This is a genomic window from Streptomyces sp. JNUCC 63 (assembly GCF_054366325.1).
The window spans coordinates 5,469,065-6,382,715 of the sequence record NZ_CM135963.1; the positions used below are offsets into that span (position 1 = coordinate 5,469,065).

General features: G+C 71.6%; 830 protein-coding genes, 3 tRNA genes, 3 rRNA genes, 1 other RNA gene, 21 pseudogenes and 4 riboswitches (2 of these 862 cut by a window edge). Of the genes and pseudogenes, 474 read left to right on the plus strand and 384 right to left on the minus strand.

Annotation, left to right across the window (positions count from 1 at the left end):
- Positions 1-494: the 5' portion of an acyl-CoA synthetase gene (locus ACX25U_RS25095; RefSeq protein ID WP_454383301.1), read on the minus strand. It extends 952 nt beyond the left edge of the window; only the first 494 of its 1,446 coding nucleotides appear in the window; it begins with the start codon at positions 492-494; its stop codon lies off the left edge, out of view.
- Between the two features lie 201 nt (positions 495-695).
- On the opposite strand from ACX25U_RS25095, the pseudogene ACX25U_RS25100 reads away from it, so the two are divergent.
- A pseudogene (locus ACX25U_RS25100) lies at positions 696-1,567 on the plus strand (ATP-grasp domain-containing protein).
- Here ACX25U_RS25100 and ACX25U_RS25105 read toward each other — a convergent pair.
- Complete coding sequence (locus ACX25U_RS25105; protein ID WP_454383302.1) at positions 1,557-2,162, minus strand: hypothetical protein; 606 nt, start codon at positions 2,160-2,162, stop codon at positions 1,557-1,559. The pseudogene ACX25U_RS25100 and the gene ACX25U_RS25105 sit on opposite strands and share 11 nt — an antisense overlap.
- Positions 2,163-2,472: 310 nt before the next feature.
- On the opposite strand from ACX25U_RS25105, the gene ACX25U_RS25110 reads away from it, so the two are divergent.
- The 3 genes from ACX25U_RS25110 to ACX25U_RS25120 all read left to right on the plus strand — a co-directional run bounded on the left by ACX25U_RS25110 (position 2,473) and on the right by ACX25U_RS25120 (position 5,439).
- Positions 2,473-3,708 (plus strand): PucR family transcriptional regulator, encoded by a 1,236-nt coding sequence (locus ACX25U_RS25110; protein WP_454383303.1) that lies wholly within the window; start codon positions 2,473-2,475, stop codon positions 3,706-3,708.
- Between the two features lie 115 nt (positions 3,709-3,823).
- The gene (locus tag ACX25U_RS25115) at positions 3,824-4,597 is read left to right on the plus strand and encodes an IclR family transcriptional regulator (RefSeq protein ID WP_454383304.1); all 774 of its coding nucleotides are present in this window, start codon (positions 3,824-3,826) and stop codon (positions 4,595-4,597) included.
- Complete coding sequence (locus ACX25U_RS25120) at positions 4,594-5,439, plus strand: SMP-30/gluconolactonase/LRE family protein (protein ID WP_454383305.1); 846 nt, start codon at positions 4,594-4,596, stop codon at positions 5,437-5,439. Before ACX25U_RS25115 ends, ACX25U_RS25120 begins: the two co-directional genes overlap by 4 nt.
- A gap of 347 nt (positions 5,440-5,786) precedes the next feature.
- Here the strand turns inward: ACX25U_RS25120 and ACX25U_RS25125 are convergent, their stop codons facing one another.
- The 6 genes from ACX25U_RS25125 to ACX25U_RS25150 all read right to left on the minus strand — a co-directional run bounded on the left by ACX25U_RS25125 (position 5,787) and on the right by ACX25U_RS25150 (position 14,648).
- Positions 5,787-7,193 (minus strand): NAD(P)/FAD-dependent oxidoreductase, encoded by a 1,407-nt coding sequence (locus ACX25U_RS25125; protein WP_454383306.1) that lies wholly within the window; start codon positions 7,191-7,193, stop codon positions 5,787-5,789.
- Positions 7,194-7,219: 26 nt separating this feature from the next.
- Positions 7,220-8,395, minus strand: a complete 1,176-nt coding sequence (locus ACX25U_RS25130; protein ID WP_454383307.1) for an MAB_1171c family putative transporter — start codon at positions 8,393-8,395, stop codon at positions 7,220-7,222.
- Between the two features lie 88 nt (positions 8,396-8,483).
- On the minus strand, positions 8,484-9,653 hold the full coding sequence (locus tag ACX25U_RS25135; RefSeq protein ID WP_454383309.1) for an MAB_1171c family putative transporter: 1,170 nt from the start codon (positions 9,651-9,653) through the stop codon (positions 8,484-8,486).
- Entirely contained in the window at positions 9,650-10,156 is a 507-nt protein-coding gene (locus ACX25U_RS25140; protein WP_454383310.1) for a toxin, read from the minus strand. Before ACX25U_RS25140 ends, ACX25U_RS25135 begins: the two co-directional genes overlap by 4 nt.
- A 98-nt stretch (positions 10,157-10,254) precedes the next feature.
- Positions 10,255-11,508 (minus strand): MAB_1171c family putative transporter, encoded by a 1,254-nt coding sequence (locus ACX25U_RS25145; RefSeq protein ID WP_454383311.1) that lies wholly within the window; start codon positions 11,506-11,508, stop codon positions 10,255-10,257.
- A 170-nt stretch (positions 11,509-11,678) separates the two neighbouring features.
- Positions 11,679-14,648, minus strand: coding sequence for a glycoside hydrolase family 35 protein (locus ACX25U_RS25150; protein WP_454383312.1), 2,970 nt, complete (start codon positions 14,646-14,648; stop codon positions 11,679-11,681).
- 438 nt (positions 14,649-15,086) lie between these two features.
- Here ACX25U_RS25150 and ACX25U_RS25155 point away from each other — a divergent pair, with 438 nt between their 5' ends.
- Positions 15,087-15,734, plus strand: a complete 648-nt coding sequence (locus tag ACX25U_RS25155) for a DUF4360 domain-containing protein (protein WP_454383313.1) — start codon at positions 15,087-15,089, stop codon at positions 15,732-15,734.
- A gap of 18 nt (positions 15,735-15,752) precedes the next feature.
- Here the strand turns inward: ACX25U_RS25155 and ACX25U_RS25160 are convergent, their stop codons facing one another.
- From ACX25U_RS25160 to ACX25U_RS25195, 8 genes are all read right to left on the minus strand, one after another.
- Positions 15,753-17,417 (minus strand): pyridoxal phosphate-dependent aminotransferase, encoded by a 1,665-nt coding sequence (locus tag ACX25U_RS25160; protein WP_454383314.1) that lies wholly within the window; start codon positions 17,415-17,417, stop codon positions 15,753-15,755.
- Positions 17,418-17,573: 156 nt separating this feature from the next.
- Complete coding sequence (locus ACX25U_RS25165) at positions 17,574-18,737, minus strand: aldose epimerase family protein (RefSeq protein WP_454383315.1); 1,164 nt, start codon at positions 18,735-18,737, stop codon at positions 17,574-17,576.
- A gap of 53 nt (positions 18,738-18,790) precedes the next feature.
- The gene (gene mmsB, locus ACX25U_RS25170; RefSeq protein WP_454383316.1) at positions 18,791-20,035 is read right to left on the minus strand and encodes a multiple monosaccharide ABC transporter permease; all 1,245 of its coding nucleotides are present in this window, start codon (positions 20,033-20,035) and stop codon (positions 18,791-18,793) included.
- On the minus strand, positions 20,032-21,591 hold the full coding sequence (gene mmsA, locus ACX25U_RS25175; protein ID WP_454383317.1) for a multiple monosaccharide ABC transporter ATP-binding protein: 1,560 nt from the start codon (positions 21,589-21,591) through the stop codon (positions 20,032-20,034). Before mmsA ends, mmsB begins: the two co-directional genes overlap by 4 nt.
- 60 nt (positions 21,592-21,651) lie before the next feature.
- Positions 21,652-22,764: a multiple monosaccharide ABC transporter substrate-binding protein gene (gene chvE / locus ACX25U_RS25180; protein ID WP_454383318.1), complete on the minus strand. Its 1,113-nt coding sequence runs from the start codon at positions 22,762-22,764 to the stop codon at positions 21,652-21,654.
- Positions 22,765-22,811: 47 nt separating this feature from the next.
- On the minus strand, positions 22,812-23,780 hold the full coding sequence (locus ACX25U_RS25185) for a hypothetical protein (protein ID WP_454383319.1): 969 nt from the start codon (positions 23,778-23,780) through the stop codon (positions 22,812-22,814).
- A gap of 120 nt (positions 23,781-23,900) precedes the next feature.
- Entirely contained in the window at positions 23,901-24,935 is a 1,035-nt protein-coding gene (locus tag ACX25U_RS25190) for a zinc-dependent alcohol dehydrogenase (protein ID WP_454383320.1), read from the minus strand.
- Positions 24,932-26,095, minus strand: coding sequence for a mandelate racemase/muconate lactonizing enzyme family protein (locus ACX25U_RS25195; protein WP_454383321.1), 1,164 nt, complete (start codon positions 26,093-26,095; stop codon positions 24,932-24,934). The genes ACX25U_RS25190 and ACX25U_RS25195 overlap by 4 nt, the downstream gene beginning before the upstream one ends.
- 221 nt (positions 26,096-26,316) lie before the next feature.
- Between ACX25U_RS25195 and ACX25U_RS25200 the strand changes: the two genes are divergently transcribed.
- Positions 26,317-27,072 (plus strand): SCO2400 family protein, encoded by a 756-nt coding sequence (locus tag ACX25U_RS25200; RefSeq protein WP_454383322.1) that lies wholly within the window; start codon positions 26,317-26,319, stop codon positions 27,070-27,072.
- Positions 27,073-27,114: 42 nt separating this feature from the next.
- Here ACX25U_RS25200 and ACX25U_RS25205 read toward each other — a convergent pair whose 3' ends face one another.
- Positions 27,115-27,558: a MarR family winged helix-turn-helix transcriptional regulator gene (locus ACX25U_RS25205; protein WP_454383323.1), complete on the minus strand. Its 444-nt coding sequence runs from the start codon at positions 27,556-27,558 to the stop codon at positions 27,115-27,117.
- Between the two features lie 97 nt (positions 27,559-27,655).
- On the opposite strand from ACX25U_RS25205, the gene ACX25U_RS25210 reads away from it, so the two are divergent.
- Entirely contained in the window at positions 27,656-28,654 is a 999-nt protein-coding gene (locus ACX25U_RS25210; protein WP_454383324.1) for an NADP-dependent oxidoreductase, read from the plus strand.
- Positions 28,655-29,029: 375 nt separating this feature from the next.
- Here ACX25U_RS25210 and ACX25U_RS25215 read toward each other — a convergent pair whose 3' ends face one another.
- Positions 29,030-30,202: a serine hydrolase domain-containing protein gene (locus ACX25U_RS25215; protein WP_454383325.1), complete on the minus strand. Its 1,173-nt coding sequence runs from the start codon at positions 30,200-30,202 to the stop codon at positions 29,030-29,032.
- Between the two features lie 133 nt (positions 30,203-30,335).
- Here ACX25U_RS25215 and ACX25U_RS25220 point away from each other — a divergent pair, with 133 nt between their 5' ends.
- Positions 30,336-31,130 (plus strand): EI24 domain-containing protein, encoded by a 795-nt coding sequence (locus ACX25U_RS25220; RefSeq protein WP_454383326.1) that lies wholly within the window; start codon positions 30,336-30,338, stop codon positions 31,128-31,130.
- A 59-nt stretch (positions 31,131-31,189) separates the two neighbouring features.
- On the opposite strand, the gene ACX25U_RS25225 is transcribed toward ACX25U_RS25220, so the two are convergent.
- A complete protein-coding gene (locus ACX25U_RS25225) occupies positions 31,190-32,266 on the minus strand; it encodes an aldose epimerase family protein (protein ID WP_454383328.1) in 1,077 nt (358 codons plus the stop codon).
- A 27-nt stretch (positions 32,267-32,293) separates the two neighbouring features.
- Positions 32,294-33,190 (minus strand): SGNH/GDSL hydrolase family protein, encoded by an 897-nt coding sequence (locus ACX25U_RS25230; protein ID WP_454383330.1) that lies wholly within the window; start codon positions 33,188-33,190, stop codon positions 32,294-32,296.
- Between the two features lie 256 nt (positions 33,191-33,446).
- On the opposite strand from ACX25U_RS25230, the gene ACX25U_RS25235 reads away from it, so the two are divergent.
- Complete coding sequence (locus ACX25U_RS25235) at positions 33,447-33,941, plus strand: DUF3145 domain-containing protein (RefSeq protein WP_454383331.1); 495 nt, start codon at positions 33,447-33,449, stop codon at positions 33,939-33,941.
- A gap of 65 nt (positions 33,942-34,006) precedes the next feature.
- On the opposite strand, the gene fabF is transcribed toward ACX25U_RS25235, so the two are convergent.
- The 5 genes from fabF to fasR form a co-directional block, all read right to left on the minus strand.
- Positions 34,007-35,278 carry a beta-ketoacyl-ACP synthase II gene (fabF, locus tag ACX25U_RS25240; RefSeq protein ID WP_454383333.1) on the minus strand — a complete coding sequence of 424 codons (1,272 nt, stop codon included), beginning with the start codon at positions 35,276-35,278 and terminating at the stop codon, positions 34,007-34,009.
- Between the two features lie 87 nt (positions 35,279-35,365).
- Positions 35,366-35,614 (minus strand): acyl carrier protein, encoded by a 249-nt coding sequence (locus ACX25U_RS25245; protein WP_073951948.1) that lies wholly within the window; start codon positions 35,612-35,614, stop codon positions 35,366-35,368.
- Between the two features lie 101 nt (positions 35,615-35,715).
- A complete protein-coding gene (locus ACX25U_RS25250) occupies positions 35,716-36,747 on the minus strand; it encodes a beta-ketoacyl-ACP synthase 3 (RefSeq protein WP_454383336.1) in 1,032 nt (343 codons plus the stop codon).
- Positions 36,748-36,775: 28 nt separating this feature from the next.
- On the minus strand, positions 36,776-37,687 hold the full coding sequence (locus ACX25U_RS25255; RefSeq protein ID WP_454383338.1) for an ACP S-malonyltransferase: 912 nt from the start codon (positions 37,685-37,687) through the stop codon (positions 36,776-36,778).
- 89 nt (positions 37,688-37,776) lie between these two features.
- Positions 37,777-38,982 (minus strand): fatty acid biosynthesis transcriptional regulator FasR, encoded by a 1,206-nt coding sequence (gene fasR / locus ACX25U_RS25260; RefSeq protein ID WP_454383340.1) that lies wholly within the window; start codon positions 38,980-38,982, stop codon positions 37,777-37,779.
- Positions 38,983-39,077: 95 nt separating this feature from the next.
- On the opposite strand from fasR, the gene ACX25U_RS25265 reads away from it, so the two are divergent.
- Complete coding sequence (locus ACX25U_RS25265) at positions 39,078-39,776, plus strand: pirin family protein (RefSeq protein ID WP_454383342.1); 699 nt, start codon at positions 39,078-39,080, stop codon at positions 39,774-39,776.
- 97 nt (positions 39,777-39,873) lie between these two features.
- Here ACX25U_RS25265 and ACX25U_RS25270 read toward each other — a convergent pair whose 3' ends face one another.
- Positions 39,874-40,077: a DUF397 domain-containing protein gene (locus ACX25U_RS25270; RefSeq protein ID WP_454383344.1), complete on the minus strand. Its 204-nt coding sequence runs from the start codon at positions 40,075-40,077 to the stop codon at positions 39,874-39,876.
- Positions 40,078-40,086: 9 nt separating this feature from the next.
- Positions 40,087-40,938 (minus strand): helix-turn-helix domain-containing protein, encoded by an 852-nt coding sequence (locus ACX25U_RS25275; RefSeq protein ID WP_454383346.1) that lies wholly within the window; start codon positions 40,936-40,938, stop codon positions 40,087-40,089.
- A gap of 229 nt (positions 40,939-41,167) precedes the next feature.
- Here ACX25U_RS25275 and ACX25U_RS25280 point away from each other — a divergent pair, with 229 nt between their 5' ends.
- Both ACX25U_RS25280 and ACX25U_RS25285 read left to right on the plus strand, forming a co-directional pair.
- A complete protein-coding gene (locus ACX25U_RS25280; protein ID WP_454383348.1) occupies positions 41,168-41,575 on the plus strand; it encodes an ATP-binding protein in 408 nt (135 codons plus the stop codon).
- A gap of 33 nt (positions 41,576-41,608) precedes the next feature.
- On the plus strand, positions 41,609-42,520 hold the full coding sequence (locus tag ACX25U_RS25285; RefSeq protein ID WP_454383349.1) for a hypothetical protein: 912 nt from the start codon (positions 41,609-41,611) through the stop codon (positions 42,518-42,520).
- A gap of 46 nt (positions 42,521-42,566) precedes the next feature.
- Here the strand turns inward: ACX25U_RS25285 and ACX25U_RS25290 are convergent, their stop codons facing one another.
- Together ACX25U_RS25290 and ACX25U_RS25295 are read right to left on the minus strand one after the other, a co-directional pair.
- Positions 42,567-43,385: a serine hydrolase domain-containing protein gene (locus tag ACX25U_RS25290; protein ID WP_454383350.1), complete on the minus strand. Its 819-nt coding sequence runs from the start codon at positions 43,383-43,385 to the stop codon at positions 42,567-42,569.
- 19 nt (positions 43,386-43,404) lie between these two features.
- Positions 43,405-43,875, minus strand: coding sequence for a GNAT family N-acetyltransferase (locus tag ACX25U_RS25295; protein WP_454383351.1), 471 nt, complete (start codon positions 43,873-43,875; stop codon positions 43,405-43,407).
- Between the two features lie 107 nt (positions 43,876-43,982).
- Here ACX25U_RS25295 and ACX25U_RS25300 point away from each other — a divergent pair, with 107 nt between their 5' ends.
- On the plus strand, positions 43,983-44,483 hold the full coding sequence (locus tag ACX25U_RS25300; RefSeq protein WP_454383352.1) for a MerR family transcriptional regulator: 501 nt from the start codon (positions 43,983-43,985) through the stop codon (positions 44,481-44,483).
- Positions 44,480-45,496 carry an aldo/keto reductase gene (locus ACX25U_RS25305; RefSeq protein WP_454383353.1) on the plus strand — a complete coding sequence of 339 codons (1,017 nt, stop codon included), beginning with the start codon at positions 44,480-44,482 and terminating at the stop codon, positions 45,494-45,496. The genes ACX25U_RS25300 and ACX25U_RS25305 overlap by 4 nt, the downstream gene beginning before the upstream one ends.
- A 23-nt stretch (positions 45,497-45,519) precedes the next feature.
- Here ACX25U_RS25305 and ACX25U_RS25310 read toward each other — a convergent pair whose 3' ends face one another.
- The 3 genes from ACX25U_RS25310 to ACX25U_RS25320 form a co-directional block, all read right to left on the minus strand.
- Positions 45,520-46,374, minus strand: a complete 855-nt coding sequence (locus ACX25U_RS25310) for a DUF4429 domain-containing protein (protein ID WP_454383354.1) — start codon at positions 46,372-46,374, stop codon at positions 45,520-45,522.
- A 66-nt stretch (positions 46,375-46,440) separates the two neighbouring features.
- Positions 46,441-47,658 (minus strand): alpha/beta hydrolase, encoded by a 1,218-nt coding sequence (locus tag ACX25U_RS25315; protein ID WP_454383355.1) that lies wholly within the window; start codon positions 47,656-47,658, stop codon positions 46,441-46,443.
- A 150-nt stretch (positions 47,659-47,808) separates the two neighbouring features.
- The gene (locus ACX25U_RS25320) at positions 47,809-48,489 is read right to left on the minus strand and encodes a TetR family transcriptional regulator (RefSeq protein WP_454383356.1); all 681 of its coding nucleotides are present in this window, start codon (positions 48,487-48,489) and stop codon (positions 47,809-47,811) included.
- A gap of 129 nt (positions 48,490-48,618) precedes the next feature.
- Between ACX25U_RS25320 and ACX25U_RS25325 the strand changes: the two genes are divergently transcribed.
- Together ACX25U_RS25325 and ACX25U_RS25330 are read left to right on the plus strand one after the other, a co-directional pair.
- A complete protein-coding gene (locus tag ACX25U_RS25325; RefSeq protein ID WP_454383357.1) occupies positions 48,619-50,235 on the plus strand; it encodes an MFS transporter in 1,617 nt (538 codons plus the stop codon).
- A 158-nt stretch (positions 50,236-50,393) separates the two neighbouring features.
- Positions 50,394-50,696: a small hydrophobic protein gene (locus ACX25U_RS25330; RefSeq protein WP_454383358.1), complete on the plus strand. Its 303-nt coding sequence runs from the start codon at positions 50,394-50,396 to the stop codon at positions 50,694-50,696.
- A 275-nt stretch (positions 50,697-50,971) separates the two neighbouring features.
- Here the strand turns inward: ACX25U_RS25330 and aceE (ACX25U_RS25335) are convergent, their stop codons facing one another.
- Positions 50,972-53,719: a pyruvate dehydrogenase (acetyl-transferring), homodimeric type gene (gene aceE / locus ACX25U_RS25335; protein ID WP_454383359.1), complete on the minus strand. Its 2,748-nt coding sequence runs from the start codon at positions 53,717-53,719 to the stop codon at positions 50,972-50,974.
- A 411-nt stretch (positions 53,720-54,130) separates the two neighbouring features.
- On the opposite strand from aceE (ACX25U_RS25335), the gene ACX25U_RS25340 reads away from it, so the two are divergent.
- The 6 genes from ACX25U_RS25340 (at position 54,131) to ACX25U_RS25365 (ending at position 58,745) form a co-directional block, all read left to right on the plus strand.
- A complete protein-coding gene (locus ACX25U_RS25340) occupies positions 54,131-54,568 on the plus strand; it encodes a DUF3052 domain-containing protein (RefSeq protein WP_454383360.1) in 438 nt (145 codons plus the stop codon).
- Positions 54,569-54,796: 228 nt separating this feature from the next.
- Positions 54,797-55,255 (plus strand): peroxiredoxin, encoded by a 459-nt coding sequence (locus ACX25U_RS25345; RefSeq protein WP_454383361.1) that lies wholly within the window; start codon positions 54,797-54,799, stop codon positions 55,253-55,255.
- Between the two features lie 135 nt (positions 55,256-55,390).
- Positions 55,391-55,966 carry a TerD family protein gene (locus ACX25U_RS25350; protein ID WP_454383362.1) on the plus strand — a complete coding sequence of 192 codons (576 nt, stop codon included), beginning with the start codon at positions 55,391-55,393 and terminating at the stop codon, positions 55,964-55,966.
- 113 nt (positions 55,967-56,079) lie between these two features.
- Positions 56,080-56,658, plus strand: a complete 579-nt coding sequence (locus ACX25U_RS25355) for a TerD family protein (RefSeq protein ID WP_073952013.1) — start codon at positions 56,080-56,082, stop codon at positions 56,656-56,658.
- Positions 56,659-56,707: 49 nt separating this feature from the next.
- Positions 56,708-57,853, plus strand: coding sequence for a DUF475 domain-containing protein (locus ACX25U_RS25360; protein ID WP_454383363.1), 1,146 nt, complete (start codon positions 56,708-56,710; stop codon positions 57,851-57,853).
- Positions 57,854-58,007: 154 nt separating this feature from the next.
- Complete coding sequence (locus tag ACX25U_RS25365; RefSeq protein WP_454394498.1) at positions 58,008-58,745, plus strand: TerD family protein; 738 nt, start codon at positions 58,008-58,010, stop codon at positions 58,743-58,745.
- 44 nt (positions 58,746-58,789) lie between these two features.
- Here the strand turns inward: ACX25U_RS25365 and ACX25U_RS25370 are convergent, their stop codons facing one another.
- Complete coding sequence (locus ACX25U_RS25370; RefSeq protein ID WP_454383365.1) at positions 58,790-59,551, minus strand: TerD family protein; 762 nt, start codon at positions 59,549-59,551, stop codon at positions 58,790-58,792.
- A 171-nt stretch (positions 59,552-59,722) separates the two neighbouring features.
- Between ACX25U_RS25370 and ACX25U_RS25375 the strand changes: the two genes are divergently transcribed.
- The 3 genes from ACX25U_RS25375 to ACX25U_RS25385 all read left to right on the plus strand — a co-directional run bounded on the left by ACX25U_RS25375 (position 59,723) and on the right by ACX25U_RS25385 (position 64,456).
- The gene (locus tag ACX25U_RS25375; protein WP_454383367.1) at positions 59,723-60,889 is read left to right on the plus strand and encodes an HpcH/HpaI aldolase/citrate lyase family protein; all 1,167 of its coding nucleotides are present in this window, start codon (positions 59,723-59,725) and stop codon (positions 60,887-60,889) included.
- 283 nt (positions 60,890-61,172) lie between these two features.
- A complete protein-coding gene (locus tag ACX25U_RS25380; RefSeq protein WP_454383368.1) occupies positions 61,173-63,641 on the plus strand; it encodes a phosphoribosyltransferase in 2,469 nt (822 codons plus the stop codon).
- Positions 63,641-64,456, plus strand: coding sequence for an HAD family hydrolase (locus tag ACX25U_RS25385; protein WP_454383370.1), 816 nt, complete (start codon positions 63,641-63,643; stop codon positions 64,454-64,456). The genes ACX25U_RS25380 and ACX25U_RS25385 overlap by 1 nt, the downstream gene beginning before the upstream one ends.
- 63 nt (positions 64,457-64,519) lie before the next feature.
- Here ACX25U_RS25385 and ACX25U_RS25390 read toward each other — a convergent pair whose 3' ends face one another.
- Positions 64,520-64,741, minus strand: a complete 222-nt coding sequence (locus tag ACX25U_RS25390) for an FmdB family zinc ribbon protein (protein ID WP_454383371.1) — start codon at positions 64,739-64,741, stop codon at positions 64,520-64,522.
- Between the two features lie 321 nt (positions 64,742-65,062).
- Between ACX25U_RS25390 and ACX25U_RS25395 the strand changes: the two genes are divergently transcribed.
- The 3 genes from ACX25U_RS25395 to ACX25U_RS25405 all read left to right on the plus strand — a co-directional run bounded on the left by ACX25U_RS25395 (position 65,063) and on the right by ACX25U_RS25405 (position 70,027).
- Positions 65,063-67,258, plus strand: coding sequence for a transglycosylase domain-containing protein (locus tag ACX25U_RS25395; protein WP_454394500.1), 2,196 nt, complete (start codon positions 65,063-65,065; stop codon positions 67,256-67,258).
- Positions 67,259-67,318: 60 nt separating this feature from the next.
- Positions 67,319-68,620: a hypothetical protein gene (locus ACX25U_RS25400; RefSeq protein ID WP_454383373.1), complete on the plus strand. Its 1,302-nt coding sequence runs from the start codon at positions 67,319-67,321 to the stop codon at positions 68,618-68,620.
- Positions 68,621-68,794: 174 nt separating this feature from the next.
- Positions 68,795-70,027, plus strand: coding sequence for an amidase domain-containing protein (locus ACX25U_RS25405; RefSeq protein ID WP_454394502.1), 1,233 nt, complete (start codon positions 68,795-68,797; stop codon positions 70,025-70,027).
- A 40-nt stretch (positions 70,028-70,067) separates the two neighbouring features.
- Here the strand turns inward: ACX25U_RS25405 and ACX25U_RS25410 are convergent, their stop codons facing one another.
- From ACX25U_RS25410 to ACX25U_RS25425, 4 genes are all read right to left on the minus strand, one after another.
- Positions 70,068-71,477 (minus strand): hypothetical protein, encoded by a 1,410-nt coding sequence (locus ACX25U_RS25410; protein ID WP_454383375.1) that lies wholly within the window; start codon positions 71,475-71,477, stop codon positions 70,068-70,070.
- 74 nt (positions 71,478-71,551) lie between these two features.
- Positions 71,552-72,325, minus strand: coding sequence for a DUF4097 family beta strand repeat-containing protein (locus ACX25U_RS25415; protein WP_454383377.1), 774 nt, complete (start codon positions 72,323-72,325; stop codon positions 71,552-71,554).
- Positions 72,326-72,523: 198 nt separating this feature from the next.
- Positions 72,524-72,598, minus strand: a tRNA-Val gene (locus ACX25U_RS25420).
- 58 nt (positions 72,599-72,656) lie between these two features.
- Entirely contained in the window at positions 72,657-73,001 is a 345-nt protein-coding gene (locus ACX25U_RS25425; protein ID WP_454383379.1) for a hypothetical protein, read from the minus strand.
- A 207-nt stretch (positions 73,002-73,208) separates the two neighbouring features.
- Here ACX25U_RS25425 and ACX25U_RS25430 point away from each other — a divergent pair, with 207 nt between their 5' ends.
- Positions 73,209-73,631, plus strand: a complete 423-nt coding sequence (locus tag ACX25U_RS25430) for a GNAT family N-acetyltransferase (RefSeq protein WP_454383381.1) — start codon at positions 73,209-73,211, stop codon at positions 73,629-73,631.
- A 36-nt stretch (positions 73,632-73,667) separates the two neighbouring features.
- On the opposite strand, the gene ACX25U_RS25435 is transcribed toward ACX25U_RS25430, so the two are convergent.
- Positions 73,668-74,246 (minus strand): TMEM165/GDT1 family protein, encoded by a 579-nt coding sequence (locus ACX25U_RS25435; RefSeq protein WP_454383383.1) that lies wholly within the window; start codon positions 74,244-74,246, stop codon positions 73,668-73,670.
- A gap of 386 nt (positions 74,247-74,632) precedes the next feature.
- Here ACX25U_RS25435 and ACX25U_RS25440 point away from each other — a divergent pair, with 386 nt between their 5' ends.
- The 3 genes from ACX25U_RS25440 (at position 74,633) to ACX25U_RS25450 (ending at position 77,751) form a co-directional block, all read left to right on the plus strand.
- The gene (locus ACX25U_RS25440) at positions 74,633-75,277 is read left to right on the plus strand and encodes an HNH endonuclease family protein (RefSeq protein WP_454383384.1); all 645 of its coding nucleotides are present in this window, start codon (positions 74,633-74,635) and stop codon (positions 75,275-75,277) included.
- 66 nt (positions 75,278-75,343) lie between these two features.
- Positions 75,344-76,993, plus strand: coding sequence for an alkaline phosphatase D family protein (locus ACX25U_RS25445; protein WP_454383385.1), 1,650 nt, complete (start codon positions 75,344-75,346; stop codon positions 76,991-76,993).
- 125 nt (positions 76,994-77,118) lie between these two features.
- Entirely contained in the window at positions 77,119-77,751 is a 633-nt protein-coding gene (locus tag ACX25U_RS25450) for a DedA family protein (RefSeq protein WP_454383386.1), read from the plus strand.
- 20 nt (positions 77,752-77,771) lie between these two features.
- Here ACX25U_RS25450 and ACX25U_RS25455 read toward each other — a convergent pair whose 3' ends face one another.
- The gene (locus ACX25U_RS25455; RefSeq protein WP_454383387.1) at positions 77,772-78,002 is read right to left on the minus strand and encodes a DUF2277 domain-containing protein; all 231 of its coding nucleotides are present in this window, start codon (positions 78,000-78,002) and stop codon (positions 77,772-77,774) included.
- Positions 78,003-78,423: 421 nt separating this feature from the next.
- Here ACX25U_RS25455 and ACX25U_RS25460 point away from each other — a divergent pair, with 421 nt between their 5' ends.
- Positions 78,424-79,083: an HAD-IA family hydrolase gene (locus ACX25U_RS25460; protein WP_454394504.1), complete on the plus strand. Its 660-nt coding sequence runs from the start codon at positions 78,424-78,426 to the stop codon at positions 79,081-79,083.
- 104 nt (positions 79,084-79,187) lie between these two features.
- Here the strand turns inward: ACX25U_RS25460 and ACX25U_RS25465 are convergent, their stop codons facing one another.
- Positions 79,188-80,351, minus strand: a complete 1,164-nt coding sequence (locus ACX25U_RS25465) for a peptidoglycan-binding domain-containing protein (RefSeq protein WP_454383388.1) — start codon at positions 80,349-80,351, stop codon at positions 79,188-79,190.
- A 162-nt stretch (positions 80,352-80,513) separates the two neighbouring features.
- Between ACX25U_RS25465 and ACX25U_RS25470 the strand changes: the two genes are divergently transcribed.
- Positions 80,514-82,613, plus strand: coding sequence for a DHA2 family efflux MFS transporter permease subunit (locus ACX25U_RS25470; RefSeq protein WP_454383389.1), 2,100 nt, complete (start codon positions 80,514-80,516; stop codon positions 82,611-82,613).
- A gap of 12 nt (positions 82,614-82,625) precedes the next feature.
- Here the strand turns inward: ACX25U_RS25470 and ACX25U_RS25475 are convergent, their stop codons facing one another.
- Complete coding sequence (locus tag ACX25U_RS25475; protein WP_454383390.1) at positions 82,626-83,144, minus strand: GNAT family N-acetyltransferase; 519 nt, start codon at positions 83,142-83,144, stop codon at positions 82,626-82,628.
- 159 nt (positions 83,145-83,303) lie between these two features.
- Between ACX25U_RS25475 and ACX25U_RS25480 the strand changes: the two genes are divergently transcribed.
- A complete protein-coding gene (locus tag ACX25U_RS25480; protein WP_454383391.1) occupies positions 83,304-83,960 on the plus strand; it encodes a hypothetical protein in 657 nt (218 codons plus the stop codon).
- 5 nt (positions 83,961-83,965) lie between these two features.
- Positions 83,966-85,021: a hypothetical protein gene (locus tag ACX25U_RS25485; protein ID WP_454383393.1), complete on the plus strand. Its 1,056-nt coding sequence runs from the start codon at positions 83,966-83,968 to the stop codon at positions 85,019-85,021.
- A 5-nt stretch (positions 85,022-85,026) separates the two neighbouring features.
- Here ACX25U_RS25485 and ACX25U_RS25490 read toward each other — a convergent pair whose 3' ends face one another.
- Positions 85,027-85,434 carry a DnaJ family domain-containing protein gene (locus ACX25U_RS25490; protein WP_454383394.1) on the minus strand — a complete coding sequence of 136 codons (408 nt, stop codon included), beginning with the start codon at positions 85,432-85,434 and terminating at the stop codon, positions 85,027-85,029.
- A 139-nt stretch (positions 85,435-85,573) separates the two neighbouring features.
- Here ACX25U_RS25490 and ACX25U_RS25495 point away from each other — a divergent pair, with 139 nt between their 5' ends.
- Positions 85,574-85,966 carry a hypothetical protein gene (locus ACX25U_RS25495; protein WP_454383395.1) on the plus strand — a complete coding sequence of 131 codons (393 nt, stop codon included), beginning with the start codon at positions 85,574-85,576 and terminating at the stop codon, positions 85,964-85,966.
- 15 nt (positions 85,967-85,981) lie between these two features.
- Here the strand turns inward: ACX25U_RS25495 and ACX25U_RS25500 are convergent, their stop codons facing one another.
- Positions 85,982-86,653 carry an O-methyltransferase gene (locus tag ACX25U_RS25500; protein WP_454383396.1) on the minus strand — a complete coding sequence of 224 codons (672 nt, stop codon included), beginning with the start codon at positions 86,651-86,653 and terminating at the stop codon, positions 85,982-85,984.
- 210 nt (positions 86,654-86,863) lie between these two features.
- Positions 86,864-88,228: an MFS transporter gene (locus ACX25U_RS25505; protein ID WP_454383397.1), complete on the minus strand. Its 1,365-nt coding sequence runs from the start codon at positions 88,226-88,228 to the stop codon at positions 86,864-86,866.
- Positions 88,229-88,812: 584 nt separating this feature from the next.
- On the opposite strand from ACX25U_RS25505, the gene ACX25U_RS25510 reads away from it, so the two are divergent.
- Positions 88,813-90,765 (plus strand): glycoside hydrolase family 5 protein, encoded by a 1,953-nt coding sequence (locus ACX25U_RS25510; RefSeq protein ID WP_454383398.1) that lies wholly within the window; start codon positions 88,813-88,815, stop codon positions 90,763-90,765.
- Positions 90,766-90,781: 16 nt separating this feature from the next.
- Here the strand turns inward: ACX25U_RS25510 and ACX25U_RS25515 are convergent, their stop codons facing one another.
- Entirely contained in the window at positions 90,782-91,315 is a 534-nt protein-coding gene (locus ACX25U_RS25515) for a PH domain-containing protein (RefSeq protein ID WP_454383400.1), read from the minus strand.
- Positions 91,316-91,384: 69 nt separating this feature from the next.
- On the opposite strand from ACX25U_RS25515, the pseudogene ACX25U_RS25520 reads away from it, so the two are divergent.
- Positions 91,385-91,798 (plus strand): annotated as a pseudogene (locus ACX25U_RS25520) (zinc ribbon domain-containing protein); the annotation flags it as partial.
- Positions 91,799-91,817: 19 nt separating this feature from the next.
- Here the strand turns inward: ACX25U_RS25520 and ACX25U_RS25525 are convergent.
- The 6 genes from ACX25U_RS25525 to ACX25U_RS25550 all read right to left on the minus strand — a co-directional run bounded on the left by ACX25U_RS25525 (position 91,818) and on the right by ACX25U_RS25550 (position 98,530).
- A complete protein-coding gene (locus tag ACX25U_RS25525) occupies positions 91,818-92,654 on the minus strand; it encodes an ECF transporter S component (protein ID WP_454383402.1) in 837 nt (278 codons plus the stop codon).
- On the minus strand, positions 92,651-94,336 hold the full coding sequence (locus ACX25U_RS25530; protein ID WP_454383403.1) for an ABC transporter ATP-binding protein: 1,686 nt from the start codon (positions 94,334-94,336) through the stop codon (positions 92,651-92,653). The genes ACX25U_RS25525 and ACX25U_RS25530 overlap by 4 nt, the downstream gene beginning before the upstream one ends.
- A complete protein-coding gene (locus ACX25U_RS25535; protein ID WP_454383405.1) occupies positions 94,333-95,427 on the minus strand; it encodes a CbiQ family ECF transporter T component in 1,095 nt (364 codons plus the stop codon). The genes ACX25U_RS25530 and ACX25U_RS25535 overlap by 4 nt, the downstream gene beginning before the upstream one ends.
- Before the next feature lie 8 nt (positions 95,428-95,435).
- Positions 95,436-96,086: an SCO2322 family protein gene (locus ACX25U_RS25540; protein WP_454394506.1), complete on the minus strand. Its 651-nt coding sequence runs from the start codon at positions 96,084-96,086 to the stop codon at positions 95,436-95,438.
- 14 nt (positions 96,087-96,100) lie between these two features.
- The gene (locus ACX25U_RS25545) at positions 96,101-97,354 is read right to left on the minus strand and encodes a prenyltransferase/squalene oxidase repeat-containing protein (protein ID WP_454383407.1); all 1,254 of its coding nucleotides are present in this window, start codon (positions 97,352-97,354) and stop codon (positions 96,101-96,103) included.
- A gap of 143 nt (positions 97,355-97,497) precedes the next feature.
- A riboswitch (cobalamin riboswitch) is annotated at positions 97,498-97,556 on the minus strand.
- A gap of 350 nt (positions 97,557-97,906) precedes the next feature.
- The gene (locus tag ACX25U_RS25550; RefSeq protein ID WP_454383408.1) at positions 97,907-98,530 is read right to left on the minus strand and encodes a TetR family transcriptional regulator; all 624 of its coding nucleotides are present in this window, start codon (positions 98,528-98,530) and stop codon (positions 97,907-97,909) included.
- A 209-nt stretch (positions 98,531-98,739) separates the two neighbouring features.
- Between ACX25U_RS25550 and ACX25U_RS25555 the strand changes: the two genes are divergently transcribed.
- From ACX25U_RS25555 to ACX25U_RS25565, 3 genes are read left to right on the plus strand one after another with little or no spacing between them, the layout of a single operon-like run.
- Positions 98,740-100,137: a glycosyltransferase family 4 protein gene (locus ACX25U_RS25555; protein ID WP_454383409.1), complete on the plus strand. Its 1,398-nt coding sequence runs from the start codon at positions 98,740-98,742 to the stop codon at positions 100,135-100,137.
- Positions 100,131-100,883 carry a class I SAM-dependent methyltransferase gene (locus ACX25U_RS25560; RefSeq protein WP_454383411.1) on the plus strand — a complete coding sequence of 251 codons (753 nt, stop codon included), beginning with the start codon at positions 100,131-100,133 and terminating at the stop codon, positions 100,881-100,883. The genes ACX25U_RS25555 and ACX25U_RS25560 overlap by 7 nt, the downstream gene beginning before the upstream one ends.
- Entirely contained in the window at positions 100,880-101,959 is a 1,080-nt protein-coding gene (locus tag ACX25U_RS25565; protein WP_454383413.1) for a prenyltransferase/squalene oxidase repeat-containing protein, read from the plus strand. Before ACX25U_RS25560 ends, ACX25U_RS25565 begins: the two co-directional genes overlap by 4 nt.
- Before the next feature lie 24 nt (positions 101,960-101,983).
- Here the strand turns inward: ACX25U_RS25565 and ACX25U_RS25570 are convergent, their stop codons facing one another.
- The gene (locus tag ACX25U_RS25570; protein WP_454383414.1) at positions 101,984-102,277 is read right to left on the minus strand and encodes a hypothetical protein; all 294 of its coding nucleotides are present in this window, start codon (positions 102,275-102,277) and stop codon (positions 101,984-101,986) included.
- Positions 102,278-102,425: 148 nt separating this feature from the next.
- On the opposite strand from ACX25U_RS25570, the gene ACX25U_RS25575 reads away from it, so the two are divergent.
- Positions 102,426-102,998: a hypothetical protein gene (locus ACX25U_RS25575; protein WP_454383416.1), complete on the plus strand. Its 573-nt coding sequence runs from the start codon at positions 102,426-102,428 to the stop codon at positions 102,996-102,998.
- Positions 102,999-103,082: 84 nt separating this feature from the next.
- Here ACX25U_RS25575 and ACX25U_RS25580 read toward each other — a convergent pair whose 3' ends face one another.
- The 3 genes from ACX25U_RS25580 to ACX25U_RS25590 form a co-directional block, all read right to left on the minus strand.
- Positions 103,083-103,883 carry a hypothetical protein gene (locus tag ACX25U_RS25580; protein WP_454383417.1) on the minus strand — a complete coding sequence of 267 codons (801 nt, stop codon included), beginning with the start codon at positions 103,881-103,883 and terminating at the stop codon, positions 103,083-103,085.
- Between the two features lie 153 nt (positions 103,884-104,036).
- Positions 104,037-105,014 carry an N-acetylmuramoyl-L-alanine amidase gene (locus ACX25U_RS25585; RefSeq protein WP_454383419.1) on the minus strand — a complete coding sequence of 326 codons (978 nt, stop codon included), beginning with the start codon at positions 105,012-105,014 and terminating at the stop codon, positions 104,037-104,039.
- Positions 105,015-105,024: 10 nt separating this feature from the next.
- A complete protein-coding gene (locus tag ACX25U_RS25590; protein WP_454383421.1) occupies positions 105,025-105,726 on the minus strand; it encodes a class I SAM-dependent methyltransferase in 702 nt (233 codons plus the stop codon).
- Between the two features lie 123 nt (positions 105,727-105,849).
- Here ACX25U_RS25590 and ACX25U_RS25595 point away from each other — a divergent pair.
- From ACX25U_RS25595 to ACX25U_RS25615, 5 genes and pseudogenes are all read left to right on the plus strand, one after another.
- Positions 105,850-106,022, plus strand: a pseudogene (locus ACX25U_RS25595) (sigma factor-like helix-turn-helix DNA-binding protein); the annotation flags it as partial.
- A gap of 463 nt (positions 106,023-106,485) precedes the next feature.
- Positions 106,486-106,896 (plus strand): hypothetical protein, encoded by a 411-nt coding sequence (locus tag ACX25U_RS25600; RefSeq protein WP_454383422.1) that lies wholly within the window; start codon positions 106,486-106,488, stop codon positions 106,894-106,896.
- 337 nt (positions 106,897-107,233) lie between these two features.
- The gene (locus ACX25U_RS25605) at positions 107,234-107,650 is read left to right on the plus strand and encodes an SsgA family sporulation/cell division regulator (RefSeq protein WP_454383424.1); all 417 of its coding nucleotides are present in this window, start codon (positions 107,234-107,236) and stop codon (positions 107,648-107,650) included.
- Between the two features lie 138 nt (positions 107,651-107,788).
- A complete protein-coding gene (locus ACX25U_RS25610; protein WP_454383426.1) occupies positions 107,789-109,225 on the plus strand; it encodes an MFS transporter in 1,437 nt (478 codons plus the stop codon).
- A 229-nt stretch (positions 109,226-109,454) separates the two neighbouring features.
- Positions 109,455-110,189 carry a class I SAM-dependent methyltransferase gene (locus tag ACX25U_RS25615; RefSeq protein ID WP_454383428.1) on the plus strand — a complete coding sequence of 245 codons (735 nt, stop codon included), beginning with the start codon at positions 109,455-109,457 and terminating at the stop codon, positions 110,187-110,189.
- Positions 110,190-110,194: 5 nt separating this feature from the next.
- Here ACX25U_RS25615 and ACX25U_RS25620 read toward each other — a convergent pair whose 3' ends face one another.
- Genes ACX25U_RS25620 through ACX25U_RS25635 form a run of 4 tightly spaced genes read right to left on the minus strand, consistent with a single transcriptional unit; the run spans position 110,195 to position 113,745 of the window.
- Positions 110,195-110,836: a response regulator gene (locus ACX25U_RS25620; protein WP_454383430.1), complete on the minus strand. Its 642-nt coding sequence runs from the start codon at positions 110,834-110,836 to the stop codon at positions 110,195-110,197.
- A 48-nt stretch (positions 110,837-110,884) separates the two neighbouring features.
- Entirely contained in the window at positions 110,885-112,084 is a 1,200-nt protein-coding gene (locus ACX25U_RS25625; RefSeq protein WP_454383431.1) for a sensor histidine kinase, read from the minus strand.
- Positions 112,085-112,099: 15 nt separating this feature from the next.
- Positions 112,100-112,828: an ABC transporter permease gene (locus ACX25U_RS25630; RefSeq protein ID WP_454383433.1), complete on the minus strand. Its 729-nt coding sequence runs from the start codon at positions 112,826-112,828 to the stop codon at positions 112,100-112,102.
- Positions 112,828-113,745, minus strand: a complete 918-nt coding sequence (locus tag ACX25U_RS25635; protein ID WP_454383434.1) for an ABC transporter ATP-binding protein — start codon at positions 113,743-113,745, stop codon at positions 112,828-112,830. Before ACX25U_RS25635 ends, ACX25U_RS25630 begins: the two co-directional genes overlap by 1 nt.
- A gap of 162 nt (positions 113,746-113,907) precedes the next feature.
- Between ACX25U_RS25635 and ACX25U_RS25640 the strand changes: the two genes are divergently transcribed.
- Positions 113,908-114,765 (plus strand): MaoC/PaaZ C-terminal domain-containing protein, encoded by an 858-nt coding sequence (locus ACX25U_RS25640; protein WP_454383436.1) that lies wholly within the window; start codon positions 113,908-113,910, stop codon positions 114,763-114,765.
- A gap of 91 nt (positions 114,766-114,856) precedes the next feature.
- On the opposite strand, the gene ACX25U_RS25645 is transcribed toward ACX25U_RS25640, so the two are convergent.
- Positions 114,857-115,021, minus strand: coding sequence for a hypothetical protein (locus tag ACX25U_RS25645; RefSeq protein WP_454383437.1), 165 nt, complete (start codon positions 115,019-115,021; stop codon positions 114,857-114,859).
- 98 nt (positions 115,022-115,119) lie between these two features.
- Positions 115,120-116,376: a hypothetical protein gene (locus ACX25U_RS25650; RefSeq protein ID WP_454383439.1), complete on the minus strand. Its 1,257-nt coding sequence runs from the start codon at positions 116,374-116,376 to the stop codon at positions 115,120-115,122.
- A gap of 222 nt (positions 116,377-116,598) precedes the next feature.
- On the opposite strand from ACX25U_RS25650, the gene ACX25U_RS25655 reads away from it, so the two are divergent.
- The 3 genes from ACX25U_RS25655 to ACX25U_RS25665 are packed head-to-tail and all read left to right on the plus strand — an operon-like array spanning position 116,599 to position 119,608.
- Positions 116,599-117,447: a Nif3-like dinuclear metal center hexameric protein gene (locus ACX25U_RS25655; RefSeq protein ID WP_454383441.1), complete on the plus strand. Its 849-nt coding sequence runs from the start codon at positions 116,599-116,601 to the stop codon at positions 117,445-117,447.
- 13 nt (positions 117,448-117,460) lie between these two features.
- Complete coding sequence (locus ACX25U_RS25660; protein ID WP_454394508.1) at positions 117,461-118,204, plus strand: zinc ribbon domain-containing protein; 744 nt, start codon at positions 117,461-117,463, stop codon at positions 118,202-118,204.
- A gap of 24 nt (positions 118,205-118,228) precedes the next feature.
- Complete coding sequence (locus ACX25U_RS25665; protein WP_454394510.1) at positions 118,229-119,608, plus strand: bifunctional RNase H/acid phosphatase; 1,380 nt, start codon at positions 118,229-118,231, stop codon at positions 119,606-119,608.
- Here ACX25U_RS25665 and eda read toward each other — a convergent pair.
- The 5 genes from eda to ACX25U_RS25690 all read right to left on the minus strand — a co-directional run bounded on the left by eda (position 119,583) and on the right by ACX25U_RS25690 (position 124,018).
- On the minus strand, positions 119,583-120,233 hold the full coding sequence (gene eda, locus ACX25U_RS25670; protein ID WP_454383443.1) for a bifunctional 4-hydroxy-2-oxoglutarate aldolase/2-dehydro-3-deoxy-phosphogluconate aldolase: 651 nt from the start codon (positions 120,231-120,233) through the stop codon (positions 119,583-119,585). The two genes, ACX25U_RS25665 and eda, sit on opposite strands and share 26 nt — an antisense overlap.
- A gap of 73 nt (positions 120,234-120,306) precedes the next feature.
- Positions 120,307-121,089 (minus strand): peroxide stress protein YaaA, encoded by a 783-nt coding sequence (yaaA, locus tag ACX25U_RS25675; protein ID WP_454383445.1) that lies wholly within the window; start codon positions 121,087-121,089, stop codon positions 120,307-120,309.
- A 60-nt stretch (positions 121,090-121,149) separates the two neighbouring features.
- Positions 121,150-121,728: a hypothetical protein gene (locus ACX25U_RS25680; RefSeq protein WP_454383447.1), complete on the minus strand. Its 579-nt coding sequence runs from the start codon at positions 121,726-121,728 to the stop codon at positions 121,150-121,152.
- Positions 121,725-122,480, minus strand: a complete 756-nt coding sequence (locus tag ACX25U_RS25685; protein WP_454383448.1) for a MerR family transcriptional regulator — start codon at positions 122,478-122,480, stop codon at positions 121,725-121,727. The genes ACX25U_RS25680 and ACX25U_RS25685 overlap by 4 nt, the downstream gene beginning before the upstream one ends.
- 122 nt (positions 122,481-122,602) lie before the next feature.
- A complete protein-coding gene (locus ACX25U_RS25690; protein ID WP_454383449.1) occupies positions 122,603-124,018 on the minus strand; it encodes an IS4 family transposase in 1,416 nt (471 codons plus the stop codon).
- 184 nt (positions 124,019-124,202) lie between these two features.
- Between ACX25U_RS25690 and ACX25U_RS25695 the strand changes: the two genes are divergently transcribed.
- The 3 genes from ACX25U_RS25695 to ACX25U_RS25705 all read left to right on the plus strand — a co-directional run bounded on the left by ACX25U_RS25695 (position 124,203) and on the right by ACX25U_RS25705 (position 127,056).
- The gene (locus ACX25U_RS25695) at positions 124,203-124,781 is read left to right on the plus strand and encodes a Uma2 family endonuclease (RefSeq protein ID WP_454383450.1); all 579 of its coding nucleotides are present in this window, start codon (positions 124,203-124,205) and stop codon (positions 124,779-124,781) included.
- Between the two features lie 55 nt (positions 124,782-124,836).
- Positions 124,837-125,240: RNase P RNA component class A (rnpB, locus tag ACX25U_RS25700), an RNA gene on the plus strand.
- A gap of 382 nt (positions 125,241-125,622) precedes the next feature.
- Positions 125,623-127,056, plus strand: a complete 1,434-nt coding sequence (locus ACX25U_RS25705; protein ID WP_454383451.1) for an ATP-binding protein — start codon at positions 125,623-125,625, stop codon at positions 127,054-127,056.
- A 141-nt stretch (positions 127,057-127,197) separates the two neighbouring features.
- Here ACX25U_RS25705 and ACX25U_RS25710 read toward each other — a convergent pair whose 3' ends face one another.
- From ACX25U_RS25710 to ACX25U_RS25720, 3 genes are all read right to left on the minus strand, one after another.
- Positions 127,198-127,710, minus strand: a complete 513-nt coding sequence (locus ACX25U_RS25710) for a hypothetical protein (protein ID WP_454383452.1) — start codon at positions 127,708-127,710, stop codon at positions 127,198-127,200.
- Between the two features lie 114 nt (positions 127,711-127,824).
- Complete coding sequence (locus tag ACX25U_RS25715; protein WP_454383453.1) at positions 127,825-128,766, minus strand: L,D-transpeptidase family protein; 942 nt, start codon at positions 128,764-128,766, stop codon at positions 127,825-127,827.
- Between the two features lie 115 nt (positions 128,767-128,881).
- The gene (locus tag ACX25U_RS25720) at positions 128,882-130,579 is read right to left on the minus strand and encodes an N-acetylmuramoyl-L-alanine amidase (protein ID WP_454383454.1); all 1,698 of its coding nucleotides are present in this window, start codon (positions 130,577-130,579) and stop codon (positions 128,882-128,884) included.
- An 848-nt stretch (positions 130,580-131,427) separates the two neighbouring features.
- On the opposite strand from ACX25U_RS25720, the gene ACX25U_RS25725 reads away from it, so the two are divergent.
- Entirely contained in the window at positions 131,428-131,862 is a 435-nt protein-coding gene (locus ACX25U_RS25725) for an SRPBCC family protein (RefSeq protein ID WP_454383455.1), read from the plus strand.
- 69 nt (positions 131,863-131,931) lie between these two features.
- On the opposite strand, the gene ACX25U_RS25730 is transcribed toward ACX25U_RS25725, so the two are convergent.
- Positions 131,932-133,413 (minus strand): hypothetical protein, encoded by a 1,482-nt coding sequence (locus ACX25U_RS25730; RefSeq protein ID WP_454383456.1) that lies wholly within the window; start codon positions 133,411-133,413, stop codon positions 131,932-131,934.
- A gap of 2 nt (positions 133,414-133,415) precedes the next feature.
- Entirely contained in the window at positions 133,416-133,778 is a 363-nt protein-coding gene (locus ACX25U_RS25735) for a hypothetical protein (RefSeq protein WP_454383457.1), read from the minus strand.
- A 162-nt stretch (positions 133,779-133,940) separates the two neighbouring features.
- Between ACX25U_RS25735 and ACX25U_RS25740 the strand changes: the two genes are divergently transcribed.
- The gene (locus tag ACX25U_RS25740) at positions 133,941-135,923 is read left to right on the plus strand and encodes a histidine kinase (protein WP_454383458.1); all 1,983 of its coding nucleotides are present in this window, start codon (positions 133,941-133,943) and stop codon (positions 135,921-135,923) included.
- Positions 135,911-136,552, plus strand: a complete 642-nt coding sequence (locus ACX25U_RS25745; RefSeq protein WP_454383459.1) for a response regulator transcription factor — start codon at positions 135,911-135,913, stop codon at positions 136,550-136,552. The genes ACX25U_RS25740 and ACX25U_RS25745 overlap by 13 nt, the downstream gene beginning before the upstream one ends.
- A 103-nt stretch (positions 136,553-136,655) precedes the next feature.
- Here ACX25U_RS25745 and ACX25U_RS25750 read toward each other — a convergent pair whose 3' ends face one another.
- From ACX25U_RS25750 to ACX25U_RS25770, 5 genes are all read right to left on the minus strand, one after another.
- Positions 136,656-137,858 (minus strand): S8 family peptidase, encoded by a 1,203-nt coding sequence (locus ACX25U_RS25750; RefSeq protein ID WP_454383460.1) that lies wholly within the window; start codon positions 137,856-137,858, stop codon positions 136,656-136,658.
- Between the two features lie 492 nt (positions 137,859-138,350).
- On the minus strand, positions 138,351-138,542 hold the full coding sequence (locus ACX25U_RS25755; RefSeq protein WP_454383461.1) for a hypothetical protein: 192 nt from the start codon (positions 138,540-138,542) through the stop codon (positions 138,351-138,353).
- Between the two features lie 3 nt (positions 138,543-138,545).
- A complete protein-coding gene (locus tag ACX25U_RS25760; protein ID WP_454383462.1) occupies positions 138,546-138,905 on the minus strand; it encodes a MazG-like family protein in 360 nt (119 codons plus the stop codon).
- Between the two features lie 38 nt (positions 138,906-138,943).
- Positions 138,944-139,489, minus strand: a complete 546-nt coding sequence (locus ACX25U_RS25765; RefSeq protein WP_454383463.1) for a DoxX family protein — start codon at positions 139,487-139,489, stop codon at positions 138,944-138,946.
- A gap of 224 nt (positions 139,490-139,713) precedes the next feature.
- Positions 139,714-140,754, minus strand: a complete 1,041-nt coding sequence (locus ACX25U_RS25770; RefSeq protein WP_454383464.1) for a Gfo/Idh/MocA family protein — start codon at positions 140,752-140,754, stop codon at positions 139,714-139,716.
- 94 nt (positions 140,755-140,848) lie between these two features.
- On the opposite strand from ACX25U_RS25770, the gene ACX25U_RS25775 reads away from it, so the two are divergent.
- The 3 genes from ACX25U_RS25775 to ACX25U_RS25785 all read left to right on the plus strand — a co-directional run bounded on the left by ACX25U_RS25775 (position 140,849) and on the right by ACX25U_RS25785 (position 144,434).
- The gene (locus tag ACX25U_RS25775) at positions 140,849-142,168 is read left to right on the plus strand and encodes a multidrug effflux MFS transporter (protein WP_454383465.1); all 1,320 of its coding nucleotides are present in this window, start codon (positions 140,849-140,851) and stop codon (positions 142,166-142,168) included.
- Positions 142,126-143,295, plus strand: coding sequence for a serine hydrolase domain-containing protein (locus tag ACX25U_RS25780; protein WP_454383466.1), 1,170 nt, complete (start codon positions 142,126-142,128; stop codon positions 143,293-143,295). Before ACX25U_RS25775 ends, ACX25U_RS25780 begins: the two co-directional genes overlap by 43 nt.
- A gap of 155 nt (positions 143,296-143,450) precedes the next feature.
- Complete coding sequence (locus ACX25U_RS25785) at positions 143,451-144,434, plus strand: small ribosomal subunit Rsm22 family protein (RefSeq protein WP_454383467.1); 984 nt, start codon at positions 143,451-143,453, stop codon at positions 144,432-144,434.
- 244 nt (positions 144,435-144,678) lie between these two features.
- Here ACX25U_RS25785 and ddaH read toward each other — a convergent pair whose 3' ends face one another.
- A complete protein-coding gene (gene ddaH / locus ACX25U_RS25790) occupies positions 144,679-145,542 on the minus strand; it encodes a dimethylargininase (protein ID WP_454383468.1) in 864 nt (287 codons plus the stop codon).
- Between the two features lie 350 nt (positions 145,543-145,892).
- Between ddaH and ACX25U_RS25795 the strand changes: the two genes are divergently transcribed.
- Positions 145,893-146,630 carry a bifunctional DNA primase/polymerase gene (locus tag ACX25U_RS25795; RefSeq protein WP_454383469.1) on the plus strand — a complete coding sequence of 246 codons (738 nt, stop codon included), beginning with the start codon at positions 145,893-145,895 and terminating at the stop codon, positions 146,628-146,630.
- A 660-nt stretch (positions 146,631-147,290) separates the two neighbouring features.
- Here ACX25U_RS25795 and ACX25U_RS25800 read toward each other — a convergent pair.
- Genes ACX25U_RS25800 through efeO form a run of 4 tightly spaced genes read right to left on the minus strand, consistent with a single transcriptional unit; the run spans position 147,291 to position 151,543 of the window.
- Positions 147,291-148,292 (minus strand): hypothetical protein, encoded by a 1,002-nt coding sequence (locus ACX25U_RS25800; RefSeq protein WP_454383470.1) that lies wholly within the window; start codon positions 148,290-148,292, stop codon positions 147,291-147,293.
- Positions 148,252-149,124: an iron uptake transporter permease EfeU gene (efeU, locus tag ACX25U_RS25805; protein ID WP_454383471.1), complete on the minus strand. Its 873-nt coding sequence runs from the start codon at positions 149,122-149,124 to the stop codon at positions 148,252-148,254. Before efeU ends, ACX25U_RS25800 begins: the two co-directional genes overlap by 41 nt.
- A gap of 4 nt (positions 149,125-149,128) precedes the next feature.
- Entirely contained in the window at positions 149,129-150,382 is a 1,254-nt protein-coding gene (gene efeB, locus ACX25U_RS25810) for an iron uptake transporter deferrochelatase/peroxidase subunit (RefSeq protein ID WP_454383472.1), read from the minus strand.
- Between the two features lie 12 nt (positions 150,383-150,394).
- A complete protein-coding gene (gene efeO / locus ACX25U_RS25815) occupies positions 150,395-151,543 on the minus strand; it encodes an iron uptake system protein EfeO (RefSeq protein ID WP_454383473.1) in 1,149 nt (382 codons plus the stop codon).
- 235 nt (positions 151,544-151,778) lie between these two features.
- Between efeO and ACX25U_RS25820 the strand changes: the two genes are divergently transcribed.
- A complete protein-coding gene (locus tag ACX25U_RS25820) occupies positions 151,779-151,946 on the plus strand; it encodes a hypothetical protein (RefSeq protein ID WP_454383474.1) in 168 nt (55 codons plus the stop codon).
- 64 nt (positions 151,947-152,010) lie between these two features.
- Positions 152,011-152,694 (plus strand): PhzF family phenazine biosynthesis protein, encoded by a 684-nt coding sequence (locus tag ACX25U_RS25825; protein WP_454383475.1) that lies wholly within the window; start codon positions 152,011-152,013, stop codon positions 152,692-152,694.
- Between the two features lie 36 nt (positions 152,695-152,730).
- On the opposite strand, the gene ACX25U_RS25830 is transcribed toward ACX25U_RS25825, so the two are convergent.
- On the minus strand, positions 152,731-153,378 hold the full coding sequence (locus tag ACX25U_RS25830) for a biliverdin-producing heme oxygenase (RefSeq protein WP_454394511.1): 648 nt from the start codon (positions 153,376-153,378) through the stop codon (positions 152,731-152,733).
- A gap of 173 nt (positions 153,379-153,551) precedes the next feature.
- On the minus strand, positions 153,552-154,409 hold the full coding sequence (gene map / locus ACX25U_RS25835; protein ID WP_454383476.1) for a type I methionyl aminopeptidase: 858 nt from the start codon (positions 154,407-154,409) through the stop codon (positions 153,552-153,554).
- 58 nt (positions 154,410-154,467) lie between these two features.
- Between map and ACX25U_RS25840 the strand changes: the two genes are divergently transcribed.
- Positions 154,468-154,698 carry a hypothetical protein gene (locus tag ACX25U_RS25840; protein ID WP_454383477.1) on the plus strand — a complete coding sequence of 77 codons (231 nt, stop codon included), beginning with the start codon at positions 154,468-154,470 and terminating at the stop codon, positions 154,696-154,698.
- Between the two features lie 95 nt (positions 154,699-154,793).
- Here the strand turns inward: ACX25U_RS25840 and ACX25U_RS25845 are convergent, their stop codons facing one another.
- The gene (locus ACX25U_RS25845) at positions 154,794-155,393 is read right to left on the minus strand and encodes a hypothetical protein (RefSeq protein ID WP_454383478.1); all 600 of its coding nucleotides are present in this window, start codon (positions 155,391-155,393) and stop codon (positions 154,794-154,796) included.
- An 83-nt stretch (positions 155,394-155,476) separates the two neighbouring features.
- On the opposite strand from ACX25U_RS25845, the gene npdG reads away from it, so the two are divergent.
- Together npdG and ACX25U_RS25855 are read left to right on the plus strand one after the other, a co-directional pair.
- Entirely contained in the window at positions 155,477-156,181 is a 705-nt protein-coding gene (npdG, locus tag ACX25U_RS25850; protein WP_454383479.1) for an NADPH-dependent F420 reductase, read from the plus strand.
- A gap of 89 nt (positions 156,182-156,270) precedes the next feature.
- The gene (locus ACX25U_RS25855; RefSeq protein ID WP_388342028.1) at positions 156,271-156,456 is read left to right on the plus strand and encodes a hypothetical protein; all 186 of its coding nucleotides are present in this window, start codon (positions 156,271-156,273) and stop codon (positions 156,454-156,456) included.
- Here the strand turns inward: ACX25U_RS25855 and ACX25U_RS25860 are convergent.
- Entirely contained in the window at positions 156,446-157,246 is an 801-nt protein-coding gene (locus tag ACX25U_RS25860; RefSeq protein ID WP_454383480.1) for a site-2 protease family protein, read from the minus strand. The two genes, ACX25U_RS25855 and ACX25U_RS25860, sit on opposite strands and share 11 nt — an antisense overlap.
- A gap of 107 nt (positions 157,247-157,353) precedes the next feature.
- On the opposite strand from ACX25U_RS25860, the gene ACX25U_RS25865 reads away from it, so the two are divergent.
- Positions 157,354-157,791 carry a DUF6578 domain-containing protein gene (locus tag ACX25U_RS25865; RefSeq protein WP_454383481.1) on the plus strand — a complete coding sequence of 146 codons (438 nt, stop codon included), beginning with the start codon at positions 157,354-157,356 and terminating at the stop codon, positions 157,789-157,791.
- A gap of 14 nt (positions 157,792-157,805) precedes the next feature.
- Positions 157,806-161,405 (plus strand): AfsR/SARP family transcriptional regulator, encoded by a 3,600-nt coding sequence (locus ACX25U_RS25870; protein ID WP_454383483.1) that lies wholly within the window; start codon positions 157,806-157,808, stop codon positions 161,403-161,405.
- A gap of 34 nt (positions 161,406-161,439) precedes the next feature.
- Here the strand turns inward: ACX25U_RS25870 and ACX25U_RS25875 are convergent, their stop codons facing one another.
- The 3 genes from ACX25U_RS25875 to panB form a co-directional block, all read right to left on the minus strand.
- Complete coding sequence (locus ACX25U_RS25875; protein ID WP_454383485.1) at positions 161,440-162,309, minus strand: ABC transporter permease; 870 nt, start codon at positions 162,307-162,309, stop codon at positions 161,440-161,442.
- Positions 162,306-163,319: an ATP-binding cassette domain-containing protein gene (locus tag ACX25U_RS25880; RefSeq protein ID WP_454383487.1), complete on the minus strand. Its 1,014-nt coding sequence runs from the start codon at positions 163,317-163,319 to the stop codon at positions 162,306-162,308. Before ACX25U_RS25880 ends, ACX25U_RS25875 begins: the two co-directional genes overlap by 4 nt.
- A 215-nt stretch (positions 163,320-163,534) precedes the next feature.
- Positions 163,535-164,401: a 3-methyl-2-oxobutanoate hydroxymethyltransferase gene (gene panB, locus ACX25U_RS25885; RefSeq protein ID WP_454383489.1), complete on the minus strand. Its 867-nt coding sequence runs from the start codon at positions 164,399-164,401 to the stop codon at positions 163,535-163,537.
- A 190-nt stretch (positions 164,402-164,591) separates the two neighbouring features.
- Here panB and ACX25U_RS25890 point away from each other — a divergent pair, with 190 nt between their 5' ends.
- From ACX25U_RS25890 to ACX25U_RS25900, 3 genes are all read left to right on the plus strand, one after another.
- Positions 164,592-166,190 (plus strand): MFS transporter, encoded by a 1,599-nt coding sequence (locus ACX25U_RS25890; protein WP_454383491.1) that lies wholly within the window; start codon positions 164,592-164,594, stop codon positions 166,188-166,190.
- A 67-nt stretch (positions 166,191-166,257) separates the two neighbouring features.
- Entirely contained in the window at positions 166,258-166,884 is a 627-nt protein-coding gene (locus tag ACX25U_RS25895) for a TetR/AcrR family transcriptional regulator (protein WP_454383493.1), read from the plus strand.
- Between the two features lie 176 nt (positions 166,885-167,060).
- The gene (locus ACX25U_RS25900; protein WP_454383495.1) at positions 167,061-168,113 is read left to right on the plus strand and encodes an endonuclease/exonuclease/phosphatase family protein; all 1,053 of its coding nucleotides are present in this window, start codon (positions 167,061-167,063) and stop codon (positions 168,111-168,113) included.
- A 4-nt stretch (positions 168,114-168,117) separates the two neighbouring features.
- Here the strand turns inward: ACX25U_RS25900 and ACX25U_RS25905 are convergent, their stop codons facing one another.
- Entirely contained in the window at positions 168,118-169,872 is a 1,755-nt protein-coding gene (locus ACX25U_RS25905) for an NAD+ synthase (protein WP_454383497.1), read from the minus strand.
- A 121-nt stretch (positions 169,873-169,993) separates the two neighbouring features.
- A complete protein-coding gene (locus ACX25U_RS25910; RefSeq protein ID WP_454383498.1) occupies positions 169,994-171,934 on the minus strand; it encodes a S53 family peptidase in 1,941 nt (646 codons plus the stop codon).
- A gap of 389 nt (positions 171,935-172,323) precedes the next feature.
- On the opposite strand from ACX25U_RS25910, the gene ACX25U_RS25915 reads away from it, so the two are divergent.
- Positions 172,324-172,767, plus strand: coding sequence for an RrF2 family transcriptional regulator (locus tag ACX25U_RS25915; RefSeq protein ID WP_454383500.1), 444 nt, complete (start codon positions 172,324-172,326; stop codon positions 172,765-172,767).
- A 49-nt stretch (positions 172,768-172,816) separates the two neighbouring features.
- Here ACX25U_RS25915 and ACX25U_RS25920 read toward each other — a convergent pair whose 3' ends face one another.
- Positions 172,817-174,016 carry a globin domain-containing protein gene (locus ACX25U_RS25920; protein WP_454383501.1) on the minus strand — a complete coding sequence of 400 codons (1,200 nt, stop codon included), beginning with the start codon at positions 174,014-174,016 and terminating at the stop codon, positions 172,817-172,819.
- Positions 174,017-174,347: 331 nt separating this feature from the next.
- On the opposite strand from ACX25U_RS25920, the gene ACX25U_RS25925 reads away from it, so the two are divergent.
- Positions 174,348-175,709: a glutamine synthetase family protein gene (locus tag ACX25U_RS25925; protein WP_454383503.1), complete on the plus strand. Its 1,362-nt coding sequence runs from the start codon at positions 174,348-174,350 to the stop codon at positions 175,707-175,709.
- 116 nt (positions 175,710-175,825) lie between these two features.
- Here the strand turns inward: ACX25U_RS25925 and ACX25U_RS25930 are convergent, their stop codons facing one another.
- From ACX25U_RS25930 to ACX25U_RS25945, 4 genes are all read right to left on the minus strand, one after another.
- The gene (locus tag ACX25U_RS25930) at positions 175,826-176,404 is read right to left on the minus strand and encodes a NifU family protein (protein ID WP_454383505.1); all 579 of its coding nucleotides are present in this window, start codon (positions 176,402-176,404) and stop codon (positions 175,826-175,828) included.
- A complete protein-coding gene (feoB, locus tag ACX25U_RS25935; protein ID WP_454383507.1) occupies positions 176,401-178,338 on the minus strand; it encodes a ferrous iron transporter B in 1,938 nt (645 codons plus the stop codon). Before feoB ends, ACX25U_RS25930 begins: the two co-directional genes overlap by 4 nt.
- On the minus strand, positions 178,335-178,637 hold the full coding sequence (locus ACX25U_RS25940) for a FeoA family protein (protein ID WP_454383508.1): 303 nt from the start codon (positions 178,635-178,637) through the stop codon (positions 178,335-178,337). The genes feoB and ACX25U_RS25940 overlap by 4 nt, the downstream gene beginning before the upstream one ends.
- Before the next feature lie 230 nt (positions 178,638-178,867).
- Positions 178,868-179,140 (minus strand): ribbon-helix-helix domain-containing protein, encoded by a 273-nt coding sequence (locus ACX25U_RS25945; protein ID WP_454383509.1) that lies wholly within the window; start codon positions 179,138-179,140, stop codon positions 178,868-178,870.
- A gap of 119 nt (positions 179,141-179,259) precedes the next feature.
- On the opposite strand from ACX25U_RS25945, the gene ACX25U_RS25950 reads away from it, so the two are divergent.
- Entirely contained in the window at positions 179,260-182,262 is a 3,003-nt protein-coding gene (locus tag ACX25U_RS25950; RefSeq protein WP_454394513.1) for a bifunctional [glutamine synthetase] adenylyltransferase/[glutamine synthetase]-adenylyl-L-tyrosine phosphorylase, read from the plus strand.
- A gap of 505 nt (positions 182,263-182,767) precedes the next feature.
- On the opposite strand, the gene ACX25U_RS25955 is transcribed toward ACX25U_RS25950, so the two are convergent.
- Both ACX25U_RS25955 and ACX25U_RS25960 read right to left on the minus strand, forming a co-directional pair.
- Complete coding sequence (locus tag ACX25U_RS25955) at positions 182,768-183,610, minus strand: phosphatase PAP2 family protein (RefSeq protein ID WP_454383510.1); 843 nt, start codon at positions 183,608-183,610, stop codon at positions 182,768-182,770.
- A gap of 74 nt (positions 183,611-183,684) precedes the next feature.
- Positions 183,685-184,719 carry a LacI family DNA-binding transcriptional regulator gene (locus ACX25U_RS25960; RefSeq protein ID WP_454383511.1) on the minus strand — a complete coding sequence of 345 codons (1,035 nt, stop codon included), beginning with the start codon at positions 184,717-184,719 and terminating at the stop codon, positions 183,685-183,687.
- A 438-nt stretch (positions 184,720-185,157) separates the two neighbouring features.
- On the opposite strand from ACX25U_RS25960, the gene ACX25U_RS25965 reads away from it, so the two are divergent.
- From ACX25U_RS25965 to ACX25U_RS25995, 7 genes are all read left to right on the plus strand, one after another.
- Positions 185,158-186,429: an extracellular solute-binding protein gene (locus ACX25U_RS25965; RefSeq protein WP_454383512.1), complete on the plus strand. Its 1,272-nt coding sequence runs from the start codon at positions 185,158-185,160 to the stop codon at positions 186,427-186,429.
- Between the two features lie 100 nt (positions 186,430-186,529).
- Positions 186,530-187,534 carry a carbohydrate ABC transporter permease gene (locus tag ACX25U_RS25970; RefSeq protein WP_454383513.1) on the plus strand — a complete coding sequence of 335 codons (1,005 nt, stop codon included), beginning with the start codon at positions 186,530-186,532 and terminating at the stop codon, positions 187,532-187,534.
- Between the two features lie 19 nt (positions 187,535-187,553).
- Complete coding sequence (locus tag ACX25U_RS25975; protein WP_454383514.1) at positions 187,554-188,459, plus strand: sugar ABC transporter permease; 906 nt, start codon at positions 187,554-187,556, stop codon at positions 188,457-188,459.
- A gap of 151 nt (positions 188,460-188,610) precedes the next feature.
- The gene (locus ACX25U_RS25980) at positions 188,611-190,299 is read left to right on the plus strand and encodes a glycoside hydrolase family 13 protein (RefSeq protein ID WP_454383515.1); all 1,689 of its coding nucleotides are present in this window, start codon (positions 188,611-188,613) and stop codon (positions 190,297-190,299) included.
- 164 nt (positions 190,300-190,463) lie between these two features.
- The gene (locus ACX25U_RS25985) at positions 190,464-191,840 is read left to right on the plus strand and encodes an alpha-amylase (protein WP_454383516.1); all 1,377 of its coding nucleotides are present in this window, start codon (positions 190,464-190,466) and stop codon (positions 191,838-191,840) included.
- Positions 191,841-192,031: 191 nt separating this feature from the next.
- Positions 192,032-197,443, plus strand: a complete 5,412-nt coding sequence (gene pulA / locus ACX25U_RS25990; RefSeq protein WP_454383517.1) for a pullulanase-type alpha-1,6-glucosidase — start codon at positions 192,032-192,034, stop codon at positions 197,441-197,443.
- Between the two features lie 37 nt (positions 197,444-197,480).
- Positions 197,481-197,837, plus strand: a complete 357-nt coding sequence (locus tag ACX25U_RS25995; RefSeq protein ID WP_454383518.1) for a 5-carboxymethyl-2-hydroxymuconate Delta-isomerase — start codon at positions 197,481-197,483, stop codon at positions 197,835-197,837.
- Here ACX25U_RS25995 and ACX25U_RS26000 read toward each other — a convergent pair.
- Positions 197,834-198,523: a TetR/AcrR family transcriptional regulator gene (locus tag ACX25U_RS26000; protein WP_454383519.1), complete on the minus strand. Its 690-nt coding sequence runs from the start codon at positions 198,521-198,523 to the stop codon at positions 197,834-197,836. The genes ACX25U_RS25995 and ACX25U_RS26000 overlap by 4 nt on opposite strands.
- Positions 198,524-198,645: 122 nt before the next feature.
- Here ACX25U_RS26000 and ACX25U_RS26005 point away from each other — a divergent pair, with 122 nt between their 5' ends.
- Together ACX25U_RS26005 and ACX25U_RS26010 are read left to right on the plus strand one after the other, a co-directional pair.
- On the plus strand, positions 198,646-200,280 hold the full coding sequence (locus ACX25U_RS26005; RefSeq protein ID WP_454383520.1) for an alpha/beta fold hydrolase: 1,635 nt from the start codon (positions 198,646-198,648) through the stop codon (positions 200,278-200,280).
- A 76-nt stretch (positions 200,281-200,356) separates the two neighbouring features.
- Entirely contained in the window at positions 200,357-201,541 is a 1,185-nt protein-coding gene (locus ACX25U_RS26010; RefSeq protein ID WP_454383521.1) for a winged helix DNA-binding domain-containing protein, read from the plus strand.
- A gap of 20 nt (positions 201,542-201,561) precedes the next feature.
- On the opposite strand, the gene ACX25U_RS26015 is transcribed toward ACX25U_RS26010, so the two are convergent.
- The 4 genes from ACX25U_RS26015 to ACX25U_RS26030 form a co-directional block, all read right to left on the minus strand.
- Entirely contained in the window at positions 201,562-201,801 is a 240-nt protein-coding gene (locus ACX25U_RS26015; protein WP_454383522.1) for a hypothetical protein, read from the minus strand.
- Positions 201,802-202,067: 266 nt separating this feature from the next.
- Complete coding sequence (locus ACX25U_RS26020; RefSeq protein WP_454383523.1) at positions 202,068-202,682, minus strand: hypothetical protein; 615 nt, start codon at positions 202,680-202,682, stop codon at positions 202,068-202,070.
- 309 nt (positions 202,683-202,991) lie between these two features.
- Entirely contained in the window at positions 202,992-203,300 is a 309-nt protein-coding gene (locus ACX25U_RS26025) for a hypothetical protein (protein WP_454383524.1), read from the minus strand.
- A gap of 230 nt (positions 203,301-203,530) precedes the next feature.
- Positions 203,531-204,397: a polysaccharide deacetylase family protein gene (locus ACX25U_RS26030; protein ID WP_454383525.1), complete on the minus strand. Its 867-nt coding sequence runs from the start codon at positions 204,395-204,397 to the stop codon at positions 203,531-203,533.
- Between the two features lie 93 nt (positions 204,398-204,490).
- On the opposite strand from ACX25U_RS26030, the gene ACX25U_RS26035 reads away from it, so the two are divergent.
- The 5 genes from ACX25U_RS26035 to ACX25U_RS26055 all read left to right on the plus strand — a co-directional run bounded on the left by ACX25U_RS26035 (position 204,491) and on the right by ACX25U_RS26055 (position 209,501).
- The gene (locus tag ACX25U_RS26035; RefSeq protein ID WP_454383526.1) at positions 204,491-204,853 is read left to right on the plus strand and encodes an arsenate reductase family protein; all 363 of its coding nucleotides are present in this window, start codon (positions 204,491-204,493) and stop codon (positions 204,851-204,853) included.
- Positions 204,854-204,974: 121 nt separating this feature from the next.
- The gene (locus ACX25U_RS26040; RefSeq protein ID WP_454383527.1) at positions 204,975-205,682 is read left to right on the plus strand and encodes a hypothetical protein; all 708 of its coding nucleotides are present in this window, start codon (positions 204,975-204,977) and stop codon (positions 205,680-205,682) included.
- Positions 205,683-206,080: 398 nt separating this feature from the next.
- Positions 206,081-206,650 (plus strand): winged helix-turn-helix domain-containing protein, encoded by a 570-nt coding sequence (locus ACX25U_RS26045; RefSeq protein WP_454383528.1) that lies wholly within the window; start codon positions 206,081-206,083, stop codon positions 206,648-206,650.
- 61 nt (positions 206,651-206,711) lie between these two features.
- Complete coding sequence (locus tag ACX25U_RS26050; RefSeq protein WP_454383529.1) at positions 206,712-207,716, plus strand: NAD-dependent epimerase/dehydratase family protein; 1,005 nt, start codon at positions 206,712-206,714, stop codon at positions 207,714-207,716.
- Between the two features lie 186 nt (positions 207,717-207,902).
- Positions 207,903-209,501, plus strand: a complete 1,599-nt coding sequence (locus tag ACX25U_RS26055) for a DUF1996 domain-containing protein (protein ID WP_454383530.1) — start codon at positions 207,903-207,905, stop codon at positions 209,499-209,501.
- 89 nt (positions 209,502-209,590) lie between these two features.
- Here the strand turns inward: ACX25U_RS26055 and ACX25U_RS26060 are convergent, their stop codons facing one another.
- Positions 209,591-210,001, minus strand: a complete 411-nt coding sequence (locus ACX25U_RS26060; RefSeq protein WP_454383531.1) for a hypothetical protein — start codon at positions 209,999-210,001, stop codon at positions 209,591-209,593.
- A gap of 159 nt (positions 210,002-210,160) precedes the next feature.
- On the opposite strand from ACX25U_RS26060, the gene ACX25U_RS26065 reads away from it, so the two are divergent.
- Together ACX25U_RS26065 and ACX25U_RS26070 are read left to right on the plus strand one after the other, a co-directional pair.
- On the plus strand, positions 210,161-210,661 hold the full coding sequence (locus ACX25U_RS26065; RefSeq protein WP_454383532.1) for a tetratricopeptide repeat protein: 501 nt from the start codon (positions 210,161-210,163) through the stop codon (positions 210,659-210,661).
- Positions 210,662-210,710: 49 nt separating this feature from the next.
- Positions 210,711-212,645, plus strand: a complete 1,935-nt coding sequence (locus tag ACX25U_RS26070; protein ID WP_454383533.1) for a hypothetical protein — start codon at positions 210,711-210,713, stop codon at positions 212,643-212,645.
- Positions 212,646-213,007: 362 nt separating this feature from the next.
- Here the strand turns inward: ACX25U_RS26070 and ACX25U_RS26075 are convergent, their stop codons facing one another.
- The 4 genes from ACX25U_RS26075 to ACX25U_RS26090 all read right to left on the minus strand — a co-directional run bounded on the left by ACX25U_RS26075 (position 213,008) and on the right by ACX25U_RS26090 (position 215,252).
- Positions 213,008-213,340, minus strand: a complete 333-nt coding sequence (locus ACX25U_RS26075; RefSeq protein ID WP_454383534.1) for a hypothetical protein — start codon at positions 213,338-213,340, stop codon at positions 213,008-213,010.
- Positions 213,341-213,365: 25 nt separating this feature from the next.
- The gene (gene pspAB, locus ACX25U_RS26080) at positions 213,366-213,950 is read right to left on the minus strand and encodes a PspA-associated protein PspAB (RefSeq protein ID WP_454383535.1); all 585 of its coding nucleotides are present in this window, start codon (positions 213,948-213,950) and stop codon (positions 213,366-213,368) included.
- Between the two features lie 2 nt (positions 213,951-213,952).
- Positions 213,953-214,876, minus strand: a complete 924-nt coding sequence (htpX, locus tag ACX25U_RS26085; RefSeq protein ID WP_454383536.1) for a zinc metalloprotease HtpX — start codon at positions 214,874-214,876, stop codon at positions 213,953-213,955.
- A 109-nt stretch (positions 214,877-214,985) separates the two neighbouring features.
- The gene (locus tag ACX25U_RS26090; protein ID WP_454383538.1) at positions 214,986-215,252 is read right to left on the minus strand and encodes an SCO2583/SCO2584 N-terminal domain-containing protein; all 267 of its coding nucleotides are present in this window, start codon (positions 215,250-215,252) and stop codon (positions 214,986-214,988) included.
- 213 nt (positions 215,253-215,465) lie between these two features.
- On the opposite strand from ACX25U_RS26090, the gene ACX25U_RS26095 reads away from it, so the two are divergent.
- Both ACX25U_RS26095 and ACX25U_RS26100 read left to right on the plus strand, forming a co-directional pair.
- A complete protein-coding gene (locus ACX25U_RS26095) occupies positions 215,466-215,732 on the plus strand; it encodes a hypothetical protein (RefSeq protein WP_454383540.1) in 267 nt (88 codons plus the stop codon).
- A 224-nt stretch (positions 215,733-215,956) separates the two neighbouring features.
- Positions 215,957-217,209 (plus strand): IS3 family transposase gene (locus ACX25U_RS26100; protein WP_454383541.1). Its coding sequence is split into 2 segments (ribosomal slippage): positions 215,957-216,239 and positions 216,239-217,209, totalling 1,254 coding nucleotides; the frame shifts between segments, so codons are not numbered across the junction.
- A gap of 24 nt (positions 217,210-217,233) precedes the next feature.
- Here ACX25U_RS26100 and ACX25U_RS26105 read toward each other — a convergent pair.
- The 3 genes from ACX25U_RS26105 to ACX25U_RS26115 are packed head-to-tail and all read right to left on the minus strand — an operon-like array spanning position 217,234 to position 218,863.
- Complete coding sequence (locus ACX25U_RS26105) at positions 217,234-217,611, minus strand: hypothetical protein (protein WP_454383542.1); 378 nt, start codon at positions 217,609-217,611, stop codon at positions 217,234-217,236.
- On the minus strand, positions 217,611-218,282 hold the full coding sequence (locus ACX25U_RS26110; protein WP_454383543.1) for a hypothetical protein: 672 nt from the start codon (positions 218,280-218,282) through the stop codon (positions 217,611-217,613). The genes ACX25U_RS26105 and ACX25U_RS26110 overlap by 1 nt, the downstream gene beginning before the upstream one ends.
- Positions 218,273-218,863, minus strand: coding sequence for an RNA polymerase sigma factor (locus tag ACX25U_RS26115; protein WP_454383545.1), 591 nt, complete (start codon positions 218,861-218,863; stop codon positions 218,273-218,275). Before ACX25U_RS26115 ends, ACX25U_RS26110 begins: the two co-directional genes overlap by 10 nt.
- Before the next feature lie 156 nt (positions 218,864-219,019).
- On the opposite strand from ACX25U_RS26115, the gene ACX25U_RS26120 reads away from it, so the two are divergent.
- The 6 genes from ACX25U_RS26120 to ACX25U_RS26145 all read left to right on the plus strand — a co-directional run bounded on the left by ACX25U_RS26120 (position 219,020) and on the right by ACX25U_RS26145 (position 221,773).
- Complete coding sequence (locus ACX25U_RS26120; RefSeq protein ID WP_454394515.1) at positions 219,020-219,502, plus strand: Asp23/Gls24 family envelope stress response protein; 483 nt, start codon at positions 219,020-219,022, stop codon at positions 219,500-219,502.
- 73 nt (positions 219,503-219,575) lie between these two features.
- Complete coding sequence (locus ACX25U_RS26125; RefSeq protein ID WP_388343034.1) at positions 219,576-219,746, plus strand: hypothetical protein; 171 nt, start codon at positions 219,576-219,578, stop codon at positions 219,744-219,746.
- Positions 219,743-220,153, plus strand: coding sequence for an Asp23/Gls24 family envelope stress response protein (locus ACX25U_RS26130; protein WP_454383546.1), 411 nt, complete (start codon positions 219,743-219,745; stop codon positions 220,151-220,153). Before ACX25U_RS26125 ends, ACX25U_RS26130 begins: the two co-directional genes overlap by 4 nt.
- A 112-nt stretch (positions 220,154-220,265) precedes the next feature.
- Positions 220,266-220,892, plus strand: coding sequence for a DUF6286 domain-containing protein (locus tag ACX25U_RS26135; protein ID WP_454383547.1), 627 nt, complete (start codon positions 220,266-220,268; stop codon positions 220,890-220,892).
- Between the two features lie 29 nt (positions 220,893-220,921).
- A complete protein-coding gene (amaP, locus tag ACX25U_RS26140) occupies positions 220,922-221,530 on the plus strand; it encodes an alkaline shock response membrane anchor protein AmaP (protein WP_454383549.1) in 609 nt (202 codons plus the stop codon).
- Between the two features lie 87 nt (positions 221,531-221,617).
- Positions 221,618-221,773 carry a DUF6131 family protein gene (locus ACX25U_RS26145; protein ID WP_146229133.1) on the plus strand — a complete coding sequence of 52 codons (156 nt, stop codon included), beginning with the start codon at positions 221,618-221,620 and terminating at the stop codon, positions 221,771-221,773.
- A 6-nt stretch (positions 221,774-221,779) separates the two neighbouring features.
- Here ACX25U_RS26145 and ACX25U_RS26150 read toward each other — a convergent pair.
- A pseudogene (locus ACX25U_RS26150) lies at positions 221,780-222,003 on the minus strand (acyl-CoA desaturase); the annotation flags it as partial.
- 127 nt (positions 222,004-222,130) lie between these two features.
- Between ACX25U_RS26150 and ACX25U_RS26155 the strand changes: the two are divergent.
- Together ACX25U_RS26155 and ACX25U_RS26160 are read left to right on the plus strand one after the other, a co-directional pair.
- Positions 222,131-223,348, plus strand: coding sequence for a PP2C family protein-serine/threonine phosphatase (locus ACX25U_RS26155; RefSeq protein ID WP_454383550.1), 1,218 nt, complete (start codon positions 222,131-222,133; stop codon positions 223,346-223,348).
- A gap of 85 nt (positions 223,349-223,433) precedes the next feature.
- A complete protein-coding gene (locus tag ACX25U_RS26160; RefSeq protein WP_454383551.1) occupies positions 223,434-224,702 on the plus strand; it encodes an ATP-binding protein in 1,269 nt (422 codons plus the stop codon).
- A gap of 38 nt (positions 224,703-224,740) precedes the next feature.
- Here the strand turns inward: ACX25U_RS26160 and ACX25U_RS26165 are convergent, their stop codons facing one another.
- From ACX25U_RS26165 to glnA, 4 genes are all read right to left on the minus strand, one after another.
- Positions 224,741-225,232, minus strand: a complete 492-nt coding sequence (locus ACX25U_RS26165; protein ID WP_454383552.1) for a DUF5994 family protein — start codon at positions 225,230-225,232, stop codon at positions 224,741-224,743.
- A 66-nt stretch (positions 225,233-225,298) separates the two neighbouring features.
- Positions 225,299-225,826 carry a hypothetical protein gene (locus ACX25U_RS26170; RefSeq protein ID WP_454383553.1) on the minus strand — a complete coding sequence of 176 codons (528 nt, stop codon included), beginning with the start codon at positions 225,824-225,826 and terminating at the stop codon, positions 225,299-225,301.
- Positions 225,827-225,833: 7 nt separating this feature from the next.
- Positions 225,834-226,370, minus strand: a complete 537-nt coding sequence (locus ACX25U_RS26175; protein ID WP_454383554.1) for a DUF5994 family protein — start codon at positions 226,368-226,370, stop codon at positions 225,834-225,836.
- Positions 226,371-226,964: 594 nt separating this feature from the next.
- Positions 226,965-228,374, minus strand: coding sequence for a type I glutamate--ammonia ligase (gene glnA, locus ACX25U_RS26180; RefSeq protein ID WP_454383555.1), 1,410 nt, complete (start codon positions 228,372-228,374; stop codon positions 226,965-226,967).
- Positions 228,375-228,581: 207 nt separating this feature from the next.
- Here glnA and ACX25U_RS26185 point away from each other — a divergent pair, with 207 nt between their 5' ends.
- Positions 228,582-229,049, plus strand: coding sequence for an RDD family protein (locus ACX25U_RS26185; protein WP_454383556.1), 468 nt, complete (start codon positions 228,582-228,584; stop codon positions 229,047-229,049).
- A gap of 86 nt (positions 229,050-229,135) precedes the next feature.
- Here the strand turns inward: ACX25U_RS26185 and ACX25U_RS26190 are convergent, their stop codons facing one another.
- From ACX25U_RS26190 to lipB, 4 genes are all read right to left on the minus strand, one after another.
- The gene (locus tag ACX25U_RS26190; RefSeq protein WP_454383557.1) at positions 229,136-229,837 is read right to left on the minus strand and encodes a DUF4191 domain-containing protein; all 702 of its coding nucleotides are present in this window, start codon (positions 229,835-229,837) and stop codon (positions 229,136-229,138) included.
- A 73-nt stretch (positions 229,838-229,910) separates the two neighbouring features.
- Positions 229,911-230,111, minus strand: coding sequence for an SCO2195 family GlnR-regulated protein (locus ACX25U_RS26195; protein WP_454383559.1), 201 nt, complete (start codon positions 230,109-230,111; stop codon positions 229,911-229,913).
- Positions 230,112-230,388: 277 nt separating this feature from the next.
- Positions 230,389-231,354, minus strand: coding sequence for a lipoyl synthase (gene lipA, locus ACX25U_RS26200; protein WP_454383561.1), 966 nt, complete (start codon positions 231,352-231,354; stop codon positions 230,389-230,391).
- A gap of 186 nt (positions 231,355-231,540) precedes the next feature.
- A complete protein-coding gene (lipB, locus tag ACX25U_RS26205) occupies positions 231,541-232,338 on the minus strand; it encodes a lipoyl(octanoyl) transferase LipB (RefSeq protein ID WP_454383562.1) in 798 nt (265 codons plus the stop codon).
- A gap of 245 nt (positions 232,339-232,583) precedes the next feature.
- On the opposite strand from lipB, the gene ACX25U_RS26210 reads away from it, so the two are divergent.
- Positions 232,584-234,077, plus strand: a complete 1,494-nt coding sequence (locus tag ACX25U_RS26210) for a regulator (protein ID WP_454383564.1) — start codon at positions 232,584-232,586, stop codon at positions 234,075-234,077.
- A gap of 157 nt (positions 234,078-234,234) precedes the next feature.
- Here ACX25U_RS26210 and ACX25U_RS26215 read toward each other — a convergent pair whose 3' ends face one another.
- Together ACX25U_RS26215 and ACX25U_RS26220 are read right to left on the minus strand one after the other, a co-directional pair.
- Positions 234,235-235,647: an NAD(P)/FAD-dependent oxidoreductase gene (locus ACX25U_RS26215; protein WP_454383566.1), complete on the minus strand. Its 1,413-nt coding sequence runs from the start codon at positions 235,645-235,647 to the stop codon at positions 234,235-234,237.
- Positions 235,648-235,826: 179 nt separating this feature from the next.
- A complete protein-coding gene (locus tag ACX25U_RS26220; protein WP_454383568.1) occupies positions 235,827-236,723 on the minus strand; it encodes a TIGR01777 family oxidoreductase in 897 nt (298 codons plus the stop codon).
- 70 nt (positions 236,724-236,793) lie between these two features.
- Between ACX25U_RS26220 and ACX25U_RS26225 the strand changes: the two genes are divergently transcribed.
- Positions 236,794-237,282, plus strand: coding sequence for an N-acetyltransferase family protein (locus tag ACX25U_RS26225; RefSeq protein ID WP_454383569.1), 489 nt, complete (start codon positions 236,794-236,796; stop codon positions 237,280-237,282).
- Positions 237,283-237,292: 10 nt separating this feature from the next.
- Here the strand turns inward: ACX25U_RS26225 and ACX25U_RS26230 are convergent, their stop codons facing one another.
- Entirely contained in the window at positions 237,293-238,477 is a 1,185-nt protein-coding gene (locus ACX25U_RS26230) for a MarP family serine protease (protein ID WP_454383570.1), read from the minus strand.
- Positions 238,478-238,665: 188 nt separating this feature from the next.
- Between ACX25U_RS26230 and ACX25U_RS26235 the strand changes: the two genes are divergently transcribed.
- Complete coding sequence (locus ACX25U_RS26235) at positions 238,666-239,481, plus strand: peptidoglycan recognition protein family protein (protein ID WP_454383571.1); 816 nt, start codon at positions 238,666-238,668, stop codon at positions 239,479-239,481.
- A gap of 61 nt (positions 239,482-239,542) precedes the next feature.
- A complete protein-coding gene (locus ACX25U_RS26240) occupies positions 239,543-239,665 on the plus strand; it encodes a hypothetical protein (protein ID WP_454383572.1) in 123 nt (40 codons plus the stop codon).
- Here the strand turns inward: ACX25U_RS26240 and ACX25U_RS26245 are convergent.
- The 8 genes from ACX25U_RS26245 to ACX25U_RS26280 form a co-directional block, all read right to left on the minus strand.
- Complete coding sequence (locus tag ACX25U_RS26245) at positions 239,662-240,180, minus strand: DUF4240 domain-containing protein (RefSeq protein WP_454394517.1); 519 nt, start codon at positions 240,178-240,180, stop codon at positions 239,662-239,664. The genes ACX25U_RS26240 and ACX25U_RS26245 overlap by 4 nt on opposite strands.
- Positions 240,181-240,236: 56 nt before the next feature.
- Positions 240,237-241,211, minus strand: coding sequence for a helix-turn-helix transcriptional regulator (locus ACX25U_RS26250; protein WP_454383573.1), 975 nt, complete (start codon positions 241,209-241,211; stop codon positions 240,237-240,239).
- Positions 241,212-241,287: 76 nt separating this feature from the next.
- Complete coding sequence (gene aceE / locus ACX25U_RS26255) at positions 241,288-243,990, minus strand: pyruvate dehydrogenase (acetyl-transferring), homodimeric type (protein ID WP_454383574.1); 2,703 nt, start codon at positions 243,988-243,990, stop codon at positions 241,288-241,290.
- A gap of 259 nt (positions 243,991-244,249) precedes the next feature.
- Positions 244,250-244,873 (minus strand): GntR family transcriptional regulator, encoded by a 624-nt coding sequence (locus ACX25U_RS26260; RefSeq protein ID WP_454383575.1) that lies wholly within the window; start codon positions 244,871-244,873, stop codon positions 244,250-244,252.
- A gap of 212 nt (positions 244,874-245,085) precedes the next feature.
- The gene (gene sucB, locus ACX25U_RS26265; RefSeq protein ID WP_454383576.1) at positions 245,086-246,876 is read right to left on the minus strand and encodes a 2-oxoglutarate dehydrogenase, E2 component, dihydrolipoamide succinyltransferase; all 1,791 of its coding nucleotides are present in this window, start codon (positions 246,874-246,876) and stop codon (positions 245,086-245,088) included.
- 61 nt (positions 246,877-246,937) lie between these two features.
- Positions 246,938-248,326: a dihydrolipoyl dehydrogenase gene (lpdA, locus tag ACX25U_RS26270; protein WP_454383577.1), complete on the minus strand. Its 1,389-nt coding sequence runs from the start codon at positions 248,324-248,326 to the stop codon at positions 246,938-246,940.
- Between the two features lie 295 nt (positions 248,327-248,621).
- A complete protein-coding gene (locus ACX25U_RS26275; RefSeq protein ID WP_454383579.1) occupies positions 248,622-250,160 on the minus strand; it encodes a leucyl aminopeptidase in 1,539 nt (512 codons plus the stop codon).
- A 463-nt stretch (positions 250,161-250,623) separates the two neighbouring features.
- A complete protein-coding gene (locus tag ACX25U_RS26280; RefSeq protein ID WP_454383581.1) occupies positions 250,624-251,418 on the minus strand; it encodes an adenosylcobinamide-GDP ribazoletransferase in 795 nt (264 codons plus the stop codon).
- 75 nt (positions 251,419-251,493) lie between these two features.
- On the opposite strand from ACX25U_RS26280, the gene ACX25U_RS26285 reads away from it, so the two are divergent.
- A complete protein-coding gene (locus ACX25U_RS26285) occupies positions 251,494-252,258 on the plus strand; it encodes a hypothetical protein (RefSeq protein ID WP_454383583.1) in 765 nt (254 codons plus the stop codon).
- A 12-nt stretch (positions 252,259-252,270) separates the two neighbouring features.
- On the opposite strand, the pseudogene ACX25U_RS26290 reads toward ACX25U_RS26285, so the two are convergent.
- From ACX25U_RS26290 to cobT, 3 genes and pseudogenes are all read right to left on the minus strand, one after another.
- Positions 252,271-252,924, minus strand: a pseudogene (locus ACX25U_RS26290) (hypothetical protein); the annotation flags it as partial.
- Positions 252,921-254,756, minus strand: a complete 1,836-nt coding sequence (locus ACX25U_RS26295; protein WP_454383584.1) for a phosphatidylglycerol lysyltransferase domain-containing protein — start codon at positions 254,754-254,756, stop codon at positions 252,921-252,923. The gene ACX25U_RS26295 and the pseudogene ACX25U_RS26290, both read right to left, overlap by 4 nt.
- A gap of 314 nt (positions 254,757-255,070) precedes the next feature.
- Complete coding sequence (gene cobT / locus ACX25U_RS26300) at positions 255,071-256,156, minus strand: nicotinate-nucleotide--dimethylbenzimidazole phosphoribosyltransferase (protein ID WP_454383585.1); 1,086 nt, start codon at positions 256,154-256,156, stop codon at positions 255,071-255,073.
- Positions 256,157-256,328: 172 nt separating this feature from the next.
- Between cobT and ACX25U_RS26305 the strand changes: the two genes are divergently transcribed.
- Positions 256,329-257,405: a class I SAM-dependent methyltransferase gene (locus ACX25U_RS26305; protein WP_454383586.1), complete on the plus strand. Its 1,077-nt coding sequence runs from the start codon at positions 256,329-256,331 to the stop codon at positions 257,403-257,405.
- Here the strand turns inward: ACX25U_RS26305 and ACX25U_RS26310 are convergent.
- On the minus strand, positions 257,386-258,591 hold the full coding sequence (locus ACX25U_RS26310) for a bifunctional adenosylcobinamide kinase/adenosylcobinamide-phosphate guanylyltransferase (protein WP_454383587.1): 1,206 nt from the start codon (positions 258,589-258,591) through the stop codon (positions 257,386-257,388). The genes ACX25U_RS26305 and ACX25U_RS26310 overlap by 20 nt on opposite strands.
- Positions 258,592-258,866: 275 nt before the next feature.
- Here ACX25U_RS26310 and ACX25U_RS26315 point away from each other — a divergent pair, with 275 nt between their 5' ends.
- The gene (locus tag ACX25U_RS26315; protein ID WP_454383588.1) at positions 258,867-259,079 is read left to right on the plus strand and encodes a hypothetical protein; all 213 of its coding nucleotides are present in this window, start codon (positions 258,867-258,869) and stop codon (positions 259,077-259,079) included.
- Between the two features lie 43 nt (positions 259,080-259,122).
- Here the strand turns inward: ACX25U_RS26315 and ACX25U_RS26320 are convergent, their stop codons facing one another.
- The 3 genes from ACX25U_RS26320 to ACX25U_RS26330 form a co-directional block, all read right to left on the minus strand.
- Entirely contained in the window at positions 259,123-260,220 is a 1,098-nt protein-coding gene (locus tag ACX25U_RS26320; RefSeq protein WP_454383589.1) for a S1C family serine protease, read from the minus strand.
- A gap of 275 nt (positions 260,221-260,495) precedes the next feature.
- Positions 260,496-261,197 (minus strand): class I SAM-dependent methyltransferase, encoded by a 702-nt coding sequence (locus tag ACX25U_RS26325; protein ID WP_454383590.1) that lies wholly within the window; start codon positions 261,195-261,197, stop codon positions 260,496-260,498.
- Positions 261,198-261,280: 83 nt separating this feature from the next.
- Complete coding sequence (locus tag ACX25U_RS26330) at positions 261,281-261,880, minus strand: DUF3043 domain-containing protein (RefSeq protein ID WP_454383591.1); 600 nt, start codon at positions 261,878-261,880, stop codon at positions 261,281-261,283.
- A gap of 285 nt (positions 261,881-262,165) precedes the next feature.
- Here ACX25U_RS26330 and ACX25U_RS26335 point away from each other — a divergent pair, with 285 nt between their 5' ends.
- The 5 genes from ACX25U_RS26335 (at position 262,166) to ACX25U_RS26355 (ending at position 268,592) form a co-directional block, all read left to right on the plus strand.
- Positions 262,166-262,963, plus strand: a complete 798-nt coding sequence (locus tag ACX25U_RS26335; protein WP_454383592.1) for a PspA/IM30 family protein — start codon at positions 262,166-262,168, stop codon at positions 262,961-262,963.
- Between the two features lie 57 nt (positions 262,964-263,020).
- Complete coding sequence (pspAA, locus tag ACX25U_RS26340; RefSeq protein WP_454383593.1) at positions 263,021-263,299, plus strand: PspA-associated protein PspAA; 279 nt, start codon at positions 263,021-263,023, stop codon at positions 263,297-263,299.
- Positions 263,300-263,360: 61 nt separating this feature from the next.
- Positions 263,361-264,617, plus strand: coding sequence for a sensor histidine kinase (locus ACX25U_RS26345; protein ID WP_454383594.1), 1,257 nt, complete (start codon positions 263,361-263,363; stop codon positions 264,615-264,617).
- Positions 264,614-265,297: a response regulator gene (locus ACX25U_RS26350; protein WP_454383595.1), complete on the plus strand. Its 684-nt coding sequence runs from the start codon at positions 264,614-264,616 to the stop codon at positions 265,295-265,297. The genes ACX25U_RS26345 and ACX25U_RS26350 overlap by 4 nt, the downstream gene beginning before the upstream one ends.
- 193 nt (positions 265,298-265,490) lie before the next feature.
- Complete coding sequence (locus tag ACX25U_RS26355; RefSeq protein WP_454383596.1) at positions 265,491-268,592, plus strand: efflux RND transporter permease subunit; 3,102 nt, start codon at positions 265,491-265,493, stop codon at positions 268,590-268,592.
- 51 nt (positions 268,593-268,643) lie between these two features.
- Here ACX25U_RS26355 and ACX25U_RS26360 read toward each other — a convergent pair whose 3' ends face one another.
- Both ACX25U_RS26360 and ACX25U_RS26365 read right to left on the minus strand, forming a co-directional pair.
- Positions 268,644-268,841 carry a DUF397 domain-containing protein gene (locus ACX25U_RS26360; protein ID WP_454383597.1) on the minus strand — a complete coding sequence of 66 codons (198 nt, stop codon included), beginning with the start codon at positions 268,839-268,841 and terminating at the stop codon, positions 268,644-268,646.
- Positions 268,820-269,665: a helix-turn-helix domain-containing protein gene (locus ACX25U_RS26365; RefSeq protein ID WP_454383598.1), complete on the minus strand. Its 846-nt coding sequence runs from the start codon at positions 269,663-269,665 to the stop codon at positions 268,820-268,822. Before ACX25U_RS26365 ends, ACX25U_RS26360 begins: the two co-directional genes overlap by 22 nt.
- A gap of 159 nt (positions 269,666-269,824) precedes the next feature.
- Here ACX25U_RS26365 and ACX25U_RS26370 point away from each other — a divergent pair, with 159 nt between their 5' ends.
- Together ACX25U_RS26370 and ACX25U_RS26375 are read left to right on the plus strand one after the other, a co-directional pair.
- The gene (locus ACX25U_RS26370) at positions 269,825-270,124 is read left to right on the plus strand and encodes a hypothetical protein (protein ID WP_454383600.1); all 300 of its coding nucleotides are present in this window, start codon (positions 269,825-269,827) and stop codon (positions 270,122-270,124) included.
- A gap of 640 nt (positions 270,125-270,764) precedes the next feature.
- Complete coding sequence (locus tag ACX25U_RS26375; RefSeq protein ID WP_454383602.1) at positions 270,765-271,265, plus strand: SMI1/KNR4 family protein; 501 nt, start codon at positions 270,765-270,767, stop codon at positions 271,263-271,265.
- Between the two features lie 1,652 nt (positions 271,266-272,917).
- Here the strand turns inward: ACX25U_RS26375 and ACX25U_RS26380 are convergent.
- Positions 272,918-273,166, minus strand: a complete 249-nt coding sequence (locus tag ACX25U_RS26380) for a hypothetical protein (RefSeq protein ID WP_454383604.1) — start codon at positions 273,164-273,166, stop codon at positions 272,918-272,920.
- A 196-nt stretch (positions 273,167-273,362) separates the two neighbouring features.
- Here ACX25U_RS26380 and ACX25U_RS26385 point away from each other — a divergent pair, with 196 nt between their 5' ends.
- Entirely contained in the window at positions 273,363-273,812 is a 450-nt protein-coding gene (locus ACX25U_RS26385; RefSeq protein ID WP_454383606.1) for a hypothetical protein, read from the plus strand.
- Positions 273,813-273,983: 171 nt separating this feature from the next.
- On the opposite strand, the gene ACX25U_RS26390 is transcribed toward ACX25U_RS26385, so the two are convergent.
- Complete coding sequence (locus tag ACX25U_RS26390; RefSeq protein WP_454383607.1) at positions 273,984-274,169, minus strand: hypothetical protein; 186 nt, start codon at positions 274,167-274,169, stop codon at positions 273,984-273,986.
- A gap of 113 nt (positions 274,170-274,282) precedes the next feature.
- A complete protein-coding gene (gene nadA / locus ACX25U_RS26395; RefSeq protein ID WP_454383609.1) occupies positions 274,283-275,467 on the minus strand; it encodes a quinolinate synthase NadA in 1,185 nt (394 codons plus the stop codon).
- A gap of 299 nt (positions 275,468-275,766) precedes the next feature.
- On the opposite strand from nadA, the gene ACX25U_RS26400 reads away from it, so the two are divergent.
- Positions 275,767-276,123, plus strand: a complete 357-nt coding sequence (locus ACX25U_RS26400; protein ID WP_111002424.1) for a HesB/IscA family protein — start codon at positions 275,767-275,769, stop codon at positions 276,121-276,123.
- Between the two features lie 72 nt (positions 276,124-276,195).
- Here the strand turns inward: ACX25U_RS26400 and ACX25U_RS26405 are convergent, their stop codons facing one another.
- The gene (locus ACX25U_RS26405; protein ID WP_454383611.1) at positions 276,196-277,953 is read right to left on the minus strand and encodes a hypothetical protein; all 1,758 of its coding nucleotides are present in this window, start codon (positions 277,951-277,953) and stop codon (positions 276,196-276,198) included.
- Positions 277,954-278,112: 159 nt separating this feature from the next.
- Positions 278,113-278,334, minus strand: coding sequence for a hypothetical protein (locus ACX25U_RS26410; RefSeq protein WP_454383613.1), 222 nt, complete (start codon positions 278,332-278,334; stop codon positions 278,113-278,115).
- Positions 278,335-278,486: 152 nt separating this feature from the next.
- On the opposite strand from ACX25U_RS26410, the gene ACX25U_RS26415 reads away from it, so the two are divergent.
- On the plus strand, positions 278,487-279,461 hold the full coding sequence (locus ACX25U_RS26415) for a carbohydrate kinase family protein (protein ID WP_454383615.1): 975 nt from the start codon (positions 278,487-278,489) through the stop codon (positions 279,459-279,461).
- 14 nt (positions 279,462-279,475) lie between these two features.
- Here ACX25U_RS26415 and ACX25U_RS26420 read toward each other — a convergent pair whose 3' ends face one another.
- On the minus strand, positions 279,476-280,855 hold the full coding sequence (locus ACX25U_RS26420; protein WP_454383616.1) for an aminotransferase class V-fold PLP-dependent enzyme: 1,380 nt from the start codon (positions 280,853-280,855) through the stop codon (positions 279,476-279,478).
- 385 nt (positions 280,856-281,240) lie between these two features.
- Between ACX25U_RS26420 and ctaC the strand changes: the two genes are divergently transcribed.
- The 4 genes from ctaC (at position 281,241) to ACX25U_RS26440 (ending at position 285,707) form a co-directional block, all read left to right on the plus strand.
- A complete protein-coding gene (gene ctaC, locus ACX25U_RS26425) occupies positions 281,241-282,200 on the plus strand; it encodes an aa3-type cytochrome oxidase subunit II (protein ID WP_454383617.1) in 960 nt (319 codons plus the stop codon).
- Positions 282,197-283,933 carry an aa3-type cytochrome oxidase subunit I gene (gene ctaD / locus ACX25U_RS26430; RefSeq protein WP_454383618.1) on the plus strand — a complete coding sequence of 579 codons (1,737 nt, stop codon included), beginning with the start codon at positions 282,197-282,199 and terminating at the stop codon, positions 283,931-283,933. Before ctaC ends, ctaD (ACX25U_RS26430) begins: the two co-directional genes overlap by 4 nt.
- Entirely contained in the window at positions 283,930-284,328 is a 399-nt protein-coding gene (locus ACX25U_RS26435) for a cytochrome c oxidase subunit 4 (protein WP_454383619.1), read from the plus strand. The genes ctaD (ACX25U_RS26430) and ACX25U_RS26435 overlap by 4 nt, the downstream gene beginning before the upstream one ends.
- 128 nt (positions 284,329-284,456) lie before the next feature.
- Positions 284,457-285,707 (plus strand): Ig-like domain-containing protein, encoded by a 1,251-nt coding sequence (locus ACX25U_RS26440; protein ID WP_454383620.1) that lies wholly within the window; start codon positions 284,457-284,459, stop codon positions 285,705-285,707.
- A gap of 136 nt (positions 285,708-285,843) precedes the next feature.
- On the opposite strand, the gene ACX25U_RS26445 is transcribed toward ACX25U_RS26440, so the two are convergent.
- Positions 285,844-286,242, minus strand: coding sequence for a hypothetical protein (locus ACX25U_RS26445; protein ID WP_454383621.1), 399 nt, complete (start codon positions 286,240-286,242; stop codon positions 285,844-285,846).
- Between the two features lie 210 nt (positions 286,243-286,452).
- Between ACX25U_RS26445 and ctaE the strand changes: the two genes are divergently transcribed.
- The 6 genes from ctaE (at position 286,453) to ACX25U_RS26475 (ending at position 293,619) form a co-directional block, all read left to right on the plus strand.
- Positions 286,453-287,064 carry an aa3-type cytochrome oxidase subunit III gene (gene ctaE / locus ACX25U_RS26450; RefSeq protein WP_454383622.1) on the plus strand — a complete coding sequence of 204 codons (612 nt, stop codon included), beginning with the start codon at positions 286,453-286,455 and terminating at the stop codon, positions 287,062-287,064.
- A gap of 61 nt (positions 287,065-287,125) precedes the next feature.
- On the plus strand, positions 287,126-287,935 hold the full coding sequence (qcrC, locus tag ACX25U_RS26455) for a cytochrome bc1 complex diheme cytochrome c subunit (RefSeq protein ID WP_454383623.1): 810 nt from the start codon (positions 287,126-287,128) through the stop codon (positions 287,933-287,935).
- Entirely contained in the window at positions 287,932-288,999 is a 1,068-nt protein-coding gene (gene qcrA / locus ACX25U_RS26460) for a cytochrome bc1 complex Rieske iron-sulfur subunit (protein ID WP_454383624.1), read from the plus strand. Before qcrC ends, qcrA begins: the two co-directional genes overlap by 4 nt.
- Positions 288,996-290,633: a cytochrome bc1 complex cytochrome b subunit gene (qcrB, locus tag ACX25U_RS26465; protein ID WP_454383626.1), complete on the plus strand. Its 1,638-nt coding sequence runs from the start codon at positions 288,996-288,998 to the stop codon at positions 290,631-290,633. The genes qcrA and qcrB overlap by 4 nt, the downstream gene beginning before the upstream one ends.
- 145 nt (positions 290,634-290,778) lie before the next feature.
- Complete coding sequence (trpD, locus tag ACX25U_RS26470) at positions 290,779-291,843, plus strand: anthranilate phosphoribosyltransferase (protein WP_454383628.1); 1,065 nt, start codon at positions 290,779-290,781, stop codon at positions 291,841-291,843.
- Between the two features lie 85 nt (positions 291,844-291,928).
- A riboswitch (SAM riboswitch) is annotated at positions 291,929-292,045 on the plus strand.
- Between the two features lie 179 nt (positions 292,046-292,224).
- Positions 292,225-293,619: an aminotransferase class V-fold PLP-dependent enzyme gene (locus ACX25U_RS26475; RefSeq protein ID WP_454383630.1), complete on the plus strand. Its 1,395-nt coding sequence runs from the start codon at positions 292,225-292,227 to the stop codon at positions 293,617-293,619.
- 143 nt (positions 293,620-293,762) lie between these two features.
- Here ACX25U_RS26475 and ACX25U_RS26480 read toward each other — a convergent pair whose 3' ends face one another.
- Positions 293,763-294,044 carry an Lrp/AsnC family transcriptional regulator gene (locus ACX25U_RS26480; RefSeq protein WP_454383632.1) on the minus strand — a complete coding sequence of 94 codons (282 nt, stop codon included), beginning with the start codon at positions 294,042-294,044 and terminating at the stop codon, positions 293,763-293,765.
- Positions 294,041-294,811 carry a rhomboid family intramembrane serine protease gene (locus ACX25U_RS26485; protein ID WP_454383633.1) on the minus strand — a complete coding sequence of 257 codons (771 nt, stop codon included), beginning with the start codon at positions 294,809-294,811 and terminating at the stop codon, positions 294,041-294,043. Before ACX25U_RS26485 ends, ACX25U_RS26480 begins: the two co-directional genes overlap by 4 nt.
- A 158-nt stretch (positions 294,812-294,969) precedes the next feature.
- Between ACX25U_RS26485 and ACX25U_RS26490 the strand changes: the two genes are divergently transcribed.
- The 5 genes from ACX25U_RS26490 to ACX25U_RS26510 all read left to right on the plus strand — a co-directional run bounded on the left by ACX25U_RS26490 (position 294,970) and on the right by ACX25U_RS26510 (position 300,894).
- The gene (locus ACX25U_RS26490) at positions 294,970-295,209 is read left to right on the plus strand and encodes a hypothetical protein (RefSeq protein ID WP_454383634.1); all 240 of its coding nucleotides are present in this window, start codon (positions 294,970-294,972) and stop codon (positions 295,207-295,209) included.
- A 61-nt stretch (positions 295,210-295,270) separates the two neighbouring features.
- Positions 295,271-296,620 carry an NYN domain-containing protein gene (locus ACX25U_RS26495; protein WP_454383635.1) on the plus strand — a complete coding sequence of 450 codons (1,350 nt, stop codon included), beginning with the start codon at positions 295,271-295,273 and terminating at the stop codon, positions 296,618-296,620.
- A gap of 237 nt (positions 296,621-296,857) precedes the next feature.
- A complete protein-coding gene (locus ACX25U_RS26500) occupies positions 296,858-297,892 on the plus strand; it encodes an NlpC/P60 family protein (RefSeq protein WP_454383636.1) in 1,035 nt (344 codons plus the stop codon).
- 438 nt (positions 297,893-298,330) lie between these two features.
- Positions 298,331-299,353, plus strand: a complete 1,023-nt coding sequence (locus tag ACX25U_RS26505) for an NlpC/P60 family protein (RefSeq protein WP_454383637.1) — start codon at positions 298,331-298,333, stop codon at positions 299,351-299,353.
- Positions 299,354-299,739: 386 nt separating this feature from the next.
- A complete protein-coding gene (locus ACX25U_RS26510; protein WP_454394519.1) occupies positions 299,740-300,894 on the plus strand; it encodes a hypothetical protein in 1,155 nt (384 codons plus the stop codon).
- On the opposite strand, the gene ACX25U_RS26515 is transcribed toward ACX25U_RS26510, so the two are convergent.
- Positions 300,851-302,080, minus strand: a complete 1,230-nt coding sequence (locus ACX25U_RS26515; RefSeq protein ID WP_454383638.1) for a glycosyltransferase 87 family protein — start codon at positions 302,078-302,080, stop codon at positions 300,851-300,853. The genes ACX25U_RS26510 and ACX25U_RS26515 overlap by 44 nt on opposite strands.
- Positions 302,081-302,197: 117 nt before the next feature.
- Here ACX25U_RS26515 and ACX25U_RS26520 point away from each other — a divergent pair, with 117 nt between their 5' ends.
- A complete protein-coding gene (locus ACX25U_RS26520; protein WP_454383639.1) occupies positions 302,198-303,340 on the plus strand; it encodes a glycosyltransferase family 4 protein in 1,143 nt (380 codons plus the stop codon).
- 4 nt (positions 303,341-303,344) lie between these two features.
- Here ACX25U_RS26520 and ACX25U_RS26525 read toward each other — a convergent pair whose 3' ends face one another.
- Positions 303,345-305,141 carry an AMP-dependent synthetase/ligase gene (locus tag ACX25U_RS26525; RefSeq protein WP_454383640.1) on the minus strand — a complete coding sequence of 599 codons (1,797 nt, stop codon included), beginning with the start codon at positions 305,139-305,141 and terminating at the stop codon, positions 303,345-303,347.
- 243 nt (positions 305,142-305,384) lie between these two features.
- Here ACX25U_RS26525 and ACX25U_RS26530 point away from each other — a divergent pair, with 243 nt between their 5' ends.
- The 6 genes from ACX25U_RS26530 (at position 305,385) to ACX25U_RS26555 (ending at position 310,985) form a co-directional block, all read left to right on the plus strand.
- Positions 305,385-306,182: a metallophosphoesterase family protein gene (locus ACX25U_RS26530; protein ID WP_454383641.1), complete on the plus strand. Its 798-nt coding sequence runs from the start codon at positions 305,385-305,387 to the stop codon at positions 306,180-306,182.
- A gap of 144 nt (positions 306,183-306,326) precedes the next feature.
- On the plus strand, positions 306,327-306,770 hold the full coding sequence (locus tag ACX25U_RS26535) for an SRPBCC family protein (protein ID WP_454383642.1): 444 nt from the start codon (positions 306,327-306,329) through the stop codon (positions 306,768-306,770).
- Positions 306,771-307,113: 343 nt separating this feature from the next.
- Positions 307,114-308,280: an ArsA family ATPase gene (locus tag ACX25U_RS26540; RefSeq protein ID WP_454383643.1), complete on the plus strand. Its 1,167-nt coding sequence runs from the start codon at positions 307,114-307,116 to the stop codon at positions 308,278-308,280.
- A 184-nt stretch (positions 308,281-308,464) separates the two neighbouring features.
- Positions 308,465-308,992: a DUF5304 domain-containing protein gene (locus ACX25U_RS26545; RefSeq protein ID WP_454383645.1), complete on the plus strand. Its 528-nt coding sequence runs from the start codon at positions 308,465-308,467 to the stop codon at positions 308,990-308,992.
- Between the two features lie 114 nt (positions 308,993-309,106).
- Positions 309,107-310,060, plus strand: coding sequence for an ROK family glucokinase (locus ACX25U_RS26550; protein ID WP_454383647.1), 954 nt, complete (start codon positions 309,107-309,109; stop codon positions 310,058-310,060).
- 103 nt (positions 310,061-310,163) lie between these two features.
- Positions 310,164-310,985 (plus strand): endonuclease/exonuclease/phosphatase family protein, encoded by an 822-nt coding sequence (locus tag ACX25U_RS26555; RefSeq protein WP_454383649.1) that lies wholly within the window; start codon positions 310,164-310,166, stop codon positions 310,983-310,985.
- 212 nt (positions 310,986-311,197) lie between these two features.
- On the opposite strand, the gene ACX25U_RS26560 is transcribed toward ACX25U_RS26555, so the two are convergent.
- Positions 311,198-311,929, minus strand: coding sequence for a hypothetical protein (locus ACX25U_RS26560; RefSeq protein ID WP_454383650.1), 732 nt, complete (start codon positions 311,927-311,929; stop codon positions 311,198-311,200).
- The gene (locus ACX25U_RS26565; protein WP_454383652.1) at positions 311,922-312,701 is read right to left on the minus strand and encodes an alpha/beta hydrolase; all 780 of its coding nucleotides are present in this window, start codon (positions 312,699-312,701) and stop codon (positions 311,922-311,924) included. The genes ACX25U_RS26560 and ACX25U_RS26565 overlap by 8 nt, the downstream gene beginning before the upstream one ends.
- 146 nt (positions 312,702-312,847) lie before the next feature.
- Here ACX25U_RS26565 and ACX25U_RS26570 point away from each other — a divergent pair, with 146 nt between their 5' ends.
- The 6 genes from ACX25U_RS26570 (at position 312,848) to ACX25U_RS26595 (ending at position 319,461) form a co-directional block, all read left to right on the plus strand.
- The gene (locus ACX25U_RS26570) at positions 312,848-313,642 is read left to right on the plus strand and encodes a lysophospholipid acyltransferase family protein (protein ID WP_454394521.1); all 795 of its coding nucleotides are present in this window, start codon (positions 312,848-312,850) and stop codon (positions 313,640-313,642) included.
- 21 nt (positions 313,643-313,663) lie between these two features.
- Positions 313,664-314,938, plus strand: a complete 1,275-nt coding sequence (gene macS, locus ACX25U_RS26575) for a MacS family sensor histidine kinase (protein WP_454383654.1) — start codon at positions 313,664-313,666, stop codon at positions 314,936-314,938.
- A complete protein-coding gene (locus ACX25U_RS26580; RefSeq protein ID WP_454383656.1) occupies positions 314,935-315,612 on the plus strand; it encodes a response regulator in 678 nt (225 codons plus the stop codon). The genes macS and ACX25U_RS26580 overlap by 4 nt, the downstream gene beginning before the upstream one ends.
- 166 nt (positions 315,613-315,778) lie before the next feature.
- The gene (locus ACX25U_RS26585; protein ID WP_454383658.1) at positions 315,779-316,807 is read left to right on the plus strand and encodes a 6-phosphofructokinase; all 1,029 of its coding nucleotides are present in this window, start codon (positions 315,779-315,781) and stop codon (positions 316,805-316,807) included.
- Between the two features lie 138 nt (positions 316,808-316,945).
- On the plus strand, positions 316,946-318,361 hold the full coding sequence (locus tag ACX25U_RS26590) for an IS4 family transposase (RefSeq protein ID WP_454383449.1): 1,416 nt from the start codon (positions 316,946-316,948) through the stop codon (positions 318,359-318,361).
- Between the two features lie 104 nt (positions 318,362-318,465).
- Positions 318,466-319,461 (plus strand): 2-hydroxyacid dehydrogenase, encoded by a 996-nt coding sequence (locus ACX25U_RS26595; protein ID WP_454383659.1) that lies wholly within the window; start codon positions 318,466-318,468, stop codon positions 319,459-319,461.
- Here the strand turns inward: ACX25U_RS26595 and ACX25U_RS26600 are convergent.
- Positions 319,413-321,293 carry an anthranilate synthase family protein gene (locus ACX25U_RS26600; RefSeq protein ID WP_454383660.1) on the minus strand — a complete coding sequence of 627 codons (1,881 nt, stop codon included), beginning with the start codon at positions 321,291-321,293 and terminating at the stop codon, positions 319,413-319,415. The two genes, ACX25U_RS26595 and ACX25U_RS26600, sit on opposite strands and share 49 nt — an antisense overlap.
- Before the next feature lie 302 nt (positions 321,294-321,595).
- On the opposite strand from ACX25U_RS26600, the gene ACX25U_RS26605 reads away from it, so the two are divergent.
- From ACX25U_RS26605 to ACX25U_RS26615, 3 genes are all read left to right on the plus strand, one after another.
- The gene (locus ACX25U_RS26605; RefSeq protein WP_454383662.1) at positions 321,596-322,843 is read left to right on the plus strand and encodes a glycoside hydrolase domain-containing protein; all 1,248 of its coding nucleotides are present in this window, start codon (positions 321,596-321,598) and stop codon (positions 322,841-322,843) included.
- An 81-nt stretch (positions 322,844-322,924) separates the two neighbouring features.
- Positions 322,925-324,277, plus strand: coding sequence for a class II 3-deoxy-7-phosphoheptulonate synthase (locus ACX25U_RS26610; protein ID WP_454383663.1), 1,353 nt, complete (start codon positions 322,925-322,927; stop codon positions 324,275-324,277).
- A gap of 151 nt (positions 324,278-324,428) precedes the next feature.
- Positions 324,429-324,674 carry a (2Fe-2S)-binding protein gene (locus ACX25U_RS26615; RefSeq protein ID WP_454383665.1) on the plus strand — a complete coding sequence of 82 codons (246 nt, stop codon included), beginning with the start codon at positions 324,429-324,431 and terminating at the stop codon, positions 324,672-324,674.
- Here the strand turns inward: ACX25U_RS26615 and bfr are convergent.
- Positions 324,671-325,150, minus strand: a complete 480-nt coding sequence (gene bfr / locus ACX25U_RS26620) for a bacterioferritin (protein ID WP_454383667.1) — start codon at positions 325,148-325,150, stop codon at positions 324,671-324,673. The two genes, ACX25U_RS26615 and bfr, sit on opposite strands and share 4 nt — an antisense overlap.
- Before the next feature lie 153 nt (positions 325,151-325,303).
- Here bfr and ACX25U_RS26625 point away from each other — a divergent pair, with 153 nt between their 5' ends.
- Positions 325,304-325,960, plus strand: coding sequence for a sulfite oxidase-like oxidoreductase (locus tag ACX25U_RS26625; RefSeq protein ID WP_454383669.1), 657 nt, complete (start codon positions 325,304-325,306; stop codon positions 325,958-325,960).
- Positions 325,961-325,972: 12 nt separating this feature from the next.
- Here ACX25U_RS26625 and ACX25U_RS26630 read toward each other — a convergent pair whose 3' ends face one another.
- The 5 genes from ACX25U_RS26630 to thiO all read right to left on the minus strand — a co-directional run bounded on the left by ACX25U_RS26630 (position 325,973) and on the right by thiO (position 331,290).
- On the minus strand, positions 325,973-326,863 hold the full coding sequence (locus ACX25U_RS26630) for a deoxyribonuclease IV (RefSeq protein WP_454383671.1): 891 nt from the start codon (positions 326,861-326,863) through the stop codon (positions 325,973-325,975).
- A gap of 78 nt (positions 326,864-326,941) precedes the next feature.
- Complete coding sequence (gene pknB / locus ACX25U_RS26635; protein WP_454383673.1) at positions 326,942-328,888, minus strand: Stk1 family PASTA domain-containing Ser/Thr kinase; 1,947 nt, start codon at positions 328,886-328,888, stop codon at positions 326,942-326,944.
- A gap of 231 nt (positions 328,889-329,119) precedes the next feature.
- Positions 329,120-329,923 carry a thiazole synthase gene (locus ACX25U_RS26640; protein ID WP_454383675.1) on the minus strand — a complete coding sequence of 268 codons (804 nt, stop codon included), beginning with the start codon at positions 329,921-329,923 and terminating at the stop codon, positions 329,120-329,122.
- 3 nt (positions 329,924-329,926) lie between these two features.
- The gene (gene thiS / locus ACX25U_RS26645) at positions 329,927-330,127 is read right to left on the minus strand and encodes a sulfur carrier protein ThiS (protein ID WP_454383677.1); all 201 of its coding nucleotides are present in this window, start codon (positions 330,125-330,127) and stop codon (positions 329,927-329,929) included.
- The gene (thiO, locus tag ACX25U_RS26650) at positions 330,124-331,290 is read right to left on the minus strand and encodes a glycine oxidase ThiO (protein ID WP_454383678.1); all 1,167 of its coding nucleotides are present in this window, start codon (positions 331,288-331,290) and stop codon (positions 330,124-330,126) included. The genes thiS and thiO overlap by 4 nt, the downstream gene beginning before the upstream one ends.
- Positions 331,288-331,399: riboswitch (TPP riboswitch) on the minus strand. It overlaps the preceding gene by 3 nt.
- Before the next feature lie 52 nt (positions 331,400-331,451).
- Between thiO and ACX25U_RS26655 the strand changes: the two genes are divergently transcribed.
- From ACX25U_RS26655 to ACX25U_RS26680, 6 genes are all read left to right on the plus strand, one after another.
- Positions 331,452-331,814: a hypothetical protein gene (locus ACX25U_RS26655; RefSeq protein ID WP_454383679.1), complete on the plus strand. Its 363-nt coding sequence runs from the start codon at positions 331,452-331,454 to the stop codon at positions 331,812-331,814.
- A gap of 32 nt (positions 331,815-331,846) precedes the next feature.
- Entirely contained in the window at positions 331,847-333,076 is a 1,230-nt protein-coding gene (locus ACX25U_RS26660; RefSeq protein WP_454383680.1) for an NAD(P)/FAD-dependent oxidoreductase, read from the plus strand.
- A 66-nt stretch (positions 333,077-333,142) separates the two neighbouring features.
- Positions 333,143-333,508, plus strand: a complete 366-nt coding sequence (locus ACX25U_RS26665) for an Rv2175c family DNA-binding protein (protein WP_073952559.1) — start codon at positions 333,143-333,145, stop codon at positions 333,506-333,508.
- A gap of 676 nt (positions 333,509-334,184) precedes the next feature.
- Complete coding sequence (gene thiE, locus ACX25U_RS26670; protein WP_454383681.1) at positions 334,185-334,898, plus strand: thiamine phosphate synthase; 714 nt, start codon at positions 334,185-334,187, stop codon at positions 334,896-334,898.
- 129 nt (positions 334,899-335,027) lie between these two features.
- Positions 335,028-335,951, plus strand: a complete 924-nt coding sequence (gene metF / locus ACX25U_RS26675; protein WP_454383682.1) for a methylenetetrahydrofolate reductase [NAD(P)H] — start codon at positions 335,028-335,030, stop codon at positions 335,949-335,951.
- 56 nt (positions 335,952-336,007) lie between these two features.
- On the plus strand, positions 336,008-337,000 hold the full coding sequence (locus ACX25U_RS26680; RefSeq protein WP_454383683.1) for an SCO2102 family sporulation regulator: 993 nt from the start codon (positions 336,008-336,010) through the stop codon (positions 336,998-337,000).
- A gap of 12 nt (positions 337,001-337,012) precedes the next feature.
- Here ACX25U_RS26680 and ACX25U_RS26685 read toward each other — a convergent pair whose 3' ends face one another.
- The 5 genes from ACX25U_RS26685 to ACX25U_RS26705 form a co-directional block, all read right to left on the minus strand.
- The gene (locus tag ACX25U_RS26685; RefSeq protein WP_454383684.1) at positions 337,013-338,509 is read right to left on the minus strand and encodes a phytoene desaturase family protein; all 1,497 of its coding nucleotides are present in this window, start codon (positions 338,507-338,509) and stop codon (positions 337,013-337,015) included.
- Positions 338,510-338,579: 70 nt separating this feature from the next.
- On the minus strand, positions 338,580-339,194 hold the full coding sequence (locus tag ACX25U_RS26690; RefSeq protein ID WP_454383685.1) for a DUF4126 domain-containing protein: 615 nt from the start codon (positions 339,192-339,194) through the stop codon (positions 338,580-338,582).
- Between the two features lie 314 nt (positions 339,195-339,508).
- Positions 339,509-340,138, minus strand: coding sequence for a TetR/AcrR family transcriptional regulator (locus ACX25U_RS26695; RefSeq protein ID WP_454383686.1), 630 nt, complete (start codon positions 340,136-340,138; stop codon positions 339,509-339,511).
- A 62-nt stretch (positions 340,139-340,200) separates the two neighbouring features.
- Entirely contained in the window at positions 340,201-342,285 is a 2,085-nt protein-coding gene (locus ACX25U_RS26700; protein WP_454383687.1) for a YhgE/Pip family protein, read from the minus strand.
- Positions 342,257-343,120 (minus strand): ATP-binding cassette domain-containing protein, encoded by an 864-nt coding sequence (locus ACX25U_RS26705; RefSeq protein ID WP_454383688.1) that lies wholly within the window; start codon positions 343,118-343,120, stop codon positions 342,257-342,259. The genes ACX25U_RS26700 and ACX25U_RS26705 overlap by 29 nt, the downstream gene beginning before the upstream one ends.
- 163 nt (positions 343,121-343,283) lie before the next feature.
- Here ACX25U_RS26705 and ACX25U_RS26710 point away from each other — a divergent pair, with 163 nt between their 5' ends.
- The 3 genes from ACX25U_RS26710 (at position 343,284) to ACX25U_RS26720 (ending at position 345,516) form a co-directional block, all read left to right on the plus strand.
- Positions 343,284-343,865, plus strand: coding sequence for an SAV_6107 family HEPN domain-containing protein (locus ACX25U_RS26710; RefSeq protein WP_454383689.1), 582 nt, complete (start codon positions 343,284-343,286; stop codon positions 343,863-343,865).
- Positions 343,866-344,072: 207 nt separating this feature from the next.
- Positions 344,073-344,843 carry a methyltransferase gene (locus ACX25U_RS26715; protein WP_454383690.1) on the plus strand — a complete coding sequence of 257 codons (771 nt, stop codon included), beginning with the start codon at positions 344,073-344,075 and terminating at the stop codon, positions 344,841-344,843.
- A 280-nt stretch (positions 344,844-345,123) separates the two neighbouring features.
- Positions 345,124-345,516 carry a DUF3040 domain-containing protein gene (locus ACX25U_RS26720; protein ID WP_454383691.1) on the plus strand — a complete coding sequence of 131 codons (393 nt, stop codon included), beginning with the start codon at positions 345,124-345,126 and terminating at the stop codon, positions 345,514-345,516.
- Between the two features lie 99 nt (positions 345,517-345,615).
- Here ACX25U_RS26720 and ACX25U_RS26725 read toward each other — a convergent pair whose 3' ends face one another.
- From ACX25U_RS26725 to ACX25U_RS26740, 4 genes are all read right to left on the minus strand, one after another.
- On the minus strand, positions 345,616-347,997 hold the full coding sequence (locus ACX25U_RS26725) for a transglutaminase TgpA family protein (protein ID WP_454383692.1): 2,382 nt from the start codon (positions 347,995-347,997) through the stop codon (positions 345,616-345,618).
- Between the two features lie 298 nt (positions 347,998-348,295).
- Positions 348,296-349,669, minus strand: a complete 1,374-nt coding sequence (locus ACX25U_RS26730) for a DUF58 domain-containing protein (protein WP_454383693.1) — start codon at positions 349,667-349,669, stop codon at positions 348,296-348,298.
- Entirely contained in the window at positions 349,669-350,706 is a 1,038-nt protein-coding gene (locus ACX25U_RS26735; RefSeq protein WP_454383694.1) for an AAA family ATPase, read from the minus strand. Before ACX25U_RS26735 ends, ACX25U_RS26730 begins: the two co-directional genes overlap by 1 nt.
- Before the next feature lie 281 nt (positions 350,707-350,987).
- A complete protein-coding gene (locus ACX25U_RS26740) occupies positions 350,988-351,533 on the minus strand; it encodes a beta-class carbonic anhydrase (RefSeq protein ID WP_454383695.1) in 546 nt (181 codons plus the stop codon).
- Between the two features lie 419 nt (positions 351,534-351,952).
- On the opposite strand from ACX25U_RS26740, the gene rsmH reads away from it, so the two are divergent.
- From rsmH to ACX25U_RS26820, 16 genes are all read left to right on the plus strand, one after another.
- Positions 351,953-352,909 (plus strand): 16S rRNA (cytosine(1402)-N(4))-methyltransferase RsmH, encoded by a 957-nt coding sequence (gene rsmH / locus ACX25U_RS26745; RefSeq protein WP_454383697.1) that lies wholly within the window; start codon positions 351,953-351,955, stop codon positions 352,907-352,909.
- A 13-nt stretch (positions 352,910-352,922) separates the two neighbouring features.
- Positions 352,923-353,441 carry a septum formation initiator family protein gene (locus tag ACX25U_RS26750; protein ID WP_454383698.1) on the plus strand — a complete coding sequence of 173 codons (519 nt, stop codon included), beginning with the start codon at positions 352,923-352,925 and terminating at the stop codon, positions 353,439-353,441.
- A 5-nt stretch (positions 353,442-353,446) separates the two neighbouring features.
- Positions 353,447-355,387 (plus strand): peptidoglycan D,D-transpeptidase FtsI family protein, encoded by a 1,941-nt coding sequence (locus tag ACX25U_RS26755; protein WP_454383700.1) that lies wholly within the window; start codon positions 353,447-353,449, stop codon positions 355,385-355,387.
- Between the two features lie 83 nt (positions 355,388-355,470).
- Positions 355,471-357,126, plus strand: coding sequence for a UDP-N-acetylmuramoyl-L-alanyl-D-glutamate--2,6-diaminopimelate ligase (locus ACX25U_RS26760; protein WP_454383702.1), 1,656 nt, complete (start codon positions 355,471-355,473; stop codon positions 357,124-357,126).
- A gap of 74 nt (positions 357,127-357,200) precedes the next feature.
- Positions 357,201-358,616 (plus strand): UDP-N-acetylmuramoyl-tripeptide--D-alanyl-D-alanine ligase, encoded by a 1,416-nt coding sequence (locus ACX25U_RS26765; RefSeq protein ID WP_454383704.1) that lies wholly within the window; start codon positions 357,201-357,203, stop codon positions 358,614-358,616.
- Positions 358,616-359,686 (plus strand): phospho-N-acetylmuramoyl-pentapeptide-transferase, encoded by a 1,071-nt coding sequence (mraY, locus tag ACX25U_RS26770; RefSeq protein ID WP_454394523.1) that lies wholly within the window; start codon positions 358,616-358,618, stop codon positions 359,684-359,686. The genes ACX25U_RS26765 and mraY overlap by 1 nt, the downstream gene beginning before the upstream one ends.
- The gene (murD, locus tag ACX25U_RS26775; protein ID WP_454383705.1) at positions 359,668-361,095 is read left to right on the plus strand and encodes a UDP-N-acetylmuramoyl-L-alanine--D-glutamate ligase; all 1,428 of its coding nucleotides are present in this window, start codon (positions 359,668-359,670) and stop codon (positions 361,093-361,095) included. Before mraY ends, murD begins: the two co-directional genes overlap by 19 nt.
- A 96-nt stretch (positions 361,096-361,191) precedes the next feature.
- Positions 361,192-362,574 (plus strand): putative lipid II flippase FtsW, encoded by a 1,383-nt coding sequence (gene ftsW / locus ACX25U_RS26780; RefSeq protein WP_454383707.1) that lies wholly within the window; start codon positions 361,192-361,194, stop codon positions 362,572-362,574.
- Positions 362,575-362,580: 6 nt separating this feature from the next.
- Positions 362,581-363,669 (plus strand): undecaprenyldiphospho-muramoylpentapeptide beta-N-acetylglucosaminyltransferase, encoded by a 1,089-nt coding sequence (gene murG / locus ACX25U_RS26785; protein ID WP_454383709.1) that lies wholly within the window; start codon positions 362,581-362,583, stop codon positions 363,667-363,669.
- Between the two features lie 34 nt (positions 363,670-363,703).
- Positions 363,704-364,498, plus strand: a complete 795-nt coding sequence (locus ACX25U_RS26790; RefSeq protein ID WP_454383711.1) for a cell division protein FtsQ/DivIB — start codon at positions 363,704-363,706, stop codon at positions 364,496-364,498.
- 278 nt (positions 364,499-364,776) lie between these two features.
- On the plus strand, positions 364,777-365,997 hold the full coding sequence (gene ftsZ / locus ACX25U_RS26795; RefSeq protein WP_454383713.1) for a cell division protein FtsZ: 1,221 nt from the start codon (positions 364,777-364,779) through the stop codon (positions 365,995-365,997).
- Entirely contained in the window at positions 365,994-366,725 is a 732-nt protein-coding gene (gene pgeF, locus ACX25U_RS26800) for a peptidoglycan editing factor PgeF (RefSeq protein ID WP_454383714.1), read from the plus strand. The genes ftsZ and pgeF overlap by 4 nt, the downstream gene beginning before the upstream one ends.
- 17 nt (positions 366,726-366,742) lie before the next feature.
- On the plus strand, positions 366,743-367,474 hold the full coding sequence (locus ACX25U_RS26805; RefSeq protein ID WP_454383716.1) for a YggS family pyridoxal phosphate-dependent enzyme: 732 nt from the start codon (positions 366,743-366,745) through the stop codon (positions 367,472-367,474).
- A 127-nt stretch (positions 367,475-367,601) separates the two neighbouring features.
- Entirely contained in the window at positions 367,602-368,243 is a 642-nt protein-coding gene (locus tag ACX25U_RS26810; RefSeq protein ID WP_454383718.1) for a cell division protein SepF, read from the plus strand.
- Positions 368,244-368,304: 61 nt separating this feature from the next.
- A complete protein-coding gene (locus ACX25U_RS26815) occupies positions 368,305-368,595 on the plus strand; it encodes a YggT family protein (protein WP_454383720.1) in 291 nt (96 codons plus the stop codon).
- Between the two features lie 52 nt (positions 368,596-368,647).
- Positions 368,648-369,853: a DivIVA domain-containing protein gene (locus ACX25U_RS26820; RefSeq protein WP_454383722.1), complete on the plus strand. Its 1,206-nt coding sequence runs from the start codon at positions 368,648-368,650 to the stop codon at positions 369,851-369,853.
- A 362-nt stretch (positions 369,854-370,215) separates the two neighbouring features.
- Here the strand turns inward: ACX25U_RS26820 and ileS are convergent, their stop codons facing one another.
- The gene (gene ileS, locus ACX25U_RS26825) at positions 370,216-373,356 is read right to left on the minus strand and encodes an isoleucine--tRNA ligase (protein WP_454383724.1); all 3,141 of its coding nucleotides are present in this window, start codon (positions 373,354-373,356) and stop codon (positions 370,216-370,218) included.
- Between the two features lie 578 nt (positions 373,357-373,934).
- Between ileS and ACX25U_RS26830 the strand changes: the two genes are divergently transcribed.
- The 6 genes from ACX25U_RS26830 to ACX25U_RS26855 all read left to right on the plus strand — a co-directional run bounded on the left by ACX25U_RS26830 (position 373,935) and on the right by ACX25U_RS26855 (position 379,914).
- Positions 373,935-375,224, plus strand: a complete 1,290-nt coding sequence (locus tag ACX25U_RS26830) for a TraR/DksA family transcriptional regulator (RefSeq protein WP_454383726.1) — start codon at positions 373,935-373,937, stop codon at positions 375,222-375,224.
- 61 nt (positions 375,225-375,285) lie between these two features.
- The gene (lspA, locus tag ACX25U_RS26835) at positions 375,286-376,008 is read left to right on the plus strand and encodes a signal peptidase II (RefSeq protein ID WP_454383728.1); all 723 of its coding nucleotides are present in this window, start codon (positions 375,286-375,288) and stop codon (positions 376,006-376,008) included.
- 52 nt (positions 376,009-376,060) lie between these two features.
- Entirely contained in the window at positions 376,061-377,005 is a 945-nt protein-coding gene (locus ACX25U_RS26840; RefSeq protein ID WP_454383730.1) for an RluA family pseudouridine synthase, read from the plus strand.
- Positions 377,002-377,469 carry a GNAT family N-acetyltransferase gene (locus tag ACX25U_RS26845; protein ID WP_454383731.1) on the plus strand — a complete coding sequence of 156 codons (468 nt, stop codon included), beginning with the start codon at positions 377,002-377,004 and terminating at the stop codon, positions 377,467-377,469. The genes ACX25U_RS26840 and ACX25U_RS26845 overlap by 4 nt, the downstream gene beginning before the upstream one ends.
- Positions 377,470-377,557: 88 nt before the next feature.
- The gene (locus ACX25U_RS26850) at positions 377,558-379,144 is read left to right on the plus strand and encodes a Na+/H+ antiporter (protein ID WP_454383732.1); all 1,587 of its coding nucleotides are present in this window, start codon (positions 377,558-377,560) and stop codon (positions 379,142-379,144) included.
- Between the two features lie 29 nt (positions 379,145-379,173).
- On the plus strand, positions 379,174-379,914 hold the full coding sequence (locus ACX25U_RS26855; protein WP_454383734.1) for an SDR family NAD(P)-dependent oxidoreductase: 741 nt from the start codon (positions 379,174-379,176) through the stop codon (positions 379,912-379,914).
- A gap of 233 nt (positions 379,915-380,147) precedes the next feature.
- On the opposite strand, the gene ACX25U_RS26860 is transcribed toward ACX25U_RS26855, so the two are convergent.
- Positions 380,148-381,269: a mechanosensitive ion channel family protein gene (locus ACX25U_RS26860; RefSeq protein ID WP_454383735.1), complete on the minus strand. Its 1,122-nt coding sequence runs from the start codon at positions 381,267-381,269 to the stop codon at positions 380,148-380,150.
- A 107-nt stretch (positions 381,270-381,376) separates the two neighbouring features.
- Between ACX25U_RS26860 and ACX25U_RS26865 the strand changes: the two genes are divergently transcribed.
- Entirely contained in the window at positions 381,377-381,955 is a 579-nt protein-coding gene (locus ACX25U_RS26865; RefSeq protein WP_454383737.1) for a dienelactone hydrolase family protein, read from the plus strand.
- A gap of 3 nt (positions 381,956-381,958) precedes the next feature.
- Here the strand turns inward: ACX25U_RS26865 and ACX25U_RS26870 are convergent, their stop codons facing one another.
- The 4 genes from ACX25U_RS26870 to ACX25U_RS26885 form a co-directional block, all read right to left on the minus strand.
- Positions 381,959-383,620: an alkaline phosphatase D family protein gene (locus ACX25U_RS26870; protein ID WP_454383739.1), complete on the minus strand. Its 1,662-nt coding sequence runs from the start codon at positions 383,618-383,620 to the stop codon at positions 381,959-381,961.
- 91 nt (positions 383,621-383,711) lie between these two features.
- Positions 383,712-384,536, minus strand: coding sequence for a thioredoxin domain-containing protein (locus tag ACX25U_RS26875; protein WP_454383740.1), 825 nt, complete (start codon positions 384,534-384,536; stop codon positions 383,712-383,714).
- Positions 384,537-384,623: 87 nt separating this feature from the next.
- Positions 384,624-385,316, minus strand: coding sequence for a hypothetical protein (locus ACX25U_RS26880; protein ID WP_454383742.1), 693 nt, complete (start codon positions 385,314-385,316; stop codon positions 384,624-384,626).
- A 57-nt stretch (positions 385,317-385,373) separates the two neighbouring features.
- A complete protein-coding gene (locus ACX25U_RS26885; protein ID WP_454383744.1) occupies positions 385,374-386,723 on the minus strand; it encodes a DUF2252 domain-containing protein in 1,350 nt (449 codons plus the stop codon).
- Positions 386,724-386,944: 221 nt separating this feature from the next.
- Between ACX25U_RS26885 and dnaE the strand changes: the two genes are divergently transcribed.
- The gene (gene dnaE, locus ACX25U_RS26890) at positions 386,945-390,484 is read left to right on the plus strand and encodes a DNA polymerase III subunit alpha (protein WP_454383746.1); all 3,540 of its coding nucleotides are present in this window, start codon (positions 386,945-386,947) and stop codon (positions 390,482-390,484) included.
- Between the two features lie 82 nt (positions 390,485-390,566).
- On the opposite strand, the gene ACX25U_RS26895 is transcribed toward dnaE, so the two are convergent.
- Positions 390,567-390,743: a hypothetical protein gene (locus ACX25U_RS26895; protein ID WP_454383748.1), complete on the minus strand. Its 177-nt coding sequence runs from the start codon at positions 390,741-390,743 to the stop codon at positions 390,567-390,569.
- A 234-nt stretch (positions 390,744-390,977) separates the two neighbouring features.
- Between ACX25U_RS26895 and ACX25U_RS26900 the strand changes: the two genes are divergently transcribed.
- The 4 genes from ACX25U_RS26900 to ACX25U_RS26915 all read left to right on the plus strand — a co-directional run bounded on the left by ACX25U_RS26900 (position 390,978) and on the right by ACX25U_RS26915 (position 394,993).
- Positions 390,978-392,195 carry an NYN domain-containing protein gene (locus ACX25U_RS26900; RefSeq protein WP_454383750.1) on the plus strand — a complete coding sequence of 406 codons (1,218 nt, stop codon included), beginning with the start codon at positions 390,978-390,980 and terminating at the stop codon, positions 392,193-392,195.
- A gap of 117 nt (positions 392,196-392,312) precedes the next feature.
- Positions 392,313-393,287 (plus strand): ABC transporter ATP-binding protein, encoded by a 975-nt coding sequence (locus tag ACX25U_RS26905; protein WP_454394525.1) that lies wholly within the window; start codon positions 392,313-392,315, stop codon positions 393,285-393,287.
- 175 nt (positions 393,288-393,462) lie between these two features.
- Complete coding sequence (locus ACX25U_RS26910) at positions 393,463-394,284, plus strand: ABC transporter permease (protein ID WP_454383752.1); 822 nt, start codon at positions 393,463-393,465, stop codon at positions 394,282-394,284.
- A gap of 34 nt (positions 394,285-394,318) precedes the next feature.
- A complete protein-coding gene (locus ACX25U_RS26915) occupies positions 394,319-394,993 on the plus strand; it encodes an AAA family ATPase (protein ID WP_454383754.1) in 675 nt (224 codons plus the stop codon).
- A gap of 225 nt (positions 394,994-395,218) precedes the next feature.
- On the opposite strand, the gene ybaK is transcribed toward ACX25U_RS26915, so the two are convergent.
- From ybaK to ACX25U_RS26935, 4 genes are all read right to left on the minus strand, one after another.
- On the minus strand, positions 395,219-395,770 hold the full coding sequence (gene ybaK / locus ACX25U_RS26920; protein ID WP_454383756.1) for a Cys-tRNA(Pro) deacylase: 552 nt from the start codon (positions 395,768-395,770) through the stop codon (positions 395,219-395,221).
- Positions 395,771-395,781: 11 nt separating this feature from the next.
- Positions 395,782-396,522 carry an LON peptidase substrate-binding domain-containing protein gene (locus tag ACX25U_RS26925; protein ID WP_454383758.1) on the minus strand — a complete coding sequence of 247 codons (741 nt, stop codon included), beginning with the start codon at positions 396,520-396,522 and terminating at the stop codon, positions 395,782-395,784.
- A gap of 11 nt (positions 396,523-396,533) precedes the next feature.
- Complete coding sequence (locus ACX25U_RS26930; protein ID WP_454383760.1) at positions 396,534-397,565, minus strand: hypothetical protein; 1,032 nt, start codon at positions 397,563-397,565, stop codon at positions 396,534-396,536.
- 107 nt (positions 397,566-397,672) lie between these two features.
- Positions 397,673-399,250 carry an oxidoreductase gene (locus ACX25U_RS26935; RefSeq protein WP_454383762.1) on the minus strand — a complete coding sequence of 526 codons (1,578 nt, stop codon included), beginning with the start codon at positions 399,248-399,250 and terminating at the stop codon, positions 397,673-397,675.
- Between the two features lie 203 nt (positions 399,251-399,453).
- On the opposite strand from ACX25U_RS26935, the gene hisD reads away from it, so the two are divergent.
- The 9 genes from hisD to ACX25U_RS26980 are packed head-to-tail and all read left to right on the plus strand — an operon-like array spanning position 399,454 to position 406,432.
- Complete coding sequence (gene hisD / locus ACX25U_RS26940) at positions 399,454-400,779, plus strand: histidinol dehydrogenase (RefSeq protein ID WP_454383764.1); 1,326 nt, start codon at positions 399,454-399,456, stop codon at positions 400,777-400,779.
- The gene (locus tag ACX25U_RS26945) at positions 400,776-401,891 is read left to right on the plus strand and encodes a histidinol-phosphate transaminase (RefSeq protein ID WP_454383766.1); all 1,116 of its coding nucleotides are present in this window, start codon (positions 400,776-400,778) and stop codon (positions 401,889-401,891) included. Before hisD ends, ACX25U_RS26945 begins: the two co-directional genes overlap by 4 nt.
- Complete coding sequence (gene hisB, locus ACX25U_RS26950) at positions 401,888-402,490, plus strand: imidazoleglycerol-phosphate dehydratase HisB (RefSeq protein ID WP_454383768.1); 603 nt, start codon at positions 401,888-401,890, stop codon at positions 402,488-402,490. Before ACX25U_RS26945 ends, hisB begins: the two co-directional genes overlap by 4 nt.
- Positions 402,487-402,651: a hypothetical protein gene (locus ACX25U_RS26955; protein WP_454383769.1), complete on the plus strand. Its 165-nt coding sequence runs from the start codon at positions 402,487-402,489 to the stop codon at positions 402,649-402,651. The genes hisB and ACX25U_RS26955 overlap by 4 nt, the downstream gene beginning before the upstream one ends.
- Positions 402,652-402,653: 2 nt before the next feature.
- Positions 402,654-403,298, plus strand: coding sequence for an imidazole glycerol phosphate synthase subunit HisH (gene hisH, locus ACX25U_RS26960; RefSeq protein WP_454394527.1), 645 nt, complete (start codon positions 402,654-402,656; stop codon positions 403,296-403,298).
- Positions 403,298-404,026: a bifunctional 1-(5-phosphoribosyl)-5-((5-phosphoribosylamino)methylideneamino)imidazole-4-carboxamide isomerase/phosphoribosylanthranilate isomerase PriA gene (gene priA / locus ACX25U_RS26965; RefSeq protein ID WP_454383770.1), complete on the plus strand. Its 729-nt coding sequence runs from the start codon at positions 403,298-403,300 to the stop codon at positions 404,024-404,026. Before hisH ends, priA begins: the two co-directional genes overlap by 1 nt.
- A complete protein-coding gene (locus ACX25U_RS26970) occupies positions 404,023-404,427 on the plus strand; it encodes a RidA family protein (protein ID WP_454383771.1) in 405 nt (134 codons plus the stop codon). Before priA ends, ACX25U_RS26970 begins: the two co-directional genes overlap by 4 nt.
- Positions 404,424-405,179 carry an imidazole glycerol phosphate synthase subunit HisF gene (gene hisF, locus ACX25U_RS26975; protein WP_454383772.1) on the plus strand — a complete coding sequence of 252 codons (756 nt, stop codon included), beginning with the start codon at positions 404,424-404,426 and terminating at the stop codon, positions 405,177-405,179. The genes ACX25U_RS26970 and hisF overlap by 4 nt, the downstream gene beginning before the upstream one ends.
- Positions 405,180-405,184: 5 nt before the next feature.
- Entirely contained in the window at positions 405,185-406,432 is a 1,248-nt protein-coding gene (locus tag ACX25U_RS26980) for an MFS transporter (protein WP_454383773.1), read from the plus strand.
- An 18-nt stretch (positions 406,433-406,450) separates the two neighbouring features.
- Here ACX25U_RS26980 and ACX25U_RS26985 read toward each other — a convergent pair whose 3' ends face one another.
- On the minus strand, positions 406,451-407,086 hold the full coding sequence (locus ACX25U_RS26985; RefSeq protein ID WP_454383774.1) for a TIGR03085 family metal-binding protein: 636 nt from the start codon (positions 407,084-407,086) through the stop codon (positions 406,451-406,453).
- A gap of 83 nt (positions 407,087-407,169) precedes the next feature.
- On the opposite strand from ACX25U_RS26985, the gene hisI reads away from it, so the two are divergent.
- From hisI to ltrA, 12 genes are all read left to right on the plus strand, one after another.
- Positions 407,170-407,571 (plus strand): phosphoribosyl-AMP cyclohydrolase, encoded by a 402-nt coding sequence (hisI, locus tag ACX25U_RS26990; protein ID WP_454383775.1) that lies wholly within the window; start codon positions 407,170-407,172, stop codon positions 407,569-407,571.
- Between the two features lie 11 nt (positions 407,572-407,582).
- A complete protein-coding gene (locus tag ACX25U_RS26995; protein WP_454383776.1) occupies positions 407,583-409,082 on the plus strand; it encodes an anthranilate synthase component I in 1,500 nt (499 codons plus the stop codon).
- A gap of 61 nt (positions 409,083-409,143) precedes the next feature.
- A complete protein-coding gene (locus tag ACX25U_RS27000; protein ID WP_454383777.1) occupies positions 409,144-409,791 on the plus strand; it encodes a TIGR02234 family membrane protein in 648 nt (215 codons plus the stop codon).
- A 141-nt stretch (positions 409,792-409,932) separates the two neighbouring features.
- Positions 409,933-410,193, plus strand: coding sequence for an HGxxPAAW family protein (locus ACX25U_RS27005; protein WP_454383778.1), 261 nt, complete (start codon positions 409,933-409,935; stop codon positions 410,191-410,193).
- A gap of 181 nt (positions 410,194-410,374) precedes the next feature.
- Entirely contained in the window at positions 410,375-410,782 is a 408-nt protein-coding gene (locus ACX25U_RS27010) for a DUF2752 domain-containing protein (RefSeq protein ID WP_454394529.1), read from the plus strand.
- Positions 410,783-411,001: 219 nt separating this feature from the next.
- Positions 411,002-411,811 (plus strand): indole-3-glycerol phosphate synthase TrpC, encoded by an 810-nt coding sequence (gene trpC / locus ACX25U_RS27015; RefSeq protein WP_454383779.1) that lies wholly within the window; start codon positions 411,002-411,004, stop codon positions 411,809-411,811.
- 3 nt (positions 411,812-411,814) lie between these two features.
- The gene (gene trpM / locus ACX25U_RS27020; protein WP_454383780.1) at positions 411,815-411,985 is read left to right on the plus strand and encodes a tryptophan biosynthesis modulator TrpM; all 171 of its coding nucleotides are present in this window, start codon (positions 411,815-411,817) and stop codon (positions 411,983-411,985) included.
- A gap of 128 nt (positions 411,986-412,113) precedes the next feature.
- Complete coding sequence (gene trpB / locus ACX25U_RS27025) at positions 412,114-413,397, plus strand: tryptophan synthase subunit beta (protein ID WP_454383781.1); 1,284 nt, start codon at positions 412,114-412,116, stop codon at positions 413,395-413,397.
- The gene (gene trpA / locus ACX25U_RS27030; protein WP_454383782.1) at positions 413,394-414,212 is read left to right on the plus strand and encodes a tryptophan synthase subunit alpha; all 819 of its coding nucleotides are present in this window, start codon (positions 413,394-413,396) and stop codon (positions 414,210-414,212) included. Before trpB ends, trpA begins: the two co-directional genes overlap by 4 nt.
- A gap of 99 nt (positions 414,213-414,311) precedes the next feature.
- Positions 414,312-415,085 carry a DsbA family protein gene (locus ACX25U_RS27035; RefSeq protein ID WP_454383783.1) on the plus strand — a complete coding sequence of 258 codons (774 nt, stop codon included), beginning with the start codon at positions 414,312-414,314 and terminating at the stop codon, positions 415,083-415,085.
- Positions 415,086-415,189: 104 nt separating this feature from the next.
- Positions 415,190-416,185, plus strand: coding sequence for a prolipoprotein diacylglyceryl transferase (lgt, locus tag ACX25U_RS27040; protein WP_454383784.1), 996 nt, complete (start codon positions 415,190-415,192; stop codon positions 416,183-416,185).
- 567 nt (positions 416,186-416,752) lie between these two features.
- On the plus strand, positions 416,753-418,090 hold the full coding sequence (gene ltrA / locus ACX25U_RS27045; RefSeq protein WP_454383785.1) for a group II intron reverse transcriptase/maturase: 1,338 nt from the start codon (positions 416,753-416,755) through the stop codon (positions 418,088-418,090).
- Between the two features lie 102 nt (positions 418,091-418,192).
- On the opposite strand, the gene ACX25U_RS27050 is transcribed toward ltrA, so the two are convergent.
- The 6 genes and pseudogenes from ACX25U_RS27050 to ACX25U_RS27075 form a co-directional block, all read right to left on the minus strand.
- A complete protein-coding gene (locus tag ACX25U_RS27050; RefSeq protein WP_454394531.1) occupies positions 418,193-419,041 on the minus strand; it encodes an HpcH/HpaI aldolase/citrate lyase family protein in 849 nt (282 codons plus the stop codon).
- Between the two features lie 5 nt (positions 419,042-419,046).
- Positions 419,047-420,270, minus strand: a complete 1,224-nt coding sequence (locus ACX25U_RS27055; protein WP_454383786.1) for a CaiB/BaiF CoA transferase family protein — start codon at positions 420,268-420,270, stop codon at positions 419,047-419,049.
- The gene (locus ACX25U_RS27060) at positions 420,267-421,772 is read right to left on the minus strand and encodes an ADP-ribosylglycohydrolase family protein (protein ID WP_454383787.1); all 1,506 of its coding nucleotides are present in this window, start codon (positions 421,770-421,772) and stop codon (positions 420,267-420,269) included. Before ACX25U_RS27060 ends, ACX25U_RS27055 begins: the two co-directional genes overlap by 4 nt.
- Complete coding sequence (locus tag ACX25U_RS27065; RefSeq protein ID WP_454383788.1) at positions 421,760-422,962, minus strand: ADP-ribosylglycohydrolase family protein; 1,203 nt, start codon at positions 422,960-422,962, stop codon at positions 421,760-421,762. Before ACX25U_RS27065 ends, ACX25U_RS27060 begins: the two co-directional genes overlap by 13 nt.
- Positions 422,963-422,970: 8 nt before the next feature.
- Positions 422,971-424,086 carry an ADP-ribosylglycohydrolase family protein gene (locus ACX25U_RS27070; protein ID WP_454383789.1) on the minus strand — a complete coding sequence of 372 codons (1,116 nt, stop codon included), beginning with the start codon at positions 424,084-424,086 and terminating at the stop codon, positions 422,971-422,973.
- Positions 424,087-424,549: 463 nt separating this feature from the next.
- Positions 424,550-425,552 (minus strand): annotated as a pseudogene (locus ACX25U_RS27075) (ADP-ribosylglycohydrolase family protein); the annotation flags it as partial.
- A 292-nt stretch (positions 425,553-425,844) separates the two neighbouring features.
- On the opposite strand from ACX25U_RS27075, the gene ACX25U_RS27080 reads away from it, so the two are divergent.
- The 3 genes from ACX25U_RS27080 to ACX25U_RS27090 all read left to right on the plus strand — a co-directional run bounded on the left by ACX25U_RS27080 (position 425,845) and on the right by ACX25U_RS27090 (position 433,084).
- On the plus strand, positions 425,845-426,576 hold the full coding sequence (locus ACX25U_RS27080; RefSeq protein WP_454383790.1) for a VIT1/CCC1 transporter family protein: 732 nt from the start codon (positions 425,845-425,847) through the stop codon (positions 426,574-426,576).
- A gap of 513 nt (positions 426,577-427,089) precedes the next feature.
- On the plus strand, positions 427,090-431,628 hold the full coding sequence (gene gltB, locus ACX25U_RS27085; RefSeq protein ID WP_454394533.1) for a glutamate synthase large subunit: 4,539 nt from the start codon (positions 427,090-427,092) through the stop codon (positions 431,626-431,628).
- Positions 431,621-433,084, plus strand: coding sequence for a glutamate synthase subunit beta (locus tag ACX25U_RS27090; RefSeq protein ID WP_454383791.1), 1,464 nt, complete (start codon positions 431,621-431,623; stop codon positions 433,082-433,084). Before gltB ends, ACX25U_RS27090 begins: the two co-directional genes overlap by 8 nt.
- Before the next feature lie 171 nt (positions 433,085-433,255).
- Here the strand turns inward: ACX25U_RS27090 and ACX25U_RS27095 are convergent, their stop codons facing one another.
- Together ACX25U_RS27095 and ACX25U_RS27100 are read right to left on the minus strand one after the other, a co-directional pair.
- Positions 433,256-434,170 (minus strand): chitosanase, encoded by a 915-nt coding sequence (locus ACX25U_RS27095; RefSeq protein WP_454383792.1) that lies wholly within the window; start codon positions 434,168-434,170, stop codon positions 433,256-433,258.
- 150 nt (positions 434,171-434,320) lie between these two features.
- On the minus strand, positions 434,321-435,220 hold the full coding sequence (locus ACX25U_RS27100) for a hypothetical protein (RefSeq protein WP_454383793.1): 900 nt from the start codon (positions 435,218-435,220) through the stop codon (positions 434,321-434,323).
- Between the two features lie 115 nt (positions 435,221-435,335).
- On the opposite strand from ACX25U_RS27100, the gene ACX25U_RS27105 reads away from it, so the two are divergent.
- The 5 genes from ACX25U_RS27105 (at position 435,336) to ACX25U_RS27125 (ending at position 442,279) form a co-directional block, all read left to right on the plus strand.
- Positions 435,336-435,686 (plus strand): chorismate mutase, encoded by a 351-nt coding sequence (locus ACX25U_RS27105; RefSeq protein WP_454383794.1) that lies wholly within the window; start codon positions 435,336-435,338, stop codon positions 435,684-435,686.
- Positions 435,687-435,788: 102 nt separating this feature from the next.
- Positions 435,789-438,302: an aminopeptidase N gene (gene pepN / locus ACX25U_RS27110; protein WP_454383795.1), complete on the plus strand. Its 2,514-nt coding sequence runs from the start codon at positions 435,789-435,791 to the stop codon at positions 438,300-438,302.
- A 102-nt stretch (positions 438,303-438,404) separates the two neighbouring features.
- Positions 438,405-439,238: an NAD(P)H-binding protein gene (locus ACX25U_RS27115; protein ID WP_454383796.1), complete on the plus strand. Its 834-nt coding sequence runs from the start codon at positions 438,405-438,407 to the stop codon at positions 439,236-439,238.
- A 246-nt stretch (positions 439,239-439,484) separates the two neighbouring features.
- The gene (locus ACX25U_RS27120) at positions 439,485-440,870 is read left to right on the plus strand and encodes a pyridoxal phosphate-dependent decarboxylase family protein (protein WP_454383797.1); all 1,386 of its coding nucleotides are present in this window, start codon (positions 439,485-439,487) and stop codon (positions 440,868-440,870) included.
- Positions 440,867-442,279, plus strand: coding sequence for a lysine N(6)-hydroxylase/L-ornithine N(5)-oxygenase family protein (locus tag ACX25U_RS27125; RefSeq protein WP_454383798.1), 1,413 nt, complete (start codon positions 440,867-440,869; stop codon positions 442,277-442,279). Before ACX25U_RS27120 ends, ACX25U_RS27125 begins: the two co-directional genes overlap by 4 nt.
- Positions 442,280-442,313: 34 nt before the next feature.
- Here ACX25U_RS27125 and ACX25U_RS27130 read toward each other — a convergent pair whose 3' ends face one another.
- Positions 442,314-444,134 (minus strand): bifunctional metallophosphatase/5'-nucleotidase, encoded by a 1,821-nt coding sequence (locus ACX25U_RS27130; protein WP_454383799.1) that lies wholly within the window; start codon positions 444,132-444,134, stop codon positions 442,314-442,316.
- A 138-nt stretch (positions 444,135-444,272) separates the two neighbouring features.
- Between ACX25U_RS27130 and ACX25U_RS27135 the strand changes: the two genes are divergently transcribed.
- Both ACX25U_RS27135 and pyk read left to right on the plus strand, forming a co-directional pair.
- A complete protein-coding gene (locus ACX25U_RS27135) occupies positions 444,273-444,992 on the plus strand; it encodes an SIMPL domain-containing protein (protein ID WP_454383800.1) in 720 nt (239 codons plus the stop codon).
- Positions 444,993-445,105: 113 nt separating this feature from the next.
- The gene (pyk, locus tag ACX25U_RS27140; protein ID WP_454383801.1) at positions 445,106-446,551 is read left to right on the plus strand and encodes a pyruvate kinase; all 1,446 of its coding nucleotides are present in this window, start codon (positions 445,106-445,108) and stop codon (positions 446,549-446,551) included.
- Between the two features lie 19 nt (positions 446,552-446,570).
- Here pyk and ACX25U_RS27145 read toward each other — a convergent pair.
- A tRNA-Leu gene (locus tag ACX25U_RS27145) sits at positions 446,571-446,643 on the minus strand.
- Positions 446,644-446,749: 106 nt separating this feature from the next.
- Between ACX25U_RS27145 and ACX25U_RS27150 the strand changes: the two genes are divergently transcribed.
- Positions 446,750-447,424: an ANTAR domain-containing response regulator gene (locus ACX25U_RS27150; protein ID WP_454383802.1), complete on the plus strand. Its 675-nt coding sequence runs from the start codon at positions 446,750-446,752 to the stop codon at positions 447,422-447,424.
- 64 nt (positions 447,425-447,488) lie between these two features.
- On the opposite strand, the gene ACX25U_RS27155 is transcribed toward ACX25U_RS27150, so the two are convergent.
- The 8 genes from ACX25U_RS27155 to ACX25U_RS27190 all read right to left on the minus strand — a co-directional run bounded on the left by ACX25U_RS27155 (position 447,489) and on the right by ACX25U_RS27190 (position 457,189).
- Positions 447,489-448,205 (minus strand): ABC transporter ATP-binding protein, encoded by a 717-nt coding sequence (locus ACX25U_RS27155; RefSeq protein ID WP_454383803.1) that lies wholly within the window; start codon positions 448,203-448,205, stop codon positions 447,489-447,491.
- Positions 448,202-449,146, minus strand: coding sequence for an ABC transporter ATP-binding protein (locus ACX25U_RS27160; RefSeq protein WP_454383804.1), 945 nt, complete (start codon positions 449,144-449,146; stop codon positions 448,202-448,204). The genes ACX25U_RS27155 and ACX25U_RS27160 overlap by 4 nt, the downstream gene beginning before the upstream one ends.
- 3 nt (positions 449,147-449,149) lie before the next feature.
- Complete coding sequence (locus ACX25U_RS27165) at positions 449,150-450,979, minus strand: branched-chain amino acid ABC transporter permease (protein ID WP_454383805.1); 1,830 nt, start codon at positions 450,977-450,979, stop codon at positions 449,150-449,152.
- 5 nt (positions 450,980-450,984) lie between these two features.
- Complete coding sequence (locus ACX25U_RS27170) at positions 450,985-451,917, minus strand: branched-chain amino acid ABC transporter permease (protein WP_454383806.1); 933 nt, start codon at positions 451,915-451,917, stop codon at positions 450,985-450,987.
- A gap of 112 nt (positions 451,918-452,029) precedes the next feature.
- Entirely contained in the window at positions 452,030-453,259 is a 1,230-nt protein-coding gene (locus tag ACX25U_RS27175) for a branched-chain amino acid ABC transporter substrate-binding protein (RefSeq protein ID WP_454383807.1), read from the minus strand.
- A 288-nt stretch (positions 453,260-453,547) separates the two neighbouring features.
- Positions 453,548-454,186 (minus strand): Tat pathway signal sequence domain protein, encoded by a 639-nt coding sequence (locus ACX25U_RS27180; protein ID WP_454383808.1) that lies wholly within the window; start codon positions 454,184-454,186, stop codon positions 453,548-453,550.
- Between the two features lie 162 nt (positions 454,187-454,348).
- Complete coding sequence (locus ACX25U_RS27185) at positions 454,349-454,861, minus strand: hotdog fold thioesterase (RefSeq protein WP_454383809.1); 513 nt, start codon at positions 454,859-454,861, stop codon at positions 454,349-454,351.
- A gap of 48 nt (positions 454,862-454,909) precedes the next feature.
- The gene (locus tag ACX25U_RS27190; protein WP_454383810.1) at positions 454,910-457,189 is read right to left on the minus strand and encodes an FdhF/YdeP family oxidoreductase; all 2,280 of its coding nucleotides are present in this window, start codon (positions 457,187-457,189) and stop codon (positions 454,910-454,912) included.
- Between the two features lie 144 nt (positions 457,190-457,333).
- Here ACX25U_RS27190 and ACX25U_RS27195 point away from each other — a divergent pair, with 144 nt between their 5' ends.
- From ACX25U_RS27195 to ACX25U_RS27205, 3 genes are all read left to right on the plus strand, one after another.
- Complete coding sequence (locus ACX25U_RS27195) at positions 457,334-457,948, plus strand: RraA family protein (RefSeq protein WP_454383811.1); 615 nt, start codon at positions 457,334-457,336, stop codon at positions 457,946-457,948.
- Positions 457,949-458,321: 373 nt separating this feature from the next.
- Positions 458,322-461,048: a DNA polymerase I gene (gene polA, locus ACX25U_RS27200; RefSeq protein ID WP_454383812.1), complete on the plus strand. Its 2,727-nt coding sequence runs from the start codon at positions 458,322-458,324 to the stop codon at positions 461,046-461,048.
- A gap of 310 nt (positions 461,049-461,358) precedes the next feature.
- Complete coding sequence (locus ACX25U_RS27205; RefSeq protein WP_454383813.1) at positions 461,359-461,778, plus strand: hypothetical protein; 420 nt, start codon at positions 461,359-461,361, stop codon at positions 461,776-461,778.
- Here ACX25U_RS27205 and ACX25U_RS27210 read toward each other — a convergent pair.
- Complete coding sequence (locus tag ACX25U_RS27210) at positions 461,690-462,574, minus strand: DUF4184 family protein (RefSeq protein ID WP_454383814.1); 885 nt, start codon at positions 462,572-462,574, stop codon at positions 461,690-461,692. The genes ACX25U_RS27205 and ACX25U_RS27210 overlap by 89 nt on opposite strands.
- A gap of 181 nt (positions 462,575-462,755) precedes the next feature.
- Between ACX25U_RS27210 and ACX25U_RS27215 the strand changes: the two genes are divergently transcribed.
- Positions 462,756-464,522: a lytic transglycosylase domain-containing protein gene (locus ACX25U_RS27215; RefSeq protein WP_454383815.1), complete on the plus strand. Its 1,767-nt coding sequence runs from the start codon at positions 462,756-462,758 to the stop codon at positions 464,520-464,522.
- On the opposite strand, the gene ACX25U_RS27220 is transcribed toward ACX25U_RS27215, so the two are convergent.
- Both ACX25U_RS27220 and ACX25U_RS27225 read right to left on the minus strand, forming a co-directional pair.
- Positions 464,523-467,120: an ATP-dependent RNA helicase gene (locus tag ACX25U_RS27220; RefSeq protein ID WP_454383816.1), complete on the minus strand. Its 2,598-nt coding sequence runs from the start codon at positions 467,118-467,120 to the stop codon at positions 464,523-464,525.
- Positions 467,121-467,124: 4 nt separating this feature from the next.
- Entirely contained in the window at positions 467,125-467,946 is an 822-nt protein-coding gene (locus ACX25U_RS27225; RefSeq protein ID WP_454383817.1) for a class I SAM-dependent methyltransferase, read from the minus strand.
- 344 nt (positions 467,947-468,290) lie between these two features.
- Between ACX25U_RS27225 and rpsA the strand changes: the two genes are divergently transcribed.
- From rpsA to ACX25U_RS27245, 4 genes are all read left to right on the plus strand, one after another.
- On the plus strand, positions 468,291-469,781 hold the full coding sequence (gene rpsA / locus ACX25U_RS27230) for a 30S ribosomal protein S1 (protein ID WP_454383818.1): 1,491 nt from the start codon (positions 468,291-468,293) through the stop codon (positions 469,779-469,781).
- 211 nt (positions 469,782-469,992) lie between these two features.
- Positions 469,993-470,931, plus strand: coding sequence for a PAC2 family protein (locus ACX25U_RS27235; RefSeq protein WP_454383819.1), 939 nt, complete (start codon positions 469,993-469,995; stop codon positions 470,929-470,931).
- 18 nt (positions 470,932-470,949) lie between these two features.
- Entirely contained in the window at positions 470,950-471,561 is a 612-nt protein-coding gene (gene coaE / locus ACX25U_RS27240) for a dephospho-CoA kinase (RefSeq protein ID WP_454383820.1), read from the plus strand.
- 64 nt (positions 471,562-471,625) lie between these two features.
- Positions 471,626-471,988 (plus strand): tetratricopeptide repeat protein, encoded by a 363-nt coding sequence (locus ACX25U_RS27245; RefSeq protein ID WP_454383821.1) that lies wholly within the window; start codon positions 471,626-471,628, stop codon positions 471,986-471,988.
- A gap of 13 nt (positions 471,989-472,001) precedes the next feature.
- Here the strand turns inward: ACX25U_RS27245 and ACX25U_RS27250 are convergent, their stop codons facing one another.
- Entirely contained in the window at positions 472,002-472,268 is a 267-nt protein-coding gene (locus ACX25U_RS27250) for a DUF6343 family protein (protein WP_454383822.1), read from the minus strand.
- A gap of 139 nt (positions 472,269-472,407) precedes the next feature.
- Here ACX25U_RS27250 and ACX25U_RS27255 point away from each other — a divergent pair, with 139 nt between their 5' ends.
- On the plus strand, positions 472,408-472,827 hold the full coding sequence (locus ACX25U_RS27255) for a DoxX family protein (RefSeq protein ID WP_454383823.1): 420 nt from the start codon (positions 472,408-472,410) through the stop codon (positions 472,825-472,827).
- A gap of 13 nt (positions 472,828-472,840) precedes the next feature.
- Here ACX25U_RS27255 and ACX25U_RS27260 read toward each other — a convergent pair whose 3' ends face one another.
- On the minus strand, positions 472,841-473,305 hold the full coding sequence (locus tag ACX25U_RS27260; RefSeq protein WP_454383824.1) for an RNA-binding S4 domain-containing protein: 465 nt from the start codon (positions 473,303-473,305) through the stop codon (positions 472,841-472,843).
- A gap of 55 nt (positions 473,306-473,360) precedes the next feature.
- Between ACX25U_RS27260 and ACX25U_RS27265 the strand changes: the two genes are divergently transcribed.
- The gene (locus tag ACX25U_RS27265) at positions 473,361-474,077 is read left to right on the plus strand and encodes a uracil-DNA glycosylase (protein WP_454383825.1); all 717 of its coding nucleotides are present in this window, start codon (positions 473,361-473,363) and stop codon (positions 474,075-474,077) included.
- 60 nt (positions 474,078-474,137) lie between these two features.
- Positions 474,138-474,253 (plus strand): annotated as a pseudogene (locus ACX25U_RS27270) (prolyl aminopeptidase); the annotation flags it as partial.
- Between the two features lie 8 nt (positions 474,254-474,261).
- Here the strand turns inward: ACX25U_RS27270 and ACX25U_RS27275 are convergent.
- Both ACX25U_RS27275 and ACX25U_RS27280 read right to left on the minus strand, forming a co-directional pair.
- The gene (locus tag ACX25U_RS27275; protein WP_454383826.1) at positions 474,262-474,726 is read right to left on the minus strand and encodes an N-acetyltransferase family protein; all 465 of its coding nucleotides are present in this window, start codon (positions 474,724-474,726) and stop codon (positions 474,262-474,264) included.
- Positions 474,723-475,253, minus strand: coding sequence for a RidA family protein (locus ACX25U_RS27280; protein ID WP_454383827.1), 531 nt, complete (start codon positions 475,251-475,253; stop codon positions 474,723-474,725). The genes ACX25U_RS27275 and ACX25U_RS27280 overlap by 4 nt, the downstream gene beginning before the upstream one ends.
- Between ACX25U_RS27280 and ACX25U_RS27285 the strand changes: the two genes are divergently transcribed.
- Positions 475,225-476,406: an acyltransferase family protein gene (locus ACX25U_RS27285; protein WP_454383828.1), complete on the plus strand. Its 1,182-nt coding sequence runs from the start codon at positions 475,225-475,227 to the stop codon at positions 476,404-476,406. The genes ACX25U_RS27280 and ACX25U_RS27285 overlap by 29 nt on opposite strands.
- A gap of 298 nt (positions 476,407-476,704) precedes the next feature.
- On the opposite strand, the gene ACX25U_RS27290 is transcribed toward ACX25U_RS27285, so the two are convergent.
- Both ACX25U_RS27290 and ACX25U_RS27295 read right to left on the minus strand, forming a co-directional pair.
- Positions 476,705-477,178 (minus strand): RICIN domain-containing protein, encoded by a 474-nt coding sequence (locus ACX25U_RS27290; RefSeq protein ID WP_454383829.1) that lies wholly within the window; start codon positions 477,176-477,178, stop codon positions 476,705-476,707.
- Between the two features lie 501 nt (positions 477,179-477,679).
- On the minus strand, positions 477,680-478,099 hold the full coding sequence (locus ACX25U_RS27295; RefSeq protein WP_454383830.1) for an ArsI/CadI family heavy metal resistance metalloenzyme: 420 nt from the start codon (positions 478,097-478,099) through the stop codon (positions 477,680-477,682).
- 89 nt (positions 478,100-478,188) lie between these two features.
- On the opposite strand from ACX25U_RS27295, the gene ACX25U_RS27300 reads away from it, so the two are divergent.
- The 4 genes from ACX25U_RS27300 to ACX25U_RS27315 are packed head-to-tail and all read left to right on the plus strand — an operon-like array spanning position 478,189 to position 480,264.
- Complete coding sequence (locus ACX25U_RS27300; protein WP_454383831.1) at positions 478,189-478,569, plus strand: ArsR/SmtB family transcription factor; 381 nt, start codon at positions 478,189-478,191, stop codon at positions 478,567-478,569.
- Positions 478,566-479,339 (plus strand): aquaporin, encoded by a 774-nt coding sequence (locus tag ACX25U_RS27305; protein WP_454383832.1) that lies wholly within the window; start codon positions 478,566-478,568, stop codon positions 479,337-479,339. Before ACX25U_RS27300 ends, ACX25U_RS27305 begins: the two co-directional genes overlap by 4 nt.
- Complete coding sequence (locus tag ACX25U_RS27310; protein WP_454383833.1) at positions 479,339-479,758, plus strand: arsenate reductase ArsC; 420 nt, start codon at positions 479,339-479,341, stop codon at positions 479,756-479,758. The genes ACX25U_RS27305 and ACX25U_RS27310 overlap by 1 nt, the downstream gene beginning before the upstream one ends.
- 32 nt (positions 479,759-479,790) lie before the next feature.
- A complete protein-coding gene (locus tag ACX25U_RS27315) occupies positions 479,791-480,264 on the plus strand; it encodes an N-acetyltransferase family protein (RefSeq protein ID WP_454394535.1) in 474 nt (157 codons plus the stop codon).
- A gap of 113 nt (positions 480,265-480,377) precedes the next feature.
- Here ACX25U_RS27315 and ACX25U_RS27320 read toward each other — a convergent pair whose 3' ends face one another.
- On the minus strand, positions 480,378-480,803 hold the full coding sequence (locus ACX25U_RS27320; RefSeq protein ID WP_454383834.1) for an ATP-binding protein: 426 nt from the start codon (positions 480,801-480,803) through the stop codon (positions 480,378-480,380).
- A 226-nt stretch (positions 480,804-481,029) separates the two neighbouring features.
- Here ACX25U_RS27320 and ACX25U_RS27325 point away from each other — a divergent pair, with 226 nt between their 5' ends.
- On the plus strand, positions 481,030-481,293 hold the full coding sequence (locus ACX25U_RS27325) for a DUF397 domain-containing protein (RefSeq protein WP_454383835.1): 264 nt from the start codon (positions 481,030-481,032) through the stop codon (positions 481,291-481,293).
- A 53-nt stretch (positions 481,294-481,346) separates the two neighbouring features.
- On the opposite strand, the gene ACX25U_RS27330 is transcribed toward ACX25U_RS27325, so the two are convergent.
- On the minus strand, positions 481,347-481,745 hold the full coding sequence (locus ACX25U_RS27330; RefSeq protein ID WP_454394537.1) for a protein kinase domain-containing protein: 399 nt from the start codon (positions 481,743-481,745) through the stop codon (positions 481,347-481,349).
- Positions 481,628-481,954, minus strand: a complete 327-nt coding sequence (locus tag ACX25U_RS27335; protein ID WP_454394833.1) for a hypothetical protein — start codon at positions 481,952-481,954, stop codon at positions 481,628-481,630. The genes ACX25U_RS27330 and ACX25U_RS27335 overlap by 118 nt, the downstream gene beginning before the upstream one ends.
- Before the next feature lie 267 nt (positions 481,955-482,221).
- On the opposite strand from ACX25U_RS27335, the gene ACX25U_RS27340 reads away from it, so the two are divergent.
- From ACX25U_RS27340 to ACX25U_RS27365, 6 genes are all read left to right on the plus strand, one after another.
- Complete coding sequence (locus ACX25U_RS27340) at positions 482,222-482,407, plus strand: hypothetical protein (protein WP_454383836.1); 186 nt, start codon at positions 482,222-482,224, stop codon at positions 482,405-482,407.
- Between the two features lie 228 nt (positions 482,408-482,635).
- Positions 482,636-483,298, plus strand: coding sequence for an iron-containing redox enzyme family protein (locus ACX25U_RS27345; RefSeq protein WP_454383837.1), 663 nt, complete (start codon positions 482,636-482,638; stop codon positions 483,296-483,298).
- 127 nt (positions 483,299-483,425) lie between these two features.
- Positions 483,426-483,857, plus strand: a complete 432-nt coding sequence (locus ACX25U_RS27350; protein WP_454383838.1) for a DUF2000 domain-containing protein — start codon at positions 483,426-483,428, stop codon at positions 483,855-483,857.
- A 112-nt stretch (positions 483,858-483,969) separates the two neighbouring features.
- A complete protein-coding gene (locus ACX25U_RS27355) occupies positions 483,970-484,332 on the plus strand; it encodes a CU044_2847 family protein (protein ID WP_454383839.1) in 363 nt (120 codons plus the stop codon).
- A gap of 27 nt (positions 484,333-484,359) precedes the next feature.
- Positions 484,360-485,100 carry a formylglycine-generating enzyme family protein gene (locus ACX25U_RS27360; RefSeq protein ID WP_454383840.1) on the plus strand — a complete coding sequence of 247 codons (741 nt, stop codon included), beginning with the start codon at positions 484,360-484,362 and terminating at the stop codon, positions 485,098-485,100.
- Positions 485,101-485,148: 48 nt separating this feature from the next.
- Positions 485,149-488,850: an NACHT domain-containing protein gene (locus tag ACX25U_RS27365; RefSeq protein WP_454383841.1), complete on the plus strand. Its 3,702-nt coding sequence runs from the start codon at positions 485,149-485,151 to the stop codon at positions 488,848-488,850.
- Between the two features lie 39 nt (positions 488,851-488,889).
- Here ACX25U_RS27365 and ACX25U_RS27370 read toward each other — a convergent pair whose 3' ends face one another.
- The gene (locus tag ACX25U_RS27370) at positions 488,890-489,342 is read right to left on the minus strand and encodes a hypothetical protein (protein WP_454383842.1); all 453 of its coding nucleotides are present in this window, start codon (positions 489,340-489,342) and stop codon (positions 488,890-488,892) included.
- Entirely contained in the window at positions 489,333-489,962 is a 630-nt protein-coding gene (locus ACX25U_RS27375; RefSeq protein WP_454383843.1) for an ATP-binding protein, read from the minus strand. Before ACX25U_RS27375 ends, ACX25U_RS27370 begins: the two co-directional genes overlap by 10 nt.
- 232 nt (positions 489,963-490,194) lie before the next feature.
- On the opposite strand from ACX25U_RS27375, the gene ACX25U_RS27380 reads away from it, so the two are divergent.
- From ACX25U_RS27380 to ACX25U_RS27395, 4 genes and pseudogenes are all read left to right on the plus strand, one after another.
- Positions 490,195-491,058 carry a helix-turn-helix domain-containing protein gene (locus ACX25U_RS27380; RefSeq protein WP_454383844.1) on the plus strand — a complete coding sequence of 288 codons (864 nt, stop codon included), beginning with the start codon at positions 490,195-490,197 and terminating at the stop codon, positions 491,056-491,058.
- Positions 491,055-491,291, plus strand: a complete 237-nt coding sequence (locus ACX25U_RS27385; RefSeq protein ID WP_454383845.1) for a DUF397 domain-containing protein — start codon at positions 491,055-491,057, stop codon at positions 491,289-491,291. Before ACX25U_RS27380 ends, ACX25U_RS27385 begins: the two co-directional genes overlap by 4 nt.
- A gap of 86 nt (positions 491,292-491,377) precedes the next feature.
- Positions 491,378-492,181, plus strand: a complete 804-nt coding sequence (locus ACX25U_RS27390) for an SAM-dependent methyltransferase (protein WP_454383846.1) — start codon at positions 491,378-491,380, stop codon at positions 492,179-492,181.
- Positions 492,182-492,264: 83 nt separating this feature from the next.
- Positions 492,265-492,777: pseudogene (locus ACX25U_RS27395) on the plus strand (gluconokinase); the annotation flags it as partial.
- 66 nt (positions 492,778-492,843) lie between these two features.
- On the opposite strand, the gene ACX25U_RS27400 reads toward ACX25U_RS27395, so the two are convergent.
- From ACX25U_RS27400 to ACX25U_RS27410, 3 genes are read right to left on the minus strand one after another with little or no spacing between them, the layout of a single operon-like run.
- Complete coding sequence (locus ACX25U_RS27400; RefSeq protein WP_454383847.1) at positions 492,844-494,178, minus strand: sugar porter family MFS transporter; 1,335 nt, start codon at positions 494,176-494,178, stop codon at positions 492,844-492,846.
- Entirely contained in the window at positions 494,102-495,712 is a 1,611-nt protein-coding gene (locus ACX25U_RS27405; protein ID WP_454383848.1) for a glucose-6-phosphate dehydrogenase, read from the minus strand. Before ACX25U_RS27405 ends, ACX25U_RS27400 begins: the two co-directional genes overlap by 77 nt.
- Complete coding sequence (locus ACX25U_RS27410) at positions 495,709-496,566, minus strand: SMP-30/gluconolactonase/LRE family protein (RefSeq protein ID WP_454383849.1); 858 nt, start codon at positions 496,564-496,566, stop codon at positions 495,709-495,711. The genes ACX25U_RS27405 and ACX25U_RS27410 overlap by 4 nt, the downstream gene beginning before the upstream one ends.
- A gap of 95 nt (positions 496,567-496,661) precedes the next feature.
- Here ACX25U_RS27410 and ACX25U_RS27415 point away from each other — a divergent pair, with 95 nt between their 5' ends.
- Positions 496,662-497,834, plus strand: coding sequence for an FUSC family protein (locus tag ACX25U_RS27415; RefSeq protein ID WP_454383850.1), 1,173 nt, complete (start codon positions 496,662-496,664; stop codon positions 497,832-497,834).
- A gap of 219 nt (positions 497,835-498,053) precedes the next feature.
- Here ACX25U_RS27415 and ACX25U_RS27420 read toward each other — a convergent pair whose 3' ends face one another.
- Positions 498,054-499,544: a glutamate synthase subunit beta gene (locus tag ACX25U_RS27420; protein WP_454383851.1), complete on the minus strand. Its 1,491-nt coding sequence runs from the start codon at positions 499,542-499,544 to the stop codon at positions 498,054-498,056.
- Between the two features lie 112 nt (positions 499,545-499,656).
- Between ACX25U_RS27420 and ACX25U_RS27425 the strand changes: the two genes are divergently transcribed.
- The 3 genes from ACX25U_RS27425 to ACX25U_RS27435 all read left to right on the plus strand — a co-directional run bounded on the left by ACX25U_RS27425 (position 499,657) and on the right by ACX25U_RS27435 (position 501,830).
- Positions 499,657-500,298, plus strand: a complete 642-nt coding sequence (locus ACX25U_RS27425) for a uridine kinase (RefSeq protein ID WP_454394539.1) — start codon at positions 499,657-499,659, stop codon at positions 500,296-500,298.
- A gap of 12 nt (positions 500,299-500,310) precedes the next feature.
- On the plus strand, positions 500,311-501,108 hold the full coding sequence (locus ACX25U_RS27430) for a methyltransferase domain-containing protein (RefSeq protein WP_454383852.1): 798 nt from the start codon (positions 500,311-500,313) through the stop codon (positions 501,106-501,108).
- Between the two features lie 293 nt (positions 501,109-501,401).
- Positions 501,402-501,830, plus strand: a complete 429-nt coding sequence (locus tag ACX25U_RS27435) for a VOC family protein (protein ID WP_454383853.1) — start codon at positions 501,402-501,404, stop codon at positions 501,828-501,830.
- A gap of 31 nt (positions 501,831-501,861) precedes the next feature.
- Here the strand turns inward: ACX25U_RS27435 and ACX25U_RS27440 are convergent, their stop codons facing one another.
- Both ACX25U_RS27440 and ACX25U_RS27445 read right to left on the minus strand, forming a co-directional pair.
- Positions 501,862-502,413 (minus strand): methylated-DNA--[protein]-cysteine S-methyltransferase, encoded by a 552-nt coding sequence (locus ACX25U_RS27440; RefSeq protein WP_454383854.1) that lies wholly within the window; start codon positions 502,411-502,413, stop codon positions 501,862-501,864.
- Between the two features lie 43 nt (positions 502,414-502,456).
- The gene (locus tag ACX25U_RS27445; protein WP_454383855.1) at positions 502,457-503,332 is read right to left on the minus strand and encodes a glycerophosphodiester phosphodiesterase; all 876 of its coding nucleotides are present in this window, start codon (positions 503,330-503,332) and stop codon (positions 502,457-502,459) included.
- Positions 503,333-503,612: 280 nt separating this feature from the next.
- Here ACX25U_RS27445 and ACX25U_RS27450 point away from each other — a divergent pair, with 280 nt between their 5' ends.
- From ACX25U_RS27450 to aroQ, 7 genes are all read left to right on the plus strand, one after another.
- On the plus strand, positions 503,613-504,506 hold the full coding sequence (locus ACX25U_RS27450; RefSeq protein ID WP_454383856.1) for an MHYT domain-containing protein: 894 nt from the start codon (positions 503,613-503,615) through the stop codon (positions 504,504-504,506).
- Between the two features lie 40 nt (positions 504,507-504,546).
- Positions 504,547-506,694: an excinuclease ABC subunit UvrB gene (gene uvrB, locus ACX25U_RS27455; RefSeq protein ID WP_454383857.1), complete on the plus strand. Its 2,148-nt coding sequence runs from the start codon at positions 504,547-504,549 to the stop codon at positions 506,692-506,694.
- Positions 506,695-506,865: 171 nt separating this feature from the next.
- On the plus strand, positions 506,866-507,444 hold the full coding sequence (locus ACX25U_RS27460) for a TerD family protein (RefSeq protein WP_454383858.1): 579 nt from the start codon (positions 506,866-506,868) through the stop codon (positions 507,442-507,444).
- Between the two features lie 55 nt (positions 507,445-507,499).
- Entirely contained in the window at positions 507,500-509,719 is a 2,220-nt protein-coding gene (locus tag ACX25U_RS27465) for a TerD family protein (protein ID WP_454383859.1), read from the plus strand.
- Positions 509,720-510,004: 285 nt separating this feature from the next.
- Positions 510,005-511,009, plus strand: a complete 1,005-nt coding sequence (locus tag ACX25U_RS27470; RefSeq protein ID WP_454383860.1) for a TerC family protein — start codon at positions 510,005-510,007, stop codon at positions 511,007-511,009.
- A 67-nt stretch (positions 511,010-511,076) separates the two neighbouring features.
- Positions 511,077-512,180, plus strand: coding sequence for a calcium:proton antiporter (locus ACX25U_RS27475; protein ID WP_454383861.1), 1,104 nt, complete (start codon positions 511,077-511,079; stop codon positions 512,178-512,180).
- 68 nt (positions 512,181-512,248) lie between these two features.
- Positions 512,249-512,731 carry a type II 3-dehydroquinate dehydratase gene (gene aroQ / locus ACX25U_RS27480; RefSeq protein ID WP_454383862.1) on the plus strand — a complete coding sequence of 161 codons (483 nt, stop codon included), beginning with the start codon at positions 512,249-512,251 and terminating at the stop codon, positions 512,729-512,731.
- 216 nt (positions 512,732-512,947) lie between these two features.
- Here the strand turns inward: aroQ and ACX25U_RS27485 are convergent, their stop codons facing one another.
- Both ACX25U_RS27485 and ACX25U_RS27490 read right to left on the minus strand, forming a co-directional pair.
- On the minus strand, positions 512,948-513,604 hold the full coding sequence (locus tag ACX25U_RS27485; RefSeq protein WP_454383863.1) for an MBL fold metallo-hydrolase: 657 nt from the start codon (positions 513,602-513,604) through the stop codon (positions 512,948-512,950).
- A 47-nt stretch (positions 513,605-513,651) separates the two neighbouring features.
- Complete coding sequence (locus ACX25U_RS27490) at positions 513,652-514,338, minus strand: maleylpyruvate isomerase family mycothiol-dependent enzyme (protein ID WP_454383864.1); 687 nt, start codon at positions 514,336-514,338, stop codon at positions 513,652-513,654.
- Positions 514,339-514,572: 234 nt separating this feature from the next.
- On the opposite strand from ACX25U_RS27490, the gene uvrA reads away from it, so the two are divergent.
- On the plus strand, positions 514,573-517,512 hold the full coding sequence (gene uvrA, locus ACX25U_RS27495) for an excinuclease ABC subunit UvrA (protein WP_454383865.1): 2,940 nt from the start codon (positions 514,573-514,575) through the stop codon (positions 517,510-517,512).
- 22 nt (positions 517,513-517,534) lie between these two features.
- Here the strand turns inward: uvrA and ACX25U_RS27500 are convergent, their stop codons facing one another.
- Positions 517,535-518,446 carry a carbohydrate kinase family protein gene (locus ACX25U_RS27500; RefSeq protein WP_454383866.1) on the minus strand — a complete coding sequence of 304 codons (912 nt, stop codon included), beginning with the start codon at positions 518,444-518,446 and terminating at the stop codon, positions 517,535-517,537.
- A gap of 217 nt (positions 518,447-518,663) precedes the next feature.
- Here ACX25U_RS27500 and ACX25U_RS27505 point away from each other — a divergent pair, with 217 nt between their 5' ends.
- Positions 518,664-519,086 carry a Rieske 2Fe-2S domain-containing protein gene (locus ACX25U_RS27505; protein ID WP_454383867.1) on the plus strand — a complete coding sequence of 141 codons (423 nt, stop codon included), beginning with the start codon at positions 518,664-518,666 and terminating at the stop codon, positions 519,084-519,086.
- 30 nt (positions 519,087-519,116) lie between these two features.
- On the opposite strand, the gene ACX25U_RS27510 is transcribed toward ACX25U_RS27505, so the two are convergent.
- Positions 519,117-520,064 carry a hypothetical protein gene (locus ACX25U_RS27510; RefSeq protein ID WP_454383868.1) on the minus strand — a complete coding sequence of 316 codons (948 nt, stop codon included), beginning with the start codon at positions 520,062-520,064 and terminating at the stop codon, positions 519,117-519,119.
- A gap of 279 nt (positions 520,065-520,343) precedes the next feature.
- Between ACX25U_RS27510 and uvrC the strand changes: the two genes are divergently transcribed.
- The 12 genes from uvrC (at position 520,344) to ACX25U_RS27570 (ending at position 534,355) form a co-directional block, all read left to right on the plus strand.
- Positions 520,344-522,413: an excinuclease ABC subunit UvrC gene (gene uvrC / locus ACX25U_RS27515; RefSeq protein WP_454383869.1), complete on the plus strand. Its 2,070-nt coding sequence runs from the start codon at positions 520,344-520,346 to the stop codon at positions 522,411-522,413.
- Positions 522,410-523,405, plus strand: coding sequence for an RNase adapter RapZ (gene rapZ / locus ACX25U_RS27520; RefSeq protein WP_454383870.1), 996 nt, complete (start codon positions 522,410-522,412; stop codon positions 523,403-523,405). Before uvrC ends, rapZ begins: the two co-directional genes overlap by 4 nt.
- On the plus strand, positions 523,402-524,499 hold the full coding sequence (locus ACX25U_RS27525) for a gluconeogenesis factor YvcK family protein (RefSeq protein WP_454383871.1): 1,098 nt from the start codon (positions 523,402-523,404) through the stop codon (positions 524,497-524,499). Before rapZ ends, ACX25U_RS27525 begins: the two co-directional genes overlap by 4 nt.
- Positions 524,490-525,479: a DNA-binding protein WhiA gene (whiA, locus tag ACX25U_RS27530; protein ID WP_454383872.1), complete on the plus strand. Its 990-nt coding sequence runs from the start codon at positions 524,490-524,492 to the stop codon at positions 525,477-525,479. The genes ACX25U_RS27525 and whiA overlap by 10 nt, the downstream gene beginning before the upstream one ends.
- 748 nt (positions 525,480-526,227) lie before the next feature.
- Entirely contained in the window at positions 526,228-527,235 is a 1,008-nt protein-coding gene (gap, locus tag ACX25U_RS27535; protein ID WP_454383873.1) for a type I glyceraldehyde-3-phosphate dehydrogenase, read from the plus strand.
- Positions 527,236-527,399: 164 nt separating this feature from the next.
- Positions 527,400-528,611, plus strand: a complete 1,212-nt coding sequence (locus ACX25U_RS27540) for a phosphoglycerate kinase (protein ID WP_454383874.1) — start codon at positions 527,400-527,402, stop codon at positions 528,609-528,611.
- 5 nt (positions 528,612-528,616) lie between these two features.
- Positions 528,617-529,393 carry a triose-phosphate isomerase gene (gene tpiA, locus ACX25U_RS27545; RefSeq protein ID WP_454383875.1) on the plus strand — a complete coding sequence of 259 codons (777 nt, stop codon included), beginning with the start codon at positions 528,617-528,619 and terminating at the stop codon, positions 529,391-529,393.
- A 124-nt stretch (positions 529,394-529,517) separates the two neighbouring features.
- The gene (gene secG / locus ACX25U_RS27550; protein WP_454383876.1) at positions 529,518-529,754 is read left to right on the plus strand and encodes a preprotein translocase subunit SecG; all 237 of its coding nucleotides are present in this window, start codon (positions 529,518-529,520) and stop codon (positions 529,752-529,754) included.
- A gap of 204 nt (positions 529,755-529,958) precedes the next feature.
- Positions 529,959-530,294, plus strand: coding sequence for an RNA polymerase-binding protein RbpA (locus tag ACX25U_RS27555; RefSeq protein WP_073952427.1), 336 nt, complete (start codon positions 529,959-529,961; stop codon positions 530,292-530,294).
- 131 nt (positions 530,295-530,425) lie between these two features.
- Entirely contained in the window at positions 530,426-531,694 is a 1,269-nt protein-coding gene (locus ACX25U_RS27560) for an MFS transporter (RefSeq protein WP_454383877.1), read from the plus strand.
- A 67-nt stretch (positions 531,695-531,761) separates the two neighbouring features.
- Entirely contained in the window at positions 531,762-533,417 is a 1,656-nt protein-coding gene (gene pgi / locus ACX25U_RS27565; RefSeq protein ID WP_454383878.1) for a glucose-6-phosphate isomerase, read from the plus strand.
- 89 nt (positions 533,418-533,506) lie between these two features.
- Complete coding sequence (locus tag ACX25U_RS27570) at positions 533,507-534,355, plus strand: hypothetical protein (RefSeq protein WP_454383879.1); 849 nt, start codon at positions 533,507-533,509, stop codon at positions 534,353-534,355.
- A gap of 180 nt (positions 534,356-534,535) precedes the next feature.
- Here the strand turns inward: ACX25U_RS27570 and ACX25U_RS27575 are convergent, their stop codons facing one another.
- Genes ACX25U_RS27575 through ACX25U_RS27585 form a run of 3 tightly spaced genes read right to left on the minus strand, consistent with a single transcriptional unit; the run spans position 534,536 to position 538,138 of the window.
- Positions 534,536-536,818: an FtsX-like permease family protein gene (locus tag ACX25U_RS27575; RefSeq protein WP_454383880.1), complete on the minus strand. Its 2,283-nt coding sequence runs from the start codon at positions 536,816-536,818 to the stop codon at positions 534,536-534,538.
- A gap of 52 nt (positions 536,819-536,870) precedes the next feature.
- A complete protein-coding gene (locus ACX25U_RS27580) occupies positions 536,871-537,626 on the minus strand; it encodes an ABC transporter ATP-binding protein (protein ID WP_454383881.1) in 756 nt (251 codons plus the stop codon).
- Positions 537,623-538,138 carry a PadR family transcriptional regulator gene (locus ACX25U_RS27585; RefSeq protein ID WP_454383882.1) on the minus strand — a complete coding sequence of 172 codons (516 nt, stop codon included), beginning with the start codon at positions 538,136-538,138 and terminating at the stop codon, positions 537,623-537,625. The genes ACX25U_RS27580 and ACX25U_RS27585 overlap by 4 nt, the downstream gene beginning before the upstream one ends.
- Before the next feature lie 137 nt (positions 538,139-538,275).
- Here ACX25U_RS27585 and ACX25U_RS27590 point away from each other — a divergent pair, with 137 nt between their 5' ends.
- The 5 genes from ACX25U_RS27590 (at position 538,276) to ACX25U_RS27610 (ending at position 545,003) form a co-directional block, all read left to right on the plus strand.
- Positions 538,276-539,547, plus strand: a complete 1,272-nt coding sequence (locus tag ACX25U_RS27590; protein ID WP_454383883.1) for an ABC transporter substrate-binding protein — start codon at positions 538,276-538,278, stop codon at positions 539,545-539,547.
- A gap of 156 nt (positions 539,548-539,703) precedes the next feature.
- Positions 539,704-541,377 carry a glycoside hydrolase family 13 protein gene (locus ACX25U_RS27595; RefSeq protein WP_454383884.1) on the plus strand — a complete coding sequence of 558 codons (1,674 nt, stop codon included), beginning with the start codon at positions 539,704-539,706 and terminating at the stop codon, positions 541,375-541,377.
- A 72-nt stretch (positions 541,378-541,449) separates the two neighbouring features.
- The gene (locus ACX25U_RS27600; RefSeq protein WP_454383885.1) at positions 541,450-542,790 is read left to right on the plus strand and encodes an ABC transporter substrate-binding protein; all 1,341 of its coding nucleotides are present in this window, start codon (positions 541,450-541,452) and stop codon (positions 542,788-542,790) included.
- A gap of 6 nt (positions 542,791-542,796) precedes the next feature.
- A complete protein-coding gene (locus ACX25U_RS27605) occupies positions 542,797-544,167 on the plus strand; it encodes an ABC transporter permease subunit (RefSeq protein WP_454383886.1) in 1,371 nt (456 codons plus the stop codon).
- Positions 544,164-545,003, plus strand: a complete 840-nt coding sequence (locus tag ACX25U_RS27610) for a carbohydrate ABC transporter permease (protein WP_454383887.1) — start codon at positions 544,164-544,166, stop codon at positions 545,001-545,003. The genes ACX25U_RS27605 and ACX25U_RS27610 overlap by 4 nt, the downstream gene beginning before the upstream one ends.
- A gap of 172 nt (positions 545,004-545,175) precedes the next feature.
- Here the strand turns inward: ACX25U_RS27610 and pgl are convergent, their stop codons facing one another.
- The 5 genes from pgl to tkt are packed head-to-tail and all read right to left on the minus strand — an operon-like array spanning position 545,176 to position 551,740.
- Complete coding sequence (pgl, locus tag ACX25U_RS27615; protein WP_454383888.1) at positions 545,176-545,958, minus strand: 6-phosphogluconolactonase; 783 nt, start codon at positions 545,956-545,958, stop codon at positions 545,176-545,178.
- On the minus strand, positions 545,955-546,941 hold the full coding sequence (gene opcA, locus ACX25U_RS27620; RefSeq protein WP_454383889.1) for a glucose-6-phosphate dehydrogenase assembly protein OpcA: 987 nt from the start codon (positions 546,939-546,941) through the stop codon (positions 545,955-545,957). Before opcA ends, pgl begins: the two co-directional genes overlap by 4 nt.
- Positions 546,938-548,476 carry a glucose-6-phosphate dehydrogenase gene (gene zwf, locus ACX25U_RS27625; RefSeq protein WP_454383890.1) on the minus strand — a complete coding sequence of 513 codons (1,539 nt, stop codon included), beginning with the start codon at positions 548,474-548,476 and terminating at the stop codon, positions 546,938-546,940. The genes opcA and zwf overlap by 4 nt, the downstream gene beginning before the upstream one ends.
- 4 nt (positions 548,477-548,480) lie before the next feature.
- Positions 548,481-549,599 carry a transaldolase gene (tal, locus tag ACX25U_RS27630; RefSeq protein ID WP_454383891.1) on the minus strand — a complete coding sequence of 373 codons (1,119 nt, stop codon included), beginning with the start codon at positions 549,597-549,599 and terminating at the stop codon, positions 548,481-548,483.
- Positions 549,600-549,637: 38 nt separating this feature from the next.
- Positions 549,638-551,740 carry a transketolase gene (tkt, locus tag ACX25U_RS27635; RefSeq protein WP_454383892.1) on the minus strand — a complete coding sequence of 701 codons (2,103 nt, stop codon included), beginning with the start codon at positions 551,738-551,740 and terminating at the stop codon, positions 549,638-549,640.
- Between the two features lie 345 nt (positions 551,741-552,085).
- Here tkt and ACX25U_RS27640 point away from each other — a divergent pair, with 345 nt between their 5' ends.
- Both ACX25U_RS27640 and ACX25U_RS27645 read left to right on the plus strand, forming a co-directional pair.
- Complete coding sequence (locus tag ACX25U_RS27640; protein ID WP_454383893.1) at positions 552,086-553,054, plus strand: heme o synthase; 969 nt, start codon at positions 552,086-552,088, stop codon at positions 553,052-553,054.
- A gap of 94 nt (positions 553,055-553,148) precedes the next feature.
- Positions 553,149-553,481, plus strand: coding sequence for a hypothetical protein (locus ACX25U_RS27645; RefSeq protein WP_454383894.1), 333 nt, complete (start codon positions 553,149-553,151; stop codon positions 553,479-553,481).
- Between the two features lie 89 nt (positions 553,482-553,570).
- On the opposite strand, the gene ACX25U_RS27650 is transcribed toward ACX25U_RS27645, so the two are convergent.
- The 4 genes from ACX25U_RS27650 to ACX25U_RS27665 are packed head-to-tail and all read right to left on the minus strand — an operon-like array spanning position 553,571 to position 557,203.
- Positions 553,571-554,578: a COX15/CtaA family protein gene (locus ACX25U_RS27650; protein ID WP_454383895.1), complete on the minus strand. Its 1,008-nt coding sequence runs from the start codon at positions 554,576-554,578 to the stop codon at positions 553,571-553,573.
- 45 nt (positions 554,579-554,623) lie between these two features.
- The gene (locus ACX25U_RS27655) at positions 554,624-555,340 is read right to left on the minus strand and encodes an ABC transporter permease (RefSeq protein WP_454394541.1); all 717 of its coding nucleotides are present in this window, start codon (positions 555,338-555,340) and stop codon (positions 554,624-554,626) included.
- Between the two features lie 59 nt (positions 555,341-555,399).
- Positions 555,400-556,323: an ABC transporter ATP-binding protein gene (locus ACX25U_RS27660; RefSeq protein ID WP_454383896.1), complete on the minus strand. Its 924-nt coding sequence runs from the start codon at positions 556,321-556,323 to the stop codon at positions 555,400-555,402.
- Between the two features lie 4 nt (positions 556,324-556,327).
- Positions 556,328-557,203: an aminoglycoside N(3)-acetyltransferase gene (locus ACX25U_RS27665; protein ID WP_454383897.1), complete on the minus strand. Its 876-nt coding sequence runs from the start codon at positions 557,201-557,203 to the stop codon at positions 556,328-556,330.
- 121 nt (positions 557,204-557,324) lie between these two features.
- Here ACX25U_RS27665 and ACX25U_RS27670 point away from each other — a divergent pair, with 121 nt between their 5' ends.
- From ACX25U_RS27670 to ACX25U_RS27710, 9 genes are all read left to right on the plus strand, one after another.
- On the plus strand, positions 557,325-558,086 hold the full coding sequence (locus tag ACX25U_RS27670) for a helix-turn-helix transcriptional regulator (protein WP_454383898.1): 762 nt from the start codon (positions 557,325-557,327) through the stop codon (positions 558,084-558,086).
- The gene (sufB, locus tag ACX25U_RS27675; protein ID WP_454383899.1) at positions 558,083-559,504 is read left to right on the plus strand and encodes a Fe-S cluster assembly protein SufB; all 1,422 of its coding nucleotides are present in this window, start codon (positions 558,083-558,085) and stop codon (positions 559,502-559,504) included. The genes ACX25U_RS27670 and sufB overlap by 4 nt, the downstream gene beginning before the upstream one ends.
- Positions 559,505-559,587: 83 nt before the next feature.
- On the plus strand, positions 559,588-560,772 hold the full coding sequence (gene sufD / locus ACX25U_RS27680; RefSeq protein ID WP_454383900.1) for a Fe-S cluster assembly protein SufD: 1,185 nt from the start codon (positions 559,588-559,590) through the stop codon (positions 560,770-560,772).
- The gene (locus tag ACX25U_RS27685; protein ID WP_111002676.1) at positions 560,769-561,092 is read left to right on the plus strand and encodes a non-heme iron oxygenase ferredoxin subunit; all 324 of its coding nucleotides are present in this window, start codon (positions 560,769-560,771) and stop codon (positions 561,090-561,092) included. The genes sufD and ACX25U_RS27685 overlap by 4 nt, the downstream gene beginning before the upstream one ends.
- A 7-nt stretch (positions 561,093-561,099) precedes the next feature.
- A complete protein-coding gene (gene sufC / locus ACX25U_RS27690) occupies positions 561,100-561,864 on the plus strand; it encodes a Fe-S cluster assembly ATPase SufC (protein WP_454383901.1) in 765 nt (254 codons plus the stop codon).
- Complete coding sequence (locus tag ACX25U_RS27695) at positions 561,861-563,117, plus strand: cysteine desulfurase (RefSeq protein ID WP_454383902.1); 1,257 nt, start codon at positions 561,861-561,863, stop codon at positions 563,115-563,117. Before sufC ends, ACX25U_RS27695 begins: the two co-directional genes overlap by 4 nt.
- Positions 563,118-563,138: 21 nt before the next feature.
- The gene (gene sufU, locus ACX25U_RS27700) at positions 563,139-563,606 is read left to right on the plus strand and encodes a Fe-S cluster assembly sulfur transfer protein SufU (RefSeq protein ID WP_454383903.1); all 468 of its coding nucleotides are present in this window, start codon (positions 563,139-563,141) and stop codon (positions 563,604-563,606) included.
- Positions 563,603-563,935, plus strand: coding sequence for a metal-sulfur cluster assembly factor (locus tag ACX25U_RS27705; RefSeq protein ID WP_454383904.1), 333 nt, complete (start codon positions 563,603-563,605; stop codon positions 563,933-563,935). Before sufU ends, ACX25U_RS27705 begins: the two co-directional genes overlap by 4 nt.
- A 126-nt stretch (positions 563,936-564,061) precedes the next feature.
- A complete protein-coding gene (locus ACX25U_RS27710; RefSeq protein WP_454383905.1) occupies positions 564,062-565,507 on the plus strand; it encodes an NF041680 family putative transposase in 1,446 nt (481 codons plus the stop codon).
- A 100-nt stretch (positions 565,508-565,607) separates the two neighbouring features.
- Here ACX25U_RS27710 and ACX25U_RS27715 read toward each other — a convergent pair whose 3' ends face one another.
- Positions 565,608-566,447, minus strand: coding sequence for an AbfB domain-containing protein (locus ACX25U_RS27715; protein WP_454383906.1), 840 nt, complete (start codon positions 566,445-566,447; stop codon positions 565,608-565,610).
- 229 nt (positions 566,448-566,676) lie between these two features.
- Between ACX25U_RS27715 and ACX25U_RS27720 the strand changes: the two genes are divergently transcribed.
- The 5 genes from ACX25U_RS27720 to ACX25U_RS27740 all read left to right on the plus strand — a co-directional run bounded on the left by ACX25U_RS27720 (position 566,677) and on the right by ACX25U_RS27740 (position 569,999).
- On the plus strand, positions 566,677-566,997 hold the full coding sequence (locus ACX25U_RS27720; RefSeq protein ID WP_454383907.1) for a DMT family transporter: 321 nt from the start codon (positions 566,677-566,679) through the stop codon (positions 566,995-566,997).
- Between the two features lie 93 nt (positions 566,998-567,090).
- Complete coding sequence (gene dapD, locus ACX25U_RS27725; RefSeq protein ID WP_454383908.1) at positions 567,091-568,080, plus strand: 2,3,4,5-tetrahydropyridine-2,6-dicarboxylate N-succinyltransferase; 990 nt, start codon at positions 567,091-567,093, stop codon at positions 568,078-568,080.
- A gap of 303 nt (positions 568,081-568,383) precedes the next feature.
- Complete coding sequence (locus tag ACX25U_RS27730) at positions 568,384-568,698, plus strand: hypothetical protein (RefSeq protein WP_454383909.1); 315 nt, start codon at positions 568,384-568,386, stop codon at positions 568,696-568,698.
- Between the two features lie 306 nt (positions 568,699-569,004).
- The gene (locus ACX25U_RS27735) at positions 569,005-569,133 is read left to right on the plus strand and encodes a hypothetical protein (protein WP_454383910.1); all 129 of its coding nucleotides are present in this window, start codon (positions 569,005-569,007) and stop codon (positions 569,131-569,133) included.
- A 641-nt stretch (positions 569,134-569,774) separates the two neighbouring features.
- The gene (locus ACX25U_RS27740) at positions 569,775-569,999 is read left to right on the plus strand and encodes a hypothetical protein (RefSeq protein WP_388353836.1); all 225 of its coding nucleotides are present in this window, start codon (positions 569,775-569,777) and stop codon (positions 569,997-569,999) included.
- Positions 570,000-570,378: 379 nt separating this feature from the next.
- Here the strand turns inward: ACX25U_RS27740 and ACX25U_RS27745 are convergent, their stop codons facing one another.
- From ACX25U_RS27745 to ACX25U_RS27760, 4 genes are all read right to left on the minus strand, one after another.
- The gene (locus ACX25U_RS27745) at positions 570,379-570,756 is read right to left on the minus strand and encodes a hypothetical protein (protein ID WP_454383911.1); all 378 of its coding nucleotides are present in this window, start codon (positions 570,754-570,756) and stop codon (positions 570,379-570,381) included.
- Positions 570,757-571,093: 337 nt separating this feature from the next.
- On the minus strand, positions 571,094-571,657 hold the full coding sequence (locus ACX25U_RS27750; RefSeq protein WP_454383912.1) for a DinB family protein: 564 nt from the start codon (positions 571,655-571,657) through the stop codon (positions 571,094-571,096).
- Between the two features lie 577 nt (positions 571,658-572,234).
- Positions 572,235-573,470: a helix-turn-helix domain-containing protein gene (locus tag ACX25U_RS27755; RefSeq protein WP_454383913.1), complete on the minus strand. Its 1,236-nt coding sequence runs from the start codon at positions 573,468-573,470 to the stop codon at positions 572,235-572,237.
- Positions 573,467-573,787 carry a putative quinol monooxygenase gene (locus ACX25U_RS27760; RefSeq protein WP_454383914.1) on the minus strand — a complete coding sequence of 107 codons (321 nt, stop codon included), beginning with the start codon at positions 573,785-573,787 and terminating at the stop codon, positions 573,467-573,469. The genes ACX25U_RS27755 and ACX25U_RS27760 overlap by 4 nt, the downstream gene beginning before the upstream one ends.
- Positions 573,788-573,978: 191 nt before the next feature.
- On the opposite strand from ACX25U_RS27760, the gene ACX25U_RS27765 reads away from it, so the two are divergent.
- The 5 genes and pseudogenes from ACX25U_RS27765 to ACX25U_RS27785 all read left to right on the plus strand — a co-directional run bounded on the left by ACX25U_RS27765 (position 573,979) and on the right by ACX25U_RS27785 (position 577,902).
- A complete protein-coding gene (locus tag ACX25U_RS27765) occupies positions 573,979-574,323 on the plus strand; it encodes a hypothetical protein (RefSeq protein WP_454383915.1) in 345 nt (114 codons plus the stop codon).
- On the plus strand, positions 574,320-575,054 hold the full coding sequence (locus tag ACX25U_RS27770) for a helix-turn-helix domain-containing protein (protein ID WP_454383916.1): 735 nt from the start codon (positions 574,320-574,322) through the stop codon (positions 575,052-575,054). The genes ACX25U_RS27765 and ACX25U_RS27770 overlap by 4 nt, the downstream gene beginning before the upstream one ends.
- Positions 575,051-576,470, plus strand: a pseudogene (gene repSA / locus ACX25U_RS27775) (replication initiator protein RepSA). Before ACX25U_RS27770 ends, repSA begins: the two are co-directional and overlap by 4 nt.
- A complete protein-coding gene (locus ACX25U_RS27780) occupies positions 576,467-576,661 on the plus strand; it encodes a helix-turn-helix transcriptional regulator (protein WP_109202797.1) in 195 nt (64 codons plus the stop codon). The pseudogene repSA and the gene ACX25U_RS27780 overlap by 4 nt, the downstream one beginning before the upstream one ends.
- Complete coding sequence (locus tag ACX25U_RS27785; RefSeq protein WP_454383917.1) at positions 576,661-577,902, plus strand: tyrosine-type recombinase/integrase; 1,242 nt, start codon at positions 576,661-576,663, stop codon at positions 577,900-577,902. Before ACX25U_RS27780 ends, ACX25U_RS27785 begins: the two co-directional genes overlap by 1 nt.
- A 47-nt stretch (positions 577,903-577,949) precedes the next feature.
- On the opposite strand, the gene ACX25U_RS27790 is transcribed toward ACX25U_RS27785, so the two are convergent.
- Positions 577,950-578,450, minus strand: a complete 501-nt coding sequence (locus ACX25U_RS27790; protein ID WP_454383918.1) for a hypothetical protein — start codon at positions 578,448-578,450, stop codon at positions 577,950-577,952.
- Positions 578,451-578,454: 4 nt separating this feature from the next.
- Complete coding sequence (gene dapA / locus ACX25U_RS27795) at positions 578,455-579,372, minus strand: 4-hydroxy-tetrahydrodipicolinate synthase (protein WP_454383919.1); 918 nt, start codon at positions 579,370-579,372, stop codon at positions 578,455-578,457.
- 172 nt (positions 579,373-579,544) lie between these two features.
- Between dapA and ACX25U_RS27800 the strand changes: the two genes are divergently transcribed.
- The 6 genes from ACX25U_RS27800 (at position 579,545) to ACX25U_RS27825 (ending at position 582,956) form a co-directional block, all read left to right on the plus strand.
- Entirely contained in the window at positions 579,545-579,682 is a 138-nt protein-coding gene (locus ACX25U_RS27800; RefSeq protein WP_454383920.1) for a hypothetical protein, read from the plus strand.
- Positions 579,679-580,383, plus strand: coding sequence for a hypothetical protein (locus ACX25U_RS27805; protein WP_454383921.1), 705 nt, complete (start codon positions 579,679-579,681; stop codon positions 580,381-580,383). Before ACX25U_RS27800 ends, ACX25U_RS27805 begins: the two co-directional genes overlap by 4 nt.
- 53 nt (positions 580,384-580,436) lie before the next feature.
- Positions 580,437-580,889, plus strand: coding sequence for a phage holin family protein (locus ACX25U_RS27810; RefSeq protein WP_454383922.1), 453 nt, complete (start codon positions 580,437-580,439; stop codon positions 580,887-580,889).
- Positions 580,886-581,422 carry a DUF3618 domain-containing protein gene (locus tag ACX25U_RS27815; RefSeq protein WP_454383923.1) on the plus strand — a complete coding sequence of 179 codons (537 nt, stop codon included), beginning with the start codon at positions 580,886-580,888 and terminating at the stop codon, positions 581,420-581,422. The genes ACX25U_RS27810 and ACX25U_RS27815 overlap by 4 nt, the downstream gene beginning before the upstream one ends.
- Positions 581,423-581,565: 143 nt before the next feature.
- Complete coding sequence (locus tag ACX25U_RS27820) at positions 581,566-582,186, plus strand: ArsR/SmtB family transcription factor (RefSeq protein WP_454383924.1); 621 nt, start codon at positions 581,566-581,568, stop codon at positions 582,184-582,186.
- Positions 582,187-582,212: 26 nt separating this feature from the next.
- A complete protein-coding gene (locus ACX25U_RS27825) occupies positions 582,213-582,956 on the plus strand; it encodes an SRPBCC family protein (RefSeq protein ID WP_454383925.1) in 744 nt (247 codons plus the stop codon).
- 16 nt (positions 582,957-582,972) lie between these two features.
- Here the strand turns inward: ACX25U_RS27825 and ACX25U_RS27830 are convergent.
- Positions 582,973-583,371 (minus strand): annotated as a pseudogene (locus tag ACX25U_RS27830) (endonuclease/exonuclease/phosphatase family protein); the annotation flags it as partial.
- Between the two features lie 227 nt (positions 583,372-583,598).
- Here ACX25U_RS27830 and ACX25U_RS27835 point away from each other — a divergent pair.
- Both ACX25U_RS27835 and ACX25U_RS27840 read left to right on the plus strand, forming a co-directional pair.
- Entirely contained in the window at positions 583,599-585,026 is a 1,428-nt protein-coding gene (locus ACX25U_RS27835) for a hypothetical protein (protein WP_454383926.1), read from the plus strand.
- A 102-nt stretch (positions 585,027-585,128) separates the two neighbouring features.
- Positions 585,129-586,571 carry an alkaline phosphatase PhoX gene (locus ACX25U_RS27840; RefSeq protein WP_454383927.1) on the plus strand — a complete coding sequence of 481 codons (1,443 nt, stop codon included), beginning with the start codon at positions 585,129-585,131 and terminating at the stop codon, positions 586,569-586,571.
- Positions 586,572-586,628: 57 nt separating this feature from the next.
- On the opposite strand, the gene ACX25U_RS27845 is transcribed toward ACX25U_RS27840, so the two are convergent.
- The 8 genes from ACX25U_RS27845 to ACX25U_RS27880 form a co-directional block, all read right to left on the minus strand.
- On the minus strand, positions 586,629-587,213 hold the full coding sequence (locus ACX25U_RS27845; RefSeq protein WP_454383928.1) for a TerD family protein: 585 nt from the start codon (positions 587,211-587,213) through the stop codon (positions 586,629-586,631).
- A gap of 49 nt (positions 587,214-587,262) precedes the next feature.
- Entirely contained in the window at positions 587,263-588,474 is a 1,212-nt protein-coding gene (locus ACX25U_RS27850) for a TerD family protein (protein ID WP_454394543.1), read from the minus strand.
- A gap of 89 nt (positions 588,475-588,563) precedes the next feature.
- Positions 588,564-589,553, minus strand: coding sequence for a zinc-dependent alcohol dehydrogenase family protein (locus ACX25U_RS27855; protein ID WP_454383929.1), 990 nt, complete (start codon positions 589,551-589,553; stop codon positions 588,564-588,566).
- Positions 589,550-590,416: a carbohydrate ABC transporter permease gene (locus ACX25U_RS27860; RefSeq protein WP_454383930.1), complete on the minus strand. Its 867-nt coding sequence runs from the start codon at positions 590,414-590,416 to the stop codon at positions 589,550-589,552. The genes ACX25U_RS27855 and ACX25U_RS27860 overlap by 4 nt, the downstream gene beginning before the upstream one ends.
- Positions 590,416-591,360 (minus strand): carbohydrate ABC transporter permease, encoded by a 945-nt coding sequence (locus ACX25U_RS27865; protein ID WP_454383931.1) that lies wholly within the window; start codon positions 591,358-591,360, stop codon positions 590,416-590,418. The genes ACX25U_RS27860 and ACX25U_RS27865 overlap by 1 nt, the downstream gene beginning before the upstream one ends.
- The gene (locus ACX25U_RS27870) at positions 591,357-592,724 is read right to left on the minus strand and encodes an ABC transporter substrate-binding protein (RefSeq protein WP_454383932.1); all 1,368 of its coding nucleotides are present in this window, start codon (positions 592,722-592,724) and stop codon (positions 591,357-591,359) included. The genes ACX25U_RS27865 and ACX25U_RS27870 overlap by 4 nt, the downstream gene beginning before the upstream one ends.
- Positions 592,725-592,831: 107 nt before the next feature.
- Complete coding sequence (locus ACX25U_RS27875) at positions 592,832-593,602, minus strand: DeoR/GlpR family DNA-binding transcription regulator (RefSeq protein WP_454383933.1); 771 nt, start codon at positions 593,600-593,602, stop codon at positions 592,832-592,834.
- 280 nt (positions 593,603-593,882) lie between these two features.
- On the minus strand, positions 593,883-594,692 hold the full coding sequence (locus ACX25U_RS27880; protein WP_454383934.1) for an NAD-dependent epimerase/dehydratase family protein: 810 nt from the start codon (positions 594,690-594,692) through the stop codon (positions 593,883-593,885).
- A gap of 265 nt (positions 594,693-594,957) precedes the next feature.
- On the opposite strand from ACX25U_RS27880, the gene ACX25U_RS27885 reads away from it, so the two are divergent.
- Positions 594,958-595,899, plus strand: coding sequence for a 5-dehydro-4-deoxyglucarate dehydratase (locus ACX25U_RS27885; RefSeq protein WP_454383935.1), 942 nt, complete (start codon positions 594,958-594,960; stop codon positions 595,897-595,899).
- Complete coding sequence (locus ACX25U_RS27890) at positions 595,896-597,059, plus strand: hypothetical protein (RefSeq protein ID WP_454383936.1); 1,164 nt, start codon at positions 595,896-595,898, stop codon at positions 597,057-597,059. Before ACX25U_RS27885 ends, ACX25U_RS27890 begins: the two co-directional genes overlap by 4 nt.
- Here the strand turns inward: ACX25U_RS27890 and ACX25U_RS27895 are convergent.
- The gene (locus ACX25U_RS27895) at positions 596,996-598,231 is read right to left on the minus strand and encodes an MFS transporter (protein ID WP_454383937.1); all 1,236 of its coding nucleotides are present in this window, start codon (positions 598,229-598,231) and stop codon (positions 596,996-596,998) included. The genes ACX25U_RS27890 and ACX25U_RS27895 overlap by 64 nt on opposite strands.
- Before the next feature lie 213 nt (positions 598,232-598,444).
- Here ACX25U_RS27895 and ACX25U_RS27900 point away from each other — a divergent pair, with 213 nt between their 5' ends.
- The 10 genes from ACX25U_RS27900 (at position 598,445) to ACX25U_RS27945 (ending at position 609,867) form a co-directional block, all read left to right on the plus strand.
- Positions 598,445-599,113, plus strand: coding sequence for a GntR family transcriptional regulator (locus ACX25U_RS27900; RefSeq protein WP_454383938.1), 669 nt, complete (start codon positions 598,445-598,447; stop codon positions 599,111-599,113).
- The gene (locus ACX25U_RS27905; protein WP_454383939.1) at positions 599,110-600,018 is read left to right on the plus strand and encodes a dihydrodipicolinate synthase family protein; all 909 of its coding nucleotides are present in this window, start codon (positions 599,110-599,112) and stop codon (positions 600,016-600,018) included. Before ACX25U_RS27900 ends, ACX25U_RS27905 begins: the two co-directional genes overlap by 4 nt.
- On the plus strand, positions 600,015-601,745 hold the full coding sequence (gene araD / locus ACX25U_RS27910) for an L-arabinonate dehydratase (protein WP_454383940.1): 1,731 nt from the start codon (positions 600,015-600,017) through the stop codon (positions 601,743-601,745). Before ACX25U_RS27905 ends, araD begins: the two co-directional genes overlap by 4 nt.
- Before the next feature lie 132 nt (positions 601,746-601,877).
- A complete protein-coding gene (locus ACX25U_RS27915; protein ID WP_454383941.1) occupies positions 601,878-602,810 on the plus strand; it encodes a carbohydrate ABC transporter permease in 933 nt (310 codons plus the stop codon).
- The gene (locus ACX25U_RS27920) at positions 602,807-603,691 is read left to right on the plus strand and encodes a carbohydrate ABC transporter permease (RefSeq protein WP_454383942.1); all 885 of its coding nucleotides are present in this window, start codon (positions 602,807-602,809) and stop codon (positions 603,689-603,691) included. The genes ACX25U_RS27915 and ACX25U_RS27920 overlap by 4 nt, the downstream gene beginning before the upstream one ends.
- Positions 603,688-604,839, plus strand: coding sequence for a Gfo/Idh/MocA family protein (locus ACX25U_RS27925; protein ID WP_454383943.1), 1,152 nt, complete (start codon positions 603,688-603,690; stop codon positions 604,837-604,839). The genes ACX25U_RS27920 and ACX25U_RS27925 overlap by 4 nt, the downstream gene beginning before the upstream one ends.
- Positions 604,836-605,681, plus strand: coding sequence for a DUF6807 domain-containing protein (locus tag ACX25U_RS27930; protein ID WP_454383944.1), 846 nt, complete (start codon positions 604,836-604,838; stop codon positions 605,679-605,681). The genes ACX25U_RS27925 and ACX25U_RS27930 overlap by 4 nt, the downstream gene beginning before the upstream one ends.
- Positions 605,682-605,887: 206 nt before the next feature.
- Positions 605,888-607,228, plus strand: coding sequence for an ABC transporter substrate-binding protein (locus tag ACX25U_RS27935; RefSeq protein WP_454383945.1), 1,341 nt, complete (start codon positions 605,888-605,890; stop codon positions 607,226-607,228).
- A gap of 158 nt (positions 607,229-607,386) precedes the next feature.
- The gene (locus ACX25U_RS27940) at positions 607,387-608,676 is read left to right on the plus strand and encodes a pectate lyase family protein (RefSeq protein WP_454383947.1); all 1,290 of its coding nucleotides are present in this window, start codon (positions 607,387-607,389) and stop codon (positions 608,674-608,676) included.
- Between the two features lie 87 nt (positions 608,677-608,763).
- Positions 608,764-609,867: a pectinesterase family protein gene (locus tag ACX25U_RS27945; RefSeq protein WP_454383949.1), complete on the plus strand. Its 1,104-nt coding sequence runs from the start codon at positions 608,764-608,766 to the stop codon at positions 609,865-609,867.
- Between the two features lie 70 nt (positions 609,868-609,937).
- Here the strand turns inward: ACX25U_RS27945 and ACX25U_RS27950 are convergent.
- Positions 609,938-610,399: pseudogene (locus tag ACX25U_RS27950) on the minus strand (GNAT family N-acetyltransferase); the annotation flags it as partial.
- A gap of 3 nt (positions 610,400-610,402) precedes the next feature.
- Entirely contained in the window at positions 610,403-611,176 is a 774-nt protein-coding gene (locus ACX25U_RS27955; RefSeq protein WP_454383951.1) for an IclR family transcriptional regulator, read from the minus strand.
- Between the two features lie 172 nt (positions 611,177-611,348).
- Here ACX25U_RS27955 and ACX25U_RS27960 point away from each other — a divergent pair, with 172 nt between their 5' ends.
- From ACX25U_RS27960 to ACX25U_RS27975, 4 genes are all read left to right on the plus strand, one after another.
- Positions 611,349-612,875, plus strand: coding sequence for an aldehyde dehydrogenase (NADP(+)) (locus tag ACX25U_RS27960; RefSeq protein WP_454383953.1), 1,527 nt, complete (start codon positions 611,349-611,351; stop codon positions 612,873-612,875).
- 47 nt (positions 612,876-612,922) lie between these two features.
- The gene (locus tag ACX25U_RS27965; protein ID WP_454383955.1) at positions 612,923-613,426 is read left to right on the plus strand and encodes an N-acetyltransferase family protein; all 504 of its coding nucleotides are present in this window, start codon (positions 612,923-612,925) and stop codon (positions 613,424-613,426) included.
- A 78-nt stretch (positions 613,427-613,504) separates the two neighbouring features.
- The gene (locus ACX25U_RS27970; protein WP_454383956.1) at positions 613,505-614,221 is read left to right on the plus strand and encodes a DsbA family oxidoreductase; all 717 of its coding nucleotides are present in this window, start codon (positions 613,505-613,507) and stop codon (positions 614,219-614,221) included.
- Between the two features lie 106 nt (positions 614,222-614,327).
- Positions 614,328-615,377, plus strand: a complete 1,050-nt coding sequence (locus tag ACX25U_RS27975; RefSeq protein ID WP_454383958.1) for an aminotransferase class V-fold PLP-dependent enzyme — start codon at positions 614,328-614,330, stop codon at positions 615,375-615,377.
- Between the two features lie 64 nt (positions 615,378-615,441).
- Here ACX25U_RS27975 and thpD read toward each other — a convergent pair whose 3' ends face one another.
- The 6 genes from thpD to ACX25U_RS28005 all read right to left on the minus strand — a co-directional run bounded on the left by thpD (position 615,442) and on the right by ACX25U_RS28005 (position 620,724).
- Positions 615,442-616,341, minus strand: coding sequence for an ectoine hydroxylase (gene thpD / locus ACX25U_RS27980; RefSeq protein ID WP_454383960.1), 900 nt, complete (start codon positions 616,339-616,341; stop codon positions 615,442-615,444).
- Between the two features lie 5 nt (positions 616,342-616,346).
- On the minus strand, positions 616,347-616,754 hold the full coding sequence (locus ACX25U_RS27985) for an ectoine synthase (protein WP_454383961.1): 408 nt from the start codon (positions 616,752-616,754) through the stop codon (positions 616,347-616,349).
- A 48-nt stretch (positions 616,755-616,802) separates the two neighbouring features.
- Positions 616,803-618,074, minus strand: coding sequence for a diaminobutyrate--2-oxoglutarate transaminase (gene ectB / locus ACX25U_RS27990; RefSeq protein WP_454383963.1), 1,272 nt, complete (start codon positions 618,072-618,074; stop codon positions 616,803-616,805).
- A 92-nt stretch (positions 618,075-618,166) separates the two neighbouring features.
- On the minus strand, positions 618,167-618,706 hold the full coding sequence (gene ectA / locus ACX25U_RS27995; protein ID WP_454383965.1) for a diaminobutyrate acetyltransferase: 540 nt from the start codon (positions 618,704-618,706) through the stop codon (positions 618,167-618,169).
- Positions 618,707-619,019: 313 nt separating this feature from the next.
- Positions 619,020-619,547 carry a DinB family protein gene (locus ACX25U_RS28000; RefSeq protein WP_454383967.1) on the minus strand — a complete coding sequence of 176 codons (528 nt, stop codon included), beginning with the start codon at positions 619,545-619,547 and terminating at the stop codon, positions 619,020-619,022.
- 73 nt (positions 619,548-619,620) lie between these two features.
- Positions 619,621-620,724 (minus strand): pyridoxal-phosphate-dependent aminotransferase family protein, encoded by a 1,104-nt coding sequence (locus ACX25U_RS28005; RefSeq protein WP_454383969.1) that lies wholly within the window; start codon positions 620,722-620,724, stop codon positions 619,621-619,623.
- A gap of 136 nt (positions 620,725-620,860) precedes the next feature.
- Here ACX25U_RS28005 and ACX25U_RS28010 point away from each other — a divergent pair, with 136 nt between their 5' ends.
- Positions 620,861-621,958, plus strand: coding sequence for an amidohydrolase family protein (locus ACX25U_RS28010; RefSeq protein WP_454383971.1), 1,098 nt, complete (start codon positions 620,861-620,863; stop codon positions 621,956-621,958).
- Positions 621,959-622,130: 172 nt separating this feature from the next.
- On the plus strand, positions 622,131-623,039 hold the full coding sequence (locus tag ACX25U_RS28015) for an SCO1860 family LAETG-anchored protein (RefSeq protein WP_454383972.1): 909 nt from the start codon (positions 622,131-622,133) through the stop codon (positions 623,037-623,039).
- Positions 623,040-623,061: 22 nt separating this feature from the next.
- Here ACX25U_RS28015 and cobC read toward each other — a convergent pair whose 3' ends face one another.
- The 6 genes from cobC to cobM are packed head-to-tail and all read right to left on the minus strand — an operon-like array spanning position 623,062 to position 629,394.
- Entirely contained in the window at positions 623,062-624,135 is a 1,074-nt protein-coding gene (gene cobC, locus ACX25U_RS28020; RefSeq protein ID WP_454383974.1) for an Rv2231c family pyridoxal phosphate-dependent protein CobC, read from the minus strand.
- A complete protein-coding gene (locus ACX25U_RS28025) occupies positions 624,125-625,045 on the minus strand; it encodes a sirohydrochlorin chelatase (protein ID WP_454383976.1) in 921 nt (306 codons plus the stop codon). Before ACX25U_RS28025 ends, cobC begins: the two co-directional genes overlap by 11 nt.
- Positions 625,042-625,641, minus strand: coding sequence for a precorrin-8X methylmutase (locus ACX25U_RS28030; protein WP_454383977.1), 600 nt, complete (start codon positions 625,639-625,641; stop codon positions 625,042-625,044). The genes ACX25U_RS28025 and ACX25U_RS28030 overlap by 4 nt, the downstream gene beginning before the upstream one ends.
- The gene (gene cobJ / locus ACX25U_RS28035) at positions 625,638-627,338 is read right to left on the minus strand and encodes a precorrin-3B C(17)-methyltransferase (protein WP_454383979.1); all 1,701 of its coding nucleotides are present in this window, start codon (positions 627,336-627,338) and stop codon (positions 625,638-625,640) included. The genes ACX25U_RS28030 and cobJ overlap by 4 nt, the downstream gene beginning before the upstream one ends.
- Positions 627,335-628,579, minus strand: a complete 1,245-nt coding sequence (gene cbiE, locus ACX25U_RS28040) for a precorrin-6y C5,15-methyltransferase (decarboxylating) subunit CbiE (RefSeq protein WP_454383981.1) — start codon at positions 628,577-628,579, stop codon at positions 627,335-627,337. Before cbiE ends, cobJ begins: the two co-directional genes overlap by 4 nt.
- Positions 628,576-629,394 carry a precorrin-4 C(11)-methyltransferase gene (gene cobM, locus ACX25U_RS28045; protein WP_454383983.1) on the minus strand — a complete coding sequence of 273 codons (819 nt, stop codon included), beginning with the start codon at positions 629,392-629,394 and terminating at the stop codon, positions 628,576-628,578. Before cobM ends, cbiE begins: the two co-directional genes overlap by 4 nt.
- A 94-nt stretch (positions 629,395-629,488) precedes the next feature.
- On the opposite strand from cobM, the gene ACX25U_RS28050 reads away from it, so the two are divergent.
- Positions 629,489-630,220: a ZIP family metal transporter gene (locus ACX25U_RS28050; RefSeq protein WP_454383985.1), complete on the plus strand. Its 732-nt coding sequence runs from the start codon at positions 629,489-629,491 to the stop codon at positions 630,218-630,220.
- A 26-nt stretch (positions 630,221-630,246) separates the two neighbouring features.
- Here the strand turns inward: ACX25U_RS28050 and cobI are convergent, their stop codons facing one another.
- From cobI to ACX25U_RS28085, 7 genes are all read right to left on the minus strand, one after another.
- The gene (cobI, locus tag ACX25U_RS28055) at positions 630,247-630,978 is read right to left on the minus strand and encodes a precorrin-2 C(20)-methyltransferase (RefSeq protein ID WP_454383987.1); all 732 of its coding nucleotides are present in this window, start codon (positions 630,976-630,978) and stop codon (positions 630,247-630,249) included.
- Positions 630,975-632,360, minus strand: coding sequence for a cobyrinate a,c-diamide synthase (locus ACX25U_RS28060; RefSeq protein WP_454383989.1), 1,386 nt, complete (start codon positions 632,358-632,360; stop codon positions 630,975-630,977). Before ACX25U_RS28060 ends, cobI begins: the two co-directional genes overlap by 4 nt.
- Positions 632,354-632,953 carry a cob(I)yrinic acid a,c-diamide adenosyltransferase gene (gene cobO, locus ACX25U_RS28065; protein ID WP_454383991.1) on the minus strand — a complete coding sequence of 200 codons (600 nt, stop codon included), beginning with the start codon at positions 632,951-632,953 and terminating at the stop codon, positions 632,354-632,356. The genes ACX25U_RS28060 and cobO overlap by 7 nt, the downstream gene beginning before the upstream one ends.
- The gene (locus tag ACX25U_RS28070) at positions 632,953-634,941 is read right to left on the minus strand and encodes a putative cobaltochelatase (RefSeq protein ID WP_454383993.1); all 1,989 of its coding nucleotides are present in this window, start codon (positions 634,939-634,941) and stop codon (positions 632,953-632,955) included. Before ACX25U_RS28070 ends, cobO begins: the two co-directional genes overlap by 1 nt.
- 169 nt (positions 634,942-635,110) lie before the next feature.
- Positions 635,111-638,776, minus strand: coding sequence for a cobaltochelatase subunit CobN (cobN, locus tag ACX25U_RS28075; RefSeq protein WP_454383995.1), 3,666 nt, complete (start codon positions 638,774-638,776; stop codon positions 635,111-635,113).
- Complete coding sequence (locus ACX25U_RS28080) at positions 638,773-640,320, minus strand: cobyric acid synthase (RefSeq protein WP_454383997.1); 1,548 nt, start codon at positions 640,318-640,320, stop codon at positions 638,773-638,775. The genes cobN and ACX25U_RS28080 overlap by 4 nt, the downstream gene beginning before the upstream one ends.
- On the minus strand, positions 640,317-641,258 hold the full coding sequence (locus tag ACX25U_RS28085) for a cobalamin biosynthesis protein (protein ID WP_454383999.1): 942 nt from the start codon (positions 641,256-641,258) through the stop codon (positions 640,317-640,319). Before ACX25U_RS28085 ends, ACX25U_RS28080 begins: the two co-directional genes overlap by 4 nt.
- 101 nt (positions 641,259-641,359) lie before the next feature.
- A riboswitch (cobalamin riboswitch) is annotated at positions 641,360-641,498 on the minus strand.
- A gap of 127 nt (positions 641,499-641,625) precedes the next feature.
- Here ACX25U_RS28085 and ACX25U_RS28090 point away from each other — a divergent pair.
- Complete coding sequence (locus ACX25U_RS28090; RefSeq protein ID WP_454384001.1) at positions 641,626-641,877, plus strand: DUF397 domain-containing protein; 252 nt, start codon at positions 641,626-641,628, stop codon at positions 641,875-641,877.
- A 274-nt stretch (positions 641,878-642,151) separates the two neighbouring features.
- On the opposite strand, the gene ACX25U_RS28095 is transcribed toward ACX25U_RS28090, so the two are convergent.
- The 4 genes from ACX25U_RS28095 to ACX25U_RS28110 all read right to left on the minus strand — a co-directional run bounded on the left by ACX25U_RS28095 (position 642,152) and on the right by ACX25U_RS28110 (position 645,290).
- Positions 642,152-642,616 (minus strand): hypothetical protein, encoded by a 465-nt coding sequence (locus ACX25U_RS28095; protein ID WP_454384003.1) that lies wholly within the window; start codon positions 642,614-642,616, stop codon positions 642,152-642,154.
- 42 nt (positions 642,617-642,658) lie between these two features.
- A complete protein-coding gene (locus ACX25U_RS28100) occupies positions 642,659-643,516 on the minus strand; it encodes a helix-turn-helix domain-containing protein (protein WP_454384005.1) in 858 nt (285 codons plus the stop codon).
- A gap of 245 nt (positions 643,517-643,761) precedes the next feature.
- A complete protein-coding gene (locus tag ACX25U_RS28105) occupies positions 643,762-643,983 on the minus strand; it encodes a hypothetical protein (RefSeq protein WP_454384007.1) in 222 nt (73 codons plus the stop codon).
- A 32-nt stretch (positions 643,984-644,015) separates the two neighbouring features.
- On the minus strand, positions 644,016-645,290 hold the full coding sequence (locus tag ACX25U_RS28110) for an anion permease (protein WP_454384009.1): 1,275 nt from the start codon (positions 645,288-645,290) through the stop codon (positions 644,016-644,018).
- A 154-nt stretch (positions 645,291-645,444) separates the two neighbouring features.
- Between ACX25U_RS28110 and ACX25U_RS28115 the strand changes: the two genes are divergently transcribed.
- The 3 genes from ACX25U_RS28115 (at position 645,445) to ACX25U_RS28125 (ending at position 649,276) form a co-directional block, all read left to right on the plus strand.
- Positions 645,445-646,152, plus strand: a complete 708-nt coding sequence (locus ACX25U_RS28115; RefSeq protein WP_454384011.1) for a class II aldolase/adducin family protein — start codon at positions 645,445-645,447, stop codon at positions 646,150-646,152.
- A gap of 117 nt (positions 646,153-646,269) precedes the next feature.
- Positions 646,270-647,400, plus strand: coding sequence for an alpha/beta hydrolase (locus ACX25U_RS28120; protein ID WP_454384013.1), 1,131 nt, complete (start codon positions 646,270-646,272; stop codon positions 647,398-647,400).
- 355 nt (positions 647,401-647,755) lie between these two features.
- Complete coding sequence (locus ACX25U_RS28125) at positions 647,756-649,276, plus strand: hypothetical protein (protein WP_454394545.1); 1,521 nt, start codon at positions 647,756-647,758, stop codon at positions 649,274-649,276.
- Positions 649,277-649,428: 152 nt separating this feature from the next.
- On the opposite strand, the gene ACX25U_RS28130 is transcribed toward ACX25U_RS28125, so the two are convergent.
- Positions 649,429-649,842, minus strand: coding sequence for a VOC family protein (locus tag ACX25U_RS28130; RefSeq protein ID WP_454384014.1), 414 nt, complete (start codon positions 649,840-649,842; stop codon positions 649,429-649,431).
- 213 nt (positions 649,843-650,055) lie between these two features.
- Here ACX25U_RS28130 and abc-f point away from each other — a divergent pair, with 213 nt between their 5' ends.
- From abc-f to amaP (ACX25U_RS28170), 8 genes are all read left to right on the plus strand, one after another.
- Positions 650,056-651,654, plus strand: coding sequence for a ribosomal protection-like ABC-F family protein (abc-f, locus tag ACX25U_RS28135; RefSeq protein ID WP_454384016.1), 1,599 nt, complete (start codon positions 650,056-650,058; stop codon positions 651,652-651,654).
- A gap of 335 nt (positions 651,655-651,989) precedes the next feature.
- Positions 651,990-652,211, plus strand: coding sequence for a helix-turn-helix domain-containing protein (locus ACX25U_RS28140; RefSeq protein WP_029385158.1), 222 nt, complete (start codon positions 651,990-651,992; stop codon positions 652,209-652,211).
- Between the two features lie 133 nt (positions 652,212-652,344).
- Positions 652,345-653,148: an enoyl-CoA hydratase/isomerase family protein gene (locus ACX25U_RS28145; RefSeq protein WP_454384018.1), complete on the plus strand. Its 804-nt coding sequence runs from the start codon at positions 652,345-652,347 to the stop codon at positions 653,146-653,148.
- Between the two features lie 340 nt (positions 653,149-653,488).
- Positions 653,489-653,986, plus strand: a complete 498-nt coding sequence (locus ACX25U_RS28150; protein WP_454384020.1) for an Asp23/Gls24 family envelope stress response protein — start codon at positions 653,489-653,491, stop codon at positions 653,984-653,986.
- 103 nt (positions 653,987-654,089) lie between these two features.
- Entirely contained in the window at positions 654,090-654,275 is a 186-nt protein-coding gene (locus tag ACX25U_RS28155) for a hypothetical protein (RefSeq protein ID WP_454384022.1), read from the plus strand.
- Between the two features lie 6 nt (positions 654,276-654,281).
- Entirely contained in the window at positions 654,282-654,620 is a 339-nt protein-coding gene (locus tag ACX25U_RS28160) for a hypothetical protein (RefSeq protein WP_454384024.1), read from the plus strand.
- Entirely contained in the window at positions 654,617-655,288 is a 672-nt protein-coding gene (locus ACX25U_RS28165; protein ID WP_454384026.1) for a DUF6286 domain-containing protein, read from the plus strand. The genes ACX25U_RS28160 and ACX25U_RS28165 overlap by 4 nt, the downstream gene beginning before the upstream one ends.
- 5 nt (positions 655,289-655,293) lie before the next feature.
- Positions 655,294-655,872, plus strand: coding sequence for an alkaline shock response membrane anchor protein AmaP (amaP, locus tag ACX25U_RS28170; RefSeq protein WP_454384028.1), 579 nt, complete (start codon positions 655,294-655,296; stop codon positions 655,870-655,872).
- A 113-nt stretch (positions 655,873-655,985) separates the two neighbouring features.
- Here the strand turns inward: amaP (ACX25U_RS28170) and ACX25U_RS28175 are convergent, their stop codons facing one another.
- From ACX25U_RS28175 to ACX25U_RS28195, 5 genes are all read right to left on the minus strand, one after another.
- Positions 655,986-656,741, minus strand: a complete 756-nt coding sequence (locus ACX25U_RS28175) for an SDR family oxidoreductase (RefSeq protein ID WP_454384030.1) — start codon at positions 656,739-656,741, stop codon at positions 655,986-655,988.
- Positions 656,742-656,746: 5 nt separating this feature from the next.
- The gene (locus tag ACX25U_RS28180; RefSeq protein ID WP_454384032.1) at positions 656,747-658,546 is read right to left on the minus strand and encodes a glycoside hydrolase family 15 protein; all 1,800 of its coding nucleotides are present in this window, start codon (positions 658,544-658,546) and stop codon (positions 656,747-656,749) included.
- 76 nt (positions 658,547-658,622) lie between these two features.
- Complete coding sequence (locus tag ACX25U_RS28185) at positions 658,623-659,414, minus strand: SURF1 family cytochrome oxidase biogenesis protein (RefSeq protein ID WP_454384034.1); 792 nt, start codon at positions 659,412-659,414, stop codon at positions 658,623-658,625.
- A gap of 62 nt (positions 659,415-659,476) precedes the next feature.
- On the minus strand, positions 659,477-659,710 hold the full coding sequence (locus ACX25U_RS28190) for a hypothetical protein (protein ID WP_454384036.1): 234 nt from the start codon (positions 659,708-659,710) through the stop codon (positions 659,477-659,479).
- Between the two features lie 78 nt (positions 659,711-659,788).
- Positions 659,789-660,775: a DEDDh family exonuclease gene (locus ACX25U_RS28195; protein ID WP_454384038.1), complete on the minus strand. Its 987-nt coding sequence runs from the start codon at positions 660,773-660,775 to the stop codon at positions 659,789-659,791.
- A gap of 150 nt (positions 660,776-660,925) precedes the next feature.
- Between ACX25U_RS28195 and ACX25U_RS28200 the strand changes: the two genes are divergently transcribed.
- Entirely contained in the window at positions 660,926-661,636 is a 711-nt protein-coding gene (locus ACX25U_RS28200) for a VIT1/CCC1 transporter family protein (RefSeq protein WP_454384040.1), read from the plus strand.
- 18 nt (positions 661,637-661,654) lie between these two features.
- Here the strand turns inward: ACX25U_RS28200 and ACX25U_RS28205 are convergent, their stop codons facing one another.
- From ACX25U_RS28205 to ACX25U_RS28220, 4 genes are all read right to left on the minus strand, one after another.
- Complete coding sequence (locus ACX25U_RS28205; RefSeq protein ID WP_454384042.1) at positions 661,655-662,662, minus strand: CopD family protein; 1,008 nt, start codon at positions 662,660-662,662, stop codon at positions 661,655-661,657.
- 134 nt (positions 662,663-662,796) lie between these two features.
- Complete coding sequence (locus tag ACX25U_RS28210; RefSeq protein WP_454384044.1) at positions 662,797-664,173, minus strand: CoA transferase; 1,377 nt, start codon at positions 664,171-664,173, stop codon at positions 662,797-662,799.
- A gap of 37 nt (positions 664,174-664,210) precedes the next feature.
- Positions 664,211-665,743 carry a S8 family peptidase gene (locus ACX25U_RS28215; RefSeq protein ID WP_454384046.1) on the minus strand — a complete coding sequence of 511 codons (1,533 nt, stop codon included), beginning with the start codon at positions 665,741-665,743 and terminating at the stop codon, positions 664,211-664,213.
- A gap of 93 nt (positions 665,744-665,836) precedes the next feature.
- Positions 665,837-667,387 carry a S8 family peptidase gene (locus ACX25U_RS28220; protein ID WP_454384048.1) on the minus strand — a complete coding sequence of 517 codons (1,551 nt, stop codon included), beginning with the start codon at positions 667,385-667,387 and terminating at the stop codon, positions 665,837-665,839.
- A 269-nt stretch (positions 667,388-667,656) separates the two neighbouring features.
- On the opposite strand from ACX25U_RS28220, the gene ACX25U_RS28225 reads away from it, so the two are divergent.
- From ACX25U_RS28225 to moaA, 3 genes are all read left to right on the plus strand, one after another.
- Positions 667,657-668,013, plus strand: a complete 357-nt coding sequence (locus ACX25U_RS28225) for a DUF485 domain-containing protein (RefSeq protein ID WP_454384050.1) — start codon at positions 667,657-667,659, stop codon at positions 668,011-668,013.
- Complete coding sequence (locus ACX25U_RS28230) at positions 668,010-669,629, plus strand: solute symporter family protein (RefSeq protein ID WP_454384051.1); 1,620 nt, start codon at positions 668,010-668,012, stop codon at positions 669,627-669,629. Before ACX25U_RS28225 ends, ACX25U_RS28230 begins: the two co-directional genes overlap by 4 nt.
- 173 nt (positions 669,630-669,802) lie before the next feature.
- Positions 669,803-670,792 carry a GTP 3',8-cyclase MoaA gene (gene moaA, locus ACX25U_RS28235; RefSeq protein ID WP_454384053.1) on the plus strand — a complete coding sequence of 330 codons (990 nt, stop codon included), beginning with the start codon at positions 669,803-669,805 and terminating at the stop codon, positions 670,790-670,792.
- Between the two features lie 13 nt (positions 670,793-670,805).
- On the opposite strand, the gene ACX25U_RS28240 is transcribed toward moaA, so the two are convergent.
- Together ACX25U_RS28240 and ACX25U_RS28245 are read right to left on the minus strand one after the other, a co-directional pair.
- Positions 670,806-671,033 (minus strand): hypothetical protein, encoded by a 228-nt coding sequence (locus ACX25U_RS28240; RefSeq protein ID WP_454384054.1) that lies wholly within the window; start codon positions 671,031-671,033, stop codon positions 670,806-670,808.
- A 211-nt stretch (positions 671,034-671,244) separates the two neighbouring features.
- Entirely contained in the window at positions 671,245-671,643 is a 399-nt protein-coding gene (locus ACX25U_RS28245; RefSeq protein WP_454384056.1) for a DUF3099 domain-containing protein, read from the minus strand.
- 267 nt (positions 671,644-671,910) lie between these two features.
- On the opposite strand from ACX25U_RS28245, the gene ACX25U_RS28250 reads away from it, so the two are divergent.
- Positions 671,911-672,201 (plus strand): GlsB/YeaQ/YmgE family stress response membrane protein, encoded by a 291-nt coding sequence (locus tag ACX25U_RS28250; RefSeq protein ID WP_454384058.1) that lies wholly within the window; start codon positions 671,911-671,913, stop codon positions 672,199-672,201.
- Positions 672,202-672,421: 220 nt separating this feature from the next.
- On the opposite strand, the gene tyrS is transcribed toward ACX25U_RS28250, so the two are convergent.
- The 3 genes from tyrS to ACX25U_RS28265 all read right to left on the minus strand — a co-directional run bounded on the left by tyrS (position 672,422) and on the right by ACX25U_RS28265 (position 676,809).
- Positions 672,422-673,690 carry a tyrosine--tRNA ligase gene (gene tyrS, locus ACX25U_RS28255; protein ID WP_454384060.1) on the minus strand — a complete coding sequence of 423 codons (1,269 nt, stop codon included), beginning with the start codon at positions 673,688-673,690 and terminating at the stop codon, positions 672,422-672,424.
- Positions 673,691-673,766: 76 nt separating this feature from the next.
- Complete coding sequence (locus ACX25U_RS28260; protein WP_454384062.1) at positions 673,767-675,170, minus strand: metallopeptidase TldD-related protein; 1,404 nt, start codon at positions 675,168-675,170, stop codon at positions 673,767-673,769.
- Positions 675,171-675,252: 82 nt separating this feature from the next.
- Positions 675,253-676,809 carry a TldD/PmbA family protein gene (locus ACX25U_RS28265; protein ID WP_454384064.1) on the minus strand — a complete coding sequence of 519 codons (1,557 nt, stop codon included), beginning with the start codon at positions 676,807-676,809 and terminating at the stop codon, positions 675,253-675,255.
- A 483-nt stretch (positions 676,810-677,292) separates the two neighbouring features.
- Between ACX25U_RS28265 and ACX25U_RS28270 the strand changes: the two genes are divergently transcribed.
- Both ACX25U_RS28270 and ACX25U_RS28275 read left to right on the plus strand, forming a co-directional pair.
- A complete protein-coding gene (locus ACX25U_RS28270; protein WP_454384066.1) occupies positions 677,293-677,643 on the plus strand; it encodes a YciI family protein in 351 nt (116 codons plus the stop codon).
- Positions 677,644-677,648: 5 nt separating this feature from the next.
- Positions 677,649-678,941, plus strand: a complete 1,293-nt coding sequence (locus ACX25U_RS28275; RefSeq protein WP_454384068.1) for an RNA polymerase sigma factor — start codon at positions 677,649-677,651, stop codon at positions 678,939-678,941.
- Between the two features lie 186 nt (positions 678,942-679,127).
- Here ACX25U_RS28275 and ACX25U_RS28280 read toward each other — a convergent pair.
- Positions 679,128-679,784, minus strand: a pseudogene (locus ACX25U_RS28280) (MFS transporter); the annotation flags it as partial.
- Positions 679,785-680,194: 410 nt separating this feature from the next.
- On the opposite strand from ACX25U_RS28280, the gene ACX25U_RS28285 reads away from it, so the two are divergent.
- The 3 genes from ACX25U_RS28285 to fabI all read left to right on the plus strand — a co-directional run bounded on the left by ACX25U_RS28285 (position 680,195) and on the right by fabI (position 683,039).
- Positions 680,195-681,343 (plus strand): SEC-C metal-binding domain-containing protein, encoded by a 1,149-nt coding sequence (locus ACX25U_RS28285; RefSeq protein ID WP_454384070.1) that lies wholly within the window; start codon positions 680,195-680,197, stop codon positions 681,341-681,343.
- A gap of 218 nt (positions 681,344-681,561) precedes the next feature.
- Positions 681,562-682,266 (plus strand): 3-oxoacyl-[acyl-carrier-protein] reductase, encoded by a 705-nt coding sequence (gene fabG, locus ACX25U_RS28290; protein ID WP_454384072.1) that lies wholly within the window; start codon positions 681,562-681,564, stop codon positions 682,264-682,266.
- Positions 682,267-682,271: 5 nt separating this feature from the next.
- Complete coding sequence (fabI, locus tag ACX25U_RS28295; protein ID WP_454384074.1) at positions 682,272-683,039, plus strand: enoyl-ACP reductase FabI; 768 nt, start codon at positions 682,272-682,274, stop codon at positions 683,037-683,039.
- Positions 683,040-683,143: 104 nt separating this feature from the next.
- Here fabI and ACX25U_RS28300 read toward each other — a convergent pair whose 3' ends face one another.
- A complete protein-coding gene (locus ACX25U_RS28300; protein WP_454384075.1) occupies positions 683,144-683,836 on the minus strand; it encodes a FadR/GntR family transcriptional regulator in 693 nt (230 codons plus the stop codon).
- Positions 683,837-683,925: 89 nt separating this feature from the next.
- Here ACX25U_RS28300 and ACX25U_RS28305 point away from each other — a divergent pair, with 89 nt between their 5' ends.
- From ACX25U_RS28305 to ACX25U_RS28320, 4 genes are all read left to right on the plus strand, one after another.
- Positions 683,926-685,248, plus strand: coding sequence for a CynX/NimT family MFS transporter (locus tag ACX25U_RS28305; protein ID WP_454384077.1), 1,323 nt, complete (start codon positions 683,926-683,928; stop codon positions 685,246-685,248).
- 51 nt (positions 685,249-685,299) lie between these two features.
- Positions 685,300-685,419, plus strand: coding sequence for an SGM_5486 family transporter-associated protein (locus tag ACX25U_RS28310; RefSeq protein WP_454384078.1), 120 nt, complete (start codon positions 685,300-685,302; stop codon positions 685,417-685,419).
- A gap of 185 nt (positions 685,420-685,604) precedes the next feature.
- Positions 685,605-685,811 (plus strand): hypothetical protein, encoded by a 207-nt coding sequence (locus tag ACX25U_RS28315; RefSeq protein ID WP_454384080.1) that lies wholly within the window; start codon positions 685,605-685,607, stop codon positions 685,809-685,811.
- 118 nt (positions 685,812-685,929) lie between these two features.
- Entirely contained in the window at positions 685,930-686,448 is a 519-nt protein-coding gene (locus ACX25U_RS28320) for a SixA phosphatase family protein (protein ID WP_454384081.1), read from the plus strand.
- 65 nt (positions 686,449-686,513) lie between these two features.
- Here the strand turns inward: ACX25U_RS28320 and serB are convergent, their stop codons facing one another.
- Together serB and ACX25U_RS28330 are read right to left on the minus strand one after the other, a co-directional pair.
- Complete coding sequence (gene serB, locus ACX25U_RS28325) at positions 686,514-687,722, minus strand: phosphoserine phosphatase SerB (protein ID WP_454384083.1); 1,209 nt, start codon at positions 687,720-687,722, stop codon at positions 686,514-686,516.
- A gap of 72 nt (positions 687,723-687,794) precedes the next feature.
- Positions 687,795-689,639, minus strand: a complete 1,845-nt coding sequence (locus ACX25U_RS28330; protein WP_454384085.1) for a streptophobe family protein — start codon at positions 689,637-689,639, stop codon at positions 687,795-687,797.
- Positions 689,640-689,880: 241 nt separating this feature from the next.
- On the opposite strand from ACX25U_RS28330, the gene ACX25U_RS28335 reads away from it, so the two are divergent.
- Positions 689,881-692,403: an FHA domain-containing protein gene (locus tag ACX25U_RS28335; RefSeq protein ID WP_454394547.1), complete on the plus strand. Its 2,523-nt coding sequence runs from the start codon at positions 689,881-689,883 to the stop codon at positions 692,401-692,403.
- A gap of 110 nt (positions 692,404-692,513) precedes the next feature.
- Here the strand turns inward: ACX25U_RS28335 and ACX25U_RS28340 are convergent, their stop codons facing one another.
- From ACX25U_RS28340 to ACX25U_RS28350, 3 genes are all read right to left on the minus strand, one after another.
- Entirely contained in the window at positions 692,514-693,272 is a 759-nt protein-coding gene (locus ACX25U_RS28340) for a transglycosylase SLT domain-containing protein (RefSeq protein ID WP_454384087.1), read from the minus strand.
- Between the two features lie 297 nt (positions 693,273-693,569).
- Positions 693,570-694,706 carry an S-adenosylmethionine:tRNA ribosyltransferase-isomerase gene (locus ACX25U_RS28345; RefSeq protein ID WP_454384089.1) on the minus strand — a complete coding sequence of 379 codons (1,137 nt, stop codon included), beginning with the start codon at positions 694,704-694,706 and terminating at the stop codon, positions 693,570-693,572.
- On the minus strand, positions 694,703-695,398 hold the full coding sequence (locus ACX25U_RS28350; RefSeq protein WP_454384091.1) for an SDR family NAD(P)-dependent oxidoreductase: 696 nt from the start codon (positions 695,396-695,398) through the stop codon (positions 694,703-694,705). The genes ACX25U_RS28345 and ACX25U_RS28350 overlap by 4 nt, the downstream gene beginning before the upstream one ends.
- 273 nt (positions 695,399-695,671) lie before the next feature.
- Between ACX25U_RS28350 and ACX25U_RS28355 the strand changes: the two genes are divergently transcribed.
- Together ACX25U_RS28355 and ACX25U_RS28360 are read left to right on the plus strand one after the other, a co-directional pair.
- Positions 695,672-696,817 carry a GAF domain-containing sensor histidine kinase gene (locus ACX25U_RS28355; RefSeq protein ID WP_454384093.1) on the plus strand — a complete coding sequence of 382 codons (1,146 nt, stop codon included), beginning with the start codon at positions 695,672-695,674 and terminating at the stop codon, positions 696,815-696,817.
- Positions 696,810-697,304 (plus strand): annotated as a pseudogene (locus ACX25U_RS28360) (response regulator); the annotation flags it as partial. The gene ACX25U_RS28355 and the pseudogene ACX25U_RS28360, both read left to right, overlap by 8 nt.
- 145 nt (positions 697,305-697,449) lie before the next feature.
- Here ACX25U_RS28360 and ACX25U_RS28365 read toward each other — a convergent pair.
- A complete protein-coding gene (locus ACX25U_RS28365) occupies positions 697,450-698,838 on the minus strand; it encodes an IS1380 family transposase (protein WP_454384094.1) in 1,389 nt (462 codons plus the stop codon).
- A gap of 122 nt (positions 698,839-698,960) precedes the next feature.
- Here ACX25U_RS28365 and ACX25U_RS28370 point away from each other — a divergent pair.
- Positions 698,961-699,116, plus strand: a pseudogene (locus ACX25U_RS28370) (response regulator transcription factor); the annotation flags it as partial.
- A 187-nt stretch (positions 699,117-699,303) separates the two neighbouring features.
- On the opposite strand, the gene ACX25U_RS28375 reads toward ACX25U_RS28370, so the two are convergent.
- Positions 699,304-700,098 carry a hypothetical protein gene (locus tag ACX25U_RS28375; protein WP_454384096.1) on the minus strand — a complete coding sequence of 265 codons (795 nt, stop codon included), beginning with the start codon at positions 700,096-700,098 and terminating at the stop codon, positions 699,304-699,306.
- A 152-nt stretch (positions 700,099-700,250) separates the two neighbouring features.
- Here ACX25U_RS28375 and ACX25U_RS28380 point away from each other — a divergent pair.
- From ACX25U_RS28380 to ACX25U_RS28390, 3 genes and pseudogenes are all read left to right on the plus strand, one after another.
- Positions 700,251-700,781: pseudogene (locus tag ACX25U_RS28380) on the plus strand (ABC transporter ATP-binding protein); the annotation flags it as partial.
- Positions 700,782-701,111: 330 nt separating this feature from the next.
- A complete protein-coding gene (locus tag ACX25U_RS28385; protein ID WP_454384097.1) occupies positions 701,112-701,543 on the plus strand; it encodes an NfeD family protein in 432 nt (143 codons plus the stop codon).
- A gap of 143 nt (positions 701,544-701,686) precedes the next feature.
- Entirely contained in the window at positions 701,687-702,631 is a 945-nt protein-coding gene (locus ACX25U_RS28390) for an SPFH domain-containing protein (protein ID WP_454384099.1), read from the plus strand.
- 66 nt (positions 702,632-702,697) lie between these two features.
- Here the strand turns inward: ACX25U_RS28390 and ACX25U_RS28395 are convergent, their stop codons facing one another.
- The 3 genes from ACX25U_RS28395 to ACX25U_RS28405 form a co-directional block, all read right to left on the minus strand.
- Entirely contained in the window at positions 702,698-703,204 is a 507-nt protein-coding gene (locus ACX25U_RS28395) for an HNH endonuclease (protein ID WP_454384101.1), read from the minus strand.
- 164 nt (positions 703,205-703,368) lie between these two features.
- Positions 703,369-703,908: a YbhB/YbcL family Raf kinase inhibitor-like protein gene (locus ACX25U_RS28400; protein WP_454384103.1), complete on the minus strand. Its 540-nt coding sequence runs from the start codon at positions 703,906-703,908 to the stop codon at positions 703,369-703,371.
- A gap of 43 nt (positions 703,909-703,951) precedes the next feature.
- On the minus strand, positions 703,952-704,734 hold the full coding sequence (locus ACX25U_RS28405; RefSeq protein WP_454384105.1) for a sporulation protein: 783 nt from the start codon (positions 704,732-704,734) through the stop codon (positions 703,952-703,954).
- A 135-nt stretch (positions 704,735-704,869) separates the two neighbouring features.
- Between ACX25U_RS28405 and ACX25U_RS28410 the strand changes: the two are divergent.
- Positions 704,870-705,121: pseudogene (locus ACX25U_RS28410) on the plus strand (DNA-3-methyladenine glycosylase); the annotation flags it as partial.
- Between the two features lie 14 nt (positions 705,122-705,135).
- Entirely contained in the window at positions 705,136-705,747 is a 612-nt protein-coding gene (locus tag ACX25U_RS28415) for a DNA-3-methyladenine glycosylase (RefSeq protein ID WP_454384107.1), read from the plus strand.
- A gap of 190 nt (positions 705,748-705,937) precedes the next feature.
- Here the strand turns inward: ACX25U_RS28415 and ACX25U_RS28420 are convergent, their stop codons facing one another.
- A complete protein-coding gene (locus tag ACX25U_RS28420) occupies positions 705,938-706,492 on the minus strand; it encodes an IS3 family transposase (RefSeq protein ID WP_454384109.1) in 555 nt (184 codons plus the stop codon).
- The gene (locus ACX25U_RS28425; RefSeq protein WP_454384111.1) at positions 706,480-706,770 is read right to left on the minus strand and encodes a transposase; all 291 of its coding nucleotides are present in this window, start codon (positions 706,768-706,770) and stop codon (positions 706,480-706,482) included. Before ACX25U_RS28425 ends, ACX25U_RS28420 begins: the two co-directional genes overlap by 13 nt.
- A 551-nt stretch (positions 706,771-707,321) precedes the next feature.
- Between ACX25U_RS28425 and ACX25U_RS28430 the strand changes: the two genes are divergently transcribed.
- The 3 genes from ACX25U_RS28430 (at position 707,322) to rrf (ending at position 712,494) form a co-directional block, all read left to right on the plus strand.
- Positions 707,322-708,847: ribosomal RNA gene (locus ACX25U_RS28430) — 16S ribosomal RNA — on the plus strand.
- 303 nt (positions 708,848-709,150) lie between these two features.
- A 23S ribosomal RNA gene (locus tag ACX25U_RS28435) occupies positions 709,151-712,272 on the plus strand.
- A gap of 105 nt (positions 712,273-712,377) precedes the next feature.
- Positions 712,378-712,494: ribosomal RNA gene (gene rrf, locus ACX25U_RS28440) — 5S ribosomal RNA — on the plus strand.
- Together the 16S, 23S and 5S rRNA genes form the textbook arrangement of a ribosomal RNA operon.
- A gap of 104 nt (positions 712,495-712,598) precedes the next feature.
- On the opposite strand, the gene ACX25U_RS28445 is transcribed toward rrf, so the two are convergent.
- Positions 712,599-713,360, minus strand: a complete 762-nt coding sequence (locus tag ACX25U_RS28445; RefSeq protein ID WP_454394835.1) for a hypothetical protein — start codon at positions 713,358-713,360, stop codon at positions 712,599-712,601.
- Positions 713,361-713,687: 327 nt separating this feature from the next.
- Here ACX25U_RS28445 and ACX25U_RS28450 point away from each other — a divergent pair, with 327 nt between their 5' ends.
- A complete protein-coding gene (locus ACX25U_RS28450; protein WP_454394549.1) occupies positions 713,688-714,419 on the plus strand; it encodes a tetratricopeptide repeat protein in 732 nt (243 codons plus the stop codon).
- A 12-nt stretch (positions 714,420-714,431) separates the two neighbouring features.
- Here ACX25U_RS28450 and ACX25U_RS28455 read toward each other — a convergent pair whose 3' ends face one another.
- Positions 714,432-715,724: a DUF1015 domain-containing protein gene (locus tag ACX25U_RS28455; protein ID WP_454384112.1), complete on the minus strand. Its 1,293-nt coding sequence runs from the start codon at positions 715,722-715,724 to the stop codon at positions 714,432-714,434.
- Between the two features lie 73 nt (positions 715,725-715,797).
- On the opposite strand from ACX25U_RS28455, the gene ACX25U_RS28460 reads away from it, so the two are divergent.
- The 5 genes from ACX25U_RS28460 (at position 715,798) to ACX25U_RS28480 (ending at position 722,348) form a co-directional block, all read left to right on the plus strand.
- A complete protein-coding gene (locus ACX25U_RS28460; RefSeq protein ID WP_454384114.1) occupies positions 715,798-716,826 on the plus strand; it encodes an HAD-IIA family hydrolase in 1,029 nt (342 codons plus the stop codon).
- Positions 716,827-716,947: 121 nt separating this feature from the next.
- Positions 716,948-719,338, plus strand: a complete 2,391-nt coding sequence (locus ACX25U_RS28465) for an ATP-binding cassette domain-containing protein (protein ID WP_454394551.1) — start codon at positions 716,948-716,950, stop codon at positions 719,336-719,338.
- 63 nt (positions 719,339-719,401) lie between these two features.
- Positions 719,402-720,442 (plus strand): FecCD family ABC transporter permease, encoded by a 1,041-nt coding sequence (locus ACX25U_RS28470; protein WP_454384116.1) that lies wholly within the window; start codon positions 719,402-719,404, stop codon positions 720,440-720,442.
- The gene (locus ACX25U_RS28475) at positions 720,439-721,494 is read left to right on the plus strand and encodes a FecCD family ABC transporter permease (protein WP_454384118.1); all 1,056 of its coding nucleotides are present in this window, start codon (positions 720,439-720,441) and stop codon (positions 721,492-721,494) included. Before ACX25U_RS28470 ends, ACX25U_RS28475 begins: the two co-directional genes overlap by 4 nt.
- Positions 721,491-722,348: an ABC transporter ATP-binding protein gene (locus tag ACX25U_RS28480; protein WP_454384120.1), complete on the plus strand. Its 858-nt coding sequence runs from the start codon at positions 721,491-721,493 to the stop codon at positions 722,346-722,348. Before ACX25U_RS28475 ends, ACX25U_RS28480 begins: the two co-directional genes overlap by 4 nt.
- On the opposite strand, the gene ACX25U_RS28485 is transcribed toward ACX25U_RS28480, so the two are convergent.
- Complete coding sequence (locus tag ACX25U_RS28485) at positions 722,332-722,679, minus strand: sterol-binding protein (RefSeq protein WP_454384122.1); 348 nt, start codon at positions 722,677-722,679, stop codon at positions 722,332-722,334. The two genes, ACX25U_RS28480 and ACX25U_RS28485, sit on opposite strands and share 17 nt — an antisense overlap.
- A 42-nt stretch (positions 722,680-722,721) precedes the next feature.
- On the opposite strand from ACX25U_RS28485, the gene ACX25U_RS28490 reads away from it, so the two are divergent.
- The 6 genes from ACX25U_RS28490 to ACX25U_RS28515 all read left to right on the plus strand — a co-directional run bounded on the left by ACX25U_RS28490 (position 722,722) and on the right by ACX25U_RS28515 (position 728,766).
- Entirely contained in the window at positions 722,722-723,036 is a 315-nt protein-coding gene (locus ACX25U_RS28490; RefSeq protein WP_454384124.1) for a hypothetical protein, read from the plus strand.
- Between the two features lie 46 nt (positions 723,037-723,082).
- Positions 723,083-723,898, plus strand: coding sequence for a TlyA family RNA methyltransferase (locus tag ACX25U_RS28495; protein WP_454384125.1), 816 nt, complete (start codon positions 723,083-723,085; stop codon positions 723,896-723,898).
- Positions 723,895-724,800 (plus strand): NAD kinase, encoded by a 906-nt coding sequence (locus ACX25U_RS28500; RefSeq protein ID WP_454384127.1) that lies wholly within the window; start codon positions 723,895-723,897, stop codon positions 724,798-724,800. The genes ACX25U_RS28495 and ACX25U_RS28500 overlap by 4 nt, the downstream gene beginning before the upstream one ends.
- 191 nt (positions 724,801-724,991) lie before the next feature.
- Entirely contained in the window at positions 724,992-726,710 is a 1,719-nt protein-coding gene (recN, locus tag ACX25U_RS28505) for a DNA repair protein RecN (RefSeq protein ID WP_454394553.1), read from the plus strand.
- Positions 726,711-726,729: 19 nt separating this feature from the next.
- Positions 726,730-727,503: a hypothetical protein gene (locus ACX25U_RS28510; protein ID WP_454384129.1), complete on the plus strand. Its 774-nt coding sequence runs from the start codon at positions 726,730-726,732 to the stop codon at positions 727,501-727,503.
- A 132-nt stretch (positions 727,504-727,635) separates the two neighbouring features.
- A complete protein-coding gene (locus tag ACX25U_RS28515) occupies positions 727,636-728,766 on the plus strand; it encodes a glycosyltransferase family 4 protein (protein ID WP_454384131.1) in 1,131 nt (376 codons plus the stop codon).
- A 7-nt stretch (positions 728,767-728,773) separates the two neighbouring features.
- Here the strand turns inward: ACX25U_RS28515 and ACX25U_RS28520 are convergent, their stop codons facing one another.
- Together ACX25U_RS28520 and ACX25U_RS28525 are read right to left on the minus strand one after the other, a co-directional pair.
- The gene (locus tag ACX25U_RS28520) at positions 728,774-730,441 is read right to left on the minus strand and encodes a PucR family transcriptional regulator (protein ID WP_454384133.1); all 1,668 of its coding nucleotides are present in this window, start codon (positions 730,439-730,441) and stop codon (positions 728,774-728,776) included.
- 238 nt (positions 730,442-730,679) lie between these two features.
- Positions 730,680-732,482, minus strand: coding sequence for a glycoside hydrolase family 15 protein (locus tag ACX25U_RS28525; RefSeq protein WP_454394555.1), 1,803 nt, complete (start codon positions 732,480-732,482; stop codon positions 730,680-730,682).
- 524 nt (positions 732,483-733,006) lie between these two features.
- Between ACX25U_RS28525 and ACX25U_RS28530 the strand changes: the two genes are divergently transcribed.
- From ACX25U_RS28530 to ACX25U_RS28575, 10 genes are all read left to right on the plus strand, one after another.
- Positions 733,007-734,656, plus strand: coding sequence for a CTP synthase (locus tag ACX25U_RS28530; protein WP_454384134.1), 1,650 nt, complete (start codon positions 733,007-733,009; stop codon positions 734,654-734,656).
- A gap of 103 nt (positions 734,657-734,759) precedes the next feature.
- Positions 734,760-735,386, plus strand: a complete 627-nt coding sequence (locus tag ACX25U_RS28535; RefSeq protein ID WP_454384136.1) for an NUDIX domain-containing protein — start codon at positions 734,760-734,762, stop codon at positions 735,384-735,386.
- Positions 735,387-735,409: 23 nt separating this feature from the next.
- Positions 735,410-735,838 (plus strand): hypothetical protein, encoded by a 429-nt coding sequence (locus ACX25U_RS28540; RefSeq protein WP_454384138.1) that lies wholly within the window; start codon positions 735,410-735,412, stop codon positions 735,836-735,838.
- A 180-nt stretch (positions 735,839-736,018) separates the two neighbouring features.
- The gene (locus ACX25U_RS28545; protein ID WP_454384139.1) at positions 736,019-738,106 is read left to right on the plus strand and encodes a tetratricopeptide repeat protein; all 2,088 of its coding nucleotides are present in this window, start codon (positions 736,019-736,021) and stop codon (positions 738,104-738,106) included.
- A 135-nt stretch (positions 738,107-738,241) separates the two neighbouring features.
- Complete coding sequence (gene ald / locus ACX25U_RS28550; RefSeq protein WP_454384141.1) at positions 738,242-739,366, plus strand: alanine dehydrogenase; 1,125 nt, start codon at positions 738,242-738,244, stop codon at positions 739,364-739,366.
- Between the two features lie 400 nt (positions 739,367-739,766).
- On the plus strand, positions 739,767-740,903 hold the full coding sequence (locus ACX25U_RS28555; RefSeq protein WP_454384143.1) for a ParA family protein: 1,137 nt from the start codon (positions 739,767-739,769) through the stop codon (positions 740,901-740,903).
- Complete coding sequence (locus ACX25U_RS28560) at positions 740,900-741,460, plus strand: hypothetical protein (protein ID WP_454384145.1); 561 nt, start codon at positions 740,900-740,902, stop codon at positions 741,458-741,460. Before ACX25U_RS28555 ends, ACX25U_RS28560 begins: the two co-directional genes overlap by 4 nt.
- A gap of 604 nt (positions 741,461-742,064) precedes the next feature.
- Positions 742,065-743,105, plus strand: coding sequence for a segregation and condensation protein A (locus tag ACX25U_RS28565; protein ID WP_454394557.1), 1,041 nt, complete (start codon positions 742,065-742,067; stop codon positions 743,103-743,105).
- Positions 743,098-743,748 (plus strand): SMC-Scp complex subunit ScpB, encoded by a 651-nt coding sequence (scpB, locus tag ACX25U_RS28570; protein ID WP_454384147.1) that lies wholly within the window; start codon positions 743,098-743,100, stop codon positions 743,746-743,748. Before ACX25U_RS28565 ends, scpB begins: the two co-directional genes overlap by 8 nt.
- Before the next feature lie 12 nt (positions 743,749-743,760).
- Positions 743,761-744,825: a pseudouridine synthase gene (locus ACX25U_RS28575; protein ID WP_454384149.1), complete on the plus strand. Its 1,065-nt coding sequence runs from the start codon at positions 743,761-743,763 to the stop codon at positions 744,823-744,825.
- On the opposite strand, the gene ACX25U_RS28580 is transcribed toward ACX25U_RS28575, so the two are convergent.
- Together ACX25U_RS28580 and ACX25U_RS28585 are read right to left on the minus strand one after the other, a co-directional pair.
- Complete coding sequence (locus ACX25U_RS28580) at positions 744,822-745,517, minus strand: nucleotidyltransferase domain-containing protein (protein ID WP_454384151.1); 696 nt, start codon at positions 745,515-745,517, stop codon at positions 744,822-744,824. The two genes, ACX25U_RS28575 and ACX25U_RS28580, sit on opposite strands and share 4 nt — an antisense overlap.
- Before the next feature lie 22 nt (positions 745,518-745,539).
- Positions 745,540-746,031: a Rieske (2Fe-2S) protein gene (locus ACX25U_RS28585; RefSeq protein ID WP_454384153.1), complete on the minus strand. Its 492-nt coding sequence runs from the start codon at positions 746,029-746,031 to the stop codon at positions 745,540-745,542.
- Positions 746,032-746,267: 236 nt separating this feature from the next.
- Between ACX25U_RS28585 and aroH the strand changes: the two genes are divergently transcribed.
- The 5 genes from aroH (at position 746,268) to der (ending at position 750,727) form a co-directional block, all read left to right on the plus strand.
- Positions 746,268-746,630 (plus strand): chorismate mutase, encoded by a 363-nt coding sequence (gene aroH / locus ACX25U_RS28590; RefSeq protein ID WP_454384155.1) that lies wholly within the window; start codon positions 746,268-746,270, stop codon positions 746,628-746,630.
- A complete protein-coding gene (locus tag ACX25U_RS28595) occupies positions 746,627-747,712 on the plus strand; it encodes a prephenate dehydrogenase (protein WP_454384157.1) in 1,086 nt (361 codons plus the stop codon). Before aroH ends, ACX25U_RS28595 begins: the two co-directional genes overlap by 4 nt.
- A gap of 97 nt (positions 747,713-747,809) precedes the next feature.
- The gene (cmk, locus tag ACX25U_RS28600) at positions 747,810-748,505 is read left to right on the plus strand and encodes a (d)CMP kinase (protein ID WP_454384159.1); all 696 of its coding nucleotides are present in this window, start codon (positions 747,810-747,812) and stop codon (positions 748,503-748,505) included.
- Positions 748,463-749,185 (plus strand): lysophospholipid acyltransferase family protein, encoded by a 723-nt coding sequence (locus ACX25U_RS28605; RefSeq protein WP_454384161.1) that lies wholly within the window; start codon positions 748,463-748,465, stop codon positions 749,183-749,185. The genes cmk and ACX25U_RS28605 overlap by 43 nt, the downstream gene beginning before the upstream one ends.
- Before the next feature lie 63 nt (positions 749,186-749,248).
- Entirely contained in the window at positions 749,249-750,727 is a 1,479-nt protein-coding gene (gene der / locus ACX25U_RS28610; protein ID WP_454384163.1) for a ribosome biogenesis GTPase Der, read from the plus strand.
- A gap of 57 nt (positions 750,728-750,784) precedes the next feature.
- Here der and ACX25U_RS28615 read toward each other — a convergent pair whose 3' ends face one another.
- Positions 750,785-751,201: a hypothetical protein gene (locus tag ACX25U_RS28615; protein ID WP_454384165.1), complete on the minus strand. Its 417-nt coding sequence runs from the start codon at positions 751,199-751,201 to the stop codon at positions 750,785-750,787.
- Positions 751,202-751,429: 228 nt separating this feature from the next.
- Entirely contained in the window at positions 751,430-752,263 is an 834-nt protein-coding gene (locus ACX25U_RS28620) for a hypothetical protein (RefSeq protein ID WP_454384166.1), read from the minus strand.
- Positions 752,264-752,806: 543 nt separating this feature from the next.
- On the opposite strand from ACX25U_RS28620, the gene ACX25U_RS28625 reads away from it, so the two are divergent.
- Both ACX25U_RS28625 and ACX25U_RS28630 read left to right on the plus strand, forming a co-directional pair.
- Positions 752,807-753,502: a LysM peptidoglycan-binding domain-containing protein gene (locus tag ACX25U_RS28625; RefSeq protein WP_454384168.1), complete on the plus strand. Its 696-nt coding sequence runs from the start codon at positions 752,807-752,809 to the stop codon at positions 753,500-753,502.
- Between the two features lie 402 nt (positions 753,503-753,904).
- Positions 753,905-754,975, plus strand: a pseudogene (locus ACX25U_RS28630) (helix-turn-helix transcriptional regulator).
- On the opposite strand, the gene ctaD (ACX25U_RS28635) reads toward ACX25U_RS28630, so the two are convergent.
- Positions 754,857-756,548: an aa3-type cytochrome oxidase subunit I gene (gene ctaD / locus ACX25U_RS28635; RefSeq protein WP_454384169.1), complete on the minus strand. Its 1,692-nt coding sequence runs from the start codon at positions 756,546-756,548 to the stop codon at positions 754,857-754,859. The pseudogene ACX25U_RS28630 and the gene ctaD (ACX25U_RS28635) overlap by 119 nt on opposite strands.
- 436 nt (positions 756,549-756,984) lie before the next feature.
- Between ctaD (ACX25U_RS28635) and ACX25U_RS28640 the strand changes: the two genes are divergently transcribed.
- Positions 756,985-757,200 (plus strand): I78 family peptidase inhibitor, encoded by a 216-nt coding sequence (locus ACX25U_RS28640; protein ID WP_454384170.1) that lies wholly within the window; start codon positions 756,985-756,987, stop codon positions 757,198-757,200.
- Between the two features lie 39 nt (positions 757,201-757,239).
- On the opposite strand, the gene ACX25U_RS28645 is transcribed toward ACX25U_RS28640, so the two are convergent.
- Together ACX25U_RS28645 and ACX25U_RS28650 are read right to left on the minus strand one after the other, a co-directional pair.
- Entirely contained in the window at positions 757,240-758,271 is a 1,032-nt protein-coding gene (locus ACX25U_RS28645; RefSeq protein WP_454384172.1) for a phosphatase PAP2 family protein, read from the minus strand.
- Between the two features lie 238 nt (positions 758,272-758,509).
- A complete protein-coding gene (locus tag ACX25U_RS28650) occupies positions 758,510-759,715 on the minus strand; it encodes a hypothetical protein (RefSeq protein ID WP_454384173.1) in 1,206 nt (401 codons plus the stop codon).
- 259 nt (positions 759,716-759,974) lie between these two features.
- Here ACX25U_RS28650 and ACX25U_RS28655 point away from each other — a divergent pair, with 259 nt between their 5' ends.
- Both ACX25U_RS28655 and ACX25U_RS28660 read left to right on the plus strand, forming a co-directional pair.
- The gene (locus ACX25U_RS28655) at positions 759,975-761,573 is read left to right on the plus strand and encodes an MFS transporter (protein ID WP_454384175.1); all 1,599 of its coding nucleotides are present in this window, start codon (positions 759,975-759,977) and stop codon (positions 761,571-761,573) included.
- Between the two features lie 131 nt (positions 761,574-761,704).
- The gene (locus tag ACX25U_RS28660) at positions 761,705-762,877 is read left to right on the plus strand and encodes an acyl-CoA dehydrogenase family protein (RefSeq protein ID WP_454384177.1); all 1,173 of its coding nucleotides are present in this window, start codon (positions 761,705-761,707) and stop codon (positions 762,875-762,877) included.
- 36 nt (positions 762,878-762,913) lie between these two features.
- Here the strand turns inward: ACX25U_RS28660 and ACX25U_RS28665 are convergent, their stop codons facing one another.
- A complete protein-coding gene (locus tag ACX25U_RS28665; protein WP_454384179.1) occupies positions 762,914-763,351 on the minus strand; it encodes a cell division protein SepF in 438 nt (145 codons plus the stop codon).
- A 676-nt stretch (positions 763,352-764,027) separates the two neighbouring features.
- Here ACX25U_RS28665 and ACX25U_RS28670 point away from each other — a divergent pair.
- On the plus strand, positions 764,028-764,936 hold the full coding sequence (locus tag ACX25U_RS28670; protein WP_454384181.1) for a S1 family peptidase: 909 nt from the start codon (positions 764,028-764,030) through the stop codon (positions 764,934-764,936).
- A gap of 105 nt (positions 764,937-765,041) precedes the next feature.
- Here the strand turns inward: ACX25U_RS28670 and ACX25U_RS28675 are convergent, their stop codons facing one another.
- Positions 765,042-765,416, minus strand: a complete 375-nt coding sequence (locus ACX25U_RS28675) for a cupin domain-containing protein (RefSeq protein ID WP_454384183.1) — start codon at positions 765,414-765,416, stop codon at positions 765,042-765,044.
- 109 nt (positions 765,417-765,525) lie between these two features.
- On the opposite strand from ACX25U_RS28675, the gene ACX25U_RS28680 reads away from it, so the two are divergent.
- Both ACX25U_RS28680 and ACX25U_RS28685 read left to right on the plus strand, forming a co-directional pair.
- Positions 765,526-765,972, plus strand: a complete 447-nt coding sequence (locus ACX25U_RS28680) for a MarR family winged helix-turn-helix transcriptional regulator (RefSeq protein ID WP_454384184.1) — start codon at positions 765,526-765,528, stop codon at positions 765,970-765,972.
- A 173-nt stretch (positions 765,973-766,145) separates the two neighbouring features.
- Positions 766,146-767,006: an esterase/lipase family protein gene (locus tag ACX25U_RS28685; protein WP_454384186.1), complete on the plus strand. Its 861-nt coding sequence runs from the start codon at positions 766,146-766,148 to the stop codon at positions 767,004-767,006.
- Positions 767,007-767,065: 59 nt separating this feature from the next.
- Here the strand turns inward: ACX25U_RS28685 and ACX25U_RS28690 are convergent, their stop codons facing one another.
- Positions 767,066-768,142, minus strand: a complete 1,077-nt coding sequence (locus ACX25U_RS28690) for a lytic polysaccharide monooxygenase auxiliary activity family 9 protein (RefSeq protein WP_454384188.1) — start codon at positions 768,140-768,142, stop codon at positions 767,066-767,068.
- Between the two features lie 184 nt (positions 768,143-768,326).
- On the opposite strand from ACX25U_RS28690, the gene ACX25U_RS28695 reads away from it, so the two are divergent.
- Positions 768,327-768,800 (plus strand): GNAT family N-acetyltransferase, encoded by a 474-nt coding sequence (locus ACX25U_RS28695; RefSeq protein ID WP_454384190.1) that lies wholly within the window; start codon positions 768,327-768,329, stop codon positions 768,798-768,800.
- Between the two features lie 12 nt (positions 768,801-768,812).
- Here ACX25U_RS28695 and ACX25U_RS28700 read toward each other — a convergent pair whose 3' ends face one another.
- A complete protein-coding gene (locus tag ACX25U_RS28700; protein WP_454384192.1) occupies positions 768,813-768,947 on the minus strand; it encodes a hypothetical protein in 135 nt (44 codons plus the stop codon).
- Between the two features lie 137 nt (positions 768,948-769,084).
- Here ACX25U_RS28700 and ACX25U_RS28705 point away from each other — a divergent pair, with 137 nt between their 5' ends.
- The gene (locus tag ACX25U_RS28705; protein ID WP_454384194.1) at positions 769,085-769,711 is read left to right on the plus strand and encodes a class I SAM-dependent methyltransferase; all 627 of its coding nucleotides are present in this window, start codon (positions 769,085-769,087) and stop codon (positions 769,709-769,711) included.
- A gap of 33 nt (positions 769,712-769,744) precedes the next feature.
- Here the strand turns inward: ACX25U_RS28705 and ACX25U_RS28710 are convergent, their stop codons facing one another.
- Positions 769,745-770,245: a DUF402 domain-containing protein gene (locus tag ACX25U_RS28710; RefSeq protein ID WP_454384196.1), complete on the minus strand. Its 501-nt coding sequence runs from the start codon at positions 770,243-770,245 to the stop codon at positions 769,745-769,747.
- On the minus strand, positions 770,226-771,155 hold the full coding sequence (locus ACX25U_RS28715; protein WP_454384198.1) for an N-acetyltransferase family protein: 930 nt from the start codon (positions 771,153-771,155) through the stop codon (positions 770,226-770,228). The genes ACX25U_RS28710 and ACX25U_RS28715 overlap by 20 nt, the downstream gene beginning before the upstream one ends.
- A 98-nt stretch (positions 771,156-771,253) precedes the next feature.
- Here ACX25U_RS28715 and ACX25U_RS28720 point away from each other — a divergent pair, with 98 nt between their 5' ends.
- Positions 771,254-771,622, plus strand: a complete 369-nt coding sequence (locus ACX25U_RS28720) for a GntR family transcriptional regulator (protein ID WP_454384199.1) — start codon at positions 771,254-771,256, stop codon at positions 771,620-771,622.
- 154 nt (positions 771,623-771,776) lie between these two features.
- Here the strand turns inward: ACX25U_RS28720 and ACX25U_RS28725 are convergent, their stop codons facing one another.
- Together ACX25U_RS28725 and ACX25U_RS28730 are read right to left on the minus strand one after the other, a co-directional pair.
- Entirely contained in the window at positions 771,777-772,562 is a 786-nt protein-coding gene (locus ACX25U_RS28725) for a DUF72 domain-containing protein (protein ID WP_454384201.1), read from the minus strand.
- A gap of 36 nt (positions 772,563-772,598) precedes the next feature.
- Positions 772,599-773,693, minus strand: a complete 1,095-nt coding sequence (locus ACX25U_RS28730) for a DUF5925 domain-containing protein (RefSeq protein ID WP_454384203.1) — start codon at positions 773,691-773,693, stop codon at positions 772,599-772,601.
- Between the two features lie 155 nt (positions 773,694-773,848).
- Here ACX25U_RS28730 and ACX25U_RS28735 point away from each other — a divergent pair, with 155 nt between their 5' ends.
- Complete coding sequence (locus tag ACX25U_RS28735) at positions 773,849-775,270, plus strand: GH39 family glycosyl hydrolase (protein WP_454384205.1); 1,422 nt, start codon at positions 773,849-773,851, stop codon at positions 775,268-775,270.
- Positions 775,271-775,300: 30 nt separating this feature from the next.
- Here the strand turns inward: ACX25U_RS28735 and ACX25U_RS28740 are convergent, their stop codons facing one another.
- The 6 genes from ACX25U_RS28740 to ACX25U_RS28765 form a co-directional block, all read right to left on the minus strand.
- Positions 775,301-779,125, minus strand: a complete 3,825-nt coding sequence (locus ACX25U_RS28740) for a lipopolysaccharide biosynthesis protein (protein ID WP_454384207.1) — start codon at positions 779,123-779,125, stop codon at positions 775,301-775,303.
- On the minus strand, positions 779,118-779,921 hold the full coding sequence (locus ACX25U_RS28745) for a polysaccharide deacetylase family protein (protein WP_454384209.1): 804 nt from the start codon (positions 779,919-779,921) through the stop codon (positions 779,118-779,120). Before ACX25U_RS28745 ends, ACX25U_RS28740 begins: the two co-directional genes overlap by 8 nt.
- Positions 779,918-780,916 carry a glycosyltransferase family 2 protein gene (locus tag ACX25U_RS28750; protein WP_454384211.1) on the minus strand — a complete coding sequence of 333 codons (999 nt, stop codon included), beginning with the start codon at positions 780,914-780,916 and terminating at the stop codon, positions 779,918-779,920. Before ACX25U_RS28750 ends, ACX25U_RS28745 begins: the two co-directional genes overlap by 4 nt.
- Positions 780,913-781,734, minus strand: coding sequence for a glycosyltransferase family 2 protein (locus tag ACX25U_RS28755; RefSeq protein WP_454384212.1), 822 nt, complete (start codon positions 781,732-781,734; stop codon positions 780,913-780,915). Before ACX25U_RS28755 ends, ACX25U_RS28750 begins: the two co-directional genes overlap by 4 nt.
- A 391-nt stretch (positions 781,735-782,125) precedes the next feature.
- Positions 782,126-783,220 carry a GNAT family N-acetyltransferase gene (locus tag ACX25U_RS28760; protein ID WP_454384213.1) on the minus strand — a complete coding sequence of 365 codons (1,095 nt, stop codon included), beginning with the start codon at positions 783,218-783,220 and terminating at the stop codon, positions 782,126-782,128.
- Between the two features lies 1 nt (position 783,221).
- Positions 783,222-783,647, minus strand: a complete 426-nt coding sequence (locus ACX25U_RS28765) for a hypothetical protein (protein ID WP_454384215.1) — start codon at positions 783,645-783,647, stop codon at positions 783,222-783,224.
- A gap of 307 nt (positions 783,648-783,954) precedes the next feature.
- Between ACX25U_RS28765 and ACX25U_RS28770 the strand changes: the two genes are divergently transcribed.
- Positions 783,955-784,761: an SGNH/GDSL hydrolase family protein gene (locus tag ACX25U_RS28770; RefSeq protein ID WP_454384217.1), complete on the plus strand. Its 807-nt coding sequence runs from the start codon at positions 783,955-783,957 to the stop codon at positions 784,759-784,761.
- Between the two features lie 4 nt (positions 784,762-784,765).
- Here ACX25U_RS28770 and ACX25U_RS28775 read toward each other — a convergent pair whose 3' ends face one another.
- The 4 genes from ACX25U_RS28775 to ACX25U_RS28790 form a co-directional block, all read right to left on the minus strand.
- Positions 784,766-786,379, minus strand: coding sequence for a serine/threonine-protein kinase (locus ACX25U_RS28775; protein ID WP_454384218.1), 1,614 nt, complete (start codon positions 786,377-786,379; stop codon positions 784,766-784,768).
- Between the two features lie 72 nt (positions 786,380-786,451).
- Entirely contained in the window at positions 786,452-788,023 is a 1,572-nt protein-coding gene (locus ACX25U_RS28780) for a HoxN/HupN/NixA family nickel/cobalt transporter (protein ID WP_454384220.1), read from the minus strand.
- On the minus strand, positions 788,020-789,513 hold the full coding sequence (locus tag ACX25U_RS28785; RefSeq protein ID WP_454384222.1) for a tetratricopeptide repeat protein: 1,494 nt from the start codon (positions 789,511-789,513) through the stop codon (positions 788,020-788,022). Before ACX25U_RS28785 ends, ACX25U_RS28780 begins: the two co-directional genes overlap by 4 nt.
- 125 nt (positions 789,514-789,638) lie before the next feature.
- Positions 789,639-791,210 carry a DUF4331 domain-containing protein gene (locus tag ACX25U_RS28790; RefSeq protein WP_454384223.1) on the minus strand — a complete coding sequence of 524 codons (1,572 nt, stop codon included), beginning with the start codon at positions 791,208-791,210 and terminating at the stop codon, positions 789,639-789,641.
- Between the two features lie 207 nt (positions 791,211-791,417).
- Between ACX25U_RS28790 and ACX25U_RS28795 the strand changes: the two genes are divergently transcribed.
- The 3 genes from ACX25U_RS28795 (at position 791,418) to ACX25U_RS28805 (ending at position 793,088) form a co-directional block, all read left to right on the plus strand.
- A complete protein-coding gene (locus ACX25U_RS28795; protein WP_454384225.1) occupies positions 791,418-791,897 on the plus strand; it encodes a sigma factor-like helix-turn-helix DNA-binding protein in 480 nt (159 codons plus the stop codon).
- Entirely contained in the window at positions 791,894-792,706 is an 813-nt protein-coding gene (locus ACX25U_RS28800) for an anti-sigma factor (protein WP_454384227.1), read from the plus strand. Before ACX25U_RS28795 ends, ACX25U_RS28800 begins: the two co-directional genes overlap by 4 nt.
- A 115-nt stretch (positions 792,707-792,821) precedes the next feature.
- On the plus strand, positions 792,822-793,088 hold the full coding sequence (locus tag ACX25U_RS28805; RefSeq protein WP_454384229.1) for a hypothetical protein: 267 nt from the start codon (positions 792,822-792,824) through the stop codon (positions 793,086-793,088).
- A gap of 38 nt (positions 793,089-793,126) precedes the next feature.
- On the opposite strand, the gene ACX25U_RS28810 is transcribed toward ACX25U_RS28805, so the two are convergent.
- On the minus strand, positions 793,127-794,335 hold the full coding sequence (locus tag ACX25U_RS28810; RefSeq protein WP_454384231.1) for a CaiB/BaiF CoA transferase family protein: 1,209 nt from the start codon (positions 794,333-794,335) through the stop codon (positions 793,127-793,129).
- Between the two features lie 138 nt (positions 794,336-794,473).
- Positions 794,474-794,728 (minus strand): annotated as a pseudogene (locus tag ACX25U_RS28815) (ABC transporter permease); the annotation flags it as partial.
- Between the two features lie 314 nt (positions 794,729-795,042).
- Between ACX25U_RS28815 and ACX25U_RS28820 the strand changes: the two are divergent.
- Positions 795,043-796,290: an RNA-guided endonuclease InsQ/TnpB family protein gene (locus tag ACX25U_RS28820; protein WP_454384233.1), complete on the plus strand. Its 1,248-nt coding sequence runs from the start codon at positions 795,043-795,045 to the stop codon at positions 796,288-796,290.
- A 10-nt stretch (positions 796,291-796,300) separates the two neighbouring features.
- A pseudogene (locus ACX25U_RS28825) lies at positions 796,301-796,639 on the plus strand (TetR/AcrR family transcriptional regulator C-terminal domain-containing protein); the annotation flags it as partial.
- Positions 796,640-796,665: 26 nt separating this feature from the next.
- Here the strand turns inward: ACX25U_RS28825 and ACX25U_RS28830 are convergent.
- Genes ACX25U_RS28830 through hmgA form a run of 3 tightly spaced genes read right to left on the minus strand, consistent with a single transcriptional unit; the run spans position 796,666 to position 799,963 of the window.
- The gene (locus ACX25U_RS28830) at positions 796,666-797,832 is read right to left on the minus strand and encodes a type ISP restriction/modification enzyme (protein ID WP_454384235.1); all 1,167 of its coding nucleotides are present in this window, start codon (positions 797,830-797,832) and stop codon (positions 796,666-796,668) included.
- A 26-nt stretch (positions 797,833-797,858) separates the two neighbouring features.
- A complete protein-coding gene (locus tag ACX25U_RS28835; protein WP_454384236.1) occupies positions 797,859-798,608 on the minus strand; it encodes a GntR family transcriptional regulator in 750 nt (249 codons plus the stop codon).
- A gap of 26 nt (positions 798,609-798,634) precedes the next feature.
- Entirely contained in the window at positions 798,635-799,963 is a 1,329-nt protein-coding gene (hmgA, locus tag ACX25U_RS28840; protein WP_454384238.1) for a homogentisate 1,2-dioxygenase, read from the minus strand.
- Positions 799,964-800,106: 143 nt separating this feature from the next.
- Here hmgA and ACX25U_RS28845 point away from each other — a divergent pair, with 143 nt between their 5' ends.
- From ACX25U_RS28845 to ACX25U_RS28875, 7 genes are all read left to right on the plus strand, one after another.
- Positions 800,107-800,757 carry a nuclear transport factor 2 family protein gene (locus tag ACX25U_RS28845; RefSeq protein WP_454384240.1) on the plus strand — a complete coding sequence of 217 codons (651 nt, stop codon included), beginning with the start codon at positions 800,107-800,109 and terminating at the stop codon, positions 800,755-800,757.
- A gap of 7 nt (positions 800,758-800,764) precedes the next feature.
- Positions 800,765-801,370 (plus strand): TetR family transcriptional regulator, encoded by a 606-nt coding sequence (locus ACX25U_RS28850; RefSeq protein WP_454384242.1) that lies wholly within the window; start codon positions 800,765-800,767, stop codon positions 801,368-801,370.
- A gap of 434 nt (positions 801,371-801,804) precedes the next feature.
- The gene (locus ACX25U_RS28855; RefSeq protein ID WP_454384243.1) at positions 801,805-802,509 is read left to right on the plus strand and encodes a hypothetical protein; all 705 of its coding nucleotides are present in this window, start codon (positions 801,805-801,807) and stop codon (positions 802,507-802,509) included.
- Positions 802,496-803,281, plus strand: a complete 786-nt coding sequence (locus ACX25U_RS28860) for a class F sortase (RefSeq protein WP_454384245.1) — start codon at positions 802,496-802,498, stop codon at positions 803,279-803,281. The genes ACX25U_RS28855 and ACX25U_RS28860 overlap by 14 nt, the downstream gene beginning before the upstream one ends.
- 204 nt (positions 803,282-803,485) lie before the next feature.
- Positions 803,486-804,826, plus strand: coding sequence for an ABC transporter ATP-binding protein (locus ACX25U_RS28865; protein ID WP_454384247.1), 1,341 nt, complete (start codon positions 803,486-803,488; stop codon positions 804,824-804,826).
- 126 nt (positions 804,827-804,952) lie between these two features.
- Positions 804,953-806,341 carry an aldehyde dehydrogenase family protein gene (locus ACX25U_RS28870; RefSeq protein ID WP_454384249.1) on the plus strand — a complete coding sequence of 463 codons (1,389 nt, stop codon included), beginning with the start codon at positions 804,953-804,955 and terminating at the stop codon, positions 806,339-806,341.
- A gap of 14 nt (positions 806,342-806,355) precedes the next feature.
- Positions 806,356-807,438, plus strand: coding sequence for a Zn-dependent alcohol dehydrogenase (locus ACX25U_RS28875; RefSeq protein ID WP_454384251.1), 1,083 nt, complete (start codon positions 806,356-806,358; stop codon positions 807,436-807,438).
- Positions 807,439-807,450: 12 nt separating this feature from the next.
- On the opposite strand, the gene ACX25U_RS28880 is transcribed toward ACX25U_RS28875, so the two are convergent.
- The 3 genes from ACX25U_RS28880 to ACX25U_RS28890 all read right to left on the minus strand — a co-directional run bounded on the left by ACX25U_RS28880 (position 807,451) and on the right by ACX25U_RS28890 (position 809,839).
- Complete coding sequence (locus ACX25U_RS28880; RefSeq protein WP_454384253.1) at positions 807,451-808,377, minus strand: DMT family transporter; 927 nt, start codon at positions 808,375-808,377, stop codon at positions 807,451-807,453.
- A 62-nt stretch (positions 808,378-808,439) separates the two neighbouring features.
- Positions 808,440-809,150 carry an ArsR/SmtB family transcription factor gene (locus tag ACX25U_RS28885; protein WP_454384255.1) on the minus strand — a complete coding sequence of 237 codons (711 nt, stop codon included), beginning with the start codon at positions 809,148-809,150 and terminating at the stop codon, positions 808,440-808,442.
- Between the two features lie 47 nt (positions 809,151-809,197).
- Positions 809,198-809,839 (minus strand): TetR/AcrR family transcriptional regulator, encoded by a 642-nt coding sequence (locus tag ACX25U_RS28890; RefSeq protein WP_454384257.1) that lies wholly within the window; start codon positions 809,837-809,839, stop codon positions 809,198-809,200.
- A gap of 116 nt (positions 809,840-809,955) precedes the next feature.
- On the opposite strand from ACX25U_RS28890, the gene ACX25U_RS28895 reads away from it, so the two are divergent.
- The 3 genes from ACX25U_RS28895 to ACX25U_RS28905 all read left to right on the plus strand — a co-directional run bounded on the left by ACX25U_RS28895 (position 809,956) and on the right by ACX25U_RS28905 (position 812,213).
- The gene (locus ACX25U_RS28895; RefSeq protein ID WP_454384259.1) at positions 809,956-811,107 is read left to right on the plus strand and encodes an acyl-CoA dehydrogenase family protein; all 1,152 of its coding nucleotides are present in this window, start codon (positions 809,956-809,958) and stop codon (positions 811,105-811,107) included.
- Between the two features lie 98 nt (positions 811,108-811,205).
- Positions 811,206-811,493, plus strand: coding sequence for a YiaA/YiaB family inner membrane protein (locus tag ACX25U_RS28900; RefSeq protein ID WP_454384261.1), 288 nt, complete (start codon positions 811,206-811,208; stop codon positions 811,491-811,493).
- A gap of 96 nt (positions 811,494-811,589) precedes the next feature.
- Positions 811,590-812,213, plus strand: a complete 624-nt coding sequence (locus ACX25U_RS28905) for a TetR/AcrR family transcriptional regulator (protein ID WP_454384263.1) — start codon at positions 811,590-811,592, stop codon at positions 812,211-812,213.
- A 52-nt stretch (positions 812,214-812,265) separates the two neighbouring features.
- Here ACX25U_RS28905 and ACX25U_RS28910 read toward each other — a convergent pair whose 3' ends face one another.
- Positions 812,266-812,727, minus strand: a complete 462-nt coding sequence (locus ACX25U_RS28910; protein WP_454384265.1) for a MaoC family dehydratase — start codon at positions 812,725-812,727, stop codon at positions 812,266-812,268.
- Between the two features lie 111 nt (positions 812,728-812,838).
- Here ACX25U_RS28910 and soxR point away from each other — a divergent pair, with 111 nt between their 5' ends.
- Positions 812,839-813,309 carry a redox-sensitive transcriptional activator SoxR gene (soxR, locus tag ACX25U_RS28915; protein WP_454384267.1) on the plus strand — a complete coding sequence of 157 codons (471 nt, stop codon included), beginning with the start codon at positions 812,839-812,841 and terminating at the stop codon, positions 813,307-813,309.
- A gap of 99 nt (positions 813,310-813,408) precedes the next feature.
- Here soxR and ACX25U_RS28920 read toward each other — a convergent pair whose 3' ends face one another.
- Complete coding sequence (locus ACX25U_RS28920; RefSeq protein ID WP_454384268.1) at positions 813,409-814,011, minus strand: hypothetical protein; 603 nt, start codon at positions 814,009-814,011, stop codon at positions 813,409-813,411.
- Positions 814,012-814,026: 15 nt separating this feature from the next.
- Positions 814,027-814,170, minus strand: a complete 144-nt coding sequence (locus ACX25U_RS28925; RefSeq protein ID WP_454384270.1) for a hypothetical protein — start codon at positions 814,168-814,170, stop codon at positions 814,027-814,029.
- Positions 814,171-814,261: 91 nt separating this feature from the next.
- On the opposite strand from ACX25U_RS28925, the gene ACX25U_RS28930 reads away from it, so the two are divergent.
- From ACX25U_RS28930 to ACX25U_RS28940, 3 genes are all read left to right on the plus strand, one after another.
- Positions 814,262-817,057, plus strand: a complete 2,796-nt coding sequence (locus tag ACX25U_RS28930) for a penicillin acylase family protein (protein ID WP_454384272.1) — start codon at positions 814,262-814,264, stop codon at positions 817,055-817,057.
- 542 nt (positions 817,058-817,599) lie between these two features.
- The gene (locus tag ACX25U_RS28935) at positions 817,600-818,364 is read left to right on the plus strand and encodes an SDR family oxidoreductase (RefSeq protein ID WP_454384273.1); all 765 of its coding nucleotides are present in this window, start codon (positions 817,600-817,602) and stop codon (positions 818,362-818,364) included.
- 156 nt (positions 818,365-818,520) lie between these two features.
- Positions 818,521-819,114: a TetR/AcrR family transcriptional regulator gene (locus ACX25U_RS28940; protein ID WP_454384275.1), complete on the plus strand. Its 594-nt coding sequence runs from the start codon at positions 818,521-818,523 to the stop codon at positions 819,112-819,114.
- A 159-nt stretch (positions 819,115-819,273) separates the two neighbouring features.
- Here ACX25U_RS28940 and ACX25U_RS28945 read toward each other — a convergent pair whose 3' ends face one another.
- The 10 genes and pseudogenes from ACX25U_RS28945 to ACX25U_RS28990 form a co-directional block, all read right to left on the minus strand.
- Complete coding sequence (locus ACX25U_RS28945) at positions 819,274-820,497, minus strand: acyl-CoA dehydrogenase family protein (protein ID WP_454384277.1); 1,224 nt, start codon at positions 820,495-820,497, stop codon at positions 819,274-819,276.
- Positions 820,498-820,503: 6 nt separating this feature from the next.
- Positions 820,504-821,526: a phosphotransferase family protein gene (locus ACX25U_RS28950; RefSeq protein ID WP_454384279.1), complete on the minus strand. Its 1,023-nt coding sequence runs from the start codon at positions 821,524-821,526 to the stop codon at positions 820,504-820,506.
- 156 nt (positions 821,527-821,682) lie between these two features.
- Complete coding sequence (locus ACX25U_RS28955; RefSeq protein WP_454384280.1) at positions 821,683-821,979, minus strand: hypothetical protein; 297 nt, start codon at positions 821,977-821,979, stop codon at positions 821,683-821,685.
- Positions 821,980-822,167: 188 nt separating this feature from the next.
- Positions 822,168-822,809 (minus strand): annotated as a pseudogene (locus ACX25U_RS28960) (NADPH-dependent F420 reductase); the annotation flags it as partial.
- 45 nt (positions 822,810-822,854) lie between these two features.
- Complete coding sequence (locus tag ACX25U_RS28965) at positions 822,855-823,019, minus strand: hypothetical protein (protein WP_454384282.1); 165 nt, start codon at positions 823,017-823,019, stop codon at positions 822,855-822,857.
- Positions 823,016-823,546 carry an MFS transporter gene (locus tag ACX25U_RS28970; protein WP_454384284.1) on the minus strand — a complete coding sequence of 177 codons (531 nt, stop codon included), beginning with the start codon at positions 823,544-823,546 and terminating at the stop codon, positions 823,016-823,018. The genes ACX25U_RS28965 and ACX25U_RS28970 overlap by 4 nt, the downstream gene beginning before the upstream one ends.
- Positions 823,547-823,639: 93 nt before the next feature.
- Positions 823,640-823,972, minus strand: coding sequence for a DUF202 domain-containing protein (locus tag ACX25U_RS28975; protein ID WP_454384286.1), 333 nt, complete (start codon positions 823,970-823,972; stop codon positions 823,640-823,642).
- Positions 823,969-824,361: a YidH family protein gene (locus tag ACX25U_RS28980; RefSeq protein ID WP_454384288.1), complete on the minus strand. Its 393-nt coding sequence runs from the start codon at positions 824,359-824,361 to the stop codon at positions 823,969-823,971. Before ACX25U_RS28980 ends, ACX25U_RS28975 begins: the two co-directional genes overlap by 4 nt.
- 26 nt (positions 824,362-824,387) lie before the next feature.
- Positions 824,388-824,903, minus strand: a complete 516-nt coding sequence (locus tag ACX25U_RS28985; protein ID WP_454384290.1) for an NUDIX hydrolase — start codon at positions 824,901-824,903, stop codon at positions 824,388-824,390.
- 44 nt (positions 824,904-824,947) lie between these two features.
- Positions 824,948-825,841 carry a DMT family transporter gene (locus ACX25U_RS28990; RefSeq protein WP_454384292.1) on the minus strand — a complete coding sequence of 298 codons (894 nt, stop codon included), beginning with the start codon at positions 825,839-825,841 and terminating at the stop codon, positions 824,948-824,950.
- 391 nt (positions 825,842-826,232) lie between these two features.
- Here ACX25U_RS28990 and ACX25U_RS28995 point away from each other — a divergent pair, with 391 nt between their 5' ends.
- The 4 genes from ACX25U_RS28995 to ACX25U_RS29010 all read left to right on the plus strand — a co-directional run bounded on the left by ACX25U_RS28995 (position 826,233) and on the right by ACX25U_RS29010 (position 830,581).
- The gene (locus tag ACX25U_RS28995; protein ID WP_454384294.1) at positions 826,233-827,183 is read left to right on the plus strand and encodes a hypothetical protein; all 951 of its coding nucleotides are present in this window, start codon (positions 826,233-826,235) and stop codon (positions 827,181-827,183) included.
- A gap of 146 nt (positions 827,184-827,329) precedes the next feature.
- Complete coding sequence (locus ACX25U_RS29000) at positions 827,330-828,877, plus strand: APC family permease (protein WP_454384296.1); 1,548 nt, start codon at positions 827,330-827,332, stop codon at positions 828,875-828,877.
- Positions 828,878-829,242: 365 nt separating this feature from the next.
- Complete coding sequence (locus ACX25U_RS29005; RefSeq protein ID WP_454384298.1) at positions 829,243-829,971, plus strand: molybdopterin-dependent oxidoreductase; 729 nt, start codon at positions 829,243-829,245, stop codon at positions 829,969-829,971.
- On the plus strand, positions 829,955-830,581 hold the full coding sequence (locus ACX25U_RS29010; protein WP_454384300.1) for a cytochrome b/b6 domain-containing protein: 627 nt from the start codon (positions 829,955-829,957) through the stop codon (positions 830,579-830,581). The genes ACX25U_RS29005 and ACX25U_RS29010 overlap by 17 nt, the downstream gene beginning before the upstream one ends.
- An 88-nt stretch (positions 830,582-830,669) precedes the next feature.
- On the opposite strand, the gene ACX25U_RS29015 is transcribed toward ACX25U_RS29010, so the two are convergent.
- The 4 genes from ACX25U_RS29015 to ACX25U_RS29030 form a co-directional block, all read right to left on the minus strand.
- Positions 830,670-831,695, minus strand: coding sequence for an L-idonate 5-dehydrogenase (locus tag ACX25U_RS29015; protein WP_454384302.1), 1,026 nt, complete (start codon positions 831,693-831,695; stop codon positions 830,670-830,672).
- A gap of 14 nt (positions 831,696-831,709) precedes the next feature.
- Entirely contained in the window at positions 831,710-832,471 is a 762-nt protein-coding gene (locus ACX25U_RS29020) for an SDR family oxidoreductase (RefSeq protein WP_454384304.1), read from the minus strand.
- Positions 832,472-832,481: 10 nt separating this feature from the next.
- The gene (locus ACX25U_RS29025; RefSeq protein WP_454384305.1) at positions 832,482-833,879 is read right to left on the minus strand and encodes a GntT/GntP/DsdX family permease; all 1,398 of its coding nucleotides are present in this window, start codon (positions 833,877-833,879) and stop codon (positions 832,482-832,484) included.
- Between the two features lie 72 nt (positions 833,880-833,951).
- The gene (locus ACX25U_RS29030; protein WP_454394559.1) at positions 833,952-834,497 is read right to left on the minus strand and encodes a gluconokinase; all 546 of its coding nucleotides are present in this window, start codon (positions 834,495-834,497) and stop codon (positions 833,952-833,954) included.
- Between the two features lie 142 nt (positions 834,498-834,639).
- Here ACX25U_RS29030 and ACX25U_RS29035 point away from each other — a divergent pair, with 142 nt between their 5' ends.
- Complete coding sequence (locus ACX25U_RS29035) at positions 834,640-835,341, plus strand: FadR/GntR family transcriptional regulator (protein ID WP_454384307.1); 702 nt, start codon at positions 834,640-834,642, stop codon at positions 835,339-835,341.
- An 11-nt stretch (positions 835,342-835,352) separates the two neighbouring features.
- Here ACX25U_RS29035 and ACX25U_RS29040 read toward each other — a convergent pair whose 3' ends face one another.
- Entirely contained in the window at positions 835,353-835,727 is a 375-nt protein-coding gene (locus ACX25U_RS29040) for a YchJ family protein (protein WP_454384309.1), read from the minus strand.
- Positions 835,728-836,084: 357 nt separating this feature from the next.
- Between ACX25U_RS29040 and ACX25U_RS29045 the strand changes: the two genes are divergently transcribed.
- Both ACX25U_RS29045 and ACX25U_RS29050 read left to right on the plus strand, forming a co-directional pair.
- Positions 836,085-836,396 carry a dsRBD fold-containing protein gene (locus ACX25U_RS29045; RefSeq protein ID WP_454384310.1) on the plus strand — a complete coding sequence of 104 codons (312 nt, stop codon included), beginning with the start codon at positions 836,085-836,087 and terminating at the stop codon, positions 836,394-836,396.
- Positions 836,397-836,408: 12 nt separating this feature from the next.
- Positions 836,409-837,746: a phosphoribosyltransferase family protein gene (locus tag ACX25U_RS29050; RefSeq protein WP_454384312.1), complete on the plus strand. Its 1,338-nt coding sequence runs from the start codon at positions 836,409-836,411 to the stop codon at positions 837,744-837,746.
- 145 nt (positions 837,747-837,891) lie between these two features.
- On the opposite strand, the gene ACX25U_RS29055 is transcribed toward ACX25U_RS29050, so the two are convergent.
- Positions 837,892-837,978: transfer RNA gene (locus ACX25U_RS29055), tRNA-Leu, on the minus strand.
- 207 nt (positions 837,979-838,185) lie between these two features.
- Here ACX25U_RS29055 and ACX25U_RS29060 point away from each other — a divergent pair.
- From ACX25U_RS29060 to ACX25U_RS29070, 3 genes are all read left to right on the plus strand, one after another.
- Positions 838,186-839,511, plus strand: coding sequence for a M20/M25/M40 family metallo-hydrolase (locus ACX25U_RS29060; RefSeq protein WP_454384313.1), 1,326 nt, complete (start codon positions 838,186-838,188; stop codon positions 839,509-839,511).
- A 192-nt stretch (positions 839,512-839,703) separates the two neighbouring features.
- Positions 839,704-839,937 carry a chaplin ChpH gene (chpH, locus tag ACX25U_RS29065; protein WP_454384315.1) on the plus strand — a complete coding sequence of 78 codons (234 nt, stop codon included), beginning with the start codon at positions 839,704-839,706 and terminating at the stop codon, positions 839,935-839,937.
- A 227-nt stretch (positions 839,938-840,164) separates the two neighbouring features.
- Positions 840,165-841,097 carry a chaplin family protein gene (locus ACX25U_RS29070; RefSeq protein WP_454384316.1) on the plus strand — a complete coding sequence of 311 codons (933 nt, stop codon included), beginning with the start codon at positions 840,165-840,167 and terminating at the stop codon, positions 841,095-841,097.
- A gap of 73 nt (positions 841,098-841,170) precedes the next feature.
- Here the strand turns inward: ACX25U_RS29070 and ACX25U_RS29075 are convergent, their stop codons facing one another.
- Entirely contained in the window at positions 841,171-841,359 is a 189-nt protein-coding gene (locus ACX25U_RS29075) for a DUF5703 family protein (RefSeq protein WP_030244084.1), read from the minus strand.
- A gap of 47 nt (positions 841,360-841,406) precedes the next feature.
- Here ACX25U_RS29075 and ACX25U_RS29080 point away from each other — a divergent pair, with 47 nt between their 5' ends.
- Positions 841,407-842,153, plus strand: coding sequence for a hypothetical protein (locus tag ACX25U_RS29080; protein WP_454384318.1), 747 nt, complete (start codon positions 841,407-841,409; stop codon positions 842,151-842,153).
- 44 nt (positions 842,154-842,197) lie between these two features.
- Here the strand turns inward: ACX25U_RS29080 and ACX25U_RS29085 are convergent, their stop codons facing one another.
- Together ACX25U_RS29085 and ACX25U_RS29090 are read right to left on the minus strand one after the other, a co-directional pair.
- Positions 842,198-844,600 (minus strand): helix-hairpin-helix domain-containing protein, encoded by a 2,403-nt coding sequence (locus ACX25U_RS29085; protein WP_454384320.1) that lies wholly within the window; start codon positions 844,598-844,600, stop codon positions 842,198-842,200.
- Complete coding sequence (locus ACX25U_RS29090; RefSeq protein WP_454384322.1) at positions 844,597-845,580, minus strand: aldo/keto reductase; 984 nt, start codon at positions 845,578-845,580, stop codon at positions 844,597-844,599. The genes ACX25U_RS29085 and ACX25U_RS29090 overlap by 4 nt, the downstream gene beginning before the upstream one ends.
- A gap of 120 nt (positions 845,581-845,700) precedes the next feature.
- On the opposite strand from ACX25U_RS29090, the gene ACX25U_RS29095 reads away from it, so the two are divergent.
- Positions 845,701-846,756, plus strand: coding sequence for an LLM class F420-dependent oxidoreductase (locus ACX25U_RS29095; protein ID WP_454384324.1), 1,056 nt, complete (start codon positions 845,701-845,703; stop codon positions 846,754-846,756).
- Between the two features lie 237 nt (positions 846,757-846,993).
- Positions 846,994-847,800, plus strand: a complete 807-nt coding sequence (locus ACX25U_RS29100; protein ID WP_454384326.1) for a ferritin-like domain-containing protein — start codon at positions 846,994-846,996, stop codon at positions 847,798-847,800.
- A gap of 16 nt (positions 847,801-847,816) precedes the next feature.
- On the opposite strand, the gene corA is transcribed toward ACX25U_RS29100, so the two are convergent.
- The gene (gene corA / locus ACX25U_RS29105) at positions 847,817-848,818 is read right to left on the minus strand and encodes a magnesium/cobalt transporter CorA (RefSeq protein WP_454384328.1); all 1,002 of its coding nucleotides are present in this window, start codon (positions 848,816-848,818) and stop codon (positions 847,817-847,819) included.
- A gap of 61 nt (positions 848,819-848,879) precedes the next feature.
- On the opposite strand from corA, the gene ACX25U_RS29110 reads away from it, so the two are divergent.
- From ACX25U_RS29110 to mshC, 4 genes are all read left to right on the plus strand, one after another.
- The gene (locus ACX25U_RS29110; RefSeq protein WP_454384330.1) at positions 848,880-849,566 is read left to right on the plus strand and encodes a histidine phosphatase family protein; all 687 of its coding nucleotides are present in this window, start codon (positions 848,880-848,882) and stop codon (positions 849,564-849,566) included.
- Positions 849,567-849,680: 114 nt separating this feature from the next.
- Positions 849,681-850,271: a DUF3090 domain-containing protein gene (locus ACX25U_RS29115; protein WP_454384332.1), complete on the plus strand. Its 591-nt coding sequence runs from the start codon at positions 849,681-849,683 to the stop codon at positions 850,269-850,271.
- Positions 850,235-851,074: an SCO1664 family protein gene (locus ACX25U_RS29120; protein WP_454384334.1), complete on the plus strand. Its 840-nt coding sequence runs from the start codon at positions 850,235-850,237 to the stop codon at positions 851,072-851,074. Before ACX25U_RS29115 ends, ACX25U_RS29120 begins: the two co-directional genes overlap by 37 nt.
- 600 nt (positions 851,075-851,674) lie before the next feature.
- Positions 851,675-852,904: a cysteine--1-D-myo-inosityl 2-amino-2-deoxy-alpha-D-glucopyranoside ligase gene (gene mshC / locus ACX25U_RS29125; RefSeq protein ID WP_454384336.1), complete on the plus strand. Its 1,230-nt coding sequence runs from the start codon at positions 851,675-851,677 to the stop codon at positions 852,902-852,904.
- A 60-nt stretch (positions 852,905-852,964) separates the two neighbouring features.
- Here the strand turns inward: mshC and ACX25U_RS29130 are convergent, their stop codons facing one another.
- The 6 genes from ACX25U_RS29130 to ACX25U_RS29155 form a co-directional block, all read right to left on the minus strand.
- On the minus strand, positions 852,965-853,951 hold the full coding sequence (locus tag ACX25U_RS29130; protein WP_454384338.1) for a PAC2 family protein: 987 nt from the start codon (positions 853,949-853,951) through the stop codon (positions 852,965-852,967).
- A 142-nt stretch (positions 853,952-854,093) separates the two neighbouring features.
- Entirely contained in the window at positions 854,094-854,765 is a 672-nt protein-coding gene (locus ACX25U_RS29135) for a FadR/GntR family transcriptional regulator (protein ID WP_454384339.1), read from the minus strand.
- A gap of 343 nt (positions 854,766-855,108) precedes the next feature.
- Positions 855,109-856,725 carry an FAD-dependent oxidoreductase gene (locus tag ACX25U_RS29140; protein ID WP_454384341.1) on the minus strand — a complete coding sequence of 539 codons (1,617 nt, stop codon included), beginning with the start codon at positions 856,723-856,725 and terminating at the stop codon, positions 855,109-855,111.
- Between the two features lie 9 nt (positions 856,726-856,734).
- The gene (gene glpK / locus ACX25U_RS29145) at positions 856,735-858,294 is read right to left on the minus strand and encodes a glycerol kinase GlpK (protein WP_454384343.1); all 1,560 of its coding nucleotides are present in this window, start codon (positions 858,292-858,294) and stop codon (positions 856,735-856,737) included.
- A 97-nt stretch (positions 858,295-858,391) separates the two neighbouring features.
- Entirely contained in the window at positions 858,392-859,186 is a 795-nt protein-coding gene (locus ACX25U_RS29150) for an MIP/aquaporin family protein (RefSeq protein WP_454384345.1), read from the minus strand.
- Positions 859,187-859,503: 317 nt separating this feature from the next.
- A complete protein-coding gene (locus ACX25U_RS29155; protein WP_454384347.1) occupies positions 859,504-860,268 on the minus strand; it encodes an IclR family transcriptional regulator in 765 nt (254 codons plus the stop codon).
- Between the two features lie 318 nt (positions 860,269-860,586).
- Here ACX25U_RS29155 and metH point away from each other — a divergent pair, with 318 nt between their 5' ends.
- From metH to ACX25U_RS29175, 4 genes are all read left to right on the plus strand, one after another.
- Positions 860,587-864,099, plus strand: a complete 3,513-nt coding sequence (metH, locus tag ACX25U_RS29160) for a methionine synthase (RefSeq protein ID WP_454384349.1) — start codon at positions 860,587-860,589, stop codon at positions 864,097-864,099.
- A gap of 211 nt (positions 864,100-864,310) precedes the next feature.
- On the plus strand, positions 864,311-865,051 hold the full coding sequence (locus ACX25U_RS29165; RefSeq protein WP_454384351.1) for an HAD family hydrolase: 741 nt from the start codon (positions 864,311-864,313) through the stop codon (positions 865,049-865,051).
- A gap of 419 nt (positions 865,052-865,470) precedes the next feature.
- Positions 865,471-867,075, plus strand: a complete 1,605-nt coding sequence (locus tag ACX25U_RS29170; protein WP_454384353.1) for an ABC transporter substrate-binding protein — start codon at positions 865,471-865,473, stop codon at positions 867,073-867,075.
- A 90-nt stretch (positions 867,076-867,165) separates the two neighbouring features.
- Positions 867,166-868,734: an ABC transporter substrate-binding protein gene (locus ACX25U_RS29175; protein ID WP_454384355.1), complete on the plus strand. Its 1,569-nt coding sequence runs from the start codon at positions 867,166-867,168 to the stop codon at positions 868,732-868,734.
- A gap of 86 nt (positions 868,735-868,820) precedes the next feature.
- Here the strand turns inward: ACX25U_RS29175 and ACX25U_RS29180 are convergent, their stop codons facing one another.
- Positions 868,821-869,492: a response regulator gene (locus ACX25U_RS29180; RefSeq protein ID WP_454384357.1), complete on the minus strand. Its 672-nt coding sequence runs from the start codon at positions 869,490-869,492 to the stop codon at positions 868,821-868,823.
- 14 nt (positions 869,493-869,506) lie between these two features.
- Positions 869,507-870,505 (minus strand): RecB family exonuclease, encoded by a 999-nt coding sequence (locus ACX25U_RS29185; protein ID WP_454384358.1) that lies wholly within the window; start codon positions 870,503-870,505, stop codon positions 869,507-869,509.
- Between the two features lie 173 nt (positions 870,506-870,678).
- On the opposite strand from ACX25U_RS29185, the gene ACX25U_RS29190 reads away from it, so the two are divergent.
- The 3 genes from ACX25U_RS29190 (at position 870,679) to ACX25U_RS29200 (ending at position 874,419) form a co-directional block, all read left to right on the plus strand.
- Complete coding sequence (locus ACX25U_RS29190) at positions 870,679-872,448, plus strand: site-2 protease family protein (protein WP_454384360.1); 1,770 nt, start codon at positions 870,679-870,681, stop codon at positions 872,446-872,448.
- Positions 872,449-872,714: 266 nt separating this feature from the next.
- A complete protein-coding gene (locus ACX25U_RS29195; RefSeq protein WP_388346508.1) occupies positions 872,715-873,617 on the plus strand; it encodes a tRNA (adenine-N1)-methyltransferase in 903 nt (300 codons plus the stop codon).
- A gap of 229 nt (positions 873,618-873,846) precedes the next feature.
- The gene (locus tag ACX25U_RS29200; protein ID WP_454384362.1) at positions 873,847-874,419 is read left to right on the plus strand and encodes a hypothetical protein; all 573 of its coding nucleotides are present in this window, start codon (positions 873,847-873,849) and stop codon (positions 874,417-874,419) included.
- A gap of 57 nt (positions 874,420-874,476) precedes the next feature.
- Here ACX25U_RS29200 and ACX25U_RS29205 read toward each other — a convergent pair whose 3' ends face one another.
- A complete protein-coding gene (locus ACX25U_RS29205; protein WP_454384363.1) occupies positions 874,477-874,782 on the minus strand; it encodes a ferredoxin in 306 nt (101 codons plus the stop codon).
- 243 nt (positions 874,783-875,025) lie between these two features.
- Here ACX25U_RS29205 and arc point away from each other — a divergent pair, with 243 nt between their 5' ends.
- From arc to prcA, 5 genes are all read left to right on the plus strand, one after another.
- A complete protein-coding gene (gene arc, locus ACX25U_RS29210) occupies positions 875,026-876,792 on the plus strand; it encodes a proteasome ATPase (protein ID WP_454384365.1) in 1,767 nt (588 codons plus the stop codon).
- A gap of 234 nt (positions 876,793-877,026) precedes the next feature.
- Complete coding sequence (gene dop / locus ACX25U_RS29215; protein ID WP_454384367.1) at positions 877,027-878,538, plus strand: depupylase/deamidase Dop; 1,512 nt, start codon at positions 877,027-877,029, stop codon at positions 878,536-878,538.
- Between the two features lie 190 nt (positions 878,539-878,728).
- On the plus strand, positions 878,729-878,947 hold the full coding sequence (locus tag ACX25U_RS29220; RefSeq protein ID WP_073947491.1) for a ubiquitin-like protein Pup: 219 nt from the start codon (positions 878,729-878,731) through the stop codon (positions 878,945-878,947).
- 151 nt (positions 878,948-879,098) lie between these two features.
- A complete protein-coding gene (gene prcB / locus ACX25U_RS29225) occupies positions 879,099-879,944 on the plus strand; it encodes a proteasome subunit beta (RefSeq protein ID WP_454384368.1) in 846 nt (281 codons plus the stop codon).
- A 61-nt stretch (positions 879,945-880,005) separates the two neighbouring features.
- The gene (gene prcA, locus ACX25U_RS29230; protein ID WP_454384370.1) at positions 880,006-880,767 is read left to right on the plus strand and encodes a proteasome subunit alpha; all 762 of its coding nucleotides are present in this window, start codon (positions 880,006-880,008) and stop codon (positions 880,765-880,767) included.
- 72 nt (positions 880,768-880,839) lie between these two features.
- Here prcA and ACX25U_RS29235 read toward each other — a convergent pair whose 3' ends face one another.
- Positions 880,840-881,856: a LacI family DNA-binding transcriptional regulator gene (locus ACX25U_RS29235; RefSeq protein ID WP_454384372.1), complete on the minus strand. Its 1,017-nt coding sequence runs from the start codon at positions 881,854-881,856 to the stop codon at positions 880,840-880,842.
- A gap of 274 nt (positions 881,857-882,130) precedes the next feature.
- On the opposite strand from ACX25U_RS29235, the gene ACX25U_RS29240 reads away from it, so the two are divergent.
- The 16 genes from ACX25U_RS29240 to ACX25U_RS29315 all read left to right on the plus strand — a co-directional run bounded on the left by ACX25U_RS29240 (position 882,131) and on the right by ACX25U_RS29315 (position 898,499).
- On the plus strand, positions 882,131-883,399 hold the full coding sequence (locus ACX25U_RS29240) for an MFS transporter (RefSeq protein ID WP_454384374.1): 1,269 nt from the start codon (positions 882,131-882,133) through the stop codon (positions 883,397-883,399).
- A gap of 9 nt (positions 883,400-883,408) precedes the next feature.
- Complete coding sequence (pafA, locus tag ACX25U_RS29245; protein WP_454384375.1) at positions 883,409-884,770, plus strand: Pup--protein ligase; 1,362 nt, start codon at positions 883,409-883,411, stop codon at positions 884,768-884,770.
- A 142-nt stretch (positions 884,771-884,912) separates the two neighbouring features.
- Positions 884,913-885,926: an FKBP-type peptidyl-prolyl cis-trans isomerase gene (locus ACX25U_RS29250; protein WP_454384377.1), complete on the plus strand. Its 1,014-nt coding sequence runs from the start codon at positions 884,913-884,915 to the stop codon at positions 885,924-885,926.
- Between the two features lie 107 nt (positions 885,927-886,033).
- On the plus strand, positions 886,034-886,405 hold the full coding sequence (locus ACX25U_RS29255; RefSeq protein ID WP_454384378.1) for an FKBP-type peptidyl-prolyl cis-trans isomerase: 372 nt from the start codon (positions 886,034-886,036) through the stop codon (positions 886,403-886,405).
- A gap of 138 nt (positions 886,406-886,543) precedes the next feature.
- Complete coding sequence (locus tag ACX25U_RS29260; protein ID WP_454384380.1) at positions 886,544-887,497, plus strand: helix-turn-helix transcriptional regulator; 954 nt, start codon at positions 886,544-886,546, stop codon at positions 887,495-887,497.
- An 18-nt stretch (positions 887,498-887,515) separates the two neighbouring features.
- Complete coding sequence (locus ACX25U_RS29265) at positions 887,516-888,595, plus strand: helix-turn-helix transcriptional regulator (RefSeq protein ID WP_454384382.1); 1,080 nt, start codon at positions 887,516-887,518, stop codon at positions 888,593-888,595.
- Positions 888,592-888,885, plus strand: a complete 294-nt coding sequence (locus tag ACX25U_RS29270) for a hypothetical protein (RefSeq protein ID WP_454384384.1) — start codon at positions 888,592-888,594, stop codon at positions 888,883-888,885. The genes ACX25U_RS29265 and ACX25U_RS29270 overlap by 4 nt, the downstream gene beginning before the upstream one ends.
- 10 nt (positions 888,886-888,895) lie before the next feature.
- Positions 888,896-889,090 (plus strand): hypothetical protein, encoded by a 195-nt coding sequence (locus ACX25U_RS29275; RefSeq protein WP_454384386.1) that lies wholly within the window; start codon positions 888,896-888,898, stop codon positions 889,088-889,090.
- A 236-nt stretch (positions 889,091-889,326) separates the two neighbouring features.
- Positions 889,327-889,608 (plus strand): Sec-independent protein translocase subunit TatA, encoded by a 282-nt coding sequence (gene tatA, locus ACX25U_RS29280; RefSeq protein ID WP_454384388.1) that lies wholly within the window; start codon positions 889,327-889,329, stop codon positions 889,606-889,608.
- Between the two features lie 47 nt (positions 889,609-889,655).
- The gene (gene tatC / locus ACX25U_RS29285) at positions 889,656-890,603 is read left to right on the plus strand and encodes a twin-arginine translocase subunit TatC (RefSeq protein WP_454384390.1); all 948 of its coding nucleotides are present in this window, start codon (positions 889,656-889,658) and stop codon (positions 890,601-890,603) included.
- An 83-nt stretch (positions 890,604-890,686) separates the two neighbouring features.
- Positions 890,687-893,539 carry a DEAD/DEAH box helicase gene (locus ACX25U_RS29290; protein WP_454384392.1) on the plus strand — a complete coding sequence of 951 codons (2,853 nt, stop codon included), beginning with the start codon at positions 890,687-890,689 and terminating at the stop codon, positions 893,537-893,539.
- A gap of 375 nt (positions 893,540-893,914) precedes the next feature.
- Positions 893,915-895,537, plus strand: coding sequence for a sensor histidine kinase (locus ACX25U_RS29295; protein WP_454384394.1), 1,623 nt, complete (start codon positions 893,915-893,917; stop codon positions 895,535-895,537).
- Positions 895,534-895,941 carry a roadblock/LC7 domain-containing protein gene (locus ACX25U_RS29300; RefSeq protein WP_454384396.1) on the plus strand — a complete coding sequence of 136 codons (408 nt, stop codon included), beginning with the start codon at positions 895,534-895,536 and terminating at the stop codon, positions 895,939-895,941. Before ACX25U_RS29295 ends, ACX25U_RS29300 begins: the two co-directional genes overlap by 4 nt.
- Positions 895,938-896,342, plus strand: a complete 405-nt coding sequence (locus ACX25U_RS29305; protein ID WP_454384398.1) for a DUF742 domain-containing protein — start codon at positions 895,938-895,940, stop codon at positions 896,340-896,342. The genes ACX25U_RS29300 and ACX25U_RS29305 overlap by 4 nt, the downstream gene beginning before the upstream one ends.
- On the plus strand, positions 896,323-896,943 hold the full coding sequence (locus ACX25U_RS29310) for a GTP-binding protein (protein WP_454384400.1): 621 nt from the start codon (positions 896,323-896,325) through the stop codon (positions 896,941-896,943). Before ACX25U_RS29305 ends, ACX25U_RS29310 begins: the two co-directional genes overlap by 20 nt.
- Before the next feature lie 77 nt (positions 896,944-897,020).
- Positions 897,021-898,499, plus strand: coding sequence for a cytochrome P450 (locus ACX25U_RS29315; RefSeq protein WP_454384402.1), 1,479 nt, complete (start codon positions 897,021-897,023; stop codon positions 898,497-898,499).
- Here the strand turns inward: ACX25U_RS29315 and ACX25U_RS29320 are convergent.
- The 3 genes from ACX25U_RS29320 to ACX25U_RS29330 form a co-directional block, all read right to left on the minus strand.
- Positions 898,493-899,446, minus strand: coding sequence for an RluA family pseudouridine synthase (locus ACX25U_RS29320; RefSeq protein WP_454384404.1), 954 nt, complete (start codon positions 899,444-899,446; stop codon positions 898,493-898,495). The two genes, ACX25U_RS29315 and ACX25U_RS29320, sit on opposite strands and share 7 nt — an antisense overlap.
- A gap of 130 nt (positions 899,447-899,576) precedes the next feature.
- On the minus strand, positions 899,577-900,422 hold the full coding sequence (locus tag ACX25U_RS29325; RefSeq protein ID WP_454384406.1) for a siderophore-interacting protein: 846 nt from the start codon (positions 900,420-900,422) through the stop codon (positions 899,577-899,579).
- A gap of 52 nt (positions 900,423-900,474) precedes the next feature.
- On the minus strand, positions 900,475-901,404 hold the full coding sequence (locus ACX25U_RS29330) for a 5'-3' exonuclease (RefSeq protein ID WP_454394561.1): 930 nt from the start codon (positions 901,402-901,404) through the stop codon (positions 900,475-900,477).
- A gap of 201 nt (positions 901,405-901,605) precedes the next feature.
- Between ACX25U_RS29330 and ACX25U_RS29335 the strand changes: the two genes are divergently transcribed.
- The 5 genes and pseudogenes from ACX25U_RS29335 (at position 901,606) to ACX25U_RS29355 (ending at position 907,784) form a co-directional block, all read left to right on the plus strand.
- A complete protein-coding gene (locus ACX25U_RS29335; protein ID WP_454384408.1) occupies positions 901,606-902,694 on the plus strand; it encodes a quaternary amine ABC transporter ATP-binding protein in 1,089 nt (362 codons plus the stop codon).
- Positions 902,687-904,540, plus strand: a pseudogene (locus ACX25U_RS29340) (ABC transporter permease/substrate binding protein); the annotation flags it as partial. The gene ACX25U_RS29335 and the pseudogene ACX25U_RS29340, both read left to right, overlap by 8 nt.
- Before the next feature lie 761 nt (positions 904,541-905,301).
- The gene (locus ACX25U_RS29345; protein ID WP_454384410.1) at positions 905,302-905,868 is read left to right on the plus strand and encodes a helix-turn-helix domain-containing protein; all 567 of its coding nucleotides are present in this window, start codon (positions 905,302-905,304) and stop codon (positions 905,866-905,868) included.
- On the plus strand, positions 905,868-906,587 hold the full coding sequence (locus ACX25U_RS29350) for a helical backbone metal receptor (RefSeq protein ID WP_454384412.1): 720 nt from the start codon (positions 905,868-905,870) through the stop codon (positions 906,585-906,587). The genes ACX25U_RS29345 and ACX25U_RS29350 overlap by 1 nt, the downstream gene beginning before the upstream one ends.
- Before the next feature lie 237 nt (positions 906,588-906,824).
- The gene (locus tag ACX25U_RS29355; protein WP_454384413.1) at positions 906,825-907,784 is read left to right on the plus strand and encodes a LysR family transcriptional regulator; all 960 of its coding nucleotides are present in this window, start codon (positions 906,825-906,827) and stop codon (positions 907,782-907,784) included.
- A gap of 42 nt (positions 907,785-907,826) precedes the next feature.
- Here ACX25U_RS29355 and ACX25U_RS29360 read toward each other — a convergent pair whose 3' ends face one another.
- Entirely contained in the window at positions 907,827-908,522 is a 696-nt protein-coding gene (locus ACX25U_RS29360) for a gamma-glutamyl-gamma-aminobutyrate hydrolase family protein (RefSeq protein ID WP_454384415.1), read from the minus strand.
- 64 nt (positions 908,523-908,586) lie between these two features.
- A complete protein-coding gene (locus ACX25U_RS29365; protein WP_454384417.1) occupies positions 908,587-909,789 on the minus strand; it encodes an amino acid deaminase/aldolase in 1,203 nt (400 codons plus the stop codon).
- 1,804 nt (positions 909,790-911,593) lie between these two features.
- Between ACX25U_RS29365 and ACX25U_RS29370 the strand changes: the two genes are divergently transcribed.
- Positions 911,594-912,400 carry a hypothetical protein gene (locus ACX25U_RS29370; RefSeq protein ID WP_454394563.1) on the plus strand — a complete coding sequence of 269 codons (807 nt, stop codon included), beginning with the start codon at positions 911,594-911,596 and terminating at the stop codon, positions 912,398-912,400.
- Positions 912,397-913,608, plus strand: a complete 1,212-nt coding sequence (gene mycP, locus ACX25U_RS29375) for a type VII secretion-associated serine protease mycosin (protein ID WP_454384419.1) — start codon at positions 912,397-912,399, stop codon at positions 913,606-913,608. The genes ACX25U_RS29370 and mycP overlap by 4 nt, the downstream gene beginning before the upstream one ends.
- Here mycP and ACX25U_RS29380 read toward each other — a convergent pair.
- Positions 913,605-913,651, minus strand: partial view of a serine hydrolase gene (locus ACX25U_RS29380; RefSeq protein WP_454384421.1) — the end only. It continues 715 nt past the right edge of the window; only the last 47 of its 762 coding nucleotides appear in the window; its start codon lies beyond the right edge, outside the window; its stop codon occupies positions 913,605-913,607. The two genes, mycP and ACX25U_RS29380, sit on opposite strands and share 4 nt — an antisense overlap.

Below are 913,651 nucleotides of genomic sequence, written 5' to 3' on the forward strand. Positions count from 1 at the left end.
TCGGCGAGCGCGTCCAGCGTGGTGGCGACGGCCCGGCGGGGGATGACGGCGCCCTTGGGCGGGCCGGTGGTGCCCGACGTGTAGACGACCAGCGCGGGGTCGCCGTCACCGGCGCGATCCTCGGGAACGGGACCGCCCGCGCGCACATCGACGTCCACACGCTCCAACCCGGACAGCGCGGCCGGAAGCTCGTCCCCGGCCGCCGCGAGCACCACCGAGGGCGCGCTGTCGCCCAGGATGTGCCCGAGCTCCTTCTCCCCGGACCTCGGGTTGAGCGGCACGGCGGCCACCCCGGCCAGCAGCGCGCCCACCACCCCGACGGCCGTCTCCAGCCCCGGAGTCGCCCAGACGGCCACCCGTCCCTGCCCGCGCACCCGCGCGCCCACCGCCCCGGCCGCCGCCGCGAGCTCCGCATACGTCAACGACCGGTCGCCGAACCGCAGGGCGACTTGCTCACCGGGATCGCCCGTCAGGGCCGGAAAAAGAGAGGACACGCGGCGACTCCTAGCGACTCTGCGACTCTCGTGCCGTCCGGGGGACGACACCTCCGTCCTACCCAAGACTGACGCCGTTCGCCGCCGCGGGAATGTCGCCCTGGTCACTTCATGCCGACGCCGCGTCGGCCACCGCACAGGCCACGGCGGGTAGTCTCCGCCCGAACCGCTGTACGAAGCCGTACGAAGAGGGAGTCCGCCGTGCCCCGTGTCGCACTTGCCACCTACGACCCCGGAGGGAAGCCGGGCAAGGACCGTGATCTGGGTGGGCTGGTACGGGCGCTGCGGGCGGCCGGAGGTGAGGCGGAGGCCGTGTGCTGGGACGACCCGGGGGTCGACTGGGGCGGGTTCGACCTGGTGCTCATACGCTCCACCTGGGACTACAGCCGGCGCGCCGAGGAGTTCATGGCGTGGGTGGAGCGGTGCGCGAAGGTGACGCGGATCGCCAATCCGGCGGACGTGGTCGCTGGAACACCGACAAGCGGTACCTCGGGGACCTCGCGGCGGCCGGAGTGCCCGTGGTGCCGACCCGGTACCTCGCGCCCCAGGACGCCGTCCGGCTTCCCGAGGGCGGTGAGTTCGTCGTCAAGCCGACCGTCGGGGCCGGCGCCCGGCTCGCCGCCCGGTACGCGCCCGGGGAGCGGGAGACGGCGGCGGCGCAGGTGGCGCGGATGCACGAGGAGGGGCTGACCGCGATGGTGCAGCCGTATCTCTCGCGCATCGACGTCAGCGGGGAGCGGGCGTTGCAGTTCTTCGGCGGCCGGCTGCTGCACGCCAGCCGCAAGCGGGCCGTGCTGACGCCCGGAACGGCCTACGACGCCGACAAGGTGGCACATCCGGATCTCGGGCCGTGGACCGCGACGGGCGCCGAACTCGCCGTCGCCGAGCGGGCGTTGGCCGCCGTTCCCGGGGATGCTGAGCTGCTGTACGCCCGTGTCGACCTGGTGGACGGGGAGGACGGGGAGCCGCATGTGATGGAGCTGGAGCTGGTCGAGCCGAATCTCTTCCTGTGGCTGCACCCGGAGTCCGTCGCCCCGGTGACCGAGGCGGTCCTCGCCGCCGCTAGTCGCTGATCCGCGTCCGCTGCAACAGGCCCCAGGTGAACTCCGCCACGACCTGCCGGCGTACGCCCCGGGCGTCCGGGGCCTCGAACGCCAGACCCCACCGGGTCGGGGCCGTGCCCTCCAGGGGGCGGGCCGGGGCGAAGGCGCGGACGGCCTCGTCGACCGTGCAGGACCAGGGGACGAGGTCGTCGGTGGTGCGCAGGTCGGGGCCCTCGACTCCCGGGGCGCGGACCAGCCACTCGTTCCAGACCTGGCCGCTGGGGGCGACCAGCACCTCGAAGCGCAGGTCGGGCCAGAGGGGAACGGGCCACCGGCGGGCCTCGCAGTCCAGGTTGCCGACGCGGCGGGCGGTCGTCGACTCCGGCTCGCCCAGGACGGAGCGGTAGCGGCTTGCCGCCGGGCGGGACCGCGGGGAGCGGGCCATCGCCTGCCAACGCTTGTTGGCCTCCCGCATGTCCGCGAGGGAGACGCCCAGCGTGCGGCGGGCGTCCTCCACCAGGTCCGGATTGTGGTCGGCCATGCGGCGCAGCAGCACCAGCTGGAAGTCGAGCGGGGTGAAGGGACCGGTGGGGCGCTTTCCGGAGGACGTCGGCATGGGATCCATCGTCGCCCACCCGGGACCCGGCCGGGCGGCGGCCGCCCGGAAGGAAGAGAGACAGGAAGTACGGGCACCTTGACGGCGTGTCATGCCCTGCTGACACTGACTGACGACGGGCAGGGGTGGGACCCGGGGTGGGGCGACCGCCGGACTGACACTCCGGACCGGCTTTTCGGACGGAGAGGCTGACCCTGCGATGTCCAGACCGCCCGCCGCCGCGCGCGGCATCGTCGCGCCGCTCGACGCCCGCACCGACGGGCCGGGGCCGAACACCTCACTGATCACCTGCGAGCAAGCCGGTCGGGGGAGTTGACGAGTGCCCGCCACTCCCCGGTCCGCCTGGCACGGCGTGCCCCGTCCGCAGGTGCGCCGGTTCACCGCGATCGCCCTGGCCGAGGCGCCCGAGCTCGCCGAGGAGATCCTGCGCGAGATCCGCCGCGCGTACCCGCACCTGCCGGTCGTCCTCGACGGCAGCGGCGAGCCGATGGCCCTGGTCGGCATCCGTCGCGCCATCGAGGTGTTCGTACGACACCTGGAGAGCGCGCGGGACCCGGGCGGCCGCCCCACCGCCCCGCCGGGCGTCTTCCACGAGTTCGGCCGTGGCGAGGGCCTGCACGGCCGCACCCTCGACTCCCTCCAGGCGATCTACCGCATGGGCGTCCGCCTGGCCTGGCGTCGCTTCGCCGACATCGGGCAGCGCGTCGAGATCCCACCGCCCGCGATGTACGAACTCGTCGACGCCGGCTACGAGTACCTGGACGGGCTGGTCGACCAGTCCGTACGCGGCTACGCCGAGGCCGCCGCCCGGCAGGCCGGTGAACGCCTGCGGCTGCAGCGCCGGCTGATGGAGCTGCTGCTCGCCGAGCGGCACCGCGGCGACGACGCCGACGCGCTCGCCGAACGGGCCGCGCGGATCGGCTGGCCGCTGCCCCGCAGGGTCGCCGTCGGCGTGCTGCTGCGCCCGGCCCGGGAGGCGGTCGCGCCCGCGGTGGGTCAGGAGGTGCTGCTGGACATGGAGTGCGAGCAGCCCCGTATGGTCGTGCCCGATCCGGACGCGGCCGGCCGGCCCGAGCTGCTGCACCGGGCGCTGACCGGCTGGGCGGGGGCGATCGGGCCGCCGGTCGCGCTCACCCACGCCGCGAAGTCGCTGCGCTGGGCCGCGGCGGCCGTGGGGCTGATGGAACGCGGGCTGCTGCCGGCCGGGGAGGTGCTGCACTGCACAGAGCACACCAGGGCGCTGGTGCTGCTGCAGCCGGAGGAGCTGATCGACGACCTCGCGCTGCGCTGCCTCGCCCCACTGGCGCACTGCGGGCCCACGCACGGGCGGCGGCTCGCGGAAACGTTGCTGGCCTGGCTGGAGACCCGCGGCGGAGCGCCGGAGGTGGCCGCGCGGCTCGGCGTCCACCCGCAGACCGTGCGGTACCGGCTGCGGCAGATCCGGGAGCTGTGGGGCGACGAGATCGACGACCCCGACCGGCGCTTCGAGCTCGAACTGGTCCTGCGGGCCCAGCGGCTGCGCGGGGAACTGGGGGACCCGAGGGCGCGGCAATAGGCCGGGCCCCGTCCCGCCCATTGCCCGGGCACCCCACGGTGACTAGCCTGTGTTCGTCATGCCGACCGTCTGTTGATATTTCGAACAGGCCTGGTTTCAAGGGAGGGGACCGGTCGTGGGACGCCTCGTACCTGCCGTGACCCGGGCTCTCGACATACTCGAGCTCTTCCTGGACGGGGACGGGACGCTCTCCGCCCCCGACATCGTGCGCAGGCTGCAACTGCCGCGCACCACGGTGCACGAGCTGGTCACCACGCTCGCCGCCCGCAAGTACATCGTCCCGGTGACCGGACAGCCCGGACGCTACCGGCTCGGCGTCCGCCCGTACCAGCTCGGCAGCCGCTACGCCGAGCAGCTCGACCTCGCCGCCGAGGGCCGGCAGGTCGCCCGCTCGGTCGCCGAGACCTGCGACGAGACCGTGCACGTGGCGATCCTCGAGGAGACCGACGTCATCTACATCGCCAAGGTCGACTCCACGCACGCGGTGCGCATGGTGTCCGCGGCCGGCCGCCGCCTCCCGGCGCACTGCACCTCGGTCGGCAAGATGCTGCTCGCCTCCCTGCCCGAGCAGGAGCTCGCCGCGCGCATCCCGGACGGGGCCGAGCTGGCCGCGATGACCCCGAACAGCATCACCGACCCGGCCACCCTGCGCGAGGCCCTGGGCGGGATCCGGAGGCGGGGCATTGCCGTGGAGAGCCGCGAGTCCAACCCGGACGTCTCGTGCGTGGCCGCGCCGGTGCGCGACCGCACCGGGCAGGTGGTCGCGGCCCTGTCCATCTCGGTGCCCATGATCCGCTGGAGCGAGGAGCGCCGGGCGGAGCTGGAACAGCTCGCCGCGAAGGGCGCCGCCGAACTGTCGGAGCGCCTCGGACACCGGGGCGTTGCATGACGGCGTACGAGGTCGCGGTCCGCGCGCGGGCGGAACTGGGCGAGGGCCCGACCTGGGACACGGCGGCCGGGCGGCTGATCTGGGTCGACATCCTCTCCTGCCGGGTGCACACCCACGACCCCGCCTCGGGCCGCCGCACGGTCCGCACGACGGAGCAGCACGTGGGCGCGGCCAAACCCCGCGCGGGTGGCGGACTCGTCCTCAACCTGCGCGACGGGGTGGGCCTGGTCGACCCCGACGGCACTTTCCGCCGGCTGCACCTCGACCCGGTCCCCGGCCGCCGCGGCAACGACGCCGCCGTGGCACCCGACGGCTCCCTGTGGGTCGGCACCATGCGCTACGACGAGGCCCCGGGCGGCGGCACCCTCACCCGCCTCACCGGCGACGGCACGGCCGAGGTGGTGCTGCCCGACGCGACGGTCAGCAACGGCACCGGCTGGAGCCCCGACGGTCGTCTGATGTACTACGTCGACTCGCCGACCCGCCGGATCGACGTCTTCGACTTCGACGGCGGACGGGCCACCGGCAGGCGGCCCCTGGCCCGGATCGAGGAGGGCGCGGGCTTCCCGGACGGCCTCACGGTCGACGCCGACGGCTGCGTCTGGGTGGCCCTGTGGGACGGCGCCGCGATCCGCCGCTACACCCCCACCGGCACCCTGGACCGCGTGCTCCCGCTCCCCGTCCCCCGCCCCACGGCCTGTGCCTTCGGGGGCCCCGGCCTGACCGACCTCTACGTCACCACGGCCCGCACGGGCCTGCGGGCACCACACCCCCTGTCCGGCTCGGTCCTGGTGGTACGGGACGCGGGCCGGGGCCTGCCCCAACCGGCGTTCGCAGGCTGACCTCCGACTCCGCGGCCGTCCCGCCCGGCCCCTGGCGCCACTCCTCCGGCGCCCCGGACGCCCGGGGTGACCACGACCCCGCCGACCGGGTCGCGCGGGCCGGTCCGGGAGGCCGGAGCCGCCCCGGCCCCCGGCGGGGATTCCGCCCCCTGCACCCCGCTTTCCCGTCCGTCCGCTCATCGCGGTGAGGGGGAGGTCATGTCCCCGGGGTTCCTCCCCCGAACCCAACGGCGCGGGCGGAGCCCGGGGTGGCCACGGCCCACCGTCGACCCGGTCGTGCGGGGCCGGTCTGCCGCGGGCCGGTTCGGGAGGCCGAGGTCGTCCCGGCCCACGTCGGCCGTGCGGCCTCAGCCCCCCGTTTGGTCCAGTTCCTCCACGATCTTGCGTTCGGACACCGTCAGCGGAGGCCCGGAAAGCGGCGGCAGCAGAGGCCCGTTGAGGACGGTGAGCAGGGTGTCGGGGCGCAGCAGGCGCTCGGGGCCGGTGCGCATGCTGGTGACGTCCCAGAGGGCGGCCGCGGCGCGGTAGGAGCCGGTGGCCGCCCTCGTCAGGCGGCGGCTGTAGGACGTGACCAGCCGGTCGGCGAGGCCGGGCCGGGCACCGCGGCTGTCCGGGTACCAGACGTCCTGGCCGACGGCCGCCGTCCAGGCCGCGTCGACAGGGCGGGCGGCGCCGCGCTGCACGCGGCGGGCCAGACCGGGACCGTCAGGGCCGGAGCGGCGCAGCTCGTCGTTCAGGAGCCGGGCGTGGAACGCGGCCACCGACATGCCCTGCCCGTAGGCCGGGTTGTAGGTGGCGATCGCGTCGCCGAGGGCGACGAAGCCCTCCGGCCAGTGCGGCAGCTTCTCCAGGTAGCGGCGGACATTGCTGGTGCTGCGGCTGACGTACACGTCGGTGAGGGGCTCGGCACCGGAGACCAGCCGGCCCACGATCGGGGAGGGCAGGTCGAGGGCGTAGCGCAGGAACCCCTCGGGGTCCGACGGCGGCTCGCCGCCCCGCGAGCCGGCCAGGCTGACCATCCAGCGGTCGTCCTCGATCGGCAGCACCATGCCGCTGCGGCCCGGCCGGGACCCGTACGGGTCGGACTGCACCATCGTCAGCGGGAACTGCTCGGCCCCCGCGGGCGTACGGTACACGCGCGTGGCGTTGACCAGGCCGGCGTCCACGGTCCGCTCCCGCACCCCGGTGATCCCGAGTTCCCGCAGCCAGGTGACGACCCGCGAGCCGCGCCCGCTCGCGTCGACCACGAAGTCGGCGGCCAGCTCCTCCTCCCCGGCGGCGGTCGCGACCCGCACCCCGCGCACGCGCCGTACGTCGCCGGCCAGGCCCACGGCCTGGACCTTGCGGATTTCAACGCCGGTGCGGGCGAGGACGGTGGAGCGCACCGTGAAGTCCAGCAGCGCGCGCGTGCAGCTGAGCATCTTCGGCCCGTCGTGCCGCCAGCGGCGCAGCCAGCCCTCGGGGGTCAGGACCACCATGCCGTGGCCCAGCGGTATCTCCCGGGCACCCGCGGCCAGCAGCCGCTGCCGTATGCTCCCGCCCGGCATCAGCTCCTCCATCGCGGCCAGGCCGCCGGCCATGAGCAGATGGGCGTGGCGCCCCTGCGGCAGCCCCCTGCGGTGCTCGGGCCCCTCGGGCAGGTCGTCGCGGTCGAGTACGACCACGTCGTCCACGGCGTCGGACAGCACCGCCGCGGCCAGCATGCCGGCCAGTCCGGCACCGATGACGACGGCTCTGCGGTGACCAGGGGTCATGGGGCTCCTCGGAGTCGGCCATGGGCTCAGCCATGGGAGGTCCTCACCGTTCCTTCTCGTACGGCGGTTTCGGCGGACGAGTGGACCAGCGCCTGCGCCAGTTCCACCAGCCCGCTGGTTCCTGACACCTCCGTGGCGTGGAGGCGGTAGCCGCTCGGCGCCGCGAGCGGCTCCTCGCGGGCGGCGGCGCGGCGCACGGCGTCGGCGAGCATGGCCGCCTCCGCGGCGATCCGGGCCTCGTGCGCGGTGCGGCCCGCGCGCCGGGCGGCGGCCAGCGCGCGCTCGCGGACGCGGTCGTCGAAGTACGGGGCGAGGCCCAGCAGCGCGTCGTGGATGGACACCTCGCGCCACTGCAGGCGCGCCTGGGGCAGCTGCCACCAACAGCTCGGCGGCTTGGGCGCGGTGGACCCGAGCCGGACCCGCGTCCACAGCGGGCCCAGCCGCCGGTAGTCCCGCAGGCCGCGCGCCTGTGCGAGCACCGCCGGGAGCAGCCTGGGCAGCACGAAGCCGGCGGAGCACAGCAGCGCGCCGAGCGAGGCCATCGGCGGTGCGACCTTCGTGGACAGCACGTCCAGGTCGTGCCCCGACCAACGCGCCACGACGGCCGTGTACTTGGTCAGCTGAAAGCCCACCACGTCCAGCAGCGACCCGGCCAGGATCAGCCGCAGCCCGGCCCGCAGCAGCCCGGTGACCTCGCGGCTCCACTTGACGCACAGGACGCACATCGTCAGCGTCGCCGCGCTGTGCCCGACCAGGTAGAGCAGGATCATCTCGCGCAGATACGGCGTGTTGGCGTAGTACGTGTCCAGGTCGGTGAGCCGCTCGGTACGGGCGTCGCCCAGCGCGAACAGCCCGACGATCACGACGACCAGCGGCCCGTACGCGGCGATGCTCCGCAACACCATCCGCCGCACCCGCTCCGGAGGCCCGCCCCTCCAGTGGATCAGCAGGATCAGCAACGAGCAGCTGTACGCGGACAGCATCCCGTACGTCAGCGGCGCCCCGAAGTTGGGAACACCGGTGAGCCGGTTCACCGCCGCCAGCGTCAACGGAGCCGAACACACGAACACCAGCGATCCGAGCACGATCGCCGCACACGTGGACACGGTCAGCGGATCCCGCACGGCGGTACGCGGCCCGCGCAGTAACACGGCGGCCGACATCCCGAAAATCCCGGCCGCCAGATATACGACGAGACTCACCCCGGCCACCTCCGCACGGCGGCTCCGCGTGAGGTCGTTCCTCGCGCGCGCGTTGCGCGCCGCGGCGGGCGGGCTGTTGCGGAACCGTTCATGCCGTGCCCGTGGGGGCCGGGCCGGCGGGAATGCGACGGGGCGGGGCGGGCGGGGGTGTGGTCAGGGCGTCGGCGATGTGGAGGAGGTCGGAGGGGCCCGGGGTCCGGGCGGTCAGACGGGCGGGGACGCCGGAGGGCGGGGCGGCGGGGTCGTCGCGTACCGCCGCGGCGATGACCGCCGCCCACGCGGCGGCCTCGGCGCGCTCCTTGTCGCCGGTCGTCTCCAGCACCGCCTCGTGGGTCCGCTCGTACAGGGAGCGGTCGAAGGACGCGTCCAGATAGCTGAGCGCGTTGTGGATGCTGGTCTGCCGCCACATCAGCCGCGTGGTGGGGGACGCCCAGCGCGGCCGGGGCAGCCGCAGGCAGCGGCGGGTGAGGACGCCGTCCAGCTCGCGCTCCAGCGGCTCCAGCCGCGCGTATGTCCGCCAGGCCCGCCGGCACTCCGTCAGCCGGGGCCCGGCCAATGGCACCAGGATGCCCACCGACGTCAGCAGCGCACCCAGCCCGGCCGCGGCCGGCGAGACGTTCGTACCGAGCCCCGACCAGTCCCGCCCGCACCAGCGGGCGACCACGGCGACGAGCTTGGTCACGCTGTACCCGGCGCCGCACAGCGAGCCCAGCCCCAGGACCAGCAGCCCCGCGCGCAGCCAGCCGCCCACCTCGCGTGCCCACCGCACCGAGGACACCGTGGTGACGCTGACGGCGGCGAGGTGCCCCACCAGGTACAGCACGATCATCTCGGCGATGAACGGCGTCGTCGCGTAGTAGGTGTCCAGGTCGGTACGCCGCTCCACCGGCGCCTCGCCGAGCGCGAAGGTGGTGGCGATGCCGACCAGCACCAGCGCGTAGGCCACGATCCAGCGCCGCGCCACCCGGTGCACCCGCTCGCCGCCCCGCCAGTACACGATGAGGACCTGGGAGGCCGCGCTGTAGGCGGTGATCGACGCGTACGTCAGCGGCGCGGCGAGGTTCGCGACGCCGCTGAGCCGGTTGACCGCGCCCACCGTCGGCGGGGCCCCGAGGAGGAAACAGGAACCCGCCAGGCCCAGCACCGCGCAGATCGCCCGCAGATACGGGTCACGCCGGTGACGGAACAGGTCCGGGGCCTTCACCACCAGGCCCAGCCACAGCACACCACAGCTGACGTAGTTGATCAGGCCGCTCATCTTCCCCGAGTCCCACGGTAGTTGAGCGCCGCCCCGATGCGTCCGGCCAGGTCCTGTCCGTCGTCGGCACCGGCGGCGGACACCGAGTCCGCCGGCGCATCCAGCCAGGCCCGCAGCCGACGGCCCATCAGCATGCCGAACCGGTCGGCCTCCTGCTCGTCGGCCAGGCTGAAGTCGGTGCGCGCCGCCACCGGCCGGGGCGGTCCCGCGGCGGGCGCGGCGTCCGCGTCGGCGACCCGCCGGCTCATGTGCCACACCTCGTGACAGAAGATCACGATCTGGTGCCACACGGCGGCCCGCTGGTCCACCACGACCACGTCCCGCGTCTCGCCCTCCAGCCACAGCCCGCTGGCGGTGTGCGGCGGGAAGACCTCCCGGCGGACCACGACCCGGCGGCCCCGCCAGGCGCTGACGGAGTCGACGAGCGCGGCGAACAGCGTCTCGGGGTCGGCGGGAACCGGCACCCGGATGGGGTCGATGAGCGCATCGGCCAGCCGCCGCATCTCCCTTTTCCTACGCACCGCACTCCCCCGTGGATCTCTCACGCCTGCCCCCATCATCCCCGGGCACCGGGCGATGGGGAAAGGTCCTTGCGCCGCGGTCACTCATGAACCGGCACGCTCCCCGCCGGCGCCGCGGCCCGCAGCCGTACCGCCGCGATGCGGTCGGGGCGGCGCAGCGCCCGGGAGACGGCGCCGATCTCCCGCAGCAGCTCCGTGGTGTCGCGGTCGCGGCCACCGTCGCCCTCGGGCGAGTGCTCCCGTCGCTCCACGGCGTCCAGGATCGCCACCGCGGCGGCCAGCGCCCTGGCCTCCTCCGGCGCGAACTCCAGTTCCAGCGCGGCCCGGTGTGCCCGCCGGTGCAGCTCCTCGTCGATACGGCGGGCCAGCGGCAGCAGCACGTCGCGGATGAACGTCTCCCGCCGGGTCAGCCTGAGTTCCGGACCGCCGCGCGGCAGCAGCGTCGGCCCCCGGCCGTTGACGGTCCGCATCAGCAGGTACAGCGACCGCAGTTCGCGGTGGGCGATCCGGACGCGCCAGCGGTCGTGCAGGTACTGGCCGGCGTGCGGAAGGATGAAGCCCACCGCGATCAGGATGGCCGACACACAGGCGACGGGCGGCGCCACGCCCGTGCTCAGCCAGTCCAGGTCGTGCCCGGTCCAACGGGCCATCACGGCGGTGAGCTTGGAGGCGTCGAACAGCAGGTTGAGGCCGTAGCCGACGCCGAGCGACTTCAGCCCGCAGCGCAGCCAGACGTCCAGCCCGTCGGTGCGCACCCAGTTCCATATCACCCGCGAGGTGATGAGCACGGCCACGGAGTGTGCGAGCAGGTAGAGCAGGATCTCCTCGCGCATGAACGGGGTGTTGGCGTAGTACGTGTCCAGGTCCCGCAGCCGCTCCACGGGCACGTCGGCGAGCGCGAACAGCACCCACAGCGCGACGATCACCCCCGAGTAGACCGAGATCACCCAGCGCATGGCACGCCGGGTCGCGGCCGAACGGTCGGACAGCCCGTTCCGCCAGGCGATGATCAGCAGCAGACAGGATCCGCAGAACGCGGTGAGCAGCGAGTACACCCAGGGCGCCGAGATGTTCGGCACGCCCGTGACCCGGTTGGTCCAGCGAATCGTCGACGGCGCCACGAACACGAACACCGCGCAGGCGAGCAGCAGCAGTCCGCCGACCGCGCGCAGCATCGGGTCCTGCCACAGCCGGATGATCGTGGGCACTTTGATCATCAGCGCGGCGGTGAGCACCGCGGCCGGGATCCAGAAGGAGATGGAGGACTGGCCGGCCAGCACGGCGGGATCCAGGGCGAGCCGGACGGGCCCGGCGGCCGACCCGGGTAAGTCCATCACCACACTCCTCCTGACCGCCTCCCGTTGAGCGGTCGTCCGAGCCTACGCGGCCGGAGTTGTCCGCGTCATGTGATCCGACGACCGTTGTCCGAACGGGAACGACCGTTGCCTGTCGCATCGTGTGCACACACTGGTCGACCCGCTCGGGGACCGGGCGTTGCCTCCGCTCAGCGCCCCGGCGAATCCACCGGCGTCACCGGCACGCCGCCCGCCGCCGCGCCCAGCAGCGTCAGTCGCACCTGTCCCGGCCCCGACGGCGTGGTGAGCTCCGAAAGGACCGCGAGGGCCAGGGTGTTGGTGCCCCGGGTGCGCAGGATGCCGTTCGGCAGGACGAAGGTGTGCTGCGGGCCCACGTCGTTGATGTACTGGCCCAGGTTCCAGCCGTTGAGGAAGATCTGCGCGCGGTATGCCCGGTGCGGGTCGTCCTCCAGCGTCAGCCCGACCGAGGCGTCCACACCTGGGTCCACGGCCAGCCGGAAGGTGGTCCGGTACCACGTCACGCCCTGCCGTCGCACCGCCCGCGGGAAGGCGACCCGCTCCCAGTCGTGGTCCGGGAAGCCGGGCAGGTGCCAGCCCTCCCGCTCCCCGTACAGCCCGCCGTTGTTCAGGGGCCCGCGCACCGGGTCGGGCGCGGCCTCGCCCTGGATCCGCCACCGCACCTTCGGCGCGCCCCCGCCGAAGGTGACCGCCGTCAGCCCGCGCGCCGCCTTGTGGGTGTCCCGCGCCCCGCCGTCCTGGTCGTGCTGCATCCGCCGCACCAGTACCGACAGCACGTGCCGGCCGGACGTGCGCGGCGACGGGTCCACCGGGAAGACCGCCGTGTCCGCCCAACTCCCCTTCCGGACCGTGCTCCTGTCCGGCACGGGCATCCGGTGCGTGCCCAGCGGCCGGCCGTCCAGCCAGGCCATGAGCAGCCCCTGCGTGCCCGTGCTGTACGCGAGCGAGACCGACTCGATGCCGGTGGCGTCCGTGAACGTGCCCCGGTACCAGACGTCCCCGTAGTGGAAGCCGTAGTCGTCCGCGAACAGCACCGGCTGCCCCTTCGGCACGGGCGTCGTGCTGTACGAGGACGTCCGGTCGGCGACCTGCCAGGCCGAGTCGTCGAAGCCCGGCCGGGCCTCGGGGTTCTCCGTGCGCGTCCGCCAGTCGCCGAGTGCGGGCAGCCTCACCTCGGGCACGCCGGGCAGCGGCGCGTGGGCGCGCACGCTCGCCGAGCCGGTGACCGACGCGGGCACCACGCGGCCGTTCCACACCAGGCTGTCGATGCCGCGCGGCCCCCACACCTCGAGGGCGCTCTCCGTGACCGTGTCACCGGTGAGGTGCACGGTGGAGCCGCGCACGGTGGCGGTGCGCAGCAGCGCGGGGCCGTGGACGAGCAGGGAGCCCGACGGGGTGTCGTACGGCCACAGGCGCATCGAGGTCGCCTCGTCGGCGAAGAGCAGCAGCAGCGGCCGCTCGTTGCCGTCGTCCTCCACCCGGACCCCGATCAGCCCCCCGGCCCCGAGGGGAACGGTCATGCGCAGCAGGCCCTGGTCGTAGGCGTACGCGGCCTGCTGGCTCAGCCGGGTGACCAGGGGCTCCTCGGCGCACTCCAGCACCACCCGCGCCATCTCGCCCTGCCGCCCGCAGAACACCACGACGTCCTGCCGCCCGGCGGTCAGGAACAGCATCGGCTGCGCGGTGGAGTACCGCACCCTGCGCCGCCCCAGTGTCAGTCCGGTGACCATCAGCCGGGCGTCCCGGGCCGGCACGGTCACCGGCAGGTCGGCGCCGGCGGCGCGCAGCGTCGAGGAGACCTCCCTGTCGCCGTCGTTGCGCAGCACGTGGACATGGGCGCCGGTGTCCGGGTTCCGCAGGTGGTACGCCTTGAGTCCGGGCACCTTCACATCGTCCGCCCGGTCCAGCTTGGCGAAGTCGGGGACGCGCTGCAGCATGTGCCCGATCTGGTGCATCGGCACCAGCTTCCCGGTGGGCCGGCGGCCTTCGTCGAGGGCGGCCCCGTAGTCGTACGACGTGTAGGCGACCGGCGCGGGCAGCCAGCCCCAGGAGGTGCCGCCGAAGGCCATGTAGACGTTGTGGACCGTGATGCCGTTGGCGAGGTGGGTCAGGTAGAAGCGCCGCTCGTACGCCGCGTCCCGGGTGCGCCGCACCTCGGCGTACCCCTTGCCCTCGAACGGGGCCCCGCCCCACGCGTCGAACCAGCCGCCCCCGGACTCCGGCATGAACCCGGGCGTACGGGGACTGGCACTCGCCCCGCCGGTCCTCCCGCCCGTCCCGAAGTACCCCCAGTCGGGCGGGGTCCGGTCCGGCGAGGGGTACCCGTCGAAGCCGTACAGCCAACCGCCCTTCTCGCCGCCGGTGTCGAAGGAGCCGGGCGTCCAGTAGCCGTTCCTGCCCTTGTCGTTGTGGAAGAGGGGCACGTCGATGCCGTCGGCGCGCGCCTTCTTGCAGAGGTGGCTCATGTAGGCGCGCCCGGCCGGCTCGTCCACGTGGGCGTCGTACTCGTTCTCGATCTGGTACAGCAGCACCGTGCCCGTGCCCCGGGTGAACAGGTGCCGGGCGGCGATGGTGTTCACGTGGCTCAGCCACTCGTCGACGTGCTTGAGGTACGCCGGGTCGGAGGTCCGGGCACTGCCCTCGGTGGCCGTCAGCCAGCCGGGGAAGCCGCCCCCGTCGACCTCGGCGTTGATGTACGGACCGGGCCGCAGGACGACGTAGAGCCCGGTCTCGGCGGCCGTCCGCAGGAACAGGTCCAGGTCCCGTACGCCGGTGAAGTCGTACCGCCCCGGGGCGGGCGAATGGTAGTTCCAGGCCACGTAGACGCTGACGGCGTTGTGGCCGTACGCGCGCATCTTCTGCAGCACGTCCCGCCACAGGGAGGGGCTGGGCAGCCGGAACGGGTGCATCTCACCGGACCACAGCACCAGCCGCCTGCCGTCGACCAGCAGCGAGTAGCGGTCGAAGCCGACGGTGTGCCGCCGCCCGTCGGCGCTCGGCGGCTTCGGCGGCGGGCCCGTGGGCACGGAGCGCGTGGCGTAGGCCGAGGGCGCCCCCGTTCCGCCGCTGCCGCCACCCAGGGCGAGTCCGAGCGCGGCGGTGCCCGCGAGGGCGCTGAATGAACGTCTGCTGAGCGCCAAAGGTGTGCCTCCCGGGCGGCGATCATACGGGGCGCGGGTGCCGCCATTCTCCCCGGAGCCGGACCCCGCGTGGCCGCACGGGAATCCCGGCGCCGGCGGATTACGCGGTACGGGCGGTTCTGGAACCGGCTGTTCGACAGGGGGCGGCGCGGCGAAGGCGGGGACGGTCGTGGTGGAGGCCTTGCCGGGGCCGGTACGGCGACCGGCGGGGGAGCCGGAGGCGTGGGAGAACCGTGGTCTTTCCGTGGATGCCAGGGCCGGTGTGAATGGCCGGAGAGCGGCCTTCTCGCCCTGCCGGGGGCTGCGTACGATGCGACCGCTCCCGGCCCTCGCGGCTCATCCATGGCTTCTCCACAGGCGGGGAGCGCATGCGTGTGCCGATTTGGCATGCCCATGAAAAAAGACGGTCATGACCCCCCACGGAACGGACGGAGACCCATGGCAGGCGGACTGCTCATGAGCGGCGCGATCGCCGCGCTCCTTACCACCGCGCTCCCCGCGCACAACCCCTCTCCGGTGGTGACCGACCCGCCCCCGGACAGGATCGTCATCGATGTCGCCACGGTGAACGGCTCCGGCTGCCCGCGGGGCACCGCCGCCGTCGCCGTCTCCCCGGACAACACCGCCTTCACGGTCACCTACAGCGACTACCTCGCCCAGGCCGGCGGCAACTCCGACCCCACGGCGTTCCGCAAGAACTGCCAGCTCAACCTGATCGTGCACGTGCCGCAGGGCTTCACCTACGCCATCGCCAGCGCCGACTACCGGGGCTTCGCCTCGCTCCAGCCCGGCGCGAGCGGCATGCAGAGAGCCTCGTACTACTTCCAGGGCTCCCCGAACACCGCGTTCAAGAACCACCCCTTCAACGGCCCCTACAACGACGACTGGCAGGCCACCGACGAGACCGACTGGGCCCAGCTGGTCTGGGCGCCCTGCGGAGCCCTCCGCAACTTCAACATCAACACGGAGCTCCGGGTGAACGCCGGCTCGTCCCCCGGCAAGGTCAGCTTCATGACCATGGACTCCACGGACGGCGACATCAGCACGGTCTACCACCTGGCCTGGAAGGAGTGCCCGAAGTCCTGAGGCGGTGCCCCGCCCCGGCTACCCCACCTGACCCATCCCCGCCGCGTTCGGCCAGTTCTGCGGGCTGGGCCAGCCCGTGGCCGGGGCCGGGGTCAGTCCGGGGTTGTTCGAGGGCGGGGCGGTCATGCCGCGCACCTGGGCGGCCGTGAGGCCGCCGCGGGCGGGGACGCCCGGCGGGGTGGGACCGCCCGCGGCGGGCACCGGTGACGGCATGGGCGTGGGTGCCGGTGCCGGAACGGGTGCCGGGGCCGGCACCGGCACCTGCTGGGCCGCCGGGGCCAGGGGCTGCATCGGTGCCGGAGCGGGTGCGGGCGCGGGCGCGAGGGGCTGGGGAACCGCCGGCTGGGCCGGCGCCGGCATGGGCATCCCGGCGCCGGCCGGCTGCGGGGCGGGCGCGGCCGCCGCGGTGGCGGTGAGCGGCATGCCGCCGCCGACGGCCGGGGCGGCGGCATGGGCGGCCGGTACCCGCAGGCCGGACCCGTTGGTCTCGCTCACCAGCCGGTCCACCGCCGCCGTACCCGAGCTGTAGCTGGTCCCGGTGCCCAGCTCGGGCACGGCGGCTCCCCTCCTGGTCCCGTAGAACACCTGTTCCAAGGCAGACACCAGGCGACGCACGTCCACCTCGGGGCGCACCACGAGTCGCAGGAAGCGGCTGGAGGAACCGATCTTGTTGCCGCACTCGCGGACCAGGATCCGGTGCTCGGTGAGCAGCCGGTCGCGGACCACGGTGCCTTCGGCGCCCACGGGCAGGCGTACGAAGAGGAAGTTGCCCTGGGACGGGTAGACCGTCAGGCCGGGCAGCGCGGAGAGGTGGCCGGCCATCTCCAGGCGGTCACGGCGCACCTGCAGGAGGCTCTGCTGGTACTCCGCACCGTGCTCCTTCAGCATGAACACCACGTGCTCGGCGAAGGAGTTGAGGTTCCACTTCGGCAGCATCGAGCGGACCCTGCCCGCGACCGCGGGATTCGCGACCAGATAGCCGAAGCGGATGCCGTGCAGACCGAAGTTCTTGCCCAGGCTGCGCAGCACCACCACGTTGGGGCGCAGTATCGCCTCCTGGACCACGCTCGGCTCGGCCTCGGCGTCGGCGAACTCCAGGAAGGACTCGTCGATCACCACCAGGTCCAGGTCGGCCATGGCGTCCATGAACTGCACCACGGCGTGCTTGGGCAGAAAGCCGCCGTCGGGGTTGTTGGGGTTGCAGATCACGGCCACCTTGGTGCCGCGCGCCCGGATGAACTCGGCGTACTGCGCCAGGTCCAGGGCGAAGCCGCCCGACTCCTGGAGCGGGAACATGTCGACCCGCTTGCCGGTCTCCATGGGCTGGTCGGTCCAGCGGCCGAAGGTGGGTACGGGGACGGCGAGGGACTCGCGGACCAGCAGGTGGTCGATCCAGGTGATGAGCTCCGTCGACCCGTTGCCCATCGCTACGCACTGCGGCGGCAGTTGGAGCAGGTCGCACAGCTCGGCCGTGATCGTGTCGGCACCGGACGGGTAGTACGTGATGATCTCCCGCAGCCGCGCCGCCATGTCCTGGAACATCTCGGGCGTGGGGAAGTAGGGATTGCACGGGATGCAGAAGTCCACCGGCCCGGCCCCGTCGCCGCCCTCCCGCGCCAGCGCCGCCATCGACGGACTGTGGGCCGCGGTGCTGCGGAACAGCGAGGTGACGTTGTCGGCCATGGAACCTCCGTGGGGGCGGACCCGGTGGGGACGGCCGGGCCCGTCGTCTCTGGGGTGGCCCGCGCGGGGGAGCGCGGGCCACCCATGGGTACGGAGGCGGAGGTGAAGTCGTTCAACTCATGTGTGAGAAGTGTGACTTCCGGGTAAGCCCGGCCGTCACACGCCGAACGAGTGGACCGTCGTCGTCCGGTACGTCTGCCCCGGTCGCAGCACGGTCGACGGGAAGTCCGCGTGGTTCGGCGAGTCCGGGAAGTGCTGGGTCTCCAGGCACAGGGCGTCGCCCTGGCGGTAGGTGCGGCCGCCGGTGCCGGTGAGGGTGCCGTCGAGGAAGTTGCCCGAGTAGAACTGCAGGCCCGGCTGGTCGGTGGCGATCCTCAGGGTGCGGCCCGAGCGGGGGTCGCGCAGGGTGGCGACGTGCTCGGGCCGGGCGGTGACGCCCTTGTCCAGCACCCAGTTGTGGTCGTAGCCCTTGGCCCGCACCTGCTGCGGATGGCCCGCCCGGATGTCCCGGCCGATCGGCCTGGCGTGGCGGAAGTCGAAGGCAGTGCCCGCGACTTTCGCCAGTTCGCCGGTGGGGATCAGGCCCGGGTCGGTGGGGGTGTAGCGGGAGGCGGCGATCGTCAGCTCGTGGTCCTCGATCGTGCCACTGCCCTCGCCGGCCAGGTTCCAGTAGACGTGACTGGTGAGGTTGACGACGGTGGCCCTGTCGGTGGTGGCCTCGTAGTCGACGCGCCACTCACCGCGCCGGGTGAGGGTGTACGTCACCTTGGCACGCAGCGTGCCCGGGTAGCCCATCTCGCCGTCGGCGCTGGTGCGGTACAGGCGCAGGCCGACGTCGGAGCCCTCGGCGAACGGCTCCACGTCCCACACGTGTTTGTCGAAGCCCTTGGCCCCGCCGTGCAGGCTGTTGTCGCCGTCGTTGACGGAGAGCTGGTACGTCCTGCCGTCCAGGGTGAAGCGGCCCTTGCCGATCCGGTTGCCGTAGCGGCCGATCAGGGCGCCGAAGTACGGGCTGGAAGCCACGTAGTCGTCGAGGGTGCCGAAGCCCAGGGAGACGTTCGCGTGGCGGCCCCGCCGGTCGGGGACCTCCAGGGACTGGACCACGCCGCCGTAGGAGAGGACCTTCAGCCGGGTGCCGCCGTTCTCCAGCGACCAGCGGTGGACCTTCGTGCCGTCGGCGAGCCTGCCGAACAGCTCCTTCACCGGCTTCCTGCCTCCCGAAGCCGAACCCGAGGCGGCCTGCGCCGTGCCCCCGGGCGTGCTCGCCGCGATGCCCGCTGCCGCGGCGCCCGCGATGACCGTGCGTCTGTTCAGTTTCACAAGGCTCCCCTGAAGGACGGGCCCCGCCGTGTCCGGGCGGGGCCGGAGCTGACTTACGAACCGGACTTGCGCTTGTTCCACACGTCGAACCCGACCGCCGCCAACAGTGCCAGGCCCTTGATGACCTGTTGCCAGTCGGTGCCGACGCTGAGCAGGTTCATGCCGTTGTTCAGCACGCCGAGGACGAGGCCGCCGATGATCGCGCCGAGGACGGTGCCGACACCGCCGCTCATGGACGCGCCACCGATGAACGCCGAGGCGATCGCCTCCAGTTCGTAGTTGACGCCCGCCTTCGGAGAGGCCGCGTTCAGGCGGGCGGCCACCACCAGACCCGCCAGGGCCGCGAGCACGCCCATGTTCAGGAACACCTGGAAGGTGACCCGCCTGTCCTTGACGCCGGACAGCTTCGCGGCCGGCAGGTTGCCGCCGATCGCGTAGATGTGGCGGCCGAAGACGGCGTTGCGCATCACATAGCCGTAGCCGACCACCAGCACGCCGAGCACGATCAGCACGATCGGCGCGCCCTTGTAGCTGGCGAGCAGCAGGGTGACGACCAGTACCGCGGCGACGAGCGCGACGAGCTTGAGCGCGAACAGCCGCGCGGGCAGCACCTCCAGGGAGAACTCCTGCTGCCGGCGCCGGTCGCGCACTTCCTGCCACACCACGGCGGCGATCAGGACGGCACCGAGGAGCAGGGTGAGGTTGTGGTAGTTGGTGTTCGGGCCGGTCTCCGGCAGGAAGCCGTTGCCGATCTTCTGCAGGCCGCCCGGGAACGGGCCGAGGGTCTGGCCCTTGAGCAGGATCTCCGTCAGACCGCGGAAGAGCAGCATCCCGGCGAGGGTGACGATGAACGACGGTATGCCCAGATAGGCGATCATGAACCCTTGCAGCGAGCCCGCCGCCGCGCCCACCAGCAGGCACAGCGCCACGGCGGCCGGCCACGGCACATGGTGACTGACCGTCAGAGTCGCCGCCACCGCGCCGACGAAGGCGGTCAGCGAGCCGACCGACAGGTCGATGTGGCCCGCGATGATCACCAGCATCATGCCCATCGCGAGGATCAGGATGTAGCTGTTCTGCAGCACCAGGTTGGAGACGTTGCGCGGCAGCAGCAGGTCCCCACCGGTCCAGATCTCGAACAGGACGACGATCAGGCCGAGCGCGATCAGCATGCCGTACTGCCGCATGTTGCGGCGCAGGCCGTTCAGCACCAGCTGGAGCAGACCGTCGCCGGTGGCCCCTCTGCCGCGGCCCGACGGCGCGGGGGCCGGGGTCCTGGCGGTCACGTCCGCGCTCATCGCGTCACCTCTTCGTCCTTCGTGTCCTTCGTCATGTGGCGCATCAGCACTTCCTGGGTGGCCTCGGCCCGCGGCACCTCACCGGTCAGCCGTCCGGCGGCCATCGTGTAGATGCGGTCGCACATGCCGAGCAGCTCCGGCAGTTCGGAGGAGATGAAGACGACCGCCTTGCCCTGGGCGGCCAGCTGGTCGATGACCGTGTAGATCTCGTACTTGGCGCCCACGTCGATGCCGCGCGTGGGCTCGTCCAGGATCAGCACGTCCGGGCCCGCGAAGATCCACTTGCTGAGGACGACCTTCTGCTGGTTGCCGCCGGACAGCTTGCCCACCGGCTCGAAGACGGTCGGCGCCTTGATGTTCATGGACTTCCGGAAGCTCTCGGCGACCTGCCGCTCCTCGTGCTCGTCGACCATGCCCCGCCGGGCCACCTTCTTGAGTGCGGTCAGCGAGATGTTGCGGTTGATGGTGTCGATGAGGTTCAGGCCGTAGCGCTTGCGGTCCTCGGTGACGTACGCGATGCCGTGCCCGACCGCCTCCGCGACGGTTCTGGTACGGATCTCCCGGCCGTCCTTGAGGACCGTGCCGGCCGCGTACCGGCCGTAGGTGCGGCCGAAGACGCTCATCGCCAGCTCGGTGCGCCCGGCGCCCATCAGGCCCGCGATGCCGACGATCTCCCCGCGCCGCACCCGCAGCGACACGTCGTCGACGACCTTGCGCTGCTGGTCGATCGGGTGGAACACGGTCCAGCCCCGGATCTCCAGCGCCGGGGCCGCGCCCTGTTCGGGCTGGTGCGGGGTGCGCTCGGGGAAGCGGTGGTCGAGGTCGCGGCCGACCATGCCGGCGATGATCCGCTCCTCGGTGGTCCCGGCCGCCTTCACGTCCAGGGTCTCGATGGTGCGGCCGTCGCGCAGGATGGTCACCGAGTCGGCGACCCTGCGGATCTCGTTGAGTTTGTGGGAGATGATGATCGAGGTGATGCCCTGCTTCTTCAACTCCAGGATGAGATCGAGGAGTTTGCCGCTGTCCTCGTCGTTCAGGGCGGCCGTCGGCTCGTCCAGGATGAGCAGCTTCACGGACTTCGACAGCGCCTTGGCGATCTCCACCAGCTGCTGCTTGCCGACGCCGATGTCGGCGACCCGGGTCTCGGGGTGCTCGTCGAGGCCGACGCGGCGCAGCAGTTCGGTGGCGTGCCTGAGGGTGTCGTTCCAGTTGATGAACCCGCGTGTGGCGTGTTCGTTGCCGAGGAAGATGTTCTCCGCCAGGGACAGATACGGCACCAGCGCCAGCTCCTGGTGGATGATGACGATGCCGCGCTGCTCGCTCGCCCGGATGTCCTTGAACCGGCAGGGCTCCTGCTCGAAGAGGATCTCGCCCTCGTAGGTGCCGTGCGGATGGACACCGGAGAGCACCTTCATCAGGGTGGACTTGCCGGCGCCGTTCTCCCCGCAGATGGCGTGGACCTCGCCCTGACGCACCGCCAGCGTGACGTCCGACAGCGCCTTGACACCGGGAAAGGTCTTGACGATCGAGCGCATTTCCAGGACGGGTCCCGCCATGGTGGTGCCTTCCGGTCGGTTGGGGGTCGGTGGATACGGCGGTTCGCTTCGCTTCCCGTGCTACTTCTTCAGCTCGGCGTCGGTGTAGTAGCCGCCCTTGACCAGGACCTCCTCGTAGTTGGTCTTGTCGACGCTCACCGGCTGCAGCAGGTAGGCGGGGACGACCTTGGTGCCGTTGTCGTACGTCCTGGTGTCGTTGACCTCCGGCTTCTTGTCGTTCAGGACGGCGTCGACCATCGCCGAGGCGACCTCGGCGAGCTTGCGGGTGTCCTTGTAGACGGTCTGCGTCTGCTCGCCCGCGATGATCGACTTCACCGAGGCCAGCTCGGCGTCCTGGCCGGTGATCACCGGCAGCGGCTTGGACGCGGAGCCGTACCCGTCCGACTTCAGCGCGGACAGGATGCCGATGGATATGCCGTCGTACGGCGACAGGACCGCGTCGACCCGGCCGCTCTTGTAGGAGGAGGTGAGGAGGTCGTCCATGCGCCGCTGGGCGGTCGCTCCGTCCCAGCGCAGGGTGGTGACCTGGTTGAGCTGCGTCTGACCGGACCTGACCACCAGCTTCTTGCTGTCCAGATACGGCTTGAGGACGCTCGTCGCGCCGTTGAAGAAGTACTTGGTGTTGTTGTCGTCGTTGGAGCCGGCGAACAGCTCGATGTTGAACGGGCCCTTGCCGTCCTTCAGGCCCAGCTTGTCGACGATGTAGCCGGCCTGCAGCTCGCCGACCTTCTCGTTGTCGAAGGAGGCGTAGTAGTCGACGTTCTTCGTGCCGAGGATCAGCCGGTCGTAGGCGATCACCGGGATGTTCGCGTCGGCCGCCTCCTGGAGCACGTTGTTCAGCGACTTGTTGTCGATGGCCGCGATGATCAGGCCCTTGACGCCCTGCGTGATCAGGTTCTCGATCTGGGAGACCTGGGTGTCGGGATCGTCCTCGCCGAAGACCAGCTTGGTCTTGTAGCCCTTGGCCTTCAGCTCCTTGACGACGTTGTCGCCGTCGGAGATCCAGCGCTCGGAGGACTTGGTCGGCATCGCGATGCCGATGGTGGCGCCCTTGGCACTGCCCGTCTTCTCCTTGCTGCCGCCCTCGCTGTTCTGCCCGCAGGCGGACAGGGTGAGGGCGAGCGAGGCGGCGGCTGCGGTGGTGGCGAGCAGGGCGGCTCTGCGGTTGCGCATGGTGATCAGTCCAGTCCTTGGTCGTTTGTCGGGGTCGGACGTGGGAGTCAGGTGCCGGTGGGGAAGCGGTGGAGCGCTCCCGGCAGCCGGGAGCCGAGCGGCGCCATGTCGCCGGCCGCCCCGTGCCGGGCGAGCAGGTCGAGGGCGAGCCGGCCGCGCCGCACCCGTTCCCGGGCGGTGGCCAGGGTCAGCTCCCGCAGCTGGTGTCCGTACGGGTAGATGCCGGGCGCCCTGGACAGGCCGAACTTCAGATAGAGCGGTGCGCCGCGCCGGATCAGCTCGGCGACCTCGTACATCCGCACATAGCCGCCGAGGTCGTCGGGGGCCTCGATGTACATGTCCATGGGGGCGGCCGAAACCCTGCGTATCTCGGTGAGGTGGCGAAGCGTCAGATCACTGGGCACGTTGACGGAGTCGGCGCCCAGGCGCTCGAAGACGGCGTACGACGCCGGGTTGACCGGGCCGATCAGCGCGGACACCTTCAGGGTGGTGTCGGCCGGGATGATGCCCGCCTCGCGCGCCCGGTGCAGCGTCCACAACACGCCCTCGTCGGCGACGAGCAGGCACCTCACGCCCAACTCCGTTGCGCGTACGGCGTCTTCGACGCACCCGGCGACCGCGTCGTGACCGCGGGCGCGCAGGCCCGCGCCGCGCGAGTCGGAGCGCACCGAGCCGCCGGTGTCCCAGGTGCCGCGCGGGCCGGTGAACAGGCAGAGCTCGATGTCCCGTTCGTCGGTCGCCTCGACCATCTCGGTGATCTCGGCGTCGGTCAGCATCCACACGCCGCTGCCCTGGCTGATCCGGTGGATCGGCACATCGAGCCGTGCGGACTCCTTGAGGACCACCGCCAGCGCCTCGGGACCCTCGCACGAGGGGATCTCGGTGCGCCAGCGGCCACCGCCCGGGAAGGTGTGGGGCGAGGCGTCGGCGGGGTCGAGCGCGGGGGCGCCCAGACCGAGTGCGGTGAGGGCCTGCTCACCGGGTCTGCGGGCTGCCGTGGCGGGAGCGTCGGTCACAAGCCGTCCTTTGTGTTCGGTATTTCGGACAAGGTTCGCGGCTCCGGGTGTGGAAAGGCGCGGTGGCGGTACGTACGCCGCTTGCGCCGCCGTCGGGTGCGACGCCGCGAGCGGCGTGCCTCACGGCCGGAGCAGGACCTTGCCCACCTTCGGGTCACCGGCCCCCACCAGGTCGATGGCCTGCGAGAACCCGGTGAGCGGGAGCTCGTGGGTGACGAGCGGAAGCGGATCGAGCAGCCCTGCCGCGAACATCCGGACCGTGTGCGCCCAGGCGTCCGGCGGCGCCCCGAAGACGGTGTGCACCTCGAGCTGCCGTACGACGAGATCGGTCGGGTCGAGCCCCTCGGCACCCGGCGCCGGGATGCCCGTCAGGACCAGCCGCCCGCCGCGTCGGAGCAGGGCGGCGGCGGTACGTGCCGCGTCCGCGGACCCGGCGGTCTCGATGACGACGTCGAAGCCGGCCGGGAGGTTCTGGTCCCTGGTGCGGAAATCCGTGGCGCCGAACCGCCGGGACAGCGCCTCACGGTCGCGCCGCGTGCCGACGACCAGCAGCTCGGCCGGTGAGGTCGCCCGCAGGAACTGCACGGTGAACATCCCGAGCGTGCCGGTGCCGACCACCGCGACCCGCTCGCCCGGCCGCGCGCCCGCCTTCAGCGCGGCGGCCGCGACACAGGCGGCGGGCTCCAGCAGGGCGGCGGCGGTGAGATCGGCGTCCTCGGGCAGGACGTGCAGCAGCCGGGCCGGGAGAGTGAGGGTGGTGGCCATCGCGCCGGGCCGGGTGAAGCCGGTCTCCTCGTAGCCCGAGGTGCACAGGGTCGTCTCGCCGGCATGGCAGCGGTCGCAGACCTGGCAGTTGCGGAAGCCCTCGCCGACCACCTTGTGCCCGACGAGACCGTCGGGCACCCCGGCGCCGACCCGCTGGACCGTCCCGGACCACTCGTGGCCCGGCGTGAGCGGGTAACGGACGTATCCCTCGGGCCGGTTGCCCTGGTACACCTCGCGGTCGCTGCCGCAGATGCCGACGGCGTGCACGGCGACCAGCGCCTCGCCCGGACCGGGGCCGCGCGGTGTGTGCTGTGCGAGCCGGTGCACGCCCGGCGCTTCGACGACGACGGCGGTGGCGACGGTGGTGGCGGCGGTGGCGGCGGTGCTCACTTCGTCCCCTTGGGCCTGCGCTGCTCCCAGCCCTCGGCCCACAGGTCGAACCGGGCCTGCTGCTGCGGGAATTCGGCCGCGGCGTCGACGTCCAGCTCGACGCCGAGACCGGGTGCGTGGGAGAGGTGGAAGCAGCCGTCCTCGGGGTTCACCTGCGGGGCGCCCCTGACCACCTTCTTGATCTCCGCGTCCGCGAAGTCGTTGAAGTGCTCCAGGATCTTGAAGTTCGGTGAGGTGAAGCCGACTTGGAGGGAGGCGGCGGTGAGCACGGACCCGCCGACGTTGTGCGGGGCGAGGAGCGTGTAGTGCGTCTCGGCGGTCGCGGCCAGCTTCCGGGTCTCCCAGATGCCGCCGATGTGACCGACGTCCGGCTGGATGATGTCGGCGGCCTGGCTCTCGAACAGCTCCCGGAACTCGATCCGGTCGTGGATGCGCTCACCGGTGGCCACCGGGATGTCGACCTTGGCGGCGATCTTCTCCAGCGCCTTCAGGTTCTCCGGCGGGCACGGCTCCTCCAGCCAGGCCGGCTCGAAGGGCGCCATCTCCTTGGCCAGCCGGACGGCGGTGGCGGGGGAGAAGCGGCCGTGCATCTCCAGCATCAGCTCGGCGTCCGGGCCGATGGCGTCCCGTACGGCCTCGACGAGGGAGACGGCGTACAGGGTCCGCCGGTGGTCGAGTTCGAAGTGCCCGGTGCCGAAGGGGTCGATCTTGAGCGCCCTGTACCCGCGCTCCATGACCGCTTGGGCGGCCTTGTGGTACGCCTCCGGGGTGCGCTCGGTGGTGTACCACCCGTTGGCGTAGGCCTTCACCCTGTCGGTGACCTTGCCGCCCAGCAACTGCCACACCGGTACGCCGAGGGCCTTGCCCTTGATGTCCCAGCACGCCATCTCCACGACCGCGATACCGGACATCACGATCTCGCCCGCGCGGCCGTAGTCGCCGTACTTCATCCGGCGCACCAGGTCCTCGACGGCGAACGGGTCGGAGCCGAGAACGTGGTTGGCCTCGGCCTCCCGCAGGTAGCCGATCAGCGCGTCGGTGCGGCCCAGCATCCGGGTCTCGCCGACTCCCGTGATCCCCTCGTCGGTGTGCACCTGAACGTAGGTCAGGTTGCGCCACGGCGTCCCGACCACGTGAGTGCTGATTCCGGTGATGCGCACGGCGGTTGCCTCTCAGCTGTTCGTGATGGCTGTTTCGCTGTTCGAAATCTCGTCACACGTTCGAAATGCTGGCGTGACAGTAAGGAGGGGGCGCCGGGGGTGTCAATGGGTCCGACAGATAACGGTTTCGGCAAGCCTTTCGACAACTCTTGCGATCTCCCACAGAACTTTCACAGGAAATCCTGGGAACGCTCCCGCACGGAACTTAGCCTTCCCGCGTCATGAACTACTGCCACCCGTGCCAACGGCACCTCAACGGCGCCCTGGCCTGCCCGGGATGCGGCGCCCCCACGGAGACGTACGCCGCGCCTGCGACTGTTGAGCCCGCGGCGGCCGCGGAAATACCGCCGGAGAGCGGCGAGGCGGGGAAGGGGGCGGAACAGGCCGACCCGGACGGAGCCGGAGCCGGGGCCGTGACGGCAAGCCGTCGCGACCGCAAGGCCGCGGCCCACCGCCGGCGCCGCCGCCGTACCCTCCTCATGGCCACCGGCCTCGTACTGGCCGCGGGCGGCCTGAGCCTCGCCGAACTCGGCGTCGACGCCCCGGCCCTGCCGGGCTTCTCCAGCCCGAAGCCGGCTGTGGCGGAGGACGACGGGCGGACCGGTGACGGCAGGCCGACCTCGAGTCCGGGAGGGACGGCCGCCCCGGCGAACGCCACATCCGGGGCCGCCACGAGCACGGCCTCCCCGAACGCCTCGGAGTCCGCGTCCCCGTCCGCATCGGCGAAGGACGAGAAACCCGACCCGGACCCGACGGGGACGAGCGACCCGCAGCAGCCGGCGCGGGCGGCGGAGGAAGGCGGCGCGGGCACGGCCGGGGGCACGGGGGCCGGCGGAGGCACGGGCGCTTCGAACCCTCCGCCCCCGGAGGCTCCGCAGCCGGCGGACCCCCCGACGACCGACCCGACACCATCGGACCCCGACCCGACCCCGACATCGACGCGCAAGTGCAACCGGTTCCTGTGGTGGTGCACGTAGTGTCCGGCCGCAGCCGACGTCAGCCGGTCGAGCAGCGCCCGCTCAAGCCCCCGCACCCGCCATCCGCCGCAACAGATCCCGCAGAGCCAACCGCTCCTCCTCCGACAGCGCGGCCAACGGCTCCCGCGCGAAGCGCAACCCGTGCCGCAGCTCCCGAGCCACCCGCCGCCCCTCCTCCGTCGCCGCCGCCAGCTTCACCCGCCGGTCGGCAGGGTCGGACCGCCGCTCCACCAGCCCCCGCGCCTCCAGCCGGTCCACGATCCCGGTGACGTTCGACGGCTCGCACTTCAGCTTCTGCGCCAGCTTCCGCATCGGCAGCGGCTCCAGCGACAGCAGGCTCAGCAGCCGCGCCTGCGCGCCGGTCAGGGCGTGCTCCCCGGCGGCGTCCTCGTAGTCCTCGTAGAACCGGGCCACGACGTCCCCGATGAGCTCGACGACCTCCAGGGTCAGCGCGTCGGGGCGGCGGGTGTTCGGTGCAGTGGCCATGGCGTCCAGGGTACCCGTTTACTTGACAGCGTGAAATATTCAGGCAGATGATTGTTTCAGGCTCTGAAGTAAATGAAGCAGACGGAAAGGCGCTGTCATGATCAACCGCGAGTGGCACCTGCTCAGCCGCCCGGCCGGCTGGCCGAAGCCCGAGGACTTCGCCCTGGTCGAGACGGAGGTCCCGCAGCCGCGCGAGGGCCAGGTCCTCGTACGCAACGAGTACCTCTCCGTCGACCCGTACATGCGCGGAAGGATGAGCGCGGCCAAGTCGTACGTGGCCCCCTACGAGCTGGGCAAGGCCATGCAGGGCGGCGCGGTCGGCGAGGTCGTCGCCTCGAACGCCGAGGGCATCGCCGTGGGTGACCACGTCCTGCACTTCGGCGGCTGGCGGGAGTACGCCGCCGTGGACGCGCAGCACGCCGTCAAGGTCGACCCGGAGGCCGCCCCCCTGTCGACGTACCTCGGCGTACTCGGCATGACCGGGCTCACCGCCTACGCGGGCCTGCTGCGCACCGCCTCGTTCAAGGAGGGCGACATCGTCTTCGTGTCGGGCGCGGCCGGTGCGGTCGGCAGCCAGGTGGGCCAGCTCGCCAAGCTGAAGGGCGCCTCGCGGGTGATCGGCTCGGCCGGCTCCGACGAGAAGGTCGAGCTGCTGCTGGAGGAGTACGGCTTCGACGCCGCCTTCAACTACAAGAGCGGCCCCGTGGGCGAGCAGCTGCGCGCCGCCGCCCCCGACGGCATCGACGTCTACTTCGACAACGTCGGCGGCGACCACCTGGAAGCCGCCGTCGGCTCCCTCAACCAGGGCGGCCGCATCGCGATCTGCGGCATGATCTCGGTCTACAACAACACCGAGCCCGCCCCCGGCCCGAGGAACCTGGCCCGCCTCATCCAGACCCGCGGCCGCATCGAGGGCTTCCTCGTCGGCGACCACTACGACCTGCAGCCGCAGTTCGTACGCGAGGTCGGCCCCTGGGTGCGCGACGGCCGCCTGAAGTACCGCGAGACGGTCGTCGAGGGCGTCGAGAACACCCTGGAGGCCTTCCTCGGCGTACTGCGCGGCGACAACACCGGCAAGATGATCGTCAAGCTCTGACTCCCGGGCACCCGTCCCCTGGAGTTCCGCCGTGCGGCAATTCCTTTCCGAACCGCCATGTGCGGCCGTGGCCGCGAGTCGCGGCGGCCGGGGATTCCTGTGATGCCCTGGCCCACGGAGTCCCGGGTCCCGGCCGTCGCCGGGACCCGGCTCACTCAACGCCGTCGAGTACTTCGGCCGCCGCGCGCGGGTCAATGACGTCGGACCACGCCTGTTCCGCCGGAAGGAGCTCCCTTTCAGGGAGGGCGTATTCCGGGTACCGGCCCTCCGCCTCCGTGTCCAGGGAACTCCTTGGCTGCTCGACTCCGGCGGCGGGAGTACGCTGCGCACAACGGCGGATGTTCAACCGTGATCACTTCCAACTCCCCCCGGGGCTCACCCCACGTCCCGCACCGCCGGCGCCGCCCTCTGCACCGCCCGTGCCAGCCGGTCGTTCTCCGGGGCCGCACCGCCCGGGAAGGCGAAGCGGCGGCGGGTGTAGCCGTAGGCGAGGCCGGTCGTCGGGTCGGCGAAGGCCTGGGAGCCTGCCACGCCGCTGTGGCCGATGGTGCCGGCGCCCAGGAACGGGTGCCAGGTGTCGGCGGTCGCCTGGAAGCCGAGGCAGAACGACTTGTGGGCGCGCTGCACCAGGTCGTACCCCACGGAGTGGATCTGGCCGAACTCCGCCACCGTGTCCGGCTTGAGCAGAGGCGCCTTTCCGTCCACCTCGCTGATCATCGCCGCGTACAGGCCCGCGAGGCCGCGTGCCGAGGCGACTCCACCGACGGAGGCCGGGCCCTTGGCACGGATCAGACGGTCGTTCGTGAGGGCCTGCAGGCCGGTCGGCTCGGGGCCCTGGCGGTTGAAGGCGATGGAGGCGAGGCTGTGCGGACCCTCGGGCAGGGCGTCAAGAACGGCCTGCTGCCTGGCGGTTGGCGTCATGGGCTGCGTGGGGCGGTAGCGGGGCTCCTGGGTGGCGGGCAGACCCAGGTGGAAGTCCAGGCCGTAGGGGGCGCGGACGCGCTCCTCGTGCAGCTCCTGGATCGTACGGCCCGTCGCGCGCCGTACGATCTCGCCGGTGAGCGCGCCGATGACCAGGACGTGGTAGCCGAAGGCGGTGCCGGGACGCCAGAACGGCCGCTGGTCGGCGAGGCGTTCGGCCATCGCGCGGTCGTCGGCCAGCTCGGCGGCCGTGAAACCGGTGTCGGTGCCGACCACGCCCGCGCGGTGGGCGAGCAGTTCGCGCACGGTCAGCGCGCCCTTGCCCTCGGCCGCGAACTCCGGCCAGTAGTACGTCACTTTGCGGTCCAGCTCCAGCGTGCCGTCCTGCACGAGCAGCGCGACCACCAGGTGGGCGGCGCCCTTGGTCGACGAGTGCACCGCGTACAGGGAACCGCCGCCGCTGCCGTCCCCGTCCGGTCCGGCCCACAGGTCGACCACTCGCCGACCGTGGACGTACGCGCACAACTGCCCCTCGTAGTCCGGCCGTTCCGTCGCCACGAACGCGGCGAACTCCTCGCGCACCGGCTCGTAGCCGTCGGCGACGGTGCCGTGGATCTCCTGAGTCATCCGCTCTCCTCAACCTGACCGCTGCTCACTGGTGACACCGTGGTTCCCACAGACCGGTACGGTGGCGCATACCCGTTCGACTCAACAGCGGCCGGCATGAGGAGCGGGCACGGGGCCTCGTTAAGGTTTTCCCATGCGTGATCTCAGGGTGGGTTTCGGCTACCTCCTGAAGGGCCAGCGGTGGGTGGCACGGCACAGGAGGTCGTACGGCTTCGGGCTGCTGCCCGGGCTGATCACCCTCGTCCTGTACGCCGCGGCACTGACCGTGCTCGCCCTGTGGGGCGAGGACGCCGTCGGCTGGGCGACCCCCTTCGCCGACGACTGGCCGAGCCCCTGGCCCGGACTCTTCCGCGGCCTGCTGACCGCCGTGCTGTTCGCCCTCGGTCTGCTGCTCGCCGTGGTCACCTTCACCGCGGTGACCCTCCTGATCGGCCAGCCCTTCTACGAGAGCCTGTCCGAGCAGGTCGACCGGGACGTGTCCGCCGACGGTACGGCGCCCGAGTCCGGTCTGCCGCTCTGGCGTGAGCTGTGGATCTCGGGCCGGGACAGCCTCCGCGTCCTGGTCCGGGCCGCGTTGTGGGGTGTGCTGCTCTTCGGGCTCGGGTTCCTGCCCTTCGTCGGTCAGACGGTCGTACCGGTGATCGGGTTCTTCGTCACCGGGTTCTTTCTCACCGAGGAGCTGGCCGCCGTCGCCCTCCAGCGCCGGGACGTCGAACTCCGCGCCCGCCTGAAGCTGCTGCGCTCCCGCAAGCTGCTGGTCTGGGGCTTCGGCACGCCGCTCGGCCTGGCCTTCCTGGTGCCGTTCGTGGCGGTGTTCCTCATGCCGGGCGCGGTCGCGGGTGCCACCCTGCTCGCCCGTGACCTGCTGGGCGAGGAGACGGACAGCACGGCCGCCCCGGGGCCCGTCGAAAGCCGTAAGACCTTGTGAAGGTTCGTACGAGGTTGCGGCGGGGTGATGGATCGCCGACCGCCGCGTCGCCACGGAGGTTAACGTCGGACCGGAGCGGTGCTGCCCACGAGCAGCCCCGGTCCGGGACCTGACCCTGGACCGGGGCTCGTGCGCTCGTACGCGTGTGTGTGGCGCGTGTGCGGTCGGCGCGCCGAGAAGCCGTACACCGTCTCCGAGCGGAAGACCTCACCCGGGCGGAGCTCGGTGCTCGGGAACCGAGGGCGGTTGGGGGAGTCCGGGAAGTGCTGGGTCTCCAGGGCGATCCCGTCGCCCGGGGCGAAGGGGGCGCCGAGACGGTCGGCGGTGTGGAGCTGGAGGCCCGGCTCGGTCGTCGACACCGTCAGGACGCGGCCGGACGCCGGGTCGTGCAGCTCGGCCACCTCCACCGGGGTGTCCGTGACGCCCTTGTCCAGGGCCAGGTTGTGGTCGTGTCCCGAGCCCACCTTGCGCGTCCGACGGAAGTCGAAGCGGGTTCCCGCCACCTCCGTCAGGTCGCCGGCCGGGACCGGGTCCGCGTCGACCGGGGTGCAACGGGAGGCCGCCGGCCGCAGTTCATGGCCGCCGGCGTTCCCGGAGCCGCTCAGGTTCCAGTACGAGTGGTGGGTCGGGCTGACGACCGTGGGCGCGTCCGTGACCGCCGTGTACGCGATATGCAGGGCACCCGGCTCGTCCAGGGTGTACGTCGCCGTGACCTCCAGCCGGCCCGGGAAGCCCTCCTCGCCGTGCGGACCGACCCGGGTGAGGCGTACGCCGTGCTCGACGGGCGTCACCTCCCACAGCCGTTTGTCGAAGCCCCGGTCGCCGCCGTGCAGTGAGTTCGTCCCCTCGTTCTGTTCGAGCGCGTACGTCCGCCCGTCCAGTGGGAAGCGGCCGCCGGCGATCCGGTTGGCGTACCGCCCGATCAGGGCGCCCAGGAACGGCTCCGGATGGGCCAGACAGCCGTCCAGAGCGGGGAGGTCCAGCACCACGTCCGCCGTGCGCCCGTCCCGGTCCGGCACCTCGACCGACTGCACGATCCCGCCGTACGACAACACCCGCGCCCGCACCCCGGCCCGCTCCAGCGTCCAGCGGTGCACGGCAGCACCGTCGGAAAGTGTGCCGAAGAGTTCGCTCATGTGGAAAACCCTGGGCCGCGTCCGTCGTCACGGGTTCTTCGCGGTGACGGTCCGGTAGGCGATCTCGGCCAGCCGCGCCTGCCCGTTCCGGCTCGGGTGGAACCAGTCCCAGTGGCTCAGCTGCTCGGTGCCGAACTGGTAGTCGAACACCGCGTTGCCGTCGAACCGGCAGCGGCGGTCCTTCGCGCAGACCTCCTTCAGCACCGTGTTGTACGCCTCCACCCGCGCCTGCACCGTGTCGCGCCGCTTGACGGCCGCCGCGTCCAGCGCGTCCGCGTCGCCCAGCATCGACGGGCAGATGCCGAGCTTCCAGATCTGCTTGCCCAGCGCGTTCGTACGGCCCTCGGACCACAGCCGCTTCAGGTTCGGCACGCTGGCGACGTACACCTGCGTCTTCGGCAGCGCCCGGCGCAGCGTGTCCATCGCGGCCTGGAACTCTGCCCGGAAGTCCGCCACCGGCGTCATCGCGGCCGGCGAGTCCCGGCAGGCGTCGTTGGCGCCGGCCATCACCGCCACCAGCTCCGGCTTCTTCCGCACGGCCCGCGCCATCTGATCGTTCAGATCCGCCATCCGGGACCCGGTCACCGCGTAGTTCCAGCTGCGCTGGGCCGCCCCGGTCGCCCCCAGCAGCCGCACCGCCAGGCTGTTGACCGAGGCGTCGCTGCCCGTCGCCCACGACGCCTCCGGGCAGTCCGTCAGCACCATGCACGAGTCGAAGCCGCGGGTGATGGAGTCGCCGACCGCGGCGATCGAGTCCGGGCTGCGGTTCCAATCGGGTGACGGCGTGGCGGACGGGTGGGACGCTCTGGCGCCGGTGTTCGCCCCGGAGGCGTGGTCACCGACGGCGTCGCAGCCCGCGGTGGCCAGCACGGCCGCCGCCACCACGGCGTGAGCGGCCCGGATACGGTGACTTCGCTTCCGCATGCCCTGGGGCTCCCCTCGGTCGTCGTACAGCGCTCCCCTCCATGAGAACGCGCGAGGGTTCCCGCCCCCACTCGAGTGGGCGGCTCGCACCCGTACAAGCGTCCCCCCGGGTGAATGGAGGGTGTTTCCTGCCGCCGGGACCGACGGTACGTCACACTCCTTGCGCCCTCTCACGGTAGCCTCGCCATCAGCGTGGCCTTCAGCGCCACCGCTGTCCGTCCGCCCGCCCCTTGCCCCGCTCTGCCCGGAGGTCCCGGTGACGACACGTGGAGTTCTGTACGTGCACTCCGCGCCGCGCGCGCTGTGCCCGCACGTCGAGTGGGCCATCGCCGGTGTGCTCGGCACGCGCGTCAGCCTGGACTGGATCCGGCAGCCCGCCTCACCCGGCACCTGGCGCTCGGAGTTCTCCTGGCAGGGTCAGGCCGGCATCGGCTCCAAGCTCGCCTCCGCGCTGCGCGGCTGGCAGCTGCTGCGCTTCGAGGTCACCGCCGAGCCCTGCCCGACCGCCGAGGGCGAGCGCTACAGCTGCACCCCCGACCTCGGCATCTTCCACGCCGTCACCGGCATCCACGGCGACATCCTCATCCCCGAGGACCGCCTGCGCGCCGCCCTCCTCCGCTCCCAGCAGGGCGAGACCGACCTGGAGGCCGAGATCGCCAAGCTCCTGGGCAAGCCCTGGGACGACGAGCTGGAGCCGTTCCGCTACGCGGGTGAAGGAGCCCCGGTCCGCTGGCTCCACCAGGTGGTCTGACAGCTTCTCAAGCAGCAGGGCCCCCACCGGTCGGTGGGGGCCCTTCACGTGCGTGCGGCAGCCGCTCAGACCGTCCGGAACGCCAGAACCACGTTGTGCCCGCCGAAGCCGAACGAGTCGTTCAGCGCGGCGATGCGGCCCTCGACGGGCAGCTTGCGCGCCTCCCCGCGGACCACGTCCGCGTTCGCCTCGGCCTCGGGGTCGATGTTGTCGACGTTGATCGTCGGCGGAGCCACCCGGTGGTACAGCGCCAGCACCGTCGCCACCGACTCCACGCCGCCCGCGCCACCGAGCAGGTGACCGGTCATCGACTTGGTCGCGGAGACCGCGATGTGGTCGGCGTGGTCGCCGAAGACCTTGCGCAGCGCCTTCAGCTCGGCGATGTCACCGGCCGGCGTCGAGGTGGCGTGCGCGTTGACGTGCACGATCTCGGCCGGGTCCAGGTCGGTGCGCTCCAGCAGGTTCTGCAGGGCGTGCGAGATGCCGCGGCCCTCCGGCTCCGGCTGGACGATGTCGTGGGAGTCGGCGGAGATGCCCTGCCCGACCGCCTCCGCGTAGACGCGGGCGCCGCGCTTGGCGGCGTGCTCGGCGGACTCCAGGACGAGCACACCCGCGCCCTCACCGAGGACGAAGCCGTCCCGGTCGACGTCGTAGGGGCGCGAGGCGCCCTCGGGGTTCTCGTTGTTCTTGGACATCGCCATCATGTTGCCGAACGCGGCGATGGGCAGCGGGTGGATCGCCGCCTCCGTACCGCCGGCGACGACGACGTCGGCGCGGCCGGTGCGGATCATCTCGATGGCGTAGCCGATGGCCTCGGCGCCCGAGGCGCACGCGGAGACCGGCGTGTGCACGCCCGCGCGGGCGCCCACGAGCAGGCCCACGTTGGCCGAGGGGCCGTTCGGCATCAGCATGGGGACGGTGTGCGGGGAGACACGGCGTACGCCCTTCTCCTTCAGCACGTCGTACTGGTCCAGCAGGGTGGTCACACCGCCGATGCCGGAGGCGACGACCGAGCCGAGCCGGTCGGGGTCGACGTTGCCGTCCTCACCGGCCTTGCCGGTGAAACCGGCGTCCTTCCAGGCCTCCTGGGCGGCGATCAGCGCGAACTGCGCGGAGCGGTCCAGACGGCGGGCCTGCGGCCGCGGAATGACCTCGGTCGGCTCCACGGCGACCGGCGCGGCGATACGGACGGCCTGCTCGGCCGTCCATTCCTCGGTCAGGAGCTTCACGCCGGACTTGCCGGCGACCAGTCCCTCCCAGGTAGAGGCTGCGTCGCCACCCAGCGGTGTGGTTGCGCCGATACCGGTGACGACCACGGTGCGATTGGTCGAGCTCACGGGAATTCTTTCTCCAACGGATACGAGGATTCGTACGGCGCCACCGCCGGGTGGCGGGGCAGTCAGCCCAAGGTTGTGATCGGTCGATCAGCCCTGGTGCTTGAGGATGTACTCGGTCGCGTCGCCGACCGTCTTGAGGTTCTTGACGTCCTCGTCGGGGATCTTGACGTCGAAGCGCTCTTCGGCGGCGACGACGACCTCGACCATGGACAGCGAGTCGACGTCCAGGTCGTCGGTGAAGGACTTGTCCAGCTGGACGTCCTCGACCGGGATCCCGGCGATCTCGTTCACGATCTCGGCGAGACCGGCGACGATCTCTTCCTGAGTGGCGGCCATGTCGGCGCTCCTTCGTAACTATTCCAGAGGGTGTGGCGCCCACCGCGGCAGCGGCAGGTGGTGCGGTTCCCGTGCCGGAAACATGATCCGGCACGGAGTGCCTAGGGGAGGGTAACGACCGTAGCGGCGTAGACGAGACCCGCCCCGAAGCCGATGACGAGCGCGGTGTCGCCGCTCTTCGCCTCGCCGGTCGCCAGAAGCCGCTCCATCGCGAGCGGAATCGAGGCGGCCGAGGTGTTGCCGGTGGTGCGGATGTCACGGGCGACCATGACGTGCTCCGGCAGTTTGAGGGTCTTCACCATCGAGTCGATGATCCGCACATTGGCCTGGTGCGGGATGAAGACGTCCAGGTCGTCCGAGCTGATCCCGGCCGCGTCCAGCGCCTGCTGGGCGACCTTCGCCATCTCGAACACGGCCCAGCGGAACACCGCCTGGCCCTCCTGCGTGATCGCGGGGAACTTGACGTTGCCCTCGCTGTCCAGGGGAAGCTCGGAGACATCGCCGATCCGGAACCGGTCCCACGGCACGGTCTGCTTGATGACCTGGGCCTTGTCGCCCTCCGAGCCCCACACGGTCGGGCCGATCTCGGGCTCCTGGGAGGGGCCGACCACGACCGCTCCGGCGCCGTCGCCGAACAGGAAGGCCGTGGCCCGGTCCTCCAGGTCGGTCAGGTCGCTCAGCCGCTCCACGCCGATGACGAGGACGTACTCCGCCGAGCCCTCGACGACCATGCCCTTGGCGAGGGTGAGGCCGTAGCCGAAGCCGGCGCAGCCCGCCGAGATGTCGAAGGCCGCCGCCTTGTCGGTGCCCAGCCTGTCGGCGATCTCGGTGGCGATGGCCGGGGTCTGGCTGAAGTGCGAGACCGTCGAGACGACCACGGCGCCGATCTGCGAGGCGTCGATCCCGGCGTTCGCGATCGCCTTGCCGGAGGCCTCGACCGACATCGCCGCGACGGTCTCCTCGGGCGACGCCCAGTGCCGGGTCTCGATGCCCGAGCGCGAGCGGATCCACTCGTCGGACGAGTCGATCTTCTCGAGGATCACCTCGTTGGGCACCACCCGCGTGGGCCGGTAGCCGCCCACGCCGAGGATGCGCGCGTACGGGGCGCCCTTGGCGGGCTTGATCTTCGACATGATCGTCGGCTCCTCAGGGTGGGGGTCGTCAGGCGTGCTCGGAGATGAGTTCGCGGGCCGCGTCGAGGTCGTCGGGGGTCTTCAGCGCCAGCGTCTTCACGCCGGGCAGCGCGCGCTTGGCCAGACCGGTCAGCGTGCCGCCGGGGCACACCTCGATCAGGGCGGTGGCGCCGAACTCCTTGAAGGTCTCCATGCACAGGTCCCAGCGGACCGGGTTGGCGACCTGGCCGACCAGCCGCTCGACGACCTCGGCGCCGCTGTGCACGGCCCGGCCGTCCTTGTTGGAGACGTAGGTGACCTTCGGGTCGGCGGGCGTGAGCGCCTTGGCGGCCTCGGCCAGCTTGTCGACCGCGGGGGCCATGTGGTGCGTGTGGAAGGCACCGGCCACCTTCAGCGGGACGACCTTGCGCACGCCCTCGGGCTTGTCCTCGTTCAGCGCGGCCAGCTGCTCCAGGGTGCCGGCGGCCACGATCTGGCCCGCGCCGTTGACGTTCGCCGGGGTCAGGCCCAGCTTCCGCAGATGCGCGACGGACACCTCCGGGTCGCCGCCGAGCAGCGCCGACATGCCCGTCTCGGTGATCGCGGCGGCCTCGGCCATCGCCAGACCACGCTTGCGGACCAGGGCCAGCGCGGCGGTGTCGTCCAGCACGCCCGCGAACGCGGCGGCGGTGATCTCACCGACGCTGTGGCCCGCGACCACGCCCGCGCCGGTGTCACCCAGTGCCGCGGCCGACAGCAGCCCGGCGGCCACCAGCAGCGGCTGGGCCACCGCGGTGTCGCGGATCGCGTCCGCGTCGGCCTGCGTCCCGTAGTGGACGAGGTCCAGTCCGATGGCGTCCGACCAGGCGGTCACACGGTCGGCGGCACCGGGCAGTTCGAGCCAGGGGGTCAGGAAGCCGGGCGTCTGGGCACCCTGGCCGGGAGCGACGAGTACGAGCACTCTCACACTCTCTCTTGGGGACGGCCGGGGCCGCCCGTGGGGACAGGGACGAAGAACGCAGAGGGGTTTTGTGGACCCCCGACAAAAGCCTAGGTCTGGGGATCTCCATCGGCCAGACGCCCCAGGATCAGCGCGATCCGTAGCGTGAACGCGGATCGTACATCGGAGGGCGACCAGCCGGTGACGTCTGTCACACGTCGGAGCCGGTAGCGCACGGTGTTCGGGTGAACGAAGAGCATCCTCGCCGCGCCTTCGAGACTGCTCGCCTGCTCCAGATAGACGCTGAGGGTTTCCAGCAGCGCGGAGCCGGCCTCCTCCAGCGGTCTGTAGATCTCCTCTACCAACTGCTCGCGCGCGCCCGGGTCGCCGGCGATGGCGCGTTCCGGCAGCAGATCGTCGGCCAGCACCGGCCGCGGCGCGTCCTGCCAGGCGAAACACGCCTTCAACCCGGCCGCGGCGGCCTGCGCGGACCGGGTCGCGGTGAGCAGATCGGGCTCGACCGGCCCGGCGACGACGGGCCCGGCGGCGAAGGGCCCGATCAGCGACTTGGCCACCGCCAGCGGATTGTCGCTCCCGCCCGCGATCACGACGAGCCGGTCCCCGAGCACCCCGGTGAGCACCTGCAGCTTGGCGTGCCGGGCCGCCCGCCGAATGGCCTCGACGGTCAGCTCGGAGTCCCCGTCGGGCGCGGTCCCGAGCACCACGCACACATGTTCGGGCGAGTTCCACCCCAGGGCGGCGGCCCGCGACACCGCGCCCTCATCCGCCTCCCCGCTGAGCACGGCATTGACGACCAGCGACTCCAGCCGGGCGTCCCAGGCACCGCGTGCCTCGGCGGCCTGGGCGTACACCTGGGCGGTGGCGAAGGCGATCTCCCGCGCGTACACGAGCAGCGCCTCGCGCAGCACGGCCTCGTCCCCCGGCGCCGCCACCTCGTCGATGGCCGACTCCATGACCTCGATCGTGGTGCGCACCATCTCCACGGTCTGCCGCAGCGTGATCGCCCGGGTCAGCTCGCGCGGAGCGGTCCCGAACACATCGGTGGAGATCGCCTGAGGCGCGTCGGGGTGCCGGAACCACTCGGTGAAGGCCGCGATGCCCGCCTGGGCGACCAGCCCGATCCAGGAACGGTTCTCCGGGGGCATCGCCCGGTACCACGGCAGCGTCTCGTCCATCCGGGCGATGGCCTGCGCGGCGAGGGATCCGGAGGACTTCTCCAGCCGTTTCAGGGTCGCGGAGTGCGGATGGACAGCGGGTGCTGCGGCTGGGGCCTTGCGGAATACGGGTTCGGGCACGGGACAAGACTGCCTCATCCGGACGTCAGCGCGTGCCGCCGGGTAGGGACCGGGGCTTCTCCGGGCCTTTGCGGCCGGGGACTACGGTGGTCTCCGTGACGACGGAAGCGACGACGAAGCGACGACGAAGTGACGACGAAGTGACGACGGAAGTACGGCGCGCGGCGGAGCGCTACCGGGGCGGCGAGCCGGCCGCCGGAATCGAAACCCGGCACGCCTTCTCCTTCGGCCCGCACTACGACCCGGACAACCTCCGCTTCGGCGCCCTGATCGCCTGCAACGAGGAGCACCTGGCCCCCGGCGCCGGCTTCGACGAGCACCCGCACAGCCACACGGAGATCGTCACCTGGGTCGTCGAGGGCGAACTGACCCACCGCGACTCCACCGGCCACGAGACGGTGGTCCGCCCCGGCGACGTCCAGCACCTGAGCGCGGCGGCCGGCGTCCGCCACGTGGAACGCAACGACGGCGACGCCCCCCTGACCTTCGTCCAGATGTGGCTGACCCCACTCCACCCCGGCGGCACCCCCCGCTACGAACTCGCCCACGACACCACCTTGTACGCCGTCCCGGAGGCCGGCGCCACGCTCCACATCCGCCGCCTGACGACGGGGGAGCGGACGGCGGTGCCGGACGCGGCGTATGTGTACGTCCATGTCGTACGGGGCGAAGTACGGCTGGGCGAGGACCGGTTGGGCCCGGGGGACGCGGCGCGGATCACGGATGCCGAGGAGCTGAAAGCGATGGCGGTGACGAACGCGGAGCTGCTGATGTGGGAGATGCGGGCCGGGTGAAAGGGGCCGGTCCACTTTTGGATCGCGTCCGGCCGCCGCATCGTGATCTCACGAAGCGAGCACGCATCACGCCCGGCGTGCAGGTGAGGGTGACTGATCAGTGAATGTGGTGTGAGGTGTCCGACTTCAGGGCACTGACGAAGGCGGTGAAGGCTGAGGCCGGAAAGGAGAGGGCGGCTTGGGCCGGGGCTTTTGAGTCGCGTATGGCTATGCGGGTGTGCAGGTTCGCGATTTCTACGCAGGTGTTGCCGTCACCTCCGCCGGAGTACGACGACTTCCGCCAACAGATGGCCTGCTGCATGCGAGCGCCTCACAGTTCCTTCGTCATGTGGTGGATGAAGTCCCGTGACGCCACGGGGTCCAGTGCTGCCTTCCCCACCTTATTGAGCAGGGTACGGAAGCGCGCCAGTTGGGATTCGGCATCGATGAAGGCGGTTCCGTGTGGCGCGTCCCGCAGAACTGTGTCCAGTCGGGAGAGCGGGCCGCCGACGTACATCATCTCGATTCCGGCTCCGGCGAAGCCCTCTCTGCTGAAAGGGATCACTCGCACCGTTACGTGGCCACGTTCGATCTCCTGCAGGATCCGCAGGAGTTGGGCGCGTGCGATTCGGCGGTCGGACACCAGGATGCGTAGCGCCGCTTCGTGCACGATCGTCTCGTACGGCGTCGGACGTTCGTGGTCCAGGACGGCCCGGCGCCTCATGCGGTGCTCGACCCGAGGATCCAGTTCGCTGTCGGGCAACTCGGGAACCATGTAACCGAAGACCGCACGGGCGTAGTCCGCGGTCTGGAGGAGTCCGGGGACGTGACTGGTGACCACCTCTCGCAGGGACGTCGCGTGGTGCTCCGCCTCGGCGACATCCAGGAACACTGGAGGAAGTACCGCCCGGTACTCGTCCCACCAGCCGCGGGTGCGCTCACCGCCCATGGCCACCAGTGCGTCGATCAACGCCTCGTCTGCGCAGGCGTAATGAGCTGCGAGGCGCCGGATGCGTTCCTCACTGACGCCTGCGATGCCTGCTTCCATCTGACTTACCTGAGCCGAGGTCGAGTTCAGGAACGCCGCCACATCGCGGGCCTTCAGGCCGGCGGACTCCCGCAGCCTGCGCAGTTCGGTGCCCAGGCGCCTCTGGCGCGCGGTGGGATGGTTCCTCGGCGCCATGCTCCCCCCTGCCTTCAACAGCCGTGAATGCGTGCCACGTTCGGGTGCCAGAGTATGCCAACTGGTTGCAGGGGCAGAAATTAATGCCCTACTGTCAGTGACGTAGCGCATACGATGTGGCACCCCGGGTTCCGGAAGCGCACCGCTCCGTCCTGCCATGACGGCTGAGACAAGCCACCGCCCGCCGCCGCGTCCCGACAACCTCCTCGCCGTTGAATGGAGCTGACGCATGCCCGAAAACGAGCCCTGGGAGTACACCCTGTACATCCCGAACGACCCTCGTGCCGTCACCATCGCTCGCCGCACCCTTCGGCTGATCCTCACCACGCACGGGTTGATTCGCCTCGTCGACACGGCCGAGTTGCTGGCGACGGAGCTGGTCTCCAACGCCGTACGGCACACCAAGGGGCCCGCCGCCCTGCGGGTGCGCTGGTCGGCGGGCGTACTGAGGATCGGGGCGTGGGACACCGGTCCCGCACCGCCCGAGCCGTCGGCCCCGCTGGAGCAGGTCGTCGACCTGGAGGAGGGTCGTGGGCTCGCCCTGGTCCGGGCCTGCGCCGATCTGTGGGGCTGGCAGCCGCTGGCCAGGGAGGGCAGCCGGGGCAAGTACGTGTGGTGTGACCTGATCGCGGTGTAGCTCGTTGATCACATCGGATGGAAAGGAGGGCGGATGGTCGGTTCGTCGCACGAAGGTCTGCATCAGATCTGCCAGAAAGACCCGGCTGGTTTCACGCGCACGCTTCAGCATGTGCTGCACATCCCGATTCCCGAACCGCGCGACTTCGCGGTCCTCAACGCGGACCTGACGGAGATCGAGCCGGTCGAGCGACGTGTGGACGCACTGCTGCGGGCCGAGACGGACGAGGGGACGTACCTTCTGGTCGTCGAGTCTCAGGGCAAGCGGGACGAGGACAAGCGCGGAAGCTGGGCCTACTACCTCAGTTACTTGTACGCGAAGTATCGCTGGGAGCCGGTGCTGATCGTCCTGACCCAGAGCAGGTCCACGGCACGCTGGGCGACACGGCCGATCCGCCTGGGCCTGCCTGGCTGGCACTCGCTGACCGTACGACCGCTCGTGCTGAGCCCTGAGAACGTCCCGCTCGTCGCTGACGAAGCCGAGGCCCGGCGGGACGTCTTTCTCGCGGCCTTCTCGGCGATGACGCATGGTAAGGGATCGGGCGCCGCTGCCATACTGAAACCGCTGGCGGCAGCCCTGGCGACCACTGATACCGACAGCGCGGGAATGCTCGCGCAGTTCGTCGAGTCGTGCCTGGTCGATGCCCAGGCCAAACAGATCTGGAAGGAGCTGATGATGCCGGTCAACTACTTCTTTCGGCACCCGGTGGCCGAGCAGGTGCGTGAAGAGGGTCGGGAAGAAGGCCGGGAAGAAGGTCGGGTCGAGGAGAGCGCCGAGATGACGCTCAGCATTCTGGAGTGGCGCGGTATCCCGGTGCCGGACGCCGTCCGGGAGCGGGTGCTGGCGTGCACGGATCACGAACAGCTCAAGGCCTGGGCCCAGCGAGCGGTCCACGCCACGAAGGCGGAGGACCTGTTCGCGCAGGGCGGCGCCGAGTCGGCCTGAGGGCGGCCGGGGCCGGCCGGCGGTGTGCCGGCCGGCGGTGTCGGTGTCAGCGCAGTTCCGCCAGTATTCCGTCCGTGAAGGGCGGCCACGCCTCGATCGCCCACGGGCCGAAGGCGCGGTCCGTCAGCGCCACGCAGGCCGCGCCCGCGTCCGGGTCGACCCACAGGAACGTGCCCGACTGGCCGAAGTGGCCGAAGGTGCGGGGAGAAGAGGACGCGCCCGTCCAGTGGGGGGACTTGGAGTCGCGGATTTCGAAGCCGAGGCCCCAGTCGTTGGGGTTCTGGTGGCCGTAGCCCGGCAGGACGCCCTTGGTGCCGGGGTACTGGACCGTCATCGCCTCGGCGACCGTGCGGGGGTCCAGCAGGCGCGGGGCCTGGAGTTCGGCGGCGAAGCGGAGCAGGTCGTCGACCGTCGAGACCGCGTCCTTCGCCGGGGAGCCGTCCAGGGTCGTCCGCGTCATGCCCAGGGGGGCCAGGACCGCCTGGCGCAGGTATTCGGGGAAGGGGATGTCCGTCGCCTTCGCCACGTGGTCGCCGAGCTGTTCGAAGCCCGCGTTGGAGTACAGCCGCCGTTCGCCGGGCGGGGCTGTCACCCGGTGGTCGTCGAAGGCCAGGCCCGAGGTGTGGGCCAGCAGGTGGCGGACGGTCGCGCCGGGCGGGCCGGCCGGCTCGTCCAGTTCGATCGCGCCCTCCTCGTACGCCACGAGCACCGCGTAGGCCGCCAGCGGCTTGGTGACCGAGGCCAGCGGGAAGCGCTGCGCGGTCGGACCGTGGGTGCCCACGGTCGTGCCGTCCGCGCGGACCACGCCCGCCGCGGCGGTGGGGACCGGCCAGTTCTCGATCGACGCCAGACTCTTCAACGACATGACATCGAGCCTATGCGGCTCACGGCTTCAACCTCATCGAGGGGTCCGGCTTGCGCACGAAGCCCAGCTCGGCGTAGAGCGGCTCGGCCTCGGCGGACGCGGTGAGGTCGACCTGTGCCGCGCCCCGCTCCCGGAACCAGTCCAGCAGCGCCTCCATGCACGCGCGTGCGTACCCGCGGCGCCGGGCGTCCGGATCGGTCGCGACGCTGAAGACGTACCCGACCCGCCCGTGCGGATTGCCGGCCCGCCCGATCCGGTACTCGAGCGTCCCGGCCACCAGCGCGGCCAGTGCGCCCGGCCGCTCCGGGTGATCCACGACGAACGCCGCGAAGTCCCCGTCCGGCTCGGTGAGCCGGGCCCTGAGGGTCGACAGGGACTCGGCCTGCCAGTCGGTGGAGGTGTCGGCGCCGGGAACCGAGTCGATCATCACCTGGCGCAGTCGCAGCACTTCCGCGGCGTCCTCGGGCTCGGCACGTCGTACGAGACTCATGGCCCGCACGCTAGCCACCGCACCCGCCCCGCGTCCCCCGCTTTTTCCGGCCGCCCTGCCGGTTTCCGCTTGCTTGGAGCGCACTCCAACCCCATAGCGTGGAGGCCATGACGGTGACGCAGACCACGGCCGTGACCACCGAGGAGGCCGAGCAGGCCCCCATCCGTACCGACCTCTGCGCCGCCGGACCCCGGCGGCACCCGCGCCCCGACGGGCAGGACAGCTACACCATCAGCGAGGTCGTCGCCTTCACCGGTCTGACGGCCCACACCCTGCGCTGGTACGAGCGGATCGGCCTGATGGCCCACGTCGACCGCTCGCACACCGGCCAGCGCCGCTACACCAACCGCGACCTGGACTGGCTCGACCTCGTCGGCAAGCTGAGGCTGACCGGGATGCCGGTCGCCGACATGGTCAGGTACGCGGAGCTGGTGCGCGCGGGCGAGAGCACGTACGGCGAGCGGTACGCGCTGCTCGAGGCGACCCGCCGGGACGTCCTGGCCCGGATCGGCGAACTGCAGGACACGCTCGCGGTACTGGACCGCAAGATCGGTTTCTACGCGGACGCCGGACGCCACCACGAAGCGGAGAGGAACAGGACTCGATGACCGACAGCAGGATTCCGACGGTACGGCTGGGCGAGGGCGGACCGGAGGTCGGTGTACAGGGCCTCGGCTGCATGGGCATGAGCTTTGCCTACGGCCCCTCGGACGCCGAGGAGTCCCGCGCCACGCTGGAGCGGGCCCTGGAACTGGGCGTGACGCTCTACGACACCGCGGACGCCTACGGGCAGGGCGAGAACGAGCGGTTCCTCGCGCCGTTCCTCAAGGCGCACCGGGACGAGGTCGTGATCGCCACCAAGTTCGCGCTGGCGATCCCGCCGGACGAGCCGACCAGGCGCGTCATCCGCAACGACCCGCCGTACATCCGGCAGGCCGTCGAGGCGAGTCTGACGCGCCTGGGCGTCGACGTGATCGACCTCTACTACATGCACCGGCGCGACGTGAACGTCCCCATCGAGGAGACCGTCGGGACCATGGCCGACCTGGTGCGCGAGGGAAAGGTCAAGCACCTGGGGCTGAGCGAGGTCACCGCCGAGGAGCTGCGGGCCGCGCAGGCCGTGCACCCGATCGCCGCCGTGCAGTCGGAGTGGTCGCTGTTCAGCCGGGACATCGAGGCGCACGTGGTGCCGGCGGCGGCCGAGCTGGGGGTGGCGCTGGTGCCGTACTCGCCGCTGGGGCGGGGGTTTCTGACCGGGGGCTTCGTCGACGCGGAGAAGGAGTTGAGCAGCGACGACTTCCGGCGCAACATGCCTCGCTTCCAGGGGGAGAACGCGGCCGCCAACGCGGCGCTGTTGGAGCCGATCCGTGCGGTCGCCTCCGCCCACGGGGCCTCGCTCGCGCAGATCGCGCTGGCCTGGGTGCAGCAGCGGGCGTCCGTGCACGGGCTGCCGGTCGTTCAGATTCCGGGTACGCGGAAGCCGGGCCGGGTGGAGGAGAACGTGGCGGCGACGGGGATCGTTCTGACGGGGGAGGAGCTGTCCTCGCTGGAGCCGATCGCCTCCGAGGTGGCCGGCACGAGGTATCCCGACATGTCGTTCGCTTCGGCGGGACGGGAGTAGCGGCGGCTCCCGAGGCCGGGCAGCTACAGCTCCGCCAGTAGCTGCGCCTTCTTCACCGAGAACTCCTCGTCCGTCACCAACCCCGCCTGGTGGAGTTCCCCCAGGTGGCGGATTCGTTCCGCGATGTCCGCGGGGTCGCGGCGCGGGACCGTGACCGGGGTCGGGGGGCTCGCCGACCGGACCGCGGCCAGTACGGCCGCCGCGAACGGCAGGGACTCGTGGACCGGGCCGTAGCCGAGGCCGAACACCACCGCGGCCGGATCCTGGTCCGGCTGCGGTGGCTGTACGGCGGTGGCGGCGCCCGCCTCGCGCGGCAGCAGCCGCAGATGCCCCTCGAACACCTCCGGTGAGCGCCACTCCACCCCGCCCAGTTCGGCGACGGGAAAGCTCTGGTCGCCGGCCTTCCACTTGGCCGAGGACGCCCCCGTCCAGGACCACCGGAAGCGCACCGCCGTACCGTCGAAGGACGCCTTCCCGTCGTACGCCTTGAACCGGAGCGGCGCCGCGGGCGCCGCCACCAGGTGGCGGTCGGCCGGGCCGCTCTCGGTGAGGCGTGCGCGGAGCTCGTCGGCGTAGTACTCGGCGAGTGCCTCCCGCTCGGCCGGCAGCACCAGGCGGTACGGGTCGCAGCCCTCCTTGAGCTGCCCGTCGGCCGCGTCCATCAGCGGATCCGCGCCGGGCCTGGGCTCGGCGCGCAGGACCACCGTGCCGCGTCTGCCCGCGGAGAGTGTCACGCCCGCGAGCGCCGCCAGCGGAATCCGGCGGGTATCGAGTGCCTGGAAGAGTTTGGGCGTTCGAATCCCCCGTTCGTAGCGGATGAGCACGGAATCGGACTCGAACTCCCAGGCAGCATGAAATCCGGCCAGTACATCACCCATGCGGCTCATCGTAGGCGGCGCGAGCTTCTTCGTCCCTCCCCGCGCAGACCGCACTTCCTGCTGTCTCTACGCGCGTCCAGCCGTCGTCGTACCGGACAAATCCGCCCGGCACCTGTCGTCGTCATGGGCGCACCGCACCGAGTCGTATGCGCCGACCCCGATCTCGGCGAGGTTGGTCAGGCTGTCGGTGCCCGGCTCGAAGTAGCCGGCGTGGCCCTTCGCGCCCCGTGCCGACAGCACCCGCGCCCCGAACGCGGGGGAGACCGGGTCGGCGCCGTGGCCGAGGCCGCCGAGCTCCAGGTACGGCACGTCCTGGACCCAGTCGGTGGCGTCCCGCATCGCCCACACCCGGGCGGAGGTGCGCAGGTGGGAGGCCTTGCGCACGCGCATGCCGGGGCTGGCGGCCACCGCTATGTCGGACACCCGGTCCGGCAGCCCGCGCGCGGCGACGCCGCACACCACCGAGCCGTAGCTGTGGCAGAACAGCGAGACGGGCGAGCCGCCGGGCAGCCCGCGCAGCAGCCTGTTCAGCCGGACGGCGCCCTCCTCGGCGCGCATCGCCGTGGCCGCGTCCACGCCGAGCCCGCTGGGCGCGGTGTAGTCGGCCCAGGCGATCACGGCCGTACGCGTGCCGGGCGCCGCCGTGCGCTCGGCCGTGTACAGGGACTTCGCCATGCCGTACAGCGCCGAGTACGGACGGTAGGTCTTCCGGAAGGTGAACAGGTCGGTGTCGACGCCGGGGACGACGACGGAGATCCGCTGTGCCCTGCGCAGGTCGCCGAAGACCTCGGCGACGCGGCCGGTGCCCTCGGGGTCGAAGGCGAGGATCTGCCGGTCCTTCGCCATCAGCGTCGTGTAGCGGTTCATACGGCGGCCGGCGGCCTGCTGCCCGGCCGGGGTGAGCCGGCTGTCGTGCACGCGTTTCAGTTCGACCTCGCGCGCCTGGTGGAGCGCGATGCGGTTGGCCTGGTAGCGCAGCTTGACCGGGGCGCCGTTCATGTTGCCGACCGCGAGCGGATAGCGGTGGGCGAGCCGGCCGCGGTCCTGCGCGGTGAGCGAGGCGAAGAAGCGGCTCAGCAGGGCGGGGGCCGCGTCCGGGGCGGGCAGCCGGTTCCCGTGCAGGCGGCCGTGCTCCCACGCGGACAGGGACGCCTGCAGGGCGGTGGTCCCGCGATGGCCGCGCACGGCGGTCCAGCCGGTGGTGGCCAGCATCACGAAGACCACGGCCAGTGCGAGCAGGGCGCGCCAGGCGTTGAGTTGTGGGGAGGTGTCGAAGGAAGTCACTGGGAGGACACACTAGGAGAACGAGAAGGTCTCGCGTTAACCGAGTGACAGGGATCACGTTTCAGGCGGCGTGAGGGTTGCTTCGGTCCGTACGTCTGTTCAAGGCGGGTCAGGCATATGGTGTTTCGGCGGCGGTGGCGTGTGTCCGGCTCAACGCCGGAGGGTCGTGCGCCAGTTCCCGGTCAGCGCGGGTCCCACCTGATCGAGGTACGCGGCGGTGAGTTCCCGTATCGCCTCCAGGCCGGCGTTCTCGCCCGTGCTCCACTGACGGCCCGTCACCCGCATCACCGCGCCGAAGGCGGCCACCGCCAGCCGCGGCCGCGGATCGGCGTCCACGTCCAGGCCCTCGCGCTCGGCGAGCAGACGCGCGATCTGCTCCTCGGTCTCCGCCGAGCGGCGCAGATGCGCGGCCAGCAGGACCGGTGTCGACTCGATCACCCGGAACATGCGCAGATACAGCTCCACGGGTACGACGGTCACGACGGCGTCGCTGATCGTGTCCCAGCCCTCCAGCACCGCCCGGCGCAGCGCCTCCAGCGGGGGTTCCCCGGGCGGGCGGGCGCGCAGTGAGTCGACGAAGTGCGCCTCCACCATCTCCTGTACGGCGAAGGCGACGTCCTCCTTGCCGCCGAAGTAGCGGAAGAAGGTGCGCTGGGAGACGTCGACGGCCTCGGCGATCTCGTCGACCGTCGTCTGCTCGTACCCCTGGGTGGTGAACAGTTCGAGCGCCGACCGCAGCAGCGCGTTCCTGGTGCGCCGCTTCTTGCGCTCGCGCAGCCCCGGCCGTGACACCGCCCGTCGTGCCGCTCCGGCGGTCCCTGCCGTCTCCATGGAGTTCTCCGGACCCCTTCCCCGCACTGTGAACTGTTTCCCCAGTTCAGACTATAGGAGGTGACACGTCAGTTACCGACTTGTGAACCCGTTTGTCGATTGTCAGTGGCTGTCATTAGCCTCGAACCCATGACTAGTCAGACCGCAATCGAATCGACTGGGCCGGGGGACGCCTCAACAGCCCCGTCGGACCCCGCGCCGTCCAAGGGGCTGCGCGGGCACCCATGGGTCACCCTGATCACCGTCGCCGTAGGGGTCATGATGGTGGCCCTCGACGGCACCATCGTGGCCATCGCCAACCCGGCCATCGCCAAGGACCTGAACGCCAGCCTCGCGGACGTCCAGTGGATCACCAACGCCTACTTCCTCGCCCTCGCGGTCTCCCTGATCACCGCGGGCAAGCTCGGTGACCGCTTCGGGCACCGGCAGACCTTCCTCATCGGGGTGGTCGGCTTCGCCGCCGCCTCCGGGACGATCGGGCTGTCCAGCACCATCGCCATGGTCATCGTCTTCCGGGTCTTCCAGGGCCTGTTCGGCGCGCTGCTGATGCCGGCCGCGCTCGGTCTGCTGCGGGCCACCTTCCCGGCCGAGAAGCTCAACATGGCCATCGGCATCTGGGGCATGGTCATCGGCGCCTCCACCGCCGGCGGCCCGATCCTCGGCGGTGTCCTCGTCGAGCACGTCAACTGGCAGTCGGTGTTCTTCATCAACGTGCCCGTCGGCGTCCTCGCCCTGGTCCTGGGCGTGCTGATCCTGCTCGACCACCGCGCCGAGAACGCGCCGCGCTCCTTCGACCTCCTCGGCATCGCCCTGCTCTCGGCCGCCATGTTCTGCCTGGTCTGGGCGCTCATCAAGGCGCCGGCCTGGGGCTGGGGCGACGGCACGACGTGGGCGTTCATCGTCGTGTCCCTCGTCGGCTTCGGCGCCTTCGCGTTCTGGGAGACGCGGGTGAAGGAGCCGCTGATCCCGCTGGCGCTGTTCCGCTCGGTGCCGCTGTCCGCGGGCGTGGCCCTCATGGTCCTGATGGCCATCGCGTTCATGGGCGGCCTGTTCTTCGTCACCTTCTACCTGCAGAACGTGCACGGGATGAGCCCGGTCGAAGCGGGCGCGCACCTGCTCCCGCTCACCGGCATGATGATCGTCGGCTCCCCGCTCGCGGGCTTCATGATCACCAAGGTGGGCCCGCGCATCCCGCTGGCCGGCGGCATGGCCGCCACCGCACTCGCCATGTACGGCCTGTCCACGCTGAAGACGGGCACGGACAGCGCCACCATGTCGCTCTGGTTCGCCGTGCTCGGCCTCGGCCTCGCCCCCGTCATGGTCGGCGCCACCGAGGTCATCGTCGGCAACGCGCCCCTGGAGCTGTCCGGTGTGGCCGGCGGACTGCAGCAGTCCGCCATGCAGATCGGAGGCAGCCTCGGTACGGCCGTGCTGGGCGCCGTGATGGCCTCCAAGGTGGACCACGACCTGGCCGGCAACTGGAAGGACGCGCAGCTCCCGCCCATCACCCCCGCCCAGCTGGACCAGGCCTCCGAGGCGGTCCAGGTCGGCGTGGCGCCGGTGCCGCCGGGAACGCCCGAGGCGATCGCCGCGAAGATCACCTCCGTCGCGCACGACACGTTCATCTCCGGCATGAGCCTCGCCTCCCTCGTCGCCGCCGGAATCGCGGCCGTGGCCGTTTTCGTCGCGCTGCTCACCAAGCGCGGGGAGAACGCGGAGGCGGGCGCGGGGGTCGGCCACGTCTGACAGGGGGTCAAGTCCTCCGTAGGGGGTGGAGGGCGAACGGCTGCGGCGCGCTGCTGGAGGGGGGCAGCGCGCGGGCGGCTTCGACGGACGGAACGGGGGTACCCGCATCCGTGAACCCGAGGTAAATCCAACTCGACGACTGGTTCAGGGAGTTGATGATGGCGGGCTTCGGACGCGGAACGCGCGGGTACCCCCGGTCACGTGGCCGTACGTGGTCACGGACCGGGCCGGACCGTGCGACGCTCGGGATCATCGGGACCATCTGCGCGGTCGCCGGTTTCTTCGTGCTGAGCATCATCCTCGGCCCGGTGGCGGTCGCCTGCGGCTGGCTGGCGATGGGGCGCAGCTGGGCGGGCAACCGTTCGCTGCCGGCTCTGGTCGCCCTGGTCCTGGGTGCCATCGACACGCTGCTGGGCGTTGTCTCGCTGGCCGGGGCGGTGACCTGGGGCCTGCCGACGTAGCTGCGGCAGTGGTGCCGCGCAGCCTGCGGGCATGCGTGCCTCCCCCAGTGCTGAACGCCTGGGGGGACCCCAGGGCGATGGGGGTCCCCCTGCTCGAGCGAAGCCGAGAGCCCGGGGGAGGGTGGGCGCTGGGGGCACCCTCTGCTCGAAGAGCTCGGGGGAGGCATCCCGCAAGCGCGGGCAAGCCCATCCACCCCCAGCGCAACTCGGCGCACCACTCACCCGGTGGGAGGGGCGGCGAGGCCTACGGCTCCGCCGCCCCTCGGGCACCCCTACTACGCGTCGCCGCCCGCCGTTCCCGGGGCCGCCGCCGTCACGTCGAGCAACTGATACCGGTCGATGGCCTGCTTCAGGACCGACCGGTCGACCTTCCCCTCGCGTGCCAGCTCCGTCAGCACGGCCACCACGATCGACTGCGCGTCGATGTGGAAGAACCGCCGGGCCGCACCCCGGGTGTCGGCGAAGCCGAATCCGTCGGCGCCCAGCGACTGGTACGTTCCCGGCACCCACCGCGCGATCTGGTCCGGCACCGACCGCATCCAGTCGGAGACGGCCACGAATGGCCCCTCGGCCCCGCTCAGCTTCCGCGTCACCCACGGCACCCGCTGCTCCTCCTCCGGGTGCAGCAGGTTGTGCTCCTCGCACGCCACCGCCTCGCGGCGCAGTTCGTTCCAGGAGGTCGCCGACCAGACATCGGCCTTGACGTTCCACTCCTGGGCAAGGATCTTCTGCGCCTGAAGCGCCCACGGGACCGCCACGCCCGACGCCATGATCTGCGCCGGGGTCTCGCCCGCGGTGCCCTCGCGGACCCGGTGGATGCCCTTGAGGATGCCCTCGACGTCCACGTTCGCCGGCTCGGCCGGCTGCTGGATCGGCTCGTTGTAGACGGTGAGGTAGTAGAAGACGTCCTCGCCGTGCGGGTGCTGCTCGTCGCCGCCGTACATCCGGCGCAGGCCGTCCTGGACGATGTGCGCGATCTCGTACCCGTACGCCGGGTCGTAGGCCACGCACGCCGGGTTGGTCGAGGCCAGCAGCTGCGAATGGCCGTCGGCGTGCTGCAGTCCCTCACCTGTCAGGGTCGTACGGCCGGCGGTCGCGCCCAGTACGAAACCGCGCGCCAGCTGGTCGGCCATCTGCCAGAACTGGTCGCCGGTGCGCTGGAAACCGAACATCGAGTAGAAGACGTACACCGGGATCAGCGGCTCGCCGTGCGTGGCGTACGCGGAGCCCGCCGCGATCAGCGAGGCCGTGCAGCCCGCCTCGGAGATGCCGTCGTGCAGCATCTGCCCGGTCGGCGACTCCTTGTAGGCGAGCAGCAGATCGCGGTCGACCGCCTCGTACTGCTGGCCCAGCGGGTTGTAGATCTTCGCGCTCGGGAAGAAGGAGTCCATGCCGAAGGTGCGGTACTCGTCGGGCGCGATCAGCACGAACCGCCTGCCGATCTCCTTGTCCCGCATGAGGTCCTTCAGCAGCCGGACGAAGGCCATGGTGGTGGCGATGGACTGCTGGCCCGATCCCTTCTTCACGGACGCGTACGTCTTGTCGTCCGGCAGCGCCAGCGGCTCGGAGCGCACGATCCGGGTCGGCACGTAGCCCCCGCAGCCCTTTCGGCGGTCGTGCATGTACTGGATCTCGTCGCTGTCGCGGCCCGGGTGGTAGTACGGCGGCGGGCCGGACTCCAGCTCCTTGTCGGAGATCGGCAGGTGCAGGCGGTCGCGGAAGTGCTTGAGGTCCTCGACCGTCAGCTTCTTCATCTGGTGGGTGGCGTTGCGGCTCTCGAAGTTCGGGCCGAGCGTCCAGCCCTTGACCGTCTTGGCCAGGATGACCGTCGGCTGGCCCTTGTGCTCCAGGGCCGCCTTGTACGCCGCGTAGATCTTGCGGTGGTCGTGACCGCCGCGGCCCAGCATCAGGATCTGGTGGTCGGTCATGTTCTCGACCATCTTGCGCAGCCGGTGGTCGTCGCCGAAGAAGTGGTCGCGGATGTACGCGCCGGACTCGGTGGCGTACGTCTGGAACTGGCCGTCCGGCGTGATGTTCATCTTGTTGACCAGCACGCCGTCGCGGTCCTGCGCCAGCAGCGGGTCCCAGGAGCGGTCCCAGATCAGCTTGATCACGTTCCAGCCGGCACCGCGGAAGATGGACTCCAGCTCCTGGATGATCTTGCCGTTGCCGCGCACCGGCCCGTCCAGGCGCTGCAGGTTGCAGTTGACCACGAAGGTCAGGTTGTCCAGGCCCTCACGGGCGGCGATGGACAGCTGGCCGATCGACTCGGGCTCGTCCATCTCGCCGTCGCCGAGGAACGCCCACACGTGGGAGTCGGAGGTGTCCGCGATCCCGCGCGCGTGCATGTAGCGGTTCATCCGGGCCTGGAAGATCGCGCTGATCGGGCCGAGGCCCATGGAGACGGTCGGGAACTCCCAGAAGTCCGGCATCGAGCGCGGGTGCGGGTAGCTGGACAGACCGTAGGGCGCCTTGGACTTCTCCTGGCGGAAGCCGTCCAGGTGCTGTTCGGTGAGCCGGTTCAGCAGGTACGCGCGCGCGTAGATGCCCGGTGAGGCGTGCCCCTGGAAGAAGACCTGGTCACCGCCGCGGCCGTCGTCCTTGCCGCGGAAGAAGTGGTTGAAGCCGACGTCGTAGAGGGAGGCCGAGGAGGCGAAGGTGGCGATGTGGCCGCCGACGCCGATGCCTGGGCGCTGGGCGCGGGAGACCATCACCGCGGCGTTCCAGCGGGTGGCGTTGAGGATCCTGCGCTCGATCTCCTCGTTGCCGGGGAAGAACGGCTCGCTCTTGGTGGGGATGGTGTTGACGTAGTCCGAGCTGCGCATCTCGGGCACGGCCACGCGCTTCTCGCGGGCGCGCTCGATCAGCCGGAGCATGAGGTAGCGGGCCCGCTCCCGGCCCCGCTCCTGGACGGCGGCGTCGAGCGAGTCGAGCCACTCCTGGGTCTCCTCGGGATCGAAGTCAGGAACCTGACTCGGAAGGCCGCCAATGATGATCGGGTTTCGATCGGATCCGGAAGCCACGCTGTTCCTTACCTGTCAGAGGACTGACATATCTGGGGCGTTTCTGGGCTCGTTCTGGAGTTTCCCTGGGTTCCAGTCGGTTTGTCTGCCTGTGTCTGCACCGTTCCCCATCGTGTACCTCGTAGGAGCCAAACGTCATCTCTACCCTGAGGTAACAAGGGCATCCCCGCGGGCACCCTGCCCGCGTGTGGTTCCCAAACACGCAAACCGGGCAGAAGGGTGTGGTGTGTGTCGCCGCCGGTCGCGATACCGTGTCAGGAGTTGCGGCGACACCGCCGGGATCGTCACCGTTTCGGCGGTCCGAACCGCCGGGTACTTGCGCGATCCGGCCCGCCCGTGTGGACTACGGCCAATGCTTCGCGCACGCGCGTGGCTGAAGACCTATATCGCAACACCATCAGGAGGCAACCCGTGAGCGCGACCGCGGACCACGCGGAGGAGCGGACGAACCCGGCCGCCAGGCTGGGATTCCAGCCCGGGCAGGTGGTCCAGGAGATCGGCTACGACGACGACGTCGACCAGGAGCTCCGCGAGACCATCGAGGAGGCGATCGGCAGCGAGCTCGTGGACGAGGACTACGACGACGTGGCCGACGCCGTGGTGCTGTGGTTCCGCGACGAGGACGGCGACCTGACGGATGCGCTGGTGGACGCCACCACGTACATCGAAGAGGGCGGCGCGATCCTGCTCCTCACGCCGAAGACCGGCCGTGCGGGGTACGTGGAGCCGAGCGACATCTCTGAATCCGCGACCACGGCGGGTCTGTCGGCGAGCAAGAGCGTCAGTGTGGGGAAGGACTGGAGCGGCAGCCGTCTGGCGACGCCGAAGGCGGCGAAGTCCAAGCGGTGACCGTCGGTCGGTGCGGTAGGCCCCGGGGGCTGCGCCCCCGGGTCACCGTTCCGGCCTGAACGGCCTCGTCCTCGAGCTCCCCCGAGCTCTTCGAGCAAGGGGGACCCCCGGACGGGCTGGTTTCAGCCGGGCTGGGCCGGAAGGCCCAGCCCGGCCTCTCGCACGCCCGCGGTGATCACTGCGTAGGGTGGTCTCACCCGAACAGTCCCACCGAAGGGAAGCAGGACGATGGCGATCCAGGTCGGCGACAAGGCCCCCGACTTCGAGCTCAAGGACAACCACGGCCGCACCGTGCAGCTGTCCGACTTCCGCGGCGAGAAGAACGTGGTGCTGCTCTTCTACCCGTTCGCCTTCACCGGCGTGTGCACCGGCGAGCTGTGCGCGCTGCGCGACAACCTGCCGAAGTTCGTCAACGACGACACCCAGCTGCTCGCCGTCTCCAACGACTCCATCCACACCCTGCGCGTCTTCGCCGAGCAGGAGGACCTGGAGTACCCGCTGCTGAGCGACTTCTGGCCGCACGGCAACACTTCGCGCGCCTACGGCGTCTTCGACGAGGACAAGGGCTGCGCCGTGCGTGGCACCTTCGTCATCGACAAGGAGGGCGTGGTGCGGTGGACCGTGGTCAACGGCCTGCCGGACGCGCGTGACCTGAACGAGTACGTGAAGGCGCTCGACACCCTGTGACCGGGGGACCCGACACCTGTGATTCATCGGCTTCAGGGCCTGCATGGGTCGGGAACCCGTCACTAGGATCGAGTCGTTGATCCCATATCCGATGCACGACGGGGCTCCCGGCCCCCGGACACCAATGGAGGACTCGTGGGAGTCAGCCTCAGCAAGGGCGGCAACGTATCGCTGACGAAGGAGGCCCCGGGCCTGACCGCGGTCCTCGTCGGCCTGGGCTGGGACGCCCGCACCACGACCGGCACCGACTTCGACCTCGACGCCAGCGCGCTGCTGTTGAACAATGCCGGCAAGGTCGTCAGCGACCAGCATTTCGTCTTCTTCAACAACCTCAAGAGCCCGGACGGCTCGGTCGAGCACACCGGTGACAACCTCACCGGTGAGGGCGAGGGCGACGACGAGGTGATCAAGGTGAACCTCGCCGGTGTCCCGGCCGATGTCGACAAGATCGTCTTCCCGGTGTCGATCTACGACGCCGAGAACCGCCAGCAGTCCTTCGGCCAGGTCCGCAACGCCTACATCCGCGTGCTGAACCAGGCCGGCGGTGCGGAGATCGCCCGCTACGACCTGAGCGAGGACGCCTCCACCGAGACCGCCATGGTCTTCGGCGAGCTCTACCGCAACGGCGCGGAGTGGAAGTTCCGCGCCATCGGCCAGGGGTACGCCTCGGGCCTGCGCGGCATCGCCCAGGACTTCGGCGTGAACGTCTGAACACAGGTCTGAACGACCGCAGCGATCCCGGCCGTCCGGCGCCGCGCGTTCCAGCGCGGCGCCGGACGCGCGGGACGACCACACCGGCACCACCTCGGGGAGGACCCAGCATCATGGGCGTCACGCTCGCCAAGGGAGGCAACGTCTCCCTCTCCAAGGCCGCACCCAACCTGACCAACGTCATGGTGGGGCTCGGCTGGGACGCGCGCTCCACCACCGGAGCCGACTTCGACCTCGACGCCAGCGCCCTGCTGTGCGCCGGCAACAACCGGGTGCTGGGCGACGAGTGGTTCGTGTTCTACAACCAGCTCAAGAGCCCCGACGGCTCGGTGGAGCACACCGGCGACAACCTCACCGGGGAGGGCGAGGGCGACGACGAGTCGATCCTCGTGGACCTCGGCAAGGTGCCGCCGCAGTGCGAGAAGATCGTCTTTCCCGTCTCGATCCACATGGCCGACGAGCGGGGCCAGACCTTCGGCCAGGTCTCCAACGCCTTCATCCGCGTCGTCAACCAGGCCGACGGCCAGGAGCTCGCGCGCTACGACCTGAGCGAGGACGCCAGCACGGAAACGGCCATGATCTTCGGTGAGCTCTATCGCTATCAGGGCGAATGGAAGTTCCGGGCCGTGGGTCAGGGGTACGCGTCCGGGCTGCGGGGGATCGCTCTAGACTTCGGAGTCAACGTTTCGTAAAGCCGAGTGCGGCGCGGGGACACCCGTACACGTACGGATTGGGTAGCCAGTGCTTCTGAAAACCTTCGGCTGGTCGTTCGCGGTCACCGCGCTCGGGCTGGTCGCGGCGGTCTTCTACGGGGGGTGGACCGCCTTCGGGATCGTGGCGATCCTGTCCGTCCTCGAGATCTCGTTGTCCTTCGACAACGCGGTCGTCAACGCCGGAATCCTGAAGAAGATGAACGCCTTCTGGCAGAAGATCTTCCTCACGGTCGGCATTCTCATCGCGGTCTTCGGCATGCGGCTGGTCTTCCCCGTCGTGATCGTCGCCATCAGCGCCAAGATGGGGCCCATCGAGGCCGTCGATCTCGCGCTCACCAACAAGGACCGTTACCAGGAGCTGGTGACCGACGCCCACCCGGCGATCGCCGCCTTCGGCGGCATGTTCCTGCTGATGATCTTCCTGGACTTCATCTTCCAGGACCGGGACATCAAGTGGCTGCACTGGATCGAGCGGCCGCTGGCCAAACTGGGCAAGGTCGACATGCTGTCGGTCTGCATCGCCCTGGTGGTCCTGCTGATCTCCTCCTTCACCTTCGCCACCCAGGCGCACCAGCACGGCGGCGGCCACGTCGACAAGGCCCAGACGGTGCTGATCGCCGGCATCGCCGGTCTGATCACGTACATGATCGTCGGCGGCCTCTCCGGCTACTTCGAGGACAAACTCGAGGAAGGGGAGGAGCGTGAGCACGAGGAGGAGGAAGAGGCCGCGCGCACCGGCAAGAAGCGCTCGGCCGTCGCCCTGGCCGGAAAGGCCGCGTTCTTCATGTTCCTCTACCTCGAGGTGCTGGACGCGTCCTTCTCCTTCGACGGCGTGATCGGCGCCTTCGCCATCACCAACGACATCATCCTGATGGCCCTCGGCCTCGGCATCGGCGCCATGTACGTCCGTTCGCTCACGGTCTACCTGGTCCGCCAGGGCACCCTCGACGACTACGTCTACCTGGAGCACGGCGCGCACTACGCGATCGGCGCGCTGGCCGTGATCCTCATGATCACCATCCAGTACGAGATCAACGAGGTCATCACCGGCCTGGTCGGCGTGGTCCTGATCGCCTGGTCCTTCTGGTCCTCCGTACGCCGCAACCGCGCCCTCGCGGAGGCCGAGGGGGCGGCGGGCCCGGACGAGAAGACCGAGGTTTCGTCGCAGGTGTGACAACCCTGGGGGTGTGACGGCCCTCGGGGTGAGGAACGCTTCTGTGCGGGGCGGCCGACGCGGACGACGGCGTCTTGAGCCGGGTCCTCGGGGCCGCCCCGTGGCGTACGTGCGTGCGGGGCCGGTGTGCGGTGAACTGGGGGCGGTACGGGACATGGGGCTCTTCGACGGTCTGCTGGGCGGGCACGCGGCCGAGTTCGACTCGGGCAGCGCGGCGAGCAACGCGATCGAGCTGACCAAACGGCACCACCAGGTGTCGCTGACCAAGCAGGGTGCGGCCACCGGGCATCTGCGGATCAACCTGACCTGGCGGATGCGGACCTCCGACTTCGGCGGCTCCACCCGGCAGAGCCTGCTGCGGCACCCCTTCAAGGCGCTCAAACCGCCGGAGGTGCTCGGGCACAGCCAGAGCATGGTCAACGTCGACCTCGACCTCGGCTGCATGTACGAGCTGACCGACGGCACCAAGGGGGTCGTCCAGCCCCTCGGCAACTTCCTGGGCGACGTGAACGCACCGCCGTACGTCAAACTCAGCGGCGACGACCGGTTCGGGTCGGCGTCCGGTGAGACCGTCTACGTCAACCTCGACCACCGGGACGCCATCAAACGGCTGCTGGTCTTCGTCTACATCTACGACCAGACCCCGGCCTTCGACCGCACCCACGCGATCGTCACGATGTACCCGAGCAACGGCCCCCGCATCGAGATCGGCCTCGACGAACGCCACCCGCAGGCCCGCTCCTGCGCGGTCGTGCTCATCGAGAACGTCAAGGGCGAACTGATCGTCCGCCGCGAGGTCAAGTTCGTCTACGGCTTCCAGTCGGAACTGGACCGTTTGTACGGCTGGGGACTGCAGTGGGGCAGGGGCTACAAATCCAAGGCCGACCGGTGACCCGTGGCTGCGCCCACCTCCACGGAGCGCCGCCGAGCACCTGTTTACCGCCCGATGAACTGCGGCCCCTGCGGCGGCAGCCGGAACTCCGGGTCCGGCACGGGCGGATACCCGTACCCGGCCGCCACCGCCGGCTGCGGCGGATACCCGTACGCCGGCTGACTCGTCGGATACGGATACCCGTACGCCGCGGAAGCCGCCGGAGGCACAGACTGCTCCGGCGGCAACGGCTGCGCCGACGCCTGCGCCTCCTCCGCCTCCTCCGCTTCGTCCACCGAGATGCCGTAGTCGGTCGCGAGGCCCTTCAGTCCGTTCGAATAGCCCTCCCCGAGCGCCCGGAACTTCCAGCCCTCCCCCCGCCGGTACAGCTCGCCGCAGATCAGCGCGGTCTCCTGACCGGTCTCCGGCTTGATGTCGAAGTACGCCAGCGGCTCCCCGTCGGCGACCGCCGCGTCGTACAGCAGGATGCGCAGCGCGCGTACGCGGTCGAACGTGACGCCGTCCGCAGAGGCGACCAGCAGGATCCGGGTGACCTCCGGGTCGACGCCGGCGAGGTCGGTCTGGACACTGTCCGTCAGGCCGTCGACGACCCGCTTCTTGCCGAGCCGCCACACCGTTCCGGAGGGGTGCCGGGGCTGGTTGTAGAAGACGAAGTCCTCGTCGGAGCGCACCCGGCCGTCGGGACCGAGGAGCAGTGCCGAGGCGTCCACGTCCGGGATCCCCTGCCCGGGCGTCCAGCGCACCACGGCCCGTACCGTGGTGGCGTCCAGCGGGACGTTCGACCCCTTCAGCATCGCGTGCGTCATGCGGTCATCCTGCCTTCTCCGTCCTGGTCACGACAACGCGGGGCGTGTACACGGCCGGGTCACGGGAAATTCACCCCCGGCGGGAACCTTGGACATGGGTTCGTACGTACTATTACCGGTCACCTTTTGACAGTTTTCGCAGGCCGCCAGTGTCGCCACGGGGGGAGCTATATGCGTCATTTCGGGCATCTCGGTCCTGGGGTGCGGCAGCGCCTCTTCCACCAGGAACCGTGCGAGTTCACTGCCGACTCCCCGGCCCGGCTGCTCTCCGCGGCCCTGGGCGCCACGCTCTACAGCCCGGCCATCCGGCCACGGCTCGCCGACGACATCGCCAGGCAGGCCGGACGCGGTGTGGTCTCGATGGTGCTGTGCCTGGAGGACTCGATCGACGACGCGGACGTGGAGCACGGCGAGGAGAACCTGGTCCGGCAGTTCACCGAGCTGGCCGAGGGCCCCGCGGCCGAGCTTCCCCTGCTGTTCGTCCGGGTCCGCTTCCCCGAGCAGATACCGGACCTGGTGCGGCGGCTCGGGCCCGCGGTGCGGCTGCTGTCCGGGTTCGTGCTGCCGAAGTTCACCGGAGAGCGGGGCATGCCGTTCCTGGAGGCGCTGCAGGCCACCGAGGCGGCGAGCGGGCGGCGGCTGTTCGCCATGCCGGTCCTGGAGTCGCCCGAGCTGCTGTACCGGGAGTCGCGGGTGGAGACCCTGGAGGGGATCTTCCGCGCGGTCGACAAGTACCGGGACCGGGTGCTCGCGTTGCGCCTCGGCGTGACGGACTTCTGCTCCTCCTACGGGCTGCGCAGGGCCCCCGACATGACGGCCTACGACATCCAGGTCGTCGCCTCCGTGATCGCCGACGTGGTGAACATGCTGGGGCGGGCCGACGGCACCGGGTTCACGGTGACCGGGCCGGTGTGGGAGTACTTCCGGATGCAGGAGCGCATGTTCAAGCCGCAGCTGCGGCAGAGCCCCTTCCTGCAGGTGCAGGCGGTCGAGCTGCGCGCGAAACTGATCGAGCACGCGATGGACGGGCTGCTGCGGGAGATCTCCCTGGACCACGCCAACGGGCTGCTCGGCAAGACCTGCATCCACCCCTCCCACGTCCTGCCCGTGCACGCGCTGTCGGTGGTCAGCCACGAGGAGTTCAGCGACGCGGCGGACATCCTGCGGCCGGAGCGCGGCGGCGGGGGCGTGCTGAGATCGGCGTACACGAACAAGATGAACGAGGTGAAGCCGCACCGCGCGTGGGCCGAGCGGACCCTGCTGCGCGCCGAGGTCTTCGGCGTCGCCCGGGAGGACGTCGGCTTCGTGGAACTGCTCGCCGCCGCCATTCCCGACTGACCGCACCGTTCATTACGAGGGCTCGTAGCAAGGAACGCATGAACAAGGCATTGAACCCTCTCCCGGCTGAAGCAGGGAGATTCCTGGCTCACGTAGCCTGCGGGCCCAGCGGACCTGCAGGTCTTACACGATCAACACCAGCCGGGGTGGAACCAGCCCGGTTTGGCACCGCAAGCAAAGGAGTTGCCGTGCTGGCTTGGTTCTCGCTCAGCACGCCAGCGAGCATACCAGCCTGTCCGATTCCTCCCCGCCCTGAAGCGCGGGGCGTTCTTGGAGGTCCCCGGTGAACGACGGGGTCTGGTCCGGCACCTGGGTCGCCGAGCGGCTCGGGGTCGAACTCGTGGGCGACGACGAGCTGACGGGCCTGCTGGGGCTCGCGTTGCGCCGCAACCCCAAGCGGGCGCATCTGCTGGTGTCCAACGTGCTGGGCAAGCACGTGCCGCAGTCGCCGTCGGCGGTCTACGGCCACGGCTTCGCCCTGGGGCGCCGCGTACGGGACCTGCTGGGGCCCGAGGAGGCGGGTGCGGCCGTGGTGCTCGGCTACGCGGAGACCGCGACCGGCCTCGGCCACTCGGTCGCCGACGGCCTGGGCACCGCGCCGTACCTCCACTCCACGCGCCGCCCCGTCCCCGGCATCGCCCCGGCGGGCGGCTTCGAGGAGTCCCACTCGCACGCCACCTCCCACCTCCTGCTGCCGGAGGACCCGGCCCTGCTGGCCTCGGACGGCCCGCTGGTCCTGGTGGACGACGAGTTCTCCACCGGCAACACGGTCCTGAACACCATCCGGGCCCTGCACGCCCGTTACCCGCGCAAGCGGTACGTCGTAGTGGCCCTGGTCGACATGCGCGCCCCCTCCGACGCCGCCCGCCTGACCGCCTTCGCCCACGAAATCGGAGCCCGCGTCGACCTGCTCGCCACCGCCTCGGGCACGGTCCGCCTGCCGACGGACGTCCTGGAAAAGGGCCGGCAGCTGGTTGCCCGCTACGAGGCCGGGTCAAAGGCCGTGCCGGAGGTGAGCGTGTCCGGGGGCAGCGGGTCGGGGCCGGTCGTTCCGGGCCCGCGCGTCCGCGGTCGGGTCGCGCGGGTCGATCTGCGTTGGCCGCGAGGCGTGCCCGACGGGGGCCGGCACGGCTTCACGCCACTCCACCGGGACCGGCTCGAGCGGGCGCTGCCCGCCATGGCCGCTCGGGTGGCCGAGGCGCTGCCCGAAGGGGCGCGGCGGGTGCTCGTGCTCGGGTTCGAGGAGTTGATGTACGCGCCGCTCAGGCTGGCGCGGGAGGTCGAGCAGGTCGTGACGGCCGAGGTGCGGTACTCCACCACCACCCGCTCGCCCGTGCTGGCCGTGGACGACCCCGGTTACGCGATCCGCACCCGGCTGGTCTTCGACGCGCACGACGACCCGGCCGACGGCCCCGGCGAGCGCTACGCCTACAACGTGGCCGGCGGCGGCTTCGACGCCGTGGTCGCCGTCGTCGACTCCGTCGCCGACACTCCCGAACTGCACGCGTCCACCGGCCTGCTGGCCCGGCTCGCCGCACACACCCCGCACGTCCTGCTCGCGGTCGTGCCCTCGTACGTCCCCGAAAGGCCCCCGATGCTGCCCGAGCCCCTCCGCGGCCCCGCCTTCTCCTCGTACGCGCCCGACGAGGTCGGCTGGCTGCTCCAGGACCTGTCGGACGTGACGCTGGAGGCGCCGACCGAGGAGCGCGAGGAGGCGATCCAGAGCGGCGGCGCGCACTACGCGGAGTCGCTGCCGGTGGAGTACCAGCCGAGCGAGCAGTACCAGGAGCTGTTCCACGCGGCCCTGACGGCCTCGGCCGCGCGTATCGCCCGGGCCGTCGGCGTGGTCACCGAGACGGTCCTCGCCGAGCGGACACCGAGGCCCGTACTCGTCTCGCTCGCACGTGCCGGCACCCCGGTCGGCGTGCTGATGCGCCGCTGGGCCCGGTTCCGGCACGGCCTGGACCTGCCACACTACGCCGTGTCGATCGTGCGTGGCCGCGGCATCGACGCCAACGCGCTGCGCTGGCTGGCCGCCCACCACGACCCCGCCGACGTCGTCTTCGTCGACGGCTGGACCGGCAAGGGCGCCATTACTCGCGAACTCGCGCAGGCAACGGGCGAGTTCGAGGAGAGCGAAGGCATCGGCGGGTTCGACCCGGAGATCGCGGTGCTGGCCGACCCCGGCTCGTGCGTGCGCACGTACGGCACCCGGGAGGACTTCCTCATCCCCTCCGCCTGCCTCAACTCCACCGTTTCCGGCCTGATTTCGCGGACCGTCCTGCGCGCGGACCTGGTCGGCCCGCACGACTTCCACGGCGCGAAGTTCTACCGCGAACTCGCCGGCGCCGACGTCTCGAACGTCTTCGTCGACGCGGTCTCCACCCGCTTCACCGAGGTCGCCGACGCCGTCGGCACCGCGGCCAAGGAGCTGCTGTCCTCCGACCGCACCCCCACCTGGGAGGGCTGGGCGGCGGTCGAGCGGATCAGCGAGGAGTACGGCATCCACGACGTGAACCTCGTCAAGCCGGGCGTCGGCGAGACCACACGCGTGCTGCTGCGCCGGGTGCCGTGGAAGATCCTGGCGCGGGCCGGGGCCGGCGCCGACCTGGACCACGTGCGCCTGCTGGCCGAGCAGAGAGGGGTCCCGGTCGAGGAGGTCGGCGAACTTCCGTACAGCTGCGTGGGGTTGATCCACCCCCGTTACACGCGCGGGGCGACCGGCGCCGACGGCAGGGCGGTGACCCGCTGATGCCGGTGATGGTGGCGAGCGACCTGGACCGTACGCTCATCTACTCCTCCGCCGCCCTGGCGCTGACCATGCCGGACGCGCGGGCCCCGCGGCTGCTGTGCGTGGAGGTGCACGAGAGCAGGCCGCTGTCCTACATGACCGAGACGGCGGCCCGGCTGCTGACGGACCTCGCCGACACCGCGGTCTTCGTGCCGACCACGACCCGCACCCGCAAGCAGTACCTGCGCATCAACCTGCCGGGCCCGGCGCCGGAGTACGCCATCTGCGCCAACGGCGGCCATCTGCTGGTGGACGGAGTCTCGGACGCCGACTGGCACCGGCAGGTCACCGACCGGCTGGCCGGCGAGTGCGCTCCGCTCGCCGAGGTGCGGGAGCATCTGCTGCGGACCGCCGACCCGGCCTGGGCGCGCAAGCACCGCGTCGCCGAGGACCTGTTCGCCTACCTCGTCGTCGAGCGCGAACTCCTGCCCGGGGACTGGGTGAAGGAGCTCGCCGTATGGGCGGAGAACCGCGGCTGGACGGTCTCCCTGCAGGGGCGCAAGCTCTACGCCGTCCCCAAGCCGCTCACCAAGAGCGCGGCCGTCCGCGAGGTCGCCCGCCGTACCGGCGCCGACCTCGTCCTCGGCGCCGGCGACTCGCTGCTGGACGCCGATCTGCTGCTGGCCGTGGACCGCGGCTGGCGGCCCGGCCACGGCGAACTCGCCGACACCGGCTGGGCGGCCCCCGGCATCGCCGCCCTGCCCGAGCGCGGGGTGCTCGCCGGGGAGCGGATCACGCGCGAGTTCCTCAGGGCGGTGGCCCGAGCGCCCCGATAGGGCGGACGTGCCGGACCCGTCCCGGTGGGGCAGACCCGCCGGAGCAGGCCCGTGCCGGAAACGTCAGCCGCAACAGCCCCCGCCGCAGCACCCGCCGCCGCCCGAGCCGGCCCGCGGCGCGGGTGCCGGCGCGGCGGCCGAGCCGCCCACCGCGACCGTGGACAGCAGCTTGACCGTGTCCTCGTGCCCGGCGGGGCAGGTCGCCGGGGCGGACGACTCCGCCATGGGACGGCTCAGTTCGAAGGTGTCGCCGCAGCTCCGGCAGCGGTACTCGTAACGAGGCATGTGCTCAGGTTAACGGGAGTGACCGGACGCACAGGACTCTCTGTTTCCCATGTCCCGGTTTCTGTCCAGATCTTGTGCGGAGGTTTTGAAAAGACGGCTGATAATTTTGTAGTGCCGCGAGGGCCGCGTGGCGGCTGCGAACTACGGGGAAAGCAGCCGCAGTTGCGGTAACTGTGTCGACCCGCGCGAGCAACACGGAGTGCGGAGGGAGACGCAGTCTTGACCAGGGCAGAGCAGGGGGAAGACCTTCCGGAGGAGGGCCGCCGTGCGGACGAAACGATCCAGCTGAAGGTCGACGCACTGCGCAAACCGGACGAGACCATGCAGTTGAAGGTCGACACCCTCCGAAAACAGAACGCGGCCGAACAGCAACGGCCTGGCGAAACCATGCAGTTGCGCGCCCTTCCGCCCAACTCGTCCAGCTCACCCGGCTCGTCCACCCCCACCCCCACCCCCACCCCCACCGCCTCCTCCGCCGGCCCGACCGCCCGGCGCGCCAACCGCCGCAAGCCGCGCTCCCGCTCCGCACTCGCCCCGCTCACCCGGCGCCTGGCCCCCCTCGTCGCGGTGGCCGCGCCGTACGCCCGCAAGCTCAAACCGGTCTACCCGCGCCCGGGCCGCACCGGCTGGCGCCGCTGGCTGCCCTCCTGGCGGCAGTGGCTCGGCGCCGCACTCTCGGCCTTCGGCCTGAGCGCCGCCTTCCTCGCCGTCGCCTACGCCGCGACCGACATCCCGCAGAACCTGAACACCTACGCCACCCAGCAGGACAGCGTCTACTTCTGGTCCGACGGCACCCCCATGGCCCGCACCGGCTGGGTGCAGCGGCAGGCCATGCCGCTGAAGGGCATACCCCAGGACGTCCGCTGGGCCGTGCTCGCCGCCGAGAACGAGAGCTTCTACAGCGACCCCGGCATCTCCTTCACGGGCATCACCCGGGCCCTGTGGCGCACGGTCGGCGAGGGCGACACCCAGGGCGGCTCCACCATCACCCAGCAGTACGTCAAGAACGTCTACCTGTCGCAGAACCAGACCCTCGGCCGCAAGTTCACCGAGGCGATGATCTCGCTCAAGCTCGACAACCGGATGAGCAAGGACAAGATCCTCGAGGGCTACCTCAACACCAGCTGGTTCGGCCGCGGCACCTACGGCATCCAGCGCGCCGCCCAGGCCTACTACGGCAAGGACGTCGGCGACCTGAACGCGAGCGAGGCCGCCTTCCTCGCCTCCCTGCTCAAGGGCGCCGGCCTGTACGACCCCACCCTCAGCCAGGCCAACCACCGGCGTGCGGTGGAGCGTTGGAACTGGACCCTCGACCGCATGGTCAGGATCGGCAAGCTGTCGAAGGCCGAACGCGCCAAGTACGGGACCTTCCCCGAGCCGCTCAGGCGCAACCCGCTCTACGACACCGGCCGGCAGAGCGACTACCTGGTCGAACTGGCGATGCAGTACGCCAAGAAGGCCGCGCACATCTCCGACCAGGAGTTCGACCTGGGCGGCTACCAGATCTACACGACCTTCGACCGCGAGCGGGAGGCCAAACTCACCGACGTGGTCACCAAGGCCCGCAAGAAGGCGCGGAAGACCACTCCCGGCCCGGCCAGGACCGTGCACTACGGCGCCGCCTCCGTCGCCGCCGACGGCCGCATCCTCGCCGTCCACGGCGGCCCCGACCACCGCACACAGGGCTACAACGAGTCCAACGCCTCCACCGTGCCCGCCGGTTCGGCCTTCCTGCCGTTCGTCTACGCGGCCGGCCTGGAGCACGGCGTCACCAAACGGCGCGACGCCCCAAGGGAACAGGTCACCCCGCAGACCCTCTACAACGGCGACGACGACGTGCCCGTCACCACCCCCGAAGGCCCCTACTGGGACCGCAGCGGCCGCAAGGTGTCCGCCCACAACGACGGCCGCAAGTCCTGGGGACGGATCGCACTGCGCACGGCACTCGCGGAATCCGTCAACACGCCGTTCATGCAGCTCGGCATGGACACCGGCCTGGACAGGGTGAAGCAGACCGCCCAGGCGGCCGGACTGCTCCCCTCCAGCATCGGCCCGCAGGTGCCCGCCCTGTCCCTGGGCAACTCCACCCCCAGCGCGATCCGCATGGCCGGCGGCTACGCCACCTTCGCCGCCCGCGGCACGCACACCGAGCCGTACTCGGTGCGCCGTATCACCCGCAACGGCTCCTCCGTCCCGCTGGAGACCCCGGCCGCGCGGCGCGCGGTGAGCCCACGTGTGGCCGAGGAGGTCACCCAGGCGCTCGGCGACGCCTTCCGCACCGCCCACCCCACCGCGGCACCCGCCACGGCCCCGGTGGCGGGCAAGGCCGGAACCACCGAGGACGACACCGCCTCCTGGTACGTCGGCACCGCCGAGTCGGTGTCCACGGCCGTCGTCGTCTACCGCATGGACCTGGCCAGGAGCCTCGAACCGCTGCCGCTGAAGGGAGTCGCCGGCACGCCCGCCGACAGTGTCGCCTACACCATCTGGGCCGGTGCCATGAACCCACTCGGCTGATCCCGGTTCCCAGGCCGCTCTCACCCCCCACCGAACCCCCCTCGCAGAATGAGCCGCCCCATGAAGTCAACCGGCCGCCGTCGCAAGGCCCGTGCGCGCCGCCGCAGCACCCGCCCCGAGTTCATGACCCTGGCCGCCCTGCTGGTCGTCGCCTCGGTGGTGGCGGGCTTTCTGGCACTGACCCGTCCCGACTCCACCGCACCGATCGCGTCCACCGGCGCCAAGAACGGCTCCGGTTCCGCGAGCGGCCCCAAGCGCCCCTCGGCCACACCGGGCCAGGAACCCGAGTGGAACGGCAGGACCCACGTGCTCGGGGACGGCTCCACCTCCTACACCGGCCCCCAGAAGGGCGAGTTGAAGCCACAGCCGCTCAAGCCCGGTGAGAAACCACCCCAGTTCGTCGTCTTCTCCTGGGACGGCGCCCTGGAGGGCGACGACCACCTGTTCTCGCACTACCGGGAGCTGGCCAAGGAGTACGACGCCCACATGACCTTCTTCCTCACGGGCATCTACATACTTCCCAAGGCCAAGAAGCACCTCTACCACCCGCCGCAGCACAAACCGGGCGCCGCCGCCATCGACTACGCCACCGACGAGCACATCCGCGACACCCTGCAGCAACTGCGCCTCGCCTACGAGCAGGGCCACGAGATCGGCACCCACTTCAACGGCCACTTCTGCGGTGCCAAGGGCGGCGGCGACTGGAGCGTGGAGGAGTGGAAGAGCGAGATCGACCAGTTCTACTCCTTCGCCGAGAAGTGGAAGACCAACACCGGCTTCACCGACATCCCGCCGCTGCCCTTCGACTTCCGCAAGGAGATCACCGGCGGCCGCGCGCCCTGCCTGGAGGGCCAGCCCAACCTGCTGAAGGCCATCAAGGACTACGGCTGGCGCTACGACGCCAGTTCACCCGGCGACTTCCAGATCTGGCCGGCCAAGAAGGACGGCATCTGGGACTTCCCGCTGCAGATGCTCCCGTACGAGGACGGCAAGTACCAGGGCCTGTCCATGGACTTCAACTTCCTCTACAACCAGTCGAGCGGCGATACCCGGGGCGACCCGGCCAAGCACGCCCAGTGGGAGCAGCAGACCGTCGACTCCTACATGGCCGGCTTCAACCGGGTCTACTACGGCAGCCGGGCACCGCTGTTCATCGGCAACCACTTCGAGGACTGGAACGGCGGCATCTACATGAAGGCCGTCGACCGGGTCGTCAAGAACATCTGCACCAAGAAGGACGTCAAGTGCGTGTCGTTCAGGGAGCTCTCCGACTGGCTCGACGCCCAGAAGCCGGAGACGCTGCAGCGGCTGCGCTCCCTCGACCCGGCCCAGTCTTCCGACTGGTCGTCAGTGGTCAACTGACGTACGTGGTCTTGTAGTTGAGCTTGGGCAACCCCCGTCACAACAGTCACACACGCCATGCGAAGATGCCGTCGCCCGGTAGGTGTACCGGCATAGAGGGGAACATCATTGAAATCAAGAAGATTGAGCCGTAAGCGGCGCCGCGCCACCATAGTCACGGCGGCGGCCGCCTCGGTGGTCGCCGGCGTGGCCCTGGTGCCCAACTGGAGCGCGGGCGCCGCCGTCATCGACGACCCGACGGTGGACGCGGCCACCAGGGCCACCTTCCAGAAGCTGGCCGACGCGGTCTTCACCGACCGCACGCAGGCCCTGGTGGACGACAGTCCGGCGGGCGGGCACGGGAGCAGGCACCACCGGCTGACGTCCGGCTTCTCCGGCAAGGTCCGCCTGTCCGGCGCGCAGTCGCGCGAGGAGAACTCCGCGCTGACCCAGCTGCGCGGCCGCAAGGCGCGGCTCGCCCAGCTGGGCGAGAAGTACAGCGCGGCCAGGACCAGCGTCACGCTGGACGCCACGCAGGTGAAGGGCCGCAGCGCCAAGGTCGCCGTCACCGAGACCACGACCCTGACGTACCGCAGGATCCGCGGCAGCGAGCCGAAGACCACCGGCTTCCAGGCCCACCACGAGCTGACGTTCAAGGCCGACAGCAAGGGCAACTGGCAGCTGGCCGGCATCCGCGACACCGACGACGGCGTGGCGGTCAACCAGGTCCGCACGCCGCCCGTCGTCCCGCAGCCCACCGCGCGCCCGTCGACCAAGGCGCCCACCGCGAAGCCGACGACCAAGCCGCCGACCACGGCTCCGACCACCAAGCCGCCGACCACGGCACCGTCCACCACGGCGCCCGTCGCCGCCGACGGCAACCCGCCGGCGGCGGCCCGCTCGGCCACCACGGCCAACCCGCCCGCCGCGCCGAAGAACTTCTCCGCCTCCGGCTACGACTACAAGGCCATGGCGGCCTACGCGGCGAAGTACTGGAACAACTACAACCCGGACTACCCGGACTTCAACGGGGCGGGCGCCGGCGGCGACTGCACCAACTTCGTCAGCCAGGCCCTGAAGGCCGGCGGCTGGAAGCACGTCCCGGGCTACGTGTACGACTACACCAAGTGGTTCGGCAACTCCGAGATCCAGTCGCACTCGTTCGTCGGCGTCAACGAGTTCTCCTGGTTCGCCCTGTCCTCCAAGCGGGTCACCAGCCTCGCCAACGTCTACCAGATGGACATCGGTGACGTGCTGCAGACGGACTTCAACCGGGACGGGTCCAAGGACCACACCATGATCGTCAGTTACCGCAGCCCGCAGGGCGTGCCGTACCTGTCGTACCACTCCACCAACACCTACAACCGGTCGGTGGCGAGCATCATCGCGTCGTACCCGACCGCGTACTACTACGCCTACCGCACCTGAGCGGTACAGCGGATGCCCCGTGGGAGCGGGGAGCGGGCCCTCAGCTGCCGGCTCCCCGCTCCTCGCGTATCAGGGCCACCACGTCGGCGACCGTCCGCCGGATCGCCTCGGTCTCCGTCAGGAAGTGCCAGTAGTCCGGGTGGCGGCCCTCCAGCGTGGCGACCGCGCGCTCCAGCCGGGCCACCGACTCGTCCAGCGGGCGGGCGTGCCGCGGATCCGGCGTCGTACGGTCCGCCATGGCCAGCCGCTGCGCGTCCCGGATCGCGAACCGGGTCTTCTCGATCTCCGCCCGCGGGTCCTTCTGCGCCGCGTTCAGCCGCCGCAGCCGGTCCCCGGCGGCCGACACCGCCTCGTCGGTGGTGTTCAGCAGCGCCCGTACCGTCGACAGCAGCGCGGTCGCGTCCGGCCAGCGCTGGGCCTCCCGTGCGACCTGCGCGTCCTTCAGCCTCAGCTCCGCCTGCCGGACGTTCTCCGCGGCCTGCTCCGGCACCTGCTGCAGGTCCTGCCAGCAGGCGGCCGTGAACCGCCGCCGCAACTCGCTGAGCACCGGCTCCACCTGTCCGGCACGCGTGCTCAGCGCCTGCGCGCGGGTACGCAGCGACACCAGCCGGCGGTCGATCTCGGCGGCCCTCTCCGGCAGCCGTACGGCCTCCGCCCGGATCGCCTCCGCCTCCCGCGTCACCCGCTCGGCACGCTCCAGCGTCTGCTGCACGCCGTGCTGCCCCGCGCCCTGGTTCAGCTTGGTCAGCTCGGGGGCCAGCGCGGCGAGCCGGGCGGCCAGATCGTCCGCCTTGAGCCCGGAGCCCCGCGCACTGTCCAGCGCGCCGGCGGCGGCGCTCAGGGCCTGCCGGGCGCGCTCCACCCCGGGGGCCACACGGGCGAGTTGGGTCTCGGCCTTGCCGAGCAGCGGGCCGAGGCCGGCGGCGAAACGATCCAGCTCCCGTTTGACGTTGCACAGGTCGTCCTTGGCGGCCGTCAGATCGATACGTGCCCGGGTGGCGACGGATGCCTCCAGGTCGTCCCGGTCCAGGTCCTGCGCGTCGACCGCCTGGATATAGCGCCGGCTGGCCTCGTCGATGCGCCGGCCGAGCGCTTCGAAGTCGGCGACCGCGCGGCGGGCGGCGGGGGAGTCGTCGACCGCCGTGATCGTCTCGATGGAGATCCGCAGGTCGCGCTGGGCGGTGTCCAGCTCGTAGAAGGCGGCAGCGGCGGCGTCCTTGGCGGCCTGCGCCTCGGCCCGCTGGGTCTCGGCCCGCCCGCCGAACCAGCGCCGGGTGCCGCCGCCGGTGAAGGCGGCGGGCAGCGCGAGCGCGGCGAACACGGGCAGGCTCACCAGAACGAGGACGTCACGGGCGGTCGCGGAGAGCGGGGAGGCAGGGCAGGCACTCCGGGGCCGGGGCCGTGCGTACGGCGAGTGCGGCTGTGCAGGTGTCGCCGGTGTCGCCACCACATCCCTCTCCCGTGCTGTGATCCGCCGTCCGTGGGGTCATTGTCCCACCCGCGGACCACGAACACACGGGCCGGTCAGTCCGCCGTACGAACCGTGATCCTTCCGTCGCCGGTGGTCGCGGACACCACATGGGAACTGGAGTCGTCGCGCGGCACGGAGACGTCCACGAGGCCGTCGCCGCTCTTCGTCGTCACCCGGTACGCGGCGTGCGGCAGCGTGATGCTGACGGAGCCGTCCCCGGAGCGCGTCTCCACCCGGTCCGGTACGGCGCCCAGTTCCAGCTGGACCAACCCGTCACCAGTGCTTGTCCGCACCTGCCGCGAGGACACCTCCGCCCGCACCGAGCCGTCGCCGGTCCTCAGCTCCAGGGGCCCGGTGGTGTCGGTGACGTGCACGGACCCGTCGCCCGTACGAATGCTCAGCGCGTCCCTGAACCCGCTCGCCCGTACGCTGCCGTCCCCGTCCTCGACGTTCACGGCGATCCCGCGCGGGACCTCGATGCGGTACTTGGCGGAGCAGTCGGCGATGAACCCGGAGCACTTCATCCGCAGCACCAGCCGGTCGTCGTCCTTCATCTCCCAGGTCACCCGGGGGCCCTCGCCCACCAGCACCGACCCCTTGAACCACCGCGTGACCCGCACGCTCCCCGCCTTGTGCGAACCGGCGGCGACGATCTCCAGCGCCGAGTCGTCGGAGTCGACGGTCAGAGTACGTCCGTGCAGGGCGAAGGAACGGTGCTCGGGGCTCTTGTCCTCCTCGGCAGACGCTCCACAGGCGGTGACCGCGGCGAGCAGAACCACGACGGCACCACCGAGGGCGGCGACGCGAGCGGGAACGGTACGGGACATGACGATCTCCCCTGAGGCACGGACGGCGAGCTCCTACGGCTCTGTCACGACCGTACGGAGGAGCACCGGCACGCTGAATCCGGCGCGCTACCGGATCCGAGGTGGGGAAAACCCCCGCAGCACCGGTCCCCTGACAAGGCGAAGGCCCAGACCGTCGGGTGTCACCCGTCGGCCTGGGCCTTGCTCGTGTCCTGCGCGTGGTGGGCGCGGACGGTTTCGAACCGCCGACATCCTGCTTGTAAGGCAGGCGCTCTACCACTGAGCTACGCACCCCGGACGAGTCGACAGCCTACCTTGTCGGGGGCACTGCCCCGCAAACCCGTCGTGCGCATCAGGCGTCCTCGGCCCGCTGGGCCTCGTGGACGTGTTTCAAGCAGCTGCGGGCGGCGACGCCGTCCGGGCCGACGAGCTCGGACCAGTAGCGGTGTGTGGTGACGAACACCGCGAGCTCGTGCTCGCGCCGCCGGAGCTTTTCGACCTCGGCCTGCTCGTCGGCCGTCCACCCCGGCGAGGCCGGCCGCTCCACCTTGCGCCAGCCGGCGTCGTCGCTGAACCCGTCCAGCGGCTCGACCGACCAGGGCAGCCGCTTGAGCAGCGCCGCCAGCTCGGCCCGGACCTGATGCAGCTCCTCCTGACCGGCGAGGAGGTCACTCGGGAAGTCATAGGGCGTAGCCACGCGGCAATGCTACGCCTGTTCGAATTAGCGTTGCGACTTGCTTCGATGGGTTCATGTGTTCGAAGCGTGTTCGTTGTGCGTCGCCGCCCGCTGTCAGCCCCTGCCCTACGGTGGCCGCCATGGGCGACATGGACGCGAAGCGGGTGCGGCTGGAACCGTGGGGGCGAGGATGACCTCCGGCTGCTGCGGCTGCACAACAGCCCCGAGATGACCGCGCACTTGGGTGGCCCGGAGGACGAGGACCAGCTCACCGCACGGCACCGGCGGTACCTCGCTCCGGAGGCGGGCCGGATGTACCGGGTGGTGCGCGCGGACGACGGCGAGACCGTGGGCGCGACCGGGTTCTGGGAGCGGGCGTGGCGGGGCGGGACGGCGTGGGAGACCGGGTGGGGGGGTGTCCCCCGCCTTTCAGGGGCGGGGGCCGGCGGTGCGGGCGGCGCCGGCCGTCGTGGCCGAGGCGCGGGCCGCCGGCGGCACCGGTATCCGCACGCGTTCCCGAAAACCGAGCACGCCGCCTCGGACGCGGTGTGCCGTCGCGCCGGGTTCACGCTGCTCGGACCGGTCGACTTCGAGTACCCGAAGGGGGGCCGGATCACATCCAACGACTGGCGGGTCGACCTCGCGGGCTGAGCGGGCGGAGCCCGTCGTGGCGTCGTCGGCAGCGGGTCACGCCACCGCCTCCCACAGGCTCCACGCGCCGAGCGCCAGCATCAGCAGGGCCGCGATCTTGGTGATCAGACCGAGCGGGACCCGCCTCATCAGGGCCTTGCCGCCCACGATGCCCAGGCCCGCGACCGCCCAGAGGGCCAGGACCGCGCCCAGGCCGACCGAGAGGGGGTTGTCGTAGCGGGCGGCGAGGTTGGCCGTCATGATCTGGGTGAGGTCGCCGAACTCGGCGACCAGGATGAGCATGAAGCCCGTGCCGGCGACCTTCCAGAAGGACTGGTCCTCGGGTCGGCGGATCTCCTCCTCGCCGTCGTCCTTCTTCAGCAGCAGCATGGCCGCGCCGCCGAGGAACAGCACGCCCGTCAGGGCCTGCACGATCCGCTGCGGCAGGAGGGTCAGGACGCTGCCGGCCGCCACGGCCAGCGTCACGTGCAGCAGGAACGCGGCGGCGACGCCGGCGAAGACGTACGAGGCACGGTAGCGGGTGCCGAGGACGAGCCCCGCGAGTGCCGTCTTGTCCGGCAGCTCGGCGAGGAAGACGACGCCGAAGGTGAGCGCCAGGACGCTGAGACTGATCACTGTTCCTCAATCGGTCGGGACCGCCCCGCCGAGAGTGCTGCGAATTGAGCGAGGAGACGTCTCGGCAGGGCAGCACACGGATATCCACCCGCGCCGTACGGCACAGGCGTGCACTGCTTGCCGAAGGTCTCGCCGGCCGACCCCGTCCACGACGAGGGTCCGCCTCCGGGCGCCGGCTCAGACGGGCTGAGCAGTATGTCGACGGTCCGGCGAAGGGCTACTCCCCTTCCGCGCCGCCCATCGTACGCGACCGAAAGTTCAAGCACGAACCTTGTCATGTCATGCGCACGTCACTAACTTCTCACCGGACACACACCTCCCCGCAACGCGGCGTCGCGAGCATTCCCGTGCCCGCGTCAACACCCCCACTTCACAAGGGAGTTCGCATGCCGAAGCTCTACGCGCGTCGACGGCTGAGCATACTCGCGGCCCTCACCGGCCTCATAGCCTCCGTCGCGCTCTTCAACTCCCCGGCCGCCTCCGCCGCCCTCCCCACCCCGGTCAGCGCGGCCACCGCGCGCAGCTACCTCGCCTCCCTCACCGTGGCCGCCGAGAACCGCACCGGCTACAACCGCGACCTCTTCCCGCACTGGATCACCATCAGCGGCACCTGCAACACCCGTGAGACCGTCCTGAAGCGGGACGGCACCAACGTCGTCACCAACTCCTCCTGCGCCGCCACCAGCGGCAGCTGGTACTCCCCGTACGACGGCGCCACCTGGACCGCCGCCTCCGACCTGGACATCGACCACCTCGTCCCGCTGGCCGAGGCCTGGGACTCCGGCGCGAGCAAGTGGACCACCGCCCAGCGCCAGGCCTTCGCCAACGACCTCACCCGCCCGCAGCTCATCGCCGTCACCGACCGCGTCAACCAGGCCAAGGGCGACCAGGACCCCGCCACCTGGGTCCCGTCCCGGTCGGCGTACGTCTGCACGTACGTACGCGCGTGGGTGCAGGTGAAGTACTACTACAACCTGTCGGTCGACTCGGCGGAGAAGAGCGCCCTGCAGGGCTACCTCGCCGGCTGCTGACCCCGGATCTCCCCGCCGGCCTCCGTCGTTCCGTACCGTACGGGGCGACGGAGGAAAGGGACCGCGATGGCCGGACTGCGCCTGGGACCACTGCTGAGGTACGTCGACGGCACGTCCGCGACCGTCTGGGTGGAGGCGAGCCGCCCGTGCACGGCCGAGGTGCGCTGCGCGGACGGCGCCGGCGGCACCGCCCGCACCTTCCAGATCGAGGGCCATCACTACGCCCTCGTCCCGGTCACCGGCCTGACGCCCGGCACGTCACCGTCGTACGAGGTGCTGCTCGACGGCACGCGCGCGTGGCCGCTCCCGGACTCCCGCCACCCGCCCTCCGTCATCCGCACCCCCGCCGACGGCGAGGACCTGCGCATCGCCTTCGGCTCCTGCCGCTGGGCCGCCCCGCCGGCCGACGGCAAGGACGCGGGCGGCCCGGACGCCCTCGACACGCTGGCCACGCGGATCGCCGCCGACCCCCAGGGCGAGCGCCCCCACGTCCTGCTCCTGCTCGGCGACCAGATCTACGCCGACGAGACCTCCGAGGCGACCCGGCGCTGGATCTCCGCCCGCCGGGGCCTGACCGACCCTCCGGGCAGCCAGGTCGCGGACTACGAGGAGTACACCCGCCTCTATCACGAGTCCTGGCTCGACCCGGAGGTGCGCTGGCTGCTGTCCACCGTGCCCAGCTGCATGATCTTCGACGACCACGACGTCGTCGACGACTGGAACACCTCCGCCGCCTGGCTCGCCGACATGCGGGCCACCGGCTGGTGGCAGGAGCGGCTGCTCAGCGGACTGATGTCGTACTGGGTGCACCAGCACCTGGGCAACCTCTCCCCGGCCGACCTGGCCGCCGACCCGGTCCACGCCGCCGTACGGGCCACCCCCGACGGCACCGACGCGCTGCGCGCCTTCGCCGCGCGGGCCGACCGCGACCCGGCGTCGGTCCGCTGGAGCTACCGGCGCGACTTCGGCCGGGTACGGGTACTGATGGTGGACTCGCGGGCCGGCCGGGTGCTGCAGGAGGACAGCCGGGCGATGCTCGATCCGGGGGAGGCCGAGTGGCTGCGCACGCAGGCGCTGGAGGACCGGGATTCCTGCGACCACCTGCTCATCGGCACCTCGCTGCCCTGGCTGCTTCCGCATCTCGTGCACGACCTCGAGGCGTGGGACGCGGCACTGTGCCGGGGTGAGCGGGGCGCGCGCTGGGCGCGGTTCGGGGAGCGGCTGCGGCGGGGCGCCGACCTGGAGCACTGGGCGGCGTTCCCGGCGTCCTTCGCGGCGCTGGCCGAGCTGATCGCCGAGGCGGGGTCCGGGCCGGGGGCGCCCGCGACCGTCCTCGTCCTGTCCGGTGACGTGCACCACGCGTACGTGGCCGAGCCCCGGTGGCCGTCACGGTCCGTGGACGCGCGGGTGCTGCAGCTCACCTGCTCGCCCGTCCACAACTCCGTGCCGCTGTCGATCCGGCTCGGCTTCCGCTTCGGCTGGAGCGCGGTGGCGAGGGCCCTGGGCCACCGGTTCGCCCGGCACGGGCGGTGCGCGAAGCCGCCGGTCGGCTGGCGCCGGACGGGCGGACCGTGGTTCGGCAACCAGCTGATGACGCTGACGCTGCACGGGCGTTCGGCCCTGCTGCGGCTGGAGGGGGCGCGGGCGGCGGGGGACGGGAAGCGGCGGCTGAAGACGGTCGCGGAATCCGAGCTGGTCCCACGACCGAACACATGACCCCCGAGGGAACTCCTGTCACACTCTCGGCGTACGCTGTATGGCTGTTGAGGACGCTCCTGCCGCTCCCCCGCGACGTCGCGGCACGGCCGGCGGTCCACGGGGGATGACAGGGGGAGTCTTCGGTGCTGGAGAGTCTGGCGCGGGTGGGGTCGCTCACCGGCACTCCATGGATCTATGTCGTGGTGGCCGCGTCCGTCCTGCTGGACGTGTTCCTGCCGGTGCTGCCCAGCGGCGTGCTGATCGTGACGGCCGCCACGGCGGCGGCCGCGGGCACGGGCGCGGCGACCGGGCACGTTCCGCAGAACGTGCCGGACATCCTGGCCCTCATCCTGTGCGCGGCCACGGCGTCGGTGCTGGGCGACCTCTTCGCCTACCGGCTGGCCCGGCGGGGCGGCGAGCGGCTGGACCGCGCGATCTCGCGGTCGCGGCGGCTGAGCAGGGCGCAGGAGCGGCTCGGGACGGCCCTGTCCCGGGGCGGCGGCGCGCTGGTGATCCTCGCCCGCTTCGCCCCGGCCGGCCGCTCGGTGGTCTCCTTCAGCGCCGGCGCCACGCACCGCCGCGTCCGGGAGTTCCTCCCCTGGTCCGCCCTGGCCGGCCTGTCCTGGGCCGCCTACAGCGTGGCCCTCGGCTACTTCGGCACCCGGTGGCTGGGCGCGGCGTGGCTGGCCACGGGTGTGTCGGTGGCGGCGCTGTTCGCGGCGGGGGCGGGGGCGGCGTATCTGATGCGGCGCGCGCCGGAGCCGGCGGAGGCGTAGGAAATCACGGCACCGGACGGTCACCCCGCCTTGCGCGCCGCCTGCCCCCGCACCTCGAGCCCCGCCAGCAACTCCCGCGTGGCCTGCGCGATCACGTCCACCGCGTGATCGAACACCTCGCGGTTGTGCGCGGCCGGCGCCCGGAACCCCGAGACCTTCCGCACGAACTGCAGCGCGGCGGCCCGCACCTCTTCCTCCGTCGCCTCCTCGGGCAACGCGGGCGGACGCAGCGTCTTGATACTCCGGCACATGCCACCAGTCTCAGCACGCCCCGCACGCGCCGCGCAAGCGTCCTCAGCCGGTGAACTTCCCGAGCTTCGGTATCGCGCAGGGCAGTACCCCGAGCAGCACGAGCCCGATGCCCCCGATACGCGGTTGAGAACTGCTGGCGCTGGACTCTGTTCGAGTGTGTTCAGCCCGGCCGACAGGTAGCGGATCTGGGCCACCCCGGTCGGCGTTTCCCCTGATCGCCTGCTTCGGCGGTGGCCCAAAACCTCCACTCGCCGGCCCGGGAATCGGTGGCCGGAGGGTGAACCCCGGGTGAACGGTGGTGCGGGTGGTGGCGGGTTCTCGCGTTGTTTTGTACCGTGGGGAAACAAAGTGGCTCCCGCCCGCTCTCCCTGACCGGCGGGCGGGGCCGCCTTGTCCCTGCACCGCGCCCTGGAGCTGCCGATGACGGCCACCGCCGTGTTCACCGCCCGCGCCCTCCTGCTGGACATGGACGGCACCCTCGTCAATTCGGATGCCGTCGTCGAGCGGGTCTGGCGGCGGTGGGCCGACCGGCACGGGCTGGACGGCGACGAGGTGATGAAGGTGGTCCACGGGCGCCAGGGGCACGCCTCGATGGCGCTGCTGCTGCCGAACCGGCCCAAGGAACAGAACCTCGCCGAGAACGCGCGCATGCTCGCCGAGGAGACCTCGGACATGGACGGGGTGGTTCCCGTACCCGGGGCGCCGGAGTTCCTCGCCGGGCTGCGCGGGCTCCCGCACGCGCTCGTGACCTCGGCCGACGTGGGTCTGTCCACGGCCCGGATGGCCGCCGCCGGACTGCCCCTGCCCGATGTCCGCATCACCGCGGAGTCCGTCGGGGCGAGCAAGCCCGACCCCGAGGGCTTCCTGAAGGGCGCCGCCGAACTCGGTGTCGCGCCCGCCGACTGCGTGGTGTTCGAGGACTCCGGCGCTGGGATGGCGGCGGGGCGCGCCGCGGGGATGCGGGTGATCGGGGTCGGACCGCGCGCCGGGTTCCACCGGCCGGACGCGGTGGTACCGGACCTGACCCAGGTGCGGGTCCGGGCCGCGGGGGACGGGACGATCCGGCTGCACGTGGGGTAGGGCCTGTCCGGCGGGTCATGCCGCAGACGGGAGGCCGACAGCCGACCGCTGATTTCCTGCGACTCGATCCGCCGGACAGGCCCTGGCGGCAGCCGGCGCCCCGCTCAGGGTGCCCTCGTCTCCGACTCCAGGCTCGCCCTCGTCGCCGGGCCGTACACCCCGGACTCGTCCGTGCTGATGCCGCGGGCCCACTGGTAGGTGCGTACGGATTTCTCGACCCGGCCGTTGTAGAAGCCGTCCGTCTTGCCGTTGTAGAGGTACAACTGGCGCAGCCGCTGCTGGAGTTCGGTCACCTCGGGACCCCGGTCGCCGGAACGCAGCACGGGGCCGGGATCCGGGGGCGCGGGGGCGCGGAGGGTCGTCGCGGGCTGGGGCGGCTCGGACCGCTCCGGCCCGGCACCCGGCCCGGCACCCGGCCCGGCACCCGGCCCGGCACCCGGCCCGGCACCCGGGCCGGCACCCGGGCCGGTCCCGGCCTGCGGGGCAGACGCCGACGGCGACTGCGAGGCCGTGTCCGAAGCCGACGACGAGGACGACGACGAGGGCGACGACGAGGCGCTCTCGCCGTCGGACGGCGACCCGCTCGCGGAGGCCGACGGTGCCGACGACGCCCCGGAGGCTGTCGGCGAGGGCGTCGCGGACGTGTCCGCCGACGCGTCCGGCACGCTCTCCCGCACATAGCGCGACGCGCGATCCCGCTCCGGAGAGTCGTAGGAGAGCAGCCCACTTGTGAACCCGGCCGCCGCCACGACCGCGGCCACGGCCGCGCACACGGCGAGCACGACCGTCGTGCGGCGGCGCCGGCCGCCACGGCGGGCAGACTGCGGCCCCTCGGCGCCGGCGCCGACGTCGATGCCGGCGGCCGGCCCGGCGGTCGTGGACTCGAACAGGCTGAGGTCGGACGCGTTCGGCCCGCCCCGCTGCGGTGCCAGCGGGGCGGACAGCCCGGGTGCGGCTCGCAGCGGCATCGTCGAGTCCGCGGGTACGGCCCGCAGCGGCATCGTGGCGTCCGCGGGGGCGGTTCGCTCCGGCTCCCCCTGGGGGCGCGCCTGCGCGCTCTCCTCGCCCTCGGCGCCCCGTTCCGCCTCCTCGAGCTCCACGTACGGCCGTATCCGCAGCGGATCGAAGTCCTCGGCCGCCGCCGCCTCAGCCGTCCGCGCGTCGCGCAGCGCGTCGGACGCCCGGCTCCCGCAGGCGCACGACGGGGCGTTGCCCGTGCCCCGGGGTGCCCCGCACTCCGGGCAGACGTGCCCCCTCCGCTCTTCCACGCGTCGGTCCCTTCCCTTGCGAACTCCAAGGATTATGCAGATCTTCCACACGCCACCTCCCCGAAGCCCCCCCGGAATGGCGGCGTCCAGCAGGACTCAACGGGCCATAACGGGTCACACCCATGACGATGGAAGATGTCACGAGAGCCTCGGGAGGTCTCCATGGCCGGGGATGCGCACGGCAGGAGCGGGACGACCGGCGAGGTGCGGGAACCGGAGCCGCCGTCCGCGCCGCCCTTGCACGGCGGTGCCGTGCCCGAGCCCGAGCACGTGCCCGGCAACGTCCTCGTCTCGATCGGCGCGCTGCTCCTCGGGCTGCTGCTGGCCGCGCTCGACCAGACCATCGTCTCCACCGCGCTGCCCACCATCGTCAGCGACCTCGGCGGGCTCGACCACCTGTCCTGGGTGGTCACGGCGTACCTGCTGGCGTCGACCGCCGCGACCCCGCTGTGGGGCAAACTCGGTGACCAGTACGGCCGCAAGAAGCTGTTCCAGACCGCGATCGTGATCTTCCTGATCGGGTCCGCGCTGTGCGGCATGGCGCGGAACATGCCCGAGCTGATCGCGTTCCGGGCGCTGCAGGGCCTGGGCGGCGGCGGGTTGATGGTGCTGTCCATGGCGATCGTCGGCGATGTCGTCCCGCCCCGCGAACGCGGCCGCTACCAGGGCCTGTTCGGCGCGGTGTTCGGCGCGACCAGCGTCCTCGGGCCGCTGCTCGGCGGCGTGTTCACCCAGCATCTGAGCTGGCGCTGGGTGTTCTACGTCAACCTGCCCGTCGGCGTCGTCGCCCTCGCCGTGATCGCGGCCGCCCTGCACATCCCGCGCCGGGCGCAGCGCCACGTCATCGACTACCTCGGCACCCTTCTCATCGCCTCGGTCGCCACCTGCCTGGTGCTGGTCGCCTCGCTCGGCGGCACCACCTGGGCCTGGGGCTCGCCGCAGATCGTCGGCCTGGCGGTGCTGGGCGTCGTACTCGCCGTGACGTTCGTGGCCGTGGAGCGCAGGGCGGCCGAGCCGGTGCTGCCGCTCAAGCTGTTCCGCATCCGCACCTTCTCCCTCTCCGCGGTCATCAGCTTCATCGTCGGCTTCGCCATGTTCGGCGCGATGACCTACCTGCCGACCTTCCTGCAGGTCGTGCGGGGCATCTCCCCGACGCTGTCCGGTGTGCACATGCTGCCGATGGTGGTCGGCATGCTGCTGGCCTCCACCGGCTCCGGGCAGATCGTCAGCCGCACCGGCCGCTGGAAGGTGTTCCCGATCCTGGGCACGGCCGTCACCACCATCGGGCTGCTCCTGCTGCACCGGCTCGACGAGCACAGCTCCACGGCCGGGATGAGCGGCAGCTTCTTCGTCTTCGGGCTGGGCCTCGGCCTGGTCATGCAGGTCCTCGTCCTCATCGTGCAGAACGCCGTCAGCTACGAGGACCTGGGCGTCGCCACCTCCGGCGCCACCTTCTTCCGCTCCATCGGCGCCTCCTTCGGCGTGGCCATCTTCGGCACGGTTTTCGCGAGCCGCCTCGGGGACACGCTGACCGCCGGGTTCAAGGGCGTCCATCTGCCGCCGGGAGTCTCGGCGAACGCGCTCAAGGCCGACCCGCGCGGCATCGCCGGCCTGCCGCCCGCGCTGCGCCCGGCGGCCCTGCACGCGTACGCCTCCGCCATCACCGACGTCTTCCTCTACGCCGCCCCGGTCGCCCTGCTCGGTTTCGTCCTGGCCTGGTTCCTGAAGGAGGACAGGCTGCGTGGTTCGGTCACGGCCCCCGACGGCACGCAGACGCTGGCCACCAACCCGGTCGAGCGGTCCTCGTACGACGAGGTGTGCCGGGCGCTGTCCCTGCTGGGCACACGCGAGGGGCGGCGCGAGATCTACCGGGAGATCACCGCGCGGGCGGGCTACGACCTCAAGCCCGCGGCGAGCTGGCTGCTGCTGCGGATCAAGAAGTACGGCTGGGCGGAGCCGGCCGTGCTGGCCGAGCGCAGCTCCGTCCCGCTGCACGTGATCATCGAGGCCGCCCGCCAGGTCGAGGAGCGGCGCCTCGCCGAGCGCCGGGGCCCGGACCTCGTACTGACCGAGGCGGGCCGTGAGACCGCCGAGCGTCTGGCGCACGCCCGGGAGGAGTCGCTGGCGGAGCTGCTGGGCGACTGGTGGGGCCCCGACCGGCCGACCGACCTGGTGCAGCTGGTGAAGGAGCTGACCGGGGAGCTGTGCGGCTCCGAGAAGGAACGGCCGCACGACGGGCGGCCGGTGACCCGGCCGGCCTGACCCTCAGGGTCCTCAGGCGAGGGACTTGCCGAACCAGTGCTCGGCGTACGGGTCGTCGTTGTGCGGCTCGGTCTCCGCATAGCCCAGCCGCGCGTACAGGGCGCGGGCCTCCACGAGGTCGCCGCGGGTGTCGAGGATCATCCGCCGGGCGCCGAGCGTGCGGGCCGCGTCCTCGGCGGCGGCGACCAGCAGCGCGCCGCCGCCCCTGCCGCGCGCCTCCTCGCGCAGGAACACCCGGGTGAGCTCGGCGGTCGCGGCGTCCAGCAGTCGTACGCCCGCGGTGCCGGCCGGGGTGCCGTCGTAGCGGGCGAGCAGCAACTGCCCCGTGGGCGGGGTGAGTTCGGCGCCCGTGTGGGCGGCGATCTCCCGCTCCAGCTCGTCGGGGTCGGTGCGGTGTCCCTCGTGCAGCAGGTACCAGCGGTCGCTGACCTCGGTGTAGTACGCCCGCCAGAGCGCGGTGGCGACGGGGGAGCCGTACGGCTCGGGGGCCACGGTCCAGGGGGAGGAGGCCCGGGTGGGGGTCGGGGACATGCGGGCATTCTCGGCGGAGGGCCCGGTGGGCGCGCAACCGGATATCCGGAGCGGCGGGCTTTGCGCCGCTTCACGCCCTGACGGGCAGTTTGTCGATCAACTTCCGGGCAACCCGATGGAAGAACCGGCCAGTTGGGCCGATCGATCCGGAAGGTGCCCATGTCCACAGGCCTGATCATCGCTTTGATCGTGATTGTGGCGGCCGTCGTCGTGGTGGCGGCCGTGCTGACCTCGCGTGCTCGTGGGGAGCACGGCGGGCGGAGCCTGAAGCGGCGCTTCGGTCCGGAGTACGACCGGACCGTGGCCCGCCACGACGGCGACACCAGGGCCGCCGAGCGTGAACTCGCCGCGCGCGTGGAACGCCACGGCGACCTGCGGGAGCGGTCGCTGGAACCGGCCGAGCGCGAGCGGTTCGAGGCGCGCTGGACGGCCGCGCAGGAGCGGTTCGTCGACTCGCCGCGGGAGGCGGTCGCCGAGGCGGACCGGCTGCTCGCCGAGCTGGCCGGGGCCCGGGGGTTCCCGGCCGACGGCCAGTACGAGGAGCAACTGGCCGCGCTGTCCGTGCACCACGGACACCACGTCCACGGCTACCGCCGCGTCCACCGCGCCGCGCACGCCCCTCTGGACGGCGCGCCGGAGAACCGCGCGAGCACCGAGGACCTGCGCGCCTCCATGGTCGAGGCCCGCGACCTCTTCGAGGACCTGCTGACCCCGGCCCGCGGTGACACCGCCCCCGAGGGCGCCGCCAAGTCCGGGACCCACCACGGCTCCCACCTCCCGTGGGCCCTCGACCGACGCCACGCGAAGGAGAGCTGATCGAGATGTCCGACGTGACACCCGGCGAAGGCCGAGGGCGCGCTGATGGCGGGGAGTGGGCCGAGAGCGGCCAGGATCCGGTGACGTCGCGGGAGCCGGCCGCGGGCCGTGATCCGGCCGCGGGCCGTGATCCGGTGGCGGGCCGCGAGACGGTTCCGGACCGGGACACGGCTGCCGCTCGCGAGGCGGCGCCGGGCGGTGGTGCGGTCGCGGGTCGCGAGGCGGTGCAGGGCGGCGGAGCGGTCCCCGGCGGTACCTCCGTGACCGGCCGGGAGGCCGTGGCCGGCCACGACGCCCCGAGTGGCGAGGCTCCGGCCGGCACCCGAACGGCGCAGGGCGGCGCCCCAGTACCGGGACGGGACGGCGTCCCAGGACTCGACGACGGGGCCGGCCGTGAGGCGGCGCCCGGAGCCGCTGGGGCTTACGGCGGGGGCGCCGGGGCATCGGAACGGGACGGCATTCCGGGACCTGACGGCGCCGACAGCCGCGGGACGGCGGCCGGTACCCGCGCGGCTCCTGGCGGGGCCACCCGGTCAGAGGGACGGGACGGCGTCCCCGCGTCCGGCGGCGGGGTCGGTCGTGAGGCGGCGGTGTTCGGGGCTGGTGGTGGAGCCGCTGGATCACCGGGGCGGGACGGTGTCCCCGCGTCCGGCGGCGGGGTCGGTCGTGAGGCGGCGGTGTTCGGGGCTGGTGGTGGAGCCGCTGGATCACCGAAGCGGGAGGGAGACTCCGCGGCTCGCGGCGCGCCCGCCGGCCCGAGCGGCCGTGCCGCGCCCACCCCGCTGCTCCCTCCCGAGGAGTGCGACGAGTTCGGGGCCCGGCTGCGGGGTGCTGTCGCCGGCTTCATCGACGGGCCACGGGGCGCCGTGGAGGAGGCGGACCGGGCGGTGGAGGAGCTTGCCGAGCGGTTCACCGAGGCACTGGCCCGGCGGCGCCGTACCCTGCGGTCGGCCTGGCTGGACGGTGACGGGGGGAAGGCCGCGGCGGTCGCCGACACCGAGCGGCTGCGGCTGGCCCTGCGGGACTACCGCGAGCTGGCCGACCGGCTGACCCGCCTCTGAACCGCCTACTCGGCCGCCGCCCGCCGCCGCCCGCGCCACTCGCGGACGACCTCCTCGACGTCGTACCGCTTCAGGCCCAGCGGAGGACCGGGCGGCGGCTTGAGCATCATGTCGAGGATCTTGGCGTTGATGTCCGCGACGATCTTGCGGACGATCCGCTCCGACGGGGCCGCGAGGGCCGCCGCGAGCGCGTCCTCGGCCTCCTTGCGCAGCGCGAGCGACGGAGGCAGGGCGGTCAGGCCCTCGCGGGCCATCTTGCGCTTGACCCACCACAGTTCCTCGTACGACATGTCGTCCGGCAGCGGCCTGCCCGCACCCGGCAGCCGATCGAACTCGCCGCGCCCCTGCGCGTCACGGATCTGCTTGTCGACCCAGGACCCGAACGGAACGCCGGGTGGCTTTCGCTCGGTCATGAGTTCATTGTGCCGGACGTGCCCGGGCCGGGCGATTTATCATGCCGCCGCGGTGCACCGACCCGGAGCTCCGCGCAAGGCATGGGCGCACCCGAGCACAAAGCAGCGGCTCGCGCGCCCCGAACCACGAGGAGCGCACGTGCTCGAACTCACCATGGCCGCCGTCTCCGGGACGGACGAGGGCTCCACGGCCGGGATGCTCATGGCCGACGCCCCCAGCGATCCGGGCGCCGTGCTGCGGGTGGGCCGGGACCGGGCCGTGTGCCGCCTGGTGACGCCCGACGACTGGCTGTTCGTCTCCCGGGTCCACCTGGAGTTCGTGTGCGGACCCGACGGCACCTGGCAGGTCACCTGGCTGCGCGGCTCCCAGCCGGACCCGTCCTCCGAGGTGCGCCTCACGGCCGGCGAATACATCCAGCCCCTCGCCTACGGCGGGACGGTCCCGCTGCCCCGGGGCGGCTCCGGCGAGATCGTCGTCCAGGACCGTACGAGCCCGCGCAGCATCAACGTGGGCTTTTACCAAGAGGTATGACGGCCCCTGCGGGCCCTACTCCACCACCCGCGCCAGCGCGAAGCCGTCGTGGCCCTTGCTGCCGACCGTCTGGATCGCCGTGCCCTCGAGTCTCGGGTGCTCGGCGATGAGTTCGAGGGCGGCCCGGGTGCCGCGCACGCTCGGGTCGGTGCTGGAGGCGTCGGTGACGCTGCCGCCGCGTACGACGTTGTCCAGGACGATCAGGCTGCCGGTGCGGGTCAGCCGCAGGGCCCACTCCACGTAGTGCGGGTTGTTGACCTTGTCGGCGTCGATGAAGACCAGGTCGAAGGGTGGCGGGTTCTCGTCGGCGAGCTTGGGCAGCGACTCGAGGGCCGGGCCCGTCCGCACCTCGGCGATCCGGTCGAGCCCGGCCCGCGCGATGTTGCGGCGGGCCACGTCGGCGTGGTGGGCGTCGTACTCCAGCGAGATCAGCCTGCCGTCGGCGGGCAGCGCGCGGGCCAGCCAGATGGTGCTGTAGCCGCCGAGCGTGCCGATCTCCAGGATGGCGCGGGCGCCCTGGAGCCGGGCGAAGAGCTGCAGCAGCTTGCCCTGGTTCGGCGTGACGTTGATGTGCGGCAGGCCCTCCGCGTGGCTGTCGCGCAGCGCGGCCCGCAGGGGTTCGTCCTCCGGGGAGAGCAGTGCGGTGAAGTAGGCGTCCACGTCGTCCCAGAGCTGCGAGTCGCTCATGCACCAAGCCTTTCGTATATCTAGTTAGTTATTCTAACTAGTCGTACTCGTGAATATAGCCGGGTACAAGGGTGCTGTCAGGGTATTTCAGTCGCTTGCGGGTGGCCATCCGCCACCATGCCGACGCCCCCCGTCCTGTCGCCGGCACCGGGTCGGCGGTGACGGCAGGACGGAGGGCGTGACTCCTGAGGGGACCGGACGCGGCCGGGCCTACGCCTCCACCGACGGCGCCGACCCCGGCAGCGGCCGCCCGGCCGACTCCGCCATGAACCAGACCGCCGCGCCGCCGATCAGCGACGCCCCCATCATGTAGTACGCGGGCATCATCAGGTTGCCGGTCGCGCCGATCAGGGCCGTGACCACCAGCGGGGTCGTACCGCCGAACAGCGACACGGAGACGTTGAAGCCGATCGACAGCGAGCCGTAGCGGACCCGGGTCGGGAACAGTGCCGGGAGCGCGGAGGGCATCGAGGCCGTGAAGCAGACCAGCAGCAGGCCCAGCGCGCCCATGCCCAGGCCCACCGCCGCCAGGCTGCCCTGGCGGATCAGCAGCAGCGCCGGGACCGAAAGGAGCAGGAAGCCCGCGCAGCCGGCCGCGATCACCGGACGGCGCCCGACGCGGTCGGTCAGCGCGCCGGCGAACGGCTGGGCGATCATCATCAGCACCATCACGCAGAGCACCACGAGCAGGCCGTGCGTCGCGTCGTGCTTGAGCACGCTGGTCAGATAGCTCGGCATGTACGACAGCAGCATGTAGTCGGTGACGTTGAAGACCAGCACCAGGCCCACGCAGAGCAACAGCGCCTTCCACTGGCCCGCGATCATCTCGCGCAGCGGCACCTTCGGACGGCTGCACCCGGCCTTCTTCGCCTCCGCCGCGAACGCCGGGGTCTCCTCCAGGCGCATCCGCAGGTAGAGGCCGATGATGCCCATCGGGCCCGCGATCAGGAACGGGATCCGCCAGCCCCAGGAGGTCAGCTGGTCGGAGGAGAGCAGGGCCGTCATCAGGGTGACCAGGCCCGCGCCGCCGACGTAACCGGCCAGCGTGCCGAACTCCAGCCAGCTGCCGAGGAAGCCGCGCCGCCGGTCCGGGGCGTACTCGGCGATGAAGGTGGACGCGCCCGCGTACTCACCGCCGGTGGAGAAGCCCTGCACCAGCCGGGCCACCAGCAGCAGCAGCGGTGCGCCGACGCCGATCGTGGCGTACGACGGGATCAGGCCGATCGCGAAGGTGCCCACGGCCATCATGATCATGGTGAAGGCCAGCACCTTCTGGCGGCCGATGCGGTCGCCGAGCGGGCCGAAGACCATGCCGCCGAGCGGGCGGACCAGGAAGGCCGCGGCGAAGGCGCCGAACGTGGAGAGCAGCTGTGCCGTCGGGTTGCCGGAGGGGAAGAAGACCTTGCCCAGGGTCACCGCGATGTAGCTGTAGACACCGAAGTCGAACCACTCCATCGCGTTGCCGAGCGCGGCCGCCTTCACGGCGCGCCTGACGAGCGCTGGGTCGGTGACGGTGGCGTCGGGGGTCTTGGTGAGGGATACGTACCGGGGAGCGGTGACTGTGGGGGCCGACAAGGTTTCGCTCGCCTACCTTTCGACGGGGACAGGGGCATGACCCACGCGTCGGCGCTGGCGAGCGGGCCGAGAACGGCCCACGCACGGCAGGCCGAAAAACGACCATAAGGCTGCTTGGTCCCCTTACGTACCGTACGCGATTCAATGCATACTGCATTCAAATACCCGATACGCAGGCACGCAGGTTCTCCGCCGGCCGTGTCCCGCGGCCCCGCGCTGTGACCCTTCTCGCGCCCCGCGAGCGCAACCGAACCGCCCTCGCACTGTCGCCAACCGGACAAAAGGCGGGTGGACGGCAGGTGAAGCGGGGGTGGCCCGCGTCCCTTCCCGGGGGGAGGTGTGAGCCTCGTAGGGTTCATGGAGGGGCACAGGGGCGGGAGGGCGGACGTCGGCGACCGGCTCGGTCGGGGCCGGCTCCACGGCGTCGGTGAGCCCCGCCCATTCTTCCCGCATGGCAGGGGCGCGAGCCGGGGCAGAGGCCCGCGTCTCGATGCCGGTCCCGTGCCGGGGCCTCGAGCTCGGCGGCGAGCCTGCTTCGGTGAGGTCTGGAGTGGCGTTCCACCGTCTATTATGCTGACGCATACATGACATCGACGTCACTCGGGACGGTCACCGTGCGCGGATCCTTCGTCAGGGCCACACTGGCCGCCGTACTCCTGCTGGTGCCCCTGGCGCCGGTCCCCGCGGCCGCCGCGGTGCGGGAGTCCGGGGCCGAGGCCGCCGCGCCGTCCGGAACCGCCGCGGACTGGACGCCGCCGCTCAGCACGCGGGGCCGCTGGATCGTCGACGCGCACGGGAACCGCTTCAAGTTGCGCTCGGGCAACTGGCACGGGGCCAGCGGCACGTGGAACGGGTCGGGGAGCGCCGAGGAGGACACCGACCACCACGCGGGGGAGAACTCCGGCCGCATTCCGCTGGGCCTGGACCGGGCGCCCATGGCCGAGATCATCGCCGGGTTCGAGGAGATCGGGATCAACAGCGTCCGGCTGCCCTTCTCCAACGAGATGATCCACGACAGCCGTCCCGTCACCGACCGCGCCGTCGCCGCCAACCCCTCCCTGCGCGGAAGGACACCACTGCAGGTGTACGACGCGGTGGTGCGGGAACTCACCGCCGCCGGCCTCGCGGTGATCCTCAACAACCACACCAACACGACCCGTTGGTGCTGCGGAGTCGACGGCAACGAACGCTGGAACGCGAGCCGGTCCACCGAGACCTGGGAGAACGACTGGCTCTTCATGGCCCGCCGCTACAAGGACAACCAGCGTGTCGTCGGCGCCGACCTCTACAACGAGGTGCGCCGCAGCGTCTGGGACGACCCCAACTGGGGCCTGGGCGACCAGCACGACTGGTTCGCCGCCTCGCAGCACCTCGGCGACCGCATCCTGACGGAGGCCGACCCCGACCTCCTGATCATCGTCGAGGGCATCAACTGGACGGGCATCCCGGTCGACGGCTTCGCACACGGACGCCCCACCCTGGAACCCGTACGCCGCCTCTCGCACACGCTCGTCGACTCCGGCAAACTCGTGTACTCGGCCCACTTCTACGACTACACCGGCCCGAACCACAGCGGCGCCACCGGACTGGGCGAGACCAGCGACCCCCGCTACCGCGACCTGACACCCACCGAACTGGTCGACGTCCTGAACCGCCAGGCGTTCTTCGTGACCGCCGAGCAGGACCGGCACTTCACCGCTCCCGTCTGGATCAGCGAGTTCGGCGTCGGAGGCCGCGACGAGACCGGCGCCGCACCGCGCGCCTGGTTCGAGAACTTCGTCGACCACCTGATCCGTACCGACGCCGACTTCGCGTACTGGCCGCTCGTCGGCTGGCACGATAACCGCAAGGGCAACGGCTGGGCCCTGCTGCACTGGGACGCGGGCGGCCACCGCATGGGCCTCTACGACGGGGACGACTGGCGGGCCGCCGCCTGGACCCGGCTGATCCGGGCCGCGGGCCGCACCGGCCACGTCGACCCCGTGGCGCACTGGTCGATGCTCAGCCCCGACCACGGCGACTTCGTCGCCTCCCGGCGGATGCGGGCCCTGCCCGACTGGAATCCCGGTGCCCGCAAGGCCGTCTGCCCCGACGGACAGCGTCTCCTCGGCCTGAGCCACACCGGCAGCCGCGGCCTGTGCTCGGACGTGTCCACCGGCCCCCTGGCCGACCCGGCCGGCACCCATGAGGTGGTCGTCGACGAGCGCCATGTCGCACCGGGCTACGACTGGGCCTACGGATACACCAAACTCCAGTGCGCCGACGGCCAGTTCCTCACCGGCTACAGCGTCCGCGGCTCAGCCGTCTCCGCCGCCCTGTGCGTCACCGCCCCGGCCGGGGCGCTCGGCGCGAGCGGCCGGACCGTCTGGTTCGGCCGGGGCGACGACAGGGGCCCGGCCCCCCGGGGCGGCGACTTCGCCCACGGCCACTACAAGGGCCAGTGCGCGAACGACGAGTACGCGGCCGGAATCGCCTGGACCGGCCGGCTGGGCTCCGCCCGGACCCCGGACGCCCTGTACTGCCGGAAACTGGGCTGAACCTCCGGGGTGAACGTCACCCAGTGACCGGTGGTACCGCGCTGCCCCACTGGTGGCTGTGCTGCTCGTCTTCCACCGCCGCATAGATCAGGCTCTGCAGACCCTCCGGCTCCGGTACGTGCTTCAGTGCGAGCGTCCCGTGTTCCGATCCCGACTGGATGGTCAGCGTTCCCTCGCGCAGGATCCGCTCCCACAAAGTGGCGCGGAACTCCACGTCGTTGACGCGGGCCAGCGGGATGCTGTGCCCCGTCTTCGTCAGGAAGCCCTTGCGCACGGAGACCCGCTTCGTCGTGACGATGTACACGGTGCTGCGCCATATCAGCAGTGGCCGCAGCCAGAACCACACGGAGACGATCACCGCCAGGCCCAGCACCACGTACCGGGCCACGGTGCCCCAGTCCTTGTCGGACGGAATCACCCACAACAGCGCGCCCGCCACCGCCCAGACGAGCACCAGGACGACGAACTCGCCGACCATCTGGGTCCAGTGCTGGCGGGTCGCGTGCACCAGCTCCTCGTCATCGGCCAGATGACGGTCCACGTTCACCATGAGCGGCATCCTGGCACATTGATTCCCGCATGGGTACGGCTCCTCCAGCCCGCGCCATCGGAAGCTCCTTGGTTCGTGTCCCTGCTGTGTGAGGACACCATCGCGTCGGCTTTGGCCACGGCGAACGCGGTCGGCATCGACGCGGGCAGTACGTTCCTGGTGACCCTGTCGACGGGGGGGGAAGGCCGCGAACCCGACACAAGCTCACCACTCGACCCGTCCGTGAGAACTGTCGTGATCGAGGACCTGACCGTCCGCGAGTGGACGTGCGACTGCGGCACGGCGCATGACCGCGATGTGAACGCGGCGCGCGACATCCTGGCGGTCGGGCCGGCCGTGTCTGCCCGTGGAGACGGCGTAGGACCTCAACGGGAGTCCTCCCGGACGGGGCGGTCGTCGGTGAAGCAGGAAGCCCAGCGGGCGACCGCTGGAATCCCCGCCTCCGGGCGGGGGAGGAAGCCAAGTGGTCCAGGCCCCACTTGAACACCCGCTCACCAAAGGGTCACCGCGCGGGCGCGTCGAAAGTGACCGGCGTCTCGAAGGCGGCCCGGCGGGTGGCACGGCGCAGCGCCCTGAGGACGGCGGGGCCGAGGACCAGGGTCAGTACGACGGTGACGGCGGCCCGGCCCAGGTCCCAGCCCAGCGAGGTGGCCAGGCAGTACGCCACGAAGCGGGCCAGGTTGGCGGGGACGCCCGCGTGCGGGTCGAAGGCGATGGCGGAGGCGAGGGTGCCCATGAAGGGCCAGCCCGCGAGGTTCATGACCGTGCCGTAGGCGAAGGCGGCCAGGAAGCCGTAGAGGCCCAGCAGAATCAGCTCCGTACGGCCGCGCAGGCGGTCCGGGCCCGGCAGCAGGCCCGCGCCCATGGTGAACCACCCCATGGCCAGCATCTGGAACGGCATCCACGGCCCCACCCCGCCCGTGAGCAGCGCGGAGGCGAACATCGTCACCGAGCCCAGCACGAACCCGAAGCCCGGCCCGAGCACGCGCCCGCTCAGCACCATCAGGAAGAACATGGGCTCGATACCGGCCGTCCCGGCCCCGATCGGGCGCAGCGCGGCCCCCGTCGCGGCCAGCACACCGAGCATGGCGACGGCCTTGGGGCCGAGCCCGGACTCGGAGATCGTCGCGGCGACCACGGCGACCAGGAGGACGAGCAGACCCGCGAAGAGCCAGGGCGCGTCCTGCGCGTGCGCGCTGAGCTGCGAGGCGGGCGGGGCGAGGAACGGCCAGGTGAAGGCGACCGCACCGACCGCGCTGACCAGGGCGAGCGCGGCGAGGGAGCGGGGGCCGAGCCGGACGGCCCGCGCCTGAGGATCAGCCTTCGTACGAACCCTCATGCCAGCGCCTCGCGGACCTGGGCCGCCGTGAGCCACCGCTGCGGGGCCAGGATCTTGGTGACCTGCGGCGCGAAGGACGGGGAGGACACCACCACCTCGGCCGTCGGACCGTCGGCGATCACCTCGCCCTCGGCGAGCAGGACCACCCGGTGGGCCAGCTCGGCGGCCAGCTCCACGTCGTGCGTGGCGAGCACGATGGCGTGTCCCTCGGCGGCGAGAGCGCGCAGCAGGGCGACCAGGCGGGCCTTCGCACCGTAGTCCAGTCCGCGGGTCGGTTCGTCGAGCAGCAGCAGGGGCGGCCGGGCGGTGAGCACGACGGCGAGCGCGAGCGCCAGCCGCTGGCCCTCGGACAGGTCACGGGGGTGGGTGCCGTCGGTGACGCCGGGCAGCAGCTCGGAGACCAGCGCACGGCAGGTCCCGGGGGCGGCCTGCGCGTCCTGGTCGGCCGCCGCGCACTCGGCGGCGACCGTGTCGGCGTACAGCAGGTCGCGCGGCTCCTGCGGGACGAGGCCGACCCGCCGTACGAGCTCGCGGGGCGACGTGCGGTGCGGGACCGCGCCGCCCACCCGGACCGACCCGCCGGACGGTTCGACCAGCCCGACGAGCGAGCCGAGCAGCGTGGACTTCCCGGCGCCGTTGCGGCCCATGAGCGCGATGGTCTCGCCCGGAGCGACGGACAGCCCGACGTGTCGCAGCGCCTGGATGCCGTCGCGGCGTACGGCGAGGGAGCGGGCCTCGGCCACGTGCATCGGCTCGGCCCCGGGCCCGGGAACAGCCTGCCGCCGCAGCCGCCACCGCGACGCCTGCCGAGGCACGGGAACCGGGGGCGCCGCGGCCGGAGCCGCACCCGTGGGCACGGGCTCCCGCCCGTCCAGCCGCCCTCTCAGATCCGCGGCCCGGCGGCGGGCGTCCCGCACGGTCAGGGGCAGCGGGGACCAGCCCGCCAGCCGGCCCAGGTCCACCACCGGCGGATACACGGGGGACACGGCCATGATGTCGGCCGGGGTGCCCAGCAGCGGGGCGGCGCCCGGAGCGGGGAGGAGGACGACCTGGTCGGCGTACTGGACGACACGTTCCAGGCGGTGTTCGGCCATGAGCACCGTCGTCCCGAGGTCGTGCACCAGCCGCTGCAGGACGGCGAGGACCTCCTCGGCGGCGGCCGGGTCGAGCGCCGAGGTCGGCTCGTCCAGGACCAGGACCTTCGGGTGCGGGGTGAGGACCGAGCCGATCGCTACCCGCTGCTGCTGGCCGCCGGAGAGCGTGGCGATGGGGCGGTCGCGCAGACCGGCCAGGCCCAGCAGGTCCAGGGTCTCCTCCACACGCCGCCGCATGACGTCCGGGGCGAGCCCCAACGACTCCATGCCGTAGGCGAGTTCGTCCTCCACGGTGTCCGTGACGAAGTGCGACAGCGGATCCTGGCCGACGGTGCCGACCACGTCGGCGAGCTCGCGCGGCTTGTGGGTGCGGGTGTCCCGGCCGGCCACGGTGACCCGTCCGCGCAGGGTGCCGCCGGTGAAGTGCGGCACCAGCCCGCTGACCGCGCCGAGCACGGTGGACTTGCCGACGCCGGACGGCCCGACGAGCAGCACGAGTTCACCCTCGGGCACCTCGAAGTCGACGCCCTGGACGGTGGGTCGGTCCGCCCCGTCGTACGTCACGGAGACATCCTCGAAGCGGATCACGACGGCTCCTTGAAGGCGGGACGTGCGGGGGCGGGTCGTGCGGGCGCGGCGAAGGCGGGGAGCAGGCCGAGGAGCACGGCGGCGGCGGGCCACAGCGGAAGAGCGGGCGCGACGAGCGGCACCACCCCCGGGTGCAGGGCCTCGGGATCCCGGGCGGCGGCGAGCACCAGCAGCGCCGCGACCACCGCGCCCGACCCCGCCACGGCACAGGACCGCGGGTTCCAGGCGTCGGGGCGGTAGCGGGTACGAGGAGACCGGCGCCCGCCCAGCCACAGACCGGCCAGGGCGGCGGCGAGCCCGGCGAGCAGCACCGGAAGACCGTAGGTGCCGCCTTCGGCGGTGAGCAGCCCGTACGTCCCCGCGCAGACGCCCAGCAGACCACCGAGGGTGAGCGCGGCGGTCGTACGGCGCACGGCGGGCGCGACCTCGGCGGTACGGCCGTAGCCGCGGGCGTCCATCGCGGCGGCGAGGGCCACCGAGCGTTCCAACGCGCCCTCCAGGACCGGCAGTCCGACCTGCAGCAGCCCGCGCACACCCCGGTCGGGCCGGCCCCGCAGCCGGCGGGCGGCCCGCAGGCGCCGGGCGTCGGCGATCAGGTGCGGGGCGAAGGTGAGCGCGACGACGACGGCGACCCCGGTCTCGTACAGGGCGCCGGGAAGGGACTTGAGCAGCCGGGTGGGCGCGGCGAGGGCGTTCGCGGCGCCCACGCAGACCAGCAGGGTGGCCAGCTTCAGTCCGTCGTACAGAGCGAAGACGACCGCCTCGGCCGTCACCCTGCCCCCGAGCCGGATGCCCTGCGCCCAGTGCGGCAGCGGGACTTCGGGAAGGGAGACGAGCACGTGCGTGCCGGGGACGGGCGAGCCGAGCACGACGGCGAAGACGAGACGGATGGCGAGAACGGCGAGGGCGAGCTTGAGAAAGGCGGTGTAGGAACGGGCGGAGGGCGTGGGGGGACGGCAGGTCACCACGACGTAGCCGGAGACCGCGAGGAGGAGGCCGAGCAGCAGCGGGTTGGTGGTACGGGTGGCCGCGGTCCCCAGAGCCAGGGCCCACAGCCACCACGCACCCGCGTGCACGGTGGTCTCACGCATCCCTGGTCTCACGCATCCCTGCGCCGCCGTGCCTGCCACACCGCCGCCGCGCCCAGCGCGAGCACCGCGGCAGCACCGGCCAGGAGACCCACCGACGGGCCGGTGCCGGGCTCGCTCTTCTCCTCGGCGGGGCTCTTCCCCTTCTCGCCCTCCTCGGCGGGGCTCTTCCCCGCGGCCACCTGCTCGCCGCACCCCTTTCGCGGATACCCGGAGATGGCGCACAGCAGGGCGTTGGCGTCGTACCGCAGCGGCCCCGCGACGGACGCCAGGGCCTCCGCGGTGGTCGCGTCGGCGGGCACCCGGGCACAGGCGGTCCGCGGCGCCGGCGGGGTCTCCCCGGCCGGGGCGTCCGCGCGGGTACCGAAGTCGAGCACGAGCGCGACCCGCTTGCTGCCCTCCCGGGCCGGCGTCCCGCCGCAGACGGCCCCGAAGCCGGCCGTCCCGCGCGGCTTGCTCGCGTCCTGGGAGTCCTCGCTCACCGAGAACCGGAACCCCTGCACGTCACCGTCGGAGGGACGCGCCGTCGACGGCCCCTCGGTGGCGTACGTCCAGCTCTCGCCGTCACGGTCCCAGAAGGACCAGTACCGGTACCCGACAGCCTGCGCCTGCCCGGCCCCGGCCGCCGGCAGGAAGGCGGCCAGGACGAGGGCGGACAGCATCCGCACCCGGCGTATCACGGCTGCTGCCCCGGCTTGTTCCTGCGTCCGCTCAGCAGGAACCCGATGCCGATGCCCGCGACGAGGAAGACACCGACGATCCACCAGACGCCGAAGGGGGAGTCGTCCTTCGCGGACTTCTCGGCGGCCCTGGTGTCCTCGGCGACCTTGCCCACGGCGGTGGCCTGGGGGGCGGGGCCGGTCGCGTTGAGCCGCTCGACCAGGTCGATGCCGCCGAAGTCACGCGGATCGGCCCCGGCGGCGTGGGCGGCGAAGACGAGCTGGGCGTAGGCCGCGGGCCCGCCCTGATCGGCCCACGCCTCGGCGTGCCGCTCCAGCCACTTCAGCGGCTTCTGCGCCTGTGCGGCACCGCCCTGCGCGGCGAGGGCGACGACGGCGTCGGCGGTGTTGCCGTAGTCGGGCTGGTCGGTGGCACCGGGAAGCACGGAGGTGAGGTGACCGTCCTTGGCGACGGCCTGCGCCAGGTAGGCCGCACCGTTGGCCGCCGCCCGGGCCGGGTCGGGCTTGTCGGCGTCGACGCAACGAGTAGTGCCGCCGGAGTCCTTGCCGCTGTTGCCCTGGGCGGCCAGGCCCTGCCCGAGCGCGCCGACGACGGCCGCCGCCGTGGCGTCCGCGTTGGCCTCGAGCTTGTCCTTCTTGTCCGGCTGGTAGGCGAAGGCACCGCCCCCGTCACCGGAGCACGGCAGGGCGAACCCGACCAGGGCGTCGAAGGGCGACTTGCCGTCCTTCACCACACTCTCGGGCTTCTCGCCCACGGCGGCGAGCGCGCCGATGACGACCGAGGTCGAGTTGGTGTCGCTGGGGCCGCCCGGCGTGTACCCCCACCCGCCGTCCTTGTTCTGCACGGACTTCAGCCAGGAGACCGCCTTGCCGGTCACGGCGTCGTGACCGCCGAGCGCGGCGAGGGCCTGTACGGCGGCGGCGGTGCTGTTGGTGTCGACCATCACCTTGGCGTCGCAGGCGCCGCCCGGCTCGGCACGGAAGGGGGCGAACGAACCGTCCGCGCACTGCTGCCCGGTCAGCCAGTCCACGGCCTTCGCGGCGGGCCGCACGCCCACGGTGTGCTGCGCGAGCAGGGCGAGGGACTGCCTCCAGACACCGTCGTACTTGGGGTCGGTGCTGCCGTAGAGCCCCGAAGGCGGCGACGGCGACGCGGACGGGACGGGGGACGAATCTGCGACGGCCGTGGGCGCCGTGAGACCGAGCACGGCGACGGCGGCTATGGCTGCGGCGCTGCGGCGGACGTTCATGATCGGCGGGTGCCTCTCCCTGCGGGGAGCCGGGCGGCACGGGACACCCCGGCGGCTCGGCTCCGTAGACCTCGACGGTGCCGTACGCCGGCGGACCCGCCGACGCACATGAGCCGGTCACGTCCCGCCCGGGGCAGTCCGGCTCGCCGCCCTCGCGGGACGGCTCACGGTTGCGGGTCAGCGCCGGATTCGCACCGGCTTCCCCCCGTACGGGTGTGATGACGACCCCGCCACTGTACCGGCCCGCCGGAAGGGCCCCGAGCCGGTGTTCCCGCCGGGGAAATAGGAGAAAAAAATCCCGGTTCGGGGGGTTCCATCCGGCCGTGGAGGATTATTCTAGAAGTGGCCTACGAGGCGAGTGAGGGAGTTCAACCGGAGTAGCCGACTTGGGCGAGACGCCGCAGGGCATCCGCCGAGGCCGACGTCGACGGTCGGGCTGAGAGGCTGAAGGTAGTAGTTGGACCGGAAGCGACCCCCATCACCTGATCCGGGCAATACCGGCGAAGGGAACCCGTCTCGTAGGTTCTTTCTCTGCCCTTCCCGGCCGGCCTGTTATTTCTGCCCTGCCGGGGGCGCCGCCAGGTCGATCAGGCGGCAGGCCGTCTCCACGTCGATCCTCACCTGGGCGATCGACGCGCGGCCCGAGAGCCAGGTGATCAGGGCCGAGTGCCAGGTGTGCTCGATCACGCGGACCGCGGACAGCTGCTCGGGGGTGGGGTCCTCCCGGCCCATCGCGTCCAGGATGATCGCGGTGGTCTGCCGGGAGACCTGGTCGACCTCGGGGCTCACACCGCGGTCCGCGAAGGTCAGGGCGCGGACCATCGCGTCGGCGAGCTGCGGCTCGCGCTGCAGGGCGCGGAAGGCGCGCATCAGCGCCTCGGCCACCCGCTCGGCCGCGCTCCCGCCGGCCGGCGGCTTCTTGCGCAGCGCGCCGTGCATCTGCTCCAGCTGGTCCTGCATCGTCGCGACCAGCAGGTGCACCTTGGACGGGAAGTACCGGTACAGCGTGCCGAGCGCCACCTGCGAGGACTCCGCGACCTCCCGCATCTGCACGGCGTCGAAGCCGCCCCGGCAGGCCAGCTGCGCGCTCGCGCGCAGGATGCGGCGGCGACGGGCCTCCTGCCGCTCGGTGAGGGGCGGTGTGGCGAGCCGGGAGGTGCTGGCTTGCGCAGGCATGGGTCCCGTTCCGTGACAGTCGGTGAGGCCCGGTGATCGGACCGCAGGCAGTGGCGCCGGGCCGTGGCGCGAATCACCTGATTCACTGCTCACAGCGTGGCTACCTGCCGGTAGATTCGGAGCCTCCTGAACGATCAAGTCTGAAACTTGTTCTAGATTAGCGTCCCGGCGTAACCTCGCGGGGCAGTGCAGTCAGAAGGGGGCCCGGAGTGACCGCTGAGGCCAGTCGAGCGGGGTCCCCGGCGGACCTCGCCGCAGACGGCGAGCGACCGCTCAGGATCGCACTCCTCACCTACAAGGGAAACCCGTTCTGCGGCGGCCAGGGCGTCTACGTACGCCACCTCTCGCGCGAGCTGGCCCGCCTCGGCCACCGGGTCGAGGTGATCGGCGCGCAGCCGTACCCGGTCCTCGACACCTTGGACGAAGACGGCCGGCTGGGCCTCACCGAGCTGCCCAGCCTCGACCTCTACCGGCAGCCCGATCCCTTCCGCACCCCCAAGCGCGACGAGTACCGCGACTGGATCGACGCGCTGGAGGTCGCCACCATGTGGACCGGCGGCTTCCCCGAGCCGCTGACGTTCTCGCTGCGCGCTCGCCGCCATCTGCGCGCCCGGCGCGGCGAGTTCGACGTCGTCCACGACAACCAGACGCTCGGATACGGGCTGTTGGGGGACATCGGCGCGCCCCTGGTCACCACCATCCACCACCCCATCACCGTGGACCGGCAGTTGGAGCTGGACGCCGCCGAGGGCCGGCAGCGGCGGATGTCCGTACGGCGCTGGTACGCCTTCACCCGCATGCAGAAGCGCGTCGCGCGCCGGCTGCCGTCCGTGCTCACCGTCTCCGGTACGTCGCGCCAGGAGATCGTCGACCACCTCGGCGTACGTCGGGACCGGGTCCACGTCGTGCACATCGGCGCCGACACCGACCTGTTCTCGCCCGACCAGGCCGTGCCGCAGGTCCCCGGACGGATCGTGACCACCTCCAGCGCGGACGTGCCGCTCAAGGGCCTGGTCTTCCTCGTCGAGGCACTGGCGAAGGTACGGACGGAGCACCCCGGGGCGCACCTCGTCGTCGTCGGCAAGCGGGCCGAGGACGGGCCCGTCGCGCAGGCGATCGAGCGGTACGGCCTCGAGGGTGCCGTCGAGTTCGTCAAGGGCATCTCGGACGCCGAACTGGTCGACCTGGTCCGCTCGGCCGAGGTCGCGTGCGTGCCGTCGCTGTACGAGGGCTTCTCGCTGCCGGCGGCCGAGGCGATGGCCACCGGTACGCCGCTGGTCGCCACGACCGGGGGCGCGATCCCGGAGGTCGCCGGGCGCGACGGCGAGACGTGCCTCGCGGTGCCGCCCGGTGACGCGGGGGCGCTGGCCGCCGGGCTGAACCGGCTGCTGGGCGACCCGGAGCTGCGGGCGCGGCTGGGCGCGGCCGGGCGTGAGCGGGTGCTGCGGCACTTCACGTGGGCCCGTGCGGCGGAGGGCACGGTGCTGCACTACCGCGAGGCTCTCGCCGGCTCCGCCGGCCCGACCCCGCGCCGCTCCGCGCCCCGGAATCCCGGCCGCTCCGCGGCCTCAGAGGCTGTCTACTCCGAAAGCAGGGCCACGTGCTGACCGTCGACTTCTCCCGGTTCCCGCTCGCCCCGGGCGACCGCGTCCTGGACCTCGGCTGCGGTGCCGGCCGGCACGCGTTCGAGTGCTACCGGCGTGGTGCGCGGGTCGTGGCGCTGGACCGCAACGGTGAGGAGATCCGCGAGGTCGCCAAGTGGTTCGCGGCGATGAAGGAGGCCGGTGAGGCGCCCGCCGGGGCCACCGCCACCGCCATGGAGGGCGACGCCCTCGCCCTGCCCTTCCCCGACGAGTCGTTCGACGTCGTCATCATCTCCGAGGTGATGGAGCACATCCCGGACGACAAGGGTGTACTCGCCGAAATGGTCCGGGTGCTGAAGCCGGGCGGCCGGATCGCGGTCACCGTGCCGCGCTACGGCCCCGAGAAGGTCTGCTGGGCCCTGTCCGACGCCTACCACGAGGTCGAGGGCGGCCACATCCGCATCTACAAGGCCGACGAGTTGCTGACGAAGATGCGCGAGGCGGGCCTGAAGCCGTACGGCACCCACCACGCGCACGCGCTGCACTCGCCGTACTGGTGGCTGAAGTGCGCGTTCGGCGTCGACAACGACAAGGTGCTGCCGGTGCGCGCGTACCACAAGCTGCTGGTCTGGGACATCATGAAGAAGCCGCTGGCCACGCGGGTGGCCGAGCAGGCGCTGAACCCGCTGATCGGCAAGAGCTTCGTGGCGTACGCGACCAAGCCGCACCTGCCGCGGCCGGCCGCGACCGGCGAGGCGGCCGCCCCGTGACCACTCCCCGGACAGAACACCTCGTCCTGCCCGGGGTCCTCACCGCCGGGCAGGCCGCCGCGACCGTGCGCGGCATCCTCGCCGCGCAGCGGGAGGACGGGGCGATCCCGTGGTTCCGCGGGCACCACCTCGACCCGTGGGACCACGTCGAGGCGGCGATGGCGCTGGACGCGGCCGGCGAGCACGAGGCGGCCGAGCGGGCGTACGCGTGGCTGGCCCGGCACCAGTTGAGCGACGGCTCCTGGTACGCGGCCTACGCCGACGGGGCGTACGACGAGGTCACCGACTACAGGCGGGAGACGAACTTCGTCGCCTACATCGCCGTAGGGGTGTGGCACCACTACCTGTCCACGGGCGACGACACGTTCCTGGACCGCATGTGGCCGGTCGTCCACGCGGCCGTCGAGTTCGTGCTGCGGCTGCAGCAGCCGGGCGGGCAGATCGGCTGGAAGCGCGAGGACGACGGCACGGACACGACGGACGCGCTGCTGACCGGGTGCTCGTCGGTCCACCAGGCGCTGTGCTGTGCGCTGGCGATCGCGGAGCAGCGGGAAGAGCCGCAGCCGGACTGGGAGTTGGCGGTGGGCGCGCTGAGACACGCGATCCGCGAGCACCCGGAGCGGTTCCTGGACAAGGACCGCTACTCGATGGACTGGTACTACCCGGTGCTGGGCGGTGCGCTGACCGGCGCGGAGGCGAAGGCGCGGATCGAGGCGGACTGGGACCGCTTCGTGGTGCCCGGCCTCGGCGTGCGCTGCGTCGTCCCCAACCCGTGGGTGACGGGCGGCGAGTCGGCCGAACTCGCCCTGGCCCTGTGGGCCGTGGGCGAGTCCGACCGCGCGCTGGACGTCCTGCAGTCCATCCAGCACCTGCGCGATCCGGAGACCGGCCTGTACTGGACGGGCTACGTCTTCGAGGACGAGGCCATATGGCCGCGGGAACTGACCACGTGGACCGCCGGCGCGCTCCTGCTCGCCGTCGCCGCGCTCGGCGGCCACGAGGCCACCTGCACGGTCTTCTCGGGCGACCGCCTGCCCAGGGGCCTGGACCCGGACTGCTGCGCCGCACCCGCCTGACGACGGCCGGCGGACCGGCCGCCGTCAGTGGCGGTGCATGCGGTTGGCGACGGCGTGGCCGACGAAGAGGTAGACCACGGCGGCCAGGCCGTAGCCGGCGACCACACGCGCCCAGGCCTCGTCGAAGGTGAACAGATCCCGGGACCAGCCGGCGAGCCAGTCGGCCGCGCTGTGGACGAACTGGACCAGTTCGTTGGCCCGGTTGGCGTCCAGCAGGTACATCAGTATCCACAGTCCGAGGATGACGGCCATGATGTCCGCGACCACCGCGATGACCGTCCCAGCGGAATTGGAACCCGTGCGATATCGAAGGGACATGCTGTCCGTCTGCCCCGGAATCCTGCTTGAAACCTGTAATGCGTACGAGGCGTGACGGGCGGACACCCTCGGTGCTCTGTTTTGACAAGCGCACCCAGGATCACACGGACCTCCGGAGTACCCGTAGCAACATATTCCGGGAGGAAACGTGCCCGTTCCGATACGGCGCCTCGCCGTGGCGCTCACTCTCTGCTGCGCCCTGCTCGCCGGCTCCACCCCCGCGTGGGCCGCGGGCCGGAGCACCGCGCACCATGAGCCGACCGTCGCCGTGGCGGCCGCCACGCCCAGCCCCACCACGTCGGCGCAGAAGCAGAAGTTCGCCAAGACCCGCTTCGTGGCGAACGCCGGTCTCGCCGCCGGGGCCACCTACGAGTGGATCGTGAAACCGTTCAGGGAGGGCAAGTTCAAGAAGGGCGCGCCGCATCGCAAGGCGACCCTCGCCAAGGCGGCCCTCGCGGGCGCGTTCGCGTACAACCGCCTCAGGGCGGCCGAACGCAACGCCAAGGGCGACCCCAAGCTCGCCAAGGCCCTCGCCGGGGTCAGCGGAGCCATCGCGGGCCTGAGGCACCTGCCCTCCAGGCTCCGTCATGGCGACGGCTCGGCGGTCAACGACTACAACAACACCATCAACAAGGTGAAGGGCGCCGGGGCCGGCGCGGGCGCCCCGGTCAAGAACAAGGTGCCGACCAACGCCCAGCTGCGCAGCGGCGCCACCTCCTAGGAGCCGTTCGGCTCCGCCGGCAGACGGCGACGGCCCCCCGCCCGGAAGAGCGAGGGGCCGCAGGGCTGCCCGGCGCGGGCCGGGTCAGCCGCGCTGGATGTTGGAGGCGTCCTGCAGGACACCGCGGCGGCCGTCCTGCATCTCGGCCAGCAGGCCCTGGCCGCGCTGCTCCACGGCCAGATACCACACGCCCGGCGCCAGTTCGGCGATCGGCGCGGGGGAGCCGTCCTCCGCGAACAGCGGACGCGGCGCCGGCACGGCGAACCAGAACGGCGAGAAGGCCCCCGCCGGCGGCTGACCCTGCGGGGCCTGCGGGGCCTGCTGGCCCTGCTGCGGCTGGGCGCCGCCGCCGAACGGCTGGGTCTGCTGCGGCTGTCCGCCGTACGGCTGCTGCCCGGCGCCCGGGTAGCCGTAACCGCCCTGCGGCTGCGCGCCGTAGGGCTGCGGCGTGCTCGGCCTGGGGGCGGGGACCAGAGCCGCCTGGAGGGCGGGGACCAGGGGGGTGGCGACGGCGGCGCCGGCCAGGACCAGGGCCGCGATGAAGCCGAGGATCAGACCGGCGGCGGCGGACGCGCCGTCAGGGACGCCCACGAGCGTCCAGAACAGGCTCCATGCGACGAGAACCGTGAACGCCGTGCCGACCGTCCCGAGGTCCAGGCCGGCGACCTTGCGGGGCTGCGGCAGGCAGCGGTTGAAGACGATCAGGGCGGCACCGATGACTCCGCCCATGTAGATGCCGAGACCGGTGCCGAGGCTGTCCCACGCGTTCTGGTCCAGTCTGATGAACCCGGAGATGGAGTAGAACTTGAGGAACGACGCGATGAAGAGCAACACCGCTGCTCCGATCACCACGCCGTCGCCCCGAGTGAGGGAGCGGATATTCACTTCAGGTCCTTCTGGGTCGTCTCGTCGTCGGTAGAGGCGTCGCCGTCACCATCTCGCCGTCAGGCCGCGGTGCGAAGCGCGGGGGGTGCCCTCGTCGTACGGATGACACTATCGTCCGTACGCCCGGGCTGTCCGTAGGGATGAGCGTCCCGGTCAGGACCCGCGCAGGAAACTCACGATTCCCTCGGAGATCCCCTCTGCCGCTTTCTGCCGCCAGTCGCCGCTGGTCAGCGATGCCGCGTCCTTGCTGTCGCGCATGTTGCCGCACTCGATGAACACCTTAGGAACCGTTGACAGATTGAGACCGCCCAGGTCCTTGCGCGTGACCAGACCGGTGCCGCCGCCGATGTAGTTCGACGGCCTCTCGCCCGTGACGCGTACGAAGTTGCCCGCGATGCGCTCGCCGAGATCGCGGGAGGCGGCGACGATCGGGCGGGTGTCGGCGGCGCCGGCGTGCACGGCCGCCGGAAGGATCACGTGGAAGCCGCGGTTGCCCGGTGCCGACCCGTCGGCGTGGATGGAGACGGCGGCGTCCGCGTGCGCGGCGTTGCCGATCCGGGCGCGCTCGTCCACGCACGGGCCCCAGGACGGTGAACCGTCGTCGTGGGTCAGTTTCACCGTGGCGCCCTGCGCTTCGAGGAGCGCGCGCAGCCGGTGGGTCACGTCCAGCGTGAACCGGGCCTCGGTGTAACCGGCGTTGGTGGACGTGCCCGTGGTGTCGCACTCCTTGCGGTTGGTGCCGATGTCCACCTTGCGGTTGATCTCGGAGGTGTGCTGGAAGTTGCCGGGATTGTGCCCCGGGTCGATGACGACGACCTTCCCCTTGAGCGGCCCGGAGGCGGCGGGCGAGGAGGTCGTGGGTGCCGAGGTCGCCGACGCGCTCGGCCGCTTGTCGTCCTGGCCGGGGTAGGAGGGCAGCAGCGGTTCCTCCGAACCGGAGGGGCTGCCGGTCGCCGACCGTACGGCAGCCGGGCCCGAACCGCCGCCCGAGGACCCCACCGTCTCGTACACCACCCAGCCCAGCAGCGCCCCGGGCACCAGCGCGGCGAGCGCGACGGTCAGCGGCCCACGCCGGAGACGGCGCGGGCGCTCGGGCTGCGGGGGACCGAATTCGGGGCCTAGGTACGACACGTCTGCGACTCTAACGGCGGGCGGAGGCGGCCGCTTCCGTTCGCCGCAGGACGCGCAGCGAGTCGGTCACCGAGACCTCGGTGAACTCCCCTGACTCCAGGGCCCGGAGGTAGACGCGGTACGGGGCCTGTCCGGTGAACTCGTCCACCGGGTCCGGGAACACGTCGTGGATGACCAGCAGGCCGCCCACCGCGACATGCGGGGCCCAGCCCTCGTAGTCGGCGCCGGCGTGCTCGTCGGTGTGGCCGCCGTCGATGAAGACCAGGCCGAGCGGGGTGTTCCACAGGGCGGCGATCCGCGGCGAGCGGCCGACGAGCGCCACCACGTGCTCCTCCAGACCTGCCCTGTGCAGCGTGCGCCGGAAGGTGGGCAGCGTGTCCATCAGGCCGATCTCGGGGTCGACCGTCTCCGGGTCGTGGTACTCCCAGCCGGGCTGCTGCTCCTCGCTGCCGCGGTGGTGGTCCACGGTGAGCGCGGTGACCCCGGCCTGCCGGGCGGCGTCGGCGAGCAGGATGGTGGAGCGCCCGCAGTACGTGCCGACCTCGAGCAACGGCAGCCCGAGCCGCCCGGCCTCCACGGCCGCCGCGTACAGCGCGAGCCCTTCGCCGGCGGGCATGAACCCCTTGGCGGCCTCGAAGGCGGCCAGGATCTCCGACGGGGGTCCCCCCTGCTCGAACGCAGCCGAGGGCTCGGGGGAGGGTGCCGCGGGCATGGGGTGGGGGTCCTTCCGGTCGTACGTCCGTTCCGGCCGCCATGCTGCCGCACCCCCTGCCGCCCGGGCGACCGGGGTGCGGTGGCGTACGTCTCAGTCGGGCGTGCGTGCGGCTCAGGCGGTGACCGATCGGGTCTGGTGCACGAGGTGGCCGACGCCGGTGACCGCACCGCCCAGGCCGACGACCGCAGCGCCCTGCTGAAGGCCCTCGCCCAACTGCCGCCGCGGCAGCGGGGGCGGTGGTCCTGCGCTACTGGGAGGACCTGACGGAGACGCGGGCGGCGGAGGTGACGGGATAGCGGCGCGGCGGTGGCGCCACTGCCGGAAAGCGCCCTCGGCCCGGCCCTGCGATCGCCGTCACTCGGACGGGGAAGGGAGTCATGGGGGGCGGGGCATCCGCACGGTGGGCGACCGTCGAGACAGCCGGATCGTCATCGCCGACGGCCTGCAGCCCGCCCTCTTCGCAGCCGGCGCATACGCCTGAGGTGTGGCGTCGTCCAACGTGGCCGCGGGATCGCCGAGTTGTTTCCCATGAGGCGGCGCGAGGTGAGCGGACCCCCGACTGCCGCCCGAGGACCGGCTCGCAACAGCGGGTGTCGCAGAAATATTCCGACGCGGCGACTTTTCGCCACGTGGTGCACCTCACCGCCAGAGATAGTTCATCGTTCAACAAGTCAGGGTTAGTGTCTTCAATGCCGGCGAGGCAAATACGCACCGACTCCCCCATTCCCATCGTGGGGTGAGGTAAGAGAGGGAATCATGGCAAGCAGGACTTTTCGTCGGATCGCCGTCGCGATCGCCTCGACCGCCGCCGCGGCAGCCGGGCTTCTCGCCACCGGTGGCTCCGCCTCGGCGGCGACGTACCCGAGCGGCAGCCAGTCGGGCGCCGCATCCGTCGTCCGAATCGCTGACCACCACAACGGGGACCGGCACAAGCACAACGGGGACCGGCGCAGCGCATTCGGCGGTCGGGGCGGCGGCGATCGTGGCTACTGGAAGCGGGATCACGGTGGAGGTCGCCACTGGGTCCGGTACGACGACCGCGACGGTTACCGGGCGCAGATCGACGAAGGCCGTCGTCAGTGGGTCCTCGACCAGCTCCGCTGGGCCGACGACCACGGATACGCCTACTGGGGCAGCCTGGAGCACCACGACCGTTCACACCGCTGAGGACCGCGGGCACCGGGCCGCCACTGCCTGGACCGCCGTACGCCGGTGGGCAAGTGACACGGCCTCAGCCACCCCCGCACCACATGCGGGCGGGCGTCACAGGGCAGTGGGGGCGGCGTTCGGTGTCATGGCCGCTCGAGGGACAGCAGCGGCCATGACACCGAACGCCGCCCCCGCGCCCCGCGCGGAGGTTCCGCAGCCGCCGTTGCCACGGGCCGGGCGCCCGAAATCCATGGAGACCGCCTCCGGGACGGTCACCGTGACCGCCGGACGGACCGCGTCTTCCGCCGACCGCACGGGCCCGGCACCGCCCCGGCCCCCGAACGAACACAGAGCCATGATCACTTGCGTAGACCACATGCTCGGCATGGAGCTCGTGTCGCCCCTGGGCGCACGGCTTCCGGTACCGACCCACCTGCTCTACAGGTCGCAGGACCCGCTTGTGGTGGAGTTCCTCTTCCACGACCTCGTCCGAGGCCCAGTGTCCTGGGTCATCTCACGCGAGCTGCTCGCCCGAGGGATGCTGGCACCCGGCGGAGAGGGCGACGTGCGGATATGGCCGACCGGAACCGGTCCGGAAGCACTCCTGCACCTTCTCCTGACCTCTCCGGGCGGGTCCGCCCACCTCATCGCCGCACTCCCGGCAGTCGAGCACTGGCTGCTTCGCACGTACGAGCTGGTGCCCGCCCACCAGGAGACCGAGGCACTGGACCTGGAAAGCCACCTCGACCGGTTCCTGAACGGGACGTCCTGAAGGCACCCGCCGCGAGGACTCCCACGACTCTGGATCCGACCGCTCGTCCGGTTGTCCGGTCGGGCGCAGGACCTGGGCCTCCGGACCGGCCGGTCTCGTGCGGATGCCCGATGCGAGGGGCGCGAGCGGCTTGAGACCATGACCCCCATGTTCGAAGCCGTTGGCACCACCCCGACCGTCCGCCGCCGTACCGCGCCGCCGCCCACCTGGCTCGTGGTGGCCCTCGCCTGCGCCGGACAGTTCCTGGTCGTGCTGGACGTGTCCGTCGTCAACGTGGCCCTGCCGTCGATGCGGACCGACCTCGGACTGAGCGGCCCGGGGCTGCAGTGGGTGGTGAACGCCTACGCCATCGCGTTCGCCGGTTTCATGCTGCTCGGCGGCCGGGCCGGGGACCTGTACGGGCGCAAGCGCATGTTCCTGGTGGGACTCGGCCTGTTCACGCTGGCCTCGCTGGGCGGGGGCCTGGCCCAGGAGGGCTGGCAACTGCTGCTCGCGCGGGCCGTTCAGGGGCTGGGCGCGGCCGTGCTGGCGCCCTCCACGCTGACGCTGCTGACCGCCGCCGTGCCCGAGGGGACGGCGAGGGCCCGGGCCATAGCCACCTGGACGGCGGTCGGCGCGGGCGGCGGAGCGGCGGGCGGTCTGGTCGGCGGGGTCCTGGTGCAGGGGCTGTCGTGGCGGTGGGTGTTGCTGATCAACGTGCCCGTCGGCGCGGTGGTGCTCGCCGGGGCCGTGGGGTGGCTGGTGGAGAGCAGGGCCGGGGACGGGCGCCGGCTGGACCTGCCGGGCGCGCTGCTGGTGACGGCGGGGCTGGCGACGCTGGCGTACGGGATCTCGCAGACCGAGGCGGAGGGCTGGACGGCCGCGGCCACGCTGGTGCCGCTGCTCGCCGGGCTTGCGCTCATCGGGCTCTTCCTCGCCGTCGAGGCACGTACGGCCGCCCCGCTGATGCCGCTCGCGCTGCTGCGGGTGCGCTCGGTGGCGTCCGCGAACGCGGGGATGTTCGTCTCCGGTTCGGCGATGTTCTGCATGTGGTTCTTCATGACCCTGTACGCGCAGAACGTGCTCGGCTACACGCCGCTGGACGCCGGACTCGCCCTGGTCCCCAGCTCACTGGCGGTGGTCATCGGCTCCAAGCTGGCACCGCGCCTCATGCGGGCGGCGGGGGCGCGCAATGTCGCCGTGCTGGGAACGCTGGTGGCGGCCTCCGGGTTCGCCTGGCAGTCGACGATACGGGCGGACGGCACGTACTTCACGGCCATCATGTTCCCCGGGATCCTGATGATGCTGGGCGCGGGGCTGGCGGGCACCCCGCTCGCCGCGCTGGCGACCTCCGGGGCGGCGCCCGAGGACGCCGGACTGGTGTCCGGTCTCATCAACACCTCCCGCACGATGGGCGGTTCACTGGGTCTCGCGATCATGTCGACCATCGCGGCGGCCCGCACGGAGGGCCGGACCACGCCGGTGGGCCTGACGGAGGGATACGCGTTGGTCTTCCGCACCAGTACGGCCGTGCTGCTCGGCGGGGCGCTGCTGATGCTGGCGTGGCTGCCGCGTTCCGCGCGGAAAGTCGGCTAGGCGCAGCGCGGTTCGCCGCCAGGGAGGCCTTCGGCGCGGGGTCGGGGGGAGTTTCCGCCGGGCCCCGGCGTGATCCCCTTCCGGCGCCCGCACCGGCCCCGCACGCGCCCGGACAGCGCGCCTCGCAAGACCGTGCTCACCCCAATTGACCTGGGCTTTCGAGTTGTCCGACGCTACGGTCGCGGTACCGGGAACGGGCCTTGGAAGGGCCCGGGGAGAGGGGATCCACATGGACCGGGACATCCGCACGGTGGACGACGTACTGGTGCTGCTGGACGGGCTGTTCGCACCGGACGCCGATCGGTGGACCGATGGGGCGGCCGGATGGTGGGACGGGTTCTACGCCGACCGGTCACGGCCGGTGCCGTTCTTCGTGGACAAGCCGGACGAGAACCTCGTCGAGTGGCTGGAGCGGGGGCTGGTCGGCGGGCGCCGGGCGCTGGACCTGGGGTGCGGGCCGGGGCGCAATGCCCTGTACCTCGCCGCGCGGGGCTTCGAGGTGGATGCGGTCGATCTGTCGGCGGAGGCCGTTGGCTGGGCCGAGGGCCGGGCCCGGGAAGCGGGGGCCGACGTCCGGTTCGTGTGCGGGGACGCCTTCGGGGATGCCGGTACGCGGCTGACCGGGCCGTACGACCTCGTTTACGACTCCGGGTGCTTCCACCACCTGCCGCCGCACCGCCGGATCAGTTATCTGGCCCTCCTGGAGCGGGTGTCGGCCCCCGGCGGTCACCTGGCTCTGACCTGTTTCGCAGCAGGAAGCATGGGATGTGAGCTGTCCGACGCGGAGTTGTACCGCGGCGGCCGTCTGCACGGCGGGCTCGCCTACACGCCCGAGTCACTGCGGCGGATCTTCGCCGATCTGACGGAGGTGGAGCTGCGGCGGATGCGGGACGAGCCGGAGGACTCGCCGCACTTCGGGGAGGCGTTCCTGTGGGCGGGGCTGTTCCGGCGGGAGTCCGTGTAGGGCCCTTACAACCAGCCCTGGTGGCGGGCCTCCCGCATGGCCTCCACGCGGTTGCGGGCGCCGGTCTTGCCGATCGCGGCGGAGAGGTAGTTGCGGACGGTGGACTCCGACAGGTGCAGCTTCGCGGCGATGTCGGCGACCGTCGCCCCGTCGGCGGAGGCCCGCAGCACGTCGCACTCGCGGGCGGTGAGCGGGTTCGGGCCGGAGCTGAGGGCCGCCGCGGCCAGCGCCGGGTCGACCACCGTCTCCCCGGCGAGCACCCGGCGGATCGCGGCGGCCAGTTCCTCCACCGGCCCGTCCTTGACCAGGAAGCCCGCGGCCCCGGCCTCCATGGCCCGGCGCAGATAGCCGGGCCGGCCGAAGGTGGTCAGGATCAGCACCCGGCAGCCGGGAGCCTGCTCACGCAGTTCGGCGGCGGCGTCCAGGCCGCTCATCCCCGGCAGTTCGATGTCCAGCAGCGCCACGTCCGGGCGGTGGGTCAGCGCGGCGTCCACGATGGCGTCGCCCGCCGAGACCTGGGCGACGACCTCCATGTCGTCCTCCATGCCGAGCAGCAGGGCGAGCGCGCCGCGCATCATGCCCTGGTCCTCGGCGAGCAGGACGCGGACGGACTGGGCGGGCCGGTGGTCCCGGGGCGTCTCGTTCACGGCCCAAGGGTAGGCACTGCGACCGTATCGCGAGACGTGCCTGGCAGGTCACGTCGCCCTGGATGCCGTGGACACCGCCGTCGTCGGCACATCCTCCGACTCCGTGGGGAGTTCGGCAGTCACCGTGAAGCCGCCGCGCGGCGACGGGCCCGCCCGCAGGGAGCCGCCCGCCGTCGCGAGGCGTTCGGTCAGACCCTTCAGGCCGGTGCCGCCGCTGCCCTCCGCGGCCGGCTCCGGGGACGTGCCCTCACCGTTGTCGGTGACCGTCAGACGGGTCCTCTCGGCCGTGCCCGTGACGGTGATCTCGCAGCGGCTCGCGCCGCTGTGCCGTACGGCGTTGGTGACCGCCTCGCGCACCACCCAGCCCAGCAGTGCCTCGGCCTGCGGGGTCAGCGGCGGGCCCGAGCGGCGCACCACGGGCTCGATGCCGGCGGCGGTCAACGCCGAGCGGGCCTGGTCCAGTTCGGTGCTGAGGCTGCCCTCGCGGTAACCGGTGACCGCCTCGCGGATCTCGGTGAGCGCCTGCCGGCCGACCGACTCGATGTCGGTGATCTGCGTGAGCGCCGCCCCCGGGTCGCGGGGCGCCAGCCGCCGGGCCGCCTCCGACTTCACCACGATCACCGACAGCGTGTGACCCAGCAGGTCGTGCAGGTCCCGGGAGAAGCGCAGCCGCTCCTCCTCCACCGCGCGGCGGGCCAACTCCTCGCGGGCGGCGCGCAGTTCCCGTACGGCCTCGCTCAGGTTCAGGATCGCGGCGGTCACCATGCTGGACAGGAACGTGCCGTAGGCGACGTTGATCCCGTTCCAGCCCTCGCGGAAGGCGGAGACGGCCCCCGCGAACGCGGACAACAGCAGGCCCGTCCTCCCCAGCCAGGGGCTGCGCAGGATCGCCCCGGTGGCGAGTCCCAGCAGCGGGAAGAACAGCACCCAGTTGCCGCCGTAGCCGAGGGCGAGCCCGGTGGTCACCAGGCCCATGAGCAGCAGTGCGACGCGCGTGGAGGCCGCCTCGCGCCTGTCCTTGTCGAAGGCGCGGAAGACGACGTAGACGTACAGCGAGTTGAAGACGAGCAGACCGAGGCCGCCGATCCACGGGTCGGGAGTCTGGCCCTGCAGGACATTGGACAGGGAGCCCAGGCCCATCAGCAGCCACGGCAGCAGGGAGAAGCCGGTGGGCGGCGGGCCCAAGTGGTCCTGCGCCTTCCATGAACCGTTCTGCTCCGGGTGACAGGACCTGCGCGACCAGATCATGTTTCCTTCCCCCCGTCAGACCTCGCCGGCATGGCGGCGGTACGACAGCACGGCGTACGAACCGAACACCAGCAGCCAGCCCGCCAGTACGAGGATGGCACCGGCCGCCGGGGCGTGCCCCTCGGTGACCGAGACCCCGAGCTCGGCGACCCGGTGGGTGGGCGTGTACACGGAGACCGCGCGCAGCCAGTGCGGGAAGAGGGCGACCGGGAACCACAGGCCGCCGAGGACCGCGAGCCCCAGGTTGCACACCATGTTCACCACGCCCGTGGTCTGTGCGGTCAGCCCGTAGCCGTTGCCCAGGCCGAGCAGCGTGAACGGAATCGAGCCCAGCCACAGCAGCAGCGCCGTCAGCGCCCACTGCCACACCGCGAGCCGTACGCCGTTGATGAGGCCGCCCGCCAGCAGCACCGCGCAGATCGCGGGCAGCACGGTCACCGAACCGGTCAGCGCCCGTCCGGTGACGACCTGGCGCGGGGTCATCGGGGTCACCCTCAGTTGCCGCAGCCAGCCGACCGTACGGTCCTCGGCGACCCCGCCGCCGGTGTTGAGGGCGGAGCCGACCGCGCCGTAGGCGGCCATGCCGACCATGGAGGCGGTCCGCCAGCCTCCGTCGCTGCTGTCGCCGAGGTTGGTGAACAGCAGGTACATCATCACCGGCATCGCGATCCCGCCGATCACGAAACCCACGTCGCGCAGGGTGCGGCGCACCTCCAGGCGCAGGTAGGCGAGCACGTCGCGCATCACACCGTCTCCCGTGTCCCTTGGGCGCCGCTTGTGCCGGTCAGGGCCAGGAACGCGTCGTCGAGCGAGGCCGGGGCGACCTCCAGGCCGCATATCGCGCCCAGTTCGGCCAGGGCGATCACGGTCGCGTCCGAGTCGTCGGTGCGCAGCCGCGCCCGGTCCCCGCGCACCTCGACCGACCGCACGCCCGGCAGCAGCTCCAGACCCTCGGTGCCGCGCCCGGCCAGGTCGAAGGCGACCAGGCTGCCGCCCGCCGCGCGCCGCAGCTCCTCGCCGGTGCCGTCGGCGACGATCCGGCCGCGGTCCAGGACGAGGATCCGGTCGGCGTGGGTGTCGGCCTCCTCCAGGTAGTGCGTGGAGAACAGCACCGTGCGGCCGCCGCGCGCGTAGGCCCGCATCGTCTCCCAGAAGGCGCGGCGCGCCTCGACGTCCAGGGCCGCGGTCGGCTCGTCCAGCACCAGCAGCGAGGGATTGCCGGCCAGCGCGACCGCGAACCGCACGCGCTGCGTCTGGCCGCCGGAGAGCCGGTCCACGCGCCGCCCGGCCAGGTGGGCGATCCCGGCCAGTTCCAGGACGCGGACGACGGGCAACGGCGCCGGATAGCGGCCGGCCACGAAGGCGACCAGCTCGCGGACGGTGACCCGGGGCACCGCCCGCGCCTCCTGCGGCATGGCCCCGACCAGACCGGCGCGCACCGCCCGCCCGGGCGGCCCGCCGAACAGCTCCACCGCGCCCGCGTCGGGCTCGCACAGGCCGAGCAGCAGCGAGATCGTCGTCGATTTGCCGGCGCCGTTGCGGCCCAGCAGGGCGACGGTCTCACCCCGTGCGATCTTCAGATACACGCCGTCGACGGCGCGCACGTCGCCGAAGGCCTTGGCCACCCCCGTGAAGGACACGGCACGTTCTGTCTGTGTCATGTCTACGACGCTACGAAACCAGTCTCCCGCCCGGCAGAGGCGCTTGTACGGACTCGGGCAGGACAAATGTCACGGTCGGCGTGCCACGGTCGTCCGGCGGGAATCCGGCGGAATACAGAGGTCACTCGGACGACCGGACCCGTCAGGAGACACAGGAGCCCCATGCCCATCGACGCAGCCAAGGCCCTCGCCGCCGAACCCCGGACCGGCGAGATCTCCTGGACACCCAGGGACGTCCTGCTCTACCACCTCGGTATCGGCGCGGGCCGGCCCGCCACCGACCCCGACGAGCTGCGGTACACCCTGGAGAGCAGACTGCACGTCCTGCCGAGCTTCGCCACCGTCGCCGGCGCCGGCTCGCCCGGCGTGATCAGTGGCCTGTCCATGCCCGGTGTCGAGGTCGACCTCGCCCGCGTGCTGCACGGCGGCCAGACGCTGACCGTGCACCGCCCCATCCCCGCCCAGGGCACCGCCACCGCCACCAGCCGTATCACCGCCGTGTACGACAAGGGCACGGCGGCCGTCCTCGTGATGCGCACCGAGGCCGCCGACGCCGACGGCCCGCTGTGGGCCACCGACGCGCGGATCTTCGTACGCGGCGAGGGTGGCTGGGGCGGCGACCGCGGCCCCTCCACCCGCCTCGACCCGCCCACCGGAGAGCCGGAGCGCACCGTCGAACGGACGGTCCGCGAGGACCAGGCCCTGCTCTACCGGCTGAGCGGTGACCGCAACCCGCTGCACGCCGACCCCGAGTTCGCCGGGCGCGCCGGATTCGACCGGCCCGTCCTGCACGGGCTGTGCACCTACGGCATCACGCTGAAGGCGGTCGTCGACACCCTGCTCGGCGGTGACGTGACCCGCGTACGGTCCTACGCCACGCGCTTCGCCGGGGTGGTGTACCCGGGCGAGACCCTGCGCATCCGCATGTGGCGGCGGGACGGTCGGGTCCGGGTGTCGGTCACGGCCGTCGAGCGGTCGGACGCGCCCGTGCTGGCCGACACGATCGTCGAACACTCCTGAGCCCGGTCCCGCGGAGCGCACGGCGCGAGCGAGGACGCGAAGCGGCCCCGCCCTTCGTGGAAGGACGGGGCCGCTCACCGCTTCGGTACCGTCAGGCGGCCGCTTCGGTCTCCTCGGCCGGCTTGCGGTGACGGCCGCTGGGGGCGGCCTCACCGTCGTGGAAGGAGACCGGGCCGCGGTGCCTGCCGTGGCCAGGGGCCTGCCGGGCCTCCTGGTCCGTGGCCTCGAGCGGCTGGGTCGTGTTGGCGTCGCTCATCGGAAGAAATTCACCCCGTCAACAATGATCTTTCGTACAGCCGGGCGAGTGTAACCGGCACACCTCGGGTCGAATCCAGACGGCCGCGCCAACCGGCACTACTTCGTTACAAGCCGCCCCAGAGGCGCCTGTTGCAACGGGACGGGACGGGGTGCGCGAGGGGTCGGAGGCCCTGATTCCGACGCGGCTGCTTCGAGTTCGGGGCCGGGCTGTGGTCGCGGACGGCGTGCGGATCGCGGTTCGGCCCCCGGCTCGGGGCGTGATGCGGGGCCGGGCTCGGACCCCAGGCCCCGGTCCCGCACGCCGGGCGGGGCGAGGTGGGGGGCGCGCGCCGGCGCCGGAGCCGCCCACCACGCCACCCCGCACGGCACCGCCTCGGTGGCGTACGGCAGATGGAGTACGCCGTCGCCCGTCCACAGTCCCGCCCCGGCCAACCACCCCTCGGGCGCCGGGAGGTGACGTACCCACCCCTCCGCGGGCCGCCACACGCCGACCCAGCCGCCGTACGCGCCGTCACAGCGCAGCGCCACCGCGCAGTGCTCCGGTGTGAGCACCTGCCCCGGCTGGATCGCGAACGGCGTCACCACGCAGTCGGGCAGCACCAGGCACTCCGGGAAGCGCACCGGCAGCGTGCTGCCGAGGACACCCCAGCCCAGCCGTTCCCGGCCGGGCGAGGGCGCGTCCGAGCGGATCAGCAGCAGCCCGCTGTCCGGGTCGGCGAGCAGCAGCCGGTCGTCGCTGTCGGCCGCGATCTGCAGCAGCGGGGACGTCTCGCCGCCGCGCTCGAGGTCCACCACGACCGCCTTGGTGCGCCCGCCGGTCCGCCGGTCCAGGGCGAGCAGCCGTCCGGCGCGGTCCAGCCAGACCCCGCCCGAGCAGTGGCCCGGCACCTCGGCCAGCTGCTCGGGCCCACGGGCGCCGCCCGCCACCAGCCACACCGCCGTGGAGCGCGGGCCCACGGCGAGCGCGTACGCCCGCTCGCCACCCGGTGCCGGGGACAGCAGCCGCAGCCGGGCGCCCTTCGAGCACTCGAGGGCGCCGAGCGGCAGTTCGCCGGTGCCGGGGCCGGTCGGGTACAGCAGCGAGAAGGCGTGCCGGCCGGCCACCAGCCGCCGGATGAGGACCCGGCCGTCGCCCATCGGCTGCACCTCCGTACCGGGCTCCTCGGGCTGGTTGCCGGGCAGCGGCACCGCGTAGGGTTCGGGGCCGTCCAGCGTCCACCGCTCGGGGTACCAGGAGTCGCCGCTGCGTGCGAGCCGGGCGGCGTAGGCGCCGTCCACCGTGATCGTGCAGCCCGCCCGCGGGGTACCGTCGTCCTCGTCGGCCGCCGAAGGCTCGACAACACAGGCTGTCATTGTTCGGTCACCTCCTGTGGGGACGGTAGTTTTCGTATGCACAGGTGGCGGACCGGCAGGCGGCGGCTTCACACATACGGGTGGCCCAGGAACGATTCGCCTGAGGAACCGGGACCGGTGTGCTCGTGAGGAAACCGGGACCATGGTGCTCGGCGGGTGCGGTCCCGGCGGGGGCGGCGGCAGCGGTTCAGCCTCGTCGAACACCCAGGTAGCCTTGCACCCGTGCCCCTTCTGTCTGAAGTCATCGCCGCGCTGGAGAGCCTGTGGCCCGCCGAGCGGGCCGAGTCCTGGGACGCGGTCGGCACCGTCGTGGGCGACCCCGACCAGGAGGTCGGCCGGGTGCTGTTCGCCGTCGACCCGGTGCAGGAGATCGCCGACGAGGCGGTGAAGCTGGGCGCCGACCTGCTGGTCACCCACCACCCGTTGTATCTGCGCGGTACGACGACCGTGGCGGCCTCCACCTTCAAGGGCCGTGTGGTGCACACCCTCATCAAGAACGACATCGCCCTGCACGTGGCCCACACCAACGCCGACACCGCCGATCCGGGTGTCTCCGACGCGCTGGCCGGGGCGCTGGACCTGCGTGTCGTACGCCCCCTGGTGCCGGACCCCACCGACCCCGGCGGCTGCCGGGGCCTGGGCCGGGTCTGCGAGCTGGACCACCCGCTGACCGTCCGCGAGCTCGCCGCCCGCGCCGCCGAGCGGCTGCCCGCCACCGCGCAGGGCATCCGGGTGGCGGGCGACCCCGAGGCACAGGTCCGCACGGTCGCCGTCAGCGGCGGCTCCGGCGACAGCCTCTTCGACGAGGTACGGGCCGCCGGCGTCGACGCCTTCCTCACCGCGGACCTGCGCCACCACCCGGCGTCGGAGTTCATGGCGGCTCGCGCCCACAGTCCGATCGCGCTGCTCGACGCGGCGCACTGGGCCACCGAGTGGCCCTGGTGCGAGCTGGCCGCCGCCCAGCTCGACGAGATCTCCGACCGGCACGGATGGGGCCTGCGCGTCCACGTCTCCAAGACGGTCACCGACCCCTGGACCGCCCACGCGGCGTCCACCGCCGCCACTAGCTAACGGGAGCCCCCAACTGAACGCCGCGTCCGCCGACCAGATCCGACTCCTCGACGTCCAGGGCCTCGACGTCCGCCTGCAGCAGCTCGCGCACAAGCGGAAGTCCCTGCCGGAGCACGCCGAGATCGAGTCGTTGAGCAAAGACCTGTCCCAACTGCGCGACCTGCTCGTGGCCGCGCAGACGGAGGAGAGCGACTGCGCCCGCGAGCAGACCAAGGCCGAACAGGACGTGGACCAGGTGCGCAAGCGCGCCGCGCGCGACCAGCAGCGCCTGGACTCCGGCGCGGTCACCTCGCCCAAGGACCTGTCGAACCTCCAGCACGAGATCGCCTCGCTCGCCAAGCGGCAGGGCGACCTCGAGGACGTCGTCCTGGAGGTCATGGAGCGCCGCGAGTCCGCGCAGGAACGCGTCGACGAGCTGACCGGGCGCGTCTCCTCCGTCCAGGCCAAGGCCGACGACGTGACCGCGCGCCGGGACGCGGCCCTCGAGGAGATCGACGGCGAGGTGGCGTCCGTGACGAAGGAGCGCGAGGTCATCGCCGCCGCCGTCCCCGCGGACCTGCTGAAGCTCTACGACAAGCTGCGCGAGCAGCAGGGCGGCATCGGCGCGGCCAAGCTGTACCAGCGCACCTGCCAGGGCTGCCGTCAGGAGCTCGCCATCACCGAGCTGAACGAGATCCGCACGGCGGCCCCCGACACGGTCGTACGCTGCGAGAACTGCCGCCGCATCCTGGTGCGCACCGCCGAGTCCGGTCTGTAAGGGGCGGTGGGCGTGCAGGAGTCCATCCGGGAGTTCGTCGTCGAGGCGGACGGCGGATCGCGGGGCAACCCGGGACCCGCGGGCTACGGCGCGGTGGTGCTCGACGCGGCGACGGGGGAACCCCTGGCGGAGACCGCGGAGTACCTGGGTGTCGTCACCAACAACGTCGCCGAGTACCGCGGCCTCCTGGCCGGCCTGCGCGCCGCACACGCCCTGGACCCCTCGGCGAGGGTCCATGTCCGCATGGACTCCAAGCTGGTCGTCGAGCAGATGTCGGGCCGCTGGAAGATCAGGCACCCCGACCTGAAACCGCTGGCGGCCCAGGCCGCCCGGGTGTTCCCGCCCGGGCAGGTGACCTACGAGTGGATCCCGCGCGAGCGGAACAAGCACGCCGACCGCCTGGCCAACGAGGCGATGGACGCGGGGGCGCGGGGGGAGGAGTGGTCGGCGCCGGCGTCCACGGCCGCACCGGAGACGGCGGGCGAGGCGGACGCCGGTACCGACGTCCGGGCGGCGCGTGCCGCGTCCGTCCCCGGCGGGGCCTTCGCCGACACCGGCGCGGACGCGGATGCCGGAGCGGCGCGTGCGGCTGCGGGCGGGACGGAGCCTGAGGCCGGCGCCGGCGTGCGGTCCGCACGGGCGGTCGCCGCGCCCGGCCGGGCCTCGGCCGACGCGGGTGCCGTCGGCGGGCGCGGTCCTTCCGGGGCCGACACCCGGGCCGACGCCGATGCCCGCGCCGTGCAGACCGTCGCCACCCCCGGCTGGGGGCCCGCCGACCTCGGCGCGCCCGCCACCTTCGTGCTGCTGCGGCACGGGGAGACGCCGTTGACGCCGCAGAAGCGTTTCTCGGGCAGTGGCGGCACCGATCCGTCGCTGTCCGGGGTCGGCCGGGAGCAGGCCGAACGGGTCGCCGAGGCGCTTGCCCGTCGCGGCACGATCCAGGCCATCGTGTCGTCCCCCCTCGCCCGCACCCGCGAGACCGCCGCTGTCGTCGCCGCCCGCCTCGGTCTCGAGGTGACCGTGGAGGAGGGGCTGCGCGAGACCGACTTCGGCGCCTGGGAGGGGCTGACGTTCGGCGAGGTGCGCGAGCGCCACCCGGACGACCTGAACGCCTGGCTGGCCTCCCCTCGGGCCGAACCCACCGGCGGCGGCGAGAGCTTCGCGGCGACCGGCGCCCGTATCGCGGCCACCCGCGACAAGCTGGTCGCGGCCCACGCGGGCCGTACGGTCCTGCTGGTCACCCACGTCACCCCGATCAAGACGTTCGTCCAGATGGCCCTCGGCGCCCCGCCGGAGTCCCTGTTCCGCATGGAGCTGTCGGCGGCGTCGCTGTCGGCGGTGGCGTACTACGCGGACGGCAACGCGAGCGTCCGCCTGTTCAACGACACGTCCCACCTGCGCTGAGCGCCGCCGCCTCGCGGGCCAGCTGCTCGATCCGGGCCCAGTCCCGGGCGGCCACCGCGTCCGCGGGAACCATCCAACTGCCGCCGACACAGCCGACGTTGGGCAGCGCCAGATACCCGGGCGCGCTGTCGGGCCCGATGCCGCCGGTGGGGCAGAAGCGGGCCTGGGGGAGAGGACCGTACAGCGCCTTCAGATACGCGGTGCCGCCGGCCGCCCGCGCCGGGAAGAACTTCATCTCCCGCACCCCGCGCTCCAGCAGCGCCACGACCTCGGACACCGTGGACACCCCGGGCAGGAACGGCACCCCGGACGCCCGCATGGCCCCCAGCAGTACGTCCGTCCAGCCGGGGCTCACCAGAAACCGCGCCCCCGCCGCCACGCTGTCCGCCACCTGCGCCGGCGTGACGACCGTACCGGCCCCCACCACCGCGTCCGGCACCTCACCGGCGATGGCCCGGACCGCGTCGAGCCCGGCCGGCGTCCGCAGCGTCACCTCGACCGCGGGCAGCCCCCCGGCCACCAGAGCCCGTGCCAGCGGTACGGCGTCGGCGGCGTCCTCGACGACCAGGACGGGCACGACGGGGGCGAGATCCAGCACGGAGGCGGCAGGCAGGGGGGAGGGCATGGCGTCATCGTGCCCGGGGCGAGCAGCATGCGCAAAGCGCGTTGCGCATGCTGCAATGCGCTCCAGCGGTCCCTCAGTGGATCTCCGTCACCAGCACATCCAGCGCCCACGGCCTCCCCGCCTTGGCGGGCGGCTCCGCCTCCACCACGTACCCGAGGTCCCGCAGCGCCTCCACCAGACCGGCCGGGTCCTCCGGCGCGGCCCCGTCGCTCAGCAGGCTGCGCACGATCCGCCCCTTCGTCGCCTTGTTGAAGTGACTGACGACCTTCCGGGTCGGCGCGTGCAACACCCGTACGGTCGCCGTCCGCCCGGCGACCTCGCCCTTCGGCTTCCAGGCGGCGGCGTAGGCGGCGGACCGCAGGTCCAGCACCATCCCGTCGCCGGCCGCCTCGGGCAGCACGGAGGCCATCGGCGTACGCCAGTGGGCCGAAAGGGCTCCCAGCCCCGGCAGCTTCACGCCCATCGAGCAGCGGTAGGACGGAATCCGGTCGGTCACCCGCACCGCGCCCCACAACCCCGAGAAGACCAGCAGCGAGCGCGCGGCACGCCGCTTGGCGGCGGCGTCGAGGGAGGCCGGGTCCAGGGCGTCGTAGAGCACCCCGGTGTAGATCTCCCCGGCGGGCCGCGTCCCGGCCGCACGCAGTCCGGCGTTCTTGGCGACCTCGCCGCGCAGTCCCTCGCTCAGCCCGAGCACCTCGCGTGCCTTGTCCTCGTCGCCCGCGCACAGCTCGACCAGCTCCGTGAGGACGGCCTCGCGGGCGGCGGCCAGCCCCGGCAGCGACAGCGACTCCGGCTTCAGCGGGGCACCACGGCCACCGGACGCCTTGCCTTCGGACGGGGGCAGCAGGACAAGCACACGTACTCCTTCGGTCGAGCTCCGCGCCAGCGTACGGCGTGCCGCCCGGGCGCCCGCACCCTACGCAGCCCGCACCTGCGTGAGGGCGCTCACCAGCGCGCCGACGTCCTCGGCGTGGAGGCGTACGACCCGCACCTGCCGGCGCCTGCCGAGGAGGGTGACGTGCTCGACGGGGGCGGTCAGTTCCAGGGTGAGCGAGGTCTGGGAGGCGACGGGGACGTTCAGCTCGCCGTCGGCACGCTCGTGCGTCGTGCGCAGCTCCCGGCGTACGGACGCAATCCGCTCCAGCGGGACGCGCAGATCCACGTGGACGCCGTACCGTACGCGCAGACCGTCCGCGCCGAGCACATGCGGGCGGACCACCGACGCCGCGTGCAGGGCGACGACGAAGACGACCGTGTACACGTCGAGGAACAGCACCACCGCGTGGGCGACGGGCCAGTTCCGCAGCAGTACGGACATCATCAGCGTCTCGATCACACAGACGAACGCAAGCCCGGCCATGACCGGCCCCTGACCACGGGCGTACCCGAAGGCCCGCCCACCGCCGCGGGTGCCGTGCGTACGGCGCGCCGGCCAGAGCACCAGGCTCGCCATCAGCCGCGTCTCGTGCCGGACGAGGGTGAGTACGGTCCTCATGCCGGCCCCTCGGCGAGGATCCGCAGTGCCCGTCGGACCGCCTCGGCCTGGGCGGGGGCGAAGTCGGCACAGAGGGCACGCAGGAACCCGTGTCCGTAGTCGATGTCAGCCGACTCCGGAAGCATCTCCCGGGGGATGCACCCGGCGATCGCACCGGCGGCCTCCGCCACACGCGGGTCGTCGGCGTCGGCGTCGGCGAGCGCGTCCAGCAGCGCGTACGCCTCCCGGGCCCGCGCCGTCGCCTCCGACGTGGCGAAGGCCGAGCTGACGGCGCCCAGCAGCCGTTCCCGGTCCGCCGGGTCCGTGGCCGTCTCCAGTAGCGCCAGCACCTCGCGGTCCTTGGCTGCCATGGGGGAGTCGGGCAGGTCGGCGGCGGTCCGGGCGAACAGCGCGGCCAGCTCCGGGGAGACCGGCCCCTCGGCGGGCAGCTCCCCCACGTCCAGCAGGACACGCAGCCGCACCCTTCGCTCCCGTATCGCCGCCTCCTGCCGCGCCAGGTCGGCATCCAGCTCTTCCAGCACCTCGCCGAGCTCCTTCCCCGCATCGTCGGCGAGCACGTCCCGCACCTCCGCCAGCCCCAGCCCCAACTCGGTCAACCGCCGGATCCGGGCCAGCACGACCGCGTGCCGCAGCGTGTAGTCCCGGTACCCGTTGGCCCGCCGCTCCGGCTCCGGCAGCAGCCCCAGGTGGTGGTAGTGCCGCACGGTCCGCGTGGTGACGCCGACGGCCGCGGCGAGTTCTCCTGTCCGCATGCGGACCAGTACAGACGTTGACGCCGCGTGAGGGTCAAGCGCCCGGTCCGGCACCTGACGGGGGTCGCGATCGTGTGCCACGATCGAGGGAACGGTTCCCGATCTCATCAACGCCGCTGCGTTTAGCGATGTGAGCGGGATGCAAGCCCCTTCTCCATGATCGTGATCTCGGTGTGGAGGGTGTAGTTCTGGGCGGTGGCGGGGTGCTTGCCGACGTTCGGGGCGTACTTGCTGTGGCTCTTGAGGCTGCGGGCTTTCATGCGTCGGCGGCGAAGGGCTGGCAGCAGGTTGTCCAGCAGCGCGCGGCCGATGGCTCCGACCAGACGGACGGGACCGTGGGGAAAAACGCCGGAGGCGGTCACGATCTGGTCGCGGGCGGCGTTCAGGGCCACGGTGAAGCTGAGCCGGTCCATGTCCAGGCCCGGCCGGTGGGCCGCGGCGTCGACAGCGGTGCGGATCAGGGCCTGGTAGACGGTAAGGATGCCCCAGACTTCCTGATCCAAGTCGGCGGGATGCCCGGAGCGCAGGACGCGGCCGTCCAGCAGGGTCGCCTTCAAGCTCGCATACGTGGTCTCCGCCTGCCACCTCTCGTGATACAGCGACACCAGGCGCTCGGCGGGGTGACGGGCGGGGTCGGTGAGACTGGTGACCAGCCGCCATTGCTCACGGCGTACGGTTCCGTCCGCCAGCGTCACCGTGATCCACGCCTCGATCACGCGGACGGTCAGCATGCCGTAGCCGTGTCCGGCCCGATAGGGCCCGGACAGGCGGGTCAGATAGGAGCCGTCCGGCAGACGGCGCTGGACGAGGGGGCGGCGGCTGGCCGAGGAGCGCACCAGGAACTGCGCCCCGGTGGTATGGATGTCACGTAGGAAAGCGACCGCGTCGAAACCGGCATCCGCCAGGACCAGCATTTTCGCCTCCAGATGAGCCAGCAGTCGCCTCGCGTAGGCGAGTTCACCGTCGCTCTCGGGTCCGAACGCGGCGGCGATTACAGCGCGGGTGCCTGTCTCGACCAGGGTGACCAGGCGCAGCAGTGGATAGCCGAACTCACGTTCCTGGCCGCTGCGCTTGGGGAAGTGGCAAGTGACCGGGGAGCGATCGGGTAACTGCAGGCTGGTGCCGTCGAAGGCGACCGTGCGCATCCCGCACCACCAAGCCCCTGCCGTATTTCTCGCGGCCACGGCCCCGGCCAGCGTCTCGAACAACACCCGCAACGGCCGCGCGCCCAGCCTGCGGCGGGCCCGCGAGAGCGACGAGGAGTGCGGTCGCGCTACCGGCAGCCCGGCCAGACCAGCGGTGAGCTTGTCCCACACCGCCCGGTACGAGCAGTCCTCGAACAAGGCCAGCGCGAGGACGAAGTACACCACCACCCTCGCCGGCAGCAGACGGATGCGCCGCTGCACCGCGCGGGTCTCGGCCAGCACCGCGTCCACCAGCGCGAAGTCCACGATCTGCGTCAACTCGCCCAGGTGCCCCGGCGCGAACACACCCCCGGCCGTCTCGATCGTGCGCGTGATGACAGACTTCTCCAGCAACGGGACTCCCGGACTTGATGATCACCTTGCTCGACACAAGCTGATCTACCAGGGGTCCCGTTCCTGCTGCTCAGGCAGGGGTTGCCAACGACTCAAGATCCCTAACGCAGCGGCGTTGCCGATCTCATGGACAGGTGATCTTGGGATGTCCGATTCTGGCGAGCGACCGAAGGAGGGGCGTGACATGACTGCCGTGGCTCATGAGCCCATCACGCCGGCCGAGGGCCTGCTGGAGATCTTCCTGTCCCTCGACACCCCGGAGGGATTCCGGGCCGAGCTGATCGAGGGGGAGATCGTCGTGACACCGCCGCCGGACGGGGACCACGAGGACTGCATCAGTCTGATCATGAAGCAGGTGATCCGTCGGTCCCGAACCGACATGGACTTCTCCGGGAACAAGGGCTTGAGGTTGAGGAGCGGGGGTGGCTGCCCGAAGGATTACGTGATTCCGGACGGCACCTTCGCGCCTACGAAGCTGCGCCTCTACCGGGGCGCCGACTCCTGGATGCCCTGCGACGGTGTGGCCATGGTGCTCGAGGTGACGTCGACCAAGCCCAAGGCCGACCGCGAGGCCAAGCGTCGTTGCTATGCCCGTGCCGGCATCCCTCTCCACCTGCTCGTCGACCGGGAAGCCTCATCCGTCACGCTGTTCAGCGAGCCGGAGAACGACGACTACCCAGAGCTCTGCACCCGCCCGTTCGGCAAGCTTCTCAAGATCCCCGAGCCCTTTGCCTTCGACCTGGAGACGGCAGATTTTCTCTGAGCGGTCTCCGGACGGGACCGGTCGGCACGCCCGGTACCATGGTCCATACGGCAGACGAGCCGGGCGGACGGCCGCGTGAAGCCCTTCCGGGGCTTCCCGAGGAACGTCCGGGCTCCACAGGGCAGGGTGGTGGCCAACGGCCACCCGGGGTGACCCGCGGGACAGTGCCACAGAAAGCAAACCGCCGAGAGCTCCGGCTCCCGGTAAGGGTGAAACGGTGGTGTAAGAGACCACCAGTGCCCAGGGTGACCTGGGCAGCTAGGTAAACCCCACCCGGAGCAAGGTCAAGAGGAGCCGCCGCAAGGCGTGCTCTGCGCGGACGTTCGAGGGCTGCCCGCCCGAGTCCGCGGGTGGACCGCACGAGGCCGGCGGCAACGCCGGTCCTAGATGGATGGCCGTCGCCCCGGGCTCCGCGAGGAACCTGGGGAACAGAACCCGGCGTACAGCCCGACTCGTCTGCCATTGTGGCCCTGACCAGGGGAAGCTTCCTGGCCAGGGCCACATGCGTCCTGTTGGGGTTCCCGCCCGTACCCGCGGTTTCCCGGGAGTTCCCGCGCGATTGCGCACGGGTTGTGCACGCGGACCCGGAGTGCCGGGGGCATGCCTCGACTCGTGTACCGCGCGCAAGAGGGCTGGTTGTGTCGTCCCCCTGTGACCTGCGGTGGTTCTCTGATTGTGGTGGTGTCGACGCGTCTGCCCAAGACCCGGAAGGAGAAATGGTGCGGCGTGCTCGTCCGTGTTCCCGTCACTGGTCTGCGCTGTCGTTGGAAGCGAGCTAGCATCTAAGTAAGATTCAATCTACGTAATATCGAACCTGTGTTTTTTCGAGGGCGGGTCGCCGGTGAAATTCAAGGGCAGGACAGCCGATCTGGATCTGCTGGCGGGGCAGCTGGGCCTGGTGATCGAGGGCGCAGGTGCCACCCGTGGGCGGGCCGTGATCATGATGGGGCGGCGCCGGGTGGGGAAGTCCCGCCTGGTCCAGGAGTTCTGTGACCGGTCCCGGATTCCGTACGTGGTCTTTCAGGCGACCCGTGGTCGCAACGCCGTGGCCGAGCGGGCGGACTTCGCCGCGGCGCTCGCGCAGTCCCCTCTGCCCGGGGCGGAGCTGGTGGCCGGGTTGCAGGCTGCGGACTGGAATCAGGCGCTGCGCTCGCTGGCCGTCGCGGTGCCGGACGACGCCCCGAGCATCGCGGTGATCGACGAGGTGCCGTGGCTGGTGGAGCAGGACGCGGAGTTCGAGGGGGCGCTGCAGACGGTCTGGGACCGTCACCTGTCCGCCAAGCCGGTTCTGCTCATCCTGGTCGGCAGCGACATGTCGGTGATGGAGGCGCTGCAGTCGTACGGTCGGCCGTTCTTCGGCCGGGCAGCGAAGATGACCGTCCGGCCGCTGCACCTGGCCGATGTGCAGGCGCTGACCGGTTTGGACGCGGCGGACGCGGTGGATGCGCTGCTGATCACGGGAGGCTTCCCGGAGATCGTCCAGTCGTGGCGGCCGGGGACGAGCCGGACGGACTTCCTGCGCGGGGCGGTGGCGAATCCGCTGTCGCCGCTGCTGGTGGCGGGCGAGCTGTCGCTGCTGGGGGAGTTTCCCGAGGCGTCGCACTCGCGTGCGGTGCTGGAGGCGGTGGGCAGCGGTGAGCGGACCTTCTCCACCATCGCCGCACAGGCCGGGGGAGCAGGAGCGCTGCCCTCGGGCACGCTGTCTCCGCTGCTGAACACCCTGCAGACCAAGCGGGTTCTCGCGGCCGACCTGCCCCTGTCCACGAAGGCCGACAGCAAGAACAAACGCTATCGCATCGCCGATCCCTATCTGCGGTTCTGGCTGGCCTTCCTGCAGCGGGGAATCCCACTCATCGAGCGCGGCCGGGGCGATCTTGCCTTGGAGCGCATCGAGCGGTCTTGGACCGCCTGGCGGGGACGTGCGGTCGAGCCGGTCATCCGCGAGTCGCTGCTGCGGCTGCTGCCCGATGAGCGATGGCCGGAGACGGAGGCGGTCGGCGGCTGGTGGAACCGGCAGAACAACCCCGAGGTCGACCTGGTCGGCGTTGACCGGGAACCCGTGGCGGGCGCGGTGCACTTTGTCGGCTCCATCAAGTGGCTGGAGTCCCAGCCGTTCGGTCGGCGCGAATACGACGCCCTGGCGCGGGACGTACTCGCGGTGCCCGGTGCCGGGCCGGACACCCCGCTGGTCGCGGTGTCCCGCAGTGGTGTGGCCGGCGGTCTGCCGCTTGCGGGCCACTGGGGGCCTGAAGACCTGGTCCGCGCCTGGCGGTAGCCAGGAGATGGTGAAGCCCTCCTCCGCCGTGCGGATACTCGCATCAGGCCCCGCTCACCTGGGCTGATGGCGGACTGCCAGTCATGTGCAACCGTGCACGCGATGTGCACCGCAGTCGTCCCGGTGCGGCATACGTGCAGGTTACAGCGGCCGTCGATGAAGGCCTCGACAGTCCTCGGCGTGCCACCCGACTCGTCTGCCATTATGGCCCTGACCAGGGGAAACGTGGGCCGACCGCCGCGGCCGCCCGTGCAGGGTCAGATAGAAGGTCAGCAGCGAGTCCCCCGTCCCGCCCGCCTCGAACCGGTTGAGCACCTTCCCCAGCGGGTTCCATACGCGCCCGTCCGGCATACGCACACCGACCGGCTGACCGAAGTAGGCGCGCTGGTAGGCGTCGTAGTCCACCCACACCGCCCCGGCCCGGCGCACCAGAACCTCGCCGACGTAGGCGCCGAGCCCGAGGAGCGTCTCGCGCACCCGCTCCCGCGGAGCACCGCCCTTGCGCAGACCGTCGACCAGGAAGTCGACGATGCGCAGACTCCCCACGGAATAGTCCAGAGGTACTCGGCTGCGGTCCGTGACGTGGGCGACGAAGGCCGCCGCGTACGAGCGCATCTCGTCCGCGTCCGGCATGTGCGCGCCCACCTCACTCATGGAACCCCACCCCTTCGCTCGCCGTGGAGGCCCGTCGCTGGGCTCCCCCCCTTTACCCAGCGGATCCGGCCTCCGGAACATCACGGAAGAGCAGGGGCGGCGGCCGCTGCGGAGTCAGCCAATCGCTATGCGAGGGTGGGCAGTTGGCGTGATCCAGCCCATGATCCGGTCCATGGTGGCCCGAGGGACGGAGACGCAGCCGGCGGTGGCGCCGTTGCCGTTGACGTGGAGGAAGATGCCGGCGCCGCGGCCGGGGGTGGCGGGCCAGCGGTTGAAGTTGATGACGAGTGCGTTGGCGTACTGGGTCGGGTAGTTGACGAGATGTTCGCTGCCGCGCTCGCCGGATTCGGTGAGCGGGAAGTCGGCGCCCTGTTCGCCGTGCATGGAGTTGTAGTACTTCGACTGGGGGTCCTCCACCCACCAGTCGTCACTGGTCACGACGTGGTAGGGCATGGCGGTGCCGGAGGCCTGGACGCCGAAGCCCTCGGTGATGGTGTAGGTGCCGGTGGGGGTGGTGTAGGTGTTCTGCCGGCGAGTGGCGCCGTTCGTGACGCCGTTGGAGCCGACGCGGCCCGCGCCGGTGCTGAACTGCGCCTTCCAGCCTGCGGGACCCTTGGACCAGGCGGTGACGGTGGCGTAGGAGCCGCTGGCCTTGACGGTGATGAGCTGGGTCGCGTTGCCCACCTGGACCGGCACGGGGAAGTCGGGAGCGGCGGGGGCGGGGGCCGCTGCCGTGCCGCCGGAGCCTGTGCCCGCACCACCCGCCGGGCCGTTGGGGTTGTTCGCGGCACGTGACGCGGCGGACGCCGAAGCCGACGCGGAGGCAGACGCGGAGGCAGACACGGAGGAGGACGGGCTGGTGGACGCGGAGGCGGAGGCGCTCGGGGATGCGGTGCTGGAGGCGTCGGGGGACCCCGTCTGCTGCGTTTGCGCCACTTCGACTTCGTCCGCGGCCGAGGCTTGGGGGCTGTCGTGGCCGGCGCAGGCGGACGTCACCGCCAGAACAACGACGAGGACGGCGGTGGCGGCCGAAACCTGCCGGGGCAGGACTCGCACAATGACTCCTTGTCTGAATTATCTGAGCAAAAGGGGTGCCGAAGGGATGGGTTGGCCGCACGCGGAGCCGCCGCCCCCGGTGGTGGGGGCTGGGACGGCGGCATCGCCGGGTGGGTCAGCGCGTGGCGTAGCGGGAGTTTCCGGCCGCGGTGCGGATCTCGGGGAGTGCGGCGTAGAGGGATGTGCCGGGGCAGAGGGTGGCGAAGCCGTCCCGGTGACCGGAGACGGTGTTGAGCGTGACCTTCTGGCCGGTCCTGTACACGCCGGTGTCGCCCGCTGCGGTGAGGGTGACCTGGGCCTGGGGCTTGACGCCGTCCAGGCCGAGTTTCCAGGCGGCGAGGTCGGCGATGGCCTTCTTGGCGGCCGTGGTGGGGGTGCCGCCGTTCTCGTAGTCGCCGAGCAGGGAGATGCCGGCGGAGTCGCCGTTGAAACCGTAGGTGTGGGCGCCGCGCACCCGCTTGTCGACGCCGCCGGCGCGGCCTTCGAAGACGGTGCCGCACTTGTCGACGAAGAAGTTGTAGCCGATGTCGTTCCAGCCGTTGGTCCGCACGTGGTAGACGAGGATCGCGCGGATGATGGCGGGTGAGTCGGCGCAGCTGTAGTCGTTGGTGCCGGCGGTGTGGTGGACGAAGACGGCCTTGACCTTCTCCAGGTACTCGGGCGGGTCCTCGACCAGGGACTCGTCGGCACCCCAGGTGGCGCGGTCGACGATCGCGGGGGCGGCGGGCTCGGTGGGCGTGGCCGTTTCGGACGCCGAGGGGGCGGACGGCTCGGAGGTGGCGTCGGTGGTCTCGGGCGCCGGGTCGGCCGGTTCCGGCCGGCTGCTGTCGGCGGGAGCGGTGGGGCTGCCGGAGTCCGTCGAGCCGGTGGGCTCGGAGCCGGCGGTCGGCTGTGCGTCCGGGGTGGTGCTCGAGGAGGGTGCGGGTTCCTCGGCGGTGTTGTCGGCGGGGCCGGTCGGCTCCGGCGTGTTCGTGCCGTCGTCGGCGGTGGCCTCGGGGGTGGTGGAGGGCGCCTTGTCCTGGGCGCCGTTGCCGTTGTCGGCGTCGTCGGTGGGCGTGCTGGACGAGGCCGTGTCCGGTGGGGTGTCACCGGCTGCGGCGGAGGTGCTGGGGGAGGACGGCTGCTGGGCGGTGGCCGAGCCGCCCCCCGCGGAGTTGCCTGGTTTCGTGCCCTCCTTGCCCTGGCCGTTGCCGTTGTCCTTGCCCTTGGCCTGGCCGTTGCCGTTGCCGTTGCCGTTGCCGTTGCCGTTGCCGTTGCCGTTGTCCTTGCCCTTGGCTTTGCCCTTGCCGTTGGGGGCGGTGCCGGGGTCGATCATGTCGAGGCGCAGCCCGTCGGGGACGGAGGTCTGCTTGCCGTTGGCGACGACCCGTGCCTCGACCGCGTCGGAGGGGCCCACCCACAGCGGTTCGGAGGCGCCGCGGGTGCCCGGGGCGCGGCCTTCGGCGGTCTCGGGCGCGACCACGTCGAAGTCGAGGTCGCGCCAGTCGGTCCACTCACCGGTGGCGGCGCTGCGGGTGCGGATCTGGGCGGTGCCGTCGAAGTCCTTGGCGCGGTCCTTCCAGGAGACGCCGATCAGCGAAAAAGCTTTGGTGTCGGTGCGGGGAAGGGTGCGCTCGGAGCTGCTGGAGCCGGCCAGCGCGATCGTGTTCGCGCCGGCCGGGCGGGCCTCTGTGGTGTCCGCGGAGTCATCGGGTGCGAAGGCGACGGCGGCCGTGGCCAGACTCGCGCCGCCGAGCACCGTGGCGCCGACGGCCAGCCATGTCCGGCGCTTGCCGGAAGGTGTGCGGCGGGAACGGGATCTTGCGGAGCTCATGGTTCTTCCTCGGGTTGTCTCGTGCGTGCCGGGGAGCGCTCTTGGCCGTGCTGCCGGGGACGGGGCATCACGTCAGCTCTCGGGCGCGTCCTTGTGGGGCAGTTGGCCGCTCCGCCCCACAGGCGCAGCGCGCGAGGAGTGTCGGTCGGCCGACGCGGACTCGCTGCTGTTCCCCGACGTGCCGCCGGCCTCGGGACGGGGCCTCGGTATTCCTGGGTCCGGTCTCGGAATATTCGCCGGATGGTTCCTCGCCCCTCTTCTTGGAAGGTGGCCGGCCCCTCGTGGATTTTCGAGGCGTGGTGCCCATGGTTTTCGTCCTCTCGCACATGCCATTCGCTGTTGCGTGAGTCGGGCGTTTATACAGGGAGCCGAGAACGCCTGTCCAGCGAGCGGAAATAATGGACATTCCGCGTTTCTTTCTGCCCTTGATTGTCGGCGAAGAGGGTCAAGTGTCCGTGATGTCCGGCGGCTTGACAACGTTACTCCGAGGTGGCTAGAAAACCGGCGCCGCTGCGTATGACTTTCTGTCACTGCAGATGGTGTGGTCTTCTTCCGGGGCATATTCCGGACGCGGCACGTGAGGAAAGATGTAACCTGAAACTCGGATTGGGGAGTAGGGGGAGGGAAACGAGAAGCCGCTGTCGCGTGATGAATCGGGGATGGCCGGCCGGCGGAAACCGCCGAAGGGGAAGACGTACCCGAAGGCCGAGCGCGCCAAGGAGCTGACGGGCCGGCCGTGCTCGTGATCGGCAGGGCGCTTCCCGGTCTGGTTGCCAGGTGGCCGACTCACGGCGCAACCTGGAAGGGACCATGGGCCCGGGTGGCCGGGCCAGGAGGCGAGGTCCGCGATGAGCAGGCTCCAGGAGCACATCGACATCAGCGCCCCGGCACAGAAGGTGTGGGACCAGCTGCACCGCATCGAGGAGTACTCGTCGTTCATGGACGGGGTGCAGCGCGCTTCTGCACGCGGCGGTGACCGCGCCCGTCTCGATGTCCGGACCGGCCGTGGTGAGCAGGCGTTCGAGGCTGTCCTCTCCGACCGCTCCGACGAACAGACCATCACCTGGCAGACGGAGGGCAGCCCGGAGCTGCAGGGCACCCTCTCGGTCAGGTCCCTGGACAGGGACCACAGCCAGGTGCAGATCCGGATGGAGTACGACCCGCAGGGCATCCAGGACACCTTCGGCGGTCCGAAGGGAATGGCCCAGGTCCACGCGGTCGAGCGGACGGTCCGGGACGACCTGGAACACTTCAGGGAGCTCGTGGAGCGGCAGAAGGGTTGACTCGGAGTCGACTTCTTCCCCCCGCCTTCATACGGGGGGAAGGGGATGACGTGCCGCCCGGCCGGGCGCTCAGTCCCGCAGCGGCGGCAGGTCGAACTCGTCGTTCTGCATGCGCAGCAGCAGTCGACCGGCCGCCGCGAAGCCGACCGCCGTGAGCCCCCAGCCGACCAGGTCGAGCTCGCGGACACCGCTCAGCACCGAGGCGAGGTGGACGGGCTGTGACACCGTCAGCCCGAGCGCGAGCCAGAGCGGCACCACGCGTGCCCGCCACAGGGCCAGCCCCAGCAGCACAGTGCCGAGGAGGTGGCCGATCACGAAGACGCCGGACAGCACGTCGGACCAGAATCCGGCCTGCAGGCCTTCCGCCAGCTGGAACGCGGTCTCCCGGTCCAGGCCGTTCCGGGTGCCCACCGCGTGGGTGAGGACGTCCACGTAGCCGCCGGAGGCGAACAGCGCCGTGTAGCCGGGGAACGCCACCAGCACGGCGGCCGTGGTGAGCACCGGTGCCCGCCGGCGGGTCACCCAGGCGACCGCGACCACGCCGCCGCACGCGAGGATCGTGCCGACCGCGCCGGTCCAGATGGCCACCGCCTGGTATCCGGTGGCGGCCACCAGCTTGTCGAACACCTGGCGCGGCTGGTCGGACAGGGTGTCGTACGGCAGCAGGTAGCGGCCGAACGTCACGATCAGCGCGACGACCGGCGCGGTGACCGCGAGCAGCACCCGCCAGACCGTACGGGCGTCCCGTTCGGGCCGCCCGTCGACCGCCGTCCGTTTCCGTTCGGGCCGCCCGTCGACCGCCGCCGCCTCCCGTCCGACCGGGGGCAGGTCGAAACCGTCGTTGCCGGTGCGCAGCAGGGCTACGGCGGCGCCGCCGTAGCCGACGGCGGTCAGCGCCCAGGTCACGGCGCAGGCGAGTGCGCTGACGGCCCCCAGCAGGTGGGCGGGGCCGGACACCGCGAGGGTCACGCCGACCCACGCGGGTGCCGTCCCGCCCCGCCACAGTGCGAGCCCCAGCAGGACGAGGCCGATCGCCTGCCCGAGCAGGAAGACGACCCCCAGCGGGCCCGCCGCGGGATGCGCCTGCACCGCGTCGTCCAGCGCCGTCACCAGGGCCGGGTCGAGGCCCTTCTCGGTGGCGACGAAGGCGGCCCGGCCGGAGTCGGGCGCCGCGATGCCGGCGCCGAAGGCCACCAGGGTGAGCAGCCCGCCGTACAGCGCGAGCCGCGGGGCTCCGCGACGGGCGGCCCAGGCCGTCACCATGGTCGCCGGGATGATCAGCAGCGTGAACACCAGCGACAGCCAGAGCGCGGCCCGGGCGGCGCCGAGGTGGGCCGCGCTGCCGGCGATCGCCGTGCCGATCCGGGCGTCCGGCCGGAACGGCAGGACGATCATGTACGCCGCCAGCGCGAGCGCGGGCAGCGGTGCGATGACCGCCGCCGTCACCCGCCAGAAGCCGCGCAGGTCGCGGACGGGGCGGCGGGTCGGCGCTCCCGGCGTTCCAGGCGTGTCCGGCGTGCCGGGGGCGGTGTCCGCCGTGGTGGAGGTCATGGTCACCCCTCCGTCACGGCGCGCGTCCGCAGTGCCGAGGCGACCAGCGCGACGCCGGCGAGGGTGACGAGGAGGGCGAACGCGACCGCACCGACCAGCGCTCCGGGCACGTCGTCGGCGAAGAACGCCGGGACGGCGCTGAGCCCCGACAGCAGCCGGGTGACGATCACGGCCACCGCGCCGGCGCGGCTGCCCCGCCAGGCCGGAACGGCGCCGACCAGGGTGATCAGCCCGAGTACGGCACCCAGGACGGCCACCGCGACCGGAGGGTGCTCACCGTCGCCGAACGGCAGCGAGATCACGTCGATGAGGCCGAGCAGGCCGGACAGAACCAGTCCGGTGGCAAGAAGGCGGGTGCGGTTCACGTGGTCCTCCTGAGTGAGGGACGAAGTACCGGTGTCGGAAGTACCGGTGTCGTGTCCGCAGTCTGGGTTCGCGGGTCGGGTCCGCGGATCGGGGCGGGCCCGGGACCGTTCTCCGTGCTGCCACGTATTCACTCCCGGTGACCGCCGCCCTACCCTGGGCGCGTGGCAACTCGGGGTCTGTTCGCCGTCGCCGCCGCGGTCCTGACGAGCGTGCTGGCAGCCGCCGGAGTGGCCCTGGCGGTGCTCGGCGGTGACGGGGGCGCCACCACGGCGTTCGCGATCGGTGTGGCGTTCGGGCTGCCCTCCGTCGTGCTGGGCGTGGTGGTGGCGGTGCGCCGTCCGGACAGCGTGGTCGGGCTGCTGCTGGTGCTGGTCGGCGCTACGGCGGTGTGGCTCACGGTCGGCGAGCTGTGCGGGTTGCTCCTCGCGCGGCGGGCGGACCTGCCGTTCGCGCAGTGGTACGCGGCCCTGTCGCAGGGCGACTGGATGTTCCTGTACGTCCCGGCCGCGCTGCTCATGCTGGTCTTCCCCGACGGGAGGCTGCCGGGGCGGCGCCGGCGGTGGGCGGCGGCCGGGCTGCTGGCCGTGCCGCCGCTGTTCATGCTGATCGCCGCGCTGGACCCGGCACCGTTCCGGCCGCCGTTCGAGGCGACCCCGCACCCTTGGCGGGTGCCCGAGCCCTGCCTTGCGGTGCTGCGCGTGGCGGCGTTCGCCCTGCTGCCGGTCTTCCTCGGGCTGCTGATCGCGTCCGCGGCGTCGGTGGTGGTCCGCTACCGGCGGGCGGCCGACGAAGTGCGGCGGGCGCAGCTGAAGTGGTTCGCGCTCGGTGCCGCCTTCCTGCCGCTGACGCTGCTGCTGTGCTGGGCCGGCTACCTGTTCCTCGGCGGGCCGGAGTTGGCGGTCGCCGGCCTGGCGGCGACGGCCCTGGCGATTCCGGCCGCGACCACGATCGCGGTCCTGCGGCACGACCTCTACGACATCGACCGGGCGATCAGCACCGCCGTCACCTACGGCCTGGTGACCACGATCCTGCTGGGCTTCTACACGGCCGCCTCGTTCGTGGCCGGACTCGGCGCCGGACGGTCCTCACCGGTCGCGGCCGCCGCGGCCACCGCCGTCTGCGCCGCCGCGCTGTCCCCGCTGCGCACCCGGCTTCAGCGGTGGGTCGACGGGCGGTTCTACCCCGCGCGGCAGGCCGCGCTGACGGCCGTTCAGGGACTGCGCGGCCGTATGCACGCCGGACAGGCCCGGCCGGAGCAGCTGGAGCAGGCGCTGCGCGAGGCGCTGCGCGATCCGCTGCTCCGGGTCGGCTACCGGCTTCCCGGCGCGTCCGGGCTGGTCGACGCGGCGGGCGCGGCGCTGGACCCGGGGCAGGCGCATGTGGCGCCGGTCCGGCTCGGCGGGCACGACATCGGGGCGATCGTGCGGGGCACGACCGGCAGCCGGGAACTGCTGCGCGAAGTGGCGTCCGCCTGCGCGCTGCTGGTGGAGGTGGTCCGGCTGCGCATCGAGGTCAGCCGGGCGCTGGCCGAGGCCGAGGCCGGCCGCGGCAGGCTGCTGCACGCCGGGTACGAGGAACGGCGGCGGCTCGAACGCGACCTGCACGACGGGGCGCAGCAGCGCCTGGTCTCCCTGGGCATGGCGATCCGCCTGGCACAGCGCCACCTGGACGACGGCACGGTCGACGTCGACGACCTGCTCGACCGGTCGGTGGCCGAACTGGCCGCGGCCGTGGCCGAGTTGCGGCAGATCGCACATGGCCTGCGGCCGAGCAGCCTGGACGACGGGCTCGGCAACGCGCTGGCCATGCTGGCCGGCCAGGCACCGGTACCGGTGGCGCTGGAGGTCTGCGCCGACGAATTGCCCGACGACGTGGCGATGACCGCCTACTACGTGGCGAGCGAGGCGATGACCAACGCGGTCAAGCACGCCGGCCCGGTCCCGATCGGCGTCCGGGTCAGCCGGGTCGGTGACCGGGTCACGGTGCGGGTGGGCGACGAGGGGCCGGGCGGCGCGGCGATGCGTCCCGGCGCCGGGTTGGCCGGGCTCGCGGACCGGGTCGAGGCGGCCGGGGGCACGCTGAGGCTGTCCAGCCCGGCGGGCGGCGGCACCCTGGTGGAGGCGGTGCTGCCGTGCGCGTGGTGATCGGCGAGGACTCGGCGCTGTTCCGGGAAGGTCTGGCCCGCCTGCTGGCCGACGCGGGGTACGAGGTCGTGGCCAAGGCACACAACGCCCCGGAGCTGGTCTCCGCGGTCATGGCCACCCGCCCCGATCTGGCGGTCGTCGACATCCGGATGCCGCCCGATCTCACCGACGACGGCGTCCGGGCGGCCCGGCGGATCCGCGACGCCCGTCCGGAGCTCGGGATCGTCCTGCTCTCCCAGCACGTCGAGACCCGCCACTCCGTCGACCTGGTGTCCCGGGGGCGGTTCGGCTACCTGCTCAAGGACCGGGTGTTCGACGTCGACGACTTCCTGGACGCGCTGCGCCGGGTGGCGGCCGGAGGTTCCGCCCTCGACCCGGAGGTGGTGTCGCGTCTGATCGGGGCGCACCGGGCCGCCGATCCGCTGGCGTCCCTGACCGCCCGCGAGCGCGAGGTGCTGGCGCTGATGGCGGAGGGCCGCACCAACGTCGGCATCGCCCGCCGGCTGTGGCTCACCCACCGCACGGTCGAGACCCACGTCAGCTCGATCCTCACCAAGCTCGGCCTGGCCAACTCCGCGGAGGACCACCGCCGCGTACTGGCCGTGCTCCTCTACCTCAACCGGGCCTGACACCCGGCCGGCGAGCGGACGGAGTCCGCTCGCCGGCCGGGAAAGTGCCGTTTCCCGAAGGCACGGCGGCCTCCGGGAAACGGCGTTCATACCTGGCGGAGTGTCACGGGACGAGGCGCAGAAGCTTGTTCGGCGAACCGGAGCCCGGGCTGGTGACCACGCCCGAAGTGGCGCCGTTCACCAGGGCCGCGGAGACCTGTGCCGGGGTGGCCGTGGTGTGGCCCGCGAGGTAGACCGCGGCCGCGCCCGCGACGTGCGGTGTCGCCATCGACGTGCCCGAGATGGTGTTGGTCGCGGTGTCGCTGGTGTGCCAGCCCGCCGTGATCGAGGAGCCGGGGGCGAAGAGGTCGAGGACCGAGCCGTAGTTGGAGTAGCTGGCCCTGGAGTCCGTACTGGTGGTGGCGCCGACCGTGATCGCCTCGGTGACCCGGGCGGGGGAGGAGGAGGACGCGTTGGTGTTCTCGTTGCCCGCGGCGACCGCGTAGGTGACACCGCTGGCGATCGAGTTGCGCACGGCCGTGTCCAGGGAGGCGGAGGCGCCGCCGCCCAGCGACATGTTGGCGACCGAGGGGCCGGAGTGGTTCCTGGTGACCCAGTCGACGCCCGCTATGACGCCGGCCGTGGTGCCCGAGCCGCTGGCGTCGAGCACACGGACCGCCACGATCCTGGCCTTCTTGGCGACGCCGTAGGTGGAGCCCGCGATGGTGGTGGCGACGTGGGTGCCGTGGCCGTTGCCGTCCGACGGCGTGCCGCCGCTGACGGCGTCGTAGCCGTACGAGGCCCGCCCGCTGAGCTGCGAGTGCGTGATGCGCACACCGGTGTCGATGACGTACGCGGTCACGCCGCTGCCCGCCGAGTCCGGGTAGGTGTACGTGCCGGAGAGCGGGCGTGCCGCCTGGTCGATGCGGTCCAGGCCCCAGGGGGCGTTGGTCTGCGTGGCGTCGAGGTGGACCTTCTGGTTCTGTTCCACCGTGGCGACCGCCGGGTCGGCCGCGAGTCTTCTGGCCTCGGTCGCCGAGAGGTCCGCCGTGTAGCCGTTCAGCGCGCTGCCGAACGTCTTCTTCACCGTGCCGCCGTACTTGGTGATCAGGCCCTTGCCCTTGCCCGACGCGGACTTGAAGCCCGCGGTCTTCTTGAGCGTGACGATGTAGCTGTTCTTGATCGCCGTGGGGGAGTCGGCGGCGAGCACTTTGCCTTCGGCCGGGGCTGCCTGGGCGGGAAGTGCGGTGAGTCCGCCCAGAAGGGCGGCGGTCGCAACGCCGGTGAGGGCGGCGAAGCGGATCTTCCTGCTACGCGGTTGTGCCATGCGAGGGAGTCCTCCTCAGGCAAGCGCGCCTGGGTGTGGCGCGCGATGTGGGGGTGCGCGCGGGGTCGCGCACACGGCCCTGGAGCGCTGCGTTCCGCTCAGGGCCGAGTAAAGGGTGTGGTAACTGGTGGCTGGAATCAAGGGAGTTGAAGGCTTGACATGTAATTGTCATGGCCGTGAAGCAAGTGGGGCCCTCCCCGCCGCCGGCTCCGCCGTCATCGGGACGGATCGCCGCGACCCACGCTTTTCCCTTGCAGCGACCACCGAAAGTGCCCGTGCCCCGAAGAAGTTGATGCCCCGTCATCCGTGTGCACGCTCAGCAGAGCATGCGCACGGATGACGGGGCTCGACGGCGACCGCCGGCATGCCGGGCCGGCCCGGAGCCGGAACAGCGGATGATCCCCCTCTGCAGCGGGGACGTTCACGTCTGCAGCGGGGACGTTCACGCTTCCGCGGACCCGGCTGCCGCGAGGTGAATGGGCTGAGTTCCCGTCAGCTCCGGTTCCGGGGCGGAGGCGGGCGAACGGCGTGGTTCGAGGCCGCCGCTGTGGTCGTCGACGTGAGCCGTTCGCGAACGGTGCGGCCGCCGCCGTGGACGGAGGCGAGCTGCTCGTGCGCGACCGGAAGATTCTTCCGGTCGCCCGCGTACGCCGACTCGCCCAGCACGGTGACGGGAAAACTCATGCCCTACCTTCCCGCACCCCCGCCCACCCCCGGCGAGCGCTGCAGGACCCCCGACAGGTGCCGAGCGAACACCTCCCGCGCCTGAGGGGTCAGCGTGCGCAGAGCGACCAGGGCCGTGATCGCCACGTCGCACAGTTCCGCCTGGACGTCGTCCCAGGTGTGGGTGGTGCCCTTGCGCGGGTTCTGGCCGGTCGCGCCGATCACCGCCTGGGCGACCTCGCCGGTCTCCTCCTGCAGCTTCAGGATGCGCAGGAGCAGGCCCTCCCGGCCCTCGTGGGTGCGGTGGCTGTCCAGCCAGGTCCACAGGTGATCGACGGCGGACCAGAGGTCATCGGCAGGCACGGAAACGTGCTGGTCGGTCATGGACCGCAGCCTGCCACGGCCCGCCCTGTTTGCTCCTCTTACTTCTCGAAGAGCGCCTGCTGCTCGCCCTCCTCCTCCTTCCGCAGCCGCTTGACGCGCGCGCCCACGACCACCGACGTCACCGCGCCCACCGTCGCGAACGCCGCCGGCACCATCCAGCCGCGGTTGACGGCGTGGCCGAAGGCGTGGTCCACGGAGAGCCGGCCGGGGCCCGTGATGGCGAGGCTCGAGGAGGTCAGGCCCAGGGAGACGGCGTACTCGTAGCCGCCGCCCTGGGCGAAGAAGCCGTTGGGCGCGTGCAGCGCCGCCGCCCCGGCCATCGCGCCGGCCGCCGCCGCGCCCGCCGCCGGGGTGGCCAGGCCCATGGCCAGCAGCAGCCCGCCGCCCGCCTCCGCCAGCCCCGCCGCCATCGCGCTCGCCCTGCCCGGCCGGTAGCCGACGGACTCCATGAACTTGCCGGTCCCCTCGATCCCGCCCCCGCCGAACCAGCCCAACAGCTTCTGCGCGCCGTGTGCGGCCAGCACACCGCCGGTGCCCAGCCGGAGCAGCAGCAGGCCCAGATCACGTCGGTCGTAGCAGTTCACGGTGACTCCCAGGCAGACGGCAGGAACAGGAGGAGGGCACCCCTCCGCACCCCCTCCGCGTTTCCACCCTCGCACCGCCCACACCCACCCGGCCCGCCCTGCGCGCCGTTCGGGTGGCGAACCGGGGCTCGGGGCGCCGTCCGTCACGTGGGACGCACCGCGCTGTCCGCTTGTCCGGAACCGCCTGGCCGAGTCGCAGGTGTTCGGAACCGCCCGGCCGAGTCTCAGGCCGGTACCGGCGCCTCGGCCCGGCCCGCGTCCGGATCGCCCGTCTCCCCCGGGTAGCGCACGCCGATCCGCTCCCGGATCGCGTCCAGGGTCCGCATCACCGCGAGGGTGCCGTCCAGTGGCACGAGCGGTGACTCGGTCTCGCCCGCGCGCAGCGCCCGCATCACCTCCAGGGCCTCGTGGCGCAGGGACGTGCGCGGACCGTCGGCCGAGTCGGCCGTGAACACCTCCGGTTCGCGGCCGTCGCGGTGCAGGACGAAGCGCTCGGGGTGGAAGAAGCCCGACGGGATGTCGATACGGCCCTCGGAGCCCGTGATCGAGGCGCAGGTCGCCGTACCGCCGGTGATGGAGCAGTGCACCTGGGCCAGCGCGCCGCCGTCCCAGGACAGCAGGGCGCCGGTCTGCAGGTCGACGCCCTCCGCGGAGAGCACCGCCCTGGCCGTCACGTCCGACGGCTCGCCGAGCAGCAGCTGCGCGAAGGACACCGGGTACACGCCGAGGTCGAGCAGCGCCCCGCCGCCCAGGTGCGGGTCGCGCAGCCGGTGCGAGGGCGGGAAGGGGCCGGCGAGCCCGAAGTCGGCCTGGACGGTGCGCACTTCACCGATCGCACCGTCGTCGACCAGCGCCTTCAGCCGCCGTACCAGCGGATTGCAGTACATCCACATGGCCTCCATCAGGAACCGGTCGTGCCCGCGTGCCAGCGCGACCAGTTCCTCGGCCTGCCGCAGGTTCAGCGTGAACGGCTTCTCGCACAGCACGTTCCGCCCGGCCTCCAGGCACAGGCCGGCGGCCGTCCGGTGGGCCGCGTGCGGAGTGGCGACGTAGACGACATCGATGTCGGGGTCCTCGGCGAGGGCCTTCCAGGAGCCGTACGCCCGGGGAATCCCGAACCGCTGCGCGAACGCCCTCGCCGGCTCCTCGCTGCGCGAGGCCACCGCCACGACCTCCGCGTCCGGCAGGTCCACGAGGTCCGCCGTGAACGCGGCCGCGATCCCGCCCGTCGCCAGGATCCCCCAGCGCGTCCGCTGCTCCGTCATCCGGACCCCACCCTCGCTCCTGGCTCGCACGACCCTCGGCACTGTGTACGAGCTGAGAGCATAGGTGGCGGAACGACCGGAGAGGGAGGGGCACATGTCCGAGGGTGGGGCGTCGGCACCGCACGCGTCGCGGGCGGCAGTACCGGGAAACAGACCTGGACTCGAACCCGGACCCGGTCCCGAAGCCCTCCGGCCGCCGGCCCGCCGCACCAGCCTCCTGGTGACCCTGATCCTCGGCGGACTGACCGCCACACCACCGCTCGCGATGGACACGTACCTGCCCGCGCTGCCGGAGGTCACCCGGTCCCTGCACGCCCCGGCCGCGACCGTCCAGCTCACGCTGACCGCCTGCCTGGTCGGCATGGCGCTCGGGCAGCTGGTCGTCGGCCCGATGAGCGACCGGTGGGGACGCAGGCGCCCGCTGCTCGCCGGACTGGCCGTCTACGTCCTCGCCACCGCGCTGTGCGCCCTCGCGCCCGACGTCGAGGTGCTGATCGCCTTCCGGCTGGTGCAGGGCCTGTCGGGCGCGGCCGGCATCGTCATCGCCCGGGCAGTGGTGCGGGATTTGTACGACGGCGTGGCCATGGCCCGCTTCTTCTCCACCCTGATGCTGATATCCGGGGTCGCCCCGATCGTGGCGCCGCTGATCGGCGGTCAGATCCTGCAGGTGACCGACTGGCGGGGCGTGTTCGTCGTCCTGACGGTGGTGGGAGTGCTGCTGGCCGCGGTCGTCTGGGTGCGGCTCCCGGAGACCCTGCCGCCCGCCGAGCGGCACGGCGGCGGCGTCGGCGAGACGCTCGGCTCGATGCGGCAACTGCTCGCCGACCGCTCCTTCACCGGCTACCTGCTCACGGGCGGCTTCGCCTTCGCCGCGCTGTTCGCGTACATATCCGCCTCGCCGTTCGTCGTCCAGGAGATCTACGGAGCCTCCCCGCAGACGTTCGGCCTGCTGTTCGGGCTCAACTCGATCGGGCTGATCGTCGTCGGCCAGATCAACGGCAAGGTGCTGGTCGGCCGGGTCCGCCTCGACCGGGTCCTGGCCGTCGGCCTCGCGGTGGTCGCCCTGGCCGCGGCCGCGCTGCTGCTGATGGCGGCGGGCGTCCTCGGCGACGTGGGCCTGGCGCCCGTGGCCGCCGTGCTGTTCGTGCTGATGTCCGCGATGGGCATCACCCTGCCCAACACCCAGGCTCTCGCCCTGATGCGCACCCGGCGCCACGCGGGCTCCGCGTCCGCCCTGCTCGGTACGACCACCTTCCTCATCGGCGCGGTCGCCTCCCCGCTCGTCGGGATCGCCGGGGAGCACACCGCCGTACCCATGGCGGTGGTCCAGCTGGCGGCCGCACTGGTGGCGGCGGCCTGCTTCGTGGGAATGTGCCGTCCCTGGAATCCGCGGAGCCCGGAGGAGGAGAGCTGAGCGCACCGAGACTGTGCAGGGACACACCTCGGAAGGCCGGACTCGGCGCCGGAGAGCTCCGCCGGCTCGTCCGCGAGGTCCACGACCTCACCACCGGGGAACACCCCTGGGCGGCGGGCGCCGTCGTGATCGCCGGGCGCGGCCCGGTGGTCGCCGTGGCGGAGGCGGCGGGCTGGGCCGTGCGGTACGCGTCCTACGACCCCGACACCGACCGGGGTGTCGAACTGCCGCCCGCCGCACGGGTCCCGATGACCGTCGACACGTCCTTCGACCTTGCGTCCCTGACCAAACTGTTCACGGCGGTCGCGGTCGTGCAGCAGATCGAGCGGGGCACGCTGGGCATCGACGCGCGCGTGGGGGCGTACCTGCCGGAGTTCCGCGCCGCCGCCGAGCACGGCGTCACCGTACGGCAGCTGCTCACCCACACCTCCGGGCTGCGCCCCGAACTCCCGCTGTACGACTGCCCCGACGACGCCTCCCGCCTGGCGATGCTGCGCGCGGAAGCCCCGGTGGGCGTGCCCGGCACGTACGCCTACTCCGACCTCAACCCGCTCCTGCTCCAGCACGTCCTGGAACGCGTCACCGGCCGGCCGCTGGACGCCCTGGTCCGCGACGGGATCACCCGCCCGCTGGGCATGACCTCGACCCGCTTCGGCCCGTGCCCCGGCGCGGCGGCCACCGAGGACCAGCGGCGGCCGTGGGCCAAGGCGGACCGGGGGATGCTGCGCGGCGAGGTCCACGACGAGAACGCCTGGGCGCTGGGCGGGGTGGCCGGTCACGCGGGCCTGTTCTCGACCGCCCCCGACCTGGCGGTCTTCTGCCGCACCCTGCTGTCGGGCGGCTCCTACGGCCCGGCCCGCATCCTCGGCCCGGACTTCGTCGAGCTGCTGCTGACCCCGCCGGGCCTGGGGTTCGCCGTGGACCAGCCGTGGTTCATGGGTGAGCTCGCGGGCGGGGGAGCGGCGGGCCACACCGGCTTCACCGGTACGTCGCTGGTGCTCGACCCCGCCACGGACACCCTCCTGGTGCTGCTCGCCAACACGGTCCACCCGCGCCGGCGCCCGCCGGCCAACGGACCGCGGGCCGCGGCGGCGACCCGGCTGGCCCGGGCCGTACGGGGAACCTGAGTACCGGAGGTGTCCGGGGCTGCCCCGGGTGAGCCGCGTCCTGTGCCGCTGCCGTCCGGGCTTCGCCCGTGGGGGCTTGGCGCGCCCACGCGGCGGGACCGTATCGACATGCGGGAGTGGTCCGGGGCGCCCGCCGGACCTGAGAGAATCGCACGGTGAACGCCCCCGTGTCCCCGTCGGAGACCCTCCGCGCCGCCCTCTCCGGTCTGCTCGACGGGCTGCCGCCCCGGCAGGCCGCGGGAGCCGTGGAGCGGCTGATCGCCAACTACCGGGGGAGCACCCCCACCGACACGCCGATCCTGCGGGACCGCGCGGACGTGGTCGCCTACGCCGCCTACCGGATGCCGGCCACCTTCGAGGCGGTGCGCTCGGCACTGGAGGCGTTCGCGGACGCCGCTCCCGGGTGGGTGCCGGGCAGCCATGTCGACGTCGGCGGCGGGACGGGGGCCGCGACCTGGGCGGTCGCCGCCACCTGGGACGGGGCGCGGCCGGTCACGGTGCTCGACTGGGCCGAGCCCGCGCTCGCCCTCGGCCGGGAGATCGCCGAGGCCGACCCGGCCCTGCGGGACGCGCGCTGGCAGCGCGCCCGGATCGGTTCGGCGCTCACCCTCGACCCCGCCGACCTCGTCACCGTCTCCTACGTCCTCGGCGAGCTGACCGACGCCGACCGGGCCGCCGTCGTGACCGCCGCCGCGGACGCCGCGCAGGCCGTCGTGGTCGTGGAGCCCGGCACGCCCGACGGCTACGCCCGCGTCATCGAGGCCCGGGACCGGCTGATCGCGGCCGGCTTCCACGTCGCGGCGCCGTGCCCGCACAGTGCCGCCTGCCCCATCGTGCCCGGCACCGACTGGTGCCACTTCTCGGCCCGCGTCAGCCGCTCCTCCCTGCACCGGCAGGTCAAGGGCGGATCCCTCGCCTACGAGGACGAGAAGTTCAGCTACGTCGCCGCCGCCCGCTTCCCGGTCACCCCGGCCCCCTCCCGCATCGTCCGCCGCCCGCAGATCCGCAAGGGCCAGGTCCTCCTGGACCTGTGCGAGCCCACCGAGGAACTGCGCCGCCGTACGGTCACCAAACGCCACGGCGACCAGTACAAGTCGGCCCGGGACGCGGCCTGGGGCGATCCCTGGCCGCCGCGATAGCTCCGGGCGCCTTCGGGACGGGGCGGGCCGCGGTGCACGGCTTCCCGGGAGAGGCCGGCCCAGCCCTCGTGGCGTGCGGTTCCCGTGCGCGGGCCGCGCTGCTCCGGGCCCCTGTCGCGGTGTGCGACGCCAGGCGCCGTGCGCGGGGTCGGCCGCGGTGCCGTGCGGCGCGGGTGCGGGGCCGGCGTCGAGCCGCCTTTCCGGCACGGGACCGGCAGGGGAGTCCGTCAGCGCGCCGTGGAGGTCAGGGGCGTAGTTCCTGGGTGCAGCACTTCGCGCTGCCGCCGGCCCTGTGGAGTTCGCTCAGGTCCACGGCGAGCGGTTCGAAGCCGCGTTCGCGCAAGGGGGCGTGCAGGCCCGTCGCCGCTTGCGGGAGCACCACGTGCAGGCCGTCGCTCACGGCGTTCAGGCCGAACGCCAGCGCGTCCTCCTCGGTCGCGAGCAGCGCGTCGGGGAACAGCCGGTGCAGCACCTCGCGGCTGCCGGGGGAGAAGGCGGGCGGGTGGTACGCCACCTCGTCCGCCTCGTCGTCCAGGACGGTGAGCGCCAGGTCGAGGTGGTGGAAGCGCGGGTCGATCAGTTCGAGGGAGATCACCGGCCGGCCGAAGAACTCCTGCGCCTCGCCGTGCGAGAGCGGGTTGGTCCTGAAGCCGCGCCCGGCCAGCAGCCAGGAGGCGGTGACGGCGAAGTCGCCCTCGCCCTCGTTGACGTGGACGGGCACGTGCAGGTGCGCGAAGCCGTTCTCCGCGAACCACTCCAGGTGGGCCCCGGCCTCCGGTTCCCGGTGCGGGTGCGCGAACCGGGCACCGAAGACCCGGCCGTCGGCCACCGTGGCGCCGTTCGCCGTGAACACCATGTCGGGCAGGCCCGGCTGCGGGGTGAGCTCCTCGACGGTGTGCCCGAGGGAGCGGTACACCTCGCGGAGCTGCTCCCACTGGGCGAGGGCCAGCGGGGCGTCGACCGGCTTGTCCGGGTCCATCCAGGCGTTGAGGGAGTACGTGACGTCGAAGTGTGCGGGTGGGCACATCAGGTAGCGCCGGGGTCGGGCGCGGCGGGAACGGGCCAAGGTGGGCTCCTGGGAAACCGCAGGGACTCGCTTGCTGCCCATGGTGCGCCGGACCCGCCCGCCGCGCGCGTGCCGGACCGCCGGCTTCGCCCGCGTGAGTGGTGCGCGGCACCGGGGCGGCGGGGCGGTGAGCGGACGGGCTGCCGCCGGTGGGTCGGGAGCCTGCCGCCGGCGGGTCGGGAGCCGTACGAGCCGTACGGAATCCCGCCACCGGTGGCCTCGAGACCGTGCTGTGCGTCACTGCCGGCGAGCTGCTCGACCCGAGGTTCGGGGCGCCCTCCAGGGCCCTGGCCGCCGGTGACCTGTGCCCCGGTTGTGGGCTTTGGTGCACCGAGGCGCAGGATGGTGGGACGATAGGGCATGCTGTCCACACCAGCGAGGCGAGGGGATAGATGAGCGCGGAGTTCGGCGGCCGGACCGGCCGGCGGGGCAAACTCACCCAGTGGCTGCGGGGACGCCGCCCGAAGGACACCGCCGACGACGGCGGTCGTGAGGCCCTGCTGCTCGCCGCCGCCGCCGCGGGACTGCCGCTCGCGCCCGCCGCGCACCCGGGGGCCGGCTACGGCTGTTCCTGCGACCGCGTGGGCTGTCCCACGCCCGCCCGGCACCCGGTGTCGTTCGCCTGGCAGACGCAGTCCACGACCGACCACGCGCAGATCGAGCGCTGGGCGCGGCACCAGCCGCAGGCCAACTTCATCACCGCGACCGGCATGGTGCACGACGTCCTGGACGTGCCGCTGGAGGCCGGCCGGGAGGCCCTGGAGGAGCTGCTCGCCGCCGGCGTCGAGGTCGGCCCGGTCGCCGAGAGCGACGACGGCCGCATGCTGTTCTTCACCCTCACCCGCGGCACCCCCGAGGACGAGGACGAGTGGTGGCCCTGCGAGCTGGACTGCCACCCGGAGACCAGGGACGAGCGCCCGGGTCTGCGCTGGCACTGCCGCGGCTCCTACGTCCTCGTACCGCCGGCCCGCCTGCCCGGCGACGACGACCACCGGGTGCGCTGGCTGCGCGGGCCCGAACACCCGCTCCCCGACCCGCTCACCCTCCTGGAACCCCTCACCGACGCCTGCGCCCGCCACGCCACCGACGACCCGGACCAGGCCTCCGCGGCCTGGCCCCTGCGCCGCTGAGCGCAGGGCTCCGCCCGGGCCGCCGGAACCGCGCCCACGCCACCTCGCCGCGAGACCACACCCACACCCACGCCGCGAGTCCGCCCACCCGTACCGGAAGACCGCGCGCCGCGGGGTCGCGTCCGTGCTGTGGGGTCGCGCCTGTGCGGGGGTCCGCCCGTGCTGCGGGTCTGCCCGTCCGTGCCGGGGGTTCGCCCGCCGCGAGTTCGCGCCCTGGCCGGGGGTTCGCCCGCGCCGCGAGTCCACCCGCGCCGCGAGTCCACCCGCGCCGCGAGTCCACCCGCGCCGCGAGTCCACCCGCGCCGTGAGTTCGCGTCAGCGCCGTGAATCCGCCCACGCCGGGAGACCGCTCGCGCCGCGAGTCCGCGTCTGCCCCGGAAGTCCGCACCCGCGCGGGGAGGCCACGCCCATGCCGCGAGTCCACCCGCGCCGCGAGTCCACCCGCGCCGTGAGTCCGCCCGCGCCGTGAGTTCGCGTCAGCGCCGTGAATCCGCCCACGCCGGGAGACCGCTCGCGCCGCGAGTCCGCGTCTGCCCCGGAAGTCCGCACCCGCGCGGGGAGGCCACGCCCATGCCGCGAGTCCACCCGCGCCGCGAGTCCACCCGCGCCGTGAGTCCGCGTCCGCCCCGGGAGACCGCTCGCGCCGTGGATCCGCCTCCGTCACTCCCCTCGAGCCGACGTGAGCCCCTGGACGCGGGACAGGATCGACACCCGCTGGTCGCCCGTGTTCTTCGGTGGGTCGAGGGCTATCTCGTTGGAGAAGAACTCCATGGTCAGGGACTGCCTGATCTCGCCGGTGGTCAGGGCCTGGACGTTCTTGTTGGGGGTGGGGACGGTGGCGCCCCGGGCGGCGGTCTGCTTCTCGTAGTGGCGGGTGGTGAAGAAGACCAGCGCGCCGCCGTCCGCGGTGCGCAGCGCCAGGGGGGCGTACGCGTCGTCCGTCATCGGCTGGTCGATGTACTGCCGGGCCAGCCCCGGCCGGCTCGCGGCTTTGGCGCGCAGCTCGCGCCAGCCGGTGGTGTGCGTGCCCGGGGCGAAGGCGTTCCCGCCGCTCTTCAGGTACGTCGCGTAGGCCCGGCTCAGGTCACCGGGCGCGACCGCCAGTCCGGCGGCGCTCTCGGGCACGGCCTCCGCCAGCCCGTCCGCGTCCTTCTTGAACTCCGGTACCTTCCCGGGCGCCACCAGCGTCAGATACGCCACCCGCCACTTCTCGCCGACGCCGTACCGCAGGAACACCATCAGCCAGCGCACGTCCCCGCCCTTGTTGCCCTTGGCGTCGGCGACGAACCAGCGCGGCCAGCCCGCCTTCTTGGGGATCGTGAACTCGGCGTCCGTCAGCGTCAGCGGCGTGTGCGCGGGGTTGCCGCCGGGGTTGTTGGCGTGGCCGGCCTTCAGCCGCGCCGCGTCGATGGCGCCGAGCGCGCCGGTGACGTAGCCGGCGTCCAGGGAGCTGTCGTAGGCCTTGTCGGCCTTGTTGTAGGCCTCGGTGAACTGCTCGAGCGCCTTCGCCGCCTCCGCGGGCGTGGTGGCCGGAAGCACCTCGCGCTCCCCGTGCACCACCACGCACCCGCTCGCCGTCAGCGACAGCACGGTCACCGCGACCGCCACCGGCGCCCAACTCTCAAGCCTGCGAAGCCTCCGAGGGCCGCGAACCCTGCTCATCAGCTACCGTCACCTTCCCCTTCCCGGAGGCGAACCCTACCGGGGCGAAGAAGAGGGCGAGCGTCGGGACCAGGTACAGCAGCCACACCGTGACCTGGAGCACGGTCGGGTCGGGCTGGAAATTGAACACGCCCTTCAGCAGCGTGCCGTACCAGCTGTCCGGCGGGATCGTGCCGCTGATGTCGAAGGCCAGGTTGCGCAGCCCCGGGATCCAGTCGGCCTCCTGCAGGTCGTGGACGCCGTACGCCAGTACGCCCGCCGCGACCACGACCAGCATGGCCCCGGTCCAGGTGAAGAACTTGGCGAGGTTGATCTTCAGCGCGCCCCGGTAGAACAGCCAGCCCAGGAGGACCGCCGTGGCCAGGCCCAGCGCCACGCCGATCAGCGGGCGCGGGGTGCCGTCGGAGGCCGCGTGCACGGACGCCCACACGAACAGCGCGGTCTCCAGGCCCTCCCGGCCCACGGCCAGGAACGCGGTGGCGACCAGCGCGCCCGTGCCCATCGCCAGTGCCTGGTCCAGCTTGCCGTGCAGCTCGGACTTCAAGTGCCGGGCGGTGCGCCGCATCCAGAAGACCATCCAAGTCACCAGGACCACCGCGAGGATGGACAGCCCGCCGCCGAGCGCCTCCTTCGCCTCGAACGTCAGCTCCTGGGAGCCGAATTCGAGGACGCAGCCGAAGCCCATGGCGATGGCGACCGCGATGCCGATGCCGGTCCAGATCGGCTTCAGGGCGTCCCTGCGGCCGGTCTTGACCAGGTAGGCGATCAGGATGCACACGACGAGGCTGGCCTCCAGCCCCTCGCGCAGACCGATCAGATAGTTGGAGAACACGGGCCTACGCCTCCTCGGACAGCAGCGTGCGGCCCCACCAGTCGTTCGCGTCGCGAACGCCGGGCGGGATCGCGAAGACCGCCGAACCCACGTGCTGGATGTACTCGTTGAGCGCGTCCGACGCCGCCAGCCTGCGCTGCAGCGGGATGAACCCCTTGCGCGGGTCGCGCTGGTAGGCCAGGAAGAACAGCCCGGCGTCCAGCCGGCCCAGCCCGTCCGTGCCGTCGGTGAAGGAGTAGCCCCGGCGCAGGATCGTGATCCCGCCGTTGCTGTCGGGGTGCGAGAGCCGTACGTGCGCGTCGGGCTTCATCGCCTTCAGGAACGGCTCGTCGTGCTCCTCGGCCTTGCCGACCGCGGCGCCCTCGCCCTTGTCCCGGCCGAAGATGTCCTCCTGCTCCTGCAGCGGAGCCCGGTCCCAGGTCTCGATGTTCATCCGGATACGCCGGGCGACGAGGTACGAACCCCCGCGCATCCAGGCGTCGTTCGCGCCGCCGTCCCCGTCGCCGACCCACACGAACCTCTTCAGCCGGTCCGTCTCGGTGCCCGCGATGTTGCGGGTGCCGTCCTTGAACCCGAAGAGGTTGCGCGGGGTCTGGGCGTCCGGGGTGGTCGAGGAAGTCTTGCCGAAGCCGAGCTGCGACCAGCGGACGGCGACCTTGCCGAAGCCGATGCGGGCCAGGTTGCGGATCGCGTGCACGGCGACCTGCGGGTCGTCCGCGCAGGCCTGGACGCACAGGTCGCCGCCGGTGCGGGAGCGCTCCAGGTTGTCGCCGGGGAACGGGGGCAGGTCGACCAGGGCGGCCGGCCGCTTGTCCCTCAGCCCGAACTTCTCGAACAGTGAAGGCCCGAAGCCGATGGTCAGCGTCAGCCGCGAGGGCGGCAGGCCCAGCGCCTCGCCCGTGTCGTCGGGCGGCGCCTCGGCGAGTCCGCCGTGCGCGCCCTCGCCGACCTCCTTCCCGGCGGTCATCCGGCGTGCGGCGGCCGTCCAGTCCTTCAGCAGCCGCACGAACTCGGCGCGGTCGTCGGTCCTCACGTCGAACGCGGCGAAGTGCAGCCTGTCCTGCACGGGCGTGGCGATACCGGCCTGGTGGGCGCCGTGGAACTCCACCGCGCCGCCCGCCTGGGCTCCGGCCGGGGCCGTGCCGGAGCCGGTCATCGCCACCGCGCCGCCGGCCGTCACCGCGCCGAGCGCGATCCCGGCCCCGCCCCAGCCGATCACCGCGCGGCGGGACGGGCTCCTGCCCTGGTCCTCGCTCATCTCCCGTCCCCCCTACTTCACAACCGCGGCGGCCAGCTTGGACAGCGGCTCGGCGAGCGCGTTCACCGCGTCCGAGAGCTCCTTGCGGTCGTCCTCGCCGACCTTGTCGTAGGAGACGAACTCGTACGACGTCTTGTCCGCCCTGTCCACGCGGTACTTGTCCAGCAGCGCGTCGAGTGCGGCGAACTGCTTGTCCAGCTCCTTGGCGAGCGCCGGGTCGTTCTTCTGCGCGACTGGCTTGAGCAGGTCGTACGCCTTCTCCGCGCCCTCGACGTTGCCCTTGAAGTCGATCAGGTCGGTGTGGGAGAAGAACTCCTCCTCGCCGGTGACCTTGCCGGTGGCGACCTCGTCGAGGAGCTCCTTGGCGCCGTTGGCCATGGAGGTCGGGGTGATCTCGGCGGTGCCGACCCGCTGCTGCCAGTCCTTCAGGTCGGTGACGAGCTGGTCGGCGAGGGCCTTCTCCTCGGCGCCGGCCTTCTTCTCCTTCCACAGCGCCTTCTCCAGCCGGTGCCAGCCGGTCCACTGCTGGCCGGGCTCCAGGTCGGCCTCGCGCAGGTCGACCTTCGGGTCGATGTCGCCGAAGGACTCGGCGACCGGCTCGGTGCGCTCCCAGCCCAGGCGGGAGATGGCGTACGCCTTCTTCGCGGCCTCCACGTCGCCGGCCTTGACGGCCTTCACGAACGTCTCGACGAGGGGCAGGGTCTGGTCGGCCTGCTCCTGGACGTACTGGCGGTACGCGGCGACGGCCTGGTCCAGCTTCGGGTTCCGCTTGGCGACCGAGCCGCCGGTCGCCTTGACGTCCTGGCGGATGCCCTTGCCCTTCATGCCGGGCTTGCACGCGATCACGTAGTCGCCCGACTTCACCTCGGCGGTGACCCGCTGCTTGGTGCCGGGGCCGATGTTCTCGCGCTCGGCGACGATCCGGTCGTCGGGGAAGAGGACGTAGACCTCGGTGACCTTCGAGCCCTTGTTCTCGATCGCCAGCTCGATGTGCCCGGCCGGGAACTCCTTCTTCGACACCTCGCAGGCGTCGTCCGTCGCGGTCACGCTGATCACGTGGTCGCCGCTGTCGGCGCCGCTCTTCTGCGTGCAGGCCGTCACGGTGGTCAGAGCGGCCGCGGTGGCGGCGGCGGTGACGACGGAGAGTCGGACGGCTCGCATGCGAGGGCTCCCGGAAGTGGCTCAAAAGTGACGTGATCGCACTCACGCGAGATGGTGAGGCTTGCCTAACTTAACTGAGGCTTACCTGATTGGCACCCCCGTGGACCGTGATTCAGGTCTCATGGGCGGCGTAGGGGAACGATCTGATCGCGAATGGCCAAAACGATCGCAAAGAAACGGTCACGAGGAAGTCAAAGGTTGGCTGCGGGATCACGAGGAGTGCCCCCGTCCGCGGATGCGGCAGCACCTCGACCGGCTGGTCGTGGATGCGCGAGAGCAGGGACTCGGAGAAGATCCCGCCGGGCGGGCCATCGCCTCGGCCACGATCTTGTCGTCCTCGGCCGTGACGGCGGGCGCGGGCGTGCTGTTCGCGATGCGCAGGCGGCGCGACACGCAGGCGTGAGGCATGTGAGGGGGCGGTGCCGGTCCGTCCGCCGGCACCGCCCCCTCGGTGCTTCAATGCCCCGGTGACTGACTACGACGTGCTGCGCGTGTTCTGCGCGGCGAACGGCGGCTACGGCAACGAGCTCGGCGTCGTCCGCAACGGCTCCCTCGTCCCCGCCCAGGACGACCGCCAGGAGATCGCCGCCAAACTCGGCTTCAGCCAGACGGTGTTCGTCGACGACCCCGAGCGCGGGGCGATCGACATCTACACCCCCACCCTGCGCCTGCCCTTCGCCGGCCACCCCTGCGTCGGCACCGCCTGGCTGCTGGACGTCCCGGAACTGGTCACCCCCGCCGGTCCGGTCGGCACCCGCCTGGACGGCGAGTTCACCTGGATCGAGGCCCGCCCGGAGTGGGCCCCACCGCACACCCTGCGCCAGTACGCCACCCCCGCCGAGGTCGACGCCCTCCCCGTCCCCCCGCCCGGCGAGCGAAGCGAGACGGGGGTCCCCCCGGACGAAGTCCGGGGGAGGATCTATGCCTGGTCCTGGGAGGACGAGGCAGCCGGCCGCATCCGGGCCCGCGCCTTCCCGGGCCGCGGCGACGGCATCGAGGAGGACGAGGCCACGGGCGCGGCGGCCCTGCTGCTGACCGCCGAACTGGGCCGTGCCCTGAACATCATCCAGGGCGCGGGTTCGCAGATCCTGACCGCACCGCAGCCGGGCGGCTGGGTGGAAGTCGGGGGTCGAGTAGTCCTGGAACGCTGAGGGCTGCGGATGATCCGCGACGACCGCGACGAGCGGTCAGGCCGTCAGGGGGAACTCCTCGCCCAGGGCGTGGAAGACCGCCGTGTTCAGGGCGAACGCCCGCTTGCATTCGGTCACGATCCGCTGCTTCTCCAGGTCGTCGGCGTGGACGGCGTCCAGGAGTTCGCGGTAGCGCCGCTTGAACGCGGCCGGGTTGGGGATCTCCTCGAAGACGTAGAAGCGGACCCCGTCGCCCTTCTCGGTGAAGCCCCACGCCTTCTCCGCCCTGTCGCGGATGATCTGGCCGCCGGAGAGGTCGCCGAGGTAGCGCGTGTAGTGGTGGGCGATGTAGCCGGCCGGCCACTGCTCGGCGCACTCGCGCACCCGGTCGGCGTACGCGCGGGTCGCGGGCAGGGGCGTGAGGGCCGACCGCCACTTCGGGCCCCGCAGATGTGCCAGGTCCCGCTCCAGCGCGGCCAGCCGGAACAGTTCGGGGCGGACGAAAGGCCCCGCGACCGGATCCGACGCCGGCCGTTCGGCCCCGCGCTCCAGTGCCTCGTACACGAACCACAGTTGCTCGGTGTAGCGCGCGTACGCGTCCACGCCGAGCCGGCCGCCGAGCAGTTCGCTCATGAAGGTCGAGGTCTCCGCTTTCCTGTGCTGCTCGTGGGACGCGGTGCGGATGAGTGCCGAGAAGGAGTCCATGGGGTCCATGGGGCCACCCTTTAAGGTAAGGCTAACCTAAATCAAGAGGTTTGCCGACAGCTTGTCGGGAAAACTCTATCCGGAAAGCGGCCTACGGGACACAGCGGACACGGCGGGCGCGAAAAGAGCCCGCCCTCCGAAGAGAGCGGGCTCCCGCCGAGGCGAGCGCGGCGTTACGGCAGCGTCAGGATCTCCGCGCCCGTGTCCGTCACCACCAGCGTGTGCTCGAACTGGGCGGTGCGCCTGCGGTCCTTGGTGACGACCGTCCAGCCGTCGTCCCAGACGTCGTACTCGTAGGTGCCCAGCGTCAGCATCGGCTCGATCGTGAAGGTCATCCCCGGCTGCATGACCGCCGTCGCGTGCGGGCTGTCGTAGTGCGGGACGATCAGCCCGGAGTGGAACGAGGTGTTGATGCCGTGGCCCGTGAAGTCGCGGACCACGCCGTAGCCGAATCGCTTGGCGTAGGACTCGATGACCCGGCCGATGACGTTGATCTGCCGGCCCGGGCGGACCGCCTTGATCGCGCGGTTCAGCGCCTCGCGGGTGCGCTCCACCAGCAGGCGGCTCTCCTCGTCCACGTCGCCGACCAGGTAGGTCGCGTTGTTGTCGCCGTGCACCCCGCCGACGTACGCCGTCACGTCCAGGTTGACGATGTCGCCGGCCCGCAGCTCCGTCGAGTCCGGGATGCCGTGGCAGATCACCTCGTTGACCGACGTGCACAGCGACTTGGGGAAACCCCGGTAGCCCAGCGTGGAGGGGTAGGCGCCGTGGTCGCACATGAACTCGTGCGCCACCCGGTCCAGCTCGTCCGTGGTCACGCCCGGCGCGATGTACCTGGCCGCCTCCTCCATCGCCTGCGCGGCGATCCGCCCGGCGATCCGCATCGCCTCGATCGTCTCCGGCGTCTGCACCTCCGGCCCGGTGTACGGCTTCGGCCCGGGCCTGCCGACGTACTCGGGGCGGCGGATGTTTCCGGGCACGGAACGGGTCGGGGACAGTTCCCCGGGAACGAGCAACGACTGGCCAGACATGGTCGCGAGTCTATCCGGGGGTGATGGGGGAACATGTCCGTGGCGAGAGGAGCTGGTCATGGCCCTGTTCAAAAAGCGGACCGTAGGAAAGCCGGGCGAGTGGTTCTACTGCCTGGAGCACAAGAAGGTCGAGGAGGGGCCCGAATGCCCCGCCAAGGACCGGTTCGGCCCGTACGCCTCCCGCGAGGAGGCCCAGCACGCGATGCAGACCGCCCGCGAACGCAACCTCCACTGGGAGAACGACCCCCGCTGGCACGACGCCCCCACGAGCGGCACCGAGGAGAGCTGACCGGGCCCGGACGTGCGGGAGGCTCAGCTGCTGGTGGGCCCACCAGCAGCTGAGCCGAGCGGGTGGCGGGCAGACGGTTTTCCGCCCGGCACTCGCTACCAGCGCGGGGGCGGCGGTGCCGTCAGGTGCTCCGTCAGTCTCGACAGGCGGTCCCGGAAGCGGCCGCGTCCCCTCGGGGCCGGCATCGCGTTCTCCCCGGCCGCCGCGCTCACCAGGTGCTGGACGGTGTCCAGGTCCAGCTCGGAGCCCTCCGGCACCGCCAGCGTCTCGTGCGCCATCGACCCCAGCTCACCCCCGCCGGGGCCGAGGGCCAGCACCGTCGCCCCGGCCCGCCGGGCCTCGTGCACCCGCTCCAGGAGCGGCGCGGGCTCCTCGGGGGCCACGACGAGCAGCGTCTCGCCCCGCCGGGCCGCCTCCAGCCGGCCGAGCCCGACGGCGAGGTGCGCCGGGTCCGAGGGGTGGGCGGTGTGCCGTACGAGCGTCGGGGCCAGCTCCGGGGTGCCCGACCAGGCGGCCTCGTCCACCAGGTGGGCCGCCAGGTGCCACGGCTCGTACCGCGGCGTGCCCACGAGCAGCAGCCCGCCCCCGTACGACACCACGGACCCCCGCAGCACCCCCGCGAACCGCCGTGCGGCCCCCAGCCACTCGGTCCCGGCGAGCACTTCGCGCAGCAACGCGACCCGTACGGCATCCATACGTGCGCATGCTGCCGCAAACGGACACCGGTGACCGGGACTTCGGGCCGAATTCGCCCGCTCCGGGGACGTAGAGTCGGCGCATGACCTCCAGTGACAGCGCACACAAAAATCCCGCCAAGGGCCCCTGGGACCTTCCCGACGTCTCCGGGCTGGTCGTCGGCGTGCTCGGCGGTACCGGTCCGCAGGGCAAGGGCCTCGCCTACCGGCTCGCCCGGGCCGGGCAGAAGGTGATCATCGGCTCCCGGGCCGCCGAGCGGGCGCGGGCGGCGGCCGAGGAGACCGGGCACGGTGTCGAGGGCGCCGACAACGCCGAGACCGCCCGCCGCAGCGACATCGTGATCGTCGCCGTGCCCTGGGAGGGTCACGGCAAGACCCTCGAGTCGCTGCGCGAGGAACTGGCCGGCAAGCTCGTCGTGGACTGCGTCAACCCGCTCGGCTTCGACAAGAAGGGCGCCTACGCCCTCAAGCCCGAGGAGGGCAGCGCCGCCGAGCAGGCCGCCGCCCTGCTGCCGGACTCACGGGTGACGGCCGCCTTCCACCACCTGTCCGCGGTGCTGCTGCGGGACCCGGAGATCGAGCGGATCGACACCGACGTCATGGTCCTCGGCGAGGAACGTGCCGACGTGGAGACGGTCCAGGCGCTGGCCGGCCGCATCCCCGGCATGCGCGGCATCTTCGCGGGGCGGCTGCGCAACGCCCACCAGGTGGAGTCGCTGGTCGCGAACCTGATCTCGGTCAACCGGCGGTACAAGGCGCACGCGGGGCTCCGCATCACGGACGTATGAGCCGATGGGGGACACTGGTGCCGGAAGTCCCGGAAGTTCCGGCGTCCCCCGTAGTCCCCCCCCGTAGTCCCCGACAGGAGCCGACCGCCATGCCCCGCCTCGCCCTCTACGCCCTGATCGTCTGCGTACTGTCCACGGCCGCGGCCGTCGTCTCCTTCGTCGAGGGCAGCTGGCTGGGGATCGTGTGGGTGCTGCTGGCGGGCCTGTCGTCCAACATGACCTGGTACTACGCCCGCCGCGGGCGGATGCGGCAGGACCGGTCCGTCACCGGCTGACCGAGCAGAGCTCGTGGGTGTCCTTCCAGAAGCGGTACAGCTCGTGACCGCAGTACGGGTCGAGGGCGCCGATGCCGAGGTGGCGCAGGACGGTGTCGACCACGTCGAAGAACGCGGCGTTGAGCGACGGCACCCACAGCAGCGCGAACACGAAGATCAGGCCGAACGGCGCGAACGGCTCCACCTGGCGCTTGATCCTGTACGACAGCCAGGGCTCGATCACGCCGTAGCCGTCCAGGCCCGGCACCGGCAGGAAGTTCAGGATGGCGGCCGTCACCTGGAGCAGTGCGAGGAAGGCCAGCGCGAACCGGAAGCCGGCGGGCACGCCGTCCAGCGCGCCCAGCCAGAACGGGGCCGTGCACACGGCCGCGAACAGCACGTTCGTCAGCGGCCCCGCCGCCGAGATCAGACTGTGCCGCCAGCGGCCCCGGATCCGGCCGCGCTCGATGAACACGGCACCGCCCGGCAGACCGATCCCGCCCATGATCACGAACAGGACCGGGAGCACGATGCTCAGCAGGGCGTGCGTGTACTTCAGAGGGTTCAGCGTCAGATAGCCCTTGGCGCCGACCGTGATGTCCCCGCTGTGCAGCGCCGTGCGCGCGTGCGCGTACTCGTGCAGGCACAGCGAGACGATCCACGCCGCGGTCACGAACAGGAACACCGCCACGCCCGGCTGCTGGGAGTATCCGGTCCAGGTGGCCCAGCCCGTGACCGCGGTGACGGCCAGGATCCCGAGGAAGACGGGACTGACCCGCCGGTCGCTGTGGCGGGTGGCGGCGCTGGTCATGGGGGCGGGCTCCTGAGGGGGCGTGTCGGGGTGGGGCGGGGTCGACCGTACCGGGCGCACGGAGAAAACGTCTCGCGCCCTGCGCCGGTTCCCTGGAGGGTGGGGCCATGGCAGTGCGCTGGGTGTTCTACGAGAGCTGGCAGATGGAGTGCTGCGGCACGCCCTTCTCCGTGGGGGAGGAGGTCGGCCGGCCGTTGATGCCCGTGGACCCGGAGGACGTGCTGGGCGAGGGACACGACGAGGAGAAGTACGGCGGGATGCTGCTGGCCGAGTGGCACGGCGACGGGTGGCCCCGGACCACGGGCCGGGTCCGCGCGATCCTTCTGGTGCGCCGGATGTACGAGGAGACCGGGCCGGGCTCGCGCACCTTCGAACCCGTGCCGGGGCAGGTGTCCCTCGAAACCGTCGACAGCTGCCCGCGGTGGTTCGGTCATGGCGAGCCGTCGGCCGGGCCGGGACCCCGCCGGGAGCGCGTCGCGACCGGAGTCCTCGTCGCGCTGGACGTGCCGGGCGCCGCGCCGTTCGAACCCCGTGACCGGCTGTGAGACCGCCGGAGACAATGGACCCCGTGCGCTATCGCATCCTCGGCACCGCTCAGGCGCTCCGCCCCGACGGCACCCTCGTTCCGGTCGGCGGGGCGCGGTTGCGTGCCCTGCTGACCGTGCTCGCCCTGCGGCCCGGCCGTACGGTGCCGGTGAGCGTCCTGGTCGACGAGGTGTGGGACGGCGCTCCGCCCGCCGACGCCACGGGCGCGCTCCAGGCGCTGGTGGGGCGGCTGCGCCGGGCGCTCGGTGCCGGCGCGGTGGCCTCCGCGGAGGGCGGCTACCGGCTCACCACCGCCGCGGACGACATCGACCTGCACCGCTTCGAACGGCTGGCGGGCGAGGGCCTGCGCGCGCTGACCGACGGCGACCCCGCCAAGGCCGCCGTCGTCCTCGACGACGCCCTCGCCCTGTGGCGCGGCCCCGCCCTCGCCGACCTGCCCGACCGCACCGCCGAGGCGGCCCGCTGGGACACCCGCCACCTGGACGTACGCCGGGCCCGCCTCACCGCCGCCCTCGCCCTCGGCCACGCCGAGCAGGCCCTGCCCGAGCTGACCGCCCTGTGCGACACCCATCCCCTGGACGAACCCCTCCAGGCCCTCCGCCTGCGCGCCCTGCGCGACACGGGCCGCACGGCGGAGGCCCTGGCCGCCTACGAGGACGTACGGCGCCTGCTGGCCGACCGGCTGGGCTCGGACCCGGGGCATGGACTGCGCGCGCTGCACGGGGAGTTGCTGCGGCCGGGCGAACCGGACGGGCGTGGTTTCGGCGCCTCGGCGGGCAGCCGGCGTTCCGCTGGTGAGGGGCGCGCGGGCGCGGCGCCACGGGCCGGGCACGCCGATGCCGGTGCGGCGCCGCTGCGGGGAGTGCCCGGCCCGGCCGGTGGCTTCGGCGGCGCCGCGCGCGACTTCGCCGGGGTGTCCGGACCACGTGCCGACGGGACGTCCGGACCACCCGCCGCCGGCGGGCCCGGCGCCCCGGCGGCCTTCTCCGGTCTTCCCGTGGCGGCACCCGTGGCCGGCGCCCCCGTGCATGCCCGCACCGTCGCCGAAGGCGAGCGGGAGCACCCCACCGCGCCCGCCGGGACCCCCGCCCTCCAGCCCCCCGGCAACCTCCGCGCCCGCCTCACCTCCTTCGTCGGCCGTGAGGCCGACATCGAGGCGATCCGCGCCGACCTCGGGGCCGCGCGGCTGGTGACGTTGCTGGGGCCCGGCGGGGCCGGGAAGACGCGGCTGTCGCAGGAGGCCGCGGAGGCCGTGCGGCCGGCGGTGCGGGACGGGGTGTGGCTGGCCGAGCTCGCTCCCGTCGACGACGCCGGAGCCGTACCCGAGGCCGTGCTCACGGCCGTGGGAGCCCGCGAGACCGTGCTGTACGGCGCCGGAGCCGAGGAGATGCGGGCGGCGATCGCCGACCAGCACGACGACCCCGTGGGGCGGCTCGTCGACCACTGCGCACGGCGCCGCATGCTGCTCCTGCTCGACAACTGTGAGCACGTCGTCGACGCGGCGGCCCGCCTCGTCGAGGAACTGCTCGCCCGCTGCCCGCACCTCACCGTGCTGGCCACCAGCCGGGAACCCCTCGGCATACCGGGTGAGGTGCTGCGGCCGGTGGAGCCGCTGCCCGAGCCGGTCGCACTGCGGCTGCTCGCCGACCGGGGGGCCGCCGTACGGCCCGGTTTCCGTGTCGACGCCGACGAGGACACCGTCGTCGCCTGCGCCGAGATCTGCCGGCGCCTGGACGGCCTGCCGCTCGCCATCGAACTCGCCGCCGCCCGGCTGCGGATGCTGACCCCGCGCCAGATCGCCGACCGGCTCGACGACCGCTTCCGCCTGCTCACCTCCGGCAGCCGTACCGTGCTGCCCCGCCAGCAGACCCTGCGGGCCGTCGTCGACTGGTCCTGGGACCTGCTCGACGAGGACGAGCGGGACGTGCTGAGCCGGCTGTCCGTCTTCGCCGGCGGCTGCGACCTGGCCGCCGCCGAGGCCGTGTGCGGGCCCGCCGCCTTCGACGCCCTCGCCTCCCTCGTCGACAAGTCCCTCGTGGTGGCCGCCCCCGCCGCCGACGGCGAGATGCGCTACCGGCTCCTGGAGACCGTCGCCGAGTACGCCGGCGAACGGCTCGACGAGGCCGGCGGCCGCACGGAGACCGAGCGCGCCCACCTGACGTACTACCGCGAACTCGCCCGCACCACCGACCCGTTGCTGCGTGGCCCCGGCCAGCGCGCCGCCATCGACAAGCTCGAGCGGGAGCACGAGAACCTGCGCACCGCCCTGCGCTATGCCGTCGCCGCACGCGACGAGCAGGAGGGGCTGTGCCTGATCCTGTCGCTCGCCGGGTACTGGCACCTGCGCGACGTGCGCATCGAGGCCCGCACCTGGTGCGCCGAGGTCATGGCGCTCGGCCCCGACCCCTTCACCGAGCCGGTGCGGCGCGCCGCACCGGTGTGGCAGCGGTGCACGGACGTCCCGCCGCCGTTGACCGGCGAGATCCTCGCCGAGGCCCGCCGGGGTCTGCACCTGGTCCACCTGGCCTGCATGGACACTGAGCTGGACGCCTGGCAGTCCCCGGAGGCGAAACGCAAGCTGTGCGTCATCACCGAGGTCTACGAGCCCGGTATGCCGCAGACCTGCCGCAACCCCGGCATGCTCTGGCTCCTCGCGGTGATGCTGACCGGCGACGTGCAGCGCCTGCGCGAGGTCATCGACGCCGCCGTACGCACCTGCCGCAGTACCCCGGGATTCGAGTGGGAGCTCGCCCACTGCCTCCAGTGGCGCGCCAACCTGCTGGCCAACCGCACCGACTGGGCCGGGGACGCGGGCCGGGACGCCGACGAGTCACTGGAGATCTTCCGCCGCCTCGGGGACGTCTGGGGCACCGCGGAGGCTCTCTCCGCGCGCGCGGAGGCCCACGAGCGCACCGGCGCCCACCTGGCGGCCGCCGCCGACTACCGCGCGGCCATCGAGCACGCCGAACGCCTCGGCGCCCACGCCCAGATCGCCGTCCTCAACGTCCGCCTCGGCGGCGCCCTGCTGGAGGCGGGCGAGGCCGAAGAGGGCGAGGCGATGCTGCGCGAGGTCATCGCCCAGCGGGAGACCATCCCCAACGAGGCCATGCCCGCCTCCCGTATCTTCCTCGCCGGCTGGCTCAGCATGACCGGCCGCATCTCCGAGGCGCGCGAGCAACTACGGTTGCTGCGCGATGAGTTCGGCATCTCCCACTTCGCCGTCTTCGACGCCTTCATCCTCGGCGCGGAGGCCTGGGTGGACGCGGCGGACGGCCGCTACGAGGACGCCCTGGACAAGTCCCGCCGGGCACTGGAGCGGGCCCAGGACCCGCTGTCCCAGGCCATCGCGCCCCATATGCGCTCGGCGTACCTGACCATCGGCGCCCTGGCCGTCGCCGGCGCGGACGGCGGACGCCGTGCCCGGGACGCCGCCCGCTGCCTCGGCGCCGCCGACGCCCTGCTGCCGCCCCGGCACGTGCCCTCGTCCCTGGAACGCCACGTCCACGGCCAGGCGGTCGCCCGCATCCGTGCCGTGCTCGGCGAGGAGGCGTACGAGGCCGCGTACGCGGAGGGCGGCGGCCTCACCCCGCAGGAGGCCGCCGCCCTGGTCTGACGCGCCCGACCGGAGCCGTACGGTCAGGTCACGGTCAGGTCTTGGTGCGGAACTTGTGGATCGCGACCGGCGCCATCACCGCGGTGATCCCCGCCGACCAGGCCAGTGTCAGCCACAGGCTGTGCGCGACCGGGCCGTGCGTCATCAGTCCGCGGGCGCTGTCCGCGAGGGTGGACAGCGGGTTGTACTCGGTGAACGTCCGCAGCCAGCCCGGCATCGTCCCGGGCGGCGCGAAGATGGACGAGCCGAACTGCAGCGGCATCAGCACCAGGAAGCCCATCGCCTGCACGGACTGCGCGTTCTTCATCACCACGCCGAGCGTGAGGAACACCCACATCAGCGCCGAGCCGAACACCGCGGACAGTCCCACGGCGGCGAACAGGCCGGGCCAGTTCTCGATGTCGAAGCCGACGGCGACGCCGACGACCATCAGAATCGTCGTCGCGATGAGCATCCGCACCAGCTCGACGGAGATCTTGGCGAACAGCACCGAGCCGCGCCCGATGGGCAGGGACCGGAAGCGGTCCATGACACCGGAGTTGAAGTCCTGGTTGAAGCCGGTGCCCACGCTCTGGGACAGGTTCATCCCCATCATGGCCATCAGGCCGGGCACGATGTACTGCACGTACTGCTCCCGCCCGCCGCCCAGGGACTGCCCGATCGAGCCGCCGAAGACGTACACGAACAGCAGCGTGAAGATCACCGGGAACAGGATCGCGTCGAACATCGACTCCGGGTCCTGGCGGATCCACAGCAGATTGCGGCGGACCAGCGCGCCGGTGTGCCGCAGATGGGCGCGCAGCGGGATCCGGGCGTCGGCCTGGAGGCCCGGGGTGGTGGTGACACCGGAAGGGGCGGCGCGAAGCGCCTCGTTCAGGGTGGTGGGCGACGGGTGGGCGCTCATACGGCGACCTCCTCGCGGGAGTCGGCGGGCCGGGCGTCCTGCGGGGCACTGGCGCGGTGGCCGGTGAGGGACAGGAACACCTCGTCCAGGCTGGGCAGTTCGGTGGTGATGGAGGAGATCGTGATACCGCGCGCGGTGACCGCGCCGACCACGGCGGTCAGCTGCTCGTCGCTGAGGATCGGCACCAGCAGGGAGCCGGTCCCGGTGTCCACGGTCGTCGCGGCGAGCCCGGTGATGCCCAGCTCGTCGAGCATCCCGGCCAGCGGGCGCAGCTGAAGCGGATCGGCCGGCTGCACGCGCAGGGTGCGCCCGCCGACCTTCGCCTTGAGCTCCTCGATGGCCCCGTTCGCGATGACCCTGCCGCGGTCGACGACGGTCAGCTCGGAGGCCAGCTGCTCGGCCTCCTCCATGTACTGGGTGGTCAGCAGGACGGTGACCCCGTCCCCGACCATCGCCTTGACCTCGTCCCACACCTCGTTGCGGGTACGGGGGTCGAGTCCCGTGGTCGGCTCGTCCAGGTAGAGGACGGCGGGCCGCCCGATCATCGAGGCGGCCAGGTCCAGCCGCCGCCGCATGCCGCCGGAGTACGTACGTGCCGGCCGCCGCGCGGCCTCGGTGAGCGAGAACCGCTCCAGCAGCTCGTCGGCGCGGGCGCGGGCCTCCTTGCGGGGCAGGTCGAGCAGCCGGCCGATCAGGTACAGGTTCTCCCAGCCGGGCAGCTTCTCGTCGACGGAGGCGTACTGCCCGGTCAGCCCGATCACCCGGCGCAGCTGCCGGGGCTGCCGTACGACGTCGTAGCCGGCGACGGTCGCCCGGCCGGCGTCCGGGACCAGCAGAGTGGACAGGATGCGCACGAGGGTGGTCTTGCCGGCCCCGTTCGGCCCGAGCACACCCATCACGGTGCCCTCGCGCACGTCCAGGTCCACACCGTCCAGCGCCCTGGTCTCGCCGTAGTGCTTGACCAGCCCCCGCACGGTCACGGCACTGGGTTTCGTGTCGTTTGGTGTCATGACGGAAACGGTGTCAGCCACCACCGACAAATCACCGACAGGCAACCGACAGGCAACCGACAGCACCGACACACCCCCGACGAGCACCGCAACCATCGATCGAGCCACCACGACGGCGAGCACCACCTCCGCGAGAGCGGTGCCGGTTCAGGCGCAAAAAGGGCCGGCCCCGCCGACGGGGGAAGATCGGCGGGGCCGGCTGGTACCGCAGTGGCTCAGTGGACCGAGTGCTCCTCCAGCGGGAACGTCCCCCCGACCACGTCCTCCGCGAAGGCCTTGGCCGCATCGCCCATGACCTGCCGCAGATCCGCGTACTTCTTGACGAACTTCGGCACGCGCCCACCCGTCAGCCCGAGCATGTCGGTCCACACCAGGACCTGCGCGTCCGTCTGAGGACCGGCGCCGATGCCGACGGTCGGGATGTGCAGCACACGCGTCACCTCGGCCGCCAGCTCCGCCGGCACCAGCTCCAGCACGACCGCGAACGCGCCCGCGTCCTGCACGGCCTTCGCGTCCCGCAGCAGCTGCGCCGCCGCCTCCTCGCCGCGTCCCTGGACGCGGTAGCCCATGGCGTTGACGGACTGCGGGGTCAGACCGATGTGGGCCATGACCGGGATGCCGGACTCCACCAGGAGCCGGATCTGCTCGTGCGACCGCTCGCCGCCCTCCAGCTTCACGGCGCCGACGCCCGCCTCCTTCACCAGCCGGGTCGCCGAGCGCAGCGCCTGCACCGGGCCCTCCTGGTAGGAGCCGAAGGGGAGGTCGCCGACGATCAGGGCGCGGTGCGTGCCCCGTACGACCGCGGCGGACAGCATGGTCATCTCGTCGAGGGTGACGGGTACGGTCGTGTCGTACCCGAGGTGGCAGTTGCCCGCGGAGTCGCCCACCAGCATCACCGGGATGCCGGCCTCGTCGAAGACGGAGGCGGTCATGGCGTCGTAGGCGGTGAGCATGGGCCACTTCTCGCCGCGTTCCTTGGCGAGAGCGATGTCGCGGACGGTGATGCGACGGGTGCCCTTGCCCCCGTACAGCGCTTTGCTGCTGTCGGAGGGCTTCGTCTGGGCAGCCGAAAGCTGCGTCATGGCAACGGCTCCTTCAGTCATCTCGAGGCGCCCTGACGGCGTCCCCGGATCCCTCCCATGGTGGCACCTCGTGCCAGTTCGAGCCATAGGGCGCTCGTGTGCGCAACGTCTCGGTAAGGGGGCGTAAGAACCGGGTAAAAGATTTACGATACGAGACGGTCTCGTATCGGAAGAGGCCTAGGCTCGCACCATGACTACTCCTGCCGACAACGCCAGTCGCGGCTCCCGGATTCCGGAAGCGGTGCACCGCCGCCGCTGGGCGATCCTCGGCGTGCTGATGCTGAGCCTGCTGATCGTGGTGCTCGACAACTCGATCCTGAACGTCGCCATCAAGACGATCTCCACCCCGGCCCCGACCGGACTGGGTGCCACGCAGAGTGAGCTGGAGTGGGCGATCAACGCCTACACGCTCGTCTTCGCGGGTCTGCTGTTCACCGCCGGGCTCATCGGCGACCGCGTCGGCCGCAAGAAGGTTCTGCTGGCCGGCCTCGTGGTGTTCGGGTTCGGGTCCGCGCTGGCCGCCGAGTCCGGCTCGCCGGGCGAGCTCATCGCCTACCGCGCCCTGATGGCCCTCGGTGCCGCCTTCGTCATGCCGGCCACCCTCGCCGTCCTCATGAACGTCTTCGAGCGCGAGGAGCAGCCCAAGGCCATCGGCATCTGGGCCGGCGGCGTGGGCCTGGCCATCGCCATCGGCCCGATCACCGGTGGTCTGCTGCTCGACCACTTCTGGTGGGGCTCGGTGTTCCTCATCAACGTGCCCATCGTGATCGTCGCGGTGGCGCTGATGGTGTGGCTGGTGCCCGACTCCCGCGACCCGCGGCCCGGCCGCGTCGACCCGGTCGGCGTCGTGCTGTCCGTGGTCGGCCTGGTCCTGCTCGTCTACGGCATCATCAAGGGCGGCGAGCTCGCCGACTTCACCGATCCCACCGTGCTGTCGACGATCGTGGCGGGCCTGGTCGTCCTCACGGCCTTCGTGTGGTTCGAAAAGCGCAGCGACCACCCGTCCCTGGACGTCACCTACTTCAAGAACAAGGTCTTCTCGGCCGCCATGGCCGCCATCGCACTGGTGTTCTTCGCGCTGATGGGCGTGACGTTCTTCTCGGTGTTCTACATGCAGAGCGTGCGCGGCTACACGCCGCTTCAGTCCGGTCTGCTGATGCTGCCGCTGGCCGCCGCACAGATGATCTTCGCGCCGAGGGCCCGGCTGGTCGTCGACCGCTTCGGCAACAAGGCCACCACCACGGCCGGTCTGCTCCTGCTCGCCGCCATGCTGGCCGCCTTCGCCGGCCTCGATGCCGACACGCCGATCTGGATGCTGGAGGCCGTCTTCTTCCTCATGGGCACCGGCATGGCGCACATCATGACGCCGACCAGCGTCGTCATCATGCAGGCCCTGCCCCGTGAGAAGGCCGGCTCGGCCTCCGCGCTGAGCAACACCTTCCGCCAGGTCGGCGGCGCGCTCGGCATCGCCGTGCTCGGCTCGGTGCTCTCGGCGGCGTACCGCAACGGCATCGAGGACAAGCTCGGCCTGCTCCCGGCCGGACTGCGCGGCAAGGCCGGCGAGTCCATCGAGGCCACCCTCGGCATCGCCGCCAGGCTCGGCCCGCGCGGTGACGCCCTGGTGAGCCCGGCCAACGACGCCTTCCTGCACGCCATGCACGTCACCGCGCTGTGCGGCACCGTGGTCGCGGTCGTCGGCGCGGTCGTGGTGGCCGTGTTCCTGCCGGGCAAGCCGTCCACGCCCCGGGAGGGCGAGGAGGAGCAGGAGCTGGTGGCGGCGGTGGAGTAGGCGGGGACGGCCGGGGGGCAGCCGGGGGAAGAGGACAATCTTCCGGTACGACGAAAGGACGGCCCACGTGAGCCTTGCCGACAGCCACACCGCTTCCGACGCCCCCGTGCGGGGCCGGCCCCGGAGCGAGGCGTTGGAACGCGCCATCGTCGAGGGCGTGATGAAGCTCCTGGAGGACGGCGTGCCGCTCGCCGAACTCTCCGTGGAGCGCATCGCCCGCACCGCGGGCGTCGGCAAGGCCACCATCTACCGCCGCTGGCGCGGCAAGGAGGAGCTGTTCGTCGACGTCATACGCGCCACCGAGCCCCCCGACCCGGAACTGCCCGGGACCTCCATGCGCGACGACCTCGTGGCGATCTGCGAACAGCTGCGCAGGCGCGGACTGGTCAGCCGCTCCTCCGCCATCCTGCTCAACGTCTACGCCCAGATGAAGAGCAGCCCGAATCTCTGGTCCGCCTACCACGCGACCGTCGTCGAGCCGCGGCGCAGGCTCCAGACCGAGGTCCTGCGCCGCGGGCAGCGCGACGGGGAGCTGCGCGCGGACATCGACGTCGACGTGCTCAGCGACATCATCGTCGGCCCCATGCTGGTGCGCGCCGTGATGCGCCCCGACACCGAGCTGCCCGAGGGGCTGTCGGAGCAGATCGTGGACGCGGTGCTGGAGGGGCTACGGCCCGTCAGTTCCCCGTCCTAATGTGCGCGTTTCGTTACAGACCCGCCTCCGGGAGCCGTCGCAGGAACCCCGCGCGCCCACCCGCTCGTCCTCGTGCCAGTACGGCCGTCGAAGACGGCGGGAACGACGCCGATCATCCCCTAGGGTCGTAGAACACGGGGGTGAACGGTGTGCACGGCAGGCAGTGAGGCGACGGTATGGCGCAGCAGGCGTACGTGACGGAAACGGTGGACGGCGGCTCGGGGAACGAGCGCCGGGGGGACCGGCTCCGGCGCGCGACGCACCGCTTCCTGGACGGCTGGCGCGGTGACACGCGGATCTGGCGCCGGGGCATCCTCCTCGCCGCACTCGCGGTGATCCTGGCCCTGGTGATGGCACTGCACGCGCGCATCCCCAACCGGATCGGCAACCTCGGCAGTCTCACCGAGACCTTCCTGCCCTGGGCGGGCCTGCTCGTCCCGGTGCTGCTGGCCCTCGCCCTGGCGCGCAGGTCGGCGACCGCGCTGATCGCGGTGCTGCTGCCCGCGGTCGTCTGGCTGAACCTGTTCGGCGGGCTGCTCACCGACAAGGCCGGCACCGGCGGCGATCTGACGGTCGCCACGCACAACGTCAACGCCGACAACCCCGACCCGTCCGGCACCGCCCGGGAGATGGCCGCCGCGGGCGCCGACGTGCTCGCCCTGGAGGAACTGAAGGCGTCCGCGGTCCCGGTCTACGAGCGGGCGCTCGCCCCGACGTACAAGTACCACTCGGTGGAGGGCACCGTCGGGCTGTGGAGCAAGTACCCGATCAGCCGCGTCCGGGCCGTCGACATCAAGCTCGGCTGGACCCGCGCCCTGCGCGCCACGGTGACCACCCCCGAGGGGCCCGTGGCTGTGTACGTCGCCCACATGCCGTCGGTGCGGGTGAAGATGCACGCCGGCTTCACCGCCCAGCAGCGCGACGAGAGCGCGGACGCGCTGGGCGAGGCGATCGCCGGCGAGCGGCTGTCCAGGGTGGTCCTGCTCGGCGACCTCAACGGCACGATGAACGACCGCTCGCTCAACGCCGTCACCTCCCAGATGCGTTCCACCCAGGGCGCGGTGGGCGACGGGTTCGGGTTCAGCTGGCCGGCGTCGTTCCCGATGGCCCGGATCGACCAGATCATGGTCAGGGGAGTGGAGCCGGTGAGCTCCTGGACGCTGCCGCGCACGGGCAGCGACCATCTGCCCGTGGCGGCACGCGTGAAGCTGCCCGCCGACGACTCCTGACCGGTCAGGCGGTCTCCCGCCAGCCGCTGGTGATCGGCAGCCTGCGGTCCTTGCCGAAGCCCTTCGCCGAGATCTTGGTGCCCGGCGGGTACTGGCTGCGCTTGTACTCGGCCCTGTCGACCATCCGCAGCGTCCTGGTGACCAGCTCCCGGTCGTAGCCGGCCGCGACGATCACGTCCGCGCCCTTGTCCCGGTCGACGTAGAGCTCGAGGATCGCGTCCAGCACCGGGTAGTCCGGGAGGGAGTCGGTGTCGACCTGGCCGGGGCGCAGCTCCGCGCTCGGCGGCTTGGTGATGGAGTTCTCCGGGATCGGCGGGGTCTCGCCCCGCTCGGCGGCGGCCCGGTTGCGCCACTTCGCCAGCCGGAAGACCGACGTCTTGTACACGTCCTTGATCGGACCGTAGGCGCCCACCGAGTCGCCGTACAGCGTCGAGTAGCCCACCGCCAGCTCCGACTTGTTGCCGGGCGCCAGCACGATGTGGCCCTCCTGGTTGGAGACCGCCATCAGCAGCGTGCCGCGCAGCCGGGACTGCAGGTTCTCCTCCGCGAGGCCGGTCAGGCCGAGGGATTCCATGTACGCGTCGAACATCGGCGCGATCGAGACGGTACGGAAGTTCAGGCCGGTGCGCCGGGCCAGCTCGGCCGCGTCGTCCTTGGAGTGCTCCGAGGAGTACTTGGACGGCATGGAGATGCCGTACACGTTCTCGGCGCCCACCGCGTCGCAGGCGATCGCCGCGACGAGCGCGGAGTCGATACCGCCGGACAGCCCGATCAGGACCGACCGGAAACCGTTCTTGCGCACGTACGCGCGCAGGCCCGTGACCAGCGCCGTGTAGACCTCCTCGTCGTCGTCCATGCGCGCGGCGTACCCGGCGGCCGGCTCGGGCTCGTAGGCCGGCACCGGCGCCTCGGACAGCACCACGCGTTCGATGCGCAGACCGTCGTCGACCACGCCGCCGGGCGCGTCCGCCGCGGCGGCCGGCAGCTCCAGGTCCAGCACCATCAGGTGCTCCGCGAACTGCGGCGCCCGCGCGACCACCTCGCCGTCCGGGGCGACCACGATCGAGTCGCCGTCGAAGACCAGCTCGTCCTGCCCGCCGGTCATGGCGAGGTAGGCGGTGGTGCAGCCGGCCTCCTGGGCCCGCTTGCGGACCAGCTCCAGGCGGGTGTCGTCCTTCAGCCGCTCGTACGGCGAGGCGTTGACGGAGACCAGCAGCCCGGCGCCCGCACTGCGCGCGGCCGGCACTCGGCCGCCGTCCTGCCACAGGTCCTCGCAGATGACGAGCGCGACGTCGACGCCGTGCACCCGCAGCACCGGCATGGTGTCGCCGGGCACGAAGTAGCGGTACTCGTCGAAGACGCCGTAGTTCGGCAGGTGGTGCTTGGCGAAGGTCAGCACCACCTCGCCGCGGTGCAGCACCGCCGCCGCGTTCTGCGGGGCGCCGGCCGGCATGCCGTACTTCGGCTGGGCGGTCTCACAGCGGTCGAGGTAGCCGACGAGCACCGGCAGCTCCCCGAGGCCCTCCTCGGCGAGCCGGGCGGCCAGAGCGCGCAGCGCGGCGCGGGACGCCTCCACGAAGGACGACCTGAGGGCCAGGTCCTCCACGGGGTACCCGGTCAGCGCCATCTCCGGGAACACCACGAGATGCGCTCCCCGCTCGGCGGAGTCCCGGGTCCAGCGGACGATCGTGTCGGCGTTCCGGGCGAGGTCGCCGACGCGCGAGTCGATCTGGTTCAGGGCGAGACGTAGTTGAGGCACGCGCCCAGTGTAATCGTCAAAGCGACACGATGGGGTGGCGCGAAGCTGTGGGGCGCCCCACGCCCGCGCGTGCGCCCGCCCCTCCCGCGGGAGGAGCGGGCGCACGCGCGTCGGCCGGAGGTCAGCGGCGGCGGTAGGACTCGACGTAGCCCTTCGCGGGTGAACCCACGCCGGTGACGGTGTCGTAGCCCTTGACGGCCTTCAGCGAGCTGTCCTTGCCGAGGCTGCGGACGGACACGCTCAGACCGTCGGCGGCGTCGTAGCCGTTGACGTAGTCGACGCGCGCGACCGCGAGGTCCCTGCCGGTCGGCCGGTCCACCACGTCGTGGTACACCTTCGAGCCGTACTTGGCGTAGATCGCCGGGTTGGCGAAGCCGATCGCCTTGCCGCCGCGGGCCTCCTGGGCCAGGGCCTGGACGGCCGCGACGACCGGCGCGGCCAGCGAGGTGCCGCCGATGCGGTACTCGCCGTACCGCTGCGACCCGTCGGGGAAGGTCTGCGTCTGGCCCACCAGGAACCCGGTGTTCGGGTCGGCGATCGCCGCGATGTCCGGGACGACGCGGTTGCCGGCGGCGTTGTTGGCCTTGGCCAGTGCCTTCGGCACGACGCCCTTCTGGTAGTACGGCTGCGGCACGGTCCTGCTGGTGCCGCCGCCCGCGCCCGAGGTGAAGGCGCCCGGGAAGTCCACCCAGCTCCTGCCGTCCGCGGACAGCGCGGCCTTCCGGGTGCCCCAGCCGGTCTCCCACAGGTACTTGTCGTTCCTGCCGACGGCCAGCGAGGTGCCGCCGACCGCGGTCACCCAGGCGGAGTTGGCGGGAGTGTCGACCTGCTTCGTCCCGGTGCCCGCGACCTCGTCGCCGTCGTCGCCGGAGGAGAAGTAGAAGCCGATGCCCTCGACCGCGCCGAACTGGAAGACCTGGTCGTAGGCGGCCGCGACGTCCGGCGTCTCGTTGGCCTCGATGTCGCCCCAGGAGTTGGAGACGATGTCGGCCAGGTGGTTGTCGACGATCTTGCTGAGCGAGTCGAGCAGGTCGTCGTCGTAGCAGGAGGCGGCGCCCACGTAGACGACGTCCGCGTCGGGCGCGACCGCGTGCACGGCCTCGACGTCCAGGGTCTCCTCGCCGTACCAGCCGGCCGCCCCGCACTCCTCCGTCCTGGTGTAGCCGGCCGGGAGCACCTGGCGCAGCTGTCCCGTCCTCCAGGCCTTGTCACCGTTCTTCTTCGCGTAGGTGGCCGCGTCGAAGGCGATGGTCGGCGAGGCGTACGCGTCGGTGATGGCGACGCGGACACCCTTGCCGGTGTACTTGCCCGCGCCGTAGGCGGAGCGCAGCTGCTTGCCGGTGTAGCCCTTGACGGCGTACGGGACCTTCTGGCCGTACGCGGACGGCAGCGTGCTCGCGATGTTCGAGCCGTAGTACGAGGAGAACGGCCCGGAGTTTCTGAACACGGCGTCAGGCGGCGGAAGTTGGCCCTTGTGCTTCGCCTTGTGCGGGGCGTTGTCCAGGCCGGTGACGGTCAGCACGGCGCCGTCGAGGGACGCCGGGACCGAGGCCGCCCGCGCCGGGGCGCGGTAGGTCCTGGAGCCCTTGGCGAAGTTGTGCAGCTGGGTGCCGAACGCCTTCTCGGCGGCGGCGACATCACCGGTGACGGCGATGTAGTGCGGGGTCACGGAAGTGACCGTCAGGCCCGCCGACGTCAGCCACGACTTGACGGCGGCCACCTGGGCCTCGGTCGCGCCGAAGCGCGCCCGCGCCTGCTGGGCGGTCAGGTACTCGCCGTACTGGGGCGAGGACGGGTCCGCGACCGCCTCGGCGTACGCGGCGAGGCCGGCGGCGTCCCGGCCGGCCAGGTACACGCGGGCGTCGAGGCGGGCGCTGTCGGAGGTGGCGCCCTTGTCCGCCGTGGCCGTCGCCCACACGGGCTTGGTGCCCGCGAGCGCGTGACGGGCCGGGTGGTCCGCGGCGTGCGCCGCGGGCGTGCCGAGCGCCAGTGCGCCGGCGAGCATCGGCAGTGTCGCCGCCATGCTCAATCCGGCGCGCGCGATGGCGCGATTGGATCTCATAGAACCCCCTGCGATGCGGATCGCATGTGACGCAATGAGTGGTTGGCCTCGCGTGATCCGCGTGGAGCCCGCGGCGGTACGGCCCGTGAATGGATCACACGATCGAGGGCCACTCTGTCGATGAACCGTTCATGCCAGGGGAATGCGGAGGCCAAGAGACACCCAAGTAACCGTCAGGAGAGGTGAATTTCGGCTTTCGTTCTGATGTGAGAGGGGCCCTTGCCGCAAACGGGCCCGTTCGCCGCCCTGGTGACGGGTCGTCGGGCGAGCGGGCCGGCGCGCTTCGGTGTCGCGGGTGCGCTCGCGCACGACGGAGTGGGGCGAAAGCGCTGCGGGAGAGGCCCGGCCGATAAGTTGAACGCCGGATGCGTATTATCTACCCTGGCCCTATGCGGCTGCTGCGCTCCACCGACATGGCGTTGCGCGTCCTGATGCGGCTCGCCGTCGCGGGTGAGTCCAACCCCACGACCCGGGAGGTCGCGGCGGACATGGGCGTGCCGTACACGCATGCCGCGAAGGTCGTCGCCGAGCTCCAGCACCGCGGGCTGCTCGCGGCCCGCCGCGGCCGCGGCGGCGGCCTGAGCCTCACCGAGGCCGGCCGGAACGCCTCGGTCGGCGCGCTCGTACGGTCCTTGGAGGGCGAGGGCGACGTCGCCGACTGCGACGGCACCACGCCCTGCCCCCTCAGCTCCGACTGCCGCCTGCGCGGCGCTCTGCGCCGGGCCCAGGAAGCCTTCTACGCCACGCTCGACCCCCTCACGGTCGCCGACATGGTCGCGGCCCCGACGGGCCCGCTGCTGCTGGGACTGCCCAGCGCCCGGGCGGCGTCCTGAGCGTCCTGAGCGGACGCGCACGATGACACGGAAAGGCCGGCCGGTTCGGTCAGACCGCGGTCTGGGCCAGCCACAGGTCCGGGCCGAAGACCTCGTAGTGGATGTCGGCCGGGGCCACACCCTTGGCGAGGAGCTGCTCGCGCACCGCCCGCATGAAGGGGAGCGGGCCGCACAGGTACGCGCGCGTGCCGGCCGGGACGTCGACGTCGGTGAGGTCGACCAGGCCGGGCCGCCCGGCGCCTGCCGCGTCCTCGTCGTACTGCTCGTAGAAGAAGACCGCCTGCGCGTCCGCCAGCTTGGCGGCGTACGCCTCGTGGTCGGAGCGGAGCGCGTGCGCGGCGGGGGAGCGGTCGGCGTGGACCACGGTCACCGGGGCGCTGTGGCCGGTGAGGGCGAGCTGGTCCAGCATGGCGATCATCGGGGTGACGCCGATGCCGGCGGAGGCGAGCAGCAGCGGTGCGTCGGTGTCCTCGAGGACGAGGTCGCCGTACGGGGCGGACAGCTGCAGGACGTCGCCCACGCGCACATGTGCGTGCAGGTGGTTCGAGACCTCGCCGTCGGGGGTCGCGGCGTCACCGGCCACCCGCTTGACGGCGAACTGCCGCACCGGCGAACCGGGCGCCGCGGTCAGGCTGTACTGGCGGATCTGCCGGGCGCCGTCCGCGAGCTTGACGCCGACCGAGACGTACTGTCCGGCGCGGTAGCCGGGCACAGGGCCGCCGTCGGCCGGGCGGAGCTTGAAGGTGGCCACGTCCGCGGTCTCCTCGATCCGCTCGACGACCTCCCACTCGCGCCAGCCGGTCTGCTCGCTCTGCTCGTACAGCCGCTTCTCGATGGCGATGAGGGCGTTGGCCATCAGCCAGTAGACCTCGGTCCAGGCGGCGGCGACCTCGGGGGTGACCGCGTCACCGAGGATCTCGGCGATGGCGGCGAACAGGTGCTCGTGGACGATCGGGTACTGCTCCGGGACGACGCCCAGCGAGGCGTGCTTGTGGGCGATGCGCTGCAGCATCAGGTCGGGCCGCTGGTCGGGGTTGTTCACCAGGTACGTCGCGAAGGCGGCGATGGAGCCGGCCAGCGCCTGCTTCTGCGTGCCGGCGGCCTGGTTGCCGCGGTTGAACAGGTCGCGCAGCAGCTCGGGGTGGGCCTCGAACAATCGGGCGTAGAAGCGCTCGGTGATCTCACCGATGGCCGCGCCGACGGCGGGGAGGGTGGCGCGGACGGTGGCTGCTGACTGCTCGGACAGCATGGTGGCTCCTCGAAGGCTCGATCGGATTGCTCGATCGCTCGACTGATCGAAACGGTATTGAAACTTGCATTTGATATGCAAATTAAACGGGCGTGGTCTCGATCACGTGAGAAAGAGTTCGGCCATTACGGGAACGCCGCTCAGGGGGCAAGATGAGCGAGAGGGCGGTGCACCCGCCGTACGCGGGGCGTCCGGGCCCGCGACGGCCGGGCGGGAGGGGTCCGCAACGCGCGCGAAACACCGCTGTGGTGGGATGCTGCACAGGTGCCCGACCGCCTCCCGCGGCACGCGGACACAGGTGGCCTGACCAGCAAGGATGGGGAAGCGGAAGATGGACAAGCAGCAGGAGTTCGTGCTCCGGACGTTGGAGGAGCGTGACATCCGGTTCGTGCGCCTGTGGTTCACCGACGTGCTCGGCTTCCTCAAGTCCGTGGCCGTGGCCCCCGCCGAGCTGGAGCAGGCCTTCGACGAGGGCATCGGCTTCGACGGGTCCGCCATCGAGGGCTTCGCCCGGGTCTACGAGTCCGACATGATCGCCAAGCCCGACCCGTCCACGTTCCAGATCCTGCCCTGGCGCGCCGAGGCCCCCGGCACGGCCCGCATGTTCTGCGACATCCTCATGCCGGACGGCTCCCCGTCCTTCGCGGACCCGCGCTACGTCCTCAAGCGCGCCCTGGCCCGCACCTCCGACCTGGGGTTCACCTTCTACACCCACCCGGAGATCGAGTTCTTCCTGCTCAAGGACCGCCCGCTGGACGGCTCACGCCCCACCCCCGCCGACAACTCCGGCTACTTCGACCACACCCCGCAGGCCGTCGGGATGGACTTCCGCCGCCAGGCGATCACCATGCTGGAGTCGATGGGCATCTCGGTGGAGTTCTCCCACCACGAGGGCGCGCCGGGGCAGCAGGAGATCGACCTGCGGTACGCCGACGCGCTGTCCACCGCGGACAACATCATGACGTTCCGCCTGATCATGAAGCAGGTCGCGTTGGAGCAGGGCCTGCAGGCGACCTTCATGCCGAAGCCGTTCTCGGAGTACCCGGGCTCCGGCATGCACTCGCACCTGTCCCTGTTCGAGGGCGACCGGAACGCGTTCTACGAGTCCGGCGCGGAGTACCAGCTGTCGAAGGTGGGCCGCTCCTTCATCGCGGGTATCCTCCGCCACGCCGCCGAGATCGCCGCGGTCACCAACCAGTGGGTCAACTCCTACAAACGCATCTGGGGCGGCTCCGAGCGCACCGCGGGCGCCGGCGGCGAGGCCCCCTCGTACATCTGCTGGGGCCACAACAACCGCTCGGCCCTGGTCCGCGTCCCGATGTACAAGCCCGGCAAGATGGGCTCCGTGCGCGTGGAGTTCCGCTCCCTCGACTCCGGCGCCAACCCCTACCTCGCCTACGCCGTCCTGCTGGCCGCCGGCCTGAAGGGCATCGAGGAGGGCTACGAGCTCCCGCCCGGCGCCGAGGACGACGTCTGGGCCCTGTCCAACGCCGAGCGCCGCGCCATGGGCATCGACCCCCTCCCGCAGAACCTCGGCGAGGCCCTGACCCTCATGGAGGCCAGCGACCTGGTCGCCGAAACCCTGGGCGAACACGTCTTCGACTTCTTCCTGCGCAACAAGCGCCAGGAGTGGGAGGAGTACCGCTCGGAGGTCACGGCCTTCGAGCTGAAGAAGAACCTGCCGGTGCTGTAAGCGCGGGCCGGGGCGGGTCTCCCGCTGATCGGACGCAAGGGGCCGGCGGCTGTGCGCCGTCGGCCCCTCCGCTGCTCACCGGCCCCGGGCCGTCTGCGGACCGTCCGCTTCGGCGGTCACGTGCTGCGGCGGCGCAGGGTGAGCCACGTGGGCCTTGCCGCCTTGCCGGGCTCCTCCGTGGCCCGCAGCTCGACCAGGTCGGGGAACCGGGCGCGCAGCTCCGACTCGAGGCGGGAGTGGAGGGTGAACCCGGCGGCCGGGCAGTGCGTGCAGGTGCCCGCCATCCGCACCTGAGCGCGCCGGTCGTGGGCGGACACGATCGTCACCTCGCCGCCGTGGGAGCGGATGTAGTCACCGACGGATCCGTCCAGGACGTCCTGCAGCGCGGCGCGCAGCACGTCGTCCTCGGTGACCACGTCGGCCGGCCGCCACTGCCGAGGGTGCCGCAACGCGGCGCCGAGCGCGTCGCGTACCCGCGCTCCCGTGCCGGACCAGCTCCGGTCGTCGGCGAGCCGGATCACCACGGCCCGTGTCTCCACCTCGATGGAGGCGACGTCTTCGGAGCGGAGCATTTTCCCGAGCTCGTCCGGTGCCTCGGCGATCTCTCCGACGACCGGCAGCGTGCCGGCGGGGATCACCCAGCGGACGACCTGCGGATCGGCCGTGGCCTCGGGGTGCATGGGGATGACGCTCATGCCAGCAGTCCCACGAGGGTGTGCGTCAGGAAGGCCATGGTCCAGGCCAGCACGAACATGTAGCCGAAGGCGACCGCGGGCCATCTCCACGAGCCGGTCTCACGGCGCATGACCGCGATGGTCGACATGCACTGCAGCGCGTAGAGGAAGAAGACCAGCAGGGCGGCCGTCGTGGCCGGAGTGAAGACCTTCTGTCCCTGGTGCGGCCCGTCGGTGTAGGTCATGCGTGTCAGGGCCTTGGCCGGCTGCTCGGGGTTCTGGGCGGCAGCGACCTGGCCGAGGGTGGCGACGAACACCTCACGGGCGGACAGCGATCCCAGCACGCCGATGTTGATCCGCCAGTCGAAGCCGAGGGGTGCGAAGACGGGTTCCATGGCATGACCGATGTCGGCGGCGTAGCTGTGGTCGACCGCATAGGCCGAGACCGCGGTCCGGTCGGCCGGGTCGACCCCGGCGGAGCGCAGTTGCGCATCGCTGTGCATGGGCAGGCTGAGCAGCAGCCACAGCACGACGGTGACGAGCAGGATGACCCGGCCGACCTTGTGCAGGAAGCCCTTGCAGGCGCTCCAGATGGCGTCGACCACCGACCGCAGCCGCGGCATCCGGTAGGACGGCATCTCCATGTAGAACGGCAGCACCGGCTCACCCCTGCTGCTGAACCGTTTGAAGACCCAGGCCGTGGCCATGGCCGAGAGCGCACCGACGAGGTACAGGGCGAACATGACGATGCCCTGGGCACCGAAGGGACCGACCCTGGTGTCGGGACTCACCAGCAGGCCGATCAGCAGCACATAGACGGTCAGGCGCGCCGAGCAGGTCATCAGCGGCGCAGCCATCATGGTCGCGAAGCGGTCCTTGGCCGACGGGAGGGCGCGGGTGGCCATGATGCCCGGGATGGCGCAGGCGAGGGAGGAGAGCAGGGCGACGAACGCCCGGCCCTCCAGCCCGGCCTTGGCCATGAGCCGGTCCATCAGGAACGCCGCGCGGGAGAGGTAGCCGCTGCCCTCCAGCAGCGAGATCATGAGGAACAGCAGGGCGATCTGCGGCAGGAAGACCAGCACGCCGCCCACGCCGCCGATCAGGGCGTTGCCGAGGAAGCCGGAGAGCAACGGGTTCGAGATGTGCTCGGTGACCAGCGTGCCGAGCCGGTCGAAGAGGCTCTGCACCGCGTCCTGCAGCGGTGCCGCGACGGTGAAGATGATCTGGAAGAACGCGAACATGGTCGCGAAGAAGATGAGCGTGCCCCACAGTGGGTGCAGTAGCACGGCGTCGATGCGCCGTGTGCGGCGATCGACCTCGGGCACCTCGTAGCCCGCGCTCTGCAGCAGCGACTCCACCCAGGCCCGTCGCTGCGAGGGGTCGGTGGGCGGCGGGACGACCGGCCGCTCCCATGCGGCCCGGTCGAGCAGTACGGACTGCAACTGCGCCAGGTCGTTGCGTGACCCGCTCGTCACCGCGACGACCGGCACGCCCAGCGCGCGACGGAGGGCCGGGACGTCGAGGGCGCCGCCGCGACGGGCCAGCTCGTCGCGGAAGGTGAGCACCACGCAGATCGGCAGGCCGGTCCGCATGGCCTGGGCGAGCAGCCCGAGGGAACGGCGCAGCGTCGTCGCGTCGATCGTGACGAGGATGCCGTCGGGTGTGCCGAGGGCCGGGTTGTCCGGGTCGAGCACATCGGCGACGACCTGTTCGTCCGGGCTGATCGGATCGAGACTGTAGGTGCCGGGCAGGTCCTCGATGACCACCTCGTGCTCGCCGACACGCGCCACCCCCTCATAGCGCGCGACGGTCACTCCGGGGTAGTTGCCGGTCTTGGTCCGCAGGCCGGTCAGGGCGTTGAAAAGCGTGGTCTTGCCCGAGTTCGGGCTGCCGACCAGAGCCAGACGGGTCTCGCCAGTGACTGCCTGGGCCACCGGACCGCAGTGCGCGCTCACGCAACGCGCCGTACATGGATGCCGGCGGCCTGCACTTTGCGCAGCGCCACCTCGTACTCCGCGACCTGGAAGACGACGGGGTCGCCGAGCGGCGCCTTCCGCACCACGGCGACCTCGGCGCCGGGGGCGAACCCCAGGTCGAACAGCCGTCGCGCGGTGCTCGGCTCGACCGACTCGTCGATGTCGACCACCTGGCCGCTCATCCCGGGGCGCAGGTCGGCCAGTCGCGCATCCGGCGCGGAGTCCACCAGCATGGACGGGCCGCTCTTCCGGCGCGCCCCTGACTGCGCTGAGACCATCGACATCCTCAAACCCCGGAATCACCCGAAAAAATAGCTTAGGCAAGGCTAACCTTTTGCCTCGGCGGCGGCAATACCGACCCCGTCCCGACGCTGGTGGGCAACAGGTGAAGTAAAGGATCCGGGCCGACCCGCAGAGGTGAAAACGCAGGTCAGGTCATGTCTCCCTGAGGTGGCTCAAATCCTCCGCTTGCCTCGGGGAACCTGCTCGGCAAGGCCATGGCGATCACTTATGAGGCCCGGTTCCCGTCGCTGAGGCCGGTGTCCCACAGTATGTCGTCGACCCGTTCCGCGAAGGTGGGGTCACCGCTGTCAAGGACGGGGAGCCCTGCCGGTTCGTCCCGCACGCGATCGCGCGCGATCGCCAGGCGGACACCTTCGCGGATCAGCTCGGCCTCGCTGACTCCTCTGCGCGAGGCAGCGGCCTTGAGGCTGCGGAGGTCCTCCTCCTCGGGACAGATCGTCGTGCGGTCGAGGCTCAGGCCATATGGTGCGCCTGCCACACGCCCGGGGTGTGCTCGGTGCCTCCGAGACACCGAAAACGGGGCCCGCCGCCGGGGCCCGGGACCGGCGCTCCGGTTAGGCTCTGGCCAGGGTGAGCTCGATCCGACGGGAGGCCGGGATGACGGCGCCGGGGCGCAGGAGCAGTACCTTCACGCGGCTGCTGCGGCACGGCTTCACCGATGCCTCGGGCGCCGAGCGGCTGCTGGAGAGCCCGGAGCTGGCTCCCATCAGGAACGACCCGGTGCTGCTGGAGGCGCTGGGGGCCACCGCCGATCCGGATCTCGCGCTACGGGGGCTCGTACGGCTGATCGAGGCGCAGCCCACGCCGACGGACCGGCGGGAACTGCTCGACACGCTCATAGCGGCCAAGCCGCTGCGCGACCGGCTGCTCGGTGTGCTCGGCTGCTCCGCCGCGCTCGGCGACCACCTCGCCCGGCACGCCGGTGACTGGCAGGCGCTCGTCACCTACGAGCCGCGCGACCTGCACCCCGGGGTGGAGGAGTTCGAGCGGGGGCTCGCGGAGGCCGGCGACCCCGTCGCGCTGCGCGTCGCCTACCGGCGCTGTCTGCTGTCCATCGCCGCCCGCGACGTGTGCGGCACCACCGACGTGGTCGAGACCGCCGCCGAGCTCGCCGACCTCGCCACCGCCACCCTGCGCGCCGCGCTCCGGATCGCCCGCGCCGCCGCCCCCGAGGACGACGCGGTGTGCCGGCTCGCGGTGATCGCCATGGGCAAGTGCGGCGGCCACGAGCTGAACTACGTCTCCGACGTCGACGTGATCTTCGTCGGCGAGGCCGCGAACGGCGCCGACGAGTCCAAGGCCCTGCGCGCCGCCACCCGGCTCGCCTCGCACATGATGCGGATCTGTTCCGAGACCACCGTCGAGGGGTCGATCTGGCCCGTCGACGCCAATCTGCGGCCCGAGGGGCGCAACGGGCCTCTGGTGCGGTCGCTCAGCAGTCACGTCGCCTACTACCAGCGGTGGGCCAAGACCTGGGAGTTCCAGGCGCTGCTCAAGGCCCGCCCGGTGGCCGGCGACCTGGAGCTCGGCGGGCAGTACATCGCCGCGGTCGACCCGCTGGTCTGGCAGGCCGCCGAGCGCGAGAACTTCGTCGCCGATGTGCAGAAGATGCGCCGCCGTGTGGTCGAGACCATCCCCGTGACCGAGGTCGAACGCGAGCTGAAGCTCGGGCCCGGTGGTCTCAGGGACGTCGAATTCGCCGTGCAGCTACTGCAGTTGGTGCATGGACGGAGCGATGTTTCCCTGCGCAGCGGGTCGACCCTGGACGCGTTGCAGGCGCTGGCCGCGGGGGGTTACGTCGGCCGCGTGGACGCCATGCAGCTCGACGACGCCTACCGGTTCCTGCGCTCCCTGGAACACCGTATCCAGCTGTACCGGCTGCGGCGCACCCACCTCGTCCCCGAGGACGAGGCCGATCTGCGCCGGCTCGGGCGCTCCCTCGGCCTGCGCAGTGACCCGATCACCGGGCTCACCCGGGAGTGGAAGCGGCACACCGGCGTCGTGCGACGGCTGCACGAGAAGCTGTTCTACCGGCCGCTGCTCGACGCGGTCGCCCAACTCGCGCCTGGCGAAGCCCGGTTGAGTCCCGAGGCGGCACGGGAACGGCTGGTCGCGCTCGGGTACGCCGACCCGGCCGCCGCCCTGCGGCATCTGGAGGCTCTCGCGTCGGGTGTGACGCGGAAGGCCGCCATTCAGCGGACGCTGCTGCCGGTGCTGCTGGGGTGGTTCGCGGATTCGGCCGATCCGGACGCGGGTCTGCTGAACTTCCGCAAGGTGTCCGACGCGCTCGGCAAGACGCCGTGGTACCTGCGGCTGCTGCGGGACGAGGGGGCCGCGGCGGAGAATCTCGCGCGGGTGCTGTCGGCAGGGCGGCTCGCCCCCGATCTGCTGATGCGGGCGCCGGAGGCCGTGGCCCTGCTGGGCGACGGCGGCGGTGACGGGGGTGGGCTCGAGCCGCGTGGGCGGGCCCAGTTGGAGCAGGAGATGCTCGCCGCGGTGGGGCGCGCCGAGAGCGCCGAGCAGGGGGTCGCGGCGGCCCGTGGGGTGCGGCGGCGCGAGCTGTTCCGTACGGCCGCCGCCGACATCGTCGGTTCCTACGGCACCGAGGCGCAGCCGGCCGAGGCCGACCAGGGCGCGCTCGTGGACCGGGTAGGCGGTGCGGTGTCGGATCTGACGGCGTCGACACTGGCGGGCACGTTGCGGGCGGTCGTGCGGGAGGGATGGGGGGACACTCTGCCGACCCGGTTCGCGATCATCGGGATGGGGCGGTTCGGGGGGCACGAGCTGGGTTACGGGTCGGACGCGGACGTGCTGTTCGTGCACGAGCCGCGGGAGGGTGTGGACGAGCGGGAGGCCGCCGAGGCGGCGGGGCGGGTCGTCGCCGAGCTGCGGCGGCTGCTGCAGATCCCGAGTGCGGATCCGCCGCTGCTGGTCGATGCGGATCTGCGGCCCGAGGGCAAGTCCGGACCGCTGGTGCGGACGCTGAAGTCGTATGAGGCGTACTACCGGCGGTGGTCGCAGGTGTGGGAGTCGCAGGCGTTGCTGCGGGCCGAACCGGTGGCGGGGGACGAGGAGCTGGGGCGGCGGTTCGTGGAGCTGATCGATCCGTTGCGGTATCCGCGGGGTGGGCTGAAGGACGACGCGGTGCGGGAGATCCGGCGGTTGAAGGCGCGGATGGAGTCCGAGCGGTTGCCGCGGGGGGCGGATCCCAAGTTGCACACCAAGCTGGGGCCGGGTGGGCTGTCGGATGTGGAGTGGACCGTGCAGCTGATGCAGATGCGGCACGGGGCTGGGGAGGCGTCGTTGCGGACTCCGCGGACTCGGCAGGCGTTGGCGGCGGCGCGGGGGCTGGGGCTGGTGTCCGAGGAGAACGCCACGACACTGGACGAGGCGTGGGTGCTGGCCACGCGGGTGCGGAACGCGGTGATGCTGGTGCGGGGGCGGGCCGGGGACACGTTTCCCACGGAGCCGCGGGAGCTGGCCGCGGTGGGGCGGTACCTGGGGTATGGGCTGGGGCATGTGGGGGACATGCTCGATGCGTACCGGCGGACTGCTCGGCGGGCTCGGGGGGTTATGGAGACGCTGTTCTACGGAGCGTAGGCGCTCCGCTGGGTCGCGGTTGTCGCCTGCGGTGTGTGGGTGGGGCGGGGCCGGCGGTGGGTGCGGGTGCGGGTGCCTCCGGCGGTGGGTGCGGGTGCGGGTGCCTCCGGCGGTGGGTGCGGGTGCGGGTGCCTCCGGCGGGGGGTGCGGGTGCGGGTGCCTCCGGCGGGGGTGCGGGTGCGCCTGCGGTGCGTTGGGGGTCGGGGCCGTGGGGGTGCGTCCAGCCCGCCGCGCACGGGCGTACTGCCCTGGGTTGTCGGGTTGGACTGGGCAGGGACGAAGTATGCGGCGGGCTGTTGACGCACCCCCACGGCCCCTTCCGCCGTCGCGCGGGTGCGGGCCCGCGTAGCTGCGGGCAGTCGTGCCTCCCTCAGTGCTGAACGCCTGGGGTTCCCCCTGCTCGAGCGAAGTCGAGAGATTGGGGGAGGGTGGGTGCGCTCGCCCCTCGAGCGGGGCGAGCGCACCCACCCCCACGGCACCCGAACTCCGGGCACCGTTCGAGTTCCTACGCCTCCGCGGGTTGCAAAGCCTGCGCAGCCCTCGGCAGCGCGTGCGGCAGCGCCCCGTACCAGGTGCGGGCCACCGTGAAGCCGAAGGAGAGGCACAGGACGCCGCCGACCGCGTCGAGCCAGAAGTGGTTGGCGGTGGCGACGATGACGATCAGGGTGGCCACGGGGTAGAGCAGGCCGAGGACGCGGACCCAGGGGATCGTGCACAGGGCGAAGAGGATCAGGCCGCACCACAGGGACCAGCCGATGTGCATGGACGGCATCGCGGCGTACTGGTTGGACATGTGCTTGAGGTCGCCGGAGGCCATCGAGCCCCAGGTGTTGTGGACTTGGACGGTGTCGATGAAGTGACCGCCGGTCATCAGGCGCGGGGGTGCCAGGGGGTACAGGTAGTAGCCGAGCAGGGCCGTGCCCGTGGTGATGAAGAGGGTGAGGCGGGTCGCCGCGTAGCGGCCGGGGTGGCTGCGGTAGAGCCACACCAGGACGCCGATGGTGACCAGGAAGTGCAGGGTCGCGTAGTAGTAGTTCATGCCGATGATCAGCCAAGACACCGAGTTCACGGCATGGTTGATCGAGTGCTCGACGGCGATGCCCAGCTGGTGCTCGGTGCTCCAGAGCCAGTCGGCGTTGCGCAGGGCCTGGGCCTTCTGTTCGGGGACCGCGTTGCGGATCAGCGAGTACGTCCAGTAACTCACCGCGATCAGCAGGATCTCGAACCACAGCCGGGGGCGCCGGGGGGTGCGCAGGCGCCGTACGGCTGTGGGGCGGATGTCGTCCGTGACGGGAGGCGGAACGGCCTCTTCCCGGCCTTCCAGTCGAGTCACGGTCGTATCGCCCATGGGCACAGAGTCTGCCAGACAAACCTTCCCGGGACGATCACCCCCGGTCGGGTTCCACTCGCACGTTCTCCGCTTTACGGGCGATTGCGGTCACCGGGGGCAGAAGCGGTCGAACCGCGCACCACCAGCTCCGGCATGAACACGAACTCGCTGTGCGGCGCGGGCGTCCCGCCGATCTCCTCCAGCAGTGTGCGCACCGCCGCCTGGCCCATCGCCGGCACCGGCTTGCGGATCGTGGTCAGGGGCGGGTCGGTGAAGGCGATCAGGGGGGAGTCGTCGAAGCCCACGACCGAGACGTCCCGGGGGACCTCCAGGCCGCGCTGCCGGGCCGCGCGGATCGCGCCGAGCGCCATCATGTCGCTGGCGCAGACGATCGCCGTGCAGTCCCGGTCGATGAGCGCCGTCGCGGCCGCCTGGCCGCCCTCCAGGGTGTAGAGGGAGTGCTGGATCAGCTCGGATTCGACGACGTCCGGGGGCAGGTTCAGCTGGTCCTGCATCGCGCGGACGAAGCCCTCGATCTTGCGCTGGACCGGGACGAAGCGCTTGGGGCCCAGGGCCAGGCCGATGCGGGTGTGGCCCAGGGAGGCCAGGTGGGTGACGGCCAGGGTCATGGCCGCGCGGTCGTCGGGGGAGATGAAGGGCGCCTGGACCTTCGGGGAGAAGCCGTCCACGAGGACGTAGGGCACGCCCTGGGCGCGCAGGCGCTCGTAGCGCTCCATGTCCGCCGTGGTGTCCGCGTGCAGGCCGGAGACGTAGATGATGCCCGCGACCCCGCGGTCCACCAGCATCTCGGTCAGCTCGTCCTCCGTGGAGCCGCCGGGGGTCTGGGTGGCGAGCACCGGGGTGTAGCCCTGCCGGGTCAGCGCCTGGCCGATGACCTGGGCCAGGGCCGGGAATATCGGGTTCTCCAGCTCGGGGGTGATCAGGCCCACCAGGCCCTCGCTGCGCTGCCGCAGCCGCACCGGGCGCTCGTAGCCCAGGACGTCGAGGGCGGCCAGCACGGACTGGCGGGTGGTGGCGGCGACGCCCGGCTTCCCGTTGAGGACGCGGCTGACGGTCGCTTCGCTCACCCCCGCCTGGGCAGCGATGTCGGCAAGCCGTGTGGTCACATGAGTGGACTGTACCGGTCGCCTCCCGCCCTGCCCACCGGTCGGCCGCCTGGTGCGGGCCGTTGGACGGCCCGCTGCGGGCTGCTGCGTCATCGCGTTCCCTCGTGTTCGGTCGGCGTCCGGTCGGTGTCCGGGTCTCGGCGTCCGGTCCGCAACGGGATGATTCACCCCTCGCCACCGTATGGCAAGGGCTTGCAGAGTCTTGCACAAGTGTCCTGCACCCCGCCGACCCGTATGAAACCAGGGGAGCGGGACACCTGCGAACAGGTCACGAAGGCGTAACTCTCACGATCTCTTGCACTTTTTTTCTGCAAGGTCTTTCGCAGCGGTTGCAACGCTGTTACTTTCACCGTCGCCCGGCGGCGGCAATGGCGCAGCGGCGGGAGCGGCGGACGGGACCGCTTCCCGCTCACGGGCTTTCACCCTCAAGGAGAACTCATGCGGCGTGGCATAGCGGCCACCGCGCTGGTGGCGTCCCTCGCCCTCGCGGCGACGGCGTGCGGGAGCGACAGCGGCAGCGACAAGTCGGACGGCCCGGTGACCATCACCTGGTGGGACACCTCCAACGCCACCAACGAGGCACCGACGTACCAGGACCTGGTCAAGCAGTTCGAAGCGGCCAACAAGGACATCAAGGTCAAGTACGTCAACGTCCAGTTCGACCAGGCGCAGAACAAGTTCGACACGGCCGCCGGCGCCAAGGGCGCCCCGGACGTGCTGCGCTCCGAGGTCGGCTGGACCCCGGCCTTCGCCAAGAAGGGCTACTTCCTGCCGCTGGACGGCACCGAGGCCCTCGCCGAGCAGGACAAGTTCCAGCCCAGCCTGATCAAGCAGGCCCAGTACGAGGGCAAGACCTACGGCGTCCCGCTGGTCACCGACACCCTGGCCCTGGTCTACAACAAGGACCTGTTCAAGAAGGCCGGCATCACCGAGGCCCCCAAGACCTGGGACGAGCTGAAGTCGGCCGCCGCCAAGATCAAGGACAAGACCGGCGTCGACGGCTACTGGGGCTCCACCCAGGCCTACTACGCCCAGAACTTCCTCTACGGCGAGGGCACCGACACCGTCGACGCCGACGCCAAGAAGATCACCATGAACTCGGCCGCCGCGAAGAAGGCGTACGGCACCTGGCTGAGCCTGTTCGACGGCAAGGGCCTGCACAAGGCCGACACCACCGCCGACGCCTACGCCCACATCCAGAACGCGTTCGTCAACGGCAAGGTCGCCGCGATCGTCCAGGGCCCCTGGGAGATCACGAACTTCTACAAGGGCTCCGCCTTCACGGACAAGTCCAACCTGGGCATCGCCACCGTCCCGGCCGGCTCCTCCGGCAAGGCGGGCGCCCCGACCGGCGGCCACAACCTCTCGGTCTACGCCGGCTCGGACAAGGCCCACCAGGACGCGGCCCTGAAGTTCGTGAAGTGGATGACCTCGGCGAAGGCCCAGGAGGCCATCGCCCTGAAGAACTCCACGCTGCCGACCCGCGACGACGCCTACACCGCCGAGGTCAAGGCCGACCCCGGCATCGCCGGCTACCAGGGCGTCCTGCCCGCCGCCCAGCCGCGCCCGGCGCTGCCCGAGTACAGCTCCCTGTGGGGCCCGCTCGACACCGAGCTGCCCAAGATCGCCGCCGGCAAGGAGTCCCTGGACAAGGGCCTGAGCAACGCCGAGCTCGCGATCACCAAGCTGGTCCCCGACTTCAGCAAGTGAGCCCGCGTGGCCGTCGGACCCGTCCCACGAGGGACGGGTCCGACGGCCACCGGCCTGTGCCCGGCCCAACTCTCCCTGATCTTGCAAAAGGTGTCGAACCATGACAGTCGCCATCGACCGCGCGACCGGCAGGCGCCGCGGTGACCGCGCGCCTCGGCCCGGGCTGGGCCAGCGCCTGAAGAACGGATTCCACAAACACTGGTACGCCTACGCGATGATCGCGCCGGTGGTCGTCGTGCTCGGCGTCATCGTGGGCTACCCGCTGGTGCGGGGCTCCTACCTGACCCTCACCGACGCCAACAGCCTCAACTCGGCGCGCACCATCGGCGTCAACCACATCGAGGCCACCTACAGGTTCATCGGGCTGGACAACTACAAGGACATCCTGTTCGGCCCGACCGCGTACGACCGGTTCTGGTCGCACTTCCTGTGGACCGTCTTCTGGACGGCCGCCTGCGTGTTCCTGCACTACAGCATCGGCCTCGGCCTCGCGCTCATGCTCAACCAGAAGCTGCGCGGCCGTACCTTCTACCGGCTGATGCTGGTCCTGCCCTGGGCCGTGCCGGCCTTCGTCACGGTCTTCTCCTGGCGGATCATGCTCGCCGACTCCGGTGTGCTCAACCAGGTCCTCCACGCGCTCCACCTCCCCGAGCCGCAGTGGCTGGAGGACGCCTTCTGGCAGCGGTTCGCCGCGATCATGGTCAACACCTGGTGCGGTGTGCCGTTCATGATGCTCTCGCTCCTCGGCGGCCTGCAGTCCATCGACTCCACGCTCTACGAGGCCGCGGAGATGGACGGCGCGAACGCCTGGCAGCGGTTCCGGCACGTCACTCTGCCCGGCCTGCGCTCGGTCAGCTCCACCGTGGTGCTGCTCGGCATCATCTGGACCTTCAACCAGTTCGCCATCATCTTCCTGCTGTTCGGCCCCAACAGCGCGCCCGACGCCCAGATCCTCGTCACCTGGGCCTACTACCTGGGCTTCGGACAGCAGCCGCGTGACTTCGCCCAGTCCGCCGCGTACGGCGTGCTGCTGCTGTCGATCCTGACCGTCTTCACCTCCTTCTACTTCCGCTGGCTGAAGCGCAATGACCAGCTCGCCGTCTGACGCCGCAGGAGCCGCCGCCATGAGCACCACGACCCTCGAAAAGACGCAGGCCGGACCGGCCTCCGCCCCGCCGTCCCCGCGCCGGACCCGCCGGCGGGGCGAGCGCGGCCCGCTCGGCGGCGCCCTCCTGCACGGCGGCCTCGCCGTGGCGAGCCTCATCGCGCTGGCCCCGGTGGCCTGGCTGTTCTACCTGTCGCTCGGTCCGGGCAAGGACGACTACCTGCACCCCGGCCAGATCCTCGGCAAGCTCACCTTCTCCAACTACAGCTTCGTGCTGCAGCACACGGCCTTCTTCGACTGGCTCAAGTCCACGATGATCGTGGCCCTCGGCACCACCCTGATCGGTGTCTTCGTCGCCGCCACCACCGGCTACGCGGTCTCGCGCATGCGCTTCCCCGGCTACAAGCAGCTGATGTGGGTGCTGCTGCTCACCCAGGCCTTCCCGATCGCCATCCTGATCGTGCCGATGTACGAGATCTTCAGCCAGCTCGGTCTCATCGACACCTACTGGGCCCTGATCGTCATCAACTGCACCACGGCCGTGCCGTACAGCGCCTGGCTGCTCAAGGGGTACTTCGACACCATCCCCTTCGAGATCGACGAAGCGGGACGCGTGGACGGGCTCAGCCCCTTCGGCACCTTCGTACGGCTGATCCTGCCGCTGGCCCGCCCGGGGCTGGCCGTCGCGGCCTTCTACAACTTCATCACGGCCGTCGGCGAGGTCGCTTTCGCGACCACCTTCATGCTGGACGACTCCAAGTACACCTTCGCCGTCGGCCTGCAGAGCTTCGTCAGCGAGCACGACGCCCAGTGGAATTACATGACTGCCACCGCGGTGTTGATCGCCATTCCCGTGTCGGTCTTCTTCTACCTTGTCCAGAAAAACCTCGTGACCGGCCTCACCGCGGGCGGCACCAAGGGCTGACCCCCACTGGCCGGCAACCGGTTCCCGCGCGCCGCCCGCGCGGGTGGCGGCCGCGGTGCCTCACCGACCCCGCCGGCACCGCGGCCGCCCCATCACCCGGACGCCGCCGTCACCCGCACCCCACCCCTACTCCGTACGCACCAAGGACGCCATGAGCCAGCAGCACTTCCCGGCCGAATCCCCCCTCTCCAAAGCGGCCGTCGCCACCGTCGCCCCGCGTCGCGACTGGTGGCGGGACGCGGTGATCTACCAGGTGTATCCGCGCAGCTTCGCCGACAGCAACGGCGACGGCATGGGCGACCTGGAGGGCATCCGCTCCCGCCTGCCGTACCTGCGCGACCTCGGTGTGGACGCCGTGTGGCTCAGTCCCTTCTACGCCTCCCCGCAGGCCGACGCCGGCTACGACGTCGCCGACTACCGGGCCGTCGATCCCATGTTCGGCAACCTCCTGGACGCCGACGCGCTGATCCGCGACGCCCACGAGCTGGGCCTGCGGATCATCGTCGACATCGTGCCCAACCACTCCTCCGACCAGCACGAGTGGTTCAGGCGCGCCGTCGCCGAGGGCCCCGGCTCCCCCCTCCGGGACCGCTACCACTTCCGCCCCGGCAAGGGGAAGGACGGCGCACTGCCGCCCAACGACTGGGAGTCCATCTTCGGCGGCCCCGCCTGGACCCGGGTCACCGAACCGGACGGCACCCCCGGCGAGTGGTACCTGCACCTGTTCGCGCCCGAGCAGCCCGACTTCAACTGGGACCACCCGGCCGTCGGCGACGAGTTCCGCTCCATCCTGCGCTTCTGGCTCGACATGGGCGTCGACGGCTTCCGCATCGACGTGGCCCACGGCCTGGTCAAGGCCGAGGGCCTGCCCGACCTCGGCACCCACGACCAGCTGAAGCTGCTGGGCAACGATGTCATGCCGTTCTTCGACCAGGACGGTGTACACGCGATCTACCGGCAGTGGCGGCACATCCTCGACGAGTACTCGGGCGACCGGATCTTCGTCGCCGAGGCGTGGACCCCGACCGTCGAGCGCACCGCGAACTACGTCCGCCCCGACGAGCTCCACCAGGCGTTCAACTTCCAGTACCTCGGCACCGACTGGGACGCCGACGAACTGCGCAAGGTCATCGACCGCACCCTTCAGTCCATGCGCCCGGTCGGCGCGCCCGCCACCTGGGTGCTGTCCAACCACGACGTCACCCGGCACGCCACCCGCTTCGCCAACCCGCCCGGCCTCGGCACCCAGATCCGCACCGCCGGCGACCGCGAGCTTGGCCTGCGCCGGGCCCGCGCTGCCACCCTGCTGATGCTGGCGCTGCCCGGTTCGGCGTACGTCTACCAGGGTGAGGAGCTCGGTCTGCCGGACGTCGTGGACCTGCCGGACGAGGTGCGCCAGGACCCGGCGTACTTCCGCGGCGAGGGCCAGGACGGCTTCCGCGACGGCTGCCGGGTGCCGATCCCGTGGACCCGCGAGGGCTCCTCCCACGGCTTCGGCGACGGCGGCAGCTGGCTCCCGCAGCCGGTGAACTGGGGCAGGCTGAGCGTCGAGGCCCAGCAGGGCGTGCCCGGCTCCACCCTGGAGCTGTACCGCGCCGCCCTGGCCGCCCGCCGCGCCCACCCCGACCTGGGCGCGGGCGACAGCGTGGAGTGGCTGCGCGCCTCCGAGGGCGTCCTCGCCTTCCGGCGCGGCGAGTTCGTCTGTGTGGCGAACACGACCGGCGAGTCGGTCACCACCCCGGCGTACGGCCGCGTCCTGCTCACGAGCGGCGAGGTGGCGGAGGCGGACGGCGAGGCCAAGGTCCCGGGCGACACGACGGTGTGGTGGACCACCGACTGAGGCACGGGGCTTGAGGAACGGGGCTTGAGGAACGGGGCCTGAGGCCACACTTTGACATCAACTCCACACGGCCCGCTGTCCGTTGGGGCAGCGGGCCTTTATTCTGCGGTCAACAACTTGCTGAACTTTTCAGCAAGAGCCTTCAACGAAGAAGGAACCCCCACATGACCATCCGCAGACCCGTTTCATGCGCCGCCGCCCTCGCCGCGGCAGCCTCGGTCGTCCTCGCGTCCCCCGCCGCGGCCTCCCCGCCCGGCACCAAGGACGTCACCGCGGTCCTCTTCGAGTGGAACTTCGCCTCCGTCGCCAAGGAGTGCACCAGCACCCTGGGTCCCGCCGGTTACGGCTACGTCCAGGTCTCCCCGCCCGCCGAGCACGTACAGGGGCCGCAGTGGTGGACGTCGTACCAGCCGGTGAGCTACAGGATCGCCGGCCGGCTCGGTGACCGCGCCGCGTTCCAGAACATGGTCAACACCTGCCACTCGGCGGGTGTGAAGGTCGTCGTCGACACGGTGATCAACCACATGTCGGCGGGCAGCGGCACCGGCACCGGCGGCTCGTCGTACACCAAGTACGACTACCCCGGCCTGTACTCGGTGTACGACTTCGACGACTGCACGGCCCAGATCACCAACTACCAGGACCGCTGGAACGTCCAGCACTGCGAACTGGTGGGCCTCGCCGACCTCGACACCGGCGAGGAGTACGTCCGCAGGACCATCGCCGGCTACATGAACGACCTGCTCTCCCTCGGCGTCGACGGCTTCCGCGTCGACGCGGCCAAGCACATCGACGCGGCCGACCTCGCCAACATCAAGTCCCGCCTGACGAACAGGAACGCGTACTGGAAGCAGGAGGTCATCCACGGCGCAGGCGAGGCGGTCCAGCCCGCCGAGTACACGGGCAACGGCGACGTCCAGGAGTTCCGCTACGCGTACGACCTCAAGCGGGTCTTCAACAACGAGAAGCTCGCGTACCTCAAGAACTACGGCGAGGGCTGGGGCTACCTGAGCAACTCGGTGGCCGGTGTCTTCGTCGACAACCACGACACCGAGCGCAACGGCTCGACCCTCAACTACAAGAACGGCGCCAATTACACCCTGGCCAACGTCTTCATGCTGGCCTGGCCGTACGGCGCCCCCGACATCAACTCCGCCTACGAGTGGTCCGACGTGGACGCCGGTCCCCCCAACGGCGGCAAGGTCAACGCCTGCTGGCAGGACGGCTGGAAGTGTCAGCACGCCTGGCCGGAGATCAAGTCCATGGTCGCCTTCCGCAACGCCACCCGCGGCCAGGCGGTGACCAACTGGTGGGACAACGGCAACAACGCCATCGCCTTCGGCCGCGGCGCCAAGGGCTTCGTCGCCGTCAACCACGAGCCGGGCACCCTGACCCGCACCTACCAGACCTCCCTCCCGGCGGGCACGTACTGCAACGTCCAGAACAACACGCCGGTGACCGTGAACAGTGCCGGCCAGTTCACCGCCACCCTGGGCTCCAACACCGCGTTGGCGCTCTACGCGGGCAGGTCGAGCTGCTGAACGGCGGTACGTCTGCCGCGCGGTGCGCCGGCCGACCGGGTGCGTGGATGTGAAAACTCTTGCTGGAGGTTTCAGAAGTATTGCTGTAAACCTTGCGCAGGCGATACGGTCGCGCCCACGCCCGGCGGCGGAGCCGCTGCCGGGGTGAGCGGTCGCAGTCAAGTGAGCCGTACCGTCAAGGAGTTCGTCCCGTGATACCGAGATGGCCGGCGCCCTCGCGGCGCCGCACCCCGTCAGGCAGACGCGTCGCCGCCGTCACCGTGGCCGCGCTCGCCGCAGCGCTTGTCCCACCGCTCACGGCGCGGGCGGCCGCACCGCCCGCGCCGCCCTCGGACGCCAAGCTCGCCGCCGAGCAAGCCCGGCACGACCTGACCCGCGAGCAGTTCTACTTCGTCCTGCCGGACCGTTTCGCCAACGGAGACACCTCCAACGACAAGGGCGGACTGACCGGTTCCCGGCTCGCCACCGGCTACGACCCCACCGACAAGGGCTTCTACCAGGGCGGCGACCTCAAGGGCCTGACCAGCCGGCTCGACTACATCAAGGGCCTGGGCACCACCGCCATCTGGCTCGCGCCGATCTTCAAGAACCAGCCCGTGCAGGGCGCCGGCAAGGACGCCTCCGCCGGCTACCACGGCTACTGGATCACCGACTTCACCCAGGTCGACCCGCACTTCGGCACCAACAAGGACTTGTCGACCCTCATCTCCAAGGCGCACGCCAAGGGCATGAAGGTCTTCTTCGACGTCATCACCAACCACACCGCCGACGTCATCGACTACGAGGGCGGCTCCCACACGTACCTGTCCAAGGGCGCCTTCCCGTACCTGACCAAGGACGGCCGCCCCTTCGACGACGCCGACCACGCGGACGGCACCAAGAAGTTCCCCGCCGTCGACAAGGACTCCTTCCCGTACACCCCGGCCGTCCCCGCCGCCAAGAAGAACCTCAAGGTCCCGTCGTGGCTCAACGACCCGACGATGTACCACAACCGCGGCGACTCCACCTACGCCGGCGAGAACTCCACCTACGGCGACTTCTCCGGCCTCGACGACCTGTGGACCGAGCGCCCCGAGGTCGTCAGCGGCATGGAGAAGATCTACCAGCGCTGGGTGAAGGACTTCGGCGTCGACGGCTTCCGCATCGACACCGTCAAGCACGTCGACATGGAGTTCTGGACCCAGTGGGCCACGGCACTGGACAAGTACGCCGCCCAGCACGGCCGTAAGAACTTCTTCATGTTCGGCGAGGTCTACTCGGCCGACACCTCCGTGAACGCCCCCTACGTCACCCAGGGCCGCCTGGACGCCACGCTCGACTTCCCCTTCCAGGACGCGGCCCGCGCCTACGCCTCCCAGGGCGGCAGCGCCAAGAAGCTGGCGAGCGTCTTCGGCGACGACTACAAGTACACGACCGACAAGGCCAACGCCTACGAGCAGGTCACCTTCCTCGGCAACCACGACATGGGCCGCATCGGGTACTTCCTCGAGCAGGACAACCCGAAGGCCACCGACGCCGAGATCCTGCGGAAGGACGAGCTCGCCAACGAGCTGATGTTCCTCAGCCGCGGCAACCCCGTCGTCTACTACGGCGACGAGCAGGGCTTCACCGGATCCGGCGGCGACAAGGACGCCCGCCAGACCATGTTCGCCTCCAAGGTCGCCGACTACCTCGACGACGAGCAGATCGGCACCGGCCGCACCCACGCCCGCGACTCCTACGACACCACCGCGCCGCTCTACCGGCAGATCGCCGGCCTGGCCAAGCTCCGCAAGGACAACCCTGCCCTCACGGACGGCGTCCAGACCGAGCGGTACGCGGCCGACGGACCGGGCGTCTACGCCTTCACCCGTACGGACGCCAGGACCGGCGCCGAGTACGTCGTCGCCTTCAACAACGCCGACGACGCGAAGACGGCGACCTTCGCCACCGGCTCCGCGAAGATGACGTACCGCGGCATCCACGGCACCGAGACGACCGTGACCTCCGGCGCCGACCGCAAGGTCACCGTCACCGTCCCGGCCGGTTCCGCCGTCGTCCTCAAGGCGGCCGGCGCCCTGGACAAGCCCGCCACCAAGCCGGCCCTCACCCTGACGGCCCCCGCCGCCGGAGCCACCGGCACCGTCGACCTCAGCGCCGACGTGACCGGCGGGCAGCTCAACCGGGTCGTCTTCGCCGCCCAGGTCGGAAACGGCCCGTGGAAGGTGCTCGGCTCCGCCGACCACGCCCCCTACAAGGTCACCCACACCGTGGCCGGGACCGTCCCGGCCGGCACCGCCCTGCGCTACAAGGCGGTCGTCGTCGACTCGGCCGGCCGCACGGCGAGCGCCACCGCGGCCTCCACCACCGGCACTCCGCCGGCCCCCGAGGTCCCCACCGCCTCCTCCCGCGACTACGCGATCGTGCACTACAAGCGCACCGACGGCGACTACGCGGACTGGGGCCTGTACGCGTGGGGCGACCTCGCCGACGGCGAGGCGACCACCTGGCCGGACAGCCACCCGTTCATCGGCCGCGACGCCTACGGCGCCTTCGCCTACGTCAAGCTGAAGCCGGGCGCCTCCGACGTCGGCTTCCTGGTCATCGACAAGGACGGCAACAAGGACGTCTCCGCCGACCGGTCCATCGACGTCACCAGGACCGGCGAGGTCTGGGTCGAGCAGGGCAAGGAGGCCGTACGGACCACGCGGCACGCCGACCACCCCGCACAGGACACGACCAAGGCGGTCCTCCACTACCACCGCGCCGACGGGAACCACGACGGCTGGGGCCTGCACGTCTGGACGGGCGCTGCTGACCCCACCGACTGGTCGAAACCCCTCCAGCCGGTCAAGACTGACTCCTATGGCGCGGTCTTCGAGGTGCCGCTCACCGACGGTGCCACCAGCCTCAGCTACATCATCCACAAGGGCGACGAGAAGGACCTCGCCGCCGACCAGTCCCTGGACCTCAAGGCCGACGGCTACGAGGTGTGGCTGTTGAACGGACAGGACAAGCACCTGCTGCCGCAGCCCGCGGGCGGCACGGCCGCCCTGGACCTCACCACCTCCAAGGCGATCTGGATCGACCGGAACACGGTGACCCTCAACGGCGCGGACGGCGCCGCCTCCACCCAGCTGGTCTACTCCCACGACGGCTCGATCACCGTCAAGGACGGGACCTTGACCAGCGACGACGAGCGCTGGCTGCGGCTGGCGAAGACCACGCTCACGGACGCGCAGAAGGCGAAGTTCCCGCACCTGAAGGACTACACCGCCTACTCCGTCGACCCGCGCGACCGCGCCCGGGTCCGCGAGGCGCTGCGCGGCCAGGTCGTCGCCTCCCAGCGGGCCGCGAACGGGGCCGTGCTCACGGCGACCGGCGTCCAGCTCGCCGGCGCACTCGACGACGTGTACGGCACCGCCGCCGCCAAGGCGCAGCTCGGCCCGGTCTTCCACGGCGGGCGGCCCAGCCTGAGCGTGTGGGCGCCGACCGCGCAGAGCGTGGCGCTGGAGCTGGACGGCAGGACGGTCGCCATGCGCCGCGACGACACCACCGGTGTCTGGTCGGTCACCGGCCCGGCGTCGTGGAAGAACAAGCCGTACCGGTACGTCGTGAAGGTGTGGGCGCCCTCCGTCCGCGAGGTCGTCACCAACAAGGTCACCGACCCGTACTCGGTCGCCCTCACCGCGAACTCCGAGCGCAGCCTCGTCGTCGACCTGGGCGACAGGGCGCTGGCCCCGAGCGGCTGGTCGGGCCTGGCCAAGCCCAAGGCCGTACCGCTCAGGGACGCGCAGATCCAGGAGCTGCACATCCGCGACTTCTCCATCGCGGACCGGACGGTCCCGGCGAAGGACAAGGGCACCTACCTGGCCTTCACGGACAAGAACAGCGACGGCTCCAAGCACCTGCGGGAGCTGGCGAAGGCGGGTACGTCGTACGTGCATCTCCTGCCGGCCTTCGACATCGCCACGATCCCGGAGAAGAAGGCCGACCAGGCCACTCCCGACTGCGACCTGGCCGCCTACCCGGCCGACTCCGAGCGGCAGCAGGCGTGCGTGGCGAAGACCGCCGCGAAGGACGCCTACAACTGGGGCTACGACCCCTACCACTACACGGTCCCCGAGGGCTCGTACGCCACCGACCCGGACGGCACGGCCCGTACGGTGCAGTTCCGGCAGATGGTGCAGGCGCTGAACCGGGACGGCCTGAGGGTCGTCATGGACGTGGTCTACAACCACACGGCGGCCGGCGGCCAGGCGGGCACCTCCGTGCTCGACAGGATCGTGCCCGGTTACTACCAGCGCCTTCTCGCGGACGGCTCGGTGGCCAACAGCACGTGCTGCGCGAACACCGCACCCGAGAACGCCATGATGGGCAAGCTGGTCGTCGACTCGGTCGTCACCTGGGCCAGGGAGTACAAGGTCGACGGCTTCCGCTTCGACCTCATGGGCCACCACCCCAAGGCCAACATCCTCGAGGTCAGGAAGGCTCTCGACGCGCTCACGCCGAAGAAGGACGGCGTGGACGGCAAGAACATCATCCTGTACGGGGAGGGCTGGAACTTCGGCGAGATCGCCGACGACGCCCGGTTCGTGCAGGCCACCCAGAAGAACATGGCCGGCACCGGCATCGCGACCTTCTCCGACCGGGCGCGTGACGCGGTGCGCGGCGGCGGCCCCTTCGACGACGACCCCGGCGTCCAGGGCTTCGCCTCCGGCCTCTACACCGAGCCCAACTCGTCGGCGGCCAACGGCACCAAGGCCGAGCAGAAGGCCCGCCTGCTGCACTACCAGGACCTGATCAAGGTCGGCCTGAGCGGCAACCTGGCCACGTACCGCTTCACGGACACCGACGGCAGGCAGGTCACCGGCGCGGACGTCGACTACAACGGCGCGCCCGCCGGATACGCGGACGCCCCCGGCGACGCCCTCGCCTACGCCGACGCGCACGACAACGAGTCGCTGTTCGACGCCCTGGCCTACAAGCTGCCGAAGGACACCCCGGCGGCCGACCGGGCCCGTATGCAGGTCCTGGCCATGGCTACGGCCACGCTCTCGCAGGGACCGGCGCTCTCCCAGGCCGGCACCGACCTGCTGCGCTCGAAGTCGCTGGACCGCAACTCCTACGACAGCGGTGACTGGTTCAACGCCATTCACTGGAACTGCGCGGACGGCAACGGCTTCGGACGGGGTCTGCCCATGGCGGCCGACAACGAGTCCAAGTGGCCGTACGCCAAGCCGCTGCTGACCTCCGTCAAGGTGGGCTGCCCGCAGATCCAGGGGGCGTCGGCGGCGTACCGGGACCTGCTGAGGATCCGTACGACGGAGAAGGCGTTCTCGCTCACCACGGCAGCGCAGGTGCAGGAGCGGCTGTCCTTCCCGCTGTCCGGGAAGGACGAGACGCCCGGCGTGATCACCATGAGACTCGGTGACCTGGTGGTGGTGTTCAACGCGACGCCCGAGCGGCAGCAGCAGCGTGTCGCGTCGCTCGCCGGGGCGCACTACCGGCTGCACCCGGTGCAGGCGGCGGGTGCGGACCCGGTGGTGAAGACCTCCTCCTACACGGCGGCGACGGGCACGTTCACCGTTGCGGCCCGTACGGTCGCGGTCTTCGGGAACTAGGCTGAGGCGGTCGGACCGCCGTAGAACAGGAGCGCTCATGCCGCAGATCACCGTCGACTACTCCGAGCGGTTGGCGGACGCCTTCGACCGGCCCGCCTTCGCGCGGGAGCTGCACGCGCGGACGGTCGAGATCGCGGCCGCGAAGCCCCCGGCGTGCAAGACGCAGTTCCGCCGGACCGAGGACACCGTCGTCGGTCCGGACGCCGAGGGGCACGCGATCGTGCACGTCACCATCGGCCTGCTGGCCGGCCGCACCGACGAGACCAAGGCACGTCTGACGGAGGCGGTCCTCCAGGCGCTGCGGCAGCATGTGAAGCCGGTGGAGGGCCTGGTCCTGCACGCCTCGGCCGAGGTGCGCGACCTCGACCCGTCCTACCGGAAGTTCGACGCCTAGGAAGCGAGATTGACGAGCCGGCCGACCAGGTCCACGAAGGGGCCTTCGGCCGGCTCGTCCTTGAAGACCCGGCGCATCAGCGCGCCCATCTCCTCGTCGTAGGCGGCGCCGACCGCGACGAGCGCGGCGAAGTCGTGCACCAGCTGTACCTCCAGCTCGGCTCGCGGGATGCGCCGGCCGTCCAGCCAGATCAGCGCCGTCGACTCGGCGAGCGAGATCCACGAGCGGATGACCAGCTCCAGGCGCGCGGGCGGGTCCTCGACCCGCAGATGCGACAGGATCTGGTCGTACGCGGCCTGCCGTACGGAGTCGATGAGCGCGTTGGTCGTCGAGGAGCCCACGGCGGGGCCGCCGCGCATCAGGGCCGAGAAGCCGGGCCCGTGCTCGTCCACGAAGTCGAAGAACCGGCGCATCACCCGCAGCAGCCGGGCCCCCAGCGGGCCCTCGTGCGGCTCCACGAACCGGCCCGCCAGATCGTCCGAGGCACGCTTCAACGCGGCTTCGTACAGGCTGAGTTTGCCGGGGAAGTAGTGGTAGACCAGCGGACGGGAGATGCCCGCCGCGGACGCTATCTCGTCGATGGAGACCTCGTCGGGCGAGCGGCGGCTGAACAGTTCGAGGGCGACGCCGATCAACTGCTGCCGTCGCTCCTCGACTCCCATTCTGCGGCGAACCCCGGTAGTCATACGAACACCTTACCGATCGAATCCGGCCCCGAACGGACCGGACCGGCCGTGGTGTTCACTTGCCCTTGTCGCGTGTGCGGAAACGGTCACGGCACGCGGGGGCACTGTGCGTGAATGGCGCGATGAGCGAGCTCTCCTCCTTTAGTCATGACCATGACGGCGAACAGCTCAGCGGTGTGTACGGCGGCGACGGTGCCCGGGACCGGCCCGGCGTCGTCCTGCTGCACGGCGCGGGCAACGGCGGCAAGGAGCGGCTGCTGCCCTTGCTCGCCGAGTTCGTCACCCGTGGCTGCCGCGGTGTCGCGTTCGACTTCTCGGGGCACGGCGACAGCACCGGCGCACTGCGGGAGTTGAGCCTGCGCCGGCGGTTCGAGCAGGCGGTCGCCGTGATCGACGCCCGGGTGCCCGCCGGCGGCCCGCTGATCCTGGTCGGGTTCAGCATGAGCGGCCAGACCGTGGCCGACCTGGCTCGGCACTACGGGGAGCGGGTCGTGGCGCTGGGCCTGTGCGCGCCGGCCGTCTACGCCGGTGAGGCGTGGGACGTGCCGTTCGGCACGGGCGACGGGCGGTTCAGCGAGATCATCCGCCGCCCCGGCAGCTGGCGTACGGCTCCCGCGCTCGACGTGCTGCGCGCCTACGAGGGCCGGGCGGTGCTCGCGGTGCCCGGCACGGACGCCGTCATCCCACCCGCCGTCACCGAGGCCGTCCAGGACGCGCTGAGCGCCCGCGCCCAGTTCACCCGGCTGGAACTCCCCGGCGCCGGGCACGCGTTGGGGCTGTGGTTCCACGACCGCCCGGACGACCGGCGGGGCTTCGTGGACGCGGTGCTGACGGGGCTGGGCGAGGGCGGCTGGACGGCGACGAGGGCATGGGTGGCCAAGCAGCTGCCGCAGGGCCGCACCGTACGCGGCACCGCCCTGCTGCGGGGCGGCTGGAGCTCGCAGATGCGCGCGCTCACGCTCGACGACGGCACCGGCCTGGTGCTGCGGACCTTCGTGAAGCCCTTCTTCCGGCGCCACGCGCCCGGACTGCTCACCCGTGAGGCCGCCGTCCTGGCGCTGCTGGCCGGCCGAGGCGGCATCCCGGTGCCGGCGCCGGTCGCCGTCGACGCCACGGCCGAGCACTGCGACCACCCCTCCCTGCTGATGTCCGCGCTCCCGGGCCGGGTGCGGGTCGACGAGGAGGACCTGGCGGCGCGCCTGGACCTGCTGGCGGCGCAGCTCGTGCGGATCCACGGCGTCGTGCCGGACGAGCGCCCGCGGCGGTACGAGGCGTGGACGTCACCGGAGCGGGTGCGTGCCCGGCCGGGGGCGCTGTGGGAGCGTGCGGTGGATGTGCTCCGCCGTGAGCCTCCGGCGTACGAGGGCTGCTTCCTGCACCGTGACTTCCATCCCGGGAATGTGCTGTTCACCGGTGCGGGTGACGATCTGCGGATCAGCGGCGTCGTCGACTGGGTGGAGACCTCCTGGGGTCCCGCCGACCTCGACGTGGCCCACTGCTCGACGGCGCTCGCGCTGTTGCACGGCCCCGAGCACGGCCTGCGTTTCCGGGACCGCTACGAGGTCCACGGCGGGCGGCCACTCGCCGACGGCCCCGACCACCTGTACTGGCGGCTGCTCGACGCCCTGTCCTACGCCCCGGACGCGGCCAAGCTCGCCGGTCCCTGGCGCGAGCTGGGACGGACCGACCTCACACCGGAACTGCTCGGCGACCGGCTGGAGGCGTACGTGCGCGGGCTGCTGGAGCGGTACGGCTGACGTGAACCCGGATACGGGGGCCGATGTCAGTGCTGTCGGGCAGGATGCCGTCGAGGCGACTACGGGTGGAGGTCTGATGGGCGGGGAGCCGCGGTACATCGGAGTGGCGGAGCGGCGGGACAGGCTGGCGTGGCGGCACCGGCTGGCCGGCGGGGCGGGGGCGGCGACGCCGGAGGAGGTCGCCCGGTCGCTGGTGGCGTTGCACGGGACGGACCCGGCGACGGTGTACCTGGGGGTGGGCGCCCGGCTGGCGGAGCCGGACGGGACGGTGGAGCGGACGGAGCGCGCGCTGTACGAGGACCGCACGCTGGTGCGCATGCACGGCATGCGGAACACCGTGTTCGTCCTCCCCGCCGAGCTGACCGCGGTGGTGCACGCCTCGACCGGTCTCGCCGTCGCCGCCAAGGCACGCGCCGCGCTGATCAAGGACATGGAGAAGGCGGGCGCGCCGGACGCGGCGTGGCTGAAGGAGGTCGAGGAGTCGACGCTGGCCGCGCTGGCCCGCCGCGGTCAGGCCACTGCGGCCGAACTCGCCCAGGACGAACCGCGGTTGCGGGAGCAGTTCGTGTACGCGGCCGGGAAGAGCTACGAGGGCGTGCACACGGTCTCCTCCCGGCTGCTGCGTCTCCTGGGCGTGGAGGGCAAGGTCGCCCGGGGCCGGCCGCTCGGCTCCTGGACGTCCACGCAGTTCCGCTGGGCCCTCGCCCCCGCGCACCCCGAACTCGACACGGCCGAGGCCCAGACCGACCTGCTGCGCCGCTGGCTGGCGTCCTGCGGCCCGGCGACCGAGGCCGACCTGAAGTGGTGGACGGGGTGGCGGGTGACGGACGTACGGCGGGCGCTGGCCGCGGCGGGGGCGCGGGAGGTGCGGGTGGACGAGGGCACGGCGTACGTCGCCGAGGACGACGTCGACCCGGTGGCCGGGCCGGCCGAGCCGTGGGCGGCCCTGCTGCCGGCCCTCGACCCCACGGCGATGGGCTGGCAGCAACGGGACTGGTACCTCCCGCCGGAGCTGTGGCCGTCCCTGTTCGACCGCAGCGGCAACGTGGGCCCGACGGTGTGGTGGAACGGCCGGGTGATCGGCGCCTGGGCCCAGCGCCCCGACGGCGAGATCGTCTGGCGGATCCTCGACCGGGAGGGGGTGGGCACGGAGGCGGAAGCGGCGATCGGCCGGCAGGCGGAGAGCCTACGGAGCCTGCTGGGCCCGACGAGGGTCACACCGCGCTTCCGGACACCGCTGGAGAAGGAGTTGGCGAGCTGACCCGACGCGCTCGCCACGCCCTACGGCAACTGCTTCTTCTCCGTGTAGTAGGAGTAGGCGAAGCCTCCCTCGTGCGAACCCTTGACATCGGCCGAGAAGCCGACGGATCCGCCGTTGGACATCTCCAGGCTCTGTTGGAAGACCGAGGTGCCGCACTTGTGCGTACCGGCGGCCGACTCGACGTCCTTGCCGTCGACCTCGATCCTGAGGGAAGCCGTCGCGTTTCCGGTACAGGCGAACGCGAACGTCACCCTCAGCACGTCTTTCGGCGTCCCGACCAGGGTATTACCGATGTCCGAACGCAGGATTCCGTGACCGCTCCCCAGAGCGTCTCGCCCTGTAAACGTCTGATCGAGGACGGCCTCAGCCGATTTACCGGGCTCCGGCTCCTTCGGCAAGGAGGACTTGCTCGCCGGGGAAGCGGACGTGGTGGAATCCGCCGACCCGCTGGACGTGCACGCTCCAGTGAGCATCACCGCGACCGCCAGACACAGCGACGCCGACATTCGATTTACCTTGTCACGCATCACGAGTTCTGCCGCCCGATCGACATGTCTCCCTTTCGCGGAGCCTTTACCACGATGGTCTGCGTCTTGACGTTGCAGGGCGCCGCTGTCCATGTCTTGATGGCGGTGAGTTTCCACCCGACCTGCCCGAGGACGGCCCTGTATCCCTTGCTGGTCGTGTTCGTGTCAGTGACGGTCTGCGTCCCGGTCCAGGTCCACGAATTGCTGATCTTGGTATCGACCTTCACCTTGGCCTTCTCGACGATGATGCTCGCCTCGGCCTCGTATCCCACACCGATGTCCCAGGTGAAGGTGTGACTTCCCGTCACGGTCCAGGAAACCGTCTGTCGGGGCAGGAGCCACGTCGACTGAGGCTTGTTCCTGTCCGGCAGGAAGTACGGGCTCCCCGTGACCTTGTAGGTCGGGGGATCGTTCACTTCAGGGCAGGCCGCTGCGGCTTGAGGGGCCTTGACACTGGGCTTGTCCCCCACGAAAGAGAACTCGATCTTGTCATTGACGCCGATTATTTCTCCGTTGTCGAGAACAATCTGCGCGTCGTCGGCCGGCACCGGTTCCTCATCCTCGACGGCGACACCCGTGTTGGCTGCCGCCAGCAGCACGACGGCGGTGGTCATGAGAGGAATTGCGGTGCGCAGTGCGGCGCGGCTCATTCTGCCCCGTTTCGAAAGGTCCTGGTCAGCGGTTCCGTGGTCGGCGGAACCGAGGCACACCCTGAGGCGCTTTGGCTCGCGGCCAATCACCCGGTTGTTGTGTGCGCGACATTTCTATACGTCAGCGAGTCCGTGCCGCAAGTGAGCTATTCGGAGAGGTGAGGAGGACCTCAAATCCCGCTGTCGAGGAACCGTGAGCCCGGATCTGCCCTCCGGGCACCCACGACGGCGCCGGGTGCCGCTGGACCGGCGGCAGCACTCGGCGCCATCGGCTCAACGCGAGTACCGCATCAGCGCCCGCACCATGTGGCACGTCGTGTCCGACGGCGGGTGGACGCCGATGAGTGCCGCGGTGCTGCGGATCGTCTCGTTGCGGGCCTGGTTCGGCAGGTAGACGCCCGAGTCGAGCAGGGCGATGGCGAGCCGCATCGCCTTCAGGCGGCGGTTGTGGGTGACGTACCACTCGCGCGGACGACCCGCCGGCAACGGCCGCTTCCGCACGGGCTCGTAGGGCAGGTCGAGCAGGACGGGACGCTTCGCGGTGGACTGGGTCGGCTTCGGCTTCAGTGCGGCAGCGGGCACAGGCATCCTCCTGTCGCGGTGGGAGCGTCGTGGAAAGCCCCGGCGACGCTCTCGAACACTGCTTCCAGTCTACCGCCCGGCACTGACATCCAGGGGGTCTGCAAAGGCTCTGAATGTGCAGGTGAGCAGGTTGATTGACGCCCTGTCACAGCGGCTTCACGAGATGCCTGTGAGGCGGAAGGAATTCGAACAGGCCGATCCGCCCCGACGGGCGGGAGACCTCACGGTCCTCACGGGGCCGGCGGCTGGATGTAGTCCTCCAGGCGTGCCACGGTGAAACCTTGTTCCTGTATGCGCTTGAGCAGGTTGGCGAACATCTCCGTCATCGTGGCGCCCTTGAGCTCCTTGGGCCCGCGGAAGTGGGCGAGGATGATGTCGCCGGGGCGCAGTTTCCTGTCCGCCGTCTGGTACTGCATGTCGGTGATCTGCATGGACTCCCGCCACCAGACGATCGCGCGGGGCCCGCACTCTCCCACCGCGGTCCTGGTGTCGGCGTTGTACGCGCCGTAGGGCGGGCGGAACAACAGGGGTGCGGTGCGGTACTGCTCTGTGAGGACTTTCTGGTTGCCGCACACCTCTTCCCTCTGGCGGGTCAGCGGGACGGTGTTCATCGCGGGGTGGTGCAGGGTGTGGTTCTGTATGTGGTTGCCCAGCGCCTTCAGCGGCTTGAAGTACGTGTAGTCCGACTTGATGGCGTCGTCGGTCAGGAACATGGTGATCGGTATCCGCAAGTCCCGCATCATCGCTATGAACTTCGGGTCCTTCTCCGCTCCGTCGTCGATGGTGATGAAGACGACCTTCTGTGCGGTCGGTATGTGGGAGACGACCGGGACGGCGCCGGTGGCGGAGAGCTTGACGGGCCTGTCGGCCGGGGGCCTGGGGGGTGCGGGCAGCGGTTTCAGGCCCCACCTGTGCCAGTTGGCGTCGACGCCCGGCGCGGCGGCGGGGGGAGCCGTGGGAGCGGGCCGCGGCGCGGTGGAGGCGGAGCCGGTTCCGACACTCACGCCCGGATCCCCGCCGCAACCACCGACTGCCAGGGCCAGCGCGACCGCGCCCGCCGACGATCCGTGGAACTTACGCCTGTTGTGCCGCTTCACCGTGCCGGTCTCCCTGTGGCTGCCGTGCCGTCTTCGATCCACGGGAACGGTAGCGGGCGCGTGGGAGGGGCGTTCGGCGGATACCGTGGGCATATGGAGATCTGGATCAATCCGGCCTGTTCCAAGTGCCGCAGCGCGATCGGTCTGCTCGACGCCGAGGGCGCCGACTACACCGTCCGCCGCTATCTGGAGGACGTGCCGACCGAGGACGAGATCCGGGAGGTGCTCGAACGGCTCGGGCTGGAGCCGTGGGACATCACCCGGACGCAGGAGACCGCCGCGAAGGAACTCGGAGTGAAGGAGTGGCCGCGGGACGCCGGGGCGCGTGACCGCTGGATCGCGGCGCTGGCCGAGCATCCCAAGCTGATCCAGCGGCCGATCATCACCGCCGACGACGGCACGGCGGTGGTGGCACGGACGGAGGACGCGGTGCGGGACGCTCTTGGGCGGAAGTGAGCCCACGCCGACCCGACTGTGACGCAGGTTACGTCAACCAACTCCCGCAACCGCTGAGTAACCTCGTTCGGTATCCCGTACATAGCGGCGTACGCTCCCCTACCTCTTGGAGGAGGCGCGCATGTCGCGCAGGAGAACTCTCAGCACGAAGAAGAAGGTCGCACTGCTGGTCAGCGCCGCGGTGGTGGCGGGAGGCGGGGCCTTCGCCATGGCGGCCACGTCCAACGCCGCGCAGCCGGGCAGCGCGCGCACCCTGTCCGCCGGGGACTCGACGGTCTGTCAGGGGCTCGCCACCGCCCTCGGCAACAATCAGAAGTTCATCGAGGGCCAGCGGGCCAACCCGGACGCGCAGTCCGAGGCGCGGATCGCCAACCGTGAGGCGGTCATCGAGGAGATCAAGCGCAAGCAGGCCGCGTCGGGGTGCACGGTGGGGGAGTCGGCTCAGGACTCCCAGGCCGGGCAGCAGGCGCAGAACGGCCAGCAGGCCGGCCAGCAGGCGGGTGAACAGGCCGGTCAGCAGGCCGGTGGCGGCGAGCAGGCCGGGGACGCGGGGAACGCGGGCGGTGGCGCCGCGGCGTCCGGCCAGCAGGTGTGCCAGGGCTCCACCGTCACGCTCTCGGGCGAGGGCGGTGCGCCGGCGGCGTCCAGCAACCAGTTCCCGGCGGGTACGACGCTGAAGGTCACCAACCTGGACAACAACAAGTCCACCACGGTGAAGGTCACATCCGTCTCCGGCAGCTGCGTCCTGCTCAACAACGCGGCCTTCGAGGAGGTCCGGGAACCCGGCAAGTTCCTGATCCGCCGCGCGCTGATCGAGAAGGTGGGGTGACGCCCACCCCGACAGTGGCCGGCCAGGCCACCGGACCGGCGACCTTACGGGGGGTTCGCCGGCCCGGTGGCCCGGGCGTGCCAGGAGGCCGAGGAGGCGTCCGAGCAGTGAGAGGGGGGCCCTGTCCGGACGCCGGGTCTGCTTCAATGGGGGACATGGCCGGCTTCCAGAAGTACACCGCGACGGGTCACTCCGACCTCGAGCCCTTCTGGCCTTCACGCCAGCACCACGACTTCGACCGGGTGTGTTGCCACGCGCTCAGCGCGCCGGCCCGGTAAAGCCGTACATCCCGGCCTTCGGCCAGCGCGAAACGACGTACGTCCCTCGGCGCGCCCGACCACGAACTCGCGGCCGTCGATCCTCCCGGCGAACCTCTCGCGCGAAAGAGCTGACGTCTCATGGCGACCCCCCGTTCTCTGACCACCGTCCCCTCCCCCGCCTCCGTCCGGCACAGGCTGCGCGCCGTGGACCGGGGCGAGACCCTGGACATCGCGGACCTGCTGCCGCCGGGCGCCACCTGGCTGCCGGCTCCGCAGCACGCCCTGCCCACGCTGCCGGGCCGGCCGCCGATGGTCGGCTACCTGGTGCTGGTGCCCGCCGACCAGCAGCCGCCGTTCCCACCGGTGGCCGTACCCGGCCGGCCGGAGGCCGGTGAGGCCACCGACGGGGGCGGCGACGCGCTCGTCCGCATCGACACCGTACGGCGTATCGCCGAGGTGGCCGGACGCGAACTCGACCTCACCTACCTGGAATTCGAGCTGCTCGCACACCTCGTCGCACACCCGCACCGGGTCCACACCCGCGACCACCTGGTCACCACGGTCTGGGGCTACGGCCACGTGGGCGACGGCCGCACCGTCGACGTCCACATCGCCCGCCTGCGCCGCAAGCTGGGCGCCGAGCACCGCACCGCGATCCGGACGGTACGCCGCGTGGGCTACAAGTACGCCCCGCCGGCCGGGCACTGATCCCCTCTGCCCTCGGCGGATTCGGTTCCGTCCCACGACCGCGCGGGGCACAGTCACCGGCATGAGACTTCTGATGCTGGGTGGTACGGAGTTCGTGGGACGGGCCGTCGCCGAGTCGGCCCTCCGGCGCGGCTGGGAGGTGACCGTCTTTCACCGGGGACGGCACGAACCTCCGGCCGGGGTGCGGTCGTTGCACGGCGACCGCACCGCCGCCGACGGGCTCGCCGCACTCGCCGGCGCCGGCGAGTGGGACGCCGCCGTCGACACCTGGTCGGCCGCGCCTCGCGCCGTGCGGGAGACGGCGCGGCTGCTGCGGGACCGCGCCGGCCGGTATGTGTACGTGTCGAGCCGCTCCGTCTACGCCTACCCCCCGGCGGGCGGGCTCACCGAGGAGGCGCCGCTGGTCGAGGGCGCCTCGGCCGACGCCGAGCAGACCGATTACGCGCGGGACAAGCGGGGCGGCGAACTGGCCGCCGTCGATGCCTTCGGCGCGGACCGCTCCCTGCTGGTGCGGGCCGGGCTGATCCTCGGCCCGTACGAGAACGTCGGCCGGCTGCCCTGGTGGCTGACCCGGATCGCCCGCGGCGGCCCGGTCCTGGCGCCCGGGCCGCGTGAGCTGCCTCTGCAGTACGTCGACGTGCGCGACCTCGCCGAGTGGATTCTCGGGGCGGTGGAGCGGGGGCTCGGCGGGCCGTACAACCTGGTGAGCCCGCCCGGGCACACAACGATGGGCGAGTTCCTCGAGGCGTGCGTCCGCGTCACCGGCGCGGACGCACGGCTGCACTGGACCGACCCGGAGGTCGTCCTCGGCGCCGGGATCGAGCCGTGGGTCCAGCTGCCGGTGTGGGTGCCGCCGGGCAGCGAGATGTACGACGCCCTGCACCGCGCGGACGTCTCGCGGGCGCTGGAGACGGGGCTGGTGTGCCGGCCGGTCGGCGAGACCGTGTCCGGCACCTGGACGTGGCTGCAGGACATCGGCGGCACGGCACCGCAGCGCCCGGACCGGACGTGCAAAGGGCTCGATCCGGCGCTGGAGGCGAAGGTACTCGGAACCGCCGGCCACTGACCACTGCAGGTGAGGTCGGAACAACTAGCCGTATTAAAGAGGCAGTTGAAGCGCGTTCGGCTCAAGAATCTCGCATCGATTCGTGAGTCGGCTGAACACTCCTGGGACCGCGTCCGTATGAAAGGGAGCCGCTTCACTCCTGTCGGGCGCCTCGATGCTGCCCCGCAAGGAAGTCAGAGGAGTTCCATGGGACGCAACACACGAAAACGCCGTATGCCGCTGGCCACCAAGGTCATAGCCGGGACGGCGGCCCTAGCGCTCGGTGGGGGCGGGCTGGTCTGGGCGAACTACTACGCTTCCGCGCACGAGTCGAAGAACAACGCGTGGGGCAGCCGGACGAAGGCCGCGAGCGCGCAGGTCGCGACGATCTCGTGTCCGGACATCGGCCAGAAGCTCACCGACGTGCCGCAACAGGCCCGTGGGGAGGTCGACGGCGAACTCGCCACGCTCGACCGCCAGATCACCGACGCCTACCAGCGCCTGGCGACCACACGGGACGCCCAGGCCAGGGACGCGAGTTTCGTCCAGAACTCCATTCTGGGTCCGCTGAAGGACCGGCGGAAGGCGATCATCGACCGGATCAAACTGGAGATCAACCGGGCGGGTGGCAATGCCCCCGGCGACCTGGACAACCTCGCCAACTGCACCGGCACCCCCGCGGACCAGACGACCGCGGGCGGCGGCCAGAACGGTCAGGACGGCCAGAACGGCCAGAACGGCCAGAACGGTCAGGACGGCCAGAACAACGGCGGCCAGCAGGGCGACAACAACGGCGGCCAGCAGGGCGACAACAACGGCGGCCAGCAGGGCGACAACAACGGCGGCCAGCAGGACAACAACGGCCAGCAGGGCGTCGGCGGTCAGGCCGGCAACGGCCCGGTCGCGGCGGACTTCGTCGACATCACCACGGTCCAGCCCAACGTCCCGCCGAAGCCGCGCAAGAACCGCAACGCCTCGACCGGTTCGTTCACCACGCGCTGCGGTGTGAACGCCAACGGGAACCACAACACCGACAACGTGATCGTGGCGCCCGGTGTGAAGAACGGCGCGCACCACCTGCACGACTACGTCGGCAACCAGAAGATCGACGCGTTCGCCAGCAACGACACGTTCCTGCAGGGCGGCACCAGCTGCCAGAACAAGAACGACCTGTCGTCGTACTACTGGCCGGTGGTCCGCGTCCAGGACGGCACGCAGGACTTCGACCAGAACGCGGACGGCGGCGGCAAGGAGGGCAACGTCGGCCGGATCCTGAAGCCGGTCCAGGCTCAGATCAAGTACGTGGGCAGCCCGACCGGCAAGGTCGTCGCGATGCCGCAGTTCCTGCGCATCATCACCGGTGACGCCAAGACCACGACCAACGGTCTGGCGAACGCCAACGCGCACTGGAGCTGCACCGGCTTCGAGAACAAGGTCCAGCTGACGGAGCAGTACCCGATCTGCCCGCAGGGCAGCCAGATGGTCCGTACGTTCGCCTTCCAGAGCTGCTGGGACGGGCAGAACAGCGACAGCGCCAACCACCGTACGCACGTGGACTTCGCCGACGCAGGCGGCAACTGCAAGAACGGCTTCAAGGCGATCCCGCAGCTGACGATGCGCCTGGTCTACGACGTGCCGCGGCCGACCATCGAGAACGGCGTGGTGAAGAACGCGTACGCGGTGGACGGCTTCCCGGAGCAGCTCCACAAGGCGCACACCGACCACGACGACTTCATCAACATCACGAAGAACGGTCTGGCGAACAAGATCGCCAACTGCGTCAACTCGGGCCGGAACTGCCAGTGACGCGACCGGGCCGGTGACCCACTGAAGAAGGCCGGCGGCGGGAGATCCCGCCGCCGGCCTTCGCCGTGTGCGCGCCCCGCGCGTGGGGCTCAGCCGCCGTGTGCGCCGTGGGCACTGTGGTCGGTGCCGACCTCCACCTCGCCGCCGAGGGTGCCGCGCAACGCGGTGACCACGCCGTTGTCGCCGACGGCGACCCACTTGCGGCCGACGAGGTAGAAACCGCCGTAGTCCTTGGCGTCGTTGATCCACTCGCGCTGGCCGCGGTCGGTGGAGAAGGTGGCGAGGACGAACTTGCCGGTGGCGTTGGTGCAGATCGCCTGCCGGATCGTGTCGGCGTCGGTCTGCATGTCCGGCTCGCACTTCACCTCGGCGGCCAGGCTCTCCAGGCTGCCGGTCGCCGTCGGCGGCACCTTCGCCCCGCCGCTGCCGGAGCCGCACCCCGCCAGCGCCAGCACCGCCGCGGCCCCGGCCACCGCGAGCATCGGTCGGGTCACCCTCATCTGTTCCTCCGGTCGCTTCCGGCCCCAAGTTCGCACCGGCACGCCCGACAAGCATGCCGCAGAGACCCCCGAGCGGGGGCCCACCCACCGATACGGCCGGGAGGCGTCCAGCACTCAATCCGGTGGCCCGCGACGGCACACGCGTGCGAAAGTGAGCCGGTGAACCAGGACTGGGAAGACCGTGTGTCCGCCGCCTGGGCCCGCTTCGACGACTACTCCGAGGACGAGGCCCCCGCGTTCCGGGCGGTGATCGACGCCCTCGTCGCCGAGCTGCCGGACGGCAGCCCGCTCGGCCCGTTCGAGCGGGCCTGCGCCTGGGACTCCACCGGCCGCTCGGACCGGGCCGTGCCGCTGTACCGGGAGGCGCTGGCCCGGGGGCTGAGCGGCTACCGGGGCCGCCGGGCGAAGATCCAGCTGGCCAGTTCGCTGCGGAACACCGGCGAGCCGGAGGAGGGCGTCAAGCTGCTCACGCCCGAACTGGACGCGCCGTCGGACGAGTTGGACGACGCGGTCCGGGCGTGTCTGGCCCTGTGCCTGTCCGGTCTCGGCCGCGACCGCGAGGGCCTGTCCCTCGTCCTCGGCGCCCTCGCGCCCCATCTGCCCCGGTACCAGCGGTCGATGGCGAACTACGCCCGGCTGCTGGTCGAGCCGGCGGACTGAGTCCACGGGACAGCGGTGACCAACGGGCGGTTCGCTCGTTCTGCTGGGCGTGCAGTCACAGGATGTAGCCCCGCGTCACTCGTCCTCCTCCGGGCCGGTCGTCGACGTCGAGCGGGCCGAGGCCGCGCTCGTCGAGCACTACCCGCGGCTGGTCCGGCTCGCGTATCTGGTACTGCCGCCGGGGCTCGGGCGGGGACGGCGGGTGCTGAGCGCGCACGCGCTCGTGCAGCGGGCGCTGCCGCGCGGGCGGTCGGCGTCCGGGGTCCCGGTCCGGCCGGGCGGCCGCGAGGCCGACCCGGGGTACGCCTTCGTACGGCTCCAGGTGCTGCGTACGGCGCTGGAGGCGGGCCGGCCGCTGAGGCGTACGGTGTGGCCCAAACGCGCCCAGCTGCCGCCGCTGCTGCCCGCGGTGTGGGGCCTGCGGCTGTTCCCGCGCTCGGGCGGCGCCGACGAACTCGCCCTGGACCAGCGGCTGGCGTCCCTGTCCGGACCGGCCCGCGCCGCCTATGTGCTGCGCGGCCTGGAACGGCTCCCGGACCCCGTCGTGCACGAACTGCTGACGGCCGCGGGGGTGACCGACCCCGGCGCCGCGCTGCGCCAGGCCGACCGCGTGCCCGGCCACTACGCGCTGCTGGAGTCCCCCGAGTTCGACCCCTGCTCGCTGCAGGTCCGTCCCACCGACCTGATGCGGCGCAGGCAGCACAGCAGGGCCGCGCTCGCCGGCGTCGCGGCCCTCGCCGTGTGCGGCGCCCTCGTCGCCCTGCCCCGCGGCGGCTGGGGCCCCGACGGCGCCGCCGCCCCGGTGTACGCGAAGAACCCCTCCGCCGAGGCCGCGCTCGACCCGGCCAAGCTGACGAAGGCCGCCCCCACCGCCTGGCAGACCTCCGCGCGCCTGGGCTTCTCCGTGTGGCCGGCGCGCGGCGACCGCACCGGCGACACGGCCCTGCTGCGCCGCGCACTCGCCGTCTGGGCCCGCCCCGGCGAATCCGTCCGGGTCTCGGCCACCCCCGGCACCCCCTCCGGCGGCCCCGCCGGACCACCGCAACTGCTCTACGCCGGCGACGTCGACAACGCGCACGTGGTGATCTTCTACGACGGCCTGCGCATCGCCCGCTACGCCGAGTCGAAGGGCTCCACGGCCGAGGTCGCCTTGGACTTCGCCCGCGTCGACGGCGCCACCGGCGCGGAAGCGGCCGCGATGGTGCTCGGCCGCTCCGACGGCAACGTCCGCTATCTGACGGCACCCTGGGTGACCAAGGCGGCCGAACGGGACCTGCTCAGGCCCGACTCCGAGGCCACCGACCTCGGCCTGAAGGACGGCGTCACCCGACCGCTGGCGAGCCCGGCCCAGAAGACCGGCCCCTGCACCTCGTGGAACGCGCTGCAGCTGACCGCGGACTCCGGTACGCACCTGCTGAGCGACCTGGGCGAACTGGTCCCCGCCCGCCTCACCACCGGCAACCCCACCGCCCCGCAGGAGACGTCGGACGAGTCGGGGCGCCGCGCCTGGGCGCCGTTCGCCTGCTCGCTGGGCGCCGTGCGCGCACAGGGCGTACGGTCGGTCAACGCCTGGCAGTACTCCGAGCAGCCGCTGCCCGACGACAGCGGCACGGCCGAGTGGGTGTGCACCCGCGCCGAGACCTGGCGCGGCACCGGCCCCCGGGTGCTGGCCCAGTTCCACCTCCCCGGCGGGAAGTACGGCGCGGCCGTGGCCAAGGCCGAGGACGTGTCCGCGTGCGGCGCCCGCGATCCGCACGTGCTGGCCGGGGTGCTGTGGAAGTCGGAGGCCGGCACCTGGTACCTGCTCGCGGCCGGCACCGAGGACACCGCGTCGATCAGCGCGACGGGCGGCGTCCGCGCGACCTCCGAGGGCCACCTGCTCGCCGTGCGGACCCGGCAGGGCGCCGAGGCGGACCTCACCGGGACCCTGGACGACGGCACATCCGTCGGCGTACTGCGCCAGAAGTCGCCTTCTCAGCCGTGAGCGGCCGAGCTTGTTCGCCCGGCCGCTCGCACCTCGTCGCGCTCCCGACCGCCCCCTGCGACGGGACGGCCACGGGTCGCATCCACCCAGCCCCTGGTTCAGGGCCTGGATGCGGGTGCGGTGACGAACACCCACGTCGAGCGTGCGCGGTCACGCACGTTGACCCCGGCGACGACGTCGGCGGGGCCGGCGAGATTGCAGCGCGGACAGCGCTGCGGGGGGTACGGGCCGCGTCCACCTCGATGAACGGCACCCCGGCCCGCCCGGCGCCCGGGGTCCGGCGCGTTGGCGGGCCTGCCGGCGCCGGTGGCGGAACAGGCGGCGGCCCTGGTGGTCGGTGCCGTCGGAGGCGGTGGCCGGGTTCACGATGCCCCGGTCCACCCCGATGAAGTCGACCGGCTCGAACACCTCGGGTTCCGGGACGCGCCGCAGGCGGCGACCGGAAACCACTTCCCGCCGCGCCGGACGGGATCGCTCTCGCCCCTGCGGTGCTCGACGAGGGTCCTGAGCCGGCCGGGCGAGCAGGCGAACCGGAGGTTCTTCATCCGCCCGTCCACGCCGCAGGCGCGCAGGGTCGCCTCCGGGGCCGACGCCTGCCCGGGCGTCGGCAGCAGCCTCACCTGCACCACCAGCTGCACGGCCCCGGACCGTAGGTCGACCCCCGCGCACACGGCCGCCGCTTCCTCCATGGTCACCGGTCCCGGTGAACCGCGGCGGCGGTCACAGACCGGGGGCGCCCCACACGGGGAACCAGCGGCTCAGGTCCTGTTCGATGCGCAGGTCGTTCGCGAGGGTGGCCTTCATCTGGAGTTCCAGGGCGTTGTCGCGGCGCTGTGCCTGGCCGGGGAGCGGGGCGAAGGGGTAGAAGGTTCCTCGTTTGTACAAATAGACCAGGGCCAGCCGGCGGCCGGTGTCGTCGTGGAAGCCGGCCAGGGAGCACAGCAGCTGGGGGCCGAAGCCGTTGACCTCCATCGCGCTGTTCACGGCGTGCAGGTCGTTGACCAGGTCCGGCAGCTGGTCCGGGGTGCGGCGGGAGACCAGCCAGGAGTAGCCGTAGGAGTCCTGGGAGAGTTCCACGGGCGGGCCCGAGCGGTCGGCGTCGGCGTCCAGGAGGGCCTGGACCTCGCGGTGGGTCTGCTCGAAGGCCGCGCCCTCGACCGTGGCGAAGCACACCGCGCCCTGCCCGGTCGGGGTGAAACCGGCCGCCGCCTGCAGCGTGATCGCCGCGGACGGCAGCGCGAACAGCTGGTCCAGATCGGGCGGGGCGGGTTTCGAACGGCCGAGCAGGATGTCCAGGAGCCCCATCCTCAGCCCGCCTTCCCCGGCGTCGCGGCCTCGCCCAGCTCGGCGGAGATCCGCCCCAGCTGCTCCAGCCGCTGCTCCAGGCTCGGGTGGGTGGAGAAGAGCCGGGCGATACCGGGGTCGGAGCCCAGCGCCGGCGTGAAGTAGAAGGCGTTGAAGGCCTGGGCGGTGCGCAGGTCCTCGGACGGGATCCTCGCGATGTCGCCCGTGACCTTGGTCAGCGCGGACGCCAGCGACGAGGGCCGTCCGGTCAGCAGCGCCGCCGCCCGGTCCGCGGCCAGCTCCCGGTACCTGGACAGGGCCCGGATGAGGAGGAAGCTGATCGCGTACACCGCCGCCGACACGCCCATCACCATGGCGAGCACCGCCAGGGTGTTCTGGTCCTTGCGGCCCCGCCCGCCGAGGAGCTCCGAGTAGAAGGCGAACCGTACGACCAGTCCCGCGATCACGCCGAGGAAGGAGGCGACCGTGATCACGGCGACGTCCTTGTGGGCCACGTGCGACAGCTCGTGCGCGAGTACGCCCTCCAGCTCCGAGGGCTCCAGCCGCCGTAGCAGCCCGGTCGTCACGCACACCACCGCGTTGTCGGGATTCCGTCCCGTCGCGAACGCGTTCGGCATGTCCATGTTGGATACGGCGACCACCGGCTTGGGCATGTCCGCGATGGCGCACAGCCGGTCGATCACCGCGTGCAGCTCGGGATACTCCTCCCGCTCCACCACCCGTCCGTGCATCGCGAACAGCGCGATCCGGTCGGAGAACCAGTACTGGGCGGCGAGCGCGCCCGCCGCGATCACCACGACCAGCACCCAGGACTTCAGCAGCACGATCAGTGCGGCCACGAACGCCACGTACAGCAACCCGAGCAGGAACAGCGTGACCCCCATGCGCACGGTCAGCCGTCGGTCGCTCCGGAAGCGGCTCTGCATCTTGCATCACCCCGCACAGTCAGGCACTCGTCCCGCCATCCAGTGTGCACCTGCCGGTGCCCATGGAGGGGTCCTGTGCGGCCCCAGTGGCGGCAAAGGCCGCCCGGCCTCAGCGGTAGGCGCGCGTCTGGGCGTAGCCGAGCAGCACGATCACCACGGCGACGCAGCCGAGCACCACGACGGTGGACATCCACGACGAGCGGCGCGGTGCGACCGGGTCCGGGCCGGCGCGGAACGGGACCGGGCACGGCGGGTTGTCCTTCCAGCGGGCGGCGAGCATACGGGCCCGGGCGGAGGGCTCCTTGTGCTCGGCGGCGCTCGCCCACCGGTGATCGAACTCGCGCTCCCAGTCGTCCTGCTCGGACGTCCCCGTCATCCCCGTTCACCCCTCAAGGCCGCGTGCCGCCTGTTCCCGCCCTCCGTCTCCAAGATGCCGCGCGAACGGCACACGTCTAGCCTCTTTTGGTGAGGGCCGCACTCAGCAGGCGGCAACACCTACGACCGCGTTGCCGTACCTTTCCCGCTGCGGCCGCGGCCATCTGCCTTGTGCGCGAACGCCGTACGAGGGGGTGGAAAGGAAGGTATCCCTATGAAAGCACAACGTGCGAGGCGTCTCTTCGCGATGTCCGCGGTCGGCGTTCTGATGGCCGGTGGCGCCGCCGTCGGCGCGGCAGGCACGGCCTCGGCAGCGACCCCGGCAACGACTCCGGCCCACGTCTCCACCAGTGTCGGGCATGGTGGCGGCTGCTTCTACGGCGGCTGGTGGTCCGGTTACTGCGGTGGCTTCGGCCGTGGGGGCTTCTTCCCCTACAACTACGGTTACGGCAACGGCCCGGTGGTGATCGTGATCCGCTGAGCGCGGTACGGCCGAGGGCCGCCGCCTGTGGCTCACAGGCGGCGGCCCTCAGCTTTGCGCCTCGGCGCTTGGACGTCTGCTCAGCCGTTTGCTCAGCCGTCTGCTCAGGCGTCTGCTCACACGTCGAAGTACAGCTCGATAAAACCCCTGGCCTGCACAGACGCCCGTCTGACGTGAACCGCCCCGGGTCAGGTGGAGGCTCGATTCCATGTAAGGATTGAGTCATGGCACGACCCTCCCGTTACCCGCTTGAGCTCCGCCGTCGTGCGGTGCGCATGGTCGCCGAGGTGCGCGGCGACTACCCGAACGAGACGGCGGCCCTGCAGGCGGTCGCGGACAAGCTCGGCATCGGCTCCCGCGAGACACTGCGGAACTGGCTGAAGCAGCATGAGATCGACGCGGGGACGCGGCCGGGGACGACGACGGAGGAGTCCGCCCAGCTCAAGGCGCTCAAGAAGGAGAACGCCGAACTCAAGCGGGCCAACGAGATCCTGAAGGCCGCGGCGAGTTTCTTCGCGGCCGAGCTCGACCGGCCACACACGCGCTCGTAGCCTTCATCGACGAGCACCGGGACCGCTTCGGCGGCGTCGAGCCGATCTGCAGGACGCTCACCGCACACGACTGCAAGATCGCCCCTTCCACCTACTACGCCCACAAGAAACGCCTCGAAACCCCCTCCGCCCGTTCCCTGCGCGATGCGGAGCTCAAGGAGCGGATCCAGGAGGTCTACACGTCCAACTACCGCGTCTACGGCGCCCGGAAGATCTGGCGGGAGCTGAACCGGCAGGGACATGCGGTGGCCCGCTGCACCGTCGAGCGCCTGATGCGCGAGATGGGTGTCCAGGGCGCGGTGCGCGGCAAGCGCGTCATCACCACGATCCCCGGCGGGCAGGTCGAGCGGGCCCCCGATCTGGTCGACCGCAATTTCGTCGCCGTCGCTCCGAACCGGTGCTGGGTGGCGGACTTCACCCATGTGAAGACCTGGTCCGGCACCGTCTACGTCGCGTTCGTCGTGGACACCTTCTCCCGCCGGATCGTCGGCTGGTCGGCGGCCACCGTGAAGGAGACCGTCTTCGTCCTGGACGCCCTGGAGATGGCCGTCTGGCAACGCGACCGCGACCAACAGTCTGTTCAGCCAGGCGAGTTGATCCATCACTCGGACGCCGGGTCGCAATACACATCGTTCAAGCTCGCCGAGCACCTGGACGCCGCCGGCATCGCCGCCTCCATCGGCTCAGTCGGCGACGCCTACGACAACGCCCTGATGGAGTCCACGATCGGCCTGTTCAAAACTGAGTTGATCAAGCCCCAGCGGCCCTGGAAGACGCTCTCCCAGGTGGAGTTGGCCACCGCCGAGTGGGTCGACTGGTACAACCACCGAAGACTCCACGGTGAGATAGGCCACGTTCCGCCCGTCGAGTACGAGGCCAACCACTACATGGAATCTACGAAACCCCAGGTCACAACCACAATCTGAGATCTCTACCGAACCCGGGGCGGTTCATGCCGCGTCGCACCGGGCGGTGATACGGGTCACCGTGACCGCGACGGTGACCCGCTCCGCGACACCGAGGGCGGCGAGGCGGGAGAGGACGGCGGCCCCCACCCGGTCGTGGACGCTCCGGGCGGTGTCCAGCGCCCGTTGGCCCTCGGCCAGGACGCAGCGCACCTCGATGTGCCATCCCGAACCGTCCGGCGCCCGGTCGGCGCGGATGCCTGCCTCGGGAGAGGTGCGGTGAGGCGCGGTGTCCGTCCGGGTGGGCGCGGCGGCTGCCGCGAGGCGATGGGAGAGACGGGGTTGCAGGCCCGCCACGCCGGGAACCGCGAGGGCCGCCTCGACCGCGACGCCGAGGAGCGTGCTCGTGCGGATGACGGTCATCACGCACCGCCGCCGGTCGGGAGGCCGGAACCGAGGAGCGGCTCCGGCTCCAGGACGTCGACCACGGTGATGTCGACGGCCGTCATGGCAAGGCCCAGGTCCTGTCCGGCCGAGTCGAGGACCGATCGGCGCACCTGATGAACCCGGTCGGGCAGCGGGCGGTCGAGGGCGGCGGCCAGGGTCATGGTCACCCGCACGTCGGTGCCCTCGCCCTCGGGTACGAGCCGGCAGGTCGCGGCCCTGGCACCGGAGACCGTGTCCGCGGCCCGCCGCAGCACCTTTGCCGCGGCGCTCTCGGCGATCCGCAGGTCCCGGTCCGGGTCGGCCAGGGGCAGCAGCCGCCCGAGCCGGACCTCTGCCCTGACGACGTCCATGACACGGCCGACGAGTGCGTGCAGGCCGGGAGGGTCCTCGGCGCGCAGCGCCCGGGTGGCCGCGTTCACCGTGGCCAGTCCCTCGACGGCCTCGCGGCAGTGAGGACAGGACAGAATGTGCGGATCCGCGGCCGGCGCCGCGTCGCGGGCCTGTTCCCAGACCCGGCTGAGCAGGCGGCCGCAGGGCAGCACCTCATCACCCGCGAACGGGGGGACGTCGGTGGCACCCGGCTCGGAACCGGTCCCGTCGGCTCCGAGAGGTTCGGAAGGCCGCGCGTGCGGGTCGTCTAGCGCCATGGGCCCATCGCCTCCTGCAGGGATCGGCGTGCCCTGAACAGTCTGCCCCGCACCGTCTGCTCACTGGTCCGCGTCACATGGGAGATCTCCTTGTAGGACAGGCCTTGCACCTCCCGCAGGATCCAGCAGATCCGCTGCCCGGCGTCCAGCTCGGCGAGCGCGCGGGACAGGGCGGCGGTGGCCGCGTCCTGCTCGGCGGACCGGGCGGGCTGGCTCCAGGCGTCTCCTGCCACGGGCTCGGCGACGGTGCCCAGAGGGAGGGGCGGCGGCCGGCGACGGCGCATGGTCAGGCAGCGGTTGACGGTGATCCGGTACATCCAGGTACGGAACTCCGCGCTGTGGCGGTATTCCGGCAGTCGCCGCCAGGCGCTGACGAAGGCGTCTTGGACCGCTTCCTCGGCGTCCTGGGGGTTGCCGAGCAGGCACCGGGCCAGGACAAGGAGGGGGCGACCGTGCCGCTGGACGAGAACGGCGAAGGAGTCCTCGTCCCCCTCGGCCGCCCGTACAGCCAGCAGGCCGTCCGGCAGGTCGCGTCCCATCAGGTCGCGGCCCGGCGATGGGGAAACAGCGCTTTCGATCATGGCGCCCCCCGCACAGGGTTCGGACTGTCCGTGTACCCGACGGGGCGTATGTGATGCACATCACATTCAATGCGTGTGAGGAATGCGACGCCCGATATGTCCAACCTTTCGAAGGGCGCCGCACCGGTGTCCGAGCGACCGATCGAGGCGACCGCCATGACGGACAACATCACCAGCGTCGGCGGGGGCAGCCGGCCCGAGGCGGGCGTGAGCGCGCTGAAGGGCCGTACCGGGGCCGGGGCTCCGGCCGAGACAAGGGGGAAGACCACCATCGCGGACGGCGTGGTGGCGAAGATCGCGGGCATGGCCGCCCGCGAGGTACCGGGCATTTACAACCTCGGGGCGGGCATGGCCCGCGCCTTCGGCGCCGTGCGGGAACGCGTCCCCGGCGGAGGCGGCAGCGTCACACAAGGAGTGAAGGTCGAGGTCGGCGAGCGGCAGGCCGCCGTGGACCTGGACGTCGTCGTCGAGTACGGCGTCTCCATCGTCGACGTCGCCGGCGACGTACGTACCAACGTGATCAGCGCGGTGGAGCGGATGACGGGACTGGAGGTCGTCGAGGTGAACATCGCCGTCGACGACGTCCACCTTCCCGACGAGGAGGAAGAGGCCGAACCGGACGAGGGCCGCGTGAGGTGATCCACCGCCGCACCCTGGGCGGGCGCGGGTGACCGCGCGAACGGCGACGTACGTTCGCGGGACGGGTGAGTGCATGATGAACACAGCAACGACGGGCCTCGCGGCCGGCATGGCCCTGGGCTTCGCCGGTTACTTCGGCGGCTTCTGGGCATTTCTGCTGGTCCTGGTCCTGGGCGCGGCTGGGCTGATCGTCGGCCTCGCCGTGCAGGGCGACCTCGACGTCCGCGGACGGAGGCAGCGGTGAAGACCCGGCCCGGTTCCCCACCCCTCGGCGAAGGGTCCGGCCCACCGGCGCGGGCCGCCGGCCTGCCGCCTCCGGCCGAGCGGGGCGCCACCGTCATCCCGGACAGGGTGGTCGCCCGCATCGCCGCCCAGGCCGCACGCACGGCCCAGTCCCGGCGCGCAGCCATACCGCCCGACCGGAGCGGACCGGCGGCACCCAGCGCCTCCGCCGCCGTCCGTACCGGATCGGTGCGCCTGCACCTGACCATGGACCTGCCCTACCCCACCGACATCCCCCAGGTCTGCGAGCGGATCCAGCGCGACGTCGCCGAACGGGTGGCTCAGCTGACCGGCTTGCAGGTGGGAGAGGTCACCCTCACCGTCCGGCGGCTGGTGACCGCCGCCGCGAACCGGAGGCGGGTCCGGTGAGCGGCCACGCGGCCCGCACCGCCGGGCCCACCGCGCAGGAAGGAGGACCGGAATGACAACCGGCCCGGACCCTCCCACTCACAGTTCCACGCCATCCGCGCACCGTGCCGCGGTGCCGCTGACGAAGGAGCCCGAGGAGCCGAGGGAGCCGACAGAGCCGGGTTCGCCGAACCCGACGGCCGGCGAGCGCGACAGAGGGCACCGGACCCACCGCCCGTGGTCCGCGCGGCGCCTTCCGTCCGCGCTGGTCGCCTCGGTGATCCTCGTGGCGGCGGTCGCGGCGCTGGTCGACGTCGTCGCCGTACGGGCGGGACGCCCTGCGGCAGCCTGGCGACGGCACCTGGCCGACGCACTGGCCACCCGCCCCGTGGACGACGTGTGGATGCTCACGGGAGCCGCCGTGGCCGCCGCCGTCGGCATCTGGCTGATCGTCCTGGCCCTCACCCCTGGCCTGCGCCACTGGCTGCCCCTGCGCTCCCCCGTGCCCGGGCTGCGGGCCTCCCTGGACCGCGACGGTGCCGCCGATCTGCTGCGCGACGCCGCCATGCGGGTCCCCGGGGTCAGCAAGGCTCGCATCCGGGTGCGCCGCCACCGCGTCAAAGCCCGCGCGGACGTCCGCTTCCGCGACCCCCGGCAGGTGAAGGACGACCTCACCGCCGTCCTCGACGAGGAGCGCGGCCGGCTAGCCCTCGCCCGCCCTCCCCGCATCGTCGTACGGGTGCGGCAACGCACCAACTGACCGGAAAACCCAGCACCGGAGCCCGCACCATGACGCCGCGACCCGTACTCAACCGCAGTCTGCTGGCCCTCACCGGACTGGTCCTGCTCGGCGGCGGTCTGCTGATCCTCTTCGCCGGGTTCGACGTCTACCGGCGACACGATCTGGTCCCGCCCGTCGGCTGGCCCCTGACCGCCGCGGACGACGTCCTGCTCAGCTCCGCCGACCGGGCCCGCTGGAGCAGCCAGGGCTGGTGGTGGTGGCCCGCCGTCATCGCCGCCCTCGCCCTCGTCGCCCTGCTCGCCCTGTGGTGGTTGCTCGCCCAACTGCGCCGGCGCCGCCCCGGAGCGCTGCCCGTCGGCGGCACACCCCCGCAGGAAGGCGTCGAACTGCGCGACCGAGCGCTCAGCGACGCGATCGCCGCCGAAGCCGGTGCCCTGCCGGGGGTTGAGCATGCGGCCGTACGCATCACTGGCCGGCCTGCCCACCCCCGCACCCGCGTCAGGCTCACCCTCACCCCTCGGACGGCACCCGGCGCCGCCCTCGATGCCCTCAGCGAAGGCCCGCTCCGAACCGCCCATCGGTCCACCGGCTTCCCTGACATGCCCACCAAAGTCCGCCTGCAGGTCGCCCGCCACAAACCACACCGCGCAGAGTGAGGAGGAGACCGGCCATTTCCGTGTCCGCCCCCTTGCGGTCTTTCGCAGTTCACAGGGGAACCGGCACTACTCCCCAAGGGAGAGATCATGATCATCCTGGGCATCGTTCTGCTCGTCGTCGGCTTCGTCACCGGGATAGCCATCCTGTGGACCATCGGGATCGTCCTGGCGGTCGTCGGAGCCATCCTGTGGGTCCTCGGCGCGATGGGACACGCCGTCGCCGGTCGACGCCACTACTGGTGATCGGGGTCAGGTCCGGCGAGCGGCGACGCGGGCCGAAGCCGGCCGACGCACGTCGTAGACCCAGCCGAGGCGTTCGGGAGGCGAATGAACGCGGCGGAGAGGTCGATTTGACCGCGGTCGACGCCGTGCCGGGCGCAGGCGGTGTCGGCGTGGTAGAGGTTGTGTCAGCTCTCGCCGGACGAGAGCAGGGCCGACGGCCACGGGTTGGTGGCCCGGTCGTGGCGACGGGACGGGAGCAATGGCCCGACTGGATCGGGCGGCAGTTGCACGCTGCTCCGGTCGGTCAGGCTGCGTCGGGAGTTCGTGTGCACAGTTTCTTCGTGAGGAGCCATCAGAGCGTCCACCGTGGCCACGGCGATGACGGGCGGTGAACGGCAGGGCAGTGGAGGAGGCACGGACCGGTCGGAGGGGTTCGGTGAGGAGCTTCTGGGGGCTCTGCTGGACCGGGGGCACGAGTTGCCGCCGCATCTGCTCGGTCCGCTCGTCGCGCAGCAAGTGTGCAGGCTCGGTGGCCGCGAGACCTCGGTCCTCTTGCAGGACTACGGTCAGGTGTGGCTCGTGCCCCTGCCGGGCGACGGGCTGGCAGCGGGGGAACCGCAGCCGATCGACGGCTCCGATGCCGGTCGCGCCTTCCAGGAGGCGCACCCTGTCGAGGTGCCTCAGGCCGATGGTGTACGGGTCTACCTGCCTCTGCTGGACGGCGGCGACCAGATGGGCATCCTGGCCGTCACTCTGGACGGGATCGACGACGATGACCGACGGCTGCTGCGCAGGATCGCCGCTCTCGTGGCCGACATGCTGGTGACCAAGCACGGTTACACCGATCTGTTCTTCCGGGTCCGGCGCAGAGAACCGATGAGTGTGGCGGCGGAGATCCAGTGGTCGCTGCTGCCGCCGCTGGCGATGTCCACGCCTCGGGTCATGCTGGCCGGGATGCTGGAGCCCGCCTACGACGTGGCCGGTGACAGCTTCGACTACGCCCTCAACGGCGACGTGCTGCATGTGGCCATGATCGACGCGATGGGCCACGGCCTGGACGCCGCCACGATGGCCACGGTGGCCATCGGTGCCTACCGGCATGCCCGGCGGATCAGTGTCGGCCTGGCGGAGATCTACGCGTTCATGGACCGGGCCGTCGCCGAGCAGTTCGGCCCCGACCACTTCGTGACCGCTCAGATGATGCGGCTCGACACGGCTACGGGCCGTCTTCAGTGGGTCAACGCGGGACATCCGGCTCCCCTGTTGATCCGTGAACACCGTGTCGTACGGCGGCTCCATGGCCCGACGACGCTCCCTGTCGGCTTCGGAGGTCACGAGCCCCGGATCAGTGAACTGGCCCTCGACCCCGGAGACCGGATCATGTGCTTCACCGACGGGTTGATCGAGGAACACGATGTCGGTGGTGAGGAATTCGGTGAGGAACAGTTCATCGGCTGGGTGGACCGCATCGAACGTACGGCGCAGGAGGTCCGGGCCGTGGCCCGTTCCCTTTCCCACACGCTCAAACGGGCGCGGGGCGGGATCACGACGGACGACGCGACGCTCCTGCTGATCGAGTGGCGCGGCGCCGGCTGATCGGACTCGCGGTCGGGGCCTGTCGCGCGCATCCTTTCGTGCATCGGCTGATGATGGGAGTACGGCCGAACACGCGGAGCTGATGATGACGGGGTGGCGTGTCAGGGACTACTCCCAGGACGATCTCGAAGCGGTGATCCGCGTCGATGCGGAGAGCAGCACGGCCGAAGAGCCCCCTCTCTTCCCGCTCTCGGACGCCGTGACGGCCCTCCAGGCCCTCCACCCGGCGGTGGTGGCCACGGCGGACGAGGTGGTGATCGGCGCCGCGGTGAGCAGGGTGGAGGGCGACCGGGCATGGATCCTGCGCATCTGCATGGCACCTGCCTGGCGGCAGCGCGGGCTGGGCAGTGCCCTGATCACAGCCCTGGAGCACCGGCTGTTCGCCGGTGGCGTCCGCGCGGTGCACGCGGTCCTGCCCGAGGGCGGGACCGGTGCCGCCGCTCTGCACAACTGCGGCTTCGGCGCCCGCTCGGGCCTGGTCGTCTTCGAGAAGCGCGGGCCGGTGACTCCGCAGGCGGTCGGCATGCTCTCCTCGCTCGGGGCGGAGCTGCCGCCCGGGGGACTGTGGCAGAAGGTCGCGGGCATGCACAGGGAGAAGCAACTCATCGAGCGCCGCCTGGTCCTGCCGCTGGCCCACCCCGAACTGGCCGCCCAGCACGGTGTGGAACTGCCGCGGGCGGTGATGCTGTTCGGTCCGCCCGGGACCGGAAAGAGCACGTTCGCGCACGCGATCGCCGGCCGCCTGGGCTGGCCCTTCCTCGAACTGTTCCCCGCACGTCTGGCCGCCGAGTACGGGCTGGCGAGCGGGCTGAGCCGGCGCTTCGACGAGATCGCCCAGCTCGACCACGTCCTGGTCTTCATCGACGAGGTCGAGGAGGTCGCCGGGACACGCAGCGGTGCGGACGCGACCGCGGTCGGCGTGGTCAACGAGCTGCTCAAGGCGATCGTCCGGTTCCGGAACCAGGACGGGCGGCTGCTCGTCTGCGCCACGAACAACGTGACCACCCTCGACCCGGCCTTCCTGCGGCACGGTCGCTTCGACTACGTGCTGCCCCTCGGCCCTCCCGACCACAGCGCCAGGACCGCACTGTGGGAGAGCTACCTGGCCCGAGCGGACGCCCAGGCCGACAGCGCGGCGCTCGCGTCCGCCAGCGAGGGGTTCACCCCCGCCGACATCGCCCACGTGGCGCGTACGGTCTCCCAGGCCCAGTTCGAGCGCACCTTCGACACCGGAACCCGGACCCTGCCCACCACGGACGACTACCTGGCCACGATCCGCGACACCCAGCCCACGGTCAGCAGCGTCATGGCCCAGGAGTTCGCCGAGCAGACCGAGAAGTTCGCCCGTATCTAGCGTCCTGGCCTCCGGAGATCCGGTCTGCGACGGAGGCGTCAGTTCGGCGGAGACGGCGTGTCGCTGCCGGTGTCGATGTCGATGAGGATCTGTTCGGCCCCGGTGACGTTGTCGGCCCGGACGGCCCTGGCCATCGCGGCGCGTGCCGCGTCAGGCATCGTGTCCGGCGGGACTACCAGCAGAGAGAAATAGTCCCGGTCGCCTCGGGTGATGAGGACGGTGTCGTCACCGACCGGGAAGGAGTCGATGTGCACGACTCGGCCGTCGATCACCAGCCGTGTCGGCAGTTCGTCCCAGGCACTGGCGTCCAGACCGACGCGGGTGACAGGTCCGAGATGCTCGGCCAACGCGGTGATCAGCGAGGGAAGCTCGGCACCGATGTCCCGCGATCGCGGCCACCAGGCACCGTCCAGGATTCCCTCGCGCGTGTGTGTCGTCTCCAGCCTCAGCAGGGCCGTCCCGGGTCTTACCGACTGGTGGACGGCGTCCGGCAGCAACCTGGGAGTGTCGGGGGTGTCGGAGTCGGTCATGGTGTCCGCTCGTCCTTCGTATGCCGGTCGCACGCGCTGCGGCCGCACTGTCTCTGTGGACGCGGCTCAGCCACGTTCTTCCTCTTCTGTCTCCATCTGCCGGATCCCCTGGTGCGTCGGCGTGATCATCGCGGGCGTGTTACCCCTCCTCCAGTCGACGACGACCCGGCCCTCGCTCGCCAGATACGTACAGGCAGCGGCCAGGTCCTGCTCAGAGATGCCGAGGTCGTTGCGGAGTTTCGCCCCGTCGACGCCCAGGAGGCGATTGCCCTCGGCGGCTTGGTACAGAGCCCGCATGATCTTCTCGCGGCGCATCTTCCGCTCGCGCAGTATCGCCATGACGCGCCGCCCCCTACCGCCCCCGGTCGGGCCGAAGCCGATGTCATCCGCGGTCGCTGTCGCGGTGGGGCGTGTCGGGGCGGTCGCGTTCACCGCCGGCCGGCGGTGCCTCCGGGGCCGACGGCCTATCCCCGGCAGAGCATCGCTGTAGGGGAAGGCAGCGATCCGTTCGTCGTGCTGAGCATTGAGCCGGTGGATCAGAACGAATCCGACGGCGATCAGGACGAGCAGCGCGGCCACGGCGATGACAGTCATGGTCCTCTCACCTCCGTTGGCCGGCGGGCGAACGCCCTGTCGAGCCGATGGGCCGGGGCGGGGACGACGGCGGACCTGCCCCGCCGTCGGTCTCCCACGCTTCTTCCCGACTTCGGGCATCGATCCTGTCTGCTGCCTCCTCCCGCCCCGGGGCATCGATGCCGTCACCGGCCATCAGCCGTGCGGCGGTATCCGCACTGGTTTCCGGCGGAATCACCAGCACGTCCCAATGACCATCGGCGGAGAAAAGGGTCAGCCTGTGAGGATTCTGCTCCTCGGTGGACCAGCCCACACGTACGGTGCGCCCGGCGGCGGACACCCAATGCGGGAGGACGGGCCAGTGGTCCGGGTTCACCGTGACACTTGTGATGCGGCCCCAGAGGGCGCCCAGTGCGGCCGTCAAGGGTGGCAGCTCACGGGTGAGGGCACGGGAGCGGGGCCACCACATGCCGTCCAGTCCGCCCGGCGCGGGCGTCAGACACAGGCGAGCCGGCAGCGACGGCGCGCGCCTGCTCGATGCCGTACGGTCGATGGTCACGGTCATGGCGCGGACCTGCCCCCGGGCTCGTGGGGCGGCCCGGCGTTGTCAATCACCGGAAACGGCACCCGCAGCGGAGCCGGTGCGCGAAGAACTCCCGGTGTTTTCACACTACTCCGCTCGCCGGCCCGAAAGGCTGCGGATGACCAGGTATTTTCCTGCCTCGGGACCTGCTCCCCGGCGCCCAGTGGCGCGCCGGGACAGAGCCGGTCCTTGCGCTCAGCATGTCTTTGAGAGCGGTTGACCAGGGTCAACGGAGGTGCGCCCCGGCCCCCAGCGGTCCGGCATCAGCCACGTCCGACCCCGGACGGGACAGCAGTTCGCACACAGTCCGCAGGACACCGCCCCGGCCCGTTACCAGGAGACCAAGAAGGCTGCCGCACACAGAGCCTGGACGAGCCGGCGAGGGCCGCTACCTCGACCATGGGGTAGCGGCCCTCGCTGTGTTTCTGACGCGAAGTCAGATAAGTGGCCGGGCGGTGCACACCCGGTGCACAAGGGGCCGGAAAGCAGACGGCGACAGCGAGAACTACTGAGAAGAGTTTCCGCAGGTCGCAGCATGTTTACAGGACTTCCGCCCTGATCACCCGACCCCGCTTCTCAGACGTCGAAGTACAGCTCGAACTCGTGCGGGTGCGGACGCAGCTGCAGCGGCGCGATCTCGCTCGTGCGCTTGAGTTCGACCCACGTCTCGATCAGGTCGGGCGTGAACACGTCGCCCTGGAGCAGGAACTCGTGGTCCTCCTCCAGCGCCTCCAGGACGGCCGACAGCGAGGTCGGGACCTGGGCGACGTTGGCGTGCTCCTCGGGCGCCAGCTCGTACAGGTCCTTGTCGATCGGCTCGGCCGGCTCGATCTTGTTCTTGATGCCGTCCAGGCCGGCCAGCAGCAGCGACGCGAAGGCCAGGTACGGGTTGCCGGAGGCGTCCGGGGCGCGGAACTCCACGCGCTTGGCCTTCGGGTTGGAGCCGGTGATCGGGATGCGCATCGCGGCGGAGCGGTTGCGCTGCGAGTACACCAGGTTCACCGGGGCCTCGAAGCCCGGTACCAGGCGGTGGTACGAGTTCACCGTCGGGTTGGTGAAGGCCAGCAGCGCCGGGGCGTGCTTGAGGATTCCGCCGATGTAGTAGCGGGCGGTGTCCGACAGGCCCGCGTAGCCGGCCTCGTCGTAGAACAGCGGGTCGCCGTTGCTCCACAGCGACTGGTGCACGTGCATGCCCGAGCCGTTGTCGCCGAAGATCGGCTTCGGCATGAAGGTCGCCGTCTTGCCGTTGCGCCAGGCGACGTTCTTCACGATGTACTTGAACAGCTGCAGGTCGTCGGCGGCGGCGAGCAGCGTGTTGAACTTGTAGTTGATCTCGGCCTGGCCGGCGGTGCCCACCTCGTGGTGCTGCCGCTCCACCTTCAGACCGTTCTTCTCCAGCTCGAGGGAGATCTCGGCGCGCAGGTCGGCGAAGTGGTCGACCGGCGGGACCGGGAAGTAGCCGCCCTTGTAGCGGACCTTGTAGCCGCGGTTGTCCTCCAGCGCGCCGGTGTTCCAGGCGCCGGCCTCGGAGTCGATGTGGTAGTAGGCCTCGTTCTCGGCCGTCCGGAAGCGGACGGAGTCGAAGACGTAGAACTCGGCCTCGGGACCGAAGTAGGCGGTGTCGGCGATCCCGGTGGAGGCCAGGTACGCCTCGGCCTTCCTCGCCACGTTGCGCGGGTCACGGGAGTACTGCTCACCCGTGATCGGGTCGTGGATGAAGAAGTTGATGTTGAGGGTCTTGTCCCGGCGGAACGGGTCCACGCGTGCGGTGGACAGGTCGGCGCGCAGGGCCATGTCGGACTCGTGAATGGCCTGGAAGCCACGGATCGAGGATCCGTCGAACGCCTGCTCCTCGTCGGGGTCGAACGCCTCGGCGGGCAACGTGAAGTGCTGCATGACGCCCGGCAGGTCGCAGAAGCGGACGTCGATGAACTTGACGTCCTCGTCCGCGATGAACTTCTTGGCCTCGTCGGCGTTCTGGAACATCCAGCTCCTCCTACTCCCGACCGTCCCGCCGGGGTGGTAGATCCATTGTGCGGCCAGTGCGCGGCACACGCTGCCTAGACCCTAGGGACGGGTGATTTCCCGGGCGTGACCCGTTTGTTTCGCAGAAGTTAACCGGCTCGGGTGTGGGTCACGGCCGTGGACACCCCGCCGACCTCCCCGCCTCCAGCGTCGCAGTACGGTGGACGCGTGGACAACAGGCAAGCAATGGGATCATGGCTGTCGGGGCCGCGCGCGGCCATGGAGGACGCCGGTGCCGACTTCGGTTACCCGGGTGAACATCTGGGGCTGCCGGAAGAAGGACCGGGCTCGATCGCCCGTCCGGCCCGGCGTTTCGGCGCCCTCGCCGTCGACTGGGCGATGTGCATGCTGATCGCATACAGCCTGGTCACCCACGGCTACAACCAGGCCACCGGCAACTGGGCCCTGCTCATCTTCCTGGTGCTCGGCGTTCTCACGGTCGGCACGGTCGGTTCCACGCCCGGCAAGCGCCTGTTCGGCCTGCGCGTCCTCGCCCTGGGCACCGGCCGCGTGCAGCCGCTGCGCGCCGCGCTGCGCACGGTGCTGCTGTGCCTTGCCATCCCCGCCCTGATCTGGGACCGCGACGGCCGCGGCCTGCACGACCGGCTGGCGGGCACGGTGGAGGTGCGGATCTGACGCGTTCTGTTCCTACGACGATGGGGGCGCCCGGAGTGGCCGGGCGCCCCCATCGTCGTAGGAGTCGTATGCGTCGTGCGCGTGGGTCAGCGGGCCTTCGGGCCGCCCTTCGGCATCCGCATGCCCTTCGGCATCGGCCCCTTCGGCAGCGGCATGTTGCTCATCAGGTCGCCCAGGGCGCGCAGCCGGTCGTTGGTGGTGGTGACCTGCGGGCCGGTCAGCACACGCGGGAACTTCAGCATGGTGGTGCGCAGCTTCTTCAGCGGGACCTGGCCCTCGCCGGTGCCGACGATCACGTCGTGCACCGGGACGTCCGCGACGATGCGGTTCATCTTCTTCTTCTCGGCGGCGAGCAGGGACTTCACCCGGTTCGGGTTGCCCTCGGCGACCAGCACGATGCCGGCCTTGCCGACCGCGCGGTGCACCACGTCCTGGTTGCGGTTCATGGCGACCGCCGGAGTGGTGGTCCAGCCGCGGCCCACGTTGTCCAGGACCGCCGCGGCGGCGCCCGGCTGGCCCTCCATCTGTCCGAAGGCGGCCCGCTCGGCCCGGCGTCCGAAGATGATCGCCGTCGCGAGGAAGGCGAGCAGCAGACCCAGGATGCCGAGGTAGATCGGGTGTCCGATCGCGAAGCCGATCCCGAGGAGGACACCGAAGGTGATGATGAAGACACCCGCGAGTACCAGACCGATCCTGCTGTCGGCCTTGCGGGTCATCTTGTAGGTCAGAGCGATCTGCTTCAGTCGCCCGGGGTTGGCAGCCGTGGCTGCGTTGTCCTTCCTCGCCATGCCACGAAGTCTACGTGGCTCCACGAGCGGCCGACGACGGCAGTGCCCGTACGGCCCGTGCGGGCAGGAGCGGTCAGAGGCGGACGGTGGGGAACTGGTCGAGGACGCGCTGGGCCTCGACCCGGTCCTTGGCGCGGCGGCGGTCCTCCAGGACGGAGGTCCAGGCGTTGCGGCGGGCGGTGCGCTGGCCGCTGCTCATGAGCAGGGACTCGACCGCACGCAGTGCGTCGGTGAAGGACGGGATCGCGGTGGCGCGAACGGGCGCGGCCTGCATGGTGGAGGTTCCCCCTCGTGGCGGCTGTCGGGGTACGTGGTGTGAGTCCAGGGTCACTGATTGGTGTTACCAGGGTGTGACCGACCGGTCAAACACCGATGAAGCCTTGGAGTCGCGGGCCAAAAGGCTGACGCGGCCCTGACGGACGTCCTCATCTGCGAAGACGGTCAGGACCGCGTCGTATCGGCCATTACCGGGCAGTAGTTTCTTGTGCCCGGTTTCACACGCTTGCCCGCCCGCTTACGGGGCAGGGCCGGTGACGGAGTGTCACCCGTCGTCAGACCGCCTGGGTGGCGACGTAGGCGCCCCGCTTCTCGACGGCCATCCGGTACAGGCGCCCGGCGCGGTAGGAGGACCGTACCAGCGGACCGGACATCACGCCCGAGAAGCCGATCTGCTCGGCTTCCTCCTTCAGCTCGACGAACTCCTGCGGCTTGACCCACCGCTCCACGGGGTGGTGGCGCACCGACGGGCGCAGGTACTGGGTGATGGTGACCAGCTCGCAGCCCGCGTCGTGCAGCTGCTTGAGCGCCTCGCCGACCTCCTCGCGGGTCTCGCCCATGCCGAGGATGAGGTTGGACTTGGTCACCAGGCCGTAGTCGCGGGCCTCGGTGAGGACCTTCAGGGAGCGCTCGTAGCGGAAGCCGGGGCGGATCCGCTTGAAGATCCGGGGGACCGTCTCGACGTTGTGCGCGAACACCTCGGGACGGGCGGAGAAGACCTCCGCCAGCTGCTCGGGGACGGCGTTGAAGTCGGGGGCCAGCAGCTCGACCTTCGTACGGCCGCCCTCGCGGTCCGCGGTCTGCCGGTGGATCTGGCGCACGGTCTCGGCGTACAGCCAGGCGCCGCCGTCCTCCAGGTCGTCGCGGGCGACGCCGGTGATGGTGGCGTAGTTCAGGTCCATGGTGACCACGGACTCGCCCACGCGGCGCGGCTCGTCACGGTCCAGGGCCTCGGGCTTGCCTGTGTCGATCTGGCAGAAGTCGCAGCGCCGGGTGCACTGGTCGCCGCCGATGAGGAAGGTGGCCTCGCGGTCCTCCCAGCACTCGTAGATGTTCGGGCAGCCGGCTTCCTGGCAGACCGTGTGCAGGCCCTCGCTCCTGACGAGGTTCTGCATCTTCGTGTATTCGGGGCCCATTTTCGCCCGGGTCTTGATCCACTCGGGCTTGCGCTCGATGGGGGTCTGGCTGTTGCGGACCTCCAGGCGCAGCATCTTGCGTCCGTCGGGTGCGACTGCGGACACGACCGGCTCCCTAGCAATTGACTCTTCGGTGTCCCCCAGGGTACGTCGGGGTTTGTTCCGCCCCGCCGCCCCTACCCTTCCCGTCTCCCCGGGGGCTGCGCCCCCGGACCCCCGCTGTCGGCCTGAACGGCCTCGCCTCGAACTCCCCCGAGCTCTTCGAGCAGGGGGACCCCCGGACCGGCTGACTCACGCCGGCGTCTTCTCGATCTCCCGCGGCTTCAGCTCCGCGTTCTCCAGTACGTCCCGCAGGTGCCGTTCGACGACCGGCAGGACCTCCTCGACCGTGATCTCGCGGCCCAGCTCGCCGGCCAGTGAGGCGACGCCCGCGTCGCGGATTCCGCAGGGGATGATCTTGTCGAACCACTTGTTGTCGGGGTTCACGTTCAGGGCGAAGCCGTGCATCGTGACGCCCTTGGCGACCCGGATGCCGATCGCGGCGATCTTGCGGTCCTCGCGCCGCTGCCCGGCGTTGGAGGGGGCGTACTCCGGGCCGTTGAGCCGCGGGTCGAACTCGTCGTCGGTCAGCCGCGGATCGAAGTCCAGCGACAGCCCGCCCAGCGACGGCCGCTGCTCGACCGGGTCGCCGAGCACCCACACCCCGCTGCGGCCCTCGACTCGGGTGGTCTCCAGGCCGAACTCCGCGCAGGCGCGGATCAGAGCCTCCTCGAGGCGTCGTACGTGGGCCACCACGTCCACCGGGCGGGGCAGCTTCTGGATCGGGTAGCCGACCAGCTGGCCGGGGCCGTGCCAGGTGATCTTGCCGCCGCGGTCCACGTCGATCACGGGCGTGCCGTCGAGCGGGCGCTCGCTGTCCTCGGTGCGCCGGCCGGCCGTGTAGACCGGCGGGTGCTCCAGGAGCAGCACGGTGTCGGGGATCTCGTCCGCGAACCGGGCGGCGTGCACCCGGCGCTGCTCGTCCCAGGCCGCCTGGTAGTCCACGGCCTCGGTACCGAATCCCATGCGGATGAACCGCAACCCACTCACGGCAAGCGCCTCCCTGGAAGGTCGTAAGGCACGAAACGTGCCCACGCCACTGTACGTCCGGCCGACGGACGTCAGCCTCGCGGGCAATCCTCACACGATCGGATGAATGGCTGGCGAAGACCGCGGTCGGCTGCTCACTCTCCGCTACATTCGCGCCGTTCATGAGGCCGTAAAGGCTGCTCACAGGCAATCCGGGCATCCACGCGGCCGCGTGGACGCCCGAAAGGCAGGAGACCGCACCGCAGATGACGGAACGACCCGCGCCGCGCACTCCCAACCGCCAGCTCGCCGCGCTCATCGCAGAAGCGGGATTCTCCAACGCGGGTCTGGCCCGTCGCGTGGACCAGCTCGGTCTCGAACACGGGCTTGACCTGAGATACGACAAGACGTCGGTCACCCGCTGGCTGCGCGGCCAGCAGCCGCGGGGCACCACGCCCGCCCTCATCGCGGAGGTCTTCACCCGGCGCCTGGGCCGCCGCCTGACCACCCAGGACCTGGGCCTGGACGCCTGCGCGCCGGTGTACGCGGGGCTGGAGTTCGCCGCCACGCCGGAGGAGGCCGTGGACATCGTCGGCGGGCTGTGGCGCAAGGACTCCGGCAGCCACGCCGAGCTGCGCAGGATCGCCTTCACCCCGGCGGGGCTGGTGGTGCCCAGCAGGGACTGGCTGATCGGGCGGGCCGACGACCGGGTGGCCCGGCTCGAGGTGCCCGGCGCCGGGGTCCCCGTGCAGGGACGGCCCGCCGCCGGGCCGGCGCTCGCGCCCGACCCGGCGGTGCCCGGGGTGCCCCGGCAGCGCGGCCGGGGCACCCCGAGCCGGACCGAGCGCGAACCGGGCCAGAAGGTCACCGCCGGGGACATCGCCGCGCTGCGCTCGGTCGGCGAACTGTTCCGCACCCTGGACGACATGTACGGCGGCGGCCACGCCCGCCAGGCCCTCGTGCGCTACCTGGAGCACGAGTGCGAGCCGATGCTGCGCGGCGCCTACGGGGAGCAGACCGGGCGCCGGCTGTTCGGGGCGGCCGCCGATCTGACCCGGCTCGCGGGCTGGACGTCGTACGACATCGGCGCGCACGGGCTCGCCCAGCGCTACTTCGTCCAGGCACTGCGGCTGTCCCAGGCCGCGGGGGACCGGTCCTACGGCGCCTACGTCCTCGTCACCATGAGCCGGCAGGCCGTCTACCTGGGGCACGGGCGGGAGGCGGTGCAGCTCGTAAGGGTGGCCCAGCAGGGGCTCGGCAGCTCGGCCCCGGCCGGCGTGCAGGCGCTGCTGCACGCCGTCGAGGCGCGCGGGCACGGCGTACTCGGCGAGGTGCGCGCCTGCACCGCGTCCCTGGCGCGGGCCGAGCGCTGCCTGGAGGCCGCGCGGCCCGGGGACGAGGTGCCGGTCTGGGCGCGGTCCTTCGACGAGGCGCAGCTGGCCGACGAGTTCGGGCACTGCCACCGGGATCTGCAGCAGTACCGTGCCGCCGCCCAGCACGCCGAGCGCTCGCTCCAGCTGCGCGCCCCCGCGTACGCCCGCAGCCGCCTGTTCTGCCGGGTGGTCCTCGCGACCGCCCGCCTCGGCCTCGGCGACCTGGACCAGGCCTGCCGCCTGGGCGCCGAGGCGGCGGCCCAGGCGGCGGACATGCGCTCGGTACGGGCTCTCGAGTACGTCAGGGACTTCGAACGCCGCCTGGAGCCGTACAAGGACGCCACCCCGGTGCGCACCTACCGCGACAAGGTCGCGGCCCTGGGCTGACCACGGGACCGCCGGGGCGGTGCGTCCCGGTGGCCCGGCGGCCGGCCCCGCCGGGGCGGTGCCGGACGGTCCTGGTGTCCCGGTGGTCACCGGGCGCGTGCAGGGCGCGGCCCCGGAGTGGCTCCCGGGGCCGCCGTAGCGGCGCGTCCGGCGTGGGTCAGGCCGCCGCGGCCGGTGGGGTGGCCGGGCGTGGGTCCGCGGTGTGCATCGGGCGGCCCGCCCGCAGGTCGGCCAGGACGGCCGTGGAGGCCCGGTGGGCCGAGTACAGGGCGCCCTGGACGGTACTGGTGTCGCGGTGGTCGCCGCAGACGTACAGGCCCGCCAGCAGCCGTACCGGGCGGCGCGGGTCGTGCGGGGGGCGCATCGCGGGGACGGCCTCGGGGGTGTGGTGCACGGCCAGGGTCTCCCAGCGGGTGGTGGAGGTGCCGTAGAGGCGGGACAGGTGGCGGCGTACGGCGGTGTCGACGTCGGGCGGGGGCGTTCCCAGGACGGTCGAAGACACCAGGGCGCGGCCGGCGGGGGCGCGGGAGGGGTCGACGCGGCTGATCACCGCCGTGTGGGCGACCGGGCCGCCGCGGTCCGCGTCGAGCAGCAGGTACCCGCCCGTCGCCGGGGGCTCGTCCGTCGTGTGGTGGACCACCGTCACCGGGTGGAAGTCCGGCACGCGCAGCCCGGGCAGCAGCCCGGCGGCGGTGCGCGCGTCGGTGGCGACCAGTACGGCGCGGCAGCGGATCTCGCCGTGCTCGGCGGTGGTCACCGCGGTGGTGGAGACCGAGGTGACCCGGACGCCGGTGTGCACGGTGCCCGGTGGCAGGGAGCGCGCGAGCAGTTCCGGCAGGACCTCCGCGCCGCCCTCCGGCAGGCACAGCCGGCCGGACGCGAAGGCGTGCAGGGCGAGGTCCGCGCAACGGCTGGACGTGGTGAGGTCCGGGTCGCACAGCAGGGAGGCCAGCAGCGGACGCAGGAAGCCGTCGACCGTGCGGGCGGGCAGGCCTCGGGCCGCCAGCGCCTCCCGGGCGGGCAGCTCGGGGCGGGACAGCAGGCGGTCGACGGGCGTGGCGGCGATCCGGGCCAGCGCGGAGCGCAGCCGGAGGGACGCGCCGCGGCCGAGCCGCCCGGAGGGCGGGCCGTCGAGGAACGGCGCGGTGGCGCCCGACACGTCACTCGTGCGGGGCCGCACGCCCTGGCGGGCCGCGGGCGGCCGGGGGGCGCTTGCCAGGGCGCGCACGACGTGAAGTGCGCTCCTCGTGCTCCCCCCGTGCGCCGGGGCGCCCGCGCGGTGGTGCCGTCCGTCGCTGTGCAGCAGGACCCCCGGCGCGAAGGGGCGCAGCACGAGCGCGTCGAGCCCCGGACTCAGGGCCAGATGGGGGTACGACGTGGACAGCAGCTGTCCGATCCGGTCGAGCCGGAACCCGTCGACCTTCTCCGTCGACATACGGCCGCCCACCCAAGGGGCGGCCTCCAGGACCGCGGTGGTCACTCCTGCGCTGGTCAGCCGATGCGCCGCCGAGAGCCCGGCGACTCCGGCTCCCACGACGACGACGTCCGCCTCATACGCGGGCTCAAGCACGTGCCCCTCCTCGAGGTTGCGCGGCAGGTGGGGCAGTGATGCCCTCAACCGGCTTGAGGAATACCCGAGTTCGCGTCGAGGTTAGGCCCGTGACCGGTCAGGAACGGTCGCACATGGGCAGGGCACGGTCGCACGGCGGTCGCACACGGCCCCAGGGTTCGTCGCTGCCGTCGCAGGCGTCACAGCGCCGCCCGTACGGCGTCCTCGATTCCCGGAAAGACGAACGAGAACCCCGACTCCAGCAGCCGCTTCGGCACCACCCGTGCGCTCCCCAGCACATCCCCCGCCATCTCCCCGAGCACACCCCGCAGCACCGGCGCCGGCACGGACAGCAGCGTCGGCCGGTGCAGCACCCGGCCCATCGCCGCGGTGATCTCACGGTTCGTCAGCGGCTGCGGCGCGGTGAGGTTGACCGGCCCGGACAGGCTCCCGGTGTCGATGAGATGGCGCAGCGCGGCCACCTCGTCGTGCAGCGCGATGAACGACCAGTACTGCCGCCCGTCCCCGAGCCGCCCGCCGAGCCCGGCCTTGAACAGCGGGAACAGCCGCTCCCACGCCCCGCCCCGGCGGGCCACCACCAGCCCGGTGCGCGCGAACACCGTCCGCACGCCCGCCTCCCGCGCGGGAGCGGCGGCCTGCTCCCACTCCACGCACAGCCGTGGCAGAAAACCGTCCCCGGGCGGCGCGTCCTCGTCGACGGCCCGGTCCCCGGTGTCGCCGTAGAAGCCGATCGCGCTGCCGCTGACGAACACCCGCGGCGGTACGTCCAGGGAGGCGACGGCCTCGGCGAGCGCCGCCGTGCCCAGCACCCGGCTGTCCCGGATCTCCTTCTTGTACGCCTCGGTCCAGCGGTGGTCGCCCACCCCCGCGCCCGCCAGATTGACCACCACGTCGCACCCGGCGAGCCCGGCCACGTCCACCGACCGCCCGGCCGGGTCCCAGCGGACCTCGTCCGTGCCGCGTGGCGTACGGCGCACCAGGCGCACCACCTCGTGCCCGTCCGCCCGCAGGGACCGCACCAGTGCGCCGCCGATGAGACCGGACGCGCCGGCCACCGCGATTCGCGAACGTTCCATGGCACCATCCTGCCGGGCGACCGCCCGAAAATCCGGTGGGCGCCACCGGGCCCGCGCATAGGGTGGCCCCATGCCGGTTCCGCTCATACGCCACGCCATGTACGACGACGAGGACGCTCTCGGCCGACTCGACCGCGAGACCTGGTCCCCGCTGCACTCCGTGCAACCGCGCCCCCAGCAGCCGTACGAACCCTTCTTCGGCGAGCGGAGCGGACCGAAGGACCACCTCGTCGCCGAGCTCGACGGCCGCCTCGTGGGCTACCTCCGCCTCGGTCTCGCCACGGAGCTCGCGTCGAACGCGCACGTACGGATGGTCCGCGGGCTCGCCGTGGCCGAACAGGCCCGAGGCCAGGGCGTGGGCCGCGCCCTGCTGCGCGCCTCCGTCGAGGAGGCCCGCCGGCAGGGCGCCCGCCGCCTCACCCTGCGGGTGCTCGGGCACAACACCCCGGCCCGCGAGCTGTACGAGTCCGAGGGCTTCGTGGTGGAGGGCGTCCTGCCGGAGGAGTTCCACCTGGACGGCGCCTACGTCGACGACGTGCTCATGGGCCGCCCCGTGTGAGCCGTGCGCGTCACGAGGTGACCAGCCGGCCCGTGTCCACCGGTGTGGTCGCGCTCGCCGCCCACCGCGCGTCCGGGGCGATTTCGGCCGCCGTCAGCACGTAGCCGGTCTCGCTGTCGGAGGTGGACCGGGCGAAGACCATCCCGAAGACCCGGCCGTCCGTGGTGAGCAGCGGGCCGCCGGAGTTGCCCGGGCGGACGGTGGAGCGGATGGAGTAGATCTCCCGGGTGACCGTGGCGCTGTTGTAGATGTCCCGGCCCGTCGCCCGGATCCGGTTGGCGACCGTCGCCGCCTGCAGGTCCAGGCTGCCGTCCTGCGGATAGCCGGCGACCACCGCCGCCTCGCCGCGCGTGGCGGTGTCGTCGAACCGCAGCACCGGGGCCCGCAGTTCGGGGACGTACAGTACGGCCACGTCCCGGTCCGGGTCGAACAGCACCACCCGCGCCTCGTACGACCGTCCGACGCCGCCGACCCGCACGGTCGGGTTGTCGATGCCGGCCACCACGTGCGCGTTGGTCATCACGTGCCGGCGCGCGTACACGAAGCCGCTGCCCTCGCGGCCCTGGTTGCCCGAGATGCCCTCGATCTTGACCGTGCTGAGCCGGGCGGCGGTCGTCGCGCTCGCCGTCACACTGTCGCCGGAGGGTCTGGCCACGCCCGCCGCGGGCTCGTTCTCGAACGGGTTGAAGACCTGCGGGAAGCCCGCCTCGGTCAGCGCGGAGGTGGCGCGCGAGAACCAGGCCGGGGTGGTGTCCGGCATCGCGTTCTGCACGGTGCCCAGCAGCTTCGAGTCGCGTATCGCCGAGGTCACCACCGGGGAGGAGGAGGCGCCCAGGACGCTCGCGGCCACCCAGGCGACGATCAGCACCGCCACCGAGTTGGCGACGGCCCCGCCGACGCCGTCGGCCACCCGCAGCGGGCCGTGGTCCAGCTCTCGCCGCAGCCGCAGCGCCAGACGCCCCGCCAGTTCGTGACCCACCGCGGCAGGCACCAGCACCGTGAGCACGGCGGTGACCGTCGCCGCCGTCGTCCCGCGCGTGACGAAGCCCATCACCCACGGCAGGATCCACACGCCGACGACCGCACCGCCGACGAAACCGGCCAGGGAGACGCATCCGGCCACCAGGCCCCGCCGGTAGCCGGACGCGGCGTAGACGAGGATCACCAACACCAACAGCAGGTCCAGCAGGTCCACTCGCGCCGCCTTTCTCTCGGACCCTCAAGTACGCGTCGGACGGGCCCAGTGATCAGCCACGCGCACGTGGGTCCGGGGACCGGCCACGTGTACGTGTACCCCCAGAAACGTCCCGGACCAGGACGATGGTTCCACCGGGTGGCACAGTGCACATCGCGGGCGGAGCGCAACGGGCCGACAGTGGGGGCATGCGTGTTGTGGGAATCACCGGGCGCGCCCGGAACCGGCGCCCGGGACGGCCGCCCCGCGCCCTGGTGGTGCTGCTGTGCTGTCTGCCGGGTGCCGCCGTGGTCGGGGTGCTGCTGTACGCCCCCGGCTCCGGAGGGAACGTTTCCGTATCGGTGTCCGCGCGGGCCGTCGTACCCGACCCCTCCGCACCCGGGTACGGCGGCGCGCCCCGGCCGCGGATCGTGCCCCGCTCGGCCTGGCTGGACGCCACCGTCCGGCACACGCAGCCGCCCCCGCACTACGACGACAAGGTCGTCGCCGTCTTCGTGCACCACACCGACTCGCCAGGCGGCTACGACTGTGCCGACACCCCGGGCATCATCCGCCACCTGTACGCCGGGCAGACCGGCGTCCGCCAGTGGGACGACATCGGCTACAACTTCCTCGTCGACCGCTGCGGCACCGTCTACGAGGGCCGCGCCGGCGGCGTCGACCGCCCGGTCACCGGCGCCCACACCCAGGGCTTCAACCACCGCACGGCGGGCATCGCGGCCATAGGCACGTTCACGGCCGGGACACCCGTGCCGCGCGCCATGACGGACGCGATCGCCGCGCTGGCCGCCTGGAAGCTGGGCCTGGCCGGAGTCGACCCGCGCGCGAGCGTCAGCCTCGTCTCCAGCAACAGCCACAGCCGTTACAAGGCCGGTACCACCGCCCTGCTCCCCGCCCTGTCCGGCCACAAGGACGGCTTCAGGACCAACTGCCCGGGGGCGGCCCTGACGCTCCGCCTGCCGGTGATCCGGGAGACGGCGGCCCGACTGCAGGGGAGGAGTTGATCCCCGGCGACGCCCCCGGAGGGCGACCCGGGAGCGCACAGCGGCGGGATGGACGGCGGCCGTGCGCGGCCCCTGGACGGTGGCGTGCGCGGTCGCCACGGTCCTCCTCGGACCCGCCGACGTCACCGCGTCCGTCCTCGACCAGGCCAACGCGGCACCCCGCTTCACGTGGCGCGGGACCTAATCGCGGAAGCGGTTCCACAGCTTGGGGTAGCGCTGGGCGAGGACCCGGTCGTTCTCGAAGTCGAGCGGGGTGCCCTCCGGTTCGGCGGGGGCCGGCGCGAGGCCGAGGTCGGGGGCGACCGTGCCGGTGAGCTGTTCGTAGGCCTCGTCGGCGGCGTAGCCGAGTTCCTCGCCGTCGCCGTCGATCTCCTCGTCGAAGTCGTCCAGCAGGTCGGCGAGCGAGTCCGGGTCGTGCAGGGCGCCCTCGAAGACCTCCCGGCCCTGGCCGATCAGCCAGCACCGGAAGAAGTCGAAGGCGTCGTCGCTGGCCCCGTCCAGAAGCACCCAGGCGGCGCCCCACAGGTCCCAGCGGTAGGCGCGGTTGTACCGGGACTCGAAGTGACGGGCGAAGTCCAGGATCACCTCGGGGTCGCAGCCGAGCAGCCGCTCGACGAGCAGATCGGCCTGTTCCTCCGGATCGCCCTCGGCTGCCTCGCGGCTGCCGTCGATCAGCTCCCAGAACTCCGTCTCGTCCATCACGGCTCAAGCATCGGCCCTCGCGCCGGGGGGCGCACGCGGAGTACGGCGGATTGTTATGACCGGTACAGCGCGCCCAGCCGTGCCGCGTCGCGCGCGAAACGCTCCCGCAGCGCCTTGGGGGCCAGCACCTCGACCTCCGGCCCGAGCGCCATGAGTTGGGTGTGCGCGACCTGTTCGGACTCGACCGGCACGGTGACCGTCACCCACCCGTGCTCGTCAGGCGCGCCGGCCGCCGCCAGCGCCTCCCGGGCCGGCACCGGACCCACGGCGTGCACCAGTCGCCGTACGCCCTCCTCGGACAGCCGCACCACCACCTCGGCCCGCAGGATCGACCGCGCGAACTGCTCCGCCCGCTCCTCCCAGAAGCCGGGCAGGTCGAAGCCGCCGTCCCGCTCGAACCGCTCCCCGGCCGCCTCCACCGTGGTGAACCGGTCGATGCGGTACACCCGGAAGGAACCGGGCCCGGCGACTCGCGCGCACAGGTACCACACGCCCGCCTTGAGCACCAGCCCGTACGGCTCCAGCTCCCGCACGGCCTCCTCCTCGCCGCGCCGGTACCGCGCGGTGATCCGCCGGTCGTCCCACACCGCGTCCGCGACCGCCGGCAGCAGCTCGGGGGTCTTCGGCTCCCGGAACCAGTCGGGCGCGTCCAGGTGGAAGCGCTGCGCCGCCGTACGGGAGGCGTCGCGCAGGGAGGGCAGCAGCGCCGCCGACACCTTCAGCCGGGCGGCCGACGCGGCGTCCTCCAACCCCATCTCCCTGAGGGCCGTCGGTACGCCGCTCAGGAACAGCGCCTCGGCCTCACCGCGGGCCAGCCCGGTCAGCCTGGTGCGGTAGCCGCCCACCAGGCGGTAGCCCCCGGCCCGGCCCCGGTCGGCGTACACCGGCACGCCCGCCTCCGACAGCGCCTGCGCGTCCCGCGTGACGGTCCGCTCCGACACCTCCAGCTCCCGGGCGAGCTCGGCAGCGGTCATGGAGGGCCGCGACTGGAGCAGCAGCACCATTTTGATCAGGCGGGCGGCACGCATACGGCCATCATGCCGGGGGCCGCCGGCAACGGAGGGGTACGGCGAGTCGCCGTACCCCTCCGTCACACGCGAGCCCTTACAGGCCGTACTTCTCCCGCGCCTCCTTGACCGCCGAGGCCTTCACCTCGCCGCGCCGGGCGAGCTGGGCCAGGGCGGCGACGACGATCGACTGGGCGTCGACGCCGAAGTGGCGGCGGGCGGCCTCACGGGTGTCCGACAGACCGAAGCCGTCGGCGCCCAGCGAGGTGTAGTCCTGTTCGACCCACTGCGCGATCTGGTCCGGGACCTGACGCATGTAGTCGGAGACCGCGAGAACCGGGCCCTCGGCGCCCTGCAGCGCCTGACGGACGTACGGCACCCGCTCCTCGCCGCGCAGGCCGGCCGCGTCGGCCTCCAGGGCGTCCCGGCGCAGCTCGCCCCAGGAGGTCGCCGACCACACGTCGGCGGCCACGCCCCACTCCTCGGCGAGCAGCCGCTGCGCGTCCAGCGCCCAGTGGATCGCCGTGCCGGAGCCGAGCAGCTGGATCCGCGGGGCGTTGGCCGGGACGGAAAGCCCCGCCGACTCCGCCGTGTTGAAGCGGTACAGGCCCTTGACGATGCCCTCGTCGATGCCGAGGCCGGACGGCTTCGCCGGCTGCGGCAGCGGCTCGTTGTAGACGGTCAGGTAGTAGAAGACGTCCTGGTCCTCGCCGGGCGCGGCCTCGCCGTACATACGGCGCAGACCCTCCTTGACGATGACCGCGATCTCGTACGCGAACGCAGGGTCGTACGTCAGTGCCGCCGGGTTGGTCGCCGCGATGACCGGGGAGTGGCCGTCGGCGTGCTGCAGGCCCTCGCCGGTCAGCGTCGTACGGCCCGCCGTGGCGCCGACCAGGAAGCCGCGGCCGAGCTGGTCGCCGAGCTGCCACATCTGGTCGGCGGTGCGCTGCCAGCCGAACATCGAGTAGAAGATGTAGAACGGGATCATCGCCTCGCCGTGCGTCGCGTACGACGTGGACGCCGCGATGAAGTCGGCCATCGAACCGGCCTCGGTGATCCCCTCGTTGAGGATCTGGCCGTTCTTGGCCTCCTTGTAGTACATCAGCTGGTCGCGGTCGACCGGCTCGTACGTCTGGCCCATGGGCGAGTAGATGCCGAGCGAGGGGAACAGGCTCTCCATGCCGAAGGTACGCGCCTCGTCCGGGACGATCGGCACCCAGCGCCGACCCGTCTCCCGGTCGCGGACCAGGTCCTTGACCAGGCGGACGAACGCCATGGTGGTGGCCACGTTCTGCGAGCCGGAGCCCTTGTCGAAGGCGGTGAACGCCTTGTCGGCGGGCGCGGGCAGCGGGGCGACCGGGTGGACGCGGCGGGCCGGGGCCGGGCCGCCGAGGGCCGCGCGGCGCTCCTGGAGGTAGCGCACCTCGGGGGAGTCGGCGCCGGGGTGGGCGTAGGGGACCTGGCCGTCGGCGAAGGCGCTGTCGGGGATGGGCAGTTCGAGGCGGTCGCGCATCGCCTTGAACTCGTCCACCGACAGCTTCTTCATCTGGTGGTTGGCGTTCTTCGACGCGAAGCCTTCACCGAGGGTGTGGCCCTTGACCGTCTGGGCCAGGATCACCGTCGGGGCGCCCTTGTGGGCGAGGGCGGCCTTGTAGGCGGCGTAGACCTTGCGGGACTCGTGGCCGCCGCGGGAGAGGTGGAAGCACTCGATGATCTTGTCGTCGCTCAGCAGCCTCGCCATCTCCGCGAGCGCCGGGTCGGCCCCGAAGAAGTCCTGGCGGATGTAGGCGGCGTCACGGGTCTGGTACGTCTGGATCTGCGCGTCCGGCACCTCGCGCAGCCGGCGTACCAGCGCGCCCGTGGTGTCGAGCCGGAACAGCTCGTCCCAGGCCGAGCCCCACAGCGTCTTGATCACGTTCCAGCCGGCGCCGCGGAACAGGGCCTCCAGCTCCTGCACGATCTTGAAGTTGGCGCGGACCGGGCCGTCCAGGCGCTGCAGGTTGCAGTTGATGACGAAGGTGAGGTTGTCCAGGCCCTCGCGGGAGGCGAGCGTCAGCGCGGTGGTGGACTCCGGCTCGTCCATCTCGCCGTCGCCGAGGAACGCCCAGACGTGGGAGTCGGAGACGTCCTTGATGCCGCGGCTGGTGAGGTAGCGGTTGAACCGGGCCTGGTAGATGGCGGAGATCGGGCCGAGGCCCATCGACACCGTCGGGAACTCCCACAGCCAGGGCAGGCGGCGCGGGTGCGGGTAGGAGGGCAGGCCGTTGCCGCCGGCCTCCTGGCGGAAGTTGTCCAGGTGCTGCTCGGTCAGCCGGCCGTCGAGGAAGGCGCGGGCGTAGATGCCCGGGGAGGCGTGGCCCTGGAGGTAGAGCTGGTCGCCGGAGCCGTCGCCCTCCTTGCCGTGGAAGAAGTGGTTGAAGCCGGTCTCGTACAGCCAGGCCGCGGAGGCGAAGGTGGCGATGTGGCCGCCGACGCCGTACTTGCTGCCGCGGGTCACCATCGCCGCCGCGTTCCACCGGTTCCAGGCGGTGATACGGGCCTCCAGGGCCTCGTCACCGGGGACGGCCGGCTCGGCGGCGGTGGGGATGGAGTTGACGTAGTCCGTCTCGAGGAGCTTGGGCAGGGCGACGCCTGTGCCCTCGGCACGCTCCAGCGTGCGGCGCATCAGATACGCGGCACGGTGCGGCCCGGCCGCCTCGGCGACGGCGTCCAGGGAGGCCTGCCATTCGGCGGTCTCCTCCGGGTCGCGGTCCGGGAGCTGGTCGAGCTCGCTCGGCTGGATGGCGTTGGGGTCGGTCATGTCGCCGCCTTCCTCAGTCGAAGGGGGTTCCCTCGTCGGTAAGGGTTCGGGGGTGCCCTAGGTCTTTGGCAGGACAGGGCGTGAGGCTTTGGTGGAAGCCCAGCGGTGACTCTAACCCCCTGATCGATGATCGATCAAAGGTTTGGCGATCAAAATCCTTCGATTGCCAGAAAGTCGGCACGCGGTGCCTTGGAATCGGGCACCCGGTGCCGCGATTTCGTGTGGTTTTCCCTGGTGAGCGGGGGAGTGCTCGACTGGATCAAGCCCGCGGCGCGCAGCCGAGGACGTGCGCCTTGACCAGCTCGGCGATCCGCGGATCGCGCCGCCGGAACGCCTGCACCAGCTCCTCGTGCTCCTCCGCGTACGACTGCTGGACCGTGCCCAGCCAGCGGATCGACAGCGCGGTGAACACCTCGATGCCCAGGCCCTCCCAGGTGTGCAGCAGCACCGAGTTGCCGGCCGCGCGGACCATCTCGCGGTGGAAGGCCACCGTGTGCCGCACCTGGGCCGTGCCGTCGGCCTTGCGGTCGGCCTCGTACAGCGCGGCCACGTGCGCCTCCAGCGCCGAGCAGTCGTCGGCCAGACGCTGGGCCGCCAGCTCCGCCGCGATGGCCTCCAGGCCGGCCCGGACCGGGTAGCTCTCCTCCAGGTCGGCGGCGGTCAGATTCCGCACCCGTACGCCCTTGTTGGGTGCCGACTCGATCAGCCGCAGCGACTCCAGCTCGCGCAGCGCCTCCCGCACCGGCGTCTGGCTGACCTCCAGCTCGGTCGCGATCCGCCGCTCCACGATCCGCTCGCCCGGCTTCCAGCGCCCGCTGACGATCCCCTCCACGATGTGCTCGCGGATCTGCTCGCGCAGCGAGTGGACAAGGGGCGCGGTCATGGAGGGCTCCTTAGCGGGGGACCGGCGGGTCCCCGAGGGCGTTGACGCTTAGACAATACGGCGGTCGGCGGTACGCGGAAGGGCGCATACGGGCGCTTTCACGCAGGTGAGACGAGGCTTACACGCCGTCGAGGCCAAGAACGGGCAAAGCGGCGCCCCCGCCCGGAGTGCTCCGGACGGGGGCGCCGTACTGCTGTTCCCGAGAGCGGGGATCAGAGACCGAGCTCGACCTCGAACTCGCCCGCCTCCAGGATCGCCTTGACCGCCGTCAGGTAACGGGCCGCGTCGGCACCGTCCACCAGGCGGTGGTCGTAGGAGAGGGTCAGGTACGTCATGTCGCGGACGCCGATGACCGTTCCCTCCTCGGTCTCGATGACGGCCGGGCGCTTGACGGTGGCGCCGATGCCGAGGATCGCGACCTGGCCCGGCGGCACGATGATCGTGTCGAACAGTGCGCCACGCGAACCGGTGTTGGAGACGGTGAAGGTCGCACCGGCCAGCTCGTCCGGCGTGATCCTGTTGCCGCGGACCTTGGCCGCCAGGTCGGCGGTGGCCTTGGCGATACCGGCGATGTTGAGGTCACCGGCGTTCTTGATGACCGGGGTCATCAGGCCCTTCTCGGAGTCCACCGCGATACCGATGTGCTCGGTGTCGAAGTAGGTGATGGTCCCCTCGGCCTCGTTGATCTTCGCGTTGATGACCGGGTGGGCCTTCAGCGCCTGGGCGGCGGCCTTGACGAAGAACGGCATCGGGGAGAGCTTGACGCCCTCACGCGCGGCGAAGGGCTCCTTCGCCCGGGCGCGCAGCTTCATCAGGCGGGTCACGTCGACCTCGACCACCGAGGACAGCTGGGCCTGCTCGTGCAGGGCCTTGACCATGTTGTCGCCGATGACCTTGCGGATCCGCGGCATCTTGATGGTCTGGCCGCGCAGCGGGGAGGCCTCCAGGACCGGGGCCTTCCTCGCGGCGGGGGCGGCCGGAGCGGCGGCGGCCGGGGCGGCGGCCTTCGCGGCCTCGGCGGCGGCGAGCACGTCCTGCTTGCGGATACGCCCGCCGACGCCCGTGCCCTTGACGGCGGACAGGTCGACGCCGTTCTCGGCGGCGAGCTTGCGCACCAGCGGGGTCACGTACGCGCCCTCGTCGGTCGGCCGGGCGGCGGCGGGGGCCGCGGCCGGGGCGGGCGCGGCGGGGGCCGGCGCGGGAGCCGGGGTCACCTGCTGCTGCGGGGCCGGAGCCGTCGGGGCCTGCGGGGCCGGGGCGGCGGGAGCGGGTGCCGGGGCGGGAGCCGCGGGGGCCGGGGCCTCGGCGGCGGGCGCCGGAGCCGGTGCGGCCGGGGCGGGGGCGGCCGCGGGAGCGGCGCCCGGGGCGCCGACGACGGCGAGCTTGGCGCCGACCTCGGCGGTCTCGTCCTCGCCGACCACGATCTCGAGCAGCACACCGGCGACGGGCGAGGGGATCTCGGTGTCGACCTTGTCGGTGGAGACCTCGAGCAGCGGCTCGTCGGCCTCGACGGAGTCACCGACCGACTTCAGCCAGCGGGTGACGGTGCCCTCGGTGACGGACTCGCCGAGCGCGGGCAGGACCACGTCCGTGCCCTCGGCGGTGCCGGCACCGGCGGCGGCCTCGGCCGTGGGAGCCGGGGCGGGGGCGGCCTGCTCGGTGGAGGGAGCGGCCGGGGCCTGGGCGGCCGGGGCGGCCGTCGGGGTCGGGGCCGGGGCCGGGGCCTGCTCGGCGGCGGGGGCCGGGGCCGCGGCGGGGGCGCCGGAACCGTCGTCGATGACGGCCAGCTCGGCGCCGACCTCGACGGTCTCGTCCTCGGCGACCTTGATCGAGGACAGCACACCGGCGACGGGCGAGGGGATCTCGGTGTCGACCTTGTCGGTGGAGACCTCGAGCAGCGGCTCGTCGGCCTCGACGCGCTCGCCCTCGGCCTTCAGCCAGCGGGTGACAGTGCCCTCGGTGACGCTCTCGCCGAGCGCCGGAAGGGTTACGGAAACCGCCATGGTTTCGGTTGCTCCTTACGAAGTGCGGAAGTCTGTGTCGTCGCGCCCGATGACGAAGGCGTCAGTCGTGGGAGTGCAGCGGCTTGCCGGCCAGGGCCAGGTGGGCCTCGCCGAGCGCCTCGTTCTGGGTCGGGTGGGCGTGGATGAGCTGGGCCACCTCGGCCGGCAGCGCCTCCCAGTTGTAGATCAGCTGGGCCTCGCCGACCTGCTCGCCCATGCGGTCGCCGACCATGTGGACGCCGACCACGGCGCCGTCCTTGACCTGGACGAGCTTGATCTCGCCCGCGGTCTTCAGGATCTTGCTCTTGCCGTTGCCCGCCAGGTTGTACTTCAGGGCGACGACCTTGTCCGCGCCGTAGATCTCCTTGGCCTTGGCCTCGGTGATGCCGACGGAGGCGACCTCCGGGTGGCAGTACGTCACCCGAGGGACACCGTCGTAGTCGATCGGAACGGCCTTCAGACCGGCCAGACGCTCCGCCACCAGGATGCCCTCCGCGAAGCCGACGTGCGCGAGCTGCAGCGTCGGGACGAGGTCGCCGACGGCGGAGATGGTCGGGACGTTGGTGCGCATGTACTCGTCGACGAGGACGTAGCCGCGGTCCATGGCGACCCCGGCCTCCTCGTAGCCCAGGCCCTGGGAGACCGGGCCGCGGCCGACGGCGACGAGCAGGACCTCGGCCTCGAACTCCTTGCCGTCGGCGAGGGTGACCTTGACCCCGTCCTGGGTGTACTCGGCCTTCTGGAAGAAGGTGCCGAGGTTGAACTTGATCCCGCGCTTGCGGAAGGCGCGCTCCAGCAGCTTCGAGGAGTTCTCGTCCTCGACCGGGACGAGGTGCTTGAGGCCCTCGATGATCGTGACGTCGGAGCCGAAGGACTTCCACGCGGAGGCGAACTCCACGCCGATCACGCCGCCGCCCAGGACGATCGCGGACTTCGGCACACGGTCCAGGACGAGGGCGTGGTCGGAGGAGATGACGCGGTTGCCGTCGATCTGCAGGCCCGGCAGGGACTTCGGCACGGAACCGGTCGCCAGGAGGACGTGGCGGCCCTGGATCCGCTGCCCGTTGACGTCGACGGAGGTGGGGGAGGACAGCCGGCCCTCGCCCTCGATGTAGGTGACCTTGCGGGAGGCGATGAGCCCCTGCAGACCCTTGTACAGGCCCGAGATCACGTCGTCCTTGTACTTGTGGACGGCAGGGACGTCGATGCCCTCGAAAGCGGCCTTGACGCCGAACTGCTCGCTCTCGCGGGCCTGGTCGGCGATCTCGCCCGCGTGCAGCAGGGCCTTGGTGGGGATGCAACCCCGGTGCAGGCAGGTACCGCCGACCTTGTCCTTCTCGATCAGGGCGACGTCCAGGCCCAGCTGCGCCCCGCGCAGGGCCGCGGCGTAACCACCGCTGCCACCGCCGAGGATCACTAGGTCGAAAACGGTGCTGGCGTCGTTCGCCACGTCACGTCCTCCATGCATGTGCGCCGTGCGCCGGCCGTCGGTGGCCGGCAGGCGGCTGGTGTCCGGCCGCTTGATTTTCGGCCCTTCGGTGGGGGCCCTGTCCTGCCGCCGCCCATCTTCGCACTTGTGGGAGGGGAACGAGACGCCGGGCTGGAGTGTGAGACACGGCACGTATGCGACCTACGGCGGAGCAGCCCGCCGAAGGGGCGCGGGGAACTGCGCGAACAACCCCCCCGCGCCCGCAGCCGCCGTGCGACGGACTGGACCGAGCTCTTACGCGAACTCAGCCGCGAACTCAGCCGAGGTCACCGGAAGCCGCTCGTTCGGCAAGTCGAACGAGCGTCCGCACCGCGGACCCCGTCCCACCCTTCGGCGTGTACCCGAAGGGTCCCTGTTCATTGAACGCCGGCCCGGCGATGTCCAGGTGTGCCCACGTGATGCCGTCCACGACGAACTCGCGCAGGAACAGACCGGCGACCAGCCCGCCGCCCATCCGCTCGCCCATGTTCGCGATGTCGGCGACGGGGGAGTCCATCCCCTTGCGCAGGTGCTCCGGCAGCGGCATCGGCCAGGCGTCCTCGCCGGCCTCCCCCGCCGCCTCGAACACCGCGGAGCGGAACGTGTCGTCGTTCGCCATGACCCCGAAGGTCCGGTTGCCCAGCGCCAGCATCATCGCGCCGGTCAGGGTCGCGACGTCCACGATGGCGTCCGGCTTCTCCTGGGAGGCGGCCCACAGCGCGTCCGCGAGGACGAGCCGGCCCTCGGCGTCGGTGTTGAGCACCTCCACCGTCTTGCCGCTGAACATGCGCAGCACGTCGCCCGGACGGGTGGCGGAGCCGGAGGGCATGTTCTCGGCCAGCGCCAGCCATCCGGTGACGTTGACCTCCAGGCCGAGCCGCGCGGCGGCGACGACCGCGGCGAACACGGCGGCGGCGCCGCTCATGTCGCACTTCATCGTCTCGTTGTGACCGGCCGGCTTGAGCGAGATGCCGCCCGAGTCGTAGGTGATGCCCTTGCCGACGAGGGCGAGGTGCTTCTTCGCCTTGGCGGAGGTGTACGACAGCTTGACCAGCCGCGGGGCGGAGGCCGAGCCGGAGCCGACGCCCAGGATGCCGCCGTAGCCGCCCTTGGCGAGCGCCTTCTCGTCGAGCACCTGCACCTTCAGGCCGTGCTCCTTGGCCGCCTCCTGCGCGACGGCGGCGAACGCGGCCGGGTCGAGGTCGTTCGGCGGGGTGTTGACCAGGTCGCGGGCGCGGTTGAGCTCCTCGCAGACGGCGGTGGCACGCTCGACGGCCGCCTTGTACGCCTTGTCGCGGGGCTTGCCGCCGAGCAGGACGACGTCGGCGAGCGGAGCCTTGGCTTCGCGGGCCTTGGCGTCCTTGCCGTTGTTCTTGTAGGTGTCGAAGGAGTACGCACCGAGCAGGGCCCCCTCGCCGACCGCGGCGGCGTCGGCGGCGTCCGCGAGCGGCAGCGCGAAGGCGGCCTTCTTGGCCCCGGCGAGGGCGCGGGCGGCCACACCGGCGGCCCGGCGCAGCGCCTCGGCGTCGTAGGCGGCGTCCTTCTCGGGCTGCGGGCCGAGGCCCACCGCGAGGACGAGCGGGGCCTTGAAACCGGCGGGGGCCGGCAGTTTCGTCACCTCGCCCTCGGCACCGGAGGCACCGAGGGTCTCCAGGACACCGGCGAGCTTGCCGTCGTACGCCTGGTCGACGGTCTCGGCGCCCGGTGCGACGACCAGGTTCCCGGACCTGGATCCAGCGCCCTTGGCGACACCGATCACGATCGCGTCGGCCCGCAGGCCGGGCGCCGCGGCGGTGCTGAGAGTGAGAGCAGTCACGGTGGTGAAATCTCGCTTCCCTGTGAGAGGTGTGTGGCCGAAAACAGGTGGGTCGACCGGGCCCGACCACCGACCCTAGAACTCTCCTCCGGCGCGGTCTTCACCCGGGCAGGCAAACACCCGCTCCGAGCCTACGCGCGCCCCGCCGCGGATCCGCTCCGCGGGTGTGTGCCCGGGGGCGGCGCCGCCGTTGCTTTCCGGCCCGCACGCCCGTGACCCGGGGCGCCCACAGCGGCTCTGCCGGGCGGTCCGGCGCGGCCGGCGGACGGCTGCCGCCGAGCGCCGGCGGCCGGGCACGGGCCGGCAGTGGCAGCACGGCGGCCGGCCGCCCGGCTCGCCGCAACCGCCTGATCACCGGGCTCGCCCACGACCGGGGCGTGGCAGCCGGTCCTCCACGCCGAGTACGAGCTGACGGACCTGCCGAGCCGGTCTCTTCGGCGCAGCGCGAGAAGGACCAGGCTCTTCAGCGCAGCGCGAGAAGGACCAGGGCAGTCGTGGCCGCCGTCTCGGACAGGGCGCCGAAGACGTCGCCCGTCACGCCGCCGAAGCGGCGCGTGCAGTGGCGCAGGAGGAGTTCGGCGGCGGCGAGGGCGGCGAGGACCGAGAGGGCGGTGAGGGCGCAGGCGTACGGGCCGAAGCGCGCGCCCGCCGCTGCCGCCGCCAGGGTGACGGCGAGGGCCGTGGCGATCGCGCCCGGTATCGGGACCACTTCCGCGACCGCGGCGCCCAGCCCCTCCGGGCGGGCGGCCGGGACCCCGGTGCGGGCGGCCAGGGTCAGGGCCAGCCGGGCGGCGGTCGCCGAGACGACGGCGGCGAGTGCGCCCCGGGCCCAGGAGTCGTCGTAGGCCCGGGTCAGGGCGGCCACCTGGGCGAGCAGGACGAGGACGAGGGTGATCACCCCGAAGGGGCCGATGTCCGACTGCTTCATGATCCGCAGCGCGTCCTCGGCGGGCTTGCCGCTGCCCAGCCCGTCCGCGGTGTCGGCGAGTCCGTCGAGGTGCAGACCGCGGGTCAGCACGGCGGGCACGGCGACGGTGGCGACGGCGGCGAGCGGCGGGCCGGCGCCGAGGAGGAGCAGCAGCAGTCCCACGGCCGCCGCCGCCACCCCGACCACGAGTCCGGCGAGCGGCGCGCAGAGCATTCCCGCGCGTGCGGCCTCGCGGTCCCAGCGGCCGACCCGGACCGGAAGCACGGTGAGGGTGCCGAAGGCGAACCGCAGTCCGTGCGGCGGGGGAACCGGCCGGGGGGTCGTGGACACCCGGGCAGACTACGGGACCGACGTGGGCCCCTCCGCGGGCGGGCGGCGCACCGGCGGGCGCGGCACACTACACCCATGGGGCACTGGCTGGAGCGCAACATCGTCGAACCCGGGAAACTGCCCCTGCTCCTCGCCCTCGCCGCGTTCGTCCTGACCTTCGTGGTCACCCGGACCATCACCCGCCTGATCCGCGCCGGAAAGGGCCCCTTCGGCAACGTCAAGGCCGGCGGTCTGCACATCCACCACGTGGTGCCCGGCGTGGTCCTGACCGTCCTCGGCGGCTTCGGCGCGGTCGCCAGCAACGGGCGCGGTCTCGGCACGGAGGCCTCCGCGGTGGTCTTCGGGATCGGTGCGGGTCTGGTGCTGGACGAGTTCGCGCTGATCCTGCACCTGGACGACGTCTACTGGACCGAGGCCGGCCGCAAGAGCGTCGAGGTCGTCGTCATCACCGCGGCGCTGGTCGGGCTGGTGCTCGCCGGCTTCTCACCGTTCGGTGTCAGCAACCTGTCCGCGGGCGAACTGCAGAACCGCGGCACGGTCATCATCACCGTGGTCGTGAACTTCCTGTTCTCCCTGGTGGCCCTCAGCAAGGGCAAGGGCCGTATCGCCCTGTTCGGTGTGATCATCCCGTTCATCGCGCTGTTCGGCGCGATCCGCCTGGCCCGCCCCGGCTCCTACTGGGCCAGGCGCTTCTATCGCCGCCGTCCGCGCGCCCGGGCCCGCGCCGGGCTGCGCGCCGACCGCCACGACCGCCGCTGGTCCGGTCCCCGCCGGGCGTTCCAGGACTGGATCGGCGGCAAGCCGGACGCGCAGCAGGCCCGCCTTCCGGGACGCAGATGACCCGCGCCACCGGCGGGCCGCCCGGTGACGCAGCGCCGACAGCCCGCACGCCAGCAGCACCCCCAGGATCGCGGCCAGGTGCTCCTTGCCGGCCAGGTTCTCCTTCAGCGCCACCTCCAGCGCCATCGCCGCGGTGACCGCGACCGCCGTGACGTACGCCCCGTAGCGCAGGCCGAGGTACACCGCGAGGCCCACCACGGCGGCCGACGGACCGGCGTCCACCACGTGCGCGTCGGTGGCGGGCAGGCCCAGCGGGAGGTGCGGGCCGAGGGCGACGCCCACGCGCGCGTACAGGGTTCCGGAGAGGGTGGCGAGGTAGGCGACGGCGAGGGTGCGGCGCGGGCCCAGGCAGATCTCGGCGATGCCGAACACGAACAGGATCTGCGCCAGCGCGCCCCACACCGGCAGATCCAGCGCGGGCACGAACAGCGACAGCGGGGTGTGCAGCAGCGCGAGCCATAGGGGTTCGGCGGCCCGTACGGCGCCGAGGTGCTGGACGAGGCCGTAGCCCCAGGGCTGGTTCTGCACGCACTGCAGCAGCGCCGTCAGGCACACCGCCGCGAGCGTCATCGGGATCGCCCGCAGGCGCCGCCGGAGCAGCGGCTCGCGCACGGTGGCGTACACCAGCCCCCATTCGGCGCGGGTCCAGCGGGCGAGTGCGGTCATCCGTGCGTCTCCAGGTGCCCTCGGTGCGATCGGTGCGGCAGGCGCGGCCACTTCGGCAGTCCCGGCACCTCCAGGAAGCCCTCCGCGCGCGCCGACGCGAGGCCGATGCGCGGCAGGTCCGCGCTCTTCTCGAAGAGCAGGAACCGCGGCTCCCAGACGGGCCGGTACTTGGCGTTGGCGCGGTACAGCGACTCGATCTGCCACCAGCGGGAGAAGAAGCCGAGCAGCGACCGCCACACCCTCAGCACCGGCCCGGCGCCGAGGCGCGCCCCACGTTCGAAGACCGAGCGGAACATGGCGAAGTTGAGCGAGACCTGGGTGATTCCGATCTCCCCGGCGCGGCGCAGCAGCTCCAGCACCATGAACTCCACGAGTCCGTTCCCGGCGTGCCGGTCGCGCCGCATCAGGTCCAGGGACAGCCCGTACGGCCCCCAGGGCACGAAGGACAGCAGGGCCCTGAGCTCGCCGTGGGCGTCGTGGCACTCCAGCATCACGCACCGCCCGTCGGCCGGGTCGCCGAGTCGGCCCAGCGCCATGCTGAAGCCGCGCTCGGTGGGCCCGTCCCGCCAGTCGTCGGCCCGTTCGACCAGGTACGCCATCTCGTCCGCCGGGATGTCCCCGTGCCGCCGGATGCGCACCGAGTACCCCGCGCGCGCGACGCGGTTGCAGGCCTGCCGTACGGCACGCATGGCCCGGCCCTCCAGGGTGAAGTCGGCGACCTCCACCACGGCCTCGTCGCCCAGTTCCAGGGCGTCCAGGCCGTGCCGCGCGTACACCGTGCCGGCCTCCTGGCTCGCGCCCATCACGGCCGGGATCCAGCCGTGCGCCCGCGCCTCGGCCAGCCACGGCTCGATGGCGCCGGGCCAGGCCTCGGGGTCGCCGAGCGGATCCCCCGAGGCCAGGGACACTCCGCCGACCACGCGGTAGGCGACGGCGGCCTTGCCGGTCGGCGACCAGACGACGCTCTTCTCGCGGCGCAGCGCGAAGTAGCCGAGCGAGTCGCGTTCGCCGTGTGCCGCCAGCAGTTCGCGCAGCCGTTTCTCGTCGTCCTTCGTGAGCGGGTCGACGGCGCGGCGGGAGCGGAAGGCGGCGTAGAGGACGGCGAGGACCAGGGCGGTGGAGAGCACGTTGATCGACACGTTCGTCCAGTTCGGCGTGTCGATTCCGGGGACGTGGGCTCCGGAGGCGGCGACCGAGACCAGCCGCAGGGTGCCGTAGTGCCAGCGCTGGAGGTACGTCGAACGGGACGCGTCCGGTGCCTGGTTGGTGACCGTCACCAGCAGCGCGGCGAGCAGCGAGGACAGCAGCAGCCCGGCGGCCGCGACGGCGGCGGCGAGCCGCGGGTTGGCCCGGTCGCCCTTGGCGTAGAACTCCCGGCGCCCGAGCAGCAGCGCGGCGACGAAGGCGGCGGTGATGACCAGGGAGACCCAGTTCTGCGGGAAGCGGCGAATCTCCGGGAAGGTCATCGTGAACGCGAACAGCGCCAGGAACGGCCCGCTGAGCGCGAGGTTCAGGATCCACGCGGCCCGCTTGCGGCGGCGCATGGTGACGGCCAGGAAGGCGGCGAACACGCCGGAGGCGAAGCCGGCGGTGAGCAGGTACGGCGTGAACAGGTCCTCCTGGTTGTGCCGCCGCACGTCCTGCCCCAGGGAGACCCACACCGCGCTGAGAAAGTTGACGAACGCCACCGCCCGCAGGTACCAGACGGCGAAGGCGGCGGCCCGCCGCGGAGTACCGCCGGCCGGCCGCGAGGTGGTGCCGGCCGGCCGCGCCACCTCGCTCGCGCGGACCGGAGCCCACCCCTCACGCTCGGCAATTCGGGCATCTCCCATGATGAAAGATCATATGGGCGTCACCCCGGCGAACCGCTCTTTTCGGTCCGCCGTCCGTGCTCGACCCCGGCGGCGACGGGATACCCCTCGCTCGTTCAGAGCTCGGGGTGGGGGTACCCCCTGCTCGAAGAGCTTGGGGGAGTGCCGGGTGTCGCGCGGCAGGCGGGAATCCGACGACAGGGCCTCGGCCCGCGCGGCCAGGGCAGCGCGGAATGCGCGGACCCGGCCGCCGCTTGTCCGGTCCTCGGCTGCTTCCCGTCCGGCTCCCGGCCGCCGCCTGTCCGGCTCTCGGCTGCCCCCCCGTCCGCCCTCGGCTACTCCTCGCTCTCCTTCTCCTCCGGCTCGCCCCAGTCCTCCGGGCGCTCGGGAAGCTCCGCGGCCAGGGCGGCGGCGGACTGGACCAGGGGGAGGGCCAGGAGGGCGCCCACTCCCTCGCCGACGGTCACGCCGTGGTCGAGGAGGGGTTCCAGGGCCAGGCGGTCCAGGGCCTTGGCCTGGCCCGGCTCGCCGCTGCTGTGGCCGGCCAGCCACCAGTCCGGGGCCCGGAACGCCACCCGCTGCCCCACCAGGGCGCACGCGGCCGACACCACGCCGTCCAGGATGACCGGCAGCTTCCGTACCGCGCACTGCAGCAGGAAGCCCGTCGTCGCGGCCAGGTCGGCGCCGCCCACCGCGGCCAGCAGCCGCAACTGGTCGCCGAGCACGGGCCGCGCCCGGCGCAGCGCGTCCCGGATCGCCGCGCACTTGCGCATCCACGTCAGGTCGTCGATGGGCTCGCCGCCGCGCCCGGTCACCACGGAGGCGTCCGTCCCGCACAGCGCGGCGATCAGCACGGCGGCCGGCGTCGTCCCGCCCACGCTGACGTCGCCGAGCACCACCAGATCCGTACCGGAGTCGGCCTCCTCGTCGGCCACCGCCACCCCGGCCCGGAAGGCGGCCTCCGCCTCCTCCGGGGTCAGCGCGTCCTCCACGTCGATGCACCCGCTGCCGCGCCGCACCCGGTGCCGTACGACGTCCTCGGGCAGCGTCTCGGGCGCGCAGTCCAGCGCCATGTCGACCACCCGCACCGGTACGCCGAGCCGCCGGGCCAGCACGGACACCGGCCGGCCGCCCTCCAGTACCGCCCGCACCAGCTGCTCGGCGCCGCCCGCCGACCGGACCGAGACGCCCCGCTCGGCGATCCCGTGATCGCCGGCGAACAGCACCACCCGCGGCCGTTCCACCGGCCGCACCGGGACGGAGGCCTGGGCCGCGGCCAGCCACTCACCCAGTTCGTCGAGGCGGCCCAGTGCCCCGGGCGGCACGATCTGACGCTCCCGGCGCGCCTCCGCGTCACGGCGCACACCGCCGTCGGGACGCTCGATCAGATCGGTGAAGTCGTCGAGATTCAGCGAGCTCATTCGCCGAACAGTACCGGCCCTGGTCGAACAGGGCGGTGCCACGTCGGCGCCACACCCGTACGGCGTCTTTCCGCCCGGGATCCCGATCCCCTACGTTCCCTTTGCGCCAACTTTGTAGTGAATTGTTCAGCAGACCGTTTCAGCGAATCGTCCTCGCCCCCAGGAGCCGCCCATGCCGCCCCTGCCGTACGCCCCGCGGTTCTACGACCCGCGCCGCATCGCGTACGCCTCCGAACTCGCCCAGGGCACGCGCCGCTTCCAGGAGCCGCCCCGCGAGGACTGCCCCTGGTGCGGCTCCCGGCGGCTGCGCACCCGGCTGCGCGCGCCGGACCTGCTCCAGCACAAGCCGGGCACGTTCGCGCTCGCCCAGTGCCGGGACTGCGGCCACGCCTTCCAGAACCCCCGTCTCACCCCCGCCGGACTGGCCTTCTACCACCGGGACTTCGACGAAACCGACCCGGAGGGGTTCGCCGACCCGGCGCTCGCGGCCCGCCGCGGCCACCGGCGGCACCGCTGGGACGCGCACCTGATGCGGGGCGTCGGGGAACCGGAGGCCTGGCTGGACGTCGGCACCGGCCACGGCCACTTTCCCCGGGCCGCGCAGGAGGTGTTCCCGTACACCTCCTTCGACGGCCTGGACCCCACCCCGCGCGTGGAGCGGGCCCGCGCGGACGGGCGGGTCGAGGAGGCCCACATCGGCCACCTCGCCGACCCGCACGTCGCCGAGCGCCTGCGCGGGCGCTACGACGTGGTCAGCATCTTCCACCACCTGGCCCATGTGCCGGACCCCCGCGCCGAGTTGCGCGGCGCCCTGACCGTGCTGCGCCCCGGCGGCCACCTGCTGATCGAACTCCCCGATCCGCGCTGCCTGTTCGCCCTGCTGCTGGGCAAGTGGTGGCTGCCGCACGGCCAGCCGCGCCATCTGCACCTGCTGCCCCTGCACAACCTGCGCGCGGAACTGGAGTCCCAGGGCTGCACGGTCCTGGTCACCGACCGCCGCACCCCGCACACCCCGGGCGACCTGTCGGCAGCCGTCGCCCTGGGCCTCGCCCACGCCCTGCCCGCAGCCGACGCCCCCTGGCACGACGCCCCGCCGACCACCCTCCAACGCGCCCTGCGCGCGGTCCTGTCCACCGTGACCAGCCCCCTGGTGGACGCGGCCGCCGTCCTGGACTTCCTCCTGTCCCCCCTCCTGTGCCGCACCCCCGGCCTGTCCAACGCCTACCGCGTCATCGCCCGCGCAGCGTGACGGCCTGGCCCGCCACCACCAGCAGCACGTGCTCGCACTCCGCCGCGAACGCCGCGTTCAGACGGCCCAGTTCGTCACGGTAGCGACGGCCGGAGGCGGTGGCGGGGACGATGCCAGAGCCCACCTCGTTGGAGACGGCGACCACCGTGCGCCGGGTCGTGCGCAGGGCGCTCGTCAGCGCGGCCACCCGCTCGCGCAGGGCGCGTTCGCCGCCGTCGGCCCACTCGGCGTCGTCCCAGGCACCGACGGAGTCCATCGCGTCCGTCAGCCACAGGGACAGACAGTCCACGAGGAGCGGCGGACCGTCCTCCTCGAGGAGCGGCACCAGGTCGCACGTCTCCGCGGTGCGCCAGGAACCCGGCCGCCGCTCCCGGTGCGCGGCGACCCGGGCCGCCCACTCGGTGTCCCCGCTGCGGGACCCGCCGGTGGCGACGTACAGCACACCGGGGAAGGCCTCCAGCCGTCGTTCGGCCTCCACCGACTTCCCCGAGCGCGCCCCGCCGAGCACCAGCGTGCGCCGGGGCACGTCCGGTACGTCCTCGTACGCCCCGACCACCAGCGTCGTACCGTCCGGCACCGCCCGCGCCCCGGCCGCCGCGAGCCGCCGGCTCAGCTCCGGCCCCGGCGGCACGTCATGGTCCAGGTGGACCGCGACGACGTCCGTGGTCGGCCCCACCGACCCAACCGCCCGCAGCTCGGCCAGGGCGTCGGGGCGCCCCACGACATCCGCGAGAACCAGGTCGTACGACTCCGCCGAGCCCTCCTCCAGACCGGCCGGCGCGCCGCCCGGCGGCAGGTACAGCAGCCGCAGCCCGTCCGGGCCGGTCACCGCGTACCCGGTGCCGGGGGCGTCCAGCGCCACCGCCCGCACCCGATGCCCCGTCAGCAGCGCCAGCTCCTGCCCGTCCGGCACCCGCCCGGGCTGCGGCAGCCCGGCCGGCACCTCGATGGCCGGCCCGTCGTGCGGGTGGGACAGCAGCACCTGCGTCACACCGCCCAGCCAACGCCCCGCCCGCGCCGCAGCGAACGCCGCGCCCGGCGTCAGGTCCAGCAGCAGCGAGCCGTCCACGAGCAGCGCGGTCGCCGCCCGCGCGTCCGCGCCCAGCGCCGACGCGCAGGCCGCACAGGGACAGTCGGGGCGGGGCAGTCCCGCGGGGGCACCGGTGCCGAGCAGAGTCACGTCCACGGACCTGATTTTCCAGGGTGGCCGCAGCTCCTGCGCGCCCGGCTAGGCTCTGTGCAGGAGCCGGACCGAGATCCGGCACGGCTGGTATGCTCCTTGCCGTGCTGAGCGAGAACCAAGCCAGCACAGCAACTCCTTTGCTTGCAATACCAAACCGGGCTGGTTCCAACCCGGCTGGCGTTGATCGTGCAAGACCTGCTGGCCTGCTGGGCCCGCAGGCGACGTGAGCCAGGAATCCCCTGCTTCGGTTGGGGAGGGTTCAAACCAGGGAGGCGTACATGGTGGCATGGACGTGGCGGTTCGAGACGGCCGACGGGACGGAGGTCCAGCCCGCGGTGCAGCCCGAGGAGTTCACCACGCAGGGCGACGCGGAGTCATGGATCGGGGAGAACTGGAAGGCCCTGCTCGACGGCGGAGCGGACCAGGTACGGCTGTTCGAGGACGCCACGGAGATCTACGGCCCGATGAGCCTGCACGCCAACGAGTCCTAGGGACTTCTCCGGGCCGGGGGCGGTCGTACTCGGCCGCCCCCGCTCACTGCTCGCCCAGCGTCACCTCCACGGTCTTCCGACTGCCGTCCCGCACGAACGTCACCGAGGTCCGCTGCCCCGGCTTGTCCGCGGCCAGCGCCTCGGACAGCGAGGTGATGGTGGTGATGTCCTTGCCGCCGAGCTTGACGATGACGTCCCCGGACTGGATGCCCGCCTTGTCCGCAGCGCCGCCCGCCTTCACGTCGACGACGGCGACCCCCGCGGGCTGGTACGCGGCGTTCACCACCGTGCGCCCGGTGATGTCCAGCGCGGCCCGGCCGGATTCGACGACCCTGCCGTAGCGGACGATCTGGCCGGCGATCGCCTTCACCGTCGACGCCGGGATCGCGAAGCCGATGCCGGGCGCCGCGCTGCCCCCGAGCTGGGGCTCGGTGGCGGCGAGCGTGGGGATGCCGATGACCTGGCTGTCGAGGTTCACCAGCGCGCCCCCGCTGTTGCCCGGGTTGATCGCGGCCGAGGTCTGCACCATGTTGGCGATGGTCGCCCCCGTGCCGCCGCCCTGCCCCTCGCTGACGATGCGTCCGGTCGCCGACACGATGCCCTGGGTCACGCTCGACGACAGCCCCAGCGGCGAGCCCATGGCCAGCACGATCTGCCCCACCTCGACCTTCGCGGAGTCGCCGAAGGTGGCGGGCCGCAGCCCCGGGGGCACCTTGTCCAGCCTCACCACGGCGAGGTCCTGCCCGGGATAGGAGGAGACCAGGTGTGCGGTGAGCACCGTCTCGCTGTTGGCGGTGGTCACCTTGAAGGTGCGCGCGCTGCCCACCACGTGCGCGTTGGTGACGATGTGTCCCTTGTCGTCGTACACGACCCCCGACCCCAGCTCGCGGCCGGTCTGGATCTGCACCACCGACGGCAGCACGTCCTTGATCACCCGCAGGTAGTCGCTCTGCAGCTGGTCGGCCGACATGGGGGCGTCGGCCCGTCGCTGCCCGGCGTCCCTGGTGGCGGAGAGGTCCTTCGTGCTCCGGGCCGGCTCCGGGGCGGCCGAGCCGGTGCACCCGGACAGCAGCGCGGCACAGCAGAGCCACACGGCGAGGAAACCGACCAGCCGGGAAGCACGGGCAGCGGAGAGATCCATGCCCCGAGTCTCCCCTCGGGACGAGGGCCGGGCTTGCGGTACTCACCCGAACGAGCGCCGGGAGACGTGCAGAGCCTGTCGTCGAACTCCCGCCTGCCCGGCGGCGCCCGGCACACACTCCCCCGAGCTCTTCGAGCAGGAAGACCCCCAGCCGTGTTGCCGAACCGCCCACGTGGCTCCTCCCCCAAGCGCTCGGCTCCGCTCGAGCAGGGGGACCCCCATGACGCCGCCGGGCCCGCCCTTCGGGCGGACGGCGGGAGTTCGACGACAGGCTCTCAGCCGCGCACCCCGCACAGATGCAGCAGCGCCGCCACCGCGCGGTACGGGTCCGTGCGTCCCGCCCGCTCCTCGGCCGTCAGCAGCACCTCGACATCGGCCGGCGGCTCGGCGCCGTCCGCCGCCGTGTCCGTGAAGACCCGCACCCCGTACCAGGCGTGCAGCGGCGCCCCGATCCCGGCGAGCGTCGCCGTCAGGTCCGTGAGCCGGTCCGCCCGTACGTCCAGCCCCAGCCGGTTCCGGTACGCCGTCGTCCCGAACGCGCTCAGCGTCGTCGCCCAGTCCCCGGACAGACCCGGGCGCAGCGCCAGCGCGTCGCCGTTGCGCACCAGCAGCGACAGCAGACCGCCCGGCGCGAGCATCCGCGCCAGCCCCGCCAGCAGCGGGTCCGGCTCCTCGACGTACATCAGTACGCCGTGGCACAGCACGACGTCGAAGCTGCCCGGCAGGAAGTGCACCCCGGTGTCCCGGCCGTCGCCCTCGACGATCCGCATCCGCGCCCGTATGCCCTCCGGCTCGGCGGCCAGCGCCTGACGCGCCACGGAGATCATCGTCCGGTCCCGCTCGAGCCCGGTCACCTGGTGCCCGGCCCGGGCCAGCCGCAGTGCCTGCGTGCCCTGGCCCATCCCCACGTCGAGCACCCGCAGCCGCCGCCCGACCGGGAACCGCCCGGCTATCTGCTCGTCGAGCTGCCGGGCCACCAGTTCCTGTCGTACGACATCACGCAGCCCGCCCAGCTTCTTCAGCCACGCGCTCGCGGCATCCCCGGAGAAAGCGGTCGCGCTCAGGGCCGCTCCCCGCGCTTGACCTGCGGCTTGGGCAGCCGGAGCCGACGCATCTGCAGGGAGCGCATCAGGGCGTAGACGACCGCCCACTGCTTGTTCTGGTCCGGGAAGCGCTCGTTCAGGCGCTTCTTCAGCCGGAAGCCGGTGACGGCCGAGTCCAGCACGATCAGGACGATCACCACGAGCCACAGCAGCAGCGCGATGCTCTGCACCTCGGGCATCCGGATCATGCTCAGCACCAGGATGACCACGGCCATCGGCAGGAAGAACTCCGCGATGTTCAGCCGCGAGTCGACGAAGTCCCGCGCGAACCGGCGCACCGGTCCCTTGTCGCGCGCCGGGAGGTAGCGCTCGTCGCCGCTGGCCAGCGCCTGGCGCTGCCGCTCCATCTGGGCGCGGCGCTCCTCTCGCTGCCGCTTGGCGGCCTCCTTGCGCGTCATCTGGGTGTTGGCGACACTGCGGCGCTGGGACTGCGCCTCACTCCGTTTGGGGGTGGGGCGGCCCTTGGGGGCCTGCGGGTCACGGGGCTGCTTGGAGACGCTCACCGGTGCCTTGTCGGCGACCGGGGTCTTCTCTTCCTTGGCACGGCTACGGAACACAGAACCCAAGGGTACGGGCTCGACCCGCATGGACCCCAGCCCGGTGGGGAACGATCCGGCAACACCGGTCGTCTGTAGAGGGACAGAGGGGACGATGTGCCCGCCCTGGTCCGGCGGCCCTCGGGGGTGAGATCCTCCCTACGCCGGAGCGGAAGCGGACACAGTCGTCCTCGGGGATGACCGCATCCGTTCCCGAACAGTGCGGTAATGGATGCAGGGCCCGTACTGTGGGTTCTGTCGCAAGGCTGTGAGCTGGAGTCCGTCAGAAGGGGGCGCGCGAAGCCCATGAGCGGTGTCATGAAGCGTATGGGGATGATCTTCCGCGCGAAGGCGAACAAGGCCCTTGACCGGGCCGAGGACCCGCGCGAGACCCTCGATTACTCGTACCAGAAGCAGCTGGAGCTGCTGCAGAAGGTGCGGCGCGGTGTCGCGGACGTGGCGACCAGCCGCAAGCGTCTGGAGCTCCAGCTCAACCAGCTGCAGCAGCAGTCCGGCAAGCTGGAGGACCAGGGCCGCAAGGCGCTCGCGCTGGGCCGCGAGGACCTGGCCCGCGAGGCGCTCTCCCGCCGCGCCGCGCTCCAGCAGCAGGTGACGGACCTGGAGACGCAGCACGCCACCCTCCAGGGCGAGGAGGAGAAGCTCACTCTGGCGGCCCAGCGTCTGCAGGCCAAGGTCGACGCCTTCCGCACGAAGAAGGAGACCATCAAGGCGACCTACACCGCCGCCCAGGCGCAGACCCGGATCGGCGAGGCGTTCTCCGGCATCTCCGAGGAGATGGGCGACGTCGGGCTCGCCATCCAGCGTGCCGAGGACAAGACCGCGCAGCTGCAGGCCCGGGCCGGCGCCATCGACGAGCTGCTCGCCTCCGGCGCCCTGGACGACCCCTCCGGCATGGCCAAGGACGACATCCAGGCCGAGCTGGACCGGCTCTCCGGTGGTACGGATGTGGAGCTGGAGCTGCAGCGCATGAAGGCCGAGCTGGCCGGCGGCACGTCCGCCGAACGGCAGGCGCTCGAGGGCGGCCAGGACCAGGCACAGCCCCAGCAGCAGCCGCAGGACACCCCCCGCTTCGACAAGCAGTAAGCCACGTCGAGGCACGCCACGTCACCGACGGCCGGGGCCACGCCGAGGAGGGCGGACATGATCGTACGGATCATGGGAGAGGGACAGGTGAGGCTGGCCGACAGCCACCTCGCCGATCTCGACAAACTGGACGACGAACTCCTGGCCGAGATGGAGAACGGCGACGGCCCCGGCTTCCGCCGCACCCTCTCGGCCCTGCTGTCCAGGGTCCGCGAACTGGGCGAGTCCCTGCCGGACGACTCCCTGGAACCGTCCGAACTGATCCTCCCGGCCGCGGACGCGACCCTGGAGGAGGTACGGGACCTGCTGAGCGACGACGGCCTGATCCCTGGGTGAGGGTCACCCAGGGAGACGTGGAGCCCCGGCCCCCCGCAGGAACCCCGGACCGTACGCGAACGTGACCACTACCCTCGACCGCGCCCGCTGCCGCCTCAAAGCACACCCCCTCGCGCTGGACGCGGCCCTCGCGGCCGGGGTGCTGGTGTGCATGGTGGCCGGTTCCTTCGTGGACCCCCGCGGGGAGCACGGCGTCAGCTGGGCCGTCCGCCGGCCCGAAGCGCCCAGCCTGATCCTCATGGCCCTCGGCGCCGCCGCGCTCGTCCTCCGCCGCCGCGCCCCGCGCACGGTCCTCGCCGTCACCGGGACCGTCTCCCTCGTGGAGTGCGTCACCGGCGACCCCCGCGCCCCCGTCGCCATGTCCGCCGTGGTCGCCCTCTTCACCGTCGCCGCCACCACCGACCGCCCCACCACCTGGCGCCTGGGCCTGACCACCATGACCGTGCTGACCGGCGCCGCCATGCTCGCCGGGCCGATGCCCTGGTACGCGCAGGAGAACGTCGCCATCTTCGCCTGGACCGGGATGGCCGCCGCCGGCGGCGACGCCGTCCGCAGCCGCCGCGCCGTCGTGCACGCCATCAGGGAGCGTGCCGAGCGCGCCGAGCGCACCCGGGAGGAGGAGGCCCGCCGCCGCGTCGCCGAGGAACGCCTGCGCATCGCCCGTGACCTGCACGACGTCGTCGCCCACCACATCGCCCTGGTCAACGTGCAGGCCGGAGTCGCGGCCCACGTCATGGACAAGCGGCCCGACCAGGCCAAGGAGGCCCTCGCCCACGTCCGGGAGGCGGGCCGCTCCGCGCTGGACGAACTGCGCGCCACCGTCGGACTGCTGCGGCAGTCCGGCGACCCCGAGGCCCCCACCGAACCGGCCCCCGGCCTGGACCGCCTCGACGAGCTCGTCGGCACCTTCCGCAGCGCCGGCCTGCACGTCGAGGTCGCCCGCACCGACCAGGGCACCACACTGCCGGCCGCCGTCGACCTGGCCGCGTTCCGGGTCGTCCAGGAGGCCCTGACCAACGTCCAGAAGCACGCCGGTACGACGGCGAAGGCCGAGGTCAGCGTCGTACGCGTCGGACCGAACGTCGAGATCACCGTCCTGGACGACGGAGCCGGCGCGGACGGCGGACCGGGGGAGGGCGGAGCCGGCGCGGACGGCGGACCGCGGGAGGGCGGCGGGCACGGGCTGCTCGGCATGCGCGAGCGGGTCACCGCCCTCGCCGGCACCCTCACCACCGGCCCCCGCTACGGCGGCGGCTTCCGCGTCCATGCCATCCTGCCGGTCGACACCCGCACCAGCGTCCCGGGGGACCCCGCATGACGATCCGTGTCCTGCTCGCCGACGACCAGGCCCTGCTGCGCAGCGCCTTCCGGGTGCTCGTCGACTCCGAGCCGGACATGGAGGTGGTCGGCGAGGCGTCCGACGGCGCTCAGGCGGTACGGCTGGCCAAGGAGCGGCGGGCCGACGTGGTACTGATGGACATCCGCATGCCCGGCACCGACGGCCTCGCGGCGACCCGCATGATCAGCGCCGACCCCGCCCTCGACCAGGTGCACGTGGTCATCCTCACCACCTTCGAGGTCGACGACTACGTGGTGCAGTCGCTGCGCGCGGGCGCCTCGGGCTTCCTCGGCAAGGGCAGCGAACCCGAGGAACTGCTGAGCGCCATCCGCGTCGCCGCCCAGGGAGAGGCGCTGCTGTCCCCGGCCGCCACCAAGGGTCTGATCGCCCGCTTCCTCGCGCAGGGCGACCCGGCCGGCGACGGCCACGACCCGGCCCGCTCGGCCCGGCTGGACGCGCTGACCGTGCGGGAGCGCGAAGTGCTCGTCCAGGTCGCCGGCGGACACTCCAACGACGAGATCGCCGAGCGTCTGGAGGTCAGCCCGCTGACGGTGAAGACCCACGTCAACCGGGCCATGGCCAAGCTGGGCGCCCGCGACCGGGCACAGCTCGTCGTCATCGCCTACGAGTCGGGACTGGTACGGCCCAGGGCGGAGTGAGCGTACTGCGCTCGGAGTAGGAGCCGCGCGCGGAAATGGACCAGGGGGCTACGGATCGCCGCTCCCCGATGCCCGAAGGTGTAGGGGTGGCGCCCCCTGTGCGTCCGCGCCGCCTGTGCCGTTTATCGTTCGTACCGTTTGCCGTTTGTGCCGCGCTCCTCGTGTGCCGTTCACAGAATCGAGACCCTCACCCATGTCCTGGCTGTCCAGATTCAGCCTTGCGCAACGGGCCCTGATCGGGCTGATGTCGATCGTCGCGCTCGTCTTCGGGGCGATCGCCATCCCCCAGCTCAAGCAGCAGTTGCTGCCCAGCATCGAACTCCCCATGGTGTCCGTGCTGGCGCCCTACCAGGGCGCGTCCCCGGACGTGGTGGAGAAGCAGGTCGTCGAGCCCATCGAGAACAACCTCAAGGCCGTCGACGGCATCACCGGCGTCACCTCCACGGCGAGCGAGGGCAACGCCGTGATCATGGCGTCCTTCGACTACGGCAACAACACCAAGCAGCTCGTCGCCGACGTCCAGCAGGCCGTCAACCGGGCCCGCGCCCATCTCCCGAACGACGTCGACCCGCAGGTCATCGCCGGTTCCACGGACGACATGCCCACCATGGTCCTCGCCGTCACCTCCGACAAGGACCAGCAGGCCCTCGCCGACCAGCTGGACAGGACGGTCGTACCGGAGCTGAAGAACATCGGCGGCGTCGGCCAGGTCACCGTCAACGGCGTACGGGACCTGCAGGTCACCGTCACCCCCGACGACAAGAAGCTCGCCGCGGCCGGCCTCACCTCCGCCGCCCTGAGCCAGGCCCTGCAGGCGGGCGGCGCCACCGTCCCGGCCGGCTCCTTCGACGAGGGCGGCGCCAACCGCACCGTCCAGGTCGGCGGCGGCTTCACCTCGCTGCGGCAGATCCAGGACCTGATGATCACCGGCGAGGGCGCGAAGAAGCCGGTGCGCCTCGGCGAGGTCGCCACCGTCCAGCAGGAGCCGGCCAGGGCCGACTCCCTCACCCGCACCAACGGCAGGCCCAGCCTGGCCGTCGTCGTCACCATGGACCACGACGGCAGCGCGGTCGCCATTTCCGACGCGGTCAACGACAAGTTGCCCGACCTGCGCAAGACCCTCGGCTCAGGCGCGAAGATCACCATCGTCAGCGACCAGGGCCCGGCCGTGGCCAAGGCCATCGAAGGACTGACCAGCGAGGGCGCGCTCGGCCTGCTCTTCGCGGTCCTCGTCATCCTCGTCTTCCTGGCCTCGGTCCGCTCGACCCTGGTGACCGCGGTGTCGATCCCGCTGTCCGTCCTCCTCGCGCTGATCGTGCTGTGGACCCGCGACCTGTCGCTGAACATGCTGACGCTGGGCGCGCTGACCATCGCCATCGGCCGGGTCGTCGACGACTCGATCGTGGTCCTGGAGAACATCAAGCGCCACCTCGGCTACGGCGAGGAGCGCCACACGGCCATCATGACCGCCGTGCGCGAGGTGGCCGGCGCGGTGACCTCCTCCACGCTCACCACGGTCGCCGTGTTCCTGCCGATCGGCCTGGTCGGCGGCATGGTGGGCGAGATGTTCGGCCCGTTCAGCCTCACCGTCACCGCGGCGCTGCTGGCCTCGCTGCTGGTGTCGCTGACGGTCGTGCCGGTGCTGTCGTACTGGTTCCTGCGCGCCCCCAAGGGCACGCCCGCCCAGGCGGAGGAGGCCCGCCGCCTGGCCGAGGAGAAGGAGGCCAGGAGCCGCCTGCAGCGCCTCTACGTCCCCGTCCTGCGCTTCGCCACCCGGCGGCGTCTGACCAGCGTGCTGATCGCGGTCGTCGTCCTCGTCGCCACCCTCGGCATGACCCCGCTGCTGAAGACGAACCTCTTCGACCCCGGAGACCAGAAGGTCCTCAGCATCAAGCAGCAGCTGAAACCCGGCGCCAGCCTGGCGACGACGGACGCCGCGGCCCGGAAGGTCGAGGACGTGCTCGCCGGCGTCGAGGGCGTCAAGGACTACCAGGTCACCATCGGCTCCTCCGGCTTCATGGCGGCCTTCGGCGGCGGTACGGACACCAACCGGGCCTCCTACCAGGTGATGCTTCAGGACTCGGCGTCCGTCGACGACGTACGCGCCCGTATCGAGAACCGCCTGGGCAAGCTGTCCGGGATCGGCACCACCAAGGTCGGCGCCGGGGACGGCTTCGGCTCCCAGGACCTGAAGGTGATCGTCAAGGCGGGCGACGCCGACGTGCTGCGCCGGGCCTCGGAACAGGTCCGCAAGACGGTCGCCGGCCTCGACGACGTCACCGACGTCACCAGCGACCTGTCGCAGAGCGTGCCGCGCATCTCGGTGCGAGCCAACTCCAAGGCGGCAGCGGCGGGCTTCACCGACCAGACCCTCGGCATGGCGGTCGCCCAGTCGGTCAGGGGCACCACGGCCGCGAAGGCGGTACTGGACGACACCGAGCGGAACGTCGTCATCAGGTCGGCGAAGCCGGCACAGACGCTGAACCAGCTGAAGAACCTGCGTCTGGGCCCGGTGAAGCTGGGTGACATCGCGACCGTCGAACTCGTCGACGGGCCGGTGTCGATGACCCGGATCGACGGCCAGCGCGCCGCCACGATCACGGCCAGGCCGACCGGGGACAACACCGGCGCGGTCAGTCTGGCCCTTGAGTCCAAGCTCAGTGCCCTGAAGCTGCCCGCGGGCGCGAAGGCCGAGATCGGGGGCGTCACCGCCGACCAGGACGAGGCATTCACGAACCTGCGTCTGGCCATGCTGGCGGCCATCGCGATCGTCTTCATGCTGCTGGTGGCGACCTTCCGCTCGCTGGCCCAGCCGCTGATCCTGCTGGTCTCCATCCCGTTCGCGGCGACCGGCGCACTCGGCCTGCTGATCGCCACCGGTACGCCGATGGGCATCCCCGCGATGATCGGCATGCTGATGCTGATCGGCATCGTGGTGACCAACGCGATCGTGCTGATCGACCTCATCAACCAGTACCGGGAGCGGGGCTACGGCATCGTCGAGGCGGTCGTGGAAGGCGGCCGCCACCGCCTCCGCCCCATCCTCATGACGGCCCTGGCGACCATCTTCGCCCTGCTCCCGATGGCCCTGGGCGTCACCGGCGAGGGCGGCTTCATCGCCCAGCCGCTGGCGGTGGTCGTCATCGGCGGCCTCCTCACCTCCACCCTCCTCACCCTCCTCCTGGTCCCGACGCTCTACGCGATGCTGGAACTCCGCAAGGAGCGCCGCGCGAAGAAGCGGGCGGCCAAGCAGGAGGCCCAGGAGGACAAGGTGCTGGAACCCGCAGGGGTGTGACGGCACGTAACGCATGAACGGCCGGGTCTCGCGGGAGACCCGGCCGTTTTCTCATGCCTTCAGAGAGTTGACGAACGCGTCCCAGGCGCCGACTGGGACGACGATCACGGGGCCGTGGGGGGTCTTGCTGTCGCGGACGGGGACGACACCGGGGAAGTCCTCGGCGATCTCGACGCACTCGCCCCCGTTGGCGTTGCTGTAGCTGCTCCTGCGCCAGCGGACGTCGTTCAGCTCGGGGGTGTGTCGCATGGCTTGTAGTCCTCCATCGCCTGTCGGATCAGCTCCGCCGAGGCGGCCGGCGAGAGGGCGTCGGCGCGGAGCACTTCGTAGTGCCGTCGCCACCTCTTCACCGAATCCCGGTCCTCGTGGAGGTGACCGACCTCGATGCCCTCTTCGTAGGCCACGGTTGAGCCGTTGGGAAGGGCCAGCAGGGTCAGCGCGCCGCCCATCAGATAGTGCGCACCGGAACTGAAGGGCATCACCTGGACCTTGCTGTCCGGAGTATCCATCTGTTCGAGCAGCCGGGCCAATTGCTTGTACATGCTTTCCCGGTTGCCGAAGGGGCGCCGGAGCACGGACTCGTCGATGATCGCCCACCGCAGCGGGGGCTGGGCCGAGCGGATCCTCTCCTGCCGGGACATCCGTGCGTTGACACGCTCCTCCACCTGTTCCGGCAGCAACTCCTCCCGCAGGCTGAGCTGGGCATCGGCGTACTCCCTGATTTGCAACAGCCCCGGAAGAGCCTGCGCCCCGTAGTTCTCGACGACCTCCGCCTGCGCCTCGAAGTCCATGAACCGCCGGTACTGGTCCGGGTGGGCCTCGCGCTTGGCCAGCTCGTACAGCCCGTGGAAGTGCTTGTCCGTGCCGAACGCGGCGTCGAGCCGGTCCGGCAGGTCCGGTGGCGGCATCAACTCCGCCGTCTCGATGCGAGCCAGCGTGCTCTTGCTGGAGTTGAGGATGCCCGCGAGCTGAAGCAGCGACAACTTGGCGGCCTCGCGGTGACGGCGCTGCTCGGCGCCGAAGTAGTGGCGGGCGGAGAGGTAGGGGGTGAGGGCCTGCGGCTTGAACGTCATCGGTCTCGCCTTCCTGGCTGATCGTCCCGTTCCCAACGCTGGGACGCGGCGCTCCTGTTACGGGCGCGTGCGCACAGCGACGATTACGGCACAGAAGGTAATGACCGGAGATCCGGCCCCGCAGCGGAATGGCCGGATCCCACCGAAGGGAGCGACGCGATGATCCGCGACGGACGGGACGGCACGCCACTACGATTGCTGCCGTGGACGACGCCGGACGGTGCCCCGTGCTACCTGAGCACCGACGACCCGTGCAGCCGCCTGTCCCGTCTGGCCGACGAACTGGAGGCGGATCTGCTCGACTCGGCCGAGTTCGTCCTGACCGAGGCCAGACCGCTGCTCACCGACGGGGCGACGGGGGTACGGGAGCTGCGCTTCACGGGCGTACAACTCGCCGCGGCGCTGGCGGACGCGCTGAGAATCGCGGAGAGCCGGGGTGCGCGGTTGCCGAAGGGGTGAACGCAGGTCCGCCGTCTCGGCCGTGGCCAGCCCCTCCAGAAGAGCCAAAGGGAAGAGCCGGCGAGATAGGTCGCATGATCGGTGCCGCCGGGGCGGACGATCGTGTTCCGCCTCGTGGTGCATGCGACCTTGCTCCACGCATTCCGGTAAGTCGCACATCGGCCATCTTGTGAGACAAAGACTCCCGCACCTCGCACGGCTGACCCGCCGTCAGCATCATTGGCGGTCCCTGAACCACGTCAATGCGGCGATGATCTGCGTATTCCAAGTGCTTGACCGGCTGCACCGCCCGGCGGAACGCGATCTCCGGGGACTCATGACGCCCGCTCCGCTGAAAGTGTGAGCACTCGGCAGGTGAATGTAACTCATGCGCTCAAATGGGCGGCGTGTGAACACTGGAGGTCGAGATGCTCCCACTTTCCAGAGGAGTATGTGCCTCCTGGCCCGTGTCCCACGACGCGGTGCAGGTGGTCAAGCACTTCGCGTTCCGATACGGGGTCCGTGGCGTTCTCCGGAGAAGTGGCAGCCCGCGAAGTGTCTCGTTGAGACGGATCGGACACTCGATCCGGCGGAGCCAACCGACCCCCACCTGCGGATTCCGGCGTCTTGATCCCCTACGCCACCTGGTACGAATGTCGGCATGACCGACGACGAGATCATCCACAGGACCCGAGAGCAGAATGCGGCTGGCGAACTGCCACCACCTGCGCCGCCCGAGGCCGTGGCCGAGCTTGAGGCCGCGGTGGGGCATCCGATGCCACCACTCCTCAAGCGGATCTACCTCGAAGTCGCCGACGGTGGGTTCGGCCGCTGGGGGGAGGCTTTGTCCCTTACCGACACGACCTACAGCTTCAGCGACAGCGGTCGGCTGCTGGAGGAGTACCTGGGCTGGCGCGGAACCCCCAACCACCCACCGTCTGTGGTACCGCTCCTGACGTGGGGCTGTGCGATCTGGTCCCTCGTCGACTACAGCACCCCAGAAGGCCGCATGTGGGGTTGGGATCCCAACGAACGATGCCCTGATCACGGGCACGCTCTGTTCCCCGAAGACCTCACACTGGCCGAACGGCTCTGCGGGTGGCTGGACGGACGCTCGGACTTTCCGAAGGCACCCGCTGGTCCGTACTGCCCAGATTGCTGAAACCGCGGCACTGCCGTGCGGCTGCAGAGCCAAGCAATGTTCATGACTTGCGGATCGTCCCTCGGGAGGGCACGCCCGTGCTCAGCGTAGTCAATGAAGACGGCTCCACGTCCGCCGGATCGACGAGGAGTCGGTGAGAAGTGTGAGGCATTTTGAATGAAGAAGAAACAGATGGTTATTCTGGTCTACTTCCTCCCCGGAACGCTGCAGGGTGGTGCTGAAGATGACCCTAATGTCCTGAAGTGCTTGAACGGTCAGGAACGGGAGAGAGCGTGACGGTATCCGCAACGAATCAAGCTGTACTCCGGCGGCGTTCCTGGCCTATTTTTTGCGGGATCGTAATCGTAGGTCTTGGGGTTGGAATGCTTGCGGCAGTGTGCAAGGTCACCTTGGTGAACGGGTTCCGGACCGGTTGGCAGGGGATACCGGTCTACTTGGCGGCTGCGGGCGTCTGCGGGCGAATCGCCAACTGTAAAATGATCTTGCGTGAGGATGTGCTCATAGTAGTGAATCCTCTGCGTAGTCATATTCTTCCGAAAATGGCCATCCGTGGTGTCTCGGTCGCCGATGACGGCACGCTTGAGGTGTATCTCAGTAAAGACCGGTCCGTTTCGGTCTTCGCCTTCGGGGGATCTCTGATCGATCGCTTCAAAGGTTCAAGCGGAGAGGCGGAGCGAAAGATCAGTATGTGGCTGGATTCCGCCCGCACGGTAAGCGAGCCCAAGGCCGCCGCTCCACAGGTCTGCTGGACGCGATGCCGGAGCGCTGACGCGTCTCTTATCCTATGCGCTGCTGTCTCAGGTGCAGGCGCAATCTGGATGGTGCTCAGCGGCAGTTGATATCGTGTGATGCAATCCGTAGGGTTTCGGGAAATATCCGAGCGGTGAGTGCCGCTTCGGTGTGCATTTTCCTGAACGGCGCACCGGCCGATCCCCACGGTTCAGCGGCCCTGGCAGAACGGGTTGTACACGGTGCCTGGGCCATCGTCGGTTTCGCCGCGGCGGCGGAGTTCGGTCTGGTGGGCGTCCCAGCGGTCCGGGCGAGTCCACCCTGCACAGTGAAACGTCAGGGTGTTCCGGTGCGTCGCAGAACCCGGTGTACTCCAGGCCTGGTTCGGCCAACTGCCTACGACGCTCGGCGCGCGGGTCGTCGGCGGCCTTGACCGCCTGGAGGCCGTCCACACGCCGGGCACGGGTCGGCTCGTCGACATCGAAGGCGATGCCCCGCCTACGAGCACGGACATCGCCGTTGAGCCTGCCTCGGTGGCCCCTCAAGAGATGTGGGCGCGACGGTAGCGCCGTGATGCCCACAGCCCGACGAGGGCACTGGGGCAACGAAACCCCACAGGTTCGCGCTCGCCCTGGCGCCGCTGAGAGACCAGATCCACGGCAGGACCAGGAGCACGGTGCACACCGCGGTCATCGAGACGAACACCGCCATCTCGACCCACCAGTCACGGGATCTGTACGTCATGCTCTCCGTCATTGACTACTGCGTGATGCAGTGACACTGCACAGTCCGCCGCTCGCCATTGACGAAGAGCTGGGCACACGCCTTGCCGTACTTGGGAAGCGTCTGTGCCCCGATCTTGTACGTCGGGACGGTATCAAGGGCGTACTTCGTGTTCAGTGGGCCACGCGTGGTCTTGTAGGTCACAGTCCGATTCCGCCGGTGGCGTTGTCCTCCCAGCGCTCGCCCTCGTCGGCGTACTCCCAGAACACCGGGCTCTTCTTCGACCAACCGCCCTGGGCGCGCAGCTTCTCGACGCGTTCGCCCTTCTTGCGGCCCGTGACGTTGACGCCGCGCCGTGCGGAGTGGCCGGTGATCCGGCGTCCGGTGAGTCCGGCGTGCTGCGTGGCGCGGGGCATCGCGCGCCCGCAGCCGTCCGGGGACAGCCGCATGGCGCCGAGGTCGCAGGCTCAGCGCTTCGAGAGGCAGCAGGCGCCGGCACCTTTTCGCGGACGCTCCTCAAGGGGGGCGGTGCTGTTCCGGACCGTTGCCGGTGTCGCCAACGTGAGTTCTGTTGGTTTTGCGACCATCGGAACCGCCACGGGAGGCAACCTGGGCGACTCCGGCCGTTGGAAGGACGATTAGCCCATGACGGGTTCCGGTGGGCGCCCCTCCGTGAAGGCGCTCGATGAGTCGAAGCGGCTGCCCTTGCTGGTCAGGTGGCGCTTGCGGAGGGAGCAGAAGGGAAGGCGAACGGGCGTTTTGCTGTTCGCCGAGATCAGGGAGCCGGTTCGGAGCCTGACGTACAAGACAGGCGTCGTGTCTCTCTGGGAGAACGGTGTGGAGCTCTGCTCCCGCAGTCGCGACGCGAAGATGCCCAGGTTTGTCGCGTTGCCGTCCGACTCTCACCGGCTCGAGTTCAAGGTGACACGCGTGAGAGCCAGGAGAAGCACCTCGTTCCTGAAGGTGGTGGACCTGCAGGAAGGCGAGATCCTGGTCGCGTTGTGCGATCCGGTCCAGTCGAACGTCTTCTACCGGCGGAGTCCGGACATGGATTCCTGGGTGGTCGGCGTCCTCTCCCCGAGGGAGAAACGGTGACTCGGAATCGTCCGGCACCGGCTGCGGAGATTGGGCGTCGGGTGTCCTACGGAGCCGGGCACCGTGACCACCCAGGTGAGAACGAACCAGTTGTTCATGTTGAACTCGAACCGGCCGTAGGGGTTGACGTAGAACAGCGGTGACAGGGCCCGCAGGTCGTCGTATTTGAGATCAGGCCCCGCTGTAAAGCCGTTGCAGGTCGACGAGGATCACTTCGTCCCGGGCGGCCGCGGCCTGTAGGGCCGGGGTGAAGCCGAGGCCGCTGTAGCAGGCGGGGCGGGCGTGGGTGGTGTCGATGCCGCGGGCGGACAGCAGGCCCAGGATGTGGCGGAGTCGTTCGAGGTGGCGTACGTCCATGACCTTGAACGTCAGCGCATCCCCGAAGACACGGGTCGGTGCCGTCCTCGTGTGCGCAGGGGTGTGCCCCGGCCGCCGTGAGACGGCCGGGGCACACCCCTGCGACGTCGGTGTTACGGCAGCGCCAGCATCCGTTCCAGCGCCAGCTTCGCGAACGCCTCCGTCTCCTCGTCCACCTCGATGCGGTTGACCAGGTTGCCCTCGGCCAGGGACTCCAGGGCCCAGACCAGGTGAGGGAGGTCGATGCGGTTCATGGTGGAGCAGAAGCAGACCGTCTTGTCGAGGAAGACGACCTCCTTGCCCTCGGGCGCGAAGCGGTTCGCCAGGCGGCGGACCAGGTTCAGCTCCGTGCCGATGGCCCACTTGGAGCCGGCCGGGGCGGCCTCCAGGGCCTTGATGATGTACTCGGTCGAGCCGACGTGGTCCGCCGCGGCCACCACCTCGTGCCTGCACTCGGGGTGGACCAGGACGTTCACCCCCGGGATGCGCTCGCGGACGTCGTTCACCGAGTCCAGGCTGAAGCGGCCGTGCACCGAGCAGTGGCCCCGCCACAGGATCATCTTCGCGGCACGCAGCTCGTCGGCGGTCAGACCGCCGTTCGGCCTGTGCGGGTTGTAGACGACGCAGTCGTCCAGGGACATGCCCATGTCCCGCACCGCCGTGTTCCGGCCCAGGTGCTGGTCGGGCAGGAACAGGACCTTCTCGCCCTGCTGGAAGGCCCACTCGAGGGCCCGCTTCGCGTTCGACGACGTACAGATCGTGCCGCCGTGCCTGCCGGTGAAGGCCTTGATGTCGGCGGAGGAGTTCATGTACGACACCGGCACGACCTGCTCGGCGATCCCCGCCTCGGTCAGCACGTCCCAGCACTCGGCGACCTGCTCGGCCGTGGCCATGTCGGCCATGGAGCAGCCGGCCGCCAGGTCCGGCAGGACCACCTTCTGCGCGTCGGTCGTCAGGATGTCCGCGGACTCCGCCATGAAGTGCACACCGCAGAACACGATGTACTCGGCTTCCGGGCGCGCCGCCGCGTCCCGCGCCAGCTTGAAGGAGTCACCCGTGACGTCGGCGAACTGGATGACCTCGTCCCGCTGGTAGTGGTGGCCGAGCACGAAGACCTTGTCTCCGAGCTTCTCCTTGGCCGCGCGGGCGCGCTCCACCAGGTCCGGATCGGACGGGGAGGGCAGGTCACCGGGGCACTCGACGCCGCGCTCGCTCTTCGGGTCGGCCTCGCGGCCGAGCAGCAGCAGGGCGAGCGGCGTCGGCTGGACGTCGAGGTCCTGGGTCTGGGCGGTGGTCACGACACGCACCCTTTCTACTTTTCGTCGAACTGACGCTATCCATCATAGCCGCTTCACGTCACTTTGACGATCGTCATAGTGTCGATGTGACGTGAATCCCGGCCACCAGGCCGACGGCCCGAGCCGCAACCCGACCTCGTCCCTCCACAGGCCGCTGTCCGTCCCCCCACGCGTGTGCGAGCATGAAGAGGACGAGCGCGGAGAAGAGAAAAAGCACGCGCCCGGCCCGGAATGAATCCGTCGCTCCGCCGGTTGCACTCGTCGGCAAGCAGTCTCCGTACAACCCGGGAGAGATGTAGATGTCCGTATCGGACGAGACCACCACCGTCACCGACGGCATCGTCCTGACCGACGCCGCCGCGTCCAAGGTCAAGGCCCTGCTCGACCAGGAAGGCCGTGACGACCTCGCCCTGCGCGTCGCCGTCCAGCCCGGCGGCTGCTCCGGCCTGCGCTACCAGCTCTTCTTCGACGAGCGCTCCCTCGACGGCGACGTGGAGAAGGACTTCGGCGGCGTCAAGGTCGTCACCGACCGTATGAGCGCCCCCTACCTCGGCGGTGCCACCATCGACTTCGTGGACACGATCGAGAAGCAGGGCTTCACGATCGACAACCCGAACGCGACGGGCTCCTGCGCCTGCGGCGACTCCTTCAGCTGAGCCGGTCACCGGTAGGACGGACAAGGCGGCGGCCCCTGGCGAAGGGGCCGCCGCCTTCTGTATGCCCCCGCCTCAGCGGGCGAGCGACGGCTCCGGCAGCCGCGCCCCCGGCCTCTCCCGGGGGATCTCCCGCCCGTCCGAGCCGACCACCTTCCGGTCCCCGAGCGGCCGCTCCAGACGTACGGTCTCGTGGTACACCTTGGCGATCAGGATGCAGGGCTGGTCCCGCCGCGAGGTCTCGGTCACCGTGACCGTCACCCGGCCGGAGTCCTCCTTCACGGACGCCCTGTAGCCCTGGCACACCCCGCCGTAGAAACGGACGGTCAGCTCGTCGCCCTCGGTGCTGTAGCCGGTCGCCTTCACGTCCCGCGTCACCAGGGGACCGCCCGAGCCGCTCGGTGCCGGGGCCGGCTGCCCGGACGGCGTGGCCGACGAGGTCAGGTACTTCGGGTCCACGGCCGGATACGTCACCGTGAAGGGAGCGCCCTGCCCGCCCGGCGCCCGTACCTCGAACAGCCAGGAAGGTACGAGCGTCCGCCGGCCGTCGGAGGAGTGCGAGGCCAGCCCGAACACGGCCTTGCCGATCGTGAAGGCGTCCTCGTGAGCCGGGGCCGGGGCCGCGGGGTCCGAGGTCCCCGTCCCGCACGGCGCCTCCAAACGGTCCTTCAGCGGTACGGGACTGGCGCAGCCGCCGATGCCCATGCGGTGGCCGGTCCGCGGGGCCGCGTTCATCAACTCCAGCGTCCTGCGCGCGCTCAGCACGGGATACGTGTCGCCCTTCACCGGCGCCTTCAGCCGGCCGCTGCCGCCGGTCACCTCGCCCTGCCGGCCGATGCTCAGGCCCGTCGTCCAGCCGTACGTGGGCAGCCCGCCGACCACCGGATCGGCATTGACCACCCGCTCGTCGCCCATGATCTGGCTCGCGTCCACCTTGGCGTCGTCCTGGCCCAGCGCCTTGAGCACCGGCGCCGCCGCCTTCTGCGCCGCCGCCACGCTCACCGGGTGGACGGGCGGAGCCGCGGGGTCCGGCGTGCACAGCGCACCCTTGCAGTTGTCGGTGCCCGGTGCGTACCGGCCGAACGTCCACGTTCCGGGCGCCTGCCTGTTCACCCGCAGCATCGGCCCGGAACCGTCCTTCCCGGACCCGACCCTCCAGGCCTGTGCGTCGGCCACCGGCGTGCCCTCCACGCCGAGCGCCTCGGCGAGCCGGGCCACCTCCTCCCGGGTGACCTCGCCCCGCGCCCGGTACACCGGCGCCGAGCCGGGCCCGCCGGGCAGCGTGCCGCTCACCCGGTAGGTCGCCCCGTAGGGGTTGGGCTCACCGGGCGCGATCCCGTTCGTACCGCCGCTGCCGCCGCCGGTGCCCGCGGCGGAGTGGTCGTCGAGGACCAGCGGCGGGGGAGTGCCACGCCCGCCGGGCGCCGCCGCCCCCGTACGCTCACCCGCACCCGCGGCGAGCAACGCCCCGCCGCCGCCCACCAGCAGCACCGTGGCGGCGACCGAGGCGATGACCACCGGCGACCGCCCCCGCACACGCCACCCACCCAAGCGTCCGTCACCGTCCGGGGCCGCGGTGACGTCCGGGACCTCGGTGCCGTCGGGGGGTTCCGCGGCATCCTCGGCCTCGGCGGCCTCCGACGCTTCAGGGACCGCCGAGGCTCCGGCACTCCCGGTGCTTTCGGCCCCAGGCCCGCTCTCGGGCTCAGGCTCAGGCTCGCGCTTCGAAGCCCCGGCCTCCGAGGCCTCCGGTGTCGGCGTCTCCCTCGGCTCCGGCGCTTCCTCGGCGGTGCCCGCGGCCGCGTCGTCGTGGTCGGGTCGCTCGGTGTTCACCGCATCGCTCCTTCGGCTGCACAGCTGTCCCTGTGACCCTGACCCGGTCCTGACAAAGTGGCGGGCCGGTGGGTCGTATCCCGCATCCCCCAGAGGGGGGACAGCGATGGGACGCAGCGGGGGAGCGCGCGGTTCCCCTCAGTACGCCGGTTCGGCCGGTCAGTCTCCGTAGTCCGACATCTCGTCCAGCAGCCGGGCGGAGGAGGCGGGCACGTCCACGCCGTGGATGCGGGACGGCGGCACCGGCAGCGCGGTGGCCCGGTCGGGCGCCGCCCAGAGGGGGGCCATCCGGGCGCAGTCCCCGCGCAGCGAGGCCAGACCGCTCTCGGGATCGGCCGGAGCGGGGGCAGTGCGGACGGCGTGGGCCCTGAGGTTCGTCATGGGCGAACCGTAGGCATGGAAGAGTCGCCCGAGACAGATCTACCATCGGGTAGTTTCGTCCGCTTCAGTGTCGTCCACCGGCCGGGTGGCGTGAACCGCGACACCGGGTAGCGTGAACTGTCAATCCCCCTGACTCCAGGAGCGTCCACGCCGTGCGCATCGCAGTCACCGGCTCCATCGCCACCGACCACCTCATGACCTTCCCCGGCCGTTTCGCCGACCAGCTCGTCGCGGACCGGCTGCACACGGTCTCGCTCTCCTTCCTGGTCGACCAGCTGGACGTCCGGCGCGGCGGGGTCGGCGCCAACATCGCCTTCGGCATGGGCCAGCTCGGCACCCGGCCGGTCCTGGTCGGCGCCGCGGGCCCCGACTTCGGTGAGTACCGCGCCTGGCTGGACCGGCACGGCGTCGACACCGAGTCGGTCCGTATCTCCGAGACCCTGCACACCGCCCGCTTCGTGTGCACCACCGACGCCGACCACAACCAGATCGGCTCCTTCTACACCGGCGCGATGAGCGAGGCCCGCCTGATCGAACTCAAGACCGTCGCCGACCGCGTCGGCGGGCTCGACCTGGTGCTGATCGGCGCGGACGACCCGGAGGCGATGCTCCGGCACACCGAGGAGTGCCGCTCGCGCGAGATCCCGTTCGCCGCCGACTTCTCCCAGCAGATCGCCCGGATGGACGGCGACGAGATCCGGATACTGCTGGACGGGGCGACGTACCTGTTCTCCAACGAGTACGAGAAGGGCCTCATCGAGTCCAAGACCGGCTGGAGCGACGCCGAGATCCTCTCCCGCGTCGGCCACCGGGTCACCACCCTCGGCTCGCGCGGCGTGCGCATCGAGCGCGCCGGCCAGGAGCCGGTCGAGGTCGGCTGCCCGGACGAGGAGCGCAAGGCGGACCCGACGGGCGTCGGCGACGCCTTCCGCGCCGGCTTCCTCTCCGGCCTGGCCTGGGGAGTCGGCCTGGAGCGCGCCGCCCAGGTCGGCTGCATGCTCGCCACCCTGGTCATCGAGACGGTCGGCACCCAGGAGTACCAGCTGCGCCGCGCCCACTTCATGGAGCGCTTCACCAAGGCGTACGGCGACGAGGCGGCCGACGAGGTCCACGCCCACCTCGCCTGACGGCGCGCCGGCACCTACGAGACCCGGCGGACGACGTAGGCAGAGCCCTCGTCCGCCGGCTCCTCGCCGACGTACTCCTGGCCCCGCATCTCGCACCACGCCGGAATGTCCAGCCGTGCCGCCTCGTCGTCGGCCAGTACCCGGACCGTGGAGCCGACGGGCACGTCCCCGAACACCTTGGCCAGTTCGATCACCGGGATCGGGCAGCGCCTGCCGAGGGCGTCCACGACCAGCGCGTCCTCCCGCACGGCGGCCGGCGCCCCGGTCGGCGCCCCGAGCTTCTCCCGGACCCCCGCCACCACGCCCGGCAGGACCGCGAGGAACCGCTCGACGTCCTCCTCCGGCGTCCCGGGCGGCAGCGACACCCGCACGTTGCCCTCGCTCAGTACGCCCATCGCCTTCAGGACATGGCTCGGCGTCAGCGTGCTGCTCGTGCACGACGAACCGGAGGAGACGGAGAATCCCTCGCGGTCCAGCTCGTGCAGCAATGTCTCTCCATCGACATAAAGACACGAAAAGGTGACGACGCCGGGCAGTCGGCGGACCGGATCGCCCACCACCTCCACGTCCGGCACGAGCCGTGGCACCCGCGCCCGGATCCGCTCCGTCAACTCCCGCAGCCGTACCGCCTCCGCGGCCGCCTCCGCCCGCACCGCCCGCAGCGACGCCGCCGCCGCCACGATCGCGGGGACGTCCTCGAACCCGGCCGCCCGTCCCGACTCCCGTTCGTCCACCGGCCCCCGAAGCGCGAACCGCACGCCTTTGCGTACGACGAGCAGCCCCACCCCGGACGGCCCGCCCCACTTGTGCGCACTGGCCGTCAGCAGCGACCAGTCCCCTTCCACCGGACCCCAGCCCAGCGACTGCGCCGCGTCCACCAGCAGCGGTACGCCCGCCGCCCGGCACACCTCGGCCACCTCGGCGACCGGCTGCTCGGTGCCCACCTCGTGGTTGGCCGACTGCAGACAGGCCAGCGCGGTGTCCTCGCGCAGCGCGGCCTCGTACGACGCGACGGCCACCGCGCCCCCACGGTCCACCGGCACCTGCGTGACCGTCCCGCCGTCCGCCTCGTGTGCCTCGGACGAGTGAAGGACCGAGGAGTGTTCGACCGCTGACACGATCAGGTGGCGTCCGACGCGCCGCCGCCCCGCCAGCGCACCCGCGATCCCACTGTGCACGGCCCGGGTCCCCGACGAGGTGAACGTCAGCTCGTCCGCCCGGCACCCCACCGCCTCCGCGGCCGCCTCCCGAGCCGCATCCAACAACAACCGAGCCCGCCGCCCCTCCCGATGGAGCCGCGCGGGATCGGCCCACCCCTCGTCGAGGGCGGCGACGAGCGCCTGCCGGGCAACAGAATGGAGAGGAGCACTGGAAGCAGCATCGAAGTAGGCCACACGGCAACGCTACGACCCAGGGCAGAACAGGAGGGGTGCGGGACAGTGCCGATATGCGGCTCCTCCCCCAAGCTCTTGACGAGCAGGGGGGACCCCCATCGTGGGCGCGACAAGCCCCCACCGGCCCGCAGCCGCCATGAATGCCGCACTCCGCCCCCATTGGGCGCCCAAATCCCGTCAAATCGCGGGGTGCCGCAGCCGCATCCCACCCCTTCGGGGTGACCCGCGGCGCGTACGGCACCCTCCCCGCGACCCGCCGGAAGGCGTCCAGTAGGGTTTGGTCCGCATAAACATCCAAACCCCTGCCCGACGCAGGGCGGCGACCGACCAGCGAGAAGGCAGGCCGCAGCCAACCGCGCGGGCGAGACTCTCGGGAAGGCGCTACGTGAGTCCCAACGGCTCCGACCGCTCGCCGCGGCGCCCGATGCGGCGGAAGCTGCTGCAGGCACTGACTGCGGGCCTGGTCCTGGCGACCGCTACCGGTTGCACATACAAGGACTTTCCCCGACTTGGTATGCCCACCCCGACCACGGAAGAGGCTCCGATCGTCCTCTCCCTGTGGCAGGGGTCCTGGGCGGCCGCGCTCGCCGTCGGCTGCCTGGTGTGGGGTCTGATCCTGTGGAGTGCTTTCTTCCACCGGCGCAGTCGCACCAAGGTGGAGGTACCTCCGCAAACCCGGTACAACATGCCCATCGAGGCGCTGTACACGGTGGTCCCGCTCCTCATCGTCTCGGTGCTCTTCTACTTCACGGCCCGTGACGAGTCGAAGCTCCTGGACATGTCCAAGAAGCCGGACGTCACGGTGAACGTCGTCGGCTACCAGTGGAGCTGGGCCTTCAACTACATCGAGCCCGTCGCCGGTTCGACCGGTGACGCGAAGACCGACAAGAACCTGGCCGCCATCCCGGACCGGTTCAAGAACGAGTTCCCGGCCAACGCCGGCGGCGTCTACGAATACGGCATTCCGGGCACGCGGAACCCCCAGAACGGCAACCCCGGCCCGACCCTGTGGCTGCCCAAGGGCAAGACCGTCCGCTTCATCCTCACCTCGCGGGACGTCATCCACTCCTACTGGGTGCTGCCGTTCCTGATGAAGCAGGACGTCATCCCCGGCCACACCAACTCCTTCCAGGTGACCCCCACCATGGAGGGCACCTTCCGGGGCAAGTGCGCCGAACTCTGCGGCCAGGACCACTCCCGGATGCTGTTCAACGTGAAGGTCGTCTCGCCCGAGCGCTACGAGCAGCACCTCAAGGACCTCGCTAAGAAGGGGCAGACCGGTTACGTTCCCGCCGGCATCGCGCAGACGAGCCACGAGAAGAACCGGGAGACGAACAAGCTGTGAGCATCCTCAACGAACCTCAGGGTGCCGCGGCAGCTGAAAACTCTTACGAGAGCGAGCTGCCGGTCCGGCGCAAGCAACCGGGCAACGTCGTGGTGAAGTGGCTGACGACCACGGACCACAAGACGATCGGAACGCTGTATCTGGCGACGTCGTTCGCGTTCTTCTGCATCGGTGGCGTGCTGGCGCTGCTCATGCGCGCCGAGCTGGCCCGTCCGGGTCTGCAGGTGATGTCGAACGAGCAGTTCAACCAGGCGTTCACGATGCACGGCACGATCATGCTGCTGATGTTCGCGACGCCGCTGTTCGTCGGCTTCGCGAACTGGATCATGCCGCTGCAGATCGGCGCCCCGGACGTGGCGTTCCCGCGGCTGAACATGTTCTCCTACTGGCTGTACCTGCTCGGCTCGCTGATCGCTGTCAGCGGCTTCCTCACCCCGCAGGGCGCGGCCAGCTTCGGCTGGTTCGGCTACACGCCGCTGTCGGACGCGGTGCACTCGCCGGGTCTGGGCGGCGACCTGTGGATCATGGGCCTGGCCCTGCAGGGCTTCGGCACCATCCTCGGCTCGGTCAACTTCATCACCACGATCATCTGCATGCGCGCGCCGGGCATGACGATGTTCCGCATGCCGATCTTCACCTGGAACGTGCTGCTGACCGGTGTGCTGGTCCTGCTGGCCTTCCCGGTCCTGGCCGCCGCCCTGCTGGCGCTGGAGGCGGACCGCAAGTTCGGCGCCCAGATCTTCGAGGCGTCCAACGGCGGTGCGCTGCTGTGGCAGCACCTGTTCTGGTTCTTCGGCCACCCCGAGGTGTACATCATCGCGCTGCCGTTCTTCGGCATCGCCAGTGAGATCGTCCCGGTCTTCTCCCGCAAGCCGATCTTCGGCTACATGGGTCTGATCGGCGCGACCATCGCCATCGCGGGTCTGTCGGTGACGGTGTGGGCCCACCACATGTACGTCACCGGCGGGGTGCTGCTGCCGTTCTTCGCCTTCATGACCTTCCTGATCGCGGTTCCGACCGGCGTGAAGTTCTTCAACTGGGTCGGCACCATGTGGAAGGGCTCGCTGTCCTTCGAGACGCCCATGCTGTGGACGACCGGCTTCCTGATCACCTTCCTCTTCGGTGGTCTGACCGGTGTCATCCTGGCCGCGCCGCCGCTGGACTTCCACGTCTCGGACTCGTACTTCGTGGTGGCCCACTTCCACTACGTCGTCTTCGGCACGGTCGTCTTCGCGATGTTCGCCGGCTTCCACTTCTGGTGGCCGAAGTTCACCGGCAAGATGCTCGACGAGCGTCTGGGCAAGATGACCTTCTGGCTGCTGTTCATCGGCTTCCACGGCACCTTCCTCATCCAGCACTGGCTGGGTGTCGAGGGCATGCCGCGCCGGTACTCCGACTACCTGGCGGCCGACGGCTTCACCGCGCTGAACACGGTGTCGACGATCTTCTCCTTCCTGCTCGGCCTGTCGATCCTGCCGTTCTTCTACAACATCTGGAAGACGGCCAAGTACGGCAAGAAGGTCGAGGTGGACGACCCCTGGGGCTACGGCCGTTCGCTCGAGTGGGCGACCTCCTGCCCGCCCCCGCGGCACAACTTCATCACCCTGCCGCGGATCCGCAGCGAATCCCCGGCGTTCGACCTGCACCACCCGGAGATCGCCGCGCTCGACCAGCTCGAGAACGCCGGTCACGGTGAGAAGGTCCTCGCTGGTGGAAAGGAGGCCGGCAAGTGAAGATCCAGGGCAAGATGTTCATGTGGCTGGGCGTCTTCCTGCTCATCACCGCCATCGTCTACGGCGTGTGGTCGAAGGAAGCGGCCGGCGCCACGACCCTCTTCATGGCCTTCGGCCTGGCCGTCATGGTCGGCTTCTACCTGGGCTTCACGGCCCGGCGGGTCGACCCGGGCGCCCAGGACAACAAGGAGGCCGATGTCGCGGACGACGCCGGCGAGCTGGGCTTCTTCAGCCCGCACAGCTGGCAGCCGCTCGGCCTCGGTATCGGTGCCGCGCTGGCCTTCCTCGGCATCGCGGTCGGCTGGTGGCTGCTGTACTTCGCGGCGCCGCTCATCATGATCAGCGTGTGGGGCTGGGTCTTCGAGTACTACCGCGGTGAGAACCGCACCCAGTGACCCTCGTCGAACACCGGTGGCCCGGACGCTCCTGACGGAGCGTCCGGGCCACTTCGTTTGCCGGGTGGTGCTCACTCGCATGGGCGATTAATCGCGCCGGAGTTGACGACGCTTCTTAGCGTGACCTCATGAGCGCCACCACTCCGTACACCGGCACCGTTTGCGTCCTGCTGGCAGCCACCCTGGGGGCGACCGTCACCGCCTGCGGCGCGGACGGCAACCCGCTGGCCGCCACCCCGTACGACGCGGCGGACCAGATCTCCTTCAGCGGGCCCAAGGACGTCGGCAAGAAGGCCGACCCGGACAAGCCCCTGGAGGTCACCGCCGACGGCTCGGAGGGCCGGATCACGGACGTCACCGCCGTGGACGCCGCGGGCCGCTACGTCTCCGGTGAACTCGCCGCCGACGGCGGCCGCTGGCACAGCACCTCACCGCTCGCCGCGGGTGCCCACTACACGGTGACCGTGAGTACGGAGGACGGCAGCGGCAGACCCGGCCGCAAGGTCCTCGCCTTCGACACCGGCAAGCCCGCCGGCCCCAAGCGCCTGAACGTCTCGTTCGGGCCGCAGGAGGGCACCTACGGCGTCGGCCGGCCCATCACGGCCGAACTGGACCAGCCGATCACGGACAAGGGCCAACGGGCCATCGTGGAGCGCGCCCTGAAGGTCGACTCCACGCCCGCCGTGGAGGGCTCCTGGTACTGGGTGAGCGACAAGGAGCTCCACTACCGCCCCCAGTTCTACTGGCCTGCCAACGCCACCATCGAGGTGCGCAGCAACCTGGAGAACATCAAGATCAGCGACCAGCTGTGGGGCGGCGCCGCCAAGCCGCTGAGGATCACCATCGGTGACCGCATCCTGGCTCTCACGGACGCCGCCAAGCACCGGATGACGGTCTACAAGAACGACGAGAAGATCAAGGAGATCCCCATCACCACCGGCAAGTCCGGTTTCGAGACCCGCAACGGCATCAAGGTCGTCCTGGCCAAGGAGTACTTCGTACGGATGAAGAGCACCACCGTGGGCATCGCCGCCGACTCCGCGGACTCCTACGACCTGCCCGTGTACTACGCCACCCGGGTGACCTGGAGCGGCGAGTACGTCCACGCCGCCCCCTGGTCCGTCGGTTCCCAGGGCACGGCCAACGTCAGCCACGGCTGCACCGGCATGAGCACCCCCAACGCCAAGTGGTTCTTCGACACCGTCCACGAGGGCGACATCGTCCAGGTCGTCAACTCCGCCGGCCAGCCGATGGAACCCTTCAAGAACGGCTTCGGCGACTGGAACGTCCCCTGGCAGAAGTGGCTCCAGGGCAGCGCCCTGACCACACCGGACGCCCCCAAGGCAAACCAGCCCAGACTGCGCCCCCAGAGCCTGTAGACGTCCCGCAGAGCCTGTAAACACAGGGGCGCCTAGGGGGTAGGGGCGCGGGGCCGGTCGACATGCGGCTCCGCCGCGTGGGCGCGAACAACCCGGGACGGCCCGCAGTCGCACGACGACGGGCCGTCCCGAGCTCTCAGGCGCTCAACGCATGCCGCCGCAGCAATGAGGCCAGCGCGGCAGCGAACTCCACCGGCTCCACCGGCAAGGTGACCGCCGCGTCCGCGCGACTCCACGTCGCCAGCCACGCATCCTGCGGCCGAGCGATCAGCAGCAGCACCGGCGGGCAGTCGAAGACCTCGTCCTTGATCTGCCGGCACATCCCCATGCCACCCATCGGCACGGCCTCGCCGTCCAGGACGCAGACGTCGATCCCGCCCCTGTCCAGCTCCTTGAGCACCGCGGCGGGCGTGGCGCACTCCAGGAACTCCACCACAGGGGCGTCCGGGGCCGGCCGGCGGCCGCAGGCCAACCGCACCTGCTCCCGGGTGTTGGCGTCGTCGCTGTAGACCAGCACCGTGGCGGTCGCCTGCATTGTTCCTCCGCGTCGTTGGTCGGGGAAACCCGTCGGGAACCGTCGGGAACTCACGGGTACCGATGGCGCGGATGCTACCCCCTCCCACCCCTGGTCAACAGCGGCTGGAACAGTCCTTCGATGGGCCATACGGGGAGGGCACACCCCCCGGACACTCCGAACAGCACCCCCCGGGGTGAGGGCGGGATAAGCGACCGACATAATGTCGGCGTGGCGACAGCAACGACAGTAGATACCGGGCACGCGCACCCGTCGGTCAACCGACCGAACCTCACCAGCGTCGGAACCATCATCTGGCTGAGTTCCGAGCTGATGTTCTTCGCGGCCCTCTTCGCGATGTACTTCACCCTGCGCTCGGTGACGGGTCCGGCGCATTGGAAGGAGATGGCGGGCGCTCTCAACGTCCCCTTCTCGTCGGTGAACACCACGATCCTGGTGCTCTCCTCACTCACCTGCCAGCTCGGCGTCTTCGCCGCCGAGCGCGGGGACGTGAAGAAGCTCCGGGGCTGGTTCATCGTCACCTTCATCATGGGTGCGATCTTCATCGGTGGCCAGATCTTCGAGTACACCGAGCTGGTGAAGCACGAGGGGATCTCCATCTCCTCCGACCCCTACGGCTCGGTGTTCTACCTGACCACCGGCTTCCACGGCCTGCATGTGCTGGGCGGTCTCATCGCCTTCCTGCTGGTCCTCGGCCGCACCTACGCGGCCCGGAGGTTCACCCACGAGCAGGCGACCGCGGCCATCGTCGTGTCCTACTACTGGCACTTCGTCGATGTCGTCTGGATCGGACTCTTCGCGACGATCTACTTGATTCAGTAGCCGACGAGCCGATCCAAGTCCGCAAAGCATCGACGCAGAAGATCCTGACACCGGGGTAATCGTGAAAAAGCTCTCCGCACGACGACGCCATCCGCTGGCGGCGGTCGTCGTCCTACTCCTCGCGCTGGCGGCCACTGGGGGGCTGTACACCGCGTTCGCACCCGCGAGCAAGGCAAAGGCCGACGACACCGCCCAGTCCCTCGCCATCGAAGAGGGCAAGAAGCTCTACCTGGTCGGCTGCGCCAGCTGCCACGGCACCGGTGGTGAGGGCACCACCGACGGTCCGAGCCTGGTGGGCGTGGGCGCCGCTGCGGTCGACTTCCAGGTGGGCACCGGCCGTATGCCGGCCCAGCAGCCGGGCGCGCAGGTCCCGCGCAAGAAGGTCAAGTACACCCAGGCCGAGATCGACCAGCTCGCCGCGTACATCGCCTCGCTCGGCGCCGGCCCGGCCACGCCGACGACGAACCAGTACAACCCCGCGGGCGCGGACGCCGCCAAGGGCGGTGAGCTGTTCCGCACCAACTGCGCCCAGTGCCACAACTTCACCGGCAAGGGCGGTGCGCTGACGCACGGCAAGTACGCCCCGGAGCTGCAGGGTGTGAGCAACAAGCACATCTACGAGGCCATGCTGACCGGCCCGCAGAACATGCCTTCCTTCCCCGACAGCACGCTGACGGAGCAGAACAAGAAGGACGTCATCGCGTACCTCAACGAGGTCAACGGTGAGGAGAGCACGACCCCGGGCGGTATGGACCTGGGCGGTATCGGACCGGTCAGTGAGGGTCTGTTCGCCTGGATCTTCGGGCTGGGTTCCCTGATCGCGGTCGCCGTCTGGGTCGCCGCTCGGACCGCAAAGGCCAAGAAGTCATGAGTAGCCGAGACATTCCAGAAGAGAACCTGCCTGCAGAGCAGGCCGTCCACGAGCGCGGGCGCGGCGCGGTCTCCGTGGCGGACGAGCGGAACCCGTTCGCCGACCCGGGCCTGCCGCCCCACGAGCACCGGATCCAGGACGTCGACGAGCGGGCCGCCAAGCGGTCCGAGCGCACCGTCGCCCTGCTGTTCACGGTGTCGATGCTGGCCACCATCGGCTTCATCGCCTCGTACGTGACGATCCCGCACGACAAGTCGGTCTTCGTCTTCCCGATCGGGCGCATCAACGCGCTGAACTTCGCGCTGGGCCTGACGCTGGGCGTGGCGCTGTTCGCGATCGGCGCGGGCGCGGTCCACTGGGCCCGCACCCTGATGTCCGACGTGGAGGTCGCCGACGAGCGTCACCCGATCGAGGCGTCCCCCGAGGTCCGTGCCAAGGTCCACGCGGACTTCAAGCAGGGCGCCAAGGAGTCGGCGATCGGCCGCCGCAAGCTGATCCGCAACACGATGCTCGGCGCGCTCACCCTGGTGCCGCTGACCGGCGTCGTGCTGCTGCGCGACCTGGGCCCGCTGCCCGGGACCACCCTGCGCACCACGCGGTGGGCCAAGGGCAAGCAGTTGGTCAACATGAACACCAACCTGCCGCTGCGCCCCGAGGACATCGCGGTCGGCTCGCTCACCTTCGCCATGCCCGCGGGGCTGAAGGAGACGGACGAGGACTTCCAGACCGAGATCGCCAAGGCCGCCCTGATGGTCGTCCGGCTCCAGCCGGGCGACATCAAGGACAAGCGCGAGCTCGACTGGGGGCACGAGGGCATCGTCGCCTTCTCGAAGATCTGCACCCACGTGGGTTGCCCGATCTCCCTGTACGAGCAGCAGACGCACCACGCCCTGTGCCCGTGCCACCAGTCCACCTTCGACCTCTCCGACGGTGCCCGAGTGATCTTCGGTCCCGCCGGCCACGCCCTGCCGCAGCTGCGCATCGACGTGGACGAAAAGGGTTACCTCCAGGCGCTCGGCGACTTCGAGGAGCCTGTCGGTCCTGCATTCTGGGAGCGCGGATGAGTACAACAGCAGCGAACGAGTCCCGCTCGCGCGGGAAGGCGCCGAGCGGCGAGAGGCTCGCCGACTGGGCCGACGGCCGGCTCGGGATCTACGCCCTGGCCAAGGCCAACATGCGGAAGATCTTCCCCGACCACTGGTCGTTCATGTTGGGCGAGGTCTGCCTCTACAGCTTCATCATCATCATCCTCACGGGTGTGTACCTGACGCTGTTCTTCCACCCCTCGATGAACGAGGTGGTGTACAACGGCTCGTACGTCCCGCTGCAGGGTCAGCTGGTGAGCGAGGCGTTCAACTCGACCATGCACATCTCCTTCGACGTGCGCGGTGGTCTGCTCATCCGGCAGATCCACCACTGGGCCGCGCTGATCTTCCTGGCCGGCATGTTCGTGCACATGATGCGCGTGTTCTTCACCGGCGCGTTCCGCAAGCCGCGTGAGGTCAACTGGCTGTTCGGCTTCCTGCTGTTCGTCCTGGGCATGTTCACCGGCTTCACCGGTTACTCGCTCCCGGACGACCTGCTCTCCGGCACCGGTGTCCGCTTCATGGAGGGCGCGATCCTGTCCGTGCCGGTCGTCGGCACGTACCTGTCGTTCTTCCTCTTCGGCGGCGAGTTCCCCGGTCACGACTTCGTGGCCCGGTTCTACTCGATCCACATCCTGCTGCTGCCGGGCATCATGCTGGGCCTGCTGGTGGCCCACCTGATCCTGGTCTTCTACCACAAGCACACGCAGTTCGCGGGCCCCGGAAAGACCAACAACAACGTGGTCGGCATGCCGCTGCTGCCGGTCTACATGGCCAAGGCCGGAGGCTTCTTCTTCCTGGTCTTCGGTGTCATCGCGGTCATCTCGGCGATCGCGGAGATCAACGCGGTCTGGACCCTCGGTCCCTACCGTCCGGACCAGGTGTCCACGAACGCCCAGCCCGACTGGTACATGGGCTTCTCCGAGGGCCTGATCCGTGTGATGCCGGGCTGGGAGATCAACTTCTGGGGTCACACGCTCGTCCTGGGTGTGTTCATCCCGCTGATGATCTTCCCGCTGGTCCTGGTGGCGATCGCGGTCTACCCGTTCATCGAGGCCTGGGTCACCGGTGACAAGCGCGAGCACCACATCCTGGACCGCCCGCGCAACGCCCCGACTCGTACCGCCTTCGGCGCGGCGTGGATCTCCTGGTACTTCGTGCTGCTGGTCGGCGGCGGAAACGACCTGTGGGCCACGCACTTCCACCTGTCGATCAACGCGATCACCTGGTTCGTGCGCGTCGGCTTCTTCCTCGTGCCGGCCGTGGTGTTCGTCGTCACCAAGCGGATCTGCCTCGGCCTGCAGCGCCGCGACAAGGAGAAGGTGCTGCACGGTCGCGAGACCGGCATCATCAAGCGCCTGCCGCACGGTGAGTTCATCGAGGTCCACGAGCCGCTCAGCCAGGAGCAGCTCTACACCCTCACGGCGCACCAGCAGTACGAGCCGGCCGAGATCGGCCCGGCGGTCGACGAGAACGGCGTCGAGCGCAAGGTGGGCGTCAAGCAGAAGCTGCGCGCCAAGCTCAGCAACGCGTACTACGGCGAGGACAACCAGATCCAGAAGCCGACCGTCGAGGAGTACAAGGAGATCACGAGCGGCCACGGCCATCACTGATCGCTGACCGCTGAGCGTCGCCACGCCACGGTCGAGAGGCCCCGTCCGAACCTCGGACGGGGCCTCTCGCTGTGCGCCGGGCTGGATAGGGTGGAGTTGTTCGAGATTCGTCCCGCACTACGGGACACCGACCCAGGAGCGGCTTATGAGCGCTGTGACCCCCGCTGGAGGCGATACCGCGGCGGGCCGTTCCTGGCCCGTCCTGCTGAACGGCCTGCTGGAGGGCCGGGACCTCACCGCCGACGAGACCGCCTGGGCGATGGACCTGATCATGCGCGGCGAGGCGACCGAGGCGCAGATCGCCGGGTTCGTGGTGGCCCTGCGGGCCAAGGGCGAGACGGTGGAGGAGATCACCGGTCTGGTCCGCGCGATGTACGAGCACGCGAACGTGATCGAAGTGCCGGGCGCGGCCGTCGACATCGTCGGCACGGGCGGCGACGGCGCGAAGACGGTGAACATCTCCACGATGTCCTCGATCGTCGTGGCCGGCACGGGCGTCAGTGTCGTCAAGCACGGCAACCGGGCCGCGTCCTCCGCGTCCGGAGCCTCCGACGTGCTGGAGAAGCTCGGCGTCAATCTGGAGCTGACCCCGCAGCGGGTGGCCGAGGTGGCCCGGGAGGCCGGGATCACCTTCTGCTTCGCCGTCAAGTTCCACCCGGCGCTGCGTCACGCCGGCGCCGCACGCGGCCAGCTGGCCATCCGCACGGTGTTCAACGTGCTCGGCCCGTTGACCAACCCGGCCAGGGTGCGGGCACAGGCCGTCGGGGTCGCGGACCCGCGCATGGCGCCGGTCGTCGCCGGAGTCTTCGCCGAGCGGGGCCACTCCTCCCTGGTCTTCCGGGGCGACGACGGCCTGGACGAGCTCACCACGACCTCCACCTCCCGGGTGTGGATCGTCCGGGACGGCAAGGTCACCGAGGAGCGCTTCGACCCGCGCGACGTCGGCATCGAGCTGGTGCCCGTGGACGCCCTGCGTGGTGCGGACGCCTCCTACAACGCCGAGGTCGCCCGGCGTGTGCTGGACGGCGAGAAGGGGCCCGTACGGGACGCCGTCCTGCTGAACTCGGCGGCGGCACTGGTGGCGTTGCAGCCGGGCTCGGGCACGCTCGCCGAGCAGCTCCGGGCCGGCATGGACCGCGCGGCGGAGTCGATCGACTCCGGGGCGGCCAAGCGCACGCTGGAGCGCTGGGTGGCGGCCAGCAACGCCTGAGACGCGGCCCGTCCGACGCAAGGCGCAGTCCACGATCCGGACTGCGCCTTGCGCGTCGGAGAACGTGTGGCAGGATGCTGAACCAGGTCATGAGTGACAGCCCTTTGGCCCCGGCCGGCTGTCCGGCAACCCTCCGTCCGTGGCGGGGTGCCCCGGGTGAGGACCAGGCCGTAGGCAGCGAGGTCTACGGCAAGCGCGGACCCCTCGCGCTCCTTTGAGCGGACACCAGGGGTCCTGGGGTCGTACGAGGGAGCCTTCCGTGAGCGAGCGAATGCGTTAGGGCGTAGAGCCCCGCCTCCGCATCCCCCTTTTCACCTTTCTCCACGCTTGAGCCGCGCCTGCTCGCGTGGTGATTCCGCCTGCTTCCACGGGAGTTCACCCATGTCCGTGTCCACCGTTGCCGCCGAACAGTCCGTTTGTGCCCCGCTGCCCGTTCTGGGCGGGGATGTCACCGTCCCGCTCGTCACCGGCGGTGAGGTCACCTACGCCGCGCTCGACTACGCCGCCAGCGCGCCCGCCCTCCAGCGGGTCTGGGACGACGTGGCGGCGTACGTGCCGTACTACGGCAGCGTGCACCGCGGCGCCGGCTACCTCTCCCAGCTCTCCACCGAGCTGTTCGAGAACGCCCGGAAGACGGTCGCCGAGTTCCTCGACTGCCGCATCGAAGGCAGCTTGGGCGAAGCCCGGTCCGGCAAGGGTGGTGGGCGACGGGAGGGGGACCAGGTGGTCTTCACCCGGTCCACCACCGACTCCCTGAACCTCCTGGCCCGCGCGCTTCCGGCCGGCTGCCAGGTCTTCGTCTTCGAGACCGAGCACCACGCCGCGCTGCTGCCCTGGCAGCACGCGCGGGTCACCTGCCTGGACGCCCCGCGCACCCCGCAGCAGGCCGTACGGACGCTGGAGCTGGCCCTGGCCGACCGCGACCCCTACGGCCCGGCCCTGGTCTGTGTCACCGGAGCCTCCAACGTCACCGGCGAGCTGTGGCCCGTACGGGAACTGGCCGCCGCCGCGCACGCCCACGGCGCCCGCATCGTCCTGGACGCCGCCCAGCTCGCCCCGCACCACCCGGTGTCGGTCCGCGACCTCGACGTCGACTGGGTCGCCTTCTCGGGCCACAAGCTCTACGCCCCCTTCGGCGCGGGCGTGCTGGCCGGCCGCGCCGACTGGCTGCGCGAGGCCGAGCCGTACCTGGCGGGCGGCGGCGCCAGCCGCAGGGTCGCGCGGCGCGCCGACGGGGGAGTGGACGTCCACTGGCACGACGGCGAGGCCCGCCACGAGGCCGGCTCCCCGAACGTCATCGGCGCCTACGCCATCGCCTCGGCCTGCAAGGCACTGACCGAGGCCGGCTTCGACGCGCTGGTCGCCCGCGAGCAGCACCTGATCCGCAAGGTCCGCGAGGGCCTCGCCGAGATCCCGGAGGTGAAGACCCTGTCCCTCTTCGGCGCCGACGCCCCGAGGGTCGGCGTGATCTCCTTCGTGGTCGCGGGCTGGAACAGCTCCCACTTCGCCGCCGCGCTCTCCGCCGAGTACGGCATCGGCGTCCGCGACGGCCTCTTCTGCGCCCACCCTCTGGTCCGCACCCTGCTCGACGGCGACCCGCAGGCCCAGGGCGAGTGCGGCGGCCCCGATGCCGCCATCCGCGTCAGCTTCGGCGCGGGCACACCCGACGAGCACGTGGACCGCTTCGTGACGGCGGTGGGGGAACTGGTCGCAAACGGTGCGAAGTGGCGCTACCGCACGGAGAACGGCCGCTGCATCCCCGCGGTGGGTGAGTAACGGAAGGGGCGCGGGGCTGCGTCGATATGCGGCTCCTCCCCCAAGCTCCTGACGAGCAGGGGGGACCCCCATCGTGGGCGCGACCAGCCACGAACGACCGGCACCCGCGCACGCACCGCGCCTCGCAGACGCCTAGGCGCCCCTCACGAGTCCAGCCCGATGGCGAACGCGGCCTCGAGGTCATGCTGCGAGTACGTGCGGAAAGCGACGTGCGTGTCCGTGGCCTCCACCCCGGGGATCTTGCTGATCCGTCCCGGAATGATCTCCGCCAGATCCTCGTGCTGCCGCACCCGCACCATGGCGATCAGATCGTACGTCCCGGTCACGGAGAACACCTCGCTCACGCTGTCCAGTGAAGCGATCCGCTCGGCGATCTCGGGGATCCGGTCCACGCTGGTCTTGATGAGGACGATCGCGGTGATCACGGCTGTTTCTCTCCCTCGGGGGCCGGAGCAGGGGCGACCTTCACTCTAGTCTCCCGGCCGAATCCGGCCCACGCGCAGGCGAAGCCCAGGGCGAAGCCCACCACATGGGCCAGGTAGGCCACGCCCGGCCCCTGCGCCGCGCGCCCGGCGGCCAGCCACTGCAGGGCCGCCCAGAACGGCAGCACCACCCACGCGGGGAACCGCAGCGGCAGGAAGAACAGGAACGGGAAGAGACTGGTCACCCTGGCCCGGGGGAACAGGTAGAGAAACGCGCCGAGGACCGCCGAGATCGCTCCCGAGGCCCCCACCAGGGACTGCCCGGAGGCGGTGTTGGCGGCCGCGTAGCCCACCAGGGCGAGGTAGCCGCAGCCGACGTAGAACAGCGTGAACCGGACGCGGCCCATGCGCTCCTCGGTCATCGCCCCGAAGACGCAGAGGAAGAGCATGTTGCCGAGCAGATGCACCCAGCTGCCGTGCACGAACAGGGCCGTCGCCGGGGTGAGGGCGGCTCGCGGTGCGCCGGTGAACAACTCGGCGGGGATCACGCCCCAGCGCCGGAAGTACGCCCGCTGGGCGAGCAGCAGCGCGTCGCCGGTGCCGTAGCCGGAGCTGAGGCCCGCCGCCGGGCCGGTCACGAAGATCAGGCAGCACAGGACGATCAGGGCGCACGTCACCGGCGCCCGCACGGTCCGTACGGTCCCGACCGCCCTGACTGCCTTGACTAGCCTGACCGCCCGGACGGCCACCGCGTTCCTGTTGCCGGTCATGTGTACAGAGCATGGCGCAACGGGACGCAACCGCACGGACCGCCTCGCCGTCATGGACACACCCAGCGACGGGTCGCCGCCAGGCCGTAGGGTTACGTGCCACACGCTCCGGGGAAGCCGGCGCGTCACGGAAACTAGAAGGAAAGCGAACAGTCACGATGACGGTTCCCCTGCCGACCGCCACGACGCGGTGGCGCTGCACTCTCTGCGGCAACCTCACCCGCTTCGACGTGACGCGCTCGTCGAAGGTCGTCGAGTACGTCCACCTCGATCTGGCCGGAGAGCCCAGGGTCGAGGAGCGCGAGGTGGTCAGTGAGACGATCGAATCGGTGCGCTGCCGCTGGTGCAACGCCGTGGACCAGGTGGAACTCGTGGACAGGCCGGGCGCCGGCTCCTGAGCGGAGCGGGCCCCGTACGGATGGCCCCCCGCGGGGGTCCCGCAAGCATTGGGGTTGACGGATGGTGGAGACACAAGGCGGGGGGCCGGCCGACGGCGCCGCTGAGGTGTTCGACCGTCCGCTGCCCGACGGGGTGCGTCGCAGGGTCGTCCAGATCGTCTCCGACGCCTTCGGCGGGCTGAAGGTCGGCGAGCTGCCGGCGCAGCTGCGGCAGTACGCCCGGTTCACCCCCAGTCGCCGGGCGAAGTTCGCGGGCAACGCGATGGCGGCGGCGCTGGAGACCGATCCGGTGTTCCGCCAGCGCATCGGGGAGAAGTTCAGAGAGGCCCAGCCGGAGCTGTCCGGCGCCCTGGACTCCGGCTCGCCGCTCCCGGCCGCGGACCCGCTCGACGTGGCGGCCGCGGCCTATGTGCTGAGGTCGGCGGGCTGGGTGAAGCTGGTGACCGCGGCCGGCGAGGAGGCCCAGCGGGCGGATGCCGAGCGCGCCGACGAGGAGAGCCGGGCCGAGCTGGAGCGGCTGCGCGCCGAGCTGGCGGCGGCCCGCGAGCAGACCCGGGCCGACACCGAGCGGCTGCGCGCCGAGCTGGACACCGCCAGGAAAGAGACCGAGTCGCTGCACCGCAAGCTGCGGGCCGCGCTCAGCGACGTCAAGCGGGGTGAGGCCGCGCTGCGCAAGGCGCGCGCCGAGACGGAGGCCGTACGAGCCGAGGGGCAGGCGCAGGTGTCGGCCGCCGAGAGCGAGACCCGGCGGCTCAAAGCGCGCCTGGGCGAGGCGGAGGCCGCGCTCGAGGCCACCCGCAGGGCGGCCCGTGAGGGGCGCAGCGTCGAGGACATGCGGGTACGGCTGCTGCTGGACACCGTGCTCGACGCGGCCCAGGGGCTGCGCCGGGAGCTTGCGCTGCCGCCGGTGTCGGTGCGGCCCGCTCAGACCGTGGAGGCGGTCGAGCCGGGCCGGATGACCCCCAAGGACATCGCCGCCCGCGCGCTGTCCGAGCACGATCCGGCGATCCTCGACCAGCTGCTCGCGCTGCCGCAGGTGCATCTGGTCGTCGACGGCTACAACGTCACCAAGACCGGCTATCCCCAGATGCCTCTGGAGAAGCAGCGGCTCAGGCTCCTCGGTCAGCTCTCGCAGCTCGCCGCGCAGACCGGCGCGGAGGTCACCTGCGTCTTCGACGGGGCCGAGCTGGCCGCGCCGGTGCTGCTCGCGCCGCCGCGCGGGGTGCGGGTGCTGTTCTCCAAACCGGGCGTCACCGCGGACGAGTTGATCCGCCAGCTGGTGCGGGCCGAGCCGCCCGGCCGGCCGGTCGTCGTCGCCTCCACCGACCGCGAGGTGGCCGACGGCATCGCGAAGGCGGGCGCGCGGCCGGTCGCGTCGGCGGTTCTCCTCAAGCGCCTGTCACGCGGCTGAAAACGGGCATAAGGCGATATCCCCCTCAAGGGCAGCGTAGGGGTTTAAGACCGGAATTACCGGGACCACCATGCAACTCAGCGTCAACCTGGCTTTACTTCTGGTGAGTTGGAAGCAAAGAATGCATTGCGCGCCGGGATTTTTCGGCGGAGGATTTGAATTCGTCACGATGAGGTCACTAAGGTCTGGCGTCGAACCTCCGAGCGGGTGATCACTCAGAAGAAGGAGCTCGCTTTCGTGGCGTCCCATCGTCGACCCAAGCAACCGAGTCGCGCACGTGTGAGCGTGCTCACCACCGTGGCGGCAGCGGCCGTAGCCGTCAGTGCCCAGGCCGCGAACGCCGCCCCGAGCGCGAACCCCAGCAAGGACGAGGTCAAGTCCAGGGTCGACAAGCTCTACGAGCAGGCGGAGCAGGCCACCGAGAAGTACAACGGGGCCAAGGAGAAGCAGGAGAAGCTCCAGAAGGAGATCTCCACCATCCAGGACAACGTCGCCCGCGGCCAGCAGGACCTCAATCAGCTGCGCGACAGCCTCGGTTCGGTGGCGGCCGGCCAGTACCGCACCGGCGGGATAGACCCCGCGCTCCAGCTCTTCCTGTCCTCCGACCCGGACGACTACCTCGACAAGGCCTCCACGCTCGACCAGTTGAGCGGCCAGCAGGTCGAGGCGCTGAAGAAGATCCAGGACAAACAGCGCGAACTCGCCCAGGAGCGGGCCGAGGCCACCGCCAAGCTCAAGGATCTCGCCGCCACCCGCACCGAGCTGGGCAACAAGAAGAAGGAAGCCCAGACCAAGCTCGCCGAGGCGCAGCGGCTCCTCAACTCCCTCACGGCGCAGGAGAAGGCGGCGCTCGCCGCCGAGCAGGACCGCGCCAGCCGCGCCTCCGCCGAGCGGGTCCAGCTGGGCAACGCCCCCTCCGCCTCCGGTCGGGCCGGCGCCGCCTTCGCCGCCGCGCAGACCAAGCTCGGCTCCCCGTACGTCTACGGCGCCACCGGCCCGTCCTCCTACGACTGCTCGGGCCTGACCTCCTGGGCCTACGGCCAGGCCGGGGTCGGCCTTCCGCGCACCTCCCAGGCCCAGGCCAACGCGGGCACCCGCATCTACTCGCAGAGCCAGCTCCAGGTCGGCGACCTGGTCATCTTCTACGGCGACCTGCACCACGTCGGTCTCTACGCGGGCAACGGCCAGGTGCTGCACGCCCCGCGCCCCGGCACCGTCGTGCGCTACGAGTCGATCAACAACATGCCCTTCCAGTTCGGCGTCCGCGTCTGACCCCACCCGGACCCCGCCCGGAACCAAGGCGCCGTACCGCCCGAACGGGCGAATCCCGGCACCCCACGCCGACCCCGCGCCCCGCCCGTGACCTGCGTCAAAGGCGGGGCGCCGGTGTTCACTGCCCACGCCGGCGGCCCGGAGGGGCCGCAGCGGCACTGCTAGTGTCGCCCTGTCCGACGACGTAGTTGGCGGACCTACCGCCGGACGGGCGGGAAGTGAAGCCTGTGGAGACCTTGTCGGACCACCCCCAGGGGTGGCAGGGGTCGATGAAGCAGGAACCCGAGGGAGCATCGCGGAGCGGTGCAGACCGGAATCGTCTGCGTTCGCGCAGGCGAGGACGTCAATGTCTGGCGCGTTTCCCCCCAGGCCTGGGCGCCCCGCGCCCTGGTCCGGGGAAGCGGTCAGTGTCCGCCAGTGGAGGGAGTACGGCTTCCCGTGAGGTCCCATCGCCGCCTTGCACCGTCCGGGTTCGACCGGGGCGCCGGCGCCGCGTTCTGCGTTCTGTCCGCCGCGGCCACCGCCCTGGGCGCCGTACCGGTCGGCTCGGCCGTCGCCGCGCCGCACGGCGACACCCGGGCCGAGGTCGACCGCCTCTACCAGGAGGCCGAGAAGGCGACCGAGGCCTACAACAAGGCCGGCGAGCGCGCCGGCCTCCTGCGTGACCGGGTACACGACTCCCAGGACCGCATCGCCCGGCAGCAGCAGCGCATCAACGACCTCAGGGAATCGCTCGGTTCCGTCGCCGGAGCCCAGTACCGCTCCGGCTTCGACCCCTCCCTCGCCCTGCTCTTCTCCCACGACCCGGCCGACTACCTCGACCGGGCCGCCGCCCTCGACCGGATCACCACCCACCAGGCCGGCGAACTGAAGGACCTGCGGCAGACCCTGCGCGAAATCTCCCAGGAGCGCGCCGAGGCCACCCGCGCCCTCGCCGAACTCGACAAGAGCCGCAAGGCGGCCGTCACCCACAAACGCACCGTCGAGCGGAAACTCGCCGAGGCCCGGCGGCTGCTCGGCTCCCTGTCCCCGTCGGAGCGCGAGGCCTACGACCGGGCCTCCCGCTCCCGCCGCGACGGCTTCCTCCCCGGCTTCGACGACGGCCCGGCCGCCTCCGCCCGCGCGGCCGCCGCCGTCGCCGCCGCCCGCTCCGCGCTCGGCCGCCCCTACGTCTGGGGCGCCAACGGACCCTCCGGATTCGACTGTTCCGGCCTGATGCAGTGGGCGTACGCGCAGGCCGGGGTGGATCTGCCGCGCACCTCGCAGGAGCAGCGCAACGCCGGCCGGCACATCCCGCTCTCCCAGGCCCGGCCCGGCGACCTCGTCGTCTACCGCTCCGACGCCGGACATGTCGCGATGTACGTGGGCAACGGCCGGGTGATCCACGCACCCCACCCGGGCGCCCCGGTGCGCTACGACCCGGTGAACATGATGCCCGTCTCGTCGGTCACCAGGGTCTGACGGCCACCCCGATGCCGCCGTACGATCGGGAAATGGCTGGTCGTTGGCGGACGTCGAGATCCTCAGAGCCTGTCGTCGAACTCCCGCCTGCTGCGCGGCGTCCGGCACGCACTCCCCCGAGCTCTTCGAGCAGGGAGGGACCCCCAGCCGCGTTGCCGAACCGCCCATGTGGCTCCTCCCCCAAGCTCTCGGCTTCTTCCCCAAGTTCTCGACTTCGCTCGAACAGGGGGGACCCCCATGAGCAGGGGGGACCCCCATCGAGGAGGCTCCGGCGCCTTGCGATCGCACGCTCCCCCAAGCTCTTGACGAGCAGGGGGAACCCCCATCGCCGCCGCGCAGCCCGCCCTCCGGGCGGACGACGGGAGTTCGACGACAGGCTCTCGGTCCTGGTGGTGAGCCTGCTGCTCGCCTCCCTGACGGCCTGCGGCGGGCCGTCCGCGGCCGACACCGCCAGGACCGAGGTGCAGCGGGTGCTCGACCGGCGGGCGGCGGCGGTCCTCCACCACGACCCGGCGGCCTACGCCGCCACCGGCAGCCGCGCCCCGTACGCGAACCTGAAGTCCGTACCGCTGACGGCCTGGTCCTACCGCCTGACCGGCCTGCACCGCACCGGTCACACCGCCACCGCACAGGCCGAACTGCGCTACCGGGTGACCGGGTACGACAAGGCACCGGTCACCGTGGGCCGCACGCTCACCCTGTCCACCGGCGCCGACGGGAAGTGGTACGTCGACTCCGACCGCCCTGGGAAGAAGTCCGCCCAGCAACTGTGGGACCAGGGCCCGGTGTCGGTGGTCCACGGGCGGCGCAGCCTCGTCCTCGGCGTCGGCCGGCCCACCGCGACCCTGCACCGCTACGCCGAGCTGGCCGACCGCGCGGTGCCCGCCGTGTCGGACGCGTGGGGCACCGACTGGAGCCGGCGCGTCATGCTGCTCGTCCCGGGGTCCCTGCGGGACATGGCCGGACTGCTCGGCTCACCCGCCTCCAACTACCGCGGGATCGCCGCCGTCACCACGGGCGAGACCGGAGGCACGGGCCGGGCGCCCGCGGACCGGATCATCGTCAACCCCGACGCCTACGGCATGCTCGGCCCGCTCGGCAAACAGGTCGTGCTCACCCACGAGACGACCCACGTCGCCACCCGCGCCCACACCAACCCGGCCACCCCGCTGTGGCTCTCCGAGGGCTACGCCGACTGGGTCGGTTACCGCCGCACCGGCCGCACCCCGGTCCAGGCCGCCCCGGAACTCCAGCGGGCCGTCTCCGACGGAAACGTTCCGGCCGCCCTGCCCACCGACAAGGACTTCGGCTTCGCCGGCGACCCCACCGGGCTCGCCCAGGCATACGAGAGCGGCTGGATGGCCTGCCGCATGATCGCCGCCCACTGGGGCGAACACGACCTCGACGCCTTCTACCGAGCCGTCGGCACCCACACCCGACGCGAGGGCGCCGTCGAGGAGGCCCTGCGAAAGGTCCTCGGCACCACCCTGGAGCAGTTCACCGAGCAGTGGCGTGAGTATCTGAGGAATCAACTGGGCTGACCGAGCCGGCCGGGCCGGGGACCGTCGCGCGCCACAGTGCGCGGCACGCGGTCACGCAGGCGGCGACCAGCAGGCCGTTGCGGAGGAACAGGAGGCCGACACCCGGGCGGTCGCCGGCCACGACGTCCCCGAAGAAGACCGGGAACTCCAGGACCGTCACCAAGGCCGCCACCAGCACCAGACCGGCCGGCAACCCCATGCCGCTGTCGCGGAAGCACAGGCAGACGGCGGCCAGGGCGACCAGCCACACCACATACTGCGGACTGATCACGCGGCTGGTGGTCGTGAAGAGCAGTGCAGCCGTGAACGCGGCGTCCGCCAGGGCGGTCGGGCCGAAGCGGCGCGCGCTCAGCCGCCACAGCAGCAGCCAGCCGAACGCGGCTCCGGTCAGCGCCAGGGACGCGGTGCTCACCACGCCGACGTACGGGCCGACGAACTCCACCGAGCCGTAGTTCATCAGCACCTGACCGCTCCAGCCGAAGTGCCGGGCCACGTGGAAGACGAGCGCGCCCAGCGACTCCACCTCCGTGCCCCGGTCCCGCTGGGCGGTCAGGAAGGACAGCGCCCCCGGCATGGTGAGGACGAACAGCGAGCCGAGGGCGGTCGCGGTCACCGCCGCGGCCACCCACGACCGGCGCCGGACCGCGCCGACCAGGAGCAGCGCCGGCCACACCTTCAGCAGCGCCCCGAAGCCGGCCAGCGCCCCCATCGCCCGCGGGTACCGGGTCCCCGCGAACAGCGCGGCCACGGCCACCGCGGTCACCATCACGTCGTAGCGCGCGTACAGGGTCGGACCGAGCAGGGCCGCGCCCACCGTCCACACCCAGGCGCCGCGCAACGGACGGCCGGGGCGCCGGCCGCCGTACAGCAGCAGACACAGCACCGCCAGGTCGGCCAGCAGGGCCAGGACGCTGAAGGCGGCGGTGTAGTCCAGGAACGGCAGGACGGCGGGGGAGAGGATCGCCAGCGCGGCGGCGGGCGGGTACTGCCAGGTGACGTCGTCCAGCGGGAAGGTGCCGCCCCGCAGCACCTCGTACCACCCCTGGTAGATCACCGACACATCACTGGTGACGTCCGGCCCGGGGAAGACGAACACCTTGAAAGTGAAGAGCAGCAGCACCGCCCGCGTGACACCCCAGGCCGCCAGTACCCCCGCCAGGTTCCGACGCGTGCCCGTCCCGTCCACCTCAGGCCCCGTCCGTCCGCTTTCCGTCCCGAGCACGATCTCCCGGCCGGCTGTGCGCGGGCCGGGAAGCACGGCCGTATCCGGCCGTCTCACCCGGGTTGGGTAGGGTCGGCGGCGATGCACAAGACCCTCATCGTAACCAACGACTTCCCGCCCCGGCCCGGCGGGATCCAGGCGTTCCTGCACAACATGGCGCTGCGGCTGGACCCGGAGCGGCTGGTCGTCCACGCCTCCACCTGGAAGCGGAGCCGGGAGGGCGTCGAGGCGACGGCGGCGTTCGACGCGGAGCAGCCCTTCACCGTCGTACGCGACCGTACGACGATGCTGCTGCCCACCCCGCAGGCGACCCGGCGCGCGGTCGGGCTGCTGCGGGAACACGGGTGCACCTCGGTGTGGTTCGGGGCGGCGGCCCCGCTCGGACTGATGGCGCCGGCCCTCCGGAAGGCGGGCGCCCGGCGGCTGGTGGCCACCACCCACGGCCACGAGGCCGGATGGGCCCAACTGCCCGCTGCCCGCGGCCTGTTGCGCCGCATCGGGGAGTCCACGGACACGATCACCTACCTCGGCGAGTACACCCGCTCCCGGATCGCCGGCGTGCTGACCCCCGAGGCCGCCGCGCGGATGGTGCAACTGCCGCCGGGGGTCGACGAGAAGACCTTCCACCCGGGCTCCGGCGGCGACGAGGTGCGCGCCCGGCTCGGGCTCACCGACCGGCCGGTGGTCGTCTGTGTCTCACGACTGGTGCGGCGCAAGGGCCAGGACACCCTCATCCGGGCCATGCCCCGGATCCTGGCCGCCGAGCCCGACACCGTGCTGCTGATCGTCGGCGGCGGGCCGTACGAGAAGGACCTGCGCAGGCTCGCGGCGGAGACCCGGGTGGCCGCTTCCGTGCGCTTCACGGGCCCGGTGCCCTGGGCCGAACTGCCCGCGCACTACGGCGCCGGTGACGTCTTCGCCATGCCCTGCCGCACCCGGCGCGGCGGACTCGACGTCGAGGGCCTGGGCATCGTCTACCTGGAGGCGTCCGCGACCGGCCTGCCCGTCGTCGCCGGGGACTCCGGCGGCGCGCCCGACGCGGTGCTGGACGGCGAGACCGGCTGGGTCGTGCGCGGCGGCTCCCCCCAGGAGGCCGCCGACCGCATCGTCACCCTCCTCGGCGACGCCGAGCTGCGCCACCGCATGGGGGAGCGGGGCCGGCGCTGGGTCGAGGAGAAATGGCGATGGGACCTGCTGGCGGACCGGCTCAAGGAACTTCTGTGAGGCTCTACTTGGCGTAGAGGGCCTCGATCTCGTCCGCGTGGTCCTTCGCGACCACGTTCCGCTTGAGTTTCAGCGACGGGGTGAGGTGGCCCGACTCCTCCGTGAACTGGGAGGGGAGGACGCGGAACTTCCGCACCGACTCCGCCTTCGACACCGCGGCGTTGCCGTCGTCGACCGCCGTCTGGATCGCCGCCAGCAGATCCGGGTCCTCGCGCAGCGACGCCGCGGTGGAGCCGGCCGGCTTGCCGTGCTCGGCGCACCAGCGGCCCAGGAACTCCTCGTCCAGGGTGATCAGCGCGCCCACGAACGGCCGTCCGTCGCCCACCACCATGCACTCCGCGACCAGCGCGTGCGCCCGGATACGGTCCTCGATCACGGCCGGGGCGACGTTCTTGCCGCCCGCGGTGACGATGATCTCCTTCTTCCGCCCGGTGATCCGCAGATACCCGTCCTCGTCGAGGGTGCCGATGTCACCGGTGTGGAACCAGCCGTCGCCCAGTGCCTCCCGCGTCGCGGCCGGGTTGTTCCAGTACTCCTTGAACAGGTGCTCGCCGTGCAGCAGCACCTCCCCGTCGTCCGCGATACGGACCACGGACCCCGGCAGCGGCTGCCCGACCGTACCGATCTTCTGCCGGTCCCAGGGGTTGAAGGCGGTGGCCGCGCAGGACTCGGTCAGGCCGTAGCCCTCCAGGACCGTGAAGCCGATGCCGCGGAAGAAGTGGCCCAGGCGCTCGCCGAGCGGGGCGCCGCCGGAGATGGCGTACTCGCCGCGCCCGCCGAGCACCGCGCGCAGCTTGCTGTAGACCAGTTTGTCGAAGACCTTGTGCTTGACCTTGAGCCCGAAGGACGGACCCCCCGGAGCGTCCAGCGCCTCGCTGTACGCGATCGCCGTGTCCGCGGCCTTGTCGAAGATCTTGCCCTTGCCGTCCGCCTGCGCCTTGGCGCGGGCCGAGTTGTAGACCTTCTCGAAGACCCGGGGGACACCGAGGATCAGCGTCGGGCGGAACGCGGCCAGCTCGTCGGTGAGGTTCTTGATGTCCGGCACGCAGCCCAGCTTGATCGGCGCCATCATCGGCGCGACCTGCACCAGCCGCCCGAAGACGTGCGCCAGCGGCAGGAAGAGCAGCACGGAGCACTCACCGGTACGGAACAGCGGCCGCAGCCGCTCCACCACGTTCCCGCACTCGGCGAAGAAGGCGCGATGGGTGAGCACACACCCCTTGGGCCGCCCGGTCGTACCGGAGGTGTAGACGATGGTCGCCGGATCGTCGGCCTTCGCCAGCGAACTGCGCTCCTCGACCATGGCGTCGCTGATGCCCTGCCCTGCCCGGCCCAGCTCCTCGACCGCGCCGGCCTCGATCTGCCAGACGTTCTTCAGGGCGGGCAGCGTCTCGCGCGCCGACTCCACGGCGGCGGCGTGGTTGTCCAGCTCCACGATGCAGGCGGTCGCGCCGGAGTCGCCGAGGATCCACTGCACCTGCTCCGCCGAGCTGGTCTCGTACACCGGCACGGTGACGGCGCCCGCGCTCCAGATCGCGAAGTCCAGCAGCGTCCACTCGTACCGCGTGCGCGACATCAGGCCCACCCGGTCACCCGGCTGGATACCGGAGGCGACGAGCCCCTTGGCGGCGGCGTGCACCTCGGCGAGGAAGTCCCTCGCCGTCACGTCCTGCCAGACGCCACCCACCTTGCGCGCGATGACGGCGACATCGGGATGCTGCGAGGCGTTTCTGCGGACGATGTCGGTCAGATTGCCGTCTGCGGGGACCTCGTAGAGAGCCGGAAGACTGAACTCGCGCAAGACTGCTGCTCCTCATAGGGCGCCGGCGCCACGACGTTGTTGAAATCCAGAAACGCTGGACGGCCCGGACGTTACCCGTCAGTACGGTTCTCCGACAGGGGTCCCGGCGAGATGTTCGCTGTGTCACACGGACTGATGTTCTTGTGCGCACAGTAGTCGACCCGCTGAACGCCTAGCCAGTAACGGCGGGTCCCGCCCCCACGGTTCACCAGGCTCCGCCCCTGTTCATTAGGCTCCATGGACATGGCACCCACATCGGCCGGCCGCGGCAGGACACGCATCCATGTGGTCAGCGACGTGCACGGCAACGCACGTGACCTGGCCCGAGCGGGCGAGGGCGCCGACGCCCTGGTCTGCCTCGGCGATCTGATCCTCTTCCTCGACTACGCCGACCACTCGCGCGGAATCTTCCCCGACCTGTTCGGCGTGGAGAACGCCGACCGCATCGTCGAACTGCGCACCGCCCGCCGTTTCGCCGAGGCCCGCGAGTTCGGCGCCCGGCTGTGGGCGGGCCTCGACGGCGACCGCACGGCGGTCATCGAACAGGCGGTGCGCAGGCAGTACGCGGAACTCTTCGCCGCGTTCCCCACCCCGACGTACGCCACCTACGGCAATGTCGACATGCCGCCCCTGTGGAAGGAGTACGCCCGCGAGGGCACCACCGTGCTCGACGGGGAACGCGTCGAGATCGGCGGCCGCGTCTTCGGCTTCGTGGGGGGCGGTCTGCGCACCCCCATGCGCACCCCCTACGAAATCACCGACGAGGAGTACGCCGCGAAGATCGAAGCGGTCGGCGAGGTAGACGTCCTGTGCACCCACATCCCGCCCGAGGTCCCCGAACTCGTCTACGACACCGTCGCCCGCCGCTTCGAACGCGGCAGCCGCGCCCTGCTCGACGCCATCCGCCGCACCCGCCCCCGCCATGCCCTCTTCGGCCATGTCCACCAGCCGCTGGTACGGCGGATGCGGATCGGCGCGACCGAGTGCGTGAACGTGGGGCACTTCGCCGGGACCGGCCGGCCCTGGGTACTCGAATGGTGAGCGTTCCGGCCGACCACGCAGGTGGGGTGGAGTCCGGCGGCCGGCCGCGCGGTAGCCTTCACGCTGCACACACGTGCGCACGACACCCGCACCACCGGCCGAGTACGGCCGCACCACCGGCGCGCATCTGGAGGAGCCACGGCGATGGCGGAACACACCAGCTCGAGCATCACGATCGAGGCGGCACCGGCCGACGTCATGGGGGTGATCGCCGACTTCGCCCGCTACCCCGACTGGACCGGTGAGGTGAAGGAGGCCGAGGTCCTCAAGGCCGACGACCAGGGCCGAGCCGAGCAGGTGCGCCTGGTCATGGACGCGGGCGCCATCAAGGACGACCAGACCCTGGCGTACACCTGGACCGGCGACCACGAGGTCTCCTGGACCCTGGTGAAGTCCCAGATGCTGCGCTCCCTGGACGGTTCCTACCTCCTCAAGCCGACCGGCCCCCGGACGACCGAGGTGACCTACCGCCTCACGGTGGACGTCAAGATTCCCATGCTGGGCATGATCAAGCGGAAGGCGGAGAAGGTCATCATCGACCGGGCGCTGGCGGGCCTCAAGAAGCGGGTGGAGTCCCCCGACGAGTAACGCCGGCGGAAGCACCACAACCGAGGTCGCGGGCCCGCCCGGGGCCCCTGCCCCAGGGTGCGGGCCCACCCGGGGCACGAATCCCCACGCGCCGGCCGCGAGGGAGCCGAAGGGCGCGCCGGGGCCGGGGCGGCCGGGGTGCCCCTGCTCGAAGAGCTCGGGGGAGCGCGGAGGCGCGAAGCGCTGAGCACGATCGCCGCCTCGGCCCCGGCTTCCAGCGCCCGTAGGCGACCGAGCCGTCAGACCCGCGGCCCACTACAAGCCCCACGGTCGACCAAGTAAAAACCCCACGGCGGACCGAGCCGTCCACCACACCACCCACCTACCGTTACCGTTCACCCCCATGCGCACCCTCCTGATCACGGGCCCCGGCGGATCCGGCCGCACAACGATCTCCGCCGCCACCGCACTGACCGCCGCCCGTGAAGGCGTGGACACCCTCGTCCTCAGCGCCGACCGCACGGACACCCTGGGCACGGCGCTCGGGGTGCCCACCGGGGCGTCCCCGGTGCCGGTCGCCCCGCACCTCACCGCCTGGCGCCCCGACGCGGCGGCCGACTTCCGGGCGGACCTGGCCGCCTTCCAGGACCGCGCGCGCAACGTCCTGGACCTCCTCGGGGCCTCCCGCCTCGACGCCGAGGAGGTCACCCCGCTGCCCGGGGCCGAGGAGCTGGCCCTGCTGCGGGCGTTGCGCGACGCGGCGCTGTCGGAGCGGTTCGAGCTGCTGGTCGTCGACCTGCCGCCCGCCCCGCAGGCGCTCGCCCTGCTGGCCCTGCCCGAGGAACTGCGCCGCTATCTGCGCCGCCTCCTTCCCCCTGAGCGGCAGGCGGCCCGCGCCCTGCGCCCGGTCCTCGGGCGGCTCGCGGGGGTGCCCATGCCGGCGGAGTGGCTGTACGAGACGGCCGCCCGGTGGGACGTCGAGCTGGCCGCCGTGGCGGCGGTCGTCGCGGATCCCGGCACGTCGGTACGCCTGGTCGCCGAGCCGGGTCCGGCCGGTGCGGACGCCGTCCGTGGCGCGGCGCTCGGTCTGGCCGTACGCGGCCTGGCCGTCGAGTCCCTGGTGGCCGGCCGTGTCCTGCCGGAGGCTCCCGCCGGCTCGTGGCTGGCGGGGCCGGTCGCGCAGCAGCGCAAGGCTCTGGACGAGTGGGAGGAGGCGTACTACGTCCATCGGGCCGCCCACCTGGGGCGGGACCCGCGTGGGCTGGACGATCTCGCGGCGCTGGCCGTGCCCGGCGCCAACCCGGCGACCGCCCCGGTCGAGTGGCCCGTCACCGACCGGCTCGCCGAGGACGGGGTGCTGGTGTGGCACATCCCGCTGCCCGGGGCCATACGGGACGAGCTGGAACTCATTCGGCGGGGTGACGAACTCGTGCTGTCTGTCGGCCTGTTCCGCCGTATCGTGCCGTTGCCGTCGGCGCTGCGGCGGTGCGGCGTGGATGGAGCAGCTCTGCGGGACGGTGAGCTGCGGATCCGCTTCGCGCCGGATCCCGAGCTGTGGCCGCGTGGGTGAGGGCCCCGTCCCTGGGGCCGCGCCCCGGACCCCGGCAGGGGGCTTCGCCCCCTGCACCCCCGTTTCCCATCCTCCCGCCCGTCTCGCCGGGGACGAAGGTCCCGCCCACCCCGTCCTCGCGAGATGAACCCCGCACCCCCGTTCGGGTAACGTCGTAAGGACGAACCGTAGTCAGGAGTCCGCCATGAGCGAAGAGCGCGTACCGTCCGACGCCGCTCAGGAGGAGCCCGGGGGCGAGGCGCCGCGTGCCGGCGATGCCGATGCGTGGGCCACGGCCTGCGCCGAGGATCTCGCGGCGGAGAAGGCCCGCCGTCGCGCCCAGTACGGCCCGCCTCCCGGCTCGGCCGCCGAGGAGCTGCGCAAGTTCGTCGACACCGTCGCCGAGAAGCTGTCGTCGTTCCAGGCACCGTTGCTCGGCGCGGTCGCGGGGCCCGCGGCCCAGCAGGTGGTGCGGCAGGTCGTGGAGCAGGCCAGGGCGGCCGTCGAGCCGGTCATGGAGCGCAACCCCGACGTCTTCGACCATCTCGCCGCGGCCGGCAGCGAACTCCTCGCCGCCTACCGCTCCGCCGTCGAGTCCCAGGAACGCCGCTGGACGACGTCCCGCACCGGCGACAACCCGAAGGACGAGCTCACCGAGCTGGACGACCGCCCCGGCGACGGCCGCGACCGCGGCGAGGGCACCGGCGGCAGCGAGCGCATCGACCTGGACTGACGGATCCCTCAGGGCCTGATGTCGGGTCCGCCCTCCGGGCGGACGACGGGCCTTTGACGGCAGGGCCTCGGGTACGGTTGGCCGTAGCGGGGCTCGACCGAAACTGAGGGATTCATGGGACTCACCATCGGCGTCGACATCGGCGGCACGAAGATCGCGGCCGGCGTGGTCGACGAGGAAGGCAACATCCTCTCGACCTTCAAGGTGCCGACCCCCACCACACCCGAGGCCATCGTGGACGCCATCGCCTCGGCGGTGGAGGGCGCGCGCGGGGGGCACGAGATCGTCGGCGTCGGCATCGGCGCTGCCGGATACGTCAACCGGCAGCGCTCCACGGTCTACTTCGCGCCCAACATCGAGTGGCGCAACGAGCCGCTGAAGGAGAAGGTCGAGGCGCGCGTCAACCTGCCGGTCGTCGTGGAGAACGACGCCAACGCCGCGGCTTGGGGCGAGTACAAGTTCGGCGCCGGCAAGGGCCACCGCAACGTCATCTGCATCACCCTCGGCACCGGCCTCGGCGGCGGCATCATCATCGGCAACAAGCTGCGCCGCGGCCACTTCGGCGTGGCCGCCGAGTTCGGTCACATCAAGATGGTCCCGGACGGGCTGCTGTGCGGCTGCGGCTCGCAGGGCTGCTGGGAGCAGTACGCCTCCGGGCGTGCCCTCGTCCGGTACGCCAAGCAGCGCGCCAACGCCACCCCCGAGAACGCCCAGATGCTGCTGGCCCTCGGCGACGGCACCCCCGCCGGCATCGAGGGCAAGCACGTCTCCATGGCCGCCCGCCAGGGCTGCCCGGTGGCCGTGGACTCCTACCGCGAGCTGGCCCGCTGGGTCGGCGCGGGCCTGGCCGACCTGGCCTCCCTCTTCGACCCGTCCGCCTTCATCGTCGGCGGCGGCCTCTCCGACGAGGGCGAGCTGGTGCTGGAGCCGATCCGCAAGTCGTACAAGCGCTGGCTGGTCGGCGGCAACTGGCGTCCGGTCGCCGACGTCCTCGCCGCCCAGCTCGGCAACAAGGCCGGCCTGGTGGGCGCGGCCGACCTGGCCCGGGAGCCCGACCCGATCATGTAGGGCCCCGCGCGCCCGCGCATCCACCCACCACACGCGCCCACCGTCCCCTCCCTCCGGGACCGGTGGGCGCTGTCGTACCGGGCCGCCGGGCCGGCCGCGGCGTATGTTGATCGTCATGCTGCTGCCCAACTCCCGTACCGAGTCGGACGGTACCGCCGTCATCCGCGTCCTGAGCTACAACATCCGGTCGATGCGGGACGACACCGAGGCCCTCGCCCGGGTGATCCGCGCCTGCGCGCCCGATCTCGTCCTGGTCCAGGAGGCGCCGCGCTTCTTCCGCTGGCGCAAGAAGCTGGCGAAGCTGGCGGCGGACTGCGACCTGGTGATCCTCACCGGGGGCGCGACGGCCGCGGGCCCGGCGGTCCTCTGCTCGCTCAAGGCCACCGTGGAGCGCACCGAGGACGTACTGCTGCCGCTCACCCCCGGTCTGCACCGGCGCGGCTTCGCCACGGCGGTCGTCCGGTTCGCGGGCGCCCGGCTCGGCGTGCTCAGCTGCCATCTCTCGCTCGACAAGGACGAGCGGTACGAGCAGGCCGGCATGCTCCTCGACCGGCTGGCCGGGATGGGCGTGGAGCACGCGGTCGCGGGCGGCGACCTCAACGAGCGGCCGGACGGTCCGGCGTTCCGGAGGCTGTCCGGCCTGCTCCAGGACGGCTGGGCCACCGCGGCCTGGGGCGCCGAACACACCTGGACGTCCACCGACCCGTACCAGCGCATCGACGCCGTCTTCGCCACCCGCGGCATCGAGGTCCTCGGCTGCGGGGTGCCTTCCCCGCTTCCGGCTTCGCTCGAGCGGGGAGACCCCCATGGCCATCCCGGCGTGACGGAAGCGGACCTGAGAGCGGCCACGGACCACCTCCCGGTACTGGCCGCCCTCAGGGTCCCGGCGCTCCCGGTCCCACGGGCCGCGAAGTCACGGCCGTAGGGCCCAGAGCCTGTCGTCGAACTCCCGCCTGCCCGGCGACGCCTGGCACGCACTCCCCCGAGCCCTTCGAGCAGGGGGGACCCCCAGCCGCGTTGCCGAACCGCCCACGTGGCTCCTCCCCCAGGCTCCCGGCTTCGCTCGAGCAGGGGGACCCCTCATGCCACCGCCGGGCCCGCCCTTCGGGCGGACGGCGGGAGTTCGACGACGGGCTCTCAGACCACCGCCCCGCGGCCCGGGTCGTCGTCCTCGTCGTCCGGGTTCATGCGTGCCACCAGCGTCGCGAAGCCGCCGAGGAAGCCGCCGATGCCGAGTGTGGTGAGCCACCACGTCATGTCCCAGCTGAACATGACGGCCAGCAGGAGCAGGACGGGCCCGCCTATCACCGCGAGCCAGGCGAACTTCGCGGTCACGTCGCCGGAGGGCAGCGGCGGCGGCTCCGGCGGGACGAAGTGACCCTCGTCGTTCTCGTCGAAGTCGTCGTCGTCGGACGGCTCGGCGAGCGAGTAGTCGCGCGGTCCCGCGCCGGAGAGGCCGACCCCGGGTGCGAAGGAGACCGAACCGCCCAGCGGCCTGGCCGGGGCGGGCCTGTCCCCGCCGGCGTCCTTGCCGTCCCTGTCCTCCTCGTCGTCCGCCGCGCTGTCCGCGTCTGCCTCGGGCTTCTCGCCGCTCGCCCCGTCGGTCTCGCTGGTCCCGTCCGTCCCGGGTTCCGGCGGCAGCGCCAGGTCCTCGACCGGCCGGTACGGCTTCGCGCCCGGCGGGTCCGGCGGCTCGTCGCCGTACCCGGCGACGATCGCCGCCCAGGCGGCCTCCTCGTCGAAGGGGACGCCGTCCTCGCCGCCGGGCTCACCGGACCGACCGGCCCCGCCCGGCTCCTTGGCCGGCTGCACCGGCTCGACCGGCTCCCGGCCCTCGCGGTTCTCACGGTCGGAGTCGTGCTCAGCCACCTGCGGCCGTCCCTTCCTTGCCGACACTGGGTGCGAGCCGGCCGATGAAGGCGTAGCTCTCCTCGAAGATCCGGTCCGCGTCGTGGTCCAACGTAGCGACGTGGTAGCTGTGTTCCAGCAGGACCTCCGTGACGTCCGTGGTGGAGACGCGGCCGAGGATCCGGGCCGAGTCGGCCGGCGGCACCACGTGGTCCTGCGGGCTGCGCAGGAGCAGCAGCGGCTGCGTGACCTGCGGAAGTTCGCCGTCCAGCAGCCGGAAGAAGACCCGGAGCGAGTGCGCGGCGTGCAGAGGCACCCGGTCGTACCCCAGCTCGGCGGCGCCTTCCTTGGCGATGTCGCTCGCGATGCCCTTCGTCGTCCGTACGACATGGCGGGCCACGGGCAGCGCGTACGCCGACAGGCCGTGCACCTTGTCGGCGGGGTTGACCACCACGACCCCGGCGACCGCCTCCCCGTGCCGGGCGGCCAGCCGCAGCGCGAGGGCGCCGCCCATGGACAGGCCGGCCACGAACACATGCGCGCACCGCTCGCGCAGGAGGCGCAGCTCGCGGTCCACCTCCGCGTACCAGTCCTGCCAGCCGGTGAGCCGCATGTCCTCCCAGCGCGTGCCGTGCCCGGGCAGCAGCGGGAGGGAGACGGTCAGGCCGCGCTCGGCGAGGTACTCCCCCCAGGGACGCAGCGACTGGGGGGAGCCGGTGAAACCGTGGCAGAGGAGCACGCCGACCTCCCCGCCGTCGTGGCGGTACGGCTCGGCTCCGGGGAGCACCGGCACGTCGCTCTCCTGTGTTCGTCGATGGCAGGTATTTCACCGTACGCGACCGCACCGACACCGACCAGGGTCGCCGGGTCCCGGAGGCCGTGCTGGGGTTATTGTCTGATCGGCACACACAGGAAGGCACTCGGTTGTTGTACGGCACGATGAAGGTCGCCATCGGGGGACCGCTGAGGCTCGTCTTCAGGCCCTGGGTGGAGGGTCTGGAGAACGTCCCGGCCGAGGGCCCCGCCATTCTGGCGAGCAATCACCTGTCCTTCTCGGACTCCTTCTTCCTGCCCGTGGTGCTCGACCGCAAGGTCACCTTCATCGCGAAGGCCGAATACTTCACCACGCCCGGTGTGAAGGGCCGGCTGACCGCCGCGTTCTTCAAAGGGGTCGGCCAGCTCCCCGTGGACCGCTCCGGGGCGCGCGGCGCCGCCGAGGCGGCGGTGAGGAGTGGCATAGAGGTGGTGGAGCGCGGCGAGCTGTTCGGCATCTACCCGGAGGGCACCCGCTCGCCCGACGGCCGCCTCTACCGCGGCAAACCGGGCGGCCTGGCCCGCGTCGCGCTGGCCACCGGGGCGCCCGTCATCCCCGTCGCCATGATCGACACGGAGAAGATCCAGCCGCCCGGGAAGGTCGTCCCCAAGCTGATGCGTCCCGGCATCCGCATCGGCAAGCCGCTGGACTTCAGCCGCTACCAGGGCATGGAACACGACCGTTTCGTGCTGCGGGCGGTGACGGACGAGGTCATGTACGAGATCATGAAGCTCTCCGGCCAGGAGTACGTCGACATCTACGCCACCGTCGCCAAGCGGCAGATCGCGGAGGCCGCGAAGGCCGAGAAGGAGGCGGGGAAGGCGGCGGACAGGGCGGCGAAGGAGGCCGAGAAGGAGGCCAGGGCCGCGCTGGAGCGCGCCGAGAAGGAACAGGCCGAGAAGGAGAAGCGGGCGGAGTAGGGCAGACCGCCAGGGGGGGACATGCCGAAGCGTGAGCGCGTCGTGAGGATGTCGGTCGAGCAGCCGCTGTGGCGTGCGCTCACCGGATACCGGGTGCTGACCATGTTCTACGCGGTCGGCCTGTTCGCCACCAGCTACGACCGGTTCCCGCGCCCCGGGGTCGCCATCGTCTTCTACTGCGTCCTGTTCGTGTGGACCCTGGCCACCCTGCCCAAGGTCGCGAACGCCGCGAGCTGCACCAAGCCCTTCCTGGCCGCCGACCTCACCGTGGCGCTGACCGGCATTCTCCTCACACCCGTCGCCGACGCCCCCGAGCGGATCGCGGACGGCGGCCCGACGTTGCCGTCGATCTGGACCGCCGGTTCCGTCCTCGCCTTCGCCGTCAAGGGCGGCTGGCGGTGGGCCGTCCTCGCCTCCACCGCGGTCGCCGCCGCCAACCTGGTCGAGCGCGGCTCCCCGGCCCGCGACACCGTGCACGCCGTGATCCTGGTCTGGGTCGCTTCCATCGCGATCGGCTACGTCGTCGAGGTCGCCCGCGCCTCCGAGCGCACCCTCGCCCGCGCCCTGGAGATCGAGGCGGCCACCCGTGAACGGGAGCGCCTGGCCCGGGGCATCCACGACAGCGTGCTGCAGGTGCTGGCCATGGTGCAGCGGCGCGGCGCGGTCATCGGCGGCGAGGCGGCGGAGCTGGGCCGGATGGCGGGGGAGCAGGAGGTGGCGCTGCGCACCCTGGTCTCCGGCGGGCTGGTCCCGGTCCCCCGGGTGTCCGAGGACGCGGGCGGGGGAGCGGTCGTCCGGGCCGCCGGCGACCGTGCGGACGGCCGCCACGGCGAGGACGGCGAGGACGGCGACCAGCCCGTCGACCTGCGCTCGCTGCTCGCCCCGTACGCCGGCTCACGGGTCGGCCTCGCCGAACCGGGAGCCCCGGTGCTGCTGCCGCCCGCCACCGCCCGCGAGGTGGCCGGGGCCGTCGGGGCCGCGCTGGACAACGTCCGCAAGCACGCGGGCGAGGGAGCGCGGGCCTGGATCCTGGTCGAGGACGAGCCGGAGTCGGTGACCGTGACCGTGCGGGACGACGGTCCCGGCATCCCCCAGGGGCGGCTCGCCCAGGCCGAGAGCGAGGGCCGGCTCGGCGTGGCCCTGTCGATCAAGGGCCGGCTGCGCGACATCGGCGGCACCGCCGAGCTGATCTCGGTGCCGGACCAGGGCACGGAGGTCGAACTCAACGTACCGAAGAACGCGATGATGAACGCACCGAAGAAGAAGAGCACGCGGGGGAAGGCGGAGAGCCGATGAGCGCGGAGCAGGACCCGATCAAGGTGATGGTGGTCGACGACCACCCGATGTGGCGCGACGCCGTCGCCCGCGACCTGACCGAGTCCGGCTTCGAGGTGGTCGCCACCGCGGGCGACGGCGAGCAGGCGGTGCGCCGCGCCAGGGCGGCCGCGCCCGACGTGCTCGTCCTCGACCTGAACCTGCCCAGGAAACCCGGCGTCCAGGTCTGCAAGGAACTCGTCGCCGCCAACCCGGCGTTGCGGGTGCTGGTGCTGTCCGCGAGCGGCGAGCACGCCGACGTGCTGGAGGCGGTGAAGTCGGGCGCGACGGGCTATCTGCTGAAGTCGGCCTCCACCCAGGAGCTGCTGGACGCGGTGCGCCGTACGGCCGTCGGCGACCCGGTGTTCACTCCGGGCCTGGCCGGCCTGGTCCTCGGCGAGTACCGCCGGCTGGCCGCCGAGCCCGCGCCCGCGGTGGACGCCGACGCGCCGAAGGCGCCCCGGCTCACCGGCCGCGAGACCGAGGTGCTGCGCCTGGTCGCCAAGGGGCTGAGCTACAAGCAGGTCGCCGAGCGTCTGGTGATCTCCCACCGCACGGTGCAGAACCATGTGCAGAACACCCTGGGCAAGCTGCAGTTGCACAACCGGGTGGAGCTGGTGCGGTACGCGATCGAGCGCGGACTCGACGGCGAGTAAACCCGCGCCATCCGGCATCGGCACCCTTTCGGGTGGTTTCTCTCGTGTCGGCTGATGATCAACTGCCGGACATTTCACCGGAATTGGCTTTCCCGCGCATGTCGGAGTGACGTGCGTCACCATTAGCGTGAGCTTCACCAGGCAACCGCGGTGAAGGGACATTTCCATGCGGGTCGGAGTACTGACCGGTGGCGGCGACTGCCCCGGGCTCAACGCCGTCATCCGGGGCGTCGTCCGCAAGGGCGTGCAGGAGTACGGCTATGACTTCGTCGGCTTCCGGGACGGCTGGCGGGGGCCGCTGGAGAACGACACCGTCCGTCTCGACATCCCCGCGGTGCGCGGCATCCTGCCCCGCGGCGGCACCGTTCTCGGCTCCTCGCGGACCAACCCCCTCAAGCAGGAGGACGGCATCCGGCGGATCAAGGACAACCTCGCCAAGCAGGAGGTCGAGGCGCTCGTCGCGATCGGCGGCGAGGACACCCTCGGGGTGGCCGCACGGCTCAGCGACGAGTACGGCGTGCCCTGCGTCGGTGTGCCCAAGACCATCGACAACGACCTGTCGGCCACCGACTACACCTTCGGCTTCGACACCGCCGTGGGCATCGCCACCGAGGCGATCGACCGGCTGCACACCACCGCCGAGTCCCACATGCGGGTCCTGGTCTGCGAGGTGATGGGCCGGCACGCCGGCTGGATCGCCCTGCACTCCGGTCTCGCCGGCGGCGCGAACGTCATCCTCATCCCCGAGCAGCGCTTCGACCTCGACCAGGTGTGCGCCTGGATCACCTCCCGCTTCAAGGCGTCCTACGCCCCGATCGTCGTCGTCGCCGAGGGGGCCATGCCCAAGGACGGCGACGTGGTGCTGAAGGACTCCTCGCTGGACTCCTTCGGGCACGTCCGCCTCTCCGGCGTCGGCGAGTGGCTGGCCAAGGAGATCGAGAAGCGCACCGGCAAGGAGGCCCGGACCACCGTCCTCGGGCACATCCAGCGCGGCGGCACGCCCAGCGCCTTCGACCGCTGGCTCGCCACCCGCTTCGGGCTGCACGCCATCGACTGCGTCCGCGACGGCGACTTCGGCAAGATGGTCGCCCTGCGCGGCACCGACATCGTCCGCGTCCCGATCCGTGAGGCCACGACGAAGCTGAAGACGGTGGACCCGAAGCTGTACGAGGAGATCGGGGTCTTCTTCGGCTGATCGCGAGCGGAAGAGCCGACCAACGCCGCTGCGTTAGGGATCTTGAGTCGTTGGCAACCCCTGCCTGAGCAGCAGGAACGGGACCCCTGGTAGATCAGCTTGTGTCGAGCAAGGTGATCATCAAGTCCGGGAGTCCCGTTGCTGGAGAAGTCTGTCATCACGCGCACGATCGAGACGGCCGGGGGTGTGTTCGCGCCGGGGCACCTGGGCGAGTTGACGCAGATCGTGGACTTCGCGCTGGTGGACGCGGTGCTGGCCGAGACCCGCGCGGTGCAGCGGCGCATCCGTCTGCTGCCGGCGAGGGTGGTGGTGTACTTCGTCCTCGCGCTGGCCTTGTTCGAGGACTGCTCGTACCGGGCGGTGTGGGACAAGCTCACCGCTGGTCTGGCCGGGCTGCCGGTAGCGCGACCGCACTCCTCGTCGCTCTCGCGGGCCCGCCGCAGGCTGGGCGCGCGGCCGTTGCGGGTGTTGTTCGAGACGCTGGCCGGGGCCGTGGCCGCGAGAAATACGGCAGGGGCTTGGTGGTGCGGGATGCGCACGGTCGCCTTCGACGGCACCAGCCTGCAGTTACCCGATCGCTCCCCGGTCACTTGCCACTTCCCCAAGCGCAGCGGCCAGGAACGTGAGTTCGGCTATCCACTGCTGCGCCTGGTCACCCTGGTCGAGACAGGCACCCGCGCTGTAATCGCCGCCGCGTTCGGACCCGAGAGCGACGGTGAACTCGCCTACGCGAGGCGACTGCTGGCTCATCTGGAGGCGAAAATGCTGGTCCTGGCGGATGCCGGTTTCGACGCGGTCGCTTTCCTACGTGACATCCATACCACCGGGGCGCAGTTCCTGGTGCGCTCCTCGGCCAGCCGCCGCCCCCTCGTCCAGCGCCGTCTGCCGGACGGCTCCTATCTGACCCGCCTGTCCGGGCCCTATCGGGCCGGACACGGCTACGGCATGCTGACCGTCCGCGTGATCGAGGCGTGGATCACGGTGACGCTGGCGGACGGAACCGTACGCCGTGAGCAATGGCGGCTGGTCACCAGTCTCACCGACCCCGCCCGTCACCCCGCCGAGCGCCTGGTGTCGCTGTATCACGAGAGGTGGCAGGCGGAGACCACGTATGCGAGCTTGAAGGCGACCCTGCTGGACGGCCGCGTCCTGCGCTCCGGGCATCCCGCCGACTTGGATCAGGAAGTCTGGGGCATCCTTACCGTCTACCAGGCCCTGATCCGCACCGCTGTCGACGCCGCGGCCCACCGGCCGGGCCTGGACATGGACCGGCTCAGCTTCACCGTGGCCCTGAACGCCGCCCGCGACCAGATCGTGACCGCCTCCGGCGTTTTTCCCCACGGTCCCGTCCGTCTGGTCGGAGCCATCGGCCGCGCGCTGCTGGACAACCTGCTGCCAGCCCTTCGCCGCCGACGCATGAAAGCCCGCAGCCTCAAGAGCCACAGCAAGTACGCCCCGAACGTCGGCAAGCACCCCGCCACCGCCCAGAACTACACCCTCCACACCGAGATCACGATCATGGAGAAGGGGCTTGCATCCCGCTCACATCGCTAAACGCAGCGGCGTTGAAGAGCCGACCCCGTTCGACCTGTGATGGACCGGAAACCCGGGGTGTGGGCCGTATCCTCGGCCCACACCCCCGCAGAACGGGAGCCACCGTGGAAATCCTGGCCTTCGGAGTGCAGGCCGACGAGAAACCCCTGATCGAGCACGCCTTCCGGGACCACCACGAGATCCGCTGTCTGGACGTCTTCCTCAACGAGGACACCGCGCCCATCGCCGCCGGCTACGAGATCGTCTCCAGCAGCGTCAGCGCCGAACTCGGGCCCCAGGTTCTCGAGACCCTGGCGGCCGGCGGCACCCGGATGATCGCCCAGCGCTCCACCGGCTTCAACAACATCGACCTCCACGTCGCCGAACGGCTCGGCATGACGGTCGCCCGGGTGTCGTACTACTCGCCGTACGCCGTCGCCGAGTTCGCCTGGACGCTCGCCCTCGCGGTCAACCGGCGCATCGTGCGGGCCGCCATCCGCACCCGTGACTTCGACTTCCGGCTCGACGGCCTGATGGGCCGTGACCTGCGCGGCCGCACCGCGGGCGTGATCGGCACCGGCAAGATCGGCGAGGTGTTCGCCCGGATCGCGCACGGCTTCGGCATGCGGCTGCTCGGCTGGGACATCGCCGAGAACCCCGCCTGCATGGAGCTCGGCATGAAGTACGTCTCCCGGGACCAGCTCCTCGCCGACTCCGACCTGGTCTCCCTGCACGTCCCGCTGATGCCGGAGACGCACAACCTCATCGACGCCGACGCACTGAAGGCGATGAAGGACGACGCGATCCTGGTGAACTCCAGCCGCGGCGGCCTGATCGACACCACGGCCCTCGTCGCCGAACTGCGCGAGGGCCGCTTCACCGGTGTCGGCCTGGACGTGTACGAGGCGGAGGCGGGACTGTTCTTCGTCGACAGGTCCCTGGCGGCCGTCGAGGACGAGACCCTGGCCCGCCTGGTCACCTTCCCGAACGTCCTGGTCACCTCCCACCAGGCGTACTACACCGAGGACGCCGTCCGGCAGATCATCGACGCCACGGTGCGCAACGTCCTCGACTACAAGGCGGGCCGCCGCTCGGAGAACGTGCTGGTGCCGCGCAGCTGACCCACCAGCTCGGTGACGATGGCGGCGCCGTTCAGCGTCAGCACCGACTCCGGGTGGAACTGCACGCCGGCGAAGCCGGGACCGCGCAGGGCGTGCACCTCTCCGGTCGCGCTCCGGCTCACCTCCACGCCGTGCGCGGCGAGTTCCGCGTGGGCCTCGTCGTCGTAGGCCGCCACGAAGCTGTTGTAGAAGCCGACGGTCTCGGCGCGGCCGAACAGGTCGACCGTCGTCTGCGCGCCCTGGTACGGCACCTCCTTGCGGACGATCTCCAGGCCCAGCTCGGCCGCGATCAGCTCGTGCCCCAGGCAGACGCCGAGCACGCCGTGCCGGTGCTCCCGGATGACCTCGGCGGTCAGGGAGCGCAGCAGACGCATCTTCGGGTCGGTCAGGTCGGAGGGGTCGCCGGGGCCGGGGCCGAGGACGACCGGTCCCTCGTGCGCGAGGAGCGCCTCGCGCAGTCCGTCCTCGTCGTAGCGGCGGACGGTCACCTCGAGCCCCGAGGACCGCAGCACATGGGCGAGCATCGCGGTGAAGGTGTCCTCGCCGTCCACGACGAGAGCGTGCCCGGTGAGGTCCTCGGACCGCTCCTGCATCCGCAGCCAGAACGGCGCCAGCGAGGCCCGGCGCCCGTCCAGCGCCGCCCGCACCCGCGGGTCGTCGGCGAGCCGGGGCCGCGCCCGCTCCGTACGCGGCCGGGCGGGCCGTACGCCCAGCGCCGCCAGCACGCCCGCCGCCTTCGCGTGCGTCTCGGCGACCTCGCTCGCCGGATCCGAACCGCGGACCAGCGTGGCACCGACGGGCACGCGCAGCCGCCCGGAGACGTCGATGTCGGCGGTGCGGATCAGGATGGGGGAGTCGAGGGTCTGAGCGCCGCCGGGGTCGCGGCCGAGGAGGGCCAGCGCACCGGCGTAGTAGCCGCGCCCGCCGGCCTCGTGCCGCTCGATGACCCGGCAGGCGTTCTGCACGGGCGAGCCGGTGACGGTGGCGGCGAACATGGTCTCCCTGAGCACGTCCCGCACGTCCAGGGACGACCGCCCGCGCAGTTCGTACTCGGTGTGCGCGAGGTGCGCCATCTCCTTCAGCCGCGGCCCGACGACGACTCCGCCCATGTCGCCGACGGTGCACATCATCTTGAGCTCCTCGTCGACGACCATCGACAGCTCCTCGATCTCCTTGCCGTCGGCGAGGAAGTCCAGCAGATGCTCGGGCGTCGGCCCCTCGGCCGGATAGCGGTACGTCCCGCTGATCGGGTTCATCACGACGGTCCCGCCGGACATCCGCACATGCACCTCGGGACTGGCACCCACCAGCGTCCGCTCCCCGGTGTGCACGACAAAGGTCCAGTACGCCCCCCGCTCGCCCTCCAGCAGCCGACGGAACAGCGCCAGCGCGTCGGCCCGCCCGAACCCCGGGAGGCGGCCCTCGTACGTCCGCCGGATCACGAAGTTCGCGCCCTCGCCCGCGCCGATCTCCTCGCGCAGCACACGCCCGACGATCCGCGCGTACTCCTCGTCGCCGACGTCGAAGCCGCCGCCCTCGACCCGCACGTCGTGCGCGGGAAGCTGCGCCAGCGCCTCGGCGAGCGGGAGGGCGTACGTCTCCTCGGGCGTCAGCACCACCAGCGGGGTGCCGTCGTCGCGCACGTCGAAGCCGCGCTCCCGGATCTGCCGGAACGGGACCAGCGCGAGGCCCTCGTCGGGCAGTTCGGCCAGTCGCTCGCACTCGGCCACCGGCCCGAGCAGAACCTCGACCAGGTCGTGGTCACGCCCCGGTGTGCGACGCCGGAGCAGGGCGAACGGGCGGGTGTCGTGCAACAGCTCTACCAGATCCATGAAGGGGTTCCTCTTCCGTCGATGTTTCCGTCGATGTCGGTGAGGAACGGTCCGAGCGCCCGAAACGCCGAAGACCGCCCCTCGGGCGGCCTTCGCGAAGTGTGGGATACGCGCAGTCAGTGGGCCGCCTAAGAAGCGGTCCACCACCAGTTCTGGTTCAGATATGCGCGTACAGACATGCCCGCACCCTACCGCATGCCAGGTCGCCCGGACGCACCACACGGCGGTTTTCGGTGAAGGGGCGTGGTGGAAGAGGGCGAGCGTCGGCCGGGTGGCGAATCCGTCCCGGTGTTCCGTCGCACATGCTGTGCCCGACCGAGGAGTACGTCATTTCCACATCGCGTTCCCCACGATCGTCACGCCCGGCACGGCGGGCGCTCACCGCGCTGGCCGTCTGCGCGGCCCTCGGGGCCGGTTCGCCGGCCGTCGCCCGTACGGCGTCCGGAGACGCCACCAGGACGGTGGCGTACCGCGGTCACACGTTCACCGTTCCGGCCGACTGGCAGGTCGTCGATCTCGGGAAGGACCCGACGGCCTGCGTCCGCTTCGACCGGCACGCCGTCTACCTCGGCGAGCCCGGGGAGCGGCAGGACTGCCCCGCCCGTGCCACCGGGCGCACCGAGGCCCTGTGGGTGCAGCCCGCGGCGGCGACGAAGGCCTCCGTCACCGAGGACCGTACGTCCCGCGTCTTCCGGGCGACGGCCACCAACGAGGGCATCGCGGTCACGGCCCCGTACGGCGAGGACCGCGCGACGATCCAGCGGGTGCTGGGCAGCGCCGGGCTGCCGGTCGCCGCCGCCCGCGCCGAGCAGCCGGGCGAGACGCCCGCCGCCCTCTCCGTGCCCGCCGACGCGACCGCGTACCGGGGCAGGGGCTTCGACACCTGCACCGCCCCGAGCCGGACGGCCATGAACGCCTGGAAGGCCGGCTCGCCCTACCGGGCCGTGGGCGTCTACATCGGCGGCGTCAACCGCGCCTGCGCCCAGGCCGAGCTGACCCCCGAGTGGGTGCGGACGCAGTACGTGGACGGATGGCGCTTCTTCCCGCTCTACGTCGGCCCGCAGCCCGCCTCCGGCGCGGGCAGCTGCCAGAACAGGTGCGTGTCCATCACCGACCCGGCGCCGCAGGGGAAGGCCGCCGCCGAGGACGCGGTCGCCCAGGCCGCCGCGCTCGGCCTGGGCAAGGGCTCGGTGCTCTACAACGACCTGGAGCAGTACACGCGCGGCGGCGCCCTCACCACGCGCGTACTCGGCTATCTGGAGGCCTGGACCGAGCGGCTGCACGAACTGGGCTACCGCTCCGGCGCGTACGGCGGTGTCTCCTCCCTGGTCCCCGACCTGGTCGGCAACGCCGGGAAGGCCACTCTCCCCGACGTGATCCACTTCGCGCACTGGAACGGCGAGGCCACCACCGACCACCCGAGCCTGCCCGCCGCGATGTGGGCGAACCAGCAGCGCGTTCACCAGTACGCGGGCGACAGGACCGAGACGTACGGCGGGGTGACCATCAACATCGACCGCGACCAGATGGACGTCGGAACCGGCACTTGACCACCCTCCGTCTCACACCATCTGTCTCATTTGATGAGCGGATGAAACAGACGCACAGGGCGACCCCGTAGGGTTGAAGACGTGACCGTGAACGCTAAGACCAGCGCGAGCGCTGGCAACACCTGGCGAAACCTGCCCGCGGCGCAGCAGCCCGAGTACCCCGACCCCGAGGCTCTGCGCGCAGTGATCGCGGACCTCGAGTCGTATCCGCCGCTCGTCTTCGCGGGCGAGTGCGACCAGCTGCGCGCCCGGATGGCGGCCGTCGCCAGGGGAGAGGCGTTCCTCCTCCAGGGCGGCGACTGCGCCGAGGCGTTCGACGCGGTGTCCGCCGACCACATCCGCAACAAGCTCAAGACCCTGCTCCAGATGGGCGCCGTGCTCACGTACGCCGCCTCGGTGCCGGTGGTGAAGGTCGGCCGGATCGCCGGCCAGTACTCCAAGCCGCGCTCCAAGCCGACCGAGACCCGCGACGGGGTGACGCTGCCGGTCTACCGGGGCGACTCCGTCAACGGCTTCGAGTTCACCGAGGCATCCCGGATCCCAAACCCGGAGCGGCTGAAGCGGATGTACCACGCCTCCGCCTCCACGCTGAACCTGGTGCGCGCCTTCGCCACCGGCGGCTACGCCGACCTGCGCCAGGTACACGCCTGGAACCAGGACTTCGTGAAGTCCTCCCCGTCCGGCCAGCGCTACGAGCAGCTCGCCCGGGAGATCGACAACGCGCTCAACTTCATGCGGGCCTGCGGCACGGACCCGGAGGAGTTCAAGACCGTCGAGTTCTACTCCTCGCACGAGGCGCTGCTGCTCGACTACGAGTCGGCGCTCACCCGCGTCGACTCCCGCACCGGGCAGCTGTACGACGTCTCGGCGCACATGGTGTGGATCGGCGAGCGCACCCGGCAGCTGGACCACGCGCACGTCGAGTTCGCCTCGAAGATCCGCAACCCGATCGGCATCAAGCTCGGCCCGACCACGACGGCCGAGGAGGCGCTGCGGTACATCGAGCGTCTCGACCCCGACCGGGAGCCGGGCCGGCTGACGTTCATCGTCCGCATGGGCGCCGACAAGATCCGCGACCGGCTCCCCGAGCTGGTGGAGAAGGTCACGGCCTCGGGCGCGACCGTGGCCTGGGTGACCGACCCGATGCACGGCAACACCTTCGAGGCGGCCTCCGGCCACAAGACCCGTCGCTTCGACGACGTGCTCGACGAGGTCAAGGGCTTCTTCGAGGTGCACAAGGCGCTGGGCACGCACCCGGGCGGCATCCATGTGGAGCTGACCGGCGACGACGTCACCGAGTGCGTGGGCGGCGGCGACGAGATCTTCGTCGACGACCTGCACCAGCGCTACGAGACGGCCTGCGACCCGCGGCTGAACCGCAGCCAGTCCCTGGACCTGGCGTTCCTGGTCGCGGAGATGTACCGGGACCAGTGAGGCGGCCGCCTCTTCAGGACGTGTGAAGTGGGGCGCGGATCACATACGATCCGCGCCCCTCCTGTCTTTCACGGCTCCTGCGCGGCGAGTAAGGTTAGGTTTGCCTCACCGAGAAGTCGGGACGGCGCCACTGAACCGATCCCGGCGGGAGGTGAACCGCGTGTACGTCTGCAGTTGCTTCGGAGTCACCGAGCAGCAGGTCGAGCAGCACGCGGAGAACGGCGCCCGCACACCCCGCCAGATCGCCTCGGCCTGCAAGGCGGGCACGGACTGCGGCTCGTGCGTACGGCGTATCCAGGCACTCCTCGGCCGCGGCGCATGCCCGCGCCACGAGCGGGCCGACCAGGGGCGGCCCGTCCTGTCGGACGTGGACCCGGGCCTCGACGAGGCCGCCTAGCTGTCCGGCTGTTCGATCACCTGGGCGATGTAGAGCGCCTCACCGAGCTTGTCCAGCAGCTCCAGCTGGGTTTCCAGGTAGTCGATGTGGTGCTCCTCGTCGGCGAGGATGCCCTCGAAGATGTTCGCCGACGTGATGTCGCCCTTCGCCCGCATCACCTCGATACCGCGCCGCAACCGGTCGATTGCCTCGACCTCGATCTGCCGGTCCGCCTCGAACATCTCCTTCACGGTCTGCCCCACGCGTACATGGAACAGCCGCTGGTAGTTGGGCAGGCCCTCGAGGAACAGGATCCGGTCCGTGAGCACCTCGGCGTGCTTCATCTCGTCGAACGACTCGCGCCGCGTGTACTTCGCGAGCTTGTACCAGCCGTTGTTCTCCTGCATCTTCGCGTGCAGGAAGTACTGGTTGATCGCGGTCAGCTCGCCGGTGAGCTGCTCGTTGAGGAATTCGATGACCTCCGGGTCGCCCTGCATCGTCAAGGCTCCTTCCGCGCGGGGACTGGCAGGCTGCGCCGCATGATTTCACCGGCACCCACGACCGTCCAGTAAGTGCACGCTTATTGCTATTTGCCCGGATTGGCCCAGGGCTGGTCATGTGCACCCTCTCCCGTCTGTCAGGATGGAGTCATGGGTCAGCCGGTGGAACGCGCGTCCGGGAACGCGTCTGGAGCAGTGTCGGGAGGAGCGGCACAGCCGGAGCTTCCGCCGGGGCAGCGACTGCAGCGGGGCTGGCCGGTCACGCACTACGGGCCGGTGCCCAAGTTCCGGCCCGAACGCTGGGATTTCCGGGTCTTCGGCGCCACCGCCGACGGCGAGAAGCACTGCTGGACCCACGAGGAGTTCACGGCCCTGTCCTACACCACCGTGGTGGCCGACCTGCACTGCGTCACGAAGTACAGCATGCTCGGCGCCGAGTGGGGCGGCATCCCGGCCCGCACGATCCTGGACATCGTCCCGCCCGCCCCGGGCGTCACCCATGTGATGGCATGGGCGGAGTACGGCTACAGCGCCAATCTGCGCCTGTCCGACCTCACCTCCGAGCACACCCTCTTCGCCACCCACAAGGACGGCGAACTGCTCACGGCCGAGCACGGCTTCCCGCTCCGCCTGGTCGTCCCCCACCTGTACGGCTGGAAGGGACCGAAGTGGGTCCGCGGCGTGGAGTACATGACCGCCGACCGCCGCGGCTTCTGGGAGGAGCGCGGCTACCACAACCTCGGCGACCCGTGGAAGGAGCAGCGGTACTCCTACCAGGAGGCGCCGGGGGACGGGCCGGAGCTGTGACGGCGGTGCCGCTCAGCCGTCCCTGAGCTTCTTCAGGAGGGCCACGTCCGCCGCGTGGCCCTCCTTGCCGCCCGGGGTCTCGATGACCAGGGGTACGCCCTCGGTGGCGGGGTGGGTCATCAGGGCACGGAAGGGGTCCTCGCCTATGTGACCGGCGCCGATGTTCTCGTGCCGGTCCTTGTGCGCGCCCGCCACGTCCTTGGAGTCGTTGGCGTGGATCAGCTTCAGCCGCCCCTCGCCGACCGTCTCCACCAGCCGGTCCAGCGTCCGGTGCATGCCGTCCGGGCCGGTCAGGTCGTGCCCGGCGGCGAAGACATGGCAGGTGTCCAGGCACACGCCCAGCTTCGGATGGGCATCCAGCGCCTCGAAGTACGGCCCGAAGTCCCAGGTGCGGGAACACAGGGAGGCGCCCTGGCCCGCGGTCGACTCGAGGAGCAGGTACGGGTCGTCGTCGTGGGTGAGCTCGTCGAGCAGCGGCAGCAGGTGCTCCCGTACCTGCTTCAACGCCACCGACCGGTCCCGGCCGCCGGTCGCGCTCCCGGTGTGCACGACGACGCCCAGTGCGCCGATCTCCCGCCCGCGCCGCAGCGAGTGCCGCAGCGACTGGACCGACCGCTCCACGGTCGCCTCGGTGTGCGAACCGAAGTTGATCAGGTACGGCGCGTGGACGTACGCCGGGACCGACTCCTCGGCGCAGGCCGCGCGGAACTCCTCGTCCTGCCGCGGATTGCCGACGGGTGTGGCCCAGCCGCGCGGGTTGGCGACGAAGACCTGCACGGTCTCGGCCTTCAGCTCACGGGCGTAGGACAGGCCCACCGAGTGCAGTCCGCCGGCGACGGGCACATGGCTGCCGACGGGATTGCGGGAGGGGCCGGGAAGGACGCGGGACTGCTGACTGCTCACCTGTTCAGGGTGTCATGCGCCCGGCGGTACCCGGCCGCCGGGCGTGCGTCACCCGCTGCCTCGGATTTCCCCCGTGTCTCACCGGATGGTGATCGTGATCGTCGAACCCTTCGGTGCCCGGTCGCCGCCCTTCACGGACTGCTTCCTGACGGTGTCGCCGAACAGCCCGAACAGACCGCGGTCCTCCTCGACCTTGAAGCCGGCCTTCTCCAGCGTGTTCCTGGCGTCGTCCACGCTGTTGCCGGTCACGTTCGGCACCTCGACCATCTCGGGGCCCTTGGACAGCGTCAGAGTGACCGTGTCGCCCTCGGCGGCCTGGCTGCGGCCCGCCGGGGTCTGCTGGGCGACCTGGCCCTTGTCGAACTCGGAGTTCACCTGTTCGGAGGCGATCCGCACCTTCAGGCCGGCGTCCTCCAGGTCGGACTTCGCCCGGTCCAGGTCCTCGCCGGTGACGTCCGGCACGTCCACCGGGCGGCCCTTGCTGACGGTGAGCGCGATCGCCGAGCCGGCGCGCCGCTCGGTGCCCGCCGCGGGGTCGGTGCCGATCACCGAGCCTCTGGCCACGTTCTCGCTGAACTCCCGGGTCACCATGCCGGGCTCCAGCCCCTCCTTCTTCAGCAGGGCCCGCGCCTCGCCGAGCGAGCGGCCCTCGAGGTCGGGCACCTTCACGGTCTCCGGTCCGTCGGAGACCGTGAGCGTCACCGAGTCGTGGCTGCGGATCCGGGCGCCCGCCTCGGGGTCCGTACTGATCACCGTGCCGCGCCTGACCGTGTCGCTGTAGGCGTGCTTGACGTCCTTGACCTCGAGACCGGCCTCCTTCAGCCGCTCCCTCGCCTGCGCCTCGGTCTTCGCCAGCAGCGGCGGGACCTTCGTGAACTGGCCCGAGTTGATGTACCAGACACCTCCGCCGAGCCCGAGGACCAGGAGGACGGCGGCGACGATCGTGAGCAGACCCCGGCGGGACCGGCCCGGGCGCCGCGGACCGGACGCCGGCGGAGGCGGGGGCGTCTCGAAGCGGGCGGTGCGGTTGAGGCCGGCCTCGGCCGGCCCCTCGTCGACGTCCTCGTCGACGGGCAGCCGGCGCGGGACCGTGAGCGCGCGCGGGATCACGCTCGTACGGTCCTCCGCGTTGTCGTGCTCCGCGGCGAGGGCCTGCGGCGGCAGAGCGTCCAGCTGTTCCTCGCTGAGTTCCGCGCGCGCCTCGCGCACGCGTGCGAGCAGCGCGACCGCGTCCTGCGGCCGGACGTCCGGGGTGCGCGCGGTGGCCTGTGCGACCAGCTCGTCCAGCTCGTACGGCAGCCCCGGAACGGCGGCCGACGGGGCCGGCACGTCCTCGTGGAGGTGCTGGTAGAGAATCCGGGCGGGGGACTCCCCCTGGTGCGGCTTGCCGCCGGTCAGCATCTCGTACAGCACGACCCCGCACGCGTACACGTCGACCCGGGGGTCGGCCGTGCCGTGCTCGAACTGCTCCGGCGCGAGGTAGGAGACGGTGCCGAGGACGGCTCCGGTGGTGTTCGTCACCGTGTCCACGGAGCGCACCAGCCCGAAGTCGGCGACCTTGACCCGGCCGTCATCCCCTATCAGGACGTTCTCCGGCTTCATGTCCCGGTGCACGAATCCGGCGCGGTGCGCGGCGCCCAGCGCGGCGAGCACCGGCTCCAGGATGTCCAGCGCGGCCCGCGGCTGCAGCGCCCCGCGCTCGCGCAGCACGTCGCGCAGGGTGCAGCCTGCGATGTACTCCATCGCGAGGTACACGTACGACCCGTCGGTGCCCTGGTCGAAGACCTGCACCACGTTCGGGTGGGCGAGCCGGGCGACCGACTTGGCCTCCCGGATGAACCGCTCGACGAACGAGCCGTCGGCCGCGAGGGTCGGGTGCATCACCTTGAGCGCGAGGATCCGGTCCAGGCGGGTGTCCAGGGCCCGGTAGACCGTGGCCATCCCGCCGGCGGCGATCCGCGCGTCGACGCGATAACGGCCGTCGAGCACCTGCCCGACGAGAGGGTCCTGAAGGGTCGTATCCACGCAGGTGAGTGTACGAGCAGCCAAGGACACGCCGCTGGTACTGCGACCGACCTGTGACGGTCCGGCTCCAGCCCGCACAGCCTGCGGGCAGCCGCGCCGCACAGCCTGCGGGCAGTCGTGCCTCCCCAAGCTCTTCGAGCAGGGGAGACCTCCAGGGCGGCACGGGTGGGCGCAGGCGGCGCTCCGCAAAGCACGGGCAAGCGCCCCACCCCCCAGCGCAGCCCAGGGCACCTAGAAAGCAGGCCGCTCAGGATCCAACCAAGCCAGCCCCTTCGCGGGAGAAGACGCCTCCGCGAAGTACCGCCGAGGAATCCGCCCAGCCAGCCGCGCCAGCCGCCCCGCCTCAACCGCGCATTTCATGGCCTGGGCCATCACCACCGGCTCCCGCGCCCGCGTCACCGCCGACGCGAGCATCACCCCCGCACACCCCAGCTCCATGGCCAGCGCCACGTCCGAGGCCGTCCCCGCCCCCGCGTCCAGAATCACCGGCACGCGCGCGTGCTCCACGATCAGCTGGAAGTTGTGCGGGTTCCGGATCCCGAGCCCCGACCCGATCGGCGACCCCAGCGGCATGATCGCCGCGCAGCCGGCGTCCTCCAGCTTCCGCGCGAGCACCGGGTCGTCGTTCGTGTACGGCAGCACCGTGAACCCGTCGTCGACCAGCGTCTCCGCCGCGTCCAGCAGCTCGATCGGGTCCGGCAGCAGCGTGCGCTCGTCGGCGATGACCTCCAGCTTGACCAGATCGGTGCCCAGCGCCTCGCGCGCGAGCCGCGCGGTCAGCACCGCCTCGCCGGCGGTGAAGCAGCCCGCGGTGTTGGGCAGCACCCGGATGCCCAGCTTCTCCAGCACCGACAGCACCGACAGCACGGACCCGTGCACGGACGGATCCACCCGCCGCATCGCGACGGTGGTCAGCTCCGTGCCGGAGGCGACGAGCGCCCGCTCCAGCACCTCCAGGCCGGCCGCACCCCCCGTGCCCATGATCAGCCGGGAGGTGAAGGACGTCCCACCGAGGACCAGGGGGTCGTCAGCCATGGCTCAGCCTCCCTGGACGGCGGTGAGCACTTCGACGCGGTCGCCCTCGGCCAGCGCCGTGGACGGCCACTGCGCGCGCGGGACGACGGTCTCGTTGAGGGCGGCGGCCACCCCGGAGGGCGCCGCGGTGAGGGTCTGCACGACGGTGACCAGAGCGGTGCCGGGCGCGACCCGGCGGGGTTCACCGTTGACGGAGATGTTCATGCGGGCTGCTCCGTGAGTGCGGCGGCGCGAAAGCGCCTCGGGGTGAAGGGGCGGACCTCGTCCGGCAGCTCGCCGGTGGTCAGGGCGTGCGCCATGGCGTCACCGGTGACCGGCGTGAGCAGCACGCCGTTGCGGTAGTGGCCGGTGGCCAGCAGCAGCCCGTCGAGTTCGGTCGGGCCGAGCAGCGGCGCGTTGTCGGGGGAGCCGGGACGCAGTCCCGCGCGGGTCTCCGTCAGCGGCAGCTCGGTGATCCCGGGCACCAGCTCGTGCGCGTCGCGCAGCAGCTGGTACACGCCGCCCGCCGTCACCGTCGTGTCCCAGCCCAGCTCCTCGCTGGTGGCCCCGACGACGAGTTCGCCGCTGAGCCGCGGCACCAGGTAGACGTGGCTGCCGCGCACCACGGCCCGCACGGTACGGCTCAGGAACGGCGCGTAGCGCTTGGGCACGGTCAGCCGCAGCACCTGCCCCTTCACCGGCCGCACCGGTGGCAGTACGTCGTCCGGGACGCCCGCGAGCTGCCCGCTGCGGCTGCCCGCCGCGAGGACCACCTGGTCCGCCTCCAGCGCGGTGCCGTCGCTCAGTACGCAGCCGACGGCCCGGTCACGGGCCACGGTGAGCCGTTCGGCCCAGGCGCGGTGGAGGACCACGCCCGCCCGTTCGCAGGCCGCTACCAGGGCGTGGGCCAGCCGCCGCGGGTCGATCTGGTGGTCGCCGTCCACCCGGAGCCCGCCACGCACGCCCGGCGCGAGCATCGGCTCCAGGCGCCGGCAGTCCCGCCCGGACAGCCACTCCGACTCCAGGCCCGACCCGTGCTGCAGCGCGTGCAGTTCGCGCAGGTGGGCGCGGTCGTCGGCGTCCAGCGCGACGGCGAGCGTGCCGCAGCGGCGGTAGCCGAGGTCCTGGCCGGTCAGCTCGGTCAGCTCGGCCGCGAAGTCCGGGTAGCGGCGGGCGGAGGCCAGGTTGAGCCCGAGCAGGGTCTGCTCGCCGTGGTGCAGTTCGGTGACGGCGGCGAGCATCCCGGCGGCCACCTGCGCGGCCCCGCCGCCCGGCTCGGGATCCACCACGGCGGTGGCGAACCCGCGCTGCGCCGCGCGCCAGGCCGTCACCAGCCCGATGATTCCGCCCCCGACGATCAGGACGTCCGACATACGCGGCAACGACATGGGCGTCCAGCCCCTCCCTTCGCCGGCATGACCCGGATCAGGTTCGTACGGTCGGAGGCCGCCAGCCTCCCTCTCAGCCCGGTACGTCCGGGCTCCCGCGAGTCCTTGTACGGTGGCCACCCTAGCCCGCAGAGCGCCGATCTTGTAAGGGAGCCTCCTCCATGTCCCGCTCGCTGGACGGCCTCGTCCTCGCCCCCGTCGCCGACCAGGCCCCCGGGCAGGTGGGCACCCGTACCCGGTTCACCTATCACGAGCGGGAGGGGCGGATCTGGGCCGAGTACGCGGGCGGAGACGTCGTACACGGCCATCTGGTGGGTACCCGGGAGGGTGACCGCCTCGACTTCCGGTATGTGCAGCTCAGGCGGGACGGGACGACGTCGTCGGGGCACTGCGTGTCGACGGTGGTCGAACTGCCCGACGGACGGGTGCGGTTGGAGGAGGCCTGGCAGTGGGAGTCACAGCCGGGCAGCGGGACGAGTGTGGTGGAAGAGCTTGTGGAGCAGGTCACCCCGCACGCCCCCTGACTGACGGATCATCAGTTGACTATGGTGATCAGGTGAGCGACCAGACGCAGGAAAAGGGCACGTCACAGCCGCGGCGCGTGGTCGTCGTGGGCGCGGGCATGGCGGGCGTGCAGACCGCGGTCGCCCTGCGTGAGCAGGGCTTCACCGGCACCGTGACACTGATCGGCGCCGAACCCCACCAGCCCTACGACCGGCCGCCGCTGTCCAAGGCCGTCCTGCTCGGCAAGGCCGAGGGCACCGCCTTCGACATCGACTTCGAGTCGCTCGGCCTCGACCTGCGGCTCGGCTGCGAGGCACTGGCCGTACGGCCCGACGCGCATGTGCTCGACACCTCCGCCGGGCCTGTGCCGTACGACGTGCTCGTCCTGGCCACCGGTGCGGAACCCATCCGGCTGCCGGGCGCCGAGGGCGTCCCCGGCGTGCATCTGCTGCGCACCCTGGACGACGCCGAACGGCTGCGGCCGGTGCTCACCGAGCAGCACGACATCGTGGTCGTCGGCGCCGGCTGGATCGGCGCCGAGTTCGCCACCGCGGCGCGTGAGGCGGGCTGCGCCGTGACGGTCGTGGAGGCCGCGGACCGGCCGCTCGCGGGTGCGCTGCCCGCGGAGGTGGCCGCGCCGATGGCCGCCTGGTACGCCGACAGCGGCACCGAGCTGCGTACACGCGCGCGCGTGGAGCACGTCGAGCCCGGCGCGGTGGTGCTCGACGACGGCTCGCGGCTGCCCGCGGGCGCCGTGGTGGTCGGCATCGGCGCCCGGCCGGCCACGGGCTGGCTGGCCGGCTCCGGCATCGAGCTGGGCGAGCACGGCGACGTCCTGGCCGACGACCATCTGCGCACCTCGGTGCCGGACGTGTACGCGGTCGGCGACTGCGCCTCCTTCCCCTCGGGAAGGTATGGGGAGCGCCTGCTGGTCCACCACTGGGACAACGCGCTGCAGGGCCCGCGCACGGTCGCGGCCAATGTCATCGGCCTGGAGCCCGCGGTCTACGACCCGGTGCCGTACTTCTGGTCCGAGCAGTTCGGGCGCTTCGTGCAGTACGCCGGCCACCACACGTCCGCCGACACCACCATCTGGCGCGGTGATCCCTCCGGGCCGGCGTGGACGGTCTGCTGGCTGCGCGAGGGCCGGCTCGTCGCCCTGCTGGCGGTCGGCCGACCGCGGGATCTGGCGCAGGGCCGGCGGCTGATCGAGTCCGGGACGCCCATGGATCCGGACCTGCTGACGGACCCGGCGCGGCCGCTGAAGGCGGCGACGGCGTGAGGCGCGAGGTCACCGGCGGACGGGCCTGACTTCCTAGTGTCAGTGGCAGATGGCAGGCTTGACTCCGTGACCGAGATTGACGCAAAGATCGATGCTCTCGTCCCTGCCTGGCTCACCCTCCCCGACATCGCCGAAAAGCTCGGCGTCGAGGTGACGCGCGTGCGGCAGCTGGTCAAGGAGGGCCAGCTCATCGCCGTACGCCGCGGTGAGAACCGCGCGCTGCACGTCCCCGCCGCCTTCATCGACGGCGACAAGGTCGTCAAGGGCCTGTCCGGCACCCTGACGCTCCTGAGGGACGACGGCTTCACGGTCGAAGAGATGATCGAGTGGCTGTTCACCCCCGACCCGACCCTCCCCGGCACCCCCGCCCAGGCCCTGAGCGAAAACCGCGGCACAGAGGTGAAGCGCCGCGCCCAGGCCCTGGCGGTCTGACCCGCACACCGGAGCGGCGTGGGCGGCCCTTACGGGGGGCAACCGGCACACCCCACCGGCCACCCACGCCGCTCGCGACGGAGCCGCCTGGCTGCGCGGTCGTCGGTGCGGCCCGCAGGCCCGGCGTGCGCGATCCCGGACCGGCCGGACCGCCACGGGCTGCCTGCGGCGCGCAGGGACCGGCTTCCGGGACGTCCTGACGGCCCGCGCGGGCGGGTGAGCGGCCACGAGCCGCTGGTGATGGCCGTCTCGGCCCCGGAGTACGGCCGCCCGGCCGTACCGGGGCACGCCGCCGACCCGCGGCCGGCAGCCTCGGGGTGGCCCCAGGCCGGTTGCGGGAGCCCGGACCGCCGCCGGGCTGCCTGCGGCACGCAGGGCCCGGACCGCGCAAGCCGGTGGGTCGCGAACTCCTGGGGGCGCCCGGGGCACTCCGCGTCGGGGCGCCGTCGCGCGTGGCGGAGGCGCGTCAGAGGTCGGCGTGCGCTCGCGTCCTTGCCGGCTGCTCACGGCGCCGCTGCCTTGTGGTGGAGGTGCCTGCGGCCCGTCAGGCGACCGCTCCGGTCGGGGGCGCGGGTAAGGTCCGTTCGGATGGTCGGGGTGTGGGCCGAGCGAGGCCGTGCCGCGTGCTCGTACGCCGGCCGCGTACCCGAACCGATGAGTCCTGGGGGGATCCGCCATGTCCGACACCGTTGCCGTCGCCGACGCTCGGGAGCGGCTTGCCGGTGCGCGGCTCTATCTGTGTACCGATGCCCGCCGCCGGCAGGGTGATCTCGCCGAGTTCCTGGACGCCGTGCTCGTGGGGGGCGTCGATGTCGTGCAGTTGCGGGACAAGGGGATGGAGGCGGGGGAGGAGCTGGAGCACCTGGAGGTGTTCGCCGAGGCCTGTGCCCGGCACGGGAAGCTGCTCGCGGTCAACGACCGGGCGGACGTCGCCTACGCCGCCGGCTCCGACGTGCTGCATCTGGGGCAGGGGGACCTCCCCGTTCCCGCGGCCCGCGCGATCCTCGGTGACGGCACCCTGATCGGGCGGTCCACGCATGCCGAGTCCGAGGCCGCCGCGGCCGCCGTGCAGGACGGCGTGGACTACTTCTGCACGGGCCCCTGCTGGCCCACCCCCACCAAGCCCGGCCGGCCCGCTCCCGGCCTCGGCCTGGTCCGGTACGCCGCCTCCCTGCGCACCGACCGGCCCTGGTTCGCCATCGGCGGCATCGACCTCGGCAACCTGGACCAGGTCCTGGAGGCCGGCGCCCGCCGTGTCGTCGTGGTCCGGGCCGTCACCGAGGCCGACGACCCCGGCGCGGCGGCGGCCGAGTTCGCCGGGCGGCTGCGGCAGGCGGCCGAGCAGGGCGCCGAGCGGGGCCCGGGCACGGTACGCCGGCGTCTCACCTAGTGGACACCTCGCGAAACCCGACCCGCCCATTCGGGCCCTGCTGTCCGAAAGGTGGACGGCAATCCGACAATTCGGGCAAATTTCCGGCCTTCGGTTGGGGGACCGCCGCCCCCTGGCTAACCTGCGAGTATGGCCCTCGGAACCGCATCCACCAGGACTGATCGCGCACGCACCGTGCGTGACATCCTCGCCGCCGGCAAGACGACGTACTCGTTCGAGTTCTCGGCGCCGAAGACCCCCAAGGGCGAGCGGAATCTGTGGAGCGCGCTGCGCAGGGTCGAGGCGGTCGCGCCGGACTTCGTCTCCGTGACCTACGGCGCGGGCGGTTCCACGCGCGCGGGCACGGTCAAGGAGACCGAGCAGATCGTCGCCGACACCACCCTCACCCCGGTCGCGCACCTCACCGCCGTCAACCACTCCGTCGCCGAACTGCGCAACATCATCGGCCAGTACGCCGACGCCGGCATCCGCAACATGCTCGCCGTGCGCGGCGACCCGCCCGGCGACCCGATGGGCGAGTGGATCCCGCACCCGCGCGGGCTGACGTACGCCGCCGAACTCGTCCGGCTCATCAAGGAGTCGGGCGACTTCTGCGTCGGCGTCGCAGCCTTCCCCGAGATGCACCCGCGCTCGATCGACTGGGACACCGACGTCAAGCACTTCGTCGCCAAGTGCCGCGCGGGCGCCGACTACGCCATCACGCAGATGTTCTTCCAGCCGGAGTCGTACCTCCGCCTGCGCGACCGCGTCGCCGCCGCCGGCTGCGAGACCCCGGTCATCCCCGAAGTCATGCCGGTCACTAGTGTGAGGATGCTCGAGCGGCTGCCCCGGCTCAGCAACGCCACCATCCCGGACGGCCTGAAAGAGCGGATCCTCGCGGCGAAGGACGATCCGGCGGCGGTACGCTCCATTGGGATCGAGTTCGCCACGGAGTTCTGCGCGCGGCTGCAGGCCGAGGGAGTGCCCGGACTGCACTTCATCACGCTCAACAACTCCACGGCGACGCTGGAAATCTACGAGAACCTGGGTCTGCACCAACCGCCGCAGACCTAGACCGGCCGCATCCGCGTACGACACACTGCGGAGCGGCCACTGGGAGAGGGGCGTACATGGGCTGGACGGTCCTCTACATCGCGTTCGGCGTCGTCGCGCTGTGGCTGCTCGGCGAGGTGCTGCTGCAGTACAAGGCGCGCCTGCGCTGGCGGCTGCTCGCCTTCATGGGCTTCCTCGGGGTCGTGCTCGGTGTACTGATCCCGTCCGTCGTCGTCATCGGTCTGGGCGCGGCCGCGTTCGCGGTCGGACAGACCTATGTCACGCTGTCCTTCCGCCGCGGCTTCGCGGCCGGCTGGGCGGTCGGCCGTCCCGGCGCCGACGGTGCGGAGAAGCTGCCGCGCCGCCGCGGCAAGGGCGAGCACCAGGACCCGACGCTGGAGGTCTCCGACCTCGAAGTGGCCGACGCGGAGCACGGCGACACCGGCACCATGCGGACCCTGCACGGCCACGACAGCCTGTCGTACGGGCACGACGACGACTTCGACCGCGACGACGTCTTCACCCCCGTCGGCGCCGCCGAGCCCACGGCCGCGGAGGCCACCACGGTGTACGAGCCGCAGCCCCTGCCCGACGACACCGGCTCGTACGGCGTCTACGGCGACTCGGCCCAGCAGGCGGGCACGCACTCCTCCTACGCGGGCGCGGACCAGACCCAGGACCATTACGCCACCGCCGACCAGAGCTACGCGTACGACTACTCCGGCTACGGGCAGCAGAGTTACGGCTACGACACCTCCGGCCAGCAGCAGTACGCCGGCTACTCCGACCCGTACGTCGGCACCCAGACCTCCTACGACACCACCTACGTCGGCCAGCAGGGCTACGGGCAGCAGGGCTACGGGCAGCAGGACTACGGCACCCAGGACGCCTACGCCGGCTCGGGCTACGGCGGCGAGACTCCGGCCGGCGGGGTGTGGGTCCCGCAGCAGCGCAGCGACGAGTCCTACGGCGGCGAACTCCCGCAGGAGCAGCAGTCGTACCCGTACCAGGGCGACAACCACGGTCAGCAGCAGCACGGTTCGGGCTTCGACGAGCAGTACCGCTTCTGACCGCCGCCCGGCTCACTGGGAGCCGCGGAACTCCGGTCCCTCCACGATCAGCCCGGCCACCAGCGCGCCCGACATGCCGGCGTGCGGCAGCCCGCCGCCGGGGTGCGACCAGCCGCCGATGGTGAACAGGCCCGGGAGCGCGGTGGTGTTGGCCGGATGCAGCAGGCGTCCTTCCGCCGCGGCGAGCGCCGGCGCGGGAACGGCGCCGCCCTCCGCGCCCGTCACCTGGGCGATGTCGGCAGGGGTGCGGATCTCGTGCCACAGGAGCCGGTCGCGGAGCCCGGGTACGGCACGCGAGGCGGCGGCGATCATACGGTCGGCCTGCGCCGGCAGTCCCGCCGATGCCGACGCCGGGACCGTTGCCGTGAGCGTGATCGCTTCGTGCTCGGGGTCCGGGACCAGCGCCGGGTCGTCCGGGCGGGACACCGTGACCGTGGGCCGTGCGGGCAACTCGGGGACCGTGCCGAACAACGCGTCGAGCTCGGCCTCGCGGTCCTCCGCGTGCACCACCGTCCGATGGGCCGTCCCTTCGGGTCGGCCGCCGCGCAGTGCCAGCAGCACGGTGAGGCGGCTGGGCGCCCCGGGCTGGGGCGGCACCTCTCCCGCGCCCCGGAGAGCCGTGCTCCGGACCATGCCGTCCAGCGCGCGGGGGCTCGCACCGGCGACCACGAACTCCGCCTCGGCCACCGTCCCGTCGGCGAGTTCGACCCCGGCCGCCCTGCCGTCCTTCTCGACGATCCGCGTGACCTCGGCGCCGAAGACGAACTCGACCCGGCGGGCCAGACACCGCTCGTACACGGCGCGCGCCAGCTCGCGCAGGCCGCCGCGGACGTACCAGGTGCCGAAGGCGTGCTCCATGTACGGCAGCACGGCGGCGTTCGCCGGGGCGGTGCGCGGGTCGAGGCCGTGCACGAGTGCATGACTTTCCAGGAGGGCGGCCAGACGCGCATCGCGCAGCTCCCAGGCGCCGACCTCGGCGAGCGTGCCGGCCCGGCGGGTGCGCAGCAGGCGCTTGTGCGGGACGGCCGGGTAGGGCTCGCGCTCGGCCAGCACGGGCCAGTTGGGCCACAGCGGCTCCTCCAGGAGCGGGCGCCGGGAGCGGTCCCAGGTCTCGCGCGCCCGCACCAGGAAGTCGCCCCAGCGCTGCCCGACACCCGCCCCCAGGGCGTCGTCCAGGGCCGCTACGACACCCGCGCGGGAGGCGTTCGGCAGGGACATCTCGGTGCCGTCCGCGAAGACGTGCCGCGCCGACGGATCGACCTGGACCAGCTCGACGCAGTCCTCCAGCGGCTCCTTGCCGGTCTTGACGAACAGGTCGCGGTAGACGGCGGGCAGCGGCAGCAGCCCGGGCCCGGTGTCGAAGGCGAAGCCGTCCCGCTCGGCCCGGCGCACCGCACCGCCGTACGTCTCCGTACGCTCGAACACCGTCACCCGGTGCCCCGCGACGGCGAGCCGGGCAGCCCCCGCCATCGCGCCCATCCCAGCACCGACCACCACAATCCGTCCCATGCCAGCGACTGTATCGACCCGCACTGACAACCCCACCCGCGGCCCGCGGACGCGGAAGCGGTGGGCGGGGTCAGCCCGGTGGGGTCTCCGCCCGGGCGGCCAGGCGGCGTGCCTCGCGGCGGCGGGCCCGGCGGCGCAGGTAGCGGCGGATGCGGGAGATCAGGAAGGCGACGATGACGACGCCCGCGAGGAGGAGAACGGCGGCGATGACCGCCGCGGCCAGGGGATGGAAGATCGCGAAGGTGACGAGGCCGGCCACTCCGAGGTCCTCGGCCAGGCTCACGAGCATGTTGCTCACGGGCTCGGGGGAGGTGTTGACAGCCATCCGCGTCCCGGCCTTCACCGCGTGGCTGGCCAGTGCCGTGCCGCCGCCGATCAGGCCCGCCGTGACGTCCGACAGCGAGCCGCTCTGCCCGGCGAGCAGCGCGCCGACCCAGGCGCCGGCGGCCGGGCGGATCACCGTGTGCGCGGTGTCCCACACCGAGTCCACGTACGGGATCTTGTCGGCGACCGCCTCGCACACGAACAGCACGCCCGCCGCGATCAGCACCTCAGGCCGTTGCAGAGCGGAGGGGACGTCGTCGCTCAGTCCCGTCGCGCCGAACACACCGAGCAGCAGCACCACCGCGTACGCGTTGATGCCGCTGGCCCAGCCGCTTGTGAACACCAGGGGAAGTACGGACACGGACGCGATCGTAACCAGCGCACGGCCCGGCGTCGTGGGGATGAGCGCGCACAACTGAGTATCCGTACCTAGCCGGTGAGATGAGTACGCGCGCGGATGAGGCGGGAACCGCGTGGACGAGAGGGTGGAGACACGGAAAGGGGCCCGGCGCCGGCACCGCCGACACGGGGCGGCGGAACGGCGCGGCCCTCGACCGCTCCTTCCGCCGGCCCAGTCGGCGGGAGTGAGGCACGGGGGAGCGGGGGAGTACGAGGACGCGCCGGTGCGGCGTGGCCCGCGGGGGACGCGGCCACGGCGCACCGGCGTTCTCGTCCTCAGGGGCGTCCGCTCACCCGCCCCTGCAGCAGTCTGGACAGCGCCCTGTGCACGTCGTCCAGGGAGCGCTCCGGCTGGAAGGACTTCCAGTCCAGCGCGGCCACCAGCACCATGCCGACCAGCGCCGCCGCGGTGAGCGACACGTCGAGCTCCTCGCTGAACTCGCCGTTCGCCACACCCTCGCGCAGCACGCCCTCGACGACGGCGACTGCCTCCTGCCGTACCACCATGAGCGTGGACTGCCAGGCCCGGTTGGTGCGCCACAGCTCGGCCACGTACAGCTGGGTGAAGGACGGGTAGCGGTCGATGAAGACCAGTCCGGCGCGCACCATCGCGTCCAGGGCGTCGACCCGGCTGCCGCCCTCCCGCGCGGTCCGCTCGGCCGCCTCCCTGAGGGAGGCCGTGAGCAGCCCCACCCCGTGCCGCAGCAGCTCCTCGAAGAGGACGGACTTGCTGGCGAAGTTGTAGTAGACCGTGCCCTTGGCGACCCCCGCCCGCTCGGCGATCTCGTCCACGGTGGTGGCGGAGAACCCCTGCTCGGCGATGAGCGTGACGGCCGCCTCGTAGAGCTTCTGCCGGGTGGCCTCGCGGCGGGTGCGGCCGCCCGGCGTGGCGCTGCTGCGTTCCATGGCCCCGATTGTCACAGGTGCGGACTCCTCGCAGGGTACGGAAGGGGAGGTCAACGGCGAGATCACAGGCTCAGCTCCGGATGCAGCCGGTTCAGCGTCCACACCTGCCGGCGCCGGGCCGACAGCGCGGTCAGCGCGAGCGCGGCCGCCGTGAAGCCCGTCAGCACCGCACAGGCCAGCCACACCGGGCCGAGGCCGCCGCCGGTGATCAGCCTGCGCAGGGCGTCGACGACGTAGCTCATCGGCAGGAAGGGATGGATCGCGTTGAAGAAGCCCGGACTGGTCTGCACGGGGTACGTGCCGCCCGCGGACGTCAGCTGGAGCATCAGCAGGGCGAGGACCAGGATCCGGCCCGCCGGCCCGAAGCGGGCGTTCAGCCACTGCACGATCGCCCCGAAGCACGCAGCCACCAGGAACAGGAAGGCGATCGTGCCTCCCGCGCGCGTCATCTCCAGGCCGACCGCCCAGTGCAGCACCGCCATCAGGGCCGCCGTCTGCAGCACGCCTACCGCCGCCACCGGCAGCCAGCCGGCCAGCGCGATCCGCCAGGAGGAGGCGCCCGCGGCGAGCGCGCGCCGGTTCATCGGCGGGATCAGCATGTACGCCACCATGGCGCCCACCCACAGCGACAGCGGGATGAAGTACGGGGCGAAGCCGGTGCCGTAGTTCGGCGCGTGGTGCAGGTCCCGGGCGGCCAGCTGGACCGGGTCGGCCATGACGCCGGTGCGCTGGTCGCGGTCCTTCTTGTCGTAGTCGGGGATCTGCTTGGCGCCGTCGTGCAGCCCGCCGGCGAGCTTGCCGGAGCCGTCGACCAGCTTGTACATGCCGCCGTTGAGGTCGACGGCGCCCGCCTCGAGCCTGCCGACGCCCTTGTCGAGGCCGGTCGCGCCGGTCCTGGCCGTGCCGATCCCGGCATGCAGCTTCTTCGCGCCCGCGGCGACCTTGCCGGCGCCCTCGTTCAGCTTGTTGATCTTCTTGACGGCGTCGTCGATGTCCTCGGACAGGTGCGGCGCGCGGTCGGCGAGCGCCTGGGCCCGTGTCTGGAGGGTGGCGAGGTCGCTGTCGAGCTTCTTCAGGTCTCCGCCGTTGTCCGCGACGAGCGTGTTGACGTCGTCGGCGATCTTCGCGACGTCGGCGGCAGTCTCCTTGGCCTGCGTCAGATCCGCGCAGGCGGCGTCCGGCAGGGCCGGGTCGGCGCAGCGCCGGGCGTGGATGCCGTCCAGGTCGGCGGAGGCGGCGTGGGCGTCCTTGGCGGCGGCCGGGGCCCGCTCCACCAGGGTGTCGAGGTTGCGGCGGATCGCCTTGGCGGAGTCGGCGACCAGCCGGGCGGAGTCGCCGATCGACTTCTCGTTGTCCTTCAGGAACGGGCCCACCGTGCCGTCGACCGCGTTGATCCTGTCGGCCAGCGTCCGCGTGCCGTCGGCGACCTGCCGTGAGCCGTTCTCCAGGTCGCCCGCCCCGGTGCTGAGCCTGGTCAGGCCCTTGGACAGCTCGGACGAGCCCCTCTTGGCCTCGGTCAGACCGTCGGCGAGGTCCTTGGAACCCCGCTCGGCCTTGCCGATGCCGCCCTTGAGCCGGTCGGCGCCGCCGGCGGCCTCGACCGTCTTGCCGTGGATGTCGGAGAACGACACGAAGATCTTGTCCAGGTAGGACCGGGAGGCCTTGGTGGACGCGGCGGTGCGCACCTCGCTGAACACCGTCCGGGAGATCTGCCCGACGATGTAGTTGTTGGCGTCGTTCGTACGGACCTGGAGCGCGCTGGTCTCGGGGGAGTCGCCCGCGCTGGAGGCGATCCGTCGGCTGAAGTCGGCCGGCATGGTCAGCGACAGGTAGTACGTGCCGTCCTCGACGCCCCTGCGGGCCTCGGCGGCGCTCACCTCGTGCCAGTCGAAGACCTTGCTCTTCAGCAGCCCCTCGGTGAGGTCGTCGCCGGCCGCGATCCTGCGGCCGTCGGCGGTGGCCCCTTGGTCGTCGTTCACGAGGGCCACGGGGATGCGGTCGAGGCGGCCGTACGGGTCCCAGAAGGACCACAGGTACAGCGCCCCGTACAGCAGCGGCAGCACCAGCAGGGCGACCAGGGCGGCGCGCGGCAGCCTGCCGCGTCCGAAGCGCCTCAGCTCAAGAGCGGCCAGTTTCGGCGAGCGCATCGGCCGCCTCCTTCGCTTGGTCGTGCGGTTCGTCGTCGGTCGGTTCCGCGTCGGCCGGTTCGTCGTCGATCGGTTTCACGTCGGCCGGTTCGTCGTCGGTTGTCGTGGCGGGGGGCCCGGCGGAGGGGGTGGCGGAGGGCTTGGTGGAGACGGCCACCGCGCCCTCCGGTGCCTCGCCGCATACCGCGAGCACGGTCGTCCCGGACTCGCTGATCGACCGCAACTGCGCCCAGAGGGCGGCTCGTTCGGTGCCCGAGAGCTTGAAGTCGGTGTCGTCGACGGCGAGCAGCAGCGGCCGGGACATGAGCGCCAGGGCGATCGACAGGCGCAGTTCCTCCGGGCGCTCCAGATCGCGTACGGCGGTGCGGTCGCCCTTGGGCAGGGTCGCGAGGTCGAGGCCGGCGGTGCCGAGTGCCGTGTCGATCAGCTGCTTCGCCTCGGCCCGGCGCTCGGACCGGGGCCGCAGCAGGCCGCGCAGCGAGCCGCCGAACCGGCGTTGGAGCAGTGCCCGTTCGCGCAGGTGCTCGCCGACGGTCAGGGCCGGCTCGAGGTCGGTGACGCCCGCCACGTTGGCGAGCGCGGTGACGCGGCGCAGGGCGGACATGTGCCGGGGCGGTTCGAACCCGCCCACGCGGGCCACTCCCTCCGTGGGCCGCATCCGCCCGGTGAGTGCGAGCAGCAGGCACGTACGGCCGGAACCGGACGGGCCCTCCACCGCGATCAGCGCACCGGGCTCCGCGTCGAGGCCGATGCCGCGGAACGCCCAGCCGCGGGGCCCGCGCAGCCCGAAGTCGCGGGCGGTGACACCGAGACCGTGTGCCGTGTGGTCGTGCACGGTTTGCCCTCCCCCTTGTTTTTGAACTGACTGGTCAGTGCAAAAAGGTACCCCGAACCTACGATCGAGGCAAAAGGCCAGGTCAGAACGGATTGTCAGTGCCATACCTCACGATGGGCACATACGGCACCCGTGCCGTCATTCAGACGACAGGAGGTTCGTCATGGCCAACTCGTCCGCAGCCGCCGCGCGTCGGCGCCGCGCCGCCGGCCCTGCCCCCTCACTGACCGGCCCGGCGAGCGACGTTCACCCCGTCCTGCGCCGGACCACGGCGCCGCCCGCCGCCCTCGACCTGCTCGCCCAGGCCCGCGCGGGCCTGGAGGAGGCCACGGTCCTGCAGACCCCGAACGAGCGGTACGCGACGGCCCACCTCGCCGCCCTGCGCACCGCCGCCGCCGTGCTCGCCGCGCGGGGGCGTCCGGAGCCCACCCCCCGACGGCGGGCACGCATCAGGAGCGCCTGGGAAGTGCTCCCCGAGATCGCGCCCGAACTCGCCGAGTGGAGCGCGCTGTTCGCCGCGGGTGCCGCGCGCCGCGCCCGGGCCGAGGCCGGCATCCGGGGCGCGGCCGGCCACCGCGACGCCGACGACCTGATACGCGACGTGGCGATGTTCATCCGCCTCGTCGAGCGCATACTCGTCCTCCAGCCGTCCCTGCCCCGGCCCCGCCAGGACACCGGCACGGCGGACGAGCCGGGCGCCTCCCGCCGCGGGGCCGGCCCACACGGGCTGCCGGACGCGGGCTGACAGGCGCAGGCCGCGCCCGTACGGCGGTTGCCGCCACGGCGGCGATCACGGCCGCGGGGGTCGGCGGAGCCGAGCGGCAGGGCGGGGGTGGGAGGCAATAGGGTGGAAGGCGCCTGAAGCCCTTCCCGCTCCCGTACCCCGGGCGGGAAGGGCGGACCGATCGCTCCGCCGCGCAAGAGGCGGTGCCGCGCCGAGGAGTCAACTGCCGTGTCGGACCCGATGCGCCCCCGCGCCTCTCTCCGTACCGCCGTGGTCTGGGAGGTCCTGCGGGACGCCCTGGACCGTCGGGTCAAGGCCGCGGGCCGGGAGTCCCTGGACGTCCTCGACACCGGCGGCGGCAGCGGCAACTTCGCCGTGCCCGTCGCCCGCCTCGGCCACCGGGTCACCGTCGTCGACCCCAGCCCCAACGCCCTGTTCGCGCTGGAGCGCCGCGCCGCCGAGGCCGGCGTGGCAGACCGGGTACGGGGCGTGCAGGGCGACGCCCACGGCCTCTTCGACGTGGTCGAGCGCGGCGGCTACGACGTCGTGCTGTGCCACGGCGTCCTGGAGTACGTCGACGACGCCGCCGAGGGCGTGCGCAATGCGGTCGCCGCCCTGCGCGCCGAGGGCGTCCTCAGCCTGCTCGCCGCCGGGCTCGGCGGCGCCGTGCTCGCCCGCGCCCTGGCCGGCCACTTCAAGGAGGCCAGGCGGGCGCTCGACGACCCCCACGGACGCTGGGGCGAGGGCGACCCGGTGCCGCGCCGCTTCACCGCCGAGCAGCTCACCGCCCTCGTGGAGGGCGCGGGGCTGACCGTCGCCTCGGTGCACGGCGTACGGGTCTTCGCCGACCTGGTGCCCGGCGTGCTCGTGGACACCGAACCCGGAGCGCTGGACGCCCTGCTGAAACTGGAGGAGGCGGCGGCCGAGCTGCCCGCGTTCCACTCGGTGGCCACGCAGCTGCACGTACTCGGCGAGACCCGGGGCGCCGCCGGGGCCTGAGCCGGCCCCCCGGGCGCGGGCCGCCGGTCGCCGTCCCGCCGGGCATGGAGTGCGCCACAGGCCCCCCGGACGACGGCTTTGCCCCGTATGATCGAGGGAGACCGCCCGGCATGACGGGCCGGCTGCCGGGGAATGACAGCCTCAGCGAGCCGGGTCCGGCATGGTGGGTTCCGGTTGGCCAATTGGCGCAGAGGGGCGGGTTTCACGGGGGCGATTCCCTGCCTATCCTGAAGGGACCCCCCGGGTCGTCCCCCGGCGACTGCACAATGAGGAGGACTCCGTGCCGCTCTCGGAGCACGAGCAGCGCATGCTCGAGCAGATGGAGCGAGCGCTGTACGCAGAAGATCCCAAGTTCGCGTCGGCGCTCGAGGGAAGCGGGCTGCGTACGTACACCCGGCGGCGGGTCTACCAGGCGGTCGTGGGCTTCCTCGTAGGTATCGCGCTTCTCATGGCAGGAATGGTCGCCCAGCAGATCTGGGTCAGCGTGGTGGGCTTCCTGGTCATGCTGGGCTGCGCCGTGCTGGCCGTGACCGGCTGGCGCAAGGCCCCCAAGCCGGGCGAGCAGGCCGCCGGCGGCCCGCACGCCCGCCGCCAGGCCCGGCCGAAGCGCTCCATGATGGACCGCATCGAGCAGCGCTGGCAGCGCCGCCGCGACGAGCAGGGCGGCCGCTAGCCCGCCGACCACCCTTGGTTGTGGTGAGGGGGTGACCACCGACGGTGGTCACCCCCTCACGCACGCCCGGAGAACCCCTCCGGCGCCGCCCCGGCCGTCTCAGCCCCGCTGCCCCGACGGCCCGCGCAGGGTCGGCCGGGCGGCGGCGAGGCGGGAGCGGAAGGCGGTCCACCGGGCCGAGGCCGACCAGGCCAGGCGCGCGGTCGAGCGGGGAGCGAGCGCGGCCCGCAGTCGGGTGCCGCGGGACACCGTGCCCCGCAAGGCCCCGGTGACCTGACGGACGTCCTCGGCGAGCCCCGCCACCGGGCGCGGGCTCGGCGCGTACAGGACCTGCTCCACGGCGTCCGCCAGACGGTGCACCGAGGCCGCGGCCGCCGGGTCGAGGTGCCCGAGGCGCACGATCCGGGCGGCGGCCTTGCGCGGAGTCTGCGACTCGTCCGGCGGGATCCCGAAATCCCAGGCTGTATCCGTCAGTTCCTGCCAGACCCCCAGGATGTGCGGCGCCGCGTCCGCCTCGCCGCGCCCGTGCGCGCCCAGCCGGACGGAGCGCATCCGCCTGCGCCACAGCAGCGGTGACAGCGGCAGGGCGACGACCACCAGGCCGCCGAGCGCCCACCCCAGGACCGCGTACCACTTCGGACCGCCGCCGTCGGAGGGCAGCACGGCCTGCGCGGACGGGCCCCCGCACTCCTGCAGCCGCCTCAGCTCCGGCGGGCAGCTCTGGTTCGCCGAGGGCGCGGCGGAGGGCGCCGTGCTCGCGTCCTGGGACGGCACCGCGGGTTCCGGCAGGCTGGTGCCCGGCGTCTCCGGCTGGGTGTACGACGGCACGGTACCGCGCGTCGGCGTCGGCTCGAACCGGGCCCAGCCGACGCCCTCGAAGTACAGCTCGGGCCAGGCGTGCGCGTCCTTCAGACCCACCGCCACCGTGCCGTCGCCCTGCGGGGTGCCGGGCGCGAAGCCCACCGCGACCCGGGCCGGTATGCCCAGCGTGCGGGCCATCGCCGCCATCGCGAAGGAGAAGTGCACGCAGAAGCCCTGCTTGTCCTTCAGGAACCGCGAGATGGCCTGCGGCCCGCTGCCCGTGTCGACCTGGGTGTCGTACTGGAAGCCGCCGTCGACGGCGAACCAGTCCTGCAGCTTGACCGCCTGCTCGTAGTGGTTCGACGCGCCCTCGGTGATCCGGCGCGCGGTCCTCGCGACATCCGCCGGCAGCGACTTGGGCACCTTGGTGTACTCGCGCTTCAGGGACGGCGACGGGTCCGGCGCGGTCGCGAGCTGCTCCGCCGTCGGCTGCACCTGAAGGCTCTTCACCTGGTAGGTCAGTCCGCGGGTGTTCTGCCCGTGGTCGCCGACGAGGGTCATTCCCACGGGTTCGTAGCGCCAACTGCCCTTGATGCGCACGCCGCTCGGCGGATACGGCATCGGCAGCCAGTCCTGGGCGTACCAGTCGGCCGCCGCGATGGTCGTGGTGATCTCCCTGCGCTTGACGTCGCCGTCCAGGCCGGTCGGGGCGGGGAACTGGTCGGGCACGCCGACGATGTGCCGCTGGGACGGCTTCCAAGTGGTGCCGTCGAAGTCGTCCAGGGACACGATCCGCAAGTACAGGTTCGAGGTGTCGGACGTGTCCGTGCGCAGGCTCATGGCCGTGCGGTCCTCGTCGACGTTCAGGCTGTCGCGCAGCGACACCAGCGGATTCACCGCAGAGATCGTGCCGCCGTTGCCGCCTCGCCCGCCGACTCCGGTGCCGGTGGCGTCCAGCAGTCCGCCCCGCATGGACGGCAGGGCGAGCGGCACGACCAGGGCGATGCCCAGGGCGAGCGCGCCGATCCGGCGCCCGGTGCGCACCGGCGCGACCGCGCCGGCTTCTCCGCCCCCCGGGCGCGGCGCCCCGGCGAACACCCGCCCCCACTGCGAGAGCCGGTCCCGGCCCTCGGCCAGCAGCAGCATCAGATAGCCGGCGGCGGCGACCAGGAACCACAGCCAGTCGGCGCCGCCCTCGGACAGGCCCGCGGCCACGGAGTACAGGGCGAGCAGCGGCAGGCCCGCGGGGGCCGCGCTGCGGAACGTCACCGCGAGGGTGTCCACGATCAGCCCGATCAGCAGCACGCCGCCGACGAGCATCAGCCGGATGCCGTCGGTCAGCGGCGCCGGGATGGCATACCGGCCGACGTCGTCCGCGCCCTGCCGCAGCAGCTCCGCCAGGTGACGGAAGGCCTCCGGGCCGGGGACCAGCCCGGCGAAGGCCTGCACCCGGGCGAAGACCAGGGTCAGCAGCATCAGCGTGACCAGGGCCTGCGCCGCCACGGTCAGCGGCCGCGCCAGCGGTACCCGCCGGGCCACCGCGCCGACGCCCGACTGCACCGCCAGCATCAGCGCGACCTGCACGATCCACGTCGCGGGCGAAACCAGCGGCAGCAGCGCGCACGCCGCCATCAACGTGGCCGCCGCGGCACACAACGCCAACCGCGCCCGCCCGCTCATACCCACCCCTCCCGCTCCCCCGTACAGCTCACGCCCACCGGCCCCCTGCCGAGCCGCCCACACCACTCGCCCGGGACGCCCCGCTCCGCCCCTGCCGGCCGCCTGCCCGGTTCGTGGCCTCGCGTGGGGCGTGCGTGCGGGACGGCCCGGTCGGTTGTGTCGCGCGGGCCCGTGTCCGCCGGCCGCCTGCCCGGTTCGTGGTGTCGCTCACGGCCCTCGTGCGGGGCGTTTCTTCCTCGTGGGTGGCCGCCGGGCCGGTCACGCCATTCGCCCAGGACGGGCCGGGCCCTCGTGGCGTTCATGACCATCCCTCGCCCAGGCCCGTGCCGCTCGTCGTGCCGATGGTCGTGCGGTCGTGGTCCGCCCGGCGCCATACCTCGTCCAGTGCCGCGCCCCGGGGCACGCCGATGGCCGTCCAGCCGGCCTCGCGCAGGAGGCGCAGGCGTTCCTCGGTGGGGTCGGCCGGGGCGGGGGCGTCGGTCGGTTCGCGTGACCAGGTGTGGCTGGACAGGACGAAGGCGACCGCCGCGCCGCTGCGCCGGCACATCCTGGCGGCCACCGCGGCCTGGGCCTCGTCCAGGTCGCCGAGGAAGGCGACCAGCAGCCCCTCCTTGCCGCGGCGCAGCACGTCGTAGGCGCGGGACAGGCCCGCCCCGTCCGAGTGGTCGACCACGGCGAGGGTGTCCATCATCAGTCCGGCCGCGTCCGCCGACTCCTGGCCGGTGCCCGCGAAACCGTCGGAGGCCTCGCCGGGCACGGAACTGCCGGTGTCGGTCAGCAGCCGGACCGAGAAACCCCGCTCCAGCATGTGCACCAGGACGGAGGCCGCGCCGGACACCGCCCACTCGAAGGCCGAGTCGGGGCCGGCGCCCCGGTGGGCGAGTTCCCGGGTGTCGAGCAGCACCGTGCAGCGGGCGCGCTGCGGCTGCTCCTCGCGGCGCACCATCAGCTCGCCGTAGCGAGCGGTGGAGCGCCAGTGCACGCGGCGCAGGTCGTCGCCGTAGCGGTACCCGCGTGGGATGACGTCGTCCTCGCCGGCCAGCGCCAGCGAGCGCTGCCGCCCGTCGCCGTACCCCTTGGCCTCGCCGGTCAGCCGCACCGGCGCCAGCGGCTCCACGCGCGGCACGACGGTGAGGGTGTCGTACGTCGAGAAGGACCGGGTCAGTTCGCACATCCCGAACGGGTCGGTCAGGCGCAGCTGCAGCGGGCCCAGCGGATAGCGGCCCCGCAGGTCGGAGCGGACCCGGTAGGACACCTCGCGGCGCCCGCCCGGCTCTACCCGGTCGAGCACGAAGCGGGGCCGCGGCCCGAGCACGTACGGCACCCGGTCCTGGAGCATCAGCAGACCCGTGGGCAGCCGGGAGACGTTGTCCATGCGCAGGTGCACGCGGGCCTCGCTGCCGGCGGGCACGCGCGCGGGGGAGAGCCGGCGGCTGCCGGCCACCCGGTAGCGCGTGCGGTAGAGCACGGTCGCGCAGACCAGCGGCAGGACGGCGAGCAGCAGGCCGACCCGCAGCAGGTCGGGCTGGCCGAGGACGTAGGCGCACAGGGCGGCGGCGACCCCGGCTGCCAGGAAGGAGCGCCCTCGGGTGGTCAGGCCGGCCAGCGCGGTGCGCACGCCGCCCCGCTCCCTCTGGTCGTCCTCCGCGTGCGCGGCCCCCGCGTGGGTCATCACAGCCTCCGCGGCGTCTGCCGGCCGTACGCCGGCGTGCCGTGGCCCAGGCCGAAGCCGCCGGACTGCTGGGGTCCGGCGGGCACCGGGGTGTTCTGCAGGATCTCCTGGACGACCTGTTCGGAGGTGCGGCGGTTGAGCTGGGCCTGGGCGGTGGGCAGCAGCCGGTGGGCCAGGACGGCCGCGGCGAGCGCCTGGACGTCGTCCGGCAGCGCGTACTCCCGGCCGCTCAGGGCGGCGGACGCCTTCGCCGCGCGCAGCAGGTGCAGCGTCGCGCGCGGCGAGGCGCCGAGTCTGAGGTCCGGGTGGGTGCGGGTGGCGGCGACCAGGTCCACCGCGTACCGCCGCACCGTCTCGGCGACGTGCACGCCGCGCACCGCCTCGATCAGCTTGACGATCTCGTGCGCGTGCGCGACCGGCTGGAGGTCGTCCAGGGGGTTCACCCCGCCGTGCACGTCCAGCATCTGCAACTCGGCGTCCGGGCTCGGGTAACCGATGGACACCCGGGCCATGAAGCGGTCGCGCTGAGCCTCGGGCAGTGGGTAGGTGCCCTCCATCTCGACCGGGTTCTGCGTGGCCACCACCATGAACGGGGTGGGCAGTTCGTAGGTCTGCCCGTCGATGGTGACCTGACGCTCCTCCATGGACTCCAGCAGCGCCGACTGGGTCTTGGGCGAGGCGCGGTTGATCTCGTCGCCGATCACGATCTGCGCGAAGATGGCGCCCGGCTTGAACTCGAAGTCCCGGCGCTGCTGGTCCCAGATGGACACGCCGGTGATGTCCGACGGCAGCAGGTCGGGCGTGAACTGGATGCGCCGCACCGAACAGTCGATGGACCGTGCCAGCGCCTTGGCGAGCATCGTCTTGCCCACCCCGGGGACGTCCTCGATCAGAAGATGCCCCTCGGCGAGCAGTACGGTCAGCGAAAGCCGTACGACCTCGGGCTTGCCCTCGATCACTCCTTCCACCGAACTGCGGATCCGCTCCACGGTGGAGGTCAGATCAGTGAGGCTCGCTCGCTCGTCATAGGTCGTCACCCGGCCCTCCTCGGCCCTTCCCCAAGCCCTCTGCCGAGCAGGGGATACCCCAACTTTCCGGGCCGACGCTCTGCTGTGCGGTCCGGCCCACCCCGAATCACGGCCGTCACACGGAAAGGTCCTGCAAGGTTCCGCGTGCGGCCACACCCCGCATTCTTGCCGCCGTTACCGATTCGTGTCACTCGCCTGTGGACAACTGGCCGCGATATGTCGGGTCTTACGGCCTTTCGTTGGTGACGGCGGCATGACGCGTACCGGATCGCCGGCGCGCGCGGTGGTGTTCAGGCGGGGTCGATCTCGCGCAGCAGGCCCGTCCTGACGTCGAAGACGAAGCCGCGCACGTCGTCGGTGTGCAGCAGGAACGGCGAGGTGCGCACGCGCTGCATCGACTGCCGTACGTCCTGGTCGACGTCCCGGAAGGCCTCCACGGCCCAGGCCGGACGCTGCCCGACCTCCATCTCCAGGTCGTGCCGGAATTCCTCGGTGATTGATTCCAGGCCACAGTTGGTGTGGTGGATGAGCACGACGCTGCGGGTGCCGAGGGCGCGCTGGCTGATGGTCAGCGAGCGGATGACGTCGTCGGTGACCACGCCGCCCGCGTTGCGGATGGTGTGGCAGTCGCCGAGCTCCAGGCCGAGCGCGGCGTGCAGGTCGAGTCGGGCGTCCATGCAGGCCACGACCGCGACGCGCAGCACGGGCCGGGCGTCCATCCCCGGGTCGGCGAACGCGGCGGCATAGCGCTGGTTGGCCTCCGTGAGGCGGTCGGTGACCGTTTCTGCCGTTATGGCGTCCTCGGATCCGGGGGGAATCGATGCGGATGTCGTCATACTCATGACGTTACTGGCCGTGCCCGCTCCGGTCCTGTTATGAGAGTGGACAAAGAACCCCATCGTGGCTTGTTGTGAGCGACCCCACACAGATGGCAAACAGTATCCGTACGGGTGAATCTTTTCGAATTCGGGTGTCACGGGCACTCCGTCGGGCGACGCGCAGGCCGGTTGATTGACCGCGAGACAGGGTGGACTAAAGTGACGCGAAGCGGGAGGCGTGGCCCTCCCTGCTGGACTGCATTTCCCAAGGCCCCGGCCTGAGCACCGGCGGCCCGACACGTGCGCGGCGCGTACGTACGGCTCGGCCTCCTCCCGCTTCCGGCCGGCCGACGCTTCCGGCGCCGGCAGGCTTCTCGTATCTGAGCGGCGGGGGACCCGGCGGTGCGTGCGGGACGCGCCGGACCTGAGAGGGCCCCTTGAGCGACAGCCGACATGTCCCCGTGATGCTCCAGCGGTGCCTGGACCTGCTGGCGCCCGCCCTTCAGGGGCCGGGAGCGGTGGTCGTCGACTGCACCCTCGGCCTCGGCGGGCACAGCGAGGCACTGCTCACCCGCTTTCCCGGTGTACGGCTCGTGGCCCTGGACCGGGACAAGGAGGCGCTGCGGCTGTCCGGCGAGCGGCTGGCCCCCTTCGGTGAGCGGGCCACCCTGGTGCACGCCGTCTACGACGAGCTGCCCGGCGTGCTCGACCGGCTGGGCATCGCGCGTGTGCAGGGCGTCCTGTTCGACCTCGGGGTCTCCTCCATGCAACTCGACGAGGCCGGACGCGGCTTCGCCTACGCCCAGGACGCGCCCCTGGACATGCGCATGGACCAGAGCGCCGGCATCAGCGCCGCCGAGGTCCTCAACACCTACCCGGCCGGTGAACTGGTCCGCATTCTTCGGGCGTACGGCGAGGAGAAGCAGGCCAAGCGGATCGTGGCCGCGATCGTGCGCGAGCGTGAGAAGGAGCCGTTCACCAACAGTGCCCGGCTGGTGGAGCTCATCCGTGACGCGCTGCCGCAGGCCGCCAGGCGCACCGGCGGCAACCCGGCCAAGCGCACGTTCCAGGCGCTGCGCATCGAGGTCAACGGCGAACTCGCCGTCCTGGAACGGGCGATCCCGGCCGCGGTGAAGACACTCGAGGTCGGCGGTCGGATCGCCGTACTGTCGTACCACTCGCTCGAAGACCGTCTGGTCAAGCAGGTGTTGGCGGCCGGCGCCGCGTCGAGTGCGCCTCCCGGGCTCCCGGTCGTGCCCGAGCGCTACCAGCCCCGGCTCAAGCTGCTCACGCGCGGTGCCGAACTTCCCACCGAGGAGGAGATCGCCGAGAACCGGCGGGCGGCACCGGCCCGGCTGCGCGGCGCCGAGCGCATCAGGGAGGACGTCGAGTGAGGCAGGGGGACAGTTGAGCAGGAAACCCGAACTGAGAGGGCGTGCCGCCCGGCTCGCCCGGCTCCTCCCGGCGAACCGCAGCCAGGCCGCCCGCATGCCCTTCGTCCTCCTCGTCGTGCTCCTGCTCGGCGGGGGCCTCATCGGGCTGCTGATGCTGAACTCCGCGCTCAGCGAAGGCGCGTTCCAGCGGGAGGACCTGCAGAAGGACACCAAGAACCTCACCGACGAGGAACAGGCCCTGCAGCGGGACATCGACGCCTACTCCGCCCCGGACGCCCTCCAGCGCCGCGCCCGAGAACTCGGCATGGTCCCCGGCGGCGACCCCGCCTTCCTGGCCCCCGGCGGCACGGTCAAGGGCGCCCCCTCACCCGCCCCCGAACAATCCCCCTACGCCGACGTACCGGCAGTGCTGCGCCCGCCCGAGCTCCTCACGACCGAGCCGTACCCCACGCCCGGCACACCCACGGAAACCACACCGCCCACCACCGCGACCACGCCCCAGCCCTCCGCGTCCCCGACCCCCGGCAGGTGACGGAAGTGTCCGACAGGCAGACTCCGCGGCGTCGTGTGCCCGGGCCCGCTGGGGCCGTCCGGGCGGGTGGTCGGCAGCGGGCCGGGGGCGGTGGTCGGGCGGTTCGGCGGCCGGCGGCCGGGCGGATCCGGCTCGGCAGTCCTCGGCCGCGGTTGCGGCTGGTCGGGTTCGCGCTGGCTCTGGTGCTGCTCGTCTTCGCCGTGCGGCTGCTGCAGGTGCAGGCCGTCGACGCGAGCGCGTATGCCGCCAAGGCCGACGAGAACCGGTACGTCGTGCACACGCTGGCCGCCGAGCGGGGCGGTATCACCGACCGCAACGGGGTCGCGCTGGCGGCCAGTGTGGACGCCGACGACATCACCGCCGACCCCACGATGTTCACCCGGGATCAGCTGAGGATCGGCGACGGGCCCGAGCAGGCGGCCGCCCTCCTCGCCCCGATCCTCGGCCAGGACCAGGCCGTGATCGCCAAGAAGCTCCGTACCCCGAACACCCGGTACGTGCTGCTCGCCCGCCGCCAGACCCCCCAGGTCTGGAAGCAGATCAAGGACCTGAAGACCGCGCTCGCGAAGAAGGCGCAGGCGGACAGGACCAAGACCACCGTCAATGTCCTGGCCGGTGTCTTCTCCGACCCCAGCAGCAAGCGCGTGTATCCCAACGGCGACCTCGCCGCCGGGATACTGGGCTGGGTCAACGCCGAGGGCAAGGGCGGCGGCGGTCTCGAGCAGCAGCTGAACGAGCAGCTGGCCGGCAAGCCGGGCAAGATCCGTTACGCCCAGTCCGGCGGCCGCGAGGTGCCCACCGTCGGCTCCACCGAGACGCCCGCGGTGCCCGGCTCCGACGTGGAGCTCACCATCGACCGCGACATCCAGTGGGCCGCCCAGAACGCCATCACCGAGCAGGTGGAGAAGTCCGGGGCGGACCGCGGCTACGTCATCGTGCAGGACACCCGCACCGGCGAGATCCTCGCCATGGCCAATTCCCCCGGCTTCGACCCGGGCGACCTGTCCCACGCCGACCCCGCCGCCCTCGGCAACGCCGCCGTCCAGGACGCCTTCGAGCCCGGCTCCACCGCCAAGGTCATGTCCATGGCCGCCGTACTGGAGGAGAACGCGGCCACACCGCTCACCCACGTCGTCGTACCCAACCGGCTGCACCGCGGCGACCGGCTCTTCCAGGACGACATCGACCACGAGACCTGGTACCTCACGCTGAACGGCGTGCTCGCCAAGTCCAGCAACATCGGCACCATCCTGGCCACCGGCCAGCTCGGGAAGACCCAGCAGGAGGCCAACAAGGTCCTCCACTCCTACCTGCGCAAGTTCGGCATCGGCGAACCGACCGGTCTCGGCTTCCCCGGCGAGACCAAGGGCATCCTCGCCCCGGCCGACAAGTGGTCCACCTCGCAGCAGTACACGATCCCTTTCGGCCAGGGCGTCTCCATCAACGCCCTGCAGGCCGCGTCCGTCTACTCGACCATCGCCAACGGCGGGGTCCGCATCCAGCCGACCCTGGTGCGCGGCACCAAGGGCGCCGACGGCCGCTTCACGCCGGCCCCCGAGCCCGCGAAGACGCGGGTCGTGAGCGAGAAGACGGCCAAGGAACTCGCACAGATGCTGGAGTCCGTGGTGGACGACGAGCAGGGCACCGGCGTCAAGGCGCGCATCCCCGGCTACCGCGTCGCGGGCAAGACCGGTACGGCCAACCGCGTGGATCCGGCCACCGGCAGATACCGCGGCTACACGTCCTCCTTCGCCGGGTTCGCCCCCGCCGACAACCCCCGTGTCACCGTCTACTGCGCGATCCAGAACGCCACCAAGGGCAGCTACTTCGGCGGCCAGATCTGCGGCCCGGTCTACAAGCAGGTCATGGGGTTCGCGCTGAAGACACTCCAGGTACCGCCGACCGGGGCCAAGCCCGCGAGCCTGCCCGTCGCCTTCAACCCGTGACCGGCGCCCACCGCTCCCGCACACCCTCCACACGCACCTTTCACGCCCGGCATCACCCGAACGGAACAACCAGGAACCAGCCCGTGACAACGATCACTCCCGGCCCCGGCAACAGCCCCCCGCCCCGGCCCTCACTTCGCTCCGAAGCAGGTATGCCGGGTACGCTCACGGCCGTGCCACACGCTGATCAGTCCCAGACCACCGAGACGGGCGCTTCCGTGACGTACCCGGGACCGCCGCGACCGGCCCGGGTCTCCGCCACACCCCTCGCGGAGCTCGCCGGCCAGCTGGAGGTCACCGCCCCGGACGGCGCGGCCGAGGTCACGGGCATCACCCATGACTCGCGCGCCGTGCGCCCCGGTGACCTGTACGCCGCCCTGCCCGGCGCCCGCGCGCACGGCGCCGACTTCGTCACCCAGGCGGCGAGCCTGGGCGCGGCCGCCGTGCTCACCGACCCGTTCGGCGCCGAGCGCGCCGCCGCGACCGGCCTGCCGGTCCTGGTCGTGGACGACCCGCGCGGGCGGATGGGCGAGCTGGCGGCCACGATCTACGGCCGGCCGGGCCGCGACCTGCTCCAGATCGGCATCACCGGCACCTCCGGCAAGACCACCACCGCCTACCTCGTCGAGGGCGGCCTGAAGACCGTGAAGTCCACCGGACTGATCGGCACGGTCGAGACGCGCATCGGTGAGGAGCGCATCAAGTCCGAGCGCACCACCCCCGAAGCCACCGACCTCCAGGCCCTGTTCGCGGTCATGCGCGAGCGCGGCGTCGAGGCGGTCGCCATGGAGGTCTCCAGCCACGCCCTGGTGCTCGGCCGGGTCGACGGCTGCGTCTTCGACATCGGCGTCTTCACCAACCTCAGCCCGGAGCACATGGAGTTCCACTCCGACATGGAGGACTACTTCCGGGCCAAGGCACAGCTGTTCACACCCGAGCGCAGCCGGCTCGGCGTGATCAACCACGACGACGAGTACGGGCGCCGGCTCGTCAAGGAGGCCACCGTCCCGGTCGTCACCTTCTCGGCCGAGGGCCACCCGGACGCCGACTGGCGCGCCGAGGACGTCCAGGTCGGCCCGGTCGACTCCACGTTCACCGTGATCGGCCCCGAGGGCCGGCGGATCGCCGCCCGCTCGCCGCTGCCGGGCCCGTTCAACGTGGCCAACACCCTCGCCGCCGTCGTGGCGCTGGCCGCCGCGGGCCTCGACCCACAGGCCGCCGCCGACGGCATCGCCGCCGTACCGGGCGTGCCGGGCCGCCTGGAGCGCGTGGACGCCGGTCAGCCGTACCTCGCGGTCGTCGACTACGCGCACAAGACGGACGCCGTCGAGTCGGTCCTCAGAGCCCTGCGCAAGGTCACCAGGGGCCGGCTGCACCTCGTGCTCGGCTGCGGCGGGGACCGCGACCGGACCAAGCGCGCGCCGATGGGCGCCGCCGCGGCCCGGCTCGCCGACACCACCGTACTGACCTCCGACAACCCCCGCTCCGAGGACCCTCTCGCCATCCTCGCCACTATGCTCGAGGGCGCCGCCTCGGTGCCCGCGCACGAGCGCGGCGAGGTGCTCCTGTTCGAGGACCGGGCCGCCGCCATCGCCGCCGCCGTCGGCCGGGCCCGGCCCGGCGACACCGTGCTGGTCGCCGGCAAGGGCCACGAGCAGGGCCAGGACATCGCCGGAGTGGTCCGTCCCTTCGACGACCGCCAGGTGCTTCGCGAAGCCATCCAGAACCACCAGGGATGAACATCCGCCACGACCCGGGGACGAGAATCCCGAAGGCCCGGGGATGAAAATCCAGAAGACCAGGGGATGAACTTGTGATCGCCCTCTCCCTCGCCGAGATCGCAGAAGTCGTCGGCGGGCAGACGCACGACATACCGGATCCGTCCGTGAAGGTCACCGGACCCGTCGTCCGGGACTCCCGCGAGGCGGTGCCCGGCAGCCTCTTCGTCGCCTTCGTCGGCGAGCGCGTGGACGGCCACGACTTCGCCGCCGCCGTCGTGGAGGCGGGCGCGGCCGCCGTACTGGCGTCCCGGCCCGTCGGCGTGCCCGCGATCGTGGTCGAGGACGTGCAGGCCGCCCTCGGCGCCCTCGCCCGCCATGTCGTACGCCGGCTCGGCGCGACCCTCGTGGCGCTGACCGGCTCCGCGGGCAAGACCAGCACCAAGGACCTCATCGCCCAGGTGCTCGGGCGCAAGGCGCCGACCGTGTTCACGCCCGGCTCGCTCAACAACGAGATCGGGCTGCCGCTGACCGCGCTGAGCGCCACCGAGGAGACGAGATTCCTCGTGCTGGAGATGGGCGCCCGCGGCATCGGTCACATCCGCTACCTCACCGAACTGACCCCGCCGAAGGTGGGCGTCGTGCTCAACGTCGGCAGCGCCCACATCGGCGAGTTCGGCGGTCGCGAGCAGATCGCCCGGGCGAAGGGCGAGTTGGTGGAGAGCCTGCCCCCCGCCGAGGAGGGCGGCGCCGCCATCCTCAACGCCGACGACCCCTTGGTACGGGCCATGGCCTCCCGTACGAAGGCGAAGGTGATCCTTTTCGGAGAGTCCGGCGAAGCGGACGTACGCGCCGAGAACGTGAGACTCACGGACAGCGGACAGCCCGCCTTCAGACTTCACACACCCTCCGGTGCATGCGATGTGACCATGCGCCTGTACGGTGAGCACCACGTGTCGAACGCGCTCGCCGCGGCCGCCGTCGCCCATGAGCTGGGCATGTCCGCGGAAGAGATCGCCACCGCGCTCTCCGAGGCGGGCTCCCTCTCCCGCTGGCGGATGGAGGTCACCGAGCGCCCGGACGGCGTGACCGTCGTCAACGACGCCTACAACGCCAACCCGGAGTCCATGCGGGCCGCCCTGCGCGCGCTCGTGGCGATGGGCCGGGGACGGCGGACCTGGGCGGTGCTCGGCAAGATGGCCGAGCTCGGGGACGAGGCGCTCGCCGAGCACGACGCGGTCGGACGGCTCGCCGTCCGGCTCAACGTCAGCAAGCTCGTCGCGGTCGGGGGCAGGGAAGCGTCCTGGCTGCAACTGGGCGCATATAACGAGGGTTCGTGGGGTGAGGAGTCGGTGCACGTGTCCGACGCACAGGCGGCGATCGACCTGTTGCGCAGCGAGTTGCGCCCGGGGGACGTCGTGCTCGTGAAGGCGTCCCGTTCGGTCGGTCTGGAGGGTGTCGCCCAGGCGCTGCTCGAGACCGGTGCCGAGGGTGAGGTCGCCGCCCGATGATGAAGCAGATCCTGTTCGCAGGTGTCATTGGCCTCTTCCTGACCCTGATCGGCACCCCGCTGCTGATCAAGCTCCTGGCCCGCAAGGGCTACGGCCAGTACATCCGCGACGACGGCCCGCGCGAGCACGCCAGCAAGCGCGGTACGCCGACCATGGGCGGCATCGCCTTCATCCTGGCGACGGTCGCCGCGTACTTCCTGTCGAAGGTGATCACGGGCAAGCCCCCGACCTACTCGGGTCTGCTGGTGCTGGGCCTGATGGTCGGCATGGGTCTGGTCGGCTTCCTCGACGACTACATCAAGATCGTCAAGCGCCGTTCGCTGGGTCTGCGCGCCAAGGCGAAGATGGCCGGCCAGCTGATCGTCGGCATCGCCTTCGCGGTGCTCTCACTGCAGTTCGCGGACAACCGCGGCAACACCCCCGCCTCCACCAAGCTGTCGTTCATCACCGACTTCGGCTGGACGATCGGCCCGGTGCTGTTCGTGGTCTGGGCGCTGTTCATGATCCTCGCGATGTCGAACGGCGTGAACCTCACCGACGGTCTGGACGGTCTGGCCACCGGTGCCTCCGTGCTCGTCTTCGGTGCCTACACGTTCATCGGCGTCTGGCAGTACCAGGAGTCCTGCGCCAACGCGATGACCCTGACCAACCCGGGCGCCTGTTACGAGGTGCGCGATCCGCTCGACCTCGCGGTCGTGTCCTCCGCGCTGATGGGCGCCTGCCTCGGCTTCCTGTGGTGGAACACCTCGCCCGCCAAGATCTTCATGGGCGACACCGGCTCGCTCGCGCTCGGCGGTGTGCTCGCGGGCCTGGCGATCTGCTCGCGCACCGAGCTGCTGCTCGCGCTGCTGGGCGGCCTGTTCGTCCTCATCACCATGTCGGTGGTCATCCAGGTCGGCTCCTTCCGGCTCACCGGCAAGCGCGTCTTCAGGATGGCGCCACTCCAGCACCACTTCGAACTCAAGGGCTGGTCCGAAGTGCTCGTCGTGGTCCGTTTCTGGATCATTCAGGGCATCTGTGTCATTGTCGGACTCGGTATCTTCTACGCGGGATGGGCAGCGGACAAGTGACCGACTGGCAGGGGAAGAACGTCACCGTCGCCGGACTCGGCGTCTCAGGGGTCCCGGCGGCCAAGGTCCTGCACGGGCTCGGCGCGAAGGTCACCGTCGTCAACGACGGCGACGACGAGCGGGCCCGGGCGCAGGCCGCCGAGCTGGAGGCCCTGGGCGTCGCCGTGCGCCTCGGTGACGGGGACACCCTGCCCGACGGCACCGAGCTGATCGTCACCGCGCCCGGCTGGAAGCCGGACAAGCCGCTGTTCCGCGCCGCCGAGCGGGCCGGCGTCCCCGTCTGGGGCGACGTCGAACTCGCCTGGCGACTGCGCGGCCGGGACGGCAGAGAAGCAGCCCCCTGGCTCGCGGTGACGGGCACCAACGGCAAGACCACGACCGTGCAGATGCTCGCCTCCATCCTGAAGGCGGCGGGCCTGCGCACGGCGGCCGTCGGCAACATCGGCGTCTCGCTCCTCGACGCGGTGCTCGGCGAGGAGCGGTACGACGTGCTCGCCGTCGAACTCTCCAGCTACCAGCTGCACTGGGCGCCCTCCCTGCGCGCCCACTCCGCCGCCGTCCTCAACCTCGCCCCGGACCACCTCGACTGGCACGGCTCGATGGAGGCCTACGCCGCCGACAAGGGCCGTGTCTACGAGGGCAATCGCGTCGCCTGCGTCTACAACGCCGCCGACAAGGCCACCGAGGACCTGGTGCGCGAGGCGGACGTCGAGGAGGGCTGCCGGGCCATCGGCTTCACCCTCGGCACGCCCGGCCCCTCCCAACTCGGCGTGGTGGACGGCATCCTGGTCGACCGCGCCTTCGTCGAGAACCGGCAGAAGAACGCCCAGGAGCTCGCCGAGGTCTCCGACGTCAACCCGCCCGCCCCGCACAACATCGCCAACGCCCTTGCCGCGGCGGCCCTCGCGCGCGCCTACGGCGTGCCGGCGAAGGCGGTCCGGGACGGCCTGCGGGCCTTCACTCCCGACGCCCACCGCATCGCGCACGTGGCCGACGTGGACGGCGTGGCCTACGTCGACGACTCCAAGGCCACCAACACCCACGCCGCCGAGGCCTCGTTGGCGGCATATGAGTCGATCGTATGGATCGCGGGCGGCCTGGCGAAGGGCGCGGCCTTCGACGAACTGGTCACGGGAGCGGCGAAGCGGCTGCGCGGCGTCGTCCTCATCGGTGCCGACCGCGCCCTGATCCGCGACGCCCTCGCGCGACACGCCCCGGAAGTACCCGTCGTCGACCTCGACCGGACCGACACTGGGGCGATGCTCCAGGCCGTCCAGGAGGCGCGGCGGCTCGCACGGCCCGGCGACACGGTACTGCTGGCCCCGGCCTGCGCCTCCATGGACATGTTCGCCAACTACAACAGGCGCGGCGAGGCGTTCGCGAAGGCCGTGTCCGGACTCGGCGCCTGACCCCGGCCGCCTGCGCTGCCGGGCGACCTCGGGAGGGAGGCGTGGGACCCGTGAGCCGAGCCGGACTTGCGCGGCCGACGTACAGCGGAGGCTCAGATGCCCGGTAGCCCCGGCAGCCGCACCGGCCGCCCGCCCGTGCAGCGGACCGTCAAGCGGCCCGCCGCCGCCCGGCCGGCACGCGAGAACCCCCTGCGGAACATGATCGTCCACGCGCGCAGGGCCTGGGACCGGCCGCTCACCGCCTACTACCTGATCCTCGGCGGCAGTCTGCTGATCACCGTGCTGGGTCTGGTGATGGTCTACTCGGCCTCCCAGATCACCGCGCTGCAGAAGGCGCTGCCGGGCTCGTACTTCTTCCGCAAGCAGCTGCTCGCCGCCGTGATCGGCACCGGGCTGCTGCTGGCCGCCGCCCGGATGCCGGTCAAGCTGCACCGGGCGCTGGCCTACCCGATCCTGGCCGGCGCGGTGTTCCTGATGGCGCTGGTGCAGGTGCCGGGGATAGGGATGGCGGTCAACGGCAACCAGAACTGGATCTCGCTGGGCGGCTCCTTCCAGATCCAGCCCAGCGAGATCGGCAAGCTGGCACTGGTGCTGTGGGGCGCCGACCTGATCGCGCGCAAACAGGACAAGCGGCTGCTGACCCAGTGGAAGCACATGCTGGTGCCGCTCGTCCCGGTCGCCTTCATGCTGCTCGGCCTGATCATGCTGGGCGGCGACATGGGTACGGCGATCATCCTCACCGCGATCCTGTTCGGCCTGCTGTGGCTGGCGGGCGCGCCCACCCGGCTGTTCGTGGGCGTGCTGTCGTTCGCCGCCGTGATCGGCGCCACCCTGATCCAGACCAGCCCCAACCGGCTCGTCCGGTTCGCCTGCGTCGGCTCCACCGACGCGGACAAGTGCTGGCAGGCGGTGCACGGCATCTACGCCCTCGCCTCCGGCGGGCTGTTCGGTTCCGGGCTCGGTGCCGGCGTGGAGAAATGGGGGCAACTCCCCGAAGCCCACACCGACTTCATCTTCGCCGTCACCGGTGAGGAGCTGGGCCTGGCGGGCACGTTGTCCGTGCTCGCCCTGTTCGCGGCTCTAGGCTATGCGGGCATCCGCGTGGCCGGACGCACGGAGGACCCCTTCGTGAGATACGCCGCGGGAGGCGTGACCACCTGGATCACCGCACAGGCGGTGATCAACATCGGTGCGGTGCTCGGTCTGCTGCCGATCGCCGGCGTCCCGCTCCCGCTGTTCTCCTACGGAGGTTCCGCCCTGCTGCCGACCATGTTCGCCATCGGGCTGCTGATCGCCTTCGCGCGTGACGAGCCCGCTGCGCGGGCGGCGCTTGCCATGCGGCAACCTCGCTTTGGTAGAAAGCGGGCAGGAGGCTTGGCGTCCGGCCGGAAACACGACCGCGCATCCGGTCGCGAGCCTCGGAGATGGAACACGATGCGACGGCGTGCCTCGGCGGCGCGTTCGTCCGGAGAGCGGTGAATTTCGGTGCATGTCGTACTCGCCGGCGGAGGTACCGCGGGCCACATCGAGCCCGCGCTCGCCCTCGCGGACGCCCTGCGCAGGCAGGACCCGACCGTGGGGATCACGGCCCTGGGCACGGAGCGCGGCCTGGAGACCCGGCTCGTGCCCGAGCGGGGCTACGAGCTCGCGCTGATCCCGGCGGTGCCGCTGCCGCGCAAGCCCACCCCCGAGCTGATCACCGTCCCGGGCCGGCTGCGCGGCACGATCAAGGCGGCCGAGCAGATCCTGGAGCGCACCAAGGCCGACGCCGTGGTCGGCTTCGGCGGCTACGTCGCCCTGCCCGGCTACCTGGCCGCCAAGCGGCTCGGCGTGCCCATCGTCATCCACGAGGCCAACGCCCGCCCGGGCCTGGCCAACAAGATCGGCTCGCGCTACGCCGCCCAGGTCGCCGTCTCCACCCCGGACAGCAAGCTGCGGGGGGCCCGTTACATCGGTATCCCGCTGCGCCGCGCCATCGCCACCCTGGACCGGGCGGCCGTGCGCCCCGAGGCCCGCGCGGCGTTCGGACTCGACCCGAACCTGCCCACGCTGCTGGTCTCCGGCGGCTCGCAGGGCGCCCGCCGGCTCAACGAGGTCGTCCAGCAGGCCGCGCCCCGGCTCCAGCAGGCGGGCATCCAGATCCTGCACGCGGTCGGACCGAAGAACGAACTGCCGCAGGTGCAGCAGATGCCGGGAATGCCCCCCTACATCCCGGTAAGTTACCTTGATCGTATGGACCTCGCGTACGCCGCGGCCGACATGATGCTCTGCCGCGCCGGTGCGATGACCGTCGCCGAACTCTCCGCCGTCGGACTTCCGGCCGCCTACGTCCCGCTGCCCATCGGCAACGGCGAACAGCGGCTGAACGCCCAGCCGGTGGTCAAGGCCGGCGGCGGGCTGCTGGTCGACGACGCGGAACTCACCCCGGAGTGGGTGCAGCAGAACGTCCTGCCCGTGCTCGCCGATCCGCACCGGCTGTACCAGATGTCCCGCGCCGCCGGCGAGTTCGGCCGTCGGGACGCCGACGAGCTGCTCGTCGGCATGGTGTACGAGGCGATCGCCTCGCGCCATTAGGACCTGGACCGTATGCACGAAAGGGCTTGAGAGCGTGGCCGGACCGACCACCGCCGAACGCGGTGAACGCCAGCAGGAGTCGTCCGGCCCGCCTCGGATCCGCCGGTTCGGACGGATGCGCCCTCGTACGATCGTCATTCTTTCGCTGGCCGTGCTGCTCCTCAACGCCGGTTCGCTGTGGATGCTGTACGGCTCCGAGTGGACGCACGTGAAGCGCGTGTCCGTCTCCGGGACACGGGTCCTGACGCCGGAGGAGGTGCGCGCCGCCGCGAAGGTGCGGCTGGAAAGCCCGTTGATTTCCGTCGACACCGACACGGTCGCGGCTCGACTGCGCCGCGAGTTGCCCCGAATCGACTCGGTTGACGTCGAGCGCTCATGGCCCGACGGAATCGAACTGAAAGTGATCGAGCGCACTCCGGTCATGGTGGAGGAAAAGGGCGGAAAATTCGTCGAAGTGGACCGTGACGGTGCCCGGTTCGCCACGGTTTCCCAGGCGCCGAAAGGCGTACCCGTCCTGGAATTGTCGCTTTCCCGGTCGAGCTCGGCGGCGGCGAGCCTGCGGCGGTTCGGCGAGAGCCGGCTCGTGCGCGAGGCGGTCACGGTCGCCGGGCAGATTCCGGCCGCGGTCGCACGCGAGACGAGGGTCGTCAAGGTCCGTACCTACGACGACATCTCGCTGGAGTTGAGCGACGGGCGCACCGTCGCCTGGGGGAGCGGCGAGAGCGGCCGCCTGAAGGCCCGCGCGCTCACCGCGCTGATGAAAGCGGCGCCCGGGGCCCGGCACTTCGACGTCAGGGTTCCCACCGCCCCGGCATCATCAGGGAGTTGACGGGTATCCGTGCAGGTCGGCCCCCTGGTTGGGCAGCGCTATGCCTGATCACATAGGGTGAAAAGAAAAACGGGAGGTTCGGCGTGTTCGTTGAACGGGCGCCACTTGTCGACTTAGTGTCCTGTTCCGAAGACTTCAGGGAGCAGGCACACTGGTAACCCTAAACTTCAGGGTTAGGGTTCGGGTCGGCGTTCGGACCGTCCCATTCGGCATCAGTCGTCGGTTCGCGGCAAGGCCGTGAGGCGGCGACACGTAACTCGAGGCGAGAGGCCTTCGACGTGGCAGCACCGCAGAACTACCTCGCAGTCATCAAAGTCATCGGTGTCGGCGGCGGTGGTGTCAATGCCATCAACCGGATGATCGAGGTCGGTCTCAAGGGCGTCGAGTTCATCGCCATCAACACCGACGCGCAGGCGCTGTTGATGAGCGACGCCGACGTCAAGCTCGACGTCGGCCGCGAACTCACCCGCGGACTCGGCGCCGGAGCCAACCCGGCCGTCGGCCGCAAGGCCGCCGAGGATCACCGCGAGGAGATCGAGGAGGTCCTCAAGGGGGCCGACATGGTCTTCGTGACGGCCGGTGAAGGCGGCGGCACCGGCACCGGCGGGGCACCCGTCGTGGCCAACATCGCGCGCTCGCTCGGTGCCCTCACCATCGGCGTGGTCACGCGCCCGTTCACCTTCGAGGGACGGCGCCGCGCCAACCAGGCCGAGGACGGCATCGCCGAACTCCGCGAAGAGGTCGACACCCTCATCGTCATCCCCAACGACCGGCTGCTGTCCATCTCGGACCGCCAGGTCAGCGTGCTCGACGCGTTCAAGTCCGCGGACCAGGTGCTGCTGTCCGGTGTACAGGGCATCACCGACCTGATCACCACCCCCGGCCTGATCAACCTCGACTTCGCCGATGTGAAGTCGGTCATGTCCGAGGCCGGTTCGGCCCTGATGGGCATCGGCTCGGCCCGCGGCGACGACCGCGCGGTGGCCGCCGCCGAGATGGCGATCTCCTCGCCGCTCCTGGAGGCCTCCATCGACGGCGCCCGGGGCGTGCTGCTGTCCATCTCCGGCGGCAGCGACCTCGGCCTGTTCGAGATCAACGAGGCCGCCCAGCTGGTCAGCGAGGCCGCGCACCCCGAGGCCAACATCATCTTCGGCGCGGTCATCGACGACGCCCTCGGCGACGAGGTCCGGGTCACCGTGATCGCGGCCGGGTTCGACGGCGGTCAGCCGCCGGCCCGCCGGGACAACGTCCTCGGCTCGACCTCCTCCTCTTCCCCGTCCCCGGCCCGCCGCGAGGAGCCGGCCCCGGTACGGCAGCCGGAGAGCCGTCCGACCTTCGGCTCGCTGGGCAGCGTGACGCCGAAGGAGGACCCGGAGCCCGTCGCCCCGGAGCCGGTGCGCGACCTGCCGCCCGCCGCCCCGCCGGTCACGCCGTCGCCGCGGCCCACCTACACGGACAGCGCGGCCGAGGAACTGGACGTACCGGACTTCCTCAAGTGATAGGACAGCACGACACCGTGAACGGCGCGCACTTCGCCTTCACCGACCGGTGGGGTGGGGTGAGCGCCGTTCCGTACGAGGAGCTCAACCTCGGCGGCGCGGTGGGCGACGCCCCCGACGCCGTACGCACCAACCGGGAACTGGCCGCCAAGTCCCTCGGGCTGGAGTCGGCCAGGGTGGTCTGGATGAACCAGGTGCACGGCGCGGACGTGGCGGTGGTGGACGGTCCGTGGGGAGCCGCGGCGGACATCCCGTCCGTCGACGCGGTCGTGACCGGGCGGCGGGGGCTCGCCCTTGCCGTACTGACCGCCGACTGCGTGCCGGTGCTGCTGGCCGACCCGGTGGCCGGGGTGGTCGCCGCGGCCCACGCCGGACGGCCCGGCATGATGGCCGGGGTGGTCCCCGCCGCCGTACGCGCCATGGCCGGACTCGGCGCCGAACCGGCCCGGATCGTCGCCCGCACCGGACCCGCCGTGTGCGGCCGCTGCTACGAGGTGCCCGAGGCGATGCGCGCGGAGGTGGCCGCCGTCGAGCCGGCGGCGCACGCCGAGACGAGTTGGGGCACTCCGGCCGTCGACGTGAGCGCCGGGGTGCACGCGCAACTGGCGCGCCTCGGGGTGCACGACCGGCAGCAGTCGCCGGTGTGCACGCGGGAGTCGGGGGACCACTTCTCGTACCGCCGCGACCGCACCACCGGTCGGCTCGCGGGCTATGTCTGGCTGGACTGATGGGGCACGACGGACGCATGACGGACCACAGGGACGACCGCAGGGACGAACTCGCCGCGAATCTGGCGAAGGTGGAGCGGCGCATCGCCGCCGCGTGCGCTGGAGCGGGCCGGCCGCGTGAAGAGGTGACCCTGATCGTGGTCACCAAGACCTACCCGGCCGCGGATGTGCGGATCCTGTCGGAACTCGGTGTGCGTCATGTGGCCGAGAACCGGGACCAGGAGGCGGCACCCAAGGCCGCCGAGTGCGCGGATCTGCCTCTGACTTGGCATTTTGTTGGTCAACTTCAGACCAACAAGGTGCGATCCGTGGTTGGTTATGCCGATGTCGTGCAGTCCGTCGACCGTTCCCGGCTGGTCACGGCGCTGTCGAAGGAGGCCGTACGGGCGGGGCGCGAGCTGGGCTGCCTCATCCAGGTCGCGCTGGACGCGGGAGAGGGCGGACGGGGGGAGCGGGGAGGCGTGGCGCCGGGCGGAATCGAAGAGTTGGCCGACCTCGTCGCCCGGTCCGAGGGACTGCGGCTCGACGGGCTGATGACCGTCGCCCCGCTGACCGGCGAGTACGCCGGCCGTCAACAGGCGGCGTTCGAGCGGCTCATGGATTTGTCGACCGACCTGCGCGGCGCCCATCCGGCTGCCACCATGGTCTCGGCAGGGATGAGCGGGGACCTCGAGCAGGCCGTGGCGGCCGGGGCGACACATGTACGCGTCGGCACCGCGGTACTCGGAGTCCGCCCCAGGCTCGGGTAACGTCGCCAGGAAGTCGGACCACAGCAGAAAATATGGTCAATACCGCCGAACACGGCGCAACGACCTCGTGGATCGCGGGCACTTGGCGGTCGTCAGCGGATCCACCACAGAGCGGAGGACTCAGAGCATGGCCGGCGCGATGCGCAAGATGGCGGTCTACCTCGGCCTCGTGGAGGACGATGGGTACGACGGCCGGGGATTCGACCCCGATGACGACTTCGAGCCCGAGCTGGACCCGGAGCCCGAACGGGACCGCCGACGGCACGAGCCGTCGCACCAGTCGCATGGAGCACATCAGCCTCAAAGGGATGAATCGGTACGAGTGGTGCAGCCTCCGGCGCCGCGCGAACCGGTGTCCCACTCCGCTTCGCTCCCGGCGGAATCCGGGCGTCCGGCGCGCATCGCGCCCGTGGCATCCATCACACAAGAACGCGCAAGCCTGGAGAAGAACGCACCGGTGATCATGCCCAAGGTCGTGTCGGAACGTGAGCCGTACCGGATCACCACACTTCACCCCCGGACCTACAACGAGGCCCGTACCATCGGGGAACACTTCCGTGAGGGCACTCCGGTGATCATGAATCTGACTGAGATGGATGACACGGACGCGAAGCGACTTGTCGACTTCGCGGCTGGTTTGGTGTTTGGTCTTCACGGCAGTATCGAGCGGGTGACGCAGAAGGTGTTCCTGTTGTCGCCTGCTAACGTCGATGTCACGGCGGAGGACAAGGCCCGCATCGCAGAGGGCGGGTTCTTCAACCAGAGCTGAGACGCACTACCGCAACACTGGCAAGAACTGGCACGGAACAGGGGAGAGGGAAGCACCGATCATGGGTGTGTTTCTGGACGTGATCCACATCGCGCTGATGTGCTTCCTCATCGTGCTCATCTTCCGGTTGGTCATGGACTATGTGTTCCAGTTCGCCCGCTCATGGCAACCCGGCAAGGCGATGGTGGTCGTTCTGGAGGCCACCTACACTGTCACCGATCCACCGCTGAAGCTTCTGCGGCGGTTCATCCCGCCGCTGCGTCTCGGGGGCGTGGCGCTAGACCTGTCCTTCTTCGTCCTGATGATCATCGTCTACATCCTCATCTCCGTCGTGGGGGGCCTGCCGAGGTGACTGTGGACGATACGGTCTTGCCGACTGCCGATGACTACGTTGAGGTGAAGAGATGCCGTTGACCCCCGAGGACGTGCGGAACAAGCAGTTCACGACCGTCCGCCTCCGAGAAGGCTATGACGAGGACGAGGTCGATGCCTTCCTCGACGAGGTCGAAGCCGAGCTGACCCGCCTGCTCCGCGAGAACGAGGACCTGCGCGCCAAACTGGCCGCGGCCACGCGTGCCGCTGCCCAGAACCAGCAGAACATGCGCAAGCCTCCGGAGGACCAGCAGCATCCGCAGCATCCGCAGCATCCGCAGCAGCAGGGCATGCGAGGGCCGGGCGCTCCGGTGCCCGCCGGGATATCGGGCCCACCGCAGCAGCAGATGGGCGGCCCCATGGGTGGTCCGCCCCAGCTGCCGAGCGGTGCCCCGCAGCTGCCCGCCGGCCCGGGCGGTCAGGGTCCCCAGGGTCCCGGTCCGATGGGTCAGGGTCCCGGTCCGATGGGCGGCCCGGGTCCGATGCAGGGCCAGGGTCCCGGTCCGATGGGCGGCCCGGGTCCGATGCAGGGCCAGGGTCCCGGTCCGATGGGCGGCCCCGGTCCGATGCAGGGCATGGGCCCCGGCCCGATGGGCGGCCCCGGTCCCATGGGTGGTCCCGGTCCGATGGGTCAGGGCCCCGGTGGCGACAGCGCCGCGCGCGTTCTGTCGCTGGCTCAGCAGACCGCCGACCAGGCGATCGCCGAGGCGCGTTCCGAGGCCAACAAGATCGTGGGCGAGGCCCGTTCGCGTGCGGAGGGTCTGGAGCGTGACGCCCGTGCCAAGGCCGACGCGCTGGAGCGGGACGCGCAGGAGAAGCACCGTGTGGCGATGGGCTCCCTGGAGTCCGCTCGCGCCACGCTGGAGCGCAAGGTCGAGGATCTGCGGGGCTTCGAGCGCGAGTACCGTACGCGGCTGAAGTCGTACCTGGAGTCTCAGCTGCGTCAGCTGGAGACCCAGTCCGACGACTCGCTGGCCCCGCCGCGGACGCCGGCGACCGCGTCGCTGCCGCCGTCTCCGGCGCCCTCCATGGCTCCGGCCGGCGCGAGCGCCCCGTCGTACGGCGGCAACCAGTCGATGGGCGGGCCGAGCCCGTCCGGGCCGTCCTACGGTGGGCAGCAGCAGATGTCTCCGGCGATGACCCAGCCGATGGCGCCGGTGCGCCCGCAGGGGCCGTCGCCGATGGGGCAGGCGCCCTCGCCGATGCGGGGCTTCCTGATCGACGAGGACGACAACTGAGCGGCCCATGACGGGTTCTGTGTGACGAGGTAGGCATCGGCAGCCTGTGAGAACGGCCCCGGAGGGTTTCCCTCCGGGGCCGTTCTCGTGTGTGGGGAATGGCGCGGGCGGGTGCGGGGGCGCGTCCGGAAAGGACTCTCGCCCCCGCCGCTCCTACCCGTCCCATCCCGTCCTGGGGGCTCCGTCCCCAGCCCCTTTTCGCCGGGGAGCGTGCCCGGCTGCGGGCGGGTGGGGTCGGTCGCGCAGTCCCCAGAGGCTCCGCCCCCTGGGACCCCTGCGGGGCCAGGGGGCGGAGCCTCTGGGGACGGGACGGGTATAGGGGCGGCGGGGGCGAAGAACTCCTGGGGCCGCCCCCCGGAGGGCTACGCCTTGCGGAGGCGGAACGTCAGGGACAGGGCCTCGTCGGTGACAGCGTCACCGTACGTGTCGTCCGCCTCGCCTTGGGCGAAGTCCGTCGCCAGGACCTCCTCGGAGATGAGACCGGCGTGCTCGGTCAGCGCGGCGATCGTCGCCGGGTCCGTCGCGGTCCAGCGGAGCGCGATGCGGTCGGCCACGTCGAGGCCGCTGTTCTTGCGGGCCTCCTGGATGAGGCGGATCATGTCCCGGGCCAGACCCGCACGCCGCAGTTCTTCCGTGATCTCCAGGTCCAGAGCCACCGTCGCGCCCGCGTCGGACGCCACCGACCAGCCCTCGCGCGGAGTCTCCGTGATGATCACCTCGTCCGGGGCCAGGGTGATCGTCTCACCGTCGACCTCCACCGACGCCGTGCCCTCGCGCAGCGCCAGCGACAGCGCCGCCGCGTCCGTGTTCGCGATGGCCTTGGCCACGTCCTGGACCCGCTTGCCGAACCGCTTGCCCAGCGCCCGGAAGTTGGCCTTCGCGGTGGTGTCCACCAGGGACCCGCCGACCTCGCTGAGCGACGCCAGGGAGGAGACGTTCAGCTCCTCCGTGATCTGCGCGTGCAGCTCCCGGTCCAGGGACTCGAAGCCCGCCGCCGCGACCAGCGCGCGCGAGAGCGGCTGGCGCGTCTTGACGCCCGACTCCGCGCGCGTGGCACGGCCCAGCTCCACCAGCCGCCGTACCAGCGCCATCTGCCGGGACAGCTCCGGGTCGATCGCCGACAGATCCGCCTCCGGCCAGGTGGCCAGGTGCACCGACTCCGGCGCGCCCGGGGTCACCGGCACGACCAGGTCCTGCCAGACCCGCTCGGTGATGAAGGGGGTGATCGGCGCCATCAGCCGGGTCACCGTCTCCAGCGCATCGTGCAGCGTGCGCAGCGCGGCCTTCTCGCCCTGCCAGAAGCGGCGGCGCGAGCGGCGGACGTACCAGTTCGACAGGTCGTCGACGAACGCCGACACCAGCTTGCCGGCGCGCTGGGTGTCGTACCCCTCCAGTGCCTGCGTGACCTGGTCGGTCAGCGCGTGCAGCTCGCTGAGCAGCCAGCGGTCGAGCAGCGGACGGTCGGCCGGGGCCGGGTCGGCCTCGGAGGGCGCCCAGGCGGACGTACGGGCGTACAGCGCCTGGAAGGCGACCGTGTTCCAGTACGTCAGGAGCGTCTTGCGGACGACTTCCTGGATGGTGCCGTGCCCCACCCGGCGGGCCGCCCACGGCGAACCGCCGGCCGCCATGAACCAGCGCACCGCGTCCGCGCCGTGCTGGTCCATGAGCGGGATCGGCCGGAGGATGTTGCCCAGGTGCTTGGACATCTTCCGGCCGTCCTCGGCGAGGATGTGGCCCAGGCACACGACGTTCTCGTACGAGGACTTGTCGAAGACCAGCGTGCCGATCGCCATCAACGTGTAGAACCAGCCGCGGGTCTGGTCGATGGCCTCGCAGATGAACTGCGCCGGGTAACGGGCCTCGAACAGCTCCTTGTTCTTGTACGGGTAGCCCCACTGCGCGAACGGCATCGAACCCGAGTCGTACCAGGCGTCGATGACCTCCGGCACGCGCGTGGCCGTCTTCCCGCACTGCGGGCACGGGAAGGTGACCGCGTCGATGAACGGGCGGTGCGGGTCCAGCTCCGACTGGTCCGTGCCGGTCAGCCCGGTCAGCTCCGCGCGGGAGCCGACGCAGGTCAGGTGGTCGTCCTCGCAGCGCCAGATCGGCAGCGGGGTGCCCCAGTAGCGGTTGCGGGACAGCGCCCAGTCGATGTTGTTGTTCAGCCAGTCGCCGTACCGGCCGTGCTTGACGCTCGGAGGGAACCAGTTGGTCTTCTCGTTCTCCCGGAGCAGCTTGTCCTTGATCGCGGTGGTGCGGATGTACCAGGACGGCTGGGCGTAGTACAGCAGCGCGGTGTGGCAGCGCCAGCAGTGCGGGTAGCTGTGCTCGTACGGCAGGTGCTGGAAGAGCAGACCGCGGTCGGCGAGGTCCTGGGTGAGCTTTTCGTCGGCCTTCTTGAAGAAGGCGCCGCCGACCAGGGGGAGGTCCTCCTCGAACGTGCCGTCCGGGCGGACCGGATTGACCACCGGCAGGCCGTAGGAGCGGCAGACCTTCAGGTCGTCCTCACCGAAGGCGGGGGACTGGTGGACCAGGCCCGTACCGTCCTCGGTGGTGACGTACTCGGCGTTGACCACGTAGTGGGCCGGCTCGGTGAACTCGACCAGTTCGAACGGGCGTTGGTACGTCCAGCGCTCCATCTCGGCGCCGGTGAAGGTCTCGCCCGTGGTCTCCCAGCCCTCGCCGAGCGCCTTGCCGACGAGCGGTTCGGCGACGACCAGCCTCTCCTCGCCGTTCGTCGCGACGACGTAGGTCACCTCGGGGTGCGCGGCCACCGCGGTGTTGGACACCAGCGTCCAGGGCGTGGTCGTCCACACCAGGAGCGCGGCCCGGCCGGCCAGCGGACCGGAGGTGAGCGGGAAACGGACGTAGACGGAGGGGTCGACGACCGTCTCGTAGCCCTGGGCCAGCTCGTGGTCGGACAGGCCCGTGCCGCAGCGCGGGCACCAGGGGGCGACGCGGTGGTCCTGGACCAGCAGGCCCTTGTCGAAGATTTCCTTCAGGGACCACCAGACCGACTCCACGTACTCGGGGTCCATGGTCCAGTAGGCGTCGTCGAGGTCGACCCAGTAGCCCATGCGGGTCGTCAGCTCGGCGAAGGCGTCGGTGTGACGGGTCACGGACTCACGGCACTTGGCGTTGAACTCCTCGATGCCGTACGCCTCGATGTCCTGCTTGCCGGAGAAGCCGAGCTCCTTCTCGACCGCCAGCTCCACCGGGAGGCCGTGACAGTCCCAGCCGGCCTTGCGGGCGACGTGGTAGCCGCGCATGGTGCGGAAGCGGGGGAAGACGTCCTTGAAGACGCGCGCCTCGATGTGGTGGGCGCCCGGCATGCCGTTGGCGGTGGGCGGGCCCTCGTAGAACACCCACTCGGGGCGGCCCTCGGACTGCTCCAGGCTCTTGGCAAAGATCTTCTGCTCGCGCCAGAAGTCGAGCACGGCGTGCTCGAGCGCGGGCAGGTCGACCTGGGCGGGCACCTGGCGGTACTGCGGCTGCGTACTCAACGAGCTTCCTCCAACGGATGTGCTGCCTTCCGTCGGAGGGACGAGAGCCTTTGTGCTGCCTACGCCGTGTGCGGCGCGCTCCCGCGGTACCACCCTCCTTGGCCCTCCGGTGCGCCGTACGCTCCGGTGAGCCCCCTCATTGGGGTCGCGATGCCGGTTCTACTGGCCCCTCGGGCTGTCCCAGGGGGTGTTCTTCCGGCGGCTCCGGGGTGATCTTCACGTCGCGCTCGCCCCCGGGCTCACACCGTCCCCGGGTCGCTCTGGGCTGCGTACGCCGCTACTCGTCCCCATCCACGCTTCTCGCTCCGCCCAGTGTACGGCGCCCCGGGGACAGTGACCGACCGGTTTTCCCGGGCGGGCGCTGACCCGAATGGCGCGGCGGGGCCGTTCGGATCGCAGGACGCGCGGCTGAACGGATTACCCGGCGAAGAGCTGGGCACAACGCATGCATGCCGACCCCGCGGCACGCGCGAGGCGGGCGAATCGGGCGGCGTGCCCCGTTGCCGCGGGACTCGAGTCGATTTATCGTCCCAGCACGATTCGCGAACAAGATCACAATATGTGAAGGGGCCGCGGCCATGGTGGCGAAGAAGACCGCCGAGCAGTCGGCGTCCGGCGGGTCCCGGAGCACCGGTGCCATCGGCGGCGCGGCCAGGAAGACCACTCGGGCGGCGGCCCGGGGCACGGCCGCAAAGGAGGCAGCGGCCATGAAGAAACCGCCCGCACCCGGGCCGACCAGGGCCACGCAGGCACCTCCTGCGGAGGGCGCGCAGAAGACGGCAGCGAAGAAGGCGGACGCGAAGAAGGCGGACGCGAAGAAGGCGGACGCGAAGAAGGCGGACGCGAAGAAGGCGGACGCGAAGAAGGCCACGGCGGGGAAGCCCCCACCGGAGGACACCGCGCCGAGGACGACGGCCCCGAAGGAGCCGGAGCCGGTGGCGAAGGGGTCCGCCACCAAGGAACCCCGGACCAGGGGCACCGCCGCGAAGAAGCCCGCCGCGCGGGAGGCGGGCGCCATGAGGTCTGCCGCCGAGCGGGCAGGTGCCCGGGAGGCCACGGGCAAGGAGGGCACCGGCAGGGGGGCCGACCACAAGAAGACGACCCCGGAGCCCACGGCGGGGAAGAAGGCGCCGCGCGCCGAGAAGACGCCCGTCGAGAAGACACGCGCGCGCGAGGCTGCCGGGGGAGGTGCTGTGCCCCAGGTGGCCGCCGGCGGGAAGGCCCGTGCCGGGAAGGAGGCTGCCGAGGAGGCGGCGGCCGACGCCGAGGTGGGCGACGGTGGCGTCGGCGTGGGGGCCCGGGGTGTTTCCGGGGAAGGTGCGGGCAGGAAGAGGACGGCCAAGAAGGTGGGCGCGGCTCGGGCCGCGAAGCAGACGGGAGCCACGACGGTGGTTGCGAAGAAGACTCCTGGCACGGCCACGGCGGCGAAGACAGCCGTCCCCAAGGCACGCGTCGCCGCGGCGGTGGAGCCGGGCGACCTCCCGGTGCGCCCGGGCGAGGACCCCTGGACCCCGGAGGAGGTCGCCGAGGCACGCGCGGAGCTGCAGTCCGAGATGGAGCGGCTGCGCACCGAGATCAGCTCCTCCGAGGAGTCCCTCGCGGGCCTGATGCGGGACTCCGGCGACGGCGCGGGAGACGACCAGGCCGACACAGGCACCAAGAACATCACGCGCGAGCACGAGATGGCGCTGGCCGCCAACGCGCGCGAGATGCTCACCCAGACCGAGCGCGCCCTGCAACGGCTCGACGCGGGCACCTACGGCCTGTGCGAGAACTGCGGCAACCCCATCGGCAAGGCCCGCATGCAGGCCTTCCCGCGGGCCACCCTGTGCGTGGAGTGCAAGCAGAAGCAGGAACGCCGGTACTGATCGCGGTCCGAGGCGTGCCGTAGTCTCGTCCTCAGTCAGGTACCTAGGTCGAGGGACTCACGTGGCAGAGGCGGAGCGCATCATCGGTACGCCGGACACCCCGCACGCGGCAGGGGCCGGGCAGGAGCGGCCGGGCGGGAACGCCGTGCCCGGCCGGCGGTCCGGGGGCGGCAGGGCACAGGCCCCGGCCGACGACCCCGGCACCGACGGCACGGCGGCGGACGAGGCGGCCAGGACGCCCGGCACCTCCTCCCGCGCGGACGGGCCGCAGGACGGCACCGCGGGGGACAGGCCCCGCGGCCCGCGCCGCATCGCCGTGCTGTTCACGGTCGCCGCCGTCGCCTACGTCCTCGACCTGGTCAGCAAGATGATCGTGGTCGCCAAGCTGGAGCACCACCCGCCGATCCGCATCATCGGCGACTGGCTGCAGCTGGAGGCGATCCGCAACGCGGGTGCGGCCTTCGGCTTCGGCGAGGCCTTCACCGTGATCTTCACGGTCATCGCGGCCGCCGTGATCGTGGTGATCACCCGCCTCGCCCGCAAGCTCTACAGCGTGCCCTGGGCCATCGCGCTCGGCCTGCTGCTCGGCGGCGCGCTCGGCAACCTCACCGACCGGATCTTCCGCGCGCCCGGCGTCTTCGAGGGCGCGGTCGTCGACTTCATCTCGCCCAAGCACTTCGCCGTCTTCAACCTCGCCGACTCGGCGATCGTCTGCGGCGGCATCCTGATCGTGCTGCTCTCCTTCCGCGGCCTGGACCCGGACGGCACCGTCCACAAGGGCTGACCGCCGGGTACGCGCGTACGGGGCTGTCGGGCCCGTCCGGCATACTCGACGGGTGAGCACGATTCCCGAGATCCGTACCCTGCCCGTGCCCGACGGCCTGGAGGGCGAGCGTGTCGACGCCGCCATCTCCCGCATGTTCGGCTTCTCCCGTACGAAGGCGGCGGAGCTGGCCGCCGCGGGCAAGGTGCTGGTCGACGGCACGGCGGTCGGCAAGTCCGAGAGGGTGCGCGGTGGGGCCTGGCTCGAGGTCGAGATGCCGCAGGCACCCGCGCCCGTGCAGGTCGTCGCCGAGCCGGTCGAGGGCATGGAGATCGTGCACGACGACGAGGACGTCGTCGTGATCGTCAAGCCGGTCGGCGTCGCCGCGCACCCCAGCCCCGGCTGGTCCGGGCCGACGGTCATCGGCGGCCTCGCCGCCGCCGGGTACCGCATCTCGACCTCCGGCGCCGCCGAGCGCCAGGGCATCGTGCACCGTCTCGACGTCGGCACCTCCGGCCTGATGGTGGTCGCCAAGTCCGAGTACGCGTACACGTCGCTCAAGCGCCAGTTCAAGGAGCGCACTGTCGACAAGCGCTACCACACCCTCGTCCAGGGCCACCCGGACCCGACCAGCGGCACCATCGACGCCCCCATCGGCCGGCACCCGAACCACGACTACAAGTGGGCGGTCACCGCCGACGGCAAGCCCTCCGTCACCCACTACGACCTGATCGAGGCCTTCCGCGCGGCCTCCCTGCTCGACGTCAAGCTGGAGACCGGCCGCACCCACCAGATCCGCGTCCACATGGCCGCCCACCGCCACCCCTGCGTCGGCGACCTGACCTACGGCGCAGACCCCACGCTCGCCAAGCGGCTGGGACTCACCCGCCAGTGGCTGCACGCCGTACGGCTCGGCTTCGAGCACCCCAATGACGGCCGGTGGGCGGAGTTCACCAGCGACTACCCCGAGGACCTGCAGAAGGCCCTGGACCAGGTCCGCGAGGAGACCTACGCATGAGTACGCCGTACGAGGTGCGCGTCGCCGAGGACCCTGCCGACCGGGAGGCGTGCTTCGCGGTGCGCAAGGAGGTCTTCGTCGTCGAGCAGGGCGTCCCGCAGGACATCGAGTACGACGCCCACGACGCCGTGGCCGTGCACGTGCTGGCGGTCCGTGAGGGCGGCGTACCGCTCGGCACCGGGCGGCTGCTGTACGGCGAGGCGGCCGTCGCCAAGACCGGCGGGGAGAAGTCGGTCGGCTCCCTGGGGCGGCTCGCCGTCACCCGGGACGCGCGCGGGCTGGGCGTCGGCGCGGCCCTGGTGCGCGCCATCGAGGACGCGGCACGCGCGCGTGGCCTCACGGCGGTGGACCTGCACGCGCAGACCCACGCGCTCGGCTTCTACGAGCGGCTGGGATACACGGCGTACGGGCCGGAGTTCCCCGACGCGGGCATCCCGCACCGGGCGATGCGGCGCGCGGTGTAGCCCACGGTCCGGAAGAGGCCGGTGAGCACAGCGGCGTGGCAGGCTTGAAGCCTGCCGTGCGAACGTCCGACCCACGGGAGCGCTGAGCGTGGATCAGTTGGCCCTGCTGTTCATCGTGTTGCTCGGGGCTGTGATCACCGTCCCGCTCGGGGCCCGGCTCGGGCTGCCCGCGCCGGTCCTGATGACGCTGCTCGGGATCGGCCTCGCGCTGTCCGACTTCGTGCCCAACGTCGACATCCCGCCCGCGCTGATCCTGCCCACCCTGCTGCCGCCGCTGCTCTACGCCGCCGTGCGGCGCACGTCCTGGCGGCAGTTCACGGCGAACAAACGGCCGATCTTCCTGCTGGCCGTGGCACTGGTGTTCGTCACTACCTTCTGTGTCGCAGCCGTCTCGCACAGCATCGTGCCGGGACTCTCCGTCGCCGCCGCGGTGGCCCTCGGCGCGCTGGTCGCGCCGCCCGACCCGGTTGCGGCGACCGCCGTCGCCGGGCAGTTGGGGCTGCCGCGCCGCCTGGTGTCGATCCTGGAGGGCGAGGGCCTGTTCAACGACGTCACGGCCATCGTCCTCTACCACGTGGCGATCGCCGCCGCCGTCAGCGGGGAGTTCTCGGTCTGGCGGGCCGGGCTCGACCTGGTGCTGTCCGCGGTGGTGGCGGTGGTCGTGGGCCTGGCGGTCGGCTGGGCCGCGAACAAGCTGCTGGGCCTGCTGGAGGAGGCGACGCTGCAGATCGGGCTGACGCTGCTCGTGCCGTTCGCCTCCTACGTGCTGGCCGAGGAGCTGCACGGCTCCGGCGTCCTGTCCGTGCTCACCACCGCGCTGTTCCTGTCCGAGTACGCCGCCGACGCCGACGACGTGCTGACCCGGCTGGCCGGATACACGGTCTGGGACGTCGTGGACACGCTCGTCACCGGGATCGCGTTCGGACTGGTCGGCCTGGAGCTGCACAACGCGCTGCGCACGGCGTCGGGTCGGTGGGGCGAGCTGCTCGGCTGGGCGGGCGTGGTCGTGGGCGTGGTGGTGTTCGTACGGCTGCTGTGGCTGCTGCCGGCGACCTGGCTCACCCAACGGCTGCACGCGCGGCGGGACCGCGAGGAGGACATCCCCACGACCTGGCGGGAGACCGTCGTCATGTGGTGGTCCGGGATGCGCGGCGTGGCCTCGGTGGCGCTCGCGCTGGCCATTCCGCTGAAGACGGACAGCGGCGCGCCGTTCCCCGACCGGAACGAGATCGTGTTCATCGCCTTCGCGGTGATCATGGCGACGCTCGTGCTCCAGGGGCTCACGCTGCCGTGGCTGGTCAAGCGGCTGGGGGTGCGGGCGGACACCGAGCGGGAGAAGGCGTTCGAGGAGGAGCTGGCGGAGCGGGCGGCGAAGGCGGCCAGGAAGCGGCTGCGGGAGATCGAGGCGGTCGAGGACCTGCCGGAGGAGCTGTCGGAGCAGCTGCTGCGGCGGGCCTTCGACATCGGGCTGCGGATCAGCCCTCAGATGGGGGAGGAGGAGCGCCGGGAGGGGCACGACAAGCGCGTACGGCGGCTGAAGCGGATACGGCAGATCCACAGCGAGATGCTGAGCGCGGCGCGGCACGAGGTGCTGGCCGCGCGCAGTGAGCCGGGGGCCGATCCGGAGATCGTGGACCGGGTGTTGCGCCATCTGGACGTACGCAGCCTGCGGTGACCCGCGGTCCACGTGGGTACGCTCGGATCATGAGTCGCAACGTCGTCATCAGCGGGGGCGGTACGGGGATCGGACTCGCCGCGGCGCGGGCCTTCGCGGACGGCGGGGACCGGGTCCTGCTGCTCGGGCGGCGGGAGGAGGTGCTGCGCAGGGCGCAGGTGCCGGGCGCGCTGACGTACGCCGCCGATGTGAGCGACGTGGCGGGCGTGCGGGGAGTCGCCCGGTTCGTGGCCGACGAGCTCGGGGCGGTGGACGTGCTGATCCACAGTGCCGGAGGGTCGGGGCGGCTGGAGCCGCGGGTGGAGCGGGACGAGCCGCTCGACCTCGTCGCCGACAACTGGCTGGTCAACTTCCGGATCAACACCCTGACCGCCGTACTGCTCACCGAGGCCCTGAAGGACCGGCTCGCCGAACCGGGCGGCCGGGTGCTGTTCCTCAGCTCCATCGCCGCGTACCGGGGCTCGGGCAGCGGCGCCTACGCCGCCTCCAAGGCCGCCCTGCACCCCTATGCTCACGACCTGGCACGCCAGTTGGGCCCGCGCGGGATCACGGTGAACCTGGTCGCGCCGGGGTACGTCGAGGACACCGACTTCTTCGGCGAGGCGTTGGACGACGACCGCCGCGCCCGGCTCATCGCCGAGACCTCCACCGGCCGCCCCGGCACCCCCGGCGACATCGCCGCCACCCTCCACTGGCTGGCCTCCCCGTCCGCAGCCCACATCACCTCCCAGATCATCCAGGTCAACGGCGGCGCGGAACGCGGCCACTGAGCCCTGCCGGGCGGGAGGGCCGGACACTTCGGCCCCGGCCGCCGACGGAGACACCACGGCCCCGGCTGCGACGGCTGCGGGCCCGGTGGGACGGCCGCGCGGGGCCGGGCAGCGCGCCCGCCCGGTCGCCGGCCGGCCGTCGGTGCCGGACCCGACGCCGGTTCCCGGCCGCCGCGCCGGTGGACCGGTCGCAGGCCAGGGGCCGGTCCCTCCGGCACCCACCGGCCGGCCGGTCAGCCGCGGTCCGTTCCCGACTTGTCGAAGGTGGGCCACACGGCGCCGTCGCGGGGCGGGGCGTGGCGGTCGGGGCGGCCCGGGGGCGGCACCGCGTCGGCCGTGTTGACGCGGGGGAGGGCATAAGGGTGCTGCTCGCCGAGCCAGCGGAGGAGTTGTTCGCGGACCGTGACGCGGACCGTCCAGATGTCGTCGGCGTCCTTCGCCGTCACCAGCGCCCGTACCTCGATCGTGTTCGGGGTGGTGTCCGTGATCACCAGGTTGTAGGCGCGGCCGTCCCAGGCCGGGCACGCGCGCAGGATGTCGCGCAGCTGCTCGCGCATCGCCTCCATGGGCGCCGAGTGGTCCAGCTGGAAGTAGACCGTGCCGGTCATCTGCGGGGTTCCGCGCGACCAGTTCTCGAACGGGTTGGACGTGAAGTACGAGACCGGCATGGTGATCCGGCGCTCGTCCCAGGTCCGTACCGTCAGAAAGGTCAGCGTGATCTCCTCGACCGTGCCCCACTCCCCCTCCACGACCACGGTGTCGCCGATGCGCACCATGTCGCCGAAGGCGATCTGCAGTCCGGCGAACATGTTGCTCAGCGTGGACTGCGCGGCGACACCGGCGACGATGCCGAGGATGCCGGCCGAGGCCAGCAGCGAGGCACCGGCCGCGCGCATCGCAGGGAAGGTCAGCAGCATCGAGGCGGCGGCCACCACGATGACGATCGCGGAGACCACGCGCATGATCAGCTCGACCTGCGTGCGCACCCGCCGCACCCGGGCCGGATCCCGGTGGGCACGGGCGCTGGCATAGCGCGAGTACGAGGTCTCGACGACGGCCCCCGCGATCCGGATCGTCAGCCAGGCGGCCGACCCGATCAGCACCAGGGTCAGGGTCCGGCCGATGCCGGCCTGGTGCTCCTCCAGCAGCTCGGCCTGGTCGTAGGACCCTCTCAGCAGGGCGGCACACAGCACGAGTTGGTAGGGGATGCGGGCACGGCGCAGCAGACCCCACAGCGGTGTGTCGTGGTGCCGTTCGTCGGCCTTGCGCAGCAGCAGGTCGGTGGCCCAGCCGATGACCAGGGTGAGGACGACTGCGCCGCCGACCACGATCAGGGGTCGGAGTACGTTCTCCATGCCTCCGCGCCTAACCGCCACCGCGCGGGCATGAACATGTGACTTCCGTCCCTTCCTGGATACGGTCGCGGTCCGGCGTTGTCGTACCCGGCTGGCACCATGGCCTCATGAACATCATGCTCTTCCACTCGACCTACGGCCTCGGACCCGCGGTGCGGCGGGCGGCCGACCGGCTGCGCGCCGCCGGGCACGAGGTGTGGACGCCGGATCTCTTCGAGGGCCGTACGTTCGACTCGGTCGAGGAGGGCATGGCCTTCAAGGACGAGGTCGGCAAGGACGAGCTGCTCAAGCGGGCCGTGCTGGCCGCGGCGCCCTACTCGGAGCGGGGTCTGGTCTACGCCGGCTTCTCGCTGGGCGCCTCCGTCGCGCAGACCCTCGCCCTCGGCGACGACAAGGCCCGCGGCCTGCTGCTCCTGCACGGCACCTCGGACATCGCGCCGAACGCGAGCGTCGACGACCTGCCCGTCCAGCTGCACGTGGCCGAACCCGACCCGTTCGAGACGGACGACTGGCTCAGCGCCTGGTATCTGCGGATGGGCCGGATCGGCGCCGACGTGGAGGTCTACCGGTACGCGGGGGCGGGGCACCTCTACACCGACCCCGAACTGCCGGACTACGACGAGGAGGCCGCCGAGGCCACCTGGCGGGTGGCGCTCGGCTTCCTCGAGGAGCTCGAGAACGCCTAGACCTCAGACCGGGTCGTAGCTCCGCTCGACCTTCTGCGTGCCGTTGCGGGTGCGGTAGGAACGGGTCCACGCGGAGGTCGCGTTCGGGCTGGTGCGGTCGGACAGCACGTAGTAGTCCATCTGCGCCCGGTCGGCGGTGATGTCCAGTACGCCGTAGCCGTGGCGGTCGGTGTCGACCCAGTGCACGTGCCGGTTGGCGGCGCGGATCACCGGTGCGGCGACCGCCGAGATCGTGCCCTCGGGGGCCTTGACGATGTCGTCGAGGTTGTCGGAGGTCACCGACGTGACCACGAACTCGGTGGCGGCCGACGCCGACAGCGGGTACGTCCCGGCGTTGACGGGTACGTCGTTGGCCCACGCCATGTGGATGTCACCGGTGAGGAAGACGGTGTTGCGGATGGCGTTGGAGCGCAGGTGGGCCAGCAGCTCCCGGCGGTCGTCGGTGTAGCCGTCCCACTGGTCGGTGTTGATCGCCAGGCCCCCCTGCGGCAGCCCCAGCAGCTTGGCCAGCGGCTTGAGCAGGTCCGCGGAGAGCGAGCCGACGACGAACGGGGAGACCATCACCGAGTTGCCGACCAGCCGCCAGGTGGTGTCGGACGCCTTCAGACCGGCCTTGAGCCAGTCGAGTTGGGCACGGCCCGTGAGCGTACGGTCCGGGTCGTCGACCGAGCCGCTGCCCGTGGTGGCCTGCTGCGAGCGGAAGGAGCGCAGGTCCAGCAGGGAGAGGTCGGCGAGCTTGCCGAAACGCAGCCGCCGATAGGTGGTGCCCTCGATGGCCGGGCGCACCGGCATCCACTCGAAGTAGGCCTGCTTGGCGGCCGCCTGGCGGGCGGTCCAGGTGCCCTCGGCGCCCTCGGTGTGGTTGACCGCGCCGCCCGACCAGGCGTTGTCCGCGAACTCGTGGTCGTCCCAGATCGCGATGACCGGCGCCTTGTGGTGCAACGCCTGCAGGTCGGGGTCGGTCTTGTACTTCGCGTGCCGGGTGCGGTAGTCGGCGAGGGTGAGGATCTCGTGGGTGGGCGCGTGCGGCCGTACGACCTTGCCGCGGGTCCCGTACTCGCCGGACCCGTACTCGTAGATGTAGTCCCCGAGGTGCAGCCAGGCGTCCAGGTCGCCACGGGCCGCGAGGTGGCGGTAGGCGGCGAAGTAGCCGGCCTCCCAGTTGGCGCAGGAGACCACGCCGAAGCGCAGGCCCGCGACGGCGGCGTCGTGGGCGGGCGCGGTGCGGGTGCGGGCGACGGGGGAGTCGGTGGAGCCGGCCGAGAAGCGGAACCAGTAGTCGGTGGCCGGCTTCAGGCCCCGGATGTCGGCCTTGACGGTGTGGTCGGAGGCGGCCGTCGCGGTGGTCGTCCCCTTGGCGACGACGTTCGTGAACGCCTTGTCGGTGGCCACCACCCAGCTCACCTCGGTGTCCGGGCCGAGCCCGGAGCCGGGTATCGCCTCGGGCACGGGGGTCACCCGGGTCCACAGCAGGATGCCGTCCGGCAGCGGATCACCGGAGGCGACGCCGTGCAGAAAGGCGGGCGCCCCGGTGGCCGCCCGCGCGGGCAGCGCGGCGGCGAACGGCCCGGCCAGGACAGCGGTGGCCGCCGCGGCCTTGACGACCGTACGGCGGCGTGGTGCAAAGGAGTTGAGACTCTCGGAGGATCTGTATCGACTGGTCACGGCCGATCAGATTACTGACCGGTACATGCAAAGAGCGGGCGAACGGCAAAAGTTCGCCCGCTCTTCGGCGCGGATTACGCCGCGGAAGGGGTCAGCCCTTCAGCGCCTTGTCGATCGCGGCGGTGAACTCCGGGGCCGTCATCGGGGCGCTCCGGCCGTCGCTGCCCGTGACCTTCTTGCCGTCCATCACGAGGGTCGGAGTGCCCTGGAAGTCGTACTTCTTGCCGTCCTCGTTGAACTTGTCGCTCATGACCAGCGCCCACTTGTCGAAGGTGCCGTTCTTGACGTCGTTCTGGAACGCCTTGTTGTTCTTGAGGGCGTCGACGGTGTTCGCCACCTTGATCAGGTAGGCGTCGTCCTTGAACTTGTCGTCGGTCTCCTCGGGGTGGAACTTGGCCGAGTAGAGCGCCGCCTTGTACTCGAGGAAGGCCTCGGGACTCACGTTCAGCGCGGCACCCATCGAGCTCAGGGCCTTGCGGGAACCCTCACCCTGGAGGTTGCCGTCGAGGAAGGTGGCCCCGACGAACTGCAGCTTGTACTTGCCCTCGTCGACGTCCTTCTTGATGGTCGGGCCCAAGGCCTGCTCGAAGTGGGCGCAGATGGGGCAGCGCGCGTCCTCGTACACGGCGAGGGTCTTCTTGGCGGTGTCCTTGCCGATGACGACCGTCGTGCCGTCCTTGCCCGTGGTGTTGGCCGGGGCGACGACCTTCTGGTCCTTCACGGCCTCCCAGCGGCCGGGCTTGTTGGCCTGGACGACGGCGTAGCCGATGCCGCCGGCCGCCGCCAGCACGGCCACGACCGAGCAGGCGACGACGATCTGCCGCTTGATCTTGGCCCGCTTGGCCTGGCGCTCGCGCTCGGCGCGCAGCCGCTCCCGGGCCGCCGTCTTCGCCGCCTGGCTGTTCCGCTTGCTCATGGTGGGTGTTCTCCTGTGGGACGCGCAGTTGTCCTGCGCGGGATACGTATGGGTGGGGGACTGCTCGTGCGCGGGGTTCGCCGTCGCTCAGGCGAGGGCGGCCGAGCACGGCGGTCCGCGCCGTCCCAGGGAGTGCACGAGGAGGCGGGTGCGCAGGGCGCAGTGGTGCGGTGCGGGGTGCGCCGGGCGGCGTACCGTGCGGGTCCGGTGGACCGCGACCGCCGCCACCGCGACCAGCAGCGGCCGGAACGTCGTCGCGGCCATTGCGCGCAGCAGCTGGGCCAGCGCCCGCTCGCCGCGGCGCAGCCAGCCGGCCGCGAGCAGACCGACGCCGACGTGCGCGGCCAGCAGCAGCCAGGCGGTGGCCGGGTCGGCGTGGGCGAGCAGGGCGGCCAGCCGGTCGGTGTCGGTGCCGGTCATCCGGGCCAGCGGGGTGCCGACGTCGGTGTGTCCGCCGCACAGCAGGTCGAAGCCGACCGAGCGCAGGGGCCCGGCCACCGGGCCGCCCGCGGCGCCGTAGCAGACGTGCTGGCCGGTGGTGAAGACGGTGTCGGCGGCCAGCTCCAGCGGGATCAGCAGGGCGGCGATCCGCCCGAAGCCGCGCTCGCCGCCGGCCAGGGCGTAGGCGAGTACGAACACGGCGGCCGCGACGGCGGCCACCGTGTTCAGTGGCAGCGGGACCCGGGACAGCAGCACGTGCGACGCGGTGCTGAGCGTCACGACCACGGCCGTGAACAGCGCCGCGCGCACGGCTCTGAGCTGGGTCCCGGATATGTCCATAGCGAGGTACGAGTGTGTCACGTGGGCCGGTAAGGCCCTCCTAAAGGGTCCTGTTCGTCACAGACCCGGGATCCGCCCGTTGCGGAACAGGTCCACGAAGATCTGGTGGTCGGCACGCGCGCGTGCCGCGTACGTGTGCGCGAAGTCGACGAGCAGCGGCGCGAAGCCCTCCTCGTCGCCCGCGATCGCCGCGTCGATGGCCCGCTCGGTGGAGAACGGCACCAGCGACTCGCCGGAGAGGTCGTCCGCCGCCGCGTGCATGGCGGCCGTGGCCCGGCCCAGGTCGGCGACCACCTGCGCGATCTCCTCCGGGTCGTCGATGTCGTCCCAGTCCAGGCCGACGGCGTACGGCGAGACCTCGGCGACCACCTGGCCCGCGCCGTCCAGCTCGGTCCAGCCCAGCCACGGGTCGGCGTGCGCCTGCAGGGCGCGCCGGCAGACCACCGTGCGGTGGCCCTCGTGCTCGAAGTGGTCGCGGATCGTCTGGTCGGTGACGTACCGGGAGACCGCCGGGCTCCGCGCCTGTTTGACGGAGATCACCACGTCGTCCTCCAGGGCGTCGCTGTGGCCCTCCAGGAGGATGTCGTACGACGGCAGCCCGGCCGGGCCGGTCCCGATGCCGCGGCGGCCGACGACGTCCTTCACGCGGTAGGACTCCGGGCGGGCCAGCGACGCGTCCGGCAGCGTCTCCAGATAGCCGTCGAAGGCCGCGAGCACCTTGTAGCGGGTGGCGGCGTCCAGCTCGATCGCGCCGCCGCCGGGCGCGAAGCGGCGCTCGAAGTCGCGGATCCCGGTCATGGACTCCAGCAGCCCGAAGCGGGTCAGGGAGCGGGCGTCGCGCAGCGTGTCCAGGAGGGGGCCCTCGGCGGTGCCCAGGGTGAAGGGCGGCACCTCGTCGCTCTTGGCGCCGGTGGCCAGGGCGTGGATCCGGTCGCGGTAGGCGGTCGCGTAGAGGGTCACCAGCCCGGTGATCTGCTCGTCGCTGAGCGCCTTGGCGTACCCGAGGACGGCGAGGGAGGCGGCGAAGCGCTTGAGGTCCCAGGTGAAGGGGCCGACGTACGCCTCGTCGAAGTCGTTGACGCCGAAGACCAGACAGCCGTTCGCGTCCAGGTGGGTGCCGAAGTTCTCCGCGTGCAGATCGCCGTGGATCCACACGCGCGAGGTCCGCTCGTCCAGGTACGGACCGCTGAATACCCTCCCGCCGCCCCGCCCGGTGTTCTCGGCGCCCAGGTCGTGGTGGAAGAGGCACACCGTGCCCCGGTGGAACGCGAAGGCCGAGGCCGCCATCCTGCGGAGCGTGGCGCGGAACGCGGCCGGGTCGGCGGTCAGGAGCTCGCCGAGGGCGGTGTCGAGGACGGCGAGGATCTCCTTGCCGCGCTGCTCGTCGTTGAGCGGGTGGACCGACATCGCGGGGTGCCTCCAGGTGCGGTGGTGCGCTGACGTGTGGAGCGGGTCCGGCCGGGCGTTCCCTCACCCCAACGTCCGGCGGTGCGGCGGAGTGCCCGCGCCCTCCCGCCCGAAGGTACGGCGCGGACCCGGCCCGAGTGTCAGTGCCGGGGCCTAGACTTCGAGGCTGTCCCCAGACTGTCCGCAGCCCGTCGCCTACTCTTCCTGATGGAGGCCGAACCGTGTCGAAGCCGCCGTTCACGCACCTGCACGTCCACACCCAGTACTCGCTGCTGGACGGTGCCGCGCGGCTGAAGGACATGTTCAAGGCCTGCAACGACATGGGCATGACACACATCGCCATGTCCGACCACGGCAACCTCCACGGGGCGTACGACTTCTTCCACTCCGCGCAGAAGGCCGGAGTCACGCCGATCATCGGCATCGAGGCGTATGTCGCCCCCGAGTCCCGGCGCAACAAGCGCAAGATCCTGTGGGGCCAGCCGCACCAGAAGCGGGACGACATCTCCGGTTCCGGCGGCTACACCCACAAGACGATGTGGGCGGTGAACAGGACGGGCCTGCACAACCTCTTCCGCCTGTCCTCCGACGCCTACGCCGAGGGCTGGCTGCAGAAGTGGCCCCGCATGGACAAGGAGACCATCGCGCAGTGGTCCGAGGGCATCGTCGCCTCCACCGGCTGCCCCTCCGGCGAGGTGCAGACCCGGCTGCGCCTCGGCCACTTCGACGAGGCCCTGAAGGCCGCCGCCGACTACCAGGACATCTTCGGCAAGGACCGCTACTTCCTGGAGCTGATGGACCACGGCATCGACATCGAGCGCAAGGTCCGCGACGGCCTGCTGGAGATCGGGAAGAAGCTCGGCATCCCGCCCCTGGTCACCAACGACTCGCACTACACCTACGCGCACGAGGCCGGCGCCCACGACGCCCTGCTGTGCATCCAGACCGGCAAGAACCTCTCCGACCCCGACCGCTTCAGGTTCGACGGCACCGGCTACTACCTGAAGTCCACCGAGGAGATGTACGCCATCGACTCCTCGGACGCCTGGCAGGAGGGCTGCGCCAACACGCTCCTGGTCGCCGAGATGGTCGACACCACGGGCATGTTCGAGAAGCGCGACCTCATGCCCAAGTTCGACATCCCCGAGGGCTACACCGAGATCACCTGGTTCAAGGAGGAGGTCCGCCGCGGCATGGAGCGCCGCTTCCCCGGCGGCATCCCCGAGGACCGCCAGAAGCAGGTCGAGTACGAGATGGACGTCATCATCCAGATGGGGTTCCCGGGCTACTTCCTCGTGGTCGCCGACTTCATCATGTGGGCCAAGAACAACGGCATCGCGGTCGGCCCCGGCCGAGGCTCCGCGGCCGGCTCGATCGTCGCCTACGCGCTCGGGATCACCGACCTCGACCCCATCCCGCACGGTCTGATCTTCGAGCGGTTCCTGAACCCCGAGCGCATCTCCATGCCCGACGTCGACATCGACTTCGACGAGCGCAGGCGCGTCGAGGTGATCAGGTACGTGACGGAGAAGTACGGCGCCGACAAGGTCGCCATGATCGGCACCTACGGCACCATCAAGGCCAAGAACGCGATCAAGGACTCCGCGCGCGTGCTGGGCTACCCGTACGCGATGGGCGACCGCATCACCAAGGCCATGCCCGCCGACGTCCTCGGCAAGGGCATCCCGCTGTCCGGCATCACCGACCCCGAGCACCCCCGCTACTCGGAGGCGGGCGAGGTCCGCTCGATGTACGAGAACGAGCCGGACGTGAAGAAGGTCATCGACACCGCGCGCGGCGTGGAGGGCCTGGTCCGGCAGATGGGCGTGCACGCGGCCGGCGTGATCATGTCCAGCGAGACCATCACCGAGCACGTACCCGTCTGGGTCCGGCACACCGACGGCGTGACCATCACGCAGTGGGACTACCCGAGCTGCGAGTCGCTCGGCCTGCTGAAGATGGACTTCCTGGGCCTGCGCAACCTGACGATCATGGACGACGCCGTGAAGATGGTGAAGTCCAACAAGGGGATCGACATCGATCTCCTCGGCCTGGAGCTGGACGACCCCAAGACCTTCGAACTGCTCCAGCGCGGCGACACCCTCGGCGTCTTCCAGTTCGACGGCGGCCCCATGCGCTCCCTGCTGCGCCTGATGAAGCCCGACAACTTCGAGGACATCTCCGCCGTCTCGGCCCTGTACCGGCCGGGCCCCATGGGCATGAACTCCCACACCAACTACGCCCTGCGCAAGAACGGCCAGCAGGAGATCACCCCGATCCACCCGGAGCTGGAGGAGCCGCTCAAGGAGGTCCTGGACGTCACCTACGGCCTGATCGTCTACCAGGAGCAGGTGCAGAAGGCCGCCCAGATCATCGCCGGCTACTCGCTCGGCGAGGCCGACATCCTCCGCCGCGTGATGGGCAAGAAGAAGCCGGAGGAGCTGGAGAAGAACTTCGCCATCTTCCAGGCCGGCGCCCGCAAGAACGACTACAGCGACGAGGCCATCCAGGCCCTGTGGGACGTGCTGGTCCCCTTCGCCGGCTACGCGTTCAACAAGGCCCACTCCGCCGCGTACGGCCTGGTGTCGTACTGGACCGCCTACCTGAAGGCCAACTACCCCGCCGAGTACATGGCCGCGCTGCTGACCTCGGTCAAGGACGACAAGGACAAGTCGGCGGTCTACCTCAACGAGTGCCGCCGCATGGGCATCCGGGTGCTCCCGCCCAACGTCAACGAGTCCGAGTCCAACTTCGCCGCGCAGGGCGACGACGTGATCCTCTTCGGGCTGTCCGCCGTGCGCAACGTCGGCACGAACGTCGTCGAGTCGATCATCAAGACCCGCAAGGCCAAGGGCAAGTACGCCTCCTTCCCCGACTACCTCGACAAGGTCGAGGCGGTGGTCTGCAACAAGCGCACCACCGAGTCGCTGATCAAGGCCGGCGCCTTCGACACCATGGGGCACACCCGCAAGGGCCTCACCGCGCAGTACGAGCCGATGATCGACAACGTGGTCGCGGTCAAGCGCAAGGAGGCCGAGGGTCAGTTCGACCTCTTCGGCGGGATGGGCGAGGAGGCCGGCGACGAGCCCGGCTTCGGGTTGGACGTGGAGTTCTCCACCGAGGAGTGGGACAAGACGTATCTGCTCGCCCAGGAGCGGGAGATGCTCGGCCTGTACGTCTCCGACCACCCCCTCTTCGGCCTGGAGCACGTGCTCGCCGACAAGGCCGACGCCGGTATCGCCCAGCTCACCGGCGGCGAGCACGCCGACGGCGCGGTCGTCACCATCGGCGGCATCATCTCCGGCCTGCAGCGCAAGATGACCAAGCAGGGCAACGCCTGGGCGATCGCCACCGTCGAGGACCTGGCCGGCTCCATCGAGTGCATGTTCTTCCCGGCGACGTACCAGCTGGTGTCGACTCAACTCGTCGAGGACGCCGTGGTGTTCGTCAAGGGCCGCCTGGACAAGCGGGAGGACGTGCCCCGCCTGGTCGCGATGGAGCTGATGGTCCCCGACCTGTCCGCCGCGGGCGCCAACGCACCGGTGGTCCTCACCATCCCCGCCCTGAAGGTCACCCCGCCCATGGTCAGCCGCCTCGGCGAGATCCTCAGCCACCACAAGGGCGACAGCGAGGTCCGCATCAAGCTGCAGGGGCCGCGCAAGACGACCGTGCTGCGCCTGGACCGGCACCGGGTCAAGCCGGACCCCGCGCTGTTCGGCGACTTGAAGGTGCTGCTCGGCCCGTCCTGCCTGGCCGGCTGACGCGAGCGAGGGGCGTGCCCGGGAACACCGGGTACGCCCCTCATCGGTACATGGGCTCGTTCAACGGCCCGTGCCCGGGACCTCAGTTGTGGCCGAAGCGCTTCTGACCTCCCTTGCGGCCCGTATCGGTGGGACTTGCCTGCGGCGCGTGATGGCGCTCGGGCTGCTGCTCCGTCACGGAGTGCTCGGTCTCCTGCGGGCCGCCCGCTGTCACGGACGCCTTCTGCCGGCTGCGGTCCTGCTTCCGGTTCTTGGCCATGGTGATCAGCCTCCTGTGGGGGATCTAGGGGCCAGGGCCGGGACCAGATTCACATAGGCCGACAATGAACGCATGTCGGATAATTACCGTATGTAACACGGGTCATCGGGCCACAGGTCCCGGAAACGCCACGCCGAAGATCGAGTTCGGGCCGTTAACCCCGGCCGGGTCGGGCAGACTCGAAGGAAGCCCGAAGCAAACCCGAAGCAACCTCCCGGAAAGAGGGTGGATCGCGTGGACCGCTGCATCGTCCTGGTGGACGCCGGGTATCTGCTGGGGGCCGCCGCGAGTCTCCTCGCCGGGGAACCGTCGCGGTCCCGGATCACCGTGGACCACACCGCCCTCGTCCAGGGGCTGCGCGAACAGGCCGAGTCCGACACGCAGCGGCCCCTGCTGCGCATCTACTGGTTCGACGGCGCCCCCGACCGCGTACCGCAGCCCGAGCACCGCCGGCTGCGCGTGATGCCCCGGGTCACCGTCCGGCTCGGCGCGCTCACCCGCAGCGACGGACGCTGGGCGCAGAAGGGCGTGGACGCCGCCATGCACGCCGAACTCACCGAACTGGCCCGCAACCGCGCCTGCTCCGACGTCGTCCTCGTCACCGGCGACGGCGACCTGCTGCCCGGCATGATGGCCGCCAAGGAGCACGGCGTCGCCGTCCACCTGTGGGCGGTACAGGCCGCCGACGGCGACTACAACCAGTCCGAGGACCTGGTCGCCGAGGCCGACGAACGGCGCGTCCTGGACCGTACGTGGATCACCAAAGCCGTCCGCGCCAAGGACCTCGGCGGCGTCTGCGCGCCCCCGCCCGCGCCCCGCCCCGAGATCGCCGCGATCCTCTCCGCGCCGCTGCCCGAGTCCACGCTCGGCACCACCGCCGAACGCCCCGCCGAGCAGCGCCCGCACCCGGCCGCCGCCACCGGACGCGACCTCACCGGGGAGCGGGCGCCGGCCGGCAAGGGCGTACCCACCCCCAAGGACCTCGCCGCGCTGCGCGCCCCTGGAGCCCCGCCCGCCCAGCACCCCGCGACGGCCACCCTGCGCTGGTCCTCCGACCGCGGCTGGGTGGACCGCCCGGGCGTGGCCGCCGAGCCCCCCGAGGCCGCCTCCATGCCGACCCTCGCCCAGCTGACCACGGCCGAGCAGCGGTGGGCGGACCGGGAGGAGGACATCACGACCGTCGGCGGCGACCCGTACGAGGTCGGGCAGGTCTTCGCCCGGCGCTGGGTGGAACGGCTGGGCGACCAGGCGCACCTGCAGAGGCTGTCGTCGATGTACCCGCGGATCCCGCACCGCATCGACGGCGAGCTGCTGCGCTACGCCGCCCGGTTCGGGTTGCTCGCGCACAAGGACGACCAGATCGACGAGCACGACCGATACGCCATCCGGGCCGGTTTCTGGCGGGAGATCGACGTACGGACCTCCACCGAGCACGCTCCCGCGGGCGACTGAGCGGCGGGCCTCACCGGGCGGGGACCGACCCAAGGGTGAGCGAAGCCCGCCGACCCCGTACCCTCGTCCTTTGTGAGTACGCGCGCGGTACAGGCACTTCGGCCCGGGGACGACGTCGTGTGCGCGGTGCGCGGACTGACCAAGACCTATCCCGCGCTGCGCGGCCGGCGCGGCGTACCCGCGGCGCCCGAGGTGCGGGCCACCGACGGGGTCGAGCTCGACGTCCGGCGCGGTGAGATCTTCGGACTGCTCGGTCCGAACGGCGCCGGCAAGTCCACCCTCGTACGCCAGCTCACCGGGCTGATGCGCCCCGACCACGGCACCGTACGGATCCTCGGCCACGACATCGTGGCCCACCCCGAGCGGGCCGCGCGGATCCTCGCCTACCTCGGGCAGGAGTCCAGCGCCCTGGACGAGCTGACCGTCTCCCTCGCCGCCGAGACCACCGGGCGGCTGCGCGGCCTGGACCTCAGGCGGGCGCGCGCCGAGCGCGACGCCGTGCTGGACGAACTGGGCCTCGCGCCGATCGCCGGGCGCCCGCTGAAGAAGCTCTCCGGCGGCCAGCGGCGGCTCGCTTGCTTCGCCGCCGCGCTGATCGGCGAGCGCCCGCTGCTCGTGCTCGACGAGCCGACCACCGGCATGGACCCGGTGGCGCGGCGGGCGGTGTGGTCCGCCGTCGACCGGCGGCGCGCCGAGCGCGGCACCACGGTGGTGCTGGTCACCCACAACGTCATCGAGGCCGAGACCGTCCTCGACCGGGTCGCCGTCCTCGACCGGGGCCGGGTCATCGCCTGCGACACCCCGGCCGCGCTCAAGGAGCGGGTCTCCGGCGAGGTGCACGTCGAACTGGTGTGGCGGGAACGGGCGCCCCTGGAGGTGGCGGAGGTCGCCGCCCTCAAGGAGCGGGCCGTGGAGTCGGGGCGCCGCTGGACGCTGCGGCTCGCGCCCGAGGAGGCCCGCGCCGCCGTCGCCACGGTCACCGGCGGGGCCGCCTACGCGGCCCTGGACGACTTCACCCTGGCCACGCCCAGCCTGGAGGACGTGTACTTGGCACTGGGCGGCGCCGCCCGGCAGGGGCTGGTGAAGGCGTGAGCGCGCGGGCCGGTCGATCCGTACCGGATCGATGGGAGGATCGGCGGGATCGCGCGGGCGCCGCGGGGAACCCGTCCGGCGCCGGGAACGCGACCGGAACGGCGCCCGCACCCGCCACGCGCACCGCGTTCGCCGTGGGGGCGGCGTCCGCCGTAGGGAAGAGGAGCAGTTCGACGTGAGTGTCGTACCCGCCGGTGTGCTGCCGGGCACGACGGCCGCACAGGACGGCGGTGCCGGTCGGGCGGCCGTGCTCGGGCCGCCGGCGCGGCTGCGGCCGTCGCTGGCCGCCGTGTACCGGGCCCAGCTGTCACGCGCGCGCGTGGCGCGGATCCCGCTGCTGTTCGTGGCGACCTTCCAGTCCGTCGGCATCATGATCATGATGCGGGGCGTGGTCAGCGGAGGCAGTGAGGCCCAGTACGTGGTGGCCGGCGCGTCGATCGTCGTGGTCGCCTACGTCGCCCTGAACCTGCTCGCCCAGTACTTCGGGCAGCTGCGGGCCAGCGGCGGGCTCGACCACTACGCGACGCTGCCGGTGCCACCCGCGGCCGTGGTGCTGGGCGCGGCGGCCGCGTACGCGTCCTTCACGGTGCCGGGTGCGCTCGTGACCGCCGTGTTCGGGTCCGTGCTGTTCGGGCTGCCGCTGGGCAACCTGTGGGTGCTGGTGGCGGTGATCCCGCTCGCCGGCGCCGCGCTCTCCGGACTCGGCGCCGCCTGCGGGCTGCTCGCGCCGCGCCCGGAACTCGCCACTCTGTTCGGACAGTTGGGTATGTCGGCGGCGCTGCTGCTCGGCGTGCTGCCCCCCGACCGCATGCCGGAGGCGATACGGCTGCTGCGCGACCTGCTGCCGTCGACGTACGGCGTGGAGGCGTACGCGCGCACCTTCACGGCCCGTCCCGACTGGGCGCTCGTGTTCACCGACATGGCCGTCTGCGCCGGGGTCGGGGTGGTCTCGCTGACCGTCGCCACCTGGGCGTATCGCCGGGCGGCCGTCCGGTGACGCGGGTTTTCGACGCAACTGGCACGATGACGAGGTGACCGCTCCGTTGACTCCGCCTCCGCCGCCGCACCGGCGGCCCTCACAGCCGTTCCGGTTCCCCGGGCACCCCGAAGCCGAGCGGGGCCGGCAGGTGCCGCCTCCCGGAGCCCGGCCGGTGACCGCCTACGACCAGGACGGCCCCGGGCTGAAGGCCGAGATCCGGGAGGCCGTCGTCGTCCTGGTGGCCGTGGCGCTCGGCGGGGTGCTGCTGGGGCTGCTCTGGCTGTGGCTGGCGCCGCGGGTGCCGCTGGTCGGGGACGTGTCCGGGAGCAACTGGGTCGTCTACCTCAAGGACACCGAGGGGGAACAGGCGGTCGGGGTCGACGGAACGTTCACACTGCTGGGGCTGGCGTTCGGCGCCGTGAGCGCGGTGGTCGTCTTCCTGGCGCGGCGGCGTGGGGGCGTGCCGCTGGTGGTGGCGCTGTGCGCCGGGGGGCTGCTGGGGTCGCTGCTGGCTTGGCGGCTGGGGGTGGCGCTGGGGCCCGAGCGGGACGTGATCGCCCACGCCAAGGCGGTGGGCAAGGGGGTTACGTTCTCGGCGCCGCTGAAGTTGGGGGCGTCGGGGGCGTTGCTGGCTTGGCCGTTGGCCGCGTTGGTCGTTCACCTCGGGGTGACGGCGCTGTTCGGGCCGCGGGATCCGGAGCCGTACGAGGAGTCTTCGGCGCCGTAGTTTTCGGTGCGCGTCGGTGGTGGTTGCCGTCGTGTGGGGGCGCTTGCCCGCGCCTGCGGGGTTCCTCCCCCCAAGCTCTTCGACCTGGGGGACCCGCAGCCCACCCTCCCCCAAGTTCTCGACTCCGCTCGAACAGGGGCCCCCATCACCCTGGGGGTCCACCCAGGCGTTCAGCACTGGGGAAGGCACGACCGCCCGCAGGCTGTGCGGCACGACTGCCCGTAGCTACGAGCGCCCGATCGGGGCCAGGGTCGCGTTCGTCAGGTTGGCCAGGTCGGCCGGTGACAGTTCCACCTCCAGGCCCCTTCGGCCCGCCGAGACGCAGATCGTGGGGTGGGCGGTGGCCGAGTCGTCCAGGACCGTGGGGAGTCTCTTGCGCTGGCCCAGGGGTGAGATGCCGCCGCGGACATAGCCCGTGGTGCGTTCCGCGAGTGTGGGGTCGGCCATGGCCGCGCGCTTGCCGCCGACCGCTGCCGCCAGGGCCTTGAGGTCCAGGGAGCCCGCCACCGGCACCACGGCCACCGTCAGCGTGCCGTCGACGTCGGCGACCAGGGTCTTGAAGACCCGGTCCGGGGAGACGCCCATCGCCTCGGCGGCCTCCTCGCCGTAGGAGGGGTGGGAGGGGTCGTGGTCGTAGGCGTGGACCGTGTACTCCACGCCCGCGGACGTCAGGGCCACCGTCGCCGGCGTCCCTCCCGCCCGCCGCCCGCCGCCACCCTTGTTCGGATGCGCTTCGCGCGCTCCTTTTTCCTGCTGCTTCTTCGTCTTCTTCGCCATGTACGGAGCTCTCAGTTCAGGCTGGTCGCGCCGCGCGTCAGCTCCGCCGCCGGCAGCGACGGCAGAGTACGGATGATCGCCGTCTCCGCGCGCAGCAGTTTCAGCTCGTCGCGCAGCCGGGAGGAGGTGTCGGGCGCCTGGAGCAGCCGCTGCTTGGTCGGCGTGTCGAGCACCATCGCCGCCGCCACCAGGTACGACACCACGCTCGGCTCGTCCGGCAGCTCCGCGCCCGTGGACAGCGACCGCTCCCGCGCGCCCGCCAGCCGCTTCTGGTACTGGCGGAAGGACCGCAGCACCCCCTCGGCCAGCGCGCCCGCCTCGTCGCCGGGCTCCTCGGTCAGCTCCTGCAGCTCGGCCACGAGGAACGGGCCGGAGGCGTCCACCGACAGCAGCCGCACCCGGGTGGTGCCGGTGGCCAGCACATCGAAGGTGCCGTCGGCCCGCTCCCGTACGGTCGCCGCGTCCGCCACGCAGCCCACGCCGTGGAACGCCTTGGCCGGGTCGGAGCCGAACCCGGCCGCGGCGCCGCGCTCGGGCAGGGCCGTCGGATCGGGCATGCCGGGGGCGCTCGCGGCCACTTCGTGGCCGTCGCGGATGGCCACGACGGCGAACCGGCGCGGTTCGTCCTCGGGGGTCTTCAGCAGCGTGCGCATCATGGCGCGATAGCGCTCCTCGAAGACGTTCAGGGGGAGCACCAGCCCCGGGAACAGCACCGAGTTCAGCGGGAAGAGCGGGAGGCGGACGGTGGTCACGGCGCAAAAGCCTAATGGTCGCGGGAGCGGTCGCGTCCGCCGCGCTCTCTTCGCGGCCGCAGGGACGGCCGCGCGAGCGGTGCCGCCCCTGTGTCGCGGCGCAGCGTGAGGAACAGGCCCAGCGGGTCGTCCGACAGCCGGTCCCAGGGGAACGAGGTGGCGTACGGGCCGATGAGGCGCAGCTGGACCAGGGCGTCCTCCCGGCGGCCGAGACGCACCAGGACGCAGGTCAGCAGGTTGCGGATCTCCGAGGGCCAGGGCACGGCCGCCGGGAGGACGGCGGACAGGGCGATCGCCCGGTCGGCGGCCGCGTCCAGCCGGGCCCGCGGCACCTCGGACCCGCAGCCGTCGGTCAGATAGGCGAAGGCGGCCCGCAGCGGCAGCGCCTGGACGAGCGAGCCGGCCGGGGCGTCCTGGGCGGCCAGGTCGGCGAAGTCGAAGCACTCGCGGTGGGAGCCGTGCCAGCAGGAGGCCAGGTAGCGCAGGGCGGCGACGTGGCAGCCGTAGTGGTGCGGGGCGCGGCGGACCGCGGCCTCCCACAGCTCCTCGAAGTACCGGTGTCCGGCGCGGCTGCCGCGCGCGTGGTCCAGCGCGACCCGCCACGGCACCGGATCGCGGTCGTCGGCGCGCGCGGCGGCCGTGATCAGCGGGCTGACCTCGCGCAGCAGCTCGGCCCGTGCGGGCGAGGGCCAGGCGCGGTCGACCGCGAGCTGGGCGGCGACCAGCAGCGCGTCCGGGTCCCGCGGGGCGGCGGCGCGCCAGGCGTCCAGCCACTCGGTGCGCGAGCGGGCGAAGGCGGCCAGCCGGGTCGCGTACCGGTCGCGGTCCTCCCAGCGGGCCTGCCGGCGGGTGGCGGCGAGCAGGCCGGCGGCGGGACCGTACGCGCCCTGGGCGGCGGCGACCAGCGCCGAGCCGAGATGTTCGTCGGGCGCGTCGAGGAGCACCTCGTCGTCGGCGGGGAACCCGGCGGCGGGGCACGGCGCGCCTCTGGTGGTACGGGTGGGGCGGATGAACGGGGGGAGCAGAGCCATGGTGCCGACCATTGAAAGACCGCAGGTCGTGGCGCGCCAGAGGGTGTGGGCAAGCCGGGGAAAGTTGTACGACGGACGGTCAAGAGCAGGTAAAAGGTGCCCCTTCGGCGACCGAGGTCCTAGTTGCGCCGCAGCAGCCGGGTCGCCCCCGCCGCCACCGTGGTGGCCAGGGTCCAGCCGAGGAGGATCAGGGCCGCGGCGAGCCACTGCCAGCCGCCGCTCAACTGCCACCGGCTCGCCTGGCCGAGGTCGACGACCGGCAGGAGCAGGTCCAGGGCGAAGAGGGCGGGGTTCCACGGGGGGTGCTCGCCCGGGCCGGCCGGGGGCGGCCGGCCGGCGTGCGTGAACGCGAGCGAGCCGGCCGCCCACAGCACGGCCATCCACACCGCGGCCCGGCCGGGACGGTACCCGTAGGCCACCGTCCAGTCCTGGACGTAGCCCACGAGCTTGGCGGCGAGCGGCAGGGTCTCGCGGCGGCGGCGCTGCTTGGCGAGCAACACCTCGCGCGCGTCCTCGTCCTCGCCCGCCTCCCGCAGCACGGCGGCCAGCCGCTCGTACGGCTCCGGGTTGTACTCGGCGGTCGCCGCCGCCACCCAGTCCAGCCGCTCGGTCAGCGGGAACGGGCCCCTCGGCACCAGGTTCTCGTAGACGAAGCCGCCCATGTGCAGGCTGCCCGGGCCGGGCCAGCTGCTCGCCCGGTCGACGAGGGTGACGATCCGCGCCCCGGACAGCACCACCTTGCCGCGCGGCGGCTTCTCCCCGAGGAAGCGCAGCTCGGGCGTCTGCACCCGGCGCAGCGACAGCTCCTGCTCGTCGGTGAAGGAGAACCGGGCCCGCTCCAGGTCGACCGCGTCCCCGAACCGCCCGTCGTCCAGGCGCACCCCGCCCCGGCACTCGAAGGGCTGGACCCGGGTCCCGCGCGCGGGGGTCACGCCGCTCAGCGGGCTGCCCAGGCCCGCCGGGGTGAGGTACAGGGTGCGCTCGACGGTCAGCTGGGGCGCATTCAGCGCGAACCGCGCCCGCGCGCCCGCCAGCCGCGCCCCGCGCAGGCTCAGCGAGACGCCGATCTTCGCGCTGCGCAGGCTGAACTCGCCGTGCGCCTGAAGCAGCTCCGCCTGGAGGTCCTGGCCGACCGTCATCCCGTCGGCGGCGATCGAGCGGCCCGCGCGGTCCTGGTGCACGACCGCCTGGTCGAGCAGCAGGTCCGTGCCGATCTGCGCGTCGGTGAGCCGTATCCCGCCCGGGAACCGGCAGCGCGACAGGTGCAGGTCGCCCTCGGTGTGCACACGGGCCGCCTCCAGACGCGGCACCGAGCAGTCCACCAGCCGTACGGTCGTGAAGCGGGCCTCCGGCAGGAGGACCTGCCGCTCGAACCGGCAGCCCTTCATCTCCACGTACGGCACCACCGTGCCCCCGGCGAGGTCCAGGGTGCCCGTGATCCGCAGGCCGGTCAGTTTCAGGGACGACACACGCCCGGCGAGCGCGGGCGGGCCGTCCAGCAGCAGCCAGCAGACGACACGGGCGCGTACGGCCCGCTCGGGTCCCCACGGCAGGCCGCCGTGCGGGTCGTCGACCGCGGCGTCCCCGCTGCGCAGGTCGTACACGCTCCCGTTGCGGAAGGCCTGCCACATTCCCGCCTCGGTGGCGGTCAGGTCCTCGGGCGGGTCCCCGGCGCGGATGCCGACCTCCTCGGTCACGGTCTTCCCTCCTTCCCCGGCTACTCGTGGGTTCTGCGATGCGTACAACGGGTCATGCCCGTTGTGTGACGGACTGAACGCGAACAGTGACGGACCTTTTCCGCGGGGGCCGCGCGAGACTGGAGTCCGGAAGTCGCGGGGTTCCGTATCAGCCACTGATACGGACGGACGGGGCCCGTGCGCGGTCTGAGAGAATTGAAACCGTGATCTCCCGAATCGATCTGCGCGGCGACGCCCTTCCCGAGGGCCCCGCCCTGCGCGACCTGCTGCCCCGAGCCGACTTCGACGTTCAGGCCGCCCTGGAGAAGGTGCGTCCGATCTGCGAGGCCGTGCATCATCGTGGCGACGCGGCGCTGATCGACTTCGCCGAGAAGTTCGACGGCGTACGCCTGGAGTCGGTGCGGGTCCCGGCCCAGGCCCTCGAGGACGCGCTGGAGCGGCTGGACCCGGCCGTGCGCGCCGCCCTGGAGGAGTCCGTCCGACGCGCCCGGCTCGTCCACCGCGAACAGCGCCGCACCACCCACACCACCCAGGTGGTGCCCGGCGGCTCGGTGACCGAGAAGTGGGTGCCGGTCGAGCGCGTCGGGCTGTACGCGCCGGGCGGCCGGTCGGTCTACCCGTCCTCCGTGGTCATGAACGCCGTGCCCGCCCAGGAGGCCGGCGTCGAGTCGATCGCGCTCGCCTCGCCTCCCCAGGCCGAGTTCGGCGGGCTGCCGCACCCGACGATCCTCGCCGCCTGCGCCCTGCTCGGCGTCGACGAGGTGTACGCGGCCGGTGGCGCCCAGGCCGTCGCGATGTTCGCGTACGGCACCGAGTCCTGCCCGCCCGCCAACATGGTCACCGGCCCCGGCAACATCTGGGTCGCCGCGGCCAAGCGCCACTTCACCGGCAGGATCGGCATCGACGCCGAGGCCGGCCCCACCGAGATCGCGGTCCTCGCCGACGCCACGGCCGACCCCGTCCACGTCGCCTCCGACCTGATCAGCCAGGCCGAGCACGACCCGCTGGCCGCCGCCGTCCTGGTCACCGACTCCGTGGAGCTCGCCGACGCGGTCGAGAAGGAACTGGAGCCGCAGGTCGCGGCGACCAAGCACGTCGAGGACCGGATCCGCCCGGCCCTGTCCGGCAGGCAGTCCGCGATCGTCCTGGTCGACGGCCTGGACGAGGGTCTGCGCGTGGTCGACGCCTACGGCGCCGAGCACCTGGAGATCCAGACCGCCGACGCCGCCGCGGTCGCCGACCGGGTGCGCAACGCCGGCGCGATCTTCATCGGCCCATGGGCGCCCGTCTCGCTCGGCGACTACGCGGCCGGCTCCAACCACGTGCTGCCGACCGGCGGCTGTGCCTGCCACTCCTCGGGCCTGTCCGTGCAGTCCTTCCTGCGCGGCATCCATATCGTGGACTACACCGAGGACGCCCTCGCCGAGGTCGCCCACCACGTGGTGACGCTGGCCGAGGCGGAGGACCTGCCGGCGCACGGCGCGGCGATCAAGGCGAGGTTCGGGTGGAAGGTACCGACGAGCAAGTGAGCTTCGAAATCGACGATCTTCCCGTACGGGACGAGCTGCGCGGCAAGTCCCCCTACGGCGCGCCCCAGCTGGACGTCCCCGTACGGCTGAACACCAACGAGAACCCCTACCCGCTGCCCGAGCCGCTGGTCGAGCGGATCGCGCAGCGGGTGCGCGAGGCCGCCCGGAACCTCAACCGTTACCCGGACCGGGACGCGGTCGAGCTGCGCACCGAACTCGCCCGGTACCTGACGCGCACGGGCGGGCACCCGGTCGGCGTCGACAACGTCTGGGCGGCCAACGGCTCCAACGAGGTCATCCAGCAGCTGCTGCAGACCTTCGGCGGGCCGGGCCGCACCGCGATCGGCTTCGAGCCGTCGTACTCCATGCACGCGCTCATCGCGCGCGGCACGGGCACGGGCTGGATCTCCGGGCCGCGGGCCGAGGACTTCACGATCGACCTCCCCACCGCCGAGAAGGCGATCGCCGAGCACCGCCCGGACGTCGTCTTCGTCACCACGCCCAACAACCCCACGGGCAACGCGGTCCCGCCCGAGACCGTCCTCGCGCTGTACGAGGCCGCGCAGGCGGCCAAGCCGTCCATGGTGATCGTGGACGAGGCGTACATCGAGTTCAGCCACGGGGCCTCGCTGCTGCCGCTGCTGGACGGCCGGCCGAACCTGGTCGTCTCGCGGACCATGTCGAAGGCGTTCGGCGCCGCCGGGCTGCGCCTGGGCTACCTCGCCGCGCACCCGGCGGTCGTGGACGCCGTACAGCTGGTCCGGCTGCCGTACCACCTGTCGGCGGTCACACAGGCGACGGCGCTGGCCGCCCTGGAACACACCGACACCCTGCTCGGCTACGTCGAGCAGCTGAAGTCCGAGCGTGACCGGCTGGTCGCCGAACTGCGTGCGATCGGCTACGAGGTGACGGAGTCGGACGCCAACTTCATCCAGTTCGGGCGGTTCGAGGACTCCCACACCGCCTGGCAGAGGATCCTGGACCGGGGCGTCCTGGTCCGTGACAACGGCGTACCGGGGTGGCTGCGGGTCACCGCCGGGACGCCTGCGGAGAACGACGCGTTCCTCGACGCGGTTCGTGAACTGAAGAAGGAACAGGAGCAGAGCGGATGACTCGCGAGGGACGCTTTGGAAGGATCGAGCGCACCACCAAGGAGACCTCGGTCCTCGTCGAGATCGACCTCGACGGCACCGGCAAGGCCGACATCGCCACCGGAGTCGGCTTCTACGACCACATGCTCGACCAGCTCGCCCGGCACGGTCTGTTCGACCTGACCGTGAAGACCGACGGCGATCTGCACATCGACTCCCACCACACCATCGAGGACACCGCCCTCGCGCTCGGCGCCGCCTTCAAGCAGGCCCTCGGCGACAAGGCGGGCATCTACCGCTTCGGCAACTGCACGGTTCCCCTGGACGAGTCCCTCGCCCAGGTCACCGTCGACCTGTCCGGCCGCCCCTACCTCGTGCACACCGAGCCCGAGAACATGGCGCCGATGATCGGCGAGTACGACACCACGATGACCCGGCACATCCTGGAGTCCTTCGTCGCCCAGGCCCAGGTCGCGCTGCACGTGCACGTGCCCTACGGGCGCAATGCGCACCACATCGTGGAGTGCCAGTTCAAGGCGCTGGCCCGGGCCCTGCGGTACGCCTCCGAGCGGGACCCGCGCGCGGCGGGCATCATCCCGTCCACGAAGGGCGCGCTGTGACCGGCCCGTCGACCCTGCTGATCGTCGTCGGCCTGTTCCTGGCCGGCGGCATCATCTCCTTCGTCAAGCAGCAGATGCCGAAGAGCCTCATCGTGCTGCTGTCCGTCGGCGCGGCACTGTGCCTCGTCGCGGGCGTGATGCGGCTGGAGGTGTGGAATTGACCATCCCTGGCAAGGCCAAGAAGGTCGTCGTCCTCGACTACGGCTTCGGCAACGTGCGCTCGGCCGAGCGGGCCCTCGCGCGCGCGGGAGCCGAGGTCGAGATCACCCGCGACTACGACAAGGCGATGAACGCCGACGGTCTGCTGGTGCCGGGCGTGGGCGCCTTCGCCGCCTGCATGCGGGGCCTGAAGGAGGCGCGCGGCGACTGGGTCATCGAGCGCCGGCTGGCCGGCGGGCGCCCGGTGATGGGCATCTGCGTCGGTATGCAGATCCTCTTCGCGCGCGGCATCGAGCACGGCGTGGAGGCCGAGGGCCTGGACGAGTGGCCCGGCACGGTGGAGCCGCTCCAGGCGGACGTCGTGCCCCACATGGGCTGGAACACCGTGGAGGTGCCGGCCGGCTCGGAGCTGTTCGCCGGCCTGGACGCGGACGCCCGCTTCTACTTCGTGCACTCCTACGCCGTCCACGACTGGAGGCTGGAGACGAACAACCCGGTGCTGCGCGCCCCCAAGGTCACCTGGGCCACCCACGGCAAGCCCTTCGTGGCCGCCGTGGAGAACGACGCCCTGTGGGCCACGCAGTTCCACCCCGAGAAGTCCGGCGACGCCGGAGCGCAGCTGCTGAACAACTGGATCGGAACCCTCTGATGGCTTCGAAGCTCGAACTCCTCCCCGCCGTCGACGTCCGCGACGGCCAGGCCGTCCGCCTCGTGCACGGCGAGTCCGGGACCGAGACCTCCTACGGCTCTCCCCTCGAGGCCGCCCTGACCTGGCAGCGCTCGGGCGCCGAGTGGCTGCACCTGGTCGACCTCGACGCCGCGTTCGGCACCGGCGACAACCGCGAGCTGATCGCCGAGGTGGCCAAGGCGATGGACATCAAGGTGGAGCTGTCCGGCGGCATCCGCGACGACGACACCCTCGCCGCCGCCCTGGCCACCGGCTGCACGCGCGTGAACCTGGGCACGGCCGCCCTGGAGAGCCCCGAGTGGGTCGCCAAGGTCATCGCCGAGCACGGCGACAGGATCGCGGTCGGCCTGGACGTACGGGGCACCACCCTGCGCGGCCGCGGCTGGACCCGCGACGGCGGCGACCTGTACGAGACGCTGGAGCGCCTGGACAAGGAGGGCTGCGCGCGCTACGTCGTCACCGACATCGCCAAGGACGGCACGCTGCAGGGCCCCAACCTGGAGCTGCTGAAGAACGTCTGCGCGGCGACGGACCGTCCGGTGGTGGCTTCCGGCGGCGTCTCCTCGCTCGACGACCTCCGTGCGATCGCCGGCCTCGTGCCGCTCGGTGTCGAGGGCGCCATCGTCGGGAAGGCCCTGTACGCGAAGGCGTTCACCCTGGAAGAGGCCTTGGAGGCAGTGGCGTCATGACGTCGGAAGCCGTGCGGCGCGTGCAGAGCAGAAGTCCTTGGGAAGAGACCTTCGGTTTCGCACGCGCCGTCGCGGCGGGCGACCGTGTCCTGGTGTCCGGCACAACGGCCTTCAAGGGCCGCGTGCTGTACGGGGAGGGCGATCCGTACGAACAGGCCAAGGTGGCCTTCACCAGCGCGCTGGAAGCGATCGCCGAGTTCGGGCTCGGCCCCGAGTCGGTGCTCAGGACCCGGATGTACCTGACCCATCTGCGGGATGTGGACGAGGTGGGCCGGGCCCACAAGGAACTGTTCGACTCGGTGCGCCCGGTCTCGACGCTGCTGGTGGTCGAGGGCTTCGTCGATCCGCGCATCCTGGTCGAAGTCGAAGTAGAGGCATTCAGAGGAGCCGTGGATTCATGACCCTGGCGGTCCGAGTCATCCCCTGCCTGGACGTGGACAACGGCCGGGTCGTCAAGGGCGTCAACTTCCAGAACCTGCGTGACGCGGGCGACCCCGTCGAGATGGCCAAGGTGTACGACGCCGAGGGCGCCGACGAGCTGACGTTCCTGGACATCACCGCGTCCTCGGGCAACCGGGAGACGACGTACGACGTGGTGCGCCGCACCGCCGAACAGGTGTTCATCCCGCTGACGGTCGGTGGTGGCGTCCGTACGGCCGAGGACGTGGACCGGCTGCTGCGGGCGGGCGCGGACAAGGTGGGCGTCAACACCGCCGCGATCGCACGCCCCGACCTGATCCGGGAGATCGCGGAACGCTTCGGCCGCCAGGTGCTGGTCCTGTCGGTCGACGCCCGCCGGACCCCCTCCGGGAGCTTCGAGGTGACCACCCACGGCGGCCGCCGCGGCACCGGCACCGACGCGGTCGAGTGGGCCCACCGGGCGGCCGAGCTGGGCGCCGGCGAGATCCTGCTCAACTCCATGGACGCCGACGGCACCAAGGACGGCTACGACCTGGAGATGATCGCCGCCGTCCGCAAGCACGTCACGGTCCCGGTGATCGCCTCGGGCGGCGCCGGCAAGCTCACCGACTTCCCCCCGGCCGTCGCCGCGGGCGCGGACGCGGTGCTGGCCGCCTCGGTGTTCCACTTCGGGGACCTGCGCATCGGGCAGGTCAAGGAGACACTGAGGGAGGCGGGACACCCGGTTCGTTGACCACCGTGCCCGCCATATCCGCCGCCACACCCGCGTTCGAACGCCCCGCCCACCGTGACGGGAACGTCCAGCGCTGGCTCGCCGCCTACACCGCCTCGATGGTCGGCGACAACATCTACTACATCGCGCTGTCCTGGGCGGCGATCCGTGCGGGATCGCCCGCGCAGGCCGGGGTCGTCATGGCGGTCAGCGCGCTGCCCAGGGCACTGCTCATGCTGGGCGGGGGAGTGGTCGCCGACCGGCTCGGGCCGCGCAAGGTCGTCATCGGCAGCGATGTCGTGCGGTGCGCGGCCGTGCTCGCGGTGGCGGCGCTGCTCTGGACGACCAGTCCTGGTCTGTGGCCGCTGGCCGTGCTCGCCCTCGTCTTCGGCACCGTCGATGCCGTCTTCATGCCGGCCGTGGGCGCCCTCCCCGCGCGCGTGACGAGCCGTGGGCAGCTCGCGCGCGTGCAGGGCATGCGGGGGCTGGCGATCCGGTTCGCGAGTGTCGTCGGCGCGCCGCTCGGCGGTCTCGGGGTCGCGCTCGGAGGTGCCGCGGCGGCGTTCGGGCTCGCCGGGCTGCTGATCGCCGTGTCCGTGCCGCTGCTGGTCTCCGTACGAATCCGGGAGCTGCCGCGGGACGACACCGCGGACGCCGGTGACTCCACCGCCTGGCGGGACCTGCTGGGCGGCCTGCGCTACATCCGCCGCCACCGCGTCCTCGGCCCGCTGATGCTGGCCATCGCCCTCGGCGACCTCGGCTTCGTCGCCCCGCTCAACGTGGGCCTGGCCCTGCTGGCCGACCAACGCGGCTGGGGAGCCTCCGGCATGGGCTGGGTACTGGCCGGATTCGGCACCGGGGCGGGCGCGGCCTCCCTGCTGCTGGCCGTGCGCGGCCGGGTGCCGTACGCCGGACACACGGCCGCGTACGCGATCATCGCCGGCTCCGTGGCCATCGGCGCCCTCGCCCATGTTCCGAGCGTCGTCGCCGCCACCGGGGTGGCCGTGCTGATCGGCCTTCTCGCCGGCCTCAGCGGCGCCCTGTGCGGGGCGCTGCTGCAGACCCAGGCCGACCCGGCCTACCTCGGGCGGGTCACCGCCGTGGCCGGTCTGGTCAGCCTGGGCTTCGCCCCGCTCAGCATGCCGCTGTCCGCCGCCGCGATCGGGGCCTGGGGGACCGGACCGGTGTTCGTCGTCAGCGCGGTGGTGTGCGGGCTGGGCGGCGTCGTCGCCCTGGCCGCCCGCGACCTGCGGCGCGTCGAACTGCCACGCTGACCACTGTTTCGGCGTGGGTCAGAGCCCCAGCTGCTTGGTCTCCGACAGCTTCGTGATCGCGTCCTTGTCGCCGTCCACTTCGACGTGGGCGGCGCTCTGCCGGCCGAACGCGAACAGCAGCAGCTCCGACGGCTCGCCCGTCACCGTCACCACCGGCGTGCCCCGGTGGGCGACGGTCGTCTCGCCGTTGGGGCGGCGCAGGACCAGGCCGGTCGGGATGCCCCGGCCCAGCAGCCGGGCGGTGCGCTCCAGGCGGGACCACAGGGTCTCCTGGAAGACCGGATCGAGCTCGCGCGGCGACCAGTCGGGCTGGGCACGGCGCACGTCCTCCGAGTGGATGTAGAACTCGACGGTGTTGGCCATCTCGTCGATCTGCTTGAGCTGGAAGGGTGAGAAGCGCGGCGGTCCGGTACGGATCAGCTGGACCAGCTCCTCGTACGGCTTGTCGGTGTACTCCTCCATCACCTTCCGCAGACGGGGCGCGAGCTGCTTGACCAGCTGGCCGCCGACCGCGTCGGGGCGCCGCTCGCGCACCACCACGTGCGCGGCGAGGTCACGGGTGAGCCAGCCCTCGCAGAGGGTGGGCGCTTCGGGGCCGGCGGTCTCCAAGAGATCGGCGAGCAGGAGCCGTTCACGCTTGGCAAAGGTCGACATAAGGTCAGCCTACGGCTACGCACCGAGTCCGCACAGTGGACAACACGGCCCCGCTGTCAGTGCCGCGCGGCACAATGGCACCCATGACCAGCACGCCCGGCACACCCCCCACCAGCAGCCTCGACCCCGAGATCGCGGCGCGCCTCAAGCGCAGCGCCGACGGGCTCCTGCCCGCGATCGCCCAGCAGTACGACACCGGCGAGGTACTGATGCTCGGCTGGATGGACGACGAGGCGCTGCACCGCACGCTGACCACCGGCCGCTGCACCTACTGGTCGCGCAGCCGCCGGGAGTACTGGGTCAAGGGCGACACCTCCGGGCACGTGCAGTACGTCAAGTCCGTCGCCCTCGACTGCGACGCCGACACCGTTCTGGTCAAGGTCGACCAGGTGGGAGCCGCCTGCCACACCGGCGACCGCACCTGCTTCGACGCCGACGTCCTGCTCGAGGACGCCGATTCCGGCGCACCGGCCGAAGGTCAGTAGGGTCGGCCGCCATGGACCTCGAGACGTTCCGCAAGCTGGCCGGCGACCGCCGCGTCATCCCGGTCACCCGCAAGCTCCTCGCCGACGGCGACACCCCGGTCGCGCTCTACCGCAAGCTCGCCGCCGAGCGCCCCGGCACCTTCCTGCTGGAGTCCGCCGAGAACGGCCGCACTGCGTTCACATGGTCCCGCTACTCCTTCGTCGGCGTACGCAGTTCCGCGACCCTCACCGAGCGCGGCGGCCAGGCCCACTGGCTCGGCACCCCGCCGGTCGGCGTCCCCGCCGAGGGCGACCCGCTCGCCGCCCTGCGCGCCACCGTCGAGGCCCTGCACACCCCCCGCGACCTCGCCCACGACCTGGGCCTGCCGCCCTTCACCGGCGGCATGGTCGGCTACCTCGGCTACGACGTCGTGCGCCGCCTGGAGAAGATCGGCCCCGGCGAGCGGGACGATCTGAGGCTGCCCGAGCTGACCATGCTGCTCACCTCCGACCTCGCGGTCCTCGACCACTGGGACGGCACGGTCCTGCTGATCGCCAACGCGATCAACCACAACGACCTGGACACCGGCGTCGACGAGGCCTACGCCGACGCCGTGGCCCGCCTGGACGCCATGGAGGCGGACCTGGCCCGCCCCGTCGCCCAGCCCCCGGCCGCACTGCCGCCCTCCGAACTGCCCGAGTACACCGCCCTGTGGGGTGGCAAGGACTTCCAGGCGGCCGTGGACGACGTCAAGGAACGCATCCGCGCGGGCGAGGCCTTCCAGGTCGTCCCCTCGCAGCGCTTCGAGACGCCGTGCACGGCGAGTGCGCTGGACGTCTACCGGGTCCTCAGGGCCACCAACCCCTCGCCGTACATGTACCTGTTCCGCTTCGACGGCTTCGACGTCGTCGGGTCCAGCCCGGAAGCGCTGGTGAAGGTCGAGGAGGGGCGGGCCATGGTGCACCCCATCGCCGGCACCCGGCCGCGCGGCGCCACCCCGCAGGAGGACCAGGCCCTCGCCGAGGAGCTGCTCGCCGACCCCAAGGAGCGCGCCGAGCACCTGATGCTCGTCGACCTCGGGCGCAACGACCTGGGCCGGGTCTGCGAACCGGGCTCCGTGGAGGTCGTCGACTTCATGTCCATCGAGCGGTACTCGCACGTGATGCACATCGTCTCCACCGTGACCGGGCGGGTCGCGGCGGGCCGTACCGCCTTCGACGTGCTCACCGCCTGCTTCCCGGCCGGCACCCTGTCCGGCGCGCCGAAGCCGCGCGCGATGCAGATCATCGACGAACTCGAGCCGTCCCGGCGCGGGCTGTACGGCGGCTGCGTCGGCTACCTGGACTTCGCCGGCGACTCCGACACCGCCATCGCCATCCGCACCGCCCTGCTGCGCGACGGCACGGCCTACGTCCAGGCGGGCGCCGGCATCGTCGCCGACTCCGACCCGGTCGCCGAGGACACGGAGTGCCGCAACAAGGCGGCGGCCGTACTGCGCGCCGTGCACACCGCCAACCGGCTGGGGCAATAGGGCCTTTCTCACGTCCCCCACGTGAACCCCGGGTGACGCCGCGCCCGGGGTTCACGCGATAGTGGAGTACGTGACTGCTGTACCCCACTCCCGTTCCGAAGCCGCCGCCCCCGCCCGGTCCGGCCGCCGGAGCCTCGCCGTCGCCCTGCTGTGCGGTGCGCTCGGCGCGGCCGTGGCGCTGCTGGCCACCCGGCAACGCTGGGCGGAGGGCACCGCGACGGTGGCCGGCGGCGCCTTCCCCCTGACCGCCAAGGGCAGCGAGGTCACCGGCGTGCCCGCGGCGCTCGCCATAGTGGGCCTGGCCGCGCTCGTCGCCGTGTTCGCCGTCCGCCGGGCCGGTCGCCATCTGGTCGCCGCCCTGCTCGCGCTGTCCGGCGCCGGCACGGTCGCCGCCGCCCTGCTCGGCGCCTCCGACAGCTCCACCCTCGACGAGAAGGCCGCCCAGACCTCCGGCGACACCGCCGCGACCGCCGCCGCGCTCAGCCACACCGGCTGGCCCTACGTCGCGGCCGTCGGCGGCGTGCTGCTCCTCCTCGCCGGCCTGCTCGCCCTGCGCTACGGCCGCCTGTGGCCGGCCATGTCCGGCCGCTACGAGCGCTCCGGGGCGCCCCGCTCCCGCGCGCCCCGCCCGGTCGACCCCGACCGCCCGGAGGATCTGTGGAAGGCCCTGGACCGCGGCGAGGACCCCACCGGCACCGAACCCGGCTGACCGCCGCCCCGAGCGGCGCCTTCCCGTCGTGATGAAACGGGTGTGGCAGGGAGCCACCCCCGCTCACGCCAGGTGCACGCGTACGGGACAATGGACGCGAGCGTCCGGCTCAGACAGGTACACAGCAACGAGGAGCAAGTCATGGCGGGCAGCAGCCACCACGGTCACACCCCGGCCGCCTGGACCGGTGTCATCATCGCCTTCATCGGTTTCTGCGTCGCGGGCGCCTTCATGGTGATGGCCCAGCCGGTCGGCTTCTGGGTCGGCATGGGGATCACGCTGGCCGGCGCTGTCGTCGGCGGGGTCATGCGCACGATGGGCCTCGGGCAGAAGGACGAGCACCCGGTCCACCAGGTCGGAAGCAAGCAGGAGGACCGCGAGCCGGTCCGCGCCGAGGGCTGAGGCCCACCCGGCGGACCCGTACGACGCGGGAGGTCGAGGGGCGGCCCCCGCGCCGCCCCTCGCGCGCGTGCGCCCGGTCCGGGGCAGAATGCGAGGCGTGAACACCGACAGCCGGAGGGTGACGCGCGGCCGGACGCCCATACCCCGCCCGAGGCACGCGCAGGACGAGCCGGCCGTCCCGATGAGCGCCACGGCCGTGCTGGGCCGGCTCGCCGTACCCGCCGGGGTCCTGACCGCCGTCGCCGGCGCCTTCGCCTACGTCGGGGCGGTGGACCCCAACGAACCGGGCCACTACCCGGTGTGCCCCCTGCTGCGCTACGCGGGCGTCCACTGCCCCGGCTGCGGCGGGCTGCGCAGCGCCCACGCCCTCGCCCACGGGGACGTCCCGGCGGCCCTGCAGGACAACGCCCTGGCCGTCGTGGGCTTCCTGGCCTTCGCCGTGTTCTGGACGCTCTGGGCGGTCCGTGCGGCGCGCGGGCGGCCGCCGCGGATCGCACTCGGGCCGGTGCACCTGTGGAGCCTCGGCGTGCTCCTGGTGGCGTTCACCGTTGTCCGGAACCTGCCGTTCGGCAGCTGGCTCCGGCCTTGACCGATCGGCATATGTCCAGCTAGTGGGACCGCCGTAGCCCGGATGCGAGACCCGCGCCCAGGTCCGGCTACCATCGCAGTGACCACCGGTTTTCGCCCGCTTGATCTACTTGGTCTGCCGGACCGTGCCGGATCCGCCCGATCCGCCGGATCCGTTCCGGGCGGGCCACCGGAGGCCGCTCGATCAGAACAGTCCACCGTCTGGAAGGGGGCCGCTCGCGTGAGTGTGCTCGACGAGATCATCGACGGAGTCCGTGCCGACCTTTCGGAGCGGCAGGCGCGCGTCAGCCTCGACGAGCTCAAGGAGCGCGCGGCCAAGGCTCCCGCCGCCAAGGACGGCGTGGCCGCGCTCAAGGGCGACGGCGTCAAGGTGATCTGCGAGGTCAAGCGCTCCAGCCCGTCCAAGGGCGCGCTGGCCGCGATCGCCGACCCGGCCGGCCTCGCCGCGGACTACGAGGCCGGCGGCGCCTCCGTCATCTCGGTGCTGACCGAGGAGCGCCGCTTCGGCGGTTCGCTGGCGGACCTGGAGACGGTCCGCGCGCGCGTGGACATCCCCGTCCTGCGCAAGGACTTCATCGTCACCTCCTACCAGCTGTGGGAGGCCCGGGCCTACGGCGCCGACCTCGCCCTGCTGATCGTCGCCGCCCTCGACCAGCCGGCCCTGGAGTCGCTGATCGAGCGCGCGGTGTCCATCGGACTCACCCCGCTGGTCGAGGCCCACGACGAGGAGGAGGTCGAGCGCGCGGTGGCCGCCGGTGCCAAGGTGATCGGCGTCAACGCGCGCAACCTGAAGACGCTCGAGGTCGACCGCGACACCTTCGAGCGGTTGGCGCCGGAGATCCCGGACGGCATCGTCAAGGTCGCCGAGTCCGGAGTCCGCGGCCCGCACGACCTCATCGCCTACGCCAACGCCGGCGCCGACGCGGTCCTGGTCGGCGAGTCCCTCGTCACCGGCCGTGACCCGAAGACGGCGGTCGCCGACCTGGTGGCGGCCGGGGCGCACCCGGCACTGCGGCACGGACGGGGCTGACCCGTGTCCCTCCGCACCGAGCCCTCCAGGGACCCGTACGCCCGCCTCGCGCGCGGCTGCCGGCCCCGGGGGTGCCGCGCGCCCGCACGGCGCGTACACGGCCGTAGGGTGCGGTACGTCATCGGCGACGAGCCGGGCCAGGTGAACGGCATGCGATGGCAGCGCCCCGTTTAGGGGCGCGGGGCTGTGCCCGATCATGCGGCTCCGCCGCGCGGGCACGCCGAGCCACAGACGGCCGACAGCCGCCTGACAATCCCCGCCCCCACGGCGATCAGTGTCCGCACTCACCGTGAGGTTCCAGCATGCCCAGCGAATTCTTCATCCCCGACCCGGAGGGTCAAGTCCCCAGTCCCGAAGGCTACTTCGGGGCGTTCGGCGGCAAGTTCATCCCGGAGGCCCTCGTCGCCGCCGTGGACGAGGTCGCCGTCGAGTACGACAAGGCGAAGGCCGACCCCGAGTTCGCCCGCGAGCTCGACGACCTGCTCGTCAACTACACCGGCCGGCCCAGCGCCCTCACCGAGGTGCCCCGCTTCGCCGAGCACGCCGGCGGCGCCCGCGTGTTCCTCAAGCGCGAGGACCTCAACCACACCGGCTCCCACAAGATCAACAACGTGCTCGGCCAGGCGCTGCTCACCAAGCGCATGGGCAAGACGCGCGTGATCGCGGAGACCGGCGCCGGCCAGCACGGCGTCGCGACCGCCACCGCCTGTGCCCTGTTCGGGCTCGAGTGCACGATCTACATGGGTGAGATCGACACCGAGCGACAGGCCCTGAACGTGGCCCGGATGCGCATGCTCGGCGCCGAGGTCGTGGCCGTGAAGTCCGGCAGCCGCACGCTGAAGGACGCCATCAACGAGGCGTTCCGCGACTGGGTCGCCAACGTCGACCGCACCCACTACCTGTTCGGCACCGTCGCCGGGCCGCACCCCTTCCCGGCCATGGTCCGCGACTTCCACCGGGTCATCGGCGTCGAGGCCCGCCGCCAGCTCCTGGAGCGCGCCGGGCGCCTGCCCGACGCGGCCATCGCCTGCGTCGGCGGCGGTTCCAACGCCATCGGCCTCTTCCACGCCTTCATCCCGGACACCGGCGTACGCCTCATCGGCTGCGAGCCCGCCGGACGCGGCATCGAGACCGGCGAGCACGCGGCCGCGCTGACCGCCGGCGAGCCCGGCATCCTGCACGGCTCCCGCTCCTACGTCCTGCAGGACGAGGAGGGCCAGATCACCGAGCCGTACTCGATCTCGGCCGGTCTGGACTACCCGGGCATCGGCCCCGAGCACTCCTACCTCAAGGACTCCGGGCGCGGCGAGTACCGCGCGATCACCGACGACGCGGCCATGCAGGCGCTGCGCCTGCTGTCGCGCACCGAGGGCATCATCCCGGCGATCGAGAGCGCCCACGCGCTGGCCGGGGCCCTGGAGGTCGGCCGGGAGCTGGGCGAGGACGGGCTGATCGTGGTCAACCTGTCCGGGCGCGGCGACAAGGACATGGACACCGCCGCCCGCTACTTCGACCTGTACGACACCGACGCCGAGGTGGCCGCCGACGAGGCCGACACCGCCGAGATCGAGGGGGACGCCAAGTGAGCGGCAACATTCAGCTGCTGAACGACACCCTCGCGGGTGCCAAGGCGGAGGGCCGGTCCGCGCTCATCGCCTATCTGCCGGCCGGCTTTCCGACCGTGGACGGCGGCATCGACGCGATCAAGGCCGTCTTCGACGGGGGCGCGGACGTCGTCGAGGTCGGGCTGCCGCACAGCGACCCGGTCCTGGACGGGCCCGTCATCCAGACCGCCGACGACATCGCGCTGCGCGGCGGCGTCAAGATCGCGGACGTGATGCGGACGGTCGAGGAGGCCCACGCGGCCACCGGCAAGCCCGTGCTCGTCATGACGTACTGGAACCCGATCGACCGCTACGGCGTCGAGCGCTTCACCGCCGAGCTCGCCGAGGCGGGCGGCGCCGGCTGCATCCTGCCGGACCTGCCGGTCCAGGAGTCGGCGCTGTGGCGGGAGCACGCCGAGAAGCACGGCCTCGCGACGGTGTTCGTCGTGGCGCCGAGCAGCAAGGACGAGCGGCTCGCCGAGATCACCGCGGCGGGCTCCGGGTTCGTCTACGCCGCTTCGCTGATGGGCGTCACCGGCACCCGCGAGTCGGTGGGCGCGCAGGCCCAGGAACTGGTCGAGCGGATCCGGGCCACCGGCACCGGACTGCCCGTGTGCGTCGGTCTCGGCGTCTCCAGCCGCGCCCAGGCCGCCGAGGTCGCCGGCTTCGCCGACGGGGTGATCGTCGGCTCCGCCTTCGTCAAGCGGATGCTGGACGCCCCGGACCCCGCGGCCGGCCTCGAGGCCGTCCGCGCGCTCGCGGGCGAGCTGGCGAGCGGCGTGCGCGGACAGGCGTAACGACAGCCGCGGCGGGCCGCGGCGGAAGATTCGGTCACCCGAACGGGTGGTCCTGGGACCGGGGGGGCGCAATGCGCCTCCCCGGTTCGTTCTGGGGGTGTGAGCGAGAAGAACCATCAGGGAAAGCGCACCGCCCGGCAGCGGCTGGCGGTCGAGCGCGAGAAGCAGAAGGCCGCGGAGAGGCGGCGGCGCACGCTGATCGTGGCCGCGACCGTCGTGTGCGTCCTGGGGCTGGCGGCGGTGATCGGCCTGCTGGCCGCCAACTCCGGCAAGAGCAAGAAGAGCAGCGCGGGCCCGGTCGTGGCGCCCTCGGGCGCGCAGGGCAAGGACAGCCTGGCGATCCCGGTCGGCAAGGGCAGCGCCAGGTCGACGCTCACCGTGTGGGAGGACTTCCGCTGCCCGGCCTGCCAGGCCTTCGAGGCGGCGTACCGCCCGACGCTCCGTGAGCTGACCGGCTCCGGCAAGCTCAGAGTCGAGTACCACCTGGTCAGGCTGATCGACGGCAACCTCGGCGGCAGCGGCTCGCTGCGCGCGGCCAACGCGGCGGCCTGCGCCCAGGACGCCGGGAAGTTCCCCGCGTACCACGACGTGCTGTTCGAGAACCAGCCCAAGGAGACCGACGACGCCTACGCCGACAACGGCAAGCTCATCCAGCTGGCCGGCAAGGTGAGCGGCCTGGACACCCCGGCCTTCACCAAGTGCGTCAAGGACGGCACGCACGACAGCTGGGTCGACAAGTCCCACCATGCCTTCAACGCCGGCGGCTTCTCGGGCACCCCGACCGTCCTGCTGAACGGGAAGAACATCCTGCAGGACCGGAGCATGACCCCGACGAAGCTGAAGCAGACGGTGGAGGCGGCCGACAAGGGTTGACCGAGGGAGGACGAGAAGACGAGTGCGGCGCCGGGCCTGTTATGGAGCCGTAGCCGGGCTGCTTGACGTGGCCCCCCTCCGGCTGCGGTAGCGTCGACCCTGCCATGGAACTTGCCTACATTCCCAGCCCGTCGCGCGGGGTGCTGTACCTCGGCCCGATCCCGCTGCGCGGCTACGCGTTCTGCATCATCATCGGCGTCTTCGTTGCCGTCTGGCTCGGCAACAAGCGCTGGATCGCCCGTGGCGGGCGGGCCGGCACGGTGGCCGACATCGCGGTCTGGGCCGTGCCGTTCGGCCTGGTCGGCGGCCGGCTCTACCACGTGATCACGGACTACGAGCTGTACTTCAGCGAGGGCCGTGACTGGGTGGACGCCTTCAAGGTGTGGGAGGGCGGCCTCGGTATCTGGGGCGCGATCTCGCTCGGTGCGCTGGGTGCGTGGATCGGCGCCCGGCGCCGGGGCATCCCGATGCCGGCGTACGCCGACGCGGTGGCACCGGGCATCGCCTTCGCACAGGCGATCGGCCGCTGGGGCAACTGGTTCAACCAGGAGCTGTACGGCCGGGAGACGCACGTTCCATGGGCGGTGCACATCACCTCCGCGGCGGACGGCCGGGTGCCGGGGTACTACCACCCGACGTTCCTGTACGAATCGCTGTGGTGCGTCGGCGTGGGCTTCCTGGTCATCTGGGCCGACCGCCGCTTCAGGATGGGCCATGGCAGGGCGTTCGCCCTGTACGTCGCCGCGTACTGCGTGGGCCGGTTCTGGATCGAGTACATGCGGGTCGACGAGGCCCACCACATCCTGGGCCTGCGGCTGAACAACTGGACCGCGCTGCTCGTCTTCCTGCTCGCGGTGACCTACATCTGGGTGTCCGCCAAGAAGCGGCCGGGCCGGGAGGCCGAGGTCGAACCGGGCGGGACCGCCTCCGGCGAGGAGGCCGGCGCCGCCGACGGCAAGGAGGACGCCAAGGCGCGGGATGCCGGGGACGCGAAGGAAGACGCGCGGGAAGCGGCCGATGCGAGCGACGCGGCCGACGTGGCGGACGCGACTGATGCGACTGATGCGAAGGACGGCGCCGAGTCGGCGCGGAAGGGCTGACGGCCGGCCGTACGCGGACGAGGGCGCCCCGGACTCCGGGGCGCCCTCGTCGTGGTGCGCCCAGCATGGGCGATCGATTGGGGTGGAAGTCCCCTGGGGGAAGAGGCGGTGCTGACCCCGAGCCGGAGGCAAGGGCGTCACCGTGAGGTGGGGTCTGGAGGAAGCCCGAGGCGAGACCCGGGTACCGAGGAACACGAACCGCGTAGAAGGCGTGCTGGTCTGGGTGAGCCTGCCATGCTCGGCGATGCCCGTCACTGCCAAGGGGGCCAGTGCGTAGACGCGGCGGGGATCCGGGGACATTGATCGTTCTTACCTGGGGAGATCTGTCCGGGTGTCGGTTGTGCTGAAGATGCCGCCGCGCCGACGGCCGGTGCCCGTGAGGGCGCGGGCTGACCGGGCAGAAGTCAGCAGAGGCCGTAGTACCAGCCGGGATGGGCCGCGAGGGCGGCGGGCTGGGAAGGGCCGAACATCGAGTGGAACGAAGGAATCGGTGCTGCTCGTGCTGGTCACGGACATCGCAGCCACCCCGCTTTGCGGGCCTGGTGCGGAAGGAGACGGTGCATTCCGTTGAACACCGCGTCAGAGCGTAGTGGCCGGTCGGCGCGCGCTGAGGAGATCGTTCACCGCGAACAGGGGCAGGCCCTGTGGGAGCTGATGCTCTCGAGGGAGAACCTGCTCGCGGCGCTCAACCGTGTCGAAGCGAACCGGGGTGCCCCCGGGGTGGATGGGATGGCCACGGCGGAACTTCGCCCGTGGCTGCTGGTCCACTGGCCCGCTGTGCGGGCCGAGCTCGATGCGGGCACCTACCGGCCGGCGCCGGTCCGTCAGGTGGTCATCCCGAAGCCTGGCGGCGGCGAGCGGATGCTGGGGGTGCCGACGGTGCTGGACCGCCTGATCCAGCAGGCCGTCGCGCAGGTGCTCGTGCCCATCTTCGACCCGCGGTTTTCGGGGTCGTCCTTCGGGTTCCGCCCCGGCCGGTCCGCCCATCAGGCGGTGCGGGTCGCGCGGCGGGCGGTTGAGGACGGCTGCCGGTGGGTCGTGGACCTTGATCTGGACCGGTTCTTCGACCGGGTCCAGCATGACGTCCTGATGGCACGGGTGGCGCGCAAGGTCGGTGACCGCAGGGTGTTGAAGCTGATTCGCCGGTATCTGGACGCCGGGATCATGGTGGACGGCGTGAAGTCGCCGAGCGTGGAGGGGACCCCGCAGGGGTCCCCGCTGTCGCCCGTCTTGTCGAACATCATGCTCGATGATCTGGACCGGGAGTTGTTTCGGCGCGGTCACCGGTTCGTGCGTTACGCCGACGACGTGCGCGTCTTCGTGCGCAGCGAACGGGCCGCCCACAGGGTGCTCGCCTCGGTCACGGCCGTGGTCGAGCAGCGGCTGAAACTGAAGGTCAACCGGGAGAAGTCGAAGGTGGTCCACGCCCGCTCGGCGGTGCTGCTGGGGTTCGGCTTCTACTTCACCCGGGGCGGGGTGAGAATCCGTGTCGACCCGAAGGCGCTGGCGCGCTGGAAGGACCGTATCCGGGAGCTGACCTCGCGGCGGTGGAGCATCGCGATGGATGAACGTATCGCGGAGATCAACCGCTTCATGACCGGATGGATGGGCTACTTCCGGCTCTCGGACGCCTCCAGGCCGTTCCGGGATCTGGATGAATGGTTCCGCCGCAGGATGCGGCAGATCCGCTGGAAGGAATGGAAGCGGCCCAGGACCCGTCGGGCCAGCCTGCTGAAGCTCGGGATCAACGAGCACTTCTCCAGCAAGTGGGGATACAGCAGCAAGGGCTACTGGCGGATCGCGGGTTCGGCCGTCCTCCAGCGGGCACTGCCCAACTCCTACTGGGAAGACCGTGGCCTGCTGACCCTCAAGGCGACCTGGTACCGGATGAGACCAGCTCGGTGAACCGCCGGATGCGGGCCCGCATGTCCGGTGGTGTGAGAGGAGGGCCGGGCGACCCGGCCCTCCTACTCGATTCGGCACCTGGTGTCAGTGCCTGATGTCAGCTCAGCACCGGCGGGCCAGCGCCAGGGTGCGCCGGGCCGCCGCCACCACCGCCGCGTCGATGAAGCGGCCGTCCGGGAGGGCCTGGGCGCCGCGGTCCGTGGTGGCCGCCTTGACGATCGTCTCCGCTTCCTCGAGTTCGCGGTCGGTCGGCAGGTAGGCGCGTTCGATGATCGGCAACTGGCGGGGGTGGATGGCCGCGCGGCCGAGGAAGCCGAGGGCGCGGCCGTGGGCGCAGGAGGCCGCCAGGCCCTCCAGGTCACGGATGTCGGGGTGCACGGACTGGGCCGGAGGGGCGAGTCCGGCCGCGCGGGCGGCCACCACGACACGGGCGCGGGACCAGTCCAGTCCGGAGTCCCGCTGCACGCCCAGGTCCGCACGCAGGTCCGACTCGCCGATCGAGACGCCGCGCAGGCAGGGGTGCGCGGAGGCGATGGCGTAGGCGCGCTCGATGGCCAGGGCCGTTTCCAGGAGGGCGTACAGCGGGGGCCCCGACCCGTCCGCCGGCGACGGGCTCCGAGCGGCCTTCGCGCGTGCCGCGACGCGGACGACCTGCTCGGCGGACGTCACCTTCGGCAGCCGCAGCCCGGCCAGACCCGGCCGGTGCGCCACCGCCGTCAGATCCGCGGCGGCCAGCGGTCCGTCGACGGCGTTGACGCGCACGTGGACCGGGACCGGCGGCGGCTCGCTCAGCAGCTCGGCGGTGGCGCCACGGGCGTACTCCTTGCGGTCCGGGGCGACCGCGTCCTCCAGGTCGACGACGACCACGTCCGCGCCGGAGGCGAGGGCCTTGGTGACGACGTGTGGACGGTCGCCGGGGACGTACAGCCAGGTCAGCGGGAACGGGACGATGGCCGTCACAGGGCGCCCTCCGCGCGCAGCGCGGCCAGTTCCTCCGGGGTGAGGCCCAGCTCGGTCAGCACCGCGTCCGTGTCCGCGCCGTGCGGACGGCCCGCCCAGCGGACCGCGCCCGGGGTGGCGGAGAGCCGGAAGAGGACGTTCTGCATGCGCAGCCGGCCCAGCTCCGGGTCGTACAGCGTGGTGAAGGTGCCCAGGGCCTGGTACTGCGGGTCGGCCATCACGTCCCGTACGTCCTGGACCGGCGCGATCGCCGCCTGGGCCTTCTCGAAGGCGGACAGGACCTCGGTGCGGGTGTGCCGGGCGATCCAGCCGCCGACCGCCTCGTCGAGCACGTCGGCGTGCGCGGCCCGCCCCGCGCCGGTCGCGAACCACGGCTCCTCGATCAGCTCCGGGCGGCCCACCAGGCGCATCACGCGTTCCGCGACCGACTGGGCCGACGTCGAGACGGCCACCCAGGTGCCGTCCGAGGTGCGGTAGGTGTTGCGCGGGGCGTTGTTCCGGGTGCGGTTGCCGGTGCGGGGCTGGACGTAGCCGAGCTGGTCGTACCACAGGGGCTGAGGGCCGAGGACGGTCAGGATCGGCTCGATGATCGCCATGTCGACGATCTGCCCCTCGCCGGTGCGCTCCCGTGCCGCGAGCGCGGTCATCACCGCGTACGCCGTCGCCAGTCCCGCGATCGCGTCGGCGAGCCCGAACGGCGGGAGCGTCGGCGGCCCGTCCGGCTCGCCGGTGATCGCGGCGAACCCGCTCAGCGCCTCGGCGAGGGTGCCGAAGCCGGGGCGGGGCGCGTACGGGCCGAACTGGCCGAACCCGGTGACCCGGGCCAGGACCAGACGCGGATTGACCGCCGACAGCTCCGGCCAGCCCAGCTCCCACCTCTCCAGGGTGCCGGGCCGGAAGTTCTCCACGATCACGTCGGCGCCGGCGGCCAGCCGCAGCAGGGTGCGGCGGCCACCGGGCCTGGACAGGTCCAGCGTGATCGTGCGCTTGTTCCGGCCGAGCAGTTTCCACCACAGGCCGACGCCGTTCTTCGACGGACCGTGGCCGCGCGACGGGTCGGGCTTCGTCGGATGCTCGACCTTGATCACCTCGGCGCCGAAGTCGCCGAGCATGGTGGCGGCGATCGGCCCGGCGAAGAGGGTGGCGAGATCGAGCACGCGGAGACCGGTGAGCGGGGCGGTGGGCTCCGCCTCGGGCCTGTGCGGCGTATGGGGCGTCATGGGCGGGACGCCTCCCGGTGGGTGAGCTGGGCCAGGGTGTCGAAGCCGATGCCGTTGAAGTCGCCGACGGACGTGGCCAGTCGGTTCTTCAGCGGGGCCGTCCAGCGGTCGGGGAGAGCGACCGGGGAACCGGCGAGCAGGGCGGCGATGGAGCCGGCCGTGGCGCCGTTGGAGTCGGTGTCCCAACCACCCGAGACGGCACGGCAGATGGAGCCGGTGAAGTCGCCGTCGGCGTGGGTGAGGGCGGCGGCGGTCAGGGCGGTGTTGGGGACGGCGTGGACCCAGTGGTGGGTGGCGGAGTGGGTGGCGTGGAGCGCGTCCACGACGGCGTCGAAGTCCTCATGGGTCCTCGCGAGCCGGATGGCGTGGCGGACGGCCCGGGCGAGCCGGGAGCCGGGCGGTACGACGGTCAGGCCGGTGGCCAGGCAGGCGTGGACGTCGTGCGTTCCGGTCGCCGCGGTGGCGATGACGGCGGCGGCGAACATCGCGGCGTAGACGCCGTTCGCGGTGTGGGTGAGGGTGGCGTCGCGGTACGCCTGTTCGGCCGCGGCGGCCGGGTCGCCGGGGTTGGTCCAGCCGTGCACGTCGGCGCGGATCAGGGCGCCGATCCACTCGCGGAAGGGGTTGCGGTGGCGGGCGGTGTGCGGGGGGTCGATGCCGAGGAGGAGGTTGCGGTAGGCGACGCGTTCGGCGGTGAAGGCGCGGCCGGCGGGGAGTTCGTCGAGCCAGAGGCGGGCCACGTCGGTGGTGGTGAAGTCCCTGCCGTGGCGTTGCAGGAGGAGGAGGCCGAGGACGGGGTAGTCGAGGTCGTCGTCCTCGGGCATGCCGTCGATGTTCTCGGCGAGGGAGGTGGCCGCGGAGCGGCGGTTCCAGGGGTACGCGGCGAGGAGGTCGTCGGGGACGGCTTTTGCCGTGAACCAGGTGTTCAGGGGCCAGTTGCCGGTGCACTGGGCGAGTTGGCGGATGCCGGTGAGGGGGAGCTTTTCCACGGGTTTCCCCAGCAGGCACCCTGCGGCGCGGCCCAGCCAGGCGGCTTCCAGGCGGGCCTGGGTGGTGCGTGCTGTGGGGGTGGGGACACTCGCCCGCGCTTGCGGGGTGCCTCCCCCAACCTCTTCGAGCAGGGGGGACCCCCAGCCCACCCTCCCCGAAGTTCTCGACTCCGCTCGAACAGGGGGGACCCCCATCGCCCCAGCGGCACGACTGCCCGCAGGCTGCGCGACCGGCCAGTTCGGGCACAGGGCTTTGATCTTGGGGAGGTCTGTTGGCTCCGTGTCCGTCAAGCGGCTTGGCAGCTCGGACAGTTCGTCCAGGAGGTCTTCTGCCAGGAGGCGCAGGTAGCGGGAGGCGGGTTGGGGGGAAGCGCCCGCGCGGGGTGGGGCCTCGGGGCCGCCCGCGGCTCGCCAGCGGGTGGCGACGGCCGAGGGTTCGCGGCCGTCCTGTGCCGCCTGGCACAGTTCGTGGCCCAGCAGGTCCTCCGGCTGGACCCAGGTCAGTCGGAGCATCCCGGCCCTCCCAACTCGGTGAACGCCCGCTCGTGGGCGCGACGCCGCCGTACGTCCCGTTCGAAGATCTCCCGGGTCACTCCGGCCAGCGTGCGTCCCGGTTCCCACAGGTCCAGGCGGCTGGCCTCCGCCACCGTCTTCGCCCAGTTCTCCGGGACCGGCGAGCCCAGCGCTCCCGCCAGCGCCCCGGCCATCGTCGCGATGGAGTCGCAGTCGCGGCCGTAGTTCACCGCGCCGAGGACGGCCTGCCGGAAGTCGCCGCGTGCCACCGTCAGCATGCCCAGTGCGACGGGCAGTTCCTCGATCGCGTGCAGACGGGACGGGCGGCGGGCGCCCAGGGAAGGGTTGCGGTAGTCCGGGCCCACCGTGTCGTACGGCGCGACCGCCTCCCGCAGGGGGCCCAGCGCCGACTCGAAGTCGGTGTGGCGGCGGGCCGCTTCGCAGACCTTCTCGATCGCGGCCCGGGTGCCGTCCTTCGCCAGCGACAGGCACGCCGTCACCACCGAGTCCGGCGTCGCGCCCGGTGCGCACGCCGCCGCGACCCCGGCCGCGAGGACGCCCGCGGCCTCCCTGCCGTACGAGGACTGGTGGGCGCCGGCGATGTCGAGGGCCTCGGCGTACGCGGCCGTCGGGTTGGCCGCGTTGACCAGGCCGACCGGGGCCGTGTACATCGCGGCACCGCAGTTGACGATGTTGCCGGTGCCGGCCTCGCGCGGATCGACGTGGCCGTAGTGCAGCCGTGCCACCAGCCACTTCTCCGCCAGGAAGATCCGGTGCAGCGGCAGCGCCTCCGCCTCGAGCTCCGGGATCCAGCGCGGATTCGTCATCAGGTCGGGGACCAGGTGGTCGGCGATCGCGTAGGCGTCGAGGTGGTCGCGGACACGCGCGTACACCCGTACCAGGGCGTGCGTCATCAACGTGTCGTCGGTGACGTGGCCGTCTCCCTTGTGGTACGGGGCGATCGGGCGGGCAGTGCGCCAGTTCTCGCCGTGCCAGGGGCCGACGACGCCGTGCACGCGGCCGCCGTGGCGCTCGAGGATCCGGTCGGGGGAGTGGCCCTCGACGGGGCCGCCGAGGGCGTCGCCGACGGCCGCTCCGACGAGCGCGCCGGTGATCCGTTCCTCCAGGCTCGTACCCCGGACCGCGCCTCGGCCCTGTTCTCCTTCGAATGTGTCTCCTTTGGGTGTCATGCCCCGAATCATCCCCCTGGAGGCGCCGGTTGTTCGGCTTCGAGGAGTTCGGCGAGTTCCACCAGGTCGGTGCCGGTGAGGTGGGGCAGGACGCAGCCGGACAGGGTGCGGCAGGCCTCCCGCCAGGACTCCGGGACGGCCTCGGCGCCGCCCAGCGCACCGGTGAGCGCGCCCGCCAGGGCCGGGGCCGAGTCGGCCACCCGGGACAGGCAGGCGGCGGCCGGCAGCGCGTGGGCGATCCGGCCGTCCGCCGCCGCGGCCAGGGCGAGGGCGACCGGAACCGTCTCGGCGGCGGCGACGCCGTAGCTGTAGACGTGGTCGACGATCTGGTGCTCCAGCAGCGGTACGAGCGCGAACGCGCCCTCGGTGTCCCGGGCGAGGCGCAGGGCGTGCCGGGCGTTGCGGCCGATCTCCGTCTCCTCGGGCAGCTCGGCCAGCGCGGCCGTGACGCAGTGCTCGACCTCCGCGCCGGCCAGCGCCAGGGCGAGCGCCGCCGCCATCGCGCGGGCGCCGTGGACGCCGTCGCCGTCCTGGGTGTAGCGGGCGTCGAACTCGGCCAGCGCGGCGGCGCGCCGGGGGTCGCCCGGGTGGGCGGCGGCCAGCACACAGGCCCGTACGCAGGCGGCGTCGTCGAAGTAGTGCGGGTTGTCGTGGCCGGTGGCGGGCGGGCGCAGTCCGGTCGCCAGGTTGCCGAGGCCGGCCCGGACGGAGATACGGGCGCGCAGCGGCAGTACCGCCGACTCGATCTCGGGTGCGCGTTCGGCCGCCGCCGCGACCTCGCCGGCCAGGGTGTTCCAGGTCAGGTCGATCGCGGCCCTGGTGCGCCGCTCCCGGCTGAGGTCGCCGAGCACGTCGTCGTCCCCGGCCCGCAGCAGCGCCTCCGCCGAGAACACCGCCCACTCGGCGTCGTCGGAGGGGCCGAGCCGCAATGGCTCCGGGGGCTGGTTGAGCGCGATGGGGACGGGAAGCGTGGTCGTGGCGTTCTGCTCGGCGAAGACATCCAGCTCACGGGTGAGCCGCCTGGTCCACTCCGGCATCCGAGCAGCCCGATGCCGTCCCGCGGGCCACCCGGCGGCGTCCCCCGCGGCCAGCCCGAGCAACAGTCCCTCGATCCGGCGCGTCACGACGAGACCTCGCCTTTGCCCACGGTGAGAACACGGGAGACGGGGAGGGGACGGGCGGCGGCGGGGGCGGGACGCGCGCCACGCCCGCCGAGGCCGCCCGGCGGCGTGGCGGCGCCACACCATGCGGTGGTGCTGGAACGTACCGGGACGCCGGCCCGCGGGGAGGTGTCGGCCCCTAGGGGGACCTCGGACCGTACGAGAGCGTCCAGCCGCACAACATCCTCTGACCGCACCCGATCCCCGGTCCGCGCCGGGTCGCCTGCCCGCGCCCGATTCCCGGTCCGTGCCCGATTCCCGGTCCGTGCCCGATTCCCGGTCCGTGCCCGATTCCCGGTCCGTGTCTGATTCCCGGCCCGTGCCGGGTCTTCCGCCCGCACCCGATCCCCGGCTCGCACCGGATTTCCGGCCCGTGCGGCACCCTCCCGTCGCCCGGGCGTCGGGTCGCTCTCGGGTGTACAGCGCGCCACCAGGAGGTCCGCCACCTCCAGTACGTGCCGCCCCGTCATCGACGGCAGGCAGCTGCCTCGGGCCGGGGCGATGGCCGTTGCCCAGGGCTCGGGGATGGCCGAGGCACCCTGGGTCGCGCCTGCCAGGGCGCCGGCGACCGCTGCCGTGGTGTCGGCGTCGCGGCCCATGTTCACGGCGGTGAGGACGGCGTCGCGGAAGTCGCCGTCGGCTGCCGCGTACGCGCCGAAGGCGAGGGCGACCGCCTCGGGGGCCAGGTCGGACCAGGGGTAGCCGGCGACGACCACCGCGGAGCGGACCGCGCGTTCGCCGCGGTGGGCGGCGGCCGTGGCCTGGCGCAGCGAGCGGGCGGTCCAGGAGTCGTCCGGGACGACGGCGAGCGCGGCCGCCACGACCGCGACCGGCGGCGCGCCCGCCATCGCCGCCGCGACCCCGGCGGCCACCGCCCGGCCGCCGTGGATGCCCTCGCCCTCGTGGCTGACCGAGCCGTCGATCGCCACCAGCCGGGCCGCCTCGGCGGGACGCCCGGCGGCGAACACCCCGAACGGCGCCGCCCGCATGGCCAGGCCGTCGCTCCAGGCGTGCCGGTGCTGGGCGGAGACGGGCGCGGCCAGGCCCCGGCGCAGGTTCTCCAGGGTGCCGCGTTCGCTGAAGCCGGCGCCGTGGAAGGGGCACTCCGCGCGGTCGGCGATGTGCTCGTGCCACGCCGCCTCCACATGGGCGGGTGTGAGCGCGGAGCCGTACCGGGCCAGCAGAAGGCCGGAGAAGATGGCGTACTCGGTGTCGTCGGTGCCGGCCGGGTGCTCGGTGACGTAGCCGGTGATACGGCCCCAGCGGGCGCGGATCTCGGACGGCTTCAGGTTCTCCGCGGGCGCCCCGAGGGCGTCTCCGACGGCGAGGCCGAGCAGCGCGCCGCGCGCCCGTTCGCGAAGCGAGGCCGTGACCGGGGCCGTGACCGGGGCCGGGGCGGGGGCCTGAGGGACGCGGGTGGTCGATCCCATGACGGGCTCTCCTCTCGGGGCGCCCCGCCGGGCGGGAGCCCTCTGCGGATCTGTCCCCGGTACAGCGCTCCGTGCAGCCTCGCGAGCCCCAGCATCACCCGTACGACATCTGTGCACTACATAGCACGGATGAGCGATGCGGCGTAAAACCCCAGGTTAGCCCAGCCTTCCCTTGCTGGCGGCGGGGGATTTTCCGACGTAGATTCGGTGTTGTCGAAAAATAGAACTCGTCCAAAAGTCAGCCTTACCTAAGTTCTTGCCCAGGTTCGCAACGCCTTCCAGGGGGACCCTCATGGCCATCATCGACACCGAAGCGACGCTCCACGAGGCGCACCGCGACAACCACACGCACCGCGACGTGAACGGCGGCTGGCTGCGCCCGGCGGTCTTCGGCGCGATGGACGGCCTGGTCTCCAACCTCGCCCTGATGACCGGTGTCGCGGGCGGCTCGGTGGGCCAGCAGACCATCGTCCTCACCGGCCTCGCGGGCCTGGCCGCCGGCGCCTTCTCCATGGCGGCCGGCGAGTACACCTCCGTCGCCTCGCAGCGCGAGCTCGTCGAGGCCGAGCTGGACGTCGAGCGCCGCGAGCTGCGCAAGCACCCGGAGGACGAGGAGCGGGAGCTCGCCGCCCTGTACGTGTCGCGGGGCGTCGAGCCGGGCCTCGCCCACGAGGTGGCCCGGCAGCTGTCGAAGGACCCCGAGCAGGCCCTGGAGATACACGCCCGCGAGGAGCTGGGCGTCGACCCGGGCGACCTGCCCTCCCCGATGGTCGCCGCGGTGTCGTCCTTCGGCTCGTTCGCGCTCGGCGCGCTGCTGCCCGTACTGCCCTACCTGCTGGGTGCCGGCGCCCTGTGGCCGGCCGTGCTCCTCGCCCTCCTCGGGCTGTTCGCCTGTGGCGCGGTGGTGGCCAAGGTCACCGCGCGCAGCTGGTGGTACAGCGGTTTGCGGCAGCTTGCCCTGGGTGGTGCAGCCGCAGGTGTGACCTACGCCCTGGGTGCGCTGTTCGGAACCGCCATTGGATGATGTGCTGGGACTTATGCGCTCGGCCGTATGAGTACACCATTGCTCGACACCCTTGTCCGGCATCACTGCTCGACACTGTTACTCGCTGGTTTCGACCGCATGACCGCTGGGCATGAGCCGTAAGTGCCGCGGGCAATGACGCCGCTGCCGCGCACCCACGGGGCCGGGTGACACCGCCCTCCCCGTCCCCCGGGCCGACGGACACCGATCCGACCGATCTCGTCCGCCGTCGGCCTCCACAGCCTTCACCGCCGGGCGCGGTACCCGTCGTCGCCTGCGGTGCCCGCATGCTGGAACGGAATATCCGCTTCCCGAGAGCCGTTCCATCATGTAATCTGCACGACATTTCCGGACTTCACGCAGAGGGCCAACGTCGTCCCTCGGCACCAGCTCTCCCAGAGCCTCAAGGGCCTGGGAGGTGCCCCCAGCCACATGACGACGACGGGAGAGCCGATGCGTATGCCGCGCCAGCCGTCCCAGCATTCCGCGAACGACCGCCTGAACCGGTCCTTCATGGATGCTCGCCCTGCCGCGCAGGGAATGTACGACCCCCGCGACGAGCACGACGCCTGCGGCGTCGGCTTCGTGGCCACCCTCACCGGCGAGGCGAGCCATGCGCTGGTCGAGCAGGCGCTCACCGTCCTGCGCAACCTCGAACACCGCGGCGCGACCGGCTCCGAGCCCGACTCCGGCGACGGCGCGGGCCTGCTGTCCCAGGTCCCGGACGCCTTCCTGCGCGAGGTGGCCGGATTCGACCTGCCCGCGGCCGGCGCCTACGCCGTCGGCATCGCCTTCCTGCCCGAGGACGGCACCGCGGACACCGTCTCGCGGATCGAGACGATCGCCGCCGACGAGGGCCTGACCGTCCTCGGCTGGCGCGAGGTGCCGGTCGCCCCCGAGCTGCTGGGTGCCACCGCCCGCTCCACCATGCCCGTCTTCCGCCAGCTGTTCGTCACCGACGGTGTGAGCGAGGGCATCGCCCTGGACCGCAAGGCGTTCGTGCTGCGCAAGCGCGCCGAGCGTGAGGTGGGTGTCTACTTCCCGTCGCTGTCCGCCCGCACCCTCGTCTACAAGGGCATGCTCACCACCGGTCAGCTGGAGCCGTTCTTCCCGGACCTGTCCGACCGCCGTTTCGCCTCCGCGATCGCGCTCGTCCACTCCCGCTTCTCCACGAACACCTTCCCGAGCTGGCCGCTCGCGCACCCCTACCGGTTCGTCGCGCACAACGGCGAGATCAACACCGTCAAGGGCAACCGCAACTGGATGCGCGCCCGCGAGTCCCAGCTGGTCTCGGATCTCTTCGGAGACCAGGAGAAGCTGGAGCGGATCTTCCCGGTCTGCACGCCGGACGCCTCCGACTCCGCCTCCTTCGACGAGGTCCTGGAGCTGCTGCACCTCGGCGGCCGCTCGCTGCCGCACTCGGTCCTGATGATGATCCCGGAGGCGTGGGAGAACCACGACTCGATGGACCCGGCCCGGCGCGCCTTCTACCAGTACCACTCCACGATGATGGAGCCCTGGGACGGCCCCGCCTGCGTCGCCTTCACCGACGGCACCCAGGTCGGCGCCGTACTGGACCGCAACGGCCTGCGCCCCGGCCGCTACTGGGTCACCGACGACGGCCTCGTCGTCCTCGGCTCCGAGGTCGGCGTCCTCGACATCGACCCGGCCAAGGTCGTCCGCAAGGGCCGCCTGCAGCCCGGCCGCATGTTCCTCGTCGACACCGCCGAGCACCGCATCATCGAGGACGACGAGATCAAGGCGGCCCTCGCCGCCGAGCAGCCCTACGCCGACTGGCTGCAGGCCGGTGAGATCGAGCTGGGTGACCTGCCCGAGCGCGAGCACATCGTCCACACCCACGCCTCGGTCACCCGCCGCCAGCAGACCTTCGGCTACACCGAGGAGGAGCTGCGCGTCATCCTCGCGCCGATGGCCAAGGCCGGCGCCGAGCCGATCGGCTCCATGGGCACCGACTCGCCGATCGCCGCCCTCTCCGAGCGCCCGCGGCTGCTCTTCGACTACTTCACCCAGCTGTTCGCCCAGGTCACCAACCCGCCGCTGGACGCGATCCGCGAGGAGCTGGTCACCTCTCTGCGCAGCTCGCTGGGCCCTCAGGGCAACCTGCTGGAGCCGACCGCGGCCTCCTGCCGGTCCGTCGTCCTGCCCTTCCCGGTGATCGACAACGACGAGCTGGCCAAGCTCATCCACGTCAACGCCGACGGCGACATGCCCGGCTTCAAGGCCGCGACCCTCTCCGGCCTGTATCGGGTCTCCGGCGGTGGTGACGCCCTCGCCGCCCGCATCGAGGAGATCTGCGCCGAGGCCGACGCCGCCATCGGCAACGGCGCCCGCCTGATCGTCCTGTCCGACCGGCACTCCGACGCCGAGCACGCGCCGATCCCGTCGCTGCTGCTCACGGCGGCCGTCCACCACCACCTCATCCGCACCAAGCAGCGCACCCACGTGGGCCTGCTGGTCGAGGCCGGCGACGTCCGCGAGGTCCACCACGTCGCCCTGCTCATCGGCTACGGCGCCGCCGCCGTCAACCCGTACCTGGCGATGGAGTCCGTCGAGGACCTGGTCCGCGCCGGCACCTTCCTGCCGGGCGTCGAGCCCGAGAAGGCCATCCGCAACCTCATTCACGCCCTCGGCAAGGGCGTGCTGAAGGTCATGTCCAAGATGGGCATCTCGACCGTCGCCTCCTACCGCGGCGCCCAGGTCTTCGAGGCCGTCGGCCTGGACGAGACCTTCGTCGACGAGTACTTCGACGGCACCGCCACCAAGATCGGCGGCGTCGGCATCGACGTCATCGCCCGGGAGGTCGCCGCCCGCCACGCCAAGGCCTACCCGGCCTCCGGCATCGCCCCGGCGCACCGCGCGCTGGAGATCGGCGGCGAGTACCAGTGGCGCCGCGAGGGCGAGCCGCACCTGTTCGACCCGGAGACGGTCTTCCGGCTGCAGCACTCCACGCACACCGGCCGCTACGACATCTTCAAGAAGTACACCTCGCGGGTGAACGAGCAGTCCGAGCGACTGATGACGTTGCGCGGCCTGTTCGGCTTCAGGTCCGGCCGCGCGCCGATCCCCGTCGACGAGGTCGAGCCGGTCTCCGCGATCGTCAAGCGCTTCTCCACCGGCGCCATGTCCTACGGCTCCATCTCCCAGGAGGCGCACGAGACCCTCGCCATCGCCATGAACCAGCTGGGCGGCAAGTCCAACACCGGTGAGGGCGGCGAGGACCCGGAGCGCCTGTACGACCCGGCGCGCCGCTCGGCGATCAAGCAGGTGGCCTCCGGCCGCTTCGGCGTGACCAGCGAGTACCTGGTGAACGCCGACGACATCCAGATCAAGATGGCTCAGGGCGCCAAGCCCGGCGAGGGCGGCCAGCTGCCCGGCCACAAGGTGTACCCGTGGGTGGCCAGGACCCGGTACTCCACCCCCGGTGTCGGCCTGATCTCCCCGCCGCCGCACCACGACATCTACTCCATCGAGGACCTGGCCCAGCTGATCCACGACCTGAAGAACGCCAACCCGCAGGCCCGCATCCACGTGAAGCTGGTCTCCGAGGTCGGCGTCGGCACGGTCGCGGCCGGCGTGTCCAAGGCCCACGCGGACGTCGTACTGATCTCCGGCCACGACGGCGGCACGGGTGCCTCTCCCCTCACGTCCCTGAAGCACGCGGGCGGCCCCTGGGAGCTGGGCCTCGCCGAGACCCAGCAGACCCTGCTGCTCAACGGCCTGCGCGACCGCATCGTCGTCCAGACCGACGGTCAGCTCAAGACCGGCCGTGACGTGGTGATCGCCGCGCTGCTGGGCGCCGAGGAGTTCGGTTTCGCGACCGCGCCGCTGGTCGTCTCCGGCTGCATCATGATGCGCGTGTGCCACCTGGACACCTGCCCGGTCGGCATCGCCACCCAGAACCCGGTGCTGCGCGAGCGGTTCTCCGGCAAGGCCGAGCACGTGGTGAACTTCTTCCAGTTCATCGCCGAGGAGGTCCGCGAGCTCCTGGCCGAACTGGGCTTCCGCTCCGTGGAGGAGGCCGTCGGCCACGCCGAGGTGCTCGACGTGACCCGCGCCGTCGACCACTGGAAGGCGCAGGGCCTGGACCTGGAGCCGCTGTTCCACGTGCCCGAACTGCCCGAGGGCGCGGTGCGCCACCAGGTGACCGCCCAGGACCACGGCCTGGAGAAGGCGCTCGACAACGAGCTGATCAGGCTCGCCGCCGACGCCCTGGCCGCGCCCGGCGCCGACGGTGCCCAGCCGGTGCGCGCCCAGGTCGCCATCCGCAACATCAACCGCACGGTCGGCACCATGCTCGGCCACGAGGTGACGAAGAGGTTCGGCGGTGCGGGCCTGCCCGACGACACCATCGACATCACCTTCACCGGCTCCGCCGGCCAGTCCTTCGGCGCCTTCGTTCCGCGCGGCATCACGCTGCGCCTGGAGGGCGACGCCAACGACTACGTCGGCAAGGGTCTGTCCGGCGGCCGGATCGTCGTACGCCCGGACCGCACGGCCGACCACCTCGCCGAGTACAGCGTCATCGCGGGCAACACCCTCGCCTACGGCGCGACCGGCGGCGAGATGTTCCTGCGCGGCAGGACAGGTGAACGTTTCTGTGTCCGCAACTCCGGAGCGCTGGTCGTCTCCGAGGGCGTGGGCGACCACGGCTGCGAGTACATGACCGGCGGCCGCGCGGTGGTCCTCGGCGAGACGGGCCGCAACTTCGCGGCCGGCATGTCCGGCGGCATCGCCTACGTCGTCGACCTGGACCGCGACAACGTCAACGCCGGCAACCTGGACTCGCTCGAGGCGCTGGACGACACCGACAGGCAGTGGCTGCACGAGGTGGTGCGCCGCCACCAGGAGGAGACGGGCTCCACCGTCGCCGGGAAGCTGCTCGCCGAGTGGGACACGGCCGTGGAGCGCTTCAGCAAGATCATCCCCAGTACGTACAAGGCAGTGCTCGCCGCCAAGGACGCCGCCGAGCGAGCCGGTCTGTCCGAGACCGAGATCACCGAGAAGATGATGGAGGCGGCGATCAATGGCTGACCCGAAGGGCTTCCTGAACCACGGCCGCGAGGTCGCCACCTCCCGCCCGGTCGAGGAGCGCAGGAAGGACTGGAACGAGGTCTACGTCCCCGGCTCCCTGCTGCCGATCATCAGCAAGCAGGCCGGCCGGTGCATGGACTGCGGCATCCCGTTCTGCCACAACGGCTGTCCGCTCGGGAACCTGATCCCGGAGTGGAACGACTACGCCTACCGCGAGGACTGGGCCGCCGCCTCCGAGCGCCTGCACGCCACGAACAACTTCCCGGAGTTCACCGGCCGGCTGTGCCCGGCCCCGTGCGAGTCGGCCTGCGTGCTCGGCATCAACCAGCCGCCGGTCACCATCAAGAACGTCGAGGTCTCGATCATCGACAAGGCGTGGGAGACCGGTGACGTCGCCCCGCGGATCCCCGAGCGGCTGTCCGGCAAGACCGTCGCCGTCATCGGCTCGGGCCCGGCGGGCCTGGCCGCCGCCCAGCAGCTGACCCGGGCCGGTCACACCGTCGCCGTCTACGAGCGCGCGGACCGCGTCGGAGGCCTCCTGCGGTACGGCATCCCCGAGTTCAAGATGGAGAAGCGGCACATCAACCGCCGTATCGAGCAGATGCGCGCGGAGGGCACCCGCTTCCGCACCGGCGTCGAGATCGGCCGCGACATCACGGCGACGGACCTGAGGAAGCGGTACGACGCGATCGTCGTCGCCGCCGGCGCCACGACCGCCCGTGACCTCCCCGTCCCCGGGCGGGAGCTGAAGGGCGTCCACCAGGCGATGGAGTACCTGCCGCTCGCCAACAAGGTGCAGGAGGGCGACTACGTGACCTCGCCGATCTCGGCCGAGGGCAAGCACGTCGTCGTCATCGGCGGCGGTGACACCGGCGCGGACTGCGTGGGCACCGCCCACCGCCAGGGCGCGGCCTCCGTCACCCAGCTGGAGATCATGCCGCGGCCGGGCGAGGAGCGGAACCCGGTGACCCAGCCGTGGCCGACCTTCCCGATGCTGTACAAGGTCACCTCGGCGCACGAGGAGGGCGGCGAGCGGGTCTACTCCGTCTCCACCACCCACTTCGAGGGCGACGAGGACGGCAACGTGCAGTGGCTGCACCTGGCCGAGGTCGAGTTCGTGGACGGCAGGCTGACCCGGAAGCCGGGCACCGAGCGCAGGATCCCCGCCCAGCTGGTCACCCTGGCCATGGGCTTCACCGGCACCGACCGGGTCAACGGCCTGGTCGAGCAGTTCGGCCTGGAGCTCGACGAGCGCGGTAACATCGCCCGCGACGCCGACTTCCGGACCAACGTGCCCGGCGTGTTCGTCGCCGGTGACGCCGGCCGCGGCCAGTCGCTCATCGTGTGGGCGATCGCCGAGGGCCGCTCGGCCGCCCGCGGGGTCGACCGTCACCTCGCGGGCGCCAGCGACCTGCCGGCCCCGATCCGCCCGACGGACCGCGCCCTGATGGTCTGAGCGCCGCACTTGTGACCTGAGGTCACCCCGAACACGTCCCGTACAACGGCGTACGGGCGGGATATCTGGGGGATTCCCCCAGACCCCCCGAGACGGCGCCTGCCCGAGTCCCCGACCGGACCAGGGGGCAGGCGCCGTCGCATGCCGGGGCGCCCGGGACGCCGGCGACGCCTACTCCACCCGGTACGTCTTCCCGTACATCGTCCACACCAGCGGCGTCCTCAGATCCATGTTCCCGTCGTTCAGGAACTGCCGCTGGGCCGCGTCGATGCGGTCGGTGCCGACGTCGGGCCTCTTGTCCTGCATGGCCTCGCGGTGGATCTTCAGGAAGATGTCGAGGTACGCCTTCTCGCTCCCGCCCATGGCCGGGGTGCCGGCCTGCTTCAGGACACGCTCGCGCAGGCCGTAGAAGCTGTCCGGGTCGACGCCGGGGCCGTGGAAGACCATCGCGTCGTAGTAGATGAACTGGCCCAGCGTGCTCAGGCCGTCCAGCTTGGCGAGGCGGACGGCGGGGCGGAAGTAGGAGCGGTCCCGCTCCGCCTCCTGAGCCTTGCGGAAGGCCGGCAGCTCCGACTCCGCCTTCCAGGCCGCGGTGAAGCCGGGGTCCAGACCCTCGTGGGAGTCCGTGCCGTTGACCTTGCGCAGCGCGGGCAGGTACGGGGCGAGGCCGTTGTCCGGGTGGTCCTCGGTGTAGCGCTCGACCAGGGTGAGCAGGTCCTGGGTGCCGGTGCAGAAGCCGATGATGCCGGCGGTGTAGCCCTGGCCGTCGCCGAAGTCCTCGATGGAGCCGTAGGTGGTGCGCCAGTCGAGCGTGGAGTGCACGGCGCTCGCCACTAGCCGATGGGCCAGCTCCTGCTTCGCGGGCGCGGCGAGACCCGGCGGGGCGTCGGCGATCACGTCGTCGTCCTCGGCCTCCTCCTGCGACTGCTCGGCCCGCGCCTTGGCGTCCTTGCGGGACTCGTGGGAGACCGACGTGTGCTTCCCTGTTTCCGTGGACGGCTCCGAGTCCTGGGGGTTGGCGGCGAGCAGGACCGCCAGCGCGACGGCCGGGGCGGCCATGAGCAGCAGTATTCCGGGACGTTTCATGACAGACACCTCTACGGCCCTGATCAGCCCCGATCAGACCGCCCCTCAGACAGTTCGGCAGCGAACAAAATAGCGAACCGTTGGGACAGGAGCGAAAGGCGGGGGCTGTGATCCTTCACGCCGGAGGGACGGGCTGATCCGTGCCCGGTCCTACGTGTCGCACTCCAGCACCGTCCGGCACAGTGCGCACCGCGCCCGCACCCGGCCCCGTACCGGCACGCGGATGCGCTGATGGCAGGTGGGGCAGGAGAAGGAGACCCGCAGCGGCTCCGGCCCGGCGGACGTGAAGGAGTAGGGGGCCGTCGGCTGGGTGAGCGACACCGGGCCGTGATCCTGGGCGTGGCGCCGGTCGCGGGCGTAGCGGCGCCGGCCCGCCCAGCCGGCGGCCGTCAGCGGCGGCTGCTGCCCGTCGCGGCGGGCCTGGGCCATGCCCTTGACGTACGCCTCGTAACCCTGCGGGCTGGTGAACCAGGTCGAGGGGTCCTCGCCGAAGACAAGTGCGCGCTTGGCCAGGACGTAGCCGAACTCCTCCGGCGTGAGGTAGCCGAGCTTCTGCGAGGACTCGCCGTGCTCCCGGAAGGCGTCCAGCAGCAGCCAGCCCGCGCCCAGATAGGTCGCCGCCGTGTCGGTGAGGATCTCGTTCTCCCGGGTGCCGGGGAAGTACAGGTCCAGGCGGTGCAGATAGACGTGCATCACCTCGTGCGCCAGGGCCGCGCCGATGTCCCGGCGGTGGGTGCGGAAGCGGTCGTTCAGCTCGACGAAGTACTCGGGGCCCGCCGTCAGCTCGACGTTCGCCGCGTGCGTCATCTCCCGGAAGCTGACGACCAGCCGCGCGTCCGGCAGCCGGTAGTGCCGCACCAGCTCCCGCGCCACGCGCTGAGCGCCCAGATGCAGGTCGTCGGTGTCGCAGAAGGCCACATCGGCCGGCGCCACACTGGTCGCGAACGTCTGAATGGTGCCGTACGACAACCGCCTGTACAGCGCGGTGATCGCGGCCCGCACCGTCTCCAGATGCGGATACCCGTGCTCGACCGGTCCGTCGTTCGCCACGTCGTACCCCCAAGGACGCCCGGGACTCCTTCTCACTCTATGCGCGCCCACCAACCTTTCGTGCCTGCCGGGCGGACATGATCGAACAGTCGCTCACCCCGTAGGGTTGTCGTCCATGAGCACCAGCAGTACCGGTACCGGTGACGTCGACCCCGCTGTGCGTGCGGAACTCGCGCGGTTGCGGGACAGCATCGACAACATCGACGCGGCCGTCGTCCACATGCTCGCCGAGCGGTTCAAGGCGACCCAGCAGGTCGGGCACCTGAAGGCCGCCCACCAGTTGCCGCCCGCCGACCCGGCCCGTGAGGCGCGGCAGATCGAGCGGCTGCGGGCCCTGGCGGAGAACGCCAAACTGGATCCGGCGTTCGCCGAGAAGTTCCTGAACTTCATCGTCGCCGAGGTGATCCGTCACCACGAGCGCATCGCCGAGGACAGCGGCATCGAAAGGCCCGCCGACGCCACCTGACCCCCACGTCCCGCACACGCCGTGCCGGGCGCACCGGCGTGCGCGAACGCCGTACGGCTGTCGGCGAAACGCCCTCGTGCCCTGCCGGTGCCATCGGGCAGCATGGCGTCCATGTCCGTACTCACGCGCGACGAAGCGCAGACCCGTGCCCAGCTCCTCGACGTCCACCACTACACCGTCGGCCTCGACCTGACCGGCGGGGACGACACCTTCGACTCCGTGACCGTCATCCGGTTCACCGTACGGGCCGGTCAGGACGTCACGGACACGTTCGTCGAGCTCAAGCCCGCCGACCTGCGCTCCGTCGCCCTCGACGGACAGCCCCTCGACCCGCAGGACCTCACCGAGAACCGTCTGCCGCTGAAGAACCTCACCCCCGGCGAGCACGAACTGCGCGTCGACGCCGCCATGCGCTACTCCCGCACCGGCGAGGGCATGCACCGCTTCACCGACCCCACCGACGGCGAGACCTACGTCTACACACAGCTGTTCATGGAGGACGTCCAGCGCGTCTTCGCCGCTTTCGACCAGCCCGACCTCAAGGCCGTCTTCGAGCTCTCCGTCAAAGCCCCCGAGGGATGGACCGTCCTCGCCAACGGCGTCACCGAGCACACCGGCGACGGCGTGTGGAAGGCCGCCCCCACCCCGCTGATCTCCACCTACCTCGTCGCCGTCGCCGCCGGCCCCTGGCACTCGGTGCGCACCGAGCACCGCGGCCTGCCCTTCGGCATCCACTGCCGCCGCTCCCTCGCCCCCCACCTCGACGCCGACGCCGAGGAGATCCTCGACGTCACGCGCGCGTGCTTCGACCGCTACCACGAGAAGTTCGACGAGCCGTACCCCTTCGACTCCTACGACCAGGCGTTCGTCCCCGAGTTCAACGCCGGCGCCATGGAGAACCCCGGCCTGGTCACCTTCCGCGACGAGTTCGTCTACCGCTCCGCCGTCACCGACACCGAGCGGCAGACCCGCGCCATGGTCATCGCCCACGAGATGGCCCACATGTGGTTCGGCGACCTCGTCACCCTCAAGTGGTGGGACGACATCTGGCTGAACGAGTCCTTCGCCGAGTACATGGGCTACCAGACCATCGCCGAGGCCACCCGCTTCACCGACACCTGGACCGACTTCGGCGTCGCCCGCAAGTCCTGGGGCTACGACGCCGACCAGCGGCCCTCCACCCACCCCGTCGCCCCCGAGGCCGTCGAGGACACCGCCTCCGCCCTGCTCAACTTCGACGGCATCTCCTACGCCAAGGGCGCCTCCGCCCTGCGCCAACTGGTCGCCTGGCTCGGCGAGAAGGACTTCCTGGCCGGCATCAACACCCACTTCGAACGCCACCGGTTCGCCAACGCCACCCTCGCCGACTTCATCGACTCCCTCGCCTCCGCCACCGACCGCGACGTCCACGCCTGGGCCGACGCCTGGCTGCGCACCACCGGCGTCGACACGCTCACCGCGTCCGTCGACGCCCGCCCCGGCGAGTGGACCCTCGCCCTCGACCGCGACGGCAGCCGCCCGCACCGGGTCACCGTCGGCGTCTACGACCGCGACCTCAGCGACGGCCGCACCCTGGTCGTACGGGAGCGCTACGAGACCGACGTCCCCCGCGACGGCGCCGCACAACCCCGCTCCGGCACCCGCCCCGCCCTCGTCGTGCCCAACGACCTCGACCTCACCTACGCCAAGATCCGCCTGGACGAGACCTCCCTGGAGACCGCCCTGCGCGGCCTGTCCGGCATCCCCGGCGCACTCACCCGCGCGGTGGTGTGGAACACGCTGCGCGACATGGTCCGCGACGGCGAACTCGCCCCCGCCGACTACCTGGCGACCGCCGCCGCCCACCTGCCCGAGGAGACCGACCTCGCCCTCGTCCAGGGCGTCCTGGCCTTCGCCACCACGCGGATCGCCGACCGGTACGTCCACCCCGAGCAGCGGCCCGCCGCCCTGGCCGGCCTCGGCTCCCTGTGCCGCGACCTCATCCGACGCACCGAGGACGGCGACAACCCGGGCCTGCGCCTGACCGCCGTACGCCACTTCATCGACGTCGCCACCCAGCCCGACACCATCGCCGCCTGGCTCGCCGACGGCACCGTACCCGGCGGCCCCGAACTCGACCCCGAGCTGCGCTGGCGCGTCCTCGCCCGGCTCGCCGTCCTCGGCGCCGCCGACGAGGCCGCCATCGCCGCCGAGCTGGAGCGCGACCCGTCCGCCACCGGCCAGGAGGGCGCCGCCCGCTGCCGTGCCGCACTGCCCGACGCCGGGGCCAAGCAGGCGGCCTGGGAGTCGATGTTCGCCACCGACGAGCGCACCGACCTGTCCAACTACCTGTTCACCGCCACCGCCCAGGGCTTCTGGCAGCCCGAACAGGCCGACCTCCTGCGGGACTACGTCCCCCGCTTCTACCAGGACGCCGTCGCCCTCGCCGCCCGCCGCGGCCCCGCCATCGCCGAGGCCGCCGGCCACTGGGCCTTCCCCGCCCACGCCGTCGACGCCGACCACCTCCGCCTGGGCGAGGCCTGCCTGCGCGACGCCACCCCGACCCCGGCGCTGCGCCGCAAACTCGTCGACCAGCTCGACGACCTGGCCCGCGCGCTACGGGTCCGGGAGGCGTAGAACACGGCCGGTCGCCGCCGGTGATCCCGCACGGGCCGGTCGTCCCCTCCTAGGCTTCCAGAGGTCAGGGACGACCAGCCCGAGCTTCCCGGAGGCAGACCCGTGATCGCAGTGACCGGTGCGACCGGCAACGTCGGCCGCGCCCTCGTCGAACGCCTCGTCGCCGCCGGCCGGCCCGTACGGGCGCTGACCCGCGACCCGCGGCGGGCCGCGCTGCCCGAAGGCGCCGAGGTCGTACGGTTCCAGACGGACGACCCGGCCGCCCTGTTCGCGGGCGCGACCAAACTCTTCCTGTACGTCCAGGCCGGCGGCGAGCGGACCACCGCCCTGCTGCGGGCGGCCCGCGAGGCCGGCGTACGGCACGTCGTCCTGCTCTCCTCCGCGATCATCCGCGAGGGCGCCGACGAGACCCACCCGATCCACGTCATGCACGCCCGCGCCGAGCGGCAGATCCGCGACAGCGGACTGGCGTGGACCTTCCTGCGGCCGGGCGCGTTCGCCACCAACGCCCTGCAGTGGGCGCCGCAGATCCGCTCCGGGAACACCGTCCGCGGCGTCTTCGCCGACGCCGTCACCGCGCCCGTCCACGAGGACGACATCGCCGCCGTGGCCGAACGCGCCCTCCTCGACGACGGCCACGAGGGCGCCGCCCATCGCCTCACCGGACCCGAGCCCACCACCAACGCCGAACAGGTCGCCGCGATCGGCCGCGCCCTCGGCCGCGAACTCGCCTTCGTCGAGATCCCGCCGGACCAGGCCGGCCCCGAGCTCTACCCGCACCTGCCGCCCCAGATGCTCCAGGCCCTGCTGAAAACCTTCGAGTCCACGCTCGGCGTCCCCCCGGAGATCACCCACACGGTGGAGAAAATCACCGGCACCCCGGCCCGCACCTTCGCCCAGTGGGCCCAGGACCACAGGGCCGACTTCCGGCCCTGACGCGAGGCCCCACCGGAGCCGTCGCCGGTCGGTGCCGAGGCCGCCGGCCGGCGGGCGGATCCCGGTGAGCGGGCGGTACGGCAGGCGGCGTCACACCCGGACGGGTGACCCGTGAGCACCCCGCCGCCCACGCCCGGCAGGGCCCCGTACCCACTTTCGGGTTCTGATCGTCGTGCTTTCGGGCGCGTCGGGCTTTACTGCGTACAAGCTGGTAGCCCCTGCCCCCGCGACCCGGAGGACAGTCCCATGAGCACCCCGCCCCCCGGCGACCCCGCCCGCCTCGCCTCCGGCCCCGACGGCCCTCGCACCCTGCGGCCCCTGGTCCACACCGTGCTCGACGCCCTCGACAGCGGCCGGCGTGCCCGCGGTGGGCCGCTGCCCGCGGGCGGGCCCGAGGCGGTCGCCGCCCGGGTCCGCGACGCCGTGGGAGATGTCCTGCCCGAGCACGGCGCCCCGGACGCCCTGCGCACCCTCGTGCACGCCCTCGCCGAAGGCGCCGCCGACCCCGCCGACCCGCTGTGCGCCGCCCACCTGCACTGCCCGCCGCTCGCCGTCGCCACCGCCGCCGACCTCGCCGCCAGTGCCCTCAACCCCTCCCTGGACTCCTGGGACCAGGCTCCCGCCGCCTCCGAACTCGAAGCCCTCGTCACCCGCGCGCTCGCCCATGAGACCGGTCTCGCCGACTCCGTCGTCACCACCGGCGGCACCGAGTCCAACCAACTCGCCCTGCTGCTCGCCCGCGAGACCTACGGCGGCGGCATCCGCCTGGTCTGCGGCGCCAACGCCCACCACTCCCTGCCCCGCGCCGCCTGGCTGCTCGGCCTGCCCGAACCCGTGATCGTGCCCGCCCCCACCGGCACCATCGACCTCGCCGCCCTGCACAGCGCCCTCACCCACCTCACCGGTCCCCGCGGCTCCCTCGTCGTAGCCGCCACCGCAGGCACCACCGACGCCGGCCTCATCGACCCCCTCCCCGAGATCGCCGGACTGTGCGCCGCCCACGGCGCCCGCCTGCACATCGACGCCGCCCACGGCGGGGGACTGCTGTTCAGCGAACGCCACCGCGACAAGCTCACCGGGCTCGAAGCAGCCCACACCGTCACGCTCGACCTGCACAAACTCGGCTGGCAGCCGGTCGCCGCCGGACTCCTCGCCGTCCGCCGCCCCCGCGACCTCGCCGTCCTGCACCAGCGCGCCGACTACCTCAACGCCGACGACGACACCGAGGCCGGCCTGCCCGACCTCCTCGGCCGCTCCCTGCGCACCACCCGCCGCCCCGACATCCTCAAGATCGCCGTCACCCTCAAGGCCCTCGGCCGCAGCGGCCTCGGCGCCCTCGTCGACCAGGTCTGCGCCCGCGCCCGCGAGTTCGCCGACCTCATCCACGACCACCCCGGCTTCGAGCTCCACGACCGGCCCACCATCAGCACCGTCCTGTTCCGGCCCGCCGGCGCCACCGACGACACCGTCGCCGCCGTACGCCGCGGACTCCTCACCGAGGGCCGTGCCGTCCTCGGCCGCGCCCGCCTCGACGACCGGCTCTGGCTCAAGGCCACCCTCCTCAACCCCGACACCCGGCCCGAAGACCTGGCCGCCCTGCTCAAACTGGTGGAAGGAAGCATCCCCGGATGAACCAGCCGCACCCCACCCCCCACGCCCCCTACGACCTGGTCGGCATCGGCATCGGCCCTTTCAACCTCTCCCTGGCCGCCCTCGCCCACCCCCTCACCGGGCTCCGCACCGCCTTCTACGAACAGCGCCCCCGCTTCCACTGGCACCCCGGCCTGCTCCTCGACGGCGCCCGCGTCCAAGTGCCGTTCCTCGCCGACCTCGTCACCCTCGCCGACCCCACCAGCGACTGGTCCTTCCTCAACTACCTGAGAACCCGCGGCAGACTCTTCCCCTTCTACTTCGCCGAACGCTTCCACATCCAGCGCGCCGAATACGACGCCTACTGCCGCTGGGTCTCCGAGAACCTGCCCGCACTGCACTACGGCCACCAGGTCGACGCCGTCCGCTGGAACCCCGAACTCCACGTGTTCGAGGTCGACTTCACCCAGCTCGGCGCCGATGGCGAAGCCGAGGCCCTCGGCCGCGCCCACACCCGCAACGTCGTCCTCGGCATCGGCACCGAACCCCACGTACCCGCCCCGCTCAGACCCCTCGCCGACGCCCCCGGCGTCCCCGTCGTCCACGCCGCCGACTACCTGAGGCACCGCGACACCCTCCTCGCGGCCGGCCACATCACCGTCGTCGGCTCCGGACAGTCCGGCGCCGAGGTCTTCCTCGACCTGCTGCGCCACCGCCCCGCCGGCGGCGAACGGCTGCGCTGGATCGGCCGCACCGAGGCCTTCGCCCCGATGGAGTACTCCAAGCTGGGCCTGGAGCACTTCACCCCCGACTACACCCGCTACTTCCACGCGCTGGCCGAACCCGTGCGCGACCGGCTCGTCGCCGCACAGTGGCAACTCCACAAGGGCATCGACGCCGACACCCTCGCCGCCATCCACGACGAGCTCTACCGCCGCACCCTCGACGGCGGCTGGCCCGACGCCGTCCTCACCCCCGGCGTCCGCGTCCGCACCGCCGGCCGCCTCGCCACCTCACAGATCGAACTCCACGTCGAACACGTCCAGCAGGGCACCCGCACCCGCCTCACCACCGACGCGGTCGTCCTCGCCACCGGCTACCGCGAACGCCCCCTCGCCCCCCTGCTGACCGCCCTCGAGCCCTACCTGCACCGCGACAGCAAGGAACGCCCGCGCGTCGACGAGCAGTTCCGCCTCGCCCTGGACACGTCCATCACCGCCACCGGCTGCCACATCCACGTGCAGAACGCCGAACGCCACACCCACGGCGTCGGCGCCCCCGACCTGGGTCTCGCCGCCTGGCGCAGCGCCACCATCCTCAACTCGGTGACCGGGACACAGGCGTACCCGCTGCCCGCCCGCACCGCCTTCACCACCTTCGGCCTGGAACAGAAGCAGCCCCAGATCCCGCCCACCCGCCGGATCAAGGCTCTCCTGGCGGACGGAATCTGAGGCCGCGCCTTCAAGTCCCCGCGCGGGGAGCCGGTCAGAACACCGGCGTGCCGTTACGCGTCAGCTTCCAGTCCACCGACGCGAAGTCCTTCGGGTCCAGTACGCCCTTCGCCGTCACCCACTCCGCGATCCGCGTACGGATCTCCGTCGACTCCGACCACAGCTCCTGCGCCGAGGCCACGTGCGGGAACGCGCCGCCGCCGTTGGCCCGGTAGTTGTTCACCGCCATCACGAACTGCTGCGCGTCGTCCAGCGCGGCACCGTCGTACGTCAGGTTCCTGATCCGCGAACCGGCCGGCTGGGCGATGTCGATGTCGTACCGGAGCCCCGACACGTAGTCGTAGTTGTAGTCCGGGCGGTTGTTCGCGTTCGTCAGCCTGTCCACGTCGACCGGCGCACCGGCGGGCGTCTGCACGAAGTACTCCGCCGAGTACTCCAGGTACGCCCGCATCTGGGCGCCCGTCATCAGCTTGGCGACCAGTGTGTTGTCGTACACGTACAGGCTGGACAGGTCCCGGATCGTCACCTCGCCGGCCGGGATCTCGGAGGTCCGCGAGAAGGGGGAGGCCTGCGCGATGACGGGCAGCGCGGCGTACTGCGTGCCCGCCAGCGCGGCCTTCACCACGTCCTCCTGCACCTTGGTGATCAGGTCGATGATCGGGGCGTCCTTGTAGCGGGCGTCCACCGTCGTCAGGCTCTGAGTCGCCCGGCCGACCACCTGGTTGACGTACTTCACGACCTTCGCGTGCTCGCCCGCCAGCAGCTTGGTGATCTTCGGGTCGTCGGCGACCGTGTTGGAGTTGCGCAGCGAGGCGGAGACCGACTCCACCTCCCACCGGCCCTTGGCGAACACCAGCTCGATGTCGAAGAGGGTCAGCCGCTCGGCGTAGCACAGCGGCTCCGAGAGCACGACCGTCCTGCCCGTCTTCTCGTTGGTGACCCTCAGCTCCGGGATCTCCTGGTGCGCGTGACCCACCAGGATCGCGTCGATACCCGGCACCTGCCGGGCGACGTTCGCGGCGGCGTCCTCCACCCACGGCAGCTGATCACCGTACGACGACTTGCCGGACGTACCCGAGTGCGCCGAGACGACGACCACGTCCGCGCCCATCGACCGCAGCTTCGGCACCCACTTCGCGGCCTGCTCCTCCAGCCCCGGGAAGTCCAACTTGCCCTGGACATAGGCCTTGTCCCAGATCGCGATGCCCGGGTTGGTCAGACCCAGCACGGCGACCGTCACCGGCGGGACACCCGGCTTGTGGAACTTCTTGACGAAGTACGGCGGGAAGGCCGGCTTCTGGGTCCTGTGGTCCACCGCGTTCGCGCCCAGCAGTGGGAAGTCGCACTGCTGCTCGAACCGGCGCAGCGTCTCGATGCCGTAGTTGAACTCGTGGTTGCCGAGCGCCACCGCGTCGTACCCGATGGCGTTCATGGCCTTGGCCATCGGGTGCACCGGGCCGCCCTTGGCGGTGATCGGGTCCACCTTCGCGTAGTAGTACGTCAGCGGGGTGCCCTGGATGGTGTCGCCGGCGTCCAGCAGCAGTGTGTTCTCGCGGCCCTTCTCCTTGCGGACCTGGTTCACCAGCGTGGAGATCCGGGCCAGGCCCTGGGCGTTGCCGGCCGCGTCGGTGTACTCCCCGTCCTTGAAGTAGTCCCAGTTGAAGACGTGCCCGTGCAGGTCGGTGGTGCCCATGACGGTGAGCGAGTAGCGCTTGCCCGGCTTCCGGGACTTCCCGGCCGCCGCGGGGCCCGTGACCGGCGCGGCCCCGGCCGCCGGAGCCGCCGCGCCGGCCAGCGCCACCCCCGCCCCGGTCGCGGCGGATCTCGTCAGGAACTTCCGGCGGTTCAGCGGCATGGCTGGGTCTCCTGGTGAAGGGGTCAATGACGCGCGTAGATTCTGGCGGTCCGCGGCGCGCCGCAACACCCCCGGGAGGTTGCGATCTGGTGACCGGCGGGGGGCGGGGGACCGGGCAACGGTGACAGAGTGGGGCGTATGACGTCAGCCTCCGCACCCGAATCCGGCCCCGCCGTCCCCCACGGCACCCCTGACGCACCCCGCATCGCCGTCCGAGGCGAGGCCCACCTCGAAGTCGACCCCGAGATCGCCCGCATCGGCATCACCGTCACCGCCCGCGGCAAGGACCGCCGTTCCGCCCTCGACGACCTCACCCGGCGCAACGCCGGCGTCATCGACCTCGTCAAGTCCTACGGCCAGGCGGTCGAACGCCTGGAGACCGGCGCCTTCTCCATCACCCCGGAACTCACCCGGCACGGCCGCGGCGAACGCGTCCGCACCTATCACGGCACCGTCCACCTCACCGCGGAGCTCTCCGACTTCACCGCCCTGGGCGAACTCACCACCCGACTGGCCGACTTGGAACTCACCCGGGTGGACGGACCCTGGTGGGCACTGCGCCCCGACTCGCCGGCCCACCGGCAGGCACGGCAGCAGGCCGTACGCGAGGCCGTCCAGCGGGCCAGGGAGTACGCCGAGGCGCTCGGCACCACGCTCGCCGCCCTCGTCGAAATCGCCGACATCGGCGCGGAGAACGCCCGGCCCATGCCGCAGGCCCCGGGCAGCATGCGGACGAGGGCGGCCTACGGCGCACCCGTCCCGCAGGACGAGGCCGCGCCCCTGGACCTGGAGCCGGAACGGCAGCACGTGTACGCGCAACTCAACGCGCGATTCACGATGGCACCGCCCAAACTGTAGTCAGAGCACCGCCCCGCACAGTTCAGAAGTTGTCAATGTCCCTTTGCCCAAAGGTTGTTGAGCAGTCACGTCGCACCACATCGCTACCGACTGGTAAGGCCTAGGCTCACATCATGCGCCGAGCAAAGATCGTCTGTACTCTCGGGCCCGCCACCGACACGTACGACCAGATCAAAGCCCTGGTCGACGCCGGAATGGACGTCGCCCGACTCAACCTCAGCCACGGCGACCACGCCGAGCACGAGGAGCGCTACCGGCACGTACGCAAGGCCGCCGACGAGACCGGCCGCAGCGTCGGAATACTCGCCGACCTCCAGGGCCCGAAGATCCGGCTCGGCCGTTTCCGCGAAGGACCCGTACTCCTCGAACGCGGCGACACCTTCACCATCACCGTGGAAGAGGGCGTCGAGGGCGACCGCCACATCTGCGGCACCACCCACGCCGGCCTCGCCGAGGACGTCACCCCCGGCGAACGCATCCTCGTCGACGACGGCAGGGTCGGCCTGGAGGTGACCGCGGTCGACGGCCCCCGGGTCCGCACCAGGGTGATCGAAGGCGGAGTGATCTCCGATCACAAGGGCCTGAACCTGCCCGGAGTCGCCGTCTCCGTCCCCGCCCTGTCCAAGAAGGACGAGGACGACCTGCGCTGGGCGCTGCACACCGGCTTCGACGTCGTCGCCCTGTCGTTCGTCCGCAGCGGCCGGGACATCCTCGACGTCCACCGCGTCATGGACGACGAGGGTCGCCGCCTCCCGGTCATCGCCAAGATCGAGAAGCCCCAGGCGGTGGAGGCCATGGAGGACATCGTCTCGGCCTTCGACGGCATCATGGTCGCCCGCGGCGACCTGGGCGTGGAAATGCCCCTGGAGCAGGTGCCCATCGTCCAGAAGCGCGCGATCAAACTGGCCAAACGCAACGCCAAGCCGGTGATCGTCGCCACCCAGATGCTCGACTCGATGATCGACAGCTCCCGCCCGACCCGGGCGGAGGCCTCCGACGTGGCCAACGCGGTCATCGACGGCACGGACGCGGTGATGCTGTCGGGCGAGACCAGTGTGGGCAAGTACCCGGTGCAGACGGTACGGACGATGGCCCGCATCGTCACGGCGGCCGAGGACGACATCCTCGCCAAGGGCCTGCCGCCCCTGACCGAGCGCAACAAGCCCCGCACCCAGGGCGGCGCCGTCGCCCGCGCCGCGGCGGAGATCGGCGACTTCCTCGGCGCCAGATTCCTGGTCGCCTTCACCCAGTCGGGCGACACGGCCCGCCGCCTCTCCCGCTACCGCTCCCCGATCCCGCTCCTGGCCTTCACCCCGGAACCGTCCACCCGCTCCCAGCTCAGCGCGACCTGGGGCGTGGAAACGTTCCTGGGCCCGCGCGTCGACTCGACCGACGCGATGGTCGACCAGGTCGATGAACTGCTCCTGAGGCACGGCCGCTGCGAGAAGGGCGACGTGGTGGTCATCACAGCCGGCTCACCCCCCGGCGTGCCCGGCTCCACCAACCTGGTCCGGGTGCACCACATCGGGGAGGATGACACCCCCAAGCAAAACCGGTGACCTTGAAATCGGAAGAACGTACCCCGGGTCGGATTCGAACCGACGCTGGATGGTGTTTGAGACCATTGCCTCTACCGCTGGGCTACCGGGGCCCCTTCAAAACGAAGATCGACGGTCACCCGCCGTGCCCCCACCTTACCGCAGCTCGGTAGGCTCTTGAGAGCAGTATCTGCCTCCCCCGGAACAAGGAGCGCCCCCGTGACCGCCGAGTCGCCCCAGCCCGTAGACGTGTCCGACGACGACAAGTCGCACGTGCCTCCGCTGACGACGCGCGTCGTCATCGCCGAGGACGAGGCGCTGATCCGGCTGGACCTCAAGGAGATGCTGGAGGAGGAGGGGTACCAGGTCGTCGGGGAGGCCGGGGACGGGGAGCGGGCCGTGGAGCTGGCCCGGGAGCACCGGCCGGATCTGGTGATCCTCGATGTGAAGATGCCCAGGCTCGACGGCATCTCGGCGGCCGAGAGGATCGCCGAGGAGCGGATCGCGCCGGTGCTGATGCTCACCGCGTTCTCGCAGCGTGACCTGGTCGAGCGGGCTCGGGACGCCGGTGCGATGGCGTATCTCGTGAAGCCGTTCAGCAAGAGCGACGTCGTTCCGGCGATCGAGATGGCCGTCTCGCGGTTCACCGAGCTGAAGGAGCTGGAGAAGGAGGTCGCGGACCTCGCCCAGCGGCTGGAGACCCGCAAGCTCGTCGACCGGGCCAAGTCGATCCTGCAGACGGAGTACGGGCTGAACGAGCCGGCCGCGTTCCGCTGGATCCAGAAGACCTCGATGGACCGCCGTATGTCCATGCAGCAGGTCGCCGAGGCGGTCATCCAGGACAGCGAGGAGAAGAAGGCCGCGAAGGGCGCCCCCAAGCCCGATGAGGGCTGAGTGGGGCCGGGGAGGACGAGGGCCTGCGCCCCCCTCCGAGGGGGGCGCAGGCCCTCGTCCTCTCTCAGTCCTCGCCCAGGTACGCCTTGCGGACCGATTCGTCGTGCAGCAGGTCCTGGCCGGTGCCGGAGAGGACGATGTTGCCGACTTCCATGACGTGGCCCTGGTCGGCCAGGGAGAGTGCCGCCTGGGCGTTCTGCTCGACGAGCAGAATGGTGGTGCCCTGGGCCTTCAGCTCGGCGATGGTCGCCATGATCTTCTGCATCATGATCGGGGAGAGGCCCATGGAGGGCTCGTCGAGCATGAGCAGTTTCGGCCGGCACATCAGGGCCCGGCCCATGGCGAGCATTTGCTGTTCGCCGCCGGAGAGGGTGCCCGCGGCCTGCTTTCTGCGTTCGCCCAGGATGGGGAAGAGGTCGTAGGCGCGCTGGATGTCCTTCTCGATGCCGTCCCTGTCCTTGCGGAGGAAGGCGCCGAGCCGGAGGTTGTCCTCGATCGTCATCCTCGGGAAGATGTGCCGCCCCTCGGGGGAGTGGGCGAGGCCGAGGGAGACGATCTGGTGGGCGGAGACCTTCTTCAGCGACCTGCCGTTGAACCTGATCTGCCCGCCGACCGGCTTGAGCAGCCCGGACAGGGTGCGCAGGGTGGTGGTCTTGCCGGCGCCGTTGGTGCCGATGAGGGTGACGACCTGGCCGGCCTCGACCGTGAAGGAGATGCCCTTGACGGCCTGGATCTTGCCGTAGGCGACGCGGAGGTCCTCGACTTCGAGCAGTGCGGTCATCGGTCGTTCTCCTTGCCGGGCGCGGCGTCCTGCGGGGTCTCGGCGCTCTCGGCCTCTGTTTCCGCCTCGGCCTCCGCCTGGGCCTCGGCGCTCTCCACCTCGGCGGCCTCCTCGTCGCCGGGTGCGCCCTCGAAGGGCTCGCCGAGGTAGGCGGCGACGACGCGTTCGTCGCGCTGGACGGTGGCGCTGTCGCCCTCGACGAGCTTCTCGCCCTGGACGAGTACGGCGACGCGGTCGCAGAGGTTCATGATGAACCGCATGTCGTGCTCGATGACGAGGATGGCGATGCCCATGTCCCGGATGGCGAAGACCAGTTCCTCGGTGGCGCGGGTCTCCTGCGGGTTCATGCCGGCGGTGGGCTCGTCCAGGAGCAGCAGGCCGGGTTCGCTGGCCAGCGCGCGGGCGATCTCGAGCTTGCGCTGTTCGCCGTAGGGCAGGTTGCGCGAGAGGTGGTCGGCCTTGTGGGCGAGGCCGACGAACTCGAGGAGTTCCATGGCGCGTGCGCGGGAGGCGGCTTCGGCCTTGTGGAAGCCGGGGCCGCGCAGGAGGGCGGACCAGAGTCCTTCCTTGGTGCGGGTGTGCCGGCCGACGAGGACGTTCTCCAGGACCGTCATGTTGGCGAACAGGCGGATGTTCTGGAAGGTGCGGGCGATGCCGGCCGCGGTGACCTTGAAGGACTTGGACGGCAGGACCTTGCCCTTGTAGCGGACCTCGCCCTCGGTGGGGACGTAGAGGCCGGTCAGGCAGTTGAAGAAGGTGGTCTTGCCGGCGCCGTTGGGGCCGATGAGTCCGACGATCTCGCCGCTGTTCACGGTGAGGTCGACTCCGCGTACGGCAGTGAGGCCGCCGAAGCGCATGGTGACGCCGCGTGCGTCGAGGATGGCCTCGCCGGGGGTGGTCGCGTCGGGCGTGGTGCCCTTGGTGGTGGTGTCGGTTGTCATGGGTCAGACCCCTGCCTTGCTGAGGACCGCGGGCGCTTCCGTGTCCTCGTGGAACTCGAGCTGGCGGCGCCGGTTGGCGATGAGGCCTTCCGGGCGGAAGCGCATCAGCAGGACGAGTGCGAGCCCGAAGGCCAGGAGCTGGTAGTTGCCGAGGAATTGGAGCTTGGCGGGGATGAGGTAGAGCAGGGCCGCGCCGACGAGTGGACCGCTGATGGTGCCCATGCCGCCGAGGACGACCGCGGCGAGGAGGAAGGCGGAGTTGGGTGGGATGGCATGGGCGAACTGGTACTGCTCGGGAGTCACGGTGTAGGTGACGTGGGCCTGGACGGCGCCGGCGAGGCCGGCGAGGGTGGCGCCGAGGGCGAAGGCGATGAGTTTGACGCGGAAGCCGTTGATGCCCATGGCGCGGGCGGCGGTCTCGTCCTCGCGGATGGCGATCCAGGCGCGGCCGATGCGTGAGTCGCTGCTGCGCCGGAAGACCACGACGACGACCAGCGTGATGAGGAGCATCAGCAGGAAGTAGTTGGCGAAGCGGGCGATGGTGAACCCGAGGAAGGTGTGTTCCTGGCCGAAGTCGAAGCCGAGGATGTTCAGGTTGGGAATGGAGGAGATGCCGTTGGAGCCGTTGGTGACGTTGGGTCCTGAGGTGCCGTCGGTGTTGTTGACGGTGATGCGGAAGATCTCTCCGAAGCCGAGGGTGACGATGGCGAGGTAGTCGCCGCGCAGTCGCAGGGTGGGGGCGCCGATGAGGACGCCGAAGACCATGGCGACTACGGCGCCGAGCAGTGCCGAGGCCCAGAACGGGAAGTGGACGTGCAGGGGCGAGGCCGGTGAGCCGGAGACGAGGGCGGCGGTGTAGGCGCCGACGCCGAGGAAGGCGACGTAGCCGAGGTCGAGGAGGCCGGCGAGGCCGACGACGATGTTCAGGCCGAGGGCGACGGTGGCGAAGATCAGGATGTAGACGCCGATGGTCGCGTACTGGTCGTCGGACTGGGTGAAGGGGAAGGCGGCGGCTGCGACGAAGGCGCCGATCATGGTGATGTTGCGGTGCTTGGCGGTGATCGCCGAGATGCGGCCCACCAGTCCGGCCTTGGAGAGGGCGGCGAAGCAGAAGCCGGCGGTGATGAGGAAGCCGATGAAGAGCTCGCTGTACGGGGTGCTGATGCCGTAGGTGAAGACGGTGAGGCCGATGGCCATGGCCGCGATGATGATGAGGATTTCGGCGTAGGGCGGGAGCTTGCCGGCGGGGCGGGCGGTGCCGGTGGCGAAGACCGCCTTGAGCGTGTCCCGGAAGTGGGCCGCTTCGTGCTTGAACTGTTCCCAGCCGCTGTCGTCGGGGTCGGTGGGGTTGGGTTCGGGGCGTTCGAAGGGCAGGGCCAGGGCGCCGATGAGGGCGGTGAGGCTGGTGGCGGCGACGATGTAGCCGCCGGGTTCGAGGTTGACCACACCGCCGAGTTCGACGCTGATGGCGAGCACTGTGTACCAGGCGGTGGCGAATGTGGCGAGGGCGGCGAGTTTGACGGCTGCGTCGGCGCCGGAAGGGGTGAGCCAGCCGAGGCCCTTGACGCCGTAGGAGGACAGGGCGAAGAGGGCGGTCAGGGCGCCGCCGATGAGGACGAGGACCTGGAGGCCGCCGGGGTAGCCGTTGACGGTGAGGTCTCCGGGGAAGTCGGAGGTCCAGGTCCAGGCGAGGAAGGTGGAGATGAAGGTGAGGACGGCGCCGCCGGCGGCCAGGGCGCGGCCGATGTGGGCCGGTATGGGGATGAGGCCGGTGGGCTTGCTGTCGGCGGTGGGGGCGTTGGGGGTTTCGGGTGCTGTGGTTTGTGTGGTCATCGGTGTCACGCCCTGTCCGCGACGCGCTCGCCGAGCAGACCCTGGGGCCGGAACAGCAGCACGAGGATGAGGAGTACGAACGCCCAGACGTCGGCCCAGGACTGGCTGCCGAACTGGTGCATGCCGGGGATGTCGGAGATGTAGGCGGTGGCGAGGGTTTCGGCGACGCCGAGGACGAGTCCGCCGATCATGGCGCCGTAGATGTTGCCGATGCCGCCGAGGACGGCCGCGGTGAAGGCCTTGAGGCCGAGGATGAAGCCCATGCGGAATTGGATCTCGCCGTACTTGAGGCCGTAGGCGACGCCGCCGACGGCGGCGAAGGCGGCACCGAGGGCGAAGGCGACCACGATGATGCGGTCGGTGTTGATGCCCATGAGCTTGGCGGTGTCGGGGTCCTGGGCGGTGGCCTGCATGCCGCGTCCGGTGCGGGTCTTCATGACGAAGTAGCCGAGGACGGCCATGCTGATGGGGGCGGCGCAGAAGAGGAAGATGTCACCGGTCTGTATGGTGACGCCGCCGACCTCGAAGGGGCCTCCGGCGATCTGTGGGAAGGTGCGGGCGGACGCGGCATCCGGGTACCAGGCCCACACCGCCTGCTGCAGGGCGAGGGAGAGGCCGATGGCGGTGATCAGGGGCGCCAGGCGTGGGCCGCCGCGCAGGGGACGGTAGGCGAGCCGTTCCGCCCCGATGGCGACGAGGACGGCGACGATGATGGCGCCGAGGAGCATGAGCGGCAGCGCGATCCACATGGACGTGCCGTTCGGAAGTACCCACAGGTAGACCGAGAGTGCGCCGAAGGCGCCGGTCATGAAGATCTCGCCGTGGGCGAAGTTGATGAGCTGGACGATGCCGTAGACCATTGTGTAGCCGATGGCGACCAGCCCGTACATGGATCCCAGTAGCAGGCCGTTGACCAGCTGCTGCGGCAGTTCGTTCACCGCATGTCCTCCGAGACTTCGGATGTTTGACGGATTGTGGCCGGATGCGCGTGCGCGCGGGGCGCCAGTGGAACAGCGCCCCGCGCGACGGTTGAGCGGTGCTGGTTGTGGCTCAGCCCGTGTAGGTTCCGGAGTGGACCGAGTCCCAGGCGCCGTTCTTGACGGCGTAGACGGTGAGCTGCTTGTTGGTGGCGTCACCGAACTCGTCGAAGGAGACCTTGCCGGTCACTCCGTCGAAGGAGACGTTCTGCATGGCCTCGGTGACCTTGGCGCGGGCGTCGGAGGGCAGCTTGCCGCCGTTGTCCTCGACGACCTTCTTGACGGCCTCGATGATGGCCCAGGCGGAGTCGTAGGAGTAGCCGCCGTAGGCGGAGTACCCCTCCTTGTAGCCGGCGGTCTTGTAGTCGGCCACGAACTGCTTGGCGGAGTCGAGTTCCTCGACCGGGGTGCCGACGGAGGTGGCGAGGTCGCCGGTGCTGTCGGGGCCGGCCAGCTCGATGAATTTGGGGTCGTTGATGCCGTCGCCGCCGATGAGCGGGATCTTGGCGCCGGCGGCCTTGATCTGCTTGCTGAGCGGGCCGGCCTGCGGGTACTCGCCGCCGTAGTAGACGATGTCCGCGCCGGACTTCTTGACCTTGGTGGCGACGGCGGAGAAGTCCTTGGTGTCGGGGTTGATGTGCTCGGTGCCGACGACCTTGCCGCCGAGCTTCTTGAACTCCTCCGTGAAGGTGCCGGCCAGGCCGGCACCGTAGGTCTTCTTGTCGTCGATGACGAAGACCTTCGTCTTCTTCGCGGTGTTGTAGACGTACTGGGCGGCGAACGGGCCCTGGATGGCGTCCGTGGTCGCGGTGCGGAAGTACGCCTTGTACTGGCGTACCTTCTTGGTCCGCCAGTTGGGGCCCTGGCTGAGGGAGGGGCCGGTGTTGGCGGGGGAGACCTGGACCATCTTGGCGTCGTCGAAGACCTTCTGCATGGACTCGGAGACGGAGGAGTTGAGGGGGCCGACGGCGCCGAGGACGTCCTTGTTGGCGACGAGCTTGACGGCGTTCTGCTGGCCCGCGGAGGGCTGGACCTGGTCGTCGAGGGCCTCGATCTTGAAGGTGATGCCCTTGACGAAGTTCTGCTTGTTGGCCGTCTTGGCGGCGAGGTCGGCGGAGTTCTTGATGCCGAGGCCCATTGCGGACAGGTCGCCGGTCAGCGGGGCGTCGACGCCGATGATCACGGTGGTGCCACCCTTGCCGGAGTCCGAGCCCTTGTCTCCGCCCCGCGAGCCGCAGGCGGTGAGGGTGAGCGCTCCTGCTGCCAGCGCGGCGGTAATGGCGATGAGCGAACGTTGACGCACGATCAGTCCTTTCCCTGGCACGGCCCCTCCCCCCTGGAAGTGGCCGAGTCGAGCGTCGGTCCGAAGGTCTTTCCTGACCGCGCCGTGACTGGCCGTGACTCTAGGCGTGGGCGGGGAGCATGGAGGAGGGTCTGGGCGAGGCTGTGATGTTCTTGTTATCACCCGGACTAATGCGGAGCGGTACCGCACGGGTGGAACAGCGGAATTCGGGCCGATTCGCCCGGTCCGGATTCCAAGAACCCGCAGGACGCGGAGAGTTGGGTTCAGGAGTCTCGGGCGTTTTGGTGATTACCTGGAATCGTTGCCGCAGGCTACGTGAAGGGCCCGGGAGAGGGCCTGCGCGTAACGCGGGCCGAGGATGAAACTGTGCACTTGGATTGCTCGCGTATTACGCAGTGTCACATCCAGGAAAGGCAGTCCGGCGTTCTCCGAAACCTGCCCGCATTCCCTTATATGCATGGTGATGACAACCTTTTGGGCGGATCCCGCCTTCGTTCGGAAAGGGGGCCGGGGCTCGGAGGTGACGGAAAGTCCCGCGTACGGCTGGCCGATGCGGGTCACGGTCACGGGCGGGCCGGATCGCACGCTGACCAGCACCGCGAAACTGAAGCTCCTGGTCCCGGCGTCGCGGGGCGGCGTGGCCACCGCGTCCAGGTAGGAGATGTCGGTGACCTGGGAGGGATAGGGCGGGGGAGGGGGCGTGGGAGAGGGCGCGGGCGGCGGGGTGTGCTCGCGGGTGGTGTAGAGGTAACTGCCGCCCATGAGAAGGAGGATGAGCGCGGCGGTCGTGAGGACGGCGCGGCGGTGCCGCTGGTACAGCCGTGCGAGGGGGCCGTACGCCGGGGTGGTGCGGGGTGGGTCGTCGGGGCCGGGCGCGTCCCACGCGCGCGTGCCCTCGCCCGGTTCGAGCGGACCGACGCCGCTCACCGCGACGGCCCTTCGCCGGAGGTGCCGGCGACGCGGTGCCCCGGTCCGAGCCAGGACCGGAGCGCCCGTGCCCCCGGCCGGGGGGCTCCTCCCGCTGCCATGCCATGAAGCTAGGGCCGGCCGGGTCCGGGGGCAATGGCCGGGGGAAGGCTGCTTCGCGGCTCAGCCGGCCGCGGAGGGGCTGCCAGTGCTGCCGGGGCCGCCGGGGTCGCCCTCGCCCGGGTTCACGTCGCGCAGCAGGCAGGTCAGGCGGGCGCTGCACACCCGCCGTCCCCCCTCGTCGCTGATGACGATCTCGTACGTCGTCGTCGAGCGCCCCCGGTGGACGGGCGTGGCCACGCCCGTGACCAGGCCGGAGCGGACTCCGCGGTGGTGGGTGCAGTTCAGGTCGACGCCGACCGCGATCTTGGAGCTGCCGCCGTGCAGCATGGAGCCGACGGAGCCCAGGGTCTCGGCGAGGACGGCGGAGGCGCCGCCGTGCAGCAGTCCGTAGGGCTGGGTGTTGCCCTCCACCGGCATGGTGCCGACGACGCGGTCGGCGGACGCCTCCAGGATCTGCACGCCCATACGGGTGCCGAGGTGTCCGGCGGAGAACAGGGCGGGCAGGTCGATACCGAGGGCGGCGTACTCGTCGAGGACTTCCTGCGGGAACTTCACGTCGTGCTGCTCGCCCATGGCGTCCGGCTCCGTTCGTCGTTGATCGACTGCTTACTGAGCGAACGCTCAGTCGGTCGCCGATTGTTCCAGACGCACCACGACGGACTTGCTGGCCGGGGTGTTGCTGGTGTCCGCGGTGGCGTCCAGCGGCACCAGGACGTTGGTCTCCGGGTAGTACGCAGCCGCGCACCCGCGCGCGGTCGGATAGTGCACGACCCGGAAGCCGGGCGCCCGCCGCTCCACGCCGTCCTTCCACTCGCCGACCAGGTCCACGTACGACCCGTCGGCGACGCCCAGCGCCCGCGCGTCCTCGGGGTTGACCAGCACCACCCGCCGGCCGTTCCTGATCCCGCGGTAGCGGTCGTCCAGGCCGTAGATGGTGGTGTTGTACTGGTCGTGCGAGCGCAGCGTCTGCAGCAGCAGCCGGCCCTCGGGCACCTCGGGGTACTCCACGGGCGCGGCGGTGAAGTTGGCCTTGCCGGTGGCCGTGGGGAAGCGGCGCTCGTCGCGCGGGGCGTGCGGGAGCGCGAAGCCCCCGGGGCGGGCCACGCGCGCGTTGAAGTCCTCGAAGCCGGGGATCACGCGGGCGATGCGGTCGCGGATCGTGGCGTAGTCCCGCTCGAACTCCTCCCACGGCACCACGCTGTCCTCGCCCAGCACCCGGCGGGCCAGCCGGCACACGATGGCGGGCTCGGACTTCAGGTGGACGCTCGCCGGCTGGAGCCGGCCACGGGAGGCGTGCACCATGCCCATGGAGTCCTCGACGGTGACGAACTGCTCGCCGCCGGCCTGCAGATCGCGCTCGGTGCGGCCCAGCGTCGGCAGGATCAGGGCACGCGCGCCCGTGACGACGTGCGAGCGGTTGAGCTTGGTCGACACGTGCACGGTCAGCCGGGCGCGGCGCATGGCCGCCTCGGTGACGTCGGTGTCGGGGGAGGCGGCCACGAAGTTGCCGCCCATGGCGAAGAACACCTTCGCCTCGCCGTCGCGCAGGGCGCGGATGGCCCGGACGACGTCGTAGCCGTGCGCGCGCGGCGGAGCGAAGCCGAACTCCTTCTCCAGGGAGTCCAGGAAGGCGGGGGCGGGCCGCTCGAAGATGCCCATGGTGCGGTCGCCCTGCACGTTGGAGTGGCCGCGCACCGGGCACACGCCCGCGCCCGGCCGGCCGATGTTGCCGCGCAGCAGCAGGAAGTTGACGATCTCGCGGATGGTCGGCACGGAGTGCTTGTGCTGGGTCAGACCCATCGCCCAGCACACGATGGTGCGTCGGGAGGCGAGCACCATGCGCAGCGCCTCCTCGATCCGCTCGCGGGCCAGACCGGTCGCGGCGAGCGTCTCGTCCCAGTCGGCGGCACGGGCGGCGGCCGCGAACTCCTCGTACCCGTGGGTGTGCTGACGGACGAACTCCTCGTCGACCGCGCCCTCGGTCTCGACGACCAGCTTGTTGAGGAGGCGGAAGAGGGCCTGGTCGCCGCCGATGCGGATCTGCAGGAACAGGTCGGTGAGCGCGGCGCCCTTGAGCATGCCCTGCGGGGTCTGAGGGTTCTTGAACCGCTCCAGACCGGCCTCGGGCAGCGGATTGACACTGATGATCCTCGCGCCGCCGGCCTTGGCCTTCTCCAGGGCGGAGAGCATGCGCGGGTGGTTGGTGCCCGGGTTCTGCCCGGCCACGATGATCAGGTCGGCCTTGTACAGGTCCTCCAGCAGGACGCTGCCCTTGCCGACGCCGAGCGTCTCCGACAGGGCCGAACCGGAGGACTCGTGGCACAGGTTGGAACAGTCGGGCAGGTTGTTGGTGCCGAGCTCGCGGGCGAAGAGCTGGTAGAGGAACGCGGCCTCGTTGCTGGTGCGGCCGGAGGTGTAGAAGAGGGCCTCGTCGGGGGAGCCGAGGGCGGAGATCTCCTCGGCGACGATGTCGAAGGCCCGCTCCCAGCTCACCGGTTCGTAGTGATCGGCGCCCTCGGGCAGGTGCATCGGATGCGTGAGCCGCCCCTGCTGTCCCAGCCAGTAGCCACTCTTCTCCGCCAGCTCGGACACGGGGTGCGCGGCGAAGAACTCCGGGGTGACCCGGCGCAGGGTGGCCTCCTCGGCGACCGCCTTCGCCCCGTTCTCGCAGAACTCCGCCGTGTGCCGCCGCTCCGGCTCCGGCCACGCGCATCCCGGGCAGTCGAACCCGTCCTTCTGATTGACCCGCAGCAACGTCAACGCGGTGCGCCGCACGCCCATCTGGCGCTGCGCCACCCGCAACGTGTGCCCGATGGCCGGCAACCCCGCCGCCGCATGCTCCGGCTCGACGACCTCCGGCGCGTCCTGAACCGGATCCCCCTTCGGCGCCTTCGCCACCATCGCACGCTCCCCTTCGACCACGCGGACTGAAGACCGCCCCCGATCCTGCCACGCCCCACTGACAATGCCCCGGACCGTACAAGCGGACTTCGGGACCGGAGCATGCGATCATCGGCGACTCGCCGACCGGAACGGAAGGAAACGATGGGCAACCCGTTCAAGGACGTTCCCCCCACCACCCTCGCCGACCTGCTGGGCCGTGAGCAGGTCATGGACATCGGCATCCGCCCGCTGTGGGACTCGCCGCGCGTGGCCGGCCCCGCGTACACGGTGCGGTGCGAGCCCGGTGACAACCTGATGCTGCACGCTGCGATCCACCGCGCCGAGCCGGGCGCGGTCGTCGTCGTGGAGTCGGGCGACGTGGACTACGCGCTGGCCGGCGGCAACGTGTGTGCCGTCGCCCAGCGCCGGGGCATCGCGGCCTTCGTGGTCGACGGCGTCGTCCGCGACCTCGGCGAGGTGCGCGAGGCCGGCTTCCCGGTCTTCGCGCGCGGCGTCATCCCGATACCCGGCACCAAGAAGAAGCTCGGCTCGCTCGGTGAGCCCGCCCGCGTCGGCGGCGTTCTCGTGCACCCCGGCGACATCGTGGTCGCCGACGAGGAGGGCGTCGTCGTCACCCCCGCCGCCCGCCGGGACGAGATCCTCGCCGCCGCGCGGGCGAAGCTGGCCAAGGAGGCCGAGGAGCCCCTCGACGCCTGGGAGGAGAACCACCGCGCCCGCATCGAGAAGGCACTGAGCGCCCAGGGCTTCACCGACTGACCCGGCGGGAGGACCGAGACGGATGGGGCCACCCTGCCGGGGGTGCAGGGGGCGAAGCCCCCGCCGGGGTCCGGGGTGGAGCCCCGGGGCGGGACTCCTCTCCCCACCGAGAGGGGTGGGAGGTTGGGAAATTGGGGTGCAGGGGGCGAAGCCCCCGCCGGGGTCCGGGGTGGAGCCCCGGGGCGGGACCTCTCTCCCCACCGAGACGGGTGGACCGGGTGGGCAAAGCACGGGGCGCAGCCCCGAACGGGGTCTGGGGCGGAGCCCCGGGGACGGGGCCTCTTCCCCCACCGAGACGGGCGGGTGGGTGGGCAAGACCCCGCTCCGAAGGGGCTGGGTCCGGCTGTCAGTGGTCCGTGGCAGGATCGGGGACGTGGCAGATACAGCATCGAAGAAGACCGACAGCACCCCCGGCGGCAGCCGCCCGCGGCTGATGCTCATGGACGGGCACTCGCTGGCCTACCGCGCGTTCTTCGCGCTGCCCGCGGAGAACTTCACGACCGCGACGGGACAGCCGACGAACGCGATCTACGGCTTCGCGTCGATGCTGGCCAACACGTTGCGTGACGAGGCACCCACGCACTTCGCGGTGGCGTTCGACGTGTCCCGCAAGACGTGGCGCTCGGAGGAATTCACCGAGTACAAGGCGAACCGTTCCAAGACGCCGGACGAGTTCAAGGGCCAGGTCGAGCTGATCTGCGAGCTGCTCGACGCGATGCACGCCGCCCGCTTCGCCGTCGAGGGGTACGAGGCGGACGACGTGATCGCCACCCTCGCCACCCAGGCCGAGGCCGAGGGCTTCGAGGTACTGATCGTCACCGGCGACCGGGACTCCTTCCAGCTGGTCAGCGAGCACACCACGGTGCTGTATCCCACGAAGGGCGTCTCCGAGCTGACCCGGTTCACCCCGGAGAAGGTCGCCGAGAAGTACGGGCTGACGCCCGCCCAGTACCCGGACTTCGCCGCCCTGCGCGGCGACCCCTCCGACAACCTGCCCGGCATCCCCGGCGTGGGCGAGAAGACGGCCACGAAGTGGATCAACCAGTTCGGCTCCCTCGCCCAGCTCGTCGAGCGCGTCGACGAGGTCAAGGGCAAGGCCGGGCAGAACCTGCGCGACCACCTGGAGTCCGTCGAGCTCAACCGCCGCCTCACCGAGCTGGAGCGGAACGTCGGGCTGCCCAAGGCGGTCACCGACCTCGCGCGCACGCCGTACGACCGCAAGGCCGTCGCGGCGGTCCTGGACACCCTGGAGATCCGCAACCCCTCCCTGCGCGAGCGCCTCTTCGCCGTCGACCCGGGTGCCGAGGAGGCCGAGGCCACCCCGATCGCCGCGGACGGCGTGGAGCTGGACGGCACCGTGCTCGGCACCGGCGAGCTGGCGCCCTGGCTCGCCGAGCACGGCACGCAGACCCTCGGTGTCGCCACCGTCCATGCCTGGGCGCTGGGCGCGGGCTCCGTCGCCGAGGTCGCGCTCGCCGCGTCCGGGGGAGCCGCCGCCTGGTTCGACCCGACCCAGCTGGACGAGGCCGACGAGGGCGCGTTCGCGAGCTGGCTGGCCGACGCCGGCCGGCCCAAGGTCTTCCACGACGCCAAGGGCGCGATGCGGGTCTTCGCCGAGCACGGCTGGCGCGTCGAGGGCGTCGCCATGGACACCGCGCTCGCCGCCTACCTGGTCAAGCCGGGCCGCCGCTCCTTCGACCTGGACGCGCTGTCCCTGGAGTACCTGCACCGCGAGCTCGCCCCCGCCGCCCAGGCCGACGGCCAGCTCGCCTTCGGCGCGGACGAGGGCGCCGAGGCCGAGGCCCTGATGATCCAGGCCCGCGCCATCCTCGACCTGGGCGAGGCCTTCGAGGGCCGCCTGCGGGAGGTCGGCGCTGCAGAGCTGCTGCGCGACATGGAGCTGCCCACCTCCGCGCTGCTCGCCCGCATGGAGCGGCACGGCATCGCCGCCGACCGCGCCCACCTCGAAGCGATGGAGCAGACGTTCGCCGGCGCGGTGCAGCAGGCCGTGAAGGAGGCGCACGCGGCGGCCGGCCACGAGTTCAACCTCGGCTCGCCCAAGCAGCTCCAGGAGGTCCTCTTCGGCGAGCTCGCCCTGCCGAAGACCAAGAGGACCAAGACGGGCTACACCACCGACGCCGACGCCCTGGCCTGGCTCGCCACCCGGACGGACAACGAGCTGCCGGTGATCATGCTCCGCCACCGCGAGCAGGCCAAGCTCCGCGTCACCGTCGAGGGCCTGATCAAGACCATCGCGGCGGACGGCCGTATCCACACGACCTTCAACCAGACGGTGGCCGCCACCGGCCGCCTGTCCTCCACCGACCCCAACCTGCAGAACATCCCCGTCCGCACCGACGAGGGCCGGGCCATCCGTCGCGGCTTCGTCGTCGGCGAGGGCTTCGAGTCGCTGATGACCGCCGACTACAGCCAGATCGAGCTGCGCGTGATGGCCCACCTGTCTCAGGACGCGGGCCTGATCGAGGCGTTCACCTCCGGCGAGGACCTGCACACCACGGCCGCCTCGCAGGTCTTCGGCGTCGACCGCTCGGCCGTGGACGCGGAGATGCGCCGCAAGATCAAGGCGATGTCGTACGGCCTGGCGTACGGGCTGTCGGCCTTCGGCCTCTCCCAGCAGCTGAACATCGAGGCGGCCGAGGCCCGCGCCCTGATGGACGCCTACTTCGAGCGCTTCGGCGGCGTACGGGACTACCTGCGCCGCGTGGTCGACGAGGCACGGGCGACCGGCTACACCGAAACCCTCTTCGGCCGCCGCCGCTATCTGCCCGACCTCAACAGTGACAACCGCCAGCGCCGCGAGATGGCCGAGCGGATGGCCCTCAACGCGCCGATCCAGGGCACGGCGGCGGACATCGTCAAGATCGCCATGCTGCGCGTGGACAGCGCCCTGCGCGAGGCCGGTCTCGCCTCCCGGATGCTGCTGCAGGTCCACGACGAAATCGTCCTGGAGATCGCCCCCGGCGAGCGCGCGGCCGCCGAGGAGATCGTCCGCCGCGAGATGTCCGGCGCGGTCCGGCTCAGGGCCCCCCTGGACGTCTCGGTGGGCGTGGGCCCGGACTGGGAGTCGGCGGCGCACTGAGCCCGTCCGGCGGATGACGGGATCGCGGAGGCCGGCCCCCACCGGATCGTGAGGGTCGGCCCCACCCCCCAGCTCTTCGAGCAGGGGGACCGCCATCGCTCCGCGTCGGCCCCCTCCTCCGCCTGCCGACTCCACGCACCAGCGCCGCTCGCCCGGGCCCGACACGGCCCCGCGACCTGAAGCCGGCCAGGGCCTGATCCACCGGACGGGCCCCGGCCGGTCCCGCACCGCCGAGGACGCCCGCCACGCCCGTCACTCACGTGGCCCCCGCAGAAACGCAGTCGTCACCCATGCCCGCCAGGATGCGGGCATGGGTATACGTATGCTCAACCACCGGCCGGTGGTGATCCGGGCGGACATCGGCGAGGTCCCCGCCGAGCCGCCGCCATCGGTGCCGCCCTTCGCGGCCGACGCGAGCACCGCCCGCGTCCCCACCGACCTGCCGACGACCCTGCGCCGCGCCGCGCGGGACCTCCGCCGCCGGCTGACGCCCGGCGAGCCCGCCCTCGGAGAGACACCCCCCTGGTGCCTGTGGGCCGACGTCGCCCGCGGCTACCTCGCGCTCCTCCTCGCCCGCCTGCACCGGCCGGGCCCTGCGCAGCACGTCACCGTCTTCGTCGCCACCGCGGCTCCCGCCCCCGTCAGCGACCGCTCCGAAGGCCCGCCTCCGCACCGCCCCTGTCAGGACCGGGGTCACCGGCAGGGCCCCGAGCCGGACGCCACGCCCTGACCGCGGCGGCGTACACGAACAGCCCCGCCACCAGCCCCGCGCCCGCACCGAAGCACAGCGTCGGTACCACGTCCCGCACCCTGGCTCCGACCCCGACCCCGGCCCCGGCCTCCCGCAGGAAGGACCAGGCCCTGGCGAGCCGCTGCACGGCCCCGGCCGCCGCGCAGCCGATGATCACGGCCCAGGCCCACCACCGGTCCCGTACCGACAGCACGGGCACCCCCGCGGGCTCACCCGCCGGCGCCCGCCGCAGCGCGTGGACCAGGAAGGCGGCGATCACGACCGCCGCCACCGCCGAGCTGCCGTACTGCAGGTACGTGTAGACCGGCATGCCCGCCACCTGCTGCCCGAGCACCGGAAACTGCCGCATCCCCCACCGGTCGAGGTGGGTGAACGCGTCCCAGACCACATGCGTCAGCGCGCCCAGCGCGGCGGAGACGTACCACCACGGCACCGAGGACGCCTCCACGCGCGCGCGTGGGACCCCGCACCGCACCAGTGCCGCCGTACGTCCCTGAAGCGGGCGTGGCAGCAGGGCCACCAGCGGTTCGCGCAGCAGCAGCCACAGTCCCACCAGTGCCCAGGCGATGAGCACGTCGAGCGTGAACACCCCGGGGAGGGAGTGGGTGACCGCACCGAACTCCATCGCGCCGGACACGGCACTTGCCGCGTAATAGGTCATGTCGGGCGCGAAGGAGCCCGCCACGAGCACCGCCGGCACCAGCCGGCCCCGCCCCGTCCCGTCGCCGCGCACGGCGGGCAGTACGGCCGCCGCATGGCTGAGTGTGAACGGCAACGGAGCTCCTTCGAACGGCTGTTGACGTCCCAGTATGGGGTACACGCCAACGCGGTCTTCGTTTAACACCTCGTGCCCAACCGGTGAAAACCGGGCATGAACAGGTGCCGAGGGAAAAGAAGTTGTCGTAGGGTCACCTGCACAGACGGACGTCGGGGCGTCCACGGGAGGGGTTCACTGTATGGCGGCGCATTTCGGCAGCAGGCTGCGCAAGGGAGCGGCGACCACGGCCGTGGCCGCAGCGGTGGTCGCGGCTCTCTCCGCCTCCCAGGCTCCCGGGGCCACGGTCGACGACCACGGCAGACAGTCCGCCGCCGAGGCGACGCCCTCCGGGCCGGAGGCGAACACCGACGGCGCCGCGACCGGCAACTCGCCGTACTACACGGAACTGCCGCCCCTCAACAGCCCCAGCCCGGCGCCCACCACCGGCACCCCCACCGACGGCACCCCCGTCGTCCAGGGGCCGGCCGAGGCCCGCATACCCGCGACCGTCCTCGACGCCTACAAGAGGGCCGCGGAGGAGCTGCACGCAGCCAAGCCCGGCTGCAACCTGCCCTGGCAACTGCTCGCCGCCATCGGCAAGGTCGAGTCCGGCCACGCGAGCGGCGGCAACGTCGACGCGAACGGCACCACTCTCTCCCGGATCACCGGCCCCCCTCTCGACGGCAACGGCTTCGCCCACATCAGCGACACCGACCGCGGAGCCTACGACGGCGACAGCGTGTACGACCGTGCGGTCGGCCCCATGCAGTTCATCCCGTCCACCTGGGCCTGGGCGGGCCGCGACGGCAACGGCGACGGCAAGAAGGACCCCAACAACGTCTACGACGCCGCCCTCGCCGCCGGCCACTACCTGTGCCGCTTCGGCTGGGACCTGTCCACCGACGCCGACCTCAGGCGCGCGATCCTCAGCTACAACGACTCGCAGGCCTATCTGAACACCGTCCTGTCCTGGCTGGAGTACTACCGCAAGGGCACCCACTCGGTGCCGGACGGCACGGGCCCGCTGCCGTCCCGGCGCAGCGACGAGACGGCCGGCGCGGGCACCGGTCCGTCCCCGCGCACGTCGAGCCCCGCACCCGGCAAGCCGGCCAAGCCGGGCGGCGGCGGTACGACGAGCCCGGGCCCGAAGCCGTCGCCGCCCTCCAAGCCGTCGCCGCCGTCCAAGCCGACCCCGCCGTCCACCCCGGAGGAGCCGACCCCGGGCAAGCCCACCCCGCCGCCCACGGCCACGGACACCGTGCACCACCTCGAGGACGCGGGCACGGGCAAGCTCTCCGCCATGGCCGGTGACGCGTTCTCCGAGAAGATCAGCACGCGTGCCGAGACGAAGGACGGCAAGCCGGTCGGCAAGGTCCGGATCCGGTTCACGATCACCGGCGACACCGACGCCACCTTCACCGGCGGCGAGAAGGTCGCCACAGTGACCACGGACTCCTCGGGCGTGGCGGTGGCGCCCGCGCTCCGGGCGGGTGAGAAGACGGGCGACTTCACCGTCCGCGCGGCGGTGGCCGGCCGCATGGCCCCCGGCGTCGGCTACACGGCCACCGTCACCGAGCGCGCCGCCGACGCCCTCACCCGTACCTCCGACACCCCGCTGACCTGCACGCCGGGCGGCGAGTTCGCCGACCAGGTGGAGGTCGAGGCCACCTACAAGGGCGCCGCCGCGGACAAGGTCGCGGCCACCGCCACCCTGATCAGGTCGGACGACGACCTCACCGAGAACGACAAGGGCCCCCACTTCAAGGACGCCGACGGCAACCCCGTCCGCACCCTGAAGGACCTCCGGACGGACGCCAAGGGCCTCCTGAAACTCCCGAAGCTGTACGCGGACGACACCACCGGCACGTTCCTGCTCCGCATCACCACCACCGGCGGCGCGACGCTGACGGTGGAGCTGAAGGTGGAGCCGACGGACCCGTCACCGAGCCCGTCGGCATCCTCGTAGTCAGCGTCCGAGCCGGGCGTTGGTGTGCCGGGTCGGCTGGGCGCTCGCGGGGTCCTCGGGCCAGGGATGCCGGGGGTACCGCCCGCGCAGTTCCGCTCGTACGTCCCGGTAGCCGCCCTTCCAGAAGGAGGCGAGGTCGGTCGTGACGGCGGCGGGGCGGCCGGCCGGGGAGAGCAGGTGGACGAGGACGGGCACGCCGGCCGCGGTGGGCGTTTCGGTCAGACCGAACATTTCCTGGAGCTTCACGGACAGTACGGGCTGCTCGGGGTTCGAGTAGTCCAGCCGGATCCGGGAGCCGCTGGGGACGGTGATCCGCTCCGGGGCCAGCTCGTCCAGGCGGGTCGCGTCGCCGGTGGACCAGGGGAGCAGTCGGGCCAGTGCCTGGCCGGCGTCGATGCGGGCGAGGTCGGCGCGGCGCCGGGCGCGGCTGAGTTCCGGTTCGAGCCATTCGTCCACACGCGCGTGGAGCGCGTCGTCGGACACGTCGGGCCAGGGGTCCCCGATGTGGTGGTGCAGGAAGGCCAGCCGGAGGCGCAGTACGGCGGACGCCGGTGTCCGACGCAGCAAGCAGAGGCCTTCCTGCCGCAGGCCCGCGAGCAGCGCCTCCCGTACGAGGGCGGGGTCGGCATCGGTCAGCGGTCGTGCCGACAGCTCCACGGCGCCCAGCCGCTCCACCCGTCGGGCGACGACGTCCCCGTCCGCCCAGCGCACCTCGTCCCGCTCCTCGTACAGCGTCCCGGCCGCGAGGCGGGCCACGTCCTCGTCGACGGCCGCGGCAAGCCGCACGCGCGCGTGCCTCCTGCCGACCGGCCGGTCGGCCACGGCAACGGCGATCCAGGGCGCCCCTTGCAGAGGAGACGCCTCCGGCAGCTCGGCCCGCGTTCCGGACACCATGAGATAAGACCCGCCATCAAGCCTGGCCACCCGCTCCGGAAACGCCAGGGCGGCAACAACTCCGGCGGTCCGCGCACCCGCGGCAGCCCCCGACTCGCTCGCGTCCCTTGCTCCGGCGTCAGCCCGGAGTCCTGTGGCCTTCCCGCCCGGGGCGCCTGGTCCTGCCTCGGCGTCCACCTGTGAACGAGCGAGACGGGTGGGCGGGTGGAAAACCTCTCCCACGACGGCCCGCAGCCGCCGCACCTCCGCACGCCACCGCGACACATACGCGTCACCCCCACGCCGCACACCCCGCAGAGCCGCGGCAAGGTCGTCTCCGTACTCCCGCGGCACCTCCTCGCTCAACAGAGCGACGATCTCCGCAGCCACGCGGCCGGAGGCGTCGAGCAACGCCCGCCCCAACCGCGGATGCACCCCCAGCCGTGCCAGCGACCGCCCCCGTTCCGTGGCCCGCCCCGCGGAGTCCACCGCCCCCACGGCCCCCAGAACCTCCCGCGCCGCCGCCATCGCCCCACCCGGCGGCGGGTCCAGCAACGCCAGCCCGGAGGCGTCGGGGTCGCCCCAGCAGGCCGCCTGGAGGGCGAACGCCGTCAGGTCGGCCACCTTGATCTCCGGTGCCGGAAAGGCCGGCAGACGGGCGTCCTCGGCCTCCGCCCAGCACCGGTACACCGCCCCCGGCGCTTCACGCCCGGCACGCCCCGCCCGCTGCCGCCCGGACGCCCGCGAGGCCCGTACCGTCGTCAGCGCGCTCAACCCGCGCGCGTGGTCCACCCGCGGCTCCCGCGCGAGCCCCGAGTCGACGACCACCCGCACTCCGGGCACCGTCAGCGACGACTCGGCCACGGACGTGGCGAGCACCACCCGGCGCCGCCGCCCCGGCGACAGCACCGCCTCCTGCACGTCCGCCGGCGCCCGCCCGTGCACCTGAAGCACGTCCGCGCCGGCCGGCTCGCCCAGCCGGCCGGCGACCCGCCCGATCTCGCCCACCCCCGGCAGGAAGCACAGCACGTCCCCGTCCCGCTCGGCGAGCGCCCGCCGCACCACCGACGCCACGTGTGCGAGCAGCGCCGGGTCCACCCGCATCCCGTGCGGCGGCCGTACCGCCCGCGCGGGCGGTGCCCACACCACCTCCACCGGATGCGACACGCCGTGCGCCTCCACCACCGGCGCCCCGCCCAGCAGCCGCGCCCACCCCTCCGCGTCCGTGGTCGCCGAGGCGGCCACCAGCCGCAGCTCCGGCCGCAGCGTCTCCCGTACGTCCCACAGGAACGCCGCCGCCGTGTCCGCGTCCAGATGCCGCTCGTGGCACTCGTCGAGCACCACCACGTCCACACCGGCAAGCTCCTGGTCCCGCTGCAGCCGCTGCAGCAGCACGCCGGTCGTCACGACCTCCACGCGCGCGTGCGGCCCGACGACCCGCTCCCCGCGCACGGTGAAGCCGACGCTCCCGCCGACCTTCTCGCCCAGCAGCCACGCCATCCGCCGGGCCGCCGCCCGCGCCGCGATCCGCCGCGGCTCGGCCACGACGACGCGCCGCGCCGGACCCTCGCCCAGCAGTCCGGCCAGCGCGAGCGGCACCAGCGTGGTCTTGCCGGTACCGGGCGGCGCCACCAGAACGGCGGTCCCGTGACCGTCCAGCGCGTCGTGAAGGCCGGGCAGCGCCCCGCGCACCGGCAACGCGTCCAGCTCCTGGTGACGGATCACGCGGTCAGTCCCGTACGCAGACGAAGATCGCCGTTCCCGGGATCAGGTTCCCGCGCAGCGGCGACCAGCCGCCCCACTCGGAGGTGTTCCAGGCCGGCCACTCCGGCTCGACCAGGTCCACCAGGCGGAAACCGGAGGCCACCACGTCCCGCACCCGGTCGCCGATGGTCCGGTGGTGCTCGACGTACACCGCGCGGCCGTCCTCGTCCTGCTCCACGTACGGCGTACGGTCGAAGTAGGACGCGGCCACCGACAGCCCCTCCGGACCGGGCTCGTCCGGGAACGCCCAGCGGATCGGGTGCGTCACCGAGAACACGAACCGCCCACCCGGCCGCAGCACCCGTCGCACCTCCCGCAGCACCGCGCGCGGGTCGGCGACGAACGGCAGCGCCCCGTACGCCGAGCAGGCCAGGTCGAAGGAGCCGTCCGCGAAGGGCAGCGCGACCGCGTCCGCGCACACCAGGGGGAACGTTCCGCCGATCCGCAGCGCGTGCTGGAGCTGGCGGTGGGACAGGTCCAGGGCGACCGGGCGCGCTCCCCGCCCGGCCAGCCAGCGCGAGCACTGCGCCGCGCCGGCGCCGATCTCCAGGACGTCCTTGCCCTTCAGCTCGCCCGGATCGCCGAGCAGCTCCGCCTCCGCCTCGTCCAGGCCCTCCGGGCCCCACACGAAGCGGTCGTCGCCGAGGAACGTGCCGTGTTCGATCTGGTACTCGTCCGCGTTGCGGTCCCACCAGCCCCGGTTGGCCCGGGCGCTCTCCGTGACACCTGCCTCACGCCGGGTGGCCTCCGGTTCGAACGCGTCAACCGCCTGGGAGGATTCGGACACTTGGATGATCGGCTCCCTCGTCGTACTCTTCCGTCGGGCCGCGTGGCCACGCAGGACGCCAAGACGGGTTTTCTGCCGGGAATGGGGGGATCCGCCCCGGGTGGGCGGCTTCGCGCATTGACCCTGTCCGGCTGCCCCCGTATGCTACAAGTTGCGCTGCGGGCCTGCGCACCTCAGACGGAGCAGGCTGCGCTCGCATCTGTTGTATGTCCCCTCGGTTGTCGAGGCGCCACAGTGGTCCTGGGTGGCGCTTCCTTGGCTGTCCGGCTTCTACAGAGCGAAACGGGCTCCCGGCGTAACGCAGTACCTACGACTTCAATGTCCGTACCGGAGCCCTTTCCCACATGACGAGCAGCACCGAGACCACCGCCACCACCCCGCAGGTAGCGGTCAACGACATCGGTAACGAGGAAGCATTCCTCGCAGCGATCGACGAGACGATCAAGTACTTCAACGACGGCGACATCGTCGACGGCGTCATCGTGAAGGTCGACCGGGACGAGGTCCTGCTCGACATCGGTTACAAGACCGAAGGTGTCATCCCGAGCCGCGAGCTCTCGATCAAGCACGATGTCGACCCGAACGAGGTCGTTGCCGTCGGCGACGAGATCGAGGCCCTTGTCCTCCAGAAGGAGGACAAGGAAGGCCGCCTGATCCTCTCGAAGAAGCGCGCCCAGTACGAGCGTGCCTGGGGCACCATCGAGAAGATCAAGGAAGAGGACGGCATCGTCACCGGTACCGTCATCGAGGTCGTCAAGGGTGGTCTCATCCTCGACATCGGCCTCCGCGGCTTCCTGCCGGCCTCCCTCGTCGAGATGCGCCGTGTCCGCGACCTCCAGCCGTACGTCGGCAAGGAGCTCGAGGCAAAGATCATCGAGCTGGACAAGAACCGCAACAACGTGGTCCTCTCCCGCCGTGCCTGGCTGGAGCAGACCCAGTCCGAGGTCCGCCAGACGTTCCTCACGACCCTGCAGAAGGGTCAGGTCCGCTCCGGTGTGGTCTCCTCGATCGTCAACTTCGGTGCCTTCGTGGACCTGGGTGGCGTCGACGGTCTGGTCCACGTCTCCGAGCTGTCCTGGAAGCACATCGACCACCCGTCCGAGGTCGTCGAGGTGGGCCAGGAGGTCACCGTCGAGGTCCTCGACGTCGACATGGACCGCGAGCGCGTCTCCCTGTCGCTGAAGGCGACCCAGGAAGACCCGTGGCAGCAGTTCGCCCGCACCCACCAGATCGGCCAGGTCGTGCCCGGCAAGGTCACGAAGCTGGTTCCGTTCGGTGCGTTCGTCCGCGTGGACGAGGGCATCGAGGGTCTGGTCCACATCTCCGAGCTGGCCGAGCGCCACGTGGAGATCCCGGAGCAGGTCGTCCAGGTCAACGACGAGATCTTCGTCAAGGTCATCGACATCGACCTGGAGCGTCGCCGGATCTCGCTGTCCCTCAAGCAGGCCAACGAGTCCTTCGGCGCCGACCCGATGGCGGTCGAGTTCGACCCGACCCTGTACGGCATGGCCGCGTCCTACGACGACCAGGGCAACTACATCTACCCCGAGGGCTTCGACCCGGAGACCAACGACTGGCTGCCGGGCTACGAGAAGCAGCGCGAGGAGTGGGAGCGCCAGTACGCCGAGGCGCAGTCCCGCTTCGAGCAGCACCAGGCGCAGGTCGTCAAGTCCCGCGAGGCGGACGCCCAGGCCGCTGCCGAGGGTGGCGAGGCCGCCGCTCCGGCCGCGTCCGGCGGTTCGTACTCCTCCGAGGGCGGCGACAGCTCCGGCGCGCTGGCTTCGGACGAGGCGCTGGCCGCGCTGCGCGAGAAGCTGGCCGGAGGCCAGAGCTGATCGCCAGCCGCTGGGCTTAGCCGATGGCTTCGAGGGGCCGCACCTGAAAAGGTGCGGCCCCTCGGGCTTGTCCGGGTGGTATCGGCTGTCTGCCAAGTGCCGGTTTCGTTGTGGCTGGTCGCGCGGTTCCCCGCGCCCCTGGAAGATCCGGGAATGCCGGGGCCCCGTTCCTCGTTGTAAACCTACGGACACGAGGAGGGGCGATCACACAGTGCTTGATCCGCAGGGTTTGTACGCATGGGAGCCGAAGGGTCTGGCAGTCGTCGACATGGCGCTGGCCCAGGAGTCGGCCGGTCTTGTCATGCTTTACCACTTCGACGGATACATCGACGCGGGCCAGATCGGCGACCAGATCGTCGAGCGGCTGCTGGACTCGCTGCCCCACCAGGTCGTGGCGCGGTTCGACCACGACCGGCTCGTGGACTACCGGGCCCGCCGCCCGCTGCTGACGTTCCAGCGCGACCGCTGGACCGGGTACGAGGTGCCCGCCATCGAACTGCGCCTGGTCCAGGACACGACGGGCGCGCCGTTCCTGCTGCTGTCCGGGCCGGAGCCCGACGTGGAGTGGGAGCGCTTCGTGGCGGCCGTACGGCAGATGGTGGAGCGGCTGGGCGTACGCCTGTCGGTGAACTTCCACGGCATCCCCATGGGCGTCCCGCACACGCGCCCGGTGGGTCTGACCCCGCACGGCAACCGCAGCGACCTCGTACCGGGCCACCGCAGCCCCTTCGAGGAGGCGCAGGTGCCGGGCAGCGCGGAGGCGCTGCTGGAGTACCGCCTGATGCAGGCCGGACACGACGTGCTGGGCGTGGCCGCGCACGTGCCGCACTACATCGCGCGCTCCCCGTACCCGGACGCGGCGCTGACGGTCCTGGAGGCCATCACCTCGGCCACCGGCCTGGTCCTGCCGACCGTGGCCCACTCCCTGCGCAACGACGCCCACCTCACGCAGACCGAGATCGACCGCCAGATCCGCGAGGGCGACGAGGAGCTGACGTCCCTCGTCCAGGGCCTCGAGCACCAGTACGACGCGGCGGCCGGCGCGCAGACCCGGGGCAACATGCTCGCCGAGCCGGTCGACATCCCGTCGGCGGACGAGATCGGCCGCGAGTTCGAACGCTTCCTGGCGGAGCGGGAGGGCGACAACTGATCCGATACGCTTCCGGTCATGCTGTCCGTGGGCCTGACCGGGGGTATCGGAGCCGGTAAGAGCGAGGTGTCGCGGCTCCTCGTGGAGTGCGGGGCCGTGCTGATCGACGCCGACCGCATCGCGCGCGAGGTGGTCGCTCCGGGCACGCCCGGACTCGAGGCGGTGGTGGAGGCCTTCGGCCGGGACGTCCTGGCCGAGGACGGAAGCCTGGACCGCCCCCGGCTGGGCGCGATCGTCTTCGCCGACCCGGAGAAGCTGGCCGTCCTGAACTCGATCGTGCACCCCTTGGTGGGCACCCGCTCCCGCGAACTGGAGGAGGCCGCGGCCGAGGACGCGGTAGTGGTCCACGACGTGCCGCTGCTGGCGGAGAACGGCCTGGCCCCTCTGTACGACGTGGTCATCGTGGTCGACGCGAGCCCGGAGACCCAGCTCGACCGCCTCGTACGACTGCGCGGCATGACCGAGGAGGACGCACGCGCGCGCATGGCCGCGCAGGCGACGCGCGAGAAGCGCCTGGAGATCGCGGACATCGTGATCGACAACGACGTACCGCTGGAACGGCTGGAGGAGCGGGTACGGGAGGTCTGGACGGACCTGACCCGCAGAGCGCACACGCCTCGGCGGAAGTAGGAGCGCGGAAATACAACCGCCGGGCCGAGGCATTGAAGATCCCCGGCAAGGGAAGGATTCAGCCGTGCCCGAACAAACTCCCGAGACACATGTCATCGACTACCGTGCCGCCGAGCAGCTGCTGGCCGCGCGGGACCCGCGGGGCGCGGTGAAGCTGCTCGACGGGGTGATAGCCGCGCACCCGGAGAACACGGCGGCCCGGCTGCTGCGCGCCCGCGCCTTCTTCGCCGCCGCACAGCTGCGGTCGGCCGAGCTGGAGTTCACGATCGTGCTGGAGCGTGAGCCGGACAACGCCTACGCGCACTTCGCGCTCGCCCGCACCTACGAACGGCAGAGCCGCCCCGACCTGGCCAGGCGCCACTTCCGGCTGGCGGCGGCACTGGACCCGAACCCGGAGTACCTGCAGAGGGCCCGCTTCGACACCTGACACCGGCCGGCGCCTACCGACGCCTGTTCTCCGGCGGCCAGTACGGCGGCACGTCCCGCCCGGGCTGGTAGTGCGGCCCCTGCCGTATGTGCCGCACGATCACCGCCAGATCAACGGCGATCACCAACCACAACACCCCACAGGCCGCCGCCCACCCGGGCTGCCCCACCAGCACGAACACCACCGTGCCGAAGCTCGCCCAGGCCAGCCCCCACACACTCAGCCAGAACCGCGCCCGCAGAGCACTGCGCGCGGTGGTGGGTTCACTACCCGTACGCATGGCCGATCACCACTCCTCTTCGCAACGTACTCCGCGCGCGAGACCTTCACAAAAGCAGCAGCGGCAGCGATGAGTCCGAGGACGCGGCCCGGTCTACCTCTGCGAAAGCTCAGCGAACCGCTTTTTGGAGGAGGCTCCCATGTCCGTTACCGCCGGGGCAGTGCCCGCTCGTGGCCGCCGTGCCGCCCGGGTCGCGCTGCGCACCGTACAGGTGGTGCTCGCGCTGTTCTACGCGTTCGCCAGCGCGCTGCCCAAGCTGATCGCGCATCCGTCGGCGGCCGAGTCGTTCGACAAGCTCGGGTGGGGGAGTGCGGGGATGTACAGCATCGGGGTGCTGGAGCTGGCCGGGGCCGTGGGACTGCTGATCCCCGTGCTGCAGTCGGTGGCGGCGGTGGGGCTGAGCGCGCTGATGGTGGGGGCGTTCGTCGTGCAGCTCACCGTCTTCGACGGTCAGTACGCGGCGACCCCGCTCATCCTGATCGTGCCGCTCGCGATGATCGCGTGGGCGCGGCGGGGGTACAACGCGGAGCTGCTGCGACTGGTGCGGCGGCAGGCGTGAGGCACGGGCGGCGTCATCGCCCCCGTGGGCCGGCGCCCGGATCCCGCAAGCGCTCGAGTTCGCGCCGGTCGCGCTTGGTGGGGCGGCCGGTGCCGCGGTCGCGGATGCCGATGGGGGCGACGGCCTCGCGGGGCGGGGGCGGCGGGGAGTTGTCGATGTAGCACTGGGCGGCGACGGGGGCGCCCACGCGCTTGCGGATCAGCCGCTTGACGACGACGATCCGCTCACGGCCCTCGTGCCGCAGCCGCACCTCGTCCCCGATGCGCACGGAGTGGGCCGGCTTCACCCGCTCCCCGTTCACCCGGACGTGCCCGCCCCGGCAGGCGGTCGCGCCGATGGAACGGGTCTTGACCAGACGGACGGCCCAGATCCAGCTGTCGATCCGCACGTTCTCACCGGCGGCCGGACCGGCGGCCTCGGCGGCGGCGACGGCGGCGGCGATCTTCGGGTCCACGCCCTGGTCGTTCTGGGTAGCCATGCGTCCGACCATAGCCGCATCACCCCATCGGCTCCCGGGAAATTACCGTGGACGCATGGACCACCCCAGCAGCCTCACCGCCCTCGACGAGCGGATCACCGGCTGCCGGGCCTGCCCGCGGCTGGTCGCCTGGCGGGAGGAGGTGGCCCACACCAAGCGGGCCGCGTTCGCCGACCAGACGTACTGGGGCCGCCCGGTACCGGGCTTCGGCCCCCCGGACGCCCGCCTGCTGATCATCGGCCTGGCCCCGGCGGCCCACGGCGGCAACCGCACCGGCCGCATGTTCACGGGCGACCGCTCCGGAGACGTCCTCTACGAGGCCCTGTACGACGTGGGCCTGGCCTCCCAACCCACCTCGGTCTCCGCCGACGACAACCTGCGACTGTACGGAGTACGCGTCACGTCCCCCGTCCACTGCGCCCCACCCGCCAACAAACCCACCCCCACCGAACGCGACACCTGCCGCCCCTGGCTCGTCCAGGAACTGACCCTCCTGCGCCCCACCCTCCGTGCGGCCGTCATCCTCGGCGCCTTCGGCTGGCAGGCAGCCCTCCCCGCCTTCGCGGAAGCAGGCTGGAAGGTCCCCCGCCCCCGCCCACCCTTCGCCCACGCCACCCAGGTCCCCCTCGACGGCATCACCCTCTTCGGCTGCTACCACGTGAGCCAACGCAACACCTTCACCGGCAAACTCACCCCCGACATGCTGCGAGCCGTCCTGCGCACAGCAACACAGGCGGCGGGATTGCCGGCGGGGCCGTCGTACGGCAGTTAGGGCGCCCCGACGGGCCTGTACCCGGAGAACGAACCGTACGACCACGGCATGCTCGACATCGGTGACGGCCACTTCCTCGGCGAGGGCAACGACGAGGGCGTAATCCTTCGGGACGCCCACCTGCTCAAGGGCATCCCCGCACCCTCGTACAAGGCAGCCTCGACTTCGGCAACCTCCACCGACCTCACGGCCGCCACACGTACCGCACGTCCGGTTCCCGTTCCTCGTTCCCGCTGCCGTCGGTGTGCTCGACGGGGACGAAACCGTGCCGCTCGTAGAAACGGTGGGCGGGCTTGTTGACCTGGAAGGTCCACAGGGACAGGCCCCGCGGGCTGCGTTCCTTGGCGAGCGCGACGAAACGGTCGCCGAGGCCGCGCCCGCGCCGGTCCGGGTCGATATACAGCTGCGACAGCACCTCACCGTCGAGCACCATGACGCCCACGACGCCGCCGGCGCCGTCCGCCTCGGCGATCCAGGTCTCGCGGTGGGGCACCACCACGTCCCGGAACCAGGCGCGCACGGCGTCGTCGGAGTGCGGCCGGACGACGGTCGGCAGCGCGGCGGCGAAGGAACGCAGCCAGACGTCGGCAGCGGCCCGGGCATCGGGGCCGGCGGCCCGGCGCAGGACGACGACGCTCTCAGCGCTCACACGCTCTCCCCCTCTTCCTCCTCCGGTACGACGGCCGTCGCGGTGATCTCCACCAACTGTCCGGGGTACCCGAGGCAGGCGGCCCCGAGCAGCGTCGACGCGTGCGGCCCCGCACTGAGCCCGGACGCCTCGACCACCTCCCACACGGCGCCGAGCACGGCGGGTTCACTGGCGACGACGTATACGTCGGTCGACAGCACGTACGCGAAGTCGCTCCCGACTGCCCGTAGTTGCTCCGCCAGATTGGCGATCACCTGCTCGGCCTGCCGCACCGGATCCCCCGCTCCGATCAGCTCTCCACGAGCATCCAGCGGTACGGATCCGGCGAGGAACGCCGGCTTCGTCCCCGGTGTTGTTCGAGATCGAGGTTGAACATCGGCGAGGCACTGCACGTGAGATGGGTATGGAGACACACACCGTGTCCGCCCGACGCCGGAGAGATTACCCCCTACGCTGCCACGGTTACCTGCACCCGGCGCACCGGCCCAGCCGTCGCGGTTGGCCTGGTTGGACGCATTGCGCGGCATCGCGGCACTCGTCGTGGTGTTCGACCACTCGTCGTACTCTTTCATGGCGGAGTTCCGGCGGGAACTCATGCCGGAATTCAACACGAGCCGGTACGGCATCATGGTGTTCTTCCTCGTGAGCGGTTACACCATCCCCGCCTCGCTTGAGCGTCGGGGGTGCGTCCGGACATTCTGGATCGGGCGAATATTCCGCGTCTATCCCCTGTGGATGGCTGTTGTTGTCGGGCTTCTTGCCGTCAACGCGTTGGGCTTCGCGGAGATTCGCGATTTCGACGGCGAGAGCGTTGCCGTTGCAGCTGTCGCCCATGTCACCTTGCTCCAGGAGCTGCTTGGGACCCCGAATCTGCTCCTCGTTCTGTGGACGCTTTCGTATGAGATGGCCTTCTATCTGTCGGTCGTCGGGCTTTTTACGGTTCGCCTGCACCGGCGGTCGGCGCCGGTCGCCGTGGCCCTGGCCCTGGCCGTCCTGGCCGCCGTGAGCGTGACGGCGGGGAGCGCGCTGCCGATCTCCGCTCTCTCCGGCATGGTCGGCACCGGCCTGCTGGTCGCCGTTGCCGCGGTCGCCATGGTGATTGCCGTCTGTTGTGCGAGCACCGGCCTGCTCGCGCTTCGCGTGTTCGGGGGCGCGTTGGGCGGTGTGCCGGCGCTCGTCCTGGTCGCTTTCAACGGCACGGTCCCTATGTGGGAGGGACTGGTGATCCTCGCGGTGATGTTCCTCGGCACGGTCGTGTACCGGGCCGAGCACGGTCAGAACACCTGGTGGTACGCGGCTTGCACGGCCGTCATCGTGGTTTCCTGCGCCGTGGTGAGCGCCTGTTCGTACGGAGACGGGAACCATTTCACACGGCGCGCCTGGCTTTTGGCGTTTTCGCTGGCCGTACTCACCTTCGGAATCGGACTGACGTTGCGCCGTCGGCGAATGCCTCGCTTGGTGAGCGGGCTGGGAACGATCAGTTTCTCGGTCTACATGCTGCATCCGCTTCTGCCGGCTGTGAGCGACGCCACGATCGGCCGGAAAACGCATGACAGCCTTGTGCTCGAGGTGGCTTTCTGTGCCGTGCTGCTGCCGCTGTGCGTGCTGACGTACCGTTACATCGAGGCGCCGGGCCAGAGGTGGGGGCGGAAGCCGGCACGTCGCGTCGAGCCGTCATGACGAGCGGCCGTCCGTCATGTGCGCCAGCCCCTGCCCGGTAGCAGGCCGTGGCGCCCCGGACGGTGGAAAGGCCCGGGGCGCCACGGCATGGCTGTGGACGGCTGAAAGGGTCAGGCTTGCCCTGGAGTGCGGACCGCGCTCGACCTGGGATGCCGGCCGGCGTCTGCGGTGACCGCCCGATCACCGGTCGTCGAGTGCCCAGAACTGGCTGGACGAGTCGTCGCGGGTGAACTGGGCGGCCTGCGCGCCGTTCGCGGTGCTCGCACCTGAGGTGCCCAGGCTTCGGATGACCACTTGATCACGCGTATGACCAGCCCTGGTTGGCTGATCCGTCGCAGCGGAACTGGGCGACCTGCGCGTTCTCGGCGGTACTGGCGCCCGAGACGCCGAGGCACAGGCCGCTTTTGCGGTTCTTGAACGCGAAGTATTCGCCGCCGTTGTAGGTGATCCGCTCCCAGTCCTGGTTGGTGTCGCCGGACCCGTTCGCGATGATGGCCGCCGCGCCGACTGCCGTGCTGGCCCCGTCAATTCCGAGATTCCGTCCTGCTCCGTAGTTCTCGAAGGAGCAGTAGTTGCCGTCGCGCACTGACGTCCACTCCTGTATGCCGGTCCCGTCGTAGGACCGCTGAACGACCTTGGCGCCGTTGGCGATGCTCAGAGGGTGCAGGTACTTTCCGGACTTGAGGTTCTGGAGCTGGCCGAAGTCGGCGGCGAGCCGGCTGGAAGCCGCCGGGCCACCGGCGATGGCCCGGACGGTGACGGGCGCTCTCACCCATGCCGGGCCGCCCGCCGAACACGTCCTCCACGACCCGCTGCCGCCCGGCCCGCGTGACCTGCCCCAGCCCGCGGGGGACTTCGGCCCGGCCGGAACCCCGGTGTTCCCGGAACAGCCGATCCCGGCCTGACCGACCGCCTCCGAACGGAACTCGTGCTCACCCGGCCCGAACCGAACGATCACGCTGTCCGTACGCGAAGCAGTACCGAGAAGATCACCGACGACTGGAGATCACCCATGGGCGGAGCACGGTCCCGCGAGGCAGAGAATGTGCGGAGGGCACGGGGGCGGGTCACAAGGTGGCTCGAGCAGAACGCCCCGAAGAACGCGGCCGCGTTGTGCGGACCCGCGGCGCCGAAGATGATCAGCGATGCCGAGGCGCGGCTGGGTGTGAGTTTCCCGCAGGAAATATGGACCTGGGTGCTGACGAACAACGGGGTGCGCATGGCCGACGATGACGCGAGCGGCGCATGGGCCGGCCGCGACGGCCCGAGTCGGTCAGCTGCCGCAGCAGGCTTCGGGGGTGGTCCGGGCGCTCTTGCCGAGGGTGTCGGCGTCGGCCTTGACGACATAGACCTCCCACGGCTCCTTGCCGGGGCCGGTGACCCACACCTTGTCCTGGAGGGCGTAGCAGCAGGAGGTGTCGTTCTCCTCGAAGGTCGCCAGGCCCGCCTCCTTGAGCCGGGAGGTGGCCGCGGTGACCTCCTCGGTGGAGGCGACCTCGACGCCGAGGTGGTCCAGGCGGGTGTCCTCGCCGGCCTCGCCCTCGATGAGGACCAGCTTCAGCGGCGGCTCGGCGACGGCGAAGTTGGCGTAGCCCTCGCGGCGCTTGGCGGGCTCGGCGCCCAACAGCTTGGAGTAGAAGGCGATCGAGGCTTCGAGGTCGGCGACGCGCAGGGCGAGCTGAACGCGGGACATGGCGGTCTCCCATCCGGAAACGGCTTGTTTCGACGTCTGTCGATACAGGTGACGTTGCCACCCGCTTAGACGACTGTCAACATAGAGGCATGTCGAAACAAGCTGGTCTGTCAGTGCTCGGGCAGGACGACGCGGTGTGCTGTGCGCCGATGGTCCGCGAGCCGCTGGGTGAGGAGGCCGCGGCCGAGCTGTCGCGGATGTTCAAAGCGCTGTCGGACCCCGTCCGGCTGCGGCTGCTGTCGCTGATCGCCTCCCACGAGGGCGGCGAGGCATGCGTGTGCGACCTCGTCGGCCCGTTCGACGTCTCCCAGCCGACCATCTCCCACCACCTGAAGGTCCTCCGGGAGGCCGGGCTGGTCGGCTCCGAGCGGCGCGGGACCTGGGTGTACTACTGGGTGCTCCCCGCAGCCCTGGCGAAGCTGTCCGCCCTGCTCCAGACCCCCGCCGTGCCCGTGCAGGCCCCCGCGTGAGCGGGTATGTGCCACTTGCGAGGCGGGCGGTCGTCGAGGGGCTGGGCACGGCCGCGCTGGTCGCGGTGGTGGTCGGCTCCGGCATCCAGGCCACCGAGCTGACCCGCGACGTCGGGGTGCAGCTGCTGGCCAACTCCCTGGCCACCGTGTTCGGCCTCGGCGTGCTGATCGCCCTGCTCGGCCCGGTGTCCGGGGCGCACTTCAACCCGGCGGTCACCCTCGCCGCCTGGTTCGACGGCCGCCGGACCGGCGATGCCCCCACCCTGCGCGACGTCGCGGTGTACGTGCCCGCCCAGATCGCCGGGGCGATCGCCGGCGCGGTGCTGGCCGACGCCATGTTCGGCAAGCCGCTGGTGCACTTCTCCACCCACGACCGGTTCGCCGGCCACCTGTGGCTGGGCGAGGTCGTGGCCACCGCCGGGCTGATCTGGCTCGTCTTCGGTCTGGCCCGCGCCGGCCGCGCGCAGTTGGCGCCGCCGCTGGTCGCCTCCTACATCGGGGCGGCGTACTGGTTCACCTCCTCCACCAGCTTCGCCAACCCGGCCGTGACGATCGGTCGGGCGTTCACCGACACCTTCGCCGGTATCGCCCCCGCCTCCGTGGCACCCTTCCTGGCCGCCCAACTGGTCGGCGCCGCCGTGGGCCTGGGCCTGGTCGCGCTCAGCTTCGGCCGCCCGGCCTCCGCGACCGAGGACCAGGTCGTCGTCCCCCACGGCGGGCAGCGGCCCGCCGCCCCCGCCCGCTCCGCCGAAGAAAGCGCCCTGACCTGATGAGCACCCCCGCCGTTCCCTCCGTGCTGTTCGTCTGCGTGCACAACGCCGGCCGGTCCCAGATGGCCGCCGCCTTCCTCACCCACCTCGGCGGCGACCGCGTCCAGGTCCGCTCGGCCGGTTCCGCACCCGCCGACGCCGTGAACCCGGCCGTGGTGGAGGCCATGAAGGAGGCCGGCATCGACATCTCGGCCGAGACCCCCAAAATCCTCACCGCGGAGGCGGTGCGGTCCTCGGACGTGGTGATCACCATGGGCTGCGGCGACGCCTGCCCGTACTTCCCCGGCAAGCGGTACCTGGACTGGCAGCTGGACGACCCGGCCGGGCAGGGCGTCGGCGCGGTCCGGCCGATCCGCGACGAGATCGAGCGGCGCATCCGCGGCCTGCTCGCCGAACTCGGCATCAAGGTCCGCGGGTGAGGACCACCGCAACCGGCGTGCACATCGCGCCGATGGGACCGGCCCACGCCGAGCAGGTCCTGACGATCTATCAGCTGGGCATCGACGAGGGCAACGCCACCTTCGAGACCGCCGCCCCGACCTGGGAGGCGTTCGACACCGCCAAGCTGGACGACCACCGCCTGGTCGCCCTGGACGAGGGCGGCCGGGTGCTGGGCTGGGCGGCCGTGGTGCCGGTCTCCGACCGGTGCGCGTACGCCGGCGTCGCCGAGCACTCCGTCTACGTCCACCCCGACGCCCGCAGCCGCGGGGTGGGCCGGGCGCTCCTCGACGCGCTGCTGTCCTCCACCGACGCCGCGGGCATCTGGACGGTGCAGTCCGGCATCTTCCCGGAGAACACTGCCAGCCTGGCCCTGCACCAGCGGGCCGGGTTCCGCGTCGTCGGCACCCGCGAGCGCATCGGCCGCCACCACGGGAAGTGGCGCGACGTCGTCCTCGTCGAGCGCCGCAGCCCCACCGTGAGCTGAGCGCAACGGTCGTCGCGTACTGCGACCGCCGTCGGCCGCGACGCGTCGCGCGAGCCGGTGCCGGGCTTCCCGGACGTCGTCGCCCGGCGCCGACGCCCCGTCTCCGCCGGGCGTCACGTCACCCCGCCCGTCCCCGGCAACCGCACCTCGGCCCAGACGACCTTGCCGGGACCGCCGGGCCGGGGAGCGGCCCCCCAGTCGTCCGTCAGCGCCTCCACCCGCAGCAGGCCCCGCCCCGATTCGCCCTCCGGGCACGGCGTTCCGGGTGCGGGCAGCCGTTCCCCGCGCGTGTCCCCGACCTCCACCCGCAGCACGCCCTCCGCCTCGCTGATCCGCAGGTGGAAGTCCCGTCCGGGTACGTGCCCGTGCCGCACCGCGTTCGCGGTCAGCTCCGCCGTGATCAGCGTGACGGTCTCGTTCACCGACGAGGTGTACGGGTGGCCCCATTCGTTCAGCCGGTGCGAGACCAGCCGGCGGGCCAGACGCGCGCCGCGCGGGGTCGAGGTGAACTGCATCGCGAACTCGAGCGGCGCCGCCACGGGGTCCGGCGTACGCCTTTGTGGGGGAGTTGCCGGCTTCATGCGGTAGACGGTCGCTGGCTGTGCGTAGCTTCGAACAGGCGTGATCCGCCGACCGGCCCCGGCTGTACCCCACCGGGAGCCCGGCTGTACGTGGGCTGAGGCGTGACCGGCCTCCGGTACGGCGAGTTGGTCGCGGAAGCGAACGCGATGCGGGGCGAATCGGCAGGGTGAGCACGTACGGGAGGTGCCGAGCGCAGGCGCTCACACCGGAGGAGTCGCTTTCGTTGATCGAGCAGCTGTTGGGAGAGAGAAGAGCGGGGCAGCACCCGGCCAGGTCTGGGTCAGAAGCAGTTACAGCGCCGGTGACGGCGGGGAGTGCGTTGAGGTGGCCGCTTGGAGTGGAGCCATGTACGTACGAGACTCGAAGGACAAGGCGGGCCCGGTGGTGAGCCTTACGCCGGACGCCTGGGCGGAGTTCGTCGGGTTCACCGCTCGGCACACCGCGTAGAGCGGTGCAGTGCCCCGTGACCGTTCAGCTTGGGTCACGGGGTACTGGCGTGCCTACGCCCTGTCCAGGCGGGCCCGGAAGTGGGCGCGGAGGTTGCCGGCCTGGAAGGGGTGGTGACCGCCGGAGGCGAAGAGCAGGACGGCGCCCAGGGCGTACACGTCGACGGCGGCGGTGAGGGAGGCGCTGGACTCGACGTACGCGGCGAGACCGAAATCGATGATCTTGGGCCCGTTGGGTCCGAGGAGGATGTTGGCGGGCTTGAGGTCACGGTGCAGCGGCCCCTGTTTGTGCACACCGGCGAGGGCTTCGGCGACGAGGGCACCGAGGGAGGCGGTCAGGGCGACGGGGAGCGGCCCGTGGAAGTGGACGTACCGCCGCAGGTTGGGCCCCTCGACGTACTCGGTGGCGAGGGCGGGTCGGCGTCGGGGAAGGCGGCGGTGCGGGCGACCCAGACGGTCTTGAGGACCTCGACCTCCTGGGCGAAGCGCAACCGGGTCTCGGTGCCGACGACGGACGGCTTGATGACCTTGACGGCGGCGGGCTCCCCGCCGGGCGACTCCCCCAGATGGACCTGCCCCATGCCGCCGTGCCCGATACGCTCGAGCAGCTCGAACCCGCCGAGTTCGGCCGGGTCCTCGGGGCTCAGCGGAGCCGGGTTCACGCGGTCGTCCTTTCGCCCTGCTCGGCGGGTGTATGTCAGCAGTCGTAACCGCAGTGCAGAGGTGAGAGGAGATGAAGACGGGACGAACACGGGGGGTGCGCGAGGTTGAACGGACGGTACCGGAAACACCCGAAAGTGTGAGGTGAGACGCACTTTTGGCCTTGGTTTCGTGTCGAATACGTCTCAGTACCGTCACTGGGAGAGGTATTCACCCCTTGTTTGGCGTTTAAATCTCTGAGCTACAGCACGACAAGGTGGAGGTGCCAGGTGAACGGGCGAACGGTGCTTCGAGGCTTTCCCGCAGGTGGTCCGCGCGGCTCGTGGCCGGCGGAGGAGTTCGCCCATGCCCGGCGCCAGGAGGGCCTTCCCGCCGAGGTTGTCATGGACCTCGCGACGGACACGTTCCTGGTGATCGTCCGGAGCGGCGAGGGGGCGGCGGACGCGACGGCGTGACGGGCCGGGCCCTGCCCGAGAAGACGGTATCGGCCATTCCTCGCCCACCCCTTCAAGGGGCCTCCCGCGCTTCTTGATTTCTGCCACGCTGAATCGCCAGGGCGGTAGGCCATCAGTCGCCCGATCACACCACACGTCGGTAGGAAAGATCGGGGAAAGCGCATGTTCGTATCAGCGATCAGAAGTCAGGTCGAAGCCGCTTTGGGAGAGGTGAGGGGCCACCCCCTCGTGGCCTCCGCCGCGTCGGGAACGCTGCCCCGGGAGAACGCACTGCGCTGGGTGTTCTGCGCCGGGCGCGAGTCCCGCAGCTTCCCCTGGATCCTCAGGGAACTGCTGGCCTGGACCGAGGACGACAAGGTGCGCCGGATCCTCCAGGAGAACCTCGACGACGAGCTGGGTTCGGGCGATCCCCGTCACGCGCACTTCCTGCACTACCTGCACCTGCTCGACGAACTCGGGGTGAAGCGCGAGGAATTCGACTCCTACGCCGAGCGCGCGGGGATCACTCTGGCCCTGAGTCTCGCCTTCAACGTGGCGAAGTGCCGCAGCGCCGGCCGCGCCATCGGCTACATGCTCGTCAACGAGGCGATGACCCCCGTGACCTACAACGCGGCACGGCAGGCACTCACCCGGCACCACCCGGCCCTGGACACGAACTTCTTCGATCTGCACATCGAGGTCGACGACCACCACGTCGCAGCCCTGTACGAGGCCGTGGAGGCGCTGCCCGACGTCGAGGAGAAGGAGCTCCGGTTCGGCATCGCACTCGGGCAGCGCGGTATGGAGATCCTGCTGGACGAGGCGTACGGCGTCTTCGACTCGCACGTCGAACCGCTGCGGATCACCGATGACCGCTGGAACCCCCTGAACGGGCTCCCGGACGGCTCGTAGAGACCACTTACGACCGATTCCGGTCGAGTACCGACCGTCTCACCGAGGGTGACGCGATCAGCGCCGGCCGGCGAGTAAGCTGCCGAACTCACCCGGGAAGCAAGACAGTTCAGCGAAGGAATCACGCGTGACCTACGACTACCGCGCCAAGAAGACGGTGCTTGCCCTGGCTTCCCACCTGGAACCGGGCACGGCGCTGAACGTCACCGGGCATCTGTCCGTCGCCCTCGGCGCTCACGGGGACGACGGCGACCTCATGGGGCGGGACGCACTCAAGGACGCTTCCGGCGTCTCGCACACAGGGATCTCGAAGTATCCGGTCATCGTGACCAAGGTCAAGCAGAACCGGCTGCGGCGGCTCGTCGCGGAGGCCAGGGAGCGCGACGACGTGTTCCTGGCCGACTATCCGGAGCAGATGCTCACCACGGGGCACGACGACGAGCTCGCGGACGCCGTGGCGGCCACCGCCGAAAAGGACATCAACTACCTCGGAGTGATCGTCTACGGGAATCTCGACGCCGTGACCGCCCTGACCGGGCGCTTCAGCCTCTGGCAGTAGTTCCGGGCGCCGCCGGGCAGGCCCGGCGGCGCCGCTTCACGGTGGCGAATCGGGGGGAAAGCATGAAGCGGGGGAAGCGTGAAGCGGGGGACGGCATGAAGCGGGGGGAAGCATGACCAGTCAGCGCCTGACCTTGTCCGACGGATCCGTCGTCTGGGTGGACGCGGTCGCCGGCGACGTGGAGGAGGAGGTGGCGTTCCGGCGGAGGGAGGCCGCGTTCTCCGACATCCTGCCCTCGGTGGTCACCCTCTGCCAGGACCTCGGGGACGCCCTGAAGTCGGTCGCCCCGCACCGCACCCAGGTGCAGTTCGGAGTGGCGTTCAAGGCGGAGAGCACAGGACTGTCGGCGCTGATCGCCAAGGCCGGCGTCGAGGCCAACTTCATGATCACGCTGGAGTGGTCACGGGACCACGGCCCGGCCCGTGAGCCCGAGTCCTCTGCCGGTGGAAGCGCCGAGGACGACGAAGACGCGTGACCCGGGCGCGGGACCAGGACGGCGACCGTGTTCCTCAACGGCCATGAACTCGTGGACATCCCCGCGGGCATGTCGTGTCTGGGCAGCTCCGTGCTCGACCCGTACGCGGGCGAGCTGGAGTTCCCGATGCGCGAGGTGTACGTGTCGGAGTTCCGCATGTCCCGCCACCCCACCACCCGCCGCCAGATGGCCGTGTTCCGGCAGGCGGCCGGCTGGGAACTCCCGTCCGACACCTGGCGCTTGCCCGGCCCGCGCCGGCCGGGCGACGACGCCTTCGCCGACCTGCCCGCCGTGAACGTCTCCTGGGAACTCGCCCTCGCCTACTGCGCATGGCTGAGCGAGCGTTCCGGCCTCTCCTTCACGCTCCCCACCGAAGCGGAGTGGGAGAAGGCGGCCCGCGGAGGCGACGACCGGATCTGGCCCTGGGGCAACGAGTTCCGGCCGGAACTGTGCAACTCCGCCGAGGACGGCAGGAACGCCTTCCGCTCCGTGTACGAGCTGGAGCAAGGACGGTCCCCTTACGGGTGCCTGCACATGGCAGGGGGCGTGTGGGAGTGGTGCGAGGACTACTACCACGGCCACGCACATCAAGAGGCCCAGTTCATCGACCCGTTCGCCGCTCGTCCTGCCTCCCGCCGAGTCGTCAAGGGCGGATCCGCCTACTGCACCAAGGAGATCGTGCGCCCCGCGTGCCGGGACTGGACGAACTCGTACAACCAGGGAGGTGCCGATGACGGCTTCCGAGTGTGCGTGCGCGCCTGGCGCTGAGCACATACCGCGACCACCGGCCGGATCGCGCAGACCGTACGCCACGCGATGAGCACCGGTACACAGAGACCCCCCGAGGACGCGGTCCCCGCGGCGACCGTCGCCGCCGTCGACGCGGCCGTCGCGCGGATCACCCAGGGCCCCGACGCCGTCGGCACCGGCTTCTTCGTCCTGCCGGGCTGGCTCCTGACCTGCGCCCACGTCCACGACCCCGGCAGTCGCGATCCGCTGCACGTGCAGTGGCAGGACACCGAGCTGCCCGTACTGGACATCGTGAGACCGGGCCCCGGCGGTGCGCCGGACCTCTGCCTCGTGAAGGTCGACCGCACGGACCATCCCGTGCTCCCCATCGGCCCCAGCGGATACGGCATCTTCGGCTTCTACGCGTACGGCCACCAGTGGGAGGAACGGGGATACCGCGGCTATCCCGCGGCCGGCCGGGTGACCGGCGCCACGCCCTACCGCGGCCGTCCCGGCCGGGCCGAGGAGCCGCAGCGGCTGCTGGTGCTGAGCGACTCCACCATCAGACCCGGCATCAGCGGCGGTCCCGTCCACTCGCTCGTGGACAACCGCGTCGTCGGCGTGGTGAAGCGCCTGAACCCCGACGGCGGCGGCTACGCCGTGCCGATCGAGGAGGCCGAGGAACTCCGCCCGGGCCTGCTGGAGGAGAACGCCAGGGCCGTCGCCCGGAACAACGGCGGGGAGGGAGAGGACGACCACCGTTCCGCGGCCGTCAGCGGCTACCTGATGAACCTCCAGCGCGAACACTCCTACGTCGCGTTCGCCAACCTGGAGCGGGACGTACGCCTGGACGAGGTGTACGTCACCCTGACGCTGGCCTCGGACACCCTCGACGGCACCGCCTTCTCCCGGCGCTCCGGCGGCGGCGTCCAGTCCGCACCCGACGACGCCCTGGAGAAGAGGGACGCCCGGCGCGACCGGGGCAGTCCGCAACCGCGGGTACGCCGGCCGAACGCTCCGCTGGGCGAACTGCTCGCGGCTCCCTGCGCGACGGTGCTGGGAGAACCCGGCGCGGGCAAGACCACCTTGCTGCGCCACCTGCTCATCAGAACCTGCCGCGGCGAGCTGTTCGGCGGCGACCTGCCGGTCTTCGTACGCATCGCCTCGCTGACCGACGAGCCCGACTGCCTGCGCACGTACCTGAACCGCGCCTATCCCGCGGTCGCCGACGACCTGCACGCCGCCTGCGAAACCGGCCGTGTCGTCTTCTTCCTGGACGGTCTCGACGAGGCGCCCGCCCTGCTGCAGCGCAGGGTGGCGGAGGAGATCCGCCGCCTGCTCGCCGCGCAGAACCGCTTCTACGTCTCCTGCCGGACCGTGGCCTTCCCGCGCGGCCTGCTGCCGGGGACGTTCCGCACCTTCGAGTGCGTCGGCTTCAGCCGCAGTCAGCGGGGACGTTTCCTGACCCGCTGGTTCGAGGACCGTCCCGCCACAGCTCACGACATCGAGCGCCAGATCGACGCGAGCCCCGCACTGGCCAAGTTCGGGCAGAACCCGCTGATGCTGTCCCTGCTGTCGGCCGCGCAGCAGGACCACGACGAAGTGCGCGTACCCCGACAGCGCACCGAGCTGTACGACGTACTGCTGGAGGTGCTGCTGACCGGCCGGGAATCCGCCGACGGCGCGTGCTCCCCGTTCCTCAAGCGCTCCTTCCTGAGCTGGCTGGCACTGGAGTTGATGAACCTGCGCCGGGAGTCGTTCGGCGAGGAGGAGTTCTACGCGCTCTGGAACCGCTTCCTGGAAGGGCGGCCGGCGGGAACCGCCCCGGCCGACTCGCCCTACCAGGTGCTGAGGATGCTCACCGAGCGGGACGCCGTACTGCTGCGCGGGCCGGGCGGCAGCTACACCTTCCTCCACCTGACCTTCCAGGAGTACTTCGCGGCACGTGCCCTCAGCGAGCGTCCCGACGGACAGGACCTGGCCCTCGGACACTGCGCCGACCCGCGCTGGGAAGAGGTCGTCCGGCTGTACACCGGCTTCCTCGAACAGACCGAGGCCGAGTGGTTCGTGTGGCGGATCGCGTTCACCCCCCAGGGAGATCCGCGTCCCGTCGAGGCGCTCACCCTCGCGGCCCGGTGCGCGTCGGACGGACTGCCCGAGGTCGCGCCGGTCTGCGACGAACTGGTCCACTGGCTCGCACCGGTCGCCTTCGGCCCCGGATCCCCCCTCGGCATAGAGGCCACGCACGCCCTGGCAGCCCTCGCGGCGGCCTTCCCCGAGTACGTGGACACGATCGCCGAGCGCCTCTTCGGGGACGCCGAGCCGCCGCTCAACCTGTTCCTGCGGTACGTGGACTTCCTCGGGCTCGTCGCCGGGGAGACCGCCTGCGAGGTGCTCGGCGAGATACTGCGCAGACTGCTGGAAGCGGATCCGACGGCGTCGGGCGCACCCCTCGGCAACACGTACGACCTGGAGGGGTACGTCCTGTCCGCCGTGGAGGCCATCGAAGCGCTGGGTCAGTGCGGGCGACCCGAGTCGGTGCCGCTGCTCGCTCCCCTGCTGGACCACCCGATGAGCGCGGTGTCGGGCGCCGCGGGCCGGGCACTCACGGAGATCCCCCTCGGCCCCGAGACCGCCCGCTCCCTGGTGACCGGCGACCACGGCGACCACGGCGACCCACTGGGTCTCCTGCGGGCACCGCTCGCCATGCGGGTCACCTCGGCGGCGTTCGTACGGCAGACGATGCACAGGCTGTTCGTCGACGCACCGGACTCCCTGAGCCAGCTCGCGATCCGCCACGCCGTGGACCCCGAGTGGGTGGAGGGCGACGGGCGGTTCCACGCGCGTCTCCTCGCGGAGGCGGCGGACGACCAGGCGCGTGCCAACCTCCTGTGCCTCACCTCGCTCGGCGTGTACGCCGAGCACACCGAACAGCTGCTGGAGACGGCCCTGGACCGCGAAGCCGATCAGCGGCTGCGCGTCGCGGCCGTCTCGTTCCTGCTGCGCTGTCAGCCCAAACACACGGAACGGCTCGTCGCCGGTCTGCTCGACGAGGGCGAACGCACTCTCGTGCGGGCGGCCACCGCCGCACTGGCCCGCACGGGCAACACCCAGGCGCACAGCCTTCTCCTGGAGCGCTCCCTGCGTCCCGGTCACGACTGGCTGCTCGACCTGTGTCTGCGCCTGTTCTCCCAGGTGCCCACCCCCGCGTGCCGCGGCTGGCTGCGCACGGTCCGCACCTCCAGGTGCGGACCGGACGACGCGGAACGGCTCCGTCTCGCCCTGCTGTGCTCGTCCGCGCTGCGCGACCCGTCCGTACTCCCCGCACTCGACGCCCTGCTGCGGCGGCCGGGCCCCGAGGGCTTCGTCGACCGGGTCACCGCCTACCGGGCACTGGCCAGGCTGGAACACCCGCGGGCGGAGGGGCTGCTCCTGCGGGCTCTGGCCGAGGAGGACCATCCCGTGGCCACCGTCCAGGGCATCGAGGCCCTCGGCACGCTGCGCACGCCGAGGGCGGAGGAAGCGCTGCTCTCCTGTCTCGACCCGGCCACCTGGCCGCCCAGCTGGCCGGCCCGGACCCCGGACCCAGGCCAGGGCGAACAGCGTCCGTCCGACCAGCGGGTCCTGGCCGCCGCCGTCGCACTCGCCCGTACCGGCACCGCGCGGGCGATCGGCCCGCTGGAGGAGCTCAGCCGCCGGCCGTCGGAGAACGCCGGTCTGCGCCGCGTGGCCTACGAGGCGGTGCGCACCATCCGCTACTACGCCGAGGCACAAGCGGACGAGGCGTGAGCGTGCGGCCCGCGGGCATGGGGTGTGTCACGAGGTGTGTCACGCCGTGACGGGGCGGGACCAGGCCGGGGTCGCTCCCGTCACCCGGCACAGGGCCAGGTAGAGGGGGATCGGTGGGGTGTAGGGGATGGTGCCCTGGGGGCGGTGGACCAGGGTGAGGGGGGTGGGGTGCGGAGTGGCGGGGAGGATCGCGCCCGTGGAGTAGTGGGCGGGAGCCGGCCAGCGCAGGGCGTAGTCGGAGTCCGCGGGGACTGTCCACCACCAGTGCGCGCGGTCGGCGTGGACACAGCCCACGCGGGGGAGGCGGGGCATGAGCTGGGGGCCGAGGTGGGCGGGGACCGCCACCGCGTCGTGGCCCAGAGGGGTCGTCATGCCCTCGGGGAGGGGCAGCCGTCGGGGTGCGCCGGGCGTGCGCGCGCCGCGGCCCAGGCGTACGAGCGTGTCCAGGCTGAGCGCACGGCCGGCGCCCAGGGCACCGACCGTCACAGCCATACGGGCTCCGTTCCGTGGTGTGCCTGCGGGTCGTCCTCGTCGCCCGCGTCGCGGGCCCGGCCCGGCTTGGGGCGGGCGCCCCAGCCCAGGTCGCCGCGTATGTCCTGCGCTTGGGAGGTGTCCTGCGCGGGAGCGGACCCGCGGGGGACCTCCGCCCACACCACCAGGCCGGGGCCGTACTCCTGCGCACCCCACGCCCGGCACAGCGCGTCGACGAGAAGCAGTCCCCTCCCGTGTTCCTCCTCCGGCAGCTGCGGCGACGGGTGCGACTCATTCGGCGCGCACCCCTCGTCGCGTACGGCTATGCGCACCAGGTCCTCACCGTCCTGCAGCTCGCACACGATCTGGCTGCTGGCGGTGTGCACGACGGCGTTGGTGACCAGCTCGGAGACGACCAGGGCCGCCGTTTCGCACGTGTCCTCGCACACGGACCAGCCGGTCAGCCGGGCCCTGGTCAGGCGCCTGGCCTGAGCGGGAGAACCGGGATGCGCGGCCAGTTCGAAACGGAACCGGCGCGGGGCGGCGGTCTCGCCGGGGCCCGCTCCCGTGGGGGCACCGGAGCCCAACGGGCTCGCGGACGTGGCTGTTCCTAAGGGCGGGGACGGAATCACGCTTGCCACTATCTCCCCGCCGTGAACACTTGGCAAGTGGCACTCTGAAAAATGCAGAGTGCTGTGTGACGCGGTGAGAGCTCATGGCACACTGCACGCAACAGCACGTCGGACGGCGTCAGTTGGGACCGCCTTGGAACCGCCTTGGGATCGCCTGGGGCACGCCGGGGTCCTTGTCCGACCCTCGAAACGGATCGTCGAACGGCGCCGCGAGGCTGTCCCCGAGTCGTGGAGGTGGAGTGTGAGCGAGCCGCGGTCCGCGCCGACCGTCGGGCAGGTCGTGCTCGGCCGGCGCCTGCTGGACCTGCGGGAGCGTGCGGGGCTCAAGCGTGAAGAGGCCGCGCGCGTCCTGCGCGTCGCCCCCGCGACCGTACGCCGTATGGAGATGGCCGAGGTCGCCCTCAAAATCCCGTACATGCAATTGCTGTTGAAGGCGTACGGCGTTCCCGACGACGAGGCCGAGCTCTTCGTGCAGCTCGCCGAGGAGGCCAACCGCCCCGGCTGGTGGCAGCGCTTCCACGACATCCTGCCGGGCTGGTTCTCGATGTACGTCAGCCTGGAGGGCGCCGCCGCGCTCATCCGGTCTTACGAGCCGCACTTCGTCCCCGGTCTGCTGCAGACCGAGGACTACGCGCGCGGCGTGCTCAAGTCCGGGGCCATCGGCCAGACCAGCCCCGAGGACATCGAGCGCCATGTCGCGCTGCGCATGCGACGCCAGGATCTGCTCGACCGTCCCGACGCGCCCAGGTTCTGGGTGGTGATGGACGAGACCGCGCTGCGCCGCCAGGTCGGCGGGCCCGAGGTGATGCGCGCGCAGATCGACAAGTTGCTTCAGGCCACGAAGTCGCCCAATGTGACGCTCCAGGTCGCCCCGTTCTCCTCGGGGCCGCACCCGGGCACGTACGGGCCCTTCGTGCTGTTCCGATTCGCCATGCCCGAACTGCCGGACATGGTCTACAGCGAGTACCTGACCGGTGCCGTCTACCTGGACGCGCGCGAAGAGGTGGCGACCCACCTCGAGGTCATGGACCGCATGGCGGCGCAGGCCGCTACAGCACATCGCACGAAGGAGATCCTCCGGGATCTCCGCAAGGAGCTCTCATGAAACACGTCTACAACGGCATGCCCGCCCGGGAGTTGGGCAGCGAGGGTTGGCACAGGCCGTGGAGCGGCGGCAACGGAGGAAACTGCCTGGAGGCGATGAAGCTGGCCGACGGCCGGATCGCGGTCCGTCAGTCGACCGACCCGGACGGGCCGGCGCTCATCTACACCACGGACGAGATGACGGCGTTCATCGAGGGCGCGAAGGCGGGGGTGGCTGACTTCCTGCTCACCTGAGTTTATTTGATTGCCTCTCAACTCCCTAAACTTGGCACAGACTTGACCATGATTGCCTTCCCCTTCAGATGCTTAAGAGGCGCCGTATGACCGGGATCGAAAACGAGATAGACACGAGCAGGCCGCACCCCGCGCGGATGTACGACTGGTACCTCGGCGGCAAGGACAACTACCCCGTCGACGAGGAGATGGGCCGGCAGATGGTGGCCCTCGAACCGCGGGTGCCGGTGATGGCCAAGGTCAACCGCGCGTTCATGCACCGGGCCACGCGGTGGCTGGCCGGGCAGGGCGTACGGCAGTTCCTGGACATCGGCACCGGCATCCCGACCGAGCCGAACCTCCACCAGGTCGCCCAGGCGGTCGCGCCCGACACACGTGTCGTCTACTGCGACAACGACCCCATCGTGCTGGCCCACGCGGCGGCCCTGCTGCGCAGCACGCCCGAGGGCGTCACGGAGTACCTCCAGGCCGACGTGCGCGACCCGGCCACGATCATGGAGGGCGCCCGGAAGGTCCTGGACCTCGGCCGGCCCGTGGCCCTCTCCATGATCGCCCTGCTCCACTTCGTCCCCGACGAGGACGGCGCCCACGAACTGGTCTCCCGCCTCCTCGCAGAACTCCCGTCCGGCAGCTACCTGGTGATGACCCACGCCACGGCCGACTTCAGCCAGGACGAGTCGGCGACGGAGGCCGCGGCCAGACTGAGGGCGGCCGGCGTAACCCTGGCCCTGCGCTCCCGCGAGGAGTTCACCCGCTTCTTCGACGGGCTGGAGCCGGTGGAGCCGGGCGTCGAGATCGTCCACAAGTGGCACCCGGAGCTCGGCGACCCGGTCCCGGGCCAGGACGACGGGGTGATCCCGGGGTACGGGGCGGTGGCACGGAAGCCGTGAGGACGGCGGACGGGCGGGGGCCCGGCCCGTCCGGGGGGACCTCCGGGCCTGCTGGAGGCCCGGTTCCCTGAGAGGGTCGGGCCATGGCACGTCCGTCTCCTTTCGTGCGGGTCGTGGTGGTCATGGGCGCCGCGGGCACCGGCAGGACCACCGTCGGTGTCCTGTCCGCGGCCCGGCTCGGCGTTCCGTACGCCGCGGGCGACGGCTTCCGCCCGCGGGCCGGCATCGCCAGGATGCCGGCCGGTGTGCCGCTCACCGACGAGGACCGCCGGCCCTGGCTGGACGCGATCGGCGCCTGGGCGTGCGGGCGGGCGGGGCTCGGCGGGGTGATCGGCGGCTCGGCGCCGAGGAGGGCCTGCCGCGACCGGGTGCGGGCCGCGGCTCCCGGCATCGTGTTCGTGCACCTCACGGGCGACCGCGCCCGCGTCGAGGAGCGGCCGGCCCGCCTGCGGGGGCACTTCACGCGCACGACGCCGCTCGGCTCCCGGCTCGCCGCGCTCCAGCCGCTGGAGCCGGACGAGGCGGGGGTCACGGTGGACGTGTCGGGCGGCCCCGAGGAGATCACCGACCGCGTCGTGGACGTGCTGCGCGACCTGGGACGGTCCTACGCCGTCACCCCGGACGAGCAGCCCCACCCCGGGCACGCGCTCCGCGCACGGAGGTCACTTCGCCCGCACGTTCCACCGCCGGCGGAGGTCCTCACCCACCTCGTCGGCGTGACGGCCGCGCGTCTCGGGGACCCACTGGGCGACGAACACCACGCCGAGAGCGCAGATCACGGCGAAGATCCAGAACGTCGGCGCCTGCCCGATGGCCCCGATGAGGGGAAGGAACAGCAGGCTCACCACGAAGTTCGAGAGCCAGTTCACGGTCGCACCGGCACTGGATCCTTCAGCGCGCTGGGCAGGGGGGAAGATCTCGCCGAGCAGGACCCAGAAGACCGGGCCCATGCCGATCCCGAACGCCACGATGTACAGCAGCATGAAGATGAGCATGAGCAGTGGGCTCAGACCCGCGGCGAACGCCACACCCAGCAGCGCGATGGAGATCCCCATCCCCACGAGGGAGCCGAGCAGCAGGGGGCGGCGGCCGAGCCGGTCGACGAGGTTGACGGAGACCACGGTGATGATGACGTTGATGACGCCGATGAAGACCGAGTAGTAGATCGCCTTCGAGGCGGACAGGCCGGCTTCGCCCATGATCGTCGGCGCGTAGTAGAGGATCGTGTTGATCCCGGAGAACTGCTGAAGAGCGGCAAGGATCAGGCCGACCAGGAGCGCGGGACGGACCGCCGGGGCGAACAACGCCCGCACGCCTCCCGGCCCGCTTCCGGTCCCGCCCCGGCGCTGCTCGCCGTCGCGGTCGGTGCCGCGGACGCGTGAGACGACCAGGTCCGCGCCGCCCGGTTCGGTGACCCTGTCGAGGACCTTTCGTGCCTGCTCCGTTCTGCCGTGGGCGATCGACCACACCGGGGATTCGGGCAGCCACAGACACGCGAGGACGAGGAGCGCGGAGGGGATTCCGCCGACCCAGAACATCGCGCGCCATTGCCCGGACTGGGAGAAGGCCCAGTTCACGAGGTAGGAGGCGAGCAGGCCGACGGTGACGAGCAGCTGGTTGAGGCTGAGGACGCGGCCCCGGACCTGAGTCGGCGCCATCTCACCGAGGTAGGTCGGCACTGTGGCCGACACGCCGCCGACGGCGAGGCCCATGATGATGCGGCCGAGCAACAGCACCCCGTAGCCGCCTGCGACGGCGGCGGCGACGATCCCGAGGAAGAACAGCGCACCGAGGCCGGCGAGGAGCGGTCGTCGTCCGTAGCGGTCCGCGATCCTCCCGCTGCTCAGCGCGCCGACGACCGCACCGAGCAGCAGGACGCTGACCACTGAGCTCTGCTCGAAGGAGTTGAGGTGGAAGTCTTCACGGATGAACAGCAGAGCGCCGGAGATGATCCCGGTGTCGAAGCCGAACAGGAAGCTGCCGATGGTGATGGACATCGCCCATCTGCGGACGGTTTTGAGCCCCTGCGGCGTGAGCCGGACGAACCGGCTCTCCTCTGCCGGGCGCGTGTTCAGTGGTTCGGTCATGTCGCCCAGGTCCCCATGTCGCCGGACCGGCGCTCCCGGCCGGGTAGTCGTCGAGGGGGACGCGGCCGTCGCGCCACGCGTCCAGCACCGGTTCGACGATGCGCCACGACTCGACCGACATGTCGTCGCGCACCGACATGTCGTCGCGCACCGACAGGGGCTGCTCGTCCTCCAGGACGCCCCGGAGCACCTCTCCGTACTCGAGCAGGTCGCCGGGGCCGAAGCTCGTGTCGAGCGTCACCGGGGAGATGGTGGACGGGTCGCCCGGCCCGTTGATGTTGATGTCCAGTTGGAGGCGGCGGGGGCCGATGCCGATGCGCAGCCGGTTCCCGAGGACCTCGCCGGCGAGCCCGTCCGGGACGCGCTGGGGGGCCTTGAACCAGAAGGTGACCTCCTGCCGGGGCGAGCCGATCGCCTTGCCCGATCGGACGCGGAACGGCACACCGGCCCACCGCCAGGTGCCGACCGCGAACACGACCTCGGCCAGGGTCTCGGTCTCCCGGGCGGGGTCGATGCCCGCTTCGTCGACGTACGACGGGAGTGAACGGCCGTCGATCGTGCCGGCGGTGTAGCGGGCGCGACGGCTGAACCGCTCGGGACGGTCGTTCCAGACGCGGGTCGCGCGCAGGACGTGCGCCTTGGCGTCCCGCACGTCGAGCTGTTCCAGCGTGCTCGGTGCGGGCATCGCCACGAGCGCCAGCACCTGGAGCAGGTGGCTCTGGATCATGTCGCGCAGGGCGCCCGTCGTGTCGTAGAAGCCGGCGCGGCCTTCGAGGCCGAGCGTTTCGTCGAACACGATGTCGACCGTTTCGACATGCTCCGCGGTGAGCAGCGGTTCGATCACCCGGTTGGCGAACCGGACGCCCAGGATGTTGAGCACCGTCGACATGCCGAGGAAGTGGTCGACGCGGTGCACGTGGTCTTCCGGCACGAGATGGTGCAGCAGTTCGTTCAGCGCGGTGGCACTGGCCGCGTCGGTGCCGAAGGGTTTCTCGAGCACCAGGCGCGTACCGTGCGGCACGCCGATCCGGGCCAGCGCCCGGCAGGCCTCGACCGTGACCGCCGGCGGCAGCGCGAAGTACAGCGTGGGACGACCGCGGCGGCACGCCAGCAGGCGGCGCAGGTCGTCCTCGTCGGTGGCGTCCGCGGCCACGTAGCGCGCGTCGCGGACGACGGCGTCGACGGCCGGCCCGCTCGCCCCGCCCGCCGCGAACGCCTGCGCGACGACCGTCCGCCACTCCTCGTCGCTCCCTTCGCCCCGGTCGCTGCCGACGAGGAAGAGGTCGGTCAGCGAAGACGCGGCGACCAGGTCGCCCAGACCCGGAAGGAGCAGCCGCGCCGTCAGGTCGCCGCGCGCGCCGAGGACGAGCAGCGTCTGTGTCTGCCCGGGCTGCTCGGCCGGCTCGCCGTTCGGGCCGCCCGCGGGGAGGTCGGCGGCGCTCATCCGGCGAACTCCCGTACGGCCACGCCCCTGACCCCCGGTGCGCAGGTGAACAGGGCACCCGCCTCCGGCTCGGTGCCAGGCTCGAGGTGCTCACGCGAGGTCGTGATGAACAGTCGGTCGAGCCCGGGCCCGCCGAAGGTGCACGCCGTCACCTTGGTGACCGGGAGCTGCACGACCTCGTCGAGAGTGCCGTCCGGCGCGTACCGGTGCACCGAGCCGCTCCCGTACAGGGCGACCCACACGCCGCCCTCCGCGTCGACCGTCAACCCGTCCGGACCGCCCGGACCGCCCGGTACGGCGACGAACGGGCGACGTCCGCTCAGCCCGCCCTCACGGTCGTAGCCGAAGACGTCGATGCGGTCCGTGGCGGTGTCGACGTAGTACGCGCGGCTCCCGTCGGGGCTCCACTCGAGGCCGTTGGAGATCGTCACGGCGTCGAGGACGGTCGTCGTCGAGCCGTCGGGGTCCAGGCGGTAGAGGGATCCGGCCCCCTGCCGGGTGTCGTAGGCCATGGAACCGCAGTAGAACCGCCCGTCGGGATCGCATCCTCCCTCGTTCATGCGCACACGCTCATCGCTCCACAGGGAATCCAGGACGGTCACCGTCCCGTCCGCCTCTTCGAGGGCGAAGCCGCGTTCGACACCGATCACGGCGCCCCCTTGCCGTCTGGGCCGGATCGCGGCGACCACGGTGCTGACGTGCCGCCGCGTCACGGTTCCGTCCGAGGCGAGCGACAGCACGTCCCCCGCCAGCATGTCCAGCCACCGAAGACCGCCCCACGCGTCGGACCAGACCGGCCCCTCACCGTGGTACGCGAGCGGCTCGGTGAGCTGTTCGACCTTCACCGTCGCCACCTCCCTTTCCGTCGCGGGCTTTCCGGCGCGGGCACGGCTCGCCGGAGCCGGCCGACGCCGGGTGGGCGGGATGACCGGATGGCATGATGAGAAAGGTGAGCGCGCCGCGGTCCCGCAGAGCCCGCGCGGTGATGCATCGGGCGGCAGCCGGTCTCTCGGACGGCGCCCGCCGAGCGGTCGCGGATGGGTGGCCGCTCCTGCAGGCGATCGCCAGTGCCACAGCGGCGTGGCTGGTGGCCCGCTACGTGCTCGATCACCCCGCCCCGTACTTCGCCCCCGTCTCGGCGATGATCGCGCTGACCGCGAACCTCGGCGAACGCGGCCTGCACGCGATCCGGCTCCTGAAGGGCGTGCTCCTGGGCCTCCTGGTCGGCGAGTCGGTACTCGCCACCGTGGGGACCGGTCCGGGCTCGATGGCACTGGGCGTCTTCGTCGCCCTCACGGCCGCACGCTTCATCGGGGGCCCGCAGGTCGTCGTCGTCCAGGCCGGCGTGAGCACCGTCCTCGTGGTGGCGCTGGGTGATCAGTCGAACGGTGTCCAGCGTTTGGTGGACATGCTGATCGGCGCGGGCATCGCTCTGGTGTTCACGCAGATCCTCTTCCCGCCGGAGCCACTGGCCCTGTTGCGTCGCGCCGAGAAGGCGGCGCTCACCGCGATCGCCGACGGCCTCGCCACCACGGCCGACGCCATCGCCCAGGACGACGACGAGCTCGCCGAGCGCGTGGTCGGGAAGTTCCGCGACGTGCAGGACCGCTTGGCGGAGCTGCACCGGGTCGGGCGGGCCAGCACGAGTGTCACCCGCAGGGCGCTGGTGTGGCGGGCGACCGTCGTCGTGCGCGAGAAGGAGAACTCGGAGCACCTGAGTCTGCTGGGTGCCAGTTGCCTCACGCTCGCGCGCCTCGTCGCGTCGGCCGGCTCCGGCACCCGTGGCCGCTTCCGGCAGCCGGTGCGCGACCTGGCGGACGTCATCGCCTCGTTGGCCCGCGAGTTCGGTGACCGCGACGTCCGCCAGCACGCCGCGGACCGCTCGCTGGAGCTCGCGACGCGGCTCACCGCGGACGCCGGGTCGGCCGACTCGGAGCGGACGTTCCTGGCCCACAGTCTCCGCATGGCCGCGGCCGACGTCATCGCGTTCGCCGGCGTCGATCTCGCCGATGCGATCAAGGCGATCCGCGCGGGAGCGCCGGCGCAGCGTGTGCCGCCCGCCGCGCCGGCGCCCGGTCGGCTCCTCGGCTGGTCCAGGCGGCGTCGGGGCAGGACGCGCTAGCAGTCCGCCCGGAGCGGGCCAAGCGGGCCAAGCGGGCCATCGGGATGGAGGTCGCCGGACCGGGAGGCCGGGCTGTCCCCCGTCGTTCCTGGTGGGCATGGCGATTCCTGTGCGAGGTGGACCGGGCGGGCGGCGCGGGCCGCCGCCCTTCCGATGGTCCCCAACGGCCCCGCCCCACGCATCTCCACCGACCGCCATCGGGGTCAGTCCGTCCGGTTGCTAGACCCTCATGGGACGGTCGTACGGGCCGATCGGGGACGGGAGTCGTGAGGGGGCGCCGGTCAGGTGGTGGTCCACCGCCGCCGCCACCGCGCGGCCCTCGGCGATGGCCCAGACGATGAGGGACTGGCCGCGGGCCGCGTCACCGGCGGCGAAGACGCCGGGGGCGTCGGTCGCGAAGGCGCGGTCGCGGGCGATCGTGCCGCGGGGCGTGAGGTCCAGGCCCAGTTGGGCGATCAGGCCGTCCTCCTGGGACGGGCCGGAGAAGCCCAGGGCGAGCAGGACGAGGTCGGCGGGGAGCGCGCGCTCGGTGCCCGGCAGGGGGCGGCGCCGCGCGTCGACCTCGACCAGGTGCAACTCGCGTACGTGACCCTCGGCGTCACCGGTGAAGCGGAGCGTCGACGCCGCGAACAGCCGCGCGTCGGCATCCGCGGCGGGCGCCGTGCGCAGGGCGCCCGCCTCCTCGTGGGCGGCCGACAGCCGGTAGATCTTCGGGTACGTCGGCCACGGTTCGGTGTCGTCGTCGCGCTCCGTGCCCGGCTGGGCGTAGATGTCCAGCTGGGTCACGGACGCGGCGCCCTGCCGCACCGCCGTGCCCAGGCAGTCGGCCCCGGTGTCCCCGCCGCCGACGATCACGACGTGCCGCCCGGCGGCGGACACGGGGGACGCCTCGAGGTCCCCCTCGCACACCCGGTTGGCCAGTGGCAGATACTCCATGGCCTGGTGGACCCCGGCCAACTCCCGTCCGGGTACGGGAAGTTCACGCCACGCGGTAGCCCCCGTGGCGATCACCACGGCGTCGTAGCGCGCACGCAGCTCCGCCGCCCCCACGTCCCGCCCCACCTCCGTGGACGTACGGAACTTGGTCCCCTCGGCCCGCATCTGCTCCAGCCGCCGCTCCAGATGGTGCTTCTCCATCTTGAACGCGGGGATGCCGTACCGCATGAGCCCACCGAGCCGGTCGTCCCGCTCGTACACGGCCACCGTGTGCCCCGCGCGGGTCAGCTGCTGCGCCGCGGCCAGTCCCGTCGGCCCCGAACCGATCACCGCGACGGTCCGCCCGGACAGCCGGTCCGGCGGTTGCGGCGGGGTGAACCCCTCCTCCCACGCCCGGTCGGCGATCGCGCACTCCACGTTCTTGATGGTGACGGCCGGCTGGTTGATCGCCAGCACGCACCCCGCCTCGCACGGCGCCGGGCACAACCGCCCCGTGAACTCGGGGAAGTTGTTGGTCGCGTGCAACCGGTCGCTCGCCGCCCGCCAGTCCTCCCGGGACACCAGGTCGTTCCACTCGGGGATCAGATTGCCCAGCGGACAGGCCTCGTGGCAGAACGGCACCCCGCAGTCCATGCACCGGTCCGCCTGCTTGCTGATGATCGGCAACAACCCGCCCGGCACATACACCTCGTGCCAGTCCCGCACCCGCTCCTCGACCGGCCGGCGCGGCCACTCCCGCCGAGGTGTGGTCATGAAACCCTTGGGATCGGCCATGGCCGTCCCCCTTGCCTGGGCACCACCTCTTCCCGGCCACGATACGTCGGCGGGCAGCGTGCGCGCAGTGCCCGCACAGAGCACCGTGGGGCACGGCACGGCCTGCCGCATCATGGGCGGTGTGCGACTTCAAGCGATCACCTGGGAACGGCTCGCCGACCGCCTCGCCGAGCGTCTGCTCGATCTGAAGCCCGGCGACGGCAGCCCCTGGCCGCGCGTCGCCTTCGACGGCGCCCCCGCCGTCCACCCCGGCGGCCTCGCCGAACGCGTCGCCGAGACGCTGCGCCCGCTCGGCCGGCCCTCGCTGGTCGTCGGCACCGAGGGCTTCCTGCGCCCGGCCTCCCTCCGCCTGGAACACGGCCACCGGGACGTGGACTCCTACTACGACGGCTGGCTCGACACCGGCGCCCTGTGGCGCGAGGTCTTCGGCCCCCTCGAACCCGGCGGTGACGGCCGCGTCCTGCCCGACCTGTGGGACCCGGTCACCGACCGCGCCACCCGCAGTTCCTACGTCCAGCTCCCGCCCGGCGCCCTGCTCCTGCTGCACGGCCCCCTCCTGCTGCGCCACTGGTTCCCCTTCGACCTGACCGTCCACCTCCTCCTCTCCCCGGGCGCCCTGCGCCGCCGCACCCCCGAGGCGGAGCACTGGACACTGCCCGCCTTCGAACGCTACGAGACCGAAACCGTCCCGTCCGCCACCGCCGACGTTCTGGTACGCGCGGACGACCCACGCCATCCGGCCTGGAACGGTTGAGACAATCCGGTCATGACGACGCACGACGACGGCTATCTGCTCGACAACCGGCAGACCGAGGCGGGCGAACGCTTCGACGCCTTCGAGACGCTTTTCGACCCCACCACCTTCCGCCACCTGGAAGAACTGGGCGTGGGGCCGGGCTGGCGCTGCTGGGAGGTCGGCGCCGGCGGCACCTCCGTCGTCTCCTGGCTGGCCGAGCGGGTCGGGCCCACCGGCAGGGTCGTCGCGACCGACATCGACACCTCGCTGGTCGCCGGAGCCGCTCGCCCGCCGGTCGAGGTGCGGGTGCACGACGTGGGCGCCGAGGAGCCGCCGGAGGAGGACTTCGACCTCGTGCACGCCCGGCTCGTCCTGGTCCATGTGCCGGACCGGGAACGGGCCCTGCGGTCCATGGCCAAGGCGCTGCGGCCCGGCGGACGGCTGCTGCTGGAGGACGCCGACCCCGCGCTCCAGCCCCTGCCCTGCCCCGACGAACACGGCCCGGCGCAGGAACTGGCCAACCGGCTCCGCCGCGGCTTCCGCCAACTGCTGGCCGACCACGGCGCCGACCTCTCCTACGGCCGCAAGCTCCCCCGCCTGCTGCGCGAGGCCGGCCTGCACCAGGTCGAGGCCGACGCCTACTTCCCCCTCGCCTCCCCGGCCTGCGCCGCCCTGGAGTCCGCCACGATCCGCCAGATCCGCACCCGCCTCGTCACCGCGGGCCTGGCCACGGAGGAGGAGATCGACCAGCACCTGGCCAACGTGGCCACCGGCACGATGGACCTGGCCACGGCCCCGATGATCTCGGCGTGGGGAACCAAGGGGTAGGCACCGGTGGAGCCCTGCTGGGCGCGGGGGGCGGAGTCCCCGCGGGGGTCCGGGGTGGGGCCCCAGGGACGGGGCCTCTCTCCTCTCCCTGCCGAGACGGGCGGGTGGGGTAGGTCGAGCCAGGGGTGCGGGGGCGGAGCCCCCGCGGGGGTCTGGGGCGGAGCCCCAGGGACGGGACCTCTCTCCCTGCCGAGACGGGCGGGCCGGGTGGGCAAAGCCGGGGCACGCCCCCGGCAGGGACGCGCACCGTCAAACCCTTGCGACCCGCACGACATGCCCCCAGCCTGGACGCCATGACGGACAACACACCACGCCTCGACCACGTCGTCCTATGGGTGCGCGACCCGGTCGCCGCCGCCGGCTTCTACGAGAAGACCGTCGGCCTGGAGCCGCTACGGATCGACGAGTTCGCCGCCGGCAAGGTCTCCTTCCCCTCCGTACGCCTCAACGAGGAGACGATCCTCGACCTCGCCCCGCACGACATGGTGCGCGGCATGAACATGCTCCCCGGCGCCGCGGACAGCGCGGGCCACCCGGTGAACCACGTCTGCCTGTCCCTGCCCGCCGACGCCTTCGACGCCCTGCGCACCCGCCTTCAGGAGCACGACGTCCCCGTGACCGACTTCTCCCACGACTCCTACGGCGCGCGCGGCAACGCCAAGCGCAGCTTCTACTTCCGCGACCCCGACGGGAACATCTTCGAGGTCCGTCACTACGACTAGACGAGCAGAGACCCCTGGACGAGCCGGCACCTCAGAACAGCGGCTCGGGCAGCACCCCCTCCAGCGCGAGCAGCCTCCGCTTGGTCTCCAGCCCGCCCCCGAATCCGCCGATGCCCCCGTCGCTCTCGACCACCCGGTGGCACGGCACCACCACCGGCAGCGGATTGGAGCCCATCGCCACGCCCACCGCCTGCGCGGCACCGGGCTGCCCGACCCGCTCGGCGAGATCGCCGTACCCGACGACCGTGCCGTACGGCACGCCCGACGCCAGCTCGCGCAGCACCTGCCGGTTGAAGCCCGAGATCAGCGACCAGTCCAACGGCAGCTCGAAGTCGCGCCGCTCGCCCGCGAAGTACGCCTGGACCTGGCGTATCGGCTCCGCGAGCAGCGGGGAGCCTGGCTCCTCGACCGGCTCCCCGCCCAGCCGGGACGCCAGCCGGGCCAGCGCCCGGTCCCGTATCGCGTCGGTGGCGTGGAACACGACGTTGACCAGGCCCTCGCGGGTCGCGGCCAGCAGCAGGGGGCCGATGCCGGTGTCGACGACGGCCCACACGACCTGTTCGTTCCGCTCGTGGCTGTCCATGCGATTACGGTACGACCCGCCACTGACAACGCCCCCGGGCCGCTCACGCACCGCCGAGCGCCGCCCGCACCACGTCCGGCTTGTTCGTGATGACCCCGTCCACGCCGTACCCGGCGACGGTCCGGGCGTGGGCGGCGTCGTTCACCGTCCAGGCGAAGACCTTCAGCGACTTGTGGTGCGGCCCGACATGGGCGTGGACGGCCTTCACGTAGTCCGCGGAGATCGTGCCGTAGGACGGGTTGACCAGGTCCGCGAAGGCGGCGTACCGCTTCAGGTCCGACACGGCCGGACGGCCGAGGAAGCCGGTCCGGACTGCGGGCTTCAGATCGTGCACGATCCGCAGGCTGTCCGCGCTGAAGCTCTGCACGATCAGCCGGTCCGCCAGATGCCGCTGGTCGAGCCAGCCGTCGTTGGCGAGCTGCTTCAGGATCTGCCGCTCGATGCCCGGGTACAGCTGGGGGTTCTTGATCTCCAGCAGCAGCTTCTCGTGGTTGTGCCCGACCCGGCGCAGGTACTGCTCCAGCGTCGGCACGCGCGTGCCCGCGTACGCGGGGGAGAACCAGCTGCCCGCGTCCAGACGGGCGATCTCCGCGGCGGTGAAGTCCTTCACCTTCCACGGCGCCCGGCCGGGAAAGACCTTCTTGGCATTGGTCGTCCGCTGCAGGCTGTCGTCGTGGACGACCACGAGCCGGCCGTCCTTGGTGCGCTGCACGTCGTTCTCCACCCAGGAGAAGCCGAGCGCGGCGGCCTTGTCGATGGCGGGCAGGGTGTTCTCCGGGGCGTAGGCGGATGCGCCCCGGTGTGCGACGACCACAGGGGGCCGTTCACGGGTTCCGGCGGCCCGTACCTCGGACGCGGGCAACAGCAGGGTGGTCCCCACCAGCACGGTGGTCGTGGCGGCAACTGCACGTGCGCGCATGTGTACTCCTCGCGACAGGACGATCACGGACAGCACAAGAGTGGCAGCAGGTGGCCGATGGGGCGCGGGCGTACGGAGATCACGGTGTGCACGGAGTTGACCCCCCGCGTGCCCACCGTTGCCACACATCTGCGGCGAGGGCGTGTTTCTTTGCCGCAAAATCGGTCGGCCGATCCGGGGGAGTCATACTCTCTGCGTCAGCCCTGACCGCGTGGCGGTCCTGGGACGGGGGGCATATCGCGATATTCCGGGACTTCAGAGGGCGGAAGGGCAGCCGCGCATGCAGGGCACGGTCGACGGATTCAGCTACGGGCTCGTCACCCCGGTGGTGGCCTGTGTCATGGCCTGCCTGGGCGGGGCCCTCGGCCTGCGCTGTACCACCCGCGCCCTGCTGGTCGCGAACTCCTGGCGCCCCGGCTGGCTCGCCCTGGCCTCGGCGGCGATCGGCTCCGGCATATGGACCATGCACTTCGTGGCGATGATCGGCTTCACCGTCGAGGAGGCGCCCGTCCACTACGACCGGCCGACGACGTACGCGAGCCTGGCCGTGGCCATCGTCATGGTGGGCGTCGGGATCTTCATCGTCGGCTACAAGGGCGCGACCGGCTCCGCGCTGTTCACCGGCGGCACGATCACCGGCCTGGGCATCGCCACCATGCACTATCTGGGCATGGCCGGAATGCGGCTCAACGGCACCCTGGAGTACAACACCCTCACCGTCGCCGCCTCCGTCGTCATCGCCGTCGTCGCCGCCACCGCCGCCCTCTGGGCGGCCGGACAGGTCAGGGGACCGCTGTGGAGCGTCGGCGCGAGCCTGGTCATGGGCCTCGCCGTCAGCGGTATGCACTACACCGGCATGGCCGCCGTCAGCGTCCACCTGCACAGCACCGGCGGCACCCCCACCGCCGGCGAGTCGCCGGCCGCCCTGCTCGCGCCGATGATGGTCGGCCCGCTCACCTTCCTGCTGCTCGCCGGTGCCGTCGTCCTGTTCGACCGCCAGGCGGTCATGGGCGGGCCCGACTGGGCCCCCGCCGAGCACAAGCCGGGCGTCCCGGCCGGCGGACCCGCCTCCCACGCCACCCGCCGCTCCCTGTCCCGCACCCGCCGCGACCCTGCCCGCACCCAGCACCGCGACCTGGCCCGCGAACGCTTCCGCACCCCGCAGAACCGCTGATCAGGACCCGTTGTCAGTGGCGGGTCGTACGGTGGATGTCATGCGGCCCGTCTCACACATCGAACGCACGGTGGCGCCCTTCGAGGTCGTCAGCCCCTACCGGCCCAGCGGCGACCAGCCGCAGGCCATCGACGAGCTCGCCCGGCGCATCCAGGCGGGCGAGAAGGACGTCGTCCTGCTCGGCGCCACCGGCACCGGCAAGTCCGCCACCACCGCGTGGATGATAGAGAAGCTCCAGCGCCCGACCCTCGTCATGGCGCCCAACAAGACGCTGGCCGCCCAGCTGGCCAACGAGTTCCGCGAACTCCTGCCGAACAACGCGGTCGAGTACTTCGTCTCGTACTACGACTACTACCAGCCCGAGGCCTACGTCCCCCAGTCGGACACTTACATCGAGAAGGACTCCTCGATCAACGAGGAGGTCGAGCGCCTGCGCCACTCCGCGACCAACTCGCTGCTCACCCGCCGCGACGTCATCGTGGTCGCCTCCGTCTCCTGCATCTACGGCCTCGGCACACCGCAGGAGTACGTGGACCGCATGGTCCCCCTCCGGGTCGGCGACGAGATCGACCGGGACGAGCTGCTGCGCCGCTTCGTGGACATCCAGTACGCGCGCAACGACATGTCCTTCACCCGCGGCACCTTCCGGGTGCGCGGCGACACCATCGAGATCTTCCCGGTCTACGAGGAGCTGGCCGTCCGCATCGAGATGTTCGGCGACGAGATCGAGGCGCTGTCCACGCTGCACCCGATCACCGGCGAGATCATCAGCGACGACCGGCAGCTGTACGTCTTCCCGGCCTCGCACTACATCGCCGGCCCCGAGCGCATGGAGCGGGCGATCAACGGCATCGAGAAGGAGCTGGCCGAGCGCCTGGCCGAGCTGGAGAAGCAGGGCAAGCTGCTGGAGGCCCAGCGGCTGCGCATGCGCACCACGTACGACGTCGAGATGCTCCGCCAGATCGGCACCTGCTCCGGCGTGGAGAACTACTCGATGCACTTCGACGACCGCGCGCCGGGTACCCCGCCCCACACGCTGCTGGACTACTTCCCGGAGGACTTCCTGCTCGTCATCGACGAGTCGCACGTCACCGTTCCCCAGATCGGCGCGATGTACGAGGGCGACGCCTCCCGCAAGCGCACCCTCGTGGAGCACGGCTTCCGGCTCCCCTCCGCCCTGGACAACCGCCCGCTGAAGTGGGAGGAGTTCCAGGAGCGCATCGGCCAGACGGTGTACCTGTCGGCGACCCCCGGGCCGTACGAGCTGTCGCGCTCCGACGGTCAGGTCGAGCAGATCATCCGCCCCACCGGCCTGGTCGACCCCCAGGTCGTCGTCAAGCCCACCGAGGGCCAGATCGACGACCTGGTGCACGAGATCCGGAGCCGCGTGGAGAAGGACGAGCGCGTCCTGGTCACCACGCTCACCAAGAAGATGGCCGAGGACCTGACCGACTACTTCCTGGAGCTCGGCATCCAGGTGCGCTACCTGCACAGCGACGTCGACACCCTGCGCCGGATCGAGCTGCTGCGCGAGCTGCGCAGCGGCGAGTACGACGTCCTGGTCGGCATCAACCTGCTGCGCGAGGGCCTGGACCTGCCCGAGGTGTCCCTGGTGGCGATCCTCGACGCCGACAAGGAGGGCTTCCTGCGCTCGGGCACCTCGCTCATCCAGACCATCGGCCGCGCCGCGCGCAACGTCTCCGGCCAGGTCCATATGTACGCCGACAAGATCACCCCGGCGATGGAGAAGGCCATCGAGGAGACCAACCGCCGCCGGGAGAAGCAGGTCGCGTACAACAAGGCCAACGGCATCGATCCGCAGCCGCTGCGCAAGAAGATCAACGACATCGTCGCGCAGATCGCCCGAGAGGAGGTCGACACCGAACAGCTGCTCGGCACCGGGTACCGGCAGACGAAGGACGGCAAGGGCGCCAAGGCCCCCGTGCCGGCCCTCGGCGGGAAGGGCGCCGGCGCTGCCAAGCCGGCCAAGTCCGCAAAGGGCAAGGCGAAGGAGACGGTGCCCACCGACCGGCCGGCGGCCGAACTCGCCGAGCAGATCGAGGAGATGACGGAGCGGATGCGCGCCGCCGCGGCCGATCTGCAGTTCGAGGTCGCGGCCCGGTTGCGGGACGAGGTCGCGGAGATGAAGAAGGAACTGCGCCAGATGCGCGAAGCGGGCCTGGCCTGACCTCGCACCTTGTGGTGGGAGGGCCGGTGGGGGCGCGGACCGGATGCGCTGTGTTGCAAGACCGACACAATGTGCGGACCGGTGTGCGGCGACGTCCGCGCCTCTGCGTAGGGTTCTTGGAAGCCGTGGAATCCGCGGCGACAGGGGAGTAGTCCGAGAGGGGTATCAGCCGTGACCGTCAACTTGACCAAGGGTCAGGCCATCAGTCTGCAGAAGAACGACGGGGGCAGCCTGACCGCGGTCCGTATGGGTCTCGGCTGGCAGGCGGCGCCCCGCCGTGGCCTGTTCGGCTCGCGCACGCGCGAGATCGACCTCGACGCCTCCGCCGTGCTGTTCGCCGACAAGCAGCCCGTCGACGTCGTCTTCTTCCAGCACCTGATGAGCGACGACGGCTCGGTGCGGCACACCGGTGACAACCTGGTCGGCGGCGCCGGTCAGGGCGGCGACGACGAGGCGATCCTCGTCGACCTGCAGCGCGTGCCGGTCCACATCGACCAGATCGTGTTCACCGTGAACTCCTTCACGGGCCAGACGTTCCAGGAGGTGCAGAACGCGTTCTGCCGCCTGGTCGACGAGACCAACGGCCAGGAGCTCGCCCGCTACACCCTCGCGGGCGGCGGCAACTACACCGCCCAGATCATGGCGAAGGTGCACCGCACGGGCGGCGGCTGGACGATGACGGCTCTCGGCGTCCCCGCCAACGGCCGTACCTTCCAGGACCTGATCCCGGTCGTCCTGCCGCACCTGTAAGTATCACGACACCAGCGACACCAGCGACACCAGCGACACCAGGGGGACGAGGGCGATGACGGCCGAGCTGGTGCGGGGGCAGAACCACCCGCTCTCCGAGGTCCGCCTGGAGATCCGGATCTCGGCCGGCAGTCCGGTCGTGGCCGCGGCCACGCTCAGCGACGACAGCGGCAGAGTGCGGGGCGCCGAGTGGGTGGTCCACCCCGGCGCCCCCGTGCTGCCGGGCCTGGAGGTCTCCCGCCAGGCCGCCGCCGACCACCGGCTCGCCGTCGACCTGGCCGCCATGCCCGAGGCGGTGCACCGCGTCGACGTCCTGCTCGCCCTGCCCACGGCGGGCGACGGCCCGGCCCGCTTCGGCGCGGTCCCCGCCCCCTTCGTCGCCGTCACGGCCCTGGACGGCACCGAACTCGCCACCTACACGGTCACCGGCCTGGACGCGGAGTCCGCCGTGATCGCCCTGGAGCTCTACCGCCGGAAGGACGCCTGGAAAGTACGGGCGGTGGGCCAGGGCTACGCCGGCGGCCTCACCGAACTCCTCACCGACCAGCACCTGCCCGAGCCCCACCGCCTGGCAACCGCCGTGGAGGAAGCGGTGACCCAGGGCCTGGCCCGCTCGATAGCACCCCCTCCACCACGCACGCAGCACGGCGACCGCTCTGGGCAGGCGCCGGCGCGGGTCTCGGGCTCGGACCAGCCGGGTCCGGTGGCGGCCTCTTCGCCATGTGCGGCGGATGGTGACCGTTCTGGGCAGGCGCCGACGCGGGCCTTGGGCCCGGATCAGGCCGACCCGGCGGTCTCCTCAGGCCACATGCCGACGCAGCCCGTGGCTTCCTACGGTGGCTCCGGACAGCCGGCGCCGCAGCCGCCGTATCCGGACCAGCCCTCTCCGGGCCACGGAGCCCCGCAGGCTGCGGGGCCGGAGGACTCCGGAAACCCGGCCCCCGCGGGCGGCCCGGTCGACTACCGTCACCCGCGGCGACAGAGCGCGGCGCCACCGCCGCCCGCGCCCGGAGAGCCGGCGCCGCAGCCGGCCGACCCTGCCCCCGCGGCCGTACCCCCGCCCTCCACGCCCACGGGCGGTTCGGTCGACTACAGCCACCCACAACGACGGACCACGCCCCCGCCGACCGCGCCCGCGCAGCCCGTCGCCGGGGACGCGACCGGGTGGTCCATGGACGAGCGGCTCTACAACCAGGTGTGGGGCATGTTCGAGGACCTGGCGCGGACCACGGCCGCCTATCGCAGTGCCGTGGACTTCGCCGAGTCGCGGCTGGAGAAGGAGATCGACCAGGCACTGGCCGACCCGCGCAGCCGTATCGGCGGGCGGGCCGAGACCGCCCGGGAGGCGGCCCGCGCCAAGCACGCGCAACTCGTCGACCAGGCCAGGGCGGCCTTCGACCGCGACCTGGACCAGCTCACCGCCGAGTCGGAGGTCGTCGAACCGGCGCTGCCACCGGCGTACGCGCGCTGGGACAACCCGGTCTGGCACGGCTACCGGGTGCCGATGGAGATACCGATGGCCGTACGCCTCGGGGACCTGCACCTGCCGGAGAACCCGTCCCTGCGCATCCCGATGCTGGTCCGGCTGCCGCTGCAGCGCGGACTGTGGATCGACAGCGGCCACCTGCCGTCCGCCTCCGACGACGAGTCGTTCGCCGACGAGGGAGAGGTGCGCCGCCTGGCGATGGAGGCGGCCGTGGCCCACGCGGCCCGGCTGCTCGCCGTCCACCCGCCCGGCGAGTTCGGCGTCCACGTCATCGACCCGGCCGGATCCGGGGCGCGGGCCCTCGCGCCCCTGGTGCAGGCGGGCGTGCTCGCGGGCCCGCCCGCGGCCGGCGCCGCCGGGGTCGCGGACGTCCTGAGCAGGCTCACCCAGCGGGTCGACCTGGTGCAGATGGCCGTGCGCGGGGGCGCCCCCGACGCGCTGCCGCCCGGCTTCGACACCTCCGAGCAGCTGCTGATCGTCAACGACTTCCCGCACGGATTCGACGACCGTGCCGTGACCCGGCTGCGCTACCTCGCCGACGAGGGCCCGGCCGTGGGCGTCCACCTGATGATGGTCGCCGACCGCGAGGACGCCGCCGCCTACGGTCCTTTGCTCGACCCGCTGTGGCGTTCCCTGCTGCGACTGACCCCGGTGCCCGACGACCACCTCGCCGACCCCTGGGTCGGGCACGCCTGGACGTACGAGCCGCCGGTGGTTCCGCAGGGCAGTCAGGTGCTCCACCTGGTCCTCACCCAGGTCGCGGCGGCCCGCCGTGAGTGGAATCGCTGACCACAAGGCGAGACGTCCAAGGAACGGTAAAGCCGCCCGATCTGGGCTTTTGAAACTTTCTTGGTGTACTGCTTTACCTTCCCTTGGTGGAGCAGTTACAGTTTCTTCGTACGGAGGGGAGTATTCCCTGTCTGGTGCGGCGTCCCGTCAGTACGGATCCGGACGGATCCCGGGGCGTCGGCCCGTTGGGTCCCGGCGCCTCACGCGCCCGGCCGCACGGGTGGAAGAGACCTCCGGCAGTAGGACGCCAAGTCATTTGCAAGCGACACACCTGCCGGAGGCGTTGTGGATGTTTCCCTGACCCTGTGGGTCTTGACCATCGGGGGCCTGGCGGCCCTCATCTCGGTCGACTTCTTCATCGGCCGCAAGCCGCATGACGTGTCGGTCAAAGAGGCCGGGATCTGGACCGTCGTCTGGGGCGCGCTTGCCTGTCTCTTCGGCCTCGGCCTGTTCGTCTTCGGCGGCGGCCGGCCGGCCGGCGAGTTCTTCGCGGGCTTCATCACCGAGAAGTCGCTGAGTGTCGACAACCTCTTCGTCTTCGTCCTGATCATGGCGAAGTTCGCCGTGCCGTCGAAGTACCAGCAGCGGGTGCTGCTGGTCGGCATCCTCATAGCCCTGGTGCTGCGGGCCGGCTTCATCGTCGCCGGAGCCGCGATCATCGCGAGCTTCTCGTGGGTGTTCTACATCTTCGGCGCCTTCCTGATCTGGACCGCCTGGAAGCTCATCCAGGAGGCCCGCTCCGGCGGGGACGACGAGGAGGAGTTCGAGGAGAACAAGCTGCTCAAGGCGGCCGAGCGCCGCTTCGGCGTGGCCGACCGCTACCACGGCACCAAGCTGTGGATCCGGCAGAACGGCAAGCGCGTGATGACGCCGATGCTGGTCGTGATGCTCGCGATCGGCACCACCGACATCCTGTTCGCCCTCGACTCCATCCCCGCGATCTTCGGCCTGACCCAGGACCCGTACATCGTCTTCACCGCCAACGCCTTCGCCCTGATGGGCCTCAGGCAGCTGTACTTCCTGATAGGCGGCCTGCTGAAGAAGCTGGTCCACCTGTCCTACGGACTGTCGGTGATCCTCGGCTTCATCGGCGTCAAGCTGGTGCTGCACGCGCTGCACGAGTCCGGCGTCAACGTCCCGGAGATCAGCATTCCGGTCTCTCTGGGTGTGATCTGCGCCGTCCTGGCCGTCACCACGGTCACCAGCCTGATGGTCACCAAGAAACAGGCCGAGGCGGAGGAGGTGCAGGAACATCACGACGACGAGACGAAGGGCCATGTGAATGCTTGATCGCCAGGACGACGCACGAGCGGGCACCGCGCATGCGAAGGACCCAGGACGCTGCAAGGATCGAGGCATGATCCCGCGGTTCAGGGGCTTCCTCATGGCGCAGTGGACGACCATTGCGCCGGTGCTCGCGGTCATCCTCCTGGTCTTCACCTGGGGTCGTTCCCTGCCCGGTGGGATCGTCGGACTGCTGACCCTGGTCCTGGCCGGCTCGGTCCTGGCCGCGGTGCACCACGCCGAGATCGTCGCCCACCGGGTGGGCGAGCCCTTCGGCTCCCTCATCCTCGCGGTCGCCGTCACGGTCATCGAGGTCGCGCTCATCGTGACCTTGATGATCGACGGCGGTGACAAGAGCGCCACGCTCGCCCGCGACACCGTGTTCGCCGCGGTGATGATCACCTGTAACGGCATCGTCGGTCTGAGCCTGCTCGTGGGCTCGCTGCGTCACAAGGTCGCCGTCTTCAATCCCGAGGGCTCCGGCGCGGCCCTCGCGACGGTCGCCACCCTGGCCACTCTCTGCCTCGTGCTGCCGACCTTCACCACCAGCAAGCCCGGACCGGAATACTCCCCGGCCCAGCTCATCTTCGCCGCGCTGGCCTCCCTGGTGCTCTACGGCCTGTTCGTCACGACCCAAACCGTGCGCCATCGCTCGTACTTCCTCCCCCTGACCCGCCAGGGCGAGGTCATCTCGGCCCCGGAGCACATCGAAAAGCCCACCACCCGGGTCGCTCTCACCAGCCTGGGCCTGCTCGGTCTGGCCCTTGTGGGCGTCGTCGGCCTGGCCAAGGGCGTGTCGCCCACCATCGAAACCGCCATCGACAGCGCCGGCCTGCCGCACGCCGTGGTGGGTGTGCTCATCGCGCTGCTCATCCTGCTGCCGGAGACGATCGCCGCGGTGCGCGCCGCCCGCCGCGACAGGGTGCAGATCAGCCTCAACCTCGGGCTCGGCTCGGCGATGGCCAGCATCGGCCTCACCATCCCCACGGTGGCGATCGCGTCGATCTGGCTGCCCGGGGCGCTGATCCTGGGCCTCGGCGCCACCCATATGGTGCTGCTCGCGCTGACCATCGTCGTCGGCACCCTCACCCTGGTCCCGGGGCGGGCCACGCCCTTGCAGGGCGGTGTCCATCTGGTGCTGCTGGCCGCCTATCTGGAACTGGCGATCAATCCGTAACAGCGGACGGGCCTCCGGTGCTCCGTGATAGACCTCCACCGAAGCACCGATCTCACCGGAGGCCCGATATGACCCGCCCCGCCCGCACCCTCGCGACCGCGCCCATCATGGTCCTCAACGGGCCCAACCTGAACCTGCTCGGGCAGCGGCAGCCGGAGATCTACGGCTCCGACACGCTCGCGGACGTCGAGGCGCTGTGCGCCAAGGCGGCGGCCGCGCACGGCGGCACGGTCGACTTCCGTCAGTCCAACCACGAGGGAGAGCTGGTCGACTGGATCCACGAGGCCCGGCTGAACCACTGCGGGATCGTCATCAACCCCGCCGCCTACTCGCACACCTCCGTGGCGATCCTGGATGCTCTCAACACCTGCGACGGGCTGCCGGTGGTGGAGGTCCACATCTCCAACATCCACCAGCGCGAGCAGTTCCGGCACCACTCCTATGTCTCGCTGCGCGCCGACGGCGTCATCGCCGGGTGCGGGGTGCAGGGGTACGCCTTCGCGGTGGAGCGGGTGGCGGCACTGGCCGGCGCGGGGCAGGCGGACGCGTAGACCGCGACCGCCCCGCCCTCGGCCGGCGGCCCGCCGCCAGGGGCCGCCGGCCGAGGGCGGGGAATGAGGACCGGCGGCCCGTACCGCGCAGGAGCCGTCATCCTGTGCGGAGCTGCTGTCAGTTGACCGCGCACCGAGGCGAGTGGCCGACGGGTGCGTACCACCGGCGCGTGCGAAGGGTTCACACGGGGTGCGAGGGGGCGCTCGTACGCCGGCTCACCACCCGCGCGCGTGCCACTCCGGAAGATACGGGCGCTCCGCGCCCAGCGTCGTGTCGTTGCCGTGGCCCGGGTACACCCACGTCTCGTCCGGGAGCACGCCGAAGATCTTCGTCTCGACGTCGTGGATGAGACTCGCGAACGCCTTGGGGTCCTTGCGGGTGTTCCCCACTCCGCCGGGGAAGAGACAGTCCCCGGTGAACACGTGCGGGTGCCCGTGCGGATCGTCGTAGACCAGCGCGATCGAGCCCGGGGTGTGGCCGACGAGGTGGCGTGCGGTGAGCTCCACCTGGCCCACCCGGATCGAGTCGCCGTCGTCGACGAGGACGTCGGTCGGCACGGGGATGCCCTCGGCGTCGTCCCGGCCCGCGTATGTACGCGCGCGCGTGGACGCCACGACCTCCGCGAGCGCCTGCCAGTGGTCCGCGTGCCGGTGCGTGGTGACGACCGAGGCGATGCCGTCGCCGCCGATCATGCCGAGCAGGGTGTGCGCGTCGTTCGCCGCGTCGATCAGCAACTGCTCGTCCGTGGCCCGGCAGCGCAGCAGATAGGCGTTGTTGTCCATCGGGCCGACCGCGATCTTGGTGATCATCAGGTCCTTCAGCTCGTGCACGTCCGCCGGGCCGCCGACCTTCACCTCTCCGCTGTACGTCATGGTCGTCAGCCTATAGCGGGGGAGCGGCCCGGGGACCGTGCACGCGGCTACAGCGGTGGAAGCGCCGGAAGCGCGCCGCCCGTCACCTTCAGGGCGGATCCGTCGCGGCGCCCCGCGAGCCAGCCGAGCAGGTCCGCCCGGCCTCCCGTGACGGTGACGGCGGCCTCGTCCGCCTCCTGACCCGTGTCCCACGCGCGTGTGCCGTCCGTCAGCCGGGTGGGCGGCACGTCCGGGTGCCCGGCGAACCGCTGGGCCAGGAACTCGATCTCCCGCTCGACGAACTCCGCCGGCAGGTCCTCCAGCTCGTAGCCGATCCCCAGGTCCACGTGGTGGAGTTCCACCTCCACCCAGCGCCGGAACGGCACCCGGGACGCGGAGTCGGTGACGCCGTTGCGCAGCTCCACGGTGCGGGACCAGTCCGCGGGCTCGGCCGCCACCCGCCGCAGGCGGGCCGCGCTCTCGCGTACGTCGGCGAGCTGCACGCCGAGGGGGCGCGGGGCGTCCCGCTCGATGTCGGCGTCCCGGGTCTCGGCGGAGGCGTACATGGGACGCCCCTCGAAGACGTTCACCAGCGCGTCCGCGTTGCGGGCCAGGTGGGCCAGGATGTGGCCCCGGGTCCAGCCGGGCAGCCGTGACTGTTCGGTCACAGCCGCGTTGTCCAAGGTGCCGACTGCGGTCAGCAGCCGCTCGGTTGCGTCCTGCACAGATGCCAGGTCGCGCGCGTGATCAATCATGGCGCCGACATTAGCCGGGTCACACCATCGGGTGAAGGCGGCAGACCGCGCCCGTAAATCGAATGCACGTCCTATAAGGTCGAGTGCGGCATCGGGCATGCCGGAGAGCCGGGATTTGTTGAGCATCCGGGCACATCCGGGAAACCCGCCCGGCGTTGTCAGTGGCTCCCCCTAGTCTGAGAAAGCACGGGGGCCCCGCCCCTGTCACTTCTCTCAAGAAAGGTGCGGACCGGCGTGGCCGACCGTCTCATCGTCCGTGGCGCGCGCGAGCACAACCTGAAGAACGTCTCGCTCGACCTGCCTCGGGACTCGCTCATCGTCTTCACGGGCCTGTCCGGGTCGGGCAAGTCCTCCCTGGCCTTCGACACCATCTTCGCCGAGGGCCAGCGGCGCTACGTGGAGTCGCTCTCCTCGTACGCCCGCCAGTTCCTCGGCCAGATGGACAAGCCGGACGTCGACTTCATCGAGGGCCTGTCCCCGGCGGTCTCCATCGACCAGAAGTCGACCTCGCGCAACCCGCGCTCGACGGTCGGCACCATCACCGAGGTCTACGACTACCTGCGCCTGCTCTTCGCCCGCATCGGCAAGCCGCACTGCCCGGAGTGCGGCCGCCCGATCTCCCGCCAGTCGCCGCAGGCCATCGTCGACAAGGTCCTGGAACTGCCGGAGGGGAGCCGCTTCCAGGTGCTCTCGCCGCTGGTGCGCGAGCGCAAGGGCGAGTTCGTCGACCTCTTCGCCGACCTGCAGACCAAGGGCTACTCCCGCGCGCGCGTGGACGGCGAGACCATCCAGCTCTCCCACCCGCCCACGCTGAAGAAGCAGGAGAAGCACACCATCGAGGTGGTCGTCGACCGCCTCACCGTCAAGGGCAGCGCCAAGCGCCGCCTCACCGACTCCGTCGAGACCGCCCTCGGCCTCTCGGGCGGCATGGTCGTGCTCGACTTCGTCGACCTGCCCGAGGACGACCCCGAGCGCGAACGGATGTTCTCGGAGCACCTGTACTGCCCGTACGACGACCTGTCCTTCGAGGAGATGGAGCCCCGCTCCTTCTCCTTCAACTCGCCCTTCGGCGCCTGCCCCGAGTGCACCGGCATCGGCACGCGCATGGAGGTCGACCCCGAACTGATCGTCCCCGACGAGGAGAAGACCCTCGACGAGGGCGCCATCCACCCCTGGTCGCACGGGCACACCAAGGAGTACTTCGGCCGGCTGATCGGCGCCCTCGCCGACGCCCTCGGCTTCCGCACCGACATCCCCTTCGCGGGCCTGCCGCAGCGCGCCAGGAAGGCCCTGCTGTACGGCCACAAGACGCAGGTCGAGGTCCGCTACCGCAACCGGTACGGGCGCGAGCGCGTCTACACCACGCCCTTCGAGGGCGCCGTCCCCTTCGTCAAGCGCCGCCACAGCGAGGCCGAGAGCGACGCGAGCCGCGAGCGCTTCGAGGGGTACATGCGCGAGGTTCCCTGTCCCGCCTGTGAGGGCACGCGCCTGAAGCCGGTCGTCCTCGCGGTCACGCTCATGGGCAAGTCGATCGCCGAGATCTCCGCGATGTCGATCAGCGACTGCGCCGACTTCCTGCGCGAGCTGAAGCTGGACGCCCGCGACAAGAAGATCGCCGAGCGCGTGCTCAAGGAGGTCAACGAGCGGCTGCGCTTCCTGGTCGACGTCGGCCTGGACTACCTCTCGCTGAACCGCGCGGCCGGCACGCTCTCCGGCGGCGAGGCCCAGCGCATCCGCCTGGCCACCCAGATCGGCTCCGGTCTCGTCGGCGTGCTGTACGTCCTGGACGAGCCGTCCATCGGCCTGCACCAGCGCGACAACCACCGGCTGATCGAGACCCTGGTCCGGTTGCGCGACATGGGCAACACGCTCATCGTCGTCGAGCACGACGAGGACACCATCAAGACCGCCGACTGGATCGTCGACATCGGCCCCGGCGCGGGCGAGCACGGCGGCAAGGTCGTGCACAGCGGCTCCCTGAAGGAGCTGCTGGCCAACGCCGAGTCGCACACCGGCCAGTACCTGTCGGGCAAGAGGTCCATCCCGGTGCCCGACGTCCGGCGCCCCCGCGACCCCTCCCGGAAGCTCACCGTGCACGGCGCCCGCGAGAACAACCTCAAGGACATCGACGTGTCCTTCCCGCTGGGCGTGTTCACGGCCGTCACCGGCGTCTCCGGCTCCGGCAAGTCCACCCTGGTCAACGACATCCTCTACACACACCTGGCCCGCGAGCTCAACGGCGCGCGGAACGTGCCCGGCCGGCACACGCGCGTGGACGGCGACGACCTCGTCGACAAGGTGGTGCACGTCGACCAGTCGCCCATCGGCCGCACCCCGCGGTCCAACCCGGCGACGTACACCGGTGTGTTCGACCACATCCGCAAGCTGTTCGCGGAGACCACCGAGGCGAAGGTCCGCGGCTACCTGCCCGGCCGCTTCTCCTTCAACGTCAAGGGCGGCCGCTGCGAGAACTGCGCGGGCGACGGCACCATCAAGATCGAGATGAACTTCCTCCCGGACGTCTACGTGCCGTGCGAGGTCTGCCACGGCGCCCGGTACAACCGGGAGACCCTGGAGGTCCACTACAAGGGCAAGTCCATCGCCGACGTGCTGAACATGCCGATCGAGGAGGCGACCGAGTTCTTCGAGGCGGTCCCGGCGATCTCCCGCCACCTCAAGACGCTCAAGGACGTCGGCCTGGGCTACGTCCGGCTCGGCCAGTCCGCGACCACCCTGTCCGGCGGTGAGGCACAGCGCGTGAAGCTCGCCAGCGAGCTGCAGCGCCGCTCCACCGGGCGCACCGTCTACGTCCTGGACGAGCCCACCACCGGCCTGCACTTCGAGGACATCAGCAAGCTGCTCAAGGTGCTGTCCGGCCTGGTCGACAAGGGCAACACGGTCATCGTCATCGAGCACAACCTCGACGTGATCAAGACCGCCGACTGGGTCGTCGACATGGGCCCCGAGGGCGGCGCCGGCGGCGGCCTGGTCGTCGCCGAGGGCACACCCGAGCAGGTGGCCGGCGTCCCCGCCAGCCACACCGGGAAGTTCCTGCGCGAGATCCTGCGGCCGGACAGCATCAGCGACGCCGCGTCCTCGGCCAAGGCCGTCAACAACACGGTGACCAGGAAGGCCGCACCCGCCAAGAGGACGACCCGGGCCCGCAAGGCCTGAGCCACCGCCCGGACGGGTGCTGCTACGGCTCGCCGACCTCCGCCGCGTACGGCGGCTCGGCGCCCGCGCGCGAGCAGGTGGCCGCCGCCGCGCGGGCCGCGAACCGCAGCAGCCCCGTCCAGCCCGAGGCGCCCAGCCCGGCCAGGCCCTCGGGGGAAAGGGCGTCCCGCACGGACAGCGCGTGCAGCAGCGCCGCGTTCACGGTGTCGCCCGCGCCGATGGTGTCCACGACGTCGACCTTCTCGCCCGGTACGGAGTGCTCGGCGCCGTCCTTGGTGTGGGCGGTGAGCCCGTCGCCCCCGTGGGTGATCACCACGGCCGACGGCCCGGCGGCCAGCCACTCGCGCGGAGTTCCGCCCAGCCACCGCGCGTCCTCCTCGGACAGCTTCAGCAGCGACACCGAGGGCAGCCAGCCGGCGAAGCGCGCCCGGTAGGCGTCCGCGTCCGCGATCAGACCGGGCCGGATGTTCGGGTCCAGCGCGGTGAACACGCCCTGCCCGGCCGCGTTCCGCATCAGCTCCTCGTACGCGCTCGCACCCGGCTCCAGGACCAGCGAACAGGTGCCGAAGGACACCGCGCGGGTCCCGGTGGGCAGCTCGGCGGGCGCGGTGAACAGACGGTCGGCGGTGCCGTCGACGTAGAACGAGTACGCGGCCGAGCCGTCGGCGCCGACCGTGGCGACCGCCAGCGTGGTCGGCTCAGCGCCGCGCTGCACGCCCGAGACGTCCACCCCGGCCCGCCGCAGCCCGCCGAGCAGCGCCTCACCGAAGGCGTCGTACGACAGGCGGGAGCAGAAGGCCGTACGGGAACCGAGGCGGCCCAGCGCGACGGCCGTGTTGTACGGGCCGCCGCCGAGCGCCGGCCCGAGGTCGGCGAGGGCGCCCGTGCCCCGCGGTACCAGGTCGATCAGGGCCTCACCGGCGACGACGATCACGAGTCGGTTCCTTTCGGCAGTCAGGGCCTCTCGTTCGGATCATGCCGGGCTCGCGGCCTGATCCGAACGAAAGCCCCAGGGCCCGGGAAGCTATCCCATTCCGCGCCGGAGGTAAACGCCGGACCCACGCGTCGACGTCGGGACGACCCGCCCCCGCCCACGTCGGCCCCGGTGGGTATCGTCGGCGTGTCCAGCCCTTTGACCAGTGGAGACCCTTATGTCCGGCCGTCCCTCCGCGAGCCGCCGTACCGTCCTGCGCGGAGCGGCCCTCACCCCCGTCGCCGCGCTCGGGCTCACCGCCTGCGGACCGGGCGGCACCTCCGCTCCCGCCACGCCCACCGCACCGGTCGACCTCGGCGCCGAGAGCGAGGTCCCCAAGGGCGGCGCCAAGCTGTACCGGGACCACAACGTGGTGGTCAGCCGGGACGCCAACGGCACCCTGAAGGCGTACAGCTCGATCTGCACGCACGCGCAGTGCCCGATCAACAAGCTCGAGGGGACGAGGCTGATCTGCCCCTGCCACGGCAGCGAGTTCGACGCCACCACCGGCCAGGTGGTGCGGTCCCCGGCCTCCGTCCCGCTGCCCGAGCTGCCCATACGCGCGCAGGGCGGCAAGCTCGTCGCCGGGCCCGGCGCCTGACGGCCGCCGGTCGCCGCCGGCCCGGCCCGCTCACTCCCAGTCCCAGCCGATCCCCACGATCCCCGACCGCACCCGCGCCTCCACGAGGTGGACCGAGCGATGCCACGCACTCACCGGCAGTTCCTGACGGCCGCCGCGCGGGGCCGCCGCCGAGGCCTGCGTGAACCGGTGGCAGCGCACCGGCAGGACACCGGTGTCGAACCGCACCTGAAGGGCGTACTGACCGCCGGGCGAGTCGAACTCCCGGACGCACTCGCGTGCCACACCGGCCGTGCCGTCCTCGACGCCGTACCGGAACAGGAACGTGTCGCCGGCCCGCAGCCGGGTGTCGAAGAGCAGCTCGGCCACCAGCACCCCGGTGCCGTGGTGCCGCCGAATCCGCCCCGTACGGCAGTTCTCCAGGGCGTGCACGGTCATCCGCTCCGGCACGCACCCCGGGTCGCCGTGGTGGACGGCCACGAAGCGGTCCACACCGTCCCGGTGGGCGCGCACGATGTGCTGGGACTCGCGCTCGGCGAGCTCCCGGCGCGTCCCGATCCGCACCCGCTCGTGGTACCCCAGCGTGTGCAGACCGCTGCCGGGCGGGCAGTCCAGCTCGGCCAGCAGCCCACGCAGCACGTCCGACGCCTCCACGAGGGAGCGGTAGGAGCGCACACCGGGCCGCCGCGCGCCCGGACGCTCCTCGGCCTCGGCCAGCAGCCGGATCAGCGACTCGTCCGGCAACCGCAGGATCTCCTCCAGGGCCCGTACCGCCCGCAGCGACTCCGGCCGCTGCGGGCGCCGCGCGCCCTGCTGCCAGTAGCTCAGACTGGTGACCCCGACCCTGACCCCGTAGCGCGTCAGATGGTGCTGCACGCGCTGCAACGGCAGTCCGCGGGCGGCGATCGCGGCGCGCAGCGCCACGTGGAAGGGGCCGCCGCGCAGGGCCGTGTCCAGTTCGGCGGTCACGATGTCCGCCTGCTGCGGGGCGTACGGCATGCACGGGCCTCTCTGTGAAGGGGCGGACGGCTGGTCGGACCGTTCCGCGGGTCCCCGGGGCCACCCCCGCGCGCGGGCAACGGGTGTCCTCATCTCCGTACGCCGCCGTCGACGGCCCCGAGTTCCCCCGCATTGAAGCGTGTTGACCAAGTCCCGACAACACCTGAGACCGACAGCCGTGCACTCCTGGCCGAGTCCGCACCCCGGCCGGAGCGGGCCGGGAGCCGCCGGCACACGAGGCCCGCCGCTGTGTCGGTGCTCGACAGTAGGGTGTGAGACATGGCCGACCCCTCCAGCTACCGCCCCAAGCCGGGAGACATCCCGGACTCTCCCGGGGTCTACAGGTTCCGTGACGAGCACCACCGGGTGATCTACGTCGGAAAGGCCAAGAGCCTGCGCCAACGCCTGGCGAACTACTTCCAGGACCTGGCGAACCTCCACCCGCGCACCCGGACGATGGTCACCACGGCCGCGTCCGTGGAGTGGACCGTGGTGTCCACGGAGGTCGAGGCACTGCAGCTGGAGTACTCCTGGATCAAGGAGTTCGACCCCCGGTTCAACGTCAAGTACCGCGACGACAAGAGCTACCCGTACCTCGCGGTGACGATGAACGAGGAGTTCCCGCGCGTACAGGTGATGCGCGGCCACAAGAAGAAGGGCGTGCGCTACTTCGGGCCGTACGGGCACGCGTGGGCCATCCGCGACACCGTCGACCTGCTGCTGCGCGTCTTCCCGGTGCGCACCTGCTCGGCCGGCGTCTTCAAGAACGCCGCACGCACCGGCCGCCCCTGCCTGCTCGGCTACATCGGCAAGTGCTCCGCGCCCTGCGTCGGCCGCGTCTCCGCCGAGGACCACCGGGAACTGGCCGAGGAGTTCAGCGACTTCATGGCCGGCCGCACGGGCACGTACCTGCGCCGCCTGGAGAAGGAGATGACCGAGGCGGCCGAGGAGATGGAGTACGAGCGGGCCGCCCGTCTGCGCGACGACATCGGGGCCCTGAAGAAGGCCATGGAGAAGAACGCGGTCGTGCTCGCCGACGCGACCGACGCCGACCTCATCGCCGTCGCCGAGGACGAGCTGGAGGCCGCCGTGCAGATCTTCCACGTGCGCGGCGGACGCGTGCGCGGCCAGCGCGGCTGGGTGACCGACAAGGTGGAGGACGTCACCACCGGCGCCCTCGTCGAGCACGCCCTGCAGCAGCTGTACGGCGAGGAGAGCGGGGACGCCGTACCCAAGGAGGTCCTCGTCCCGGCCCTGCCCGACCCGGTGGAGCCGGTCCAGCAGTGGCTCACCGACCGCCGCGGGTCGAACGTCTCACTGCGCATCCCGCAGCGCGGCGACAAGAAGGCCCTGATGGAGACCGTGCAGCGCAACGCCCTGCAGGCGCTCGCCCTGCACAAGACCAGGCGCGCCTCGGACCTGACCACGCGCTCGCGTGCCCTGGAGGAGATCGCCGAGGCCCTCGGCCTGGACAGCGCCCCCCTGCGGATCGAGTGCTACGACATCTCCCACCTCCAGGGCGACGACGTGGTGGCCTCCATGGTCGTCTTCGAGGACGGCCTGCAGCGCAAGAGCGAGTACCGCCGCTTCCAGATCCGTGGCTTCGAAGGTCAGGACGACGTCCGCTCCATGCACGAGGTGATCACCCGCCGCTTCAGGCGGTACCTCGCCGAGAAGGAGAGGACCGGCGAGTGGGCCGATGGCGAGGACGCCCTCGCCGACGGCTCGCCGGGCGCGCTCACCGAGGACGACGGGCGCCCCAGGCGCTTCGCCTACCCGCCGCAGCTCGTCGTCGTCGACGGCGGGCAGCCCCAGGTGGCCGCCGCCCAGCGGGCCCTGGACGAGCTCGGCATCGACGACATCGCCGTGTGCGGGCTGGCCAAGCGCCTGGAGGAGGTCTGGCTGCCCGGCGAGGACGACCCGGTGGTCCTGCCCCGCAGCAGCGAGGGCCTGTACCTGCTGCAGCGCGTGCGCGACGAGGCCCACCGGTTCGCGATCACCTACCAGCGCACCCGGCGGGCCAAGCGCTTCCGGGCCGGGCCCCTGGACGGCGTACCCGGCCTCGGCGAGACGCGTAAACAGGCGCTGATCAAGCATTTCGGCTCGGTGAAGCGGCTGCGGTCCGCGACAATCGACCAGATCCGCGAGGTGCCCGGCATAGGCCGCAAGACGGCCGAGACGATCGCCGCGGCCCTCGCCCAGGCGGCCCCGGCAGCACCTGCCGTCAACACAGCGACGGGAGAGATCATGGAAGACGTGGAGGAAGCGCCGTTCGAGGCGACGACGAGCGACGTGGGGGAGCCCGTGACCACGGGTGCCCCGGACGACCGACGGGGGCAGGAGACATGACCGAGCACGAGGCACGGCGGACCGCCGAGCGAGATCAGGCCCACGAGGGGACGCGCGCCGGGCAGCGGCGGCGCGCGGTCCAGGAAGACGGAGCACAGGTGAGTATCGACACGGCCGGCGTCCCCGACGCGGCCATTCCCGAGCTGGTGATCATCACCGGCATGTCCGGGGCCGGCCGGTCCACGGCCGCCAAGTGTCTGGAGGACCTCGGCTGGTTCGTCGTCGACAACCTGCCGCCGGCGCTGATCAACACCATGGTGGAGCTCGGTGCCCGCTCGCAGGGCAACGTGGCCCGGATCGCGGTCGTCGTCGACGTCCGCGGCCGCCGCTTCTTCGACGCCCTGCGCGAGTCCCTGGCCGACCTGGAGGCCAAGAACGTCACGCGGCGGATCGTTTTCCTGGAGTCCTCCGACGACGCCCTGGTGCGTCGCTTCGAGTCGGTGCGCCGGCCCCACCCGCTCCAGGGCGACGGCCGCATCGTCGACGGCATCGCCGCCGAGCGGGAGCTGCTGCGGGAGCTGCGCGGCGACGCCGACCTGGTGATCGACACCTCCAGCCTCAACGTGCACGAGCTGCGCGCCAAGATGGACGCCCAGTTCGCCGGCGAGGAGGAGCCCGAGCTGCGGGCCACGGTGATGTCGTTCGGCTTCAAGTACGGCCTGCCGGTCGACGCCGACCTGGTCGCGGACATGCGGTTCCTGCCCAACCCGCACTGGGTGCCCGAACTGCGCCCGTACACCGGGCTGAACGACGAGGTCGCCGCGTACGTCTTCAACCAGCCCGGTGCCAAGGAGTTCCTCGACCGCTACGCCGAGCTGCTGCGGCTGATCGCGGCCGGCTACCGCCGCGAGGGCAAGCGGTACGTGACCATCGCCATCGGCTGCACGGGCGGCAAGCACCGCTCGGTGGCCATGTCCGAGAAGCTGGCCGCGCGGCTCTCGGCCGAGGGCGTGGAGACCGTCGTCGTCCACCGGGACGTGGGGCGGGAGTGACCGGAAGACGTACTCCGCGGCTGAGCGGGTGGCGCCGGGTGGCGCCGGAGGGACGTACGGCGCGTCTGGCGACCGCCGCGCGCGCGGGGCGCGTCGTGGAGGCCCGGGGCGCGCGGGCGCGCCGGCGCGGGACCCAGCCCAAGGTGGTCGCCCTCGGCGGCGGCATGGGCCTGTCCGCCTCGCTCGCCGCACTGCGCCGGATCACCGGCGACCTCACCGCCGTCGTCACCGTGGCCGACGACGGCGGCTCCAGCGGGCGCCTGCGCGACGAGCTGGGTGTGCTGCCACCCGGTGACCTGCGCAAGGCGCTGGCCGCACTGTGCGGTGACGACGACTGGGGCCAGACCTGGGCCCGGGTCATCCAGCACCGCTTCACCTCGCGGGGCGATCTGCACGACCACGCAGTGGGCAACCTGCTGATCGTCGCCCTGTGGGAGCAGCTCGGCGATCACGTGCAGGCGCTGGACCTGGTGGGCAAGCTGCTGGGCGCGCACGGGCGCGTGCTGCCCATGTCGGCCGTGCCCCTGGAGCTGCAGGCGCTGGTCAAGGGGCACGACCCGGAGCGGCCCGAGGACATCGATGTCGTCCGCGGCCAGGCCACGGTCGCGCTCACCCCCGGCGAGGTGCAGTCCGTGCACCTCGTGCCGAACGACCCGCCCGCGGTGCCGGAGGCCGTGGAGGCGGTCCTGGACGCGGACTGGGTGGTGCTCGGGCCCGGCTCCTGGTTCTCCTCGGTCATCCCGCACCTGCTGGTGCCGGAACTGCTGGACGCGCTCACCGAGACCAAGGCACGGCGGGTGCTGTCCCTGAACCTCGCGCCGCAGCCGGGGGAAACCGACGGCTTCTCCCCGCAGCGTCATTTGGAGGTTTTGGGGCGACACGCCCCTAAACTCGCCCTGGACGTGGTGCTGGCCGACGAGGCCGCCGTGCCCGACCGCGAAGACCTCAGCGAGGCCGCCGAGCGGTTCGGCGCCGCGGTCGAACTCGCGCCGGTGGCCCGGAGGGACGGAACTCCGCGGCACGACCCGGAGCTGCTGGCCGCCGCGTACGACCGTATTTTTCGGATGCATGGAAGGATCGGCCCATGGCGATGACGGCAGCGGTGAAGGACGAGATCTCCCGGCTTCCCGTCACCCGGACCTGCTGCAGAAAGGCGGAGGTCTCCGCCGTTCTGCGGTTCGCCGGCGGCCTCCACCTGGTCAGCGGGCGCATCGTGATCGAGGCGGAGCTGGACACCGCCATGGCGGCGCGGCGTCTGAAGCGGGACATCCTGGAGATCTTCGGTCACAGCTCCGAGCTGATCGTGATGGCGCCGGGCGGGCTGCGCCGCGGCTCGCGCTATGTCGTCCGCGTGGTGGCGGGCGGCGACCAACTGGCCCGCCAGACCGGGCTGGTCGACGGGCGGGGCCGCCCGATCCGAGGTCTGCCGCCGCAGGTGGTCTCGGGGGCCACCTGCGACGCCGAGGCCGCCTGGCGCGGGGCGTTCCTGGCCCACGGCTCGCTCACCGAGCCGGGCCGTTCCTCCTCCCTGGAGGTGACCTGCCCGGGTCCGGAGGCCGCGCTCGCCCTGGTCGGCGCGGCCCGGCGGCTGTCCATCGCGGCGAAGGCCCGCGAGGTGCGGGGCGTGGACCGGGTCGTCGTCCGTGACGGTGACGCCATCGGTGCCCTGCTGACCCGTCTGGGTGCCCACGAGTCCGTGCTGGCCTGGGAGGAACGGCGGATGCGCCGCGAGGTCCGCGCCACGGCCAACCGCCTCGCCAACTTCGACGACGCCAACCTGCGCCGCTCGGCCCGCGCCGCCGTCGCGGCCGGCGCCCGCGTGCAGCGCGCCCTCGAGATCCTCGGCGACGACGTCCCCGAGCACCTCGCCGCCGCGGGCCGCCTGCGCATGGACCACAAGCAGGCGTCCCTGGAGGAGCTCGGCGCCCTCGCCGACCCCCCACTGACCAAGGACGCGGTCGCGGGCCGCATCCGCCGCCTCCTCGCCATGGCCGACAAACGAGCCTCCGACCTCGGCATCCCGGGCACCGAGGCCAATCTCACGGAGGACCTGGCGGACAACCTGGTCGGCTGACCCGGGCCGACCGCGCGCCCGGGCGAACGAGGTCGGTCGGTACGGGCCCGGCCCCCACCAGCCGGGCTGGCACCAGCCGGGCTGGCACTGGCCGGGCTGGCACCGGCCGGGCTGGCACCGGCCGGGCGGCAGGGCTGACCGACGGGGGCCGGCCGACACCGACATCAGCCGGCGAGCATGGCCGGCTGACACCGGTCGTCGACAGCGCCCGACCGGTATCGGCAGGGCGACGTGGGACTGAGCCGCGGGAGGCCCGGTCGGCCGGCCGCGTTTTCGATGTGCACGTGTGCCTGTTCCTCCGGGTGGCGCTGCCGGTGCCTCCGGCCCGGGGCGGATGCGCGTAGCCGCCCTGCTCGCGGGTACCCCGCTCGGTGTGATCAGCGTGTACCAACGGTTGCCACCGGCCACCCCGGCACCGGACACCGACCGGTCGGTACGGGCTGGTCGGCAGCCGTCGGCCGGGGGACATGTCGGACTTGTAGGTGTCCGGATTGCCGGATTTCACAAGTGAGCCCTCGGGGGCACGGATGAGTGATCAACGGGGGCAATTGGTATCGGCAATCCGTAGCGGAACGGGGTGATCCGGACGCCTGTGCCGAGGGGTCCGTAGGCCTACTGGCGGATATGGGACACCGTGCCGTTCAGATGTCACTACGGAGGCCCCAGGGGGGTAGGGTCGGGGGTGGTCGGGGACATCCCATACAGCTCGCCGGCGTCGAAACCGGCGTACCAACGAGGAGATCGGTTCGTGACGATCCGCGTAGGCATCAACGGCTTTGGCCGCATCGGTCGTAACTACTTCCGCGCGCTGCTGGAGCAGGGTGCAGACATCGAGATCGTGGCTGTCAACGACCTGGGTGACACCGCGACCACCGCTCACCTGCTGAAGTACGACACCATCCTCGGTCGCCTCAAGCAGGAGGTCTCCCACACCGAGGACACCATCACCGTCGATGGCCACGCCATCAAGGTGCTGTCCCAGCGCAACCCCGCCGACATCCCCTGGGGCGAGCTCGGCGTCGACATCGTCATCGAGTCCACCGGCATCTTCACCAAGAAGGAAGACGCCGAGAAGCACATCGCCGGCGGCGCCAAGAAGGTCATCATCTCCGCCCCGGCGAAGAACGAGGACGTCACCATCGTCATGGGCGTCAACCAGGACAAGTACGACGCCGCGAACCACGACGTCATCTCCAACGCCTCCTGCACCACCAACTGCGTGGCGCCGATGGCGAAGGTCCTCGACGAGAACTTCGGCATCGTCAAGGGCCTGATGACCACCGTGCACGCGTACACGAACGACCAGCGCATCCTGGACTTCCCGCACAAGGACCTGCGCCGCGCCCGTGCCGCCGCGGAGAACATCATCCCGACCACCACCGGCGCCGCCAAGGCCACCGCCCTGGTGCTGCCGCAGCTCAAGGGCAAGCTGGACGGCATGGCCATGCGCGTCCCGGTGCCCACCGGCTCCGTCACCGACCTCGTCGTCGAGCTCTCCCGCGAGGTCACCAAGGAAGAGGTCAACGCCGCCTTCCAGAAGGCCGCCGAGGGCGAGCTGAAGGGCATCCTCGAGTACACCGAGGACCCGATCGTCTCCTCCGACATCGTCAACTCGCCCGTGTCCTGCACCTTCGACTCCTCCCTGACGATGGTTCAGGAGGGCAAGAACGTAAAGGTCATCGGCTGGTACGACAACGAGTGGGGCTACTCCAACCGCCTCGTCGACCTGACGGTCTTCGTCGGCAACCAGCTCTGATCGACAGAGCAGGCACTTCGATGTGACATCAGGGCTCGGGCAGCGCACACGACGCGCCGCCCGAGCCCTGACGCACGTACAGCGGCAGGGTGAACAACGGCCCGCCCACGTGCCGATCGATCAGCCCTCGTACGATCAAGAGACCCTCCCCAGGAGTCCCAACCATGAAGACGATCGACGAACTTCTCTCCGAAGGCGTGGACGGCAAGCGGGTCTTCGTCCGCGCCGACCTCAACGTGCCGCTGGCCGACGGTGTCATCACCGACGACGGCCGCATCCGCGCCGTACTGCCCACCGTCAAGGCGCTCGCCGACGCCGGCGCCAAGGTGGTCGTGGCCTCCCACCTCGGCCGCCCCAAGGGCGCCCCGGACCCGGCCTTCTCCCTGCTGCCCGCCGCCGAGCGGCTCGGCGAACTCCTCGGCGCCCCCGTGGCGTTCGCCCAGGACACCGTCGGCCCCGCCGCCCACGACGCCGTGGACGGCCTCCAGCCCGGCCAGGTCGCGGTCATCGAGAACCTCCGCTTCAACCCGGGCGAGACGTCCAAGGACGACACCGAGCGCGGCGAGTTCGCCGACCGGCTCGCCGCCCTCGCGGACGTCTACGTCGGCGACGGCTTCGGCGCGGTGCACCGCAAGCACGCTTCCGTCTACGACCTCCCGGCCCGCCTGCCGCACTACGCCGGCCACCTCATCGCCACCGAGGTCGGCGTCCTGAAGAAGCTCACCGAGGACGTCCGGCGGCCCTACGTCGTCGCGCTCGGCGGCGCCAAGGTCTCCGACAAGCTCGCCGTCATCGACCAGCTGCTCGGCAAGGCCGACCGGCTGCTCATCGGCGGCGGCATGGCGTACACCTTCCTCAAGGCCCAGGGGCACGAGGTCGGCAAGTCCCTCCTGCAGGAGGACCAGCTCCCGGCCGTCAAGGAGTACATCGAGCGCGCCGAGAAGACCGGCGTCGAGCTGATCCTGCCCGTGGACACGCTGGTCGCGCCCGACTTCCCGGACCTGAGGACCAAGGCCCCGGCCCACCCCGCCTCCGTCGCCGTGGACGCCATCCCGGCCGACCAGGAGGGCCTGGACATCGGCCCCGAGACCCGCAAGCTGTACGCCTCGAAGCTCGCCGACGCCGCCACCGTCTTCTGGAACGGCCCGATGGGCGTCTTCGAGCACCCCGACTTCGCCGAGGGCACCAAGGCGGTCGCCCAGGCCCTGGCCGACTCCGACGGCTTCACCGTCGTGGGCGGCGGCGACTCCGCCGCGGCCGTCCGTACGCTGGGCTTCGAGGAGTCGGCATTCGGCCACATCTCGACCGGAGGCGGCGCCTCCCTCGAATACCTCGAGGGCAAGACGCTCCCCGGCCTCGCCGCACTGGAGGACTGAACCGCATGAGCACGCGCACGCCGCTGATGGCGGGCAACTGGAAGATGAACCTCAACCACCTCGAGGCCATCGCACACGTCCAGAAGCTCGCCTTCGCCCTGGCCGACAAGGACTACGAGGCCGTCGAGGTCGCCGTCCTGCCGCCCTTCACCGACCTGCGCTCCGTGCAGACCCTGGTCGACGGCGACAAGCTCAAGATCAAGTACGGTGCCCAGGACATCTCGCAGCACGACTCCGGCGCCTACACCGGCGAGATCTCCGGCCCGATGCTGGCCAAGCTCAAGTGCACGTACGTGGTGATCGGGCACTCCGAGCGCAGGCAGTACCACAACGAGACCGACGAGCTGGTGAACGCCAAGGTCAAGGCCGCCTACAAGCACGGCCTGACCCCGATCCTGTGCGTCGGCGAGGAACTGGACGTCCGTGAGGCGGGCGACCACGTCACGCACACGCTCGCCCAGGTCGAGGGCGGTCTGAAGGACCTCCCGGCCGAGCAGGCCGCGTCGATCGTGATCGCCTACGAGCCCGTTTGGGCCATCGGTACCGGCAAGGTCTGCGGCGCCGGTGACGCCCAGGAGGTCTGCGCCGCCATCCGCGGCAAGATCGCCGAGCTGTACTCGCAGGAGGTCGCCGACCAGGTCCGCATCCAGTACGGCGGCTCCGTGAAGTCGGGCAACGTCGCCGAGATCATGGCGCAGGCCGACATCGACGGTGCCCTGGTCGGCGGTGCCTCGCTGGACACGGACGAGTTCGTCAGGATCGTGCGCTTCCGCGAGCAGTGAGCGGGGCGGCGAGCCGAGCTGTGAGTATGCGGTAGCGGCGATCCGTCGTACCCTTGCGGGGGCACGGTAGGCAGTGCTTGCGTGCCCCCGTCGTCCATCCGAATCCGAGGAAGTTGGTCCAGCCGTGGTTTTGGGGTTCTCGATCGCCCTGATCGTCTTCAGCCTGCTGCTGATGCTGCTGGTGCTGATGCACAAGGGGAAGGGCGGCGGCCTCTCCGACATGTTCGGTGGCGGCGTCCAGTCCTCCGTCGGCGGCTCCTCGGTCGCCGAGCGCAACCTGGATCGCATCACCGTGGTGGTCGGCCTGCTGTGGACAGCGTGCATCGTCGTGCTCGGCATCCTGATGAAGACGAGCAGCTGAACAACAACCGGCACATATTCGTACGTAAGGCCCCATGGTCGGTACGCGCTCCCGGGCGCGTCCTATCATGGGGCTTGCGTCTGTGCATGGGGGGCGGTAACTCCAGTCACTGGACGCGCGTTGAGCCTTACGTAGACTGAGGCGCTCGCAGCGAAGCGGTACGCCGACTCGCTTCGCGGCACCATCACGCAGGGAGTTACGACCGTGGCAAGTGGCAACGCGATCCGAGGAAGCCGGGTCGGGGCGGGGCCGATGGGCGAGGCCGAGCGCGGTGAGTCCGCGCCGCGTCTGCGCATCTCCTTCTGGTGCTCCAACGGACACGAGACCCAGCCGAGCTTCGCCAGTGACGCGCAGGTCCCCGACACCTGGGACTGCCCGCGCTGCGGCTTCCCGGCCGGTCAGGACCAGGACAACCCGCCGGCCCCGCCGCGCACCGAGCCCTACAAGACGCACCTCGCCTATGTGCGCGAGCGGCGCAGCGACGCGGACGGCGAGGCGATCCTCGCCGAGGCACTCGCCAAACTGCGGGGCGAGATTTAGGAATTGGGCTCCGGTCGGCGCCGCTTGCGGGCGCCGGACCGGACCTGTCGCACACCCGGCCGGCCGCCGCGGACCGATTGTCAGTGGTGCCCTCTACGGTTTGCCGCACAGGCGAATCGTGAGGGGAAGCCATGACATCGGCCGAGACCGCGGGTGCGGGTGCGCCCGCCTGGCGCGGGGGATTCGGACGGCTGTGGAGCGCCGCCGTGCTGTCCAGCTTCGGCGACTCGCTGCGTACGGCCGCGCTGCCGCTGCTCGCCGTGTCACTGACCGACGACCCGCTGCTCATCTCCTCCGTCGCGGCCTGCGGCTATCTGCCCTGGATCGTCTTCGGACTGCTCGGCGGCGCCGTCGCCGACCGGGTGGACCAGCGGCGCGCGATGTGGGCGGCGGACACGGTACGGGCCCTGCTGGTCGGCGGTTTCGCCGTGGCCGTGGCCCTCGGGCACGCCTCGATCGGCCTGCTGGTCGCCCTGGCCTTCGCGCTGACCACGCTGCAGACGCTCTTCGACAACGCGGCCACGGCCCTGCTGCCCGTCCTGGTGGAGCCGCAGGCGCTGGGCAGCGCCAACGCCCGGCTGATGACCGGGCAGCGCGTGGCCGGCGGGCTGCTCGGAGGCCCGGCCGTGCCGCTGCTGCTCGTCGCCGGCGCCGCGGCCCCCTTCGCCGCCAACGCCGCCACGTTCCTGGTGGCCGCCGCGCTCGTCGCCTCCTTACGGGCAGCCAGGCCCGAGCGCGCGCCGAGACCGGCGGGCAGCACGCTGCGGCGCGAGATCGCCGACGGACTGCGCGCCCTGGGGCGGGACCGGGCCCTGCGCGGGCTGTGCGCGGCCACCGCGCTGTGCAACGTCGGGATGGGCGCCCTCATCGCCACCCTGGTGGTCATCGTGACCGGCTGGCTGGGCGCCGGCACCAAGGGGTACGCGGCGACGCTGACGGCGTACACGGTCGGCAGCCTGGTCGGGGGAGCGGTCAACAGCCGGATCGTGGCCCGGCTGGGACGTATGCGGGCCGTGCTGCTGGCCGGGGCGGTGCAGATCGCCGCGCTGGCGGTGATGGGGGTGGTGCGTCATCTGGCCGTGACGGTGGCCGCGCTGGCCGTGTTCGGGTTGATGGGCATGGTGTGGAACGTCAACACGACGACGCTGATGCAGCAGCGCAGTCCGGCCGGGATGCTGGGCCGGGTCAGCGCGGCCTTCCGCACCCTCGCCGTGGCCGGGGCGCCGCTCGGAGCGGTGCTCGGCGGGGCGGTCGCCGCAGCGTGGGGGCCGAACCGCCCGGCGCTGCTCGCGGCGGGGTTCTTCGTCCTTTCCGTGGCCGCGCTGATACCCGCGCGGGCGGCGGACGTAGTGGTGGGTGCGCCGGACGACGGCGTGACGACGACTCACGTCGCCCGCTGATCAACTAGGTTGGACCGGCAGCGGGGCAGGACGCAGCAGGACAGCTAGAAAAGAGGCTGAAGTCCGAATGAACGCAGACGGCCGTACCAGGCTCGACCAGAGGCCCGAGTGGACCGCTCTGGCCGAGCACCGCGAAGAGCTCGCCGACACCCATCTGCGGGATCTGTTCGCCGCCCACCCGGAGCGCGGTGAGGCGTACACCCTCCGGGTCGGCGATCTGTACGTCGACTACTCCAAGCACCTCGTCACCGACGAGACCCTGCGGCTGCTGCGGGGGCTGGCCGCCGCGACGGACGTGTTCGGGCTGCGGGACGCCATGTTCCGCGGCGAGAAGATCAACGTCACCGAGAACCGGGCCGTGCTGCACACGGCGCTGCGGACGCCGCGGGACGCGGTGATCGAGGTCGACGGGGAGAACGTCGTGCCCGGGGTGCACGCGGTTCTGGACAGGATGAGCGACTTCGCGGACCGCGTCCGTTCGGGAGAGTGGACGGGGCAAACCGGCAAGCGGATCCGCAATGTGGTGAACGTGGGCATCGGCGGATCGGACCTGGGCCCGGCGATGGCGTACGAGGTGCTGCGCGCCTGGACGGACCGCGGGCTGACGGTGCGCTTCGTGTCCAACGTCGACGGCGCCGACCTGCACGAGGCGACGCGTGACCTGGACGCGGCGGAGACGCTGTTCATCATCGCGTCCAAGACGTTCACCACCATCGAGACGGTCACCAACGCGACGTCGGCGCGGGACTGGCTGCTCGGTGAGCTGAAGGCCGGCCCGGAGGCCGTCGCGAAGCACTTCGTGGCGCTGTCGACGAACGCGGAGAAGGTCGCCGGGTTCGGCATCGACACGGCCAACATGTTCGAGTTCTGGGACTGGGTAGGGGGCCGGTACTCGTACGACTCGGCGATCGGCCTCTCTTTGATGATCGCGATCGGTCCGGAGCGCTTCGGTGAGATGCTGGAGGGCTTCCGGCTGGTCGACGAGCACTTCAGGACGGCGCCGGCCGAGGCCAACGTGCCGTTGCTGCTGGGGTTGCTGGGGATCTGGTACGGCAACTTCCACGGTGCGCAGTCGCATGCGGTGCTGCCGTACTCGCACTATCTGTCGAAGTTCACCGCGTATCTGCAGCAGCTGGACATGGAGTCCAACGGGAAGTCGGTGCAGCGGGACGGCGAGCCGGTGGGGTGGCAGACCGGGCCGGTGGTGTGGGGCACGCCCGGCACGAACGGGCAGCACGCGTACTACCAGCTGATCCACCAGGGTACGGAGCTGATCCCGGCGGACTTCATCGGCTTCGCCGAGCCGGTCGCGGAGCTGAGCGGTGAACTCAAGGCGCAGCACGACTTGTTGATGGCCAACTTCTTCGCGCAGACGCAGGCGCTGGCCTTCGGCAAGACGCCGGAGGAGGTACGGGAGGAAGGGGTGCCGGAGGAACTGGTCCCGCACAGGACGTTCCGCGGGAACCACCCCACGACGACGATCCTCGCCCGCGAGCTGACCCCGTCGGTCCTCGGTCAGCTGATCGCCCTGTACGAACACAAGGTCTTCGTCCAGGGCGCCGTCTGGAACATCGACTCCTTCGACCAGTGGGGCGTGGAACTGGGCAAGGTCCTGGCCAAGCGCGTCGAGCCCGCGCTCACCGAAGGCGCCGACGTACCCGGGCTGGACCCCTCCACCAAGGCCCTGGTCGCCACCTACCGGGAGCTGCGCGGCAGGCGGTGAGGGCGGTACGGGATGCGGGCGGCGGACGCCCCGCCCGCATCCCGTAAACTCCCGGCGATCATGGAAGTGGTGGGTCGGGGGAGCACGACATGACCAGAGCACCTGGGAGCTGGATCGGCGGCAGGGCGGAGGGGCGTTCCTTCTGGAAACCCAGGGACGCGGCGTGGGCGGTGTTCCACCCGGCCTGGATCCCGCAACCGCTCGACCCGTCCGTGGAGCGGCTCAAGCGTCTCAGGGTCGTCGTCGGGGCGATCGCCTCCTTCGGGGTCTACACCTTCATCGAGGGCGGGTTCGCCTTCGACGAGCTGATGGAGAACGCGCTCACCGCCTCCACCGTGCTGCTGTTCGTCACCCCGCTCACCGTCGGGGTGATGCTGTTCGTCCGGCGGCGCGGCGGCACCGCGCGGCAGCTGCGGCATCAGCTCCTCAACTCCCTGAGGCTGCTGCTGTTGTTCATCGCTGCCGTCGTCGTCACGCTCCTGCTGCTCCAGTTCTCCACCTCGGTGGGTGGGCTGATGTTCCTGCCCGTGGCCATCGCGACGCTGTGGATGATCGTCTTCGTGGTCGTCGGGACGATCAGGGTCTCCGGCAACTTCTTCGGCACGGCCGCCGTGCACCACTGCCTGCCGGCGCTGCTCGCCACGGTGACCACCTGGCTCATGGCCATCCCGGACCTGGTCACGGGTGATCTGCACGGGCTCAGCCTCACCATGGGCATCGTCTTCATCCTGGGCGCTCCGGTGACGGTCACGGCCATCGCCCTGCTGGAGACGGGCCGGCTGAAGCGGCGCTACGGCATCCGGCTGGGCGCCGCACCCGGCGAGCCACCCGCCCCTCCCGGGCCGCCCCACCCGGCCCACGCCGCCGACGGGACTGCCGTACGTACCGCCGCAGGGCACCCCCTACGGCCACCCGCACCCGCACACGACGGGCGGTAACTCGTACGCCCCGGGCTCACAGCACCTGTACGCGCCGGGGGCAGGCGGCAACCCGTACGCCCCGGGCCCGCAGCACCCGTACGCGCCCGGAGCGGCCGGCAACCCGTACGCTCCGCAGACGCAGCACCCCCCGCAGAACCCCTACGGAGGCTGACGCGCGCCGAGGAGGCGCCCGGGTGGCTAGGCCACCGCGCTCAGCGTGTCCGCGAGGCGGCGGCGGGCCGCACGGGTGGCCGGGAGGGCGGCGAGAGCGGCGGCGCCCAGCACGGCGGCCGCCCCGAGCAGCAGCAGGAACAGCGGGGACGGCCCCTGGGCGATCCCCGCGCCGATGCCGCTCGATCTGCCCTGGGCGTCGATCAGCCAGTGCGCCAGCGGCAGCCCCAGGGCGGTGGCGACCAGCACGGCCGCCAGCGCCGACAGGGCGGTGGCCGTGACGGTGATCGCGGTGATCTGCCGGGGGGAGAGGCCGATGGCCTTCAGCGCCAGCAGGTCCCGTTCGCTCTCGCGGATCGTGCCGCCGATCGCCGTCAGCAGCTCGATGAGGCCGATGAGGCCCAGCACGCAGATCAGGCCGGCGACGACCGCACGCAGCGGGGACAGGCCGTCGGCCGGGTTGGTCACGGCGTGCACGTCCAGGTGTCCGTGCCCCGAGGTGAGCAGGGACCTCGCGACCGGGTCGCGGTCCGCGTCCGGGGACAGGCGGAGCTGGTACAGCGTGGCACGCAGGTCCGGGTCGTTCTCCCGGAGGGTGTCCAGGGAGGTGGAGATGACCCGGCCGGCGTTCTCCGGTTCTATGCTGCGGCCCACTATGTGCAGGATCTGCGGCTGGTCGCCCACCGTCATCCGGACCCAGTCGCCCACCCGCACGTCGAGCAGGTCCAGCAGGCCCTGACCGGCCACCGCCTCGTCGGGGCCGTCGGCGCGGCGGCCCTCGGCCAGGGCGTACGGGTAGGGGTCCTCGCGGGTGCCCAGGCCCCGCAGGGCGATCGTGGCCGTCTGGCCGGGGACGAGCGCGGCCACCTCCACCCCGGGGTAGACGGCGGCGACCCCCCGCTCGCGCGCCAGCAGCGCCCGCGTGTCCTCGTCGTTCAGGCCGCTGTCCGCGCGGACGGTCAACGCGGCCGGCAGCCCCAGCTCCTCCGGCCTGCTGTGGAAGCGGTCGATCGTCGTCCACGCGCTCATCGCCACCACGACCAGCAGCAGCGGCAGAGCCAGCCGTCCCACCGTGGCCAGGGTGCGCACACGGCGGGTGACCACCTTGTGCCAGCCCAGCACCAGTGCGGGCGGCAGCCCCAGCCCCAGTGCCCGGCGGGCCACCCCCATGAGCCGCCCGGCCGGCGGTGCCGCGGGCCGCGGCACCGGCACCGGCGGCACCCGCCCCGCCCGCCAGGCCGCCAGCCCCGTCACCGCGCCGATGAGCAGCACCGCGCCCACCGGCACCGCGAACAGCGTCACCGGGTGACCCGGCAGCCCCTGCCACACCCCGACCGCGTCGCCCAGCCGGCCCGGGATCCGCGCGCCCAGCGACTGGGTCAGCACCGCCGCGGCCACCGCGCCGAGCACGGCGTACGCCACATGCTGGAGGAGGAAGATCCGGACCACCTGGCCGGGCGCGAAACCGATCGCCTTCAGCACCGAGATGTCCCGCAGATGCCCCCGGATCCGGGTGCCGATCGCGCCGTGCACCGCCAGCCCGGCCGCGATCAGCGCGCCCAGGCCGAACAGGCCCAGCACCTGGCCGAGCAGCCGGTTGTCGCCCTGCGCCTCGGCCTGCGCCTGCTGCCAGTTGGACACCTCGCCGACCGCGCCCGCACCCAGCACGGTGACGGCGCGCTGGACGGCGTAGCCGGTGTCGTCGGGGTCGGTCAGCCGCAGCCCGATCACCCGGCCGCCGGGGTCGCGCACCGCGGACGGCTGCGCCCACACCAGCCCCGGCTGCTCACCCGGCCGGTAGCGCGGCTCCGCGCTGTCGGCGATGCCCACCACCGTCAGCGTGCGCGTGGTTCCGGGCAGCGTGAGGGTGTCCCCGGGCTCGGCCAGCAGTGCCCGGGCCAGCCGGCTCTCCAGGACCACGCCGTCCGGCTCCCCGGCGTCCAGCCAGTGGCCGGAGGTGAGCAGCGGCCGGCCCACGGTGGGCCGCGAGGGCGTACCGCGCAGCTCCACGGAGGCACGGGTGCCGCGGGAGGAGACGGTGGCGGACTCGGTGGGGTACGCGCTCGTGACCGACTCCACGCCGTCCAGCGAGGCGAGCCGGTCCGTGTCGGCGGACCTCGCCGTGTGCAGCCACACATGGGCCCCGTGGGACTGGGTGAAGACCCGCTGCCAGGGGTTGGTCGCATAGCCGAACAGCGCGGTGGCCAGCAGCAGCGAGGCGACGATGCCGGCCGTGGCCAGCACGATGAACAGCGCCTCCCCGCGATGCGCGCGCAGATCCGAGTGCGCCCAGCGCAACGTCGCCCGCACCGGTCTCAGCCCTTCAACCAGGTCAAGCGCGTCGAATGGTTGTACACCGCACTCAGTCCCTCAGCTCCAGCACACCCGAGATCCCCGGCCCCCGCGACGGCGTCGTCCCGTCCAGTTCCGCGTCGTCGACGATCCGGCCGTCGAAGAAGCTGATCACCCGGTCCGCGGCGCTCGCCAGCCGGGCGTCATGGGTGACCAGGACGATCGTCTGCCCGCGCCGGTGGAACCGGGACAGCAGCCGCATCACCTCGCGGGTGCCCTTGCTGTCGAGGCTGCCGGCCGGCTCGTCGGCCAGCAGCAGCGGCGGGTGGTTGACCAGGGCGCGGGCGAGCGCGACCCGCTGCTGCTCGCCGCCGGACAACTCGCCCGGCATGCTGCGCTCCTTGCCCTCGAGCCCCAGCTCGGCCAGCAGCGCCTCCCGCTCGGCGCGGGCCTGCTTCGGGGAGCGGCCGGCGAGCAGGGCGGGCAGCTCGACGTTGTCGGCGACGGACAGGTTGGAGACCAGGTTGAAGAACTGGAAGACGATGCCGATGCCGCTGCGGCGCTCCTCGGCCCAGCGGGCCTCGCCGTAGGAGTCGGTGCACCGGCCGTCCAGCCAGATGCTGCCCTCGTCCGGCCGCTGCAGCCCGCCGAGCAGGTGCAGCAGCGTGGACTTGCCGGCCCCGGAGGGACCGGTGACCGCCACGAACTCGCCACGCGCCACCGACAGGTCCACCCCGCGCACGGCACGCGCGGGCGCGCCCTCGCCGTGGTGCGTCTTGACGAGGCCCTCGGCCCGCAGCAGCACCGGAGTCCGGACGTCACTCACTCCAGCCCCTCCAGTTCCTCCTGGCACCGCTCCAGCCAGTCCAGGTCGGCCTGCAGGTGCAGCATGGCGCCCTCGATCAGCAGATGGGCGATTCTGTTGTCCCGGTCCTCGGCCGCCGCCAGCTTCGACAGGTTGCGCATGGTGTTGAGGTACTGGCGCCGCTGCTTGTTGATCAGGGCGATCTGGTCCGCGAGACCGGTCTGCGGGGCGAGGGCGAGCTTCATGAAGAACTCGTCCCGCACCCGCGGCTCGTCCTCGGGCTTCTGGAACCAGGCGCGCAGCGCCTCGCGCCCGGCGTCGGTGAGGCGGTAGATCTTCTTGTTGGGCCGGCTCGACTGCTCGACCTCCTCGCCCTCGATCAGTCCCGACTTCTCGAGGCGGCCGAGGGTCACGTAGATCTGGCCGACGTTCGGCTGAGGGTACGCGGAGCCCAGCAGTTGCTCAAGGTCCTGCTTCAGCTCGTAGCCGTGGGCGGGACCGCGCGCGAGGAGTGCCAGGAGGGGCAGGCGCACGCGTGCTCTCCTCCTAGGTCCTCGTCAGACGCGTCATGCGTCATGTGCTCCAGGCCCTAGTATCGCCCATACCTAACAGGTATACATGGCCTGACTCCCGGCGAAGATGCCCGGAGCCGGTGTGCAAGGAGGAACCTATGCGGTGGATGCGCGCCGCCGGTAGGGGCCTCCTCGTTCTGGTCGTGGTCGTGACCGGCTACGTCGCCTCCGGCGCCCGCGCCGACGAGGGGCGCGGCGGCGGCCGGGGACCGCTCACCCTGGCCACCGCCGGCGACCTCACCGGCTACCTCGGTCCGCTGCTGGAGGGCTGGAACCGCACCCACCCCGGCGAGAAGGTCACCCTGGTCGAGCTGCCGGACTCCGCCGACGAGACCCACGCGCAGATGACCACCGACCTGCGCGGCGGCAAGCGCAGCCGGTTCGACGTGCTCAACATCGACGTCAACTGGACCTCGGAGTTCGCCGCCGCCGGCTGGATCCGCCCGCTGCCCCGCGACCGCTTCCCGCTCCAGACCTTCCTGCCGCCGGTCGTCGACACGGCCACGTACGACGGACGTCTGTACGCGGTGCCGTACGTCACCAACGCCGGACTCCTGCTGTACCGCAAGGACGCTCTCGCCAAGGAGGACGTCCCGCCGCCGCGTACCTGGGCCGAGCTGGAGCACGCCGCGAGGACGATCGCGCCGAAATACGGACTGGGCGGCTACGCGGGCCAGTTCCTGCCGTACGAGGGGCTGACCGTCAACGCGGCCGAGGCCGTGTACTCGGCGGGCGGCACGATCCTCGGCGACGAGGGCGAGCGCGTCACCGTCAACTCGGGCGCCGCCCGCGAGGGCATCGGCTTCCTGGCGCGCGGCTTCGGCGAGGGCTGGATCCCGAAGGAGGCGCTGACGTACAAGGAGGAGGAGTCCAAGCAGGCCTTCCAGGACGGCCGGCTGCTCTTCCTGCGCAACTGGCCGTACGCCTACGCCGTCGCCTCCGCGCCGGGTTCCAAGGTCGCCGGGAAGATCGGCGCCGTACCGCTGCCCGGGCCCGAGGGGCCGGGGACCAGCGTCCTCGGCGGCTCCAACCTCGCCGTCGCCACCCACGCGCGGCACCCCGACTCCGCCGCGCGCCTGATCGCGTACCTCACCAGCGAGCGCGTCCAGCGCCAGGTGCTCACCAAGGGCGCGCTGCCGCCCGTGCGCGCCGCGCTGTACGAAGACCCCGCGCTGGTGCGGCAGTTCCCCTATCTGCCGACTCTGCGCGACGCCGTGCTGGCGGCCGCGCCGCGCCCCAAGAGCGCGCACTACGACCAGGTCAGCCTGGTGGTGCAGGCGGTCGTGCACGACACGCTGACCGGACAGCAGACGCCCGAGGCGGCCGTACGGCGGCTCGCCCGCGAGCTCGCGGCCATCTCCCACCGCTGAGCCTCAGCCTATCCCGTCGCCCTACTTACGTGTTAGGTAACGCGACCATCTCAACTCTCCACCGAATGCTCGGACATGTCCCGATTTGACAGGTCGACTTCCCGGTAGATGTCGCCGAGTTCATTGACATCCTCACATCGAGCCTACCTAACATGCATGCATAACTGCTGCTCTTCACAGGAACAGGTCAATGGGTTGAACAGGCATGGTTGGTGGCGCGACGCCGTGATCTACCAGGTGTACGTCCGCAGCTTCCTGGACAGCACCGGCGACGGCATCGGCGATCTGGCCGGTGTCCGCGCGGGGCTGCCGTATCTGAAGAAGCTCGGCGTCGACGGGATCTGGCTGAGCCCCTTCTACCCCTCCCCGCAGCACGACCACGGCTACGACGTCGCCGACTACTGCGACGTCGACCCGGTCTTCGGGGACCTCGACGAGTTCGACCAGCTGATGGCGGCCGCCCGCCGGCTCGGTGTCAAGGTGCTGCTGGACGTCGTCCCCAACCACTGCTCGCGCGAACACCCTTGGTTCCGCGAGGCGCTGGCCGCCGAACCCGGCAGCGCCGCCCGCGCCCGCTTCCACTTCGCCGACGGCCGCGGCCCGGACGGCGCCGAGCCGCCCAACAACTGGCACGCCATGTTCGGCGGCCCCGCCTGGACCCGGATCACCGAGGCGGACGGCAGCCCCGGCCAGTGGTACCTGCACATGTTCACGCCCGAACAGCCCGACTGGAACTGGCGCGACCCCGAGATCCCCGCCGAGTTCGACCGGGTGCTGCGCTTCTGGCTCGACCGGGGCGTCGACGGCTTCCGCATCGACGTCGCCGCCGGCCTCTACAAGAACGCCGCTCTGCCCGACTCCCCGGACCCCGAGATCGACGCCCGCACCCGCGACTCGGTCAACCCGCTCGCCTGGAACCAGCCCGAGGTGCACGACGTGTGGCGGCACTGGCGCGCGGTCTGCGAGGAGTACACCGCACGCGACGGCCGCGAACGCCTGCTGGTCGGCGAGGTGTCCGTGCCCAGCGCCCGCGAACACGCCAAGTACGTCCGCCCCGACGAGCTGCACCAGGCATTCTTCTTCGACCTGCTCGGCGCCCCCTGGGACGCCGACGCCTTCCGCAAGGTCATCTCCGAGGCCATGCAGGACATCGCCGGCACCGGCTCCACGGTCACCTGGGTCCTCAACAACCACGACCAGGTCCGCACCGTCACCCGCTACGGCGAACCCACCCCCGAGGCGAGCGGCCTCGGCGCCGCCCGCGCCCGCGCCGCCGCGCTGCTGATGCTGGCGCTGCCCGGAGCCGCGTACATCTACCAGGGCGAGGAACTGGGCCTGCCCGAGGTCGTCGACCTGCCCGACGACGTGCTCACCGACCCGATCTTCCACCGCACCGGAAGTCGCGCCCGCATCCGCGACGGCTGCCGGGTGCCGCTGCCCTGGTCGGGACAGGCCTCACCGTTCGGCTTCACCACCGGAGCGCAGAACGCCAAGCCCTGGCTGCCGCAGCCGGAGTACTTCGCCGAGTACGTCACCGAGCGGGCCCTCGCCGACACCCGCTCCTTCTGGCACCTGTACCGCGACGGTCTGCAACTGCGCGCCGCACTGCCCCAGTTGGGCGAGGGCACGCTGCGCTGGCTGGAGACCCCGCCGGGCGTCCTCGCCTTCGTCCGCGGCGACGGCCTGATCTGCGCCGTCAACTTCGGTACGGCCCCCACGCCCGCGCCCGTCCCCGGTATGCCGCTGCTGACCAGCGGCCCCTGCCCGCCCGGAGTGCTCGCCGGATCCACCACCGCCTGGTGGATCGCCGACGACACCCCCGAGCCCTGATTCCCCGTCAGCCCTGTTCCCGTCAGCCCTGTCAGAACCGTCAACTTCCCACCTCATGAAGGGACATCAACGATGATGCGACGACGTACCACCCTGCTCACCGGCTGCACCGCCCTCGTCCTGGCGCTCGGCGCGACCGCCTGCGGCAGCTCCGACCCCGTCTCCGCGGGCGGCGGCGACAAGTCGCTCAGCGGCCAGACGGTCACCGTGGCCGGCGTCTGGTCCGGCAGCGAGCAGAAGAACTTCCAGAAGGTGCTGGACGCGTTCACGGAGAAGACCGGCGCCAAGACGCAGTTCATGTCGACCGGCGACAACGTCTCCACCGTCGTCGGAAGCAAGATCGAGGGCGGCAACGCCCCCGACGTCGTGATGGTCCCGCAGGTCGGCGTGCTCCAGCAGTTCGCCAAGAAGGGCTGGCTCCAGCCGCTGTCCGACACCACCCAGAAGTCGGTGGACACCAACTTCGCGCCCGTGTGGAAGAAGTACGGCAGCGTCGACGACACCCTGTACGGCCTGTACTTCAAGGCCGCCCACAAGTCGACCGTCTGGTACAGCCCCGACGCCTTCGACCAGGCCGGGGTGAAGCCGCCCAAGACCTACGACGAGATGCTCAACACCGGACGCACCATCTCCGACTCCGGGCTCGCCGCCTTCGCGGTCGCCGGGCAGGACGGCTGGACCCTGACCGACTGGTTCGAGAACATCTACCTCTCCCAGGCCGGCCCCGAGAACTACGACGCCCTCGCCGCACACAAGCTGAAGTGGACCGACGGCAGCGTGGTCGACGCGCTCACCACGCTCGGCAAGCTGTTCAAGGACAAGCAGCTGATCGCGGGCGGCCAGAAGGGGGCCCTCAACACCGACTTCCCGGGCTCGGTGGAGAGGGTCTTCGGCCCCAAGCCCGAGGCCGGCATGGTCTACGAGGGCGACTTCGTCGCCGGTGTGGCCCACGACCAGTTCGGCAGGACCATCGGCAAGGACGCGAACTTCTTCCCGTTCCCGCCGGTCGGCAGCGGCAACGCGCCGGTCGTCAGCGGCGGCGACGCGGCGGTCGTCCTCAAGGACGGCAAGAACGCCAAGGCCGGCATGAAGCTCCTGGAGTTCCTGGCCACCCCGGAGGCCGCGGCCGTCTGGGCCAAGGCCGGCGGCTTCCTGTCCCCGAACAAGAACCTCGACCCCGCCTCCTACAACGACGACGTCACCCGCGCCACCGCCAAGTCCCTGGTCGAGGCCGGTGACTCGGACTCGGTCCGGTTCGACATGTCCGACCAGGCCCCGGCGGCCTTCGGCGGCACCAGCGGCGCCGGCGAGTGGAAGCTCCTGCAGGACTTCCTGCGCGACCCGTCGGACCCGAAGGGCACGGCGGCGAAGCTGGAGGCCGCGGCGGCCAAGGCGTACCAGAACCAGGGCTGACCCGACATGACCTCCATGCTCGCGAAGGAGAAGGGCGCGAGCCCCCCGCCGCCGCCCGTCCCGCTCGCCCAGCGCGCGCGGCGACTGCGGCGGCGGGGGCGGACCGTCGCCCTGCTGTTCGTCTTCCCCGCGCTGCTGCTGCTCGGCGCGCTGGTCGTCTACCCGGTGCTGTTCTCCGTCGGCCGGAGCCTCTTCGACGCCTCCGGCACCCGGTTCGTCGGCGCGGACAACTACACCGAGATGTTCCGCAACCCGGCGACGCTGAAGGCCATCCGGAACACCACGATCTGGGTGGTCGTTGCCCCGGTGCTGCTCACCGGGCTCGGACTGATCCTCGCCGTCCTGGTGGAGAAGGTCCGCTGGGCGACGGCGTTCAAGCTGCTGCTGTTCATGCCGATGGCCGTGTCCTTCCTGGCCGCCGGCATCATCTTCCGGCTCGCCTACGACGAGGACCCGGACAAGGGCGTGCTCAACGCCGCCGTGGTCTCCGTGCACGACGTCTTCAAGGACTCCTCGTCGTATCCGGCCGCCCGCGCCCGCGAGGGGCACGGGCTGACCAAGGGCGACGACGGCTCGTACGCCACCCGCGCCGGCCTGTCGCCGGGCGACACGGTGCACCTGCCGATGGTCGGCGTGCTGCCCAAGGACCTGCCGAGCGGCGCCGAACCGGCGTCCGCGGCGGCAGGCCGGAAGGCCGCGGCGGACGAACTGCGCGGTGTCGTCTACCTGGACTTCACCCCAGGCGGGGGCGGCACCCAGGGCAAGGTCGACAGCGGCGAGAGCGGACTGCCCGGCATGAAGGTCGAGGCCGTGCGCGACGGGCGGACCGTCGCGAGCACCACGACCGCCTCCGACGGCTCCTTCCACTTCACCGGCCTGAAGGCGGGGTCGTACGAGGTGAAGCTGCCCGAGTCCAACTTCGCCCCGCCCTACCAGGGCATCTCCTGGCTCGGGCCGACACTGGTCACCCCCATGATCATCGGGGCGTACCTGTGGATCTGGACCGGGTTCGCGATGGTGCTGATCGGGGCCGGACTGTCCGCGCTGCCGCGGGACGCGCTGGAGGCGGCGCGCATCGACGGAGCGAACGAGTGGCAGATCTTCCGCCGGATCACCGTGCCGCTGCTGGCCCCCGTCCTGACGGTCGTCTTCGTCACCCTCGTGATCAATGTGATGAAGGTCTTCGACCTCGTCTACATCATCGCGCCCGGCCCGGTGCAGGAGGACGCCACCGTGCTGGCGACCCAGATGTGGCTGGTGTCCTTCGGCGGCGGCAACAACCAGGGCCTCGGCAGCGCCCTCGGTGTGCTCCTGCTGCTCCTGGTGATCCCCGCGATGGTGTTCAACGTCCGCCGTTTCCGAAGGAGTCAGCGATGAACGCGGTCAGGCGGGGCCTGGGCAACTGGCTGGTCCAGGCGTTCCTCGTGGTGATCGGCCTGATCTGGCTGACCCCGCTCGCGGGGCTGTTCGTGTCGTCGTTGCGGTCGGCGGAGGACACCGCGAAGGGGGGCTGGTGGACGGCGCTCACCAGCCCGGCGCAGCTGTCGTTCGACAACTACTCGGCGCTGCTGAAGAACGCGGGCATGACGCAGGCGTTCTGGAACACCGTGCTCATCTCGGTGCCGACGACTGTTCTCGTCGTCGTCGTCGCGGCGCTTGCCGGGTATGCCTTCGCGTGGCTGGACTTTCCGGGGCGGGAGCCGCTGTTCCTGCTGGTGGTGGCGCTGTTGGTGGTGCCCGTGCAGATCGGACTGCTGCCGGTCGCCAAGCTCTTCGGGCAGCTGGGGCTGTTCGGGACGATTCCCGGTGTGGTCCTCTTCCACGTGGCCTACGGACTGCCGTTCGCTGTGTTCCTGCTGCGGAACTACTTCGCCGAGATGCCGAAGGAGATGCTGGAGGCGGCTCGGATGGACGGTGGCAACGAGTGGCGGATCTTCACTCGGCTGGTGCTGCCGGTGGGACGGCCGGCGATTGCCAGCCTTGCGATCTTCCAGTTCCTGTGGGTGTGGAACGACATGCTGGTGGCGTTGCTGTTCGCGGACACGTCGTCGCAGCCGCTGACGGTGGAACTGCAGTCGCAGATCCGGCAGTTCGGCAGCAATATCGATGTGCTGGCGCCGGGCGCGTTTCTGTCGCTGGTGGTGCCGGTTGTTGTGTTCTTCGCGTTCCAGCGGCACTTCGTGCAGGGGGTGATGGCGGGGTCGGTGAAGTGAGGGTGTGAGTGCGAGCGGTGGAGGCGGCGGCTTGGGTTTTTCACCCCCGCCGCCCCTACCCTTCCCGTCCCTGGGGGCTGCCGCCCCCAGCCCCCCGCTTCGGCCTTGACGGCCTCGTCCTCAAACTCCCCCAGGCTCTTCGAGCAGGGGGTACCCCCGGACGGGCTATTTTTTACGCCGACGCCGGCGGATACAGCGACCTCGGCAGTTGCGAGGCCGCCGGTGTGTCCAGGAGCCACAGGGTGCGGGTCCGGCCGTACGCGCCTGCTGCCGGGGCCTGGATCTCGCCCGCGCCCGACAGGGCCATGGCCACCGCGTTCGCCTTGTCCTCGCCCGCCGCCAGCAGCCAGACCTCGCGGGCCGAGCGGATGGCGGGGAGGGTGAGGGAGACGCGGGTGGGGGGCGGTTTCGGGGAGCCGTGGACGCCGATGACCGTGCGTTCCGTCTCCCGTACGCCGGGGTGTTCCGGGAAGAGGGACGCCACGTGCGTGTCCGGGCCCACGCCCAGCATCAGGACGTCGAACGTGGGGACCGCGCCGTGGTTCTCCGGGCCCGCCGCGCGGGCCAGTTCCTCGGCGTAGGCCTCCGCCGCCGCCTCGACGTCCGCGCCGTGGGGACCGTCCGACGCGGGCATGGCGTGCACGCGCTTGGGGTCCAGGGGCACGGAGTCCAGCAGGGCCTCGCGGGCCTGGGTGACATTGCGCTCCGGGTCGCCCTCCGGCAGGAACCGCTCGTCACCCCACCACAGGTCCAGGCGGCCCCAGTCGATCGCGTCCCGGGCGGGTGCGGCCGCCAGGGCGGCCAGTACGCCGTTGCCGTTGCGGCCACCGGTGAGGACCACGGACGCCGAGCCCGTAGAGGCCTGGACGTCCACGATCCGGGTGATCAGGCGGGCCGCGGCGGCCTGCGCCATCAGCTCCTTGTCCCGGTGGACGACCAACTGGGGAGTGCTCACTTCGTCGCCTCCTCCTTCGGCACGGGCACCGCGACCGGCTCCTTCGCGGGTGCCGGGGGAGCGTTCAGCTTCTCCACGCCGAACCTCAGCGCCGAGGCGTACGTGTCGTCCGGGTCCAGCCGGCGCAGCTCCTCGGTGATCAGCTCGGCCGTGTCGCGCCGCTTCAGCGCCACCGCGCGCTCCGGCTGCCCCTGGATGGACAGGGTCGCCAGGCGGCCGTCGGCCCGGTCCAGGGTGATCGGGCCGCAGGTGGTGTCCATGCGGACCGCGGTCAGTCCCGGCCCGGCGGACTGCGAGCGCTTCACCGGTACGTCCAGCCGGTCCGCGAGCCACATCGCCAGCAGCTCGCAGCTCGGGTTGAACTCCTCGCCCTCCACCTCCACGGCCCTGACCTCGCAGGTGACCTGGTCGAGGGCGGCGGCCAGCATCGAGCGCCAGGGCGTGATCCGGGTCCACGACAGGTCCGTGTCCCCCGGCGTGTACGCCTGGGCGCGCGCCGAGAGCTCCCGCACCGGCTGCTCGGAGGTGTAGGTGTCGGTGACCCGGCGCTGCGCCAGGGCGCCCAGCGGGTCCTTGGCCGGATCCAGTGGGGCGTTCACCGGCCACCACACGACGACCGGCGCGTCGGGGAGCAGCAGCGGCAGCACCACCGACTGGGCGTGGTCGGCGACCTCGCCGTACAGCCGCAGCACCACCGTCTCGCCGGTGCCCGCGTCCGCGCCCACCCGCACCTCGGCGTCCAGCCGCGAGGACGTGCGGTCACGCGGCGTGCGCGAGACCCGCCTGATGACCAGCAGGATGCGCGAGGGGTGCTCGCGCGAGGCGTCGTCGGCGGCCTTCAGCGCGTCGTAGGCGTTCTCCTCGTCGGTGACGATGACCAGGGTGAGCACCATGCCCACGGCCGGGGTGCCGATCGCCCGGCGACCCTGCACCAGCGCCTTGTTGATCTTGCTGGACGTGGTGTCGGTCAGGTCTATCTTCATGGCCTGCGCCAGCTCCGTCCGTCTCGTGCGAGCATCTCGTCCGCCTCGGCGGGCCCCCACGTGCCCGACGCGTACTGCGCGGGCCTGCCGTGCCTGTCCCAGTACTCCTCGATCGGGTCGAGGATCTTCCAGGACAGCTCGACCTCCTCGGTGCGCGGGAAGAGGTTGGAGTCGCCGAGCAGCACGTCCAGGATCAGCCGCTCGTACGCCTCCGGGCTGGACTCCGTGAAGGACTCGCCGTAGGCGAAGTCCATCGACACGTCCCGGATCTCCATCGACGTGCCCGGCACCTTGGAACCGAAGCGGACGGTGACGCCCTCGTCCGGCTGGACCCGGATGACGATGGCGTTCTGCCCGAGTTCCTCGGTGGCGGAGGTGTCGAAGGGGGAGTGCGGGGCCCGCTGGAAGACGACCGCGATCTCGGTGACCCGGCGGCCCAGCCGCTTGCCGGTGCGCAGATAGAAGGGGACGCCCGCCCAGCGGCGGTTGTCGATCCCCAGCTTGACGGCCGCGTAGGTGTCGGTCTTCGACTGCTTGTCGATGCCCTCTTCCTCGAGGTAGCCGATCACCTTCTCGCCGCCCTGCCAGCCGGCCACGTACTGCCCGCGCACCGTGGACCTGCCCAGGTCCTTCGGCAGCTTCACCGCGCCGAGCACCTTGGTCTTCTCCGCGGCCAGCGCGTCCGCGTCGAAGGAGGCGGGCTCCTCCATCGCGGTCAGCGCGAGCAGCTGCAGCAGGTGGTTCTGGATGACGTCCCGGGCGGCGCCGATGCCGTCGTAGTAGCCGGCCCGGCCGCCGATGCCGATGTCCTCGGCCATGGTGATCTGCACATGATCCACGAAGGACCGGTTCCAGATCGGCTCGAACATCGTGTTGGCGAAGCGCAGTGCCAGGATGTTCTGGACGGTCTCCTTGCCCAGGTAGTGGTCGATGCGGAAGACCTGGTCCGGGGCGAAGACCTCGTGCACGACCTTGTTGAGCTCCTCGGCCGACTTCAGGTCGTGGCCGAACGGCTTCTCGATGACCGCGCGCCGCCAGGAGCCGGACGTCTGGTCGGCCAGGCCGTGCTTCTTCAGCTGCTGGATGACGACGGGGAAGGACCTCGGCGGCACCGACAGGTAGAAGGCGAAGTTGCCGCCCGTGCCCTGCGCCTTGTCCAGCTCCTCGATCGTCCCGCGCAGCCGCTCGAACGCGTCGTCGTCGTCGAAGGTGCCCTGCACGAAGCGCATCCCCTGGATGAGCTGCTGCCAGACCTCCTCCCGGAACGGCGTGCGCGCGTGCTCCTTGACCGCGTCGTGCACCACCTGGGCGAAGTCCTCGTTCTCCCAGTCGCGGCGGGCGAAGCCGACCAGTGAGAAGCCCGGCGGCAGCAGACCCCGGTTCGCGAGGTCGTAGACGGCGGGCATCAGCTTCTTGCGGGACAGGTCGCCCGTGACGCCGAAGATGACCAGGCCCGACGGCCCCGCGATACGCGGGAGCCGTCGGTCGGCGGGGTCACGGAGCGGATTCGCTCCAGTGACGGGAAGGGGCGTCAAGGTCTCAGCCCTCCGCGGGAGAGAGGCGCTCCAGCTCCGCCTCGGTCGACTTCAGCAGGTCGCTCCAGGACGCCTCGAACTTCTCGACGCCCTCGTCCTCCAGGACCTGGACCACGTCGTCGTAGGAGATCCCGAGCTTCTCCAGCGCGTCCAGGTCGGCGCGGGCCTGCCCGTAGGTGCCCTTGACGGCGTCGCCTCGGATCTCGCCGTGGTCCTCGGTGGCCTCCAGGGTGGCCTCCGGCATGGTGTTCACCGTGTTCGGCGCCGCCAGCTCCTCGACGTACATGGTGTCCTTGTACGCCTTGTCCTTCACCCCGGTCGACGCCCACAGCGGACGCTGCCTGTTCGCGCCCTCCCGCTCCAGCGCGCTCCACCGGTCGGAGCCGAAGACCTCCTCGTACGCCTGGTAGGCCAGGCGCGCGTTGGCCACGCCCGCCTTGCCGCGCAGCGCCTTGGCCTCGTCGGTGCCCAGCTCGTCGATGCGCCGGTCGATCTCGGTGTCCACGCGGGAGACGAAGAACGACGCCACCGAGTGGATCTTCGACAGGTCCAGACCCTTCTCGCGCGCCTTCTCCAGGCCGCTGAGGTAGGCGTCCATGACCGCGCGGTAGCGCTCGAGGGAGAAGATCAGCGTGACGTTGACGCTGATGCCGTTGGCGATGGTCTCGGTGATCGCCGGCAGACCCGCCTGGGTGGCCGGGATCTTGATGAGGGTGTTGGGGCGGTCGACCAGCCAGGCCAGCTGGCGGGCCTCGGCGACCGTCGCCTTGGTGTCGTGCGCCAGGCGCGGGTCGACCTCGATGGAGACCCGGCCGTCCTGGCCGTCGGTGGCGTCGAAGACGGGGCGCAGGATGTCGGCGGCGTCCCGGACGTCCGCCGTGGTGATCATGCGGATGGCCTCTTCGACGGTGACCCGGCGGGCGGCGAGGTCGGAGAGCTGCTGGTCGTAGCCGTCGCCCTGCGAGATCGCCTTCTGGAAGATCGTCGGGTTGGTGGTGACGCCCACGACGTGCTGCTGGTCGATCAGCTCGGCGAGGTTGCCGGACGTGATCCGCTTGCGCGACAGGTCGTCCAGCCAGATCGCGACGCCTTCATCGGAGAGGCGCTTGAGTGCGTCTGTCATGGAAAATGCATCTCCTACGTGTCTGTCGTATATGAGCGTCAGCGCTGGGCGGCGGCGAGGGATTCCCGGGCCTTCGCGGCCACGTTCTCGGCGGTGAAGCCGTACTCGCGGAAGAGCGTCTTGGCGTCGGCCGAAGCACCGAAGTGCTCCAGGGAGACGATCCGGCCGGCGTCTCCCACGTACTTGTGCCAGGTGAGCCCGACGCCCGCCTCGACCGCGACACGCGCCCGGACGGCCGGCGGCAGCACGCTGTCCCGGTACCCCTGGTCCTGCTCCTCGAACCACTCCACGGACGGCATGGACACGACCCGCGTGGGGACACCCTCGGCCTGCAGCCGCTCGCGCGCCTCGACCGCCACGTGCACCTCGGAGCCGGTGGCGATCAGGATGACCTGCGCCGCAGTGTTCTGCCCGTCGGGCCTTTCGGCCTCGAACATCACGTATCCGCCGCGCGCGGCGTCGTCGTTCGGCTCGTACGTCGGCACGCCCTGGCGGGTGAGCGCCAGACCGTGCGGGGCGCCCTTGCCGAACTCCTTGGTCCAGCGGCGCAGGATCTCGCGCCAGGCGATCGCGGTCTCGTTGGCGTCGGCCGGACGGACGATGTTCAGGCCCGGGATGGCCCGCAGCGAGGCCAGGTGCTCGACCGGCTGGTGGGTCGGGCCGTCCTCGCCCAGACCGATGGAGTCGTGCGTCCACACGTACGTCACCGGGAGGTGCATCAGCGCGGACAGGCGCACCGCGTTGCGCATGTAGTCGGAGAACACCAGGAAGGTGCCGCCGTAGACGCGGGTGTTGCCGTGCAGCGTGATGCCGTTCATCGTCGCGGCCATCGCGTGCTCACGGATGCCGAAGTGGATCGTGCGCCCGTACGGGTTCGCCTCCGGCAGCGGGTTGCCCTCGGGCAGGAACGACGACGTCTTGTCGATCGTCGTGTTGTTCGAGCCGGCCAGGTCGGCCGAGCCGCCCCACAGCTCCGGGATCACCTCGCCGAGGGCCTGGAGCACCTTGCCGGAGGCCGCGCGCGTGGCCACGCCCTTGCCCGCCTCGAACACCGGGATCTTCTCGTCCCAGCCGGTGGGCAGCTCCGCCTCGGCGACGCGGTCGTACTCGGCGGCCCGCTCGGCGTCGGCCTCGCGCCAGGCCTGGAAGGACTTCTCCCACTCCGCCCTGGCCTGCCGGCCGCGCTCCACGGCCTTGCGGGTGTGGCCGAGCACCTCGTCGGAGACCTCGAAGTGCTGCTCGGGGTCGAAGCCGAGGACCCGCTTGGTGGCCGCGACCTCGTCCTCGCCCAGCGCCGAGCCGTGCGCGGCCTCGGTGTTCTGCGCGTGCGGGGCCGGCCAGGCGATGATCGAGCGCATGGCGATGAAGGACGGCCGGTCGGTGACCGCCTTGGCCTCCTGGATCGCCGCGAAGACGGCCCTCGGGTCGAGGTCGCCGTTCTCCTTCGGCTCCACGCGCTGCACATGCCAGCCGTAGGCCTCGTACCGCAGAGCCGTGTCCTCCGAGACGGCCGTCTCGGTGTCGCCCTCGATCGAGATGTGGTTGTCGTCCCACAGCAGGATCAGGTTGCCGAGCTTCTGGTGACCGGCCAGCGAGGACGCCTCCGCGGAGATGCCCTCCTGCAGGCAGCCGTCACCCGCGACGCAGTAGACGAAGTGGTCGAACGGGGACTCGCCGGCCGGTGCCTGGGGGTCGAACAGGCCGCGCTCGTAGCGGGCGGCCATCGCCATGCCCACCGCGTTGGCGACACCCTGGCCGAGCGGGCCGGTCGTGGTCTCCACGCCCGGGGTGTGCCCGTACTCCGGGTGGCCCGGCGTCCTGGAGCCCCAGGTCCGGAAGGACTTCAGATCGTCCAGCTCCAGACCGAAACCGGCCAGGTACAGCTGGGTGTAGAGGGTCAGGGAGGAGTGGCCGGCGGACAGCACGAAGCGGTCGCGCCCCACCCACTGCGGATCGGCCGGGTCGTGCCGCATCACCTTCTGGAAGAGGGTGTAGGCGGCGGGAGCCAGGCTCATCGCCGTGCCGGGATGGCCGTTGCCGACCTTCTGTACGGCATCGGCGGCCAGGAGGCGCGCGGTGTCCACCGCACGCTGGTCCAACTCGGTCCACTCGAGGTCTGTGGTGGTCGGCTTGGTGCTCACCCTGGGTCAGGGCTCCTCTCCACAAGTCGGATGCCGGTACGTCACGCGCACCGGCTGCCGGCGTTCTCGGCGTCGGCCGGCCTTCGTCGAGCCTACCCCCGTAAGGACGTGCGTTTTTTCGAGCCGATCCGGACTGCCGGGACTGTTCACTATCCGCCTCCGGACCGGCCGGGATGGTGTTCGGCAACTCAATACGCAACCGTTCACCCGATCGCTCAATCGAGCTCGAGAAGGGCCCGCACCAACACGACCCCACCCCCGCGAATGTCCGGGTCTGGGCAACGTCTACAGTGGCGTGGTACGCGCGAGCCTTTGCCGTGAATTCACACGGCCGGGCTCGCTGGGATGTCTCTGTCAGGGGTGTGCGTGACGGCCGTCGAATCCCGTCCAGCGGGGGTACTCGGTGCGAGCCAGAGCCCGAGCCACCGGCCGTTCGGGGCCCGTGTCAAGGCGTTCGTGGCACTGACCAAGCCGCGGATCATCGAGCTGCTGCTGATCACCACCGTTCCGGTGATGTTCCTGGCGCAGCAGGGTGTGCCCGACCTGACGCTGGTGCTGCTCACCTGCGTCGGCGGTTATCTGTCCGCGGGCGGCGCCAACGCGCTGAACATGTACATCGACCGCGACATCGACGCGCTCATGGACCGCACCTCGCAGCGGCCGCTGGTGACCGGCATGGTCGGCCCGCGCGAGTGCCTCGTCTTCGGGATCACGCTGGCGGTCGTCTCCACGCTGCTGTTCGGCCTCACCGTCAACTGGCTGTCGGCGTGGCTGTCGCTCGGAGCGCTCCTCTTCTACGTCGTCGTCTACACGATGATCCTCAAGCGGCGCACGTCGCAGAACATCGTGTGGGGCGGCATCGCCGGCTGCATGCCGGTGCTGATCGGCTGGTCCGCGGTCACCAACTCGCTGTCCTGGGCGCCGGTCGTCCTCTTCCTCGTCATCTTCTTCTGGACGCCGCCGCACTACTGGCCGCTGTCGATGAAGGTCCGCGAGGACTACGCGCGCGTGGGTGTGCCGATGCTGCCGGTCATCGCCTCCAACAAGGTGGTCGCCCGGCAGATCGTGATCTACAGCTGGGTGATGGTGGCGGTCTCGCTGCTGCTGACCCCGCTCGGCTACACCGGCTGGTTCTACACGGCGGTGGCGCTGGCGGCGGGTGGCTGGTGGCTGTGGGAGGCGCACGCCCTGCAGAACCGGGCCAAGGCCGAGGTGACGGGCGCGAAGCTGAAGGAGATGCGGCTGTTCCACTGGTCCATCACCTACGTGTCGCTGCTGTTCGTGGCGGTGGCGGTGGATCCGTTCCTGCGCTGACGGTCCCGTACGCTCCTGGACGGGCGGGGTGGGTGGTCAAGGCCACCCGCCCCGCCCGTCGCCGTTTGATCTACCCGCCGGTAGCATCCTGGCCATGGCAGACACGCAGCAGGTTGACCCCAAGGCCGAGCGCAAGGCGACCCGCCTCGCCCAGCGGATCGGCTCCTTCTCCAGGGCCCACGGAGGCGCCGAGGGCCAGGTCGCGTATCTCGGACAGCGCGGCGCCCGCATCGTCCTCGTCGGCGAGGACGGCACCTGGGGCGACCTCGTGGCCCCCACCTACGCCATCGCCAGGACGGCGGTGGAGAAGTCCGGGATCACCGTCCACGAGACGTTCGACGGCGAGTTCGCGGCCAAGGTGAGGACGGGCCCGTACGAGTGGAGCCGCATGGCGGGCATCCAGGTCGGCGGCCCGAGGAACGGCTGAAGCGGAGCCCCGCGGCCCCGGTCACGCACGGACGGGCCGGGGCGCAGGAGCCGTACTGCCCTGCGCCCCGGCCCGTCGGCTGAGCGGTCTCAGGCCTTCGTCAGGGTGGGCTCGGCCGTCGGGCCCGGCAGGTCGGCCACCACCTCGGGGCGCTCGCGCAGCGACAGCAGCACCCGCAGTACCCAGATCCACATCACGCACGAGCCCAGCATGTGCAGGCCCACCAGGACCTCGGGCAGGTGCAGGAAGGTCTGGGCATAACCCAGGGCGCCCTGGGCCAGCAGGACCAGGAACAGTTCGCGGCTCCGCGCCAGCGGGCCCTTCGGCGCGTCGACGGCCTTGAGGAAGAACCACAGGGCGAACGTCAGCGTGACCACGATCCAGGCCAGCACGGCGTGCAGCTTGGCGACCGTCTGCCAGTCGATCGGGATACGGGCGACCTCCTGGGAGTCGCCCGCGTGCGGCCCGGCGCCGGTCACCACCGTGCCGACCGCGATGAGCAGCGCGCTCGCGAGGACGAGGAACCCCACCAGCTGCCGGATCGGCTTGCCGACCAGCGGGCGCGGCCCGGCGTCGCCCTCGCGGGTGCGCTGCCACATCACCGTGGCGACCGCGATCAGCGCCGAGGAGAGCAGGAAGTGCGCGGCGACGGTATACGGGTTCAGGCCGACGAGGACGACGATGCCGCCGAGCACCGCGTTGCCCATGACCACCCAGAACTGAGCCCAGCCCAGCCGGGTGAGGCTGCGCCGCCACGGCTTCTGGGAGCGCGCGGCGACGATCGCCCAGCCGACGGCGGCGCACAGCACGTACGTCAGCAGCCGGTTGCCGAACTCGATCACGCCGTGCAGGCCCATCTCGCTGGTGGTGGTCAGCGAGTCCTCGGTGCACTTGGGCCAGGTCGGACAGCCGAGGCCCGAGCCGGTCAGGCGGACGGCACCGCCGGTGACGACGATGACGACCGCCATGACGAGCGCGGCGAGGGCCGCCCGCTGGACGGTCCTCGGGTGCGGGGTCCAGCGTGCGGCGATGAAGGCGAGCGGGTTGCGCGCGGCGGACACGGCGTCGGCGCGGGTCAGGTTCGGCACGCGTTCCATCGTAGGCCGCCGCTTGTGCACGCTTTCACGAGGGTCCATCGCGCCCTACTCCCAGCGGAAGAACTTTCCGGCGGCGGCGAGGCCCGCCACCGCCCACACGGCGAGGATCCCCAGGTCGCCCCACGGCATCCCGGCGCCGTGCTGGAGCACGTCCCGCAGCCCGTCGGACAGCGCCGAGATGGGCAGCAGGCCCAGCACGTCCTGCGCGCCGGCCGGGAACTTCTCCAGCGGTACGACCACACCGCCGCCGACCAGCAGCAGCAGGAAGACCAGGTTGGCGGCGGCCAGGGTGGCCTCGGCCTTGAGCGTGCCCGCCATCAGCAGGCCCAGCCCGGAGAAGGCGGCCGTGCCGAGGACCAGCAGCAGGAGCACGGCGAACGGGTTGCCGTGCGGCGACCAGCCGAGCGCGAAGGCGATCACGGTCAGCAGCACGATCTGCAGAACCTCGGTGACCAGCACGGACGCCGTCTTGGCGGTCATCAGCCCCCAGCGCGGCAGCGGCGAGGCGGCCAGCCGCTTGAGCACGCCGTAGCGCCGCTCGAAGCCGGTCGCGATGGCCTGCCCGGTGAACGCCGTCGACATCACGGCCAGGGCGAGGACGCCGGGGGCGAGGAAGTCCACGGCCCTGCCCGCGCCGGTGTCCACGATGTCCACGGAGCTGAACAGCACCAGCAGCAGCGTGGGGATGACGACGGTCAGCAGCAGCTGCTCGCCGTTGCGCAGCAGCATCTTCGTCTCCAGCGCCGCCTGCGCCGCGATCATGCGGGGCAGCGGGGCCGCGCCGGGCTTCGGGGTGTACGCACCCGTACCGGTGGCGAGGGTCACGAGCGCAGCTCCTTGCCGGTGAGCTCCAAAAACACGTCCTCCAGTGTGTGCCGCTCGACCGAGATCCGGTCCGGCATCACCCCGTTCTGCGCGCACCAGGACGTCACGGTCGCGAGCAGCTGCGGGTCGACCTTGCCGACGACCCGGTAGGCGCCCGGGGTCAGCTCGGCGGCGGTGCAGTCGGCGGGCAGCGCCTTGAGCAGCGAGCCCACGTCGAGCCCGGGGCGGCCGGTGAAACGCAGGGTGTTCTCGGCGCCACCGCGGCACAGCTCCTCCGGTGAGCCCTGGGCGATGACCCGGCCCGCGTCGATGATCGCGACGTCGTCGGCGAGCTGCTCGGCCTCCTCCATGTGGTGCGTGGTGAGGATCACGGACACGCCGTCGGCGCGCAGGTCGCGCACGAGGTCCCAGGTGGCCCGGCGGGCCTGCGGGTCGAGTCCGGCGGTCGGCTCGTCGAGGAAGACCAGCTCGGGCCGGCCGACGACGGCCATGGCGAGCGCCAGCCGCTGCTGCTGCCCGCCGGACAGCCGGCGGTAGGAGGTCCGCCCGCAGCTGCCGAGCCCGAGCCGTTCGACGAGGGCGTCCACGTCCAGCGGATGGGCGTGCAGCTTGGCGACATGCCGCAGCATCTCGTCCGCCCGCGCCCCCGAGTACACACCCCCGGACTGCAGCATCACGCCGATCCGGGGCCGCAGCTCGGCCGACTGCCTGACGGGGTCGAGGCCCAGGACGCGCACCGTGCCGGAGTCCGGCCGCCGGTACCCCTCGCAGGTCTCGACCGTCGTCGTCTTGCCCGCGCCGTTGGGACCGAGTACGGCGGTCACACCCGCCTGGGCCACCAGGTCGAGGCCGTCCACCGCGGTCTTCGCGCCGTACCGCTTCACCAGAGCCTGAACCTGCACCACGGGCTCACTTCGCATGGGGTCAGAGTCTAGGGACGTGCCCGGTCTCTCCGGCGGGCGGGTGCGTGAAGTCTTCCTCACAGGGCCGGTGCACCGCGAGCCATCGCTCGGCATGGGCCACGGCCTCCGCCACCGTGAACAACCGCACGCCGGCCGCGCCCACCTTTCCCCGCACGACGGGCCGGTCCCGCTCGAAGTCGTGCCCGAGCTCGTCGAACCGCTCGGCGCTGATCGAGACCTCGGTCACGACCTCCCATCCGTCCGGGCCGGGCCGCCCGAGCTCGACGAGCGGTGCCGGGATCCGGTACTCGGCCAGGTGGAAGCTGGTGCAGGAGTCGTAGCCGGCGCCCAGCAGCGGCACCCGGGCGCCCAGGGCCTCCAGCCGGGCCGGCGGGCTGTGCTCGCCCAGGCGGCAGTCGGGCGCGTGCCCTTCGGTGATCTCCGCGGCGCGCGGCCCGATCGCGGCGAACGACGCGTGGGGGTGCGCGCTGCGCAGGGCGCCCGGCCAGGTGCGCACGGTCTCCGGAATCACGCCGACCCCGCGGGTGCGCGTGGTCCGCGGATCGTAGGCGGGCATCGTGGCCCGGATCGTCTCCCACCACTCCTCGGGCACCGGGGGCCGGCTCCACAGCGCCGGATCGGACAGGTCGCCGGAATGGGCGGGGACCACGAGGGTGCCGTCCGGGCCGAGGGCGTCGAGCAGGGCCTGGACGACGGCGACCGGTCCGCCGCAGGCCCGGCCGAGGGAGCTCAGGGAGGAGTGGACCAGGAGGATTTCGCCGGGGCGGACGCCCAGCTCGCGCAGCTGGGTGCTGACGGTGTCGCGCGTGACGAGAGGGCCGGCGGAGGGGGCGGGGGCATGGGCGGCAGTCCGGCGGGCGGGGCCCGGGGGCGCCACCCGGTTCCTCGCGCGAGATCGTTTCCGCAAGTCGGATCAGGTACACCTAAGTGACGCAGCGCACGCCCGCCCGGAGCAGCGTCGCTTGTCAGGCCCTGAGGAATTACGCAACAATGGCGTTGTGAAAAACGTCGGCGAGGCTCGGGAGACCCCCACGGGGGTCCCGCAGGAGGAGTTCGCGACCGGGGAGCGCTCCACGCGCAACCGGGTCGCGCGGTCCATCCTGGACCACGGGCCGTCGACCGTCGCCGAGCTGGCCGGCCGGCTGGGGCTCACCCAGGCCGCCGTACGGCGCCACCTGGACGCCCTGGTCGCCGACGACGTGGTGGAGGCGCGGGAGCAGCGGGTGTACGGCACGCGCGCGCGTGGCCGTCCCGCCAAGGTCTTCGCGCTCACCGACTGCGGCCGGGACGCCTTCGACCAGTCGTACGACGAGCTCGCCGTGGACGCGCTCCGCTGGATCGCCGAGCGGGAGGGCGGGCCGGAGGCGGTCGCGGCCTTCGCCCGGGCCCGCGTCGCCGCGCAGGCGAGCGCGTACCGCGAGGCGATCGAGGCGGCCGGTCCCGACAAACGGACGGAAGCGCTGGCGAAGGCCCTCAGCGCGGACGGGTACGCTGCTACGGCGCGCAGTGCGCCCCTCCCGCACAAGGGTGAGCAGCTCTGCCAGCACCACTGCCCGGTGGCCCACGCCGCGGAGCAGTTCCCGCAACTGTGCGAGGCGGAGACGGAGATCTTCGCCGAGCTGCTGGGGACTCACGTCCAGCGACTGGCGACCATCGCGCACGGCGACGGCGTCTGCACGACGTTCATCCCCAAGATGTCCCAGAACGATCACCGAAGCGACAACGCATCCGCAAGCACGGCCGGGAGGAACCCCGCATGACTCTCCCCACGGAGACTGTCCACCCCGAACTCGAGGGCCTGGGCAACTACGAATACGGCTGGGCCGACTCCGACGAGGCCGGTGCCTCCGCCAGGCGCGGTCTGAACGAGGAAGTCGTCCGGGACATCTCGGCGAAGAAGTCCGAGCCGGAGTGGATGACCAAGCTGCGCCTCAAGGGCCTGAGGCTCTTCGAGAAGAAGCCCATGCCGAACTGGGGCTCGGACCTGTCGGGGATCGACTTCGACAACATCAAGTACTTCGTGCGTTCCACGGAGAAGCAGGCGGAGTCCTGGGAGGACCTGCCCGAGGACATCAGGAACACGTACGACAAGCTCGGCATCCCCGAGGCGGAGAAGCAGCGCCTGGTCGCCGGTGTCGCCGCGCAGTACGAGTCGGAGGTCGTCTACCACCAGATCCGCGAGGACCTGGAGGAGCAGGGCGTCATCTTCCTCGACACCGACACCGCCCTGAAGGAGCACCCGGAGCTCTTCAAGGAGTACTTCGGCACGGTCATCCCGGCCGGCGACAACAAGTTCGCCTCGCTGAACACCGCCGTGTGGTCCGGCGGCTCCTTCATCTACGTCCCGCCGGGCGTCCACGTGGAGATCCCGCTCCAGGCCTACTTCCGCATCAACACGGAGAACATGGGCCAGTTCGAGCGGACCCTGATCATCGTCGACGAGGGTGCCTACGTGCACTACGTCGAGGGCTGCACCGCCCCGATCTACAAGAGCGACTCCCTGCACAGCGCGGTCGTCGAGATCATCGTCAAGAAGAACGCCCGCTGCCGCTACACGACCATCCAGAACTGGTCGAACAACGTCTACAACCTGGTCACCAAGCGCGCCGTGGCCTACGAGGGCGCGACCATGGAGTGGATCGACGGCAACATCGGCTCCAAGGTGACGATGAAGTACCCGGCCGTCTACCTGATGGGCGAGCACGCCAAGGGCGAGACCCTGTCCATCGCCTTCGCGGGCGAGGGGCAGCACCAGGACGCCGGTTCCAAGATGGTCCACATGGCGCCGAACACGTCCTCCAACATCGTCTCCAAGTCCGTGGCGCGCGGCGGCGGCCGTACGTCGTACCGCGGCCTGGTCGAGATCGGCGAGGGCGCCGCCGGATCGAAGTCGAACGTGCTGTGCGACGCGCTGCTCGTCGACACGATCTCCCGGTCGGACACCTACCCCTACGTCGACGTCCGCGAGGACGACGTGTCCATGGGCCACGAGGCCACCGTCTCCAAGGTCTCCGAGGACCAGCTCTTCTACCTGATGAGCCGCGGTCTGTCCGAGGACGAGGCGATGGCGATGATCGTGCGCGGCTTCGTCGAGCCGATCGCCAAGGAACTGCCCATGGAGTACGCGCTGGAACTCAACCGGCTGATCGAGCTGCAGATGGAGGGCGCGGTCGGCTGACGCGCCGTCCGAAGAAGCAGCCGGCGGCCCGCTGACAGCGGGCCGAGGATCGCAACCGCAAGAAAGCGAGCATTACGACAGCCATGGCCGAGGCCCAGAACATCCCGGTGGGTTCCGCCACCACCGGCTCGATCGCGGTCGCCGCCGAGTCGACCGTCGCCACGCGCATGAGCGCGCCCCCCTCCTTCGACGTGGCGGACTTCCCGGTCCCGCACGGCCGCGAGGAGGAGTGGCGGTTCACCCCGCTGGAGCGGCTGCGCGGCCTGCACGACGGCACCGCGACCGCCACCGGCGAGGGCGTGAAGGTGGACGTCCAGGCCCCCGAGGGCGTCACCGTCGAGACCGTCGGCCGCGACGACGCGCGGCTCGGCAGGGCGGGCACCCCGGTGGACCGCGTCGCCGCCCAGGCCTACTCCGCCTTCGAGGAGGCCTCGGTCGTGACCGTCCCCAAGGAGACCGTCCTGACCGAGCCGATCCGCATCGCGGTGCACGGCGAGGGCGGGGTCGCCTACGCCCACCAGGTCATCGAGCTCGGGGCCTTCGCCGAGGCCGTCGTCGTCATCGACCACACCGGTGACGCGGCCCTCGCCGCCAACGTCGACTACCTGCTCGGCGACGGAGCCAAGCTGACCGTCGTCTCCATCCAGGACTGGGACGAGAAGGCCGTGCACGTCGCCCAGCACAACGCGCTGGTCGGCCGGGACGCCTCCCTCAAGTCGATCGTCGTCACCTTCGGCGGTGACGTCGTCCGCCTGCACCCGCGCGTGACGTACGCCGGCACCGGCGGCGAGGTCGAGATGTTCGGCCTGTACTTCACCGACGCCGGCCAGCACCAGGAGCACCGGCTCTTCGTCGACCACAACACCCCGCACTGCAAGTCGCACGTCGTCTACAAGGGCGCGCTCCAGGGCGACGACGCGCACGCCGTGTGGATCGGCGACGTACTGATCGAGGCCGAGGCCGAGGGCACCGACACGTACGAGATGAACCGCAACCTGGTGCTGACCGACGGCGCCCGGGTCGACTCCGTGCCGAACCTGGAGATCGAGACCGGCGAGATCGTCGGCGCCGGCCACGCCTCCGCCACCGGCCGCTTCGACGACGAGCAGCTCTTCTACCTGATGGCCCGCGGCATCCCGGAGCAGGAGGCCCGCCGCCTGGTGGTCCGCGGCTTCTTCGCCGAGCTGGTCCAGCAGATCGGCGTCGCCGACCTCGAGGAGCGCCTGATCGCCAAGATCGAGGAGGAGCTGGAGGCAGCGGTCGCATGAGCCCCGCCTTTGTCCGCGTCTGCGGACTGGACGAGCTGGAGGAGGACACCCCGAAGCGGGTGGAACTCGACGGCACGCCCATCTCCGTGGTGCGCACCGACGGCGAGGTGTTCGCGATCTACGACATCTGCTCGCACGCGAACGTCTCGCTGGCCGAGGGCGAGGTCGACGACTGCCACATCGAGTGCTGGCTGCACGGCTCGCGCTTCGACCTCCGCTCCGGCAAGCCCGACGCGCTCCCCGCGACGCGCCCCGTCCCCGTATACCCCGTAAAGATCGAAGGGGACGACGTTCTCGTCTCCCTCACCCAGGAGTCCTGAGGCACCCATGGCAACGCTTGAAATCCGAGACCTGCACGTCACCGTCGAGGCCGACAACGCCACGAAGGAAATCCTCAAGGGCGTCGACCTCACCGTGAAGCAGGGCGAGACGCACGCCATCATGGGCCCCAACGGCTCGGGCAAGTCGACCCTCGCCTACGCCCTCGCCGGCCACCCCAAGTACACCGTCTCGGGCGGCACGGTCACCCTGGACGGCGAGGACGTCCTGGAGATGCCCGTCGACGAGCGCGCCCGCGCGGGCCTGTTCCTGGCCATGCAGTACCCGGTCGAGGTCCCCGGCGTCTCGGTCTCCAACTTCCTGCGCACCTCCGCGACCGCGATCCGCGGCGAGGCCCCCAAGCTGCGCACCTGGGTGAAGGAGGTCAAGGAGGCCATGGAGCGCCTCAACATGGACCCCGCCTTCGCCGAGCGCAACGTCAACGAGGGCTTCTCCGGCGGTGAGAAGAAGCGGCACGAGATCCTTCAGCTGGAGCTGCTCAAGCCGAAGATCGCGGTGCTCGACGAGACCGACTCCGGCCTGGACGTCGACGCCCTGCGCATCGTCTCCGAGGGCGTGAACCGGGTCCGTGAGAACGGTCAGGTCGGCACCCTGCTGATCACCCACTACACGCGCATCCTGCGCTACATCAAGCCCGACCAGGTCCACGTGTTCGCCGACGGCCGCATCGTCGAGTCCGGCGGCCCGGAGCTCGCGGACAAGCTGGAGAACGAGGGCTACGAGGCATACGTGAAGGGTGGCGCATCCGCGTGACACAGCTGCCGGGCCTCCTCGACACCGAGGCGCTCCGCAAGGACTTCCCCGTCCTGGACCGGCTGGTCCACGACGGCAGGAAGCTCGTGTACCTGGACAACGCGGCGACCTCGCAGAAGCCGCGCCAGGTGCTGGACGCCCTGAGCGAGTACTACGAGAGCTACAACGCCAACGTCCACCGCGGTGTGCACGTGCTCGCCGAGGAGGCCACGGCGCTGTACGAGGGCGCGCGCGACAAGGTCGCCGCGTTCATCAACGCGCCCAGCCGCGACGAGGTGATCTTCACCAAGAACGCCTCCGAGTCGCTCAACCTCGTCGCGAACATGCTCGGCTGGGCCGACGAGCCCTACCGCGTGGACCACGAGACCGAGATCGTCATCACGGAGATGGAGCACCACTCCAACATCGTTCCCTGGCAGCTGCTGGCGCAGCGCACGGGCGCGAAGCTGAAGTGGTTCGGCCTGACCGACGACGGCCGCCTGGACCTGTCGAACCTCGACGAGGTCATCACGGAGAAGACGAAGATCGTCTCCTTCGTGCTGGTGTCCAACATCCTCGGCACCGTCAACCCGGTCGAGGCGATAGTCCGCCGGGCGCAGGAGGTCGGCGCCCTGGTCTGCGTCGACGCCTCGCAGGCCGCCCCGCACATGCCGCTGGACGTGCAGGCCCTGCAGGCCGACTTCGTGGCCTTCACCGGCCACAAGATGTGCGGTCCGACCGGCATCGGCGTGCTCTGGGGCCGTCAGGAACTCCTGGAGGACCTGCCTCCGTTCCTCGGCGGCGGCGAGATGATCGAGACGGTGTCGATGCACTCGTCGACGTACGCTCCCGCCCCGCACAAGTTCGAGGCGGGCACCCCGCCGATCGCGCAGGCGGTCGGACTGGGCGCGGCGATCGACTACCTGAACGCGATCGGGATGGACAGGATTTTCGCCCATGAGCACGCGCTCACCGAGTACGCGGTGAAGCGGCTGGCGGAGGTCCCCGACCTCAGGATCATCGGCCCGACCACGGCCGAGGACCGCGGGGCCGCCATCTCCTTCACCCTCGGTGACATCCACCCGCACGACGTGGGCCAGGTCCTCGACGAGCAGGGCATCGCGGTGCGCGTGGGCCACCACTGCGCACGGCCCGTCTGCCTGCGGTACGGAATTCCTGCGACCACGCGAGCGTCGTTCTATCTGTACTCCACGCCGGCCGAGATCGACGCACTGGTCGACGGCCTGGAGCACGTACGGAACTTCTTCGGCTGACGGGACGGGACGAGCGATCGGATGAAGCTGGATTCGATGTACCAGGAAGTCATCCTGGACCACTACAAGAACCCGCACGGGCGTGGTCTTCGGGATGGCGACGCCGAGGTGCACCACGTGAACCCGACGTGCGGCGACGAGATCACCCTCCGAGTGAAGTACGACGGCACCACGATCAAAGACGTCTCGTACGAGGGCCAGGGCTGCTCCATCAGCCAGGCCTCGGCCTCCGTACTGAACGAACTCCTCGTCGGCAAGGAGCTGGCCGAGGCGCAGAAGATCCAGGAGACCTTCCTGGAGCTGATGCAGTCCAAGGGCAGGATCGAGCCCGACGACGCGATGGAGGACGTCCTGGAGGACGCGGTGGCGTTCGCCGGGGTGTCCAAGTACCCGGCCCGGGTCAAGTGCGCCCTGCTGAGCTGGATGGCCTGGAAGGACGCGACGGCCCAGGCGCTGGACGGCGCCGACGCCGAAAGGAAGACGGCATGAGCGAGACCGTGGAGATGAAGCCGGCCTCGGAGGAGGAGGTCCGGGAGGCCCTGATGGACGTCGTCGACCCCGAGCTGGGCATCGACGTCGTCAACCTGGGCCTGATCTACGGCATCCACATCGACGAGTCGAACATCGCGACCGTCGACATGACCCTGACGTCGGCGGCCTGCCCGCTGACGGATGTCATCGAGGACCAGGCCAGGTCCGCCACGGACGGCCTCGTCAGCGAGCTGCGCATCAACTGGGTCTGGATGCCGCCGTGGGGCCCGGACAAGATCACGGACGACGGCCGCGAGCAACTGCGGGCGCTGGGCTTCAACGTCTGAGCTTGAGGTTTAACGTCGCTGGTCACTCGACCTGCTGAGATCAGCGAGATCCGGGCATGTGCAGGGCGGCCGTTCGCCACGCTTCGAGATGTCGAGTAACGAAGTGCGAGAGAACGGCCGCTGCCCATGAGTCTGCCCGTCGATCCGCCCACGTGCGAGGCGTTGGGCCTGTTGTCCCGCTTTCGGGTCGAGTTCTACGAGTGCCTGTACAGCCGCGCGGATGCGCTCTTCGAGCTCACCGACGCGGTGCTGTGCGCGGACGGGCCGGTGAAAACCCTGGTCGAGCTCTCCTTGGCGGCCGAGCACCGGCGGGGACATGGCGCGCTGTACGCCGCCCTGGACCGTGGCTGGCTGGAGCCGACACGGTTGCGCCGCACGCTGGCGGGCCTGCCGCTGCCGAAAGCAGCCGACGGACGGATCGTGCTCGCGGTGGACGTGTCGCACTGGCTGCGGCCCGACGCTCCCACCAGCGGCGAGCGGCTGTTCTGCCATGTCTACGGACGCGGCGACCGCAGCTCGGACCAGCTGGTGCCCGGCTGGCCCTACTCCTTCGTCGCGGCCCTGGAGTCCGGCCGCACCTCCTGGGTCGCGTTGCTGGACGCGGTCCGCCTGGGCCCGGCCGATGACGCGACCACCGTCACTGCCGCCCAACTCCGCGATGTCGTCGAGCGGTTGACGAGCGCAGGCCACTGGAGACCGGGCGATCCGGACATCCTGATCGTGATGGACTCCGGCTACGACGTCGCCTACCTGACCCACGCTCTCGCCGACCTGCCCGTCGTGCTGGTCGGGCGCCTGCGCTCGGACCGCGTCATGCTCCGCGACCCCGGCCCCGCCCGGTCGGGTCCCCGAGGCGGGCGTCCCCGTCGGCATGGCGGCGTCCTCACGTTCAAGAAGCCCGACAGCTGGCACGAGCCCGACGTCACGACCGCCACGGACACCACCCGCTACGGCACGGCCACCGCGACGGCCTGGGACCGGATGCACCCCCGGCTCACCCACCGCGGACCCTGGCTGAACCACGCCAAGGAAGAACTCCCCGTCCTGCACGGCACGCTGATCCGCCTGAAAGTCGAGCACCTGCCCGGTGACCGCGACCCGAAACCGGTCTGGCTGTGGTGCTCGGCCACCGCCGCCGCACCGGCGGATGTGGACCGCTGGTGGCAGTCGTTCCTCCGCCGCTTCGACCTGGAGCACACCTTCCGGCTGATGAAACAGACCCTGGGCTGGACCGCCCCGAAGGTCAGGAATCCCGACACGGCCGACCTGTGGACCTGGCTGATCATCGCCGCACACACCCAGCTCCGCCTCGCCCGGCCCCTCGCCGAGGACCTCCGCCGGCCCTGGGAACGGCCCGCGGAACCCCGCCGTCTCACCCCCGCCCGGGTCCGCCGGGGGTTTCGCAACGTCCGCGCGACAGCAGCCCGCCCGGCAAGCGCGCCGAAACCGTCCCGACCAGGCCCTGGACGGCCTCCGGGCTCGAAGAACAAGCAACGGGCCAGGCGCCACGACGTCGGCAAGACCGTCAAACGCGCCGAATCGATCAAGGAACACCAAGCCCAGCGAGGTTAAACGTCAAGCTGAGATCCACGAGCGAACGAGCGCACGGGCGTGCGTAGGAGAAACGGCGAGGTCCGCTGGGACCTCGCCGTTTCCCGTGCCCGGCGGGTGCTCAGGCCAGGCCGCCCACCAGGCGGAAGGCCGAGTCGGCGACGTACAGGTCGCCGTTCTGGGACGGATCCAGCCGCAGCTGGAAGTTCTGGTGGCGCAGGAAGCGGCCGGGGTAGTTCACCGACTCCAGCATGACCGCGCCGGCGTGAACGGAGGCGCGGGGGCAGAAGGTGGCGTCCTGGCGGAACAGGACGGAGCCGTCGCCGGGCTCGGCGCGCAGCAGGAAGCCGCGGTGACGCAGGTAGCCGCCGTCGGCCGTGACGAAGGAGTGACAGGAGGCGTCCGCCAGTCCGTCGACCAACCGGAAGGTGGCCTCGCGCCGGGCCGAGTCGGAGCCGACCGGGCCGAGCTTCACAAGGCCGCCGCCCACCTGCCAGTAGCGGTCGGAGTAGTTGACCGAGCGGAGCGACACCCAGGTGGCCGAGGGCTGCGGCGGGATCGAGGAACTGCCGTGACCCGGCGCGGACTTGACGGGTGCGGCCGGGGCCGTGGAGGCGGGCGCGGGGTCGTCACGCCGGGGTGTGGCCGACGCGGTGGGCGTGGTCGACGCGGGCGGTGTGCCGGACGGCCGCTTCGGGGAAGCGCTCGCACTCGCCGAAGGGGAGGCGAAGGAGAGCAGGCCCGGGCCGTCGGCGAGGGTCAGGGGTGCCTGCCCCGCGGGTGACGCCTCGTCGGATCGGTCGCGGCCCACCGATATCGCCGTGACGGCGGCGACGACGGTGGCCAGCGCGAGGGCGCCGGCCAGCCACAGTCGCCGGGTACCGGGGATGCGGGAGCCTTCGGGAGCCCAGCCGCTCTCCCAGGGTGGGAGCTGCGGGGGCTGGGAGGGGATTTTTGGCATGCGCAGTTCCTTCAGCGGCGCTCAGAGCGACGCCGCCGGGACGTGAGGGGTGGTGGTTGAACTCTGAAACACTAGTGGACCAGTGACCTCGGAGGGGCCGTTTCGGCGAGTGATGTCCCTGAGACCTCAACTTCTCTCGGTGTACCGCCCGTTGAGTCGTTTCACCCACCGATCACCCACCGATCACCCACCGTGTACGGCCGTACGCCGCGCTCTCTACGCTCCCTGCATGGGATATCTGATGCTCGCCGCTGCTATCGCCGCGGAAGTCGCCGCCACGACCGCCATGAAGTACAGCGAGGGCTTCAGCAGACTCGGACCCTCGCTGGTGACGCTCGTCGGCTACGTCGTCTCCTTCGCGCTGCTCGCCCAGACCCTCAAGACCCTGTCCATCGGCACGGCCTACGCGATCTGGTCCGGCGTCGGCACCGCGGCCGTGGCCGCGATCGGCCTGGTGCTCTTCGGCGAGGGGCTGACCCTGGCCAAGGTCGCCGGGATCGTGCTGATCATCGGCGGGGTGGTGGTGCTGAGCCTGGGCGGCGCCCACTGACCCGGAGCGGGAGTTCGGCCGTGCCGACCGGCACATGAGACGGTGTCGGCACCGGTTCGCCGGTGCGCGCGGGGGCGGGTTAGGTTTCCTTCTATGACCGACACGACTGCTCCCCGCTCCACCGGCGCCGTGGCCGCCGGACTCGCCACGATCGCCGCCGACGGCACCGTTCTCGACACCTGGTTCCCCGCGCCCGAGCTGACGGCCGAGCCCGGCCCGGCCGGGACCGAGCGGCTGTCCGCCGAGCGGGCCGCGGAGCTGCTCGGCGGCGGCGCGACCGCGGCGACCGGGCCGGACGCCCGCCGGGGCGTCGAGGTGGTCGCGGTCCGCACGGTCATCGCCTCGCTCGACGAGAAGCCGATCGACGCGCACGACGTCTACCTGCGCCTGCACCTGCTCTCCCACCGGCTGGTCAAGCCGCACGGACTGAGCCTGGACGGCATCTTCGGCTTCCTCGCCAACGTCGCCTGGACCTCGCTCGGCCCGATCGCCGTCGACGACGTCGAGAAGGTGCGCCTGAACGCCCGCGCCGAGGGCCTGCACCTGCAGGTGACCTCCGTCGACAAGTTCCCGCGCATGACGGACTACGTCGTCCCCAAGGGCGTCCGCATCGCCGACGCCGACCGCGTCCGCCTCGGCGCGCACCTCGCTGAGGGCACCACCGTGATGCACGAGGGATTCGTCAACTTCAACGCCGGCACGCTCGGCACCTCCATGGTCGAGGGCCGTATCTCCGCAGGCGTCGTGATCGGCGACGGCTCGGACATCGGCGGCGGCGCCTCCACCATGGGCACGCTCTCCGGTGGCGGCAACGTGATCATCTCCGTCGGCGAGCGCTGCCTGATCGGCGCCGAGGCGGGCGTGGGCATCGCGCTCGGCGACGAGTGCGTGGTCGAGGCCGGCCTCTACGTCACCGCGGGCACCCGTGTGACCATGCCCGACGGCGAGATCGTCAAGGCCCGCGACCTCTCCGGCGCCTCCAACATCCTCTTCCGCCGCAACTCGGTCACCGGCGCGGTCGAGGCCTGCCCCAACAACGCGGTCTGGGGCGGCCTGAACGAGATCCTGCACAGCCACAACTGATCACCGGAGGCCGTGACCTGCGGCCGCCTAAGCGATCAACGTCCTGACCTGCTGCTGAGCTGTCGGCAGTTGTCGACGTTGGTCATCATCGAGCGCCCTTCCACGGCCCCAGGACGGCCCGGGAGGGCGCTCGTGCGTGAACACCGCATTAGGAGTTCGATCACTCCTCGGCACTGCCGGGGAACCACCCGGTCACACTGGCCGTGTCGGATCGCCCAGGAGTGCCGGCGTCCGGCGTCGTTGATGTCACTCGTAGATGTCAGAACGGAGCCACCCGCGCTCGCTCGCTGGCACGATGATCCCGTGGTTGACCTGGAGCGCATCAAAGCAGAGACCGTGGCGTACTTCCGAGCACTCGATGAGAACGCCACCCTGCGGCACCACTTCCGCGGCACTGACGAGGAGGGCGGCTTGTGGTACTTCGAGGCCGTACCCGACCGCGGCGAGTTGATCGCCATCAAGCAAGCCGAGCTGACTCCGGCCGGCCGACTCCACCGGTACAGCTGGGAGCACCTGGAGGACGAACACGGCTTCCTGACGGACCAGGCGATCGATCCTGAAGAGGACCTGCTGGAGGCCATCCCGGCAGAGGAGTTCCAGCGGGTGTGGACGCGGTGAGCGGGCTGGACAACCACTTCAGGAGCGAGGTTGGGCGATCACGCGTGTGACCTGCGGATTCCGTACCGTGGGCAGAGTCCGGCCGAACTTACCCCTGTGGACCCCGGTTCCCCGTGAGTCCCCGTCCGTTCTGGCACGGGAGTGGCACGGCCACGGGACCGTGCCTTGGGCCCCTCGATGCGAACTACGGGCGGGACGGTCGCTGAGGTCTGCCGCGCTGTTCAGACGGGTTGTGGGAGGCACGGACGGTCGGCACCGGCCGGCGGAGTTGCTGTACTTCGCTGCTGTACAGCAACCAGATGCGCGATGTACAACATCGGCATGATGACTCAACCGACGCGGGCGATGTGGTGGGCCGAGATGGCAGTCTTCCTTACCGCAGCCGCCGCGACCCTCACGGCGATCGCGTTTCTGGTGTCGTTGGCAGCCGGGTGAAGTTCCCCCCGCTGCCACGTGACCCTTGACGTCGTGCCGATCGCGCTGTCCATCGGCGTCGGTATCTTCGTGAGCAGTCGGTTCAGGGCGTGGGGGTTGCGTCGCAGAGCCGCGTGCCACACACAACCTTGAAATCTGCCGGCTCAGCCTTCCCAGGTTCGAATCCTGGCGCCGCCACTCTCGTGGGAATCGGCCCCTGACCAGCAAGTTTGGTCGGGGGCCGCTCTCTTTTCCACCCACCCCCTGTGCCCGTGGTTCCCCGTGGTTCCCCCGTCGTTCTGGCATGCTCGTGGCACGAGGTCGCGACCTTGATCACGTGGTGTACGAAGCCTGGCCCAGTCAGCGTCGCCGCCCGCCCTGGAGCACCTGTTTGGAAGATCGCGTACCCGGATTTGGGCTGAGCTGGCGTGACGCTGAACTGTGAGTTCTCCGGGCACTCGCCGACGATCCCCGTTGTTCCCCGCTGTTTGCTGCTCGATCGGGCATGCGGAGGGCACGTGTGCTCCTCCGCCGCACCTTCGGCCGCCAGACGGCAGACCCGTTGCAAGAAGACCCTACTGCGCCCTCCCCGGGCTGTGAGAGGCTCGGACTGCCTCGTAGTCTCGTTCCGTCAACACGGTAAGGACGGGGGCGTTCACTCGATGGCAAAGCCGGTACGTGCAGCACTGGGGGAAGTCTGGCTCACCTGCCAGGTCTGCCAAGGAGACCTGTTCCGAGAGCGGGAAGTCCTGCTCAACAGCACCGGCATGGAGTTCATGAAGTTGGCCTGGGCCAACGAGAGCGCCACCGGGCTGATCTGCTGGCGGTGCGGCTACGTCCACCTCTTCGTCAACAGGGACATCAAGCTCTACCGAGCGGACAAGTAACGGAGGGAGACGCTGACCTGGGCGGCACTGGGGCATCGCGCGCGGGTCAACTCATCTCGCGTTCCTCGAGCTTGAGCATCTCGTCCGTATGGAGCGTGAGCCGGGGCACGAGGTCGGTGGAGTCTCAATGGACGTGGCAAGCGTCGGCAACTGCGATCAGTAGCCGGTCTACTGATCACCGGTCCCGCTGACCAGCGGGCCTGAAGAAGCCCACGGCTCTGACCAGTTCAGATGCCGTGGGCTTCGGTCGTTGTCGGTCGGCGTCGGGTGGCCTCGGACGGCCCAGAGACGGCCCGGACATCGCACCGGGCCTCCGCTGTGGGCTGGGTCCGCGGGAGTCAGGGCAGCAGGACGCAGGCGATGAGGGCTTCGGCCGGGCTTACAGGGTGACGGCGATGCCCAGCATGATGGCCATGAGGGTGACGACGAAGAGCATGCTCTGCCAAACCTTCGGCGGTTGTACGGGCTGTCCGGAACGGGCCTGTTCCATCACGCGTCTGAGGAAGCCCGCGAAGACGACTCTCGTCAGGGCCAGGCCGAGCATGGCCACCGTGTACAGCTGCAGCGGGATGTCTCCCTCGATGCCCCGCGCCGCCGAGCCCAGGACGATGCCGAGCCCGCCAACCAACGGGGGCAGTATCGCCTTCCATCTGTTCTTCTTCTCAGGTATCAGGGACTGGAACGCCACCGCTGCCGCGGTGCCCGCCACGAAGGCGGCGATCCACCAGTCGGTGCGGGAGAAGTGGGAGGTCAGCACAGTAGGTCTCCGTTCGGTGCGGGCTTATGACCGAGTCAAGCCGGAGAGGCGCCATCCCTCGACAGGTCAACGACCCCTCCGGGCATAGGACTTACAGTCTGGCCTCATCCTTATCAGGTCGATCCTTTGGGGCTCCCGTACCTGCATTGAAGCCGCTCCGTGCCCTTAGACCGGCCGTTAAGGTCCGCACTGATCCGCAGTCGTTCGCCGCTGTTGGTGTCAGCCATTGATGTCAGACATCGGTCGCCGCTTGACGCTCTGACCAGTGAGCTCCCAGCCACGGAGCGTCACGGAGTCCACGTAGGTTTCCGAAGCTCGATCGCCGGTTACCGAAAGGTCATATTCGGTGCGGTACGGCTCCGTCCTGCCAGCGGTAGAGGTCGCGCAGCAGGGAAATCTCAGCGCCGTGATGGATCAGCTCCCTATTGACGTGCAGGACCCTGTTCTCCATGGGAAACCGCTCGGGACCCACCGGGGGCGGATTCTCCAGGTCAGCGTCCGAGAGCGCGCGGACCCCCTCGTTCCATCTCCCATACATCTCATCGAGCTGTTTCAGCGCCTCGTCAGCGGTCCCTGCGTAGGCGAATGTCTGGGAGTCGACGTCCTGGCCGCCGAAGTACCATCCGACCCGATAGCCCAGGCACGAGACGATGATGTGCGCCAGCCGCCAGGCAATCGTGGTCACCGGCGCCGGCATCGGGCCAGGGGACGCGAAGTCCATCGTCCACTCCCCCGAACCTTCCGACATCGGTGCGGCCGACGTGCCACGCGGGCGGACGCTCCAGCAGCCGCGCACCGGCTCCCAGAAGTACTCCTCATCGGTGAGACCGTCCAGCCGTGGCCGCAGGTTCGTGCGCCAGTGCCAGTCCAGCTGCTCCGCGAGCCGCTCGCTTCTTGTCATTTCCGCACACTACATACAACGGAGACCTGGCTGCGCTCCATCCACTGAGCTACAAGCATTCAAGTCGTAGCCCACGAAGGGGATTTGAGGCAAATCGGGAATCCAAGCGATCACGACACAGACTCTCGCAACCCCCCCACCACCCCAGCTCCCATCCCGTCCGCCGTCGACCCACACACCGTGGAGCGGGCGTGGTCCCTGGCGTCCAGGTGGAGCGCGCCACTGTACGAACGACCTGGACGCCAGGGACCACGTCTGCTCGGCTTCGCCTGGGTCGACGGTGGACGGGATGGGAGCTCCCCACGCACGCCACTACGGACCCGCAGTCGGGAACGGCGCCCCCTCCATCCCGGTGCCGGCCGATCCCCCGCCGGAGGCATTGCCTTGACCGTGGCCCCGCTATGCGGTGATCGACTCATGGCCACCGGCCCTATCCACATGTGGGCGCGCGTCGGTGCAGCGCGGGCGGAGCGGGCCGAAGGCAGGAGCGGCGCCCGCAGCGGAGCCGGGAAGCGCGCCCGGCGGAGCGGAGCGCAGCCGGGGCTTGATGAGGTAGAGAAACCCGTAACAGGATGACTTAGAGGACAGCGCTCCGCTCGGCCAAGTCGTGCAAGGCTTCAGGAACCCGAGGGCCTGAGAGCTGGATCAAGTCGCGGATGACTTCGCGGGCCAAGTGGTGATCGTGGATCTGCTCGGGCGCTAGGGCCTCGGCCTCCAGGATCGCGGCTGTGGCTTCTCCGACGTGTCGCCGCTGCGCGTGGGCTCGCGCCACGTCAAGCAGGAAACGTGCCTGCCGCTCGGGCGAAAGGTCCGATGCGTCGACTTCCTGCGCCACCTCCAGGGCAAGCCCTGCGTCTCCCAACTCGACCGCCGTGCTTACGGCGTGGATCGCGACGTTAGTTGGCCCGAACTCCGTGTCGAAGTCGTTTCGGTCCTCGCCCAGCCGCGCTGCGATTTCTCGCGCCCGGTCGATGTGTTCATGGGTCCGCCCGCGGTTGCCCTCTCTCGCGTTGATCACTGCAAGGACCAGGTTCATGGCGCCCAACAGCGACAGTTCTTCCGGCGAGCACGTTGGGGCTTCCGCCCTCGGCGCCATTACGGCAACAGCGGATTGGGCTGCCTGCTCGGCCTGCTGCATGTGCTGTTGCCGCATGAAGGCGTGCGCCATGCGGAACAGACTCGCAACGACCTCCAGGGGCTGTCCGGCAAGTTCGGCTGCCTGTAGTGCCCGGTCTGCCGCGACCCACGCTGCATCCGCCTGGTCCTGCCGGGTGAAGCTGGCTGCGGCTACCTGGTACGCCTTGGCCCGTAGGGCGTGCAGCTCTGTGCGCTCACCTGCTGGCGCGTGGCGCACTGCGGTCTCGATGCTCGGGAGTAGCTTGGCGATGTGGTCGCTCAGCGCCGCGTAGCTCGATGCGTGTACGAGAGTCCACGCCTCCTCTACTTGCTGACGGAAGTCGGCAAGCGATGGAGTCGGTTCGGATGGCGGCTGCTGAAAGAGGCTGCCCAGCGCCGGGTGACCCGTGAGGGCCACTCGTAGCCCGTCGAGGTCGTTGCTCCTTGTCTGCGCCTCTGGCTCGGCTTCCTCTGCTGGGGCAGCGTCCGGCCGTAGTTCGCGCACGGACACGTTGAGCGCGTCGGCCAGGGCCTGTAGGACCGACAGTCGTTCGACCGGCTGTACACCTCTTTCGACCTGTGACACCCAGCTCTCTGAGCGCCCCATCGCGGCGGCAAGGTCGCTTTGCGACATGCCTGCGGCGCGACGGAGCTCCTTGACCCTCTGACCGAGGGCCTTGGGGTCGGAAGCCGTCACTTCTCGGCTCCGGTGGGGTACTTGCCGGCGTACGGCTGGAGGCGGTCAACCTCGGTCTTCTCGACGTACTTCTCGCGCTCCGTCAGGAAGTGACGCGTGTGGGGCTGGCGCTCGTGCTCCTCGAAGGCGGCGCGATCGGCGTACAGCTCGAAGAAGATCCGCTCATTGGGCGCGCCCTCGACCTCGTGGCACGCATAGACCAGTGTGCCGGGCTCGTGTGCCCGGATTCCTGCGGCGGTCTCGCGGACCAGTGCGTCAAACGCCTCGCCTGCACCCTCGCGCAGCGTGAAGCGAACAAAGAGCCCGTAGTTGGTCATTTTTTGCTCCTTCTCGTCGCGCTCAGTCTCGCAGACTCAGAGTTCTGCTGCTAGTCGCAGTCTTTCTGTTGGCTCGCAGTTTTTCTGTGAGTAGCTTCGATGGAGTCGCAACAACAAGGCGCCCCGGGCTACGTGCCATCCGCCAAGATCACAACGCAGCCCGGGGCTGATCCCACAAGGGGGCCTCCATCATGGCTGGAACCGTTGAGGTTCTGCACATCGCACGTTCGGTCGAGGATGATGAGCGGTGCTCGGACTGCGTCGGCTCGCTGCTGACCGTGGACGGCGGGGAGCTGTCGGGTCTGCCGGGTGTGCTGGTGCCCTGCATCTGCGTGCCGTCCTTCGGCGGCCGGTGGGAGTGGTGCTCGGGTCCGTCCGGTGACGTGTGCGCGTGCTGGATGGCGCGCTGGCCGTTCAACGCCGGTCACACCGGGCTGGTGCCGCTGACGCCGGACGAGTTCGACGACGACGGCCCGCTCTACCGCCCGTGCCCGGTCCACCCGGTGGCGCTCGCCTCGACGGCGGTGGTCGCATGACGACCGCGACGATTGCCGGGAATGAGCGGCTGCGCGGTGCCATGGTTGCCGCCAACGTCACCATCGAGGGTCTGGCCGACCATCTGGGGATCGACCCGAAGTCGGTGGACCGCTGGCTGAGCACCGACCGCACCCCGCACGCCCGCAACGCGGAGGCCGCCGCGCGGCTGCTGGGGGTGGACGCCTACCAGCTGTGGCCCAGGCTGGGCGAGCGGCACCGCTCTGCGCCGACCCCGCAGGATGAGGTGGTCGCCTGCTACCCGATGCGCAGCACCGTCCCCTCCGGCCTGTGGCGCACCATCCTGGCCGGTGCCTGCACGGTCATCGACCTGGCCATCGCCAATCTGCTGTTTCTGACCGATGCGGTGTGGGACCTGCCCACGCTGCTGGCCGACAAGACCGCCGCCGGGGTCCGGGTCCGCATCGTCACCCCGGAGACCCCGGACGGGCCGGTTACCGGGATCGCTGACGTCTTCCCGTCACTGGCGGCCGTGCCCGGTCTGCGGCTGGCCACCCATCCGGGCCTGCGGGCCGACGTGATGCGCGCGGACGATGACCTGCTGGTCACCACGCCGATCGACGGGCTGACCCCGGCGCTGGCGCCGGTGCTGCACCTGCGGCGGCTGGGTCCGGCCCCGATGGTCGGCGGCTACCTGGCCACCCTCGACCACCTCTTCGCCACCGCCACCCCGGCCCGTGCGGGCTCCCACCTGCGGGCGGTGGCCGCGTGACCCACCTGCCCGTTGCCCCGGCTGCCGTCGCTGACGTGGCGGCGGCCGTGGGCACCGACCCCCTGACCCTGGCCGACCTGCTCCGGGTCGCCAACACTCCCGGCTTCGACCGCTGGCAGGAACAGATCAGGCGCACGGGCGGCTGCGCCCACCCCATCCGCCTGATGGGCTCGACGGTCACCCGCGACGCCAAGACCGGCGACGTCCTCTACTCGTACTCGACCGAGCAGGAGCCGGGCGGCGTGCTCCGGGTGGCCTGCGGCAACCGGCGGGCCTCGCGCTGCCCGGCCTGCGCCTGGACCTACGCGGGCGACACCTATCACCTGATCCGTGCCGGGATCACGGGCGACGAACGCAAGGACGTGCCCGCCACCGTGCGGGATCACCCCCGTGTCTTCGCCACCCTCACCGCGCCCTCGTTCGGCCCCGTTCACAACCGGCCCGACTCCGGGCGCTGCCGCTGCGGCACCCGGCACGCCGAGGACGACCCGGCGCTCGGCACGGCGCTCGACCCGGAGTCGTACGACTACGCGGGTGCGGTGCTGTGGAACAACCACGCCGGGGACCTGTGGCGGCGCTTCACCATCTACCTGCGCCGGGAGATCGCCGCCCGCGCGGGCATTACGCAGACGGCCCTGCGGGAGGTGTGCCGGGTCTCCTTCGGCAAGGTCGCCGAGTTCCAAAAGCGCGGCTCGGTCCACTTTCATGCGGTGGTGCGGCTCGACGGGCCGGACGGTCCTGACTCGGCTCCGCCGGCATGGGCCACCGTCGCTCTCCTGGAGGGCTCCATCAAGGCCGCTGCCGCTCGCGTCTCCGTGCCCGTACCGGGCGTCCGGCGACCACCCGGCCCGCGTGCTGTGCTGGGGCTCCCAGGTCGACGTGCAGGCCATCGGCGCTCTGGGCCAGGAGGAGCTGACCGAGCAGGCCGTGGCCTCCTACGTGGCCAAGTACGCCACCAAGGCCGCCGAGACCACCGGCACGGTCGACCGCCGGATCGGGGAGCTCTCCGAGCTGGACAAGCTCCCCTTGCCCGCGCACACGCGGCGGCTGATCGAGGCGTGCTGGGACCTGGACGACGCCTATCCGGAACGGCTGCTGGCGCGCTGGGCTCACATGCTCGGCTTCCGCGGCCACTTCTCCACCAAGTCCCGCCGCTACTCCACCACCCTCGGCGCACTGCGCCAGGTCCGGGCTGGCTACCGCGCGCGGCAGGAACGCCACGAACGCGGCTTCTCCGAAGACCTCGACGAGACGGAGGGCTCCACGCTCGTGCTCGCCCACTGGACCTACGCCGGACAGGGCCACACCCCCGGCGAATCCTGGCTCGCCGCCACGATCGCAAAGGAGATCCGACTGAACCGAGAGACAGCACGCGAAGCGCTGGCCGACCTGGACGACTGGGAGGTGTGCGCATGAGGCGCCCGCTGCCTTCCCGCTACCTGACGCCGATCGACGTTGCTGACCTGCTCGGTGTGCCGGTCGAGACCGTCTACCAGTGGCGGCGCAAGGGCACCGGTCCCCGTGGCTTCCGCGTCGGCCGGCATCTCCGCTTCGACCCGGAGGACGTGCGCGCCTGGGTCGAGTCCCTGATGGAAGGGGCTGCCTGATGGCCGATCACGTCCAAGACCGCTGGTACAAGACCGAGACCGGCCCGGACGGCAAACCCGTCAAGGTCAAGACCGAACGCCACGGCGTCGGTCACCGTTACCGTGCCCGGTACATCGCGCCGGACGGCTCCGAGAAGTCCAAGAGCTTCCCGGACAAGCAGAAGCGCAAGGCCGAAGCCTGGCTGTCCAACATCGAGGCGGACATGTCGCAGGGGCGGTACATCGACCCGGCCGCGGGCTCGGTGACCTTTGCGCAGTACGCCAAGGAATGGATGGCGGCGCTCACCATCGACCCGGTGACCCGTGAGAGCGTCGAGATCCGCCTGCGGGTCCACGCCCTTCCGTACCTCGGTGATCGGCCGATGGCGTCCTTCCGGCCTTCCCACCTGCGTGCGTGGATGCGCCAGCTGGAGGCGACCGGGCGCGCGGCGTCCTACCGGCGGTCGATCTTCGCCAACGTGTCGGCCGTGTTCACGGCGGCCGTGGAGGACCGGATCATCGCCGAGAACCCCTGCCGGGCTCGCTCGGTGCGGGCGCCCTCCCTCGACGGCCGGAAGGTCAAGCCGTGGTCCGTCGAGCGGGTCATGGCCATGCACGAAGCCATGCCGGACGCCTACCGGGAGATGGTCTCCCTGGGGGCGGGCTGCGGCCTCCGTCAGGGCGAGATCTTCGGCCTCGCTCTTGAGGACGTCGACTTCCTCGGCGGCACGGTTCACGTGGTCCGGCAGATCAAGCTCATCCGAGGCGTACAGGCGGTCTTCGGCCCGCCTAAGGGCGGCAAGGAGCGTCACGTCCCGCTGCCGGAGACCGTCTCCTTCGCACTGGCGGCGCACATCACGAAGCACAAGCCGGTAGAAGTCACCCTGCCGTGGAAGACCCCGGACGGCCCGCCCGTCACGGCCTCACTGCTGTTCATCGATGCCCGGAACCAGTGGCTGCACCGGTACCGCTTCAACCGGGCCGTGTGGCACCCGGCTCTCACCTCCGCCGGCATACCTCTCGGCCGTGAGAACGGCATGCACGCCCTCCGCCACTTCTACGCCTCCGTGCTCCTGGACGCGGGGGAGAGCATCAAGGCCCTGAGTGAGTACCTCGGCCACCACGACCCGAGCTTCACGCTCCGCACGTACACGCACTTGATGCCGAACAGCGAGGCGCGCACCCGGGCCGCCGTCGACCGGGTCTTCCGGGGCCAGGACAGCGCCGATGACGGCCCCGATACGGCCCAGGGGACAAGCTGACCCCCTGACCTGCATCGCAATCAGAACAGCCACAACTGACAAGGCGGCTACGTCACCGCGCCCGCGAACTCCGCCAGCGCCACGAAGTCGGGCTCCCGCAGCCCGACCCCCGGGTCGACATGGTGCAGCAGCGCGGGCGCGGGGTGCTCCGCGGCCACGTACGCCGTGTCCGCAGGGCTCTGCTCGTCGTCCACCCAGGCGAACGGACACCCGGCGGCATACGCCACGATCGCCTCGGTCTTCCAGTGCACACCGTCCGGGCGGGTCGCGAACAGGCCCGCGCCGAAGTCGACGTACGGCAGCTCGGGCAGGCCGACCACCGGGGCGATCCAGCGGTTCGCGGCGTCCATCCAGGTGGTGGCCCAGCACAGGTCGTAGCCGAGCCGCAGCAGCGCCGGGCCGTGCGCCGGGTTCAGCCGGACCCGCAGCGCGCGCCCCGGGTGCAGGGCCACCACGATCGTCACACAGCCCTCCGGGAGCCGCTCTCGCCAGGCGGCCCACGGATTGAGGGGGCCGTCGACGTCGAGGAACAGCAGCGGGCGGCTCACACGGCTACTCTGCCACCAGCCGCTCGTAGGCCGCCCGCAGAGCCGCGACCGTTTCCGGGGCCGCGGGCCGCAGGGGTGCGCGGACCGGGCCCGCGGGCAGGTTCAGGGCGTTCAGCAGGCCCTTCACGGTGACCGTGCCGGGCAGGCCGGAGGACATCGTCGACTCGATGAGTTCCGTGGCTCGTTGCTGCAGACAGGCCGCCCGCGCCGTGTCGCCGGCGTCGAACGCGTCCAGGACGGAACGGAGTTGGCGCGGGGCGAGGTTCGCGACCGTGCTGACGTACCCCGCGCCGCCCACCGCGTACAGGGCGAGGATGTGCTCGTCGCAGCCCGCGTAGTACGCCAACTCGGTGCGGGCCAGGACCTTCTGGGCGCCGAGGAAGTCGTAGGAGCAGTCCTTGACCGCCACGATCCGGGGATGGCCGGCCAGCCGCAGCATCGTCTCCGGCTCGATGCGGGTGCCGGTGCGGCCGGGGATGTCGTACAGCACCACCGGCAGTCCACAGGCGTCCGCGACCGTGCGGAAGTGCTCCTCCACGGCGTCCTGCGGCGGCCTGCTGTAGTACGGCGTCACCACCAGGACCCCGTCGGCGCCCGCCTTTTCCGCCTCCAGGGCCAGTTCCACGGTGTGCCGAGTGTCGGCGGTGCCCACGCCCGCGACGATGGACACCCGATCCCCGACCGCCTCCCGCACGGCCCGCACCAGCGCCGACTTCTCGGCGTCCGTCGTGGTCGGCGACTCGCCCGTCGTCCCGTTGAGTACGAGACCGTCGCAGCCCCCGGCCACCAGCCGGGCGGCCAGTCGCCGGGCGCCGTCGAGGTCGAGTGCGCCCGAGGCGGTGAAGGGCGTGACCATGGCGCACAGGGCGCGGCCGAAGGGAGGCGCGGCGGAAGGGGCGGCGGGAGTCGCTGCGGTCGTCATGGGAGTAGTCTCGGCAGCCCGCATCGTGCAGCTCCACTTAATTCCCCTACCAGGTACCGGTAAGTTTTTCTTCCGTGTGGTGGCGGGGTCGTACCGCGTCCTATGTCCAAACCCGGCCGTCATGGGTCACCATGGGCATGAGGTCACCAATGGGCAGCTCATGGGAGGCGTCATGAAGCTCGGCAAGGCACTGGCCACCGGAGTCGCGCAGGAGCAGCCGCCGGTCTCCGAGGAGGAAGCCCCCGAACTCCCCGAGGAGACCCAGGAGCCGCAGGCCGAAGCGCCTGAAGAGGTCCCGGCCGCCCGATGAGGCTGCGGCTGCCCGCGGAACGCCCGACGGAGCCGCCGACCGGATACAAGATCGCCCACCCGGTGCTGTCCCAGGACGGCACCCGGGCCCGCTTCACCGGTGTGTCGCTCGGCGGCGCGCTGCCGTACGGCGTTCTCGCGGACGCGTCCTGTGTCTACGGCCGCCGGCACCGGCCGCCCGCCCGCCTGTGCGACTGCGGCTTCCACTGCGTGCACGCACGCGCCGACGCCGAGGCCCTGCTGTGCACGGCCGAGCACCGCACGGCCGTCCTGCTGGAGGTCGTGGTCCTCGGCGCCTACATCCGCTTCGAACGCGGCTTCCGCTACGCCCGCCAGCGGGTGCGCACGGCGAGGGTCGGGCCGTGCGCGTGCCGCGCGCCCGCCTCCGCGCTGGCCGACGCGGGCTGGGGCAGGCCCGGCTGGCGGGTCCTGGCCGCCGCCTGCCCGGGGTGCGTGCGCGGCCGTACGTCCGTGACGCTCACCGGCTTCGCCCGGCTGGCCGGGGACGGGCTGCGGGTCGTGGCGGGCGGCGGCCCGGCGCAGCCGGGAACCGCCCCGCCCGGCGGACCGGGCCTGCCCACCGGGCTCGGTGTGCCCGAACTCGTCGCTGAGGCCGCCCTGCTGCAGGCGAGGCTCGACTGGTTCCAGACCCAGCTGGCCCGCCTCGGCGAGCGCGGGCCCGGCGGCGCGGGCAGGGGGTAGGGGGGCCGTCACGGGGTACCCGGATGTTCCGTACCGAGAGGAGGCGGGACACCGTGACCGGGACGATCGATGCGAGGCCTGCGAGCGGCCAGCACCGCACGGTGCGCGGCCACCCGGCGGGCGAGCGTCCGGTGGGCGAACTCGTCCACCAGGCCACTGAACAGCTTTCCCAGCTCATCCGGCAGGAAATGGCCCTCGCCAAGGTGGAGCTGGTCCAGAAGGGGCGCCGTATGGGGCGCGGTGGTGAGCTGCTGGGCGCGGCGGGAGCCATCGGCTACGTCGGGCTGATCGCGCTCGCCGGCACGTGCGTCGCCGCCATCTCGCTGGCGCTGCCCGTGTGGGCCGCGGCGCTCATCGTGACGGGCGCACTGTTCGCGATCGCGGGCGTGCTGGCCCTGACCGGCCGCGCCCAGTTGCACCATGCCGCACCGCCCAGGCCGGAGGCGACGCTCGGCAGCGTCAAGGCGGATGTCGAGGAGATCAAGGAAAGGGCGCACCACCGATGACGGACAGGACGCAGGGGGCGGACGGCGGGCCGGCGCCGGTCGCCGGCGCGAAAGGCCCCGACGAACTTCGGCAGCAGATCGAGGAGACCAGGAGCCGGCTCGGCGACACCGTCGAGGAACTGGCCGCGAGGGCCGACGTGAAGGGCCGCGCCATGGCTCGCGCGGCCGACCTGAGGGACAAGGCCGGCGCGATGACGGTCCAGCTGCGCAGCACCGCCGCGCAGGCCGGCCACCGGATCCAGGAGAAGGCGAGCCACGCCGGTCACCGGGCGCAGGAGAGGGCGTCCCGGGCCGGGCACACGGCCACGGACACGGCGTCGCGGGCGGGGCACACGGTCGTGGACACCGCGTCCCGGGCCGGGCACACGGTCCAGGACACGGCGAGCCGGGCCGGGCACAGCGCCCCGATGAGCGGCGTGAACAACGCCGTCCAGGCGTGCCGCCGCAATCCGCGCCCGCTGATGATCGCGCTCGCGGCAGGCGCGGCGCTGGTGGCGGCCGGGCTGCTGATCCGGCGCAACCGGGACTGCTGAGGCCGCACACTCACCGGCTTCGACCGAAGGCCGCCCCCGCCCGAGAGGTGGGGAGCGGCCTTCGGCGTTCGAGCACCCGACAGCTCCCTGCCGAAAACTCAAACAGTCTGGACAAAAAAAGTTTTCGGTGAGACGGTGGACCCATGCTCGACGTCACCGTGATCGAGGACCCCGAGGCAGCGGCCGTCTCCCTGGACCCCGTACGGGCCCGGCTGCTCGCCGAGCTGGCGGCCGGCCCCGCGTCGGCGGCCATGCTGGCCGGCAAGGTCGGCCTGCCCCGGCAGAAGGTGAACTACCACCTCAAGGCGCTGGAGCGGCACGGCCTGGTCGAACTGGCCGGCGAGCGCCGCAAGGGCAACGTCACCGAGCGGCTGATGCGCGCGACCGCCGCGTCGTACGTCATCTCGCCGCTCGCCCTGGCCTCCGTGCAGCCGGACCCGGACCGTTTCCGCGACCAGCTCTCCGCACGCTGGCTGCTCGCCCTCGGCGCCCGGCTGGTGCGCGACGTCGGCTCGCTGATCACCGGCGCGGCCAGGGCGCGCAAGCGGCTGGCGACGTACGCGCTGGACGGCGAGGTCCGCTTCGCCTCGGCCGCCGACCGGGCCGCGTTCGTCCAGGAACTCACGGCCGGCGTCGGCGCGCTGATCCGCAAGTACGACGCACCCGGCGCCGAGGGCGGCCGGGAGCACCGGATCGTGGTGGCAGTCCACCCCACGGTCAAGGACCCGGCCGGGGCGGCCACCCCGGAACTCGACGCACCCTGAACCCTCACACCCGGCAGGAGCCCGCCATGTCCAAGGAGTCCGAGAAGGAATTCGAGATCGTCCGCGAGTTCGAGGTCGACGTCACGCCCGAGGAGGTGTGGGCGGCGATCACCACCGGTACCGGCGGCTATCTGTGGCCGATGGACCCGCCCGAGCCCCGGGCGGGCGGCGCCGGACCCTTCGGGTCCACGGTCACCGCCTGGGAGCCGCCGCACCGCTACACCAACCGCAGCGAGAACCCCGGCGTGCCGACCCAGTCGCTCAACCAGCTCGACCACACCATCGAACCGCGCGACGGCGGCCGCCGCGCCTGGGTGCGCTATGTGCACAGCGGGATCTTCACCGACGACTGGGACAACCAGTACGACGGCGCGAACAAGCACACCGACTTCTACCTGCACACCCTGCGCGAGTACCTGACGCACTTCGCACCCCGCCCGGTGGCCTTCACGACCCTGAACGGCCCCGAGGAGTCCACCGCCCCCGACGCCTTCACCGCCGTCGGACGGGCCCTCGGACTCACCGAGGAGACGGCCACGGGCGCGCGCGTGACCGTCCAGGGCCCGAAGGAGTTCGAGGCCGTACTCGACTACCGCGACCCGTACTTCGTCGGGCTGCGCACCGACGACGCCCTCGTCCGCCTCTTCGGCCGCAACCACTGGGGCGCCCCGGTCGGCGTCAGCGTCCACGACTTCGCACCGGACGCGGACCCCAAGGCGACCGAAACCGCCTGGCAGGACTGGCTGAACGGGGTGTTCAGCCAGTCCTGACACGGCCACTGCCCGGCTACGGGCGGAACCGCAGCACCTGCGGGTCGTGGTCGCTGATCTGGTCGTGGAACTCCGAGTTGATGTGCACGCTGTCGTACTCGAAGTCGCAGCCGCGCCGGATCGACGGGCTGACCAGGATCTGGTCCGGCACCTGCGCGTTGCCCTGGTAGACGTAGGAGTAACGCTCGCTCCGGGGCAGCGACTTGATCGCCGACCACAGCTCGCCGCCGCCCTCGAGGATCTTCGCCGTCCCGGAGAACTCGAAGTCGTTCATGTCGCCGAGCGCGATGACGTCCGCGTTCTTCTCCACCTTCAGGATGTCCCTGACGAAGGAGTTCACCTCGGCCGCCTGAAGGTGGCGCTGGACCTCCGAGCCGCGCGCCGACGGCTGATACTGGGAGGTCAGGCCCTGGTGGAACGAGGGCCGCGACCGGTGGGCGGAGGCGACACGCAGACATCAGTGAACAGCTGTCCCCTGAACTTCTACGCGCGTCAATTTCCTGCGCGGCACGGTCCGTCGTCAAGGTTTCGGCCATGCACGGCCGGTGACGGGAAAATGAACCGGGTGGCATCGGTGGAAATCCGTCTAGGCTGAGCGGTCGAGTCGTACGGCACATACATGCCCGCTAGGAGAACCAGCCGATGTCAGACAGGTCCCCGCTCCCGCCGGTTCGGCTCGCTTCCGAACCGGAGCTGGCCCGGGACGCGCTCGCCACCCCGCTGCTGTCGCGCGCCGCGCGGCTCGCCCGCTGGGCCGGAGCCGAGACGCGGGTCGACGCCGACGGGCTGCTGACCGAGGAGCAACTGCCCGCCGCGGCCGGGGTGCTCGGCCCGAGCGGGGACGACGCGGCGGCCCGGGTGAGCGAGGCGTGGCGGATCGCCGTGGACACCGGGCTCGTCGAGATCGCCGACGAGGAGGCCGGCACCGTCGCGGCCGGTGCCGGCCTGGGCCCGCTGACCGGAGGATCGCCGCACGACGTGCTCGCGGTGTGGCTGACCGTGCTGGAGGCCGTGCTGGCGGACGCGGGCGTGCCCGACGCCGAGGGCCTGGCCGACGCGATGGACGGGGGCGGCACCGTCGACCTGTCCGCGCTGGGCTGGGATCCGGAGGCCGAGGCGGAGTTCCTCGACGGGGTGCTGGCCAACCTCTACCTGCTCACCGTCGGCGAGGGCGGACCCGGCGGCGGCCCGGTGCCGCTGCCCGTGCTCGCCGCCTCCATGATCGTGCCCGACGACATGGGGGAGCCCACCGACGACATGCTGCGGCAGATCTCCGAGGCGATGATGCGGCTGGACGAGCGGTTCCGGCTCCTCGAACCGGCCGGGCTCGTCGAATACCGGCCGGTGGACGAGGGGTTGATGACGGACGCAGAGGAGGAGCCGTCGACGCCGGCCGACGAGGTCGACGTGGCCCGCTACGGCATGGTGCGGCTGACCCCGCTCGGGCTGTACGGGCTGCGCGCCCGGCTGCTGGAGGCCGGCCACGAGGCCCCGGTGGTCGGCGACCTCGCGGACAAGGGTGCCGACGCGCTGCTCGACGGTACCGCCGCGTTCCCCCCGGCGGCCGCCCACGCCGAGACCGAGCAGTGGCTCGCCCGCCGTGAACCCCTGGCCGCCGCACGGGAGTTGCTGGCCGCCGCCCGCGGCACGGACCCGGGCGCGCCACTGCGCCGGCTGCGCTGCCAGCAGGCCCTGTCCCTGGTCGGCGCCGAGGCCGGCCCGGCGCTCAGGGACGTACTCGACGACGCCGAACTGGGTGGGCTGGCCCGGGTCTGGCTGACCGAGCGAGGCCTGGGCGACGTACCGGCGCCCTCCCAGGAGATGATCTTCTGGCTGACCATCGACACGGTGGCCGCGCAACTGGCGGCCGAGGGCGACTCCGAGGAACTGCACGCCCTCGTCAAGGGCCTCGCCGAACAGCACAGCGGCTTCTTCGCGGCGGCCTGGCGGGTGCGCCATCCGCAGACCGCGGACGTGCTGGAGGCGATGGGCCGGCTCCACCCCGACAGGAAGATCGCGAAGGAAGCCCGCAAGGCGGCGTTCAAGGCCCGCTCCGCGCACGGCGGTTGATTCACGGAACCGGGGCACGCGCGGTCGCCCCGTGTTCAACCGCCGTTCAGGCACGGGCGGGACGGTTGCGCCGAACCGAGGTCACCCGTCACAGGAGACAGCATGCCGCTCACCCGCAGGGACTTCGCCAGACAATCCGCGCTCACCGGCGCCGGGGTCGCCCTGGTCGGCAGCGTCGGAGCTCTCGCCACCGCACCAAACGCCCTCGCCGCCGCCGAGACCGAGACCGCGGGGAAGAAGCCGGCGGACGCGCACCACGGGCTCGGCTACGGCCCGCTGCTCCCCGACCCCCGGGGCATCCTCGCCCTGCCGGCGGGCTTCTCGTACCGGATCATCACCCACAGCGGGAAGACCCGGCTGGAGTCGGGCGAGTTCACCCCGTCCCACCACGACGGCACCGCCGCCTTCGACGGCCCGCGCGGAGCGACCCTCCTGGTCAACAACCACGAACTGAAGGGCCCGCGCGCCGGCTGGACGTACCCGGTGCCGCTCACCGAAGGCCTGGTCTACGACCCCGCCGCCTCCGGCGGCTGCACCGTCGTCGAGGTGCGCCGCGACCATGTCGCCGAGTGGGTCGGCATCGCCGGCACCTCCACCAACTGCGCGGGCGGCAGCACTCCTTGGGGTACCTGGCTGACCTGCGAGGAGACCGAGGACAAGGCCGGCGTCAACGGCATGACCAAGGACCACGGCTACGTCTTCGAGGTCGACCCCGCCGACCGCCGTGCCAACCGCGACCCCAAGCCCGTCAAGGCGCTCGGCCGCTACGCCCACGAGGCCGTCGTCGTCGACCCCAGGCGCGGCCATCTGTACCTGACCGAGGACGCCTCGGGCCCCAACGGCCTGCTCTACCGCTGGACCCCGCCGGAGGGCTTCCGCCACGGCCGCGGCCGGCTGCGCACCCTCGCCGACGACGCGGGCACGCTCCAGGCCTTCAAGTGCTTCGACTCCGGCGGCAAGTTCGTCGACGACCTCTCCCGCGCCACGAAGACCGGCACCGTGTACGGCGTCGACTGGGTGGACGTCCCCGACCGCGACGCGAGGACGACCTCCGTACGCAAGCAGTTCACCACCGGCCAGGTCACCCGCGCCCGCAAGCTGGAGGGCATGTGGTGGGGCGACGGCGGCGCCTACATCGTCTCCTCCTACGCCCGTCAGGAGAGCCCCGCCCAGCACGACGGCCAGGTCTGGTTCTACGACCCCGGGCGCCGCACCCTGACGCTGAAGGTACTGCTCGGCGTCAACCCGGACCCGTCGAAAGAAGGCGGCTTCGACGGCCCCGACAACATCACCGTCTCCCCCTACGGCGGCCTCGTCATCGCCGAGGACGGCGAGGGCGTCCAGCACCTCTTCGGCGCCACCGAGAGCGGCCGTACCTACCCCATCGCCCGCAACGAGCTGAACATCGGCACCGAACAGGACCCCGAGTACAGCGAGTTCACCGGCGTCACCTTCTCGCCCGACGGGAAGACCCTGTTCGCCAACATCCAGGAGCCCGGCGTCATGCTGGCCATCACGGGGCCCTGGAAGCGGCAGCGCAAGTAGAGACCGGCGGCGACGGCCGCGGCCCGCACCACACCGGTGCGGGCCGCGGCCGTCGTGTCACTTGCTGACGGCGAACCGCATCAGGGCGTGCTCGTCGCCCTGCTTGATCTTCCCCGTCTCATTGATCACCTGCAGCTTCCAGGAGCCGTTCACCCGCATGGCCTTGGCCACGGCGCAGCCGTTGTCCTGGGTGAGCAGGCTCGGCCAGATGTCGGCCACCTGCTGGGAGCTGCCTCCGGTCGCGTCGTACACCTTGAAGCTGATGTTGCGTGCCTTCTGGAAGGAACTGCCCTTCTTGAACGCGGCGGCGACGAACACGATCGAGGTGATGTGGGGCGGTATCCGGGCGAACTCGACCGTCACCGTCTCGTCGTCACCGTCCCCGTGGCCGGTCTGGTTGTCGCCGCTGTGCGCCAGCGAGCCGTTGCCCATGGGGTCCAGGGAGTCCAGGCCCGCCAGGCGCACCGGGTCCGAGCCGTGCATGGCGACGGCGATGAGGTCGAGGTCGGTGCCGGCCTTGCGGCGGAGCTTGCCCATCACCCCGCCGCTGGTGCCCGCGGTGGGGTCCCAGGACACGCCGATGGACATGTGGGTCACCCCGTCCAGGTCCGCCGGGCCGTCTTCCTTCGTCAGCGTAATCATGCGTGATTCATCCTCTGGTGGAGATACTGCGCGACAGGCGCATTGTGTCCTACAGCGCCTGGGCGGCCGGCTTCACCATGTTCCTCACGGTGCGGGCCTTGACGAATTCACCCATGGCCGTCATCTCCCACTCGCCGGAGAACTGGCGGATGAGCTTGGCCATCATCACACCGGTCTGCGGCTCGGCGTTGGTGAGGTCGAAGCGGACCAGTTCCTCCTCCGTGGTGGCGTCCAGGAGGCGGCAGTAGGCCTTGGCGACCTGGTTGAACTTCTGGCCGGAGAACGAGTTCACGGTGAACACCAGGCCGGTCACCTCCTGGGGCAGGCGCCCGAGGTCGACCACGATCACCTCGTCGTCGCCCGCGCCCTCGCCGGTGAGGTTGTCACCGGAGTGCTTGACCGCGCCGCCCAGGATGGTCAGCTTGCCGAAGTAGCAGCTGTCGATGTGGTTGCGCTGCGGGCCGTAGGCGATGACGGAGGCGTCCAGATCGATGTCCGCGCCGCGGTACGCCGGCTCCCAGCCGAGGCCCATCTTGACCCGGGAGAGCAGCGGGCGGCCGCCCTTGACCAGGGACACGGTCTGGTTCTTCTGCAGGCTGACCCTGCCCTTGTCGAGGTTGATCTTCCCGGAGCCGGGAGCGGGGGCCGGGGGAGCGGGCGGGGCGACCTGGGGCTGCATGGCGGGCGGCGGCGGAGCCATGGGCCGCGGCGGGGTGCCGGGGTGCGGCGGGGCGACCGGCTGCGGCTCAGCGGCCGGGGCGGGCGTCGGCTCCTCCACCGTCACGCCGAAGTCGGTCGCGATGCCCGCGAGTCCGTTGGCGTACCCCTGGCCGACGGCCCGCGCCTTCCACTGGCCGTTGCGGAGATAGATCTCCATCACCACCAGCGCCGTCTCGGTGCCGAGCCGCGGCGGGGTGAACGTGGCCAGCACCGAGCCGTCGTCCGCGTTGCGCAGGGTGGCCGTGGGCTCGATGCCCTGGAACGTCTGCCCGGCGGCGTCCGGGCTGGCGGTGACCACGATCTTCTCGATGCCCGCCGGTACGGCGGTGGTGTCCACGGTGATCGCGTCGGGCGCCGTACCGCCGCCCGAGCGGTACGTCACGCCCGGCCCGGACGGCTGGTTGTAGAAGATGAAGTCGTCGTCCGAGCGCACCTTGCCGTCGCTCGTGAGCAGCAGGCCCGATACGTCGAGCCGCACCGGAGCGGCGACGTCCACCGTCACGCGCGCGGCGGCCAGAGGGACGTTCGAGCCGGGGGTCATAGCTGTCATGTGGGAGGTAACGAACGAGACCGCTTTACCGTTCCCTTACCCGGCAAACGGGTGACACGCCCCATGCCCCCCGCCGGCCCCTACGGCACCACGACGATCTTCCGCCCCACTCCCGAGGCGAACTGCTCCAGCGCCTGGGGGTACCGCTCCAGCGGAATCCGGTCGCTGATGAAGACCTCCGGGTCCAGCACCCCGTTCGCGAACAGCTCCGCCGCCCGCTCGAAGCTGTGCAGCACCGCCATCGAACCGGTGATGGTGATCTCCTGGTTGTAGATCCGGTACGGGTCGATCGTCACCCGGGTCGCGTAGTCCGCCACCCCGAACTGCAGGAACGTCCCCGCCTTGGCCACCCGGCCGAGGCCGTCCTGGATCGCCGCCGCGTTGCCGGTGGCGTCGACCACCACGTCCCAGCCCCGCGGCCGGTCCAGCTCGTCCGCGCTCGCCGCCGCCGCCGACACCCCCAGCCGCCTGGCCGTCTCCAGCCGGGCCGGGTTCACGTCGACCACGTCCACGCTCGCCGCGCCGGTCCGCTTGGCCAGCTCCAGCATCATCAGGCCCATGGTCCCGGAGCCGTAGACCAGCACATGCGCGCCCAGACGCGACCGCAGCACGTCGTAGCCGCGGACCGCGCACGACAGCGGCTCGATCAGGGCCGCGTCCTCGGTGCGGACGTGCTCGGGCAGCTTCACGCAGTTCGCCACCGGGGCCACCGCGTAGCGTGCCGCGCCGCCCGCCGTGGTCACCCCGATCGCGGCCCACCGCTCGCACAGGTTGTTGTGGCCGGTACGGCAGTAGCGGCACTCGTGGCAGTACAGCGACGGGTCGACCGCCACCCGGTCGCCGACCGACACCTCCGTGACCCGCGTGCCCACCGCGGCCACCTCGCCGGCGAACTCATGGCCCGGCACGATCGGCAGCTTCGGCGCGAACTCGCCCTGCAGGATGTGCAGATCCGTGCCGCACAGCCCGCAGGCCGCCACCTCGACGACGACCTCGCGCGGCCCTGGCACCGGGTCCGGGACCTCGGTGACGACGGCGCGGCCCACGGACTCGATGACGGCGGCCTTCATTTCACGGCTCCCAACGACAGGCCCTGGACCAGTTTGTCCTGGGCGGCGAACCCCGCGGCGAGCACCGGCAGGGAGATGACGAGCGACGCGGCGCACACCTTCGCCAGGAACAGGCCCTGGCTGGTGATGAAGGTGGTGAGGAAGACGGGGGCGGTCTCGGCGACCACGCCCGTGAGGACCCGCGCGAACATCAACTCGTTCCAGCTGAAGATGAAGCAGATCAGGGCGGTCGCCGCGATGCCGGGCAGGGCGATCGGGGCGACCACGCGGCCCAGCACGGTCGGCAGCCGGGCGCCGTCGATCTGGGCGGCCTCGATGATCGCGACCGGGACCTCGGACAGGAAGGACTGCATCATCCAGACCGCGATCGGCAGATTCATGGCCGTGTAGAGGATGACCAGCGCCCAGATGTTGTCGAGCAGGCCGGTGTTCTTCGCGAACAGGTAGATCGGCAGCAGAGCGGCCACCAGCGGCAGCATCTTGGTGGACAGGAAGAAGAACAGGACGTCGGTCCACTTCTTCACCGGCCGGATGGACAGCGCGTACGCGGCGGGCAGCGCGAGGAGGAGGGTCAGCAGGGTGGAGACCAGCGAGGCGGTCATGGAGTTGATCAGCGCGGGCCAGGGACTGGCCCCGCCGGTCAGTCCGAAGAACTCGCGGTAGCCGTCCAACGTCAGCCCGGCGGCCACCGACGGCGGGTTGGTCGCCGCGTCCGCCTCGGAGTGGAAGGACGTCAGCACCATCCAGAGCAGGGGCAGCACGAACACGAGTCCGGCCAGCCAGGCGACGACGCCCAGGGCTGCCCCCCGGAACCGGCCGCGCGGCCTGCTGTGCCGCGGGGCGGTGGTGGCGATGGCGGCCATCAGCGGGACACCTCCTCACGGAACAGCGACGACACCACACGCAGCGCGAAGGTCGCCAGGATGATCGAGCCGATCACGACGACGACGCCGGCCGCGGAGGCGAGGCCGTTCTCGTGCGCCTGGTAGAAGGTCTGGTAGATCGTGTACGGCAGGTTCGCGGTGCCCAGGCCACCGGAGGTGATGGTGAACACCGCGTCGAAGTTCTGCACGATGTAGATCGAGCCGAGCAGCACGCCGAGTTCGAGGTAGCGGCGCAGATGCGGCAGGGTGATGTGCACGAAGATCTGCCAGTCGCTCGCCCCGTCCATCCCGGCCGCCTCGATCAGTTGCGGGTCGCGGCTCTGCAGTCCGGCCAGCAGGATCAGCATCATGAACGGGGTCCACTGCCAGATCAGCGCGGCCTCCACCGCCATCAGCGGCATCTCGGAGATCCAGTCCGGCTGAACCGCCCCGTCCCCGCCGATGGCGTGCAGGATGCCGTTGAACAGCCCGTACTCCGGGTTGAACAGCAGGTGCTTCCACATCAGCGCGGCGGCGATCGGCACCAGCAGGAACGGCGCGATGAGCATGGTGCGCACGGCGGCCCGGCCGCGGAAGCGGCGGTCCAGCAGCAGCGCCAGCAGCAGGCCGAGCAGCAGGCTGACCAGCACCACGGTGACGGTCAGCAGGATGGTCGTCCACACCGAACTGCGCAGCTCGGGGTCGCTCAGCACCTCGCCGTAGTTGGCGAATCCGGCGAAGCGGCGCTGGTCGGGGTAGAGCGCGTTCCAGTCGAGGAACGAGATCACCAGGGTGGCCACGAAGGGCAGCTGGGTGACGACGATCATGAAGAGCAACGCCGGCAGCAGGGGCGCCCGGGTGGCCCAGGCGCGCATGCGGTTCGGGCGCCGGGCCGCCGGCCGTCCGGAGACGGTGGCGGCGCGGGCCGGTGACGTCAAGGTCATGACCCCTCGTACTTCGCGGCGACGGCCTCGGCGAGCTTCTGGGCCTTCTTCAGGGCGCTGTCCACCGACTGACGTCCGGCGATGGCGGAGCTGATCTCCTGGGAGACCTTGGTGCCCAGGTCGGTGAACTCGGGGATGCCGACGAACTGGATGCCGGGCGCGGGCCGGGGCTGCACGCCCGGGTCCTCGGGCTTGGCGTTCGCGATGGCGTCCCGGGTGACGTCCGCGAACGCGGCGGCCTCCTCGCGGTACTGCGGGATGTCGTAGGTCGAGGCGCGCTTGCCGGCCGGGACGTTGGACCAGCCGGCCTTCTCGCCGACGAGCTTCTCGTAGTCCTTGCCGGAGGCCCAGGAGATGAACTTCCAGGCGTTCTCGGAGTTCTTGGACGCCTTCTGGATGCCCCACGCCCAGGTGTAGAGCCAGCCCGAGCCGTCGGTCTTCTCGACCGGGGCCGGGACGTAGCCGATCCTGCCCTTGACCGGAGAGCCGTCGGCCTCCAGGGAGCCGGCTCCGGCGGTGGCGTCGTACCACATGGCCGTCTTGCCCTGGGTCATGTTGTTCAGGCACTCCGCGTAGCCGGACTGGGCGGCACCGGCCTCGCCGTGCTTGCGGACCAGGTCGACGTAGAACTGCGTGGCCTCCTTGAACTCCTTGGAGTCCAGGCGTGCCGTCCAGTCCTTGTCGAACCAGGTGCCGCCGAAGGTGTTCACCACCGTGGTCAGCGGCGCCATGACCTCGCCCCAGCCCGGCAGTCCGCGCAGGCAGATGCCCTTCATGCCGGGCTGCGAGCCGTCGATCCTGGCGGCCAGGTCGGCGACCTGCTTCCAGGTGGGCTTGTCCGGCATGGTCAGGCCCTCCTTCTCCAGGACGTCCTTGCGGTACATCAGGAAGGAGGACTCGCCGTAGAAGGGCTCGCCGTACAGCTTGCCGTCCTCCGCGGTGAGCGCCCGGGTCATCGGGGTGAGGATGTCGGCCTGATCGAAGGCGGTGTCCTTCTTGACGTAGTCGTCCAGGGAGTGCAGCCACCCGTTCTTGGCGTAGATCGGGATCTCGTAGTTGCTCAGGGTGGCGACGTCGTACTGCCCGGCCTGGTTGGCGAAGTCCTGGCTGATCTTGTCACGGACGTCGTTCTCCGGCAGGACGGTGAAGTTCACCTTGATACCGGTGTCCTTGGTGAAGTGAGTGGCGGTCAGCTTCTGCAGCTCCACCATCTGCGGATTGTTCACCATCAGGACGTTGACGGAGCTGCCGCCGGCGGATCCGGACCCGCCGGCGCCCGAGCAGGCGGCGAGCGGAGCGAGCAGCGTCCCTACCGCCGCCGCGGCGAAGAAGGTCCGTGGCGAGCGTCGGCTCTGGGTTCGCATGGGGTACTCCAGGATATGTTGACACTAATGGGGACTTGTGCGGGACGGGGGTGCCTCGCGGGGCGGGTGGAAGGGGAGGTGCTGCGGGGTGCCGGGCGGCTCGGCGGTCAGACCCGGATGACCTGTGGCCCGAGCAGGGAGTAGCGGTGTGCCTCGGCCGCTGGGAGCAAGGTGCTCGTCACGATCGCCTCCAACGCGCCGACTTCGGCGAACCGGCAGAAGCTGACCGCCCCGAACTTGGTGTGGACGCCCGCGAGCACCACCCGGCGCGCGACCCTGACCGCCTGCGCCTTCACCTCGCTGACCGCCGGGTCGGGCGTGGTCAGACCGTGTTCGCGGGAGATGCCGTTGGCGCCGATGAACGCCAGGTCGATGACGAAACCGGACAGCATTTTCGTCGTCCAGTGGTCCACGGTGGCGAGGGTGCCGGAGCGGACCCGGCCGCCGAGCAGCAGCACGGAGATGGTGCCGGTCTCGGCGAGCGCGCCCGCGACCGGCAAGGAGGCGGTGACCACGGTCAGCGGCCGGTCCCGGGGCAGGGCCTCGGCGATGAGTTGCGGGGTGAAGCCCTCGTCGACGAAGACCGTCTCGGCGTCCCCGAGCAGTTCGGCGGCGGCGGTCGCCACCCGGCGCTTCTCGGGGACGTGGCTGGTGGCGCGGAAGGCCAGGGTGGTCTCGAAGCCGGCGCTCTCCACGGGGTAGGCGCCTCCGTGGGTACGGCGTACCAGACCGTGGTTCTCCAGGGCGCGCAGGTCCCGTCGTACGGTCTCCTTGGCCACGCCCAGGTCGGCGGCGAGCGTGGTGACGTCGACCGAGCCGGTGGCACGCGCCAACCGCACGATCTCGCGCTGGCGTTCCTCGGCCGTCCCGTGGCTCATGGGTCGACCACCTGCTTCCTGGTCTCGCTGCCCGTTCGGGCCCGGTGCGGCCCTTGCCGGATGTTCTACAGCGGGTACGCGGTTCTGACCAGGCTTGTTATGGGTTCGCTATTGCCCGTTTGTGCCCGTTCGGCTCGGGCGGTGCCCGCCTCGGACCTGCACGGGGGCGACCCGGGGCGTGGGATCGGGCGGTGCGGATGCCCGAATGCGAGGGCGGGCGGGCCCGTTCGGTGCCCGCCCGCCCTCTGCTGCGTCGGTTTTCCGCCGCGCCGGTGGCGTGTCAGTACGGCCAGATGGGTGGGTCGGTCACGAAGGGGCCGCCGATGTACGCCTGGGACTCGTTGTCCGGGTCCAGCTCGCCCTGCTCGGCGATCAGCTTCTCGGCGTAACTCTCGGAGTCGTCCTGCGGCTCGTAGCCGAGCGCCCGCGCGCTGGTCAGGTCCAGCCACAGCCGGGTGTTGGCGGAGGCGCCGTGGACGACGGTGTGGCCGACGTTCTCGGCGGTCAGGGCCGCGTGGAACAGGCGCGCGCCGTCGGCGGGGCTCATCCATATCGAGAGCATCCGCACGCTGGTCGGCTCGGGGAAACAGGAGCCGATGCGCACCGAGACGGTCTCCAGGCCGTGCTTGTCCCAGTAGAGCTGGGCGAGGTCCTCGCCGAAGGACTTGGACAGGCCGTAGAAGGTGTCCGGGCGGCGCGGGGTCTCGATAGGGACGGGCGGCTCGCCGGGGGCGGGGTGCGGGGTGTGGCCGACGACGTGGTTGGAGGAGGCGAAGACGATCCGGCGGACGCCCTCCTCGCGGGCCGCCTCGTACAGGTGGTACGTGCCCTCGATGTTGGCCTTGAGGATCTCCTCGAAGGGGGCTTCCAGGGAGATGCCCGCGAGGTGGATGACCGCGTCGGCGCCCCGTAGGGCCTCGCGCAGCGCGTCCCGGTCGGCGAGGTCGGCGACGATCGCGTCCGGCTCGCCCTCGATCGGCCGCATGTCGAGGAGGCGCAACTCGTAGCCGTAGTCGGGCAGCAGGCCCCGCATCAGGGTGCCGAGCCCGCCGGCGGCGCCGGTGAGCAGAACGGTGCGGGGAGCGGGCATCCTCGGTCTCCTTGTTCTCCGGCTTGCGCCGGGGCCGCGTGCATGGATGCGATTCACATGCGTGGACACGCTATGAAGGGCGGCCGCGCCTCGTCAAGTGCGCCGTGAAGTGCTGAAATACGCTGCTGGGTTGGCGGTTTGCGCGCTTGACCGGTCCGGACAGGGGCCTTTAACGTGGTCGCGTTCAGACATATGGACATCGATCAGAAACGTGCACCGCTGTGAGTGTCTGTTCCCGTGTGCGCGCCTGCCTCAGGGAGAGCCCGTGACGTCAGCCCCTCTCGCCGAACGCCTCAGCATCCCCAGCGGGCCGCTGTTCTTCCCCGTCACCGCCTACGCGTCCGACGGCTCCGTCGACCTCGACATCTACCGCACCCACGTACGCCGCGGGGTCGAGGCCGGGGCCGCCGCCGTGTTCGCCTGCTGCGGCACCGGGGAGTTCCACGCGCTCACCCCCGAGGAGTACGAGCGCTGCGTCCGCGCGGCCGTCGAGGCGACCCGGGGGCGGGTCCCGGTCGTCGCGGGGACCGGATACGGCACCGCGCTCGCCGTCCGCTACGCGAGGCTCGCGCAGGAGGCCGGGGCGGACGGGCTGCTCGCCATGCCGCCCTACCTCGTGGTCGCCGGCCAGGAGGGGCTGCTGCGCCACTACCGCGAGGTGGCCGCCGCGACCGACCTGCCGGTCGTCGTCTACCAGCGCGACAACGCGGTGTTCACCCCGCCCACGGTCGTCGAACTCGCCCGCACCGACGGGATCGTCGGCCTCAAGGACGGCCACGGCGACCTCGACCTCATGCAGCGCACGGTCAGCGCCGTACGCGGTGAGGTCCCCGGCGGCTTCCTGTACTTCAACGGCCTGCCGACCGCCGAACTGACCCAGCTCGCCTACCGCGGCATCGGCATCACCTTGTACTCCTCCGCCGTCTTCTGCTTCGTCCCCGAGGTCGCGCTCGCCTTCCACAGGGCGCTCCGTGAGGGCGACGAGGCCACTGCGCACCGGCTCCTGGACGGCTTCTACCGCCCGTTCGTCGAACTGCGTGCTCAGGGGCGGGGATACGCCGTCTCCCTGGTCAAGGCCGGGGTACGGTTGCGCGGTCTTGACGTCGGAGAGGTACGGCCGCCGCTGCACGAACCGGCCGAGGACCACGTCAAGCAGCTCGCCCAGCTGATCGAACGCGGCTACGCGCTGCTCGAGGAGGACGCGTGAAGACCTCGGCCTTCGTCTACCCCTGGGACGTCAACGGCGACCCCGGGGCACCGGGCCGCCTGGCCGCGCTCGGTGTACGGCAGGCGACGCTCGCCGCCGCCTACCACTCCACGCGCGCGCTGACCCCCCGCCACCCGCGCCACCGCGTGGTCACCGCCGAGCACGCGGCCGTCCTGTACCCGGCGGACGACCGCTGGGAGGGCCGGGCGCTGCGCCCGTACCCGGCCGGCGACTGGGCACCCGGGGACGCCTACGGCGAGGCGGCGGCGGCCCTGGCCGGAACCGGTCTGGAGGTGCACACCTGGGTCGTCCTCGCGCACAACTCCCGCCTGGGCGCCGAGCATCCGGACACCTCCGTCGTCAACGCCTACGGCGACCGCTACCCGTGGGCACCGTGCGTCGCGCAGCCCGCCACGCGCGCGTACCTGACCGACCTGGCCGCCGAGGCGGCGGTACGCCCCGGGGCGCGCGGCACCGAACTGGAGTCCCTCGGCTGGTACGGCCTCGCCCATCTGCACGCCCACGACAAGACCGGCGGGGTCGCCCTCGGGGACGCCGGCCAGTACCTGATGTCCCTGTGCTTCTGCCCGTCCTGCCGCGTCGGCTACGCCGAACAGGGCCTCGATGCCGACGAGTTGGCGGGCGCCGTGCGTACCGCCCTGGAGCCGGTCTGGCAGGGGGCGCCCTCGGGCGGCGGCTGGGCCGGCGTGGAGAAACTCCTCGGCGAGGCGACGGCGACCGCCACGCGCGCGTGGCGCGACACCACGGCCCGCACCCTGCAGGAGGCGGCGGTGGCGGCGGTCCGCGCGGCAGCCCCGGCCGGCTTCCAGGTGCTGCTGCACGCCGACCCGGCCTCCTACCACTGCGGTGCCAACGCCGGCGTCGACCCCGCCCACATCCTGTCCGTGGCGGACGGCGTGGTGGTCCCCTGCACGGGCGGCCCCGGTCTGCTGACCCCGTTCGCCGCCCACGCCCGCGCGGACACCGTCCTGGCCGCCAACTTCACGATCGTCTCCGGCATGGGCGGCAGCCCCGGAACCCTCGCGGAGGACGCCACCCGCGCGCGGGATCTTGGCGCGACGGAACTGCGGCTGTATCACGCGGGGTTGGCATCGGACGGCGACCTGGCGGCGGTGCGCTCGGCGCTGGCGGGACTCTGAAGCAGGGACAGTGACGTCGCCAGCAGCCCCAGACCCAGGAGAACCAGGAGCACCGGGAGGGTGACGGCGCCGACCAGCGCGGCGCCCGCGGCCAGGCCGACGACGTTGGGGACGAAGAGCAGGGTGTTCGCCGTGGCGGTCGTCCGGCCGAGCAGTTCCGCCGGCGTCTCGCGCTGTACGGCGGTGAGCGCGGCGATCAGCACGCACGGCAGGCCCGCGCCGATCGCCGCGCTGCAGACCAGGGCCACCGGGTCGGACGGGATCGCGCGCAGGGCCACTCCGGCCGCGGTGAGGGCGATGCCGCAGGCCGCGAAGCGGCGGCCGCCCAGGCGGCGCAGGGCGGTGCCCGAAGCGAGGCCGGTCACGACCGAACCAGCGCCCTGGACGGCGTACAGCACTCCGGCGTACGCGGGCGCGTGGCCGAGGCCGTCGATGACGGCGTAGAGCAGCGCGCCGCTCACGCCGGTGAGCAGCATCGTGGCGCCGCCGGCCAGCACCAGCGGCCGCAGCCGAGGGTGGGGCCACAGGTGGCGGAAGCCCTCGGCGGTCTGCTCGCGCCAGGAGCCCTGGGGGCGGCGCGGCTTGTCCTCGGGGACGCGCAGCAGCGCGTACAGGCCCGCGGCCAGCAGGAAGGTGACCGCGTCGAGCAGGGCCACGCACGGGCCGCCGTACGCCGCGTACAGGCCCGCGCCCGCCAGTGGGGCCAGCAGCTTCATGCTCTCCGTCGCGGTCGTGCGCAGCCCGTTGAAGTCACCCAGCAGCTTCGGGTCGACGGCGGTGGCGACGAGCGCCGACTGCGCCGCGTCCTCTACGACGCCGGTGGCGCCGTAGAGGAACAGCACCGCGTACAGCAGCCAGAGGCGGCCGGGGGAGTCGACGGTGAGGAGGGTGAGCACAAGCGCCGCCAGCAGCAGGTTCGTGCCGATCAGCAGGGGGCCGCGGCGGGCGCGGTCGGCGAGTGTGCCGAGCGGCGGGCCGGCCAGGGCCGGCGCCCACATCGCCAGCAGGCACAGCGCGGCCAGCCCGTCCGAGCCGGTGAGGTCCTTGACCCACACGCCGGAGGCCAGCCACAGCGCCGAGGTGCCGAAGCCGGACACCACCACCGCGGCCAGACACAGCCCCGCCCGGCGGTCGCGCAGCACCCGTACCAGGGTCCAGTCGGTTGTCGTCATGTCCGCAGATCGTCGCCCTAAGGCCCCGCCCCGCGGATGAGGCGGATTCCGTATACGCCGGACCGTCCGGACAGGGATCCGCCGGATGCCGTCCGGCATCCCGCCTTTCTTCTGTCAGAAGCATTGACGGAACCTCAGGCCCCTCTTACCTTCGACGCGTCGTACTTCGTACGTCATATATGAGACGCGATATGTGAGATCCGAGAGGCGCGCATGACCTCTGTGCCCACGCCGATCCCCTCGCGCACGCAGGTCGTGCTGGAGGGGATCAAACACCGCATCCTGACTGGGAAGCTGACGCCCGGTCAGGCGCTGGTGGAAACCGAGCTCGCCGCGCTGTTCGGGGTGTCGAAGACCCCGGTGCGCGAGGCGCTGAAGACCCTGGCCGGGACCGGGCTGGTCGTGATGAGCCAGTACAAGGGCGTCACGGTGCGCGAGGTGGACGCGGACATGGCACGCGAGGTCTACGACGTGCGGCTGCTGCTGGAGCCGGAGGCCGTGAGGCGTTCGGTGCGCCGCGGCGCCTCCCTGGACGCCGCGCGCGACGCGCTGAAGCGGGCCGACGAGGCCGCGGACACCGCCGAACGCTCCCTCGCCAACCGCGAGTTCCACCGCGCCCTCTACCTGCCCTGCGGCAACCCGCTGCTCGGCCGGATGCTCGACGAGGTCCGCGACCAGGCGGCCCTCGTCTCCGCCGTCGCCTGGTCCGCCGACCCCTCCTGGGAGCGGGAGGCCACCGAGCACCGGGAGATCCTGCGGCTCGCCCTGGAGGGCGACGCCGACGGCGCGGCCCGCGCCCTCCACGCCCACATCGCGTCGTTCGTGCAACGGGCCTATCCGCACGCGGAGTCGACGGCCCAGGGAGAGGACGGTCAGGCATGACAACGACGTTCGAGACCCAGCGGGCGGCCCTGGCCGACGTGGTGGCGATCCCGGTGACCCCGTTCACCGAGGACGGCGCCGTCGACACCGCCACCCACCGGGCCCTGCTGCGTCGTCTGCTCGACGGCGGCGTCACCACCCTCACGCCGAACGGCAACACCGGCGAGTTCTACGCCCTCGCCCCCGAGGAGCGGAGGCTGGTCACCGAGGCGACCGTGGAGGAGGCCGGGGACCGGGCGAACATCCTGGTCGGGGTCGGCCACGACGTGCCCACCGCCGTCGCCTCCGCCCGGCACGCCCGCGAGCTGGGCGTCCGGATGGTCATGGTCCACCAGCCCGTCCACCCCTACGTCTCCCAGGGCGGCTGGGTCGACTACCACCGCGCCATCGCCGAGGCCGTGCCCGAGCTGGGCGTCGTCCCCTACATCCGCAACGCGCGGCTGTCCGGCGCCCGCCTGGCCGAACTCGCCGACGCCTGCCCCAACGTCATCGGCGTCAAGTACGCCGTCCCGGACGCCGCGCACTTCGCCGCCTTCGCCCGGGACGCGGGCCTGGACCGGTTCGTGTGGGTCGCCGGCCTCGCCGAGCCGTACGCCCCCTCCTACTTCTCCGCCGGAGCCACCGGCTTCACCTCCGGCCTGGTCAACGTCGCCCCGGCGGTCTCCCGGAACATGCTCGAGTCGCTCAGGTCCGGCGACTACCCGGCCGCGATGAAGGTCTGGGAGCAGATCCGCCGCTTCGAGGAGCTGCGCGCCGCCAACGGCTCGGCGAACAACGTCACCGTCGTCAAGGAGGCCCTGGCCGCGCTCGGCCTGTGCCGCCGCGACGTACGCCCGCCGAGCAAGCCGCTGCCTCGGAGCGAGCGCGCCGAGGTCGCCGCCATCGCCGCCGGGTGGTCCGTATGACCGGCCGCAGGCGCCCCGAGGAGCTGCGCAGCCACCAGTGGTACGGCACCGACGGACTGCGCTCCTTCAGCCACCGCGCCCGCACCCGCCAGCTCGGCTATCTGCCCGAGGAGCACCTGGGCAAGCCGGTCGTCGCGATCCTCAACACCTGGTCGGACATCAACCCCTGCCACGTCCACCTGCGCGACCGCGCCCAGGCGGTCAAGCGCGGGGTGTGGCAGGCGGGCGGCTTCCCGCTGGAGTTCCCGGTCTCCACCCTCAGCGAGACCTTCCAGAAACCGACCCCGATGCTCTACCGGAACATGCTCGCCATGGAGACCGAGGAGCTGCTGCGCTCCTACCCGGTCGACGGCGCCGTCCTGCTGGGCGGCTGCGACAAGTCCACGCCCGCCCTCCTCATGGGCGCCGCCAGCGCCGACCTGCCCACCGTCTTCGTGCCCGCCGGGCCCATGCTGCCCGGCCACTGGCGGAGCGAAGTCCTCGGCTCCGGCACCGACATGTGGAAGTACTGGGACGACAAGCGCGCCGGCCTCGTCGGAGACCGCGAGATGGCCGAGCTGGAGAACGGTCTGGCCCGCTCGCCCGGCACCTGCATGACCATGGGCACGGCCTCCACGCTGACCGCCGCCGCCGAAGCCCTCGGCGTGACCGTCCCCGGCGCCTCCAGCATCCCGGCCGTGGACTCCGGACACGACCGGATGGCGGCCGGGGCGGGGATGACGATCGTCGAACTGGTCCACAAGGACCGCAGGCTGAGCGACATCCTCACCCGCGAGGCCTTCGAGGACGCCGTCACCACGGTCCTCGGTCTCGGCGGCTCCACCAACGCCGTGATCCACCTGATCGCCATGGCCGGCCGCGCGGGCGTGAAGCTCACCCTCGACGACTTCGACCGCATCGCCCGCACGGTGCCCGTCCTCGCCAACGTCCGCCCCGGCGGCGAGAAGTACCTCATGGAGGACTTCCACTTCGCCGGCGGCCTGCCCGGCTTCCTCTCCCGCATCCCGGACCTGCTCCACCTGGACCGGCCGACGGTGTCGTACGACACCCTGCGCGAGCAGATCGCCGGCGCGCGGGTGCACGACGACGACGTGATCCGGCCCCGCGACAACCCGGTCGCGTCCGAGGGCGGGGTGGCGGTGCTGCGCGGCAACCTCTGCCCGGACGGCGCCGTCATCAAGCACATCGCCGCCGAGCCGCACCTGCTCGAGCACACCGGCCCCGCGGTCGTCTTCGACGACTACCGGACCATGCAGCGCACCATCAACGACCCGTCGCTGAACATCACCGCCGACAGTGTCCTCGTGCTGCGCAACGCCGGCCCCAAGGGCGGCCCCGGGATGCCCGAGTACGGCATGCTGCCGCTGCCCGACCACCTGCTCAAGCAGGGCGTGCGGGACATGGTCCGGATCTCCGACGCCCGGATGAGCGGCACGAGCTACGGCGCCTGCGTGCTGCACGTCGCTCCGGAGTCGTACGTCGGCGGCCCGCTCGCGCTGGTGCGCACCGGCGACTCGATCACCCTCGACGTCGAGGCGCGCGCCCTGAGGCTCAACGTGGACGACGAGGAGCTGGAGCGCCGCAGGGCCCGGTGGTCGCCGCCGCCCGTGCGGTACGAGCGCGGCTACGGCGCCCTGTACTCCGACCAGATCACCCAGGCCGACACCGGCTGCGACTTCGAGTTCCTGGCCCGGCCGGGGAAGGTGCCGGACCCGTACGCCGGGTGACGACCGGGCCCTTGCCGAAGCCGACGCCGAACCGACTGCTCCACCCCCTTCGACCCCCTCGCGAAGCGCTTGACCCACGCGCATGTAGCAAGCGCTTCCTACCGAGCGTCCCACTGCGAACGGAGAAAAGTCATGGCCCAAGCCGCAGCCGTGGCGAAACCGCCCGCGCCACCCCGGCGGCGCCGTGCCTCCGCCACGCCGCGCAGGCTCCCGTACCTGCTGATCGCCCCGGCCGCCCTGCTCATGCTGGGCTTCATCGCCTACCCGGTGCTCAGCGTCTTCTACTACAGCCTGCAGCACTACAACCCCACCAAGCCATGGCGGAACGGCTACGCGGGCCTCGACAACTTCGTCCACGCCTTCACCCAGGACCCCCAGTTCTGGGACACGCTGATCTTCAGCGCGAAGTGGGTCGTCGTCGAGGTCGGGCTGCAACTGCTCTTCGGACTCGCCCTCGCCCTGATCGTCAACCAGACCTTCGTGGGCCGCGGACTCGGCCGGGCGCTGGTGTTCTCCCCGTGGGCGGTCTCCGGCGTACTGACCTCCGCGATCTGGGTGCTGCTCTACAACTCCCAGACGGGCATCACCCGTTACCTCGCCGACCTGGGCATCGGCTCCTACGGCACCAGCTGGCTGTCGGACACCTCCACGGTCTTCCCGGCGGCGGTGGTCGCCGACCTGTGGCGCGGGGTGCCCTTCTTCGCCATCCTCATCCTCGCCGACCTGCAGTCCGTCTCGAAGGACCTGTACGAGGCCGCCGAGGTCGACGGCGCGAGCCGCCTCAAGCAGTTCTGGCACATCACCCTGCCGCACCTGAAGGACGCCATCGTCCTGTCCACACTGCTGCGCGCGGTGTGGGAGTTCAACAACGTCGACCTGCTCTACACCCTGACGGGCGGCGGACCGGCCGGCGTGACCACCACACTGCCGCTCTACGTCGCCAACACCAGCGTCGACGCCCACAACTTCGGCTACGCGTCCGCCCTGACCACGGTGGCGTTCGTGGTCCTGCTCTTCTTCTCGATCGTCTATCTGCGGCTGAGCAAGTTCGGAGGTGAGAAGTGATCACCGAGATCGCGCCCGCGTCCGAGCGCGTGGTGTCCGAGCCGGTCCGGCCGCGCGGCAGGCGCTGCGCCTGGGACGAGGTTCCCCGCCGGCAGATCTACCTGCCGCTGTCCGTCTATCTGCTGTTCACCCTGATCCCCTTCTACTGGATCCTGCTGTTCGCCCTGCGCCCGGCCGGCTCCACCTCGCTCGTGCCCTGGCCGATGACGTTCGACCACTTCGAGAAGGTGTGGACCGAGCGGAGCTTCGGCCTCTACTTCTACAACAGCGTGCTGGTCGGCATCGCGACCCTGGTCCTCACCACGGTCGTCGCCCTGGCCGGCGGCTACGCGCTCGCCCGGTTCGACTTCCGGCTCAAGCGCGGCTTCATGCTGGCGCTGCTGTGCTCGCAGTTCGTGCCCGGCGCGCTGCTGCTGGTGCCGCTCTTCCAGATCTTCGCCAAGCTGTCGATGATCAACTCGCTCGGCAGTGTCATCGTCGCCGAGACCGTCTTCCAGCTGCCGCTGTCGATGATCCTGATCAGCGGCTTCATCAGAAACGTGCCGCCCTCCCTGGAGGAGGCCGCCTGGGTGGACGGCTGCAGCCGGTTCGCCGCCTTCCGGATCGTCGTCCTGCCGCTGCTGCGGCCCGGACTGATCGCCGTCGGCTCCTTCGCCTTCGTGCACGCCTGGAACCACTTCCTGTTCGCCCTGATGTTCCTCTCCGACCAGAGCAAGCAGACCATCCCCGTCGGCCTCAACACCCTGATGAACGCGGACAGCGTCGACCTGGGCGCCCTGGCCGCGGGCGGCATCGTCGCCGCCGTACCCGTGGTGATCGTGTTCGCCTTCATCCAGAAGTGGCTGATCACCGGCTTCAGCGCGGGAGCGGTGAAGGGATGACGACGACACCGCTGCCCCTGGTGCTGGCCGGCGCCCGCGGCCACGGCCGCCGGCATCTGGACAACATCCGCCGGCTGCAGGACATGGGCCTGGTACGGCCGGCCGGGATCTGCGAGCTGACCCCGCTCACCGAGGACGAGATCCCCGACGGGCTGGGCGTGCCGGAACAGTCCGCCGACCTCGGCGCCCTCCTGGACGCCACCGGCGCGCGGATCGCCGTGATCTGCACGCCCATCCCCACCCACACCGACCTGGCGCTCACCGCCGCCGAGCGGGGCGTCCACCTCCTGCTGGAGAAGCCGCCCGCCCCCTCCTACGCCGAGTTCCGCCGCATGGCCGACGGGGTCGCGAAGGCCGGCGTCGCCTGTCAGATCGGCTTCCAGTCGCTGGGCTCGCACGCGCTGCCCGCGATCCGGAGGCTGATCGCCGAGGGCGCGATCGGCACGGTCACCGGGGTCGGCGGGGCCGGTGCCTGGGTGCGCGACGAGGCGTACTACACGCGGGCGCCCTGGGCGGGCCGACGCCGCCTGAACGGCGTCGACGTGGTCGACGGGGTGCTCACCAACCCGCTCGCGCACGCCGTCGCCACCGCGCTCGCCCTGCTCGGCACCACCGGCGCCGAGGACGTCACCGGCGTCGAGACCGAGCTGTGGCGGGCCAACGCCATCGAGGCCGACGACACCTCCTGCGTCCGCGTCACCACCCCCCACGGCCCGGCCGTCGTCGCCGCGACCCTGTGCGCGGAGCGGGCCGACGAGCCGTACGTCCTGGTGCAGGGCAGCAGCGGCCGGATCACCTTCTGGTACAAGCAGGACCGCGTGCTGCTGCAACGCGCCGGACACGGCCCCGAGGAGTTCGAGTACGGCCGGACCGACCTGCTGCAGAACCTGGTCGCCCACCTCACCACCGGCGCCGCACTGCTGGTGCCGCCCGCGGCCACGGGCGCCTTCATGCGGGTCGTCGAGGCGATCCGCACCGCCCCCGACCCCCGCCCGCTGCCGAGGACGGCCTGGCGGAGGGACGACGGCGAGCGGCGCCGGATCGTGCCCGGCGTCGACGGACTCGTCGCGGCCGCCGCCGACACCCTCTCCCTCTACTCCGAGCTGGGCGCCGCCTGGGCCCCGCCGAAGGAGGCGACCCCCGGATGACCTCGAACGACTCCCCGGTGCTGCGCGTCGCCGGCCGCCCGGTCGCCCGGTACGTCACCCGGCCCGAACTGCCCGGCCGGCTCTCCCCGCGCCCCTACCTGCACCCCGTCACCACCCTGGCCGGCACGGTGGTCACCGAGCTGAGCCCCGCCGACCACCTGCACCACCTCGGCGTCGGTGTCGCCGTTCCCGACGTCGAGGGGCACAACTTCTGGGGCGGGCGCACCTTCGTGTGCGACCAGGGCCCGACCGAGCTGGACAACCACGGCGCCCAGCGGCACACCGCCTTCCAGCTGCGCGACCCCGGCGGGTTCGTGGAGGAGCTGCGCTGGGTCGCCGAGGGCCGCGAACTGCTGCGCGAGCGCCGTACCGTGGCCGCCACCGGGCTCACCGGCACCGCCTGGGCGCTGGACTTCACCTTCGCCCTGGCCAACGTCACCCGGGAGCCGCTGTCGATCGGCAGCCCCGCCACCAACGGGCGCCCCGGCGCGGCCTACGGCGGCTTCTTCTGGCGGGCCCGCAAGGAGCAGGAGCCCCCGCTGGTGTTCACCGCCGACCGGGACGGCGAGGCGGAGGCCCACGGCACCCGCGCCGACTGGCTGGCGCTCGCCGGCAGCACCTGGACGCTGGTGTTCGCCGGGGCCACCGACGCCACCCGCCGCGACGCCTGGTTCGTGCGCGCCGCGGAGTACCCAGGGGTGGGCTCGTCGCTGGCGGCCGGGGACCGGCTCGCGATCGCGCCGGGCGAGAGCGTCGTACGCCGCATCGTCACCGTCGTCGCCGACGGACGGCTGGGCCGGGACGAGGCGGCGGCGCTGGCACGCAAGGCGGTGATCCCATGAGCCCGCTCGGCGCTGCCGGCGCGGCGGCCTTCACCCGGTCCCGCATCACAGTTCTGTAACCCGTTTCCTCCGTCGGCCCTTTGGGAGGCACTGTGGCACATCCTCGTAGCAAGCGCTTACCCCGGATGTGTGCCCACGGTGGCTGCCCAGGCCTCTCCCCCCACAGCTCCACCTCCGAGTCGGATCCAGAAGAAGAGAGTCGATCAATGAAGATCAACATCCGTAGAAGCAGGCGCGCCGCCCTGGCCGTCGCCCTGGGTTCCGTGCTCGCGCTGACCGCAACCGCGTGCGGCGACGACGGCAGCGGCTCCGGGAAGAGCAAGGGCTCCGAGGGCTCCGGCAAGGGCGAGATCACCTTCTGGGACAACAACGGCGGTGTGCGCACCGACATCTGGAAGCAGATCATCGCCGACTTCGAGAAGCAGCACTCGGACATCAAGGTCGACTACGTCGGCATCCCGGCCGCCGGCGCCCAGTCCAAGTACGACACCGCCATCCAGGGCGGCGGCCTGCCCGACGTGGGCGGCGTGGGCACCGCGATGCTCGCCGAGATCGCGGCCCAGGGCGCGCTGGAGCCGCTGGACGGCCGGCTGGAGGAGAGCTCGCTGAACGGCAAGCTGAGCGAGAACGTGCTCGGCGTCAGCAAGGCGGCGGGCGGCGGCGACACCCTGTACCACGTGCCGACCTCCGTGAACAACGGCACGCTGTGGTACCGCACCGACCTGTTCGAGAAGGCCGGCCTGGACGCGCCGACCACCTGGGCCAAGTTCTACGAGGCCGCCGACAAGCTCACGAACAGGGGCAAGAACGAGTTCGGCTTCACCATCCGCGGCGGCGAGGGCTCCATCGCGCCGGCCCTGGACGCGGTGTACGGCCAGACCGGCATCACCTCGTTCTGGAACGGCGACAAGACCACCGTCAACGATCCCAGGAACGTGGCGGCGCTGGAGAAGTACGTCGCGCTCTACAAGAAGAACACCCCGTCCGCCGACGTCAACAACGACTTCACCAAGATGGTCGCCCAGTGGGACAGCGGCACCATCGGCATGCTGAGCCACAACCTCGGCTCCTACCAGGACCACCTGAAGGCGCTGGGCAAGGGCAAGTTCCGCGGCCTGCCGAACCCCACGCTGGACGACGGCACCCGGGTGCAGGTGTCCAACCCGGTCGACGGCCTCGGCCTGTTCAAGGCGAGCAAGAACAAGGCGGCCGCCTGGAAGTTCATCGAGTTCGCCGCCTCGGCCCTGGAGAACTCCAAGTTCAACGAGTCCGCCGGGCAGGTGCCCGTCAACGTCGACGCGGCCAAGGACGACTGGATCCGGCAGGCCGAGCCGACCAAGCTGGCCGCGCAGGCGCTCAACGGCGAGAACACGAAGATCGTGCAGCTGCCGTACTACCTGCCCGACTGGAACACCATCTCCAAGGCCGACAACGAGCCCAACTTCCAGAAGGTGCTGCTCGGCAAGATGACCGCCAAGCAGTTCCTGGACACCCTCGCCGACCAGCTGAACAAGGCGCAGGCCGAGTGGAAGCAGAACCGCGGCTAGCCCGCCTGTTCGAAGGCGGACGGTCCGAGGGCTCGAGGTCGTTTCCGGACTGCGGGCCGTCCGTGGCCGGGCGCGCGGTTCCCCGCGCCCCTTCTTGTCCCACTCCCTGTTGAAAGAGGATCCGTACAGTGCGTACACAAGGATGTCATGAGCGCGTCATGGTGGTAGCCGTGGGCTGCACCGCCCTGGTGCTCGCCGCCACCGGCACCGCCGCCGCGGCCCCCGGGCCCCACACCCCCGACCCCGCCCGCCAGGTGCTCGGTGCCAAGGACGGCTGGGGCTCGTACGGCACCGGCACCACCGGTGGAGCGAAGGCCGACGCCGCGCACGTTCACACCGTCACCACCTGGGAGGGCTTCAAGGCCGCCCTCGCCGCCGGCGGCAGCGCACCGAAGATCATCAAGGTCAAGGGCACGATCGACGCCGACGGCCCGGGCTGCTCCGCCTTCGAGGCGCCCGGCTACGACTTCGACACCTACCTGAAGACCTACGCCCCCGAGACCTGGGGCCGCGACCGGAACCTGGACGCCGAGCCCGACGACAGCCCCGAGGGCCTGCGCCGCGCCTCCGCCGCCCGGCAGGACGCCTACATCAAGGCGAACATCCCCGCCAACACCACCATCGTCGGCATCGGCGGGAACGCCGGCTTCAAGGGCGCCGGCCTCCAGATCAAGAACGTGGACAACGTCATCGTCCGCAACCTCACCCTGGAGAGTCCGCTGGACTGCTTCCCGCAGTGGGACCCCACCGACACCGCCGACGGCAACTGGAACTCCGAGTACGACAGCGCGGTGATCACCGGCTCCACCCACGTGTGGATCGACCACAACACCTTCACCGACGGCGACCACCCCAACAGCACCCTGCCGTACCACTACGGCCGGATCTACGAGCAGCACGACGGCCAGCTGGACATCGTCAAGGGCGCCGACCACGTGACGGCCTCCTGGAACGTCTTCGCCGAGCACGACAAGACCATCCTCATCGGCAACAGCGACAGCGCCTCCACCGCCGCCGTCGACCGCGGCCACCTGAAGGTCACCCTCCACCACAACCTGTTCAGGAACCTGATCGAGCGCGCCCCGCGCGTCCGCTTCGGGCAGGTCGACTCCTACAACAACCACTTCGTCGCGAACACCGACTACGGCTACAGCTACGGCATCGGCATGGAGTCCCGACTCGTCGCCGAACACAACGCGTTCACGCTGCCGCGCGGAGTCGCCGCAGGCAAGATCCTCAAGAAGTGGAAGGAGGCGCCGCTCACCGCCACCGACAACTACGTCAACGGCAAGCGGACCGACCTGATCGCCGTCCACAACGCCCAGGTCCCCGACGAGATCCTGCAGTCCGGCGCGGGCTGGACCCCGACCCTGCGCACCCGGATCGACCACCCCAGGGCCGTCCCCGGGATCGTCGACCACCAGGCGGGCGCCGGCCACCTGCGCTGACGCCCCTGTTCCAGCGGGCCGGGGCACCCCCTCCGCCCCGGCCCGCCACCACCCGCCGACCCTGCCGCACCGCGAAGGAGCACCCGCATGCCGCTGTCCAGAAGGGGACTTCTGCTGGCCGGAGCCGCGCTCGGCCTCACGGCCACGCCCGCGCGGGCCGCCGCCCGGCCGCACCCGTTCGGCCGCCACGGCTCACCGGCCGCCCGCCGTACCCCGAAGACCCTGTACGTCGACCCGCACGGCCGCGGCGACTTCACCGGCGTACAGGCCGCGGTGAACGCCACCGCCGGCGGCGGCTGGACCCTGGTCCTCGCGCCCGGCACCTACCGGGAGACGGTCGCCGTGGACGCGAGCCGTGCGGACATGACCTGGATCGGCGCCACCGGTGACGCCCGTGACGTGGTGATCGTCCACGACAACGCGGCCGGCACCCCCAAGCCCGGCGGCGGCACCCACGGCACCAGCGGATCGGCCACGACCACCCTCCAGGCGGACGGCTTCACCGCCCACCGGATCACCTTCGCCAACGACTGGCTGCGCGCCGACCACCCCGGCGTCACCGGCACCCAGGCCGTCGCCGTCAAGGTGCAGGGCGACCGCTCGGCGTTCTGGCACTGCCGCTTCCTCGGCCACCAGGACACCCTGTACGCCGACTCGACGGCCCTGTCCTCCTTCGCCCGCCAGTACTACGCCCACTGCCATGTGGAGGGCGACGTCGACTTCGTCTTCGGCCGGGCGACGGCGGTGTTCGAGGACTGCCACTTCCGCACCCTGAACCGCACCGACCTGACGACGGCACCGTACGGCTTCGTCTTCGCGCCCTCCACGGCCCTGGCCAACCCGCGCGGCCACCTGGTCGTCCGCGGCCGGGTCACCAGCGAGGCCCCCGACGGCTTCTACAAGCTCGCCCGCCCCTGGGTGCCCGGCTCGGACACGACCGCCCGCCCGATGCTGACCGTCCGGGACACCTGGCTCGGCCCCGGCATCGACGCGGTCGCGCCCTACACCGACATGTCGAGCGCCTACCCGTGGCAGGACCAGCGTTTCGCCGAGTACCGCAACTCCGGCCCCGGCGCGCGGATCACCGTCCCCGACAACCGCCCCCGACTCACCCGCGCCCAGGCCGCCTCGGCGACCCGTCGGGCCTACCTCGGCGGCTGGACACCGTGTGAGCCGCCTACTGACCGGTGACGTCCGAGCCGGAGGACTCGCGGTTCGTGCCGTCCGCGCCCGAGCCGAGCCCGGTGCCCTCGGCGTCCCGCAGCGTCAGCACCACCTCGTCGATCTCCTCGCCCCGCGCCTGCGCGTACCCCCTGGCCCGCGTGGACTCCCGGAAGCCGCACTTGCGCAGCACCCGCAGTGAGCCCGCGTTGTCCGCCGCCGCGCGTGCGTACAGCGGGCGTTCGGGGACCTCGGCCAGCAGGGCGCGCAGCGCGGCCGTGGCGATGCCCCGGCCCCAGTAGGCGCGGTCCACCCAGTAGGTGACCTCCCGCTCGCCCGGCTCGCCGTAGACGGCGGCGCTGCCGACCACGTCACCGTCCGCCAGGATCGTGCGCAGCACGTCGGACGAGGCACGCAGCTTGTGCCAGTGTGCGTCGAAGGCGCCGCGGTCGGCCGGGTCCTCCGGGGTGAAGGCGGCCATCCGCAGGGCTTCCGGGTCGTTCAACTGCCGGAAGAACACCGGCAGATCGCTGTCGTGGACCTCGCGGAGCACGACCTCCATGGCTCACAGCCTCCGGGTGGCGAGCGTCAGACGGTCACGGGCGTCGAAAAGGGCATCCTTCACCATCTGCTCGTGCGCGGGCGTCAGGCGCGCCACGGGGATCGAGCAGCTGACCGCGTCCCGGGCCGGAGTGCGGTACGGGATCGCCACGCCGAAGCAGCACAGGCCGAGGGTGTTCTCCTCGCGGTCGACGGCGTAGCCCTGCTCGCGGATCCGGTGCAGCTCCTCGATGAGCTTCTCGCGGTCGGTGATGGTGTGCTCGGTCAGCGCGGGCAGCGTCTCGGGGAGCATCTTGCGCACCTGCTCGTCCGAGTACGTGCTCAGCAGCGCCTTGCCGAGCGAGGTGGAGTGGGCGGGCAGGCGGCGGCCGACCCGGGTGAAGGGGCGCAGGTAGTGCTGCGACTGGCGGGTGGCCAGGTAGACGACGTTCGTGCCGTCCAGACGGGCGAGGTGGATGGTCTCGGTGGTGTCGTCGGACAGCCGGTCCAGCGTCGGGCGGGCCGCCGCGACCACCTCGTCGCCGTCGATGTAGGAGGTGCCGACGAGCAGCGCGCGCACACCGATGCCGTAGCGCGTGCCGGTGGCGTCGGTCTCCACCCAGCCCAGCTCGACGAGCGTGCGCAGCAGCATGTACAGGCTGGACTTGGGATAGCCGACGGCCTCCTGGACCGCGGCCAGGGAGTGCATACCGGGCCGGCCGGCGAAGTACTCGAGCAACTCCACGGTCCGCACCGCGGACTTGACCTGCGCCCCACCGCCCGTCTCGCCTGCCGACATCGCCCTTGACCCCTTCGTTCGACGAGAAGCTGCAGATATAGTCTCAGCGTATTCATCATCAGAGACAGCGTTCAGTATATCGAACGCCCTGGTGGATGACCCGAATACGGCCGACCGGGCCGACCGTAGGGACCGGTCGGATACTGCGGCAAGACATGTGGAGGGATCCGCGGTGGCAGCACCAGTCTGGAGTGTCGACCCCCGTACCGGGAAGCAGCGGGAACAGGTCGCGGTGGAGGCCACGGCCCAGGAGGTGGACACCGCCGTACGGGCCGCCCACGGGGCGCGCGCCGCGCTCGCCGACCGGACCGTGCGCGCGGCCTTCCTGCGCACCGCCGCCGACCGGCTGGAAGCGACCCGGGACCGGCTCGTCGAGGCCGCCGACGCCGAGACCGCGCTCGGCCCGGTCCGGCTCACCGGGGAACTGGCCCGGACCTGCTACCAGTTGCGGGCCTTCGCGGACATCGTCGACGAGGGCGCCTTCCTCGACGTGATCATCAACCACCCCGACGACACCGCGGCCCCGCCGATCCCGGACCTGCGCCGCTACAAGGTGCCGCTCGGCGTCGTCGCCGTCTACTCCGCCTCCAACTTCCCCTTCGCCTTCTCCGTCGCCGGCGGTGACACCGCGAGCGCGCTCGGCGCGGGCTGCCCGGTCGTCGTCAAGGCCCACCCCGACCACCCGGCGCTGTCCGAGCTGGCCGCCCGGGTGCTGCGGGGGGCCGCCGCCGAGCACGGCGTCCCCGAGGGCGTGGTCGGCCTCGTCCACGGCTTCGAGGCGGGCATCGAGCTCGTCAGGCACCCGCTGGTCGCCGCGGCCGGCTTCACCGGCTCCGTACGCGGCGGCCGGGCCCTGTTCGACGCCGCCGCCGCACGGCCGGTGCCGATCCCCTTCCACGGCGAACTGGGCTCGCTGAACCCGGTGCTCGTCACCGAGGCGGCCGCGGCCGAACGGGCGGAGGCCATCGGGGCCGGTCTGGCCGGCTCGATGACGATGGGCGTCGGGCAGTTCTGCGTGAAGCCGGGCCTGGTGCTGGTGCCGTCCGGCGGGGCGGGCGACGCCCTGGTCAAGTCGCTCACCGACGCCGTCGGCGACACCGACCCGGGTGTCCTGCTCGACCACCGGATGCGCGACAACTTCCTCGCCGGGGTCGCCGAGCGCACCGAACTGCCCGGTGTCGACTCCCCGGTCGCCCCGGGCGCGGGCGGCGAGCACACGGTCAGCGCGGGCTTCCTGACGGTCCCGGCCGGGAAGCTGACCGGCGAGGGGGCGTACGACGTGCTCCTGGAGGAGTGCTTCGGGCCGGTCACCGTGGTGGCCCGCTACGAGGACGAGAGCGAGGCCACGGCCGTCCTGTCCCGCCTCCCCGGCAACCTCACCGCGACCGTGCAGCTGTCCACCGAGGAGGCGGCCGGCGAGGGACGCGGCGCCGAACTGCTGGCCGAGCTGACCCCGCTCGCCGGGCGCGTGCTCGTCAACGGCTGGCCGACCGGCGTCGCGGTGGCCCCCGCCCAGCACCACGGCGGTCCCTACCCGGCGACGACGTCCACGTCCACCTCCGTGGGCGGCACGGCGATCGAACGCTGGATGCGCCCGGTGGCGTACCAGAACGCCCCGGAAGCCCTCCTCCCGCCCGAGCTGCGCGACGACAACCCCCTCGGTCTGCCCCGCCGCTTCAACGGCCGCCTGGAGCGCTGAACCGGCCGCACGGAACCGGATCGCCGGGCGTCCGCGTCCTCCCTCACATGATCGACAACAGTGTGCGCGGACGCCTGGTGATCCGTACGGCCGTGCCTGCCGAGGCGGCGGCCGTCGCCGACCTGATGGTGCGCGCGCGGTCCACGTACTACCCGGACGGCATCCCGGACGCCGAGGTCGACTGGACCGCCAGGTGGCGCCAGGCCATCGAGAACCCCGACGGCCACGTGCTGTGCGTCGTCGGCCAGGGCCGCACCGTCGGCGTCGCCTCCTTCCGCACCCCGCCGGACAGCGCCGCGGACACGGTCACGCTGTTCCAGTTCCACGTCGACCCCGGCCACTGGCGCTCCGGCATCGGCACGGCACTGCACGCGGCCTGCGCCGAGCAGTGGCGGACCGACGGCAGGCGGACGGCCGTCCTGGAGGTCCACGCGGACAACCACCGCGCCCAGCGCTTCTACACCCGCCGGGGCTGGACCCCGGACCGGGAGCACCCGCTCGCGGAAGGCGACACCCACCTGCGCCTGCGGTACGCGGTGACCGGGGAATGAAACAGGCTGCTTGATCGTTCACGGACTCGGCGGAGGGGGGCCTCCCTCCGCTTCCGTACGAGTGGGAGAGCCGAGAGCATGCGCGTCGAGATCTGGTCGGACATCGCCTGTCCCTGGTGCTACGTGGGAAAGGCGCGCTTCGAGAAGGCGCTCGCGGACTTCCCGCACCGTGATCAGGTCGAGGTGGTGCACCGGTCCTTCGAGCTGGACCCGCACCGCGCCAAGGACGACATCCAGCCCGTGCTCACCATGCTCACCAAGAAGTACGGCATGAGCGAGGCGCAGGCTCAGGCCGGTGAGGAGAACCTGGGGCAGCAGGCCGCCGCCGAGGGGCTCGCGTACCGCACCCGGGGCCGCGACCACGGCAACACCTTCGACATGCACCGCCTGCTGCACCTGGCCAAGGAGCACGGCCGGCAGGGCGAGCTGCTGGACGCGCTGTACCGGGCGAACTTCGCCGAGGAGCGGTCCGTCTTCGCCGAGGGCGACGAACGGCTGGTGGAGCTGGCCGTCTCCGCCGGGCTCGACGCCGGCGAGGTCCGCAAGGTGCTCGCCGACCCCGGCGCCTACGCCGACGAGGTCCGCGCCGACGAGCGGGAGGCCGCCCAGCTCGGCGCCACCGGGGTGCCGTTCTTCGTGCTCGACCGCACGTACGGCGTCTCCGGTGCCCAGCCCGCCGAGGTCTTCACCCGGGCGCTCACCCAGGCGTGGGGCGAGCGTTCGCCGCTCACCCTCCTCCAGGGCGGCGACGGAGACGCCTGCGGACCGGACGGATGCGCGGTGCCGCAGAGCTGAGACCGGCACGTCCACCCAGGTCGGCGCGGACGCATAAGCGGCGCTTGGGTGTACCGCGCAGAAATACGCGATGGACTGCGACCGCACCGGGCCGCACAGTGGTGCCATGGAGACCTTCGAGAGCCTCGTCCGTGCCGAGTTCGCCCCGAAGAACACCTACCTGAACACCGCGGCCCTCGGGCTGCTCCCGGCCCGTGCGGTGACGGCCCTGCGCGCCGCCGTGGACGCGGCCGCCGCCGGGCGGCCCACCGACATGTTCGCCGACGTCGAGGCCGCCCGCGCCTCCTTCGCCCGGCTGACAAGGGTGCCGGACCGCCGCGTGGCGGCCGGCGCCTCGGTCGCCGTCTACACCGGGCTGATCGCCGCCTCGCTGCCCGAGGGCGCCGAAGTCCTCACCGCCGAGGGCGACTTCAGCTCCCTCGTGAACCCCTTCCACGTCCGCCGCGACCTGAAGGTGCGCACCGCCCCGCTGGAGCACGTCGCCGAGGCGGTACGGTCCGGCACGGCGCTGGTCGCGGTGAGCGCCGCCCAGTCGGCGGACGGCCGGATCGCCGACCTGCCCGCGATCCGCGAGGCCGCGCGCGAGCACGGGGCGCGCACCTACGTCGACGCCTCCCAGGCCGCCGGCTGGCTGGAACTCGACGCGGACGCCCACGACTACGTCTCCGCCGTCGCCTTCAAGTGGCTCCTGTGTCCGCGAGGCGTGGCCTTCCTGGTCGTCCCCGACGACCTCGGCGGTCTCAGCCCGCTGTTCGCCGGCTGGGTGGCGGGGGAGCGGCCCTGGGACAGCTGCTACGGCCCCATCGACGAACTCGCCCACTCCGCACGGCGGTTCGACGAGAGTCCCGCGCTCTTCTCCCACGTCGGCGCCCGCCGCTCCCTCGAACTCCTCGAGGAGCTCGGTGTGTCCGCCGTACGCGCCCATGACCTCGCCCTCGCCGAACGGTTCCGCGCCGGCCTGCGCTCCCTCGGCCACGAGCCCCTTCCCGCGCCCGGCTCACCGATCGTCTCCGTGCCCGGACTCGGCCACCGGCAGGGCGAGTTGAGCGATGCCGGCATCGAGCTCTCCGCCCGCGCGGGTAATCTGCGGGCCTCCTTCCACCTCTACAACACGCCCGCGGACGTCGACCGCCTGCTGGACGTACTGGCCGGATGAGCGCAACCGGGCAGGGGCCTCCCGTCCCACCCGAGGAGGCCCCTGCCCGGCAGTCACGGCGCGATCACTTCACGGGGGTGAAGTCCCGTGCCCCGATGAACTCCGGCCGCCGCACCGGCGCCGCGAACGGCTCCACCGCCGTGTTCTCCACGCTGTTGAACACGATGAACACGTTGCTGCGCGGGTACGGCGTGATGTTGTCGCCGGAGCCGTGCATGCAGTTGCAGTCGAACCAGGTCGCCGAGCCCGCCCTGCCGGTGAACAGCCTGATGCCGTGCTCGCCCGCCAGCGCGGTCAGCGCCTCGTCGGACGGCGTGCCCGCATCCTGCATCTGCAGCGACTTCTTGTAGTTGTCCTTCGGCGTGGCCCCCGCACAGCCGAGGAACGTCCTGTGCGACCCCGGCATGATCATCAGGCCGCCGTTGGTGTCGAAGTTCTCGGTCAGAGCGATCGAGACGGACACCGTCCGCATGTTCGGCAGGCCGTCCTCGGCGTGCCAGGTCTCGAAGTCCGAGTGCCAGTAGAAGCCGCTCGCCCCGAAGCCCGGCTTGACGTTGATCCGCGACTGGTGGACGTACACGTCCGAGCCGAGGATCTGCCGCGCCCGGCCGACGACGCGCTCGTCGCGCACCAGGTTCGCGAACACCTCGCTGATCCTGTGCACTTCGAAGACCGAGCGGATCTCCTTGGACTTCGGTTCGACGATGGAGCGCTCGTCGGCCCGGATCGCCGGGTCGCTCACCAGCCGGTCCAGCTCCTGCCGGTAGACGGCGACCTCCTCCTCGGTGATCAGCTGATCGACGGCGAGGAAGCCGTCACGCTCGTACGCCTGGAGGTCGGCGGCCGCGATCGGGCCGGGCGTGTCGGGGGAGCCCCAGACGACGGGGTCCTGACGGGGGACGGTCACCTCGGTGGTGCCGCGGGTGGGGTAGAGGTCGGTGACGGTGGTCGTGGTGGCGGTCATGGGGGTCACACCTCCTCGGGCTCGGTGAGCAGCGGGTAGACGCCGTTCTCGTCGTGGTCCTCCCGTCCGGTCACGGGCGGGTTGAACACGCAGATGCAGTGGAAGTCCTTCTCCTTGACCTTGAGCGTGTGCCGCTCGTGGCCGTTGAGGAGGTACATGGTGCCGGGCGTGATCGTGTACGTCTTCCCGGTCTCGCGGTCGGTGAGCTCCGCCTCGCCCTCGGTGCAGAGGACGGCCTCGATGTGGTTGGCGTACCACATCGACGTCTCCGTGCCGGCGTACAGGATCGTCTCGTGCAGGGAGAAGCCGACCTTCTCCTTGGCGAGGACGATGCGCTTGCTCTCCCAAGTACCGGACTCGGACTTGATGTGCCGGTCGGTGCCTTCGATCTCCTTGAACGAACGGACGATCACGGTGGTGCGTGCCTCCTAGCTGGGTTGCTCTTCTGCTCGGTCGGGTGTTCAGGCGGTCTCGCGGACCGCGCGGGCGAGGACGCGCATGCCCTCGTCCAGCTCCTCGGGGGTGATGGTCAGGGCCGGCAGCAGCTTGACGACCTCGCTCTCCGGGCCGGAGGTCTCCACCAGCAGCCCGAGGTCGAAGGCGCGCCGCGCGATCCGCTCGGCGCGGCCCTTGTCGTGGAACTCCAGGCCCCACACCAGGCCCCGGCCCCGGAACTCCTTGACCTCGGCGCGGTTCTCCTCGGCGATCGAGACCAGCCACTGCTCGACCAGTTCACCGCGGGCGCGGGTCTGCTTCTCCATCGCCGAGCCGTCGGTCCAGTACGTCTCCAGCGCGGCCGTGGCCGTGACGAACGCGGGGTTGTTGCCGCGGAAGGTGCCGTTGTGCTCGCCCGGCTCCCACAGGTCCAGCTCGGGCCGGAACAGGCACAGCGCCATCGGCAGGCCGTAGCCGCTGATGGACTTCGACACGGTGACGATGTCCGGCACGATCCCGGCCTCCTCGAAGGAGAAGAAGGCCCCGGTGCGCCCGCACCCCATCTGGATGTCGTCGACGATCAGCAGCATGTCCTGCCGCTCGCACAGCTCCTTGAGGGCGCGCAGCCACTCGGCCCGTGCGACGTTGATGCCGCCCTCGCCCTGCACGGTCTCGACGATCACGGCGGCCGGCTTGTTGAGCCCGGAGCCCTGGTCCTCCAGCAGCCGCTCGAACCACAGGAAGTCCGGGACCGTGCCGTCGAAGTAGTTGTCGAACGGCATCGGCGTGCCGTGCACCAGCGGGATGCCGGCGCCGGCCCGCTTGAAGGCGTTGCCGGTGACGGCGAGGGAGCCCAGCGACATGCCGTGGAAGGCGTTGGTGAACGACACGATGGCCTCGCGGCCCTTGACCTTCCGGGCCAGCTTCAGCGCGGACTCGACCGCGTTGGTGCCGGTCGGGCCCGGGAACATGACCTTGTACGGCAGGTTGCGGGGCCGCAGGACCAGGTCCTGGAAGGTCCGCAGGAACGTGCGTTTGGCGGTGGTCGACATGTCGAGCGCGTGGGTGACGCCGTCGCGCTCCAGGTAGTCGATCAACGCCCGTTTCAGGACGGGGTTGTTGTGGCCGTAGTTGAGCGAGCCGGCGCCCGCGAAGAAGTCGAGGTACTCGTGGCCGTCCTCGTCGTACATGCGGCTGCCGCGCGCCTGGTCGAAGACGGTGGGCCAGCCGCGGCAGTAGCTGCGCACCTCGGACTCCAGGGTCTCGAAGACGCTCAGGTCGGGCTGGGTGATGGTCACGACGAATCGCTCCTCGGTGTGGGGAGTGAGAGGGGGTCGGAGAGAGAAGGGATCTGGGAGGAAATGGACCGGGGAGGGGGAGCGGTCGGGTCTCAGAAGGACAGCGGACCGATCCGGTAGAGGACCTCCGGGTCGTGCGGCCCGTCCGGGAACTGCCCGGTGTCGAAAAGGACTTCGCGCTCGACCGCGGCGCCGTGCCGGGCGGCGTAGGAGGTGAACAGCCGCTCGGAGGCGGTGTTGCCCGGGGTGATCGTGGTCTCGACGGTGGTGAGCCCGCGCTCGGCGGCGACCCGAGTGGTGAGTCCGTCCAGCAGCCGGGCGGCCAGGCCCCGGCCGCGGTGGCCGGCGTCGACGGCCACCTGCCACACCAGCAGGGTGCGCGGGCGGTCGGGCCGCACGTACCCGGTGACGAAACCGACCGGTTCACCGTCCGCGCCGCGCGCCACCGCGGACGTGGCGGCGAAGTCGCGGCACCACAGCAGATAGCTGTACGAGGAGTTCACATCCAGCGTCCCGGAGTCCTTCGCGAGCCGCCAGAGCGCGGCGCCGTCGGCGACGGCGGGACGCTCGATGCGCAGGGTCTCCGGCAATTCGGTGTGGGGGGTTTGCAGGTCTGCTTGTGCGGCAGTCATGCGAAATGAACTTACCGAGAGGAATTCAAAAATGCATCGCCCTTGGGTCTTACATGCATCGCGCATGTGTGTTATCGCGCGGGCGCCCGATCGCGCGAAGCGGCGGCGTGATGTGCGGGTTTGCCCGTTCATTACCGGGCAAAAGGGCTGCCTTTGTGGAATGTGTCACAGCTGAGTAACTCTTGCGAGGCCCCTGAAAATACGCCGCCGAGCGTTCGCGAAATCTTTGCGTTTAGCCCGCGGGGAACGGGGCAGAAGAAGACGGTTGGCTATCCGAATTGAATTGCAGGATTACACCGATATAAAGCAGCTATCAAGCCCCGGTGACCCCGTCGATGCGCTCCCGGAGAATGTCGGCATGTCCATTGTGGCGCGCGTACTCCTCGATCATGTGGACGAACACCCACCGCACACTGACCTCCAGCCCCGCCATCGGACCGCCGGCGATCCGCCCGGTGTCGTCCAGTCCCCTGCCCGCGCACACCTCCCGCCCGCGGGCGATCTCGCGCCGCCACACGTCCAGCGCCTCCCCGAGGCCGCGCGCCGGATCGAGCACGTACCCGGTCTCCTTCCCGAACACCGACGGTACGTCGAGCCCGCCCACCACCCGCTGGAACCAGTTCCGCTCCACCTCCGCGAGGTGCTGCACGAGCCCGAGCAGCGTCAGCGACGAGGGCTCCGCCGAGGCCGTCCGCACCTGCGCGTCGTCCAGCCCGGCGCACTTCGGCTCCAGGGTGGCCCGGTGGAAGCCCAGCCGGCTCTCCAGCATGGGCCGCTCGGCCCCGGTCATCAGCGGAACCGGGCGGCCGTCGGGCAGGGTCCGGGGTGCGTCGGTGGGCATGGGGTCGAGCATGGCACGGGCGGGGGGTCCGACGCCCCCGCCATTTCAGCCCCGTCTGCCCTGCCCCGGTCGGCTACCGGCGCCACGCCTCCGCGACCGCGCGCCGGGCGCCCTCCACGTCCACGTCCGCGCCATGGCCGGCCAGGGCGGTGGCCAGGCCCGTCAGGCTCGCCTCCACCGCCTCCCGCGTGGCGTCCGGTCCGTAGTGGTTGACACGGATCATCTCCTTGGCGAGCGGGCCGCCGCCCGCGGCCAGGGGGAGGGCCGGGTCCGTCCCCAGGGCCCGGGCCACCAGGTCGGAGGCCGCGATGCCGGAGGGGGCGCGCAGGGTGGTGGCGACCGGGGCCGCCTCGGAGGCCGCGTGGACGTACGGCTCCAGGCCACCGCCCAGGGCCGTCGCACCCGCGCGGGTCGCCGCGGCGGCGCGGCGGTGACGGGCCATCACCTCGTCCAGGCCCACCTCCCCGATGCGCTCCAGGCAGGCCTCCAGCGCCAGCATCTCCAACTGCGCCGGCGCGTGCAGCAGCGCCTTGCGGCCGCCGTCGATCCAGCGCTCCTTCCAGTCCAGCAGGGACAGGTAGGAGCGGCGCGGCGCCCGCGGGTTCGCCGCCATCCGGGCCCAGGCACGCTCGCTGACCGACACCGCCGACACCCCGGCCGGCCCGCCCATCGCCTTCTGCGCCCCGATCACGCACAGGTCCACACCCCACGCGTCCGGCAGCACCGGCTCGGCGCCGACCGACGCCACGGCGTCCAGGTAGAACAGGGCTCCCCGCTCCCGTACGACCTTGCCGATCTCCGCGACCGGGTTGGTGTTGCCGGTCGCCGCCTCCGCGTGCACCAGCGACACGAAGTCGATCTCCGGGTGCTCGGCGAAGGCCTCCTTGACCTGGTCCGCCGTGACGGCCGTGTGGTACGGGACCGACAGGTCGTACACCGTCGCCCCGCAGTCCCGCAGCCAGTTGCCGAACGTCTGCCCGTACGGCCCCGTGATCACGTTCAGCGCCGTCGTGCCGGGACCGGTCGTCCCCCGGATCGCGCCCTCCAGCGGCAGCAGCGCCTCGCCCTGCGTGATCACGACGTCCTGCTCGGTGGCCAGCAGCCGCGCCACCCGGTCCTCGATCGAGGCGAAGCGGTCGGCGCTCAGCGGGGCGAGGTCGAGGAAGGGATGGGTCACGGCGGTGCTCTCTTCTGCGGTCTTCTACGGTCGAGGGTGAACGGTTCGAGAGTAGTCGGCGGGTTTCACCCCGCCTCCACCGGTGACCTCGGACGGGATGGTCCGGAGCGAGCGGTGGCTCACTAAAGTGCAGGGCATGAGCGATCACGCGGTGTTGCACGTGAAGGGGCGGGTGCTCGTCGGGCCGCAGGACGACCAGGTCCGGGACGAGCTGTGGGTCGTCGACGGCCGGATCTCCTACGACCGTCCGGCCGGCGCGAGGGACGTGACGACCGTCGAGGGCTGGGCGCTGCCCGGCCTGGTCGACGCGCACTGCCACGTGGGCCTGGACGCCCACGGCCCGGTCCCCGAGGACGTCTCCGAGAAGCAGGCCCTGACCGACCGTGACGCCGGTACCCTCCTCATCCGGGACGCGGGCTCGCCCTCGGACACCCGCTGGATCGACGACCGTGATGACCTGCCGAAGATCATCCGCGCGGGCCGCCACATCGCCCGCACCCGCCGCTACATCCGCAACTACGCGTGGGAGATCGAACCGGAGGACCTGGTCGCCCACGTCGCCCAGGAGGCCCGGCGCGGCGACGGCTGGGTCAAGCTGGTCGGCGACTGGATCGACCGCGACCTCGGCGACCTGTCCGCCTGCTGGCCGCGCGAGGCGGCCGAGGCGGCGATAGCGGAGGCCCACCGCCTGGGCGCCCGAGTCACCGCGCACTGCTTCGCGGAGGACTCCCTCCGCGACCTGGTCGAAGCGGGCATCGACTGCATCGAGCACGCCACGGGCCTGACCGAGGACCTGATCCCGCTCTTCGCCGAACGCGGCGTCGCGATCGTCCCCACCCTGGTGAACATCGCCACCTTCCCGAAGCTGGCCGACGGCGGCGAGGCCAAGTACCCCCGCTGGTCGGCCCACATGCGCCGCCTGCACGAACGCCGCTACGACACCGTCCGCGCCGCCCGCGACGCCGGCATCCCGGTCTACGTCGGCACCGACGCCGGCGGCTCCCTGCCCCACGGCCTGGTCGCGGCCGAGGTCGCCGAACTGGTCACGGCCGGCATCCCGCCCCTGGAGGCTCTGTCGGCGACGACGTGGTCCGCCCGAACCTGGCTCGGCCGCCCCGGCCTGACCGAGGGCGCCCCGGCCGACCTCGTGGTCTACGACGAGGACCCGCGCGCGGACGTACGGGTGCTGGCGGCGCCGCGGCGGGTGGTGCTGAACGGCAGGGTGGTCGGGTAGGTGCCTGCTTGACGCGGCGTTACGGACGGCGAGGGAACGCCTGTACTGATTGAATCGAAAAACTGACCGAAAACCCCACGAAGGAGTGAAGTCACGCTAGATCGCTGACCGTTCACTCTCAGTGCGTAATTCTTACCGGGTCCCAAGCATTCTCTTCTGGGGGTCCCGCACCTTGAACGGCCACACCTTCCGCATGCCCGCACGCCGTTGCGTCACCGTCGCCGCGGCCACCGTCCTGGCCGCCGGCCCGGTGACGCTGGCCGGCGCGGGCTCCGCGCATGCGACCGGCGCACAGGACGGTCGCGCCGGCGCCTCCGTCCTGCGCACCGGGCTCGACGTGTCCCTGCTCAACAAGACGGTGAACGTCCCGCTCGCCGTCTCCCTCGACGAGGTGCAGGCACCACAGAGCGCGGAGCAGACCGCGCTGACCGCCCGGCTCGACGGCGTCGACGGCGGAAAGCCCTTCAGCGTGCTCCGAGCGGACGTGGCCAAGGCCGACGCGACGGTCTCGGCGGACAAGGCCGAGGGCGCGGTCGACCTGGCCCACGCCGAACTCCATGTCCCCGGCCTGCCCCTGCTGTCCGTCATCGAGGTCGACCAGGTCACGTCCAGGGCGACCTGCGAGACGGGCAAGCCCCCGGTCGCCACGTCCAACGTCCTGGGCCCGGTCACCGTCCTCGGTAAACGGGTGACCGTCACCCCCGGCGGCACGACCGACGTCCAAGTGCCGGGCGTCGGTGAGGTCCGCCTGGATCTGTCGAAGCGGGAGACGACCTCCCGTACGGCCGCGGCGACCGCTCTGGAACTCAAGGTCTCCGTCAACCCGTTGAAACTGAACGTCGCCGAGGTGGAAGGAACCCTCACCCTCGCCCGGGCGACCTGCGAATCCCCGACGGCTCCTGAGGAGTCCGCGGCACCCCCCGCCGCCGCCGACGTGAAGCCCCAGAGCGCCCCCGCGGCCAAGCACGACCTGGCGGAAACGGGCAGCAACTCCCTGACCCCCTACCTGGCGGGAGGCTCAGCGGTGCTGCTCGCCCTGGGCGGAGGAGCGGTGGCGCTGGCACGCAAGCGCAGGGGGTGAGCACCAGGGGCTGGGCGGAGCCCTACAGCCGTGGGCCCAGCGCCGTGGACAAGGCGGCCAGGAAGCCGGACGTCGTTCGGCGGTCCCGTACCGCCAGGCGCAGCCATTCCTCGCCCAGCCCCGGGAACGTGTCCCCGCGCCGCACCGCGTAGCCCAGGGTGCGCAGCCGGTGCCGTACGTCCGCTGCCCCCGGCATACGGACCAGTACGAAGGGGCCCTCGGCCGGCGAGACCACCCGCACCCCCGCCCCCGCGAAGGAGGCCAGGCCCGCCACCAGGTGGGCCCGGTCCTCCGCGATGCGGCGGGCCGCCTCCTCCGCCTCCACCCGTGCCCGGGGCTCCACGCACGCCGCAGCCGCCGCCAGTGCCGGTGTGGACACGGGCCACAGGGGCTGGGCCCGCTCCAGTTCGGTGATCACCTCCGGGGAGGACAGCACGTAGCCGATCCGCAGGCCCGCCAGTCCCCACGTCTTGGTCAGGCTGCGCAGCACCACCAGACCGGGCACGTCCGTCCGGTCCGCCAGTGCCTCACGTTCGCCCGGCACCGCGTCCATGAAGGCCTCGTCGACCACCAGCACCCGGCCCGGACGGGCCAGTTCGGCGATCGTCGAGGCCGGATGCAGGACCGACGTCGGGTTCGTCGGGTTGCCGATCACCACCAGGTCCGCGTCCTCCGGGACGGCCGCCGGGTCGAGGCGGAAGCCGTCCTCCTCCCGCAGCAGCACCCGGTCCACCGTGTGCCCCGCGTCCCGCAGCGCCGCCTCCGGCTCCGTGAACTGCGGATGCACGACGACCGGACGGCGTACCTTCAACGCCCGCGCCAGCAGCACGAACGCCTCCGCCGCCCCCGCCGTCAGCAGCACCCGCTCCACCGGCAGCCCGTGCCGCGCCGCCACCGCCGCCCGCGCGGCCCGCCCGTCCGGGTAGGCCGCGAGACCGGTGAGCGAGGCGGCGATCCGCTCCCGCAGCCACGCCGGAGGCGTGTCCGCCCGCACGTTCACGGCGAGGTCCACCAGGGCCGAACCGTCGTCCCGCACCTCCGCGTCTCCGTGGTGCCGCAGGTCGTGGCCGCCCCGCATCCCCTCCTCAGTGCGCATGGGAGTGTGCGTGTCCGCCGTGGTGGTGGTGTCCGTGGTGGTGGCCGTCGTCGTCCGGGTGGTAGTGCGGCTGCTGCGGCAGCCCCACCTTGTCCTCGAAGCCCGGCAGCGCGATCCGGTACACGCACGAGTCGCAGTTCATCCGCAGATCGCCCTTCACCGCCTCCTCGTACCGCTCCCTCACCAGATCCAGCAGCTCCGGCTCCGGCCCGATCACGTCCGCCGAGCGCACCTCGGCCTCCGGGTGGGCCGCCGCCCAGTCCGCCGTCTGCTGCCGCACCCGGTCCGGCAGGATGCCCGTGAACAGGAAGTACGGCAGTACGACGATCCGCCGCGCCCCCAGCCGCGCGCACCGCTCAAGACCGCTCGGCACGTCCGGCACGGCCAGCGACACGAACGCCGTCTCCACGCCCGCGTACCCGCGCCCCTCCCACAGCAGCCGCGCCGCCTTGAACACCTCGGCGTTGGCGTCCGGGTCCGTCGACCCGCGCCCCACCAGCAGCACCGTCACCTCGGAGCGGTCCCAGGCGGGATCCACCGCCTCGTCCAGCCGCCGCTCCAGCACCCGCAGCAGCGCGGGGTGCGGGCCCAGCGGACGGCCGTAGGTGTACGAGATTCCCGGGTGCCGTTCCTTCTCACGGGCCAGCGCCGCCGGAATGTCGCCCTTGGCGTGCCCGGCGGACACCAGCATCAGCGGCACCGCGGCGAACCGCCGTACCCCCCGCTCCACCAGCTCGGTGACCGCCTCGCCCAGCGGCGGCGGGGACAGCTCGATGAAGCCGCCCGCGACGGGCAGTCCGGGGTGGCGACGCCCCAACTCCCGTACGAAGTCGCGGAACGCCTCGGCTCCGGCCTCGTCCCGGGTGCCGTGACCGGCGATGAGCAGGGCGGGCGGCGGCGGGGTGGTCACAGAGTCTCCTCAAGCGAAGGTGAAGGTGAAGTGGGGTGGTACAGCAGGGCGTTGAGCGCGGCGGCGGCGACCGCCGAACCGCCCTTCTCGGACACGTTGCTCACGGCGGGCAGCCCGCTCTCGCGCAACGCGGCCTTGGACTCGGCCGCCCCGACGAAACCGACGGGGAGGCCGATGACGAGTGCGGGGGAGGCGTCCAGCCTCAGCAGCTCCTCCAAGGCGGTCGGGGCGCAGCCGATCACCCACAGGGCGCCCGGGCCGACCTGCTCGTACGCCAGCCGGATCGCGTGCGCCGAACGCGTCAGCCCGGGGCCCGACCCGGCGTCCTTCAGACGGCAGACGGTGTCGCGCCGGGTGATCCCGGCCGCCACCATCTCCACGTCCACGACCACGGGCGCCCCCGCGTGCAGCGCGGCGTGCGCCTTCACCAACTCGCCCTCGTCCATGACGAGGTCGGAGGCGTACTCCAGGTCGGCGGCGGAGTGGATGACCCGCTCCACCACCGCCCGCGTCAGCGGCGGGAAGTGCGAGGTGTCCAGGCGGGCGCGCAGCCGCCGGAAGGACTCCTGCTCGATGGGGTGGACGACGCGGTTCACTTCCGATCCTCCTGGGTCTCCTGCCAGCGGTAGCCCCGGGGCGTGACCATCCGCCCCGCGATCTCGCGGGTCGCCGTGTTGCCGACCGTCACGACCGTCATCATGTCGACCGTCGCCGGGTCCAGCGCGGCCAGCGTCGTGAGCCGAGCGGACTCGTCCGGCCGTGAGGCGTTGCGTACGACACCGACCGGCGTCGTCGGCTCCCGGTGCCCGGCGAGGATCGCCAGCGCCTTGGGCAGCTGCCAGTCCCGCCCCCGGGAACGCGGGTTGTAGAAGGTCACGACGAGGTCCGCCTCGGCCGCCGCCCGCACCCGCCGCTCGATGACCTCCCACGGCGTGTGCAGGTCGGAGAGGCTGATCGACACGTGGTCGTGCCCCAACGGCGCGCCGAGGATCGCTCCGGCCGCGAGCGCCGCCGTGACCCCCGGCACGCCGACCACGTCGATGTCGTCCGACGCCTCGGCGAGCGCGGGGGAGGCCATGGCGTACACCCCGGCGTCCCCGCTGCCGATCAGCGCGACGGCGTGCCCGCGCCGGGCCTCGGCGACGGCCGTCCGCGCCCGCTCCTCCTCGGCGCCGAGCCCCGACTCCAGGATCCGGGTGCCGGGCCGCAGCAGGTCGCGGATCTGGTCGACGTACTGGTCGAGCCCCACCAGCACGGAGGCGCGCCGCAGTTCCGCCTTCGCGCGCGGGGTCAGCAGGTCCCGGGCGCCCGGCCCGAGCCCGACGACCGCGAGCCGCCCGCGCCCCGGCCGCCGTACGACGGCACACGTGGCCATGGCCGGCTGCCCGTCCACCCGCTCCGACTTCCGCTTCGGCACGAGGAGTTCACCCCCGCCCACCAGTGCGGCCGCCTCCGCGACGGACGGCGTACCGACGGCGGAGAGCGGCGCGGCGGACGGGTTCGGCACGTCGACCGCCGCCAACTCCTCGGCAGAGTACGTCACCAGGGGCACCCCCAGTCGCTCGGCCGCCGAGACGAGACCCGGCTCCTCCGCCTTGGCGTCGACGGTGGCGAGGCAGCAGACGGACCGCACGGACAGCCCCGCGTCCCGCAACGCGCCCTCGACCAGCCCCAGCACCTCCTCCACGGGAGCGCCCTTGGAGGCACCGACGCCGACCACGAGGGACGGCGGCCGCAGGACCACCCCGCGCTCGCCCGGCTCGACCGCCCGGTCCGTCACCCGCACGGTGTACGGCCCCCGCGCCACCACCGGCAGCGGAGGCAACGGCCACGGCACCTCGGCGTCGAGGGCGACGGGCTCCCCGTCGAGCAGCGCCCGCGACACCCCGGCCACGTCCCCCTCCACCGGTAGCCCGAGCGTGTCCAGCCCCGGCAGCCCCACGGCGTCCGTCGCGGTCGTCACCACGGGCTCGGCCCCCAGCAACTCGCCTGCCTCCGCGGCGAGTTCATTGGCTCCGCCGCCGTGCCCGCCGACCAGCGACACGGCGAACCGCCCGCCCTCGTCCACGCACACCACACCCGGATCGGACGCCTTGTCACTCAACAGCGGCGCGACCAGCCGTACCACCGCCCCCGTCGCCAGGAAGCACACGAGCTGCTCGCACTCGGCGAACGCGGCCCGTACGGCGTCCCCGACGGGCCCGTCGTACACCCGCGTACGGTCCGGCCACGCGGCCGCCAGCCGGTCCCGCGCAGCCGCGCCCGCCGCGGTGGCGGAAATGAGGCCGATCACTGAGTTACTCCTTCGCTGGACGCCGGGGGCCGTACGCCCCACAGCAGGAACACGGGATTGGCCGCCGCCAGCCGGGTCACGTCCCCCGGCAGCGGCGCGAGCCGGGAGGACTGCAGCAGCACCCCGTCGCAGGCGAACCCGGCGGCGGTGAGCGCCTCGCGCGCGGTCGGCACCCGGTCGAGCGCCGCCATGGCGACCACGACGGTCCGCCGGGCCCGCCGCGCGCACGCGCCGACGATGTCCGGCAGCTCGCGCCCGCCACCGCCGACGAACACGGCGTCGGGGTCGTCGAGCCCGGACAGCACGGCAGGTGCCGCACCGTGCGCCACCGCCACGTCGACCCCATGGGCGGCGGCGTTGGCGCGGATCCGTTCGACGCCGTCCGCCGCCTTCTCGACGGCCACGACCGCGGCACCGAGCCGCGCGCACTCCACCGCCACCGACCCCGACCCGGCCCCCACGTCCCAGACCAGGTCGCCCAGCCGCGGCCCGAGCCGGGCCAGCGCCAGCGCCCGGACCTCGAACTTGGTGATCATCGAGTCGCGGTGCGCGAACGCGCCCTCGTCCAGCGCCCAGCCCGCCGGGCCGTCCGCGGGCCCGGCAACGGTCCGTACGCCACCCGGCGCACGCGACCCGTCCAGGCACAGCACCACGCTCACCGCCGTCCCCCAGTCCCGGGCGGCGGCCTGGTCGGGCGTGACCCGCTCCACGCGCTCGCGTGCCGGATCGCCGAGCGCGGAGGCGACGACCAGCGCCCGGTCACCGGCGGGGGTCCGGGCCAGCGCGGCGCCCAGCTCGGCGGGCCCGGCCCCCGGCCCGGTCAGCACGGCGACCTTCGGACGGGCCCGGCACACGTTGACGGCCGTCCGCAGGTCCCGCCCGTGCGCGCTGACGACCACCGCGTCGTCCCAGGGCAGCCCGAGCCGCGCGAAGGCCGCGGCGACGGAGGAGACCCCGGGCCGGACGTCCAGCCGCTCGGGCCCGAACCGCTCGGCCAGCGCCCGTACGATCCCGAAGAACCCGGGGTCGCCGGAGGCCAGCACGACGACACGCCGCCCTTTGTCGACGTACCGCTCCACCACGTCGAGCGCGGGCTCCAGCGGCCCGAGTACGACCCGCTCGGCGCCCTCCGGCAGCCGTACGGCGTCCAGATGGCGCCGTCCGCCCACGACGAGCCCGGCGCCGAGTAGCACCTGAGTGTCGTACGCCGCCCCCGTCCCCGTACCGACGACCGTGATCACGTGTTCGCACCCCGCGCGCGCAGGGCCCTGCGGGCCTCGGGGTCGGCCTTGCGGTAGCCGTGGAAGTGGCCGGGGTGGTACAGGTGCGAGCGGGTGCCGCGCGCGTCCAGGGCCGGGCCGACCAGGAACAGCGTGTGCTTCCAGAGCCTGTGCTCCTTGACCGTCTCCTCCAGCGTGCCGACCGTGCACCTGACGACCAGCTCCTCCGGCCAGGTCGCCTGGTACGCCACCACGACCGGCGTGGACGTCGGGTAGCCGCCCTCCAGCAGCTCCCGCACCAGCTGGCCGCTGCGGGCCGCCGACAGGAAGACCGCCATGGTGGTGCCGTGCCGGGCGAACTCGCGCACCTCCTCGCCGGGCGGCATCGGCGTCTTGCCGCCGCCGAGCCGGGTGAGCACCACCGACTGGGCGACCTCCGGGATGGTCAGCTCGCGCCGGGCGAGCGCGGCGACGGCGGAGAAGGAGGAGACGCCCGGCACGACCTCCGTAGCGATCCCGATGTCCGCGCACCGGTCGAGCTGCTCCTGCGTACCGCCCCACAGGGCAGGGTCGCCGGAGTGGATACGGGCCACTTTCAGCCCCTCCCGACGGGCCCGCTCGTACACGGCGACGACGTCCTCCAGGGACATGGCCGCCGAGTCCAGGATCTCCGCATCCTCGCGTGCGTGTTCGAGCACTTCGGCCTGTACGAGACTGGCCGCCCAGATCACGACGTCGGCCTCGGCGATCGCGCGGGCGGCGCGGAACGTCAGCAGGTCGGCGGCGCCGGGGCCGGCACCGACGAAGGTCACCTTGCCGGTGGGGGCATCGGCCATGGGTCGGGTCCTCTCGTGCGAAATATCACGGTGTGTGGGGGTGCAGCGGTGGCCGGATGTGCGCGACCGGGGGCTGATCCGATAGCAAGGGCACATGGCGGTCTACGTCGCGCTCGGCGCGTTCCTGATGACGCTGGCCGGCGGCTGGACGGCACAGCGGGTGACCGACCGCCGCCATCTGGTCCTGGGACTGGCCGGCGGCCTGATGCTGGGCGTGGTCGGCCTGGACCTGCTCCCCGAGGCGCTGCACGCGGCGGGCGGGGAGGTGTTCGGCGTACCGGCGGCCCTGCTGCTGTTCGTGGCCGGCTTCCTGCTGGCCCATCTGGTGGAGCGCCTGCTGGCCGCACGGCAGGCCGCGCACGGCGGCGACGAGCGGCACAACCACCGCACGCCCGAGGTGGGCCTGACGGCGGCGGCCGCGATGGTCGGTCACAGCGCCATGGACGGCGTGGCGATAGGAGCCGCCTTCCAGGTGGGCGGCGGCATGGGCGCGGCGGTCGCGCTCGCGGTCATCGCCCACGACTTCGCGGACGGCTTCAACACGTTCACCATCACCAGCCTGTACGGCAACGCGCGCCGCAAGGCGGTCGCCATGCTCGTGGCGGACGCGCTGGCCCCCGTGGTGGGCGCCGCCTCGACCACCTTCGTCGCCATCCCGGCGTGGTTCCTCGGCGGCTATCTCGGCCTCTTCGGCGGGGCGCTGCTCTACCTCGCCGCGGCCGAGATCCTCCCCGAGGCCCACCACGAGCACCCGGCCCGCTCGACCCTGCTGTGCACGGTCGCGGGCGTGGCGTTCATCTGGGTGGTGGTCGGCCTGTCGGGCTGACCGGTCCCCCCGGGCGTGGGCACGGCTCACAGCTTGCCGCCCCGCCCGCCGTCGCGCCGCGCGGGCGCGATGAGCGTGGAGAGGTACGGCAGGGGAGCCCCGTCGAGATCCGCGGCGGGCCGGATGGACTCCTCCGGCAGCCCGAGCGCCGACCCCCACACCGCGCCGTCGATCCGCCCGCTGTCCCGCAGCGCCTCGGCGACCTCCCGCGCCTGCCGCCCGAACTTGTACGCCACGACCGTTCCGGGCCCGCTCAGCGCGTCCTTGAGCACGGCGGCCCCGGCGGTGACGGGAACCAGGGTGAGCGGCTCGGTGCCCTCGGTGAGCACGGCGCCCGAGCGCGCCGCCAGATCCTGCATGGCGGTGATCCCGGGCACGGTCTCGACGACGGTCCCCGGCACCAGCTCGGCGACGGTCTGCGCGAGGTACGTGAAGGTGGAGTACACGTTCGGGTCACCGATGGTGGCGAAGGCGACGCAGCCGTGCTTCTCGAACAGGCCGGCGACCCGCTCCCCGGCGGCGTCCCACGCTGCCTCGCGCCGCGCCCGGTCGGACCGCTCGTTCAGCGCGAACACCACCCGGACGACCTTCTCCTCGGGCACGTAGTGCAGCACGGTCGCCTCGGCGCGCCCGCGCTCCCCGGTGTCCATCACCGGTACGACGACGACGTCGGCCCTGCGCAGCGCGTTGACGCCCTTCACGGTCACCAGCTCGGGGTCACCGGGCCCGACCCCCACTCCGATCAGCCTGCTGCTCATGACGTCCGGCACCTCTCGACGAACCGACGGGCGACACCGGGCGCGGCGGCCCAGTGGGTGTGCAGATAACTCGCGTGCACGTTCTTCTGTACGAACCCTTCGACCCGGCGCTCAGGGGTGCGCACCCCCCAGGCGGGAGCCGCCGGTCCCGTGCCCGAGCCGGGCTCGACGACGGTCCGGTGGAACTCGTGGCCGCGCATCCGCTCCCCGGCGCCTGCGAGCACGCTGTCGCCGACCGCCACGGCGTCCCGATAGCCGAGGGTGAGCCGCCCGGTCATCCGGGCGGCGGCGTCCAGCACTCCGCACATCGGCTGCCCGTCGAGCTCCCGGCAGAGGTAGAGAAGCCCGGCGCACTCGGCGGCGACAGGAGCACCGCTGAGCGCGAGCTCGGCGACGGCTTTCCGCAAAGGTTCGTTGGCGGACAACCCGGCGGCGTACACCTCGGGGAAACCGCCGCCGATGACCAGCCCACGGGTTCCTTCGGGCAGTCGCTCGTCGCGGAGGGGATCGAAGGGGACGACTTCGGCGCCGGTGGCGGTGAGCAGTTCTGTGTGCTCGGCGTAGGAGAAGGTGAAGGCGGCCCCGCCGGCAACGGCAACCTTCGGCACCGGGCCGGCAGCCGGCGGGGGCGAGGAACGTACAACCGCACCCGCATCCCAAGCCGCACACGACAACGCGCCCGCACTGCGCGCCAGCGCGACCAAGCCCTCCACGTCACACCCGTCGGAGACCTGCGCGGCCATCGCCGCAACGGCCTCCACGGCCGCCCCCCGCCGCTCGGCGACCGGCACCAGCCCCAGGTGCCGAGAGGGCGTGTCGGCCTGCGGAGCCCTCCGCAGCACCCCCAGCACCGGCACCCCCGCCGAGTCCAGCGCCTCCCGCAGCAGCACCTCATGCCGCTCGGAGGCCACCTTGTTGAGGATCACGCCCCCGACCCGCACCTCCGGGTCCCAGGACGCGAACCCGTGCACCAACGCCGCCACCGACCGAGACTGCGACGAAGCGTCGACGACCAGCACCACCGGCGCCCGAAGCAACTTGGCCACGTGAGCGGTGGACGCCAGTTCACCCTCCCCGGCGGCCCCGTCGTACAGCCCCATCACGCCCTCGACGACGGCGATGTCACACCCGCGCGCCCCGTGCAGGAACAACGGCCCGATCAGCTCGGGCCCGCACAGATACGCGTCCAGGTTCCGCCCCACGCGCCCGGTCGCGAGCGCGTGGTACCCGGGGTCGATGTAGTCCGGCCCCACCTTGTGCGGGGACACGGAGAGCCCGCGCCGGGCCAGCGCGGCCATCAACCCCGTGGCGACGGTGGTCTTGCCGCTGCCGGAGGCCGGCGCGGCAATGACCAGCCGGGGCACGGACGTGGACGTCACCACTCGATGCCCCTCTGTCCCTTCTGCCCGACGTCCATCGGATGCTTGACCTTGGACATGTCGGTGACGAGATCGGCGAGGTCGACCAGCTTCCGGGGCGCGTTGCGCCCGGTGATCACCACGTGCTGGGTCCCGGGCCGGTCCCGCAGCACGTCCACGACCTCGTCGGTGTCGACCCAGCCCCAGTGCATCGGGTACGCGAACTCGTCGAGCACGTACAGCCGGTACGTCTCGGCGGCCAGGTCCCGCTTGACCTGCTCCCAGCCCTCGCGGGCCTTCTGCTCGTTGTCCATCTGGGCGTCCCGCTGCACCCACGACCAGCCCTCGCCCATCTTGTGCCAGGCGACGCTCCCGCCCTCGCCGGAGTCGCCCAGCACCCGCAGCGCCCGCTCCTCGCCGACCCGCCACTTGGCCGACTTGACGAACTGGAACACCCCGATCGGCCAGCCCTGGTTCCAGGCGCGCAGCGCCAGCCCGAAGGCGGCGGTGGACTTGCCCTTGCCGACCCCGGTGTGCACGACGACGAGCGGCCGGTTGCGCCGCTGACGGGTCGTCAGTCCGTCGTCCGGTACGGCACTCGGCTGCCCCTGCGGCATTACGCGGCCCTCCTGTCGCCCTGAACTTCCTTGACCAGCCCCGCGATCGAGTCGGCCCGCAGCTCGTCCAACGCCACCGCCGTACCGCCCAGTTCACCCGCGAGCCGCCCGGCCAGCCCCAGTCGTACGGGCCCCGACTCGCAGTCCACGACCACCGACGCGACACCCTCGGCGGCGAACAGCCGCGCCGCACGCCCGGCGAGAGCGACCGGCTCCGGGCCACCCGTGGCCCGCCCGTCGGTCACCACCACGACCAGCGCCCGCCGCGCCGGGTCCCGCAACCGCTCCACGCGCAGCACGTCATGCGCCTTGAGCAGCCCGGCGGCGAGCGGAGTCCGCCCACCCGTCGGCAGCGACTCCAGGCGGGCCGCCGCCGCGTCGACGGACGAGGTCGGCGGCAGCGCCACCTCGGCGCCCGACCCCCGGAAGGTCACCAGCCCCACCTTGTCCCGCCGCTGATAGGCGTCCAGCAGCAGCGACAGCACCGCGCCCTTCACGGCACCCATCCGCTGCCGCGCGGCCATCGACCCGGAGGCATCCACGACGAACAGCACGAGATTGGATTCGTGGCCTTCTCGTACCACTTGCCTGAGATCGTCACGACGCAGGAGAAGGCCGGATCCGGTTCGGCCCCGCGCCCGCTGGTGCGGGGCCGCCGCCTGTACGGTCGCCGCCAGGTGCAGCTTGGTAAGTGCCCCACGGGGCCGCCGGGCCCCGATCGTGCGCCCGTGCTCGGCCCGCGCCCGCGAACGCCGCCCGGCGGCGCCCTCACCGAGGCCGGGCACGCTCAGCACCTTGGTACGGAACGGCTCGGAGGCGCGCACGGCGGACTGCTCACCGGCGCCGGCACCGGACGGCCGCGGCTCTCCGCCGCTCTCACCGTCCTGCGGACCGCCGCCGTCGTCGTCGGGCGCGGGCTGCCCGCCGCCACCGTCGGGGCCGCCGTCCGGACCGGGGTCGGGATCGTCGTCCTCCGAGCCTCCGAACTCCTGGAGGGTCTCGTCGAGCTTGTCCTCGTCCAAGCCGGGTGCGTCGAAGGGGTTGCGACGCCTGCGGTGGGGGAGGGCCAGCAGCGCGGCCTGCCGTACGTCCTCGGCGAGCACGTCGGTCCGCCCGGCCCAGGCGGCCAGCGCGGTGGCGGTCCGGGCCATGACGATGTCGGCGCGCATGCCGTCCACCTCGAAGGCCGCACAGGTCGCCGCGATCTGCCGCAGCGCGCCGTCTCCCAGCCGGACCTGCGGCAGCAGCTTCCGCGCGGCCACGATCCGCGCCCGTACGGCGGCCTCCTCCTCGGCCCACCGGGCGGCGAACCCGGCGGGATCGTCGTCGTGGGCGAGCCGCCTGCGCACGACCTCCACCCGCTGCTCCGGCTCCCGCGAGGCCGCGACCTCGACGGTCAGCCCGAAGCGGTCCAACAGTTGGGGTCGCAATTCGCCTTCCTCAGGATTCATGGTCCCGACGAGCAGGAAGCGTGCCGCATGCCGTACGGAGACACCTTCGCGTTCGACGTACGAGGCGCCCATCGCAGCGGCGTCCAACAGCAGATCGACGAGATGGTCATGGAGAAGATTGACCTCGTCGACGTACAGGATCCCGCGGTGCGCGTCCGCGAGGAGGCCCGGTTCGAAGGCCTTCACGCCCTCGGCGAGCGCCCGCTCGATGTCCAGCGCACCCACGAGCCGGTCCTCGGAGGCCCCCACGGGCAGTTCGACCATCCGCGCCGCCCGCGTCTCGTACGCCCCCGGCTCATGCGGCCCGTCCGGACAGGCGGGGTCGGGTGCGTCGGGGTCACAGGAGAAACGGCAGCCGGAGACGACGTTCAGCGTGGGCATCAGCGCCGACAGGGCACGCACAGCGGTGCTCTTCGCGGTGCCCTTCTCGCCGCGCACGAGGACTCCGCCCACCTGAGGTGACACCGCGTTGAGGAGCAGGGCCAACCGCAGAGCGTCCTGTCCGACGACGGCAGTGAAGGGATAGGGCGTGCTCACGCTACGATCACTCCTTTGGATGACTTGTGGCAGCGCGATGCGGATCCGAGCTGCGGGTCCGCCATCATCGAAACCTGCTCCCCGCCGACGCGGGGACGACCCTCCCGATGAGGGCGAGCTGCGGCCGCAGCTGCTGTGCTCCCCGCACACGCGGGGATGCGGTGGGAGATCATCCGTCCCCCTCCAGGTCTCCCTCAAGTTCGAGGTAGGTCGCCCGGAGCCGCTCCAGGGTCTCCTGGTCCGGCTCCGCCCAGAGGCCGCGGTCCGCCGCTTCCAGCAAGCGTTCGGTGACGCCCCTCAAGGCCCAAGGGTTCGACTTCCGCATGAAGTCGCGGTTCTCGGCGTCGAAGACGTACTCGGTGCTGAGCTTCTCGTACATCCAGTCGTCGACGACCCCGGCGGTGGCGTCGTAGCCGAACAGGTAGTCCACGGTCGCCGCCATCTCGAAGGCGCCCTTGTAGCCGTGCCGGCGCATGGCCGCCATCCAGCGCGGGTTGACCACACGGGCGCGGAAGACCCTGTGCGTCTCCTCGCCCAGCGTGCGGGTCTTCACCTGGTCGGGTACGGCGCTGTCGCCCACGTACGCCTCGGGGCTCGCCCCCGTCAGGTGCCGCACCATGGCGACCATGCCGCCGTGGTACTGGAAGTAGTCGTCCGCGTCGACGAGGTCGTGCTCCCTCGTGTCCACATTCTTCGCGGCCACCGCGATCCGCTTGAACGCCGTCTCCATGTCCCCGCGCGCCGCTCGCCCGTCCAGCCCGCGCCCGTAGGCGTAGCCGCCCCAGACCGCGTACACCTCGGCCAGGTCGGCGTCGGAGCGCCAGTTCCGCGCGTCGATCAGCGGCAGCAGGCCCGCGCCGTACGCGCCCGGCTTGGAGCCGAAGATGCGGGCCGTCGCGCGCCGCCGGTCACCGTGTTCGGCGGTGTCCTCGTCGGCGTGGGCGCGCACGAAGTTCTGCTCGGCGGGCTCGTCCAGCTCCGCCACCGCCCGTACCGCGTCGTCGATCAGGCCGACCACGTGCGGGAACGCGTCCCGGAAGAAGCCGGAGATGCGGACCGTGACGTCGATGCGCGGCCGGCCCAGTTCCTCCAGCGGGACGATGTCGAAACCGGTCACCCGGCGCGACGCGTCGTCCCACACCGGGCGGCAGCCCAGCAGTGCCAGGATCTCGGCGATGTCGTCGCCCTGGGTGCGCATCGCGGACGTACCCCAGACCGTCAGGCCGACCGACTCCGGGTACTCGCCCGTGTCCTGCAGGTACCGCTGCACGAGCGAGTCCGCGAGCGACTGGCCGACCTCCCAACTCAGCCTCGACGGAATCGCCTTGGGGTCGACCGAGTAGAAGTTCCGGCCGGTCGGCAGGACGTTGACCAGACCCCGGGTCGGGGAGCCGGACGGACCCGCCGGGACGTAACCGCCGTCCAGCGCCCGCAGGATGTGCCCGATCTCGTCCGTCGTACGGGCGAGCCGGGGCACGACCTCGTCGCAGGCGAAGTCCAGCACGGCCACCGCGTCCGGAAGTTCGGCACCCAGCACCTCCCGCATCAGAGCCCCGCTCCCGGAAGCCGCCCAGCCGCGTTCCTCCATCCCCTCCGCGATCCGCCGGCACAGCTGCTCCAGCAGATCGATCGCGTCGGCGGCCGTACGCGCCGGACCCTCCACCAGGTCCGTCAGCTCCACCGGCACCTTCACCGGCGCACCCGGCTCGGCCAGCAACTCCTTCTCTGTCAGCCCGAAGTGCTCCGCCAGCGAGGCCCGCAGCCCCGGCAGCGCGTTCGCCTGCCCACCCCACACCTGCGAGGCGCGCAGCACGGCGAGCACCAGGTTCACGCGGGGCTCACCGACCGGGCCGCCGCCCAGGATGTGCAGGCCGTCCCTGATCTGCACGTCCTTGATCTCGCACAGATAACCGTCGATGTGCATGACGAACTCGTCGAACTCGTCGTCGTCCGGCTGCTCGTCCACGCGCAGGTCGTGGTGCAGCTCGGCGGCCTTGACCAGGGTCCAGATCTGCGCCCGCACGGCCGGTGCCTTCGCCGGGTCCAGGTCGGAGACCAGCGCGTACTCGTCGAGCAGCTGTTCCAGCTTGGCCAGGTCGCCGTAGGTGTCCGCGCGCGCCATCGGCGGCACGAGGTGGTCGACGACCGTGGCGTGCCCGCGCCGCTTGGCCTGGGTGCCCTCGCCGGGGTCGTTGACGATGAACGGGTACACCAGCGGCAGGTCGCCCAGCACCGCGTCCGGCGCGCACCCGCGCGAGAGCCCGAGGCCCTTGCCCGGCAGCCACTCCATCGTGCCGTGCTTGCCCATGTGGACGATCGCGTCGGCGCCGAAGCCCCCCTCCGATGCCGCGGCCTCCAGCCAACGGTAGGCCGCCATGTAGTGGTGGGACGGCGGCATGTCGGGGTCGTGGTAGATCGCGATCGGGTTCTCGCCGAAGCCGCGCGGCGGCTGGATCATCACGACGACGTTCCCGAACCGCAGGGAGGCGAGCACGATGTCGTCGCCGTCGACGTACAGCGAGCCCGGTGGCTCGCCCCACGCCTCCAGCATCGCGTCCCGCAGCTCGGGGTCGAGCTTGTCGAACCACGCCCGGTAGTCGGCCAGCGGCACCCGCGCGGGTGCGGCGGCCAGCTGCTCCTCCGTCAGCCACTCCACGTCGTGGCCACCGGCCTCGATCAGACGGTGGATCAACTCGTCGCCGTGGTCGGGGTACCCCTCGACCACGTACCCCGCGTCCCGCAGCGCGTCCAGCACCCGTACCGCCGAGGCAGGCGTGTCCAGACCGACCGCGTTGCCGACCCGCGAGTGCTTGGTCGGGTACGCGGTGAAGACGAGCGCGATCTTCTTCTCGGCATTCCGCTTGTGCTTCAACCGCGCGTGCCGTACGGCGATTCCGGCCACCCGGGCGGCCCGCTCGGGGGCGGCGACGTACACCGGCACGTCGTCCGGGCCCTGCTCCTTGAAGGAGAACGGGACCGTGATCAGCCGTCCGTCGAACTCCGGGATCGCGACCTGCATCGCCGCGTCCATCGGGGAGAGGGCCGCGTCCGACCCGTCCCACGCGGCGCGCGACGAGGTCAGGCAAAGCCCTTGCAGCACCGGGATGTCGAGCTCGGCCAGCGCCCCGACGTCCCAGGACTCCTCGTCCCCGCCCGCCGACGCCTGCGAGGCGTGCGTGCCGCCGGCGGCGAGGACGGTGGCGACCAGGGCATCGGCCCGTCCCAGGATCTCGTACAGCCCCGCGTCGGCACCGCGCAGCGAACCGCAGTACACCGGAAGGGCGTTGGCGCCGCGCGCCTCGATCGCGTCGCACAGGGTGTCCACGAAGGCGGTGTTGCCGCTCAGTTCGTGGGCGCGGTAGAAGAGCACGCCCACCGTCGGGCGGCCGTCCACGAAGGCACGGTCGCCGTGGACGCCGTGCTCCGGCATCTTCCGCGGCTCCTCGAAGCCCTCGCCGGTCAGCAGCACCGTGTCCGACAGGAACCGGGCCAGCTCGGCCAGGTTCGCCGGACCGCCCTCGACGAGGTACCGCAGCGCCTCCGCCACCACCCCGGCCGGCACCGACGACTCGGCCATCAGCTCCGCGTCCGGCACGGCCTCGCCGCCCAGCAGCACGGTCGGAACGCCGGACGCCCTCAGCGCGGCGAGCCCGTCCTCCCAGGCGCGCTTGCCGCCGAGCAGCCGTACGACGGCGATGTCCGCGCCGTCGAGCAGCCCGGGAAGCTCCTCGGCGACGTCCACGCGGGTCGGATTGCCGATCCGGTAGGAGGCGCCCGAGGCACGGGCCGCCAGCAGATCGGTGTCGGCGGTCGACAACAACAACACTGTGCTCATGCGGGCGCTCCCGGTGGAATGAAGGGCAGTCCTTGCGGCGCGCCCGACTCGATGAGCCGCCACAGCGCGTCCGTGTCCGCGTGCTGTTCGATCAGGTCGCCGAGCCGGTCCAGCTGCTCCTCGCGCAGCGCGGCGAACGAGGTGTCGGCGGCCGGTACGAAGCGGCGGCCCGCGGCGGCCGCCACCTCGCGCAGGAAGGCACGCCGGAAGCCGTCGGACTCCAGCGAGCCGTGCCAGTGCGTGCCCCAGACGGCCCCGACCCGGCAGCCGTCCAAGAAGGGCTCCCCGCCCATGACTTCGGCGACCCCGTGGTGGATCTCGTAGCCCTCGACCCGTTCGCCCAGGGCCTCGCCCTCGGGCCGGGTGAGGGTCTTCTCGCGGGCGAACCGGACCCGTACGGGCAGCAGCCCGAGGCCGTTGACCCGCCCGGCCCGCGACTCGACCTCGTCCTCGATGTGCTCGCCGAGGACCTGGAAGCCGCCGCAGACGCCGAGGACCGGCCGCCCTTCGGCAGCCCTGCGGCGCAGCGCCTCCGCGAGGCCCCGCTCGCGCAGCCACTGAAGCGCCCGGACGGTGCCCCGGGTCCCGGGCACGATGACGAGGTCGGCGTCGGTCAGCTCCTCCGAGCGGTCCACGAACCGTACGACGACGCCCGGTTCGGCGGCGAGTGCGTCCACGTCGGTGAAGTTGGACATCAGCGGAATCGCGCAGACGGCGACCCGCAGCACGTCCTCGCCCACCGGGGGCGCCACGGCCGACTCCCGCACCGCGCCCCGGAGCGACACCCTCCCCCGAGCTCTCGACTGCGTTCGAGCAGGGGGGACCCCCATCCCGTCCTCCTCGTCGATGCCGAGCCCGTGCCGGAAGGGCAGGACGCCGTACGTGTGCCGTCCGGTGAGCCCGTGCAACATGTCGAGCCCGGGTTCGAGCAGCGAGACATCGCCCCGGAACTTGTTGACCAGGAACCCGGCGACCAGCTCCTGGTCCTCGCGGGACAGCAGGGCGAGCGTGCCGAAGAAGGAGGCGAAGACGCCGCCGCGGTCGATGTCGCCGACGACCAGCACGGGCAGCCGAGCCCCCCGCGCGATCCCCATGTTGACGATGTCGGTCCGGCGCAGATTGATCTCCGCCGGGCTGCCCGCCCCCTCGCAGATCACCGCGTCGTACGTGCCCCGCAGCTCGGCGAGGCAGTCCAGCACCGTGCCGAGGAGCTTCTGCTGCCGCCCGCCGTGGTAGCCGCGCGCGCTCAGCTCGCCGACCGGCTTCCCCAGCAGCACGACCTGGCTGCTCTGCTCGCCGCCGGGCTTGAGCAGCACCGGGTTCATCAGCGCGGTCGGCTCGATCCGGCACGCCTGGGCCTGCATGGCCTGCGCCCGCCCGATCTCGGCGCCCTCGCGGGTGACGAAGGAGTTGAGGGACATGTTCTGCGCCTTGAAGGGCGCGACCTTCACGCCCTGCCGCACCAGCCACCGGCAGATCCCGGCCGTGACGACGCTCTTCCCGGCGTCGGAGGTGGTGCCGGCGACGAGCAGACCGCCGTTCATGACGTACGTCCTCTCCTCAGCAGCCGTGCGCCCGCGCACACGCCGAGCGCGAGCCAGCTCACGCGCCGGGAGAGCCGTACGGCCCGTTCGATGTCCCCCGCCCGGACGGCGCGCCCGGAGCCGTTGAGCACCGGGCGGTGCTCCACGCGCCCTCCGTAGGAGAGCGTGCCGCCCAGCCGCACGCCGAGCGCCCCCGCGAACGAGGCCTCGACCGGGCCGGCGTTGGGGCTCGGGTGCTTGCCGGCGTCGGCGCGCCAGGCCCGTACGGCACCCCGTGGGTCGCCTCCCGCGACGGCCGCGAGGGCGGCGGTGAGCCGTGCTCCCGGCCATCCGGCGAGGTCGTCGAGGCGGGCCGAGGCCCAGCCGTAGCGGCGGTAGCGGGGGGACCTGTGCCCGACCATGGCGTCCAGGGTGTTGACGGCCCGGAAGCCGAGGAGGCCCGGCACTCCGGCGACGGCGCCCCACACCACGGCGCCCACCACCGCGTCGGAGGTGTTCTCGGCGACGGACTCGACGACGGCCCGGGCGATCCCGTCGGCGTCCAGCGCCTGCGGATCGCGCCCGCACAGGTGCGGCAGCCGCGCCCGGGCGCCCTCGACGTCCCCGGCCCCGAGCGCCTGCCCGACCGCCCGTGCCTCCCGCGCGAGCGAGGTGCCGCCGACGACGGCCCAGGTGGCCGCGGCGGTCAGGGCGACGGAGGCGGTACGGGAGCGGTGCACGGCGGACGCGGCGAGCGCGGCCGTCACCACGGCGCCCCCCACGCACACCGCGGTGTGCAGGGTGCCCCAGCCGCGGTGGTCCCGCCACAGCACGTGTTCCACGGCACCGGCGGCCCGTCCGAACACGGCGACCGGGTGCCCGCGGCGGGGATCGCCGAGGAGCAGGTCACCGAGGAGGCCGGCGGTGGCGCCGTACGCGAAGACGCGGTCGGCACCCATCGGGTCAGCCGGCCGTGGGTGCGGTCGGGATGTCGCTGGTGAACCTCGGTCGGCAGCCGCGCATGGCGATATGTCCTCACTCAGGGTGTCCACGCCCTGGTTCGACGAGACCGGCGGTGAGAGTTCCTGGCTCCCGGGGGTTCTTCCCCGGTCACAGTGGCGGGACCGCGCCGGATTCGCACCGGCTTCCTCTCTTGCCGCCGTACATGGCCCCGGCAGTCCACCACGCCCCGTGAACACCCGTCAACCTGCCTTTGACCTGCGGCGGACCAGTGTGCTGAGGCCCACACCCGTGACGCGGCGTCAGTGGCTTGAAACAGCTGTTTTTTACCTCTTCCGCAGGTGTGAAGCTGGGAAGACTTCCGGCATGGACACCCATGGAGGCAGAAGGAGGTGGGCGTTGGCAGGCAGGGAGCCGTCGGGGCGTGCGTGGGTCAGGAGCAGTTACTCCAACCAGAACGGGGAATGCGTGGAAGCGGCCCTCGCACAGGGCCGCGTGCTCGTGCGCGACTCGAAACGGCCAGGGAACGGCGGAGACGGCGAAGTTCTCGCCTTTCGCCGTGCGGCGTGGTGTGGTTTTCTGGCTGGGCTGGGGGACCCGGAGGCGGGCGGCTCATGATCCGCCGGGGGGACGGGAGGCGCACAGATGCGAGAGCGAGCTGAACAAGGGACGGCGTCGGCCGGTGCGGGCAGTTCCGGCGGAGCGAAGGAGAGCCGGCACTCGGCGGTGGGCCCGCTGGCCCTCTTCGCCTTGGTCACCGGGGTCGTCGCGGTGGGGTTGGGAGCGCTGGCGGGGCTCCTGGTGCCCGGTGGTGCGGCGCGGGGTGTCGTCTGGCTGCTGGTGACCGTGCTCATCGCCGTGGCCGCCGGTCTGTGGTGGGGGCTCACCCCGGTCACGGAGCGGCTCCGGGTCCTGAACCGTGCCCTTGCGACGGCTCAGCTCCCAAGCGCGCCCCGTCGCTGACCCCGCCGGTCTCTGAGCCGCTGGAGCGTCGGCGCAGCGCTCTGCCCAGTACGGCGCTCAGTGCCGTGACGAGCGCGGCGCCGACCGCCCCGGCGACCGTCGTGGTCAGCGGGGTGGCGGCTCCGGAGGGAATGCTGGGGGCGACCCGGGTGGCGACGGCGAGGCTGAGCAGCAGAGCACTCGCGCAGGCGGTGCCCAGCAGCAGCCGGGCCGACAGCAGCCGGATCTCGTTGGAGACCCGGGCGCTCTCCAGCTCGATGAGCCCCTGGAGCCATTCCGGCTGCTTGATCGCCTCGACCTTGACGGCGTTGTCGTCGAGTGGAACAGCGTTCTCCGGTTCGACGTCCCCCGTGCGCAGGCGTTGCCACCACGCTCGTATTCCGAAGACCGCCATGGCCCTCCCACCCCGTTCCCGCCCGGGTCGTCCCGCCCGGGGTCAGCTGTTGTCCAGACTCTCCCTGACCGCGGCGAGCAGCTCAGTCATCCGGTCGCCCTCGTACGCGATCGCGCCGATGTCTTCGAAACATTCCTGGAAGCGGACCATCAGCGCCAGGTCGTCACGGCTCGACAGGCCGCCTCCCGGGCCCTCGACGTAGAGCAGGTCGTCGTCGTCCTTGAAGCTCAGCAGGATGAACGGCGTCCCGACGCTGAAGTGCGCCCCGGCGGACAGGGGCAGCAGCCGCAGCGTGGCGCGCGGATGCTCGGCCAGCGTCAGGATGTGGTCGATCTGCCGGCGCATCACCGAGGGCCCGCCGATCTGGCGGCGGATGGCCGCCTCGTCCAGCACGATGTCGATGTCGGGGCCGTCGTCCGCGTCGAAGAACCGCTCCTGCCGGGTGAGGCGGAGATCCACGAGTTGCCGCACACTCGTCTCCGGGATCTGGACCGACAGCAGCGCGGTGGCGTAGTCCTCCGTCTGGAGGAGGCCCGGCAGGACGACCGGGTTGTACATGCGGATCGTGTCCGCCGAGCCCTCGTACCCCAGGTACAACGCGTACTGGGGTGACACCACGTCGCTGTACTGCGCCCACCATGACTGTCCCTTCGAGCCGCGGGCCGCGTCCTCGAGCTCCGCGACCAGTCCGGGGTCCGTGACCTCGTACAACTGCAGCAGTGCTCGCAGGTCCGTGACTCCGAGGCTGACCGTGCCCGCCTCGATCCTGATCAGTTTCGAGAGCGACCATTCGAGGGCTTTCGCGGCGTCCCGCTGGGTCATCCCGGCGTTTTCGCGGGCCTTGCGCAGTTCGATTCGCAGCCTGCGTCGGTTGAGGCTCGGATCGATGTCTCTTGGCATGGCGCTCCCTGCCACATGTCGGCGTTGACTCGTCGGGCTGCCACCATCGAACAGTAACTACCCATGAGAGTAGGTGACTTAGACCACGGCGGCTAGCGTTCGTCAGTATGACATGTGTCGTTTTGATGGGCTCACGCTGCTGCGTCGAATGCGAATAAACCCCCCGCAAGGGGCACACAGTGCCCTACGGGGGGTGATGCAGAAGTTGCGCTTGGGGCCTTGTCAGGCCGGTGTTCCTTCTGGTGTCAGCTCACAATCAGGGAAATTCCATAGGCGACAGCCGCCGCGCACAGCGCGAAGCACACATACGCCCCGGCTGTGGCGACGAGGGCCGACTCGCCGCGGTTCGATGCCGCCTCGCGGCGGGAGAGACCGGCGATGCCGAGGGTGAACAGGGCGACGAGGCCCACCGATACGCCGAGGCTGACGCCGAAGACGGAGCCGAGGGCCGCCCAGTCGATCTTCATGGTGCTTCTCTTCCTTCTGCCTGGACGCGGGCTCAGACGGCGGCGGCCGGCGGGGTCGCCGTGGGCGCGGGGGCGGGCGTGGCGGGCGCGGACGCCTGGGCGGGGATCGTCGCCGTGAGTTCCTCGCTCGCCGGGGAGGCCGGGGGCGGGGTGACGGCGGCCATGGCCTGGGTGACCACGCCGGCCGGCTCCTCGGTGTCGCCGGTGTGGGTGTCGTTGACGTTGGTGTGGTCGACGACCTCGCGGCGGGAGATCTTCCAGATCGCGGCGCTGGAGGCCACCAGGAACACGGCGACGAACGCGGTGCCCCAGTCGCCGAGGCGCGTCACGGCCTCCGCGCCGGCCCCGACCAGGGCCGCGGCCGGCAGCGTGAGGCCCCAGGCGACGAGCATGCGGGTCGCGGTGGACCAGCGGACGACACCGCCCTTGCGGCCCAGGCCGGCGCCCATCACCGAGCCGGAGACGACGTGCGTGGTGGACAGGGAGAAGCCGAGGTGGGAGGAGGCCAGGATGGCGGTGGCCGCGCTGGTCTGGGCGGCGAAGCCCTGCTGCGGCTGGAGGTCGGTCAGGCCCTTGCCCATGGTGCGGATGATGCGCCAGCCGCCGATGTAGGTGCCGAGCGCGATGGCCACGCCCGCGGAGGCGATGACCCAGACGGGAGGGTTGGAGCCGGGGGCGAGGGCGCCGCCGGTGACCAGGGCGAGGGTGATGACACCCATCGTCTTCTGCGCGTCGTTGGTGCCGTGGGCCAGCGAGACCAGGCCCGCGGAGGCGATCTGGCCGGCGCGGTGGCCCTTCTCGGCCGCCTTGCCGTCCGACTTCTTGCCGAGGCCGTACGACAGCCGGGTCGCGAACAGCGCGGCGATGCCCGCGACGAGTGGGGCGGCGAGCGCCGGGATGAGCACCTTGGTGACCAGGGCGCCGCCGTGCACCGCGCTGAAGCCGGCCGAGGCGACGGTGGCGCCGATCAGACCGCCCATGAGGGCGTGCGAGGAGCTGGAGGGGAGCCCGACCAGCCAGGTCAGCAGGTTCCAGAGGATCGCGCCCACCAGGGCGGCGAAGATGACCTCGGGACGGATGCCGCTCTCGTCGACGAGACCTTTGGAGATCGTGTTGGCGACCTCCACGGAGAGGAAGGCGCCCACCAGGTTGAGCACGGCGGACATGGCCACCGCGACCTTGGGCTTGAGTGCGCCGGTGGAGATGGTGGTGGCCATCGCGTTGGCGGTGTCGTGGAAACCGTTCGTGAAATCGAACGCGAGTGCGGTGACCACCACAATCGCGAGGATCAGCGAGAAGTTTTCCATTTACCTGGCAATCGTTCGAGCGTCATTGGCGCGTTGAACGTAGGTAACCAGGGTGAACAGAAGATGAACTGGGGCGGTCGTCGCGGTGTCCGTTCCTGTGATCCGCCAGGGAGACGCTGGTCACTTCCGGGGCGTGTCCTGACAGGATCGGGGCATGACGGAGCAGCGGCGGGAGAGAGAAGACGTACAGGGGCACGCAGGGGGCGCGCGGAGTGCGGCGGAGGTGGCCGGCGCATGGGAGGCGCTCGTCGCGGCGGCCCGCCGCACGGTGGCCGACGGACTGGTCGCCGGCACCTCCGGCAACGTCTCCGTGCGCGTGGGCGACACCGTACTGGTCACCCCGTCCGGTGTCCCCTACGACCGGCTCACACCCGACGACGTGACCGGCGTCGACCTGGAGGGACGGCAGGTGCTCGGCACGCTGGTGCCGACCAGCGAGCTGCCCCTGCACCTCGCCGTCCACCGCACCACCGACGCCCGCGCCGTCGTCCACACCCACGCCGTGCACGCGACGGCCGTCTCCACGCTCGTCACCGAGCTGCCGCCGATCCACTACATGACCGGCGCGCTCGGCGGGCCCGTCCGGGTCGCCCCGTACGCGATGTACGGCACCGAGGAGCTGGCCCGGAACACGCTGCGCGCGCTCGCCGGCCGCACCGGCTGCCTACTGCGCAACCACGGCACGATCACCTACGGCACCACCCTCGACCAGGCCTACGACCGCACCGCCCAGCTGGAGTGGATGTGCCGCCTCTGGCTGACGGCGTCGTCCGTGCCCGGTCTGACGCCGGCCCTGCTGACGCCGGAGCAACTGGCGCAGGCGGGGGAGCGGCTGCGGGGGTACGGACAGCCGGGGCGGTAGCGGCCTGTGCGGGCGGCGCAGGGGTGAACGCCGCTCTTCGGTGGAACTCGCAGGGTCATGTCACCCCGACCCTTCCTCCCACTGGCCCGTGGCCGGGTACGCCACGACACTGGTCCCGTGCGCACAGTCACAGCGACGGCCGCGGCCGTCACCGCAGTCCTGGCGGCGGCCGGCGCGACGAGCGTCGCCGCGGGCCGGCTCGCCAGCGACGCCGCGCTCAGGGCGGTCCCGGGCCGGCCGCTGCCCACCGAACCGCGGCTGACCGTGCACGGCACGGCCGCCGGCCAGATCACCCTCACCCGGGACCTGGCCTCCCTGCGCCCCGGCACCTACGGTCTGGCCGGCAACGACTCCCACGCGGTGGTCGGCCCCGTCCTGCCCGGTGCCCCGCACCGCCCCGACACCGTCGTACGCCGCCTGGAACGTGTCACCCACGGCTCCCTGCACCCCCGCGACAAGGTGTGGCTCACCCCCGGCCTGCACGTCGGCAACCCCCGCTCCGCGCTCGGCCTGGACCACGACGACGTGGAGGTCCTGGGCGAACTCGGCGCCCTGCCCGCCTGGTTCGTGCCCGGGGTGCGCGAGACCTGGGTGATCGCGGTGCACGGTCTGGGCGCCACCCGCGAACTGGCCATGAACGTCATGGAGTTCCTGCACGACCGGCACTTCCCGGTGCTGGCCCTCGCCTACCGCGGCGACGTCGGCGCGCCCCGCTCCCCGGACGGGCTCAACCACCTCGGCGAGACCGAGTGGCGCGACCTGGACGCGGCGATCCGCCACGCGGTGCGGTACGGGGCCGAGCGGGTCGTCCTGCTCGGCTGGTCCACCGGCGCCACGATGGCCCTGCGGGCCGCCCGCCGCTCGGAGCTGCGCGAGCGCGTCTCCGGGCTGGTGCTGGACTCCCCGGTGCTCAACTGGGAGGTCACGGTGCGGGCCCTGGCCCGGGCCCGGCACACCCCGGGGCCGCTGCTGCCGCTCGCGGTGCGCGCCGCGCAGGGGCGCGCCGGCCTGTACGGCGACCGGCTCACCGAGGCGACCGATCCCGAGGGGCTCACGGTGCCGACGCTGATCTTCCACGGCCCCGGCGACCAGGTGGCCCCCTGGCAGCTCTCCCGCCGCCTCGCCGACCGCCGCCCCAACCTGGTCGCCCTGCACACGGTGCGGAACGCTCCGCACGGCGCGATGTGGAACGCCGACCCCGAGGGGTACGAGGAGACGCTGCGGCGCTTCCTGACGCCGCTGATGTGAGCCGGGGCGGAGGCCGGGGCCCGCGGGTGGGCCGGACCGGGCCGTTCGGGTTCCGTTTCGGCCGGTGACCGCGGCCCCCGACGGCCTTCGGCGCCGGCCTGATGGCGTCGTGCCGCCCTCCTCCCGACCCCTCCCTTGGCCATCCCCGTCGCCCGGCGTGACATTCCGTTTGGGTTTTCGGACCGTCAACCGGAAGACTGCACCCGTGACGTCCCGTATCCCGCGCGACTCCAGGCTTCGACTCGTCCGCCCGCGACCCCTGGCCGCCGCCCCCCGAGCCGTGAACCAGCGGCATCCGCGCCGCGCCGCGCCGCGCCCTCCGGAGGGCACTCCGGCCCCCGCGGAGCTGGCCAGAATGGCGCGCTCCCGGCTGGCCGGGGCGGCCCGCGTGGCCCGCTGGGCCGACGCCGCCCTCGGTCCCGGCCGCGACGGGGCGACCGGCGGCGGCAAGGCCACCCTCTCCGACGCGTCCGCCGAACACGCGGCCGGTGCCCTGGGCCTGACCGCCGATCAGGTCCGCGTCGACTGGGACACCGCCCGTCTCGCCGGCCTGATCGAGGTGCACGGCGACAGTGCCCGCTCCGGCTGGCGGCTGCGCGCCTGGAACCGCGACGACAGCGCCGTCCTGCGCGGCTGGGTCGCCCTCTTCGACGCCTGGTCGCTGGCCTGCCCGGAGCCCGGGGGCCACGAGCCCGCCGCCGTCGCCGAGGTCGTCTCGGCCATGCCGCAGGTGCTCTCCTTCCTCCAGCTCTCCGCCGGCCCCGTCCCCGTCGACCAGCTCCTCGACCTCCTCCAACAACGCGTCACCGAACTCCGCACCGAACGCTGCGAGATCCCCTACGACCCACAACCCACCCCGACCGCCCCGGCAACGACCGGTGCCGGCGAGCCCGTGGGCCCGCGCCCCGGCGCCGCGCACGGGGCGGCGGGCCCTGCCGCCCGGGCCGCCGACGGCAGTGGGCCCGGGGGTTCGCGACGCGCCGCCGCGCACGGGTCGACGGACCCGGCCGCCTCGGCCGCCACCGAGGCCGGCGAGCCCGTGGGCCCGCCGGTTCCGGGCGCCCCGTCCGACGCCGCCGCCTCCGACCCGGCGCTCCCCGCGGCGCCGCCGACCGGCGCGCCCGCCGGGGCCGTTGCCGAGCCGGCCGGCGGCGCCGCGCTCGCGCCCCTGCTCGACTGGGCGCTGCGGGCGCTCGCGTCCGTCGGGGCGCTCACCTACGGGGGCGAGCAGGCCACGCTCACGCCGCTCGGCAGCTGGGCGGTCTGGGTCAAGCTGGAGCAGATCTGTGTCGCCGCCCAGAGTCCCGCGGGGAACATCGAGCAGTCGGCGGAGGACATGCTTCGCGGCTGCGCGCAGCTGCGGCCGAACGCGGCTCGGGCCGAATACCGGGCCTGGCTGGCCGCCAGGCCCGTCGGCAGTGCCGTCACCGAGCTGCTCGGTGCCGCCCGCGGCGAGGACGCCCTGCTGCGCGGCCTCGCCTTCGAGGCGCTGCGGGTCGTCGGCGCGCCCGCCGAGCCCGACGTACGGTCCGTGCTCGACGAACCGGCGCTCAGGCCGTACGCCCTGCTGTGGCTCGCCGAGCACGACGGCGTCGACGCGGAGGACGCCCACGAGGTCCTCACCCGTGAGGAAGCCACGTGGCTGTGGGTGGACACCGCCGCCGCCGTCGCCGACCACGGCGAGGCCCCCATGCTCGTACGCCACCTGGAGGCCGCGGTGCAGCCCACCGTCCCGGCCCTGCTCGACGAGGTGCGCGCCGTGGGCCACCCCCGCACCGTGCAGGTACTGGTCGCCCTCGCCGCAGCCCACCCCGACCCGGCCCTGGCCAAGGCCGTCCGCCGGGCCGCCTTCCAGGTGCACACCGGGGGCAGCTGAACCTGTCCGGCGGAGCATGCCGGAACCGCGGGGTCCGGCATGCTCCCCCGAACTCCTCGGCAGGGGCCTCATCGCCCCCACTCACGTGGGCCGACAGGCCCCGTGGCCCGGAGCCGGCCTGATCCGCCGGACAGGGGCCAGGGCAGCGGAAGTCACCCCTCGATACGAGGCGCGTACGTGCCGAAGCTCCAGACGTTGCCCTCGACGTCCCGGGCCATGTAGTCCCGGGAGCCGTAGTCCTGGTCCGTCGGGGGCATCAGGATCTCCGCTCCGTGGTCCACCGCGCGCTGGTAGTGGGCGTCCACGTCGTCCACCACCACGTACACCCCCGCCGGGCCCGCGTCGCGCATCGCCTCGTCGAAGCGGCCGCCGCGGCCCTTCGAGCCCAGCATCACCGCACCGTTGCCCAGCACCAGCTCGGCGTGCTGTACGAGGCCGTCCTCGCCCTCGTACACCGAGAGCTCCGTGAAGCCGAAGGCCTCCGTCAGCTGTTTGACGGCCGCCTTGGCGTCCGCGTACAGCAGCGTCGGGTACATGCTCGGGCGTCCGCCGGCCGTGTCTGCCATGCCGATCACTCCCTTGTGCGTCGGTTCTCGCCGAAGAATCCGGTTCGCGGCTCAGTGTGGCACCCGCCACTGACAACGCCCCGCCGCCAACACACGGGAAAACCGCTTGCACACCCCCGTTAGACTCTCCCCCATGGCCATTCTCCTCGCGCATTAGACGGCGGGAACGTCCTCAGCCGCCCATCCCGCCCCCATCCGCCCTGGAGTCTGTCCGTGATCTCCGCTTCCGGCATCGAGCTGCGCGCCGGTGCCCGCATCCTCATCGAGAACGCCACCTTCCGCGTCGCCAAGGGCGACCGCATCGGCCTGGTCGGCCGCAACGGCGCCGGCAAGACCACTCTCACCAAGGTCCTGGCCGGCGAGGGCATCCCCGCCGCCGGCGCCGTCACCCGCTCCGGCGAGGTCGGCTACCTCCCGCAGGACCCCCGCACCGGCGACCTCGACGTGCTCGCCCGCGACCGCGTCCTCTCCGCCCGCGGCCTGGACGTGCTGATCCGCAAGATGCGCGAGAACGAGCAGCGCATCGCCACCGGCAAGGGCACCACCCGCGAGAAGGCGCTCAAGCAGTACGAGCGCCAGGAGACCGAGTTCCTCACCAAGGGCGGTTACGCCGCCGAGGCCGAGGCCGCCACGATCGCCGCCGCGCTCAACCTGCCCGACCGGGTGCTCGGCCAGCCCCTGCACACGCTCTCCGGCGGTCAGCGCCGCCGTATCGAACTGGCCCGCATCCTGTTCTCCGACGCGGACACCCTGCTGCTCGACGAGCCCACCAACCACCTCGACGCCGACTCGATCATCTGGCTGCGCGACTACCTCAGGACCTACCGCGGCGGCTTCATCGTGATCTCCCACGACGTCGACCTGGTCGAGACGGTCGTCAACAAGGTGTTCTACCTGGACGCCAACCGCTCCCAGATCGACGTCTACAACATGGGCTGGAAGCTCTACCAGCAGCAGCGCGAGGCCGACGAGAAGCGCCGCAAGCGGGAGCGGGCCAACGCCGAGAAGAAGGCCGCCGCGCTCAACGCCCAGGCCGACAAGATGCGCGCCAAGGCCACCAAGACGGTCGCCGCGCAGAACATGGCCCGCCGCGCCGAGAAGCTGCTGTCCGGCCTGGAGGAGGTCCGCCGGCAGGACAAGGTGGCCAAGCTGCGCTTCCCCGAGCCCTCGCCCTGCGGCAAGACCCCGCTGATGGCCGAGGGCCTGTCGAAGTCGTACGGCTCGCTGGAGATCTTCACCGACGTCGACCTGGCCATCGACAAGGGCTCCCGCGTCGTCATCCTCGGCCTCAACGGTGCCGGCAAGACCACCCTGCTGCGCCTGCTCGCGGGCGTGGAGCAGCCGGACACCGGCGCGGTCGTCCCCGGCCACGGCCTCAAGCTCGGCTACTACGCGCAGGAGCACGAGACCCTGGACCCCGACCGCACGGTCCTGGAGAACATGCGCTCGGCCGCCCCCGACATGGACCTCGTCGAGGTCCGCAAGGTGCTGGGCTCGTTCCTGTTCTCCGGCGACGACGTCGACAAGCCGGCCGGCGTCCTCTCCGGCGGCGAGAAGACCCGCCTGGCGCTCGCCACCCTGGTCGTCTCCTCCGCGAACGTCCTGCTGCTCGACGAGCCCACCAACAACCTCGACCCGGCCAGCCGCGAGGAGATCCTCGGCGCGCTGCGCACCTACAAGGGCGCCGTCGTCCTCGTCACCCACGACGAGGGCGCCGTCGAGGCGCTGCAGCCGGAGCGGATCATCCTGCTGCCCGACGGTGTCGAGGACCTGTGGGGCGCCGACTACGCGGACCTCGTCGCCCTCGCTTGATCGAACAGCTGATCAACGGGGTATGGATCATTCGGCCCATCGGTGATCCATCATCTGTGTGAGATCTCCTCATACCGAGGTGTGTTCTACATCGATTTCACGGCCGAGCCCTTATGTGCCAAGGGCTCGGCCGTCGTGCGTCGCTGACCAGGCGTTTCGCGGAAGAACCCGTTCGGCGGCACGGACGCCACCGTGCGGAGTGGCGGATTCCGCTTGTGGGGACGCGCTCCTGTCGTCACAAGCCTGTCTCACGGACCTTGCCGAATGGGTGGCCATCGGGGCCCGGAGGGGTGATCATGAGGGGACCAGAGCGCACTTCCCATGAGGAGGCACGGGTGGCCGAGACTCTGAAGAAGGGCAGCCGGGTGACCGGCGCCGCGCGCGACAAGCTCGCGGCAGACCTGAAGAAGAAGTACGACGCCGGTGCGAGCATTCGGGCGTTGGCCGAGGAAACCGGCCGCTCGTATGGCTTCGTCCACCGGATGCTCAGCGAGTCGGGCGTCACGCTCCGTGGGCGTGGCGGGGCGACACGGGGCAAAAAGGCCCCGTCGGCCTGACCGGTCACGGGCGGCCCATCGGCTTTCGATGGCGACCACCCGGTCGGTTCACCGATCGGCCGGGTGGTTACTGTGCAGTCACTTACGATGCCCGCAGGGCATCCACGCTGACCGCACCCATCGGAGGCGCACCATGGCTTCGCCCGAGCACGACCTCGATCCGGTACTCGACAAGGACGGCGTACGGCTCACCGTCGACGACGCGATCGCCACGGTGACGCTGGCCAACCCGGCCAAGCGCAACGCGCAGAGCCCCGCCCTGTGGCGGGCGCTCACCGAGGCCGGGCGGCTGCTGCCGGGCTCCGTCCGCGTCGTGCTGCTGCGCGGCGCGGGCAAGTCCTTCTCCGCCGGGCTCGACCGGCAGGCGTTCACGCCCGAGGGCTTCGACGGCGAGCCGTCGTTCATCGACCTCGCGCGCGGCGGCGACGCCGAGCTGGACGCGACCATCGCCGAGTACCAGGAGGCGTTCACCTGGTGGCGGCGCAACGACATCCTGTCCGTCGCCGCCGTCCAGGGGCACGCCATCGGGGCCGGCTTCCAGCTGGCGCTGGCCTGTGATCTGCGCGTCGTCGCGGACGACGTGCAGTTCGCCATGCGCGAGACCGGCCTCGGGCTGGTCCCCGACCTCACCGGCACCCATCCGCTGGTGGGGCTGGTCGGCTATGCCCGCGCGCTGGAGATCTGCGTCACCGGCCGGTACGTGGGTGCCGAGGAGGCCGTGCAGACCGGTCTGGCGAACCTCGCCGTGCCCCTCGACCAGCTCGACGCGACCGTACGGGACCTGACCTCCGCACTCCTGGCGGCACCTCGTGACGCCGTCGTCGAGACCAAGGCCCTGCTGCGAGGTGCCCAGGAACGCACCTACGAGCAGCAGCGCGCCGCCGAACGCGAGGCCCAGGGCCGGCGTCTGCGCGACCTGGCCGGCGCCGGGGAGTAGGACCTGTCCGGCGGATCAGGCCGGCTCCGGGCCACGGGGCCTGTCAACCCAGGTGAGCGGGGGCTGTATGAGGGTCCCCCTGCTCCTTTGGAGCTTGGGGGAGCGTGCGGTTGCAAGGCGGAGGAGGAAGAGGAGGGAGTCGACGCGGAGCGTCGGGGACCGACGGCAACGCCGCTGGGGTCCCCCTCTGCTCGAAGAGCTCGGGGGAGTGCGTGTCGGACCCCGCGATTCCGGCATGATCCGCCGGACAGGCCCTGACTCCACCCGCCCGCTTCGGGGGCGGGATCCCGTCGTTCCGCCTACCGTGGGTGAGGGACGACGACCGAAGGGACGTACGGCGGTGACCGACATGACGGAACAGGACCGGACAGGCGCCCTCGAAGCCGAGCGGGAGGTACCGGAGACCTCCGCGACCCGCGGGGCCTCTGCGACCCGGCGCGGACTGGGAGAGCCCGGCAGCCGGGGGCGGACCACCATCGCCGACGGTGTGGTGGAGAAGATCGCCGGACTCGCCGCGCGCGACGTGGTCGGCGTGAACGCCATGGGCAGCGGCCTGTCGAGGACCTTCGGGGCCGTACGGGACCGGGTGCCCGGCGGCGCGAAGTCCGTGACCCGCGGAGTGAAGGCCGAGGTCGGCGAGGTGCAGACCGCGCTCGACCTGGAGATCGTCGTCGACTACGGAGTGTCGATCACCGAGGTGGCCCGAGCGGTCAGGGAGAACGTGATCGCGGCGGTGGAGCGGATGACCGGACTGGAGGTCGTCGAGGTCAACATCGCCGTCAGCGACGTGAAGCTGCCGGAGGAAGAGGAGGAGGAAGCAGAGCCGCGCATCCAGTGACACGCCGGCGACCGCGGCACCACCGAACGACAGGACCGAAGGACAGAACCGAGGGACGACTGGGGAACGGCCCGGCGACGGCCGAGCAGTGGAGGAGCGCGGGATGAGCATGGCCGTGGTCGGCATGATCGCCGGCATGGCGCTGGGCTTCGCCGGTTACTTCGGCGGATTCGGCGCTTTCCTGCTGGTGGCGGCCCTGGGCGCCGTCGGCTTCGTCGTCGGCCGGTTCCTGGAGGGGGACCTGGAACTCGGCGACTTCTTCCGTCCCCGTGACAACCGCCGGCGGTGACCCGCGGTGAACATCGAGCCCGGGGAGCGCGGCGCCACGACGATCGCCGACCGCGTCGTCGCCAAGATCGCCTCACAGGCGGCCCGCGAGGCGCTCGGCCCGCTGCCGCCGGACGCCGCGCCGCCGCACGCCACGGTGGTCGTGCACCACGACGTCGCACGCGTCCGGATCCTCCTCGACCTCGCCTATCCGCGTGACATCGGCGCGTGCTGCCGCGCGGTGCGTCGTCAAGTGGTCGAGCGGGTAGGCGCGTTGGTGGGAATGCGGGTACCGGAGGTCGCCGTCCGGGTGGAACGGCTGCACCTGACACCCGCGCACGGCGCGGCACAGGGGAGGACGCCATGAGCGAGCCCCGGGGCTCGGAGAGCACCACGCAGCCCCTACCGGTCGTCGAGAAGGACGACACCTTCGGGCGGCCCGCGGCCCCCGACGCCCACGAACCACCGCCCGTCCAGGACGGCGCGGACGGACGCGGCGGCCGCTTCTGGTCGGCGCGCCGGGTGCCCGCCGGCGTCGTCGCCCTGCTGCTCCTGATCCTCACGGGCGCGTTCCTGTACGACATCGCGGCCGTACGCGCCCACCGGTCCGCCCTGTCCTGGCGCCGCGAACTGGCCCGGCAACTGGCCGAGCGCCCCCTGGACGACACCTGGGTACGCGTCGGCGCGGGCGTCGCAGCCCTCCTCGGCCTGTGGCTGATCGTGCTGGCCGTCACCCCCGGCCTGCGCCGCCTGCTGCCCATGCGGCGCACCCACCCCGACGTACGGGCAGGGCTGCACCGCAACGCCGCCGCGCTCGTGCTGCGCGACCGGGCCATGGAGATCTCCGGAGTGCGGTCGGTCCGCGTACGACTGCGCCGCCGCCGGGCCGATGTACGCGCGGTCTCGCACTTCCGGGAGCTGGAGGAGGTACGGGCCGACCTGGACACCGTGCTCGCCGACGCGGTCAGCGGCCTGGGGCTGACCCGGCCGCCCGCCCTGTCGGTGCGCGTCACCCGTCCCGGACGGAAGGGGTGAGACCGGTGCTCAGGATCGTCAACCGGGTGCTGACCGGGCTCATCGGACTGGTCCTGCTCGTCGTCGGCGGTTCGGTGTTCGCCGTGGGCCTGGGCGTACGACCGCCCTCCTGGTGGATCCACCGGGGCCGGCACGACGTACTGCTGACCACCGCCGAGCGGACCCGGTGGCGCGAGACCGGCTGGTGGTGGCCCGCCGTCATCGCCACCCTGGCCGTCCTGTTCCTGCTGGCCCTGTGGTGGCTGATCGCCGTACTGCGCCGCCGCCGGCTGGCCGAGGTGCTGGTCGACACCGGCGACGGCGAGGAGGCCCTGCTGCGGGGCCGCGCCCTGGGGGACGTACTGGCGGCGGACGCCCAGCAGTTGGACGGCGTAGCCCGAGCCCAGGTCCACCTCACCGGCCGCCGCAACGCTCCCGCGACCCACGTACAGCTCCTCCTGGAACCGTACGTGGACCCGGGAACGACCCTGACCCACCTCACGGCTCAGTCCCTTGCCCGTGCCAGGGACTCGGCCAACCTGAGGGCTCTCCCGGCGGAGGTGAGACTGAGCAGCGTCAAGCACCGTGCGGAAAGGGTGAGCTGACCCACCTCAAAGGGGCGCGGGGCTGTGCCGATTTGCGGCTCCGCCGCGTGGGCGCGACCAGCCACACACGACCCGCACACGCACGAAAACATGGCACCCCCACCGTTCAGGTGCTAAAAACCGTGCCTCGCCCCGCCGTCCACCGGCAACATCACCCCGGTCACATAGGACGCCGCGGGCGACAGCAGAAACGCGGCCGCCCGGCCGAACTCCGCCGGCGTCCCATACCGCCGCAGGGGCACACGCGACTCACTCGCCGCCCGCGTAGCCTCAGGATCCGCGGACAACGCGTCCAGCTCGCGCACGCGATCCGTGTCGATACGGCCCGGCAGCACCCCCACGACCCGGATGCCCCGCGGCCCCAGCTCGTCCGCGAGGGACTTGGCGAACCCGGCGAGTCCGGGCCGCAGCCCGTTGGAGATGGTCAGCCCCGGAATCGGCTCGTACACCGATCCGGACAGTACGAACCCGACGACCCCGCCCGGCTCCAGCTCGGCCGCCGCCGCGCGAGCGAGCCTCACCGCGCCCAGGAACACCGACTCGAACGCCGCCTGCCACTGCTCGTCGGTGTTGTCGGCGACGAAGCCGGGCGGCGGCCCGCCGACGCTGACGAGGACGCCGTGGAAGCCGCCGAAGTTGTCCCGCGCCGCCGCGATCAGCCGCGCGGGGGCCCCGGGATCCGCGTTGTCCACGGCCGCCCCGACCGCGTTCGGGCCCAGCTCGGCCGCCGCCTCGGCGACCCGCTTCTCGTCCCGCCCGGTGATGACCACCTTCGCGCCGTCGGTGACGAGCTCGCGCGCGGCGGCGTTGCCCAGTCCGCGGGTCGAGCCGGTGACGACGTACACCCGGTCCTTCAATCCAAGATCCATGACACCTATCCTGCCCGCTCGTCCCCGTACAGGGCGAGGGCGGTGTTCACCAGGCCGATGTGGCTGAACGCCTGCGGGAAGTTGCCGAGCTGCCGGCCGGGCATCCCGTCGCGGCCCACCAGGTACTCCTCCGCGAGCAGCCCCACGTCGTTGGCGAGGCCCACCAGCCGTTCGAACAGCTCCCGGGCCTCCTTCGTCCGGCCGGTCATGTGCAGTGCGTCGGCGAGCCAGAACGAGCAGACCAGGAAGGTGCCCTCGCCGCCGGGCAGCCCGTCGACGTTGGTCGTGTCGGTGCTGTAGCGGCGTACGAGGCCGCCCTCGCCGAGTTCCGCGCGGATCGCGTCCACGGTGCCGACCACGCGCGGGTCGTCGGGCGGCAGGAAGCCCACCCGGGGGATGAGCAGCAGGGCGGCGTCCAGTTCGCGGGAGCCGTAGGACTGGGTGAAGGTGTTCCGCTCGGCGTCATAGCCCTTCTCGCACACCTCGCGGTGCACGTCCTCGCGCAGTGCCCGCCAGCCGTCGAGGTCGCCGCGCAGAGACGGGTTCTCCTCCAGGGTGCGCACCGCGCGGTCGGCGGCCACCCACACCATCACCTTGGAGTGCACGAAGTGGCGCCGGCCGCCGCGCACCTCCCACAGCCCCTCGTCGGGCTGCCACCAGGCCCCGCGCAGAAAGGTCAGCAGCGCGCACTGCATCGACCATATGTGCGGCTTGGCGGACAGGCCCGAGCGCCGGGCCAGCGACAGCGAGTCCATGACCTCGCCGTACACGTCGAGCTGGAGCTGTCTGACGGCGTCGTTGCCGACCCGTACGGGCGCGGAGCCGGCGAAGCCGGACAGCCACGGCAGCTCGTACTCGGGCAGCCGCCGCTCGCCCGCGAGGCCGTACATGATCTGCAGGTCGGCCGGGTTGCCCGCGACCGCGCGCAGCAGCCAGTTCCGCCACGCCTCGGCCTCCTCCTGGTAGCCCGCCGACAGCAGGGCGCCCAGGGTGAGGGTGGAGTCGCGCAGCCAGCAGTAGCGGTAGTCCCAGTTGCGTACGCCGCCCAGTTCCTCGGGCAGGGAGGTGGTGGGGGCGGCGACGATGCCGCCGGTGGGGGCGTAGGTGAGCGCCTTGAGGGTGATCAGGGAGCGGACGACGGCGTCCCGGTGCGGGCCGTCGTAGCGGCAGCGTGCCGCCCAGGCCCTCCAGTCCTCGACGCTGTGCTCCAGCGCCTCGTACGGGTCGATGAGCGGCGGGCGCGGGTCGTGCGAGGGGTGCCAGGTCAGGACGAAGGCCACCTTCTCGCCCGCGGCGACCGTGAACTCCGCGTGTGTGCGGAAGTGCTCGCCCCAGGTGCGCACCGGGGGCTCGCTGCGCAGCCACGCCGAGTCCGGGCCGGCGACGGCCACCCGGTGGCCGTCGGATCTGCGCATCCAGGGGACGATCGAGCCGTAGTCGAAACGCAGCCGGAGCGTACTGCGCACGGTCACCCGGCCGCTCAGGCCCTCCACAATCCGTACGAGGTCCGGCGCGCGGTCGCGCTGCGGCATCAGGTCGGTGACGCGTACCGACCCGTCCGGGGTGTCCCACTCGGTGTCGAGGACCAGGGTGTCGGGGCGGTAGGCGCGACGGGCGCAGGGGCCGGTGGCGCCCTTGGGGGCGATGCGCCAGTGGCCGTTGTCCTCGTCGCCGAGCAGCCTGGCGAAGCAGGCGCCGGAGTCGAAGCGGGGCAGGCACAGCCAGTCGACGGAGCCGTCCCTGCCGACCAGCGCGGCGGTCTGCTCGTCGCCGATGAGCGCGTAGTCCTCGATCCGCGGGTGCACGGATGACCGGATTCCCGGCGGACGCGGGCGGCAATCAGGGACGTGCCGTGCGGATGGGACGGCCCGGGACCTCTTCCTACACCGACGCCGGTTCCGCCTCCTGCGCCCCTTCCTTCGCCGCCGCCTCCGAGCGCTCGCGGGCCTCGCGGCGCAGCAGGACCACCCAGCCGACCGGGACGCCCGCCGCGAACAGCCACCACTGGATGGCGTACGCCAGGTGCGGGCCGATGTCGCTGTGCTCGGGTTCGGGCAGCAGCTGGGGGCTGCCGTCCTTGGGCACGGGCGAGACCAGCTGGATGTAGCCGCCGAGGACCTGCTTGCCGAGCCGCTCGGCCTGCTGGGCGCTGCTGATCAGCATCACCTGGCGGTCGGGCAGGCCCTTGACGTTCTTGATGCCGCTCTCCGCGGTCGTCTCGTCGGGCATCAGCCGGCCGGTGACGGTGATCTCGCCGCGCTCGGGCGCCGGGATCTTCGGGAACGCCGTCTGCGAGGCGTCCGCGGGGACCCAGCCCCGGTTGACCATGAGGACCTTGCCGTCCTCGAGGACGAAGGGTGTCAGCACGTGGTAACCGACGTTGTCGTCGGCGTTGGTGCGGCGGCGCACGACCTCTTCGTTCGCGGTGTCGAAGTGGCCCTTGGCGGTGACCTTGCGGTACAGGTCGGCGTGTTTCACCGTCGCGCCGGGCGCGGTCAGCGACTCGGCCGGGACCGGCTTGGCCGCCAGCGAGGCGGCGATCACCTTGTTCAGCGCGACCTTGTGCTCATGGCGGTGCAGCTGCCAGAAGCCCAGCCGTATCATCGCCGGGATCAGTGCGATCGCGACGATCGTGAGGATCACCCACTGGCGGGTCCACAGGAAGCGGTACACCCCACGACGGTACCTCCCGCGCCGTGGGGTGTTTTCGGCAGGGGTGTCCTCGTGCGGCGTCCTCACACGCGGTCGACGATTCCGACTTTCCCCTCCGCGCGGGCGCAGTGGGCGCCGCAGTACCAGTGGCCCTCGACCTCGACGCCCTGCCCGATGATCTGTACACGACAGTGCTCGCAGATCGGCGCCATGCGGTGGATCGCGCAGGCGAAGCAGTCGAAGACGTGCACCGCGCCCTGGGCGTGCACCTCGAAGGTCATTCCGTAGTCATTGCCGCACACTTCACATCTCGCCATGCGCCACAGGGTGAGCCGTGGCCGCCGCGCGGGCGAGCGGGCGGCGGGCGAGTCGTCCGGCAATCACCCGTACGCCCGTCAACAGCCGTCCGCCGGTTCCACGTCCCCGAGCAGCTGCCCGAACGCCGCCTCGTCCACCACCGGAGTGCCGTACTGCCGCGCCTTGACCACCTTCGACGTGCCCGAGTCCGGGTCGTTGGTCACCAGCAGGCTGGTCAGCCTGGACAGGCTGGTGGACACATGCAGCCCGGCCTCGACGGCCCGGTCCTCCAGCAGTTCGCGTTCGGTGGAGGTGTCCCCGGAGAAGGCCACCCGCATGCCCTGCTTGAGGCGTTCGCCCGCTTCATAGCGGCCTGGGTTGGGATAGGGGCACGCGGGTCTTTTGCGGGACGGGCGCCAGCTGCCCTGCCGATAGCCGCCGTAGCCGCCCGACGACTGCCGGGGCACCGGCCGGTCCGACCACTCCGTCAGCGGCCGGCACTCCAGCAGCGGCAACCGCACCCCGCCCGCGGCCGCGGCCCGCAGACTCGGCCGGAACGCCTCCGCCAGCACGCGCGCGTCGTCCAGCGCGTGGTGCGCCCGCCGCTGTACGACGCCGAAGTGCGCCGCCAGCGACTCCAGCTTGTGGTTGGGCAGCGGCAGACCGAGCTCCTTGGCGAGCGCGATGGTGCACAGCCGCTGCCGCACCGGCGCCTCACGCTCCGCGCGCGCGTACTCCCGCGCGATCATCTGCCAGTCGAAGACCGCGTTGTGCGCGACGAGCACGCGGTCGGCCAGCCGGGCCCCGAACTCCTCCGCGATGTCCGTGAACAGCGGCGCGCCCTGAAGGGCCTCGCTCGTCAGCCCATGGATCCACACCGGCCCCGGATCCCGCTCCGGGTTGACCAACGTGTACCAGTGGTCCTCGACCTCACCGCGCGCGTCCAGCCGGTAGACCGCCGCGGAGACGATCCTGTCGTCCCGCGCCAGGCCGGTCGTCTCCACGTCGACAACCGCGTACCCCTTCGGATACGCGGCCGGCCACGGCGCGGCGGAAAACCCTGCGAGCGTGCGGTCTTCGAGCATGGTCCCTGAGGATACGATCCCCGACTGACAGCCCTGCCCCCCGGTGGCCCTGCGCAGCCGACGAAAAGCCGCCCGACAGGACCAGTACGGCGGCGACCGACTGCCCACCGGGGGCCTGTGCGACGAACGAACCGTGCGATCCTCCGTTCTGTGACGGAACCTACGCATGACGAGGCGCACGGGGGTGCGCTCGGGGCGCGGCTCAACTGGCTGCGGGCCGCCGTTCTCGGGGCGAACGACGGCATCGTGTCCACCGCGGGACTCGTCGTCGGTGTGGCCGGCGCGACGGACTCCCGGTCGGCGCTGCTGACGGCCGGGCTGGCCGGGCTGCTCGCGGGGTCGATGTCGATGGCGACGGGGGAGTACGTGTCGGTGTCGACCCAGCGGGACTCTGAGACGGCCGCGCTGGCCCTGGAGAGGCGGGAGCTGCGCGAGCAGCCCGAGGCGGAGCTGCGGGAGCTGACCGACATGCTTCAGGAGCGGGGTCTGTCGCGTGACGTGGCCAGGGAGGCGGCGGAGCAGCTCACCGCGCGGGACGCGCTGCGGGCCCACGCGCGCGTGGAGCTCGGCATCGACCCCGACGAGCTGGCCAACCCCTGGCACGCGGCCTGGGCGAGCTTCCTGGCGTTCACGATCGGTGCCCTGCTGCCCCTGCTGGCGATCGTGCTGCCGCCGGCGGGGTGGCGGCTGGGCGTCACCGTGCTGTCCGTCCTGGCCGCCCTCGTCCTCACCGGCTGGAGCAGCGCACGGCTGGGCGCGGCCAGGCCCGGCCGGGCGGTGCTGCGCAACGTGGGCGGCGGGGCGCTGGCCATGGCGGTGACCTACACGGCGGGGACCTTGCTGGGGGCGGTGGGCGTGTGACGGCACCCCGCCCACCGCTCACCAGCGGATCGGCAACGGCAGCGCCGTCAGCAGCCCCGACACCGCGACCACCACACCGAGCGCGGCGACTTCCGCCCAGGCGGGAGCGGACGCGGTCAGCGGGTCGGGGGCCCGGCGCAGCCGGATCCGCGCCCACAGGGCGAAGAGGGCGACGCCGGCCATGAGGATCACCTTGGCGAGCAGAGCGCGGCCGTAGGCCGTCGCCGTGAGCTGGTGCAGCACCGTGTCCGCCGGCATCCGGCGCAGGGTGCTGCACACGCCCGTCGCGGTGACGGCGGCCAGCAGAACGGCCGCCACGCGCGCGTAGCGGCCCAGCAGGGCGGCGCCCGCCGCCGCGCCGCGCCACAGCCGCAGCGTGCGCAGCGCGTGCAGCAGCGCGCCCACCCACAGCGCCCCGCAGACCAGGTGGACGACGGTCAGGGCGGTGCCGATCAGTGGACTGCTCTCGGTGCCGGGGTGCGCGCGCAGGGCCTCGGCGACGACCACCGCGGCGAGCGGCCACACCTGCCTCGACGGGCGTCGCGAGAGCGCGCACAGGCCCATGAGGAGGAAGGCGTTGACCTCCAGCAGGGCCAGTGAGCCGTCCCGGGTCCGGTACAGGCCGCCCACGTCGATCTGGGCCGGGCTGTGCGGCACCAGGTTGCCGGTGGCCACCACGGAGGCCAGGCCCAGGGCGGCGAGGAAACCGGCGGCGGCCGCGTACGGCGACCAGCTGCGCGGCAGCCGGCCGGGGGCCTCGGGGACGCGGTCGGCCAGTCGCTTCACGAACAGCTCACCGACGGGGACGCAGACCGCCGCGAACAGCACCGTCCGCAACACCGCTATGCCACCGGCCCCGGGCGCGGCGGCCTCCCCGGTGCCGTGCAGGGCGGCGGACGGACCGAGCAGCGGGATCAGTGCGGCGAGGGCCACCAGGACGAGGACGGCGACGGCCCGGACGGTCGCGGCCCGCCGCCCCGCCCCGCGCGCGTTCTCCGCCTCGGCGGCCGGTCGTATGAGCGTCACCCAACGATCTTCACCAGCCACCCCGAACGGAGCAAGTGGCCACTACCAAGTGAGGGAGCGCCGTTCCGCCCACCCCGACTTCGCACACCGCCCGTCCGCTCGGATCCGGCCGGCGGTGCTTCGGGCCGCTGCCCTCAGGCCCATCGGGCCGTGTCCGAGCCCCACGGGACCGGGGGACGGGGCCAGTCGGCCGGGCCGTCGGTGAAGGTGATGGGGGAGCGGGCGTGCCGTAGCCGGCCGATGCGGCTGTCGGTCTCGGTGAGCCAGGGGGCGGGGCCGTCGTAGGGGGAGCCCTCCTCAGTGGCCTGGGCGGGCTTCGGGGCGTCCGCGTCCTTCAGCCAGGCCGCCGTGCGTGCCAGGGCCAGTCGTATGGTGCGGGTGCCGCCCTGCTGCGACTGTTCGGTCAGGGCGCGCAGTACCGCGGCCGCCAGCAGGTAGCCCGTGCCGTGGTCCAGGGCCTGCGCGGGCAGCGCGCCGGGCCGCTCCGATGAGCCCTCGACCGCGGCGATGCCGGTGGCGGCCTGTACGAGGCTGTCGAAGCCCCGCCGCCCGCCCCACGGCCCGTACCCGCCCCACGCCGACAACTGGACCACGACCAGCCCGGGCCGCCGCTCGGCCAGTGCCTCGGGGGAGAGGCCGAACCGGTCCAGGGCGCCCGGCCGGTACCCGGTGACCACGACGTCCGCCGCCGCGAGCAACTCCTCGAAGGCGGCCCGGTCGGCCGCGAGGTCCAACGCCGCCGACCGCTTCCCGAAGCCGGTGTCCGCGTGCAGGTCGGCCTGTTCGGGCCTCTCCGGCGCGTCCACGCGCAGCACGTCCGCGCCCAGCAGGGCGAGCGTGCGGGTGGCGACGGGGCCCGCGAGCACCCGGGTCAGGTCCAGGACGCGCAGCCCGGCGGCGGGGAGCAGGGGCGCACCCTCGACGGGCGGCAGTACGCGCGCGCGTGCCCCGTCCAGCCGCTCCCGCTCGATCAGCGGCCGCGCGGCCACCGCGGTGCTCTGCTCGTGCGCAGCCCACTCCTCGGGGGTGCGCAGCGCGACGGCGAGGCCGCCGGCCGCGTACACGGTCTCCTCGACCTCGAGCGCGGACCGCTCGGCGAGCACCGACGCGACGCGGTCCACGTCGTCCGGCACCCCCAGCGCGGAGAGCAACCGCTCCCGGTGATGCGGATAGTTGGCGTGTGTGCGCACCCAGCCGTCCGCCGTCCGCCAGAACCGCGACAGCGGCGCGAAGGAGACCGGTGCCCGCCCGTCCACCAGCAGATGCCGCTCACTGAGGAACGCCGTGGCCACGGCCCCGTCGTCGACCCGCACCGCCGGCACCTCGGCGAACCGGGCCCGTGCCGCGCCCAGTTCGGCGGCGGCCAGCGCACAGGCACCCACACACGCGCGTGCCAGCTCCCGCACGGGAAGGCGCGCCGAAAGCGCGCCTTCCCGCTCCACGGTGGTGACCCGCCCGAGAAGGGCGGGATCGCCACCCACCGCGGACCACGCGAAGGAAAGATCAGTCATGACTGCACTATGCAGTACTGACCGACATCTCCCGTGATTACTTGGTCACAGCGTTCAGGGCGTTCACGACGCCCTCGCCGTAGAAGGAGTTCTTGCCCTTGCCGCCCTTGCACTCGGCGTCGACCTTGCCGTCGCCGTTGATGTCGTACGGGGTCGTGCACTCCTTCTTGTCGGCACCCTGGGCCAGCAGCGCCTTCACCTGGTTCGGCCTGGCGTTCGGGTGGGTCGACTTGATGAGCGCGGCGACAGCGGCGGCGTGCGGCGAGGCCATCGACGTGCCGGCCATGTAGCCGTACTGGCCGCCCGGCAGCGTGCCGAGGATCCGGCCGTCGGTGGCGGGGGCGTCGGGCGCCTGGTAGCGGGTCGAGTCGCCGCCCGGCGCGGCGACGTCGATCATGCCCTGGCCGTAGTTGGAGAACGACGACTTGATGCCCTTGGCACCGATGGAGGAGACCGTGACGGTGCCCGGCAGCATCGCCGGGATGTCCAGGCACTTCTTCGGGTCGATCACCCGGTCGCCGGGGGTGCCGTCGTTCGGGCTGCCGTCGTCGAGGATCGTCTTGGCGGCGAGGTCCCAGTTGTCGTTGCCGGCGGCCGCGACGTTGACCGTGCCCTTGCTCTCCGCGTACTTGGTGGCGCGCGACACGGCCTCCACCAGAGCCTTCTGGTCGAGGTCGTCCGCGCAGTTGAACTGCCACGGGTCGGTGTAGTAGCTGTTGTTGGTGACGTCCACACCGTGCTCGGCGGCCCAGACGAAGCCGCACACCACGGCCTCCGTGTAGAACCAGCCGCCGGGCGTCGACACCTTGATGCCGGACACCTTCACACCCGGGGCGATACCGACCATGCCGACGCCGTTCTTCGCGGCGGCGATCTCACCGGCGACGTGCGTGCCGTGCGCGCTCTCGCCCTTGTTCGGCCGCCAGGCGCCGTCGGCCGTGTTCGGCTTGCCCGACACGCAGTTCACGGACGCCGCCCGGTCGAAGTTGGCGGCGAGGTCCGGGTGGGTGTCGTCCACACCGGTGTCGATCACGCCGACCGTGACCTTGGAGCTGCCCAGGGTGACCTCGTGGGCCTTGTCCGCCTTGATCATCGGCAGGTCCCACTGCAGGCCCTGCAGCGGCTCCTGACCGGCGGCGGCCGCCTCGGTCGCCGCCTTCAGCTCCGCACCGGTGAGCACCTCCGGCGCCCACATCTCGGTGGTCGTCTGCGGGGACAGCGGAGCGGTCCGCGTGGCGCCGGCCGACTCGACCCCCTTGTCCTTGCGTATCTCCTTGGCGAAGTCGGCCTTCGCCGAGTGGACGACGATGACGCCGATCTGGTCGTAGGCCGTGACGACCGTGCCGCCCGCCTTGCCGATCGCCTTCTGCACGGACGCGGAGCTGTGCCCGGGACGGACGTTGACGACGTAGCTCAGCGTCTCCCCGTCAGCGGCGGACGTGCTCTGCGCGGCGGACACCTGCGTACCGGCCTCGGCGGCGGACGCCACGTTCGGCAGGAACGCGAGAGCGGAGGCGACGGCCATGCCGAGCGGGATGGTGACGGTACGCCGGTTGAGGCGAACGCTCATGTGAAACTCCAGTGTGTTGAACCATTGCGATGCGGCATGCCACACGGCATGCGAGGCGTGGGGGGAGTTTGTGGAAGTGACGTGCGTGGCCGGTCACTTGACCGCACGGAGCGCGTTGACGACGCCGGAACCGTAGAAACCGTTGCGGTTCTTGTTGCCCTTGCAGAACGAGTCGACGGTGCCGTTGCCGTCCGGGTCGTAGGGCTCGACGGGGCATCCCGGGTTGTCCGCCTGGGCCTTGAGCAGGGCCTGCAGCTGGGCGGGCGTCGCGCGCGGATGCGTCGACTTCAGCAGCGCGGCGACACCGGCCACGTGCGGGGCGGCCATCGACGTGCCCTGCAGGAAGGCGTACTCGCCGTTCGGCATCGTGGACAGGATGCGGCCGTTGCCCGACGGGGTGGCGGGGATCTGGTACTTGTCGCCGCCCGGCGCGGCGACGTCGACGACTCCGTTGCCGTAGTTGGAGTAGTACGACTTGAGGCCCTGAACGCCGGTGGCGCTGACCGTCACCACACCCGGCAGCTGCGCCGGGAGGTCGAGGCACTTCTTCGGGTCGATCGTGCGGGTCACCGGGGTGGTGTCGTTCGGGCTGGAGGTGTCGACGATCGACTTGGCCGCCAGATCGTGGTTCGAGTTGCCCGCCGAGGCCACGTGCAGGGTGCCCTTGCGCTGCGCGTACAGCTGAGCCCGGTCGACGGCGTCGAGGATGGCCTTCTGGTCTGCCTCGTCGGGGCAGTTGAAGTTCCACGGGTCCACGTAGTAGCTGTTGTTGGTGATCTGGACGTCGTGGTCGGCGGCGAACACGAAGGCGCAGACGACGCTCTCGGCGTAGAAGAACTGGTTCTCGTCCGGCTGGGCGACCGTGATGCCCGAGACCCGCACGCCGGGCGCCACACCCGCGACCCCGATGCCGTTGCGGGCCGCGGCTATCTCGCCCGCCACATGCGTGCCGTGGTAGTGGTCCGCGTCCACCGGCCGCCAGGAGCCGTACGTGGTGTCCGCCTTGCCGCTGACGCAGTTCGCGGACTGGGAGGGGGAGAAGTTCGGCGCGAGGTCCGGGTGGGTGTCGTCCACGCCGGTGTCGATCACGGCGACCGTGACCTTCCGGCTGCCCGGGTTGATCGCGGCGGCCTTGTCGGCACCGATCGCCCGCAGGTCCCACTGGTCGGCCTCGAGCGGCTCGAGGGGCACCGAACCCTTCGGCTGCTTCGTCGTCTTGGCCGCCTTCGCCAGCTGCGCGACCTCACCCTTGGACAGGTACTGCGCCCCGCCCACGTCCGTCGTCCCCGACGCGCTCAGCGGCGCGGTGCGGGTGGCACCCGCCGAGTCCACTCCGGGGGTCCTGCGGATGGTCCTGGCGAAGTCCGGGTTGGCGGAGTGGACGACGATGACGCCTATCTCGTCGTACGTCGTCACGACGTTCCCGCCGGCCGCGGCTATCGCCCGCTCCACCTTGGCGACCGTCTGATGGTTCGTCTTGGTGTTGACGACGTAAGTCAGAGTGGCCGCGTCCTCCGCCTGCGCGGCCGGGGCCGCTTGGGGCGCCGCCGACGCCGCCGAGGGCAGGAAGCCGAGCGACGCGGTCAGCGACAGCACGACCGGTACGGCCAGTGCGAGTCTGCGTCCGGAACGCAGATGAGCCATGGGGTCTCCACATCATCCGGGTGGAAAACCTGCCACGGGCACAGGTGTTTGCCCAGGACAGGTACATGACGGGTGGTGCGTATGCAGGCTGAAGCTATCCCGCCACCCCCCTCACCAGCAATGACTTGACAATGACTTGTTCATACCGCTTGCGAAAGAACGCGAGGGACTTGAACCGGTCACCGCGCGGCGCCGTGGACCTTGGGCGGGACCCCGAGCACGCTCGAGCCCCCTTGTCGCATCCGCACCCGCAACGCGAGGAGACCGACGTGGCCACCGAGACACCGCCACCCTCGAAACCCCAGGCCCCACTGCCCTCCGCCGAGGAGTTCGTCGCGACGCAGGAGAGCGACGAGTTCGGTGAACTGCGCCGCTCCTACCGCTCCTTCGCCTTCCCGCTGACCGTCGCCTTCGTCGCCTGGTACCTGCTGTACGTCCTGCTCTCCAACTACGCGGGCGGCTTCATGGGCACCGAGCTCTTCGGCAACATCAACGTCGCACTCGTCCTGGGCCTCGCCCAGTTCCTCACCACGTTCCTCATCGCCTGGTGGTACGCGCGGCACGCCGCCGCCGAGCTCGACCCCAAGGCCGAGGCCATCAAGTCCCGGATGGAGGGCGCAGAATGAACCCCGCGATCACCCTTGCCGCCGGCGAGGCGGGCGAGCACCGGCCGCTGATCATCACCCTGTTCTCGCTGTTCGTCGTCGCCACCCTCATCATCACCGTCTGGGCGGGCCGCCAGACCAAGGACGCCGCCGACTTCTACGCCGGCGGACGGCAGTTCACCGGCTTCCAGAACGGACTCGCCGTCTCCGGCGACTACATGTCCGCCGCGTCCTTCCTCGGCATCGCCGGCGCCATCGCGCTGTTCGGCTACGACGGCTTCCTGTACTCCATCGGCTTCCTGGTCGCCTGGCTGGTCGCCCTGCTCCTGGTCGCCGAACCGCTGCGCAACTCCGGCCGCTACACCATGGGCGACGTCCTGGCGTACCGCATGCGCCAGCGCCCGGTCCGCACCGCGGCCGGCACCTCGACGATCGTGGTGTCGATCTTCTACCTGCTGGCCCAGATGGCCGGCGCCGGCGTCCTGGTCTCCCTGCTGCTCGGCATCACCAGCGACGGCGGCAAGATCGCCATCGTGGCGCTGGTCGGCGTCCTGATGATCGTGTACGTCACCATCGGCGGCATGAAGGGCACCACCTGGGTGCAGATGGTCAAGGCCGTGCTGCTCATCGCGGGCGCCATCCTGCTGACCTTCCTCGTCATGCTGAAGTTCAACTTCAACATCTCCGACCTGCTCGGCAAGGCCGCCGACAACAGCGGCAAGGGCGCCGCCTTCCTGGAGCCCGGACTGAAGTACGGCGCGACCGGCACCACCAAGCTGGACTTCCTCTCGCTCGGCATCGCCCTGGTCCTCGGCACCGCCGGCCTGCCACACATCCTGATCCGCTTCTACACGGTGCCCACCGCCAAGGCCGCCCGGAAGTCCGTGATCTGGGCGATCGGCCTGATCGGCGCCTTCTACCTGATGACCCTCGCCCTCGGCTTCGGCGCCGCCGCGCTCATCAAACCCGACGAGATCATCGCCTCCAACAAGGCGGGCAACACCGCCGCCCCGCTGCTCGCCCTGCACCTGGGCGGAGTCGACTCCAACTGGGGCGCCGTCCTGCTCGCCTCCATCTCCGCGGTCGCCTTCGCCACGATCCTCGCCGTCGTCGCGGGACTGACGCTGGCCTCGTCCTCCTCCTTCGCCCACGACATCTACGCCAACGTCATCAAGAAGGGCACCGCCACCGAGAAGCAGGAGGTCAACGCCGCCCGCTGGGCGACCATCGGCATCGGCGCCGTCTCCATCCTGCTGGGCGCCCTCGCCCGCGACCTGAACGTCGCCGGCCTGGTCGCGCTCGCCTTCGCCGTCGCCGCCTCCGCCAACCTGCCCACGATCATCTACAGTCTGTTCTGGAAGCGGTTCACCACCTCCGGCGCCCTGTGGTCGATCTACGGCGGCCTCGTCACCGCGGTCGGCCTGGTGCTGTTCTCGCCGGTGGTGTCGGGCAAGCCGACGTCGATGTTCCCGGACGTCGACTTCCACTGGTTCCCGCTGGAGAACCCGGGCCTCATCTCCATCCCGGTCGGCTTCCTGCTGGGCATCGTGGGCACCCTCCTGTCGAAGGAGACCCCCGACGCCGCCAAGTACGCCGAACTGGAGGTGCGGTCCCTGACGGGCACGGGAGCGCACTGAGCGCCCACCCGTTCGGGGCGGCCGTGTCGCAGGGCTCGTGAAGCCCCGCGACGCGGCCGTGCCGTATCCCCGTGACTTCCGGGCGCTGTCGTTGTCAGTGGGGTCGCGTAGTCTCGCAGGAGACGGTAAAGAGAGATCCGTCACAGGGATCCGCGACGAGGGAGGGGGCCCACGTGCTCATCGACACCTACGGCCGGGTGGCCACCGACCTGAGGGTCTCGCTGACCGACCGGTGCAACCTGCGCTGTACGTACTGCATGCCCGAGGAGGGCCTGCAGTGGCTGGCCAAGCCCACCCTGCTCACCGACGACGAGGTCGTCCGCCTGATCGACATCGCCGTCTCCCGCCTCGGCATCAAGGAGGTCCGCTTCACCGGCGGCGAACCCCTGCTGCGCCCCGGCCTGGTCGGCATCGTCGAGCGGGTCGCGGCCCTGGCCCCCCGCCCCCGGATGTCGCTGACCACCAACGGCATCGGGCTGAGGCGCACGGCGAGCGCCCTGAGGGCGGCCGGCCTGGACCGGGTCAACGTCTCCCTGGACACCCTGCGCCCGGACGTCTTCAAGGCCCTCACCCGCCGGGACCGCCACAAGGACGTCATCGAGGGACTGCGGGCCGCCCGCGAGGCCGGCCTGACCCCGGTGAAGGTCAACACGGTCCTGATGCCGGGCCTGAACGAGGACGAGGCCCCGGACCTGCTGGCCTGGGCGGTGGAACACGACTACGAGCTGCGCTTCATCGAGCAGATGCCCCTGGACCCCCAGCACGGCTGGAAGCGCGAAGGCATGGTCACCGCCGGAGACATCCTGGCCTCCCTGCGCACCCGCTTCGAGCTGACCCCCGAGGGCGCCGAGGAGCGCGGTTCGGCCCCGGCCGAGCGGTGGATCGTCGACGGCGGCCCGCACCGCGTCGGCGTCATCGCCTCCGTCACCCGCCCGTTCTGCGCGGCCTGCGACCGCACCCGCCTCACGGCCGACGGCCAGATACGCACCTGTCTGTTCGCCACCGAGGAGACCGACCTGCGCGCCGCCCTGCGCTCCGGCGCACCCGACGAGGAGATCGCCCGCATCTGGCGGGTGGCGATGTGGGGCAAGAAGGCCGGTGCGGGCCTGGACGACCCCTCGTTCGTCCAGCCGGAGCGGCCGATGTCGGCCATCGGCGGCTGAGACGGGTACGGCGTCATGAGCCCTCGGGGCTCCCGGACGCTTCCCACTCCTCGAACTTCACGACGTCCTTCAGGAATCCCCGCATCCCGAGGAACTGCGACAGGTGCTCGCGGTGCTCCTCGCACGCCAGCCACGTCTTGCGGCGCTCCGGCGTGTGGATCTTCGGGTTGTTCCAGGCCAGCACCCACACGGCGGCGGCACGGCAGCCTTTGGCGGAGCAGATCGGGGTCTCGTCAGTCACCACTTGGTCTCACAGCCACGCAAACAAGGCGACGCCGAGCAGCCACGGGGGGAGCTGCCCGGCGTCGGTCTGTCGCTCCGACGGGGGATGCGGAGCGCGTAGGAAGTATGTCATGGGTAACCCGTCGCCCGGCACCGGAACAGCATGATTGATCTGAGCTTTTCTTGAGCTTCCCGCGAAGCGCCTGCCCGGAGACGGTCTCCGGGGCCCGTCAGGCCCTGTCGCGCGGCTCGCCGGCCGCGCCCGCCGCGGGGTCGGCCGCGGAGTCTTCCGGGGTCGACCGGGCGAAATCCTCGTCGGTCCGCGGGGCAGTGATCATCGGCTTCGTCGGCATGGCGACGAACGTGGACGGCAGCTCGGGAGCGTTCTCCCGCCCCGCGTTCGCGATCACCACGGCGATGTAGGGCAGCACCGCGCCGAGCACCAGCGCCACGATCGCCACGTAGTGCTCGACATGCCACAGCACCACTGCGAGGATCACCGACACCGTACGGATCGACATCGAGATGACATACCGGCGCTGCCGGGCGCGCACATCCTCCTGCAGGCCTGTCCGGGCTCCCGTGATCCGGAACACCTGGCCGTTGCCCTCGCCATGCAGTTTCCGCATCACATTCCACCATTCGCCCGTATCGGACAATTTCCCAGCCGGTGTCCGGCCCGTGACCGGCCGGGAACGCCGGCCCGCACTTTCACCACGTTACGCCGCGCGCTCACCGCCTACGAGGCCGGGGTTTGGCCTGCCTGCACGAACGGCCCACGCCCGGCCTGTGCGGGTGGGCGACCAGGCCGGGCATGCCCTGTCCGGGATGCGACTTACAGCCACCGCCCCGAGACTGACTGTAATGCTCACGTCGAGCCGAACGAGGAGGCAGCCATGGGCTGGTTGTGGGCGATCATCGTGGGTTTCGTACTGGGCCTGATCGCGAAGGCGGTCATCCCCGGCAAACAGCACAGCCCGCTCTGGCTGACCACGATCTTCGGCATGCTCGGCGCGATCGTCGGCAACGCGGTCGCCCGCGCGGCCGGTGTCGCCTCGACTCGCGGCATCGACTGGAGCCGGCACATCTTCCAGCTCGTGGCCGCCATCATCATCGTCGCCATCGGCGACACGGCGTACATGGCCTTGTGGGGCAACAAGAAGCAGCAGCGGGCCCAGCAGGCGTAGGGCCAGTTGCGAAAATCCCTCCCCCAGGATTCGGCCGGGAGGTGCCCCCAGCCCCGCGACGCCATGCACGCTCCCCCGAGCTCTTCGAGCAGGGGGAACCCAGAACACGCACCTGACGCCGCGAGGCCCGCCCTCCGGGCGGACGACGGGACTTTCGCAACAGCCCCTGGCCGGGCCCGCCGCCTCATAGCCGTACAGCCGTACGGCCGTACGGCCGGACTCAGCCGCCCGTGACCTCGGCGGCCGCCAGGTTCTTCTTGCCCCGGCGCAGCACCAGCCAGCGGCCGTGCAGCAGGTCCTCCTTGGCGGGGACCGCGTCCTCGGCGGTGACCTTGACGTTGTTCACGTAGGCGCCGCCCTCCTTCACCGTGCGGCGGGCGGCCGACTTGCTGGGCACCAGGCCGACCTCGGCGAACAGGTCGACCACCGGGCCGAGCTCGGCGACCCGGACGTGCGGTACCTCGGACAGCGCCGCGGCCAGCGTCCGGGCATCCAGCTCCGCGAGCTCGCCCTGGCCGAAGAGGGCCTTGGACGCGGCGATCACGGCGGCCGTCTGGTCGGCGCCGTGCACCAGCGTCGTCAACTCCTCCGCCAGCGCGCGCTGCGCGGCCCGCGCCTGCGGACGCTCCTCGGTCTGCCGCTCCAGCTCCTCCAGCTCCTCGCGGGACTTGAAGGACAGGATCCGCATGTACTTGGAGATGTCCCGGTCGTCCACGTTCAGCCAGAACTGGTAGAACGCGTACGGCGTCGTCAACTCCGGGTCGAGCCAGACGGCGCCGCCCTCGGTCTTGCCGAACTTGGTGCCGTCCGCCTTCGTCATCAGCGGCGTCGCCAGCGCGTGCACCTCGGCGTCCGGCTCCAGCCGGTGGATCAGGTCCAGCCCCGCCGTGAGGTTGCCCCACTGGTCGCTGCCGCCCTGCTGGAGCGTGCAGCCGTGGCGCCGGTAGAGCTGCAGGAAGTCCATGCCCTGCAGGATCTGGTAGCTGAACTCGGTGTAGCTGATGCCCTGGTCGGACTCCAGGCGCCGGGCCACCGAGTCCTTCGTCAGCATCTTGTTGACCCGGAAGTGCTTGCCGATGTCCCGCAGGAACTCGATCGCGGAGAGGCCCTGCGTCCAGTCCAGGTTGTTCACCATGACCGCGGCGTTCTCGCCCTCGAAGGACAGGAACGGCTCGATCTGGCGGCGCAGCTTCTCCACCCAGCCGGCCACCGTCTCCGGATCGTTCAGCGTGCGCTCCGCGGTCGGGCGCGGGTCGCCGATCAGGCCCGTGGCGCCGCCGACCAGCGCCAGCGGCCGGTGGCCGGCCTGCTGGAGCCGGCGCACGGTGAGCACCTGCACCAGGTGCCCCACGTGCAGCGACGGTGCCGTCGGGTCGAAGCCGCAATAGAACGTGACGGGACCGTCCGCGAGCGCCTTGCGCAAAGCGTCCTCGTCGGTGGACAGGGCGAAAAGGCCCCGCCACTTCAGCTCGTCGACGATGTCCGTCACGGTTCTCGTGTCTCCTCGGTGGTGCTCAATGCTCTTCGGGCAGTCGGGTGACACCCGACCACGAACGCATACGAGGTTATACGCCCTGACTGACCGAGCTCATGTTGAAGTCGGGGATGCGCAGCGCCGGCATGGCGGCCCGGGTGAAGTAGTCGCTCCACTCCCTCGGCAGGGTCTTCTCGGTCCGTCCCGCCTCGGTCGCCCGGCTCAGCAGGTCCACGGGCGACTCGTTGAAGCGGAAGTTGTTGACCTCGCCGGTCACCTCGCCGTTCTCCACGAGGTACACACCGTCCCGGGTCAGCCCCGTCAACAGCAGCGTCGCCGGGTCCACCTCGCGGATGTACCACAGGCAGGTCAGCAGCAGGCAGGGCCCGCGATGATCCGTGCCGGCGACCATCTCCTCCAGCGAGCGGTCGGTGCCGCCGTCCAGGATCAGGTTCCCGGCCGACGGGGCGAGGGGCAGACCGGTCAGGCCGGCGCTGTGCCGGGTGGTCAGCAGGTGCTTCAGCTCACCGCCGCCGATCCACTCGGTGGCCCGCACCGGCAGCCCGTTGTCGAACACCGAGCGGTCGTCCCCGGACGAGTGCGCGATCACGAACGGCGCGTACTCCAGCCCCGGCTCGTCCGGGTCGCTGCGCAGGGTCAGCGGCAGCTCGCTCAGCTTCTCGCCCACGCGCGTGCCGCCGCCCGGCTTGGAGAACACCGTGCGCCCCTCGGCCGCGTCCCGGCCCGACGACGACCACAGCTGGTAGATCAGCAGGTCCGCGACCGCGGTCGGCGGCAGCAGCGTCTCGTACCGCCCGGCCGGCAGCTCGGTGCGCCGCTCGGCCCAGCCGAGCCGTACGGCCAGCTCCGCGTCCAGCGCCGCCGGGTCGACGTCCTTGAAGTCGCGTGTCGACCGCCCCGCCCAGGCCGAGCGCGTACGGTCCGGGGACTTCGCGTTCAGCTCCAGGGTGCCGCCCGGCTGGTCGTACCGCAGGCGCAGCCCCGTGGACGTGCCCAGGTAGGTCGTCACCATCTCGTGGTTGGCGAAGCCGTACAGCTCACGGCCACCGGCACGCGCGCGTGCGAACGCCTCGCCGAGGGCCGGCGCGAAGTCCGCGAACACCGCCGAGGAGGTCTCGGCGGGCGCGTCGGTGAAGTCGGGCGACTCCGGTACGTCCGCCACCAGCGGCTGCGCGTCCTCCGCGGGCCCCGCCCCGCGCGCGGCGGCCTCCGCGGCCCGCACCAGCGGCTCCAGCTCCTCCTCCGTCACGGCGGACCTCGACACGACGCCCGAGGCGGTGCCCTCCTTGCCGTCGACGGTGGCGACGACGGTGAGCGTACGCCCGCGCGTGACCCCGTTCGTGGTGAGCGCGTTGCCCGCCCAGCGCAGGTTCGCGGTCGAGTGCTCGTCGGCGATCACGACGCACCCGTCGGCCCGGGACAGTGCGAGGGCGCGCTCGACGACCTCGTGCGGCTTGGCGTTGCGCGGGCTCATCGACCGGCCTCCTGCGTGGTGTTCGGACTGTGCTTTCCCGGGGGACAACCCCCGGACCCCCAGCCGGCTCCGAAACTGACGCTCATCGACCGGCCTCCTGGGTCGTGTTGAGGATGTTGACGCCCTTGAAGAGGGCCGAGGGGCAGCCGTGGGAGACGGCCGCGATCTGCCCCGGCTGGGCCTTGCCGCAGTTGAAGGCGCCCCCGAGGACGTACGTCTGCGGGCCGCCCACGGCCGCCATGGAGCCCCAGAAGTCGGTCGTGGTCGCCTGGTAGGCGACGTCCCGCAACTGCCCGGCCAGCCGCCCGTTCTCGATCCGGAAGAACCGCTGCCCGGTGAACTGGAAGTTGTAGCGCTGCATGTCGATGGACCAGGAGCGGTCCCCGACGACGTAGATGCCTCGGTCGACGCTCCCGATGAGATCCTCGGTCGACAGCCCGGCCGGATCGGGCCGGAGCGACACGTTCGCCATGCGCTGCACGGGAACATGTCCGGGGGAGTCGGCGAAGGCGCACCCGTTGGACCGCTCGAACCCGGTCAGCCTCGCGATCCTGCGGTCCAGCTGGTAGCCGACCAGCGTCCCGTCCTTCACCAGGTCCCAGGACTGGGCCTCGACGCCCTCGTCGTCGTAGCCGACGGTCGCCAGTCCGTGCTCGGCGGTGCGGTCGCCGGTGACGTTCATCAGCTCGGAGCCGTACCTCAGCTTGCCCAGCTGGTCGAAGGTGGCGAAGGAGGTGCCGGCGTAGGCGGCCTCGTAGCCGAGCGCCCGGTCCAGCTCGGTGGCGTGCCCGATGGACTCGTGGATGGTCAGCCACAGGTTGGAGGGGTCGACGACCAGGTCGTAGACACCCGCCTCGACGCTCGGCGCCCGCATCTTCTCGGCGAGCAGCTCGGGAATCCGCTCCAGCTCACCGTCCCAGTCCCAGCCGGTGCCCTTCAGGTACTCCCAGCCACGGCCGACGGGCGGGGCCAGCGTCCGCATGGAGTCGAACTCCCCGCTGGACTCGTCCACCGACACGGCGGTCAGCTGCGGATGCAGCCGCACCCGCTGCTGCGTGGTCACGGTCCCCGCGGTGTCGGCGTAGAACTTGTTCTCGTGCACGGTGAGCAGCGAGGCGTCGACATGGTCGACCCCGTCGGCGGCGAGCAGCCGCGCACTCCACTCCGCGAGCAGCCCGGACTTCTCCTCGGCGGGCACGGAGAAGGGGTCGATCTCGTACGACGACACCCACGTCTTCTCGGCGTGCACCGGCTCGTCGGCCAGCTCGACCCTCCCCCACTGCCTGAACGGCGTGGGAGGTGCCCCCACATCCGACCCGGCGGCCCGGATCACCTCGGCGGACAGCTTGGCCATCGCCACGGCCTGCGAGGCGACCCTGGCGGCCGCGTCCAGCGTCAGATCCACCCCGGAGGCGAACCCCCACGTCCCGCCGTGCACGACCCGCACCGCGTATCCCAGGTCGGTGGTGTCCGACGACCCGGCCGGCCGCGCGTCCCTCAGCCGCCAGGCCGCACTGCGCACCCGCTCGAACCGGAAGTCGGCGTGCTCGGCCCCGAGCGCACGCGCGCGTGCGAGCGCGGCGTCGGCCAGGGCGCGCAGGGGCAGCACCAGGAATGATTGATCGACTTCATGGGCCACGAACGGCTTCCCTTCGCTCCGGCCAGTGATTACGTCCTGCTCGCGCAGCTCATACGCAAGACCGAAGTGAAGCACGTCCTTTCCCTGCCGCACAGGCTGGAGACGGACGGGGCGCGGAGTCGGGCGGGGTTCTTTGGCCGGCGTCGTCCAGTGACGACTTGGTTCGCGACACCTCTGTCGGCAGTTGCCCGTCGCTTCGTCCGGGAGCCGGCTGTGACAGGACGTCAATGCGGTGGCAGTGGTTCCCGAGCCCCTGCCTGGATGCTCGACGTGACGTCTGTGGATCTTGCTGGTCGCCGTGAGCTGCTGGACCGACCTGAGCAGTTCCGGTACAGGCAGTAACGCCGGGATTGGTCTTGTTCGCCGGGTCACCCTTGATGAAATCTTCGGGGCGCTGTCGATCCGGCTGCGTCCCGTTCGTCGTCATGGTGTACGGCGACCCGCCGTGCGAGGGTAGCGACAGAACCTGACAGGAGTCGGACCATGAAGTACATGTTGCTGATCCACAGTGGCGCGATCGACGCCGACGGTGCGGCCGCCGAGTGCGGCGTCGAGGACTGGATGGTCTACGACAAGGCCGTGCAGGACGCGGGGATCCACGTCTCGGGTGAGTCGCTGGCGGACCTGGTCACCGCCACGACGGTCCGGGTCGGCCCGGACGGCGAGCGGACCGTCACCGACGGACCGTTCGCCGAGACCCGCGAGGTCCTCGGCGGCTTCTACGTCATCGACGTGCCGGACCTGGATGCCGCGCTCGACTGGGCCGCACGCTGCCCCGGCGCGCGCGGCAGCGGGTCGGTCGTGGTGCGGCCGGTCGCCGAGTTCGGGATCTGACGGCGATGGACGAGGCAGCCGCCGGCACCCGGATGCCCGTCACGTCGTCCGTGGAGTCGGTGTTCCGGGAGGAACACGGCCGGCTGCTCGCCTGCCTGGTCCGCCGCTTCGGCGACCTGGACCTGGCCGAGGAGGTTGCTTCCGAGGCCATCGAGGCGGCACTGGTGCACTGGCCGGTCCAGGGCGTGCCGGCCAGGCCCGCTGCCTGGCTGCTGACGACGGCTCGGCGCAAGGCCGTCGACCGGCTGCGGCGGGACCAGGTCTACGCCGCCCGGCTCGCCGTCCTGCAGGTGGAGGCGGACCGGGCCGGCCCCGCCCCGCCCGCCGCTGCGGACAGTGATCTGCCCGACGAACGGCTGCAGCTGTTCTTCACCTGCGCACACCCGGCCCTTTTGGCCGAGGCCCGCGGGGCGCTGACCCTGCGCTGCCTGGCCGGGCTGACGACGTCCGAGGTCGCGCGGGCCTATCTCGTCCCGTCCGCGACGATGGCCCAGCGGATCGTGCGGGCGAAGAAGAAGATCCGTCAGGCCCGGATCCCGTTCAGGGTGCCCGGCGCCGACGAGCTGCCCGAGCGCCTGCCGGGAGTGCTCCAGGTCATCTACTCGATCTTCACCGAGGGGTACGCGGCCAGCTCGGGGCCCCGGCTGCAGCGGCTCGACCTCGCCCAGGAGGCCATCCGGCTGGCGCGGATCCTGCGCCGGCTGCTGACCGCCGAGCGGGAGGTCGCCGGGCTGCTCGCCCTGATGCTCCTGATCCACGCGCGACGCGACGCCCGGGCCGGCCCGGACGGCGAGATCGTGCTGCTCGAGGACCAGGACCGCGGCCGCTGGGACCGCACGATGATCGAGGAGGGCCTCGCTCTGGTGCCCGTCGCGCTGACCGGCGGCCCGCCCGGCCCGTACGGGGTCCAGGCCGCGATCGCCGCCCTGCACGACGAGGCCGCGGACCTCACGACCACCGACTGGCCGCAGATCGTGGCGCTCTACGACGTGCTGCTCGCGCTTGCACCGTCCCCGGTCGTCGCCCTGAACCGGGCCGCAGCGGTGGCGATGCGCGACGGCCCACAGGCAGGCCTGTCGCTGCTCGACGCACTGGCCGGCGAGCCGCTGCTGCGCGGCTACCACCCCTACCCGGCCGCCCGGGCGGACCTGCTGCACCGGCTCGGCCGGCTCCCCGAGGCCGCGGTGGCCTACCGGCAGGCACTCGACCTGGCCGGCACCGAACCCGAACGGGCGCACCTGCGGCGCAGGCTGCATGCGATCGAGCCCCCCGGCCCGGACGGTACGGCCGACACATGACTGCCCAGCACCCCGCAGAGCGGGCGGTCGCGGCGATCGACCACGTCCCGGCCGGCCCGTTCCACGACGCCGCAAGCGTCTCGGCGGCACGGGACCGGCTGCCACCGACCTGGCGTAGCCGACGGGCGGGGCCGTGGTGGTCAGGGCGGGCTCCTCCGGCTCGGTGGCCGGAGGCTGGTGCTTGTCCTTACGCGGCAGAAGGAACGGGGTGGCCAGGAGCAGCACGCCGGCGATGCCGATCGCGATGCGCGCATCGGTGACAGCGGCCAGGGCGCCCCACAGGGCGGTCAGTACGGCGACCGCGCCGGTGCTGGTCGCTTTCCAGGCCGCCAGAACCCGCCCGACCCGCTCGGCCGGCACCCGTCGGAGGCGCTCGGTCGCGAACAGCGGGTTGAACACACCCATGCAGGTGATCAGGACCAGTGCGACGGCGATGACCAGGGCCATGCCGGCGTTCCCGGGCATGGCGAAGAACAGCCCGACGGGCCACAGAGCACGCGGCACCCCGGAGGTGATCAGGACGCGGCGGCGCCCGTAGGGGGCTTCCAGGCACGGGGCGGTCTGAGCGCCGACGAATCCGCCGACGCAGGGCAGGCCGAACGCGAGCCCGTACTGCCAGGCCGCCCGGCCCAGGTCATCCAGCAGCAGGACGGCCGGCAGCGGCTGGTGGCCATGATCAGCGCGTTGACGGCCACGGTGTTCCAGAACAGCGGGCGCAGCTGCCGGTCGTCGTGGATGAACTTCCAGCCCTTGACCAGGTCTGCGGCCCGGAACTTCTCGGCCTCGGCCCACTTGGGCTCGGCTTCCTTCTGCCGGATCGCGCCGATCCCGAAAGCAGGGCACCGAGTGGGCCGCCTGCTACGACGAGCTCAGGGGAACCTTCGACCTGCGCATCGACGCGGTCGGCCCCGACTTCGGGACCGAAGCGCTGATGGACTCGATCGCGGACTCCGCAGCACTGGCCGCACTCGTGGGAACCCGAGAAAGGCACGACCGACGCCACCGGCCGATGCCTGGACGCCGAGCTGGGCCCGCTCACGCTCGTGACGCCGGGGTGACCTCAACCACACACCTGATCAAGGAAAGGAGCACGACGACTCGTCGCAACGCGACATGTGCGAGGGACCCTGCCTCACGTAAAACGACACGACCTGCGGGGACACGATCTCCGCCGGCACAGCGGAGACCGCCCGGAGGAGTGATTTCAGGGGGTACTCCGGAGGGCCCGATTCCGACCGCACTACGGTCGTCCCATGCCCAGCAAGAGCCGTGACACCGGCAAGAAGAAGACCCGCAAGAGCAAGCGGAGCCCGGCTGCGCGAGCGGCAGCTCCCAGGCCCAGCACCCTGGCCCAGGCCGCCGAGGACTACGAACGGCTCGCGGAGCAGCACCCCGAAGAGCGCGAGGATCTCCTCATGGAGGCCGCCGACGCATGGCGGGACGCGGGCGAACCCGAGCGGGCGCTCGCGGTGTACGAGAGGCTTCTCGACCGGGGGGAGGGCGGCAGCGAGAGGTACGACCTCGTGGACGCCTTCCGCATCAGCGCACTGTGGGACCTCCGGCGTCGGGAGGAGGCCCACGCGGGCGCGGCGGCGTTCCGCACACGCCATCCACGGGACGCGGGCGCCTGGATGTTCGTCGCCGAGTGCTTCGAGGAGGACGAGACGGCGACGGCCGCGGAGTGGTACACGGCCGGTATCACGCACGTCCTGGGCGCCGGCACGCCGGTCACCGCGGACACGGTCGGGGAACACCCGGACAACTTCGACCTGGAGTCGCTGGTCATCGGCCGTCACCGGGTGCGCCGCCTGCTCGGCGCCCCGCACGACGACTGGGACGAGGCCGCCGACGAGCTCCATGAACGCCGTGCCTCGCCCCTGCGCGGGCGGATGCGCCCCCTCGACGAGTTGCACGACCCGATCCGCCTCAGGCGGCTCAAGGAGGAAGGCCCGGAAGCCCTTGAGGCCGAGATCAGGGAGTTGACGGAGGAGCTGGGACTGGAAGAGGAGGAGCGAACCGCACGCACCGGCCCGCTGAGGGCCTGTGTCCTGTTCTGGCCCGCTGAGGAGTTCGCGCTGCTGCTTCAACGCCGGCCGGAGGCCGCGGAAGCGTACGGCGACGACCACGCCGCCCACCTCCGCCAGGTGGAGCGCACCCTGCGTGAAATGTCGGACGAGGGCACCCCGCACCTCGCGGTCGGCCGCGCCACGGTGGCCGGGCTCCAGGCCCACGCCGAGGCGGACGGCGGCTCTCCCGACACTCCCGCCACCCGCTCCGCGTACGCGGCCGAACTCGCCCGCCGCGGCCAGGCGACCGCCTGGCCGCCGCCGCGCAACGGCCCCTGCTGGTGCGGCTCGGGCCGCAAGTACAAGAAGTGCTGCGGAAACCCCGCCATGACCTGAGCCGGTGAACGCCGGCAGCACGCTCACGGCCCCGGCACGGGGGACCGACCAGGGGCTCCCGACTGTAGGAACCCGACAGGAGGCGGGAGGCGCCACTGTCGGTGCCGGATTGCCCTTCGACGTGGTCGGACCGATAGGTTTTCGGGGAAGCCGACTGTCGTCCACATGCTCGGGCGGTTGTCGGAACGCTGAGAGACCGCTATCGAAAGGGTGATCCGTTGAGCCGCTCGGTTCTCGTCACAGGAGGCAACCGGGGCATCGGCCTCGCCATCGCCCGCGCGTTCGCCGACGCCGGCGACAAGGTCGCGATCACGTACCGGTCGGGGGAGCCGCCGGCCGGGTTCCTGGCCGTCAAGTGCGACATCACCGACCCCGAGCAGGTGGAGCAGGCCTACAAGGAGATCGAGGCCCAGCACGGCCCCGTCGAGGTCCTCGTCGCCAACGCCGGCGTCAACAGGGACCAGCTCCTGATGCGTATGTCCGAGGAGGACTTCACCTCGGTCATCGACACCAACCTCACCGGCACCTTCCGCGTCGTCAAGCGCGCCAACCGCGGCATGCTGCGCGCCAAGAAGGGCCGCGTCGTCCTGATCTCCTCGGTGGTCGGTCTGCTCGGCTCGGCGGGACAGGCCAACTACGCCGCCTCCAAGGCCGCCCTGGTCGGCTTCGCGCGTTCCCTCGCTCGTGAGCTGGGCTCGCGCAACATCACCTTCAACGTCGTCGCCCCCGGCTTCGTCGACACCGACATGACCAGGGAGCTCACCGAGGAGCAGCAGGCGAAGATCCTCGCGCAGGTACCGCTCGCCCGGTACGCGCGGTCGGAGGAGATCGCCGCGGCCGTGCGGTTCCTCGCCTCGGACGACGCCTCGTACATCACTGGAGCCGTCATTCCCGTTGACGGCGGACTGGGAATGGGTCACTGAACGACATGAGCGGAATTCTCGAGGGCAAGCGCGTCCTGATCACCGGTGTGCTGACGGAGTCCTCCATCGCCTTCCACACCGCCAAGCTGGCACAGGAGCAGGGCGCCGAGATCATCCTGACCGCGTTCCCGCGGCCCACCCTGACCGAGCGCATCGCCAAGAAGCTGCCGAAGCCCACCAAGGTCATCGAGCTCGACGTCACCGACGACGAGCACCTGGGCCGCCTGGCCGACGTCGTCGGCGAGGAGCTCGGCGGCCTCGACGGCGTCGTCCACTCCATCGGCTTCGCCCCGCAGGACGCGCTCGGCGGCAACTTCCTCAACACGCCGTTCGAGTCGGTCTCCACCGCCATGCACGTCTCGGCGTTCTCCCTGAAGTCGCTGACCATGGCCTGCCTGCCGCTGATGCAGAACGGCGGCTCGGTCGTCGGCCTCACCTTCGACGCCCAGTACGCCTGGCCGCAGTACGACTGGATGGGCCCCGCCAAGGCCGCCCTGGAGGCCACCAGCCGCTACATGGCGCGCGACCTCGGCAAGCAGAACATCCGCTGCAACCTCATCTCCGCCGGCCCGCTCGGTTCCATGGCCGCCAAGTCCATCCCCGGCTTCAGCGAGCTGGCCTCGGTGTGGGACACCCGCGCCCCCCTGGAGTGGGACCTGAAGGACCCCGAGCCGGCCGGCCGCGGCGTCGTCGCCCTGCTGAGCGACTGGTTCCCGAAGACCACCGGCGAGATCATCCACGTGGACGGCGGCCTGCACGCCATCGGAGCGTGACGCTGCGCTGAGCAGGACCAGCAGTGAAGGGCCCGCACCCCTCAGGGGTGCGGGCCCTTCGCCGTCAGGGGCCGTCGGCCACCCGGGGGCCGTGCCGTGCAGGGTCAGTCGCCGGCGGGCGGGCTGAACCGGCCCGGGCGGCACAGCAGCGGGTAGCTCGCGGCCTCGGTGGCGGCCGTCTCGGTGTCGCCCGCGCGGATGGCGTCGAGCAGCCGGGTGTGGTTCATGTACACCTCCGGGGTGAGCCCCGCGCCGACGTCCGCGCGCAGCCAGTCGCGCAGCACCTCGCCCAGATCCGCGTACATCGCGGTCATGACGTCGTTGTGGGAGGCGGACACCACCGCCAGGTGGAACGTGGCGTCCGCGGTCACGAACGCCTCCTTGTCACCGGACTCCCAGGCCTCCTCGCGCCGCAGCAGCTGCGCGTGCAGTTGCTTGAGGTCCTTCTCGGTGCGCCGCTCGGCGGCCAGCCGCGCCCCGGCCGACTCCAGCGCGGAGCGCAGCTCGGCGATGTGCCGCAGGTCGGCACCGGCGAACCGGCGCTGCATCACGCCCGCCAGCTCGCTGGTGGCCACGACGTACGTGCCGGAACCCTGGCGGATGTCCAGCAGGCCGTTGTGGGCGAGCGCCCGGACCGCCTCGCGGACGGTGTTGCGGGCGACGCCGAGCTGCTCCACCAGCTCCGGCTCCGTCGGGATGCGGGAGCCGACCGGCCACTCGCCCGAGGTGATCTGGTGCCGCAGCGCGGCGATGACCTGTTCGGACAGTGCCGACCGGCGCGGAAGGCTCAGGGTCATGACACACCTTCGTACGGGGGACCCGGAAGTCGCCGCCCGTTCCGTGGACCATGGACGGCAATACATCCCATGATTCTATGATGGAACCCATGCCAAGCGAGGAAACCCGGACCACGACCTCGTCGACCGGACGGGCCAAGGCCACGACCAGCGCCCCCCGGGAAGGCCGGGGAACGTCCACGCGCGCGTGGGCGACGCGCCTGGTCGTCGCCGGCATCGTGCTGTCCGCGTTGAACCTCCGCCCCGCCATCACCAGCCTCGGCGCGCTCCTGGAGGAGGTCCGCGCCGGGCTCGGCATGAGCGGCGGCGTGGCCGGCCTGCTCACCTCCGTGCCCCCGCTCTGCTTCGCCGTCTTCGGCGTCATGGCGCCCCGGCTGGCCCGCCGCTTCGGACCCGCCGCGGTGGTGTGCGCGGGCATGGTCGCCATCGCCGCCGGACTGGTCATACGGCCCTACGTGGGCAGCACGCCCGCCTTCCTGGCCGCCAGCGCGCTCGCGCTGATGGGCATCGCCGTCAGCAACGTCCTGATGCCGGTCATCGTCAAGCGCTGGTTCCCCGACCGGGTCGGCTCCATGACCGGCCTGTACTCGATGGCCCTGGCCATGGGCACCTCGTCCGCCGCCGCGGCGACCGTGCCCCTGGCCGGAGCGCTCGGCCACAGCTGGCGGTCCGGGCTCTCGGTGTGGGCGCTGCTCGCCGCGGTGGCCGTGCTGCCGTGGCTGCCGCTGCTGCGGGGCCGGGGAGCCGAGCCCGCCGCGCAGGCACCGGCCCGCACCGAACCCGCGCGGGAGGAAGCAGCTCCCGCGCGGGAGGCGCAGGCACCGGCCCTGCGGATCACCCGGAGCCGTACCGCCTGGGCACTGGCCGTCTTCTTCGGGCTCCAGGCCACCGCCGCCTACATCACGATGGGCTGGATGGCGCAGATCTTCCGGGACGCGGGCGTCCCCGCCGGCACGGCCGGACTGCTCCTCGCCTTCACGATGGTGCTGGGCGTACCGCTGGCCTTCGTCATCCCGCGCCTGGCCACCCGGCTGCCGCACCAGGGACCGATCGTGCTGGTGATCGGCGTCTGCGGTCTGGCCGGCTACGCCGGTCTGTACCTCGCGCCGGCCGCGGGGGCCTGGGCCTGGTCCCTGCTCATCGGCATCGCCAACTGCGCCTTCCCCCTCGCGCTCACCATGGTCGGCATGCGGGCCAGGACCGGCCCGGGCGTGGCCCAGCTGTCCGCGTTCGCCCAGAGCACCGGTTACCTGATCTCCATCCCCGGGCCGCTGCTGGTGGGCGTGCTGTATCAGAGCAGCGGCGGCTGGGGGGTGCCCCTCGCACTCATGTCCGGGCTGATGGTCCCGCAGATGGTGGTGGGCTGCCTGGCCGGCCGCAACCGCACGGTGGAGGACGAGGCGGCGCGCTGAGGCGGGCCCCCGGGGGCCGTGTTCCGGACGAAGGGTGCGAGACTGGGGCGCATGCAGCCTGTGCTCGACCCGGACCCGCAGAACGGCCAGAAGAAGTTGCTGATCGTGTTCGGCGCGTTCTTCGCCATCTTCGTGATCATCGCCATCATCGCGACCCTCGTGTCGCCGTGACCCTCGTGTCACCGTGACCCCGCCGCATCAGGGCCGGTGGTGGGGATAACCCCCCGTCCCCTAGGGGGCGAGGGTCAGGGTCAAGTGGGTGGATCACCGGATGGGCCGGGGAGCGCGGATTCCGTAGCTTCGAGATGTGACCGCGAGAGGCGGTCCACGGACCTCGGAGACCAGCGGAGGCGAGCATGTCGGCCCGTACGCACACCCGGCCCCACCCGGCGACCACGGGCGGCGTCGACTCCCGGCTGCCGTGGTGGGCTCTTGCCCTGCCCGTCCTGGCGTTCGTCGCGCTGCTCGCCCTGATACTGAACCCGGCGGACGCCCACGCGGCCGCCGGCGGCCCCGCGATCACCCAGCTGTTCCAGCGCGTCCAGGAGCTGCTCGCCCGGTGACGCCCGCACCGCCCCGCCCAGGCGCCCTCGGGCACGGCCCCGTGCCACCCGCGTCGGCCGAGAAGTCGCATGTCAACTCCCTGCGCCTCGTGGCCTGTTTCATGCGAAGCTGGGTGCCATGAGCGTCGCAGAACCCCGCAGGATCGTCCTCTTCCGGCATGCGAAAGCCGACTGGCCACAGGTGACCGACCACGAACGACCGCTCGCCGAGCGGGGCCGCAAGGACGCCGCAGTCGCCGGCCGAAAGCTCGCCGACACCGGTGTCCCCTTCGACCTGGCCCTGTGCTCGACCGCGACCCGCACCCGTGAGACCTGGAAGCTCGCCGTCCACGAGTTGCCGCAGCGGCCGAAAACCGTCTACGAGGAGCGGGTCTACGAGGCCTCGCCCGGCGAGCTGATCGCCGTGCTCAACGAAACGCCGGACGACGTGCAGAACCTGATCCTCGTCGGCCACAACCCGGGCATCCAGGGTCTGGCCGAGGTGCTGTCCGGTTCGGCCGAGGGCGGCGCCCGCGAGCGGATGAGCCGCCGCGGATTCCCGGCCGCGGCGTTCGCCCTGGTGTCCTTCGACGGCTCCTGGAAGACCCTGGAGCCGGGCGTGGCCACGCTGCTCGACTACTGGGCGCCGTCGGAGTAGCCCGACGGCCCGAGCGAGAGGCGGCCCGGCACCGCGTGGGTGCCGGGCCGCCTCTCGTGAACCGCTCAGTCCTCCACGTGCGCGTCCGCCGCCTCGACCTCTTCCCGGGTGACCCCGAGCAGGTAAAGGACCGTGTCGAGGAACGGCACGTTCACCGCGGTGTGTGCCGCCTCCCGCACCACCGGCTTGGCATTGAAGGCGACCCCGAGACCGGCCGCGTTCAGCATGTCCAGGTCATTGGCGCCGTCACCGATCGCGACCGTCTGCGACAGCGGAACGCCCGCCTCCGCGGCGAACCGGCGCAGCAGCCGCGCCTTGCCCGCCCGGTCCACGATCTCGCCGGTGACCCGGCCCGTCAGCTTCCCGTCGACGATCTCCAGCGTGTTGGCCTGCGCGAAGTCCAGCCCGAGCCGCTCCTTCAGATCGTCGGTGACCTGCGTGAACCCGCCTGAGACGACACCCACCTGGTAACCGAGCCGCTTGAGCGTACGGATCAGGGTGCGCGCGCCCGGAGTCAGCCGCACCTCGCTGCGCACCTTGTCCACCACCGAGGCGTCCAGCCCCGCCAGCAGCGCCACGCGCGCGTGCAGCGACTCCTCGAAGTCCAGCTCGCCGCGCATCGCGGCCGCCGTCACCTCGGCGACCTTGTCCTCGCAGCCGGCGTGCCCGGCGAAGAGCTCGATCACCTCGTCCTGGATGAGCGTGGAGTCCACGTCCATCACCACCAGCCGCTGCGCCCGCCGGTGCAGGCCCGCGCCGACGACCGCCACATCGACACCGAGTGCCGCCGCCTCCGTGGCCAGAGCGGTGCGCAGCGGCTCCGTCTCCACGCCGGACACCGCGAACTCCACCGCCGTCACCGGGTACTTGGCCAGCCGGAAGATACGGTCGATGTTGCCGCCGGCCCCGGCGATCCGCGCGGCGATCCGGGCGGTCGCCTCCGCGGTGAGCGGGTGGCCGAGCACGGTGACCAGGGAGCGTCCGAGGCCGCGCGGCCGGTTGTCGCCACGGCCGGAGATGATCTCCGCCTGCATCTTCATCGACTCGGCCCAGCTGTGCACGGTGGCCCGCAGATCGCCCTCGAGCCCGGCGGGCGGCTGCGTGACGAGCACGCACAGCACCATACGGCCACGGGTGACGACCTGCTCGATGTCGACCACGTCGACGGAGTAGGCGGCGAGGGTGTCGAAGAGTCCGGCCGTGATGCCCGGCCTGTCCTTCCCGAAGATCTTGACGAGAAGGGTGGGATCGTCAGAGGTCTGCGAAGCGCTCATGGTGTTTCCACGGTATCCGGCACCCAGTGCCTCCCGCCTTCCAGGTCCGCCTGGCGGACAGCAGCACGGGCATCACTGCTCCGGGCGTCGAGGAGGCCGTGGAGGAGAAGGCGGGGGCGGCGGACCGTCGCCCGGCCACTTGCTCGCACGCCGGCCGGGCGGACGTGAGGGCGGCTCCATGGGGCCGATCACCGTCGGAGCGCCGTACACGCCGTCGGCCGACGACCCGGGCCGAGGCGGCCCGCCGCTCCCGGGCTCCGCCCGCCCGGAGGACGCCGCCCCGCCGCCCTGCCCCTGACCGTCCGGCGGGCGGGCGTCCTCAGGGGATTCCTGGACTTCCGGGGCTTCCGGGGATCGCGGTTCACCGGGCAGACGGAGATACGGATTGGTGGACGGGTTCGGCGGCCGGTAGGGCGTACCGGGCGTGTAGGGGCCGGCCTGCTGCTCCGCGTGCTCGGGACGCCGGGCCCCGCCCGCGCCGCCCCCTGTCCCCGCCCCCGGCCCCGGGCCGCCTCCCATGTCACCCCGTGCCAACGGCGCCGCCCGCCGTCCCGCAGCTCCGGTGGCGTGGGCCATCAGGGCACCCACCGCGCCCGCCCCGGCGCCCCACGCCGCGCCCATGAGCAACGCCGTACCCAGGTGGCCGCGCAGTTCCAACCCCGCGCCGAACGCGTCGAAGCCGAGTACGGACAGGGACGCGTCCACCGACACCTCCGTCAGCCACGCGAGCAGCAAAAGCGCCGGCGCGGTGGCGATGCCCAGCCGCAGTGCGCACCGCCCCGCGAGACCGAGGGCGCCCTGCCCCGCCCCCACCGGCGTCCGTACCGCCGTCAGGACCCCCGCCAGCAGCATCATCAGCGCCGCCGCCACCCCCAGCAGCCACACCCGGCCGTCCAGGTCGGCCAGCCGGGACAGCGTGACCGGCTGGTCGGAGTGCACGGTCAGGAACTTGTCCAGGGGGTCGGGCAGGAGCTTGGCCAGTTCGCCGGTCGCGTGGCCGTCGAAGGGGACGAACAGGCCGACCGGGACGCCGAGCCACACCCCGTTGGGCGCGCCGAGCAGCGCGGCGCCCGCGATGCGCCGGGGACGGTCGTCGCCGATCGCCGCGTACGCCGCCGCCGCGAGACCCGCCGCCACCGCGAGCATCACCACCGTGACCAGCGCGGACACGGCCGGCCGCACCACCCGGTGCACGACGTCCCAGCCGTGCGGCAACGGCGTACGGCGCGAGGCCAGCAGGGCGATCAGCAGGATCCCGGCCGACCAGCCGAGCCCGCCCAGCAGGGTCGGCGCCGTGTCGACGGTGAAGCCGACCGCCGCCTTGGCGTCGATGAGCCTGCCGATGTCGTCGGGGAGGAGTCCGCCGATGTCCCCCAGGTCGCCCAGCCCGGGAAGGCGCACGTCCCCCGACCCTCCGCCGCCGGGCAGCCTGCCCTGCCCGAGCGAGCTCCCGTCGATCGTGACGACATCGTGCCCCGCCCAGGCCAGCCCGCCCAGCATCGCCACGAACAGCGTCACCACCGCACCCGCCCGGGTGAGGAGTTCGGCCGGTGAGATCACAACTCCCGCCGTGCGCAAGGACCGCAGGAAGAACCACGACAGCAGCAGCGCCCCGACCAGGCTCACCCCCAGTGGCGTGATCTGGATGGCGGTGTGCGCCTCGGCGCCTTTGAGACCGAACGCGGACACGTCGCCGGACGGCGTGACCGAACCACCCGCCCCAAGTGCCACCACCGCCGCGGTCATCGGCCCGAGCGATCCCGCCGAGTCGGCCCGCAGCAGGTGCAGCCCCAGCGCCGCCGTGCCCGCCATGCCGATCAAAGTCCAGCTCACGGAGGCGATCGCGGACAGCAGCACATCCAGCCAGGGCAGGCGCGCACCGCGCCTCGCGGTCCCGGCTTCCGTGGCAGCGTTCATGGCAGGCCCCCCGATCCGCGGCGCGGCGCGACTGCCGCGCATGTCCCCCTCGCGTGGAATACCACTCTCCGGCCGGGTTTCAACCCCGTCAACGGGAAACAGTCGAAGCGGACGTGGGCGCTCTTCACAAGGCCCGGGTTTCGGTCAGAGGACGGAGCCTGAAATAGTTCCCCACGATGTTCGACATCCCTAGACTCCCTGCGACGGGGGTAACTCGGGGGACAACTCAGTGGGGCTTGGAGTGCCGGAACTCGTACTGGAAACCAATGGACGGACCTGGACGCTCGACCCGTCCAGGCCTTACACCCTGGGACGCGATCCGCAGGGAGACATCGTGTTCGACGACGCCAGGGTCTCCTGGCGTCACGCCACGGTCCGCTTCGACGGCCGCAGTTGGGGCATCGAGGACCACGGCAGCACCAACGGCACGTTCGTGCAGGGGCAGCGGATCCAGCAGACGGAGATCGGCCCCGGCTCGGCGGTCCGTCTCGGCAACGCGACCGACGGGCCGCAGCTGAGCCTCTCCGCGGCCGCGGCCCCCGTGGGCACGCCGCAGGCCCAGCCCCAGCAGCAGCCGTACTCCGCCCAGGGCGCCGGCCCCGGCTGGGCGCAGCAGCAGGCGTCGCAACACCAGGCGCCGCAGGCCGGCCGGCAGCAACCGCAGCAGGGGCCGCAGACACCGTCGATTCCGCAGCAGCAGGGCCCCGGCGGTGGCGCCGGCGCGCCGCCCGCCTACGGCGACCGCAGCCCCACCACCTTCCACCAGTTCTCGCTCGGCCGTGTGATGCGCATCGGCCGTGCCCTGGAGAACGACCTGGTCGTCTCCGACCTCCAGGTCTCCCGCAGCCACGCGGAGTTCCACGCCACGCCCGACGGGCGCTTCGAGATCCGCGACCTCGGCTCGCACAACGGCACGTACGTCAACGGCCACCCGGTCCCCAAGGGCGGCTCGGTGCAGCTCGGCCCGACCGACATCGTCGGCGTCGGCCACTCGACGTTCCGGATCGTCGGCGACCGGCTGGAGGAGTTCGTCGACACCGGTGAGGTGTCCTTCTCCGCCCGCCATCTGACCGTGACGGTCGACGGCGGCAAGCAGATCCTCAAGGACGTCTCCTTCGGCGTCCCGGAGAAGTCGCTGGTCGGGGTCATCGGCCCGTCCGGCTCCGGCAAGTCGACCCTGCTCAAGGCGCTCACCGGCTACCGGCCCGCCGACCAGGGCGAGGTCCTCTACGACAACCGGAACCTCTACAAGCAGTTCGCCGAGCTGCGTCAGCGCATCGGCCTGGTCCCGCAGGACGACATCCTGCACAAGGAGCTGACCGTCAAGAAGGCGCTGAAGTACGCGGCCAAGCTGCGCTTCCCGGCCGACACCACGGCAGCCGAGCGCGAGGCCCGCATCGACGAGGTGCTGCGCGAGCTGAAGCTGGACCCCCACAAGGACAAGAAGGTCACCTCCCTCTCCGGTGGCCAGCGCAAGCGCGTGTCGGTGGCCCTGGAGCTGCTCACCAAGCCGTCGCTGATCTTCCTGGACGAGCCGACCTCCGGTCTCGACCCGGGCATGGACCGCGACGTGATGACGCTGCTGCGCGGCCTGGCCGACGACGGCCGCACCGTCCTCGTCGTCACCCACTCGGTGGCCGAGCTGGCGCTGTGCGACAAGCTGCTGGTGATGGCGCCGGGCGGCGCCGTGGCCTACTTCGGCCCGCCGGAGGAGGCGCTGAACTTCTTCGGCTACGACAGCTGGGCCGACGTCTTCTCCGCCTTCGAGAACTACCGCGACTACGACTGGGCGGGCCGCTGGAAGGGCTCGCAGCACTACCAGATGTACGCCGCGGACATCGACGCGGCCGCCCCGCAGTCCGCACACATGCCGCCGCCGCAGGCCATCAAGCCGCCCAAGCCGCAGGGCTGGGGCTCGCAGCTGCTGACCCTGATCCGGCGGTACGTCGCGGTGATCGCCTCCGACAAGGGTTTCATGGCGCTGTCGGTGATCCTGCCGGCGGTGATCGGCGCGGTCAGCCTGCTCATCGACCACAACAGAGGTCTGCTGGTCAACCCGGTCAACCCGAAGACCGGCGTGCCCATCCCGAACGGCACGGCGACCACGGTGCTGCTGCTCATCGCGGTCGGCGCCTGCTTCGCGGGCGCCGCGAACTCCGTCCGTGAGCTGATCAAGGAACGGGTGATCTACGAGCGGGAACGCGCGACCGGCCTGTCCCGCTCGGCGTATCTGATGTCGAAGGTGGTCGTGCTCGGCACCGTCACCGTGCTGCAGGGCCTGATGGTCGGCCTGATCGGCTTCTCCAGCCGCGAGATCCCGGAAAAGGGTCTGATCCTCGGCAACGCGACGCTGTTCGAGCTGTGCCTGCCGGTCATGGGGCTCGGCTTCACCTCGATGATGGTCGGCCTGGTCATCTCCTCGCTGGTGAAGACCGCCGAGAAGACCATGCCGCTGCTGGTCATGTTCGCGATCGTCCAGGTCGTCTTCACCGGCTGCCTGTTCACCCTGAACGGCACCGTCGGCGTCAACGAGTTCTCGTACCTGATGCCGTCGCGCTGGGCGGTGGCCGCCGCCGGCACCACGCTGGACTTCAACAACATCGCCCCGAACACCGACGACCCGTCCAGCACCGACCCGTTGTGGGACCACGCGGCCTCGGCCTGGGCCGTCGACATGGCCGCGCTGATCGCCCTCGGCGTGGTCTGCGGGGTCCTGGTGGCTCGCTTCCTGCGCCGCCACGAGCCGGAGGTCATGCGCAAGTAACCGCACGAGGCCGTGTCAGGACGCCGAAGGGCGGCACCCCGCAACGGGGTGCCGCCCTTTCCGCGTCTCGTGAGAGGTCCGCGCCGGCCTCAGTACGTCAGTACGCGACGTCAGTACGCGCTGTTGACGTTGTCGATCGAGCCGTACCGCTTGGCCGCGTAGTTGGCGGCGGCGGTGATGTTGGCGACCGGGTCGTAGATGTTGTGGGACGTGCCGGGGACGTGGTGCGCCCTGAAGGTCGGCTCGATGACCTGCAGCAGGCCCTTGGACGGGATGCCGTTGCGGGCGTTGATGTCCCAGTTGTTGATGGCGTTGGGGTTGCCCGAGGACTCCCGCATGATGTTCTTGTGCAGGCCGTGGTAGGAGCCGGGGATGTTGTTCTGCTTCATGACGGCCAGCGACTGCCGGATCCAGCCGTCCAGGTTGTTGCCGTAGCTGGTGGAGGCGGCGACCATCTGCATCTGCGGCCGCTCGGCGGACCGGCTCGCGGACTGCTTGACCTGGTGCGCGGCCCGGGCCTTCTTGACGGCGGCCTTCTTGGCGACGGCCTGGGTGGTGGCCTTCTTGGCGACGGCCTGGGTGGTGGCCTTCTTGGCAGCGGCCTGCTTCTTGGCCTCGATGGCCTGGATCTTCACGCTGTCACCGGCGAGCTGGTCGGTGACGCCGGCCTTGACGCCCTTGATCGGCTGGGTGCCGAGCTGCACCGGGGCCGCGGAGACGGCGGCGGCGCCGGTCGCCGTCTGGGCCTGGCTGGGCGCGGCGGAGACGGCCAGGGTGGCGGCGCCGAGAACGGCGGCACCGGCGACGACGACCTTGCGGCGCTTGGTCAGGGCACGGCCATGAGCACGGAGACGGAAGTTTGCGGGCATGGCTAATGGACCTCTTCGAGTAGCTCGGAGGTCGCTCTCCGGACTGCGGGAGGGGGTCCTTCCCGCGCAAACACCGCGAGCGGAAAACCGCGGCGCTGAGCGACGGGAGTAATTCTTAGCTGCCGCAAAATCGGCGGGCAAAGGTGTGACGTACGAAGCCGGATAGTGGAACGGGAACAGATAAAACGGGACAGATCAGGTCATCCGTCCCGTTCACGTGGGGGTCCTGTGTCTCCTATGCCGGTTCGTACGTGATGCGCGCCCTATGCGCGGCCTCACACCGGGGGAGGGGTCTCATCACGCCGGGTTGCCGCCGCAACGCTCCGGGTGAGCGGTTTTCGCCGGAAGGACGAGATGCGCATCGCCGAACTCGTGCCAGAGATAGTGCCCACGAACGGCCTGCTCATACCCGCGGTCGACCGCCGCCCGTCCCGCGACCGCCTCCAGCATCAGCAGATGCGAGGCCTCCGGCTCGTGCAGCCCGGTCAGCAGCCCGTCCACGGCCCGTACGCCGCGCCCGGGCGTCACCACGAGATCGGTCCACCCCGCGACCGCTCGGACCACACCGTCCGGCCCGGCCGCCGACTCCACGGCCCGCACCGCCGTGGTCCCCACCGCGATCACCCGGCCGCCGCCCGCCCGTACGCCGTTGATCAGCCGGGCCGACGCCTCGGACACCGAGAACCGCTCCGGATACGGCGGCTCGTGCGCCTTGGCCGAGGCCACGCCCGTGTGCAGGACGATCGGCGCGAACAGCACCCCCCGGCTCACCAGCTCAGCCACCAGCCGCCCCGTGAAGGGCCGCGCCGCGCTCGGCATCTCCGCGCTGCCCGAGCCGTCGGCCGACGGCACCGCGAACACCGTCTGGTACACGGACAACGGCTGGTCCCGCTCCGTATAGGAGTAACGAATGGGCCGCCCGTGCACCCGCAGCATCCCGAGTACCGAGGGCCCCGACACCCGCGCCCACCACAGTCGCGCGCTCTCCGCGCCCAGCGGCTCCTCCAGCACCAGCCGTACGCCCCCGGGCACCCCTACCTCCGTACCCGCGGGCCCGCCCGCCCGTCTCCCACCACCACCCTTGCAAGGAGCGCTTCGCGCCCAGCTTGATTCACGCGCGCGTGTAGTACCCGCCCCGTCCGGGTCCCGTATCTCCACCGCCCAGCGACCGTCGTCCCCGCGCGTGGAGAAGTGCACCACCACACGCGCGTGCCCGATCCGCCCGTCCACCGCGGCGGCCAGCGTGGGGGAGGTGTTCACCACGAGCAGATCCCCGGCGCGCAGCAGCCGCGGCAGCTCCCGGAAGGCGTGGTGCGACACCTCCGTGCCACGCGACACCAGCAGACGTACGGCGTCCCGGTCCAGCCCGGGACCCCGCTGCTCGGCCGGCACCCGCGCCGACAGCTCCCGCGGAACCCGCACGGTCAGGGTCATCGCCCCTCCAGCAGGGCGGGCGCGCTGTAGCGGCCGCTCGCCGGACGCTCCTCCAGCAGCCGCAGGAACGCCGGCACCACCTGGCCCGGCGCCGGACGCGGGGCGTCGTCGTCCGGTACGGCCGCCGCATACAGGTCGGTGGCCATGTCCCCCGGGTCCACCGCCCACACCCGCAGTCCCGGCTCCTCCTCGGCGAGCACCGCCGCCAGGTGGTCCAGCGCCGCCTTGGACGCCCCGTAGCCGCCCCACGTCCCGTACGCCTCGACGGCCGCGTCCGAACTCACCGCGACCACCGTGCCGCGTACCGAATCCCGCAGTGCCGGCAGCGCCTCCTGCACCAGCCCCAGCGCGGCGACCGCGTTCACCTCCAGCGCCCGGCGCAGCCCCTCCAGGGGCAGCTCCGCCAGCCGCACGAGCGGCTCCGCGCCCAGCGCGCTCGCGTTGTGCACCACCAGGTCGACACCGCCCAGCTTGCGCGCGGCCGCCACCAGCTCGGCCCGGTGCCCGGCGTCCGTGACGTCCCCGGGCAGGGCCTCCACGCGCGTGCCGTGCGCGGAGACGGCCCGCGCCGTTTCCCCCAGCACCTCCGCACTCCTGGCGTCGAGCACCAGATCCCAGCCGTGCGCGGCCAGCGCCTGGGCCAGCGCCCGCCCCAGCCCCTTCGAAGCCCCTGTGATGATCGCTACCGGCATGACACCCGTCCCCTGTTCATGACACCCGTCCCTTGCCGCCGGGCCGTCCTCGTGCGCCTCCGAACCGGCGCGCCGCCCAACGTAGGAACGGCGACCCTGGCGCCGCCTCGGACGCGGGCCGCAAACCGGCGGGGCCTTTCGCCGTAGGGCGAGCGACCCGGTCCCGCCGGCCCAGGTCGCTCGCGCTCGGCCCGCGGACCTAGGTCCAGTGGCCCGGGCGGGGCAGCCCCGGGGCCGATCCGCGGTGTCGGACCCCGCCGGTACCGTGAGGACATGAGTCAAGGTCCCCGGTCCGGCCTCGCCGCGGTGAGTTCCGCGCTGCTGGCCATGAGCAGGCACCTCGAGGTGCGCGACGTCCTGAAGACGATCGTCGCCTCGGCCCGCGAGCTGCTCGACGCGCAGTACGCCGCCCTCGGTGTACCGGACGACCACGGCGGCTTCGCCCAGTTCGTGGTCGACGGGGTCAGCGACGAGCAGTGGCGGGCCATCGGCCCGCTCCCGCGCCAGCACGGCATCCTCGCCGCGATGCTGCGCGAGGCGAAGGCCGAGCGCCTCGCGGACGTGCGCAAGGACCCGCGCTTCGAGGGCTGGCCGGCCGCCCACCCGGAGATGTCCGACTTCCTGGGTCTGCCGATCCGCGACGGCGACGAGGTCATCGGCGCGCTGTTCCTGGCGAACAAGCGCTGCCCCAAGCCCGAGGGCAGCTGCGGCTTCACCAAGGAGGACGAGGAACTGCTCTCCATCCTCGCCCAGCACGCCGCGATCGCCCTCACCAACGCCCGCCTCTACGAACGCAGCCGCGAGCTGACCATCGCCGAGGAGCGCTCCCGCCTCGCCCACGAACTGCACGACGCGGTCAGCCAGAAGCTGTTCTCCCTGCGCCTGACCGCCCAGGCCGCCGCCGCCCTCGTCGACCGCGACCCGGTGCGCGCCAAGGGCGAACTGCAGCAGGTGGCCGTCCTCGCCGCCGAAGCGGTCGACGAACTGCGCGCCGCCGTCGTGGAGTTGCGCCCCGCGGCCCTCGACGAGGACGGCCTGGTCGCCACCCTCCGCACCCAGATCCAGGTCCTCGACCGCGCCCACAGCGCGCGCGTCACCTTCACCGCCCGCGGCCCGCGCGCCCTGCCGGCCGCCCAGGAGGAGGCCATGCTCCGCGTCGCCCAGGAGGCCCTGCACAACGCGCTGCGGCACGCCCGGGCGGAACACGTCGACGTCACCCTGGACCGCCACGGCCGCGGTGCCGTCCTGCGGATCACCGACGACGGCACCGGCTTCGACCCCATGGCGGTGCGCCGGGCCGGCCGCCACCTCGGCCTGGTCTCCATGCGGGACCGGGCGAGCGGTGTCGGCGGCCGGCTGACGGTGGAATCGGCGCCCGGCAAGGGCACCGTGATCGAGATGGAGGTCCCCGGTGGCTGAACCGATCAAGGTGTTGCTCGTCGACGACCACCAGGTGGTCCGCCGGGGCCTGCGCACCTTTCTGGAGGTACAGGACGACATCGAGGTCGTGGGCGAAGCGGCCGACGGTGCGGAAGGCGTCGCCCGGACCGAGGAACTGAGGCCCGACGTCGTCCTCATGGACGTCAAGATGCCCGTCATGGACGGCGTCGAGGCACTGCGCCGGCTCCGTGAACTCGGCAACCCCGCGCGCGTGCTGATCGTCACCAGCTTCACCGAACAGCGCACGGTCGTTCCGGCCCTGCGCGCGGGCGCCGCCGGGTACGTCTACAAGGACGTGGACCCCGACGCTCTCGCCGGCGCCATCCGTTCGGTGCACGCCGGCCACATCCTCCTCCAACCGGAGGTGGCGATCGCCCTGCTGTCCCAGGAGGAGACCGCCACCGGCCAGGGCCGCGGAACATCCCTGACGGAACGGGAGCGCGAGGTCCTCGCCCTGATCCTCGATCCACCGCGTGATTTTTGATCGCGCAGTGTGATTGCTTTTCGGGGTGGGTTTTCGGTTTGGGGCAGGGCGGGGTTCCGGATGGCCGTTCCGGTGGCGGGTTCTCCGAGGTCTTCCAGGTCGTGGGTGGACGGCGGGGTCTGGCTGCTCAGGTCTGCATGCGCTGGCCGGTGGCGGTCCACAGGCCGATGAAGTCGTCGGCCCAGCGCCAGTGTTGGGGCAGGTGCAGCACGAGGCGTCGTCCTGGGCGGGCGATGCGGGCCGGGACGGTGATCAGGTGGCGGCGGATGGTGCCGGTCCGGGCCCGTGCGTGGAAGGTGGAGGTGAGGTGGCCGGCGGCGCGGGTGAGGTTGTAGGCGGCTGCCGCCAGGGTGAGCCAGGCCGCGTTCGCGGTGAACTTCCCCGAGGGCAGGTGGGCCAGGGCGGAGTCCTCCAGGTCGGCGAAGACCTGTTCCACCGCGGCGTGAGCGCGGTGCATGGGCTCGGCGTCGGTGAGGACGAAGACGCTGTCGGTGAAGATCGCGTGGTGGCGCCAGACGGCGAACAGTTCGCTCTGCCCGTCGGGGACCGTCTTGGGGTTCAGCCGTTTCACGCGGCGCACGATGAGCCGGGCGGTGACGCGGAAGGCCTTCTTCTTGCTGGTGAACGCGGTGAAGCCGATCTCGGCGATCTCTGCGTCGGAGATCCAGCGTTCCTCCTCGTCGTCCCAGATCGCGTCGGTGTACTTGATCGATCTCCAGGCGTCGGGATCGATCGTCTCGATGGCTACGCGGATCGTCTTGGTGACCGCGACGGCCAGGGAGAAGCGGGCGCCGGCCTTGCGGCAGGCGTCCACGACCTTGTGGGAGAAGTAGGCGGAGTCCGCGCGGACGATGATCTGTGCGGTGATGCCCATGGACCGCACCGCCGCGAGGGCCTCGCGCAGCAGCGAGGCGGCGCCCTTGCCGGAGCCCGCCGAGCCCTTGCGCAGCCTTGTTGCGACGATGACCGGCGCGCAGGTGGCGGTCTTGACGGTGACGATCTGGAAGTGGAGGCCGCGGACCTTGGTGTAGCCGAAGGAGGCGCCCTGCTTGGCCGGGCCGTAGACCTGCTTGACCTTGGAGTCGATGTCGACGAACACCACCTCGTCCCCCTTCGGGACGAAGCCCGTGTGGGCGGCCAGATTGCAGGTGAACGCGCGTACCGCCGCCTCCAGTTGACGCACGTGTCCCCAGGTGAAGGCACGCAGGAACGTGCCGAGCGTGGACGGTGCCCGCACCCCTGCGAAGAGTTTCGGCAGCCCGCCGTGCCGCAGCACATCCAGGTCGTCGATGGAGTCCGCGCCGGCCACCATGCCTCCCACGACGCTCATCGCCTTCGCGTCGGCGGCCGTCCCGGCGCCGTTCTTCGCGCCGGTCAGCTTGACCTTCTCGGCGACCAGGGCCGGCAGGCCGCACCGCTCGGCCAGCCGGATCACCGGGACCAGTCCGGCATGCGCGATGAGATTCGGCTCGTCGAACGCGGCGAACACCCGCGCCGGGCTGTGGAACAATTTCACTCGAGAGGTGCCTTGCTGATCGTGCCTGATGTGAGCGTAGAGAACTCTCATCATCGCAGGTCACAAGGCACCTCTTCGTTCCCGGCCCTCACGCCGACCGGTGATCACACGGTGGATCGAGGCTGATAGCCGACGGCCGCTCCAACCGCGAGATCGCCAGAGCCCTGGTCCTCTCCGAAAAGACCGTCAAGACCCACGTCTCCAACATCCTGATGAAACTGGACCTCTCCGACCGCACCCAGGCGGCCCTATGGGCGGTACGCCACGGAGTGGGCTGAACTCCAACCCGCGGGCTCGTAATCCGCGGGCACCCGCGCGTACCCCGCGGGCAGTCGTGCCGCCCTGCGGCACGGGTGGGCGCTGGGGGTGCTCCCTGCTCGAAGAGCTTGGGGGAGGCACCCCGCAAGTGCCGGGCTGCGCGACCCACCCCTACAGCGCACCCCCGGGCACCTGCGCACCCCACGCTCACCGCACCCCCTTCTCCCGCTCCTCCACAACGGAGTTGTACGCCGCGACCTGTGCCCGCCGAGCCGTCCGCTCCACCACCCGCAGCACATCCCCCCGCGCCCCCATCTCGGACGCACTCACCGCACCCCCGTGCCCGTTCTCGTACGCCAGCGACACCAGCAGCCCCACCCGCTGCGCCAGCTCCAGCACCCGCACCGCCCGCGGCGGATACCCGGGCGCCAGCAGCTCCCGCCCACGCCTCCCTTCGGCCCGAGCCCGATACGCGTCGATCGCCGCCTCCGCCACCGGCCCCGACCCGGCCACGTCCAACCGCGACAGCACCTCCGTGGCCTCCCGCAACGCCTCCGCCAGCTCCCGCTCGGCCTCACCCAGCGACGGCACGTCGGCCGGCGGCGCCTCCCGCACGGGCAGCACGTGCCACACCACCTCGGCGTGCACATCACCCTCGGGCCCCACCTCGTACGCCCGAGGCACCAGCCCGAAAGCAGCCCCGTGACAGATCACGGCCTCCTCGGCCTCCAGCGCCCGCGCATTGAACTCCGGCGGCCCGCTCAGCCCCAGCGGATGCCCCGGCGCGGGCAGCGCCACCCGCAGTGCCGTCACCCCGAGCGTCCGCAGCCGCCCCAGGGCCAGCGTGAGCCCGACCGGCCCCGACTCCCCGGGCAGTCCCTCCACTCGGTGGACGGCATCGTCCCCGACCATGGCGAGCACGGCGTCGTCCGGCGAGACATGTCCGGACAAAAGGGCGTTTCCCCAAGCGGCAAGGCGTCCAGAGCGCGGTTCCGAGAGCATGCCTCCACCCTAAGGAGAGGACCGATGGGCCGTCCCGCCCGGCTCGTGGCGTAGATTCGTTGAGGGCTGCGCCCACCGGCGCGGCGGACCGAGCCACAGGCGTACGCGACAGCCGAGACCGGCGGCACACTGCAAGGGGAGACAACGCGCTCATGAGCGATGTTCTGGAGCTTCAGGACGTATCCGTGGTCCGCGAGGGCCGGGCTCTGGTGGACCAGGTCTCCTGGTCGGTCAAGGAGGGCGAGCGCTGGGTCATCCTCGGCCCCAACGGCGCCGGCAAGACCACCCTGCTGAACATCGCCTCGACCTACCTCTTCCCCACCGCCGGCACCGTCACCGTCCTCGGCGAGAGCCTCGGCAGGCCCGGCACCGACGTCTTCGAGCTGCGCCCCCGCATCGGCGTGGCCGGCATCGCCCTGACCGAGAAGCTCCCCAAGCGTCAGACCGTGCTGCAGACCGTGCTCACCGCCGCCTACGGCATGACCGCCGGCTGGCACGAGGAGTACGAGGACATCGACGAGCAGCGCGCCCGCGCCTTCCTCGACCGCCTCGGCATGAGCGACTACCTCGACCGGAAGTTCGGCACCCTCTCCGAGGGCGAGCGCAAGCGCACCCTGATCGCCCGCGCCCTGATGACCGACCCCGAGCTGCTCCTGCTCGACGAGCCCGCCGCCGGCCTCGACCTCGGCGGCCGCGAGGACCTGGTCCGCCGCCTCGGCCGGCTCGCCCGCGACCCGATCGCCCCTTCGATGATCATGGTCACCCACCATGTCGAGGAGATCGCCCCCGGCTTCACCCACGTCCTGATGATCCGCCAGGGCAAGGTCCTCGCCGCCGGCCCCCTGGAGCTCGAACTCACCTCCCGCAACCTCTCCCTGTGCTTCGGCCTCCCGCTCGTCGTCGAGCAGGTCGGCGACCGCTGGACCGCCCAGGGCCTGCCGCTGTCCTGATCCCCCCTCCCCAGCTTTACCGCACCCTGTCCGCCGTCATCGTCCGCGGCCTACCATGACCATGTGAACAACATCGACGCATGGGTGTGGTGGCTGGTCGGCGCGGCGGGGCTCGGAATTCCGCTCGTGGTGACCGCGATGCCGGAGTTCGGCATGTTCGCGGTGGGCGCCGTCGCCGCCGCGATCGTCGCGGGCTTCGGCTTCGGCGTCGTCGTCCAGGTGCTCACCTTCGTCGTGGTCTCCGTCGCCCTCATCGCCGTGGTCCGGCCCATCGCGGCCCGGCACGGCAAACAGCGCCCCGAACTGGCCACGGGAGTCGACGCCCTGAAGGGCAAGCAGGCCGTCGTGCTCGAACGCGTCGACGGCTCCGGCGGCCGCATCAAGCTCGCCGGGGAGATCTGGTCGGCGCGCGCACTCGACACCGACCGCGCCTACGAAGCCGGCGAACAGGTGGACGTCGTGGACATCGAGGGGGCCACCGCCGTCGTCATGTGACCGCCCACCACCGGGCATTGACGCAAGTGGACCGAACACCCCACAAGGTGTACGACGGTCTGTCAGACTCGACCAACAAGATCTTCAACAGTCATGAGATCTTCCGAAAGAGCCGAGGCGGAGAAGGGGTACGGGCAGCAACGATGGCACCGGTCATCATCGTCCTGATCATTCTGGTGGTGTTGGTCTTCATCGCCCTGATCAAGACCATCCAGGTCATCCCACAGGCGAGCGCCGCCATCGTCGAGCGCTTCGGCCGCTACACGCGGACGCTGAACGCGGGCCTCAACATCGTCGTCCCGTTCATCGACACCATCCGCAACCGCATCGACCTGCGTGAACAGGTCGTACCGTTCCCGCCGCAGCCGGTGATCACCCAGGACAACCTGGTCGTCAACATCGACACCGTCATCTACTACCAGGTGACCGACGCCCGCGCCGCCACCTACGAGGTCGCCAGCTACATCCAGGCCATCGAGCAGCTCACCGTCACCACGCTGCGCAACATCATCGGCGGCATGGACCTCGAACGCACCCTGACCTCCCGCGAGGAGATCAACGCGGCCCTGCGCGGCGTCCTCGACGAGGCCACCGGCAAGTGGGGCATCCGCGTCAACCGCGTCGAACTGAAGGCCATCGAACCGCCCACCTCCATCCAGGACTCGATGGAGAAGCAGATGCGCGCCGACCGTGACAAGCGCGCCGCGATCCTCCAGGCCGAGGGTGTCCGGCAGTCCGAAATCCTGCGCGCCGAGGGCGAGAAGCAGTCCGCGATCCTGATCGCCGAGGGTGAGGCCAAGGCCGCCGCCCTGCGCGCCGAGGGCGAGGCCCAGGCGATCCGTACGGTCTTCGAGTCCATCCACGCCGGAGACCCCGACCAGAAGCTGCTCTCCTACCAGTACCTCCAGATGCTTCCCAAGATCGCCGAGGGCGACGCCAACAAGCTCTGGATCGTCCCCAGCGAAATCGGCGACGCCCTCAAGGGTCTGTCCGGCGCCATCGGCAACTTCGGCTCCCTGGGCGGCGGTTCGGGTGGTGGCAACGCCGGTACGGGCACGGAGCGCCGCGAAAAGCCGTCCATCGACTGAGCAGCCCGGTCCTACGCAGTGGGGTCCGCCTTCGTCGCGACGAAGGCGGACCCCACTGCCGTACAGCTACGCGGCCGACTGAGCCAGCCAGGCGGGCAGCGCCTCGAACTCCTCCTGCCCCAGTGCCAGAAGCATCGCGTCAGCCGGCGTGGGCTCGAACGGCTCCCGCAGCAGCGGCATACCCGCCTGCTCCGGAGTCCGGTCCGCCTTGCGGTGGTTGTCCTCCGCGCACGAGGCCACCGTGTTCAGCCAGGTGTCCTGCCCGCCCCGCGACCGCGGCACCACATGGTCCACGGTCGTCGCCCGCCGCCCGCAGTACGCGCACCGGTGCCGGTCCCGTACCAGCACACCCCGCCTCGACCACGGAGCCCGTCTTCGGAAGGGCACGCGCACGTACCGGCACAGCCGGATCACCCGGGGCGCGGGTATGTCCACCGCCGCACCCCGCAACCGCAGCTCGGGGTGGGCCTGCTCGACCACGGCCTTCGACTGCAGCACCAGCACGACGGCTCGCTTCAGCGTCACCGTCGACAGCGGCTCGAAGCTCGCGTTCAGCACCAGTGTGTCCCGCATTCCAGCCCACCTCCCGTGTGCACCGGCCCACCCCATGGCGGGCTTGGATCAACTCTGGCCGGGCGCGCCGGGATGGGACAACGCAATAAATGCCCGCCTCCGGCCAATTCCAAGACCGGAGGCGAGCAAATGTTCGGTGAACGCGGGCCTGCGCCGCGCGGGACTCAGCCCTCGGCGGGCACCTCGTACTCACCGATCAGCCGGGCCCGCGCCAGCGTGTGGAAGCGCAGATTGAAGCCCACCACCGCGGGAGAGGCGTCCGCGTCCGGCCCCAGCTTCTCCTGGTCGACGGCGTACACCGTGAAGACGTACCGGTGCGGCCCGTCCCCGGGCGGCGGCGCGGCGCCCCCGAAGTCCTTCGTCCCGTAGTCGTTGCGCGCGTGCACGGCACCCTCGGGCAGCCCCTCGAACTTGCCGCCGCCCGCACCCGCCGGCAACTCCGTCACGGAGGCCGGAATGTCGAACACCACCCAGTGCCAGAACCCACTGCCCGTCGGGGCGTCCGGGTCGTAGCAGGTCACGGCGAAGCTCTTGGTCTCCGGGGGGAAGCCCTCCCAGCGCAGCTGCGGCGAGGTGTTCCCGCCCGCCTGGACCTGAGCGTCCTTGAGCGTCGCGCCCTCCCGGACGTCGTCACTCGTGACCGTGAACGACGGCACGGGCGGATGGAAGTCATGGGGGAGCGGCCGCCTCTTGAGCTCGGTCACCTCGATACCTCCTGATCGTTTCCTGGATCTCCGGTTCCCGAGCCTAGAACCAGTTACGCCTGCTGCCGACCTCGGCGATCCACTGGTGGAGATACGCCGCCCAGTCGGTCCCCTGGTAGTCGTGCAGACCCACCTGGAACGACCGGAACGTGTCGCTGCCCTCGCTGAACAGACCCGGCTTCTTGTCCATCTCCAGCACCACGTCCATGCCGTGCTCGTCGGCCACGAAGCTCAACTCGACCTCGTTCAGCCCCCGGTACTGCGACGGCGGGTAGAACTCGATCTCCTGGTAGAACGGCAGCCGCTGCCGCGTCCCACGGATGTGACCGCGCTCCAGGTCCGCGGTCTTGAACCGGAAGCCGAGCTGGATGAACGCGTCCAGGATCGCCTGCTGCGCCGGCAGCGGATGCACGTTGATCGGGTCCAGGTCACCCGAGTCCACGGCACGCGCGATCGCCAGCTCCGTGGTCACCCCGATGTGCATGCCCCGCAGCGCCTGCCCGTCGATCATCGTGACCGGCGTCTCCCACGGGATCTCCAGTCCGAACGGCACCGCGTGCACGGCCCCCGCCTGCAGCTCGAAGGCGCCACCGAGCCGCACCTTGGTGAACTCGATGTCCTGCTTGTACTCCTGGTCGCCGCCCTCGACCTCGACCTTCGCCTGCAGCCCGACCGACAGCCCCTCGATCTGCTGGTTCACCGAGCCGCCCTCGATGCGCACCTCCCCCTGGACGACCCCGCCCGGCACGACGTTGACCTCGTGCAGCACCGTCTCGACCGAGGCACCGCCGGCGCCGAGGCTCGCGAGCAGCTTCTTGAACCCCATGACTCTCCCTTTACGTGGATCTCTGACCCCTACAAACGCGATCCGACCGCCACCGGTTCCGTGCTCGCACCCCGCAGGGGAGCGATCCCCCGAACACGGATGGGTGCCCGCCCCTCTGGGTTACGCTCGGAAGTCATGATCGCGCCCTCGGACCGTACGCCCCTGCCCGGAGAGTTCTTCGACCGCCCGGTCCTGGAGGTCGCCCCCGACCTGCTGGGCCGCCTCCTGGTACGTACGACCCCCGACGGCCCGATCGCCCTGCGCCTGACCGAGGCCGAGGCCTACGACGGCTCGAACGACCCGGGCTCCCACGCCTACCGCGGCCGTACCGCCCGCGATGGCGTGATGTTCGGTCCGCCCGGCCACGTCTACTTCACCTACGGCGTGTCAAGGCGGTCGGCATGAGCGTCACCCTCCTTGCTCGCCCTGCTGAAGAAGTCGCCCCCAAGCTGCTCGGTGCCATCCTCACCCACGAGACCCCCGAGGGAACCGTGCGCATCACCATCACGGAGACCGAGGCGTACTCCGGTATGGCCGACCCCGCCTCCCACGCCTACCGGGGCAGGACACCCCGCAACGCCGTCATGTTCGGGCCCGCGGGACATCTGTACGTCTACCGGTCTCACGGTCTCCACTGGTGCGCCAATATCGTCACCGGAACAGACGGCGTCGCCTCGGCCGTCCTCATCCGCGCAGGCAGGGTCATCGAAGGGGAAGACCTGGCACGCAAGCGGCGAGGGGCGAAGGTCGAGAGCCCACGCCTTGCGCGGGGTCCGGGGAACTTCTGCCAGGCGCTCGGCATCACGGCAGAGCACAACGGCACGGACCTGCTGACGGGTGCCTCGGTCGCGCTGTCCGAGGGCGAGCCGGTACCCGCTGCGCTCATCCGGGTTGGCCCTCGGGTAGGCGTGAGTAGAGCCCACGACTGGCAGCACCGCTTCTACGTCGCCGATGATCCAACGGTCTCGGCGTACCGACTGAGCCCGAGAGCCAAGCCGCCCGGCGGAGCCTGAGCCGCTGTGCGCCTTGCTCGCGGCTCGCCGCTGAGTCGGCGCGGAGTTGGCCCGAAGATGTGTGATCGCTCGCGAGCGTGGCGCGTGACGCGTTCCCGGCCGGTCGGGTGACTGTCGACGGGTGCCGACTCGGGCCGGAGAGGTGGGGATGACCCCCTTGGGGCGTTCTTCCGCACCGCCAGACTCACGGTCACCATGCACAACGAAGACTGAGCCGAACCGGCACCAACCAGGAGGGCCCCTTGGTGGGGGCCTCCCCGTTTTGCATGATTCCCCGCCAGGTCGCCGCCGTCGCTACCGACTGCACGAGACCGAGTCCAGGGCCGAAGCCTTGGGCGCCACCTGTGAAGAGGGACCGTGCCAGCCATGGCCGGTCCACCCCCGCGAAGAAAGGGAGGCGCAGTCCGCTTCGGCGTCTGACCGCCCGGGCGACGAGGCCGAGTTCGGCCATCAGCTTCGCGACGGTGTTCACCGACACACGCCGGCCCCTGCGGACCAGCAGACGGAAGATCTTCGGTGATCCGTAGGTGCCGCCGGATGCGGTGAAGATCTCCTCGATCTCGTCGGCCGGCCGCTGTCTGCGCAGTTCACGCCCGGTGGGCCGGCGGTCGTGCCATTTGTAGAACCATGACTCGCTCACACCGAGAGCGCGGCACGAGATGGTGTGCGGGATGTTGTGCTCGGTCCTGTTGTCGCTGATCACCCCGGCCACGGCGGCCGGGTCCGCCGCAGCTACTTCACCCACAGGACCATGCAGCGTTTGAGGACATCGCGCTCCATCCCCAGCGCCTTGTTCTCCTTCTTCAACGCCGCGTTCTCCGCCGTCAGCCGGGCAATCAATGCGTCCTTGTCCTCGGGCGTGGCCTTCTCGGCACGTTTCGCCCGCGAGACCCAGCTCGCCAGGGTCGTCTCGTTGATCCCCAGGTCCTTCGCGACCTCGGGGACCGGCTTTCCGGTCTCCGTCACGATGCGTACCGCCCCCTCGCGAAACTCCGCCGTGAACTTGCGACCCTTCTCCGCCATGACAACCAACATCCCCTGCTGTCACGGACTCCACGCTACGAGGGGAACCTCACTTCTGGGTCGCCGACGATCCGACGGTGAGCCCTACCGAGCCCACGTGCCGCGGCGCCGTCGAGGTTGACTCGCCGGCGGAAGGTGCGTAACGTAGCCCAAGCCGCTGAACCGGGTACGGCCATCGCCTGCAGCCGGAGCGGCCAATCCACTACCTACCGAGCACCCCCTCAGCGGGGGTCGACTTCGGTGCGCCTGTGCGTCCGGGTTCGAACTCGCGAGACTCGATTATGAGTTACCGGGAGAATCGGCTAACGTAGTGAACACCGAAGGGAAGCGCCCGGAGGAAAGCCCGCGAGGGTGAGTACGAAGGAAGCGACCGTTCCTTGAGAACTCAACAGCGTGCCAAAAATCAACGCCAGATATGTTGATACCCCGTCCGTCGGAACACTCCGATGGTCGTGGTTCCTTTGAAGAAACACAGCGAGGACGCTGTGTGCGAGGGGATCATTCCTCCTCTCGCACCGCTCTCGTGGTGTCGACCGGATTACCGGTAAACATTCACGGAGAGTTTGATCCTGGCTCAGGACGAACGCTGGCGGCGTGCTTAACACATGCAAGTCGAACGATGAACCACTTCGGTGGGGATTAGTGGCGAACGGGTGAGTAACACGTGGGCAATCTGCCCTTCACTTCGGGACAAGCCCTGGAAACGGGGTCTAATACCGGATATCACTCCCGCAGGCATCTGCGGGGGTCGAAAGCTCCGGCGGTGAGGGATGAGCCCGCGGCCTATCAGCTGGTTGGTGAGGTAACGGCTCACCAAGGCGACGACGGGTAGCCGGCCTGAGAGGGCGACCGGCCACACTGGGACTGAGACACGGCCCAGACTCCTACGGGAGGCAGCAGTGGGGAATATTGCACAATGGGCGCAAGCCTGATGCAGCGACGCCGCGTGAGGGATGACGGCCTTCGGGTTGTAAACCTCTTTCAGCAGGGAAGAAGCGCAAGTGACGGTACCTGCAGAAGAAGCGCCGGCTAACTACGTGCCAGCAGCCGCGGTAATACGTAGGGCGCGAGCGTTGTCCGGAATTATTGGGCGTAAAGAGCTCGTAGGCGGCTTGTCACGTCGGGTGTGAAAGCCCGGGGCTTAACCCCGGGTCTGCATTCGATACGGGCTGGCTAGAGTGTGGTAGGGGAGATCGGAATTCCTGGTGTAGCGGTGAAATGCGCAGATATCAGGAGGAACACCGGTGGCGAAGGCGGATCTCTGGGCCATTACTGACGCTGAGGAGCGAAAGCGTGGGGAGCGAACAGGATTAGATACCCTGGTAGTCCACGCCGTAAACGGTGGGAACTAGGTGTTGGCGACATTCCACGTCGTCGGTGCCGCAGCTAACGCATTAAGTTCCCCGCCTGGGGAGTACGGCCGCAAGGCTAAAACTCAAAGGAATTGACGGGGGCCCGCACAAGCAGCGGAGCATGTGGCTTAATTCGACGCAACGCGAAGAACCTTACCAAGGCTTGACATACGCCGGAAAACCCTGGAGACAGGGTCCCCCTTGTGGTCGGTGTACAGGTGGTGCATGGCTGTCGTCAGCTCGTGTCGTGAGATGTTGGGTTAAGTCCCGCAACGAGCGCAACCCTTGTCCTGTGTTGCCAGCAGGCCCCTCGGGGTGCTGGGGACTCACAGGAGACCGCCGGGGTCAACTCGGAGGAAGGTGGGGACGACGTCAAGTCATCATGCCCCTTATGTCTTGGGCTGCACACGTGCTACAATGGCAGGTACAATGAGCTGCGATGCCGCGAGGCGGAGCGAATCTCAAAAAGCCTGTCTCAGTTCGGATTGGGGTCTGCAACTCGACCCCATGAAGTCGGAGTTGCTAGTAATCGCAGATCAGCAGTGCTGCGGTGAATACGTTCCCGGGCCTTGTACACACCGCCCGTCACGTCACGAAAGTCGGTAACACCCGAAGCCGGTGGCCCAACCCCTTGCGGGAGGGAGCCGTCGAAGGTGGGACTGGCGATTGGGACGAAGTCGTAACAAGGTAGCCGTACCGGAAGGTGCGGCTGGATCACCTCCTTTCTAAGGAGCACTTCTTGCCGGGCTTGCCCGGCCGGGGGCCAGTACACCGGCGAGTGCCCGGTGCTGGTTGCTCATGGGTGGAACGTTGATTATTCGGTACGGTCCAGGACGGACCAGGCGCTAGTACTGCCCTTCGGGGCGTGGAACGCTGGCCTGGTCGGCCGGTCGTGCCGGGCACGCTGTTGGGTGTCTGAGGGAATGACCTTTCCTCGGCCGCCGGCCCCAGTGAACTCCGGATGTTGTCCGGGGGTGATGGGTGGCTGGTCGTTGTTTGAGAACTGCACAGTGGACGCGAGCATCTGTGGCCAAGTTTTTAAGGGCGCACGGTGGATGCCTTGGCACCAGGAACCGATGAAGGACGCGGGAGGCCGCGATAGTCCCCGGGGAGCCGTCAACCAGGCTGTGATCCGGGGGTTTCCGAATGGGGAAACCCGGCAGTCGTCATGGGCTGTCACCCGCTGCTGAACACATAGGCAGTGCGGAGGGAACGCGGGGAAGTGAAACATCTCAGTACCCGCAGGAAGAGAAAACAACCGTGATTCCGGGAGTAGTGGCGAGCGAAACCGGATGAGGCCAAACCGTATGCGTGTGAGACCCGGCAGGGGTTGCGCATGCGGGGTTGTGGGATCTCTTTGCTGTTGTCTGCCGGCAACAGGACGAGTCAGAAACCGTTGGCGTAGGCGAAGGACATGCGAAAGGTCCGGCGCAGAGGGTAAGACCCCCGTAGCCGAAACGTCAGCGGCTCGTCGAAGAGACACCCAAGTAGCACGGGGCCCGAGAAATCCCGTGTGAATCCGGCGGGACCACCCGCCAAGCCTAAATATTCCCTGGTGACCGATAGCGGATAGTACCGTGAGGGAATGGTGAAAAGTACCCCGGGAGGGGAGTGAAATAGTACCTGAAACCGTGTGCCTACAAGCCGTGGGAGCGTCGGAACGAGGCTTGCCTCGTTCTCGTGACTGCGTGCCTTTTGAAGAATGAGCCTGCGAGTTTGCGGTGTGTTGCGAGGTTAACCCGGGTGGGGTAGCCGTAGCGAAAGCGAGTCCGAACAGGGCGGTTGAGTAGCACGCTCAAGACCCGAAGCGGAGTGATCTAGCCATGGGCAGGTTGAAGCGGAGGTAAGACTTCGTGGAGGACCGAACCCACCAGGGTTGAAAACCTGGGGGATGACCTGTGGTTAGGGGTGAAAGGCCAATCAAACTCCGTGATAGCTGGTTCTCCCCGAAATGCATTTAGGTGCAGCGTCGTGTGTTTCTTGCCGGAGGTAGAGCACTGGATAGGCGATGGGCCCTACCGGGTTACTGACCTTAGCCAAACTCCGAATGCCGGCAAGTGAGAGCGCGGCAGTGAGACCGTGGGGGATAAGCTCCATGGTCGAGAGGGAAACAGCCCAGAGCATCGACTAAGGCCCCCAAGCGTACGCTAAGTGGGAAAGGATGTGGAGTCGCTCAGACAACCAGGAGGTTGGCTTAGAAGCAGCCACCCTTGAAAGAGTGCGTAATAGCTCACTGGTCTAGTGATTCCGCGCCGACAATGTAGCGGGGCTCAAGCGTACCGCCGAAGTCGTGTCATTGCAGCATAACGGCCAACGCCGGCTGTGATGGGTAGGGGAGCGTCGTCTGCCGGGTGAAGCGGCACCGGAAGGTAGTCGTGGACGGTTGACGAGTGAGAATGCAGGCATGAGTAGCGATACACACGTGGGAAACGTGTGCGCCGATTGACCAAGGGTTCCTGGGTCAAGCTGATCTGCCCAGGGTAAGTCGGGACCTAAGGCGAGGCCGACAGGCGTAGTCGATGGACAACCGGTTGATATTCCGGTACCCGCTGTGAAGCGTCAAACATCGAGCATCGTGATGCTAAGGCCGTGAAGCCGCCCTGATCTCTTCGGAGTTGAGGGGAGTGGTGGAGCCGCCGGACCAAGCGGTCAGTAGGTGAGTGATGGGGTGACGCAGGAAGGTAGTCCAGCCCGGGCGGTGGTTGTCCCGGGGTAAGGGTGTAGGACGCCAGGCAGGCAAATCCGCCTGGCATGCAGTCCGAGACCCGATGCCGAGCCGATTGCGGCGAAGTGGATGATCCTATGCTGTCGAGAAAAGCCTCTAGCGAGTTTCATGGCGGCCCGTACCCTAAACCGACTCAGGTGGTCAGGTAGAGAATACCGAGGCGTTCGGGTGAACTATGGTTAAGGAACTCGGCAAAATGCCCCCGTAACTTCGGGAGAAGGGGGGCCGCGCCCGGTGACGAGTCTTGCACTCCGAGCTGGGGGTGGCCGCAGAGACCAGCGAGAAGCGACTGTTTACTAAAAACACAGGTCCGTGCGAAGCCGTAAGGCGAGGTATACGGACTGACGCCTGCCCGGTGCTGGAACGTTAAGGGGACCGGTTAGCTCACCTTCGGGTGGGCGAGGCTGAGAACTTAAGCGCCAGTAAACGGCGGTGGTAACTATAACCATCCTAAGGTAGCGAAATTCCTTGTCGGGTAAGTTCCGACCTGCACGAATGGCGTAACGACTTCTCGACTGTCTCAACCATAGGCCCGGTGAAATTGCACTACGAGTAAAGATGCTCGTTTCGCGCAGCAGGACGGAAAGACCCCGGGACCTTTACTACAGTTTGATATTGGTGTTCGGTTCGGCTTGTGTAGGATAGCTGGGAGACTGTGAAAGCCGCACGCCAGTGCGGTGGGAGTCGTCGTTGAAATACCAGTCTGGTCGTGCTGGATGTCTAACCTGGGTCCGTGATCCGGATCAGGGACAGTGTCTGATGGGTAGTTTAACTGGGGCGGTTGCCTCCTAAAGGGTAACGGAGGCGCCCAAAGGTTCCCTCAGCCTGGTTGGCAATCAGGTGGTGAGTGTAAGTGCACAAGGGAGCTTGACTGTGAGACCGACGGGTCGAGCAGGGACGAAAGTCGGGACTAGTGATCCGGCGGTGGCTTGTGGAAGCGCCGTCGCTCAACGGATAAAAGGTACCCCGGGGATAACAGGCTGATCTTCCCCAAGAGTCCATATCGACGGGATGGTTTGGCACCTCGATGTCGGCTCGTCGCATCCTGGGGCTGGAGTCGGTCCCAAGGGTTGGGCTGTTCGCCCATTAAAGCGGTACGCGAGCTGGGTTTAGAACGTCGTGAGACAGTTCGGTCCCTATCCGCTGTGCGCGCAGGAGTCTTGAGAAGGGCTGTCCCTAGTACGAGAGGACCGGGACGGACGAACCTCTGGTGTGCCAGTTGTTCTGCCAAGGGCATGGCTGGTTGGCTACGTTCGGGAGGGATAACCGCTGAAAGCATCTAAGCGGGAAGCCTGCTTCGAGATGAGGACTCCCACCCACTTGATGGGGTAAGGCTCCCAGTAGACGACTGGGTTGATAGGCCGGATCTGGAAGCGCCGCAAGGCGTGGAGGTGACCGGTACTAATAGGCCGAGGGCTTGTCCCCAGTTGCTCGCGTCCACTGTGTCAGTTCTGAGGCAACGAACAGTTGCCGGCTTTGAGCAGAACAGACAATTGAAGAGTGTGCTTGTTCGCTCGAAACCATTAGGGTTTCGGTGGTCATAGCGTGAGGGAAACGCCCGGTCACATTCCGAACCCGGAAGCTAAGCCTCACAGCGCCGATGGTACTGCAGGGGGGACCCTGTGGGAGAGTAGGACACCGCCGAACAATTTTTGGAGGACCCCTGGTCACCAGCGTTCAGCTGGGACCAGGGGTCCTTTCGTTTTTCCCACAGAAGAAGTACAGAAGTACAGAAGTACCGAAGACAGGAGTCACCGATGTCCACCAACTCTCCCGACGAGCGCCCGGAGCGCGATCAGCGCCGCCGGGACGGTGGTGACCGCGGTGACCGTGGCGGCTACCGCGGAGGCCCGCGCCGTGGCAGCGACCGTGGCGGCTACGGCCGTCGTGACGATGACCGCGGGGGATTCCGCCGCGATGACCGTCGTGATGGTGATCGTGGGGGTTACGGCCGCCGCGACGACCGCGATCGTGACCGTGACCGCGGCTCCCGCCGCGAGGGCGACCGTCCCTCCTACCGCCAGGATGACCGCCGGGACGACCGCCGTGGCTTCCGTCGTGACGACGACCGTGGTTATGGCCGCCGCGACGACCGAGGCGGTTTCCGTCGCGACGACAGGTCCGAGCGTCCCGACCGTGGGGAGCGTGGCGGCTTCCGCCGGGACGATCGTCGTGATGGTGATCGTGGGGGTTACGGCCGCCGCGATGACCGCGATCGTGACCGTGACCGCGGCTCCCGCCGCGAGGGCGACCGTCCCTCCTACCGCCAGGATGACCGCCGGGACGACCGCCGTGGCTTCCGTCGTGACGACGACCGTGGTTATGGCCGCCGCGACGACCGAGGCGGTTTCCGTCGCGACGACAGGTCCGAGCGTCCCGACCGTGGGGAGCGTGGCGGCTTCCGCCGGGACGATCGTCGTGATGGTGATCGTGGGGGTTACGGCCGCCGCGATGACCGCGATCGTGACCGTGACCGCGGCTCCCGCCGCGAGGGCGACCGTCCCTCCTACCACCGGGACGACCGGCGAGACGTCCGTCGTGACGACGACCGCCGGGACGACCGCCGGGACTTCCGTCGTGACGACGACCGCCGCGATGAACGGCGGGACGACCGCCGGGACGACCGCCGTGGCTTCCGTCGTGACGACGACCGTGGTTATGGCCGCCGCGACGACGACCGCGGTGGTTTCCGTGGCCGTGACGACCGCGGTGGACGTGGCCCCCGCCGTGACGACCGCGGCGGGCGCCCCGGTGGTTTCCGTGGCCGCGACGACCGGCGCGGCGGCGGTCGCTTCCGCGACGAGCGGGACCGGGACCGCGACCGGGAGCCGATCAAGCGGCTGCCGATCCCGGAGGACGTCACCGGCGAGGAGATCGACAAGGACGTACGGCAGGAGTTGCAGAGCCTGCCGAAGACGCTCGCCGAGGACGTGGCCAAGAACCTGGTGATGGTCGCCCGGCTGATCGACGAGGACCCCGAGTCCGCCTACGGCTACTCCAAGGTGGCCCTGCGGCTGGCGTCCCGGGTCGCCGCCGTACGGGAGGCGGCCGGGTTCGCCGCGTACGCCAACCAGAAGTACAGCGAGGCGCTCGCCGAGTTCCGGGCCGCCCGGCGGATGACCGGCAACATGGACCTGTGGCCCGTCATGGCCGACTGCGAGCGCGGGCTCGGGCGGCCGGAGAAGGCGCTGGACATGGCAGGGGCGCCCGAGGTGCAGAAGCTGGACAAGGCCGGCCAGGTGGAGATGCGGCTCGTCGCGGCCGGCGCCCGGCGCGACATGGGGCAGCTGGATGCCGCCATCGTGACGCTGCAGAGTCCCGAGCTGGCCGCCAACTCCGTCCAGCCGTGGACCGCGCGGCTGCGGTACGCCTACGCCGACGCGCTGCTCGCCGTCGGCCGGGAGGCGGAGGCGCGGGAGTGGCTCGCCAAGGCCGTCGAGGCCGACCGGGACGGCAGCACCGACGCCTCCGACCGGCTGGCCGAGCTGGACGGCGTGGAGTTCACCGACGCGCTCGACGAGACCGTTGAGGCCGCCGAGGCCGGCGAGAACCGCGAGGACGACAAGGACTGACGTCCACCCCTGTCAGAGGTCCAGCGCCCTCAGCACCAGCCCCGAGGCCGGCTTCGGCCCGAACGACGTCGACTTTCGGGGCATGGTGACGCCCTGGCGTGCCAGGTCGCGGACCACTTCCTCGCGGACCGGGTGCATCAGGACGGCCGTACCTCCGTCGTGTTCGGCCTTCTCCACGGTGGCGACCGTGTCGTGGATATAGGCGATGTGGGCCGGGGAGTCCTCGGGGATGCCCCAGACGTGCTCGAGGAGCGTGGCGTGCAGGACCGTCGCGTCGAGGGTGCGCCAGGCGGCCGGGTGCTCGGCGGGGACCGTGCGGGCCAGCAGGTCCGGGTCCGGGCGGTCCACGAGGTGGAAGGCGCCGTCCCCGGCGAGCAGAAAGGCGTTGCCCGCGCAGGCCGCGTCCGCGAGAACCTCCAGCGCCTCGCTCAGGGGCGTGTCCAGCCGCCGTACGCGGAACCGGCCGTCCAGCGCGGACAGCGCGTCGGCGACCGGCAGGCCGTGCAGCAGGCGGTGGATGGCGCGGACCCGGAGCGGGTAGCGGGCCGTGTCGACGAGGAGCACCAGACCGTAGTCCCAGGCGCTGGGGGAGGGGTGCTCCGCGCGTAGCCGCCGGTAGGTGGCCCAGCGGTGGTGGCCGTCGGCGATCAGGGCCTGGTGCTGGGCCAGGTCCTCCTGGATGCCGGCCAGGGCGGCGGGGGCGGTGACGGCCCACAGTCGGTGGCTGTAGCCGTCCTCGGTGGTCGTCGACAGCAGCGGAGGCTGTTCGGCGGCGCGCTCGATGGCGACGGTGGCGGCGGCCGTCGAACCGTTGCCCCGGTAGGTGAGCAGCAGCGGTTCGAGGTTGGCGCGGGTCGCGCGCATCAGGGCGGCGCGGTCGGCGACGACGTGCGGCATCACGTCCTCGTGGGGCAGCACCACGCCCTCCGCCGGGTCCGACACGCGCAGCGCGCCGATCAGCCCGCGTTGCAGCATCCCGCCGCCGTCGCTCTGTTCGTAGACGTACAGGCCCGGTTCGGGGTCGGTGGTCAGGACGCCCTCGGACAGCCAGCGGCGCAGGGTGTCGGCGGCCTGTTCGTTGCGGGCGCTGGGTGTGCCGGCCTGGGGCAGGATCAGGCGGACGATGTTGTGGGGGTCGGCGGATTCGAGGTGGTGCAGGCCGTCGGGGCGTACGACGACGTCGTACGGGGGGGACGTCACGGCGGCCAGGCTGCCGACCCGGTCGGGGTCGTAGCGGAGGCCTCGGAACGGGGTGAGTTCGAGGCCCCGGCGTGGTGTTGCCGGTGAGTGACCTGCAGTGTTCATCCCGGCATCGTACGTGTGTCAGTGGCATGGGGGATGATCGGGGGAAAGCCGGTGTCAGAGGAGCGGATGCGGAATGAGTCAGGGCGTCAGGACGAGGCCCGAGGGCAGTGCACAGGCCCTGAGCGAGGCGTACGACACGGCCCTGCTCGACCTGGACGGAGTGGTGTACGCGGGTGGGAACGCGATCGTGCATGCGGTCGACTCGCTCGCCACCGCCCGAGCGGGCGGCATGCGTCTGGCGTACGTCACCAACAACGCCCTGCGCACCCCGGACGCGGTGGCCGCGCACCTCACCGAGCTGGGCATACGGGCTCAGGCGTCCGATGTGGTCACCTCCGCGCAGGCGGTGGCCCGGCTGATCGCCGATCAGGTGCCGCAGGGGGCACGCGTGTTGGTGATCGGCGGTGAGGGACTGCGGGTGGCGCTGCGCGAGCGCGGGCTCGAGCCGGTCGAGTCGGCGGACGACGACCCGGCGGCGGTGGTGCAGGGCTATGGCGGCCCCGAGATGCCGTGGGGGCGCTTGGCGGAGGCGTGCTACGCCGTCGCGCGCGGGGTGCCCTGGTTCGCCTCCAACACCGATCTGACGATTCCGAGCGCGCGCGGCATCGCGCCGGGCAACGGCGCGGCGGTGGAGGTGGTGCGGATCGCCACGGGCGCCCGGCCGCAGGTGGCGGGCAAGCCGCTGCCGCCCATGCACCGCGAGACGATCCTGCGCACCGGCGCGAAGCGGTCGCTGGTGGTCGGGGACCGGCTGGACACGGACATCGAGGGCGCGTTCAACGGCGGTGTCGACTCGCTGCTGGTCCTGACCGGGGTGACCGACGGGACGCAGCTGCTCGCCGCGCCGCCTCAGCACCGGCCGACGTACGTCGACGCCGATCTGCGCGGCCTGCTCACCGGGCAGCCCGAGATCACCCGGGAAGGTGACGGCTTCCGGTGCGGTGGGTGGACGGCGACACCGGGCGCAGCCCGGCTGGGGCTGACCGGCGACGGCGAGGCCCTGGACGGGCTGCGCGCGCTGTGCGCGGCGGCGTGGACGGCGGGCGGGGAGAACGCCTGCGGGCTGGACGGGGAGAAGGCGCTGACGCGACTGGGGCTGTGACCCCGGAGACGAGCGGATTCGTCGGAGGCGGATCCAGCAGGGGCGGATTCGTCAGAAATGGAGAAGCGCCGGTGAGCCGGCCGCCGTTAGCGTGACCGCCATGGACACCAGGGGAGACACGATGAGCACGGCCACGACGACGGACACACGGTCGCCGGCGCCGCATATCGCCGACAGCCACGATCTGATCCGCGTGCACGGCGCGCGGGAGAACAACCTCAAGGACGTCGGCGTGGAGATCCCGAAGCGCCGGCTGACGGTGTTCACCGGCGTCTCCGGCTCGGGCAAGAGCTCACTGGTGTTCGACACGATCGCCGCGGAGTCGCAGCGGCTGATCAACGAGACGTACAGCGCCTTCGTGCAGGGCTTCATGCCGACGTTGGCGCGGCCCGACGTCGACGTGCTCGAAGGGCTGACGACCGCGATCATCGTCGACCAGCAGCGGATGGGCGCCGACCCCCGCTCCACGGTCGGCACCGCCACCGACGCCAACGCGATGCTGCGTATCCTCTTCAGCCGGCTCGGGCAGCCGCACATCGGCTCGCCCAAGGCGTTCTCCTTCAACGTCCCCTCGATCAGCGGGGCGGGTGCGGTCACGTTCGAGCGCGACGGGAAGACCGTGAAGGAGCGGCGCGAGTTCAGCATCACCGGCGGCATGTGCCCGCGCTGCGAGGGACGGGGCACGGTCTCCGACATCGACCTGACCCAGCTCTTCGACGACTCCAAGTCGCTCGCCGGGGGCGCGCTCACCATCCCCGGCTACAAGGCGGGCGGCTGGAACTACCGGCTCTACAGCGATTCGGGCTTCTACGACCCGGACAAGCCGATCCGCGACTACACCGAGACCGAGCTGCACGACTTCCTGCACCGCGAGCCGACCAGGATGAAGATCGCGGGCATCAACATGACCTACGAGGGGCTGATCCCGCGGATCCAGAAGTCGTTCCTCGCCAAGGACCGGGAGGCGATGCAGCCGCACATCCGGGCGTTCGTGGACCGGGCGGTCACCTTCACCGCCTGCCCCGAGTGCGACGGCACCCGGCTCAGTGAGGCGGCCCGGTCGTCGAAGATCAAGGGGATCAGCATCGCCGACGCCTGCGCGATGCAGATCAGCGACCTGGCCGCATGGGTCCGCGGCCTCGACGAGCCGTCGGCGGCGCCGCTGCTCGCCACGCTGCAGCAGACCCTCGACTCGTTCGTGGAGATCGGCCTCGGCTACCTCTCGCTCGAGCGGCCGTCGGGCACGCTGTCGGGCGGCGAGGCGCAGCGCGTCAAGATGATCCGGCACCTCGGTTCCTCGCTCACCGACACCACCTATGTCTTCGACGAGCCCACCACGGGCCTGCACCCCCATGACATCCGGCGGATGAACAACCTGCTGCTGCGGCTGCGGGACAAGGGCAACACGGTGCTCGTGGTGGAGCACAAGCCGGAGGTGATCGCGATCGCCGACCACGTCGTCGACCTCGGCCCCGGCGCCGGTACGGCGGGCGGCACCGTCTGCTTCGAGGGCACCGTCGAGGGGCTGCGGGCCGGCGGCACCGTCACCGGCCGCCATTTCGACGACCGGGCCGCCCTCAAGGAGACGGTGCGCAAGCCGACCGGCACGCTTCAGATCCGCGGCGCCGACGCCCACAACCTCCAGAACGTCGATGTCGACGTTCCGCTGGGCGTCCTGTGCGTCGTCACCGGTGTCGCCGGCTCCGGCAAGAGCTCGCTCATCCACGGGTCGATCCCGGCCGGCGAGGGGGTGGTGGCGGTCGACCAGGGCGCGATCCGCGGCTCCCGGCGGAGCAACCCGGCGACGTACACCGGACTGCTCGACCCGATCCGCAAGGCGTTCGCCAAGGCCAACGGCGTGAAGCCGGCGCTGTTCAGCGCCAACTCCGAGGGCGCCTGCCCCACCTGCAACGGCGCCGGTGTCATCTACACCGACCTGGCGATGATGGCCGGCGTCGCCACCACCTGCGAGGAGTGCGAGGGGAAGCGGTTCGAGGCCTCGGTCCTGGACCACCACCTCGGCGGCCGCGACATCAGCGAGGTGCTGGCGATGTCGGTGACCGAGGCGGAGGAGTTCTTCGGCGCCGGCGAGGCACGCACCCCGGCGGCCCACAAGATCCTTCAGCGGCTGGCGGACGTCGGGCTCGGTTACCTCACCCTGGGCCAGCCGCTCACCACGCTGTCCGGCGGCGAGCGGCAGCGGCTGAAGCTGGCCACCCACATGGCCGAGAAGGGCGGCGTCTACGTCCTCGACGAGCCGACCACCGGTCTGCACCTCGCCGACGTCGAGCAGCTGCTCGGCCTGCTCGACCGGCTGGTCGACTCCGGCAAGTCGGTCATCGTCATCGAGCACCACCAGGCCGTCATGGCGCACGCCGACTGGATCATCGACCTGGGCCCCGGCGCCGGCCACGACGGCGGCCGGATCGTCTTCGAGGGCACGCCCGCCGATCTCGTCGCCGCCCGCTCCACCCTCACCGGCGAGCACCTCGCGGCCTACGTCGGCAGTTGACCGCGGACGACCGGGGTCTGACGCACTGTCGAGCATGTGGGGAGGGTAGGCTAACCTAACCTCGTGTTGGTCGACAGTCCTCCAGAAGAGCGCGTGGCCACCGCCGCGCCCCCGAGACGCGCGGCGGTGCACTCGCTCGGGCTCCTCGTCTCCGCCGCGATCCTGGTGCTCGTCGCCCTGGCGAGCATCGCGATCGGCGCGAAGGAGCTGTCCCTGGCGCAGGTCTGGCACGGCCTGTTCCATGGCTCGGGGACGTACGGCGACGTCGTGGTCGGCGAGCGGCTGTCCCGTACGGTCCTCGGCCTGCTGGCCGGCGCCGCGCTCGGGCTGGCCGGGGCCGTACTGCAGGCGCTGACCCGCAACCCGCTGGCCGACCCGGGCATCCTCGGCATCAACGCGGGCGCGTCCGCCGCCGTCGTCACCGCGATCACGTTCCTCGGTGTGACCAGCCTGAGCGGCTACGTCTGGTTCGCCTTCCTCGGCGCCGCCGCCGTGGGCGCGCTGGTGTGGTTCCTCGGCGGCAGCCGGGGCGCCACGCCCGTCCGGCTCGCCCTCGCCGGCACCGCGATCGGCGCCGCCCTCTACGGCTACCTCCAGGCCGTGATGATCATGGACGGTGCGGCGCTGGGCAGGATGCGCTTCTGGACCGTGGGCTCGCTCGCCTCCGCCACCGACGCGACCATCGTCCAGGTGCTGCCGTTCTTCGCGGCCGGCACGGTGCTCGCCCTGCTGCTGGCCCGGCCGCTCAACGCCATGGCGATGGGCGACGACACCGCCCGCGCCCTCGGCGCCCACCTCAACCGCACCCGGGCGCTCGCCATGCTCGCCGCGACCGTGCTGTGCGGCGCCGCGACCGCCGCCTGCGGGCCGATCGTGTTCGTCGGGCTGATGATCCCGCACGTCGTGCGCTCCTTCACCGGGCCCGACCTGCGCTGGATCCTGCCCTACGCCACCCTCCTGTCGCCCGTGCTGCTGCTCGGCGCGGATGTCGTGGGCCGGATCGTCGCCCGGCCCGCCGAGCTCCAGGTCGGGATCGTCACCGCGATCATCGGCGGCCCGGTGTTCATCCTGCTCGTACGGCGGCGGAGGACGGCCCAGCTGTGAAGACCACCGGCACCCCCCGTACCGTTCGGGCCGTCCGCACCCCGGGCGGGCTGTCCTTCCGCCTCGACGGCCGCGCCTGCACGGTCGTCGGCCTGCTCCTCGCCGCCGCGCTCGCCGCGGGCGTCGTGCTCATCGGCACCGGCGACTTCCCGATGTCCGCCTCCGACGTCCTCGGAACGCTCGTCGGGCGGGGCAGCCAGGGACAGGAGTTCATCGTCCGCGAACTGCGGCTGCCGCGCGTCCTGGTCGGGCTGCTGGTCGGCGCCTGTCTCGGACTCGGCGGCGCCCTGTTCCAGTCCATCTCCCGCAACCCGCTGGGCAGCCCGGACGTACTCGGCCTCTCCCAGGGCGCGACGGCCGGCGCGCTGGTCGTCATCGTCCTGTTCTCGGGCAGCGCCACCGCCGTCACCCTCGGGGCGCTCGTGGGCGGTCTGGTGACCGGCCTCGCCCTCCATCTGCTCGCCTGGAAGCAGGGCGTGCACGGCTACCGGCTGGTCCTGGTCGGCATCGGCGTCTCCGCGGTCGTCACCGCGGTCAACGGCTATCTGATCACCAAGGCCGACTTCGTGGACGCCTCCCGCGCGGTGGTCTGGATGACCGGCTCCCTCAACGGCCGCGACTGGACCCAGGTCCGGCCGCTGCTCGCCCTGTGCGCCGTACTCGTCCCGCTCGTCCTCACCCAGGCGCGCGGGCTGCGGATGCTGGAGATGGGCGACGACGTCTCCTACGCCCTCGGGGTGCGGGTCGAGCGTGTACGGCTGCTGTTGATGGGCTCCGCCGTGCTGCTGGTCGCCGCCGCCACCGCCGCCGCCGGCCCCGTGAGCTTCGTCGCCCTGACCGCGCCGCAGCTCGCCCGCCGCCTCACCCGCTCGCCCGGCCCCAACCTGGTGCCCTCCCTGTGCATGGGCGCCGCCCTGCTGGTCACCGCCGACTGGGCCTCGCAGCGCGCCTTCGGCGCCGACCAGCTGCCCGTCGGCGTGGTCACCGGGGTACTCGGCGGCGTCTACCTGCTGTGGCTGCTGGTCACCGAGCGCAGGGCCGGCCGGATATGAGCGCCCGCAGCAACGCAGCGAACAACCGAAGGAGCACCGTGAACCGCCTGACCGCCGACAACGTCACTCTCGCCTACGACCACCGGGTCATCGCCGAGCAGCTGTCGGTGGAGATCCCCGACCGCTCCTTCACGGTGATCGTCGGCCCGAACGCGTGCGGCAAGTCCACGCTGCTGCGGGCGCTGTCGCGGATGCTCGAGCCCAGCCGGGGCCGGGTGCTGCTCGATGGACAGGTCATCCAGTCGATGCCCGCCAAGAAGGTCGCCCGCACCCTCGGGCTGCTGCCGCAGTCCTCGATCGCGCCCGACGGGATCACCGTCGGCGACCTGGTGGGTCGCGGCCGCTACCCGCATCAGGGCATCCTGCGCCAGTGGTCGGCCGAGGACGAGCGGGTCGTACAGGAGTCCATGGAGCGGACCCGGGTCGCCGAACTCGCCGACCGCCATGTCGACGAGCTGTCGGGCGGCCAGCGCCAGCGGGTGTGGATCGCCATGGCCCTCGCCCAGCAGACGCCGCTGCTGCTGCTCGACGAGCCGACCACGTACCTGGACATCCAGCACCAGATCGACGTCCTCGACCTGTGCGCCGAACTGCACGAGGAGCAGGGCCGCACCCTCGTGGCCGTACTGCACGACCTCAACCACGCCGCCCGCTACGCCACCCACCTCGTCGCCCTGCGCGGCGGGAAGGTCATCGCCCAGGGTGCGCCGAACGACATCGTCACCGCCGAGCTGGTGGAGGAGGTCTTCGGGCTGCGCTGCCAGGTCGTCGAGGACCCGGAGACCGGCACGCCGCTGGTGGTGCCGGCCGCGCGCAGGGCACGCGTGCGCGTGGGGGCTACAGAAGCTTCCTGAGCCGGAACAGGTCCAGCAGGCTCGCCTCCAGCCTCACCCGGCCCGACCCCCACGCCTTGGCGAAGTTCAGCTCCCCGCCGACCAGCGCGACCAGGTCGTCGCCGGTCATGACGAGCCTTATCCCGGCCTTCTCGGGCGGCGGGCCCTGGACGGTGTCCCGCACCTCGATCCGGCCGCCCGTGAGACGCCCCACGAAGGTGACGTCGAGGTCCTTGATGTGGCAGCTCACCGAGCGGTCCAGGGCCGCCGCCTCGCGGACGCCCCCCTCGGTGTCCGCCATGTTGTCCGAGAGCTTCTCGAGTGCGCTGCGGCACTCCTCGATCGTGGCCATCGCGACCGACGTTACCCCAGGGCTTCGCGGTAGCGTCTGGGCATGAGCGAGTCTGTGACCGGGACGGAGGCCGTGGAGGAAGCGCCGGCCGTGGAGGAAGCGCCGGCCGTGGAGGAGAGCGTCGCGGACGCCGGGTACGACTCCGCCGCACCCGCCCCTCTGGAGGTCCCCCGCACCCCCACCGGCAACGCCGGGGTCGACGCGGCCCTGGAACGGCTCGGCGACGCCGACCACCTCACCACGGACGGACACCTTCAGGTGTACGAGGATGTACACCGGGAACTGCGCGACGCGCTCACCGCGCTCGACGCCCGCCCGGGGCCGCCCGCGCCCCAACCGCCGTACAGACCGTCGTAGCAGTCGTCGTACCAACCGTCGTACCAACACAGGAGCTGAACCGAACGTGGCAGGAGTCGCACGCCGCCGTCTGGACGCGGAGCTGGTCCGCCGCAAGCTCGCGCGCTCGCGCGAGCACGCCGGCCAGCTGATCGCCGCAGGACGGGTCACCGTCGGCAAGACCGTCGCGACCAAGCCCGCCACGCAGGTGGAGACCGCCGCCGCCATCGTCGTCGCCGCCGACGACAGCGACCCCGACTACGTCTCCCGGGGCGGCCACAAGCTCGCCGGCGCGCTCGAGGCCTTCGTACCCCGGGGACTCGTCGTCGAGGGGCGGCGGGCGCTGGACGCCGGCGCGTCCACCGGAGGCTTCACCGACGTGCTGCTGCGCGCGGGCGCCGCCCACGTCGTCGCCGTCGACGTCGGATACGGACAACTCGCCTGGACTCTCCAGCAGGATGAACGCGTCACCGTCAAGGACCGTACGAACGTACGCGAGTTGACGCTCGAAGCGATCGATGGGAAGCCTGTGGATCTTGTCGTCGGAGATCTGTCCTTCATCCCGCTCGGCCTGGTGCTGCCCGCCCTGGTGCGGTGCGCGAAACCGGACGCCGACCTGGTGATGATGGTCAAGCCGCAGTTCGAGGTGGGGAAGGAACGGCTGGGCAGCGGGGGCGTCGTACGGAGCCCGCAGCTGCGGGCGGAAGCCGTGCGGGGCGTGGCCGGGAAGGCGTGGGAACTGGGACTCGGGGTGCGGGGCGTCACCGCGAGTCCGCTGCCCGGGCCGTCCGGGAACGTCGAATACTTTCTGTGGCTGCGTGCCGGGGCGCCCGCCCTGGACCCGGCCGACGTTGACCGTGCAGTGGCGGAGGGGCCGCGTTGACACAGACCCGAGCACGAACCGTTTTCCTGCTGGCCCACACCGGACGGCCGGCCGCCATCCGCAGCGCCGAGCTCGTGGTCAAGGGGCTGCTGCGCTCCGGGATCGGCGTACGCGCCCTGGAGGCCGAGGCGCGCGACCTGCCGCTGCCGGACGAGGTCGACCTGGTCAAGGAGGCCACCCCCCAGTCCCTGGACGGGTGCGAACTGCTCATCGTGCTCGGCGGTGACGGCACGCTGCTGCGCGGCGCGGAGTTCGGCCGGGCCTCCGGGGTGCCGATGCTCGGGGTGAACCTCGGGCGGGTCGGGTTCCTCGCCGAGGCCGAGCGGGACGACCTGGACAAGGTCGTCGACCGGGTGGTCAGCAAGGCGTACGAGGTCGAGGAGCGCATGACCGTCGACGTGGTCGTGCACCGCAACGGCGACATCGTGCACACCGACTGGGCGCTGAACGAGGCCGCCGTGCAGAAGGTGTCCGCCGAGCGGATGCTGGAGGTCGTGCTCGAGATCGACGGGCGGCCGGTGACGGGGTTCGGCTGCGACGGCATCGTGTGCGCCACCCCTACCGGGTCGACCGCGTACGCCTTTTCCGCCGGGGGGCCGGTGGTGTGGCCGGAGGTGGAGGCGTTGCTGATGGTGCCGATCTCCGCGCACGCGCTGTTCGCCAAGCCGCTGGTGACGTCTCCGGACTCCGTCCTGGCCGTGGAGGTGCTGCCGCACGTCCCTCCGGGGGTGCTGTGGTGCGACGGGCGGCGGACGGTGGAGTTGCCCGCGGGGGCGCGGGTGGAGGTGCGGCGGGGGGCTGTGCCGGTGCGGCTGGCTCGGCTGCACCATGCGTCGTTCACCGACCGGCTGGTGGCCAAGTTCGCGCTGCCGGTTTCCGGGTGGCGGGGGGCGCCGCATTAGCGGTTTGCGGGGGGTGGATTCGGGTTCGTCGGCGGGTGCGGGTTCGTTGTGGCTTGTCGCGCCCACGCGGCGGAGCCGCATATCGATACAGCCCCGCGCCCCTTTGGTGGGGCCACTCACGTGGGTGACATGCGCGGCCTGTGTGCGCTCCCCACCCCTGACCTCGTAAGGTCGGGGACGTGTTGGAGGAGATGCGGATACGGTCGCTCGGAGTGATCGACGACGCCGTTGTCGAGCTGTCGCCCGGGTTCACCGCGGTCACGGGTGAGACGGGTGCGGGCAAGACCATGGTGGTCACCAGCCTGGGGCTGTTGCTGGGCGGGCGTGCGGATCCGGCGCTGGTGCGGATCGGGGCGGACAAGGCGGTCGTGGAGGGACGGGTCACCGTGCCCGCGGACGCCTCCGTCGCCGTACGGGCCGAGGAGGCCGGCGCCGAGCTCGACGACGGGGCGCTGCTGATCAGCCGTACCGTTTCCGCCGAGGGGCGTTCCCGGGCGCACCTGGGCGGGCGGAGCGTGCCCGTGGGGCTGCTCGCCGAGCTCGCCGACGACCTGGTGGCCGTGCACGGGCAGACCGACCAGCAGGGGCTGCTGAAGCTGTCCCGGCAGCGGCAGGCCCTCGACCGGTACGCGGGCGACGCGGTCGCCGTGCCGCTCGCCAAGTACGCCGAGGCCTACCGGCGGCTGCGGGCCGTCTCCGCCGAGCTGGAGGAGATCACCACGCGCGCGCGTGAGCGGGCCCAGGAGGCCGACATGCTGCGCTACGGCCTCGACGAGATCGCCGGGGTCGAGCCGCGTGCCGGGGAGGACGTGGAGCTGGCCGAGGAGGCGGAGCGGCTGGGGCACGCCGAGGCGCTGGCGTCCGCCGCGACGGCCGCGCACGCCGCTCTCGCGGCCAGTCCGGAGGACCCCGAGGGCATCGACGCGGCCACCCTCGTCGCGGGCGCCCAGAGGGCACTGGAGGCCGTGCGGGCGCACGATCCGGCGCTGGCCGAGCTCGCCGACCGCATCGGCGAGATCGGCATTCTGCTCGGTGACGTGGCCGGGGAGCTGGCGGGGTACGCCGACGACCTGGACGCCGACCCGCTGCGGCTGGCGGCGGTGGAGGAGCGGCGGGCCGCGCTCGGCGCGCTGACCCGCAAGTACGGCGAGGACGTGAGCGCCGTGCTCGCCTGGGCCGAGCGCGGTGCCGCCCGGCTGACCGAGCTGGACTCCGACGACGAGCGGATCGGTGAGCTGACCGCCGAGCGGGACGCGCTGCGCACCGAACTGGGCGGGCTCGCCCAGGCGCTGACGGACGCCCGGACGGAGGCCGCGGAGCGGTTCGCCGCCGCCGTGACCGCCGAGCTGGCCTCGCTGGCCATGCCGCACGCGCGCGTGTCGTTCGCCATCCGGCAGACCGAGGACCCCGAGGGCGTCGAGGTGGGCGGCCGGACTGTCGCCTGTGGACCGGCCGGCGCCGACGAGGTCGAGCTGCTGCTCGCCCCGCACCCGGGCGCGCCGCCCCGGCCGATCGCCAAGGGAGCGTCCGGCGGTGAGCTGTCGCGCGTGATGCTGGCCGTCGAAGTGGTCTTCGCGGGGACGGACCCGGTGCCGACGTACCTGTTCGACGAGGTGGACGCGGGCGTCGGCGGCAAGGCCGCGGTGGAGATCGGGCGGCGCCTGGCCCGGCTGGCGAGGACCGCCCAGGTCGTCGTCGTCACCCACCTGCCCCAGGTCGCCGCCTTCGCCGACCGCCAGCTGCTGGTCGAGAAGACCAACGACGGCTCGGTGACCCGCTCCGGTGTGAAGGTGCTCGAGGGCGAGGACCGCATCCGGGAGCTGTCCCGCATGCTCGCGGGGCAGGAGAACTCGGAAACGGCCCGGGCGCACGCCGAGGAACTTCTCGCCACGGCCCGGGCGGACGGCTAGGGCGTCGTAGGGTGGCGGGATGATCTCCCGTATCGCCACCTCCTTCGCGCTGGCCGCCGGTCTCGCCCGGGCCGGGACCGCCGGGCTTCGTGCCGCCGCGCCCGGTGGGCGCGGGCGCTGGGAGCGGACGAACCACGCGGGGCGGACCGTCGGGCTGTACGCCGGACCGGCGACGGCCGCGGCGGTCGCCGCGGCCGTCGGGCGGGTGCGGCCCGCGGCCGGGGCGGCGGTGCTGGCCGCCGGGGTCTGCGGGGCCTATGACGACGTCGCCGGGGCCGGTGACCCGCGCCGTGGGTTCCGGGCGCATCTGGCCGCGCTGAGGGGCGGTGAAGTCACCAGCGGGGCGGTCAAGTTGTTCGGGATCTCGGCCGCCGGGCTCGCCGCCGGCGCGCTGCTGAAGGAACGGCCGCTGGACAAGGTCCTCGCCGGGGTCGTGATCGCCGGGGCCGCGCACGCCGTCAACCTCCTGGACGTACGGCCCGGCAGAGCCGCCGGCGCGGTGCTCGCGCTCGCGGCGCCCGGGCTGCTGCGCGGCGGACCGGGCGCGGAACTGGCCGCCGCCACCACGGGAGCCGCCGCGGCCGTCCTGCCCGAGGACCTGGGGGAGCGCGCGATGCTCGGCGACACGGGGGCGCACGCCCTGGGCGCGGCCCTCGGTGTGGCCGCCGTCGCGTGCAACGGACGCGCCGGACTGATCGCGCACGCCCTCGCGGTGGTGGCCGCCGCCGTATACGGCGAAAAGGTGAGCGGACAGAAGGGGACGCCAAGCCTTCAACTTCACTCGTCCGAGTGACCCGTACGTACTGGCATCCTTGGAGCCGGGGCAGTACGCCTGGCAAGGGCGCGCGGTTCAGCCCCCCCCGGCTCGATACCTTCTGTACGTTTCCCCGTGACCGCCCGACGCCGAACCAGGAGCCCCGGCCACGTGAGCCCCGTGAGCAGCCACGCATCGCACGGCCGGTCTCTGCTGCGCACCGTGCAGGTGCTGGGCGGAGGCAACGCCGGCAGCAGCGCGCACGTACGGTCGCTGGCCGCCGGACTGGTCGCGAGGGGCGTACGGGTCACGGTATGCGCCCCCTTCGAGGCCGACCGCGCCTACGGTTTCACCGACGTCGGCGCCCAGCACGTGCACGTGCCCCGCAGCAGCGACCCGGTGTCCGTGGCCGCGCTGCGCACGGTCTGCGCGGACGCCGACCTGGTGCACGCGCACGGGCTGCACGCCTCCTTCCGCGCGGCGCTCGCGCTCAGCGGCCGGAATACACCCCTGGTGGTCACCTGGCACGACCACGCGCACGCCGACGGACCCCGCGCGCATCTGCTGCGGCTGCTGGAGCGCCGGGTGGTGAAGGCCGCCACCGTCGTGCTCGGCACCACCTCCGGACTCGTCGACCGGGCCCGCCGCCGGGGCGCCCGGGACGCGAGGCTCGCCGCGGTCGCGGTGCCCCCGCCGGCCGCCGGATACGAGCACCCGGACCGCCCGCGCTCCAAGGTGCGGGCCGAACTCGGCGCCACCGACCGGCCGTTGCTCCTCGCCGTCGCCTCCCTGGACCCGGACCGCGGCCACGAGCTGCTGCTGGACGCCGCCCGCGCCTGGCGCCTGCTGGACCCCGTGCCGCTGGTCCTCGTCGCGGGCGAGGGACCGCTGCGTGCCCAGTTGCAGCGGCGGATCGAGGACGAGGAGCTGCCCGTCCGGCTCCTCGGGCGGCGCGAGGACGTCGGTGAGCTGCTGGCGGCGGCCGACGTGGCGCTGCTGCCCAGGAGTGGGGAGGCCCGCTCGGTCCTCGCCCAGGAGGCACTGCACGCGCGCGTGCCGCTCGTCGCCGCACGCACGGGCGGCATCCCCGAACTCGTGGGCGACGCGGCCGAACTGGTCCCGGACCAGGACGCGGAGGCGTTCGCCGGTGCCGTCGTACGGCTGCTCGGCGATCCCGAACGCCTGGAAGCGCTGCGGGAGATGGGCGACCGGCAGGCCGCCACCTGGCCCACCGAGGATGAGACGGTCGCCCAAGTGCTCAGTATCTACGACGAGTTGACCCAGCCCAGGCCGCTGGGGTGACGGCCCGTCAGGGAACGTGCCGACGGGCCTGCAGGGCCAGGCTCAGCGCCAGCACCGTCTGCGGGTCGTCGAGGTCGGTGCCCAGCAACTCCCCGATCCGGGCGAGGCGGTTGTAGAGCGTCTGCCGGTTCAGATGCAGTTCGCGCGCCGTCTCCGCCTTGCGGCCCGCGTTCGCCAGGTACGCCTGCAGGGTGGGCAGCAGCGGCGGCTTCGACCGGCGGTCGTGGTCCACCACCGGGCCGATCGCACGGTCCACGAAGGCCGCCAGGTCCGGGTGGTCGCGCAGCCGCCACAGCAGCAGGTCGATGTCCAGGCGGCGGGCGTCGTACCAGGGCCGGTCCGGCAGCCCCTGCGCCGCCGTCGCCGCCTCGGCCGCGTGCCGCAGCCCTGCCGAGGCGGCGGCCCAACCGCCCGCCACGCCGACCACCACCACCGGCGGCTGCCCGCCCGGCCGGTGCATCCCCGCACGCTCCGCACCCGCCCGCAGCGCCGCCGCGACCCGGTCCGCTACCGCCGCCCGCTCCGCCTCCGAGCGCAGCCCGACCAGCAGCGGCACCCGGCCCTCCACGGGCCGTACGCCCAGCAGCACCGGCACGCCCACCGAGGCCAGCTCCTCCGCGACCGCGCGGGCCAGCACCGTCCAGCCTCCGCCACTGGCCACCGGGCTCGAACCCGCGGTGCCCCCGGCGGGCGCGAGCGTGTCGCCCAGGCGCATGACGATGGGCAGCAGCGGGCTGCTGCCCGGCTTGAAGCCGAGCACGCGGGCCTGAGCGGGGGCGTCCTCGGCGGCGATACGGCCCTCGGCGAGGTCGGTGAGGAAGTCGCCGCGACCGCGCGCCGCCAGCTCCTCCTCCTGGCGGGCGTGCATCAGCACCACGGCCAGGACGCCCGCCGCCCGCTCGGCCGCCATCCGGTGCACCGGGGCCAGCGGCGAGCGCACCGGCAGCATCACCAGCCGGGCGCGCACCGAGCCGGTGCCGGGGCCGCCGCCGGGTACGTCCACGAGGACCGAACCGGCCGGAGGCGAGGCGTCCTTGTGCTGGCCGCGCAGCCCCTCCCAGACCTGCAGCGGATCGGCACCCTCGGGGCCGGAGCCGGCCGCGTACAGCAGCTGCCCGTCCGGGGTCTCCAGGAAGACGGGGTTGCCGCAGAAGTCGGCCAGGATGACCAACACCTGGGGAATTCCGCCGCCGCCGAGCAGCGCCTGGGTGCAGCGGCGGTGCACCTCCTCGGCGCGCTGGAGCAGCGCGTAGTGGCCGTTGACGATCTCCGTGTGGATCTCCTCGGTGACCGTCACGAACGGCACCTCGCGGTGCAGCTGGACGAGCGGGAGACCGGCGTTCCGGGCGGTCTCGACGAGGGCGGCGGGCAGGCGTGTGAAGCGGGGGCCCAGCTCCACGACGAGGGCCGCGATGCCGCGGTCGGCGAGGGTGCGGACGAAGGCGCGCTGGTCGGCGGGGCGGGTGCCGAGGCCGTAGCCGGTGGTCAGCAGGAGTTCGCCGCCCTTGAGGAGGGAGGCGATGTTGGGGACCTCGCCGGCGTGCACCCAGCGGACGGTGCGGGTGAGTTTGTCGGCGCCGGCGAGGACCTCCGGGAGGCCGCTGCGGAGGCCGGGCAGTTCCAGGGCGCGTTGAACGGTGATGCCGGTGCCCTCTGGGTCGAAGCTGCGGTCCATGGAGCGGACGGTACCTGTGCCTGGGGCGCGGTGGCAGCCTTGGGCACCCTGAGTTGTTCGGGTGCCCTGAGCTGGGATGACCGTGGGGTGGGTGCGCTCGCCCCGCTTGAGGGGTGCAGCTGCGCCCACCCTCCCCCAAGCTCTCGACTCCGCTCGAGCAGGGGGGACCCCCATCGCCCTGGGGGACCCCCTGCTCGAAGAGCTTGGGGGAGGCACGACTGCCCGCAGCTGCGCGGCTTCAGCCTCCGTACGCGCCGCTCGCCGTCAGGCGCAGGGCCGTGTCGATCAACGGGACATGGCTGAAGGCCTGGGGGAAGTTGCCCACCTGGCGTTGGAGCCTCGGGTCCCATTCCTCGGCCAGCAGGCCCAGGTCGTTGCGCAGGGACAGGAGCTTTTCGAAGAGTTTCCTCGCCTCGTCGACGCGGCCGATCATCGCCAGGTCGTCGGCCATCCAGAACGAGCAGGCGAGGAAGGCGCCCTCGTCGCCGGGCAGGCCGTCGACGCCCGCGTGGTCGCCCTCGGTGGGGTAGCGCAGGATGAAGCCGTCCGGCGTGGACAGCTCGCGCTGGATGGCCTCGATGGTGCCGATCACCCGCTTGTCGTCCGGCGGCAGGAAGCCCATCTGCGGGATGAGCAGCAGGGAGGCGTCCAGTTCCCGGGAGCCGTAGGACTGCGTGAAGGTGTTGCGCTCCTTGTCGTAGCCCTTCTCGCACACGTCCCGGTGGATGTCGTCGCGCAGCAGCTTCCACCGCTCCAGCGGACCGTCGGCGTCCCCGGACTCGATGAGCTTGATGGTGCGGTCGACGGCGACCCACGCCATGACCTTGGAGTGCACGAAGTGGCGGCGCGGGCCGCGCACCTCCCAGATGCCCTCGTCCGGCTCCTGCCAGTGCTTCTCCAGGTACTCGATGAGCTTGATCTGGAGCAGGGAGGCGTAGTCGTTGCGGGCCAGACCCGTCATGTGGCCCAGGTGCAGCGCCTCGATGACCTCGCCGTACACATCCAGCTGGAGCTGGTGGGCGGCGCCGTTGCCGACCCGGACCGGGGCGGAGTTCTCGTAGCCGGGCAGCCAGTCCAGCTCGGCCTCGCCGAGCTCGCGCTCGCCGGCGATGCCGTACATGATCTGCAGGTTGTCGGGGTCGCCGGCGACGGCTCGCAGCAGCCACTCGCGCCAGGCACGGGCCTCCTCGCGGTAGCCGGTGCGCAGCAGCGAGGACAGGGTGATCGCCGCGTCCCGCAGCCAGGTGTAGCGGTAGTCCCAGTTGCGTACGCCGCCGATGTCCTCCGGCAGGGAGGTGGTGGGGGCCGCGACGATGCCGCCCGTGGGGGCGTACGTCAGGGCCTTGAGCGTGATCAGGGAGCGGACCACGGCCTCGCGGTAGGGGCCGTGGTACGTACAGTGCCCGACCCACTCGCGCCAGAACTCCTCCGTCGCCTCCAGCGACTGCTCCGGCTCCGGCAGCGGCGGCGGCTCCTTGTGCGAGGGCTGCCAGGAGAGCGTGAACGTGATCCGCTCACCCGCTGCGATCGTGAAGTCCGCGTACGTGGTCAGCGACTTGCCGTACGTCTTCGTCGGTGTGTCGAACCACACGGAGTCCGGGCCCGCCACCGCCACCGTGCGCCCCTCGTGCCGGTGCACCCACGGCACGATCCGGCCGTAGGAGAAGCGCATGCGCAGCGCCGAGCGCATCGGCACCCGGCCCGAGACGCCCTCCACGACGCGGATCACTTGCGGGGCGCCGTCGCGCGGGGGCATGAAATCGGTCACGCGGACCGTGCCGCGCGGGGTGTCCCACTCGGATTCCAGGACCAGCGAGTCGCCGCGGTAGCTGCGCCGGTCCGCCGTGGGTGGCTCGGTGCCGGCAGCGTGGGCGGGGCCGAGGCGCCAGAAGCCGTGCTCCTCGGTGCCCAGCAGGCCGGCGAAGATGGCGTGCGAGTCGAAGCGAGGAAGGCACAGCCAGTCCACTGTCCCGTCCCGGCAGACCAGAGCAGCGGTCTGCATGTCTCCGATGAGTGCGTAGTCTTCGATGCGCCCGGCCACGTGCAACTCCAGTCGAACGGCCACGTCACACCCCGCGAAGGGGCTGTCGCTAGTGCGGTCAAGGGGTGGTTGTAATGCGTCGTTGAGCGGTGAGGCAAAAGCGCCGGTCAGCCGCGGGGGCAGATCGACAACTCTTGCTCAACGAACTGACGAGCTCTTGTTGTTTCCGGGTCATTACGGGCGGGGGTGGTGCCGTGTTGCCGGCCGGGCTCCTCAGTGAGTGTCCGAGCAGGATACGACGCACGTAGATGATCTGCGTGCCGCTCCGGACAACCCGCATGTGGCGAACGAGTGAGCCATGGGTGAGAGACCTGTACGTTGGTGCGTACCCGTGTCGGGACGTGCGCGGAGCGTGGCCGTAAGCCATGTCCGCCCGGCGCTGATACCCTGGTAGCCCGTGGACCGGTGGGCTCGAAACCCCCGAACCGCAGCGACGGCACCTCAGCCGGATCACCCGGGTTCCCCGGGCCGGACTGCCGTACCGCACACGATCCAACCGCGACCACGGGAGCCCTCTCTTGGCCATGCCGTCCAAATCCACGACGACCAAGCACATCTTCGTCACCGGGGGTGTCGCCTCCTCGCTCGGCAAGGGCCTCACCGCCTCGAGCCTCGGCATGCTGCTCAAGGCCAGGGGCCTGCGCGTCGTGATGCAGAAGCTCGACCCGTACCTGAACGTCGACCCGGGCACGATGAACCCCTTCCAGCACGGTGAGGTGTTCGTCACCAACGACGGCGCCGAGACCGACCTGGACATCGGCCACTACGAGCGCTTCCTCGACCGGGACCTGGACGGCACCGCCAACGTCACCACCGGCCAGGTGTACTCCACGGTGATCGCCAAGGAGCGGCGCGGCGAGTACCTGGGCGACACCGTGCAGGTCATCCCGCACATCACCAACGAGATCAAGCACCGCATCCGCCGCATGGCCACCGACGAGGTGGACGTCGTGATCACCGAGGTCGGCGGCACGGTCGGCGACATCGAGTCGCTGCCGTTCCTGGAGACCGTCCGCCAGGTCCGCCACGAGGTCGGCCGGGACAACGTCTTCGTCGTGCACATCTCGCTGCTGCCCTACATCGGCCCCTCCGGCGAGCTGAAGACCAAGCCGACCCAGCACTCGGTCGCCGCCCTGCGCAACATCGGTGTCCAGCCGGACGCGATCGTGCTGCGCTGCGACCGCGAGGTGCCCACCGCGATCAAGCGCAAGATCTCCCTGATGTGCGACGTCGACGAGGCCGCCGTGGTCGCCTGCCCCGACGCCCGGTCGATCTACGACATCCCGAAGGTCGTGCACTCCGAGGGCCTGGACGCCTACGTCGTGCGCAGGCTGGACCTGCCCTTCCGTGACGTGGACTGGACGACCTGGGACGACCTGCTGGACCGCGTCCACAACCCCGAGCACGAGATCACCCTCGCCCTGGTCGGCAAGTACATCGACCTGCCCGACGCCTATCTGTCGGTGACCGAGGCGCTGCGCGCGGGCGGCTTCGCCAACAAGGCCCGCGTGAAGATCAAGTGGGTCACCTCGGACGACTGCAAGACCCCGGCAGGCGCCGAGGCGCAGCTCGCCGACGTCGACGGCATCTGCATCCCGGGCGGCTTCGGCGACCGCGGCGTGCTGGGCAAGGTCGGCGCGATCCGCTACGCCCGGGAGAACAGGATCCCGCTGCTGGGTCTGTGCCTGGGCCTGCAGTGCATCGTGATCGAGGCCGCGCGCAACCTCGCGGGCATCTCCGACGCCAACTCCACCGAGTTCGACCCGGCCACCGCCCACCCGGTGATCTCCACCATGGCCGAGCAGCTGGACATCGTCGCCGGCGAGGGCGACATGGGCGGCACGATGCGGCTCGGCATGTACCCGGCCAAGCTGGCCGAGGGCTCGATCGTGCGCGAGGTCCACGACGGCAGGGAGTACGTCGAGGAGCGGCACCGCCACCGCTACGAGGTGAACAACGCCTACCGCGCGGAGCTGGAGAAGAAGGCGGGCATCGTCTTCTCCGGCACCTCCCCGGACGGCAAGCTCGTCGAGTACGTGGAGTACCCGCGCGACGTCCACCCCTACCTGGTCGCCACCCAGGCGCACCCGGAGCTGCGGTCGCGCCCGACGCGCCCGCACCCGCTGTTCGCGGGCCTCGTGAAGGCCTCGGTCGAGCGGAAGAATTCCAAGTAGCACACCCGGTTGTACGGTTGCGGGGGTGCGTTCCCTCAAAGGTGAGCACCCCCGCTCTCTTCGTGCACGTCCTGTGCACGTCGCAAGATCGGAAGGACAGGGCATGACGATCAAGGACACCCCGGAGGAGTGGGAGATCCGGGCGACGGACACGCCCTTCGTGGGCGGCAAGACCTCCGTCCGCACCGACGACGTGGTCATGCCCGACGGCTCCGTGGCCCGCCGCGACTACCAGGTCCATCCCGGGTCCGTGGCCGTCCTCGCCCTCGACGACGAGGACCGGGTGCTGCTGATCCGCCAGTACCGCCACCCGGTGCGGCAGCGGCTGTGGGAGATCCCGGCCGGCCTGCTCGACGTGCCCGGCGAGAACCCGCTGCACGCCGCCCAGCGCGAGCTGTACGAGGAGGCGCACGTCAAGGCCGAGGACTGGCGGGTGCTGACCGACGTGTACACCACCCCCGGCGGCTGCGACGAGGCCGTACGGATCTTCCTCGCCCGGGGCCTGTCCGCGGTGGAGGGCGAACGCTTCGCGGCGGAACACGAGGAGACCGACATGGAGCACGCGCGCGTGCCGGTCGATGAACTGGTACGCGGCGTCCTCGCGGGCGAACTGCACAACAACTGCCTCGTCGTGGGCGTTCTCTCCCTGGTCGCCGCACGCCAGGGCGACGGCCTCGACGCACTCCGCCCGGCCGAGGCGCCGTGGCCGGCGCGTCCCTTCGCATCCTGAAGGCGAGGCGCCGACGCCTCGCGGTGGGCGTTCTGGCTGTGGCGGTGACGGCGGCGGCCGCCGCGTGGGCGGTAGCCGCCGTCAAGAGCCGGCAGGTGCGCCCGGCGACCGTCGCCTCCCGCTCCGCGGTCGTCGGCACCTGGAAGGTGGAGGGCGGGGACGGCTGGATCCGGCTCGGCGCCGACGGCCGTTTCCGGGCGGTGGGCCTTCCCGCGCAGGTGTTCACCCCCGGTCCGTGGGCGGACGGGGTGACGAGCGCCACCGGGGCCTGGGCACTGGGCGACAGCGGTGGCTGGGTGCCGCTGAAACGGGCCGGCGTGACCGACGCGGAGACGGACTACGACTACATCGGTCTGGGCATCGTCGAGACCGGCGGTGCCACGCGTCTGTGCGTGGGATCGGGCGACCCGGGAGTGCTGTGCGACTTCCTGTTGCGGCGTGCCTCCGCCTGACCCGGACGGGCGTCGGTGCCGGACACCCGCCCCGTCCGGTGTGACGATCGCCTGATCCGATCGGGCGACGTGCCCGCCGTGCTCCTCCCGGAACGTCGCGGAGCGTGAACTAGGCTCTGGACAGCGCCCGGACCGGAGTCCCGGCGGGCTTGCGCGTGCGGTGGGACGGGAGTGTGGCCCGTGACGGACCAGGCGGTGGACGCAGGTGGGGTGGACCTCTCCGGGAGGGACCGGTCCCCCGCGGCCACCAAGAGCGCCTTCCTGGGCCGTACAAGGGAGTTGAAGGAACTGCGCGCCGACATCGAGCGGGCCGGGCTCGACACCCTCTCCGGCCGCAAGGCCCCACGCGCGCGTGTACTGCTGATCGCGGGCAGGCCCGGCTCCGGCCGTACGGCGCTCGCCGAGGAACTCGTACGGCAGGTCGCGGACGGCTACCCCGACGGCGTGCTGCGCGCCCGGCTCGCCGAGCCCGACGGCACCCCCGTGCCGGTCGAGCGCGCCGCCCGCGACCTGCTCACCGACCTCGGCCTGCCCACCCCGCCCGGCGCCGCCGAGGACGAGCTGACCGAGGCCCTGCGGGACGCGCTCGCCGAGCGCCGGGCGCTGCTGCTGCTCGACGACGCGGCCGGGGCCGAGCAGGTCGACGCGTTGCTGCCGGACAACGCCGGCTGCCTGCTCGTCGCCGTCTCCCGGGGCCCGCTCACCGGGATCGCGGACGTCCGCCCCTGCACGCTCGGCGGCCTGGACACCAAGTCCGCCGTGGAGCTGCTGGCCCAGCACATCGATCCGGTGCGCATCACCGTCGACCCGCGCGCCGCCGAGAGCCTGGCCGAGGTCTGCCAGGGCCAGCCCGCCGCGCTCGCCCTGGCGGGCGGCTGGCTCGCCGCCCGCCCCAAGGCCGCCGTCGCCGACCTCGCCGGGCAACTGCACGCCGACACCGGCGAGGGCCCCGCGCTCGCCCGCGTGCTGCGGCTCGTGCACGCCACCCTGCCGGGCCCGGCCGCCCGGATGCTGCGGCTGCTCGCCCTCGCCCCGGCCGGAGACGTCGACCCGCACACCGCCTCCGCGCTCGCCGGCTGCTCGGTCGAGGCGGCCCGCGCCTTCCTCGAGGACTTCGCCGCCCTCGGCCTGCTGCGGGCCCTGCCCTCGCCGCTGCCGTGCTACGAGGTCCCCGGCTGTCTGCACCCGCTGCTGCGGGCCCTCACCGAGCGCCAGGACCGCCCCGCCGAGCTGCAGCTGGCCCGCGCCCGGATGCTGGAGCGGACCGTACGGCTGCTGCAGTCCTGCCGGGCGATCACCGAGACCGACAGCCCCGAGACCCGCGAGAAGCTCAAGAGCCTGCCCCCCGCGCTGCGCTTTCCGACCCCGCGGGCCGCCGAGGACTGGCTGCGCGCCCGCCGTCCCGCCCTGCTCGCCGCCGCCCGGCTCGCGGTCGCCGACGGCGAGCTGGACACCCTGGCCCGGCGGCTGATGTCCCAGCTGGTGCGGGCCATGGTCGCCCATCTCGGCACCCGGGCCGCCGCCGGTGACCTCTACGGTGTCCACCGGCTCGTCCTCGACGTGGCCGAGCGGCAGCGGCTGCCCCGGGAGAAGGCCGCCGCCCTGCTGAACCTCGCCGACCTGGACGCCCGTACCGGCCGTACCACCGAGGCACTGGTCCGCTACCGGGCCGCGCTGGACGCCGGGCGCGAGGCGAACGACCCGTACGCGACCGGCCGCGCGATGGAATCCGTAGGCGGCGCCCACCAGGAGCTCGGGGACTACGACCGGGCCGCCGACTGGTTCGGCCGTGCCCTGGCCCAGCGCCTCGCGCGCGGGGAGCGCGAGGACGCCGCCCGCCTCTACGGCCGCATCGCCGCCGCGCACACCTACGCCGGCCGCTACGGCGAGGCGCTGCGCAACTGGCGGGCCGCCGTCGCCGCGCACCGCAAGGCCGGCGATGTCGCCGCCCACGCGCGGGCGTTGAGCGAACTGGCACGCGTCCAGGAGTACGCCGGGCGGCCCGCGGAGTGCCTGCGCACCTGCCAGGAGGCCGTCGAGTGGGCGCGCCGCGCGGAGGACGTGCGGTTGCAGGCGGCGCTGCAGCTGCGGCTCGCCGACACCCTGGAGCGGCTGGGCGATCCGGCCGCGGCGGCCCTGCACCGCGGGGCGGCCGAGCGCATGCTCGGTGACGAAATCCACGCGGGTGAGGACGGCGGCGCGGCGGACACATGGCCGGAACAAGAGGCCAACGCCTGCGAAATCCGCAGTACGCCTACTGAAGGTTGATGCAATGAAAGGCTAGACAGCGGGAATGCCTTCATTAGACTGGCCCTACCGCTCGTTCTCCTGCGGTGTCTTCTGGTATGCCCCCGCATGCCGGGGTACGTGTTGCATTGCCCCACATTCTCTGAGTCAAGGACCGTGATCGACGTGAAGGTCGGCATCCCCCGCGAAGTCAAGAACAACGAGTTCCGGGTGGCCATCACCCCCGCCGGCGTGAACGAGCTGGTGCGCAACGGCCACCAGGTCGTCGTCGAGCGGAACGCCGGCGCCGGCTCCTCGATCCCGGACGAGGAGTACGTGGCCGCCGGCGCCGAGATCCTCGACACCGCGGACGAGGTCTGGGCCGGCGCCGACCTGGTGCTGAAGGTCAAGGAGCCCGTCGCCGAGGAGTACCACCGCCTCCGCAAGGACCAGATCCTCTTCACCTACCTGCACCTGGCCGCCTCCAAGGAGTGCACGGACGCCCTGCTGGAGGCCGGCACCACGGCGATCGCCTACGAGACCGTCGAGCTGCCCAGCCGCGCGCTGCCGCTGCTCGCCCCGATGTCCGAGGTGGCCGGCCGGCTGGCCCCGCAGGTCGGCGCCTACCACCTGATGCGCGCCGCCGGCGGTCGCGGCGTGCTGCCGGGCGGCGTCCCGGGCGTGCCGGCCGGTGAGGCAGTCGTCATCGGCGGCGGCGTCTCCGGCTGGAACGCCGCGCAGATCGCCATCGGCCTGGGCTTCCACGTGACCCTGCTCGACAAGGACATCAACAAGCTCAAGGAGGCGGACAAGATCTTCGGTACGAAGATCAAGACCGTCGTCTCCAACGCCTTCGAGCTGGAGAAGGCCTGCCTCGAGGCCGACCTCGTCGTCGGTGCCGTGCTCGTCCCGGGCGCCAAGGCCCCGAAGCTGGTCAGCAACGAGCTGGTGTCCCGGATGAAGGCCGGAAGTGTCCTTGTCGACATCGCGATCGACCAGGGCGGCTGCTTCGAGGACTCCCACCCGACCACGCACGCCGAGCCGACCTTCAAGGTCCACGAGTCGGTGTTCTACTGCGTCGCCAACATGCCCGGCGCGGTGCCCAACACCTCCACCTACGCGCTGACCAACGCCACGCTGCCGTACATCGTCGAACTCGCCAACCGCGGCTGGGCGGAGGCGCTGCGCCGCGACCCGGCGCTGGCCAAGGGCCTCAACACCCATGACGGCAAGGTGACTTACCGCGAGGTCGCGGAGGCGCACGGCCTGGAGCACGTGACCCTGGAGTCCCTGCTGGCCTGAGCAGGTCGCCAAGTCGCCAAGGTGTGAAAGGCGATACGTCAACACACGCAGCCAACGGCACATCTCCGGCCGGACCTTGACCGACAAGGTCCGGCCGGATGTGTGTATGGTCACCCTGCCGCACCCGGTCAACTCGCCTCGAACGTAACCATTCGACCGATTCACGCACCGGTGAAACCTGCCGTGCGACGGCCGTACGCCCTTGACAGCCGGATGTTTCATTGCCGACACATCGGGCCGGGTCCGGCGGATTGTGTTGCTGCGGATGCCCGACACGCCATAGAGTCGCCAATCGTCGGCATGGTGCCACGCTGACCTGTCTAGAAGTTTCCTGGTCACCAAGGAGGTAAGACGACTTGTGAATGAGTCGACATTTTCTCCCGGGGGTGGTCAACCAGGAATGCCTGCGCGGGGCCAGGGTCCCACGGGGCTCGAGGCTGTCGGCTCCGTTGCTGTGCGCACCTTCGCAGCCCACCGGAGTCACCGGACGTCAGGGGTGACTCAGTCAGCACACCAGAGCATGGATGGCCATCACGTGAACGCCATGGCCGGCGACGGAAGTGGCGCGCCCCACAACCACTTCGCCGACTACGACGAACTGCCCGAGGGGCACTTCTACGACCCCGACGCCGAGTACGAGCCCGACCCCGAGTACGCGGCCACGCTCGCGCCCGACGCCGCTCGCCAGCGCCGTGAGCGCATCGGCCCGACCGGGCGTCCGCTGCCGTACTTCCCGATCCCGGGTCCGCTGACCGACCACGGACCCGCGAAGATCATCGCGATGTGCAACCAGAAGGGCGGCGTCGGCAAGACCACGTCGACCATCAACCTGGGTGCCGCGCTCGCGGAGTACGGCCGCCGGGTGCTGCTCGTGGACTTCGACCCGCAGGGCGCGCTGTCGGTGGGTCTCGGCGTCAACCCCATGGAGCTCGACCTCACCGTCTACAACCTGCTCATGGAGCGGGGCATGTCCGCGGACGAGGTCCTGCTGAAGACGGCGGTCCCCAACATGGACCTGCTGCCCAGCAACATCGACCTGTCGGCCGCCGAGGTCCAGCTGGTCTCCGAGGTCGCGCGCGAGTCGACGCTGCAGCGGGCGCTGAAGCCGCTGATGGACGACTACGACTACATCGTCATCGACTGCCAGCCCTCGCTCGGCCTGCTCACCGTCAACGCCCTCACGGCCGCGCACAAGGTGATCGTGCCGCTGGAGTGCGAGTTCTTCGCGCTGCGCGGTGTCGCGCTGCTGACCGAGACCATCGAGAAGGTCCAGGAGCGGCTCAACCCGGAGCTGGAGCTCGACGGGATCCTCGCCACGATGTACGACTCGCGCACCGTGCACAGCCGTGAGGTGCTCGCGCGTGTCGTCGAGGCGTTCGACGACCACGTGTACCACACGGTCATCGGGCGCACGGTCCGCTTCCCGGAGACCACGGTCGCCGGTGAGCCGATCACCACGTACGCCTCCAACTCCGTCGGTGCCGCCGCCTACCGCCAGCTCGCCAGGGAGGTGCTCGCCCGGTGTCACGCCGAGTGAGTCTGCCGGGGGCCGACGAGCTGTTCCGTACGACAGGGGGGACGGCGCTCCAGCCGTCCACTCCCCGGCGCCAGGCCGGCAACGGCGAGGCCCGGGTGCCCGCTCCCGCGGGGGAGAGCGACGCGGTGGCCGCCTCGGCGGAGGACGCGCCGCAGTCGGTGCCCGCGCAGGGCGGCGACGGCGGGGGCGCGGAGCACGTGGCGGTGGAGGCGGAGCCGACGGACGCGGGCGAGTCCCGCAGCCGGTCCGCTGCCGCGGAGCGGCCCGTGCGGCGTGGGGCGGCGCAGGAAGGTTCTGCCGCCGCGCCGCCGCGCAAGCGGGGCCGCGGCACCCCGCGCCGGCCCAGCGGGCGGGAGCGGCACGACGAGAAGATCACTGTGTACGTGTCCGCCGAGGAACTCATGGACCTGGAGCACGCCCGCCTGGTGCTGCGCGGCGAGCACGGTCTGGCGGTGGACCGCGGCCGCATCGTCCGCGAGGCGGTCGCCGTGGTCCTGGCCGACCTGGAGTCCCGCGGCGACGCGAGCATCCTGGTACGGCGGCTGCGCGGCCGTTAGGGCGCACCGGGCCCGCGCCCACCTGGGCGGACAGGCCCCATGGCCGGGGACCCGGCCCGATCCGCCGGACCAGCCCTGGTCGGCCGCGCGGGGCGGTAAGCGATAGCCTGCGACGGTCATGACCTCGAACGACGCTCCCACCCCCACCGGTCGTAGACGCCCCCTCGGCCGCGGCCCGGGAACGGCTTCCCCCCGCCCACCCGAGCCGCCCGCCGACCACACCCGGCCGTCGGCGACCCGGGCAGCCGAGGACGGGGTCGCGGACGAAGCGAACCTGACCACTCCCCGAGCCGATCCCCGACCGGAGCCCGAGGCGGGACGCCGTGGAGAACCCGGGGCCGAGGCGGTCGAGACGCTTCTCGAGCCGCACCCCGAGACAAGCCGGCACCCACAGCCTGCGGCCGGTTCCCTGCCGGGGACCGCGGGTGGAGTGGAGGCCGAGGCAAACGCTCGGCCAGGGTCCGAGGGGGATCCGCACCCGCGGGTTGCGGCCGGTTCCGGGACGCAGGCCGTGGGCGGGGCGGGGCCCGAGGCGAGCACTTCGCAGGAGCCTGAGGGGAGCTTGCACCCGCAGTCTGTGGCGGGGGCCGGGACGCAGGCCGGAGTGAGCCCGCAGCCGCCGCTTGGTGCGGGTCTGGGCCCGCGGGTTGCGGGCGGTCCCGGGACGCAGGCCTGGGATGGGGCGGGGCCCGAGGCGGGTCTCCCCCCGCAGGCTGAGGCGGGCGGGCCGCAGGGCCAGGCGGGCTTGCCGTCGGAGGCCGGGGGCGGGGTGGGCGACGACGGCGGTGGCGGCAGGGGGTTCAAGGTTCGGCTTGCGAACTTCGAGGGGCCGTTCGATCTGCTGTTGCAGTTGATTTCCAAGCACAAGCTCGATGTCACCGAGGTGGCGCTTTCCAGGGTCACCGATGAGTTCATGGCGCACATCCGGGGGATGGGGCCGGACTGGGATCTGGACGAGACCACCGAGTTCCTGGTCGTGGCGGCCACGTTGCTCGATCTGAAGGCCGCTCGGCTGCTGCCCGCCGCCGAGGTGGAGGACGAGGCCGACCTGGCGTTGCTGGAGGCCCGGGATCTGCTGTTCGCCCGGCTGCTGCAGTACCGGGCGTACAAGCAGATCGCCGACATCTTCAGCCGGCGCCTGGAGGAGGAGGGCCGGCGCTGCCCCCGTACCGTCGGACTGGAGCCGCACCACGCCGAGCTGCTGCCCGACGTCGTCATCAGCATCGGCGCGGAGGGCTTCGCCAGGCTCGCGGTCAAGGCGATGCAGCCCAAGCCCAAGCCGCAGGTGTACGTCGACCACATCCACGCCCCGCTGGTCAGCGTGCAGGAACAGGCCGGGATCGTCGTCGCGCGGCTGCGCGAGCTGGGCGAGGCCAGCTTCCGCGCGCTCGTGGAGGACACCGACGACACGCTCACCGTCGTGGCCCGCTTCCTCGCGCTCCTCGAGCTGTACCGGGAGAAGGCCGTCGCCCTGGAGCAGGAGGCGGCCCTCGGCGAGCTCATCGTGCGGTGGACCGGAGGGGACGGGGACACGACGCCCGTGGTGACCGACGAGTTCGACCGGCCGCCCGGGGAGAGCAAGGAGCCCAAGGAGTCCAAGTCCAAGGAGTCCAAGGAGTCCAAGGAGGAGAAGAAGCGTGAGTGAGGAGATCATCGAGCCGGGCGCCGGGCAGCCCGCCGTCGCCGAACTCGAGCTCAAGCCCGCCCTGGAGGCCGTCCTCATGGTCGTGGACGAGCCCGCCACCGAGGAGCACCTGGCGAAGATACTCCAGCGGCCCCGGCGGCAGATCGCGGACGCGCTGCGCGAACTGGCCGACGAGTACACCGCGCAGGGCCGCGGCTTCGAGCTCAGGCTCGTCGCCGGCGGCTGGCGCTTCTACACCCGCCCCGAGTACGCCGCCGCCGTCGAGGGCTTCGTACTCGACGGCCAGCAGGCCCGCCTCACCCAGGCCGCCCTGGAGACCCTCGCCGTGGTCGCCTACCGCCAGCCGGTCAGCCGCAGCCGCGTCTCGGCCGTACGCGGAGTCAACTGCGACGGCGTCATGCGCACCCTGCTCCAGCGCGGTCTGGTCGAGGAGGCGGGCGCGGAACCCGAAACAGGTGCGATCCTGTACAGGACGACGAACTACTTCCTGGAGCGGATGGGCCTGCGCGGTCTGGACGAGCTCCCGGAGCTCGCGCCCTTCCTCCCGGAGGCGGAGGCGATCGAGGCCGAGACCCAGGAGGGCGTACCGTCGTTCGACCCGGACGCGCCCGACGCGCCCGGCGGTCAGGACGCAGACGACTAAGACGGAACATTGATGCGAAGCAGCGGCAGGAACAGCGGACGCGGCAACTACCGCGGCGCCGGCGACAACCGGGACGAGCGGCAGGGGCAGGGACGTCCCCGCCGGCCCCGCCCCGAGGAGCGCCGCTACGACGTGGGCCCCGGCGCCACCGAGGACGGCCCGAAGTCGGGGCGCGGCGGCGCGGCCCGCGGCGGCGCCAAGGGCGGCCCGAAGCAGGCACAGCAGCCGCAGCGGCGCGGCCGTACGGCCCCCGCCCGCTCCCGTGAGTACGAGGCGCGGGCCGAGGAGCGCAACCGCGAGCGGTATGCCGGCAAGAAGGACGTCAAGCTGCCCAAGACCTTCCCCGGCGCCGAGCAGGAGGGCGAGCGGCTGCAGAAGGTCCTCGCGCGCGCGGGATACGGTTCGCGGCGCGCCTGCGAGGAGCTGATCGAGCAGGCGCGGGTCGAGGTCAACGGCGAGATCGTCCTGGAGCAGGGCCGCCGGGTCGACCCGGCGAAGGACGAGGTCAAGGTCGACGGCCTGACGGTGGCCACGCAGTCGTACCAGTTCTTCTCGCTGAACAAGCCCGCCGGTGTCGTCTCCACCATGGAGGACCCGGAGGGCCGCCAGTGCCTCGGCGACTACGTCACCAACCGCGAGACGCGCCTGTTCCACGTCGGCCGCCTGGACACCGAGACCGAGGGCGTCATCCTGCTCACCAACCACGGCGAGCTGGCCCACCGCCTGACCCACCCCAAGTACGGCGTGCGCAAGACCTACCTCGCGCACATCGTCGGCCCGATCCCGCGCGACCTGGGCAAGAAGCTCAAGGACGGCATCCAGCTGGAGGACGGCTACGCGCGCGCGGACCACTTCCGGGTCGTCGAGCAGACAGGCAAGAACTACCTGGTCGAGGTCACCCTCCACGAGGGCCGCAAGCACATCGTCCGCCGCATGCTCGCCGCCGCCGGCTTCCCGGTCGACAAACTCGTCCGCACCGGCTTCGGCCCCATCACCCTCGGCGACCAGAAGTCGGGCTGGCTGCGCCGCCTGTCCAACACGGAGGTCGGCAGGCTGATGCAGGAGGTCGACCTCTAGGCGGGTGTCGCCCGGCAGGCCGATGCGTGGCGGACGTGGTGCAGGAAGTCCTCCACGCGCCGGCGGTCGGGCTCCTCGGGGAGGGGCGAGTGGTGGGACGCCTCCTCGGCCTGCGCCGCCAGGCGGGTCATCCATGACTCGACCGCCGGCCACGGGACCTCGCCGCGCTTGACCGACAGCAGCCGGTCGCGTTCGTCGCCCACGTCGAGGGTCAGCCGGCCCGTGCGCAGCAGGTCGCGGACGCCGGCCAGCAGCCGTAGCAGGTGCATGGCGTGCTTCCAGCGCGGGGCGCCGTGCGTGCGGAGGTCCGCGTCGAGCTTGCGGCGCTGGCCGAGGGCGTAGCCGGTGAAGGTCTCGTACACCCGCCGGGACAGGAACGCCCCGCGCAGGGCGAGCAGCTCGCGGCCCGTGTCGTCGGCGTACTCCACCAGCGGCGAGTGGAGGCACTCCAGGATGTTCGGGTTCGCGCGCAGCGCCAGTTCGCAGAAGCGCTCCAGCTCCCAGCTGAACTGTTCGGGCAGCGGGCCGTCCACGTGCGTGGGCGGTTTCTCGAAGCGCCAGAACAGGGCGGTGGGGGCGAGGAAGACGCCCCGGCGGTCCGTGTCGCTGTCGTCCGTCGCCAGCCCGAAGGCCCTCGACCCCATGACACAGGCGTAGATCGTGTGGTCGCGTACCAGGTTCCCGGGCTGCATGCCCGGGAGCGTACGCGGCTCCTCACGCCAGGCTGATGGAATTTCCCTCGACCTTGATCGGCTTGGTGGGCAGTGGCAGGGTCGCCGGGCCTTGGGCCACGGAACCGTCGGCGATGCGGAAGCGGCTGCCGTGGCAGGGGCAGTCGATGGTGCCGTCGGCGACCCGGCTCACCGTGCAGCTCTGGTGCGTGCAGATCGCCGAGAAGGCCTTGAACTCGCCCTTCTTCGGCTGGGTGACCACGACCTTCGCCCGCGTGAAGACCATGCCACCGCCTTCCGGGATGTCCCCCGTGCTCGCCAGCACCCGCCCGGCGGCGGCCGTGCCCATGGAGGGGGAGGACGTCGTCGCGGCGGGTGGGGTCTGCGAGGGGTGGGACGTCTCCGGGGAGGGTGACGTCTCCGGGGAGGGTGACGTCTCGGAGTTGCCGCTGCCGCTGGTGCTGCCGCAGCCCGCCGTCACGAGCGCCGCCGCACCCGTGGCGAGAACCGTGCGCCGCGTCGAGCCCTGAGTCATGTCGTTACTCCGAGGGTGCAGGGAGAAGGGGAAGAGCTCCGAGCGGAGCTCCAGCATCTTCGCACCGAACACGGCCAATGCGAAGCAAATCTGAACAGAACGCAATAAAAGATCCATTTTCCTTGTCGTCTCAGCGGGCGGGCGCCGCCCACCCCGATCCCGCGGTCTGTCTAGGCTGGATGTCCGAGAGCCGATACACACGTCAGCCGATACACACGTCAGCAAGGAGCAGCGCCGTGGCGGTACGAGCGGTCCGGGGGGCCGTCCAGCTGGAGCGGGACGAGGCCGGTCACATGGACGAGCGGGTCGGAGCCCTGCTCACCGCCGTCCTGGAGCGGAACGGCCTCACCGCCGACGACCTGATCAGCATCTGGTTCACGGCCACCCCCGACCTGCACAGCGACTTCCCGGCCGCCGCGGCCCGCAAGCTCGGCATCACCGACGTACCGCTGATCTGCGCCCAGGAACTGGACATCGAGGGCGCCATGCCCCGGGTCGTCCGCGTCCTCGCGCACATCGAGTCCGGCCGGCCGCGCGCCGAGATCGCCCATGTCTACCTCGGTGCGGCGGCCGCCCTGCGCAAGGACATCGCCCAATGAGAACCGCCCTTGTCATCGGCACCGGGCTCATCGGCACCTCGGCCGCCCTGGCCCTCGCCCGGCGCGGGGTGGTCGTGCACCTCGCCGACCACGACCCGGAGCAGGCCCTCACGGCCGCCGCGCTCGGCGCCGGCACGGACGAGGCCCCGGACGGGCCCGTCGACCTCGCGATCGTCGCCGCACCTCCGGCACATGTGGCCGGGGTGCTCGCCGACGCCATGCGCCGGGGCCTGGCCCACGGCTACCTGGACGTGGCCAGCGTCAAGGGCGGCCCGCGCCGCGAGCTGGAGTCGCTCGGCCTGGACCTGACCGCCTACATCGGCACCCATCCCATGTCGGGCCGCGAGAAGTCCGGCCCGCTGGCCGCGACCGCCGACCTCTTCGAGGGCCGCCCCTGGGTGCTCACCCCCACCCGGGACACCGACACCGAGGTGCTCAACCTCGCCCTGGAACTGGTCTCGCACTGCCGTGCGGTTCCGATCGTGATGGACGCCGACGCCCACGACCGCGCCGTGGCCCTCGTCTCCCACATGCCCCACCTGGTCTCCAGCATGGTCGCCGCGCGTCTGGAGAACGCCGAGGAGGCGGCCGTACGGCTGTGCGGCCAGGGCATCCGGGACGTGACCCGGATCGCCGCATCCGACCCGCGGATGTGGATCGACATCCTGTCCGCCAACCCCGGACCGGTCGCCGACCTGCTCTCCGACGTCGCCGCCGACCTGGACGAGGCCGTCCGGGCCCTGCGCGCCCTGCAGTCCTCCGACGAGGCCAAGCGCCGCGAGGGCAGCGTCGGCATCGAGGACGTGCTGCGGCGGGGCAACGCCGGCCAGGTCCGGGTGCCCGGCAAGCACGGGTCCGCGCCGCACGTGTACGAGGTCGTCGCCGTCCTCATCGACGACCAGCCCGGCCAGCTGGCCCGCATCTTCGCGGACGCGGGGGTGGCCGGGGTCAACATCGAGGACGTACGGATCGAGCACGCCACCGGGCAGCAGGCCGGTCTGGTGCAGCTGATGGTCGAGCCGAAGGCGGCGCCTCTCCTGACGGCGGCCCTGCGGGAACGGGGCTGGGCCATCCGCCAGTAAGAGGGGGTCCGGGAAGCCAGTAACCTTGTGCGGGGCGCTCTACGACCCGGCGCCCCGCACCCCCGTCCACCACCCTTCACCAGGAAGGTGCCCCGCTGTGGAAAACGGCGCCGCCCGGACCGCCCAGCCCGTGATTGTCGCCATCGACGGCCCCTCCGGCACGGGCAAGTCGAGCACGTCGAAAGCCGTCGCCGCGCAGCTCGGCCTGAGCTACCTGGACACCGGCGCCCAGTACCGGGCGATCACCTGGTGGATGGTGACCAACGGGATCGACATGGAAGACCCCTCCGCGATCGCCGCCGTGACCGGCAAGCCCGAGATCGTCTCCGGCACCGACCCGGCCCATCCGACGATCACCGTCGACGGCGTGGACGTGGCCGGCCCGATCCGCACCCAGGAGGTCACCTCCAAGGTCAGCGCCGTCAGCGCCGTGCCGGAGGTGCGGGCCCGGATCACCGAGCTGCAGCGCTCGCTGGCCGGCTCCGCCGAGGCCGGCATCGTCGTCGAGGGTCGTGACATCGGCACCACCGTGCTGCCGGACGCCGACCTCAAGATCTTCCTCACCGCCTCCCCGGAGGCCCGTGCCGCCCGCCGCAGCGGCGAGCTGAAGGGCGCGGACGTGCGCACCACCCGCGAGGCCCTGATCAAGCGGGACGCCGCCGACTCCAGCCGCAAGACCTCACCGCTGGCCAAGGCCGCCGACGCGGTCGAGGTGGACACCACCGACCTGACGCTGGCGCAGGTCATCGAGTGCGTCGTCACCCTCGTCGAGGAGAAGCGGGCCGCGAAGTGAGCCGTCCGTCGGAGCGTACGGCGGGTCTTCCGTCCGAGCGCGGTGCCGATGTCGGCCGGCGGATCGGCGTCGGGCTGATGTACGGCCTGTGGAGCCCGCGTGTGCTCGGCGCCTGGAGGGTGCCCGCGGCCGGCCCGGCGATCCTCGCCGTCAACCACTCGCACAACATCGACGGCCCGATGGTCATGGGCGTCGCACCCCGGCCGGTGCACTTCCTGATCAAGAAGGAGGCGTTCGTCGGCCCGCTGGACCCCTTCCTGACCGGCATCGGCCAGCTGAAGGTGGACCGCCACACCACCGACCGTACGGCGATCACCCGCGCCCTCGGCGTCCTGGACGGCGGCGGCGTCCTCGGCATCTTCCCCGAGGGCACCCGCGGCGAGGGCGACTTCGCCTCCCTGCGCGCCGGGCTCGCCTACTTCGCGGTCCGCGGCGGGGCGCCGGTCGTGCCGGTGGCGGTGCTGGGAAGTTCCGAGCGGCGCGGACGGTTGATAAGGGGGCTGCCCCCGCTGCGCTCCCGCGTCGACGTCGTCTTCGGCGACCCGTTCGATGCGGGTGACGGCAGCGGGCGGCGTACGCGGCGGGCGCTGGACGAGGCGACCGAGCGCATCCAGAAGCAGCTCACCGCCCACCTGGAAAACGCCAGGCGTCTGACCGGGCGCTCGGCGACACTTGAGTAGTGGATCACCGCTGACCGGCGGGGCTCCACCGACCACCACGATGAACGACGAGGTACCGACTTCATGAACGACCACATCCAGCCCGACGGCTCGGCCGAGCACGATCACGGGGCGCTCGGCGACGCCGAGTACGCGGAGTTCATGGAGCTCGCCGCGGAAGAGGGCTTCGACCTCGAGGACGTCGAGGGCGCCATCGAGGCGGCCGGACACGGCCCGCTGCCCGTGCTCGCCGTCGTCGGCCGCCCCAATGTCGGCAAGTCGACTCTGGTGAACCGCATCATCGGCCGCCGCGAGGCGGTCGTCGAGGACAAGCCGGGCGTCACCCGCGACCGCGTGACCTACGAGGCCGAGTGGGCGGGCCGCCGTTTCAAGGTCGTCGACACCGGCGGCTGGGAGCAGGACGTCCTCGGCATCGACGCCTCCGTCGCCGCCCAGGCCGAGTACGCCATCGAGGCCGCCGACGCGGTCGTGTTCGTCGTCGACGCCAAGGTCGGCGCCACCGACACCGACGAGGCGGTCGTACGGCTGCTGCGCAAGGCGGGCAAGCCGGTGGTGCTGTGCGCCAACAAGGTCGACGGCCCGAGCGGCGAGGCCGACGCGGCGTACCTGTGGTCCCTCGGCCTCGGTGAGCCGCACCCGGTCTCGGCGCTGCACGGCCGCGGCACAGGCGACATGCTGGACCGCGTCCTGGAGGCGCTGCCCGAGGCACCGCGCGAGACGTTCGGCGGGACCGGCATCGGCGGTCCGCGCCGGGTGGCGCTGATCGGCCGGCCGAACGTCGGCAAGTCCTCCCTGCTGAACAAGGTGGCCGGCGAGGAGCGCGTCGTCGTCGACGAGCTGGCGGGCACCACCCGCGACCCGGTCGACGAGCTGATCGAACTGGGCGGCAAGACCTGGAAGTTCGTCGACACCGCCGGCATCCGCAAGCGTGTCCACCTCCAGCAGGGCGCCGACTACTACGCCTCGCTGCGCACCGCCGCCGCCGTGGAGAAGGCCGAGGTCGCCGTCGTCCTGATCGACGCCTCCGAGAACGTCTCGGTGCAGGACCAGCGGATCATCACCATGGCCGTCGAGGCGGGCCGCGCGCTCGTCATCGCCTACAACAAGTGGGACACCCTCGACGAGGAGCGCCGCTACTACCTGGAGCGGGAGATCGAGACCGATCTCGCGCAGATCTCCTGGGCCCCGCGGGTGAACGTCTCGGCGCGCACCGGGCGGCACATGGAGAAGTTGGTCCCGGCGATCGAGACGGCGCTGGCCGGCTGGGAGACCCGGGTGCCGACCGGCCGCCTCAACGCCTTCCTCGGCGAGCTCGTCGCCGCCCACCCGCACCCGGTCCGGGGCGGCAAGCAGCCGCGCATCCTGTTCGGCACCCAGGCCGGCACCAAGCCGCCGCGGTTCGTGCTGTTCGCCTCCGGCTTCATCGAGGCGGGCTACCGGCGCTTCATCGAGCGCCGGCTGCGCGAGGAGTTCGGCTTCGAGGGGACGCCGATCCACATCTCGGTGCGGGTCCGCGAGAAGCGCGGCGCGAAGAAGAAGTAGCCGAAGCGGAAGGGCGGCCTCCTGAGTCAGGGGGCCGCCCTTCCGCTTGTCGGGGCGTCAGAGTCCGCGGCGCGGGCCGGGCGGCAGCGCCGCCGGAACGTGCTGGGTCCCGGTGTCCTGCCGCCCGATCGTCCCGATGCGCTGCCACTGCGCCTGCTGCTGGCCGGTGCCGTGGCGGGTGCTGTACGCGCCCGCACTGTAGGCGCTGTACGCGTTCGAGCCCGTACCGTGCGGGAGGTTCCCGAACGCGACGAAGCCCAGATCCTCCTCGCCGCTGCGGTCGCCCGGCAGGGTCCGGAAGGACTTGACGTACTCGGCGTAGAGCGCGTCGTAGATCGGCGTGGCCGAGGGGCCGCCGTGAGGATCCTGGGCCGGCCGCGACGGGGAGAGCTCCCGGCTCGACGAGCGCAGCCGGGAGCTCGGCGAAGGGATCGGCGGGTAGGACTGGCGGCGGGGAACGTCGTATGCGTGCACGTATGTCCAAACGACCCCGGACCGGAAGGGATGCGGTCAGGGCCGACAGGCCTTGGGGCCTGTCCGGCGGATCATGCCGCAGGCGCGGGGTCCGGCGCTCCCCCAAGCTCTCCGAGCAGGGGGGACCCCCACCCCGAGCTCATCGAGCAGGGGGACCCCTGTCGCCCCCGCTCACCCGGGCCGATGGCCGACCGCCGATTTCCTGCGACTTGATCCGCCGGACAGGCCTCAGATCCCGGCGAGCGGCAGCGCCGCCGTGACCAGCCTTCCGTTCGCCGCCGCCTTGTCCAGCGCCTCCCGCAGCAGGTCCTCGCGCGGCTGGCGGCCGATGGAGCCGACCGGCGCCGCGAACATCAGCACCTGCTGGTGCTTGTTGGCCGCCGCCCGCCAGCCGTCGGTGACCTGGAGCGGCTGGTGCGCCTGCCACCAGGCCACCGGCCCACCGCCGTTGGTGCCCGGCTGGAGCACGGCGTGCAGCTGGCCCATGGCGAGCAGCACCGACCAGCCGTGCAGCACGGGCGGTACGGAGGCGATCTCGGTCACCGGCAGGAAGCCCTGCTCGACGAGCAGCGGCAGGAACTCGTCGTCGGCGCTCAGCGAGCCCGGGCGCGCGATGGGCGCGGTCGGCTCGACGACCAGGGCGGGGTGCAGCTCCCCGGCGATGAGGACGAGTCCGCTGGTCACCCCGAGCACAGCCTGCTGCGGTACGACCTTCTGGGGTACGGCCTGCTCGGGCGCGGTCTGCTGCGGCAGGGCCTGCTCGGGCACCCTGCCCACGGCGCCCGCGTCGGCGCTGATGGAGCGGACCGCGCCGCGCAGATGCTCCTCGGTGACCTGGACGACCTGCGAGGGCAGGCAGGTGGCGTGGGCGAAGGCGAGGACGGCGGTCTCGTCCCCGACGAACAGGACGGTGCTGGTGCGCTCCTGTTCGCAGTCGCCCGGGGTGCGGCAGGACGTGCAGTCGTAACTGCCCGGGGCGTTCTCTCCGGCGAGCAGCCGGTCGGCTTCTTCGTCGCCGATCTCGGCGCGTACGGCGTCGCTGACGTCGAGCATGCGCGGCACGATTGGCTCCCTCGGGATGCGGGTGCGTGGCGGGACCGGGCGGCTCCCGGCCCATGAACCGGGAGGGCCCCCGGCTCTTGAAGAAGACAACGGGCGATCTGTGGCGGGAGTCACGCCCTCCGCCGAACGGAATCGAACCATCCTGCGCACAGGGTCACGTCAGGTGCGGAACCGGGCACTCATCGTCAACTCCCCGAAAGATCAAGGGGCTTGACGGGGTGAAGTGGGTCACAGATCGCCCGTTCGGGTGGCCGAAAAATCAGGAAATCAGCGAATGAAGTGGGTGGCCGAAAAAAGTCGCTACCTCCGGTAACGGTCAATCGGCCTGCCAGAACGGGGGGTTGGTTGATTCGGGCGTTGTCCCCTCCTTAGATTCCTCGGCCGTGTGCAACGAGCACCGCTCGGGTACGTCCGCCGACCGCACCGAACCGGCACCACTCGGCTCGACCTCTTCCGGCGGACGGGGCGAGCGCGCCGACCGCGTCCATGCGCGGCGGGCGCGCCCCGCCTTGGGGGACCCCGAGTCCTTCGAGAGGGATTTACATGTCCGAATGTGCCGATAAGAGCCACGACACCACGCGCGACAACGCCCGCAGGACGCGGACGACGGCGGCTCTCGCCGGGGCGGTGCTGCTGGCCCCGCTCGGGCTGCTGGCCGCGACCGGCAACGCCCACGCGGCGGACGGCGGAGTGTGGGACCGCATCGCCCAGTGCGAGAGCGGCGGCAACTGGCACATCAACACCGGCAACGGCTACTACGGCGGGCTGCAGTTCGCCGCCGGCACCTGGCGCGCCTACGGCGGCACGGCCTACGCGCCCACCGCCGACCGGGCTTCCAGGGCCCAGCAGATCGCCGTCGCCACCAGGGTCCAGCAGGCCCAGGGCTGGGGCGCGTGGCCGGTCTGCTCGGCCCGGGCGGGGGCCTCCGGCAGCGCGCCCGGGACCGGATCGGGCTCGGTCGGGACCGGGGCGACGCACAAGTCCGTCAAGTCCGTCGAGCAGAAGACGCGCAAGACACAGGCAGCGCCGCCGCAGCGGCCGTCGAAGACGCCGGCGCGCGAGACGGGCCACACCAACCGCAGTGCCTCCCGCGGCGACTACACCGTCCGCGCGGGCGACACGCTGAGCGGCATCGCCGCCCGGCACGGAACCACCTGGCAGCGGCTGTACGCCGCCAACAAGTCCGTCATCGGCGGTGATCCCGACCTGATCGTGCCCGGGCAGCGCCTCGCGCTCTGAGCCGCTCCCCTCATGCCCGGTACACCAGGCCCCGTCCGGTCACCCGACCGGACGGGGCCTGCTCGTCACGGTCGCGCCACGGCGCATTCGTACACCACGGCCGGCCGCACAGCGCGGGTGCACCGGGCGCCGCTCGGCCGAGGACCAGGCACGCGCCCGGACCGGCCGGCAGGTCGCACGTGTGCGCCGCCACCGCGACAAGCGGCACGCGCGCGTGTGTGCCGACAGAGCGCGGGCCACGGTGAGCATGCGCCGCTCGCCGCCGGAGAGGTGCCGGCGCGGCCCGGACTGCCGCAACGCCCCGTGGTTCACCGATGCCGCCAGGGCCTGTGCGGGCACCGGCGGCACGCGCGTGTCCTTGCGGACAGCACCTGTCCGCAAGGGCTGGCAGACTCGCCCACCATGCTGGAGACATCGGCACGACTGCTGCGCCTGCTCTCACTGCTCCAGGCCCACCGCGAGTGGTCCGGTGCCGAGCTCGCCCGGGGGTACCTCCCATGCCCTTAAGGCAATGGGGGAGGCCCGGCGTCACCCCGCGCACGGTGCGCCGGGACGTGGACCGGCTGCGCGACCTCGGCTGTCCGGTCGACGCCGGCCCCGGCACCGGCGGCGGCTACCGGCTGGGCGCGGGCGCCCGGCTGCCCCCGCTGCTCCTGGACGACGACGAGGCGGTCGCGGTCGCCGTGGGGCTGCGTACGCCCGCCGGGCAGGGCATCGAGGGGATCGGCGAGAGCTCGGTGCGGGTCCTGTCCAAGCCGGAGCAGGTGCTGCCCGGACGGCTGCGGCGCCGGGTGGGCGCCCTGAACGCCTTTCACCGTGCCGATGCCGCGCGCCCCCGAGCCCTCCGCCGTCGACCCGGCGGTCCTCACCGAGCTCGCCCACCTGTGCCGGGACACCGAGCGGCTGCGCTTCGAGTACCGCGGCCACGACGGCACCACCAGCCGCCGCAGTGTCGAACCGCACCGCCTGGTGTGCACCGAACGCCGCTGGTACCTGGTCGCCTGGGACCTGGACCGCGACGACTGGCGTACGTTCCGCGTCGACCGCATCACCCCCAGACCGCCGCACGGCCCGCGCTTCGCGCCGCGCACCCCGCCCGCCGACGGCCTCGCCGCCCATGTCTCCCCGGGCGTCTCCACGCGCGCGTACGCCACGCAGGCCGTGATCCGGCTGCTGGTGCCGCCGGCCGAGGCGGCCGAGCGGATCTCGCCGTCCGCCGGGGCCCTGGAGGCCGACGGGCCGGACGCCTGCCTGCTGCGCACCGGCGTCGCGAGCCTGGACGTGATGGTGATTCACGTGATGCTGATGGGGTTCGCGTTCGAGGTGCTGGAGCCCGCCGAGCTCACCGAGGTGATCAGGACCGCTCGTGACCGGCTCGATGCCGCTCCGGCTCGGGCTGCGGGGCCTGGCCGGCGTACTCGGGATGGTGCAGGTCGAACGCCGGGGACTCGCTGCGGATCCGGGGCAGGGTGACGAAGTTGTGCCGGGGCGGCGGGCAGGAGGTCGCCCACTCCAGGGAGCGGCCGTAGCCCCAGGGGTCGTCCACCTCGACCTTCCGGCCGTACCTGGCGGTCCTCCACACGTTGTGGAGGAACGGCAGCGTCGACATGCCGAGCAGGAACGCGCCGATCGTCGACAGGGTGTTCAGTGCGGTGAAGCCGTCCGCGGCGAGATAGTCGGCGTACCGCCGGGGCATGCCCTCCGCGCCCAGCCAGTGCTGCACCAGGAAGGTGGTGTGGAAGCCGATGAACAGCGTCCAGAAGTGGATCTTGCCGATGCGTTCGTCGAGCAGCTTCCCGGTGAACTTCGGCCACCAGAAGTAGAAGCCGGCGAAGGTCGCGAAGACGACGGTGCCGAAGACGACGTAGTGGAAGTGGGCGACCACGAAGTAGCTGTCCGTGACATGCCAGTCCAGTGGCGGCGAGGCGAGGATCACCCCGGTCAGACCGCCGAACAGGAACGACACCAGGAAGCCGATCGCCCACAGCATCGGAGTCTCGAAGGACAGCGAGCCCTTGAGCATCGTGCCGGTCCAGTTGAAGAACTTCACACCTGTCGGCACGGCGATCAGGAAGCTCATGAAGGAGAAGAACGGCAGCAGCACCGCGCCGGTGGCGAACATGTGGTGCGCCCACACCACCACCGACAGACCGGTGATCGCCATGGTGGCGCCGACCAGCGTCAGATAGCCGAAGATCGGCTTGCGGGCGAACGCCGGGATGATCTCGGTGATGATCCCGAAGAACGGCAGCGCGATGATGTACACCTCCGGATGGCCGAAGAACCAGAACAGGTGCTGCCACAGCAGCGCCCCGCCGTTCGCCGACTCGAAGACCTGCGAGCCGAACCTGCGGTCCGCCTCCAGCACCAGCAGCGCGGCCGCCAGCACCGGGAACGCCAGCAGGATCAGGATCGAGGTGAACAGCGTGTTCCAGGTGAAGATCGGCATCCGGAACATCGTCATGCCGGGCGCGCGCATGCCGATGATCGTGGTCAGGAAGTTGACCGCGCCGAGGATCGTCCCGAAGCCGGCCAGCGCGAGCCCCATGATCCACAGGTCCGGGCCGACGCCGGGGGAGTGCGCCGTGTCATTGAGCGGGGCGTAGGCGAACCAGCCGAAGGCGGCCGGCCCGTCGGGCACGAGCAGCGAGCCGAGCACGATCAGCCCGCCGAACAGGAAGAACCAGTACGACAGCATGTTCAGCCGGGGGAAGGCGACGTCCGGGGCGCCGATCTGCAGCGGCATCAGCTCGTTGGCGAAGCCCGCGAAGGTCGGGGTCGCGAACAGCAGCAGCATGATCGTGCCGTGCATGGTGAACAGCTGGTTGAACTGCTGGCTGTTCATGAGCTGCAGCCCGGGGCGGGCGAGTTCGGCCCGCATCAGCAGCGCCATCACCCCGCCGACCAGGAAGAACACGAACGACGTGATCAGGTAGAGGTGGCCGATCTTCTTGTGGTCGGTGGTCGTCAGCCAGTCGACCACCAGCCTGCCGGGCCGTTCGCCGGGCGCCGGCCGTGCCGCCGCCGCTACGGTCTGGGTCCCCATCGCTCGCTCGCCCTCCGCTCCTCGCGCCCGGGTCCGCCACGGCCCGCGGCCGACCGGCCGGGGGCTCCTGCCATGATGCGCGCGTGACCGCGCGCCGCGACAGGGGGAGTGCGGACGTTGTGTGCTGGACCGGTGAAATTCCTATGCGGCGTCACATTCCGCGAGCCGGTCCGGACACGGAATGCGAGGGCAGCCCGGGGCGGGGCAGGGGGGACTTCTCCCGGGGCATTCCACCGGGCTTTTCCGGGTGCCGTACCGGTCGCCGGGAATTGCGCTCGAATGATCGCGGAAGGGGTCCGGAATCGCCCGTACGTGTGATGGAGTTGGGCCGATCCGCGGTCATGGTTCTGTGACCGAAGCGTGACAGCAGAGGAATGTGTGACTCAGGTGCCGTGATGCACTTCCGCGGCCGCGGCTCAGGGCCTAGCGTGGCGGTATGGCACCGATTCCCACTCCGCCGACGGAGCCCCAGGACAGTCCGGACGCGTATGTCGGCCTCGAGGCCGGGCAGGCCGAGCGGCTCGCGCGCGAACGGGGCTGGAGCACGGTGCGGTCGCTGCCGCCGGGCACGATCATCACCATGGAGTACCGGGTCGGCCGGATGAACTTCGAGGTCAGGAACGGTCGCGTGACCCGCGCCTGGAAGGGCTGAACCGCCGAGGGGGCCTCCGGCCCGGCGGCGGCCCTGCCGTCAACTGCCGGTCAGCGGGCGGGCCGCCGAGGCCGTGCCGCGCGGATGCCGGTCGGAGTGCGCCGGCCGGCGGCTGTCGGCCGGGGTGACCGGCGTGCGTTCCGGGCGGGCCGTGTGGTGGCCCGGGGCGAGGTGGACCGGCGCCCGGGACGTACGGCCGGCGGCGACCGTCTCGCGGGCCGCCGGAGCCTCCTCCGAGGCTGACGAGTGCGGCGTGAGCACGACGGGCACACCGACGGGAGCGACCGGCGCGGGCACCGGTGCCCGGCGGCCGTGGCGGGCACGCCAGCGGTCGCGCAGGTCGAACAGGGCGGCCTCGGCCCTCGCGATCAGCGGCTCGAACCACGGCAGCGCCAGCAGGATCAGCAGCCCCGCGGCCCAGCCGAGGAGCACGTCGCTCAGCCAGTGCGTACCCAGGTAGACCGTGGTGAGGCCGACGCCGAGCGCGATCACCGCGGACAGCGCCGACAGCCAGCGGCGAGCCGTCGGAGTGGAGGCCAGGTAGGCCAGGATGCCCCAGGTCACCACGGCGTTGGCGGTGTGGCCGCTGGGAAATATATCGCCGCCCAGCCACATCTCGTTGGAGCCGATGACGGTGGCGTAGTGCGGTCCGAGGCGGCCCATGCCGATCTTCGCGGCGCCGACCGTGGCGTTCAGCAGCAGCAGCGAGGTGGCGAGGGTGAGCAGCGGGCGCAGTGTGTGCTGCCGCCACGAACGCCAGCCCAGCCACGCGGCGACCATCACCGCGGTGGGACCGCGCTGGCCCAGCACCACGTAGTAGTCGAGGAACGCGTGGATCCCCGGCCACTGCTGGTACGGCCGGAAGAACATGATCTGCCAGTCGAGCCGGACCAGCCACGAGGTGGTCACCACGGCCCAGACGATGGACAGGTAGAAGGCCAGGGTCGCCGAGAGGAGCACGAACCGGTGGCGGCTCATCCGCGGCACGTCGATGTGCGCCGGCCGTTGCGGCTCACGGTCCAGCCGGGCGAACACCCGGTCCAGGCGGGTGAGGGTTCCTTCGGTACGCACCTAATCGACGTTACAGCGAGTGAGCTCAGTTCTCGTACGCAGCATGGGCTTTGTGATGACGATGTGATGTGGGATTACTCTCAACGGGGCTTTATTTCCCGCGAATTCCGCAATCCCGGGCGGTGCCCGCCCGCATTTCCCTCCGATCATTCGGGCGGACGCTTGTGCCGCACTTATGAATGCGACGCACGAACACCCCGACGGAATTCGGTGCCCGCCCCCGGTCGTCCGGCTCCGGTCACGGGGGGCCGGACCCGTTCAGCCAGAACGCCCCGTACACCGCCGAGGACACCGCGACACCGCCCACCACCAGCGCCGACCGGACAAGGCGCGGCCGGGCGAGGGCCAGGGCGAGCGGCAGCAGCAGCGGGAAGGCGGGCAGCAGCAGACGCGGCTTGGAGCCGAAGTAGCTCGACGCGCACAGGGCGAGCGCGGTGACCACACCCGAGTACACCAGCAGCGCGAGCGGCTGCCGCTGCTGTACGCCGATGACGTACAGCCAGATCACCGCGGCGACCCCGGCGATCAGCCCGAGCCCGGCCAGGGCCGACGGAAACGACGTGAACCTGCCGACGACGAAGCGGGCGAAGGCGTACCCGCCGTCGAAGCCGTTGCGCCAGCCGGCCTGGACGTCCAGATAGCCGAGGGGGCCCCGGCCGGTACGGTGGCCGACCCACAGGACGTAGCCGGCGGCGCCGAGCGGGGCGAGCAGCATGCCGAGCAGGCGGCGCGCGCGGTCCGGGGCCGTCGCGCCCCGGTCGCGTACGAACGAGGCGACGGCCGCGGCCCACACCGCCGCGACCACCGCGAGACCGACCGGGCGGGTCAGCCCCGCCGCCAGGGCCAGGGCGCCCGCCGTCACCCAGCGGCCGGTCAGCACGGCGTACAGCGTCCAGGCGGCGAGCGCCGTGAACAGCGACTCGCTGTACGCCATCGACTGCACGACCCCGACCGGCAGCGCCGCCCACAGCAGCACCGCGTAGACGCCCACCCGTCTCCCATCACCACCCTTCCAAGGCCGCGCTTCGAGCCCTTCTTCTCGGCGGCCGTACACATGGTCGGCCACCGCGAAGATTCCCCAGGCCGCGGCGAGCGAGGCCACCAGGCCGACCACGAAGCCGGCGTCGGCGTACGACAGCGGGCCCACCGAGGCGAGCAGCCGCTCCAGCCACGGAAGCAGCGGAAAGAAGGCCAGGTCGGAGTGGATGTCGCCGTTCGGCAGGCGCACCTCGTGGCCGTAGCCCCGTTCGGCGATCCCGGCGTACCAGAGCGCGTCCCAGCGGGCGGTCAGCAGCGTGTACGCGCTCTTGCCGCGCGCGGCGCTCCACACCGCCAGGGCGAGCAGGCCCAGAGCGCGGACGGCCGCGTACCCGAGGAGTGCCGGCGCGGCCCGGCGCAGGAACCCGGTGCGGGCCGACGCCACGTGCGTCGCGAGATCGGTCACTGGTCGATTATCGAGCGCGCGCGGAACCGGACCGGCCACCGGGGCGTACTGACGGTGGGAGGAGTGGCGTACGCCACACGGGTTGGGTCTGTGCTCTGAGAGGGGGGTCACGCGCCACCCGAGCGGACTCGCGTACGCTGACATGTCACTCGTATGCCGTCGCGCGGGCCGGAGACCACCGCTCCTCTCCGGCCGAGCCGCGGGGAGTCCCCACCCCGCCGGCCCGCCGGGCGCGAGGGCTCATCTGGGAGGTACGTACATGTCCGGGACGACCACGGCCGCCGCCCGGCTGCGCCGTCGGGCGGCCGGGGCCGGTGCCAACCGCTGGGTCGTCCTGGTCGTCCTCTGCGCCAGCCTGCTGCTGGTCGCGGTCGACGCGACCGTGCTGCACGTGGCGGTGCCCGCGGTCACCGAGGACCTCCGGCCCGGCGCCATCGAACTGCTCTGGATCGTCGACACCTACCCCCTCGTCTGCGCCTCGCTGCTGATCCTCTTCGGCACGCTGGGCGACCGGGTGGGCCGCAGACGGATCCTGCTGCTGGGGTACGCCCTGTTCGGCGTCGCCTCCGCCCTGGCGGCCTTCGCCCCCAGCCCCCAGGTGCTGATCTTCGCGCGGGCGCTGCTCGGCGTCGGCGGCGCCATGATCATGCCGGCCACGCTGTCCCTGCTGCGGCAGGTGTTCCCCGACCGGCGCGAGCGGGCGCTGGCCATCGGCGTCTGGAGCGCGGTCGCCGCGGTGGGCGCGGCGGTCGGGCCGCTGCTGGGCGGCTTTCTGCTGGAGCACTTCTGGTGGGGGTCGGTCTTCCTCGTCAACATCCCGCTGATGCTGGTGAGCCTGCCGGTGGGCCGGCTGCTGCTGCCCGAGTCGACCGGTGACCGCGACGGACCCTGGGACGTGGTCGGCGCGGTGCTGGCGGCGGTCGGGCTGTTCGGTGTGGTGCTGGGCGTGAAGCGGCTCGGCGGCGGGGAGGTGCTGAGCGTGCTCACCGCGGTGCCGCTGGTGGCCGGTGCGGCGCTGCTGGTGGTGTTCGTACGGCGGCAGCGGCGGCGGGCGCATCCGCTGGTGGACCTGAGGATGTTCGCGCGGCCGGCGTTCAGTACGTCGGTGGGCTGCATCGTGCTGGCCATGCTGGCGCTGGTCGGCCTTGAGCTGATCGCGGCGCAGTATCTGCAACTGGTGCTGGGTCTGTCACCGCTGCAGACGGGGCTGCGGCTGCTGCCGCTGACGTTCGCGGCGATGGCGGCCGGGCTGGCCGGGGCGCGGATGCTGCGGCGGTTCGGGCCGCGGCGGATGGTGTCCGCCGGGTTCTGCCTGACCGCCGGCGCGGTGGTGGTGCTGACCGCGATGGGCGGGCGGGACAACCCGGGGCTGCTGCTGTTCGGCTTCGTGCTGCTCGGTTTCGGTCTGGAGACCACGCTGTTCGGGGCGTACGAGTCGATGCTGAGCGAGGCGCCGCCGGAGCAGGCGGGCGGAGCCGCGGCGATCGGCGAGACGTCGTACCAGCTGGGCGCCGGGATGGGCATCGCGCTGCTCGGCACGGTCATGAACGCGGCGTACGCCCCCGGGCTCGCGGACGTGCCGGGCGTGCCGGCGTCGGCGTCGGGGGCGGCGTCGCACTCGCTGGGGGAGGCGTACGAGGTCGCCGCGCGGCTGGGCGGGGCCGCGGGGAGTGCCCTGCGGCGGGCGGCGCGGGATTCCTTCGTGCACGGACTGCATGTGACGTTGCTGGTGAGTGCGGGGTTGCTGCTGCTGGGGGCGGTGATGGCGCTGCGGCTGCCGCGGGTGATGCAGTGTGACGCGGTGCCGGTGGAGTTGCCCGCGCAGCGGGAGGTCGAACGGTCCCGCGTGTCGGCGTGACCGCGCCTCTTCTCCGGCCTGCCGCGGTGCGCGGCGGGCGGGAGAAGAAGCTGGACGTGGGCCGCACCGCGACGTAACGTCGGGCCGGAGTCGCGAACTAGCGGTGCTAGTTATCCCAGCCGGAGGTGCCCATGTCCTCGTTCGACCCCGCCGACCCCCTCGGGATCGACGATCTGCTGGACCCGGAGGACCTGGCCGTCCGCGACACCGTGCGGAACTGGGCCGCCGACCGCGTCCTGCCCCACATCGCCGAGTGGTACGAGAAGGGCGAGCTGCCCGTCGTCCGGGAGCTGGCCCGCGAGCTCGGCACCATCGGCGCCCTCGGGATGTCGCTCAGCGGTTACGGCTGCGCCGGCGCCACCGCCGTGCAGTACGGGCTGGCCTGCCTGGAGCTGGAGGCCGCCGACTCCGGCATCCGCTCCCTGGTCTCGGTGCAGGGCTCCCTCGCCATGTACGCGATCCACCGCTTCGGCAGCGAGGAGCAGAAGCAGACGTGGCTGCCCCGGATGGCAGCCGGCGAGGTGATCGGCTGCTTCGGGCTCACCGAGCCCGACCACGGCTCCGACCCCGCCTCCATGCGCACCCACGCCAAGCGCGACGGCACCGACTGGGTCCTCAACGGCCGCAAGATGTGGATCACCAACGGCTCCGTGGCCGGCGTCGCCGTCGTCTGGGCGCGGACCGAGGACGGCATCCGCGGCTTCGTCGTGCCCACGGACACCCCCGGCTTCTCCGCTCCCGAGATCAAGCACAAGTGGTCCCTGCGCGCCTCCGTCACCAGCGAGCTCGTCCTCGACGACGTACGGCTGCCCGTCGACGCCGTACTGCCGGAGGTCACCGGGCTGCGCGGCCCGCTCAGCTGTCTGTCCCACGCCCGCTACGGCATCGTCTGGGGCGCCATGGGCGCGGCCCGCTCCAGCTTCGAGGCCGCCCTCGACTACGCGAAGTCGCGTGAGCAGTTCGGCAGGCCCATCGGCGGCTTCCAGCTCACCCAGGCCAAACTCGCCGACATGGCGGTCGAACTGCACAAGGGAATCCTGCTCGCCCACCATCTGGGGCGGCGCATGGACGCCGGCCGCCTGCGTCCCGAGCAGGTCAGTTTCGGCAAGCTCAACAACGTGCGGGAGGCGATCGAGATCTGCCGTACGGCGCGGACCGTTCTCGGGGCGAACGGGATCTCCCTCGAATACCCCGTGATGCGGCACGCGACCAACCTCGAGTCGGTGCTCACCTATGAGGGCACCGTCGAGATGCACCAGCTCGTGCTGGGCAAGGCGCTCACCGGGCTCGACGCCTTCCGGTGAGTCCGAGGCGGGGCGGGGCCGGTGTGCGGCCCTGCCTCAGCTCTGGTTGAAGAACCCGTCCGACCGGTGTGCCGCCGGGTCCCCGCTGACGATCTCGGTGTCGGCGGGGGACAGCAGGAACACCCGGGTGGACACGCGGTCGATGGAGCCGCGCAGACCGAAGACCAGCCCGGCCGCGAAGTCGACCACGCGCTTGGCGTCGGCGGGCTCCATGGCCGTGAGGTTCACGATGACGGGCACCCCCTCCCGGAACAGCTCGCCGATGACGCGGGCGTCCCGGAAGCTGTCCGGCGTCACCGTGCCGATCCGGCGGCCCTTCTCCTCGGCCGTGTCCGTGGCCACCCTCACCCGGGGGTCGGTGACCCAGGCGTCCCCGGACCCGGTGCCCTCGGAGTAGTCGTCGTCGTAGTAGCGCTCGTCATCGTTGTCGTCGACGAGGCCGAGCCACGCACTCGCCTTGCGTACCGATCCCATGGACGCCTCCTCTCACAGCGGTCATTCTTCCTTTCCGCATCCCTATGGTCATCCATGATGCTGACAACGCGCCAAGTGAATAGACGCCGCGCGGGGGGTTTGTGACGGTACTGGTGCACGGCGAATCCGTCGAGAGCCCGTATGCCCCAAGGGTGGTGTGCTACACGGATGCTGACGGTGAGTGAAATATGATTGTCCCCAGCACGCGAGCGCACACGGGTGACGCGCGGTGCGTACGGGTGAACGAAGGGGACGATGGGATGCGGCGGCTCCGTGCCGTACGCCCTCCGGGGGACGGCCGCTCCTGACGGAGGCTTCAGCCGTCCGAGCGTGGAAAGCACTTGCTGTCCGGAGGGTCGAGTTCCGGACATCCCCCTGGCCTGGACGGTCGGCGACGACGTGACCATCCTCACCCCTGCCGATCCGGACGCCACGGGCACTTTCCGGCTCCTGACCAGGTGTCAATTCACCCCGGCCACACACGGTTCACTCGAATCGCACACAGTCGCACGGCTGAAAGGCACCCTTGCGCCGACCGGTCGTTCGGCCGAATACTCCCCCACAGCGCTTGTCAGGGGCACGGCGTGTTCGGAATCCGGACCTCAGGTCCCCTGACTGCGCCTCACGGGCCCCGACCCCACGCGGGCCCCCGACTTCCTTTGTGGAGGAACGAAAAGTGAGGATCAAGCGCACCACTCCCCGCAGCGGCGTGACGAGACGGACCCGGCTGATCGCCATCGCATCCGGCCTCGTGGCCGCAGCCGCGCTCGCGGTCCCCAGCGCGAACGCGTCCGACACGTCGACCACCTTCAGCGCGGCCCAGCTCACCAGGACGAGCGACTCCGTGCTCAAGGCCGACATCCCGGGCACGGCCTGGGTGGTCGACAGCAAGACCAACCGGGTTGTCGTCACCGCCGACAGCACGGTCTCCCAGGCCGAGATCAACAGGATCAGGCAGCAGGCGGGGACCAACTCCGGTGCCCTGACCATCAAGCGCACCTCGGGCAAGTTCACCAGGCTGATCTCCGGCGGCGACGCCATCTATGCGAGTAGCTGGCGCTGCTCGCTTGGCTTCAACGTCAAGGACAACAGCGGCAACTCCTACTTCCTGACGGCCGGCCACTGCACCGACGGCGCGGGCACCTGGTGGTCGAACTCCTCGAAGACGACCGTCCTCGGCACCACCGCCGGTTCCTCCTTCCCCGGCAACGACTACGGCATCGTGCGCTACACCAACAGCTCGGTGGCCAAGCCGAGCGCCGTGGGCAGCGTGACCATCACCAGCGCGGCCACGCCGTCCGTCGGCACCACCGTCTACCGGCGCGGCTCCACGACCGGCACCCACAGCGGCCGTGTCACGGCGCTCAACGCGACGGTCAACTACGGCGGCGGCGACATCGTCAGAGGCCTCATCCAGACCACGGTCTGCGCCGAGCCCGGTGACTCCGGCGGTCCGCTCTACTCCAACAGCGGCATCGCCTACGGTCTGACCTCCGGCGGCAGTGGCAACTGCACCTCCGGCGGTACGACCTTCTTCCAGCCGGTCACCGCGGCGCTGAGCGCCTACGGGGTTCGCGTCGGCTGACGTCGCCCCGAGCCGGGTCGCCGCCCGCGCGGCCCGGCCCCTGCCCCACCCGCACGATCAGTGAAGGCCCCGCCCTCCCGCGCGCAAGGGCGGGGCTTTCGCGTGTCAGTTGGCCCACGGCGGCACGATGACGGTGCCGTCGGCCAACTCCGCCCGAAGCCCGACGGACGTGGTCACCCAGGAGACCGCGGTGCGCTCCGTGGGGTTCTCCACGGTGAGGGTCGCGCCGACGTTGACGATCACCGTGTCACCCGCGGTGATCCGGTCGGTGCGGCCGTCCACGGTGATCAGGAGTTCGCCGTCGAGCAGGTGGAGGATCTCCTCGCGGTTGACGGTGTGGGCGGGGGCCCTGGTGCCCGCGGGGATCTCGCCGCGCCACGCGCACAGTTCCTCGGCGCCGGTGCGGGGAGCGGCGTGCGAGACGAAGCGGGCTCCGTGGATCTCGTGGGTCACGGCGTCGGACGGACGGACGACGGGCATGGGTGTCTCCTCCGGGGAGCGGTGGATTATGGTCAAGCTGCTTGACTGATTGGTTCAGGTTTATAGTCAAGTTACTTGACCATTTCGTCAAGGGTGTTTCAATGCCTGCGTGCAGAACTCCGACGCCATGGCTCTGTCCGCAGCTCTCCTCGCCGTCGCCGGTGAGCTCACCCGGCGCGTTCACGACGGGGTCGTCGCGCGCGGCTTCGAGGGGCTGCGGCCCGCGCACGGCTTCGCCTTCTCGCGGCTCGCACCGGACGGTGCGACCGTCACCGAGCTCGCCGCCCACCTGGGGGTCACCAAACAGGCCGCGAGTCAGCTCGTCGACGAGATCGTGCGGAAGGGGTATGCCGAGCGGCAGCCGCATCCCGGGGATGCGCGGGCTCGGCTGGTGGTGCTGACCGAGCGGGGGTGGGCGTGTACTCGCGCGGCGGAGGAGGCGGCCGCGGAGGCGGTGCAGGCATGGGTCGAGGTGCTGGGGGAGGGTGAAGTACGGGCACTGTGGGGCCAGTTGGGGCGGATTGCTCCGTACGGCCCGATTAAGCCCGCTTGGTGACTGTTCGCCAGGGGCGTTATCACGAACTCCAGTTATCGGTGGAAGTTTTTACTGGCGCGTAACTTCACATCTGGACTACCCGTCCGTAACTTGACGAGTGAACAGCATCCCGTGATCCGGATCACAGGGCGTAGTGCCGTCGCACCTCCCTTGAGCCGCAAGGAGATCACACGATGCTGCCCTTCAAACGGGCGGTCAGACCCCTCGTCGCCCTGGTCCTGGCCGCCGTGCTCGCCGCCGCCCCCGCCGCCACCGCCACCGCCTCCAGCGCCCCCAGCAGAGGCTGGAACGACTACAGCTGCAAGCCCTCCGCCGCCCACCCCCGCCCCGTCGTCCTCGTCCACGGCACCCTCGGCAACTCCGTGGACAACTGGCTCGGACTCGCGCCGTACCTGAAGAGCCGCGGCTACTGCGTCTTCTCCCTCGACTACGGTCAGCTGCAGGGCGTCCCGGTCTTCTACGGCCTCGGCCCCATCGACAAGTCGGCGGAGCAGCTGTCCGCCTTCGTCGACAAGGTGCTCGCCGCGACCGGCGCCACCAAGGCCGACCTCGTCGGCCACTCACAGGGCGGCATGATGCCCCGCTACTACCTGAAGTTCCTCGGCGGGGCCGCCAGGGTGAACACCCTCGTCGGCATCGCGCCCAACAACCACGGCGCCACCCTCAACGGGCTCACCAACCTGCTGCCGTACTTCCCGGGCGCCGCCGAGCTGCTCAAGGCCGCCACCCCCGCCCTCGCCGACCAGATCGCCGGGTCCGACTTCCTCACCAAACTCAACGCGGGCGGCGACACCGTGCCCGGCGTGCACTACACGGTCCTCGCCACCAAGTACGACGAGGTGGCTACGCCGTGGCGCAACCAGTACCTGACCGGCCCCGACGTGCGCAACGTCCTGCTGCAGGACCTGTGCCCGCTCGACCTGTCCGAGCACCTGGCGATCGCCGTGTTCGACCGCATCGCCTTCCACGAGGTGGCCAACGCGCTCGACCCGGCCCACGCCACCGCCACCACCTGCGCGTCCGTGTTCGACTGACGTGCTTCGGGGCCTGCCCGGCCTGAGCCGCCGGACAGGCCCCGCGTTCACGGGCCGCGTCAGCGGCCTCGCCGGCCCCCGGCCGCGGCGCGCCGGCGGACCGAGGCGAACAGGGCCGCCGAGCCCAGCGCCAGGGCGGCCGCACCGCCGACCGCGAGGTACGGGGTGCGGCCGTCACCGCCGGTCTCGGCGAGGTTCGTCGAGGCGCCGGCGGCCTTCGGCCGGTTCGGCTCGTCGACGGCGGCGGACTGCACGGCGCGGTCCGCCGCCGACTGCTTGGTCGCCTCCGTGGCCGTGGCCGTGGCCGTGGCCGTGTCCGCGGCCGGGCCCGTCGTCGGGTCCGTGGTCGTACGGGCGTCCGCGTCCCCGTGGCCGTGGTTCTCGATCGTCGACCTGTCGGCACCGTCCTCGATCTGCCGCTCGGTCGGCGCGGAGGCGGTCGGCGCCGGTGCGGAACCGCCGGAACCGCCGGGGCCGCCGGGCGCGCCGCCGCTCTCGCCGCCGCCGAAGGTGACGTCCGAGCAGGAGTAGAACGCCTCCGGGCTGTCCGAGCGCTGCCACACCGCGTACAGCAGCTGCTTGCCGGAGCGCTCGGGCAGTGTCCCGGAGAAGGTGTAGAAGCCGCCCGAGGCGACCGGGCCGGTGGCCGTCGCGACCGGGTGCTCCAGATCCAGGTCGCCCCAGGCCAACGGCTTCGCCGGGTCGTAGCCGGGCTTGGTGAGGTAGACCGTGAAGGTGCCCTTGTGCGGGGCGGTCACGCGGTACTTGAAGATGTACGAGCCGCTGCGCACGGAGGTCGCCGGCCAGTCCGCGCGGGGCAGGTCCAGGCCCTTGAACTCCTCGTTGTTCGCGCTGCACAGCTTGCCGTCCGGGATCAGCTCCCGGTGCCGGCCGTTCGCGTCGCCGATCCGGACGCCGTTCCAGTCGTACAGTGCCTGGGTGCCGCCCGCCGTGACCGCCGCCTTGCAGGCCGCCGACCTCGGGCTCTCCGGGCCCTCCGCGTAGCACTGGGCCACCCGGCTGACCGGGTCCCCCATGGAGCCGTGCGCGGACGCGGGTGCCGCGGCGAGCGCGGTCAGGGCCAGCGGGGGTATGCCGAGGACGGCGAGAGCGGCGGCCTTGCGGCGTGGGGACATCAAGAACTCCTCGGAACGCTTCTGATGCGGGGGGCGGATCCCGTTACGGGGGACGGATCCCGTGGGGTGATCAGAAGCTAGCCCGGAGAAACCGCGAAATCGCCTGCCGAAGGCGGTCCGGGGAGATCCTTATGCTCGCGTTAAGGGAGCGCTGAGGCTGCGCTCAGGTGGGAGGGAACGCGGCATGGCGAACGCGGAGATCCGGGCGGCGTCCGCCGCCGACGTACCGGACGTGAAGGCCGTGACCGACGCGGCCCACCGTCACTACATCGAGCGCATCGGCGTGGTCCCGGCGCCCATGGAGGCGGACCACGCGGCGGACGTGGCAGCGGGGAGGGTGTTCGTCACGCGGGAGCCGGCGGCGGACCGCGTGATCGGACTCGTCGTGCTCGAGGCGCGTACCGACCACCTGTTCCTCGACAGCATCGCCGTCCACCCCGAGGCGCACGGCCAGGGGGTCGGACGGCGACTGCTGGAGTTCGTGGAGGCACGCGCGCATGCGCTCGGTCTTCCCGAGGTCAGGCTCTACACGAACGCGATGATGTGGGAGAACCAGAGGATCTGTCCGAAGTTCGGCTACGAGGTCGTGGAGCGCCGTGTGGACGGACCCTACGACCGGATCCACTACCGCAAGCGGCTTCGCCGACGCGTCTCATGAGTCGACCGCCGGTCATGCGTCCGGCCACCACGTGCGCGCGATGTCCCTGCGGACCTCGGGCCGCCCGGCGGGACGCTCGTCGATTTCCTCACGGACCCGGCGGGTGTCCGTCTTCCTCAGGGGCTTCCGCACTGTCACACGGCGCATGGCTGCCTCCTTCGACGCCTACCGGGTCCGTCTTCTGACGGAGGTAGACCTTTCGGGCGAGAGTTCCTCATCGGTGCGGGTCTGTCTGTGGTGGCTGTCACGATCCGGTTGTCAGTGGCGGGTGTCACTCTTGGCGCATGAGTGAATCCACGACGACCGGCGGTGACGGGGTGGCCCGGGCCCACGTGGACTGGGAAGCGCAGGCCGCCGTCTTCGACGACGAGCCGGATCACGGGCTGCGCGATCCGCACGTGCGGGCCGCCTGGGCCGAGCGGCTGCGCGAGTGGCTGCCCCGGCGTCCCTCCGACATCCTCGACCTCGGCTGCGGCACCGGCAGCCTGTCGCTCCTCGCGGCCGAGCAGGGGCACCGGGTGACGGGCGTCGACCTGTCCCCGGCCATGGTGGAGCGGGCCCGCGCCAAGCTCGCCGGCCGGGCCGCGGTGTTCCTGGCCGGTGACGCGGCGGACCCGCCGGTGGGCGAGCGGCGCTTCGACGCCGTCCTGGTCCGCCACGTCCTGTGGGCGCTGCCCGACCCCGCCCGTGCGCTGCGGCGCTGGCAGGGGCTGCTGCGGCCGGAGGGCCGGCTGGTCCTGGTCGAGGGCGTCTGGGGGACGGTCACCCCGATCGGCATACCCCCGGAGCGGCTGACCATGCTTCTGCGGCCACTCGCCTCCCACCTTCATCTGGAGCACCTGTCGGGCGACGCCAGGCTGTGGGGCGGGGAGGTGGACGACGAACGGTATGCGGTGGTGGCCTCGATCTGAGTTCCGGCCCGGTCACGAGGGCCGGCGCGTGGCTCAGGTCAGCAGCGTCTCGAAGCCGCCCTCGCGGGCCAGCCCCTCCAGCTCGTCGAGCGCGGCCATGGCGGCGGTCGCGGCCTCGGGGTCCGTACGCGCCAGGCCGCTCGCCGCGAACTCGTCCTCGTCGAGGCGCCGTACGTCCGTGCCGTCGGCCGAGCGCCACAGGTCCAGGTCGAGGTCCTCGACGACGAGTTCCGTGCCCAGGCGGGTCGCGGGGCGGGTCACGTCGCAGTACCAGCCCTTCAGCGTGCCCCGGGCGTCGTGGACCTCCTTCACCGAGTACCAGCGGTCGCGCCAGTAGTGCTCGGTGAAGACGTCGCCCGGCTCGAAGCGTACGAAGCCGAAGTCGCGTACCGCCCCGCCCGCCCACGGTGCGCGCACGGTGACGCGCGTGCCGTCGTCCGCCAGCAGCTCCGCCGGGTAGCGGATCTTGGTGCGGCCGGCCTTGACGAGGACCACGTCCAGACGGCTTCCGGACTCAGCCCAGATCGCGGACATGGCGCACCTCCGTCGCGCACACCTCGTACCCGAACCACTTGTTGATCGCGATCATCGGCCCGTTGCCGGTGTCGTTCCCCGTGAACGCCTCCGTGTACCCGGCGGCCCGCGCGCGGTGCAGCGAGTCGTTCTTGGCGAGCTTGGCCAGGCCCCGGCCGCGGAAGGCCCGGGCGGTGCCCGTCATGGCGGTGGAGTAACGGGTGCCGCCGTCCGTGCGGGCCGCGGTGAAGGCGGCCGGGCGGCCGTCGACCACCGCCACCGAGGTCAGCTCCAGGCTGAGCTGCGGGTGCCGCCAGTTCTCCTCGAGCCAGGCCTCGTAGTCGGTGAACTCGAAGTCCACGTCGCTCGGCTCGTCCGCCGTCGTCTCCGCGTCCAGCTCGAACAGCGGGCGCGGGTCGTCGGCGTAGTCCGAGCCCCGGCGCAGCTCCACGCCCGGGGGCAGGTCCTGCCGCGGGGGGAGGGTGCCGTTCGCCAGGTCCAGGCGCAGGAAATGCGCAGAGCGGCTGGCCCGGTAGCCGTGCAGCTCGGCGAAGGCCAGGTTGCCCGGCTCGTCCAGGACGCAGGAGTACAGCCTGACCGCGCCGTGGGCGGCCAGGTGCTCCTCGGCGGCCCGTACGAGGAGGCTGCCGGCGCCGCGGCGCGTGTGCTCGGGATCCACGTACACGTTGATGTTGCCCTGGCCGGGCTCGGAGCTCTCGTGGGACAGATGAACCTGTGCCGTGCCGATCACCTCGCCGTCCGCCACGGCGACGAGGGGCCGGTAGTGGGTGTCGGGGTGCAGGTGGGCGATGTCGTGGGCGAGCGATTCAGGGGTGACCAGTATGTACGGGAGCGCGCGGTGCCGGACGCGGGCGAAGCCCTCGAGGTCGGCCCGCGCGTCGGGGCGGAGGTCGCGGACGATCACAGTCATGGAGGCGCACACTACGAGGAGACCCGACCGGGCGCCTCCCATTTTCCGCCCCTGCCGTCCACTGGGTCGCACGTGCGCGCGTGCGGGACAATCACCCTGTGACCTTGAAGATCCACATCGACGACGGCGCACCCCCCTACGAGCAGGTGCGGGCGCAGATCTCCGAGCAGGCCCGGTCGGGGGCGCTGCCGGTGGGGTACCGGTTGCCCACGGTGCGCGGACTGGCCGAGTCGCTCGGGCTCGCGGCGAACACGGTCGCCAAGGCGTACCGGGCGCTGGAGGCGGACGGCGTGATCGAGACGCGGGGGCGCAACGGCACGTTCGTCGCCGCCGCGGGCTCGGCGGCGGTGCGCGAAGCCGCGGCCGCCGCCCGGGCCTACGCGGAGCGGGTACGGCGGCTCGGGCTCGGTGAGGACGAGGCGCTGGACGCCGTGCGGGAGGCCCTGCGGGCGGCTTACGGGGAGTAGAGGACCGGGGTCGGGATCGCCGGCGGGCCGAGGCCGGTTCGGCACTGCCGGGCACTCGGGTGCCGCGGGCCGTGCCGGGTACCGCCGGGCCGGGCCGTGCCGGGTACCGACAGGCCGCGTCGCCGTGGCCGGGCGTTGTCGTGGCGGAAAAGGATCACGGCCGGACCTCCTGCCGACCACACAGGACCGCCGGAGTCCGCGTCACCGTCAGGCCCGCTCTCGTCGCCGCCCGCGAGAACACCACCGCGTCCTTCACCGCCGCCGCCGCCGGGTCGTTGTTGAAGTAGGCGTACACGTCCCGTTCGTCCGGCCAGGTGGTCGCGACACGGTCCACCCAGGTCTCCAGGGACCGCCGGCCGTAGCGCGGCCAGGCCAGGGCGCGGCCCACGTGGAAGCGGACGTAGCCCCAGTCGGCGGTCCGCCACAGTGGGGTGACCGGGCGGGCGTACGCGTCCGCCCAGCACAGGGCGGCGCCCCGGGACTCGAGGACCTCCCGGACCTCCGGCGTCCACCACGACTCGTGGCGCGGCTCGACCGCCACCCGCGTGCCGGAGGGGAAGCACGCCAGGCAGGCGTCCAGCAGCCCCGGATCGGCGCGCAGGGTCGGCGGCAGCTGGAGCAGCACCGGGCCGAGCCGGTCGCCGAGGCCCGCCGCGTGGGTCATCAGACGGTGCACCGGTTCCTCGGGGTCCTTCAGCCGCTTGATGTGGGTGAGGTACCGGCTCGCCTTGACCGCGACCACGAAGTCCGGAGGGACCCGCTCCCGCCAGGCCTCGAAGGTCTCCCGCGCCGGCAGCCGGTAGAAGGCGTTGTTGATCTCCACCGTGGCGAAGGCGGCCGCGTACTTCTCCAGCCACAGCCGCGTAGGACACCCCTCCGGGTAGAGCACGCCCCGCCAGTCCTTGTACTGCCAGCCCGACGTCCCGACGAACAGGGTCATACCCCCATCAAAGCATCGGCGCGCACGCGCGACCCGTCACAGGTACAGCCCCGCGTCCGCCCCCTCGCGCGGCTCCGGCAGCGCCGTGGGGGAGGTGCCCCGGCGCAGTGCGTACAGCTCGGCCAGGGTGGCGCCCTCGCGGCCCACGCCCTCCTCGGCGCCCAGCCAGTTCACCGCCTCCCGCCGGGTCAGCTTCCCCACCTCGATACGGGCCAGACACCGGCCCGGGCGGACCACGGCCGGGTGCAGCCGCTCCAGGTCCTCGTTGGTCGTCACGCCCACCAGGACGTTGCGGCCCTGGCCGAGCAGGCCGTCCGTCAGGTTGAGCAGGCGGGACAGCGCCTGGCCGGCCGTGTGCTTGGCCTCGCCGCGGATCAGTTCGTCGCAGTCCTCCAGCAGCAGCAGTCGCCAGCGGCCCCTGCCCGCCGTGTCCTCCTCGCCGATGGCGATGTCCATGAGGTAGCCGACGTCGCTGAACAGGCGTTCCGGGTCCAGGACGCAGTCCACCTGGCACCAGTCCCGCCAGGAGCGAGCCAGCGTCCGCAGCGCCGAGGTCTTGCCGGTGCCCGGGGGGCCGTGCAGCAGCAGGAGGCGGCCCGCGATGTCCTCGGGGGTCGTCTTCATCAGGCGGTCCATGGCGTCCGCGACCGGGGCCGTGTAGTTCGCCCGGACCTCGTCCCAGGCGCCCGCCGCGATCTGCCGGGTGGTGCGGTGCGGGCCGCGCCGGGGCGAGACGTACCAGAAGCCCATGGTCACGTTCTCCGGCTGCGGCTCCGGTTCGTCCGCGGCGCCGTCCGTCGCCTCGTTCAGCATCTTCGAGGCCAGCTCCGCGCTGGTCGCGGTGACCGTGACGTCGGCGCCCCGGTTCCAGCGGGAGATCAGCAGGGTCCAGCCCTCGCCCTCGGCGAGGGTGGCGCTGCGGTCGTCGTCGCGGGCCACGCGCAGCACCCGGGCGTCCTTGGGCAGCAGGGTGGCGCCGGAGCGTACGCGGTCGATGTTCGCCGCGTGCGAGTACGGCTGCTCACCCGTCGCGAAGCGGCCGAGGAACAGCGCGTCGACGACGTCGGACGGCGAGTCGGAGTCGTCGACGGTGAGCCGGATCGGCAGGGCGTCGTGTGGGTTCGCGGACATGCCGCCATGATCCGGCACACGCGCGTGGTGCGCACCCGGTTTCCCGCGCGCGTGGCCGTGTCCGCGCTCCTACGGGCCCGGGCACGGCCCGGGTATGAGCCGAGCATGACCAAACCCTGTCCCAGGGACGTTTTCCGCCCTTACTGTTGTCCTTGATGGGACGTCATGGGTGGAATTCGGGGGTAGGGCGGTGGCGGCTCACCGCGCTGCTCGGGGTGGGTGCGGCGGCAGTGGCCCTGCTCGTGGCCCTGATCAGCACGCTGCCCGGCGGCGCGAGCACCGCGGGCACCACACGCGACGGCGACAGGGTGCACGGCACGCCCGCGACCCCGCGGGACGCGGACAAGCCGTACGTCGGCTGGGGCTTCACACACACCCAGTTCAGCGCCGACGAGGGCAGTGCCACGGCGACCGACCGGGTCGAGCAACTGCTGTCGAAGGGCGGCGGCCTGCCGCAGAACCAGGCGATCATGGGCTGGGGTGCCGACAACCCCGAGCCGGTCAAGGGGCGTTACGACTTCGAGGCACTGGACCGCCGGATCGACTTCGTCCGTGCCTCCGGCGGCACCCCGGTGATCACCCTGTGCTGCGCCCCGGACTGGATGAAGGGCGGCCGGGCCGGTGTCGACAACACCGACTGGAGCCAGGCCGCCCTGGAGACCGCCCCGACCCCCGACCACTACAAGGACTACGCCGCGCTCGCCGCGACCGTCGCCAAGCGCTATCCGGACGTACGCCACTTCATCGTCTGGAACGAGTTCAAGGGCTTCTGGCACAACGCCGAGGGCCGCTGGGACTACGAGGGCTACACCGAGCTCTACAACCTGGTCCACACAGCGCTCAAGCAGGTCGACCCCAAGATCATGGTCGGCGGCCCCTACCTCGTCATGGACAGCGTCGACCCGCGGCAGAAGGAGGACGCCTCCACCACCCTGCGCGGCCCCTGGGGCGCCATGGACCAGCGGGTCCTGGACGCCTTCACCTACTGGAACCAGCACAAGGCGGGCGCCGACTTCGTCGTCGTCGACGGCTCCAGCTACACCAAGGACGACGACCTGCTGCCCGACGAGTTCGCCGCCACCGACAAGCTCACGGCCGTCGGCCAGTGGGTGCGGCAGCAGACGCGCGGACTGCCGCTGTGGTGGGCCGAGTACTACGTCGAGCCCGCCGACCGCAACGACGACCGCAAGGGCTGGTCCGAGCCGCACCGCGTCGCCGTCCAGGCCGCCGGTCTGATCGCCATGGCCAAGGGCGGCGCCACCTCAGGTTTCTACTGGAACCCCCAGAAGGAGAAGGGCGGCGACTGCCCCGGCTGCCTGTGGACGCCGACCGACTCCTCCGGCGGCGGACAGGCGCTGCCCCTGTACGGCCTGGTCTCCCGCTTCGGCCGGGCGTTCCCGCCCGGCACCACGTACGAGACGGTGTCCGTCGCCCCGGACGACGTGCCCAACGTACGCGTCCTGGCGAGCGACAGGACCGTCCTGGTGGTCAACACCCTGAACCGGACGATCAACGCGAAGATCGACGGCAAGCGGTTCGACATGAAGGCGTACGAGGTGAAATGGCTCGAGCGGTAGGCCGTCCGAGCCGCCCCACCCGCCGTCCCGTCAGCCCCGCCCCATCGTCAGGAACCGCTGCACCAGCGAGGCGAACAGCACCGCCAGCAGCGGCAGTGAGAACCAGAAGCTGCTCTGCAGCCACCGGAGCCGGCGCACACTCGGCCGCATCGCGACCCGGACGAACTCCCGGGCGGTGAGCATCACGACCAGCGCCAGCGCCGCGAGGCCGCCGACCACCGACCACGGCGTCCAGGTCACCTTCGGCCCGATCGGCCCCGGCTGCGGCTGCGGCACGGCACCCGCGGGCTGCTCGCGCAGCGCGTACAGGGTGACGTCGTCGTTGGCGAGGACCTTCCTCAACTCCTGGCGGTTGTCCAGGTTCTCCACGAGCCGCGACGGCCAGGTGCCCGAGTAGCCCACGTCCATCTGCAGATACGTCACCTGACTCCTGTTGATCATCAGGTACGAGTTCGGGCCCGCTTCCTCGAGCGACTTCACCAGGCCGGAGACCAGCACCGGGTCGGTCGGTGCCAGGGTCGGCACGTAGTTGACGCGCTCCATGTCCCTGGCGCCCCAGGGCATGGCCGGAGTGACGTTGGTGGCCGGGTCGTTGCTCAGCCACAGCAGCCGTACGGTCGGCCTGTCGTGGGCGTAGACGTAGTCCATGGCGGCGACCTCGCCGGGCCGGATCCGCTCGAAGGGCTCGTTGCCCCAGCGGGCGACCAGGAAGCCGCCCATGAGCAGCAGGCCCGCCATCAGCGCGGCGAGCGGTGCCAGGCTCACCCGGTCCTTCTCGCGTTCCTCGGCGGTCGCGCCGGCCCGCGGGAAGAGGGCGAGCGCCGCCAGCAGGGCGGCACCGGGCAGTGCGAACATGAACACCCGCAGGGCCATTTCGCCGCCGTAGGACTGCATGCCGAAGCCCAGGAACGGCACGAAGGTGAGCACCAGCAGCGACCGCTCGCGGTACTTGTGCTCGCGCCGCCGCAGCCAGCCCCAGCAGGCGAAGGCCATCACGGCGCCGGCCAGCAGCACGCGCGCGTACAGCACCAGTTGGTGCGTGGAGTCGCCGCCCTGGATACGGCCCGAGACGGACGTCGACACATTGCTGCCGACCCCGCCGACCCCGCCGAACAGCTCGTCGAAGTGCCCGGACCAGTAGGGCTCGGCCATGAAGCCCAGCCAGAACGCCACCAGCACCGTGAACAGCACGGGCAGGCCGCGCAGTTCGGACCGTCCGGCCAGGACCAGCACGGCCAGTACGCCCAGCATCACGAACGGCGTGAGCTGGTGGGCCGGGACACTGGCGGCGAACAGGCCGATCACCACCATCAGCAGCACGGCCCGCTGCCGCCGGTTCGCCGGTTCGACCTCCGCCTCGCCGGGCCGCGCCTTGGTCCACAGCATGCGCGGGGCCCGGAACCAGACCAGCAGGATCGCCACGAAGGCCAGGTAGAGCAGGTAGGTGAAGCCCTGCGGGGAGAAGTAGTCCTGGCCCACCCAGCCGCTGAGCACGAAGACCCACACGCCGGTCCACCTGGCCCGCCAGCTCGCCCGCAGCGAGCGGGTCAGCAAGAACATCGGTGCCAGGTACAGCAGTTGGATGGTCAGCGGCCACCAGCGGATGACCTCGGTGAAGTCGCTCAGCCCGCAGGCGCGGGCGACGAACGCGGCCACCGCGAAGAACCCGGGCCAGCTCCAGCGCGCGTCCAGGTCCGGTACGGCCGACCCGGTGCGGTCGATGTAGTCGATGAACCCCAGGTGCTGCCAGGCCGTCGCGAACCGCGGCTCGCTCTCGATCACGGCGGGCAGCGCGTGCAGGGAGACGACGGTCGCGACCAGGGTGACCAGCAGCAGCGCCCGGTGTTCGCGGCGCAGCCACAGCAGCGCGGCGAACACCCCGATCAGCAGCGCCGCCCCGACCAGCGTCGGCAGCGGCAGTACGGAGATCAGGCCGAGCCCGCCCATCCGGTCCAGGCCGGCGTCGTCGAGGCGCAGCGCGGGCACCCAGTACAGCAGCAGGGCGGCGGTCAGCAGGCAGCCGAGGAGGACCCCGGCCCGGGTGGGCACCGGACGCTGCCGCCAGGACCGCGGGGGTTCGTCGGGGCGGTGTTCCTCCTCCGCCCCTGGCTCGGGCTCCGACTCGGGTTCGGGAACAGGCGCTGGTGCCGCCGCCTTCGGCACGACGGCCCGCTCCTCTTCCGCGAACGGCGCGTCCACCTCCCGCTCGGCCGGCCCCAGCGACGCCTCCGAACCCGGCTCCCGCTCCTCCACGGGCAGCCCCACCCGCTCCGGCGGCCATGTGGGCGAGCCGGAGGGCCCCGGGTCGGTGCCGGTGGGCGGAGTGCCCGGTCCGGGCCGTACGTCCGGCCGGCGTTCCACGTGGTCGAAGTCGACGTGGACGCCGAGTGCGAGAGTGTCGGAGTCCAGTGCCCAGGCGGGCCGCCGGTACGGTGCGGCCTTGGTGGGGACCTCGCCCGCCCCCAGGTCGGCGAGGTCCCCGTCGGGTGCCGCGTCCTCGGGGACGCCGGCGGCCGGTGCGCCCTTGACGGTCCGGTACAGCCTGGGCGCGGCGATCGCGACGATCACGGCGAGGCTGGAGATCTCCGCGACGCCCGCGCCGGTCAGCCCCATCCGGGGGAGCAGCAGCAGCGTCAGCCCGAGCACCAGCGCGCACAGCAGGCCCTGCAGCCAGGCCAGTCCGGCGGTGCGGCTCTGCGCGCGCAGCACCGCGAAGTACGTCTCCATCACGACCCGCAGCAGCGCGCCGACGGCGAACCAGCGCAGCAGCGGGGTCGCCGCGTGCGCGTAGCCCTCGCCGAAGACGTGCAGGATCTGCGGCGCCAGCAGGAACATCAGCCCGCAGATCGGCACCATGATCCGGGCCATCCGCTTCAGCGCCGCCCGGGTGTTGGCGGCCAGCCGCGCCGGGTCGTGCGAGCCCTCCACGGTCAGCGAGGCGCCCATGTTGATGGCGAGCAGGTTGACCGTGCCGCCTATCGTCGTCGTGACGTAGAAGTACGCGTTGTCCGCGGAGCTGACCTGCGAGGCGATGATCACCGGCACCAGGTAGACGACCGCGAGCGAGAACAGCGAGCCGGTGTAGTCGCCGGCCAGGAACCGCCCGAGTTCCCTCGCCGTCGGCGGTCCGGCGTGGTCCTCGGTCGCCTTCACATGCCGGGGCACCAGGCGCCGGAAGACCAGCCAGCCCAGCGGCACGATGGAGAAGGCGATCGCCAGTCCCCAGGAGGCGAAGACGCCCGTCGTCGGGATCGCGGCGGCCAGAGCGACCAGCAGGGCCAGCTTCACCGCCGAGAACACGGTGTTGCCGACCGGCACCCAGGGCGCGCTGCGCAGCCCGGTCAGCACCCCGTCCTGCAGGGTGAGCAGGTTCCAGGCCATCACGATCACGATGAAGCCCAGGCCGTGCAGGAGCCCGTGCAGGAAGCGGTACGACGGTCCCCACAGGTCCAGCGTGAGCAGGAAGACGCCGGCCGCGCACGCCACGATCAGCGAACTGCCCACGTATGTACGGGCGATCAGGCGCCCGGTGGTACGTCCGGAGACCGGGATGAAGCGGGCCAGGGCGCCGGTGAGCGTCACCGCGGTCAGCCCGGCGAGGAGCTTCATGGCGGCGATGGCGGCCGAGCCCTGGCCGACCGCGTCGTCGGAGTAGTAGCGGGCGGCGACCAGCCAGTAGCCCAGGCCCAGCACCGCGGAGATCCCGGTGTTGAGCATCAGCGCGTAGGCGTTGCGGAACAGCTGGTCACCACCGCCTGACCGGCCCCGTCCGGGCAGCCGCAGCCGGCGCCCCGGCTGTTCGGGCGCGTGAGGTTCGGGGGCCGATGCCTCGGTGGTGGTGGTCGTGTCAGACACGGGTACGGATGGCCTTCCGGCGGACCTGTCGTGCTCTGCGGACCATGGCGTACCCCTTGGACAGGGCGCGGTCCCTGGCGAAGTTCCGGGCGATCGCGCGGCCCTGGACGAGCCGCTCGAACTCCTCGGTGGTGGTGCTGCGGCGCACGGTGAGCCGGTGCAGGGCGTACGGGCCCTGCCGGCGGCGCGCCAGGCCGTTGCCGACGGCGAGGGCCTGCCTGAAGCCCGCCGCCCGCACCCGCGCCCGCACCCGGCGGCCGGAGTAGCCGTAGGGGTAGGCGAAGGAGGCCGGCACGGTGCCCAGTTCACCGGCGACGATCTCCTTGCAGCGGATCAGCTCCGACCACAGCGTGTCGTCGTCGATCTGGTCCAGCTGCGGGTGGGTGTGGCTGTGCCCGCCGATCTCGACCCCGCCGGCGGCGAGTTCGCGCACCTGGTCCCAGTCGAGCATGGTGTCCAGGCCGCCCCCGGTGTCGTACGCCCCCCTGATCCAGCCGGTGGAGACGAACAGCGTGGCCGGGAAGCCGTACCCCGCGAGCACGGGCAGGGCGTGCCGGTGGACGCCCTCGTAGCCGTCGTCGAAGGTGATCAGCACGGGGTCCGGGGGCAGCGGCGCGAAGCCCTCCGAGCGCCAGTGGGCGGCCAGTTGGGCGGTGGTCACCGGGTGCAGGCCCAGGCCCTCGACCACGTCCATCTGCTCCGCGAACGCCTCCGGCGCCACGGACAGGCCGCGCGTGGCCTCGTTGGGCTCCGTTGCGACCGCGTGGTACATGAGCACCGGCACGGGTGCGTTCATACGGCTCTTCCCCCCTCGCCGTCCTCGATCTCCACGACCCGGAAGCGGGCGCCGCCCCGGCGCGCCCGGACGCTGCCGACGGCGTAGCCGCCCGCGGCCGCGAGCACCCCGGCGACGATCGCGCCGGCCCGGCCCGCGCCGCCGGGGCGGGCCAGCAGGGCGTCGCGCAGTCCGCGGGCCACCCCGGCGGGCAGCACCCGGGTGGTGTAACGGCGCTCGGACTCGAGGCCCTTGTCGGCGCCGACGCTGCGTGCCACCAGTGCCTTGGACAGGCCTTCGGCGTAGGTGCGGGTGCGGAAGTACGCGAAGTGCTCGCGCGGCTCGGGCACCCGGTGGTGGATGACCGCGCGGTCGTCGATCAGCAGGATCGCGTCGGGTCTGGCCCGGCTGAGGCGGATGCACAGCTCCGTCTCCTCGCAGCCCAGCGGGCGCTTGTCGCCGTCGCGTCCGATGCCGGTGGCGAAGCCGCCCGCCGCGTCGAACGCGCCGCGCCGGAAGGAGGCGTTGCCGCCGAGCACGTTGCGCACCCGGACCCGGCCCGGCGGCAGTCCCTTGTACGTGCAGCCCACCACCCAGTCGAACTCCTCCGGGAACCAGGCCGGCCGGCGGCCCGACGCCCAGACGGGCACCGTACGGCCGCCCACCGCCATCACCCTCGGGTCGGCGTACCCCTCGGCGAAGTGCCGCAGCCAGTCCCGCTCGGCCACCGCGTCGTCGTCGAGGAAGGCGATGACCTCGCCGCGGGAGGCGGCGATGCCCGTGTTGCGGCCGGCGGACAGGCCGCGGGGGCCCGCGTTGGCGAGCACCCGCACGTCCCCGGCCTCCTTGTACTCCTGAGCCAGCCGGTCCAGGAGCTCCTGGTTGTGGTCCACGACCAGGAGCGTCTCCAGGGCCGGCCGGGACTGCGCCCGCACCGAGGAGACCGCCGCGAGGATGTCCTCCCAGCGGTCCTCGGTGTAGACGCAGATCACGACGGAGATGCCGGGACCGCTCAAGACGCCTCTCCCCGCACGGAGCCGAGCACGGGGGAGTGGCGCTCCTGGCGGCGCAGCTCACGCCGGTTGGAGCGCTCCTCGAGGATCACCTTCAGCACCCGCAGCCCGTCCCGCACGGCGCGCAGGTTGCTGGCGCCGTGGATGCGCAGGTACTCGTGGCTGGGGATCTCCTGCACCTTCAGCCCGGCCTTGACCACTCTGATGTTCATCAGTGTCTCGACCTCGAAGCCGGTGCAGTCCAGCTCGATCTTGTCCAGGCAGTGCCGCCAGAAGGCGTTGTAGCCATAGCACAGGTCGGTGTAGCGGGCGCCGAACTTGCGGTTGACCACGGCGCACAGGGCCCGGTTGCCGAGCTTGCGGATGAAGGTCATGTCGTCGGTGCCGCCGCCGTTGGCGAACCGGGAACCCTTGGCGAAGTCCGCGCCCGAGACCAGCGCGGAGACGTAGGAGACGATCTCGCCGCCGTCGGCCGAGCCGTCCGCGTCGACCATCACGATGATGTCGCCGGTGCACGCCTCGAAGCCGGTGATCAGGGCATCTCCCTTGCCCCTGCCGCGCTGTTCGACGACCTTCACCTTGGGCCACAGCTCGCGGGCTACTTCGACGGTGTCGTCGGTGGAATTGCCGTCCACGAGAACCACTTCGTGTATCCACTCGGGAAGTGTCTTGAAGACGTAGGGCAGATTCTCCGCCTCGTTCATGGCGGGGATCACCACGCTCACCGGCGGTGTGATCGCCAAGTGGGAGGAGATCGGCCGGAATTCGGCGGCCGTCGTCGGTTCCTGTGCCGAAGAAGGCGGGCGCAGAACGGAGCTCATGAGTCGTGTCCCTCTCGTCCGGCGGACCGCCCGCCCCTCGGGCGGTCCGGCTGTCTGTCCGGTTCGAAAGGGGGGTTTGTCACCCGGGGCGCGCCGGAACGGCTCTTTCGTGCACGCCGGGTGAGCTGGCAAAGCTGCCGGCGTGCCGGGTCGACGGCAGCCGGTCGCGCGGCACGGCCCGGTCACACCTGCGGTCACCGAGCACGGCACCCCCCTACCGCGCCCCGCGCCGGAACGCCCTGGCCCTGAGCCCTCCCCTGGAGCCGCTTGCTGACGGACCGATGCGGGTGAGATGTACGACGGTATTGACGATTGAACCAGTATGGCAAGACCTGAAATCAAGCCTCACGTTTTTATTGGTTTTTCCGTTGTGTAACTTTGTACGTGCTGTTCATCGCCTCGACCGGATTTTTCCCATCCGTTTAAGGATTCTGTCCGCGGGTTCGAACAGTTCCGGCCGCGACTGCACCGCGCTCCGCAGCGCCCGGACCGGGGCGCGGCGCGCCCGGTGCCCGATCGCCACGGGGTGACGTCGTGTCACCCACCCTTCGCACACGCTCAGTTCGCGTGTCTTCAGGGAGTCCTTGTACTCCTTGTGGCCCCGGCCGAGGTCGAGGTAGGCGATGCCGTCGGCGGCGGCCGCCTCGGCCATGCGCAGATGCAGGACCAGCCCCGGGGAGAACTTCGCGTACGCCGGGTCGTACGCCGGGAACCAGCAGGCCAGCACCCGCTCGGTACGCAGCCCGAAGTGGGCGGCGATCGGACGGCCGTCCGCGTACAGCACCGACAGGATCCCCGCGAACGGGTCGGAGCGGGTGTGGAACAGCCGGGTGACCAGGGCGGTGATCCACGCGTGCGCGAAGCGGTCGCTGCGCCCGGTCCGCCGGTACTGGGCGGACTTCCAGCCCATCAGCGTGCGCAGCACGGCCGGGTCGCGCTCGTCGTGGACGTAGTGCACGGGGCCCGCGTCGCGGCCCAGCCTGCGCTCCTTGGCAAGCGTGGTGCGGGTGAACTTCGGTGAGCGGGCGCGCAGTTCGCGCAAGTAGATGTCGTAGCCCTGGTCCACGTCCATGACGGGGGACGGGTAGGTGCCGGAGGCGCCGGCCTCGAACGGCTCCTGGCCCGCAACCAGGTGGTCGTACTCCCAGACGGCGAGCCCGCAGGCCCGCAGCAGCTCTCGGGCGTCCCAGGTGAAGCCGGGCCGGTGGACCAGGCCCTGGCAGTCGGAGACGCCGAGCCCGACGGCCCGGCCGACGCCGGTGGCGGTTCTCTGGAACGGGAAGAACGCGGCCGGTTCGCCGTCCTCGCGGACCACCGCGATCCGCACCCCGCGTCTGCACCCGCCCACCGCGAGGGCGAACTCGGGGGAGAGGAAAGGGTTCGCCAGCTCCTCCGAGCCGTGCAGATGGGCCTTGGACTGCATCGCCGTCCACGCTGCTCGGTCGGCGGCGGTCAGCTCGCCGGGGCGGTACACGCTGATGTCCACGTCAGGAGCCCTGTCTACTCGCCGTACGGCCGCGCCGGCGCCGTACCAGCACCAGCAGGAGAACGAGGGAGCTGAACGCGGTGACGGCCACCAGCCCGCCGCTGACGGACCATCGGTGCACGGCCAGCATCCCCTGGGCCACCAGCATGTCGAGGACGACCGCGCCCGCCACCGAGACGAGTACACGGCCGAAGGGATCCAGCCCGCGCAGTGCGGCCGCGATGGCGGCGGCCGGCGCCGCGAGCAGGAGGAGCAGCGTCAGCGGGCCGCGCAGGACGGAGCCCGATCCGGTGAGCGCGAGCAGCGCGCCGGTCCCCCCGACGGCCGTCGCGGCGCCCGCGAGCAGCGGCGACAGGTCCCTCCCCGGCCCTGGTCGCGCCCGCTCGGCGCCCTGGGGTGAAGCTGTCTTGATATGTATGGTCTGCATTGGCGACTTTGCCCCCCGAAGCGCCGGATGCCAGGCTTCAATGTCGCGCAGCCGCGCGGGGATCGTCAAGACGCGGAAGCCGCCCATACGGGTTCTTGTGGGTGCTTAAACCTCTCTTCGGCCCTCTTCGCCCTCCCTCCACCCTCCCTTCGGCCCTTGTTCGCCCAGTTGGGCGAAGGGTCGCGGCAACGGCCGTCCGCCGCAACGGATTTCGTTGAGCGCTAAAAATTTTTGGCATGGACACTTCCTGTCAACACGCGTAGCTGCTACGACAGTTATGGCAGAGATCCTGCTAAAGGGAGGTTCCATGAGACGTTCCCGAATTGCCGCTTATATCGGCTCCCTCCTCCTGACCGTCGGACTCGCCCTGACCGGGGCGGCGACGGCGCAGGCATCCCAACTGGCCGCCGCCGGAGGCTATGTGGCCCTCGGCGACTCCTACTCCTCCGGGGTCGGAGCCGGCAGCTACATCAGCTCCAGCGGCGGCTGCAACCGCAGCACGAAGGCGTACCCGTACCTGTGGAACGCCGCGCACGCACCCTCGTCGTTCGCCTTCACCGCCTGCTCGGGCGCCCGGACGGACGACGTACTGGCGAACCAGCTCGGCCCGCTCAACTCCGCCACCGCACTCGTCTCGATCACCGTCGGCGGCAACGACGCCGGATTCTCCGACGTCATGACGACCTGTGTGCTCCAGTCCGACAGCACCTGCATCTCCCGCATCAACACCGCGAAGGCGTATGTCGACTCGACCCTGCCCGGCAAACTCGACAACCTCTACTCGGTGATCCGCTCCAAGGCACCCAACGCGCGCGTGGTCGTGCTCGGCTACCCCCGCTTCTACAAGCTCGGCCAGACCTGCCTGGGTCTGTCCGAGACCAAGCGCTCAGCCATCAACGGCGCGGCCGACCACATCGACGCCGCCATCGCGAAGATCGCCGCCAACCACGGCTTCGCCTTCGGCGACGTCCGCTCCACCTTCGGCGGCCACGAGATCTGCTCCGGCAGCTCCTGGCTGCACAGCGTCGACTGGCTGAACATCGGCAACTCCTACCACCCGACGGCGGCCGGCCAGTCCGGCGGCTACCTGCCGGTCCTCACCGGCGCGGCCTGACCTCTCAGGGAGAGGCGGAAGCCGTACCCGAAGCGGAGGCCCCGTCCGTCGGGGTCTCCGTCGCACACGTCACCGAGAACGGCACCGCGTTCGAGACGGCCCGCACGGGCGAGCGCACCTCGATGCTGATCGCGTTCTCGAACGTCCCGCCCTGCGCGTACGTCGTGACCCTCACCGTGTCCTGCCGGGACTTCCCGCCCTCCGAGGGGAACGACAGCGTCTTCCACCCCGGATCGGACACCTCGCCGCTCTTCAGCACCCACCGGTAGGAGACCTCCGCCGGCAGCCGCCCCACCGTGAACGTGGCCGTGAAGGCCGGGGCCCGCTCGCCCGGCGGCGGGCACGTCCCGGAGTACTCCGTGTGCGTGCCGGCCAGCGTGACCGTCACGGACTGCGGCGGGGGAGTGCTCGAGGAACTCGCACTCGTCGAAGGAGCCGAACCGCCGCCGGTTTCCGTGCGGCCGGCGCTCACGCTCGGCGACGGCGTCACCCCGCCCGGACTGCCGCTCGTGCGCGGCCCCCCGTTGCCGTTGCCGTTGCCGTCGCCGTCCCGGTGGAGCAGCGCGTACGTCAACCCACCCAGCGCCAGCGCGAGCACGGCCAGACCCGCGACCAGCACGAGCACCGCGCGCCGGTTGCCGCCGGGCCGGGGCCGTCGGCCGTCAGGATCCGCGACGGGCCGGGTTCCGGTGGCGGGGACCGGTATCGGCGGGGTCGGCGACGGCTCGTACGGGTGGGTGGCGACCGTCGGGGCGTAGGCGGTGGCGGGCGGAGTGTCCGCGCGCGGGGTGCCGCCCGCGCCGATGATCCGCAGGTCCCGCTCGGCTCGTCCGGCCGGCAGCCGTTCGGCCGGGTCCTTGCGCAGCAGGCCCTCGATGACCGGAGCGAGCGGGCCGGCCCGGCGCGGGGGCGGCAACTCCTCGTCCACTACGGCGCGCAGAGTGCTGAGCGGGGTGTCCTGCCGGAACGGGGAGTGGCCCTCGACGGCCGCGTACAGCAGCACGCCCAGCGACCACAGGTCCGACTCCGGGCCCGGCGTGCGGCCCAGCGCCCGCTCCGGGGCGAGGAATTCGGGCGAGCCGACGACCTCGCCGGTCATGGTGAGCGCGGAGCTGCCCTCGACCGTCGCGATGCCGAAGTCGGTCAGCACCACCCGGCCGTCGTCCGCCAGCAGCACGTTCGCGGGCTTCACGTCCCGGTGCAGCACCCCGGCCGCGTGCGCGGCGCGCAGCGCGGACAGCACCTCGGCACCGATGTGCGCGGCCCGCCGCGGGCCGATCGTGCCCTCGGCGTCCAGCACGTCGGCCAGCGACAGGCCGCGCACCAGCTCCATCACGATCCAGGGACGGCCGCCGTCCGTGGCCACGTCGTACACCGTGACCACGTTGCGGTCGGCGACCCGGGCCGCGGCCCAGGCCTCCCGCTCCAGCCGGGTGTACATCCGCTCCACTTCGGGCTGCGGCAGGCCGGCCGGGGCCCGCACCTCCTTGACGGCGACCTCGCGGCGCAGCACCTCGTCGCGGGCGCGCCACACGGTTCCCATGCCGCCCTCGCCGAGCGGGGACAGGAGCCGGTAGCGGCCCGCGATCACACGTTCTCGGCCCGGTTCTTCGGACACCGGCGCCCCCCATTCGCATCCGGGCGGTGTCTGCACTGCGCGTGAGTGGGTGCGATGTCTCCCCAAACTAGCTCAGCCCAGCGCGGATGCCGCCCCCCTGAGCAACAATCCGGCGCCCAGGGCCACGACGACGAACGCCGAGCCGAGCGGTGCGGTCCTGCGCACCAGGGCCGCCATCGGGCCCGCGGTCCAGCGGGGGCGCCGGTCCAGCAGGCGGTTCATGCCGCTGCCCAGCCTGACGACGGCGAAGCCGGCCGCGGTGAGGGTCAGGGCGAGCCCGGCGCCGTACGCCACGACGAGCAGCAGCCCGAACCAGGCCTGGCCCAGCGCCGCCGCGCCCACCAGGACGACCACGGCGGAGGGACTGGGCACGAGCCCGCCGGCGAAGCCCAGGAGGAGGGTGCCGCGGAGGGTGGGGGCGGTGGGGTGGGTGTGGGTGTGGCCACCGTGGGTGTGTTCCAGGGGGTGGGGGTGGTCGTGGGGGTGGCTGTGGTCGTGGTCGTGCGGGTGCTCGTGGTTCTCTCCGTGGGAGCGCGCGTGCGCGTGGTCGTGGGAGTCGTGGGAATGGGTGTGCTCGTGGCCGTGACTGTGCCCGTGTCCGTGCGTGCGGCCGCGGTTGCGCCAGGCGCGGCGTACGAGGGTGGCGCCCGCCAGGGTGACGAGGACGCCGCTCGCGATGCCCAGCCAGGCGATCACGGAGGGCGCCGCCGTCGAGCCCGCGGCGACCAGCAGGCCGAGGGCGATCACGCCGAGGGTGTGGGTGACGGTCACCGAGGCGGCCAGCGGCAGGACGTCCCTCAGGCGGGCCCGGCCGCCGCGCGCCGCCGCCATCGCCGCCATGATGGTCTTGCCGTGGCCCGGGGCGAGGGCGTGCAGGGCGCCGAGACCGACCGCGATGACCAGGGCGAGGGCGGCGAAGCCGAGGGTGAGGTGGTGCCGGGCGACCATGTCGTCCAGGGCCCGGGTCCAGCGGTCGGCGCCGCGGGGCAGTATGGAGGCGGCGGGCGCGTCACGCCCGTCGTCGACGAGGGCGGGGCCGCCGGGCCGCACGCGCAGGGACGCGGCGGAGATGTCGGCCGGAGAGGACAGCAACTCCTCGGGATAGCTGGTCAGTTCGCGGGAGACGGAGGTCTTCGGCACGTTCGACGCGGTGAGCGTCATACGGTCGCCGCGCGCGGTGATCTCCCGCCAGCCGGGCCCGCCCGAGGCGCCCGCGCCGCGGAAGGCGACGGCGGCGGTGGCGTCCTCGGGCAGCGGCGCGGTCAGCTCGCACTCCACCCGGAGGGTGTCCAGGCCGGCCTGGCCGGGACGCACGCGCGCGTGGCTGCCGACGGCGGTGAGCGCGACGTCGCGTCCGTCGACGGTGAGCCTGTTGTCCCGCGCGGCCTTCTCGCACCGCTGCCGGGCCCACGCGGACATGCCGGTCCGCTCGATGCCGGGCTTGGCCTGGGTCGCCGGGATCTCGGCGAGGTCCTCGACGTGGACGACACGGAGGGCGCCGGGGGAGGCGACGAGGCCGTCGTAGTGGTTGACGGTGAAGTTGCCGAGGGGGTGGGCGCTCGCGGTCGCGGCCGGGACGAGGACGAGCGCGCAGGCGGCGGTGAGGACGGCCGCGGCGGCGCGGAGCGGACGAAGGTGCTTCACCGTGCTGCCTCCAGGGCCTTCAGCGCCGTACGTGCCTCGCGGGCGCCCAGCGGGGAGAAGCCGGGGTTCAGCTTCAGGGCGGCGGACAGGTGGGTGCGGGCCTCGTCGGTGTGGCCGGTGGCGCGCTCGATGATGCCGCGGTGGTGGAGGAACGCGGCGTTGCGGTAGCCGGTGGCCGTGGCCCGCCGGGCGTAGGGGAGGGCTTCGGCGTCCTTGCCGTTGACGTGCAGGGCCCAGGCGAGGGCGTCCGCGGTGTGCACGGTGTGCCGGCGGGCCCACTCGGCGCGGGCGGCACGCAGGGCGGCCCCCTTGTCACCGTGGTCGGCGGCGGCGAGCGCGGTGTCGAGGTCGGCGTTGACGCCGCCCGCGCGGGCGAGGGCGATCCAGGCGTCGACGAGAGCGTACTGGTCCCGCGCCTTCGCCTCGTCGCCGGCGGCGCCGCGCGCCTCGTACAGCTCGCCCAACGCGACGAGCGGGCCGGGCAGCGGGTAGCGGGAGACGACGGCCTCCATGTCCCTGACGGCGCCGGCGCGGTCACCGCTCGCCGCCTGGGCGCGGGCGCGGCCCTCCAGGGCGGGGAGGTAGGTGTCGTCGGCGGCCAGGGCTCTTGCGTAGTGGCCGAGGGCGGTCCTGTAGTCGCCCTGGTTCCAGGCGAGTTGGCCGAGCTGGGTGGCGACGTAGGCGATGTCGCCGCGGGAGGTGGCGGCGGAGAGCGCCTGTTCGAGGACACGGCGGGCGGTGGTGACGTCCCCGCGCAGCTCGTGGACGTAGGCGTAGCGGGTGAAGACGGGGACGCCGGGGCGCCGGGTGTCGGCGGTGTCGGCGGCCTTCGACGCCTCCTCGTACCGGCCGAGTTCGACGAGGGCGTCGATACGGGAGGACAGGGCGCGTTCGCTGTAGGGGTTCTGCCTCAGGGCCTGGTCGGCGTACTTCAGCGCGCCGGTGAAATCGTGCCGGGCGGCGGCGAGCGCGGCACGCCCGGCGAGGGCCTGGTCGTTCCCGGGCGCCAGCTTCAGCGACCGCGTCAGCGCCTTCCCGGCCTGCGGATACCGCGACGGATCCCCCTTGGTCCGCGCCTCCTCGACGTAGGCGAGCCCGAGGGAGGCCCACCCGGCGTAGTCCCTGGGCTGCGCCCTGAGGTGCCCCTGCAAGGAGGTGACACCGCCTTCGGGCCTCCCGCCGAGCAACTCCGGCTCCACGGCCCCGGCCCCGGCACCACCCCCGTCCCGCGCCGCCCCGACAGCCACGGCCCCACCGGTGAGCGCCACAGCCAACAGCACGGCGGCTCCCGCGAGTCGCAGCCGCCGCCCAGCAGCGGCCACCCGCCGCACGGCGGCGACACGCTCATCGCCGGAGGGGACGTCGCCGGGCCGGCTGCCGGCCCGGCGCTCCCCGGGTGCGGGGACGGCCCCGTCGTGTTCCGGGGGCGCCGTCGGGCCGGTGCCGTGTTGTTCGTGGTCCGGTGGGGTGGGGTTGTTGCGCCGGGCCATGCCCTCTCCTCGGTCGCCGGGGTGGTTCGGGCCGTACTGCCGGTACGGCCGGGGCCGTGTGGGTGGCGCGGCCCGCGCCGTGGGGGATGGGAGTACGCGGGCCGCGCCAGTCGGTGGGGACGGGGTCAGTACGGGCGCTGCATACGGCGGCGCCACCAGGCCAGGGCCGTGCCGATCAGCAGGACTCCGGCCGCGCCCGCGGCCGCCGAGCCGGCGATCAGCACCGTGTTGCCGGAGCCGGAGGACCCCGCCGGCTGCAGAGCGTCGCCCAGCTGGCTGCGCACGTCCGCGCCGCTCTGCGTGCCCTTGGCGAGCCGCCCGCGCGAACCGGCCGTGGGCTCCGCCACGTAGGGGAAGGACTTCTCGAACTTCTTGTCGTTCGCGTCGACCGCGTCACCCAGGTCGTTCTTCGCGCCGACCAGCTCGCCCTCCATCACCTGCAGCGCCGCGTCGATCACGTCGTCGCCGAGCCGGCGGCCGTTCGGGAAGCCCGCGTTGTCGCCGTCGAGGACGCCCAGCCGCTTGGGGTGCGTGCTCGGCTTGATCGAGGTGTTCAGGCGCAGCTGCTCCGACGGGCGCACGTGCGGCGGCTGGTTGAGGCCCTTCACGCCCTTGAGGAACACGTCGACGAGGTCGTTGCGCGGCTCGGCGGGAGCGGGGATCTTGTAGATCTGCTCGATGAGCTTCGGCAGCTCGGGGTTGGTGACGTTCTTCAGGAACTGCGCGTCGTCGTACGGCGAGGACGCGTTGAACCTGTCCTTGTCCTTCTGCGGGTTGACGACCTCGTTGACGAGCGGGTTGCCCAGCCGGGAGACCTGAGTGAACCCGCCGTGCGCGTTCTTGCGCTGGGTGGTCGACCAGATGCCCACCACGGGCTGCGTCTCCGACTCGCGGATCAGGTCGTTCGGCACCTGCAGCGCGATCGTGTTGACGTTGTAGCCCTTGAGGGTGTCGTTGCCGACCTCGGAGAGGTTCCCGCCGTACAGCAGGTCGAAGACGCGCAGATCCGCGAAGAACGGGTCGTCGGCCTGCCCGGCGAAGGTCGCCGCACCGCCCGCCGTCCTGTAGATCGCCTCGGCCCGTAGCCTGCCGTAGTCCGGCATCGACGCCTTGCCGACGTTCGACGGCGCCACCGGCACCCCGTCCGCGATCCGGGTCTTGGCCACCAGCTTCTGATGGCGCAGCTTGATCAGGTCGATGCTGTAGCTCTGGGTCACGTTCAGGGTCGGGTCCTTCAGGCTCTGCACCGGACCCGTGTTGTACAGGAACGTGTTCTCGTTCTTGATGTGCGTCCTGAAGGTGTAACGGAAGATCAGGTCGCTCTGCGCGTCACCGTTGTTGTCGATGTGCAGGTCGTACTGCGCGTCGTCCGCGAACGTGTAGAAGTTCGGGCCGCCGGCCGGCTCCTGGAACGGGATCCAGTTCGCCACGATCGTCGTCGTGTCGTGCCTGTCCGGGCTGACGAACGCGTACAGGTCCGTGTTGTCGTACTGCGGGGTCCCCGAGATGAGCGGGGCCTCCCGGTGGCTGGAGGCGGCGGCCTCCCCCGGTTCCAGCGTGGCCACGCCGGCGGCCGCGAGCCCCCCGGCGGCCAGCGCGCCGCAGATGAGGGAGGCGAGGCCCCGGTGGCCCTCCCGCGGAGCGGAGCGCCCGGGCGTACCCCCATCGCCCTTGGAGAGACTGGAGAAAGGTGTCATGCCGATCCGTCCTCAGTGCCAACTTGTCTGTCGCTCGGGGATTCGGAGACCGCGCCGGGGCGGATTGGTCGGCCGGCGAAATTCTTTTCTCCCTGCTCGACCCGCGTTTTCGGCCCGCTGATCCGTACCTCACTGGAAGGGCGCGCCCGCTGCGCGCGCCGCGCGCGACAGGACGGGCCCACGGCGGCCGCGGAGAGGGGGCGACGAGTGGAGGCGGACGAGCTTCTGGTGCTCGTGGCAGGGGGCGACCAGAAGGCATTCGAGGAGCTGTACGGGCTGGTGTCCGGGCCCGTCTACGGGCTGGTGCGGCGCGTGGTGCGCGACCCCGCCCAGTCCGAGGAGGTGGCCCAGGAGGTGCTGCTCGAACTGTGGCGTTCCGCCACGAGGTTCGACCCCGAGCGGGGGAGTGCCCTGTCCTGGGTGCTCACCCTCGCCCACCGCCGCGCCGCCTCGCCCGCCTTCGACCATGTCACCGAGGAGGTCGAGGCCGGCCTGGAACGCGAGTGGGTACGGCGCTGCCTGAACCGCCTCACCGCCCTGCAGCGTCAGTCCGTCACCCTCGCCTACTACGACGGCTACACGTACCGTGAAGTGGCCGAGCGGCTGTCCCTGCCCCTGGGCACGGTCAAGACGCGGATGCGCGACGGACTCACCCGGCTGCGCGAGTGCCTGGGAGGAGTCGCGTGAGCCTGCTCGACCGCCTGCTGCGCCGCGAGGACCTGCACTCGCTGGCCGCGCCCTACGCCCTCGACGCCCTGGAGCCCGCCGAACGGGTCCGCTTCGAGAAGCACTTGAGGAAATGCGACCTGTGCGGCGCCGAGGTGCGCGCCCTGTCCGAGGACGCGGTCCGGCTGGCCTGGTCCGCGGCCGCTCCGCCGCCCGCCGCGCTGCGCGACCGGGTCCTGGCCGCCGTACGCGACACTCCCCAGGACACCGCACCGGCGCGCGAGCACACGCCCCAACTGCCCCCGCACGTCTGGGGTACCCAGCCGCCGCCCGCGCGCATCCGTGCGCCCCGGCCGCGCCCCCTGTTCGTCCCGTTCGCCACCGTGACCGCCGCCGCGGCCCTCGTCGTCGCCGCGCTGTTCGCCGTCCAGGCGAACCGGACCCAGGAGGAACTGGACGCCCAGAAGGACCGGGCACGTGAGATCACCCACGTTCTGGCCGCGCCCGACGCACGGGCCACCACCGGCCGGGACGCGCGGGGCCGCGGTATCGGAGTGATCGCTTCCGCCTCCGAGGGGCGGGCCGTGGTCACCCTGAGCGGATTCGCGGCCCCGCCCGGTGGCCGGGTGCACCAGCTCTGGCTCATGCGCCCCGGCGCGCAACCGCGCTCCCTCGGGCTCTTCGCGGGTGACACGCCCTTGGCCGTCTCGGGTCTCGCCAGGTCGGCCACGTCACTGGCCGTGACGGTCGAACCCGACGGGGGATCAGATCTGCCCACCAGCCAGCCGTTTGTCCAACTCGCCCTGAAATCGGTCGGATTCGGAGAGTAATCGTCAACCCCTTTACGGGGAAGGTGAATCCTGTGACCGCGATACACGAGTGCCCCAAGGGGGCGATAGGGTTACTCTGCCCGGGCCGGGTGGACTCGTACGGGTGGGGAGTGACATGGAACAGATAACAGTGCGCAGCAGGGCCAGGGTCCCTGCGATCACCTGCGGGAGCAGTGCGACCAGTTCACGCCTCGACCGCCATCTCTCGGTGCTGGCCGGCCCCGCCGTGCCGCAGCAGGAGACGGCGGAGGCGACGTCGCTGATGCGCGAGCTGACCGCGCGTGACGCGCAGGACCACACGGGCAGGGGCGCACGGGTCCGCCGGGTGTCGCTGTTCGCGCCGCTGCGCCGGCTGCGCCGCTCGCTGTTCGGCGGGCGCTGAGCGCGACCGGCGTTCCTGTCCGTTCACCGGACCCGCGCTCAGGCCACCACACCGTCCCGGCGCAGCGCTGCGATCTCGTCGTCCGTCATCCCCACGGCACGCAGCAGCGCCTCGGTGTGCTGACCGAGCGCGGGTACGTCCCCCATGCGGGGCCCGGTCCCGCCCGGCAGCGTGATCGGCGGCAGCAGCGCCCTGAGCGGCCCGACCGGCGTCCCCACCTCCCGCCACCGCTCCCGGGCCGCGAGCTGCGGATGCTCCGCCACCTCGTGCAGGTCCCGCAGGCGCGCGCACGCGATGCCCGCGGCCTCCAGCCGGGCCAGCGCCTCGTCGGCGCCCAGTGCGCCCAGGGCCTTCGCGACCAGTTCGTCGGTACGCTCCCGGTTGGCGACCCGTGCCGCGTTCGTCGCGAACGCCGGGTCCGTCCCCGACTCCGGCTGCTCCAGCACCCCCTCGGCCAGCCGCCGCCACTCCCGGTCGTTCTGCACCGACAGCAGTACGCGTCCGCCGTCCGCGGTCGGATAGGCGTCGTAGGGGGCGATGACGGCGTGCGCGAGCCCGGTGCGCGCCGGGGCGGTGCCGCCGTGCATCGCGTGGTGCAGCGGATGCCCCATCCACTCCGCGAGCGACTCCAGCATCGACACCTCCACCGGCCCGCCGCGCCCGGTCGTGCCGCGCCGCACCAGCGCGGCCAGCACACCCGAGAAGGCGTACATGGCCGCCGCGATGTCCGCCGTCGGGATCCCCGCCTTCACCGGCTGCTCCGGCGTCCCGGTCACCGACACCAGCCCCGCCTCGCACTGCACGAGCATGTCGTACGCCCGCTTGTGCGCGTACGGACCGCCGGACCCGTACCCCGAGATGTCCACCGCGATCAGCCGCGGATGCCCGGCGCACAGCGTGGCCGCGTCCAGCCCGAGCCGGGCCGCCGCGCCCTGCGCGAGGTTCTGCACGAACACGTCCGCCCCGGCGACCAGACGCCGTACGACGTCCAGACCCCGCGGGTCCTTCAGGTCCAGCGCTATCGACTCCTTCCCCCGGTTGCACCACACGAAGTGCGAGGCGAGCCCCCCGGCCGCGCTGTCGTACCCCCGCGCGAAGTCGCCCCCGTCGATCCGCTCGACCTTGACGACCCTGGCCCCGAGATCGGCGAGCTGCCGGGTGGCGAAGGGCGCCGAGACGGCCTGCTCGACGGCGACGACGGTGATGCCCTCCAGGGGCAGGGGAAGCTGATCCATGCCCCGGATCATGTCCCGGGAGCGGCGGTTTTGTCAGCAGCGGGGCGTGGCCGGCCGACGGGTGCCGCGCCGGCCCACCGGTGACGCCGGCCGTCTCCCGCCCGCGCACCACCCGCGGCAGTCACTTGGTGCTGCTCTTCCCGCGGGCGGCCCGGGGTTTTCGGTGGGGATGTAGGAGTTGGACAGCAGGGGCAGTGCGAAGGTCGAGGCGCCCAGCTGGCCGGCGGCCTCCTCGCTGCGGCTCAGCAGGCCGAGGAGAATCCCGACCCAGGTGCAGGCCAGCCGGAACAGCAGCAACAGCCCCACGGCGCCCAGCGCGCCGGCCGCCGTCCCCTTCACCCGCCAGCCCACGGCCAGCCCACCCAGCAGCACCGTCCCGACGGCCGTGACGACGAGGTCGGCCACCAGACGCGCGCGCTGATGAACCGCCATCCCTGGCTGCCGTGCCTGATGTCCCCGGCCTACAGGTTCAGCGGATCCTTGCGAGGAGCCCCGGGCGTTAACGCCGGGAGGAAGCGCCTCCTCAAGACTGTGGCGTGGAGCGCCGCGGCTTCGCTGCACGTGTCCGTCCGCGCAGTGGCCGGGCTCCTGCGCGCCGTCCAGGTCCGGCGGAGAGCCGTGCGAGGTGGCCGAACGTGCGGTCGATTGGTCGCTCGGTGTGGTGGAGGGGGCGGGGAACGTGCGAGGGCCGCTCGTACGGGTGTCTACGCTCGGTGATCGTGAAGCTGGTGGTGCAGATCAGGCTGCTGCCGACGTCCGTGCAGGCGGTGGCGCTGGAGGCGACCCTGCGCGCCTGCAACGAGGCGGCGACCTGGGCGAGCGGCATCGCCTTCGAAAAGGATGCGAAGACCAACTTCGCGCTGCGCAAGCACACCTACCGTGAGATCAAGGCCCGCTGGGGGCTGGGCGCGCAGGCCGCCCAGCATGTGATCAAGAAGACCTGCGACGCGTACGCGGTGCTGCGGGCGAATCTGAAGGCCGGGAGGCTGGGCCGGCCGGGCTCGAAGCGTCACCGCAGGGCCGTCGGCAAGCCGATCGCCTTCCGGGCGGAGGGCGCGCAGCCCTACGACGACCGGATGCTGTCCTGGCAGATCCCCGAGCGCCGGATCTCGATCTGGACGACCGCCGGGCGGGCGAAGGAGGTGGCGTTCACCGCCTCCCCCGAGCAGCCGGCCACCCTGGCCCGGTACCGCAGGGGTGAGTCGGACCTGGTGTGCCGGGACGGCATGTGGTTCCTGAACGCCACCTGCGAGGTCCCCGAGCAGCCGCCGAACACCGACCCGGTGGACTTCCTCGGCGTCGACCTGGGCATCGTCAACATCGCCACCACCTCCGACGGCGAGATCATGGCCGGCCGGGGGCTGAACCGCATCCGGGTCCGGGAGCGCAGGCTGCGCACCAAGCTGCAGCAGAAGGACACCCCGTCCGCCAAACGGCGCCTGAAGAAGCGGCGGCGCAAGGAGGCGCGGCGGGCGAGGGACATCAACCACAAGATCGCGAAACGTGTGGTGGCCGAGGCAGAACGCACCGGTCGCGGGATCGCCCTGGAGGATCTGACGGGCATCCGCGAGCGGGTACGGCTCCGCAAGCCCCAACGGGCCACCCTGCACTCCTGGGCGTTCCACCAGCTCGGGCAGTTCATCGCATACAAGGCCCGCAAGGCGGGGGTGCCGGTGGTGTACGTCGATCCGGCGTACACCTCCCGCACCTGCGCCCAGTGCGGGCACCTCGACAGGGCGAACCGGGTGAGTCAGGCCCGGTTCGCGTGCCGGTCCTGCGGATTCGTTGATCACGCGGACCGGAACGGCTCCCGCAACATCCGCGCCCGCGCGTGGGAGTTGTGGCGACGCGGGGCCGCGTCAACGGCCCCTGCCCCACCACCGGAGCACACGCGCCGGGGCGGGGCTGGACGCAGACGCAGCGCCACACCCAGTGACGCGACGTTGTGCAAGCCCGTCACTCAGTGACGGGTAGTTGACCCCCAACGCCCTGCGCTACTTGGAGTACTGTCTGGCCTGCCTGGACCCGATCGACGCGCCCTACGGTACGAAGATGCAGCTCATCGGGCTGCTCAACGGCATGGTGACGATGTACGTCACCATCGAGCTGGCCACCGCCGAGCGCACCCGCTCGCTGCCCTGGTCCGGGGAGCAGGAGACCGCGGTACGGATCGCCTACCTGGGCGGCCAGGTCGCCACCGGCGCCTATCCGCGCATGGCGGCGGCCTTCACGGAGGACGCGGGGCCGATCGACCTCGAGGCGGTGTTCGAGCGGGCGCTGGGCCGGGTGCTGGACGGGTTCGAACCGCGCGGCTGAGACGTCCTGCCGGCCGGCGGGGGCTGTCAGATCAGGGCGAACTGACCCTCTGGGCCCTCCTCGTGATGGTCGAGGACGGAGGCCGGCCGACGGGCCGCGTCCGGCACCGGCAGGACTCCCGCGGATCGCAGGTCGGCGGCGGTGATCGGATCCGTGACCGCCAACTCCTCCTGGTGGGGTCGCAGTTCCGCGAGCAGTGCCAGGACCGTGATCAGCTCCAGCAGCTCCGACGTCCACGCCTGCGGCCAGGTCGCCGGGCGGACCGCCGCCAGCGTGCCCGGTTCGCCCTCCGCGGTCCGCGCGGCGAACCACTGCTCCAGGACGCGCACCGAGCCGGCCTGGAAGTCCCACGCCTCGGGCGGTACGGGGGAGATGCGGCCCTCGCCGAGGTGCAGGGCCTCCTCGTCGCGGTCGTAGTGCAGGGTCGGCGGGCGCGGGGGCAGCGGGGCGCGGACGTAGGGGCGGCGGCCGCCGGGCAGCTTCGGGCGTTCACCGTCCCGGCGCATCAGCCACAGCATCCGGCGGCCCAACTCCACTCCCGCCGCCCAGAGTCCGGCGTCCCCCGTGAGCGGGACGGCCGGGCCGGGGCGTACCGTCGCCAGCGTCCAGGCGAGCACGTCCACCGGGGTGGGGGAGCGCCCGAGACGGGCGGCCAGGTGCTCGAGCAGGCCGGGCGCCAGGTTCGGCTCCCGCGCTCCCGGGCGGCGGTACAGGGGACGGACACGGCCCGGGCGGAGGACCGGCAGCAGGGAGGTCGCCAGCAGGAGCGGTTCCGTGGCGCCGGGCCCGGCGGCCGACTCGGCGACGAAGACCTGCCGGGCGTCCGCCACCCGCCACAGCTCCGGGCGGGCCGCGTCGATCAGACGGTGGTCGGGGATCAGCCACTGCTCGTCGAAGGGGGCCGCCAGCACGCGTACCGGCTCCGGGCAGGGCCCCGAGGCGCGGATCAGCTTCTCGGTGCCGCCGGTCCCGCCCGGCAGCTGCCCGACCGCCGTGTACGGCGTCCGGGAGCGCGTCGGCTCGAACAGGGCTTCCCGGTCGGGCCCTTCGGCCTTCAGCAGGGCCTCCCAGCGGGCCTTCAGACAGCCCGCATCGGGCGCCGCCGGCCACCCCCGCCCGAGCCGCGGCGGTGCGACGGACCACGGCATGAGGTCCGCCAGCAGCGGAGCGTCGTCGTGCGTCACGCGGGGCATCGTACGACGGGGCGACGGCGCGGAGGTCACGTGGCGTCGAGGGTGACCGAGAAGGAGAAACGGTCCCCGCGGTAGTGGATGACCGCCACGTCCAGCGGCCGCCCCGCCGCGTCGTGGGTGATCCCCGTGTAGTGCAGGATCGGGCTGAGCAGCGGGACGTCGAGCAGCCGCGCCGTCTCCGGGTCGGCCAGCCGCGCCTGAACCGTGTCCGTGATCCGGCTGATGTCCGCGCCGACCACGTCCCGCAGCACCTTGGTCATCGGCCACCGCAGCAGGTCGTCCACGGCTATGCGCCGGGCCAGCTCCGGACGGACGTAGTTGCGGGCGTGGTTGGTCGGCTCACCGGTCTTCTCGTCGCTGCGCAGCCGGTGGTACGCCGCCACCTCGCCCAGATCCGGGAAGAACTCGGCGAGTTCGGCGGGCACGGGTGCCGTGCCGTGGTCCAGCAGCTCGGTGGTCATGCCGGACTGCTGGGCCACGATCGCGTCCACCGAGCCGAGGAGCCGGACCGGGGCGCCCCGTCGGGCGTCCGGCTCGATGAACGTGCCGCGCCGCCGGTGCCGGGTGATCAGTCCCTCGTCCTCCAGCTCCTTCAGCGCCTGCCGCATGGTCAGCACGCTCACGCCGTAGTGCCCCGCCAGCTGTTCCTCGGTGGGCAGACGCAGCGGGTCCCGGGGCGAGCGGCCGAGGATCGAGGCGCGCAGCGACTGGGACACCTGGTACCACAGCGGCAGCTTGCGGTTCAGGACGATCGAATCCGGGGCGAAGGAGGTCACGGGCCATCCGTATCGGTAGGAAATCCTCAGTGCAAGGGGCGGAAGTGCCGCTGGAGGCCCTGCCACACGTCGTCGTAGCGCTGTTGCAGGTGCTCGGCGCGCGCCGCGTGCGGCGTGAGCGTCACCGGCCAGCGGGTCTCGAACATGAACGCCAGTCCGTCGTCGACCTTCTGCGGCTTCAGCTCGGCCGCGCTCGCCCTGTCGAACGTCTCCCGGTCCGGGCCGTGCGCCGACATCATGTTGTGCAGCGAGCCGCCGCCCGGCACGAAACCGCCCTCTCCGGCCGTCTTCGCGTCGTAGGCGCCCTCGATCAGGCCCATGTACTCGCTCATCACGTTCCGGTGGAAGTACGGCGGCCGGAAGGTGTCCTCGCCCACCAGCCAGCGCGGCGCGAAGACGACGAAGTCGATGCCGGCCAGGCCCGGGGTGTCGGAGGGCGAGGTCAGCACCGTGAAGATCGACGGGTCCGGGTGGTCGTACGAGATCGTGCCGATGACGTTGAAACGGCGCAGGTCGTAGACGTACGGCACATGGTTGCCGTGCCAGGCGACGACGTCGAGCGGGGAGTGGCCGTAGGTGGCGGTCCACAGGTTGCCGCAGAACTTGTTCACCACCTCCACCGGGCCGTCCACGTCCTCGTACGCGGCGACCGGCGCGCGGAAGTCGCGGGCGCCCGCGAGGCCGTTGGCGCCGATGGGGCCGAGGTCGGGGAGGCGGAAGGGGGTGCCATAGTTCTCGCAGACGTACCCCCGGGCCGTCTCGTCAAGGAGCTCCACGCGGAACCGCACCCCGCGAGGGATGAGCGCCACGTGGCCGGGCTCGGCGTGCAGCAGCCCGAACTCCGTGCGCAGCAGCAGCCCGCCGCGCTCCGGCACGACCAGCAGCTCGCCGTCCGCGTCGCTGAAGACGCGCTTCATCGAGGAGTTGGCGTGGTACAGGTGCACGGCCATGCCGGTGCGTCGGGTGGCGTCGCCGTTGCCGCCGAGGGTCCACAGGCCGGCCAGGAAGTCCGTGCCCGGGGCGGGCTCCGGGAGGGGGTTCCAGCGCAGCCGGTTCGGGTCGGGCACGGTCTCGGTGAACGGGGCTGTGCGGAGTGCGCCGTTGTCGGTGCGGGTGAACGCCGGGTGGGCGGCCGAGGGGCGGATGCGGTACAGCCACGAGCGGCGGTTGTGGGCGCGGGGCTCGGTGAACGCCGTACCGCTGAGCTGCTCCGCGTACAGTCCGAGGGGGGCGCGCTGCGGGGAGTTGCGTCCCTCGGGCAGGGCGCCCCGAACCGCCTCCGAGCTGTGCTCGTTGCCGAAACCGGAGAGGTAGGTCAGTCCCTCGGCGGTCTTGCGTGCGTCGTCCCCGCTCATGATCGCTCCCTTGCAACCTGATTCCTATGGGACACCGTAGGATTGCGTTTTCCGGGGCGCAAGACCCCCTACTCCCCGGGGAGGGTCGGAACCAGACTTCAGGGGGATTCGGCGGGTCGTGCCGCTGCTCTACGCTCCCCGTCATGCTGTCGTGGACGCGGGGACCACTCGCTGCGCTCGCGGTCTGTGTCCTGCTGTTCGCCGGGCCGGCGGGCTGCGGATCGAACAGTGCGCACGGGGGTGCGGAGCGGGAGTCGTCCGAGCCCGTGGGCAAGCTCCTCGACCACACCGACGAGGAGGGGCGGCGCTACCGCGAGGTGGACAGGAAGAGCGCTCCCGAGGTCGGCGTCGAGGTCCAGCCGGACGCCGGCGGCGACTGGAACGTGCGGCTGACCGTCCACCGCTTCCGCTTCTCGTCTCCCGGCACCGAGCCCCGGGCGACACCCGGCCGCGGCGTCGCCCACCTGCTGGTGGACGGCCGGCTGGTGACCCGCCTGCGCACCCCCGACTACCACCTGTCCGCCCACCTCGTCCCCCACGGCACCCACCACGTCACCGCCCGTCTCCACGCCGACGACGACACGGTCTGGGCGACCGCCGGCAAACCGATCCAGAGCACAGCCGACATAACGGCCTCCCCTTCGGAGCGGCCCGGGTCGTCCCCGGCCTCGACGCCCACCGCTTCCGCGGGCTGGAACACCGGCGTGGCGGGTGGTGGGCGTGCCGTGGAGTGCCGCCCCGCCGTCCGCTCAACTGGAAGGCGCGCTTCACCCGATCGCCGGGGACGGGCATGATGAAGCCGTGCCTCACGCGACCCCGCTACGCCGTGCGCCCGTGCAGCGGCGCAGTGCCGAACGGCTGACCAGGATTCTCGACGCCTGCGCCGACCTCCTCGACGAGGTCGGCTACGACGCGCTGACCACGCGTGCCGTCGCTCTGCGCGCCGGTGTGCCCATCGGTTCCGTCTACCGGTTCTTCGGCAACAAGCGCGCGATGGCCGACGCGCTCGCCCAGCGCAACCTGGAGCGCTTCACCGAGCGGGTCACGGAACGTCTGAAGGGGACCGAGGGCGGCTGGCGTGTCGCCATGGACGCCGTGCTCGATGAGTACCTGAAGATGAAGCGGACCGCCCCCGGCTTCTCCCTGGTCGACTTCGGCAACCAGATCCCCGTCGGTGCCCGCTACGCCGAGCCCAACCGCCGTGTCGCCGACCGCCTCACCGACCTGCTCTCCGGCTACCTGGACCGCGCGCCCGACGACGACCTGCGCCGTACCTTCCTGATAGCCGTCGAGACCGCCGACACCCTCGTCCACCTCGCCTTCCGCGTCGAACCGCGGGGCGACGAGCGGATCATCGAGGAGATGCGGGTGATGCTGCGGGCGTATCTGGGACGGGTGCTGGACTGAGCCGCGCCCGCGCCGGTCCGCACAGCGCGGTCCAGGCACTGTTTCCCGGGCCGGACCCCCTCCGCGCATCCCGGCCGGTGTGTGCGGGTCGCCCCCGTGCTGCCGCAGCCCTCCGGGAGGACTCGTGTCCCGCACCACCTTGCGAATCCGCCCCTGTGCGGGGCCATCTGCGGGCTGTTGCTCACCAACGACGGCACCCGGCTCGACCCCCTCTCGGGCAACGCGGTCCTCAACGGCGTACCGGTCGAGGTGACCACCGCGGGGTGAGCACGCGCCGGGCCCCGCGCCGCCGGCGGGGGAAGGGTCCGGTTGGGCCGGGCGGGCGATGTCCGGCGGCGCGTCGGGCGAGGATCACGGTCTCGGTGGACGGATGTGAAAGAGAGTCAGTTAGAAAAGCGATTTGTATGAAAATCGGCTGACTCGGAGGAATGCGCATGCCCACCCTGACACTCCCAGGCACCTTCGGCTCCCGCATCGGCGCCACCGCCGCCCTGACGGCCCTGACCGCGGCGGCTGCCACGTTGCTGACGGCGCCCGTTGCCATGGCCCTGGGGGAAGGCGGGGACATCAAGGTCCACCGGGTGGGTGTGCCCGTCGGCGTCCCGAGGGACGACCCCGCGGTGTGCCGGTTCTACCTCGACGCCGTCAACTTCGACATGCTCAGGGCCATCGGCTACACCATCCAGGCACAGCCCCCGCTGCCCACCAGCGCCGCCGTCACCGGCGTCGTCGCCCTCGGCGACGGGGTCGGCCACACCGAACCGCTGGTGCTGGCCGACGGGCAGTACAAGCTCGTCTGGACCGTCGGCGCGACCCCCAGGGAGAAGATCTTCCGCGTCAACTGCCGTGACGGGCACGGCCGGCACGAGGGGGCCCGCGGTCCGGGCGGCCAGATCGACGACCAGGGCCGCGGCAACGCGGACCCGGGCCGGGGCAACGACCACCAGCACGGCGCGGCCGCCGCGGGCCGCGACAGCAGCGAGGGCCCGAAGGGCGCCGTCCACGCGGGTGCCGGCGGCCTGGCCTCGACGGCCGCCGCCTTCTCACCGCTGACCGGCACCGCAACCGTGGGTCTGGTCGTGGTCGGCGGGGCGGCGTACTTCCGGCTGGTCCGCCGGCGCCCCCATGGTGTCGCGTAGACGCGGACGCAGGCCCTGGTACCGGACCCGCGCCTACCGCCTCGCCAGGACGGCCGTGCTCGCGGCCGTCCTGGCGACGGCGGGGACCCGGTGCGGGGGAGCGCACGAGCGCACCGCGCCGGACCGGGCCGCCGGACCGGCCGCCGTGGCGCCGGCCTCCCCGGCCCCGTCCGGCGCGGACGGCAGCGGCACGGACGGTGACAACGCGGACGGCAGCAACGCGGACCGCGGGTCGCCGGGAGGCAGCGGTCCGGACGGCGGCCGGTCCGCCTCCCCGCGCCGCACCGCACCGCTCTCATCCCCGCCCGCGCCGCTGCCCGGATCCCGTGCGACCACCCTTCGCATCACCTCCCTCGGCATCGACGCACCCGTCATCGGGGTCGGCCTCGACGCAGACCGGCAACTGGAGACGCCACCGGACGACAAGCCCAAGCTCGTCGGCTGGTACGAGGGCGGACCCACGCCCGGGGAGTCCGGCACCGCCGTCGCGGTCGGGCACCGCGACACCAGGACGGGCGCCGCCGTCTTCGCCGCGCTCGGCCAGGTCGAGCCGGGCCGGCACATCGAGGTGCGGCGCGCGGACGGCCGTACCGCCGTCTACACCGTGGACAAGGTACGGATCTTCGACAAAGACCGCTTCCCCGACAAGGAGGTGTACGGCACCGCCCGCCGCCCCGAGCTCCGCGTGATCACCTGCGGCGGCCTCTACACCCACAGGGTCGGCTACTCCAGCAATGTCGTCGTCTTCGCCCACCTGACGTCGACGAAGTGACACCCGGCACGAGGCGGGCGCCCGCCCCGAACGTGAGCGTCCGCTTTCTCACCTGGCGGACCGACGGCGCCCGATCCTGCCCGGTCCCTTCCCCCGGGCGCACACATTCCGTTAACTTCCGTGACTCATACGCCCCGTACGACCCGCACGAGGCGTTCGACCCGCGGAGCCTCAGTGCTCTGGTGAGTCCCGGGGGCATGCCTCATGACACGCGCCATCTCTCTGCACGACGTGAGCAAGACCTACCTCAAGGGCGTCCGCGTGGTGGACCGCCTGTCGCTGGACATCGCGCCCGGCGAGTTCCTGGTGCTGCTCGGGCCCTCGGGCTGCGGCAAGTCCACGGTGCTCAGGATGATCGCCGGGCTGGAGGAGATCACCGAGGGGCAGTTGCTGCTCGACGGCGAGTACGGCAACGACCTGCCGCCCTCCGGCCGGGACATGGCGATGGTCTTCCAGAACTTCGCGCTCTACCCGAACATGACCGGCCGCGACAACATCGGCTTCCCGCTGCGCATCGAGTCGCCCGGCGCGGACCCCGGCCGTCGCGTCGACGCCACCGCCCGGATGCTGGGTATCGAGGACCTGCTCGACCGCTTCCCCAGCCAGCTCTCCGGCGGCGAACGCCAGCGTGTCGCCATGGGCCGTGCGATCGCCCGCCATCCCTCCGCCTTCCTGATGGACGAGCCGCTGTCCAACCTCGACGCCAAGCTCCGCAACCATCTGCGCGCCGAAATAGCCAAACTCACCCGGGAGTTGGGCGTCACCACGGTCTACGTCACCCATGACCAGGCGGAGGCCATGTCCCTGGGCGACCGGGTCGCCGTCCTGCGCGGCGGGGTCCTGCAGCAGGTCGACACCCCGCGCGCGGTGTACGCGCTGCCCCGCAACGTCTTCGTCGCCGCCTTCATCGGCACCCCGCGCATCAACCTGCTGCGCGGCCTGGTGCGCGCCCCGCTCGACGGCGCCATGACCATCAGCCTGGGCAAGCAGTTCCTGCGCCTGCCCGAACCCCTGTCCCTGGATCACCAGTTGCTGCGGGTGCAGCAGGGCCGCGAGGTGATCGTGGGCCTGCGCTCGGAGGCCGTACGCATCGCCAAGCCCGCTGCGGCCCGGCCCGGCGAGGTGGCGATCACCGGGCTGGTGGAGCACATGGAGTTCCAGGGCCACGAAGTCCTGGTCCACTTCAACACCGGCTCGCGCCCCGCCGTCGTACCGGATCTGGAGGCACCGCGTCCCGCCCGCCGGCCGGTCCGGCGGCGCCGGCGCGAGGGCACGGTCCTGACCCGGCTGCGGGAGCGGGCGGGCGCCCTGCGCGCGGGACCGGTGGTGGTGCTGGAGCACCCCGCCGACACCGGACCGCAACCCGTCGCCGCGCCCGAGCCGCGCCTGCCCGGCGACCTGGTCGTGCGCACCACTCCGGACATCCGGCTCCGGCACGGCATGCAGGTGCCGCTCCTCGTCGACATCGCCCACCTGTTTGTCTTCGACCAGCACGGGGAGCGCATCTGCCCGGCCCCGGACCGGCTGCCGGACCTGGAGGACTGAAGCCTTCCGGCCACGGGCGGGCCACCCGGGCGAGGGCGCGTCTGGCGACCGAAAACTATCGACGCTAATTTATGGGGCTGTCGGTAGGTTGTGACGCGCACGACGCACCCCGCCCGGAGGAGCACGATGAAGGCACACGACGGCATGTACATCGACGGCGCCTGGCGTCCCGCCGCGGGCCGGGACGCCATCGAGGTGGTGAACCCGGCCGACGAGCAGGTCATCGCCACCGTCCCCGCGGGCACCGCCGAGGACGTGGACGCGGCCGTGCGCGCCGCCCGCGCCGCCTTCCCCGGCTGGGCCGCGACGCCGCCCTCCGAGCGGGCCGCCCGCCTGGCCGCCCTGCGGGACGTGCTGGTGGGCCGCAAGGACGAGATCGCCGAGACCGTCACCGCCGAGCTCGGCTCGCCGCTCGCCTTCTCCCGGACGGTCCACGCGGGCGTGCCGATCGCGGTCGCCGGCTCCTACGCCGACCTCGCGGCGACATACGCCTTCGAGGAGAAGGTCGGCAACTCCACCGTGTACCACGAGCCGGTGGGCGTGGTCGGTGCGATCACCCCCTGGAACTACCCGCTGCACCAGATCGTCGCCAAGGTCGCCCCGGCGCTGGCCGCCGGCTGCACGATCGTCCTCAAGCCCGCCGAGGACACCCCGCTCACCGCCCGGCTCTTCGCCGAGGCGGTCCACGAGGCCGGCGTCCCGGCCGGCGTCTTCAACCTGGTCACCGGCCTCGGCCCGGTCGCCGGGCAGGCCCTGGCCGAGCACCCGGACGTCGACCTGGTCTCCTTCACCGGCTCCACGGCCGTGGGCAGGCGGATCGGCGCGACGGCGGGTGCCGCCGTCAAGAGGGTCGCCCTGGAACTGGGCGGCAAGTCCGCCAACGTCATCCTGCCGAGCGCCGACCTCGCCAGGGCCGTGGGCGTCGGCGTCGCCAACGTGATGTCCAACTCCGGCCAGACGTGCAGCGCCTGGACCCGGATGCTGGTGCACCGGGACCAGTACGACGAGGCGGTGGAACTCGCCGCGACGGCCGCCGCCAAGTACGGCGACCGCATCGGCCCGGTGGTGAACGCCAAGCAGCAGGCACGCGTGCGCGGCTACATCGGGAAGGGCGTGGCCGAGGGCGCCCGCCTGGTCGCCGGCGGCCCCGAATCCCCGTGCGACAAGGGCTACTTCGTCAGCCCCACCGTCTTCGCCGACGTCACCCCCGACATGACCGTCGCCCAGGAGGAGATCTTCGGCCCGGTCCTGTCCATCCTGCGCTACGACGACGAGGACGACGCCCTGCGCATCGCCAACGGCACGGTCTACGGCCTCGCCGGCGCGGTCTGGGCGGCCGACGAGGCGGAGGCGGTCGCCTTCGCCCGCCGCATGGACACCGGCCAGGTCGACATCAACGGCGGCCGCTTCAACCCGCTGGCGCCCTTCGGCGGCTACAAGCAGTCCGGCGTCGGCCGCGAACTCGGCGCACACGGCCTCACCGAGTACCTGCAGACCAAGTCCCTCCAGTTCTAAGGGAGTCACGCGTCATGGCCGTACGTGCCGCCGTCCTGCCCGCCATCGGCTCGCCGCTGGAGATCACGGAGATCGAGCTGCCGGAGCCCGGCCCCGGTCAGGTTCGTGTCCGGCTCGCCGCCGCCGGGGTCTGCCACTCGGACCTGTCGCTGACCAACGGCACCATGCGGGTGCCGGTGCCGGCCGTGCTCGGTCACGAGGGCGCGGGGACCGTCCTCGCCGTCGGCGAGGGAGTCGCCCATGTCGCGCCGGGCGACGCCGTCGTCCTCAACTGGGCGCCTTCCTGCGGGAGTTGCCACGCCTGTTCGCTCGGCGAGGTGTGGCTGTGCGCCAACGCGCTGAACGGCGCCGGGAACGTCCACGCCCGCACCACCGGCGGCACCGACCTGCACCCCGGCCTCAACGTCGCCGCCTTCGCCGAGGAGACGGTCGTCGCCGCCTCCTGTGTCCTGCCCCTTCCGGACGGGGTCCCGCTCACCGACGCCGCCCTCCTCGGCTGCGCCGTCCTCACCGGGTACGGCGCCGTCCACCACTCGGCGAAGGTACGGCAGGGGGAGACGGTCGCGGTGTTCGGCGTCGGCGGGGTGGGCCTCGCCACCCTCCAGGCCGCCCGGATCGCGGGCGCGTCGAGGATCGTCGCCGTGGACGTGACCCCTCAGAAGGAGGAACTGGCCCGCCGCGCGGGCGCCACGGACTACGTCCTCGCCTCCGAGAACACCCCCCGCGAGATCCGCGCCCTCACCGATGAGCAGGGCGTCGACGTCTCCGTCGAGTGCGTCGGCCGCGCGGCCACCATCCGCGCCGCCTGGGACTCCACCCGCCGCGGCGGCCGTACGACGGTCGTCGGCATCGGCGGCAAGGACCAGCAGGTCACCTTCAACGCCCTGGAGATCTTCCACTGGGGCCGCACCCTGACCGGCTGCGTCTACGGCAACTCCGACCCGGCCGGGGACCTGCCCGTGCTCGCCGACCACGTCCGCGCCGGCCGCCTGGACCTGACCGCCCTGGTGACCGAGCGGATCGCCCTGGACGGCATCCCGGCGGCCTTCGAGAACATGCTGGCCGGGAAGGGCGGCCGGGCGCTGGTGGTGTTCTGACGGCCGGCGGGCTCAGGGCACCCGCTCGGGCCGCGGCTCTGCCGTCGCGGTCCGCTCCGCCCCCGGCCGGCGACGCGACCGGGACACCGCCACTCCCGTCAGGCACAGGACCCCGCCCGTCAGTGTCAGCGGGCCGGGGACCTCGCCCAGGGCCAGCAACGACATCAGGACGACCAGGGCGGGGACGGCGTACGTCGTCGCGCCCATGCGGCTCGCGGTCGTACGGGCCAGGGCGTACGCCCAGGTCGTGAAGGCGAGGGCCGTCGGGAAGACGCCGAGGTACACCATGTTGAGCGTGGCCGGCAGTGGGGCGCGGGCGGCCTCGTGGAGCAGTTGCCCGCTGAAGGGCAGACAGACCACCGCGCCGACCAGGCAGCCGAAGGTCGTGACCTGCAGCGCGCTCGCCCGGCTCAGGGCGGGCTTCTGCGCCACCACCCCCGCGGCGTAGGCCAGGGCGGCCAGCAGGCACAGCGCCACTCCGAGCAGCGACGACCCGCCCCCGCCCGACATCGACAGCCCCACCGTCACCGCTCCCGCGAACGACACCGCCATGCCCGCCAGCAGCCGCGGCGGCATGGGGTCGCCCAGCAGGCGCGCACCGAGCAGTGCGATCAGCAGCGGCCCCACATTGACCACCAGCGCGGCGGTACCGGCGTCCACCTCCTGCTCGCCCCAGTTCAGGACGACCATGTACAGGCCGAACCACAGCACCCCGGATATCCCGATCCCGCGCCAGGCGGCCCGCGGCGGCCATCCCTCCCGCCGTACGAGACAGATCGCGCCCAGCGTCAGCGCCCCCGCCAGCAGTCGCCCGAGCGCCAGGGCGCCCGGCGAGTACGCGGCGCCCGCGCTGCGGATCGAGACGAAGGCGGAGGCCCACAACACCACGGTGACGGCGGCCGCACCGGCGGCCAGACGGGAGGGGGAGACGTTCATCATGCTCCAGAGGTTAGGCGGGACAGCGGTGGGGAAGCTCGCGGGTTTCGGACGCGGCACCCGGCTCAGCGCAGCGCCTCCGCCTCGATCCCCAGCAGATCCGACAAGGCCCGCTCGCCCGTCGCCGTGACCTTCACCGCCCGCTCCGAGCCGATGCGTACGCACCAGCCCGCGTCGAACGCGTGCCGGCACAGGGCCGCGCCGGCGATCCCCGCGAGGTGGGGCCGCCGTTCCGTCCAGTCGAGGCAGGCCCGGGCCAGCGGGCGCCGGCCCTTGCGGTCCAGGCCGATGCCCACCGTGTCGAACCAGGTCAGCCCCGCGTCCGTGAGCGCGAAACCGGTGTCCTGCCGCAGCAGTCCCCGCACGGTCAGCGCGTCCGTCACCGCGATGCCCAGCCGCCCCGCGAGATGGTCGTAGCAGGTACGGCCGCGGGCCATCGCCGACCCGGCACCGGCCTCCCGCAGGGTGCGCGGCCGTCGTACGGCCTCCGGGGCGATCCGGGCGGCCAGGTCCTCCACGAGCTGGGCGACCCGCGCGTCGGCCAGGCGTACGTACCGGTGCCGCCCCTGCCGTTCCTCCGCCAGCAGCCCGCCCGCGACGAGCTTGCCCAGGTGCTCGCTGAGCGTGGACGCGGCGACGCCCGCGTGCCGGGCCAGTTCCCCGGCCGTCCACGCCCGTCCGTCGAGCAGCGCCAGCAGACACGCGGCGCGGGTCTCGTCGGCGATCAGCCCGGCGAGCGCGGCCAGGCAGGCCGCCTGGGTGTCCTTGGTGGTCATGCGCCCAAGGATGCGGCACACACGGTTCGGCGGTCGCCGAAGTGTGGCTACACGGTCCGCGCCGCCTGCTCGTACTGCCGTACCAGCCCGTCCAGCAGAGCCGTCAGCCCCGTCTCGAACGCCCGCTCGTCGATCTTCTCCTGCTGCTCTGCCAGCAGATGGGCCTGCCCGAGGTGCGGATAGTCGGCGGGGTCGTAGGCGCAGGCGTCGTCGACGAAGCCCCCTGCGAAGGAGCCGAGCGCGGAGCCCATGACGAAGTACCGCATCAGCGCGCCGATGGAGGTGGCCTGCGCCGGGGGCCAGCCCGCGTCGACCATCGCGCCGTACACCGCGTCGGCCAGGCGCAGTGCGGCCGGCCGGCGGCCGGGGCCGCGGGCGAGGACCGGGACGATGTTCGGGTGGTCGCGCAGGGCGGCCCGGTAGGACACGGCCCAGTCGTGCAGCGCGGTCCGCCAGTCCCGGCCGTCCTCGAACATCGACAGGTCGACCTGGGAGCTCACGGAGTCGGCCACCGCCTCCAGGATCTCGTCCTTGGTGCGGAAGTGGTTGTAGAGCGAGGGCCCGCTCACCCCCAGCTCGGCGGCGAGCCGGCGCGTGGAGACGGCCGCCAGGCCCTCCGCGTCCACGAGTTCCCGCGCCGTCGCGACGATGCGGTCGGTGCTGAGGAGGGGCTTGCGCGGTCGGGCCATGGCGCACATGGTAGGGGTGCGACATTAAACTAGCAGTGCTAATTTCAAAGTGCGGCCTTCCACGCACGGCTCTCGACGCACGCCTCTCACCATCCGTCACACATGGGGTGATCCGCATGAACCTCGAACTCAGCGAGGAGCAGACCGCAGTCCGCCGGCTCGCCCGGGACTTCGTCGAGCGCGAGATCGCCCCGAACGTCGTCGCCTGGGACCGCGCGGAGGAGGTCGGCCGGGGCATCGTGAAGAAGCTCGGCGAGGTCGGCTTCCTCGGGCTCACGATCGACGAGGAGTACGGCGGCTCGGGCGGCGACCACCTCGCCTACTGCCTGGTCACCGAGGAGCTCGGCCGCGGTGACTCCTCCGTGCGCGGCATCGTGTCCGTCTCGCTCGGCCTGGTCGCCAAGACGATCGCCGCCTGGGGCGGCGAGGAGCACAAGCGGCGCTGGCTGCCCGGCCTGGCCTCCGGCGAGTACGTCGGCTGCTTCGGCCTGACCGAGCCCGGCACCGGCTCCGACGCGGGCAACCTCACCACCAGGGCCGTACGCGACGGCGACGACTACGTCATCAACGGCACCAAGATGTTCATCACCAACGGCACCTGGGCCGACGTCGTCCTGCTCTTCGCCCGTTCCACCGACGCCCCCGGCCACAAGGGCGTCTCCGCCTTCCTCGTCCCCACCGACACCCCCGGCCTGACCCGCCGCGCCATCCACGGCAAGCTGGGCCTGCGCGGCCAGGCCACCGCCGAACTGGTCCTCGAGGACGTGCGCGTCCCGGCCTCCGCGATGCTGGCCGAGGAGGGCAGGGGCTTCTCCGTCGCCATGTCCGCCCTCGCCAAGGGCCGGATGTCGGTGGCGGCCGGTTGCGTCGGCATAGCCCAGGCCGCGCTGGACGCGGCGGTCCGCTACGCCGGCGAGCGCGAGCAGTTCGGCAGGACCATCGCCCACCACCAGCTCGTCCAGGAGCTGATCAGCGACATCGCCGTCGACGTGGACGCCGCCCGCCTGCTGACCTGGCGCGTCGTCGACCTCATCGACCGCGGCCTGCCCTTCGCGGTGGAGTCCTCCAAGGCCAAGCTGTTCGCCTCGGAGGCCGCCGTGCGCGCCGCGAACAACGCCCTGCAGGTCTTCGGCGGTTACGGCTACATCGACGAGTACCCGGTGGGCAAGCTGCTGCGCGACGCCCGCGTGATGACCCTCTACGAGGGCACGAGCCAGATCCAGAAGCTGGTCATCGGGCGGGCGCTGACGGGGGTTTCCGCTTTCTGAGGGCCGTTTCCGAGGGCCGGCCCCCGTGAGTTTCTGAGTACGTGAACTGAGTATCCCGGCGGATGTGGCGGGGGCCACACCCGCCGATGCTTGTCGGCATGAGCGACACACCCGTCAAGCAGCAGAACACGGCCGCCTACTACGGCCAGGCCGTTGCCTCCTTCGCGGTCGCCATGGCGGCCACCGCCATCGGCATCTTCAGACTGAACGCCGACGCCTGGGTACGGGCCTTCCTGGCCATCGCCGTCCTGTACCTCGTCACATCCGCCTTCACCCTCGCCAAGGTCATCAGGGACCGCCAGGAGGCCGGGCAGATCGTCAGCCGGGTCGACCAGGCCCGGCTGGAGAAACTCCTCGCCGAACACGACCCCTTCCAGAAGCTGTGACCCGGTCGCGCCGCTCCACCGGCCCGGGCGCGCTAAGCGAGCGCTCACCTTCGGCGGTATGGTGGACCCCCTGACGCAGAGAGGGGCGAGCAAGCGATGAGTACGGCGGAGGAGACGGCCGGCGGCGACCCGCAGCCATGGGCCGAGGTCACCCCGGACGCGGCCCGGCGGCTGCTCGTGGCCGCCGTGGAGGCCTTCGCCGAGCGGGGCTACCACGCGACGACGACCCGTGACATCGCCGGCCGGGCCGGCATGAGCCCGGCCGCGCTCTACATCCACTACAAGACCAAGGAAGAGCTGCTCCACCGCATCAGCCGGATCGGCCACGAGAAGGCGCTGGAGATCCTGCGCACGGCCGGCCGGCGCGAGGGCAGCGCGACCGAGCGGCTCGCCGACGCCGTGAGCTCCTTCGTCCGCTGGCACGCCCGGGGGCGCACCACCGCGCGGGTCGTCCAGTACGAGCTGGACTCGCTCGGCCCGGACGCCCGCGCGGAGATCCTCGCGCTGCGCCGCCGGGTCGACGCCGAGGTCCGCGGGATCATCGAGGAGGGGACGGCCTCGGGCGAGTTCGACGTACTGGACGTGCAGGGCACCACGCTGGCCGTGCTGTCCCTGTGCATCGACGTCGCCCGCTGGTTCAACGTCAACGGCCCCCGCACCCCGGAGGAGGTCGGCGAGCTCTACGCCGGCCTGGTGCTGCGGATGGTCGGGGCCAAGTAGCCCGGATCTCCCGCGGGCAGTCCCGGATCTCCCGCGGGCAGTCCCGGGCCTCCTACAGGTAGTACCGGGACACCGACTCCGCCACGCACACCGGCTTGTCGCCGCCCTCGCGCTCCACGGTGAAGGCGACGGTCACCTGCACCCCGCCCGGCACGTCGTCCACGCCGGTGATCACGGCGGTGCTGCGCAGCCGCGAGCCGACCGGGACGGGGGCGGGGAAACGAACCTTGTTGGTGCCGTAGTTGACGCCCATCCTCACGCCCTCGACCTTGATCAGCTGCGGCCCGAAGAGCGGGAGCAGCGACAGGGTGAGGTAGCCGTGGGCGATGGTCGTACCGAAGGGGCCCGCGGCGGCCTTCTCCGGGTCCACGTGGATCCACTGGTGGTCGCCGGTCGCCTCCGCGAACAGGTCGATCCGCTTCTGGTCGATGTCCAGCCAGTCGGTGTACCCCAGCTGTTCGCCCACCGCCGCCTTCAGCTCCCCGGCGGACGTGAAGATCCTCGGCTCTGCCATGGGCCCGGCCTCTCCTCTCGCACATCATGTCTAAGCAACTGCTCAGCATGGTCGGGTGGGAGGCCCCTGTCAACGGACCGGACGTGTGGCGCGGTGGGTAGGCTCTCGCGAGTGCCCCAGATCCCCGAGAAGATCCACGAGCTGACCGTCGGTCAGGTGTCCGCACGCAGCGGCGCGGCCGTCTCCGCCCTGCACTTCTACGAGTCCAAGGGCCTGATCGGCAGCCGCCGCACAGCGGGCAACCAGCGCCGCTACTCCCGCGACACACTGCGCCGGGTCGCCTTCGTGCGGGCCGCGCAGCGCGTCGGCATCCCGCTCGCCACGATCCGCGAGGCGCTCGCCGAACTCCCCGAGGAACGCACCCCCACCCGAGAGGACTGGGCCCGCCTCTCCGAGGCCTGGCGCTCCGAGCTGGACGAGCGCATCAAGCAGCTCAACCGCCTCCGCGACCACCTCACCGACTGCATCGGCTGCGGCTGCCTCTCCCTGGACACCTGCGTACTGTCCAACCCGGACGACATCTTCGGCGAACGCCTGACGGGCTCGCGCCTGATGGTGGAGCGGAGGAAGGGGCAGGCGTAGCCGCGCACGGCGGTCGGCGGGGCACGCTCGGCCCACCCCGGCGCGCGCACGGGGGATTCAAAGAGGGGTGCGGCATCCCCGGCGCACCCCCCGTCGTACTCAGGCAGACACCAGCAGTTGCCCCCGCCTGGCGTACGCCAGGGCCTCTGGGGTGAGGACCGGGCGCGGGACCAGGATTCCGCACTCCACGCAGACCGGGCCGGACGACGGTTCGTGATCCAGGTCGTACGTCCAGACCAGCCGCTCCCCGCCGCACACCGGGCACGCCGCGTCCGGTTCGCGCTCCAGCGCGGCGATCAGCCGGCGCAGCACCTCGGCCAGCGGCTCCCGCGGGTGCACCCGCGGGTCGTCGCACCAGGCCACCCCGAAGCCGCCCCAGGTCAGCCGGTGCCAGTCGTCCACGCTGCCGGGCCTGCGCAGCCCGTCGTGCTTCTCCTTCTTACGGCGTCTGGCGAACTCGACCTCGTAGTCGAGCCACACCGAACGCGCCTCCTCCAGCTCCTCCAGTGCGGCCACGAGCCGCGCCGGATCGGGGGACCTGTCCTCGGGGCCGAACCCCGCCCTGGAGCACAGATGGTCCCAGGTCGCCCTGTGCCCGTACGGCGCGAACCGCTCCAGGCACTTGCGCAGTGAGTAGCGCCGCAGCGCCAGATCGCACCGCGGATCCCTCACCTGTCTCGCCAGACTCCGGAAACCGGCCATCGCCCTGCACCTCCGTCACACCTGCACCTGTACTTCGGTCACCGCGGCGTCGTCGTACGGAGTCGTCGTACCGACGTCGCCGAATAGACGTGTCGACATCCGATCCGGCTCCATCGGTTTTCCGATGCCCTCCATAACGCCGCCCTGGTTGACCTTCACGAGGTGTCTCCAAAAGTGACGCATGTTCATCTTCCAACTCGGGGATACCGGCGGTAACGTCCCGCCCCCCACTCCGTCGGGAGGAGCTGCCATGCCACGGCGCACCCCACACATCGCGCTCGACAGACTGAGAACTCCCCGCAGATTCCACGGGTTCCTGAAGGCCGCATCCGTATGCGTCCTCATTGCCGGTCTTTTGTCTCCGCTTTCCCAAGCGGCGGCAGTCGGGGCGACCACCGGGGCGACGGCCGCGAACGACTACTGCGGCGGCCAGTGCTCCGACATCCTGCCGCCCGGTGAGAACGGCAACGCCACCCTCGCCCAGATCCTCCTCAACCAGGCCTTCGGCACCCAGCCCAGCCACGCCGAGGACCAGCTCGGCCCGTACGCCGACCTGGCCAAGGGCTACCCGGCGCTCACCGACGCGAAGATCAACTCCTTCTTCAACGACGCCTCGTTCGGAGTCCCCGCCGGCCAGGTCGCCTCCACCGTGAAACCCGCGGGCCGCAGCGACGTGACCATCGTCCGCGACAGGAAGACCGGCGTGCCGCACATCACGGGCACCACCCGCTACGGCACCGAGTTCGGCGCCGGGTACGCCGCCGCCGAGGACCGGCTGTGGCTCATGGACGTCTTCCGGCACGTCGGCCGCGGACAGCTGACCTCCTTCGCCGGCGGCGCGCCCGCCAACCAGGGTCTGGAACAGGAGTTCTGGCGCAACGCGCCGTACACCGAGGCCGATCTCCAGGCGCAGATCGACAACGCCGTGGCCCGGAGCAGCGCCCGCGGGCAGCAGGCCCTCGCCGACGTGGGCGCGTACCTCGACGGCATCAACGCCTACATCGACGCCTCCGACTCCGGCCGCTACTTCCCCGGCGAGTACGTCCTGACCGGCCACAAGGACTCGATCACCAACGCCGGCACCATCGAGCACTTCAAGGTCACCGACCTGGTCGCGCTGGCCTCCGTGGTCGGCGCCCTGTTCGGCTCCGGCGGAGGCGGCGAGGTCGACAACGCGCTGTCCCTGCTGGCCGCCCAGTCCAAGTACGGCGTCGAGGAGGGCACCCGGCTCTGGGAGTCCTTCCGCGAGCGCAACGACCCCGAGGCCGTCCTCACCCTGCGCGACGGCAAGAGCTACCCCTACGCCCGGAAGCCCGACGACCCCCGGGGCACGGCCCTGCCCGACGCCGGCTCCGTGCTCCAGGAGCCGCTGGTCCACGACCGCACCGGCAGCGCGGCGACCGCCGCCGCGAAGAGTGCCTCCGCCTCGGCCGCGAAGACCGCCCTCTCCTCCGCCCGGCGCGGCATGTCCAACGCCCTCGTCGTCAGCGGCAGGCACACCGCGAGCGGCCACCCGGTCGCCGTCTTCGGCCCGCAGACCGGCTACTTCGCGCCCCAGCTGCTCATGCTCCAGGAGATCCAGGGCCCGGGCCTCAGCGCCCGCGGCGCCTCCTTCGCCGGCCTGAGCATGTACGTCGAACTCGGCCGCGGCCAGGACTACTCGTGGAGCGCCACGACCTCCGGCCAGGACATCATCGACACCTACGCCGTCGAACTGTGCCAGGACGACCACCACTACCTGTACCGCGGCACCTGCACCGCCATGGAGAAGGTCGAGCGGACCAACTCCTGGAAGCCCACCGTCGCCGACGGGACCGCGGCCGGCTCCTACACCATGCGCGTGTGGCGCACCAAGTACGGTCCCGTCGAGTACCGCGCCACCGTCGGCGGCAAGAAGGTCGCCTACACCACCCTGCGCTCCTCCTTCCTGCACGAGGCCGACTCGATCATCGGCTTCCAGATGCTCAACGACCCCGACTTCGTCAAGGGCCCGGAGGACTTCCAGAAGGCCGCGCAGCACATCAACTACACGTTCAACTGGTTCTACGCCGACTCGGAGCGCACCGCGTACTACAACAGCGGCGACAACCCGGTACGGGCGAGCGGCGTGGACGCCGAGTTCCCGGTGTGGGCCCGGCCGGTGTACGAGTGGCGCGGCTGGGACGCGGCGACCAACACCGCCGACTACACCCCGCCCTCCGCGCACCCGAACTCCGTCGACCAGGACTACTACATCTCCTGGAACAACAAGCAGGCCCTGGACTACCCCTCCGCCCCCTGGGGCGGCGGCTCCGTGCACCGCGGCAACCTGCTCGAGGACCGGGTGAGGGAGCTGGTCGCGGCCGGCGGGGTCACCCGCGCCTCGCTGGTGAAGGCGATGGCCGACGCGGCCCTGGCCGACCTCAGGGGAGAGGACGTGCTGCCCGAGCTGCTGAAGGTGATCAACAGCTCGCCGGTCACCGACCCGACGGCCGCGGCGGCCGTGGGCAAGCTGCAGACCTGGCTGGCCGCGGGCGCCCGGCGCACCGAGACCTCGGCCGGCGCCAGGAAGTACGCGAACGCCGACGCCGTCCGGATCCTGGACGCCTGGTGGCCGCTGCTGGTGAAGGCCGAGTTCGAGCCGGGCCTCGGCAGTGACCTCTACACCGCCTTCACCGCCAACCTGCCGATCGACGAGTCGCCGTCGGCCGGGCACGGCCCGACCGGCTCGCACGCCGGAAGCTCCTTCCAGTTCGGTTGGTGGAGCTATGTCGACAAGGACATCCGGGCGGTGCTCGGCGAGCCCGTCCAGGGCCCGCTCGCGCGGAAGTTCTGCGGCGACGGCGACCTCGGCGCCTGCCGGGACGTCCTGATCGGCACCCTGAAGCAGGCGGCCGGGACGCCCGCGGCCCAGGTCTACCCCGGCGACGACCAGTGCCCGGCGGGCGACCAGTGGTGCGCCGACTCGATCGTCCAGCGCCCCCTGGGCGGCATCAAGCACGGCAGGATCAGCTGGCAGAACCGGCCCACCTACCAGCAGGTCGTGGAGTACACCGGTCACCGGTAGACCGGACGGTGGCGGGCCGCGCCGGCGGACGCGGCCCGCCACGTGCCGAGGGCCGGGGCGAAGCGGGAGCCGGCCCCGCGTCACGGCCCAGCCGTAGAGGCACAGCAGCGTAGTAGTGTGCCGCGGCGTTCTGAGCCGTTCATCCGGAACTGGCCGCTTCGGCTGCCGAGCGGTGACGCCGGTCGGGTTGGTGACGATCCCGACCCGCTGCCCGCGCAGCGGCGCGTAGCCGTCGTCGGCCAGACGCTCGGAGCCCGTCCGCAGCGGGCGGCCGCTCCCCGGGTCCGCGTGTGCCGGGGCCGCCGCGGCTCCGGAGGCGGCTACCGCGGCGGTGGTGGCGAGCAGGCTCCGTCCGGACGGCTTCATACGGTGACCTCCGTGATCGCGGCGGGTGTCATGCTCACGCACGCCAGCATGGGCCCGCCCGGTACGGAATGAACCGGGCAGCCCCTCCTCGGGAACATCTCTTCCCCACTACATACCGACCGGTTAGTCTGGCGCGACGGAGCTGATTCGTGTCGCAGCCATGTCGAAGGAGACCGATGGTGGAAGCCGTGCGGGATGCGGGAGTGGTCGTCACCGGAGCCGGCGGGGGCATCGGCGCCGCGCTGGCCCGCCGGTTCGCCGCCGAGGGGGCGCGGGTCGTCGTCAACGACCTCGACGCCGGGAAGACGGAGGCCGTCGCCGGGGAGATCGGCGGCATCGCGGTGCCGGGCGACGCCTCCGCGATCGTGGCCGAGGCCCGCGACGCGCTCGGCGGCACGATCGACGTCTACTGCGCCAACGCGGGCCTGGCCTCCGCCGGTTCGGAGGCGGCCGGCGAGGAGGTCTGGGCGCGCGCCTGGGACGTCAACGTCATGGCTCACGTCCGCGCCGCCGAGGCACTGCTCCCCGCCTGGCTGGAGCGCGGCAGCGGCCGGTTCGTCTCCACCGTCTCCGCGGCCGGACTGCTCACCATGATCGGCGCCGCTCCGTACAGCGTCACCAAGCACGGCGCCTACGCCTTCGCCGAGTGGCTGTCGCTGACGTACCGTCACCGCGGGATCAAGGTGCACGCGATCTGCCCGCAGGGTGTGCGCACCGACATGCTGGCCGCCGCCGGCAGCGCGGGCGGCCTGGTGCTCCAGCCGACCGCGATCGAGCCGGAGGACGTGGCCGACGCCCTGTTCAAGGGCATGGAGGAAGACCGCTTCCTGATCCTGCCGCACCCCGAGGTCGCCGGTTTCTACCAGGCCCGGGCCGCCCACCCCGACCGCTGGCTGAGGAACATGAACCACATCCAGCGCACATGGGAGGAGACCCGTTGACCGCCCCCTGCTGCGCGGCCGGTCCCCGGGTCGCCCTCCTCGGCATCGAGATCCTGCCGGACTTGCCGAAAGCGGCGAGTGGGAAGATCCTCCGTCGGGAACTTCGTTCTCGTACGCACGACAGCGAGCAGGACCACGAAAGGCAGGTGGCGGCAGGTGCCCAGGACGACGGACTCAGGCGGCACCCCGGTACCGCAGCGGCTCCTGGCCGCCGCCACCCGGCTCTTCGCCGAGCAGGGCTATGACCGCACCTCCGTGCAGGAGATCGTCGAGGCGGCCGGCGTCACCAAGGGGGCGCTCTACCACTACTTCGGCTCCAAGGACGACCTCCTGCACGAGGTGTACGCGCGCATGCTGCGCGTCCAGCAGGAGCGGCTGGACGCCTTCGCGGACGCCGACGAGCCGGTCGAGAAGCGGCTGCGGGACGCGGCGGCGGACGTGGTGGTGACCACCATCGAGAACCTCGACGACGCGATGATCTTCTTCCGCTCGATGCACCACCTGAGCCCGGAGAAGAACAAGCAGGTGCGCGCCGAGCGCCGGCGCTACCACGAACGCTTCCGTGCGCTCATCGAGGAGGGCCAGCAGGCGGGCGTCTTCTCCACGGCGACCCCGGCCGACCTGGTGGTCGACTACCACTTCGGCTCCGTCCACCACCTGTCGACCTGGTACCGCCCCGACGGCCCGCTGAACCCCCAGGAGGTCGCCGACCACTTGGCCGACCTGCTGCTGCGAGCGCTGCGCCCGTGAACGAGTAAGCCCGTTCCGGGGTACCCCCTGCTCGAAGAGTCTGGGGGAGTCCGAGGACGAGGCCCGTTCAGGGCCGAAGCGGGGGTCCGGGACGCAGCCCCCGGAACGGGACGGGCGGGGGCGGCGGGGGTGAAAAACCTTCCCCGGCCGCCCCCGGCATCACAGATACTTCTTCAGCTCCCGCCGCGCCAGCGACCGCTGATGGACCTCGTCCGGACCGTCCGCGATCATCAGCGTGCGCGCCCCCGCGTACAGCTCCGCCAGCGGGAAGTCCTGGCTGACGCCCCCCGCGCCGTACAGCTGAATCGCCCGGTCGATGATGTCCACCACCGCCCGCGGCGTGGCGATCTTGATGGCCTGGATCTCGGTGTGCGCACCCCGGTTGCCCACGGTGTCCATCAGCCACGCCGTCTTCAGCACCAGCAGCCGCAGCTGCTCGACGGTCACCCGGGCGTCCGCGATCCAGTTCTGCACCACGCCCTGCTGCCCCAGCGCCTTGCCGAACGCCGTACGGGACACCGCCCGCCGGCACATCAGCTCGATCGCCCGCTCGGCCATGCCGATCAGCCGCATGCAGTGGTGGATGCGGCCCGGACCGAGACGCGCCTGCGCGATGGCGAACCCGCCGCCCTCCTCGCCGATGAGGTGGGACACCGGCACACGCGCGTGGTCGAACACCACCTCGGCGTGACCACCGTGGTAGTGGTCCTCGTACCCGAACACCCGCATCGCCCGCTCGACCGTGACGCCGGGCGTGTCGCGCGGCACGAGCACCATGGACTGCTGACGGCGGATGTCCGGCCCGTCCGGGTCCGTCTTCCCCATCACGATGAAGATCTTGCAGTCCGGGTTCATCGCGCCCGAGATGTACCACTTGCGGCCGGTGATGACGTACTCGTCTGTGCCGTCGGAGGCTCGCTCGATGCGCGTGGTGATGTTGGTGGCGTCCGAGGAGGCCACCTCCGGCTCGGTCATCGCGAACGCGGAGCGGATCTCGCCGGCGAGCAGCGGCTCGAGCCACTGCTTCTTCTGCCGCTCGTCGCCGAACTGCGCGAGCACCTCCATGTTGCCCGTGTCGGGGGCCGCGCAGTTGGTGGCGGTGGGCGCCAACTGCGGGGAGCGGCCGGTGATCTCGGCGAGCGGGGCGTACTGGAGGTTGGTCAGCCCGGCGCCGTGCTCGGCGTCCGGCAGGAAGAGGTTCCACAGGCCCTGCCGGCGCGCCTCGGCCTTCAGCTCCTCCACCACGGCCGGGGTGTCCCAGGGGGAGGCCAGCGCGGCCCGCTGCTCCTCCGCCACCGTCTCGGCCGGGTGGACGTACTCGTCCATGAAGGCCAGGAGCCTGGCGCGCAGCTCCTCGGTGCGCGCGTCGAACGCGAAGTCCATGTCCTGTCAGCCTTCCTGCAGAGTGGTCAGTCCCTGGTCGATGAAGACGGGGACGAGGTCGCCGATGCGGTCGAAGCCGTGCCCGACCGTCTGGCCGAGTGTGTACCGGTAGTGGATGCCCTCCAGGATCACGGCCAGCTTGAACCAGGCGAACGCCGTGTACCAGGAGACGGCCGAGACATCGCGTCCCGACCGCGCGGCGTACCGCTCGATCAGCTCGGCGGAAGAGGGATGTCCGGCCGCCGAGGCCGTCGTGGACACGGGCGAGTCGGGCAGGGCCGGCGGCGTGCTGTACATCACCAGCAGACCCAGGTCGGTGAGCGGGTCGCCGAGCGTGGACATCTCCCAGTCGAGGATCGCCTCGATCCTGTCGTCGGCCCCGATCAGGACGTTGTCGAGCCGGTAGTCGCCGTGCACCACGGCCGGCGCGGGGGAGTCGGGCAGCGCGCGCCCGAGCGCCGCGTGCAGTTCGTCGATGCCGGCGAGCTCGCGGTTGCGGGAGGCGTCCAGCTGCTTGCCCCAGCGCCGCAGCTGCCGGTCCAGGAAGCCCTCGGGCCGGCCGAAGTCGGCGAGGCCCACCTCGGCGGGGTCCACCGCGTGCAGCTCGACGAGGGTGTCCACCAGCGACAGCACGGCGTTCCGGGTGCGCTCCTCGCCCAGCGGGGCGAGCTGGTCGGCGGTGCGGTACGGGGTGCCCTCGACGAACTCCATGACGTAGAACGGCGCGCCCAGCACCTCCTCGTCCTCGCACAGCAGCACCGGGCGCGGCACCGGCACGTCGGTCGGGTGCAGGGCGCTGATCACCCGGTGCTCGCGCCTCATGTCGTGCGCGGTGGCCAGGACGTGGCCGAGCGGAGGGCGCCGTACGACCCACTTCGAGGTGCCGTCCGAGACCGCGTACGTCAGGTTCGACCGTCCGCCCTCGATCAGCCGGCCGGTCAGGGGGCCCTGTGCCAGGCCGGGCCGCTCTCGGTCGAGCAGGCCGCGCAGCCGGTCGAGATCGAGTCCGGGCGGGTGGTCGGGGCTCATCATCGCTCCTACGTGCGGGTGAAGGGGACCCGACCATGATGCCGACCGGTCGGTATGCCGTCCAGTGCGCGAACCGGACATGACCGTCGCCACGACAGTACGGCAGCTCCCCGCGCGGTGCGCCGGGGAGCTGCCGAGGACGGTCTCCGGGGTGTGTCAGTGGTCGTCCCAGTGGCCGTCGTGCGCGGCGTGCCGATGCCCGTCGTGCAGGTAGTCGACGTGGTCACCGTGCTGCACGCGCGCGTGCCCGCAGTTCTCGCCGTGCTGGTGCTCGTGGCTCTCGTGCGCGGTGTGGCCGCCGGGCTCGCACTCGTCCCAGTGGCCGGCGTGCTCGCGATGCAGGTGCCCGTCGTGCGCGTAGTCGACGTGATCGCCGTGCGGCACCTGCGTGTGCCCGCAGTCCGGGCCGTGGGTGTGGGTGTGGGACGCGTGTTCCTGGTGGAGGACGGTCATGGTGGGTCACCTCTGGGGGCATGGGTGGTTGACGACGGACAAGCGTTCCACGCAAACGGCGCATACAGGGATATTCGGCTTGTGTGGCGTGCGGGTACCCCGAAGGGGCGGTCCCATGAAGGTCCTCGCGCCCGACCGATGTGGCGGCCCCGCTCGTCCGGGGTCCGCCTCCGGGCGGGGTCGTGTGGTCAGTGGCCGGCCGTGGTGGGGCCGAGCAGTTTCCAGCCGGACTGCCAGGGCCATCCGTTGCGTGCGTTGAGGCTGATGTTGAGGAAGGCGAGGTGTTCGAGTGCGCGGGCCGCCGCGAGCGGTCCGGCGTCGACGGGGCGGTAGCCGATGGCGGCGAGGAGGTCCCGGACGGTGTTCTTGGCCTGCTCGTCGTCGCCGGCGTAGAACCCGTCCAGGGGGATGCCGTCGATCACCGGGTCGGCCTGGCGGGAGGCGAACACGGTGTTGAACGCCTTCACCACCCGCGCTGCGGGAAGCTGTTCGGCGGTCTGTTCCGCACCCGAGCGGTCGGTGACCGCGAGTGCGGAGCCGTCCGCGGTGAGGGGATTGGTCGCGTCGATGACGAGTTTGCCGGCCACCGCGTCCCGGATCTCGCGGGTGACGTCGGGGAGCGCGCCGTAGGGGACGGCGAGGACGGTGGCGTCCGCGTCGCGCACCGCCTCGGCCAAGTCTGCCGCTGCCGTGCCGCCGACCTCGTCGGCCAGGGTGCGCGCGTGCGCGGGATCGGTCGCGGCGACGGTGACGGTGTGGCCCGCCCGGGCAGCGCCGCGGGCCACGGCGCTGCCGACGTTGCCGGCTCCGATGATCGCGATGTTCACGGAAGGTGGCTCCTTGTTCTTCGGTGGTGTCGGTGTTCTTCGGTGGTGTCAGTGGGCGGTGGCGGGCCGGCCGGCGGCGCGGAAGCGGTCCTCCGGCTCCTCCAGGCTGTGGCCCTCGGTCTCGGGGACCTGGGTGGTGGAGAAGGCGATGGCGACGACTCCCGGCATCACGAACACCAGGAACGTCCAGGTCGGCCCGACAGCGGCGTTCACGACGGGAACAGCAGGGAGATGGCGAAGTCGACCGCCCACAGCACGAAGACGGCCACTCCCATGGCGAAGCCCCGGATCCTCAGCGGGAAGATCTCGGAGAGCAGCAGCCAGGTGACGGTGGAGATGCAGCACTGCTGGAAGCCGACGAAGACGATCATGCACAGCAGGATGATGTAGCTGCGGGCCGCGTCTGGTTCCTGCGGGTCCGCCGCGCTCCCTCGTCGGACGGGCCCGGCGCCTCCCGTGTCGCCGGCACGCGTCACCTCCTCCGGCCCGCCGTCGAACGGGTTCGCAGCCTCCGCCCGATGAACCCATGCAGCCACATCCGTGCCGGGCGCGCCCCGCGAGAGGTCCGACCGGATGACACGCCGGCCCGCCGGTGTCGCTACGTGCCACCGGCGGACGTCCGCTCCGTCTCGCCACGGATGCCGCTGGTACCGGCACGGCGAGGGGACAGCCGCCCGGCGAGGGCACGGGCCGCGGACGCGGCATCCATCACCCGACGCCACCACCACCGGCCCGCGCATCCCGCACACCGTGTCCGACCGTGGCCTTTCCGGACGTCCGGACAAGCGGACCAACGCGTTCCGGACACGGCTTGGACGCCGGGCAGCGCCTGGCTATACGACGAGCACCGCCGCGCAGACCGCCAGGGCGACCGTGCACAGGGCCGCCGCCGTGGCGTGCCGGGCGGCGAGGGGCGGGGGGTCCTCCGGCCGGGCGAGGGTGTGGATGCGGAGTTGGGCGAGCAGGAGGAAGGCCAGCCACAGGGCACAGCACAGGGCGCCGACGACGAGGCCGGGTGCGGACGCGCCGCCCTGCAGGGCCGTCCTCGCGGCGAGGACGGCGGCGACCGTGCCGGCCAGTGTCGTACGCCGCCAGGCCAGCCGGGTCCGCTCCGGCTGCAGACCGGGGTCCCGGCCGCGGCCCGGGGCCCGCGCGCCCGTGCTCATCCGGCCCATCCGGCGAACACGACGACGATCATGGCGACGGCGACGACCGCGACGACCAGGCTCAGTACGGCCGGGAAGCGCGAGGCGGGCAGGTCCTCCCCGCGGCGCATGGCCCGCTCGCAGCGCACCCAGTGGTTGATCGCGCGCAGGGAGCACAGCACACCCGCGGCCAGCAGCGCGAGCGAGAGCCCGACGCGCCAGCCCCAGCGCAGGTGGGGCAGGAACTGGTCCACCGCGAAGCCGCCGCCGATCAGGGCGAGGGCGGTGCGCAGCCAGGCGAGAAAGGTGCGCTCGTTCGCCAGCGAGAAGCGGTAGTCGGGGGTACGGCCCTCCTCCCGGACCTCCTCGGGGGCGAACCACAGGCGGACGTTCCGTACGAAGTCGATCACGCGAGGGACCTTACCCACGGGCCTGCTCACCCCATGGACCGGTACGCCTTCAGCCGCTCGTAGGCGGCCAGCCCGTCCGGCACCCACTCCCACTCCCGCAGGCGGCGCTCCACCTCGTCCTCGGGCAGGAAGTCGTGCCAGGCGACCTCCTCGGCCTGCGGGCGCACGGGCAGGTCGCAGCGGACCTGGTAGACGGCCGACCACCAGGTGCGGCCGGCGCCGTCGTCGTACAGGAACTTGAACAGGTACTCGGGGCGGGGCAGCCCCGTCACCCCCAGCTCCTCCTCGGCCTCGCGCAGAGCCGCGTCGTCGTAGGCCTCGCCGGCCCCGACGACCCCGCCGACGAACATGTCGTACAGCGACGGGAAGACCAGCTTGGTGGGCGTGCGCCGGTGCACGAAGAGCCGACCCTCGGCATCCCGCGCCTGCACGAAGACGCAGCGGTGACGCAGCCCCTCGGCATACGCCTCCCCGCGCGGTGACTGTCCGACGACCCGGTCGTACTCGTCGACGATGTCGAGGATCTCTTCTGCGGCGCTCATGGCCACCCATCCAAGCAGGCGCCGCGACGCGCGCGGGCAGTGTGTCAGCGGGGCTGGAGGTCCCGTTGGGGTTCCGGGGCCGCCCTGCCGCGTGGCATCGCCGGGTGCAGGCCCAGGAGGACGATGCCCGTCACGATGGCCGCGAGGCCGGACGCCTCCCAGGCCAGGGCGCCGGTGTCGGTGCGCAGGCGGTCGCCGAGGAAGCCCACCCCGCAGGCGATCCCGGCCAGCGGCTCGGCCGCGGTCAGCGCGGGCAGCGACATGCGCAGCGGCGCCGTCTCGAAGGCGCTCTGCACCAGGATCAGCCCGGTGGCGCCGATCACCAGCAGCCCGTACGGCTGCCAGCCGGTGAACAGCTCCGTCCAGCCGCCCGCCGAGAACCGCTGCCCGCTCACCCGGGTCAGCGCGTCCTGCACGCCGTACAGCAGCCCCGCGGCCACCGCCAGCAGCACCGGCCCCCAGCTCAGCCGCGAGCGCTTGGCACAGGTGGTCAGCGCCAGGGCCACGCCCACCATCACCCCGATGACCAGCCAGTGCCGCAGCGGGTCGGTCACCACGCTGCCGCCGCGCGGCCGGCCCGCCACGATGAACGCGGTCACCCCGCCCGCCAGCAGGGCGAGGCCCGTCCAGCCCTGGCCGCCCAGCGGCTGCTTGGTCTGTCTGCGGGACAGGGCGAAGGCGAACAGCAGGTTCGTCGCCAGCAGCGGCTCCACGAGCGAGATCTCGCCCCGGCCCAGCGCGAAGGCGCCCAGGACCATGCCGGCGACCATCAGCCCCAGCCCACCGAGCCAGCGGGGCACCTTCATCAGGTCCAGCAGCAGCCGGGGGGAGAGGAAGTCGCCGAGCGGTGCCTGCTGGGCCGCGTTCTGCTGCAGTACGAACCCGAAGCCCAGGCAGCAGGCGGCACTCACGGCGAGACTCAGAACCAGAACCGACACGCTGTGTACCTCGATCATCCGGCCGGGCCACGGGCTGCGTAATGGCCGACTTTAGCGTCCCGGAGCGCTGTCTGCCGGTGGGAGTACCCGGATCCGGGCGGCCGACCCGGTCACGACACGACGCCACACGAGTGACCCGTGGCCCGCTTGTCGACGCCGGGGAGTCGATCGACTGGGGATGCCACAAGTCACGTACTGGCAACGGCAGTTGACGCGTGTAATACCCGGATTGCTCTTGACGTGACGCCTTGGCTGGGGGTTTGCTGTCCGTGATCACCCGATGGCAAGCCGATGACCGACGAGCAGGCCGCGGCCAGTGCGCCGAACGGGGCGGCGTCGCCCCCCGAGGCGGACGGGGCCACAGACAAAGAGCGCGTGAGGAAGTTCCGCGGTGCCCCCACCCCCGCCTCCCCTCGGCCGCGGCCGCAAGCGAGCGGCCCAGGCCTTCGACGCCGCTCTCGACGACACGGAACTCGTCACCACCCGCGCCGCGTTGGCCCAGGGCCGGTGGCAGGCGGTGCGCTCGCTGCTCGCCCGCACCGGGGACGACTGGGACCGCCGCGGGCACCGCGTCACCGTCCTCGCCGAGGAGTCCCACACCGCCGGCTGGGCCCGCGAGTGGCTGCTCGCCGAGCCCGAGTCCGCCGACGCCTCCGTACTGCTCGGCATGGCCCTGGTGCGGGGTGCCCTGCGCGGCAAGGGCAAACCCGGCCCGGCCCGAGAGGCCTGCCGGGCGGCGGCCGTCCTCGCGCCCGCCGACCCCACGCCATGGCTCGGTCTGCTCCTGCTCGAGCGCGGCCTCGGCGGCGAGGAGGACGTGGCCCGCCTCTTCGACAGGGTCCGCCACCGCCACCCCGACCACCACCACGCCCACCACGTGATGGTGTCCTGGCTCGCCGAGCGCCACGCCGACACCGGCCCGGACCCCCTCCACGAGGTGTACGACTTCGCCAACTGGGCCGCCGAGCAGGCGCCCGCCGACTCGCCCCTGGCCATCCTCCCGGTGGTCGCGCACGCCGAGCGCTACCGCGTCCTGGCCGCCGGCGGCCACCTGCCCGCCGAACCGGTCGCCTCCGGGCACTGGGCGGGCCGCCGGGCCCGGCAGGTGCTGAAGGCCGCGTTCGACTGGTGGCTGGAGTGGGAGCAGGAGGACCACCCCCGCCGCCTGGTCGACCTGAACTTCCTCGCCCACGCCAAGCACTGCCAGGGCCGGGGCGCCGAAGCCGCCGCCCTGTTCCACCGCATCGGCGACCACCCCACCCCGGTGCCGTGGTCGTATCCCGACCGGGACCCGTACACCGCCTTCCGCACCGCCCGCGCCGGCGCCCTCGGCGCGGTGTAGCGCCCCACGAGCGCCGGCGCACCACCCCGAGCCGCACGACCCGGACGACTCCGAGCCGCACGAACGCACGAACGCAAGCCCGCAAGCCCGCAAGCCCGCACCCCCGTACGACCGACGACCCCGACCCCCGAAAGGACGAACCCCCGATGACGACGGGCAGTTCGAGCACGAGCAGAACCACCGCCGACGCCGGCGGCATCAGCACCTTCAAGGGCCAGGAGCGCGCCCTGCGCGCCGACCGCCTCGGCACGGGGGGCCTGCTGCTCTCCGTCCTCGCCGCGACCGCCCCGCTCATGGTGGTCGCGGGTGTCATGCCCACCACATTCGCGGTGATGGGGATCGTCGGCCAGCCGCTGCTCTTCGTGGTCCTCGGCACGGTGCTGATCCTCTTCAGCATCGGGTACGCCGAGATGAGCCGCCACGTCCACAACGCGGGCGCCTTCTACGCGTACATCTCCCGCGGCCTCGGCGGCACGGCGGGCGCGGGCGCGGCCCTGGTCGCCCTCGTCGCCTACAACGCCCTCCAGGCCGGCATCTACGGGATCTTCGGCTTCGAGGTCTCCAACCTGTTCGCCACCTACGCCGACCTCACCGTCGCCTGGTGGATACCGGCCCTCGCCGCCGCGGCCGCCGTCGGCGTGCTCGGCTGGCTGAAGATCGACGTCAACGCGCGCGTGCTCGGCGTGCTGCTGGTCATCGAGGTCGTCCTCGTCGTGATCTTCGACGTGGCCGCGGTCGCCGACCCCGCCAAGGAGGGCCTGTCCCTGCACGCCTTCAACCCCGAGACGCTCTCCGGCGCCGGCATCGGCACCGCGCTGTGCTTCTGCATCGCCGCCTTCCTCGGCTTCGAGCAGGCCCCGGTGTACGCCGAGGAGACCAGCCGCCCGCACATCCTGGTCCCGCGCGTGATGTTCCTCGCCGTCGGCGGCGTCGCCGTGTTCTTCGCGATCAGCAGCTGGGCGCTCACCGTCGCCACCGGCCCCTCGGCGATCGTCGGCACGGCGCAGAAGGAGAGCGCCGGGCTGCTGTTCACCCTGACCGAGTCCCGGCTCGGCGCCACCTTCACCGACGTCCTGCACGTGCTGTTCGTGACCGGCATGTTCGCGGCCATGCTCAGCTTCCACAACGTCGTCGCCCGCTACGCCTTCGCCATGGGCCGCGAGGGCCTGCTGCCGGCGGCCTTCGGGCGCACCTCCAGCAGCAGCGGCGCCCCCGCGACCGGATCGCTCTCCCAGACGATCGTCTCGCTGGTCGTCGTGATCGCCTTCGCGGCCACTGACGACAAGCCGGCCGGCGACCCGACCGCGCCCGTGCTGCACCTGTTCACCTGGTTCGGCAACCTCGGCGCGCTCGGCGTGATCGTCCTGATGGCCATGGCCTCCCTGTCGGTGATCGTCTTCTTCGTACGGCGCGGAGCGGCGGCCGCGCAGGCCTGGCGGCTGGTGACCTCCGCCCTGGCCGGCCTGGCCCTGCTGGTGATCGCCGCCTACACCGTCAAGGACTTCGACGTCCTGGTCGGCACCGGCCCCGGTTCGGCCCTGAGCCGGGTGCTGCCCGGCATCATCGGTCTCGCCCTCGTCGTCGGCCTGGTCCAGGGCGCCGTACTGCGCTCCCGCCGGCCGGAGGCCCACGCTCGCATCGGCCTGGGCAACGAGGCGTTCCAGCTGGAGAAGGCGGCGGAGGCGGCGTCGTAGGCATGCCTCCGCCGAGAAACACATAAAAATGATGGCGGAAGGCCGACGAACATCCGTGACCCCTGGTCTCCCGGGGGTCTCGGATGCTCGAATGAAGGTTGAACCCTCTCCCAGCCGAAGCAGGGAGATTCCTGGCTCGAGCCGCTCATTCGCTCAGCGAGCGAACGAGTCCGACGCCCTCAACACCAGCCGGGTTGGAACCAGCCCGGTTTCCCCAAGGAACGGAGGGTTGGTGTGCTGGCTTGGTTCTCGCTCAACACGTCGTACGTGCTCGGTTCTCGCAACGCACGAAACGTGGCTCACCCGATCAAGCGGGCGGTACCCCCAACCCGGCCTGAGGGCCGGAGCATCCTCGGAGGAACCCGGTGAACCCCGAACCACCACCCGAGGAGGAGGGCCGCCCGATAGGCCGCCGCGTCCTCCTCGGCACCCTCGGCCTCGGCGCGCTGGGCGTGGTCGCCGCACCCACGCTGCAACGCGGCCTGGAGGGCATCCTCGGTGCCGTCTCCGGCAGGGACCCCACCGGCCTGAGCGGCCTGCTCCCGAACGGCGGCGGCTTCCGCTACTACTCGGTCGCCGCGTCCGTCCCGCACAAGGACGCCACGACCTACCGCCTCACCGTCGACGGCCTCGTCGACCACCCGGCGACGTACACACTGGCCGACCTCCGGGCCCTGCCCCGGACCCGCATGGTCCGCGACGTCCAGTGCGTCACCGGCTGGCGGGTGCCCGGCACGCCCTTCGAGGGCGTACTGCTGTCCCACCTGCTCGACCTGGCCGGAGTGCGGGCGCGGGCCGGAGCCGTGCGCTTCACCTGCTTCGACGGCACCTACACCGAGAGCCTCACCCTCGCCCAGGCCCGCCGCTCCGACGTCCTGGTCGCGCTGCGCATGCGGAACAAGGACCTGGGCCACGAACACGGCGGCCCGGTCCGCCTGTACGTCGCCCCCATGTACTTCTACAAGTCCGCCAAGTGGCTCTCCGGCATCACCGTCACCGACCGCGTCGAGCCCGGCTACTGGGAACACCTCGGCTACGACGTCGACGCCTGGGTCGGCCGCTCCAACGGACGGACCGATGTCCCTACGAGCTGACACCCCGGCCCCGGCCGGCACCCGCGTCCGCCGCTTCACCCGGGCCGAGCGGTGGGTGCACCGGACCACGGCCGCGCTCATGGGCGTGTGCGTGGTGACGGCGGCCTGCCTGTACATCCCGCAGCTCGCCGAACTGGTGGGCCGCCGCGAGCTGGTGGTCCGCGTCCACGAGTGCGCGGGCCTCGCCCTGCCCGTACCGGTCCTGCTGGGCCTGGCCTCCCGCGCCTTCCGCGCCGACCTGCGCTTCCTCAACCGCTTCGGCCCGCACGACCGTCTCTGGCTGCGTGCCGCCCTGTGCCGCGACAAACGCCGTTCCTCGCGCCCGGCCGGCAAGTTCAACGCCGGTCAGAAGATCTACGCCGCCTGGATCGCCGGAGCCGGCCTCGTCATGCTCGGCACCGGCCTGATGATGTGGTTCACCCACCTCACCCCCCTGGCCTGGCGCACCAGCGCGACCTTCGTCCACGACTGGCTCGCCCTGACCATCGGCATCGTCCTGGCCGGCCACATCGGCATGGCCCTCGGCGACCCGGAAGCCCGCAGAGGCCTGCGCACGGGCCTGGTCACCCACGCATGGGCGGACAACGAACACCCGCTGTGGCGGCCTTAGGCCGTCGCCCCGTGGCCGGCCCACGCGGTGCGGCCCACCCGCCGCTCGGTGAACGACGAGTGGGCCGTGCCATCCGTGTGACCGCCGCTCAGGCGCCGAAGTCCAGCAGCACCTTGCAGGACCGGCCGCGGTCCGCCGCCAGTGCGAACGCCGACTCCGCGTCCCGGACCGGGACCACCGCGCTGATCAGCTCGTCGAAGACGGGTTCGGCGGCCAGAAGCCGCAGCGCCTCGTCGAACTCCTCGTCGAAGCGGAACGCTCCGCGCAGTTCGATCTCCCGGCTCACCACGAGGTTGCCGGCGAACGGGGACTGGCCGGGCGGCAGCATGCCGAGCTGGACGACGACCCCGCCGCGCCGTATCAGCCGCAGGCAGGTGTCCAGGCCGGCCGCCACCCCGGACGCCTCCACGGCCACGTCCACCTCGGACGGCCACCCGGCATCCTCGGGATCGTCGGCCCGCACGACCGTGTCGGCGCCCGCGGCCGAGGCGTACTCCAGCGCCCGCGGCAGCAGGTCGGTGACGGTCACCCGGGCCGCGCCCGCCGCCTTCGCCGCCGCGACGACCAGGCAGCCGATCGGGCCGGCGCCGGTCACCAGCACGTGCCGGCCCGCGACCTCCCCGGCCCGCCGCACCGCGTGCAGCGCCACCGACAGCGGCTCGGCGAGAGCGGCCCGGCGCAGCTCGAGACCGGCCGCAAGCGGCCGCAACTGCTCGGCCGGGACGATCACCTGAGCCGCGAAGCCGCCCTGGACGTGCGGGAAGCGGGCCGCGCTGCCGAGGTAGCGGGTGTCCCGGCAGATGTTCCGCCGCCCGCCCGCGCACTCCGGGCAGGCCCCGCACGGGGTCGCCGGGTGCACCGCGACCGCCGTACCCGGGACCGGGCCCGAGGCTCCGGCGCCGTAGGAGACGACCGTTCCCACCACCTCGTGGCCGAGCAGCATCGGCTCCTTCAGCAGGAAGTCGCCGACCCCGCCGTGGCGCCAGTAGTGGAGGTCGGAGCCGCACACCCCGCCGTAGCGGACGGCGACCAGCGCCTGCCCGGGACCGGGCTCGGGCACCGGCAGCTCCTCGACACGCAGGTCCCCTTGACCGTGGATCACACAACCGAGCACCTCTGGCGCCCCTTTCACAACACGCTCGTCATGCCGCCGTCGACGTACAGCACCTGCCCGGAGACGAAGTCCGCGGCCGGGGAGGCGAGGAACAGCACCCCGCCCACCAGGTCCTCGGTACGCCCCCAGCGCCCGGCCGGGGTGCGACGGCGCACCCAGGCGCTGAACTCCTCGTCCTCGACGAGGGGTTTGGTCAGCTCGGTCTCGATGTAGCCCGGGCCGAGGCCGTTGACCTGCACCCCGTACGGGCCCCAGTCGGCGCACATGCCCTTGGTGAGCATCTTCAGCGCGCCCTTGGTCGCCGCGTACGGCGCGATGCCGGGGCGGACCACCTCGCTCTGCAGCGAGCAGATGTTGATGATCTTCCCGTGGCCGCGCCCGGTCATCCGCCGCGCGGCCTCGCGGCCGACGAGGAAGGCGCTGGTGAGGTTGGTGTCCAGGATCCGGTGCCAGTCGGAGTCGGTGAACTCCAGCAGGGGCGCGCGCAGTTGCATGCCCGCGTTGTTGACGAGGATGTCGAGCGGGCCCACCCGCTCCTCGACATCCGCGATCCCCGCGGCCACCGAAGGACCATCGGTCACATCGAACGCGGCCGTGTGGACGTCACCGGGCAACTCGGCGGCGGCCTTGGCCAGTGTCCCGCCGTCCCGCCCGTTCAGGACGACCGTGCAGCCGGCCTCGGCCAGCCCGCGTGCCAGCGCCAGCCCGATACCGCGGCTGGAACCGGTCACCAGGGCCGTACGACCGCTGATGTCGAAGAGGGGGTGAGCCGTCATCGCCGTACTCCTAGATCACCAGGGACAACAGCAGGACCAGGGCACCGGCGACCACCGAGATGATCGTCTCCATGACCGACCAGCTCTTGACCGTCTGTCCGACGCTCATTCCGAAGTACTCCTTCACCAGCCAGAACCCGGCGTCGTTGACATGGCTGAAGAAGAGCGAACCGGCGCCGATGGCCAGGACCAGCAGGGCGGCGTGGGTGGTCGACATGTCGGCCGCGAGCGGGGCGACCAGACCGGCCGCCGAGATGGTCGCCACGGTCGCCGAACCGGTCGCGAGCCGGATCGCCACCGCGATCAGCCAGGCCAGCAGCAGCGCCGGGATCGACCAGTCCTTGGATATGTCCAGGACCATCTGGCCCACACCGCAGTCGATCAGCGTCTGCTTGAAGCCGCCGCCCGCGCCGACGATCAGCAGGATGCCGGCGATGGGCATGAGGCTCTTGTCGATGGTCCGCGAGATCCGGTCCTTGCTGAACCCGGCCGGGAGGCCCAGCGTGAAGATGCCGACGATCACGGCGACGAGCAGCGCGATCATCGGGGAGCCGATGATGTCGAAGACGCGCTGGGTCATGTTCGCGGGGTCGTCCACGACGATGTCGACCAGGGCCTTGGCCAGCATCAGGACCACCGGCAGCAGCACCGTGGCCAGCGTGGCGCCGAAGCTGGGGCGCCGCTCGAGCTCCTCCGACGGGCGCTGGGGCAGCATCCGGTCGGGGACGGGGACATCCACCCAGCGGGCCGCGAACCTGGCGAACAGCGGACCGGCGATGATCACCGTCGGGATGGCGACCAGGATGCCGAGCGCCAGCGTCACGCCCAGGTTGGCGCCGACCGCGTCGATCGCGACCAGCGGACCGGGGTGCGGCGGGATCAGGCCGTGCATCACGGACAGACCGGCCAGCGCCGGGACACCGATGCGCATCAGGGAGTAGTTGCCGCGCTTGGCCACCATCAGCACCACCGGGATCAGCAGCACGATGCCGACCTCGAAGAACAGCGGCAGACCGATCACGGAGGCGATCAGCACCATCGCCCACGGCATCGCCCGCCCCCCGGCCTTCGCCAGGATCGTGTCGACGATCTCGTCGGCGCCGCCGGAGTCGGCGAGCATCTTGCCGAGAATCGCGCCGAGGGCGATCAGCACGCCCACGCCGGCGACCGTCGACCCCAGGCCGGCGGTGAAGCTGCTGATCGCCTTGTCGAGCGGCGCCCCGGCGATCGCGCCGAGCACCAGTGACCCGATGGTCAGCGACAGGAAGGCGTGCAGTTTGTACTTGGTGATGAGGAAGACGATGACGGCGATGCCCGCCAGGACGGCGATGCCCAGCTGAGCGTGTCCGGCCGAGGTGATCGGCGGGGGCGCGTCCGCTGCCAGCATCTCGACGCTGAGTCTGGTCACGGTGTTCCCTTGCAGGTGAAGTGGGATGTTGGGGAGAGGTGTGCCGCAGTCGGCGACCGTGGGGGAGGGGCGTTACCGCTGGGGCGGCCGCGCCTGGGTCGGCTGCGTGGAGCTGTCGAGGTCGTCCAGCGCGGCCAGGGCGCGCGCGGTGATCTCCTCGGGGGTGCCGGAGATGTCGACCGCGACGCCCCGCTCGTCCGGCTGGAGCGGCTGCAGCGTGGCGAACTGGGAGTCCAGCAGCGCCGTCGGCATGAAGTGACCCTGGCGGTTCGCCATGCGGTCCTCGATGAGCTCCCGGTCGCCCGTCAGATGGACGAACACGATCCCGGGGGCCGCGGCCCTCAGCCGGTCGCGGTACGACCGCTTCAGCGCCGAGCTGCTCACCACCCCGCCCAGCTCCGCCCGCCCGTGCGCCCAGGCGCCGATGGCGTCCAGCCACGGCCACCGGTCGTCGTCGTCGAGCGGGGTCCCGGCCGTCATCTTGGCGATGTTGGCCTCCGGATGGAAGTCGTCACCCTCGGCGTACGGGACGCCGAGCCGGGCGGCGAGCAGGGGACCGATCGTGGTCTTGCCCGTGCCGGCGACGCCCATCACCACGACGACGTGGGGGGTGCGCATCACTGCCTCGCTGTCTTCCTCGACATGCGACGTCGACATCCGACGTCCGCCATACTGAAACCCATAGGTACGACAAATTCAAGAGCGTGTGACTTATAAGTCTGACTTTTTGATTCCTTGATCCACGCCGTACCCTGAGGGCATGAGCACACCGGGCCGAGGGCTGCACGGCCGCGTACTGGACACCCTCGGCCCCGCCATCACCGCGGGCGAGTACCCGCCGGGCAGCGTGCTGCGGACCGACGAGCTGGCACAGCGCTTCGACGTGTCACGCTCCGTCATGCGCGAGGCGGTCCGCGTCCTGGAGTCCATGCGCCTGGTCACCTCGCGCCGCCGCGTCGGCGTGACCGTGCTGCCCAAGATGGAGTGGAACGTCTACGACCCGCAGGTCATCCGCTGGCGCATGGCGGGCGCCGACCGCCCCCGGCAACTGCGCTCCCTGACCGTGCTGCGCTCCGCGATCGAGCCGGTCGCGGCCGGCCTGGCCGCCCAGCACGCCACACCCGAGCAGTGCGCCGAACTCACCGAGTGCGCCCTCGGCATGGTCGCCAACTCACGCGGCCACCGGCTGCGGGAGTACCTGGTGCACGACATCGCCTTCCACCGCGTGATCCTCACGGCCTCCGGCAACGAGATGTTCGCCCGCCTCGGCGACGTCGTCGCCGAGGTCCTGACCGGCCGCACCCACCACGAGGTCATGTTCGAGGACCCCGACCCGGCCGCCGTCACCCTCCACGTGCAGGTCGCCGAGGCGGTCCGCGCGGGCGACGCGGACCGCGCCGAGCACCTGACCCGCGAGATCACCGTCGGCGCGCTGCACGAACTGGACATCCTGGCGCCGTAGACCCCGGCCGCCTACTCGTCGGGGAAGTCCCCGTCCACGTACACCCAGGCCCCGTCCACCCGCTCGAACCGGCTGCGCTCGTACAGCGAGCCACCCCGGTAGGACGCCCGGAACGTCACCGTCCCGGTCGTGTGGAAGGCGGAACCGCCCGTCGCGTCCAGCACCTCGAGACCCGTCCAGCGCATCCGCGCGTCCAGGTCGAGCCGCGCGGGCCGGGTGCGCGGATGCCACGTCCGCAGCAGGTACTCCGCGTCCCGGCGCACGAAGGCGCAGTACCGCGATCGCATCAGCGCCTCCGCGGTCGGCGCGGCGCCGCCGCCGTGGTAGCGGCCGCAGCACTGTTCGTACGGCCCGGGCAGCCCGCACGGGCAGGAACGCGTGGTCATGCCCTCATTCTGCCCGCGCCGGACCAGGGCCTGTCCGGCGGATCAAGCCGCAGGAAAACGGCGGCCGGCTGTCGGCCCCGGTGAGCGGGGGCGATGGGGTCCCCCTGCTCGAGCGAAGCCGAGAGCTCGGGGGAGTCGGCGACCGGCGACAAGGCCGCTGGGGCCTTGCTCGAAGAGCTCGGGGTGGGGGTCCCCCTGCTCGGAGAGCTTGGGGGAGTGCCGGCCCCCGAGTCTGAGGCATGATCCGCCGGACAGGCCCCGGGCACCTCGCCACCGGTGCGGCACGCGCCCGGTGGGGGCACAGTGGAAGAGGGTGCCCCGCACCCCGAGCCCACCACAGCCGAGGAGGGACCGACGATGACCCGACCCGTCGGCAACCGGCCTCCGTCCGCCAAGGAGTGGCGGCTGAACCTGTACCTGTCCGAACACGACCCGGACACCACCGCCCGGATCGTCCTGGACACCGGCGACAACGTCCTGGAGACCTGCGCGGAGGCCCGCCGCAACCCCTACGACAGGGACGTGCCCGAGATCGGCGACGAACTCGCGGCCGGCCGCGCGCTGATCGCACTGGGCCGCGAGTTGCTGCGCGCCGCCAACGGCGACATCAAGGCGGTGGGAGCGCCCGATGCGACGCCACCCGCCCCCCTGTGGTCGCCCAGGGAGTGAAGGAGCCCGACGGTGCTCTTCACGGACCGTATCGAAGCGGGCCGGCGACTGGCCGCCCGCCTGGACCACCTCAGGGGCCAGGACGTCGTGGTGCTCGGCCTGCCCCGGGGAGGCGTGCCGGTCGCCGCGGTCGTCGCGGAGGCCCTCGGCGCACCCCTGGACGTGTGCCTGGTACGGAAACTGGGCGTGCCCTCCCGGCCGGAGCTCGGCATGGGAGCCATCGGCGAGGACGGCGTACGCGTCCTCGGCCAGGAGGTGCTGCGCGCGGCCCACGTCCAGCCCGAGGCGCTGGCCCGCGTCGAGACGCGCGAGCGCCGCGAGCTCGAGCGGCGCGCCGCCCGCTACCGGGGCGAGCGGCCCCCGGCCGCCGTCGTCGGCCGGACCGTCGTGATCGTCGACGACGGCGTGGCCACCGGCTCCACCGCGCGGGCGGCCTGCCGCACGGTACGCGCGCGCGGGGCGGCGAGGACCGTCCTCGCGGTCCCCGTCGCACCACCGGACTGGACGGACCGGCTCGCCGGCGAGGCCGACGAGCTCGTCTGCCTCGCCACGCCGGCGGACTTCTTCGCGGTCGGCCAGTTCTACGCCGACTTCGCCCAGCTCGACGACGAGGACGTGGTCACCTTCCTCCACCGGGCGGCGGGCCGCTCTCCGGCCGACCGCGAGGTGGAGGTGGCGGCCGGCGCCGTACGCCTCGGCGGCCACCTGACCGTGCCCCCCGACGCCACCGGCGTCGTGGTCTTCGCCCACGGCAGCGGCAGCGGACGCCGCAGCCCGCGCAACCGCTTCGTCGCCGAGGGCCTCAACCAGGCCGGCCTCGGCACCCTCCTGTTCGACCTGCTCACCGAGGAGGAGGCGCGGGACCGCGCCAACGTGTTCGACACCGAGCTGCTGGCCACCCGCCTCACCGACGCCACCGCCTGGCTGCGCGCCCAGCCCGCCGCGGAAGGCCTGGCCGTCGGCTACTTCGGAGCCAGCACCGGCGCGGCCGCCGCCCTCTGGGCCGCCGCGGAATCCGGCGCCCGCGTCGCCGCGGTGGTCTCCCGCGGGGGCCGGCCGGACCTCGCGGGGGCGAGGCTCCCGGCGGTGACCGCCCCCACGCTGCTGATCGTCGGCGGTGCCGATCTCACGGTCCTCGACCTCAACCGGCAGGCGCAGGCCCGGATGACCTGCGAAAACCGACTCGCGGTCGTCCCTGGCGCCACTCACCTCTTCGAGGAGCGCGGCGCCTTGGAGACGGTGACCGCCTTGGCCCGCGACTGGTTCACGGACCACGTGACTCCGCTCCCCCACCCGAAGGAGGGGGGCTTCCGGCCCGAAGGCCGCGGTCCAGCCCGAACCGGTCCCTAGCGGGACGCGCAAAAACCACCCACGGGCCGGAAAGCGATTCCCCCACCGAATGAAGCCGGGGGTTCCCTCGGGGAAACGATGGCGGCGCATGTGCAACGGCACAAGGAAACGGTGCCGACCGACACCGGTCGACACCGTTTCCACGTGGTGTCCGAGGGGGGACTTGAACCCCCACGCCCTATACGGGCACTAGCACCTCAAGCTAGCGCGTCTGCCATTCCGCCACCCGGACGGGGTGTGTGTCGTGCGGGGTTCCCCCGCGGCGACGAAGGAAACATTACCAGGCTTTCGGGCGGGCCCGATCACCCGGCCCACGTGCCGGACGGTGCGCGCGGCGGGTGACGGGGCGGGGCTCTTGGGGTGGGGCGCGGGGAGGGGGAGGATGAGGGGACCACCGGCACACGTGGTGGACGACCGGCGCACAGTGGGAGGAAGCAGCGTGAGCGAGACGGACACGGCCAGGGGCGTCACCGGCGAGGACGAGGTCGTGGACCTCTGCCGCGAGCTGATCCGGATCGACACCAGCAACTACGGCGACCACTCGGGGCCGGGCGAGCGCAGGGCCGCCGAGTACGTCGCCGAGAAGCTCGCCGAGGTGGGGCTGGAGCCGAAGATCTTCGAGTCGCACCCGGGCCGGGCCTCGACCGTGGCCCGCATCGAGGGCGAGGACCCGTCCCGGCCCGCGCTGCTGATCCACGGCCACACCGACGTCGTACCGGCCAACGCCGACGACTGGACCCACCACCCGTTCTCCGGCGAGGTCGCGGACGGGTGCGTGTGGGGGCGCGGGGCGGTCGACATGAAGGACATGGACGCGATGACGCTGGCGGTCGTACGGGACCGGCTGCGCAGCGGCCGCAGGCCCCCGCGGGACATCGTGCTGGCGTTCCTCGCCGACGAGGAGGCCGGCGGGACGTACGGGGCGCGGTACCTGGTCGACCACCACCCCGACCTGTTCGAGGGCGTCACCGAGGCGATCAGCGAGGTGGGCGGCTTCTCCTTCACGGTCAGCGAACAGCGGCGGCTGTACCTGATCCAGACGGCCGAGAAGGGCATGCACTGGATGAAGTTGACCGTGGCCGGCACCGCGGGGCACGGTTCCATGATCCACCGGGACAACGCGATCACCGAGCTGTCGGAGGCCGTGGCCCGGCTCGGGCGGCACAAGTTCCCGGTGCGGGTGACCAAGACCACCCGGGCCTTCCTCGACGAACTCGGCGACGCGCTCGGCACCGAGCTCGACCCGGAGGACATGGACGGCACGATCGCCAGGCTCGGCGGCATCGCCAAGCTCATCGGCGCGACCCTGAGCAACACCGCCAACCCCACGCAGCTGGGCGCCGGCTACAAGGTCAACGTCATCCCGGGCGAGGCCACCGCGCATGTCGACGGGAGGTTCCTGCCCGGTTACGAGGAGGAGTTCCTCGCCGACCTGGACCGGATCCTCGGGCCCAGGGTCAGGCGCGAGGACGTGCACTCCGACAAGGCCGTCGAGACCACCTTCGACGGGGCCCTGGTGGAGGCGATGCAGTCCGCGCTGCTGGCGGAGGATCCGGCCGCCAAGGCCGTCCCGTACATGCTCTCCGGCGGCACCGACGCCAAGTCCTTCGACGACCTGGGCATCCGGGGCTTCGGCTTCGTGCCGCTGAAGCTGCCGCCGGAGCTGGACTTCGCAGGCATGTTCCACGGCGTGGACGAGCGGGTGCCGGTGGACGGCCTGAAGTTCGGCGTACGCGTGCTCGATCGGTTCATCGACGCGTCCTGAGGCGTTTTCGGGTGCTTTCCGGGTTCGGACAGTGCTCGAACAATGCCCGGCCGGGCCCGGATAATCGGCCGCGTGTGCGGAAGTGACCAAGGAAGAGTGAATGCGACCATAAGCTCGTAGCTCCATTACTCCCTCCTCGTTACAAGTGATGCGATCACCAAGAGAGATCGCTTTTGCCAACGAGGAGGAATAATGATCAAGAAGGTTGTCGCTGCCGCGGTTGCCACCGGTGGACTGGTTCTCGCGGGCGCCGGCGTGGCCGCCGCCGACTCCGGTGCCCAGGGTGCCGCCGTGCACTCCCCGGGCGTCGTTTCCGGCAACGTCGTGCAGGTGCCTGTGCACGTGCCGGTGAACGTCTGCGGCAACACGATCTCGGTGATCGGGCTGCTGAACCCCGCCTTCGGCAACACCTGCGTCAACAAGTGACGTGGTGCCCCGCCCCGTGAGGGTCTGACTCCATCGGCTCCGTAGGGGGGACTGAACCCGTCGGCCCCGGAGCGCACGCCATGTGCTCCGGGGCCGACCGGGTTTTCGCGCGGTCGCAACGGCGATTTCCGGCCGGGGTGAATACGCGTTCCGGAAGGTTTTTCGAAGGCCGAAAAGTCGAAAAATTTCGAAAAGGCCGAAGAGGTCGAAGGCAGGGATTCAGCGATATGCGACAGGTCACCCGCAAGGGCCTGATGACCGTGGCCGCAGCCACCGGCGTGATCGCCGCCGCGAGCGGCTACGCCCACGCCGACGCGGGCGCGGCCGGTGCCGCGTCCGGCTCGCCGGGCGTGCTGTCCGGCAACACGGTGCAGGTGCCGGTGCACGTGCCGGTGAACGTCTGCGGCAACACGGTCGACGTCGTCGGGCTGCTCAACCCGGCGGTGGGCAACACCTGCGTCAACCGGGGCGGCGGCAGCCACTCGCCCGGGGGGCACGGTGACTCCGGGCACGGTGACTCCGGTCACCACCGCTCCGGGCACGGTGGTTCGCATGCCGGTGGGCACACCGGCGGCTCGCCGGGCGTGGGCTCGGGCAACCACGTCCAGGTGCCGGTCGACGTGCCCGTCAATGTCTGCGGCAACAGCGTCGACGTGATCGGCGTGGGCAATCCGGCCCTGGGCAACCACTGCGGCAACGGCGGCGGTGGGCACCACGGCACGCCTCCGGGCGGCGGCCACGAGACCCCGCCCGAGCACCCGGGCACGCCCGGCAACCCCGGCACCCCGGAGCACCCCGGGACGCCGGGTCACCCGGGTACGCCGGGTCACCCGGGTACGCCGGGTCACCCGGGTACGCCGGGTCACCCGGGTACGCCGGGCCACCCGGGCACTCCCGGGAACCCTGGCGCGCCTGGTCAGCCCGGCACTCCCGCCCACCCCGGTACGTCGGCCACGCCCCCCGCCCCGGGTGGCGGCACCCCTGGTGGCTCCGCGCACGTGGACCAGCCGGGCACGCACTCCGTCGCCGCGCCCGGCAGCCGGGCGCAGCTCGCCCACACCGGCAGCGACCTGCCCATGAGCGCCGTCCTGCCGGTGGGCGCGGGAGCACTGCTCGCGGGCGCCGTGCTGTACCGCAAAACCCGGACCGCCACCCGGTAACCAGCGCCTACGGTGCGCATGACACAGCGGGCCCCGCATCCGTGGGGCCCGCTGTGGCTCGGGCCGTCTCGGCTCACCACGTGGCGCGCACCTGGCGGATGATCCGCCGACGCAACCGCACCCTGCGGCTGCCGTCGCGCAGCAGGCTCAGACGGTACAACTCCCAGTGTCCGTACTCGGCGTGGTCCGTCAGCAGACGTGCCGTCTCCTTGCGGGAGACCCCGCGCGGTACGTACACGTCGACAAATTCGTATTCCGGCATCGCATCTATTGTGCGGTCTGGGGCCCGGTACGGATAGCGTCTGCACTATGTCTGATGCTGCGCAGCCCACCGCTGCCGAGGTACGCGCCGCCGCCGAGGCGGTCAAGACCGCGCTCGACCGCCACCTGGCCGCGGTCGAACGCCGGTCGGGGGAGGAAGACCCGGCCGTCTACGAGGCGTTCAATCAGCTGGCCGCGGCCGCGGAGGCGTACGACGAGCTGCTCTACGACCGCTACGACGAGGTCACGCCCTTCGAGATCCCCGGTGACGACTCGCTGCCGCCGTACACGGGCCCGGAGGAACCGCACGCGATCAGCGTGCTGATCCGCCGCGACTACGCCGTGGCCGAGCCGCACCGGCTGCTGGCCCAGGCCCAGCGGGTGGAGGCCGCGGACAGCGAGGCCGGCACGGGCATCGACGGGAACGCCTCCGGAACGGTGCCCGGGGCGCTCGGCATCCTGTTCGGTGAGTTCGAACCGGACGAGATCGCCTCCCGGCACAACGAGTTCGGCCTGGAGGAGGGCGACTCCACCCTGTGGGTCACGGTCGCGGACGAGCCCGCCGACCCGGGCGACTGGCTGGAGGCCCCCTTCGAGCACGTCGACCAGCAGCGGGTCGTCTGCCGCTTCGACGTCAGCGCGGTCTTCGACGACGAGGACGGCGATGTCGATGAAGTCGATGACGTCGATGAAGTCGATGACGTCGATGACGTCGACGGCGATCTCGACGACGACGATCTCGGCACCGGACTCGACGACGAGGACCTGGAGCCGCTGGACGCGACCGACCGCTGAGCGGCGGCGGACACGCCCCGGGACCCCGGGACCTCGTCCCCGCCCTAGCCCGCCGCCCGTTCCCCTGCCACCCGCGCCTGCGTGCGGAGCAGGTCGGGCAGGCGGGTCGTACGGGGCTTCGCCGGCACCTCGGCCACGGCCCTCGGGAGAGCCTGCTCCACCCCGTGCACCACGGACAGGTGACGGCTCGCCCGGCCGAACGCCGTGTAGACCCACGGCCGGCTGAGCGCCCGCGCCGCGTCGCCGGGCAGCACCACGACCACCGCGGGCCACCGGCCGCCCACCGCCTGGTGCGCGGTCAGCGCCCACCCGTGCCGCACCTGCGTCTCCACCCGCTCCCTCGGTACGACCACGGGGGCGCCCGAGCAGGACAGGTGCAGTCCCTCGGCGTCGGCCTTCACCACGTGACCGGGCAGCGTACGGCCCGGGGCGGGGGAGTAGGCGATCCGGTCGCCCGGGTCGAAGCCGCCGAAGCGGCCGGGGCCCGGGTTGAGCCGTGCCTTCAGCGCCGCGTTCAACGCGCGGGTGCCGGCCGCGCCGCCGTGACCCGGGGTGATCACTGTCGTCTGCTCGGCCGGGACGCCGATGGCCCGCGGTACCGAGTCCGCGACGAGCTGCACGGTCCGGTGCACGGCCTCGCCCGCGTCCCGCACCGGAACGATCACGACCTCCTTGCCGGGCGCCGCCACCTCGTTGAGTTCGCCGACGCCGACACCGGAGACCAGCTCGCCCAGCGGGCCCTGGTCCGGCACGCGCGAGGCGATCTGGGGGCAGACCCGCGCCGCCAGCAGATCCGCGAAGACCCGTCCGGGCCCCACGGACCACAGCACCCCCGGATCCCCGGCCGGCACCAGCCGGGCGCCGTCCGGCAGCGACTCCACGAGCAGGGCCGCGGTCTCCACGTCCAGCTGGGGGGCGTCGAGCACGACGAGCAGGTCCAGGGCGAGTGAGCCGTCGTCGTCCCGGCCGGGGCCCTCGGCGCCGGACAGCAGTCCGGCCACCGTGGCGACGGGGGGCGCGGGCGTCCCGGACGGCCCGTCGGCCCGCTGGAGCTGCCGCAGCAGCTCCGCGAACCCGTCCCGGCCGAGCGGGCTGTGGGCGGCGGCCCACGCGCGCAGCCCAAGCCGCCGCGCCTCGTCCAGCAGCCGGGCGGGCTCCACGCGGGAGGCCTCACCTCCCGTGTGCAGTACGAGGCCGTGGCCGGCGACCGCGCGGAGCAGCTCGGCGGCGGAGCCCTGGGCGGAGGCGGCGGCCCGCTCCCAGTCCTCGGACGGACCACTCTCCTTCGGTACGGAGTTGAGCAGCCGGGCCAGTCCGTCGGCGAGACTCTCCTCCGCGAGCGCGTACCGCTCCAGGCCTACGAGGACGCGCACCGGGCGCTCGCCCTCCTCGCCCGCTTCCAGGGCGTCCTGGAAGGCCAGGGCCTCGCCCTCCGCGAGCGTGCTGTGCAGGGCCGCGTCGGGGTCGGGCACCGCCCGCTGGGCCAGGGCGGCGGTCAGCGCCGGGGCCTCCAGGACCGTGTGCCCGGCGAGGGCCGCCTGCTCCAGCAGCCACAGGGTGAAGGCCCGGCCGCGCCGCTCGTCGTCCGGAGCGCACTCCGCGCCGAGCAGGGTGCGCGCGAACCCGTCGGCCTGCTCCGGCCGTACGCCCCTCACGCGCAGCAGTTGCCATGGGTCGGCCCGCAGCCGCTCCTCCGCGCCCTCCCCGAGGGCCGCGGCTGCCTGAGGCGCGAGCGCCTCCGGGGCACCACCCTCGTTCAGCACGAGGCGCACGCCCCGGACGGTCTCGGGCGCGGGTGCCGCGGGCACGGTGGCCGCCTCGACGGAGACGGGCCCGGGCCGCCGTACCGGCTCGGAGGCGGCCCGCCGCGGCACGGCCTCCGGCTCGGCGAAGACGCCGGCCGCGGGCTTCTCCCCGCTCTCCACGGCCCGCACCGCCGCCAGCAGATCAGCCGCCCTGCCGCTCAGCTTCCCCCCGCTCTCGACCGGGCCCTTCTTCGCCGCCTTCCGCCGCGCGATCCGCTCCCGCTCGACCCGCTGAGCCGCGAGCTCCGCCTCGGTCTCGGACACCCCGGCCGCGCCGGTACCGTCCGCAGCGTCCGTGCCCGCTGCCGCGTCGGGGCCGGCCGTCGGGCCGGCACCGCTCTTCGCGGTGGCCGCGCCGCCGGCCGGCTCGCCGCCCTCCCCAGGGCCGCCCTCGCGCGCACTGCTGCCGTCCGCAGCCGTGTCGCCGTCCGGCCCCGAGTCCTCCGCGGCGCTCTCGCGTGCGCCCGCGCCACTGTCGGGCGCACCGGCGGTCCCGTGCGGGCCCCCGCCCGGCTTCGCGGCGGCCGCGGTGCCGCTCCGTTCGTCGCTTTCCGTCGCGGTGCCGGTGTCCCGGGCGCCGGTTTCCGGGCCGGGATCCGGGGTGCCAGGCCCGGAGTGTTCCGTGGTCTCCGGCTCGCTCACAGCGTGCTCCAGTCGTGATCGGGATAGCGGTGCACGGGCGCCGACACGTCGTCGAGCGCCCGGCAGATCTCGTCAGGAAGACTAAGCGCCTCCACTGACAACGCCGCCGTGAGCTGCTGTGCGCTGCGGGCACCGATGATCGGCGCGGCCACGCCGGGGCGGTCGCGGACCCAGGCGAGGGCGACCTGGAGCGGGGTCACCGCCAGCCCGTCCGCCGCCGTGGACACCGCGTCCACGATGCGGCTCGCGGTGTCGTCGAGGTACGGCTCGACGAAGGGCGCCAGATGCTCCGAGCCGCCCCGCGAGTCCGGCGGCGTCCCGTTGCGGTACTTGCCGGTCAGTACACCGCGGCCCAGCGGTGAGGAGGGCAGCAGGCCGATGCCCAGGTCGAGGGCGGCCGGCAGCACCTCGCGCTCGACGCCCCGCTGCAGCAGCGAGTACTCCATCTGCGTGCTCGCCAGCCGAGTGCGGGTGCCCGGCGCCGCGAGCTGCCAGGTCGCCGCCTTGGCCAGCTGCCAGCCACAGAAGTTCGAGACCCCGGCATAGCGCGCCCGGCCGCTGCCCACGGCCAGGTCGAGCGCTTGCAGGGTCTCCTCCAGCGGCGTGTACGGGTCGTAGGCGTGGACGTGCCACACGTCGACGTAGTCCGTGCCCAGGCGGACGAGCGAGGCGTCCAGCGCCGCGAGCAGATGGCCGCGGGAGCCGTCGAAGCGGCGGTCCGGGTCCGGGACGCTGCCCGCCTTGGTGGAGACGACCAGGTCACGGCGGGGCACGAGACCTTCCATGAGCCGCCCGAGCAGGTACTCGGCCTCCCCGTCGCCGTACACGTCCGCCGTGTCGACGAGGGTGCCGCCCGCCTCCCAGAACACCTTCAGCATGTCCGCGGCGTCGTGCTCGTCGGTGTCCCGGCCCCAGGTGAGGGTGCCGAGGCCGATGCGGGACACGCGCAGGCCCGTACGGCCGAGATGCCTCTGCTCCATGAACGCCGAGATTACTGGCCAGAACTGAGACGTGGGTTGCCTGTGGACAACCCAAAATCCCGTCGGCCCGCGCTAATGTTCCCCGCACAAGGAACGTTACTGATCGGTAAGGGGAACGGCATGCAGCTCGGGATCAACCTCGGCTACTGGGGTGCCGGGATGGACGCGGACAACCTGGCCGTCGCGCAGGAGGCGGACCGGCTCGGCTACGCCGTGTGCTGGGCGGCCGAGGCCTACGGCTCCGACGCGGCCACCGTGCTCACCTGGGTCGCCGCACAGACCGAGCGTATCGACGTCGGCTCGGCCATCTTCCAGATCCCCGCCCGGCAGCCCGCGATGACGGCGATGACGGCCGCCACCCTGGACTCGCTGTCCGGCGGCCGCTTCCGGCTCGGCCTCGGCGTCTCCGGCCCGCAGGTCTCCGAGGGCTGGTACGGCGTGAAGTTCGACAAGCCGCTGGCCCGCACCCGTGAGTACGTCGAGATCGTCCGCAAGGCGATGACCCGCGAGCGGCTGACGTACGACGGCGAGCACTGGACGCTGCCGCTGCCCGGTGGCCCGGGCAAGCCGATCAAGCTGACCGTGCACCCGCAGCGCGAGCACATCCCGCTCTACATCGCCGCCATCGGCCCGAAGAACCTGGAGCAGACCGGCGAGATCGCCGACGGCGCACTGCTCATCTTCCCCTCCGCCGACCACCTCGAGGAGACGGCGGTCAAGCACCTGCGCGCGGGCCGTGAGAAGGCCGGCAGGACCATGGACGGCTTCGACATCTGCCCGACCCTGCCGCTCGCCGTCGGCGACGACAAGGACGTGGCCCGGCTCGCCGACACCTTCCGCCCCTACACCGCGCTGTACGTCGGCGGCATGGGCAGCCGCAAGCAGAACTTCTACAACCAGCTCGCCCGCCGCATGGGCTACGAGAAGGCGGCCGTCGAGATCCAGGACAAGTACCTCTCGGGCGACAAGCAGGGCGCCGCGGCCGCCGTTCCGCAGGAACTCATCGACCGGACCACGCTGCTCGGTTCCGTCGACCGGATCGCGGACCGCATGAAGGCGTACGCGGCGGCCGGCGTCACCACGCTGACCCTCGCCCCCGCCGGCTTCACCCTGGAGGAGCGGCTCGCCTCGCTCCGCGCCGGCACCGAGGCCCTGGAGCGCGCGGGACTGGCGTAGCACGGGAGCACGCCCGACAAGCCGAAGGGCTTTCCACGGCCGTGGTGGGGGCTCGGGGGTCCACCCCGCCACGGCCGTCACGGAGAACAACGCGCCCGCCCCCGCGCGGTTACGCGCACCTCCGCGGCCCGCCGGCGCTCCGCCGTTCGGCGCAGCGCGCCCGCACCCCTGTTGCGGCACTCCCGCGGTCGCACTTGACTCGTTCTTCGCGGCAGTCCGGCAGGGAGGTGGCCCGCGATGCTCTCGCCCAGGAGCCTGTTCCAGGAGATCCTCGACCACGACGAATCCTTCCGGCTGTTCTGCTCCATCGCGGCCGGCGGCGAGGCGCAGGGCGGCTGGGAGAACCGCCGGATCGCCGCCCTCGTGCCGGAGAGCGAGCGCGACCTCGCCCCGAAGATCGCACGCCACGGCGCGGACGAGGACAAGCACGGGCGTATCTTCCGCGCCCTGCTGAGCAAGCGTGGCCTCGAACCCGTCCCGGTGCCCGCCGAGACCGACTACACGATGCTCCTGGAGAAGCGGGGCACCGGACTGGCGCACGCCAGGCTCAGGTCGGACGAGCCGCTCACCGTGGAGGACGTCATCGTCTACCTGGCCCACAGCCGGGTCACCGAACAGCGCGCCTGCGAGCAGATGGAGCTGCTGCGCCGGCACTTCGCCCACCACCCCGACGTGGGCCGGGCGGTGCGCATGATCGCGCGGGACGAGCACAACCACCTCGCCTACTGCCACGAGGAGCTGCTGCGCCTGGCCGCCGCCGGGCACGGCCGGACCATCCAGCGCACCCTGCACGCGTGCGCGTGGGCCGAGATCCGCGTCCACCGCGACGTCAGCCTCGCCGTGATGGCCCGCATGGGCCGCATCCTCGGCTGGACGAAGGCCCGCTCGGCGCTCATCGCGGCCGGCATCCACGCCGTGTACGTCTACGAGCGGCTGGTGGGCCGGCGGCGGATGGTGGCCCTGTCCATGCCCGAGCGCCGCGACGCCCTCGGCACACCCGCCGCCCCGGCACCCGCGTCCGAAGCCGAGCCGGAGCCCGCCTGACCGGCGGGCCGCGCCCCTACAACCAGCCCCGCCGCTTGAACTGCCGGTACAGCAGCAACTCCAGCAGCGCCATCAGCACGATCACCGCCGGGTACGACCACGTCCAGTGCAGCTCCGGCATGTGGTCGAAGTTCATGCCGTAGATCCCGGCGATCATCGTGGGGATCGCGGCCATGGCCGCCCACGCGGAGATCTTCCGCATGTCGTCGTTCTGCTGGACGCTGGTCTGCGCCAGGTGCGCCGACAGGATGTCCGAGACCAGTCGGTCGAGGCCTTCGACCGACTCGTTGACCCGGGTCAGGTGGTCGCTGACGTCCCGGAAGAACGGCCGGGCCTTGTCGTCCACGAAGGGCACGGCGGGGGAGAAGACGCCCGCGCCGGTGCCGGCCAGACGGGACATCGGCAGGGCCAGCGGACCCGTCGTCCGCCGGAACTCCGTGACCTGGCGTTTGAAGTTGTAGATCCGCGAGGCCGTGTGCCGCGAGCCGCCCCGGTCCGGCGAGAAGACCTCCGCCTCCAGCTCCTCCAGGTCCGTCTGCAGCTCGGTGGCCACCGTCAGATAGTGGTCGACGGCGGAGTCGGCGATCGCGTACAGCACGGAGGTGGGGCCCTGGCCGAGCATCTCCGGCTCCTGCTCCAGCCGGTGCCGGACGGTGGCCGGCCCGTCGCTCTCGCCGTGACGGACCGTCACCACGAACGAGTCGCCCAGGAAGATCATGATCTCGCCGGTGGAGACGGTGTCGCTGTGCGGCTCGTACATCACGGGCTTGAGCACCACGAACAGCGAGTCGTCGTAGACCTCCAGCTTGGGCCGCTGATGGGCCTTCAGAGCGTCCTCGACCGCCAGCGGATGCAAGGCGAACTCCTCGGCGACCAGGCCGAACTCCCGCTCGCTCGGCTCGTGCAGCCCCACCCAGACAAAGCCCCCGGCGGCCCGTGCCTCGGCCAGCGCGTCGGAGAAGTCCTCGGGCCCCTGGGCGCGGTGGCCGTCACGGTAGATGGCACAGTCGACGATCACAGAGTGTGTGCTCCCTTCGCCCGGTCACCGCCGGAGCCGTCCGTACGCCTACCCTGGCCGCATGCCCACGCTGATCCTTGTCAGGCACGGACGCTCCACCGCGAACACCGCCGGACTGCTGGCCGGCTGGACCCCCGGGGTCGCCCTGGACGAACGCGGCGCCGCACAGGCCGCCGCGCTGCCCGGGCGGCTCGACGGGCTGCCGATCGCCGAGGTCGTCACCAGCCCGCTGCAGCGCTGCCAGGAAACGGTACGGCCGCTCCTGGAGGCCCGGCCAGAGCTGACGGCGCACACCGACGAGCGCATCGGGGAGTGCCGCTACGGCGACTGGTCCGGCCGCAAGCTCGCCGAGCTCAAGGACGAGCCGCTGATGGAGGTGGTGCAGGCGCACCCCTCGGCGGCGGCGTTCCCCGGCGGCGAGTCCATGCGCGCGATGCAGACGCGCGCCGCCGAGGCGGTGCGCGAGTGGAACGCGCGCGTGGAGCGCGACCACGGGGCCGACGCGGTCTACCTGATGTGCTCGCACGGTGACATCATCAAGTCGCTCGTCGCGGACGCGCTCGGTCTGCACCTGGACCTCTTCCAGCGGATCTCGGTCGAGCCGTGTTCCGTCACCGCGATCCGCTACACCCGGCTGCGGCCGTTCCTGGTACGGCTCGGGGACACCGGGGACTTCGCGTCCCTGGTGCCGCGCGAGGAGCCCGCGGACGACGACGCACCCGTCGGGGGCGGCGCGGGCGCACCGTGATCGTCGGCCGCAGTAGGGTGAAGCGGTCGCCGCCGACTTGCCGACCGGGTCGACTCGCCGATTCGGTCGACTCTCCCGATTCCGCCGTTCACACGATTCCCATGGAGACAGGACGTGTCCCGTCAGGTGTTCCTCTACGACCCCCCGGACCGCTTCGTGGCCGGTACGGTCGGACTGCCCGGGCGCCGTACGTTCTTCCTCCAGGCCACCGCCGGCTCCCGGGTGACCAGCGTGGCCCTGGAGAAGACCCAGGTCGCCGCGCTCGCCGAGCGCATGGACGAACTGCTCGACGAGGTGGTGCGCCGTAGCGGCGGCAGCGCCGCCGTGCCCGCCGTGGCGCCCGCCGAGATCGCCGACACCGGCCCGCTGGACACCCCCATCGAGGAGGAGTTCCGGGTCGGCACCATGGCGCTCGCCTGGGACGGCGAGGAGCAGCGCATGATCGTCGAGGCGCAGGCGCTCGTCGAGATCGACGTGGAGTCCGAGGAGGACCTCGCCGAGGCCGAGGAGCGGCTGCTGCAGGACGAGGAGAACGGCCCCCCGATGCTGCGGGTCCGGCTCACCGGCGCGCAGGCGAGGGCCTTCGCCAAGCGTGCCCTGGACGTCGTCAACGCCGGGCGGCCGCCGTGCCCGCTGTGCAGCCTCCCGCTCGACCCGGAAGGACACGTATGTCCGCGCCAGAACGGATACCGCCGCGGAGCGTGACGCCCGACGCGGCGCCCGCCGAGCTGCTCGCCCAGGGCGAGCTGACCGTGCGCGGCCGGATCCGCGAGGCCTCCAACGCGGCGCTGTTCTGCACGGTCGCGTACGACGGTCAGGAGGTGGCCTGCGTCTACAAGCCGGTCGCGGGGGAGCGTCCGCTGTGGGACTTCCCCGACGGCACGCTCGCCGCGCGCGAGGTGGCCGCGTACGAGGTCTCCGAGGCGACCGGCTGGAGCCTGGTGCCGCCCACCGTGCTGCGCGACGGCCCGTACGGCGAGGGCATGGTGCAGCTGTGGATCGACGCAGCCGACGACGACGCCGACGCGGAGCTGCTCGCGCTGCTGGACGCCGAGGAGCCCGGCCCGGGCTGGAAGGCGATCGGATTCGCCGAGGTCGGCCGGGGCCGCACCGCGCTGCTGGTGCACGCCGACGACGAGCGGCTGCGCCGGATGGCCGTCCTGGACGCCGTGATCAACAACGCCGACCGCAAGGGCGGCCACCTGTTGCCGACCCCCGACGGGCACCTGTACGGCATCGATCACGGCGTCACCTTCAACGTCGAGAACAAGCTGCGCACCCTCCTGTGGGGCTGGGCGGGCGAACCACTCCCGCCGGACATCCTGGACGTCCTCAAGTCCCTCAGGGACACCCTCGCCGACAACGCCCCCCTCGCCACCCGCCTGACTCCCCTGATCACCCCGGCCGAACTCAACGCCACACGCGCACGCGTGAACGCCCTCCTCACCGCCGGCACCCACCCGGAACCCACCGGGGACTGGCCGGCGATCCCCTGGCCACCGGTGTAGGCCGACCGCCGACACGGACCGGCACCGCCGACACGGACCGGCATCGTCGGCATGGACCGGCATCGTCGGCATGGACCGGCATCGTCGGCATGGACCGGCATCGTCGGCATGGACCGGCATCGTCGGCATGGACCGGCATCGTCGGCATGGACCGGCATCGTCGGCCGCTGGCATGGACCGGCATCGCCGACCGCCGGCGTGGTGCGGTCGGCAGGCGAGGCCGCTCACCCCCGCCCGGCCCGGCCCTCGCCGCCCTGCCGAGGAGCGCACCGCGGTCTGCGGTCCGGCGTCCACGCCGTCGGCCTTGCGGCCTCGCCGCACGCCGTGACGGTGCCACAGGCCGCGGCGGTTCCCGCCGAGAAGCCGCTGCTTCGCCCAACGCCGGCCCGCGCGTCGGGCGCGGGCGCGTGGCCGGGCGTGGGCCGGGCGGACAGCCGGCCCCGGCCGCGCCGCTCCGGCGCAGCTGTCGGCGGGGGCGGGACCGTCGCCCCGCCGGGAACGGGCGTCAGCACACCCGGCGTGATCACGCAAGAGCGTCTTCCCGGACATCCGGGCCGGTCCGGTTCGTATACGGGACCGCGGTCCGGTTACGCTCATGACATGCATGCCTGGCCCGCTTCCGAGATCCCCGCCCTGCCAGGTCAGGGCCGCGACCTGAGGATCCACGACACCGCGACCGGGGGCCTGGTCACCCTCCAGCCCGGTCCCGTCGCCCGTATCTACGTCTGCGGCATCACGCCGTACGACGCGACCCACATGGGTCACGCGGCGACCTACAACGCGTTCGACCTGGTGCAACGCGTGTGGCTCGACACCAAGCGGCAGGTCCACTACGTCCAGAACGTGACCGACGTCGACGATCCGCTGCTGGAGCGGGCCCAGCGCGACGACGTCGACTGGGTGAAGCTGGCCGAGCGGGAGACGACCCTGTTCCGCGAGGACATGACCGCCCTGCGGATGCTGCCGCCCCGGCACTACATCGGCGCCGTGGAGGCGATACCCGGCATCGTCCCGCTGGTCGAGCGGCTGAGGGACCTGGGCGCGGCGTACGAACTCGACGGGGACGTGTACTTCTCCGTCGAGTCCGACCCCCACTTCGGCGGGGTCTCCCACCTGGACGCCGCGGCGATGCGCCTGCTGTCCGCCGAGCGCGGCGGCGACCCCGACCGCCCCGGCAAGAAGAATCCGCTCGACCCGGTCCTGTGGCTGGCCGCCCGTGACGGAGAGCCCAGCTGGGACGGCGGCTCCCTCGGCCGCGGCCGGCCCGGCTGGCACATCGAGTGCGTGGCGATCGCCCTGGACCACCTCGGTATGGGCTTCGACGTCCAGGGCGGCGGCTCCGACCTCGCCTTCCCGCACCACGAGATGGGCGCCTCGCACGCCCAGGTGCTCACCGGCGAGTTCCCGATGGCCAAGGCCTACGTGCACGCCGGCATGGTCGCCCTCGACGGCGAGAAGATGTCCAAGTCCAAGGGCAACCTGGTCTTCGTGTCGCGGCTGCGGCGCGACGGCGTGGACCCGGCCGCCATCCGGCTCGCCCTCCTCGCCCACCACTACCGTGCCGACTGGGAGTGGACCGACCAGGTCCTCCAGGACGCCGTGGCGCGCCTCGGCCGCTGGCGCTCGGCCGTCTCCCGGCCCGACGGCCCGTCCGCCGACGCGCTGGTCGAGGAGATCCGCGACGCCCTCGCCGACGACCTGAACGCCCCCGCCGCCCTCGACGCGGTCGACCGCTGGGCGGCCCTCCAGCAGGAGCGGGGCGGCGAGGACACCGGCGCCCCCGGCCTCGTCTCGCGCGCCGTGGACGCCCTGCTGGGCGTGGCTCTCTGAGACGGACGCCCGACACAGCTTCAGGGGCGGTGCGCATCACGCGCACCGCCCCTGAACCGTTCACTCCTCCGACGAGTCCTCGCCGTCCGTCTCGTCGGCCTCCGGCTTCGGCGGCTTCGGAGGCCGTGTGCGTTCCCCGGGTCCCTCCCGCCGGTACGAGCCGCCCTCGCCGCCGTCCGCCGTGGCGTGCCCGCCCGACGACGGACCGCCGTCCCGGCGCCGCAGATACCGCTCGAACTCGCGGGCGATCGCCTCGCCCGACGCCTCCGGCAGCTCCGCGGTGTCCCTGGCCTCCTCCAGTGTCTGCACGTACTCCGCGACCTCGCTGTCCTCGGCGGCCAACTGGTCCACCCCGACCTGCCAGGCCCGCGCGTCCTCCGGCAGCTCACCCAGCGGAATGCGCAGATCGAGCAGGTCCTCCAGCCGGTTGAGCAGGGCCAGCGTGGCCTTCGGGTTCGGCGGCTGCGAGACGTAGTGCGGAACCGCCGCCCACAGCGAGACCGCCGGGACACCGGCGTGCGTGCAGGCCTCCTGCAGCACGCCCACGATGCCCGTCGGCCCCTCGTACTTGCTCTCCTCCAGGTCCATCCGGCGGGCCAGGTCCGCATCCGACGTGGTCCCGCTGATCGGCACCGGACGTGTGTGCGGGGTGTCGCCGAGCAGTGCGCCCAGGATGACCACCAGCTCCACGCCCAGCTCGTGCGCGAAGCCGAGCAGCTCGTTGCAGAACGAGCGCCAGCGCATGGACGGTTCGATGCCGCGGACCAGCACCAGGTCGCGCGGCTTCTCCCCGCCGACCCGGACCACCGACAGTCTCGTCGTCGGCCAGGTGATCTTGCGCACGCCGCCGTCCATGAACACCGTGGGGCGGTTCACCTGGAAGTCGTAGTAGTCCTCGGCGTCCAGCGCCGCGAACACCTCGCCCTTCCACTCCCGCTCCAGATGCGCGACCGCGGTGGAAGCGGCGTCGCCGGCATCGTTCCAGCCCTCGAACGCGGCCACCATGACCGGGTCGATCAGCTCGGGAACCCCCTCGAGCTCGATCACCCAGCGCCTCCTTCCGACGTGCCCTCGCCTGACCCACCAACCTTACGGCGTGCGGCGGGGGCGCTCGCAGCCCCCTTGCACGGGGGAGTGAACGGATGACTGCCCCGTTCCCCATGGTCGAACACCCAAGATCACCGCCGGATCAGGGAGTGGAGCGCAGCCACTGCTCGACGCTCGCGATGTGCACCGTCGCCCAGGACCGCGCCGCCTCCGCGTCCCGGTCGCGCAGCGCGCCGAGAATCGCGCGGTGCTCGCGCAGGGTGCGGCCGACCGCGTCCTCCTGGGTCAGTCCCCGCCGGATCCGGGCCCGGGTGGTGGGCCCGGACAGCCCGTCGAGCAGGGAGCAGAGCACCGAGTTGCCCGAGCCCCGCACGACGCCCCGGTGGAACTCCAGGTCGCAGGCGACCAGTTCCTCCACCGAGGGTGAGCCGCCGAGCGCGTCCAACCGGGCGCCGAGCGCGTCCAGTTGCTGTTCGCTGATGCGCGTGGCCGCCATCGCGGTCGCGGCCGGCTCCAGGATGCGGCGCACCGCCAGGAACTCCAGCACCGTGTCGTCGCGGTGGAAGTCGACGACGAAACCCAGCGCCTCCAGCAGCAGTTGCGGGTCCAGGCTGGTGACGTACGTGCCGTCGCCCTGCCGCACGTCCAGGATCCGGATCAGGGACAGCGCGCGCACCGCCTCCCGCAGGGAGTTGCGCGACAGGCCCAGTCCGGCGGCGGGTTCGCTCTCCTTGGGCAGCCGGTCGCCGGGGCGCAGCGCGCCGGAGACGATCATGCTCTTGATCTTCTCGATCGCCTCGTCGGTCACCGCCATGCCCGGCCTCCCAGCCGCTCGGACATCGGATGTCCGAGCACATTGTGGAGGCAGAGGAGCGGCCGACTCCCAGTGCGGTGGGAGCCGGCCGCTCGGCACTGCCCGACGGTCGCCGGGAGCCTTCGAGGATGCCCCGCCCTTCGGAGCGGGGATGAATCGGGCGGACTGGTATGATCTTCGCCGTGCTGAGCGAGAACCAAGCCGGCACGGCAACTCCTTTGCCCGCAGTGCCGAACCGGGCTGGTTCCACCCCGGCTGGTGTTGATCGTGCAAGACCTGCTGGTCCGCTGGGCCCGCAGGTGGCGTGAGCCGGGAATGTCCCTGCCTTCGGCTGGGAGAGGGTTCAATTCCCCCCGAGCAGGTCCCGCACCTTCGCCCGGACCTCGTCCGTGGCCAGACCGCGGATGGTCAGCGTCGTACGCCGGCGCAGCACGTCGTCCGGCGTCTCGGCCCACTCGTGGTCGCGGGCCCAGAGGACCTGTGCCCAGATCTCCGGGGCGTCCGGATGGATCCGCTCGCCCAGCTCCGGGTTCTCGTTCGCCAGCCGGGCGATGTCGAAGGCCAGCGAACCGTAGTGCGTGGCCAGGTGCCGGGCGGTGTCGGCGGCCATGCGCGGGCCGGGCGCCGGACGGTCCACCAGCAGCCGGTGGGCGACCGCGCGCGGGTTGGCGATGCCCGGCAGCGGCAGCTTCTTCGGCAGCGCGGAGATCGGCTCGAAGTCCTCGCCCAGCGGGGCGCCCGGCAGCGACTCCAGCTTCTTCATCACCGTACGGCCGATGTGCCGGAAGGTGGTCCACTTGCCGCCCGCGACGGACAGCATGCCGCCCCTGCCCTCGGTCACCACCGTCTCGCGCCTGGCCTTGGCGGTGTCGCCGGGGCCGCCCGGCAGCACCCGCAGACCGGCGAAGGCGTACGTGATCAGGTCGCGGTCGAGTTGCCGGTCGCGGATGGAGAACGCGGCCTCGTCGAGTATCTGCGCGATGTCCTTGTCGTTGACCGCGACATCGGCCGGGTCGCCCTCGTACTCCTCGTCGGTGGTGCCGAGCAGCAGCATGTCCTCCCAGGGGAGGGCGAAGGTGATGCGGTACTTGTCGATCGGGGTGGCCAGCGCCGCCCTCCACGGCGAGGTGCGCTTCAGCACCAGGTGCGCGCCCTTGGACAGGCGGATGGACGGCGCCGCGTTCGGGTCCTCCATCCTGCGCAGGTGGTCCACCCACGGCCCGGTCGCGTTCAGCACCAGCCGGGCGTCCACGCCGAACTCGTCGCCGGACAGCCGGTCCCTCAGCTCGGCGCCGGTGACCCGGCCCCGGGTGAAGCGCAGCCCGGTCACCTCGGCGTGGTTGAGGACGACCGCGCCCGACCCGACGGCCGCGCGGACCGTCATCAGCGCCATGCGCGCGTCGTTCATCTGGTCGTCGCCGTAGACGGCCACGGCCTTGAGGTTCTCGGTGCGCAGTTCGGGCACGTCCTGCGCGGCCTTCGCCGGGCTGAGCAGGTGGCCCACGCCGTCACCGAAGGCGGACAGCGCGGAGTAGGCGAACACGCCCGCCCCGAGCTTCGCCGCGCCGTGCGGCCCGCCCCTGTACACGGGGAGGTAGAAGGTGAGCGGGTTCGCCAGGTGGGGGGCCACCTGGCGGGAGACCGCACGGCGCTCGAAGTGGTTCTCCGCCACCAGCTTCACCGCGCCGGTCTGCAGGTAGCGCAGACCGCCGTGGAGCAGCTTGGAGGAGGCGGAGGAGGTGGCGCCGGCGAAGTCGCCGGCGTCGACCAGAGCCACCCTGAGGCCGGACTGCGCGGCGTGCCAGGCGGTGGAGATGCCCAGGATGCCGCCGCCGATCACGAGGAGGTCGTACGTCGCCTTCGAGAGCCGCTCCCGGGTCTCGGCACGGCTCGGGTTCGAGCAGGAGGCCGGGCGCGTCCCCAGGGCAGGCACGGACTGCAGGGTGGACTGACTGGTCATTGCGGTTTCTTACTCCTCGTCCTCGAGCCAGCCCATGGTCCGCTCTACGGCCTTGAGCCAGTTCTTGTACTCACGGTCGCGGATGTCCGCGTCCATGCGGGGGGTCCACTCGGCGGCCCGGCGCCAGTTGGCGCGCAGGTCGTCGGTGCTGTTCCAGAAGCCGACGGCGAGACCGGCGGCGTAGGCGGCGCCGAGGCAGGTGGTCTCGGCGACCATCGGGCGCACCACCGGGGCGTCCAGGAAGTCCGAGAGCGTCTGCATCAGCAGGTTGTTGGAGGTCATGCCGCCGTCGACCTTGAGGGCGGTGAGCTCCACCCCGGAGTCCTTGGTCATGGCGTCCGCGATCTCCCGCGTCTGCCAGGCGGTGGCCTCCAGGACGGCGCGCGCGAGGTGCGCCTTGGTGACGTACCGGGTCAGTCCGGCGATCACGCCGCGGGCGTCGGAGCGCCAGTACGGGGCGAACAGGCCGGAGAAGGCCGGCACGAAGTAGGCGCCGCCGTTGTCCTCGACCGAGAGCGCCAGCGTCTCGATCTCGGCGGCGGTGGAGATCAGGCCCATCTGGTCGCGCATCCACTGCACCAGGGAGCCGGTGACGGCGATCGAGCCCTCCAGGGCGTAGACCGGCTTGTCGTCGCCGATTTGGTAGCCGACGGTGGTCAGCAGCCCGCTGTAGGAGTTGATGATCTTGTCGCCGGTGTTCATCACCATGAAGGTGCCGGTGCCGTAGGTCGACTTGGTCTCGCCCTCGGAGAAGCAGGTCTGGCCGAACAGGGCCGCCTGCTGGTCGCCGAGCGCGGAGGCGACCGGGATGCCGCCGAGCAGCTCGCCCAGCTTGCCGCCCTTGATCTCACCGTAGACCTCGGCGGAGGAGCGGATCTCGGGCAGGATCTGCTGCGGCACGCCGATCGACTCGCAGATCCTCTCGTCCCACTCCATGGTGTGCAGGTTCATCAGGAGGGTGCGGGAGGCGTTGGTGACGTCGGTGACGTGCTTGCCGCCGTCCGTGCCGCCCGTGAGGTTCCAGATGACCCAGGTGTCCATGGTGCCGAAGAGCAGGTCGCCCGCCTCGGCGCGCTCGCGCAGGCCCTCGACGTTGTCGAGCAGCCAGCGGGCCTTGGGACCGGCGAAGTAGGAGGCGAGGGGAAGGCCGGTCTCGCGGCGGAAGCGGTCCTGGCCGACGTTGCGGCCGAGCTCCTTGCACAGGGAATCGGTGCGGGTGTCCTGCCAGACGATGGCGTTGTGGACGGGCTCACCGGTGTTCCTGTCCCACAGCACGGTGGTCTCGCGCTGGTTGGTGATGCCGATGGCCTTGATGTCGTCGCGGGTGATGCCGGCCTTCTCGATGGCTCCGGCGACGACCTCCTGGACGTTGGTCCAGATCTCGGTGGCGTCGTGCTCGACCCAGCCCGGCTTGGGGAAGATCTGCTCGTGCTCCTTCTGGTCGACGGAGACGATCCGGCCGTCCCGGTCGAAGACGATGCAGCGGCTGGAGGTGGTGCCCTGGTCGATGGCGGCGATGAACGGCCCTTGGCCGTGGGATGCGATGCCGGCGGTGTGGGCGTCGGTCACTGTGTGCTCCTGAGGTCCGTGGTCGATGGGGCGGTGGTTACGGCGCGTGCGGCGAGGCGCGGTGTGCGGGGCGCGAAGGATTGGAGCGCCGGGCTCATCAGGCGAAGGCCACGTTGTAGAGGCCCGCCCCGATGGCGCCGCCGACGAGCGGGCCGACCACCGGGATCCAGGCGTAGCCCCAGTCGGAGCCGCCCTTGTTGGGCAGGGGCAGCAGGGCGTGGACGATACGGGGACCGAGGTCACGGGCGGGGTTGATCGCGTAGCCCGTGGGACCGCCGAGGGACAGGCCGATGGAGACGACGACGAGTGCGGTGATCAGGCCGCCGAGGACGCCGAGGCCGTTGCCCTCGGCGTTCAGGCCCTGCGTGAGGACGGCGAGGATCAGCACGATCGTGCCGACGATCTCCGTGGCGAGGTTCTGCACCGCGTTCCGGATCTCGGGGCCGGTGGAGAAGATGCCGAGGACCGGGCCGGCGCCCTTTTCCTGAGCCTCGACCGCCTTGGCGGTGGTGGCCTGCGCGCCCGGACCGCCGACGATCTCCCGGTCGGTGAGGTGGGCCTGGAACTGGCCGTAGTAGGCGACCCAGACCAGAGCCGCGCCGATCATGGCGCCGAGCAGCTGGCCGGCGACATAGGTCGGAGCGTCCGCCCAGCCGCCGTTCTTGACGGCGAGGGCGACCGTCACGGCCGGGTTGAGGTGGGCACCGGAGAGCGGGCCCGAGATGTACACCGCCGTCATCACGGCGAAGCCCCACCCGAAGGCGATGGCGAGCCAGCCGGCGTTACGGGCCTTGGAGGCCTTCAGGGTCACGGCGGCGCAGACTCCGCCGCCGAGCAGGATGAGTACGGCGGTACCGATGGTCTCGCCGATGAAGATGTCGGAGCTGGACACCCGCGACTCCTTTGTCCTTCGTCCGGGGTAGCCGAACCCCGGGTCCCACCGGGGGTCTGGCGCCCTCGGGGTGAGAGCGATGCCGGCCCTGGCGTTGTCACACTCTAGCGCGTATTGCCAAAAGGTGTTCGACAATGCCGACCGATGGACGGGAGTCTCACCTTGCCGTCGGGCGGGCGTCAAGAGCTCTGCTGTCGAAAGCGCGATCGTTACTGATCGCCGGGGTGGCCGGGCCCGCTGCGGGCATGCGGAAGGCCGGTACGTCACCGACGTACCGGCCTCTGTGTCGTGCGGCTCCGTGCGGGGCCGTACGGCGTTCAGAACCGCCCGGCGCCCAGATCGCGCGAGACCGCGCGGGCGCAGTCCCGTACCGCCGCGACGAGCTCGTGGCGCAGCTCGCCCTCCGGGCACACCCGCTCCACGGCACCGGTGATGCCGACCGCGCCGACCGGCATCCGCCGCCGGTCGTGGATGGGTGCGGCGATGGAGGCGACGCCCTCCCAGGTCTCCTCCACGTCGGCGGCGTAGCCACGCGCGCGCGTGACGTCGAGGATGCGCTCGAAGCCGTCCAGGTCGCACACGGTGCGGTCGGTGAACGCCTTGCGGTCGGCCTCGATCGCCTCGCTGTGCGCGACGGGGTCGTAGGCCGAGAGCACCTTGCCCAGAGCCGTGGAGTGCAGCGGCTGCATCGCGCCGATCTCCAGCACCTGCCGGCTGTCGTCCGGGCGGAAGACGTGGTGCACGATCAGCACGCCGTGATGGTGCAGTACGCCCAGGTAGACGCTCTCCCCGCTGGAGCGGGCCAGGTCGTCCGTCCAGACCAGGGCACGCGCCCGCAGTTCGTGCACGTCGAGATAGGTGGTGCCCAGGCGCAGCAGCTCCGCGCCCAGCTGGTAGCGCCCGGAGGCCTCGTCCTGTTCGACGAAGCCCTCGTGCTGGAGGGTGCGCAGTATGCCGTGGGCGGTGCCCTTGGCGAGACCCAGTGAGGAGGCGATGTCCGACAGGCCCAGTCGCCGCTCGCCGCCTGCCAGCAACCGCAGCATCGCGGCCGCCCTTTCGAGCGACTGGATGTTCCGTGCCATCGCCGTCCTGCCTCCGTCCCCTTCGACCGTCGGCGGACGACTTTCGTGCCGCCCGTTCGGCAATGCCGAACACTACCGGTCCATGCCGACTCACCGCCAATGGTCGGTCAGTACCTGTTACATGACCCGACCCCCCGGGATGACCCGCCGGCCATCCTCGTCCGCCTGGTGGACGCCCCGCTCATCGGGGTCCGGTCCCGGCTACCCTGGCGGCGTGCGCCCCCTTGGGAAGCTGTGCGTCGGTTCCCCGGAACCGCGCGTTCCGCCCCGGGGGGAGACGCGAAGCCGACAGCCGTCGCATCCAGAGGGAGCCCCTTCATGGCCTCGTTGCCGCAGACCCCTTCCGCCGACAGCCGGACCCGTGTGTCCGCCCTCCGCGAGGCGCTCGCCACCCGTGTGGTGGTCGCCGACGGAGCGATGGGCACCATGCTCCAGGCCCAGGAGCCGACACTCGAGGACTTCCAGAACCTCGAGGGCTGCAACGAGATCCTGAACCTCACGCGGCCGGACATCGTCCGGTCGGTCCACGACGCCTACTTCGCCGTGGGCGTGGACTGCGTGGAGACCAACACCTTCGGCGCCAACCTCACCGCTCTGGGCGAGTACGACATCGCCGAGCGCGTCACCGAGCTGTCCGAGGCGGGCGCCCGCATCGCCCGCGAGACGGCGGACGAGTTCACCGGCCGGGACGGCCGGCCTCGCTGGGTCCTCGGCTCGATGGGTCCCGGCACCAAGCTGCCCACCCTCGGGCACACCACGTTCACCGCCATCCGCGACGCCTACCAGCAGAACGCCGAGGGCCTGCTCGCGGGCGGCGCGGACGCCCTGCTGGTGGAGACCACGCAGGACCTGCTGCAGACCAAGGCCGCCGTCATCGCCGCCCGCCGTGCGATGGAGACGGCCGGCCTGGACGTCCCGCTGATCGTGTCGGTGACGGTGGAGACGACCGGGACGATGCTGCTGGGCTCGGAGATCGGCGCGGCGCTGACCGCGCTGGAGCCGCTGGGCGTCGACATGATCGGCCTCAACTGCGCGACCGGCCCGGCGGAGATGAGCGAGCACCTGCGCTACCTGTCCCGGCACGCGCGCATCCCGCTGTCCTGCATGCCCAACGCCGGCCTCCCGGTCCTCACCAAGGACGGCGCGCACTACCCGCTGACCGCGCCCGACCTGGCGGACGCGCAGGAGCACTTCGTCCGTGACTACGGGCTGTCCCTGGTGGGCGGCTGCTGCGGTACGACGCCGGAGCATCTGCGCCAGGTGGTGGAGCGGGTGCGGGACCTGACGCCGGTGGAGCGCAGCCCGCGCCCCGAGCCGGGTGCGGCCTCCCTGTACCAGACCGTCCCGTTCCGCCAGGACACGTCCTACCTGGCGATCGGCGAGCGGACGAACGCCAACGGGTCGAAGAAGTTCCGCGCGGCCATGCTGGAGGGCCACTGGGACGACTGCGTGGAGATGGCGCGGGAGCAGATCCGCGAGGGCGCGCACATGCTGGACCTGTGCGTGGACTACGTCGGCCGGGACGGCGTCGCGGACATGGAGGAGCTGGCCGGACGGTTCGCCACGGCCTCGACGCTGCCGATCGTGCTGGACTCCACCGAGGTCGACGTCATCCAGGCCGGCCTGGAGAAGCTGGGCGGCCGTGCGGTGATCAACTCGGTGAACTACGAGGACGGCGACGGACCCGAGTCGCGGTTCGCGCGGGTCACCGCGCTGGCCCGCGAGCACGGGGCGGCGCTGATCGCGCTGACCATCGACGAGGAGGGCCAGGCCCGTACCGCCGAGAGGAAGGTGGAGGTCGCCGAGCGGCTGATCGCCGACCTGACCGGCAACTGGGGCATCCGCGAGGAGGACATCCTCATCGACTGCCTGACCTTCACCATCTGCACCGGCCAGGAGGAGTCCCGCAAGGACGGCGTGGCCACCATCGAGGGCATCCGCGAGCTGAAGCGGCGGCACCCGAAGGTGCAGACCACCCTCGGCCTGTCCAACATCTCCTTCGGCCTGAACCCGGCCGCCCGGATCCTGCTGAACTCCGTCTTCCTGGACGAGTGCGTCAAGGCGGGCCTGGACTCGGCGATCGTGCACGCGTCGAAGATCCTGCCGATCGCCCGCTTCGACGAGGAGCAGGTGCGAACGGCCCTGGATCTGATCCACGACCGCAGGTCCGAGGGCTACGACCCGCTGCAGAAGCTCATGCAGCTGTTCGAGGGCGCCACGGCGAAGTCGCTGAAGGCGGGCAAGGCGGAGGAGCTGGCCGCGCTGCCGCTGGAGGAGCGGCTGAAGCGGCGCATCATCGACGGCGAGCGCAACGGCCTGGAGCAGGACCTGGACGAGGCCCTGGAGACCCGTAAGGCCCTGGACATCGTCAACGACACCCTGCTGGACGGCATGAAGGTGGTCGGTGAGCTGTTCGGCTCCGGGCAGATGCAGCTGCCCTTCGTGCTGCAGTCCGCCGAGGTGATGAAGGTGGCCGTCGCCCATCTCGAGCCGTACATGGAGAAGACCGACGAGGCCGGCAAGGGCACGATCGTGCTGGCCACCGTGCGCGGGGACGTGCACGACATCGGCAAGAACCTGGTCGACATCATCCTCTCCAACAACGGCTACAACGTCGTCAACCTGGGCATCAAGCAGCCGGTCTCGGCGATCCTGGAGGCCGCCGAGGAGCACAGGGCCGACGTGATCGGCATGTCCGGGCTGCTGGTGAAGTCCACGGTGGTCATGAAGGAGAACCTGGAGGAGCTGAACACCCGCGGCCTGGCGACGAGCTATCCGGTGATCCTCGGCGGCGCGGCTCTGACCAGGGCATACGTCGAGCAGGACCTGCACGAGCTGTACGAGGGCGAGGTCCGCTACGCCCGTGACGCGTTCGAGGGCCTGCGCCTGATGGACGCGCTGATCGGGGTCAAGCGGGGCGTGCCGGGAGCGAAGCTGCCCGAGCTCAGGCAGCGCCGGGTGCGGGCGGCGACGGTGGAGATCGAGGAGCGCCCGGAGGAGGGGCACGTCCGCTCGGACGTCGCCACGGACAACCCGGTCCCCGAGCCCCCGTTCCGGGGCACCCGGGTGATCAAGGGCATCCAGCTCAAGGAGTACGCGTCCTGGCTGGACGAGGGTGCCCTGTTCAAGGGCCAGTGGGGGCTGAAGCAGGCCCGCACCGGTGACGGGCCGACGTACGAGGAACTGGTCGAGACGGAGGGCCGCCCCCGGCTGCGCGGCCTGCTGGACCGCCTGCAGACGGAGAACCTGCTCGAGGCCGCGGTGGTCTACGGCTACTTCCCCTGCGTCTCCAAGGACGACGACCTGATCGTCCTGGACGAGCAGGGCAACGAGCGCACCCGCTTCACCTTCCCGCGCCAGCGCCGCGGGCGCCGGCTGTGCCTGGCCGACTTCTTCCGCCCGGAGGAGTCGGGGGAGACGGACGTGGTGGGCTTCCAGGTGGTCACCGTCGGCTCGAAGATCGGCGAGGAGACCGCCCGCCTCTTCGCGGCCGACTCCTACCGCGACTACCTGGAACTGCACGGCCTGTCCGTACAACTGGCCGAGGCCCTGGCCGAGTACTGGCACGCGCGCGTGCGTGCCGAGCTGGGCTTCGCGGGCGAGGACCCGGACGAGATCCAGGGCATGTTCGAGCTGAAGTACCGGGGTGCCCGCTTCTCCCTCGGCTACGGAGCCTGCCCCGACCTGGAGGACCGCGCCAAGATCGCCGACCTCCTCCGGCCGGAGCGCATCGGCGTCCACCTGTCGGAGGAGTTCCAGCTCCACCCCGAACAGTCCACCGACGCCATCGTGATCCACCACCCGGAGGCCAAGTACTTCAACGCCCGCTGACCCCATCCACTCCGTTCCGTCCGGACGGGTACGCGCCTGCCCCGTGCGCCGGGTGCCCGGTGCGGGCCCTGCCCCGGGAACGGCGCCCGGGTGGGGGACGCCGCGGCGCCCACAACGCGTTTTGGTTGCGGGCGCCGTACACTGGTCGGTCCACTGCAGGCCGGTTCCCCATGGGGAACCGGCCTGGTCGTCCCTCAAGGAGGTACGCCGGATGACCAGTACCGTTCCCGCGCTCGGCACCCTTCCCCAAGCTCCCGGCTCCGCCCGGGCAGAGAAGACCCTCATGGCCGAAGGGCCGGCCCTGCAGGCCGTGCTCCTCGACATGGACGGCACCCTGGTGGACACCGAGGGCTTCTGGTGGGACGTCGAGGTGGAGGTCTTCGCAGCGCTCGGACACACGCTCGACGAGTCCTGGAGACACGTCGTGGTCGGCGGCCCCATGACCCGCAGCGCCGGCTTCCTGATCGAGGCCACCGGCGCCGCCGTCACCCTCGCCGAGATCACCACGCTGCTGAACGAGGCGTTCGAGGTCCGTATCGACGGCGCGCTGCCGCTGATGCCGGGCGCCGCACGGCTGCTGGCCGAGCTGTCCGCACACCGGATCCCCACCGCCCTGGTCTCGGCCTCCCACCGCCGCATCATCGACCGCGTCCTGACCTCCCTCGGCCCCCAGCACTTCGCCCTGTCCGTGGCCGGCGACGAGGTCTCCCGCACCAAGCCCTATCCCGACCCCTACCTGCTGGCCGCCGTCGGACTGGGCGTGGACCCGGCCCGGTGTGCGGTGGTCGAGGACACCGTGACCGGAGTCACCGCGGCGGAGGCCGCCGGCTGCCAGGTGGTCGCCGTACCCTCCGTCGCCCCCATCTCCCCGGCCCCCCGGCGCACCGTCGTCCCCTCCCTGGAAGACGTGAACCTGTCATTTCTGCACGGCCTGATGACAGAAATGCGCTGACTGTTCACCCAGTGTGCCAAGCCCCGCGGGAAAAGCCCCGCGGCGGGCATCCACACGAATTCGCACCCGCTGGACGGTCGAATTCTGGCGGTCGCCGCACTGGTTGATCGTGTGATGTTCCCCACTTCCCCGGGGGTCGACAAGGGGTTCCAGGTGTGCCGTTCACCCCCTTTCGGGGACCGTGCGCGCACCCTTGTGTCCCGATTGGTGGAACCCTGCACGAATCCTTCCGGTCACGGGTTTTCGGAACGTCCGCGCCCGGTTCCGCTGTGTGATGGGAACTCAACTCCCGCGGCCGTGAACCTTCCTGCAGGGGCCTACTAACCTCATCGCGAGAACATCACCCTTGCCCCCGTGATCCGTCGCAACACCCCTGCATGCCGGATACACGGACTGAACAGCCCTGGAGAAACTCGAGCATGAACCGCAAGACTTTGGTGCTGCCGGCCGTAGCCGGCCTGCTCGCGCCAGTACTGGCCGCGTGCGGCGGTTCCGGCAGCGGCAGCAAGAGCGGCGACGCCATCGTCGTCGGCACCACGGACCGGTTCACCACCTCGAAGGAAGACCCCGCGCCCGTCGACCCGGCGTACGCCTACGACGTCGGCACCTGGAACATCCTGCGCCAGACCGTGCAGACCCTGATGGTCCAGCCCAAGGGCGACGGCGACCCCGTCCCCGAGGCCGCCGAGAAGTGCGGCTTCAGCGACAGCGGCAACGAGCGCTACGCCTGCACCCTGCGAGAGGGCCTGAAGTTCGCCGACGGCGACCCCATCACCGCGGCCGACGTGAAGTTCTCCGTCGACCGCGCCCGCGCCATCAACGCCGACACCGGCGTGGCCGGCCTGCTGTCCACCATCGACACCGTGGAGACCCAGGGCGACCGCGAGGTCATCTTCCACCTCAACACCGCCGACGCCGTCTTCCCGTACAAGCTGTCGACGCCCGTCGCGGGCATCGTCAGCTCCAAGAAGTACGAGAAGGACAAGCTGCGCGACGGCTTCGACGTGGACGGCTCCGGCCCGTACACCATGAAGGCCAACGTCAAGGACGACGAGATGGTCAACGCCGTCTTCACCAAGAACCCCAACTACAAGGGGACGTTGAAGCTCAACAACGACAAGGTGGAGCTGCGCTCCTTCCCGGACGCCGACGCCATGGGCACCGCGCTGGACAAGGGTGACATCGACGTCATGACCCGCAGCATGACGCCCGAGCAGATCCGCAAGCTCACCGCCGACTCCAAGGACAACATCGACATCGTCGAGACGCCCGGCCTGGAGATCCGCTACCTGGGCTTCAACACCGACGCCGAGTCGGTGAAGGACAAGGCCGTGCGCGAGGCCATGGCCCAGCTCATCAACCGCAACGAACTCGTCGCCAAGGTCTACGGCACCCAGGCCGAGCCGCTGTACTCGATGGTCCCGGCCACCATCACCGGCCACTCCAACGCCTTCTTCAACAAGTACGGCGACCCGAGCGTGGACAAGGCCCGCACCCTGCTGTCCAAGGCCGACATCACCACCCCGGTGAAGCTGACGCTGCACTACACGACCGACCACTACGGCGCGGCCACCAAGAAGGAGTTCGAGATCCTTCGTCAGCAGCTCAACGGCAGCGGCCTGTTCGACGTCGACATCCAGGGCGCCCTCTGGGACACCTTCCGCCCGGCGGAGAAGAAGGGCAAGTACGACGTCTACGGCATGGGCTGGTTCCCGGACTTCCCGGACGCCGACAACTACCTGGCTCCGTTCCTCGACAAGGGCAACACCCTCAACACCCCGTACGCCAACGGTGAGATCCGCAACACCCTGATCCCGCAGTCCCGTCGACAGGCCGACCGGCTCTCCGCATCCACCAGCCTGAACACGATTCAGGACATCGTCGCCGACGAGGTTCCGCTGCTGCCGCTGTGGCAGGGCAAGCAGTACGTGGCCGCCCGCGATACCATCACGGGCACCGCGTACGCCGTCAACTCCTCCGCGACCCTCCAGCTGTGGGAGCTCGGCCGCGGTGTCGGCGGCTGAGGTCTCCCCACGGTCCTGTCCCACAGGGCCCGGTCCGGCGCCGGAAACGGCGGTACCGGGCTTGACAAGACCGAAGACGAGGCACATACAGTGAAGAAGCGCAACCAGTGGCCGACCCTGCCCATCGTGGTGGGGCTGGCCTCCGGCCTGTTGACCGGTTGCGGCGCCGACAGCGGCGCCACCGGCTCCCCCGTGGTCGTGGGAATGTCCGACGACGTCCTCGCCACGGACCCCGCCTCCGGTTACGACCCCGGCTCCTGGCTGTTGTTCAACAACGTCTTCCAGTCGTTGCTCAGCTTCCCCAAGGGCGGCACCGAACCGCAGCCCGAGGCGGCCGAGGAGTGCTCCTTCACCGACAGCCGGGCCCAGGTCTACCAGTGCACGCTGAAGGACGGCCTGAAATTCAGCAACGGCGACCCGCTGACCGCCGAGGACGTCAAGTTCTCCTTCGACCGCATGCTGAAGATCAACGATGAGGGCGGCCCGGCGATCATGTTTACCATGCTGGACACCGTTCGCACACCGGACGACAAGACCGTCGTCTTCACACTGAAGACCCCCGACGCCACCTTCCCCAGCAAGATCGCCTCCGGCGCCGGCTCCATCGTCAACCACCGGCAGTACGACGCGGACGGACTGCGCCGGGACGGCAAGGCGGTCGGCTCCGGCCCCTACAAGCTGGAATCCTTCAGCAAGGACGAGGCCGTCTTCTCGGCCAACAAGAACTACCGGGGCACCGCCGAGGTCAAGAACGCCGGCGTCACCCTGAAGTTCTTCCACAGCGACCAGTCCGCCCTGAAGCAGGCCCTGCTCGGCAACAAGGTCGACGTCGCCTACCGCGGCCTGACCGCCAAGGACATCGCCGACCTCGAGGCGCGGAACACCGAGGGCGTCAACGTCGTCGAGGGAAGCAGCGCCGAAGTCCAGCACCTGGTCTTCAACATGGACGACCCCGTGGCCGGAAAGCTCGGGGTGCGCAAGGCCATCGCCCACCTCATCGACCGCGACGCCCTGATCCAGGAGGTCTACCAGGACACGGCGACCCCGCTGTACTCGATCATCCCGGCCGGTATCGCCGGCCACAACACGGCCTTCTTCGACACCTACGGCGGCCACCCCTCCCAGGCCAAGGCCGCAGAGGCACTGCGAGGCGAGGGCATCACCGGCAAGGTGAAGCTCACTCTGTGGTCCACCCCGTCCCGCTACGGCCCGGCCACCGACCAGCAGTTGAAGGCGATCGCCGCACAGCTCAACGCCGGCGGACTGTTCCAGGCCGACGTCAAGTCCGTGTCCTTCGAGCAGTACGAGAAGGACATCGCCCGGGGCAGGTACGGCGTCTACGTGAAGGGCTGGGTGCCGGACTACCCGGACGCCGACAACTTCACCGCCCCCTTCTTCGGCAAGGACAACGTCCTGAACAACCGCTACAAGAACAGCACCATCACCGGCACGCTCATCCCGGACACCGCCGCCGAGCGCGACCGCGGCGCCACCGACCGGGACTACGGCCAGCTCCAGGACATCGTGGCCGAACAGCTGCCCATCCTGCCGGTCTGGCAGGCCAAGCAGTACGCGGTCGTCCGCGACGGCGTCTACGGGGTGCAGTACTGCCTCGACGCCTCCACCGTGTTCCGGTTCTGGGAGCTCAAGAAGAGCTGAACCACCGCCGAACCACCCACGCGCACATCGAGGGCGCCCCCTCACCGGCCTTCCGGGAGGGGGCGCCCTCGTGATATGCGGGGTCCCTACTGGGCGCCGGGGCGCACCAGACCGCTCTCGTACGCGTACACCGCGGCCTGCACGCGGTCGCGCAGGCCCAGCTTGGTCAGTACATGTCCGACATGGGTCTTCACGGTCGTCTCGCTGACGAACAGATCGGCGGCGATCTCCGCGTTCGACAGCCCGCGCGCCACCAGCTTCAGCACCTCGACCTCCCGGTCGGTGAGGGTGTGCAGGGTGTCCGGCACCGGCTCCTCACCGGAGGGCAGGTGCGTGGCGTACTTGTCCAGCAGCCGGCGCGTGATGCTCGGCGCCAGCATCGCCTCGCCGGCCGCGACCACCCGGATCGCCTGCACCAGCTCGCCCGCGGGCGCGTCCTTGAGGAGGAAGCCGCTCGCGCCGGCGCGCAGCGCCTCCACCACGTACTCGTCGAGGTCGAAGGTGGTCAGCACCAGCACCTTCGCCGGGCCGTTCCGCTCCGGCCCGGTGATCTGCCGGGTCGCCTCCACGCCGTCCATCCGCGGCATGCGGATGTCCATCAACACCACATCGGGCTGCAGGGCCCGCACCTGGTCCAGGGCCTGCAGACCGTCTCCGGCCTCGCCCACGACCGCGATGTCCTGCTCGGCCTCCAGGATCATCCGGAACCCGGTGCGCAGCAGCGGCTGGTCGTCGACCAGTAGGACGCGGATGGCCACGTGAGTCTCCTTCGCTAGTCCGCGCCCATTCTGCCCTGCGCCGGCGCCGCGGTTCGTCCCAGGGGCAACGGGTAGGGCGGGGGAGTGCCGCCGAACTCCGGGCAGTGGGCCTGGTGGTCGCACCAGCCGCACAGCTTCGTGGGGCGCGGCCGCCAGTCACCGGTCTCCGTGGCCAGCCGGATCGCCTCCCACAGCGCCAGCAGCTTGCGCTCCACCCCCTCCAGATCGGCGAGGACCGGGTCGTACGTCAGCACATCACCGCTGCCGAGATAGACGAGCTGCAGCCGTCGGGGCACGATCCTCTTCAGCCGCCACACCACCAGGGCGTAGAACTTCATCTGGAACAGCGCGCCCTCGGCGTACTCGGGGCGGGGCGCCTTGCCCGTCTTGTAGTCGACGATCCGCACCTCGCCCGTGGGCGCCACGTCCACCCGGTCGATGATCCCGCGCAGCCTGAGCCCCGAGTCCAGCTCCGCCTCCACGAACAGCTCCCGCTCGGCGGGCTCCAGCCGCGTCGGATCCTCCAGCGTGAACCACCGCTCCACCAGCCGCTCCGCCTCCGCCAGCCAGCGCGCCAGCCGCTCGCCGTCCGGGTCGTCGGCGAACAGCTCCACCAACTCCGGTCTGGCCTCGCGCAGCCGGTCCCACTGCCCCGGGATCAGTTCCTTCGCCCGCGGCGCGGTCCGCTCGGCGGCCGGAGCGTCGAACAGTCGCTCGAGCACGGCATGCACCAGTGTGCCCCTCGTCGCCGCCTCGCTCGGCTTCTCGGGCAACCGGTCGATCACCCGGAACCGGTACAGCAACGGGCACTGCATGAAGTCCCCGGCACGGGAGGGAGACAGGGAGGAGGGCGGTATGGCGAGGCGGGGAGCCGTCTGCGAGTCCGCGTCCACCGCCTCCGCGGGCGCCGTCTCCTGTGTCGCCGTCTCCTGTGTCGCCGTCTCCTGTGTCGCCGTCTCCTGTGCCGGGCCGCTGCCGCGGGCGACCGCCTCGCCCTCCGTGCTCGTCTCCATACCACAGACCCTACGGCCCACCGCTGACAGTGACCCGGCCACGGTCATGATGTGCGCGAGGCGGGGAAAACACAGGGGGTGCCGGGCGGAACCGTCTGCCACGGCCGCATACCATCGACCCGAGACCTTCCGGCCGACAGGTACGGAAGACGCGCTTCGAACGAGGGGACACCGTGGACGTGAGCGGCGGGAGCGGGCAGCCGCGTTCCGGCAACGACGAGTCGGCCGAGCGCCACACCAACCCGGTGGCCCCGCCCCCCGACTCCTCAACACACCCCGACACCACCCAAGCCCAGCACGCCGAGGCCGCCCGGAAGCAGGACCCCGCCGAGCCCTCGACACACACGGCAACGCCCGAGGCACCTGCCAACACCGCAGCGGAGCAGAAGCGCTCCGGCGGCCCCGACGCGGCCCCGGCTCAGCGTGCCGAGGGTGATCGGGAGCAGGGCCCTGTCGGGACTCCGGCGCGCAGGGCAGCGACGCCCGAGGCACCTGGCGACACCGCAGCGGAGCAGAAGCGCTCCGGCGGCCCCGACGAGGCCCCGGCCGCGCGTGGCGCAGGGGGCCAGGAGCCGGGTGCCGGCGAGACCTCGCGCGCCGACGTCCCGGCCGAGCCGTCCCCCCGGACCGACTCCCGGCCGGCCGACACCCACCCCGAGCGCGGATACGCCCACGGTGCCGAGGGGCCCGCGCAGACCCCCGACGACCGCGGACGGCCCTCCGGCGACACCCACCACGACCGCGCTCTCGCGCACTCCGGGCAGTCGTCTCCGCCCGCGCGGCCGAGGGAGCCCGGCGGGGGGCTGCTGATGGGGCGGCCCTTCGGGGTGCCCGTGTACGTGGCGCCCAGCTGGTTCCTCGTGGCCGCGCTGATCACCTGGGTGTTCGGCGGGCAGCTCGACCGCGTGCTGCCCGAGCTCGGCGCCGCCCGCTACCTGGTGTCCCTGTTCTTCGCCGTCGCCTTCTACGCCTCCGTTCTCGTCCACGAGCTCGCCCACACCATCGCGGCCCTCCGCTTCAAGCTGCCGGTCCGCCGCATCCAGCTGCAGTTCTTCGGCGGCGTCTCCGAGATCGAGAAGGAGGCCGAGACCCCCGGCCGCGAGTTCGTCCTCGCCTTCGTCGGCCCGCTGCTCTCCCTGGTCCTCGCCGGCGTCTTCTACCTCGCCCTGCGACCCTTCGAACCCGGCACGGTCCCCGGCGTCCTGCTGGCCGGCCTGATGATCTCCAACCTCATCGTCGCCGCCTTCAACCTGCTGCCCGGCCTGCCCCTCGACGGCGGCCGCATGCTCCGCGCCGTCGTCTGGAAGATCACCGGCAGACCCATGAGCGGCACCGTCGCCGCCGCCTGGGTCGGCCGCGTGCTCGCCGTCTCCGTCCTGATCGGCCTGCCCCTGTTCACCCAGTCCGGCGTCGACCCCACCGCCGAGAACACCATCGGCGTCGGCACCGTCACCAACGCCCTGCTCGCCGCCATCCTCGCCGCGATCATCTGGACCGGCGCCGGCAACAGCCTGCGCATGGCCCGGCTGCGCGAACACCTTCCCGAGCTGCGCGCCCGTACCCTCACCCGCCGCGCCGTCCCGGTCGAGACCAGCACCTCCCTCGCCGAGGCCCTGCGCCGCGCCAACGCCGCCGGCGCCCGCGCCCTGGTCGTCGTCGACGGCCACGGCGAGCCCCTCTCCCTGGTCCGCGAGTCCGCCATCGCCGGCGTACCCGAACACCGCCGCCCCTGGGTCAGCGCCAGCGAACTCGCCCAGGAGCTCACCGACGGCATGCGGGTCTCCGCCGAACTCGCCGGGGAGGACCTCCTGGACGCCCTGCGCGCCACCCCGGCCACCGAGTACCTCGTCGTGGAGGAGACCGGCGAGATCTACGGCGTGCTCTCCGCGGCCGACGTGGAGCGCGCCTTCGTCAAGGCCATGGCCCGGCCGTCCGCCTCCTAGGTCCTGTCGTCGGATTCCCGCCTGCTCCGCGGCGTCTGGCACGCACTCCCCCGAGCTCTTCGAACAGGGGGGATCCCAGCGGTGTTGCCGAACCGCCCACGTGGCTCCTCCCTCGAGCTCTCGACTTCGCTCGAGCAGGGGGACCCCATGACGCCGCCGGGCCCGCCCTTCGGGCGGACGTCGGGAGTTCGACGACAGGACCCAGCCCCCTCCCGGCCCGCCTCCGCATGGTCGGCGGGCCTGCCCGGGACCGGTAGGCTGGTCACATGTCCGAACCGACCGGTGCCGCCCGCCGTCGCGGGCCCTTCAAGGTCGGGGACCAGGTACAGCTGACCGACCCCAAGGGCCGCCACTACACGTTCACGCTCGAGGCCGGGAAGAACTTCCACACCCACAAGGGGTCCTTCCCGCACGACGAACTGATCGGCGCACCCGAGGGCAGCGTTGTCCGCACCACCGGCAACGTCGCCTACCTCGCGCTGCGCCCCCTGCTCCCCGACTACGTCCTGTCCATGCCCCGCGGGGCAGCCGTCGTCTACCCCAAGGACGCGGGGCAGATCCTCGCCTTCGCCGACATCTTCCCCGGCGCCCGCGTCGTGGAGGCCGGCGTCGGCTCCGGCTCGCTCAGCAGCTTCCTGCTGCGCGCCATCGGCGACCAGGGCATGCTGCACAGCTACGAGCGCCGCGCGGACTTCGCCGAGATCGCCCAGGCCAACGTCGAGCGCTACTTCGGCGGCCCGCACCCCGCCTGGCAGCTCACCGTCGGCGACCTCCAGGACAACCTGTCCGACACCGACGTCGACCGCGTCATCCTCGACATGCTCGCCCCCTGGGAGTGCCTGGAGGCCGTCTCCAAGGCGCTCGTCCCCGGCGGCATCCTGTGCTGCTACGTCGCCACCACCACCCAGCTCGCGAGGACCGTGGAGTCCATCCGCGAGATCGGCTGCTTCAACGAGCCGACCGCCTGGGAGACGATGATCCGCAACTGGCACATCGAGGGCCTGGCCGTCCGCCCCGACCACCGCATGATCGGCCACACCGGCTTCCTGCTCACCGCCCGCCGCCTCGCGGACGGCGTCGAGCCGCCCATGCGCCGCCGCCGGCCCGCCAAGGGCGCCTACGGCGAGGACTACGAGGGCCCCAACGCCGACGGAGGCACCGCCCGCTGACGCGGCCCCGGCCGACCGCAACGTGCGGGCGCCGTGGCCGAGTTCCCGACGACGACCGGGAACTCGGCCACGGCGCCCTCGCATTGACCCGGCACCACGACACCGCCGTACCGAAAGACCCGCCGCGCAAAGCGCGCACGAGTACCCACCCCGCCGTTCCCCCGCACTGTGACGTGTGGCACGATGCTGGCCACCCCCACCGGCACAGCCCTCGCAGGAGACGCTCCTAGTGCAGCAACCCGCCGTTCCGGAACTGGCCCACACGCACACCCGCCCCATCCACTGGCTGGCCACCGCCACCGCGGTCGCCGCGGTGGTGGCCCTCTCCTCGGTCGTGCAACCCGGCTCCGCCACCGCCGCCCAGCCGACCGGCACCCACGCGAAGCCCGCCCCCGCGGCCGCCCCCCGCACCACCGGCGTGACGTTCCCGCTCGACTGCGGACCCGTGAGGACCGTGGTGGCGAAGCAGGCCTCCGGAGACCTCGACGGAGACGGCAGGCCCGAGACCGCCGCCGTCGTGCACTGCGACGCCTCCATGGGCACCCCGCCCGATGCCGTCTACGTCCTCACCCAGGCCGCCGGCGACGCCGCGCCCCGCGTCGTCGCCACCCTCGTCGACACCAAGGACCGGTACACGGTCACGGACTTCGCCGTCCGTGAAGGAGCCGTCACCGCCACCCTGCTCGGCTACTCCTCGCCCGACGTGCCCAATTGCTGCCCCGACCTCAAGGACAGCGTGAAGTGGCAGTGGAAGAACGGCGCGTTCGTCCGCTCCACGCCCGCCGGGGCGCGCGGTATCTGACCGCACGCCCCGAAGCTGTGAGAAAGCAGACAGTGATCACGGATTGCACGGAAGCGGTCACTCCGCGTCAGGTCCGTACACTTCGACCCTGTCCGAAACGCGACGCACATGGATGCACTCGCCCGGGCACTCCTTCGCCGAGTCGACCACATCCGTGAGAAGCGGCAGCGGCACGGGCGTTGTCGCCCCCCTGTCCTGCAGGAGCTCGTCGTTCGCGCTCTTCACGTACGCCAGACCGTCGATGTCCAGCTCGAACACCTCCGGCGCGTACTGCGCACAGATGCCGTCACCGGTGCACAAATCCTGGTCGATCCAGACCTCCAGTGCCTCGCCACCGTCCGAGGTCCGCTGCTGCACGCCCATCTCTCCTGCCGTATCACGTCGAGCCGTACGGGAATCCGGCCAGCTCTGACGGGTGTTGAACAACTCGACCCTACCTCTGACGGCTTTCCAATCGTGTTCGGTGGGTATTCCCCTGGCGTGAGGGAGAGCGCAAGGGTGAAGATCGGACACACCTCGACAGTCTTTGTGATCTAGGGGTTTCAATCGACACCCACCCAGGTAGGGTCTGGAAGCGTCCAGCTCCCCTTGGAGGAGGTGAGGACCGTGGCAGCCCACGACGACGACATGAACCGCGGCATCCGCCCGGGACGCGGGTCCGAAGACCCGGCCGGGCAGATCGCCTACCTTGAGCAGGAGATCGCCGTCCTGCGACGCAAGCTCGCCGACTCTCCGCGACACACGAGGATTCTCGAGGAGCGGATCGTCGAGCTGCAGACCAACCTGGCCGGCGTGTCCGCGCAGAACGAACGGCTGGCGAACACGCTCCGCGAGGCCCGCGACCAGATCGTGGCCCTCAAGGAAGAGGTCGACCGGCTCGCCCAGCCGCCGGCCGGCTTCGGGGTCTTCCTGCAGGCCAACGAGGACGGCACCGCCGACATCTTCACGGGCGGCCGCAAGCTGAGGGTGAACGTCAGCCCCAGCGTCGAGCTCGAGGAGCTCCGGCGCGGCCAGGAAGTGATGCTGAACGAAGCGCTCAACGTGGTCGAGGCCATGGAATTCGAGCGCGTCGGCGACATCGTCACCCTCAAGGAGATCCTCGAGGACGGCGAGCGCGCCCTGGTACTCGGGCACACCGACGAGGAGCGGGTGGTACGGCTCGCCGAGCCGCTGCTGGACGTCACCATCCGCCCCGGCGACGCCCTCCTGCTCGAACCCAGGTCCGGCTACGTCTACGAGGTCGTGCCCAAGAGCGAGGTCGAGGAACTCGTCCTCGAAGAGGTGCCCGACATCGGCTACGAGCAGATCGGCGGCCTCGGCAACCAGATCGAGGCCATCCGCGACGCCGTGGAGCTGCCGTACCTCTACCCGGACCTGTTCAAGGAGCACGAGCTGCGCCCGCCGAAGGGTGTCCTGCTCTACGGGCCCCCCGGATGCGGCAAGACGCTCATCGCCAAGGCCGTCGCCAACTCGCTCGCCAAGAAGGTCGCCGAGGTGACCGGCCAGGCCGCCGGCAAGAGCTTCTTCCTCAACATCAAGGGCCCCGAGCTGCTGAACAAGTACGTCGGCGAGACCGAGCGGCAGATCCGCCTCGTCTTCCAGCGCGCCCGGGAGAAGGCCAGCGAGGGCACCCCCGTCATCGTCTTCTTCGACGAGATGGAGTCCCTCTTCCGCACCCGCGGCTCCGGCGTCAGCTCGGACGTGGAGAACACCATCGTCCCGCAGCTGCTCGCCGAGATCGACGGCGTGGAAGGCCTGCAGAACGTGGTCGTGATCGGCGCCTCCAACCGTGAGGACATGATCGACCCGGCCATCCTGCGGCCCGGCCGCCTCGATGTGAAGATCAAGATCGAGCGTCCGGACGCCGAGGCGGCCAAGGACATCTTCGGCAAGTACCTCACCGAGCGTCTCCCGCTGCACGCGGACGACCTCGCGGAACACGGCGGCGACAAGGACGTCACGGTCCAGGGCATGATCCAGACCGCGGTGGAACACATGTACGCCGAAACCGAGGAGAACCGCTTCCTGGAGGTCACCTACGCCAACGGCGACAAGGAAGTCCTCTACTTCAAGGACTTCAACTCCGGCGCCATGATCGAGAACATCGTGGGCCGCGCCAAGAAGATGGCGATCAAGGACTTCCTCGAGAAGAGCCAGAAGGGCCTCCGCGTCTCCCACCTGCTCCAGGCATGCGTGGACGAGTTCAAGGAGAACGAGGACCTGCCCAACACCACCAACCCGGACGACTGGGCCCGGATCTCCGGAAAGAAGGGCGAGCGGATCGTCTACATCCGCACCCTCATCACCGGAAAGCAGGGCGCGGACACCGGACGCTCCATCGACACGGTGGCGAACACCGGTCAGTACCTGTAAAAGCAGGGCGGCTGCGGGTGCCCTCCACGGGGTACCCGCAGCCGACTGTTTTCCAGGCCACCGCATGGAGCAGGCAATGACGCAAATGATCTCCCCACCAGCGCAAAGGCGTTCTAGGCTCTTTCGTACCGCCGGGTCGCGCGGTGCGGGAACGGGCACCGCACAGGCACCCGAGCACCAGCGGTACTTGAGCGCCGCCCACGACCGAGGGCGCCGCCGGGCAAGGAGGGCCGCATGACCGTACGGCGAGTAATGGGCATCGAGACGGAGTACGGGATCTCCGTCCCCGGCCACCCCAACGCCAATGCCATGCTCACCTCGTCCCAGATCGTCAACGCCTACGCGGCGGCGATGCACCGGGCCCGCCGGGCCCGCTGGGACTTCGAGGAGGAGAATCCGCTGCGGGACGCCCGCGGCTTCGACCTCGCCCGCGAGGCCGCCGACGCCAGCCAGCTCACCGACGAGGACATCGGCCTGGCCAACGTCATCCTGACCAACGGCGCACGGCTCTACGTCGACCACGCCCACCCCGAGTACAGCGCGCCCGAGGTGACCAACCCGCGCGACGCCGTCCTGTGGGACAAGGCCGGCGAGAGGATCATGGCCGAGGCCGCCGAACGGGCCGCCCAGCTGCCCGGTGCCCAGCCGATCCACCTCTACAAGAACAACACCGACAACAAGGGCGCCAGCTACGGCACGCACGAGAACTACCTGATGAAGCGGGAAACCGCCTTCTCCGACATCGTGCGCCACCTCACGCCCTTCTTCGTCTCCCGCCAGGTCATCGCCGGCGCCGGCCGCGTCGGCATCGGCCAGGACGGCCACGAGCACGGCTTCCAGCTCAGCCAGCGCGCGGACTACTTCGAGGTCGAGGTGGGCCTGGAGACGACCCTGAAGCGCCCGATCATCAACACGCGCGACGAGCCGCACGCCGACGCGGAGAAGTACCGCCGGCTGCACGTGATCATCGGTGACGCCAACCTCTCCGAGATCTCGACGTACCTGAAGCTGGGCACGACCGCTCTGGTCCTGTCCATGATCGAGGACGGCTTCATCGCCGTCGACCTGGCCGTCGACCAGCCCGTCCGCACGCTCCACCAGGTCTCGCACGACCCGTCGCTCAAGCGCCTGATCACGCTCCGCAGCGGCCGGACACTCACCGCCGTACAGCTCCAGATGGAGTACTACGAGCTGTCGCGCAAGTACGTCGAGGAGCGGCTCGGGGCGGACGCCGACGACCAGACCAAGGACGTCCTGACCCGCTGGGAGGACACCCTCAACCGCCTGGAGAACGACCCCATGAGCCTGGCCGGCGAGCTGGACTGGGTCGCCAAACGGGAGCTCATGGAGGGCTACCGGCGCCGCGACGGCCTCGACTGGGACGCCGCCCGGCTCCACCTCGTCGACCTCCAGTACGCGGACGTACGCCCCGAGAAGGGCCTGTACAACCGCCTGGTGGCCCGCGGACGCATGAAGCGGCTCCTGGACGAGGCCGAGGTGGACAGGGCCCGTACGAAGCCGCCGGAGGACACGCGCGCGTACTTCCGCGGACGCTGCCTGGAGCAGTACGCCGACGACGTCGCCGCGGCCTCCTGGGACTCGGTCATCTTCGACCTGCCGGGCCGGGACTCGCTCCAGCGTGTCCCAACCCTGGAACCGCTTCGCGGAACGCGTAATCACGTCAAGGAGCTCCTGGACCGCTGCCGCACCGCGGAGGACCTGGTCAGGGTCCTGTCCGGAGGCTGAGCGGGCACGAAGGGGTACCCGGGCGGACCGGCCGCCCAGGGTGGAAATCCCGAGGTCCGGGAATCATCGAGGTGGTTCTCGTACGTTGGAGAAACTGCAGGGCCGATGTCAGACCGGGCTAGTAGGGTCTGATCAACACCGATCGGCCGTAATGCCGACCATGTCGGTCGAACTGAGCGGGGTGAGGGTAATGGCAACGAAGGACACCGGCGGCGGGCAGCAGAAGGCCACGCGCTCCACCGAGGAGATCGAGGAGCAGGCCCAGGACGCACAGGCCGCGGAGGACCTCAAGGAACGCCACGAGAAGCTGAGCGACGACGTGGACGACGTCCTCGACGAGATCGACGACGTGCTCGAGTCCAACGCAGAGGACTTCGTGAGGTCGTTCGTGCAAAAGGGCGGCGAGTAACGCCCGGCGTCCGTCTCGGTGCCGGCCCATGGCGAGCGGGTCGGCGCCGGGACGGATGACCGGCGCCGGTACGGGTATGGTCCGTGCACGGATTTGATGATCGGCTCGGCCGCTCCCGGCGGGGCCGCCAGTCTTATGTGGAAGGAATCGCGTGGAACCCAACCCTCGTAGCACCGGGCGTCTGCCGGCTGCCTTCCTGACGCCGGGGTCCTCCTCGTTCATGGACTTTCTCGCCGAGCACCAGCCGGAGCTGCTGCCCGGGAAGCGGCGGCTGCCGCCGACCCAGGGGGTGATCGAGGCGCCGCACGGGACGACGATCGTGGCGGTGACCTTCCCGGGGGGCGTCGTGCTGGCCGGTGACCGGCGGGCGACCATGGGGAACGTCATCGCGCAGCGGGACATCGAGAAGGTGTTCCCGGCGGACGAGTACTCGGCCGTGGGTATCGCCGGCACGGCGGGTCTCGCCGTGGAGATGGTGAAGCTGTTCCAGCTGGAGCTGGAGCACTTCGAGAAGGTGGAGGGGACGCAGCTGTCACTGGAGGGCAAGGCGAACCGGCTGTCGACCATGATCCGCTCCAATCTGGGCATGGCCCTGCAGGGCCTGGCCGTGGTCCCGCTCTTCGCGGGGTACGACCTGGACCGCGAGAAGGGCCGGATCTTCTCCTACGACGTCACCGGCGGCCGTTCCGAGGAGCAGGGCTACGCCGCCACCGGTTCCGGCTCGATCTTCGCGCGCGGCGCCATGAAGAAGCTCTACCGCGAGGACCTGACCGAGGCCGACGCCACCACGCTGGTGGTGCAGGCCCTGTACGACGCGGCAGACGACGACTCGGCGACCGGTGGTCCCGATGTCGCCCGCCGGATCTATCCGATCGTCACCGTGATCACCGAGGACGGCTTCCGCCGGCTCACCGAGGACGAGTCCTCCGGGATCGCCCGCTCGGTGCTGCAGCGGCGGCTGGAGCAGCCCGACGGCCCGCGGGCCGCGCTGCTGTAGCCGGCGGCCGGTTCTTGTTCAGGGTGATCCAGTGATTTCGACAGAAAGGGACGGATAACCGGTGTCGACGCCGTTCTATGTCTCGCCTCAGCAGGCCATGGCCGACCGGGCGGAGTACGCCCGCAAGGGCATCGCCCGCGGCCGCAGCCTGGTCGTGCTGCAGTACGCCGACGGAATCGTGTTCGTCGGTGAGAATCCGTCCCGCGCGCTGCACAAGTTCAGCGAGATCTACGACCGGATCGGGTTCGCGGCCGCCGGGAAGTACAACGAGTACGAGAACCTGCGCATCGGCGGCGTCCGCTACGCCGACCTGCGCGGCTACACCTACGACCGGGACGACGTGACCGCCCGTGGCCTGGCGAACGTCTACGCCCAGACCCTGGGCACGATCTTCTCCAGCGCCGCGGAGAAGCCGTACGAGGTGGAGCTGGTGGTCGCCGAGGTGGGGGAGACCCCGGAGGGCGACCAGATCTACCGGCTGCCGCACGACGGGTCGATCGTGGACGAGCACGGCTCGGTCGCGGTCGGCGGCAACGCCGAGCAGATCAGCGGCTACCTGGACCAGCGCCACCGGGACGGCATGTCCCTGGCCGAGGCCCTGAAGCTGGCCGTACAGGCCCTGTCCCGCGACACCAACGGCAGCGAGCGGGAGATCCCCGCCGAGCGCCTGGAGGTGGCGGTGCTGGACCGTACGCGTCCGCAGCAGCGCAAGTTCAAGCGGATCGTGGGCCGGCAGCTCCAGCGGCTGCTGCAGGCCGACGGTGCCGCGACGGAGGCGGAGAGCTCCGAGGAGGAGGGCTCCGAGGGTTCCGAGGAGAAGTAGCCCCGCCCCACTGCCCCACTGCCCCGCTCCCGGGTGCCCCGGCCGACGACACGGCCGGGGCACCCGGGCGTCTCAGGAGGCGCGCGGCGGTGCCGTGGAGCCCCGTACGACCAGCTCCACGGGGATGTCGCCGCCCTGGGGCGTGCGGCCCTCCAGGACGGCGAGGAGGGCGTGCATGCCCCGTTCGCCGAAGAGCTCGGCGTCCAGCCGTACGGTGGTCAGCTCGGGGTCGATGGCGGTGGCGAGGGCGAGGTCGTCCAGGCCGGTGACGGAGATGTCGTCGGGCACGCGCAGCCCGAGGCGGCGCAGGGCCTTGTAGGCGCCGGCGGCCAGCTTGTCGTCGTCGCACACCAGTGCGGTGGGTTGTGGCCCGGGGATGCCGAGCGCGGCCTCGGTGGCGGCCCGGGCGTCCTCGACGGAGAGGGGCGCACGGACGGTGCGCACCGAGGTGCCGGGCACGGCGCCCACCCGCGCCGCGAGCTCCCGGGCCCGTACCTCGAAGGTCCAGGAGGCCACGTCCGCCGCGAGGTGCAGGAATCTCCGGTGACCCAGGCCCAGCAGGTGGTCGGCGACCTGGCGTACGCCGTCCGCGATGTCCAGGTTGACGGTCGCGGCGCCCAGGCTGCCCTCGGGGTCGCTGTCCAGCATGACCAGCGGCAGCTGGTCGCCGCGGATCGCGGTGAGGGCGCCGGCGGCCATGGAGGAGGCGATCACGCCGTCCAGGGCGGCCTGGGCGGAGGCGAAGGGGTTCTTCGCCGGGCCGATGCCCTCGGGGGAGGGGTACAGGACGACGCCGAAGCCGTGCTCGGCGGCGACGCGGGCGGCCCCGGTGTAGACCCCGGCGAAGAACTCGGTGGTCAGGGCCGGGACGACGAGGAGCACGGTCCGGGTGCGGCCGAGACGGAGGTTGCGGGCGGCCAGGTTGGGCCGGTAGCCGAGTTCGCGGGCGGCCTGCCGCACCCGTTCGGCGGTCGCCTCGGCCACCCGTCCGCGCCACTTGTCGCCGAGGACGAGTGAGACGGCCGCCTGGGAGACCCCTGCGGCCTGGGCGACGTCACGGCTGGTGGGGCGCGTGCTACCTGGTGCCACCGCGGGGCTGCTCCTCTTCATCTGGTCGTTCGCCTCCAGGCGCTCCAGCCGGTGCCGAGGACGCGACCGTGCTCAGCCCTTCGGGCCTCCGTGCTCCCCCGGGCTCTTGACGAGCGGGGGAACGCCCACGCGGCCTCGGCACCGGCGCGCCTTTCGGCTCACTCCCGGTCGTCTGGACCGGTGAACAGCGCACATGGTACGTATGACCGAGTAAGTTATACGTAACACCGGAGGTTGCTCCAGCGCCTCGGGCGAGCCGACGGAAGGCAGGGCGATGGCCGCGGGATTCGCGGGATACCTGGAGATTCTCCGAGCGCGGCACGCCGCCCGGCTGCTGGCCGGCACTCTGGTGGGGCGGCTGCCCAACGCGACCGCGGCGATCGCGATCGTGCTGTTCGTGCGCGCTCAGGGCGGCACGTACAGCCTGGCGGGGGCGCTGGCGGCGGTGTACGGCGTGGCCAACGCCGTGGGCCAGCCGGTGCTCGGGCGGCTCGTGGACCTGCGCGGGCAGCCCCGCGTTCAGCTGCCGGCCGCGCTCGCGGCGGCCCTGGCGATGACCGCCTTCGCCCTGACCGGCATCGAGCCGCCCGCTCTCGCCGCCACCGCCGTGGCGGCCGCCGGGCTCTTCACACCGCCCCTGGAGGGCGGTCTGCGCGCCCTGTGGCCCACCGTGCTGCGCCGGGAGGACCAGGTGCACACGGCGTACGCCATGGACGCCGTGGCGCAGGAAGTCATGTTCACCGTCGGCCCGTTGCTGGTGACCCTGTGCGTGTCGCTGTGGTCGGCGCAGGCGGCCCTGGTGGTGCTGAACGTCCTCGGGGTGCTGGGCGCGCTGTCCGTGGTCTGCTCGCCGCCCTCGCGCGCGTGGCGCTCGGCGCCGCGGGAGGCGCACTGGCTGGGCGCGCTGCGCTCGCCGGGACTGCTGGCGCTGCTCGGCGCGTTCCTCTTCGTGGGGGTCGCGCTGGGCTCGATCACGGTGGCGGCGGTGCCGTACGCCGACGAGCACGGCGGTGACGCGGTGTACGGCTGGCTGATGGCCGCGCTGGGGCTGGGCGCGCTGGTGGGCGGTGCCGTCTACGGGGCGCGGCAGTGGAGTGGTGTGCCCGAGCGGCGACTGCGGGTGCTGGTGGCTCTTCTGGCGGTGTGTTATCTGCCGCTGACGCTGATGCCGGGCGCGGTGGCGATGGTGCTGCTGACGGCGGTGTCCGGGGTGTTCCTCGCGCCGTGCATCGCCTGCGCGTTCATCATCGTGGACCGGCACGCTCCGGCCGGGACGGTGACGGAGGCGTTCTCGTGGCTGGTGACGACGTTCACCGTGGGCGCGTCGGTCGGAACGGGTGTCGCGGGTCCGGTGGTCCAGGCGGGCGGCGCGCTGTGGGGCTTCGCGGTGCCGGGTGCCGCGGGGGCCGTGTCGTTGCTGGTGCTGCTGGCCACCGGACGGGCCCTCGCAGCTCCCGTGGGACGGGCGGTGGTTGCGGCTTCATCGGAAAATGATCCAAATCGTGCTGTCGAACCCCGTTTGAGCTCAGAGGATCGGGCGTAATGTTCACTCATGGACCGCCGCATTTTCGGGCTGGAGAACGAGTACGGCGTCACGTGCACGTTCAGGGGACAGCGGCGCCTGTCTCCTGACGAGGTGGCGCGGTACCTCTTCCGCCGTGTCGTGTCATGGGGCCGCAGCAGCAATGTCTTTCTGCGAAACGGCGCCCGGCTCTATCTCGACGTGGGGTCACATCCGGAATACGCGACACCCGAATGTGACGATGTGATCGAACTGGTCACCCACGACAAGGCCGGCGAGCGCATTCTGGAAGGACTCCTGGTAGACGCGGAGCGACGCCTGCACGAGGAGGGAATCGCGGGCGACGTCTACCTCTTCAAGAACAACACCGACTCGGCGGGCAACTCCTACGGCTGCCACGAGAACTATCTGGTGGCACGGCACGGGGAGTTCTCGCGGCTCGCGGACATCCTCATTCCGTTCCTGGTCACGCGCCAGTTGCTCTGCGGTGCGGGAAAGGTTCTGCAGACCCCTCGCGGGGCCGTCTACTGCGTGAGCCAGCGGGCCGAGCACATCTGGGAGGGCGTCTCCTCGGCGACCACCCGTTCGCGGCCCATCATCAACACGCGCGACGAGCCGCACGCGGACGCCGAGCGCTACCGCCGGCTGCACGTCATCGTGGGCGACTCCAACATGTCCGAGACGACGATGCTGCTGAAGGTCGGCGCGACCGACCTGGTGCTGCGCATGATCGAGGCGGGCACGGTGATGCGCGACCTGACCCTGGAGAACCCGATCCGGGCGATCCGCGAGGTCAGCCACGACATCACGGGCCGCCGCAAGGTGCGCCTGGCCAGCGGTCGCGAGGCCTCGGCGCTGGAGGTGCAGCGGGAGTACTACGAGAAGGCGGTGGACTTCTGCGAGCGGCGCGGTATCCGCACCGGCACGGTGGAGCAGGTGCTGGAGCTGTGGGGCCGCACGCTGGACGCGATCGAGACCGAGGACCTCGACCGGATCGGCACCGAGATCGACTGGGTGATGAAGTACAAGCTCATCGAGCGGTACCGGGCCAAGCACAACATGACCATGTCGCATCCGAGGGTCGCCCAGATAGATCTCGCCTACCACGACATCCACCGTCGTCGTGGCCTGTACTACCTGCTGGAGAAGAGGGGGCAGGCCGCCCGGATCTGCAACGACTTGAAAATCTTCGAGGCCAAGTCGGTTCCCCCGCAGACCACTCGGGCCCGGCTGCGTGGCGACTTCATCCGGCGGGCGCAGGAACAGCGCAGGGACTTCACCGTCGACTGGGTGCACCTGAAGCTCAACGACCAGGCGCAGCGGACGGTGTTGTGCAAGGACCCGTTCCGTTCGGTGGACGACCGGGTGGAGAAGCTGATCGCCGGAATGTGAGCCGGGCGGACCGGGACACCGGTTCCGCGCGGAAGGCCGGAACGCCACACGGGCGCCGTACGTTTCGAGTACGGCGCCCGTCGCACACCGTAGAGTTGCGCGCACGCCATCAACAAGATCGACCGATTACGAGGCCCCCACCGTGCGCCGACGCTCACTTCTTCTGTCCGTACCCGCGGGACTTGTCACGCTGGCCGCCTGTGGCAACGACAAGTCCGGCTCGAGCAAGGCCAGCGAGAGCCCGTCGCCCCCCGCCTCGGCCCCGTCCCCCGCGCCGTCGCCGAAGATCGTCTCCGGGCCGCTGCCGGCGATCACCGCGGGCACGAAGTTCGGCGAGAAGCCGACCGTCGCCAAGGGCAGCGGCGCTCCCTCGAAGGACATCGCCGTCAAGACGGTGATCGCGGGCAGCGGCCGGACGATCGCGGAGAACGACTATGTCCAGGCGCACTACCTGGGCCAGATCTGGGACACGGGGAAGATCTTCGACAACTCCTACGACCGCAGGACCCCGCTGGTCATCCAGCTGTCCCAGGGCACCATCATCGACGGCTGGCGCTACGCCCTCACGGGCAGGAAGGTCGGCAGCCGCGTCGAGTTCTCCGTGCCGCCCACCTGGGGGTACGGCACGCAGGGCAATGCGCAGGCGGGCATCAAGGGCACCGACACGCTGGTGTTCGTCGTGGACGTGCAGAACACCTTCAACTCCAAGAGCTCGGCCAAGGGCAAGGCGGTCCCGCAGAGCAACGCCGACCTGCCCACGGTGGGCACCAACACCGACGGCGCGGCCCCGTCCATCGCTTTCCACGGGGCGGCCGCCCCCAAGAAGCTCGTGGCGGAGTACGTCATCGAGGGCGACGGCCCCGTGGTCAAGGCCGAGAACACCGTGCTCGTCCAGTACAAGGGCGTGCTGTGGGACACGGGCAAGGGCGAGGGCAAGGAGTTCGACTCGACGTACAAGAGGCACGCCCTGACCTCGTTCTCCCTGCAGCAGGTCGTCAAGGGCTGGGCCGAGGGCCTGACCGGCAAGAAGGTCGGCAGCCGGGTCCTGGTCGTCGTCCCGCCGTCCCTGGGCTACGGCGACAACCCGCCCCCCGGCAGCGGCATCAAGAAGGACTCCACGCTGGTCTTCTCGGTGGACATCCTGGCGGCGATGTAGCGCCACGCCACGGTCTCCCGCCGCGGGCGCGCACCTGGCGGGGATGTAAGACTGTGCGGGTTTCGTTGTCGTAGTTTCCCCGTAGTGGATGAGCAGGAGCGTAAGACGTGAGCATCGAGAAGCCCGAGATCGACTTCCCGGGCGGCGAGCCCCCGGCGGATCTCGAGATCAAGGACATCTGGGAGGGCGACGGGCCGCAGGCCAAGGCGGGCGACACCGTCTCCGTCCACTACGTCGGCGTGGCCTTCTCCACCGGTGAGGAGTTCGACGCGTCCTGGAACCGCGGTACGCCGCTGCGGTTCCAGCTGGGCGTCGGCCAGGTCATCGCCGGCTGGGACCGGGGCGTGCAGGGCATGAAGGTCGGCGGGCGCCGCCAGCTGACCATTCCGCCGCACCTGGCCTACGGCGACCGCGGCGCGGGCGCCCGGATCAAGCCCGGTGAGACGCTGATCTTCGTCTGCGACCTGGTCGCGGTCTGATCGGCCCGCGCCGGATCCGTGCGGGATCCGATCGTCCGGGGCTCATGCCTGTTCGGGTATGGGCCTCGGCTTTCGTCACCGCACGTCGGGGCGGTACGGTCGTCGGGCGTAAGGACCATAGGAAGGTGAAGGGCGTCGATGGCCATTGCCAAGGCCGAGCGGCTGATGAACCTGGCGCTGTGTCTGCTCGGGACCCGGCGACCGCTCAGCAAGCGTGAGCTGCGCGAGTCCATCGAGGCCTACCTCGAGGCAGGCAGCGACGACTCCTTCAACCGCATGTTCGAGCGGGACAAGGACGACCTGCGCGAGCTCGGGCTGGTCATCGAGACCGTCGAGAGTCTGGACGGCGAGGTCGGCTATCTGGCCCGCCGGGACAGCAACCGGCTGCCGCCCATCACCCTGGACGCCGAGGAGGCCGCCGCCCTGGGGCTGGCGGCCAAGGTCTGGCAGCAGGCCCGCCTGGCCGGAGCGGCCAGCGGCGCCCTGCAGAAGCTGCGCGCGGCGGGGCTGCCCGAGGACGTCGACCCGTACGAGGCCCATGGCGCCCTGGAGCCGCGCATTCCGGTGCACGAGGCCGCCTTCGAGCCGCTGATGCTGGCCTGCCGGGACCGCCGCCCGGTCGTCTTCGACTACCGCAAGGCCACCGCCGCCCGCCCCGAGACCCGGCATGTCGAGCCGTGGACGCTGGAGTGCTGGCGGGGCCACTGGTACCTGGCCGGCTTCGACCGCGACCGCGGCGCCGAGCGGGTCTTCCGGCTGTCCAGGATCACCGGCAAGGTCCGCTCCCGCGGCACCGGCTTCACCGCCCCGGTCCCCGACGTGGTCACCGTGCGTGAGACCGTGGCGAGCTGGGCGGGCGAGATCGCCGACCGCTCGGCGCGGATCCGGCTGCGCACGGGCGCCGGGTACCCCCTTCGGGCGAAGGCCACCGCCGTACGGGAACTCGGTGACGGCTGGGACGAGTTGGACATCCCGTACGGGCACGGGCTGGACGCCTGGCTGGTGGAGTTCGGACCGGACGTGGTGGTGCTGGAGCCGGACGAGCTGCGGGCGGACGTGGTGGAGCGGCTGCGTGCCGTGGCCAAGGGCTGAGGGGGAGCGAGCGACACAGTGGCAGGCAAACCGGTCAGGCCCACGAGCGCCATCGACCAGACCCGGCGGATGCTGTCCCTGGTGACGTATCTCAGGGAGCGCCCCGGCGCCCGCATCGAGGACGTCGCGCGCGCCTTCGGCATCACCGAGGACGAGCTGGTCTCCGACCTCGACGTGCTGCCCATGTGCGGCACCAGCTTCCGTGGCGGCGACCTGCTGGACATCGACACCGACGGCGAGCGCATCTGGTGGCACAACCCGGCCGCGCTCGGCGCGGAGGCGGCCGAGCCGCTGCGGCTGGCCGCCGACGAGGCGACCGCGCTGCTGGTCGCGGCCCGCGCGGTGGCCACCCTGCCGGGCCTGCGCGAGAGCGACCGGCAGGCGCTGCTGCGGGCGACGGCCAAGGTGGAGGCCGCGGCGGGGGAGGCGGCGGGTGCCAGCTCACGCCTGTCGGTGACCTTCGAGTCCGAGGGCGGTGTCTTCGCCGACGTCGACCGGGCGATCTCCGAGCGCCGCCGGCTGTGGATCCGCTACTACTCGCCGGCCCGCGACGAGGTCACCGAGCGCGAGATCGACCCCATACGCCTGGTCAGCGTCGGGCACACGTACGTGGAGGCCTGGTGCCGCCGTTCCGAGGCGCGCCGCACCTTCCGGCTCGACCGGGTCGCCGAGATCAAGGTCCTCGACGAGCCGTCCGCGCCGCCCGAGACGGAGCTGCGCGACCTGTCCCAGGCGCTGGTGCAGCCGGCCGCGGAGGACCCGGAGGTCGTCGTCGAGGTCGGCCCGGGCGGCCGCTGGGTCGCCGAGTACTACCCGCACGACAGCGCCGATGAACTCCCCGACGGCGGCCTGCGTATCACTCTGCGCACGCCCGATCCGGCCTCCCTCAGACGCCTGGCACTCCGCCTGGGCGGCGACGGCCGCATCGTCGCCCCCCGCGAACTGGCCGTCAGCGCCAGGCAGGCGGCCCGCGAGGCCCTGACGGCGTACGACGGCATCGAGGCCGCCGAGAACACCGGGGACCGGGCGGTGCCGGAGGCCCGGGGTGCGCACGCGGTTCACGACGGGCGGTACGACAGGCAGGAGCAGGGGCTTTGAGCGAGTCGGCGACGGCTGGGGTGCGCGGGATGTCGGTGGCGGCGGCGTTCGCCGGGATGCGGGGCGTGGCGCCGGTGGTGTTCCGGGCGGGCTGCCCGGACTGCCGGGGCCGTTTCGAGCTCGCCGCGAGCGCGCTGCGCCTGGTCATCGGCGCCAGCAGCCGCACCACCTTCTACTCCTTCACCTGCCCCGACTGCGGCGCCGCGGTCCGCAAGCCGGCCGGCGAGCGGATCGTCGAGCTGCTCACCGGCGGCGGGGTCAGCACCCTGCGCCTGCACTCCACCCTCTAGGCTCGGCGTCATGTTCTGGCCGATGTTCGCGGTAGCGGCGGGTTTCGTGGGGCTCGCCGTCCTCGGTGTGCTCGCCGTCCGGGTCTTCGTGGAGGCACAGCGCCTCGGTCGGCAGGTCACGGAGTCGGCGCGCCGTATCAACAGGGCGGCCGAGGACCTGGAGCGGGCGACCATGAGTGCCGCCCGGTCCGCGGACGCACTGTGAGCCCCTGCGCGGCGTACGGTCCGGGCCGCCTCACCCTGTCATGCTGTCGCTTCCGGCAGGTACGCTGCTGGTCGCGGACCGGAGAACGAGGCCCGGGCCGCGGACGGGCGTACGCACAGGGATTGCCTCCTGTTCACCCCTGAGCGTTACGATCGCTGCCAGAGCGACGGGCCGGACCTGCGTCCGGCCGGTCGGACAGCACCCACCCAGCCGCCTCGGTGAGAAGGTAAAGACTTATGTTCGGAAGGCTCGGAGCCCCCGAGATCATTCTCATCCTCGTCGTCATCGTGCTGCTGTTCGGCGCGAAGAAGCTTCCGGACATGGCGCGCTCGCTCGGCAAGTCCGCCCGCATCCTCAAGAGCGAGGCCAAGGCGATGAAGGAGGACGGCGGCAACTCCTCCGCCTCGGCGCCCGCCGCCGAGGAGCAGCCCCCCGCCCAGCGCACCATCCAGGCCGCCCCCGGCGACGTCACCAGCTCGCGCCCGGTCAGCGAGCCGACGGACACCACCAAGCGCTGACGCACGGCCGGACCGCTCCGGCCTGCCGCACGAGATGAGGATGTGGGTTGCTCAAGCCCGCCCGCAAGCAGGAGAAGGATCCCGAGGGGCGGATGCCTCTCGCGGAGCACCTTCGTGAGCTCCGCAACCGGCTCGCGAAGGCGTTGCTGGCCATCGTCCTGGTGACGGTCGTCGCCGCCTTCTTCTACAACGACATCATCAACTTCCTCACCAAGCCGATCCTCCATTCGGTCGGCTGCGCCCAGTCCTTCGAAGAACTGACGAGGTCCGCCGACCACCCCCAGTGCGCCCGGATCACCATCAACGGCCTGCTCGCCCCCTTCACGCTGGCCCTGCAGGTCTCGCTGATGGCCGGTGTCGTCTTCGCCTCGCCGGTCTGGCTCTACCAGCTGTGGGCGTTCGTCGCACCGGGCCTGCACAAGCACGAGAAGAAGTACGCCTACGCGTTCGTCGGCTCCGGCGTCCCGCTCTTCCTCGGCGGCGGCTACTTCGCCTACAGGGTGCTGCCCACGACCGCGAAGGTGCTCATCGACTTCACCCCGTCCGGCGTCGACAACCTGCTGCCGCTGGACGACCTGCTCCAGCTCGTGACGCGCATGGTGGTCGTCTTCGGGCTCTCCTTCGAGCTGCCGCTGCTGCTGATCATGCTCAACCTCACCGGGATACTCAGCGGCAAGCGCATGCTCGGCTGGTGGCGCGGCATGATCCTGGGCATCACGATCTTCGCCGCGGTCGCCACGCCCAGCACCGATCCGCTGTCCATGCTCGCGCTCGCCGGGCCGATCTGGGTGCTGTACTTCGGCGCGGTCGGCTTCTCGCTGCTCAACGACCGTCGCAAGCGCCTGCGCGAGGAGGCGGGTCCCGCCGACGACGAGGCCTCCGAGCTGGACCTCACCCCCGAGGACGTCGGCGAGGTCGAACCCGTCACCGCCCGCCGCGCCCTGCCCGAGCAGACCGGCACGGAGCGGGTCAACGGGTACGACGACGTGACCTGACCACCGCTGTCACCGACGGCTCTGGGCCGGCCGCCCGCACCGCGAGCGGCCGGCCCTTCCTCGTCCCCGGGCCGATCGGGATAATGATCGTCACGTTGTCAGCGCGGCCCGGTACGCTCGAAAGCACGATGACAGAGGACCTCTCACCGGCCGAGCGGTACGCGGCAGCGCGCAGGCGAGCTGCCGAGCAGGCCACCGCGCTCGCGGGCTTCCGCGAGATGTACGACTTCGGCCTCGACCCGTTCCAGATCGAGGCCTGCCAGGCGCTCGAGGCGGGCAAGGGCGTGCTGGTCGCCGCGCCCACCGGCTCCGGCAAGACGATCGTGGGCGAGTTCGCCGTCCACCTCGCCCTCCAGCAGGGCAGGAAGTGCTTCTACACGACACCCATCAAGGCGCTGTCCAACCAGAAGTACTCCGACCTGTGCCGCCGCTACGGCAGCGGCAAGGTCGGCCTCCTCACCGGCGACAACAGCCTCAACGCCGACGCCCCGGTGGTCGTGATGACCACCGAGGTGCTGCGGAACATGCTGTACGCCGGCTCCCAGACCCTCCTCGGCCTCGGCTATGTGGTCATGGACGAGGTGCACTACCTCTCCGACCGCTTCCGCGGCGCCGTCTGGGAGGAAGTGATCATCCACCTGCCCGAGTCGGTGACCCTGGTGTCACTGTCGGCGACCGTGTCCAACGCCGAGGAGTTCGGCGACTGGCTGGACACCGTCCGCGGCGACACCCAGGTGATCGTCTCCGAGCACAGGCCCGTGCCCCTGTTCCAGCACGTGCTGGCCGGACGCCGGATGTACGACCTGTTCGAGGAGGGCGAGGGCCACAGGAAGGCCGTCAACCCCGACCTGACGCGCATGGCCCGCCTCGAGGCCAGCCGTCCCTCCTACACGGACCGCCGGCGTGGCCGGAACATGCGCGAGGCCGACCGCGAGCGAGAGCGCAGACAGCGCTCCCGGACCTGGACCCCGAGCCGTCCCGAGGTCATCGAACGGCTGGACGCCGAGGGCCTGCTCCCGGCCATCACCTTCATCTTCAGCCGCGCCGCCTGCGAGGCCGCCGTCCAGCAGTGCCTGTACGCGGGCCTCAGGCTCAACGACGAGCAGGCCCGGGAGGAGGTCCGCGCCCTGGTCGAGGAGCGCACCGCCTCCATCCTGCCGGAGGACCTGCACGTCCTCGGCTACTACGAGTGGCTGGAGGGCCTGGAGCGCGGCATCGCCGCCCACCACGCGGGCATGCTGCCGACCTTCAAGGAGGTCGTCGAGGAGCTGTTCGTGCGCGGCCTGGTCAAGGCGGTCTTCGCCACCGAGACCCTGGCTCTCGGCATCAACATGCCCGCCCGCTCGGTGGTGCTGGAAAAGCTCGTCAAGTGGAACGGCGAGCAGCACGCCGACATCACCCCCGGCGAGTACACCCAGCTGACCGGCCGCGCCGGCCGCCGTGGCATCGATGTCGAGGGCCACGCGGTGGTGCTGTGGCAGCGGGGCATGAACCCCGAGCACCTGGCGGGCCTGGCCGGCACCCGCACCTATCCGCTGCGGTCCAGCTTCAGGCCGTCGTACAACATGGCGGTCAACCTGGTCGAGCAGTTCGGCCGGCACCGCTCCCGCGAGCTGCTCGAGACCTCCTTCGCGCAGTTCCAGGCCGACAAGTCGGTCGTCGGGATCTCCCGGCAGGTGCAGCGCAACGAGGAGGGCCTTCAGGGCTACAAGGCCTCGATGACCTGCGACCTCGGCGACTTCTCGGAGTACGCGCGGCTGCGCCGCGAACTGAAGGACCGCGAGACCGAGCTGGCCCGGCAGGGCGCCACCCAGCGGCGTGCGGAGGCCGCCGCGGCCCTGGAGAAGCTCAAGCCGGGCGACGTCATCCACGTGCCCACCGGCAAGTACGCGGGCCTGGCGCTGGTGCTGGACCCGGGCCTGCCCGCGGGCCGTTCCAACGGCCACCGCGGCTTCGATTACCACGACGGCCCGCGCCCGCTCGTCCTGACCGCCGAGCGGCAGGTCAAGCGACTGGCGTCCATCGACTTCCCGGTGCCCGTGGAGCCGTTGGAGCGGATGCGGATCCCGAAGTCCTTCAACCCCCGCTCCCCGCAGTCCCGCAGGGACCTCGCCTCCGCGCTGCGCACCAAGGCCGGGCACATCCCGCCGGACCGGCACCGCAAGCGGCGCTCCCAGGCGGCCGACGACCGCGAGATCTCCCGGCTGCGCGCCGCGCTCCGCGCCCACCCCTGCCACGGGTGCGACGACCGCGAGGACCACGCCCGCTGGGCCGAGCGCTACCACCGGCTGCTGCGCGACACCAAGCAGCTGGAGCACCGCATCGAGGGCCGTACGAACACCATCGCGCGCACCTTCGACCGCATCGTGGCGCTGCTCACCGAGCTCGACTACCTGCGGGGCAACGAGGTGACCGAGCACGGCAAGCGGCTCGCCCGGCTCTACGGCGAACTCGACCTGCTCGCCAGCGAATGCCTGCGCGAGCGGGTCTGGGAGGGCCTGGACCCGGCCGAACTGGCCGCCTGCGTCTCGGCGTTGGTCTACGAGGCCCGGGTCGGTGACGATGCCCTGCCGCCCAAGCTGCCCTCGGGCAAGGCGAAGGCCGCGCTCGGCGAGATGGTGCGGATCTGGGGCCGGCTGGACGCCATGGAGGAGGAGTTCCGCATCAACCAGACCGAGGGCGTGGGCCAGCGCGAGCCCGACCTCGGCTTCGCCTGGGCCGCCTACATGTGGGCCTCCGGCAAGGGGCTGGACGAGGTGCTGCGCGAGGCGGAGATGCCGGCGGGCGACTTCGTGCGCTGGTGCAAGCAGGTGATCGACGTGCTGGGCCAGATCTCGGCGGCGGCACCCGCGGAGGGCTCGACGGTGGCCAGGAACGCGCGCAAGGCGGTGGACGGGCTGCTGAGGGGGGTCGTGGCCTACTCGTCGGTCGGCTGATCACGCCGATCGCGTCGATCTCGGGGCAGGGGTCCGGGTCCGGGGACGGGCCGTCCCTGCCCCGACGTGTTTCCTCACCCGTCACGGTGAGCCGATTTCGTATGCCCGTACTTCGTGACGCTCTGTGTTCGAAATCGGTCCGAGCGTGCAAATGACCCGAGCGTACTCCTGCCCCGTGCCCCGTTTCAGGTGGTCGCTCGATATGGCACGCCGATGATCCGGTCGGACTAGGCTCGCCCGCGGCGCACCGAGTTGAGGTGTATTCGTGCGCTTGTTCCCAAGCGTCCACAGGCGTGCCGAAGAACCCGACAGTTCCATGACATACCCCACTGGAAGCTGCCCCGAACCCCAGCCGATTCGTCTCAGAGGGCTTACATGGTGAGTGTTCAATCACCCCCCGGCGGCCGTGAACTTCCCTACGCGCGTGTGCTGTTGCTGCCGGCCATAGTCATGGCGGCGGTCACCGGGGCCGCCGTCGCCCTGGTGGCCGACCCGGCCCGCCTCGCCGTCGCCTGCTGCGGCGCCGTCGCCACCCTCCTGGTCCTCGCCACGGGCGCCGAAGCGGTGCGCCGTGGCCGCGCCATCCAGGACCTGCGGGCGGAGCACGCCCGGCACACCGCGTATCTGGAGCGGCGCCTGGCCGCCCACGACCAGGAGATCGTCCGCCTCGGATCGGACGTCATCCCCGCCGCCGTCCACCACCTGCGCTGCAGCAACACCCCACGCGAGGTGATGCGAGACATCATCGACGGCAGCCCCGAATGGCGCCGGATCCCCGAGTCGCAGCGCGAGGTCGTCCGCACGATCCTCAAGATCGTGGACGACGAGGAGACCATGCGCGACTCCACACAGCGCTCCCTGGTCAGCATCGCCCGGCGCGTCCAGGCGATCGTGCACCAACAGGCCAGGGAGCTGAGGGAGATGGAGGAGGACCACGGCCGCAGCCCAGAGGTCTTCGACGACCTGCTGCGCATCGACCACGGCACCGCGCTGATCGGCCGCCTGGCCGACTCCATCTCCGTCATCGGCGGCGGCCGCCCCGGCCGCCAGTGGCCGAACCCCGTCACCCTCTACAGCGTGCTGCGCGGCGCCATGTCCCGGATCCTGGAGTACCGGCGCATCGAGCTGCACTCCATCGCCAAGGTCAACATCAAGGGCACCGACGTCGAGCCGGTCATCCACGCCGCGGCCGAACTCCTCGACAACGCCACCCGCTACTCCCCGCCGCAGACCAAGGTGCACGTCACCGCCGTGGAGGTGCAGACCGGCGTCGCCATCGAGATCGAGGACGGCGGCGTCAGCCTCAGCGAGGAGGCCCGCACCCGGATCGAGAGGCTGCTCGATGCGGCCAAGGCCGGCGTCGACCCGCGGGAGCTCGGCGACACCCCGCGCCTGGGCCTCGCGGTCGTGGGACGCCTGTGTTCGGCGTACAACATGCAGGTCTCGCTGCGGGCCTCGGCGTACGGAGGTGTCCGCGCCGTCCTCGTCGTGCCGAGCGACATGATGACCACCGACCCCGCCCCCGGACTCGCCCACGGCATCGGCGCCACCTCCATCCCCCGGCCCGGCGAGAACGCGGTGGAGGGACCCGAGCGCACCCCCAAGAAGCGCCGCCCCACCAGCCCCCGCATCCCCGCCACGGTGTCCATGGAGGACGACGTCCCCGAGGTCACCGAGTGGACCGCGACCGGCCTGCCGCAGCGCCGCAGCCGGGTCAAGACCCCGCTCAGCGAGCGCATCGCCGAACAGGCCGCCGCCGAGCGCGCCGCGCAGGAGAGCGGCGGCTCCGTGTGGGACACGCCCGAGCCCGCGCCCAAGGAGAACGAACCCGAACCGGGCCTGTGGGTCGAGGCCTTCTGGGACGGACTGAAGAAGGACAACCCCGGACCGGACCCGACCGCGTTCACGCAGGACCCGACCGCTTATCTGCACCTGATCGAGAAGCCGGCCCACGCCGAGGCCGACGCTCAGGCCGACGACGAGGGGGACCACAAGTGATCCAGCAGCGAGCCAATTTCGACTGGATGCTCAAGGAGCTCCACGACGGCGTACCGGGCATCGAGATGATCGTCGTGCTGTCGGCCGACGGCCTGCGCATCGCCCGCTACGGTGGCGAGCCCGACGCCGCCGACCGGGTCGCCGCCGCCTGCGCCGGACTGCAGAGCCTCGCCACCGCCGTCGCCGTCGAGATCCCCGACAGCGACGGCCGGATGAAGCTGGTCGTCATCGAGATCGACGGCGGCTACTTCTACCTGATGTCCGCCGGCGCCAACGCCTACCTCGCGGTGCTCGCCGACATCCGCACCGAACCCGGCCTGATGAGCGCCCGCATGCGCGACCTGGTGGTCCGCATCGGCGCCCATCTGACCAGTCCGCCCCGGCGGGGTGGGCAGACCGTATGACGCCTCCGCGACGCCTGAGGCGCTACCCCCGGCACGAGCCGCCGCCCCCCAAACCCGGCAAGCAGGGCGAGGAGAAGAACCCCGAGCGCCTGTACGTGGTCGCCGGGGCGGACGAGGACGGCGCCCGCGCCGCCCTCGACCTGGTCACGCTGATCGTGGCGCGCGCCGACCCACCGCCGTCCGCCACCCCGGAACAGGCGGCGCTGCTGCGGCTGTGCGCCGCCCCGCTGTCCGTGGCCGAGCTGTCGGCCTACCTCAACCTGCCGTTCAGCGCGATGACGGTCCTGATCACCGAACTGCTCACGGCCGAACTGGTACAGGCCCGCGCGCCGATCGTCCGCCAGGCGGTCCCCGACCGCTCCCTCCTCGAAGCGGTGATGCATGGACTTCAAAGGCTCTGACACCATCCCCGGCCCGCGCACCGGGGACCATCTGCCGCACACGGCCCGGGCCGCGGTGAAGATCGTGATCGTCGGCGGTTTCGGGGTCGGCAAGACCACCATGGTCGGCTCGGTCAGCGAGATCAGGCCGTTGACCACCGAGGAGACCATGACCCAGGCCGGCATCGGCGTCGACGACAACTACGGCTCCGAGTCCAAGACGGCGACCACCGTGGCGATGGACTTCGGCCGCATCAGCATCACCGACCAGCTGGTGCTCTACCTCTTCGGCACCCCCGGCCAGGAGCGCTTCTGGTTCCTGTGGAACGGGCTGTTCGAGGGCGCCCTCGGCGCGGTCGTGCTGGCCGACACCCGCCGGCTGGAGGTCAGCTTCGACGTCATAGGGCGTCTGGAGGAGCGTGGCGTGCCCTTCGTCGTCGCCGTCAACTCCTTCCCGGACGCCCCCCGTCACCCGATCCGGGAGCTGCGCACGGCGCTCGATCTGGCCGAGGAGATCCCGATCGTCGAGTGCGACGCGCGCCGCCGCGCCTCCAGCCGGGACGTGCTGATGACCCTCATGCGCTTCCTGCACTCCCTGGCCACGACGGGCTCGCTGCGCTGAGCCGGCTCCCCGTCCTCCTTGTCATCTTTTGTTATCTTTTCTCCCCGTTTCGCCTTTCCGTTTCGAAAGCGACCGCTGTGACGCCTGAACCCCACTTCCCGACCGGCACGGACGACCTCACCCCCGACCCGCCCCCCGGCTGCCCCGCGCACGGCATCGGGCCCGGGGGACTGCACCGGCTCCACGAGACGCCCGACCTGCGAGCGCTGTACCGGCAACTCCGCGACGAGTACGGCCCGGTGGCACCCGTGCTGCTGCACGACGACGTACCGATCTGGGTGGTCCTCGGCCACGCCGAGAACCTGCACATGGTGCGCACCCCCTCGCAGTTCACCCGGGACAGCCGTATCTGGACCCCGCTGAAGGACGGCACCGTCAAGCCCGACCACCCGCTCATGCCGCACTTCGCCTGGCAGCCGGTCTGCTCCTACGCCGAGGGCGGGGAGCACAAGCGGCTGCGCGGCGCGGTCACCGGCGCCGTGGCGACCGTCGACCCGCGCAGCCTGCGTCGCCACATCGGCCGCGCCACCCAGCGGCTGGTCAACCGGTTCTGCGAGTCGGGCCGCGCCGAGCTCGTCGACCAGTTCGCCGAACATCTGCCGATGGCGGTGATGTGCCAGGTCCTCGGCATGCCCGAGGAGTACAACGACCGGATCGTGCAGGCCGCCCGCGACATGCTCAAGGGCACCGAGACGGCGATCGCCAGCAACGAGTACATCATGGGCTGCCTGCGGCGGCTCACCGTCCGCCGCCGGGGCCGGCCCGAGGACGACTTCACCAGCCACCTCATCAACCACCCGGCGGGCCTGAGCGACGACGAGGTCAGCCAGCACCTGCGGGTGGTGCTCATCGCCGCCTACGAGGCCACCGCCAACCTGCTGGCCAACACCATCCGCCGGGTGCTCACCGACCCCGGCTTCCGCGCCCAGCTCAACGGCGGGCAGATGACGGTGGAGCAGGCGGTCGAGCAGTCCCTGTGGGACGAGCCGCCGTTCAGCACCATCCTCGGCTACTTCGCCAAGCAGGAGACGGAGCTCGGCGGCCGGCGCATCCGCCAGGGCGACGGGCTGCTGCTCGGCATCGCGCCGGCCAACGTCGACCCGCGGGTGCGGCCCGATCCGACGGCCGACATGCAGGGCAACCGCTCCCACCTCGCCTTCAGCGGCGGCCCCCACGAATGCCCCGGCCAGGACATCGGGCGCGCCATCGCCGATGTCGGCGTCGAGGCGCTGCTGACGCGGCTGCCGGACCTCCGGCTCGACTGCGCCGAGGAGGAGCTGCGCTGGACGCAGTCCCTCGCCTCGCAGCACCTGGTGGAGCTGCCGGTGCGGTTCAGCCCGCGGCCGCCGCAGGACGTGACGGCCAAGCCGAGCCACACCCCGCATCCGTTTCCGCGGGCACGTCCGGCCCGGGAGACCGGCACCGTGTCCGCGCCGCCGCGGCCCGTGCCACCGCCGCCCGAGCCCCCGGCCGCCCCGAGCGCCGTACCGGCCGGTGAGCCGGGCCGCCCGCAGGGGGTGTGGCAGCGCTTCCTGCGCTGGTGGCGCGGCTACTGACCGGCCCAGCGGGCGAAGGACGACCACGCCTGGAGCATCCGCCCGCTGGTGAAGCGGTGCTCCGCCCCCGTGATCGGGTCGGTGAACTCCAGCGCCCGCGCGAGCAGTTGCAGCGGGCGCCGGAAGTCACCGGCCGGTACGGGGCCGGTCACCACCGGGTAGAGCGGATCGCCGAGGATCGGCACGCCCAGCGCGCTCATGTGCACCCGCAGCTGGTGTGTCTGCCCGGTGCCGGGCACCAGCCGGTAGCGGGCGAGTCCGTCCGCGCGGTGCTCGGCCAGTTCCACCCGCGTGACCGCGTTCGGCTCGCCCGCCACCTCCCGGGCGGCCTGCATCCCGCGCTCCTTCACGATCCGGCTGCGCACGATCCGCGGCAGGGCGAGCGACGGGTCGTACGGCGCCACGGCCTCGTACTCCTTGCGCACCCGGCGGTCGCGGAACAGCGTCTGGTACGCGCCGCGCTCCTCGGGCCGCACCGTGAACAGCACGAGCCCGGCGGTGAGCCGGTCCAGGCGGTGCGCCGCGGTGAGCTCCGGGATGCCCAATTCCCGCCGCAGCCGGGCCAGCGCGGTCTCGGCCACGTGCGAGCCACGCGGGGTGGTGGCCAGGAAGTGCGGCTTGTCCACGACGACGAGGTGCTCGTCGCGGTGGACCACCTGCAGCGGGAACGGCACCGGTACCTCGTCGGGCAGCTCCCGGTGGAACCACACGTACATCCCCGGCTCGTACGGCGCGTCGGGCGCCACCGGCCGCCCGTCGGCCCCCACGATCAGCCCGGCCCCGAGCATCGCCTCGATCACCCCGGGCCCCGCCCCCGACAGCCGCTCCACCAGATACTCCCGCACTGTGGCCCACGCCCCGTCGCCGGGCAGCCGCACCCGCACCGGGTCCACCCCATGACGCTGGGGCAGGGGAGCGGGCGGAGTACGGGTCCTGCGGTGTCTCATCTCGCCCGAAGCCTACGAGGCGCCGTGCGCCCCGGGAAAACCGCTGGGCGCGACGAGGCCTCCTGCCGGCGGTCGGTCCGGGCAACGCCGAAGCGGCGGCACCCGTCCCGGTACCGCCGCTTCATCGTGGTCACGCGGCCGGGGCCGCGCCCTCCTGTTCCGCCTCGACGCGGGCGTTCCACTCGCGCTTGGAGGCCTGCCAGCCGTCCTCGTTGTGGCCGAGGCGCCAGTAGCCGGAGATGGACAGGTCCTCGCGGGGAATGGCGTGCTCGACGCGCAGCAGGCGGCGCAGTTCCTTGACGAAGCCGGCCTCGCCGTGCACGAACGCGTGCACACGGCCCTCGGGGAAGTCCAGCGCTCGTACGGCCTCCACCAGCGCCCGGCCGACGGGTCGCTCCCCGCGGTGCAGCCAGACCACCTCCACGTCGGAGTCGATCTTCTGCTCCTCCTCGGGGCCGGCGACCTCGACGAAGGCGTGGGCCGTGGCTCCCTCGGGCAGGGCCTCCAGGGAGCGGGCGATCGCCGGCAGGGCGCTCTCGTCGCCGGCGAGCAGATGCCAGTCGGCGCTCGCGTCGGGGGCGTAGGCGCCGCCGGGGCCCAGGAAGTGCACGGTCTCGCCCGGTCGCGCGAGCAGCGCCCAGGGGCCGGCCAGGCCCTCGTCGCCGTGGATCACGAAGTCCAGGGTCAGCTCGCGGTGCTCGGGGTCCCAGGCGCGCACGGTGTACGTCCGCGTCACCGGCCACTGCTCGCGCGGGAACTCCTCGCGAATCCGCTGCACGTCGAAGGGCTCGGGATAGGTGACCCCGTCGGCCGGGAACAGCAGCTTCACGTAGTGGTCCGTGCACGTGTCGGACGAGAAGTCCGCCAGGCCGTCACCGCCGAGCACCACGCGCCGCATGTGCGGGGTCAGCCGTTCGGTGCGGACGACCTGCGCGGTGTGGGTCCTGCGCGGCTTGCGCGCCGGACGTTCTGCCATGACGGCCTCCCTGTTCCGCTACTTAGGTTCACCTAAGCTAGCACGGCGGCCGTCACACCCTCAGCGTGCCGAGCAGCCGCTGCAGGGAACCTCCCAGTCCCCAGCGGGCGGCCAGCTCCTCGACCGCCGCCGGATCGTGCGGGGTGCGCGGCAGCGCCGTGTCCACGTCCGGCAGCGGGACGTCGGCGGCCACGCGCACGACCTTCGGCGCCACCGCGAGATACGGCCGCGCCTCGTCGAGCCGCTTCCGCTGCGACGGCGTGAGCTTCGACGTCGGGTCGTCGACGGCCGCCATGATCCCGGCCAGGTCGCCGAACTCGGCGAGCAGCCTGGCCGCCGTCTTCTCCCCGATGCCGGACACCCCCGGCAGCCCGTCGCTCGGGTCGCCGCGCAGCAGCGCCAGATCCGCGTACCCGCTGCCGCCGACCCCATACTTCTCCCGCAGCACCGCCTCGTCGGTGGCCTGCAGCGTGCCCACGCCCTTGACCGGGTACAGCACGCGCACCCCGCGCGCGTCGTCCACCAGCTGGTACAGATCCCGGTCCCCGGTGACGATGTCGACCGGGCCCTTCGCCCGCGCGGTGAAGGTGCCGATCACATCGTCCGCCTCGTACCCCGCGACGCCCACGCGCGCGATGCCGACGGCGTCCAGCACGGACTCGATCATCGGGACCTGCGGGGAGAGGGTGTCGGGCACCTCCTCCTCGTCCGGGCCGCTCTCGTGCTCCTCGGCGACCCGGTGCGCCTTGTAGGAGGGGATCAGCTCCACCCGCCACGCCGGCCGCCAGTCGGCGTCCATGCAGGCCACCAGGTGGCCGGGCCGGTGGTCCTTGACCAGACGGTCGATGAAGTCGAGCAGCCCGCGCACGGCGTTCACCGGCGTGCCGTCCGGGGCCTTGATCGACTCCGGGACGCCGAAATAGGCGCGGAAGTACAGGGAGGCGGTGTCGAGGAGCATCAGTCGTCCGGTCACGCCTCGCATCATGCCGTACGGCACTGACAGCCACCCGCCGCGCGAAACGGACGTTCCGGCCGGGAAAGGGCCCGACCTGTGACCCCGCTCACAGTTTGGTTTCGGCCAAGGGCGCTGGGGCAGGCGCGACTCCGGATCAGAGGTGGTTGCTTCCTTCAACTGTTGGCGCCCCTCCGGATCCCGTCCCTGGCCCCGAGGCAAGAGGTAAGCGTGTCTTCCAGACTGCAGGCCCAGCACCTGTTCAAGGTGTTCGGCCGACGACCGGACGAGGCAGTGGAGAAACTACGACAGGGCGCCGATCGTGAGGAACTGCGCGCCGACGGCACCACCGCAGCCGTGATCGACGCCTCCTTCACCGTCGAACCCGGCCAGATCTTCGTCGTCATGGGCCTGTCCGGCTCCGGCAAGTCCACGCTCCTGCGCATGCTGAACGGGCTGCTCGAGCCGACCGCCGGCACCGTCAGCTTCGACGGCCAGGACCTGACCGCGCTCAGCGACCGCGAGCTGCGCGAGGTCCGCTCCAGGAAGATCAGCATGGTCTTCCAGCACTTCGCGCTCTTCCCGCACCGCAGCGTCCGCGAGAACGCCGCCTACGGCCTGGAAGTGCAGGGCGTGCCCCGCGCCGAGCGCGAACGCCGCGCCGACGAGGCGCTCGCCCTGTGCGGCCTGGCCGGCTGGGAGAAGTCCTGGCCCGACGAGCTCTCCGGCGGCATGCAGCAGCGCGTGGGCCTGGCCCGCGCCCTGGCCACCGACGCCGACCTGCTGCTGATGGACGAGTCCTTCAGCGCCCTGGACCCGCTGATCCGCCGCGACATGCAGGACCAGCTGCTCCAGCTGCAGAAGACCCTGAAGAAGACCATCGTCTTCATCACCCACGACCTCAACGAGGCCATGCGCCTGGGCGACCGGATCGCCGTCATGCGCGACGGCCGCATCGTGCAGACCGGGACCGCGGAGGACATCCTGCTGCGCCCCGCCGACGACTACGTCGCCTCCTTCACCCAGGACGTCGACCGCTCCCGGGTGCTGACCGCGGAGTCGGTCATGGACCGCGAGGTGCGCGGCGACGAGGCGGACTGCGGCTGCGACACCGCGACCCCGCACACCCCGTTCACCGAGCTGTGCGCGATCAGCGCCCGCGTCCCCCACCCGGTCGCCGTGCTGGACGAGCACCGGGACCTCGTCGGCGTCGTCCCGCGCCGGCGCCTCGTCGGCTTCCTCGGCGACGAGCAGAGCACCCCGGTGAGCTGTGACGCGCCGCGGGGCGAGGGCGGCGAGAAGGAGGTGGCCCGTGCCTAGGATTCCGCTCGGCGACTGGGTCAACTCCACGGTCGACTGGCTGCTCGGCCACATGGCCTGGCTCTTCGACTTCTGCAAGTCCGTCTTCACCGGCTCCTACGACGGGATCAACGCCGTCCTCCAGGCGCCGCAGCCGTTGCTGCTCGCCGGCATCTTCGCCGTGCTCGCCTGGTGGCTGCGCGGCTCCTTCGCCGGTGTGCTCACCTTCGCCGGGTTCGCCTTCATCGACTCGATGGGGCTGTGGTCGAACGCGATGGTGACCCTGTCGCTGGTCCTGGTCGCCACGATCATCGCCCTGGTCATCTCGGTGCCGGTCGGCATCTGGGCGGCCCGCTCCGACCGGGTCAGCGCCTCCGTCCGGCCCGTCCTGGACTTCATGCAGACGCTGCCGGCGATGGTCTACCTCATCCCGGCCATCCTGTTCTTCGGCACGGGCGCCTCCGCGGGCATCGTCGCCACCCTGATCTTCGCCCTCGCGCCCGGCGTGCGCATGACCGAGCTGGGCATCCGCCAGGTCGACAAGGAACTGGTGGAGGCTGCCGAGGCGTTCGGCACCACGCCCCGCAACACGCTGCTGCGCATCCAGCTGCCGCTGGCCCTGCCCACCGTCATGGCCGGCGTCAACCAGGTGATCATGCTCGGCCTGTCCATGGCCGCGATCGCCGGCATGGTCGGCACCGGCGGCCTCGGCGGCGACGTCAACGAGGCCATCGGCCAGCTCAACGTGGGTCTCGGCGCCGAGTCCGGCGTCGCCATCGTGATCCTCGCGATCTACCTGGACCGCATGACCAGCGCCCTGGGCACCGAGGTCTCCCCGCTCGGCCGGCGCGCCGCCGCCAGGGCGCGGGCCGCCAAGGGCCTGAAGATCTGGTCCTACCGGCCGCAGCCGCAGATCGCCGTCGTCGGCGTGGTGATCCTCGCCCTCGTCGCGGGCGGCATGGGCATCTTCGGCGGCAACGGCGGCAGCGCGACCGCCGCCTCCGAGGAGGGCGGCGACATCGGCAAGGGCAAGAAGATCACCATCGGGTACATCCCGTGGGACGAGGGCGTCGCCTCCACCTACCTGTGGAAGGAGATCCTCGAACAGCGCGGCTACAAGGTCGAGGCCCGGCAGTTCGACGCGGGGCCCCTCTACACCGCGCTCGCCCAGGGCAGCATCGACTTCCAGACCGACGCCTGGCTGCCGGTCACCCACGAGCAGTACTGGAAGAAGTACGGCAAGCAGCTCGAGGACCTCGGCTCCTGGTACGGCCCGACCTCCCTGGAGCTGGCCGTCCCCTCGTACATGAAGGACGTCGACTCGCTGGAGGACCTCAAGGGCAAGGCGTCCGCCTTCGGCGGGAAGGTCACCGGCATCGAGTCCAGCGCCGGCATGATGGGCCTGCTCAAGAGCAAGGTCCTCAAGGAGTACGGCCTGGACAAGGAGTACAAGGTCGTCGACAGCTCCACGCCCGCGATGCTGGCCGAGCTCAAGCGCGCCTACAGCAAGAAGGAACCGATCGTCGTCACGCTCTGGTCGCCGCACTGGGCGTACAGCGACTACGACCTGAAGAAGCTGAAGGACCCCAAGGGCGCCTGGGGCACCGGCGACGGCGTGCACACGCTGGCCCGCAAGGGCTTTGCCGCCGACGACCCGGTGGCCGGCGGCTGGCTGAAGAACTTCAAGCTGAGCGAGAAGCAGCTCACCAGCCTCGAGTCCGAGATCAACAAGGCGGGCAAGGGCCGGCAGCAGGACGCCGCGCGCACCTGGCTGAAGGACAACCCGGACGTCGTCGACAAGCTCGCCCCGATACCGTCCGGCTCCTCCGCCAAGCCCGCCGAGGGCAAGCGCGCCGTGAACGTCGCGTAGTCCCCGGACGAGGACATCACCGCCACCCGACTGCGGACGACCCCGCGGTGACCCCGGCGCCGGACACCGCCCGAGGGGCGGGCCTCTCCCCACACCCACGTGGGGCAGGGCCCGCCCCTCGCCCGTGCCCACGGTCGGAATCCGGCCAACCACACGAAGTCACCGTCCCTAAGGACTGATCGGGAGTGAGCCCGGTCAGCCGCACGCCCCGAACGGTTGTGGGCGCACTGGTCGTCCTCCGCGACCGGAGGTCGCTGATGGATGCTGCCGCGTCCCGGGCGGCGACACGGATCGTGTCCGTGGTCCGGACCGGGCGGGCGGCCCGCAGCCGGAGGCTGCTGATGTACGCGCCTCGCGACCCGGTCATGCGGGTACGGTCAGAAGCGACGGGGAGGCCCTGAACCATCTCTCCGATGGAGCAGGGACCCCGCCCCCCCCGGAGGGGGCATCCCCAGGCACCGCACCCGGCGTCCCGGATCGCACGGCAACGCCACCCCGACCGGCCCGGCGCACCGCAGGGCTGTCGGCCGACCACCACACGATCGAGCTGAACCGACCCCCGTACACGCTCCCCGACGACCAGTTATCAACCCCTCGCCCCCACGCGATCCCTACAGGGATATGACGACCGCATGAAACTGTTTGCCGAACATGCGTAGGGTGCAGAGAACTCCTCAGAAGGAGTGCGCCCGCGACCGGGCCCACGGGCAACGGCCCCACGAACAGCGGACCGACGAGCGGAGGAGGGAGCCGGAGCGATGGGCGACCACAAAGAACAGCCACTTCGAGTGGGCGCGGCCGTACGGCGGCGGCGCCGCGCGCTGGGCCTCACCCTCGCCGTCGTGGCCGACCGCAGCGGCCTGTCGGTGCCCTTCCTGAGCCAGATCGAGAACGACCGGGCCCGTCCCAGCACGAGCTCCCTGGAGAAGGTCGCCGACGCGCTGCGCACCACCGCCGTGGAACTGCTCGCGGCGGCCGACCCGGCGTGCAGCGTCGACGTCGTACGCGCCGAGGCCACCGAGCTGGACCCCGAGCCCCGGATGCGTTCCCTGGTGCGCGGCCACCACCAGCTGCACGCCTCGGAGTTCACCGGCGACCACGACACCGGCCGCGAGTTCCAGCACCGCAACGACGAGTTGATGTACGTCGCCGACGGAGCGGTGGAGATCGAGGCCGAGGGCCGCGCCTACCGGTTGGTGCGCGGCGACACCATGTACCTCACCGGAGGGGTCCGCCACCGCTGGCGGGCGACCGTGCCCGACACACGGCTGATCGTGGTCGCGGTCGCGGAGCACATCGAGGCAGTGCAGGACCGGACGCGCTGATGCGGGTCGTCTCCCTGGTGCCCTCGCTCACCGAGGCCGTGGCGGTGTCCCTGCCCGGCGTGCTGGTCGGCGCCACCGACTGGTGCGGCCACCCGGCGGACCTCGACGTCACCCGCGTCGGCGGCACCAAGAACCCCGAGGTCGAGCGGATCGTCGCCCTCGCCCCCGACCTGGTGATCGCCAACGAGGAGGAGAACCGCGCCCCCGACCTCGACGCCCTGCGCGCGGCCGGTCTCGAGGTGCTGGTGACCGAGGTCCGGGACCTGCCGCAGGCCTTGAGGGAACTGGCACGGGTGCTGCACGCCTGCGGCGCGGTGCGCCGGCCCCGGTGGCTGGACGAGGCCGAGGCGGCCTGGTCGGCCCTGCCCGTGCCCCGGCGCCGTACGACCGCCGTCGTGCCGGTCTGGCGGCGGCCCTGGATGGTGCTGGGCCGGGACACCTTCGCCGGTGACGTCCTGGCCCGCCTGGGCGTCGACCACCTCTACACCCACCACGCCGACCGCTACCCGCGCGTTCCGCTTCAGGAGCTGCGGGCGGCGTCCCCGGACCTGGTCGTCCTGCCGGACGAGCCGTACCGCTTCACCGCCGACGACGGCCCCGAGGCCTTCCCCGGACTGCCCTGCGCCCTGGTCAGCGGACGGCACCTGACGTGGTACGGGCCGTCGCTGGCGCGGGCTCCGCGGGTGCTGGGCGAGGCGCTGCGAGCAGCGCACCGCTGACCGGCCCACGCGCGGTGTGCACGCCCGCGGCGGCCCAGGCGGTGGCGAGGACGGCGTACAGGCCGACCGTGGCCGAAGGCCGATCCAGCCCCGCCGACGGACGGCGCGCCGTCCGGGGATGTGCGGGGGCAGCGCGGCGCCCGCCGTGCCGACGGCGGCGGTGACCATGGCTTCGGGTTTTCCGGAGCCCGGCGCCCCACCAGGGGGCCCGTGTCCATCAGGCCATAAGCTGGGTTTATGGCAAGGTCCGAGGTGAACCGGGAAAGCGGCGAGAGCGGGGGAGGACGGCCGCCGGGGTCCTCACTCGCGCACCGGGTGCCGGACCTGGGCGCGCTGGAGCTGCTGCTGGCGGTGGCACGGCTCGGAAGCCTCGGCGGGGCGGCGCGGGAGCTGGGCATCACCCAGCCGGCGGCCAGCAGCCGTATCCGTTCCATGGAACGGCAGCTGGGCGTGGCGCTGGTGGACCGCTCGCCGCGCGGGTCGCGGCTGACGGACGCCGGGGCCCTGGTCACCGACTGGGCGCGGCGGATCGTGGAGGCGGCCGAGGCCTTCGACGCGGGCGCGCAGGCGCTGCGCGACCGGCGGGACTCGCGGCTGCGGGTGGCGGCCAGCATGACGATCGCGGAGTACCTGCTGCCCGGGTGGCTGATCGCGCTGCGCGCGCGACGGCCGGACACGGCGGTGTCGCTGCTCGCCGGGAACTCCGCGGCGGTGGCCGAGCGGCTGCTGGCGGACGAGGCGGACCTCGGTTTCGTGGAGGGGCTGTCGGTGCCGTCCGGTCTGGACTCCGTGGTGATCGGCCACGACCACCTGATCGTGGTGACGGCCCCGGCCCACCCGTGGGCCCGCCGCCGGCGCCCCCTGGCGGCGGAGGAACTGGCCGCCACCCCGCTGATCCTGCGGGAGAAGGGCTCCGGCACCCGGCAGGTCCTGGACGCGGCGCTGGGCGGCCTCGCCCGCCCGCTGATCGAGCTCTCCTCCACCACGGCGGTGAAGGCCTCCGCGGTCAGCGGAGCCGGACCGGCGGTGCTCAGCGAACTCGCGGTCGGCGAGGAGCTGTCCCTGCGCCGGCTCGTCACCGTCCCGGTGGACGGCGTCGCCCTCGGGCGCGACCTGCGGGCGGTCTGGCCGACGGGCCACCGCCCGGTGGGCCCGGCCCGCGAGCTGCTGTCCCTGACACGGTCGGGAAAGAGCTGAGGCCGGGACCCGGCCGGGGCAGGAGTCCCCGGGGCAGGAGTCCTACGTACCGGAGGAGCCGGCCGCCGCCCGCACCAGCTCCCGCATGACCCGTACGTCCTCGCCCATCTCCGGATGCCACTGCACGCCCAGCACCCAGCCCTCGGGCAGTTCCACGGCCTCCACCGTGCCGTCCGCCGCGTGGGCCGACGCGACCAGGCCCTCACCGAGGCGGTCGACGGCCTGGTGGTGGTAGGCCGGGACGGTCGCCTCCTCCGGTACGGCCGCGGCGTAGCGGGTGCCGGGGACCGGCTTGACCGCGTGCTCGCCGAAGACGCCGACCACCTCGGCGTGTCCGTCGAGGTGCTGGACCAGGGTGCCGCCCAGGGCGACGTTCAGCAGTTGCATGCCGCGACAGATGCCGAGCAGCGGGAGGCGTGCGGCCAGGGCGGCCTCGATCAGGGCCAGCTCCCAGGCGTCCCGGGCGCGGCACGGTGGCCCCGTACGTGGGTCGGGCTCCGCGCCGTAGCGCACCGGCTCGACGTCCGGGCCGCCCGCGATCACCAGCCCGTCGAGCCGGGCCACGGCCGCCGCCGCCCGCTCCGGCTCGTCCGGCGGCAGCATCGCGGCGAGCCCGCCCGCCCGCTGCACCAGCCGCGGATAGCCCACCGGCAGCAGCGCCGACTCCAGCTCCCACACACCCCAGCGCGCCCCCGGCTCCAGGTACGTACTGATCCCGATGAGCGGTCGTCCAGCCACACGGCCCTCCCTGACAAGCGATGGTCTGCACACCCATCTTCGGCCCGAGTCGATCCCGGGTGGACTACAGGAAGGTGTGACCCTCGCCCCGGTACGTCGGTACGGTCGCCGTCACCCGGTCGCCCTCGACCAGGCGCAGGGCGTCGAACCGCTCGCACAGCTCCCCGGCCTTCGCGTGCCGGAACCACACCTTGTCGCCGATCAGCAGGTCGTCGGCGGGCGGGCCGAGCAGCGGGGTCTGCACCTCGCCGGGGCCCTCCTGGGGGGCGTAGCGCAGCCCTTCGGGCAGGTACGGCACCGGCAGCCGGTCCGGGCCGGCCGCGCCGGAGGCCGGGTAGCCGCCGCCGAGGACCGTCACGGTCCCGACGCCTGGGCGCCGCACGACCGGCTGGGCGAACAGGGCCGCCGGACGGCCGCGGAAGGACGTGTAGTTGTCGAACAGCCGCGGGACGTACAGCCCGGAGCCCGCGGCGACCTCGGTGACCGCGTCCTCCGCCGCGGTGTGCTGCACGCTGCCCGTGCCGCCGCCGTTGACGAACTCCAGCCCCGGCGTCACGGCCCGCACCGCGCGCACCACCGCGGCCCGCCGCCCGGCCAGCTCCCGGCGCGCGGCGGCCTGCATCAGCCGGATCGCGCGCGAGCGCAGGGGTCGCCCGGCGACCGCGTCGCCCACGCCCGCGACATGACCCTCGTACGCCATGATCCCCACGAGTTCGAACCCCGGCCGCCGGGCCACCGTACGGGCCATGTCGGCGACCTGGGCGGGGGAGTGCAGCGGGGAGCGGCGGGCGCCGACGCGCAGGCGTCCGCCGAGCAGCTTCAGCGAGGTGTCCAACTCCAGGCAGACCCGGACGACTTCGCGTCCGCCCTCGCGCGAGGCGTCGATGAGGTCGAGCTGTGCCGGGTCGTCGACCATCACCGTGACGGCGCGGGCGAGTTTGGGGTCGGCGGCGAGTTCGGCGTAACCGGAACGGTCGGCGGACGGGTAGGCGAGCAGGACGTCGTCGAAGTCGGAGCGGGCCAGCCACAGGGACTCGGCGAGGGTGAAGGACATGACGCCCGCGAAGCCGTCCTTCGCGAGGACGCGCTCCAGCAGGGCCCGGCAGCGTACGGACTTGCTGGCGACCCGGATCGGCTTGCCGCCGGCCCGGCGGACGAGATCGTCCGCGTTGGCGTCGAACGCGTCCAGGTCCACGATCGCGACAGGGGCGTCCAGATGGGCGGTGGCCCGGTCGTAACGGGCCCGGTCGGCGGCGCGCGCAGTCATGAACGAAGCCTGCCAGACCGGATTACCGCAGGGTAGGGGGACGTTCCGGGCAGATGCCCCGGGCTCGTGGACTGGTTCCCGCTCAGGTGGGAGCAACCCGTAGAGTGACGCGCACGTACGGCGGAAACGCTCAGTGATCCTGGTCGCGGAGTTGAGCCGGGATGACGGTTCGCCCGTACGGGTATGCGTGCCCGGTGACGACGAGTCGGCTCCGGGCGGGGCAACGAGGACGGCCGCGCCCGGGGGAACGGCCCGGGCACGAGGAAACGGGGGGTGCATGAGCACGGAAGCGCGCCACGCCCCCGTCCCCCCACGGCCGGCGCGGCCCGCGGGGGGCGACTCCGACGGCGGCGCGACCGAGAGGGACGCCGAGCGGGGTGCGGTGCCCCCCGGCGCACCGGCGGAGGGCCCCCGCGTCACGGGACGCGACACCGCCGTCCCGTCACCCCGCACCGACGCCACCCGTCCCCCCTTCCCGGACTTCCGCCCCCCACCCCCGCCCCCGGCCACGGCCCGCTTCCCGGACAGGCCACCGACGGCCGGGCGTGAGACGTCCGTGGACGGCGGGGGACGGGTTTCGGCCCGGTCCCCGGAGACGCCGTCGACGTCTGGTCGTGGGGCGTCGTCGGGTGGTCAGGATTCCGTGGAGGGCGCTGCGTTCGCCGATGGGGGCGGGCGGGTTCCGTTCCGCTTCCCGGGCGCGTCGGCGAGGGGGCGTGGGGCGTCCGTGGGTTCGGCCGGGTCTTCTGGTGTTTCGCCCGCGGCTGGTCGTGGGGCGTCGTCGGGTGGTCAGGATTCCGTGGAGGGCGCTGCGTTCGCCGGTGGGGACGGCAGGGTCCCGTCCCGCTTCCCCGGCGCGCCGACGAGGCCCGGGCACGGGACGCCGGGCCGGAACGAGCCCGGGGGCATACCGTCGCGCCCGGCACACCGGCCGTCGGCGACGGCCCGGGGCACCGGCGCGCCGGCCGAGACCGCGTCGGAGACGACCGCACGCCTGCGCCCCGTCCCTTCCCAGGGCCCCCCGGCCCCGAGTGCTCCGCCCCTCCCGACGGCCCCGCCTCCCGCCCGTGACCCCAGGGCGGGCACCGCACCCCGCTCCACCGCCGGCAGACCCGGTGCCGCCGCCCCGGCTCCCCGCCCGAGCGCGCCCAGCCGAACCGACGGCCCCGCAGACGCCGTAACCCGCCCCGGCTCCCCGCCGCGCCCGGCCTCCACCGCTTCGCCGATCGACGGCGACTCGCGCGGTGGCCCCAGGGCCTCCGACGGGTCCGGACGGGAGAGCGTGCCCCCTGGTACCTCCCGGGCCGATGCCGGCGTGCACGGTGACCCCGGAGCTTCCGTGGGGTCCGGGCGGGAGGGCACGGCTTCGCGTCCTGCTCCCGGCGCGCCTCGGGGCGGGGGCGATGTGGGCGGTGGTTCCTGGACGTCCGTGGGGTCCGGGCGGGAGGGCACGGCTTCGCGTCCTGCTCCCGGCGCGCCTCGGGGCGGGGGCGATGTGGGCGGTGGTTCCTGGACGTCCGTGGGGTCCGGGCGGGGCGGCACGGCTTCGCGTCCTGCTCCCGGCGCCTCCTGGGTCGGCGGTGACGTGTTTGGCGGCCCCGGGGCTTCCGCGGGGTCCGGGCGCGTGTCTCCGCGTTCCGGTTCCGATGGTCGCGCCGCGGCTTCCGTGGGGACGGCGTGGGGCGGTGTGCCCTCGCGGCCCGGCTTCGACGGTTCGGCCGGTGGTGGGGACGCGCACGGGGCGGCGGCCCAGCGGCCCGCGTTCGGCGTGGTGCCTGATCCCGCGTTGTCCTGGGGTGCCGTCATGGCGCCGGGCGAGGGGTACGGCGAGCGGGGGCGGGCTCGGGTGGACGGGGTGCGGGTGCGGCCGCGGGCCGCCGTGGCGGCGGCCTGTGTCGTGCTGGGGCTCGGACTCATCGGCGGTGCCGTGACCGGGAGTTGGCTCATCGGAGAGCCGGGCAGGGCCGGCGGAGCGAGTGGCTTCGCCGCTGCCGGCGCCATGTGGCACAGCGTCCCCGTCGACCAGCTCTTCCCACCCACCGTGAAGGGCCGCGGCGCCGGCCCCGGCGGAGCCGACCGCACCTGGACCCGCGTCGCCGTCGCACCCGACAGCGGCTGCGCGGACGCCTTCGACCCGCTGCTGCGCAAGACCCTCGCCCCCGTCGGCTGCGCCCGCCTGCTGCGCGCCACCTATACCGACGCCACCCAGAGCTACGTCACCACCGTCGGCCTGCTCTTCACCAAGGCCGACGCCTCCGCCACGGACTCCCTCGCCACCCGCTTCAAGAACGAGCGACTCACCCGTCGCACCGACCTCATGCCCCGCCCGTACGCCGCCGAGGGAACCGTCGCCGCGGCCTTCGGCGACAAGCAGCGCGCGTCCTGGACCGTCTCCGTGCTGACCGAGGCCCCCGTGGTCGTCTACGCCGTCTCCGGCTGGGCCGACGGCCGGACGGTCGACGCCCCGCAGCCCGCCGCCGACGCGATGGCGACCGGCGCCACCACGGCCCCCGCCCAGGCGGGCCTCGGCAACGAGGCCCAGGGCCTGGCCGACCGCATCGAACGGGGCCTGAGACGGACCGTCAGGTCGGCCACGGAGAAGCCGTCGTGAAAACCGCCGTGACCCACAGCACCCGCAGAGCCGGCACCCTGAGTCTCCTCCTCGCCGCCTGCCTCGCCCTCGTGCCCCCCACCGCCGCCCACGCCGACGGCATCCGCGCCCAGCAGTGGAGCCTGGACGCCCTGCACACCCAGGAGGCCTGGCGCACCACCAAGGGCAAGGGCATCACCGTCGCCGTCCTGGACACCGGCGTCGAGGCCGACCACCCCGACCTGGCCGGCAACGTCCTGCCCGGCAAGGACATGATCGGATTCGGCGCGCGGCCCGGCGACCCCACCTGGGCCATCCACGGCACCGCCATGGCCGGCGTCATCGCCGGTCACGGCCATGGCCCCGGTAACGCCGACGGCGTTCTGGGCATCGCCCCGGAGGCGAAGATCCTGCCCGTACGGGTGATCCTCGAGGAGGACGACTCCGCCCGCACCAAGGCCCGTACCACCCGCGGCAACGCCCTGGCCGACGGCATCCGCTGGGCCGCCGACCAAGGCGCCGACGTCATCAACCTCTCCCTCGGCGACGACTCGGCCTCCGCGCACCCCGAGCCCACCGAGGACGAGGCCGTCCAGTACGCGTTGAGCAAGGGCTCCGTCGTCGTGGCCTCGGCCGGCAACGGCGGCGAGAAAGGCGACAACATCTCCTACCCGGCCGCCTACCCGGGCGTGATCGCCGTGACCGCCGTGGACCGCCACGGCACCCGTGCCCCCTTCTCCACCCGCCGCTGGTACGCCACGGTCAGCGCGCCCGGCGTGGACGTCGTCATCATCGCCCCCGACCACAAGTACTACGAGGGCTGGGGCACGAGCACGGCCTCCGCCTTCGTCTCCGGCGCCGTCGCCCTCATCAAGGCCGCCCACCCGGGCCTCACCCCCGCCCAGATCAAGAAACTCCTGCAGGACACCGCCCGCAACGCCCCCGTCGGCGGCCGCGACGACTCCCGCGGCTTCGGCCTCGTCGACCCCGCCGCCGCCGTCAAGGCCGCCGCCCGCCTCGAGCCGGAGGGCATGCGGGCGGCGTCCCACGGCGACGAATACTTCGGCCCCGGCCCCGACCCGGCCACGTCGGACGACACCACCCTCGGCTGGGCCGGCCCCCTCGCCGGCAGCGTCGGGGGAGTGCTGCTGGTCGTGGCGGTCGTCCTGTGGCGCGGGCGCCGCAAAGGCGAGGACGACCTCCGGCCCCGGAGCCCCGGCGACTTCTAGAGCGCGTTTCGAAAGCCCCGCCGCGACGCGCTCCCGCGAAACG

Bases quoted from the DNA above. Each gene is read 5' to 3' on its own strand.
- ACX25U_RS27850 (WP_454394543.1), bottom strand. From the start codon at position 588,474: ATGACCCCCGGCTCGAACGTCCCTCTGGCCGCCGCGCGCGTGACGGTG.
- ACX25U_RS26000 (WP_454383519.1), bottom strand. From the start codon at position 198,523: ATGACTACCGGGGTTCGCCGCAGAATGGGAGTCGAGGAGCGACGGCAG.
- ACX25U_RS25330 (WP_454383358.1), top strand. From the start codon at position 50,394: ATGGCGGGCTTCGGACGCGGAACGCGCGGGTACCCCCGGTCACGTGGC.
- ACX25U_RS27280 (WP_454383827.1), bottom strand. From the start codon at position 475,253: ATGCCGCGCAATGCGTCCAACCAGGCCAACCGCGACGGCTGGGCCGGT.
- ACX25U_RS28695 (WP_454384190.1), top strand. From the start codon at position 768,327: ATGGCGAACGCGGAGATCCGGGCGGCGTCCGCCGCCGACGTACCGGAC.
- ACX25U_RS26685 (WP_454383684.1), bottom strand. From the start codon at position 338,509: ATGGGACGGATTGTGGTGGTCGGTGCTGGGATGGGCGCGATGGCGGGG.
- ACX25U_RS26375 (WP_454383602.1), top strand. From the start codon at position 270,765: ATGACCGACGACGAGATCATCCACAGGACCCGAGAGCAGAATGCGGCT.
- ACX25U_RS27715 (WP_454383906.1), bottom strand. From the start codon at position 566,447: ATGCCAAAAATCCCCTCCCAGCCCCCGCAGCTCCCACCCTGGGAGAGC.
- ACX25U_RS27465 (WP_454383859.1), top strand. From the start codon at position 507,500: ATGACGGCCGAGCTGGTGCGGGGGCAGAACCACCCGCTCTCCGAGGTC.
- ACX25U_RS25680 (WP_454383447.1), bottom strand. From the start codon at position 121,728: ATGAGGACCGTACTCACCCTCGTCCGGCACGAGACGCGGCTGATGGCG.
- hisI (WP_454383775.1), top strand. From the start codon at position 407,170: ATGACCAGCACGCCCGGCACACCCCCCACCAGCAGCCTCGACCCCGAG.
- pepN (WP_454383795.1), top strand. From the start codon at position 435,789: ATGGCGTCCATGTCCGTACTCACGCGCGACGAAGCGCAGACCCGTGCC.
- ACX25U_RS27870 (WP_454383932.1), bottom strand. From the start codon at position 592,724: ATGCGAACCCAGAGCCGACGCTCGCCACGGACCTTCTTCGCCGCGGCG.
- ACX25U_RS28210 (WP_454384044.1), bottom strand. From the start codon at position 664,173: ATGACTGATCTTTCCTTCGCGTGGTCCGCGGTGGGTGGCGATCCCGCC.
- ACX25U_RS25570 (WP_454383414.1), bottom strand. From the start codon at position 102,277: ATGTCCCTTCGATATCGCACGGGTTCCAATTCCGCTGGGACGGTCATC.
- ftsW (WP_454383707.1), top strand. From the start codon at position 361,192: ATGCCCGGTAGCCCCGGCAGCCGCACCGGCCGCCCGCCCGTGCAGCGG.
- ACX25U_RS25630 (WP_454383433.1), bottom strand. From the start codon at position 112,828: ATGCGCGACGTGCTCGCCTACCTGCGCCTGGAGGTGCGCCGCACCCTG.
- ACX25U_RS28175 (WP_454384030.1), bottom strand. From the start codon at position 656,741: ATGGATCTTGGATTGAAGGACCGGGTGTACGTCGTCACCGGCTCGACC.
- aroQ (WP_454383862.1), top strand. From the start codon at position 512,249: ATGACCCGCCCCGCCCGCACCCTCGCGACCGCGCCCATCATGGTCCTC.
- ACX25U_RS26295 (WP_454383584.1), bottom strand. From the start codon at position 254,756: ATGGGAGATGCCCGAATTGCCGAGCGTGAGGGGTGGGCTCCGGTCCGC.
- ACX25U_RS25720 (WP_454383454.1), bottom strand. From the start codon at position 130,579: ATGAGCTCCGCAAGATCCCGTTCCCGCCGCACACCTTCCGGCAAGCGC.
- mmsA (WP_454383317.1), bottom strand. From the start codon at position 21,591: ATGGCGGGACCCGTCCTGGAAATGCGCTCGATCGTCAAGACCTTTCCC.
- efeB (WP_454383472.1), bottom strand. From the start codon at position 150,382: ATGAGCGAGGACCAGGGCAGGAGCCCGTCCCGCCGCGCGGTGATCGGC.
- ACX25U_RS25920 (WP_454383501.1), bottom strand. From the start codon at position 174,016: ATGCTGTCCGAGCAGTCAGCAGCCACCGTCCGCGCCACCCTCCCCGCC.
- ACX25U_RS27900 (WP_454383938.1), top strand. From the start codon at position 598,445: ATGACCTCTGTGCCCACGCCGATCCCCTCGCGCACGCAGGTCGTGCTG.
- serB (WP_454384083.1), bottom strand. From the start codon at position 687,722: ATGAGCGCTTCGCAGACCTCTGACGATCCCACCCTTCTCGTCAAGATC.
- chvE (WP_454383318.1), bottom strand. From the start codon at position 22,764: ATGCGCAACCGCAGAGCCGCCCTGCTCGCCACCACCGCAGCCGCCGCC.
- ACX25U_RS25415 (WP_454383377.1), bottom strand. From the start codon at position 72,325: ATGTCCCGTACCGTTCCCGCTCGCGTCGCCGCCCTCGGTGGTGCCGTC.
- ACX25U_RS25385 (WP_454383370.1), top strand. From the start codon at position 63,641: ATGCCGGTGATGGTGGCGAGCGACCTGGACCGTACGCTCATCTACTCC.
- ACX25U_RS29090 (WP_454384322.1), bottom strand. From the start codon at position 845,580: ATGGAGCAGAGGCATCTCGGCCGTACGGGCCTGCGCGTGTCCCGCATC.
- ACX25U_RS26540 (WP_454383643.1), top strand. From the start codon at position 307,114: ATGCGCACCCTCCTGATCACGGGCCCCGGCGGATCCGGCCGCACAACG.
- ACX25U_RS25205 (WP_454383323.1), bottom strand. From the start codon at position 27,558: ATGGCCACTGCACCGAACACCCGCCGCCCCGACGCGCTGACCCTGGAG.
- ACX25U_RS29320 (WP_454384404.1), bottom strand. From the start codon at position 899,446: ATGAGACACCGCAGGACCCGTACTCCGCCCGCTCCCCTGCCCCAGCGT.
- ACX25U_RS26385 (WP_454383606.1), top strand. From the start codon at position 273,363: ATGACGGGTTCCGGTGGGCGCCCCTCCGTGAAGGCGCTCGATGAGTCG.
- ACX25U_RS28310 (WP_454384078.1), top strand. From the start codon at position 685,300: ATGCAGCCTGTGCTCGACCCGGACCCGCAGAACGGCCAGAAGAAGTTG.
- ACX25U_RS25830 (WP_454394511.1), bottom strand. From the start codon at position 153,378: ATGGACTCCTTCTCGGCACTCATCCGCACCGCGTCCCACGAGCAGCAC.
- ACX25U_RS26410 (WP_454383613.1), bottom strand. From the start codon at position 278,334: ATGACGAACCTCAGGGCCCACGCCGTCCGCACTGCCCCCGCTCCGGCC.
- ybaK (WP_454383756.1), bottom strand. From the start codon at position 395,770: ATGGCGAAGAAGACGAAGAAGCAGCAGGAAAAAGGAGCGCGCGAAGCG.
- ACX25U_RS25540 (WP_454394506.1), bottom strand. From the start codon at position 96,086: ATGCTGTCCGCCCTCGTCCTGGCCGCCTTCCTGCCGGCGGCCGGGGCC.
- ACX25U_RS29170 (WP_454384353.1), top strand. From the start codon at position 865,471: ATGAACCGCAAGACTTTGGTGCTGCCGGCCGTAGCCGGCCTGCTCGCG.
- ACX25U_RS27160 (WP_454383804.1), bottom strand. From the start codon at position 449,146: ATGACAACCGACACCACCACCAAGGGCACCACGCCCGACGCGACCACC.
- ACX25U_RS27190 (WP_454383810.1), bottom strand. From the start codon at position 457,189: ATGGTGGCGAAGGCGCCGAAGGGGGATCCGGTTCAGGACGCGCCGGAG.
- ACX25U_RS27310 (WP_454383833.1), top strand. From the start codon at position 479,339: ATGAGCACCCCCGCCGTTCCCTCCGTGCTGTTCGTCTGCGTGCACAAC.
- ACX25U_RS29075 (WP_030244084.1), bottom strand. From the start codon at position 841,359: ATGCCGGAATACGAATTTGTCGACGTGTACGTACCGCGCGGGGTCTCC.
- ACX25U_RS26260 (WP_454383575.1), bottom strand. From the start codon at position 244,873: ATGACCGCGCCCCTTGTCCACTCGCTGCGCGAGCAGATCCGCGAGCAC.
- ddaH (WP_454383468.1), bottom strand. From the start codon at position 145,542: ATGGGCAGCAAGCGAGTCCCTGCGGTTTCCCAGGAGCCCACCTTGGCC.
- ACX25U_RS28330 (WP_454384085.1), bottom strand. From the start codon at position 689,639: ATGAACGCTGCCACGGAAGCCGGGACCGCGAGGCGCGGTGCGCGCCTG.
- cobM (WP_454383983.1), bottom strand. From the start codon at position 629,394: ATGGCCGATGCCCCCACCGGCAAGGTGACCTTCGTCGGTGCCGGCCCC.
- ACX25U_RS29095 (WP_454384324.1), top strand. From the start codon at position 845,701: ATGCAGCTCGGGATCAACCTCGGCTACTGGGGTGCCGGGATGGACGCG.
- ACX25U_RS28215 (WP_454384046.1), bottom strand. From the start codon at position 665,743: ATGAGCGTTCGCCTCAACCGGCGTACCGTCACCATCCCGCTCGGCATG.
- ACX25U_RS25985 (WP_454383516.1), top strand. From the start codon at position 190,464: ATGACCATCCGCAGACCCGTTTCATGCGCCGCCGCCCTCGCCGCGGCA.
- ACX25U_RS27705 (WP_454383904.1), top strand. From the start codon at position 563,603: ATGAGCGAGACCGTGGAGATGAAGCCGGCCTCGGAGGAGGAGGTCCGG.
- ACX25U_RS27440 (WP_454383854.1), bottom strand. From the start codon at position 502,413: ATGGACAGCCACGAGCGGAACGAACAGGTCGTGTGGGCCGTCGTCGAC.
- ACX25U_RS26050 (WP_454383529.1), top strand. From the start codon at position 206,712: ATGAGACTTCTGATGCTGGGTGGTACGGAGTTCGTGGGACGGGCCGTC.
- ACX25U_RS26245 (WP_454394517.1), bottom strand. From the start codon at position 240,180: ATGGACGAGACGGAGTTCTGGGAGCTGATCGACGGCAGCCGCGAGGCA.
- ACX25U_RS28625 (WP_454384168.1), top strand. From the start codon at position 752,807: ATGTCCGAATGTGCCGATAAGAGCCACGACACCACGCGCGACAACGCC.
- ACX25U_RS25390 (WP_454383371.1), bottom strand. From the start codon at position 64,741: ATGCCTCGTTACGAGTACCGCTGCCGGAGCTGCGGCGACACCTTCGAA.
- ACX25U_RS27475 (WP_454383861.1), top strand. From the start codon at position 511,077: ATGATCCCGCGGTTCAGGGGCTTCCTCATGGCGCAGTGGACGACCATT.
- ACX25U_RS28300 (WP_454384075.1), bottom strand. From the start codon at position 683,836: ATGACCCTGAGCCTTCCGCGCCGGTCGGCACTGTCCGAACAGGTCATC.
- recN (WP_454394553.1), top strand. From the start codon at position 724,992: ATGCGGATACGGTCGCTCGGAGTGATCGACGACGCCGTTGTCGAGCTG.
- ACX25U_RS26110 (WP_454383543.1), bottom strand. From the start codon at position 218,282: ATGGCGCTAGACGACCCGCACGCGCGGCCTTCCGAACCTCTCGGAGCC.
- dapD (WP_454383908.1), top strand. From the start codon at position 567,091: ATGACCGACACGACTGCTCCCCGCTCCACCGGCGCCGTGGCCGCCGGA.
- cobO (WP_454383991.1), bottom strand. From the start codon at position 632,953: ATGCCGCAGGGGCAGCCGAGTGCCGTACCGGACGACGGACTGACGACC.
- fabI (WP_454384074.1), top strand. From the start codon at position 682,272: ATGAGCGGAATTCTCGAGGGCAAGCGCGTCCTGATCACCGGTGTGCTG.
- bfr (WP_454383667.1), bottom strand. From the start codon at position 325,150: ATGCAGGGCGACCCGGAGGTCATCGAATTCCTCAACGAGCAGCTCACC.
- tal (WP_454383891.1), bottom strand. From the start codon at position 549,599: ATGACAGACGCACTCAAGCGCCTCTCCGATGAAGGCGTCGCGATCTGG.
- ACX25U_RS26365 (WP_454383598.1), bottom strand. From the start codon at position 269,665: ATGACGTTCAAGCCGCAGGCCCTCACCCCCTACCTCTCCGCCCGCCAC.
- ACX25U_RS26815 (WP_454383720.1), top strand. From the start codon at position 368,305: ATGGGTGTGTTTCTGGACGTGATCCACATCGCGCTGATGTGCTTCCTC.
- ACX25U_RS27880 (WP_454383934.1), bottom strand. From the start codon at position 594,692: ATGCCCGCTCCCCGCACCGTTCTGCTCACCGGCGCCGCCGGCGGGCTC.
- ACX25U_RS26370 (WP_454383600.1), top strand. From the start codon at position 269,825: ATGATCCGCGACGGACGGGACGGCACGCCACTACGATTGCTGCCGTGG.
- ACX25U_RS29140 (WP_454384341.1), bottom strand. From the start codon at position 856,725: ATGACCAGTCAGTCCACCCTGCAGTCCGTGCCTGCCCTGGGGACGCGC.
- ACX25U_RS26995 (WP_454383776.1), top strand. From the start codon at position 407,583: ATGGACCTCGAGACGTTCCGCAAGCTGGCCGGCGACCGCCGCGTCATC.
- sucB (WP_454383576.1), bottom strand. From the start codon at position 246,876: ATGGCGGTTTCCGTAACCCTTCCGGCGCTCGGCGAGAGCGTCACCGAG.
- ACX25U_RS25250 (WP_454383336.1), bottom strand. From the start codon at position 36,747: ATGTCGAAGATCAAGCCCGCCAAGGGCGCCCCGTACGCGCGCATCCTC.
- ACX25U_RS26880 (WP_454383742.1), bottom strand. From the start codon at position 385,316: ATGGACATATCCGGGACCCAGCTCAGAGCCGTGCGCGCGGCGCTGTTC.
- ACX25U_RS25730 (WP_454383456.1), bottom strand. From the start codon at position 133,413: ATGACCTCCACCACGGCGGACACCGCCCCCGGCACGCCGGACACGCCT.
- ACX25U_RS26885 (WP_454383744.1), bottom strand. From the start codon at position 386,723: ATGTCGGTCCACCCGCTCAACGACGAGCAGCGCGGCAAGGAGATCCTC.
- ACX25U_RS28465 (WP_454394551.1), top strand. From the start codon at position 716,948: ATGAGCACGGCCACGACGACGGACACACGGTCGCCGGCGCCGCATATC.
- ACX25U_RS25845 (WP_454383478.1), bottom strand. From the start codon at position 155,393: ATGGATGCCGTACGGGTCGCGTTGCTGCGCGAAGTGCTCGCCGGGACC.
- ACX25U_RS28900 (WP_454384261.1), top strand. From the start codon at position 811,206: ATGAGCGACACACCCGTCAAGCAGCAGAACACGGCCGCCTACTACGGC.
- ACX25U_RS25775 (WP_454383465.1), top strand. From the start codon at position 140,849: ATGTCCGAGGGTGGGGCGTCGGCACCGCACGCGTCGCGGGCGGCAGTA.
- lgt (WP_454383784.1), top strand. From the start codon at position 415,190: ATGGAACTTGCCTACATTCCCAGCCCGTCGCGCGGGGTGCTGTACCTC.
- ACX25U_RS27065 (WP_454383788.1), bottom strand. From the start codon at position 422,962: ATGACACCCAAAGGAGACACATTCGAAGGAGAACAGGGCCGAGGCGCG.
- ACX25U_RS27215 (WP_454383815.1), top strand. From the start codon at position 462,756: ATGGCGGCGCATTTCGGCAGCAGGCTGCGCAAGGGAGCGGCGACCACG.
- uvrC (WP_454383869.1), top strand. From the start codon at position 520,344: ATGGCCGACCCCTCCAGCTACCGCCCCAAGCCGGGAGACATCCCGGAC.
- ACX25U_RS27165 (WP_454383805.1), bottom strand. From the start codon at position 450,979: ATGACCACACAAACCACAGCACCCGAAACCCCCAACGCCCCCACCGCC.
- ACX25U_RS28320 (WP_454384081.1), top strand. From the start codon at position 685,930: ATGAGCGTCGCAGAACCCCGCAGGATCGTCCTCTTCCGGCATGCGAAA.
- ACX25U_RS25605 (WP_454383424.1), top strand. From the start codon at position 107,234: ATGATCACTTGCGTAGACCACATGCTCGGCATGGAGCTCGTGTCGCCC.
- sufD (WP_454383900.1), top strand. From the start codon at position 559,588: ATGGCCGAGGCCCAGAACATCCCGGTGGGTTCCGCCACCACCGGCTCG.
- sufC (WP_454383901.1), top strand. From the start codon at position 561,100: ATGGCAACGCTTGAAATCCGAGACCTGCACGTCACCGTCGAGGCCGAC.
- ACX25U_RS27820 (WP_454383924.1), top strand. From the start codon at position 581,566: ATGCTCGACGTCACCGTGATCGAGGACCCCGAGGCAGCGGCCGTCTCC.
- ACX25U_RS27955 (WP_454383951.1), bottom strand. From the start codon at position 611,176: ATGTCGGCAGGCGAGACGGGCGGTGGGGCGCAGGTCAAGTCCGCGGTG.
- ACX25U_RS28080 (WP_454383997.1), bottom strand. From the start codon at position 640,320: ATGAACGGCGGTCTGCTCGTCGCCGGCACCACCTCCGACGCCGGGAAG.
- ACX25U_RS27420 (WP_454383851.1), bottom strand. From the start codon at position 499,544: ATGGCCGATCCCAAGGGTTTCATGACCACACCTCGGCGGGAGTGGCCG.
- ACX25U_RS26555 (WP_454383649.1), top strand. From the start codon at position 310,164: ATGTTGATCGTCATGCTGCTGCCCAACTCCCGTACCGAGTCGGACGGT.
- ACX25U_RS26010 (WP_454383521.1), top strand. From the start codon at position 200,357: ATGGGCGGGGAGCCGCGGTACATCGGAGTGGCGGAGCGGCGGGACAGG.
- ACX25U_RS27385 (WP_454383845.1), top strand. From the start codon at position 491,055: ATGAAACACGTCTACAACGGCATGCCCGCCCGGGAGTTGGGCAGCGAG.
- ACX25U_RS28340 (WP_454384087.1), bottom strand. From the start codon at position 693,272: ATGCCCGCAAACTTCCGTCTCCGTGCTCATGGCCGTGCCCTGACCAAG.
- thiE (WP_454383681.1), top strand. From the start codon at position 334,185: ATGTCCGACACCGTTGCCGTCGCCGACGCTCGGGAGCGGCTTGCCGGT.
- ACX25U_RS27300 (WP_454383831.1), top strand. From the start codon at position 478,189: ATGTCGAAACAAGCTGGTCTGTCAGTGCTCGGGCAGGACGACGCGGTG.
- ACX25U_RS28285 (WP_454384070.1), top strand. From the start codon at position 680,195: ATGCCCAGCAAGAGCCGTGACACCGGCAAGAAGAAGACCCGCAAGAGC.
- ACX25U_RS26875 (WP_454383740.1), bottom strand. From the start codon at position 384,536: ATGAGCAAGCGGAACAGCCAGGCGGCGAAGACGGCGGCCCGGGAGCGG.
- ACX25U_RS28910 (WP_454384265.1), bottom strand. From the start codon at position 812,727: ATGGCAGAGCCGAGGATCTTCACGTCCGCCGGGGAGCTGAAGGCGGCG.
- ACX25U_RS27095 (WP_454383792.1), bottom strand. From the start codon at position 434,170: ATGAAACGTCCCGGAATACTGCTGCTCATGGCCGCCCCGGCCGTCGCG.
- ACX25U_RS26315 (WP_454383588.1), top strand. From the start codon at position 258,867: ATGGTGGCATGGACGTGGCGGTTCGAGACGGCCGACGGGACGGAGGTC.
- ACX25U_RS29020 (WP_454384304.1), bottom strand. From the start codon at position 832,471: ATGACGGCTCACCCCCTCTTCGACATCAGCGGTCGTACGGCCCTGGTG.
- ACX25U_RS28755 (WP_454384212.1), bottom strand. From the start codon at position 781,734: ATGAGCTCCGTTCTGCGCCCGCCTTCTTCGGCACAGGAACCGACGACG.
- ACX25U_RS26585 (WP_454383658.1), top strand. From the start codon at position 315,779: ATGCGGGTCGGAGTACTGACCGGTGGCGGCGACTGCCCCGGGCTCAAC.
- ACX25U_RS29295 (WP_454384394.1), top strand. From the start codon at position 893,915: ATGGTGAGTGTTCAATCACCCCCCGGCGGCCGTGAACTTCCCTACGCG.
- ACX25U_RS29000 (WP_454384296.1), top strand. From the start codon at position 827,330: ATGACGACGGGCAGTTCGAGCACGAGCAGAACCACCGCCGACGCCGGC.
- ACX25U_RS27425 (WP_454394539.1), top strand. From the start codon at position 499,657: ATGGGCGGTGTGCGACTTCAAGCGATCACCTGGGAACGGCTCGCCGAC.
- ACX25U_RS26490 (WP_454383634.1), top strand. From the start codon at position 294,970: ATGACGGTTCCCCTGCCGACCGCCACGACGCGGTGGCGCTGCACTCTC.
- ACX25U_RS27505 (WP_454383867.1), top strand. From the start codon at position 518,664: ATGTCCGGCCGTCCCTCCGCGAGCCGCCGTACCGTCCTGCGCGGAGCG.
- ACX25U_RS26095 (WP_454383540.1), top strand. From the start codon at position 215,466: ATGAAAGCACAACGTGCGAGGCGTCTCTTCGCGATGTCCGCGGTCGGC.
- ACX25U_RS28085 (WP_454383999.1), bottom strand. From the start codon at position 641,258: ATGGGTGCCGACCGCGTCTTCGCGTACGGCGCCACCGCCGGCCTCCTC.
- tpiA (WP_454383875.1), top strand. From the start codon at position 528,617: ATGAGCACGCGCACGCCGCTGATGGCGGGCAACTGGAAGATGAACCTC.
- ACX25U_RS28665 (WP_454384179.1), bottom strand. From the start codon at position 763,351: ATGGGATCGGTACGCAAGGCGAGTGCGTGGCTCGGCCTCGTCGACGAC.
- ACX25U_RS28745 (WP_454384209.1), bottom strand. From the start codon at position 779,921: ATGAACGCACCCGTGCCGGTGCTCATGTACCACGCGGTCGCAACGGAG.
- ACX25U_RS29100 (WP_454384326.1), top strand. From the start codon at position 846,994: ATGCTCTCGCCCAGGAGCCTGTTCCAGGAGATCCTCGACCACGACGAA.
- priA (WP_454383770.1), top strand. From the start codon at position 403,298: ATGGCTTCGAAGCTCGAACTCCTCCCCGCCGTCGACGTCCGCGACGGC.
- ACX25U_RS29070 (WP_454384316.1), top strand. From the start codon at position 840,165: ATGCGACAGGTCACCCGCAAGGGCCTGATGACCGTGGCCGCAGCCACC.
- ACX25U_RS27735 (WP_454383910.1), top strand. From the start codon at position 569,005: ATGTACAACATCGGCATGATGACTCAACCGACGCGGGCGATGTGGTGG.
- dapA (WP_454383919.1), bottom strand. From the start codon at position 579,372: ATGACGACCGCAGCGACTCCCGCCGCCCCTTCCGCCGCGCCTCCCTTC.
- ACX25U_RS28555 (WP_454384143.1), top strand. From the start codon at position 739,767: ATGCCTGCGCGGGGCCAGGGTCCCACGGGGCTCGAGGCTGTCGGCTCC.
- ACX25U_RS26210 (WP_454383564.1), top strand. From the start codon at position 232,584: ATGACGGAACGACCCGCGCCGCGCACTCCCAACCGCCAGCTCGCCGCG.
- ACX25U_RS26625 (WP_454383669.1), top strand. From the start codon at position 325,304: ATGGGTCAGCCGGTGGAACGCGCGTCCGGGAACGCGTCTGGAGCAGTG.
- ACX25U_RS28000 (WP_454383967.1), bottom strand. From the start codon at position 619,547: ATGCCCACCGACGCACCCCGGACCCTGCCCGACGGCCGCCCGGTTCCG.
- ACX25U_RS29205 (WP_454384363.1), bottom strand. From the start codon at position 874,782: ATGGGCGTGCAGCAGCGGACCTCGGACGGTGGCGAGGCACTGGAGGTC.
- ACX25U_RS27005 (WP_454383778.1), top strand. From the start codon at position 409,933: ATGGCGGGCAGCAGCCACCACGGTCACACCCCGGCCGCCTGGACCGGT.
- ACX25U_RS27970 (WP_454383956.1), top strand. From the start codon at position 613,505: ATGCGCGTCGAGATCTGGTCGGACATCGCCTGTCCCTGGTGCTACGTG.
- ACX25U_RS25395 (WP_454394500.1), top strand. From the start codon at position 65,063: ATGCAGTTGAAGGTCGACACCCTCCGAAAACAGAACGCGGCCGAACAG.
- ACX25U_RS28895 (WP_454384259.1), top strand. From the start codon at position 809,956: ATGAACCTCGAACTCAGCGAGGAGCAGACCGCAGTCCGCCGGCTCGCC.
- ACX25U_RS26125 (WP_388343034.1), top strand. From the start codon at position 219,576: ATGATGAACACAGCAACGACGGGCCTCGCGGCCGGCATGGCCCTGGGC.
- ACX25U_RS25890 (WP_454383491.1), top strand. From the start codon at position 164,592: ATGACTACTCCTGCCGACAACGCCAGTCGCGGCTCCCGGATTCCGGAA.
- ACX25U_RS28865 (WP_454384247.1), top strand. From the start codon at position 803,486: ATGACACGCGCCATCTCTCTGCACGACGTGAGCAAGACCTACCTCAAG.
- ACX25U_RS28945 (WP_454384277.1), bottom strand. From the start codon at position 820,497: ATGGACTTCGCGTTCGACGCGCGCACCGAGGAGCTGCGCGCCAGGCTC.
- rpsA (WP_454383818.1), top strand. From the start codon at position 468,291: ATGACGAGCAGCACCGAGACCACCGCCACCACCCCGCAGGTAGCGGTC.
- ACX25U_RS26730 (WP_454383693.1), bottom strand. From the start codon at position 349,669: ATGACCCACGCGGGGGCCGCGCACGCGGAGGACGACCAGAGGGAGCGG.
- ACX25U_RS26040 (WP_454383527.1), top strand. From the start codon at position 204,975: ATGTCGCGCAGGAGAACTCTCAGCACGAAGAAGAAGGTCGCACTGCTG.
- ACX25U_RS26320 (WP_454383589.1), bottom strand. From the start codon at position 260,220: ATGGATCTCTCCGCTGCCCGTGCTTCCCGGCTGGTCGGTTTCCTCGCC.
- ACX25U_RS25940 (WP_454383508.1), bottom strand. From the start codon at position 178,637: ATGGTCTCAGCGCAGTCAGGGGCGCGCCGGAAGAGCGGCCCGTCCATG.
- ACX25U_RS25220 (WP_454383326.1), top strand. From the start codon at position 30,336: ATGCGTGATCTCAGGGTGGGTTTCGGCTACCTCCTGAAGGGCCAGCGG.
- ACX25U_RS25525 (WP_454383402.1), bottom strand. From the start codon at position 92,654: ATGAGGGTTCGTACGAAGGCTGATCCTCAGGCGCGGGCCGTCCGGCTC.
- glnA (WP_454383555.1), bottom strand. From the start codon at position 228,374: ATGTTCCAGAACGCCGACGAGGCCAAGAAGTTCATCGCGGACGAGGAC.
- ACX25U_RS27845 (WP_454383928.1), bottom strand. From the start codon at position 587,213: ATGATTACGCTGACGAAGGAAGACGGCCCGGCGGACCTGGACGGGGTG.
- ACX25U_RS25375 (WP_454383367.1), top strand. From the start codon at position 59,723: ATGCGTCATTTCGGGCATCTCGGTCCTGGGGTGCGGCAGCGCCTCTTC.
- ACX25U_RS29110 (WP_454384330.1), top strand. From the start codon at position 848,880: ATGCCCACGCTGATCCTTGTCAGGCACGGACGCTCCACCGCGAACACC.
- ACX25U_RS28830 (WP_454384235.1), bottom strand. From the start codon at position 797,832: ATGCCCCGCGTGACGCACGACGACGCTCCGCTGCTGGCGGACCTCATG.
- ACX25U_RS25695 (WP_454383450.1), top strand. From the start codon at position 124,203: ATGACTGCCGTGGCTCATGAGCCCATCACGCCGGCCGAGGGCCTGCTG.
- ACX25U_RS25975 (WP_454383514.1), top strand. From the start codon at position 187,554: ATGAGCACCACGACCCTCGAAAAGACGCAGGCCGGACCGGCCTCCGCC.
- ACX25U_RS27940 (WP_454383947.1), top strand. From the start codon at position 607,387: ATGGTGGTAGCCGTGGGCTGCACCGCCCTGGTGCTCGCCGCCACCGGC.
- pafA (WP_454384375.1), top strand. From the start codon at position 883,409: ATGGACCGCCGCATTTTCGGGCTGGAGAACGAGTACGGCGTCACGTGC.
- ACX25U_RS26680 (WP_454383683.1), top strand. From the start codon at position 336,008: ATGGGCTGGACGGTCCTCTACATCGCGTTCGGCGTCGTCGCGCTGTGG.
- ACX25U_RS28250 (WP_454384058.1), top strand. From the start codon at position 671,911: ATGGGCTGGTTGTGGGCGATCATCGTGGGTTTCGTACTGGGCCTGATC.
- ACX25U_RS25365 (WP_454394498.1), top strand. From the start codon at position 58,008: ATGGGGCTCTTCGACGGTCTGCTGGGCGGGCACGCGGCCGAGTTCGAC.
- ACX25U_RS26485 (WP_454383633.1), bottom strand. From the start codon at position 294,811: ATGACCGGCAACAGGAACGCGGTGGCCGTCCGGGCGGTCAGGCTAGTC.
- ACX25U_RS28950 (WP_454384279.1), bottom strand. From the start codon at position 821,526: ATGAGCCCCGACCACCCGCCCGGACTCGATCTCGACCGGCTGCGCGGC.
- ACX25U_RS29350 (WP_454384412.1), top strand. From the start codon at position 905,868: ATGCGGGTCGTCTCCCTGGTGCCCTCGCTCACCGAGGCCGTGGCGGTG.
- ACX25U_RS26845 (WP_454383731.1), top strand. From the start codon at position 377,002: ATGAGTACGCCGTACGAGGTGCGCGTCGCCGAGGACCCTGCCGACCGG.
- aceE (WP_454383574.1), bottom strand. From the start codon at position 243,990: ATGACCGACCCCAACGCCATCCAGCCGAGCGAGCTCGACCAGCTCCCG.
- ACX25U_RS28165 (WP_454384026.1), top strand. From the start codon at position 654,617: ATGAGCGAGCCCCGGGGCTCGGAGAGCACCACGCAGCCCCTACCGGTC.
- ACX25U_RS27265 (WP_454383825.1), top strand. From the start codon at position 473,361: ATGGACCACCCCAGCAGCCTCACCGCCCTCGACGAGCGGATCACCGGC.
- ACX25U_RS28575 (WP_454384149.1), top strand. From the start codon at position 743,761: ATGCGAAGCAGCGGCAGGAACAGCGGACGCGGCAACTACCGCGGCGCC.
- ACX25U_RS27780 (WP_109202797.1), top strand. From the start codon at position 576,467: ATGAGGCGCCCGCTGCCTTCCCGCTACCTGACGCCGATCGACGTTGCT.
- ACX25U_RS26105 (WP_454383542.1), bottom strand. From the start codon at position 217,611: ATGACCGTCATCCGCACGAGCACGCTCCTCGGCGTCGCGGTCGAGGCG.
- metH (WP_454384349.1), top strand. From the start codon at position 860,587: ATGGCCTCGTTGCCGCAGACCCCTTCCGCCGACAGCCGGACCCGTGTG.
- ACX25U_RS27915 (WP_454383941.1), top strand. From the start codon at position 601,878: ATGGCCCAAGCCGCAGCCGTGGCGAAACCGCCCGCGCCACCCCGGCGG.
- ACX25U_RS28580 (WP_454384151.1), bottom strand. From the start codon at position 745,517: ATGCAGCCCGGGAACCTGGTACGCGACCACACGATCTACGCCTGTGTC.
- trpD (WP_454383628.1), top strand. From the start codon at position 290,779: ATGAGCGCTGTGACCCCCGCTGGAGGCGATACCGCGGCGGGCCGTTCC.
- ACX25U_RS28050 (WP_454383985.1), top strand. From the start codon at position 629,489: ATGGCGGTCTACGTCGCGCTCGGCGCGTTCCTGATGACGCTGGCCGGC.
- ACX25U_RS25440 (WP_454383384.1), top strand. From the start codon at position 74,633: ATGCCGAAGCTCTACGCGCGTCGACGGCTGAGCATACTCGCGGCCCTC.
- ACX25U_RS26225 (WP_454383569.1), top strand. From the start codon at position 236,794: ATGCCGGTTCCGCTCATACGCCACGCCATGTACGACGACGAGGACGCT.
- ACX25U_RS25470 (WP_454383389.1), top strand. From the start codon at position 80,514: ATGGCCGGGGATGCGCACGGCAGGAGCGGGACGACCGGCGAGGTGCGG.
- ACX25U_RS27655 (WP_454394541.1), bottom strand. From the start codon at position 555,340: ATGATCGCGGCGCAGGCGGCGCTGGAGACGAAGATGCTGCTGCGCAAC.
- ACX25U_RS25965 (WP_454383512.1), top strand. From the start codon at position 185,158: ATGCGGCGTGGCATAGCGGCCACCGCGCTGGTGGCGTCCCTCGCCCTC.
- ACX25U_RS28640 (WP_454384170.1), top strand. From the start codon at position 756,985: ATGGCACCGATTCCCACTCCGCCGACGGAGCCCCAGGACAGTCCGGAC.
- ACX25U_RS27710 (WP_454383905.1), top strand. From the start codon at position 564,062: ATGAGTCTGCCCGTCGATCCGCCCACGTGCGAGGCGTTGGGCCTGTTG.
- ACX25U_RS27765 (WP_454383915.1), top strand. From the start codon at position 573,979: ATGGCTGGAACCGTTGAGGTTCTGCACATCGCACGTTCGGTCGAGGAT.
- ACX25U_RS28125 (WP_454394545.1), top strand. From the start codon at position 647,756: ATGGCGCGCTCCCGGCTGGCCGGGGCGGCCCGCGTGGCCCGCTGGGCC.
- ACX25U_RS28785 (WP_454384222.1), bottom strand. From the start codon at position 789,513: ATGGCCCGGCGCAACAACCCCACCCCACCGGACCACGAACAACACGGC.
- ACX25U_RS25290 (WP_454383350.1), bottom strand. From the start codon at position 43,385: ATGTCGTTGAAGAGTCTGGCGTCGATCGAGAACTGGCCGGTCCCCACC.
- ACX25U_RS25345 (WP_454383361.1), top strand. From the start codon at position 54,797: ATGGCGATCCAGGTCGGCGACAAGGCCCCCGACTTCGAGCTCAAGGAC.
- ACX25U_RS29195 (WP_388346508.1), top strand. From the start codon at position 872,715: ATGTCCGAACCGACCGGTGCCGCCCGCCGTCGCGGGCCCTTCAAGGTC.
- ACX25U_RS25285 (WP_454383349.1), top strand. From the start codon at position 41,609: ATGGTCGGTTCGTCGCACGAAGGTCTGCATCAGATCTGCCAGAAAGAC.
- ACX25U_RS26175 (WP_454383554.1), bottom strand. From the start codon at position 226,370: ATGACCGTGACCATCGACCGTACGGCATCGAGCAGGCGCGCGCCGTCG.
- ACX25U_RS27595 (WP_454383884.1), top strand. From the start codon at position 539,704: ATGCATAACTGCTGCTCTTCACAGGAACAGGTCAATGGGTTGAACAGG.
- uvrB (WP_454383857.1), top strand. From the start codon at position 504,547: ATGCGGCCCGTCTCACACATCGAACGCACGGTGGCGCCCTTCGAGGTC.
- ACX25U_RS25860 (WP_454383480.1), bottom strand. From the start codon at position 157,246: ATGACCAGCGCCGCCACCCGCCACAGCGACCGGCGGGTCAGTCCCGTC.
- ACX25U_RS28460 (WP_454384114.1), top strand. From the start codon at position 715,798: ATGAGTCAGGGCGTCAGGACGAGGCCCGAGGGCAGTGCACAGGCCCTG.
- ACX25U_RS25320 (WP_454383356.1), bottom strand. From the start codon at position 48,489: ATGGAGACGGCAGGGACCGCCGGAGCGGCACGACGGGCGGTGTCACGG.
- ACX25U_RS25370 (WP_454383365.1), bottom strand. From the start codon at position 59,551: ATGACGCACGCGATGCTGAAGGGGTCGAACGTCCCGCTGGACGCCACC.
- ACX25U_RS25955 (WP_454383510.1), bottom strand. From the start codon at position 183,610: ATGGGCGATACGACCGTGACTCGACTGGAAGGCCGGGAAGAGGCCGTT.
- ACX25U_RS26400 (WP_111002424.1), top strand. From the start codon at position 275,767: ATGTCCGTATCGGACGAGACCACCACCGTCACCGACGGCATCGTCCTG.
- ACX25U_RS28345 (WP_454384089.1), bottom strand. From the start codon at position 694,706: ATGACCCTGACCGTGCGGGTTCCGCGGGAGCTGTCGGCGCGGGTGCCG.
- ACX25U_RS27945 (WP_454383949.1), top strand. From the start codon at position 608,764: ATGCCGCTGTCCAGAAGGGGACTTCTGCTGGCCGGAGCCGCGCTCGGC.
- ACX25U_RS25490 (WP_454383394.1), bottom strand. From the start codon at position 85,434: ATGACCGAGCGAAAGCCACCCGGCGTTCCGTTCGGGTCCTGGGTCGAC.
- ACX25U_RS26170 (WP_454383553.1), bottom strand. From the start codon at position 225,826: ATGACTGTCATCGCCGTGGCCGCGCTGCTCGTCCTGATCGCCGTCGGA.
- ACX25U_RS29135 (WP_454384339.1), bottom strand. From the start codon at position 854,765: ATGGCGGTGACCGACGAGGCGATCGAGAAGATCAAGAGCATGATCGTC.
- ACX25U_RS28790 (WP_454384223.1), bottom strand. From the start codon at position 791,210: ATGACACCTTTCTCCAGTCTCTCCAAGGGCGATGGGGGTACGCCCGGG.
- amaP (WP_454383549.1), top strand. From the start codon at position 220,922: ATGACGCCGCGACCCGTACTCAACCGCAGTCTGCTGGCCCTCACCGGA.
- ACX25U_RS28730 (WP_454384203.1), bottom strand. From the start codon at position 773,693: ATGTCCGCGAACCCACACGACGCCCTGCCGATCCGGCTCACCGTCGAC.
- ACX25U_RS26235 (WP_454383571.1), top strand. From the start codon at position 238,666: ATGCGTGTTGTGGGAATCACCGGGCGCGCCCGGAACCGGCGCCCGGGA.
- ACX25U_RS25970 (WP_454383513.1), top strand. From the start codon at position 186,530: ATGACAGTCGCCATCGACCGCGCGACCGGCAGGCGCCGCGGTGACCGC.
- ACX25U_RS25400 (WP_454383373.1), top strand. From the start codon at position 67,319: ATGAAGTCAACCGGCCGCCGTCGCAAGGCCCGTGCGCGCCGCCGCAGC.
- ACX25U_RS27560 (WP_454383877.1), top strand. From the start codon at position 530,426: ATGACATCGGCCGAGACCGCGGGTGCGGGTGCGCCCGCCTGGCGCGGG.
- ACX25U_RS27255 (WP_454383823.1), top strand. From the start codon at position 472,408: ATGTCCGTTACCGCCGGGGCAGTGCCCGCTCGTGGCCGCCGTGCCGCC.
- metF (WP_454383682.1), top strand. From the start codon at position 335,028: ATGGCCCTCGGAACCGCATCCACCAGGACTGATCGCGCACGCACCGTG.
- ACX25U_RS28110 (WP_454384009.1), bottom strand. From the start codon at position 645,290: ATGGAAAACTTCTCGCTGATCCTCGCGATTGTGGTGGTCACCGCACTC.
- ACX25U_RS25600 (WP_454383422.1), top strand. From the start codon at position 106,486: ATGGCAAGCAGGACTTTTCGTCGGATCGCCGTCGCGATCGCCTCGACC.
- ectA (WP_454383965.1), bottom strand. From the start codon at position 618,706: ATGACTGCCGCACAAGCAGACCTGCAAACCCCCCACACCGAATTGCCG.
- pspAA (WP_454383593.1), top strand. From the start codon at position 263,021: ATGATCGTACGGATCATGGGAGAGGGACAGGTGAGGCTGGCCGACAGC.
- ACX25U_RS26570 (WP_454394521.1), top strand. From the start codon at position 312,848: ATGAAGGTCGCCATCGGGGGACCGCTGAGGCTCGTCTTCAGGCCCTGG.
- ACX25U_RS28190 (WP_454384036.1), bottom strand. From the start codon at position 659,710: ATGGCGAGATGTGAAGTGTGCGGCAATGACTACGGAATGACCTTCGAG.
- cobT (WP_454383585.1), bottom strand. From the start codon at position 256,156: ATGAGCTCGCTGAATCTCGACGACTTCACCGATCTGATCGAGCGTCCC.
- ACX25U_RS28305 (WP_454384077.1), top strand. From the start codon at position 683,926: ATGCCAAGCGAGGAAACCCGGACCACGACCTCGTCGACCGGACGGGCC.
- ACX25U_RS25325 (WP_454383357.1), top strand. From the start codon at position 48,619: ATGACTAGTCAGACCGCAATCGAATCGACTGGGCCGGGGGACGCCTCA.
- ACX25U_RS25550 (WP_454383408.1), bottom strand. From the start codon at position 98,530: ATGCCTGCGCAAGCCAGCACCTCCCGGCTCGCCACACCGCCCCTCACC.
- ACX25U_RS28690 (WP_454384188.1), bottom strand. From the start codon at position 768,142: ATGTCCCCACGCCGCAAGGCCGCCGCTCTCGCCGTCCTCGGCATACCC.
- ACX25U_RS25120 (WP_454383305.1), top strand. From the start codon at position 4,594: ATGACGGCGTACGAGGTCGCGGTCCGCGCGCGGGCGGAACTGGGCGAG.
- ACX25U_RS25445 (WP_454383385.1), top strand. From the start codon at position 75,344: ATGGCCGGACTGCGCCTGGGACCACTGCTGAGGTACGTCGACGGCACG.
- ACX25U_RS25930 (WP_454383505.1), bottom strand. From the start codon at position 176,404: ATGAGCGTCATCCCCATGCACCCCGAGGCCACGGCCGATCCGCAGGTC.
- ACX25U_RS27815 (WP_454383923.1), top strand. From the start codon at position 580,886: ATGACGGACAGGACGCAGGGGGCGGACGGCGGGCCGGCGCCGGTCGCC.
- qcrB (WP_454383626.1), top strand. From the start codon at position 288,996: ATGAGTACAACAGCAGCGAACGAGTCCCGCTCGCGCGGGAAGGCGCCG.
- ACX25U_RS25480 (WP_454383391.1), top strand. From the start codon at position 83,304: ATGTCCACAGGCCTGATCATCGCTTTGATCGTGATTGTGGCGGCCGTC.
- ACX25U_RS25215 (WP_454383325.1), bottom strand. From the start codon at position 30,202: ATGACTCAGGAGATCCACGGCACCGTCGCCGACGGCTACGAGCCGGTG.
- ACX25U_RS25305 (WP_454383353.1), top strand. From the start codon at position 44,480: ATGACCGACAGCAGGATTCCGACGGTACGGCTGGGCGAGGGCGGACCG.
- ACX25U_RS27185 (WP_454383809.1), bottom strand. From the start codon at position 454,861: ATGGGCGAGCAGCACGACGTGAAGTTCCCGCAGGAAGTCCTCGACGAG.
- ACX25U_RS26475 (WP_454383630.1), top strand. From the start codon at position 292,225: ATGTCCGTGTCCACCGTTGCCGCCGAACAGTCCGTTTGTGCCCCGCTG.
- ACX25U_RS27740 (WP_388353836.1), top strand. From the start codon at position 569,775: ATGGCAAAGCCGGTACGTGCAGCACTGGGGGAAGTCTGGCTCACCTGC.
- ACX25U_RS25875 (WP_454383485.1), bottom strand. From the start codon at position 162,309: ATGAGCGCCCACCCGTCGCCCACCACCCTGAACGAGGCGCTTCGCGCC.
- ACX25U_RS25725 (WP_454383455.1), top strand. From the start codon at position 131,428: ATGAGCAGGCTCCAGGAGCACATCGACATCAGCGCCCCGGCACAGAAG.
- ACX25U_RS26350 (WP_454383595.1), top strand. From the start codon at position 264,614: ATGACGATCCGTGTCCTGCTCGCCGACGACCAGGCCCTGCTGCGCAGC.
- ACX25U_RS27355 (WP_454383839.1), top strand. From the start codon at position 483,970: ATGACCAGTCAGCGCCTGACCTTGTCCGACGGATCCGTCGTCTGGGTG.
- hisF (WP_454383772.1), top strand. From the start codon at position 404,424: ATGACCCTGGCGGTCCGAGTCATCCCCTGCCTGGACGTGGACAACGGC.
- ACX25U_RS26005 (WP_454383520.1), top strand. From the start codon at position 198,646: ATGAGCGAGCTCTCCTCCTTTAGTCATGACCATGACGGCGAACAGCTC.
- ACX25U_RS25280 (WP_454383348.1), top strand. From the start codon at position 41,168: ATGCCCGAAAACGAGCCCTGGGAGTACACCCTGTACATCCCGAACGAC.
- sufB (WP_454383899.1), top strand. From the start codon at position 558,083: ATGACTCTCCCCACGGAGACTGTCCACCCCGAACTCGAGGGCCTGGGC.
- ACX25U_RS28395 (WP_454384101.1), bottom strand. From the start codon at position 703,204: ATGCGGGACACACTGGTGCTGAACGCGAGCTTCGAGCCGCTGTCGACG.
- ACX25U_RS26580 (WP_454383656.1), top strand. From the start codon at position 314,935: ATGAGCGCGGAGCAGGACCCGATCAAGGTGATGGTGGTCGACGACCAC.
- ACX25U_RS27315 (WP_454394535.1), top strand. From the start codon at position 479,791: ATGGGACCGGCCCACGCCGAGCAGGTCCTGACGATCTATCAGCTGGGC.
- ACX25U_RS28685 (WP_454384186.1), top strand. From the start codon at position 766,146: ATGCTGCCCTTCAAACGGGCGGTCAGACCCCTCGTCGCCCTGGTCCTG.
- ACX25U_RS26545 (WP_454383645.1), top strand. From the start codon at position 308,465: ATGAGCGAAGAGCGCGTACCGTCCGACGCCGCTCAGGAGGAGCCCGGG.
- ACX25U_RS28520 (WP_454384133.1), bottom strand. From the start codon at position 730,441: ATGGACCGCAGCTTCGACCCAGAGGGCACCGGCATCACCGTTCAACGC.
- ACX25U_RS28870 (WP_454384249.1), top strand. From the start codon at position 804,953: ATGAAGGCACACGACGGCATGTACATCGACGGCGCCTGGCGTCCCGCC.
- npdG (WP_454383479.1), top strand. From the start codon at position 155,477: ATGACCTCCAGTGACAGCGCACACAAAAATCCCGCCAAGGGCCCCTGG.
- ACX25U_RS28890 (WP_454384257.1), bottom strand. From the start codon at position 809,839: ATGGCCCGACCGCGCAAGCCCCTCCTCAGCACCGACCGCATCGTCGCG.
- ACX25U_RS29275 (WP_454384386.1), top strand. From the start codon at position 888,896: ATGTTCTGGCCGATGTTCGCGGTAGCGGCGGGTTTCGTGGGGCTCGCC.
- ACX25U_RS25685 (WP_454383448.1), bottom strand. From the start codon at position 122,480: ATGCGGACAGGAGAACTCGCCGCGGCCGTCGGCGTCACCACGCGGACC.
- ACX25U_RS28655 (WP_454384175.1), top strand. From the start codon at position 759,975: ATGTCCGGGACGACCACGGCCGCCGCCCGGCTGCGCCGTCGGGCGGCC.
- whiA (WP_454383872.1), top strand. From the start codon at position 524,490: ATGGCGATGACGGCAGCGGTGAAGGACGAGATCTCCCGGCTTCCCGTC.
- efeO (WP_454383473.1), bottom strand. From the start codon at position 151,543: ATGCGAGCCGTCCGACTCTCCGTCGTCACCGCCGCCGCCACCGCGGCC.
- araD (WP_454383940.1), top strand. From the start codon at position 600,015: ATGACCGGCCGCAGGCGCCCCGAGGAGCTGCGCAGCCACCAGTGGTAC.
- ACX25U_RS28770 (WP_454384217.1), top strand. From the start codon at position 783,955: ATGAGACGTTCCCGAATTGCCGCTTATATCGGCTCCCTCCTCCTGACC.
- opcA (WP_454383889.1), bottom strand. From the start codon at position 546,941: ATGAAGATAGACCTGACCGACACCACGTCCAGCAAGATCAACAAGGCG.
- ACX25U_RS29260 (WP_454384380.1), top strand. From the start codon at position 886,544: ATGGCCATTGCCAAGGCCGAGCGGCTGATGAACCTGGCGCTGTGTCTG.
- ACX25U_RS27540 (WP_454383874.1), top strand. From the start codon at position 527,400: ATGAAGACGATCGACGAACTTCTCTCCGAAGGCGTGGACGGCAAGCGG.
- ACX25U_RS28455 (WP_454384112.1), bottom strand. From the start codon at position 715,724: ATGAACACTGCAGGTCACTCACCGGCAACACCACGCCGGGGCCTCGAA.
- ACX25U_RS25915 (WP_454383500.1), top strand. From the start codon at position 172,324: ATGCGGCTGCTGCGCTCCACCGACATGGCGTTGCGCGTCCTGATGCGG.
- thiO (WP_454383678.1), bottom strand. From the start codon at position 331,290: ATGTCGTTGCCGCGTATGTCGGACGTCCTGATCGTCGGGGGCGGAATC.
- ACX25U_RS27600 (WP_454383885.1), top strand. From the start codon at position 541,450: ATGATGCGACGACGTACCACCCTGCTCACCGGCTGCACCGCCCTCGTC.
- ACX25U_RS25430 (WP_454383381.1), top strand. From the start codon at position 73,209: ATGACCGCGCACTTGGGTGGCCCGGAGGACGAGGACCAGCTCACCGCA.
- ACX25U_RS27640 (WP_454383893.1), top strand. From the start codon at position 552,086: ATGTCTCTGTCAGGGGTGTGCGTGACGGCCGTCGAATCCCGTCCAGCG.
- ACX25U_RS26810 (WP_454383718.1), top strand. From the start codon at position 367,602: ATGGCCGGCGCGATGCGCAAGATGGCGGTCTACCTCGGCCTCGTGGAG.
- ACX25U_RS27105 (WP_454383794.1), top strand. From the start codon at position 435,336: ATGAGCACCAGCAGTACCGGTACCGGTGACGTCGACCCCGCTGTGCGT.
- ACX25U_RS28535 (WP_454384136.1), top strand. From the start codon at position 734,760: ATGACGATCAAGGACACCCCGGAGGAGTGGGAGATCCGGGCGACGGAC.
- eda (WP_454383443.1), bottom strand. From the start codon at position 120,233: ATGCCCTCCCCCCTGCCTGCCGCCTCCGTGCTGGATCTCGCCCCCGTC.
- ACX25U_RS26335 (WP_454383592.1), top strand. From the start codon at position 262,166: ATGAGCGGTGTCATGAAGCGTATGGGGATGATCTTCCGCGCGAAGGCG.
- ACX25U_RS29155 (WP_454384347.1), bottom strand. From the start codon at position 860,268: ATGGCACGGAACATCCAGTCGCTCGAAAGGGCGGCCGCGATGCTGCGG.
- ACX25U_RS28585 (WP_454384153.1), bottom strand. From the start codon at position 746,031: ATGACTCAGGGCTCGACGCGGCGCACGGTTCTCGCCACGGGTGCGGCG.
- ACX25U_RS28230 (WP_454384051.1), top strand. From the start codon at position 668,010: ATGAACCCCGCGATCACCCTTGCCGCCGGCGAGGCGGGCGAGCACCGG.
- ACX25U_RS27120 (WP_454383797.1), top strand. From the start codon at position 439,485: ATGAGCACCCCGCCCCCCGGCGACCCCGCCCGCCTCGCCTCCGGCCCC.
- ctaD (WP_454384169.1), bottom strand. From the start codon at position 756,548: ATGGGGACCCAGACCGTAGCGGCGGCGGCACGGCCGGCGCCCGGCGAA.
- ACX25U_RS25855 (WP_388342028.1), top strand. From the start codon at position 156,271: ATGCCCCGCCTCGCCCTCTACGCCCTGATCGTCTGCGTACTGTCCACG.
- ACX25U_RS27770 (WP_454383916.1), top strand. From the start codon at position 574,320: ATGACGACCGCGACGATTGCCGGGAATGAGCGGCTGCGCGGTGCCATG.
- ACX25U_RS28765 (WP_454384215.1), bottom strand. From the start codon at position 783,647: ATGCAGACCATACATATCAAGACAGCTTCACCCCAGGGCGCCGAGCGG.
- ACX25U_RS27295 (WP_454383830.1), bottom strand. From the start codon at position 478,099: ATGTCCCGCGTTCAGCTCGCCCTGCGCGTCGCCGACCTCGAAGCCTCG.
- ACX25U_RS26700 (WP_454383687.1), bottom strand. From the start codon at position 342,285: ATGCGCTCGCCGAAACTGGCCGCTCTTGAGCTGAGGCGCTTCGGACGC.
- ACX25U_RS26655 (WP_454383679.1), top strand. From the start codon at position 331,452: ATGTCCCGCTCGCTGGACGGCCTCGTCCTCGCCCCCGTCGCCGACCAG.
- pyk (WP_454383801.1), top strand. From the start codon at position 445,106: ATGCGCCGAGCAAAGATCGTCTGTACTCTCGGGCCCGCCACCGACACG.
- ACX25U_RS27510 (WP_454383868.1), bottom strand. From the start codon at position 520,064: ATGCCGTACGCCCCGCAGCAGGCGGACATCGTGACCGCCGAACTGGAC.
- ACX25U_RS26530 (WP_454383641.1), top strand. From the start codon at position 305,385: ATGGCACCCACATCGGCCGGCCGCGGCAGGACACGCATCCATGTGGTC.
- ACX25U_RS26930 (WP_454383760.1), bottom strand. From the start codon at position 397,565: ATGGTCGGCACCATGGCTCTGCTCCCCCCGTTCATCCGCCCCACCCGT.
- mshC (WP_454384336.1), top strand. From the start codon at position 851,675: ATGCATGCCTGGCCCGCTTCCGAGATCCCCGCCCTGCCAGGTCAGGGC.
- ACX25U_RS25510 (WP_454383398.1), top strand. From the start codon at position 88,813: ATGACATCGACGTCACTCGGGACGGTCACCGTGCGCGGATCCTTCGTC.
- ACX25U_RS28245 (WP_454384056.1), bottom strand. From the start codon at position 671,643: ATGCGGAAACTGCATGGCGAGGGCAACGGCCAGGTGTTCCGGATCACG.
- ACX25U_RS25160 (WP_454383314.1), bottom strand. From the start codon at position 17,417: ATGGCCGACAACGTCACCTCGCTGTTCCGCAGCACCGCGGCCCACAGT.
- sufU (WP_454383903.1), top strand. From the start codon at position 563,139: ATGAAGCTGGATTCGATGTACCAGGAAGTCATCCTGGACCACTACAAG.
- ACX25U_RS29040 (WP_454384309.1), bottom strand. From the start codon at position 835,727: ATGACCACGCGTTCCTGCCCGTGCGGGCTGCCCGGGCCGTACGAACAG.
- ACX25U_RS27390 (WP_454383846.1), top strand. From the start codon at position 491,378: ATGACCGGGATCGAAAACGAGATAGACACGAGCAGGCCGCACCCCGCG.
- ACX25U_RS28880 (WP_454384253.1), bottom strand. From the start codon at position 808,377: ATGATGAACGTCTCCCCCTCCCGTCTGGCCGCCGGTGCGGCCGCCGTC.
- ACX25U_RS27805 (WP_454383921.1), top strand. From the start codon at position 579,679: ATGAGGCTGCGGCTGCCCGCGGAACGCCCGACGGAGCCGCCGACCGGA.
- ACX25U_RS26830 (WP_454383726.1), top strand. From the start codon at position 373,935: ATGGTGGCGAAGAAGACCGCCGAGCAGTCGGCGTCCGGCGGGTCCCGG.
- ACX25U_RS25750 (WP_454383460.1), bottom strand. From the start codon at position 137,858: ATGGCACAACCGCGTAGCAGGAAGATCCGCTTCGCCGCCCTCACCGGC.
- htpX (WP_454383536.1), bottom strand. From the start codon at position 214,876: ATGCAGAGCCGCTTCCGGAGCGACCGACGGCTGACCGTGCGCATGGGG.
- ACX25U_RS26220 (WP_454383568.1), bottom strand. From the start codon at position 236,723: ATGGAACGTTCGCGAATCGCGGTGGCCGGCGCGTCCGGTCTCATCGGC.
- ACX25U_RS27445 (WP_454383855.1), bottom strand. From the start codon at position 503,332: ATGCGCGCACGTGCAGTTGCCGCCACGACCACCGTGCTGGTGGGGACC.
- pgi (WP_454383878.1), top strand. From the start codon at position 531,762: ATGAACGCAGACGGCCGTACCAGGCTCGACCAGAGGCCCGAGTGGACC.
- ACX25U_RS28810 (WP_454384231.1), bottom strand. From the start codon at position 794,335: ATGATCCGGGGCATGGATCAGCTTCCCCTGCCCCTGGAGGGCATCACC.
- ACX25U_RS25500 (WP_454383396.1), bottom strand. From the start codon at position 86,653: ATGAGCGACTCGCAGCTCTGGGACGACGTGGACGCCTACTTCACCGCA.
- ACX25U_RS27895 (WP_454383937.1), bottom strand. From the start codon at position 598,231: ATGACGACAACCGACTGGACCCTGGTACGGGTGCTGCGCGACCGCCGG.
- ACX25U_RS27080 (WP_454383790.1), top strand. From the start codon at position 425,845: ATGGCCATCATCGACACCGAAGCGACGCTCCACGAGGCGCACCGCGAC.
- ACX25U_RS25615 (WP_454383428.1), top strand. From the start codon at position 109,455: ATGGACCGGGACATCCGCACGGTGGACGACGTACTGGTGCTGCTGGAC.
- ACX25U_RS27400 (WP_454383847.1), bottom strand. From the start codon at position 494,178: ATGTCCATCACCATCGGCAGCTTCCTGTTCGGCTTCGACACCGGGATC.
- ACX25U_RS27660 (WP_454383896.1), bottom strand. From the start codon at position 556,323: ATGCGAAGTGAGCCCGTGGTGCAGGTTCAGGCTCTGGTGAAGCGGTAC.
- ACX25U_RS25300 (WP_454383352.1), top strand. From the start codon at position 43,983: ATGACGGTGACGCAGACCACGGCCGTGACCACCGAGGAGGCCGAGCAG.
- ACX25U_RS28715 (WP_454384198.1), bottom strand. From the start codon at position 771,155: ATGACTGTGATCGTCCGCGACCTCCGCCCCGACGCGCGGGCCGACCTC.
- ACX25U_RS26360 (WP_454383597.1), bottom strand. From the start codon at position 268,841: ATGCGACACACCCCCGAGCTGAACGACGTCCGCTGGCGCAGGAGCAGC.
- ACX25U_RS27450 (WP_454383856.1), top strand. From the start codon at position 503,613: ATGCAGGGCACGGTCGACGGATTCAGCTACGGGCTCGTCACCCCGGTG.
- ACX25U_RS25355 (WP_073952013.1), top strand. From the start codon at position 56,080: ATGGGCGTCACGCTCGCCAAGGGAGGCAACGTCTCCCTCTCCAAGGCC.
- ACX25U_RS26520 (WP_454383639.1), top strand. From the start codon at position 302,198: ATGCACAAGACCCTCATCGTAACCAACGACTTCCCGCCCCGGCCCGGC.
- ACX25U_RS27405 (WP_454383848.1), bottom strand. From the start codon at position 495,712: ATGAGCGCCGCCGACCTCCCCGCGGGCGGCCCGAACGGCGAGCCGGCC.
- ACX25U_RS27055 (WP_454383786.1), bottom strand. From the start codon at position 420,270: ATGACGCCCCATACGCCGCACAGGCCCGAGGCGGAGCCCACCGCCCCG.
- ACX25U_RS27010 (WP_454394529.1), top strand. From the start codon at position 410,375: ATGAGCGCCACGGCCGTGCTGGGCCGGCTCGCCGTACCCGCCGGGGTC.
- ACX25U_RS28270 (WP_454384066.1), top strand. From the start codon at position 677,293: ATGAAGTACATGTTGCTGATCCACAGTGGCGCGATCGACGCCGACGGT.
- tatA (WP_454384388.1), top strand. From the start codon at position 889,327: ATGTTCGGAAGGCTCGGAGCCCCCGAGATCATTCTCATCCTCGTCGTC.
- ACX25U_RS25295 (WP_454383351.1), bottom strand. From the start codon at position 43,875: ATGAGTCTCGTACGACGTGCCGAGCCCGAGGACGCCGCGGAAGTGCTG.
- ACX25U_RS28355 (WP_454384093.1), top strand. From the start codon at position 695,672: ATGAGTCAAGGTCCCCGGTCCGGCCTCGCCGCGGTGAGTTCCGCGCTG.
- ACX25U_RS28145 (WP_454384018.1), top strand. From the start codon at position 652,345: ATGGCTTCGCCCGAGCACGACCTCGATCCGGTACTCGACAAGGACGGC.
- ACX25U_RS29035 (WP_454384307.1), top strand. From the start codon at position 834,640: ATGAGCACACCGGGCCGAGGGCTGCACGGCCGCGTACTGGACACCCTC.
- ACX25U_RS26090 (WP_454383538.1), bottom strand. From the start codon at position 215,252: ATGACGGGGACGTCCGAGCAGGACGACTGGGAGCGCGAGTTCGATCAC.
- ACX25U_RS28710 (WP_454384196.1), bottom strand. From the start codon at position 770,245: ATGTCCGCGATCTGGGCTGAGTCCGGAAGCCGTCTGGACGTGGTCCTC.
- ACX25U_RS28490 (WP_454384124.1), top strand. From the start codon at position 722,722: ATGAGCGAGTCTGTGACCGGGACGGAGGCCGTGGAGGAAGCGCCGGCC.
- ACX25U_RS27570 (WP_454383879.1), top strand. From the start codon at position 533,507: ATGACCAGAGCACCTGGGAGCTGGATCGGCGGCAGGGCGGAGGGGCGT.
- ACX25U_RS28700 (WP_454384192.1), bottom strand. From the start codon at position 768,947: ATGCGCCGTGTGACAGTGCGGAAGCCCCTGAGGAAGACGGACACCCGC.
- ACX25U_RS26390 (WP_454383607.1), bottom strand. From the start codon at position 274,169: ATGGACGTACGCCACCTCGAACGACTCCGCCACATCCTGGGCCTGCTG.
- rapZ (WP_454383870.1), top strand. From the start codon at position 522,410: ATGACCGAGCACGAGGCACGGCGGACCGCCGAGCGAGATCAGGCCCAC.
- ACX25U_RS25535 (WP_454383405.1), bottom strand. From the start codon at position 95,427: ATGCGTGAGACCACCGTGCACGCGGGTGCGTGGTGGCTGTGGGCCCTG.
- ACX25U_RS25840 (WP_454383477.1), top strand. From the start codon at position 154,468: ATGGCCCTGTTCAAAAAGCGGACCGTAGGAAAGCCGGGCGAGTGGTTC.
- ACX25U_RS25455 (WP_454383387.1), bottom strand. From the start codon at position 78,002: ATGTGCCGGAGTATCAAGACGCTGCGTCCGCCCGCGTTGCCCGAGGAG.
- cobI (WP_454383987.1), bottom strand. From the start codon at position 630,978: ATGAGCAGCAGGCTGATCGGAGTGGGGGTCGGGCCCGGTGACCCCGAG.
- ACX25U_RS27610 (WP_454383887.1), top strand. From the start codon at position 544,164: ATGAACGCGGTCAGGCGGGGCCTGGGCAACTGGCTGGTCCAGGCGTTC.
- ACX25U_RS29355 (WP_454384413.1), top strand. From the start codon at position 906,825: ATGGCAAGGTCCGAGGTGAACCGGGAAAGCGGCGAGAGCGGGGGAGGA.
- ACX25U_RS25125 (WP_454383306.1), bottom strand. From the start codon at position 7,193: ATGACCCCTGGTCACCGCAGAGCCGTCGTCATCGGTGCCGGACTGGCC.
- hisB (WP_454383768.1), top strand. From the start codon at position 401,888: ATGACTCGCGAGGGACGCTTTGGAAGGATCGAGCGCACCACCAAGGAG.
- ACX25U_RS27645 (WP_454383894.1), top strand. From the start codon at position 553,149: ATGGCAGACACGCAGCAGGTTGACCCCAAGGCCGAGCGCAAGGCGACC.
- ACX25U_RS25225 (WP_454383328.1), bottom strand. From the start codon at position 32,266: ATGAGCGAACTCTTCGGCACACTTTCCGACGGTGCTGCCGTGCACCGC.
- ACX25U_RS28735 (WP_454384205.1), top strand. From the start codon at position 773,849: ATGGGACGTCATGGGTGGAATTCGGGGGTAGGGCGGTGGCGGCTCACC.
- ACX25U_RS26285 (WP_454383583.1), top strand. From the start codon at position 251,494: ATGGGGCACTGGCTGGAGCGCAACATCGTCGAACCCGGGAAACTGCCC.
- ACX25U_RS25610 (WP_454383426.1), top strand. From the start codon at position 107,789: ATGACCCCCATGTTCGAAGCCGTTGGCACCACCCCGACCGTCCGCCGC.
- ACX25U_RS26970 (WP_454383771.1), top strand. From the start codon at position 404,023: ATGACGTCGGAAGCCGTGCGGCGCGTGCAGAGCAGAAGTCCTTGGGAA.
- ACX25U_RS25625 (WP_454383431.1), bottom strand. From the start codon at position 112,084: ATGATCTGGTCGCGCAGGTCCTGTCACCCGGAGCAGAACGGTTCATGG.
- ACX25U_RS25310 (WP_454383354.1), bottom strand. From the start codon at position 46,374: ATGGGTGATGTACTGGCCGGATTTCATGCTGCCTGGGAGTTCGAGTCC.
- ACX25U_RS28130 (WP_454384014.1), bottom strand. From the start codon at position 649,842: ATGGCAGACACGGCCGGCGGACGCCCGAGCATGTACCCGACGCTGCTG.
- pspAB (WP_454383535.1), bottom strand. From the start codon at position 213,950: ATGGGGCTCCTGGACATCCTGCTCGGCCGTTCGAAACCCGCCCCGCCC.
- ACX25U_RS28405 (WP_454384105.1), bottom strand. From the start codon at position 704,734: ATGGGGTTCAAGAAGCTGCTCGCGAGCCTCGGCGCCGGCGGTGCCTCG.
- ACX25U_RS25880 (WP_454383487.1), bottom strand. From the start codon at position 163,319: ATGACACCAAACGACACGAAACCCAGTGCCGTGACCGTGCGGGGGCTG.
- ACX25U_RS26605 (WP_454383662.1), top strand. From the start codon at position 321,596: ATGCTGTGCCCGACCGAGGAGTACGTCATTTCCACATCGCGTTCCCCA.
- ACX25U_RS29310 (WP_454384400.1), top strand. From the start codon at position 896,323: ATGGACTTCAAAGGCTCTGACACCATCCCCGGCCCGCGCACCGGGGAC.
- ACX25U_RS26865 (WP_454383737.1), top strand. From the start codon at position 381,377: ATGAACATCATGCTCTTCCACTCGACCTACGGCCTCGGACCCGCGGTG.
- ACX25U_RS29080 (WP_454384318.1), top strand. From the start codon at position 841,407: ATGTCTGATGCTGCGCAGCCCACCGCTGCCGAGGTACGCGCCGCCGCC.
- ACX25U_RS25105 (WP_454383302.1), bottom strand. From the start codon at position 2,162: ATGGATCCCATGCCGACGTCCTCCGGAAAGCGCCCCACCGGTCCCTTC.
- ACX25U_RS25460 (WP_454394504.1), top strand. From the start codon at position 78,424: ATGACGGCCACCGCCGTGTTCACCGCCCGCGCCCTCCTGCTGGACATG.
- ACX25U_RS27130 (WP_454383799.1), bottom strand. From the start codon at position 444,134: ATGCCGCTGAACCGCCGGAAGTTCCTGACGAGATCCGCCGCGACCGGG.
- ACX25U_RS25645 (WP_454383437.1), bottom strand. From the start codon at position 115,021: ATGAGCGACGCCAACACGACCCAGCCGCTCGAGGCCACGGACCAGGAG.
- ACX25U_RS25980 (WP_454383515.1), top strand. From the start codon at position 188,611: ATGAGCCAGCAGCACTTCCCGGCCGAATCCCCCCTCTCCAAAGCGGCC.
- ACX25U_RS26820 (WP_454383722.1), top strand. From the start codon at position 368,648: ATGCCGTTGACCCCCGAGGACGTGCGGAACAAGCAGTTCACGACCGTC.
- ACX25U_RS25145 (WP_454383311.1), bottom strand. From the start codon at position 11,508: ATGGACTTACCCGGGTCGGCCGCCGGGCCCGTCCGGCTCGCCCTGGAT.
- ACX25U_RS25270 (WP_454383344.1), bottom strand. From the start codon at position 40,077: ATGCAGCAGGCCATCTGTTGGCGGAAGTCGTCGTACTCCGGCGGAGGT.
- ACX25U_RS28425 (WP_454384111.1), bottom strand. From the start codon at position 706,770: ATGGCGGAGAAGGGTCGCAAGTTCACGGCGGAGTTTCGCGAGGGGGCG.
- ACX25U_RS26550 (WP_454383647.1), top strand. From the start codon at position 309,107: ATGGGACTCACCATCGGCGTCGACATCGGCGGCACGAAGATCGCGGCC.
- ACX25U_RS25770 (WP_454383464.1), bottom strand. From the start codon at position 140,754: ATGACGGAGCAGCGGACGCGCTGGGGGATCCTGGCGACGGGCGGGATC.
- ACX25U_RS27785 (WP_454383917.1), top strand. From the start codon at position 576,661: ATGGCCGATCACGTCCAAGACCGCTGGTACAAGACCGAGACCGGCCCG.
- ACX25U_RS27430 (WP_454383852.1), top strand. From the start codon at position 500,311: ATGACGACGCACGACGACGGCTATCTGCTCGACAACCGGCAGACCGAG.
- ACX25U_RS29365 (WP_454384417.1), bottom strand. From the start codon at position 909,789: ATGACTGCGCGCGCCGCCGACCGGGCCCGTTACGACCGGGCCACCGCC.
- ACX25U_RS26985 (WP_454383774.1), bottom strand. From the start codon at position 407,086: ATGTCGACCTTTGCCAAGCGTGAACGGCTCCTGCTCGCCGATCTCTTG.
- ACX25U_RS27750 (WP_454383912.1), bottom strand. From the start codon at position 571,657: ATGACAAGAAGCGAGCGGCTCGCGGAGCAGCTGGACTGGCACTGGCGC.
- ACX25U_RS28930 (WP_454384272.1), top strand. From the start codon at position 814,262: ATGCCACGGCGCACCCCACACATCGCGCTCGACAGACTGAGAACTCCC.
- ACX25U_RS26250 (WP_454383573.1), bottom strand. From the start codon at position 241,211: ATGCGTGCCGCCCGCCTGATCAAAATGGTGCTGCTGCTCCAGTCGCGG.
- ACX25U_RS26380 (WP_454383604.1), bottom strand. From the start codon at position 273,166: ATGCGGCTGTCCCCGGACGGCTGCGGGCGCGCGATGCCCCGCGCCACG.
- ACX25U_RS26860 (WP_454383735.1), bottom strand. From the start codon at position 381,269: ATGGAGAACGTACTCCGACCCCTGATCGTGGTCGGCGGCGCAGTCGTC.
- ACX25U_RS28935 (WP_454384273.1), top strand. From the start codon at position 817,600: ATGGTGGAAGCCGTGCGGGATGCGGGAGTGGTCGTCACCGGAGCCGGC.
- ACX25U_RS27905 (WP_454383939.1), top strand. From the start codon at position 599,110: ATGACAACGACGTTCGAGACCCAGCGGGCGGCCCTGGCCGACGTGGTG.
- ACX25U_RS27760 (WP_454383914.1), bottom strand. From the start codon at position 573,787: ATGACCAACTACGGGCTCTTTGTTCGCTTCACGCTGCGCGAGGGTGCA.
- ACX25U_RS28845 (WP_454384240.1), top strand. From the start codon at position 800,107: ATGCTGTCGTGGACGCGGGGACCACTCGCTGCGCTCGCGGTCTGTGTC.
- coaE (WP_454383820.1), top strand. From the start codon at position 470,950: ATGCTGTCCGTGGGCCTGACCGGGGGTATCGGAGCCGGTAAGAGCGAG.
- ACX25U_RS28725 (WP_454384201.1), bottom strand. From the start codon at position 772,562: ATGACCCTGTTCGTCGGGACGTCGGGCTGGCAGTACAAGGACTGGCGG.
- ACX25U_RS25515 (WP_454383400.1), bottom strand. From the start codon at position 91,315: ATGGTGAACGTGGACCGTCATCTGGCCGATGACGAGGAGCTGGTGCAC.
- ACX25U_RS28010 (WP_454383971.1), top strand. From the start codon at position 620,861: ATGAGCGATCACGCGGTGTTGCACGTGAAGGGGCGGGTGCTCGTCGGG.
- ACX25U_RS27605 (WP_454383886.1), top strand. From the start codon at position 542,797: ATGACCTCCATGCTCGCGAAGGAGAAGGGCGCGAGCCCCCCGCCGCCG.
- ACX25U_RS25640 (WP_454383436.1), top strand. From the start codon at position 113,908: ATGCCCATCGACGCAGCCAAGGCCCTCGCCGCCGAACCCCGGACCGGC.
- ACX25U_RS28315 (WP_454384080.1), top strand. From the start codon at position 685,605: ATGTCGGCCCGTACGCACACCCGGCCCCACCCGGCGACCACGGGCGGC.
- cobC (WP_454383974.1), bottom strand. From the start codon at position 624,135: ATGCGCACTGAGGAGGGGATGCGGGGCGGCCACGACCTGCGGCACCAC.
- ACX25U_RS27590 (WP_454383883.1), top strand. From the start codon at position 538,276: ATGCGGTGGATGCGCGCCGCCGGTAGGGGCCTCCTCGTTCTGGTCGTG.
- ACX25U_RS25800 (WP_454383470.1), bottom strand. From the start codon at position 148,292: ATGAGCAGGGTTCGCGGCCCTCGGAGGCTTCGCAGGCTTGAGAGTTGG.
- ACX25U_RS25590 (WP_454383421.1), bottom strand. From the start codon at position 105,726: ATGCCCGCGGCACCCTCCCCCGAGCCCTCGGCTGCGTTCGAGCAGGGG.
- ACX25U_RS27720 (WP_454383907.1), top strand. From the start codon at position 566,677: ATGGGATATCTGATGCTCGCCGCTGCTATCGCCGCGGAAGTCGCCGCC.
- ACX25U_RS26195 (WP_454383559.1), bottom strand. From the start codon at position 230,111: ATGCAGGCCGCGCCCGTTCGCGCCACCGCGATCCCGTCCTTCACCGAC.
- ACX25U_RS28955 (WP_454384280.1), bottom strand. From the start codon at position 821,979: ATGACCGTCCTCCACCAGGAACACGCGTCCCACACCCACACCCACGGC.
- ACX25U_RS27485 (WP_454383863.1), bottom strand. From the start codon at position 513,604: ATGACGTACAGCGGAGAGGTGAAGGTCGGCGGCCCGGCGGACGTGCAC.
- ACX25U_RS29305 (WP_454384398.1), top strand. From the start codon at position 895,938: ATGACGCCTCCGCGACGCCTGAGGCGCTACCCCCGGCACGAGCCGCCG.
- ACX25U_RS29030 (WP_454394559.1), bottom strand. From the start codon at position 834,497: ATGCGCACCCCCCACGTCGTCGTGGTGATGGGCGTCGCCGGCACGGGC.
- ACX25U_RS27930 (WP_454383944.1), top strand. From the start codon at position 604,836: ATGACCTCGAACGACTCCCCGGTGCTGCGCGTCGCCGGCCGCCCGGTC.
- hmgA (WP_454384238.1), bottom strand. From the start codon at position 799,963: ATGAGCGGGGACGACGCACGCAAGACCGCCGAGGGACTGACCTACCTC.
- ACX25U_RS27090 (WP_454383791.1), top strand. From the start codon at position 431,621: ATGGCTGACCCGAAGGGCTTCCTGAACCACGGCCGCGAGGTCGCCACC.
- ACX25U_RS26740 (WP_454383695.1), bottom strand. From the start codon at position 351,533: ATGACGACATCCGCATCGATTCCCCCCGGATCCGAGGACGCCATAACG.
- ACX25U_RS28905 (WP_454384263.1), top strand. From the start codon at position 811,590: ATGAGTACGGCGGAGGAGACGGCCGGCGGCGACCCGCAGCCATGGGCC.
- ACX25U_RS25485 (WP_454383393.1), top strand. From the start codon at position 83,966: ATGTCCGACGTGACACCCGGCGAAGGCCGAGGGCGCGCTGATGGCGGG.
- panB (WP_454383489.1), bottom strand. From the start codon at position 164,401: ATGACGCAGCTTTCGGCTGCCCAGACGAAGCCCTCCGACAGCAGCAAA.
- ACX25U_RS26695 (WP_454383686.1), bottom strand. From the start codon at position 340,138: ATGGAACGCAGCAGCGCCACGCCGGGCGGCCGCACCCGCCGCGAGGCC.
- ACX25U_RS27370 (WP_454383842.1), bottom strand. From the start codon at position 489,342: ATGGCTGTGACGGTCGGTGCCCTGGGCGCCGGCCGTGCGCTCAGCCTG.
- ACX25U_RS25140 (WP_454383310.1), bottom strand. From the start codon at position 10,156: ATGCGGCGGCTGGCCGATGCGCTCATCGACCCCATCCGGGTGCCGGTT.
- ACX25U_RS27925 (WP_454383943.1), top strand. From the start codon at position 603,688: ATGACGACGACACCGCTGCCCCTGGTGCTGGCCGGCGCCCGCGGCCAC.
- ACX25U_RS29290 (WP_454384392.1), top strand. From the start codon at position 890,687: ATGATCGTCACGTTGTCAGCGCGGCCCGGTACGCTCGAAAGCACGATG.
- ACX25U_RS26355 (WP_454383596.1), top strand. From the start codon at position 265,491: ATGTCCTGGCTGTCCAGATTCAGCCTTGCGCAACGGGCCCTGATCGGG.
- ACX25U_RS25710 (WP_454383452.1), bottom strand. From the start codon at position 127,710: ATGAGTGAGGTGGGCGCGCACATGCCGGACGCGGACGAGATGCGCTCG.
- ACX25U_RS25475 (WP_454383390.1), bottom strand. From the start codon at position 83,144: ATGTCCCCGACCCCCACCCGGGCCTCCTCCCCCTGGACCGTGGCCCCC.
- ACX25U_RS26725 (WP_454383692.1), bottom strand. From the start codon at position 347,997: ATGAGCGGGCGGGCGCGGTTGGCGTTGTGTGCCGCGGCGGCCACGTTG.
- ACX25U_RS26600 (WP_454383660.1), bottom strand. From the start codon at position 321,293: ATGGATCTGGTAGAGCTGTTGCACGACACCCGCCCGTTCGCCCTGCTC.
- ACX25U_RS26710 (WP_454383689.1), top strand. From the start codon at position 343,284: ATGGCCAACTCGTCCGCAGCCGCCGCGCGTCGGCGCCGCGCCGCCGGC.
- ACX25U_RS27965 (WP_454383955.1), top strand. From the start codon at position 612,923: ATGATCGACAACAGTGTGCGCGGACGCCTGGTGATCCGTACGGCCGTG.
- ACX25U_RS28595 (WP_454384157.1), top strand. From the start codon at position 746,627: ATGAGAACCGCCCTTGTCATCGGCACCGGGCTCATCGGCACCTCGGCC.
- ACX25U_RS27975 (WP_454383958.1), top strand. From the start codon at position 614,328: ATGGAGACCTTCGAGAGCCTCGTCCGTGCCGAGTTCGCCCCGAAGAAC.
- ACX25U_RS25910 (WP_454383498.1), bottom strand. From the start codon at position 171,934: ATGAGATCCAATCGCGCCATCGCGCGCGCCGGATTGAGCATGGCGGCG.
- ACX25U_RS29045 (WP_454384310.1), top strand. From the start codon at position 836,085: ATGACCCGACCCGTCGGCAACCGGCCTCCGTCCGCCAAGGAGTGGCGG.
- ACX25U_RS27155 (WP_454383803.1), bottom strand. From the start codon at position 448,205: ATGACCGCACTGCTCGAAGTCGAGGACCTCCGCGTCGCCTACGGCAAG.
- ACX25U_RS26060 (WP_454383531.1), bottom strand. From the start codon at position 210,001: ATGAGGGTGACCCGACCGATGCTCGCGGTGGCCGGGGCCGCGGCGGTG.
- ACX25U_RS28805 (WP_454384229.1), top strand. From the start codon at position 792,822: ATGGAACAGATAACAGTGCGCAGCAGGGCCAGGGTCCCTGCGATCACC.
- ACX25U_RS25650 (WP_454383439.1), bottom strand. From the start codon at position 116,376: ATGACAGCCTGTGTTGTCGAGCCTTCGGCGGCCGACGAGGACGACGGT.
- ACX25U_RS25950 (WP_454394513.1), top strand. From the start codon at position 179,260: ATGACGGCGCCGGGGCGCAGGAGCAGTACCTTCACGCGGCTGCTGCGG.
- ACX25U_RS28885 (WP_454384255.1), bottom strand. From the start codon at position 809,150: ATGACCACCAAGGACACCCAGGCGGCCTGCCTGGCCGCGCTCGCCGGG.
- ACX25U_RS28855 (WP_454384243.1), top strand. From the start codon at position 801,805: ATGCCCACCCTGACACTCCCAGGCACCTTCGGCTCCCGCATCGGCGCC.
- ACX25U_RS28390 (WP_454384099.1), top strand. From the start codon at position 701,687: ATGGCACCGGTCATCATCGTCCTGATCATTCTGGTGGTGTTGGTCTTC.
- ACX25U_RS25900 (WP_454383495.1), top strand. From the start codon at position 167,061: ATGGCGCAGCAGGCGTACGTGACGGAAACGGTGGACGGCGGCTCGGGG.
- ACX25U_RS28705 (WP_454384194.1), top strand. From the start codon at position 769,085: ATGAGTGAATCCACGACGACCGGCGGTGACGGGGTGGCCCGGGCCCAC.
- ACX25U_RS27135 (WP_454383800.1), top strand. From the start codon at position 444,273: ATGACGTCAGCCTCCGCACCCGAATCCGGCCCCGCCGTCCCCCACGGC.
- ACX25U_RS27840 (WP_454383927.1), top strand. From the start codon at position 585,129: ATGCCGCTCACCCGCAGGGACTTCGCCAGACAATCCGCGCTCACCGGC.
- ACX25U_RS28485 (WP_454384122.1), bottom strand. From the start codon at position 722,679: ATGGCCACGATCGAGGAGTGCCGCAGCGCACTCGAGAAGCTCTCGGAC.
- ACX25U_RS28100 (WP_454384005.1), bottom strand. From the start codon at position 643,516: ATGCCAAGAGACATCGATCCGAGCCTCAACCGACGCAGGCTGCGAATC.
- ACX25U_RS29330 (WP_454394561.1), bottom strand. From the start codon at position 901,404: ATGCGAGGCGTGACCGGACGACTGATGCTCCTCGACACCGCCTCCCTG.
- ACX25U_RS25155 (WP_454383313.1), top strand. From the start codon at position 15,087: ATGGCAGGCGGACTGCTCATGAGCGGCGCGATCGCCGCGCTCCTTACC.
- gltB (WP_454394533.1), top strand. From the start codon at position 427,090: ATGGATGCTCGCCCTGCCGCGCAGGGAATGTACGACCCCCGCGACGAG.
- ACX25U_RS25820 (WP_454383474.1), top strand. From the start codon at position 151,779: ATGCGGCAGCACCTCGACCGGCTGGTCGTGGATGCGCGAGAGCAGGGA.
- ACX25U_RS28510 (WP_454384129.1), top strand. From the start codon at position 726,730: ATGATCTCCCGTATCGCCACCTCCTTCGCGCTGGCCGCCGGTCTCGCC.
- ACX25U_RS29370 (WP_454394563.1), top strand. From the start codon at position 911,594: ATGGCGCCGGGCGAGGGGTACGGCGAGCGGGGGCGGGCTCGGGTGGAC.
- ACX25U_RS26145 (WP_146229133.1), top strand. From the start codon at position 221,618: ATGATCATCCTGGGCATCGTTCTGCTCGTCGTCGGCTTCGTCACCGGG.
- ACX25U_RS25200 (WP_454383322.1), top strand. From the start codon at position 26,317: ATGAACTACTGCCACCCGTGCCAACGGCACCTCAACGGCGCCCTGGCC.
- ACX25U_RS29185 (WP_454384358.1), bottom strand. From the start codon at position 870,505: ATGGAGACGAGCACGGAGGGCGAGGCGGTCGCCCGCGGCAGCGGCCCG.
- ACX25U_RS26160 (WP_454383551.1), top strand. From the start codon at position 223,434: ATGACGGGGTGGCGTGTCAGGGACTACTCCCAGGACGATCTCGAAGCG.
- ACX25U_RS28095 (WP_454384003.1), bottom strand. From the start codon at position 642,616: ATGGCGGTCTTCGGAATACGAGCGTGGTGGCAACGCCTGCGCACGGGG.
- ACX25U_RS29345 (WP_454384410.1), top strand. From the start codon at position 905,302: ATGGGCGACCACAAAGAACAGCCACTTCGAGTGGGCGCGGCCGTACGG.
- ACX25U_RS28275 (WP_454384068.1), top strand. From the start codon at position 677,649: ATGGACGAGGCAGCCGCCGGCACCCGGATGCCCGTCACGTCGTCCGTG.
- ACX25U_RS27865 (WP_454383931.1), bottom strand. From the start codon at position 591,360: ATGACCTTGACGTCACCGGCCCGCGCCGCCACCGTCTCCGGACGGCCG.
- ACX25U_RS25635 (WP_454383434.1), bottom strand. From the start codon at position 113,745: ATGACACAGACAGAACGTGCCGTGTCCTTCACGGGGGTGGCCAAGGCC.
- ACX25U_RS29010 (WP_454384300.1), top strand. From the start codon at position 829,955: ATGTCCCTACGAGCTGACACCCCGGCCCCGGCCGGCACCCGCGTCCGC.
- ACX25U_RS28415 (WP_454384107.1), top strand. From the start codon at position 705,136: ATGAGCGTCACCCTCCTTGCTCGCCCTGCTGAAGAAGTCGCCCCCAAG.
- ACX25U_RS27650 (WP_454383895.1), bottom strand. From the start codon at position 554,578: ATGGAACGCGTGCCGAACCTGACCCGCGCCGACGCCGTGTCCGCCGCG.
- ACX25U_RS29165 (WP_454384351.1), top strand. From the start codon at position 864,311: ATGACCAGTACCGTTCCCGCGCTCGGCACCCTTCCCCAAGCTCCCGGC.
- ACX25U_RS26640 (WP_454383675.1), bottom strand. From the start codon at position 329,923: ATGGCTGACGACCCCCTGGTCCTCGGTGGGACGTCCTTCACCTCCCGG.
- ACX25U_RS26190 (WP_454383557.1), bottom strand. From the start codon at position 229,837: ATGGCGAGGAAGGACAACGCAGCCACGGCTGCCAACCCCGGGCGACTG.
- ACX25U_RS26155 (WP_454383550.1), top strand. From the start codon at position 222,131: ATGACGGGCGGTGAACGGCAGGGCAGTGGAGGAGGCACGGACCGGTCG.
- ACX25U_RS28115 (WP_454384011.1), top strand. From the start codon at position 645,445: ATGACGGAGCAGCGGCGGGAGAGAGAAGACGTACAGGGGCACGCAGGG.
- ACX25U_RS26035 (WP_454383526.1), top strand. From the start codon at position 204,491: ATGGAGATCTGGATCAATCCGGCCTGTTCCAAGTGCCGCAGCGCGATC.
- mmsB (WP_454383316.1), bottom strand. From the start codon at position 20,035: ATGAGCGCGGACGTGACCGCCAGGACCCCGGCCCCCGCGCCGTCGGGC.
- ACX25U_RS28660 (WP_454384177.1), top strand. From the start codon at position 761,705: ATGTCCTCGTTCGACCCCGCCGACCCCCTCGGGATCGACGATCTGCTG.
- ACX25U_RS28675 (WP_454384183.1), bottom strand. From the start codon at position 765,416: ATGCCCGTCGTCCGTCCGTCCGACGCCGTGACCCACGAGATCCACGGA.
- ACX25U_RS27260 (WP_454383824.1), bottom strand. From the start codon at position 473,305: ATGGCTACCCAGAACGACCAGGGCGTGGACCCGAAGATCGCCGCCGCC.
- ACX25U_RS29120 (WP_454384334.1), top strand. From the start codon at position 850,235: ATGTCCGCGCCAGAACGGATACCGCCGCGGAGCGTGACGCCCGACGCG.
- ACX25U_RS25760 (WP_454383462.1), bottom strand. From the start codon at position 138,905: ATGACCGACCAGCACGTTTCCGTGCCTGCCGATGACCTCTGGTCCGCC.
- ACX25U_RS25545 (WP_454383407.1), bottom strand. From the start codon at position 97,354: ATGAACGTCCGCCGCAGCGCCGCAGCCATAGCCGCCGTCGCCGTGCTC.
- ACX25U_RS25210 (WP_454383324.1), top strand. From the start codon at position 27,656: ATGATCAACCGCGAGTGGCACCTGCTCAGCCGCCCGGCCGGCTGGCCG.
- trpB (WP_454383781.1), top strand. From the start codon at position 412,114: ATGCCCAGCGAATTCTTCATCCCCGACCCGGAGGGTCAAGTCCCCAGT.
- ACX25U_RS27825 (WP_454383925.1), top strand. From the start codon at position 582,213: ATGTCCAAGGAGTCCGAGAAGGAATTCGAGATCGTCCGCGAGTTCGAG.
- ACX25U_RS28195 (WP_454384038.1), bottom strand. From the start codon at position 660,775: ATGCTCGAAGACCGCACGCTCGCAGGGTTTTCCGCCGCGCCGTGGCCG.
- ACX25U_RS27935 (WP_454383945.1), top strand. From the start codon at position 605,888: ATGAAGATCAACATCCGTAGAAGCAGGCGCGCCGCCCTGGCCGTCGCC.
- ACX25U_RS25795 (WP_454383469.1), top strand. From the start codon at position 145,893: ATGAGCGCGGAGTTCGGCGGCCGGACCGGCCGGCGGGGCAAACTCACC.
- ACX25U_RS25925 (WP_454383503.1), top strand. From the start codon at position 174,348: ATGGACAAGCAGCAGGAGTTCGTGCTCCGGACGTTGGAGGAGCGTGAC.
- ACX25U_RS28860 (WP_454384245.1), top strand. From the start codon at position 802,496: ATGGTGTCGCGTAGACGCGGACGCAGGCCCTGGTACCGGACCCGCGCC.
- ACX25U_RS28875 (WP_454384251.1), top strand. From the start codon at position 806,356: ATGGCCGTACGTGCCGCCGTCCTGCCCGCCATCGGCTCGCCGCTGGAG.
- ACX25U_RS25995 (WP_454383518.1), top strand. From the start codon at position 197,481: ATGCCGCAGATCACCGTCGACTACTCCGAGCGGTTGGCGGACGCCTTC.
- ACX25U_RS26895 (WP_454383748.1), bottom strand. From the start codon at position 390,743: ATGGCCAAGAACCGGAAGCAGGACCGCAGCCGGCAGAAGGCGTCCGTG.
- chpH (WP_454384315.1), top strand. From the start codon at position 839,704: ATGATCAAGAAGGTTGTCGCTGCCGCGGTTGCCACCGGTGGACTGGTT.
- ACX25U_RS28530 (WP_454384134.1), top strand. From the start codon at position 733,007: ATGCCGTCCAAATCCACGACGACCAAGCACATCTTCGTCACCGGGGGT.
- ACX25U_RS28105 (WP_454384007.1), bottom strand. From the start codon at position 643,983: ATGAAGATCGACTGGGCGGCCCTCGGCTCCGTCTTCGGCGTCAGCCTC.
- ACX25U_RS26120 (WP_454394515.1), top strand. From the start codon at position 219,020: ATGACGGACAACATCACCAGCGTCGGCGGGGGCAGCCGGCCCGAGGCG.
- ACX25U_RS26535 (WP_454383642.1), top strand. From the start codon at position 306,327: ATGGCGGAACACACCAGCTCGAGCATCACGATCGAGGCGGCACCGGCC.
- ACX25U_RS26020 (WP_454383523.1), bottom strand. From the start codon at position 202,682: ATGACCACCGCCGTCGTGCTGCTGGCGGCAGCCAACACGGGTGTCGCC.
- ACX25U_RS27800 (WP_454383920.1), top strand. From the start codon at position 579,545: ATGAAGCTCGGCAAGGCACTGGCCACCGGAGTCGCGCAGGAGCAGCCG.
- ACX25U_RS27835 (WP_454383926.1), top strand. From the start codon at position 583,599: ATGTCAGACAGGTCCCCGCTCCCGCCGGTTCGGCTCGCTTCCGAACCG.
- murD (WP_454383705.1), top strand. From the start codon at position 359,668: ATGGGCAGCGGACAAGTGACCGACTGGCAGGGGAAGAACGTCACCGTC.
- ACX25U_RS27435 (WP_454383853.1), top strand. From the start codon at position 501,402: ATGACGGACAACACACCACGCCTCGACCACGTCGTCCTATGGGTGCGC.
- ACX25U_RS29220 (WP_073947491.1), top strand. From the start codon at position 878,729: ATGGCAACGAAGGACACCGGCGGCGGGCAGCAGAAGGCCACGCGCTCC.
- ACX25U_RS25870 (WP_454383483.1), top strand. From the start codon at position 157,806: ATGGACCCCGTGCGCTATCGCATCCTCGGCACCGCTCAGGCGCTCCGC.
- ACX25U_RS25865 (WP_454383481.1), top strand. From the start codon at position 157,354: ATGGCAGTGCGCTGGGTGTTCTACGAGAGCTGGCAGATGGAGTGCTGC.
- ACX25U_RS25275 (WP_454383346.1), bottom strand. From the start codon at position 40,938: ATGGCGCCGAGGAACCATCCCACCGCGCGCCAGAGGCGCCTGGGCACC.
- ACX25U_RS25245 (WP_073951948.1), bottom strand. From the start codon at position 35,614: ATGGCCGCCACTCAGGAAGAGATCGTCGCCGGTCTCGCCGAGATCGTG.
- ACX25U_RS28920 (WP_454384268.1), bottom strand. From the start codon at position 814,011: ATGGCCGGTTTCCGGAGTCTGGCGAGACAGGTGAGGGATCCGCGGTGC.
- ACX25U_RS27490 (WP_454383864.1), bottom strand. From the start codon at position 514,338: ATGATTGATCACGCGCGCGACCTGGCATCTGTGCAGGACGCAACCGAG.
- ACX25U_RS26165 (WP_454383552.1), bottom strand. From the start codon at position 225,232: ATGACCGACTCCGACACCCCCGACACTCCCAGGTTGCTGCCGGACGCC.
- der (WP_454384163.1), top strand. From the start codon at position 749,249: ATGAACGACCACATCCAGCCCGACGGCTCGGCCGAGCACGATCACGGG.
- dop (WP_454384367.1), top strand. From the start codon at position 877,027: ATGACCGTACGGCGAGTAATGGGCATCGAGACGGAGTACGGGATCTCC.
- ACX25U_RS28375 (WP_454384096.1), bottom strand. From the start codon at position 700,098: ATGCTCTCGGAACCGCGCTCTGGACGCCTTGCCGCTTGGGGAAACGCC.
- ACX25U_RS28480 (WP_454384120.1), top strand. From the start codon at position 721,491: ATGAGCGCCCGCAGCAACGCAGCGAACAACCGAAGGAGCACCGTGAAC.
- ACX25U_RS27125 (WP_454383798.1), top strand. From the start codon at position 440,867: ATGAACCAGCCGCACCCCACCCCCCACGCCCCCTACGACCTGGTCGGC.
- ACX25U_RS28970 (WP_454384284.1), bottom strand. From the start codon at position 823,546: ATGCGCGGGCCGGTGGTGGTGGCGTCGGGTGATGGATGCCGCGTCCGC.
- ACX25U_RS26305 (WP_454383586.1), top strand. From the start codon at position 256,329: ATGCCGCCCCTGCCGTACGCCCCGCGGTTCTACGACCCGCGCCGCATC.
- ACX25U_RS28350 (WP_454384091.1), bottom strand. From the start codon at position 695,398: ATGCCGGTAGCGATCATCACAGGGGCTTCGAAGGGGCTGGGGCGGGCG.
- ACX25U_RS28155 (WP_454384022.1), top strand. From the start codon at position 654,090: ATGAGCATGGCCGTGGTCGGCATGATCGCCGGCATGGCGCTGGGCTTC.
- map (WP_454383476.1), bottom strand. From the start codon at position 154,409: ATGTCTGGCCAGTCGTTGCTCGTTCCCGGGGAACTGTCCCCGACCCGT.
- ACX25U_RS27860 (WP_454383930.1), bottom strand. From the start codon at position 590,416: ATGGCCGCCATCGCCACCACCGCCCCGCGGCACAGCAGGCCGCGCGGC.
- ACX25U_RS26855 (WP_454383734.1), top strand. From the start codon at position 379,174: ATGAGTCGCAACGTCGTCATCAGCGGGGGCGGTACGGGGATCGGACTC.
- ACX25U_RS26115 (WP_454383545.1), bottom strand. From the start codon at position 218,863: ATGATCGAAAGCGCTGTTTCCCCATCGCCGGGCCGCGACCTGATGGGA.
- ACX25U_RS28985 (WP_454384290.1), bottom strand. From the start codon at position 824,903: ATGAGCGCCGCAGAAGAGATCCTCGACATCGTCGACGAGTACGACCGG.
- ACX25U_RS26045 (WP_454383528.1), top strand. From the start codon at position 206,081: ATGGCGACCCCCCGTTCTCTGACCACCGTCCCCTCCCCCGCCTCCGTC.
- thiS (WP_454383677.1), bottom strand. From the start codon at position 330,127: ATGAACATCTCCGTCAACGGTGAACCCCGCCGGGTCGCGCCCGGCACC.
- ACX25U_RS27250 (WP_454383822.1), bottom strand. From the start codon at position 472,268: ATGCGTACGGGTAGTGAACCCACCACCGCGCGCAGTGCTCTGCGGGCG.
- ACX25U_RS25230 (WP_454383330.1), bottom strand. From the start codon at position 33,190: ATGCGGAAGCGAAGTCACCGTATCCGGGCCGCTCACGCCGTGGTGGCG.
- ACX25U_RS25755 (WP_454383461.1), bottom strand. From the start codon at position 138,542: ATGAGTTTTCCCGTCACCGTGCTGGGCGAGTCGGCGTACGCGGGCGAC.
- ACX25U_RS26055 (WP_454383530.1), top strand. From the start codon at position 207,903: ATGGGACGCAACACACGAAAACGCCGTATGCCGCTGGCCACCAAGGTC.
- ACX25U_RS27875 (WP_454383933.1), bottom strand. From the start codon at position 593,602: ATGAGCCACGGGACGGCCGAGGAACGCCAGCGCGAGATCGTGCGGTTG.
- macS (WP_454383654.1), top strand. From the start codon at position 313,664: ATGCCGAAGCGTGAGCGCGTCGTGAGGATGTCGGTCGAGCAGCCGCTG.
- cobN (WP_454383995.1), bottom strand. From the start codon at position 638,776: ATGAGCACAGTGTTGTTGTTGTCGACCGCCGACACCGATCTGCTGGCG.
- ACX25U_RS26495 (WP_454383635.1), top strand. From the start codon at position 295,271: ATGGTGGAGACACAAGGCGGGGGGCCGGCCGACGGCGCCGCTGAGGTG.
- ACX25U_RS27205 (WP_454383813.1), top strand. From the start codon at position 461,359: ATGGGTATACGTATGCTCAACCACCGGCCGGTGGTGATCCGGGCGGAC.
- qcrA (WP_454383624.1), top strand. From the start codon at position 287,932: ATGAGTAGCCGAGACATTCCAGAAGAGAACCTGCCTGCAGAGCAGGCC.
- ACX25U_RS27855 (WP_454383929.1), bottom strand. From the start codon at position 589,553: ATGAAGGCCGCCGTCATCGAGTCCGTGGGCCGCGCCGTCGTCACCGAG.
- ACX25U_RS26440 (WP_454383620.1), top strand. From the start codon at position 284,457: ATGAGCGCCACCACTCCGTACACCGGCACCGTTTGCGTCCTGCTGGCA.
- ACX25U_RS29240 (WP_454384374.1), top strand. From the start codon at position 882,131: ATGGCCGCGGGATTCGCGGGATACCTGGAGATTCTCCGAGCGCGGCAC.
- ACX25U_RS26445 (WP_454383621.1), bottom strand. From the start codon at position 286,242: ATGCAGGCGACCGCCACGGTGCTGGTCTACAGCGACGACGCCAACACC.
- ACX25U_RS28975 (WP_454384286.1), bottom strand. From the start codon at position 823,972: ATGAGCACGGGCGCGCGGGCCCCGGGCCGCGGCCGGGACCCCGGTCTG.
- mraY (WP_454394523.1), top strand. From the start codon at position 358,616: ATGAAGCAGATCCTGTTCGCAGGTGTCATTGGCCTCTTCCTGACCCTG.
- ACX25U_RS27060 (WP_454383787.1), bottom strand. From the start codon at position 421,772: ATGCTCCGACTGACCTGGGTCCAGCCGGAGGACCTGCTGGGCCACGAA.
- ACX25U_RS26805 (WP_454383716.1), top strand. From the start codon at position 366,743: ATGACGGACCACAGGGACGACCGCAGGGACGAACTCGCCGCGAATCTG.
- ACX25U_RS29325 (WP_454384406.1), bottom strand. From the start codon at position 900,422: ATGGCAGAACGTCCGGCGCGCAAGCCGCGCAGGACCCACACCGCGCAG.
- ACX25U_RS28220 (WP_454384048.1), bottom strand. From the start codon at position 667,387: ATGGCTCATCTGCGTTCCGGACGCAGACTCGCACTGGCCGTACCGGTC.
- ACX25U_RS25135 (WP_454383309.1), bottom strand. From the start codon at position 9,653: ATGAGCGGCCTGATCAACTACGTCAGCTGTGGTGTGCTGTGGCTGGGC.
- ACX25U_RS27685 (WP_111002676.1), top strand. From the start codon at position 560,769: ATGAGCCCCGCCTTTGTCCGCGTCTGCGGACTGGACGAGCTGGAGGAG.
- ACX25U_RS27365 (WP_454383841.1), top strand. From the start codon at position 485,149: ATGAGCACCGGTACACAGAGACCCCCCGAGGACGCGGTCCCCGCGGCG.
- ACX25U_RS27195 (WP_454383811.1), top strand. From the start codon at position 457,334: ATGGGCAACCCGTTCAAGGACGTTCCCCCCACCACCCTCGCCGACCTG.
- thpD (WP_454383960.1), bottom strand. From the start codon at position 616,341: ATGACCGCCACCACGACCACCGTCACCGACCTCTACCCCACCCGCGGC.
- ACX25U_RS28260 (WP_454384062.1), bottom strand. From the start codon at position 675,170: ATGAGCCCGCGCAACGCCAAGCCGCACGAGGTCGTCGAGCGCGCCCTC.
- ACX25U_RS28090 (WP_454384001.1), top strand. From the start codon at position 641,626: ATGGACACCCATGGAGGCAGAAGGAGGTGGGCGTTGGCAGGCAGGGAG.